Origin of the sequence: Spiroplasma endosymbiont of Seladonia tumulorum (genome assembly GCF_964020235.1) — a bacterium.
Taxonomy (GTDB): Bacteria; Bacillota_I; Bacilli_A; order Mycoplasmatales; family Mycoplasmataceae; genus Spiroplasma.
On the sequence record NZ_OZ026545.1, the window covers coordinates 115343 to 1038088 of the forward strand.

The following is a 922746-nucleotide window of genomic DNA, read 5'->3' on the forward strand; positions in this document are numbered from 1 at the left end:
TAGATTTAATAATATCAACACCATCAGGTGAATAAGGGCGTTTGTATTCTTCAATGATATAACATTCATTTTTGTTGTCTTCGGTAATTGGTTCATTAATAGATACTATTTTTAAGTCATAGGATTCTAAAAATTTTTTGTCTTTTTTTTGAAATATCATTAATTAAAATATCTTTTTCATCAATCATTACATAACTTGTGCTATTATCTTGGACTGTGGTATTTTGTTGAATTTGTAATTTAAAATTAAAATCACTAATTTCATAACCAGTTATTTTAATATATTCATCTTTGTCAATAAAACCTATTTTAACGCTATTTTGAAAGTAGTTTAAGATTGGTTTTTGCTTTGTTTTAACAAGATTATTAATTTTATAAATATAAAGGGTTCTAGCACGGTCTTCACTAAATAATTGTTCTAAATCGGGGTCGCTATACTGTGATTGAATAGCAAAATCTAACGGAATACTATCAATTGAATAATCAATTGGTTCATCATTTTCTGCTAATTGTGCTAGCATTTTTTCAGATGGTTTTAACATTATTCTTGTTCTCCTTCTTCATTAGGAATATTGATAATAGTTTCGTTGTTTTTTAATTGTCTGTTTAAAGTAGCATTTACTGGTAAGCGAACATCAACAATTAACTCATCAATATTTTTAATATTGAATGTTCTACTATTTAAAACAGCATTATCATATTTAATTAACTTAATAATAAATTCAGTTAATTTAATCTCTTTAATGTATATCATTTGTTCGTATGATGCATTTGTTTGAATATTTACACCAGCAACTTCGGCTTGCGTTTGTTGGGCTCCCTTAGCAATTGCGGGAACATGATGACGATTTATTTTATAGTAATTAGTTAATAATCAATCATATATTTTAGTTAATTGTTCACCTTTAAAATTACCAACGATATAGTCTACTGGTTGAAAATTACTATCAGGGTCTCCTTCAACTAATAACAAGTCATTTTCAATAAATGAAGCCAACATTTTACTAATTTCTTGGTCAACAACACCAGTCACGCCGTTAGTATTAATAGTAAATTTACCACTATTTAATAATGGGTCTAACATTATCTTTTCAGCAATAATATCTAAAATACAATACTAGCAAATTGTTTTCCATAACGAACAGAAGGCTCAAAATTAGGGTTATTAGGAATAATTTCAATTGGTATAAAATCAATTGGTAATATTTCTTCTCTTTGCAATGTTGTATAGTTATTTTATTTAGCATCATCAATATATAAGTCGGTAATAGTGCTGTATAATCGTGTTTTTAACTTTCTAATAACTTTTACTTGTTTAGTTACATAATTAATTTCTAATTTTTCAGTAATAAAAACACTCTGATCATTTTTAATATAAGAGTCATAATCAAAAGTACACGATACTAAATTACCTAATTCATCATACTGATCATTATAAAAATCAATGGTAATAAAATTAAGTTTTGAATTATTAGCAAAAATAAAATATGCACCTTTACCATTCTTATTAATTTTATATTTTTAAAAAGTTATTAATTAATTTAGTATCTATCTGTAAAAATTAGCATTATCTTCACAAATTCTTTTTTCTAAAATTTCATTATGTTTTTGAACAGTAACATTTTTACGATTAGTAATCGTTGATGCTAAATTAAGATAATAACTATCAATATCATAATCTTTTTTTATTTTCTTTTTTGCTGGTAACAATCTCATTTATAACTTCCCCTTTATTTTGTTTATTCTTTTTTAATAACATCTTCAATACTATCTTGTTTTTGTTCTTTTTTATGTGTTTTGATAAATTTAATTGTTTCAATAATTAAAACAATAATTCCTGCTCCAATAAGCATTGCTGAAACTATAACATATGCTGGTCAAGAAATACCTAGTGTTTTTTCTCCTATAAAACAAATAATAATTCCTGCGATAAAAAACAATGATGAAAATCCAAATATTTTCAAAAACATAATTAAATCTTTAATAGTAACTTTTGGCATAAAATCACTTCCTTTCTAATTTATTAATTAATATTTTTTTCTTCAAATAAATAATGTTCCCATTGGTGAATTTTTATCAGTTTTATCTTTAACATTAACAATTCCATTAACAGTAATCTCTAAACTATAACCACCAACAAATGATGCACTAATATTATTATTAAAATAATAAAATGTTTCGATTACTCCAGAATAAGGTCACTTAAAGGGGGAAGCAGAAATTTTGTAAATATAATTTATTCTATTAAAATCTTTAATTTGATAATCTTGACTATTTACTATAAAATCATCAGTATCAACATCTTGTCATATACAAGAATTGTATACTCCTTTTGCAGTTGGTACTTCTTCATCTGTTGATTTATCATTAATAGATTTTGTTATTGGTACTTGAATATTGTTTTGTATTGCTCTGACTGCTTTTGTAAAATTTGGTGCTGTTTCTTCAGTTGGATTTGCAATTTTTAAATCATTTGTCAAAATATTAATTGATTGAATTTGATTTTTGCTTTCAATAGTACTGTCAGCAATTAAATTGTTTAATTCTAAGTTTGTATCTTTATTAACAACATCTTGTTTTTTATTTATTTTATTGTCTAAAATATTATCTTCTTTAATTCTTTCATTTCTTTCTTCATTTATTAAATTATCTATTTTTTTATCTAATTTGTCATCGGTTTCTATTCTTTCAGTTTTTTCTTTTTCTAATAAAGCATCAACTTCTAACTGAGTATAATATGCTTCTAAATCTATCATTGTTAAATCAATACCTTCTTCTTGAAAAGTACGAAACATTTTCTTTAAAGTTGTTAGATTAGCCAATGATTTTGCATAGGTAGGCAATAGACCTTGTCATGTTGTTATAGGGTCATTTTGTGAAGAATAATTAATATCACCAACACTAATATTTGCCGAAGTAAAAAACTCAATTGGAATACGGTTAAATGTTCAATGTTCAATCGTAATAAACACCATATTAATACAAATTTTCTTTAATAATGGATCTTTAAATGTTTCAAACTTTAATTTTGAAAATGGATAGTTTAAGTAAGAATTAATCATATTTTGGGCTCTTAAAGCAAATGTTTTAAATCATAATTCTACATCACTTTTAAAGAACTTATTATAACGAACTGGAACTTGTGTAATTTTACCTGTCATTGGAATAAAATTATTATAATTTTCCAAAGTAACATTTTGTCATAATTCATTTAACATTTAATCATCTCCTTATCATTTACTTTTTTTAGAATATATTTTATTTAAAATAAACTTTTTACTATTTAATAGTGTTTTTGTTTTAATTGTTTTGTTTAAATCTTGTTTTGTTCTGAGTTGTTTATATGCTTGAAATACTAGTCCATTACCCAATAAACTAGTAACCGCACTATCTTCTAGCGTATTTAACAATTTATCTTTATTAAAGTTATTTTTAAATTGTTCTTGCATTTTTAATATCTTAGCAATTGTCCGATATATTTTAAAACTATCTTTTATTACTTGCTGATAAGCAAGCGGGGCAAAAGAAACTAAATTAAACAAACTTGTTTTTTTAAATCCCCAACCAATGGTCGCATGGAAAAAAGAAGGGTTTTAACAAATACATAGAAATTGAATAAAAATAATAAACCATTTATTAAAATGGTTTTTTTATTTGTAAAACCAAAATTATTAATTGATTCAGAGAAAGGACAACATCTTAAATTCTTAAAATAGAAACTTTTTATTACAACTTTTTGATACCCTCTTTAAGTTGTTTACACATTTATTAAATATCTTAGAAATCTTTATAAAGTGTACCTGTTTTTTCTCCAATTTTAAGGTGTTGTCCTTTCTCTGTTTCAGTTAATTAATTTGCTAATAAAAAAACTTAATAAAGGAAGGAGTAGGTAATGAAAATTAATAAGCAACAAACAATATGTGATGTTGATAATTGCTATAAAGCAATATCATTCATTACCGAAGAATTTTTATTAAATAAAGTTTTATGAACTTGTGAAAAACATAAAGATTTATTGAATAAAGTAAAAGATAAAACACAAAAGCGGTTTTATAAACGCTTAGAAAATTCAAAAATTATCTTTGATTATGAAACTGGTTTATTAAAACTTAAATTTTATAAAACAACTTAATGCAGAGCGGAACGGTTATTTTAAATAACTAAGTGTTTTTATTCCACAGCCGGCCGAGGCAAGTACTGAAATAGTGTATGAGGAAAAATGTAAATCGGCGCTGGTTCATTAAAACTAAGCGATAGTCGTGATAAGTCCAAGGTTAATATCAAACGACAATAAAAATAGAGATAGTGACTTTACAATTAAATTTGCGAAAAGTGTGGTTGGTTGGAGTTTTATAGCATTTGGTCCTTTAAAATGCGAGTGAATTTTTAATTTAAAAACTGAACGTCAAATCCCAGAGCAAAAGCACAAATGGGCACGGATAAAGGAAGACATATATATGTCTGGCGTCAATATTAAAAAAACAACTGTGGATTATTAAACATTCAAACAATTAACATATCGCCACCGCTCACCCAGTGAGGCGGATGGCATAGTAAGTAAATAGATAAATACTTATATAACTAATTCTCGCTTGGCACTTTCACTTGGGAGTGAGTGCCAGCGAGTTAAAACTAGGAGGAAAAAATAAATGACAGAATATAAAAGTAAATATATTAATAAAACTTGAAATGAAATAACAACATCATTTTATTGAGTTAATTGTCAACCTATTAATTGTCGTATTTCACATCATAAAAAAACATTATGATTTGCAATGTTTAGAATGAGCCAAAATGTACTTAAATTTATTTAAAGATAAATGAGATGTTATTGCTTCTTATATGCAATATTACAAAATTAACGATATTTTAGATTTAGCTTCTGATGGTTGAAAAATATTGCAAATTGACCAAAAAATCAAAGGAATAATTTAGGAGGTATATATGAAAAAGTTAAATAAAACTTGTATTAAAAAAGATATTGAGGTTATTGTTTTCATAAAGAATGCAATCAAGAAAATAAATTAAGTGAATTAATGCTTAAAAGTTATTCAGTATCATTTGAAGATATTGCAGATGAACATTGAGCATTAAATACTAAAAAGAATTAGGAGGAATTAAATTATGAATAAAAGATACTTATTGGTAATGAAAAGTAAATATAGTGATTTTAAAACGAGCTGTTTTTATACATTAGAAGAAGCAAAAACTATTGCTAATGTTGAAAATCAACAAGAATGATTAACAACTATTATTGATTTAGAAAATGAAAATATTAAATGACAAGGATGTGAATAATATGTGAAAAGATGAAAATGGCAAAGTTTATACCGAAGAAGATTTATTTAATGAAGCATTAGAAGAATGTCATTCAGAAGAAAGTGCTTATTACTATATTGATAGTTTAATTGAAGAAAAGAATTTGGAGGAAATTTAATAATGAATAAATTTATTGGAATTGGTAGAATAACAAAAGATATTGAAATTAAGAAAACAAATAATGGAAAAGAATATACTATTTTTAATTTAGCAATTACTCGCCCATATTCAAAACAAAAAGAAACTGATTTTATTCCTTGTCAAGTTTGAAATAAACAAGTAATTACTTTACAAAAATATTGTCAAAAAGGTAGTCAAATAGCAATTACTGGTGTTTTAAAATCTTTTAAAAATAAAGATAATAAAACTGAATGAATAGTTCAAGTATCTAATTATGAATTTTTACATACAAATAATGATTTAAAAAAATCTGATAAACCACAAGAAAAAATAGAATTTAATTCATCTGAGACAAAAGAATTATTTAATAATGATAATCAAAATATTGGTAATGATCAAACAATTTTATGAGATTAGATTTAAAACCTTTATATATTTTTAATGATGAATTACATAAGTATAGTATTTTAATACCTAGTGTAAGTAAAATTGTTAATATTTTAGTGCCAAAAGATTTTTCACAAATTGATGAGAATATTTTAAAATTAGCACAAAATCGTGGAATATGTTTACATAATATGATTGATGTTTGAATAAAAAATAATTTTGATGATGAATTAATTGAATTTATTGATTGTGAAATAAAATCACATCGTGAATTATTTAAAAATTTTACAAAACTATATCAAGAAACTTTTAAAGATATTAAATTTAAATATTATGAAACTGAAAAAACACTTTATAGTCCTTTAATGTGTGGGACAACTGATTTTATTGTAATAACAACTGATAATGAATATATAATATGTGATTGAAAAATTACTAGTTCTAATGAGAAAACAGATATTGAACGCTATATTTGGCAATTAAAACTTTATTATTTATTAGAAAAAGACTTTTGTATAGATAATAAAAAAATATTAATGATAATTATAAATCCAAAATTAAAAATAGTAATTAAAGAAAAAGTTGATATTACTAAACAAAATTTAGAACAAATTAAAGAAGCAATTTTAATATGACAAAAAAGAGAGGAATGAGAAAATGCCACAAGAAACTAAAAAAACATTAATAGCAAGTATTGGTGAAATACAACACGATTTATCATTATATTTAGAAAAAAACCAAACAATGAAAATGAATGGTAGAACAATTTATAACTATTTTGGTGAAGCACAAGTATTAGAATTAGTTAAAAAAGAATTTAAAAAGCATCATATTACATATATTTGGAGTTATGTGAAAGATACTTTAAAAGTAATTAATGATATACCATATTTTGAAATGGAATTAACTTTATGTAAAGAAACAGAAGAAATTAAAACTTATTGACCTTTTACAGGGAAAAATACTGACCCCGCTAAAAGTATTGGGTCAGCATTAACTTATGGAGTTAAATATGTTTTAAGCAAACTATTAGGTTTACCAACCGAAGAATTAGACCCCGATAATAGTGAAGTAAGTAAAATTAATTCTAAACAAGAAAAAGAACAAACAGAAATTATTAACAATTCAAATTCAAATTGAATGAGTGAACAGCATTTCAATAATATTAAAAATTTTATTACAAATACAAAAATAGAATAAGATATTATTTCAAAAGGTAAAAATTGATTAAAAGAAGAATTAAATGTTGAAAAATTATCACCAGTTCTGATTAGAAAACAAAGCAAAGATTTTTATTATCAATTTAAAAAAAGATTTTTAAGATAATGATAAAAATAGGTATTGACCCATCAGGAACTGGTACTACAGCTATTACTATTTTTGAAGATAATAAATTAATTAATAAATCTGAATATAAAAATAATAACTGAATTACACAAACCAATATTATTTTAGATGTTTTAAGACCCGATGCAATTATTAATATTGAAGATTGTTTATATACATCTGCTAATGCGAGTAAAGATAGAGATAATTTATTAAAAGTAATTGGAGCAGTTAAATACAATACAAAAAAAGTAAGTAATATTAATTGAACATCGCCAAAATATACTAAATTAATTGTTAAAAATATAGAAAATTTAAGTAAATATAATGATAATTGTTTATGATCGTTTGATAAAGATGTTAATTTAACTTATAAATATGGTAAAGGTTGGTTTTATAATAATGAAAAAATAAGTAATCATTTACGAGATGCCATTATTATTGCTAATTATGAGGGTTAATATTATGAAACATTCATATAATCAAAAAACAGGAAAATATTATTCTAAATTAATTCGTAATGTTAATATTTACTTAAATAAAAATGAAAAAAAATTTGAAATGAATTTAATGACTTTACTTATTCGCAACGAATAGAATATCTGATTAATTTTTATATAAAACACAATAAAGGCGATGATAAACATGAATAAGTATATTTTATGTTATCGTTCAGAACAAGGTAATCGCCCTTGTAAAATTCTACTTGGTGAATATATAACTGGTAACGATATTGAAGATGTAAATATTAATTCAACCTGAGACTGAGAATATTTAATCAATAAATATGGTGAAAAGAATTTAATTATATTAAAAAATAACCTTAATGGGTTATTTTTTTAAATACTATTCGTTAGTTGTCTAATAGCATCTTTTTGTGCTTGTTTTTTGTTGTTTACTTTAACTTGTTTTTTAACATTTTTAATTTGACTTGTTTTTAATGCTAATTCTGTTGCATATTCAGGTCCTCGTAAATGTTTTTCGTGGGCAATAACAGCAGTTCTTAATTCTCTAATTTCTGCTTTATATTTTTTAATTTTTTTAGCAGATAAGCCTAGAATACCAAGACTACCCATTCCACCTGCACCTGTTAAAACAAGTAAAGTAATCATTAATGTTTCATTCATTTTATTTAATTCCTTTCTTATCCTTACTCAAACAGTGGCCATCCATCCTTTCAGAACAAAATAATTTATAAATTAAACTATATAACCACCCAAAAATATCAACCGCCCTAATAATATAGTTTATTTTAAATTTAATTCTTTGTTAATTTCATTTTGTATATTTTTTAATTTTTCTTCTGTTATACCATCTAAATTATTTCATTGTTTTGCTACTCTTGGTTGAATAACACGCGGATTAATCCGACAATCTAAACAATGTCGTAAATGGTCTTTTTTTCATTTTGATTTATCAATCCAAATAATAATTAAAGAAATTATTAAAGTAATTAAAGGTAGTATTGTAAATACTAATCCTATTTTAGATATTTTTAACCTTGGTATATCAATTTTCATATCTACCTTTGGTTTACTACTAGCAACAAATATACCCTGAATTCCATGAGTAAATAAAGGTGTTAATAATATAGCAATTCCATTACCTCAATATTGACCATAATTATATCAATTAATTTCATCTTTAATGCCATTAATCATCCCATATTCTAACCAACCATTAATTAATAAAAATAATATTGTATAAAAACTAACTATTCAACTACGAATTTTATATTTTCTTTCTCATTCTCTAATATCTTTATGAGTTCAATTATAAGTCGGAATAGGGTCTTTTTTAAATCAATTTCAAGGTAAGGCACCCTTTAATCAAGTTGTTTTATCTTGTTTCATAATTATTTACCTCATTTAATTTTTTATTCATTTTTATTTAATTCTAATCATTTTTTATTGAATAGTTTTTTAATATCATTTCTATTATTTAAAATAATTCTTCATATTGGATGTTTTTCAAGTAAATTTAATTCATTAATAGTTGTTGCACTATTTATTTTTCTTATCAATATATCATAAGAATCCGATGTTTCTTTTGGTAAATCAATATCCATATCACGATTATAAATAGAATGTGGTTCATCTGACATTAATTCGCTATTATTTATTAATTTTCTTTTAATTGTTAAATCTTTAATAACAATATTATTTGTTTCATTTTTAATTGATCCATCTTGCTTAATTGTTATGCTTTCATAAGAATTAGCTGCTAAAAATGAAAAAATTGATTTTTGTGATATTGTTTCAAAATAATGTGTTACAAATTTATTAGCAGATGAATAGTCTGTTATTGAAATTGATATTTTATAGTAATATTTTGTTAAATCATAATCTGGAATTTTAAATGTTAATTTTTCGTTTGCTTCTGGATAATTAATTAATTCTCAATCATTGCCACCACTAATATATATCATCACTGCCTAATAATGAAGAACCATTAATAGTTTTAATATTTGTACCGCTTACTAATTTATCTTGTTTAGTATTAATATCTTGTGATGTTTTTACAATATATTTATCATCAACTTTTTCAATATAATTTTTATTTAAATCACTATCTTTAATAATATCTGTTGGAATATCGCCACCTTGTTTTGCTTTTCAGACATTATTTTCATAATAAATACTATCATTATCAAATGGAACAATAAGTTTAATATATTCGTTATAATCAATTTTAGAAAAATCATTAATAGTTGGATAAAAAATATTAATACTATTATCTGTTTGTAATCGTTCTTTTAATCAAAATAATAATGTTGAATAAAAAGTTTTTTTACTAATATGTTTATATTCTTCTTCTCATGAATGAGCATAATTATCTAAACTAGAATTATAAGGTCTAGATACTGTTTTACTAGATATAATATCAATTATTTCACCGGCTAATTTTAAAGCATTTTTAACATCTCTGGTAATATTTTCATTTGCTTCAGAGTCATTAGTTTGTGAATAAGCAACTCCACCTTGTGAAAATGAAGCACTACCAGTTAAATCATTAACTCCTTTTGGTAAATATCAATTTATAACTGCTAATAAACAAGCAGATTGAATATAACTTAATCATTTATCATATTCAATTAAACCAGTATTATCTTTTTTTTACTCATGGAAATAAATCTTTTTTATTAATTTTATCGGAAATTGTCCCACCTGATAATCTATCCATTCATAAACTAGTTTTTAAAATAGCATTATAAATTAAATTATCATTATAAGCAGATTGTTTTCTATCATTAATAGGTTGTCAAAGTTTACTTTCTTTAACATCTTCAACTGTTATAAATAACAAATTATTTAAATTATTTTCCATATAAAACACCTCTTAATTGATTACGATATTTATTTTTTAAATTACTTGGCTTATAACTATTAATTTTTCTTTGTACTTTTTTAATTTTTTGAATAGTTTGATTAGTTTTGTAAAACATATTTTTAACTGGTATTTTATATAAATTCTTAATATTTTTAACATCACTTCGGCGTTCACAATACCATTTTTTATTATTAATTTCACCAGCAAAATTAAAATTAAAATGTCCAATTTTTAAATTATTAATAAACTTTTTAATTTGATTTAATTTTTGAACTGTTGGTAATGTTAATTTAGTAGTTCCTTTTGGGTATTTTTCTTTTAATGCTTGCGGTAATCGTTTTTTAATATAATTTCTTAAATGACTAGGTAATCATTTTCTTAATCAATAACGCCAAAATAAAGTTCCTGCATTAGATACAGCATTACTTAATAATTTTCAAATTTCAACTGGAACACTAGGATAAACATATGGACCATAAAATTTCGAATGTTTTGCTGTTTTTGTATATATTAAAATAGTTAAATTACCTGTTAAAGTTAACTTATTTGTAATATTAAACATACCACTATCAAGTCAACTACTATTTAAAGGTTGTCAATTAGTATTTAAATAATTTTCATTTTTAAATTGTTCTCTATTTTTAATATTATTATCTTTTTCTAATTGACTTAATATTTGCTGTATTTCTTTTTTATGACCTTTTTTAATTAAATCTAAATAAGTAAATGGATTTAATCACTGATAAATATCTTCAACTTTATTTGTAATTTTATTATATTTATCACTAATATAATTAATTGGCTTTAATATTTTATTTTTAACTTGATTAACTCTATTAATTAAATTTACAAATTTACTTATTAAAGGTTTATTTTCTAAATTAGATACTAATAAAGTTAAAACGCGTAATATTAGTAAATTCATTTTATATTAACCTTGATTATTTGGTTTTGATTCTGGTTTTGATGCTGAAATTAGATAATCAACTGGAACTCTAAAAGTTTTATTTAGATTACTTTTAGCGGCAGTAATTTCATCTTGGCTTGGTTGTTTTTCCAAAATAATTTTACATGCTTTTGGATATAAAATAGTTGGTGTTGCATATTGAACTTTACCAATTCATTTAGGGTTAGCAGTATCATTATCTAAAACTTGTTGAATAGTATCCATATTAATTGGATAAGCTCATACTTGTTTATTAATAATTAAACCATTTACATTAGTAAAATTATAACCTTTATCACGGTTAACTTGTCCTTTTGTATATGTTTTTTCTAAATGAAAGCTTTTTGATACTGGAATACCCATTGCTGTATTTTCATATAATTCACCATTAATCATCGATTTTAATTGTGCTTGTGAACCAATTACTTTTAAATAAGCAGGTGTTAATCCTAAATATGATCTTCGACCTAAAACCATAAACATTTTATCTGTTGGTAAACCAAAATATAAATTACTAATTTGATTTGTTAATTCAATCAAAGTTTCATTTAATGTAAAGAATGCTTTATTTGCATCATCTGCATTTTCGGCTGTATAACTACGAAATGGAATTACTTCATATTGACCATCTGCTAAACAATAATCATAAATAGCCTGAATTAATTCACATTCTAAATTAACAAATTTATTCTGTACAACACTAGAAATAGCATCAGCAATAATACCATTTTTAATATTTTGTTCTATTAATGCTAAGTCAAAAGCCTCATTCATTAATTTTAAATTAAATCTTTTATCAATCGGAACTGGAATTCTTGTTAATCCCATTGTTTGAGTTGTCCCACCATTTGGTAAAGTATAATCATTTTGTCATACAACACGATGAGTTAAATTATATAGTGCTTGTCCTGCATTAGGTAACCAAGCAACTTGTTCTGCGGTTGCAGTAGCATACTGCATAATACTTGCATATTCATTATATAAAGGTCCACGCAATAAAGCATTAACCATATCAACATACGCTTTTTGATCTGTTGTATTACCTTGTAATGTAAAAGGTACTTGTGGCAAATTAATTGTTGCTATAATATTTCACTCCCTTATTATCTAAGGTTTTTAAGTGTATAATCAGTTAATTTTTTAATTTCATCAGGAATATATGCTCCTTTTTCTTTAATAGTTTCAATTTCATCAGTCATATTTTCACTAGATTTTTCAATCATTTCTTTAATAAAATTAGTTGGTGAAACTGATGGTTGTTCTTCAACAAACAAATCAGGTTTTAATTCTTTTAAAGTTTGCATTTTTTCAGATAAAGAACTACCACTAACTTTTTCTAAATTAGTTTTAATATCTTCAATTTTAGTAGATGGAACATCTTTAAATGCTTTTAATTCATCTAATTCATTAGCAACTTTAAAATAATCTTCTTTTGAAATAGTATCTTTTCGTTTTTGTATACCTTCAATAATTTGTTTTGTTTCATTATGAAATTCATTTAAAATATTATCTGCAATTTCTTCACTTAAACCTTGTTCGATTAATTGTTCTTTTGTAAGTGCCATTTTATAAACCTCTCTTTTTTTATTCTTGTTCGAATAACAAGTCAGCATAAGTCTTTTTAAGGCGGAAAGCATAAACCGTAAATTACTTTTTTGTTAAAAGGATAAACCGTTAACATTATTTTACACTATTATTTTAATAATACAACTATTAATATAGAGAAGAATAAAATATAACTTAATATATTTTACTGCTAATTTAGCCCTTAAAACGCGTAATTAAGAGTATTTTAAAAGATAAATTTATTAAAATAAGCGCTAATTTTGCTTGTATATATATATATATATATATATATATATAATTAAGGGCATATCTTGATAAAAAGTTTCAAGGTTAAGAAAAGGAGAAATATAATTATGAAAAAACTTTTAAGTTTATTAAGTGTATTAACAATTAGCGTAACTGCTGTACCAACAATAGTTGCAAATAAACCATATATAATAACAGTACCAAATGATAATGAAACAGAAAAAATTAATATAACTAGATTAAAATCAATTCCTTTTATTGTTTATACAGAAAATTTAAATACAGAAAAAGAAATTGCTCAAGAAATCTTATTGGGATTAATGACTAATAATTCAGAGCAAGATGTTTTTGTTGATATTTATTATTCTTTTTTAGAAAATAATGAATGATGAAACTTTAAAAGTGTAAATTTGAAAAATCCCGAACCAGGTAAATCTGAAGAATATAAAAATGCAACTTTAATTGCAAGCGTTGATAATAAAAACTATAAAGGTGCTATGGTCTTTGATGTTACTTTAACAAAAAACAAAAATTTTAAAGATGTTAAATTAGATACAAGTTTAACAAATAAAGCTTTAAGATACATTCAAGATAGAAGCAATGACCCTTCTCGACCCAACATAGGACCAGTTAATGAAGTAGTTTATATAAATTGCGGGAATGGCGTTACCAAAAGTGTTATAGAAGATAATTTCGTTTCGGTTGATATTACAAAATATGCTTCATCAAAAGAAGAATTTTTGAAGTATTATTCGTCAATTATTTTAGAATATGATTATGGGTCAAATTGATGAACAGATAATGAAGGGTGAGCTTATTCTGGCGGAAAAAACATTGGTTTCCCATTAAATAAAATAGTTACTATAAATGGAAATGATTTAAAAAATGGTTTCAATAATATGGAAACTTATAATAATAAAAGTAATTTAAGAAAAGGACAACTTTGACATAATGTATCATTAGAATGAAATGAAAATATTTTTAAAATGAAATTTGAACTTAGCGGTAATGTATGATGAACACCCGGTTCAAGACATGATCATGCTGTTTTAGGGCAACTTAGAAATGTGAAGTTAACTCTTAAGACTTCTATTGTTAAATATAATGATTATAATAAAGTTATAGTAGAAAATAAAAAATTATTAACAAATAAATTAGTTAAATAAATTAGTTAAAAATAAATATGAAAAAAATACTAAGCATTTTAGTAACAATCACTTTAATTGGAACAAGTACAACAAGTTTAGTTGCTTGTAATACACCACAAGAATATACACCCGAACAATTAAAAGAACAAAAAGAAAAACATAAAATAGATACAAAAAATCAAACTATTAGAGACAATTTAGAATGAATAGCGCCACAAGAACATTCATTCAATACGGTTGATAATAAATGATATTATGTAGTATGAAAAGGCCAAAATTGAAATATTACTAAGTTTAAAAATTATGAAGAAACAATACCTCCAAAGCATGAATATCAATATAAGACTATAGATGAAAAAAGCAAATATAAAATTCAATTACGCTATTACTCACGTAATGATACTAAGATTAATTTAATTATTTTTAAATCAATTAATGAACCAACTTTTATTTGAGAAGAAAATAGTAATAATTTTAAATCAGTTTATCGTTGAAATTTAGACACACAAGAACCCGATTTAATTTTAGATAAAAACGGCAATGTAAAAATTAATGGAGAATAAAAAAAAGATTTAAAATTTAGAGTGCACCCATTTTAGTAAGTACTAATAAAAAGTATTTACTTTTTTTTAATTTAGAGTGCACCCATTTTAGTAAGTACTAATAAAAAGTATTTACTTTTTTTAATTATATCTTTTTCTTTACGATTTGAATATCATGTATTTCATTTTATAACATCTTGTATATATTCTTCATGTGAATTATATATTTTATTATGGATTGTAGCTTTCTTAAGTAATGAATGAAAACTTTCTATAACAATATTATCTGCACAGTGGTAATTTTTTCCCATTGAAATTGTAATACCGTTAGATAAACATTTATCGTGATAAATAGTGGATGTATATTGATATCCGTGATCTGAGTGAATTATTATTCCATTCAGATCTTTTTTTATTAATTTTATTTTATTAATTGCATCATTTAAATTATCCATTACTAATTTATTGTCATTATATTTAGATCACTTTACATCAACTATTTCTTTAGTATATTCATCAATAATTGTTGATTGATAATATCTTTCTCCTTTTCAAATTAAATATGTTACATCAGTATATAGTACTGAAAACCTTGTTTTTATATCATTGAATTTACGATTAATTAAATCAGGATATTGCAATAAGCTTTTTTCTTTATTCTGTTTATATTTCATTTTTCTTCTCATTTTTCTTACATATTCAGATTGTATTTGATTATCACGCATAATTCTTAAAACTTTTTTTGAATTATATTTTATACCATAATCTTCCTTTAAATATTTAGTAATTCTTCGATAACCAAATTGTTTTAAATTTTCTTCATAGACTTTTACAATATCATTTATTGCTTTTTTATCTTTTTTGCTACTGTCATAATTTTTATATTTATCTCAATAACTACGTTTTAACCCTGTTACTTCTAGTAATAATTTTATTGAATATTCACAAAAATTTTATTTAATAAAAGAGACAATTCTTAGTTTGCTTAATTGTAAAAGTCATGGAGCTTTTTTAATAATTCATACCTTGTTTTATAATATTCTAAATTTCTTTTGCCAAAAGAAATTTTAGGTCCTTTAGGATTGTTTAATTTTCCTTTTTTATGATTTGCTCATCAAGATTCTACTGTATTTGCATTTATATTATATTGTTTTGCTACTATTCAACAACTTTTTTGTTTAATTTTCTCAATGATTTTTGTTCTAAATTCTGATGTATATTTGTTATATTTTTGTCCTTTTTTTGCCATATAAAAATGCACCCCCTATAAAAATTTAGCAAAATCTTTTTTTATTTTACTTACTTTTTGGGGTGCACTCTAACTTTAAATCTTTTTGTTGAAATTGGTCACATTCTTCTCGTCAATCAATAACTAATTTATATTTATTCAAATCAGCAAAGGCTTTTAATTTTTCTTTCCGACTTGGTGAATGCAATCCTTTACAATATATTTTGCTCCCATTTGATAAAGTAAAAGTAAAATTTGATAAATTAATAGTATAAGGAATATTATTTTCATCTGACATATTTCATATATTTTGAAATACACTATCTTTTAAATCTTTACTCCAATACATACTAGCAATGATACAAATTGGTTCTTTAATTAATAAACTAATTTTTAATAATTCATCAAACATTTTAATATTTGATATAGTTTTACCACTATATTGTGTTCCAATTTGATTAATTTCATTAACTAATTCATATTTCTTAGCAAATGGATATTTATTACCAATACTACTATTTTGTAATAACCAATAAGGAGTTTCTAACAAATAAGTAAAATGATTAAGCATTATTATCACTTTCTTTTTTAATATCTCTAATATCCGTTTGTAAATTAACAATTATTGGTTGTTGATTATTTAAGTTTAATTCTTTTTCAAGTTCTTTTTCTTGTAGTGAATATTTATAATTAAATGCTCGTTGTCAATATAATTTAGCACCATCAGGCGATTTCATCATAAAATTAATTATTTCACTTTCAATTCTATCAACTTATTTTTCAAGTAAAGGAACTATCTTCTCGCTCTTGTAAATTTCATATCTTCATCGGTTAGAAAGGTTGAATTCATTGGTTAAATCGTTCAAAGTATAGGGTTTATTAGGTGATTTATTTTCTCAAAATTGCTCTATTTTACGATAAAAAGTTGCCAAACTTGCTGTTTTTGGATTAAATTCTTTCATTTTTTACTCCTTTTTGCATATTAAAATTGCTATTATTTAAACAATATGATTAAAAAAAGAGTAATTAATCCTGAAAATATAACAAAAGAACCAACTTGGTTCTTTTTTTTATTACCTATATTTTACATCAAAATAAAAAAAGTAAATTATTTTACTTTTTTCAGTTAAATTAATTTGCTAATAATTAACACTTTAATTATAACACAATAAATAAAAAATAATATCTTTTTTTGCATTTTCATTATTTTTGTGCTAAAGTCCTAAACTATAGAAAAGAGGGTATAAAAATGATAAATGTTGATAACAATTTTTAAAAGAATTTTATTAATTTATTAAATATACAAAGTATTGAAATTATTCAACAAAGTTTAGAAGATTGTGATGAATGAATTTTAAAAAATTATAAAATTGATGAAACTTTAAAAGAATTTAAAAATTATAAAGTAAAAGAAATAAAACCAAGAAAATTAACTATTTTAAATGGGAAAATAACTTTTAAAAGAAGAAAATATTATAAAATTAATCAAGAAACAGGTAAAGAAGAATATATTTTTCCTTTGGATAAACTTTTAGGAATTAAAAAATGACAAAGAATAGATAATTCTGTTAAAGAAAAAATATTATCATTTATTGGCAATAAAAAAGCATATCAAGATATTTTAGATACTATGGAACATGTAAAAATTTGTATAAAAACAATTTCAAATATTATGAAAAATGCAAAAATTGATAAAGAATATTATATTAATAAAACTGATAAAAAAATAAAGGTACCTCATACTTTATATATTCAAATTGATGGAACTTATTTAAAAATGTGAAATGAAAATAAAAAGGGGAAAGAAAAAATAAAAAAACATAGTATATTTTCAACTGTTCATACTGGTTTTGATAAAACAAAATCAACTAAAAAAGACCTGTAATTGCAAATAAATTAGGAGTTATAGAACTAGATAATATTCCAGAATATATTAAAAAAATAGTAAATTAATTAATTTTGTTAGTAAATTACTTACATTAATTACAAGTTATTATGATATTAATGACAATATTGAATTTATGGTATTAGGAAATGGTGCACCTTGAATTAAAAATATGGCAAAATTTATTCAAGAATATTTTCCTAAAAATAAAGTACATTACACGATAGATAAATTTCACCTTACAAGTAGATTTAAAAAATTATATCCTTATCAAAGTAAAAACAAAGAAAACAGAGAAACATACCATAAAGCAGTCGATTATTTTTTTAATGGTAAATATGAAGAATTATTAGAACGCTTAGAAAACAGTGCTTCTTTTATAAAAGAATCAAAAATGAAATTCTTAAAAGAGACAATTAAATTAATTAAAAATAATGAAGAAGGTGTCAGAAATCAAACATTATGAAATAATATTGGTTATCATATTGAGGGTGATATGTCACATTACTGTAAAGGTGTTTTGGTTAAAAAAGCAACTTATCATGAAAAAACTCTTAAAAATAAATTAAATACTAGTATGATGAATTTTAAAAATAAAATTAATTTATTTAATACTAATGAACCATTAAAAGAAAATAGAATTAATTATTCAGTTAATAATTTTGTAAATAATAATTTACAACCAAACTTATATTTTTATTAATTTTATCTAATAAATTAAATAACTTTAATAAACATGTATTTTTGTCGTGGAAAAATTTAAAAAATGTTAAAATATTGTTGACAATAAAATTAAAAGTAATATAATTTAGATAAGTAAGTGGTATTTTTATTCCACAATTTCTAAGATATTAATTAAAACCCTTAAATAATACATACAGCCATATTTTATTAATATAAATTAGTTTTTTCATTATAAAAGTTGTAATCAAACATTAAAGTTTTAAAATTTGACACGGTTAAATTATAAAAAAATGCAAGTAATTAAATAATAAAATGGTTATTATTCTTTAACTATTTATTTTTTATATCCAATAATTTTTTTATAATTCTTTTCTATTAATTTCACAGCATAATAAAAAGAGTTATAAATCATATAACTCTTCATTAATTTATTAATTAATTTAAATAAAACAATTAAAACCATGATATAAAGTATCTTCTCTTTCTTTAAAAATATCTTTAATATCATATTTTTTTCGATACTCTTCAATTCTTCCCGTTTTAATAGTTTTAATTGCTTCACAAGCTAATTTATGCGAATTACATAATGTCATTTGAGGAACATCACCATTATTTAATGGTTCATAATATAATGCTCCTGTAATCATTTCGTTTAAACCAAAACCAGGATATTCTCCTTTTAAAATTCCTTGATGTAAACGAAAGTCAGAAATAATTGGGAATAAATATTTATTTTTATTATGAATTGCTTGTTCAACTACTAAACCAAATTCCATATGAGTTCCTGAATCTCAACCATCTAATTCTAAAATTACATAATCTGCTTCAGTTAAACCAACATAATCTAATTCAAAAATTGCTTTATTTGTAGGACGTTCTTTTTGATTTGTTTCAAAATCAACTGGATTTCCAATAATAAAGTCTGGAAACATTTCACGCAACATATCTCCTTCACGTTTTCTTGTGTTTCATTGGGCCTCAGTAAACATACTACCCGCATTGTAAATTACTTTTTTATTATCTCTCATATTTTTTTCTCCTTTATTGATTAATTATTGTTTCAAATGTTTTAAATTTTTCCATATCAAGACCTGTACTATTAATATCACCAGTGATAAAAGCACCGACAGCAACTAAATCATATCCTAAGTTTTTTGCTTCTTCGTAATTTGTTAAATTAATTCCTCCTGAAGCCATATAAACTTTTGTTGGAAAAAATGTTTTAATTGTTTGAATAAAATTTAATTTAAATGCTGTTGCTGGGAAAATTTTAATAATTTCTCATTTAGCATTAACAATATTATTAACTTCTTGTAGTGTCATTGCCCCTGGAATATACAGTAAATTATTTTGATGACAATATTCACTAACTGCTTGGTTAAAAACTGGATCTACTAAAAACTGAGCTCCGGCTGTTGCTGCTTGCATTGCTTGTTCTAATGTTAAAACTGTTCCTGCTCCAACTAAAATTGTTGGATACTTGTTACGAACAAAACTAATTAATTCTGCAACATTAGGAATTGTGAAAGTTAATTCTAAACATTTAACTTGTAAATTAATTAACTGTTCACAAATTTGTTGAGCAACAACATAATTATGATTTCGAATTACATAAAAAGTTTTATACTCTAATAGTTTTTCTAATGTAATCATTATTCTCCTAAATATGCTTTAATTCTATTAATAATAGAAATTTGATCTAATTGCTTATACTTAATAACAGCATCCGCACTTCCCGATAAACCATAATCATCAACACCTAACATTAAGCCCGTTTTATTAACAAATTTATATCAAACATAATCATTTGAAAATTCAATTGCAATTACTTTTGTTATATTATTTGGTACAATTTTTTCCCGATACGCTTTTGACTGTTGTTCAAATAATTCAACACAGGGCATTGATACAACACGAATATTTTTCTTAATTATCTTAGCTGCAACAATTGCTGGTGCTACTTCAGTTCCTGTTGCAATAATAATTGCCTCCAATGGTTTTGTCTCATCTTCAGCAACAACAATATATCCCCCTTTTAACGTTTGTTCTCAACATGTTTCTGCTAATTGATATGGGGTATCTTGTCGCGATAAGATTAAAGCTGATGGAGCACTTTTTGCTTCTACGCTTGCTTTCAAACACCCAATTGCTTCTTTAATATCCGCTGGACGAAACACATTTAAATTCGGACAATTTCGTAGCATTGCTAATTGTTCAACTGGCTGATGTGATTTTCCATCAAAACCAACACCGATTGAATCATGTGAAAAAGCAAAAATTACGGGTAAGTTTTGAATACAAGCCATTCGAATACATGGTTTCATATAGTCAGCAAAAATTAAAAATGTTGAATTAAATCCTTTCAAACCTTGGTGTAATTCAACACCAATGCTAATTGTTCCGGCAGCAAATTCACGCACTCCAAAATGAACATTATTATTTTGTGGTGTTGATGTTGTTCATGAACCATTATAACCAATAATTTTGGTTGCAGTACCCAAATCAGCACTACCTCCAAACATATTATTTAAACACTTTTGTTGATAATATTTAAACACATCACCCATAATAATTCGTGTTCCTGCTTTTTTATCTTTATCAGTTGTTAATAACGCTTCAAAATCTTTTAAATCAACCGATGGAATTACAAATAATTCTTCATATTCCTTTGGAAATGTTGCTTTGTAAGAAGTTATTTTTTTCTTTCATTCTTCATATTTTGTTGCTCCTCGTTTAACAAAAGTATCTTGTCAATGTTTTTTAACATCATTATCAACATAAAATTGTGGATGATTAAAATCATAAAATGCTTTTACTTGTTCCATCTCCTCGAGAGTAAATGGTGAAGAATGCATAGGTGAACCTTGTTTTGGATGCCCATAACCAATAATTGTTTTACATTCAATTAATGTTGGTTTATCAGATTTTTGCGCTTGTTCAATTGCTTTTTGAATTGCTGGTAGATCCTCATCTGCGTTTTCAATTCGAATATAATTTCAATTTTGTGCTTCAAAAAAACGTTGATAATCAATTTTTAAAACAGCATCACATTTTGTATCTAATTGGCAATCATTTGAATCATATAACATAATTAATTTATTTAATTTTCATACCCCAGCTAATTGGATTGCTTCAATTGCTCCGCCTTCTTGCAAATCACCATCACTACATAAAACATAAGTATAATGGTCAATGATTTTATAATCTGGTTTATTAAATTTAGCTGCTAAATGTTGTTCAGCTAATGCCATTCCAACTCCATAGCCAACTCCTTGTCCTAGGGGACCAGAAGAATTATCCACTCCAGGAGTAACACCATATTCTGGATGAGCTGGCGTTTTTGAATTAATATGACGATAATTTTTTAAATCATCAATTGTTAAATTATAACCAGCTAAATGTAAAATCGCATATTGTAAAGTTGAAGCATGTCCTGGAGATAATACAAAACGATCACGATTAATTCAATCAGATACTGCCGGATTAGCAATTAAATTATTTAAATAAATTGCTTGCATCAGTGGTGCTGCACTTAATACAATCCCTGGGTGGCCAGTTTTATTATAAATAATAGGATCTAGTCCTAAAATTCTTAAATTACTTAAACTTTTTGTTTCTATATTATTATTTGTGCTTTTCATTTTAATTTCCTCCTTATTAAATTAAAATATTAATAATAATTATTTTTTAAATTAAACAAGGAACTTTATTATCAAGAGGTAATAAATGTTGCATAATAATGCTTATTTTTTCTGAAAAATCATCACTGTCAGCATCAATAACAATAAATTTATAATCATTTTTTAATTCATGATATAAAATTTCATATTGTTCATTTAACTTTTCCCAGTAATAATATGGGGTTTCTAATTCTAATTGACGCCCACGTTGTTTAATTCGTTCAACCGCTTTTTCAGTTGAAACTTTTAAATAAATAATGACATCAAAGCCTAACTTTTTCTTCAAAATTGGAACAATAACATTTTGAAAAAAACGATTATAAACTTTAAAATCAATTTCATTCATAATTTTTAATAAGTGGGAAACTCGCACAAAAACAGGGCCTTCTAAAATTGCGCGGTCAAAAACAGTATCCTCTAAATTATCAATGTTGAAAAATTGCTCAATTCTTGTTGTTAACATATAAATTTGCATTTTAAAGGCAAATCCTTCCATATCTTGGTAAAAATCTTTAAAATATGGATTTTCTTCTAATGGTTCTTTAAATAAATTATAGTTTAATTGTTTACATAATTCTTCACTAACTTTTGTTTTTCCTGCTCCAACGGTTCCAAAGACTGCAATTTTCATTTTATTGCTCCTTTCGTTTTTAACCCATTAATTGAACAGCAGTATCTAATGCTAATTCAACCATTGTCATAAAATTATTTTGGCGTTCCAATGCTGTAGTAACTTCTTTAGTTACAAGATGGTCAGAAACTGTTAATAATGTTGCTGCATGTTTTTGCGTAACAATTGCATTAGTAAACAAAGCATATGATTCCATTTCAACAACATCTAACTTATGAGTATGAGTAAAGTCTAATGAATCATTATAACGATAAAAAACATCTGCTGCATGAGCAATTCCCGTGTGAGTTTTAATTCCTTTTGCTTGTGCTACAGTTTCAATTTCATTAAATAATTTTTCACTTGCAGCAATTAAATTACTATCAATATTAGCTGCAATTTTTGCATAATTACTTTCGCCAAATGCTTCACGAACATTAAAGATATCATAAACTTTAATATTTGGATTATAACTTCCAGCTGAACCAATTCTAATAATATAATCAACATCATAAAACTTAAATAATTCGTATGAATAAATTCCAATACTTGGACAACCCATTCCACTTCCAGCAATTGTTACCTCAATGTTTTTATATTTGCCAGTATACATTAACATATTTCGAACTTCATTTACTAATTTTAAATTTGTTAAATATTTTTCAGCAACGGTTTTTGCCCGTAATGGGTCTCCCGGCATTAAAACAACTTTTGCAATTTCTTCTTTTTTGGCATTAATATGTGGTGTCATTTTTTAATTCCTTTCTTTTCCGCTTAATTTAATTACCAATAAATACACCTATCAATGCTATTTTTATTTAAAAAGTAAGGATATTTAAACAACACGAAAAAGAATATTGTTGCATATCCACATAAATGATGTTTAATTTCTACAATTATTTTAATTAATAATTTAAGACAATAGCAAAAATAAAACCATTTTAAATCAAATGCTATTAAACTTAATTATTAATTAATTTTATTATTTATTATCTTTTAAATAATACCTTTTGATAGGATTACTGCTTTAAATTAACAACTAAAAAACGCTTTTTGACGTCTTTCAAATTATTATTTAATAGTTTTCACTAATAAATAATTAATCATCTAACCCCAGAGATAATAACTATAAGTGCAGCATTGATATTTTACCAATGTTTTTTTAGATCGGTCTACTGGCTTAGTTTCACTTTACTCACTATTCCTTCTCAAGAAATATTTTTTCAATGGAATGATGTTAGCTTTCTTCCACTTTACAGTTGCTGGGACAGCCTAGGATTCACACCTAATTCCCGTAACATCAAAAATTGCTTTTTAAAGTTGTTAAAATAATAATATAAAGTTTACTTTTAAAATGCAAGTTAAAATTAACAAATTATTTACCAACTAAAAACAAACTAGGAAAAAAGTTGATATTTTTATAATTAAAAATGAAACTATTGTCAGAAAAATCTAGAAGCATATAATAAAAATTGTAAATAATATTTATGGACCTTATTAAGTATTTTTACTCCTTTCAATTCCAATATAGAATCAAAAAATAGTCAACAATCTAGCCCACCATAAAAAATAATAGATAACATAATAAATCAAATAATAAGCAATCAATAACAAATAGTTATTTATTTGCAATATTATTAAATAAATAATTTAGGTTTAGTTTTAAATTTTGTTATATTCCTTATTAGTAGTAATCAGCAACACAATAACATTTATAAACTATTAAATGAATAATGTGACAATTATTATTCACATACTAATTTTAATTATTATTAAAATAAACGGACCAGATTTATTATTTACATACTTGCTAGCATTAATGCTAGCAATTTTTATTGTTAATTTAAAAAAGCAAGAAAACCCTTGCTTTTTTAAATTAAACTTATTTTTTAGTAAATTCTAAGGTAAATAATGTTGATGTTCATCCAGTATAATAAACCGCATTATTTTTTCCAAATAATAAATCAAAGTTTCAAACTGCTCGCCAACGAAGTGAAAAAGTATCTTTAGTTTCATTTAAACTCACTTTGTGAACACGTTTTTCCCAATTACCAGTTGTAAAAATATCAATTCCTGGTAAATTTTTTGCTTGATTTGCTTCTTTAAAATCATTAATTAATATTTTTAAAACATCTTTGTATTTTCGGGTTTTTAAATTTAAAATTTTAGTAAAAGCTTCTTTGCTAAGATGGAATACTTCTGAATGCTCATTTGATTCTAATTTAAAATGATTATAAAAAGCAACTACTAACCGTCCATATTCCATTAACTTATTTGTTAAACCTTCCTCTGTAATTTCAACTTGAACTTTTAATGCTTGCCCATCATTCATTACTGCTCCAGATAATGGAAACCCTGCCACTTGAATTTTTGCTAAATTCACATGAAAATCAGCTAATCGTAAGTTCTGACCTTCAGTATTAAAAACATTAACTAATGAACGATAAAACTTAACAAAATTTTCTGGAGTAATTTTATTAGGCTGATATCCTTTTCCGGTTCAAACATATGAAGCTGTATTTTCTCGAACAACATTAACACCATTAGTAGTATTATTAATTGCACTTGTTAGTAAACTTAATAAAGTTATTGAAGAATTATATTTAATATTCTTTACAAACTTTTGCAATTCGCTATCACTTTTAATTTTACTTTGTAACTTTTCTAAAATAATATTATCTAAATTAGCAAAACCAGCTGTATAGTTTACATCAAAATTTTGATAAATTGTAGCAAATTCAGGTGTTTTATCAATTTGAAAAATTCCTTCTTGATTGAAAAAATTAACAATTACTCTTGAAATTTTTTGAACCATCCCATTTAAAACAACTTTCATTTCTTTTGGATTATCAGTAATAACATATTGGATTACATAATCTGAAGTTGTTGTTAAAAGTTTAAACTTAGCTTCAAATTGAAAATGGAAATCTAGTCTAACTGCTTTTACTGTTTCTAATCCTGGTCGATCTAAAATTGCTTGCAATTGAACCATATCAATAAAATTTAATTCATAACTTAAACTATCATTTAATAAATTAATTGGTTTACTATCAGGATAATAATTTGAATAGTCATTATAAATTTCATTATTAATATTATTAAACACAGCAAGAAAGCCATTTTTTAATGTTGCTAAAGCATCTATCGCATCTTTATCCATTTGGTCTAATTTTCTGCTTTCAGTTTCCTTGTCAACCATTGTATACAGCTTATCAAATTTATTTTGATATTCAGTACTATTAATTGTATTTTTATTTTGTGCATAAACTGAAAAATTGTTGATAGCACGTTGTGAAATTTTATTTAAAATTTCCATATCTTTTCCAATACCATTTTCAGTATCATCAAGTTTAAGCGGTTTTTTACAACCGATAATTGGACTATATCCTGCCGTTGCAAAAAAAGTCATTCCTAATAAAATCATTAGTTTTTTCACTATTTAAAATCCCTTCGTAATATCTAATTTTATACTTTTTAATTATAACTTAAAAAAATTAAAACTTAAATATTATAATTACAGTTTCTGGTACTAACTGATGTTAAAATTTCTTTTTTAATTCATATTTTAATTAATTAAAGTCATTTACCTTAAAAATATTACTAATATTTTTAAAATCATCTACAATCTTCACTTTATCATAATTATTTTATATTAACAATATTTTCAAACTAATTTCCTTTTTATATCTTTATTATAAAAAAGCAATAGAGATTGACTTTTTGAAAATATTTTCAATGAAAGCAAAATGTGTAACTAAAAGGTGATTTTAATTACACATTTTAAATATAAACTAATGAAAACTATAAAATATATGTTTCTCTGTTTGCTTAAAATTAAGTTATTTATTAATATTAATTTTAAGCACCCCCATTATAACAAAAAAACTGGTTTGGTGAAAAAAAGTAAAAGAGCAAAAATATTATTGTGTTCCAGCAACAGTTAAATCTATTATTAGTTACATAAATAATAATGATTTATTATCGCAAGATGAATTAGCTAATGAAATGAAAACAAATGATGAAACTTTGATGGTGAATGCTATTCCAATATTAAATAAACATATTAATTTGCAACTACATCCAAATTTTTTAGAATATCAAAATTATGTCTTAGAACAAAATTTTGGTAAAAAGATGAACAAAAACTATGATTACAAAATTTAGTTAAACTTAGTCTTAAAAATGATATGCCAGTAATACTTGGCATTAAAGACAGTCCGCCTTGATGACCAAATAGTCAAGTAAAACATGTTGTTATTATAATAGCAATATTGATTGATTATAATCCGGATGAAACCATTTACTATGTTAGTGATGCTTTTGATCGCACTACTAATAAAACTTTTACAGGCCATAATTTAATAAATATGTTTACAATAGCATCTGCTAATCTTGGTGCCATTGCAACGCTTCTATAATTTAATAAGTTTTATGTTAAATTTTTTACGATAATATTAAAACTAGGAAATGGGTCGCATGGAAAAAAAGAAGGGTTTTAACAAATACATAGAAATTGAATAAAAATAATAAACCATTTACTAAAATGGTTTTTTTATTTGTAAAACAAAAATTATTAATTGATTCAGAGAAAGGACAGCATCCTAAATTCTTAAAATAGAAACTTTTTATTACAACTTTTTGATACCCTCTTTAAGTTGTTTACATATTTATTAAATATCTTAGAAATCTTTATAAAGTGTACCTGTTTTTTCTCCAATTTTTAGGTGTTGTCATTTCTCTGTTTCAGTTAATTAATTTGCTAATAAAAAAACTTAATAAAGGAAGGAGTAGGTAATGAAAATTAATAAGCAACAAACAATATGTGATGTTGATAATTGCTATAAAGCAATATCATTCATTACCGAAGAATTTTTATCAAATAAAGTTTTATGAACTTGTGAAAAACATAAAGATTTATTGAATAAAGTAAAAGATAAAACACAAAAGCGGTTTTATAAACGCTTAGAAAATTCAAAAATTATCTTTGATTATGAAACTGGTTTATTAAAACTTAAATTTTATAAAACAACTTAATGCAGAGCGGAACGGTTATTTTAAATAACTAAGTGTTTTTATTCCACCGCCGGCCGAGGCAAGTACTGAAATAGTGTATGAGGAAAAATGTAAATCGGCGCTGGTTCATTAGAACTAAGCGATAGTCGTGATAAGTCCAAGGTTAATATCAAACGACAATAAAAATAGAGATAGTGACTTTACAATTAAATTTGCGAAAAGTGTGGTTGGTTGGAGTTTTATAGCATTTGGTCCTTTAAAATGCGAGTGAATTTTTAATTTAAAAACTGAACGTCAAATCCCAGAGCAAAAGCACAAATGGGCACGGATAAAGGAAGACATATATATCTGGCGTCAATATTAAAAAACAACTGTGGATTATTAAACATTCAAACAATTAACATATCGCCACCGCTCACCCCAGTGAGGCGGATGGCGTAGTAAATAAATAGATAAATACTTATATAACTAATTCTCGCTTGGCACTTTCACTTGGGAGTGAGTGCCAGCGAGTTAAAACTAGGAGGAAAAAATAAATGACAGAATATAAAAGTAAATATATTAATAAAACTTGAAATGAAATAACAACATCATTTTATTGAGTTAATTGTCAACCTATTAATTGTCGTATTTCACATCATAAAAAACATTATGATTTGCAATGTTTAGAATGAGCCAAAATGTACTTAAATTTATTTAAAGATAAATGAGATGTTATTGCTTCTTATATACAATATTACAAAATTAACGATATTTTAGATTTAGCTTCTGATGGTTGAAAAATATTGCAATTTGAGAAAAAAATCAAAGGAATAATTTAGGAGGTATATATGAAAAAGTTAAATAAAAAACCTTGAAAGTTTTTAAGTAAAAAGCAATTACAAAAGAAAAAAATTGAGCGTGCTAATGAAAGAGCAAGAATAGAAAATAGTAAGAAATTAAATAAATATGAAAAAGTTAAATAAAACTTGTCTTAAACAAAGATATTGAGGTTATTGTTTTCATAAAGAATGCAATCAAGAAAATAAATTAAGTGAATTAATGCTTAAAAGTTATTCAGTATCATTTGAAGATATTACAGATGAACATTGAGCATTAAATACTAAAAAGAATTAGGAGGAATTAAATTATGAATAAAAGATACTTATTGGTAATGAAAAGTAAATATAGTGATTTTAAAACGAGCTGTTTTTATACATTAGAAGAAGCAAAAACTACTGCTAATGTTGAAAATCAACAAGAATGATTAACAACTATTATTGATTTAGAAAATGAAAATATTAAATGACAAGGATGTGAATAATATGTGAAAAGATGAAAATGGCAAAGTTTATACCGAAGAAGATTTATTTAATGAAGCATTAGAAGAATGTCATTCAGAAGAAAGTGCTTATGAATATATTGATAGTTTAATTGAAGAAAAGAATTTGGAGGAAATTTAATAATGAATAAATTTATTGGAATTGGTATAACAACAAAAGATATTGAAATTAAGAAAACAAGTAATAGAAAAGAATATACTATTTTTAATTTAGCAATTACTCGCCCATATTCAAAACAAAAAGAAACTGATTTTATTCCTTGTCAAGTTTGAAATAAACAAGCAATTACTTTACAAAAATATTGTCAAAAAGGTAGTCAAATAGCAATTACTGGTGTTTTAAAATCTTTTAAAAATAAAGATAATAAAACTGAATGAATAGTTCAAGTATCTAATTATGAATTTTTACATACAAATAATGATTTAAAAAAATCTGATAAACCACAAGAAAAAATAGAATTTAATTCATCTGAGACAAAAGAATTATTTAATAATGATAATCAAAATATTGGTAATGATGAAACAATTTTATGAGATTAGATTTAAAACCTTTATATATTTTTAATGATGAATTACATAAGTATAGTATTTTAATACCTAGTGTAAGTAAAATTGTTAATATTTTAGTGCCAAAAGATTTTTCACAAATTGATGAGAATATTTTAAAATTAGCACAAAATCGTGGAATATGTTTACATAATATGATTGATGTTTGAATAAAAAATAATTTTGATGATGAATTAATTAAATTTATTGATTGTGAAATAAAATCACATCGTGAATTATTTAAAAATTTTACAAAACTATATCAAGAAACTTTTAAAGATATTAAATTTAAATATTATGAAACTGAAAAAACACTTTATAGTCCTTTAATGTGTGGGACAACTGATTTTATTGGAATAACAACTGATAATGAATATATAATATGTGATTGAAAAATTACTAGTTCTAATGAGAAAACAGATATTGAACGCTATATTTGGCAATTAAAACTTTATTATTTATTAGAAAAAGACTTTTGTATAGATAATAAAAAAATATTAATGATAATTATAAATCCAAAATTAAAAATAGTAATTAAAGAAAAAGTTGATATTACTAAACAAAATTTAGAACAAATTAAAGAAGCAATTTTAATATGACAAGAAAGAGAGGAATGAGAAAATGCCACAAGAAACTAAAAAAAACATTAATAGCAAGTATTAATGAAATACAACACGATTTATCATTATATTTAGAAAAAAACCAAACAATGCAAATGAAAGGTAGAACAATTTATAACTATTTTGGTGAAGCACAAGTATTAGAATTAGTTAAAAAAGAATTTAAAAAGCATCATATTACATATATTTGGAGTTATGTGAAAGATACTTTAAAAGTAATTAATGATATACCATATTTTGAAATGGAATTAACTTTATGTAAAGAAACAGAAGAAATTAAAACTTATTGACCTTTTACAGGGAAAAATACTGACCCCGCTAAAAGTATTGGGTCAGCATTAACTTATGGAGTTAAATATGTTTTAAGCAAACTATTAGGTTTACCAACCGAAGAATTAGACCCCGATAATAGTGAAGTAAGTAAAATTAATTCTAAACAAGAAAAAGAACAAACAGAAATTATTAACAATTCAAATCCAAATTGAATGAGTGAACAGCATTTCAATAATATTAAAAATTTTATTACAAATACAAAAATAGAACAAGATATTATTTCAAAAGGTAAAAATTGATTAAAAGAAGAATTAAATGTTGAAAAATTATCACCAGTAGAGTGCACCCCAAAAAGTAAGTAAAATAAAAAAAGATTTTGCTAAATTTTTATAGGGGGTGCATTTTTATATGGCAAAAAAAGGACAAAAATATAACAAATATACATCAGAATTTAGAACAAAAATCATTGAGGAAATTAAACAAAAAAGTTGTTAAATAGTAGCAAAACAATATAATATAAATGCAAATACAGTAGAATCTTGATGAGCAAATCATAAAAAAGGAAAATTAAACAATCCTAAAGGACCTAAAATTTCTTTTGGCAAAAGAAATTTAGAATATTATAAAACAAGGTATGAATTATTAAAAAAGCTCCATGACTTTTACAATTAAGCAAACTAAGAATTGTCTCTTTTATTAAACAAAATTTTTGTGAATATTCAATAAAATTATTACTAGAAGTAACAGGGTTAAAACGTAGTTATTGAGATAAATATAAAAATTATGACAGTAGCAAAAAAAGATAAAAAAGCAATAAATGATATTGTAAAAGTCTATGAAGAAAATTTAAAACAATTTGGTTATCGAAGAATTACTAAATATTTAAAGGAAGATTATGGTATAAAATATAATTCAAAAAAAGTTTTAAGAATTATGCGTGATAATCAAATACAACCTGAATATGTAAGAAAAATGAGAAGAAAAATGAAATATAAACAGAATAAAGAAAAAAGCTTATTGCAATATCCTGATTTAATTAATCGTAAATTCAATGATATAAAAACAAGGTTTTCAGTACTATATACTGATGTAACATATTTAATTTGAAAAGGAGAAAGATATTATCAATCAACAATTATTGATGGATATACTAAAGAAATAGTTGATGTAAAGTGATCTAAATATAATGACAATAAATTAGTAATGGATAATTTAAATGATGCAATTAATAAAATAAAATTAATAAAAAAAGATCTGAATGGAATAATAATTCACTCAGATCACGGATATCAATATACATCCACTATTTATCACGATAAATGTTTATCTAACGGTATTACAATTTCAATGGGAAAAAATTACCACTGTGCAGATAATATTGTTATAGAAAGTTTTCATTCATTACTTAAGAAAGCTACAATCCATAATAAAATATATAATTCACATGAAGAATATATACAAGATGTTATAAAATGAAATACATGATATTCAAATCGTAAAGAAAAAGATATAATTAAAAAAATAGTAAATACTTTTTTATTAGTACTTACTAAAATGGGTGCACTCTACAGTTCTCTCTTTTTTATTGTATAATTCATCTAAGTAATTTATTAAATTAAATAAATTACTTATCCTTCTTGTAAAATATTTGTAGTAATCTTTTCTATGAATAATTATTTATCAAAATATCAACAAAAGTGTTTATTATTGGCACTTTTTTATTTTTATTAACTAATTTAGTCTTGATTATATATATAATGCAAGTAAATCTTGATAAAAAGTTTCAAGATATGAAAAGGAGAAATACAAGTATGAAAAAAATAGTAAGTTTATTAAGTTTGTTAACAATTAGTGGGGGTGCACCTTTGATTGAAAGTTCTTGTTCTTGTACTAATAAAAATAATGAAAAAAAATAAAAAAAGATGATGAAAATGATATTAATAAATTAAATTGAGGAAATTTAGGTATAGAAAAAATAAATAGAGTAAGAAGAAATGCAATAATAAATAATAAATATCAACATGTATTTAAAACTAATGGGTCTAACAAACCAACAGAACAACAAATTAAAGAAAAAGTAAAGGAATTAAATCCCCAAGTAAATATTAATAACATTAATGTTACAAATATTACTGAAAATAGTGGAGTAATCACTATAACTGGTTATAGTAGTAAAAAAACAATTAATTTTACAGTTGATAAATCTGTACCAATAAACAATGTTATTACAAATACTAATTTAGGAGAAATAGATGTATCAAAATTAAATAATAGTTTGAAAGAACAAATTAATCTTAGATTATTAGAATTAAATCCACAGTTAGATATTAATAAAATTAATGTCATAGATATTACAACATATACCGCTAAAGTTAATTCAAATGATACAAGTATTTATACTGGTGAAATAAATATTACTTATAGTAGGTCAATAAAATCAATTTTTAAAAATTTTGAATTAGGCTCAATTAGAGTTAATGATTTAAATTTACCAACAGAACAACAAATTAAAGATAAAATAAAAGAATTAAATCCTGATTTAAAAAATAGTATAAATGATTTTGAAGTTAAAGATATAACTTCAAGAAATGCAAAAATATCTTTTATAAGAAAAGATATTTTAAGCGGTGAAGTAGTTTTTAATTTTATATCTAATATTAATTTAAATAAAATTATTACAAATAGTAATCTAGGTGAATTTATAACTGAAAATTTATCTAATCCAACAGAACAACAAATCAAAAAAAAAAAAAAACAATTAAATCCACAGTTAGATATCACAAAAATCAAAGTTGAAAGTATTAGTAATTACAGAGCACGTATTAATTCTTCTGATACAAATACTTATACAGGATATATATTTGTTGATTATATTGTTTCAGTAGAATCACTTAATTGATAATAATAAAAAAGAAATATTAAATGAAAAAGATTTTAAGTATTATTGGTGCAATTAGTTTAATAGGAACACCAACTTTTAATTTAATTAGTTGTAATCCCAATATAGAACAATGTCATAAAGAAACTATTGGTGATTTTGAAAGAATATGTTACAGAGAAGAAAAATTTAATGTAGCTGATAATAAGTGATATATTATTATTGCTAAATTAAATTTAGAAGATAATTGAGAAATATTTAAATTTCAAAATAAAGAAATTAAGACAAATTATATTTTTGGAACATCGAATTCAAAAATAAGTATAGTATGTTGATTAACAAATAATGTAAATGATATTAAAAGAAAATACTATACAATAGGACTTATTAATTCTAATGGAGATTGAAATAATGTTTCATCGTGAGAAAGAGGAGTTAGCAACTTTAAAGGAATTTATCAATATTTAGGTAATGATGAACCCAATTTACCTAAAATTGATAAAGAGGGTAATTTAAAAGTTAAAGAATAATAAATAATAAAAAGAGAATTATATAGAGTGCACCCAAAAAAGTAAGTAAAATAAAAAAAGATTTTGCTAAATTTTTATAGGGGGTGCATTTTTATATGGCAAAAAAAGGACAAAAATATAACAAATATACATCAGAATTTAGAACAAAAATCATTGAGGAAATTAAACAAAAAAGTTGTTGAATAGTAGCAAAACAATATAATATAAATGCAAATACAGTAGAATCTTGATGAGCAAATCATAAAAAAGGAAAATTAAACAATCCTAAAGGACCTAAAATTTCTTTTGCCAAAAGAAATTTAGAATATTATAAAACAAGGTATGAATTATTAAAAAAGCTCCATGACTTTTACAATTAAGCAAACTAAGAATTGTCTCTTTTATTAAACAAAATTTTTGTGAATATTCAATAAAATTATTACTAGAAGTAACAGGGTTAAAACGTAGTTATTGAGATAAATATAAAAATTATGACAGTAGCAAAAAAGATAAAAAAGCAATAAATGATATTGTAAAAGTCTATGAAGAAAATTTAAAACAATTTGGTTATCGAAGAATTACTAAATATTTAAAGGAAGATTATGGTATAAAATATAATTCAAAAAAAGTTTTAAGAATTATGCGTGATAATCAAATACAATCTGAATATGTAAGAAAAATGAGAAGAAAAATGAAATATAAACAGAATAAAGAAAAAAGCTTATTGCAATATCCTGATTTAATTAATCGTAAATTCAATGATATAAAAACAAGGTTTTCAGTACTATATACTGATGTAATATATTTAATTTGAAAAGGAGAAAGATATTATCAATCAACAATTATTGATGGATATACTAAAGAAATAGTTGATGTAAAGTGATCTAAATATAATGACAATAAATTAGTAATGGATAATTTAAATGATGCAATTAATAAAATAAAATTAATAAAAAAGATCTGAATGGAATAATAATTCACTCAGATCACGGATATCAATATACATCCATTATTTATCACGATAAATGTTTATCTAACGGTATTACAATTTCAATGGGAAAAAATTACCACTGTGCAGATAATATTGTTATAGAAAGTTTTCATTCATTACTTAAGAAAGCTACAATCCATAATAAAATATATAATTCACATGAAGAATATATACAAGATGTTATAAAATGAAATACATGATATTCAAATCGTAAAGAAAAAGATATAATTAAAAAAAAGTAAATACTTTTTATTAGTACTTACTAAAATGGGTGCACTCTAACAAATCTCTTTTTTCTATTCTCCATTAACTTTTACATTACCATCTTTATCAATAATTAAATCAGGTTCTTGTATAATTAAATTTCAACAATAAACTGATTTAAAATAATTATTTTTATCTAAAAGTCATTGAGCAACATAATATTTGTTTTTTTTAATTACTAAATCATTAGGAGATTTTGTTAATTTTATTAAAAATAAAACCCCATCAATATTAACATCATTATTATAGTCTAATTCTATATTATTTTTATATTTACTAATTCTTCACTTATCATTTTTATTACTACGCCATACTACATAATATCATTTATTATCAACAATATTAAATGGTTTTTCTTGTGGTGCTATTCATTCTAAATTATCTCTGATTTCTTGGTTTTTAGTATCTATTTTTTTCTTTTCTTTAAGTTCTTTTAATTTTTCTGGTGAATATTTTTGTAGTGTATTACAAGCAACTAAACTTGTTGTACTTGTTCCAATTAAAGTGATTGTTACTAAAATGCTTAGTATTTTTTTCATATTTATTTTTAACTAATTTATTTAACTAATTTATTTGTTAATAATTTTTTATTTTCTACTATAACTTTATTATAATCATTATATTTAACAATAGAAGTCTTAAGAGTTAACTTCACATTTCTAAGTTGCCCTAAAACAGCATGATCATGTCTTGAACCGGGTGTTCATCATACATTACCGCTTAGTTCAAATTTCATTTTAAAAATATTTTCATTTCATTCTAATGATACATTATGTCAAAGTTGTCCTTTTCTTAAATTACTTTTATCATTATAAGTTTCCATATTATTGAAACCATTTTTTAAATCATTTCCATTTATAGTAACTATTTTATTTAATGGGAAACCAATGTTTTTTCCACCAGAATAAGATCACCCTTCATTATCTGTTCATCAATTTGACCCATAATCATATTCTAAAATAATTGACGAATAATACTTCAAAAATTCTTCTTTTGATGAAGCATATTTTGTAATATCAACCGAAACGAAATTATCTTCTATAACACTTTTGGTAACGCCATTCTCGCAATTTATATAAACTTCTTCATTAACTGGTCCTATGTTGGGTCGAGAAGGGTCATTGCTTCTATCTTGAATGTATCTTAAAGCTTTATTTGTTAAACTTGTATCTAATTTAACATCTTTAAAATTTTTGTTATTTGTTAAAGTAACATCAAAGACCATAGCACCTTTATAGTTTTTATTATCAACGCTTGCAATTAAAGTTGCATTTTTATATTCTTCAGATTTACCTGGTTCGGGATTTTTCAAATTTACACTTTTAAAGTTTCATCATTCATTATTTTCTAAAAAAGAATAATAAATATCAACAAAAACATCTTGCTCTGAATTATTAGTCATTAATCCCAATAAGATTTCTTGAGCAATTTCTTTTTCTGTATTTAAATTTTCTGTATAAACAATAAAAGGAATTGATTTTAATCTAGTTATATTAATTTTTTCTGTTTCATTATCATTTGGTACTGTTATTATATATGGTTTATTTGCAACTATTGTTGGTATAGCAGTTCCGCTAATTGTTAATACACTTAATAAACTAAGTAATTTTTTCATACTTGTTTTTCTCCTTTTCTTAGTCTTGAAACCTTACTCAAGATCTACCTGCATTATATATATACAAGCAAAATTAGCGCTTATTTTAATAAATTTATCTTTTAAAATACTCTTATTACGCGTTTTAAGGGCTAAATTAGCAGTAAAATATATTAAGTTATATTTTCTTCTTCTCTATATTAATAGTTGTATTATTAAAATAATAGTGTAAAATAATGTTAACGGTTTATCCTTTTAACAAAAAAGTAATTTACGGTTTATGCTTTCCGCCTTAAAAAAGAGAGGTTTATAAAATGGCACTTACAAAAGAACAATTAATCGAACAAGGTTTAAGTGAAGAAATTGCAGATAATATTTTAAATGAATTTCATAATGAAACAAAACAAATTATTGAAGGTATACAAAAACGAAAAGATACTATTTCAAAAGAAGATTATTTAAAAGTTGCTAATGAATTAGATGAATTAAAAGCATTTAAAGATGTTCCATCTACTAAAATTAAAGATATTAAAACTAATTTAGAAAAAGTTAGTGGTAGTTCTTTATCTGAAAAAATGCAAACTTTAAAAGAATTAAAACCTGATTTGTTTGTACAAGAACAACCTTCAGTTTCACCTGGTAATTTAATTAAAGAAATGATTGAGAAATCTACTGAAAATAAAAATAATGAAATTGAAACTATTAAAGAAAAAGGAGCATATACTCCTGATGAAATTAAAAAAATAACTGATTATACACTTAAAAACCTTAGATAATAAGGGAGTGAAATATTATGGCAACAATTAATTTGCCACAAGTACCTTTTATATTACAGGGTAATACAACAGGACAAAAAGCCTATGTTGATATAGTTAATGCTTTATTGCGTGGACCTTTATATAATGAATATGCAAGTATTATGCAGTATGCAACAGCAACCGCAGAACAAGTTGCTTGATTACCAAATGCAGGACAAGCACTATATAATTTAACTCATCGTGTGGTATGACAAGATGATTATTCATTACCAAATGGTGGGACAACTCAAACAATGGGATTAACAAGAATTCCAGTTCCTATTGATAAAAGATTTAATTTAAAATTAATGAATGAAGCTTTTGACTTAGCATTAATAGAACAAAATATTAAAAATGGCGTTATTGCTGATGCTATTTCTAGTGTTGTACAGAATAAATTTGTTAATTTAGAATGTGAATTAATTCAGGCTATTTATGATTATTGTTTAGCAGATGGTCAATATGAAGTAATTCCATTTCGTAGTTATACAGCTGAAAATGCTGATGATGCAAATAAAGCATTCTTTACATTAAATGAAACTTTGATTGAATTAACAAATCAAATTAGTAATTTATATTTTGGTTTACCAACAGATAAAATGTTTATGGTTTTAGGACGAAGAGCATATTTAGGATTAACACCTGCTTATTTAAAAGTAATTGGTTCACAAGCTCAATTAAAAGCAATGGTTAATGGTGAATTATATGAAAATACTGCAATGGGTATTCCTGTGTCTAAAAGTTTTCATTTAGAAAAAACATATACAAAAGGACAAGTTAATCGTGATAAAGGTTATAATTTTACTAATGTAAATGGTTTAATTATTAATAAACAAGTATGAGCATATCCAATTAATATGGATACTATTCAACAAGTTTTAAATAATGATACTGCTAATCCTAAATGAATTGGTAAAGTACAATATGCAACACCAACAATTTTATATCCAAAAACATGTAAAATTATTTTGGAAAAACAACCAAGCCAAGATGAAATTACTGCCGCTAAAAGTAATCTAAATAAAACTTTTAGAGTTCCAGTTGATTATCTAATTTCAGCATCAAAACCAGAATCAAAACCAAATAATCAAGGTTAATATAAAATGAATTTACTAATATTACGCGTTTTAACTTTATTAGTATCTAATTTAGAAAATAAACCTTTAATAAGTAAATTTGTAAATTTAATTAATAGAGTTAATCAAGTTAAAAATAAAATATTAAAGCCAATTAATTATATTAGTGATAAATATAATAAAATTACAAATAAAGTTGAAGATATTTATCAATGATTAAATCCTTCTACTTATGTAGATTTAATTAAAAAAGGTCATAAAAAAGAAATTCAACAAATATTAAGTCAATTAGAAAAAGATAATAATATTAAAAATAGAGAACAATTTAAAAATGAAAATTATTTAAATACTAATTGACAATTTTTAAATAGTAGTTGACTTGATAGTGGTATGTTTAATATTACAAATAAGTTAACTTTAACAGGTAATTTAACTATTTTAATATATACAAAAACAGCAAAACATCCGAAATTTTATGGTCTATATGTTTATCCTAGTGTTCCAGTTGAAATTTGAAAATTATTAAGTAATGCTGTATCTAATGCAGGAACTTTATTTTGGCGTTATTGATTAAGAAAATGATTACCTAGTCATTTAAGAGATTATATTAAAAAACGATTGCCACAAGCATTAAAAGAAAAATATCCCAAAGGAACTACTAAATTAACATTACCAACAGTTCAAAAATTACAACAAATTAAAAAGTTTATTAATAATTTAAAAATTGGACATTTTAATTTTAATTTTGCTGGTGAAATTAATAATAAAAAATGGTATCGTGAACGCCGAAGTGATGTTAAAAATATTAAGAATTTATATAAAACACCAGTTAAAAATATGTTTTACAAAACTAATCAAACTATTAAAACAATTAAGAAAACAAAAACAAGAGTTAATAGTTATAAGCCAAGTAATTTAAAAAATAAATATCGTAATCAATTAAGAGGTGTTTTATATGGAAAATAATTTAAGTAATTTGTTATTTATAACAGTTGAAGATGTTAAAAAAAAGTAAACTTTGACAGCCTATTAATGATAGAAAACAATCTGCTTATAATGATAATTTAATTTATAATGCTATTTTAAAAACTAGTTTATGAATGGATAGATTATCAGGTGGGACAATTTCCAATAAAATTAATAAAAAAGATTTATTTCCATGAGTAAAAAAGATAATACTGGTTTAATTGAATATGATAAATGATTAAGTTATATTCAATCTGCTTGTTTATTAGCAGTTATAAATTGATATTTACCAAAAGGAGTTAATGATTTAACTGGTAGTGCTTCATTTTCACAAGGTGGTGTTGCTTATTTACAAACTAATGATCCTGAGGCAAATGAAAATATTACTCGTGATGTTAAAAATGCTTTAAAATTAGCCGGTGAAATAATTGATATTATATCTAGTAAAACAGTATCTAGACCTTATAATTATAGTTTAGATAATTATGCTCATCCATGAGAAGAAAAATATAAACATATTAGTAAAAAAACTTTTTATCCAACATTATTATTTTGATTAAAAGATAGAATTGTTAAAGATAATAGTATTAATATTAGTTATCCTACAAAAAATGATTTTAGTAAAATTGATTATAATGAATATATTAAATTAGTCGTTCCGTTTGATAATGATACTATTTATGAAGAAAATGGTGTTTGAAAAGCAAAACAAAGTAATGAAATTCCATCGGATGTTATTAAAGATAGTTATTTAAATAAAAATTATATTGAAAAAGTTGATGATAAATATATTGTAAAAACATCACAAGATATTAATACTAAACAAGATAAATTAGTAAGCGGTACAAATATTAAAACTATTAATGGTTCTTCATTATTAGGCAGTGGTGATATATCTATTAGTGGTGGCAATGATTGAGAATTAATTAATTATCCAGAAGCAAACGAAAAATTAACATTTAAAATTCCAGATTATGATTTAACAAAATATTACTATAAAATATCAATTTCAATAACAGATTATGCATCTGCTAATAAATTTGTAACACATTATTTTGAAACAATATCACAAAAATCAATTTTTTCATTTTTAGCAGCTAATTCTTATGAAAGCATAACAATTAAGCAAGATGGATCAATTAAAAATGAAACAAATAATATTGTTATTAAAGATTTAACAATTAAAAGAAAATTAATAAATAATAGCGAATTAATGTCAAATGAACCACATTCTATTTATAATCGTGATATGGATATTGATTTACCCAAGTATCAAGAAGAAACATCGGACTCTTATGATATAGTGATAAGAAAAATAAATAGTGCAACAACTATTAATGAATTAAATTTATTTGAAAAGCATCCAATATGAAGAATTATTTCAAATAATAGAAATGATATTAAAGAATTATTCAATAAAAAATGATTAGAATTAAATAAAAATGAATAAAAAATTAAATGAGGTAAATAATTATGAAACAAGATAAAACAACTTGATTAAAGGGTGCCTTACCTTGAAATTGATTTAAAAAAGACCCTATTCCGACTTATAATTGAACTCATAAAGATATTAGAGAATGAGAAAGAAAATATAAAATTCGTAGTTGAGTAGTTAGTTTTTATACATTGATATTTTTAGCATTAAATTGTTGATTAGAGTATGGGATGATTAATGGCATTAAAGACCAAATTAATTGGTATAATTATGGACAATATTGAGGTAATGGAATTGCTATTTTGATAACACCTTTATTTACACACGGAATTCAAGGTATATTTGTTGCTAGTAGTAAACCAAAAGTAGATATGAAAATTGATATACCAAGATTAAAAATATCTAAAATGGGATTAGTATTTACAATATTACCTTTAATTACTTTAATAATTTCTTTAATTATTATTTGAATTGATAAATCAAAATGAAAAAAAGACCATTTAAGACATTGTTTTGACTGCCGTATTAATCCGCGTGTCGTTCAACCACGAATAGCTAAACAATGAAATAATTTAGATGGCATAACAGAAGAAAAATTAAAAAATATACAAAATGAAAATATTAAAAAACAAAAACAAGAAGAAAATAAACAAGAATTAAATATAAACAAATAATTAAATTTTATTAAAATAGACTATATTTATAGGGGTGGTTGATATTTTTGGGTGGTTATATAGTTTAATTTATAAATTATTTTGTTCTGAAAGGATGGATGGCCACTGTTTGAGTAAGGGTGAGAAAGGAAGAAAAAAATGTTAAATGATACATTAATGATTGCTTTACTTGTATTAGCGGGTGCTGGTGGAATGGGTAGTCTTGGTATTCTTGGATTATCTGCTAAGAAAATTAAAAAATATAAAGCAGAAATTAGAGAATTAAGAACAGCTGTTATTGCACACGAAAAACATTTACGAGGACCTGAATATGCAACAGAATTAGCACTTAAAACAGGTCAAATTAAAAATGTTAAAAAACAAGTTAAAGTAAACAACAAAAAACAAGAACAAAAAGATGCTATTAGACAACTAACAAATAGTATTTAAAAAAATAACCTTAATTGGTTATTTTTTATTTTTCTTTATTGTGTTTTATATAAAAATTAATAAGATATTCGATTCGTTGTGAATAAGTATCAAAATTTAATTTATTTCAAACTTTTTCTTCATTTTCATTTAAGTAAACATTTATATTACGAATTTTACAAGAATAATATTTTCTTGTTTTTTGATTGTATGATTGTTTCATAATATATTACCTCTCATAATGAGCAATAATAATTGCATCGCGTAAATGATTACTTATTTTATCATTATTATAAAATCAACCCTTACCATATTGATAAGTTAAATTAGTATCTTTATCAAATTTTCATAAATAACTATCATTATATTTACTTAAATTTTCCATATTTTTAACCACTGATTTAGTATAACGGGGTGATATTCAATTAACATTATTTAATTCGTGTGTATCATATTTAATTACTCCAATTATTTTTAATAAATCATCACGGTCTTTTGAACCATTAGCATTTGTATATAAGCAATTTTCAATGTTTACAAGACAAACACTATTGCAGTGTTTAAATAATATATCTTTAATAAAATCAACTTGTTTTATTCATAAATAATTAGTAAATTCTAATTTTTCCTTTAATTTATTATCTTCATAAACAACAATAGCGGTAGTACCAGTTCCTGATGGGTCAATACCTATTTTTATCATTATCTTAAAAATCTTTCTTTAAATTGATAATAAAAATCTTCGCTTTGTTTTCTAATCAGAACTGGTGATAATTTTTCAACATTTAATTCTTCTTTTAATCAATTTTTACCTTTTGAAATAATATCTTGTTTTATTTTTGTATTTGTAATAAAATTTTTAATATTATTGAAATGCTGTTCACTCATTCAATTTGAATTTGAGTTGTTAATAATTTCTGTTTGTTCTTTTTCTTGTTTAGAATTAATTTTACTTATTTCACTATTATCGGGGTCTAATTCTTCGGTTGGTAAACCTGATAGTTTGCTTAAAACATATTTAACTCCATAAGTTAATGCTGACCCAATACTTTTAGCGGGGTCAGTATTTTTTCCTGTAAAAGGTCAATAAGTTTTAATTTCTTCTGTTTCTTTACATAAAGTTAATTCCATTTCAAAATATGGTATATCATTAATTACTTTTAAAGTATCTTTCACATAACTCCAAATATATGTAATATGATGCTTTTTAAATTCTTTTTTAACTAATTCTAATACTTGTGCTTCACCAAAATAGTTATAAATTGTTCTACCATTCATTTGCATTGTTTGGTTTTTTTCTAAATATAATGATAAATCGTGTTGTATTTCACCAATACTTGCTATTAATGTTTTTTTAGTTTCTTGTGACATTTTCTCATTCCTCTCTTTCTTGTCATATTAAAATTGCTTCTTTAATTTGTTCTAAATTTTGTTTAGTAATATCAACTTTTTCTTTAATTACTATTTTTAATTTTGGATTTATAATTATCATTAATATTTTTTTATTATTTATACAAAAGTCTTTTTCTAATAAATAATAAAGTTTTAATTGCCAAATATAGCGTTCAATATCTGTTTTCTTATTAGAACTAGTAATTTTTCAATCACATATTATATATTCATTATCAGTTGTTATTCCAATAAAATCAGTTGTCCCACACATTAAAGGACTATAAAGTGTTTTTTCAGTTTCATAATATTTAAATTTAATATCTTTAAAAGTTTCTTGATATAGTTTTGTAAAATTTTTAAATAATTCACGATGTGATTTTATTTCACAATCAATAAATTTAATTAATTCATCATCAAAATTATTTTTTATTCAAACATCAATCATATTATGTAAACATATTCCACGATTTTGTGCTAATTTTAAAATATTCTCATCAATTTGTGAAAAATCTTTTGGCACTAAAATATTAACAATTTTACTTACACTAGGTATTAAAATACTATACTTATGTAATTCATCATTAAAAATATATAAAGGTTTTAAATCTAATCTCATAAAATTGTTTCATCATTACCAATATTTTGATTATCATTATTAAATAATTCTTTTGTCTCAGATGAATTAAATTCTATTTTTTCTTGTGGTTTATCAGATTTTTTTAAATCATTATTTGTATGTAAAAATTCATAATTAGATACTTGAACTATTCATTCAGTTTTATTATCTTTATTTTTAAAAGATTTTAAAACACCAGTAATTGCTATTTGACTACCTTTTTGACAATATTTTTGTAAAGTAATTGCTTGTTTATTTCAAACTTGACAAGGAATAAAATCAGTTTCTTTTTGTTTTGAATATGGGCGAGTAATTGCTAAATTAAAAATAGTATATTCTTTTCCATTACTTGTTTTCTTAATTTCAATATCTTTTGTTGTTATACCAATTCCAATAAATTTATTCATTATTAAATTTCCTCCAAATTCTTTTTTTTCAATTAAACTATCAATATAGTAATAAGCACTTTCTTCTGAATGACATTTTTCTAATGCTTCATTAAATAAATCTTCTTCGGTATAAACTTTGCCATTTTCATCTTTTCACATATTATTCACATCCTTGTCATTTAATATTTTCATTTTCTAAATCAATAATAGTTGTTAATCATTCTTGTTGATTTTCAACATTAGCAGTAGTTTTTCCTCCTAATTCTTTTTAGTATTTAATGCTCAATGTTCATCTGTAATATCTTCAAATGATACTGAATAACTTTTAAGCATTAATTCACTTAATTTATTTTCTTGATTGCATTCTTTATGAAAACAATAACCTCAATATCTTTTTTTAATACAAGTTTGTGAAATGAAAATAAAAAGGGGAAAGAAAAAAAAAAAAAAAACATAGTATATTTTCAACTGTTCATACTGGTTTTGATAAAACAAAATCAACTAAAAAAAGACCTGTAATTGCAAATAAATTAGGAGTTATAGAACTAGATAATATTCCAGAATATATTAAAAAAAATAGTAAATTAATTAATTTTGTTAGTAAATTACTTACATTAATTACCAGTTATTATGATATTAATGACAATATTGAATTTATGGTATTAGGAGATGGTGCACCTTGAATTAAAAATATGGCAAAATTTATTCAAGAATATTTTCCTAAAAATAAAGTACATTACACGATAGATAAATTTCACCTTACAAGTAGATTTAAAAAATTATATCCTTATCAAAGTAAAAACAAAGAAAACAGAGAAACATACCATAAAGCAGTCGATTATTTTTTTAATGGTAAATATGAAGAATTATTAGAACGCTTAGAAAACAGTGCTTCTTTTATAAAAGAATCAAAAATGAAATTCTTAAAAGAGACAATTAAATTAATTAAAAATAATGAAGAAGGTGTCAGAAATCAAACATTATGAAATAATATTGGTTGTCATATTGAGGGTGATATATCACATTACTGTAAAGGTGTTTTGGTTAAAAAAGCAACTTATCATGAAAAAACTCTTAAAAATAAATTAAATACTAGCATGATGAATTTAAAAAATAAAATTAATTTATTTAATACTAATGAACCATTAGAAGAAAATAGAATTAATTATTCAGTTAATAATTTTGTAAATATAAGTAAGTGGTATTTTTATTCCACAATTTCTAAGATATTAATTAAAACCCTTAAATATTACATACAGCCGTAAAATATGATAATTATTGTTCTTTTAAAAATGTTTTAATTTTTTCTTGTAAAGTTGTTCGCCGTTTTTGTGGTAAATTATTAACACTATATAAAAATGCTGATGGTTCACCAATTAAATATAATTTAGTTTTAGCACGAGTAATTGCTGTATAAATTAGATTTCGTTTTAACATCATTCAAAAACTTTTTGTTATTACAAAAATAATATTATCATATTCACTGCCCTGTAATTTATGAACACTACAAGCATAAGCCAAAGTAATATCATAATAAAGTTCTTTACTATATGCAATTACATTATCGTATTTTACTAAGATCACATCATTTAAATTTTTATCTTTTTTAATATCAACAATAATGCCAACATCGCCATTATAAATTTCTAATTCAGGTCGATTTTTCAGTTGCATAACTTTATCATTAACTCGGAAAAAACGATGCCCAATCTTAATTTCTTTTTGACCACTTGCATGATTCATTCGATTTTGCAAATAAGTATTTAATGCATTAATTCCAACTGGACCATTATACATTGGGGCAATTACTTGAATAGCATTATAATCTGCTCCATATTCATCACTAAGTTTTTGATATAAATTACCAACAATTGTTAATAATGTTTGTGAATCAGTTTCATTAATAAAAGTAAAATCTTTTTTGTCAAATAAATTATTACTTTCAAAATGTTCTTGTTCAATTGCATAAGATAGTTCTAAAATGTCATTTCCAGCTTCTTGACGATAAACTTCTTCTAATTTAATAACATTAAAAACATCACTTTGAATAATATCTCGTAACAAATCACCACAAGCAACTGACGGTAATTGATTTGGGTCACCAATTAAAATTAATTTACGCAAATTAACACTAGCTTTTGCAATTTGTGATAATAACAAACTATCAACCATACTAACTTCATCTAAAATTAAAATATCATTTTCCAAAGGATTATTTTCATTATAAAAAAATTGATTAGTCAAAGCATCATATTTTAATAATTTATGAATTGTTAAAGCTTTTTGCCCAGTTTTTTCTCGTAATCGTTTGGCTGCTTTTCCAGTTGGTGCTGCTAATACAATTTTTGATTGTTGGTAAACTTTTTTTAAAAGACTAACAATACCATCAACAACTGTTGTTTTACCCGTACCAGGTCCTCCAATAATAATTAAAAAATTAGAATGCACAGCAGCCTTTATTGCTTTTGTTTGATTAATATTATAAGTAATTTGTTTTTTATTTGTTAACTTTTCTAACTCTTCTGTTAATTTTTGATCATCATATTGATCAATCGTATTCAAATCAACTAACATTGCAGCAATATTAATTTCACTATGATATATTTCTGCAACATAAATTTTATCATCCTTAAAAATTAATAATTTAATTTCTTTACTATATTTTAATCCGGCTAACAACTGTTCTTTTGTTAAAAAAGGAAAATTCTTTTGTAAGATTTTTGTTAATTCATTTAACGTTAAATAAGTATCACCATTATTATTACAAAATTCTTTTGCTAAATATCATGCATAATAACCAATTCGAATGTTAGTAAAAGGTTCTTGTTCAAATGCTAAATAAATCTTATCAATTGTTTTAAAAGCAATATTATCTTTTAATAATAATGAATAAGGATCTTTTTTTAATAAAGCATAAATCTGATCAACATTATATTTTGTTTTTAATAAAGATAAAACTTGTAAAGATAATCCTTTTTGATTAAATTGATGATTTAATTCATCATCACGGCTCATTGACTTAAATACCTTTGCAATAATATTAGCTTGCTTAACACTAATACCCGGAATTTCATGTAAGACTGATAAATTTTCTTTAATCTTGGTAATCACATCGGTTTGATAATAATCAATAATTATTTGTGCTGCTTTTTCACCAATTGTGGGAAATAAACTACTAGTTAAATATTTTAAAACCTCATCATTACTCCGTGGGGAAAGTTTATGAATTTCCTTAACTTCAAAATTTTCACCATAGCGTTCATTATAGACAAAGTCCCCTTGTAATTCATATAATTGTTCTGGCTGTAAAGTTGATAAAAATCCTTTAATAAAAATAAAATGTGTTTTATCATTTTCTAATTGAAATTTGCAAATCCGATAACCATTATTGGACTCAAAAACAATTAATTTTAAATAACCCCGTATTTTTTCAGCCATTTTAGTAATCCTTTCTTATAAATATCATAATTTTTGATTATCTAAATAAACATCATTAATAACTCCGCCCCCAAGGCAAACTTCATCATCATAAAAAACAGCAGCTTGTCCTGACGTAATCGCTTTTACTTTTGTTGCAAATTGCACAAGACATTTATTATCACTTAAAACTGTTACTTTAACAGGAATATCTTTTTGACGATAACGAAATTTAGCTGTACAATTAAATTCTTTTTCATGTAAAGTATTAATTCAATTAACATCAGTAATAATACAACTCGTTGAATATAGTCATTTTTCTTCACTACTTTTTGCAACATATAAAATATTGTTTTCTACATTTTTACCAGCCACAAAATATGGTTCACTCATCCCACCTAAATTTAAACCACGACGTTGACCAATTGTATAATACATAACCCCATTATGATGACCAACAACTTCTTTTGTTTCAATATCAACAATATTACCATTTTGATTTGGAATATAATTTTGTAAAAAGTTTTTAAAATCACGTTCTCCAATAAAACAAATTCCTGTTGAATCTTTTTTATTAGCTATGCTTAAATTTTGTGCACTTGCAATTTCTCTAACTTCTTTTTTTGTTAAATTTCCTAATGGAAAAAATGTTTTTGATAATTGCCCTTGGTTCAACTGACTTAAAAAATAAGTTTGATCTTTTTCCCGGTCAATTCCCCGTAATAATTGATATTCTTGTAATTTTTCATTAAATCGTACTTGAGCATAATGTCCCATGGCAATAAAATCAGCATGATAGTTATTAAATGCATAGTTTAAAAAACAGTCAAATTTAATATACTTATTACATAAAATATCTGGATTAGGAGTTCGCCCTTTTTGATATTCATTAATAAAATGTTTAAACACATATTCTCAATATTCTTTAATAAAATCAACACGGTGCAATGGTACTTGTAATGTTTTACTAACATTAACAGCATCATTATAATCAAGTTCTTGTGGACAAATCACATTATTAATTGCTTTATTTCCTAAAATATCATTATTTAATTGACTGTCTCAATTCCGCATAAAAAGACCTTCTACATCATAACCTGCTTGTTGTAATAAATATAAACTAACTGAAGAATCAACCCCTCCAGATAATCCGACAACAACTTTTTTCATTGCACATCACTTCCTTTTTTATAAATAAATAATAATTAATTAGTACTATTATTTTAACATTGAAAATTAAAAATCCCAAGATAAGAAATTGGTTTCCTATTGTTTAAATAATTTACTATATAAATTTTAAGACTAGAGTGCACCCATTTTAGTAAGTACTAATAAAAAAGTATTTACTATTTTTTTAATTATATCTTTTTCTTTACGATTTGAATATCATGTATTTCATTTTATAACATCTTGTATATATTCTTCATGTGAATTATATATTTTATTATGGATTGTAGCTTTCTTAAGTAATGAATGAAAACTTTCTATAACAATATTATCTGCACAGTGGTAATTTTTTCCCATTGAAATTGTAATACTGTTAGATAAACATTTATCGTGATAAATAGTGGATGTATATTGATATCCGTGATCTGAGTGAATTATTATTCCATTCAGATCTTTTTTTATTAATTTTATTTTATTAATTGCATCATTTAAATTATCCATTACTAATTTATTGTCATTATATTTAGATCACTTTACATCAACTATTTCTTTAGTATATCCATCAATAATTGTTAATTGATAATATCTTTCTCCTTTTCAAATTAAATATGTTACATCAGTATATAGTACTGAAAACCTTGTTTTTATATCATTGAATTTACGATTAATTAAATCAGGATATTGCAATAAGCTTTTTTCTTTATTCTGTTTATATTTCATTTTTCTTCTCATTTTTCTTACATATTCAGGTTGTATTTGATTATCACGCATAATTCTTAAAACTTTTTTTGAATTATATTTTATACCATAATCTTCCTTTAAATATTTAGTAATTCTTCGATAACCAAATTGTTTTAAATTTTCTTCATAGACTTTTACAATATCATTTATTGCTTTTTTATCTTTTTTGCTACTGTCATAATTTTTATATTTATCTCAATAACTACGTTTTAACCCTGTTACTTCTAGTAATAATTTTATTGAATATTCACAAAAATTTTGTTTAATAGAAGAGACAATTCTTAGTTTGCTTAATTGTAAAAGTCATGGAGCTTTTTTAATAATTCATACCTTGTTTTATAATATTCTAAATTTCTTTTGGCAAAAGAAATTTTAGGTCCTTTAGGATTGTTTAATTTTCCTTTTTTATGATTTGCTCATCAAGATTCTACTGTATTTGCATTTATATTATATTGTTTTGCTACTATTCAACAACTTTTTTGTTTAATTTCCTCAATGATTTTTGTTCTAAATTCTGATGTATATTTGTTATATTTTTGTCCTTTTTTTGCCATATAAAAATGCACCCCCTATAAAAATTTAGCAAAATCTTTTTTTATTTTACTTACTTTTTGGGGTGCACTCTAGACCTTTCTTTTTTTCTTTTTAAAACTGCTGCTAACATTAAAATATTTGCCAACAATAAAAAACTATAACTAATAATTTGCATAATATTACTGGACTAATTAAAAATATTGTTCATAAAAAAATAACTATATAATGCAATCCCAATCACACTACATAAGAAAAGTAAACTTAATGGTAAAAAACAATAAAGCTGAATTTTAAAATTTGATACCAAACAAAATGGAAGAACAACAATAATTGCATAAATCCCAATTAAAATTAACATAAATATTCGATTCATAAAAAAATAATGATGATTAACAGTAATAAAATTAAATTTACCAAAATTAACTACAAAAAAATTATATAAATCTAAAGCTGAATTATTAATTCAATTATTAAACACTAAAAATGCACTACATAATACTATTAATCCAATAATCGCCATAAGGCGGGCAGATAAAACAATTGGATCACGTCATTTAAGAATGTTGTTTTTCTTAATTTTTATAATTCGTTGACGCCCATTTGGTAATTGCTTAATTTGATAATTATTATTAAACATTGTTGTTGCTTGAACAGTAGACTTTGAGTGCTTATTTGTCAAAGGCAAAATATTAGGATTAAGGTTTTTTGCTTTTCTTCTTCCAATTTGTTTTATTTTAAGTTTACTGCCTTGTTTTATCAAATCTTCTTTGACATTAGAATTAAATAACTTAGCATAAAAATTATCTATTTGATAAGTTCCCTTTGCTTCTTCAAGTTCAATTGCTTGAGAAGTTTCATCTTGAAGTTTTACTTTTTCTGATAAAACTTGTGAAACTTTTTTTGTTTCCAAATTCTTTTCTTCTTGATGATAATATTTATTGGTTGTTTGTTCCACACCTAAATTTGGTCGTTTTGTTATATCCCATTCCATCGTATCAATTTCATCATAAAATTGATTTCCCTTGTCAGGACGAACAATTAAATCTACTCCTTTTCCTGTTTTTTTATTTTCATTTTGTTTATTATCAAACTTTTTATTATAAGTTTTTTCTTCAATATTTTTTGCTTGGATTGGAGGCATATTATGTGTTATTTTTTGCGAAACATTTATTTTTTGACCTGGTATTTTATTATAACTTTGAGTAAAAAACATCTTTTTGTGGTGATGATTTTGGTAAAGAAAGTTTAGGAAAATGATTTGTTAGAACTGACTTTGATTTTATAGTTTGTTTATTATCAATATTAGTTAATGACTTCTTTAATTTTTCTTGATCTTTTTGCATTATTTTTTGAGCAACAGCACGAGCTTGTGCTTTAACTTCTGTATGATCAATTTTAACTTCAACAGGTTCATTGTTAAATTGAGCATCATTATTTTTCTTATTAAAATTTAATAAATCAATGTTTTTTGTAATAGTAGGTGGCTCATATAAATGTTCTTCATTATCCAATTGAATTTTTTCATCAAAAGTTGATTTAATTTTATTTAATCGGTGATGAAAACTTGTTTTTTCTTGTTGTAACTTTTCAGTTTGATGATGTAAAATTTTTAATGCATTTGAATTATCTAAATTTAAAATCATTTTCCGTGGTTGTACAAATGAATTTAAAGCACTATTTTGATTAACATTTTGGGTTTTAGTAAAAAAATAATTATTCTTAAAAAAATGACTATTTTCTTGTAGAAAAAAAGTTACATCATTATTTAAAGTAAACTCTTTCTGTTCAATGCTTTGTATAGTGTAAACCAATTAGAACAAAACAACTCTTATTAAAGGGTTGTTTTTTTATTTAAAATAAAACAACTCCTAAAAGAAGGTAATGATAATTAAGCAACAAAAAAATATGTGATGTTAATGATTGTTATAAAGTAATATCATTCATTACCGAAGAATTTTTATCAAATAAAGTTTTATGAACTTGTGAAAAACATAAAGATTTATTGAATAAAGTAAAAGATAAAACACAAAAGCGGTTTTATAAACGTTTAGAAAATTCAAAAATTATCTTTGATTGAGAAACTGGGTTTTTAAAACTTAAATTTTACAAAACAACTTAATGCAGAGTGGGACGGTTATTTTAAATAACTAAGTGCTTCCATAAGAACATGAGTTTATACTCATTCTCACAGCCGGCCGAGGCAAGTACTGAAATAGTGTATGAGGAAATATGTAAATCGGCGCTGGTTTTATAACTAAGCGATAGTCGTGATGTGTCCAAGGCTAACATCAAACGACAATAAAAATAGAGATGGTGACACAAACAATTAAATTTGCGTTTAGCATTCGGTCCTTTGTATGGGTGCAAGTAAATTTAATTTCAAAAACTGAGCGTCAAATCCCAGAGCGAAAGCACAAATGGGCACGGATAAAGGAAGACATATATATATGTCTGGCGTCAATATTAAAAAAACAACTGTGGATTATTAAACAAACAATATATCGCCACCGCTCACCCCCAGTGAAGCGGATGGCGTAGTAAATAAATAGATAAATAATTATATAACTAATTCTCGCTTGGTACTTTCACTTGGGAGTGAGTGCCAGCGAGTTAAAAATAGGAGGTTTATATGAAAAAGTTAAATAAAAAACCTTGAAAGTTTTAAAGTAAAAAGCAATTACATAAAAAAATTGAGCGTGCTAATGAAAGAGCAAGAATAGAAAATAGTAAGGAATTAAATAAATATGAAAAAGTTAAATAAAATTTGTCTTAAACAAAAATATTGAGGTTATTGCTTTAAATGCGATCAAAAAAATAAATTACAAGAATTAATGCTTAAAAGTTATCCAGTATCATTTGAAGATATGACTGATGAGCATTGAGCATTAGGAAAACAAAATTAGGAGAAACTAACCTATGAAATGTCAAAAAATTAATTGTAATAATAAAAATGCTTATTTTGGAAATAATTATATTGAAAAAATTGGTGATAAATTAGAGTGAAATTTAGGTTATAAAAAAGAAATTATATTATGTGAAGAACATTGATTAAAAATTTATCAATTAGAAAATTTAATTGTAAATAAAAAGAATTCGGAGGAATAAATTATGACTAAAAGATACTTATTAATTATTAAAAATGAATATTTAACTACATATTCATTTTATACTTTTGAAGAAGCAAAAATAACTGCTAAAAATGAAAAGTATTATCCAACAGTAATTATTGATTTAGAAAATGAAAATATTAAATGACAAGGATGTGAATAATATGTGAAAAGATGAAAATGGCAAAGTTTATACCGAAGAAGATTTATTTAATGAAGCATTAGAAAAATGTCATTCAGAAGAAAGTGCTTATTACTATATTGATAGTTTAATTGAAAAAAAGAATTTGGAGGAAATTTAATAATGAATAAATTTATTGGAATTGGTATAACAACAAAAGATATTGAAATTAAGAAAACAAGTAATGGAAAAGAATATACTATTTTTAATTTAGCAATTACTCGCCCATATTCAAAACAAAAAGAAACTGATTTTATTCCTTGTCAAGTTTGAAATAAACAAGCAATTACTTTACAAAAATATTGTCAAAAAGGTAGTCAAATAGCAATTACTGGTGTTTTAAAATCTTTTAAAAGTAAAGATAATAAAACTGAATGAATAGTTCAAGTATCTAATTATGAATTTTTACATACAAATAATGATTTAAAAAAATCTGATAAACCACAAGAAAAAATAGAATTTAATTCATCTGAGACAAAAGAATTATTTAATAATGATAATCAAAATATTGGTAATGATGAAACAATTTTATGAGATTAGATTTAAAACCTTTATATATTTTTAATGATAAATTACATAAGTATAGTATTTTAATACCTAGTGTAAGTAAAATTGTTAATATTTTAGTGCCAAAAGATTTTTCACAAATTGATGAGAATATTTTAAAATTAGCACAAAATCGTGGAATATGTTTACATAATATGATTGATGTTTGAATAAAAAATAATTTTGATGATGAATTAATTAAATTTATTGATTGTGAAATAAAATCACATCGTGAATTATTTAAAAATTTTACAAAACTATATCAAGAAACTTTTAAAGATATTAAATTTAAATATTATGAAACTGAAAAAACACTTTATAGTCCTTTAATGTGTGGGACAACTGATTTTATTGGAATAACAACTGATAATGAATATATAATATGTGATTGAAAAATTACTAGTTCTAATGAGAAAACAGATATTGAACGCTATATTTGGCAATTAAAACTTTATTATTTATTAGAAAAAGACTTTTGTATAAATAATAAAAAAATATTAATGATAATTATAAATCCAAAATTAAAAATAGTAATTAAAGAAAAAGTTGATATTACTAAACAAAATTTAGAACAAATTAAAGAAGCAATTTTAATATGACAAGAAAGAGAGGAATGAGAAAATGTCACAAGAAACTAAAAAAACATTAATAGCAAGTATTGGTGAAATACAACACGATTTATCATTATATTTAGAAAAAAACCAAACAATGCAAATGAATGGTAGAACAATTTATAACTATTTTGGTGAAGCACAAGTATTAGAATTAGTTAAAAAAGAATTTAAAAAGCATCATATTACATATATTTGGAGTTATGTGAAAGATACTTTAAAAGTAATTAATGATATACCATATTTTGAAATGGAATTAACTTTATGTAAAGAAACAGAAGAAATTAAAACTTATTGACCTTTTACAGGGAAAAATACTGACCCCGCTAAAAGTATTGGGTCAGCATTAACTTATGGAGTTAAATATGTTTTAAGCAAACTATTAGGTTTACCAACCGAAGAATTAGACCCCGATAATAGTGAAATAAGTAAAATTAATTCTAAACAAGAAAAAGAACAAACAGAAATTATTAACAACTCAAATTCAAATTGAATGAGTGAACAGCATTTCAATAATATTAAAAATTTTATTACAAATACAAAAATAAAACAAGATATTATTTCAAAAGGTAAAAATTGATTAAAAGAAGAATTAAATGTTGAAAAATTATCACCAGTTCTGATTAGAAAACAAAGCGAAGATTTTTATTATCAATTTAAAGAAAGATTTTTAAGATAATGATAAAAATAGGTATTGACCCATCAGGAACTGGTACTACCGCTATTGTTGTTTATGAAGATAATAAATTAAAGGAAAAATTAGAATTTACTAATTATTTATGAATAAAACAAGTTGATTTTATTAAAGATATATTATTTAAACACTGCAATAGTGTTTGTCTTGTAAACATTGAAAATTGCTTATATACAAATGCTAATGGTTCAAAAGACCGTGATGATTTATTAAAAATAATTGGAGTAATTAAATATGATACACACGAATTAAATAATGTTAATTGAATATCACCCCGTTATACTAAATCAGTGGTTAAAAATATGGAAAATTTAAGTAAATATAATGATAGTTATTTATGAAAATTTGATAAAGATACTAATTTAACTTATCAATATGGTAAGGGTTGATTTTATAATAATGATAAAATAAGTAATCATTTACGCGATGCAATTATTATTGCTCATTATGAGAGGTAATATATTATGAAACAATCATACAATCAAAAAACAAGAAAATATTATTCTTGTAAAATTCGTAATATAAATGTTTACTTAAATGAAAATGAAGAAAAAGTTTGAAATAAATTAAATTTTGATACTTATTCACAACGAATCGAATATCTTATTAATTTTTATATAAAACACAATAAAGAAAAATAAAAAATAACCAATTAAGGTTATTTTTTTAAATACTATTTGTTAGTTGTCTAATAGCATCTTTTTGTTCTTGTTTTTTGTTGTTTACTTTAACTTGTTTTTTAACATTTTTAATTTGACCTGTTTTAAGTGCTAATTCTGTTGCATATTCAGGTCCTCGTAAATGTTTTTCGTGTGCAATAACAGCTGTTCTTAATTCTCTAATTTCTGCTTTATATTTTTTAATTTTCTTAGCAGATAATCCAAGAATACCAAGACTACCCATTCCACCAGCACCCGCTAATACAAGTAAAGCAATCATTAATGTATCATTTAACATTTTTTTCTTCCTTTCTCACCCTTACTCAAACAGTGGCCATCCATCCTTTCAGAACAAAATAATTTATAAATTAAACTATATAACCACCCAAAAATATCAACCACCCCTATAAATATAGTCTATTTTAATAAAATTTAATTATTTGTTTATATTTAATTCTTGTTTATTTTCTTCTTGTTTTTGTTTTTTAATATTTTCATTTTGTATATTTTTTAATTTTTCTTCTGTTATGCCATCTAAATTATTTCATTGTTTAGCTATTCGTGGTTGAACGACACGCGGATTAATACGGCAGTCAAAACAATGTCTTAAATGGTCTTTTTTTCATTTTGATTTATCAATTCAAATAATAATTAAAGAAATTATTAAAGTAATTAAAGGTAATATTGTAAATACTAATCCCATTTTAGATATTTTTAATCTTGGTATATCAATTTTCATATCTACTTTTGGTTTACTACTAGCAACAAATATACCTTGAATTCCGTGTGTAAATAAAGGTGTTATCAAAATAGCAATTCCATTACCTCAATATTGTCCATAATTATACCAATTAATTTGGTCTTTAATGCCATTAATCATCCCATACTCTAATCAACAATTTAATGCTAAAAATATCAATGTATAAAAACTAACTACTCAACTACGAATTTTATATTTTCTTTCTCATTCTCTAATATCTTTATGAGTTCAATTATAAGTCGGAATAGGGTCTTTTTTAAATCAATTTCAAGGTAAGGCACCCTTTAATCAAGTTGTTTTATCTTGTTTCATAATTATTTACCTCATTTAATTTTTTATTCATTTTTATTTAATTCTAATCATTTTTTATTGAATAATTCTTTAATATCATTTCTATTATTTGAAATAATTCTTCATATTGGATGCTTTTCAAATAAATTTAATTCATTAATAGTTGTTGCACTATTTATTTTTCTTATCACTATATCATAAGAGTCCGATGTTTCTTCTTGATACTTGGGTAAATCAATATCCATATCACGATTATAAATAGAATGTGGTTCATTTGACATTAATTCGCTATTATTTATTAATTTTCTTTTAATTGTTAAATCTTTAATAACAATATTATTTGTTTCATTTTTAATTGATCCATCTTGCTTAATTGTTATGCTTTCATAAGAATTAGCTGCTAAAAATGAAAAAATTGATTTTTGTGATATTGTTTCAAAATAATGTGTTACAAATTTATTAGCAGATGCATAATCTGTTATTGAAATTGATATTTTATAGTAATATTTTGTTAAATCATAATCTGGAATTTTAAATGTTAATTTTTCGTTTGCTTCTGGATAATTAATTAATTCTCAATCATTGCCACCACTAATAGATATATCACCACTGCCTAATAATGAAGAACCATTAATAGTTTTAATATTTGTACCGCTTACTAATTTATCTTGTTTAGTATTAATATCTTGTGATGTTTTTACAATATATTTATCATCAACTTTTTCAATATAATTTTTATTTAAATAACTATCTTTAATAACATCCGATGGAATTTCATTACTTTGTTTTGCTTTTCAAACACCATTTTCTTCATAAATAGTATCATTATCAAACGGAACGACTAATTTAATATATTCATTATAATCAATTTTACTAAAATCATTTTTTGTAGGATAACTAATATTAATACTATTATCTTTAACAATTCTATCTTTTAATCAAAATAATAATGTTGGATAAAAAGTTTTTTTACTAATATGTTTATATTTTTCTTCTCATGGATGAGCATAATTATCTAAACTATAATTATAAGGTCTAGATACTGTTTTACTAGATATAATATCAATTATTTCACCTGCTAATTTTAAAGCATTTTTAACATCACGAGTAATATTTTCATTTGCTTCAGGGTCATTAGTTTGTGAATAAGCAACACCACCTTGTGAAAATGAAGCACTACCAGTTAAATCATTAACTCCTTTTGGTAAATATCAATTTATAACTGCTAATAAACAAGCAGATTGAATATAACTTAATCATTTATCATTTTCAATTAAACCAGTATTATCTTTTTTTACTCATGGAAATAAATCTTTTTTATTTATTTTATCAGATATTGTCCCACCTGATAATCTATCCATTCATAAACTAGTTTTTAAAATAGCATTATAAATTAAATTATCATTATAAGCAGATTGTTTTCTATCATTAATAGGCTGTCAAAGTTTACTTTCTTTAACATCTTCAACTGCTATAAATAACAAATTACTTAAATTATTTTCCATATAAAACACCTCTTAATTGATTACGATATTTTTTTTAAAATTACTTGGCTTATAACTATTAACTCTTGTTTTTGTTTTCTTAATTGTTTTAATAGTTTGATTAGTTTTGTAAAACATATTTTTAACTGGTGTTTTATATAAATTCTTAATATTTTTAACATCACTTCGGCGTTCACAATATCATTTTTTATTATTAATTTCACCAGCAAAATTAAAATTAAAATGTCCAATTTTTAAATTATTAATAAACTTTTTAATTTGTTGTAATTTTTGAACTGTTGGTAATGTTAATTTAGTAGTTCCTTTGGGATATTTTTCTTTTAATGCTTGTGGTAATCGTTTTTTAATATAATTTCTTAAATGACTAGGTAATCATTTTCTTAATCAATAACGTCAAAATAAAGTTCCTGCATTAGATACAGCATTACTTAATAATTTTCAAATTTCAACTGGAACACTAGGATAAACATATGGACCATAAAATTTCGGATGTTTTGCTGTTTTTGTATATATTAAAATAGTTAAATTACCTGTTAAAGTTAACTTATTTGTAATATTAAACATACCACTATCAAGCCAACTACTATTTAAAGGTTGTCAATTAGTATTTAAATAATTTTCATTTTTAAATTGTTCTCTATTTTTAATATTATTATCTTTTTCTAATTGACTTAATATTTGTTGTATTTCTTTTTTATGACCTTTTTTAATTAAATCTAAATAAGTAAATGGATTTAATCACTGATAAATATCTTCAACTTTATTTGTAATTTTATTATATTTATCACTAATATAATTAATTGGCTTTAATATTTTATTTTTAACTTGATTAACTCTATTAATTAAATTTACAAATTTACTTATTAAAGGTTTATTTTTTAAATTAGATACTAATAAAGTTAAAACGCGTAATATTAGTAAATTCATTTTATATTAACCTTGATTATTTGGTTTTGATTTTGGTTTTGTTGCTGAAATTAGATAATCAACTGGAACTCTAAAAGTTTTATTTAGATTACTTTTAGCGGCAGTAATTTCATCTTGGCTTGGTTGTTTTTCCAAAATAATTTTACATGTTTTTGGATATAAAATAGTTGGTGTTGCATATTGAACTTTACCAATTCATTTAGGGTTAGCAGTATCATTATCTAAAACTTGTTGAATAGTATCCATATTAATTGGATATGCTCATACTTGTTTATTTAAAAATAAACCATTTACATTAGTAAAATTATAACCTTTATCACGGTTAACTTGTCCTTTTGTATATGTTTTTTCTAAATGAAAACTTTTTGATACAGGAATACCCATTGCAGTATTTTCATATAATTCACCATTAACCATTGCTTTTAATTGAGCTTGTGAACCAATTACTTTTAAATAAGCAGGTGTTAATCCTAAATACGCCCTACGACCTAAAACCATAAACATTTTATCAGTTGGCAAACCAAAATATAAATTACTAATTTGATTTGTTAATTCAATCAAAGTTTCATTTAATGTAAAGAATGCTCTATTTGCATCATCAGCATTTTCAGCTGTATAACTACGAAATGAAATTACTTCATATTGACCATCTGCTAAACAATAATCATAAATAGCCTGAATTAATTCACATTCTAAATTAACAAATTTATTCTGTACAACACTAGAAATAGCATCAGCAATAACGCCATTTTTAATATTTTGTTCTATTAATGCTAAGTCAAAAGCTTCATTCATTAATTTTAAATTAAATCTTTTATCAATAGGAACTGGAATTCTTGTTAATCCCATTGTTTGAGTTGTCCCACCATTTGGTAATGAATAATCATCTTGTCATACCACACGATGAGTTAAATTATATAGTGCTTGTCCTGCATTTGGTAATCAAGCAACTTGTTCTGCGGTTGCTGTTGCATACTGCATAATACTTGCATATTCATTATATAAAGGTCCACGCAATAAAGCATTAACCATATCAACATAGGCTTTTTGTCCTGTTGTATTACCCTGTAATATAAAAGGTACTTGTGGCAAATTAATTGTTGCCATAATATTTCACTCCCTTATTATCTAAGGTTTTTAAGTGTATAATCAGTTATTTTTTTAATTTCATCAGGAGTATATGCTCCTTTTTCTTTAATAGTTTCAATTTCATCATTCTTATTTTCAGTTGATTTTTCAATCATATCTTTAATAAAATTAGTTGGTGAAACTGATGGTTGTTCTTCAACAAACAAATCAGGTTTTAATTCTTTTAAAGTTTGCATTTTTTTCAATTAAAGAACTACCACTAACTTTTTCTAAATTAGTTTTAATATCTTCAATTTTAGTAGATGGAACATCTTTAAATGCTTTTAATTCATCTAATTCATTAGATAATTTAATAAAGTCTTCTTTTGATATAACATCTTCGCGTTTTTGCACACTTTCTCTAATTTGTTTTGCTTCATTATTAAACTGATTTAAGATATTTTCTGCAATCTCTTCACTTAAGCCTTGTTCTATTAATTGTTCTTTTGTAAGTGCCATTTTATAAACCTCTCTTTTTTTATCCTTGTCCGATTAACAAGTCAGCATAAACTCTTTTTACGGAAAAAGATTAAATCCATAACTTGATTATACATTAATAGTTTATAAATACAATATATTTTGTATATAAATACTAAACAAATAATATAAAAGTGTTATAACTAATACAATACTTTTTATATACAAAAATAAATTATAAAATATAAAAATAATATTATAAACTTAATATATTTCATTGCTAATATACCCCTTAAAACGCGTAATAAGAGTTATTTTAAAAGATAAAATTTTTAAAATAATCGCTAATTTTGCTTGTATATATATATATATATATATATAATGGTGGTAAATCATGATAAAAAGTTTCAAGATAAAAAAAGGAGAAAAACAAGTATGAAAAAATTACTTAGTTTATTAAGTGTATTAACAATTAGTGGTAGTGCTGTACCAACAATAATTGCCGCTAGTTCTTATAAAAAACAAGAAAAAATATTATACTATAATAATGATCATAAGAAAAAAACTTTTTGAATAGATTGATATAAAAAACCAAAAGGTGGAATTTTATGGTTTACATTAAATTTTGGCTCAGATTTTCCATTTAATTATACTAAGTTTAGATTTTTGGGAAATAAAGAAGATTTTTTTACTAAAGTGAGTTGGGGAGATACATCTTTTGTAGGTAAACCAATTAATAGAGAAATTAACAAATTTAATGATAAATTAACTAATTATAAAATTAATGATCCGGATGAAGCTATTAAATATATTAATAATGATAATACTATTTCAATTCAGGAAGTTAATTATACATTTATGTCCGCTAATTTTACAGCACATCATTTTTATTTTTTTACTTTTTATTGAGAAAATGAATCACTTTTTTTACAAGCTATGTCATTTTATGATGTAGAAACTTGAGGTTCTTTGTCTGGAGGAGGAATATGATTAGATATTGGAACAGGATTAAAAATATTTAATTAGAATAAAAAAGTTACTAATTTTTATTTTTATAAAATAAAGGAGAAAATAAGTAATGAAAAAAATATTAACTCTTTTAGGAACAATCACTTTAATTGGAACAAGTACAACAAGTTTAGTTAGTTGTCATGATTCAAAAACATTTACTAAAAAAACAGATGATATTGGTAATTGAAAAGGTATTTCACTACCATTAAATTTTTTTATTAAAAACAAAGATAATAAATATTATGTTATTAGTCATATATCATCAGAAAATAAAAAATGAGTTATTAATTTAATTTATAATAATACAACAATAGGTAAATTTGCAATAGAGCCAAATTATAAAGTTTGAAAATGAACATTAGAAACTATTCCAACTTTACCAAATATTGATGAAAATGGTAATATTATTAATTAATAGTATAAAAATTAATAGAAAAGGCGTCCTGTACGATGAACCGGCAAAAAACAACTCTTGTGAGATTGTTTTTTTTTTTTTTTATTTTTATATTAAAAAACATAAATTTATTTGCATTATTCATCGGATAGTATCTTTAAATTTAGAACTTTTATCATAAAAAAACAGATTAAATTCTGTTTTCCCTACACAAAATAAACAATATTTTTATAAATCCTTTCAATAAAGGTATTATCCGATGAATAATGCGGCACTTAAAATTTAATATTTTGATGCTTAAAGATGAATAACTCATCTATGGCACGAAGCCTTAAAGAAAGTGTGAAAGCGATTGGATTTACTACTCCTATTTATTTCTTTAATTCTCGGCAAGATTAATCACTTGCGAAATGTCAGAGCGCGTGTTTTTTGCTTGTTTTCATAAAAAGAGTGCTGTTAAACCGAAAAAACAATATCGGACACTAAAAAACAAGAGAGTTGGAACTCCAAAAGGTTATTTTCTTTATATAAAGTTGTGTAGGGATGGATGAAGCGTAATTAATAACTGGGTAAACTGTTTCTTTGTTTATTTCCGTATGGGGGTAAACTCTATCAAAATATCTTATCCCGCCCCCGCTCACCTTCAAAGTGAAGCGGGGGCGAAGTAATTAAATACTAAAATAAATTATTTACTAAATATCAAAATATTAACCAATAAAGGAATATTATGTTTTTTACAGAAAGGAAAATATTTGATGAAAAAATGAAATAAAAAAATTAAAAATAAATTACAAGAATTAATGATACGAGCTTATCTAGTAACGGTAAATGATATTAATGATGAAATTTGAGCAACAAATAAAAATAATTAAGGAGTATAGATAAATGACAGAATATAAAAGTTTGTATATTAATAAAACTTGAAATGAAATAACAACGTCATTTGATTGAGTTAATTGTCAGCCTGTTAATTGTCGTATTTCACATCATAAAAAGCATTATGATTTGCATTGTTTAGAATGAGCCAAAATGTACTTAATTTTATTTGAAAACAATTGAGATGTAATTGCTTCTTATATGCAACATTACAAAATTAACGATATTTTAGATTTAGCATCCGATGGATGAAAAATATTACAAATTGACAAAAAAAATAAAACAAATAAATTAAAATATATTATTGCAATTGACCCTGCTGGAATTGGACAAACTGGTATGATTATTTATAATGTTTTGCAAAAGAAAATAATTAATAATATTACTTTTAATTCTAAAAATGAAGAAGAAGCAATAAATAATATGTATTTAATATTAAATGAGTTTAAAAATAAAATTTGTTCTTATTTAAATAAAGTTATTGTAATAATTGAAGATTATCAACTTAATAAAGGTTTAAAAATAAAAAATCCATTAGCTACTCCTAAATTTATTGGTGGTTTAAAAGTTTTATGTAAATATCTATTTAATTTAAATTATGTTTTACAATCGCCAGTTGTTAAGAAAAATTATATTTATAAAGGAAATATTAAAATGACAGAGCACGAACACGATGCTTGAAAACATTTACAATATTTTATAACAGAAGGAGTTGATAAAAATGGCACAAACAAAAAGTAATTTACTTAAAAAATCAATAACTAATAAATCTAAAATAAAAAAGTTAATAAATTAGAATTAACTGTTAGATTACATGAAAACCCAATTAAAACTAAAATTAAGGCACTGGTTGCTGCTGGTGTTGAAGTTGATGCTTGTTCTGCGAAATGTCAGTGAGAAGGATTAAATTACTCAACATTATCAATTTATAATCCGTCAGTTGTATCTGCTTTTTTGAAATTAAAAAAAGATGATGAGATAAAAATTAAAGGCTCAGTATTTAATCAGTTAAATATAAAAACTAAACGCTATTTTTTATCTTTTCGAGTCGATAGTTTCGAAATTATACAAAAAGCGATTAGAAAAAGAACAAATACAAATATTAAAAAATAGGAGGAAAAACAATGGCATTAAAAAATGTAAAATTTGTTCTTATTGATAAAAATAATGAACCTATTAAAAATGAAGATGGTAGTTTAGATATTAAAACTGCTGAAATTATTTTAGAAAATACTGTTGAAGTTGAAGAATTTAATGCAAGTAATTTAGAAAATAGTAATCAACAAATCAACGAACTACAAACAAAAAATACTGAATTAACTTCACAAATTGAAGAACAAACAATTCAATTAAAACAAATTGAAGTAATTGATTTTATTAATTCTTTAACTGATAATGAAGATTTTAAAAATGTTTTATTAAAATCTTATGATATTACTGATGATATTGAAATCATTAAAGTACAATTGCAGAGTGTTTATGATGAATTAATTAAGGTACAAACAGTTAATACTGGTGGCGTACCAAAATCAGAAAATAAAGAAAACAATATTTTAGATACAGACAATGTATTTAATAAATAAGAAAGAAGGTATAAAATTATGGCACAAAATCCACAAAGAATATTCGGCGATATTGTTAATCAAGCAACACAAAAAGATTGTGAATCATTTGACCAATGATATTTACAAACTTATCAACAAAAATTTAGCTGAGAGGCATTATTTGCGTGAAAAGAAGCAAATAAGTTTGGTTTAACATATAAAAGAAAGAAAAATATTAAATATAATGAAGGTATAGGAAAAGATAAAAAAGTATTTAATACTGATGACAGTCTTTTAAACTATACTGAAGTAAAGTTTGAAGATGGAACAGTTGAATTAGATACAATTTTAACTTTTGCTCGTAAATTAGACCCCGTAGAAAGTGATTTTAATCCCAATCTTTGGGCGGCTGATATTGAGCAAGCAATGGATACTGAAGTTGCTTATAAACGCAATAAAATTTTAGAAATTATTAATAAAGGAACTGTTACAACTATTCAAGGCCAAAAATCAGATGATACAAATGCTTTACAAATCCACGATGAAATTATGGATAAAATATATGAAAATGGCTTTACCCCATCAGAAACAGTTGTCTTGGATTCGGCTGATTTTATTCGTGGAATTCGTAATAAATTACAGTTACAACTTGGCGCAAATGACCAAATAAATAGCGTAATTGAAACAAGTGGAGCAATGAAAACTGTTGAAGGAACAACATATTATATGGTTCCTAAAAAATTACCAATTATTAATAAAGATGGTTCAGAAGGAACAATTGAATTATTATCAAACGGAGTTAATGCAATTGCCTTTAAATTTAGTAAAAAATATGATCCTCTTATTTTACGCAAAAAAGACCATACTCCGCTAAGGGTTGGTGCTGCTGCGTTAGGTACTGGAATGGGTAATACTTTAATTATGGAAAGAGTTTTATATTTAGGTGGAGCAGTAGTTGAACCTAAAGGAATTATTAAACATATTGTTACAAAAATTGATATTAGTAAAATTAATAAATTAGATAAACCAACTATTCATGTTGTAAATCCAACACAAACAACAGCAGAACAGTTAAAACCACAATTTAAAGATGTTGTTTTAAAAGCAGTTAAAGCCGTAAATAGTTCTTTAACTGAAAGTGATTTTGATTACTTTATTGAAAGTAAAGGTGAAGATTGACCAATTAATATTACAAATGATAAAACTGTTTCTGTTCAAATTGAAGGTAAAAACAACGCTACTGGTCAAACATCTCCGATTGATGTTAAAATTAAAAATTCTTAATAGTACTAAAAAATAGTACTTTTTCGTTTGATAGATATGTCAATTAGAACATCTAAAACAGCTCTTATTTATGCTGTTAAAAAAATCCAACTAGATTGTCAATCCAACAACAAGAAAAAAATTTTGGTTTACAGTTATTAGAATTTTTAGGAATTCAAGTTTTAGCTCTTGGTTTATCAGTTTTAACTGGTGGTATTGCTTCGGTTGTTGGTCTTGGTACGGGATTATCTAATTTTGCCGCAGCATTTATCTCGTTTGGAGTAGAAACAGCAACCGATTTTGCCGTAAATCAAATATATGATAAATTAACATCAGAAGTAACAGCAAAAAGTACCGCCTTAAATTTGTTACCAGCAATTGGCGGTGTTGGTAAATTAACACGTGCTGCTCGAACAACTAGAATTTTAAAATTAGCAAAAGAAACTAAATTACTTGAAAAATTAGGTGTAATAACTGCTAATAATTTAGAAGATGTTGTAAAACAAGTTACAGGCAAAAAGATTTTATCTGATAAATTAATATTTGATTTTTAAAAGCAGGCTAATAATGAAACTTTATTATATACATTTGGTAAATTGGCCCGAAATGATTTTTATAAAGGTTTTAAAGTTTCTAATTTAGAAACAATTAATAATTTATTAAAAATTGAGAAAAATATTCAAAAAATAAGCCCTACATTAGTTCAAAAAATACCGCGCGTAAATGAAAAAAATGCTAATAAATTGTTATATGAATATGGATTAAATATTGATAAAATAAGCAAAATTAATACTAATGAGTGATATAACATTATGACTAATCTTCATAAAAAAGGTGTTGGTAAAAATCTACTATTAAATGCTAATTTAATGCGGAGCAGTAAAATATATAATAATAAATTATTAAATATTTTTCACCAAACACCAATTAAATTAAATAAAATTTTAAATCATTTAAACCCAAATTTTTATATTCAAAAAGTAACTAAAAAATTATTAGCTCCAATTGAAAAACAAATAATTACAATTAAACAAAAAGTAATTAATAAAATTACTGATAAAACTAAAAAAATATTCTCTAAATTTGAAACTAAAGCTATTAAAAAAGGCCAATTATTACCCTTTGCTTATGGTTCTGATGTTTTTTTAGCAGTAAAAATTGTTCCATTATCAGTTGCGGGAGAAGTTGCTTTAACAATATATTATAAAAATCCTAAATATGTCCCTATTGTCGTTATGACAACTTTAATCAAAGCAGAACAGTTTGTTTTGGCTCCTGAACCGTTTAAATTCTATATGAACAGTGAGTGGTTTATTGGTTGGGGATTTAAAAAAACAAGTTTGTTTAATTTAGTTTCTTTTGCCCCACTTGTTTATCAGCAAGTAGTAAAAGATAGTTTTAAAATATATCGGATAATTGCTAAGATATTAAAAATGCAAGAACAATTTAAAAATAACTTTAATAAAGATAAATTGTTAAATACGCTAGAAGATAGTGTGGTTACTAGTTTGTTAGGTAATGGACTAGTATTTCAAGCACATAAACAACTCAGAACAAAACAAGATTTAAACAAAACAATTAAAACAAAAACATTACTAAATAGTAAAAAATTTATATTAAAGAAAATATATTTTTAAAAAAGTAAATGATAAGGAGATGATTAAATGTTAAATGAATTATGACAAAATGTTACTTTGGAAAATTATAATAATTTTATTCCAATGACAGGTAAAATTACACAAGTTCCAGTTCGTTATAATAAGTTCTTTAAAGGTGATGTAGAATTATGATTTAAAACATTTGCTTTAAGAGCCCAAAATATGATTAATTCTTACTTAAACTATCCATTTTCAAAACTAAAGTTTGAAACATTTAAAGATCCATTATTAAAGAAAATTTGTATTAATATGGTGTTTATTACGATTGAGCATTGAACATTTAACCGCATTCCAATTGAATTTTTTACTTCGGCAAATATGAGTGTTGGTGATATTAATTATTCATCGCAAAATGATCCTATGATTACTTAACAAGGTCTATTGCCTACCTATGCAAAATCATTGGCTAATTTAACAACTTTAAAGAAAATGTTTCGTACTTTTCAAGAAGAAGGTATTGATTTAACAATGATTGATTTAGAAGCATATTATACTCAATTAGAAGTTGATGCTTTATTAGATAAACTTGTTATAGAAAAAATTAAAGATGAAAAACTTGCAAAAATAAAAGAAGAAATTTTAGATGAATTAAAAAAATCAATTGTTATACCAAAAGTTCCAGATTGAGAAATTGTTGATACTAGTGATTTTAAAGTTGGACAAAAAGGATATACTATTCCTAATTTTGATAAAGAAAATTATATTTATAGAATTTGAGCCTCAGGAAAAAATATCAAAGGAGATTTAAAAAGTCAAGGGATGTTGCAAACAAGGCATAGTTTTAGACAAACAATAGGTGTTATATATGATCAAATAGGTGTTAATAGTGCATGTTTAGCATTATCTATTAATCCTGATGGATTGATTAATATTGGAGTTAATGGTCCAGCAACATTTAGACCTTTGGGATTTGTGTTTATTGAAAGAAAAAAGGTAAATTAGAAAGGAGATGTTATTATGTCAAAAGTAAATATTAAAGATGTAATTATGTTTTTGAAAATCTTTGGAGTTTCATCATTGTTTTTTATCGCAGGAATTATTATTTGTTTTATAGGAGAAAAAACATTAGGTATTTCTTGACCGGCATATGTTATTGTTTCAGCAATGCTTATCGGAGCTGGAATTATAGTTTTGATTATTGAAACAATTAGATTTATCAAAACACATAACAAAAAACAAAAAGAAGATAGTATTGAAGATGTTATTAAAAAAGAAGAAACAAAATAAAGGGGAAGTTATAAATGGGATTGTTACCAGCAAAAAAGAAAATAAAAAAAGATTATGATATTGATAGTTATTATCTTAATTTAGCATCAACTATTACTAATCGTAAAAATGTTACTGTTCAAAAACATAATGAGATTTTAAAAAAAAGAATTTGTGAAGATAATGCTATTTTTTTAAATCCACGAGATTTAGAAATTAGCATTTATAATCCACTTACTAATCAACAATTAGATACTAAATTAATTAATAACTTTTTAAAGATGCAAGACTTTACTAATAAAAATTGATATAACGAATATAAAATTAATAAGAATGGTAGGGGTACATACTTTATTTTTGTTAATAATTCAAAACTTAATTTTATTACTATTGATTTTTACAATGACCAATATGATGAATTAGATAATTTAGTATCTTGTACTTTTGATTATGACTCTTATATTAAAAATGACCAGAGTATTTTTATTACTGAAAAATTAGAGATTGATGCTGTAACTAAACAAGTTAAAGTTATTAGAAAGTTAAAAACACGATTATATAGTACTATTACCGACTTATATATTGATGATGCTAAATGAAATAACTATACAACTTTACAAAGAGAAGAAATATTACCACTTAATTTTATTCCAATTCAAATTATTCCTAATAACCCTAATTTTGAGCCTTCTGCTCGGTATGGTAAACAATTTGCTAGTATTTTAGATATTATTGCTGAAAAGATAATGTTAGATCCATTATTAAATAGTGGTAAATTTACTATTAATACTAACGGCGTGACTGGTGTAGTTGACCAAGAAATTAGTAAAATGCTAGCTTCATTTATTGAAAATGACTTGTTATTAGTTGAAGGAGACCCTGATAGTAATTTTCAACCAGTAGATTATATTGCGGGTAATTTTAAAGGTGAACAATTAACCAAAATATATGATTGATTATTAACTAATTACTATAAAATAAATCGCCATCATGTTCCCGCAATCGCCAAGGGAGCCCAACAAACACAAGCAGAAGTTGCGGGAGTAAATATTCAAACAAACGCATCATATGAACAAATGATATATATTAGAGAAATTAAATTAACTGAATTCATTATTAAGTTAATTAAATATAATAATGCGATTTTAAACAGTAGAACATTCAATATTAAAAATATTGATGAGTTAATTGTTGATGTTCGCTTACCAGTAAATGCTACTTTAAACAGACAATTAAAAAACAACGAAACTATTATCAATATGCCTATATCAGTATTTGATGTTGTTTCTGATTTAGAAAATCCATTCATTTTTTGAAATGTATTTGTTTCTGTTAATTGTTTAGAACAAGAAACTGTATTTTGAATTTGTTCAATACTACTATTATTTATAAATGTTGAGTTAGAATCTTTACAAATATCATTAAGATCTTGTTCTAAATTATATGATTTATTTTTTTGTGTTTCTTCTAAAACAAGTTCAGATTCTGTTAAATTTTTTAAATTAATATTTAAAATCTGTTTAATTTCAGAATTAGGATTTTGTTTTTTATGATATAAATATAACCCTCTTTTTACTTGATCTCTCATATTAATAATTTTAGATTCAATTAATTGCAATGTATCATATTCATAAACTTTATTATCTTTTGAACCAAAGTATAATTTGTTATTTAAAGCTACCCCAGAAGATCAAATACCATCATTTGTTGTAATTACAACTTTTTGTTGTCCAGTTTCAGGATTATATTCATAAACATTATGATCAAAAGAACCAAAGTATAATTTATTATTTAAAACTACACCGGAAGAAATGGCATTAATATTTGCTGTAATTACAATTTTTTGTTTTTCAGTTGTATGATCATATTCATAAACACTTCCATCATAAGAACTAAAATACAATTTATTATTTAAAGCTACACCGGAAGAAAAAACACTCCCATTTGTTGTAATTACAACTTTTTGTTGTTCAGTTTCAGGATTATATTCATAAACATTATGATCAAAAGAACCAAAGTATAATTTATTATTTAAAACTACACCGGAAGAAATAATACTTTTATTTGTTATAATAACAATTTCTGAAATTCCAACAATATTATTTTTTTTATTATCTTGTCTTTTTACTCTATTTAATTTTTCTAAATTATTTTTTTGTGAATAATTAACTTTACTAATTTCTAATTTAGTTTCTTCTTTTTGATAGGGGCTAGCAGCAATTGTTGTTGGTACAGCGGTTCCACCAATAGTTAATAGACTTAATAAACTTAAAAGTTTTTTCATTTTATTATTTCCTTTCTTTTATCTTGAAAATTTTTATCAAGATCTATTGACATTATATATATATATATATATACAAGCACTTTTTAAACATATTTGAGAAAGGAAGTTATTTAAATGATTATTATTGTGATTATATTGTACTAATCTGGGCTCGCGGTGATTTTCATAAGTTTTGCGAAAAATGCCTTAAAGTTTAAAAAAACTTTTGCCGCGCTTTTCAAAATACTTGGGAAAAATTCTAAGCGTTAAGCGAAGAATTTTATAAAGGTTCCCAAATTTGTTTGAAAGAACCTCAAAATCTTTTTTAACTTGTAAGTCATTTTATCACAAAAATTTAAGAAAATCAACCGCTCGCCCAAAACCTAAAAAATCTGCTATTACAGATTTAATAAAAATATAGATAAAAATTAATTGAAATATTCTCTAATTTTATTTCAATAATATTATAATACATTTTATATACCCATTTTAAAGCGATACGGATAAGAACCATAAAACAAAGCATCATATGGATCGTGGTACATTTTACTGTCGGGTGTGTTTGTTTTGGTATCGCTAAATCTTAATTCACTAATACACTTATCTAAAAATGGGAAGTTATATAATATACCATATATTTTGCCTTGAACAAACATTTTTCTTATTCATGTTACACGATTAATTATTCCCGCTTCTTTATTAAGGGATGTCTGATGTTTTTTGGCTTTAAACATCTTAATTTTATAACCTAAATAAGGGTAAATATCTTCTTGTAATTTTTGCATAAAGTCATGAGCATTAATATCATAATGAAATGTAGCATATTCAAAACCATCAAATTTATCAAAACAGTTAATTATTCATTGTCCGTAATGTTCAACTATTTCATTTAAATTCATTGCGTTTTTTGGGGTAACAACATTTTCTTTAATTAAATATTTATCATATTCATTATTTTCATTAATTTTATAACCACTAAATAAAAATACTGTATGGTCTTCACTACCATTAGCATAATCAACACCAATTGAATAACTATCAAATTGATATTGTTTTGTATTTGTATTATAAAAATCTTGTAAATTATACTCTTTAATATATTTACGATAATTTCGTAAAACATAAATACTGGGGTCATTATCGTTATATTCAAAACCGTAATATTCAAGTTCAAATAAATCGGGTCGTTCTTCTTTATTTGCTAAAACAATTTTTTTGGTAATATCAGGTATTTTATTTCAAACAGCCCCCATAGTTAAACGCAAATTAAAAATACCCAAACCATTAAATGCTTGTTTGTTTTCTGAATATACCTGATTGTGTTCTTTTAAAATATTTTTAATTCTTTCATTTAAAGGTAAATATGGCGTTACAAATTTTTCATAAAAGATATGGTATTTATCAAAAGGATTAAAGGTAAATTGATTAGAATATGTTTTATAAAAATATGTTGTAACTGTTATATATTGTTTTGCTATGTTGTCTCATTCTTGAAATGTCCAAGATAATTCTTTTACTGGAATAGGATTATCTAAATTATATTGTTCATTATCATTTTCATCCGTGTATTTTTCGTAAGACACTTTTAAACTTTTAGAACGAAACATTGAAACTCTTAAATTATTATATCTTTTATCTAGTTCTTTATCAGTTAAGATTTCTTTTTCTTCAGCATGTATCATTTCGTCAGTTCATGCTGATATAATACCACTACCTTTACCAACTTTCCCCATAATTTTATTACCATTAGCATAACCAGCAAAAGCAATGCGAACACCACTAGGAAAAACAATTTCGCCACCTTCTTTAACATTTTTAGGTCAAACAATACCATTTTCATTGTCATACCCTATATCAATCCCATATTTATCATATAGATAGTTGCAGACATTAATTGTATCGCCAAATGTAGTATCTTCGTGGGTATTGGCATATCTTCGTAAAATGTTAGATGAAGCATCGGTAAAATTACAAGCAAAAAATAATTTTTCTGCTAGGTGATTTCATGTCTTATTAGTACCACGCCCCGCTGAGACAAACTTAAAAAAACATGGCGAAGTAAAATATCGGGCATAACTATCACCAACAAAATCTTTAAATACTTCTCAATCAAAACCAAAATTATAGTCACTAAAATTTAAATTATATTTTTTATTTAAATGTTCATAACTAGTAATTCGTTTTTTATTATTAATTTTACTAAATTCTTGCATATTTATTGACCTATTTATTTTATATATAATACATTATAAGAAAAAATGAAAGGAATTTGTATAAAAATGAGAAAATTTAAACATTTAACATTTGATGAACGAGATTTATTTAAAGATTTATTATTATCTGATACTTGTAAAAAGAAAAATGGCACAATTAATTTATCTGAAATATCACGACAAACGGGTCGTGGAGTTAATACTGTTAAAAGAGAAATTAAGCGATTTAAAAATATACAATATTATAATCCATATCAAGCACAAAAAGATTATAAACAAAAACGTAAAAAATGCATTAAAAAACTACCTAAATTTACAAAAGAGCAGTTAGATTTTATTAAAATAAGATTTAATAAATACCACGATACACCCGAACAATTAATTTATCGTTATTTCTTGGAATTTGGTGTTAAATTTCCTGCTTGTGTTAAAACATTGTATAAATGAATTCGCTTAGGTGAATTTGGATTAAAAAAAGAAAATTTACCCCATCGTGGTAAAAAATATAAAACAAAAGGAAAAACTGATAATCGTGGTAAATTAACTAACTTTAAATCAATTTGAGATATTGAAAATAAAGTTTCTAATGTTGGATGATTTGAAATGGATACTGTTGTAGGAAAAGACCATCAATCTAGTAATTTAGTTTTAGTAAAACAATCAAGTAAAAATTATTTTGTAATGAAATTAAAAAATAATACTGCTAATGAAGTTTTAGAAAAATTTAAAGATATTGTTAAAAATAATAATTTAATTGGGAAAATTAAAGGAATAATAACTGATAGAGGAAAAGAATTTAGTAAATGAAGAGAAATGAAAATATTTGCTGAAACACAAGTTTATTTTTGTGACCCCGGTAAACCACAACAAAAACCATTAATTGAGCATATGAACGGTGAATTTAGATATTGACTTTCTAAGGGAATTGATTTTAATAATATTAGTCAAAAAATGATAGATTGAGTAGTTAATGTTATAAATGATAAACTCCGACCATGTTTAAATTGATTAAGTGCAAAGACAATGTTTTTACAAAATTTTAAATAAATTTATTAGTTAAAATTTAATAAATTATTTTTAGTGCGCTTAAATATGAATAAAATAAGATAAAATTACAAAAATTTAATTTTTTCTGAAAAAGTTGTTGCAATTTATTAAAAATATTTTATTATTAACTTAACAAGATATAAATTTGCCGTTTATATATACACAGCGCCAAACATGTATTTTTGTCGTGGAAAAATTTAAAAAATGTTAAAATATTGTTGACAATAAAATTAAAAGTAATATAATTTAGATAAGTAAGTGGTATTTTTATTCCACAATTTCTAAGATATTAATTAAAACCCTTAAATAATACATACAGCCAACATTGTTATACTAATGTTTAAATAATGTATATGTATTGTAATAAACATTGTTAAATATATAAAATTAAAAATTAAGGCACACTGAAAATAACTACTTAGTTTTAACTAATAGCTATTAAAATATAAAATTATACGTTTATAATTAATCAACTCACATAAAAGCTAGTGTGCCATAGTTAAAATATAAGATCAGTTATAATAAATATTAAAATCCTTTAACCATAACACGGAAAAAGTTTAATATTTTAATAATTACTCAAATTCCAAATGGAATTAAAATAATTCAAGCGTCACCTAAAAAGGTCATTAATTGTGGTAACACAGCATAAACAGCGTCTTTAACTTTTATCATAACTTGTCCTAAACCACTTCAAATAGAATCCATTCCACCTGAAATAGTAGGAGTATCTGCAGCTAGAAAATTAACAACTGTTGTTAAATACATACCTAACATTATTCTTTATCCTCCTTATTTTTAATTTCTTTTTTATCTTTTTTCTTACCTCGAATTTGACGAATTTTTTGATAAATCGATAAACCAATTCAAGCAAGAATTCCTAAAATAATAACAATACTAAATATTCATGTTAACCATACTGGCATAACTTAATTCCTCCTAGAAATTTAGCTTGCGCGGCACGCTTCGCGTGTTCGCTACGCTCAAAATAAACAATATTGAATAAATTACCGCTAATAAATTACGCGGATAATTTATTCATTTTCTTTTACATTATTAGTTACTATCTTATAACAGTATTAATAACATTATCTTTTCCATACTTAGTTACTAAGGACCGCAAAATAAAATAATGTTTTCTTTCCATTAAAAAAACAACTCCTTTCTGAGTTGATTTGTTGCACTTCATATTACAGTTTACATTATTTGTTGATAAGTTTATTAAATTTTGTACCATATTAAAACCCTTTCGTAATTTTAAATTTTTGTCTCCTAAAAACTTACATTACAATGCTAATTATTACTAAAATAATATAAATATAACACTAAGATTTATTATTTAAATCAATTTCTGTTACTACTGACAATACTGTTTTAATATGTTCAACTGGTTTAACTTTCCGTCATTCTTGAATAATCTTAAAATCATTATCCAGCAAAAAAGTGCTTCGTTCAATGCCAAGATAAATATTATTAAAAATTTTTGATAATAACGATTATAAGCAATTGTTTCTAAAGTACAGCCTGGTGTTGCTGCTTTCGGAAAAAAAATATAGCCCTTTTCTTTTTGAAAATCAGTAATAAGATGTTCTTCTCCATCTGTAAACAAAAACTTTTCTTGTTTTAAATCCATTTTTAAATAACCTCCCCTAAAAATAATAATATAAAAGACAATAATAATTAATTACTGTCTTTGAAAAAGTTGGATTAAATATTTTGTTACTTCTAACTTATTTTTTAAAATATTAAATGATAATTTTAAATCTAAAAAAATTAAATATAGTGAAATTTCGGTAATATCAAACTTATATTCTAAATCATTAATTTCCTTAGCAATATTGGCAATTTGCTCACCAATAGTATCATATTTATCGAGAACAGCATTCGTTTGTAAACTTGCTCGTTCTTGTAATTCAGTAAGATCTAAATTAATTGCTTGAATTGTTGACATTAGTTCATTCAAAGTTTGTTCAATTTTTTCTTCACGCAAAGACATTTGCTCTACTTTATTTTCCATTTTTTACTTTCACCTACTTATAATTATAATATATCATAAAACTAAAAAAGATTAGTTTTAATAATTAATTACTAATCCTTTAAAACGTGTCACTGAATTAATTGTTTCACGAATCCCTTGAACTCCTTGTCCAGAATCATGAATTCCTAAAAACGGGAATGAATCAGGTCCTCGTTGAGTACGACCATTAATATTAACCGTTCCTGTTTCTAATTCATTAGCAATATTAAATGCTGCATTAATATCTTTTGTAAAAATACATGCTTGCAATTTAAAATTTGATTTATTTGCTAAAGTAATCATTTCTTCAACATTCTTACAACGAATAATTGGTAAGACTGGACCAAATGGTTCTTCTCATGCTAATCGCATTTCTGAGGTAACATGATCAATTAAAGTTGCACTAATTAAATTATCTTTTCGTTGATTGCCAAGAATTAATGTTGCTTTTTTTACTAAAGCATCATCAATTAAACCTTGTACAAAATCTGCAGCTTTTAAATCAATGACAGGAATAATAGCTTTATTATCTAATGGCGAACCTGCTTCTAACTTGCTAACTTCTATTTTTAATAATTTTACTAGTTCATCAGCAATTGTTTCATCTACTAGTACTCGCTTAACAGCCGTACAACGTTGTCCAGAATATGCATAAGCACCAGCAACAATTTCTTTTACTGCTTTTGTTAAATCAGCATCTTTTAATACTAAAGCTGGATCTTTTCCTCCTAATTCTAATACTAAGTCTTTTCCATGTCCTAATTTGCGAATATGATTGCCAACAGCAACTGACCCAGTAAATGAAATAACATCAATTTCAGGATTTAAAACTAATAAATCTCCAATATCACGTCCACGACCAGTTACAACATTAAAAACACCTTTCGGAAAACCAACTTCAAAAGTTAATTTTGCCATATATAACCCAGTTAAACTGCCATTTGTTGCCGGTTTAAAAACAACAGTATTACCAACAACTAAACTTGGTACAATTTTTGCAATACTTAAATTAACAGGATAATTAAATGGTGAAATTGCCAAAATAACACCTTTTGGAACACGAGAAAAAATCCCTAATTTATTTTTAATATTTCAACCATCCCCAGTTAATGTTTCTGGAAAAACTCGTTTTGCTTCTTCAATTGTGTAATCAATATATTCAATACTACGTTCTACTTCAACTTGACCATCTTTTAAACTTTTTCCAATTTCATGGGCCATAATTTTCGCAAGTTCTGTCTTATGACTTTCTAATAATTTTGCTCATTTTTGCAAATAACTAATTCGTTCAAATAAAGTTAAATTTGCTCATTCTTTTTGTGACTGTCGAGCCCACTTAAACGCTTCATTTATTTCTTTTTCTTTTAGAGCTGGAACACGGCCATATGGCTTATTATTAATTGGTGAAATTATTTCTAATCAATCCCCATTATTGATTAATTCACCATTAATTAATGCATTCAATTCCAAATTCATTTTTACCGCCTCGTTTCTTTCTGCATTATTCTATTTATATTTTATGCTTTTTAAAAATTATTAAAAGATACTTTCCACATTTAAATTATTGTTTATAATAAAATGTTTTAATGTTGTTAACGCACGTTCACTATATGCTAAATATTTTTCATTTTTACTTTTAAAATGTTGTTCAAAGGGAGGGATAATGTCAAAATTTGCTTTCATTGGCTGAAAATTAGTTTTCGAAGCATTAATAATATAATTCACTAATGCGCCCATTATTGTTTCGGGCGGAAATGTTAACATTGGGTCGTTATTTAATAATCATGCAATATTTAGGGCACTAATAATTCCTGTGGTTGCTGATTCAACATATCCTTCAACACCAATAATTTGACCAGCAAAAAATACATTCTGATGTTTTTTTACTTGTAAAAATTGATTTAATAAAATTGGAGAATTAATAAAATTATTCTTATGAATAACACCATATCGTACAATCTGAGCATTTGCTAAACCTGGAATCATACTAATAAGGCGTTGCTGCTTTGGAAACTTCAAATTAGTTTGAAAACCAACTAAATTATATAATATATCAATTGCATCATCTTGACGTAATTGCACAACAACATATGGACGGTTACCATTTGTGGTTTCTAAACCAATTGGTTTTAATGGTCCAAACAATAATGACTTAATCCCCTTTTTTGCCATTACCTCAATTGGCATACATCCTTCAAAATAAATTTCTTTTTCAAAATCATGTAAAGCTACTGTTTCTGCTGTAATTAATGCTTGAACTCATAATTCAAATTCATCCTTGCTCATTGGACAATTAATATAATCTTTACTATTGCCTTGATCATAACGTGATTTATAATATACCTTAGTAAAATCAATACTTTCTTTTGTAATAATTGGTGCGGCTGCATCATAAAAGTAAAAATATTCTTGCCCCAATAATCCTTGAATGGTCGTTTGAAATTTTGATGTTGTTAAGGGTCCAGAAGCAATCAATGTAATTGCTTTATCATCAATAGTTGTTGCCTCTTGATTAATTAAAGTGACATTTGAATTATTTGTTAACCATGTTGTAATATATTCTAAAAACTGATTCCGATCAACAGCCAATGCTCCCCCAGCTGGAACACGGCTTGCATAAGCTGCTTTAATAATTAATGAATTAAATGCTAGCATTTCTTGTTTTAATAAACCAACACCATTCGTTAAACTTTCACTACGTAACGAATTTGAACAAACCAATTCTGCAAAGGAATTTTGTTTTTGCACTGGATTTTTTATTAATCGTTTACTTTCATATAAATTAACCTTAAAACCTCGTCGTGCTAATTGATACGCTGCCTCGGTTCCTGCTAATCCAGCCCCAATAATGTTAATCGTTGGAATTGCCATTTGTTATTTTTCCTTTTAATTGTTGATATTGTTCTAAATATTGGGCATATTTTTTTTGTTCAAGTTTAATCTTTTCAGGATTTGCTTTTGCTAAAAAACTTGGATTATTTAAAATATTTTTGCTTCGTTCTAGTTCTTGTTCGAAACGAGTTAATTCCCCATTGATTTTTTGTTGCTCTACTGTTTCATCAACAATATCATTCAATCCAACTTCTAAAATAACATTCGTCAATGGAATTGTGGCATATTTTTGGTTTGCATCTTTTTCTTGAAGCACGCCCATCACTTTACTTTTAACCATTTTTAAAATAAATTCATTAATTAATGCAATAACATTTGTAGTAATATTATTTTTACTACTTATTTGATCAAATCAAATTTCAATAATATCTTCTTTTTTAATTTGATAATTACTTCGCAATTCACGGATTGCAGCAACAATTTCCGTTACTAAATTCAAATAATCAACATTATAATTAAAATTAATTTTTGGGTAAACTTCTAACATAATTGACTCTTTCAAATTTAATTTTTGATAAATTTCTTCTGTTACAAATGGAATAAATGGATGTAACATAATTAAAATTTGTTTTAAAACATAAAACAATGTTTGAATTGTTATCTTCTTGATTGTGGCATTATTACTTTGTAAATTAACTTTTGTTAATTCAATATATCATGAACAAAACTTATTTCATACAAAATCATACAAATCTTTGCCAACTAAAACAAATTCATATTTTTCCATATTCGTTTGTACTTTAGCAATTGTTTTTGTTAGTTCAGTTAAAATTCATTGATCAATAGCATTTTCTTGATGGTTTAATAATAAGTTTTTAATTTCTGTTTCAAAATTAACCAATGGTTTAAAATCACTTGTTAAATTCAGTTCAACATAACGAGCAGCATTTCATAACTTATTAATAAAATTTCAAGCACTATTAACTTTTTCTAAAGAAAAACGTAAATCTTGTCCTGGTGCACTATTTGTAACTAAAAAATAACGTAATGTATCTGCACCATATTCTTTGATAACATCCATCGGATCAATCCCATTCCCTAATGACTTACTCATTTTTCGGCCTTCTTCATCACGAATTAAACCATGAATTAAAACATCATTAAATGGTTTTTCCTTTGTAAACTCTAATGAGTCAAACATCATTCTTGAAACTCAAAAGAAAATAATATCATAACCAGTCACCAAAACATTAGTTGGAAAATAGCGATGAAATAATGTTTTATCTCAATTTCATCCTAAAGTTGTCATTGGTCATAATGCTGATGAAAATCAAGTATCTAAAACATCTCCATCTTGAATTCAATTTTTACTATTATCTGGTGGAGTTAAACCAACATGAATTTTTGTTGAATCATCTTTATGATATCATGCTGGAATTTGATGTCCTCATCATAGTTGCCGTGAAATACATCAATCTTGAACATTTTTCATTCAATTAATTAATGTTGTATTAAATCGAGATGGATAAAATTGAATTTTATTTGGTGATGATTGAAATTTAATAATTTTTTCAGCAAAATATTCCATTTTAACAAATCATTGGTCTGATAAATATGGTTCAACAATAGCACCACTTCGTTCTGAAAAACCAACTTGATGAAAATGATCTTTAATTTCAACAATTAACTTTTGGTGATCTAAATCATGAACTAAATTTTGACGGGCAGTAAAACGATCTTGGTGATGATATTTTCCAGCCAATTCGTTCATTGCCCCATCTAAATTTATACAAATTGGCATTGCTAAATGATGACGCAAAGCAATTTCAAAATCATTAGCATCATGTGCTGGTGTACATTTCATTGCTCCCGTTCCAAAATCTTGGTCAACATAATTATCACAAATAATAGGAAGCAATTCACCATTTGCTGGATTTATCACTTTTTTATTTCAATATTTGCGATAACGATTATCATTTGGGTTAACAACAACACATTGATCAGCAAACATTGTTTCTGGGCGTGTTGTTGCAATTGTCAAAAACTCACTTGTACTATTTTCTAAAAAATATTTAAAATAATACATTTTGCCTTGTTGCTCTTGAAAAATAACTTCAATATTTGATAAAGCGGTTTTTTGTACAGGGTCTCAAGAAATAATTCGTTTACCACGATAAATTAATCCTTTTTGATATAAATCAATAAAAACTTTTTGTATTGCTGATGTTAAATTATTATTTAATGTAAATTGCTCACGTGAATAATCTAATGCTAATCCTAATTTAGCTCATTGCTCACGAATAATTTCAGCATATTCTTCCTTTCATGCTCAAACTTGTTCAATAAACTTTTTTCGTCCTAAATCATGTCGTAAAATATTTTTTGTTATACGTAAACGTTCTTCTACTTTTGCCTGTGTAGCAATTCCCGCATGGTCCATTCCTGGTAAATATAAAGTATCAAATCCTAGTAATTTTTTATAGCGAATAATCAAGTCTTGCAATGTTGTATCTCAAGCATGACCTAAATGTAATTTCCCAGTCACATTTGGGGGTGGAATAACAATACTAAACTTTGACTGTTTACTTGTAACATCTGCAGTAAAATAACCTTTTTTCTTTCAAAATTGATATTTTCCTGTTTCGACCAAGGCATGATCATATTTCTTTGTTAATTCTTTTCCCATTTTTGTTTCCTTTCTAAATAAAAACTCCTATTATTTAAATAAAATAATAGGAGCAATTATTTTCTAAATAATTACGGTACCATCCTTTTTTAATAAGTATCACTTATTACCTTAATTAAAATATCAAGTTAAAATATTTAGCAACCTTCATTAAAACAATAGATTAATTTCACACCATCAATTAACTCTCTGAACTATTTTTTTTAATTACTCCTCTAATATTTATGGTTTTATTATAATTCTTTTTCAATTAATTGCAACCTTTTTTTGTTCCTCCAAGAATATTATTCTAAAATAAAAATAAAAGTTATAATTAACTTTTATTTTTATTTTTTTCTAATTTTGTGTCTTCTGCCCTTTTAATATTATTGTTTCAATCTTTATACATAAAAAAGACAAATCCGCCAAATAAAACAAGAAACAACACAATAATAATCGTCAATGTAATAATTAATCAAGTTGCCATCATTTAGTTCTCCAATCCTTCTTGTCACATTCCAACTGGTACTGGTTTAATTTGATATTTTCTTAACACAGTAACCGATAAAATACTACATATTAACGGCATAATAATTCCTAATAATACTGCTAATACTGATAATCATCAAGGTTTTGATAACCCTGAACTAATAAAGACATAAAACATAAAAACACTATTAACTGCTAACAACAATGGTGTTAAATACGAAATCGCAAATTTATATGTTTTACCAATTTTAATTCACGAATGTGCATTATTGTAGGCAATCATTATTGGTAATTTTTTGTAAATATGAATAAATAAAATAATTTCAACTAAAGCCATCACTAACATATTAACACTACCAGCTAAAGCTTGGAACGAATAAAGTAATTGGTTAGTATCTTTAAACATTAAGACTAAACCAATGGCAGCCATTAAAATCATTAAAATAATAATAACTTGTTTTTCCTTTACCTTGTAATTTGAAAAAATTCCATTTATGACAACTTCAATCATTGCAATAATACTACTTAATCCAGCAAATAATAATGCTGTAAAAAATAAAATGCCTAAAAAGTTTCCAAAACAAACAAAGGTTTGTTTATTAATAACATTAAAAGTTTGTGGAAAAACATTAAAGATAAAACTAGCACCATCATTCTTTGGAAACGCTTCATCAATTGCTTTGGTATAATCATCAATCGTAATTAATCCAGGATTTTGTTCATGAACTAAAATGCCTGCTGAACCAAAAACCATAATTAATGTTAAAAGTGAAATTGCTAAAACACCAAATGATAAAATATATGCTTTATTTGTATTATCCTGTGTTTTTGGTGCTGCACCAGCAAATAACATCATAAATCCTGAACCAACACAAACCGTAAACACACCTAATCCAAAGGCATCACTTCATACTTGCAAGTTACCAAAGGAACTTAAGGTTCTTTGCGTTGGCATTAAAACTGTTCCTAGTCCTTCTAATGCTCCTGGAATTGTTAAAACGTAAATTGCTAAAACTAATAAAATAACAAATAAAACTGGAATAAAAATAACATTTGCTTTTTCAATTCCTTTTGCTCGAAACATTACAATTGTCCCAGCAATAATAACAATTGCAATAAAGGCTAAGTATGCTAATCATTGAAAATTAGCATTACCGGCTACACCAATTCCACCAGGATTTAAAATATTATTATCAAACCATAATGATGTATTAATTGACGATGTAAAATTTAATATTAATGAAATTAAAACATAACCAATTAATACGGTATAGTAATTAGCGACAATAAACATAAAGGCTGATTCAAATCAACCGATAAACCCACTTGCTTTTGGGTTTTCTTCATCAAAAATATTAATTAACGATTTACGTCGCATATTACCAATGTTGAATTCTAAAATTAATAACGGAATGCCACAGATAATAATTGCTAAAATATATAAAACAAAAAATGCTAAACCTCCATTTTGCTTTAATAAGGTGGGGAACCCCCATACATTACCAAGTCCAATTGCTGCCCCTAATGTGGAAACAATAAAACCAAACTTGCTAACATGCTTCTTCTTTTTCATTTTTTAATTCCTTTCTTTTAAAAATAAAAAACAATTACTAATAAATTATTAATAATTGTCCTTAACGAATAATATTTCTTTTGATTAATAAAAAAATATCGCTGCATTTCTTTCTCAAATTTTTCTTATTATTATAATTCTGTCTCTAAAAAATTGAATAATAGTTTTAGTTTAGAAAACTAATTCTGAAACAACTATCACCGTGTTCAGAAATCATCGTGCACCAAATACTCCTGCAAATACTTGATGCACATTTAAGAAAAATATTGATAGGGGCATGCCTTCCCTGTTTGGTAATGACACTTCCCATGGACTATATTAATAATTTTTCCAATAATTGGATAAAAATAAAATTTTCAAAGATTTTGTTCTTGATAAATATTTGTTCCTGTTATCTCACTTTGATATTTTATAAAAGATAAGAAATAAATAATCATCACAATTGAGCCTATGATATAAATATATTGAATTGATAAAACAACACTAAAAAACTAAAGCCGATTAAAATGTCAAACAATAGTTGGTAATAAACTTGTCAATCTTTTCAAGTTTTTTTATTGCAAATCATTCTAATCCTCCTTTTAATAGATATATTATAACCATAAAAAAAATACTAATTCTACTTTTTTCAAAAAATTAGTATTTTTTTTTATTTATTTAACTTGTTTTTGATAAACTGATGCTTTTGTTTTATTTCGTCCAAATTTTTCAAACTTAACAATCCCATCAATTAAGGCAAATAAGGTATCATCACCACCACGCCCAACATTTACTCCTGGGTGAACTTTTGTTCCACGTTGACGATAAATGATTGATCCTGCTCTAATTGTTTGGCCATCAGCTCTTTTTGCACCCAATCGTTTTGAATGTGAATCACGACCATTTTTAGTCGATCCTACTCCTTTTTTTGAAGCAAATAACTGTAAGCCTAATGCGAACTTCATCATTATTCTTCAACCTCCTTTACACTAATAAATTTTTGATATTGCTGATAAATTGTTAAAAATTGATAATAAATTGTTTGTAACATAACTTGTAAGTCAGCACTATTATTTTTTACTGTAATAATAATTAGTCCTTCCTTAACAATGAATTGACAACTATTTGGTTTAATTTGATCAATTGCATTTAAACCACCAGTTGCAATTCCTGTTATTGCGGCACAAACAAGATCTTTACCATATTCAGCTGCTTTAGCATGACCAGTAATTTCAATTTTCTTAATTTTTTTCTCAGTTTTCGTAATTATAATCTTAATCATAATGTTTTACTTGTCACTTTGTTTTGTTTTTGATGCTGGTTTTTTTGCTGATGTTGTTGATGAACTTTTAGCTGCTGGCTTTGCCGCTACTGGTTTTTTATCAGCAACAGGTTTTACAGTTGACTTTGTAGCAGTTGTTGATTTTGTTACCGTAGGTTTAGCTTTGGCATCTGTTGTTGTTCCTTTAGCAGAACCTGATAACAAAATTTGATCAATTTTAACTTTTGTATATGGCTGACGATGCCCATATTTTTTATGTTGTGTTTTCTTTGGTTTATAATGGAAAACAACAATTTTCTTTTGCTTTCCTTGTTTTAAAATTGTTCCTGCTACTGATGCCCCTTTAATAAAAGGAGTTCCTACTTCTCCATCAATCACTAAAACTTCAGTGAAATTAACTTTTTCACCTTCATTACCATTTAACATTTCAACAAATATTTCATCACCTTGAAAAACACGAAGTTGTTTCCCTCCAGTTTTAATTATTGCAAACATTTTTACACCTCCAGTTTAGACTCGCCTTGTAAGTAGATAAGTATTGCATATCCTTTAGGTACTTAAAAGTCAAAGAGCGGTTGAAACTGAAACAACCATAATTAATTATATCGTTATCTTTAAAAAATTCAATAAATTTTATGTTTTTCTTAAAAATAAATTATTCTTCAGATTGTAAGACAAGTTCTTTTTTATTACAATTACAACATTCTTCGCAACTATCGCATACTTTACAATCTGGATCTAAATCATTAATTTTGTTGCATTTTTTTCCACAATCACAAGTAATTTCACGATATGTCCCCATAATGTTTATATACGTTCCCATTTATTTGCACTCCAATCTTTTTGTTAATTTTATCCCTATTTTATTATTATTACATATCTTATTATTTCTTATTATCGACTATATGTTTCATCTTCTTTAACTTGTTCAACAGTAAATCTTGAATTCGTTTTGTTTAATTCTTTTCTATCTTTTGGAAAAAAGTTATTAACCTCATTAAATATTTTTTTATATTCATTAGCATAATCTTGATTATATCTTTTATTGTTTTCAATATTTTTTTTACATTAAATATTGGTTTTAATGCTTCGGCATCAATTTCAGCATTAATTCCACTATTTACATATGTTTCTAATGTTTCATCAATGTGGTCAAAAATTTTAGTTGATATTTTAATAGTTTCATTTTTATTAAAACCAAGTTTTTTAAAAATATATTAAGCTCTTTTTTAACTGATTTATAACTTCTTTTAAAGGTAGACTTTATTTCTGAAATAAATTTCATATTAAATTTCCCTTTTTATATAAGCAAAGTAATTTATTTTAAAAATATTATTTCTATTTTTAAAATCATCTACATCGTAGTTGATTTTACAATTTTTAATGTAAAGTGTCAATAAGGTATAATAAAAAAATTATAATAATCTTTGGGACCGTTGCAAAGATACGGGTTGTTAGTTAAAAACAAGATATAATCTTGTTTTTTCTTTTATGTATAGAAAATTTAATTTAAGGAGTTGAAATTATGCAAACAAAACATTATTTTCTTTTGCGGTCTTTAGTAATTAAGTATGGAAAAGATAATGTTAATAATACTGTTAATAAGATAGTAACTAATAATGTAAAAGAAAATGAATAAATTATCCGCGTAATTTATTAGCGGTAATTTATTCAATATTGTTTATTTTTGATCGTAGCGAACACGCGGAGCGTGCCGCGCAAGCTAAATTTTTAGAAGGAATTAAATTATGCCAGTATGGTTAACATGAATATTTAGTATTGTTATTGTTTTAGGAATTCTTGCTTGAATTGGTTTATCGATTTATCAAAAAATTCGTCAAATTCGAGGTAAGAAAAAAGATAAAAAAGAAATTGAAAACAAGGAGGATAAAGAATAATGTTAGGTATGTATTTAACAACAGCTGTTAATTTTCTAGCTACAGATACTCCTACTATTTCAGGTGGAATGGATTCTATTTGAAGTAGTTTGGGACAAGTAATGATGAAAGTTAAAGATGCTGTTTATGCTGTGTTACCACAATTAATGACCTTTTTGGGTGATGCTTGAATTATTTTAATTCCATTTGGAATTTGAGTAATTATTAAAATATTAAACTTTTTCCGTGTCATGGTTAAAGGCTTTTAATATTTATTATAACTGATCCATTCATATATTTTAGCTATGGCACACTAGCTTTTATGTGAGTTGATTAATTATAAACGTATAATTTTATATTTTAATAGCTATTAGTTAAAACTAAGTAGTTATTTTCAGTGTGCCTTAATTTTTAATTTTATATATTTAACAATGTTTATTACAATACATATACATTATTTAAACATTAGTATAACAATGTTTATTACAATACATATACATTATTTAAACATTTTATAGTAAAGGAGGATTAGAATGAAATTTATTAGTCCGTTGTCTTGGCCAGGTGAAAAAGCTAAACACTTTGATAAAATTAAGGCATTATTACCGGCTAAATTTGATAAATTTATAGATTTATTTTGTGGCGGTGCTTCAGTTGGCTTAAATGTGTTAGACCAGCAGTTATGTAACAAAGTAGTTTTTAATGATTTGCATACTAGTTTAATTGAATTTTGACAATATGGTATTCATTTAATTGAATTGAATTATTTGAAAAAATTAGCATATCCTAATTCAAAAACTATTAACGAATTGAAAGAAAAAATGTTTGATGATTATTGTTTAAATTTTGGTAGTCGGAAAAAAGCTTAGTTTTTATAAAAATTATAAATAAAGTAATTAAATATGTAAATTGTAAATGCAAATGTAGCACTTTATTGAAAAAGAATAAGGTGCTTTTTATTTTGTAAAAAATACTTATATTTATTGGATTAATCGTTAGATAGTATCTTTTACACTTAATAAAATATGTTTTTTCAGAAAAATCCATCCTTTCTTTTCTTAAAAAATTTTGAATAATTGTTTTATTTAGTTGTTAGTTAATTGTTAAATATAATTACTAAAAAATATATTTAATAAACAAAGAATTAAAAAAGATAATGAGATAAAAAAATAAAGATACTATCTAACGATTAATCCAAAATTCAATCTTTAAAACTTAATATTTTTTGATGCTTAAAGATAGATAACTCATCTATGGCACGAAGCCTTAAAAAAAGTGTGAAAGCGATTGGATTTACTACTCCTATTTTTTTCTTTAATTCTCGGCAAGATTAATCACTTGCGAAATGTCAGAGCATGTGTTTTTTGGCTTGTTTTCATAAAAAGAGTGTTGTTAAACCGAAAAAAACAATATCGGACACTAAAAAACAAGAGGGTTGGAACTCCAAAAGGTTATTTTCTTTATATAAAGTTGTGTAGGGATGGATGAAGCGTAATTAATAACTGGGTAAACTGTTTTTTTGTTTATTTCCGTATGGGGGTAAACTCTATCAAAATATCCTATCCGCCCCCGCTCACCCCCGAAGTGAAGCGGGCGGCGAAGTAATTAAATATTAAAATAAATTATTTACTAAATATCAAAATATTAACCAAGAAAGGAATATTATGTTTTTTTACAGAAAGGAAAATATTTGATGAAAAAATGAAATAAAAAAATTAAAAATAAATTACAAGAATTAATGATACAAGCTTATCTGGTAACAGTAAATGATATTAATGATGAAATTTGAGCAACAAATAAAAAGAATTAAGGAGTATAGATAAATGACAGAATATAAAAGTAAATATATTAATAAAACTTGAAATGAAATAACAACATCATTTGATTGAGTTAATTGTCAACCTATTAATTGTCGTATTTCACATCATAAAAAGCATTATGATTTGCAATGTTTAGAATGAGCCAAAATGTACTTAAATTTATTTAAAGACAAGTGAGATGTTATTGTTTCATATATGCAATATTATAAAATTAACGATATTTTAGATTTAGCATCCGATGGATGAAAAATATTACAAATTGACAAAAAAATAAAACAAATAAATTAAAATATATTATTGCAATTGACCCTGCTGGAATTGGACAAACTGGTATTATTATTTATAATGTTTTGCAAAAGAAAATAATTAATAATATTACTTTTAATTCCAAAAATGAAGAAGAAGCAATAAATAATATGTATTTAATATTAAATGAGTTTAAAAATAAAATTTGTTTTTATTGTAAATTGTACTATGAAGTGTAGCACCCTACTTAATTTTATTATAACACCAATAAAATAAATGTTCAATATAATTTATTTTAAAAAAATTTAGTATTTTTGTTTTAAATTTATGAATTTTGGCACACTGAAAAATAAAATGATTAAAATTTTTATAGGTAATTATATTAAAAATTAAACATTTGTATAAAAACTTCTTTTGAAGATAGTCAATGTAAAGATTTTTTAAGTTTAGAGTTTATTATATTAGCAACTTCTTGATAATAATTTCTTGAATAAATACTTAAATCAATTCATTTGGAAAATCAATGTCTAAAATCACGAATTGCTCTTTCAACTTTGGGTTTTTGAGTTGGAGTTCCAGCATCACAAAAATATACTTTAGCATTTGTTATTTTTTCAATTTTTTCTCAATCAGCAAATTCTTTGCCTTGATCTGTTATTATTCCTTTGCATCTATCTTTAAAAAAACTGTTAGAAAAAATTCGTTTTAATGCGTTTGTAACTTCTTTTGTTGTTTTTTCTTTTAATGGTTCAATAATTTTAAATTGGGTTAATTCTTCGATTAAAACTAAACAAACACTATTATTTTTACCAACCATAGTATCCATTTGAAATCAACCAAATTCATTTTTATCATGTTTTGCTTCTTCAATAGTTCTAAAATTTCTTATTTTTCCACGGTTATCAATTCGATTTTTTGTTTTATATTTTCTACCATGAAAATACAAATTATCTTTCTTGAAATTTAAAAATCCCAAATGAATATATTTATATAAAGTTTTAAAATATACCGGAAATTTAATACCAAACTCTTTTTCATATTTTTTACAGATTTGTTCTGGTGAATCATGAAATTTGTTATATTTCTCATCTAGTCATTCTAAAATATTTAGCAATAATGATGATTTTTTAAAACATTTTTGTCGTTTTTGTAAATAATCTTCGTGTGCTAATTTAGCGTCATATTCATTATCTTTTAACCTTTTTATTTCTTGTCTAATTGTATTGCGATTTTTATGCAATATTTTTGCTATTTTAGATATATTGGATTTACCATTTTTTCTTTTTAAAGAATCAAGTTCTAATAAATCTTTTAACATTACTCTTTCTTTAAAAGTAAAATGATGCTTTGTTTTATCCATTTTAAAAAATCCTTTCTTTTATATACAAAGCTAATTATATAGTTTTTGAGGTTTTGGGCGAGCGGTTGATTTTCTTAAATTTTTGTGATAAAATGACTTACAAGTTAAAAAAGATTTTGAGGTTCTTTCAAACAAATTTGGGAACCTTTATAAAATTCTTCGCTTAACGCTTAGAATTTTTCCCAAGTATTTTGAAAAGCGCGGCAAAAGTTTTTTTAAACTTTAAGTAATTTTTCATAAAATTATGAAAATCACCGCGAGCCCAGATTGATGCTACAATAATAATCATTATAATTCATCTCCTTTCTAAAATAAATATATTAAAATACTTGACTTGCATTATATATATAATGCAAGCATATCTTGATAAAAAGTTTCAAGATTAAGAAAGGGAGAAATACAATTATGAAAAAACTGTTAAGTTTATTAAGTGTATTAACAATTAGTGGAACTGCTGTACCAACAACAATTGCTGCTAGTCCTTATTAAAAAGAAGAAAAATTAAATAGTGATATTAATTATTCAAAAACAAATAATTTAAAAATTTTAAGTAGGAGTAAAAGAGGAAATCTTATTCAATTTAAAGCAGCAAAAGGAATGGCTTATGATAATTCAAAACACATAACAAAAGAAGCTGCTGAAAGAAATTTAGGAATTTTCACAAAAGTTGCTACTGGGGCAGCTTGTGGTTTGGCTGGAACACTTGTTTCAGGACCAGTTAGCGGTGCCCTTTTAGGAACAGCTTGTAGCGGCATTTCTTAAAATTTTAATTCAATAAAAAATTTGTGGAAATAATTAATTTTATTTCCATTTTTAATTAAATTATCAAAATTTAAAATAAAGGAGATGAAAATATAAAAAAAATATTAAGTCTTTTAGGAACAATCACTCTAATAGCAACAAGTACAACAAATTTAGTTGCTTGTAATAAACCACAATATAGCGAAAAAGAATTAGCAGATTTAAAAGAAAAAAATAATATAAAAACAAAAAATGGTATTTTAGAATGAATATCATCACAAGAAAAACCATTTAATCAAATTGATAATAAATAATATTTTGTAGTATGGCGAAATGATGATAATAATGATTTAAAAATTAGTAAATTTAAAAATAGTGTAAAATTGAATATTGGCGAGACATATAATATTAACGAGAGCTTACTTTTATTCAATGGTGATTAGCTTACATAAACTTGATTTCAATAATTTTTAGGTGGATTCGGTCCACCAGAAAAATTAAAATATGATGAATTTAATAATACTTGACAATCCTTAAATTCTCAATAACCATCTTCTATTTTATTAGGAGTTGAAGTTAATTCAAAATAATAAGGAGCAAATAATTTAACATCATCATTATAACCTTTATTAATTGCGTATTTACTATATGTATAGTTTGATAACATGTAAATAATTTGTTTAAATCTTTTGACAGCATTATCATTTAAAGATTTATAATTATCTAATTTTCAGTTTTCAAATAAACCGTCAATAACATCTTCTGGTTTTTGTCCTTCAAATTTTTGGCGTAATTCTGCTGCTTTATTAGTAGAATTACCTTTTTCATCGTATTTTGCTCCTTAAAATTTTCTATCATAATTATAACGATATGTTAAATAATTTAATAAAACAATATTTAATTCTTTAACATCTAATAAACCTAGTATATCTTTACCTTTAATATAGTTTTTGGCAATACTTCATGGTAAAAAACTTTCGGTAAATCAATATTGAAATACTCTTAAATTAGGGTTTGTTTCAATTGGCATTGATAACAAAGGTACTAAACTAGCATTTTCAATATTTGATGATGGATAAGAATAAACACCATTGACATTGCCTCAACACTTAATATTTCCAAATAACATTGATTTGGGATATTTAATCTCAATACCAGTAAATACTGTATCTTCTGGTAATGATTTTTGTAAAACTAAATGAATACTATTCTGATTTTTTCACTTAAAATCAGTTATTTTAACTAAGTGGGTAGATTTAATAATATCAATGCCATCAGGTGAATAAGGACGTTTGTATTCTTCAATGATGTAACATTCATTTTTGTTGTCTTCTGTAATTTGTTCATTAATAGATACTATTTTTAAGTCTAATGTTTCTAAAAATTCTTTGTCTTGTTTTGAAATATCATTAATTAAAATATCTTTTTCATCAATCATTACATAACTTGTGCTATTATCTTGGACTGTGGTGTTTTGTTGAATTTGTAATTTAAAATTAAAATCACTAATTTCATAACCAGTTATTTTAATATATTCATCTTTGTCAATAAAACCTATTTTAACGCTATTTTGAGAATAGTTTAAGGTTGGTTTTTGTTTTGTCTTAACAAGAATTATTAATTTTATAAATATATAAGGTTCTTGTACGGGCTTCTGTAAATAATTGTTCTAAATCAGGGTCGCTGTACTGCGATTGACTAGCAAAATCTAACGGAATACTATCAATTGAATAGTCAATTGGTTCATCATTTTCTGCTAATTGTGCTAACATTTTTTCAGATGGTTTTAACATTATTCTTGTTCTCCTTCTTCATTAGGCATTTTAATAATAGTTTCGTTGTTTTTTAATTGTCTGTTTAAAGTAGCATTTACTGGTAAGCGAACGTCAACAATTAACTTGTCAATATTTTTAATATTGAATGTTCTACTGTTTAAAATAGCATTATCATATTTAATTAACTTAATAATAAATTCAGTTAATTTAATTTCTCTAATATATATCATTTGTTCGTATGATGCGTTTGTTTGAATATTTACACCAGCAACTTCTGCCTGAGTTTGTTGTGCTCCCTTAGCAATGGCAAGAACATGATGTCGATTTATTTTATAGTAATTTATTAATAATCAATCATATATTTTAGTTAATTGCTCACCTTTAAAATTACCAGCAATATAGTCTACTGGTTGAAAATTACTATCAGGGTCTCCTTCAACTAATAACAAGTCATTTTCAATAAATGATGCCAGCATTTTACTAATTTCTTGGTCAACCACACCAGTAACTCCATTAGTATTAATAGTAAATTTACCACTATTTAATAATGGATCTAACATTATTTTTTCAGCAATAATATCTAAAATACTAGCAAATTGTTTGCCATAACGAGCAGAAGGCTCAAAATTAGGGTTATTAGGAATAATTTCAATTGGAATAAAATTAAGTGGTAATATTTCTTTTTTTTGTAATGTTGTATAGTTATTTCATTTAGCATCATCAATATATAAGTCGGTAATAGTACTGTATAATCGTGTTTTTAACTTTCTAATAACTTTTACTTGTTTAGTTACATAATCAATTTCTAATTTTTCAGTAATAAAAATACTCTGGTCATTTTTAATATAAGGGTCATAATCAAAAGTGCAAGATACTAAATTACCTAATTCATCATATTGGTCATTGTAAAAATCAATAGTAATAAAATTAAGTTTTTAATTATTAGCAAAAATAAAATATGCACCTTTACCATTCTTATTAATTTTATATTCGTTATATCAATTCTTATTGGTAAAGTCCTGCATTTTTAAAAAGCTATTAATTAATTTAGTATCTATTTTTTGATTAGTAAGTGGATTATAAATGCTAATTTCTAAATCTCGCGAATTTAAAAAATTAGCATTATCTTCACAAATTCTTTTTTCTAAAATCTCATTTTGTTTTTGAACAATAACATTTTTACGATTAGTAATCGTTGATGCTAAATTAAGATAATAACTATCAATATCATATTCTTTTTTTAATTTCTTTTTTGCTGGTAATAATTCCATTTATATCACCTCTTTATTTTGTATCTTCTTTTTTAATAACATCTTCAATACTATCTTCTTTTTGTTTTTTGTTATGTGTTTTGATAAATCTAATTGTTTCAATAATCAAAACTATAATTCCAGCTCCGATAAGCATTGCTGAAACAATAACATATGCTGGTCAAGAAATACCTAATGTTTTTTCTCCTTGTAAATTGTACTATGAAGTGTAGCACTTTATTTGATTTCATTATAACATCAATAAAATAAATGTTCAATATAATTTATTTTAAAAAAATTTAGTAGTTTTGTCTTAAATTTATGAATTTTGGCACACCGAAAAATAAAATGATTAAAATTTTTATAGGTAATTATATTAAAAATTAAACATTTGTATAAAAACTTCTTTTGAAGATAGTCAATGTAAAGATTTTTTAAGTTTAGAGTTTATTATATTGGCAACTTCTTGATAATAATTTCTTGAATAAATACTTAAATCAATTCCTTTGGAAAATCAATGTCTAAAATCACGAATTGCTCTTTCAACTTTTGGTTTTTGTGTTGGAGTTCCAGCGTCACAAAAATATACTTTAGCATTTGTTATTTTTTCAATTTTTTCTCAATCAACAAATTCTTTGCCTTGATCTATTATTATTCCTTTGCATCTATCTTTAAAAAATCTGTTAGAAAAAATTCGTTTTAATGCGTTTGTAACTTCTTTTGTTGTTTTTTCTTTTAATGGTTCAATGATTTTAAATTGCGTTAATTCTTCGATTAAAACTAAACAAACACTATTATTTTTACCAACCATAGTGTCCATTTGAAATCAACCAAATTCATATTTATCATGTTTTGCTTCTTCAATAGTTCTAAAATTTCTTATTTTACCGCGATCATCAATCCTTTTTTTTGTTTTATATTTTCTACCATAAAAATACAAATTATATTTCTTGAAATTTAAAAATCCCAAATGAATATATTTATATAAAGTTTTAAAACATACTGGAAATTTAATACCAAACTCTTTTTCATATTTTTTACAGATTTGTTCTGGTGAATCATGAAATTTGTTATATTTTTTATCTAGTCATTCTAAAATATTTAGCAATAATGATGATTTTTTAAAACATTTTTGTTGTTTTTGTAAATAATCTTCGTGTGCTAATTTAGCGTCATATTCATTATCTTTTAACCTTTTTATTTCTCGTCTAATTGTATTGCGATTTTTATGCAATATTTTTGCTATTTTAGATATATTGGGTTTACCATTTTTTCTTTTTAAAGAATCAAGTTTTAATAAATCTTTTAACATTACTCTTTCTTTAAAAGTAAAATGATGTTTTGTTTTATCCATTTTAAAAAATCCTTTCTTTTATATACAAAGTTAATTATATAGTTTTTTGAGGTTTTGGGCGAGCGGTTGATTTTCTTAAATTTTTGTAATAAAATGATTTACAAGTTAAAAAAAGTTTTGAGGTTCTTTCAAATAAATTTGGGAACCTTTATAAAATTCTTCGCTTAACGCTTAGAATTTTTCCCAAGTATTTTGAAAAGCGCGGCAAAAGTTTTTTTAAACTTTAAGACATTTTTCACAAACCTATGAAAATCACCGCAAGCCCAGATTAGTACAATATAATCACAATAATAATCATTTAAATAACTTCCTTTCTCAAATATGTTTTAAAAGTGCTTATATATATAATGTCAATAGATCTTGATAAAAATTTTCAAGATAAAAGAAAGGAAATAATAAAATGAAAAAACTTTTAAGTTTATTAAGTGTATTAACAATTAGTGGAACTGCTATACCAACAACAATTGCTGCTAGTCCTTATCAAAAAGAAGAAAATAATTTAGAAAATTTAATAATTAGAAATAAAAGACAAAATAATGAAAATAAAATTACTGGAATAACAAAAATTGTAATTACAACAAATGGGGGTGTTATTTCTTCTGGTGTTGTCTTAAATAATAAAGTGTACTTTGGTTCACGAGATAATAGTGTTTATGAATATGATCCGGCAACCGGACAACAAAAAATAGTTATTAATACAAATGGGGATGTTGTTTCTTCTGGTGTTGTCTTAAATAATAAAGTGTACTTTGGTTCAGTGGATGGTAATGTTTATGAATATAATCCATTAGAATTAATTGAGTCTGATATTATTAATTTGCAAGAACAAATAAGAATAGGATCATATATATATTATAAAAAACAAAATATTAACTCTAATATTAAAAATATTTCTAGTATAAATTTAGATAATTTAAATTATATCGAAACAAAAGCAATTAAAACACTTTCAAAACAACAACAAAAAATATTATTGCCCTTTCATAATTATCACGAAGAAAAATTAAATACCTCAGAAAAGGAAATAATTTATAATTCTCCAGACGATGAGATAAGTGAAGAAATTACAAAATCAATTGAAATTCAAAAAGGATTAAGTATTACACAGGGAAAATCAGAAACAACAACTAAAACAACAGGAAATACAGGAAGTTTTGGAATAACTGTTGGAGTAGAAGCTGAAGCAAAATTTTTTGGAAGTGGATTTAGATTATCTGGTGAAATTAGAACAGATTATAGTTTTTCAAATGAAAGTTCTTATTTTACAGAAATAACATTAGAAAATAGTTTTAATTCTTCAAATATAAGAAAAGAAGAAAAAAAGGAATTAGTAAAAAAACAATTAAATCTCAACAAATTTCAATTGCCCCTAATAAAAAACTTATTTATAATGGCGCTGTGTATATATAAACGGCAAATTTATATCTTGTTAAGTTAATAATAAAATATTTTTAATAAATTGCAACAACTTTTTCAGAAAAAATTAAATTTTTGTAATTTTATCTTATTTTATTCATATTTAAGCGCACTAAAAATAATTTATTAAATTTTAACTAATAAATTTATTTAAAATTTTGTAAAAACATTGTCTTTGCACTTAATCAATTTAAACATGGTCGGAGTTTATCATTTATAACATTAACTACTCAATCTATCATTTTTTGACTAATATTATTAAAATCAATTCCCTTAGAAAGTCAATATCTAAATTCACCGTTCATATGCTCAATTAATGGTTTTTGTTGTGGTTTACCGGGGTCACAAAAATAAACTTGTGTTTCAGCAAATATTTTCATTTCTCTTCATTTACTAAATTCTTTTCCTCTATCGGTTATTATTCCTTTAATTTTCCCAATTAAATTATTATTTTTAACAATATCTTTAAATTTTTCTAAAACTTCATTAGCAGTATTATTTTTTAATTTCATTACAAAATAATTTTTACTTGATTGTTCTACTAAAACTAAATTACTAGATTGATGGTCTTTTCCTACAACAGTATCCATTTCAAATCATCCAACATTAGAAACTTTATTTTCAATATCTCAAATTGATTTAAAGTTAGTTAATTTACCACGATTATCAGTTTTTCCTTTTGTTTTGTATTTTTTACCACGATGGGGTAAATTTTCTTTTTTTTAATCCAAATTCACCTAAGCGAATTCATTTATACAATGTTTTAACACAAACAGGAAATTTAACACCAAATTCCAAGAAATAACGATAAATTAATTGTTCGGGTGTATCGTGGTATTTATTAAATCTTATTTTAATAAAATCTAACTGCTCTTTTGTAAATTTAGGTAGTTTTTTAATGCATTTTTTACGTTTTTGTTTATAATCTTTTTGTGCTTGATATGGATTATAATATTGTATATTTTTAAATCGCTTAATTTCTCTTTTAACAGTATTAACTCCACGACCCGTTTGTCGTGATATTTCAGATAAATTAATTGTGCCATTTTTCTTTTTACAAGTATCAGATAATAATAAATCTTTAAATAAATCTCGTTCATCAAATGTTAAATGTTTAAATTTTCTCATTTTTATACAAATTCCTTTCATTTTTTCTTATAATGTATTATATATAAAATAAAGAGGTCAATAAATATGCAAGAATTTAGTAAAATTAATAATAAAAAACGAATTACTAGTTATGAACATTTAAATAAAAAATATGATTTAAATTTTAGTGACTATAATTTTGGTTTTGATTGAGAAGTATTTAAAGATTTTGTTGGTGATAGTTATGCCCGATATTTTACTTCGCCATGTTTTTTTAAGTTTGTCTCAGCGAGGCGTGGTACTAATAAGACATGAAATCACCTAGCAGAAAAATTATTTTTTGCTTGTAATTTTACCGATGCTTCATCTAACATTTTACGAAGATATGCCAATACCCACGAAGATACTACATTTGGCGATACAATTAATGTCTGCAACTATCTATATGATAAATATGGGATTGATATAGGGTATGACAATGAAAATGGTATTGTTTGACCTAAAAATGTTAAAGAAGGTGGCGAAATTGTTTTTCCTAGTGGTGTTCGCATTGCTTTTGCTGGTTATGCTAATGGTAATAAAATTATGGGGAAAGTTGGTAAAGGTAGTGGTATTATATCAGCATGAACTGACGAAATGATACATGCTGAAGAAAAAGAAATCTTAACTGATAAAGAACTAGATAAAAGATATAATAATTTAAGAGTTTCAATGTTTCATTCTAAAAGTTTAAAAGTGTCTTACGAAAAATACACGGATGAAAATGATAATGAACAATATAATTTAGATAATCCTATTCCAGTAAAAGAATTATCTTGGACATTTTAAGAATAAGACAACATAGCAAAACAATATATAACAGTTACAACATATTTTTATAAAACATATTCTAATCAATTTACCTTTAATCCTTTTGATAAATACCATATCTTTTATGAAAAATTTGTAACGCCATATTTACCTTTAAATGAAAGAATTAAAAATATTTTAAAAGAACACAATCAGGTATATTCAGAAAACAAACAAGCATTTAATGGTTTGGGTATTTTTAATTTGCGTTTAACTATGGGGGCTGTTTGAAATAAAATACCTGATATTACCAAAAAAATTGTTTTAGCAAATAAAGAAGAACGACCCGATTTATTTGAACTTGAATATTACGGTTTTGAATATAACAATAATGACCCCAGTATTTATGTTTTACGAAATTATCGTAAATATATTAAAGAGTATAATTTACAAGATTTTTATAATACAAATACAAAACAATATCAATTTGATAGTTATTCAATTGGTGTTGATTATGCTAATGGTAGTGAAGACCATACAGTATTTTTATTTAGTGGTTATAAAATTAATGAAAATAATGAATATGATAAATATTTAATTAAAGAAAATGTTGTTACCCCAAAAAACGCAATGAATTTAAATGAAATAGTTGAACATTACGGACAATGAATAATTAACTGTTTTGATAAATTTGATGGTTTTGAATATGCTACATTTCATTATGATATTAATGCTCATGACTTTATGCAAAAATTGCAAGAAGATATTTACCCTTATTTGGGTTATAAAATTAAAATGTTTAAAGCTAAAAAACATCAAACTTCGTTGAATAAAGAAGCGGGTATAATCAATCGTGTAACATGAATAAGAAAAATGTTTGTCCAAGGCAAAATATATGGCATTTTAAATAATTTTCCATTTTTAGATAAGTGCATTAGTGAACTAAGATTTAGTGATACCAAAACAAACACACCCGATAGTAAAATGTACCATGACCCATATGATGCTTTGTTTTATGGTTCTTATCCATATCGTTTTAAAATGAAAATATAAAAAAGGTTTTAAAAACCTTCTAAAATTTATAAATTTTATTTACTTTTTATTTATTAAATAATTAGTATTTAATGATTTTTCTAAACTAGGTGATTTTTCTTGTATTTTATTACCATCATCATTTTTCAATAGTTCAGGATGACAATTTTTATAACTTAATTTAAGATGTTTTCTAACTGAATTAAAATCTAGTATCTCAACTTCAATTTCATCACCAACATCAAAAAAATCTCTAATATCTCTAACAAAGTAATCTGAAATCTCACTAATATGAATTAAACCACCAGCCTTTTCTGCTCTACAAAAAGCACCATAAGGTGTAATGTTTGTTATTTTAACATTAACTTTATTTCCTTTTTTATACATAAAATTAAATATACTTCCTTTCTTTAAATGCTTTAATTATATCATTAAGACTATAAAAATCATTTGCAGGAATTGGGCGAGCGGTTGATTTTCTTAAATTTTTGTGATAAAATGACTTACAAGTTAAAAAAGATTTTGAGATTCTTTCAAATAAATTTGGGAACCTTTATAAAATTCTTCGCTTAACGCTTAGAATTTTTCCCAAGTATTTTGAAAAGCGCGGCAAAAGTTTTTTTAAACTTTAAGGCATTTTTCGCAAAACTTATGAAAATCCCGCGAGCCCAGATTGATTAAAAACTTTAAATAATATTGAAAGGATAATTATTATGAAGTTGTTGAAATTAGTTAAAAAACATAAAATAATATCAATATATATAATATTATCTACCATTTTAATTTTATGCATGATTGTATTAGTTACACTTACTGCAATTACTCATGAAAAAGACAAAAAATATAGAACTTTTTTTGAAAGAGATAATACTACAATAGTTTGTAATAAAGGTGAAAAAATTGGAAAAATGAAAATAAGATACAAAACAAAAGATAATAAAAATTTACAAAAATATGCAATAAAACTTTATTGTACAAACAATCCAATTGTTGAAGGAAGTTATCCTGATAAATTATATTCTATTGCCTTAGGAGGATTTTTCAATAAATTTGAAAAAAAAATGAATTTATATAGTTTTAATATAGATACATGAAATTCAGATGTTTATTCAAAAGAATGAGATAGAAAATATCCTGATGATTATTTCATAAATTAAAAAAGTCATTTTAATAAATGACTTTTTTTACATTTCTATTGTAACTAATGATAATTTTTCATTGTTTTTATTAAATAATTCTAAATTATTAATATTAATTTGTTCTTTTTCAGTAAAAATTGTAATATCATAATCTCCATAACCTCATATTCCTGATATTTCAATTTTGCTTAAAAAATTAATATTTTGTGAAAAAAGTATTTTAATATTATTTTCAACAAAATTATTAATTAAATTTAATCATTCTGATTTTGAATATATAATGCTTTCTTTATGAAAATCAAATAGTTTTTCTAAACATATTTCTAATTTATTATTAGAAATAATTAAATTAGTTAAGTATTTGCCATATTCTCCATCTGATAGTTTAATTTCTGCCGGAATAAGTGAAGGAATATTATTTGTTTCTAATTCGTTTGTTATTGATAATCAATTAAAAAAATTTGTTTCTAATTGATAAACTTTATTTTCTGAAATATTATTATTTATATTTTTTAAATTATTTAATTTTATATTTTCTATATTAATATTTTTTAAATCAGAAAAATTAAAATATGATGATTTTAATTTAACTCTGCAATCTTCAAATATTCAGTAATCTTTTTCTGATTCATTTGATATTGAAACTAGTTCAAAATAATACGGAGCAATTAATTTAATATCATCATTATAACCTTTATTTACTGCCATATTACTATATACATAATTTGACAACATGTATACAATTTGTTTAAATCTTTTTACTGCCCTATCATTAAGATAAGATGGGTTTCTAAATTTTCATTCTTCAAATAAACCATCAATAACATTTTCTGGTTTTTGTCCTTCAAATTTTTGGCGTAATTCAGCAATTTTATTTATAGGATTTCTTTTTTCATCATATTTAGCACCTTCAAATTTTCTATCATAATTATATCTATAAGTTAGCATTTTTTTCAATACATCTGCTAAATTACCTTTTACAGGTGCTTGTTTAAATTCTAAAACAACATTACCATAATTATTATTATTATTATTTCCAATTGTTGATACTCATTTTGCAACATCACGAGTACCAATACCAATACCTAATGAATAATTTGCTACTTGAACATAATCATTATCTTTTATAGTTATTTGATTACCTTCTGGTCAGTTTGGTTTTGGGGCTTCTGAAGGAAATGTTGCACTAGTTCCAGCAAAATTTATTTTTCCACTAGTAATTCTAACATTATTAAATACTTTTTTTTGTTTATTAGATGGTAAATCATCTATACTAGTTAAAATTAAACAATCCTTTTCCTCAATATAATTTAATGCAATTACTCATGATAAAAAACTATATCCTAATCAATATTGAAATATTCGTACATTAGGTTTTGTTTCAATTGGCATTGATAGTAAGGGTACTAAGTTAGCATTTTGAATAATTGATTGTGGATAAGAATAAACACCATTCACATTGCCTCAGCATTTAATATTTCCAAATAACATTGATTTAGGATATTTAATTTCAATTCCAGTAAAGACAGTATCTTCGGGTAATGATTTATGTAATACTAAATGAATACTATTTTGATTTTTTCATTTAAAGTCAGTTATTTTAACTAAATGAGTAGATTTAATAATATCAACACCATCAGGTGAATAAGGGCGTTTGTATTCTTCAATGATATAACATTCATTTTTGTTGTCTTCGGTAATTGGTTCATTAATAGATACTATTTTTAAGTCATAGGATTCTAAAAATTTTTTGTCTTTTTTTGAAATATCATTAATTAAAATATCTTTTTCATCAATCATTACATAACTTGTGCTATTATCTTGGACTGTGGTATTTTGTTGAATTTGTAATTTAAAATTAAAATCACTAATTTCATAACCAGTTATTTTAATATATTCATCTTTGTCAATAAAACCTATTTTAACGCTATTTTGAGAGTAGTTTAAGATTGGTTTTTGCTTTGTCTTAACAAGATTATTAATTTTATAAATATAAAGGGTTCTAGCACGGTCTTCACTAAATAATTGTTCTAAATCGGGGTCGCTATACTGTGATTGAATAGCAAAATCTAACGGAATACTATCAATTGAATAATCAATTGGTTCATCATTTTCTGCTAATTTTGCTAACATTTTTTCAGATGGTTTTAACATTATTCTTGTTCTCCTTCTTCATTAGGAATATTGATAATAGTTTCGTTGTTTTTTAATTGTTTGTTTAAAGTAGCATTTACTGGTAAGCGAACATCAACAATTAACTCATCAATATTTTTAATATTGAATGTTCTACTATTTAAAACAGCATTATCATATTTAATTAACTTAATAATAAATTCAGTTAATTTAATCTCTCTAATGTATATCATTTGTTCGTATGATGCATTTGTTTGAATATTTACACCAGCAACTTCTGCTTGCGTTTGTTGTGCTCCCTTAGCGATTGCGGGAACATGATGGCGATTTATTTTATAGTAATTAGTTAACAATCAATCATATATTTTAGTTAATTGTTCACCTTTAAAATTACCAGCGATATAGTCTACTGGTTGAAAATTACTATCAGGGTCTCCTTCAACTAATAACAAGTCATTTTCAATAAATGATGCCAGCATTTTACTAATTTCTTGGTCAACCACACCAGTAACTCCATTAGTATTAATGGTAAATTTACCACTATTTAACAATGGGTCTAACATTATCTTTTCAGCAATAATATCTAAAATACTAGCAAATTGCTTACCATAGCGAGCAGAAGGTTCAAAATTAGAGTTATTAGGAATTATTTCAATTGGAATAAAATTAAGTGGCAATATTTCTTCTCTTTGTAAAGTTGTATAGTTATTTCATTTAACATCATCAATATATAAGTCGGTAATAGTACTATATAATCGTGTTTTTAACTTTCTAATAACTTTAACTTGTTTAGTTACAGAATCAATCTCTAATTTTTCAGTAATAAAAATACTCTGGTCATTTTTAATATAAGGGTCATAATCAAAAGTGCAAGATACTAAATTACCTAATTCATCATAATGGTCATTGTAAAAATCAATAGTAATAAAATTAAGTTTTGAATTATTAGCAAAAATAAAATATGCACCCTTACCATTTTTATTAATTTTATATTCGTTATATCAATTCTTATTAGTAAAGTCTTGCATTTTTAAAAAAATATTAATTAATTTAGAGTTTATTTGTTGATTAGTAATAAAATTATAAATGCTAATTTCTAAATCTCGTGGATTTAAAAAATTAGCATTATCTTCACAAATTCTTTTTTCTAAAATCTCATTATGTTTTTGAACAGTAACATTTTTACGATTAGTAATTGTTGATGCTAAATTAAGATAATAACTATCAATATCATATTCTTTTTTTAATTTCTTTTTGGCTGGTAACAATCCCATTTATAACACCTCTTTATTTTGTTTCTTCTTTTTTAATAACATCTTCAATACTATCTTGTTTTTTATCTTTCTTAAAAAATTCAAAAATTTTATCAATTAAATAGACTAAAACACCACTAATAAGTAATGATAAACCAATATAAAAATATTCTGGTCATGAAATTTCAATTACTTTAAATGCTTTGCAAAAAAATAACACAATTGCACTTATTATTAAAATTGCCCCTAATCCCCAAATAAATATTTTACGAATTAATAATAAAATTTCTGATTTATAATCTTTTAAATTCATTTATAACACTCTACTTTCTTTCTAAATTATTTTTTTATTTTAATAAATTAGCATTAATTTGTAATTAATTCATTATTATTTTTAATTGTAATATTTTTATTAAACATAATTATCTTCGTTAATTTATTGTAACTCTTCTAATTTTAGAATTGTTGGCGAATATTCATCACCCGTCATTGAAATTACTACTTTATGATTATTAGAAGAATTATCTACATTTAAAAAACCAATTCTTGTTGCCCCGCCTTTTCCCAAGGCCAAACTAGTTGAAATAGTTTGCAAACCACCACCATTATTTTTACATTCAAAACAAGTTGTTATAACAAAATCTGCGGTTGGTCGTTCTCAAATAAAATGAACTTTATATTTTTTCCCTAAAATAAATTTATATTTAATTACTTTTTCGTTTACTCTTTCTCCAACTTCTTTTCACTGCCCAATACTTTTTTTAAAGCATAATGTTCATTAATGTATTTAGTGGTTGGTAATGTGTCATCTGTTGCTTCTAGTCCGGGCGTTTTGTTTGTTTTAACAACACTAAAATCTGCAACTTGGTCATTATTTTGGAAGCTTGGGTCTCATATTCTTAATTCACCAGTTTCAGCACTAAAATCAGCATTATTACGCTTACTAACATTTGGCATTAAAGTAATTTTATTTTGTTTTAAATCTGAAACCGCAATTTCTCCATTATTATTTTTAATAATACTTTTATTATCAATCTTAGTTTTTTCTTTTTCTATTAAAACATCAACTTCAAATTGGGTATAATATGCTTCTAAATCTATCATTGTTAAATCAATACCTTCTTTTTGAAAAGTACGAAACATTTTTTTAAAGTTGTTAGATTAGCCAATGATTTTGCATAGCTAGGCAATAGACCTTGTCATGTTGCCATAGGGTCATTTTGTGAAGAATAATTAATATCACCAACACTCATATTTGCCGAAGTAAAAAATTCAATTGGAATGCGATTAAATGTTCAATGTTCAATCGTAATAAACACCATATTAATACAAATTTTCTTTAATAATGGGTCTTTAAATGTTTCAAATTTTAGCTTTGAAAATGGATAGTTTAAGTAAGAATTAATCATATTTTGGGCTCTTAAAGCAAATGTTTTAAATCATAATTCTACATCACCTTTAAAGAACTTATTATAACGAACTGGAACTTGTGTAATTTTACCTGTCATTGGAATAAAATTATTATAATTTTCCAAAGTAACATTTTGTCATAATTCATTTAACATTTAATCATCTCCTTATCATTTACTTTTTTTAAAATATATTTTCTTTAATATAAATTTTTTACTATTTAGTAATGTTTTTGTTTTAATTGTTTTGTTTAAATCTTGTTTTGTTCTGAGTTGTTTATATGCTTGAAATACTAGTCCATTACCTAACAAACTAGTAACCACACTATCTTCTAGCGTATTTAACAATTTATCTTTATTAAAGTTATTTTTAAATTGTTCTTGCATTTTTAATATCTTAGTAATTATCCGATATATTTTAAAACTATCTTTTACTACTTGCTGATAAACAAGTGGGGCAAAAGAAACTAAATTAAACAAACTTGTTTTTTTAAATCCCCAACCAATAAACCACTCACTGTTCATATAGAATTTAAACGGTTCAGGAGCCAAAACAAACTGTTCTGCTTTGATTAAAGTTGTCATAACGACAATAGGGACATATTTAGGATTTTTATAATATATTGTTAAAGCAACTTCGCCCGCAACTGATAATGGAACAATTTTTACTGCTAAAAAAACATCAGAACCATAAGCAAAGGGTAATAATTGGCCTTTTTTAATAGCTTTAGTTTCAAATTTAGAGAATATTTTTTAGTTTTATCAGTAATTTTATTAATTACTTTTTGTTTAATTGTAATTATTTGTTTTTCAATTGGGGCTAATAATTTTTTAGTTACTTTTTGAATATAAAAATTTGGGTTTAAATGATTTAAAATTTTATTTAATTTAATTGGTGTTTGGTGAAAAATATTTAATAATTTATTATTATATATTTTACTGCTCCGCATTAAATTAGCATTTAATAGTAGATTTTTACCAACACCTTTTTTATGAAGATTAGTCATAATGTTATATCACTCATTAGTATTAATTTTGCTTATTTTTTCAATATTTAATCCATATTCATATAACAATTTATTAGCATTTTTTTCATTTACGCGCGGTATTTTTTGAACTAATGTAGGGCTTATTTTTTGAATATTTTTCTCAATTTTTAATAAATTATTAATTGTTTCTAAATTAGAAACTTTAAAACCTTTATAAAAATCATTTCGGGCCAATTTACCAAATGTATATAATAAAGTTTCATTATTAGCCTGCTTTTAAAAATCAAATATTAATTTATCAGATAAAATCTTTTTGCCTGTAACTTGTTTTACAACATCTTCTAAATTATTAGCAGTTATTACACCTAATTTTTCAAGTAATTTAGTTTCTTTTGCTAATTTTAAAATTCTAGTTGTTCGAGCAGCACGCGTTAATTTACCAACACCGCCAATTGCTGGTAACAAATTTAAGGCGGTACTTTTTGCTGTTACTTCTGATGTTAATTTATCATATATTTGATTTACAGCAAAATCGGTTGCTGTTTCTACTCCAAACGAGATAAATGCTGCGGCAAAATTAGATAATCCCGTACCAAGACCAACAGCCGAAGCAATACCACCAGTTAAAACTGATAAACCAAGAGCTAAAACTTGAATTCCTAAAAATTCTAATAACTGTAAACCAAAATTTTTTTCTTGTTGTTGGATTGACAATCTAGTTGGATTTTTTTTAACAGCATAAATAAGAGCTGTTTTAGATGTTCTAATTGGCATATCTATCAAACGAAAAAGTACTATTTTTTAGTACTATTAAGAATTTTTAATTTTAACATCAATCGGAGATGTTTGACCAGTAGCGTTGTTTTTACCTTCAATTTGAACAGAAACAGTTTTATCATTTGTAATATTAATTGGTCAATCTTCACCTTTACTTTCAATAAAGTAATCAAAATCACTTTCAGTTAAAGAACTATTTACGGCTTTAACTGCTTTTAAAACAACATCTTTAAATTGTGGTTTTAACTGTTCTGCTGTTGTTTGTGTTGGATTTACAACATGAATAGTTGGTTTATCTAATTTATTAATTTTACTAATATCAATTTTTGTAACAATATGTTTAATAATTCCTTTAGGTTCAACTACTGCTCCACCTAAATATAAAACTCTTTCCATAATTAAAGTATTACCCATTCCAGTACCTAACGCAGCAGCACTAACCCTTAGCGGAGTATGGTCTTTTTTGCGTAAAATAAGAGGATCATATTTTTTACTAAATTTAAAGGCAATTGCATTAACTCCGTTTGGTAATAATTCAATTGTTCCTTCTGAACCATCTTTATTAATAATTGGTAATTTTTTAGGAACCATATAATATGTTGTTCCTTCAACAGTTTTCATTGCTCCACTTGTTTCAATTACGCTATTTATTTGGTCATTTGCGCCAAGTTGTAACTGTAATTTATTACGAATTCCACGAATAAAATCAGCCGAACCCAAGACAACTGTTTCTGATGGGGTAAAGCCATTTTCATATATTTTATCCATAATTTCATCGTGGATTTGTAAAGCATTTGTATCATCTGATTTTTGTCCTTGAATAGTTGTAACAGTTCCTTTATTAATAATTTCTAAAATTTTATTGCGTTTATAAGCAACTTCAGTATCCATTGCTTGCTCAATATCAGCCGCCCAAAGATTGGGATTAAAATCACTTTCTACGGGGTCTAATTTACGAGCAAAAGTTAAAATTGTATCTAATTCAACTGTTCCATCTTCAAACTTTACTTCAGTATAGTTTAAAAGACTGTCATCAGTATTAAATACTTTTTTATCTTTTCCTATACCTTCATTATATTTAATATTTTTCTTTCTTTTATATGTTAAACCAAACTTATTTGCTTCTTTTCACGCAAATAATGCCTCTCAGCTAAATTTTTGTTGATAAGTTTGTAAATATCATTGGTCAAATGATTCACAATCTTTTTGTGTTGCTTGATTAACAATATCGCCGAATATTCTTTGTGGATTTTGTGCCATAATTTTATACCTTCTTTCTTATTTATTAAATACATTGTCTGTATCTAAAATATTGTTTTCTTTATTTTCTGATTTTGGTACGCCACCAGTATTAACTGTTTGTACCTTAATTAATTCATCATAAACACTCTGCAATTGTGCTTTAATGATTTCAATATCATCAGTAATATCATAAGATTTTAATAAAACATTTTTAAAATCTTCATTATCAGTTAAAGAATTAATAAAATCAATTACTTCAATTTGTTTTAATTGAATTGTTTGTTCTTCAATTTGTGAAGTTAATTCAGTATTTTTTGTTTGTAGTTCGTTGATTTGTTGATTACTATTTTCTAAATTACTTGCATTAAATTCTTCAACTTCAACAGTATTTTCTAAAATAATTTCAGCAGTTTTAATATCTAAACTACCATCTTCATTTTTAATAGGTTCATTATTTTTATCAATAAGAACAAATTTTACATTTTTTAATGCCATTGTTTTTCCTCCTATTTTTTAATATTTGTATTTGTTCTTTTTCTAATCGCTTTTTGTATAATTTCGAAACTATCGACTCGAAAAGATAAAAAATAGCGTTTAGTTTTTATATTTAACTGATTAAATACTGAGCCTTTAATTTTTATCTCATCATCTTTTTTTAATTTCAAAAAAGCAGATACAACTGACGGATTATAAATTGATAATGTTGAGTAATTTAATCCTTCTCACTGACATTTCGCAGAACAAGCATCAACTTCAACACCACCAGCAACCAGTGCCTTAATTTTAGTTTTAATTGGGTTTTCATGTAATCTAACAGTTAATTCTAATTTATTAACTTTTTTATTTTAGATTTATTAGTTATTGATTTTTTAAGTAAATTACTTTTTGTTTGTGCCATTTTTATCAACTCCTTCTGTTATAAAATATTGTAAATGTTTTCAAGCATCGTGTTCGTGCTCTGTCATTTTAATATTTCCTTTATAAATATAATTTTTCTTAACAACTGGCGATTGTAAAACATAATTTAAATTAAATAGATATTTACATAAAACTTTTAAACCACCAATAAATTTAGGAGTAGCTAATGGATTTTTTATTTTTAAACCTTTATTAAGTTGATAATCTTCAATTATTACAATAACTTTATTTAAATAAGAACAAATTTTATTTTTAAACTCATTTAATATTAAATACATATTATTTATTGCTTCTTCTTCATTTTTAGAATTAAAAGTAATATTATTAATTATTTTCTTTTGCAAAACATTATAAATAATCATACCAGTTTATCCAATTCCAGCAGGGTCAATTGCAATAATATATTTTAATTTATTTGTTTTATTTTTTTGTCAATTTGTAATATTTTTCATCCATCGGATGCTAAATCTAAAATATCGTTAATTTTGTAATGTTGCATATAAGAAGCAATTACATCTCAATTATTTTCAAATAAAATTAAGTACATTTTGGCTCATTCTAAACATTGCAAATCATAATGCTTTTTATGATGTGAAATACGACAATTAACAGGCTGACAATTAACTCAATCAAATGACGTTGTTATTTCATTTCAAGTTTTATTAATATACAAACTTTTATATTCTGTCATTTATCTATACTCCTTAATTATTTTTATTTGTTGCTCAAATTTCATCATTAATATCATTTACCGTTACTAGATAAGCTCGTATCATTAATTCTTGCAATTTATTTTTAATTTTTTTATTTCATTTTTTCATCAAATATTTTCCTTTCTGTAAAAAAACATAATATTCCTTTATTGGTTAATATTTTGATATTTAGTAAATAATTTATTTTAGTATTTAATTACTTCGCCCCCGCTCACCTTCAAAGTGAAGCGGGGGCGGGATAAGATATTTTGATAGAGTTTACCCCCATACGGAAATAAACAAAGAAACAGTTTACCCAGTTATTAATTACGCTTCATCCATCCCTAGACAACTTTATATAAAGAAAATAACCTTTTGGAGTTCCAACCCTCTTGTTTTTTTAGTGTCCGATATTGTTTTTTCGGTTTAACAGCACTCTTTTTATGAAAACAAGCAAAAAACACGCGCTCTGACATTTCGCAAGTGATTAATCTTGCCGAGAATTAAAGAAATAAATAGGAGTAGTAAATCCAATCGCTTTCACACTTTCTTTAAGGCTTCGTGCCATAGATGAGTTATTCATCTTTAAGCATCAAAATATTAAATTTTAAGTGCCGCATTATTCATCGGATAATACCTTTATTGAAAGGATTTATAAAAATATTGTTTATTTTGTGTAGGGAAAACAGAATTTAATCTGTTTTTTTATGATAAAAGTTCTAAATTTAAAGATACTATCCGATGAATAATGCAAATAAATTTATGTTTTTTAATATAAAAATAAAAAAAACAATCTCACAAGAGTTGTTTTTTGCCGGTTCATCGTACAGGACGCCTTTTGTAAAATTTTTAAATAATTCACGATGTGATTTTATTTCACAATCAATAAATTCAATTAATTCATCATCAAAATTATTTTTTATTCAAACATCAATCATATTATGTAAACATATTCCACGATTTTGTGCTAATTTTAAAATATTCTCATCAATTTGTGAAAAATCTTTTGGCACTAAAATATTAACAATTTTACTTACACTAGGTATTAAAATACTATACTTATGTAATTCATCATTAAAAATATATAAAGGTTTTAAATCTAATCTCATAAAATTGTTTCATCATTACCAATATTTTGATTATCATTATTAAATAATTCTTTTGTCTCAGATGAATTAAATTCTATTTTTTCTTGTGGTTTATCAGATTTTTTTAAATCATTATTTGTATGTAAAAATTCATAATTAGATACTTGAACTATTCATTCAGTTTTATTATCTTTATTTTTAAAAGATTGTAAAACACCAGTAATTGCTATTTGACTACCTTTTTGACAATATTTTTGTAAAGTAATTGCTTGTTTATTTCAAACTTGACAAGGAATAAAATCAGTTTCTTTTTGTTTTGAATATGGGCGAGTAATTGCTAAATTAAAAATAGTATATTCTTTTCCATTACTTGTTTTCTTAATTTCAATATCTTTTGTTGTTATACCAATTCCAATAAATTTATTCATTATTAAATTTCCTCCAAATTCTTTTCCATAATTAAAGTATCAATATATTCATAAGCACTTTCTTCTGAATGACATTCTTCTAATGCTTCATTAAATAAATCTTCTTCGGTATAAACTTTGCCATTTTCATCTTTTCACATATTATTCACATCCTTGTCATTTAATATTTTCATTTTCTAAATCAATAATAGTTGTTAATCATTCTTGTTGATTTTCAACATTAGCAGTAGTTTTTGCTTCTTCTAATGTATAAAAACAGCTCGTTTTAAAATTACTATATTTACTTTTCATTACCAATAAGTATCTTTTATTCATAATTTAATTCCTCCTAATTCTTTTTAGTATTTAATGCTCAATGTTCATCTGTAATATCTTCAAATGATACTGAATAACTTTTAAGCATTAATTCACTTAATTTATTTTCTTGATTGCATTCTTTATGAAAACAATAACCTCAATATCTTTTTTTAATACAAATTTTATTTAACTTTTTCATATATACCTCCTAAATTATTCCTTTGATTTTTTTCTTAAATTGCAATATTTTTCAACCATCAGAAGCTAAATCTAAAATATCGTTAATTTTGTAATATTGCATATAAGAAGCAATAACATCTCATTTATCTTTAAATAAATTTAAGTACATTTTGGCTCATTCTAAACATTGCAAATCATAATGTTTTTTATGATGTGAAATACGACAATTAATAGGTTGACAATTAACTCAATAAAATGATGTTGTTATTTCATTTCAAGTTTTATTAATATATTTACTTTTATATTCTGTCATTTATTTTTTCCTCCTAGTTTTAACTCGCTGGCACTCACTCCCGAGTGAAAGTGCCAAGCGAGAATTAGTTATATAAGTATTTATCATTTATTTACTACGCCATCCGCTTCACTGCGGGTGAGCGGTGGCGGTGTTAACATTTACAATTAACTACAAAGTACTACAATGTTCTACATTTTGTAGTTACTTGTAGTATTAAGTACCTCCTCATCAAGTCCCCACTAGTAGATTAATTAAGAAATCCTTGCCCAGTTCTTAAAAGTTAATCAACCTCTACGCACACGATTTTATTTTTATTCTTGCAATTAATAGTTATGAATACAGCATTATCTGTTTATCTTAATCAAAGTCATTAATTTACAAAATCGCAAAAAAACAAGTTAACAGTTCTATTGGTTTCTTTACTGACAAAATGCCATGTTGGGGAACCTTCCACTAAAAAATATGTAATTGTAAAATTAAATAATTGTAGAACCAACATATTTAATTTTTAAAGTTAATTTTTAAATAAAAAAATTAACTCTTTAATAAGAGTTGACATTTTGTCCTACTTCATCGTACATTATACGAAATAAAAATAATAAATCTTATTTGCAAACTGTTAGAATAATTTCATTTAATACTGGAAAAGAAAATAATAAATCTTTAAATAAAAAATATTGTTATTTTTTTCTTAATAAGAAAGCTCGAGGAGCAGAATTTAATGCTTTATTTATTAAAAAACAAATTTAAAAATTTTTTAAAAATTATGAAAATATTAAATTAATTATTGGTGGGGATAGTGCTAAATGAATTAAAAAAACTGCTAAAATTTTTGATGGTATGTTTATATTTGATAGATTTCATGCAATAAGAGAATTAAAGAATAATATATATTGTGGTAATCGTAGTAAAGAATCCTTTAAAAATTATTTACACGCAAAGGAATTATTTTTACAAGGAAAATACGACGAATTTATAACTTTTTTAAAATTATTGCAGAATGAAAGAATTAAATTAAGGTATTTTATTAATTTAAAAAATGGTATTTTAAATCAAAATAAAGAGTGAAATATTGGCGTATCTGCTGAAAGTGATGTTTCAAGAGTTGTAAAATCTTGTTTGGGATATGGGAATAAAACATTTTCATTTTCAACATTTAAAAATATTTTGGATTTAAAAATTATGAGATTTAATTTTAGTTAATTTAAAATAATTTAATTTTAGTTTTTAAACTATTTTTTAGTATGTTAAAATATGAAATTATTTTTTGTATTTTTATTTTTTTTGTGTTATTATGTTTTTATAAAAGAAAAAAGTTTCTTGTTTTTAAATAAATTAAGTAATACCCCCGTTTATATGCAACACTCCCTAATCTTTATTAAATTTATTTTTAAAATCAACATATTTTAATATTAGTTTCCTTAAAAACACGATATAATATATATAATTTAAGGTGGATGAAAAAATGAAACAAAAAAAGTATCGACAGAATCCGAAAATTAAGCGAATGTTTCGAATTAAAGGTGAGTATGAGGCAACAAAATTAGCACAAAATTTTGTCCGTTATATGACCAATCCCTTTCAAGATAAACGAATTCGAAATGAATTAATTGATACTGAAAATGAAATTTATATGACCGATATTAGCAACGATGATGATAAAACATATACCATTGCAATTAGTACCCAATTAGATTACCAAGAAGATGCTACACGTGTTAAAGAGTTAGTAAAAGACTATGTTGATAATGACTTAGACTTTTTATGATATACCATTGGTGAACAAATTGATGAAAAAGAACAAGCTTTTTTTGAATCATTAGGATTTATTCAAAATGAAATTTTAGTTGGAATGGTACTTGATTTAACAAAATGAAAAAAAGTAAAATTAAAAGTTGATAAAAATCTTAAATTTCGACGTGTTAATGATAATAAACGATTAAATGATTTTAGTAAAATTCTTGAAAGTGCAATGGGACCAAAAAGTTGAGATTATGCATTTTATAAAACTTTATTAAAATTAAATAAAAATAAAGATACCGCTGAAATTGATTTATTATATAAAAATGATCTTCCTGCAGCAACTGGAAATATTTACTTTGAAAAAGATATTGCAATTATTGATGATATTTCAACTCATCAAAATTTTCGCCAACAAGGATTAGCAAAACTAATGATGAATCATTTAATTAATCGTGTTTATAATCAAGGTTACGATTTGGTTGGGTTGATTGCAACATCACAAGGATATAATGTTTATCGCAAATTAGGATTTCGTCCAATTAACTTATATTTAAGTGAATACATTACAAAAACAAAAAGCACTAATTTAAGTCAAAATGCAACCAAAATTAGTCGTGGTAAGATTAAACATCTTCAAACAATGAACCAAACAGCAATTAATCAAATGATAAATAATTTTAGTTGTAAGAAATGTAATAAAGAAATTACTGATAATAAATATTTAATGGCTTTTAAAGAATTAAATGATTTTGCTATTAACAATTATCACCAAAACTGTTATAGTTTTTCAATAAAAGATAAATGAGTAATTTTAGTTGAAAGAGATGATAATAATTAATTTATCTTATAAATTTATCTTATAATCAATAACAAATAATATTCAATAAAATAGACACATAAAATTAATTTTATGTGTCTATTTTAGTTATTCAAACCTTGTTATTTTTTTTGTTGATGTTTCACTTTTAAAACTTTTTTAGTTCGTAAATCTTCTTGATATTCATTAAAATATGGATCAGGTTCATCAACTAATTTGCTACGATATTTTCTTCAGTAGTAAACTAAAATTGGAATAATAATTGCTGCTGAAATTAAATCATTTAAACCAATAAAGACATAATAGAAAATTGGATTTCCAGTTGCTTGACTAACGCCAAAACCAATTCCAATTAATGGTAAAATTACAACAATTGAACGTAAACTACTTGTAAATGTTGCTAAAAAGGAACGATTAATTCCTTGAAACAACGTTAAAGCAATATAAGTTAATGAACAAAATGGATAAGTCATAAAGTTTAAAACAATTCATCAACGATATTTCGTTGCATATTTTTCAGGAAAAGCAAATAACATCATCATATCTTTTCCAAAAATAATAAAGACAATTAACATTAAACAAAATCAAATAATAATTAATAAACTAACCCGTTTTAAAACTTCTCAAATTCGAGCATTCTTTTTTGCCCCATAATTATAAGCAATAATACTACGAGCCCCTTGTGTAACACCAACCCCTGCTGATAATACTAATGTCATTCATGGCACAATTGAAGAATAAAGTTCCTGCAAAACAGCAACCCCATTATGATATTCTTGGTTTGGTAACTGAACAACAAGGGATGTTGCAACATAAGATGTAACGACTAAAGCAGCATTATTAATAAAATTTGGTAATCCTGCTTTAGTAAAATTAGCAATATTTTTTCCTTCAATTTGGAATAAGTCATTTCAGTAAAATTTTGAATAACTATTTTTTGTTTTAAAAACAATAATAAATCCTCAAATTACTTGTACTGTTCAAGAAAAAACTGTCCCCAACATTGCTCCTGACATTCCAAGATGACAAACTCTCATAAAGAAAATGGCCGCTGCAGCATTAATTAATAATGAACTTAAAATCATAATTATTACTCATTTCATTCGTCCTTCACTACGAATTAACGACATAAAATAATAACTTAAAAACATCATTGGTGCTGCTGCTAACATTGGAAATGAATATTCTCAACATAAACTTTCTGTAATTGGATTATAATGTTTTCCCATTTGAGAAGTAATAAATATAGCGTTTCATCCCGGAAATACAATACAAAAAATTGCAAATGCGACGATGATTGAAAAAAGAACTGTTAATGAAAAACCATTTCCTGCAATTCGACGCATACTTGGAATATCACGTTGCCCATAAGCAATTGAAAAATTCATTGCACAACCCATTCCAATCATAATATTAAACGACCATTGTAAGTTATATGTTTGTGAAGCATATTGAGTTGCAACATTAATAAATGACCGCATATCAGCTAAAGGAATTTCTGTAACACTAATATTTTTTAACCGATTATATGCATCAATATAAAATTGATCATGAATTAAATCAGGTGCGGCAAATGATAATGCTAAACTTTTATCAACAATATTGTATAACCCTTGAACAATCATTAAGAAAACAGTTGGAACACAAAAGTATGCTATTGTTTTTCAAGGTTTTTCAAACCGTAATTTTTTTTCACGACCTGTTAAAACTTCTGACAAATTAATTTCCTCCCCCCTAATAAAAAAAATAAAAAAACCTTACGATGTAAAGTAATTTTAAAACTACATTAATAATCTTCGTTATAATTATAGCTCAAAAAAATTATTTTACTAAGGTTTTTAAACATTAATTACTTAATGCACTTGCTTTACCAAAATTTTTATTAACTGAAAAAACAACACGATCGTAAATTTCGATAATATTTGGCGTCCTGTACAATGAACCGGCAAAAAACAATCTCACAAGAATTGTTTTTTGCCGGTTCATTGTACAGGACGCCTTCTTGTTCGTGAGATTGGAATTGATAAAAAAAATAATATGTTCCATTATCAATTTCATCACGAATTAACTGTACCGCTTTAAAACCAATAAACATTGATGTTAACCCAAAGTATAACATATATCAAATCCATGAATAAATAGTAAATAATGATTTAGCAGCATCAATATAGTCTCCACTAGCAACATCTCTTATTCCTAAAGCTAATGATAAAACCATAATTATTCCTACTACTAATGTTAAAACAAACATCACTCATGTTGATGGTGCTTTTAACATTTTAATTAAAGTATAACGAAACATTTTTAATGAAAAAAATGAACTATCTTTTTATTTAAATCCACTTTTTTTCCTTGTGTTGCTTCGACTGTTTCATTATGAGTCATAATTTTCCTCCTATTTCATTAATTTCATAATATATTTTGTAATTTTAAAAACTACAAGATAATTATACAAAAAAAAAAAAAAAAAAGACTTTTGTTTCTTGTTTTAAAAAAATTAACATTAACAAAAAACATTAAGTTTTCTTTTTAATCTTTATTAAATAATTTATTTGCCCGTTCTCTTGCTTTTTCTTTTTTAATTTTTTTAATTGATTCTTTAATGTGACTCCGACGAACTTGTTTTTTAAATTCATCAATTTCCGCTTTCCGTTTTTTCTTATAACCAGGTTTAATTTTTTTATTATTATCTTTTGTTTTATAACGATGAATAATTTTATTAATTTCATTCTCAACTGCAAGAGAAGAATGTTTTTTAGGCTTATCATCACTAAGAACTGTTTCAACCAATTCTCCTTGTTGATTTCATTTCTTTGTTTTAAAAATAATTCCTTTTGTCATTAATTGTTGCACTAAATTTAAATTTTTTGTATCATAAAGAACATAACTATAGCCAGTATAATTTGCCCGCCCAGTACGACCACTACGATGAATATAATATTCTAAATCATTTGGTAAATCAATTGAAATAACATGACTAACACCAATAAAATCAATTCCACGCGCTGCAATATCACTGGCAATAACATACTTATATTCTAAATTTCGAATTCGTTTAACAACTTGTGTTCGTAATCGTGGTTCTAATCTAGCATGTAATTGGATGACAGAATAATTATGTTCTAATAACAAATCATAATACTTATTAATATCTGTTTTTTTATTAACAAAAATTAAACATAAATATGGATCAAATGTTTTTAAAAGTTTTAATAAAATTGTTTCTCGCTCTTGATGTTTTGTTGGAATTAAAATATGTGTAATGTTTTGATTTGTTATTTGATTGGCATTTAAATCTAAATAATGTGGATTTTTTAAATACTTGATTAAAAAAGGTTTTAACTCAGGCGGAATTGTTGCAGAAAAAACAGATACTTGAACATTAGGATTCACTTTGCTCAAAATATAATCAACATTTTCAATAAAACCTAAATCAAAAAGCATATCACATTCATCAATAATAAAAGTTGTTAATTTACCTAAATTTAGGCTTTGTTGTTCAAACAAATCTTTTAGTCGCGTTGGAGTAGCAATAATAATGTGGGATTGGATTCGTTGCAATTGTTCAATTTGACGTTTAATATCTTCGCCACCAATAAAATAATTAACTTGTAAATTTGGTTCAAATTTTTTTAAAAAACGAATATTATCATAAATTTGTTTTGCTAATTCACGGGTTGGGGTTACAATAATAGATTGAATTTTTGCTTGCTCATAATTTATATTATTTAAAATTGGTAAACAAAACGCAAATGTTTTTCCAGTTCCTGTATGTGCCTTACATATAACATTTTGATGTTTTAATAATAATGGCATTACTTTTTCTTGCACAATAGTTGGTTCAACAAATTTTAATTCAGCAAGGCCTAAATTTAAAAACCGCTTAAAACCAAATTGATTAAAATTACTCATAATTTAACCCCCTTTTTTCACCTTCCAAATTATAACATATTTAAAAAATGAAATTATTGCTAATTTCATTATATAACTTTTTTTACCGGTAGTTACTAATTTTTTCACAACTGGTTTTTTATTATCCTGAGCTTTAAAAAGTTCTTCTTTTTTAAGAAAATCTGTTTCAGCATTAACAATTAAATTAGCTCATCGTTCTTGTTCTCGTGCTAATGTTGTGGATGTTTCATGTCCTCAGTGCTTTTCTAGCTTGTTTTATTGTTTTTTTCAATTTTTTCTGTGTGTCTAAATATTCAATTGAATAAGGATGTGTCATTGCTTTTATCATTTTTTTGTAACATATATTCCAATTAAGATTAAAACGGGAACCGCCACTAATAACACAATTAATAGACTACCAACTACTTCTGCAAAATTTGTTCCGGCTTCTAATTCATAATTTTGGGGTCATTGAATCACTCCACTATTATTAACATTACCCGGTTGGTGCAACCATGTCATTAAATCAATTCCTCGCCCACCATCAGGTACAATAATATTTGAATATCCTCAAATAAATGATCCCGAAAATACTAATCGCATTAATTTGTCAATTCCCAAGTGACCTATTAACTGATAACCATTACCATGAAATGTTTTAATATCATTAATATTAACTGGTAATCCTTTTTCTTTTCAATAATAATCATCATAATATATTCCCAAAAAAACTAAGGCTAAAACTAAAATAATTAATACAATAATTTATATTAAAGCTATACTTCACTTGCCAAATGATTTCATGATCCAACCTCTTTTCTTTTATATTATAGTCCTTATTATTTAAAATTCTTAATCTTATTTTTCTATTTTATAAAAACAGGAAAAATATTAATAAAAATTTTAAATAAAACAATAACTAGAAAATCTAGTTATTGTTAACATTACTTATTTTTTGTCCCTACTTTTTTCAAAGGTTTTTTTGCTGCTGCTTTTTTAGCAGGTTTTTTGTTATCCTTTGAATTTAACATTTGAGTGGCCTTCTTTTTATTTTGCACTTCAATTGCTTTTCGTTGAGTTGCTGTTTTTCCTAAACGTTCTGCAATTAGTCTTTCTGCTGTAATTGCAGTAGTAATGGCACTTCCATCTTTTGCCCGATAATCCGCTGCTGTTTTTGTATAAACATCTCCTAATGAACGATCGATTGATCTTTTCATAGCTGAAGTTGAATCAATAACTGCTTGTGATTTAATGAATAATCATTTTTCTTCTGTCGCATTTTTTGCTACTGGTTTTTTCGACTGGGGCACCTTTTTGTTTTTAGCTTTCAAGCTTACTGGCATACTCAATCTCCTTTCATAATGAAATCAAACCAATGTTGGTTGCTAATGTTAAAATAGCATTAATCATTAGTTTTTTGCATTAAATATTTTTTTATCCCAAATTGAATTTAGTATTTAAGATAATTGTAATATTTTAAGAAAAAGATAAAATTTTTACTTAAAATAGACGATTTAATTATATCAAATTTAGTTTGATTAATAAATAAGTTTAAGATATTATTTTAAAATGATAAAAGAGATTTTTAATTATGATATTATATAAGTAGATAAAAATGGATTGGTGAAAAAATGAAAGTTGTAAAAGTGACACCTCGTGGTTATTGTCTTGGTGTTGTCAAGTCAATTAAATGAGCAAAAGAAGCTGCTGTCAAATATGCTGGACGGCAAATTTATATGTTAGGTTATCTTGTCCATAATAAACATGTTATTGATGAAATTGTTAATTTAGGTGTTATTTTCCGGTCAACGATTTTAAACTTAATCGCCTTGCGCTAATGCAAACACTACCAAATAATGCTGTTGTGATTTTAAGTGCACATGGTAGTGATGACCGGATTAAAGATGTCGCAGCACAGAAAAACATTACACTTGTTGATACTGAATGTGAATGAGTAACTATCACGAAAAATTTAATTAAGGAATATTTAGTAAAACCTAATTATCAAATTATTTTTATTGGAAAACACTTTCATCCAGAAACAAATGCAATGTTAGCGCTTAGTCCAAGCATCAATCTTGTGACAACAGAACAAGAAGTTGATAACATTTTGCCTAATCTTGACCCAACTAAAAAGATTTTAATTACAAACCAAACAACCCTTTCTAAAATTGATATTGAAGCAATTGTGAAAAAATTAAAACCCTTGTTCCAAATGAAATTCTTTTTAAAAATGATTTATGTAATGCAACATTAGAACGACAAAATGCTGTTCTAAATTTAGATCCAACAACAATTGACCTTTTACTTGTTGTTGGTGATGAACGAAGTAGTAACACCTTAAAGCTAGTTGCAATGGGCGAACAAATTGGGATTGAATCATATCGTATTAATGATAAAAATGATATTCAAGCAACTTGGTTGACAAATAAAACCTGTGTTGCTGTTACTGCGGGGGCATCAACACCTAGCATCATTCAGTTAGAAGTAATTCGTTATTTAGAGCAAATATAAAAATATTATTAACGATAGTTAATAATATTTTTGATATGATATGGAATTATTGTTAAAGTTGGAAACTTTCGGGTTAAGTATCCAGCAAAAGCAGCAGTAAAAAAATCTTCCATATAATGGTTGAAGCAAATAACTGCTAATTGTTTTTCATTTGCTAATACTCATTGATCTCATTTTACTTCCCCAGTAATAAACAGGTCAATATTTTGGTTAATTTTTGCAATCACATCACCTGCCGCTCCTGCTGATAAGGCAACTGTTTTAATAGGTTGCTCTAACGTCGATAAATTGTGCTGCACAGTTATAATTTTAAAAATTGCTTTTAATTTCGTAATAATTTCATCAGCTGTTAAACTGACATACCCAATCATTGTTAAATCATCATCAAAGGGAACAATTTTTTGGGGATTTAATTCTTGTAAAATCAATTCATTCATTAAACCATCATAATTTGTGTGTAAAGCATAAACAGTTATCTGATGTTTATTAAGAAGATCAATAATTGCTCGTTTGTAAGGAATCTGTTGAATTCTTTTTTTCTTGCCAAAACAAAAAGGATGATGAGTAATAATAACATTAATTTGCTTAGCGACTGCTGCTGTAATTACTTCGCTTGTTAAATCTAAACTAACCATAATTTTTGCTACAAAATGATTTTTGTTTCCATATTGATGACCACTATAATCTCACTTACAAGCTGCTTTTAATGAAAAATCAGTTTCAATTTCTTGATATAATTTTTTAATTAACATTATATCATCTTATTAATCATTTTTAGTTTTGCTTTAACTTCTTGATAGCGCTTAGTGTTTGCAGGAATCTTGTTTAACAATGTTAAATAATAATCATTTTTTAACAATCATTTCTCTTGAAAAAGTTTACTATGTTCTTTGCGAAGATAAGGACCGAAGTATAAGTCTTTTTTATTTTTGACTTTTTGACCAGCAGTTTTATTAACAGCAATAATCTCATAAATAATATCATTTTCCTTAATTAATAATTCTTTTTCAATAAAGTACTTATGTTTTTTAATTCATTTTCGTAATAAAAATGGATCATCATTAGGACATAAAATATAACGATCAATTAAATCAGAATCTCGTTGCAAAATGGTTAAAATTGTTGTACTCCCTAATCCTGAAATAATACATGTATCAATCTTAATGTCCGAAACTCCTGTTAAACCATCTGCTAAAATTGGGGTAATAAGTTCTTCAGTATGATATTTTGCAATATTTTTTTTCGCTTGGGCTAAGGGTTGTGCTGCAATGTCGCATGCATAAGCTTTGGTAATTAAATTTCCTTTTGCTAAATAAATTGGAATCATTGCATGATCTGTCCCAATATCACAAATAATGTCTTTTTCATTAACTTGTTTGGCAATTAATAATAAACGTTCTGATAATCTATCCATTTTTTTAAACCCCTATCCTTTAAAAAAGTCTTTTAATACTTTTGCTTTCGAATTAGCTTGGTTTGGCTTAAACTTACGAATTGTTTTTGCTTCAATTTGGCGAATTCGTTCACGTGTTACTTTAAATTCTTTGCCTACTTCTTCTAATGTTTTTGGTGAATCATATTTTGATAAATGCTTATCAATTAAAGCATTTTTTTGACTTTGTACTTTTTCAATTGGTGTATCATAATGAATATCAAGAGCTTTAACTGTTTGAACTAATTCGGGGAAAGTTTCATCTTCACATTCTTTTGCTAACCGTAATACTGTTCGTAACTTTGTTGGTAAAAGTCCAAACCGCATTCTAATTACTTTTTCTTCTCGTGCTGATAAAATTTCATGGAAAACTTCATCAATTACTTCTCGTAATGATTCTTTTTCAGCATATTCATCCGGTGTAAAAATATCTTTATCATCAACAAAATCACCAAAATGAGTATCATCCTCATCACCAATTGGTTTTTCTAATGAAACTGGTTCAATTGATAGTCTCTTAATTTCACGAACTTTTTCGCCAACCATTCCTTGCCCCATTTTTTCAGCAATTTCATTGTAACTTGGTTCGCGTCCTAACTCTTGTGTTAATTGCCGTTCAATTCTTGTTAACTTATTAATTGTTTCAACCATATGAACAGGAATCCGAATTGTTCGCGCTTGATCAGCAATTGCCCGGGTTGTTGCTTGTCTAATTCATCATGTAGCATATGTTGAAAATTTAAAACCACGCTTATAATCAAACTTATCAACAGCTTTCATTAACCCAATGTTCCCTTCTTCAATTAAATCTGAAAAATCTAATCCCCGGTTTAAATGTTTACGAGCAACTGAAACAACTAACTTCAAGTTAGAAGTAATTAATTTATCCCGTCCAAAACGTCTTTCTTCTGGATCAGATGATTCTAACATTTTAGCATATTTAATTTCTTCCTCACGAGTTAAAATCTTACTTGTTCCCAAAATATTAAAGTAAGCTTTAATAATATCTTGAATTTTTGTTTCATTTGAAATTCCACCAACTTTGTAACGTAATTTTTCATCTGGTTGTTTTTTCGTTACTTTTTCTGGTTCAGGAACTTCATTTTCTTCTAACTCTTCTAAATTAATATCACTAAATTCAACACCATTAGCAACTAATTCTTCGAAATATTCTTTAACATCATTATCATCAACTTCAAAATGATCATTAATTAATGTTATTAATTTTTCTTGTTCAATCTCATTGTTATTTTCTTCTAAATATTTATTAATATATTCTTTAAATTCATCAAAAGATTTCATATTTCTGACTTCTTTTTTTGATAATCCCATTCTCTCTACCTCTTTTTAAATTTTAATCGTTGATTCAACTTGTCAATTTCCATTGAAATTGCCTGTTGTTCAATTAGATTACTTGCTTTTTCTAACTTATTTCATAGCATTGCAATCTCTTTTTCATTAGCAAAATCATCAATTAAGAGCGCATAGTCTTCTAATTCTTTCCTATTATATTTAATTTTAATCGTTGATTTATTAATAATATCCATTAATATTTTTTTAAAATTTGGATCACTTATTTCTTGACACAACATATTAATTTTAACATTTTCTGCCCCCAAATGTCCATTATAATAAGTAATTATATCATTTGCTAACAAACGATAACCATCAAAATTTAAATTTCCAATTTTTTTTTGATAAAAATCTGCTGCTTTTCGAGAACCAAGTAATTGTAAAACCATATTTTGTTCTGCTAAAAGATATCGTTTTAAATTTTTAATTTTATATTTTGTATTTTTAACTACACTAGTCTTACTTTGGTGTGGTTTGAGCTTTGGTGGCGGATTTTGCTGATAATTATTATCATTTGTTCCATTAGGAATTGGTTCTGACACAGCAGGTGAAAAAACTGTTTTTTGATATGTTTTAATTTGTCCAATTTTTGTTGTAATTGTTTCTTTAGATATTCCTGTTATTTTAACTAAATTATTAACCGCTAATTCTTGTTCCAATTGATTTGGACTAGCTTTAATTAAAGGTGCAACAATATTAATAAATTCTTCTAATTCATTTGCTGCTTGTAAATTAAATTTATTTTGAAAATAATCAAGAGCAAAATTAATTGGATGTTGGGCATTTGCTAACATTGTATGAATTAATTCCCCCTGACCACTATTAACTAATTCGTCAGGGTCTTGTTGCGTTTCATTCAAGACAATTTTAACTTTTAGATTATGACTTAATAATTTAATTGCTGCTTTTAAACTAGCATTAATTCCAGCCTTATCACCGTCTAAAAAAATTAAACACTCATTTGTTAATCTTTTAATTTCTTTTAAATGATATTCACTTAAATTAGTTCCCATTAAAGCAACGGTATTTTTAAGATTTAATTTTTCTAAACTAATAACATCCATATATCCTTCAAGTAAAATTAAATTATTTTGCTGGCGAATAAACGGTTTCGCCCGGTGAATATTATACATTAGTTGTTCTTTTTTAAAAACCTTTGTTTCAGAAGTATTAAGATATTTTGCTACCTGGTTAGTAACCCTAATTACTCGTCCAGAAAAACCAATAATATAACTATCTTCATTTTTAATCGGAAAAATTAAACGATTATTAAAATAATCATACACCTTGCCATTTTTAATTGTAATTAAACCCGCTTGTTGAATATCATTAATTGAATATCCTTTTTTAATTAAAAAATGGTACAAATGATCAAAGCCACTCTCAGCATAACCAATCTGAAATAATTCAATTTCAGTATTATTAATGTTCCGCTTTGTTAAATATTCCTTTGCATCATAAGCCTTTTTGGTTTCTAAATTATTACTAAAGTAAGCGCTTGCTAAGGCATTAATTTCAAAAATTAACTGTTCACTTTTATCATATTTTGGTTTTTCTTGATAAGTAGTCAATTCATCTAAGGAAATATTGGCCATTACCGCAACTTTTTTTAAAGCTTCAATAAAACTAATATTTTCATATTCTTGTAAAAAAATAAAAACATTGCCTCCAGCTGAACAAGCAAAACAACGGTAAATTTGCTTTTCTGGTGAAATACTCATTGAAGGATGTGAATCTTGATGAAACGGACAAACTGCTCAATAATTACGACCCCGTTTTTCAAGCGATAAATATTCTGACATTACGGTAACAATATTTACTTTTGACTTAATTAAATCAATTTTTTCATTGCTAATTAATGCCATACCTTTCACTCCTTTTAATTATTTTAATGTTGCGGTAAAATAGCTTTCTAAATTAGCAATTGCCACTCGTTCTTGTTTCATTGTATCACGATTACGAACTGTAACTTTTTGGTCTTTTTGACTGTCAAAATCAACTGTTACACAAAACGGTGTTCCAATCGCATCTTGACGACGATAACGCTTTCCAATATTTCCTGTTTCATCATAAGTGCATTGAAAACGACCTAAGAGTTTTTCAAATAACTGATAAGCATCGTTGTTTAATTGTTTACTTAATGGAATCACCGCAATTTGATATGAAGCTAATAACGGGCTTAATTTTAAAACAATTCTTGTCTCATTATCAGCAACTTTTTCAACATGGTAAGCATCATATAAAATCGCTAACATCAAGCGCCCAACACCAACCGATGGTTCAATTACATGCGGGATAATTTTTTCATTTGTTTCTTGATTTAAATACGACAAATCATTTTTACTCATTTCACTGTGACGACGTAAATCATAATCCCCCCGGTCAGCAATCCCTCATAATTCACCTATGCCAAACGGAAACTTATATTCAATATCAATAGTTCGTTTTGCATAATGGGCTAACTCATTAGCGTTATGCTCACGAAAATGATAGTTTTCTGGTTTTAAATCAATTAATTCTAAAAACTTGGTTACTTCTTTAACTCAATATTCAAATCAATCAATCTTTTCGTTACTATCATAAAAAAATTCTAATTCCATTTGTTCAAATTCACGTGTACGAAAAATAAAATTTCCTGGGGTAATTTCATTCCGAAATGACTTTCCAATTTGACCAACACCAAAAGGTAATTTTTTTCGCAAAGAACGTTGAACATTTTTAAAATTAACAAAAATTCCTTGTGCTGTTTCTGGTCGCAGATAAACAACTGATTTTTCATCTTCAATGACACCTTGGTTTGTTTTAAACATTAATTCAAACTGACGAATTTCAGTAAAATCATGCCCTCCACAATTTGGACATAAAATATTTTTTTCGGTAATAAAAGTCTCTAATTGTTCATTAGTTCAACCACCACAATTTAATTTCGGATAATTATCTTCAATCAGTTTATCTGCCCGCATTCGGGTTTTACATTTTTTACAATCTAATAATGGGTCAGCAAAATTACCAAGATGTCCAGAAGCTTTTCAAACATTATTGTTCATTAAAATAGCACTATCAAGACCAACATTATATTTTGATTTTGTAATAAAATGTTGTCATCATAAATTTTTTAAATTTCGTTCTAATTCAACCCCCAATGGTCCAAAATCTCAGCTGTTTGCTAAACCACCATAAATTTCACTCCCTTGAAAAACAAAACCTTGTGTTTTTAAATGATTAACAACTTCTTCTAATGTATATTGCATTAATGTAACTCCTTCTTATTTCTCTATCCTCAATTATACTATGTTATTCTTTAAAATAAATTGATTTTTGTCGCATTTCATAAATACTACACGAAAATATTCCAACTTTTGTTAAATAATACTCACATAGCATTTTAAATAATATTATTAAAGCTTTTATATTAATCTTATTGTAAAAATAAAAATTAGTATGAAAATTACTATTAAAAACTTTCACTAATTCAATTGGAAAAAGATAATCTCTTGGTAATAAACAATTTTTACAAAGATATCCTTCCTCAAGAAAACTAATTGTTTTAATGTGTTGTTTGCTGCCACACCGTTTACACATCGTAAAGTCTCATTCTAATCCATATCATTTTAAAGCACGAAACATAAAAGCAATTACAATACTTAAATTATCTTCTCATGCAACTAAATTGTCTAATGTTGTTGTTAATAATTCGTACAATTCATTATCAGCTTGACGGTCAACAACCGCTTGCTCAGCAATTTCACAAATTAATGTTGCTAATAAATAATCATCATAATTTTGTGCTAATTTAATTCTTGTTTTTAATAAATTTCCTGTCTTTAATTTACTTAACTTATTATTATGATATGATAAAAATATTTCAAATTCACTTGTTGCTAAGAATTGTACTGCATACTGATTTTTTGATGTAATTTTTTGTACCCCAGGTGCAAAAAAAGCTAATTTTCCTAATTCTTGTGACAAAATCGTAATAATTGCACTGTTATCATCATAAGGTCGTTTATGCAATACCATTCCTGTTAATTTTTGAATCATTTTAATAACTTTCTTTGTTATAACCTAGACGGGCAATCATTGAAGGTTTATTCCGTCATTTATCCACTACTTTAACAAATAATTCTAAAAATATTTTTGTTCCTAAAATTTGTTCTAATTCTAAGCGGGCTTGCGTTCCAATTTGTTTAATTAAACGGCCTTGTTTCCCAATAATAATTCCTTTTTGCGAATCCCGTTCAACACAAATTGAAGCCATAATTTTTAATAGCTGTGATTGATCATCAATTTTATCAATTAAAATGGCAACACTATGCGGAATCTCATCTTCTGTCAACAACAAAATTTTTTCACGAATAATTTCACGAATTAAAAACTTTTCTGGTTGATCAGTTAACATATCATCAGGATAATATTGTGGTCCTACTGCTAAATGTGTTTTTAATAAAGTTAATAATGTTTCAAGATTTTTATGTTTGACGGCTGAAACGGGAATGATAGCAGTAAACTGATGAATTTTTTCTCATTCAACAATTTTTACCATTAAATCACCTTTGGAAACTAAATCAATTTTTGTTACAACTAAAACAATTGGAATTGCGCGCTCTTGTAGTGCTCTGATAATATAACGATCATTATCATCAATGTGTTCATTTGCTGGAGCTAAAAATAAAATAACATCGGCTGCTTTTGTTGCTGATAAAGCAACTTTATTCATAAATTTCCCCATTTCATGATGAGCTTTATGAATGCCTGGGGTATCCATAAAAACAATTTGTGATTCTTGATCATTATAAATCCCTTGAATACGGTTTCGTGTTGTTTGTGCCTTTGCTGTTACAATTGCTACTTTATTATTTAAAATTGTATTTAATAATGTTGATTTACCAACATTTGGTCGCCCCACAATTGCAACAAAACCTGATTTAATTGCCATTTTCTTCACCTCTTAATTATTCTAATTATAAAGGAAAATATCATAAAAAATTATCTTATTTAAAACTCAAACGCAATTTGATCATCTAATGATAAATCTTTTAAAATTCCAAGTTCTTCAAATGATTCTAAATGAACTTTTGTAATATTTGTTCGTTTTTGTAAATCAGCAATTGATAAAAATGGTTTTTCATGGCGAGCATTAATAATGCTATCGCCAGCAGCTCCGCCCAAACCATCAATTGCAGAAAATGGCGGTAAAATAATTTTTTCATTATTTTCATTTGTAATAACGGTAAAATTTTTATTTCGACTTGTTTTTAAATCAATATTGCTCATTTTAATTCCTCGGGCATACATTTCTAATGCTACTTCATAAACGGGAATTAAATCTTTTTCTTTTTGTGTTGGTTTATTAGGAGCATTAAAATCTTTATTATCCAAACGAGTTTGAATATCGCGTAAAACTTGTTTGATTGTTTCTGCTCCTTTTAAAATTGTTTTAATATCAAAAACATCTGTTCGAGTTGAAAAAAATGTTGCATAATATTCAACTGGATAATTAATTTTATATCATGCTACTCGTCACGCCATTAAGACATAAGCTGTTGCATGTGCTTTTGGGAACATATACTTAATTTTATTACACGAATCAATATATCATTGTTCAACATTATTATCCCGCATTAATTGTTCATGTTCAGTTGTTAATCCCTTGCCCTTCCGAACATCTTCCATAATCTTAAAAGCACTTTGAGCAGGTAACCCTTTATAAATTAAATTAACCATAATATCATCACGACATCCAATTACTTCTGAAATACTAATATTTTGATTTCGAATTAATTCTTGGGCATTGCCAATTCAAACATCTGTTCCGTGTGACAATCCTGAAATTTGGACTAAATCTGCAAATGAAGTTGGCTTTGTATCTAATAACATTTTACGAACAAAAAAGGTACCAAATTCAGGAATACCAATTGCACCAGTTTTTTCACCATTAATATCTTCTGGTTTAATGTTTAAAACATCTAAACTTCGAAAAAGACTTAAAACTGCTTCATCATTTGTTGGAATTGTTTTTGGATCCACTCCCGTTAAATCTTGCAGCATTCGCAAAGCAGTTGGGTCAACATGACCTAAAATATCTAACTTTAAAACATTATCATGAATTGCGTGGAAATCAAAATGAGTTGTTAATCAATTTGATTTGATATCATCAGCAGGAAAATTAACTGGTGTAAATGCTTCAACTTCATATTCATTTGGAATAACAACAATTCCACCTGGATGTTGTCCAGTTGTTCGTTTAACTCCCTCACAACCTTTGGCAATTCGTTCTAATTCTGCGCGACGTTTTAAATGTAAAATATTTTTACTTTCAAAATAACCTTTCACATAACCATATGCAGTTTTTTCTGCCACCGTTGAAATTGTTCCGGCACGATAAACACTACGTTCTCCAAACATTTCTTTAGTAAAGTCATGTGCAATTGGTTGATATTCTCCTGAAAAGTTTAAATCAATATCCGGAACTTTATCTGCTTCAAACCCTAAAAATGTTTCAAAGGGAATATTATGTCCTTCCCCTTTTAATGGTTTTTGACACTTTGGACAAGTACGAACTGGTAAATCATATCCACACTTAACTGAACCATCAACAATAAATTCACTATAACTACAATAAGAACATAAATAATGTGGTTGTAATGGATTTACTTCAGTAATATTACTCATTGTTGCAACAAAACTACTACCAACACTTCCCCGTGACCCGACTAAATAGCCATCTTGCAATGATTTATCAACTAATTTATGTGCAATTCAGTAAATAACAGCAAAACCATGCTTAATAATAGCATTTAATTCACGCTCTAAGCGTGATGCAACAATTTCTGGTAATGACTTACCATAAATTTTATAAGCATTTTGATAACATAATTCTTTTAATAATTGGTCACTACTCTCAATTTTAGGTGTATATAATTTATCTTTAATAATTTCAACTTTTTCAATTTGGTCAGTAATTAAATTTGGATTTGTTACTACAATTTCATAAATTAATTCATCATCATTTAAAAACTTAAATTCGTTCATCATTTCCATTGTTGTTCTTAAAAACTGATCAGGTTTATCAGTTACTCGTTGCTTATAATCATATAAAGGATGTGGACGGCCACCAATTCCTTTTGCATTAATATAAACTTCACGGAAAATTTTATCTTCTGGGTTAAGATAGTGCACATCACCAGTAGCAACAACTAATTTATTTAATTTTTTTGCTGTAAAAATAATATCTTTAATGACTGTTAATAATCGTTCTTCTGATAAATCTCCCATTTGAACTAAATGTTTATATACACTAGGAGATTGAATTTCAACATAATCATAAAACTTAATTGTTTCTGCTAATTCCGATGCATCTTTATTTCGTGCCACTTCAAAAACATCACCATTAACACATGATGACCCAATCAATAAATTACTACGATGTTGTTCAATTACACTTCGTAATAATTTTGGTGATGAATAAAAATATTTAGTATGCGCAGCAGTTATTAGTTTAAATAATTCTAATAAACCTAACTGATTTTTTGCTAAAATTGTCATATGTTTTGGTCGCAGTTTTTTATAAACAGCAGGGTCATGAATTTTCTCAATATCATCATCAAACTCAATACTATAAGTATTAATCATTTTCCATAGTTGATGCTCATAGATGTCTGTTAAAACAATTGCATCATAATCACCACGGTGAGCAACTTCTTCATTATAAATAACATTATAACAACGAGCAATTGTTTCCAACCGATAATTTTTCAAATGTGGTTCTAAAATCCGTGATAATTGTAAAGTATCAATTACTGTGTTATTAATTTCTGCGCGTCCAGCTTTTTTTAACCACGATTGAATAAAACCAAGGTCAAACTCAGCATTATGTGCAATTAAAATTGCATCCTTAAAATATTCTAAAATTTGGTCAATTGATTCAATAAAAGTTGGTTTATCCGCTAATAATTCATCTGTAATTCCTGTTAATTCAGTTGTAAATGTTGATAACTTAACGGATGGTTTAAACAAATGATTAATTGTTTGACGTTCACCACTAATACCATCCATAATAACCGCACCAAATTCAATGATTTCATCATAGCTACTACTTAAGCCAGTTGTTTCTAAGTCGAAAATAACATATTTTGCAGTTCGTAAATTATGATGATGCGGGTTTTTAACATATCAGACTTTATCATCTAAAACATCTGCTTCAACACCATAAATAACTTTAACATCAGGATATTTTTTATTAAGATTATAAATTTCTGGATAAGCTTGAACATTTAAATGGTCAGTAAAAGCAATTGCTTTATGATTCCAATGTACTAATGTTTTAAAAAGCATTGCAAGATCTGTTACTCCATCCATAACACTCATTTTAGTATGGAGATGTAACTCCACGCGTTTTTCAGGCGCATTATCTTCACGATATAAATCTTCACGCTCTAAACGAGAAATTTTTTTAATAAAAAACATTTGTTCATTAGCATAAGTATCATACCGAATATCGCCAAAAAGACTAACTCATTCATTCGTTTTTAATTCTTCAATAAAATCATCTGGTTGTTCTGTTCGAGTAAAAAATTTTGCGCCAATTGTATCACTATAATCAGTAATTGTTATTACATAAATAAATTTCTTTGTTGAAATTAACTGTCGTTCTTTACTTAAAATTTTTCCATAAATTGTAACATTCGGAGCATCTTGATCAATATCAATTAACCGTTCATAACTTGCTTCTCCATTTTTTGCTCTCTGATAACTATTTAATTCTCTTCGAACTGGATTAGTCCCATTGGTTGGTTTAGAAATTAACTGTTCTGTTTTTTGCGCTGTTTCTTGATATTTAATTAATTCTTGTTCATTAATTTCTAAAATATTATTTTTTCGTAAATCAATCACTAGGGCTAATTGTAAATCACTAAAACCATAGCGACGAAGTTTTTTTTGATAATAATTACAATGTTCACCCACTAATTTTTGTTCACTTTCCGAATGAACAGTAATTTTTAAAATATTATCAGTTAAAGCAAAACGTTCTGGGAATAATTTACTAAAAAAACTATTTTTTAATTCCGATTTATTTAATCGAATATATTCTAAGTAACTAAAAATAGTTTCTAATTCGTATTGTTCTTTTCGAACCCGTAAAGAAATCTTTGTGGGTAATGTTTCATTTTCTAATAAAGTTTGTTCTAATTTTAGTAAAACTTCTAGTGGTAAAAAATCATTAATTTCAATCACAACACGAAAAAAACCTTCACTAGTACTATATTCTGCTTTAATGACTTTAGCATCATCAAAATAATTTCCAGTAAATTCTAAATTATTTGCTGTAAATAGTTTTATCAATTGTTGGTCCATCATCTAATCCTCACCTAGCTTTTCTGCTTAAAAAAAGACATCTTTAATTGTTATTCCAATAAATAATAAAATAAAGACTATTGCTCCCGTTACATTAATAATAATCTTTGCCTTATGCGGTAACTGTAATTTTTGCTCTTTTGCTTGATATTCTTCTAATAATACTTTTTGTTGCGCTGGATCATGGCGTTTCTTTCAAATCCTTACCCGACCATTTAAACGTTTTACTCCACCAACTATTCCTTCAATTGATGTTTCAAAAAACTTGTATCCATCTAATGGTGGAATTGGAATTAAGTTCAAAACAAATAAATTAGCAGATAACATGGCCACATACATAAAGAAAAGAGCTGGTCCTTCTGTTAACATTGAAGAAACTGTTCTTGCAATTCCAACTGGACCAGATAATTGTCCTCACTGACCAGTAAATAATAATCCAAATGATTTTAAAATTGTCATTGATTGTCTAAATGTTTCTCCTCAACCATAGCCATATGCTTGCGCAGTTGAAGCAAACTGACGATCAGGAGCTCTAATTCCGACTGTATAAGTATTGTTGGCTTCTGTTAACTTAACTGGTTCAGTTTGAAATAAACCATCCGAAGCCGTTGTAACTTCTTGTTTACTATTTACACGAGCAAAAGCAAGAGTAATATAATTAATTTTTTCATCATTATTACTATTATCATATTGTTGTTTTAAATTTTTAATAAAATTAAAAACTGTTGTTTGATAAGTTGGAATCTTATCTACTGTTCCCACATGACTTGCTAAAATATGATTCTCCTTATTATCAGCTTTATCTTCCTTATTAACACGATAATATTCTTGTGCTATTTTAAGTTTTTCAATATTAGGACCTAATCAATAATCTAAAATCACAATATCTTGAGCAACATTTTGACCACTCGTTTTTAGAGCAGCATATGCTGCACCATTAGAATCATACTTAGCTCCTCAATATGTCATATCAGATTGTTTATAATTTAATGCCGCAAAAGTTGTGGTAAAAATAAAAACAGCAATAAAAAAATTCATTAAAGCTCCTGCGACAATAAAAATTAAGCGTTTTCATTTTGCAATATTTTCCATTTTTCGTTCTTCAGGAACTTCTTTCTCTTCACGCCCTTTTGGTGGATCAACTAATTGACTTGCAATATAAACATATCCTCCAAAAGGAAAAATTCGGATTGAATAACGAGTTTCTTTTTTTTCTCAAGAAAAAATTTTGGGACCAAAACCAATTGCAAATTCATAGACATATGCTCCCGCTAATTTCGCAATAATAAAATGTGCAAATTCATGAATTGTAACTAACATTAATAAAATTATAATCCCAATTACAAAACCTAAAACTACCATTCCTGCTGACATTTATTTCTTAACTCCTTACTTTTTTATAGAAAAATAATTAATAATATCTCTTTTAATGATATCATTTAATTCTTTGATTTCACGATAATTAACTAATTTTTGCGGTTTAATTTGATTCATAAAATATTCAATATAATCAACAATTTGATAAAATTTAATTCTTCCGGCTAAGAAAAGCGAACGTAATGTTTCGTTTGCTGCATTAAAGGCAATGGCTAATGAATTATTTTCATTTAAGCAACGATAGGCTAATTGTAGCGCTTTTCAACGAGATAAATCAGCTTTTTGAAATGTTAAGGTTATTAATTCCTCAAAATTTAATGGTTTTAAGAACGAACTATGTTTTCGAATTGGATAATATAAAAAATAATTTAAAACTTGTAACATTGAAGGTTTTGATAATTGTCCAATAATTGAAGAATTGGCATATTGTACGGCTGAATGTAAAATAGCTTGTGGATGTAAAATAACAGTGATTTTTGAAGTTTTAAATAAATGATAAGCTTCTATAATTTTAAATCCTTTGTTTACCATTGTTTAAGAATAAATGGTAATATTTTGCCCCATTTTTCAAATTGGATGTTGCAAAGCTTGTTGCTCATCAATTGTTTTTAAATCAGCTAATGTTTTATTAGCAAACATCCCCCCTGAAGCTGTTAAAATAATTTCTGAACACGGGTTGGTTTGCTTTAAACATTGAAAAAAAGCGCAATGTTCAGAATCAATTGGATATAATTGATTATTATTTTTTGCTAATAAATTGTTAATTAAATCCCCTGCTACTACTAACGATTCTTTATTTGCTAATAATAACGTACGGTTTTTACCATATAAAGTTTGTAATGTTGGGTACAATCCTGCAAAACCACTAACTGCATTTAAAACCAAAGCTGTCGGAAAAGCAACTAACATTGCATTAATTCCTGTTTCTCTAGTTACAAAAGTTATATTTGGATATTGCGCTGTTAAAATAGCTTGTTGTGTTTCATCACCAAGATGAACAATCCTAATTGTGCGATGTTTCTATAAAATCTTAATTAGAACTGAAATATTATGATAAATACTAACAGCGGTAATTTGAAAATCATTTGGATTTGATTCAATAATTTGTAACGCTTGTTGACCAATATTTCCAGACGCACCAAAAACAATAATATTTTGCATCATAAATTATCGTTGTAACACTATATTTGAAATAATAAACATTACAAAAAAGACTAATGAAAATGAATCCAAACGATCTAAAATACCACCATGGCCAGGCAATAAATTACTAAAATCTTTAATATTATTATAACGACGTTTAATTCATGAAAATGATAAATCCCCTAATTGTGACAAAATGCTTAATACAAACGCTAGCAGAACATAAATTACATAACGCATTACATTTTGATTATTATCATTTGAGAAAAAGTTAAAAACCCAATGGTTACTAGTTGCAAAATGAAACATTAAAATAGCATAAGTAATTGCAATTCCTGCTGCTAAGATTGTTCCCGTTACAGCACCTTCTCATGTTTTGTTTGGAGATATTGTTGACGCTAATTTATGCTTTCCATAAGTAACACCGCCAACAAAAGCAAAAGTATCAGTTAAAATAATAATTAATGCTAATCATACCACACTACTTCAACCATAAGCAGGATTTAACATAAATTTATTCATTGCTTTTAAAGCAAAAGTTAAATACAAGGTAAAAATTAAAACTAATGTCATTTTACCAAAAGTAATTTCTTTTGAACTAAATACTAAACAATAATATCCTAAAATCGCACATAAATAAATAACAAAAATAATTCAGGGTTTTAATCAATTTCAATTTAATAATGTATAAAATGGGTAATTAATTGAACCAATTCCACCATATTCTGTTGCGATTGATTCAGCTGGAAACAAAAATAAAAAAATTATTAATAAATATGTAATGACTTGCGTATAAATTGGTCACTTTGTTCCTCCAACTAACCGCAAAATTTCATAGTTAACTAAACCTAAAATAACAGCATTAATGCCAATAAAAACATAATTAGCAATTTCAATATGTGGAACATTACCATGTCATTCTGTTGCAATTGCCCCTGTGAATAAATATAAACCTAAAAAGACTAATAACAAATAAAATGTAATATGACGAGCAACATATTTTTTTAGAAACATACCTTTATGTTCCTTACTTTTTGACGCTTTATTTGTTAAATTATCATCTCCTGTTGATTTTTCATTTTCATTAACAAGAACATTATCTTCCTGATTGTTTATCACTTTCAATTCCTCCAAATCTTCTATTTCTATTATTATAATCTAATATTGCTTCAGTTAAAGCATTTTCATCAAATTCTGGTCAAAATGCTTTGGTAAAATATAATTCAGCATAACGATTTTGTAATAATAAAAAATTACTTAACCTTTGTTCACCACCACATCGAATCATTAAATTAACATCTGGTAAATCTGCGGTATATAAATGTTGAAATAATGTCTGTTCATCAACAGTTGCTAATTTTTCACTTATCATTTGATTAATTACTGTTAATAATTCTTCAATGGCTCCATAGTCAAAAGCAAATGTTAAAACCATTCCATTATTATCTTTTGTCCGTAAAATAGCATTATCAATTGCTGTTAATGTTTTAAGCGGCATTTTTGTACGCCGACCAATATGATTTAAAACAATATTTTCATTCTTAAAATTATTAACTTGTTTATTATTTAATAATCGCTCTGGCATCGCCATTAAATATGCAACTTCTTGTGCACTTCGTTTTCAATTTTCAGTTGAAAAACAATAAATCGTTAAATACTTAACACCAAGAGCATTTTCTTTTAATGTGACATCTTTAATCCGTTTTGCTCCTTCTTCATGGCCAGCTGTTCGTTCTAAACCTTGCTTAGTTGCCCAACGACCATTGCCATCTAAAATAATTGCAATATGTTGTGGTATTTTCATGCCTTATGTCCTTCTTCCCCATTTTGTTAATTATACCGAGAGTCATAAAAAAATGAAAGTTTTAAACTTCCATTAGTTCTTTTTCTTTTAGAGTTGCTTTTTCATCAATTTTTTTAATAAATTGGTCCGTTAATTTTTGAACTTCCTCTTCATAATATTTTTTATCATCTTCAGTTAATTCAGAATCTTTTTTAAGGTGTTCATTACTATCTCGTCGTTCATTCCGAATTGCTACTTTAAACTGTTCACTAGCTTTTCACATTTCCTTAACCAACATTTTACGACGTTCTTCAGTTAGCGGAGGAATATTTAACCGAATTAAATCTGCTTCTGAATTTGGTGTTAAACCTAAATCTGCTTTATTAATTGCTGTTACAATTAAATTAATAATTGAACGATCATATGGTTTAATAACTAATTGTCGTGCTTCTGGCACCATGATATTAGCCAATTGTTGAATTGGTGTTAGTGTTCCATAATAATCAATCATAATATGTGATAACATATTTGGATTGGCACGACCAGTACGAATTTTAATTAATTCATTTTCAAATGAAACGATTACTTTTTCCATCTTTTCTTTTGTTTGATTAATAACTTCTTGCGACATTTATTTTTTCCCTCCTGTAACAATTGTTGAACGCGCATTACCATGTGCTGCCTTATAAATATTATCTGGTTCATTAATATCAAAAACAACGATTTTAACATCATCTTCCATTGCTAAACTAGATGCTGTTAAATCCATTACTTTTAATTGTTTTTTTTGCAATTCATTTAAACTAATATTATCAAAGCGAACTGCATCAGCATTATGGCGCGGATCTTTATCATAAATACCATCAACCCCATTTTTTGCCATTAACATAACATCTGCATCAATTTCAATTGCTCTAATTGTTGCTGCTGTATCAGTTGTAAACTTTGGTTGGCCAGTTCCTCCAGCCATAATAACAATTGCTCCTTTTTCCAAAGCAGCTTTTGCTTTTTTAAACAAATATGGTGAAGCAACTTCCGGAACTTGAATTTTTGAAGTTACAACAACATTCTGACTACCTTCATTTTTTAATACAGCCTCTAATGCTAAAGCATTCATTACTGTTGCTAACATTCCCATATAATCTGCACTAATTGGATTCATTTTAATTGTGTCAGCACGATTACCGCGTCAAATATTACCACCGCCAACAACAATAGCAATTTGTAATCCTTCTTTTTGTAATTTAACAATTTGTTTTGCAATATCATAAATTTTTTTCGCATCATATAAATCATCAGAATTCCCTAATGCTTCACCAGATAATTTTAGTAAAACTCGCTTATATTGTAATGCCATTACAATTTTCCTCTCTTTTTTCTATTTTATTCTAATATATTATAAATTGTTTTAACAAATAATCAAAATAAAATTACAAATTAGTAAAGAAATTTACTTTATCAAAAACTACTTAATATTAAGTTAAACTTGGCAAATAAGATGTTAAAAACTCATGTCAAAATTCTCATGCTTTTGTTTTTAAAGCATCACTTGTTAAAAGTCAATATACAAATCCCTCCGCAAAAAATTCAAAATTATCTTTAAATGAAAATTTACTAAGATGAAATAATTGAAAAATCTTTTCTTTTGTTAAACTTTGTTGCTGGTGAAAGTTATTAATTTTTTTTAATAAAAATGTTTTTAATTGTTCAATCACATTAATTTTATAATCTAATTTATAACGATAGTGCAACAAATGTCCAAGTTCATGACATAGAGTGTAAAAAATACTTTGTTGTGAAATTCCACCTTCAACCCAATTTTGCTTTCATATCTCTTCATAGTTACAATTTATTGCATCATATGCAATTGCAATTTGCCGGTTGTTTGAATTTGTATAACCCTTTGTTTCTAAAAATTGTCCATCTTTAATAATAACAGAACTTAAAACTTTATTAATTTCTTGTTTTGCTCAAAGAAAAGCACAAATATTATAAAATAATGTAATAATTTCTTTTAATTTATTTTGATAAGTTGAACAATAATGATTGATAAATTGTTGTCAAGAATGTCGAATTGGTTCATCTAAAAAGGACAATAATTCATCATAAGAAATAAATGCTTTTTGATCATAGAATGGTAAATTAGTATAATTAGCTGGACTTAAAAAAGCATTTGTTAAATTTTGTTCAAGTTTTGTTGCAATATTATTATTAATTTACATTCCTCGGTAACCTCGATTTTGTACTCAAGTTTTATTTGGAGCATATTGTCGATTTAAATCAATTTGATTAGCAATTGATTTATCAAGAGTATAATAAAGAATCACTGATCCTCGATAAAACGAAAAATCACTTGAAACAATTGTTGCTGATGAAGAACTAATGTTATCTTTAATTTTTATTTTATTAATATTTAAATTAGGAATTAGTTTTAAGAGTTTTTAAATTGGGGTCAGTAACAATTGTCCCTAACTCAAGTGGTCTTGGATTTAAATAACCAAGATATCAGACATACAAAATAAAACTGACAAAAACCGTTACCATTAAAACTAATGTTGAATTAATCATTCACCATTTTTTGCTATTTTCTTTTATATGTTTTTCCTTTTCTAAAACTTTTAATAATTTATAATGTTCAATCTTGGATAGTCATTTTATTATTTAGAAATAATTTTGTTAAAACAACATTATTTTGTGTCACAAAATAAAAACTGTTTAAAAAACAGTTTTCTTAAATAGATTAATTAAAACCCATTCCGCTTAGACCACCCATCCCAGGAATATTTGGCATACGCCCTGATTTAATTTGACGAGCAATTTCATCAACTTGTTTTTTTGTTTTTTCAAATTGATTAATTAGCTCATTATATTCTTTTTCAGTTCGTCCTGAGCCTTTTAAAATCCGATTTTTTCGTGATAAATGTTTTAATAATCGTGGTTCACGACGTTCTTTCACTGTCATTGATGATAATAATACTTCGGTTACTTTTAATTTTCGTTCAGCATCAACAATTTTTTCATCACTTAATTTTGGCATTCCAGGTAATAATTTCATAATTCCGCCCATTTTACCCATTTTTGAAATTTGGCGCATTTGGTTTAATAAATCTTGCAAATCAAACTGTCCCATCATCATTCGATTCATTGTTTTTTTTATATCACGTTCATCTAATACATCTTTTGCTTTTTCAACTAAGGTTTGAACATCTCCCATTCCTAAAATTCGATCAGCCATTCGGTCAGGATAAAAGATTTGTAAATTACTCATTCCTTCTCCAGTTCCAATAAAAGTAATTGGTAATTTTGTTAAATGTGTAATTGACAAAGCAGCCCCACCACGAGCATCACCATCTAGTTTTGTAACAACTACTCCTGTTAATTTTAATAACTGATTAAATTCAGTCGCAACATTAATAATGTCTTGCCCTGTCATCCCATCAACAACAAGAAGAATTTCATCCGGGGTAATATTATTTTTAATTTCTTTTAATTCTTGCATTAACTCAGCATCAATATGTAAACGTCCAGCTGTATCAATTAAAATAAAATCATTTTTATTATCTTTTGCATAAGTAATTGCTTGTTGCGCAGTCGTTACTGGATTTTGTGTTCCGCGCTCAAAAACTTCAATATTTAAATTTTTCCCAATTGTTTTTAATTGTTCAATCGCTGCTGGTCGATAAATATCACAAGCAACTAATAATGGTTTTTTGTGATATTTCTTTTCAACTAACTTAGCAATTTTCCCCGTTGTGGTTGTTTTACCACTTCCTTGTAAACCAACCATCATTACAATTGTTGGTTTTGAAGTAAATGATAATTCTTTAACTGTTTTTCCAAATATATTAACTAATTCTTCATGCACAATTTTAACCATCATTTGTGATGCATTTAATCCATCAAGAATATATTCACCCCGTGCTTTTGCTTCAACAGCTTTAATAAAATCTTTAACTACTTCATTATTAACATCAGCCTCCAATAATGCTAATCGAATTTCACGCATTGTTTCAGTAATAGCATCAGTCGTTAAAGTTGATTTTTTCATATTTTTTTCAATTGATTTTTTCAATCGATTCGCTAAAAAATCTCCAATCATATTTTTTCTCCTTTAATTTTTATAACAAATACACTCTTATTAATTAATTATACTAAAATTAACATAAAAAAAGAATAAAAATTTTATTCTTTAAATAACAGTTTCCGTAACTCGTAATTCACGGATAACTGTAATAACAATATCACCAGGAATTGCCTTTGCTTGTTTAATTTTTTCCTTAATATCAAGCGCAATTTTATGAGTACGAGCATCATCATTAATAATTGGATTAACAATAACTCGAATTTGTCGTCCTGCTTGTAAAACATAAGCTGATTGGACACCATGGACTGTTTGGCAAATTTTTTCTAACTCATTCATTCGAGCAATATAATTTTCAACAGTATTATTACGACTGCCTGGACGAGCAGCTGACAACGTATCAGCAGCTGATACTAAAACAGAATAAGGATTAGTTACTGGTACTTCGCCATGATGCGAAGCGATTGCATTAATAATAATTGGATGTTCATTACATTTTGTTGCAATTTGAACACCTAAAGTAACATGACTTCCCTCATTTTCAAAATCAACTGCTTTTCCAATATCATGTAATAACCCAGCACGCATTGCAATTGCAGAGTCTAACCCCAGTTCACTTGCCATTATTGCTGCTAATTTTGCTACTTCGACAGAATGTAATAAGACATTTTGACCATAACTAGTTCGATATTTTAAAATTCCTAAGTGACGAATTAATTCAATATCTAAATTATCAATTGCTAATTCAGCCGCAATTTCTTTTCCTGCTTCAAGAATTGTCATTTCGATTTCTTCTTGTTCTAATTTGATTGTTTCTTCAATTCGCGTTGGTTGAATTCGGCCATCAAGTAATAATTTTTCTAAAGTTTTTTTTGCAATTTCCCGACGAATTGGGTTAAAAGATGAAATTTGTACAACATTAGGTGTATCATCAATAATTAAATCAATGCCTGCCGCTATTTCAAATGTACGAATATTACGTCCATCTTTCCCAATAATTCGTCCTTTCATATTATCATCTTCTAAATAAATTGAAGTTGTTGTTTTTTCTGCCACAACTTTTGCTGCATAACGTTCAATTGCAGTAGTAATAATGTTAATGGCTGTTTGTTTGGCATTAATTTTTGCAGTATTTTCAGCATTTCGTAAAAATTCACCAATTTCCTTTTGATACCGATCACTTATTTCTTTAAAAAGAACATCTTTTGCTTCTTCAAGTGAATATCCGGCAACTTTTTCAAGTTGATGAAGATTTCGTTCTACCATTTCTTGATAATAGTTAATCTTTCCTTGCAATTCTTCTTTCTTGCGAAACACTTCTTGCTCTTTGCCATTTAATACTTCTTCTCTCTCAACAATTAAACGTTCTCTATCTAATAAAAATTTTTCGGTTGCTAAAAATTCTTCACGTTTGCGAGTTAATTCATCTTTCATTTCTTGTCTAATTTGTGCTGCTTCAACGCGTCCATCTGCTTTAGCAGCATTAATAATTTTTTTTGCTTTATCTTCTGCTTTTTTGATTAATTTAAATCTTAAATATTTTTCAAATAAATATCCAAGAAAGTAAGAACCTATTGCAACAGCAATAAGGATAATTACTCATATGTGTGTTTGCATAATTATTTCTCCTTTACTTAAAAGATTAAGTAAGAAGTATTAATTTTAAATATATAAGTGGAATACTATCAATGAAATCATTGCCACATATTATTATACTCTTTTTTAGAAAAATTTTCGCAGAAGATTTCAATTTTATACGAATATTTTTTTCATTTCAACCCTATATTTTAATATTTTTTTATTATTTTTATTAACTTTTAATATAATTTTAATCAATTTCAACGTCATATTTCTTTTTAATTTCATTAGAAAAAAAATCATTTAATATTTGGGAGTGTTGCATATAAACGGGTATTACTTAATTTATTTAAAAACAAGAAACTTTTTTCTTTTATTAAAACATAATAACACAAAAAAAAATACAAAAAATAATTTCATATTTTAACATACTAAAAATAGGGGACCGTTGCAAAGATACGGGTTGTTAGTTAAAAACAAGATATAATCTTGTTTTTTTCTTTTATGTATAGAAAATTTAATTTAAGGAGTTGAAATTATGCAAACAAAACATTATTTTATTTTGGTAGTATTCATTATTCTTAGGTTTTTAATAAAATTAAGTAATTAGAAACAAATTAAGTTTCGCTTATAATTGAATGATAACAAAATTTATAAAAAATTCAGCTTTTTTAAAAATATAATTTTTAGTTGAAAAAATAATTTATAAATTTATGAATTTTGACACACTAAAAAATACTTTTTAAAGTTATTGCTAATTTTAAAAGGTTTTTTTTATAAAGATAAAAATTGATTTTGAAATTGATTTAAATTAAATATATTAAATTCAATTTTTTCTTTATTATTTTTATTAGTTTTATCAACTTTCTCATCATTAATTTGATTATTAAGTCTTAACATAGAAGCAATTAACATATTGATAAATGTTTCTTTACAATATATTTTTGCGCCACGCCCTTTAACAGCCTTAATATAATGCGATACATCACCCTCAACATGACAACCAATATTATATTCTAATGATTGATTTACAATACCTTCTTCATTACTTTTAATTAATTCAATGGTTTCTAATAAAAATATTTTTTTATTACCATTAACATATGGTAAATGACATATTAAAAAATCTAATAATAATTTATAATTTCCAGTAAAGAAATATATTTTTGCTAATTTATATTTTATTCTATGAATTTTGATCCTATTTCGATTTGGGAATAATTGTTTAAATCTATTTGATAAATGAAATTTATCTAAACTATATGATACAGTATTATTTTTATATTTTGCTTTTACTGCTCTATAAATTTTTTTAATTTGTTTTTCACCATCACTTAATATTAATATTTTAGTATTTTGATTAATATCATAAGTATCCAATGATTTAAAAAATTTATCAATAAAATTATCAATATTAGATTTATTATTTTTATTCTTATGATTTTTATTCATCATTTGAAAAACGCCTTTTTTTCTTTTTCATTTTTATTCTGGTTTTTGTTGACTTTTCTTGATCAACACCAACATGCATAGTCGCAAGAAATATTTTATTTTCATTTTTTTTATTTTCTCGCATTGGTTCAAAAGCTCCGTCAATTTGAATATATAAAACATTATTTGGAATTTTAATTTTATTGTTATTTTTATTACTAATGTAATCGGTTTCTTCTAAATCGGCATTTTTAAAAATATTAGATATTGTTCTTTCACTAATATTTGCATTCTCTGTTGTATGTAAAATATCTTTATATCTTTTTCCATCACCTATAAAAGACATATATTTATTTTTTAAATTTATTTCAATTCTTTCGTATTTTTTTAAACCTAATTCTTCATCTAAAGGATAACGATTTATATTTTCTTTTTTTCTTCATCATATTTAACATATAATCTTCTTTTAATAGGAATATCTCCATATTCTGTTTTAATTGTTTTTGGCAATTTTGATATCACCTTATGTCCTTGTAATATTTGTCCTTGTTGATATAATTTAAATATCTCATTATCTCTTTCAATCAAGAAATTTTTAGTTTCATTGTTTGTTTCTATTATTTTATCTTTTTTATAATCTTCTAATAAATTTTGTTTTAATTCCATTTTATAATTTCCTTTCATATAAACAAATTATTTTAAAATATGATACTTAATACTTCACATAATTTTATCAAAAAAAGGAGGCTATTTAAAAATGCATGATTTTACCAAAATTAATAACAAAAAACGGATTACTAGTTATAAATATTTAAATAAAAAATATGATTTGAATTTTAGTGACTATAATTTTGGTCTTGATTGAGAAGTATTTAAAGACTTTGTTGGTGATAGTTATGCCCGATATTTTACTTCACCAACTTTTTTTAAGTTTGTTTCAGCGGGGCGTGGTACTAATAAGACATGAAATCACATAGCAGAAAAATTATTTTTTGCTTGTAATTTTACTGATGCTTCATCTAACATTTTACGAAGATATGCCAATACCCATGAAGATACTACATTTGGCGATACAATTAATGTATGTAATTATTTATACGATAAATATGAGATTGATATAGGACCCGACAATGAAAATGGCATTGTTTGACCTAAAAATGTTAAAGAAGGTAACGAAATTGTTTTTCCTAGTGGTGTTCGAATTGCTTTTGCGGGTTATGCTAATGGTAATAAAATTATGGGGAAAGTTGGTAAAGGTAGTGGTATTATATCAGCATGAACTGACGAAATAATACATGCTGAAGAAAAAGAAATCTTAACTGATAAAGAACTAGATAAAAGATATAATAATTTGCGAATTTCCATGTTTAGATCAAAAAACTTAAAAGTATCTTATGAAAAATATACTGATGAAAATGATAATGAACAATTTAAATATAAAAACTAAACGCTATTTTTTGTCTTTTTGAGTAGACAGTTTTGAAATTATACAAAAAGCGATTAGAAAAAGAACAAATACAAATATTAAAAAATAGGAGGAAAAACAATGGCATTAAAAAATGTAAAATATGTTCTTATTAATGAAAATAGTGAACCTATTAAAAATGAAGATGGTAGTTTAGATATTAAAACTGCTGAAGTTGAAGAATTTAATGCAATTAATTTAGAAAATAGTAATCAGCAAATCAACGAACTACAAACAAAAAATACTGAATTAACTTCACAAATTGAACAACAAACAATTCAATTAAAACAAATTGAAGTAATTGACTTTATTAATTCTTTAACTGATAATGAAGAATTTAAAAATGTTTTATTAAAGTCTTATGATATTACTGATGATATTGAAATCATTAAAACACAATTGCAAAGTGTTTATGATGAATTAATTAAAGTACAAACAGTTAATACTGGTGGCGTACCAAAAGTAGAAAACAAAGAAAACAATATTTTAGATACAGACAATGTATTTAATAAATAGAAAGAAGAAAGTAAATTATGGCACAAAACCCACAAAGAATTTTCGGAGATATTGCTAATCAAGCAACAAAACGAGATCGAGAAACATTTGAACAATGATATTTACAAACTTATCAACAAAAATTTAGTTGAGAAGCATTATTTGCATGAAAAGATGCAAGTAAATTTAGTTTAGCATATAAAAGAAAGAAAAATATTAAATATAATGAAGGTTCTGGTAAAGATGGGAAAGTATTTAATACTGATGATAAATTATTAAATTATTCAGAAGTAGAATTTGATGATGGAATTGTTGAATTAGATACAATTTTAACTTTTGCTCGTAAATTAGACCCTGTAGAAAGTGATTTTAACCCTAATCTTTGGGCTGCTGATATTGAACAAGCAATGGATACTGAGGTTGCTTATAAACGTAATAAAATTTTAGAAATTATTAATAAAGGAGTAGTTACAACCATTCAAGGTCAAAAAGCAGATGATACTAATGCTTTACAAATTCACGATGAAATTATGGATAAAATATATGAAAATGGATTTACCCCATCAGAAACAGTTGTCTTGGGTTCGGCTGATTTTATTCATGGAATTCGTAATAAATTACAGTTACAACTTGGAGCAAATGACCAAATAAACAATGTAATTGAAACAAGCGGAGCAATGAAAACTGTTGAAGGAACAACATATTATATGGTTCCTAAAAAATTATCAATTATTAATAAAGATGGTTCAGAAGGAACAATTATTCTATTACCAGATGATGTTAATGCAATTGCCTTTAAATTTAGTAAAAAATATGACCCTCTTATCTTACGCAAAAAAGACCATACTCCATTAAGAGTTGGTGCAGCTGCATTGGATACTGGAATGAGTAATACTTTGATTATAAAAAGAGTTTTATATTTAAGTGGGGCAGTAGTTGAACCTAAGGGAATTATTAAACATATTGTTTCAAAAATTGATATTAGTAAAATTAATAAAATAGATAAATCAAATATTCATGTTACAGACCCAACAAAAGCAACAGCCGAACAGTTAAAATCACAATTTAAAGATGTTGTTTTAAAAGCAGTTAAAGCCGTAAATAGTTCTTTAACTGAAAGTGATTTTGATTACTTTATTAAAAGTAAAGGTGAAGACTGACCAATTAATATTACAAATGATAAAACTGTTGAAGTTCAAATTGAAGGTAAAAACAACGCTACTGGTCAAACAAATCCGATTGATGTTAAAATTAAAAATTCTTAATAGTACTAAAAAATAGTACTTTTTCGTTTGATATATATGCCAATTGGAACATCTAAAACAGCCCTTATTTATGCTGTTAAAAAAATCCAACTAGATTGTCAATCCAACAACAAGAAAAAAATTTTGGTTTACAGTTATTAGAATTTTTAGGAATTCAAGTTTTAGCACTTGGTTTATCAGTTTTAACTGATGGTATTGCTTCGGCTGTTGGTCTAGGTGCGGGATTATCTAATTTTGCCGCAGCATTTATCTCATTTGGAGTAGAAACAGCAACCGATTTTGCCGTAAATCAAATATACGATAAATTAACATCAGAAGTGACAGTAAAAAGTACTGCCTTAAATTTGCTACCAGCAATTGGTGGTATTGGAAAATTAACGCGTGCTGCTTGAACAACTAAAATTTTAAAATTAGCGAAAGAAACTAAACTACTTGAAAAATTAGGTGTAATAACTGCTAATAATTTAGAAGATGTTGTAAGACAAGTTAGAGGTAAAAAGATTTTATCTGATAAATTAATATTTGATTTTACAAAACAAGCTAATAATGAAACTTTATTATATACAATTGGAAAATTAGCCCGAAATGATTTTTATAAGGGCTTTAAAGTTTCTAAATTAGAAACAATTAATAATTTATTAAAAATTGAAAAAAATATTCAAAAAATAAGTCCTACATTAGTTCAAAAAATACCACGCATAAATGAAATAAATGCTAATAAATGATTGTCTGAATATGGATTAAATATTGATAAAATAAGCAAAATTAATACTAATGAGTGATATAACATAATGACTAATCTTCATAAAAAAGGTGTTGGTAAAAACCTGATATTAAATGCTAATTTAATGCGGGGCAGTAAAATATATAATAATAAATTATGGCGCTGTGTATATATAAACGGCAAATTTATATCTTGTTAAGTTAATAATAAAATATTTTTAATAAATTTCAACAACTTTTTCAGAAAAAATTAAATTTTTGTAATTTTATCTTATTTTATTCATATTTAAGCACACTAAAAAATAATTTATTAAATTTTAACTAATAAATTTATTTAAAATTTTGTAAAAACATTGTCTTTGCACTTAGTCAATTTAAACATGGTCGGAGTTTATCATTTATAACATTAACTACTCAATCTATCATTTTTTGACTAATATTATTAAAATCAATTCCCTTAGAAAGTCAATATCTAAATTCACCGTTCATATGCTCAATTAATGGTTTTTGTTGTGGTTTACCGGGGTCACAAAAATAAACTTGTGTTTCAGCAAATATTTCCATTTCTTTTCATTTACTAAATTCTTTTCCACGATCTGTTATTATTCCTTTAATTTTTCCAATTAAATTATTATTTTTAGCAATATCTTTAAATTTTTCTAAAACTTTATTAGCAGTATTATTTTTTAATTTCATTACAAAATAATTTTTACTTGATTGTTCTACTAAAACTAAATTACTAGATTGATGGTCTTTTCCTACAACAGTATCCATTTCAAATCATCCAACATTAGAAACTTTATTTTCAATATCTCAAATTGATTTAAAGTTAGTTAATTTACCACGATTATCAGTTTTTCCTTTTGTTTTATATTTTTTACCACGATGGGGTAAATTTTCTTTTTTTAATCCAAATTCACCTAAGCGAATTCATTTATACAATGTTTTAACACAAGCAGGAAATTTAACACCAAATTCCAAGAAATAACGATAAATTAATTGTTCGGGTGTATCGTGGTATTTATTAAATCTTATTTTAATAAAATCTAACTGCTCTTTTGTAAATTTAGGTAGTTTTTTAATGCATTTTTTACGTTTTTATTTATAATCTTTTTGTGCTTGATATGGATTATAATCTTTTATATTTTTAAATCGATTTATTTCTCTTTTAACAGTATTAACTCCACGACCCCGTTTGTCGTGATATTTCAGATAAATTAATTGTGCCATTTTTCTTTTTACAAGTATCAGATAATAATAAATCTTTAAATAAATCTCGTTCATCAAATATTAAATGTTTAAATTTTCTCATTTTTATACAAATTCCTTTCATTTTTTCTTATAATGTATTATATATAAAATAAAGAGGTCAATAAATATGCAAGAATTTAGTAAAATTAATAACAAAAAACGAATTACTTTTTATAAACATTTAAATAAAAAATATGATTTAAATTTTAGTGACTATAATTTTGGTTTTGATTGAGAAGTATTTAAAGACTTTATTGGAGATAGTTATGCCAGATATTTTACTTCGCCAAGTTTTTTTAAGTTTGTTTCAGCGGGGCGTGGTACTAATAAAACATGAAATCATTTAGTAGAAAAATTATTTTTTGCTTGTAATTTTACTGATGCTTCGTCGGTCATTTTACGAAGATATGCCAACACCCACGAAGATACTACATTTGGCGATACAATTAATGTATGTAACTATCTATATGATAAATATGGGATTGATATAGGACCCGACAATGAAAATGGCATTGTTTGACCTAAAAATGTTAAAGAAGGTGGCGAAATTGTTTTTCCTAGTGGTGTTCGAATTGCTTTTGCGGGTTATGCTAATGGTAATAAAATTATGGGGAAAGTTGGTAAAGGTAGTGGTATTATATCAGCATGAACTGACGAAATGATACATGCTGAAGAAAAAGAAATCTTAACTGATAAAGAACTAGATAAAAGATATAATAATTTAAGAGTTTCAATGTTTCGTTCTAAAAGTTTAAAAGTGTCTTACGAAAAATACACGGATGAAAATGATAATGAACAATATAATTTAGATAATCCTATTCCAGTAAAAGAATTATCTTGGACATTTCAAGAATGAGACAACATAGCAAAACAATATATAACAGTTACAACATATTTTTATAAAACATATTCTAATCAATTTACCTTTAATCCTTTTGATAAATACCATATCTTTTATGAAAAATTTGTAACGCCATATTTACCTTTAAATGAAAGAATTAAAAATATTTTAAAAGAACACAATCAGGTATATTCAGAAAACAAACAAGCATTTAATGGTTTGGGTATTTTTAATTTGCGTTTAACTATGGGGGCTGTTTGAAATAAAATACCTGATATTACCAAAAAAATTGTTTTAGCAAATAAAGAAGAACGACCCGATTTATTTGAACTTGAATATTACGGTTTTGAATATAACGATAATGACCCCAGTATTTATGTTTTACGAAATTATCGTAAATATATTAAAGAGTATAATTTACAAGATTTTTATAATACAAATACAAAACAATATCAATTTGATAGTTATTCAATTGGTGTTGATTATGCTAATGGTAGTGAAGACCATACAGTATTTTTATTTAGTGGTTATAAAATTAATGAAAATAATGAATATGATAAATATTTAATTAAAGAAAATGTTGTTACCCCAAAAAACGCAATGAATTTAAATGAAATAGTTGAACATTACGGACAATGAATAATTAACTGTTTTGATAAATTTGATGGTTTTGAATATGCTACATTTCATTATGATATTAATGCTCATGACTTTATGCAAAAATTACAAGAAGATATTTACCCTTATTTAGGTTATAAAATTAAGATGTTTAAAGCCAAAAAACATCAGACATCCCTTAATAAAGAAGCGGGAATAATTAATCGTGTAACATGAATAAGAAAAATGTTTGTTCAAGGCAAAATATATGGTATATTATATAACTTCCCATTTTTAGATAAGTGTATTAGTGAATTAAGATTTAGCGATACCAAAACAAACACACCCGACAGTAAAATGTACCACGATCCATATGATGCTTTGTTTTATGGTTCTTATCCGTATCGCTTTAAAATGGGTATATAAAATGTATTATAATATTATTGAAATAAAATTAGAGAATATTTCAATTAATTTTTATCTATATTTTTATTAAATCTGTAATAGCAGATTTTTTTAGGTTTTGGGCGAGCGGTTGATTTTCTTAAATTTTTGTGATAAAATGACTTACAAGTTAAAAAAGATTTTGAGGTTCTTTCAAACAAATTTGGGAACCTTTATAAAATTCTTCGCTTAACGCTTAGAATTTTTCCCAAGTATTTTGAAAAGCGCGGCAAAAGTTTTTTTAAACTTTAAGGCATTTTTCGCAAAACTTATGAAAATCACCGCGAGCCCAGATTAGTACAATATAATCACAATAATAATCATTTAAATAACTTCCTTTCTCAAATATGTTTTAAAAGTGCTTATATATATATATATATATATATAATGTCAATAGATCTTGATAAAAATTTTCAAGATAAAAGAAAGGAAATAATAAAATGAAAAAACTTTTAAGTTTATTAAGTCTATTAACTATTGGTGGAACCGCTGTACCAACAACAATTGCTGCTAGCCCCTATCAAAAAGAAGAAACTAAATTAGAAATTAGTAAAGTTAATTATTCACAAAAAAATAATTTAGAAAAATTAAATAGAGTAAAAAGACAAAATAATAAAAAAAATAATATTGTTGGAATTTCAGAAATTGTTATTATAACAAATAAAAGTATTATTTCTTCCGGTGTAGTTTTAAATAATAAATTATACTTTGGTTCTTTTGATCATAATGTTTATGAATATAATCCTGAAACTGGACAACAAAAAGTTGTAATTACAACAAATGATGGTATTTGATCTTCTGGAGTTGTTTTAAACAATAAAGTATATTTTGGTTCATATGATAAAAAAGTATATGAATATAATCCTGAAACTGGACAACAAAAAGTTGTAATTACAACAAATGGTGGTATTTGATCTTCTGGGGTAGCTTTAAATAACAAATTATACTTTGGTTCAAAAGATAATAAAGTTTATGAATATGATACATTGCAATTAATTGAATCTAAAATTATTAATATGAGAGATCAAGTAAAAAGAGGGTTATATTTATATCATAAAAAACAAAATCCTAATTCTGAAATTAAACAGATTTTAAATATTAATTTAAAAAATTTAACAGAATCTGAACTTGTTTTAGAAGAAACACAAAAAATAAATCATATAATTTAGAACAAGATCTTAATGATATTTGTAAAGATTCTAACTCAACATTTATAAATAATAGTAATATTGAACAAATTCAAAATACAGTTTCTTGTTCTAAACAATTAACAGAAACAAATACATTTCAAAAAATGAATGGATTTTCTAAATCAGAAACAACATCAAATACTGATAATTGAAGTACAAATGTAAATACTAAAGTTACAGCAAAAGCTAGTAGTAATGCTGGTGTCCCTGTTGTTTTTGGTGCAAAACTTGAAGTTGCAGTTGAAGCTGGTGGTGGTTATACATGAGGGAAGTCAAAAACTTATACTATAACAGATACTTCAAATTCTTCTGAAACAGAAATTAAAACAACCACAAACACTACAACAATAACTGTTCCATCTCAACCAGTAAAGGTGCCACCACATAGTAAAATTTCAGTTTATGTTACTTCTTTACAAAATAATATAGAGCTTATTTTAAATTATTATCAAAAAATTGAAGGTATGGTTAGTGCAAAATTAATTGATAAAAATAATAATGAAATAATAGTTAATATTTCAATTAAAGATGCTATGCTTAGTTTATTTGAAAATGAAATTTTACCCTCAAAAATAAAAATAAATAATGATAATAGTATAAATTTTTACTATGATATTAAAAGTAAAAAAGAAATAATTATGCATCAGACTGAGATTGGGGAAGCTATTCCCTTAAATTCGGAAGAAAAAAATGTAACATTTAAAAATAAAAAAACAGATATAGTGGTAGTAAAGAATTAATTATAAACACGATATGAAAAAGAAATTAAGTCTTTTGGGAACAATCACTTTAATTGGAGCAAGCACAACAAGTTTAGTTGCTTGTAATACACCACAAAAATATACAACCGAAGAATTAACAAAAATAAAAGAAGAAAACAAAATAAATACTACTAACCAAGAAATAAGAGATAATTTAGAATGAATATCATCACAAGAAAAACCATTGAATAAAATTGATAATAAATGATATTTTGTAGTATGGCGAAATGATGATAATGATGATTTAAAAATTAGTAAATTTAAAAATAGTGTAAAATTGAATATTGGCGAGACATATAATATTAACGAGAGCTTACTTTTATTCAATGGAAATTTTGCTGCTAATTTAAAAATTGATTTAGAAGTTATTTTAAAAAACGGAATTCCAATTACCTGATTTTTTGATAGGGATAGCACTTTTTTAAAATCTGTTTATCGTTGAAATGGAAATGAAGAACCAAATACACCATTTATTTCACCTTAAACAGGACAAATTACAGATTGGAATTTAAAAAATCAAAATAATATCAATAACAATAATGATGAAATTAAAGTAACTGTTAAAAACAAAGATATTTCAGAAAATTTTATTTATCAATTAGAAGCAAAATATTTTAATTGGTTATCACTAACAAATGAATTAAAAACAAATAATATCCCTTCTCTTATTCCTGCTGATAATTTAATTGTTTCTAATGACAAAATAGAAGAATATTTAAACTATTTTTCACAATGATATAGATTACTTTATTCTAAGGCGGTTTGAGCAAATATGACTAAAGATTTGGTTGAAGATATTATTAAAATAACTTATGATGAAAAACTATTTATTTTAAATCAAATTGAAATATCGGGCATATGAGGTTATGGAAATTATGATATTACAATTTTTACCGAAAAAGAACAAATTAATATTAACAATTTGGAATTATTTAGTAGAAATAATGAAAAACTATCATTAATTACATTAGAAATATAAAAACTCATTTAATTAATTAAATGAGTTTTTATATTTATTCATCTTCAATTTTTATTTCACCAGTTTTAGAATCAACAGTTAAACTAGGAATATTTGTATTAAAATTTCAACGATAAACAGATTTTAAAAAAGTGCTATCCCTATCAAAAAATCAGGTAATTGGAATTCCGTTTTTTAAAATAACTTCTAAATCAATTTTTAAATTAGCAGCAAAATTTCCATTGAATAAAAGTAAGCTCTCGTTAATATTATATGTCTCGCCAATATTCAATTTTACACTATTTTTAAATTTACTAATTTTTAAATCACCATTATCATCATTTCGCCATACTACAAAATATCATTTATTATCAATTTTATTCAATGGTTTTTCTTGTGATGATATTCATTCTAAATTATCTCTTATTTCTTGGTTAGTAGTATTTATTTTGTTTTCTTCTTTTATTTTTGTTAATTCTTCGGTTGTATATTTTTGTGGTGTATTACAAGCAACTAAACTTGTTGTGCTTGCTCCAATTAAAGTGATTGTTCCCAAAAGACTTAATATTTTTTTCATTTTAAATTGTAAAGTATGCTGCTCCGGTTGGTGCAAGATTAATATTAGTAATTATTTCATTAATTCCAGTAATTTTGCTTGGATTTCAAGAATCTCTATAAAAATAATATAATCCTTTTGTTGTTGCAGCATATAAACTACTAGATTTTATATTATCTGCACCATCTTTTTGAAATATTGCTGTTGCAGTTACTTGCCCTTGTACTTTAGTAATTTTTCTTGGTGTTCAAGAATTTGACGCAAGATAATAATTTAATTCACAATTAGATTCTATGCTTCTTTTAAATTCATCATGATTTGAATTTTGATGAGTAACAGCTGAAACAAAAGAACAAATTGATTCATTATCATTATCTGATTCATTATTAATTGGTTGTTCATTTTCATTCAATAGCCCCGAAACTAATAAGTTTCCTCTTGAGAATCTTGCTCAAATTCCATTATTTATATTTGAACTACCTACTGAATTTATTATTCTCATAATCGAATTATATATTCTTTCAGTTGTAAAAATCGAAAGAATAGCACTAGGAATTGCTGCAATTAATGCATTATCTATTACAGTAGATCATTGAACATTTCCGACGCGAGCTAAATTCAATAACGCAGAAACTCCTGCAGTCGTAGTTGATACTCCTGTAAAAGTAATACCCACTATTAAAAGCACTCTTGTCTTTCGTTCTCTTATAGATAAATTTGAATTATTTTGTATTTCTCTTATTTGATTAATTGCAGTATTATTAATTCTTACTTCCAATGGTATTGAATTTTCTGTAATATTTAAAGCAGAATAATATTGATCATTCTCATCATTTAGAGTGCACCCATTTTAGTAAGTACTAATAAAAAGTATTTACTTTTTTTTAATTATATCTTTTTCTTTACGATTTGAATATCATGTATTTCATTTTATAACATCTTGTATATATTCTTCATGTGAATTATATATTTTATTATGGATTGTAGCTTTCTTAAGTAATGAATGAAAACTTTCTATAACAATATTATATGCACAGTGGTAATTTTTTCCCATTGAAATTGTAATACCGTTATATAAACATTTATCGTGATAAATAGTGGATGTATATTGATATCCGTGATCTGAGTGAATTATTATTCCATTCAGATCTTTTTTTATTAATTTTATTTTATTAATTGCATCATTTAAATTATCCATTACTAATTTATTGTCATTATATTTAGATCACTTTACATCAACTATTTCTTTAGTATATCCATCAATAATTGTTGATTGATAATATCTTTCTCCTTTTCAAATTAAATATGTTACATCAGTATATAGTACTGAAAACCTTGTTTTTATATCATTGAATTTACGATTAATTAAATCAGGATATTGCAATAAGCTTTTTTCTTTATTCTGTTTATATTTCATTTTTCTTCTCATTTTTCTTACATATTCAGATTGTATTTGATTATCACGCATAATTCTTAAAACTTTTTTTGAATTATATTTTATACCATAATCTTCCTTTAAATATTTAGTAATTCTTCGATAACCAAATTGTTTTAAATTTTCTTCATAGACTTTTACAATATCATTTATTGCTTTTTTTTCTTTTTTGCTACTGTCATAATTTTTATATTTATCTCAATAACTACGTTTTAACCCTGTTACTTCTAGTAATAATTTTATTGAATATTCACAAAAATTTTGTTTAATAAAAGAGACAATTCTTAGTTTGCTTAATTGTAAAAGTCATGGAGCTTTTTTAATAATTCATACCTTGTTTTATAATATTCTAAATTTCTTTTGGCAAAAGAAATTTTAGGTCCTTTAGGATTGTTTAATTTTCCTTTTTTATGATTTGCTCATCAAGATTCTACTGTATTTGCATTTATATTATATTGTTTTGCTACTATTCAACAACTTTTTTGTTTAATTTCCTCAATGATTTTTGTTCTAAATTCTGATGTATATTTGTTATATTTTTGTCCTTTTTTTGCCATATAAAAATGCACCCCCTATAAAAATTTAGCAAAATCTTTTTTTATTTTGCTTACTTTTTTGGGTGCACTCTAATGTTAAAAGATTTATTAGAACTTGATTCATTAAAAAGAAAAAATGGTCAACCCAATATATCTAAAATAGCAAAAATATTGCATAAAAATCGCAATACAATTAGACGAGAAATAAAAAGGTTAAAAGATAATGAATATGACGCTAAATTAGCACACGAAGATTATTTACAAAATCGACAAAAATGTTTTAAAAAATCATCATTATTGTTAAATATTTTAGAATGATTAGATGAAAAATATAACAAATTTCATGCTTCACCAGAACAAATTTCTAAAAAATATGAAAAAGAATTCGGTATTAAATTTCCAGTATCTTTTAAAACTTTATATAAATATATTCATTTAGGATTTTTAAATTTCAAGAAATATAATTTGTATTTTCATGGTAGAAAATATAAAACAAAAAATAGAATTGATAACCGTGGAAAAATAAGAAATTTTAGAACTATTGAAGAAGCAAAACATGATAAATATGAATTTGGTTGATATCAAATGGACACTATGGTTGGTAAAAATAATAGTGTTTGTTTAGTTTTAATCGAAGAATTAACCCAATTTAAAATTATTGAAGCATTAAAAGAAAAAACAACAAAAGAAGTTACAAACGCAGTAGAACGAATTTTTTCTAACAGATTTTTCAAAGACAGATGCAAAGGAATTATTACTGATCAAGGTAAAGAATTTGCTGATTGAGAAAAAATTGAAAAAATAACAAATGCTAAAGTATATTTTTGTGATGCTGGAACTCCAACACAAAAACCCAAAGTTGAAAGAGCAATCCGCGATTTTAGACATTGATTTTCCAAAGGAATTGATTTAAGTATTTATTCAAGAAATTATTATCAAGAAGTTGCTAATATAATAAACTCTAAACTTAAAAAATCTTTACATTGACTATCTTCAAAAGAAGTTTTTATACAAATGTTTAATTTTTAATATAATTACCTATAAAAATTTTAATCATTTTATTTTTCAGTGTGCCAAAATTCATAAATTTAAAACAAAACTACTAAATTTTTTTAAAATAAACTATATTGAACATTTATTTTATTGATGTTATAATGGTAACAAATAAACTGCTACACTTCATAGTACAATTTACATAACTATTATTTGACATTTTAATTCATTACAATAATATCTTTTACTTCAGCTAATTCTTCATAAAAGTCAATAATAAATCAATCATAAAATTTATAAGTAACTAAATCACCAACTGTATTGACATGCTGTGCTAATTTATTTGTTAATTCAGCAAAATATGCTCGTTTTGTTTGATAGGTTTCCATTAATTCAATAATATTTTTAATATCTTTATATTCTTCAGCAATATTTTTAATCTGATAATGTCCATCGCGGTCTAAAACAAAATTCATAATTCGACGTTGATGTAAAACTTCATCCTGTGCTTGAACTTGAAAATAATGGCTAAAACCAGGAAACCCTAACTTATCAGCGGCTGAACTTAAATTATAGAAAAAGAATTGCATTTTAATGTGTTCATCAATATAATGTTATAAATCTTTTTCAATGTCGTTTGTTAACATAATTTTTCCTCTCTTTCTATTATTATTGTACACTCTTAAAAGTTAATTATTCTCATTTTAATTTAAAAGCAATTTTTTTATTAAAGTAATAAAATTGATTTTCTTTAAATTGGAATTTTGATATTTCATTTTTTTTTGCTTTTGGATTAATTTTTAATTCATCAAAAGCAATTAAATCATTCAAATCAAGATCAAAAATTGTTGTTTTTTGTTCATTAATATGAGGATAAAATTGATACCACCTCGTTTTAATTTCATTTGCCTTTTCAGGAGTATGAATAATAGCATTTAATAATAATCCCAATTGTTTTTTCGTTAAGGTAAAATAATTATTGTCATCAGGTTTTGATAAGATTAATGTTGTTTGTTGTAAAATTTTACTTAAATTAAATTTAAAAGTTTGATTAACAACTAATTCATCAATAAATTTATTATTTGTTCCTGGTAAAGCAACTATTTTAAAACTATAATTAATAACTTCGTGCTTGCTTGCTTCTTGTTCATTTGTTTTAACATATTTTAATTCAAAATATTTTTCAAAAGGTTCACCTTGATATCCTAAGAATTCCATAACTTTTGTCTTAATGACTACTGGTAATTTATTAACATAATTATCTTCGCCAATAATGATATTATTATTTAAATATTTTTCAAATTTTCATGTTTGCAAACTATGAAAATCAACATATTCTTTTTCATACATAAATCCATTTTTGCGAAATTTTTTCGGCGCTCCTCATTGCACATAAATTGCTAATCCTAAACCAATTAGGGCAATTAAAATTAAGACCGTATAATCTAGCGTACGATGATTTTTAATAAATAAACTTGTGTCATCATCACGTTGTGTTTCTAAAATAAAACGAATCAAATTTCATAAAAAGAAATAAAAACCAGTTTGCACCCCGCTACGTGTGATTGCATAACGCCCCGTATTATTTAATTTTGTTAATGCAGCACTATCATTATGTCATCATTTTTTAATTCTATTGGTAAAACCAGTTTGTTCTTTTGAACTATCTATTTGCCCACTTTTTTTAGCCATTTCATCTAATTGCTTTTGGTTTGGTACATAGTTAAAATATGCTTTATCCCAAACTTCTTTTCAAGTCATTTTATCAGGTTTAAGATATTTTCGATTAAAAAAATGAATAAAATTATATTTTAAATCAAAAGGATATTCTTTAGGGTCTTTTTTCCATGGTTTTTTACTAAATAATTGTCCAGCAACAGGAATAAAAAAAGTAATAAATAATCATGCTAAGAAATTAAAGAATGATTCATATAAAAAGATCGGTTGGCTAAAGACAATTTCACCAAGGTTATTTGTTTGTGGTGATAAACCATCACACTGCCATAAGTTATCCCGAATAAAAGCTGGTAATCAACGTAATGAATCATATGAAGTAACACTTCCTAATAATTCATGATTAAAAAAATTACCTCAACGACCTAATACTTGTCCTAATAAAATGTTTGGAATAATACAATCCGTATAAACTCAAAGTGAAACTTTTGCTTTTCGACCAACAATGCAAAAAACAATTAAGCCAGTAATTGTTCCGAACAAAACACCACCATGAATACTCATCCCAGCTTTTCAAAACGCAAATAAAGACCAAAATGGAACATCACCTGGTTCTAAAATTCAAGGATGATTAACATCATTATTAAATTTTCCAAAAAAACTTGCTCCAAATAATGAAAATGGAATAATAGCAAAAATTGATCAAATTAATGGTTCAATCGAAACCTTTTTTAATTTTAGTCGAATAAAACAGGCTAAAACCGAACAAATCATTCCTATTGTAATAAAAACAGCATACATATGAATTCATCCGCCATATGTTGCCAAAATATTATGTGATGTATTACTTGGCGTAATTCATTCTGGATTTGGTGGTACGCTTGTTAATAATAAACTGTTCATTTATTTTTTCACTCCTTAAGTGTTTTTATTTTCTAAATTATAAAACAATGCATAATTATTATATACCAAGTTCAAATAAAAAAGTCTATTTATTTTTAGGACTTAATTGTAATCTTACTTTTTTTAAATTATAATTTACCTAAAACAATATTACTTTTTTAGAAAGCGATGTGAAATAACAAATGACTAGCACTGCGTTATCAGAAACAGCAGTTAATAAAATTAAAGCACTTCACCAAGAACATATACAAAATCATTATCGAAAAATTACTAGTTTTTAACGTAAATCAATCATTGTTGATGTTATTTTCAGTTCATTAATCTTAATTTTTACTACTGCTTTATTTATTGGTATTATTCTTACTTTTATTGCTAATAATAATGACCCTGCACTTACATTTTATTTAATATACTTACCTTTACCGCTGTTAGTAATAACAATTATTGTTTATATGTTGATTAAAGCCGGTGCTATTAGTATTAGTCTTTTTCTTAATCGATTAGATTATAATGAATATTACCGAATTGCAATTGCTGATCTTTGAAAAGATGAAGTTATTTTTGATGAAATAAGTAATAATTTTAAGATTATCCTAGAACCCAATTTCACTAGTTTTAGTAAAAATCCCAAAAAAATAATTTATTACAACAAAGTTTAATTCGTGTTAGTAGCTTAGAAGAAAAAATTGATAATAAAGTTATCAATGGCACAATAAAAAATAATACCTTTTCATTAGGTATTATTACGGTTCGTAAAACAATGGTTTTTTAAAAAACATTAATTTTTTGTCTTTTTATTGGTTTAATTGTTTTAGTTTCGCTTTCTAATAGTAAATCAAAAGGCCAAAAAACATCAAATAGTATTGCAAATGGAATTAATATCACCTATTTATTATTATGAATTGAAATGAAGCGTTCTGAAAATTACTTTTTCTTTGCAGCTACTTTACCAAAAAACCTTGAAATTGAAGCCAATATTGTGCCACATCAAAGTAAATTTAAAAAATTTATTTTAAATAATAAAGAAATTGAATTAGAAGGAACAGAATTTCCTAATCTTTTTGATACTAATACAACAGACCCTATAAAATTACGTAAAATTTTAACCCCAAAAGCAATGGCTAATTTAATCGATAATAGTAACAAATATCAAGAAGTTTTATCAATGTCATTTGTTAACGATAAATTTACTCTTTTATTAGATAAATACTTTTATAGCACAAAAGCCCACCATCAAAACCAAATTTGAAAACCAATAATTGCAAGAAATAGAAATATCCAAAATTGTATTGATGACTTAATTGCTAAAATTGAACTAGATTTATTTCATTTAAAAAGGGTTTGATTATTTAAATGGTTTTGACATTAAATAATCAAACACAAGAACTTGATAAGGATTAATTTTTTTATCAAAAGTTGAGTAATTGTTATACATCGTTTTTTTAGGCAATAAATTATCTGGCATTGGAATTGTTTGCGCAGATAAATTAATTAATACTAAAAATTTGTTTTGTTTATAATAACGATAAAAGCTTAATATTACTGGATTAATTTCAACAAATTCAATCTCGCCATAACTAAAGGCAAGATTATTTTTGCGAAATTGAATTAACATTTGATAAGCTTTAAAAATTGATTGTGGACTATGATAATCTTTTTCTCAATTAATTTTTAAATAATTCATATTAACATCAATTCATGGTTTATGTGTACTTAAACCCAGCAAATTGCTGATTATTTCATTGCATTGGAGTACGAGCATTATCGCGTGAACGTGCACTTAATACTTTTAAAATAGCATCTGGTTGTTCTCCTTCATTTTGAAGAATGTGATAATAATTAATTGATTCAACATCTTTTAACTGTTCAATCTTGGTATAATTATTATTTTCCATGCCAAATTCTTCTCCTTGATAAAGAAATGGCGTTCCTCGTAGTAACAAGACAACAGCTGCTAAAGCTGTAGCTGATTCAAAACAATAATTTTCCGGATCACCAAAGCGTGATAATGCGCGTGGTTGATCATGATTATTTAAAAAATTAGCTAACCAATCACCTGCTGCTTGCACCGGACTCTGTCATTCCTTAATTTTTTGCTACTAGTTTAGCCGGCTTATAGGGCGCTAATTTTCATTTTTCATTATTTAAATAATCAATTTTTAAATGATGGAAAGTAAAAGCCATATTTAATTCTTGGGCCACTGGCTTTGTATATAAAATTGCTTGTTTTATTGATGTTGATGATAACTCACCAACAGTAATAATATCATTTGTTTTCAAATAAGTATTTTGAGCCATTTCTTGTAAATATGTATGAACTTGTGGTGTGTCAGTATAATATTTCCGACCATCACCAGTTAAATCATTTTCAAAAGTATTTGGTTTACCAATTAAATTAATAACATCAAATCGTAACCCTCGAACTCCTTTTTGCAATTAATAGTTAACAATTTGATAAATATCTTGGCGTAGACTTTCATTCGTTCAATTTAAATCAGCTTGTGTTTTATCAAATAAATGTAAATAAAACATTTTTAATTTATCGTGATATTCTCATACTGAACCACCAAACTTACTTTGCCAATTATTTGGGCAATTTGCTTTGTCACCAGGAAGAAAGAAGAATCGTTGCAAATAATCTGGATTTCCTGTCTGTGCTTTTTGAAATCATTCATGTTTTGTTGAGCAATGATTAAAAATCATATCCATCATAATAAAAATGTTCCGTTTTTTTGCTTTTGTAACTAGCATTTCAAAATCATCCATTGTTCCAAAAAGCGGATTGATATTTTTGTAATCTGAAACATCATAACCATTATCTTTTTGTGGTGATACATAATAAATTGGATTTAATCATAAATAATTAACTCCTAGCATTGCTAAATAATCTAATTTTTGAATAATTCCTTGTAAATCACCAACACCATCATGATTGCTGTCATAAAACGATTGTAGGTGAATTTCATACACAATCGCTTCTTGAAAATTTATTTTATTCATTGATAATCTCCTTTATCGTTTCAAAGATTTATTTATTAATATTCTCAATCACTTTTGGTTGTTTTTTAAAACTAATTAAACTTGTCCCCTTAACTTGTAATATTTCATCTCGTAATTTTGTAAAACGTGGAAATTTTTCTAAAAATCATGTTAAGGCCATTGTTACGCTCATTGTTAGTAATGCACTAAGAATAAATCACGTATACCCCGTACCAATAAATGTTTGAACACCTTGTATTTGACTAAATGATTGAATTGATAAAATTCCTAATCATTCCCCATTTCCAATTCCATTTGAAGTTACGCCTGCAACGGTTAATAACATTGCGCCACTTGCTGAACCAACAATTGCTGCTAAGAATGGATACAGAAAGCGTAAATTAATTTCATATAATGCTGGCTCAGTTACTCCCAATCAAGCCGACGTTGTGGCAGAAATTCCAATTTCTTTCATTTTTGGGTCCTTTCGGTTATTAATAGTAAACATTAAAGTGGCACTTCCTTGGGCAATATTTGACATACATAAAATTGGAAAAATAAATGTTCCCCCAATTTGAACTGTATCTTGAATCATTACTGCATTAAGCATCGTATGAACACCAGTAATTACAATTGGCGCATATAATAATCCTAAAATTGGTCCAAAGAAATATTTTGCAATTGGATTAACTAACGCTCAACTTAATCCAACTGAAATTGCACTTCCAATGATATAGCCAATTGGACCAATTAAACATAATCCAACTGTAAAAGATAATAAAATCGTTAATAATGGTACAAAAATTTGTTTTAGAACAGCGGAAACAATTCGATTTAATCCTTTTTCTAAATAAACCCAAAAAAAAAAAGCTACTCTAATTGCCGGAATTACTTGCCCTGTATATTGAATTTTTCAAGGAAAACTTCATGCTCCAAAGTCAAATGTTGGTGCCACATCAAAAATTCATAATAAATTATTAGCACCTTTAGTAATTTCAAAAATATCGACTAACGGTGGTAATAACAATGTTAAACCAATAATAATCCAAAGAACTGGCGTACCTCCCATTTTGGCAAATATTGATCAACAATTTGTAACTGGAATATATCAAAAGACAGCTTGGGCTGGAATTCACAAAAAATCATCTAACCCTTTAGCAAATCCTGAAATACTTACCAATGAAGTTCCTTCCCCATTTCAATTTGCTTCTAAAATGTTACGAAATCTCAAAATTAATCCCCCTGCTATTAAGGCTGGGGCTATGGGAATAAAGATTTCTGAAAAATGTTGTAATAATCGTTGATATCATTTTCCTTTTTTTACTGTTGATTCATTTGTTATATTTTCTCCTAATTTTTCTGTTTTAGAAGTTAAGTATTTTTTAAATTCAGCAAAATAATTATTGACATTAGGTCCAATTGCAATATGATATTGCCCAATTGGTTGAACCGTTCCTTTAACATTATCTAATCCTTCTATTTCCTTTGAATTCGCTTTTGTATTGTCTTTTAAAACTAATCTAATCCGGGAAACACAATGAGTATATGAAATAATATTGTCAATCCCTCCCAATAATGGAATTAACACTGCTATTTCAGTAGTATATGTTTTTTTTTGTTATAATTTTTATCTCCTGTATGGAATCATTTCCATATCTTGATTATAATACACATTTTTTAAAAAATAAACTTATTTTAAAAAAGTTTTAATTTCATAACTTAAACATTCAATTGTTTTATTTTTTGTCATATTATTTCCATATAAAATTTGCTTTAACTTGAGAATTATTTTTGTTGCTAATTCACCATAGTTAATGGCAATATAATAATGTTTTGGTAAAATTGGTAGAAAAAAGTCATTACTATTACAAATATCTGTTAGTAAACTATTAGTAATATTATTTTTCATTAAAAAGGAAATAACAACTTTATAACAGGTATGTGTTCCTGCAATAATAATTTTATTATTTAAATCAATTGCTTTGACTAATTCTCAAATTATTCGTTCTTGATTCTCAGAAAAAAAGTACGATTGAAATTGAAAATTACGACGTTTAAATCAATCAACAACAGTATCATATCGCGCAAATCCAGTTGGTAAATTTGTCACTGGATTCTCACCAATATAAAGAATTTCTTTTTGCTTGTCAAATTCATGATTCAACGCCATTTCTTGAAGCAAAGCATACATCATTTCATTATCATTATTAATAAAAACGGTATCCCCTCATTGACGACCATACACAATAATTGGAACATTAATCGTTTGTAAAAAGGGTCGAATATTTTGATCATTACTAATCGTAAATAAAATTAAAGCAGCTGGTTTACGGCGAACAATTTCTTGTAAATGTAATAAATACCGCTCCTCATCATAAGTTGTTTCAACAACAAAAGGAACTACTTTAGCAAAATCATCATTAATCTGTTTTAAAATTGATTTAACAATAAATGTATTACTGCTTGTTAAATCAGGAATTAAAATATATACTTCTAACATTTTCTTTTTAATTGAGTGCGCAGCAAAATCAGGTTGAAAATTATATTTTTCCACAACTTTTTGAATTAAAAGACGCTTTTCTTGACTAACATAACCGCTATTAAAATAACGTGATACTGTCCCAACACCAACGTCACATTCAGCAGCAATTGTTTTAATTGAAATTTTTTTATTTTTCATTAAAACCTTTTTTAAAAAACCAATTTTGCTTAATAATGGGACTAAATAATAAAAATAGTACACAATAAAGCATTATTATTGCAATAATAAAAATAAAGAAATAAGGAAAATCTCATCGTTTAATATATAAAAATTGAAATAACAGTCCAGTTATAATTCCAGTCATAAGAAAAATTAGATGATAAAACCATGGGATTTTCTTAAAAATTTTTTGTCAAAGGCCTTTTTCTTTTGTCAATGAAAAACTATTCATGTTAACCACTCCTTATGTGTCATAATTATATGCTAATTTAATAAAAATAGTTTTAATAAGTTTATTAATTTAAAATATTTTAACTATTCATTAAAATTTAATAATTTTGCAAATAATGCTCAACATTCATCACAGGCAATTTTATTTCGACTTGATGTTTTAATAAAATAATCACTATCAGCAAAATTTAATTTAGCTTTAATAATCTTTTCATGCTTTTGAATATCATTCTTTTTGACCTTATCAAGTTTTGTTCCAATTAAAACGGTCAAAATGTTAAAATGTTTTAAATATTGATACATTTCATAATCATCTTGAGTTGGTGGATGACGTAAATCTACTAACAAACAGACAAATTTTAAATTTTGGCGTTGAGTTAAATATTTTTCCATCATTTTTGTAAAATCCATCTTATATTGGTTGCCAACTTTTGCAAACCCATATCCGGGTGCATCAACAATTCGAAATTGATTATTATTAATTGCAAAAAAATTTAACATACGGGTTTTCCCAGGAATTTGCGAAACTTTTGCTAATTGGCGCTGATTTGTCAACATATTTAAAAAACTTGATTTACCAACATTACTTTTCCCTAAAAAAGCAATTTCTAATAAATCATCATTAATTCAACCTGCTTTATTAACCGCTGATGTAACATAACTTGCATTTTTAAACTTAAACATTATTTTTCCTCCATCTGACGATTAATTTCATACATTAAAATTGTTCCTGCCTGAGCAACATTTAATGACTCAAGTTGTGAATTAATTTTAATTTGGACATTATAATCACTAATTTCTTGCAATGTGGTGGAAAGGCCATGCCCCTCATTACCCAATGCTAAAATATACCAGTCATTTTGCTTAAACTGACAATCTTGTAAATAAACACTTTTTTGATTTAAACCTGTCGTAATAATTTTATATTGGTTTAATTGGAAGTTTTTAATTTCATTTAAACCAATCTCTTTAATTGCAACTTTAAAAATCGCACCTTGACTAGCACGTAAGACTTTATCATTAAAAAGATCAACAGTATGATTATACAAAATAATATTTGTAAAACCAAAACCAAGGCCAGTTCTGATTAATGTTCCGACATTACCTGGATCTTGAATGTTTTCTAATAAAAGAATATTTTGATTAAATTGAAAATTATTTTGTTCCTTAACCTTCGTTAAATCAATCACACCGATAATATTTTGACTATTTTTGCTTTGACTCAACTTAGTTAAAATTAATTCCGGAACTATTGTTAATAAAATATTATTAAAATTCTTTAATTTTGGTTGATTTGCTTTTGTTGTTAAAATTTCAACAACAATATTTTGTTGTAATGCTTCATCAATAATGTTTCATCCTTCAATTAAGGCTAAATTAAATTCTTTTCGGTATTTTTTTTCTTTTAATTTTGCCAATAATTTAATATGTTTATTTTGCGTTGAATTAATTTCTCGATAATTCATAAGATGGAATGCTTTCTTAATTGACATATATAAAACCAACAAGGTATTTTTTGGTTTTTAGGTCATCTCATTTTTCTTTTGTCTTTGCTGTTTCGCGCATTACAACAGCCATTGCTAGGGGGGCCCGTTTTGGTGGATCTTGCATTTTCCCTAATAAAACCGCTAATCCAGACCTATTATTTTTATCATTAATTTCTTTATTATAATCTTCGGCATCCTTAACTCCAATTTGTTTTGCCATAATTTTAACCTTGTTTTTTTTCATATCAACGCTGAAATTTTTGATATTTTTCAAAAGACCATTCTTCTTCTCAACTTAAGAAAATGCGGTCTTTCTCTTCATCTCAACTAGTTAAATAATCACGAAAATTTGTTTGTGCAGTTGGTCCTTGTTCCATCATTTTAAAAGTTTGATTAATTGTTTCTTCTAATGTATCATACCCATAACCAATAAAAGCATTACCAATTCAATGATGTTTATAAATTGGTTTTAATGGATTTAGAGGTTCAGTAAATGTAAGAGCATATGCTCAATATTTGTCGTCTGCTTTACTATGAAAAAGCTCATATCCAAATTTTTGATGCTTAATAACAACAGCATCTTTTTTAATTTTACAAACTAAATGCTTAAAAGCTGTTACAATAGCATTAATTTCCCCATCAGTTAATGGTGCCTTTAATTTTGGTTGTTTTAATTTTAAAATATGTTCTGTATAATATGATGGCATTCCCTCAACCTCCTTTTTAGTTAAAATTAACTACTAATTATAATTTTATCTTGGATATTTTGTTAAGTAAAGTAATAATTTGAAATTAACAAACAATCCATTATAATCATAATTTCATAATAATTAAAAAAGGAAATTAATTTCCTTTTTTAATTATAAAATTTATTTTACTTGAGCATTTAAATAATCTTTTAAACATTTTAATGAACAAACATTAACGTTATCAATGCGCATTATTTTTGGTTTAAGTTTATCACATTGATAGCAAACAAATGCTTTTGATTCATTTAAGTGATGACTACAAGTTTTTTCTTTATGAACTCAACATTCAGTAATTGCTTTTCCTAATAATTCAAAATTATCACCATGGTCATTCACAATGCGTGAAAAATTAACTCCTTTCGCAATATCATGCCCATAAGTTGTTTTAATTAAAACTGATAATATTTCATATGATGAATTAGCAAAAAGTAAATTTGACGATTGATTTTCATAATTACATGTATGACAATCAACATATGGGATATTCGTTAGTGTTTGAATTTTTACTACTGATTCAGCTATTTTATCTAATCATTTATTGTTATTCAAAACTTTGGTTTTCATAACTTACTCTCCTTCTTTAATTGTTTTATTCAGATATTTGCGTAAACATTCTCGTGAGCAATAATTATTATTATCAAGTAATAAGTGTTCGTCATCTTGGTAAAGTAATTTCTTGCAATAAATACATGCAACATTATTTTGTAATACTTTAATATATGAATTAGTAACATCATTCATTTGATTACATTCGTTACATAACTCAACAATAAAATGACCAATTGTTTCTGTTTTAACATTAATCTTATCAAAACTAAATCCGAAAAAAAGATCATAAATATTTAAATCATCAATATCTTTCCCCTGGTGGCAATTATTACAATAAAACATCTTAATCTTACCAGGTTTTATTATTTCTAATAAGTACTCAAATAACTCATCTTTAAATTTGATTCAATATTTATAATGTTTTTTAACAAGTTCTTCGTTATTTTTTAAATTTGTAAGGTCATTATTGTTATGTGAGTTTTTTACATTCATTATTATTTCCTCCAAAAACTGAGCATAATTATTATATCATAAATTAAAATAAAGAAAATTTTTGAATTAGATAATAAGTTTGTAATAAACATTATATAATTATATATATCTGAAAGGAGGCTTTATTATGGCCAAAAGAATGCTATCATCGCTTTTTAATATTCTTTTTTGTTGATTAAATGTTATTTTATGAATTTTCAATGTTAATCCTGTTGGGACTTTAATTTTTGGAACAGACTGTCCAAAGGATCGAAAAGGAAAGTTTATTTACGGATTATGTTCCTTTTTGGTTGTATGTATTATTTAAGGGTTTTAATTAATATCTTAGAAATTGTGGAATAAAAATACCACTTACTTATTTAAATTTTATTACTTTTAATTTTAATGTCAATATATTTTTATATTTTTTTTAAATTTTTTCACGACAAAAATACATTTTTATTAAAGTTATTTAATTTATTAGATAAAATTAATAAAAATATAAGTTTGGTTGTAAATTATTATTTACAAAATTATTAACTGAATAATTAATTCTTTCTTTGGAAGGTTCATTAGTATTAAATAAATTAATTTTATTTTTAAAATTCATCATACTAGTATTTAATTTATTTTTAAGAGTTTTTTCATGATAAGTTGCTTTTTTAACCAAAACACCTTTACAGTAATGTGATATATCACCCTCAATATGACAACCAATATTATTTCATAATGTTTGATTTCTGACACCTTCTTCATTATTTTTAATTAATTTAATTGTCTCTTTTAAGAATTTCATTTTTGATTCTTTTATAAAAGAAGCACTGTTTTCTAAACATTCTAATAATTCTTCATATTTAGCATTAAAAAAATAATCGATTGCTTTATGGTACGTTTCTCTGTTTTCTTTGTTTTTACTTTGATAAGGATATAATTTTTTAAATCTACTTGTAAGGTGGAATTTATCTATCGTGTAATGTACTTTATTTTTAGGAAAGTATTCTTGAATAAATTTTACAATATTTTTAATTCAAGGTGCGCCATCGCCTAATACCATAAATTCAATATTGTCATTAATATCATAATAACTGGTAATTAATGTAAATAATTTATTAACAAAATTAGTTAATTTACTATTTTTTTTAATATATTCTGGAATATTATCAAGTTCTATAACACCTAATTTATTTGCAATTACAGGTCTTTTTTTTCGTTGATTTTGCCTTTTCAAAACCAGTATGAACAGTTGAAAATATACTATGTTTTTTTATTTTTTCTTTTCCTTTTTTTCTTTTCATTTCACATTTTTAAATAAGTTCCATCAATTTGAATATATAAAGTATGAGGTATCTTTATTTTTTTATCAGTTTTATTAAGATAATATTCTTTATCAGTTTTTGCATTTTTCATAATATTTGAAATTGTTTTTATACAAATTTTTACATGTTCCATAGTATCTAAAATATCTTGATATGTTTTTTTCTTGCCAATAAATGATAATATTTTTTCTTTAACAGAATTATTTATTCTTTGTCATTTTTCAATTCCTAAAAGTTTATCCAAAAGAAAAATATATTCTTCTTTACCTGTTTCTGGATTAATTTTATAATATTTTCTTCTTTTAAAAGTTATTTTCCCATTTAAAATAGTTAATGTTCTTGGTTTTATTTCTTTTACTTTATAATCTTTAAATTCTTTTAAAGTTTCATCAATTTTATAATTTTTAAAAATTCATTCATCAGAATTTTCTAAATTTTGTTGAATAATTTCAATACTTTGTATATATAACAAATTATTAAAATTCTTAAAAAAGTTGTTATCAATATTAGAGTGCACCCATTTTAGTATGTACTAATAAAAAAGTATTTACTATTTTTTTAATTATATCTTTTTCTTTACGATTTGAATATCATGTATTTCATTTTATAACATCTTGTATATATTCTTCATGTGAATTATATATTTTATTATGGATTGTAGCTTTCTTAAGTAATGAATGAAAACTTTCTATAACAATATTATCTGCACAGTGGTAATTTTTTCCCATTGAAATTGTAATACCGTTAGATAAACATTTATCGTGATAAATAGTGGATGTATATTGATATCCGTGATCTGAGTGAATTATTATTCCATTCAGATCTTTTTTTATTAATTTTATTTTATTAATTGCATCATTTAAATTATTCATTACTAATTTATTGCTATTATATTTAGATCACTTTACATCAACTATTTCTTTAGTATATCCATCAATAATTGTTGATTGATAATATCTTTCTCCTTTTCAAATTAAATATGTTACATCAGTATATAGTACTGAAAACCTTGTTTTTATATCATTGAATTTACGATTAACTAAATCAGGATATTGCAATAAGCTTTTTTCTTTATTCTGTTTATATTTCATTTTTCTTCTCATTTTTCTTACATATTCAGGTTGTATTTGATTATCACGCATAATTCTTAAAACTTTTTTTGAATTATATTTTATACCATAATCTTCCTTTAAATATTTAGTAATTCTTCGATAACCAAATTGTTTTAAATTTTCTTCATAGACTTTTACAATATCATTTATTGCTTTTTTATCTTTTTTGCTACTGTCATAATTTTTATATTTATCTCAATAACTACGTTTAAACCCTGTTACTTCTAGTAATAATTTTATTGAATATTCACAAAAATTTTGTTTAATAAAAGAGACAATTCTTAGTTTGCTTAATTGTAAAAGTCATGGAGCTTTTTTAATAATTCATATCTTGTTTTATAATATTCTAAATTTCTTTTGGCAAAAGAAATTTTAGGTCCTTTAGGATTGTTTAATTTTCCTTTTTTATGATTTGCTCATCAAGATTCTACTGTATTTGCATTTATATTATATTGTTTTGCTACTATTCAACAACTTTTTTGTTTAATTTCCTCAATGATTTTTGTTCTAAATTCTGATGTATATTTGTTATATTTTTGTCCTTTTTTTACCATATAAAAATGCACCCCCTATAAAAATTTAGCAAAATCTTTTTTTATTTTACTTACTTTTTGGGGTGCACTCTAAAATATTCTTTTTCAGTTTCTGATTTAATACGAGTTTCTGCACTTGGTAAGACACTAGATAATACTTGTTTTTCTTTTTGTTCTAATAAAGCATTAATTTCATCTTGTGTCATATTTTCTTTATATTCATATTTAAAGTTTGACATAACTTTAATCCCTCCATTATTTTTTTATAGAAAATTTCAAAAACTATCGTCACCATCTTACCATCATTTTAATTTTTGTAAACTTGTGGATATTTTTTCTTAATTTCAGTTCTAGTTTCTTCAATACCTTTTTTAAAACCTTTTTCATATTGATCTAAATATTCTTTTTGATTATTAACGCCATAATCATAAGTTTCTTTCATTAATTCTTGGAATATTTTAGTATGTTCTTCACACGCAGGAACACCAATACCATTTCAATTTTTACTTACTTTTTTAAAACACTCTTTGCCATCAATTATCATTCAACAAATATTTTTATCTATTCGCATTTTTTCAATATTTCTTTTAATTTGTTTCTTTGCCATAATTAATCTTTTCCTTTCAATATTTTTTCTGCAAACTGTGAAACAGTTTCTATTGCTGTATCTTTATCTACTTTTTTAATTTCTAAATCTTTAATAAATTTATTTTCAGTTCTTTCATAACTACCATTTGCTTTTAAATATGCTTTACACAAAAACATAATAATTAATCTACCAATAGATCAAATAATTAAAGGCATTAAACCTAAAATAATAAATATAATACCTAATTTTCTTTTACGAATTAAATGATTACCTTGTGATTTAATATTTTTATCTATTTTAGGTTTACGACCAATTCACATTAAAATACCTTGAATACCTAATAAAGTAATATGGCCAAATCCTAAACCAATAATATTACTTGATGACATAATACTATCTCAACTAAAACCATTAAATTGACCACTTTTAAATGCTCAGGTTCAACCTAATGCAAAAAATGTATTATAAATTAATGCTCATCATAAATGAGTAAATCCACTCATAAATCTATCTCACTTAAATAATATATATTCTTTATAATTCTTTTTATCTAAATCAATTACATAGTTATTTTTATTTCAAAATGCCATGTTGGGGAATCTTCCACTAAAAAATATGTAATTGTAAAATTAGATAATTGTAGAACCAACATATTTAATTTTTAAAGTTAATTTTTAAATAAAAAAATCAACTCTTTAATAAGAGTTGACATTTTGTCCTACTTCATCGTACATTATACGAAATATTAAACCAAACGATATTTTACGAATTATTTAATTTATCATTAATATTTTTAAAACTAAGTTATAATATAAATAATGTTATGGTTAAGGAGGAAAAACAATGGCAAAAATGAAATATGCAACAATTAAAATTAATGTGACATTCCAAAAAGTAATGATTTGAATTTCTGGGTTATGATTATTTATCTTAGCAATCTTAAATTCTTTTCCAAACGTTAATGTTAACACAAAACTTTTTGTTCACAACAATACTGGTGACAATGGTGCAATTATTTTGATTACAGCTTTCTTATTTATCTGTGTTGCAACCTTTATTCGTCATAAAATTGCTAAATTAGTTGCCGGAATTATTTTTATTACTATTGTAATTATTGGAATGATTGGTGCAATTATTACTTCAACAAAAGAAGTTTCAACATGAGTAATTGTTGTTGGTGAATTAATTGCTCTAATTGGTGCTTTAATATGATTATTAGAAGGAATTGGAGCAATTCGTGTTAATAAAACAAACACAGCAAGTACACCAAGTAATAACAAGTAATTATTATAAAAAATGTTTAATTAAATTTAGTTAAACATTTTTTATTTATGAACATTATTCAAGATCAAGTTCTTCCTCTTCTGCAGCAATTACTTCACTATAAAATTTTCCTAATGATTGATTTTTATTATGACGGTCTTCTTGTTTGCCTTTAATTTTTCGTAATTGTTCTTCAACTTTATATAAACTTTGATCAACTGCCTTATAAAAATCACTATTTTGAACTTCTGCTTTTAAAAAATTATTTCGCCCTCTAATATCAATTGCAGTATGAATTACAATATTGTTTTCTTTCGTAAATTCAATGTCAACATGAACAAGATCATTTTCATTAACTTGTTGATATTTTAATAATTTATTAAAAGTATCAACTAAATGTTGGTTCATTGCATCGGTAATAATAATATTTTTACTACGAATTTTGTATTCCATAAATATTCGCCTCACTTCTATATCATCATTATAACAAAACAAAAGATAATTTTATGTTAAAACAAAAAAAGAAAAAAAGGTAAAATTAATAAAATTTTTAACCTTTATCATCTAATAAGAAAAAATCAATATACTCATTTGTTACTTCTTCTAATGTTATTTTTTCAATTAAAACTTTGCTAGCATTAATTTGACTAATTTTTTCATTATATTGTTTAACTAATTCAACTAATGATGCATTAACTTCTTTTAACAATTCTTGTAATTCTAGCATTTCTTTAGTTGAATAATTTTTTTGTTCTTTAATTGTTAAATATACACTTCGTGCATTTATTTCAACTGGATTAATAATTTTATTATATTTTTCAGATAAATTATATTGTAAAATCATTGTATCAATACGAAACATAAATCGATTTAAAATTTCATCAATATATTTTTCCAATAAAGCATGTTGAATTAAATTTTTAAAATCATTTCTATTTTTAATTTTACTATAATTATGTTTTGACTTTTCTTGTAAATGCTGTATTGATTGCTTTTTTTTGTTTTGCTAATTCATATAAATGACTAATTTCTTGATCAAGCTGAATTTTTATTTTTTTTAAAAGTTCTAAATTTTCAAGAGTAAACTTTACTAAAAAATCAGTATTATCTTCAATCAGTTTATCATCTATGTTAATTACTCCTTAAATTATCGTTACTATTTCCACTAATTATAATTATACTTTTAAATGCCTTATAAAACAAGTATTGCTAAAAAGCAAAATAAATTACTTTCAATAAGTTTTACAAACTTAAAAAAGATTTAAAGATGATATTTTAAAATATCATTTTTAAATCTTCGCTATAACATTAATAACTAACTTTATTAGTTATTAATAAATTTTATTTGTCTTTAACCTTTATACTGTCAAAGTTCAGCAATTACCAGCTGCCATATTATCATTAGTTTTAGAAATTCCTTTTCCTGAGTCACTAGCATTTGGTTTAATCATAATTAAATCATTATAGTCGTGTAAAAATGGCATATATTTTCGACCAATTCGGCCACCATCTCGATCATTAATAAATGAGAATCCGCGATTAGGATTTCTTAAGGCTCATACAGAATTATTATTTGCTGAATCATGTGCATGTTTTCCAACACTTCCTGATGTTACTCTGGCTGTGCGACCTGCTATTAATGTATGCTCATCAGTTATATTTTCTTTAACTCAACCTGAAGGCATTTTAGAACCAACCGGCATTCACTTATATTCACCAATAATTCATTTTTTTTATTTAATTTATCTTCTAAATTATTAATGATTTGATTTTGTTTTTCTTCTAAACTTTTTATTTTTTCATCAATGGTATTTGTTATCTCAATTAAATTTTTGCTATTTTCTTCGCGATGTTTTTCTTCTAAAGCAATAATTTTTTGGTCAACTTTTGCTTTTGATTCAGTAATTGCCACACTAATTTTCTCATCAGTTTTAACTTCTAAACCATTTAACTTCTCATCAACTTTTGCTTCTGATTCTTTTAGTGCGCCCGCAACCTTCTCATCAGTACTATTTACTACATCACTTAATTTTTGGTCAATATTTCCTTCTGATTCAGTAATTGCCACACTAATTTTCTCATCAACTTTTGCTGTTGAATCCTTAATTGCATTAGCAATTTTCTCATTAGTTTCAGTTTTAAAATTATTTAATTGATTATTAATTTCATTAACACATTTTTCTTCTGAAGCTTTAATTTTTTGATCAGTCTTGTTTTCTAATTCTTTTAACTTTGCTTCAGCATCATTATTACTTCATGGTCATTCCATAATTTTATTTTTCCTTTCTTTTATTTTCTTAATAAAAAATAATAAAAATTAAAAACATAATTAAATATAAATTTTATGTTATTAACAAATCTAATTTTTATAAATTTATTTAATGTTGCACATATTATGCAGAGGACTTTGAGTTTGGGTCTTGTTAAATTTAAATTATTTATAAAAATTTATTATTATATTTTGGAAACTATTTAACACAAAAAAACATCTAAATTTTATTTGTTAATTTATTCAATTATATTTAAATTATGTTTTTAAACGTAAATTAATTCATATTAATTTAATTAAATTAATATAATTAATCCAAATTGATATAAACGATTGTGACATCAGATGTATATCAATCTAGTTCGTATTAATTTTATTATATAGCAAAAATAATAAAAAGCAATTTTTTTAAAAATAAAAACCACTTTATCTAACTTAATTGGCAACAATTAAGTTAACAAAATAAAGTAGCATTATTTATTGTTATTAAAAATCAAGATTATTTATCATTATAGCATCAGGGATGCGCTGGTTGTAAATTTTCTAAAGCGTTATTGGAAAGATTACCATCAATATAATCAATAGTTCAAGAATAAGGTAGTATTCATTATTCTTAGGTTTTTAATAAAATTAAGTAATTAGAAATAAATTAAGTTTCGCTTATAATTGAATGATAACAAAATTTATAAAAAATTCAACTTTTTTTAAAAATATAATTTTTAACTAAAAAAATACTTTTTAAAGTTATTGCTAATTTTAAAAGGTTTTTATTTTTTTTATAAAGATAAAAATTGATTTTGAAATTGATTTAAATTAAATATATTAAATTCAATTTTTTCTTTATTATTTTTATTAGTTTTATCAACTTTCTCATCATTAATTTGATTATTAAGTCTTAACATAGAAGCAATTAACATATTGATAAATGTTTCTTTACAATATATTTTTGCGCCACGCCCTTTAACAGCCTTAATATAATGCGATACATCACCCTCAACATGACAACCAATATTATATTCTAATGATTGATTTACAATACCTTCTTCATTACTTTTAATTAATTCAATGGTTTCTAATAAAAATATTTTTTTTATTACCATTAACATATGGTAAATGACATATTAAAAAATCTAATAATAATTTATAATTTCCAGTAAAGAAATATATTTTTGCTAATTTATATTTTATTCTATGAATTTTGATTCTATTTCGATTTGGGAATAATTGTTTAAATCTATTTGATAAATGAAATTTATCTAAACTATATGATACAGTGTTATTTTTATATTTTGCTTTTACTGCTCTATAAATTTTTTTAATTTGTTTTTTACCATCACTTAATATTAATATTTTAGTATTTTGATTAATATCATAAGTATCCATTGATTTAAAAATTTTATCAATAAAATTATCAATATTAGATTTATTATTTTTATTCTTATGATTTTTATTCATCATTTGAAAAACGCCTTTTTTCTTTTTCATTTTTATTCTGGTTTTTGTTGACTTTTCTTGATCAACACCAACATGCATAGTCGCAAGAAATATTTTATTTTCAATTTTTTTTATTTTCTCGCATTGGTTCAAAAGCTCCGTCAATTTGAATATATAAAACATTATTTGGAATTTTAATTTTATTATTATTTTTATTACTAATGTAATCGATTTCTTCTAAATCGGCATTTTTGAAAATATTAGATATTGTTCTTTCACTAATATTTGCATTTTCTGTTGTATGTAAAATATCTTTATATCTTTTTCCATCACCTATAAAAGACATATATTTATTTTTTAAATTTATTTCAATTCTTTCGTATTTTTTTAAACCTAATTCTTCATCTAAAGGATAACGATTTATATTTTTTTTTTTTTTTCTTCATCATATTTAACATATAATCTTCTTTTAATAGGAATATCTCCATATTCTGTTTTAATTGTTTTTGGCAATTTTGATATCATTTTATATCCTTGTAATATTTGTCCTTGTTGATATAATTTAAATATCTCATTATCTCTTTCAATCAAGAAATTTTTAGTTTCATTGTTTGTTTCTATTATTTTATCTTTTTTATAATCTTCTAATAAATTTTGTTTTAATTCCATTTTATAATTTCCTTTCATATAAACAAATTATTTTAAAATATGATACTCAATACTTCACATAATCTTATCAAAAAAAGGAGGCTATTTAAAAATGCAGGATTTTACCAAAATTAATAACAAAAAACGGATTACTAGTTATAAATATTTAAATAAAAAATATGATTTGAATTTTAGTGACTATAATTTTGGTTTTGATTGAGAAGTATTTAAAGACTTTGTTGGTGATAGTTATGCCCGATATTTTACTTCACCAACTTTTTTTAAGTTTGTTTCAGCGGGGCGTGGTACTAATAAGACATGAAATCACATAGCAGAAAAATTATTTTTTGCTGGTAATTTTACTGATGCTTCATCTAACATTTTACGAAGATATGCCAATACCCATGAAGATACTACATTTGGCGATATAATTAATGTATGTAATTATTTATACGATAAATATGGTATTAATATAGGACCCGACAATGAAAATGACATTGTTTGACCTAAAAATGTTAAAGAAGGTGGCGAAATTGTTTTTCCTAGTGGTGTGAGAATTGCTTTTGCGGGTTATGCTAATGGTAATAAAATTATGGGAAAAGTTGGTAAAGGTAGTGGTATTATATCAGCGTGAACAGATGAAATGATACATGCTGAAGAAAAAGAAATTTTAACTGATAAAGAATTAGATAAACGTTATAATAATTTGCAAATTTCCATGTTTAGATCAAAAAGCTTAAAAGTATCTTATGAAAAATATACTGATGAAAATGATAATGAACAATATAATTTAGATAATCCTATTCCAGTAAAAGAATTATCTTGGACATTTCAAGAATGAGACAACATAGCAAAACAATACATAACAGTAATAACATATTTTCATAAAACATATTCTAATCAATTTACTTTTAATCCTTTTGATAAATACCATGTCTTTTATGAAAAATTTGTAACCCCATATTTACCCTTAAATGAAAGAATTAAAAATATTTTAAAAGAACACAATCAAGTATATTCAGAAAACAAACAAGCATTTAATGGTTTGGGTATTTTTAATTTACGATTAACAATGGGTGCTGTTTGAAATAAAATACCTGATATTACTAAAAAACTTGTTTTAACAAACAAACAAGAGCGACCTGATTTATTTGAACTTGAATACTACGGATTTGAATATAACGATAATGACCCCAGTATTTATGTTTTACGAAATTATCGTAAATATATTAAAGAGTATAATTTACAAGATTTTTATAATTCCAATACAAAACAGTATCAATTTGATAGTTATTCAATTGGTGTGGATTATGCTAATGGTAGTGAAGACCACACGGTGTTTTTATTTAGTGGTTATAAAATTAAAGAAAATAATGAATATGATAAATATTTAATTGAAGAAAATGTTGTTACACCAAAAAACGCAATGAATTTAAATGAAATAGTTGAACATTACGGGCAATGAATAATTAATACATTTGATAAATTTGATGATTTTGAATATGCTACATTTCATTATGATATTAATGCACACGACTTTATGCAAAAATTACAAGAAGATATTTACCCTTATTTAGGCTATAAAATTAAGATGTTTAAAGCAAAAAAACATCAGACATCTCTTAATAAAGAAGCAGGTATAATCAATCGCGTAGCCTGAATAAGAAAAATGTTTGTTCAAGGTAAAATATATGGCATATTAGATAACTTCCCATTTTTAGATAAGTGCATTAGTGAACTAAGATTTAGTGATACCAAAACAAACACACCCGATAGTAAAATGTACCATTACCCATATGATGCTTTGTTTTATGGTTCTTATCCATATCGTTTTAAAATGGGAATATAAAAAGGTTTTAAAAACCTTCTAAAATTTATAAATTTTATTTACTTTTTATTTATTAAATAATTAGTATTTAATGTTTTTTCTAAACTAGGTGATTTTTCTTGTATTTTATTACCATAATCATTTTTCAATAGTTCAGGATGACAATTTTTATAACTTAATTTAAGATGTTTTCTAACTGAATTAAAATCTAGTATCTCAACTTCAATTTCATCACCAACATCAAAAAAATCTTTAATATCTCTAACAAAGTAATCTGAAATATCACTAATATGAATTAAACCATCAGCCTTTTCTGCTCTACAAAAAGCACCATAAGGTATAATGTTTGTTATTTTAACATTAACTTTATTTCCTTTTTTATACATAAAATTAAATATACTTCCTTTCTTTAAATGCTTTAATTATATCATTAAGACTATAAAAATCATTTGCAGGAATTGGGCGAGCGGTTGATTTTCTTAAATTTTTGTGATAAAATGACTAACAAGTTAAAAAAAGTTTTGAGGTTCTTTCAAACAAATTTGGGAACCTTTATAAAATTCTTCGCTTAACACTTAGAATTTTTCCCAAGTATTTTGAAAAGCGCAGCAAAAAATTTTTTAAACTTTAAGTAATTTTTCGCAAAACTTATGGAAATCACCGCGAGCCCAGATTGACCCTTTCCATATAATAAATTAAATAATTTCCTTTCAAACTCTTAAATAGTCCTTGTATATATAATTGTGATTGTAAAAAGATTTAGCGAAAGGAATTATAATAATGAAAAAGATATTAAGTCTTTTAAATACAATCACTTTAATTGGAACAAGTACAACAAATTTAGTTGCTTGTAATAAACCACAATATAGCGAAAAAGAATTAGCAGATTTAAAAGAAAAGAATAATATAAAAACAAACGATGGTATTTTAGAATGAATAGCACCACAAGAAAAACCATTTAATCAAGTGGATAATAAATGATATTTTGCTATATGAAAACCTAATAATTCTATTTATTGAAAAATATCAAAATTTAAACACGATACAAATAAAGGAAAAAAATGAGGCTTGAGATTCATTAAAACCATATTATATTGATCTCTTTTTATGGGTTTTTGAAACAAAAGAACAAGATTTATTAATAGATGATCAATCAGAAGGTAAAATAGAACGAATTTTTTGAAATGAAGATAAGGGACAAAATTTTAAAGCAGTTTATCGTTGAAATTTAGAAGATACTAATGTACCTAATTTAATTATTGACAAAACCGGTAATGTAAAAGTTAATGAATAATAAAAAGTCATTTATTAAAATGACTTTTTATATTTCTAATTGTAAATTGTAAATGCAAATGTAGCACTTTATTGAAAAAGAATAAAGTGCTTTTTATTTTGTAAAAAATACTTATATTTATTGGATTAATCGTTAGATAGTATCTTTTATACTTAATAAAATATGTTTTTTCAGAAAAATCCATCCTTTCTTTTCTTAAAAAATTTTGAATAATTGTTTTATTTAGTTGTTAGTTAATTGTTAAATATAATTAGGCGCTGTGTATATATAAACGGCAAATTTATATCTTGTTAAGTTAATAATAAAATATTTTTAATAAATTGCAACAACTTTTTCAGAAAAAATTAAATTTTTGTAATTTTATCTTATTTTATTCATATTTAAGCGCACTAAAAATAATTTATTAAATTTTAACTAATAAATTTATTTAAAATTTTGTAAAAACATTGTCTTTGCACTTAATCAATTTAAACATGGTCGGAGTTTATCATTTATAACATTAACTACTCAATCTATCATTTTTTGACTAATATTATTAAAATCAATTCCCTTAGAAAGTCAATATCTAAATTCACCGTTCATATGCTCAATTAATGGTTTTTGTTGTGGTTTACCGGGGTCACAAAAATAAACTTGTGTTTCAGCAAATATTTTCATTTCTCTTCATTTACTAAATTCTTTTCCTCTATCAGTTATTATTCCTTTAATTTTCCCAATTAAATTATTATTTTTAACAATATCTTTAAATTTTTCTAAAACTTCATTAGCAGTATTATTTTTTAATTTCATTACAAAATAATTTTTACTTGATTGTTCTACTAAAACTAAATTACTAGATTGATGGTCTTTTCCTACAACAGTATCCATTTCAAATCATCCAACATTAGAAACTTTATTTTCAATATCTCAAATTGATTTAAAGTTAGTTAATTTACCACGATTATCAGTTTTTCCTTTTGTTTTGTATTTTTTACCACGATGGGGTAAATTTTCTTTTTTTAATCCAAATTCACCTAAGCGAATTCATTTATACAATGTTTTAACACAAACAGGAAATTTAACACCAAATTCCAAGAATTAAATCTTATTTTAATAAAATCTAACTGCTCTTTTGTAAATTTAGGTAGTTTTTTAATGCATTTTTTACGTTTTTGTTTATAATCTTTTTGTGCTTGATATGCATTATAATATTGTATATTTTTAAATCGCTTAATTTCTCTTTTAACAGTATTAACTCCACGACCCGTTTGTCGTGATATTTCAGATAAATTAATTGTGCCATTTTTCTTTTTACAAGTATCAGATAATAATAAATCTTTAAATAAATCTCGTTCATCAAATGTTAAATGTTTAAATTTTCTCATTTTTATACAAATTCCTTTCATTTTTTCTTATAATGTATTATATATAAAATAAAGAGGTCAATAAATATGCAAGAATTTAGTAAAATTAATAATAAAAAACGAATTACTAGTTATGAACATTTAAATAAAAAATATGATTTAAATTTTAGTGACTATAATTTTGGTTTTGATTGAGAAGTATTTAAAGATTTTGTTGGTGATAGCTATGCCCGATATTTTACTTCGCCATGTTTTTTTAAGTTTGTCTCAGCGGGGCGTGGTACTAATAAGACATGAAATCACCTAGCAGAAAAATTATTTTTTGCTTGTAATTTTACCGATGCTTCATCTAACATTTTACGAAGATATGCCAATACCCACGAAGATACTACATTTGGCGATACAATTAATGTCTGCAACTATCTATATGATAAATATGGGATTGATATAGGGTATGACAATGAAAATGGTATTGTTTGACCTAAAAATGTTAAAGAAGGTGGCGAAATTGTTTTTCCTAGTGGTGTTCGCATTGCTTTTGCTGGTTATGCTAATGGTAATAAAATTATGGGGAAAGTTGGTAAAGGTAGTGGTATTATATCAGCATGAACTGACGAAATGATACATGCTGAAGAAAAAGAAATCTTAACTGATAAAGAACTAGATAAAAGATATAATAATTTAAGAGTTTCAATGTTTCGTTCTAAAAGTTTAAAAGTGTCTTACGAAAAATACACGGATGAAAATGATAATGAACAATATAATTTAGATAATCCTATTCCAGTAAAAGAATTATCTTGGACATTTCAAGAATGAGACAACATAGCAAAACAATATATAACAGTTACAACATATTTTTATAAAACATATTCTAATCAATTTACCTTTAATCCTTTTGATAAATACCATATCTTTTATGAAAAATTTGTAACGCCATATTTACCTTTAAATGAAAGAATTAAAAATATTTTAAAAGAACACAATCAGGTATATTCAGAAAACAAACAAGCATTTAATGGTTTGGGTATTTTTAATTTGCGTTTAACTATGGGGGCTGTTTGAAATAAAATACCTGATATTACCAAAAAAATTGTTTTAGCAAATAAAGAAGAACGACCCGATTTATTTGAACTTGAATATTACGGTTTTGAATATAACGATAATGACCCCAGTATTTATGTTTTACGAAATTATCGTAAATATATTAAAGAGTATAATTTACAAGATTTTTATAATACAAATACAAAACAATATCAATTTGATAGTTATTCAATTGGTGTTGATTATGCTAATGGTAGTGAAGACCATACAGTATTTTTATTTAGTGGTTATAAAATTAATGAAAATAATGAATATGATAAATATTTAATTAAAGAAAATGTTGTTACCCCAAAAAACGCAATGAATTTAAATGAAATAGTTGAACATTACGGACAATGAATAATTAACTGTTTTGATAAATTTGATGGTTTTGAATATGCTACATTTCATTATGATATTAATGCTCATGACTTTATGCAAAAATTACAAGAAGATATTTACCCTTATTTAGGTTATAAAATTAAGATGTTTAAAGCCAAAAAACATCAGACATCCCTTAATAAAGAAGCGGGAATAATTAATCGTGTAACATGAATAAGAAAAATGTTTGTTCAAGGCAAAATATATGGTATATTATATAACTTCCCATTTTTAGATAAGTGTATTAGTGAATTAAGATTTAGCGATACCAAAACAAACACACTCGACAGTAAAATGTACCACGATCCATATGATGCTTTGTTTTATGGTTCTTATCCGTATTGCTTTAAAATGGGTATATAAAATGTATTATAATATTATTGAAATAAAATTAGAGAATATTTCAATTAATTTTTATCTATATTTTTATTAAATCTGTAATAGCAGATTTTTTAGGTTTTGGGCGAGCGGTTGATTTTCTTAAATTTTTGTGATAAAATGACTTACAAGTTAAAAAAGATTTTGAGGTTCTTTCAAACAAATTTGGGAACCTTTATAAAATTCTTCGCTTAACGCTTAGAATTTTTCCCAAGTATTTTTAAAAGCGCGGCAAAAGTTTTTTTAAACTTTAAGGCATTTTTCGCAAAACTTATGAAAATCACCGCGAGCCCAGATTAGTACAATATAATCACAATAATAATCATTTAAATAACTTCCTTTCTCAAATATGTTTAAAAGGTGCTTGTATATATATATATATATATATAATGTCAATAGATCTTGATAAAAATTTTCAAGATAAAAGAAAGGAAATAATAAAATGAAAAAACTTTTAAGTTTATTAAGTCTATTAACTATTGGTGGAACCGCTGTACCAACAACAATTGCTGCTAGCCCCTATCAAAAAGAAGAAACTAAATTAGAAATTAGTAAAGTTAATTATTCACAAAAAAATAATTTAGAAAAATTAAATAGAGTAAAAAGACAAGATAATAAAAAAAATAATATTGTTGGAATTTCAGAAATTGTTATTATAACAAATAAAAGTATTATTTCTTCCGGTGTAGTTTTAAATAATAAATTATACTTTGGTTCTTTTGATCATAATGTTTATGAATATAATCCTAAAACTGAACAACAAAAAGTTGTAATTACAACAAATGGAAGTATTTTATCTTCTGGAGTAGCTTTAAATAATAAATTATACTTTGGTTCAGAAGATAATAAAGTTTATGAATATAATCCTGAAACTGGACAACAAAAAGTTGTAATTACAACAAATGGAAGTATTTTATCTTCTGGAGTAGCTTTAAATAATAAATTATACTTTGGTTCAGAAGATAATAAAGTTTATGAATATAATCCTGAAACTGGACAACAAAAAGTTGTAATTACAACAAATGGAAGTATTTTATCTTCTGGAGTAGCTTTAAATAATAAATTATACTTTGGTTCAAAAGATAATAAAGTTTATGAATATGATACATTGCAATTAATTGAATCTAAAATTATTAATATGAGAGATCAAGTAAAAAGAGGATTATATTTATATCATAAAAAACAAAATCCTAATTCTGAAATTAAACAGATTTTAAATATTAATTTAAAAAATTTAACAGAATCTGAACTTGTTTTAGAAGAAACACAAAAAAATAAATCATATAATTTAGAACAAGATCTTAATGATATTTGTAAAGATTCTAACTCAACATTTATAAATAATAGTAGTATTGAACAAATTCAAAATACAGTTTCTTGTTCTAAACAATTAACAGAAACAAATACATTTCAAAAAATGAATGGATTTTCTAAATCAGAAACAACATCAAATACTGATAATTGAAGTACAAATGTAAATACTAAAGTTACAGCAAAAGCTAGTAGTAATGCTGGTGTCCCTGTTGTTTTTGGTGCAAAACTTGAAGTTGCAGTTGAAGCTGGTGGTGGTTATACATGAGGGAAGTCAAAAACTTATACTATAACAGATACTTCAAATTCTTCTGAAACAGAAATTAAAACAACCACAAACACTACAACAATAACTGTTCCATCTCAACCAGTAAAGGTGCCACCACATAGTAAAATTTCAGTTTATGTTACTTCTTTACAAAATAATATAGAGCTTATTTTAAATTATTATCAAAAAATTGAAGGTATGGTTAGTGCAAAATTAATTGATAAAAATAATAATGAAATAATAGTTAATATTTCAATTAAAGATGCTATGCTTAGTTTATTTGAAAATGAAATTTTACCCTCAAAAATAAAAATAAATAATGATAATAGTATAAATTTTTACTATGATATTAAAAGTAAAAAAGAAATAATTATGCATCAGACTGAGATTGGGGAAGCTATTCCCTTAAATTCGGAAAAAAAATGTAACATTTAAAAATAAAAAAACAGATATAGTGGTAGTAAAGAATTAATTATAAACACGATATGAAAAAGAAATTAAGTCTTTTGGGAACAATCACTTTAATAGGAACAAGTACAGCCAGTTTAGTTGCCTGTAATACACCACAATATATCGAGGAACAATTAAATAAACTAAAAGAAAAAAATAATATAAAAACAAAAAATGGTATTTTAGAATGAATAGCATATCAAGAAAAACCATTTAATCAAGTGGATAATAAATGATATTTTGCTATATGGAAACCTAATAATTCTATTTATTGAAAAATATCAAAATTTAAACACGATACAAATAAAAGAAAAAAATGAGGATTGAGATCCATTAAAACCATATTATATTGATTTCTTTTTATGGGTTTTTGAAACAAAAGAACAAGATTTATTAATAGATGATCAATCAGAAGGTAAAATAGAACGAATTTTTTGAAATGAAGATAAGGGACGAAATTTTAAAGCAGTTTATCGTTGAAATTTAGAAGATACTAATGTACCTAATTTAATTATTGATAAAACCAGTAATGTAAAAGTTAATGAATAATAAAAAGTCATTTTAATAAATGACTTTTTATATTTCTAATATAATTAATGATAATTTTTCATTATTTTTATTAAATAGTTGTAAATTATTAATATTAATTTGTTCTTTTTCAGTAAAAATTGTAATTTCATAATTACCATAACCTCATATACCTGATATTTCAATTTGATTTAAATTAAATAGTTTTTTATCAAAAGTTATTTTAATACTATAATCAATTAAATCTTCGATTGTACTAATTCAATCTATTTTAGAATAAAGTAATTTATATCATTCAGAAAAATAATTTAAATAGTTTTCTATTTTGTCATTAGAAACAATTAAATTAGTTAAATATTTCCCATATTCACCATCAGATAATTTAATTTCTGATGGAATAAGAGAAGGAATGTTATTTGTTTCTAATTCATTTGTTACGGATAATCAATTAAAAAATTTGCTTCTAATCGATAAATAGGATTTTCTGAAATATCTTTGTTTTTAACACTTACTTTAATTTCATTATCTTTGTTATTATTAACATTTATTTGTTGTTTTAAATTTCAATCAATAATTTTTCCAGTACTTGAATCAATTAAAGGTTTAAGAGGTTCACCACCACCATTTCAACGATAAACTGCTTTAAAATTTCGTCCCTTATCTTCATTTCAAAAAATTCGTTCTATTTTACCTTCTGATTGATCATCTATTAATAAATCTTGTTCTTTTGTTTCAAAAACCCATAAAAAGAAATCAATATAATATGGTTTTAATGGATCTCAATCCTCATTTTTTTCTTTTATTTGTATCGTGTTTAAATTTTGATATTTTTCAATAAATAGAATTATTAGGTTTCCATATAGCAAAATATCATTTATTATCCACTTGATTAAATGGTTTTTCTTGTGCTTTAATTTCTTTTCAATAATTTACTGTAATTGGTGGATTAGAACCAATAAAATCAAAATATAATGAATATATTTGTACTTGACAATCTGAAAAATAAAAATATCCTTCTTTTAATCTATTTGGTTTTGAAATTAGTTTAAAATAATAAGGAGCAATTAATTTAATATCATCATTATAGCCTTTATTAATTGCATACTTGCTATATGTATAATTTGATAACATATAAATAATTTGTTTAAATCTTTTGACAACATTTTCATTAAGAAATGTGGAATTATCTAATTTTCAATTTTCAAATAAACCATCAATTACATCTTCTGGTTTTTGTCCTTCAAATTTTTGGCGCAGTTCAGCCGCTTTATTGGTAGGATTACCTTTTTCATCGTATTTTGCTCCTTGAAATTTACGGTCATAATTATAACGATATGTTAAATAATTTAATAAAACTTTTTCTAAACCATTTTTATTTACCAAATCTAAAATATCTTTTCTTTGAATATAGTTTTTGGCTATACTTCATGGTAAAAAACTTTCAGTAAATCAATACTGAAATATTCTTACATTAGGGTTTGTTTCAATTGGCATTGATAGTAAAGGTACTAAACTAGCGTTTTCAACTATTGATGATGGATAAGAATAAACACCATTAACATTGCCTCAACACTTAATATTTCCAAATAACATTGATTTAGGGTATTTAATTTCAATCCCAGTAAATACTGTGTCTTCGGGTAATGATTTTTGTAATACTAAATGAATACTATTTTGGTTTTTTCATTTAAAATCAGTTATTTTAACTAAATGCATAGATTTAATAATATTAACACCATCGGGTGAATAAGGGCCTTTGTATTCTTCAATGATATAACATTCATTTTTGTTATCTTCACTAATTGGCTCATTAATAGATACTATTTTTAAGTCATAGGATTCTAAAAATTCTTTGTCTTGTTTTGAAATATCATTAATTAAAATATCTTTTTCATCAATCATAACATAACTTGTGCTATTATCTTGGACTGTGGTATTTTGTTGAATTTGTAATTTAAAGTTAAAATCACTAATTTCATAGCCAGTTATTTTAATATATTCATCTTTGTCAATAAAACCTATTTTAACGCTATTTTGAGAGTAATTTAAGATTGGTTTTTGCTTTGTCTTAACAATATTATTAATTTTATAAATATATAAGGTTCTTGCACGGTCTTCAGTAAATAATTGTTCTAAGTCAGGGTTGCTGTACTGCGATTGAGCAGCAAAATCTAACGGAATACTATCGATTGAATAGTCAATTGGTTCATCATTTTCCGCTAATTGTGCTAACATTTTTTCAGATGGTTTTAACATTATTCTTGTTCTCCTTCTTCATTAGGCATATTGATAATAGTTTCGTTGTTTTTTAATTGTCTGTTTAAAGTAGCATTTACTGGTAAGCGAACATCAACAATTAACTCATCAATATTTTTAATATTGAATGTTCTACTGTTTAAAATCGCATTATCATATTTAATTAACTTAATAATGAATTCTGTTAATTTAATTTCTCTAATATATATCATTTGTTCATATGATGCGTTTGTTTGAATATTTACTCCCGCAACTTCTGCTTGTGTTTGTTGGGCTCCCTTGGCGATTGCGGGAACATGATGGCGATTTATTTTATAGTAATTAGTTAATAATCAATCATATATTTTGGTTAATTGTTCACCTTTAAAATTACCCGCAATATAATCTACTGGTTGAAAATTACTATCAGGGTCTCCTTCAACTAATAACAAGTCATTTTCAATAAATGAAGCTAGCATTTTACTAATTTCTTGGTCAACTACACCAGTCACGCCGTTAGTATTAATAGTAAATTTACCACTATTTAATAATGGATCTAACATTATCTTTTCAGCAATAATATCTAAAATACTAGCAAATTGTTTACCATAACGAGCAGAAGGCTCAAAATTAAGGTTATTAGGAATAATTTGAATTGGAATAAAATTAAGTGGTAATATTTCTTCTCTTTGTAAAGTTGTATAGTTATTTTATTTAGCATCATCAATATATAAGTCGGTAATAGTACTATATAATCGTGTTTTTAACTTTCTAATAACTTTAACTTGTTTAGTTACAGCATCAATCTCTAATTTTTCAGTAATAAAAATACTCTGGTCATTTTTAATATAAGAGTCATAATCAAAAGTACAAGATACTAAATTACCTAATTCATCATATTAATCATTGTAAAAATCAATAGTAATAAAATTAAGTTTTGAATTATTAACAAAAATAAAGTATGCACCCCTACCATTCTTATTAATTTTATATTCGTTATATCAATTTTTATTAGTAAAGTCTTGCATCTTTAAAAAGTTATTAATTAATTTAGTATCTAATTGTTGATTAGTAAGTGGATTATAAATGCTAATTTCTAAATCTCGTGGATTTAAAAAATTAGCATTATCTTCACAAATTCTTTTTTTTAAAATCTCATTATGTTTTTGAACAGTAACATTTTTACGATTAGTAATAGTTGATGCTAAATTAAGATAATAACTATCAATATCATAATCTTTTTTTATTTTCTTTTTTGCTGGTAACAATCCCATTTATAACTTCCCCTTTATTTTGTTTCTTCTTTTTTAATAACATCTTCAATACTATCTTCTTTTTGTTTTTTGTTATGTGTTTTGATAAATCTAATTGTTTCAATAATCAAAACTATAATTCCAGCTCCGATAAGCATTGCTGAAACAATAACATATGCCGGTCAAGAAATACCTAATGTTTTTTCTCCTATAAAACAAATAATAATTCCTGCGATAAAAAACAATGATGAAACTCCAAAGATTTTCAAAAACATAATTACATCTTTAATATTTACTTTTGACATAATAACATCTCCTTTCTAATTTACCTTTTTTCTTTCAATAAACACAAATCCCAAAGGTCTAAATGTTGCTGGACCATTAACTCCAATATTAATCAATCCATCAGGATTAATAGATAATGCTAAACATGCACTATTAACACCTATTTGATCATATATAACACCTATTGTTTGTCTAAAACTATGCCTTGTTTGCAACATCCCTTGACTTTTTAAATCTCCTTTGATATTTTTTCCTGAGGCTCAAATTCTATAAATATAATTTTCTTTATCAAAATTAGGAATAGTATATCCTTTTTGTCCAACTTTAAAATCACTAGTATCAACAATTTCTCAATCTGGAACTTTTGGTATAACAATTGATTTTTTTAATTCATCTAAAATTTCTTCTTTTATTTTTGCAAGTTTTTCATCTTTAATTTTTTCTATAACAAGTTTATCTAATAAAGCATCAACTTCTAATTGAGTATAAAATGCTTCTAAATCAATCATTGTTAAATCAATACCTTCTTCTTGAAAAGTACGAAACATTTTCTTTAAAGTTGTTAAATTAGCCAATGATTTTGCATAGGTAGGCAATAGACCTTGTCATGTTGCCATAGGGTCATTTTGTGAAGAATAATTAATATCACCAACACTCATATTTGCCGAAGTAAAAAACTCAATTGGAATACGGTTAAATGTTCAATGTTCAATCGTAATAAACACCATATTAATACAAATTTTCTTTAATAATGGGTCTTTAAATGTTTCAAATTTTAGCTTTGAAAATGGATAGTTTAAGTAAGAATTAATCATATTTTGGGCTCTTAAAGCAAATGTTTTAAATCATAATTCTACATCACCTTTAAAGAACTTATTATAACGAACTAAAACTTTTGTAATTTTACCTGTCATTGGAATAAAATTATTATAATTTTCCAAAGTAACATTTTGTCATAATTCATTTAACATTTAATCATCTCCTTATCATTTACTTTTTTTAGAATATATTTTCTTTAATATAAATTTTTTACTATTTAGTAATGTTTTTGTTTTAATTTTTTTGTTTAAATCTTGTTTTGTTCTGAGTTGTTTATATGCTTGAAATACTAGTCCATTACCCAATAAACTAGTAATTGCACTATCTTCTAGCGTATTTAACAATTTATCTTTATTAAAGTTATTTTTAAATTGTTCTTGCATTTTTAATATCTTAGCAATTGTCCGATATATTTTAAAACTATCTTTTACTACTTGCTGATAAGCAAGTGGGGCAAAAGAAACTAAATTAAACAAACTTGTTTTTTTAAATCCCCAACCAATAAACCACTCACTGTTCATATAGAATTTAAACGGTTCAGGAGCCAAAACAAACTGTTCTGCTTTGATTAAAGTTGTCATAACGACAATAGGGACATATTTAGGATTTTTATAATATATTGTTAAAGAGCAACTTCACCCGCAACTGATAAAGGAACAATTTTAACTGCTAAAAAACATCAGAACCATAAGCAAAAGGTAATAATTGACCTTTTTTAATAGCCTTAGTTTCAAATTTAGATAATATTTTTTTAGTTTTATCAATAATTTTACTAATTACTTTTTGTTTAATAGTAATTATTTGTTTTTCAATTGGGGCTAATAATTTTTTAGTTACTTTTTGAATATAAAAATTTGGGTTTAAATGATTTAAAATTTTATTTAATTTAATTGGTGTTTGATGCTTATTTTTTGAATATTTTTCTCAATTTTTAATAAATTATTAATTGTTTCTAAATTAGAAACTTTAAAACCATTATAAAAATCATTTCGGGCTAATTTTCTAATTGTATATAATTTTGAAACAATATGTTTAATAATTCCTTTTGGTTCAACAACTGCTCCACCTAAATATAAAACTCTTTCCATAATCAAAGTATTACCCATTCCAGTACCTAACGCAGCAGCACCAACTCTTAACGGAGTATGATCTTTTTTGTGTAAAATAAGAGGGTCATATTTTTTGCTAAACTTAAAGGCAATTGCATTAACACCATCTGGTAATAATTCAATTGTTCCTTCTGAACCATCTTTATTAATAATTGGTAATTTTTTAGGAACCATATAGTATGTTGTTCCTTCAACAGTTTTCATTGCTCCACTTGTTGTGATTACACTATTTATTTGGTCGTTTGCTCCAAGTTGTAACTGTAATTTATTACGAATTCCACGAATAAAATCAGCCGAACCTAAAACAATTGTTTCTGATGGAGTAAAGCCGTTTTCATATATTTTATCCATAATTTCATCATGAATTTGTAAAGCATTTGTATCATCTGCTTTTTTGCCTTGAATAGTTGTAACTGTTCCTTTATTAATAATTTCTAAAATTTTATTGCGTTTATAAGCAACTTCAGTATCCATTGCTTGCTCAATATCGGCAGCCCAAAGATTAGGATTAAAATCATTTTCTACAGGGTCTAATTTACGAGCAAAAGTTAAAATTGTATCTAATTCAACAACTCCATCTTCAAATTCTACTGTTGAATATTTTAGAAGATTATCATCGGTATTAAATACTTGTCCATCTTTTTCCAAACCTTCATTATATTTAATATTTTTCTTTCTTTTATATGTTAAACCAAATTTATTTGCTTCTTTTCACGCAAATAAAGTTTCTCAACTAAATTTTTGTTGATAAGTTTGTAAATATCATTGTTCAAATGTTTCTCGGTCTCTTTGTGTTGCTTGATTAGCAATATCGCCAAAAATTGTTTTTGGATCCATATTTTTATTCCTTCTTTCTATTTATTAAATACATTGTCTGTATCTAAAATATTGTTTTCTTTGTTTTCTACTTTTGGTACGCCCCCAGTATTAACTGTTTGTACCTTAATTAATTCATCATAAACACTTTGCAATTGTGTTTTAATGATTTCAATATCATCAGTAATATCATAAGATTTTAATAAAACATTTTTAAAATCTTCATTATCAGTTGAAGAATTAATAAAATCAATTACTTCAATTTGTTTTAGTTGAATTGTTTGTTGTTCAATTTGTGAAGTTAACTCAGTATTTTTTGCTTGTAGTTCGTTGATTTGCTGATTATTATTTTCTAAATTACTTGCATTAAATTCTTCAACTTCAGCAGTATTTTTTAAAATAATTTCAGCAGTTTTAATATCTAAACTACCATCTTCATTTTTAATAGGTTCATTATTTTCATTTATAAGAACATATTTTACATTTTTTAATGCCATTGTTTTTCCTCCTATTTTTTAATATTTGTATTTGTTCTTTTTCTAATCGCTTTTTGTATAATTTCAAAACTATCTACTCTAAAAGACAAAAAATAGCGTTTAGTTTTTATATTTAACTGATTAAATACTGAGCCTTTAATTTTTATCTCATCATCTTTTTTTAATTTCAAAAACTCATTTAAAACAGATGGGTTATATATTGATAATGTTGAGTAATTTAATCCTTCTCATTGACATTTAGCCGAACAAGCATCAACTTCAACACCACCAGCAACAAGAGCCTTAATTTTTGTTTTAATAGGATTTTCATGTAATCTAACAGTTAATTCTAACTTATTAACTTTTTTATTTTTTATTTTAGGTTTATTAGTTATTGATTTTTTAGGTAAATTACTTTTTGTTTGAGACATTATTTAACATCCTTATTAGATAATTTGTCATATTTTGAACTGTCAACTAATATTCAATCGATAGAACCTGTTGAATATGGGTTTTTGTAAAAATCTTCTTTATATAATTGTTGTTGTTTTAATTCTTCAATTTCACTACCTAAATTTTGATTAAAATTATGTGCCATATCTATTTGTTGTTTAAAACTATTTATTTCTTGTTCTTTTTCAGCAAGTTCTTTTTTAAGTGTTTCATTTTCTTCTTTAAGTTTGTTAAATTTAATTGATTCTGTTATTGTCATTATTTATCACTTCCTTTTTTAAAAAATATTGTAAATGTTTTCAAGCATCTAATTCGTGCTCTGTCATTTTAATATTTCCTTTATAAATATAATTTTTCTTAACAACTGGTGATTGTAAAACATAATTTAAATTAAATAGATATTTGCATAAAACTTTTAAACCACCAATGAATTTAGGAGTAGATAATGGATTTTTTATTTTTAAACCTTTGTGAAGTTGAAAATCTTCAATTATTACAATAACTTTATTTAAATAAAAACAAATTTTATTTTTAAACTCATTTAATATTAAATACATATTATTTATTGCTTCTTCTTCATTTTTGGAATTAAAAGTAATATTATTAATTATTTTCTTTTGCAAAACATTATAAATAATAATACCAATTTGACCAATTCCAGCAGGGTCAATTGCAATAATATATTTTAATTTATCTGGTTTATTTTTTTGTCAATTTGTAATATTTTTCATCCATCGGATGCTAAATCTAAAATATCGTTAATTTTGTAATGTTGCATATAAGAAGCAATAATATCTCACTTGTTTTCAAATAAAATTAAGTACATTTTTGCTCATTCTAAACATTGCAAATCATAATGCTTTTTATGATGTGAAATACGACAATTAATAGGTTGACAATTAACTCATTCAAATGATGTTGTTATTTCATTTCAAGTTTTATTAATATATTTACTTTTATATTCTGTCATTTATCTATACTCCTTAATTCTTTTTATTTGTTGCTCAAATTTCATCATTAATATTATTTGCAGTTACTGGATAAGCACATATCATTAATTCTTGTAATTTATTTTAGTATTTAATTGCTTCACCGCCCGCTCCACTTTGGGGAGTGAGCGGGGGCGGATAAGATATTTTGATAGAGTTTACCCCCATACGGAAATAAAAAAACAGTTTACTCAGTTATTAATTACGCTTCATCCATCCCTACACAACTTTATATAAAGAAAATAACCTTTTGGAGTTCCAACCCTCTTTTTTTAGTGTCCGATATTGTTTTTTCGGTTTAACAGCACTTTTTTTATGAAAACAAGCCAAAAAACACATGCTCTGACATTTCACAAGTGATTAATCTTGTCGAGAATTAAAGAAATAAATAGGAAAGTAAATCCAATCGCTTTCACACTTTCTTTAAGATTTCGTGCCATAGATGAGTTATCCATCTTTAAGCATCAAAATATTAAGTTTTAGTATTGCATTATTCATCAGATAGTACCTTTATTAAAAATGATATTATTAGTTGTTAAACCGAAAAAATATAATAAATCACAGAAAGGAAATTATAAAAATTAACTAGTTTGTAGAGCAAAATAGGTTAATTTTTAATTTTAAAGATACTATCTGATGAATAATGCAAATAAAAAAATCGTTCTAATAAGCGATTACTTTAATTTGTATTTAATTACTTTATTTATAATTTTTATAAAACCTAAGATTTTTTCCGACTACCAAGAATCTTTATCAGGTTGAATATCTTGTTATTGAGCTTTTAGCATTAATTGACCACAATATTTGCATGGTGCTTCTTGAAAAAGATCATATTTACTATAGTCTTTGTGTTCAAAATATTTTTGAACTTTATTCATTGCATATGATTTTCAAATTGAATTTCTTTCATATCTTCCTCATTTATGATTTGTATGTTTCATAAAAACCTCCATAATTCTTTTCTTATAAAAAATGTTTCTAATTTTTTATTACTTAATAGGTTTCTTCAAAGAAATACGGAAACATGCTTCTTTGAATATAAAACTTTATAAATACATAATAATATCCTAATTGCATTTTTGCAATTTAACATAATTAAAGTAACAATTAAGGTAAAAAGCATTAATTGTTAAAATTACATTATTTAAACTATATTTTTACTTTTAAATCGATTTAAATTGATATAAACGATAATTACATCAGATATATATCAATATTATTATTTTCATTATATAACAAAAATAAGCAAACAATCCACTTTAAACAAAAATGTATTAACTTTATCATAAAGGTGGTGCTCACACTTTTTGGAAACATTTAGTTTCCTTGATTTTATTAAAAATCCTAATTAAAATTAATTGTTTTAGTTTACTTAATTTTGCTATCAAAATAATAATTAATAGTCACATTTTAAAAGCATAGACTGTTTTTGACTCCTAAAATATGATATGTAAATAATAAATTAAGTAATAAAAACAAATTAATAATAAATAATAAAAAAATAATTTTTTATAAAACCTAAATGTATGCCCATTCATAAATAAAATATTCCTTCCAATAAATTACTTTTGTAATAAAAAATAATCTAATATTCTATGTTTTAAAAATATCTTAACATTATTTAGTAGTAATATTTAAATTTAAAAAAACTAAATTATCTACATTAGTTAATTTCAATTTCTCATTTAAATATAAGTTTACTTAAAATAAATATTATAATTGTTCAAAGACATAATGTAATAATTGAAATATATAACTTTGGAAATTCTAAAACTTAACTTCAAAAAAATGTTCTTTCTTTAAAATTACTAAAAGATAAAGACATTAATTCTAATTAAAAAAAGTTTTACAATACTAATTGCAAAACAATTTTAATTTTTGCTAACAGAAATTAACGAACTAAAAATATTGGGTGGTCCTTTAGGTAATCGTCGTTTATGTTCAGAACTTTGATGTAATTGTTTAATTTGTTGTGCAATAGCTGCTGGAACCGATTTTCCTTGTAAATAATAATCTAATTGTTGATAGGTAAATCCTAATTCTTTTTCGTCAGTTTGATTAGTCCATAATCCCGCTGTTGGTGGACGTGAAATAATTTGTGATGGCACACCTAATAGTTGTGCTGCTTGCTGAACTTCAGATTTTAGTAAATGAATAATAGGAACTAAATCAGCAGCACCATCACCATATTTAGTAAAATATCCAACATGTCATTCATCAGCATTATCTGTACCCAAAACCATATAATTATGGCTTTGTGCTAAAGCATATAGGGTCGTCATTCGTAACCGTGGTTTAATATTAGCGAATGCTAATTGATGTGGTGGTAAAGCTAATGTTGCAATTAAATTATCATATGTTGCTGTTAAATCAACAAGATGATAATTTAATTGATGATTATTAATTAATAATTGTGCACATTCTTGATCAAAATAATCAGAATGACAGGGCATGATAACTGCTAAATGATGATTAGGAAAAGCTTGTTTTGCTAATAAACTAACAACAGCTGAATCAATTCCGCCAGATAAACCAACAATAACCCCTTCGCATTTGGATTTTGTTACTTCTGCTTTAATTCATTTTACTAAATAACTCAAATATTGTTTTAATTCTTTCATCATTATCCATCCCATTCTAATTCGTAATCAAAAATGCGAACAATATCTCCTGCTTTTGCTCCTTTTGCTCGTAATATTTCAAAAACTTTTAAATCTTGTAATTTTTTATTAAATAATAATAGATTATCATAAGTTGTAATTGGTGTTTTATGATAAGCTTGATAAACTGCTGCCCCCGCTACTTTTCAAACACCATTGCCAAGATTAACAACTTCTACCTCTTGTTCAATTGGTGCGGTATACTTATATACTTTATATTCTTCTTCCGTTGATGTTATTTCATCTAATTGCCATAATGCTTTATTATCCTTAATTTTTGTCAAAGCTGCCCCAATTTGATTTATTAACAATGATAAATTTTGATTCATTAAACCACTAACTTCAATAATTTCTGCAGTTGGAATTTGCGTCTTAAATTTAATTAAATTTTTTGCTGCAATCTCAAGATCCATTTTATTTGCTACAATAATTTCTGGTCGTAATTCTAATTTATAATTATATTTTTTTAATTCTGTTTTAACATTTAAATAATTTTGGTAAACATCTTTAGTTCCATAATTCCCTGACATATCTAAGACATGGACAATCAATTTACAACGTTCAATATGGCGTAAAAAATCATGTCCTAGTCCCTTACCTGCTGCTGCGCCAGCAATTAACCCTGGTAAATCTGCAACAACAAAACTATGATGATTTTGATCTTGAACCACTCCTAATTGCGGGGTTAAGGTAGTAAATGGATAATCAGCTATTTGTGGTTTAGCTTTTGAAATTTTTGCTAATAAAGTTGATTTACCAGCATTCGGTAAACCAACTAAACCAACATCAGCTAAAACTTTTAATTCACAACGAATCTCTAATGTCTCCCCTAAATCACCAGCTTCAAAGATAGTCGGTGCTTTATTTTTAGAATTTGCAAAGCGAGCATTACCACGGCCACCCTGGCCACCTTTTGCTAAGACAACTTCTTGCTGATGAGTAGTAATATCACCAATAATTTCATTTGTTTGATTATTATAAATTAATGTACCTAACGGAACTTTAATATACTTATTAATAGCATTTTTACCATGCATATTTTTAATGCTTCCATTTTGACCATCGGCTGCTTTAATTTCTCTCTGATATTTTAAATCAAGTAATGTATTCATCCCTTCACTGCCAACAAAAATAATGCTACCACCATTACCACCATCGCCACCAGAAGGACCACCTTTTGGAACATATAATTCACGATGAAAAGCAACGGCACCATCACCGCCTTTTCCTGCAAATAATTTAATTGTTGCAACATCAATAAGTTTCATTACGTATCCTTTTCTCGTTATGTTAATTTTGTGCCCTTAAAAATAATCACCATTGTCATTACATTATAAATAATTTTTATCTACTAACAATGTTATCTTTGTTTTTCCTAGCTTAATACTTCTAATTGTTTTAAAACTACTTTGTCAATTAAAAGTAACCCTTTTTTTTGCTTCAATAACTTATTCTAAAATTAGAAGATACTTTTAGTATATTAAAATATTTCTTGCACTAATTCTCCTTATATTAAAAAATTTATTAATTAAGTTATATAAATTTATCTTGATAAGTAAAGAAACCTACTTTAAATTTTTTCTTTAATTCTTAAATCGTTTTTATATTTAGACATATTACATTATAACAAAATTTAAATATTTTAGAAGTTATTTAATCTTTAAAAAAGAAAAAAACAATTAAAATTGTTTTTTAGAAAATGTTATTAAAAGTAAATTATGATTTTAAATAATTACTATTTTTAAATTCAACCATAATTTGTTGACAAAGATCATCAAACTGTGAATAAGAAAATGAATATCAATGAACATTTGTTAATTGATTTTTAAATCATGTTATTTGTTTTTTTAGCATAAATTTTATTAGTTTGAACCATTGTTGCTAATGTTGCATCATATGAAAGCTCGCCTTTTAAATAACGAATAATCTCTGGACAGCCAATAATTTTCATACTTTGTTTTGCTGAATCATAATTGCAATATTTATATGCTGCTTCAATTTCAGCAAATAAACCCCGCTCTGTTAATCGTAATACCCGTTCAGATAAATATTGATGCAGTTCTGTTTTATCTGGTAATTGAGCTAATATTTTTCGCCCTTCTTGTTGATACATCTTAATGGAATAATTCTCATTTAAATCAATTGTTGATAATAAATGGTGTAGAATACCAACTTGTTCAGATGGTGTTATTTTATTTGTTGCAAGATTTAACCCATTAAAAATTTGAGTAGCATCAGCATTAATACATTCCCCATTAAAACGCTGAGCCATCTTAATTGATAAATCAGTTTTACCACTTCCTGTTGGACCAACAATTAAAATAACTTTTTTCTGCACAATCAAAACCTCACTAATCTCTTTATAAATTTTATCGGTTGGTATTTACAATTTACAAATAAAAAACTAACATTCAACTGTTAGCTTTTACTTTATTTTAAAAATAACTCTGAACCGCTTTAAGTGCTTGGGTGTAGAGTTATTGATTTATATAGCGGTTAATAACCCCAAACACACCTTAACGTTATAATAAACGTAGAAAATTGTCCTTGCGGACAATTATATTTTATCATATTTTATTTCTTTTTTAAAAAATGGTAAACCGCATTTATTCAATTCCTAATAAATTAGAAATTACAAAACTTCCGATTAAATAACTAGAAACTGTTCCATAGATATTTGCAACAACTAATTTAACTCCAATTTTTTGTTCAATTGGTAAAATTGGTAAGTTTTCAAAAATATTTTCGTTACTATTAACAACAGGATGGCCATCAACAAAATATTTGGTTCATTTTTCAGGATCTCAGACCGTAAAAGTTAAAGTGATTCCTGCAATATCATGACTAATAATATTTTGAATGCTTTCTTTATCGTTTTTGTTGCTATATTCTTTTCAAATATTTTTTAATTAAACATTATAATGTGTCTGCACTTTTTGCAAGTAAGTGTTAAATAAAACATAATAAAAAATTCCTTGATCAAATTTTGTGTTTTCATTATAATTTGCGCTAGTAGGATTTAAAGTCCATGAATGAGAATCTTTAAATCAATCTTTTACATTTTCACTACGAAGTTGGTCAACATATAATCAACGTTTTTTGTCATATAAATCTGATTTTTCTGAAATTGGATTATCATAATAAGATACTAAAGTTTCTAAATCAGTTACTGTTTTATTTTTACTTGTTTGATCTAAATATCAATTATATTTCTCAACAACCGTTGGTCACGGCTGACTTCTTAAATCTCGCGATGACAGTAAACTTTTTTTCATATATTCTAAACTATCTTTTGCTAAATTTTCTTCACTATGAATTTTTTTAATTGCGACATAGTTAGTTGCGTTTGTTTTAAAATATCTTTGTTTTCAATATTAATATTCATAATATTTTCTTTTGGGAAAAAAGTTGGTTTTACTCATGTATCAAAATTATAATCAAATAATGTGTTAACCTTACTATTTTCATCCAAAACAAAGCTATTAATAGTTTTCTTAGTATTTTCTGAAATTTGATTATCTGAAATATAAGGTAAATCAGGGATTGGATTACATCCAATTGTGTATGTTACCGGAGCAGCTAAGATGCTAATTGCAGCAAAGACACTGAACAATTTTTTCATTCCTATTTATCTCCTTTACCAAGAATTTCACATTTGGTATTGTGTAATTATAAATAATAATATATCATTTTTTTAAAAAAACAAGATTAAATTATCTTTTTTTCTGTGGAAACCCCACACATTTAAGAATTTAGCTCATACCGTTAGTAAAATTATAGCACAATTTTAATTTTTAAATAACTTAAATCTAAAATAGCTCAGACAACATTCAGCTGCATAATTCATGATATAAATAACCATTCTTTTTTACTAATATTTCTTTATCATGTAAATTGTACTATGAAGTGTAGCACTCTACTTAATTTTATTATAACACCAATAAAATAAATGTTCAATATAATTTATTTTAAAAAAGGGAGTGCTGCATATAAACGGGTATTACTTAATTTATTTAAGAACAAGAAACTTTTTTCTTTTATAAAAAAATAATAACATAAAAAAATAAAAATACAAAAAAATAATTTCATATTTTAAAATACTAAAAAATAGTTTAAAAACTAAAATTAAATTATTTTAAATTAACTAAAATTAAATCTCATAATTTTTAAATCCAAAATATTTTTAAATGTTGAAAATAAAAATGTTTTATTCCCATATCCCAAACAAGATTTTACAATTCTTGAAACATCACTTTCAGCAGATACGCCAATATTTCACTTTTTATTTTGATTTAAAATACCATTTTTTAAATTAATAAAATATCTTAATTTAATTCTTTCATTCTGTAATGATTTTAAAAAAGTTATAAATTCGTCGTATTTTCCTTGTAAAAATAATTCCTTTGCGTGTAAATAATTTTTAAAGGATTCTTTACTACGATTACCACAATATATATTATTCTTTAATTCTCTTATTGCATGAAATCTATCAAATATAAACATACCATCTAAAATTTTAGCAGTTTTTTTAATTCATTTAGCACTATCCCCACCAATAATTAATTTAATATTTTCATAATTTTTAAAAAATTTTTGAATTTGTTTTTTAATAAATAAAGCATTAAATTCTGCTCCTCGAGTTTTCTTATTAAGAAAAAAATAACAATATTTTTTATTTAAAGATTTATTATTTTCTTTTCCAGTATTAAATGAAATTATTCTAACAGTTTGCAAATAAGATTTATTATTTTTATTTTTTAAAGTTACATGTGCATCATCCAAATTGATATATAAATTTTCTCAATTTTTTAAATCTATTTTTTTATCTTTTCTTTTTATTAATGCTTTTCGTAAAATACGCGAAACAGATGGAAAATGCAATTTACAATTAAACATATCTAATATATCACTATATCTTTTATTTTTTACTATTTCAGCAATTATTTTTAATTTTAAATCATTAATTATTCTTTGTCATTTTTCAACTCCAAATTGTTTTTCAACAAGAGGAACATATTTTCACTTACCCTTATAAAGATATTTGTAAATTCTTCTCTTATAAATTAATATTCCAAATTCTGTTTTAATTTTTCTAGTTTTTATTTCTTTTACAAAATATTTTATTTTATCTCGTTTTTTAAAAATTATATTATCAATTCTTTCTATCTTTTCTTTTAACTGATTTAAAGAATTTTCATAAATATTTGCACTAAATTTATTAAAATTAAACATTTTATTATTTCCTTTCGTTAATGTATAGTATAATTAAAGTAATTATAACATTTTACAGAAAGGAATAAATATATGAAAAAGTTATTAAGTATTTTAGGAGCAATTGGATTAACAGCAACAAATACAACGAGTTTAGTTGCTTGTGATAAACCTAAACCAAATAATAATAGCGAAAACAGGAATAATAAACCAGAACCACAAAAACCAAGTTCAGGGGGTTATGAATCAATAAATAAAAAAACAAATTTATCTAATGTTTTAATAAGTACATATTTAGGAGAATTGCAGAATAATCAAACAGAAACTATTTTAAATAAAATATTAAAATTAAATAGTAATGTTGAAAAAAATAGTATAGAAATAGGAACTGTTATTGATAATTGAGCTTCAATAATTCCAACTTCAAATTCAAAATATGAAGGTGCTGTTATGATTAATTTTATATTAAATAAAAATAATTATAGTTAATATTAAGAGATGTTGGTTTGGGGCTTACTTCTATCGGAATTTCTGGTATGGGAATTTTAGGAATTTCAAAAATGACCGGAATATCACCAATGAAAAGTTTATCAACAACTGCTAATTATATTAAGAATAGTTTATCTTCTACTCACGTTTCTGTTCCAACCGGAACAGGAGAAGCTGTGGAAATGACTCCACTTTTATCAGAAAGTACTGTAGCAGAAGGTTTAACAGCGGCTGAAACTTTATCAGTTGCAGAAGAATCCACAATTATGTTCACTGAAGGGGCAGTTATTGGAACATAAGCTGGTGCTGCGGCAGCATTAGCTCCCGAAACTTTAGGCTTATCATTAATAATTTGGGGTTAGTAATTGCAGGAACTGCTATTCTTTGATGAATTAATTCTGATCATACAATAGTTAAACATGAATCACATAATCAATATAATGAAATTGAAAAATACTATAAATTTTTAACTCATGATCAACTAAAATTAGATATTAATATCAATGAATGAAATAAAATTAAACAAATTTATCAAAAAAATGAAAGTAATTATCAAGAATTTAAAAATAAAATCAAATCAGAAATTACTAATTTTCATAAAGAAGATCATAGTGGTTGAGGCGGATCCATTGCTGATAATGATATTAATACTTTAATCAATATTCTTTACAATCATTTTCAAGAAATAAATAATCATTTTTTTCTAATCCTAACCATGGTTGAAAAATTGTTACAAATACAATTGGCAGTTATTTTATAATTGAGGAGGAATAAAAAATGAAAAAATGACTTAGCATTTTAGGAACAATCGGATTAACAGCAACAAGTACAACATCATTAATTAATTGTGAAAAACCAAATAATAGTGAAAACGGTGAGGATAATAAACCTGAACCTACAACAGAACCACAACAACCGCCAGTTAAAAGTAATTGAAAATTAATTACTGATAAATATATTCCACGAGATACTGGATGATACATTATTTCTTATAAATGATTTGGAGAATTTAATATTATTAAAGTAAATAGTTTAGAAAAATACGGAAATGATATTAATAAGATTATAGGTAGTTCATTTAATAATTATGAAAATATTAATATTTATAAGTGAAATTTAGATAATGAACCTATGGGCTTTCAATTACCTAAAATTAACATAAACACTGGTGAAATTACTGATTGAAAAGATTAAAAAAGAACTTAAAAATAGTTCCTTTTTATATTAATCGCACAAATTTCATAAAAATAATTAATAAGAATAAATTAGTTATTGTACTATATAATGCAGGACTAAATTTTCATACTTCGAATGTTTGACTGAAAAAACTATATATTGTTTGAAAAATTTTACCAACACCACTCGCTAGTTCGTTTACTTGTTTTATACCAGGAATATTATTCACAATTCAAATTGCCGCATTTCTGATATGACACGCTAAATTATATCAACTACAACTTTCATATTGTGCTTGTCATCATTGACTATTGGGAAATAATCCACCATTATTTATTTCTTGTCAGTTATAAATACCAAAATTAAAGTCATAATATCAATACATATCATTTTCTTTTTGTGCTTGTAATTCAAAGACATTATATCCGATTTTTTGTTCTTCCATTTTCTTATATTTTAAACCATACTTGTTTTTTAAAATGCTTTCAAAAACATAACCCTCATTTTGATTAATATTATAATCATTTGAGACTGAAAAATCATAATTAAATACATCTCCATAATTTGTATTATAAAACCGATTTTTATAAGCAGAATACATCTTAAAATCTAATAATTTATATTTATCAGAAAAATAAAAATATCGTGGATAAATTTTAAAACCATTATTGGCTAACAAACCATATTTTTTGTTATATCCTTGTGTATAAGTATTATTATTTAAATCAAAAATTGTTCGTAAATAATCCTTATAAAAATTTTTAGATATAACAAACATACTATTTAATAATTCTTTAAATTTATCATAAGAAACTAAAAACTTTTTCTTTTGTTCTTCAAATTCTTTTTTCTCTTTTTCGGTTTTTAAAACTTTTTTATTATTTTCAAATTTATAAATATAGTTATTGTAGTCATCAAAATATTTTATTGATTTTCCATTTTGATCTAAAATAACATCTTTAAAATTTTCTAATTTTAAACCAAAAAAATTAATTAAAACCGTATCATATTGTAAATTATCAATATATCCACTTTCAATAAAATTACTACGATTTTGAAATACTGGAACTAAAGCATGAGCAAAAAATTCTTTTAAAAATTTATTAATATCAATTTGACCTTTCATCTGTTCAAAAATCTCTTTACCAGTATTAGGAGTATTACCCTGATAATAACTATATGTTTCAGCACTAAAATTAAAGATATTTTCTTTATCTTTCATAAATGTAAACAGAAAACCTAAATCATCAGTATACCGATAATCATTATAATTAGTACCATTTCAATATTGCTTTTGATGGGTTAATTCTAAACTACCAGCAATAATATTATCTTTATCAATTGTTAAAATCATCCGATAAATTGATTTTTTAGTTAAAATATTACCTTTAACAGATTTTTCCATATTATCAACAATTTCAAAATCAAAAATTATTCGTTGTGTTCCAACACTAGAAATTTCATAGTTAGGACTGCCCCCTTGCTGAACCCTAATATTTTCTTGGATAATAACATCTAAATAATTATTTAAAAAATCTTTAACTTTATTCTGGTTTTCAAAACTTCAATCTTTAATTTCACCAGTGTTTATGTTAATTTTAGGTAATTGAAAGCCCATAGGTTCATTATCTAAATTTCACTTATAAATATTAATATTTTCATAATTATTAAATGAACTACCTATAATCTTATTAATATCATTTCCGTATTTTTCTGAACTATTTATTTTAATAATATTAAATTCTCCAAATCATTTATAAGAAATAATGTATCATCCAGTATCTCGTGGAATATATTTATCAGTAATTAATTTTCAATTATCTACAATTAAATTAACTGATTGTAAATCATTGATATTTATTTTTAATTTATTTAACATTTGTGTTAAATTATATTTAATTGTAAAAGAATAAACAAAATTTGTTAATTCTTTTAAAAATTGTTTTTTATCAACATCATAGAACTTATCAATATTATACTGTTTAGAATAAGTATTTCAATTTTTATATAAATCCATAAATTTATCACTAGGTTTATCGTAAGAAACACCAGTTGAATAACTATCCTTTAAAAAATCTAAATATCATTTATCGTTATAAGTTAATGATTTTGATGTTTTTAAAGTAGGATTAATAAAATAATTGGTATCACTTCAATTTTCAAAAAAAGTACTGCGTAAAAACATCATATTAATAAAATCAGTTTCATTAATGCCCGTTTCTAAAATCCGCTTTATTCTTGCTTTTTCTTCTGTTTGTTGTGATTGATGGTTTTGTTGTAATGTCATTGCCCCTAACGAGAAAAAAGAAATCAATAAAATTGGTACAAAAGAAAATAATACTAAAAACTTACGCATTATTATCTACCAACTTATTTTTACGATTTTCTTTTATTAATTTAATAATTTCATTAAATAAATAACCATAAAAATAATAAATTATTAAGATATATCACAATATATCAAATCATAAACCATAAAATATATAACCATTTATACCACTATATTTTTCTTTTAATTCTTCAATCGTTGAAACTGTATCTAATATACATACAAGCGTTAACGAAAAACTTATAATAAGATATAAAATTAAATCAACCCAAGATATAAATAAACCATTTTGTTTCTAGAGTGCACCCCAAAAAGTAAGTAAAATAAAAAAAGATTTTGCTAAATTTTTATAGGGGGTGCATTTTTATATGGCAAAAAAAGGACAAAAATATAACAAATATACATCAGAATTTAGAACAAAAATCATTGAGGAAATTAAACAAAAAAGTTGTTGAATAGTAGCAAAACAATATAATATAAATGCAAATACAGTAGAATCTTGATGAGCAAATCATAAAAAAGGAAAATTAAACAATCCTAAAGGACCTAAAATTTCTTTTGGCAAAAGAAATTTAGAATATTATAAAACAAGGTATGAATTATTAAAAAAGCTCCATGACTTTTACAATTAAGCAAACTAAGAATTGTCTCTTTTATTAAACAAAATTTTTGTGAATATTCAATAAAATTATTACTAGAAGTAACAGGGTTAAAACGTAGTTATTGAGATAAATATAAAAATTATGACAGTAGCAAAAAAGATAAAAAAGCAATAAATGATATTGTAAAAGTCTATGAAGAAAATTTAAAACAATTTGGTTATCGAAGAATTACTAAATATTTAAAGGAAGATTATGGTATAAAATATAATTCAAAAAAAGTTTTAAGAATTATGCGTGATAATCAAATACAATCTGAATATGTAAGAAAAATGAGAAGAAAAATGAAATATAAACAGAATAAAGAAAAAAGCTTATTGCAATATCCTGATTTAATTAATCGTAAATTCAATGATATAAAAACAAGGTTTTCAGTACTATATACTGATGTAACATATTTAATTTGAAAAGGAGAAAGATATTATCAATCAACAATTATTGATGGATATACTAAAGAAATAGTTGATGTAAAGTGATCTAAATATAATGACAATAAATTAGTAATGGATAATTTAAATGATGCAATTAATAAAATAAAATTAATAAAAAAAGATCTGAATGGAATAATAATTCACTCAGATCACGGATATCAATATACATCCACTATTTATCACGATAAATGTTTATCTAACGGTATTACAATTTCAATGGGAAAAAATTACCACTGTGCAGATAATATTGTTATAGAAAGTTTTCATTCATTACTTAAGAAAGCTACAATCCATAATAAAATATATAATTCACATGAAGAATATATACAAGATGTTATAAAATGAAATACATGATATTCAAATCGTAAAGAAAAAGATATAATTAAAAAAAGTAAATACTTTTTATTAGTACTTACTAAAATGGGTGCACTCTATTCTTTTCTTTTTTATTTTCTACATTACTTTTCATAAATTCAACTCCTAACTATACAATGTTTTTGAAATAATAAAACCAATAATATATAAACTTGATATTGTTAACATTAACGGATGACTAAATAAAATCGCCATTTTACCAAAAATAGATAACAACCAAGTATCAGAATTATATAAATCCATAATAATATTTTTTGCTGATGTCAACTGATTAATAATAACTGTAATAAAACCAGTACCAAATATAGTAATTGCCGCTACTAATAAAACTAACTTAATCATATAAAATCAACTCCTTACTTATTTTTTTATTCTTTTAGTGCTATGAATTCTTTTAAATCCTTGTTCTCTTGTTTTTGCTTGTTTTGCTAAACTTGATAATTGTTGTTTATTGCGACTAACTTTAAATTGTTTTCGTTCTTTAATATGTTTTTGTAAACCTTGTTTAGTACTAGAAACACCCCGAACAGTAGCACCGTATAGTTTAGAATTATTGATAACACCACTTTTAACCATTGAACCTAAATCGTTATAATTAGTTGATGTTCCGTGAATTGCATAAATAGATAATTTAATAACCATAAAAAAGATTAAAAAATAATCAATTGTTATATTTGTCATTGGTAATTTAGTATTTCAAATTACATCAAAAACAAATAAAAAAGTATCAGAAATAAAACTAAAAATCTTATTTCAATTATCGTTATTAACGCTTTCACTTAATAAATTACTCATTTTTTATTTTTCCTTTTCCTTTTTTGGTAGTCGGAAAAAAGTTGAGGTTTTATAAAAATTATAAATAAAGTAATTAAATACAAATTAAAGTAATCGCTTATTAGAGCGATTTTTTTATTTGCATTATTCATCAGATAGTATCTTTAAAATTAAAAATTAACCTATTTTTTCCCTACAAATTAGTTAATTTTTATAATTTCCTTTCTGTGATTTATTATATTTTTTCGGTTTAACAACTAATAATATCATTTTTAATAAAGGTACTATCTGATGAATAATGCAATCTAAAACTTAATATTTTTTGATGCTTAAAGATGGATAACTCATCTATGGCACGAAGCCTTAAAGAAAGTGTGAAAGCGATTGGATTTACTACTCCTATTTATTTCTTTAATTCTCGGCAAGATTAATCACTTGCGAAATGTCAGAGCATGTGTTTTTTGGCTTGTTTTCATAAAAAAAAGTGCTGTTAAACCGAAAAAAACAATATCGGACACTAAAAAAACAAGAGGGTTGGAACTCCAAAAGGTTATTTTCTTTATATAAAGTTGTGTAGGGATGGATGAAGCGTAATTAATAACTGGGTAAACTGTTTTTTGTTTATTTCCGTATGGGGGATAAACTCTATCAAAATATCCTATCCGCCCCCGCTCACTTCCCAAAGTGAAGCGGGCGGCGAAGCAATTAAATACTAAAATAAATTATTTACTAAATATCAAAATATTAACCAATAAAGGAATATTATGTTTTTTTACAGAAGGAAAAATATTTGATGAAAAAATGAAATAAAAAAATTAAAAATAAATTACAAGAATTAATGATACGAGCTTATCCAGTAACGGTAAATGATATTAATAATGAAATTTGAGCAACAAATAAAAAGAATTAAGGAGTATAGATAAAATGACAGAATATAAAAGCAAATATATTAATAAAACTTGAAATGAAATAACAGCATCATTTGATTGAGTTAATTGTCAACCTATTAATTGTCGTATTTCACATCATAAAAAGCATTATGATTTGCAATGTTTAGAATGAGCCAAAATGTACTTAAATTTATTTAAAAACAAGTGAGATGTTATTGTTTCATATATGCAATATTATAAAATTAACGATATTTTAGATTTAGCATCCGATGGATGAAAAATATTACAAATTGACAAAAAAATAAAACAAATAAATTAAAATATATTATTGCAATTGACCCTGCTGGAGTTGGACAAACTGGTATTATTATTTATAATGTTTTGCAAAAGAAAATAATTAATAATATTACTTTTAATTCCAAAAATGAAGAAGAAGCAATAAATAATATATATTTAATATTAAATCAATTTAAAAATAAAATTTGTTCTTATTTAAATAAAGTTGTTGTAATAATTGAAGATTATCAACTTCATAAAGGTTTAAAAATAAAAAATCCATTATCTACTCCTAAATTCATTGGTGGTTTAAAAGTTTTATGTAAATATCTATTTAATTTAAATTATGTTTTACAATCGCCAGTTGTTAAAAAAATTATATTTATAAAGGAAATATTAAAATGTCAGAGCACGAATTAGATGCTTGAAAACATTTACAATATTTTTTAAAAAAGGAAGTGATAAATAATGACTATAACAGAATCAATTAAATTTAACAAAATTAAAGAAGAAAATGAAACACTTAAAAAAGAACTTGCTGAAAAAGATAAAGAAATATCTAAATTAAAACAAGATGTGGCAGATTTAGAATGTAATCAATATACTTTAGAAGCAAAACAATTATATAAAGAAGATTTTTACAAAAATCCATATTCAACAGGTTCTATCGATTGAATATTAGTTGACAGTTCAAAATATGACAAATTATCTAATAAGGATGTTAAATAATGTCTCAAACAAAAAGTAATTTACCTAAAAATTCTAATAACTGTAAACCTAAAATAAAAAATAAAAAAGTTAATAAGTTAGAATTAACTGTTAGATTACATGAAAATCCTATTAAAACAAAAATTAAGGCTCTTGTTGCTGGTGGTGTTGAAGTTGATGCTTGTTCGGCTAAATGTCAGTGAGAAGGATTAAATTACTCAACATTATCAATATATAACCCATCTGTTTTAACTGAGTTTTTGAAATTAAAAAAAGATGATGAGATAAAAATTAAAGGCTCAGTATTTAATCAGTTAAATATAAAAACTAAGCGCTATTTTTTGTCTTTTAGAGTAGATAGTTTTGAAATTATACAAAAAGCAATTAGAAAAAGAATAAATACAAATATTAAAAAATAGGAGGAAAAACAATGGCATTAAAAAATGTAAAATATGTTCTTATTGATGAAAATAATGAACCTATTAAAAATGAAGATGGTAGTTTAGATATTAAAACTGCTGAAATTATTTTAGAAAATACTGCTGAAGTTGAAGAATTTAATGCAAGTAATTTAGAAAATAATAATCAGCAAATCAACGAACTACAAACAAAAAATACTGAATTAACTTCACAAATTGAACAACAAACAATTCAATTAAAACAAATTGAAATAATTGACTTTATTAATTCTTTAACTGATAATGAAGAATTTAAAAATGTTTTATTAAAGTCTTATGATATTACTGATGATATTGAAATCATTAAAGCACAATTGCAAAGTGTTTATGATGAATTAATTAAGGTACAAATAGTTAATACTGGTGGCGTACCAAAAGCAGAAAACAAAGAAAACAATATTTTAGATACAGACAATGTATTTAATAAATAAGAAAGAAGGAGATAATTGTGGCACAAAATCCACAAAGAATTTTCGGAGATATTGCTAATCAAGCAACACAAAGAGACCGAGAAACATTTGAACAATGATATTTACAAACTTATCAACAAAAATTTAGTTGAGAAGCACTATTTGCGTGAAAAGAAGCCAATAAGTTTGGTTTAACATATAAAAGAAAGAAAAATATTAAATACAATGAAGGTCTAGGAAACGAAGGACAAGTATTTAATACTGATGATAACCTACTAAAATATTCAACAGTGGAATTTGAAGATGGAATTGTTGAATTAGATACAATTTTAACTTTTGCTCGTAAATTAGATCCCATAGAAAGTGATTTTAATCCTAATCTTTGAGCAGCTGATATTGAACAAGCAATGGATACTGAAGTTGCTTATAAACGTAATAAAATTTTAGAAATTATTAATAAAGGAACAGTTACAACTATTCAAGGCAAAAAAGCAGATGATACAAATGCTTTACAAATTCATGATGAAATTATGGATAAAATATATGAAAACGGCTTTACTCCATCAGAAACAATTGTTTTAGGTTCGGCTGATTTTATTCGTGGAATTCGTAATAAATTACAGTTACAACTTGGAGCAAACGACCAAATAAATAGTGTAATCACAACAAGTGGAGCAATGAAAACTGTTGAAGGAACAACATACTATATGGTTCCTAAAAAATTACCAATTATTAATAAAGATGGTTCAGAAGGAACAATTGAATTATTACCAAATGGAGTTAATGCAATTGCCTTTAAGTTTAGCAAAAAATATGACCCTCTTATCTTACGCAAAAAAGACCATACTCCGTTAAGAGTTGGTGCTGCTGCGTTAGGTACTGGTATGGGTAATACTTTGATTATGGAAAGAGTTTTATATTTAGGTGGAGCAGTAGTTGAACCTAAGGGAATTATTAAACATATTGTTGCAAAAATTGATATTAGTAAAATTAATAAAATAGATAAACCAACTATACATGTTACAGACCCAACAAAAGCAACAGCCGAACAGTTAAAACCACAATTTAAAGATGTTGTTTTAAAAGCAGTAAAAGCAGTAAATAGTTCTTTAACTGAAAGTGATTTTGATTACTTTATTGAAAGTAAAGGTGAAGACTGACCAATTAATATTACAAATGATAAAACAGTTGCAGTTCAAATTGAAGGTAAAAACAACGCTACTGGTCAAACAAATCCGATTGATGTTAAAATTAAAAATTCTTAATAGTACTAAAAAATAGTACTTTTTCGTTTGATAAATGATATGCCAATTGGAACATCTAAAACAGCCCTTATTTATGCTGTTAAAAAAAATCCAACTAGATTGTCAATCCAACAACAAGAAAAAAGTTTTGGTTTACAGTTATTAGAATTTTTAGGAATTCAAGTTTTAGCTCTTGGTTTATCAGTTTTAACTGGTGGTATTGCTTCGGCTGTTGGTCTTGGTGCGGGATTATCTAATTTTGCCGCAGCATTTATCTCGTTTGGAGTAGAAACAGCAACCGATTTTGCCGTAAATCAAATATATGATAAATTAACATCAGAAGTAACAGCAAAAAGTACCGCCTTAAATTTGTTACCAGCAATTGGTGGAATTGGTAAATTAACGCGTGCTGTTCGAACAACTAGAATTTTAAAATTAGCAAAAGAAACTAAACTACTTGAAAAATTAGGTGTAATAACTGCTAATAATTTAGAAGATGTTGTAAGGCAAGTTACAGATAAAAAGATTTTATCTTCTAAATTAATATTTGATTTTACAAAGCATGCTAATAATGAAACTTTATTATATACAATTGGAAAATTAGCCCGAAATGATTTTTATAAAGGTTTTAAAGTTTCTAATTTAGAAACAATTAATAATTTATTAAAAATTGAGAAAAATATTCAAAAAATAAGTCCTAAATTAGTTCAAAAAATACCACGCGTGAATGAAAAAAATGCTAATAAATGATTGTCTGAATATGGATTAAATATTGATAAAATAAGTAAAATTAATACTAATGAGTGATATAACATTATGACTAATCTTCATAAAAAAGGTGTTGGTAAAAATCTACTATTAAATGCTAATTTAATGAGGGGCAGTAAAATATATAATAATAAATTATTAAATATTTTTCATCAAACACCAATTAAATTAAATAAAATTTTAAATCATTTAAACCCAAATTTTTATATTCAAAAAGTAACTAAAAAATTATTAGCCCCTATTGAAAAACAAATAATTACTATTAAACAAAAAGTAATTAGTAAAATTACTGATAAAACTAAAAAAATATTATCTAAATTTGAAACTAAGGCTATTAAAAAAGGTCAATTATTACCTTTTGCTTATGGTTCTGATGTTTTTTTAGCAGTTAAAATTGTTCCTTTATCAGTTGCGGGTGAAGTTGCTTTAACAATATATTACAAAAATCCTAAATATGTCCCTATTGTCGTTATGACAACTTTAATCAAAGCAGAACAGTTTGTTTTGGCTCCTGAACCGTTTAAATTCTATATGAACAGTGAGTGGTTTATTGGTTGGGGATTTAAAAAAACAAGTTTGTTTAATTTAGTTTCTATTGCCCCACTTGCTTATCAGCAAGTAGTAAAAGATAGTTTTAAAATATATCGGACAATTGCTAAGATATTAAAAATGCAAGAACAATTTAAAAATAACTTTAATAAAGATAAATTGTTAAATACGCTAGAAGATAGTGCAATTACTAGTTTATTGGGTAATGGACTAGTATTTCAAGCATATAAACAACTCAGAACAAAACAAGATTTAAACAAAAAAATTAAAACAAAAACACTATCAAGTAGTAAAAAGTTTATCTTAAATAAAATCAAATCAAAAAGAAATAAATGATAAGGAGATGATTAAATGTTAAATGAATTATGACAAAATGTTACTTTGGAAAATTATAATAATTTTATTCCAATGACAGGTAAAATTACACAAGTTCCAGTTCGTTATAATAAGTTCTTTAAAGGTGATGTAGAATTATGATTTAAAACATTTGCTTTAAGAGCCCAAAATATGATTAATTCTTACTTAAACTATCCATTTTCAAAGCTAAAATTTGAAACATTTAAAGACCCATTATTAAAGAAAATTTGTATTAATATGGTGTTTATTACGATTGAACATTGAACATTTAATCGCATTCCAATTGAATTTTTTACTTCGGCAAATATGAGTGTTGGTGATATTAATTATTCTTCACAAAATGACCCTATGGCAACATGACAAGGTCTATTGCCTACCTATGCAAAATCATTGGCTAATCTAACAACTTTAAAGAAAATGTTTCGTACTTTTCAAGAAGAAGGTATTGATTTAACAATGATAGATTTAGAAGCATATTATACTCAGTTAGAAGTTGATGCTTTATTAGAAAAAGAAAAAACTGAAAGAATAGAAACCGATGACAAATTAGATAAAAAAATAGATAATTTAATAAATGAAGAAAGAAATGAAAGAATTAAAGAAGATAATATTTTAGACAATAAAATAAATAAAAAACAAGATGTTGTTAATAAAGATACAAACTTAGAATTAAACAATTTAATTGCTGACAGTACTATTGAAAGCAAAAATCAAATTCAATCAATTAATATTTTGACAAATGATTTAAAAATTGCAAATCCAACTGAAGAAACAGCACCAAATTTTACAAAAGCAGTCAGAGCAATACAAAACAATATTCAAGTACCAATAACAAAATCTATTAATGATAAATCAACAGATGAAGAAGTACCAACTGCAAAAGGAGTATACAATTCTTGTATATGACAAGATGTTGATACTGATGATTTTATAGTAAATAGTCAAGATTATCAAATTAAAGATTTTAATAGAATAAATTATATTTACAAAATTTCTGCTTCCCCCTTTAAGTGACCTTATTCTGGAGTAATCGAAACATTTTATTATTTTAATAATAATATTAGTGCATCATTTGTTGGTGGTTATAGTTTAGAGATTACTGTTAATGGAATTGTTAATGTTAAAGATAAAACTGATAAAAATTCACCAATGGGAACATTATTTATTTGAAGAAAAAAATATTAATTAATAAATTAGAAAGGAAGTGATTTTATGCCAAAAGTTACTATTAAAGATTTAATTATGTTTTTGAAAATATTTGGATTTTCATCATTGTTTTTTATCGCAGGAATTATTATTTGTTTTATAGGAGAAAAAACACTAGGTATTTCTTGACCAGCATATGTTATAGTTTCAGCAATGCTTATTGGAGCAGGAATTATTGTTTTAATTATTGAAACAATTAAATTTATCAAAACACATAAAAAAGAACAAAAACAAGATAGTATTGAAGATGTTATTAAAAAAGAAGAAACAAAATAAAGAGGTGTTATAAATGGGATTGTTACCAGCCAAAAAGAAATTAAAAAAAGAATATGATATTGATAGTTATTATCTTAATTTAGCATCAACAATTACTAATCGTAAAAATGTTACTGTTCAAAAACATAATGAGATTTTAGAAAAAAGAATTTGTGAAGATAATGCTAATTTTTTAAATCCACGAGATTTAGAAATTAGCATTTATAATTTTATTACTAATCAACAAATAAACTCTAAATTAATTAATATTTTTTTAAAAATGCAAGACTTTACTAATAAGAATTGATATAACGAATATAAAATTAATAAAAATGGTAAGGGTGCATATTTTATTTTTGCTAATAATTCAAAACTTAATTTTATTACTATTGATTTTTACAATGACCATTATGATGAATTAGGTAATTTAGTATCTTGCACTTTTGATTATGACCCTTATATTAAAAATGACCAGAGTATTTTTATTACTGAAAAATTAGAGATTGATTCTGTAACTAAACAAGTTAAAGTTATTAGAAAGTTAAAAACACGATTATATAGTACTATTACCGACTTATATATTGATGATGTTAAATGAAATAACTATACAACTTTACAAAGAGAAGAAATATTGCCACTTAATTTTATTCCAATTGAAATAATTCCTAATAACTCTAATTTTGAACCTTCTGCTCGCTATGGTAAGCAATTTGCTAGTATTTTAGATATTATTGCTGAAAAGATAATGTTAGACCCATTGTTAAATAGTGGTAAATTTACTATTAATACTAACGGCGTGACTGGTGTGGTTGACCAAGAAATTAGTAAAATGCTGGCATCATTTATTGAAAATGACTTGTTATTAGTTGAAGGAGACCCTGATAGTAATTTTCAACCAGTAGACTATATCGCTGGTAATTTTAAAGGTGAACAATTAACTAAAATATATGATTGATTGTTAACTAATTACTATAAAATAAATCGCCATCATGTTCCCGCAATCGCTAAGGGAGCACAACAAACGCAAGCAGAAGTTGCTGGTGTAAATATTCAAACAAATGCATCATACGAACAAATGATATACATTAGAGAGATTAAATTAACTGAATTTATTATTAAGTTAATTAAATATGATAATGCTGTTTTAAATAGTAGAACATTCAATATTAAAAATATTGATGAGTTAATTGTTGATGTTCGCTTACCAGTAAATGCTACTTTAAACAAACAATTAAAAAACAACGAAACTATTATCAATATTCCTAATGAAGAAGGAGAACAAGAATAATGTTAAAACCATCTGAAAAAATGTTAGCAAAATTAGCAGAAAATGATGAACCAATTGATTATTCAATTGATAGTATTCCGTTAGATTTTGCTATTCAATCACAGTATAGCGACCCCGATTTAGAACAATTATTTAGTGAAGACCGTGCTAGAACCCTTTATATTTATAAAATTAATAATCTTGTTAAGACAAAGCAAAAACCAATCTTAAACTACTCTCAAAATAGCGTTAAAATAGGTTTTATTGACAAAGATGAATATATTAAAATAACTGGTTATGAAATTAGTGATTTTAATTTTAAATTACAAATTCAACAAAATACCACAGTCCAAGATAATAGCACAAGTTATGTAATGATTGATGAAAAAGATATTTTAATTAATGATATTTCAAAAAAAGACAAAAAATTTTTAGAATCCTATGACTTAAAAATAGTATCTATTAATGAACCAATTACCGAAGACAACAAAAATGAATGTTATATCATTGAAGAATACAAACGCCCTTATTCACCTGATGGTGTTGATATTATTAAATCTACTCATTTAGTTAAAATAACTGACTTTAAATGAAAAAATCAAAATAGTATTCATTTAGTATTACATAAATCATTACCCGAAGATACTGTCTTTACTGGAATTGAAATTAAATATCCTAAATCAATGTTATTTGGAAATATTAAATGCTGAGGCAATGTGAATGGTGTTTATTCTTATCCACAATCAATTATTCAAAATGCTAACTTAGTACCCTTACTATCAATGCCAATTGAAACAAAACCTAATGTACGAATATTTCAATATTGATTAGGATATAGTTTTTTATCATGAGTAATTGCATTAAATTATATTGAGGAAAAGGATTGTTTAATTTTAACTAGTATAGATGATTTACCATCTAATAAACAAAAAAAAGTATTTAATAATGTTAGAATTGCTAGTGGAAAAATAAATTTTGCTGGAACTAGTGCAACATTTCCTTCAGAAGCCCCAAAACCAAACTGACCAGAAGGTAATCAAATAACTATAAAAGATAATGATTATGTTCAAGTAGCAAATTATTCATTAGGTATTGGTATTGGTACTCGTGATGTTGCAAAATGAGTATCAACAATTGGAAATAATAATAATAATAATTATGGTAATGTTGTTTTAGAATTTAAACAAGCACCTGTAAAAGGTAATTTAGCAGATGTATTGAAAAAAATGCTAACTTATAGATATAATTATGATAGAAAATTTGAAGGTGCTAAATATGATGAAAAAAGAAATCCTATAAATAAAATTGCTGAATTACGCCAAAAATTTGAAGGACAAAAACCAGAAAATGTTATTGATGGTTTATTTGAAGAATGAAAATTTAGAAACCCATCTTATCTTAATGATAGGGCAGTAAAAAGATTTAAACAAATTGTATACATGTTGTCAAATTATGTATATAGTAATATGGCAGTAAATAAAGGTTATAATGATGATATTAAATTAATTGCTCCGTATTATTTTGAACTAGTTTCAATATCAAATGAATCAGAAAAAGATTACTGAATATTTGAAGATTGCAGAGTTAAATTAAAATCATCATATTTTAATTTTTCTGATTTAAAAAATATTAATATAGAAAATATAAAATTAAATAATTTAAAAAATATAAATAATAATATTTCAGAAAATAAAGTTTATCAATTAGAAACAAATTTTTTTAATTGATTATCAATAACAAACGAATTAGAAACAAATAATATTCCTTCACTTATTCCGGCAGAAATTAAACTATCAGATGGAGAATATGGCAAATACTTAACTAATTTAATTATTTCTAATAATAAATTAGAAATATGTTTAGAAAAACTATTTGATTTTCATAAAGAAAGCATTATATATTCAAAATCAGAATGATTAAATTTAATTAATAATTTTGTTGAAAATAATATTAAAATACTTTTTTCACAAAATATTAATTTTTTAAGCAAAATTGAAATATCAGGAATATGAGGTTATGGAGATTATGATATTACAATTTTTACTGAAAAAGAACAAATTAATATTAATAATTTAGAATTATTTAATAAAAACAATGAAAAATTATCATTAGTTACAATAGAAATGTAAAAAAAGTCATTTATTAAAATGACTTTTTTAATTTATGAAATAATCATCAGGATATTTTCTATCTCATTCTTTTGAATAAACATCTGAATTTCATGTATCTATATTAAAACTATATAAATTCATTTTTTTTTCAAATTTATTGAAAAATCCTCCTAAGGCAATAGAATATAATTTATCAGGATAACTTCCTTCAACAATTGGATTGTTTGTACAATAAAGTTTTATTGCATATTTTTGTAAATTTTTATTATCTTTTGTTTTGTATCTTATTTTCATTTTTCCAATTTTTTCACCTTTATTACAAACTATTGTAGTATTATCTCTTTCAAAAAAAGTTCTATATTTTTTGTCTTTTTCATGAGTAATTGCAGTAAGTGTAACTAATACAATCATGCATAAAATTAAAATGGTAGATAATATTATATATATTGATATTATTTTATGTTTTTTAACTAATTTCAACAACTTCATAATAATTATCCTTTCAATATTATTTAAAGTTTTTAATCAATCTGGGCTCGCGGGATTTTCATAAGTTTTGCGAAAAATGCCTTAAAGTTTAAAAAAACTTTTGCCGCGCTTTTCAAAATACTTGGGAAAAATTCTAAGCGTTAAGCGAAGAATTTTATAAAGGTTCCCAAATTTATTTGAAAGAATCTCAAAATCTTTTTTAACTTGTAAGTCATTTTATCACAAAAATTTAAGAAAATCAACCGCTCGCCCAATTCCTGCAAATGATTTTTATAGTCTTAATGATATAATTAAAGCATTTAAAGAAAGGAAGTATATTTAATTTTATGTATAAAAAAGGAAATAAAGTTAATGTTAAAATAACAAACATTACACCTTATGGTGCTTTTTGTAGAGCAGAAAAGGCTGGTGGTTTAATTTATATTAGTGAGATTTCAGATTACTTTGTTAGAGATATTAGAGATTTTTTTGATGTTGGTGATGAAATTGAAGTTGAGATACTAGATTTTAATTCAGTTAGAAAACATCTTAAATTAAGTTATAAAAATTGTCATCCTGAACTATTGAAAAATGATGATGGTAATAAAATACAAGAAAAATCACCTAGTTTAGAAAAATCATTAAATACTAATTATTTAATAAATAAAAAGTAAATAAAATTTATAAATTTTAGAAGGTTTTTAAAACCTTTTTTATATTTTCATTTTAAAACGATATGGATAAGAACCATAAAACAAAGCATCATATGGGTCATGGTACATTTTACTATCGGGTGTGTTTGTTTTGGTATCACTAAATCTTAGTTCACTAATGCACTTATCTAAAAATGGAAAATTATTTAAAATGCCATATATTTTGCCTTGGACAAACATTTTTCTTATTCATGTTACACGATTGATTATACCCGCTTCTTTATTCAACGAAGTTTGATGTTTTTTAGCTTTAAACATTTTAATTTTATAACCCAAATAAGGGTAAATATCTTCTTGCAATTTTTGCATAAAATCGTGGGCATTAATATCATAATGAAATGTAGCATATTCAAAACCATAAAATTTATCAAAAGTATTGATTATTCATTGTCCGTAATGTTCAACTATTTCATTTAAATTCATTGCGTTTTTTGGGGTAACAACATTTTCTTCAATTAAATATTTATCATATTCATTATTTTCATTAATTTTATAACCACTAAATAAAAACACCGTGTGGTCTTCACTACCATTAGCATAATCCACACCAATTGAATAACTATCAAATTGATACTGTTTTGTATTGGAATTATAAAAATCTTGTAAATTATACTCTTTAATATATTTACGATAATTTCGTAAAACATAAATACTGGGGTCATTATCGTTATATTCAAAACCGTAGTATTCAAGTTCAAATAAATCAGGTCGTTCTTGTTTGTTTGTTAAAACAAGTTTTTTAGTAATATTAGGTATTTTATTTCAAACAGCACCCATTGTTAATCGTAAATTAAAAATACCCAAACCATTAAATGCTTTTTTGTTTTCTGAATATACTTGATTGTGTTCTTTTAAAATATTTTTAATTCTTTCATTTAAGGGTAAATATGGGGTTACAAATTTTTCATAAAAGACATGGTACTTATCAAAAGGATTAAAAGTAAATTGATTAGAATATGTTTTATGAAAATATGTTGTTACTGTTATGTATTGTTTTGCTATGTTGTCTCATTCTTGAAATGTCCAAGATAATTCTGTTACTGGAATAGGATTATCTAAATTATATTGTTCATTATCATTTTCGTCTATATATTTTTCATAAGATACTTTTAAACTTTTTGAACGAAACATTGAAACTCTTAAATTATTATATCTTTTATCTAGTTCTTTGTCCGTTAAAATTTCTTTTTCTTCAGCATGTATCATTTCATCTGTTCACGCCGATATAATACCACTACCTTTACCAACTTTTCCCATAATTTTATTACCATTAGCATAACCCGCAAAAGCAATGCGAACACCACTAGGAAAAACAATTTCTCCACCTTCTTTAACATTTTTAGGTCAAACAATGCCATTTTCATTGTTAGGTCCTATATCAATCCCATATTTATCATATAGATAGTTGCAGACATTAATTGTATCGCCAAATGTAGTATCTTCGTGAGTGTTGGCATATCTTCGTAGAATATTAGATGAAGCATTGGTAAAATTACAAGCAAAAAATAATTTTTCTGCTAAATGATTTCATGTTTTATTAGTACCACGCCCCGCTGAAACAAACTTAAAAAAAGTTGGCGAAGTAAAATATCGGGCATAACTATCACCAACAAAATCTTTAAATACTTTTCAATCAAAGCCAAAATTATAGTCACTGAAATTTAAATCATATTTTTTATTTAAATGTTCATAACTAGTAATTCGTTTTTTATTATTAATTTTACTAAATTCTTGCATATTTATTGACCTCTTTATTTTATATATAATACATTATAAGAAAAAATGAAAGGAATTTGTATAAAAATGAGAAAATTTAAACATTTAACATTTGATGAACGAGATTTATTTAAAGATTTATTATTATCTGATACTTGTAAAAAGAAAAATGGCACAATTAATTTATCTGAAATATCACGACAAACGGGTCGTGGAGTTAATACTGTTAAAAGAGAAATTAAGCGATTTAAAAATATACAATATTATAATCCATATCAAGCACAAAAAGATTATAAACAAAAACGTAAAAAATGCATTAAAAAACTACCTAAATTTACAAAAGAGCAGTTAGATTTTATTAAAATAAGATTTAATAAATACCACTATACACCCGAACAATTAATTTATCGTTATTTCTTGGAATTTGGTGTTAAATTTCCTGTTTGTGTTAAAACATTGTATAAATGAATTCGCTTAGGTGAATTTGGATTAAAAAAAGAAAATTTACCCCATCGTGGTAAAAAATACAAAACAAAAGGAAAAACTGATAATCGTGGTAAATTAACTAACTTTAAATCAATTTGAGATATTGAAAATAAAGTTTCTAATGTTGGATGATTTGAAATGGATACTGTTGTAGGAAAAGACCATCAATCTAGTAATTTAGTTTTAGTAGAACAATCAAGTAAAAATTATTTTGTAATGAAATTAAAAAATAATACTGCTAATGAAGTTTTAGAAAAATTTAAAGATATTGTTAAAAATAATAATTTAATTGGGAAAATTAAAGGAATAATAACTGATAGAGGAAAAGAATTTAGTAAATGAAGAGAAATGAAAATATTTGCTGAAACACAAGTTTATTTTTGTGACCCCGGTAAACCACAACAAAAACCATTAATTGAGCATATGAACGGTGAATTTAGATATTGACTTTCTAAGGGAATTGATTTTAATAATATTAGTCAAAAAATGATAGATTGAGTAGTTAATGTTATAAATGATAAACTCCGACCATGTTTAAATTGATTAAGTGCAAAGACAATGTTTTTACAAAATTTTAAATAAATTTATTAGTTAAAATTTAATAAATTATTTTTAGTGCGCTTAAATATGAATAAAATAAGATAAAATTACAAAAATTTAATTTTTTCTGAAAAAGTTGTTGCAATTTATTAAAAATATTTTATTATTAACTTAACAAGATATAAATTTGCCGTTTATATATACACAGCGCCAATCATAAACATAATACTTTTTATCAACTGGAAATTTACTTGGCATAAAATATTTAGCATCCATTTGTAATAATCCTAATTCTTTAACTTCATATCTTGGATGTTGTCTTTTAATTTTTTTAATTTTATTTTTTATTTTTAATCATCGTTTATCTTTTTTAAGTCAACGAAAAAATGTTTTTAAATTTTTTGGTGCTTTATTTTTTAATTCTTCGCCATGAATTCCTTTTTTTAAATTATAAAACAATGATAAAACACCACCAGCACGTTTATCAGAATATTCAAAATATAAATCACAGATATTTTCACGAACATCATTACTATATTGATAATTAATATTATTAGGAACTGTTAATTTTAATAATAAATCTTCAAAATTATTATTTGCATATGCAACTAAAATTTTATTCGCTAAATAATAAAAAGTTGAAAATTTATTTTAAAATATTTTTTAATTAAATCTTTTAATAACAACTTAGTTTCAAGAAAAAACTCCTTACATAAATTAATATATGCAAATATTTTCTTTTTTATTCTTTTATAATATTTATTTTGATAATTTTTACTTAAAAAATCTTGCAATTTTGCTTGTAAATCGCTTAAATTAGAGTTATTAATAATATATTTCATTAATTTACACCCACCTTAAAAATATATATTATAATTATTGTTAATTATAACATTTTGAAATTAATTAACTTTTTATTAGTTATTATTTACAATTTGTAAAGAAAGAAGAGAAAATATTATGCATGACTTAATAAACCTAGACGAAGATTTAAGAAAATGTAAAAATTGTAGTTTTATTACTCAAAAAATAGATGATAAATGAATGACTATAAATATTGGCGATAAAAACTGTGATAAATAAAAATTAATTTTATCTTTAATTTATAAAATATATCAAATACCCAACTAAAAATGTTAAAATGATTATAATATTTTAAAAAAAAGGAAAAATTATATGAAAAAGATACTTAGTATTTTAGGAACAATTGGAATAACAGCAACAAGTACAACATCATTAATTAGTTGTGAAAAACCAAATAACAATGAAAACGGGGGGTAATAAACCAGAACCTAAACCCGAAAAACCACAAGAACCGCCAGTTGAAGGTAATTGAAAATTAATTACTGATTATAATTCATTTGTTTTTAATATAGATAATAAATTTTATTTTTTTGTTTTTCAACCTTTTAATAGTAAACAATGAAAAATATTAAAATTTAAACATGATACAGATTACGCCAAAGAAATAAATGGTATTCCATTTATTCCCAGTGATATAAAAGTTTATGTTGAAATGGGTAAATTAAAAGGTCTTTATTGTTGAGATAGAGTTGGTGAACCACAAAAACCAACAATTAATCTAAATACTGGTGAAATTACAGATTGAAATATTGATAATCAAAATAAAGTTAAAGATTTTTTAAATAGATATTTAGATGTTATTTTTCAAGAAAATATTAGGGTTCAACAAGGCGGTAATCCCGATTATAATAGTCCTGTTGTTGGAACACAAAGAATAATTTTTGATTTTGAAATTGTTGATAATATGGAAAAATCTGTTAAAGGTAATATTTTAACTAAAAAATCAATTTATCGGATGATTTTAACAATTGATAAAAATAATAATATTATTGCTGGTAGTTTAGAATTATTTCATAATTGAAAATATGCAGATGAACCTGTTAAAAATCAAAAAGATAAATTAGGTTTTTTGTTTACTTTTATAAAAGATAAAGATAACATCTTTAATTTTGATGGAAATACTAATTCATATTTAGAAAATGGAAATATTAAATATTATGAACAGATGAAAGGTCAAATTGATATTAATAAGTTTTTAAAAGCATTTTTTGCGTATGCTTTGGTGCCAGTATTTCAAAATCGTAGTAATTTTATTGAAAGTGGTTATATTGATAATTTACAATATGATACTGTTTTAATTAACTTTTTTGGTTTAAAATTAGTTAATTTTAGAGATGTTTTAATTGATGAAAAAAATACTAATAAAAATCAATTTGAAAAATTATTAAATAGTATGTTTACAGTTTCACAAAATTTTTATAAGGATTATTTACGCACAATTTTTGATTTAGAAAATAATACTTATACACAAGGATATAATAAAAAATATGGTTTATTAGCAAATAATGGTTTTAAAATTTACCCACGATATTTTTATTTTTCTGATAAATATAAATCATTAGATTTTAAAATGTACTCTGCTTATAAAAATCGGTTTTATAACACAAATTATGGAGATGTATTTAACTATGATTTTTCAGTTGCAAATAATTATAATATTAATCAAAATGAAGGTTATGTTTTTGAAGGCATTTTAAAAAACAAATATGGTTTAAAATATAAGAAAATGGAAGAACAAAAAATCGGTTATAATGTTTTTGAATTACAAGCACAAAAAGAAAATGATATGTATCGATATTATGACTTTAATTTTGGAATTTATAACTGACAAGAAATTAATAATGGTGGATTATTTCCTGATAGTCAATGATGACAAGCACAATATGAAAGTTGTAGTTGATATAATTTAGCGTGTCATATCAGAAATGCTGCAATTTGAATAGTTAATAATATTCCTGGTATTAAGCAAGTAAACGAACTAGCGAATGGTGTTGGTAAAATATTTCAAACAATATATAGTTTTTTTAGTCAAACATTTGAAGTATGAAAATTTAGTCCTGCATTATATAGTACAATAACTAATTTATTCTTATTAATTATATTTATGAAATTTGTACGATTAATATAAAAAAGGAACTTAATAATAGTTCCTTTTTAACCTTTTCAATCTGTAATTTCACCAGTATTTAGATTAATTGTTGGTTTTTGTGGTTCACCAACTCTATCTCAACAATAAAGACCTTTTAATTTACCCATTTCAACATAAACTTTTATATCACTGGGAATAAATGGAATACCATTTATTTCTTTGGCGTAATCTGTATCATGTTTAAATTTTAATATTTTTCATTGTTTACTATTAAAAGGTTGAAAAACAAAAAAATAAAATTTATTATCTATATTAAAAACAAATGAATTATAATCAGTAATTAATTTTCAATTACCTTCAACTGGCGGTTCTTGTGGTTTTTCGGGTTTAGGTTCTGGTTTATTACCCCCCGTTTTCATTGTTATTTGGTTTTTCACAACTAATTAATGATGTTGTACTTGTTGCTGTTATTCCAATTGTTCCTAAAATACTAAGTATCTTTTTCATATAATTTTTCCTTTTTTTTAAAATATTATAATCATTTTAACATTTTTAGTTGGGTATTTGATATATTTTATAAATTAAAGATAAAATTAATTTTTATTTATCACAGTTTTTATCGCCAATATTTATAGTCATTCATTTATCATCTATTTTTTGAGTAATAAAACTACAATTTTTACATTTTCTTAAATCTTCGTCTAGGTTTATTAAGTCATGCATAATATTTTCTCTTCTTTCTTTACAAATTGTAAATAATAACTAATAAAAAGTTAATTAATTTCAAAATGTTATAATTAACAATAATTATAATATATATTTTTAAGGTGGGTGTAAATTAATGAAATATATTATTAATAACTCTAATTTAAGCGATTTACAAGCAAAATTGCAAGATTTTTTAAGTAAAAATTATCAAAATAAATATTATAAAAGAATAAAAAAGAAAATATTTGCATATATTAATTTATGTAAGGAGTTTTTTCTTGAAACTAAGTTGTTATTAAAAGATTTAATTAAAAAATATTTTAAAATAAATTTTCAACTTTTTATTATTTAGCGAATAAAATTTTAGTTGCATATGCAAATAATAATTTTGAAGATTTATTATTAAAATTAACAGTTCCTAATAATATTAATTATCAATATAGTAATGATGTTCGTGAAAATATCTGTGATTTATATTTTGAATATTCTGATAAACGTGCTGGTGGTGTTTTATCATTGTTTTATAATTTAAAAAAAAGGAATTCATGGCGAAGAATTAAAAAATAAAGCACCAAAAAATTTAAAAACATTTTTTCGTTGACTTAAAAAAGATAAACGATGATTAAAAATAAAAAATAAAATTAAAAAAATTAAAAGACAACATCCAAGATATGAAGTTAAAGAATTAGGATTATTACAAATGGATGCTAAATATTTTATGCCAAGTAAATTTCCAGTTGATAAAAAGTATTATGTTTATGATTGGCGCTGTGTATATATAAACGGCAAATTTATATCTTGTTAAGTTAATAATAAAATATTTTTAATAAATTGCAACAACTTTTTCAGAAAAAATTAAATTTTTGTAATTTTATCTTATTTTATTCATATTTAAGCGCACTAAAAATAATTTATTAAATTTTAACTAATAAATTTATTTAAAATTTTGTAAAAACATTGTCTTTGCACTTAATCAATTTAAACATGGTCGGAGTTTATCATTTATAACATTAACTACTCAATCTATCATTTTTTGACTAATATTATTAAAATCAATTCCCTTAGAAAGTCAATATCTAAATTCACCGTTCATATGCTCAATTAATGGTTTTTGTTGTGGTTTACCGGGGTCACAAAAATAAACTTGTGTTTCAGCAAATATTTTCATTTCTCTTCATTTACTAAATTCTTTTCCTCTATCAGTTATTATTCCTTTAATTTTCCCAATTAAATTATTATTTTTAACAATATCTTTAAATTTTTCTAAAACTTCATTAGCAGTATTATTTTTTAATTTCATTACAAAATAATTTTTACTTGATTGTTCTACTAAAACTAAATTACTAGATTGATGGTCTTTTCCTACAACAGTATCCATTTCAAATCATCCAACATTAGAAACTTTATTTTCAATATCTCAAATTGATTTAAAGTTAGTTAATTTACCACGATTATCAGTTTTTCCTTTTGTTTTGTATTTTTTACCACGATGGGGTAAATTTTCTTTTTTTAATCCAAATTCACCTAAGCGAATTCATTTATACAATGTTTTAACACAAACAGGAAATTTAACACCAAATTCCAAGAAATAACGATAAATTAATTGTTCGGGTGTATAGTGGTATTTATTAAATCTTATTTTAATAAAATCTAACTGCTCTTTTGTAAATTTAGGTAGTTTTTTAATGCATTTTTTACGTTTTTGTTTATAATCTTTTTGTGCTTGATATGGATTATAATATTGTATATTTTTAAATCGCTTAATTTCTCTTTTAACAGTATTAACTCCACGACCCGTTTGTCGTGATATTTCAGATAAATTAATTGTGCCATTTTTCTTTTTACAAGTATCAGATAATAATAAATCTTTAAATAAATCTCGTTCATCAAATGTTAAATGTTTAAATTTTCTCATTTTTATACAAATTCCTTTCATTTTTTCTTATAATGTATTATATATAAAATAAAGAGGTCAATAAATATGCAAGAATTTAGTAAAATTAATAATAAAAAACGAATTACTAGTTATGAACATTTAAATAAAAAATATAATTTAAATTTTAGTGACTATAATTTTGGTTTTGATTGAGAAGTATTTAAAGATTTTGTTGGTGATAGTTATGCCCGATATTTTACTTCGCCATGTTTTTTTAAGTTTGTCTCAGCGGGGCGTGGTACTAATAAGACATGAAATCACCTAGCAGAAAAATTATTTTTTGCTTGTAATTTTACCGATGCTTCATCTAACATTTTACGAAGATATGCCAATACCCACGAAGATACTACATTTGGCGATACAATTAATGTCTGCAACTATCTATATGATAAATATGGGATTGATATAGGGTATGACAATGAAAATGGTATTGTTTGACCTAAAAATGTTAAAGAAGGTGGCGAAATTGTTTTTCCTAGTGGTGTTCGCATTGCTTTTGCTGGTTATGCTAATGGTAATAAAATTATGGGGAAAGTTGGTAAAGGTAGTGGTATTATATCAGCATGAACTGACGAAATGATACATGCTGAAGAAAAAGAAATCTTAACTGATAAAGAACTAGATAAAAGATATAATAATTTAAGAGTTTCAATGTTTCGTTCTAAAAGTTTAAAAGTGTCTTACGAAAAATACACGGATGAAAATGATAATGAACAATATAATTTAGATAATCCTATTCCAGTAAAAGAATTATCTTGGACATTTCAAGAATGAGACAACATAGCAAAACAATATATAACAGTTACAACATATTTTTATAAAACATATTCTAATCAATTTACCTTTAATCCTTTTGATAAATACCATATCTTTTATGAAAAATTTGTAACGCCATATTTACCTTTAAATGAAAGAATTAAAAATATTTTAAAAGAACACAATCAGGTATATTCAGAAAACAAACAAGCATTTAATGGTTTGGGTATTTTTAATTTGCGTTTAACTATGGGGGCTGTTTGAAATAAAATACCTGATATTACCAAAAAAATTGTTTTAGCAAATAAAGAAGAACGACCCGATTTATTTGAACTTGAATATTACGGTTTTGAATATAACGATAATGACCCCAGTATTTATGTTTTACGAAATTATCGTAAATATATTAAAGAGTATAATTTACAAGATTTTTATAATACAAATACAAAACAATATCAATTTGATAGTTATTCAATTGGTGTTGATTATGCTAATGGTAGTGAAGACCATACAGTATTTTTATTTAGTGGTTATAAAATTAATGAAAATAATGAATATGATAAATATTTAATTAAAGAAAATGTTGTTACCCCAAAAAACGCAATGAATTTAAATGAAATAGTTGAACATTACGGACAATGAATAATTAACTGTTTTGATAAATTTGATGGTTTTGAATATGCTACATTTTATTATGATATTAATGCTCATGACTTTATGCAAAAATTACAAGAAGATATTTACCCTTATTTAGGTTATAAAATTAAGATGTTTAAAGCCAAAAAACATCAGACATCCCTTAATAAAGAAGCGGGAATAATTAATCGTGTAACATGAATAAAAAAAATGTTTGTTCAAGGCAAAATATATGGTATATTATATAACTTCCCATTTTTAGATAAGTGTATTAGTGAATTAAGATTTAGCGATACCAAAACAAACACACCCGACAGTAAAATGTACCACGATCCATATGATGCTTTGTTTTATGGTTCTTATCCGTATCGCTTTAAAATGGGTATATAAAATGTATTATAATATTATTGAAATAAAATTAGAGAATATTTCAATTAATTTTTATCTATATTTTTATTAAATCTGTCATAGCAGATTTTTTAGGTTTTGGGCGAGCGGTTGATTTTCTTAAATTTTTGTGATAAAATGACTTACAAGTTAAAAAAGATTTTGAGGTTCTTTCAAACAAATTTGGGAACCTTTATAAAATTCTTCGCTTAACGCTTAGAATTTTTCCCAAGTATTTTGAAAAGCGCGGCAAAAGTTTTTTTAAACTTTAAGGCATTTTTCGCAAGACTTATGAAAATCACCGCGAGCCCAGATTAGTACAATATAATCACAATAATAATCATTTAAATAACTTCCTTTCTCAAATATGTTTAAAAAGTGCTTGTATATATATATATATATATAATGTCAATAGATCTTGATAAAAATTTTCAAGATAAAAGAAAGGAAATAATAAAATGAAAAAACTTTTAAGTTTATTAAGTCTATTAACTATTGGTGGAACCGCTGTACCAACAACAATTGCTGCTAGCCCCTATCAAAAAGAAGAAACTAAATTAGAAATTAGTAAAGTTAATTATTCACAAAAAAATAATTTAGAAAAATTAAATAGAGTAAAAAGACAAGATAATAAAAAAAATAATATTGTTGGAATTTCAGAAATTGTTATTATAACAAATAAAAGTATTATTTCTTCCGGTGTAGTTTTAAATAATAAATTATACTTTGGTTCTTTTGATCATAATGTTTATGAATATAATCCTGAAACTGGACAACAAAAAGTTGTAATTACAACAAATGGTGGTATTTGATCTTCTGGGGTAGCTTTAAATAACAAATTATACTTTGGTTCAAAAGATAATAAAGTTTATGAATATGATACATTGCAATTAATTGAATCTAAAATTATTAATATGAGAGATCAAGTAAAAAGAGGGTTATATTTATATCATAAAAAACAAAATCCTAATTCTGAAATTAAACAGATTTTAAATATTAATTTAAAAAATTTAACAGAATCTGAACTTGTTTTAGAAGAAACACAAAAAAATAAATCATATAATTTAGAACAAGATCTTAATGATATTTGTAAAGATTCTAACTCAACATTTATAAATAATAGTAGTATTGAACAAATTCAAAATACAGTTTCTTGTTCTAAACAATTAACAGAAACAAATACATTTCAAAAAATAAATGGATTTTCTAAATCAGAAACAACATCAAATACTGATAATTGAAGTACAAATGTAAATACTAAAGTTACAGCAAAAGCTAGTAGTAATGCTGGTGTCCCTGTTGTTTTTGGTGCAAAACTTGAAGTTGCAGTTGAAGCTGGTGGTGGTTATACATGAGGGAAGTCAAAAACTTATACTATAACAGATACTTCAAATTCTTCTGAAACAGAAATTAAAACAACCACAAACACTACAACAATAACTGTTCCATCTCAACCAGTAAAGGTGCCACCACATAGTAAAATTTCAGTTTATGTTACTTCTTTACAAAATAATATAGAGCTTATTTTAAATTATTATCAAAAAATTGAAGGTATGGTTAGTGCAAAATTAATTGATAAAAATAATAATGAAATAATAGTTAATATTTCAATTAAAGATGCTATGCTTAGTTTATTTGAAAATGAAATTTTACCCTCAAAAATAAAAATAAATAATGATAATAGTATAAATTTTTACTATGATATTAAAAGTAAAAAAGAAATAATTATGCATCAGACTGAGATTGGGGAAGCTATTCCCTTAAATTCGGAAGAAAAAAATGTAACATTTAAAAATAAAAAAACAGATATAGTGGTAGTAAAGAATTAATTATAAACACGATATGAAAAAGAAATTAAGTTTTTTGGGAACAATCACTTTAATAGGAACAAGTACAGCCAGTTTAGTTGCCTGTAATACACCACAATATATCGAGGAACAATTAAATAAACTAAAAGAAAAAAATAATATAAAAACAAAAAATGGTATTTTAGAATGAATAGCATATCAAGAAAAACCATTTAATCAAGTGGATAATAAATGATATTTTGCTATATGGAAACCTAATAATTCTATTTATTGAAAAATATCAAAATTTAAACACGATACAAATAAAGGAAAAAAAATGAGGATTGAGATCCATTAAAACCATATTATATTGATCTCTTTTTATGGGTTTTTGAAACAAAAGAACAAGATTTATTAACAGATGATCAATCAGAAGGTAAAATAGAACGAATTTTTTGAAATGAAGATAAGGGACGAAATTTTAAAGCAGTTTATCGTTGAAATTTAGAAGATACTAATGTACCTAATTTAATTATTGATAAAACCGGTAATGTAAAAGTTAATGAATAATAAAAAGTCATTTTAATAAATGACTTTTTATATTTCTAATATAATTAATGATAATTTTTCATTATTTTTATTAAATAGTTGTAAATTATTAATATTAATTTGTTCTTTTTCAGTAAAAATTGTAATTTCATAATTACCATAACCTCATATACCTGATATTTCAATTTGATTTAAATTAAATAGTTTTTTATCAAAAGTTATTTTAATACTATAATCAATTAAATCTTCGATTGTACTAATTCAATCTATTTTAGAATAAAGTAATTTATATCATTCAGAAAAATAATTTAAATAGTTTTCTATTTTGTCATTAAAAACAATTAAATTAGTTAAATATTTCCCATATTCACCATCAGATAATTTAATTTCTGATGGAATAAGAGAAGGAATGTTATTTGTTTCTAATTCATTTGTTACGGATAATCAATTAAAAAAATTTGCTTCTAATCGATAAATAGGATTTTCTGAAATATCTTTATTTTTAACACTTACTTTAATTTCATTATCTTTGTTATTATTAACATTTATTTGTTGTTTTAAATTTCAATCAATAATTTTTCCAGTACTTGAATCAATTAAAGGTTTAAGAGGTTCACCACCACCATTTCAACGATAAACTGCTTTAAAATTTCGTCCCTTATCTTCATTTCAAAAAATTCGTTCTATTTTACCTTCTGATTGATCATCTATTAATAAATCTTGTTCTTTTGTTTCAAAAACCCATAAAAAGAGATCAATATAATATGGTTTTAATGGATCTCAATCCTCATTTTTTTCCTTTATTTGTATCGTGTTTAAATTTTGATATTTTTCAATAAATAGAATTATTAGGTTTCCATATAGCAAAATATCATTTATTATCCACTTGATTAAATGGTTTTTCTTGTGCTTTAATTTCTTTTCAATAATTTACTGTAATTGGTGGATTAGAACCAATAAAATCAAAATATAATGAATATATTTGTACTTGACAATCTGAAAAATAAAAATATCCTTCTTCTAATCTATTTGGTTTTGAAATTAGTTTAAAATAATAAGGAGCAATTAATTTAATATCATCATTATAGCCTTTATTAATTGCATACTTGCTATATGTATAATTTGATAACATATAAATAATTTGTTTAAATCTTTTGACAACATTTTCATTAAGAAATGTGGAATTATCTAATTTTCAATTTTCAAATAAACCATCAATTACATCTTCGGGTTTTTGTCCTTCGAATTTTTGGCGCAGTTCAGCCGCTTTATTGGTAGGATTACCTTTTTCATCGTATTTTGCTCCTTGAAATTTACGGTCATAATTATAACGATATGTTAAATAATTTAATAAAACTTTTTCTAAACCATTTTTATTTACCAAATCTAAAATATCTTTTCCTTGAATATAGTTTTTGGCTATACTTCATGGTAAAAAACTTTCAGTAAATCAATACTGAAATATTCTTACATTAGGGTTTGTTTCAATTGGCATTGATAGTAAAGGTACTAAACTAGCGTTTTCAACTATTGATGATGGATAAGAATAAACACCATTAACATTGCCTCAACACTTAATATTTCCAAATAACATTGATTTAGGGTATTTAATTTCAATCCCAGTAAATACTGTGTCTTCGGGTAATGATTTTTGTAATACTAAATGAATACTATTTTGGTTTTTTCATTTAAAATTAGTTATTTTAACTAAATGCATAGATTTAATAATATTAACACCATCGGGTGAATAAGGGCCTTTGTATTCTTCAATGATATAACATTCATTTTTGTTATCTTCACTAATTGGCTCATTAATAGATACTATTTTTAAGTCATAGGATTCTAAAAATTCTTTGTCTTGTTTTGAAATATCATTAATTAAAATATCTTTTTCATCAATCATAACATAACTTGTGCTATTATCTTGGACTGTGGTATTTTGTTGAATTTGTAATTTAAAGTTAAAATCACTAATTTCATAACCAGTTATTTTAATATATTCATCTTTGTCAATAAAACCTATTTTAACGCTATTTTGAGAGTAATTTAAGATTGGTTTTTGCTTTGTCTTAACAATATTATTAATTTTATAAATATATAAGGTTCTTGCACGGTCTTCAGTAAATAATTGTTCTAAGTCAGGGTTGCTGTACTGCGATTGAGCAGCAAAATCTAACGGAATACTATCGATTGAATAGTCAATTGGTTCATCATTTTCCGCTAATTGTGCTAACATTTTTTCAGATGGTTTTAACATTATTCTTGTTCTCCTTCTTCATTAGGCATATTGATAATAGTTTCGTTGTTTTTTAATTGTCTGTTTAAAGTAGCATTTACTGGTAAGCGAACATCAACAATTAACTCATCAATATTTTTAATATTGAATGTTCTACTGTTTAAAATCGCATTATCATATTTAATTAACTTAATAATGAATTCAGTTAATTTAATTTCTCTAATATATATCATTTGTTCATATGATGCGTTTGTTTGAATATTTACTCCCGCAACTTCTGCTTGTGTTTGTTGGGCTCCCTTGGCGATTGCGGGAACATGATGGCGATTTATTTTATAGTAATTAGTTAATAATCAATCATATATTTTGGTTAATTGTTCACCTTTAAAATTACCCGCAATATAATCTACTGGTTGAAAATTACTATCAGGGTCTCCTTCAACTAATAACAAGTCATTTTCAATAAATGAAGCTAGCATTTTACTAATTTCTTGGTCAACTACACCAGTCACGCCGTTAGTATTAATAGTAAATTTACCACTATTTAATAATGGATCTAACATTATCTTTTCAGCAATAATATCTAAAATACTAGCAAATTGTTTACCCTAACGAGCAGAAGGCTCAAAATTAGGGTTATTAGGAATAATTTGAATTGGAATAAAATTAAGTGGTAATATTTCTTCTCTTTGTAAAGTTGTATAGTTATTTCATTTAGCATCATCAATATATAAGTCGGTAATAGTACTATATAATCGTGTTTTTAACTTTCTAATAACTTTAACTTGTTTAGTTACAGCATCAATCTCTAATTTTTCAGTAATAAAAATACTCTGGTCATTTTTAATATAAGAGTCATAATCAAAAGTACAAGATACTAAATTACCTAATTCATCATATTGGTCATTGTAAAAATCAATAGTAATAAAATTAAGTTTTGAATTATTAACAAAAATAAAGTATGTACCCCTACCATTCTTATTAATTTTATATTCGTTATATCAATTTTTATTAGTAAAGTCTTGCATCTTTAAAAAGTTATTAATTAATTTAGTATCTAATTGTTGATTAGTAAGTGGATTATAAATGCTAATTTCTAAATCTCGTGGATTTAAAAAATTAGCATTATCTTCACAAATTCTTTTTTTTAAAATCTCATTATGTTTTTGAACAGTAACATTTTTACGATTAGTAATAGTTGATGCTAAATTAAGATAATAACTATCAATATCATAATCTTTTTTTATTTTCTTTTTTGCTGGTAACAATCCCATTTATAACTTCCCCTTTATTTTGTTTCTTCTTTTTTAATAACATCTTCAATACTATCTTCTTTTTGTTTTTTGTTATGTGTTTTGATAAATCTAATTGTTTCAATAATCAAAACTATAATTCCAGCTCCGATAAGCATTGCTGAAACAATAACATATGCCGGTCAAGAAATACCTAATGTTTTTTCTCCTATAAAACAAATAATAATTCCTGCGATAAAAAACAATGATGAAACTCCAAAGATTTTCAAAAACATAATTACATCTTTAATATTTACTTTTGACATAATAACATCTCCTTTCTAATTTACCTTTTTTCTTTCAATAAACACAAATCCCAAAGGTCTAAATGTTGCTGGACCATTAACTCCAATATTAATCAATCCATCAGGATTAATAGATAATGCTAAACATGCACTATTAACACCTATTTGATCATATATAACACCTATTGTTTGTCTAAAACTATGCCTTGTTTGCAACATCCCTTGACTTTTTAAATCTCCTTTGATATTTTTTCCTGAGGCTCAAATTCTATAAATATAATTTTCTTTATCAAAATTAGGAATAGTATATCCTTTTTGTCCAACTTTAAAATCACTAGTATCAACAATTTCTCAATCTGGAACTTTTGGTATAACAATTGATTTTTTTAATTCATCTAAAATTTCTTCTTTTATTTTTGCAAGTTTTTCATCTTTAATTTTTTCTATAACAAGTTTATCTAATAAAGCATCAACTTCTAATTGAGTATAATATGCTTCTAAATCAATCATTGTTAAATCAATACCTTCTTCTTGAAAAGTACGAAACATTTTCTTTAAAGTTGTTAAATTAGCCAATGATTTTGCATAGGTAGGCAATAGACCTTGTTAAGTAATCATAGGGTCATTTTGCGATGAATAATTAATATCACCAACACTCATATTTGCCAAAGTAAAAAATTCAATTGGAATGCGGTTAAATGTTCAATGCTCAATCGTAATAAACACCATATTAATACAAATTTTCTTTAATAATGGATCTTTAAATGTTTCAAACTTTAGTTTTGAAAATGGATAGTTTAAGTAAGAATTAATCATATTTTTGGCTCTTAAAGCAAATGTTTTAAATCATAATTCTACATCACCTTTAAAGAACTTATTATAACGAACTGGAACTTGTGTAATTTTACCTGTCATTGGAATAAAATTATTATAATTTTCCAAAGTAACATTTTGTCATAATTCATTTAACATTTAATCATCTCCTTATCATTTACTTTTTTTAAAATATATTTTCTTTAATATAAATTTTTTACTATTTAGTAATGTTTTTGTTTTAATTGTTTTGTTTAAATCTTGTTTTGTTCTGAGTTGTTTATATGCTTGAAATACTAGTCCATTACCTAACAAACTAGTAACCACACTATCTTCTAGCGTATTTAACAATTTATCTTTATTAAAGTTATTTTTAAATTGTTCTTGCATTTTTAATATCTTAGCAATTATCCGATATATTTTAAAACTATCTTTTACTACTTGCTGATAAACAAGTGGGGCAAAAGAAACTAAATTAAACAAACTTGTTTTTTTAAATCCCCAACCAATAAACCACTCACTGTTCATATAGAATTTAAACGGTTCAGGAGCCAAAACAAACTGTTCTGCTTTGATTAAAGTTGTCATAACGACAATAGGGACATATTTAGGATTTTTATAATATATTGTTAAAGCAACTTCTCCCGCAACTGATAATGGAACAATTTTTACTGCTAAAAAAACATCAGAACCATAAGCAAAGGGTAATAATTGGCCTTTTTTAATAGCTTTAGTTTCAAATTTAGAGAATATTTTTTTAGTTTTATCAGTAATTTTATTAATTACTTTTTGTTTAATTGTAATTATTTGTTTTTCAATAGGGGCTAATAATTTTTTAGTTACTTTTTGAATATAAAAATTTGGGTTTAAATGATTTAAAATTTTATTTAATTTAATTGGTGTTTGGTGAAAAATATTTAATAATTTATTATTATATATTTTACTGCTCCGCATTAAATTAGCATTTAATAGTAGATTTTTACCAACACCTTTTTTATGAAGATTAGTCATAATGTTATATCACTCATTAGTATTAATTTTGCTTATTTTATCAATATTTAATCCATATTCATATAACAATTTATTAGCATTTTTTTTCATTTACGCGCGGTATTTTTTGAACTAATGTAGGGCTTATTTTTTGAATATTTTTCTCAATTTTTAATAAATTATTAATTGTTTCTAAATTAGAAACTTTAAAACCTTTATAAAAATCATTTCGGGCCAATTTACCAAATGTATATAATAAAGTTTCATTATTAGCCTGCTTTTAAAAATCAAATATTAATTTATCAGATAAAATCTTTTTGCCTGTAACTTGTTTTACAACATCTTCTAAATTATTAGCAGTTATTACACCTAATTTTTCAAGTAATTTAGTTTCTTTTGCTAATTTTAAAATTCTAGTTGTTCGAGCAGCACGCGTTAATTTACCAACACCGCCAATTGCTGGTAACAAATTTAAGGCGGTACTTTTTGCTGTTACTTCTGATGTTAATTTATCATATATTTGATTTACGGCAAAATCGGTTGCTGTTTCTACTCCAAACGAGATAAATGCTGCGGCAAAATTAGATAATCCCGTACCAAGACCAACAGCCGAAGCAATACCACCAGTTAAAACTGATAAACCAAGAGCTAAAACTTGAATTCCTAAAAATTCTAATAACTGTAAACCAAAATTTTTTTCTTGTTGTTGGATTGACAATCTAGTTGGATTTTTTTTAACAGCATAAATAAGAGCTGTTTTAGATGTTCTAATTGGCATATCTATCAAACGAAAAAGTACTATTTTTTAGTACTATTAAGAATTTTTAATTTTAACATCAATCGGAGATGTTTGACCAGTAGCGTTGTTTTTACCTTCAATTTGAACAGAAACAGTTTTATCATTTGTAATATTAATTGGTCAATCTTCACCTTTACTTTCAATAAAGTAATCAAAATCACTTTCAGTTAAAGAACTATTTACGGCTTTAACTGCTTTTAAAACAACATCTTTAAATTGTGGTTTTAACTGTTCTGCTGTTGTTTGTGTTGGATTTACAACATGAATAGTTGGTTTATCTAATTTATTAATTTTACTAATATCAATTTTTGTAACAATATGTTTAATAATTCCTTTAGGTTCAACTACTGCTCCACCTAAATATAAAACTCTTTCCATAATTAAAGTATTACCCATTCCAGTACCTAACGCAGCAGCACCAACCCTTAGCGGAGTATGGTCTTTTTTGCGTAAAATAAGAGGATCATATTTTTTACTAAATTTAAAGGCAATTGCATTAACTCCGTTTGGTAATAATTCAATTGTTCCTTCTGAACCATCTTTATTAATAATTGGTAATTTTTTAGGAACCATATAATATGTTGTTCCTTCAACAGTTTTCATTGCTCCACTTGTTTCAATTACGCTATTTATTTGGTCATTTGCGCCAAGTTGTAACTGTAATTTATTACGAATTCCACGAATAAAATCAGCCGAATCCAAGACAACTGTTTCTGATGGGGTAAAGCCATTTTCATATATTTTATCCATAATTTCATCGTGGATTTGTAAAGCATTTGTATCATCTGATTTTTGTCCTTGAATAGTTGTAACAGTTCCTTTATTAATAATTTCTAAAATTTTATTGCGTTTATAAGCAACTTCAGTATCCATTGCTTGCTCAATATCAGCCGCCCAAAGATTGGGATTAAAATCACTTTCTACGGGGTCTAATTTACGAGCAAAAGTTAAAATTGTATCTAATTCAACTGTTCCATCTTCAAACTTTACTTCAGTATAGTTTAAAAGACTGTCATCAGTATTAAATACTTTTTTTTCTTTTCCTATACCTTCATTATATTTAATATTAGAGTGCACCCATTTTAGTAAGTACTAATAAAAAGTATTTACTTTTTTTTAATTATATCTTTTTCTTTACGATTTGAATATCATGTATTTCATTTTATAACATCTTGTATATATTCTTCATGTGAATTATATATTTTATTATGGATAGTAGCTTTCTTAAGTAATGAATGAAAACTTTCTATAACAATATTATCTGCACAGTGGTAATTTTTTCCCATTGAAATTGTAATACCGTTAGATAAACATTTATCGTGATAAATAGTGGATGTATATTGATATCCGTGATCTGAGTGAATTATTATTCCATTCAGATCTTTTTTTATTAATTTTATTTTATTAATTGCATCATTTAAATTATCCATTACTAATTTATTGTCATTATATTTAGATCACTTTACATCAACTATTTCTTTAGTATATCCATCAATAATTGTTGATTGATAATATCTTTCTCCTTTTCAAATTAAATATGTTACATCAGTATATAGTACTGAAAACCTTGTTTTTATATCATTGAATTTACGATTAATTAAATCAGGATATTGCAATAAGCTTTTTTCTTTATTCTGTTTATATTTCATTTTTCTTCTCATTTTTCTTACATATTCAGATTGTATTTGATTATCACGCATAATTCTTAAAACTTTTTTTGAATTATATTTTATACCATAATCTTCCTTTAAATATTTAGTAATTCTTCGATAACCAAATTGTTTTAAATTTTCTTCATAGACTTTTACAATATCATTTATTGCTTTTTTATCTTTTTTGCTACTGTCATAATTTTTATATTTATCTCAATAACTACGTTTTAACCCTGTTACTTCTAGTAATAATTTTATTGAATATTCACAAAAATTTTGTTTAATAAAAGAGACAATTCTTAGTTTGCTTAATTGTAAAAGTCATGGAGCTTTTTTAATAATTCATACCTTGTTTTATAATATTCTAAATTTCTTTTGGCAAAAGAAATTTTAGGTCCTTTAGGATTGTTTAATTTTCCTTTTTTATGATTTGCTCATCAAGATTCTACTGTATTTGCATTTATATTATATTGTTTTGCTACTATTCAACAACTTTTTTGTTTAATTTCCTCAATGATTTTTGTTCTAAATTCTGATGTATATTTGTTATATTTTTGTCCTTTTTTTGCCATATAAAAATGCACCCCCTATAAAAATTTAGCAAAATCTTTTTTTTATTTTACTTACTTTTTTGGGTGCACTCTATATTTTTTCTTTCTTTTATATGTTAAACCAAACTTATTTGCTTCTTTTCACGCAAATAATGCCTCTCAGCTAAATTTTTGTTGATAAGTTTGTAAATATCATTGGTCAAATGATTCACAATCTTTTTGTGTTGCTTGATTAACAATATCGCCGAATATTCTTTGTGGATTTTGTGCCATAATTTTATACCTTCTTTCTTATTTATTAAATACATTGTCTGTATCTAAAATATTGTTTTCTTTATTTTCTGATTTTGGTACGCCACCAGTATTAACTGTTTGTACCTTAATTAATTCATCATAAACACTCTGCAATTGTACTTTAATGATTTCAATATCATCAGTAATATCATAAGATTTTAATAAAACATTTTTAAAATCTTCATTATCAGTTAAAGAATTTATAAAATCAATTACTTCAATTTGTTTTAATTGAATTGTTTGTTCTTCAATTTGTGAAGTTAATTCAGTATTTTTTGTTTGTAGTTAGTTGATTTGTTGATTACTATTTCAACAGTATTTTCTAAAATAATTTCAGCAGTTTTAATATCTAAACTACCATCTTCATTTTTAATAGGTTCATTATTTTTATCAATAAGAACAAATTTTACATTTTTTAATGCCATTGTTTTTCCTCCTATTTTTTAATATTTGTATTTGTTCTTTTTCTAATCGCTTTTTGTATAATTTCGAAACTATCGACTCGAAAAGATAAAAAATAGCGTTTAGTTTTTATATTTAACTGATTAAATACTGAGCCTTTAATTTTTATCTCATCATCTTTTTTTTAATTTCAAAAAAGCAGATACAACTGACGGATTATAAATTGATAATGTTGAGTAATTTAATCCTTCTCACTGACATTTCGCAGAACAAGCATCAACTTCAACACCAGCAGCAACCAGTGCCTTAATTTTAGTTTTAATTGGGTTTTCATGTAATCTAACAGTTAATTCTAATTTATTAACTTTTTTATTTTAGATTTATTAGTTATTGATTTTTTAAGTAAATTACTTTTTGTTTGTGCCATTTTTATCAACTCCTTCTGTTATAAAATATTGTAAATGTTTTCAAGCATCGTGTTCGTGCTCTGTCATTTTAATATTTCCTTTATAAATATAATTTTTCTTAACAACTGGCGATTGTAAAACATAATTTAAATTAAATAGATATTTACATAAAACTTTTAAACCACCAATAAATTTAGGAGTAGCTAATGGATTTTTTATTTTTAAACCTTTATTAAGTTGATAATCTTCAATTATTACAATAACTTTATTTAAATAAGAACAAATTTTATTTTTAAACTCATTTAATATTAAATACATATTATTTATTGCTTCTTCTTCATTTTTAGAATTAAAAGTAATATTATTAATTATTTTCTTTTGCAAAACATTATAAATAATCATACCAGTTTGTCTAATTCCAACAGGGTCAATTGCAATAATATATTTTAATTTATTTGTTTTATTTTTTTTTGTCAATTTGTAATATTTTTCATCCATCGGATGCTAAATCTAAAATATCGTTAATTTTGTAATGTTGCATATAAGAAGCAATTACATCTCAATTGTTTTTAAATAAAATTAAGTACATTTTGGCTCATTCTAAACATTGTAAATTATAATGCTTTTTATGATGTGAAATACGACAATTAACAGGCTGACAATTAACTCAATCAAATGACGTTGTTATTTCATTTCAAGTTTTATTAATATACAAACTTTTATATTCTGTCATTTATCTATACTCCTTAATTATTTTTATTTGTTGCTCAAATTTCATCATTAATATCATTTACCGTTACTAGATAAGCTCGTATCATTAATTCTTGTAATTTATTTTTAATTTTTTTATTTCATTTTTTCATCAAATATTTTCCTTTCTGTAAAAAACATAATATTCCTTTATTGGTTAATATTTTGATATTTAGTAAATAATTTATTTTAGTATTTAATTACTTCGCCCCCGCTTCACTTTGAAGGTGAGCGGGGGCGGGATAAGATATTTTGATAGAGTTTACCCCCATACGGAAATAAACAAAGAAACAGTTTACCCAGTTATTAATTACGCTTCATCCATCCCTAGACAACTTTATATAAAGAAAATAACCTTTTGGAGTTCCAACCCTCTTGTTTTTTTTAGTGTCCGATATTGTTTTTTCGGTTTAACAGCACTCTTTTTATGAAAACAAGCAAAAAACACGCGCTCTGACATTTCGCAAGTGATTAATCTTGCCGAGAATTAAAGAAATAAATAGGAGTAGTAAATCCAATCGCTTTCACACTTTCTTTAAGGCTTCGTGCCATAGATGAGTTATTCATCTTTAAGCATCAAAATATTAAATTTTAAGTGCCGCATTATTCATCGGATAATACCTTTATTGAAAGGATTTATAAAAATATTGTTTATTTTGTGTAGGGAAAACAGAATTTAATCTGTTTTTTTATGATAAAAGTTCTAAATTTAAAGATACTATCCGATGAATAATGCAAATAAATTTATGTTTTTTAATATAAAAATAAAAAAAAACAATCTCACAAGAGTTGTTTTTTGCCGGTTCATCGTACAGGACGCCAGTTAAATGCATTTAGGTTAGTTGATTTTGTTTGAGATAACCCTTTGTCAGTTATCATTGGTAAGTTAGGAACAGGTAAAACATTACTTTTAACTTATTTGTCTCAGTCTATGAAATTATTAACAGATGAAATTTATATTAATTATCCATTAGAAGATGACAAGGTTAAAGTTTTAACATTTAAAAATTTGGATTTTACTGATCGAACAAAACCAGTTCCTCCAGATGATAGTTTAATTTTGTTTGATGAAAGTTTTTTGTACATTGATGGGACAAGTCCGCATGATAAAAAAGTAACTCATCGTGGTAAAATCCCTTGAATTGTATTAGCAAGACATTTTGGACATCGTGCTTTGTTTACTGCTCAGCGTGAGGGTATGATTTGAAACAATATTAGGCAATTAGCAAGTGGTATTATTATTCCAATTTCACTTAAAAAACCAATTGTTAAAAAGAGATTTAATATTTTTAATCGTTTTTTTATTATGCGAATTGGTATTTTTCAAGATATTACTGATTATGAAATTTGAAAAACAAAATCAGTTGAACGATTGTCAGAAGGTAAACGAGCAAAACATAAGTCGGATGTTGGATTAGGAATTCGGTTTTTTAAGATAATTATTCCGCTTGAATTTGCTAATAAATACGATAGTTATTAATTAAGTTTTGTTCGTGATTTGAAAAACGATGAGGTTGTTAATAAAAAAGAATACTTTTGAAAAGATATATCAAAATTAAATAATAAACAACGCTTAGAATTGTTTGATATTGATATTTTGAAAAAGAATTTAAAACCTAAAAAAGAAAAAGGAAGTGGTAAAGATGATTAATTTATTATCAGAAAGTAGTAATTGAGACAAAATTTTTAGTTTTATTTTTGATGTATTTTTGTTTATTTTTGATGTGATTTGAAATACTAAATTGCCAATGACAAAAACAACGATTACTTATTTTGTGATCTTTTTTATGGTTATTAAATTAACAATTTATGCTATTCATTGTACATCAACACAATATAATGAATTAGGTTTAATTGCTCAAAATAGTACATCAAAATTATATTCTTCAACAGCTTGTGGAGTTTTAGATACCAAACAAGGTATACAAAAACATGTTGAAGAACGTAAACAATTTAAAATTAATCGTAATAAACAACAATTATCAAGTTTAGCTAAACAAGCAAAAACAAGAGAACAAGGATATCGAAGGGTGAATAAATAATGATTAGATTAGTTTTTTTAGTAGCGGCAATCGTTATATTTGGAACCGGATTTATTACGGTTATTATTAATCAGTTGACATCAGCAAAAAATATTATTATGGATTTATATAATTCTGATACTTTTTTACTTTCTTTGTTTGGCAAAATGGTAATTTTATTTAGTCATCCACTAATGTTAACGATATCAAGTTTATATATAGTTGGGTTTATTGTTTCAAAAACATTTTATAGTTAGGAGTAGTTAAATATGAAAAAAACAATATCTTTATTTTCAATATTTATTTTAGATATTTTAAGCTTAGTTATTCCTTTGATTACTTTAACAGCGTTTAAACCTCTAAATCAACAAAGTTATAATGTTAAGCAACAATCAACAGGAATGAATGAAACAGATTTTATTAATACAATGTTTTTACGCAGTAGTTTTTTTGAAAATTGGTCAGAAACAAATTACTTTATTAATCCGACTTTAAAAACATCACAATCATTAACTTATAATGATAAGTGATATTTAGATTTTTTAAAGGATAGTTATTCAACCGGAATTTCATTTGATAAACCTAGTGATGAATTTATGGATTTATATAAAAATTGAGATAGTTATGTTAAACAATATAACATTGATAAATTCTATGATGTTGTATAGTGTAAACCAATTAGAACAAAACAACTCTTATTAAAGGGTTGTTTTTTTATTTGAAATAAAACAACTCCTAAAAGGAGGTAATGATAATTAAGCAACAAAAAATATGTGATGTTAATGATTGTTATAAAGTAATATCATTCATTACCGAAGAATTTTTATCAAATAAAGTTTTATGAACTTGTGAAAAACATAAAGATTTATTGAATAAAGTAAAAGATAAAACACAAAAGCGGTTTTATAAACGTTTAGAAAATTCAAAAATTATCTTTGATTGAGAAACTGGGTTTTTAAAACTTAAATTTTACAAAACAACTTAATGCAGAGTGGGGCGGTTATTTTAAATAACTAAGTGCTTCCATAAGAACATGAGTTTATACTCATTCTCACAGCCAGCCGAGGCGAGTACTGAAAACAGTGTATGAGGAAATATGTAAATCGACGCTGGTTCATTAGAACTAAGCGATAGTCGTGATGTGTCCAAGGCTAACATCAAACGACAATAAATATTGAGATGGTGACACAAACAATTAAATTTGCGTTTAGCATTCGGTCCTTTGCATGGGTGCGAGTAAATTTAATTTCAAAAACTGAGCGTCAAATCCCAGAGCGAAAGCACAAATGGGCACGGAAAAAGGAAGACATATATATGTCTGGCGTCAATATTAAAAAAACAACTGTGTATTATTAAACATTCAAATAATTAACATACCGCCACCGCTCACCCCAGTGAAGCGGATGGCGTAGTAAATAAATAGATAAATACTTATATAACTAATTCTCGCTTGGCACTTTCACTTGGGAGTGAGTGCCAGCGAGTTAAAACTAAGAGGAATTATAATGACAGAATATAAAAGTAAATATATTAATAAAACTTGAAATGAAATAACAACATCATTTGATTGAGTTAATTGTCAACCTATTAATTGTCGTATTTCACATCATAAAAAGCATTATGATTTGCAATGTTTAGAATGAGCCAAAATGTACTTAAATTTATTTAAAGACAAGTGAGATGTTATTGTTTCATATATGCAACATTACAAAATTAACGATATTTTAGATTTAGCATCAGATGGTTGAAGAATATTACAAATTGACCAAAAAATTAAAGGAGTAATTTAGGAGGTTTATATGAAAAAGTTAAATAAAAAACCTTGAAAGTTTTTAAGTAAAAAGCAATTACATAAGAAAAAAATTGAGCGTGCTAAAGAAAGAGCAAGAATAGAAAATAGTAAGGAATTAAATAAATATGAAAAAGTTAAATAAAACTTGTCTTAAACAAAGATATTGAGGTTATTGTTCAAAATGCGATCAAAAAAATAAATTACAAGAATTAATGCTTAAAAGTTATCCAGTATCATTTGAAGATATGACTGATGAGCATTGAGCATTAGGAAAACAAAATTAGGAGAAACTAACCTATGAAATATCAAAAAATTAATTGTAATAATAAAAATGCTTATTTTGGAAATAATTATATTGAAAAAATTGGTGATAAATTAGAGTGAAATTTAGGTTATAAAAAAGAAATTATATTATGTGAAGAACATTGATTAAAAATTTATCAATTAGAAAATTTAATTGTAAATAAAAAGAATTCGGAGGAATAAATTATGACTAAAAGATACTTATTAATTATTAAAAATGAATATTTAACTACATATTCATTTTATACTTTTGAAGAAGCAAAAATAACTGCTAAAAATGAAAAGTATTATCCAACAGTAATTATTGATTTAGAAAATGAAAATATTAAATGAAAAGGATGTGAATAATATGTGAAAAGATGAAGATGGTAAGGTTTATACCGAAGAAGATTTATTTAATGATGCATTAGAAGAATGTCATTCAGAAGAAAGTGCTTATGAATATATTGATACTTTAATTGAAGAAAAGAATTTGGAGGAACTTTAAAATGACTATAACAGAATCAATTAAATTTAACAAACTAAAAGAAGAAAATAAAACACTTAAAAAAAACTTGCTGAAAAAGATAAAAAAATTGATCAACAACAATTATATAAAGAAGATTTTTACAAAAATCCATATTCAACAGGTTTTATCGATTGAATATTAGTTGACAGTTCAAAATATGACAAATTACCTAGTAAGGAGGATAAATAATGAGTGATATTGTAAAAAATACAGTAAATAATATTACATTTCCGTTTTATATAAAAGGTTCTGATTTTAAAGAATTAAGTTTAAAAGCATTAACAATTAAAAAATAAATTGATGAAAATGGACAAGAATTAGCAGAATTTATATATCGACAACAAGCTTGATTAATAAATGGAGAATATAAATCACAATCATTAAAAGATTTAAAATTAATAGTTTCAAAAATTGATTATATTTTTAGAGAACCTTTAGAATTAATAAAAAATTTTAAAGATGAATTAAATTTTATTAGAAAAGATGTTTTGAATTTAGAAAATAATATTAAAAGTAATCATGATTCTTTAAAAAATAGTGTTATTAATATTCAATTTCAAAAACAAAATGAAATTATTGAAAATCATAAAAAAGAACAATTTTTAAAAATTAAAAGTGTAGCAAAACAAGTGCAAGAATTAAAAATTATTACTAGTAATTTTCGTAAAGAAAAATTATTAGTTAAAGATATTGAAATAATTGGAATTGATGATGATTTTGTAGAAAATGCTAATCAATATGAATTAAAACAACTAATTAAATATTTAATTGTTGATGAAAAGTTAGTTAAAAACATAATTAAAGCACAATGAGATATAAATACAGAAAATAAAGTAATTGGTATTAAAGGAATAAATATTCAAATTAAAGGAGTGAAATAAAATGGCAAATATAGTAGAATTTTTAAGAACAGATGTAGCAAGTGATTGAATTAAAAGTAAATTTTCAAATGAAAATGAAATTGTAAGATTTAAAAGTAATTTGATAGCAATAACAAATAGTAATGAATTGTTACAAAAAGCAAATCCAAAAACAATTATGACTGCTTGTTATCAAGGAGTATTATTAAACTTACCGATGGAAAAACAATTTGGATATACTTATGTAGTTCCATATAATACTAAAATAACAAGAATTATTAATGGTCGCGAAATACAAGAATGAGTTATTCAAGCACAATTTCAAATGGGTTATAAAGGTTATATTCAATTAGCCCAAAGAAGCGGTCAATATTTAGATATGTCAGTATCTGATGTCAAAGATGGTGAATTAATAAATTATGATCGTTTAAAAGGAACTAGTTTTAATTGAATACAAAATGAAGATGAACGAGAAAAATTACCAATTATAGGTTATGCAGCATATTTTAAAATGGTTAATGGTTTTGAAAAAACTTTATATATGACAAGAGAACAAATGGAAAATCATTTTATGAAATATTCTAAAACTTATGCTAAAAATAAAAAGTTTATGATTGCTACTTTTGATGAAATGGCATTAAAAACAGTATTAAAATCATTATTAAGAAAATGAGGTATTATGTCAGTTGAATTACAACAAGCATATAAATCAGATCAAGCAGTTATTACAACTAATGATGAAAAGATTTATATTGATAATGATAGTAATATCGTTAAAAATCAGGGGCATATGAGCCATGAACCATTATCAAATAATATAAATTTACCCCATGTAATGATGAAATAGCGTACACAAACGATAATGTAGTTAAAGAAGAAGATATCTCTAATGTAGTACCAGCAATTAACAATAATGAGGATGTATACGCATGATAAAAATAGGTATTGACCCTTCTGGATCTGGTACTACGGCTATTGTTGTTTTTGAAAATAATATCTTATTAGATAAACAAGAGTTTATAAATAAATATTGAAAAAAACATTCTAAATTTATTATAAATTATTTAAAAAATGAAAAACCATTTTGGAAAATATTATCAAATAATCATAAACTAGAATATTTAGTTTTTATAGAAAATTGTTTATATACAAATGCCAATGGCTCAAAAGATAGAGATGATTTATTGAAATTATTAGGTTCGTTAGAAACACAAGGATATATTGCTAATGTTTCACCACGCCATACTAAATCAGTTGTTAAAAATATAGAAAATGAAAGTAAGTATTATGGAAATAAAATTTATTGGGGAATTGATAGTAATTTAACTTATCAATATGGTAAAGGTTGAAAATATAATAATGACAAAATTAGTAATCATTTACGAGATGCCATTATTATTGCTAATTATAAGGGTTAATATTTACTTAAATGAAAACCAAGAAAAAGTTTGAAATGAATTTAATGACTTTACTTATTCACAACGAATCGAATATCTTATTAATTTTTATATAAGTCACAACAAAAGTGATAAAGATAATAATTCTAACTAACTTAACCTTGTATATATAATGTAAGAAATTAATAGAAAGAGGGTTAATAGGAATGAAAAAATTATTAAGTATAATAGGAACAATTTCATTAGTAGCAACAAGTACAACAAGTTTAATTGCTTACAATCATTTTTTTCCATAATTGACCAGTTGCTAATGTATCTGCTCCCATTTGGTCTAAAATTTTAGTATATGCTTTTGTAAATTGAGCAAATGCTGGCATTGCAACATGTACCATTAAATCGTCTTTTTTAGTACCAAACATTAAAGCATTTACTTTTTGTACTAAATTAATTGAAATATCATTAATTTTATAAAATGTTTCTTGTGCTGTATCAGTATCTTTTGGAATAGATAATTTAATAAATTGACCTGTTGCAATACATGAATCTACAACACCTTGTAAATAAATTGCATTCATATTTGAATATCAATTACGAGTAATTGTTTTCATTCACTCTCCAATTGTAGTAGTTCGTACTTTAACTGGTGATTCCAAAAAAACGAACAACATCAAATGTAGGAACATCATATTTAAATGTTAACATTTGATCCATCATAACAGTTGCTCTTCGCACTGCTACGGATTGTTGTTTCATTCCAGAATCTTTATCATAATCATTACCCCAAACCATACGCTCTGGGAATACATATTGTCCTGCTTCAAAACCTTCTGCCATAGACACTTGTTGAGCAGTTAACATCATCATTTCAGTAGCATCAATATATTCACTATCTGCTTCTAAAATCTTTTTAATTTGTAAAACAGCAATATCTCCAATTGCTTTTTCTGTTGCAGTATTACCACCAACTTGAAAAACTGTTGGTAATGCAACACTTGATTTTCCACCTACTTTTGCCATAGGTTATTATCCTCCTTATTATTGTCATGTTAAACTTTTAGCATAATCAATAATATCTTGATCAGTTTTAGCACCATTTTTCTTAATTTCTTCTAAGCGATTAGATTTAATTTCTTCACTTCTTTTTAGCATTTGGTCAATAACTGACCCACCATCAACAGTACCATCTACTGAATTAATATTATATTCTTCTGCTATTTTGTTTATTCTTTCTTGTTTAGATAAATCTTTATATTCATCATTATTAATTAACGAAGAAATAATCTTTTTATCTTTATCTGTAAAATTTTTTAAATATAATTCATTTTCTAATAAATCACTTTTATTTTTTAATTCTTGTAATTGAGTATTAACAATTTCAAAATCTGTTTTATCAACTACATCTTCACGATTTTTAATTGATTCACGAATTTGTTTAGCCTGAGCAGATAATAATTCATTAACTGCTTTCGCTTTTTCATCATCAATTTCTAAAATTTCTTTAATTTTTTCTAAATTTGCCATTATTTTTCGCTCCTTATTCGAGTGTAGGATTAACACTTTTAACAAATTATAGGTAAGACTCTTTTATAAAAGGAAGATTAACCTTATATAAATATCATACCATAATTTAATTCTTTTTTACAATCATTGTGTTAATCATATCTTTATACTCTTTATTTTTTTGTTCCATATATAAAATAGTTTCATTCATTTTAATTTGAAACTCTTTAAAATGACTAATACATAATTGCACTGGTCAATCATCTTGCATTTTTCTTACTAAATCACCATTTTTATCTTTTTTTAATCTTGCAAATACCTTTCTTTTACAATTTGGAATTTTTTGGCCATTTTTTACTCCTTTTTGCATATTAAAATTGCTATTATTTAAACAATATGATTAAATAAAAGAGTAAAAAACTGTATTAATGTATAAAAGAACTCTCAACATAGAGTGCACCCATTTTAGTAAGTACTAATAAAAAGTATTTACTTTTTTTTAATTATATCTTTTTCTTTACGATTTGAATATCATGTATTTCATTTTATAACATCTTGTATATATTCTTCATGTGAATTATATATTTTATTATGGATTGTAGCTTTCTTAAGTAATGAATGAAAACTTTCTATAACAATATTATCTGCACAGTGGTAATTTTTTCCCATTGAAATTGCAATACCGTTAGATAAACATTTATCGTGATAAATAGTGGATGTATATTGATATCCGTGATCTGAGTGAATTATTATTCCATTCAGATCTTTTTTTATTAATTTTATTTTATTAATTGCATCATTTAAATTATCCATTACTAATTTATTGTCATTATATTTAGATCACTTTACATCAACTATTTCTTTAGTATATCCATCAATAATTGTTGATTGATAATATCTTTCTCCTTTTCAAATTAAATATGTTACATCAGTATATAGTACTGAAAACCTTGTTTTTATATCATTGAATTTACGATTAATTAAATCAGGATATTGCAATAAGCTTTTTTCTTTATTCTGTTTATATTTCATTTTTCTTCTCATTTTTCTTACATATTCAGATTGTATTTGATTATCACGCATAATTCTTAAAACTTTTTTTGAATTATATTTTATATCATAATCTTCCTTTAAATATTTAGTAATTCTTCGATAACCAAATTGTTTTAAATTTTCTTCATAGACTTTTACAATATCATTTATTGCTTTTTTATCTTTTTTGCTACTGTCATAATTTTTATATTTATCTCAATAACTACGTTTTAACCCTGTTACTTCTAGTAATAATTTTATTGAATATTCACAAAAATTTTGTTTAATAAAAGAGACAATTCTTAGTTTGCTTAATTGTAAAAGTCATGGAGCTTTTTTAATAATTCATACCTTGTTTTATAATATTCTAAATTTCTTTTGCCAAAAGAAATTTTAGGTCCTTTAGGATTGTTTAATTTTCCTTTTTTATGATTTGCTCATCAAGATTCTACTGTATTTGCATTTATATTATATTGTTTTGCTACTATTCAACAACTTTTTTGTTTAATTTCCTCAATGATTTTTGTTCTAAATTCTGATGTATATTTGTTATATTTTTGTCCTTTTTTTGCCATATAAAAATGCACCCCCTATAAAAATTTAGCAAAATCTTTTTTTATTTTACTTACTTTTTGGGGTGCACTCTAACAAGTTCTTTTTTTATTATCTATATTTTACATAAAAAAAGACTTTTGCAAGTCTATATTTTTGTAATTTTCTAAAACCGGTTAAGAGTAGAAAAATTCTGCCTTTTTAGATTTACAATATTATCTTATCATCATTAAATTTAATGTCAATAATTTACTTTTATTTTTTTTATTGTATTATGTAAATATTTTAAGAAAGGGTGGGAAAAAATGAAAAAGTTTAAACATTTAAGTTTTATTGAAAGATGTAATTTAAAAGAAGCGTTAGAATTTGATATTTTTAAGAAAAAAATGGCACTCTTATAAATATCACTTAAAACATTATAAACATATTAAACGATATCATCCTATGCAAGAACATAAACGATATTTAGAAAATCGTAAAAATTGTAAAAAGAAAACTACTTTAATTTTTAAACAAATATTATGATTAGATGAAAAATTTAATAAATTTCATTATACACCTAAACAAATATGTAAATTATATGAAATTGAATTTAATGATAAATTCCCTATGTGTTTTAAAACACTTTATAAATATATTTATTTAGGTTTATTTGGTTTAAATAAACGTAATTTGTATTTTCATAGTAAAAAAAAGATACATAAAGAGAAAAAATATAAACGTGGTAATTTAAGCAATGATTTTAAAACTATTAAACAAACAAAACATGAAAAAGGTACTTTTGGTTGATTTCAAATGGATACTATTGTTGGTAAAGATAAGAAATCAGCATGTTTAACATTAACAGAAGAATTTACTAAATTTACCTTTTTTAAAAAAAGAAAAAAATTCAACAAAAGTATTAGAAACTTTAAAACAAATTTTTAAAAATAAACTTTTAAAAAAACATTTAAAGGGAATTATAGCTGATCAAGGAAAAGAATTTTGAAATTGAAAAGATATTGAAAAACATCTTAAAACAAATGTATATTTTTGTGATAAAGGTAGTCCTACACAAAACCAATTGTAGAAAGAATGAAAAGAGATATAAGGCGAGAATTATCAAAAAGTACTGATTTTAGAATTATTAAACAAGATAAAATAGATTGAATAATTAATACAATTAATGATAAGATAAGACCTTGTTTAAATTGAGAAACACCAACACAGTTATTTAATAAATATATTAAATAAATTTATTAAATAAAAAAACTTAATAAATTATTTTTTAGTGTGCCCAAATATACTAATTTTAAATAAATTAAAAAAATAATTTAAAAATACTTGTAAACTTATTTTTAAGTGCTATTATTTTAATTAATAAGAGTAGGAAATAACTAATTGCACTTACACTATACAAAGAAAAAAGTTTCTTATTTTTAAATAAATTAAGTAATACCCGTTTATATGCAACACTCCCGTTTTTAATGCTCTTTTAATTTCTACAGTAATTTCCATTCTGTTTTTCTTTCTTATTCAATTAAGGCAATTTATTTTAAACCATAATACTTATTTTTTAAAATCATATACGGTTTTTATTCTATAACATTTAATTTAAATTAGCAATAGATTTTAAATTTATCATACTAGTTAAAAATTAAATTATTACTTTATATAAAATAATAATAAATAAAAAACAACTTATAAAAAGTTGTTTTATTGTTTTTATTTTCTTAAAAAATAAGCAAACTTAAATTCGATTAAAACTAAAATTAGATTTATCAAATTTTTGTTTTTTTTGTTTTCATTTTTTATTACCTTGGGTATTAAATTTCTTTTTTGCATTAGATTGGTTCTTTTTATTATCTAAATATGAATACTCATATTTAAAACTATTATTTTTTTGATTAAAAGTTGCTTTTTTATTACTAGAACTAATGTTTTTTGTTCCTTGTGGTTTTTGTTTTAAATCATATGTTGTAATATCTAATAACTCAATTTTTTTCTTTTGATATGTACCCAAATGTTGAATTTCTCTTAAATCATTACGATTTGAAACAATTGATATTGCTACACCAGTAGCACCAGCACGTGCTGTTCTTCCAATCCGATGAATATAGCTTTCTCGTTCTATTGGAATATCGTAATTAATAACATAATCAATATTATCAATATCAATTCCTCGTGCCGCAACATCAGTGGCAACCATAACTTGTACTTTACCATCCCGAAATAAACGCATTGCCTGTCCTCGTTCATAACGACTTTTATCACCATTAATGACACAACAAGGAATACCATTATTTGTTAACATTTCAGCAATTTTATTAGTAAAAACTTTTGTATTTGAAAAAATAATACTTCGTTTTGGTTGCAAATGTTTATATAATGCTATTAAAACATCTTCCTTATGATAAGACAATGCATTTACATATTGCTGTCTAATATTATTTTGCTCAATAACATTTTTTGTAACAACAATTTCAACAGGATTATTTTGATAGTTATTAGCAATTTCTAATACTTGTTTTGACATTGTTGCTGAAAATAATAATATTTGATATTGTTTAGGAGCATTTTGAAATACTTTATCAAGATCATTTTTAAATCCCATTTTTAACATTTCATCAGCTTCATCTAAAACAATTGTTTTAATTTTATCTAATCGTAATGTTTTACGATTAATATGATCAGCAATTCGTCCCGGAGTTCCCACAATAATATTACTTTTTCGTAAAGCATAAATTTGACGTTGGATATGTGAACCACCACAAATTAAGGTTGCATTTACACTTTCCAAATAAGTTGCTAATTTTCGAACCTGGTCAATTATTTGGCTCGCTAATTCATGGGTTGGGCATAAAATAATCGCTTGTGGTTGTTTTAAGTGCGTATTTAAGTTTTGTAAAATTGGCAAAATAAAAGCTACAGTTTTACCAGTTCCCGTATGACTTTTACCAATAATATCTTGATTATTAAGAGCCACTGGAATAGCTTTTTTTTGGATTTCAGTTAGGTTAGTATAACCCATTTTAACAATCATTCGTTGTAATGCTGGGTATAAATTTAATGTATTAAAATTCATTTAGTCTCCTTTAAAATTTAGTATAAATAGTTTAGTTGTTTTTTTAACATTACAGCTGTTGAATTTACATATTAATATTATTTTAGATAACAGAATAAATTAAAGTTTAACAACTTGTTAATTATATCTTAAAAACTTAATAAAATAAAGCATTTTTCCTAGAAATTAAAAAGAATTTTATTATAATTTTAGAATAACAAGCAAAATTAAAAGGAATGAATCCCATTGAATACAGAAAATCATTCCTATAACTTACTTTTTATATGTCTATTTTTTTAACATATTCATAAATTGCTTTTTTTATTTATTTTTAGATAAAAATCTTAAAATGGTCATCAAGTTTTTAAAAACTGAACTGTTGAAGATGCAGTATTCTTTGTTGTATCAATCACTGAATTAGCAAAACTTTTCGCTTCATCAGGATGATTGTAAGCATAGTAGCCAACTGCGCCAATGGCTGCTGAACCTAATACTATTCCTATTGATCCTGGCGCAAGTCCAAATAAAGCACATACTAAACCATTAGTAAATTGACCTATTACTTGTCCTAATATTCGCGTGGTGCTTTTTTTAGCCCTTTATAAGCTAAAACTGCTCCTTTTTTAATTCCTGTCTTAATATTTTTACCGTGAGTTTTTAGAAAAATTTTAAAATTCTTACCCTCTTTTTTGCAAAGGTTTTAACAGCAGTCCCTGTTGTTTTGATCCCTTGTAAAGTATTTTTACCTATTTTTTCAATACTTTTACCCTTTTCTTTTAAAAATGTTTCAGCAGTGTTACCAATATTTTTCATCCGTTGGAATCCACTATTAACAACTTTTTTACTTTATTAGTTTTTTTGTAAAAAAGTTTTTAATCCCATGGTTTCTTTTTACAATATCTTTAATACCAGTTTCCGATATTTTTTCAACTTTATCTAGCCCTGTTTCAATAGCTTTAGGCGGGGTAATTTTTTTACCAAGGATTTTTTCAGTTGCAACAATTTTGTTTACAACAGTTTTTTCAGTCGCTTTAAGCTCTTTTCCAATTTTTTTGCCAAGACTTTTAGCATCTGCTTTAAATTCTTTATATGCTTTTTTAGTAAAATTCTGAAATTTTTTCAACATTTTAAAACCAGAATTAGTTTTAACTTTAGATGGTTTCTTATCTGAATTTAATAACGAGTAAACATTTGATGGTACTAATTCTGAATTTGATATATCCCCAATAATATCTTTCATAATAAATTCTTGTGATACAGTTTGATTTGAAGGATTTAAAGCAGGAGTTGCCATTAATACCCCACTTAAGCCACTACTGCTAAGTCCTAATGCTCCAAAAATAACTATTAGTTTTTTCATATTTAATTATCCTTTCTTATATAAAATTATCGTGTTTTAAAAATTGTTATGTTAAAAAGATAGTCAACTTTTTAAATAGTGTTGATTATTACCATATAAATAAAAACTATCACGAGTATCTGCTGTTTGTACTTTTTGACCAGAATAAACTAACACTGTTCCTAATGAACCAGTTAAAAGATCACTTTCAATTGTTTCTTTAACGATAATACTGTCATAACTCGCTTCTGCAAAACCACTTTGAATTGTTTCTGCAATAATATCTTCGCTATCATTTTCACCCATTATTGCATTAAAAATTTCTTGCAAATCATCCATTGAAATTATTGATGATTCTTGATTAAGATCTTCTAATATTTTGCTTGAATTAGTAAGTGAACTATCCATATTATCAAGTTCATTTTTCATATTTTCAATTTGTTCACGGAATGAATTATTTCATAAATTATCACTATTTGATTTTATACTACTTACTTCAACGGTAGTTGGATTTATACTTGTATTAAATGTATTAATTGCAGGTATTACACTACTAATAGCTCCTAATGTTCCTAAAATAATTGGTGTAACCTTCATTTGTTTTCTATCCTTTCTTAAACATTAAATTAATCAATATAAAATAAGGACTTAAATATTATTTCTTTTTTATCTGAAGTTATATATAAAAGGAATGGATTAGAGTGCACCCATTTTAGTAAGTACTAATAAAAAGTATTTACTTTTTTTAATTATATCTTTTTCTTTACGATTTGAATATCATGTATTTCATTTTATAACATCTTGTATATATTCTTCATGTGAATTATATATTTTATTATGGATTGTAGCTTTCTTAAGTAATGAATGAAAACTTTCTATAACAATATTATCTGCACAGTGGTAATTTTTTCCCATTGAAATTGTAATACCGTTAGATAAACATTTATCGTGATAAATAGTGGATGTATATTGATATCCGTGATCTGAGTGAATTATTATTCCATTCAGATCTTTTTTTATTAATTTTATTTTATTAATTGCATCATTTAAATTATCCATTACTAATTTATTGTCATTATATTTAGATCACTTTACATCAACTATTTCTTTAGTATATCCATCAATAATTGTTGATTGATAATATCTTTCTCCTTTTCAAATTAAATATGTTACATCAGTATATAGTACTGAAAACCTTGTTTTTATATCATTGAATTTACGATTAATTAAATCAGGATATTGCAATAAGCTTTTTTCTTTATTCTGTTTATATTTCATTTTTCTTCTCATTTTTCTTACATATTCAGATTGTATTTGATTATCACGCATAATTCTTAAAACTTTTTTTGAATTATATTTTATACCATAATCTTCCTTTAAATATTTAGTAATTCTTCGATAACCAAATTGTTTTAAATTTTCTTCATAGACTTTTACAATATCATTTATTGCTTTTTTATCTTTTTTGCTACTGTCATAATTTTTATATTTATCTCAATAACTACGTTTTAACCCTGTTACTTCTAGTAATAATTTTATTGAATATTCACAAAAATTTTGTTTAATAAAAGAGACAATTCTTAGTTTGCTTAATTGTAAAAGTCATGGAGCTTTTTTAATAATTCATACCTTGTTTTATAATATTCTAAATTTCTTTTGGCAAAAGAAATTTTAGGTCCTTTAGGATTGTTTAATTTTCCTTTTTTATGATTTGCTCATCAAGATTCTACTGTATTTGCATTTATATTATATTGTTTTGCTACTATTCAACAACTTTTTTGTTTAATTTCCTCAATGATTTTTGTTCTAAATTCTGATGTATATTTGTTATATTTTTGTCCTTTTTTTGCCATATAAAAATGCACCCCCTATAAAAATTTAGCAAAATCTTTTTTTATTTTACTTACTTTTTTGGGTGCACTCTAGATAATTAATATTTTTTCTATTTTTCAAAGGAAGTTTTTAAATTTATTATTATTTTTAAAAGTTAGAAATATTATTTAAGTCCAATAGGGAGTAATACTTTTTTGTTAGTAAATTTAATTTTATTTCATTACTAAATTTATAATTTTATTTTGTGATAACTTAGTAATAAAACTAAGATGGTTTTAATACCGCAATTGCTAAAAATTTACTTGTACCAATTGAATTAGCAACAAAAATAATTAAGAGATAATCGAATTATACAAATGTTAGAAACTTAAATGACTTTCTTTTTTGTTTTAGTATTTAAATCAACTTTTAATAATTTCTAAAATATCATATTTTCTTAATTAACATTTTGATTAGTGCTAACTAGTTATTATATTATTTCGTTTACTTTAAAATTATTGTTTATAGTTTTGTAAAAATAGATAATATAAAAGGAATTACTAACTAGTAATAATTAATAGATTTAAGAAATAATGCTTTCATAGTTTTATCTTCTTTCTTAAATATTTAAAAATAATATTTTTTAAATCAGGGAGTAAAATTATGTGTTATATATTCAGAATAAGAAAATTTGAAAACACGAAAATAATAAACTTCTAATTATCGTTTAACTTCTAGTTAATTGCCTGATTCTTTTAACTATATTATTTAATAAACAAAATTTATAATATTATTTTGATAATTGATATATCCATCTTTTTGATAAAATTTTGGTAAATAAATTTTTATAACAATACAACTGCTTACTTTATTTATAACTTTTTTTAAGAAAAAAACAAGGACATTTTTTTTAAAAAAGTACTAAGGCATAATATGATAAACACTGCATTATTACTTTTAATTAATCTAATTTTTTTAAAACAAATTTACAAAATCTAGATTAATTTAAAAAATACTTTAATTCTTCTTCCAAGATAATTATTATCTTTTTTACTAGAATCGGGCACTATAACAGCATAATCTTTCTTAATATCTTAAAGCTTAATTCAATCAATATTTAGCATAAGGTTTTTTTCTTTTAATACTCTACGTAATGTTGTTTCATTATTGTCTGTTAATATTTCCAAATTCGGGGTCTTAATTATTGAATGCAAAATAAAATTATTTGTTTTAAAAGTTACACTTGAATCGTTTTCAATTTTAGAAGTGTAATTTGATAGCACTACATTGGCTTTGTTTTTTTGAACATTAGTAAAAATAATCCGAATTGGTGCTTTAATACCAAGGTTTATTAAAACTTGATTTAAAGTCGGATTTTTATAATATAGCGCATTACGGATATCATTTATTGAATTAGATGGAATCTCACCTAAATTAGGCTCTTTAATTAAATCTTTCATTGAATATTTATTATTTTTTTCAATAGTATTAGTAGGATCATAAGTTATTGTTTTATTGGGTAAAATAATAGTAATAAAAAAAGAAATAAGCATTGTTGAAATTAAAAGAAATATTTTATTCATAAATTTTCTCTTTCATTGATTTAAAAAATTACTTTATAATTTTACCTAAATAAACTAGTTTTTACATATTATTTATGCATATTTATAAATAAAAAAAACAATAAAGTTTACTTTATTGTTCTTAACCTATCATAATTAATATCTTATGATGGTGGATAGACATAGTCTTCTGGTTTAAACGAAATTCGATATTTATCAATTGGTCAAGGTGTATAATAAATATTATTCGTTGTTTGGTTAATACCAAAACGAAATTTAAGTTCATCATATCATCCATAATGTCAAGTAAATGCACGATCTTTACCAATGTCAACATTAAATTTGTTATGAACTGTAACTCAGAACTTTCCAATATCAGGTAAAATTTTGATTTCAGGTTGTTCCTTAAATTCTCTTAAATAATCGTTTCAAATTGTTTGAAGCGATAAAGCAGGATTTTTTGCAAATTGGTTATTTAATGTTTCTCATTTTTTAATTGGTAAGAAAATAACCCCTTCGGTATGGACACGAATATCTCATGTAATTTGGAAATATTTATAAAATGCAGCAATAATTCGTCCAAAGTTCTCAATCTTTTTGATTATTCCTGCTCGTGTTATTTTTACATTAATATAAATTGGTTTATTGTCATTTACTGCAATCCCTGATAACGGCAATCCAGCAACTAAAATTTTTGCTAAATTAATTTTAAACTGTCCTAACTGTAATTTTTCACCAGTAGAAGCAGTTAAAATATTCAATTTTTCACCATAAAATTCTAAAAAATTTTCAGGTGTTAATTTGTCTGGAGCATACCCAGTATTAACTCAGGCATATTTTTCATCATATGGCAAGACTGGTGTTACACCGTTTGTATCTGGATTAATAATTGAATTTAATAAAATTAAGATTTTTTCATCACTAGCATAAGTGATATTTTCTCCAAGTTCTTCCAACGTATCATCTTTCTTTAAACCTTCTTCTAATTCTCTTTGGACAATTGCATCTAACATACTGTGATCATAAGCATAATTTAAATCAAAATTATCATAAATACTTTTGAAAGCTTCATGTTTATTAACAATAATATCACCGGACATCTTCTCATTAAAAAATTTAATGATTGAATTTGATATTTGTTCTACTACTGCTTTTAAAATTTTTTGCATTTTATCAATATCATTGGTAATAGTATATTGAATTAAAAATGGTACAACTGTTTCTAATTTTTTAAATTTGATGTTAACATCAAATTTAAAGTCTAAACGAACAGCTTTTAAACCTTCCGGATTAATATATGCTAGTTTACCTAATTTTTCAACATCAATAAAATTTAAAATAAAGTTCACACTATCTGGTTCAATATTCAACGGAAAACTATTTGGATAATAGTTTAAATATTTATTAGCAATTTCTCGATTAATATTATCAAAGACTGTCATAAAACCAGTTTTAAGAGTTGTTAAAACTGGCGCAACCTTACCATCTTCTTCCTTTAATACTTCCTTTTGGTGATCATTTCTTACCATTGAAAATAAGTTTTCAAAATCAATATTTGGGTAAAAATTAGTATCAATTAAAGTTTTTTCTGCTGTGTATTTTTGAATTGCATTTGATGCTGCTTTTGTTATATCATTTAAAATTTTTAAATCTCCATTATAATCAATTTCATTTTCATTATTATGGTGATTATTGTTTCAAGCATTTTTACAACTAATAACAGAACCAACACTAACCACATTAAAATTTGCAACTCCCAACATTGCTAATAGTTTTTTCATAGTTTTTAAATCCTTCCTTTTAAAAAATAACTATATCCCAAATATCTTATATATATTTTAATATCCTATATATTTGAAATATCATTTATGTTATAAAAAAAAAAAAAAAAATCAAGGGGGTTAATAATTATTTTAAAATATATTTTTTAATCCGAAAGAATTTCTAATTTATGACATAAATTAACTCATATATAAAATTTTAATCTTTAGTTTGAATTAAATATGTATAATTTAATGAAGAGTTTTGTGGAATAATACGAAATAAACGTTTCAAAGAGCGATTTTTTCAACCAATAATTAAATAATTTTTTCTTTTTATTTTTAATGCTTTTGGTAAAGATTTTTTAATAAATCGTTCTAATGACATTAAACCTGGCAATGTTTTATTATTTTTAAAATCAACATTTTTAAAAAACGCAGTTTGTGTGGCTCCAGGACAAATAGTAACTACACGAACTGGTGATTTTGTTTTCTTTAATTCAGTATTAATAGCAACAGATAAACTTAAAATATATGCTTTTGTTGCATAATAAGTTGCCATTCCAGGTCCAGGGAAAAAAACAGCTAAGGAAGAAATATTAATAATTCGTCCTTTTTTCTGCTCAATAAAATATTGCGTAAAAAGTTTTGTTAAAATATGGACTGCTTGAATATTTAGATTAATCATTTTTAATTCATCTGCTAAAGGAATTGTTATAAAAAGACCTTTTTTCCCAAAACCAGCATTATTAATAAATAAAACAATATGATACTGTTTTTTTTCTTCAAATAAAGCATAACAATTTTCAGGAACAGACAAATCATATGATAAAGCAACAATTGTTTGTTCAGAAAATTGTTGTTGTAATTCTTTTGCTCATTCTGTATGGCGAGATACTCCAATAATATGATAACCTTGCTTCAACAATCACTGACAATAACCATATCCAATTCCTGATTATGCTCCTGTTACTACAGCAAATTCTTTTTCCATAATATATCATCCTTTTCATTACCTTAATTCTAACATTAAGAAAAATAATCTTTTTTTAAATGTAAATTAAATACACAATAACAAATTTATTAACTAAATAATAGTAATTGTTGCAATTAAATAAATTATTAATTTATTTTATTATACTCCATATTAAACTTTAAAAAAAGGTTAAAAACCTTAAACCTTATTTTCTAATTCCTAATGTTTCAATGATTGTTTTATATTCATTAAAATCAGTTTTGGTTAAATATGCAAGCAAGTGTTTTCTTTGTGCTACTTTTTGCAATAAACTTCTTCTTGATACAATATCTTTTCGATGTACTTTTAAGTGTTCGGTCAAATTGTTAATATCTTCTGTTAAGATTGCAATTTGAACTTTTGTTGAACCAGTATCTTTGGCATTTTGACCAAACTTTGTAACTAATTCTGCTTTTTTTTCTTTTGAAACCATTACAATTTTCTCCCTTCTTTTAGTGGCTTATTATGTTAAAACAAAGAATTTAAGAAAGGGTTATCTTAAATCAACGAAATAACAACCTTATTAATATTATGCTTTTTTAGCAAAAAAAGCAAGGGTATTAACTAAATCTTGTTCTAAAAGCGTAACTAATTCTGCTAAATTATTAATTTTAATATTTTCTCGAAGATATTTTTTAAAATAAACAATGATTTCCTGACCATATAAATCCAAATTAACATTTAGCAAATATGTTTCAACAACTTCTTTCCCTTCAAATAATCGATAAGATGTCATTGAAGGATAAAGTTTACCTTGTGCTAATGTTTCTGTTACATAAACACCATAGGGTAAAATTACTTTTTGTGGCAAATAAACATTTGCCGTTGGAAAATTAATTGTTCGTCCTAATTGTTTTCCTGGTTTTACTTCTCCACGTAAATTATAATCTTCATACAATAATCTATTTGCTGATGCTAAATCATATTCTAATAAAAAATTTCGAATTGTTGTTGAAGAAAACAAATTATCTTGGCGAGTAATTAAATAAACATTTTCTTGACCAAAAAAAGCAATAATATCATTAAAATCCCCTTCACGATTTTTTCCAAACCGAAAATCAGAACCAATGACAATTTTTGTAACATTAAATTGTTTTTTTAAAATTGTTAAAAATTGTTGTGCAGATAAATTTATAAATGCAGTACTAAGCGGCACTTCTAAATAATAATCAAATCCTAATTTTTCAACAATTTGTTGTTTTGAATGATTATCTACTATTTTTGTATTTGTTTGTTGTAAAAAATCACTGACACTTTGTGACATAGTAAAAAATAATGTTGCAAGGTTATACTGTTTTTTAATCTCCATTAAACGTGTAATTAATTTTAAATGACCTTGATGAAACCCATCAAACAAACCTAAACAAGCAACTTTTGGTTTCTTATCACTTGACTTATTTCATACTAAAGTTTTCATTAATAATGATCATCCTTCTCTCTGTCATCTTGGTTTTTAGGTTCAATATGTCCTCATAGTCCACGTTGACAGGCATAAACATGTTTTCCAATATGTTTATAAATTGCTAAAACATTTTTATTTTTATCAATAATAAAAATAATTGGGTCAGTATGATTAATAATAACAATAGGTTTTCCTTGCCGAATTTCTTCATCATGATGATAAAGTAATAATTGTTGATTATTAATAAATAAAGCATCATACATCGATATTAACTCATTAAAATTTACTTCTTCAGGGCTAATTGTTTTAGATAGCATAAAATTTCCTGATTGCGTACGGCATAAAGCTGTAACAGTAGCAATAGTATTTAATTTTGCCGCAATATCAGTCACTAAACTTCTAATATATGTTCCTTTAGTACATAACACACTAAATTTAATTGTATGATTATGTGCATCATATTTTTTTAATTTAATTGCCTTAATTGTAACAGTTCGTGGTCTAATTTTTACTTCTTTATCTTGGCGTGCATATTCGTAAAGTTTTTTACCATTAACTTTAATAGCAGAATATTTTGGTGGATATTGTTCATACATAAATCCATTAAATTCATTAAAGATTTTTTTTAATATTTTCTTTTGAATCTTAAATGGTGTTGTTTCATTAAGCACATTCCCAGTAATATCACCAGTATCTGTCTCAACAAATAATCGCATTTCAACATCATACGCTTTATCTGCTGTTAACAAATATTCACTCATTTTCGTAGCATTATTCACTAAAACAACTAACAATCCTGTTGCTAATGGGTCTAATGTTCCTGCGTGACCAATTTTATTAATCTGCAATTTTTGTTTAATTTCTTGAATAACCTGATTACTTGTTTTTCCTGTTGGTTTATTAATTAAAAAAATACCGTCATGCATAATAACCACCCCACTTCCTGAAATATTATATCACTTTTTAATATATTCCTAACACTAATTAAAAAAGTACCTTATTTTTATCGTATTTTTGGTAGTCGGAAAAAATCTTAGGTTTTATAAAAATTATAAATAAAGTAATTAAATACAAATTAAAGTAATCGCTTATTAGAACGATTTTTTTATTTGCATTATTCATCAAATAGTATCCTTAAAATTAAAAATTAACCTATTTTGCCCTACAAACTAGTTAATTTTTATAATTTCCTTTCTGTGATTTATTATATTTTTTCGGTTTAACAATTAATAATATCATTTTTAATAAAGGTACTATCTGATGAATAATGCAATACTAAAACTTAATATTTTGATGCTTAAAGATGGATAACTCATCTATGGCACGAAGTCTTAAAGAAAGTGTGAAAGCGATTGGATTTACTCTCCTATTTATTTCTTTAATTCTCGACAAGATTAATCACTTGTGAAATGTCAGAGCATGTGTTTTTTGGCTTGTTTTCATAAAAAAGTGCTGTTAAACCAAAAAACAATATCGGACACTAAAAAAACAAGAGGGTTGGAACTCCAAAAGGTTATTTTCTTTGTATAAAGTTGTCTAGGGATGGATGAAGCGTAATTAATAACTGGGTAAACTGTTTTTTTATTTCCGTATGGGGGTAAACTCTATCAAAATATCCTATCCGCCCCCGCTCACTCCCCAAAGTGAAGCGGGCGGCGAAGTAATTAAATACTAAAATAAATTACAAGAATTAATGATATGTGCTTATCCAGTAACTGCAAATAATATTAATGATGAAATTTGATCAACAAATAAAAAAAGGAGTATATATAATGACAGAATATAAAAGTTTGTATATTAATAAAACTTGAAATGAAATAACAACATCTTTTGATTAAGTTAATTGTCAACCTATTAATTGGGCTGTATGTATTATTTAAGGGTTTTAATTAATATCTTAGAAATTGTGGAATAAAAATACCACTTACTTATCTAAATTATATTACTTTTAATTTTATTGTCAACAATATTTTAACATTTTTTAAATTTTTCCACGACAAAAATACATGTTTATTAAAGTTATTTAATTTATTAGATAAAATTAATAAAAATATAAGTTTGGTTGTAAATTATTATTTACAAAATTATTAACTGAATAATTAATTCTATTTTCTTCTAATGGTTCATTAGTATTAAATAAATTAATTTTATTTTTAAAATTCATCATACTAGTATTTAATTTATTTTTAAGAGTTTTTTCATGATAAGTTGCTTTTTTAACCAAAACACCTTTACAGTAATGTGATATATCACCCTCAATATGACAACCAATATTATTTCATAATGTTTGATTTCTGACACCTTCTTCATTATTTTTAATTAATTTAATTGTCTCTTTTAAGAATTTCATTTTTGCTTCTTTTATAAAAGAAGCACTGTTTTCTAAGCGTTCTAATAATTCTTCATATTTACCATTAAAAAAATAATCGACTGCTTTATGGTATGTTTCTCTGTTTTCTTTGTTTTTACTTTGATAAGGATATAATTTTTTAAATCTACTTGTAAGGTGAAATTTATCTATCGTGTAATGTACTTTATTTTTAGGAAAATATTCTTGAATAAATTTTGCCATATTTTTAATTCAAGGTGCACCATCTCCTAATACCATAAATTCAATATTGTCATTAATATCATAATAACTTGTAATTAATGTAAGTAATTTACTAACAAAATTAATTAATTTACTATTTTTTAATATATTCTGGAATATTATCTAGTTCTATAACTCCTAATTTATTTGCAATTACAGGTCTTTTTTTAGTTGATTTTGTTTTATCAAAACCAGTATGAACAGTTGAAAATATATTATGTTTTTTTTTTTTTTTTTCTTTCCCCTTTTTATTTTCATTTCACATTTTTAAATAAGTTCCATCAATTTGAATATATAAAGTATGAGGTACCTTTATTTTTTTATTAGTTTTATTAATATAATATTCTTTTTCAATTTTTGCATTTTTCATAATATTTGAAATTGTTTTTATACAAATTTTTACATGTTCCATAGTATCTAAAATATCTTGATATGTTTTTTTATTGCCAATAAATGATAATATTTTTTCTTTAACAGAATTATCTATTCTTTGTCATTTTTTAATTCCTAAAAGTTTATCCAAAGGAAAAATATATTTTTCTTTACCTGTTTCTTGATTAATTTTATAATATTTTCTTCTTTTAAAAGTTATTTTCCCATTTAAAATAGTTAATTTTCTTGGTTTTATTTCTTTTACTTTATAATCTTTAAATTCTTTTAAAGTTTCATCAATTTTATAATTTTTAAAAATTCATTCATCAGAATTTTCTAAATTTTGTTGAATAATTTTAATACTTTGTATATATAACAAATTATTAAAATTCTTAAAAAAGTTGTTATCAATATTAGAGTGCACCCATTTTAGTAAGTACTAATAAAAAAAGTATTTACTATTTTTTTAATTATATCTTTTTCTTTACGATTTGAATATCATGTATTTCATTTTATAACATTTTGTATATATTCTTCATGTGAATTATATATTTTATTATGGATTGTAGCTTTCTTAAGTAATGAATGAAAACTTTCTATAACAATATTATCTGCACAGTGGTAATTTTTTCCCATTGAAATTGTAATACCGTTAGATAAACATTTATCGTGATAAATAGTGGATGTATATTGATATCCGTGATCTGAGTGAATTATTATTCCATTCAGATCTTTTTTTATTAATTTTATTTTATTAATTGCATCATTTAAATTATCCATTACTAATTTATTGTCATTATATTTAGATCACTTTACATCAACTATTTCTTTAGTATATCCATCAATAATTGTTGATTGATAATATCTTTCTCCTTTTCAAATTAAATATGTTACATCAGTATATAGTACTGAAAACCTTGTTTTTATATCATTGAATTTACGATTAATTAAATCAGGATATTGCAATAAGCTTTTTTCTTTATTCTGTTTATATTTCATTTTTCTTCTCATTTTTCTTACATATTCAGGTTGTATTTGATTATCACGCATAATTCTTAAAACTTTTTTTGAATTATATTTTATACCATAATCTTCCTTTAAATATTTAGTAATTCTTCGATAACCAAATTGTTTTAAATTTTCTTCATAGACTTTTACAATATCATTTATTGCTTTTTTATCTTTTTTGCTACTGTCATAATTTTTATATTTATCTCAATAACTACGTTTTAACCCTGTTACTTCTAGTAATAATTTTATTGAATATTCACAAAAATTTTGTTTAATAAAAGAGACAATTCTTAGTTTGCTTAATTGTAAAAGTCATGGAGCTTTTTTAATAATTCATACCTTGTTTTATAATATTCTAAATTTCTTTTGGCAAAAGAAATTTTAGGTCCTTTAGGATTGTTTAATTTTCCTTTTTTATGATTTGCTCATCAAGATTCTACTGTATTTGCATTTATATTATATTGTTTTGCTACTATTCAACAACTTTTTTGTTTAATTTCCTCAATGATTTTTGTTCTAAATTCTGATGTATATTTGTTATATTTTTGTCCTTTTTTTGCCATATAAAAATGCACCCCCTATAAAAATTTAGCAAAATCTTTTTTTATTTTACTTACTTTTTGGGGTGCACTCTAAAATTCTCTTTTTCTATTCTCCGTTAACTTTTACATTACCATCATTATCAATTATTAAGTCGGGTAGTTTTTGTTCTTCATCATTTCAATGATAAACATATTTAAAATAAGTACCATTGTCATTTTCCCAATAAATTTCTTTAAAAGTTCATGCAATATTTAATGTTTGTCCTGACCCAAATTTATAAGGGCTACTTTTTCATAAATCTGCTTTTTCAAAATTATCAATTTCTATAAAATCGAGTGTATTATTTTTAAATTTAATTAATCTTCAATTCTCATTTTTATCACCACGCCATACTACATAATATCATTTATTATCAACCTCATTAAATGGTTTTTCTTGTGGTGCTATTCATTCTAAGTTGTTTTTAATAGTTTCATCATTTGTATTTATTTGGTTTTCTTTTTTTAATTTTGCTAATTTTTCGGGTGTATATTCATTTGGTGTATTACAAGCAACTAAACTTGTTGTACTTGTTGCTGTTAAAGTGACTGTTACTAAAATACCTAATATTTTTTTAATTTTAGTACCCACCCCTTCTTAAAATATTTTTACATTAATAATATATATAAACTACATATATTTAATATAACTAATTTATAGTATTTAAACTAAAATATAATTGATTATATTTTAATAACATTCATTAATTAAATCTACAACAGAATAAGATGTGCCAACTCCAGTGCCTAATACAACACCAATAAATCCACCAACTAAAGTACCAATAACTGGAACAAAACTACCAACTACTGCACCCGTCAAAAGCCCACCAACACTTCCGATAGAAGAATCTTTCAAAAGTATATTAGCTTTTTCGTTTGTTTCACAAACTTTTTTAAAGTCTCATCCGTGTAAATTTAAATGATATTTTAAGTTATTTGTTTTAACAAAAACACTTCCCTGTCCATCAAATCACATATCTTCTATATTAGAATCCAAGCCATTAAATTTATGAACATTAATTTGATTATCTCTTTTAAATCAAGGAAATACACCGCTTGTAGTTCCAATATAAATATCACCCGTCTGTAATGCTCCTCCTTTTGTTTTTTCATCTAATATTTTAACTACAGTTACTTTTCTGTTACCTAAATTATAACCTTCATTTTTATCTTTAATTATATTACAATATTGGTTTTTTATATTATTATTTATATTTCTTGGTCTTCTATTACAATTTAAATTTTCTTGTTGAATTAATCCAAGAATTACTCTAATTCCATAAGCATAAATACTTGGGCTTAAATTAAATATTTCAGGTAATCAATCTATTGGTAAATTATTTAATAAATTATTTCTATTACCAATATTATTAATATTTTGACTATTAATTGCATTAATAATATCATTACTTCTACTTTGTCAATTAGTTACAATATTACTAATATCATTATTTCAAGATAATTCACCACTATAAGTTTGAATTTCATTTGAAATTAAATTAAATATACTTCTAAATCTTATTGACTCAGATGTAGTTACAATAACACGCGCTAAATGTGGTCGTAAATTATTTCAATTTCGATTACTTGCATTTGTTTTAGATAAATTAATAAATGCATTAAAAATATTACCTCAACTAAGTGAAAAATTATTTATATTAATAAGGGTATTATAATTTCCATTATAATTTAAACTAAAATCAGCTGCAATAGTATTGTCTATATGTGTTAAATCCATATTATTGTTTTCTGTAAAATAATAATAATTTCTAATAGTATTTCCTTGAAAAGTTTCAGTACCAACAATAAATCCAACTAAATAAAAATTACTTAATCTTATAACTAATTCTATATTTCTTGTTACATTACCGTCAATAATTTCAACAGGTATTATTAAATAATTATTAATATTACTACTATAATTTCTTCTTATTTGATATATATTATTATTTATTTATATCACTTCTATCAATAGTTAATTTATTATTATAATTTTTAAATGATCTATTTTGTCTTTTATTTCTAATTAAATTTTCTGAATTATCTATTTGTAAATAATCAATGTTATTATTTAATTTTTCTTCTTTTTGATAAGGACTAGCGGCAATTGTTGTTGGTATAGCAGTTCCACTAATTGTTAATACACTTAATAAACTAAATAATTTTTTCATACTTGTTTTTCTCCTTTTCTTTATCTTGAAACCTTTTATCAAGATTTACCAGTATTATATATATATATATACAAGCAAAATTAGCGTTTATTTTAATAAATTTATCTTGTTAAATAACCCTTATTACGCGTTTTAAGGGCTAAATTAGCAATCAAAGATATTAAGTTTAGAAAAATATATAATATATAATAAATAATAATATTATTTATATATAAATATATAAAATATAAAGTGTTGCATTTGTGAACTATTAGTGTAAAATACTTATAATGGTTTATCCTTTTAACAAAAAAGCAATTTACGGTTTATGCTTTCCGCCTTAAAAAGACTTATGCTGACTTGTTATTCGAACAAGAATAAAAAAAGAGAGGTTTAGAGTGCACCCATTTTAGTAAGTACTAATAAAAAGTATTTACTTTTTTTTAATTTAGAGTGCACCCCAAAAAGTAAGTAAAATAAAAAAAGATTTTGCTAAATTTTTATAGGGGGTGCATTTTTATATGGCAAAAAAAGGACAAAAATATAACAAATATACATCAGAATTTAGAACAAAAATCATTGAGGAAATTAAACAAAAAAGTTGTTGAATAGTAGCAAAACAATATAATATAAATGCAAATACAGTAGAATCTTGATGAGCAAATCATAAAAAAGGAAAATTAAACAATCCTAAAGGACCTAAAATTTCTTTTGGCAAAAGAAATTTAGAATATTATAAAACAAGGTATGAATTATTAAAAAAGCTCCATGACTTTTACAATTAAGCAAACTAAGAATTGTCTCTTTTATTAAACAAAATTTTTGTGAATATTCAATAAAATTATTACTAGAAGTAACAGGGTTAAAACGTAGTTATTGAGATAAATATAAAAATTATGACAGTAGCAAAAAAGATAAAAAAGCAATAAATGATATTGTAAAAGTCTATGAAGAAAATTTAAAACAATTTGGTTATCGAAGAATTACTAAATATTTAAAGGAAGATTATGGTATAAAATATAATTCAAAAAAAGTTTTAAGAATTATGCGTGATAATCAAATACAATCTGAATATGTAAGAAAAATGAGAAGAAAAATGAAATATAAACAGAATAAAGAAAAAAGCTTATTGCAATATCCTGATTTAATTAATCGTAAATTCAATGATATAAAAACAAGGTTTTCAGTACTATATACTGATGTAACATATTTAATTTGAAAAGGAGAAAGATATTATCAATCAACAATTATTGATGGATATACTAAAGAAATAGTTGATGTAAAGTGATCTAAATATAATGACAATAAATTAGTAATGGATAATTTAAATGATGCAATTAATAAAATAAAATTAATAAAAAAAGATCTGAATGGAATAATAATTCACTCAGATCACGGATATCAATATACATCCACTATTTATCACGATAAATGTTTATCTAACGGTATTACAATTTCAATGGGAAAAAATTACCACTGTGCAGATAATATTGTTATAGAAAGTTTTCATTCATTACTTAAGAAAGCTACAATCCATAATAAAATATATAATTCACATGAAGAATATATACAAGATGTTATAAAATGAAATACATGATATTCAAATCGTAAAGAAAAAGATATAATTAAAAAAAAGTAAATACTTTTTATTAGTACTTACTAAAATGGGTGCACTCTAGTTTAAAAAATGGCACTTACAAAAGAACAATTAATAGAACAAGGTTTAAGTGAAGAAATAGCAGATAATATTTTAAATGAATTTCATAATGAAACAAAACAAATTATTGAGGGAATACAAAAACGAAAAGATACTATTTCAAAAGAAAATTATTTAAAAGTTGCTAATGAATTAGATGAATTAAAAGCATTTAAAGATGTCCCACCTACTAAAATTGAAGATATTAAAGCTAATTTAGATAAAGTTAGTGGTAATTCTTTATTTGAAAAAATGCAAACTTTAAAAGAATTAAAACCTGATTTGTTTGTACAAGAACAACCATCAGTTTCACCAACTAATATTATTAAAGAAATGATTGAAAAGTCTACTGAAAATAAGAATGATGAAATTGAAACTATTAAAGAAAAAGGAGCATATACTCCTGATGAAATTAAAAAAATAACTGATTATACACTTAAAAACCTTAGATAATAAGGGAGTGAAATATTATGGCAACAATTAATTTGCCACAAGTACCTTTTATATTACAAGGTAATACAACAGACCAAAAAGCGTATGTTGATATGGTTAATGCTTTATTGCGTGGACCTTTATATAATGAATATGCAAGTATTATGCAGTATGCTACTGCAACCGCAGAACAAGTTGCTTGATTACCAAATGCAGGACAAGCACTATATAATTTAACTCATCGTGTAGTATGACAAGATGATTATTCATTGCCAAATGGTGGGACAACTCAAACAATGGGATTAACAAGAATTCCAGTTCCGATTGATAAAAGATTTAATTTAAAATTAATGAATGAAGCTTTTGACTTAGCATTAATAGAACAAAATATTAAAAATGGCGTTATTGCTGATGCTATTTCTAGTGTTGTACAGAATAAATTTGTTAATTTAGAATGTGAATTAATTCAGGCTATTTATGATTATTGTTTAGCAGATGGTCAATATGAAGTAATTCCATTTCGTAGTTATACAGCTGAAAATGCTGATGATGCAAATAAAGCATTCTTTACATTAAATGAAACTTTGATTGAATTAACAAATCAAATTAGTAATTTATATTTTGGTTTACCAACAGATAAAATGTTTATGGTTTTAGGACGAAGAGCATATTTAGGATTAACACCTGCTTATTTAAAAGTAATTGGTTCACAAGCTCAATTAAAAGCAATGGTTAATGGTGAATTATATGAAAATACTGCAATGGGTATTCCAGTATCAAAAAGCTTTCATTTAGAAAAAACATATACAAAAGGACAAGTTAACCGTGATAAAGGTTATAATTTTACTAATGTAAATGGTTTAATTATTAATAAACAAGTATGAGCTTATCCAATTAATATGTATACTATTCAACAAGTTTTAGATAATGATACTGCTAACCCTAAATGAATTGGTAAAGTTCAATATGCAACACCAACTATTTTATATCCAAAAACATGTAAAATTATTTTGGAAAAACAACCAAGCCAAGATGAAATTACTGCCGCTAAAAGTAATCTAAATAAAACTTTTAGAGTTCCAGTTGATTATCTAATTTCAGCATCAAAACCAGAATCAAAACCAAATAATCAAGGTTAATATAAAATGAATTTACTAATATTACGCGTTTTAACTTTATTAGTATCTAATTTAGAAAATAAACCTTTAATAAGTAAATTTGTAAATTTAATTAATAGAGTTAATCAAGTTAAAAATAAAATATTAAAGCCAATTAATTATATTAGTGATAAATATAATAAAATTACAAATAAAGTTGAAGATATTTATCAGTGATTAAATCCATTTACTTATTTAGATTTAATTAAAAAAGGTCATAAAAAAGAAATACAACAAATATTAAGTCAATTAGAAAAAGATAATAATATTAAAAATAGAGAACAATTTAAAAATGAAAATTATTTAAATACTAATTGACAACCTTTAAATAGTAGTTGACTTGATAGTGGTATGTTTAATATTACAAATAAGTTAACTTTAACAGGTAATTTAACTATTTTAATATATACAAAAACAGCAAAACATCCGAAATTTTATGGTCCATATGTTTATCCTAGTGTTCCAGTTGAAATTTGAAAATTATTAAGTAATGCTGTATCTAATGCAGGAACTTTATTTTGGCGTTATTGATTAAGAAAATGATTACCTAGTCATTTAAGAGATTATATTAAAAAACGATTACCACAAGCATTAAAAGAAAAATATCCCAAAGGAACTACTAAATTAACATTACCAACAGTTCAAAAATTACAACAAATTAAAAAGTTTATTAATAATTTTAAAATTGGACATTTTAATTTTAATTTTGCTGGTGAAATTAATAATAAAAAATGGTATCGTGAACGCCGAAGTAATGTTAAAAATATTAAGAATTTATATAAAACACCAGTTAAAAATATGTTTTACAAAACTAATCAAACTATTAAAACAATTAAGAAAACAAAAACAAGAGTTAATAGTTATAAGCCAAGTAATTTAAAAAATAAATATCGTAATCAATTAAGAGGTGTTTTATATGGAAAATAATTTAAGTAATTTGTTATTTATAACAGTTGAAGATGTTAAAGAAAGTAAACTTTGACAACCTATTAATGATAGAAAACAATCTGCTTATAATGATAATTTAATTTATAATGCTATTTTAAAAACTAGTTTATGAATGGATAGATTATCAGGTGGGACAATTTCCGATAAAATTAATAAAAAAGATTTATTTCCATGAGTAAAAAAAGATAATACTGGTTTAATTGAATATGATAAATGATTAAGTTATATTCAATCTGCTTGTTTATTAGCAGTTATAAATTGATATTTACCAAAAGGAGTTAATGATTTAACTGGTAGTGCTTCATTTTCACAAGGTGGAGTTGCTTATTCACAAATTAATGACCCTGAAGCAAATGAAAATATTACCAGAGATGTTAAAAATGCTTTAAAATTAGCCAGTGAAATAATTGATATTATATCTAGTAAAACAGTATCTAGACCATATAATTATAGTTTAGATAATTATGCTCATCCATGAGAAGAAGAATATAAGCATATTAGTAAAAAACTTTTTATCCAACATTATTATTTTGATTAAAAGAACGATTACAAACAGATAATTCAATAAATATTTTTTATCCAACTGTTAATGATTTTTCTAAAATTGATTATAACGAATATATTAAAATTATTGTTTCGTTTGATAATGACACTATTTATTATGAAAATAATGTTTGAAAAGCAAAACAAAGTGGTGAAATTCCATCAGATGTTATTAAAGATAGTGATTTAAATAAAGAATATATTGAAAAAGTTAATGGTAAATATATTGTAAAAACATCACAAGATTTAAAAAGTAATTATTATAATAAAAATGCAGTTGATAATTTTTAGGAAATAAACAAGATAAATTAATAAGTGGAACAAATATTAAAACTATTAATGGTAATTCATTATTAGGTAGTGGTGATATATCTATTAGTAGTGGCAATGATTGAGAATTAATTAATTATCCAGATGCAAACGAAAAATTAACATTTAAAATTCCAAATTATGATTTAACAAAATATTACTATAAAATATCAATTTCAATAACAGATTATGCATCTGCTAATAAATTTGTAACACATTATTTTGAAACAATATCACAAAAATCAATTTTTTCATTTTTAGCAGTTAATTCTTATGAAAGCATAACAATTAAGCAAGATGGATCAATTAAAAATGAAACAAATAATATTGTTATTAAAGATTTAACAATTAAAAGAAAATTAATAAATAATAGCGAATTAATGTCAGATGAACCACATTCTATTTATAATCGTGATATGGATATTGATTTACCAAAAGAAACATCGGATTCTTATGATATATTGATAAAAAAAATAAATAGTGCAACAACTATTAATGAATTAAATTTACTTGAAAAACATCCAATATGAAGAATTATTTTAAATAATAGAAATGATATTAAAAAACTATTTAATAAAAAATGATTAGAATTAAATAAAAATAAATAAAAAATTAAATGAGGTAAATAATTATGAAACAAGATAAAACAACTTGATTAAAGGATGCCTTACCTTGAAATTGATTTAAAAAAGACCCTATTCCGACTTATAATTGAACTCATAAAGATATTAGAGAATGAGAAAGAAAATATAAAATTCGTAGTTGAATAGTTAGTTTTTATACAATATTATTTTTATTAATTAATGGTTGGTTAGAATATGGGATGATTAATGGCATTAAAGATGAAATTAATTGATATAATTATGGTCAATATTGAGGTAATGGAATTGCTATATTATTAACACCTTTATTTACTCATGGAATTCAGGGTATATTTGTTGCTAGTAGTAAACCAAAGGTAGATATGAAAATTGATATACCAAGGTTAAAAATATCTAAAATAGGATTAGTATTTACAATATTACCTTTAATTACTTTAATAATTTCTTTAATTATTATTTGGATTGATAAATCAAAATGAAAAAAAGACCATTTACGACATTGTTTAGATTGTCGGATTAATCCGCGTGTCGTTCAACCAAGAGTAGCAAAACAATGAAATAATTTAGATGATATAACAGAAGAAAAATTAAAAAATATACAAAATGAAATTAACAAAGAATTAAATTTAAAATAAACTATATTATTAGGGGCGGTTGATATTTTTGGGTGGTTATATAGTTTAATTTATAAATTATTTTGTTCTGAAAGGATGGATGGCCACTGTTTGAGTAAGGATAAGAAAGGAATTAAATAAAATGAATGAAACATTAATGATTACTTTACTTGTTTTAGCAGGTGCAGGTGGAATGGGTAGTCTTGGTATTCTAGGCTTATCTGTTAAAAAAATTAAAAAATATAAAGCAGAAATTAGAGAATTAAGAACTGCTGTTATTGCCCACGAAAAACATTTACGAGGACCTGAATATGCAACAGAATTAGCATTAAAAACAGGTCAAATTAAAAATGTTAAAAAACAAGTTAAAGTAAACAACAAAAAACAAGCACAAAAAGATGCTATTAGACAACTAACGAATAGTATTTAAAAAAAATAACCCATTAAGGTTATTTTTTAATATAATTAAATTCTTTTCACCATATTTATTGATTAAATATTCTCAGTCTCAGGTTGAATTAATATTTACATCTTCAATATCGTTACCAGTTATATATTCACCAAGTAGAGTTTTACAAGGGCGATTACCTTGTTCTGAACGATAACATAAAATATACTTATTCATGCTTATCATCGCCTTTATTGTGTTTTATATAAAAATTAATCAGATATTCTATTCGTTGCGAATAAGTAAAGTCATTAAATTCATTTCAAATTTTTTCTTCATTTTTATTTAAGTAAATATTAACATTACGAATTAATTTAGAATAATATTTTCCTGTTTTTTGATTATATGAATGTTTCATAATATTAACCCTCATAATTAGCAATAATAATGGCATCTCGTAAATGATTACTTATTTTTTTATTATTATAAAACCAACCTTTACCATATTTATAAGTTAAATTAACATCTTTATCAAACGATCATAAACAATTATCATTATATTTACTTAAATTTTCTATATTTTTAACAATTGATTTAGTATATTTTGGCGATGTTCAATTAATATTACTTACTTTTTTTGTATTGTATTTAACTGCTCCAATTACTTTTAATAAATTATCTCTATCTTTACTCGCATTAGCAGATGTATATAAACAATCTTCAATATTAATAATTGCATCGGGTCTTAAAACATCTAAAATAATATTGGTTTGTGTAATTCAGTTATTATTTTTATATTCAGATTTATTAATTAATTTATTATCTTCAAAAATAGTAATAGCTGTAGTACCAGTTCCTAATGGGTCAATACCTATTTTTATCATTATCTTAAAAATCTTTCTTTAAATTGATAATAAAAATCTTCGCTTTGTTTTCTAATCAGAACTAGTGATAATTTTTCAACATTTAATTCTTCTTTTAATCAATTTTTACCTTTTGAAATAATATCTTGTTCTATTTTTGTATTTGTAATAAAATTTTTAATATTATTGAAATGCTGTTCACTCATTCAATTTGAATTTGAATTGTTAATAATTTCTGTTTGTTCTTTTTCTTGTTTAGAATTAATTTTACTTACTTCACTATTATCGGGGTCTAATTCTTCGGTTGGTAAACTTAATAGTTTGCTTAAAACATATTTAACTCCATAAGTTAATGCTGACCCAATACTTTTAGCGGGGTCAGTATTTTTCCCTGTAAAAGGTCAATAAGTTTTAATTTCTTCTGTTTCTTTACATAAAGTTAATTCCATTTCAAAATATGGTATATCATTAATTACTTTTAAAGTATCTTTCACATAACTCCAAATATATGTAATATGATGCTTTTTAAATTCTTTTTTAACTAATTCTAATACTTGTGCTTCACCAAAATAGTTATAAATTGTTCTACCATTCATTTGCATTGTTTGGTTTTTTTCTAAATATAATGATAAATCGTGTTGTATTTCACCAATACTTGCTATTAATGTTTTTTTAGTTTCTTGTGACATTTTCTCATTCCTCTCTTTCTTGTCATATTAAAATTGCTTCTTTAATTTGTTCTAAATTTTGTTTAGTAATATCAACATTTTCTTTAATTACTATTTTTAATTTTGGATTTATAATTATCATTAATATTTTTTTATTATCTATACAAAAGTCTTTTTCTAATAAATAATAAAGTTTTAATTGCCAAATATAGCGTTCAATATCTGTTTTCTCATTAGAACTAGTAATTTTTCAATCACATATTATATATTCATTATCAGTTGTTATTCCAATAAAATCAGTTGTCCCACACATTAAAGGACTATAAAGTGTTTTTTCAGTTTCATAATATTTAAATTTAATATCTTTAAAAGTTTCTTGATATAGTTTTGTAAAATTTTTAAATAATTCACGATGTGATTTTATTTCACAATCAATAAATTCAATTAATTCATCATCAAAATTATTTTTTATTCAAACATCAATCATATTATGTAAACATATTCCACGATTTTGTGCTAATTTTAAAATATTCTCATCAATTTGTGAAAAATCTTTTGGCACTAAAATATTAACAATTTTACTTACACTAGGTATTAAAATACTATACTTATGTAATTCATCATTAAAAATATATAAAGGTTTTAAATCTAATCTCATAAAATTGTTTCATCATTACCAATATTTTGATTATCATTATTAAATAATTCTTTTGTCTCAGATGAATTAAATTCTATTTTTTCTTGTGGTTTATCAGATTTTTTTAAATCATTATTTGTATGTAAAAATTCATAATTAGATACTTGAACTATTCATTCAGTTTTATTATCTTTATTTTTAAAAGATTTTAAAACACCAGTAATTGCTATTTGACTACCTTTTTGACAATATTTTTGTAAAGTAATTGCTTGTTTATTTCAAACTTGACAAGGAATAAAATCAGTTTCTTTTTGTTTTGAATATGGGCGAGTAATTGCTAAATTAAAAATAGTATATTCTTTTCCATTACTTGTTTTCTTAATTTCAATATCTTTTGTTGTTATACCAATTCCAATAAATTTATTCATTATTAAATTTCCTCCAAATTCTTTTTTTCAATTAAACTATCAATATAGTAATAAGCACTTTCTTCTGAATGACATTCTTCTAATGCTTCATTAAATAAATCTTCTTCGGTATAAACTTTGCCATTTTCATCTTTTCACATATTATTCACATCCTTGTCATTTAATATTTTCATTTTCTAAATCAATAATAGTTGTTAATCATTCTTGTTGATTTTCAACATTAGCAGTAGCTTTTGCTTCTTCTAATGTATAAAAACAGCTCGTTTTAAAATCACTATATTTACTTTTCATTACCAATAAGTATCTTTTATTCATAATTTAATTCCTCCTAATTCTTTTTAGTATTTAATGCTCAATGTTTATCTGTAATATCTTCAAATGATACTGAATAACTTTTAATCATTAATTCACTTAATTTATTTTCTTGATTGCATTCTTTATGAAAACAATAACCTCAATATCTTTTTTTAATACAAGTTTTATTTAACTTTTTCATATATACCTCCTAAATTATTCCTTTGATTTTTTTGTCAATTTGTAATATTTTTCATCCATCAGATGCTAAATCTAAAATATCGTTAATTTTGTAATATTGCATATAAGAAGCAATAACATCTCATTTATCTTTAAATAAATTTAAGTACATTTTGGCTCATTCTAAACATTGCAAATCATAATGTTTTTTATGATGTGAAATACGACAATTAATAGGTTGACAATTAACTCAATCAAATGATGTTGTTATTTCATTTCAAGTTTTATTAATATATTTACTTTTATATTCTGTCATTTATTTTTTCCTCCTAGTTTTAACTTGCTGGCACTCACTCCCAAGTGAAAGTGCCAAGCGAGAATTAGTTATATAAGTATTTATCTATTTACTTACTACGCTATCCGCCTCACTGGGGGTGAGCGGTGGCGATATGTTAATTGTTTGAATGTTTAATAATCCACAGTTGTTTTTTTAATATTGACGCCAGACATATATATCTTCCTTTATCCGTGCCCATTTGTGCTTTTGCTCTGGGATTTGACGTTCAGTTTTTAAATTAAAAATTCACTTGCATTTTAAAGGACCAAATGCTATAAAACTCCAACCAACCACACTTTTCGCAAATTTAATTGTAAAGTCACTATCTCTATTTTTATTGTCGTTTGATATTAACCTTGGACTTATTACGACTATCGCTTAGTTCTAATGAACCAGCGCCGATTTACATTTTTCCTCATACACTATTTCAGTACTTGCCTCGGCCGGCTGTGGAATAAAAACACTTAGTTATTTAAAATAACCGTTCCGCTCTGCATTAAGTTGTTTTATAAAATTTAAGTTTTAATAAACCAGTTTCATAATCAAAGATAATTTTTGAATTTTCTAAGCGTTTATAAAACCGATTTTGTGTTTTATCTTTTACTTTATTCAATAAATCTTTATGTTTTTCACAAGTTCATAAAACTTTATTTGATAAAAATTCTTCGGTAATGAATGATATTGCTTTATAGCAATTATCAACATCACATATTGTTTGTTGCTTATTAATTTTCATTACCTACTCCTTCCTTATATTAAGTTTTTTTATTAGCAAATTAATTAACTGAAACAGAGAAAGGACAACACCTTAAAATTGGAGAAAAAACAGGTACACTTTATAAAGATTTCTAAGATATTTAATAAATGTGTAAACAACTTAAAGAGGGTATCAAAAAGTTGTAATAAAAAGTTTCTATTTTAAGAATTTAAGATGTTGTCCTTTCTCTGACTCAATTAATAATTTTGGTTTTACAAATAAAAAAACCATTTTAGTAAATGGTTTATTATTTTTATTCAATTTCTATGTATTTGTTAAAACCCTTCTTTTTCCATGCGACCTATAGAGCAGTAAAAGCAAAATATAAAAATAACACTGTATCATATAGTTTAGATAAATTTCATTTATCAAATAGATTTAAACAATTATTCCCAAATCGAAATAGAATCAAAATTTATAGAATAAAATATAAATTAGCAAAAATATATTTCTTTACTGGAAATTATAAATTATTATTAGATTTTTTAATATGTCATTTACCATATGTTAATGGTAATAAAAAAATATTTTTATTAGAAACCATTGAATTAATTAAAAGTAATGAAGAAGATATTGTAAATCAATCATTAGAATATAATATTGGTTGTCATGTTGAGGGTGATGTATCGCATTATATTAAGGCTGTTAAAGGGCGTGGCGCAAAAATATATTGTAAAGAAACATTTATCAATATGTTAATTGCTTCTATGTTAAGACTTAATAATCAAATTAATGATGAGAAAGTTGATAAAACTAATAAAAATAATAAAGAAAAAATTGAATTTAATATATTTAATTTAAATCAATTTCAAAATCAATTTTTATCTTTATAAAAAAATAAAAACCTTTTAAAATTAGCAATAATTTTAAAAAGTATTTTTTAGTGTGTCAAAATTCATAAATTTATAAATTATTTTTTCAACTAAAAATTATATTTTAAAAAAAGTTGAATTTTTTATAAATTTTGTTATTATTCAATTATAAGCAAAACTTAATTTGTTTCTAATTACTTATTTTTATTAAAAACCTAAGAATAATGAATACTACCGTATTTACAAAATTAATTGATTATTAGAAAAATATAGTTTATGATATTTATGTATGAAAAATAAATATTGTTACATTTATATCTTTCTTAAATTATTTTAGCCTTTCCTTTTGTGCTAAAATTTGTATTTTGTAACAATATTTAAATCTAAAATAATCTTAAAGTTTGTTTTTCATACGTTTTTAAAAATTAATTGAAGTTTCTTATAGGCTGTTCATTTTTCTTCAATTAATTTTTTTTATTTGTCTAAAACAAAAAAATTACTTTTAAAATCTTGCAATTTCAAAAATGTATGTTATTATTAAAAATGTCTTAAGTAGACAAATAAGTAAATCAAAATAAGAAAATTGGACATGTTAGGTAATCTTTATTTTTTAATAAAATAAAGCAACGAACACAGATAAATGTATTAAATACCTAAATAGCCTTTAAAATTAATAAAATATCTCAAAAAATATAAAAAATAGGACTTTAGTCCTATTTTTTATATTAATTTATTATCTTGTAAAATGGCAACTAATCCTTTAAAAAGTAAATCTTTATCATAATGGTAATTAACTAATTTTTTAATGTAAACAGCATTACCTCCTGTTAAAATTACTTGTGGTTTTATTGCTTCAGTTGCAAGTTGGTTAACAAAAGCAGTAATTGTTAATAAATGACCATTGACTAATCCAATATTGATTGCTTGCTTAGTATTTTTTCCTAAAGTCGCATTATCATAAGAAAAATCAAATTTTTGTAATAATTGTGCCCGTTCAAATAAAGCTTCTGCTGCTGTTTCTAAACCTGGCATAATAATTGTTCCTAAGAGAATTCCTTGTTTTAGTAATGAAATTGTTGTTGCTGTTCCCATATTAACTAAAATAACATCTTGTTTAGGAAATAAAACTAATGTTGCATATGAACCAACAATTAAATCAGCACCAAGATTGCGAAGATTAGGAATGTCTGTTTTTAATCGCTCAGTAAACAAATTTTTTTTAACTTGATAAAAAGGAATTTTTAAATCTGCAGCTAATTGGTAAAATAAATCATCTCACATTGGCCGAACAGAAGATAAAGCTAATAATGTAAGATCTGTTAAAACTAATTTTATTGTACTTAAACCAGTTATTATTTTTTGCCGAAAATTCTTTTCAGCAACTAATTCGCGACTAGACATTGTTAAAAAAACAATAATCTTTTTTTGAGAATTAAGAATTGCAAATTTAATCGCTGTATTACCAATATCAATTAATAATTTCATTACTGTGTTCGCTCCTTTATTAATTCACTAATTGCTGCTAAAATTTCTTTTGCAATAATAATTTTGTTTTGACTAGGAATTTGTTGATGCCCTTTTTTTGTTAATAAAATGATTTCATTTTGATCAGTACCCATAACATTAATTTGATTGATAATAATTAAATCTAAATTTTTGTCAATTAACTTTTGACGAGCATAATCTAAATCAAAATTATTTTGAGCACTAAAACCAATTAAAATTTGGTACTGTTTTAACTTACCTAATTCAGATAAGACATCAACATTAGGAAGTAATGATACAGCAAGTTGAGGGTTTTTTCGCTTGCTAATTTTTCCTTTAATAGGAACCGCAACTTGATAATCATTTAAAGCAGCGCACGCAATAATAATGTCTTGTTCTTTATACGTTTTTAACATTGCTGTTAACATTTCATTGTTTGTGTTTGCTTTAACATGCTCATAATAAATTGGAAAATCACAATCACCAACAATTGTTGTTAAGGAACAGTTTGTTCATGTTAATACAGTATGCAATGCATTTCCCATTTTCCCGCTCGAATTATTTGTCAAATAACGAATATCATCTAAATATGTTTTTGTTCGCCCAAAATTAAGCATAACTTTTTTATCTTTTCACAAGTTTTTTCAAACTAAAAATTGCTTTATTTCCTTTAGAACATCTTTTCATTCTCAGGCACGACCAATCCCAACCATATTGCAAGCAAGCGTCCCTGAACGAGGTTCATAAATTTGATTCCCATCTGCTATTAATTGTGCTAAATTCCGTAAATTAGCTGGTGATAAATACATCTTACTATTCATTGCAGGAAAAATCATTTTATAACTTTGCGTAGCACTATATACTAAACTCGCTAACGTATTTGTAAAACCATGAGCAATCTGAGCAATAAAGTTTTGTGTTGCTGGGTAAACAACAAATAAATCAGCTTGCTCAGCAATTGTAATATGTTCTGATAAGTCTTTTTTATCATAATATTGTTTCATAAAAATTTCGGTTTTTGCTGTTGTTGGTCAATCCTTTAAAAATTTTAAAGCATCTTGTGTCAAAAGCAATTCAACATCATGTTCTTTCTTCAATGCTTCATATAAATGAAGACCCTTATGAGCAGCAATGCTTCCCGTAATAACTAAAATAATTTTTGTCATATTAACACCTCACTCATTGTTATAATTATATAAATAAAAATCGATATATTAACATAAATATATCGATTTTTAATTATTACCTTGTTGTTTTCTTTGCAAAAAACAGCCTGCATTCTTCGTTGCGATTCGGCAATAATTCCTTCTACTAATTCTTGTCATTGTTGTTGCTCTAAATAACGGCAATAAAAGTTACGAATAATATTTAATCGTTCACCATAACGTTCTTGAGCAAAATATTTTACCTTTTTTAATATTGAGATATAGGCATATTGTAAATCTAATGGTTTTTGATAAATTTTTTGATAAACCTGTGCATATTCTTTAATTAACTCGGTTGCCTTATATTCTAAGGCTTTTGTTCGTTCAATAATCATTCGTTTTAAAATTTCATCTTTTTATGTTGAATTATATTTTGAACTTTTCATAACATAATACAATTTTATTTCTAATGCTAAGACAGGATTATTATGTGATATAATTTTTTTATTATTCACAATCATTGATAATTCACGAATAACATTATCATAAAATTGGCTACAATTGTTCCCTCCTAAAGTTGACACTTTTTCACCCCACATAATAAATAGTTTTTAAATCCTTATAAATAGTTTTAATCAAGTACCTTTCTCATAATAACATTATACCGTATATTTATTATTTTTAATTAAAAACTTAACTAGGAAAAGTTCTAATTCATAGTTTTTATCCTTTAATTATCATTACCAATAACATAATCATCATTTTTTAAGTTATCAACAGAAGTCATAATAGCTTGCAATCGCATATAATAATTTGATGATGAAATAATTGGATATTTTTTATCAAAATAAACCTTAATATATGTTAATTTTTTACGATAAGTTGTTAATCATTTATGTGCAATTAAATTTAGTTCCTCCATAATATCTCGTTGATTAACACTTATGGCATCTTTTTGTTTTGCCGGATCCATTTTTTTAAATAGACCTGTTGCTTTTTGTTTAAAATTAATTGCGTAATCAATAAAACCAACTACCCCTGAAATTTTAACTGGTGTAACATAAATTCCTAAATCATGATTACGGCAGTAATCATACTGAATTCGCGAAAAATTAGTATTTTTAAACTCTGATTGAACATAATTTAAATCATTAAATTCTTTAATATTATAAATTTTAAAATCCACATAATAATCATATGGTGTTAAAAAGCAATTATTGGTATATCAACTATAGCGTGAAATTGATTCAAAAATTTCTTCTTCAATAAATTCAAATTCACGAAAATAATATGTTTCTGTTTTTCAAAACCGTTCTAAAATATAAAAAATTAATTCTTCACCATCAATATTATTTAAAAATCAATTTTTTTGAAAATTAATATTACGATACTTCATTAAATCTTGTTTTTCAATCCGCTTACTCATATCAATTTTTTGTAAATAATTATCATATCTTTTTGTAAAATATTCATAAAACCATCGTAAGGTTAAGGTATAAAAAATATAATAATATGGAAAATCATCTTTCAAAACATACTTAATCAGTTTTATTAATGTTCGTAATAAATTATTAGAAATCTTATTAGCTTTATTAAAACCTTGGACAACTTGAAAAACATTATCATTTTTTTCAATTTCATTTCGTCAAAAAATATATGTTAATTCTCCTTCTGAATTTTTTTTGTAACAAAAAGGAATAATTCTTACAATAAAATTAATTTCATCGTTAACTTGATATTCTAAATAACCATCATTTTGACTATCCTTGATAACTGTTCCTTTACTAATATTTTTGCGCATTTCATTCAAAACAACTTGAAACATTTTTTCACGTAAGCCTGTTTTATTTTTAGGATGATACTTAATAATGGCTAATTCTAACTCTAACTTGTCATATTTTGTTAATGTTTTAAAACCATATTCTCCAAGAGCAATTGTTTGATAACCTAATTTTTGAAAACTATTTTTATAAATTCTAAAAATTTCCTGCATTTTTTTTCGAATATTAGTTGCTAAATTAAGTTGTTTACTAACAATACTATTTAATTGGCGTCCTGTACAATGAACCGGCAAAAAACAATTCTTGTGAGATTGTTTTTTGCCGGTTCATTGTACAGGACGCCAATCATTAAATTTTTCAAACCCTAAGTCACTCCCAAATCCAACTTCACTAACAACATAATCACTTAATTTTAATGCTAAATTTGTTGCAATTAAAGAATTTGTCCCATGGGAAATATTTGCAAATGGCCCACAATGGATTAATAATGGTGTACCATATTTTGTTTGTGCTAAATTTGGCAATAAAGCATTTTTTAATAAGGCTAATAATGAACCCGTAATTTTTAATTCGTGTAGGTAAACTGGTTTATTATTCAAATTATAAGCAACTATTGCTTGGTTTAAATGACGACGTAAATCATCAAAATCTTTACTTAAACCTAAAATTGCCATAATTTCGCTAGCAGCAGTAATTTGGAAATGTTCTGAACGATGTAATTTATCATTAATTTTTATTTCAATATTTCGTAAAGCACGATCATTAACATCCAAACAACGTTGCCAAACAATTTGTTTAGGATCAATTTGCAGTGGATTTCCTCAATAAAGAAGGTTATCAATCATAACACTGACCATATTATTTGCTGTTGTAATTGCATGAAAATCACCAGTATAATGTAAATTAATTTCATTTTCTGGTTCCATAATGCATTCGCCGCCACCGGTTGCTGAACCTTTTAATCCAAACACTGGTCCTAACGATGGTTCTCATAATGCTAAAGTTGTTTGATATCCTAAATGATTCAACATATTAGCAATACCAATTGAACAAGTTGTTTTTCCCTCTGCTGCTTTGGTTGGATTAATTGCTGTCACTAAAATAAACTTTGTTTTTTAGGTAAATTAATAAAATTAAAGGCTTTTACTTTTGCCATATAATTACCATATTTAATTAAGTCATCATCTTTTAAATTAATTTTTGTTCCAATTGTGATAATTTTTTCCATTTTCTTTTACTCCTTTTAATTAATAATGTCCTATTTTAGGGAGTGTCAATAATTTTTAAACACGATGCTATTTTAAAAATGCTAAGATTTTGTATTTAATTATTTAACTCTTTCAGATACAATAATTTATATACAGGTATTTTAGCATAGAAAAGAGCGAAAATTTAATGGATAAAACAAAAATAATTGATGGGAAAATGGTTAGTGAATTAATCAAAGTAAAAATAACTAAACAAATTTTAAAAATTAAGGCAAAAAAGCAACGTGTACCTGCCTTAACAATTATTCAAATTGGTAATAATAAAGCCAGTACTACTTATATTAAAAATAAAAAAATTGCTTGTGAAAAAGTTGGTGTTACTTGTAATGTATTAAATTATCCAGATAGTATTGCCGAATCAGTTTTAATAAAAATTATTAATGACTTAAATAATAATTTTAACATTGATGCAATTCTTGTTCAACTTCCATTACCAAGGCATCTCAATAGTGAAAAAATTATTAACACAATAACAACTATAAAAGATGTTGATGGGTTTACTCCAGAAATATTAGGCAATTTAATGCTTGGACATTATAGCTTACTGCCAGGGACGCCCAAAGGAATTATTGCCCTTTTAAAACACTATCAAATTCAATTAGCAGGACAACATGTTGTAATTATTGGCCGTAGTAACATTGTTGGTAAACCCCTTGCTAATCTTTTAATAAATGCCTCAGCAACTGTAACAGTTTGCCATTCACAAACAAAAAATTTATCTGTTTTTACAAAACAAGCTGATATTTTAATTTCTGCCGTGGGGAAATCTAAATTTGTTACAGCAGAGATGATTAAAGAAAATGCTATTGTGGTTGATGTTGGAATTAATCGTGATGAAAATAATAACTTATGTGGTGATGTTGACTTTAATAATGTTTTATCAAAAGTAAAAATGATTACCCCTGTTCCTGGCGGAGTTGGGCCAATGACAATTGCCGCATTATTAGAAAACATCTTATACCTTTATCAATTAAATCAAGAAATATAAAAATGTTTCTTTTAACTTTTATATCACCAATATTTTAGTTAAAAGAAACATACTTTGTACTTTGATAAGGTTTCTTATTTTAAATTTTGCAAGATTGCTTCAATATTATTCGCATTATCTAATGAATGATCAAAAACAAATTCTAAATCCGGACAACGATAAATTTCTAATTTATGTGCTAATTTACTTCGAATTTCATTTTTATAATTCTGAACAATATTGTGAAGTTCTGCCTCTGATTTATTTAATAATGATGAATAATAAACCTTTGCATGACTCAAATCATTTGATAATTTGACAGCATGAATTGATATAGTATTTAAAATTTCATCACGAATTTCTCGTTGCATAATAATTGTTAAATCACGGGTAATCAAAGATTGCATTCTTTCAACTTTAATTTTATTTGCCATTATTTCACCTTTTTTCTAACTTACTAGCATTATAACAAAGCATTTTATAAAAAGGAATAATTTTATTAATAAACAAAATTATTTTTAAAAAGAACTAAAAAAGGATTAGATGTCATTAAAAAAAAACAATTTTTATGTGATAGTATGTAAAATATACCAAGGAGGGACTATGAAACGTTGAAATTATCAGATTTGATACAAAGATTATCTCTGATATTATAAAGTAATAATTGCCAGTTTAGCTTTTGGATTTTTAACTTATGGATTTTACATGGATATTTTTAAAGAATTTTGATATGTAAAAGGAACAAAACTTACTAGTTTGCAAAATTATGACATCTTATTAAGTTTTTATTCTGTTCAAGTTAATATCATAACTATTACTTGGTTAATATTAGCAATTTTAAATCATCATCGTGAACAAAAAAGTTGATTTTTTTCAACTAATGCTAAATTAAGTATTTTAAACTGAAATTTATTAATGTTTTTTATTTTTTGAATTGGAATTATTATTGGTTATAAAAACGGAGAAGTAACAATTTCTGAATATAGTAAAGCACAAATTAGTTGTACTGTTGTTACTCATTTTATTATGCCAATTCTCTTTTTTGGTTATACCTTCTTGTCATTTGGTGATCATCGTCTTAGTTGAAAAAAAGACTTTTTACAAAAAGATTGATGAATTAGTTTAAGTTATCCATTTTTTTATTTAATGTATGTTATTGTGCGGGCAGCAGCTTGAAAACGAGATGGCAATATTACTTGAGAATATCCTTATTCATTTTTAGACATTGATAATCCAATTATTTCAGGATTATCAAGAGTACAAGCAGCATGTTTTATTGCTTTTATTTTTATTATTGTTTTTACTATTTTTCACATTAGTTTGCATAGTCTTAACAATGGTATGTACCGTGTTTTTAATAAAAATCAAACTAAAAATAAAAAAAGAAAATAGTGATAAATAAAGTTATTTATCACTATTTTCTTTTTGCAGTTGTAATAAAATTTATTATTGCTATTAAATATTCCGTTGAATTATGATATATTCCGCGAACATGATCACAATCAAAAACAATTCGACGACTAATTTTTTGTTTTTCATACTTACGCTTATTCTGGTAAGCCACCCGCCCCATTATATATGGTGTTGCATGATCTTTCTTATTCAAGATATATAACACTGGTAATTTTGCTAATGCTTCCAAATTCTCACCAGGATTAATTTGTTCTGGATCATACCCGCGTGTTTCAATCGCATAACGACGAATTGCATAATAATGTTCATAATAATTAACTTTTGTCTTTAACATATAATAACGATATAAAACATTTAAATTACTAATTGTTGAATCTAAAACAGCACTATTAATTAATTTATTTTTATCAAATGCAAATTTTAAATATTCCATAATAACAAAAGTTCCCATTGACCAACCATGAAAATTAAGTTCCTTTAATTTTGGATCAATTTTAGTTTGTAAAAAATCAACTACTGCTGCTAAATCATATTTCTCATAGTAACCCATTGTTGTCATTTTAGTAGTTGATTCGCCATGATTTCGTTGGTCAAAAACAAGAATATTATAACCTAACCGAAGATAAATTAAACCAAAAAAAATTGCACGGAATTTATGTGAATTTAATCCGTGAACAATAATAACTCATTTTTTATTGTTGTCATTTTTTACTCATGAACGAATTGAAACTCCTTTTAACATAACATCTTCATAACCAGGAATATCATATTCCTGAATATCTCATTTTTGTGCTAATTCATCAGAAGTTAATGCCATTGTTTCAAGATGCAAACGCTTGGTTAAATCCATAATATACTTTTTACAATATGTTTCTAAATAATTATCAGTTTTTTTTCATCAAGTATGATGAGTTAATAAAAACCGTTTGTCATGAAAAGCATAAAAGATTTTAATATAAATAGCATTATTATGCATATATTCTTGTAATTGATCATCAGGAACAAGACGATAACTATAGTCAGTAACGAAATCTTGTTGAAAATCTTCCTCATCTTTATGTTTCTTGACCACCCTACTGTAAATCCTCCTTCGTGAAGCCATATGGTAGTAAATCTTTAATTGTTAAAACATATGATTCACCTTTTTGATTATAAATTTCAATTGGAATTCGATGATCAACTAATTCTCATAAAAATTGCCGGCATATTCCACAAGGAGAACCTGCTTGTTTACTGTCAGTATATAAGTAAAATTTTATAATATCTGTTTTACGATAACCTAACGCATAAACCTGAACTAAAGCTGTCCGTTCTGCGCAAATCGTAGCAGCATATGCTGCATTTTCAACATTAACACCAATAACTTCTGTACCATCTTTTAACAAACAAATTGCACTAACACGAAAATTTGAATATGGTGCATAAGCTTTTTTACTTAATAATTTTAACTTTTCAAAATAAATTGGCATTTCATTAACTCCCCTTTTTAACTAATGTGTAAATATAACTTAATAACATCCACCAACGGTGGTAACATTATTAATAATCCAATTGCAATTGCCAAAATAGAATTAATTAATGTTGCCGCGGCACAAATATCTTTTTTTTTTTTTTTTTGCTTTAATATTATATTCAAATGATAATAAATTAACAAAATTTTCAACCATTGTATTAATTAACTCAAAACCAATGACAATTCCAATGGTTAATAATAAAATTGCTCATTGAACATATCCAAACTGGTTAGGAACCATTTTTTGCAATCAAATTCCTAGACCAATAACAACCAATGACACAATAAAATGAATAATTAAACTTGATTCTTCTTTAATTGCTGTATAAATTCCACGAAAAGCATTTGAAAATTTATTCCGTAATTTAAAAAATATTTTTTTCTTGACTGGTGACTCTTTTGCCATTATGTATCCCTTTCTTCTTTCTGTTTTTATTTTATTGGAATTCGGTTAATTTGTAAATCATTTAATACTTTTCGTTGTAAATTAAACATTTTTTCTTCATCAGTCGGAGTTTGATGATCATAACCTAAAATATGTAACATACCATGAGCAAATAAAAAAGCAAATTCACGACGAAGAGAATGGTTATATTCAGCAGCTTGAGCAAGAGCTTTTTCATAGCAAATAAAAATATCCCCTAAACTGCGCAGTCCGGTTAATTGAAATAAATCAATCTTATTTTCTTCTTCTAAAGCAAAGGTAATAACATCAGCAACATAATCTTTGTTACGATATTTTCGATTAAGTTCTAATTGTTCTTGTGCATCAACAATAATTAATGATAATTCTAATGGCTCAGTTATTGCTAATAAAGTTTTAATTTTTTTGAAAATTGCATTAAAATCATCTTGATATGGTTTAATATCAAACTTTGTTTCATTGTAAATCACAAAATCATCTTTCATTACCTCACCAGACCCTTCTCTTTTTTTATTATAACAAATTAAATCATTATCTTCAATAAATAATCTAATGTTGTTTGCGAACCAATTTCCATTTTCGCTGATAAATATTAAACATTAATCATAAATTCTGCCTGATTTAAAATAAGATAATAATCATTTTCTCTTTTAACTTGCGTTATAATTATTTGTCATTGTTTCTCTACAAAATATTTTATTTTTACTTGTTGTCCTGGTTTAATAACTCAAGGTGTCTGATGGGGAACAAAAATATAGGTTAACTCAACGTCATTAGTTTTAAGAATTGTGGTAGTAAGAAAAAAGTTGAGGTTTTATAAAAATTATAAATAACATAATTATAAATAAAATTAATTAATCGCTTATTAGAGCGATTTTTTTATTTGCATTATTCATCAGATAGTATCTTTAAAATTAAAAATTAACCTATTTTTTCCCTACAAATTAGTTAATTTTTATAATTTCCTTTCTGTGATTTATTATATTTTTTCGGTTTAACAACTAATAATATCATTTTTAATAAAGGTACTATCTGATGAATAATGCAATCTAAAACTTAATATTTTTTGATGCTTAAAGATGGATAACTCATCTATGGCACGAAGCCTTAAAGAAAGTGTGAAAGCGATTGGATTTACTACTCCTATTTATTTCTTTAATTCTTGGCAAGATTAATCACTTGCGAAATGTCAGAGCATGTGTTTTTTGGCTTGTTTTCATAAAAAAAGTGCTGTTAAACCGAAAAAAACAATATCGGACACTAAAAAAACAAGAGGGTTGGAACTCCAAAAGGTTATTTTCTTTATATAAAGTTGTGTAGGGATGGATGAAGCGTAATTAATAACTGGGTAAACTGTTTTTTGTTTATTTCCGTATGGGGGATAAACTCTATCAAAATATCCTATCCGCCCCCGCTCACTTCCCAAAGTGAAGCGGGCGGCGAAGTAATTAAATACTAAAATAAATTATTTACTAAATATCAAAATATTAACCAATAAAGGAATATTATGTTTTTTTACAGAAGGAAAAATATTTGATGAAAAAATGAAATAAAAAAATTAAAAATAAATTACAAGAATTAATGATACGAGCTTATCCAGTAACGGTAAATGATATTAATAATGAAATTTGAGCAACAAATAAAAAGAATTAAGGAGTATAAATAAAATGACAGAATATAAAAGCAAATATATTAATAAAACTTGAAATGAAATAACAGCATCATTTGATTGAGTTAATTGTCAACCTATTAATTGTCGTATTTCACATCATAAAAAGCATTATGATTTGCAATGTTTAGAATGAGCCAAAATGTACTTAAATTTATTTAAAAACAAGTGAGATGTTATTGTTTCATATATGCAATATTATAAAATTAACGATATTTTAGATTTAGCATCCGATGGATGAAAAATATTACAAATTGACAAAAAAATAAAACAAATAAATTAAAATATATTATTGCAATTGACCCTGCTGGAGTTGGTCAAACTGGTATTATTATTTATAATGTTTTGCAAAAGAAAATAATTAATAATATTACTTTTAATTCCAAAAATGAAGAAGAAGCAATAAATAATATATATTTAATATTAAATCAATTTAAAAATAAAATTTGTTCTTATTTAAATAAAGTTGTTGTAATAATTGAAGATTATCAACTTCATAAAGGTTTAAAAATAAAAAATCCATTATCTACTCCTAAATTCATTGGTGGTTTAAAAGTTTTATGTAAATATCTATTTAATTTAAATTATGTTTTACAATCGCCAGTTGTTAAAAAAAATTATATTTATAAAGGAAATATTAAAATGTCAGAGCACGAATTAGATGCTTGAAAACATTTACAATATTTTTTAAAAAAGGAAGTGATAAATAATGACTATAACAGAATCAATTAAATTTAACAAAATTAAAGAAGAAAATGAAACACTTAAAAAAGAACTTGCTGAAAAAGATAAAGAAATATCTAAATTAAAACAAGATGTGGCAGATTTAGAATGTAATCAATATACTTTAGAAGCAAAACAATTATATAAAGAAGATTTTTACAAAAATCCATATTCAACAGGTTCTATCGATTGAATATTAGTTGACAGTTCAAAATATGACAAATTATCTAATAAGGATGTTAAATAATGTCTCAAACAAAAAGTAATTTACCTAAAAATTCTAATAACTGTAAACCTAAAATAAAAAATAAAAAAGTTAATAAGTTAGAATTAACTGTTAGATTACATGAAAATCCTATTAAAACAAAAATTAAGGCTCTTGTTGCTGGTGGTGTTGAAGTTGATGCTTGTTCGGCTAAATGTCAGTGAGAAGGATTAAATTACTCAACATTATCAATATATAACCCATCTGTTTTAACTGAGTTTTTGAAATTAAAAAAAGATGATGAGATAAAAATTAAAGGCTCAGTATTTAATCAGTTAAATATAAAAACTAAGCGCTATTTTTTGTCTTTTAGAGTAGATAGTTTTGAAATTATACAAAAAGCAATTAGAAAAAGAATAAATACAAATATTAAAAAATAGGAGGAAAAACAATGGCATTAAAAAATGTAAAATATGTTCTTATTGATGAAAATAATGAACCTATTAAAAATGAAGATGGTAGTTTAGATATTAAAACTGCTGAAATTATTTTAGAAAATACTGCTGAAGTTGAAGAATTTAATGCAAGTAATTTAGAAAGTAATAATCAGCAAATCAACGAACTACAAACAAAAAATACTGAATTAACTTCACAAATTGAACAACAAATAATTCAATTAAAACAAATTGAAATAATTGACTTTATTAATTCTTTAACTGATAATGAAGAATTTAAAAATGTTTTATTAAAGTCTTATGATATTACTGATGATATTGAAATCATTAAAGCACAATTGCAAAGTGTTTATGATGAATTAATTAAGGTACAAATAGTTAATACTGGTGGCGTACCAAAAGCAGAAAACAAAGAAAACAATATTTTAGATACAGACAATGTATTTAATAAATAAGAAAGAAGGAGATAATTGTGGCACAAAATCCACAAAGAATTTTCGGAGATATTGCTAATCAAGCAACACAAAGAGACCGAGAAACATTTGAACAATGATATTTACAAACTTATCAACAAAAATTTAGTTGAGAAGCACTATTTGCGTGAAAAGAAGCCAATAAGTTTGGTTTAACATATAAAAGAAAGAAAAATATTAAATACAATGAAGGTCTAGGAAACGAAGGACAAGTATTTAATACTGATGATAACCTACTAAAATATTCAACAGTGGAATTTGAAGATGGAATTGTTGAATTAGATACAATTTTAACTTTTGCTCGTAAATTAGATCCCATAGAAAGTGATTTTAATCCTAATCTTTGAGCAGCTGATATTGAACAAGCAATGGATACTGAAGTTGCTTATAAACGTAATAAAATTTTAGAAATTATTAATAAAGGAACAGTTACAACTATTCAAGGCAAAAAAGCAGATGATACAAATGCTTTACAAATTCATGATGAAATTATGGATAAAATATATGAAAACGGCTTTACTCCATCAGAAACAATTGTTTTAGGTTCGGCTGATTTTATTCGTGGAATTCGTAATAAATTACAGTTACAACTTGGAGCAAACGACCAAATAAATAGTGTAATCACAACAAGTGGAGCAATGAAAACTGTTGAAGGAACAACATACTATATGGTTCCTAAAAAATTACCAATTATTAATAAAGATGGTTCAGAAGGAACAATTGAATTATTACCAAATGGAGTTAATGCAATTGCCTTTAAGTTTAGCAAAAAATATGACCCTCTTATTTTACGCAAAAAAGACCATACTCCGTTAAGAGTTGGTGCTGCTGCGTTAGGTACTGGTATGGGTAATACTTTGATTATGGAAAGAGTTTTATATTTAGGTGGAGCAGTAGTTGAACCTAAGGGAATTATTAAACATATTGTTGCAAAAATTGATATTAGTAAAATTAATAAAATAGATAAACCAACTATACATGTTACAGACCCAACAAAAGCAACAGCCGAACAGTTAAAACCACAATTTAAAGATGTTGTTTTAAAAGCAGTAAAAGCAGTAAATAGTTCTTTAACTGAAAGTGATTTTGATTACTTTATTGAAAGTAAAGGTGAAGACTGACCAATTAATATTACAAATGATAAAACAGTTGCAGTTCAAATTGAAGGTAAAAACAACGCTACTGGTCAAACAAATCCGATTGATGTTAAAATTAAAAATTCTTAATAGTACTAAAAAATAGTACTTTTTCGTTTGATAAATGATATGCCAATTGGAACATCTAAAACAGCCCTTATTTATGCTGTTAAAAAAAATCCAACTAGATTGTCAATCCAACAACAAGAAAAAAGTTTTGGTTTACAGTTATTAGAATTTTTAGGAATTCAAGTTTTAGCTCTTGGTTTATCAGTTTTAACTGGTGGTATTGCTTCGGCTGTTGGTCTTGGTGCGGGATTATCTAATTTTGCCGCAGCATTTATCTCATTTGGAGTAGAAACAGCAACCGATTTTGCCGTAAATCAAATATATGATAAATTAACATCAGAAGTAACAGCAAAAAGTACCGCCTTAAATTTGTTACCAGCAATTGGTGGAATTGGTAAATTAACGCGTGCTGTTCGAACAACTAGAATTTTAAAATTAGCAAAAGAAACTAAACTACTTGAAAAATTAGGTGTAATAACTGCTAATAATTTAGAAGATGTTGTAAGGCAAGTTACAGATAAAAAGATTTTATCTTCTAAATTAATATTTGATTTTACAAAGCATGCTAATAATGAAACTTTATTATATACAATTGGAAAATTAGCCCGAAATGATTTTTATAAAGGTTTTAAAGTTTCTAATTTAGAAACAATTAATAATTTATTAAAAATTGAGAAAAATATTCAAAAAATAAGTCCTAAATTAGTTCAAAAAATACCACGCGTGAATGAAAAAAATGCTAATAAATGATTGTCTGAATATGGATTAAATATTGATAAAATAAGTAAAATTAATACTAATGAGTGATATAACATTATGACTAATCTTCATAAAAAAGGTGTTGGTAAAAATCTACTATTAAATGCTAATTTAATGAGGGGCAGTAAAATATATAATAATAAATTATTAAATATTTTTCATCAAACACCAATTAAATTAAATAAAATTTTAAATCATTTAAACCCAAATTTTTATATTCAAAAAGTAACTAAAAAATTATTAGCCCCTATTGAAAAACAAATAATTACTATTAAACAAAAAGTAATTAGTAAAATTACTGATAAAACTAAAAAAATATTATCTAAATTTGAAACTAAGGCTATTAAAAAAGGTCAATTATTACCTTTTGCTTATGGTTCTGATGTTTTTTTAGCAGTTAAAATTGTTCCTTTATCAGTTGCGGGTGAAGTTGCTTTAACAATATATTACAAAAATCCTAAATATGTCCCTATTGTCGTTATGACAACTTTAATCAAAGCAGAACAGTTTGTTTTGGCTCCTGAACCGTTTAAATTCTATATGAACAGTGAGTGGTTTATTGGTTGGGGATTTAAAAAAACAAGTTTGTTTAATTTAGTTTCTATTGCCCCACTTGCTTATCAGCAAGTAGTAAAAGATAGTTTTAAAATATATCGGACAATTGCTAAGATATTAAAAATGCAAGAACAATTTAAAAATAACTTTAATAAAGATAAATTGTTAAATACGCTAGAAGATAGTGCAATTACTAGTTTATTGGGTAATGGACTAGTATTTCAAGCATATAAACAACTCAGAACAAAACAAGATTTAAACAAAAAAATTAAAACAAAAACACTATCAAGTAGTAAAAAGTTTATCTTAAATAAAATCAAATCAAAAAGAAATAAATGATAAGGAGATGATTAAATGTTAAATGAATTATGACAAAATGTTACTTTGGAAAATTATAATAATTTTATTCCAATGACAGGTAAAATTACACAAGTTCCAGTTCGTTATAATAAGTTCTTTAAAGGTGATGTAGAATTATGATTTAAAACATTTGCTTTAAGAGCCCAAAATATGATTAATTCTTACTTAAACTATCCATTTTCAAAGCTAAAATTTGAAACATTTAAAGACCCATTATTAAAGAAAATTTGTATTAATATGGTGTTTATTACGATTGAACATTGAACATTTAATCGCATTCCAATTGAATTTTTTACTTCGGCAAATATGAGTGTTGGTGATATTAATTATTCTTCACAAAATGACCCTATGGCAACATGACAAGGTCTATTGCCTAGCTATGCAAAATCATTGGCTAATCTAACAACTTTAAAAAAATGTTTCGTACTTTTCAAAAAGAAGGTATTGATTTAACAATGATAGATTTAGAAGCATATTATACCCAATTTGAAGTTGATGTTTTAATAGAAAAAGAAAAAACTAAGATTGATAATAAAAGTATTATTAAAAATAATAATGGAGAAATTGCGGTTTCAGATTTAAAACAAAATAAAATTACTTTAATGCCAAATGTTAGTAAGCGTAATAATGCTGATTTTAGTGCTGAAACTGGTGAATTAAGAATATGAGACCCAAGCTTCCAAAATAATGACCAAGTTGCAGATTTTAGTGTTGTTAAAACAAACAAAACGCCCGGACTAGAAGCAACAGATGACACATTACCAACCACTAAATACATTAATGAACATTATGCTTTAAAAAAAGTATTGGGCAGTGAAAAGAAGTTGGAGAAAGAGCAAACGAAAAAGTAATTAAATATAAATTTATTTTAGGGAAAAAATATAAAGTTCATTTTATTTGAGAACGACCAACCGCAGATTTTGTTATAACAACTTGTTTTGAATGTAAAAATAATGGTGGTGGTTTGCAAACTATTTCAACTAGTTTGGCCTTGGGAAAAGGCGGGGCAACAAGAATTGGTTTTTTAAATGTAGATAATTCTTCTAATAATCATAAAGTAGTAATTTCAATGACGGGTGATGAATATTCGCCAACAATTCTAAAATTAGAAGAGTTACAATAAATTAACGAAGATAATTATGTTTAATAAAAATATTACAATTAAAAATAATAATGAATTAATTACAAATTAATGCTAATTTATTAAAATAAAAAAATAATTTAGAAAGAAAGTAGAGTGTTATAAATGAATTTAAAAGATTATAAATCAGAAATTTTATTATTAATTCGTAAAATATTTATTTGGGGATTAGGGGCAATTTTAATAATAAGTGCAATTGTGTTATTTTTTTGCAAAGCATTTAAAGTAATTGAAATTTCATGACCAGAATATTTTTATATTGGTTTATCATTACTTATTAGTGGTGTTTTAGTCTATTTAATTGATAAAATTTTTGAATTTTTTAAGAAAGATAAAAAACAAGATAGTATTGAAGATGTTATTAAAAAAGAAGAAACAAAATAAAGAGGTGTTATAAATGGGATTGTTACCAGCCAAAAAGAAATTAAAAAAAGAATATGATATTGATAGTTATTATCTTAATTTAGCATCAACAATTACTAATCGTAAAAATGTTACTGTTCAAAAACATAATGAGATTTTAGAAAAAAGAATTTGTGAAGATAATGCTAATTTTTTAAATCCACGAGATTTAGAAATTAGCATTTATAATTTTATTACTAATCAACAAATAAACTCTAAATTAATTAATATCTTTTTAAAAATGCAAGACTTTACTAATAAGAATTGATATAACGAATATAAAATTAATAAAAATGGTAAGGGTGCATATTTTATTTTTGCTAATAATTCAAAACTTAATTTTATTACTATTGATTTTTACAATGACCATTATGATGAATTAGGTAATTTAGTATCTTGCACTTTTGATTATGACCCTTATATTAAAAATGACCAGAGTATTTTTATTACTGAAAAATTAGAGATTGATTCTGTAACTAAACAAGTTAAAGTTATTAGAAAGTTAAAAACACGATTATATAGTACTATTACCGACTTATATATTGATGATGTTAAATGAAATAACTATACAACTTTACAAAGAGAAGAAATATTGCCACTTAATTTTATTCCAATTGAAATAATTCCTAATAACTCTAATTTTGAACCTTCTGCTCGCTATGGTAAGCAATTTGCTAGTATTTTAGATATTATTGCTGAAAAGATAATGTTAGACCCATTGTTAAATAGTGGTAAATTTACCATTAATACTAATGGAGTTACTGGTGTGGTTGACCAAGAAATTAGTAAAATGCTGGCATCATTTATTGAAAATGACTTGTTATTAGTTGAAGGAGACCCTGATAGTAATTTTCAACCAGTAGACTATATCGCTGGTAATTTTAAAGGTGAACAATTAACTAAAATATATGATTGATTGTTAACTAATTACTATAAAATAAATCGCCATCATGTTCCCGCAATCGCTAAGGGAGCACAACAAACGCAAGCAGAAGTTGCTGGTGTAAATATTCAAACAAATGCATCATACGAACAAATGATATACATTAGAGAGATTAAATTAACTGAATTTATTATTAAGTTAATTAAATATGATAATGCTGTTTTAAATAGTAGAACATTCAATATTAAAAATATTGATGAGTTAATTGTTGATGTTCGCTTACCAGTAAATGCTACTTTAAACAAACAATTAAAAAACAACGAAACTATTATCAATATTCCTAATGAAGAAGGAGAACAAGAATAATGTTAAAACCATCTGAAAAAATGTTAGCAAAATTAGCAGAAAATGATGAACCAATTGATTATTCAATTGATAGTATTCCGTTAGATTTTGCTATTCAATCACAGTATAGCGACCCCGATTTAGAACAATTATTTAGTGAAGACCGTGCTAGAACCCTTTATATTTATAAAATTAATAATCTTGTTAAGACAAAGCAAAAACCAATCTTAAACTACTCTCAAAATAGCGTTAAAATAGGTTTTATTGACAAAGATGAATATATTAAAATAACTGGTTATGAAATTAGTGATTTTAATTTTAAATTACAAATTCAACAAAATACCACAGTCCAAGATAATAGCACAAGTTATGTAATGATTGATGAAAAAGATATTTTAATTAATGATATTTCAAAAAAAGACAAAAAATTTTTAGAATCCTATGACTTAAAAATAGTATCTATTAATGAACCAATTACCGAAGACAACAAAAATGAATGTTATATCATTGAAGAATACAAACGCCCTTATTCACCTGATGGTGTTGATATTATTAAATCTACTCATTTAGTTAAAATAACTGACTTTAAATGAAAAAATCAAAATAGTATTCATTTAGTATTACATAAATCATTACCCGAAGATACTGTCTTTACTGGAATTGAAATTAAATATCCTAAATCAATGTTATTTGGAAATATTAAATGCTGAGGCAATGTGAATGGTGTTTATTCTTATCCACAATCAATTATTCAAAATGCTAACTTAGTACCCTTACTATCAATGCCAATTGAAACAAAACCTAATGTACGAATATTTCAATATTGATTAGGATATAGTTTTTTATCATGAGTAATTGCATTAAATTATATTGAGGAAAAGGATTGTTTAATTTTAACTAGTATAGATGATTTACCATCTAATAAACAAAAAAAAGTATTTAATAATGTTAGAATTGCTAGTGGAAAAATAAATTTTGCTGGAACTAGTGCAACATTTCCTTCAGAAGCCCCAAAACCAAACTGACCAGAAGGTAATCAAATAACTATAAAAGATAATGATTATGTTCAAGTAGCAAATTATTCATTAGGTATTGGTATTGGTACTCGTGATGTTGCAAAATGAGTATCAACAATTGGAAATAATAATAATAATAATGGTAATGTTGTTTTAGAATTTAAACAAGCACCTGTAAAAGGTAATTTAGCAGATGTATTGAAAAAAATGCTAACTTATAGATATAATTATGATAGAAAATTTGAAGGTGCTAAATATGATGAAAAAAGAAATCCTATAAATAAAATTGCTGAATTACGCCAAAAATTTGAAGGACAAAAACCAGAAAATGTTATTGATGGTTTATTTGAAGAATGAAAATTTAGAAACCCATCTTATCTTAATGATAGGGCAGTAAAAAGATTTAAACAAATTGTATACATGTTGTCAAATTATGTATATAGTAATATGGCAGTAAATAAAGGTTATAATGATGATATTAAATTAATTGCTCCGTATTATTTTGAACTAGTTTCAATATCAAATGAATCAGAAAAAGATTACTGAATATTTGAAGATTGCAGAGTTAAATTTAAATCATCATATTTTAATTTTTCTGATTTAAAAAATATTAATATAGAAAATATAAAATTAAATAATTTAAAAAATATAAATAATAATATTTCAGAAAATAAAGTTTATCAATTAGAAACAAATTTTTTTAATTGATTATCAATAACAAACGAATTAGAAACAAATAATATTCCTTCACTTATTCCGGCAGAAATTAAACTATCAGATGGAGAATATGGCAAATACTTAACTAATTTAATTATTTCTAATAATAAATTAGAAATATGTTTAGAAAAACTATTTGATTTTCATAAAGAAAGCATTATATATTCAAAATCAGAATGATTAAATTTAATTAATAATTTTGTTGAAAATAATATTAAAATACTTTTTTCACAAAATATTAATTTTTTAAGCAAAATTGAAATATCAGGAATATGAGGTTATGGAGATTATGATATTACAATTTTTACTGAAAAAGAACAAATTAATATTAATAATTTAGAATTATTTAATAAAAACAATGAAAAATTATCATTAGTTACAATAGAAATGTAAAAAAAGTCATTTATTAAAATGACTTTTTTAATTTATGAAATAATCATCAGGATATTTTCTATCTCATTCTTTTGAATAAACATCTGAATTTCATGTATCTATATTAAAACTATATAAATTCATTTTTTTTTCAAATTTATTGAAAAATCCTCCTAAGGCAATAGAATATAATTTATCAGGATAACTTCCTTCAACAATTGGATTGTTTGTACAATAAAGTTTTATTGCATATTTTTGTAAATTTTTATTATCTTTTGTTTTGTATCTTATTTTCATTTTTCCAATTTTTTCACCTTTATTACAAACTATTGTAGTATTATCTCTTTCAAAAAAAGTTCTATATTTTTTGTCTTTTTCATGAGTAATTGCAGTAAGTGTAACTAATACAATCATGCATAAAATTAAAATGGTAGATAATATTATATATATTGATATTATTTTATGTTTTTTAACTAATTTCAACAACTTCATAATAATTATCCTTTCAATATTATTTAAAGTTTTTAATCAATCTGGGCTCGCGGGATTTTCATAAGTTTTGCGAAAAATGCCTTAAAGTTTAAAAAAACTTTTGCCGCGCTTTTCAAAATACTTTGGAAAAATTCTAAGCGTTAAGCGAAGAATTTTATAAAGGTTCCCAAATTTATTTGAAAGAATCTCAAAATCTTTTTTAACTTGTAAGTCATTTTATCACAAAAATTTAAGAAAATCAACCGCTCGCCCAATTCCTGCAAATGATTTTTATAGTCTTAATGATATAATTAAAGCATTTAAAGAAAGGAAGTATATTTAATTTTATGTATAAAAAAGGAAATAAAGTTAATGTTAAAATAACAAACATTACACCTTATGGTGCTTTTTGTAGAGCAGAAAAGGCTGGTGGTTTAATTCATATTAGTGAGATTTCAGATTACTTTGTTAGAGATATTAGAGATTTTTTTGATGTTGGTGATGAAATTGAAGTTGAGATACTAGATTTTAATTCAGTTAGAAAACATCTTAAATTAAGTTATAAAAATTGTCATCCTGAACTATTGAAAAATGATGATGGTAATAAAATACAAGAAAAATCACCTAGTTTAGAAAAATCATTAAATACTAATTATTTAATAAATAAAAAGTAAATAAAATTTATAAATTTTAGAAGGTTTTTAAAACCTTTTTTATATTTTCATTTTAAAACGATATGGATAAGAACCATAAAACAAAGCATCATATGGGTCATGGTACATTTTACTATCGGGTGTGTTTGTTTTGGTATCACTAAATCTTAGTTCACTAATGCACTTATCTAAAAATGGAAAATTATTTAAAATGCCATATATTTTGCCTTGGACAAACATTTTTCTTATTCATGTTACACGATTGATTATACCCGCTTCTTTATTCAACGAAGTTTGATGTTTTTTAGCTTTAAACATTTTAATTTTATAACCCAAATAAGGGTAAATATCTTCTTGCAATTTTTGCATAAAATCGTGGGCATTAATATCATAATGAAATGTAGCATATTCAAAACCATAAAATTTATCAAAAGTATTGATTATTCATTGTCCGTAATGTTCAACTATTTCATTTAAATTCATTGCGTTTTTTGGGGTAACAACATTTTCTTCAATTAAATATTTATCATATTCATTATTTTCATTAATTTTATAACCACTAAATAAAAACACCGTGTGGTCTTCACTACCATTAGCATAATCCACACCAATTGAATAACTATCAAATTGATACTGTTTTGTATTGGAATTATAAAAATCTTGTAAATTATACTCTTTAATATATTTACGATAATTTCGTAAAACATAAATACTGGGGTCATTATCGTTATATTCAAAACCGTAGTATTCAAGTTCAAATAAATCAGGTCGTTCTTGTTTGTTTGTTAAAACAAGTTTTTTAGTAATATTAGGTATTTTATTTCAAACAGCACCCATTGTTAATCGTAAATTAAAAATACCCAAACCATTAAATGCTTTTTTGTTTTCTGAATATACTTGATTGTGTTCTTTTAAAATATTTTTAATTCTTTCATTTAAGGGTAAATATGGGGTTACAAATTTTTCATAAAAGACATGGTACTTATCAAAAGGATTAAAAGTAAATTGATTAGAATATGTTTTATGAAAATATGTTGTTACTGTTATGTATTGTTTTGCTATGTTGTCTCATTCTTGAAATGTCCAAGATAATTCTGTTACTGGAATAGGATTATCTAAATTATATTGTTCATTATCATTTTCGTCTATATATTTTTCATAAGATACTTTTAAACTTTTTGAACGAAACATTGAAACTCTTAAATTATTATATCTTTTATCTAGTTCTTTGTCCGTTAAAATTTCTTTTTCTTCAGCATGTATCATTTCATCTGTTCACGCCGATATAATACCACTACCTTTACCAACTTTTCCCATAATTTTATTACCATTAGCATAACCCGCAAAAGCAATGCGAACACCACTAGGAAAAACAATTTCTCCACCTTCTTTAACATTTTTAGGTCAAACAATGCCATTTTCATTGTTAGGTCCTATATCAATCCCATATTTATCATATAGATAGTTGCAGACATTAATTGTATCGCCAAATGTAGTATCTTCGTGAGTGTTGGCATATCTTCGTAGAATATTAGATGAAGCATTGGTAAAATTACAAGCAAAAAATAATTTTTCTGCTAAATGATTTCATGTTTTATTAGTACCACGCCCCGCTGAAACAAACTTAAAAAAAGTTGGCGAAGTAAAATATCGGGCATAACTATCACCAACAAAATCTTTAAATACTTTTCAATCAAAGCCAAAATTATAGTCACTGAAATTTAAATCATATTTTTTATTTAAATGTTCATAACTAGTAATTCGTTTTTTGTTATTAATTTTTGTAAAATCTTGCATTTTTAATTAGCCTCCTTTTTTTTGATAAGATTATATGAAGTATTAAGTATCAATTAAGTATCATAATTTAAAAAAATTGTTTAATTACGAAAGGAAATTATAAAATGGAATTAAAACAAAATTTATTAGGAAATTATAAAGAAAATAAAAGAATAGAAACAAAAAATGAAACTAAAAATTTCTTGATTGAAAGAGATAATGAGATATTTAAATTATATCAACAAGGACAAATATTACAAGGATATAAGGTTGTATCAAAAATACCAAAAACAATTAGAACAGAAGATGGAGATATACCTTTAAAAAGAAGAAGATATGTTAAATATGATGAAGAAAAAAATGAATATATAAATCGCTATCCTTTGGATGAAGAATTAGGTTTAAAAAAATACCAAAGAAATGAACAAAATTTAATAAATAAAATTACTTCATTTATGGGTGATGGAAAAAGATATAAAGATATTTTAGATACTGTCGAAAACGCTAATATTAGTGAAAGAACAATATCTAATATTTTTAAAAATGCAGATTTAGAAGAAACCGATTACATTAGTAATAAAAATAACAATAAAATTAAAATTCCAAATAATGTTTTATATATTCAAGTTGACGGGGCTTTTGTGCCAATGCGAGAAAATAAAAAAAGAGTTGAAAATAAAATATTTCTTTCAACTATGCATGTTGGTGTTGATGAAGAAAAGTCAACAAAAACCAGAAAAAAAATGAAAAAGAAAAAAGGCGTTTTTCAAATGATGAATAAAAATCATAAGAATAAAAATGATAAATCTAATATTGATAATTTTATTGATAAAATTTTTAAATCAATGGATACTTATGATATTAATGAAGATAATAAAATATTAATATTAAGTGATGGTGAAAAACAAATTAAAAAAATTTATAGAGCAGTAAAAGCAAAATATAAAAATAACACTGTATCATATAGTTTAGATAAATTTCATTTATCAAATAGATTTAAACAATTATTCCCAAATCGAAATAGAATCAAAATTCATAGAATAAAATATAAATTAGCAAAAATATATTTCTTTACTGGAAATTATAAATTATTATTAGATTTTTTAATATGTCATTTACCATATGTTAATGGTAATAAAAAAATATTTTTATTAGAAACTATTGAATTAATTAAAAATAATAAAGAAGGAATTGAAAATCAAGCGTTAGAATATAATATTGGTTGTCATGTTGAAGGTGATGTATCACATTATATTAAGGCTGTTAAAGGGCGTGGCGCGAAAATATATTGTAAAGAAACATTTATCAATATGTTAATTGCTTCTATGTTAAAACTTAATAATCAAATTAATGATGAGAAAGTTGATAAAACTAATAAAAATAATAAAGAAAAAATTGAATTTAATATATTTAATTTAAATCAATCTCAAAATCAATTTTTATCTTTATAAAAAATAAAAAACCTGTTAAAATTACAATTAAACCAAGATAAAAAAGAAAAAAGTGGAGTAGGCTGTAAACCACCGAGCCTATTACTTTTAAAATAGATACCAACTCCACTTTGATTAATTATAATTATAACATTTTTATTTAATTGGTCAATAAATCATATTAATTGTTTTTTCTGTACTATTTTCAAAAGTATTTTTTAGTGTGTCAAAATTTATAATTTTATAAATTATTTCTTCAAATAAAAATTATGCTTTAAAAAAAGTTGAATTTTTTATAAATTTTGTTACAATTTAGTTATAAGCGAAACTTAATTTGTTTCTAATTACTTAATTTTATTAAAAACCTCAAAATAATGTATACTACCCAATTTATAGAATGATTTTAACAATTGATAAAAATAATAATATTATTGCTGGTAGTTTAGAATTATTTCATAATTGAAAATATGCAGATGAACCTGTTAAAAATTAAAAAGATAAATTAGGTTTTTTGTTTACTTTTATAAAAGATAAAGATAACATCTTTAATTTTGATGGAAATACTAATTCATATTTAGAAAATGGAAATATTAAATATTATGAACAGATAAAAGGTCAAATTGATATTAATAAGTTTTTAAAAGCATTTTTTGCGTATGCTTTGGTGCCAGTATTTCAAAATCGTAGTAATTTTATTGAAAGTGGTTATATTGATAATTTACAATATGATACTGTTTTAATTAACTTTTTTGGTTTAAAATTAGTTAATTTTAGAGATGTTTTAATTGATGAAAAAAATACTAATAAAAATCAATTTGAAAAATTATTAAATAGTATGTTTACAGTTTCACAAAATTTTTATAAGGATTATTTACGCACAATTTTTGATTTAGAAAATAATACTTATACACAAGGATATAATAAAAAATATGGTTTATTAGCAAATAATGGTTTTAAAATTTACCCACGATATTTTTATTTTTCTGATAAATATAAATCATTAGATTTTAAAATGTACTCTGCTTATAAAAATCGGTTTTATAACACAAATTATGGAGATGTATTTAACTATGATTTTTCAGTTGCAAATAATTATAATATTAATCAAAATGAAGGTTATGTTTTTGAAAGCATTTTAAAAAACAAATATGGTTTAAAATATAAGAAAATGGAAGAACAAAAAAACGGTTATAATGTTTTTGAATTACAAGCACAAAAAGAAAATGATATGTATCGATATTATGACTTTAATTTTGGAATTTATAACTGACAAGAAATTAATAATGGTGGATTATTTCCTGATAGTCAATGATGACAAGCACAATATGAAAGTTGTAGTTGATATAATTTAGCGTGTCATATCAGAAATGCTGCAATTTGAATAGTTAATAATATTCCTGGTATTAAGCAAGTAAACGAACTAGCGAGTGGTGTTGGTAAAATATTTCAAACAATATATAGTTTTTTTAGTCAAACATTTGAAGTATGAAAATTTAGCCCTGCATTATATAGTACAATAACTAATTTATTCTTATTAATTATATTTATGAAATTTGTACGATTAATATAAAAAAGGAACTTAATAATAGTTCCTTTTTAACCTTTTCAATCTGTAATTTCACCAGTATTTAGATTAATTGTTGGTTTTTGTGGTTCACCAACTCTATCTCAACAATAAAGACCTTTTAATTTACCCATTTCAACATAAACTTTTATATCACTGGGAATAAATGGAATACCATTTATTTCTTTGGCGTAATCTGTATCATGTTTAAATTTTAATATTTTTCATTGTTTACTATTAAAAGGTTGAAAAACAAAAAAATAAAATTTATTATCTATATTAAAAACAAATGAATTATAATCAGTAATTAATTTTCAATTACCTTCAACTGGCGGTTCTTGTGGTTTTTCGGGTTTAGGTTCTGGTTTATTACCCCCCCCGTTTTCATTGTTATTTGGTTTTTCACAACTAATTAATGATGTTGTACTTGTTGCTGTTATTCCAATTGTTCCTAAAATACTAAGTATCTTTTTCATATAATTTTTCCTTTTTTTAAAATATTATAATCATTTTAACATTTTTAGTTGGGTATTTGATATATTTTATAAATTAAAGATAAAATTAATTTTTATTTATCACAGTTTTTATCGCCAATATTTATAGTCATTCATTTATCATCTATTTTTTGAGTAATAAAACTACAATTTTTACATTTTCTTAAATCTTCGTCTAGGTTTATTAAGTCATGCATAATATTTTCTCTTCTTTCTTTACAAATTGTAAATAATAACTAATAAAAAGTTAATTAATTTCAAAATGTTATAATTAACAATAATTATAATATATATTTTTAAGGTGGGTGTAAATTAATGAAATATATTATTAATAACTCTAATTTAAGCGATTTACAAGCAAAATTGCAAGATTTTTTAAGTAAAAATTATCAAAATAAATATTATAAAAGAATAAAAAAGAAAATATTTGCATATATTAATTTATGTAAGGAGTTTTTTCTTGAAACTAAGTTGTTATTAAAAGATTTAATTAAAAAATATTTTAAAAATAAATTTTCAACTTTTTATTATTTAGCGAATAAAATTTTAGTTGCATATGCAAATAATAATTTTGAAGATTTATTATTAAAATCAACAGTTCCTAATAATATTAATTATCAATATAGTAATGATGTTCGTGAAAATATCTGTGATTTATATTTTGAATATTTTGATAAACGTGCTGGTGGTGTTTTATCATTGTTTTATAATTTTAAAAAAAGGAATTCATGGCGAAGAATTAAAAAATAAAGCACCAAAAAATTTAAAAACATTTTTTCGTTGACTTAAAAAAGATAAACGATGATTAAAAATAAAAAATAAAATTAAAAAAATTAAAAGACAACATCCAAGATATGAAGTTAAAGAATTAGGATTATTACAAATGGATGCTAAATATTTTATGCCAAGTAAATTTCCAGTTGATAAAAAGTATTATGTTTATGATTTTATTGATGAAAGAATTAGAGGAGTATTCGGTTATATTTATGATAAATTATGCACTGAGAATGCTATTGATGCTGTTAAAAGAGCAATCAGTGATTTTAAAAAAATATTTGGTATTAAAATAACACGAATTAGAACTGATAACGGTTTTGAATTTATTAATAGTCATCGGAATAATCAAAAAAGTACTGTTAAAGAAACTACTTTTACTCAATTTTTAACAGATAAAAATATTTTACATCAAACAACACCTGTTCGTTCTCCACAGTCAAACGGTAAAATTGAAAGATTTCATCAAAATTATACTAAGTTATTTGTATTTGATGAAAAAATATTGGATGCAGTTGGTTTACAAAATAAACTAAATGATTATTATTACTTTTATAATTTTGAAAGAGTGCATAAATCTTTGAATTTTCAGACACCATTTGAATTTTTAACTAATTTAACTAAATAATTTTAAATTTATAAAGTTTTATTTAAATTATTTTTTAGTGTGTCAATTTTAGAATTTTTATTTATATGTGTATCATTTTTAATGATGTTTTTATATTTTAAATTATATATTTTATTATTTTTTCTTGTTTTCTTGCAATCTCCAAAATGTGTGTGGTATACTACACTTTGAATTAAAAATATGGCAAAATTTATTCAAGAATATTTTCCTAAAAATAAAGTACATTACACGATAGATAAATTTCACCTTACAAGTAGATTTAAAAAATTATATCCTTATCAAAGTAAAAACAAAGAAAACAGAGAAACATACCATAAAGCAGTCGATTATTTTTTTAATGGTAAATATGAAGAATTATTAGAACGCTTAGAAAACAGTGCTTCTTTTATAAAAGAATCAAAAATGAAATTCTTAAAAGAGACAATTAAATTAATTAAAAATAATGAAGAAGGTGTCAGAAATCAAACATTATGAAATAATATTGGTAGTCATATTGAGGGTGATATATCACATTACTGTAAAGGTGTTTTGGTTAAAAAAGCAACTTATCATGAAAAAACTCTTAAAAATAAATTAAATACTAGTATGATGAATTTTAAAAATAAAATTAATTTATTTAATACTAATGAACCATTAGAAGAAAATAGAATTAATTATTCAGTTAATAATTTTGTAAATAATAATTTACAACTAAACTTAATTTTTATTAATTTTATCTAATAAATTAAATAACTTTAATAAACATGTATTTTTGTCGTGGAAAAATTTAAAAAATGTTAAAATATTGTTGACAATAAAATTAAAAGTAATATAATTTAGATAAGTAAGTGGTATTTTTATTCCACAATTTCTAAGATACTAGTTAAAACCCTTAAATAATACATACAGCCAACAATTGTTTTACTTTTTTTGTAAAAATAATCACATCTTGAAATTTTTCCATAAATGTATTAATTAAAATTCAACTGCCTTTATTCGCACTAGGGTCAGCAACAAAAAAGGATTTTCCACGACGTTGATAAATGGCAACATAATGATAATAACCCATTGCATTTAAAACATAGGCAATTAATAGTTGCTCAAATGTTAATGTTGCTAATTCTTGTTTATTAATTTCAAAAGCAGTTAATCCGATATTGTATTTACTAGCAATTTGACTTAAACTATAAACATTTAATGCTCCCTGATAAGCAGGAAGGTGATTTTTCAATTCATTAATTGTCAATTTTTGGTGATGATAATATTCAATTAACATTGCTAAACAAGCATAACCACAATCATCATTTTGCTTTTGTTTAATAAAAGGATATTACATAAAAACACCTCTTTTTCTAGTTATTGTTAACCAAAAAAAGAGAATATTTCCTAGATAACCAATAATTGATAAGTTGTTCGTAAACTTTTTGTATAATTAACTTTTGAATAACTAATAATTGCATTATCAATTTGTTTTTTCATTCCTAACTGAAAATAACTATTTAAATAGCCATATTTTAAAAATTTTGGAGCATTAACTTGATTAATGCTATGATAACTTTGTAATTCAATTTTATCCTCAGTTAATGTTCCTGTCTTATCCGTACATAAAACATCAATTGCTCCTAAATTTTGAACTGCATCAAGTTGTTTAATTACAACTTTTTCTTTTGCTAAATTTTTGCTTCCCCGGGTCAAGTTAACAGCAACAATTACTGGCAACGATTCGGGAGTTAAACCAACTGCTACAGACAATGCTAAAATTAAAGCTTCTAATCATTGTCCTGTTCGAATGCCATTTAACACTAGCACAATTGGTACCATAATTAAAATAATTAGAATAGTTAAGCGCGTAATTTTTTTAATTCCTAAATTAAAACTATTTTCTGTTGGTACTGCTGCTAATTGTTCATTTAACATTTCTAAATAAGTATTAACACCTGTTTTTAAAACTACCGCAACAGCGCTTCCAGCAACAATACTACTTCCCATAAAGCAAAGATTTGATAAATCAAAAATTTGATGTGGTGCAGCATTCGCAACAATTGTTTTAAAAACAGGTGTTGCTTCACCAGTTAAAACAGCTTGGTTAACTGACAAATTTTTAGTATAAATAATTCGAACATCACAAGGAACAATATCACCTGTGGAAAGATAAATTAAATCACCAAAAATTAATGTTTTTGATTCTACTTTAACTGCTTTTGCAACTAAATTCGGTAACATTGTTTCATTAACTGTTGCAAAATGGCATTCCCCTGTTCGAATTACCATTGAAGTTTTTTTACTAATTGTTGTAATTTTTTTGTTGTTCAAAATGCTTTATAATCTTGTCCTAATGAAATTGTTGCGCTTAAGGTCATCATAATGGCAATAATAATTGCACTAGCTAAAGCTAATGGATCATGAAAATCTTTAACAAAAAAGTTCCTAATTGAAAACCAAAAATTACAATTAATAATAAATTAAAAGGATTAACAATTGTCAAAAAAATATTTTTCATTCAATTAAATTGTTGTGGTTTAATTGCAGTTTGATCTGCGTGAGCTAAGTATTGTTTAACTTCATCATTATGATAACCAATTTTTTGATTAGGTAAATTTGCAACAATTTCAGGAATGGTTGCTTGGGCAAGTGCTTGATAATCAGTAAAAATTTTAGTTTCATTAAATTGTTGGTTCTTTTTTGCCATAATACCAAGCCCTCCATGATTATGGTTTAATAATATCATAATTTAAAAAACAAATTTGTTAATAAAAACACAAAACAATTGTTTTGTGTTACTTATTTTATGTCATTAAACCAGCTTCGTATAATCGTTTAAAACGTCCTTCAACTTTTTTAGTTCATCAAAGGTTCCACTTTGAACAACTCCATTTCCTTTTTCTAAAACTAAAATTTGATCAACATTCTTAATGGTACTTAAACGATGAGCAATAATAATTGTTGTTCTACCTTTCATTAGGTTATCTAATTCCGTTTGAATTTCTTTTTCAACAAATTATCTAAAGCACTTGTTGCTTCATCAAGAATTAAAATTTCAGGATTTCGTAAAAACATTCGCGCAATTACTAATCGTTGCTTTTGCCCTCCTGATAAAATAAAACCACGCTCTCCTAGTAAAGTATTAAACTCTTCTGGTAAGTCAATAATAAAATTATATAACTCTGCTTTTTTTGCTGCTGCTTCACATTCAGCATCAGTTGCCATAAAAGTTCCATAACGAATATTATCGTAAAAACTTCCGTAAATAATTTGTGGTTCTTGTTCAACATAACCAACATGGTCTAAATATGATTTTAAATTAATTTTTTTAAATTTTGATTATTATTAACATAAATATTCCCTTTTGTTGGATCATAATATCGTAATAATAATTTTGAAATTGTTGATTTTCCAACACCTGTTTCTCCAACAAAAGCATAACTTTTTCCTTGGTGAAAATGAAAATTAAAGTTTTCTAAAATATATGGTTCATCTTCATTTGCCGCATCATATTTAAATCAAACTTTGTCAAAGACAATATCACCACTAATTTCTTTTAATGGTGGTATGGTTGCATTAATATTAATGTTAGGAATTTCATTAAAAATTTCTGCAACACGAGTTGCTGATGTTGATGCTGTTGCTAAATTAGCTAGTAATCGAACAACTTGAATAATTGGAAAAATTAGGGAATTAATACTCATTGTAATTGACAACATCACAGTTGGGTCTAATCGATTATTGTTAACAAAAATAATTCCAACAATTAATGCAATTGTATTCATACTAGTCAAGGTTGTTATAACAAAAGCAATTACAATTGATTGGACTTTAATAGCACACATACTAACTTTATAATATTCTTTATGAATTTTATTAAAACGTTCTTTTTCATATTCATTTGTACCTGTTGCTTTAATTAATCGAATTGCATTAATCTGATCATTAACATCACCATTAACATCAGAGACCACTTTTCGTTGTTTATACATTAACCGACGAATAAAAGTAAAACCAAATGAAGTTAATAATAAAATTCCAAATGATATTCCTAAAATAATACCAGCTAATTCCGCAACAGTTGCACTTCCATCAAGATAAACAAAATTACCATCTTGATCAATAACTGGTTCAATCCCGCGTGGGCCATCTTGGTATTGCAAAACACGGTTATCTAAAGTAAACATAATCCCAATACTACCAATGAAGGTGAAGAAAGCATTTAAAAAATTTTGTGAAACTTGAAATGCTTGGTCACCTAAAATTTGCGTATCAGAAATTAATTTAGTTAAAATATCACCCATTTTTTTATCATGATAATAATTCATATCTAAATCAACTAATTTATTTAAAACTTTAATTCGAATATCAATTTCAATTTTTCGTGAAATTGACCCACCAACTAAACTTTGTAAATATAAAAACATTCCCGAAACAATAAAAGTTCCGACAAAACCAATTGCTCAGTATAGTAATGTTCCTCATGGCATCGCAGGATCATTAATACTTGAACGCTTTGACATTCCCGTTGTCAATTCCATCATAACAATATTTGTTAATTTAGGTAAGGCAACTGTAATTCCACAAGTAATAATAATAAATAAGATTAAACATAATCAACGAAATTAAAATTGTTTATAATAAATTGATAATAATTTAAAAAATCCCATTGGGGTGGCTTTTGGCTTTTTAATTGGCAACGGTTCTTTTTTTGTATTATTGCCAGTTAAATTTAACCCATCATTTTTTTCTCTCATCATAAACTCCTTTTTGTGCATTTTGTTAAGTATTTAACAAAATAATTATACGAATTCTAAAAAATATTACAAGTTATTTTATTAATATTTGTTAAATATTTAACATTTTATTTAAGATGTAGACCCTTTTTTTAGCAATTCAACTATTTTTCCTAAATCAGCTAGTAAAGTTTCATATCGTGGTTTTGATAAAATTTGCATAATGCGTTGATCTAATTGATTTACTAAATTAAAAACAATTGGTTTTAATTTTCATCACTTTTCAGTTAAGGTTAAATAAATAATTTTTTTATTATTTTCTGGGCGATTTTTTACAACATAACCCTTTTGTACTAATTTTTTTGAAACAATCGTAATATTTGCCCGTGATTGATTAACAACTTGTGCTAATTCATTCATTGTATAGTCAGGAAACCGTTCAATTAAAATTAATAACCAAATATTAGAAATTTGAAAATCATAATAACCTTGTTTTTGTAGTTCATTTTCAATTTGCTGTGTAAATGCTTTGTTAATAAAACCTAAATAACGAAAAAGTAATCCATCACATACTTCATTTTCTACTTGCATTTTTTCCAAAATAATCCTCCTCCTTCTCATTAATTTTTCTATATTTCTTATCTTTTTTTATCTTAACATAGAATAAATTAATGTTAAGTATTTAACAAAGATAAATAAAAAATGTATTTAAAATAAATACACTTTTTTGCTTTTAACGTTCTAAATCATGAATTGGATTATTATTAGTTAAAAATTCAATTTCAAAAATAATATTTTTGGAAGTTAATTTGCCTTTTTTCTCATCATTTACGCGAAAAGCATAATTTTGATAAACAAATTCTTTAATTTTATTTTCTGATTTTGTTAAATCATATCCTGTTTCCTTAACAAATCATTGATATAATGTTTTACTTGTACTTTCTGGTGGTGCTGCTAAATGCAAATATTTTTGAAATACTTTTTTAATCGAAGTACTACCATGAATTCAAAGCATATGGTGACCAATTTCTTTTACTTGCCCAGTTTCATCATCTTCATCATAAATTTCACCAACTAATTCTTCTAAAATATCTTCCAGTGTAACGATTCCAAGAAAATTATTACTATCTTCATTGGTACTAACAACTGCCATATTAACTTGTTCTTGTTGAAATAATTCTAAAGCATCATCTAATTTTAAATAACGAGAAAAAAATGGTTCAGAAACTAAACTTTTGATATCAACTTCTTGATGATCAATAACGGCAATAAAAACATCTTTAATGTTTAAAATTCCAATTACTTTTTTAGTTTCTGGAACTAAAACAGGAATACGCGTAAAACGTTCTTGCTTATAAAACCGTTGTAATTCTTGTCATGAAATATTACTATAAATTGTTTTAACTTTTTCCTTTGCTGTCATAATTGAACCAATTGTTTTTTCATAAAAAGTTATTGCTGATTCAATTAGTTCTTTCTCATTTTTTCTAAAACACCTTCTGATTCAATTGTTAAAATTAATTCTAACAATTCATTTTCTGTTGTTAAAACACCATTTTTTTGTTTATGAAAGGTTAACAACCAAGTAAAAGGATAAAACAAAATTTTTCAGATTCATAAAATATAAGCTGAAAAAATTGAAAACTTTTCAGGAAAAGCTTTAGCAATTGTTTTTGGTAATAATTCACTAAAAATTAAAACAGTTAAACCAATAACTCCTGTTGCTACTCCTGTTGCTGTTTCAGCATTGATAATCAAAGACGCAAAAAATAAAGTTCCAATTGTTGCTAAAGCCGTATTAACTAAAGTATTTGCAATTAAAATAGTTGCTAAAGTACGATCATAATCTTTGACCAATTTATAAACTTGTTTTGCTCGACGAATTGTTTTATTTGTTGTTCTTTTTTCCGTTTACTAACATTCTTTTTTGCCATTTGTTTTAAACGAATAACATTAATTGAGGTAATAGCTGTTTCTGAAGCCGAAAAAAAACTTGAAAAAATTAATAAAATAATCATTATTGGAAGTAACACAGCCAATGCGGTGGTCATATCCATCATCATTTACTCTCCTTTAAAATCTGTATTATTTTTTATCATTATATACTTTTCTCTCATAATTATCTACTAAATAACACCATAAAAATATTTAGATTTAACTTTAAAAATATAAAAAATAATGTATAGTTATAGATAGACAATTATATAAAATAATTCTTGGGGAGGAATAGAAATGAAAAAACTGTTAAATACAATGGCAGCAATGACACTCGCAGCAACAACAGCAACAGCAACAATCGCTTGTTCAGATCAAAATATGGCTTATTACAACCAATTCATCAATGGTATAAACAATAAAGAAAGTTTTATTTTTATGGTTTCAGCAAAGAATTGCATTCATTGTCAAAATACAACAGATACAACAATTCCAGATTTATATAATAAAAATGGCTATGGTAATGATAAATATGACAAGTATTTAGCAGGTAATTTTGGTGCCCAATATGCTTTAAAAACATATCCGATTAGTTCTGATGAACAAGAAAAAATTAAAAACACTCGCTTAATTATTACTGATAACATTAAAGATTATAATGGTATTTGAAAAGAAAAATGAGCAAAAAAAATTGCTGATTGAATTGTAACACAAGAGCGAAATGCTCATAAAATTAATGGTAAAATTGACAAAACAATTACTACTGTTTCATTAGGATTAACTGTAACGCCAACTTACGTCTATATTAAAAATGGAAATTATGTTGGGTTCGAAACTGGTGAAGTTTGAAACTTACAAACGGGGGCCAATTCTGACTTATGAATGAATCGTTTTATTAAACATATGGTCTTAGAAGATTGAGATATTGATCATAATAAATCATAATAAAAAATACTCAGACAACTTGCTGGGTATTTTTTTAATTAATCATTGTTAAAATTGCATTAAAAATAATAAATAAATGATTATAAATAATTTGGTAGGTATACATTTTGCGCTGATCATTAATAATAATCGGTGTTTTTGTTGTTAAATTAGTTTCTATAATCGGTGAATTTTCTTTTAAAATAAATTTAATATTATCTAACGGTAAAGTTTTATCAGTATGTTTTAAAACATTAAATAAATAAGTTTGATCTGTATCAATAATAATTCAAATTACAAGATCATCATCTCTTAATCGTTCTAAAAATTTTTTAGCAATAAATTCATGTGTTGTTACACTTACATCAAAACCAATTCCTAACAATTGATGATAAAAATTAATTAATAAATCTAAATGTGTATGTTCACCAATCAAATAAATTTTTTTGTTGTTTTTAGCATTGTTTTTAATTCTAAAATTGATGATAAATTTTCATTTAATAAATTTGTCATCATTGCACTATGGTTTGATACTAAATCATTAACAGTATTTTTTGATGGATTAAGACGATAAAACTAATTAAGTTTTTTTAAATTATCTAATTCATAGCGAAAAAAAATATAAAATTCTTTTCATCCTGTAAAACCTAAACTTTTACAAAACTTTGTCACCGCTAAAACACTTGTATGTGATGTTTCTGCAACATCATTAATGATAAAATTTTCATTTGATACTTTAGCAAAATTTAAAATAGTTTGTGCAATAATACCATTAACAGTATCATCATTACGATTAATAATTTCCTCCAACTTCTCAAAAATATTAGTTTTTAATTGCATATTACCCACCTATTCATTCCATGGTTTAATCCCTTCAGATTTCAATTAGATTTTAATAAAATTTAGATAACAATGGAATGAAAAAAATTTGAGAGTTTAATGAAAATATTTTCCTAATCTACCTCATCGGTACGGTCTTTTACTACTTCCTCAATTTTTGCTAGCACAGTAAATAATTCTTCAAATTCAAACTTTTCAATTTAATTACATACATGTTGGACATTATTTAAATCCATTTTAACCTCCTTTCAAACAAAAAATTACCATCCTAAGTTAACTTTTCCTTGCAAATATAAAACTTTGTTTAACAACAAAGTTTTATATTACTTTAACATTAAAATCATATTGTTTCATAACTTCTGGTTTGTCCGTTACTAAATATGAAACATCTTTAACGTCATAAAATTTAAAAAACCCAATTTTATTAAATTTTGTACTATCAGCTAATAAAATTTTAACTTGAACCCGTGCTAAGGCTGCTAATTCAACCCGCGCTTCTTCTTCATTACTTTTGAAAACAGCGCCAGTTTTGTCAATTGTATTTGCTGAAAAAATAACTTTTGAAAATTGAATTAATGATAAACTTTCCTCACAAAACGAACCATAAAAAGCTTGTGATTTTTCTCGTAATTTGCCTCCAAATAAGACATTATATTGAACATTAGGATTATCTTTTGCCAATTGTAAAATTCGAAATGAATTAGTGACAATTTTTATTGGTTTATCAATTAAAGTAACAAAAATTTCACAAGTTGATCCTGCTCCGACAAAAATAACATCATTTTTTTCTAACAAATTTGTTAACTTTTTTCCGATAATCATTTTTTTATCAAAATTAATACTACTTGTTCGAACATTAATATTACATGTTTTATTATGAACTCCTAAAAAATTAATACCACCATAATACATTGTAATAATTCCTTCATTTTCAAGTTCTTTTAAATCACGGCGCGCAGTTGTTGCTGAAATATTATATTTTCGAACATATTCAAGAACATGATTCATTTCGTGAAAAAGTTTTTGACACAAATATGCTAATAATAAATCTTTTCGTTGGACTCGATGGATAATTCTCTACTCCTTTCATTGTTTAATTCTGTACTTAATTATTATACCGAAAAAAAGTTATTTACCAAAATGTTCCAAAAATTTTCTTAAATTTTCAATAAGTTTTTTATTATGCAATAATTGATATAATTCAGCATCACTTGCTTTTTGAATTGCACCAATACTTTCAAAATGGTGATTTAATAATTTAATTCGTTGTTTTCCAAACCCTGGGATTGTTTCTAGAATACTTGTTGTCAAAGCTTTTGTTTGCCGGCGGCGAAAACTAGTAATTGCAAAATTATGAACATCATCTTGCATTCTTGTTAAAAATAAAAATAAACGGCTACTTTTATCCAAATATACTTTCTCTTTTTTTAAATTAAGTAAATGGTCAGTTTTATGATGATCATTTTTAACTAAACCAATCACGGGAATTGATAAATCTAATTTTGCTAGTTCTTTTAAACAAGCATTAACTTGTTGAATCCCACCATCCATAATAATTAAATTAGGAAGGGCTTGTTCTTCTTGAATAATCTTTTGATAACGACGAGCAACAACCGCCGCAATACGGTGCGTATCATCTTGATATGGAATTTCTAAATTATACTTACGATAATCATTTCGTGATGGACGACCATTTTTATAAACAATAACCCCACCAGTCACAAACTCATTATTAATATTAGCAATATCAATCATTTCAATTAAATATGGTAATTCTGATAAACCTAATAGCATTTGTAACTCTTTTAAAACTTCAGCATTATTTAATTCTCGTTGGGCAGTTGTCTGGTATTGGACATAAGATTCATAACTATTTTCAGTCGCTAATTTCATAATTGTTTTTTCAATTGATGTTTTAGGATGAAAAACACGATTATCAAATAACAAGTTTAATTCTGGTAATGCAATTGCCTCGTTAACAATTATTTTTGTGGGTAAAATATTTTTTTGATAAATATTTTGCAAGTATAAGCGGTATAATTCTTGGTAATCTTCAGCAAAATCAAGATGATAATATTCATAATCTTTATAGCTTAATTTTCCAGCACGATAAAATAAAGTTGTTAACACTAAATGCTCAGTAGTTTGATATAAACTAATCACATCTAAATCATCATTTTGATTTAACATTTCAACTGTTTGTGATGATAAAGTTCAATCTAAGTTTCGAATTAAAACTTTTAATTTATGTGCTTCTTCAAATTGTAAGTTATCTGCGGCTTGAAACATTTGTTTCTCTAGTAGTTTTTTTGTTTCAGTAAAATTACCTTTAAAAAAATTATGAACTTTTTTAATCATTTTTGTATAATACTCTGAAGGAACTGATTTAAAACAAGCACCCGAACATTGATTAATATGATAATAAAGGCAAGGTTTTTCAAGATTTCCTTTACAACGACGTAAAGGATATAATCGTTCTAAGACTTTAATAATTTCCCGCGCATGACTCCCTTTTGGGAATGGTCCATAATAGCGAGCATATTTTTGATGAACATTACGAACATACAAATATTGAGGGTCTTTTTCTTTTGTAATTACAATATAAGGATAATGTTTATCATTATTTAACAAAATATTGTATTTTGGTTTGCACTGCTTAATTAAATTATGTTCTAAAATTAGTGCTTCTTTTTCAGTTTTCGTAATAATTGTTTCTAAACGAACTATTTCTTGAACTAAGCGGGTTGTTTTATAATTATACACTTTGTTAAAATAAGAACTAACACGACTTCGTAAGTTTTTTGCCTTTCCAACATATAATACTTGATGATAATTATTGTAAAATAAATAGCATCCTGGTTTAGTTGGTAAAATCTCAGCTTGCTCTTTTAACGATAATTTTTCTGACATTTTTCATTCTTTCCCTTATGTTTGTTAATATTTTATGCTTAATTAAAACAATTAGCAACTCATCATAAAAAATCCAAGATAAGAAAACGGACTTAATATTAAAATAAAAAACTACTTTTCAGAAAAGTAGTTTTGTTAATTTTTTAACGCTTGTTTTGATTTTTCTACTAACACTTTAAATTCACTTGGATTATTAATTGCTAATTCTGATAACATCTTACGATTTACTTCAATGTTAGTTTTATTTAAACCATTCATAAATTGTGAATACGACATATCATGTTCACGTACTGCAGCATTAATTCTTTGGATTCATAATGAACGAAAATCTCTTTTACGTTGCTTACGATCACGAAAAGCATACGCTCATGATTTCATTACTTGTTCTTTTGCTTTTTTATAATGCGTTGATTTTGTTCCAAAATATCCTTTTGCTTCTTTAATAATTTTTTTACGACGTTTTCTTGTTGTTGGTCCGCCTTTAACTCTTGCCATTTGTTAATACTCCCTTCTCTTTCTTTATCCTTGTAATAGTTGTTTTAATCGACTCTGATCAGTTTGATCCATTAAACCAGCTTTACGTAAATGACGTTTTTGTTTTGTTGTTTTATTTTGGGCTAAATGTGAAGTATATGCATGCGCAATCTTTCATTTTCCTGTTCCTGTTATTTTAACTCTTTTTGCTAAAGATTTTTTCGTTTTCATTTTTGGCATAAATTTTCCTCCTTGTCTTTTCTTTTAAAAGTTAATTTAATTAATTATTTTTTTGGTACAACATACATATCTAAAAACAAGCCATTTAACTGGGGTTGTTTTTCAATCTTTGCCAAATCTTCAATATAACTAAAAAATTTATCTAATGTTTCTTTGCCATATTCAGGTCTTGCAACTTCTCGACCACGAAACTTTAAAGAAATTTTAACACGGTTTCCATCAGTTAGAAATTCACGCACTTTTTTTGCCTTAAATTCCAAATCATGTTCACCAATTCCTGTTCGTAAACGCATTTCTTTATTTTCAGTTACATGTTGATTTTTCTTATTTTCTTTTTCTTTTTTCTTTTGTTCGTATTTATATTTTCCATAATCAACCAATTTTGCTACCGGTGGATTTGAAGCAGCTGATACTAACAATAAATCTAAACCTTTTTCTTCAGCAAAACGAACTGCTTCATTTCGCCCTAAAGGGCCAACTTTATTACCATTATCTAAAATAATTAAAACTTCACGTGCTCTAATATCATAATTTACTTGCTCGATATTTTTATTGTTTTTAGTGGGCTGATTCATCCAATACCTCCATTTTAATTAATTAAAAAAAAACGATCAAAAGTAGCGCTTTCATTAACAAGAATTATCTTCTTAAATGATTAAAATATAATCATTAAAAACTTTAATTTTATCTTGTAAAACCTATTAACCACACTAAAGGGCATAGGTGAGCATTAGCTACTTTAACATTTTTCATTATTAATTATATGATGTTTTTTTAATTTAGTCAATAATATTAATAAGATATTTTAAATTAACTTACTAATTCAAATCATTGTATTCTTCTACTCTAATTGTTGCTGAAACTCTTTTAAAATTTGTTGTTCTGCTTTTGACAACAAACCATTAGTTGTTACTAAACTTTCAAAATTAGTTAATGTATATAAAGGAACTTGTAAACTTTCAAAAGCAATAATAGCTTTTTAAATTGATAACTAAAAATTGCTAATACCGCAACAACTTCCAAACCTGCCGCTTGTAAAGTTTTCACAACTTCAATAACTTACCCACCGATAGAAATTAAATCTTCAATGACCACAACCTTTTGTCCCCTTTCATAGACTCCTTCAATTTGATTTTGTTTTCCGTGACCTTTTTTACTACTACGAACATACCCAAATGGTAATTGTAATAAATGGCCTAATAGAGCAGCATGGGGAATTCCTGCTGTTGCTGTTCCAAAAATATTATCAATTTTATCTTGTCCGAAATTAGTATTAATAAATTCAGCAAACCTTTCAGCAATTGTTCACCGCAAATTAGGATAACCCATCGTTAATCGATTATCAATATAAATTGATGCTTTAATTCCCGATGCTCAAGTAAATAATTCGGTAGTATTAATACTAATTGCTTTAATTCTAATTAATTCCGTAATAATGTTTTTCATCTTCATTCGTCCTTTCTAATCTGCCAATGTTGTTACAATTTGTTGATAAACGGCTACCGGATCAGCAGCGCTTGTAATTGCACGACCAATTACTAAATAATCAGCTCCTAATTCTTTTGCAAGAACTGGTGTTGCCACCCGTTTTTGATCAGTTTGTTTAGTTACTAATTGAATTCCAGGGGTAATTGTTTGTAACGATGGAAACTGTGTTTTAATCATCTTTGCTTCTCAAGGGGAACAAATCACACCATAAAAGTGATTATCTACTGCTAATTTTGCTAAATTTTGTACTAATCGCTCCGTTGTTAATGTTGAAGATAAAAATAAAGTTTGAAGATCATCATTATCAAGACTAGTTAATACTGTTACACCTAATAATTTAATTGAAGTATCTTGCACAACCTGATGCGCTAATTCTAATGTTTTTTTCACCACTTGTTAAATGAATTGTAACAAAGTCAACTTGATATTGTTTTAATGCTTGTAAAGCCTTTTCAACTGTAATTGGAATATCATTTAATTTTAAATCAAGAAAAACAATATGACCGTGCTGTTTTAATTTATTAATAATTTCAAAACCAACAGCATAAATTAATTCCATCCCAACTTTTAAAAATAATGATTGTGGCGGAAACTTGTTTAAAAAAGTTCATAATTGTTCTTCTGTATTAAAATCACACGCAATAAATATTTTTGGCATAATTATTTCTCCTTCTGGTGCGCGATTCCCACAATATCGCTTAAAAGTTGTAAATTTTGTTCTTCACAATATGCTAACAAATCTCTTTTAATCTCTAAAACAAGGTTTGGATTAGTAAATAAATTAGTACCAATTGCAACAATACTTGCTCCAGCCATTAAAAATTCAAGAACATCATTGGCAGAACTAACTCCCCCCATGCCAATAATTGGGATTTTAACTACCTTAGCAACTTCATAAACCATCCGAATTGCGATTGGTTTAATACAAGGTCCACTTAACCCTCCTATAATGTTACCTAAGGCCGGTTTTTTCGTTTTAAGATTAATCTGCATTGCAGGAATAGTATTAATTAGACTAATTGCATTTGCTCTTTCTTCTTGACAAATAATCGCAAATTGCTTAATATCACTAACTGATGGTGATAATTTCACAATTAATTTCTTTTTTGTTAAAACACGGCGAACTCTTTTAACTACTTGTCGTGTTACCACCGGATCAGTTCCAAATAAAATACCGCCTTCTTTAACATTTGGACAAGAAATATTTAATTCAACAAAAGCAATTGCATCAATTTCATTAATAGCAATGGCTAATATTTCGTATTCTTCAATTGTTTTTCCATTTAAGTTCACAATAATTAAAATCTGAAACGCAGCAAAGGTGGGCACAATCTTCGCTGTAAAATAATCTAACTCTGGGTTTTCTAAACCAATAGAATTAATTAATCCCGCTGTAACTTCAGCTAACCGCTGTGCACTATTGCCTAACCGTGGCTCTAAAGTAATTCCTTTTGTTGTTAGCATTCCCAACTCATTAACAGCAAAAAAGTCTTAATAACATTCACCATAACCAAATGTCCCACTTGCTGTTGTCAAAGGACAATTTAAGGTATATCCTAAAAATTTTGTTTTTAACATAATAATTTTTACCCTCCCTGCTTTTAATATTCAACAATAATGATTGGTCCATCTGTACAATTTTTTTATTAACCCCATCAATTGTTTTTGTACATCTGTTATTTAAGGGTGGATTCATTAGATAATTCCCATCATTTGTTGTAATATCATCAACTGATAATGTTAAATGGTGCGGCGTTACTTCACAAGTTAAAAAGGGATTATTTTTTTTCCTTCGCGAATTAGAGCAATACTTTTAGCCGTGGAAACATGACATAAATGATAAGGTAATTGTTGTTTATTAACAATTTTTAAATCATTATGCAATAGTTTCGATTCATAGTTATCATCAATACCAATTAAACCAAACTTTTGCGCAATTTGGTGCTGTAAAACAACTGTTTGTTTATTCATATTTTGCCGATTATCAACATGCAACGAAATAAGTTTTTGAATTGCTTGCCCATATTTTAAAGCCTTAATTAATAAAGTTTGATTTGCTAAATAAACCCCATCATCACTAAAACTAATAACATCATCACTAATTGTTGCAAAATCAACCAATTCTTGACCAGCTAATTGCTTTGTAATTGCCCAAAAAAATTGAACATTAATTGGTAATTTTGCTGCTTTAACTAACAATGGTCTTAAAACATCAATATTATCAATTGCTGGCTTTGTGTTGGCCATCACACATACCGTCTGATAACCTCCATATAAGCCGCTAATTGCACCTGTTATTAAATCTTCTTTTTCTGTTTGACCTGGTTCACGAAAATGAGCATGTAAATCAATAAAACTAGGAACAATAATACAATTTAATGACAACTTAATTTCTGTTCCTAAAATACTTGAACCAATGTGAATAATTTTATTTCCTTCAATCGTAATATTAGTTTGTTTAAAACCAATTGGTAAATAAACATAAGCGTTAGTAAATGTATAAATCATCTTAATTATTTGCTAAAATATTATTTAATTAACTAGCATAACTGCACATCATTAAAATAAATATTGCAAAATTAAAAATAATATATTACAATAAAGATTGACAAAATGAAATTAATGGTGGAAAAATATGACAATTGCCTTATTTAGATGCTCCGTGATATAGATTAGATAAACATATTATTAATGCTCTTATTTGTGCGTTTAATACTTTGCCTGGTATTAAAGAGGTTGGCAAATATATTAATGCTTTGGGAAATACGATGCATAATGTTAATTTGCTTTGAGAAAATATTAGTAATTTATTTGCCTTTGATATAACTTTTAAATTATTGCTTAATGCTATTATTTCACTAGCGATGTTTAATGGTGTTATGCGATATTTATAAAAGTAAAAGCAGATACAAATACAAGCAAAACAAAGACAGACACAGACAGAGACAAACAGGCAAGCAAACACGCCGGAGGAGGGACTTTATGTCCTCCCCGTGTGTTGTTTGCGGGGTACAGGTCGCGCAGCGATCTAGGGGCGGAGCCCCTTTCCTTGATAATGCCATTCGTATAAAAACCTCATTTGCCATTTGCACAAATATTTTTGCTTGTTGACATTCAACAACATCATCATCAATTTCAATACCACGGTTAAAAGGAGCTGGATGCATAATAATTGCGGTTGGCTTCATTGTTGTAACTAATTCAGATGTTAACTTATAATTTCGTAAGTAATCTAAATGATATTTTTCATCAGCATGAAATCGTTCAAACTGGTAACGTAGTAACATTACAACATCCATTTTTGGCAAAGTTGTTTTAAAATCAACAGTTTTTACACCAGGTAATTGTAATTCATTAATTCCTGTTGTATACACATTCATTCCTAATTTTTGCATAATTTGAATATTAGTTTTTGCAACTCGTAAATATTTAATATCGCCCACAATGATAATATTTAATCCTTTAAATTCACCAAAATGTTCTTTAATTGTCAACAAATCTAATAAACTTTGGGTTGGATGATTTCCTGACCCATCACCACCATTTAAGATTGGGATTTTAATTTTATCAGCAAGCTGGTGATAATAATTTTTTTCCGGATGACGAATAACGAGTGCATCAACTCCTAATGCTTCAAATGTTTTAACTGTATCATATAATGTTTCTCCTTTTTTTGTTGCACTAAATGATTCATTAAAATTTAACGTTTTACAACCTAGTTTATGTGCTGCCACTTCAAACGAATAATGGGTTCTTGTTGATGGTTCGAAAAAAAGATTTGCCACAATCTTTGTTTGTTGATAGTTTACTTTTTTCTCATTATTTTTAAATTGTAATGCTGTTGTTAATATTCCTTGAACATCATCTTCAGTTCAACTATCTAAATTAAATAAACTTTTATTTTTCATTAAAATATAACCTCACTTTCCTGATTTTTAAATAAAGATAAAAAAAACTTACTTAATTAATAAGATAATTTCCAATTAATTAAGTAAGTTTTAAAATGATGGGGAGAGAAATAAAGTTAAGAACAAATAAGAAATAAAAACATTGGCTTCTTGTAACAAAAGTCTCATGTTATTTTTTACATAATTGTCCTGATTTTTCATTTTCATTTATTATCACCTTAATAGTATATAATACCAAAATTATTATATTTGTAAAGATAAAAACAAAAAAATATTAGAATTTTAAGATTAAAATTCTGATTGTGTCATTGAATTAATGACCCCACCACCTAAAATTATTTTACGTGCATAAACAGGAATTACTTTCCGTTTTAAAAAACATTTTCGTAATACCAAAATTGCTTTTTGATCATAAACTGGATCACCAAAAATTGGACAAATCAGCGCTTTGTTAACAAAATGAAAATTAAGATAACTAGCAGGAAGACGAAAACCTGGCATTCGATGTTTAAAACGCAAACTACATTTACGGTCAGTTGCTTCACGTTGGGTTAAAAATAATGGAAGTGGTTGATAAATTTTAGTAATTTTTAGTTTTTGCCCTTTGGCATCAGTTGTTGATTCTAACAATGATAAAGCTTCGATACTTCGCTCATATTGTGGATCATTTTTATTATCTGTTCATGCTAATAAAACATGTCCGGGTTCAACAATTTGAAGTAAATTGTTAATATGACCACATGCCTCATCATTATATAGTCCCCTTGTAATTCAAATAATTTTTTTAACATTTAAATATTGCTTCAAATATTGTTCAATTTCAAGTTTTGTTAAAGTCGGATTTCGATTTGGGTTTAATAAACATTCTTTGGTTGTATATAATGTTCCTTCGCCATTAACATGAATACTCCCACTTTCTAGCACCAACGGACAAGCATAATAATCAACACCACTAGTATTTGCCATTGTAATAGCCACGTTATTATCCACATTATAATCTCAGTTAAAATGTTTTGCTTTTAACATTAAACTATTTTGCATTCCTCAGCCATTAAATTCAAAACTAACTGCACGGCGTTCTCCCTTTTCATTTATTAAATAAAGTGCTCCTATATCACGTGCCCAACTATCATAATAATTTGTTTTTACTAAGTTAATATTGCTATTTCCTAGCATTTTTTTAACTCGTAAATAATTCTGTTCATTAACAATCATTTGGACTGGTTCATAATTACTAATAATTTTAGCAACTAATGCAAAAATTTTTTGCGCGAGAAAAGCATTTTTCTGTCAATTATCTTTCATATATGGTCATATCATTCAAGTTTGTAAATGATTACTTGCTTCTGCTGGCAAATAAAACCCATCTTCTTGCGGAGTTGTTATTAATAATTTACTCATTTTATAATTCCTCCGTTCTAAATAGCACCGACTATTTTATTAATAAAGAAAAATATAATTAAAAAATATTATTTGTTTTAAATAACAAATAATATATAAATGATTATTATTAAAAATCATTTTTAAACAAAAATTTTCAATATAGATATTTTTTTAATACATTTGATTTAAAATATTAATTTCAAAAGAAACTGGTGAAGATGACATAATTTGACTAATACTTGCGATACAACGTATAATCATTTTTCCCTGAGGTTTTAATTTACAAAGAACCTTAATTTTGTTTGTTAAAGCAAAATTTAAATTTAAACAAAGATTAAAAACTTCTGTTGCAACAGTCGGATTAACAATTTTAAGTTTAAATGAATCTCATTCTTTTTCTAATTGTCTTTGATGATAATTAACCCGTAATTTATCAACTTGGATTTCATTTTGATATAAAATAATATCTGTCATTTCTGATTGTTTAATATAATTTGAACCTAAATAAGAAAAACATAATTGTAAATAATCAATTTCAAAAAGATTAATTGCCATTTCTTCACCAATTTTCCTCATATTATTCTAACCTTATCATAAATACAATAAACTAGCAAATATCTTGTGTTAAAAATAAAGTTAAAATTATGTTATCAAATAGAGGGTAATTGTTTTTCTTAAAATTAATTAATACAACAAAATACTTATTTTTGATTAATTGTAAATTTATAACAATTAAAGTAGTAATCCTTTTTAGTTAAACGACCTAACATCATAATCCTAGTTTTGTTTTATAATATTTATTACGAAAATTAAACATAAATATTAGCAAATATTTATCCATTAAAAAGTTTTTTCCACTTTTAGTTTATCATAATTTTAGGAGTTAAAAAAAGGAAATATAATTTTCCTGAAAAAAATATTTTTTTAAACTTTATTAACAATTTGTTCATTAATTAAAATAATAAACTTATCAAAAGTAGTAGTAATTTGGTCTTCTTGTCCATAAATTCGATAAGTAATCATTTTTTTATCCCGTTCTTGGTCACCAATCACAATTTGATATGGAATTTTAGCAACTTGTGCTTCTCGAATTTTATAACTTAAACGCTCATCACGATCATCAATCATTGTACGTAATTTTAACTTTTTAAATTGCTGATGTAATTCATTAACATATTCCAAATGATGCTCATTATTAACTGGGATTATGACAATTTGTTTTGGAGCTAATCAAAATAATAAAACCCCTTTTGTTTGTTCTAATAAAATTGCGATAAAACGTTCATAAGTTCCAATTAAACCACGATGTAACATTACTGGTCTTGCTTTTGCTCCTGTTGCATCAATATAACTTAAATTAAATTTTTTTGGTAATAAAAAATCAAATTGTAGAGTTGAAACAGTAATTTCATGGTTTAATGCTGTTTTAATTTGAATGTCTAACTTTGGCCCATAAAACGCTGCTTCGCCAATCATTGGTACATATGGAATTTTTAAATCATCTAATGCTTCTTGTAGCATTTGTTCAGCATGATTTCACATTTGATCATCATCATAATATTTTTCCTTATTTGCTGGATCACGTAATGATAATGAATAATAATCAACATTAATTTTTAAATCTGTTAAAACTTCATTAATTAATTTAAAACAACGTTTAAATTCTTCTTTTAACTGGTCATGACGTAAAAAGATGTGTGAATCAGTTAATTGCATCATTCGTACTCGCTCGAGTCCTGTTAAGCTTCCCGATGTCTCATAGCGATGTAAAATGGCATGCTCAGCAATCCGTAATGGTAATTCACGATAACTACGTTGTTTATAATTATAGACAGCAATATGGTGCGGACATGCCATTGGCCGTAAAACACTAATTTCATTATCTTGTGCCATTGGTGCAAACATATTTTCTTGATAATGATCCCAATGACCAGAAATTTTATACATTTCACTAGTTCCAATAACTGGTGTATCAACCTCAATAAAATCATATTCTCATTCTTTTTCTCGGATATATTCTTGTAGTACTTTTTTTAATGCCATTCCATTTGGTAACCAAATTGGTAAACCAGGTCCAACTAATTTATCAAAAGTAAAGATTTCTAAATCCTTTCCAATTTTACGATGATCGCGTTCTTTTCGCTCTTCATATGCTAATAATATTTGTTCAAATAATTCACGCGAAAAATGTGAACTTCCAGTTAATCGTTGCAACATTTTATTTTTAGCATCATCTTGTCAATACGCTCCTGCTAAACTTCAAAGTTTTAATACTTTAATATGTTTTAAAGTTGTAACTGGATAAGTATTTGGTAAATATAATTCATTACCAAGTAAGTATCCGGCTTGTTCTGCCCCTGTTTCTAGACAAAAAGTTAATAAATAAGGATTATTATCCTCTCTATATCATTTTTTTGCATCGGTCAGGGTCCCTAAAACAGGTGTAATAGCAAGATTATTATTAATTAATTTTGTTACTTCCTGTTCTAAAGCACTAAGATCAGTTTCTTTTAAATGTGGTTCAACATCAAAGTCAATTAAAAAGGTATCATCTTGTACCACAATTTTAGCAATTTTAGCGGTTGGATGTAAATTAGTAATTGCTTTTGCTGCTATTAATGCTGTTGTATTATGCAAAATTGATAAGGCTAGTGGTGATTTATCAGTAATAATTTCTAATGGCCCATCAATTGTTACTAAATATTCTAAACTACGAATTTGACCAGCAAAAACCCCACCAAAGGCAGCTTTCCCTAGACTTGATGAAATACTACTGGCAATAGCATGAATTGTTTGTGGACTTTTAAATTCACGAACTTGCCCATCTGGTAATGTAATTTTAATCATTTGTAATCTTCCTTTCCTAAAAATAAAACTCGCTCCCAATATTATTAAAACAATAATACTAGGAGCGAGGTCTTCGCGGTACCATCCTAATTAAATTAGGATTTAATCTAATTTATCTTTCACACTTAATAACGAAAAGTGCTTAAACGTAAACTAACCGTTGTTACTAGTAATCTAATCGTTCTTTTATTAAGCTTCCATCATCCTTAACTTGCTGAGAAAAGAGGAAGATTAGACCTTGGGTAACTAGTTTAATTATTTAATTTTAATTTCTTTAATTTCTTCGTTGCGCGCAAATAAAATTGTTGAACCAATTTTTGCTCCTCATTTTTTTGCAACTTCACAAATTGCCTTTTCATCTGTTTTAAATGCTTCATAATTATCAACTTTATTCATAAAAATTGAATGCCATGATCCAAAGGCAGTATACAATTCTGGCAGTGGACTAACTCCTAAAATTACTACATTCGGACGGAATTTTGAAATTGTTTTTAATAATTCTCCGGTGTTTGAAACAACAACAGCATATTCATATTTTCCATCTTTACATTTATTTGCTAATTTTTTAGCAATATCAGCGCGTGGGCCTGATGTTGAATTCATAGCATCTTCTAATTGCTTTTCATAATATAATTTTGAATAAAATTCATGCTCTGCTCGTTTATTAATCATTGCCATCGTATGAACAGTAATAAATGGATAGTCACCATTTGCTGATTCACCTGATAACATTGTTGCATCAGATCCTAATTCTGTTGCAAAATAAACATCAGTAACTTCTGCTCGTGTTGGCGATGGATTTTCTGTCATTGTTTCTAACATTTGTGTTGCAACAATAACAATTTTTCCTGCTTCACGACATTTACGAATAATAATTTTTTCTCAATATGGAACATCATAATAAGGAATTTCTAAACCTAAATCTCCCCGCGCAACCATAATTCCATCCGATGCGGCAATAATTTCATCAATATTATTAATTCCAATTTGTGATTCAATTTTAGCAATAATTTGAACATGTTCAGCTTTACACTCTTTTAATAATTTTCGAATTTCTTTGATATTACCAGCTGTGTTAACAAATGATGCTGCAATATAATCAATTCCTTGTTCAACTCCAAATTTAATATCATTAATATCTTTTTCAGCTAAAAATGGTAATGTAAAGTCGACCCCCGGTAAATTAATTCGTTTATTTGTTTTAACAATATGATGGTTGAAAGCTTTTGTTTCAATAATTCCTGGCTTAACACCAGTAACATTTAACTGTAATTTCCCATCATCAACTAATACTACGTCACCAACTTTTAAGTCTTGTGACATATCATATGAAACAGTAATTTCCGTTCCAGTTCCTTCACGGCTTTGATATTCCTTTGGTAATGAATAAATCGTAACTGTTGCATCAGCAACAATTTCTTGTTTCCCATCTTTCATTATTCCAACACGAATTTCTGGACCTTTCGTATCTAATAATACTGAAATTGGTTTACCAATTTTAGCACTAACTTCTCGTGCTCACACAATTCGTGCTCCTTGTTCAGCATGATCTCCATGTGAAAAGTTTAAGCGAATTGTGGTCATTCCTGCTTTAAACAGTTCTTCAAGGGCACCTGCTGAATGTGTACTTGGCCCAATTGTTGTAATAATTTTTGTTCTTTTCATTTTCTCGTTAATATTAAAGTTATCCATTCTCTTGACAATCTCCTTCTAAAAATATTTTACCACTTTATTTTATCGTAAAATTATGATTTTTGATAAATATTCTGATTTAATTCATCAAATTTAGCTCAAATTTCTTTCCGTGATGGTCGTGGAATACTTAATGCTTCCATAATTGGACGAGCAATAATTTGATCGCCGTGATTGCCAATTGCTAAACCATCTGCTCCCACAATAATTTGTTCAACAGCAAATTGTGCCATTTGAAAAGCACGATAACGTTCCATTGCCGTTGGATTACCACCTCGTTGGGTATGTCCTAAAACTGTCGCACGGGTAATATAACCACTTTTACTTTCAACTAATTTTGCTAATTTATGCACATCGGGATAAATCATTTCACTAACAACAACAATAACACTTCGTTTTTGTGCTTGATGTAATGTTGCAACCCGCTCAGCAATTTCTGTCTCAGATAAAGCAGCTTCGTTAATTGAAATAATATCTGCTCCACCAGCAATCCCAGCATATAAAGCAATATCACCACAAGCATGACCCATTACTTCCACAATTGAACATCGATTATGTGATTGCATTGTATCACGCAAGCGGTCAATTGCTTCAACAACAATATTAATGGCAGTATCAAAACCAATCGTATAATCTGATGAAGTGATATCATTATCAATTGTTCCTGGTAAAGCAATACAATTAATTCCCATCTCTGTTAACCGTTGCGCTCCTTGATAACTGCCATCACCACCAATAACTACTAATGCTACAATTCCTTGTTTTCTTAAATTAGCAACAGCTTTTTCTCGTACCTTTGGGTCTTTAAATTCCGGTAATCGTGCACTACCAATCACAGTCCCCCCTAAACGCATAATACTATCCGCAAAATTATTATCAACAACTTCCATTCAATTATTAATTAATCCTAAATAACCATCACGAATAATATATGTTTCTAATCCTTTAGCATATGCTGTTTTAATAACCCCTGCAATTGCCGCATTCATTCCTTGTGAATCACCACCAGATGTTAAAATTCCAATTTTTTTAAGCATGCTTTTTCTCCTTCTCTTTTGTTTTTTTCATCTTGTTTATATTAATTTTAGTTGATATTCTACGATTGTAAAGATTTTTTTAACTAAAAAACATAAAAAAACACTTTGTAAGTGTTTTTTTATTTTGTTCCAAATAAGAAAAAGTAATTCTTATTCAGCTTTTGTAGCTGTTACTTTGCATTTAATTTAAATTAACCAGTAATTTTTCCTGAACTATCCTTTGCTTTAACTTTTACTTCAACAGGTTTCTCTGCTGAATAGTCTCCCGTTGCACCACTATTTGTAATTTCAAATTCACTTGCTTCTCCACCTGGTACTTTCGCTTGTTTATCATCTAAAACAGCTTTTGCAAGAGCTGTATCTTTATTAACTGTTTCTAATTCAGTTTTTGTAACGTTTTGTGGATCGTTTGCTTTAATTCCTACAGTTTGATCAGGCACTGTTACATCTGAAATATCTGCTTTTGTTACTTCACCATTTTTGGTAAAGTTACTTTAATATATCCTGATTTACCAATAACAACGGTTTTATCTTTTGCTGGAGTAATTTGAACATATACATCAACTTTACCTTCTTCTAAATTAACAGTTTCTAACGCTTTACCGTTGTTGTTTGCATAAACTTCATATACAAAGTCAGTTGCTTGTGCTGTTTTTACAACGCCTTGTACTGCTTTTAAAACATTAGGATCTAATGCTTTTTTAATTTCATCTTTTGTAACTTTTGTTGCATCTTTTGCCGCTACAGTTGCAGGTGCTGCAATTGTTTTAACTCTTGATAAGTTGTTACTTTCAGTTTTGTTACATGCGATTACTGATGTTGTCCCTACAGCTGATACACCAAAAACTGCTAAAATCGATAAAAGTCTCTTCATTTCTTATATTTCCTTTCTCTATTAAGTAGTGTTTTTATAAAAGCAAATGTAATTAAAATTACATTGAATATATAAGAGAAAAATAACATTAATAATAATTATTAATTGCTTCTAACCCCACTTTATACAATTTATATTTTTCCTTTTCTTTTTCTTTCCCTTATAGAAGCAATTATACAATAAATATTTCTTAAAAAAAGATTTTTCAAATAAATTGTTTAATCTTTTTCTGTATTTTTAGCTTCTTTTGATTCAGAAACCGGTTCTTCGCTTACTTGTTGTTCACTAACTTTTAATTCTGGTTTGGTCTATTCTGGAACAAATGGCATAATTTCTTGATTTAATAAATTAACATTATTAATCATAAATTGTCCTGCTTGACTTGCTAATGAAAAACGACATTTCTTTTTACTACGGGTTCCTTCGGTATGATAAATTACTAATTGATTTGTTTTATCATTGCGTTCAACACGAGTAATTTTTCGAATTAAAATTCGCTCCCCTAAAAAAGCAATTTCCTTTTCATCAATTCCAACAGCAATTAGTTGTAAAAATAAGAAAATATAAACTCCTACCCCAACTGTCAAGCCAAAAGCTAACACAATCATAATAATTAATGGTGCAGTTGTTGAGAAATCAATAACAAATTGGAATAAAAATCCAAGAATAACAACTGGTAAATTAATTCCTAACACTGTAAATAAAAAAATTAAAATTTTTTTATTAATAAAACGTGATTTAAATTCTCGTTTTATAAAACTAATTAAATAACCAATAATTGATAAACTAACTGCAACAAATAAAAATGCTGCCATCGAGATTGCAATTATTGTTCCTTTTTCAGTATTTTCCATTTTTAGGCTTTCCTTTCTATCACAATGATTCTTATTTGCGAACTTGTGCCATTACTTCTGAAGCAAAATCAATTTCTTCTTTTTCAATTCCTTCGCCAACTTCATAACGAATCATATCAACAACATGAACATTATTTGCTTTTATAACATCACTAATTTTTTGATCAGGATTAACAACAAAAACTTGGTCTAAAAATGATATTTCTGTTAATTGTTTATTTAAACGCCCTTCAACCATTTTTTCTAAAATATTATCTGGTTTTTCAGCATTTTTTGGATCATTTTTTGCTTCAGCCGTTAAAATTGCTTTTTCACTATTTAAAAAATCCGTTGAAATATCATCACGTGAAATAAATTGTGGACGCATTGCCGAAACATGCATTGCTAATTGTTTTCCAATTGTTTTATCAATTTTACCACTAAAAGTTAAAACAGTTGCAATGCGATTATTAGAATGTAAATAAACTCCCATTGATTGATTTGCTTTTAAATGAATTATTTTAAAACGACGTAAGGTAATCTTTTCGCCAATTGTTGCAATAGCATGAACAATAACAGTTTCTAATGGTTCACCATTAACTGATATTTTTAATGCATCTTCCACAGTTTTTGGTTCATTATTAATTAAAGTTTCTCCTACAGTTGCCATTAAATCTAAAAATTGCTTATTTTTTGCAACAAAATCGGTTTCTGAATTAACTTCGAAAATAACTGTTTTATCACCTTTAGTTACTAAACCAACTAATCCTTCAGCAGCAACTCGATCAGATTTTTTGGCCGCTTTGGTAATTCCTTTTTCACGCAACCATGTAATTGCTTCTTCAATCTTTCCATCAGTAGCTTCTAATGCTTTTTTACAATCTAGCATTCCGGCTCCTGTTCTATCTCTTAATTCTTTTACTAATTGTGCAGTAACTGCCATTCTAATTCTCCTTTCAAATTTAAGGGTGCTTGTATTGAAACTAACCAGTTAATACAATTTAATTTTATGTTATTTTTTTACTATTTTATTATCAACAATTGTTAAATGTTTACTTAATTCACTAACCATTTCAGCTTTTTTTGCTTTTGGTAAGGCAAATCCTTCACTAAGAATTTCTAATTCATCAACTTTTAATTTTGATAATGATTTAGAAAAAACATTATCAACTACATTAATTGTATCAAAATTAAAACTTGGTGGGGGAACTGGAACTGGTTCTTCTTTAACTGCGACAGGTTCTGCTACAGCAGGTGCCTCTTCTTTTCTTGAAGGTTGTACTTTATGTGCAGAATATGTTTCTTTTCCACGTTCATTTCTTCTACTCATTCTTCGATTATCATATTGCCCACCACGTGAATTACGATTGTCATCACCATCACGGCGCGTAAATTCATTTGGTTTAAATTGAGGTTCTGGCATTTTAATTCCCATTGCATCACCATATAAATCAGCAATATGATGAGTAATAATTGCAATTGAGCGTGAAGTATCATCATTTGCTGGAATAATATAGTCAATTGGGTCAGGGTCAATATTTGTATCACAAATAGCAATCACTGGAATTCGTAATTTGCGTGCTTCCCGAACGGCAATATGTTCCTCTTTTGGATCAACCACAAATAATGCTTGTGGTAATTCTTTCATTCCTTTAATTCCACCTAAGAATTTTTCTAATTTGTCTTTTTCTTTTTTAATTAACATTTGTTCTTTTTTTGGTAATAATTTTAATTCTCCATTTTTTTCTTGGCGTTCAATATTTCATAATCTTTTAACACGTAAATGAATTGTTTTTAAGTTTGTTAATGTTCCACCTAATCAACGTTGATTAACATAAAAACATTCGCAACGTTCCGCTGCATCCTTAACAATCCACTTGGCTTGTTTTTTTGTTCCAACAAATAAGATTTTTCCCTTACGTGCAGCAATACTTGCCATTAATTTTTTAACATCTTCTAATCTTCATAATGTTTGTTGTAGATCAATAATGTGAATCTTATTCTTTTCACCATAAATGTATGGTTTCATTTTTGAATTTCATCGTTTTGTTTGATGCCCAAATTGAGCACCAGCTTCTCATAACATTTCTCTTGTTAATTCTTTTGCCATATTTCTATTTAATTCTCCTTTTCGTTAAAACATCCATTTATTTCTAACATTTACCACTATCTTATTAAAACAAATAGCACTGGGCAAATGAATCCATAAATGTGTATTGTATATCATTAATTTTATTGAATACAAGCAATAAGATTATAACATATTTTGTTTTAAACAAATAAATAAAAATGTTATTTATCTTTGATAAATAACATTTTTGGCTGTTCATTTGAATTCTGTTCATTTTTCTATTATTGTGTTTTAATTAAAAATTGTTTGTTTTTTAAGGTTTCATAATTTTTAATAAATTAAAAATAAGTAAATCAAAAACAAATATTTTTAATTTAACATTTTTAATGTCCAATGGTTTGGATTAATTTCTTCCTTTAAAAAATTAATTAATGGTAAATTCGGATTAAGTTGTTGCAATGTTAAAATTTTAATTAAATCTAAATTTTCAATTTGATGAATTTCATCTCTTGAGCGAGTTAACATTTGCTGCAAATATAATACCAAAATAAATAAGGCAAATAAATCGACAATTAATGTTGTAATAGAATAAATTTGTTGGAAAAATTGACGCAATTTAATATTTTCTTCTAATATCATTGGAATTAATAATTTTGAAGTATTATTAATAATATTGAAAAGAATCAAAATAATAGCAAAACAAATAACATTGCTTTTTTTATCTTGACGGGTTAAAAGACCACATAATTGTAAACTAGCAATAAAAATCGTTATTACTAAAATAGTTAAAATAATAAATAATTCTTTATCATAACGAAGATTTACATCATTAAAATTATTAAGAATAACTGGTCCAATAATAACAAATGGTGAAGCATAAACAATATATAACAAAAGTGAAACTAAACGCCGACTATTGAAAATCATAGCTAGGGTAATCGTTAATTGTACATATGAATATCCTGTTAATAATATTCAATAATAACTTGGATCAATTGAATAATCTGGTACTAACACTAAATTTCAAATTAATTTACTAAAGAAAAAGGTACTAATTCCTCCAATAATTGAAATACAATTTAGTAAACTACGCGAAGCACTAATTTTTTTACTTTTATAATGTAAAAAAGTTCATTATGAAAGAATTGTAAATAAAAAAGGCAGCAAAAATAAACATTCATAAAAAGAACTTAAAGACACTATCACTGACATATCTATTTTCAAGAATTCATTGACGAATAAAAGGGTTGCTACAAAAGTCTTTAAATAAAATATCATCAAATGAATAATTCATTAATGTTTTCTCCTCCTTTTTTCAAATTTCTCCACTATCATTATACTCTACTTTTACAGAAAAAAAGGTAGTCGGAAAAAAGTTGAGGTTTTATAAAAATTATAAATAAAGTAATTAAATATAAATTAAAGTAATCGCTTATTATAGCGATTTTTTTTATTTGCATTATTCATCAGATAGTATCTTTAAAATTAAAAATTAACCTATTTGGCCCTACAAATTAGTTAATTTTTGTAATTTCCTTTCTGTGATTTATTATATTTTTTCGGTTTAACAACTAATAATATCATTTTTAATAAAGGTACTATCTGATGAATAATGCAATCTAAAACTTAATATTTTGATGCTTAAAGATGGATAACTCATCTATGGCACGAAGTCTTAAAGAAAGTGTGAAAGCGATTGGATTTACTACTCCTATTTATTTCTTTAATTCTCGGCAAGATTAATCACTTGCGAAATGTCAGAGCATGTGTTTTTTGGCTTGTTTTCATAAAAAGAGTGTTGTTAAACCGAAAAAAACAATATCGGACACTAAAAAAACAAGAGGGTTGGAACTCCAAAAGGTTATTTTCTTTATATAAAGTTGTGTAGGGATGGATGAAGCGTAATTAATAACTGGATAAACTGTTTTTTGTTTATTTCCGTATGGGGGTAAACTCTATCAAAATATCCTATCCGCCCCCGCTCACCTTTAAAGTGAAGCGGGCGGCGAAGTAATTAAATACTAAAATAAATTATTTACTAAATATCAAAACATTAACCAATAAAGGAATATTATGTTTTTTTACAGAAGGAAAAATATTTGATGAAAAAATGAAATAAAAAAATTAAAAATAAATTACAAGAATTAATGATACGAGCTTATCCAGTAACGGTAAATGATATTAATGATGAAATTTGAGCAACAAATAAAAAGAATTAAGGAGTATAGATAAAATGACAGAATATAAAAGTAAATATATTAATAAAATTTGAAATGAAATAATAACATCATTTGATTGAGTTAATTGTCAACCTATTAATTGTCGTATTTCACATCATAAAAAGCATTATGATTTGCAATGTTTAGAATGAGCCAAAATGTACTTAAATTTATTTAAAAACAAGTGAGATGTTATTGTTTCATATATGCAATATTATAAAATTAACGATATTTTAGATTTAGCATCCGATGGATGAAAAATATTACAAATTGACAAAAAAATAAAACAAATAAATTAAAATATATTATTGCAATTGATCCTGCTGGAATTGGACAAACTGGTATTATTATTTATAATGTTTTACAAAAGAAAATAATTAATAATATTACTTTTAATTCTAAAAATGAAGAAGAAGCAATAAATAATATTTATTTAATATTAAATCAATTTAAAAATAAAATTTGTTCTTATTTAAATAAAGTTATTGTAATAATTGAAGATTATCAACTTCACAGGGGTTTAAAAATAAAAAATCCATTAGCTACTCCTAAATTCATTGGTGGTTTAAAAGTTTTATGCAAATATCTATTTAATTTAAATTATGTTTTACAATCGCCAGTTGTTAAGAAAAATTATATTTATAAAGGAAATATTAAAATGTCAGAGCACGAATTAGATGCTTGAAAACATTTACAGTATTTTTTAGCAAAAGGAGTTGATAAAAATGGCACAAACAAAAAGTAATTTACTTAAAAAATCAATAACCAATAAACCTAAAATAAAAAATAAAAAAGTTAATAAATTAGAATTAACTGTTAGATTACATGAAAATCCGATTAAAACAAAAATTAAGGCTCTTGTTGCTGGTGGTGTTGAAGTTGATGCTTGTTCGGCTAAATGTCAATGAGACGGATTAAATTACTCAACATTATCAATATATAACCCATTTATTTTAACTGAGTTTTTGAAATTAAAAAAAATGATAAGATAAAAATTAAAGGCTCAGTATTTAATCAGTTAAATATAAAAACTAAACGCTATTTTTTATCTTTTCGAGTCGATAGTTTCGAAATTATACAAAAAGCGATTAGAAAAAAGAACAAATACAAATATTAAAAAATAGGAGGAAAAACGATGGCATTAAAAAATGTAAAATATGTTCTTATTAATGAAAATAATGAACCCACTAAAAACGAAGATGGTAGTTTAGATATTAAAACTGCTGAAATTATTTTAAAAAATACTGCTGAAGTTGAAGAATTTAATGCAAGTAATTTAGAAAATAGTAATCAACAAATCAACGAACTACAAACAAAAAATACTGAATTAACTTCACAAGTTGAACAACAAACAATTCAATTAAAAAAAATTGAAGTAATTGACTTTATTAATTCTTTAACTGATAATGAAGACTTTAAAAATGTTTTATTAAAGTATTATGATATTACTAATGATATTGAAATCATTAAAACACAATTGCAAAGTGTTTATGATGAATTAATTAAGGTACAAACAGTTAACACTGGCGGCGTACCAAAAGTAGAAAACAAAGAAAACAATATTTTAGATACAGACAATGTATTTAATAAATAGAAAGAAGGAAGTAAATTATGGCACAAAACCCGCAAAGAATATTTGGCGATATTGCTAATCAAGCAACACAAAGAGACTGAGAAACATTTGAACAATGATATTTACAAACTTATCAACAAAAATTTAGTTGAGAAGCTTTATTTGCGTGAAAAGAAGCAAATAAATTTGGTTTAACATATAAAAGAAAGAAAAATATTAAATATAATGAAGGTTTGGGAAAAAATGGACAAGTATTTAATACCGATGATAATCTTCTAAAATATTTAACAGTAGAATTTGAAGATGGAGTTGTTGAATTAGATACAATTTTAACTTTTGCTCGTAAATTAGATCCTGTAGAAAATGATTTTAATCCTAATCTTTGGGCTGCCGATATTAAGCAAGCAATGGATACTGAGGTTGCTTATAAACGCAATAAAATTTTAGAAATTATTAATAAAGGAACAGTTACAACTATTCAAGGCAAAAAAGCAGATGATACAAATGCTTTACAAATTCATGATGAAATTATGGATAAAATATATGAAAACGGCTTTACTCCATCAGAAACAATTGTTTTAGGTTCGGCTGATTTTATTCGTGGAATTCGTAATAAATTACAGTTACAACTTGGAGCAAACGACCAAATAAATAGTGTAATCACAACAAGTGGAGCAATGAAAACTGTTGAAGGAACAACATACTATATTGTTCCTAAAAATTACCAATTATTAATAAAGATGGTTCAGAAGGAACAATTGAATTATTACCAGATGGTGTTAATGCAATTGCCTTTAAGTTTAGCAAAAAATATGACCCTCTTATTTTACGCAAAAAAGATCATACTCCGTTAAGAGTTGGTGCTGCTGCGTTAGGTACTGGAATCGGTAATACTTTGATTATGGAAAGAGTTTTATATTTAGGTGGAGCAGTGGTTGAACCAAAAGGAATTATTAAACATATTGTTGCAAAAATTGATATTAGTAAAATTAATAAAATTGATGAACAAGATATAAAAGTAAAAAATCCGCAAAGTGTTACACAAGAAGAATTAACACCACAATTTAAAAATGTTGTTTTAAAAGCAGTTAAACAAGTAGATATTGTATTAACTGAGAATGATTTTAATTATTTTGTTGAAAGCGATGAAGTTGACTGACCTATTAATTTAACAGATGGAGAAACTGTTTTTGTTCAAATTGAAGGTAAAAATAAAGCAATTGGCCAAACAAAACCTATTAAAGTTGTTTTAAGACCTATTGCACCTAATAAAAAAGGTGCTAATGAATAATTTTCATTAGTACTTTTTCATTTTAAAAATGCCAATTGGTACATCTAAAACAGCCTTTATTTATGCTGTTAAAAAAAATCCAACCAGATTGTCAATCCATCAACAAGAAAAAAGTTTTGGGTTACAGTTATTAGAATTTTTAGGAATTCAAGTTTTAGCCCTTGGTTTATCAGTTTTAACTGGTGGTTTGGCATCTGCTATTGGATTGGGGGCAGGATTATCTAATTTTGCCGCAGCATTTATCTCGTTTGGAGTAGAAACAGCAACCGATTTTGCCGTAAATCAAATATACGATAAATTAACATCAGAAGTGACAGTAAAAAGTACTGCCTTAAATTTGTTACCAGCAATTGGTGGAATTGGTAAATTAACGCGTGCTGCTCGCACAACTAGAATTTTAAAATTAGCAAAAGAAACTAAATTACTTGAAAAATTAGGTGTAATAACTGCTAATAACTTAGAAGATATTGTAAAACAAGTTACAGGTAAAAAGATTTTATCTGATAAATTAATATTTGATTTTACAAAGCAGGCTAATAATGAAACTTTATTATATACAATTGGAAAATTAGCCCGAAATGATTTTTATAAAGGTTTTAAAGTTTCTAATTTAGAAACAATTAATAATTTATTAAAAATTGAGAAAAATATTCAAAAAATAAGTCCTAAATTAGTTCAAAAAATACCACGCGTAAATGAAAAAAATGCTAATAAATGATTGTCTGAATATGGATTAAATATTGATAAAATAAGCAAAATTAATATTAATGAGTGATATAACATTATGACTAATCTTCATAAAAAAGGTGTTGGTAAAAATCTACTATTAAATGCTAATTTAATGCGGGGCAGTAAAATATATAATAATAAATTATTAAATATTTTGCATCAAACACCAATTAAATTAAATAAAATTTTAAATCATTTAAACCCAAATTTTTATATTCAAAAAGTAACTAAAAAATTATTAGCCCCAATTGAAAAACAAATAATTACTATTAAACAAAAAGTAATTAATAAAATTACTGATAAAACTAAAAAAATATTGTCTAAATTTGAAACTAAGGCTATTAAAAAAGGACAATTATTACCCTTTGCTTATGGTTCTGATGTTTTTTTAGCAGTTAAAATTGTTCCATTATCAATTGCGGGCGAAGTTGCTTTAACAATATATTATAAAAATCCTAAATATACCCCTATTGTCGTTATGACAACTTTAATCAAAGCAGAACAATTTGTTTTATCCCCAGAACCTTTTAAATTCTATATGCATAGTGAATGATTTATTGGTTGGGGATTTAAAAAAACAAGTTTGTTTAATTTAGTTTCTTTTGCCCCACTTGCTTATCAGCAAGTAGTAAAAGATAGTTTTAAAATATATCGAACAATTGCTAAGATATTAAAAATGCAAGAACAATTTAAAAATAACTTTAATAAAGATAAATTGTTAAATACGCTAGAAGATAGTGCGGTTAATAGTTTATTGGGTAATGGATTAGTATTTCAAGCATACAAACAACTTAGAACAAAAAAAGATTTAGACAAAACAATTAAAACAAAAACACTATTAAATAGTAAAAAGTTTATTTTAAATAAAATATATTCTAAAAAAAGTAAATGATAAGGAGATGATTAAATGTTAAATGAATTATGACAAAATGTTACTTTGGAAAATTATAATAATTTTAATCCAATGACAGGTAAAATTACACAAGTTCCAGTTCGTTATAATAAGTTCTTTAAAGGTAATGTAGAATTATGATTTAAAACATTTGCTTTAAGAGCCCAAAATATGATTAATTCATATTTAAACTATCCATTTTCAAAACTAAAATTTGAAACATTTAAAGACCCGTTATTAAAGAAAATTTGTATTAATATGGTGTTTATTACGATTGAGCATTGAACATTTAATCGCATTCCAATTGAGTTTTTTACTTCGGCAAATATGAGTGTTGGTAATATTAATTATTCTTCACAAAATGACCCTATGGCAACATGACAAGGTCTATTGCCTACTTATGCAAAATCACTCGCTAATCTAACAACTTTAAAGAAAATGTTTCGTACTTTTCAAGAAGAAGGTATTGATTTAACAATGATTGATTTAGAAGCATATTATACTCAATTAGAAGTTGATGCTTTAATTGAAAAAGAAAAAACAGAAAGAATAGAAACTGATGACAAATTAAATAAAAAAATTGATAATTTATCAAGTGAAACAAAAGAAAATTTAGATAAAAAACAAGATAAATTAACAAAAAATTCTAATATAGAAATTGATTATATATCTTGTCAAAGATATGTTAGTTCTAAAGATATATACATATATGGTGATTTAAGTTTTCATAATGACCCAAAGCCCGAAGATATACCAAGATTTACAAAAATAGTCAGAGAAGTACAAAATAATATTCAGGTACCAATTACAAAAATTATTAATGATAAGTCAACAGATGAAGAAGTACCAACTGCAAAATCAGTATATGAATATAGCACATGAGAAAATATTGATACAAATGATTTTGTTACTAATATTGAATATAAAATAAAAAACTTTGATATAAATTATACTTACCAAATATATACGGGCAGCAGTTCTTCAAATGCAGGAACTATTATAAGTATTCCTAATTTTAATGGTTTTATAATGCAAGCAACATCATTGTTTCAAAATCAAATATGTAATATTCAATTATCAGAAAATGGAGAAGTAATGTTTTTAAAAAATGACCAACCAATTAATATGAAGTTTATAAAAATTAGAAGAAAAAAGTAAGCTTAGAAAGGAGATGTTATTATGCCAAAAGTAGAAGTTAAAGATGTAATTATGTTTTTGAAAATCTTTGGGGTTTCATCATTGTTTTTTATTGCAGGAATTATTATTTGTTTTATAGGACCAACTAAATTAGGAATTGGTTGACCTGCATATGTAATTATTGCTGCAATGCTTAATGGTTTTGGGGTTGTTGTTTTAATTATTGAAACTATTAGATTTATCAAAACTCATAACAAACAACAAAAACAAGATAGTATTGAAGATGTTATTAAAAAAGAAGATACAAAATAAAGAGGTGTTATAAATGGGATTATTACCAGCAAAAAAGAAATTAAAAAAAGAATATGATATTGATAGTTATTACCTTAATTTAGCATCAACGATTACTAATCGTAAAAATGTTACTGTTCAAAAACATAATGAGATTTTAGAAAAAAGAATTTGTGAAGATAATGCTAATTTTTTAAATCCACGAAATTTAGAAATTAGCATTTATAATCCTAATACTAATCAAAAATTAGATACTAAATTAATTAATAACTTTTTAAAAATGCAAGACTTTACTAATAAGAATTGATATAACGAATATAAAATTAATAAAAATGGCAAAGGTGCATATTTTATTTTTGCTAATAATTCAAAACTTAATTTTATTACCATTGATTTTTATAATGACCAGTATGATGAATTAGGTAATCTAGTATCGTGTACTTTTGATTATGACCCTTATATTAAAAATGACCAGAGTGTTTTTATTACTGAAAAATTAGAAATTGATTATGTAACTAAACAAGTAAAAGTTATTAGAAAGTTAAAAACACGATTATATAGCACTATTACCGATTTGTATATTGATGATGCAAAATGAAATAACTATACAACATTACAAAGAGAAGAAATATTACCACTTAATTTTATCCCAATTGAAATTATTCCTAATAACCCTAATTTTGAACCTTCTGCTCGTTATGGCAAACAATTTGCTAGTATTTTAGATATTATTGCTGAAAAGATAATGTTAGACCCGTTATTAAATAGTGGTAAATTTACCATTAATACTAATGGTGTGACTGGTATAGTTGACCAAGAAATTAGTAAAATGTTAGCTTCATTTATTGAAAATGACTTGTTATTAGTTGAAGGTGACCCCGATAGTAATTTTCAACCAGTAGACTATATCGCTGGTAATTTTAAAGGTGAACAATTAACCAAAATATATGATTGATTATTAACTAATTACTATAAAATAAATCGCCATCATGTTCCTGCTATTGCTAAGGGAGCACAACAAACTCAGGCGGAAGTTGCTGGTGTAAATATTCAAACAAACGCCTCATACGAACAAATGATATATATTAGAGAAATTAAATTAACTGAATTCATTATTAAGTTAATTAAATATGATAATGCGATTTTAAACAGTAGAACATTCAATATTAAAAATATTGATGAGTTAATTGTTGATGTTCACTTACCAGTAAATGCTACTTTAAACAGACAACTAAAAAATAATGAAAATATTATCAATATTCCCAATGATGAAGAAGGAGAACAAGAATAATGTTAAAACCATCTGAAAAAATGTTGGCACAATTAGCAGAAAATGATGAACCAATTGACTATTCAATTGATAGTATTCCATTAGATTTTGCTAATCAATCGCAGTATAGCGACCCTGATTTAGAACAATTATTTACAGAAGACCGTGCTAGAACCTTATATATTTATAAAATCAATAATCTTGTTAAGACAAAGCAAAAACCAATCTTAAATTACTCTCAAAATAGCGTTAAAATAGGTTTTATTGACAAAGATGAATATATTAAAATAACGGGTTATGAAATTAGTGACTTTAATTTTAAATTACAAATTCAACAAAATACCACAATCCAAGATAATAGCACAAGTTATGTAATGATTGATGAAAAAGATATTTTAATTAATGATATTTCAAAACAAGATAAAGAATTTTTAGAATCCTATGACTTAAAAATAGTTTCTATTAATGAACCAATTACCGAAAACAATAAAAATGAATGTTATATTATCGAAGAATATAAACGCCCTTATTCACCTGATGGTGTTGATATTATTAAATCTACTCATTTAGTTAAGGTGATTGATTTTAAATGAAAAAACCAAAATAGTATTCATTTAGTATTACAAAAATCATTACCCGAAGATACACTTTTTACTGGAATTGAAATTAAATACCCTAAATCAATGTTATTTGGAAATATTAAGCGTTGAGGCAATGTGAATGGGGTTTATTCTTATCCATCATCAAACATTGAAAACGCTAGTTTAGTACCTTTACTATCAATGCCTATTGAAACAAATCCTAATGTAAGAATATTTCAGTATTGATTTACCGAAAGTTTTTTACCATGAAGTATTGTCAAAGATTATATAAAAGGAAAAGATATTTTAGGTTTATTAGATGTTAAAGAATTAAATATTGTTTTATTAAATTATCTAACATATCGTTATAACTATGACCGTAAATTTCAAGGTGCAAAATATGATGAAAAAGGTAATCCTACTAATAAAGCAGCAGAATTGCGCCAAAAATTCGAAGGACAAAAACCCGAAGATGTAATTGATGGTTTATTTGAAAACTGAAAATTAGATAATCCCACATCTCTTAATGAAAATGCTGTCAAAAGATTTAAACAAGTGATATACATGTTATCAAATTATACATATAGTAAATACGCCATTAATAAAGGTTATAATGATGATGTTAAATTATTTTCTCCTTATTATTTTGAATTATTATCTAATCCAAGAGAGGTAGAAACTGGATATTGAGAATTTGAACATTGCAAAGTTAAATTAAATTCATCATATTTTAATTTTAGTGGCGGTTCTACTCCACCAACACCAATAAATTATTGAGAAGAAATTTTTGAAAAGAACAGACCCTTAAAAGAAATTGATAATAAATATTATTTTGTAGTTTGACGTAGTGATACAAATAGTAATTGAAGAATTATTAAATTTTTGAATGATACAAATAGTAAAAAAGAATTAGATAGTTATGGTAGATATAAACTTATTTTTAAAGAATATAGTCCTTTTTATGATTTTACATTATTAATTAGAGGTGAGCGAGGTGATACAGATCATACTTGAAAAGATGATAATGGCACATATTTTAAGTTTCTTTATCGTTGAGAAGGAACTGGTGAGCCAAATACACCCTTTATATCACCAAAAACAGGACAAATTACAGATTGAAATTTAAAACAACAAAATAATATTAATAGTAATGATGAAATTAAAGTAACTGTTAAAAACAAAGATATTTCAGGAAATATTATTTATCAACTAGAAATAAATTATTTTAATTGATTATCAATTACAAATGAATTAGAAACAAATAACATTCCCTCTCTAATTCCAGCAGAAATTAAATTATCTGATGGAGAATATGGCAAATATTTAACAAATTTAATTATTTCTAATGACAAAATAGAAAACTATTTAAACTATTTTTCGCAATGATATAAATTACTTTATTCAAAAGCAAATTGAATAAGTATAATTAAAAATTTAGTTGAAGATAGTATTAAAATAACTTTTTTTAAACACGAAAAACTATTTATTTTAAATAAAGTTGAAATATCTGGGATATGAGGTTATGGTAATTATGAAATTACAATTTTTACAGAAAAAGAACAAATTACAATTAATAATTTAGAATTATTTAGTAAAAACAATGAAAAATTATCATTAATTACATTAGAAATATAAAAAGTCATTTTAAAATGACTTTTTTAATTTATCTATTATTTTTATTATTTAACATTTATATTATTCTTATTATCAAGATATAAATCGGGTGCTTGTTTATCTACTAAATTTCAACGATAAAGAAACTTAAAATATGTGCCATTATCATCTTTTCAAGTATGATCTGCATCACCTCGCTCACCTCTAATTAATAATGTAAAATCATAAAAAGGACTATATTCTTTAAAAATAAGTTTATATCTACCATAACTATCTAATTCTTTTTTACTATTTGTATCATTCAAAAATTTAATAATTCTTCAATTACTATTTGTATCACTACGTCAAACTACAAAATAATATTTATTATCAACTTTACTAAATGGTTTTTCTTGTGATGCTATTCATTCTAAAATATTTCCATTTATATTTATATTATTTTTTTCTTTTAAATCTGCTAATTCTTTTTCAGTATATTGCGGTGTATTACAAGCAACTAAACTGGTTGTGCTTGTTCCAATTAGAGTGATTGTACCTAAAAGACTTAATATCTTTTTCATTATTATAAATTCCTTTCGCTAAAATTTTCTTACAATCACAATTATATATATATATATATATACAAGGGCTATTTAAGAGTTTGAAAGGAAATTATTTAATTTATTATGTGGAAAGGGTCAATCTGGGCTCGCGGTGATTTTCATAAGTTTTGCGAAAAATTACTTAAAGTTTAAAAAAACTTTTGCCGCGCTTTTCAAAATACTTGGGAAAAATTCTAAGCGTTAAGCGAAGAATTTTATAAAGGTTCCCAAATTTGTTTGAAAGAGCCTCAAAACTTTTTTTAACTTGTAAGTCATTTTATCACAAAAATTTAAGAAAATCAACCGCTCGCCCAAAAATAGGATTAGTTATATGCCCATTTTAAAACGATATGGATAAGAACCATAAAACAAAGCATCATATGGGTCATGGTACATTTTACTATCGGGTGTATTTGTTTTGGTATCGCTAAATCTTAATTCACTAATACATTTATCTAAAAATGGGAAATTATCTAATATACCATATATCTTGCCTTGAACAAACATTTTTCTTATTCATGTTACGCGATTGATTATACCTGCTTCTTTATTAAGAGATGTCTGATGTTTTTTGGCTTTAAACATTTTAATTTTATAGCCTAAATAAGGGTAAATATCTTCTTGTAATTTTTGCATAAAGTCGTGGGCATTAATATCATAATGAAATGTAGCATATTCAAAACCATCAAATTTATCAAATGTATTAATTATTCATTGTCCGTAATATTCAACTATTTCATTTAAATTCATTGAATTTTTAGGTGTAACAACATTTTCTTCAATTAAATATTTATCATATTCATTATTTTCATTAATTTTATAACCACTAAACAAAAATACCGTATGGTCTTCACTACCATTAGCATAATCAACACCAATTGAATAACTATCAAATTGATACTGTTTTGTATTTGGATTATAAAAATCTTGTAAATTATATTCTTTAATATATTTACGATAATTTCGTAAAACATAAATACTGGGGTCATTATCATTATATTCAAATCCGTAGTATTCAAGTTCAAATAAATCAGGTCGTTCTTCTTTGTTTGTTAAAACAAGTTTTTTGGTAATATCAGGTATTTTAGTTCAAACAGCCCCCATTGTTAATCGTAAATTAAAAATACCCAAACCATTAAATGCTTGTTTGTTTTCTGAATATACTTGATTGTGTTCTTTTAAAATATTTTTAATTCTTTCATTTAAGGGTAAATATGGGGTTACAAATTTTTCATAAAAGACATGGTATTTATCAAAAGGATTAAAAGTAAATTGATTAGAATATGTTTTATGAAAATATGTTGTTACTGTTATGCATTGTTTTGCTATGTTGTCTCATTCTTGAAATGTCCAAGATAATTCTTTTATTGGAATAGGATTATCTAAATTATATTGTTCATTATCATTTTCATCCGTGTATTTTTCATAAGATACTTTTAAACTTTTTGAACGAAACATTGAAACTCTTAAATTATTATATCTTTTATCTAATTCTTTATCAGTTAAGATTTCTTTTTCTTCGGCATGTATCATTTCATCAGTTCATGCTGATATAATACCACTACCTTTACCAACTTTTCCCATAATTTTATTACCATTAGCATAACCAGCAAAAGCAATGCGAACACCACTAGGAAAAACAATCTCGCCGCCTTCTTTAACATTTTTAGGTCAAACAATGCCATTTTCATTGTCAGGTCCTATATCAATCCCATATTTATCGTATAGATAATTACATACATTAATTGTATCGCCAAATGTAGTATCTTCGTGGGTGTTAGCGTATCTTCGTAAAATATTAGATGAAGCATCAGTAAAATTACAAGCAAAAAATAATTTTTCTGCTAAATGATTTCATGTTTTATTAGTACCACGCCCCGCTGAGACAAACTTAAAAAAACTTGGCGAAGTAAAATATCGGGCATAACTATCACCAACAAAATCTTTAAATACTTCTCAATCAAAGCCAAAATTAAAGTCACTAAAATTTAAATCATATTTTTTATTTAAATATTCATAACTAGTAATTCGTTTTTTGTTATTAATTTTTGTAAAATCTTGCATTTTTAATTAGCCTCCTTTTTTTGTTAAGATTATATGAAGTATTAAGTATCAATTAAGTATCATAATTTAAAATATTTTTTTAATTAAGAAAGGAAATTATAAAATGGAATTAAAAAATAATTTATTAGGAAATTATAAAGAAAATAAAAGAATAGAAACAAACAATGAAACTAAAAATTTCTTAATTGAAAGAGATAATGAGATATTTAAATTATATCAACAAGGAAAAATATTACAAGGATATAAGGTTGTATCAAAAATACCAAAAACAATTAGAACAGAAGATGGAGATATACCTTTAAAAAGACGAAGATATGTTAAATATGATGAAGAAAAAAATGAATATATAAATCGCTATCCTTTGGATGAAGAATTAGGTTTAAAAAAATACCAAAGAAATGAACAAAATTTAATAAATAAAATTACTTCATTTATGGGTGATGGAAAAAGATATAAAGATATTTTAGATACTGTCAAAAACGCTAATATTAGTGAAAGAACAATATCTAATATTTTTAAAAATGCCGATTTAGAAAAAACTGATTATATTAGTAATAAAAATAACAATAAAATTAAAATTCCAAATAATGTTTTATATATTCAAATTGATGGGGCTTTTGAACCTATGTGAGAAAATAAAAAAAGAGTTGAAAATAAAATATTTGCTTCAACTATGCATGTTGGTGTTGATGAAGAAAAATCAACAAAAAACAGAAAAAAAAATGAAAAAGAAAAAAGGCGTTTTTCAAATGATGAATAAAAATCATAAGAATAAAAATGATAAATCTAATATTGATAATTTTATTGATAAAATTTTTAAATCAATGGATACTTATGATATTAATGAAGATACTAAAATATTAATATTAAGTGATGGTGAAAAACAAATTAAAAAAATTTACAAAGCAATAAAAGCAAAATATAAAAATAATACTGTATCATATAGTTTAGATAGATTTCATTTAGTAAAAAGATTTAAAGAATTATTTCCAAATCGTAAGAAAAACCAAATTCATAGATTAAAATATAAATTAGCAAAAATATATTTTTTTACTGGAAATTATGAAGCATTATTAGATTTTTTAATGTGTCATTTGCCCTATGTTATTGATAATAAAAAGAAATTTTTATTAGAAACTATTGAATTAATTAAAAATAATAAAGAAGGTATTGAAAATCAAACATTAGAATATAATATTGGTTGTCACATGGAAGGAGATATATCACACTATATTAAGGCTGTTAAAGGGCGTGGCGCGAAAATATATTGTAAAGAAACATTTATTAATATGTTAATTTTTTCAATGTTAAGACTTAATAGTAAAACAAATAAAGAAAAAATTGATAAAACTAGAAAAAATAAAGAAAAAATTGAATTTAATATTTGTAATTTAAATCAATTTCAAAATCAATTTTTATCTTTATAAAAAATAAAAAAACCTTTTAAAATTAGTAATAACTTTAAAAAGTATTTTTTAGTATGTCAAAATTCATAATTTTATAAATTATTTCTTCAAATAAAAATTATGTTTTTAAAAAAAGTTGAATTTTTTATAAATTTTGTTATCATTTAGTCATAAGCGAAACTTAATTTGTTTCTAATTACTTAATTTTATTAAAAACCTCAAAATAATGTATACTACCGAAAAAAAGAAAAACAATTATTAAAAAGTTGAAAAAATGGCAAAGCCAACGCTATACTCTCGTTCATGACTAATTGAAACATGAACAAGTTCATTTTGTTCTAATGAAAGTCCTTCAACATGAAGGTTATTATCATCTTTTAAACAAATTGTTACTTGGTTTAAAATTAACTTACTTTCTAATGCTTTAACTAAAGCTTCTTTTGCCGCTCATCGTCCTGCTAAAAATTGTCGTTGAGCATTTTTATCAAAAAAAGTTGCATATTGTTTTCTTTCAACTGGGCTTAATACTTTTTGAATGAATTCTGTCGATAATTTAATTCGTTTATTTTGAATAATATCAATACCAACATTTTTAATCATAATTTTTTTCTCCGTTTTGATAACTTATTAATATTTTAACAAAAAAGGTTGAAAAACGATATAATAATTGTATAAAAGAAAATAATGAGGGCCATCATATGAATAATATCAGTTTTAAGAAAGTTGATTCCACAATTATTAAAGCAATTATTACTACTTATCAAAATTATGCAATTCATAATACAGATTCCAATAAAACTAATGTTTTTAATAAAAATGGGATTATTATTACAATTTATAAAACAAATAGTGTTTTGTTTCAAGGCTATCAAGCTGAAAAAGAAGCAAAACGTTTTTTTCCAACCTTAATGAGTCCTTTACCAAATAAAAATGTTTCTATTCCAATGACATATTTTCAAAAAGATGTGATTGGTAACGATGAAGTTGGTGTTGGCGATATTTTTGGCCCGCTAGTTGTTACCGCTTCTTATCTTCCGCTTGCAACTTTTAACGAATTAGCAAAGTTACCAATTAAGGATAGTAAAAAGATGACAAAACAGCAGATTTTAAGTTTAGCCCCAATAATTAAAAAAATGGTCAAAAGTGTTACTATTATTATTAATAATGAACTTTATAACAAATGATATGCTAAATATCAAAACGCCCATATTATTAAAACCTTAGCGCATAATCAAGCTTTAGTCCAATTATTAACAAAACATCAGTTGAATAATAAAACAATTTTTATTGACCAATTTGTTAACCAAACAAAATATTTTGAATATTTACAAAAAACTAAAACAAGTACAATTATCAAAGATAACCTTGTTTTTATTACTAAAGGAGAAGAAAAATCATTAGCCATTGCTTGTAGCGCGATTTTAAGTCGTGCCGCCTTTCTAATTAAAATTAATGAACTTGAAACAAAATATCATTTATCGTTTCCCTTAGGGGGTAGTGAAGATGTTAAAGCGCTAGCACGTAAATATAAAGAACTGCTACCAGCAACTACTTACACTCAATTTTTAAAAGAACATTTTAATTTAACAAAAAAATAATCCTTCTAGAAGGATTATTTTTCATCTTCATCAAAAGCAATTATTTTATTAAGAATTATTTTTGCTTTATATTTTAATGGTTGCTGATGTGTTGTTAAATAAGCATCCAAATCTGCTTTCGAATATTTATGATTATTTAAACATAATGTTGCAATTACAATATCAAACACAAAACCAAGAATTCAAATTCAATTAAAACATACTAAAGCAATTGAACAAAAGCCAACCACAATTCGAGCTCAATAAAGATTTTTTAATCCTAAGATGGCAAAAACTAAGGTAATAATACTAAAAATGCTAATAATAATACTAAAAGCTAAGACAAGTTTTTTTGATAAGGATAATTTAAGATTTTTGACCACATATCACGATAAACATAATATAAAACGGAAAAAATAATATTAAAAATAGCAACTACAATCGCTAGAATCATAACAATTTTACCTTTTTGATCTAATTGGCGATGTTGTTTAATATTTATCATAATTTTAATTTGATCAACTTTGGTAATATTATTTTCTTTAATTTGCTTACGAAAATAAAATAAGTTATTAATTCAAATATAAAAATATTGAAATGAAGTACATAAGGTAAAAATTAACACTGAACCAACAGCAGCTTCAATTCCGGTTGGTGATCACTATGACGAATATAACCACGAATTAAAATACAAATTAAATATAGGGTTGGATATAAACAAATTAATCAATAATTAGTTTTATGATGGGTTTCAAATTTGTAAAATGTATCACCAGCGGTAACAATATAACTTAAAATCATTACAATAGGAATAATGGTATGCAAAATAAATGTCGAAATTCATTCATAAACACTCATATTTGTTACTATATCACCTTGCACTACTAATACTAATCAAAATACTAGCATTGTCATTGTAATATAAACTGTTACCATTAACCGAATAATAAAATCTGGTTTTGTATTTTTAAATTTTTTTTGAAATAAATAAAAAACAAAATAAACAAAAACTAGATAATTTGTTTGCGTTGTAAAATATGAATAATAATGGTTTAAGCGCTCTCCATAACTTGGTAACTGCCCATAAATGCCACTTTTTGTTTTTAACGCTAAAATAAAATCACAAACTAAAAAAGCAAAAATTAACATAATACCAATAATACGATAAATTAATAATTTCCGATCTGTAAAAAATGCTTCATCTTAAAAACCTTTCTTTCTCTAATATTTTATAAAAATAAGTTAATAAAGGATTTTGATTTTATTTGATAATTTATAGTTTTATTTGTAAATTTAATTATTTTTCCTCTTGTCGTTCAACTATAACATTAATAACTGGTAAACAGCGATAATGCACTTGTGCTTGATTAAACATTCGCTTTGCTGCTTGATTATCATCGCTGCCTTCATATTTGTCATCATCATAAATAACTTCTTTAATCCCGGCCTGAATAATGATTTTTGTACATTCTGCACAAGGAAATAACGTTGTATAAATTCGACAATTTTCCAAATTTGTTCGTGCACTTAAAATGGCATTTAATTCAGCATGAGCAACATAAGGATATTTTGTTTCTAAATATTCCCCTTCCCGTGCTCATGGAAAATCATCATCATTTAAACCACGGGGTAAACCGTTATAACCTGTCGCAATAATTTGCCCAATTTGGTTAACAACACAACTCCCTACTTGTGTATGTGGATCTTTGCTTCGCATTGCACAAACATGTGCAACACTTAAGAAGAAATCATCTCATGATAAATAATCATTACGTTTTTTCCCTGTTACTGTTGTCATAAATTAAAGATTCCTCCTTTAAAATTGGAAAAGATATCACTAAAACTAGACTGACTTTGTAATAAAAAGATTGGTCAATTTGCTCTTGGATAAAAATAATAATTATTTAACATTTCCTCAATTGCACTCTTTTCCATTAAACCTGCACGTCAATAACTTAATAATGCATCAATTACAGCACGATTATAGGGTGGAACATAACGTATTCATAATAATGCAATTGTACTAACCACTATCATTGTTACAATAATAAAAACTGGATATAATATTGTTCAATTAACACGATGTAAACGGTTAAATTCTAAACCATAACCAAGTGCACTACCAACAAAAAAACCAACAAAATTAATTAAATAAAATGAATAACCTAAAAAGATTGGCATTATTAGCAACCACAGCATAATAATTAAAGTTCGTTGGTTTGCAATTAACGCCCCTAAATCCTCTTTACCATAGTTATAACTAAACAAACTTCCCCATAAAATAGCTAATAAAATAGTTGACCCGCCAAAAATTCAATTTGGTAATACGGCTGCTAAAAATACTCCGGCTAAGGGGATCCCAACTACTAAAATGACTGATAATCGTCAACGCCCTAACAAAGCTTCTGCATAACGAGCAACACTAAAAATCATAAATAAATTTAAAACTACTAACAATGGGTTACTTGAAAATAAAACATATGTTCATAATCGCCATCATTGATTATTTCAAATTATTAAATCACGAGTAACACCACCATAAACTAATTGCGTTGCTCCTTCGCTTAAGCCTTGAGTATTAAAAATTTGTGCACCAAAAAAGATTCCAACAATTGGAATAATTAATAATAAAGCAATTAAAATTCACGTAACACCTAGGTTATTGACACTTAATTTATCACTTAGTTGCTTTAAATTTTTTGTTAATTTACTATTAGGATCTTTAATCCCATCTAAAATTTCCTCAGTTGTCATACCCGTCATTGAAGTATCATTTTCATTATTTTCTTGCAACATTGTAATGTTCGGATAATAAGTACTTAAACGGTCAAGATAATTATTTTTGTCAACAAATAATGTTACATCGCCACTATCATCTTTATAAATCTGCGAACGATTTTCAATTAAAATAATTGATAAAATAGTAAGTTTTGCGCGTTGAAATTTTTTATTTAAAAAAGTCTTTAACGTTTGCACAACCTCATCATTAATGATGAAGTCATTAAATTCACCACTAAAATTATCAATAATTTTAATAATTTGAAATTCTTTACTATCAACTTTATATAAATAAACATTATTATTATTATTGCGTGGTTTACTTTTATAAACATTGTATTTTTCTTGTTTTAAAAAATAATCAACTAGAGATAATTTATCTTTATCAAAACTCATTGTTTTCTATCCTTTCGCGCCTAATATTGCTAATCTTTGTTCAAATTCTTGTGGTAAGGCTGCTGTAATGGTCAGAGCTTCTTTAGTAACTGGATGAATAAATCTTAATTGATACGCATGCAGATATTGTCCAAAACTTTCTTTTTTATCAGCGGCTGTGCCATATAACGGATCACCAACAATAGGATGGTTAATGTATTTTAGATGGGCTCGAATTTGATGAGTTCGCCCGCTTTCTAATTCACACTCTATATAAGTATAATCATTAAAGCGTTCAATTACAAGAATATTAGTTACTGCTTTTTTAGAATTTTTTGCTGTAACTGTCATTTTCTTGCGATTATTAGGATCACGGCCAATTGGCGCATCAATTTTAGCTCGATTCTCAATAATTTGACCATGAACAAGTGCTAAATAGCGGCGTTGTAATTGCTTTGTTTGAATTTGTTGTTGTAGTTGATGATGAACAACATCATTTTTAGCAATAATTAAAGTTCCTGTCGTTTGGCGATCAATGCGATGGACAATTCCCGGGCGTTGCTCACCACTAGCAGTTGACCATTGCACTCCTCGTGCTAATAAAGCATTAACTAAAGTATCATTCTGGTGTCCTGGTGCTGGATGAACAACTAAATTATTTGGTTTATCAATCACCATTAAATAACTATCTTCATACAAAATTGTTAATGGGATTGGCATTGGTGTTAATTCACTTACTTCAGGATTTGGAAATTCAATGCGAACATGGTCTCCAATTTGACTAACATAATTTGCCAGCACAACTTGTCCATTAACTTGAACTTTCTCTTGCTTAATTAATGCTTGGATTTTAGTTCGCGAAAAAGGAGTGGGATTTGTTTTAAAATAATCAGTTAAAATTTTATCAATTCGAGCTGATGAAGAAACAATAAAGGTAATCTTAGTCATTTGGTTCAGAATGCTCTTCGCGTTTGCTTCGTGCTCGCTCACGATAAAACTGAATAATTTCAATAATAATAGCAAAAATTAAGACAATAACACCAAAGGTTACTCAAGTATCAGCTAAATTAAACACACTATAAGGGGGAAATAAAATTCATGCTAGAAAATCAACAACCCCACCATGGTTTCACATACGGTCAATTAAATTACCAAACCCACCAGTTGTAATCATCATTAAACCAACAGCAGCAGTTTTATTATTAATATATAAAAAAATACTAAATGCAAGCAAAGTAATAAAAACTGCACCAATAATAACAAGCGGAAGATTATCAGCATTTGTTCCAAAAGCAATTCCTTTATTAACCATAAATTTAAAATTAATAAATCCATCCAAAAATTTAACTTCGGGAGCTGCTGGATCATGGGACAATAAATGAAAAGCTAATTGCTTCGTAATAATATCTAATATTAATAACGAAATAAAAATTGGTAGACAAACTTGGAGTTTATATCTTCAAATATAATCTCGATTTTTAAAATGGTCTTTAAAATCATATCAAAATTGTTTTGTTCGTTCTTTCATTTGCTTTTGACTCCTTTTTCGTTTTATACATTATCGCACATTTTTTGCCGATAAAACATTAAAACAACGATCACAAATTTCATTATTTTGGACATTTAAATAATTATAAATCATTCAACAACGTTGACATTTTAAACCAGTTTTTTCTTGAACTTTTAAAAAACCAGTTTCATATTCTGTTAAGTTCTGATGGTCAGTAGTAAAAATAATTTCACTAACAATAAAAATTTGATATAAATCCTTAATTGTTGCTAAACTTGCATAGACTGGTTTTAAAGCAATCGTTACTTGACATTCTAATGATTTTTTAATTTCTTTTTGTTCACGACGACGTTCTAATTCTTTATTAACATCATCTCGTAATTTTAACACTTGGTCTCATTTTGCAATTAATTTATCATTAATAGCCATTGTTAAGACAAAATTTTCTTCTAAATGAACCGAGCTTTGTTGGTCGGGATATGTAATAAAGCGATGACTTTCTTCAACTGTATGCGGAATAATTGGTTTTAAAACATCAACTAAAATCCGATATAAATAATATAATGTTGTTTGTACCGCACGACGACGTGGTGATTTCATTTCCTCAATATATAAAATATCTTTTGTAAAATCTAAATAAAATTTTGATAATGTTGTGGTAACAAAATTATTAATTAAAGTATAAACATTATTAAAATTAAATTCTTCATAACTTTTATTTACTTTTAGTTGAAATTCCTGCGCTAAATGTAACACATAATAATCAACCTCTCCTAATTTTGATTGTAAATCAGTTGCTGGATTAAAATCATTTAAATTTGCTAATAAAAACCGTAATGTATTACGAATTTTTCGATAAGCTTCCGCAATTTGTTTTAAAATTTCTGGCCCAATTTTAACATCATCACGATAATCAACCGAAGCTACTCACATTCGTAAAATATCAGCTCCATACTGGTCAGTAATTGCTAATGGTGAGATAACATTTCCCAATGATTTACTCATTTTGCGGCCTTTTTCATCATTAGCAAAACCATGTGATAAAACAACTTGGTAAGGAGCATGACCTGTCGCCACAACCGAAGTAATTAATGATGAATTAAATCATCCTCGAAATTGGTCAATTCCTTCCAAATAAACATTAACGGGATGGGGCAAATGATATTCTTTTGTTACTGCTAAATTACTAACACCACTATCAAATCAAACATCCATAATATCTTGCTTTTTTCGTCAATTGCGATTTTGATAAACTGGTGGCAACAATTGATCAGCACTTCATTCAAATCAAATGTCAGTTGTTTTTGCTTTGGCAAATAAATTAATTACATGTTCAATTAATTCTGTTGTAAATTGTGGTTGATTATTTTCATCGTAAAAGGCAATAATTGGTACACCCCATAATCTTTGACGAGAAATACATCAATCTTGACGATTTTCAATCATTGTTTCCATTCTTTTTGCTGCTCGTTGTGGATTTCATTGTACTTGTTTAATTTCTTTTAATAATTCTGGTTTAATTTTTTCAATTGAAACAAATCATTGTGCTGTTGCACGATAAATAACTGGTTTTTTTGTTCGTCAATCAATTGGATAACGATGTTTTGTAAATTTTAATTTTAACAAAGCGCCAGTTTGTTCTAATCGTTGACCAATCATTTTATTTGCATCTTCATAATAAACACCAACTAAACTATCATCTGCTACTTCTGGAGTATATTTTCCAGTATCATCTAATGGTGCAAAGATTGGAACATTGTTTGTACGGGCAATCAAATAATCATCTTCACCAAATCCCGATGCGATATGGACAATTCCTGTCCCAGCTTCAACAGTAACATGGTGGCCAAGAACAACAGAACTATCGCGGTCATATAAAGGATGTTTTGTAATAATTCCAACTAATTTAGCACCAACCACTTCTTGTACAATTTTAACTTTTTTCCAATTTAATAATGTTTGTAACTCGTCAAATAAAGCCTTAGCAAATAAGTATTTTTCACCTTCAACAAGAACTTCAACATAAACAACATCTTTTCCAACCGCTAACAATTGATTCATTGGAATTGTTCATGGTGTTGTTGTTCAAATTAAAAATTTTGTTCCTGGTTTAATCACCTTATTTCCTATTGTTACTGTAAAAGTTACATAAATTGATGGTGATGTTAAATCAGCATATTCAATTTCTGCCTCCGCTAAAGCTGATTCACTTGAAGGTGATCAATAAATTGGTTTTAATTGCCGATAAACTAATTTTTTTTGAACCATTGTTTGAAATAATCTTAATTGTTCTAATTCATATGGCAAATCTAATGTTACATATTTTTGCTGAAAATCACTAAACAAACCTAACCGACTAAATTGCGTAATTTGTTTTTCAATTTGGTCTAAAGCATATTGACGACAAATTTGGCGAAAGGCAACTGGTGGAGTTGTTTTCCGATCAACCCCGCTTTTAACAACAGCAGTTTCAATTGGCAAACCATGCGTATCTCAGCCACAAATTCATGGACTATAAAATCCTTTTTGATTATAATAACGAATAATAAAATCTTTTAAAATTTTGTTTAACGCATGACCAACATGTAAATCCCCATTTGCATAAGGAGGGCCATCATGTAAAATAAAGGGTTGGTTGTTAGTATTATGTTGATAGCGTCCTGAAACAACATTTGTTTTAAGTCACTCTAACTGAATTTGCGGTTCTTTTCTTGCCAAGTTAGCTTTCATCTCAAATAAGGTATTGGGAGTTAATAATGTATCTTTATAATTCATCAGTGTTTTTTCCTTTCTGTCATAAAAAAAGTAAGACTATAAGAGCGCAAATGCACGGTACCTTCTTACTTTATAAATATTGTAATAATATTTACCTTTTTTTCTTTATTTTAAATTGTAAAAACAAGAGATAATTATTTGTCTTTTTTGATTAGCTCACATCATCCTAATCTTGCTGTAATAAAACGAGCAAATAACCGTGGTTTGTTTTCTTATAAATAAATATTACACTATTTATTTAATTTTGTTAATAATTTCTTTTTTAATCAATTCTGTAATTCGTTCACCATCATTAATGGAAAAGGCATAAATGCGCTTATTTCGTTCTAAAAAATCATCAATTACTTTTAGCACATTCTGGGGATTATGCCGATTATGATCAATGTCATTAAGTAATACTGCAATTTCTTCTTTAAAAGCATAAGAAAAATCAATTGCTTTCATAATAATCCGTCCTGCATTATGACTTGCAACTTCAAATGCTTCGCGTGATTTTTCAATATTATACCGTGAAATATGCTCTAAATGTTGTAATTCTTGTAAACGCAACATTAATTGGCGATTATCGTATGTTAATTTTTCTATAATTTTATTTTGTTCATAAATAATTGTCCGTAAATCTTTCTCTTGTTCTGCCATATTTTCCCCTACTTTATGCAAACTTTGCAATTGTAATCCGATAATGTTGATTTTTTGATGGTAAAATTGCATTAATTTTAAAACGACCATACCGTTTTATTGATATTATAATATCACAAGCAACTTGAAAAGTCTTATTATTTACCACTGAAAAATTAACATAAACATAATTTTGTTCAACATAATTTTGTGCTTGTTGACGTGAAACATTGCAAAGGGCACTTACCACAGCATCTAAGCGTAAACTTTTTACTGTTTTTGTAAAAACAGTAAATTGATATTCAATAACAACAGGGGCAGGGTTAATAGTTCAAGTTAATAAGTTCTTTTGAATAATTAATGGAGCATTAATAAACACTGGCATAATTTTCTTTAAAACACTTAAATATAAATCATTTGCTGTGATATATAAATTACCAATCACTCGCATTTCTAATTGTAATTGGTTTAAAATAAAACCAAGCACCTGATGATGTTGAAAAAAATGCGGTGTTGGTTGTTTCACATGTAAAATAACCGTATTATCATGCTTAGCATTAAAACTAACTGTTGCTCGAAAACCATTTGTTAAGGGTTTATGAATAAAATAATTAGTAATGTTTTCTTGTACCAAGATTGCTTGCAAAATTGCAATTTGACGTAAATCAAGAAAATCTGTGTTAACAACTTGCCCACGGTGGGCTTGTTCACATCATCCTTTAATTTTATTAATTAATTCATAATCTTGCTGATAATGTTGCAATAATTGTGTCTTAGTTAAGCATCTTTTTGAATTGTAAATTGATAAGTTCTATGTTCAATTTTTTGAACATCACCATTAAAAGCATACATCACACCACTAATAAAATCTAATAGCCGTACCCGTTCTCCTTTTGGTAACTTCTCTAAATGAACAATTAATTGCCCTTTTGTCAATAATAAATCAGCCATTTTGGGAGCATCATTATAACTATCAGCAATAAAACCAGTTGTAAGCACACTTGTGTTACTACTAACTTCAGAAGAAGGCTGTACTTCGCTTTCACGTTCAAAATTCACCTTTTGAAAGGGTGATTCTGGGGCAAGAACAGGTTTTGTTAATGGTTGATCTAATGGTTGATCACTATGGACAATTGGTGCGGTTGGGCTATCATTAAAATCAATTCGTGGTTGAGATTCGTAAATACTTCGTTGTTTTTTCTTAAAAATGCTCATTATTATCAACTACGACGAGCAAATGGTGGTAAATCATCATCTTCATCGTCATGTTCAACGACTTGATTATTATTAACATGTTCTCGTCACGCACTAATCTGACGGTTTGCATTCGCTGTTTCACGTTCAACATTTTCAGATAAATTAGTGAAATAACTTGGCCGTTTATGAGCAACATCTTGATCATTGTCATCACTAACCTCAGCATCCCGTGTTGGACGTGGTGCTGGTGCTTCGTATTCTTCCATTGAAGCACGATAATCATTATCTGGATTAGTAAAATTTTGTTCTTCTTCGAACCCAGTTGCGATGACAGTTACAATCATTTCATCATCTAAATGCTCATTAACTGCTGTTCCAAAAATAATATTAACTTCGCCACCAATTGCTTGTTTAACAATATCAACAGCATCATTAGCATCATTTAAGGTTAAGGTATTACCACCAGTAACATTAATAATAGCATCACGAGCACCACGAATTGATGCTTCTAATAACGGAGAAATAATTGCTTTATTAGCAGCTTCAATTGCTTTATCTTTGCCTGAACCAATCCCAATGCCAAATAAAGCATTCCCTTTATTTTTCATCACGGTCTTAATATCTGCAAAGTCTAAATTAATTAAGGATGGTACTGCAATTAAATCAGTAATGGTTTGAACTCCTTGGCGTAAAATATTATCTGCTTCTTTGAATGAATCTTTTAATGGGACACCACCAATTACTTCTAATAGGCGATCATTTGAAATAATAATTAATGAATCAACATGTTTACGTAGTTCTTCGGTTCCTTGAATAGCATAACTATTGCGCGCACGTCCTTCAAATGAAAATGGCGTTGTAATAATTCCAACGGTTAAAGCACCTTGTTCTCTGGCAAGTTTGGCAATAATAGGAGCAGCCCCAGTTCCAGTTCCACCACCCATTCCAGCGGCGACAAAAACCATATCTGCCCCTTTTAAAGCGTCTTTAATTTCCTCTGCTGATTCAATTGCTGCTTGACGACCAACATCAGGATTAGCACCTGCTCCTAGCCCTTTTGATGTTTCTTTACCTAATACAATTTTATTTTTTGACTTTGAAACACTAATAATCTGGGCATCAGTATTAGCAACAATAAATTCAACCCCTTGTACGCCTGCTTCAATCATCCGGTTGACAGCATTATTACCAGCACCACCAATACCGATAACTTTTATTGACGCGACTTGTTCATAATTATCAAAATTGTCCATAACCTTAATTCCTCCATTTTTTATATATTATACTATTTATTTAATATTTTGGTAGTATTTTTGTTGATATTGTTGCGAACCGTTTAAATGCTGGTTACTTAGCGGCATAACCCCTTGTGCCGGGTTAGCATTGCCACCTGGTTTATGATGCTCACCATATTTGTCATTTCGTGGTCCTTTTTTATCACCATTATTATTTAAATAACGAATATAACGATGATCAACCGATTGAATATTTGTTGCACTAACTTTATTTGCTAAATGTTGATAATAAATATTTCCCAATAAGCCAGTACATCATGTTTCTTTTGCTCCTAATGTTGAAGCAATATAAACGGTAACATTTTTATCTTTATTTAACGCCAACAAATTTTCTTTAAACCCACTAATTCGTAAAATTTCACCAACAACAACCACTGGATAGTTATAGCGCCCTAAGCTATTAGCTAACTTTTCACTCAATGTTTCCATTTCTTCTGTTAAAACATGATTAACAATTCGTTTTAAATCATAATGGGTAAAATTTAATTGTGTTTGTTGCTGTTGATCATATTTGCTATAAATAATTAAATTATCTTTACTATTATTATTCAAATTAATAATTTTATATAAATATTTTAGTGCTTGCTTTTTATCACAACTTAAGACATTACGTAATCGCGTAATTATTTTTTTAATCCCACCCGGAATAATAATTTGTTCACATAAAGTTTCACGAACAAAAACATAAGCGATAATATTATCATAATCTCAATTAATAATTGTAATTCCATTTTGCAAATCAACTGGTGATGCAATATTTCACGCAAGACTAAACCCTTCTGGAAGGATACCCATAACTTCAATTTTGGCATATTTAAGTGTCGCAAAAATACTTTGAATAATCTGTTTTTTTGTTACATAAACAATTGCCTTAATACTTACTTTGTGCGCCGCCTGCCTTATTGGTGGCGCTGATAATGCTTTTTGTTCATTAAGAATGTAACGATATGGTCTAATAAAAAAAGCAGTTTCATCATCTAATAAAGGAACTTCTTTTGCTAATGTAATTAATGAATCAATATCATTCTTCGTAATTAGACGATCATGTGTTAAATTTAGCATTTTGGTTGAAGTTTTAATTGTTATATTATTTGCTAAAATACTAATTGCCACCCGTTTAATTACAATTCCTAATTGTCGATTTGCATCTTTAATTAAATTAACTAATTCTTTAGCCACATTTTTTTCATCAATAATGATACCATTATCACAAAAATGATATTCAAGATGCCTTTTATAAAGCACTTTAATTTGTGATTCAGTATAAACACCAACCATAAAACTAAAACTATAATTTTTAATTTCTAACACAGCATATACTTCTTTTAACTTATAATCCACTTCGTTCACCTCCTTTTCAAATTTTAGAATATTATTTTACCCGTTCTAATATTCTTAATTTAGCACTTGTACTTCGATGGTTGTTTGTTTGTTCAGTTACCAAAGGTACAATTGCTTTCTTAGTAATAATCTGATAATCACTTTCAAAATGTGATATTATTGGTAGCTGTTGATTTATTTCATAATTAGGATCTTTTGTTAAACTTTGAAAATATTTTTTAACAATACGATCTTCTAATGAATGAAACGAAATTACAACTAACCGACCATGCACCGCTAATAAAGTTGTTGCTTGTCGTAACGATTCTTGTAAAACAAATAACTCTTGATTTACTTCAATTCGTAATGCTTGAAAAACTCGTTTTGCTGGATGTTTTGCCTTTTTTAAAATCTTTTGTGGCAAACTTTTTTTAATAATTTCAACAAGATGAAAAGTAGTAACAATTTCTTGTTCATTACGAGCAATAACTATGTTTTTTGCAATTACTTTTGCAAATGGTTCTTCACCATAATCTTGAAAAAGTTTTACTAAAGCTTCTTGCGAATAAGTATTAACAATGATTTTTGCTGTTAATCCTTGATGTTGATTCATCCGCATGTCCAATGGACTATCATAGCGATAACTAAAACCACGGTTATCATCATCTAATTGTGGTGATGATACTCCGAGGTCATATAAAATCCCATTAACTGCTTTAACATGTCGTAGTTGTAATTCAGCAGCTAAATTAACAAAATTATTTTTAATAATTTCATAATTACGATATTTACTCTTCTGCAAAATTTCTTCAGAAGCAACAATTGCTGCTTCATCTTGCTCAAAGCAATATAACTTTCCACTTGGAAGATGCTTTAAAATTTCAAGACTATGTCCGGCTCGCCCTAAGGTACAATCAACATAAATTCCATTGTTTTGAACATTTAAACCGGCAATTGCTTCTTGTAATAAGACTGTCTGATGTTTAAATTCCATACGTTAAATTTTTTCCTCAAAATTTTTTGCCGCTTCTTCGATTCCTGGCGCTTGTTCAATGTATACTTCTCAAACTTTCGGATCTCATAATTCTAAGTGGTCATTGTTTCCAATAATAACAACATCTTTTGTAATATTTGCTTTATTTTGCAAAATGGACGAAATTTTAATTCGTCCAGCATTATCGAAAGTAGTTTCATCAGACATTGACATAATTTTTCGTGTCAAAGCTCTTCCTTCGGCTGTGGCTTGTCCAGTTGAAGCAACTTTTTCTGTTCACTTTAACCATTCAGCTTCATTACGAACATCAATACAACCATCAAAACCAAGAGAAATAAAGACTTTATCATCTTTAAACTGTTCTCTCATTTTAGAAGGAATTGTTAATCGTCCTTTATTATCTAATGTATGATTGTAAGTTCCTAATAATGCCATTTTGCCCCATTCTCCCCCACTTTCATACATATTGTATTATACTCTTTCCTATATTGCAACACTTTTCCCAAAAAATTTTTTACAAAAAAATAGCCCTACTACTGGACCAATAATTTAAAGGCTTTTTAAAATAAGATAAATTATAAATACAACATTAGTTAAAAAAAAGAATCTCTTAGAGTGCACCCCAAAAAGTAAGTAAAATAAAAAAAGATTTTGCTAAATTTTTATAGGGGGTGCATTTTTATATGGCAAAAAAAGGACAAAAATATAACAAATATACATCAGAATTTAGAACAAAAATCATTGAGGAAATTAAACAAAAAAGTTGTTGAATAGTAGCAAAACAATATAATATAAATGCAAATACAGTAGAATCTTGATGAGAAAATCATAAAAAAGGAAAATTAAACAATCCTAAAGGACCTAAAATTTCTTTTGGCAAAAGAAATTTAGAATATTATAAAACAAGGTATGAATTATTAAAAAAGCTCCATGACTTTTACAATTAAGCAAACTAAGAATTGTCTCTTTTATTAAACAAAATTTTTGTGAATATTCAATAAAATTATTACTAGAAGTAACAGGGTTAAAACGTAGTTATTGAGATAAATATAAAAATTATGACAGTAGCAAAAAAGATAAAAAAGCAATAAATGATATTGTAAAAGTCTATGAAGAAAATTTAAAACAATTTGGTTATCGAAGAATTACTAAATATTTAAAGGAAGATTATGGTATAAAATATAATTCAAAAAAAGTTTTAAGAATTATGCGTGATAATCAAATACAATCTGAATATGTAAGAAAAATGAGAAGAAAAATGAAATATAAACAGAATAAAGAAAAAAGCTTATTGCAATATCCTGATTTAATTAATCGTAAATTCAATGATATAAAAACAAGGTTTTCAGTACTATATACTGATGTAACATATTTAATTTGAAAAGGAGAAAGATATTATCAATCAACAATTATTGATGGATATACTAAAGAAATAGTTGATGTAAAGTGATCTAAATATAATGACAATAAATTAGTAATGGATAATTTAAATGATGCAATTAATAAAATAAAATTAATAAAAAAAGATCTGAATGGAATAATAATTCACTCAGATCACGGATATCAATATACATCCACTATTTATCACGATAAATGTTTATCTAACGGTATTACAATTTCAATGGGAAAAAATTACCACTGTGCAGATAATATTGTTATAGAAAGTTTTCATTCATTACTTAAGAAAGCTACAATCCATAATAAAATATATAATTCACATGAAGAATATATACAAGATGTTATAAAATGAAATACATGATATTCAAATCGTAAAGAAAAAGATATAATTAAAAAAAGTAAATACTTTTTATTAGTACTTACTAAAATGGGTGCACTCTATCTTGATCCTTCCTATAATTAATTATTATAACCTAATCAACTCTAATAACTTCTTTATCCTTATAATATCCACATTCACGACAAACTCTATGTGGTTTAATTAATGCACCACAATTTTTACATGCTATCAAAGTTGCTTCAACTAATTTAAAATGTGTTCGGCGTTTTCTTTTTGCCTGTTTGGATGTTTTTCGAAATGGTACCGCCATTATTTCTCCTCCTTTGTTGTTTTAACTAATTTTTCGTGTAATTGTTCTCATCGTGAATCAGCTTGAGCTGCTTGATACGCTGCAAATTCTTCCTCAGAAAAAACTTGCCAAGTTGAATCACCACTAATTATTTTATCATTATTTTTAGATAAATTAATAGGAATATTCATAATTATTTCATCTCACGCATATTTTATTATATCAAAATTTTGCTCATTTAAGTAATTAATATCACTTTTTTTATAAAATTTAAAACTATACTCATCATTTCATTTTAAATTAATTGGAACAGCAAAATGTTCTAATGTCTGAGCATCCTCAACAACAACTTCGCCAATAATTGTTGCAACAATATTAATTGCATTAAGATTTGGATGATAAGTAATTATTCCCTTAATATTAACATCTTTGATTCCTCTAATATTAACCGAATAATCTAGTAATTCTGGGCTAATATTTAATGGTATATCGACACTAACTTGCGGTTGTTTAATAAAATCTGTTTCTGTATAAATCATTTTGTTCCCTCATTATTTTATTGACTTTTGTTGCCAAATTTGAATAATCTTACTCTAATAAATCTTTTGTTAAATTATTCATTAATATAATATAATATAATTATACATTTATTTTTATAAAATATAAATGTGCTGTAAAAAATGAGGAGCCAAAATGAAAATTATAACATACGAAAAAGAAAACCAATTAACTGATTTGCAAATTCAATTAATTGAAAAATTAAATAATGACATTCAGAGTGTTCTAGAGTTAACTATTAACGAATTAGCAGATAGTCTTTTCATCAATACTTCGACCTTAAGTCGTTTAATTAAAAAATTGGGGTTTGAAAATTATAGTAAATTTAAAGTATGAGTTGCTGGAAAGTATAATAATATCAAGGAATTTGATATCCAAGAAAATGAGACAACTCTTCATAATATTATTGATAATATTTATAAACTGCATACTTATGCATTAGATGAAACTTATCGAAATTTAAAAGTTAATCAATTAGAAAAATTCATTGATACAATTCATACGAGTGAACGAATTGTTATCTGGGGAATTAGTCGCCATACTTTAATTTGCGAAAATTTAAATTTACACTTAAATGTTTTAAAATATAACTCAACTTATCTTGTTAATTATTATGCCACAATTCAATTAATTGAAACTCTTAGTGAAAATGATTTATTAATTTTAATTTCAAAAAGCTTACAAGATGCTGAATATCATTTCCTAATTGAAATTGCAACAAAACGAAATGTTAAAATTATTTTATTAACAATTAATAAAGAATATAAAGGACCACCTAATTTACAAAAACTAACCTTAGAGAATACTGAAATTCTAAATTTTTATGTTGATAATCCCCGTTATGTTTCACGGTTGATGCTAATTAATATTGTTTTTGGAATGTTAATTGCAAAATATCATCCTACTCATAATGAAGAATATCAAGATTATTATGCAGCCATTGATGAATGACACGAATATATTAAAAAAATAAAATAACTAGTGAACATCTGTTTTAAAGGATAGAGTGCACCCATTTTAGTAAGTACTAATAAAAAGTATTTACTTTTTTTAATTATATCTTTTTCTTTACGATTTGAATATCATGTATTTCATTTTATAACATCTTGTATATATTCTTCATGTGAATTATATATTTTATTATGGATTGTAGCTTTCTTAAGTAATGAATGAAAACTTTCTATAACAATATTATCTGCACAGTGGTAATTTTTTCCCATTGAAATTGTAATACCGTTAGATAAACATTTATCGTGATAAATAGTGGATGTATATTGATATCCGTGATCTGAGTGAATTATTATTCCATTCAGATCTTTTTTTATTAATTTTATTTTATTAATTGCATCATTTAAATTATCCATTACTAATTTATTGTCATTATATTTAGATCACTTTACATCAACTATTTCTTTAGTATATCCATCAATAATTGTTGATTGATAATATCTTTCTCCTTTTCAAATTAAATATGTTACATCAGTATATAGTACTGAAAACCTTGTTTTTATATCATTGAATTTACGATTAATTAAATCAGGATATTGCAATAAGCTTTTTTCTTTATTCTGTTTATATTTCATTTTTCTTCTCATTTTTCTTACATATTCAGATTGTATTTGATTATCACGCATAATTCTTAAAACTTTTTTTGAATTATATTTTATACCATAATCTTCCTTTAAATATTTAGTAATTCTTCGATAACCAAATTGTTTTAAATTTTCTTCATAGACTTTTACAATATCATTTATTGCTTTTTTATCTTTTTTGCTACTGTCATAATTTTTATATTTATCTCAATAACTACGTTTTAACCCTGTTACTTCTAGTAATAATTTTATTGAATATTCACAAAAATTTTGTTTAATAAAAGAGACAATTCTTAGTTTGCTTAATTGTAAAAGTCATGGAGCTTTTTTAATAATTCATACCTTGTTTTATAATATTCTAAATTTCTTTTGCCAAAAGAAATTTTAGGTCCTTTAGGATTGTTTAATTTTCCTTTTTTATGATTTTCTCATCAAGATTCTACTGTATTTGCATTTATATTATATTGTTTTGCTACTATTCAACAACTTTTTTGTTTAATTTCCTCAATGATTTTTGTTCTAAATTCTGATGTATATTTGTTATATTTTTGTCCTTTTTTTGCCATATAAAAATGCACCCCCTATAAAAATTTAGCAAAATCTTTTTTTATTTTACTTACTTTTTGGGGTGCACTCTAAGGATGTTCTTTTTATATAAAAAATAAACCAAGTTCTAATTAAAAGGATTAAGATTTAGTGTTCATAAATTACCTTAATCCTCAAATACATAAATTTTTTTCTAGCGAATTTGTAATTGTAATTTCTTCAAATTCATTTTAATTTGTTCAAATTGTTGGTTAATATCTGTTTCAGTTAGCTGTTTTGCCATATCATTAAATGTAAAACTAATTGTTAAAGCAACATGATTAGGCATTTCTTTATGATCAAAATACTGGTCAATCACTTTTATTGCAACAACATTTTTAACTCCTGTTAAAATCTTTTTCTTAATTTGTTCATAGGTTACTGTTACTGGTACTCAAATTGAAATGTCACGACTACTTGTACTAAATTTAGAAGGCGGTGTGAAAAATGTTTGTTTCTTATGCGGATAATTAAACATTACTTCAAAATTAATTTCACCAAAATAAGTTGTAGTTTTTAAATCAACTTCTTTTTGATAACTAGGATGAATCACACCAATAATTGCTAATAATTGTTTTTCTAAAAAAACATGACTAGTTTGATAAGGATGGTAAATTTTTTTTTTGGTGCTGATTGATATGATAATTCATCAATATCAATTTGTTCACTTTGCAAATAAGATTCCAATAAACTTTTAATATAATAATACGAATTAGAAAGACTATCGCCTGTTATTTTATTTTGAACAATTTCTGCTTGACTTACAAATGCCCCATGATAATAACTTTTCTCATTTACATAAATTTTTTCAACAGTAAATAACTTAACATTTTTTTGATTTCGAGCATTATTATATTTAACACTGTTTAATAAACTATTTGTTAAACTTAACCGCATTATGGCATGTTCTTCCGATAATGGCGATAGTAATTGATATGGTTTTTGATAATTAAAAAAGTTAAAATGAGTAATTTCTTCTTGTTTAACTAGCGCATATGTTTTTGCCTGATAAAAACCATTATTTAAAAAGAAAGTTTCAAAATTTTTAATTGTTTTTTCAGTAGGACGTTTAGCCTTAACTAAATTTGGTAAGACTGGTGGTTGAGCAACAATGTTATTATAACCAAATAACCGGGCAATTTCTTCAATCAAATCAGCTTTCTGAAAAATATCGGTACGAGTTACTGGTGGTGTCACAAATAATTGTTCACCTTCTGTTTTAAATTGGAAAGCTAATGATTCTAATAAAGCTTTAATTTCTAATAAGGTAAAAGAATGACCGATAAATTGATTAATCTCAAGTAAAGTAATGTTAATTGGCTCAACTGTTTTCTTATATTCTTTAATAAAGTTTAAAACTGATAACTCGGCTAAAAAACCATTAATTTTTAATAAATACAAATAACGTGATAATCCTAAGCCAACAGTAGCATAACTAAGGGGTTTGATATAACGTTGTAAATTAATGTTACTAATACCAACTTTTCGTTGTTGTTGACGCATTATAATATGATTTAAATGGAGTGCTAACACTGTTATCTCCGTTGTTGTAGCACTAATAGCATAAGTCGGATTAACGCGAACACCAATTAATTCTACAAATTCATTCCCATCAAGAACTACTAAATCACCTTTTTTAATATTAAAAGTTTTATTTTCATAATCATCAGTAATTTTTAAAGGGTTTTTAATTTTATTAAAATCATAAAGTAATAATGGTTGCCCTGTTTCAAGGGTTGCTTTAATTGCTAAATCGCCAAATGGATCTGCTACATTTGATTGATATTCATTAATTTTTAACCAAATTCGATCTGATAATTTTAGCGGAGTTTTTTCTGGCGTTAATTTAATATTAACACTAATTGCTGATTCAACTGCTGATGTTGAAATTTCTACTTTTAATGGATTTTGATATTCTTTTAAATTTTCTGTTGATTCTAATTCTAACGGAAATAATTCACGTTTAAAATAGTGGGCTAATTCACGGGCTAATTCATAAGCACTTAAGCAATCACTGCGGTTTAATGTTAAATCAATCTCAAACAAATAATCAGTTAAACCAATTTTAGTTAAAGCATCTTCAGCACCAATCATATCATATGAACCTTCTTTTTCATTAAAAGTTAAAATAATTTCATCTTGTTCGGCTGGCGTTAAATATTTTTCAGCAATTCCTAATTCACTTAGTGAACACATCATTCCTTCCGAAGCATATCCTTTAATTTCACGTTTTGCAATTTTTGTGCCATCGGCTAACACTGCCCCTGGACGAGCAACGACAACATATCCATTTTCCGCTGGGTTACTAGCTCCGCAAACAATTGGATCAACTAATTCTTGTCCTGTATCAACTAGACAAAACTTTAAATGCGTATCAGGAATTTCATTAACAACTTGAATTCGACCACAAACAATATTACTATTACGATCAAAATTATGCGTACGTTCTACTTCAAACCCTAAACTATTTAAAACAGCAACAATATCAGCATTACTAATATCAGTAAAATCAATATATTTATTTAATCATCTTCTTGTAATAATCATTTTAAACCTCCTAATCAAATTTCTTAAATTGTTTTAAAAAGCGGATGTCATTTGTATAAAAACAACGAATATCATCAATCCCATATTTTAACATCGCAATTCGTTCAATCCCAATGCCAAAGGCAAAGCCAGTTAATGTTGGATCTTGTCCACATGCTTGATAAACAAGCGGATTAATCATCCCAGAGCCCATAATCTCAATTCAACCAGTTTGCTTGCAAATTGAACAACCTTTACCTTGACAATTAACACAAGTAACATCAACTTCAACAGATGGTTCTGTAAATGGAAAAAAACTTGGCCGTAAACGGATTTGTGTTGCTTCACCAAACATCCGTTGACAAAAGTATTGAATTGTTCATTTTAAATTAGCAAAAGTGATATTTGGGGCAACTAAAAACCCATCAACTTGCATAAATTGATGTGAATGTGTAGCATCATCATCATCACGGCGATAAGTATTTCCAGTTGAAATCATTGCAATTATTTCATTTTTACTTTTCATCTGTGAAATTGCACGGGCTGTCATATTGGTACAGTGTGTTCGTAATAATGTGTTTTTAGACAAATAAAATGTATCTTGCATATCACGAGCTGGATGTCCTAATGGTAAATTTAAGCGTTGAAAATTATATTCATCATCATCAACTTCAGTTCCAAACACAATATCATATCCTAATTCTTGAAATAATTGCGAAATTTCATCAATAACTTGGTTTAATGGATGCTTTGTTGCTAATACTAAATTATATCCTGGTAATGATAAATCAATTTTTTCTTGTTCAATTGTCGCAATTAATAAAGCATTTTCTAATTCGGTTTTTTTAACTTGACATAATTCAGTTAATTCTCCTTTAATTTGATTTGCTTTTTGACCAATTGTTAAACGTTCTTGATGTGTTAAATCTTTCATTTTTTTCAATAAATCATTCAACATTGATTTTTTCCCTAAATATTTTAATTGAACGGCATTAACTTCCGCCACTGTTTTTGCTGCTTTAATGTTTTTTGTTGCTTGGGTAAATAATAAGTCTAATTCTTTTTCCATTGTTTAATCCTTTCTTGCTGAAGTCTAATTAAGTTAGAAAAATCCTTGTCTATATTAAAAAATATAAACAAGGAGCAATTTCTTACGGTACCATCCTTTTTTTACTAATAAATAGTCTTAATTACAGTTAACGAATTATTAATATTAATAATCCGGCTGGGATTAGCAGCTCTCATTAGGTGAATTCCTTAATATCTCACCAGTTATTTGCACCAATCATAACCTCTCTGACGATAAGCATATTAATTACTATTCCTAAATCAACGATTTAATCTGAAATTTTATAATTTTATTATAACCTATTTTACTCAGTTAATTCATTTAGTTTTTGTTTTTTTACTAAATACATAGATAATAGTCATGATAGAACTAAAATAATACTAATAATAGTCCCAACTTTTAATGGTGTTTGTCAATTTAATGGTAAATTAATAACAAATTTAAACTGTTCTAAAATAATGTTAACAGCAAAGTACCAAATTAGTAAGGAAATAACATATGCCAGGAAGAAGGTAAATAAAACACCAAAAACATAATTACCAATTACAATAAAGTTTACTTGCCGTGGTTTATATCCTAAGGCTCGCATTGTTAAAATAACTGAGCTAGCTTCATCAATTACCGAAGAAGTAATAACTGCTAAAATAATAAAAATAATAATTCCATTTAATATTTGTAAAATTAACAATGAATCATTTAACATCCCCAAGCCTGCCGATGCTAATAATTTTTGCAAGGTAATTAATTCAACATTATTTGGACCCGTAAAGATATTAATATCACTACCATCACTAGTTATTGTTGTCATAATTTTTCCTAATTCTGCCATAATATCATGGTTAAAAATATTAATTGTTAAGTTTTGCAATGTAATCTTATAATCTTGTTTCCCCATTAGCAATTCTTTTGGGTTGATCTTATCATAAATCATTTTTTCCTTAGAAATAACTCCATCATAAAAATCATTTGGGACTGGTTTTTCGTTAAAATCATAAAATAAAAACCGAATAGTATTAGCATTAATAAAAACATTGCTTCGTGTTGTATCATTTTTATTAATTCCCTTTACAACAATTGATATATTATACGGAGATCTTACATTTTTAACAGTAAATTCAAAAGTGTCATTAATTTTTAAATTATTTAATTTAGCTATTTTTTCTGAAATAATTGCAGGAATTTGTGTTCTTGTTAATGGTGCTGCAAACAATTCGTTAATAACCGTTTTGTTAACACCTTCCATTTGATAAAACTTTGTCCAAGTATTTGGTTCAATCCCTTTTAAATTAAGATCACTAATTACTGCTGTTTCACGATTACTTGGAGTTACAGCTAAATTAAGAACTGACAATTCAGTTTGAGGATTATAATACAATGTATTAAAACTAACAACTGTCTTAATATGTGTCTGGTCAATCAGATTACTTAAATTAACAATATTTTTTCCTCAATCTGGTAAATTTCCTCCTTTTATATTTGTTATATCTTTAACAACTTGAATTAAATCAGTTAAATAAACTGACTGATAAATTGGCTGATAAAGAAAGAGTTTTTGTCATAATTCCATATCCATCGGATTATGATGAATGGCTGTTGCTAATGCATTAAATTTTGCTAATGAAACAGCTTGGGTTTGTTCAACATCACTTGTTGGTAACACTCGAAAATGATTATTATTTATTAATTTTAATTTTTCTTCTCCTGTTGGAGTTCGATGCCTTGTTGCCATTGTTAATAAATTTGGAAATTGGAAGCGATGGTCAACATCTTTTTGATAAACATTACTAAACAAATAAACAATTTGTCGAAAAATATCAGATGCATTAAATTGAATGATAAAGAGTAATGAAGAAATAAAGAAAATAAACATTACAATCATTCATTTTCAAAATCCTTTTAAAGTAAATGCTAATTGAATTCGAAACAAGAAACTTGTTTTACTAAAAATTTTTTTAATCCCAATTATTAAACCATAAAAATGCATTTTTCCAGCACCATTAATTAATACTAAACTTGGTTTTTTTAAATAACTCATTGTAAATAAAAATGATAAAGTAGTAAAAAAGATGGGGATAACTAAAAACAAAATTAGCATAAATCATCAGGAAACATAAATTAATTTAAATGGAATTAATAATCCTGTTGTATATAATGTATTAACATATAACTGAATAGGAATACTAACACAATATCCTAAGATAATACCAAATAGCATCGTGACAAAAAACTTTGTTGAAAAAATTCATGATAATTCCGTTGTTTGATAACCAAAAGCTTTAAAAATTCCAATTTGGCGACGAGTTTTATTCATCTCTTTTTTTATTGTATAATTAATAAAAATAAAACCTAAAAATAACAACACCAAACCAATTGCACTATACAAAATAATTTGAATATTAATATTTTGCGTTTGCATTGCAATATCACTATTTTCATATGGAATTAAAGTTGCTGTTGGATTAATATAACCCTGTGCTAAATTTTCTTTTAAAGTTAAAATTGCATTTGTTGAATTTAATTTAATTAAAATTTTTTGTCTTGGGTTTAAAGTAATATTCCCTAACTCACCACGAACATTTGCATTTTGCAATTGAGTTTGGAAACGCTCAGTTGTAAATAACACACCGTATTTCCGAATATCATTGCTACTATTAATTTTTAAACTTGTCCGCTTAATAAAATTATCTAAATTATTTCCAATTCCAACAATTTTTAAATTAAATTTTGGGTTGTTCGAAATGACTGGAAAAATATCTCCAATTTTTAAATGATTTTGCTCTGCAAATAAACTACTAACAACCGCTTCATCATCTACTGTTGGCAACTGTCCTTGGTATAATTTCAATTGGTTAAAATTAACGGCGGCTGTCTGTTCTAGATTTTGTACTACATTTTGTACTACCGCAGGAGTAATCTTTAAAGTATAATTTGAACCGCTTTCTTGTTTAAAAGAAATAGCTTCAAAAACACCAACAGAATATTCTGGCAAAGTTTTTTGTCGTAATAACCGTGTTACCATTTCTTTTGGTTGGTTTCAATTAAATTTTTTAAAATAAAGATAGCCAATCGGATTAACACCATCAATATTTTGCTTCATTCCTCGATATTGCGCAACTTTTGCTAATTTAGTAATAATTTGACTTGTTGAACAAATTTGCTGTAATTCTGGACTTGCAAGAGTACCACACACACTTTTTGTTGTTTTTCACCAACTACTGTTTTCATTTAAAATTGCTTGGGGAAATCCTGTAACATTAATTTCTTGCTTATTTTTATCAATAAACTTATTATGTAAATAATAATCTTCCATAAAATTAGGTTTATAATCTTCAACACTAAAATTATAATCTCATTGTTCAGATGTATATACTAAATCATTATATTTTATTTTATATTGTAAAGCACCTGATAAAATTCCGGCAATTGTTGCAATAATAATGATAATAAAAAGAATTAAACCTCCGGCTTCAATTCAATTTTTAAAATATGATTTTAAATAACTTTTTAAAATTTGGCGCATTATTATTCTCCATCTTTCATTTTAATCAATTATAACAAATTTAAAAGTTATCGAAATAATCAAAATAACTATTTTTGAAATTAAGCGAATCGTCACTTCCAATAAGTTCTGCTAATACAAAACCAATTTGATCAATAATGTCTGTTGGTAACACTGGTTTTTTGTATTGTGAAATTTCATCACCAGCTAACCCATGTAAATACGTTCCAACAATTGCTGCTTCAAACAATTCATAACCTTGACCAACTAAACTAGCAATTAAACCAGTTAGCGTATCACCCATGCCAGCAACAGCCATATATGGATTACCGGTACCGTTAATATACACGCGATTACCATCCGTAATAATTGATTGATATCCTTTTAAAACAACAATAATTTTATACTTATTAGCAAATTCTTTTGCAATATTAATTCGATTACTTAAAATTTCTGGCACACTTTTATTAATTAAACGTGATAATTCCAATGCATGGGGTGTTAAAATTGCTCGTCCACGTAATTTACGTAATAATGAGACATCTAGAACATTAATTCCATCAGCATCAACAACAATTGAACCTTTATAATTATCTAAAATATAATTTAAAATATTATATGTCCGTTCTGTTTTTCCTTTTCCCATTCCATAGGCAACTACATTAACTTTGTTTGTTAATAAATCTAAAATTCGGGCTCGATCAGAAGCATCACAAAACGTAATTTCTGGAGCAGTATTATTGGTTTTTCCTAATAATTCTGGGGATAATGCTCAAATTACTAGACCAATTCCAGCATTTAATGCCATATTAGCAACTAAAGTCCCAGCATTTAAATATTCTAAACTTGAAGCAAAAATAAGTAAATTTTTATAAATGCCTTTGTGTGAAATTAGTGAGCGGGAATGTAATTGGACACTATCCGTATAAAATAAGTTGTTATCAATTAATTTTGTGCAAATCCTATTAATTTCTTGCTTATGAAACTCCAATTGTCATACAACAACCTTTCCTAAGTAAGGAATAATATCATAATTAATAAAAGCTGATTTATAAGTAAAAAAAGTAACAGTTTTATTAGCCTTAATTGCAATTGTTGGAATTGTTGCACTATCATTTTCAATTCCACTTGGAATATCACATGCTAAAACATATTTTTGACTTTCATTAACTTTTTTAATAATTTCAGCAATGGCAGGTGGCATTTTTCCATGATAACCAATACCAAAAATGCAATCAATAATAATATCAGTTCATAAAATTACTGCCTCAATATTATCATCAAGAAAGGTCATTGTTACATTTCGAAACTTTTTAACTAATGAATAATAATATGCCACTTCTGGGGTTTTAGCAGTATCAAAGGTTTTTTTATCAGTGCAAATATGAATATGGATCTTTTTTGTTCCATCATAATCACTAATTAATTTTGCTAAACAAAAACCATCCCCACCATTATTACCAATGTTAGCTAAAATTAAAAAACTATGAACTGCTAAATTCAAATGATGAAATAAACCTTCGGCTGCTTTCGCCATTAATTTAACTGCTGAAATATCAAATTGATTAAAAATAAAATTTTTAAGATTTTTAGTGTCTTGTTGATTACTAATATAAAGCATATTTCTTAACTCCTTACTTATTTATGTTAAATTAAAAAGAAAACCATATTAGATTCCTGGTTTTTTTAAAATTTCAACTTTTTCACGATAATTTGGCATATATTTTTCAACATGATATCAAAACTCCTTAGAATGATTATGATGAACTAAATGTGATAATTCATGAATAATTACATATTCCAATACTGTCGGATCAAAATGAATTAACTTTGTATTTAAAACAATTTTTTCCGTTTGTGGATAACACACACCTCATTTACGAACCATTGCTTTAATTGTTAAATTTTTATAAGATAAATTCATTATTGTTACTCATTTATTTAATAACTGTTCAAATTTATAACTAAATTTTTGTTTTAAAAAATGGTGTAACTTTTTAACATTTTCATCATAACTACCAGCATCTTTTAATAAAAAATATTGTCGATTAATAATTTTTGTATGAATATTTTCATTGGTTAATTGCAACGGATATTTTTCATTAAAAACATAAACATAACCTATTCCGTTTGGATTAATGACAATCTTTCGATAATTATCGTGAACATTAATTACCGTAATAATTTTTTTAATATTTTTATAAATTAGAGCTTCAATTTCCCAATCATGGGCATAACTAGGGGCCGATACTTTAATTTTGCCATTATTAACATTCAACACAATATTCTTCTGTTTTTTAATAATTAAATCATATTTAATTAAGTTGCCCTGATATGGTAGCACTTTTTCCAATGCCATGCTATTCCTCCCCCTATCATAAATATGGATTAATTAATGATTATCATCTATTTTATCATCATTTTCATTTTCATTCTCAAAATTATGGTGTAAATCCGATGATTGTAAAGAATTATTAGTTGCTGGTTTTTTTGTAATATCTTCACGGTATTTTTTTTCTGCTGTTCAAATTTTATCAATATCACCTAAAAAAACTTTACCATCATAAGAACTATCAACACGGGCATTGGGATTAATGCGTTGCTTACCACTTGGTTTTGGAACCGAACCAATTCATTCCGCTAATTCTGTTTTATCTAATGACATATGTTGTTTTGATTTTGGAATAATAATTGAATCATAGGCATTGAAATTTCCTTTTGAAGGCGAAGCTTCCGCACTAAAAATAGGGGCTGAATAATCACGATGTTTAATAATATCACCTTTTTTTACAAAATCACCTTCTTGTTCAACAAGTAATCCTGCTGGTGATTCATCAACAATTCCTTTTCCCTCTTTAATTGTGCGTAAATATTGGCCTTCTGCACCAACACGAATTGTTGGTTTTGAATTATCAGAATTATTATCTTCTTCCTCTGAAACAAGATGTGCTTCACCTTGCTCATGAAAAAGAGCATTCCGAGCCATTTTTGCTTTCAATAATGCCATTTTTGCTTTTAAATCATTTGTTGTTGCAACTGATTTGTTGTTAAAAGGAGTTTTTGTTTCTTCAATAGGAGTAAGTTCAGCTTGATTAACCATTTCTTTTTGTGGTGTTAACCCACGAGCACCAATTTTATCAGTTTCAAAATTAATCGCTGTTAAACGATTTTTTTGATCTTGTGTTAATGATTTTGCTTTTCGTGTTGTATGATAATAAGCTATTGCAAATCAACTACCAAAGAAGGTTAAGACTGGTCCAATAAATAGTAAAATAAAACCTGAATTAATTGGTAAATTTAACTTAAAAATATTTAAACCAGTTTTAGCACTTATTGGTTGACCAGCAAACACAACAGCCATTATTAATAAAATGCAAGATATTAATCCAATAACAAAAGCGCCACTTATGCCAAAAATTTTATAACCATTATTTTTTGAAAAATAATTTGGAATTAAATACAGCAATACTAAAAAACTAGAAATTCCAATTAAAATCCCCCCAACTAATTCTGGGTTTGCCATCACATTATGATATACTGTCATATTTGAAAACTGTAAAACTAAAAGAGCAATATCGTGTAATAGCATATCTGCAGAATTATAAAGGAACATTTGATTATTAATTTTATTTGCTAGCATAATTAATATTCCGAACAGTAACGCACTAAAAATTCCGCCAATTGTTAAGAAAGTTAATGACACTCTACGTAATTTCTCCATTTTTTTCACCTATCTTTTAACCATAACAAACCATACATATATTATTTAGGTATATACCGTAATTATACCCTATTTCTATCAAAACCAATAATAAAATGTAAAAATCGTTTGTTATTTATCATTTTAATTAAAACAAAATCCAACAGAAAAAACAATTTAAAATTTTAAAAATAAAAAAGATACTAGTTTTAATTTAAAACTAGTATCATTTCACATAATTGAAACACAACTTTCACTCAGGGTAATGTTTATTATTTTGATAATTATATTTTTGTTCAGAAATAATTAAATAATTCAGGGTATATATATTATGTTTATTAAAAATTGATTTGCTACTTAGTTTAAAGGAAAAAAAGAATGGACATATTTGTATCACAAATCATTTTACAGACTAGTTTGTTTTTTATGAAATAGACAAGGGAATTATTTTTAATTATTATTCTGAAACGATTGAAAGTTAATAGTTTTGTTAATTGATATTTGATATTTTAATACATTTAAAAAATATCTATATCCTTTCGCTTAACATCCCAACCACCCTACCAGAACTCCAAAAGATTGATAAATTTAAAAGTAAAATGAATTAGCTACTAATTGCTAACTAACCATTAAATAAATGTTAAACTTTATAATCCTGCATCAAAATAACGTATATCCAATTACATTATATAATATATTATTTTATTTTCAACAAGATAATTTACTTTAAAAATTAAAAACTAGTTTTATTTAAAACTAGTTTTATACTAACACTTTTTTCAATTGTAATTACTTCTTTTTATTTTTTTATTGTAATGTTGCAATAATTTTATAAAACGGCTGTTTTGTTAAAATTGATGCCATTTTATCAGACGATGCTAAAATTTTTGAATCTGGTTTTGCTCGAAAAACAAGTTCTTTTTTATCTGGATTATATGGTTTGTCAACTAAAAGTTCATCATATCATAAGTCTTTATATTGCTCGGCAAAATCTTTTCCCAACAGTTCTTTAACAACAGCATAACGAATGTCATTTAAATTATTTCCAGCATATGTTTCAGTTAGGTTAACTTTAATTTGTGCCATATTTTTTGGTTTTTTATTATTATAATTTAAATATTTACGGTGATCTAAAATAACATGAAATTTAAAAGTAACATTCGAATCATTGAAAATATTAGGGACACTACCACTTAAGTAAAAAGTACCGTTGAATTGATCATCAATGGTAATATCTAAGATACCGCCTTGCATAAAGGCTTGCATAATAGCTTGACTATAAAAAGCAGAAAAACGATTACAATCACCAGTAAATTCCATTAGGGTTGCTGCCATAATTAATTTATTTCCGGTTGGATCTTTTTTTCAATTATTATATATAGCGCTATTTAAATAGACATTTCCTAAGTTAACAACTGAATACACTTGGTCAAAAGTAACAGCTTCTGAAATAATTTCTAATTCACCAGTAAAATTACTGCCTTCTTTTGCAATCATTTTATAATTATTACCTTCCATAATAATTTGGACATCATCACTCATAAAATTTGTTCCATTTAAGACATTAATCACTGCTAAAACACGAGCAGGATCAGCGGGTTTACCAACTGCTTCTTCTGAATATGGTAATGAAGTGAACGTAATAATTTTTGTTAAATCATTTGTTGTTCAATCCAAATTAATTTTTTTTGTTAAAAATGGTTGATTCGTAACATCTGGCATTGAACAAATTATTGCTGTTTTCATCCCTGAAGCAAGATCAACATCAAAATTATCTGCATTATAATTTAACTTTTGAATAGTTGCTTTAATACTAGCAACATTTGGGATGACATGATAATTGGTTTTTTGTGTAATATCAACAACATTAGTACAACTAACAACTGAAGTAATAAAAGCCGAAGTAAATGTTAGGGATGCTAAAATCATCATTAATTTTTTCATACCTAAAAGATCCTCTATTCTAAAAAATTATTTAAAAATATTATTATAAACAAAGCAAGGGTGGACAATTTTCCTTTTTGAATTGAATTAATAATTTTGTTTTTCGTAATTGCGCTTTTAAAAATGTGCGACAAATGAGTAATTTAATAATTACTACAATCTTCATTTGTTGTAAAAATCGAATCAGCGCAGCAAATGGATCAATTGTAAAATTATTTATAAATAATTCATTATAAATTTCCGTGTTAGTTCAAATAACAAAAAAAGTAATTTTTTTAAGATAAAATCCATAAATAATAACTAGTGCAATTGTTAATAATAATGATAAACCAATAATAAGATAAAAAATATAAAATAAATTTAATAAAATTAAATACGGAATTCGTGCTAAATGTTGATTTTGAACTAAATTAATATAACGTTGAAAATTATAAGCTAATGTTATTGTTAATAAAATTAAATTTAATAATCATGTTAAAAGAACAAATCAATTTGTTTTAATCAATAATTTATAATGGTCAAATGATCATTGATATAAGCGGAAATTAATTAAAATTTGCATTAAAATCCCTACGACAAAAACAGAAACAAAGGAAATTAATACTACATAGGCTAAATTAAAAAGAACATTATCGAAAACAAAATTATTTACTGGATAAATAATTCCAATTCCTCAAAAGAAAAAAATATAAAATAATAATGCTAATAAAAAGAAACTAAGAAACTTATGATAAAAATTATTATGTTTTAGATTCATTGTTATCACCTTTTATTATAATTAATACCTTTAAATAATTATATCACTTTTTATTAATAAAAAATTGCTAACAATAGCAATTAATCATCTAACTTTAAAACAGTCAAAAAAGCTTCTTGGGGGACTTCAACTGAACCAATTGCTTTCATTCGTTTTTTTCCTTCTTTTTGTTTTTCCAATAATTTCTTTTTCCGAGTAATATCACCACCATAACATTTTGCTAAGACATTTTTACGCATTGCTTTAATATCTTCTCGTGCAATAACTTTATGATTAATGGCTGCCTGAATTGGAACTTCAAAATTTTGACGAGGGATAATTTCTTTTAATTTTGCACATAAGGCCTTACCACGTCCATAAGCAAAATCACGATGAACAATAATTGATAAAGCATCAATAATTTCATTGTTTAATAAAATATCCATTTTAACTAATTTATTAGGACGATAACCAATAAAATCATAATCTAACGAAGCATAACCTTTACTAATTGATTTTAACCGATCAAAAAAATCAAACACAATTTCATTTAATGGCATTTCATAAGTTAAAATTCGCCGTGTATCATCAATATACTCTAAATTAACATATGTTCCACGTTTATTTTGACATAATTCCATTAATGAACCAATATATTGCTCAGGAGTCATAATCGTTGCTTTGACAAATGGTTCTTCAATGCGATCAATTTTTTGCACAGCTGGTAATTCACTTGGATTATCAATACTAATCATTTCCTTATTTGTTAAATAAACATGATAAATTACCGATGGAGCAGTTGCAATTAATTCTAAATTATATTCTCGTTCTAACCGTTCTTGAATAACATCCATATGTAATAATCCTAAAAAGCCACAACGAAAACCAAAACCTAATGCTTGTGATGTTTCTGGTTCATAAACAAGGGAAGCATCGGATAACTGAATTTTTTCTAAAGCTTCTTTTAAATCTTTATATTTAGCGGAATCAATTGGATATAATCCACAAAATACCATTGGGTTTATTTTTTTATATCCTGGTAATGGCTGTTGAGCTGGATTAGCAACGGTTGTAATCGTATCACCAGCCCGAACATCACGGACCATTTTAATACTTGCTGCTAATCAACCTACTTCACCAGCAACTAATTGGTTTTTTTTAGCTTCTTTTGGTGTTTTAACTCCTAATTCAGTAACTTCATAAACAGCACCAGTATTCATTAATTTTATTTTTTCACCAACACGAACAATTCCTTGTTTAACTCGAATTGAGACCATTACACCACGGTATTTATCATAATATGAGTCAAAAATTAATGCTTGCAATGGATTATTATCATCATCTTCTAACGGCGCAGGGATATCTTTAACAATTGCTTCTAAGACCTGTTCAATATTTAACCCTGTCTTAGCACTAATTAATGGTGCATTTGTTGTTGGAATTCCAATTAAATTTTCAATTTCTTCTTTGACACGGTCTGGATCAGCAGATGGTAAATCAATTTTATTAATAACAGGAATAATTGTTAAATTATTATCAATTGCTAAATAAACATTTGCTAATGTTTGGGCTTCAATTCCTTGTGCTGCATCAACAACTAAAATTGCTCCTTCACAAGCTGCTAAACTACGTGAAACTTCATAGGTAAAATCAACATGCCCTGGTGTATCAATTAAATGAAAAATATACTCTTGTTGATCTTGAGCACGATATTTTAACTGAACAGAATTTAATTTAATTGTTATTCCTCGTTCACGTTCTAAATCCATTGAATCCAATAATTGTTCTTGCATTTCTCGTTTTTCAACTGTCCCTGTTAACTCTAAAATCCGGTCTGCTAAGGTTGACTTCCCATGGTCAATATGAGCAATAATTGAAAAATTACGAATTAATTTTTTATCCATTTAAAATTAAAACCCTTTCTATAAACAGTTACATCTCTGATATTATTATACATAATTTTAGCAAAATAACCTGAAATAGCAGGTTTTAATAATAAATAATTATAGTCACATTGAATTTTTAAAATAAATACGATATAATATATTATATAATTTAAAAAATGAAACTCTGAAACAATTATTTTTAAAAAAAGATAAAATTATTAGTGTTTATTAATATCACGGAATGGGAATACTTGTGAGTACTAACTTTACAGAATATTACAATCAGTTAATGGCAGAAGTAACTTTAATTACGAATGTTGAAAAAATTTCTGATACAAAAAAAGATTGGTTGTATACATTATTAAAAAATTTAAAAACTTTTAATATAAAACAAATTAAGCTGCAACAACATGAAGGGTTAATTTACCAAATTATATTAGTAATGCCCTTAATGAATATCGCAAATTATATCGACAACATTTAAAAGTTAATTTAAACATGCGACAAGAAAATTTACGAATTTTTGAGTATTGTAAAAAACAACTACAAACTAATTATGGCAACAAACTTAAAATTTTACGAGAATCAATCATTAATTATTATTACTTAAATTATTTAAAAGATAAAATTGAAGAAACATTAAAAATTATTAGTTTGTCCGCACGAACATTATAAAAAGAGTAATTAGGACATAATTACTCTTTTTATAATGTCAAAATTGTTCATCATCTCAAATTTTATTTGTACTATGCTCATTAATTCGAACAAAAACAATTGCTAACGTAATTCCCATTATTGTTGCAACAGCAATTTGAATTGCATCAGCAATTAATTCAACAATTGCAACATCAGGCCCAAAAAAGAAATAACTATACAAAACATATAATAATAACATTAAAGAACTAACAAAAATAGCACCATAGCGACTTAAAATGCGAGCACCAAAATAAGTAATTAAAAACATTAAAATTCTAATTAAAATTGAAATAGGAATAAAAATAAAACCGCCAGTAACAAGATCAATAATTGTTACATACAAAATACCACTAATTAATAACATTGGCCCTTTAATTAACGTTATTAAACCTAAAAATAACCCATCTGCTAACTGAATAATCCCTTTACCAACACCAAAATTGAACTGAATAAATTGGGAAATATAAGCAATAACTACTAACAAAGCAGTAATTAATCCTGTTGTTGCTAAATATTTTAGTGATTTTAAACGATACATTTTAAATAAAAATATTTTTAACCATAATTTCTGACGAGGCATTATGATAGTAATTTTTAGCATCAGTTACTTTTTTTCCCTCGCGTTGTAAACGCGTAATTAGCAAATAACCATCTTCAACTTTAACTTTAATCCCTAATTTTGAAATATCAATAATTGTCCCATTTACAAAATCAGCGTCTTTTTCCGCTAATGGCTCTAAAGTAATCATTGCTTGGTGCAATTTATAATGAATATTATTAACAGTTGTATAAGCAATTGGTCATGCATATAATCCACGAATTTGGTCAACAATTTTTTGTTTTGGTAAAAACCAATTTACTTTTTCTTCATCACATGTAATATTATAAGCAAATGTTGCTTGACTATCATCCTGTGGTGTTCCTTTAATTTTATCAGTAATAATATCTAATAAATATTTTTCAATCATTGTACCTGCTAAAACCATTAACCGGTCATGCAAAGATGAGGCTGTTTCGGTGGCACTAATTGGAATTGCTGTTTGAACATACATTTCTCCTGCATCCATTTTTTTAATCATTTTCATTAGTGTAATCCCTGTTTCTCGCTTACCATAAATAATAGCCTTATGAATAGGAGCCCCACCGCGTAATTTTGGTAATAATGAAGCATGAACATTAATACAATTAATACGTGCTAATTTTAAAATTCGCTCTGGAATAAATTGCCCATAAGCACACGTTACAATAACATCTGGTTGGAAAGTTCCTAACTCTGTATAAAGATCATTAATTTTTTCTGGTTGAAAAACAGGAATCTGATTTGTTAAGGCAAATTCTTTGACTGGGGAAAATTGAACGAGTTGCTGACGTCCAATTTTACGATCAGGTTGGGTAACAATTCCAATTATTTCAATTGTTGGCGCTAACTTTTGTAAAGCTTTTAAAACAGCTGTTGCAAAGATTGGCGTTCCCATAAAAATTACTCTATATTTCTGCATCTTTTTTCCCTCCCTTAATTGGTGTTAAAGACCCCATTAAACGAACAATATGTTGATAAATAACAATCATTGCTAATGTATCCCGATTACAATATTTTAACATTTCTCCTCGAAATGATTTTTGTCAAATGGTAATTGGAATATTATTCTCCACCCGGCGACGAAAGATTTCACTCGCCATATCACCTTTTTGTACCTTTAATGCTTGATAAGTAAATTGATTATCAAATGCTGGTTGTGTTTTTTTAATTGAAGCTGAACCATAAAATTCTTTTTTATAAATCATAAAGTCCTGAAAAAAATCCATTAAGTCAATTGTTTTATTTCGAATAATCCTTAATTTTTTTTGGCAATCTTGATAAGTTGTCATAAGTTCCTCATTGCGGCTTTGATTAATTAAGATTGTTAAATAATTAATTAATTCGTCTAAAACCTTACATTCAAAACTCTTATAATAAGCAACATAAACTCCTCCGCCATGTCTAAATAAATCAGTAACTAAATGTTTAATTAGTGCTAAGCGTGGATCACCTTCACCATCTGCTAAAAAGGCATAATGTTCCATTGTCGTTTCATCTTGATAATCAAAGTGATTATCTTTAATAAGATGGACTGAATATTGAAACGGAATTTGCTGATAAGAATATGAATAATCAAAGCGAGGAACTGCCGCTTTCATTGTTTCAAAATCATACATATATATTGGATACTGATACTGTTCTAAAATTTGATTAATAATAGCAACCTTCTTTGGATCAACAACTGGGGCATTATCTTGAACAGCAAGAATTTGGCGTTGTTGTTTTTCTGAAAATAAAATTGGTTTTTTTTGTCGCGTTGATTGCTTAAAGGTAAATGGTAACACAATATCTTTTAACAAATCAATGTGTTCTTGATATTTTAATAATATCTTTTTTTCCATCCCATGGGTTAACTCAAAGACACTATGATGCGGTGGTAAATAACTAGTAACATGTTGGCAATAACCATAACGATCACCTTTTCCATTGAAACATTGTTCCTTGCTAAATAACGGAAAAATTGTTTCAACTGGTAGCATAAAATAATGTTTAATTAAAGCTAAATCATCAGTAATGATGCGATTCTTTTCAACACGTTTGGCAAATTGTCCAGTCATCATTTGCTGACAAAATTCTAATAAATTAATAGCCGGTAAGGTTTTGGTTGGCAATTTATAATAATCTTGAAACATAAACAACTGGTCATCATCAATATCACCAATCCGTTGATACTCCGAATTTAACAACATTAACGAAACCCGACTAATTGTTAAGCCTGCCCCAGTTAAAACATAATACTGATAGGCAACATCATAACCATATTCATCCTTAACATCCTTGTCAACATACATTTGTGCTTCTTTATCATATTTCCGACCAGTTGAAGCTTTAACCTCAATTAAATGATAAGTACCATTGGGAAGTTTCTTTAAAATATCACACTTTGTAATACAATTGTTATAAACAAAAGATGGTTCAAAATAAACATCATAGTTTGGATTTGCTAACACTTCAGTTGTCTTTTCAAAAGCAATTTTCTTGCTGTAATGTTCTAAATTAAAATAGGTATAATCACGCATAAAATATTCGCGCGCGCGTTGACCAACTTCATTCCCATCAGCAATTGTTTCACCGGGATAAAAATCAATTTGAACATCTGCCATCGTTGTTTGAATCTCATCTGGTAAAGTTCGAACATCATTACTATCCGTGTCCTCAGCTGCTGGTCAATAAGTTTCTAGCGCTAAATCATACAAATGTGGTTGAAATAAACCTTTTCCCTCATCATTTTCATCATCATCAATAAAAATAGCTTTATCAATTTTGGCACTGTTAATATTATCTTGCAAGTCAAAAAAGACCGAAATTTTTTGAGCTGTCACTCATTCTTGCACTGTTTTAAAATTACTTCGTGAAGCTAATGTTCAAGCAATTTTAAAACATTTTTTAAATCGTTTAAAATCTTCTTTTTTTAAAGTGATTTCTAAATCCATTATTGCACTTCACTTTCGTTATTTCGGATTTGCTTTTTAAAGACAAAGAAAATAAGATAGAACTTATTTTCTAGGGACAAATTTCTCTGGTTTTGGTTTTGGGCGTTCATCAACAGGAAGTTGTCCAGTTTTTCGCAATTTCCGTTCTTCTTCACGCTTTTTAAGCATTTCAGCACGATGTGCTTTATATTCTTTTCTTGCCGCAATTTTTGCTGCTTTTTTTTCTTCTTTTGTTAACTTAACTTTTTTTTCACTAATTTCAATTCGATGTTTTGTTTCTTCTAAATCAATTTCTTGGTTAACAATTCAAGTTGTTTCATATTGTTTTTTACTAATTTTTTTTGAAATACCTTCAATTTCAAAAGCTTTTTGTTCTAAAAAAGCATTTGTTTTTGCTTCATAAATATCAACAATAACATCAAAAATATCGCGATATTTAAATTCTTTTCCTTTACGAGCAATAACTTTTTCATATTCTAATCTTAAGTTTTTACGATTATCAGTATCTTTAATATATTGTTTAATTTTATCTTTAACTTGTTTTTTTCGTTTTTCTCGTTCAATGCGTTGTGCTTTTCGTCCCATAATTGAAGAAACAATTGCAAAAATAATAACTGCGACTACAATTACGACTAAAATCACATTCATTGTCATACTACCACCCAAAAAATTTGACATTATTATCTAAACTCCTTTTTTACTTTACTATTATTATGCACTATTAGCAATAATTTTTCAATTGTTTCTAATTTTCCAAGTTGTTTTCCTGCTTTTCACTCTGAATTAAGCAAGGAAAACATTATGATAAACATCTTGCACATCATCAATGTCATCTAACATATTTAACATTTTTTCAAATTGTTCAGCGTCATCACCATGTAAAGTAATCCGGTCATGGGGAAGCATTGTAATTTCTGCCATTTGAAATGTTGTAATCCCGGCTTGATCTAATGCCGTTTTAACACTATTAAATGCTGTTCCTGGCGCATAAACAACAATTTGTCCATCTTCAGCAACAACATCATTAATATCACAATCTGCTAGTAATAATAATTCTAATACTTCTTCAACCGTTTTACCTGTAAAAGCAAACACTGCTAAATGATCAAATAAATGCACGACAGCCCCATTAACTCCTAGTTTACCACCTGTTTTAGTAAAACAATTGCGTACTTCTGCCACAGCGCGGTTAACATTATTTGTCAATGTATTAACAATAATTGCACTGCCCCCTGGTCCATATCCTTCATAACGAATTGCTTGGTAATTTTCATTATCGTTTCCACTTGCTTTTTTAATCGCACGTTCAATAACATCACGTGGAATTTGTTTTGCTTTTGCTTTATCAATTGCATTCCGTAACGCTAAATTAGCATTGGGATCAACACTTCTTTCGCGTGCTGCTAAATAAATTTCTCGTGCAACACGATTATATAATACTGCTTTTTTCGCAGCTGTTGCTGCCGTTGACTGCTTGCGAACTTCAAATGCTCTTCCCATTTTTTCTCTCCTTTACAACCTAATTTTTTCTTATATATTATACCGTAAAATTAAATAAAGTTAGTGATGATAAACCATTAAGTATCCATTTTCTGCACCATAATATTTGGCAATTGTTCGAATAATCTTAAACCCATGCTTTAAATATAATTGTTGAGCAACCAAATTATGTTCATTTACTTCTAAAAAAATTTGTTGATATGAAAAATGTGTTAGAATATATTTTAACATTTGTTGACCATAACCTTGATGGTGATGACGCTTTTTAACTGTTAAGTGTATTAATTCAAAATCATTCCCACTATGCATTAAAATAAAATAACCATAAAGATTATTTTTGACAATTAATTTATAAACAAGATAATTTGTATTATTAATCATTTGAATTAAATTACGATATTTATAATAATTATGTGGATAATTTTCTTGTTCTAATAAAAATAATAATAAAGCATCACTATTATTAACTGGTTTTAAAATAACCATTTAACTTCAATCCTTTTTTAAATACTGTGGCTCTAAAGCAAAAATATCTTCAACTAATGTAAAATGCTTTTTTAGAACAAGATAATTTTGAACAAAATTAATTTCTTGTAAATCATAACGAAACTCATAACCTGGAAATTGCTTTGTAATTTCAATACAAGTTTCATAATCAAGAACTTGCCTTGGAATCACCTCTACACCATTACTAATTACCGCAAAATATCGTTTTCCACTCCGCGCATCAAGCATTGAAACAACATTATCTAGCCCAGCCTGATAAAGTAATGTATTAATTGTATAAACATTAATTGCTGGATTAATTACTTTAACTGTTTTCACAATCGTCATTGGAATCCGAACACCAGTATAACTACCTGGACCAGCTGTTAAAAAAAAATTATTAATGTCTTTTAATTTTAGTTGATGTTGACCTAATAACTGGGTAATTGTTGGTAATGTTGCTTCAGTATGATGACGAGCATGGTTTTGGTGAACTTGACCAATGTTTTTTTGTTCTTTTTCTAAAATTAAAATTAAAAAATCAGTACTAGTATCAATAAATAGATTTAACATCTTATCCCTCTTTTCCTAATGCGCTTTGTAAATGTTTATTGTTGGTTTTAATGGTAAAAATTCGTTCATTCTCATTAATTATCTTAATGGTAATTTTAATTACCTCGTACTTTGAACTTAACTGGTTACTAATTCCCGCTGGTCATTCAATAATATTAATACTATCAGAAAAATGTTCAAAATACATTTCTCACTCTTCTTCTTGTTCTAAGCCTAACAATCGATAGCAATCCATATGATTAATAATAACCTGCTGATTTGTCCTATACTGTTGCATAATTAAAAACGTTGGTGAAGTAACAGGAGTAGTTACCCCTAACCCTTTTAATAAATATTTTGTAAAAGTTGTTTTCCCAGTGGCTAACGGTCCATCTAATAATAAGCATAAATTAGGATGTAAAAACGGAGCAATTTTTTCAGCTAAAAGTTTTGTTGCTATCTCATTTTTAACAATTATTTTCATCAATATCCCACTCTCTTTTACTAATTATATCTAGGAATTAATTATTGTGCTAGACTTTTAGAAAAATATGTAATAATTAAAGTGCAGAAAAATTAGAAAGGTTGTTATAAATAAATGAAAGATATTTTAATTATTGGGGCTGGGCCGGTTGGATTATATGCTTGGAGTTGTGCTGGCATGTTAGGATTAAGTGGCTATATAATTGAAGGAAATGATAGTCCTGGTGGACAACCATGAGAATTATATCCAGAAAAACCATTATATGATATGCCCGGATTTGGCGAAATCAAAACTAAAACATTTATTGAGAATTTAATTAACCAAACAAAAAAAATACGGGGCAAATAACATACATTGGTAAAACTAACATTAGTAATATCCTTACAACAACTGATGGATTTACTATTACTTTAACAACTAATGAAACATTTACAGTTAAAACAATTTTAATTACAAGTGGAAATGGTGTTTTTACCCCCATTCGCTTAAAACAACTTGACCCTCACCAGGAATATGAAAACTTATGATACGCTGTTAAAAACCCAACTCTTTTAACAAACAAGAAAATTGTTATTCTTGGTGGTGGTGATAGTGCTGTTGATTGGGCAAATCATTTGATTGAAGATAACATTAGTAAAGATGTTACAATTATCCATCGTCGAACATTATACCGAGCTAAAGAAAACAATGTCCAAAAATTACAACAAAATAAGGTGACCGAATTAAAACCTTATCATGTTAAAACAGTTGAGACAATTGATAATAAAATTACCGCTTTAACATTAGAGCATGAAACAACACATAAACTATTAACTATTACAGCTGATTATTTTATTGTTCAATATGGAACAAAAGTTGCACCAACAATGTTGCAACAATTAACTTTAACAACAACTCCAATGTGAAAAATTATTATTGCACCAACTGGGCAAACAAGTCATCCTCATATCTTTGCGGCTGGAAATAATGCTTATTATGAAGGAAAATATTATAATATGGTAACTGGATTTGGTGAAGCTATTAATGCGCTTTATAATATTACAAAAATTATTCATGGTCAAAAATACCATCCTGGTTATTTAAGAGATATTAAAAAATAAGTTAGGAATAACTTATTTTTTTTAGCCTGTTAACTTATAAATTTCTTTATTAGGTTCATCCTTCTCTATTTTTTTCGTATTTTTACGTAAAGTTTCTTCTCGTTCTCACATTTTTTGATATGGCATTTCTGGTTCCGTTAAGGTAATAAAATCATCTTCATATTTTTTACGACGTAGAATTCGCATTTTATCTTGACGTTTAGTTCAAATTTTATAAACAAGTGGTAACCGTAAGAAGATGCCACGAACAGAACCGGGTGCTCAAAAGATTGAATTAGCAAAAATAACAAACAAGGAAGCAAAGATTAAACCAAAGAAGAAATTTAATAATTTTTGTCATCCTCAAACTGGTTGTAAATCAATATTATAAATTTGATTAGGATTATGTGTTTTTGAAAAAAATAAATAATTAACTAAAATAGCAATAATCATTGGCACTAACAAAATCATTCAATTTCGAAAAACACCTTTAAAGTTACTATTATAAGTTAAAAATATTCAATTATAACATCACAAGTATAAAAACCGCAAAAAACTCATTAAGCAAGTAATAATTAAAATACTATATAATGCAGCTGCTAAATTATTAAAGCCAAAACGTCATAGTAAAGCACTAAAAAAACAAAAGACAATGTTAAGACAGCCAATAATGAAAGTCGGAATTGCGGTTTGTTTATAATTTGCTTTAGCATATACCAAAACATTTGCAGGTTCAGCTAAGACAATAAAAACAGAACTTAAAGCAACTAATAAGGAGAAGGTTGGTTGATAAAAGATGCTTTTAAAAATTTCGCGTTCTTGTGATGTTCATGGATTTAATGTTGAATCGCTAGTTCGAATTTGTTCAATAATTTGTGGCGCATACAATGTTGTCACAAAATATGGTGATAAAATAAACTGGTTAACAAACAAGAACCCAGCTATCATAAAAGCGTATGTTTCAAATTTCATATAACTCTGTCAATCAACCCGACCATTTTTTGCTGTTCATGCGGCAAAAAACTCACGGAAGGAATTAATTAAAATTATCATAATGCTACGAACTCCAACCGTAATTGTCATATATAGCGATAAGGTTGATGATATTCGTAACCCTAATAACAGCGCCGTAATAATAACATCACCGTTAATTAACAATGTTTCTCCAATATTTTTAAATACAACAATATTACTTGATTTAACTAGTTGCATGTTATCGCGTTGGCGAGCAATACGAACTCAAGGATAATGTAACTTAATAAATAAATAAACTAAACTTCCTTTCATAACAGAATAAAGTAAGAAAATTAAAAAGACAAAAAAAGAATCCACTGCAATTGAAATTATGTAGAAAACAATTGAATATGAGATTAAATCACAAATCATTAAAATTAAACGGCGTAAATGATTATTTTGATCAGCTTGCATTAAGTTTTCATATGCTGCCGTTCAAAATAATGCAATTAAGTTTTTTGACCCAATAATAAATATAATTAAAATCATTTTTCATAACGGATAACTAATTGTTTTATCATTTTGTAAAATACTAAAATTCTTTTCAAATAAATAAATATAAGCACTATACCCAACAGCAATGCCAATTAATAAAATAATGCCAATGTACCCTGATATTTTATATTGATGCTTTGCTGTATTAACCATTTCATTTGCTTTAATTCAATCTTTTTGTAACAATGGTTTTACTAAAAAAAAAACAGTAATGGCTCCTAAGCCACCTTCCACTGTTCCTAAAAAAGCAACAATTGCAACGCTATTCTTTACAAACCCATTAAACTGCGAACCATAACTACGAATTAATAAATACATTAGCGTAAATTGAAAACATGTTCCAATTAACGAAATAAAAGCCCCGATTAAAATACTAAAAATTCCTCTTCTTGTTGACAATTACTTCACCTCGTTCCTAATATTTTTATTTTATAATATTTTCTGGAATTTTAATAATCTTTTTATTTAAATAACTTAAATGGTCTGGCAATTGATGAAAGATTAAGGTTGTTGCATATAAAGCAATCATATACTTCTTTGTTTCTTGTTTTGCTCCATATTTAACATCATTAATAATGGGGTGATGTAAATAACTTAATGAAGCCCGAATCTGATGTTTACGGCCAGTTATTAATGTTGCTTCCAATCACGTTGCATTTGATATCTGAGCTTGAATTTTAAAATGTGTTTTAACTACTTTAGCCTGTGGTTGCTCTGTTTTAGTAAAAACCATTTTTTGTTTATCTTCTTCTTTATATAAATAACCACTAAGGGTAAAATCAGTTTCTTGAATAATTCCTTCACACTTTGCTAAATATTTCTTTTCAATAAATTCTTTTTGGTTAATTTTAGCTAATAACAAATCTAATGTAATTTTATTTTTCGCATATAGCACTAATCCTCGTGTTAATTTATCCAATCGATGAACATGGGAAATGACAAACGACTGTTCATTCTGTGGATTATATTCATCTTTTTGGATTAAATAATGTTGCATCATAGCATCTAATGAAGTATGAAACTTTGAGTGCATTTCTACTCCATGTGGTTTATCAACAACAAGAATGTTATCATCTTCATAAACAACTTGTAATGGTGCAACATTATTATAAGTTGCTGTCTGGTTTCGTTCTGTTACAACTAAATTTTTATCAAAAATAATAATTTGGTCTCCTAATTGAAGTTTATAATTTCGTTCTTTCATTACTTTGTTATTTACTTTAATTTTTTTATTACGAAATAACTTATAAATAACTGATAATGGAGTTGTTTGAAACATTTTTTTAATAAAATTAAAAATTGTTTGATTAACATCATTTGCTTTAACTGTTAAAGTAACAACTGTTTTTGGTTCCATACTTCCCCCGTTTTCCTAGTATTAATTATATAATGAAAGTTAACCATTATCCGAAGAAAAAACATTCTAAGCTATTATTTTAGAATGTTTATCATTTTTTGCTTTCTGTTTTTCTTTAACTTTTAAGATATTTGCTTTAATTTCTGCAATTTCAGCCACATCTGTAATTTGATTAAATAAATGATATAACATATAATTTTTTTCTTTTTCTTTCAAAAGATGTTTATCGAAGAAAGCAACTGTCTCATCAATTGTTTTCATTAACTCATAAGCTTGTTCACGAGTAATGCTATTATTTGATAATGGCTTTTTCACCAATGTTGGTAGTTGTGTTACAAAAGCATAGTCTTCCAATGCTTTTTCTTTTTCAGTATAATAGAAAATTCGAAAAGCACTCACTTTTGCTCCAATTGTTTTAATAACATTACGAACATCAGTAACTTTTGTTGACAACATATTTTTGATAAAGACTGCAATAATAACAGTAATTGTCCCAATTGAAATAATAATTGAAACAATCAAGTCTAAATCAACACCAAATTTTGTTGCAAACATTGCTTTAATTAAAGTAAAACCATTTTGAATTAGTAAAACAGTAATAAAGAAACTAAAGTTAGTTGCTTTTCATCATTTATGTGGAACTAAAACTTCTGTTTGACGGTTCAACACATATCAGAAGAAATATGACACTAAGACTAATAAAATGCCATATATTAAAGTAATTAAGGTTGTTAAAAAGTTAAAAAAACTAAAAATTATTGTTAAATTTGTTAAAAAGTTTAAATACATTCGCGGATTAAAAATAACATAATCATTTGGAAAAGTTGTGGATAATCCATAACGAACTTCAAAGCGATGACGTTGTGCTATTTTAATAATAATGACAATATAATAGCATAACGCAATCAAGGCAATCATCCTCGTAATAAATAAATATGAATAAGCTATATTAATATTTGTTGCACGTTGATTTCATGCTGCACTTCAATCGGTTACATTATTGTTTTCTCCAAAAAATTAAAGGATAACAATGAAAAATCAATTAATGGATATGTAATACTCATTAAATTCTTATATGTTTCTTGCACTTGTTCAGCTGATTTTTTCCCAGCCGCAATTTCTGCTAAAGTTTTTGAAACATCGTTTTCACTATTAATCCGATCACGTTCATTAATAAATAAAATTAAAAATATAATAATTACCTATTTTTTTTAAAAAAAACTATAATTTTAAATGTTAAATTTTTAATATTATTTTGATAATAGATGTTAATTTGTTTGTACTATAAAAATTGTAACAAAAAAAGAAAAAATACAAATAAATTCTACTTGATGCAATATATTTTATATCGGTTGCAATTTTTTTATTATATTTCAATTATGTGATAAAATGAAAAAAAGTTAATAAGTTTTGTAATACGTCTTTTATTAATAATTTTCACAAGGCAAGTACTATTATTTTGATGATATTATTTTATGTATAATATTTTTAATTTTTATAGGAGAAAAATATGAAAAAATGATTAATTTTATTAGAAACATTTGGGATTGTTGCAACTTTTGGAACAACAATTTTTGGATGTAGTATAAAAATGAAATTAACTGAAGAAGAAGCAGAAAATGAATTATCCGACGATTTACACACATTAGAAAGTATTAGTTTTGAAGTAAAAAATTGGTAGTATTCATTATTCTTAGGTTTTTAATAAAATTAAGTAATTAGAAACAAATTAAGTTTCGCTTATAATTGAATGATAACAAAATTTATAAAAAATTCAACTTTTTTAAAAATATAATTTTTAGTTGAAAAAATAATTTATAAATTTATGAATTTTGACACACTAAAAAATACTTTTTAAAGTTATTGCTAATTTTAAAAGGTTTTTATTTTTTTATAAAGATAAAAATTGATTTTGAAATTGATTTAAATTAAATATATTAAATTCAATTTTTTCTTTATTATTTTTATTAGTTTTATCAACTTTCTCATCATTAATTTGATTATTAAGTCTTAACATAGAAGCAATTAACATATTGATAAATGTTTCTTTACAATATATTTTTGCGTCACGCCCTTTAACAGCCTTAATATAATGCGATACATCACCCTCAACATGACAACCAATATTATATTCTAATGATTGATTTACAATACCTTCTTCATTACTTTTAATTAATTCAATGGTTTCTAATAAAAATATTTTTTTATTACCATTAACATATGGTAAATGACATATTAAAAAATCTAATAATAATTTATAATTTCCAGTAAAGAAATATATTTTTGCTAATTTATATTTTATTCTATGAATTTTGATTCTATTTCGATTTGGGAATAATTGTTTAAATCTATTTTGATAAATGAAATTTATCTAAACTATATGATACAGTGTTATTTTTATATTTTGCTTTTACTGCTCTATAAATTTTTTTAATTTGTTTTTCACCATCACTTAATATTAATATTTTAGTATTTTGATTAATATCATAAGTATCCATTGATTTAAAAATTTTATCAATAAAATTATCAATATTAGATTTATTATTTTTATTCTTATGATTTTTATTCATCATTTGAAAAACGCCTTTTTTCTTTTTCATTTTTATTCTGGTTTTTGTTGACTTTTCTTCATCAACACCAACATGCATAGTCGCAAGAAATATTTTATTTTCAATTTTTTTATTTTCTCGCATTGGTTCAAAAGCTCTGTCAATTTGAATATATAAAACATTATTTGGAATTTTAATTTTATTGCTATTTTTATTACTAATGTAATCGGTTTCTTCTAAATCGGCATTTTTAAAAATATTAGATATTGTTCTTTCACTAATATTTGCATTCTCTGTTGTATGTAAAATATCTTTATATCTTTTTCCATCACCTATAAAAGACATATATTTATTTTTTAAATTTATTTCAATTCTTTCGTATTTTTTTAAACCTAATTCTTCATCTAAAGGATAACGATTTATATTTTCTTTTTTTCTTCATCATATTTAACATATAATCTTCTTTTAATAAAAATATCTCCATATTCTGTTTTAATTGTTTTTGGCAATTTTGATATCACCTTATATCCTTGTAATATTTGTCCTTGTTGATATAATTTAAATATCTCATTATCTCTTTCAATCAAGAAATTTTTAGTTTCATTGTTTGTTTCTATTATTTTATCTTTTTTATAATCTTCTAATAAATTTTGTTTTAATTCCATTTTATAATTTCCTTTCATATAAACAAATTATTTTAAAATATGATACTCAATACTTCACATAATCTTATCAAAAAAAGGAGGCTATTTAAAAATGCAGGATTTTACCAAAATTAATAACAAAAAACGGATTACTAGTTATAAATATTTAAATAAAAAAATGATTTGAATTTTAGTGACTATAATTTTGGTTTTGATTGAGAAGTATTTAAAGACTTTGTTGGTGATAGTTATGCCCGATATTTTACTTCACTAACTTTTTTTAAGTTTGTTTCAGCGGGGCGTGGTACTAATAAGACATGAAATCACATAGCAGAAAAATTATTTTTTGCTTGTAATTTTACTGATGCTTCATCTAACATTTTACGAAGATATGCCAATACCCATGAAGATACTACATTTGGCGATACAATTAATGTATGTAATTATTTATACGATAAATATGGGATTGATATAGGACCCGACAATGAAAATGGCATTGTTTGACCTAAAAATGTTAAAGAAGGTGGCGAAATTGTTTTTCCTAGTGGTGTGAGAATTGCTTTTGCGGGTTATGCTAATGGTAATAAAATTATAGGAAAAGTTGGTAAAGGCAGTGGTATTATATCAGCGTGAACAGATGAAATGATACATGCTGAAGAAAAAGAAATTTTAACTGATAAAGAATTAGATAAACGTTATAATAATTTGCGAATTTCCATGTTTAGATCAAAAAGCTTAAAAGTATCTTATGAAAAATATACTGATGAAAATGATAATGAACAATATAATTTAGATAATCCTATTCCAGTAAAAGAATTATCTTGGACATTTCAAGAATGAGACAACATAGCAAAACAATACATAACAGTAATAACATATTTTCATAAAACATATTCTAATCAATTTACTTTTAATCCTTTTGATAAATACCATGTCTTTTATGAAAAATTTGTAACCCCATATTTACCCTTAAATGAAAGAATTAAAAATATTTTAAAAGAACACAATCAAGTATATTCAGAAAACAAACAAACATTTAATGGTTTGGGTATTTTTAATTTACGATTAACAATGGGTGCTGTTTGAAATAAAATACCTGATATTACTAAAAAACTTGTTTTAACAAACAAACAAGAGCAACCTGATTTATTTGAACTTGAATACTACGGATTTGAATATAACGATAATGACCCCAGTATTTATGTTTTACGAAATTATCGTAAATATATTAAAGAGTATAATTTACAAGATTTTTATAATTCCAATACAAAACAGTATCAATTTGATAGTTATTCAATTGGTGTGGATTATGCTAATGGTAGTGAAGACCACACGGTGTTTTTATTTAGTGGTTATAAAATTAATGAAAATAATGAATATGATAAATATTTAATTGAAGAAAATGTTGTTACACCAAAAAACGCAATGAATTTAAATGAAATAGTTGAACATTACGGGCAATGAATAATTAATACATTTGATAAATTTGATGGTTTTGAATATGCTACATTTCATTATGATATTAATGCACACGACTTTATGCAAAAATTACAAGAAGATATTTACCCTTATTTAGGCTATAAAATTAATATGTTTAAAGCCAAAAAACATCAGACATCTCTTAATAAAGAAGCAGGTATAATCAATCGCGTAACCTGAATAAGAAAAATGTTTGTTCAAGGTAAAATATATGGCATATTAGATAATTTCCCATTTTTAGATAAGTGCATTAGTGAACTAAGATTTAGTGATACCAAAACAAACACACCCGATAGTAAAATGTACCATGACCCATATGATGCTTTGTTTTATGGTTCTTATCCATATCGTTTTAAAATGGGAATATAAAAAAGGTTTTAAAAACCTTCTAAAATTTATAAATTTTATTTACTTTTTATTTATTAAATAATTAGTATTTAATGATTTTTCTAAACTAGGTGATTTTTCTTGTATTTTATTACCATCATCATTTTTCAATAGTTCAGGATGACAATTTTTATAACTTAATTTAAGATGTTTTCTAACTAAATTAAAATCTAGTATCTCAACTTCAATTTCATCACCAACATCAAAAAAATCTCTAATATCTCTAACAAAGTAATCTGAAATATCACTAATATGAATTAAACCATCAGCCTTTTCTGCTCTTCAAAAAGCACCATAAGGTATAATGTTTGTTATTTTAACATTAACTTTATTTCCTTTTTTATACATAAAATTAAATATACTTCCTTTCTTTAAATGCTTTAATTATATCATTAAGACTATAAAAATCATTTGCAGGAATTGGGCGAGCGGTTGATTTTCTTAAATTTTTGTGATATAATGACTTACAAGTTAAAAAAAGTTTTGAGGTTCTTTCAAACAAATTTGGGAACCTTTATAAAATTCTTCGCTTAACGCTTAGAATTTTTCCCAAGTATTTTGAAAAGCGCGGCAAGAGTTTTTTTAAACTTTAAGGCATTTTTCACAAACTATAGAAAATCCCGCGAGCCCAGATTTAGTACAATATAATCACAATAATAACCATTATAATTCATCTCCTTTCTAAAATATATTTAAATTGCTTGACTTGCATATATATATATATATATAATAATGTCAATAGATCTTGATAAAAAGTTTCAAGATAAGAAAGGAAATTATACAAAATGAAAAAACTTTTAAGTTTATTAAGTGTATTAACAATTAGTAGCTCTGCAATCCCAACAACAATTGCTGCAAGGCCTTATCAAAAAGAAAATAATAACAACAATCTAAGAGAAACAATGGAATCAAATTCAAATAATTTAGAAACTTCAAATAGAAATAAAAGAGAAGATGAAATTACTTACGTTTCCGAACTTTTAGATATTAACTTAGAAGTAGCAGTACCAACTGTTGCTCAAACAGAATCTTTATCTTGTGGCCCAGTAATAGCAGAGTCAATTTTAAGATCTTTAGGTCTTAGAAATTTTAGAACGCCAGATACTCCATTATATTCATGTCAACAACATTTAATTGGTAATATGGAAACAACATTGCAAACAGTAGATAATTTCAACTTTTTAGGAGGAGGAACCATTGTACCAAATTGAACAAATACAGTTAATAATTACATTATTAATAATAGATTAAATAATTTTAGAAGATATGTTGCACATTCATTAAATCCAAGTATTAATGACCCCACACTTGCTGGAAGCACTAGAGTTGGCGTTGATTATAATAATTATACAAATTTGAATATTTTTCTTAGTTTATTTTATAATAGTTTAAATAATAGTATGCCAGTTGCTTTAGGTTTTACAGGTAGATTTAATGATAATGAACCACGACGTAATCATTTTATTTTAATTAATGGTATTTATAGAAATACTTCAACAGATAATAATTTATATTTTAACTATATGGATCCAGATGGTGGTGTTATGAGAAGATTTTCAAGCAATCAATTAAATTCTTTATTATCTAATGGTGGTTTTTTAATTTATCACGATCCACGAACAATGGGGCATAATATTCAAATACACGAATCAATGGAAATTGGTAGTGCTTTATGTAATAACCCCACAACATCTCTTGATGCAGCAGCAGGAACCGGTGCTGCAATTGGAGCAACAGTTGGTACAGAAACTGTTCCTGTTTTAGGGACTGCAATTGGAGCTATTATTGGTACATTATTAGCTTTAACAATTAGAATTGTTAAATGTAATTAAATGAAAAAAATATTAAGTCCTTTAAGTTCAATCACTTTAATTTGAACAAGTACAACAAGTTTAGTTGCTTGTAATACAACACAAGAATATACAAAAGAACAATTAGCAAAATTAAAAGAAGAAAATCAAATAAATACAAATAAGCAAAAAATAAAAGACAATTTAGAATGAATGGCGCCACAAGAAAAACCATTTAACAAAATTGATAATAAATGATATTTTGTTGTGTGGCATGGTAATGTAAATGATGATTGAAAAATTATTAAATTTAAATATGATAAGTATGAAAAAAATAAAGTACTTGATAAATATAATAATTATGAACTTCAATTATTTCAAACCGGAAAAGCAGAACAAGGTTATTGAAAAAGTATTTGTTTAGTTGATAATAATGGAATATCCAAATATTTTGCGTGAAGTTTTTATCCTAATTATTTTAAATCAGTTTATCGTTGAAATAATGATAGTGAACCAAACACACTAATTATTGATTCAAAAACCGGACAAATAAAAGTTAAAAGAGAATAAAAAAATATAAAAAGTCATTTATTAAAATGACTTTTTATATTTCTAATGTAATTAATGAAATTTTTTCATTATTTTTATTAAATAATTGTAAATTATTAATATTAATTTGTTTTTTTTCAGTAAAAATTGTAATATCATAATTTCCATAACCCCATATCCCAGATATTTCAATTTGATTTAAAATAAATAGTTTAACATCATAAGTTATTTTAATACTATTTTCAACTAAATTTTTAGTCATACTTGTTTAAACCGCCTTAGAATAAATTAATCTATATCGTTGTGAAAAATAGTTTAAATATTCTTCTATTTTGTAGTTAGAAACAATTAAATTAGTTAAATATTTGCCATATTCTCCATCTGATAATTTAATTTCAGCAGGAATAAGAGAAGGAATGCTATTTGTTTCTAATTCATTTGTTATTGATAACCAATTAAAATAATTTGCTTCTAATTGATAAATGGGGTTTTCTGAAATATCATTATTTTTAACATTTACTTTAATTTCATTATTTTTGTTGTTATTAATATTAACTTGTTGCTTTAAATTTCAATCTGTAATTTGCCCAGTTTTAAATGAAATAAAAGGTAGATTTGGCTCAATATCATTATTTCAACGATAAACTGATTTAAAATAATTAGGATAAAAACTTCACGCAAAATATTTGGATATTCCATTATTATCAACTAAACAAATACTTTTTCAATAACCTTGTTCTGCTTTTCCGGTTTGAAATAATTGAAGTTCATAATTATTATATTTATCAAGTACTTTATTTTTTTCATACTTATCATATTTAAATTTAATAATTTTTCAATCATCATTTACATTACCATGCCACACAACAAAATAATATTTATCATCAATTTTGTTAAATGGTTTTTCCGTTGCATCAACTTTTTCTTAATAATTTATTGATGTTGGTGGAGTAGAGCCACCACTAAAATTAAAATATGATGAATTTAATTTAACTTTACAATGTTCAAATTCTCAATATCCAGTTTCTACCTCTCTTGGATTAGATATTAATTCAAAATAATAAGGGGCAAATAATTTAACATCATCATTATAGCCTTTATTAATTGCATATTTACTATATGTATAATTTAATAACATGTATATCACTTGTTTAATTCTTTTTACATATCTTTTATGTAATTCACTTGGATTGTCTAATTTTCAATTCTCAAATAAACCATCAATAACATCTTCTGGTTTTTGTCCTTCGAATTTTTGGCGTAATTCAGCCGCTTTATTTGTAGGGTTGCCTTTTTCATCGTATTTTGCCCCTTGAAATTTTCGATCATAATTATAACGATAAGTTAAATAATTTAATAAAACTTTTTCTAAACCATTATTTTTTATTAAACTTAAAATATCATCTGGTTGAATATATATTTTTGCAATAAACCACGGTAAAAAACTTTTGGTAAATCAATATTGAAATATTCGTACATTAGGTTTTGTTTCAATTGGCATTGATAGTAAAGGTACTAAACTAGCGTTTTCAACTATTGATGATGGATAAGAATAAACACCATTAACATTGCCTCAACACTTAATATTTCCAAATAACATTGATTTAGGGTATTTAATTTCAATCCCAGTAAATACTGTGTCTTCGGGTAATGATTTTTGTAATACTAAATGAATACTATTTTGGTTTTTTCATTTAAAGTCAGTTATTTTAACTAAATGAGTGAATTTAATAATATCAACACCATCAGGTGAATAAGGGCGTTTGTATTCTTCAATGATATAACCATTCATTTTTATTGTCTTCACTAATTGTTTCGTTAATAGATACTATTTTTAAGTCATAGGATTCTAAAAATTCTTTGTCTTTTTTTGAAATATCATTAATTAAAATATCTTTTTCATCAATCATTACATAACTTGTGCTATTATCTTGGACTGTGGTATTTTGTTGAATTTGTAATTTAAAATTAAAATCACTAATTTCATAACCAGTTATTTTAATATATTCATCTTTGTCAATAAAACCTATTTTAACGCTATTTTGAGAGTAGTTTAAGATTGGTTTTTGCTTTGTCTTAACAAGATTTTATTAATTTTATAAATATATAAGGTTCTAGCACGGTCTTCAGTAAATAATTGTTCTAAATCAGGGTCGCTGTATTGCGATTGACTAGCAAAATCTAATGGAATACTATCAATTGAATAGTCAATTGGTTCATCATTTTCTGCTAATTGTGCTAACATTTTTTCAGATGGTTTTAACATTATTCTTGTTCTCCTTCTTCAATAGGCGTATTGATAATAGTTTCGTTGTTTTTTAATTGTCTGTTTAAAGTAGCATTAACTGGTAAGCGAACATCAACAATTAACTCATCAATATTTTTAATATTGAATGTTCTACTGTTTAAAATCGCATTATCATATTTAATTAACTTAATAATAAATTCAGTTAATTTAATTTCTCTAATATATATCATTTGTTCATAAGAAGCGTTTGTTTGAATATTTACACCAGCAACTTCTGCCTGAGTTTGTTGTGCTCCCTTAGCAATGGCGGGAACATGATGTCGATTTATTTTATAGTAATTTGTTAATAATCAATCATATATTTTAGTTAATTGCTCACCTTTAAAATTACCAGCAATATAGTCTACTGGTTGAAAATTACTATCAGGGTCTCCTTCAACTAATAACAAGTCATTTTCAATAAATGATGCCAGCATTTTACTAATTTCTTGGTCAACCACACCAATAACTCCGTTAGTATTAATAGTAAATTTACCACTACTTAATAATGGATCTAACATTATCTTTTCAGCAATAATATCTAAAATACTAGCAAATTGTTTACCATAACGAGCAGAAGGCTCAAAATTAGGGATATTAGGAATAATTTCAATTGGAATAAAATTAAGTGGTAATATTTCTTCTTTTTGTAATGTTGTATAGTTATTTCATTTAGCATCATCAATATATAAGTCGGTAATAGTACTGTATAATCGTGTTTTTAACTTTCTAATAACTTTTACTTGTTTAGTTACATAATCAATTTCTAATTTTTCAGTAATAAAAATACTCTGGTCATTTTTAATATAAGGGTCATAATCAAAAGTACAAGATACTAAATTACCTAATTCATCATATTGGTCATTGTAAAAATCAATAGTAATAAAATTAAGTTTTGAATTATTAGCAAAAATAAAATAAGCGCCCTTACCATATTTATTGATTTTATATTCGTTATATCAATTCTTATTAGTGAAGTTTTGCATTTTTAAAAAGATATTAATTAATTTAGAGTTTATTTGTTGATTAGTAAGTGGATTATAAATGCTAATTTCTAAATCTCGCGGATTTAAAAAATTAGCATTATCTTCACAAATTCTTTTTTCTAAAATCTCATTATGTTTTTGAACAGTAACATTTTTACGATTAGTAATCGTTGATGCTAAATTAAGATAATAACTATCAATATCATAGAGTGCACCCATTTTAGTAAGTACTAATAAAAAAGTATTTACTATTTTTTTAATTATATCTTTTTCTTTACGATTTAAATATCATGTATTTCATTTTATAACATCTTGTATATATTCTTCATGTGAATTATATATTTTATTATGGATTGTAGCTTTCTTAAGTAATGAATGAAAACTTTCTATAACAATATTATCTGCACAGTGGTAATTTTTTCCCATTGAAATTGTAATACCGTTAGATAAACATTTATCGTGATAAATAGTGGATGTATATTGATATCCGTGATCTGAGTGAATTATTATTCCATTCAGATCTTTTTTTATTAATTTTATTTTATTAATTGCATCATTTAAATTATCCATTACTAATTTATTGTCATTATATTTAGATCACTTTACATCAACTATTTCTTTAGTATATCCATCAATAATTGTTGATTGATAATATCTTTCTCCTTTTCAAATTAAATATGTTACATCAGTATATAGTACTGAAAACCTTGTTTTTATATCATTGAATTTACGATTAATTAAATCAGGATATTGCAATAAGCTTTTTTCTTTATTCTGTTTATATTTCATTTTTCTTCTCATTTTTCTTACATATTCAGGTTGTATTTGATTATCACGCATAATTCTTAAAACTTTTTTTGAATTATATTTTATACCATAATCTTCCTTTAAATATTTAGTAATTCTTCGATAACCAAATTGTTTTAAATTTTCTTCATAGACTTTTACAATATCATTTATTGCTTTTTTATCTTTTTTGCTAATGTCATAATTTTTATATTTATCTCAATAACTACGTTTTAACCCTGTTACTTCTAGTAATAATTTTATTGAATATTCACAAAAATTTTGTTTAATAAAAGAGACAATTCTTAGTTTGCTTAATTGTAAAAGTCATGGAGCTTTTTTAATAATTCATACCTTGTTTTATAATATTCTAAATTTCTTTTGCTAAAAGAAATTTTAGGTCCTTTAGGATTGTTTAATTTTCCTTTTTTATGATTTGCTCATCAAGATTCTACTGTATTTGCATTTATATTATATTGTTTTGCTACTATTCAACAACTTTTTTGTTTAATTTCCTCAATGATTTTTGTTCTAAATTCTGATGTATATTTGTTATATTTTTGTCCTTTTTTTGCCATATAAAAATGCACCCCCTATAAAAATTTAGCAAAATCTTTTTTTATTTTACTTACTTTTTTGGGTGCACTCTAGTTTATAAAGTGGCACTTACAAAAGAACAATTAATCGAACAAGGTTTAAGTGAAGAAATTGCAGATAATATTTTAAATGAATTTCATAATAAAACAAAACAAATTATTGAAGGTATACAAAAACGAAAAGATACTATTTCAAAAGAAGATTATTTAAAAGTTGCTAATGAATTAGATGAATTAAAAGCATTTAAAGATGTCCCACCCACTAAAATTGAAGATATTAAAGCTAATTTAGATAAAGTTAGTGGTAATTCTTTATTTGAAAAAATGCAAACTTTAAAAGAATTAAAACCTGATTTGTTTGTTGAAGAACAACCATCAGTTTCACCAACTAATATTATTAAAGAAATGATTGAAAAGTCTACTGAAAATAAGAGTGATGAAATTGAAACTATTAAAGAAAAAGGAGCATATACTCCTGATGAAATTAAAAAAATAACTGATTATACACTTAAAAACCTTAGATAATAAGGGAGTGAAATATTATGGCAACAATTAATTTGCCACAAGTACCTTTTATATTACAAGGTAATACAACAGACCAAAAAGCGTATGTTGATATGGTTAATGCTCTATTGCGTGGACCTTTATATAATGAATATGCAAGTATTATGCAGTATGCTACTGCAACCGCAGAACAAGTTGCTTGATTACCAAATGCAGGACAAGCACTATATAATTTAACTCATCGTGTAGTATGACAAGATGATTATTCATTACCAAATGGTGGGACAACTCAAACAATGGGATTAACAAGAATTCCAGTTCTTATTGATAAAAGATTTAATTTAAAATTAATGAATGAAGCTTTTGACTTAGCATTAATATAACAAAATATTAAAAATGGCGTTATTGCTGATGCTATTTCTAGTGTTGTACAGAATAAATTTGTTAATTTAGAATGTGAATTAATTCAGGCTATTTATGATTATTGTTTAGCAGATGGTCAATATGAAGTAATTCCATTTCGTAGTTATACAGCTGAAAATGCTGATGATGCAAATAAAGCATTCTTTACATTAAATGAAACTTTGATTGAATTAACAAATCAAATTAGTAATTTATATTTTGGTTTACCAACAGATAAAATGTTTATGGTTTTAGGACGAAGAGCATATTTAGGATTAACACCTGCTTATTTAAAAGTAATTGGTTCACAAGCTCAATTAAAAGCAATGGTTAATGGTGAATTATATGAAAATACTGCAATGGGTATTCCAATATCAAAAAGCTTTCATTTAGAAAAAACATATACAAAAGGACAAGTTAACCGTGATAAAGGTTATAATTTTACTAATGTAAATGGTTTAATTATTAATAAACAAATATGAGCTTATCCAATTAATATGGATACTATTCAACAAGTTTTAGATAATGATACTGCTAACCCTAAATGAATTGGTAAAGTTCAATATGCAACACCAACTATTTTATATCCAAAAACATGTAAAATTATTTTGGAAAAACAACCAAGCCAAGATGAAATTACTGCCGCTAAAAGTAATCTAAATAAAACTTTTAGAGTTCCAGTTGATTATCTAATTTCAGCATCAAAACCAGAATCAAAACCAAATAATCAAGGTTAATATAAAATGAATTTACTAATATTACGCGTTTTAACTTTATTAGTATCTAATTTAGAAAATAAACCTTTAATAAGTAAATTTGTAAATTTAATTAATAGAGTTAATCAAGTTAAAAATAAAATATTAAAGTCAATTAATTATATTAGTGATAAATATAATAAAATTACAAATAAAGTTGAAGATATTTATCAGCGATTAAATCCTTCTACTTATGTAGATTTAATTAAAAAAGGTCATAAAAAAGAAATTCAACAAATATTAAGTCAATTAGAAAAAGATAATAATATTAAAAATAGAGAACAATTTAAAAATGAAAATTATTTAAATACTAATTGACAACCTTTAAATAGTAGTTGACTTGATAGTGGTATGTTTAATATTACAAATAAGTTAACTTTAACAGGCAATTTAACTATTTTAATATATACAAAAACAGCAAAACATCCGAAATTTTATGGTCCATATGTTTATCCTAGTGTTCCAGTTGAAATTTGAAAATTATTAAGTAATGCTGTATCTAATGCAGGAACTTTATTTTGGCGTTATTGATTAAGAAAATGATTACCTAGTCATTTAAGAGATTATATTAAAAAACGATTACCACAAGCATTAAAAGAAAAATATCCCAAAGGAACTACTAAATTAACATTACCAACAGTTCAAAAATTACAACAAATTAAAAAGTTTATTAATAATTTAAAAATTGGACATTTTAATTTTAATTTTGCTGGTGAAATTAATAATAAAAAATGGTATCGTGAACGCCGAAGTGATGTTAAAAATATTAAGAATTTATATAAAACACCAGTTAAAAATATGTTTTACAAAACTAATCAAACTATTAAAACAATTAAGAAAACAAAAACAAGAGTTAATAGTTATAAGCCAAGTAATTTAAAAAATAAATATCGTAATCAATTAAGAGGTGTATTATATGGAAAATAATTTAAGTAATTTATTATTTATAACAGTTGAAGATGTTAAAGAAAGTAAACTTTGACAACCTATTAATGAAAGAAAACAATCTGCTTATAATGATAATTTAATTTATAATGCTATTTTAAAAACTAGTTTATGAATGGATAGATTATTAGGCGGGGCAATATCTGATAAAATAAATAAAAAAGATTTATTTCCATGAGTAAAAAAAGATAATACTAGAGTGCACCCAAAAAAGTAAGTAAAATAAAAAAAGATTTTGCTAAATTTTTATAAGGGTGCATTTTTATATGGCAAAAAAAGGACAAAAATATAACAAATATACATCAGAATTTAGAACAAAAATCATTGAGGAAATTAAACAAAAAAGTTGTTGAATAGTAGCAAAACAATATAATATAAATGCAAATACAGTAGAATCTTGATGAGCAAATCATAAAAAAGGAAAATTAAACAATCCTAAAGGACCTAAAATTTCTTTTGCCAAAAGAAATTTAGAATATTATAAAACAAGGTATGAATTATTAAAAAAGCTCCATGACTTTTACAATTAAGCAAACTAAGAATTGTCTCTTTTATTAAACAAAATTTTTGTGAATATTCAATAAAATTATTACTAGAAGTAACAGGGTTAAAACGTAGTTATTGAAATAAATATAAAAATTATGACAGTAGCAAAAAAGAAAAAAAAGCAATAAATGATATTGTAAAAGTCTATGAAGAAAATTTAAAACAATTTGGTTATCGAAGAATTACTAAATATTTAAAGGAAGATTATGGTATAAAATATAATTCAAAAAAGTTTTAAGAATTATGCGTGATAATCAAATACAACCTGAATATGTAAGAAAAATGAAAAGAAAAATGAAATATAAACAGAATAAAGAAAAAAGCTTATTGCAATATCCTGATTTAATTAATCGTAAATTCAATGATATAAAAACAAGGTTTTCAGTACTATATACTGATGTAACATATTTAATTTGAAAAGGAGAAAGATATTATCAATCAACAATTATTGATGGATATATTAAAGAAATAGTTGATGTAAAGTGATCTAAATATAATGACAATAAATTAGTAATGGATAATTTAAATGATGCAATTAATAAAATAAAATTAATAAAAAAAGATCTGAATGGAATAATAATTCACTCAGATCACGGATATCAATATACATCCACTATTTATCACGATAAATGTTTATCTAACGGTATTACAATTTCAATGGGAAAAAATTACCACTGTGCAGATAATATTGTTATAGAAAGTTTTCATTCATTACTTAAGAAAGCTACAATCCATAATAAAATATATAATTCACATGAAGAATATATACAAGATGTTATAAAATGAAATACATGATATTCAAATCGTAAAGAAAAAGATATAATTAAAAAAATAGTAAATACTTTTTTATTAGTACTTACTAAAATGGGTGCACTCTATACTGGTTTAATTGAATATGATAAATGATTAAGTTATATTCAATCTGCTTGTTTATTAGCAGTTATAAATTGATATTTACCAAAAGGAGTTAATGATTTAACTGGTAGTGCTTCATTTTCACAAGGTGGAGTTGCTTATTCACAAACTAATGACCCTGAAGCAAATGAAAATATTACCAGAGATGTTAAAAATGCTTTAAAATTAGCCGGTGAAATAATTGATATTATATCTAGTAAAACAGTATCTAGACCATATAATTATAGTTTAGATAATTATGCTCATCCATGAGAAGAAGAATATAAACATATTAGTAAAAAAACTTTTTATCCAACATTATTATTTTGATTAAAAGATAGAATTGTTAAAGATAATAGTATTAATATTAGTTATCCTACAAAAAATGATTTTAGTAAAATTGATTATAATGAATATATTAAATTAGTCGTTCCGTTTGATAATGATACTATTTATGAAGAAAATGGTGTTTGAAAAGCAAAACAAAGTGGTGAAATTCCATCGGATGTTATTAAAGATAGTGATTCAAATAAAAATTATATTGAAAAAGTTGATGATAAATATATTGTAAAAACATCACAAGATATTAATACTAAACAAGATAAATTAGTAAGCGGTACAAATATTAAAACTATTAATGGTTCTTCATTATTAGGCAGTGGTGATATATCTATTAGTGGTGGCAATGATTGAGAATTAATTAATTATCCAGAAGCAAACGAAAAATTAACATTTAAAATTCCAGATTATGATTTAACAAAATATTACTATAAAATATCAATTTCAATAACAGATTATGCATCTGCTAATAAATTTGTAACACATTATTTTGAAACAATATCACAAAAATCAATTTTTTCATTTTTAGCAGCTAATTCTTATGAAAGCATAACAATTAAGCAAGATGGATCAATTAAAAATGAAACAAATAATATTGTTATTAAAGATTTAACAATTAAAAGAAAATTAATAAATAATAGCGAATTAATGTCAAATGAACCACATTCTATTTATAATCGTGATATGGATATTGATTTACCCAAGTATCAAGAAGAAACATCGGACTCTTATGATATAGTGATAAGAAAAATAAATAGTGCAACAACTATTAATGAATTAAATTTATTTGAAAAACATCCAATATGAAGAATTATTTCAAATAATAGAAATGATATTAAAGAATTATTCAATAAAAAATGATTAGAATTAAATAAAAATGAATAAAAAATTAAATGAGGTAAATAATTATGAAACAAGATAAAACAACTTGATTAAAGGGTGCCTTACCTTAAAATTGATTTAAAAAAGACCCTATTCCGACTTATAATTGAACTCATAAAGATATTAGAGAATGAGAAAGAAAATATAAAATTCGTAGTTGAGTAGTTAGTTTTTATACATTGATATTTTTAGCATTAAATTGTTGATTAGAGTATGGGATGATTAATGGCATTAAAGACCAAATTAATTGGTATAATTATGGACAATATTGAGGTAATGGAATTGCTATTTTGATAACACCTTTATTTACACACGGAATTCAAGGTATATTTGTTGCTAGTAGTAAACCAAAAGTAGATATGAAAATTGATATACCAAGATTAAAAATATCTAAAATGGGATTAGTATTTACAATATTACCTTTAATTACTTTAATAATTTCTTTAATTATTATTTGAATTGATAAATCAAAATGAAAAAAAGACCATTTAAGACATTGTTTTGACTGCCGTATTAATCCGCGTGTCGTTCAACCACGAATAGCTAAACAATGAAATAATTTAGATGGCATAACAGAAGAAAAATTAAAAAATATACAAAATGAAAATATTAAAAAACAAAAACAAGAAGAAAATAAACAAGAATTAAATATAAACAAATAATTAAATTTTATTAAAATAGACTATATTTATAGGGGTGGTTGATATTTTTGGGTGGTTATATAGTTTAATTTATAAATTATTTTGTTCTGAAAGGATGGATGGCCACTGTTTGAGTAAGGATGAGAAAGGAAGTAAAAAAATGTTAAATGATACATTAATGATTGCTTTACTTGTATTAGCGGGTGCTAGTGGAATGGGTAGTCTTGGTATTCTTGGATTATCTGCTAAGAAAATTAAAAAATATAAAGCAGAAATTAGAGAATTAAGAACAGCTGTTATTGCACACGAAAAACATTTACGAGGACCTGAATATGCAACAGAATTAGCACTTAAAACAGGTCAAATTAAAAATGTTAAAAAACAAGTTAAAGTAAACAACAAAAAACAAGAACAAAAAGATGCTATTAGACAACTAACAAATAGTATTTAAAAAAATAACCTTAATTGGTTATTTTTTATTTTTCTTTATTGTGTTTTATATAAAAATTAATAAGATGTTCTATTCGTTGTGAATAACTATCAAAATTTAATTTATTTCAAACTTTTTCTTCATTTTCATTTAAGTAAACATTTATATTACGAATTTTACAAGAATAATATTTTCTTGTTTTTTGATTGTATGATTGTTTCATAATATATTACCTCTCATAATGAGCAATAATAATTGCATCGCGTAAATGATTACTTATTTTATCATTATTATAAAATCAACCCTTACCATATTGATAAGTTAAATTAGTATCTTTATCAAATTTTCATAAATAACTATCATTATATTTACTTAAATTTTCCATATTTTTAACCACTGATTTAGTATAACGGAGTGATATTCAATTAACATTATTTAATTCGTGTGTATCATATTTAATTACTCCAATTATTTTTAATAAATCATCACGGTCTTTTGAACCATTAGCATTTGTATATAAGCAATTTTCAATGTTTACAAGACAAACATTATTGCAGTGTTTAAATAATATATCTTTAATAAAATCAACTTGTTTTATTCATAAATAATTAGTAAATTCTAATTTTTCCTTTAATTTATTATCTTCATAAACAACAATAGCGGTAGTACCAGTTCCTGATGGGTCAATACCTATTTTTATCATTATTTTAAAAATCTTTCTTTAAATTGATAATAAAAATCTTCGCTTTGTTTTCTAATCAGAACTGGTGATAATTTTTCAACATTTAATTCTTCTTTTAATCAATTTTTACCTTTTGAAATAATATCTTGTTCTATTTTTGTATTTGTAATAAAATTTTTAATATTATTGAAATGCTGTTCACTCATTCAATTTGGATTTGAGTTGTTAATAATTTCTGTTTGTTCTTTTTCTTGTTTAGAATTAATTTTACTTATTTCACTATTATCGGGGTCTAATTCTTCGGTTGGTAAACCTAATAGTTTGCTTAAAACATATTTAACTCCATAAGTTAATGCTGACCCAATACTTTTAGCGGGGTCAGTATTTTTCCCTGTAAAAGGTCAATAAGTTTTAATTTCTTCTGTTTCTTTACATAAAGTTAATTCCATTTCAAAATATGGTATATCATTAATTACTTTTAAAGTATCTTTCACATAACTCCAAATATATGTAATATGATGCTTTTTAAATTCTTTTTTAACTAATTCTAATATTTGTGCTTCACCAAAATAGTTATAAATTGTTCTACCATTCATTTGCATTGTTTGGTTTTTTTCTAAATATAATGATAAATCGTGTTGTATTTCACCAATACTTGCTATTAATGTTTTTTTTAGTTTCTTGTGGCATTTTCTCATTCCTCTCTTTCTTGTCATATTAAAATTGCTTCTTTAATTTGTTCTAAATTTTGTTTAGTAATATCAACTTTTTCTTTAATTACTATTTTTAATTTTGGATTTATAATTATCATTAATATTTTTTTATTATCTATACAAAAGTCTTTTTCTAATAAATAATAAAGTTTTAATTGTCAAATATAGCGTTCAATATCTGTTTTCTCATTAGAACTAGTAATTTTTCAATCACATATTATATATTCATTATCAGTTGTTATTCCAATAAAATCAGTTGTCCCACACATTAAAGGACTATAAAGTGTTTTTTCAGTTTCATAATATTTAAATTTAATATCTTTAAAAGTTTCTTGATATAGTTTTGTAAAATTTTTAAATAATTCACGATGTGATTTTATTTTACAATCAATAAATTCAATTAATTCATCATCAAAATTTTTTTTATTCAAACATCAATCATATTATGTAAACATATTCCACGATTTTGTGCTAATTTTAAAATATTCTCATCAATTTGTGAAAAATCTTTTGGCACTAAAATATTAACAATTTTACTTACACTAGGTATTAAAATACTATACTTATGTAATTCATCATTAAAAATATATAAAGGTTTTAAATCTAATCTCATAAAATTGTTTCATCATTACCAATATTTTGATTATCATTATTAAATAATTCTTTTGTCTCAGATGAATTAAATTCTATTTTTTCTTGTGGTTTATCAGATTTTTTTAAATCATTATTTGTATGTAAAAATTCATAATTAGATACTTGAACTATTCATTCAGTTTTATTATCTTTATTTTTAAAAGATTGTAAAACACCAGTAATTGCTATTTGACTACCTTTTTGACAATATTTTTGTAAAGTAATTGCTTGTTTATTTCAAACTTGACAAGGAATAAAATTAGTTTCTTTTTGTTTTGAATATGGGCGAGTAATTGCTAAATTAAAAATAGTATATTCTTTTCCATTACTTGTTTTCTTAATTTCAATATCTTTTGTTGTTATACCAATTCCAATAAATTTATTCATTATTAAATTTCCTCCAAATTCTTTTCCATAATTAAAGTATCAATATATTCATAAGCACTTTCTTCTGAATGACATTCTTCTAATGCTTCATTAAATAAATCTTCTTTGGTATAAACTTTGCCATTTTCATCTTTTCACATATTATTCACATCCTTGTCATTTAATATTTTCATTTTCTAAATCAATAATAGTTGTTAATCATTCTTGTTGATTTTCAACATTAGCAGTAGTTTTTGCTTCTTCTAATGTATAAAAACAGCTCGTTTTAAAATCACTATATTTACTTTTCATTACCAATAAGTATCTTTTATTCATAATTTAATTCCTCCTAATTCTTTTTAGTATTTAATGCTCAATGTTCATCTGTAATATCTTCAAATGATACTGAATAACTTTTAAGCATTAATTCACTTAATTTATTTTCTTGATTGCATTCTTTATGAAAACAATAACCTCAATATCTTTTTTTAATACAAGTTTTATTTAACTTTTTCATATATACCTCCTAAATTATTCCTTTGATTTTTTTCTCAAATTGCAATATTTTTCAACCATCAGAAGCTAAATCTAAAATATCGTTAATTTTGTAATATTGCATATAAGAAGCAATAACATCTCATTTATCTTTAAATAAATTTAAGTACATTTTGGCTCATTCTAAACATTGCAAATCATAATGTTTTTTATGATGTGAAATACGACAATTAATAGGTTGACAATTAACTCAATAAAATGATGTTGTTATTTCATTTCAAGTTTTATTAATATATTTACTTTTATATTCTGTCATTTATTTTTTCCTCCTAGTTTTAACTCGCTGGCACTCACTCCCAAGTGAAAGTGCCAAGCGAGAATTAGTTATATAAGTATTTATCTATTTATTTACTACGCCATCCGCTTCGCTGGGTGAGCGGTAGCGGTATGTTAATTGTTTGAATGTTTAATAATACACAGTTGTTTTTTCTTTTTGAAGCCAGAGAGTTTTCTCTCTCTTCATCCGCACCATTTCAGATCAAAGCGTTCAGTTTTTAAAATAAATCTACTCGCACCTTGAAGAGCCTAATGCTAGCTTTGTGGTTATTAAAACCGCTGCCATCCTCTATGGGATAAATCTATCGCAAATTTATTTATAAAGTGACCATCTCTTTGTTTATTGTCGTTTGATGTTGACCTTGCACTTATCACGACTATCGCTTAGTTATAAAACCAGCGCCGATTTACTTTTTTCCTCATACACTATTTCAGTACTTGCCTCGGCTGGCTGTGGGAATGAGTGTAAACTCATGTTCTTATGGAAGCACTTAGTTAAAAATAACTGTCCCACACTGCATTAAGTTGTTTTATTAAATCAAAGTTTTAAAAAACCAGTTTCATAATCAAAGATAATTTTTGAATTTTCCAGTTTCTGATAAAACCGCTTTTGTTTTTTATCTTTTGTATGATTTAATAACTCTTTATGTTTTTTACAAGTTCATAAAACTTTATTTGATACAAATTCTTCGGTAATGAATGATATTTCTTTATAGCAATTACTAACATCACATATTGTTTGTTGATTATTAATTTCCATTACTTACTCCTTCCTTTATTAAGTTTTTTTATTAGCAAATTAATTAACTGAAACAGAGAAAGGACAACACCTTAAAATTGGAGAAAAAACAGGTACACTTTGTAAAGATTTCTAAGATATTTAATAAATGTGTAAACAACTTAAAGAGGGTATCAAAAAGTTGTAATAAAAGTTTCTATTTTAAGAATTTAAGATGCTGTCCTTTCTCTGAATCAATTAATAATTTTGGTTTAACAAATAAAAAAACCATTTTAGTAAATGGTTTAATTTATTATTTCTATTCAATTTCTATGTATTTGTTAAAACCCTTCTTTTTTCCATGCGACCAATTGGTTTAAATAAACGTAATTTGTATTTTCATAGTAAAAAAAAGATACATAAAGGGAAAAAATATAAACGTGGTAATTTAAGCAATGATTTTAAAACTATTAAACAAACAAAACATGAAAAAGGTACTTTTGGTTGATTTCAAATGGATACTATTGTTGGTAAAGAAAAGAAATCAGCATGTTTAACATTAACAGAAGAATTAACTAAATTTACCTTTTTAAAAAAATTAAAAGAAAAAAATTCAACAGAAGTATTAGAAACTTTAAAACAAATTTTTAAAAATAAACTTTTAAAAAAACATTTAAAGGGAATTATAACTGATCAAGGAAAAGAATTTTGAAATTGAAAAGATATTGAAAAACATCTTAAAACAAATGCATATTTTTGTGATAAAGGTAGTCCTACACAAAAACCAATTGTAAAAAGAATGAATAGAGATATAAGGTGAGAATTACCAAAAAGTACTGATTTTAGAATTATTAAACAAGATAAAATAGATTGAATAATTAATACAATTAATGATAAGATAAGACCTTGTTTAAATTGAGAAACATCAACACAGTTATTTAATAAATATATTAAATAAATTTATTAAATAAAAAAACTTAATAAATTATTTTTTAGTGTGCCCAAATATACTAATTTTAAATAAATTAAAAAAATAATTTAAAAATACTTGCAAACTTATTTTTAAGTGCTATTATTTTAATTAATAAGAGTAGGAAATAACTAATTGCATTTACACTATACAAGTTTGATAATCTTCAATTATTACAATAACTTTATTTAAATAAGAACAAATTTTATTTTTAAACTCATTTAATATTAAATACATATTATTTATTGCTTCTTCTTCATTTTTGGAATTAAAAGTAATATTATTAATTATTTTCTTTTGCAAAACATTATAAATAATAATACCAGTTTGTCCAATTCCAACAGGGTCAATTGCAATAATATATTTTAATTTATTTGTTTTATTTTTTTTTGTTAATTTGTAATATTTTTCATCCATCGGATGCTAAATCTAAAATATCGTTAATTTTATAATATTGCATATATGAAACAATAACACCTCACTTGTCTTTAAATAAATTTAAGTACATTTTGGCTCATTCTAAACATTGCAAATCATAATGCTTTTTATGATGTGAAATACGACAATTAATAGGTTGACAATTAACTCAATTAAATGATGTTGTTATTTCATTTCAAGTTTTATTAATATATTTACTTTTATATTCTGTTATTTATCTATACTCCTTAATTCTTTTTATTTGTTGCTCAAATTTCATCATTAATATCATTTACTGTTACCAGATAAGTTTGTATCATTAATTCTTGTAATTTATTTTTAATTTTTTTATTTCATTTTTTCATCAAATATTTTCCTTTCTGTAAAAAAACATAGTATTCCTTTATTGGTTAATATTTTGATATTTAGTAAATAATTTATTTTAATATTTAATTACTTCGCCGCCCGCTCCACTTTGAAGGTGAGCGGGGGCGGATAGGGTATTTTGATAGAGTTTACCCCATACGGAAATAAACAAAAAACAGTTTACCCAGTTATTAATTACGCTTCTTCCATCCCTACACAACTTTATATAAAGAAAATAACCTTTTGGAGTTCCAACCCTCTTGTTTTTTTAGTGTCCGATATTGTTTTTTTCGGTTTAACAACACTCTTTTTATGAAAACAAGCCAAAAAAACACATGCTCTGACATTTCACAAGTGATTAATCTTGCCGAGAATTAAAGAAATAAATAGGAGAGTAAATCCAATTACTTTCACACTTTCTTTAAGACTTCGTGCCATAGATGAGTTATCCATCTTTAAGCATCAAAATATTAAGTTTTAGTATTGTATTATTCATCAGATAGTACCTTTATTAAAAATAATATTATTAGTTGTTAAACCGAAAAAATATAATAAATCACAGAAAGGAAATTATAAAAATTAACTAGTTTGTAGGGCAAAATAGGTTAATTTTTAATTTTAAAGATACTATCTGATGAATAATGCAAATAAAAAAATCGTTCTAATAAGCGATTACTTTAATTTGTATTTAATTACTTTATTTATAATTTTTATAAAAACTAAGCTTTTTTCCGACTATCCTAAAATTGCAATGGCACAGCCAATAAGATAAATCCCCACTGCTAATGGAACATTACCAGTATCAGTAGTCATCATAAAGGTTGCTAAAATTCCTGAAGGGCCAAACATTGCATTTAAACCAAAAGTAATATGTCCTCACATATACAACTGCACCAATAAAGAAGCCACCAAAACCTGCTCCAATTAAACTTGTAACAAATGGACGGATTCGTGGTAAAATTACTCCATAAATCATTGGTTCTCCAATTCCAAAAATTGCTGGAATCAAGGCTCCTTGAATTTGACGACGCAATAAACTCCCTTTTGCTGCCATAATTCATAGGGCAATCCCAGTACCAACTTGTGCCATTCCTGCCATTCCTAAAAATGAAAATAAACCATTAACTCCTGTTTGTTCAATTAAAATTCCGTAAATTGGAACAAATCCTTGGTGAATTCCAAAAGCAACTGCAAGTAAGAAAATTGCGGCTAAAACAAAGGCGCCAAAAGGATTAGTGTATAAATGTGCAAATAATCATGCTACTGCTTGGTATAAATAACCTGAAATAGGGATTAGTAAAAAGATATTTAATAATAATAGGCCAAATAATACTAATGTTGGAGTCCCAATTGTGTCTAAGACTCCTGGCATAAATTTATGAACACCGCGGCTCCATTCATAAGGCCGCTGTTGCTGTTAATAAGGCCCCTAAAATATTTCCTGACGGATATCCAAACACTAAATTACCATTAGCATCTATGCTTGGACGAAAGCCAACTGTTAATCAATTTGTTAGTGGATTAGTAATATTAATCCCTAAATAATTAACATGATTAGCATCACCAACGACTAGCATTGGAATTACACTACTTACAAAAACTGGCGAATAAATTGCAGCAGTCATTGCTTCTAAGACACCACTGCCTCCTCAAACTTCACAAGTTCGTCATCCAACAATAATTATAAAAGCATTTTTCAAATGTCTAGAATTAAGTTTAATGCCTTAAATCAAGATACGACAGCTGCTGGGGCATGACTAGTATCCATTGTGCCACCATATGCAGATTGCATAATTCCAGCAATTCCCGATAAAATCCCTGCCCCAATAAAACCGATAATCATTGGTGAAAAGATTTTTAAAAATTTAGTAAAAAAAGTTTGTACTTTATTTTGTTTTTCTTTCATTTCGCCTTTTACAGCCTTCGCTGCTTGTGCAGCACTAACAAATTCATTCGTACCATCATTTTCGTTATAAGCAGTTTTATTAGCATTAACTAATTTCCCAAAAGCTTGTGTAACATTTGCAACAAAACCTGGCCCCAAGACAATCTGTAACTCTGTTGGTGATGGTTTCAATACACCCATTACATTTGGTGTTGCTTTTAATTTATCTAGATCAATCTCTGCTGTTGGTTTCAAATTAAGACGCAGTCTCGTTAAACAAATGTTTAATAACATTATTAATAATACCCTTTTGATTTAATGTTAATCGGAATGTATCATGTAAACTACGAATAATATTATTATACGTATTAAAAATTAAACTATTATTAGTTTCACCAATCATAATGCTTTCTTCACCAGCCAGGTTATGGTTAAAATATTTAATAATATGAATTAATTCTTTATATCCATCTAAATTTAAATATTTGGTAAAGCGATTAATAGTAGCAATTGATGTATAAGTACATTCAGCCATTTCCTTAATCGTAATTTCAGGAACAATCATTAAATTTTGTAAAATATATTTTGCGATAAAAGAAAAACGGTGATCAGTATCTATACTAATATCTTTAATTTTACGAATAATTTCATTTTCAGTCATATTACATCAACTCCTTACTTTTTCTTATTATGCCGTTCCATAACGAGTCACATAATCATTATCGCAAAAAAACCAAGACCAGCAATTGATAATAAAACAATCGCTGGAATTAACAATTTTAAAAAATAACATAATAACCCAATTAAAGCTAATAAAGTCATTCCTAATAAACTACCATTAATTACTAACTTTTGTTTTGTTGTAAAGTTAAACATTTCAAACCCTCATTAAAAATAAATTATCTTATTTAAAATAAATCCTTAATATTAACTATACGCTATTTTTACTGTTTTTAAAACCTATTAATGAATTAAAATAAAACTATGGTTCTAAACCATAGTTTTATTAAATCCTGTTAACTTTCCATCATAACAATTTCTTGAATATTTAATTGATTAATTTTTTTCATTGAAATAAAGTACGAGATAACATATAAAATAATAATTCCTCCTAAGATAATTGGTAATGTAATTAGTCCTGTTCCAATTGAAACATAGAAATTAAAGAACATTAAAATCCGCTGGGTAATTGTCCATGCTAAACCTCAAGTGATAAAATATCCCAGTAATCAACCAACAACAGCAAAGGGAATAAAAATTCCTAATGTTAAATTATTAATTTCTCAACGACTATAACCTTGTACTTTCATTGTTGCAATAATTTTAATAAACTTTTTAATAAAGAGATCAATTGCAAAATATATTGTAATAACAGAAACCATAATGATAATGACAATAAAAATTAAAGCAACTGATAAAACAACAATAATAACCCGACTCATAATTTTGGCTTTAATACCAACATAATCAGCTGTCAAAACAGATGAGTTATAAGAAGTCGTGAAATTATTTAATGATAAATCACCATTTGTTGATGATAACGCATAACGATTAATTTGATCAGATGGTTGTAATTCGGTTGTATATTTTCCATTGTATCATTGCATTATATTTAAATTATTATCAATTTTATTTATTGGAAATGAATTAATTTGATTAGCATCATTGATACTAATAAACAAGCGTGGTGCATCATAAGTTGCAATGCTTTTAACAATTTTAACTTTAACTGGCTTTTGTGTTAAAGATGGTGCTGCTTTAATAAAATTATTATCAACAGCAGCTTGGTATCATGTTGTTGGAATTCCATCAATAAAATCGCCACTATATGTTCCACCAAAACTAAAATTATATGGTTTAATAACTCAGTACTCTTTATTATCAACTCGTTCTTTTCGAATAATTTTATTTCCGTCAACTGTTAATTCTTTTAATAAAATCCGTTGAAGACCATTACTCAATGTAATTATTTTTTTACTTCAAATTGCTCCCATCGCCGAATTCGTTGGAATTCATAATTCAACATTATTTAAATTATGATATTTACTCTTCCGATCAGCAGTAACATAATATTTCGTTTGTGAACTTGTATTATAAGTAAAATAACTTTTATCTAATGAATACAAACTTTGATAATTATTTACATTTCATCCAACAGCATTACCACTTAAATTATATTTTCAGTTTTGATATTTTAAATCTGTATTATTGTTAGTAAATTCTGTTCATTCATGGTAACCAGTATTATATTGCAATGTTGTTACTTCGGGAGTTAATTCAATTTCCTCTCCAACATTAAGATTTAAACGATGTAATGCAGTAACATTAGCAATTGCATTAATTACGGTACCATTATTATTTGCTAAAATAGCACGCTCAGCGGATGATAATTTTAACATTTTTGTATTTGGATTAATTCCATAAATAGGAAATTGCTTATCATTATATGTTCCATCAAAACTAGTAAAAACATCATCAGTTGCTGGATTATAACTCATTGTTCCAATTCCTAATGCAAAATAATTTGCTCGATCCGGATTTTTATTTCAATCTTCTTTAACTGCAGCTGGGATAATCCCATTTGTTGTTTTACTAAAACATGTTCTTCATAACGCAGGATAATCTTCCTTGTCAGTAAATGGTGGGTATGGAATTGCCCCAATGCCTAATGCTTTTGGTAATACGGTACATAAAATTTCTGATACTAAAGTTCGAACACTATCACCAGCTGAAGAATTTTTTACTAAGTTATTTAAATAATTAAAAATTCCTAATGATAAATTAGTTCCTGATAAAGTAACAAAATTATAAGATAACATATCTTTTAAAATCCCAGCTACAGTTGGCTCTTGTTTCACCGCTTTTAATGGTTTAATTATCGCTCCTCCATCAATACTATAGTAATTTGCTAGTGGTGTTATCCCACCAATGGGATATAAATCTTGTTCAATTGGATCAGTTGACTTAGGAACATTATCAATTCCATTTCATGCATAAGTTTTATAATAAGAAAACGGATTATTACTTATGACATTACTGTATTTAACTTCACTACCATATTTAATGTTTTTATAATAATTTGTATTAAAATTTTTTGCATAGACTGGTGCTAATAATGAGACAGTCAAAGTAAATGTTACTAAGGCAAAAATTCCTAAATAAGTAAATGCTTGTTTTAGTGAAGTTGATAAAATAACCATCCGGAAACGACCCACAAAAGTTTTAAAATGGAAACTACGTACAGTACGAGCTAAACTATTATTAACTTTTAACTCACGCATTGGATGAATTAAACTTAAAACTTCTGTTTTATTAATTGAAAAATAACAAGTAATAAAAGTAATTAATGATAAGAAAATAACAAAGAACCCAATTAGGAAAAGCAAAATCATTCAGTTTCAAGTAAAACTTCAATTGATTATAAAAAACATATTAAATAATTTTACAACGAATAATTGGACGGTAATTCCAACTAATCAACCGGTTGGTACTGCAATTAAAATACTAACCATTAAAATGCTTCAATAGGAAAATGCAATTTCACGTAAATAATAGCCAGCAGCTTTTAACATTCCAGTTTGTGGTGACTCACGTTTAATCATTTCTTTAATAATAATATATGAAACAGCAAATAATGTTATGGCAAAAATAATAATGAAGAATAAGCCAATATAAATGTAAACATTAATTGTTTTTGCTAATAAATCATAGCGTCGTGTTAATGAACTTGTTACTTCTTTTGGTTCAAAAGCACCAATTGAAGGATCGTTGCCCAGTGGTGTTGAATTTTTGGTTAGCATTTGAGCATAAAAATCTAATTGATTAGGATTATTTGCATAATATTTTTTAAAAATTGCTAAATTCTCGGTTGGTCTATTTGTTAAACTTTTTAAGAATACTCGCGAATTATCCTTTAAATTAATTAAACCTTTATTATTATCTTCTGCTAATAAAGACATTCCATAAGACGATAGATAAATGACAACATCCGTTTTAAAATCAGGAATAAAATCAGTTTCATAAATAGTTGGATAAATATTTAAAGTATCACCACCACTTGCCCCAATTGAAAATGTTCGTTCGCCAATTTGGATATTATCACGCAAATTTTTATGATGTACTTTTAGATAATTAGGACTAACAACAGCATAATAATTGCTAATTGTCGATTCATTTAATGATAGTCCTGACCACTCATTAACTTTATCAAAAAGCTTTAATTGTTCTTCTTTTAATAAATCATGTCAACCAATTACTTTATATTTTAAATTATTAGCAATATCCCAAGTTATAACTTCTTGTCGAATTGCAATATCAAAATTGCTAACAACGCCCAACATTGTATAATAAGTCTGTACAAAATTAAGAAAAGAACTTCGTTCACTATAATTACCAAAAAAAGTAACTTTATTAAATAAATCACCAATAACCATTCGGGCTTCATTAATTCCTGTTTGATTTAATTTATCAATATATTGCCACGGTGATTGTGCTAAATACTGAATTCGTGTTTCCTTGTTTCCACTTGTATCAATTACATTAAAACGAGTAGCAACGCCAAAACTACCACGAAGTCCTTTTTTAAATAAAGTATTTTCTGAAATATTAGTTACCGCTGTTTTACTATCTTGTTTCCCAAATGTTAAAGTAATATCAGGAATATCAAATTTAGTAAAATCATTATCAACTGTTTTTAAATTATAATCTCATCGTTCAATTGCTCGCTGTTCGGAAGTTGCTTTTCCATTAATAAAATTAGCAATACTTACTTTAATTTCTTCATTCGTTGCATTACTTTGCTTTTTTAAAAAACTAGTATTAATATAGTCCGTAATAATTCCTAAAAAGTTCTTATATATTTGCGTTGTATAAAATAGTTTAAAATATTGGTCAGCTAAAGCATTATAACCCATTGCTCGTAATTTTGCTATTAATGAGTTTTGATAATTTGGCGCAGTTGTTCGTAATGTTAAATTTAATGTTAAATTACTAATTTTATCATTTGTTAATTTAAAATTAATATCAGATGGTTTTAATGCAGTAAAAACATCTGTCGCTGCTGCACCAATTGTAATTTTTGGATATGTTAATTTATTATCATTGTTTTCTACTAAAACATATTCTGTATCAAAAGCAAAACTTGGAGTAATTGTTTGCATATTTGAATTTTCAAAATCCATTGCTAAATAATGAAATGAATAATTATAATCAAAACTACCATAACCCATTTGTCGATTTGCTGATTGTAAACTAGTGACCGTTGTAAATAGACAAGAAGTAATAATTGAACAAATAAAAATCAAAAGAAGCAAAGAAATGAATTGCCCTTTTGCTTTAATTATTCCTAAAATCCCTTGCTTCATTAACAATATTTTTTTCATGTTTAGCTCTTATATTCCACTTTTAATCATTTTCAATTGCATCATAATAATGTTTTCATTGCCCGCTACTATCTTTTGCAAATCATTGAATATTAGAAATTACTCAATATTGATGACTATCATCACCAGGATTAATATTCATTCAAGTTACTTTATATTTATAATGCACTTTTTGGTAATTATTTCCTAGACCATCATATTTCATAAATCAATCCAAATCATGATTACCTAATGCATTTAAATAAGCTGCATTTAAATCTTGATAAGTCTTAATGTCTGCTTTTGAAACATATCATTTTTGATGTAAATCTAAATTAGCAGCAACATCAGCATCACCTGTTCCTTGATATTCAATATCATACGATAATTTATTTTCTTCTAATTTAGCATTGCTAATATTTCAATTTGCTCCTAATAATAAAGTATTTGAATAGTCATATAAAGCATTATTAATTGCTAATAAATCTTTTCGTGTTTCTGAATTTGGATCAAAATATAATTTGTTTAATAATGCCCTTACTGGTTGCGCACTATCATTAAACCATGTAAATGCTAAATCCATAAATGAACTCTTTGCTGGTGTCGATGGGTCATCACTGCCTGTTAATAATTGTGCAATTTTTGTTTGATTTTGTTCTTGGTCACTTGCTTCTGATCATGGCAACTTGCTAACTTCTGTTAACGCATTAGAACTTTGTAAGATTCCTTTTGATAAAGCAACAACAAAACGATTAATATCATTAACACTTAAGGTTCCTAAACCATCTTCTGATTTTGATAACATCATTTTTGACATTGACTGTAATACTACTTTAAATCCAGGAGTAACTTTATTAGCAGCAAGTGTTAAAAAACTACTAATTGAATTATTTGCTTCTCTTTGGCGTTCTAAATCTGCTTTAGTATATAAATCATCAAGATATTCTCCAAAATCAGTAAATAATTCAGCCAAAGATTTTGTTGAATCATCTTTTTTAAACAATAAATCAGCTAATTTTAAGTTTGGTGTTTTACCATTTCACATTGCATCACGATTTTTATATTGATCTTCTGGATTAGCTAAGTCTAGTTCCGGTTTCATTGGTTTTACTTTTAATAAATCACTAAAAACTTGTGATTGTTTAGTGAAAAAATCATCAATTTTTTGTTGAATTGCTTGTCTTTCAGTATTATCTTTACCTAAAAGTTGCAACGCTTTTGTTACCCCAAATTTTGCAAAAATATAATTTGCATTTTCTTTTGTTGGGTCATTAGGTAATTTAGGAGAAGCAAAAATCTGATAATAAATAGCTCCTAAAATACTTCCCATAAATGTTCCATCACTATCTTTTGATAAAGCTAAAAATTTGTTCAATTGATTAATATTTGCTTTTGATTGTGAACGGTCTGTAAACATATCCGCCATTAAAATTAACTGTAAAATTATTGCTAATTTATCTTGTTCTTCTGATTTTTGGGTTGTTTTAAATGGACCTCCTGTCTCAAATTTTTGATTATTAATAAGGAAGTTCTGATTTGTACTCGTATCAAATTTAATATCTTTTGTTGCCACTGGATTATAATCCATATTTAAATTATAAAAATAAGTTGCGCGTGGCATCTCAAACATTGCTTTATTACATGCATCAATAATGTTTTGATTAATTCTGTTATCATCACATTTAGTTGGTAAAATTTCCTTTGCAGTTGAATAACTTGACATTGGTCCGCCATCAAATCAATAATTTAACATATTACTATTTTCTGCTAAATTAGGAATTGTTGGTAACGGGTCTTTATCAGAATAATCAGGAATTTTTTTCTTAGTTTGTTTTTCTGTATTATATAATTCATTATCTAATAAATTCATATAATCATAATTTGATAATAAAGTTGTTAACGGCATCCCATCATTTTTATTTAAATATTTACCCCGATAGTAATCAATATCAACAATATTACCATCCTTATCTTTATATGAATCAGGTAGTCGCATTAACATTTGTAACATTGAAGGTGTATATGTATTTAAAATTTCATGTCGATTCGCAATTGTTAGTTTTGTAAATAATGTTGTTTGTAAAATTTTTGATTTTAATGGTCCATTAGGTAAATTTTCAACTGATGAATCTTTATATTTGTCTTCTACTGCTTTTGTCTTAGTTTTACAACTAGCAGTAAGAGCTGGCGTTGCTACTAACGTTGCTGCTGCTAAAATATTAAGTAACTTTCGCATTATTATTTCCTCTTTTCTTTTTATAATTAATAAATAACTAAATCATTGAATTAGTAAAATAAATTAATTCTTATTTTATTCTTGAAGGATCCCTCTTCAACCATTAATTTCATTTCTTAAGAATTTATTTGGTAAATTTTCTAAACCATTTTTTTCACTAATATTAAAAAAACGAATATTATTTAACAATAATAAAAGTGCAACAAGTTGAATTGAATTATCATCATTAATTTGTCATAAATTTTTCATTGTTTTCTTGGCAGTTTTTATTAAGAAAAATAAATCTAATAAACATAAAACTTTAATTATTTTTAAAATAATTTTAAAAAACAATGAACGATCTAAAATTTTTAAGTCTGCTGAGCCATTTTCAAAATTACTAATTAAAATTAAGAAAGTTAAAATTCGGAAAGCAAAATCATGTAAAAATGTTGTTTTTAAATCAAATAAATAAAAAAATGTAATAATAAAAACAATTGAAATATTTTTTATTAATCATAATGCTAAAATATGATTATTATTAATATGATAAAAACAATTTCACAATTGCTTTGTTATTAAAAATGAAAACAACAATGAGAACAAAACAAACATAACTAATTTTAAAGTATAGTTTAAAAATTGTTTATTTATTAAGATAATAATTGCAATAAAAAATTGTATAACTAAAATAGTGCTAAGATAAATACTAGTATCTGTTTTACTTGCATAAATTTGTAAAAGAATGATTTGTAAAATTAAAAGCACAATAAATTCACTAATAGCAAAAGTTGCATTAAAGAAATATTTTGCTACTAAAGATTTTGCTTTATTTTTTCTAGCGCGAATAGTAAAAAAATATTTTACAATCTTTAAAACAAAATAGAATAAAAGAAAATTAGTAAAAAAAATTATTGCAATACGTTCCAATAACGGATTAAAGAAAAATGAAATTGAATTTAGGATATTAAAACTTGATCATTCATGTAATAAATTCATTTTTCTCTCCTCACAAATTTCAATATAATCCGATATTGCTTACTAACTATATTAAAGCAAAAAAAAGAAAAAACAAGATACTAACTCTTGTTTTTTAAAAAATAAGGTGCTTTTATTTAAACAAAAAGACTCTTATTATAAAAATTTAAAATATCTTGATAAATCTCCTTTTTAATTGGCTCATTCAAAATCTCATGACGAGCATTTGGATATAATTTGACTTTAACTTTTTTCCTGCCTTTTTATATAAAACAACAGTCTTCATAACCATCTTTCCATATTTTCCAACTGGATCATCAGCACCTGCAATAAATAGTAATGGCAAGTTATCTGGTGTATTTTTAATATTTTTCTTATTTGTAATAAACAACAATCCTGTAAACATATCTTTTAAAGCACTTGTTGAAAAAACTTGTCCTGTTAATGGGTCGTTTGCAAAAGCTTCTTGAACTGTTTTATCTGTTGATAATCATTCAGTTCCTAAATTGCCTTCTTTTTTATAACGAGCATTTAATGGCGCATAAAAAAATTTATAAATAAAATTATCCTTTGATTTTGGTCCTTTCATTTTTTGCTCAATTTTAGCCATTTTAACTGAAAATTTTAACAATCGTTTTGAGTAATGTGCTGTCCCACAAATAACTAATGCCGCAATATTTGTGCCATATTTTATTGCATAATGACGTATTATAAAAGAACCCATTGAATGACCAAACATTACAATTGGTTGGTTTGGATAACTTTTTTTAATATAAGTTGTTACTTCATATAAGTCATCAATAATTTTTTCTCGCCCTTCTTCTTCGGCAAAGAAACCAAGATCTTCGGAAGACAGAGCTGTTTTTCCATGCCCACGATGATCTTCAGCAATGACAACATAATCATTTGCTACTAAAAATTTAGCAAAATCATTATAACGAAAAGCATGCTCTGCACTACCATGAACTAGTTGAACAATCCCCTTAATGTTTTTATCATTATCAGGTTTCCATTCATACATATGTAATTCAACATCATCCCGTAAGGTATGTTTCCATTCTCTAAATTTTATTTTCATCATCCTTTCAATTTAACATAAAAATAGTTTTTTACTCTTACAATATTATCCTTCCTAATTAATGTATAAGTAAATTATACAATAAATTTCTATAAACATTTGAATAGCTCAATCCTCACTCTAAAAATATTAGCTAATCTATTATAAATAAATTTATGATTTGCAAATAAAAAAGTGTTTATTTTAAACACTTTTTTATTTGCCTTGATTACCAGCACGATGAAGGTCACGGAATGGACCATCAACTGCAATTAACTCATCATACTTACCATTTTGAATAATTCCTTGCCCTTTTCCTAAGACAAAAATTTGATCAACATTTTTAATTGTACTTAATCGGTGCGCAATTGAAATTGTTGTTTTACCAACCATAATTTTTTCTAATTCAGCTTGAATTTCTTTTTCCACAATATTATCTAAAGCACTTGTTGCTTCATCTAAGATTAAAATTTGTGGGTTCTTTAAAATCATTCGGGCAATAACTAGGCGTTGCTTTTGTCCACCTGATAACATAAACCCTCGTTCTCCTAAAATAGTATTATAACCATCTTTTCAACCCATTACTAAATCATGCAGGTTGGCTTTTTTACAAGCTTCAACTACTTTTTCATCTGTTGCATTAAACATTCCGTATTTAACATTATAAATTACATCCCCAAATAAAACTTTTGGTTCTTGTTCAACATAACCAACATGTGTTAAATAACTTGCTAAATTTATTTTTTTTAGATTAGTATTATTAACAATAACTTCCCCACTCGTTGGATCATAGAAACGTAATAATAATTTTGAAATTGTTGATTTACCACTTCCAGTTTCTCCAACGAAAGCATAACTTTTTCCTTTTTCAAATGTAACTGTTGTTTTAGGCAAAATAATAACACCTGATTTTTCAGGGTATTCAAAAACAATATCTTTTAAAATAATATCACCTTTAACTTCTTGTATCTCAGGCGCATTACGGTTTGGATCAATGGTTGTATCAACACGAATTAATTGAATAATTCGTTTTGTTGAAGCTGTTGCACGTGCTAATCCTGGAACTAATCCAGTTAAAGTTCAAATTGGAAATGCCAAAGTATTAACCCCTGTAATAAAGGCTGACAACATTTTCATAATACGATTAGTATGTTCTGCTCCTTTATTACCATATAAAATAATACTTGCTAAAACAACAATCACTGTTAAACTTAATGCACATAAAATAATAATTGTTGTCATTCGTGCTTGAATACGATTTAAACGACGATTAACACGGTAATATTCTTTATGAATTTGTTCAAAACGAACACGTTCATATTCTTCTGTCCCTGTTGCTTTAATTAGCGCAATTGATGCAATTCGATCGGTCACATCTCCATTAACATCTGTAATTTTAGCACGAACATTTTCTGTTTCTGATGCTTGTGAACGGAAAGTTACTGCGACAGCAACCATAAATAATGCTGTTGATCCTAAACAAATCAATGCTAATTTTCAATCAATATTTAATAATGAAATTGCACTACCAATAAATATAATTGGAATACTAATTAAGTTAGCTGGGGTTAATTGTGATTCATCCCCAATAACTTGTGTATCATTAATTAATTTAGTCATTGTTTCTCCAATTTTTTTATCAGAATAATAACCAATGTTTAAATTAACTAAATTATTTAATACCGCATTACGAACATCAATTTCAATATTCCGCCCTAGCATTCCACCTACTCGTTCACGAATATTTGTTGTAATTACGGCAATTAATAAATCAACACCAATGATAATTAATCATATATATCATCGTAAGCCTGTTGTGACTGAACTTGGATTATCTCCAAATTCAAATAAAATTTCACTTATTAATTGGTTAATTAAAAAAGTCATTATAACAATTGAAGTTGAACTTAGTACTAACGCAAATAAAATTGTAAATGAACGTAATAAATAACGACGGTAATAAATTGCAACTAACTTAAAAAAACCAATTCGAGGTTCATTGATTCGTTTCATCATTTCTAATGGCGTTTCTTGTTTACGAGCTTGATTTTTTTCATGTAATTCATTGTAATCTAAATTCTTTTCAATTTTATTAATATCAATTAATTCTTTAATTTTCCCCATAACCTCACCTCATTTCTTAAAAAATGCGAGCTTAATATTTGCTCTCTTATCAATGTATTATATCAAAAAAATAAAACTTTTTTAAAATTTTAAAAAAGTTTTTATACATATATTCCATATCGATCAACTAATTGTCTTGTTCGTTGTTCTAATAATAAAAATAAAGTAGCGTTTATAATATATTTAGCGGTAAAAATTCCAAAGAAAATTCCGATAAAAATTAAAGTATGTTGTCATGACTCAAAAATAGATGCCATCCCACTATTATCGTGGTCATCATCATGACCAGCATGCGCAACAGTAACTTGATTAGACCAATCAATCGGATTACTTATTATATTCCCTGTCGGATCTAATATCTTCAAGCTATCGTGTAGAACATGAGCATGGTCAGCATCTGGATGCGTATGACCCATATTTACTAAAATCTTTGCAACAATTAAAAATGAAATTGCTTCAATTAAAGCACATATTGGCACTATAATAGTAAATGCCAAGATTTTTTTCCCTCATTTAATATTAACAATTTTATGATGATGGTCATGCGCTTTTTTAACATGATGATATTCATGAATAGTATGGTCAGCAACATTTTCTGGAACAGTAATTTTATGACAAGCATTAAATAAAATATAGTAAACAAATCAAGTTACGAACACAACTAAGATATTAGAAATCATAAAGAATGCCATTTCAAGTCAAGTATGATACCCATCAATTAAATTATGAATTCAAGGTAATGCAATTCCTTCTAATAAAGCAAATCCTAATCCAACAATTGCAATTGAATAAATAATTACTAAAGTAGCAAAAAATCGTAAACCAAACGTTGCCCCCCAAGGAGTTGGAACACTAAAAACCTCTAGTAAACTTAATCCAACGGCCATCGCTAAAAAAATCGCAGAAGCAGCAATTTTAAACGTAATTGACCTCTGATTATATAATTCCTTATGAAAAACTGACTTTTTAATCCGCGTTCAAATCTTATCATTTTGCATTGTTAAAACATCGTTAGTATTTTTTTTCATTTCTTTTTTCCTTTATTATTTATAAAAATTATAATTTATTTTTATAAAAAGTCAAGTTAAATTATTAGTTTTATAAAAATAAATTATAACTACATAAACAAAAAAATAGATTAATATCTATTTTTATTAGTAAAGTTACAACATCATAACCCACGTTCTGTTTTTTATTTTTTGAAATAAAATACTAGTTATTTATCTATCAATTATTAAATTGATCCCCTTGTTTTTTCTGCTTCAAAACAAGAAGTTCCCTTACCAAAATTTAGGTTTCTCGCTTGTGGGGTTTACCCGTTCCATTTTTTAAATTTCTTTAAAAACTCGTTTCTGTGGCACTTTTATAGAAAAAACTCCATATTATTTAATAATAACGTAGGATTTTTTTCAGCCGTCATAAGTAACCTTATGCCTAATTTTATGAATTAAATTAGCACAAACACTACAATCATCACAGATTGTGCGAGCGTGGAGTTTCCTCTATTAACAGGATGTTAATAGCAACTAGTTCTGTTATAACTCATGTATATTATACTATATCTTAGAAATTAATTAAATAAATCTAATCGTTATTTATTTTTCCTTCTAAGTTATGAATACGCTTTATTAAATCCGCTTTTGAAAAACCTTCTTCTTCTAAGCGGGCTTTTTGAGCTTTTGTTTCATCAAGCTGAGCTCTTAAAACATCATTTTTATCTTGCAAAACATTTAATTGTTGACGCAAGTACTTGATTTCCTTATTAAAGTCATTTGTAATTCCTTCAAAAACTCGATAATCTGTCGCAACCATATCTAAGAATGTATCAACTTCATTTGGATCATAGCCTTGATAATCAACTTGGAATTCCTTATTAATAATATCCGTTGCTCGTAATTTAATTGTTTTCATTTTTTACACCTCATTTGCAAGGAACAAACTTCCTTTTTTGATAATTAATTATTGAAGGAGGAAACAAAAATGTATCTACCCAATAATCGTGGCATGTTTTTAGAATTTTTACTTAATTATACTATTCAAAAATATTTTGATAATAATACTGGTCTTTTTTTAAACGACCAGTAAATATTACCCCGCTTGAAAAACAACAGCATTTAATCACAAAAAGTTATTTTAAAACAAAAACTGGATGTGATTATTATGGACTTTATCAAGGTTATTATATTGAATTTGAAGCAAAGGAAAGTACTCAACAAAAATTTAATTTAAACAATCTTAAGACCCATCAATTACAACAATTAGCATCAGTTCATAATCATTATGGCATTAGTTTTATTATTATTTACTTTCATTATTATGATCGTTATTTTATTTTATCATATCAAAAATTAATAGAGTGAATAAAATTAATGCCAACAAAACAAATACCACTTTCATATTTTATTGAAAATGGCCATGAACTTTTTTTAGTTTTTCCTAATTTTCTTGATTTCGAACCAATTCTTAATCAATTAATCAATTATATTTAGTTAATGATTTTGATTTATTTTTAAGATAATTATCAATAAACTTTAGTAATTCTTTAAAAGTTAGTTTTGCATTTTGATGATTATTAATAATTAGGGTTAATTGAAAATCAGAAATTTTATTTTCTAAATAAGTATTTAAAGTTGCTTTTTCGTGTTCATTTAAAGGATGCTGTAAAATTTGATTTACTTGTTCAAATAAAATCTTTTTTTCAACATTTAATTCTAGGTTTTCAATTGCAATAATGATCTTATTAAAAATTGGGGATAAATCCATTTCTAAAACACCTTTTTTCATTTTAATATCAATAAAACCAGCTTGTTTCAAATGATCTAACATCTTTTTTGCTTGAGCTTCACTAAAATTAGAATGATTTGCAATTTCTAATGGCGTAATAAACCTTTTTTCAGAAGAAGAACAGTTCATAATCAACATGATTAATACTAACTGTTCTTCTGACAAATTTATTAATTTATAATGACTTAACAAAAAACGTCACTTATTAATACTTCCTTTGTTAAATAAACTATTTAACATAACAATTAAATCTTTCCTAATTGTTAATTATTGTTTAAATCAGTTTTTAATTGTTTACCTGCTTTAAATTTAGCTGATTTAGAAACTGGGATTTTAATTGTTTCACCTGTTGATGGATTTCTTCCATCTCTTGCTGCTCTTTCAGTTACAGCAAATTTCCCAAATCCTGCAATTGAAACTTCTTTTCCAGCAACTAAAGCATTTTTAATATGATCAAAAACAAAATTTGTAATTTCTTCTGCGTGTGTTTTTGATAACACATCAGTAAATTTTTCGGCAATTTGCGCTGCTAGTTCTTTTTTTGACATAATTACACCTCTTCTAATAAACCTTGTATAAATTTAGGTTTATATTATCTTACCCAATTTTTATAAAAATGTATACCTTTTTAAATAAAAACATTATTTTAATAAAGTTTTCTGATTTGATAAAGCATTTTTAAAAATAATCAATGCTACAATATTATAGTAGTAATGCAGGATATTAAATTACTACAAAAAACTAAAAAACAAGGAAAAATAGTTATCAATGATTTTAAAAATAAAATTAGCTTGAAAGCAAATTTATAAACTATTTTTTGCAATAGTTGGCCTTGCTATTTTAGGATGAGCGTTCATTAATGGAATTATAGTACTTTTACTACGACCTATATATCTTGCTATTTTTGATATATTAAGAGTGTTATTTTTTCTTAAAAATATCAGATTCTAACGCTTCTTTTAAATTACATCTTTCAATAAAACTTAAATGTTTAAACTTTTTCATTTTTTTCTATCCTTTCTTAAAATATTTACATAATACAATAAAAAAAAGTAAATTATTGACATTAAATTTAATGATGATATGATAATATTGTAAATCTAAAAAGGCAGAAGAAAATTACAAAAATATAGACTTGCAAAAGTCTTTTTTTTATGTAAAATATAGATAATAAAAAAAGAACTTGTGAGTAGAGTGCACCCATTTTAGTAAGTACTAATAAAAAAGTATTTACTATTTTTTTAATTATATCCTTTTCTTTACGATTTGAATATCATGTATTTCATTTTATAACATCTTGTATATATTCTTCATGTGAATTATATATTTTATTATGGATTGTAGCTTTCTTAAGTAATGAATGAAAACTTTCTATAACAATATTATCTGCACAGTGGTAATTTTTTCCCATTGAAATTGTAATACTGTTAGATAAACATTTATCGTGATAAATAGTGGATGTATATTGATATCCGTGATCTGAGTGAATTATTATTCCATTCAGATCTTTTTTTATTAATTTTATTTTATTAATTGCATCATTTAAATTATCCATTACTAATTTATTGTCATTATATTTAGATCACTTTACATCAACTATTTCTTTAGTATATCCATCAATAATTGTTGATTGATAATATCTTTCTCCTTTTCAAATTAAATATGTTACATCAGTATATAGTACTGAAAACCTTGTTTTTATATCATTGAATTTACGATTAATTAAATCAGGATATTGCAATAAGCTTTTTTCTTTATTCTGTTTATATTTCATTTTTCTTCTCATTTTTCTTACATATTCAGGTTGTATTTGATTATCACACATAATTCTTAAAACTTTTTTTGAATTATATTTTATACCATAATCTTCCTTTAAATATTTAGTAATTCTTCGATAACCAAATTGTTTTAAATTTTCTTCATAGACTTTTACAATATCATTTATTGCTTTTTTATCTTTTTTGCTACTGTCATAATTTTTATATTTATCTCAATAACTACGTTTTAACCCTGTTACTTCTAGTAATAATTTTATTGAATATTCACAAAAATTTTGTTTAATAAAAGAGACAATTCTTAGTTTGCTTAATTGTAAAAGTCATGGAGCTTTTTTAATAATTCATACCTTGTTTTATAATATTCTAAATTTCTTTTGGCAAAAGAAATTTTAGGTCCTTTAGGATTGTTTAATTTTCCTTTTTTATGATTTGCTCATCAAGATTCTACTGTATTTGCATTTATATTATATTGTTTTGCTACTATTCAACAACTTTTTTGTTTAATTTCCTCAATGATTTTTGTTCTAAATTCTGATGTATATTTGTTATATTTTTGTCCTTTTTTTGCCATATAAAAATGCACCCCCTATAAAAATTTAGCAAAATCTTTTTTTATTTTACTTACTTTTTGGGGTGCACTCTATAGTTCTCTTTTTATATTTACCATAATTAATTTACAAAATGTAGGAAGAAAGTAGGAATAATAATGGATAAAAAAGAAACAGCCGCTCTTACGAAAAAACAAAAATTTATTAATTTTTTTACACATGGGTTAAGTAGAAAAAGCATTGGAATTATTACAATCTTATCATTAGCAGATTTATTTGTTTTTAGTGGGGTTTTATATTTACGATATATCATCCCTGATTTTGCTAGTTACTTAAAGTTAAATCAATCAAAATTTGATATTGCTATTTCGATTTATGGTTTAACTGCGTTGGTAACTCGGATCCCAGGGGGATATTTAGCAGACAGATTGAATGCAAAGATTATGTTTGTAGTAGCATTATTCATAACAGGGTTAGTCGGGATATGATGGACTACTTTAACATTACCAATTTTTGATGATATGGATAAAAGAATTCGATTAGGACAATTATATGTTATTTACTTATTATGAGGAATTTCAATTGCGGGTTTATTTTGAAATCCATTGTGGAAATTAGTTTCGCAAAATGTGCCAAAAGAAAAACAAAAAGCAGCCTATGGGTTACAAGGCAGCATTCTTGGTTTGTTTGGAGTGTTAGTTATTGGTGGAGCGGCAACGGGAGTTACAGAAGCAACTAAATCAACCGGTGTAACTGAAACGGCGCCATTTTTAATCTTTGCATATTTTATTTGTGGGATGGTAATTTTAATGGGAGTTTTAGCATTAATCTTTATTACACTGAAAAAACGTGAAGAAAAAGAAATAATTAAATTTAGTAAGCATTTTTTTAACTTATTACGACCTTTTTAATTCTTGCGTGTCTGATTATGTGGAATTTTTGTATTTGGGATGTATATGTTTCAATCGGTCTTTTCGTATTATATGAAAGATGTTTTAACTGTGATTGGGATTAATACAACGATTGTTGCTGTCCTTGGCGGAATTAGATCGTATGGTTTACGCTTTTTAGTTGCTAGTCCAGTTGGTAAATTATCAGATAAATGAAAATCATATGTTTTAGGTTTAATATTTATTTTATTAATTGGCATCTTAGCTTGTATTTTATTTACCTTAATTCCAGGGTGAGGTGAAGCATGATTTAATCAACAACAAGCTGGAATTAAAATCTTATTTCATATTATAATGTGTGGATTATTTATCTTTATTGGTTGTATTGGGTGAGCGTTATTAACATTACGATTTGTTCAAATTGGTGAATTACCAATGGAAAAGAATAGCTATGCTAGTATATTAGCTGTGATATCATTTTTAGCTTTTACCCCCGATGCTTGATTTAATTATTTAGCAGGAAAAATTGGTAAATTAGCTGGTAATTGAGATGATATAAATCAAAAATATAATCTACAAGGGTTACAAATCTTATTACTGATTACGATTGGATGTGCTTTGCTTGGTTTACTTTGTGGAGTTGTAGTTTATCTTCTAAATAAAAAAGAAATTAAGAAGTTGAATAAAACATCATTCCATTGAAGAGAATTAGGCAATATTTAGGAGATAGAAATATCCTTTTTATATTGTTTTTATTTTATAGCAGAAAATAAAATTATTATTAATAACACAAATAATTTCTAGAACATCCTTTTTAAGCAACTAACTTGTTAAAGGAGACCCTAGACTTTTTTTATTTATTTTATTTAGTATAATAATAAATATCATACAAAGGGAAGGGAACAATTTGATGAAAAAGTTATTAACCTTTTTTAGTGTTCTCGTTTTAGGACTTGGCAGTAGTTTGCGGGTTGCTAGTTGTAAAACACGAGTGAAGCATGATATTGATGAAAATGACTTAGATGCCAATCAAGATCTTGACATTTTAAATAAGATTAAAAAAGAAAGCTACCAATATTTTGTAACATGATGAAAATCAAAATCAACAGTTAATATTAAGAATTATCCGGACCAAGAAATATTTTTTACAAACTTAGTTAAAGAAGTAAAAACAAAAGATAATGAATTAACTCTCAGAAGAGAAGAAATCAATAAATATCGTTTTTTAACGCAGTTATTTATTGGTTTTAAAGCAGAGTTTGCTAATTTAAATCAAAGTTTACAAAATAAATATTCAAATTATTATCCTAATTCAATGCCATTACTCTTAATGGAGGATGATATTTCATTTACTTTGTATAATATTAATTTTGGTAACATCGCAAAGTTATTAAAAAGTACTTCACAAGAACTGTTGGGAATTACAATGGAAGTTAATATTCCTTATGAAGTTAGGTTTAAAGAAATACAACCATTCCAGAATAAGATTGATAATCTAGTGACTATTAGTAATAATTTAGATGCCTTGACTAATGTGCAAGATAAACTTGATGAGTATTTTATTATGTTTGTTAATAATATTTTAAAAGAACAAAATTTTAGGCTTATTGTACCAGCAGAAGTAAATTTAGATGCTGTTAGAAGGGTAAATATATTAAGAACAAATATTAAAAATAAGTTAAAAGAAGCAAATTTTTTGTTTAATAATATTAATTTTTTATTCTTTGACTTTGAATCAGTTTCTAACTCTTTTACAGAGAGATCTAATCGTCTTCCTTTTCGCAAATCGGATTCTACCTTGATGTGAGCGGGAGAGGGGTATAACCCTGATAAATTGACACCAGAAAACTTTTTAAAATTTTATATAAAAAAAGCAGCGATATTAAGTGAAGAAAAGTATTATTATTTTGGAAACATAAAAAGCATTATTCCAGTTAATTTTACAATTGAAAATTTATTATTTAAATGTAATTTTTCTAGAATAAAACTAAAATCACCAGTTAAAATATTAAAGGAAAAAGATAAAGTTCACGAAAAGTTAGAAGAATTTGCTAAGGTGATAATGGCTTTTTGACATTATTATAAATTAGAAACATATAATGAGTATCATCGCCTTGTTTTTAAAATGCGGCAAAATGAGTTTGATGCATTAGTTGAAAGTGCTAGTGTTTTAGAAAAAAAATAAACATAATAAGCCTTCAACCAATTTTTCAATCAATTTTTAATTTTTTTAAAAGCACATTAGATTCATTAGAAAAACCGTATTTTAGTCCTTTCATATCAAATCCTGGTAAAAAAAATATAAAGTTAATTTAATTAAAAATAATGTTTTTACTATTAAATTATTTCATCCCGAAATAGAATTATACGATAATGAAATATATAACTCGTACCAAGAGTGGTTAAACACCATGCCTCAACACTATTATGCAAACTTTTATTATAATAGTTTTGGCTATAGTTTCTTTTTTCATTCTAATGATGATGAAAGGAATATTAATGATAGTGACTTTAGATTTTTACAGATACTAGAATTTAAGGTTGTATAATTTTATAAATTGAATAATTTAGTAATAAATTGGTATAGTAGATAACCAATGGCACATGCTGCAATTTTTATTGTATGAATGTGTTTTTTCTTTGTCATAGGACAACCTCAAAAAGAATAAATAATTATATTATTGAATCCTTTTTATATTGTTTTTTATTTTATAATAAAATTAAACTATCATTTAAAAAATTTAAATGCAACTTAGAATTAGCAATGAAAAAATAATTTTACCGTAATATTAACTTTCAAGAAATTTACTATGAAAATATATTTACTATTAAATAGAGAAAGGACAAATATTATGGAAAAGATGTTGTTAACAGCCATTCTTATGGCAACATCAATGAATGTGGTTCCGCCAAATTATCAATTTTAACAAAATAATGATTTAAAGAACATAATTATCGCTAAAGAACAAATAACATTAATAAATAATGATTTAATTTTGTTACAAACATATATTAATACATTTATGAAATTACAAAATGATAGTATTAATAGTCTTTCTTTTACAAGAGAGTTAATTAATAAAATTGATGAAGTTTTAGCAGAGGGAAATTATAAGAACATTGGGATAATCACTCGGTTGTATGAATTAAAAAAAGAATTAACAACAGCTAATGATAAAGCATTTATGGTTAATTTATTGTATGACTATAATAGTGATATTCGTGACAAAGTTAATAACAATTAACAAAATATGATTTTAATATTAGAAACTATTCGTAAAAAAGATCCAGCACAAATCTCACATTTAATTTCTCGCTGTAATGAACTAATTAATCGGATAAGTAATTTTAATTTTAACAACAAGGATAGCATTATTAGTTTTTTATTTGAAGTGATTCAATTTAAAGATGCAGTTATTCTGCAATTAACTAGTATAATAAATAATTTAATTAATATTACTAGTGATGAAAAATACAATATTATTAGAATTAAATTAGAACAAATTAAAATTTTACAAAATAAAGTTAATGAATTAAAAAAAGAGATTGAAATTGCTCAAATTGGAATAACAGAGGTAGAATCTTATAAATGAGATAACTTTCATGCAAAAAGAAAGGGCAACTTTAATTGATTACAATATTATCAACCAAAATTGAAAAAAAATAAGTTTTAATTATGATGTTTATCGTGGACAAAATCTCTGGGCATTTTAAGTAGAAACAATGCCTGATATTTATCATGAAATATCCTATCGTAATCTCCCATCTTTTTATGATAATCTTAGTGATGATTTTAGTAATAGTTCAATTTGAATTCATTTAGGTGAAACAACGAAAGATTCTGATGGTTGATGTGTATATCAGGATGCTAGTATTAAATTTAAAAATAAACATAATCTAGTAAAAGAGGTTAAGGGATTTAATATTGAAAATGTAACTAATATTGGGATCTGATGCAATCAATACTTAGTAATTAAGAATTTTAAAACAACATTTCATTTAAAAAAATACATTGAGCAAACATTAGTAAATTTACAAGAACAATTGAAGAAAGTAAATGCTAATATTAACAAATTAGAAAATAAAATTCAACTACTAGAAAATTAAAAGTTAAAAGAAAGGACGTTTAACAGATGGCTAAAGTTAGGTGCAAAAAACTATTTTTTGAATATAAACATAAAAATATCCTTAGAGATATTAATTTAAATATTGATGACGGCCAAATTATTGGCTTGATTGGTCCAAACGGAGCAGAGAAAACAACCTTAATTAAGATTATTTTAGGGCTAATTAAAAAAGATCAGTCCTTAACCTTAAAATATGATGATTTTGTTGTTAATTCAAAAAAAGTTGGTTTTGCACCTGCAAATAATTCGTTTCAACGTAATATAAGTGCAAAAGATATTTTATTTTATCAAGCTTTTATAACAAAACTTAACTACCAAAAAGCAAATGAACTAATTCCGAAAGTGTTAAAATATTTTGATTTAACTGAGCATGCCCACAAAAGTTTTGCTAAATTTTCCAGTGGAGTGAAAAAGAAGTTTTTATTAGCGTTAAGTTTAATTAATGATCCTGATTTATTAATTTTAGATGAACCAACAGCTAATTTAGACCCAGAGACTAGAAAACAGGTTTGTGAATTAATTTTTAAATTACATCAAAGAAATCCTAAAATAACAATTATTATTGCTTCCCATATTTTGTCAGAATTAGAATCGTTAATTAATTATGTTGTTATTCTTGAGAAAGGGCAAATTTTATGTAGTAAAAATTTTAATTATCAACAAGAAGACCTTGAAAAACTATATTATGATCAGCTTAAAAAAGTGCAAAAAGAACCTGAAGAAAAGGAGTTGTTTTTTTAATGAAGTTGTGGTTATTTTGTTTTAAAAAAAATTTTAAATCAAAAATAATGTGGTTATGGTTATTTTTTGGTTTTGTGATAACATGAACCTTTTTTACTTTTTTCTTTTTAAACTATGAACAAGTCATTAAAAGTGGGAGTGCTACTTTTCTTTTTTTTCGAATAATGTATTTGCTTTTTGCCCCAATTTTTGTAACATATTTAGTTATCAATATAAGTATAACGATATTGGTGTCATTTCTCCTTATACAGAACAATCAAAGAAAATTAAAAGTTTAAGCTTGTCAATCTCAACAGATGTTGAGATTGACACTGTTCATAAATTTCAGGGAAGAGATAAGAAAAAAATTATTTATTGTACAACACAAGATAAAGTTTCAAATTTAGAATTTTCATCAAAGGCTAATTCGGTAAATGTTGCTGTATCTCGTGCTAAATACGAACTTGTTGTTGTCGTTAATAAAAGAATTAGTGAAACTAATAAAAGCAATGATATTACAAGGTTAGTTAATTATATTAATGTTTTATATAAGGGAGAAACTGTTTTTAAACATAGGCTTGGGGTTTTTGCTGCTCTATCTTCTAGTAATTATGAAATAGAAACACAACAAAAAGAGTTTAATGGTTTTATTGGCCAAACATCAGAATATATCTTTTCAAAACTTTTAGATCAATTAGTTAATCAAATTATAGATATTGAATATACAATGTTTTATAATTTAAAATTAGTTATTAAAAATCAAGATGGTTTTAATAATAGAGAAAAGCAATTTATTAATCATCCGTGAGCACATTTAGATTTTTTAATTTTTAATAAAATTTCAAAAAAACCAATAATAGCAATTGAAGTTGATGGACAACAACATAATAATTCAATTCAAGCATGACGTGACCAAGTTAAAGATAGAGCTCTTGAACAAAATGGAATTAAAATTTATAGAATTAAAACAACTTCACTTGACAATGAAGAAAAAATAATTAATGAAATAAAAAGTTTAATTATTTAATGTAAATGTGTATTAGTTGTATATAAATTGTAAATATAAGTGTAAATTAAGTACATTAAGTTTATTAATTCAATAATTGTACAAAAATATTTAATTTTCTAATAGTTTTTAGCGTTTTAAATTTTCTTGTATGTTATTACATACTTGTTTTAAAGCAACAATTATATATTTTGATATATTGATATTATTTATTTAAGGAGGTAGAAAAAATGGCAAAAAGTAAATGCAAAGTGAAAGTAAAATCTCACACATGTTCTTGCCCAAAACCTAAAAAAAGTAACAATAATTCTAATGCAAATTTAATAATAGATAAATTGTTTAAGTGAAAAATTTGAATATAATGACTAATTCATATTGCAATGTTTCAATTGGAATCGAATATTTTATTGATATTAGTTTGTATGAATAATGACTAAGATAGAATTCTTGTATAATTTGATTTTTTAATTCTTGGTCATATTTATTAAATTTTTGTTTTTTTTGTGCCATTTTTTAAATTCTTCCTGAATAGTATTTTATCTTTTTTTCTGTTCTCATTTAGGGATACACATCAAAGTAAAATTAGGAACAGTAATTTTTGAAGCAGGGTTATCATTTACTTGCTTTTTTTGTCATAATTAAGCATAGTTCAATATGAACAGTTTGTAAATTATTGAAGCACTTTAAACAAAAGGAGAAAAAATATGAAAAAATACTTCTGAGCTATTTTAATAAGTTCATTTTTAATTATTCCACTTGCTAGTATTATTAATTTTTTTACAAATAATAGTTTTAAAACATCAGATGATTTAAAACAAATTGTGGAGCCAAGTCGCGGTTGACCAGCAAAAGATATGAGTCAATTAAAAATTTGATAATTTTTATATAATGATACTCAACAAAAAATTGTTGCAACAAATGAGAAAATGATGGATGGTTTTTATAGTTTTTATCGTGATGAATATTATAAATATCGTGATACAGCGGAAGGCAACATTGGTAAACCTGGTTATGATGAAATTGGTCTGCCCCTTGCTAAAATTAATGATTATATTGAGCAAAAGATTGTTTTTTTATGATATGCAAAAATTTATGGCTTTAAGTTTACGATCATATTTTATTGAAGTATCAATTAATCAAATTCTTGATCTAACTAATAATAATATTAATCCGAGTGAGTATTTAAACTTATGAGTTATGAAGTATTTTCAAGCGGGATTTTATTTTCAATGAGCAAAAATTTGGATTCAAGATTTAGGTCGAACAATTGAAAAATCAATTGATGTTGTTTTTTATGTATTTGGATCATTAGTTCCTCGTGATAAGGATGGGAATTCGTTATGAACACAAGGGCCTGACCCAGTTGCTGCAGCAAAAGTAAAACCACGGTTAAAACTTGATTATGTGATGACAAATATGATTGATAAAGTTTATAACATTGTCTTTGGGAGGGAAAATTAAAAATGATTATTTTAGAAAATATTAGTAAACATTATGGGAAAAATCATGTTTTAAAAGATATTAATTTAGAAATTAAAGAAAGTGAATCAGTCGCTTTTTTAGGAGCGAATGGGAGTGGAAAAACAACCTTAGTTGAAATTATTTCTGGTGTCTTAAAACCTTCAAGTGGTAAGGTAATGGTTGGGGTACAATTTCAAGATGGTTATTGGCCTTCAGGAACAACTCCTATGGATTTAATTAAATTTTATAAAGGACGTGGTTACTTAACAACTCCAGAAGGACAAAAATTAATTGAGGTTTTTGAGTTAAAGAATTTGTTAAAAAAAGAAATTTCAGCTTTGTCTGGTGGACAACGCCAACGTTTTAATTGTTTTTTATCAATTTTAAATGATCCAGAAATTTTTGTCTTAGATGAATTAGTTACGGGGTTAGATTTAAAAATGCAAATTAAACTTGTTAATTTTTTAAAAAGTTGAAAAAACGAAAAAAAATTAATTTATTAGTTGTTTCACATACCCCAGAAGAAGTTGAATTACTTTGTGACCGGGTTTTACTTTTAAAAGATGGTGAAATTTATAGTGACCAACTAATTACAGAAATTATTAAAAATAATGGTAGTTTACGGAAAATGTTAGTTAATTACTTTGAGAATGTTGTCGGCTATGAATTAGAAAATACAATTTGAATTTAAACCATTATTTTCAAAATTAAATAAAACTAATAATTTATTGTTTAAAGCTATTTTTACAAATCCCCGCACATATATGTTTGTTTTTCTTTTTTCTGTCATTTTATCAGCAATTTGTTCATGGTTTTGAAATACTTATAGTTATTATGCTGTTTTACCACCAGTTTTAATTAATTTTTTGTCTGTTTCAGTTTTTACTAGTAGTTTTTATTTAGGTGCCTATTTATTAGAATGACGAAAAAAGAACTTTTTAAAACGAATTAAACTAATTAATTTGACAGAATATAATGTTATTTTTGTAATTTTTCTTTTAAATTTAACATTGTCAACAATTTCAATTTTATTAAATATTGCGTTATATAATTTGTATGCTTTAATTTCAATTTTTGGGTTTAGAATTGCATTATTATCCAATATTAGACCATTTATTTGAATCTTATATTTTATTGGAATTGTTTTGTTTACTTTTTTTCTAACTGTTTTGTATGTTTTTTTAGCAACAGCATTATCAAGTCGTAATTTGTCATTTGCAATTTTAACTATTGTTACCTTATTTTTTATTACTTTTTCAGATGTAATAATTCAGCCAACAATTACTAATCATCATTGGTTTTTTATTATCATTAATTACTTATGCCCAGCTAAATATTTTATTTGATTTAATATGCTAATTACATCTTATCAGTTTATGGATCCGTTAGGCATTAGTCAAATTATTCAGGATTATAATACCGTTTCTTTTATTACATTTACTAGTCTTTGACAGCCACTACTGGGGATGATCGTTTTTACTGCTTTATTTGGGTATTTGGCAAAGCATTATTTTAATTGAGGAATGAAAGGAAAATAAGATGAAAAAAATATTTACTTATTTGGGGCTAATGACATTAATAACAAACCCGGTTACTTTAACTGTCGCTTGTACGATTGGAAATCTTGATGGTAGTATTTATTTAAAAAGGTTACCTAATTTTAATTTAGAAAGGTCAGAATATGGTGATGGTATTTTATTTGATAATAAAAATTCACAAAATATTTTAAATAGTAAAGGTGAACAAGTTGATTTTGGAACAGTTAACCCGCAATATTTAAATTCATATTGGGATTATTCAAAATTTAGTACTGGCTTTCAATGAGATTAAAATATTCGTAAGCAAGCAGTAACGGGTGTACCGTTGAACAAAGGTTTTATGCCAAATGGTAATTATGCTGCAGATTTTGGCATTACTTCCGCTGCGCAAAAGTACTTACGCCTTAATTCAATTTTAAATTGAGATCCAGCAATAGATTATGATGCAAAATATAATCAAGCAGAAATCCCATTACAGCAACGTACTTTTGTTGCAACGGTTAATTCAAAACAACAAAATCGGAATGTTAATTATAATCAATTAGGATTTTCATCTCGTAAACATCGAACTTTTGATAATACAATTGTTGGTACAAAAAATCCCTTTGAAAATACTAACTTGAACTGACAATATGTAAATGAATTTATTAATTGATCTGGTTCATGATTTGAAGGACCAATCATTCCGCCACCGGCTGATGTTATTGACGCAGCACATATTAATGGGACTCCAATTTATGGTAATGTCTTTTTAGATGGTTATCATGAGTTAACTCGAGTAATGTTAAAAGATTTTTTAGCACGCAATGCTGATGGAACATATAAAATTGTTGATATTTTAATCAAAATTGCCAAATATAATGGCTTTGATGGCTGATTTATTAACAATGAAGCAAATGGGAGTTCTCCTAATGGAACCATTTTAGATTATAATGAAATGTACCAAATTTTAAAAGAATTTAATTATAAAGTTGGAACTGCAACAGACCCCGATATTAAAAAATTGCAAATTATATATTATTGTAATGATGCAACTGTTTCAAAAAGTGTAACTGGTTATGATGATGCTGAAACAGTTAAAATGACAACAACTGGTTATCCACGAAATGGGGTTATTATCCCAACACAAGTACAATTAAATTTTGGAGAAACGCCAGATAAAACAAGAACCTTTTTAAAAGAAAATCCAAATTATCGTCCATCGGATTTATATACAATGATTGATGAATGAACAAATGCAAAATATTATGGTACCTATGATTTTCGCCAATTAGCTTATGCTTTATCAGCACATACAGGGCGTCCAACATTTAATCCAAATGTTTATACAAGTTTTTCATCATATATGGATAACGGGGCTTCTATCTTTGGGGGCTATGCTTATAATTGAATTAAAAAACAAGGTTTTCATAATGAAACAAGAGCTTTTCTATTTGCAACACAGGTTTCAAACTTATTTAATATGATTCATTATTCAGGAACAAATACATTTATTAGTGATAAAGATACGGGTTTACAAGCAAATCGGTTATGTAATGATTATACTAAGTTAGATCCAAAAATTGACTTTACTGCAGCAGCATTTGCGGCTGATCCACGTATTAAAGTAAAAAATAAGGGCCCAGTTAATGATTTTCTGAAACAAAATATTTATGATTACGAATCAAACAATGGTTATAATTCAACTAGTTTTGGCGTTGGGAGTTTAGTCCAAGAAAGAACAACATTATTTGATGAAAATCAAGTTTTAAATAAATCGACTAATTTTTCAATGGGGAGTGGAATTAAGTTTGCTGATCGGGATGAACAAGGAAATGCTATTGTGGCGAATGATTATCCTTGGACAAATCGGCGCTTAACAGACATTCTTCCAACTTATCAATGGAAAATTTATGATGAAGAAAAAAAGATCAACCTCTAAATATTAGTGAGATTACTGGGGTGTATGACTATGATAATGTTTATAAAAAAGGAAATTCAATTGCAATTGGTAGTGGTTTTGATGGGCTAGGAAAAGTTTTACCAGCAAAATGAAAGCAAGGTAAAGTTTATGATTGAGATATTATGGGAACTAATTTAATTAGTGATCAACATCAAGCTAGTTTTATTTATTATGATGGTTCGAATGATAAAAGTAATGCTAATGTTAATTTTTGAATTACAACAACTAATCAAACAACAGGAGAATCATCGGGACAAACTTTTAGTCCAACCCAAACTGAAAAATTAAAAGATGGGTAAGTAAAAATCTCATTTGATTTAAACCGCATTGGAAATGTGACAAAAACAAATCGGATTTCAAAAATTGGGTTACAAATTAAACCACAAAAAGAAGAATTTAAATTTAATGTTGGTTAATTTAGCATTACAACTGCGACAAACCAACAAACTAATAGTGTTGATATTACTAATCCAAATGTTGAATATGCCATAAAACGCCATAATTCAACCAAAGAATGATTTAATCTTCGTTTTAGTTGAGAAAGTCAAAATGTAAGGAACCTTAATTATTATGCAATATATTATTTTGCAGATAATAAATGATATCGAGTTGGTGAAACAACAAAAAATTATTATTTTTTAAAAGACTTAACAAGTTCTCAACAAATCATTCAGTTAATGATTAAACCAGTTTATAACGATAACATTGCTACAACAGGTTTTGTCTTTAATGTTCAGGTATCATAAGGAGGTATTGATGAAAATTAGTCAGAATTATCAGATGTTTAATCGTTGTATTGTCTATATGTTTAAAACGATTTTAAAAACATCGCGAACATATATTTATATGGTTGTTGCACCAATTATTTTAATTACTTTTGTTTATTTCTTTTGATATCAACAAATGTTAAAAACAAATCGCTATATTATGATTTCATCCTTTACCTTAATTCCAACGTTGTTTTTACTATTTCTAGGTTCATTTATTATTTGTGAATGACATGATTCAGTGTTTTTAAAGTATTTAAAAAACTTTGGTTTAAATAAACTTCAGTTTATGGTATCTTTATTAATTGTCTTATTTACAATTACGTTTGTTATTATTTGGTTAATCGTGGGTTATTTATTCTTAATTGATTTAGCCCATCAGGAACATATTGTTCAAAATTGATTTAATTTTATTACATTGTTTTCACAATGATTTGGTTGAATTTTTGGTATTATTTTAAATATTTTATTAATGTTTTTCTTAGCATTTTTAGTTGCTGGTTCATTAAAAAATATTTATATCGTACAAACAATTAATATTTTAATTTTTATTTTATCTTTTTTGTTCGGTGACTTTTTAATTGATTTATCATATGCAACAACAACACCAGCAATCATTATTGGTTATTTTATTCCACAAAAATATATTACTTGAATTGTTTATATATTCTACACACAAAGTAATTATAATTCAAACGGCTTTTTCTTAATTGTCCCTTCTGTGGATCGGAGTTTAGCATTTACCTCAATTTATCAACCAATTTTTGGTACTTTAATTTTTATTAGTACAATTAGTATTGGTTCATACTTTACTTTTGTTAGTGGTTTAAAAAGATAGGGTTTACTGGTTTTTATCAGTAAGACCTTATTTTATGTGTAAATTGTAAATGCAAATGTAGCACTTTATTGAAAAAGAATAAAATGCTTTTTATTTTGTAAAAAATACTTATATTTATTGGATTAATCGTTAGATAGTATCTTTTACACTTAATAAAATATGTTTTTTCAGAAAAATCCATCCTTTCTTTTCTTAAAAAATTTTGAATAATTGTTTTATTTAGTTGTTAGTTAATTGTTAAATATAATTACTAAAAAATATATTTAATAAACAAAGAATTAAAAAAGATAATGAGATAAAAAAATAAAGATACTATCTAACGATTAATCCAAAATTCAATCTTTAAAACTTAATATTTTTTGATGCTTAAAAATGAATAACTCATCTATGGCACGAAGCCTTAAAGAAAGTGTGAAAGCGATTGGATTTACTACTCCTATTTATTTCTTTAATTCTCGGCAAGATTAATCACTTGCGAAATGTCAGAGCATGTGTTTTTTGGCTTGTTTTCATAAAAAGAGTGTTGTTAAACCGAAAAAAACAATATCGGACACTAAAAAAACAAGAGGGTTGGAACTCCAAAAGGTTATTTTCTTTATAAAAAGTTGTGTAGGGATGGATGAAGCGTAATTAATAACTGGGTAAACTGTTTCTTTGTTTATTTCCGTATGGGGTAAACTCTATCAAAATATCCTATCCGCCCCCGCTCACCTTCAAAGTGGAGCGGGCGGCGAAGTAATTAAATATTAAAATAAATTATTTACTAAATATCAAAATATTAATTAATAAAGGAATATTATGTTTTTTTACAGAAAGGAAAATATTTGATGAAAAAATGAAATAAAAAAATTAAAAATAAATTACAAGAATTAATGATACGAGCTTATCTGGTAACAGTAAATGATATTAATGATGAAATTTGAGCAACAAATAAAAAGAATTAAGGAGTATAGATAAATGACAGAATATAAAAGTAAATATATTAATAAAACTTGAAATGAAATAACAACATCATTTGATTGAGTTAATTGTCAACCTATTAATTGTCGTATTTCACATCATAAAAAGCATTATGATTTGCAATGTTTAGAATGAGCCAAAATGTACTTAAATTTATTTAAAGACAAGTGAGATGTTATTGTTTCATATATGCAATATTATAAAATTAACGATATTTTAGATTTAGCATCCGATGGATGAAAAATATTACAAATTGACAAAAAAATAAAACAAATAAATTAAAATATATTATTGCAATTGACCCTGCTGGAATTGGACAAACTGGTATTATTATTTATAATGTTTTGCAAAAGAAAATAATTAATAATATTACTTTTAATTTTGAAAATGAAGAAGAAGCAATAAATAATATGTATTTAATATTAAATGAGTTTAAAAATAAAATTTGTTCTTATTTAAATAAAGTTATTGTAATAATTGAAGATTATCAACTTGTATAGTGTAAACCAATTAGAACAAAACAACTCTTATTAAAGGGTTGTTTTTTTATTTGAAATAAAACAACTCCTAAAAGGAGGTAATGATAATTAAGCAATAAAAAATATGTGATGTTAATGATTGTTATAAAGTAATATCATTCATTATTGAAGAATTTTTATCAAATAAAGTTTTATGAACTTGTGAAAAACATAAAGATTTATTGAATAAAGTAAAAGATAAAACACAAAAGCGGTTTTATAAACGTTTAGAGAATTCAAAAATTATCTTTGATTGAGAAACTGGGTTTTTAAAACTTAAATTTTACAAAACAACTTAATGCAGAGTGGGACGGTTATTTTAAATAACTAAGTGCTTCCATAAAAACATGAGTTTATACTCACTCTCACAGCCCCAGCCGAGGCGAGTACTGAAACAGTGTATGAGGAAATATGTAAAAATCGACGCTGGTTCATTAGAACTAAGCGATAGTCGTGATGTGTCCAAGGCTAACATCAAATGACAATAAATATTGAGATGGTGACACAAACAATTTGTTTGAAACTTATTTTTAAGTGCTATTACTTTAATTAATAAGAGTAGGAAATAACTAATTGCATTTACACTATACAACTTCATAAGGGTTTAAAAATAAAAAATCCATTATCTACTCCTAAATTTATTGGTGGTTTAAAAGTTTTATGCAAATATTTATTTAATTTAAAATATATTTTACAATCACCAGTCATTAAGAAAAATTATATTTATAAAGGAAATATTAAAATGTCAGAGCACGAACACGATGCTTGAAAACATTTACAGTATTTTTTAGCAAAAAGAGTTGAAAAAAATGGCACAAACAAAAAGTAATTTACCTAAAAAATCAATAACTAATAAACCTAAAATAAAAAAAAGTTAATAAGTTAGAATTAACTGTTAAATTACATGAAAATCCGATTAAAACTAAAATTAAGGCACTGGTTGCTGGTGGTGTTGAAGTTGATGCTTGTTCGGCTAAATGTCAGTGAGACGGATTAAATTATTCAACATTATCAATATATAATCCAGCTGTTTTAACTGAGTTTTTGAAATTAAAAAAAGATGATGAGATAAAAATTAAAGGCTCAGTATTTAATCAGTTAAATATAAAAACTAAACGCTATTTTTTGTCTTTTAGAGTAGATAGTTTTGAAATTATACAAAAAGCAATAAGAAAAAGAACAAATACAAATATTAAAAAATAGGAGGAAAAAACAATGGCATTAAAAAATGTAAAATATGTTCTTATTGATGAAAATAATGAACCTATTAAAAATGAAGATGGTAGTTTAGATATTAAAACTGCTGAAATTATTTTAGAAAATACTGCTGAAGTTGAAGAATTTAATGCAAGTAATTTAGAAAATAATAATCAGCAAATCAACGAACTACAAACAAAAAATACTGAATTAACTTCACAAATTGAACAACAAACAATTCAATTAAAACAAATTGAAGTAATTGACTTTATTAATTCTTTAACTGATAATGAAGAATTTAAAAATGTTTTATTAAAGTCTTATGATATTACTGATGATATTGAAATCATTAAAACACAATTGCAAAGTGTTTATGATGAATTAATTAAGGTACAAACAGTTAATACTGGTGGCGTACCAAAAGTAGAAAACAAAGAAAACAATATTTTAGATACAGACAATGTATTTAATAAATAGAAAGAAGGAAGTAAATTATGGCACAAAACCCACAAAGAATTTTCGGAGATATTGCTAACCAAGCAACAAAACGAGACCGAGAAACATTTGAACAATGATATTTACAAACTTATCAACAAAAATTTAGTTGAGAAGCATTATTTGCGTGAAAAGAAGCAAATAAGTTTGGTTTAACATATAAAAGAAAGAAAAATATTAAATATAATGAAGGTCTAGGAAAAAATGGACAAGTATTTAATACTGATGATAACCTACTAAAATATTCAACAGTGGAATTTGAAGATGGAATTGTTGAATTAGATACAATTTTAACTTTTGCTCGTAAATTAGACCCCGTAGAAAGTGATTTTAATCCTAATCTTTGAGCTGCTGATATTGAGCAAGCAATGGATACTGAGGTTGCTTATAAACGCAATAAAATTTTAGAAATTATTAATAAAGGAACAGTTACAACCATTCAAGGCCAAAAAGCAGTTGATACAAATGCTTTACAAATTCATGATGAAATTATGGATAAAATATATGAAAATGGTTTTACTCCATCAGAAACAGTTGTCTTGGGTTCGGCTGATTTTATTCGTGGAATTCGTAATAAATTACAGTTACAACTTGGAGCAAACGACCAAATAAACAATGTAATTGAAACAAGTGGAGCAATGAAAACTGTTGAAGGAACAACATACTATATGGTTCCTAAAAAATTACCAATTATTAATAAAGATGGTTCAGAAGGAACAATTACTCTATTACCAGATGGTGTTAATGCAATTGCCTTTAAATTTAGTAAAAAATATGACCCTCTTATCTTACGGAAAAAAGACCATACTCCATTAAGAGTTGGTGCAGCTGCATTGGGTACTGGAATGGGTAATACTTTGATTATGGAAAGAGTTTTATATTTAGGTGGAGCAGTAGTTGAACCTAAGGGAATTATTAAACATACATATAAAATAGATATTAGTAAAATTAATAAAATTGATGAACCAGATATAAAAGTAAAAAATCCGCAAAGTGTTACACAAGAAGAATTAACACCACAATTTAAAAATGTTGTTTTAAAAGCAGTTAAACAAGTAGATATTGTATTAACTGAGAATGATTTTAATTATTTTGTTGAAAGCGATGAAGTTGACTGACCTATTAATTTAACAGATGGAGAAACTGTTTTTGTTCAAATTGAAGGTAAAAATAAAGCAATTGGCCAAACAAAACCTATTAAAGTTGTTTTAAGACCTATTGCACCTAATAAAAAAGGTGCTAATGAATAATTTTCATTAGTACTTTTTCATTTTAAAAATGCCAATTGGTACATCTAAAACAGCCTTTATTTATGCTGTTAAAAAAAATCCAACCAGATTGTCAATCCATCAACAAGAAAAAAGTTTTGGGTTACAGTTATTAGAATTTTTAGGAATTCAAGTTTTAGCCCTTGGTTTATCAGTTTTAACTGGTGGTTTGGCATCTGCTATTGGATTGGGGGCAGGATTATCTAATTTTGCCGCAGCATTTATCTCGTTTGGAGTAGAAACAGCAACCGATTTTGCCGTAAATCAAATATACGATAAATTAACATCAGAAGTGACAGTAAAAAGTACTGCCTTAAATTTGTTACCAGCAATTGGTGGAATTGGTAAATTAACGCGTGCTGCTCGCACAACTAGAATTTTAAAATTAGCAAAAGAAACTAAATTACTTGAAAAATTAGGTGTAATAACTGCTAATAACTTAGAAGATATTGTAAAACAAGTTACAGGTAAAAAGATTTTATCTGATAAATTAATATTTGATTTTACAAAGCAGGCTAATAATGAAACTTTATTATATACAATTGGAAAATTAGCCCGAAATGATTTTTATAAAGGTTTTAAAGTTTCTAATTTAGAAACAATTAATAATTTATTAAAAATTGAGAAAAATATTCAAAAAATAAGTCCTAAATTAGTTCAAAAAATACCACGCGTAAATGAAAAAAATGCTAATAAATGATTGTCTGAATATGGATTAAATATTGATAAAATAAGCAAAATTAATATTAATGAGTGATATAACATTATGACTAATCTTCATAAAAAAGGTGTTGGTAAAAATCTACTATTAAATGCTAATTTAATGCGGGGCAGTAAAATATATAATAATAAATTATTAAATATTTTGCATCAAACACCAATTAAATTAAATAAAATTTTAAATCATTTAAACCCAAATTTTTATATTCAAAAAGTAACTAAAAAATTATTAGCCCCAATTGAAAAACAAATAATTACTATTAAACAAAAAGTAATTAATAAAATTACTGATAAAACTAAAAAAATATTGTCTAAATTTGAAACTAAGGCTATTAAAAAAGGACAATTATTACCCTTTGCTTATGGTTCTGATGTTTTTTTAGCAGTTAAAATTGTTCCATTATCAATTGCGGGCGAAGTTGCTTTAACAATATATTATAAAAATCCTAAATATACCCCTATTGTCGTTATGACAACTTTAATCAAAGCAGAACAATTTGTTTTATCCCCAGAACCTTTTAAATTCTATATGCATAGTGAATGATTTATTGGTTGGGGATTTAAAAAAACAAGTTTGTTTAATTTAGTTTCTTTTGCCCCACTTGCTTATCAGCAAGTAGTAAAAGATAGTTTTAAAATATATCGAACAATTGCTAAGATATTAAAAATGCAAGAACAATTTAAAAATAACTTTAATAAAGATAAATTGTTAAATACGCTAGAAGATAGTGCGGTTAATAGTTTATTGGGTAATGGATTAGTATTTCAAGCATACAAACAACTTAGAACAAAAAAAGATTTAGACAAAACAATTAAAACAAAAACACTATTAAATAGTAAAAAGTTTATTTTAAATAAAATATATTCTAAAAAAAGTAAATGATAAGGAGATGATTAAATGTTAAATGAATTATGACAAAATGTTACTTTGGAAAATTATAATAATTTTAATCCAATGACAGGTAAAATTACACAAGTTCCAGTTCGTTATAATAAGTTCTTTAAAGGTAATGTAGAATTATGATTTAAAACATTTGCTTTAAGAGCCCAAAATATGATTAATTCATATTTAAACTATCCATTTTCAAAACTAAAATTTGAAACATTTAAAGACCCGTTATTAAAGAAAATTTGTATTAATATGGTGTTTATTACGATTGAGCATTGAACATTTAATCGCATTCCAATTGAGTTTTTTACTTCGGCAAATATGAGTGTTGGTAATATTAATTATTCTTCACAAAATGACCCTATGGCAACATGACAAGGTCTATTGCCTACTTATGCAAAATCACTCGCTAATCTAACAACTTTAAAGAAAATGTTTCGTACTTTTCAAGAAGAAGGTATTGATTTAACAATGATTGATTTAGAAGCATATTATACTCAATTAGAAGTTGATGCTTTAATTGAAAAAGAAAAAACAGAAAGAATAGAAACTGATGACAAATTAGATAAAAAAATTGATAATTTATCAAGTGAAACAAAAGAAAATTTAGATAAAAAACAAGATAAATTAACAAAAAATTCTAATATAGAAATTGATTATATATCTTGTCAAAGATATGTTAGTTCTAAAGATATATACATATATGGTGATTTAAGTTTTCATAATGACCCAAAGCCCGAAGATATACCAAGATTTACAAAAATAGTCAGAGAAGTACAAAATAATATTCAGGTACCAATTACAAAAATTATTAATGATAAGTCAACAGATGAAGAAGTACCAACTGCAAAATCAGTATATGAATATAGCACATGAGAAAATATTGATACAAATGATTTTGTTACTAATATTGAATATAAAATAAAAAACTTTGATATAAATTATACTTACCAAATATATACGGGCAGCAGTTCTTCAAATGCAGGAACTATTATAAGTATTCCTAATTTTAATGGTTTTATAATGCAAGCAACATCATTGTTTCAAAATCAAATATGTAATATTCAATTATCAGAAAATGGAGAAGTAATGTTTTTAAAAAATGACCAACCAATTAATATGAAGTTTATAAAAATTAGAAGAAAAAAGTAAGCTTAGAAAGGAGATGTTATTATGCCAAAAGTAGAAGTTAAAGATGTAATTATGTTTTTGAAAATCTTTGGGGTTTCATCATTGTTTTTTATTGCAGGAATTATTATTTGTTTTATAGGACCAACTAAATTAGGAATTGGTTGACCTGCATATGTAATTATTGCTGCAATGCTTAATGGTTTTGGGGTTGTTGTTTTAATTATTGAAACTATTAGATTTATCAAAACTCATAACAAACAACAAAAACAAGATAGTATTGAAGATGTTATTAAAAAAGAAGATACAAAATAAAGAGGTGTTATAAATGGGATTATTACCAGCAAAAAAGAAATTAAAAAAAGAATATGATATTGATAGTTATTACCTTAATTTAGCATCAACGATTACTAATCGTAAAAATGTTACTGTTCAAAAACATAATGAGATTTTAGAAAAAAGAATTTGTGAAGATAATGCTAATTTTTTAAATCCACGAAATTTAGAAATTAGCATTTATAATCCTAATACTAATCAAAAATTAGATACTAAATTAATTAATAACTTTTTAAAAATGCAAGACTTTACTAATAAGAATTGATATAACGAATATAAAATTAATAAAAATGGCAAAGGTGCATATTTTATTTTTGCTAATAATTCAAAACTTAATTTTATTACCATTGATTTTTATAATGACCAGTATGATGAATTAGGTAATCTAGTATCGTGTACTTTTGATTATGACCCTTATATTAAAAATGACCAGAGTGTTTTTATTACTGAAAAATTAGAAATTGATTATGTAACTAAACAAGTAAAAGTTATTAGAAAGTTAAAAACACGATTATATAGCACTATTACCGATTTGTATATTGATGATGCAAAATGAAATAACTATACAACATTACAAAGAGAAGAAATATTACCACTTAATTTTATCCCAATTGAAATTATTCCTAATAACCCTAATTTTGAACCTTCTGCTCGTTATGGCAAACAATTTGCTAGTATTTTAGATATTATTGCTGAAAAGATAATGTTAGACCCGTTATTAAATAGTGGTAAATTTACCATTAATACTAATGGTGTGACTGGTATAGTTGACCAAGAAATTAGTAAAATGTTAGCTTCATTTATTGAAAATGACTTGTTATTAGTTGAAGGTGACCCCGATAGTAATTTTCAACCAGTAGACTATATCGCTGGTAATTTTAAAGGTGAACAATTAACCAAAATATATGATTGATTATTAACTAATTACTATAAAATAAATCGCCATCATGTTCCTGCTATTGCTAAGGGAGCACAACAAACTCAGGCGGAAGTTGCTGGTGTAAATATTCAAACAAACGCCTCATACGAACAAATGATATATATTAGAGAAATTAAATTAACTGAATTCATTATTAAGTTAATTAAATATGATAATGCGATTTTAAACAGTAGAACATTCAATATTAAAAATATTGATGAGTTAATTGTTGATGTTCACTTACCAGTAAATGCTACTTTAAACAGACAACTAAAAAATAATGAAAATATTATCAATATTCCCAATGATGAAGAAGGAGAACAAGAATAATGTTAAAACCATCTGAAAAAATGTTGGCACAATTAGCAGAAAATGATGAACCAATTGACTATTCAATTGATAGTATTCCATTAGATTTTGCTAATCAATCGCAGTATAGCGACCCTGATTTAGAACAATTATTTACAGAAGACCGTGCTAGAACCTTATATATTTATAAAATCAATAATCTTGTTAAGACAAAGCAAAAACCAATCTTAAATTACTCTCAAAATAGCGTTAAAATAGGTTTTATTGACAAAGATGAATATATTAAAATAACGGGTTATGAAATTAGTGACTTTAATTTTAAATTACAAATTCAACAAAATACCACAATCCAAGATAATAGCACAAGTTATGTAATGATTGATGAAAAAGATATTTTAATTAATGATATTTCAAAACAAGATAAAGAATTTTTAGAATCCTATGACTTAAAAATAGTTTCTATTAATGAACCAATTACCGAAAACAATAAAAATGAATGTTATATTATCGAAGAATATAAACGCCCTTATTCACCTGATGGTGTTGATATTATTAAATCTACTCATTTAGTTAAGGTGATTGATTTTAAATGAAAAAACCAAAATAGTATTCATTTAGTATTACAAAAATCATTACCCGAAGATACACTTTTTACTGGAATTGAAATTAAATACCCTAAATCAATGTTATTTGGAAATATTAAGTGTTGAGGCAATGTGAATGGGGTTTATTCTTATCCATCATCAAACATTGAAAACGCTAGTTTAGTACCTTTACTATCAATGCCTATTGAAACAAATCCTAATGTAAGAATATTTCAGTATTGATTTACCGAAAGTTTTTTACCATGAAGTATTGTCAAAGATTATATAAAAGGAAAAGATATTTTAGGTTTATTAGATGTTAAAGAATTAAATATTGTTTTATTAAATTATCTAACATATCGTTATAACTATGACCGTAAATTTCAAGGTGCAAAATATGATGAAAAAGGTAATCCTACTAATAAAGCAGCAGAATTGCGCCAAAAATTCGAAGGACAAAAACCCGAAGATGTAATTGATGGTTTATTTGAAAACTGAAAATTAGATAATCCCACATCTCTTAATGAAAATGCTGTCAAAAGATTTAAACAAGTGATATACATGTTATCAAATTATACATATAGTAAATACGCCATTAATAAAGGTTATAATGATGATGTTAAATTATTTTCTCCTTATTATTTTGAATTATTATCTAATCCAAGAGAGGTAGAAACTGGATATTGAGAATTTGAACATTGCAAAGTTAAATTAAATTCATCATATTTTAATTTTAGTGGCGGTTCTACTCCACCAACACCAATAAATTATTGAGAAGAAATTTTTGAAAAGAACAGACCCTTAAAAGAAATTGATAATAAATATTATTTTGTAGTTTGACGTAGTGATACAAATAGTAATTGAAGAATTATTAAATTTTTGAATGATACAAATAGTAAAAAAGAATTAGATAGTTATGGTAGATATAAACTTATTTTTAAAGAATATAGTCCTTTTTATGATTTTACATTATTAATTAGAGGTGAGCGAGGTGATACAGATCATACTTGAAAAGATGATAATGGCACATATTTTAAGTTTCTTTATCGTTGAGAAGGAACTGGTGAGCCAAATACACCCTTTATATCACCAAAAACAGGACAAATTACAGATTGAAATTTAAAACAACAAAATAATATTAATAGTAATGATGAAATTAAAGTAACTGTTAAAAACAAAGATATTTCAGGAAATATTATTTATCAACTAGAAATAAATTATTTTAATTGATTATCAATTACAAATGAATTAGAAACAAATAACATTCCCTCTCTAATTCCAGCAGAAATTAAATTATCTGATGGAGAATATGGCAAATATTTAACAAATTTAATTATTTCTAATGACAAAATAGAAAACTATTTAAACTATTTTTCGCAATGATATAAATTACTTTATTCAAAAGCAAATTGAATAAGTATAATTAAAAATTTAGTTGAAGATAGTATTAAAATAACTTTTTTTAAACACGAAAAACTATTTATTTTAAATAAAGTTGAAATATCTGGGATATGAGGTTATGGTAATTATGAAATTACAATTTTTACAGAAAAAGAACAAATTACAATTAATAATTTAGAATTATTTAGTAAAAACAATGAAAAATTATCATTAATTACATTAGAAATATAAAAAGTCATTTTAAAATGACTTTTTTAATTTATCTATTATTTTTATTATTTAACATTTATATTATTCTTATTATCAAGATATAAATCGGGTGCTTGTTTATCTACTAAATTTCAACGATAAAGAAACTTAAAATATGTGCCATTATCATCTTTTCAAGTATGATCTGCATCACCTCGCTCACCTCTAATTAATAATGTAAAATCATAAAAAGGACTATATTCTTTAAAAATAAGTTTATATCTACCATAACTATCTAATTCTTTTTTACTATTTGTATCATTCAAAAATTTAATAATTCTTCAATTACTATTTGTATCACTACGTCAAACTACAAAATAATATTTATTATCAACTTTACTAAATGGTTTTTCTTGTGATGCTATTCATTCTAAAATATTTCCATTTATATTTATATTATTTTTTTCTTTTAAATCTGCTAATTCTTTTTCAGTATATTGCGGTGTATTACAAGCAACTAAACTGGTTGTGCTTGTTCCAATTAGAGTGATTGTACCTAAAAGACTTAATATCTTTTTCATTATTATAAATTCCTTTCGCTAAAATTTTCTTACAATCACAATTATATATATATATATATATATATACAAGGGCTATTTAAGAGTTTGAAAGGAAATTATTTAATTTATTATGTGGAAAGGGTCAATCTGGGCTCGCGGTGATTTTCATAAGTTTTGCGAAAAATTACTTAAAGTTTAAAAAAACTTTTGCCGCGCTTTTCAAAATACTTGGGAAAAATTCTAAGCGTTAAGCGAAGAATTTTATAAAGGTTCCCAAATTTGTTTGAAAGAACCTCAAAACTTTTTTTAACTTGTAAGTCATTTTATCACAAAAATTTAAGAAAATCAACCGCTCGCCCAAAAATAGGATTAGTTATATGCCCATTTTAAAACGATATGGATAAGAACCATAAAACAAAGCATCATATGGGTCATGGTACATTTTACTATCGGGTGTATTTGTTTTGGTATCGCTAAATCTTAATTCACTAATACATTTATCTAAAAATGGGAAATTATCTAATATACCATATATCTTGCCTTGAACAAACATTTTTCTTATTCATGTTACGCGATTGATTATACCTGCTTCTTTATTAAGAGATGTCTGATGTTTTTTGGCTTTAAACATTTTAATTTTATAGCCTAAATAAGGGTAAATATCTTCTTGTAATTTTTGCATAAAGTCGTGGGCATTAATATCATAATGAAATGTAGCATATTCAAAACCATCAAATTTATCAAATGTATTAATTATTCATTGTCCGTAATATTCAACTATTTCATTTAAATTCATTGAATTTTTAGGTGTAACAACATTTTCTTCAATTAAATATTTATCATATTCATTATTTTCATTAATTTTATAACCACTAAACAAAAATACCGTATGGTCTTCACTACCATTAGCATAATCAACACCAATTGAATAACTATCAAATTGATACTGTTTTGTATTTGGATTATAAAAATCTTGTAAATTATATTCTTTAATATATTTACGATAATTTCGTAAAACATAAATACTGGGGTCATTATCATTATATTCAAATCCGTAGTATTCAAGTTCAAATAAATCAGGTCGTTCTTCTTTGTTTGTTAAAACAAGTTTTTTGGTAATATCAGGTATTTTAGTTCAAACAGCCCCCATTGTTAATCGTAAATTAAAAATACCCAAACCATTAAATGCTTGTTTGTTTTCTGAATATACTTGATTGTGTTCTTTTAAAATATTTTTAATTCTTTCATTTAAGGGTAAATATGGGGTTACAAATTTTTCATAAAAGACATGGTATTTATCAAAAGGATTAAAAGTAAATTGATTAGAATATGTTTTATGAAAATATGTTGTTACTGTTATGCATTGTTTTGCTATGTTGTCTCATTCTTGAAATGTCCAAGATAATTCTTTTATTGGAATAGGATTATCTAAATTATATTGTTCATTATCATTTTCATCCGTGTATTTTTCATAAGATACTTTTAAACTTTTTGAACGAAACATTGAAACTCTTAAATTATTATATCTTTTATCTAATTCTTTATCAGTTAAGATTTCTTTTTCTTCGGCATGTATCATTTCATCAGTTCATGCTGATATAATACCACTACCTTTACCAACTTTTCCCATAATTTTATTACCATTAGCATAACCAGCAAAAGCAATGCGAACACCACTAGGAAAAACAATCTCGCCGCCTTCTTTAACATTTTTAGGTCAAACAATGCCATTTTCATTGTCAGGTCCTATATCAATCCCATATTTATCGTATAGATAATTACATACATTAATTGTATCGCCAAATGTAGTATCTTCGTGGGTGTTAGCGTATCTTCGTAAAATATTAGATGAAGCATCAGTAAAATTACAAGCAAAAAATAATTTTTCTGCTAAATGATTTCATGTTTTATTAGTACCACGCCCCGCTGAGACAAACTTAAAAAAACTTGGCGAAGTAAAATATCGGGCATAACTATCACCAACAAAATCTTTAAATACTTCTCAATCAAAGCCAAAATTAAAGTCACTAAAATTTAAATCATATTTTTTATTTAAATATTCATAACTAGTAATTCGTTTTTTGTTATTAATTTTTGTAAAATCTTGCATTTTTAATTAGCCTCCTTTTTTTGTTAAGATTATATGAAGTATTAAGTATCAATTAAGTATCATAATTTAAAATATTTTTTTAATTAAGAAAGGAAATTATAAAATGGAATTAAAAAATAATTTATTAGGAAATTATAAAGAAAATAAAAGAATAGAAACAAACAATGAAACTAAAAATTTCTTAATTGAAAGAGATAATGAGATATTTAAATTATATCAACAAGGAAAAATATTACAAGGATATAAGGTTGTATCAAAAATACCAAAAACAATTAGAACAGAAGATGGAGATATACCTTTAAAAAGACGAAGATATGTTAAATATGATGAAGAAAAAAATGAATATATAAATCGCTATCCTTTGGATGAAGAATTAGGTTTAAAAAAATACCAAAGAAATGAACAAAATTTAATAAATAAAATTACTTCATTTATGGGTGATGGAAAAAGATATAAAGATATTTTAGATACTGTCAAAAACGCTAATATTAGTGAAAGAACAATATCTAATATTTTTAAAAATGCCGATTTAGAAAAAACTGATTATATTAGTAATAAAAATAACAATAAAATTAAAATTCCAAATAATGTTTTATATATTCAAATTGATGGGGCTTTTGAACCTATGTGAGAAAATAAAAAAAGAGTTGAAAATAAAATATTTGCTTCAACTATGCATGTTGGTGTTGATGAAGAAAAATCAACAAAAAACAGAAAAAAAATGAAAAAGAAAAAAGGCGTTTTTCAAATGATGAATAAAAATCATAAGAATAAAAATGATAAATCTAATATTGATAATTTTATTGATAAAATTTTTAAATCAATGGATACTTATGATATTAATGAAGATACTAAAATATTAATATTAAGTGATGGTGAAAAACAAATTAAAAAAATTTACAAAGCAATAAAAGCAAAATATAAAAATAATACTGTATCATATAGTTTAGATAGATTTCATTTAGTAAAAAGATTTAAAGAATTATTTCCAAATCGTAAGAAAAACCAAATTCATAGATTAAAATATAAATTAGCAAAAATATATTTTTTTACTGGAAATTATGAAGCATTATTAGATTTTTTAATGTGTCATTTGCCCTATGTTATTGATAATAAAAAGAAATTTTTATTAGAAACTATTGAATTAATTAAAAATAATAAAGAAGGTATTGAAAATCAAACATTAGAATATAATATTGGTTGTCACATGGAAGGAGATATATCACACTATATTAAGGCTGTTAAAGGGCGTGGCGCGAAAATATATTGTAAAGAAACATTTATTAATATGTTAATTTTTTCAATGTTAAGACTTAATAGTAAAACAAATAAAGAAAAAATTGATAAAACTAGAAAAAATAAAGAAAAAATTGAATTTAATATTTGTAATTTAAATCAATTTCAAAATCAATTTTTATCTTTATAAAAAATAAAAAAACCTTTTAAAATTAGTAATAACTTTAAAAAGTATTTTTTAGTATGTCAAAATTCATAATTTTATAAATTATTTCTTCAAATAAAAATTATGTTTTTAAAAAAAGTTGAATTTTTTATAAATTTTGTTATCATTTAGTCATAAGCGAAACTTAATTTGTTTCTAATTACTTAATTTTATTAAAAACCTCAAAATAATGTATACTACCGAAATCATTAAAACACAATTGCAAAGTGTTTATGATGAATTAATTAAGGTACAAACAGTTAATACTGGGGGCGTACCAAAAGTAGAAAACAAAGAAAACAATATTTTAGATACAGACAATGTATTTAATAAATAGAAAGAAGGAAGTAAATTATGGCACAAAACCCGCAAAGAATATTTGGCGATATTGCTAATCAAGCAACAAAACGAGACCGAGAAACATTTGAACAATGATATTTACAAACTTATCAACAAAAATTAAGTTGAGAAGCATTATTTGCATGAAAAGATGCAAGTAAATTTAGTTTAGCATATAAAAGAAAGAAAAATATTAAATATAATGAAGGTTCTGGTAAAGATGGGAAAGTATTTAATACTGATGATAAATTATTAAATTATTCAGAAGTAGAATTTGATGATGGAATTGTTGAATTAGATACAATTTTAACTTTTGCTCGTAAATTAGACCCTGTAGAAAGTGATTTTAACCCTAATCTTTGGGCTGCTGATATTGAACAAGCAATGGATACTGAGGTTGCTTATAAACGTAATAAAATTTTAGAAATTATTAATAAAGGAGTAGTTACAACCATTCAAGGCCAAAAAGCAGATGATACTAATGCTTTACAAATTCACGATGAAATTATGGATAAAATATATGAAAATGGATTTACCCCATCAGAAACAGTTGTCTTGGGTTCGGCTGATTTTATTCGTGGAATTCGTAATAAATTACAGTTACAACTTGGAGCAAATGACCAAATAAACAATGTAATTGAAACAAGCGGAGCAATGAAAACTGTTGAAGGAACAACATATTATATGGTTCTTAAAAAATTACCAATTATTAATAAAGATGGTTCAGAAGGAACAATTACTCTATTACCAGATGGTGTTAATGCAATTGCCTTTAAATTTAGTAAAAAATATGACCCTCTTATCTTACGCAAAAAAGACCATACTCCATTAAGAGTTGGTGCAGCTGCATTGGGTACTGGAATCGGTAATACTTTGATTATGGAAAGAGTTTTATATTTAGGTGGGGCAGTAGTTGAGCCGAAGGGAATTATTAAACATATTGTTTCAAAAATTGATATTAGTAAAATTAATAAAATAGATAAACCAAATATTCATGTTACAGACCCAACAAAAGCAATAGCCGAACAGTTAAAATCACAATTTAAAGATGTTGTTTTAAAAGCAGTTAAAGCCGTAAATAGTTCTTTAACTGAAAGTGATTTTGATTACTTTATTGAAAGTAAAGGTAAAGACTGACCAATTAATATTACAAGTGATAAAACTGTTGAAGTTCAAATTGAAGGTAAAAACAACGCTACTGGTCAAACAAATCCGATTGATGTTAAAATTAAAAATTCTTAATAGTACTAAAAAATAGTACTTTTTCGTTTGATATATATGCCAATTGGAACATCTAAAACAGCCCTTATTTATGCTGTTAAAAAAATCCAACTAGATTGTCAATCCAACAACAAGAAAAAAATTTTGGTTTACAGTTATTAGAATTTTTAGGAATTCAAGTTTTAGCTCTTGGTTTATCAGTTTTAACTGGTGGTATTGCTTCGGCTGTTGGTCTTGGTGCGGGATTATCTAATTTTGCCGCAGCATTTATCTCATTTGGAGTAGAAACAGCAACCGATTTTGCCGTAAATCAAATATACGATAAATTAACATCAGAAGTGACAGTAAAAAGTACTGCCTTAAATTTGCTACCAGCAATTGGTGGTATTGGAAAATTAACGCGTGCTGCTCGAACAACTAAAATTTTAAAATTAGCGAAAGAAACTAAACTACTTGAAAAATTAGGTGTAATAACTGCTAATAATTTAGAAGATGTTGTAAGACAAGTTAGAGGTAAAAAGATTTTATCTGATAAATTAATATTTGATTTTACAAAACAAGCTAATAATGAAACTTTATTATATACAATTGGAAAATTAGCCCGAAAAGATTTTTATAAGGGTTTTAAAGTTTCTAAATTAGAAACAATTAATAATTTATTAAAAATTAGAGTGCACCCCAAAAAGTAAGTAAAATAAAAAAAGATTTTGCTAAATTTTTATAGGGGGTGCATTTTTATATGGCAAAAAAAGGACAAAAATATAACAAATATACATCAGAATTTAGAACAAAAATCATTGAGGAAATTAAACAAAAAAGTTGTTGAATAGTAGCAAAACAATATAATATAAATGCAAATACAGTAGAATCTTGATGAGCAAATCATAAAAAAGGAAAATTAAACAATCCTAAAGGACCTAAAATTTCTTTTGCCAAAAGAAATTTAGAATATTATAAAACAAGGTATGAATTATTAAAAAAGCTCCATGACTTTTACAATTAAGCAAACTAAGAATTGTCTCTTTTATTAAACAAAATTTTTGTGAATATTCAATAAAATTATTACTAGAAGTAACAGGGTTAAAACGTAGTTATTGAGATAAATATAAAAATTATGACAGTAGCAAAAAAGATAAAAAAGCAATAAATGATATTGTAAAAGTCTATGAAGAAAATTTAAAACAATTTGGTTATCGAAGAATTACTAAATATTTAAAGGAAGATTATGGTATAAAATATAATTCAAAAAGTTGATCGCATGGAAAAAAGAAGGGTTTTAACAAATACATAGAAATTGAATAGAAATAATAAATTAAACCATTTACTAAAATGGTTTTTTTATTTGTTAAACCAAAATTATTAATTGATTCAGAGAAAGGACAGCATCTTAAATTCTTAAAATAGAAACTTTTATTACAACTTTTTGATACCCTCTTTAAGTTGTTTAAACATTTATTAAATATCTTAGAAATCTTTACAAAGTGTACCTGTTTTTTCTCCAATTTTAAGGTGTTGTCCTTTCTCTGTTTCAGTTAATTAATTTGCTAATAAAAAAACTTAATAAAGGAAGAAGTAAGTAATAGAAATTAATAATCAACAAACAATATGTGATGTTAGTGATTGCTATAAAGAAATATCATTCATTACCGAAGAATTTGTATCAAATAAAGTTTTATGAACTTGTAAAAAACATAAAGAGTTATTAAATCATACAAAAGATAAAAAACAAAAGCGGTTTTATCAGAAACTGGAAAATTCAAAAATTATCTTTGATTATGAAACCTGGTTTTTTAAAACTTTGATTTAATAAAACAACTTAATGCAGTGTGGGACAGTTATTTTTAACTAAGTGCTTCCATAAGAACATGAGTTTACACTCATTCCCACAGCCAGCCGAGGCAAGTACTGAAATAGTGTATGAGGAAAAAAGTAAATCGGCGCTGGTTTTATAACTAAGCGATAGTCGTGATAAGTGCAAGGTCAACATCAAACGACAATAAACAAAGAGATGGTCACTTTATAAATAAATTTGCGATAGATTTATCCCATAGAGGATGGCAGCGGTTTTAATAACCACAAAGCTAGCATTAGGCTCTTCAAGGTGCGAGTAGATTTATTTTAAAAACTGAACGCTTTGACCTGAAATGGTGCGGATGAAGAGAGAGAAAACTCTCTGGCTTCAAAAAGAAAAAACAACTGTGTATTATTAAACATTCAAACAATTAACATACCGCCACCGCTCACCCCCAGTGAAGCGGATGGCGTAGTAAATAAATAGATAAATACTTATATAACTAATTCTCGCTTGGCACTTTCACTTGGGAGTGAGTGCCAGCGAGTTAAAACTAGGAGGAAAAATAAATGACAGAATATAAAAGTAAATATACTAATAAAACTTGAAATGAAATAACAACATCATTTTATTGAGTTAATTGTCAACCTATTAATTGTCGTATTTCACATCATAAAAAACATTATGATTTGCAATGTTTAGAATAAGCCAAAATGTACTTAAATTTATTTAAAGATAAATGAGATGTTATTGCTTCTTATATGCAATATTACAAAATTAACGATATTTTAGATTTAGCTTCTGATGGTTGAAAAATATTGCAATTTGAGAAAAAAATCAAAGGAATAATTTAGGAGGTATATATGAAAAAGTTAAATAAAACTTGTATTAAAAAAAGATATTGAGGTTATTGTTTTCATAAAGAATGCAATCAAGAAAATAAATTAAGTGAATTAATGCTTAAAAGTTATTCAGTATCATTTGAAGATATTACAGATGAACATTGAGCATTAAATACTAAAAAGAATTAGGAGGAATTAAATTATGAATAAAAGATACTTATTGGTAATGAAAAGTAAATATAGTGATTTTAAAACGAGCTGTTTTTATACATTAGAAGAAGCAAAAACTACTGCTAATGTTGAAAATCAACAAGAATGATTAACAACTATTATTGATTTAGAAAATGAAAATATTAAATGACAAAGATGTGAATAATATGTGAAAAGATGAAAATGGCAAAGTTTATACCGAAGAAGATTTATTTAATGAAGCATTAGAAGAATGTCATTCAGAAGAAAGTGCTTATGAATATATTGATACTTTAATTATGGAAAAGAATTTGGAGGAAATTTAATAATGAATAAATTTATTGGAATTGGTATAACAACAAAAGATATTGAAATTAAGAAAACAAGTAATGGAAAAGAATATACTATTTTTAATTTAGCAATTACTCGCCCATATTCAAAACAAAAAGAAACTGATTTTATTCCTTGTCAAGTTTGAAATAAACAAGCAATTACTTTACAAAAATATTGTCAAAAAGGTAGTCAAATAGCAATTACTGGTGTTTTACAATCTTTTAAAAATAAAGATAATAAAACTGAATGAATAGTTCAAGTATCTAATTATGAATTTTTACATACAAATAATGATTTAAAAAAATCTGATAAACCACAAGAAAAAATAGAATTTAATTCATCTGAGACAAAAGAATTATTTAATAATGATAATCAAAATATTGGTAATGATGAAACAATTTTATGAGATTAGATTTAAAACCTTTATATATTTTTAATAATGAATTACATAAGTATAGTATTTTAATACCTAGTGTAAGTAAAATTGTTAATATTTTAGTGTCAAAAGATTTTTCACAAATTGATGAGAATATTTTAAAATTAGCACAAAATCGTGGAATATGTTTACATAATATGATTGATGTTTGAATAAAAAATAATTTTGATGATGAATTAATTGAATTTATTGATTGTGAAATAAAATCACATCGTGAATTATTTAAAAATTTTACAAAACTATATCAAGAAACTTTTAAAGATATTAAATTTAAATATTATGAAACTGAAAAAACACTTTATAGTCCTTTAATGTGTGGGACAACTGATTTTATTGGAATAACAACTGATAATGAATATATAATATGTGATTAAAAAATTACTAGTTCTAATGAGAAAACAGATATTGAACGCTATATTTGGCAATTAAAACTTTATTATTTATTAGAAAAAGACTTTTGTATAGATAATAAAAAAATATTAATGATAATTATAAATCCAAAATTAAAAATAGTAATTAAAGAAAAAGTTGATATTACTAAACAAAATTTAGAACAAATTAAAGAAGCAATTTTAATATGACAAGAAAGAGAGGAATGAGAAAATGCCACAAGAAACTAAAAAAACATTAGTAGCAAGTATTGGTGAAATACAACACGATTTATCATTATATTTAGAAAAAAACCAAACAATGCAAATGAATGGTAGAACAATTTATAACTATTTTGGTGAAGCACAAGTATTAGAATTAGTTAAAAAAGAATTTAAAAAGCATCATATTACATATATTTGGAGTTATGTGAAAGATACTTTAAAAGTAATTAATGATATACCATATTTTGAAATGGAATTAACTTTATGTAAAGAAACAGAAGAAATTAAAACTTATTGACCTTTTACAGGGAAAAATACTGACCCCGCTAAAAGTATTGGGTCAGCATTAACTTATGGAGTTAAATATGTTTTAAGCAAACTATTAGGTTTACCAACCGAAGAATTAGACCCCGATAATAGTGAAATAAGTAAAATTAATTCTAAACAAGAAAAAGAACAAACAGAAATTATTAACAACTCAAATCCAAATTGAATGAGTGAACAGCATTTCAATAATATTAAAAATTTTATTACAAATACAAAAATAGAACAAGATATTATTTCAAAAGGTAAAAATTGATTAAAAGAAGAATTAAATGTTGAAAAATTATCACCAGTTCTGATTAGAAAATAAAGCGAAGATTTTTATTATCAATTTAAAGAAAGATTTTTAAGATAATGATAAAAATAAGTATTGACCCATCAGGAACTGGTACTACCGCTATTGTTGTTTATGAAGATAATAAATTAAAGGAAAAATTAGAATTTACTAATTATTTATGAATAAAACAAGTTGATTTTATTAAAGATATATTATTTAAACACTGCAATAGTGTTTGTCTTGTAAACATTGAAAATTGCTTATATACAAATGCTAATGGTTCAAAAGACCGTGATGATTTATTAAAAATAATTGGAGTAATTAAATATGATACACACGAATTAAATAATGTTAATTGAATATCACCCCGTTATACTAAATCAGTGGTTAAAAATATGGAAAATTTAAGTAAATATAATGATAGTTATTTATGAAAATTTGATAAAGATACTAATTTAACTTATCAATATGGTAAGGGTTGATTTTATAATAATGATAAAATAAGTAATCATTTACGCGATGCAATTATTATTGCTCATTATGAGAGGTAATATATTATGAAACAATCATACAATCAAAAAACAAGAAAATATTATTCTTGTAAAATTCGTAATATAAATGTTTACTTAAATGAAAATGAAGAAAAAGTTTGAAATAAATTAAATTTTGATACTTATTCACAACGAATAGAACATCTTATTAATTTTTATATAAAACACAATAAAGAAAAATAAAAAATAACCAATTAAGGTTATTTTTTTAAATACTATTTGTTAGTTGTCTAATAGCATCTTTTTGTTCTTGTTTTTTGTTGTTTACTTTAACTTGTTTTTTAACATTTTTAATTTGACCTGTTTTAAGTGCTAATTCTGTTGCATATTCAGGTCCTCGTAAATGTTTTTCGTGTGCAATAACAGCTGTTCTTAATTCTCTAATTTCTGCTTTATATTTTTTAATTTTCTTAGCAGATAATCCAAGAATACCAAGACTACCCATTCCACCAGCACCCGCTAATACAAGTAAAGCAATCATTAATGTATCATTTAACATTTTTTTACTTCCTTTCTCATCCTTACTCAAACAGTGGCCATCCATCCTTTCAAAACAAAATAATTTATAAATTAAACTATATAACCACCCAAAAATATCAACCACCCCTATAAATATAGTCTATTTTAATAAAATTTAATTATTTGTTTATATTTAATTCTTGTTTATTTTCTTCTTGTTTTTGTTTTTTAATATTTTCATTTTGTATATTTTTTAATTTTTCTTCTGTTATGCCATCTAAATTATTTCATTGTTTAGCTATTCGTGGTTGAACGACACGCGGATTAATACGACAGTCAAAACAATGTCTTAAATGGTCTTTTTTTCATTTTGATTTATCAATTCAAATAATAATTAAAGAAATTATTAAAGTAATTAAAGGTAATATTGTAAATACTAATCCCATTTTAGATATTTTTAATCTTGGTATATCAATTTTCATATCTACTTTTGGTTTACTACTAGCAACAAATATACCTTGAATTCCGTGTGTAAATAAAGGTGTTATCAAAATAGCAATTCCATTACCTCAATATTGTCCATAATTATACCAATTAATTTGGTCTTTAATGCCATTAATCATCCCATACTCTAATCAACAATTTAATGCTAAAAATATCAATGTATAAAAACTAACTACTCAACTACGAATTTTATATTTTCTTTCTCATTCTCTAATATCTTTATGAGTTCAATTATAAGTCGGAATAGGGTCTTTTTTAAATCAATTTCAAGGTAAGGCACCCTTTAATCAAGTTATTTTATCTTGTTTCATAATTATTTACCTCATTTAATTTTTTATTCATTTTTATTTAATTCTAATCATTTTTTATTGAATAATTCTTTAATATCATTTCTATTATTTGAAATAATTCTTCATATTGGATGTTTTTCAAATAAATTTAATTCATTAATAGTTGTTGCACTATTTATTTTTCTTATCACTATATCATAAGAGTCCGATGTTTTTTCTTGATACTTGGGTAAATCAATATCCATATCACGATTATAAATAGAATGTGGTTCATTTGACATTAATTCGCTATTATTTATTAATTTTCTTTTAATTGTTAAATCTTTAATAACAATATTATTTGTTTCATTTTTAATTGATCCATCTTGCTTAATTGTTATGCTTTCATAAGAATTAGCTGCTAAAAATGAAAAAATTGATTTTTGTGATATTGTTTCAAAATAATGTGGTACAAATTTATTAGCAGATGCATAATCTGTTATTGAAATTGATATTTTATAGTAATATTTTGTTAAATCATAATCTGGAATTTTAAATGTTAATTTTTCGTTTGCTTCTGGATAATTAATTAATTCTCAATCATTGCCACCACTAATAGATATATCACCACTGCCTAATAATGAAGAACCATTAATAGTTTTAATATTTGTGCCGCTTACTAATTTATCTTGTTTAGTATTAATATCTTGTGATGTTTTTACAATATATTTATCATCAACTTTTTCAATATAATTTTTATTTAAATCACTATCTTTAATAACATCCGATGGAATTTCACCACTTTGTTTTGCTTTTCAAACACCATTTTCTTCATAAATAGTATCATTATCAAACGGAACGACTAATTTAATATATTCATTATAATCAATTTTACTAAAATCATTTTTTTGTAGGATAACTAATATTAATACTATTATCTTTAACAATTCTATCTTTTAATCAAAATAATAATGTTGGATAAAAAGTTTTTTTACTAATATGTTTATATTCTTCTTCTCATGGATGAGCATAATTATCTAAACTATAATTATAAGGTCTAAATACTGTTTTACTAGATATAATATCAATTATTTCACCGGCTAATTTTAAAGCATTTTTAACATCACGAGTAATATTTTCATTTGCTTCAGGGTCATTAGTTTGTGAATAAGCAACTCCATCTTGTGAAAATGAAGCACTACCAGTTAAATCATTAACTCCTTTTGGTAAATATCAATTTATAACTGCTAATAAACAAGCAGATTGAATATAACTTAATCATTTATCATATTCAATTAAACCAGTTTAGAGTGCACCCCAAAAAGTAAGTAAAATAAAAAAAGATTTTGTTAAATTTTTATAGGGGGTGCATTTTTATATGGCAAAAAAAGGACAAAAATATAACAAATATACATCAGAATTTAGAACAAAAATCATTGAGGAAATTAAACAAAAAAGTTGTTGAATAGTAGCAAAACAATATAATATAAATGCAAATACAGTAGAATCTTGATGAGCAAATCAAAAAAAAGGAAAATTAAACAATCCTAAAGGACCTAAAATTTCTTTTGCCAAAAGAAATTTAGAATATTATAAAACAAGGTATGAATTATTAAAAAAGCTCCATGACTTTTACAATTAAGCAAACTAAGAATTGTCTCTTTTATTAAACAAAATTTTTGTGAATATTCAATAAAATTATTACTAGAAGTAACAGGGTTAAAACGTAGTTATTGAGATAAATATAAAAATTATGACAGTAGCAAAAAAGATAAAAAAGCAATAAATGATATTGTAAAAGTCTATGAAGAAAATTTAAAACAATTTGGTTATCGAAGAATTACTAAATATTTAAAGGAAGATTATGGTATAAAATATAATTCAAAAAAAGTTTTAAGAATTATGCGTGATAATCAAATACAACCTGAATATGTAAGAAAAATGAGAAGAAAAATGAAATATAAACAGAATAAAGAAAAAAGCTTATTGCAATATCCTGATTTAATTAATCGTAAATTCAATGATATAAAAACAAGGTTTTCAGTACTATATACTGATGTAACATATTTAATTTGAAAAGGAGAAAGATATTATCAATCAACAATTATTGATGGATATACTAAAGAAATAGTTGATGTAAAGTGATCTAAATATAATGACAATAAATTAGTAATGGATAATTTAAATGATGCATTTAATAAAATAAAATTAATAAAAAAAGATCTGAATGGAATAATAATTCACTCAGATCACGGATATCAATATACATCCACTATTTATCACGATAAATGTTTATCTAACGGTATTACAATTTCAATGGGAAAAAATTACCACTGTGCAGATAATATTGTTATAGAAAGTTTTCATTCATTACTTAAGAAAGCTACAATCCATAATAAAATATATAATTCACATGAAGAATATATACAAGATGTTATAAAATGAAATACATGATATTCAAATCGTAAAGAAAAAGATATAATTAAAAAAATAGTAAATACTTTTTTATTAGTACTTACTAAAATGGGTGCACTCTACTACTTTACTAGATTTATTTTTAATACTAATTAATTTCTGTTTGTTTTTTGTAATAATTTAAAAATTTCAAATATTATTTCAATTCTTTTTAAAATAAATTTACTATAAAGTGCAAAACTAAAATTGTAGTAAAATTACACATTGGTTAGGTTTATTTTGCAAACAAACCTAAAATACTTATTACAACTAAAATATTTTTAATAAATTATAAAATGTAAAACTATTTTTTTCATATAGATACTGCAAAATTTGTAAAATATTTTTGCCGTTCATTTATTTCTTTTTCTGTCCAATTATTATAATTTAATATTTTTTTAGTTATTTCAATAGATGACTGTTTATAAATTTCTTTTTTCTGTTCAAAAGGATAATTACTACATTTTTTATTAAATTCACTATTTAATAAAGACAAGTTACCTAAACGTCATAAATATTCATCATGAAAATCTATTGTTACATCTTTTCATAAACTATAATCTACTGGCAAAATATGTTCTATATTAACAATAGCATTATCATCAATAATTTTCATTTCTGGCGCAACTAAAGAAATGCTACTATCAATCATTTTTAAAATATACCTAATTGCTGATTTGTTTTTAATTTCAAAAGTTGAAAATGCTTGTTTAAAATCATCATCGGATACAATTCATTTATTAATTTCTTAAATTATATCATCAATTTTTATTAATTTTTCTTGAGAAATCTTAAATGCAATTTTAGAGAATTTAAGTTCATAAATATTTGTTACTTTTTGAGCTACTACAAAATTTCGTACTACAAGAACTTCTAGTACAGATAATATTTTTAATATTTCTTTATCTTCAAAATTCTGCTTTGTTAAAGCTAATAAAATAGGATAAAAAGTTTTTGCTGACAAATCTTTTAATATTATTAATTTTTTATTAATATCATTTGAAAAATATGATTCCTCTCTCGGATTAACTAAATTACTATATACTTCAGCTAAAAAAGATAGATCTTTCACTAACTCAAAACATTTTTTTGGAGAAGTAATATTTTTACGCATTATTTTATAAAGATCTTTTTCACGTAAAAAAATATTTTGAGAATTTCAATAATGTCGTATATAAGTTGTTGGATCAATTTTCCCTAGTTTACTAAGCATTATCTTTCATTCTTCCTTAATATCATCTATTTTTGAATCAGAAATTCTAAATAAATGATTTTTTAATAAGTCAGCTGTTTCTAAATCTTTCCCACGAGCATTTAAAGTTTCAAAAATAATAAAAGCTTCATTAATATCATCAGTTTTTACAGCTAATATGTTAAATTGTTCAATAAAAACTTTGTATATTTTATTAAGATAATTATATTTAGAAGTTTCTGACATAATATCATTTAATTTTTCATTTAACTTTTTTATAAAAAAATCACTAGCAAATATAATTCTTTTTTGTGAATTTGACAATTTTTCCTTTGGAATTATTGGATTTTTGACTTGTATTACATCTTTTAAAAAAATTCTATCACTTTCACCTAAATATAATGTTTGTTCTTCGCGTGTTTCAGTAATTCTACCTATATATTTACTTGTAATATCATTGGCAGTCTCTTTTGAATCTTCTAAATTAATACTTTCAAAAAATTTCCTAAAAACTGATAGTAAAATAATAGTTGTTGTCATACGTTGCTGTCCATCAATAATAAAACTCTTTTTTTCATTAATACTATTATGAACAACTATTTGCCCAAAAAATGGGACTCCATTTCTCCATTAATCATTTCTTCTAAATCTATTCATAAATCAGTAAGTTCTTCTTTATCTCATGAATATTCTCTTTGATAATCAGGTATTCAGTAAGTATCACCAAAAATAAAAGAACCTATTTTCTTAATTTCAGAACTCTTGATTGACATATTTTTCACCTATTTTTAAATTTCCCGTTTAATATAATATGAATTAAAATAAATAGCATTTCATATTTTCCACATGGCATAGTTTTTGTATAATAATTATAACATTCTAAAATATAATGTTAATAGATATTTAAAAAGTTCATGGAAAGGTGTTATTTTATAACACCTTTCCATTAACCTAAATAATAATATATTTGTTTTCCATTAATGATTCCACATTTCATGATAATTCTTGTGAGTAATTCGTGGTAAAATCGTTTCTCTTCGACCAATAAAAGGATAATCAAAATAAAGAATTGCTTTCAAAAATATTGGCATAATAATAACAAATCAAATAAGAGTAAAGACTGGGACTCAAAAGAAATTAGTTCCTTTGGCCACTGGAATAATTCCTCTGTAAATAAAATCAATTAAACCATTAACAAATGATACTCAAATATGCACATCAAACATCGACATAAATAAACCATTAAGACCAGCAAGTGGAGTATAAACACAAAAATATAACATTGGTGAAACAAAGAAAGTAAATAAATTAATAATAACATTATTCCCTGTTAAAATAGTAACCACCACAATTGCTGTCATTAAAATTGCTGTTGGCATACGGTTTTCTTTTTTACTAGTTAAAATAATGGCCGTACTAATTGCTAACGAACCACCAAAGACAAATGCATAATTTGGTGGTAATTTTAGTTGTAATAAATGACCAAAATTACTAGATAAAAACCAATTATAAGTTTGCACAGAATAACCATTTGCTTGTGGTAATCGGTCAATTGGTAGTAAGTTAAGTCAATCTAAAATTGTTAAATGACGTTCTTCAAATGTTGGTTGGTTAGTAAAATCCCACACTTTTTGAATTGTGGCATTATTCCAAGTATCATCAAAAATATTGTGTATTCAACCATAATGCACGGCAATATTTTTGAATAAATTTTCAAACTCTGTTTGACTTAATAATTCAACATTTGGGTTAATAAATAAATTAGTAACAAGATCTTTAAAACCAAATGGAATTAATAATGTATTTAATAGTTCATAAACAAAAGCAGCTCCTAAAAAATGGTTTGCATTTTGTTGTCACATTCATTGATAAATATGGTTTAAAACAATTGCAATTACAATTCATAGTAATAAGAAAAATAACGCTAAGAACATACTTGCTAAAACAACAAGTAAGGTAACAAATGGAAAACCATTTAATAAACCAAATGGTTTTGCCAAGCGTAAATCAATACACTTAATGTAAATGTATGATGAAATAATTCCTACTGTTATTCCCCCTAAAATTGACGTATTTAAAGTAACAAGGCCAAAACTTGAGCCTAAAAACATTGCTAAATTTTTACCTTGGTAAAAGAAGAGAATACTTGTTACATAAAGTTTTCCTTCTGGGGTTATTTTATATTGAATTAATGCATATTGCATCACAATGAAAACTAAAAAGCCAGTAACAGCAATTGCTACAGCTTTTACATTGTTGGTAATACTAATCACTGTTACTAAACAAAAGATAATTGATAAATTGTTAAAGACTGCTTTTCCAATCTTAATACAAACATCACCAATCGTTAGGGCAACAAGATTACTAGTATATTCTTGTAAAATCAAGCCAATTCCATAAATTAAAACAATTAATAATAATGGAATAATTATTAAAGTAATAATTTTAATAAAATATTCATAAATATTTCTAATTTTAATTTTATTACTATTGTTACGATAGCCTTTTCCATTTTTTCTAATTTGATACAACCTATCAATTTTCAAAATTATTGTCCTTTCTTTACAAACAAATTAATTTTTTATTCACTGTAAAACTGGATTTTGTCAGTTTCTGAACTAAAAAAAAATAAGGTCTAACATATTGTTGTGAAATATTGATATTATATACAACACCAAAATTAATAATCTTCTTGTCTTCTTTTACTTGACCAAGAACTGATAAACGAATAAAATCAGTAATATATTTTGATTCAATTGTGTCAATTATAAATTGACCATTTCGTTCTTGTAATTTAAAATCAGCAGTGTTAAAAGTAATATTTGACAAATCTCTTATTTTTTGGTCTCCTTTTAAATTAGTTTTCATACTTAATGTAGTAAATTTAAATTTTGGATATTTTTGAACAAATTCTGCTCAAGTCTTAGCATAGTTTCCATATTCAAAAACTAAAGCTTTTTGTTTATTGACAAAACCAGAGGCAAGTTTTTGCGCAGGAAAAGTATCTGTTCCTGTCATACTTGCAATACTATATTCTACTGCCTCTTGTGCAAATTTATGCGCTTAAACTGTTGAAGTTCCTTTATTAATATTTGGCATACCTGCAACTGAAGTCGTTGTCGCTGCAATCATTCCTAAAGTAAATCTTTTCATATTTAAAAACTCCTTTTTGTATATATTAAATTGATATTGTTGATAATTGATACATAGTTAATACATGGTTAATATAAAAATAGGCAATCCTATGAGATAATGATACCACATTTTTCTTTTAAAAAAGAAAAAAATATTATAAATTTAACATAAAAAAAGACTTAAAAAGTCCTCCTAAATATTACTTTAATGCTGCAAGAGCAACATTTAAAGCTTCATGTAATTGTGTCGCTGATTTTTCAAATTTAACTTGCTTTTCTTTTGTTAATTTTTACTCAATAATTTCTTCAATCCCATTAACACCAATAACTGCTGGTACACCAATGTAAGTTCCCGTAACATTATATTCACCTTCACATTTTGCACCAATTAAAAAGGTTGATCTTTCATCATTTAAAATTGCTTTTGCAATTGAAAATAAACATACATTAATTCCATAAAAAGTTGTTTTTTTCAAATCAATGATTGTATAAGCCATTTTCATCATTTGTTGGTGCATATCTTCTAAATCTTTTTCTGTTAATTTTCCTTCTGCCACAAAATCAGCAATTGATTTTTGCATAATTGAAGCTTTTGATCAAACAGAAACTGATAAATCACCATGTTCACCCAAAACATAAGCATTAACACTAACTGGAGCAATGTTTAATTTATTACCAACTAATCTTCTTAAACGTGCTGAATCTAAAGTTGTTACTGAAGAAATAACTTTTTTTGCATAACCAGTTACTTTTTGATAAACTGATGCCAGAACATCCACCGGATTTAAAGCAATTAGCGTAACACCCTTAAAACCTGAGGCTTTAATTTTTAAAGCAATATCTTGCATAATTCTTGCATTATCAGTAACCATATCTAATCGTGTTTCACCATCTCGTTGTGGTCTTCCTGCTGTAATAACAATTAAATCAGCATCTTTACAATCACTATAATCACCAGCTTTAATTGTACTAAAACGATTTTCTAAAACAGCAGTTGCATCTGATAAATCAATAGCATTCCCTTCTGCTGCTTGTCGAAACGCATCAATTAGTACATAATGGAGGGAGTAAATTATTCGGTTGGTGATATCTTATTCTAATAAATATTTATCTATTGTAAATTGTAAATGCAAATGTAGCACTTTATTGAAAAAGAATAAAGTGCTTTTTATTTTGTAAAAAATACTTATATTTATTGGATTAATCGTTAGATAGTATCTTTTACACTTAATAAAATATGTTTTTTCAGAAAAATCCATCCTTTCTTTTCTTAAAAAATTTTGAATAATTGTTTTATTTAGTTGTTAGTTAATTGTTAAATATAATTACTAAAAAATATATTTAATAAACAAAGAATTAAAAAAGATAATGAGATAAAAAAATAAAGATACTATCTAACGATTAATCCAAAATTCAATCTTTAAAACTTAATATTTTTTGATGCTTAAAGATGGATAACTCATCTATGGCACGAAGCCTTAAAGAAAGTGTGAAAGCGATTGGATTTACTACTCCTATTTATTTCTTTAATTCTCGGCAAGATTAATCACTTGCGAAATGTCAGAGCATGTGTTTTTTGGCTTGTTTTCATAAAAAGAGTGTTGTTAAACCGAAAAAAACAATATCGGACACTAAAAAAACAAGAGGGTTGGAACTCCAAAAGGTTATTTTCTTTATATAAAGTTGTCTAGGGATGGATGAAGCGTAATTAATAACTGGGTAAACTGTTTTTTGTTTATTTCCGTATGGGGGATAAACTCTATCAAAATATCCTATCCGCCCCCGCTCACCCCCCGAAGTGAAGCGGGCGGCGAAGTAATTAAATATTAAAATAAATTATTTACTAAATATCAAAATATTAACCAATAAAGGAATATTATGTTTTTTTACAGAAAGGAAAATATTTGATGAAAAAATGAAATAAAAAAATTAAAAATAAATTACAAGAATTAATGATACAAGCTTATCTGGTAACAGTAAATGATATTAATGATGAAATTTGAGCAACAAATAAAAAGAATTAAGGAGTATAGATAAATGACAGAATATAAAAGTAAATATATTAATAAAACTTGAAATGAAATAACAACATCATTTGATTGAGTTAATTGTCAACCTATTAATTGTCGTATTTCACATCATAAAAAGCATTATGATTTGCAATGTTTAGAATAAGCCAAAATGTACTTAAATTTATTTAAAGACAAGTGAGATGTTATTGTTTCATATATGCAATATTATAAAATTAACGATATTTTAGATTTAGCATCCGATGGATGAAAAATATTACAAATTGACAAAAAAAATAAAACAAATAAATTAAAATATATTATTGCAATTGACCCTGCTGGAATTGGACAAACTGGTATTATTATTTATAATGTTTTGCAAAAGAAAATAATTAATAATATTACTTTTAATTCCAAAAATGAAGAAGAAGCAATAAATAATATGTATTAAATATTAAATGAGTTTAAAAATAAAATTTGTTCTTATTTAAATAAAGTTATTGTAATAATTGAAGATTATCAACTTCATAAAGGTTTAAAAATAAAAAATCCATTAGCTACTCCTAAATTTATTGGTGGTTTAAAAGTTTTATGCAAATATCTATTTAATTTAAAATATATTTTACAATCACCAGTCATTAAGAAAAATTATATTTATAAAGGAAATATTAAAATGTCAGAGCACGAACACGATGCTTGAAAACATTTACAGTATTTTTTAGCAAAAGGAGTTGATAAAAATGGCACAAACAAAAAGTAATTTACCTAAAAAATCAATAACTAATAAACCTAAAATAAAAAATAAAAAAGTTAATAAGTTAGAATTAACTGTTAAATTACATGAAAATCCGATTAAAACTAAGATTAAGGCACTGGTTGCTGGTGGTGTTGAAGTTGATGCTTGTTCTGCGAAATGTCAGTGAGAAGGATTAAATTACTCAACATTATCAATATATAACCCATCTATTTTAACTGAGTTTTTGAAATTAAAAAAAGATGATGAGATAAAAATTAAAGGCTCAGTATTTAATCAGTTAAATATAAAAACTAAACGCTATTTTTTATCTTTTCGAGTCGATAGTTTTGAAATTATACAAAAAGCGATTAGAAAAAGAACAAATACAAATATTAAAAAATAGGAGGAAAAACAATGGCATTAAAAAATGTAAAATATGTTCTTATTAATGAAAATAGTGAACCTATTAAAAATGAAGATGGTAGTTTAGATATTAAAACTGCTGAAATTATTTTAGAAAATACTGCTAAAGTTGAAGAATTTAATGTAATTAATTTAGAAAATAGTAATCAGCAAATCAACGAACTACAAACAAAAAATACTGAATTAACTTCACAAATTGAACAACAAACAATTCAATTAAAACAAATTGAAGTAATTGACTTTATTAATTCTTTAACTGATAATAAAGAATTTAAAAATGTTTTATTAAAATCTTATGATATTACTGATGATATTGAAATCATTAAAACACAATTGCAAAGTGTTTATGATGAATTAATTAAGGTACAAACAGTTAATACTGGGGCGTACCAAAAGTAGTAAACAAAGAAAACAATATTTTAGATACAGACAATGTATTTAATAAATAGAAAGAAGGAAGTAAATTATGGCACAAAACCCACAAAGAATTTTCGGAGATATTGCTAATCAAGCAACAAAACGAGATCGAGAAACATTTGAACAATGATATTTACAAACTTATCAACAAAAATTTAGTTGAGAAGCATTATTTGCATGAAAAGATGCAAGTAAATTTAGTTTAGCATATAAAAGAAAGAAAAATATTAAATATAATGAAGGTTCTGGTAAAGATGGGAAAGTATTTAATACTGAGGCGCTGTGTATATATAAACGGCAAATTTATATCTTGTTAAGTTAATAATAAAATATTTTTAATAAATTGCAACAACTTTTTCAGAAAAAATTAAATTTTTGTAATTTTATCTTATTTTATTCATATTTAAGCGCACTAAAAATAATTTATTAAATTTTAACTAATAAATTTATTTAAAATTTTGTAAAAACATTGTCTTTGCACTTAATCAATTTAAACATGGTCGGAGTTTATCATTTATAACATTAACTACTCAATCTATCATTTTTTGACTAATATTATTAAAATCAATTCCCTTAGAAAGTCAATATCTAAATTCACCGTTCATATGCTCAATTAATGGTTTTTGTTGTGGTTTACCGGGGTCACAAAAATAAACTTGTGTTTCAGCAAATATTTTCATTTCTCTTCATTTACTAAATTCTTTTCCTCTATCAGTTATTATTCCTTTAATTTTCCCAATTAAATTATTATTTTTAACAATATCTTTAAATTTTTCTAAAGCTTCATTAGCAGTATTATTTTTTAATTTCATTACAAAATAATTTTTACTTGATTGTTCTACTAAAACTAAATTACTAGATTGATGGTCTTTTCCTACAACAGTATCCATTTCAAATCATCCAACATTAGAAACTTTATTTTCAATATCTCAAATTGATTTAAAGTTAGTTAATTTACCACGATTATCAGTTTTTCCTTTTGTTTTGTATTTTTTACCACGATGGGGTAAATTTTCTTTTTTAATCCAAGTTCACCTAAGCGAATTCATTTATACAATGTTTTAACACAAACAGGAAATTTAACACCAAATTCCAAGAAATAACGATAAATTAATTGTTCGGGTGTATCGTGGTATTTATTAAATCTTATTTTAATAAAATCTAACTGCTCTTTTGTAAATTTAGGTAGTTTTTTAATGCATTTTTTACGTTTTTGTTTATAATCTTTTTGTGCTTGATATGGATTATAATATTGTATATTTTTAAATCGCTTAATTTCTCTTTTAACAGTATTAACTCCACGACCCGTTTGTCGTGATATTTCAGATAAATTAATTGTGCCATTTTTCTTTTTACAAGTATCAGATAATAATAAATCTTTAAATAAATCTCGTTCATCAAATGTTAAATGTTTAAATTTTCTCATTTTTATACAAATTCCTTTCATTTTTTCTTATAATGTATTATATATAAAATAAAGAGGTCAATAAATATGCAAGAATTTAGTAAAATTAATAATAAAAAACGAATTACTAGTTATGAACATTTAAATAAAAAATATGATTTAAATTTTAGTGACTATAATTTTGGTTTTGATTGAGAAGTATTTAAAGATTTTGTTGGTGATAGTTATGCCCGATATTTTACTTCGCCATGTTTTTTTAAGTTTGTCTCAGCGGGGCGTGGTACTAATAAGACATGAAATCACCTAGCAGAAAAATTATTTTTTGCTTGTAATTTTACCGATGCTTCATCTAACATTTTACGAAGATATGCCAATACCCACGAAGATACTACATTTGGCGATACAATTAATGTCTGCAACTATCTATATGATAAATATGGGATTGATATAGGGTATGACAATGAAAATGGTATTGTTTGACCTAAAAATGTTAAAGAAGGTGGCGAAATTGTTTTTCCTAGTGGTGTTCGCATTGCTTTTGCTGGTTATGCTAATGGTAATAAAATTATGGGGAAAGTTGGTAAAGGTAGTGGTATTATATCAGCATGAACTGACGAAATGATACATGCTGAAGAAAAAGAAATCTTAACTGATAAAGAACTAGATAAAAGATATAATAATTTAAGAGTTTCAATGTTTCGTTCTAAAAGTTTAAAAGTGTCTTACGAAAAATACACGGATGAAAATGATAATGAACAATATAATTTAGATAATCCTATTCCAGTAAAAGAATTATCTTGGACATTTCAAGAATGAGACAACATAGCAAAACAATATATAACAGTTACAACATATTTTTATAAAACATATTCTAATCAATTTACCTTTAATCCTTTTGATAAATACCATATCTTTTATGAAAAATTTGTAACGCCATATTTACCTTTAAATGAAAGAATTAAAAATATTTTAAAAGAACACAATCAGGTATATTCAGAAAACAAACAAGCATTTAATGGTTTGGGTATTTTTAATTTGCGTTTAACTATGGGGGCTGTTTGAAATAAAATACCTGATATTACCAAAAAAATTGTTTTAGCAAATAAAGAAGAACGACCCGATTTATTTGAACTTGAATATTACGGTTTTGAATATAACGATAATGACCCCAGTATTTATGTTTTACGAAATTATCGTAAATATATTAAAGAGTATAATTTACAAGATTTTTATAATACAAATACAAAACAATATCAATTTGATAGTTATTCAATTGGTGTTGATTATGCTAATGGTAGTGAAGACCATACAGTATTTTTATTTAGTGGTTATAAAATTAATGAAAATAATGAATATGATAAATATTTAATTAAAGAAAATGTTGTTACCCCAAAAAACGCAATGAATTTAAATGAAATAGTTGAACATTACGGACAATGAATAATTAACTGTTTTGATAAATTTGATGGTTTTGAATATGCTACATTTCATTATGATATTAATGCTCATGACTTTATGCAAAAATTACAAGAAGATATTTACCCTTATTTAGGTTATAAAATTAAGATGTTTAAAGCCAAAAAACATCAGACATCCCTTAATAAAGAAGCGGGAATAATTAATCGTGTAACATGAATAAGAAAAATGTTTGTTCAAGGCAAAATATATGGTATATTATATAACTTCCCATTTTTAGATAAGTGTATTAGTGAATTAAGATTTAGCGATACCAAAACAAACACACCCGACAGTAAAATGTACCACGATCCATATGATGCTTTGTTTTATGGTTCTTATCCGTATCGCTTTAAAATGGGTATATAAAATGTATTATAATATTATTGAAATAAAATTAGAGAATATTTCAATTAATTTTTATCTATATTTTTATTAAATCTGTAATAGCAGATTTTTTAGGTTTTGGGCGAGCGGTTGATTTTCTTAAATTTTTGTGATAAAATGACTTACAAGTTAAAAAAGATTTTGAGGTTCTTTCAAACAAATTTGGGAACCTTTATAAAATTCTTCGCTTAACGCTTAGAATTTTTCCCAAGTATTTTGAAAAGCGCGGCAAAAGTTTTTTTAAACTTTAAGGCATTTTTCGCAAAACTTATGAAAATCACCGCGAGCCCAGATTAGTACAATATAATCACAATAATAATCATTTAAATAACTTCCTTTCTCAAATATGTTTAAAAGGTGCTTGTATATATATATATATATATAATGTCAATAGATCTTGATAAAAATTTTCAAGATAAAAGAAAGGAAATAATAAAATGAAAAAACTTTTAAGTTTATTAAGTCTATTAACTATTGGTGGAACCGCTGTACCAACAACAATTGCTGCTAGCCCCTATCAAAAAGAAGAAACTAAATTAGAAATTAGTAAAGTTAATTATTCACAAAAAAATAATTTAGAAAAATTAAATAGAGTAAAAAGACAAGATAATAAAAAAAATAATATTGTTGGAATTTCAGAAATTGTTATTATAACAAATAAAAGTATTATTTCTTCCGGTGTAGTTTTAAATAATAAATTATACTTTGGTTCTTTTGATCATAATGTTTATGAATATAATCCTGAAACTGGACAACAAAAAGTTGTAATTACAACAAATGGTGGTATTTGATCTTCTGGGGTAGCTTTAAATAACAAATTATACTTTGGTTCAAAAGATAATAAAGTTTATGAATATGATACATTGCAATTAATTGAATCTAAAATTATTAATATGAGAGATCAAGTAAAAAGAGGGTTATATTTATATCATAAAAAACAAAATCCTAATTCTGAAATTAAACAGATTTTAAATATTAATTTAAAAAATTTAACAGAATCTGAACTTGTTTTAGAAGAAACACAAAAAAATAAATCATATAATTTAGAACAAGATCTTAATGATATTTGTAAAGATTCTAACTCAACATTTATAAATAATAGTAGTATTGAACAAATTCAAAATACAGTTTCTTGTTCTAAACAATTAACAGAAACAAATACATTTCAAAAAATGAATGGATTTTCTAAATCAGAAACAACATCAAATACTGATAATTGAAGTACAAATGTAAATACTAAAGTTACAGCAAAAGCTAGTAGTAATGCTGGTGTCCCTGTTGTTTTTGGTGCAAAACTTGAAGTTGCAGTTGAAGCTGGTGGTGATTATACATGAGGGAAGTCAAAAACTTATACTATAACAGATACTTCAAATTCTTCTGAAACAGAAATTAAAACAACCACAAACACTACAACAATAACTGTTCCATCTCAACCAGTAAAGGTGCCACCACATAGTAAAATTTCAGTTTATGTTACTTCTTTACAAAATAATATAGAGCTTATTTTAAATTATTATCAAAAAATTGAAGGTATGGTTAGTGCAAAATTAATTGATAAAAATAATAATGAAATAATAGTTAATATTTCAATTAAAGATGCTATGCTTAGTTTATTTGAAAATGAAATTTTACCCTCAAAAATAAAAATAAATAATGATAATAGTATAAATTTTTACTATGATATTAAAAGTAAAAAAGAAATAATTATGCATCAGACTGAGATTGGGGAAGCTATTCCCTTAAATTCGGAAGAAAAAAATGTAACATTTAAAAATAAAAAAACAGATATAGTGGTAGTAAAGAATTAATTATAAACACGATATGAAAAAGAAATTAAGTCTTTTGGGAACAATCACTTTAATAGGAACAAGTACAGCCAGTTTAGTTGCCTGTAATACACCACAATATATCGAGGAACAATTAAATAAACTAAAAGAAAAAAATAATATAAAAACAAAAAATGGTATTTTAGAATGAATAGCATATCAAGAAAAACCATTTAATCAAGTGGATAATAAATGATATTTTGCTATATGGAAACCTAATAATTCTATTTATTGAAAAATATCAAAATTTAAACACGATACAAATAAAGGAAAAAAATTGAGGATTGAGATCCATTAAAACCATATTATATTGATCTCTTTTTATGGGTTTTTGAAACAAAAGAACAAGATTTATTAATAGATGATCAATCAGAAGGTAAAATAGAACGAATTTTTTGAAATGAAGATAAGGGACGAAATTTTAAAGCAGTTTATCGTTGAAATTTAGAAGATACTAATGTACCTAATTTAATTATTGATAAAACCGGTAATGTAAAAGTTAATGAATAATAAAAAGTCATTTTAATAAATGACTTTTTATATTTCTAATATAATTAATGATAATTTTTCATTATTTTTATTAAATAGTTGTAAATTATTAATATTAATTTGTTCTTTTTCAGTAAAAATTGTAATTTCATAATTACCATAACCTCATATACCTGATATTTCAATTTGATTTAAATTAAATAGTTTTTTATCAAAAGTTATTTTAATACTATAATCAATTAAATCTTCGATTGTACTAATTCAATCTATTTTAGAATAAAGTAATTTATATCATTCAGAAAAATAATTTAAATAGTTTTCTATTTTGTCATTAGAAACAATTAAATTAGTTAAATATTTCCCATATTCACCATCAGATAATTTAATTTCTGATGGAATAAGAGAAGGAATGTTATTTGTTTCTAATTCATTTGTTACGGATAATCAATTAAAAAAATTTGCTTCTAATCGATAAATAGGATTTTCTGAAATATCTTTGTTTTTAACACTTACTTTAATTTCATTATCTTTGTTATTATTAACATTTATTTGTTGTTTTAAATTTCAATCAATAATTTTTCTAGTACTTGAATCAATTAAAGGTTTAAGAGGTTCACCACCACCATTTCAACGATAAACTGCTTTAAAATTTCGTCCCTTATCTTCATTTCAAAAAATTCGTTCTATTTTACCTTCTGATTGATCATCTATTAATAAATCTTGTTCTTTTGTTTCAAAAACCCATAAAAAGAGATCAATATAATATGGTTTTAATGGATCTCAATCCTCATTTTTTTTCCTTTATTTGTATCGTGTTTAAATTTTGATATTTTTCAATAAATAGAATTATTAGGTTTCCATATAGCAAAATATCATTTATTATCCACTTGATTAAATGGTTTTTCTTGTGCTTTAATTTCTTTTCAATAATTTACTGTAATTGGTGGATTAGAACCAATAAAATCAAAATATAATGAATATATTTGTACTTGACAATCTGAAAAATAAAAATATCCTTCTTCTAAACTATTTGGTTTTGAAATTAGTTTAAAATAATAAGGAGCAATTAATTTAATATCATCATTATAGCCTTTATTAATTGCATACTTGCTATATGTATAATTTGATAACATATAAATAATTTGTTTAAATCTTTTGACAACATTTTCATTAAGAAATGTGGAATTATCTAATTTTCAATTTTCAAATAAACCATCAATTACATCTTCTGGTTTTTGTCCTTCAAATTTTTGGCGCAGTTCAGCCGCTTTATTGGTAGGATTACCTTTTTCATCGTATTTTGCTCCTTGAAATTTACGGTCATAATTATAACGATATGTTAAATAATTTAATAAAACTTTTTCTAAACCATTTTTATTTACCAAATCTAAAATATCTTTTCCTTGAATATAGTTTTTGGCTATACTTCATGGTAAAAAACTTTCAGTAAATCAATACTGAAATATTCTTACATTAGGGTTTGTTTCAATTGGCATTGATAGTAAAGGTACTAAACTAGCGTTTTCAACTATTGATGATGGATAAGAATAAACACCATTCACATTTCCTCAACACTTAATATTTCCAAATAACATTGATTTAGGGTATTTAATTTCAATCCCAGTAAATACTGTGTCTTCGGGTAATGATTTTTGTAATACTAAATGAATACTATTTTGGTTTTTTCATTTAAAATCAGTTATTTTAACTAAATGCATAGATTTAATAATATTAACACCATCGGGTGAATAAGGGCCTTTGTATTCTTCAATGATATAACATTCATTTTTGTTATCTTCACTAATTGGCTCATTAATAGATACTATTTTTAAGTCATAGGATTCTAAAAATTCTTTGTCTTGTTTTGAAATATCATTAATTAAAATATCTTTTTCATCAATCATAACATAACTTGTGCTATTATCTTGGACTGTGGTATTTTGTTGAATTTGTAATTTAAAGTTAAAATCACTAATTTCATAACCAGTTATTTTAATATATTCATCTTTGTCAATAAAACCTATTTTAACGCTATTTTGAGAGTAATTTAAGATTGGTTTTTGCTTTGTCTTAACAATATTATTAATTTTATAAATATATAAGGTTCTTGCACGGTCTTCAGTAAATAATTGTTCTAAATCAGGGTTGCTGTACTGCGATTGAGCAGCAAAATCTAACGGAATACTATCGATTGAATAGTCAATTGGTTCATCATTTTCCGCTAATTGTGCTAACATTTTTTCAGATGGTTTTAACATTATTCTTGTTCTCCTTCTTCATTAGGCATATTGATAATAGTTTCGTTGTTTTTTAATTGTCTGTTTAAAGTAGCATTTACTGGTAAGCGAACATCAACAATTAACTCATCAATATTTTTAATATTGAATGTTCTACTGTTTAAAATCGCATTATCATATTTAATTAACTTAATAATGAATTCAGTTAATTTAATTTCTCTAATATATATCATTTGTTCATATGATGCGTTTGTTTGAATATTTACTCCCGCAACTTCTGCTTGTGTTTGTTGGGCTCCCTTGGCGATTGCGGGAACATGATGGCGATTTATTTTATAGTAATTAGTTAATAATCAATCATATATTTTGGTTAATTGTTCACCTTTAAAATTACCCGCAATATAATCTACTGGTTGAAAATTACTATCAGGGTCTCCTTCAACTAATAACAAGTCATTTTCAATAAACGAAGCTAACATTTTACTAATTTCTTGGTCAACAACACCAGTAACGCCGTTAGTATTAATAGTAAATTTACCACTATTTAATAATGGATCTAACATTATCTTTTCAGCAATAATATCTAAAATACTAGCAAATTGTTTACCATAACGAGCAGAAGGCTCAAAATTAGGGTTATTAGGAATAATTTGAATTGGAATAAAATTAAGTGGTAATATTTCTTCTCTTTGTAAAGTTGTATAGTTATTTCATTTAGCATCATCAATATATAAGTCGGTAATAGTACTATATAATCGTGTTTTTAACTTTCTAATAACTTTAACTTGTTTAGTTACAGCATTAATCTCTAATTTTTCAGTAATAAAAATACTCTGGTCATTTTTAATATAAGAGTCATAATCAAAAGTACAAGATACTAAATTACCTAATTCATCATATTGGTCATTGTAAAAATCAATAGTAATAAAATTAAGTTTTGAATTATTAACAAAAATAAAGTATGCACCCCTACCATTCTTATTAATTTTATATTCGTTATATCAATTTTTATTAGTAAAGTCTTGCATCTTTAAAAAGTTATTAATTAATTTAGTATCTAATTGTTGATTAGTAAGTGGATTATAAATGCTAATTTCTAAATCTCGTGGATTTAAAAAATTAGCATTATCTTCACAAATTCTTTTTTTTAAAATCTCATTATGTTTTTGAACAGTAACATTTTTACGATTAGTAATAGTTGATGCTAAATTAAGATAATAACTATCAATATCATAATCTTTTTTTATTTTCTTTTTTGCTGGTAACAATCCCATTTATAACTTCCCCTTTATTTTGTTTCTTCTTTTTTAATAACATCTTCAATACTATCTTCTTTTTGTTTTTTGTTATGTGTTTTGATAAATCTAATTGTTTCAATAATCAAAACTATAATTCCAGCTCCGATAAGCATTGCTGAAACAATAACATATGCCGGTCAAGAAATACCTAATGTTTTTTCTCCTATAAAACAAATAATAATTCCTGCGATAAAAAACAATGATGAAACTCCAAAGATTTTCAAAAACATAATTACATCTTTAATATTTACTTTTGACATAATAACATCTCCTTTCTAATTTACCTTTTTTCTTTCAATAAACACAAATCCCAAAGGTCTAAATGTTGCTGGACCATTAACTCCAATATTAATCAATCCATCAGGATTAATAGATAATGCTAAACATGCACTATTAACACCTATTTGATCATATATAACACCTATTGTTTGTCTAAAACTATGCCTTGTTTGCAACATCCCTTGACTTTTTAAATCTCCTTTGATATTTTTTCCTGAGGCTCAAATTCTATAAATATAATTTTCTTTATCAAAATTAGGAATAGTATATCCTTTTTGTCCAACTTTAAAATCACTAGTATCAACAATTTCTCAATCTGGAACTTTTGGTATAACAATTGATTTTTTTAATTCATCTAAAATTTCTTCTTTTATTTTTGCAAGTTTTTCATCTTTAATTTTTTCTATAACAAGTTTATCTAATAAAGCATCAACTTCTAATTGAGTATAATATGCTTCTAAATCAATCATTGTTAAATCAATACCTTCTTCTTGAAAAGTACGAAACATTTTCTTTAAAGTTGTTAAATTAGCCAATGATTTTGCATAGGTAGGCAATAGACCTTGTTAAGTAATCATAGGGTCATTTTGCGATGAATAATTAATATCACCAACACTCATATTTGCCGAAGTAAAAAATTCAATTGGAATGCGGTTAAATGTTCAATGCTCAATCGTAATAAACACCATATTAATACAAATTTTCTTTAATAATGGATCTTTAAATGTTTCAAACTTTAGTTTTGAAAATGGATAGTTTAAGTAAGAATTAATCATATTTTGGGCTCTTAAAGCAAATGTTTTAAATCATAATTCTACATCACCTTTAAAGAACTTATTATAACGAACTGGAACTTGTGTAATTTTACCTGTCATTGGAATAAAATTATTATAATTTTCCAAAGTAACATTTTGTCATAATTCATTTAACATTTAATCATCTCCTTATCATTTACTTTTTTTAAAATATATTTTCTTTAATATAAATTTTTTACTATTTAGTAATGTTTTTGTTTTAATTGTTTTGTTTAAATCTTGTTTTGTTCTGAGTTGTTTATATGCTTGAAATACTAGTCCATTACCTAACAAACTAGTAACCACACTATCTTCTAGCGTATTTAACAATTTATCTTTATTAAAGTTATTTTTAAATTGTTCTTGCATTTTTAATATCTTAGCAATTATCCGATATATTTTAAAACTATCTTTTACTACTTGCTGATAAACAAGTGGGGCAAAAGAAACTAAATTAAACAAACTTGTTTTTTTAAATCCCCAACCAATAAACCACTCACTGTTCATATAGAATTTAAACGGTTCAGGAGCCAAAACAAACTGTTCTGCTTTGATTAAAGTTGTCATAACGACAATAGGGACATATTTAGGATTTTTATAATATATTGTTAAAGCAACTTCTCCCGCAACTGATAATGGAACAATTTTTACTGCTAAAAAAACATCAGAACCATAAGCATAGGGTAATAATTGGCCTTTTTTAATAGCTTTAGTTTCAAATTTAGAGAATATTTTTTTAGTTTTATCAGTAATTTTATTAATTACTTTTTGTTTAATTGTAATTATTTGTTTTTCAATTGGAGCTAATAATTTTTTAGTTACTTTTTGAATATAAAAATTTGGGTTTAAATGATTTAAAATTTTATTTAATTTAATTGGTGTTTGGTGAAAAATATTTAATAATTTATTATTATATATTTTACTGCTCCGCATTAAATTAGCATTTAATAGCAGATTTTTACCAACACCTTTTTTATGAAGATTAGTCATAATGTTATATCACTCATTAGTATTAATTTTGCTTATTTTATCAATATTTAATCCATATTCATATAACAATTTATTAGCATTTTTTTCATTTACGCGCGGTATTTTTTGAACTAATGTAGGGCTTATTTTTTGAATATTTTTCTCAATTTTTAATAAATTATTAATTGTTTCTAAATTAGAAACTTTAAAACCTTTATAAAAATCATTTCGGGCTAATTTTCCAATTGTATATAATAAAGTTTCATTATTAGCCTGCTTTTAAAAATCAAATATTAATTTATCAGATAAAATCTTTTTGCCTGTAACTTGTTTTACAACATCTTCTAAATTATTAGCAGTTATTACACCTAATTTTTCAAGTAATTTAGTTTCTTTTGCTAATTTTAAAATTCTAGTTGTTCGAGCAGCACGCGTTAATTTACCAACACCGCCAATTGCTGGTAACAAATTTAAGGCGGTACTTTTTGCTGTTACTTCTGATGTTAATTTATCATATATTTGATTTACGGCAAAATCGGTTGCTGTTTCTACTCCAAACGAGATAAATGCTGCGGCAAAATTAGATAATCCCGTACCAAGACCAACAGCCGAAGCAATACCACCAGTTAAAACTGATAAACCAAGAGCTAAAACTTGAATTCCTAAAAATTCTAATAACTGTAAACCAAAATTTTTTTCTTGTTGTTGGATTGACAATCTAGTTGGATTTTTTTTAACAGCATAAATAAGAGCTGTTTTAGATGTTCTAATTGGCATATCATTTATCAAACGAAAAAGTACTATTTTTTAGTACTATTAAGAATTTTTAATTTTAACATCAATCGGAGATGTTTGACCAGTAGCGTTGTTTTTACCTTCAATTTGAACAGAAACAGTTTTATCATTTGTAATATTAATTGGTCAATCTTCACCTTTACTTTCAATAAAGTAATCAAAATCACTTTCAGTTAAAGAACTATTTACGGCTTTAACTGCTTTTAAAACAACATCTTTAAATTGTGGTTTTAACTGTTCTGCTGTTGTTTGTGTTGGATTTACAACATGAATAGTTGGTTTATCTAATTTATTAATTTTACTAATATCAATTTTTGTAACAATATGTTTAATAATTCCTTTAGGTTCAACTACTGCTCCACCTAAATATAAAACTCTTTCCATAATTAAAGTATTACCCATTCCAGTACCTAACGCAGCAGCACCAACCCTTAGCGGAGTATGGTCTTTTTTGCGTAAAATAAGAGGATCATATTTTTTACTAAATTTAAAGGCAATTGCATTAACTCCGTTTGGTAATAATTCAATTGTTCCTTCTGAACCATCTTTATTAATAATTGGTAATTTTTTAGGAACCATATAATATGTTGTTCCTTCAACAGTTTTCATTGCTCCACTTGTTTCAATTACGCTATTTATTTGGTCATTTGCGCCAAGTTGTAACTGTAATTTATTACGAATTCCACGAATAAAATCAGCCGAACCCAAGACAACTGTTTCTGATGGGGTAAAGCCATTTTCATATATTTTATCCATAATTTCATCGTGGATTTGTAAAGCATTTGTATCATCTGCTTTTTTGTCCTTGAATAGTTGTAACAGTTCCTTTATTAATAATTTCTAAAATTTTATTGCGTTTATAAGCAACTTCAGTATCCATTGCTTGCTCAATATCAGCCGCTCAAAGATTGGGATTAAAATCACTTTCTACGGGGTCTAATTTACGAGCAAAAGTTAAAATTGTATCTAATTCAACAATTCCATCTTCAAATTCCACTGTTGAATATTTTAGTAGGTTATCATCAGTATTAAATACTTTTTTATCTTTTCCTATACCTTCATTATATTTAATATTAGAGTGCACCCATTTTAGTAAGTACTAATAAAAAGTATTTACTTTTTTTAATTATATCTTTTTCTTTACGATTTGAATATCATGTATTTCATTTTATAACATCTTGTATATATTCTTCATGTGAATTATATATTTTATTATGGATTGTAGCTTTCTTAAGTAATGAATGAAAACTTTCTATAACAATATTATCTGCACAGTGGTAATTTTTTCCCATTGAAATTGTAATACCGTTAGATAAACATTTATCGTGATAAATAGTGGATGTATATTGATATCCGTGATCTGAGTGAATTATTATTCCATTCAGATCTTTTTTTATTAATTTTATTTTATTAATTGCATCATTTAAATTATCCATTACTAATTTATTGTCATTATATTTAGATCACTTTACATCAACTATTTCTTTAGTATATCCATCAATAATTGTTGATTGATAATATCTTTCTCCTTTTCAAATTAAATATGTTACATCAGTATATAGTACTGAAAACCTTGTTTTTATATCATTGAATTTACGATTAATTAAATCAGGATATTGCAATAAGCTTTTTTCTTTATTCTGTTTATATTTCATTTTTCTTCTCATTTTTCTTACATATTCAGATTGTATTTGATTATCACGCATAATTCTTAAAACTTTTTTTGAATTATATTTTATACCATAATCTTCCTTTAAATATTTAGTAATTCTTCGATAACCAAATTGTTTTAAATTTTCTTCATAGACTTTTACAATATCATTTATTGCTTTTTTATCTTTTTTGCTACTGTCATAATTTTTATATTTATCTCAATAACTACGTTTTAACCCTGTTACTTCTAGTAATAATTTTATTGAATATTCACAAAAATTTTGTTTAATAAAAGAGACAATTCTTAGTTTGCTTAATTGTAAAAGTCATGGAGCTTTTTTAATAATTCATACCTTGTTTTATAATATTCTAAATTTCTTTTGCCAAAAGAAATTTTAGGTCCTTTAGGATTGTTTAATTTTCCTTTTTTATGATTTGCTCATCAAGATTCTACTGTATTTGCATTTATATTATATTGTTTTGCTACTATTCAACAACTTTTTTGTTTAATTTCCTCAATGATTTTTGTTCTAAATTCTGATGTATATTTGTTATATTTTTGTCCTTTTTTTGCCATATAAAAATGCACCCCCTATAAAAATTTAGCAAAATCTTTTTTTATTTTACTTACTTTTTGGGGTGCACTCTAATATTTTTCTTTCTTTTATATGTTAAACCAAACTTATTTGCTTCTTTTCACGCAAATAATGCCTCTCAGCTAAATTTTTGTTGATAAGTTTGTAAATATCATTGGTCAAATGATTCACAATCTTTTTGTGTTGCTTGATTAACAATATCGCCGAATATTCTTTGTGGATTTTGTGCCATAATTTTATACCTTCTTTCTTATTTATTAAATACATTGTCTGTATCTAAAATATTGTTTTCTTTATTTTCTGATTTTGGTACGCCACCAGTATTAACTGTTTGTACCTTAATTAATTCATCATAAACACTCTGCAATTGTACTTTAATGATTTCAATATCATCAGTAATATCATAAGATTTTAATAAAACATTTTTAAAATCTTCATTATTAGTTAAAGAATTAATAAAATCAATTACTTCAATTTGTTTTAATTGAATTGTTTGTTCTTCAATTTGTGAAGTTAATTCAGTATTTTTTGTTTGTAGTTCGTTGATTTGTTGATTACTATTTTCTAAATTACTTGCATTAAATTCTTCAACTTCAACAGTATTTTCTAAAATAATTTCAGCAGTTTTAATATCTAAACTACCATCTTCATTTTTAATAGGTTCATTATTTTTATCAATAAGAACAAATTTTACATTTTTTAATGCCTTTGTTTTTCCTCCTATTTTTTAATATTTGTATTTGTTCTTTTTCTAATCGCTTTTTGTATAATTTCGAAACTATCGACTCGAAAAGATAAAAAATAGCGTTTAGTTTTTATATTTAACTGATTAAATACTGAGCCTTTAATTTTTATCTCATCATCTTTTTTTAATTTCAAAAAAGCAGATACAACTGACGGATTATAAATTGATAATGTTGAGTAATTTAATCCTTCTCACTGACATTTCGCAGAACAAGCATCAACTTCAACACCAGCAGCAACCAGTGCCTTAATTTTAGTTTTAATTGGGTTTTCATGTAATCTAACAGTTAATTCTAATTTATTAACTTTTTTATTTTAGATTTATTAGTTATTGATTTTTTAAGTAAATTACTTTTTGTTTGTGCCATTTTTATCAACTCCTTCTGTTATAAAATATTGTAAATGTTTTCAAGCATCGTGTTCGTGCTCTGTCATTTTAATATTTCCTTTATAAATATAATTTTTCTTAACAACTGGCGATTGTAAAACATAATTTAAATTAAATAGATATTTACATAAAACTTTTAAACCACCAATAAATTTAGGAGTAGCTAATGGATTTTTTATTTTTAAACCTTTATTAAGTTGATAATCTTCAATTATTACAATAACTTTATTTAAATAAGAACAAATTTTATTTTTAAACTCATTTAATATTAAATACATATTATTTATTGCTTCTTCTTCATTTTTAGAATTAAAAGTAATATTATTAATTATTTTCTTTTGCAAAACATTATAAATAATCATACCAGTTTGTCCAATTCCAGCAGGGTCAATTGCAATAATATATTTTAATTTATTTGTTTTATTTTTTTTTGTCAATTTGTAATATTTTTCATCCATCGGATGCTAAATCTAAAATATCGTTAATTTTGTAATGTTGCATATAAGAAGCAATTACATCTCAATTGTTTTCAAATAAAATTAAGTACATTTTGGCTCATTCTAAACATTGCAAATCATAATGCTTTTTATGATGTGAAATACGACAATTAACAGGCTGACAATTAACTCAATCAAATGACGTTGTTATTTCATTTCAAGTTTTATTAATATACAAACTTTTATATTCTGTCATTTATCTATACTCCTTAATTATTTTTATTTGTTGCTCAAATTTCATCATTAATATCATTTACCGTTACTAGATAAGCTCGTATCATTAATTCTTGTAATTTATTTTTAATTTTTTTATTTCATTTTTTCATCAAATATTTTCCTTTCTGTAAAAAACATAATATTCCTTTATTGGTTAATATTTTGATATTTAGTAAATAATTTATTTTAGTATTTAATTACTTCGCCCCCGCTTCACTTTGAAGGTGAGCGGGGGCGGGATAAGATATTTTGATAAAGTTTACCCCCATACGGAAATAAACAAAGAAACAGTTTACCCAGTTATTAATTACGCTTCATCCATCCCTAGACAACTTTATATAAAGAAAATAACCTTTTGGAGTTCCAACCCTCTTGTTTTTTTAGTGTCCGATATTGTTTTTTCGGTTTAACAGCACTCTTTTTATGAAAACAAGCAAAAAACACGCGCTCTGACATTTCGCAAGTGATTAATCTTGCTGAGAATTAAAGAAATAAATAGGAGTAGTAAATCCAATCGCTTTCACACTTTCTTTAAGGCTTCGTGCCATAGATGAGTTATTCATCTTTAAGCATCAAAATATTAAATTTTAAGTGCCGCATTATTCATCGGATAATACCTTTATTGAAAGGATTTATAAAAATATTGTTTATTTTGTGTAGGGAAAACAGAATTTAATCTGTTTTTTTATGATAAAAGTTCTAAATTTAAAGATACTATCCGATGAATAATGCAAATAAATTTATGTTTTTTAATATAAAAATAAAAAAAACAATCTCACAAGAGTTGTTTTTTGCCGGTTCATCGTACAGGACGCCTATTCTAAATTTCTTTTGCCAAAAGAAATTTTAGGTCCTTTAGGATTGTTTAATTTTCCTTTTTTATGATTTGCTCATCAAGATTCTACTGTATTTGCATTTATAATATATTGTTTTGCTACTATTCAACAACTTTTTTGTTTAATTTCCTCAATGATTTTTGTTCTAAATTCTGATGTATATTTGTTATATTTTTGTCCTTTTTTTGCCATATAAAAATGCACCCCCTATAAAAATTTAGCAAAATCTTTTTTTATTTTACTTACTTTTTGGTGTGCACTCTACTAAATCATTCTCTTTTTTTTATTTAACTATGATAATAGTATCATAATAATTTATAAAAAATTAAAATAATATGTTATGATGATGACGATAAAGGGAGGAAAATTCTACAATGAAAAGATTATTAAGTATTTTAGGTGCAATTACATTAGTAGGAACAAGTACCACAAGTTTAGTTGCTTGTAATAAACCACAATATAGCGAAGATGAATTAAAAAAAGAAAAAGAAAAACATAAAATAGATACAAAAGACCAAACTATTAAAAACAATTTAGAATGAATGGCATCACAAGAAAAACCATTTGATAATGTTGATAATAAATATTATTATGTAGTGTGGCGTGGTAATAAAAATGATAGTTGAAGATTAATTAAATTTCAGAATAATCAACAAGATAAATTAAAAAATAAAGATGAATATGATAATTATAAACTTGCACTAGTTCAAGATTTAGATTGGAATAATACATTTGATTTAACTATCCAAAAAAATAATTTAAAATGAATTTTTTGGCATAAGGATATTCAATATTTTAAAGCAGTTTATCGTTGAAATTTAGAAGATACACAAGAACCTAATTTAATTCTTGATGAGAATAATAATATAAAAGTTAATGGTGAATAAAAAAATAGGTATAAAAACCTATTTTTCTTTTAACCTAATATATGCACCTGCAATAGTATTAATTTCAAAATGTCCATTTGAATTCATACTAGTTAAATTACTGGCACCGATACCTCATAATTCATAATTAACTTTTATTTTTAATTTAACACCTTGATTGTAAAATGAAATTTGTGTTCTAAAATGATAACCCGCTAGTTTACTTCATGGATATGCTTCTTCTTCTAAATTAACAAACACACTATATCCACTTTCATTAATATTTTCTATTTTAATAATATGTTTTACTCCTAAGGGTTTATTAATTCACAGTACAAGATAATAGCACAAGTTATGTAATGATTGATGAAAAAGATATTTTAATCAATGATATTTCAAAACAAGACAAAGAATTTTTAGAATCCTATGACTTAAAAATAGTTTCTATTAATGAACCAATTACCGAAAACAATAAAAATGAATGTTATATCATCGAAGAATACAAAAAACCATATTCAACAGATGGAATTAACATTATTAAATCTACTCATTTAGTTAAAATAACTGACTTTAAATGAAAAAATCAAAATAGCATTCATTTAGCATTACAAAAATCATTACCCGAAGATACAGTATTTACTGGTATTGAGATTAAGTATCTTAAATCAATGTTATTTGGAAATATTAAATGTTGAGGAAATGTGAATGGTGTTTATTCTTATCCACAATCTATAGTTGAAAATGCTAGTTTAGTACCTTTACTATCAATGCCAATTGAAACAAACCCTAATTTAAGAGTATTTTAATATTGATTTACCGAAAGTTTTTTACCATGAAGTATAGCCAAAAACTATATTCAAGGAAAAGATATTTTAGATTTGGTAAATAAAAATGGTTTAGAAAAAGTTTTATTAAATTATTTAACATATCGTTATAATTATGATAGAAAATTTCAAGGTGCAAAATATGATGAAAAAGGTAACCCCTCTAATAAAGCAGCTATATTACGCCAAAAATTCGAAGGACAAAAACCCGAAGATGTAATTGATGGTTTATTTGAAAACTGAAAATTAGATAATTATAAATCTTTAAATGATAATGCTGTCAAAAGATTTAAACAAATTATCTATATGTTATCAAATTATACATATAGTAAATACGGAATTAATAAAGGTTATAATGATGATATTAAATTATTTGCTCCTTATTATTTTGAATTAGTTTCAACTCCTAATAAAATAAAAGATGGTTATTGAGAATTTAAAGATTGTCAAGTACTATTAAATTCATCATATTTTGTTTTTTCTGGTGGACCTACTCCATCTAAAAATTATTGAAAGGAAGTTTAAAAAAACCAAAAACCGTTTAATGAGAGAGTTGATAATAAATGGTATTTTATAATATATAAAGATAATTCTAATAATATAAAAACGTATAATGTACGATGAAGTAGGACAAAATGTCAACTCTTATTAAAGAGTTGATTTTTTTATTTAAAAATTAACTTTAAAAATTAAATATGTTGGTTCTACAATTATTTAATTTTACAATTACATATTTTTTAGTGGAAGGTTCCCCAACATGGCATTTTGTCAGTAAAGAAACCAATAGAACTGTTAACTTGTTTTTTTGCGATTTTGTAAATTAATGACTTTGATTAAGATAAACAGATAATGCTGTATTCATAACTATTAATTGCAAGAATAAAAATAAAATCGTGTGCGTAGAGGTTGATTAACTTTTAAGAACTGGGCAAGGATTTCTTAATTAATCTACTAGTGGGAACTTAATGAGGAGGTACTTAATACTACAAGTAACTACAAAATGAGAACATTGTAGTACTTTGTAGTTAATTGTAAATGTTAACACCGCCACCGCTCACCCGCAGTGAAGCGGATGGCGTAGTAAATAAATGATAAATACTTATATAACTAATTCTCGCTTTGGCCCTTTCACTTGGAAGTGAGTGCCAGCGAGTTAAAACTAGGAGGAAAAAATAAATGACAGAATATAAAAGTTTGTATATTAATAAAACTTGAAATGAAATAACAACATCTTTTGAATGAGCTAATTGTCAGCCTGTTAATTGTCGTATTTCACATCATAAAAAGCATTATGATTTGCAATGTTTAGAATGAGCCAAAATGTACTTAATTTTATTTGAAAACAATTGAGATGTTATTGCTTCTTATATGCAACATTACAAAATTAACGATATTTTAGATTTAGCATCATATGGTTTAAAAATATTACAAATTGACCAAAAAATCAAAGGAATAATTTAGGAGGTTTATATGAAAAAGTTAAATAAAATTTGCATTAAACAAAAATATTGAGGATATTGTTCAAAATGCAATCAAGAAAATAAATTACAAGAATTAATGATACGAGCTTATCCCGTATCATTTGACGATATGACTGATGAACAGTGAGCATTAGGTAAACAGAATTAGGAGAAATAAAAATGTCATATTGTATTAGTGATTACTTAAATGAAAAATGAATTAATAATAAAGCATTAAAAATTAGTAATAAAGATATTATTTATGCACAAATTGATAGTGGTTATTCAGATAATTGAGAATTAAATTTATATTTTAAATTTGGTAATGAAGAACGATATGTGGGCAATGTTTCGTTGCCAACAGATTTTGACTTGAATTTGAAATGATATGAAATTTATGAAGTTAAAGGTTTAATTAGTGATTATTTAGAAGATGAAGAAGCAGATTACGAGGTGATAAATTATGAATAAAAGATATTTATTAGTAGCAAAAGATAAATATAGCCTAAATACTACATATTTTTATACATTTGAAGAAGCAAAAGCACATTCCAAAAATTTAAGTTATTGTAAAACAACAATTATTGATTTAGAAAATATTAAATGACAAGGATGTGAATAATATGTGAAAAGATGAAGATGGCAAAGTTTATACCGAAGAAGATTTATTTAATTTAGCATTAGAAGAATGTTATTCAGAAGAAAGTGCTTATGACTATATTGATACTTTAATTGAAGAAATGGAATTAGAGGAAATTTAATTATGGCAGATTTAAAGTTAAATAATGAAGTTAAAAATATTACTTATCCGTTTTATTTAAAAGGAGATGATTTTAAAGAATTAAGTTTAAAAGCATTAACAATTAAAAAAATGAATTGATGAAAATGGACAAGAATTATCAGAATTTATATATCGCCAACAAGCTTGATTAATAAATGGAGAATATAAATCACAATCTCTAAAAGATTTAAAAATAGTAGTTTCAAAAATTGATTATATTTTTAGAGAACCATTAGAATTAATAAAAAATTTTAAAGATGAATTAAATTTTATTAGAAAAGATATTTTAAATTTAGAAAATAATATTAAGAATAATCATGATTCTTTAAAAAATAGTGTAATTAATATTCAATTTCAAAAACAAAATGAAATTATTGAAACTCATAAAAAAGAACAATTTTTAGAAATTAAAAGTGTAGCAAAACAAGAACAAGAATTAAAAATTATTACTAGTAATTTTCGTAAAGATAAATTATTAATTAAAGATATTGAAGTTATTGGTATTAATGATGATTTTTTACAAAAAGCAGATAAATTAGAACTTATTAATCTTATTTAAAACTATTTAATTGTTGATGAACAAATTGTTAAAAATAAAATTAAAGAACAATGAGATAGTAATAAAGATATTAATTTAATTGGTGTTAAAGGTATTAATTTTAAAATAAATAAAGGAGAAAAATAACATGGCAAATATTGTTGAATTTTTAAGAAAAGATAAGGCAACTGATTGAATAAAAAGTAAATTTTCAAATGAAAATGAAATTGCAAGATTTAAAAGTAATATAGTTGCAATATCAAATAGTAATGAATTATTACAAAAAGCAGATCCAAAAACAATTATGACTGCTTGTTATCAAGGTGTTTTATTAAATTTACCAATGGAAAAACAATTTGGATATGCTTATGTAGTTCCATATAACACAAAAATAACAAGAATTATTAATGGTCGCAAAATACAAGAATGAGTTAATCAAGTTCAATTTCAAATGGGTTATAAAGGTTATATTCAATTAGCGCAAAGAAGCGGTCAATATTTAGATATGTCAGTATCAGATGTAAGAGAAAATGAATTAGTAAATTATGATTGTTTAAAAGGTACTACTTTTAATTGAATTCAAAATGAAGATGATAGAGAAAAATTACCAATTATAGGTTATGTATCATATTTTAAAATAGTTAATGGTTTTGAAAAAACTTTATATATGACCAAAGAACAAATGGAAAATCATTTTATGAAATATTCTAAAACTTATGCTAAAAATAAAAAGTTTATGATTGCTACTTTTGATGAAATGGCATTAAAAACAGTATTAAAATCATTATTAAAAAAATGAGGTATTATGTCAGTTGAATTACAACAAGCATATAAATCAGATCAAGCAGTTATTACAACTAATGATGAAAAAATTTATATTGATAATGATACTAATGTCACCAAAAATCAGGGGCAGATGAGCGATGACCCCTTATCAAATAATATAAATTTACCCCATGTAATGATGAAATAGCGTACACAAACGATAATGTAGTTAAAGAAGAAGATATCTCTAATGTAGTACCAGCAATTAACAATGATGAGGATGTATACGCATGATAAAAATAGGTATTGACCCTTCTGGATCTGGTACTACGGCTATTGTTGTTTTTGAAAATAATATCTTATTAGATAAACAAGAGTTTATAAATAAAGATTGAAAAAAACATTCTAAATTTATTATAAATTATTTAAAAAATGAAAAACCATTTTGGAAAATATTATTAAATAATCATAAACTAGAATATTTAGTTTTTATAAAAAATTGTTTATATACAAATGCCAATGGCTCAAAAGATAGAGATGATTTATTGAAATTATTAGGTTCGTTAGAAACACAAGGATATATTGCTAATGTTTCACCACGCCATACTAAATCAGTTGTTAAAAATATAGAAAATGAAAGTAAGTATTATGGAAATAAAATTTATTGGGGAATTGATAGTAATTTAACTTATCAATATGGTAAAGGTTGAAAATATAATAATGACAAAATTAGTAATCATTTACGAGACGCAATTATTATTGCTAATTATGAGAGTTAATTATGAAAACTAATTTAGGTGAATTATATTTGGGTGATAGTTTAGAAATACTAAAAACAATACCTGATAAAAGTATTGATTTAATATTAACTGATCCACCATACCTTTACCCTGATATTGCTAAAAAATTAGAAAATAAAGAAAAACATATTGAATATAATTTAAAAAAATTAAATGATCCTAATACATCTAATATTCAATATCAAATTCGTAAAAGAGAACTTGAATTTTTACAAGGTGAATTTATTGATAGTTTTGATATACCATCATATTTTAAAGAATGAATACGAATTATTAAAAAACCCAATTTTATTATTTATTTATCAAAACAACAATTAAAAGATTATTTAATTGAAATTGATAATTATAATTTAAAGTTTGAGCCAATTATTTATCAAAAAACAAATGATGCACCCACCAATAATGCATATCGCAAAAATAAAGAATTATGTTTATATATTTATAAAAAACCAATTAGTTATAGTAATGTTTGAAATCAAGATATGCAAACTATTTATCAAATAACAAATAGTAATAATCAATTTATAGGAACTATTAAATATCCTACTGTTAAAGATATTAATTTAATTAAATTACAAATTAATAAACACAGTAAAGTTGGTGATACTGTATTAGATTGTTTTTTAGGTAGTGGTACAACTGCTATTGCTTGTGAACAATTAAATCGGCGTTGAATTGGTATAGAAATTAATGAAAAATATTATAAGTTAGTAAAAAAAAGATTAAGTAATATTCAAACTACATTATTTATTTAAAGGAGGTCATTTATGAAAAGAAAATTAATTCGTAATATTAATGTTTACTTAAATGAAAAACAAGAAAAAGTATGAAATGAACTTCCTGAATTATATACCAACTCACAACGAATTGAACATCTTATTAATTTTTATATACTACACAATGAAGAAAATAAATAAAATTAAAAAAATAGTCCTGTAAAGACTATTTTTCTTTTTTTAGTAAATAATTGGTGTTTAATGACTTTTCTAAATTAGGTAAATTTTGGTTGATTTTATCATTATCATTTTTCAATAATTTAGGGCGACACTTTTTATAACTTAATTTAAGATGTTTTCTAACTGTATCAAAATCTATTATTTCAACTTCAATTTCATCATCAATATCAAAAAAGTCTCTTTTATCTCTTACATAATAATCTGAAATTTCACTAATATGAATTAAACCATCAGCTCTTTCTGCCCTACAAAAAGCACCATAGGGAGTAATATTTGTTATTTTTACAATAATTTTGTTATTTTTGTCATACATAATATATTTTTCTCCTTTTATAAAATAACTATATTACTAAAATGCTGAAAATAATTTGTTAAACACAAAAATAATATTAATTATTTATTTTTTTTCTTTCAATATAAATTCCATTTAAATATTGCGCTGATTCTGCTTTTTCAATAGTTACTGTTCCATAATTAGTATTTTTATCTCATTCAAATATTGAAGAATATCCTTCTATTGATGTTCCAATATAATGAGTTCTGGGTATTTTTTCACTTATAAATTTAGGGTTTACAAAAATTGTAAAACCATATATTCTAAATTGTGTTTCAACAGAACAATTTATGCGATAATAATATTTATTATCAAATGCTCTAACAGTATATTCTTTTGAATTTTTAATAAAATCACTAGTATTAATAACTTCTCAATTATTGCCACTACTAATAGATATATCACCACTACCTAATAATGAATTACCATTAATAGTTTTAATATTTGTACCACTTACTAATTTATCTTGTTTAACATCTGATACCATTAATTGTTGTTGTTCATTTTTAATAATAGTTTTATTGTCAATTGGTGTTTCTACACTTGAACCTTGTTTTGCTTTTCAAACATTATTTTCATAATAAATCGTATTATTATCAAAAGGAACTGATAACTCATTATTAGAATTATATACCACTGATTTATTATCAACTTTAATTGAAAAATTTTTAATATAATTATCAATATATTTAGTTAATAATTCTTGTGATATTTCAATTTGCCATGTTCCGCTTTTTTCTGTATCTACCCAAGGAATAATAGAAAAAGTATTAGATTTAAATATACTATTTTTTCATACATATTTAGCATCTGCTTCACTTAACATAATTGGTCTATCTTTATAATTAGTATCAGGACGACCAAATCAAGTATGATATTCATTTTTAAAACCATAATTATCAGGGTTTATTTTAGTTATAGTTTGTGATTTATAAAACTTTGCTTTTTCTAATAAACTAATAACATCAGGTGAAAATTCTATTTTCATATTAGTAGGATATGTATAACTTGTAACTTTATCACTACTATTTTCACCACCAGTAGAATATTCAATCCCAGTTCTTATCAAATATTGAGTTTGTAAACAACAAGCAATTTTTACATAATTAATGCGTTTTTTATCAATTTCACTATTTGGATCAAGTAAAGGAAACTCAGTCTCTAAACGATAACCACAAATACTATCTAATTGTAAACTTGCTCTTGTAATACCTTCAATTAAATAATTTGAAATATTATTATCATAAAGTTTTTTCCCATATTGTGCTACTAATTTATCAAAACCCTCTCAATTTTTAAACTCTTCTAATGTTATTAATTTAAAACTTTCTAATTTTGTTATATCTGCCATAATTTCACCTCTTTGCATCACCATTATAAACAAAAAAAGTCTTTTTTAGACTTTAATTGTTTTATTAGATAACTTAATATCTTTTTTAGAAATTGGTGTTTTTGCTCTTTGAACTTTAACAATATGATTAAATTCTTCTTCACTAATAGGTTTATTTGTTTCTAATACTTGTGCTCATTCTGTATTACCAAGACCCAAAGTATTAGCAGTTTGAATTAAACCTAAATGAATAGCTTCTAATGTTTCTTGTCCTACTACTTTATTTGTAGACTCTTTAAGTTTATTTTTAGTTACTTTTTTAATTAAAAGTTCCAATCCTTTATAACCTAAAATACCTACAAAACAAGCACCAACACCAATACCAACTAAGATTTCATAACTCATATTTTATCTTCCTTTCTTAATTTTACGACACCATCTTAACATCACCATAAAATTTGTCCACCACTTATTTAAAAAACATTTTAAGATGATGACGATTAAGGAAAGGAGAAATAAAAAGTGAGTATTGTAAAAAATTATTATGGTAATGATATAACAAAAATTAAAATAGAAATTGAAACGGCTGATATTCAAAAGGCAATTAATTTTCTAAAAAATATGAAGAAGAAACAAAAAAAAGAGGAAAAATAACAATTTCCTCTTTTTTTATTTATAGTATTGCACAGACTACTGACTGGCAAGGTTTCTTTTCTTTATTTAAACTTGCAAGTAGAACCTAGAATAACTCGCAACATCACTTGCTATTTAATTATAGCATTTTTTATTTTTATTGTATAATTTAACTAAATAATTTATTTAATTTAATAAATTACTTATCCTTCTTTAAAATATTTGTAGTAATCTTTTCTACGAATAAATTATTTATCAAAATATCAACAAAAGTGCTTATTATGAGCACTTTTTTATTTTTATTATCTAATTTACCCTTGTATATATATAATGTGACCAGTTAGTAAAATAGCAGAAAAGAGGGTTAGTATAAATGAAAAAATTATTAAGTATTATTGGTGCAATATCATTAGTAGGAACAAGTACATTAGGTGTAATTAGTTGCAAAGTTGATAATGTAAGTGACTGCGAACGAAATGATATTGGTAATTGAAAACAAATGTGTCCAAAAGACCAACCATTTAAAAAAGTTGATAATAAATATTATGTTACAATTTGAAGAACAACAAAAGAAGATAAATGAAAAATTAGTTTATTTAATTTTATAAATAAAAATATTACAAATATTGATAGCTATAATAAATATATTCTTCAATATAGTATTAAACAAGGATATAATTCAGGATTAATGTTAGTTGAACAAAAAGATGATGGAAGAGATGCATTAATTAAAAGATGAGAAGATGATTCAAAACAACAAGATTTTTTTAAATCTTTATATAAATGAGATACCGATAAATCTATTCCATCTTTACCTAAAATAGATGATAATGGAAATATAATTGTTTAAATTAAAAAATAGGAGTAATTTCCTATTTTTGTTTTAAAATAATATTAGTTGTTGCCATATTATCAATTTCAAAATTACCATTTATACTATATCCAGAAATACTATAATTTCCTCCTTTAACTCATAATTCATAATTAACACTCATTTTTAATTTAACACCCTCATTGTAAAATACAATTTGTGTTTTAAAATGATATCCTTCTTCTTTATCTCAAGGGTAATTTTTTTCTTCTAAATTATTAAAAATAATATATCCACTTTCATTAATATTTTCAATTTTAATTATATTTCTTATACCTAACTTTTTATTAATATAATTTGTTTCTGTACCTTGAGAGTTATTTCATATTCTTATAAATCCATCATTACCAAACTCAAATTCATCATAATTATCTTTAACTTGTTGTCAATCAGTTGCACCAAATGTTCCAAAATCAAATAATATTATATCTTGTGAATATGTTCTATTATCAGGTATAGCGGATCATCCATCTCATATACTTTTAAAATTTAATTTACTATCTGCTTTGTTTAATATTAATTGTACTGGATAGAAATTAATACTTGGTGGTGGGTCAGGTAATTTAACAGGTCAATCGTGTACGATATCATCATCTATGTATTGATCTAAATAACTAAGTGAATAAAGAGTTAATCAATCTCGCACTGAATTATTATATAAACTTGTTGTTTGTAAACTAACAAAATAACTCATAATTGAATATGGATCATATAAATCAATATCATCAGAAAACATATAAATACGACATGCAGTTTTACCTAAATTATAAAAACCAACTGCATCAATTATATAACGACCACTACCAACAACATCAGTTAGTAAATTTTCATTTGTCATTGTTGGTAATGATACACTTTCTTCATTAATTAAATAAATACTATCTTCATCCTTAAATGATTGAGGTATCATTACACTACTAATTCTATAATTTTTTCCATATTCTGTTTTTGATTTTTTAGATCACATTGATGCTGTTATTTTATCTGTTAAAGTAAATGCTCAACTTGTATTACTTGCACTAGCACCGATTATATCATTAACCTCATCTTGTGTATTATATCTAAATGCATCTAAGGGAATATTACCTTGATTTTTTGCTTGTGGACGCGTACTATCTTCAACAATAGGTCAATAACTTTCATCATAAAAAGTATAATTTGCTTTACCAATAAATAAAGGAATTCCTGTCTTAATATTTGGATATAAATTATTAGTATTATTATCAATAGTTTTTCAATAAATCGGAATACCTAAACTTATTGCATTTAAAAATTTACCAACAATAGGAATATCTCTTTGAGTTCATGCAATACTTTCTGTTATATCTATTGGTAAACTAATAATATGATTAACCATAACACTAAATAAATTTAACATGTCTTTTAATTGCCCACGATTTTTACTTGGATTAATTATATTATGACCAATATCAACATTAAATTTAAAATAACCATTTGCTCGTACATCAAAGTCTTTAATAATTTTATTACCTTTATAATTTAAAGCAACATCTTTAACTGTTAAATTATTTGGATTAGTTGCTTGTGTTAATTTTTTATCTGTATTCAAATAACCCTCATAATTCTTTTTAATTTCTTGGTTAGATTGACCTTGTTTTCTTTTTAATCAATTATCATATTGACCATTAATAGCAGGAATACCATTTGTTAGTAAATAAGTAGTTAATGGTTTAGATGATTTTGTTAAACTATCTGCTACTGGCATTTTTAAATTGTCAATAAATAATCTACGCTGAGGATATACTTTTTCATTTCATTTCCCTAAATTTTCAATAGGTCGACCAAATATAACAGGAGCAGTAAAACCATTATTACCTAATAAAGTTAATTGAATACTTTTAATTCCATTATCCCCAACAAATTTTTCATTAATTTCATAATCTTTTGGAATACCTAATTCATCTCATATTATTTTAGGTATTACATAACCTTCACCTGCTGCTGAAAATTGTACAAATTGCTGAATAGTTTGCCCAGTAGTATTAATATAATCTTTAACATAAATAAAAGTAATAACTCAATATACTAATTCATTTAAATCATTATATTTTGGTTGAGCATTTGAGATAAACATTAATAAATTATCATCAACATCTTCTTTATCAGATTGTAAAGGAACTAAATAAAATCTTAAAAAATCTTTTCTTTGAAAATTATAAGTGGTTTCAATCGTAATTGTACGATCAAGATATCAAGCGTTATATTCGCCAAAATATTCTTCACCACCTAATTTAGAAAATTCAACAGTATCATTAATATTAACAATATGACATTTATAAGCATCACCTTTAAATTTTCTTTTAATAGCAAAATTATCTAATGCTTTATTAATTTTTTGTAAATTAATAACATAAACATTAAAACCATTTTCATTATTAATTTTTTCTCAAATATCATTAACTGGGTAATTATTTTCAGGTTCTTCTGAATTAATAAAAACTTGTTTTGTTTCATCTCATAAATAAGTTTTTTCGGTACTAGTAATATATAAATAACTAATTTTATCTGTTAAACTATTTTTAAAATCATCAATAAAATAAGTAAATCAATCTTTTTCTTTTTGGAAAAAATCATAATTTCAAATATCAGGGATATGTCTCGATCTAATTTTAATTGCATTTTTTCATTGTGCTATAATTCCCTCTTTCCCAGTAAATATTTGTGACATTTGTGTAAAGTTTTGTGGTACTCCATTATTAGGTTGAAAACCTTTATCAGTAATATTTACTAAACCAGTTTTAATAATAAATGGAAAAAAGAAATAATTATTTTTAATATCAATATCTAATTTAGTTAAATCAGATCGAACACTATTATCCATTATTCTTTCATTTAAGTTTTTAAAAATACTATTAATATTTGGTACTTGCATTATTGTATATCTCCTTTAATATCTTCTTCTCTTGTTTGATTTTCTTCATCATCAATATAATTCATTTCTTGTTCTAATTGTGCTTTTTGTTCTGTTTTAATTTCTTCAAACATCATTCGTGCTTTTTTATTTGTCACCTTATCTTGTTTATGAATTGCGTCAATATGAGTAATAGTTCCATTATTTAATCTTCTATCAATTACCTCTGATTGTGTAATTTCATTAACCATTGATATATCAATAAATTCTAATGTATAAGGTCTAATATTATCATTATTTGGATTGTTATCATTTAAGTTATCTCATTTTTTATAATGTCTAAATATATAATCAAATAAACGATATAAATTAGGAATTCGTAAAGACCTTTTTTGTAAAGTAGTTTCAATATCTAATTTATTATTCATTAAAGACTCTGTTTTATTTGTATAATTATTCCCTGAAAAATTATCATATTCATAACCTGCACCATTAAATATCATTTTCATTGAATAATCACTATCAATGGTTATTTCAGTATAATTTTGTTGAGCATGAATTAAACCCATTCCACTATTACCAGTTAAATTAGCATAACCTTGTACTATACTAGTAATAATAGCATCGGCACTTACTAATTCTTCTGAACCTTTACCATTATCAACAAGTGAATGAGTAGTATCTTTTTGTCCTATAAAATGAGTACGATTAATAATTCTTTCAATTCTTTTATAGTAAATATTGTCTTGTACATCTTTAATTAAATTAAATATAGGTAAACAATCAGGGGTAGCATCTACTGTTGTTTTTGTAACATGCACTAATTTAGGTAAATTTGTAAATTCAACAATAGGTAATATATCAATCCCAGTATCATATTCCATTGTAAAAACTGGTCTTAATTTACTTTCTAATTCTCCATAAGTTTGTCAAATACCAATTTCTAAATCTTTGGCTGTATAATAAGTTATTTTTGCTTTTCTGGGATAAAATTGTACTCTTTGATATCACATATAATCAGATTGAGCAGGTAATATTCACATTTCCGCATATTGTTCTATTTCTGAATATTTAGCAATACAAACATTTGAACTAATTGGAGTAACATCAATAGTTAAATCGCCAGTTTCTGTTTTTAATAAATACATTACACTACGACCATATAAACTATTTGCTAATTCATTTTGATATAACTTAGAATAAACATAGTTTTTTTCGTATCATTCTTCTATTCAATCTTGTGTATCATCATTATCACAATTAAACATTAAACCTTGTCCAATAGTTAACGGAGCGGCTTTTCTATTAGCAATAATTCAAGGAATATCAATATAGTATTTTTGTTCTTGCAATATTTTATATTTTCCCGTTTCTAAATAACATAAATATTCAGGCTTATTAATTAATTCATTAAAATTTATTTCTTGTTTATTATCCATTTTTACACCTCTTTTTGTCATCACCCATTATATAATCACCATAAGGAGAGTGCCAAAAAATGTGAAAGTTATTAACATTAATTACTAGTATTTTAGAAAATCCAAAAATAGCATTAAGAATTATAAAATTATTAGAAAAATATGGTAATTCTAAAATAAAAGCAATTTTACAAAGTATTAAAGATATTGAACATCAATTAGCACAAATTCAATATTATTTAAACCCAAATATATTAAGTGATTTATTAGCAAAAATACCTAAAAATTTAGAAATACAATTATTTAAAGATATTAGTTTTTTAGATAAAAATAAATATAAAGAAATTGTAAAATCATTAACTCCAACAGAAAGTAATTGAACTATATTATCTAGTAGTTGATGTAAAAAAGGTTTGTTTCAAATAACTAATAAACAAAAATTAATAGGTAATTTAACTATTTTAATTCAATCAGATAATGATAAACAAAGAAGATGATATGGATCTTATACATATCCAAAAGTACATATTCAAGTATGACAAGCAATGAAATCAGCAACTGGTAAAAATGGAACTGGGGCAGGGTCTGTATTTTGGAATATGTGATTACATGTATGATTACGCAGTGAATTAAGAGAATATGTTAATTGACAAATATATACACAACAAAATAAAGACGGCGGAGATGTTAAATTAAGAGCAAGTCGTATTAATAAAAACCTATTAGAATTAAATAAAGAAATAAATCGTTATAGTAATAATTTTTACAATACAAAAGATGCTAAATTAAATCATCATAAGCAGTATATTGATAATAAAAATTGATTAAATCAACAGCGAGAATATGCAACTAATTTAAAAGTGGGTTATCAAAAATTACATACTAAAATAATATCAAAACCAAAAACAATTAATCTTTATAAAGAACTTAAAAAAGGTATTAATGTAATTAAACATCCAATAAATACTATAAAAAATAAAAAAATAGGTTAATTCCTATTTTTTATATACTATGAATTTTTAATTACTACATCAATAGGGTTTGTTTGACCAGTAGCGTTATTTTTACCTTGAATTTGAACTTCAACAGTTTTATCATTTGTAATATTAATTGGTCAATTCTCACCTTTACTTTCAATAAAGTAATCAAAATCACTTTCCGTTAAAGAACTATCTACTGCTTTTACTGCTTTTAAAACAACATCTTTAAATTGTGGTTTTAATTGTTCGGATGTTGCTGTGTTGGAACTGCAACATTAATAGTTGGTTTATCTAATTTATTAATCCCGTTAATATTTATTTTAGAATTGCCTTTAATTAATATTTTTTTATCATTAATATTTTGATTATCAATAATACCTGCATTAATATGTAAATAAATATTACCACTTACAATTTCATTAACTGGTAAATAAATACCTGCTGAATTTGTTTGAATTGGATAATCATTTTTACCATCACTTAATACCATAATAGAATGCATAAATGCTAAAACTCTTTGTTTCTGTGGCGTAGTTAAATTTTTATCTAATACTTTATCAAATAATTTTTTAATCTCTGCTTTGTCAAGGGTAGATGGAGTAATTCCAAAGAATTCATAATATTTTTTCTTAACATCCATATTTAATGCTGTTTGATCTTCTGTTAAATTATTAATATTGTTAATAGTATTTTGCATTGTAGTTTTAAATTCAGGATTATAAAAATCTTTATAATTTGGATCATAATTTAATAATTGATAAGTTAATTCATTTTCTCATTCACCAGTAAATTCATTATATTTTTGTCATGAATTACCAGTTGGATTTGTATTATCTCATAAGCGAGCAATAGCATCCATTTGTTCTTGTTCTGTAAACATTTCTTTAACAATTAAGAAACCTAATTCTGGTCTTGTTAAAGCAGGTAATGAAAATAATACCCGACTAGTAAATGCAGGTTCTTGTGTATCATTATCTACATAACTAATATTTTCAGTAAAAATAGTAATCATTGCGGCATTATCTCTATGAATAACCAATGCTTCTACTTTATTATTAATAGATAAATCAAAGTCACGAGTTCTATTCATTCCTTGTAAATTAACCTCTAATTGTCCATCTGATGTTTTACCATACAAAGGTTTAATATTTTGACCAAGTCATAATGATTTAGAAACCATATAACCTAAAACTTTATCTTGGAATAAAGTACCAGTCACCATTGTATTTGCTGAAATATTTTCACCGATTAATTGAGTATATGCTCGTGTTAAATCTAAATATGAATGTGGTTCTCAAATCATTTCTCAATCACTAGTATTTGTACCAATTTGAGATGCATTAATTTTTCGTGTTTCATCTGTCATACGATGTCCTAATTTATACATTAAATCTAATGCATCTTGTTGAGTTTTAATTTTAGTTGTATCATAAACAAAAGCATAATCTTTATTAAATTTAGATCTAGCAATATAATTATCAATTACACCTTTTAAAAAGTATAATTCTAAATTAAACATCATATTTTCTGTAATTGAACCAGTTCATTTTGCTACTAATTCACCGCGTAATGATGGGTCAGTATTTTTTAAACGAGATAAATCAAATCTTCTTCATTGTGTTTTTAAACCAATAGTATGATCAATTACTAAACGACCACGCTTAGCATTTTGATTTTGTTTTGGATTTCCTTTTTCGTGGTTTCATTCTGAATCACCATAAAATAATCGTTCAGGTATTGTATAAATTGCAACCGCATAATCTGAACTTTCCATATTAGGAATTGATTGTGCTGTTGCTGTTAAACGATGAAAAGTATAATAATCAGGATTTGAAAAAATATCTTTTACTCGCATTTCTTGTGCTGATAATAATAAATGTCCTTCTTTTGTTAAATTTGCTACACCATTACCAATAACAAATCCCTCATGTAATCCTATAATTGATGCCATATTTTATTTTCCTTTCTGATATTCTTTTTGAACTAAGTTTTTAATTCTTTCATTAATAGGAATATTATGATTATTTTGTAAATTATCTTTTATTTTTTGTGATAATTCTTCAATAAACATATTTTCATCTTTAATTTGAATACCACCATTCATTAGGTTTTTCATATCTAATGTTGGTTTTTTCTCAACTAAATCTTTAAAATTAGTTTTAATATATTCCATATCTTTACCACTATTTAATAGTTCTTCAACTAATTTACGATTTTCTTGTGGTATTTGTGATAACTCATATTCTTTTATTTTTGACTGATAATTATTAATTTGTTCTAAATATTCTTTTTCAGTTTCTGATTTAATACGAGTTTCTGCACTTGGTAAGACACTAGATAATACTTGTTTTTCTTTTTGTTCTAATAAAGCATTAATTTCATCTTGTGTCATATTTTCTTTATATTCATATTTAAAGTTTGACATAACTTTAATCCCTCCATTATTTTTTTATAGAAAATTTCAAAAACTATCGTCACCATCTTACCATCATTTTAATTTTTGTAAACTTGTGGATATTTTTTCTTAATTTCAGTTCTAGTTTCTTCAATACCTTTTTTAAAACCTTTTTCATATTGATCTAAATATTCTTTTTGATTATTAACGCCATAATCATAAGTTTCTTTCATTAATTCTTGGAATATTTTAGTATGTTCTTCACACGCAGGAACACCAATACCATTTCAATTTTTACTTACTTTTTTAAAACACTCTTTGCCATCAATTATCATTCAACAAATATTTTTATCTATTCGCATTTTTTCAATATTTCTTTTAATTTGTTTCTTTGCCATAATTAATCTTTTCCTTTCAATATTTTTTCTGCAAACTGTGAAACAGTTTCTATTGCTGTATCTTTATCTACTTTTTTAATTTCTAAATCTTTAATAAATTTATTTTCAGTTCTTTCATAACTACCATTTGCTTTTAAATATGCTTTACACAAAAACATAATAATTAATCTACCAATAGATCAAATAATTAACGGCATTAAACCTAAAATAATAAATATAATACCTAATTTTCTTTTACGAATTAAATGATTACCTTGTGATTTAATATTTTTATCTATTTTAGGTTTACGACCAATTCACATTAAAATACCTTGAATACCTAATAAAGTAATATGGCCAAATCCTAAACCAATAATATTACTTGATGACATAATACTATCTAACTAAAACCATTAAATTGACCACTTTTAAATGCTCAGGTTCAACCTAATGCAAAAAATGTATTATAAATTAATGCTCATCATAAATGAGTAAATCCACTCATAAATCTATCTCACTTAAATAATATATATTCTTTATAATTCTTTTTATCTAAAACAATTACATAGTTATTTTTATTTTAAAATGCCATAATTTTAACCTCGCTTTCCGAATTGTTTACTTATTAAAATGGATTATCTAATGTTTTTATAAAATATTCCATAATATCCATAACAGCATAAGTCATAGCATCAAAACCATCATCAAATAATTTATTATCTTCTAATTTATAAGTAGATTTATTTACAGGTGGTTTTCTTCATTCCATTTTTAACATATCCTTAAATAACTCTGGTGTTAATCGTTGACTAATTTGTAAATAATTCTTATTTAGCAGGATGATTATAGCATCAATTCTATCAGTTCTATATCAAACATCTTTTACTACTGGTTTAAATCTTAATCAATTAGCCTCAGGAAAATATTGTCGCCTAATATTATTTAATGTATCAATAGAAACTAAACCACCATTTCCATAGTCAACATTTACATCTAAACCATCTTGTAAATAATCTCATTTTATAGAAGCAGTTATAAAAAAATGTACTATTTCAAATAAAATCTTAGTTGTATCTTTATGTATCATTTCAGCATTACTATGTTTATATTCCATTAATGGTGTCATTTTTTTATATTTTCTATCTAATCCCATTAAAATAGCATGAATTGCATGTCCCAATGGACTATCTGCATAACCTAAATCTAAACCTGCTCTAAAATTAACTGGTTCAAAATCGTATAATTTACTAAATAAATAATTAGCAAAAATACTACCATCTAATGCTCCAGGCATTCCAATTCCTCAAACCTCATATTTTTTAGGTCATTCTGCTTTTAATTCATATAATTTCATTAATTCATCATAATTTAAATTATCTTTATTAATTAAATAATTAGTATAATGATTAATTACTTTTTTATTATATGCTTTATGACCTGTTTTAGGATCTAATACTGGAACTATTAATTTAGATATTTGTTCACCATTACTTTCTAATTCTTTACGATTAAAAGGTAATAATTTATTTAAATAATCTATATGATCTTGATAAATACTATCAGGGTTAGTACTTGTAATTAATATTAATTTTTTATAATCACGAACTGCTTGCATAATTGCTTCTTTTTCTGATTTACTAAATTCATTAGCTTCTTCTAATCAAATAATACATAAATCAGCACCATTTGCTCTTGCTGTTCCTTTCTCTAATACTTGCGATGAATTACTTTTTCTTGCTCCTTGTAATTTAATAAAACTACCATTAGGGAATAATCAAGTGGGTTTATTAAATCTAGCATTATATTGATAATGTCCACCACGCCATTTTTTAGTATTGTTAAGTATTAAACCAACTTTATCTAAGGCATCTTGAATATCTTGTTGCATTTCAGCAGTATCTGCACTATTTAATCTAAAACCATATATTGCTATTTTTTTATCTTTATGTGCTAATACTACACAACTTAATAATGCTATTAATTCATCAATAGAATATGTTTTACCTGCTTTACGACTACCTGCTAAATTAATCTCATCAGCAATATATTCAGTATTATTTAGTAAACTAACTACTATTTCATTAAGATAACTATATTCATATAACATTGCCATTATATTTTTCTCCTATCTGTTATGTTAATTACTGGAGGAGCATAATTTATTTCAGTTTCATTTTCACGGCCATAATACTGTGCATATACTGATACACCCCCTTAGTTTCGTTTAAGAGATGTAATTTTATATTATTTTCTAATATTCTTATTTTCATTTTAAGTTCATTAAATGCTAATAAATTAGTATCTTTTAAGGCATTATATTCATCTTCTTCTAAATTACAAAAGATTAATAAGGTTTCTTTTGTGGCAAGTTTGATATTATTTTCTTTACAATATTCATCAAATTTTGTTAATTTATCTTTAATCTGACGCTCTTTTACACTATTTTATCATTCTTTTGCCGTCTTTTTTACCTTTTTTTGCATCTTTTTTACCTCTTTTTGTCATCACCATTTTACAAAAAAATATAAAAAAGTAAAATAAATAAAAAAAGACTTTTTTAGAGTGCACCCCAAAAAGTAAGTAAAATAAAAAAATATTTTGCTAAATTTTTATAGGGGGTGCATTTTTATATGGCAAAAAAAGGACAAAAATATAACAAATATACATCAGAATTTAGAACAAAAATCATTGAGGAAATTAAACAAAAAAGTTGTTGAATAGTAGCAAAACAATATAATATAAATGCAAATACAGTAGAATCTTGATGAGCAAATCATAAAAAAGGAAAATTAAACAATCCTAAAGGACCTAAAATTTCTTTTGCCAAAAGAAATTTAGAATATTATAAAACAAGGTATGAATTATTAAAAAAGCTCCATGACTTTTACAATTAAGCAAACTAAGAATTGTCTCTTTTATTAAACAAAATTTTTGTGAATATTCAATAAAATTATTACTAGAAGTAACAGGGTTAAAACGTAGTTATTGAGATAAATATAAAAATTATGACAGTAGCAAAAAAGATAAAAAAGCAATAAATGATATTGTAAAAGTCTATGAAGAAAATTTAAAACAATTTGGTTATCGAAGAATTACTAAATATTTAAAGGAAGATTATGGTATAAAATATAATTCAAAAAAAGTTTTAAGAATTATGCGTGATAATCAAATACAATCTGAATATGTAAGAAAAATGAGAAGAAAAATGAAATATAAACAGAATAAAGAAAAAAGCTTATTGCAATATCCTGATTTAATTAATCGTAAATTCAATGATATAAAAACAAGGTTTTCAGTACTATATACTGATGTAACATATTTAATTTGAAAAGGAGAAAGATATTATCAATCAACAATTATTGATGGATATACTAAAGAAATAGTTGATGTAAAGTGATCTAAATATAATGACAATAAATTAGTAATGGATAATTTAAATGATGCAATTAATAAAATAAAATTAATAAAAAAAAAAGATCTGAATGGAATAATAATTCACTCAGATCACGGATATCAATATACATCCACTATTTATCACAATAAATGTTTATCTAACGGTATTACAATTTCAATGGGAAAAAATTACCACTGTGCAGATAATATTGTTATAGAAAGTTTTCATTCATTACTTAAGAAAGCTACAATCCATAATAAAATATATAATTCACATGAAGAATATATACAAGATGTTATAAAATGAAATACATGATATTCAAATCGTAAAGAAAAAGATATAATTAAAAAAATAGTAAATACTTTTTTATTAGTACTTACTAAAATGGGTGCACTCTAAACTATTCTTTTTTTCTCATCATATTCTAGATGGTGATAATTTTCCATGCTCTTAACTCCTCTCATTTTATTTATAGCATTAAATTTAAAAAATGTTGACTTATTTTAAGTTGATGTTAAGATGGTGTCGTAGTTGTAAACAAGATGTGAATTTTCCAGCTCTTTCTAACTTGTTTAAAAATTACTAAAATTAGAGACTTGAAATAGAGTGCACCCATTTTAGTAAGTACTAATAAAAAAGTATTTACTATTTTTTTAATTATATCTTTTTCTTTACGATTTGAATATCATGTATTTCATTTTATAACATCTTGTATATATTCTTCATGTGAATTATATATTTTATTATGGATTGTAGCTTTCTTAAGTAATGAATGAAAACTTTCTATAACAATATTATCTGCACAGTGGTAATTTTTTCCCATTGAAATTGTAATACCGTTAGATAAACATTTATTGTGATAAATAGTGGATGTATATTGATATCCGTGATCTGAGTGAATTATTATTCCATTCAGATCTTTTTTTTATTAATTTTATTTTATTAATTGCATCATTTAAATTATCCATTACTAATTTATTGTCATTATATTTAGATCACTTTACATCAACTATTTCTTTAGTATATCCATCAATAATTGTTGATTGATAATATCTTTCTCCTTTTCAAATTAAATATGTTACATCAGTATATAGTACTGAAAACCTTGTTTTTATATCATTGAATTTACGATTAATTAAATCAGGATATTGCAATAAGCTTTTTTCTTTATTCTGTTTATATTTCATTTTTCTTCTCATTTTTCTTACATATTCAGATTGTATTTGATTATCACGCATAATTCTTAAAACTTTTTTTGAATTATATTTTATACCATAATCTTCCTTTAAATATTTAGTAATTCTTCGATAACCAAATTGTTTTAAATTTTCTTCATAGACTTTTACAATATCATTTATTGCTTTTTTATCTTTTTTGCTACTGTCATAATTTTTATATTTATCTCAATAACTACGTTTTAACCCTGTTACTTCTAGTAATAATTTTATTGAATATTCACAAAAATTTTGTTTAATAAAAGAGACAATTCTTAGTTTGCTTAATTGTAAAAGTCATGGAGCTTTTTTAATAATTCATACCTTGTTTTATAATATTCTAAATTTCTTTTGCCAAAAGAAATTTTAGGTCCTTTAGGATTGTTTAATTTTCCTTTTTTATGATTTGCTCATCAAGATTCTACTGTATTTGCATTTATATTATATTGTTTTGCTACTATTCAACAACTTTTTTGTTTAATTTCCTCAATGATTTTTGTTCTAAATTCTGATGTATATTTGTTATATTTTTGTCCTTTTTTTGCCATATAAAAATGCACCCCCTATAAAAATTTAGCAAAATCTTTTTTTATTTTACTTACTTTTTGGGGTGCACTCTATTTCAAGTCTCTATTTTTTAGTAATTTTTAAACAAGCGATTAAGGGCTAGTAAATCCTACTTGTATTAAATTACATCACCATTCTACCATCATTTAAAGTATTGTCAACAAAATTTTAATTTTTAGTGTATAAATATTTTAATAGAAAGGGCTAGGTTGTCATATGAAAAAAGAAAAGAAAAAATTTAAACATTTTAATTTAGCAGAAAGAAATGACTTAAAAGAATATTTAATATACGAAAAATTTAAAAAGAAAGATGGCACACCTAATTATTCTAAAATAGGAAAAGTAATGAATAAAAGTCGTAATACAATTAGATTAGAGGCTAAAAGACTTAAAGAAGAATACGATCCTAAAAAAGCGAATGATGATTATAAAAAAAATTTATAAAATATACTACAATTAGAAAAAGGTTGTAAATCATATAAGAAAAATTTTAAGTAAAAGACGCTATTCACCAATGTTAATTATTTTTGAATATGAAAAAAAGTATAATGAAAAGTTTCCATTTTCACATGTGACACTTTACAAATATATTGAATATGGAGTTTTTGATGATGAAAATACTGAAATTAAGAAAAAACTGCCATTTAAAGGTAAAAAGTTTAAAACAAAAAAGAGAAAAGATGATCGTGGTCAATTAACTAATATTAGATTTATTGAAGAAGCAGAACAAGAAAAAGGTACTTTTGGTTGATTTCAAATGGACTGTATAGTAGGTAAAGGCCATCAATCTGCTTGTTTAACTTTTACAGAAGAAAAAAGTTGGTAGTATACATTATTTTGAGGTTTTTAATAAAATTAAGTAATTAGAAACAAATTAAGTTTCGCTTATAACTAAATTGTAACAAAATTTATAAAAAATTCAACTTTTTTTAAAGCATAATTTTTATTTGAAGAAATAATTTATAAAATTATAAATTTTGACACACTAAAAAATACTTTTGAAAATAGTACAGAAAAAACAATTAATATGATTTATTGACCAATTAAATAAAAATGTTATAATTATAATTAATCAAAGTGGAGTTGGTATCTATTTTAAAAGTAATAGGCTCGGTGGTTTACAGCCTACTCCACTTTTTTCTTTTTTATCTTGGTTTAATTGTAATTTTAACAGGTTTTTTATTTTTTATAAAGATAAAAATTGATTTTGAGATTGATTTAAATTAAATATATTAAATTCAATTTTTTCTTTATTATTTTTATTAGTTTTATCAACTTTCTCATCATTAATTTGATTATTAAGTTTTAACATAGAAGCAATTAACATATTGATAAATGTTTCTTTACAATATATTTTCGCGCCACGCCCTTTAACAGCCTTAATATAATGTGATACATCACCTTCAACATGACAACCAATATTATATTCTAACGCTTGATTTTCAATTCCTTCTTTATTATTTTTAATTAATTCAATAGTTTCTAATAAAAATATTTTTTTATTACCATTAACATATGGTAAATGACATATTAAAAAATCTAATAATAATTTATAATTTCCAGTAAAGAAATATATTTTTGCTAATTTATATTTTATTCTATGAATTTTGATTCTATTTCGATTTGGGAATAATTGTTTAAATCTATTTGATAAATGAAATTTATCTAAACTATATGATACAGTGTTATTTTTATATTTTGCTTTTACTGCTCTATAAATTTTTTTAATTTGTTTTTCACCATCACTTAATATTAATATTTTATTATCTTCATTAATATCATAAGTATCCATTGATTTAAAAATTTTATCAATAAAATTATCAATATTAGATTTATCATTTTTATTCTTATGATTTTTATTCATCATTTGAAAAACGCCTTTTTTCTTTTTCATTTTTTTTTCTGGTTTTTGTTGACTTTTCTTCATCAACACCAACATGCATAGTTGAAAGAAATATTTTATTTTCAACTCTTTTTTTATTTTCTCGCATTGGCACAAAAGCCCCGTCAACTTGAATATATAAAACATTATTTGTAATTTTAATTTTATTGTTATTTTTATTACTAATGTAATCGGTTTCTTCTAAATCTGCATTTTTAAAAATATTAGATATTGTTTTTTCACTAATATTAGCGTTTTCGACAGTATCTAAAATATCTTTATATCTTTTTCCATCACCCATAAATGAAGTAATTTTATTTATTAAATTTTGTTCATTTCTTTGGTATTTTTTTAAACCTAATTCTTCATCCAAAGGATAGCGATTTATATATTCATTTTTTTCTTCATCATATTTAACATATCTTCTTCTTTTTAAAGGTATATCTCCATCTTCTGTTCTAATTGTTTTTGGTATTTTTGATACAACCTTATATCCTTGTAATATTTGTCCTTGTTGATATAATTTAAATATCTCATTATCTCTTTCAATCAAGAAATTTTTAGTTTCATTTTTTGTTTCTATTCTTTTATTTTCTTTATAATTTCCTAATAAATTTTGTTTTAATTCCATTTTATAATTTCCTTTCGTAATTAAACAATTTTTTTAAATTATGATACTTAATTGATACTTAATACTTCATATAATCTTATCAAAAAAAAGGAGGCTAATTAAAAATGCAAGATTTTACAAAAATTAATAACAAAAAACGAATTACTAGTTATGAACATTTAAATAAAAAATATGATTTAAATTTCAGTGACTATAATTTTGGCTTTGATTGAAAAGTATTTAAAGATTTTGTTGGTGATAGTTATGCCCGATATTTTACTTCGCCAACTTTTTTTAAGTTTGTTTCAGCGGGGCGTGGTACTAATAAAACATGAAATCATTTAGCAGAAAAATTATTTTTTGCTTGTAATTTTACCGATGCTTCATCTAATATTCTACGAAGATATGCCAACACTCACGAAGATACTACATTTGGCGATACAATTAATGTCTGTAACTATCTTTATGATAAATATGGGATTGATATAGGACCTGACAATGAAAATGGCATTGTTTGACCTAAAAATGTTAAAGAAGGTGGCGAAATTGTTTTTCCTAGTGGTGTTCGCATTGCTTTTGCGGGTTATGCTAATGGTAATAAAATTATGGGAAAAGTTGGTAAAGGTAGTGGTATTATATCGGCGTGAACAGATGAAATGATACATGCTGAAGAAAAAGAAATTTTAACGGACAAAGAACTAGATAAAAGATATAATAATTTAAGAGTTTCAATGTTTCGTTCAAAAAGTTTAAAAGTATCTTATGAAAAATATATAGACGAAAATGATAATGAACAATATAATTTAGATAATCCTATTCCAGTAACAGAATTATCTTGGACATTTCAAGAATGAGACAACATAGCAAAACAATACATAACAGTAACAACATATTTTCATAAAACATATTCTAATCAATTTACTTTTAATCCTTTTGATAAATACCATGTCTTTTATGAAAAATTTGTAACCCCATATTTACCCTTAAATGAAAGAATTAAAAATATTTTAAAAGAACACAATCAAGTATATTCAGAAAACAAAAAAGCATTTAATGGTTTGGGTATTTTTAATTTACGATTAACAATGGGTGCTGTTTGAAATAAAATACCTAATATTACTAAAAAACTTGTTTTAACAAACAAACAAGAACGACCTGATTTATTTGAACTTGAATACTACGGTTTTGAATATAACGATAATGACCCCAGTATTTATGTTTTACGAAATTATCGTAAATATATTAAAGAGTATAATTTACAAGATTTTTATAATTCCAATACAAAACAGTATCAATTTGATAGTTATTCAATTGGTGTGGATTATGCTAATGGTAGTGAAGACCACACGGTGTTTTTATTTAGTGGTTATAAAATTAATGAAAATAATGAATATGATAAATATTTAATTGAAGAAAATGTTGTTACCCCAAAAAACGCAATGAATTTAAATGAAATAGTTGAACATTACGGACAATGAATAATCAATACTTTTGATAAATTTTATGGTTTTGAATATGCTACATTTCATTATGATATTAATGCCCACGATTTTATGCAAAAATTGCAAGAAGATATTTACCCTTATTTGGGTTATAAAATTAAAATGTTTAAAGCTAAAAAACATCAAACTTCGTTGAATAAAGAAGCGGGTATAATCAATCGTGTAACATGAATAAGAAAAATGTTTGTCCAAGGCAAAATATATGGCATTTTAAATAATTTTCCATTTTTAGATAAGTGCATTAGTGAACTAAGATTTAGTGATACCAAAACAAACACACCCGATAGTAAAATGTACCATGACCCATATGATGCTTTGTTTTATGGTTCTTATCCATATCGTTTTAAAATGAAAATATAAAAAAGGTTTTAAAAACCTTCTAAAATTTATAAATTTTATTTACTTTTTATTTATTAAATAATTAGTATTTAATGATTTTTCTAAACTAGGTGATTTTTCTTGTATTTTATTACCATCATCATTTTTCAATAGTTCAGGATGACAATTTTTATAACTTAATTTAAGATGTTTTCTAACTGAATTAAAATCTAGTATCTCAACTTCAATTTCATCACCAACATCAAAAAAATCTCTAATATCTCTAACAAAGTAATCTGAAATCTCACTAATATGAATTAAACCACCAGCCTTTTCTGCTCTACAAAAAGCACCATAAGGTGTAATGTTTGTTATTTTAACATTAACTTTATTTCCTTTTTTATACATAAAATTAAATATACTTCCTTTCTTTAAATGCTTTAATTATATCATTAAGACTATAAAAATCATTTGCAGGAATTGGGCGAGCGGTTGATTTTCTTAAATTTTTGTGATAAAACGACTTACAAGTTAAAAAAGATTTTGAAATTCTTTCAAATAAATTTGGGAACCTTTATAAAATTCTTCGCTTAACGCTTAGAATTTTTCCCAAGTATTTTGAAAAGCGCGGCAAAACTTTTTTTAAACTTTAAGGCATTTTTCGCAAAACTTATGAAAATCCCGCGAGCCCAGATTGATTAAAAACTTTAAATAATATTGAAAGGATAATTATTATGAAGTTGTTGAAATTAGTTAAAAAACATAAAATAATATCAATATATATAATATTATCTACCATTTTAATTTTATGCATGATTGTATTAGTTACACTTACTGCAATTACTCATGAAAAAGACAAAAAATATAGAACTTTTTTTGAAAGAGATAATACTACAATAGTTTGTAATAAAGGTGAAAAAATTGGAAAAATGAAAATAAGATACAAAACAAAAGATAATAAAAATTTACAAAAATATACAATAAAACTTTATTGTACAAACAATCCAATTGTTGAAGGAAGTTATCCTGATAAATTATATTCTATTGCCTTAGGAGGATTTTTCAATAAATTTGAAAAAAAATGAATTTATATAGTTTTAATATAGATACATGAAATTCAGATGTTTATTCAAAAGAATGAGATAGAAAATATCCTGATGATTATTTCATAAATTAAAAAAGTCATTTTAATAAATGACTTTTTTTACATTTCTATTGTAACTAATGATAATTTTTCATTGTTTTTATTAAATAATTCTAAATTATTAATATTAATTTGTTCTTTTTCAGTAAAAATTGTAATATCATAATCTCCATAACCTCATATTCCTGATATTTCAATTTTGCTTAAAAAATTAATATTTTGTGAAAAAAGTATTTTAATATTATTTTCAACAAAATTATTAATTAAATTTAATCATTCTGATTTTGAATATATAATGCTTTCTTTATGAAAATCAAATAGTTTTTCTAAACATATTTCTAATTTATTATTAGAAATAATTAAATTAGTTAAGTATTTGCCATATTCTCCATCTGATAGTTTAATTTCTGCCGGAATAAGTGAAGGAATATTATTTGTTTCTAATTCGTTTGTTATTGATAATCAATTAAAAAAATTTGTTTCTAATTGATAAACTTTATTTTCTGAAATATTATTATTTATATTTTTTAAATTATTTAATTTTATATTTTCTATATTAATATTTTTTAAATCAGAAAAATTAAAATATGATGATTTTAATTTAACTCTGCAATCTTCAAATATTCAGTAATCTTTTTCTGATTCATTTGATATTGAAACTAGTTCAAAATAATACGGAGCAATTAATTTAATATCATCATTATAACCTTTATTTACTGCCATATTACTATATACATAATTTGACAACATGTATACAATTTGTTTAAATCTTTTTACTGCCCTATCATTAAGATAAGATGGGTTTCTAAATTTTCATTCTTCAAATAAACCATCAATAACATTTTCTGGTTTTTGTCCTTCAAATTTTTGGCGTAATTCAGCAATTTTATTTATAGGATTTCTTTTTTCATCATATTTAGCACCTTCAAATTTTCTATCATAATTATATCTATAAGTTAGCATTTTTTTCAATACATCTGCTAAATTACCTTTTACAGGTGCTTGTTTAAATTCTAAAACAACATTACCATAATTATTATCATTATTATTTCCAATTGTTGATACTCATTTTGCAACATCACGAGTACCAATACCAATACCTAATGAATAATTTGCTACTTGAACATAATCATTATCTTTTACAGTTATTTGATTACCTTCTGGTCAGTTTGGTTTTGGGGCTTCTGAAGGAAATGTTGCACTAGTTCCAGCAAAATTTATTTTTCCACTAGCAATTCTAACATTATTAAATACTTTTTTTTGTTTATTAGATGGTAAATCATCTATACTAGTTAAAATTAAACAATCCTTTTCCTCAATATAATTTAATGCAATTACTCATGATAAAAAACTATATCCTAATCAATATTGAAATATTCGTACATTAGGTTTTGTTTCAATTGGCATTGATAGTAAGGGTACTAAGTTAGCATTTTGAATAATTGATTGTGGATAAGAATAAACACCATTCACATTGCCTCAGCATTTAATATTTCCAAATAACATTGATTTAGGATATTTAATTTCAATTCCAGTAAAGACAGTATCTTCGGGTAATGATTTATGTAATACTAAATGAATACTATTTTGATTTTTTCATTTAAAGTCAGTTATTTTAACTAAATGAGTAGATTTAATAATATCAACACCATCAGGTGAATAAGGGCGTTTGTATTCTTCAATGATATAACATTCATTTTTGTTGTCTTCGGTAATTGGTTCATTAATAGATACTATTTTTAAGTCATAGGATTCTAAAAATTTTTTGTCTTTTTTGAAATATCATTAATTAAAATATCTTTTTCATCAATCATTACATAACTTGTGCTATTATCTTGGACTGTGGTATTTTGTTGAATTTGTAATTTAAAATTAAAATCACTAATTTCATAACCAGTTATTTTAATATATTCATCTTTGTCAATAAAACCTATTTTAACGCTATTTTGAGAGTAGTTTAAGATTGGTTTTTGCTTTGTCTTAACAAGATATTTATTAATTTTATAAATATAAAGGGTTCTAGCACGGTCTTCACTAAATAATTGTTCTAAATCGGGGTCGCTATACTGTGATTGAATAGCAAAATCTAACGGAATACTATCAATTGAATAATCAATTGGTTCATCATTTTCTGCTAATTTTGCTAACATTTTTTCAGATGGTTTTAACATTATTCTTGTTCTCCTTCTTCATTAGGAATATTGATAATAGTTTCGTTGTTTTTTAATTGTTTGTTTAAAGTAGCATTTACTGGTAAGCGAACATCAACAATTAACTCATCAATATTTTTAATATTGAATGTTCTACTATTTAAAACAGCATTATCATATTTAATTAACTTAATAATAAATTCAGTTAATTTAATCTCTCTAATGTATATCATTTGTTCGTATGATGCATTTGTTTGAATATTTACACCAGCAACTTCTGCTTGCGTTTGTTGTGCTCCCTTAGCGATTGCGGGAACATGATGGCGATTTATTTTATAGTAATTAGTTAACAATCAATCATATATTTTAGTTAATTGTTCACCTTTAAAATTACCAGCGATATAGTCTACTGGTTGAAAATTACTATCAGGGTCTCCTTCAACTAATAACAAGTCATTTTCAATAAATGATGCCAGCATTTTACTAATTTCTTGGTCAACCACACCAGTAACTCCATTAGTATTAATGGTAAATTTACCACTATTTAACAATGGGTCTAACATTATCTTTTCAGCAATAATATCTAAAATACTAGCAAATTGCTTACCATAGCGAGCAGAAGGTTCAAAATTAGAGTTATTAGGAATTATTTCAATTGGAATAAAATTAAGTGGCAATATTTCTTCTCTTTGTAAAGTTGTATAGTTATTTCATTTAACATCATCAATATATAAGTCGGTAATAGTACTATATAATCGTGTTTTTAACTTTCTAATAACTTTAACTTGTTTAGTTACAGAATCAATCTCTAATTTTTCAGTAATAAAAATACTCTGGTCATTTTTAATATAAGGGTCATAATCAAAAGTGCAAGATACTAAATTACCTAATTCATCATAATGGTCATTGTAAAAATCAATAGTAATAAAATTAAGTTTTGAATTATTAGCAAAAATAAAATATGCACCCTTACCATTTTTATTAATTTTATATTCGTTATATCAATTCTTATTAGTAAAGTCTTGCATTTTTAAAAAGATATTAATTAATTTAGAGTTTATTTGTTGATTAGTAATAAAATTATAAATGCTAATTTCTAAATCTCGTGGATTTAAAAAATTAGCATTATCTTCACAAATTCTTTTTTCTAAAATCTCATTATGTTTTTGAACAGTAACATTTTTACGATTAGTAATTGTTGATGCTAAATTAAGATAATAACTATCAATATCATATTCTTTTTTTAATTTCTTTTTGGCTGGTAACAATCCCATTTATAACACCTCTTTATTTTGTTTCTTCTTTTTTAATAACAGGCGCTGTGTATATATAAACGGCAAATTTATATCTTGTTAAGTTAATAATAAAATATTTTTAATAAATTGCAACAACTTTTTCAGAAAAAATTAAATTTTTGTAATTTTATCTTATTTTATTCATATTTAAGCGCACTAAAAATAATTTATTAAATTTTAACTAATAAATTTATTTAAAATTTTGTAAAAACATTGTCTTTGCACTTAATCAATTTAAACATGGTCGGAGTTTATCATTTATAACATTAACTACTCAATCTATCATTTTTTGACTAATATTATTAAAATCAATTCCCTTAGAAAGTCAATATCTAAATTCACCGTTCATATGCTCAATTAATGGTTTTTGTTGTGGTTTACCGGGGTCACAAAAATAAACTTGTGTTTCAGCAAATATTTTCATTTCTCTTCATTTACTAAATTCTTTTCCTCTATCAGTTATTATTCCTTTAATTTTCCCAATTAAATTATTATTTTTAACAATATCTTTAAATTTTTCTAAAACTTCATTAGCAGTATTATTTTTTAATTTCATTACAAAATAATTTTTACTTGATTGTTCTACTAAAACTAAATTACTAGATTGATGGTCTTTTCCTACAACAGTATCCATTTCAAATCATCCAACATTAGAAACTTTATTTTCAATATCTCAAATTGATTTAAAGTTAGTTAATTTACCACGATTATCAGTTTTTCCTTTTGTTTTGTATTTTTTACCACGATGGGGTAAATTTTCTTTTTTTAATCCAAATTCACCTAAGCGAATTCATTTATACAATGTTTTAACACAAACAGGAAATTTAACACCAAATTCCAAGAAATAACGATAAATTAATTGTTCGGATGTATCGTGGTATTTATTAAATCTTATTTTAATAAAATCTAATTGCTCTTTTGTAAATTTAGGTAGTTTTTTAATGCATTTTTTACGTTTTTGTTTATAATCTTTTTGTGCTTGATATGGATTATAATATTGTATATTTTTAAATCGCTTAATTTCTCTTTTAACAGTATTAACTCCACGACCCGTTTGTCGTGATATTTCAGATAAATTAATTGTGCCATTTTTCTTTTTACAAGTATCAGATAATAATAAATCTTTAAATAAATCTCGTTCATCAAATGTTAAATGTTTAAATTTTCTCATTTTTATACAAATTCCTTTCATTTTTTCTTATAATGTATTATATATAAAATAAAGAGGTCAATAAATATGCAAGAATTTAGTAAAATTAATAATAAAAAACGAATTACTAGTTATGAACATTTAAATAAAAAATATAATTTAAATTTTAGTGACTATAATTTTGGTTTTGATTGAGAAGTATTTAAAGATTTTGTTGGTGATAGTTATGCCCGATATTTTACTTCGCCATGTTTTTTTAAGTTTGTCTCAGCGGGGCGTGGTACTAATAAGACATGAAATCACCTAGCAGAAAAATTATTTTTTGCTTGTAATTTTACCGATGCTTCATCTAACATTTTACGAAGATATGCCAATACCCACGAAGATACTACATTTGGCGATACAATTAATGTCTGCAACTATCTATATGATAAATATGGGATTGATATAGGGTATGACAATGAAAATGGTATTGTTTGACCTAAAAATGTTAAAGAAGGTGGCGAAATTGTTTTTCCTAGTGGTGTTCGCATTGCTTTTGCTGGTTATGCTAATGGTAATAAAATTATGGGGAAAGTTGGTAAAGGTAGTGGTATTATATCAGCATGAACTGACGAAATGATACATGCTGAAGAAAAAGAAATCTTAACTGATAAAGAACTAGATAAAAGATATAATAATTTAAGAGTTTCAATGTTTCGTTCTAAAAGTTTAAAAGTGTCTTACGAAAAATACACGGATAAAAATGATAATGAACAATATAATTTAGATAATCCTATTCCAGTAAAAGAATTATCTTGGACATTTCAAGAATGAGACAACATAGCAAAACAATATATAACAGTTACAACATATTTTTATAAAACATATTCTAATCAATTTACCTTTAATCCTTTTGATAAATACCATATCTTTTATGAAAAATTTGTAACGCCATATTTACCTTTAAATGAAAGAATTAAAAATATTTTAAAAGAACACAATCAGGTATATTCAGAAAACAAACAAGCATTTAATGGTTTGGGTATTTTTAATTTGCGTTTAACTATGGGGGCTGTTTGAAATAAAATACCTGATATTACCAAAAAAATTGTTTTAGCAAATAAAGAAGAACGACCCGATTTATTTGAACTTGAATATTACGGTTTTGAATATAACGATAATGACCCCAGTATTTATGTTTTACGAAATTATCGTAAATATATTAAAGAGTATAATTTACAAGATTTTTATAATACAAATACAAAACAATATCAATTTGATAGTTATTCAATTGGTGTTGATTATGCTAATGGTAGTGAAGACCATACAGTATTTTTATTTAGTGGTTATAAAATTAATGAAAATAATGAATATGATAAATATTTAATTAAAGAAAATGTTGTTACCCCAAAAAACGCAATGAATTTAAATGAAATAGTTGAACATTACGGACAATGAATAATTAACTGTTTTGATAAATTTGATGGTTTTGAATATGCTACATTTTATTATGATATTAATGCTCATGACTTTATGCAAAAATTACAAGAAGATATTTACCCTTATTTAGGTTATAAAATTAAGATGTTTAAAGCCAAAAAACATCAGACATCCCTTAATAAAGAAGCGGGAATAATTAATCGTGTAACATGAATAAGAAAAATGTTTGTTCAAGGCAAAATATATGGTATATTATATAACTTCCCATTTTTAGATAAGTGTATTAGTGAATTAAGATTTAGCGATACCAAAACAAACACACCCGACAGTAAAATGTACCACGATCCATATGATGCTTTGTTTTATGGTTCTTATCCGTATCGCTTTAAAATGGGTATATAAAATGTATTATAATATTATTGAAATAAAATTAGAGAATATTTCAATTAATTTTTATCTATATTTTTATTAAATCTGTAATAGCAGATTTTTTAGGTTTTGGGCGAGCGGTTGATTTTCTTAAATTTTTGTGATAAAATGACTTACAAGTTAAAAAAGATTTTGAGGTTCTTTCAAACAAATTTGGGAACCTTTATAAAATTCTTCGCTTAACGCTTAGAATTTTTCCCAAGTATTTTGAAAAGCGCGGCAAAAGTTTTTTTAAACTTTAAGGCATTTTTCGCAAGACTTATGAAAATCACCGCGAGCCCAGATTAGTACAATATAATCACAATAATAATCATTTAAATAACTTCCTTTCTCAAATATGTTTAAAAAGTGCTTGTATATATATATATATATATATAATGTCAATAGATCTTGATAAAAATTTTCAAGATAAAAGAAAGGAAATAATAAAATGAAAAAACTTTTAAGTTTATTAAGTGTATTAACTATTGGTGGAACCGCTGTACCAACAACAATTGCTGCTAGCCCCTATCAAAAAGAAGAAACTAAATTAGAAATTAGTAAAGTTAATTATTCACAAAAAAATAATTTAGAAAAATTAAATAGAGTAAAAAGACAAGATAATAAAAAAATAATATTGTTGGAATTTCAGAAATTGTTATTATAACAAATAAAAGTATTATTTCTTCCGGTGTAGTTTTAAATAATAAATTATACTTTGGTTCTTTTGATCATAATGTTTATGAATATAATCCTGAAACTGGACAACAAAAAGTTGTAATTACAACAAATGATGGTATTTGATCTTCTGGAGTTGTTTTAAACAATAAAGTATATTTTGGTTCATATGATAAAAAAGTATATGAATATAATCCTAAAACTGAACAACAAAAAGTTGTAATTACAACAAATGGAAGTATTTTATCTTCTGGAGTAGCTTTAAATAATAAATTATACTTTGGTTCAGAAGATAATAAAGTTTATGAATATAATCCTGAAACTGGACAACAAAAAGTTGTAATTACAACAAATGGTGGTATTTGATCTTCTGGGGTAGCTTTAAATAACAAATTATACTTTGGTTCAAAAGATAATAAAGTTTATGAATATGATACATTGCAATTAATTGAATCTAAAATTATTAATATGAGAGATCAAGTAAAAAGAGGGTTATATTTATATCATAAAAAACAAAATCCTAATTCTGAAATTAAACAGATTTTAAATATTAATTTAAAAAATTTAACAGAATCTGAACTTGTTTTAGAAGAAACACAAAAAAATAAATCATATAATTTAGAACAAGATCTTAATGATATTTGTAAAGATTCTAACTCAACATTTATAAAAAATAGTAGTATTGAACAAATTCAAAATACAGTTTCTTGTTCTAAACAATTAACAGAAACAAATACATTTCAAAAAATAAATGGATTTTCTAAATCAGAAACAACATCAAATACTGATAATTGAAGTACAAATGTAAATACTAAAGTTACAGCAAAAGCTAGTAGTAATGCTGGTGTCCCTGTTGTTTTTGGTGCAAAACTTGAAGTTGCAGTTGAAGCTGGTGGTGGTTATACATGAGGGAAGTCAAAAACTTATACTATAACAGATACTTCAAATTCTTCTGAAACAGAAATTAAAACAACCACAAACACTACAACAATAACTGTTCCATCTCAACCAGTAAAGGTGCCACCACATAGTAAAATTTCAGTTTATGTTACTTCTTTACAAAATAATATAGAGCTTATTTTAAATTATTATCAAAAAATTGAAGGTATGGTTAGTGCAAAATTAATTGATAAAAATAATAATGAAATAATAGTTAATATTTCAATTAAAGATGCTATGCTTAGTTTATTTGAAAATGAAATTTTACCCTCAAAAATAAAAATAAATAATGATAATAGTATAAATTTTTACTATGATATTAAAAGTAAAAAAGAAATAATTATGCATCAGACTGAGATTGGGGAAGCTATTCCCTTAAATTCGGAAGAAAAAAATGTAACATTTAAAAATAAAAAAAACAGATATAGTGGTAGTAAAGAATTAATTATAAACACGATATGAAAAAGAAATTAAGTCTTTTGGGAACAATCACTTTAATAGGAACAAGTACAGCCAGTTTAGTTGCCTGTAATACACCACAATATATCGAGGAACAATTAAATAAACTAAAAGAAAAAAATAATATAAAAACAAAAAATGGTATTTTAGAATGAATAGCATATCAAGAAAAACCATTTAATCAAGTGGATAATAAATGATATTTTGCTATATGGAAACCTAATAATTCTATTTATTGAAAAATATCAAAATTTAAACACGATACAAATAAAGGAAAAAAATGAGGATTGAGATCCATTAAAACCATATTATATTGATCTCTTTTTATGGGTTTTTGAAACAAAAGAACAAGATTTATTAATAGATGATCAATCAGAAGGTAAAATAGAACGAATTTTTTGAAATGAAGATAAGGGACGAAATTTTAAAGCAGTTTATCGTTGAAATTTAGAAGATACTAATGTACCTAATTTAATTATTGATAAAACCGGTAATGTAAAAGTTAATGAATAATAAAAAGTCATTTTAATAAATGACTTTTTATATTTCTATATAATTAATGATAATTTTTCATTATTTTTATTAAATAGTTGTAAATTATTAATATTAATTTGTTCTTTTTCAGTAAAAATTGTAATTTCATAATTACCATAACCTCATATACCTGATATTTCAATTTGATTTAAATTAAATAGTTTTTTATCAAAAGTTATTTTAATACTATAATCAATTAAATCTTCGATTGTACTAATTCAATCTATTTTAGAATAAAGTAATTTATATCATTCAGAAAAATAATTTAAATAGTTTTCTATTTTGTCATTAAAAACAATTAAATTAGTTAAATATTTCCCATATTCACCATCAGATAATTTAATTTCTGATGGAATAAGAGAAGGAATGTTATTTGTTTCTAATTCATTTGTTACGGATAATCAATTAAAAAAATTTGCTTCTAATCGATAAATAGGATTTTCTGAAATATCTTTGTTTTTAACACTTACTTTAATTTCATTATCTTTGTTATTATTAACATTTATTTGTTGTTTTAAATTTCAATCAATAATTTTTCCAGTACTTGAATCAATTAAAGGTTTAAGAGGTTCACCACCACCATTTCAACGATAAACTGCTTTAAAATTTCGTCCCTTATCTTCATTTCAAAAAATTCGTTCTATTTTACCTTCTGATTGATCATCTATTAATAAATCTTGTTCTTTTGTTTCAAAAACCCATAAAAAGAGATCAATATAATATGGTTTTAATGGATCTCAATCCTCATTTTTTTCCTTTATTTGTATCGTGTTTAAATTTTGATATTTTTCAATAAATAGAATTATTAGGTTTCCATATAGCAAAATATCATTTATTATCCACTTGATTAAATGGTTTTTCTTGTGCTTTAATTTCTTTTCAATAATTTACTGTAATTGGTGGATTAGAACCAATAAAATCAAAATATAATGAATATATTTGTACTTGACAATCTGAAAAATAAAAATATCCTTCTTCTAATCTATTTGGTTTTGAAATTAGTTTAAAATAATAAGGAGCAATTAATTTAATATCATCATTATAGCCTTTATTAATTGCATACTTGCTATATGTATAATTTGATAACATATAAATAATTTGTTTAAATCTTTTGACAACATTTTCATTAAGAAATGTGGAATTATCTAATTTTCAATTTTCAAATAAACCATCAATTACATCTTCTGGTTTTTGTCCTTCAAATTTTTGGCGCAGTTCAGCCGCTTTATTGGTAGGATTACCTTTTTCATCGTATTTTGCTCCTTGAAATTTACGGTCATAATTATAACGATATGTTAAATAATTTAATAAAACTTTTTCTAAACCATTTTTATTTACCAAATCTAAAATATCTTTTCCTTGAATATAGTTTTTGGCTATACTTCATGGTAAAAAACTTTCAGTAAATCAATACTGAAATATTCTTACATTAGGGTTTGTTTCAATTGGCATTGATAGTAAAGGTACTAAACTAGCGTTTTCAACTATTGATGATGGATAAGAATAAACACCATTAACATTGCCTCAACACTTAATATTTCCAAATAACATTGATTTAGGGTATTTAATTTCAATCCCAGTAAATACTGTGTCTTCGGGTAATGATTTTTGTAATACTAAATGAATACTATTTTGGTTTTTTCATTTAAAATCAGTTATTTTAACTAAATGCATAGATTTAATAATATTAACACCATCGGGTGAATAAGGGCCTTTGTATTCTTCAATGATATAACATTCATTTTTGTTATCTTCACTAATTGGCTCATTAATAGATACTATTTTTAAGTCATAGGATTCTAAAAATTCTTTGTCTTGTTTTGAAATATCATTAATTAAAATATCTTTTTCATCAATCATAACATAACTTGTGCTATTATCTTGGACTGTGGTATTTTGTTGAATTTGTAATTTAAAGTTAAAATCACTAATTTCATAACCAGTTATTTTAATATATTCATCTTTGTCAATAAAACCTATTTTAACGCTATTTTGAGAGTAATTTAAGATTGGTTTTTGCTTTGTCTTAACAATATTATTAATTTTATAAATATATAAGGTTCTTGCACGGTCTTCAGTAAATAATTGTTCTAAGTCAGGGTTGCTGTACTGCGATTGAGCAGCAAAATCTAACGGAATACTATCGATTGAATAGTCAATTGGTTCATCATTTTCCGCTAATTGTGCTAACATTTTTTCAGATGGTTTTAACATTATTCTTGTTCTCCTTCTTCATTAGGCATATTGATAATAGTTTCGTTGTTTTTTAATTGTCTGTTTAAAGTAGCATTTACTGGTAAGCGAACATCAACAATTAACTCATCAATATTTTTAATATTGAATGTTCTACTGTTTAAAATCGCATTATCATATTTAATTAACTTAATAATGAATTCAGTTAATTTAATTTCTCTAATATATATCATTTGTTCATATGATGCGTTTGTTTGAATATTTACTCCCGCAACTTCTGCTTGTGTTTGTTGGGCTCCCTTGGCGATTGCGGGAACATGATGGCGATTTATTTTATAGTAATTAGTTAATAATCAATCATATATTTTGGTTAATTGTTCACCTTTAAAATTACCCGCAATATAATCTACTGGTTGAAAATTACTATCAGGGTCTCCTTCAACTAATAACAAGTCATTTTCAATAAATAAAGCTAGCATTTTACTAATTTCTTGGTCAACTACACCAGTCACGCCGTTAGTATTAATAGTAAATTTACCACTATTTAATAATGGATCTAACATTATCTTTTCAGCAATAATATCTAAAATACTAGCAAATTGTTTACCATAACGAGCAGAAGGCTCAAAATTAGGGTTATTAGGAATAATTTGAATTGGAATAAAATTAAGTGGTAATATTTCTTCTCTTTGTAAAGTTGTATAGTTATTTCATTTAGCATCATCAATATATAAGTCGGTAATAGTACTATATAATCGTGTTTTTAACTTTCTAATAACTTTAACTTGTTTAGTTACAGCATCAATCTCTAATTTTTCAGTAATAAAAATACTCTGGTCATTTTTAATATAAGAGTCATAATCAAAAGTACAAGATACTAAATTACCTAATTCATCATATTGGTCATTGTAAAAATCAATAGTAATAAAATTAAGTTTTGAATTATTAACAAAAATAAAGTATGTACCCCTACCATTCTTATTAATTTTATATTCGTTATATCAATTTTTATTAGTAAAGTCTTGCATCTTTAAAAAGTTATTAATTAATTTAGTATCTAATTGTTGATTAGTAAGTGGATTATAAATGCTAATTTCTAAATCTCGTGGATTTAAAAAATTAGCATTATCTTCACAAATTCTTTTTTTTAAAATCTCATTATGTTTTTGAACAGTAACATTTTTACGATTAGTAATAGTTGATGCTAAATTAAGATAATAACTATCAATATCATAATCTTTTTTTATTTTCTTTTTTGCTGGTAACAATCCCATTTATAACTTCCCCTTTATTTTGTTTCTTCTTTTTTAATAACATCTTCAATACTATCTTCTTTTTGTTTTTTGTTATGTGTTTTGATAAATCTAATTGTTTCAATAATCAAAACTATAATTCCAGCTCCGATAAGCATTGCTGAAACAATAACATATGCCGGTCAAGAAATACCTAATGTTTTTTCTCCTATAAAACAAATAATAATTCCTGCGATAAAAAACAATGATGAAACTCCAAAGATTTTCAAAAACATAATTACATCTTTAATATTTACTTTTGACATAATAACATCTCCTTTCTAATTTACCTTTTTTCTTTCAATAAACACAAATCCCAAAGGTCTAAATGTTGCTGGACCATTAACTCCAATATTAATCAATCCATCAGGATTAATAGATAATGCTAAACATGCACTATTAACACCTATTTGATCATATATAACACCTATTGTTTGTCTAAAACTATGCCTTGTTTGCAACATCCCTTGACTTTTTAAATCTCCTTTGATATTTTTTCCTGAGGCTCAAATTCTATAAATATAATTTTCTTTATCAAAATTAGGAATAGTATATCCTTTTTGTCCAACTTTAAAATCACTAGTATCAACAATTTCTCAATCTGGAACTTTTGGTATAACAATTGATTTTTTTAATTCATCTAAAATTTCTTCTTTTATTTTTGCAAGTTTTTCATCTTTAATTTTTTCTATAACAAGTTTATCTAATAAAGCATCAACTTCTAATTGAGTATAATATGCTTCTAAATCAATCATTGTTAAATCAATACCTTCTTCTTGAAAAGTACGAAACATTTTCTTTAAAGTTGTTAAATTAGCCAATGATTTTGCATAGGTAGGCAATAGACCTTGTTAAGTAATCATAGGGTCATTTTGCGATGAATAATTAATATCACCAACACTCATATTTGCCAAAGTAAAAAATTCAATTGGAATGCGGTTAAATGTTCAATGCTCAATCGTAATAAACACCATATTAATACAAATTTTCTTTAATAATGGATCTTTAAATGTTTCAAACTTTAGTTTTGAAAATGGATAGTTTAAGTAAGAATTAATCATATTTTTGGCTCTTAAAGCAAATGTTTTAAATCATAATTCTACATCACCTTTAAAGAACTTATTATAACGAACTGGAACTTGTGTAATTTTACCTGTCATTGGAATAAAATTATTATAATTTTCCAAAGTAACATTTTGTCATAATTCATTTAACATTTAATCATCTCCTTATCATTTACTTTTTTTAAAATATATTTTCTTTAATATAAATTTTTTACTATTTAGTAATGTTTTTGTTTTAATTGTTTTGTTTAAATCTTGTTTTGTTCTGAGTTGTTTATATGCTTGAAATACTAGTCCATTACCTAACAAACTAGTAACCACACTATCTTCTAGCGTATTTAACAATTTATCTTTATTAAAGTTATTTTTAAATTGTTCTTGCATTTTTAATATCTTAGCAATTATCCGATATATTTTAAAACTATCTTTTACTACTTGCTGATAAACAAGTGGGGCAAAAGAAACTAAATTAAACAAACTTGTTTTTTTAAATCCCCAACCAATAAACCACTCACTGTTCATATAGAATTTAAACGGTTCAGGAGCCAAAACAAACTGTTCTGCTTTGATTAAAGTTGTCATAACGACAATAGGGACATATTTAGGATTTTTATAATATATTGTTAAAGCAACTTCTCCCGCAACTGATAATGGAACAATTTTTACTGCTAAAAAAACATCAGAACCATAAGCAAAGGGTAATAATTGGCCTTTTTTAATAGCTTTAGTTTCAAATTTAGAGAATATTTTTTTAGTTTTATCAGTAATTTTATTAATTACTTTTTGTTTAATTGTAATTATTTGTTTTTCAATAGGGGCTAATAATTTTTTAGTTACTTTTTGAATATAAAAATTTGGGTTTAAATGATTTAAAATTTTATTTAATTTAATTGGTGTTTGGTGAAAAATATTTAATAATTTATTATTATATATTTTACTGCTCCGCATTAAATTAGCATTTAATAGTAGATTTTTACCAACACCTTTTTTATGAAGATTAATCATAATGTTATATCACTCATTAGTATTAATTTTGCTTATTTTATCAATATTTAATCCATATTCATATAACAATTTATTAGCATTTTTTTTCATTTACGCGCGGTATTTTTTGAACTAATGTAGGGCTTATTTTTTAAATATTTTTCTCAATTTTTAATAAATTATTAATTGTTTCTAAATTAGAAACTTTAAAACCTTTATAAAAATCATTTCGGGCCAATTTACCAAATGTATATAATAAAGTTTCATTATTAGCCTGCTTTTAAAAATCAAATATTAATTTATCAGATAAAATCTTTTTGCCTGTAACTTGTTTTACAACATCTTCTAAATTATTAGCAGTTATTACACCTAATTTTTCAAGTAATTTAGTTTCTTTTGCTAATTTTAAAATTCTAGTTGTTCGAGCAGCACGCGTTAATTTACCAACACCGCCAATTGCTGGTAACAAATTTAAGGCGGTACTTTTTGCTGTTACTTCTGATGTTAATTTATCATATATTTGATTTACGGCAAAATCGGTTGCTGTTTCTACTCCAAACGAGATAAATGCTGCGGCAAAATTAGATAATCCCGTACCAAGACCAACAGCCGAAGCAATACCACCAGTTAAAACTGATAAACCAAGAGCTAAAACTTGAATTCCTAAAAATTCTAATAACTGTAAACCAAAATTTTTTTCTTGTTGTTGGATTGACAATCTAGTTGGATTTTTTTAACAGCATAAATAAGAGCTGTTTTAGATGTTCTAATTGGCATATCTATCAAACGAAAAAGTACTATTTTTTAGTACTATTAAGAATTTTTAATTTTAACATCAATCGGAGATGTTTGACCAGTAGCGTTGTTTTTACCTTCAATTTGAACAGAAACAGTTTTATCATTTGTAATATTAATTGGTCAATCTTCACCTTTACTTTCAATAAAGTAATCAAAATCACTTTCAGTTAAAGAACTATTTACGGCTTTAACTGCTTTTAAAACAACATCTTTAAATTGTGGTTTTAACTGTTCTGCTGTTGTTTGTGTTGGATTTACAACATGAATAGTTGGTTTATCTAATTTATTAATTTTACTAATATCAATTTTTGTAACAATATGTTTAATAATTCCTTTAGGTTCAACTACTGCTCCACCTAAATATAAAACTCTTTCCATAATTAAAGTATTACCCATTCCAGTACCTAACGCAGCAGCACCAACCCTTAGCGGAGTATGGTCTTTTTTGCGTAAAATAAGAGGATCATATTTTTTACTAAATTTAAAGGCAATTGCATTAACTCCGTTTGGTAATAATTCAATTGTTCCTTCTGAACCATCTTTATTAATAATTGGTAATTTTTTAGGAACCATATAATATGTTGTTCCTTCAACAGTTTTCATTGCTCCACTTGTTTCAATTACGCTATTTATTTGGTCATTTGCGCCAAGTTGTAACTGTAATTTATTACGAATTCCACGAATAAAATCAGCCGAATCCAAGACAACTGTTTCTGATGGGGTAAAGCCATTTTCATATATTTTATCCATAATTTCATCGTGGATTTGTAAAGCATTTGTATCATCTGATTTTTGTCCTTGAATAGTTGTAACAGTTCCTTTATTAATAATTTCTAAAATTTTATTGCGTTTATAAGCAACTTCAGTATCCATTGCTTGCTCAATATCAGCCGCCCAAAGATTGGGATTAAAATCACTTTCTACGGGGTCTAATTTACGAGCAAAAGTTAAAATTGTATCTAATTCAACTGTTCCATCTTCAAACTTTACTTCAGTATAGTTTAAAAGACTGTCATCAGTATTAAATACTTTTTTTTCTTTTCCTATACCTTCATTATATTTAATATTTTTCTTTCTTTTATATGTTAAACCAAACTTATTTGCTTCTTTTCACGCAAATAATGCCTCTCAGCTAAATTTTTGTTGATAAGTTTGTAAATATCATTGGTCAAATGATTCACAATCTTTTTGTGTTGCTTGATTAACAATATCGCCGAATATTCTTTGTGGATTTTGTGCCATAATTTTATACCTTCTTTCTTATTTATTAAATACATTGTCTGTATCTAAAATATTGTTTTCTTTATTTTCTGATTTTGGTACGCCACCAGTATTAACTGTTTGTACCTTAATTAATTCATCATAAACACTCTGCAATTGTACTTTAATGATTTCAATATCATCAGTAATATCATAAGATTTTAATAAAACATTTTTAAAATCTTCATTATCAGTTAAAGAATTAATAAAATCAATTACTTCAATTTGTTTTAATTGAATTGTTTGTTCTTCAATTTGTGAAGTTAATTCAGTATTTTTTGTTTGTAGTTAGTTGATTTGTTGATTACTATTTTCTAAATTACTTGCATTAAATTCTTCAACTTCAACAGTATTTTCTAAAATAATTTCAGCAGTTTTAATATCTAAACTACCATCTTCATTTTTAATAGGTTCATTATTTTTATCAATAAGAACAAATTTTACATTTTTTAATGCCATTGTTTTTCCTCCTATTTTTTAATATTTGTATTTGTTCTTTTTCTAATCGCTTTTTGTATAATTTCGAAACTATCGACTCGAAAAGATAAAAAATAGCGTTTAGTTTTTATATTTAACTGATTAAATACTGAGCCTTTAATTTTTATCTCATCATCTTTTTTTAATTTCAAAAAAGCAGATACAACTGACGGATTATAAATTGATAATGTTGAGTAATTTAATCCTTCTCACTGACATTTCGCAGAACAAGCATCAACTTCAACACCAGCAGCAACCAGTGCCTTAATTTTAGTTTTAATTGGGTTTTCATGTAATCTAACAGTTAATTCTAATTTATTAACTTTTTTATTTTAGATTTATTAGTTATTGATTTTTTAAGTAAATTACTTTTTGTTTGTGCCATTTTTATCAACTCCTTCTGTTATAAAATATTGTAAATGTTTTCAAGCATCGTGTTCGTGCTCTGTCATTTTAATATTTCCTTTATAAATATAATTTTTCTTAACAACTGGCGATTGTAAAACATAATTTAAATTAAATAGATATTTACATAAAACTTTTAAACCACCAATAAATTTAGGAGTAGCTAATGGATTTTTTATTTTTAAACCTTTATTAAGTTGATAATCTTCAATTATTACAATAACTTTATTTAAATAAGAACAAATTTTATTTTTAAACTCATTTAATATTAAATACATATTATTTATTGCTTCTTCTTCATTTTTAGAATTAAAAGTAATATTATTAATTATTTTCTTTTGCAAAACATTATAAATAATCATACCAGTTTGTCCAATTCCAACAGGGTCAATTGCAATAATATATTTTAATTTATTTGTTTTATTTTTTTTTGTCAATTTGTAATATTTTTCATCCATCGGATGCTAAATCTAAAATATCGTTAATTTTGTAATGTTGCATATAAGAAGCAATTACATCTCAATTGTTTTTAAATAAAATTAAGTACATTTTGGCTCATTCTAAACATTGCAAATTATAATGCTTTTTATGATGTGAAATACGACAATTAACAGGCTGACAATTAACTCAATCAAATGACGTTGTTATTTCATTTCAAGTTTTATTAATATACAAACTTTTATATTCTGTCATTTATCTATACTCCTTAATTATTTTTATTTGTTGCTCAAATTTCATCATTAATATCATTTACCGTTACTAGATAAGCTCGTATCATTAATTCTTGTAATTTATTTTTAATTTTTTTATTTCATTTTTTCATCAAATATTTTCCTTTCTGTAAAAAACATAATATTCCTTTATTGGTTAATATTTTGATATTTAGTAAATAATTTATTTTAGTATTTAATTACTTCGCCCCCGCTTCACTTTGAAGGTGAGCGGGGGCGGGATAAGATATTTTGATAGAGTTTACCCCCATACGGAAATAAACAAAGAAACAGTTTAACCAGTTATTAATTACGCTTCATCCATCCCTAGACAACTTTATATAAAGAAAATAACCTTTTGGAGTTCCAACCCTCTTGTTTTTTTTAGTGTCCGATATTGTTTTTTCGGTTTAACAGCACTCTTTTTATGAAAACAAGCAAAAAACACGCGCTCTGACATTTCGCAAGTGATTAATCTTGCCGAGAATTAAAGAAATAAATAGGAGTAGTAAATCCAATCGCTTTCACACTTTCTTTAAGGCTTCGTGCCATAGATGAGTTATTCATCTTTAAGCATCAAAATATTAAATTTTAAGTGCCGCATTATTCATCGGATAATACCTTTATTGAAAGGATTTATAAAAATATTGTTTATTTTGTGTAGGGAAAACAGAATTTAATCTGTTTTTTTATGATAAAAGTTCTAAATTTAAAGATACTATCCGATGAATAATGCAAATAAATTTATGTTTTTTAATATAAAAATAAAAAAAAACAATCTCACAAGAGTTGTTTTTTGCCGGTTCATCGTACAGGACGCCACATCTTCAATACTATCTTGTTTTTTATCTTTCTTAAAAAATTCAAAAATTTTATCAATTAAATAGACTAAAACACCACTAATAAGTAATGATAAACCAATATAAAAATATTCTGGTCATGAAATTTCAATTACTTTAAATGCTTTGCAAAAAAATAACACAATTGCACTTATTATTAAAATTGCCCCTAATCCCCAAATAAATATTTTACGAATTAATAATAAAATTTCTGATTTATAATCTTTTAAATTCATTTATAACACTCTACTTTCTTTCTAAATTATTTTTTTATTTTAATAAATTAGCATTAATTTGTAATTAATTCATTATTATTTTTAATTGTAATATTTTTATTAAACATAATTATCTTCGTTAATTTATTGTAACTCTTCTAATTTTAGAATTGTTGGCGAATATTCATCACCCGTCATTGAAATTACTACTTTATGATTATTAGAAGAATTATCTACATTTAAAAAACCAATTCTTGTTGCCCCGCCTTTTCCCAAGGCCAAACTAGTTGAAATAGTTTGCAAACCACCACCATTATTTTTACATTCAAAACAAGTTGTTATAACAAAATCTGCGGTTGGTCGTTCTCAAATAAAATGAACTTTATATTTTTTCCCTAAAATAAATTTATATTTAATTACTTTTTCGTTTACTCTTTCTCCAACTTCTTTTCACTGCCCAATACTTTTTTTAAAGCATAATGTTCATTAATGTATTTAGTGGTTGGTAATGTGTCATCTGTTGCTTCTAGTCCGGGCGTTTTGTTTGTTTTAACAACACTAAAATCTGCAACTTGGTCATTATTTTGGAAGCTTGGGTCTCATATTCTTAATTCACCAGTTTCAGCACTAAAATCAGCATTATTACGCTTACTAACATTTGGCATTAAAGTAATTTTATTTTGTTTTAAATCTGAAACCGCAATTTCTCCATTATTATTTTTAATAATACTTTTATTATCAATCTTAGTTTTTTCTTTTTCTATTAAAACATCAACTTCAAATTGGGTATAATATGCTTCTAAATCTATCATTGTTAAATCAATACCTTCTTTTTGAAAAGTACGAAACATTTTTTTAAAGTTGTTAGATTAGCCAATGATTTTGCATAGCTAGGCAATAGACCTTGTCATGTTGCCATAGGGTCATTTTGTGAAGAATAATTAATATCACCAACACTCATATTTGCCGAAGTAAAAAATTCAATTGGAATGCGATTAAATGTTCAATGTTCAATCGTAATAAACACCATATTAATACAAATTTTCTTTAATAATGGGTCTTTAAATGTTTCAAATTTTAGCTTTGAAAATGGATAGTTTAAGTAAGAATTAATCATATTTTGGGCTCTTAAAGCAAATGTTTTAAATCATAATTCTACATCACCTTTAAAGAACTTATTATAACGAACTGGAACTTGTGTAATTTTACCTGTCATTGGAATAAAATTATTATAATTTTCCAAAGTAACATTTTGTCATAATTCATTTAACATTTAATCATCTCCTTATCATTTATTTCTTTTTGATTTGATTTTATTTAAGATAAACTTTTTACTACTTGATAGTGTTTTTGTTTTAATTTTTTTGTTTAAATCTTGTTTTGTTCTGAGTTGTTTATATGCTTGAAATACTAGTCCATTACCCAATAAACTAGTAATTGCACTATCTTCTAGCGTATTTAACAATTTATCTTTATTAAAGTTATTTTTAAATTGTTCTTGCATTTTTAATATCTTAGCAATTGTCCGATATATTTTAAAACTATCTTTTACTACTTGCTGATAAGCAAGTGGGGCAATAGAAACTAAATTAAACAAACTTGTTTTTTTAAATCCCCAACCAATAAACCACTCACTGTTCATATAGAATTTAAACGGTTCAGGAGCCAAAACAAACTGTTCTGCTTTGATTAAAGTTGTCATAACGACAATAGGGACATATTTAGGATTTTTGTAATATATTGTTAAAGCAACTTCACCCGCAACTGATAAAGGAACAATTTTAACTGCTAAAAAAACATCAGAACCATAAGCAAAAGGTAATAATTGACCTTTTTTAATAGCCTTAGTTTCAAATTTAGATAATATTTTTTTAGTTTTATCAGTAATTTTACTAATTACTTTTTGTTTAATAGTAATTATTTGTTTTTCAATAGGGGCTAATAATTTTTTAGTTACTTTTTGAATATAAAAATTTGGGTTTAAATGATTTAAAATTTTATTTAATTTAATTGGTGTTTGATGAAAAATATTTAATAATTTATTATTATATATTTTACTGCCCCTCATTAAATTAGCATTTAATAGTAGATTTTTACCAACACCTTTTTTATGAAGATTAGTCATAATGTTATATCACTCATTAGTATTAATTTTACTTATTTTATCAATATTTAATCCATATTCAGACAATCATTTATTAGCATTTTTTTCATTCACGCGTGGTATTTTTTGAACTAATTTAGGACTTATTTTTTGAATATTTTTCTCAATTTTTAATAAATTATTAATTGTTTCTAAATTAGAAACTTTAAAACCTTTATAAAAATCATTTCGGGCTAATTTTCCAATTGTATATAATAAAGTTTCATTATTAGCATACTTTGTAAAATCAAATATTAATTTAGAAGATAAAATCTTTTTATCTGTAACTTGCCTTACAACATCTTCTAAATTATTAGCAGTTATTACACCTAATTTTTCAAGTAGTTTAGTTTCTTTTGCTAATTTTAAAATTCTAGTTGTTCGAACAGCACGCGTTAATTTACCAATTCCACCAATTGCTGGTAACAAATTTAAGGCGGTACTTTTTGCTGTTACTTCTGATGTTAATTTATCATATATTTGATTTACGGCAAAATCGGTTGCTGTTTCTACTCCAAACGAGATAAATGCTGCGGCAAAATTAGATAATCCCGCACCAAGACCAACAGCCGAAGCAATACCACCAGTTAAAACTGATAAACCAAGAGCTAAAACTTGAATTCCTAAAAATTCTAATAACTGTAAACCAAAACTTTTTTCTTGTTGTTGGATTGACAATCTAGTTGGATTTTTTTTAACAGCATAAATAAGGGTTGTTTTAGATGTTCCAATTGGCATATCATTTATCAAACGAAAAAGTACTATTTTTTAGTACTATTAAGAATTTTTAATTTTAACATCAATCGGATTTGTTTGACCAGTAGCGTTGTTTTTACCTTCAATTTGAACTGCAACTGTTTTATCATTTGTAATATTAATTGGTCAGTCTTCACCTTTACTTTCAATAAAGTAATCAAAATTACTTTCAGTTAAAGAACTATTTACTGCTTTTACTGCTTTTAAAACAACATCTTTAAATTGTGGTTTTAACTGTTCGGCTGTTGCTTTTGTTGGGTCTGTAACATGTATAGTTGGTTTATCTATTTTATTAATTTTACTAATATCAATTTTTGCAACAATATGTTTAATAATTCCCTTAGGTTCAACTACTGCTCCACCTAAATATAAAACTCTTTCCATAATCAAAGTATTACCCATACCAGTACCTAACGCAGCAGCACCAACTCTTAACGGAGTATGGTCTTTTTTGCGTAAAATAAGAGGGTCATATTTTTTGCTAAACTTAAAGGCAATTGCATTAACTCCATTTGGTAATAATTCAATTGTTCCTTCTGAACCATCTTTATTAATAATTGGTAATTTTTTAGGAACCATATAGTATGTTGTTCCTTCAACAGTTTTCATTGCTCCACTTGTTGTGATTACACTATTTATTTGGTCGTTTGCTCCAAGTTGTAACTGTAATTTATTACGAATTCCACGAATAAAATCAGCCGAACCTAAAACAATTGTTTCTGATGGAGTAAAGCCGTTTTCATATATTTTATCCATAATTTCATCATGAATTTGTAAAGCATTTGTATCATCTGCTTTTTTGCCTTGAATAGTTGTAACTGTTCCTTTATTAATAATTTCTAAAATTTTATTACGTTTATAAGCAACTTCAGTATCCATTGCTTGTTCAATATCAGCTGCTCAAAGATTAGGATTAAAATCACTTTCTATGGGATCTAATTTACGAGCAAAAGTTAAAATTGTATCTAATTCAACAATTCCATCTTCAAATTCCACTGTTGAATATTTTAGTAGGTTATCATCAGTATTAAATACTTGTCCTTCGTTTCCTAGACCTTCATTGTATTTAATATTTTTCTTTCTTTTATATGTTAAACCAAACTTATTGGCTTCTTTTCACGCAAATAGTGCTTCTCAACTAAATTTTTGTTGATAAGTTTGTAAATATCATTGTTCAAATGTTTCTCGGTCTCTTTGTGTTGCTTGATTAGCAATATCTCCGAAAATTCTTTGTGGATTTTGTGCCACAATTATCTCCTTCTTTCTTATTTATTAAATACATTGTCTGTATCTAAAATATTGTTTTCTTTGTTTTCTGCTTTTGGTACGCCACCAGTATTAACTATTTGTACCTTAATTAATTCATCATAAACACTTTGCAATTGTGCTTTAATGATTTCAATATCATCAGTAATATCATAAGACTTTAATAAAACATTTTTAAATTCTTCATTATCAGTTAAAGAATTAATAAAGTCAATTATTTCAATTTGTTTTAATTGAATTGTTTGTTGTTCAATTTGTGAAGTTAATTCAGTATTTTTTGTTTGTAGTTCGTTGATTTGCTGATTATTATTTTCTAAATTACTTGCATTAAATTCTTCAACTTCAGCAGTATTTTCTAAAATAATTTCAGCAGTTTTAATATCTAAACTACCATCTTCATTTTTAATAGGTTCATTATTTTCATCAATAAGAACATATTTTACATTTTTTAATGCCATTGTTTTTCCTCCTATTTTTTAATATTTGTATTTATTCTTTTTCTAATTGCTTTTTGTATAATTTCAAAACTATCTACTCTAAAAGACAAAAAATAGCGCTTAGTTTTTATATTTAACTGATTAAATACTGAGCCTTTAATTTTTATCTCATCATCTTTTTTTAATTTCAAAAACTCAGTTAAAACAGATGGGTTATATATTGATAATGTTGAGTAATTTAATCCTTCTCACTGACATTTCGCAGAACAAGCATCAACTTCAACACCACCAGCAACAAGAGCCTTAATTTTTGTTTTAATAGGATTTTCATGTAATCTAACAGTTAATTCTAACTTATTAACTTTTTTATTTTTTATTTTAGGTTTACAGTTATTAGAATTTTTAGGTAAATTACTTTTTGTTTGAGACATTATTTAACATCCTTATTAGATAATTTGTCATATTTTGAACTGTCAACTAATATTCAATCGATAGAACCTGTTGAATATGGATTTTTGTAAAAATCTTCTTTATATAATTGTTTTGCTTCTAAAGTATATTGATTACATTCTAAATCTGCCACATCTTGTTTTAATTTAGATATTTCTTTATCTTTTTCAGCAAGTTCTTTTTTAAGTGTTTCATTTTCTTCTTTAATTTTGTTAAATTTAATTGATTCTGTTATAGTCATTATTTATCACTTCCTTTTTTAAAAAATATTGTAAATGTTTTCAAGCATCTAATTCGTGCTCTGACATTTTAATATTTCCTTTATAAATATAATTTTTTTAACAACTGGCGATTGTAAAACATAATTTAAATTAAATAGATATTTACATAAAACTTTTAAACCACCAATGAATTTAGGAGTAGATAATGGATTTTTTATTTTTAAACCTTTATGAAGTTGATAATCTTCAATTATTACAACAACTTTATTTAAATAAGAACAAATTTTATTTTTAAATTGATTTAATATTAAATATATATTATTTATTGCTTCTTCTTCATTTTTAGAATTAAAAGTAATATTATTAATTATTTTCTTTTGCAAAACATTATAAATAATAATACCAGTTTGACCAACTCCAGCAGGGTCAATTGCAATAATATATTTTAATTTATTTGTTTTATTTTTTTGTCAATTTGTAATATTTTTCATCCATCGGATGCTAAATCTAAAATATCGTTAATTTTATAATATTGCATATATGAAGCAATAACATCTCACTTGTTTTTAAATAAATTTAAGTACATTTTGGCTCATTCTAAACATTGCAAATCATAATGCTTTTTATGATGTGAAATACGACAATTAATAGGTTGACAATTAACTCAATCAAATGATGTTGTTATTTCATTTCAAGTTTTATTAATATATTTGCTTTTATATTCTGTCATTTTATCTATACTCCTTAATTCTTTTTATTTGTTGCTCAAATTTCATTATTAATATCATTTACCGTTACTGGATAAGCTCGTATCATTAATTCTTGTAATTTATTTTTAATTTTTTTATTTCATTTTTTCATCAAATATTTTTCCTTCTGTAAAAAAACATAATATTCCTTTATTGGTTAATATTTTGATATTTAGTAAATAATTTATTTTAGTATTTAATTACTTCGCCGCCCGCTTCACTTTGGGGAGTGAGCGGGGGCGGATAGGATATTTTGATAGAGTTTATCCCCCATACGGAAATAAACAAAAAACAGTTTACCCAGTTATTAATTACGCTTCATCCATCCCTACACAACTTTATATAAAGAAAATAACCTTTTGGAGTTCCAACCCTCTTGTTTTTTTAGTGTCCGATATTGTTTTTTTCGGTTTAACAGCACTTTTTTTATGAAAACAAGCCAAAAAACACATGCTCTGACATTTCGCAAGTGATTAATCTTGCCGAGAATTAAAGAAATAAATAGGAGTAGTAAATCCAATCGCTTTCACACTTTCTTTAAGGCTTCGTGCCATAGATGAGTTATCCATCTTTAAGCATCAAAAAATATTAAGTTTTAGATTGCATTATTCATCAGATAGTACCTTTATTAAAAATGATATTATTAGTTGTTAAACCGAAAAAATATAATAAATCACAGAAAGGAAATTATAAAAATTAACTAATTTGTAGGGAAAAAATAGGTTAATTTTTAATTTTAAAGATACTATCTGATGAATAGTGCAAATAAAAAAATCGCTCTAATAAGCGATTACTTTAATTTGTATTTAATTACTTTATTTATAATTTTTATAAAATCTCAACTTTTTTCCGACTACCAAAAAGTTTATATACGATTTGTTTTAAATTAGACCACCATAATTCAGAAGAGGTTAATAAAGCCATTAAAAGTATTTTTAAAAATAAACTTTATAAGGAAAATATAAAAGGAATAATAACTGATCAAGGTAAAGAATTTAGTAAATAAAAAAAATTGAAAAGATTACTAATGCAAATGTATACTTTTGTGATGCTGGAACTCCAACACAAAAACCAAAAGTTGAAAGAATGAATAGAGATATTAGAGAATATCTTCCTAAGGGAACAGATTTTAATCCTATTAGTCAAAAAGAAATTAATAAATTTATGAAAATTATTAATGAGAAACCACGACCGAGTTTAGGTTGATTATTCTCCAAAGAGGTATTTTAAAAAATATTAATATTTAATTTTTTTAAATATGAATTATATATTTGTAACAAAGTTTTCTTTTTGTCGTGCTTAAATATTAACTTATATTTAAAAAAATATTTTTTTTTAAAAAATAGTTGCAATTTTTAATAAAAGATATATTATTGACTTAAATAAGGGCAAATTGTCCTATTTGCATCTTTACTTTACATATTCAAAAGTTTTTTTATCACTATCATAAATTAATAAATCTGTATATTTTTCTTCAAAAAGTTTTTCAATTTTTTTACTATCTCCAGTAATTAAATTAATTTTTGAAATTTGTTTCAATGTTCCATCTTCTTGTACTTTCGTTGCATAAATCGTTTCATCCGACAAAGACTTATTATTTTTGTTTTGTATTTTTCAAGAATATTTATAAGGAAAAGTAAGAATATCATTGCCAATTGTAGCTAATAATTGATAAACCGAATTAGAATTATAATTTAAATTTATTTGATACGTTTTATCATCATTATCTAAAATACTTTTATTTGCTGAAAACTTAATTTGAGGCAAAAACGATATTATAGTGGCGTCCATTGCATGATGATGATATTCATCACGATTTTTAAAACTAATTTTGAAAAAATTATATCGTAAATAATTAGTAAATGAACCATTGACTGTATATATCTTTCAATGCAAAGCATTAGCTTTAATATAATTTTCTAAATATTCTTTAACTTCTTTTGTTGCATATCTTGTATCATTTAAATTTCTTTGAACAAACTCTCTTTGCCAATTTGGATCATTAATATCATGTTCTAAAAGTAAATTATTTATCTTTTTTAAATAATATTTTCTATTATTAGACTTTATTTTTTCATACATTCTTAATACTCGTGTTTTAAACTCTTCATATGCACTAGAACCCTTTTCATCAAGCAAATATTTATATGGTGTTTTTTGTCCTTTAATACTATTTTCTTGCTTATGAACCAACACTAAATTTGCTAAAGAACTGTCAAATGAAATTGATTCAGGAATAATATGATCAATTTCAGTATAAAAATCATCTTGCATAACTTTTTCAATTTCAATAGTATCACCACAATAAGGACAAAGATTATCTTGTTCTTTTAATAATTTTAATTTTTCATGTAATCTTGGTGAAATTAGTTTTTTAAAATCTGCCATCTTTTGAACAAACGCATTAATTTCTTTATTCTCATTTTTTTTTTGCTTTTTTGTTGTTTATTCAAATAATTTTTATATTCATCACTATTTTTCTCACGAGCTAATTCAATTACAATTGAATTTATTTCATATTCATAATTTTTTTGAATTTCTTGAATAATCTTAATTGATTCTAACAAAGAACGTTTAACAACTGGTGAAATATACAAATCATTTATCTCTTTTCGTAAAATGGGAATATATTTTTGATTTTGGAACTTATCAAAAAATTTATATTGTCGTTTAATTCCTAACTCTTTTAAAGCTTGCATATGCTCAATATTATTATGTAACATTTCTTCAATTAATAATTTCATTGTCTTTGTGGATAAACTATGTGTTCCGCCAAAAGACAAGTATGCAAGATACTCTTTTATGTTATCTGTTAAAAATTGATAATTAAGTTTTTTTAATTCTTTTTTTCTAGTATCATAACTTTGATAAATTGTTAACACATAAATAATTTCATCTAATTTTTCTTTATTATTAAACTTAATTTAGGAAATATCAATATTATTTTTATTTAAAAAATGTCTTATTGTATTTATACTTTCAAATTTAGTAAAAAGAGGTTTTTCATCTTTATCTATGCGATAACCGCTAATATTATTTTTATCAATGGCAATTATCTTCGCTATATCTTTTAAACTAATATTTTTTGTAGTTGAACTATCAACAGTTAATTTAATAAGATCTATTTTATTTTCAAATGAAAGTTGCAATTTTTCATTTACTTTATATTTTAAATTATTCAAATCATTTAATAAAATAAAAATATATAATGTTAAACTATGCTTTGGAGCACGTTTCTCATTTATATCATATGTATCTTGTCCAATTAAATTATTAAAAAAATCTTCTTCCTTTTTTTTCAACCATATTTGCTTCCTTTTCCAGGACCAATATAATATTCTCGTTTTCGATTAAATATTTTTAAATATTCTTCTTTAAAATCTTCATTAATTAAATTATGTTTAATTTGTACTGATAAAATTTGTTTAATTTCTTTTAACAAATCTTTATGAGTTATATAAAATTCATCTTGTCCTCTAAAATAATTATTCTGTTCATAAAATTTTAATTGTTTTTCACAAGGAAATAATGAATCGCCTTCAATAATATTTAAATTAGCATCAATATTTTCTAATAATTCTTTACTCTTATCATCTTTAATATTAAATGTTCCTCTATGCTTTAAAAAATTAAATAAAACAAGCGTTAATTTTTCTTTAGTAATAGCCTCTGTTAAACCTTTTACTCGTATTTTAAGCAAGTTTTCATTTTTAGATAACAATAATAAAGATTCACAATTTTCTAATAAATTGTATTTTTTAAATAAATTTATTAAATCTTTTTTTTCAATTTAAGTCTTCGCAAATTTCTTTGCCGCCCTCTTTGACCTCGGCGATCTGCTGTTGATGAATTCTTACTATTAGAACTATTGGCTTCCTCAAATAATCTACTTCCTGCATCCAAAATCTTATAATCATTAGGTTCAGCTGATGTAATAGATCACCCCACTGAAGCAATACTAATGTCTAAACCAATATTAATTTTTTTCATTTATTAAATTCTCCTTCAAAAAGAAATTTAAAATTTAAACTTTTTTGAAAGTATTAAATTTTAATTTATATATAAATTCTTATACTTATTTATTCGTATCGCAAAGTTTCTTCTAATACTTATAGTTTACTGTATTAAAGTAATAATTTTAATAAAATATTCATAAATATTTTTAATTTTAATTTTATTACTATTGTTACGATACCCTTTTCCGTTTTTTCTAATTTGATACAACCTATCAATTTTCAAAATTATTGTCCTTTCTTTACAAACAAATTAATTTTTTATTCACTGTAAAACTGGATTTTGTTAGTTTCTGAACTAAAAAATGGATAAGGTCTAACATATTGTTGTGAAATATTGATATTATATACAACACCAAAATTAATAATCTTCTTGTCTTCTTTTACTTGACCAAGAACTGATAAACGAATAAAATCAGTAATATATTTTGATTCAATTGTGTCAATTATAAATTGACCATTTCGTTCTTGTAATTTAAAATCAGCAGTGTTAAAAGTAATATTTGACAAATCTCTTATTTTTTGGTCTCCTTTTAAATTAGTTTTCATACTTAATGTAGTAAATTTAAATTTTGGATATTTTTGAACAAATTCTGCTCAAGTCTTAGCATAGTTTCCATATTCAAAAACTAAAGCTTTTTGTTTATTGACAAAACCAGAGGCAAGTTTTTGCACAGGAAAAGTATCTGTTCCTGTCATACTTGCAATACTATATTCTACTGCCTCTTGTGCAAATTTATGCGCTTGAACTGTTGAAGTTCCTTTATTAATATTTGGCATACCTGCAACTGAAGTCGTTGTCGCTGCAATCATTCCTAAAGTAAATCTTTTCATATTTAAAAACTCCTTTTTGTATATATTAAATTGATATTGTTGATAATTGATACATAGTTAATACATGGTTGATATAAAAATAGGCAATCCTATGAGAAAATGATACCACATTTTTCTTTTAAAAAGAAAAAAATATTATAAATTTAACATAAAAAAAGACTTAAATAGAGTGCACCCAAAAAAGTAAGTAAAATAAAAAAAAGATTTTGCTAAATTTTTATAGGGGGTGCATTTTTATATGGCAAAAAAAAGGACAAAAATATAACAAATATACATCAGAATTTAGAACAAAAATCATTGAGGAAATTAAACAAAAAAGTTGTTGAATAGTAGCAAAACAATATAATATAAATGCAAATACAGTAGAATCTTGATGAGCAAATCATAAAAAAGGAAAATTAAACAATCCTAAAGGACCTAAAATTTCTTTTGGCAAAAGAAATTTAGAATATTATAAAACAAGGTATGAATTATTAAAAAAGCTCCATGACTTTTACAATTAAGCAAACTAAGAATTGTCTTTTTTATTAAACAAAATTTTTGTGAATATTTAATAAAATTATTACTAGAAGTAACAGGGTTAAAACGTAGTTATTGAGATAAATATAAAAATTATGACAGTAGCAAAAAAGATAAAAAAGCAATAAATGATATTGTAAAAGTCTATGAAGAAAATTTAAAACAATTTGGTTATCGAAGAATTACTAAATATTTAAAGGAATATTATGGTATAAAATATAATTCAAAAAAAGTTTTAAGAATTATGCGTGATAATCAAATACAACCTGAATATGTAAGAAAAATGAGAAGAAAAATGAAATATAAACAGAATAAAGAAAAAAGCTTATTGCAATATCCTGATTTAATTAATCGTAAATTCAATGATATAAAAACAAGGTTTTCAGTACTATATACTGATGTAACATATTTAATTTGAAAAGGAGAAAGATATTATCAATCAACAATTATTGATGGATATACTAAAGAAATAGTTGATGTAAAGTGATCTAAATATAATGACAATAAATTAGTAATGGATAATTTAAATGATGCAATTAATAAAATAAAATTAATAAAAAAAGATCTGAATGGAATAATAATTCACTCAGATCACGGATATCAATATACATCCACTATTTATCACGATAAATGTTTATCTAACGGTATTACAATTTCAATGGGAAAAAATTACCACTGTGCAGATAATATTGTTATAGAAAGTTTTCATTCATTACTTAAGAAAGCTACAATCCATAATAAAATATATAATTCACATGAAGAATATATACAAGATGTTATAAAATGAAATACATGATATTCAAATCGTAAAGAAAAGGATATAATTAAAAAAATAGTAAATACTTTTTTATTAGTACTTACTAAAATGGGTGCACTCTAAAAAAGTCCTCCTAAATATTACTTTAATGCTGCAAGAGCAACATTTAAAGCTTCATGTAATTGTGTCGCTGATTTTTCAAATTTAACTTGCTCTTCCTTTGTTAATTTTCACTCAATAATTTCTTCAATCCCATTAACACCAATAACTGCTGGTACACCAATGTAAGTTCCCGTAACATTATATTCACCTTCACATTTTGCACCAATTAAAAAGGTTGATCTTTCATCATTTAAAATTGCTTTTGCAATTGATGATAAACATACACCAATTCCATAAAAAGTTGCTTTTTTTAAATTAATGATTGTATAAGCCATTTTCATCATTTGTTGGTGCATATCTTCTAAATCTTTTTCTGTTAATTTTCCTTCTGCCACAAAATCAGCAATTGATTTTTGCATAATTGAAGCTTTTGATCAAACAGAAACTGATGAATCACCATGTTCACCCAAAACATAAGCATTAACACTAGCTGGAGCAATGTTTAATTTATTACCAACTAATCTTCTTAAACGTGCTGAATCTAAAGTTGTTCCTGAAGAAATAACTTTTTTTTTTGCATAACCAGTTACTTTTTGATAAACTGATGCCAGAACATCCACCGGATTTGAAGCAATTAGCGTAACACCCTTAAAACCTGAGGCTTTAATTTTTAAAGCAATATCTTGCATAATTCTTGCATTATCAGCAACCATATCTAATCGTGTTTCACCATCTCGTTGTGGTCTTCCTGCTGTAATAACAATTAAATCAGCATCTTTACAATCACTATAATCACCAGCTTTAATTGTACTAAAACGATTTTCTAAAACAGCAGTTGCATCTGATAAATCAATAGCATTCCCTTCTGCTGCTTGTCGAAACGCATCAATTAGTACATAATGTTGTGCAATCCCTCTGTTCATCGCTGAATATAAAAAGCTGTTTCCTACCATTCCACATCCAACTAAAACTACTTTTCTCGTTGAATTTTTCATATTTCTTCTCCTTTTAAAAATCTCCTATTTTATTATAGCAAAAAAATAAAAAATTTTTTTAAAAAGACTCAAAATAGATGGGTTTTTATAATTAAAATTGTAGCAAGCGATAATTTTATATATTAAAACTATATTTTTCAATAAAAAGTAGCAAACTAGAAATTATTTACTATTACATAATTTTACAGGGTACCATAACTCAAATCAAATATTTTCTTTATTTTTTCTTAATTTCTATTAAAAATAATTAGTCCGGCCAAAACATTTAATTCAGTTAAGCTTATATTACTTTGAATTTTATTTATTTTTATTATATTTTTACTTATAGTTAAATCATTGAAATTAAATTTATGACAATTATTTTCAAAATAATATTTGTATAGTGTAAACCAATTAGAACAAAACAACTCTTATTAAAGGGTTGTTTTTTTATTTGAAATAAAACAACTCCTAAAAGGAGATAATAATAATTAAGCAACAAAAAATATGTGATGTTAATGATTGTTATAAAATAATATCATTCATTACCGAAGAATTTTTATCAAATAAAGTTTTATGAACTTGTGAAAAACATAAAGATTTATTGAATAAAGTAAAAGATAAAACACAAAAGCGGTTTTATAAACGTTTAGAAAATTCAAAAATTATCTTTGATTGAGAAACTGGGTTTTTAAAACTTAAATTTTACAAAACAACTTAATGCAGAGTGGGACGGTTATTTTAAATAACTAAGTGCTTCCATAAGAACATGAGTTTATACTCATTCCCACAACCAGCCGAGGCGAGTACTGAAACAGTGTATGAGGAAATATGTAAATCGACGCTGGTTCATTAGAACTAAGCGATAGTCGTGATGTGTCCAAGGCTAACATCAAACGACAATAAATATTGAGATGGTGACACAAACAATTAAATTTGCGTTTAGCATTCGGTCCTTTGCATGGGTGCGAGTAAATTTAATTTCAAAAACTGAGCGTCAAATCCCAGAGCGAAAGCACAAATGGGCACGGATAAAGGAAGATATATATGTCTGGCGTCAATATTAAAAAACAACTGTGTATTATTAAACATTCAAATAATTAACATACCGCCACCGCTCACCCCCAGTGAAGCGGATGGCGTAGTAAATAAATAGATAAATACTTATATAACTAATTCTCGCTTGGCACTTTCACTTGGGAGTGAGTGCCAGCGAGTTAAAACTAGGAGGAATTATAATGACAGAATATAAAAGTAAATATATTAATAAAACTTGGAATAAAATAACAACATCATTTGATTGAGTTAATTGTCAGCCTATTAATTGTCGTATTTCACATCATAAAAATCATTATGATATACAATGTTTAGAATGAGCAAAAATGTACTTAAATTTATTTAAAAATAGATGAGATGTTATTGTTTCTTATATGCAACATTACAAAATTAACGATATTTTAGATTTAGCATCCGATGGATGAAGAATATTACAAATTGACCAAAAAATTAAAGGAGTAATTTAGGAGGTTTATATGAAAAAGTTAAATAAAAAACCTTGAAAGTTTTTAAGTAAAAAGCAATTACATAAGAAAAAAATGAGCGTGCTAATGAAAGAGCAAGAATAGAAAATAGTAAGGAATTAAATAAATATGAAAAAGTTAAATAAAACTTGTCTTAAACAAAGATATTGAGGTTATTGTTCAAAATGCGATCAAAAAAATAAATTACAAGAATTAATGCTTAAAAGTTATCCAGTATCATTTGAAGATATGACTGATGAGCATTGAGCATTAGGAAAACAAAATTAGGAGAAACTAACCTATGAAATGTCAAAAAATTAATTGTAATATATAAAAATGCTTATTTTGGAAATAATTATATTGAGAAAATTGGTGATAAATTAGAGTGAAATTTAGGTTATAAAAAAGAAATTATATTATGTGAAGAACATTGATTAAAAATTTATCAATTAGAAAATTTAATTGTAAATGGCGTCCTGTACGATGAACCGGCAAAAAACAACTCTTGTGAGATTGTTTTTTTTTATTTTTATATTAAAAAACATAAATTTATTTGCATTATTCATCGGATAGTATCTTTAAATTTAGAACTTTTATCATAAAAAAACAGATTAAATTCTGTTTTCCCTACACAAAATAAACAATATTTTTATAAATCCTTTCAATAAAGGTATTATCCGATGAATAATGCGGCACTTAAAATTTAATATTTTGATGCTTAAAGATGAATAACTCATCTATGGCACGAAGCCTTAAAGAAAGTGTGAAAGCGATTGGATTTACTACTCCTATTTATTTCTTTAATTCTCGGCAAGATTAATCACTTGCGAAATGTCAGAGCGCGTGTTTTTTGCTTGTTTTCATAAAAAGAGTGCTGTTAAACCGAAAAAACAATATCGGACACTAAAAAAACAAGAGGGTTGGAACTCCAAAAGGTTATTTTCTTTATATAAAGTTGTCTAGGGATGGATGAAGCGTAATTAATAACTGGGTAAACTGTTTCTTTGTTTATTTCCGTATGGGGGTAAACTCTATCAAAATATCTTATCCCGCCCCCGCTCACCTTCAAAGTGAAGCGGGGGCGAAGTAATTAAATACTAAAATAAATTATTTACTAAATATCAAAATATTAACCAATAAAGGAATATTATGTTTTTTACAGAAAGGAAAATATTTGATGAAAAAATGAAATAAAAAAATTAAAAATAAATTACAAGAATTAATGATACGAGCTTATCTAGTAACGGTAAATGATATTAATGATGAAATTTGAGCAACAAATAAAAATAATTAAGGAGTATAGATAAATGACAGAATATAAAAGTTTGTATATTAATAAAACTTGAAATGAAATAACAACGTCATTTGATTGAGTTAATTGTCAGCCTGTTAATTGTCGTATTTCACATCATAAAAAGCATTATGATTTGCAATGTTTAGAATGAGCCAAAATGTACTTAATTTTATTTAAAAACAATTGAGATGTAATTGCTTCTTATATGCAACATTACAAAATTAACGATATTTTAGATTTAGCATCCGATGGATGAAAAATATTACAAATTGACAAAAAAAATAAAACAAATAAATTAAAATATATTATTGCAATTGACCCTGCTGGAATTGGACAAACTGGTATGATTATTTATAATGTTTTGCAAAAGAAAATAATTAATAATATTACTTTTAATTCTAAAAATGAAGAAGAAGCAATAAATAATATGTATTTAATATTAAATGAGTTTAAAAATAAAATTTGTTCTTATTTAAATAAAGTTATTGTAATAATTGAAGATTATCAACTTAATAAAGGTTTAAAAATAAAAAATCCATTAGCTACTCCTAAATTTATTGGTGGTTTAAAAGTTTTATGTAAATATCTATTTAATTTAAATTATGTTTTACAATCGCCAGTTGTTAAGAAAAATTATATTTATAAAGGAAATATTAAAATGACAGAGCACGAACACGATGCTTGAAAACATTTACAATATTTTATAACAGAAGGAGTTGATAAAAATGGCACAAACAAAAAGTAATTTACTTAAAAAATCAATAACTAATAAATCTAAAATAAAAAAGTTAATAAATTAGAATTAACTGTTAGATTACATGAAAACCCAATTAAAACTAAAATTAAGGCACTGGTTGCTGCTGGTGTTGAAGTTGATGCTTGTTCTGCGAAATGTCAGTGAGAAGGATTAAATTACTCAACATTATCAATTTATAATCCGTCAGTTGTATCTGCTTTTTTGAAATTAAAAAAAGATGATGAGATAAAAATTAAAGGCTCAGTATTTAATCAGTTAAATATAAAAACTAAACGCTATTTTTTATCTTTTCGAGTCGATAGTTTCGAAATTATACAAAAAGCGATTAGAAAAAGAACAAATACAAATATTAAAAAATAGGAGGAAAAACAATGGCATTAAAAAATGTAAAATTTGTTCTTATTGATAAAAATAATGAACCTATTAAAAATGAAGATGGTAGTTTAGATATTAAAACTGCTGAAATTATTTTAGAAAATACTGTTGAAGTTGAAGAATTTAATGCAAGTAATTTAGAAAATAGTAATCAACAAATCAACGAACTACAAACAAAAAATACTGAATTAACTTCACAAATTGAAGAACAAACAATTCAATTAAAACAAATTGAAGTAATTGATTTTATTAATTCTTTAACTGATAATGAAGATTTTAAAAATGTTTTATTAAAATCTTATGATATTACTGATGATATTGAAATCATTAAAGTACAATTGCAGAGTGTTTATGATGAATTAATTAAGGTACAAACAGTTAATACTGGTGGCGTACCAAAATCAGAAAATAAAGAAAACAATATTTTAGATACAGACAATGTATTTAATAAATAAGAAAGAAGGTATAAAATTATGGCACAAAATCCACAAAGAATATTCGGCGATATTGTTAATCAAGCAACACAAAAAGATTGTGAATCATTTGACCAATGATATTTACAAACTTATCAACAAAAATTTAGCTGAGAGGCATTATTTGCGTGAAAAGAAGCAAATAAGTTTGGTTTAACATATAAAAGAAAGAAAAATATTAAATATAATGAAGGTATAGGAAAAGATAAAAAAGTATTTAATACTGATGACAGTCTTTTAAACTATACTGAAGTAAAGTTTGAAGATGGAACAGTTGAATTAGATACAATTTTAACTTTTGCTCGTAAATTAGACCCCGTAGAAAGTGATTTTAATCCCAATCTTTGGGCGGCTGATATTGAGCAAGCAATGGATACTGAAGTTGCTTATAAACGCAATAAAATTTTAGAAATTATTAATAAAGGAACTGTTACAACTATTCAAGGACAAAAATCAGATGATACAAATGCTTTACAAATCCACGATGAAATTATGGATAAAATATATGAAAATGGCTTTACCTCATCAGAAACAGTTGTCTTGGATTCGGCTGATTTTATTCGTGGAATTCGTAATAAATTACAGTTACAACTTGGCGCAAATGACCAAATAAATAGCGTAATTGAAACAAGTGGAGCAATGAAAACTGTTGAAGGAACAACATATTATATGGTTCCTAAAAAATTACCAATTATTAATAAAGATGGTTCAGAAGGAACAATTGAATTATTACCAAACGGAGTTAATGCAATTGCCTTTAAATTTAGTAAAAAATATGATCCTCTTATTTTACGCAAAAAAGACCATACTCCGCTAAGGGTTGGTGCTGCTGCGTTAGGTACTGGAATCGGTAATACTTTAATTATGGAAAGAGTTTTATATTTAGGTGGAGCAGTAGTTGAACCTAAAGGAATTATTAAACATATTGTTACAAAAATTGATATTAGTAAAATTAATAAAATAGATAAACCAACTATTCATGTTGCAGACCCAACAAAAGCAACAGCCGAACAGTTAAAACCACAATTTAAAGATGTTGTTTTAAAAGCAGTTAAAGCCGTAAATAGTTCTTTAACTGAAAGTGATTTTGATTACTTTATTGAAAGTAAAGGTGAAGATTGACCAATTAATATTACAAATGATAAAACTGTTTCTGTTCAAATTGAAGGTAAAAACAACGCTACTGGTCAAACATCTCCGATTGATGTTAAAATTAAAAATTCTTAATAGTACTAAAAAATAGTACTTTTTCGTTTGATAGATATGCCAATTAGAACATCTAAAACAGATCTTATTTATGCTGTTAAAAAAAATCCAACTAGATTGTCAATCCAACAACAAGAAAAAAATTTTGGTTTACAGTTATTAGAATTTTTAGGAATTCAAGTTTTAGCTCTTGGTTTATCAGTTTTAACTGGTGGTATTGCTTCGGCTGTTGGTCTTGGTACGGGATTATCTAATTTTGCCGCAGCATTTATCTCGTTTGGAGTAGAAACAGCAACCGATTTTGCCGTAAATCAAATATATGATAAATTAACATCAGAAGTAACAGCAAAAAGTACCGCCTTAAATTTGTTACCAGCAATTGGCGGTGTTGGTAAATTAACGCGTGCTGCTCGAACAACTAGAATTTTAAAATTAGCAAAAGAAACTAAATTACTTGAAAAATTAGGTGTAATAACTGCTAATAATTTAGAAGATGTTGTAAAACAAGTTACAGGCAAAAAGATTTTATCTGATAAATTAATATTTGATTTTTAAAAGCAGGCTAATAATGAAACTTTATTATATACATTTGGTAAATTGGCCCGAAATGATTTTTATAAAGGTTTTAAAGTTTCTAATTTAGAAACAATTAATAATTTATTAAAAATTGAGAAAAATATTCAAAAAATAAGCCCTACATTAGTTCAAAAAATACCGCGCGTAAATGAAAAAAAATGCTAATAAATTGTTATATGAATATGGATTAAATATTGATAAAATAAGCAAAATTAATACTAATGAGTGATATAACATTATGATTAATCTTCATAAAAAAGGTGTTGGTAAAAATCTACTATTAAATGCTAATTTAATGCGGAGCAGTAAAATATATAATAATAAATTATTAAATATTTTTCACCAAACACCAATTAAATTAAATAAAATTTTAAATCATTTAAACCCAAATTTTTATATTCAAAAAGTAACTAAAAAATTATTAGCTCCAATTGAAAAACAAATAATTACAATTAAACAAAAAGTAATTAATAAAATTACTGATAAAACTAAAAAAATATTCTCTAAATTTGAAACTAAAGCTATTAAAAAAGGCCAATTATTACCCTTTGCTTATGGTTCTGATGTTTTTTTAGCAGTAAAAATTGTTCCATTATCAGTTGCGGGAGAAGTTGCTTTAACAATATATTATAAAAATCCTAAATATGTCCCTATTGTCGTTATGACAACTTTAATCAAAGCAGAACAGTTTGTTTTGGCTCCTGAACCGTTTAAATTCTATATGAACAGTGAGTGGTTTATTGGTTGGGGATTTAAAAAAACAAGTTTGTTTAATTTAGTTTCTTTTGCCCCACTTGTTTATCAGCAAGTAGTAAAAGATAGTTTTAAAATATATCGGATAATTGCTAAGATATTAAAAATGCAAGAACAATTTAAAAATAACTTTAATAAAGATAAATTGTTAAATACGCTAGAAGATAGTGTGGTTACTAGTTTGTTAGGTAATGGACTAGTATTTCAAGCATATAAACAACTCAGAACAAAACAAGATTTAAACAAAACAATTAAAACAAAAACATTACTAAATAGTAAAAAATTTATATTAAAGAAAATATATTTTAAAAAAAGTAAATGATAAGGAGATGATTAAATGTTAAATGAATTATGACAAAATGTTACTTTGGAAAATTATAATAATTTTATTCCAATGACAGGTAAAATTACACAAGTTCCAGTTCGTTATAATAAGTTCTTTAAAGGTGATGTAGAATTATGATTTAAAACATTTGCTTTAAGAGCCCAAAATATGATTAATTCTTACTTAAACTATCCATTTTCAAAACTAAAGTTTGAAACATTTAAAGATCCATTATTAAAGAAAATTTGTATTAATATGGTGTTTATTACGATTGAGCATTGAACATTTAACCGCATTCCAATTGAATTTTTTACTTCGGCAAATATGAGTGTTGGTGATATTAATTATTCATCGCAAAATGACCCTATGATTACTTAACAAGGTCTATTGCCTACCTATGCAAAATCATTGGCTAATTTAACAACTTTAAAGAAAATGTTTCGTACTTTTCAAGAAGAAGGTATTGATTTAACAATGATTGATTTAGAAGCATATTATACTCAATTAGAAGTTGATGCTTTATTAGATAAACTTGTTATAGAAAAAATTAAAGATGAAAAACTTGCAAAAATAAAAGAAGAAATTTTAGATGAATTAAAAAAATCAATTGTTATACCAAAAGTTCCAGATTGAGAAATTGTTGATACTAGTGATTTTAAAGTTGGACAAAAAGGATATACTATTCCTAATTTTGATAAAGAAAATTATATTTATAGAATTTGAGCCTCAGGAAAAAATATCAAAGGAGATTTAAAAAGTCAAGGGATGTTGCAAACAAGGCATAGTTTTAGACAAACAATAGGTGTTATATATGATCAAATAGGTGTTAATAGTGCATGTTTAGCATTATCTATTAATCCTGATGAATTGATTAATATTGGAGTTAATGGTCCAGCAACATTTAGACCTTTGGGATTTGTGTTTATTGAAAGAAAAAAGGTAAATTAGAAAGGAGATGTTATTATGTCAAAAGTAAATATTAAAGATGTAATTATGTTTTTGAAAATCTTTGGAGTTTCATCATTGTTTTTTATCGCAGGAATTATTATTTGTTTTATAGGAGAAAAAACATTAGGTATTTCTTGACCGGCATATGTTATTGTTTCAGCAATGCTTATCGGAGCTGGAATTATAGTTTTGATTATTGAAACAATTAGATTTATCAAAACACATAACAAAAAACAAAAAGAAGATAGTATTGAAGATGTTATTAAAAAAGAAGAAACAAAATAAAGGGGAAGTTATAAATGGGATTGTTACCAGCAAAAAAGAAAATAAAAAAAGATTATGATATTGATAGTTATTATCTTAATTTAGCATCAACTATTACTAATCGTAAAAATGTTACTGTTCAAAAACATAATGAGATTTTAAAAAAAAGAATTTGTGAAGATAATGCTAATTTTTTAAATCCACGAGATTTAGAAATTAGCATTTATAATCCACTTACTAATCAACAATTAGATACTAAATTAATTAATAACTTTTTAAAGATGCAAGACTTTACTAATAAAAATTGATATAACGAATATAAAATTAATAAGAATGGTAGGGGTACATACTTTATTTTTGTTAATAATTCAAAACTTAATTTTATTACTATTGATTTTTACAATGACCAATATGATGAATTAGGTAATTTAGTATCTTGTACTTTTGATTATGACTCTTATATTAAAAATGACCAGAGTATTTTTATTACTGAAAAATTAGAGATTGATGCTGTAACTAAACAAGTTAAAGTTATTAGAAAGTTAAAAACACGATTATATAGTACTATTACCGACTTATATATTGATGATGCTAAATGAAATAACTATACAACTTTACAAAGAGAAGAAATATTACCACTTAATTTTATTCCAATTCAAATTATTCCTAATAACCCTAATTTTGAGCCTTCTGCTCGTTATGGTAAACAATTTGCTAGTATTTTAGATATTATTGCTGAAAAGATAATGTTAGATCCATTATTAAATAGTGGTAAATTTACTATTAATACTAACGGCGTGACTGGTGTAGTTGACCAAGAAATTAGTAAAATGCTAGCTTCATTTATTGAAAATGACTTGTTATTAGTTGAAGGAGACCCTGATAGTAATTTTCAACCAGTAGATTATATTGCGGGTAATTTTAAAGGTGAACAATTAACCAAAATATATGATTGATTATTAACTAATTACTATAAAATAAATCGCCATCATGTTCCCGCAATCGCCAAGGGCGCACAACAAACACAAGCAGAAGTTGCGGGAGTAAATATTCAAACAAACGCATCATATGAACAAATGATATATATTAGAGAAATTAAATTAACTGAATTCATTATTAAGTTAATTAAATATGATAATGCGATTTTAAACAGTAGAACATTCAATATTAAAAATATTGATGAGTTAATTGTTGATGTTCGCTTACCAGTAAATGCTACTTTAAACAGACAATTAAAAAACAACGAAACTATTATCAATATGCCTAATGAAGAAGGAGAACAAGAATAATGTTAAAACCATCTGAAAAAATGTTAGCACAATTAGCGGAAAATGATGAACCAATTGACTATTCAATCGATAGTATTCCGTTAGATTTTGCTGCTCAATCGCAGTACAGCAACCCTGACTTAGAACAATTATTTACTGAAGACCGTGCAAGAACCTTATATATTTATAAAATTAATAATATTGTTAAGACAAAGCAAAAACCAATCTTAAATTACTCTCAAAATAGCGTTAAAATAGGTTTTATTGACAAAGATGAATATATTAAAATAACTGGTTATGAAATTAGTGATTTTAACTTTAAATTACAAATTCAACAAAATACCACAGTCCAAGATAATAGCACAAGTTATGTTATGATTGATGAAAAAGATATTTTAATTAATGATATTTCAAAACAAGACAAAGAATTTTTAGAATCCTATGACTTAAAAATAGTATCTATTAATGAGCCAATTAGTGAAGATAACAAAAATGAATGTTATATCATTGAAGAATACAAAGGCCCTTATTCACCCGATGGTGTTAATATTATTAAATCTATGCATTTAGTTAAAATAACTGATTTTAAATGAAAAAACCAAAATAGTATTCATTTAGTATTACAAAAATCATTACCCGAAGACACAGTATTTACTGGGATTGAAATTAAATACCCTAAATCAATGTTATTTGGAAATATTAAGTGTTGAGGCAATGTTAATGGTGTTTATTCTTATCCATCATCAATAGTTGAAAACGCTAGTTTAGTACCTTTACTATCAATGCCAATTGAAACAAACCCTAATGTAAGAATATTTCAGTATTGATTTACTGAAAGTTTTTTACCATGAAGTATAGCCAAAAACTATATTCAAGGAAAAGATATTTTAGATTTGGTAAATAAAAATGGTTTAGAAAAAGTTTTATTAAATTATTTAACATATCGTTATAATTATGACCGTAAATTTCAAGGAGCAAAATACGATGAAAAAGGTAATCCTACCAATAAAGCGGCTGAACTGCGCCAAAAATTTGAAGGACAAAAACCAGAAGATGTAATTGATGGTTTATTTGAAAATTGAAAATTAGATAATTCCACATTTCTTAATGAAAATGTTGCAAAAGATTTAAACAAATTATTTATATGTTATCAAATTATACATATAGCAAGTATGCAATTAATAAAGGCTATAATGATGATATTAAATTAATTGCTCCTTATTATTTTAAACTAATTTCAAAACCAAATAGATTAGAAGAAGGATATTTTTATTTTTCAGATTGTCAAGTACAAATATATTCATTATATTTTGATTTTATTGGTTCTAATCCACCAATTACAGTAAATTATTGAAAAGAAATTAAAGCACAAGAAAAACCATTTAATCAAGTGGATAATAAATGATATTTTGCTATATGGAAACCTAATAATTCTATTTATTGAAAAATATCAAAATTTAAACACGATACAAATAAAGGAAAAAAAATGAGGATTGAGATCCATTAAAACCATATTATATTGATCTCTTTTTATGGGTTTTTGAAACAAAAGAACAAGATTTATTAATAGATGATCAATCAGAAGGTAAAATAGAACGAATTTTTTGAAATGAAGATAAGGGACGAAATTTTAAAGCAGTTTATCGTTGAAATGGTGGTGGTGAACCTCTTAAACCTTTAATTGATTCAAGTACTGGAAAAATTATTGATTGAAATTTAAAACAACAAATAAATGTTAATAATAACAAAGATAATGAAATTAAAGTAAGTGTTAAAAACAAAGATATTTCAGAAAATCCTATTTATCGATTAGAAGCAAATTTTTTTAATTGATTATCCGTAACAAATGAATTAGAAACAAATAACATTCCTTCTCTTATTCCATCAGAAATTAAATTATCTGATGGTGAATATGGGAAATATTTAACTAATTTAATTGTTTCTAATGACAAAATAGAAAACTATTTAAATTATTTTTCTGAATGATATAAATTACTTTATTCTAAAATAGATTGAATTAGTACAATCGAAGATTTAATTGATTATAGTATTAAAATAACTTTTGATAAAAACTATTTAATTTAAATCAAATTGAAATATCAGGTATATGAGGTTATGGTAATTATGAAATTACAATTTTTACTGAAAAAGAACAAATTAATATTAATAATTTACAACTATTTAATAAAAATAATGAAAAATTATCATTAATTATATTAGAAATATAAAAAGTCATTTATTAAAATGACTTTTTATTATTCATTAACTTTTACATTACCGGTTTTATCAATAATTAAATTAGGTACATTAGTATCTTCTAAATTTCAACGATAAACTGCTTTAAAATTTCGTCCCTTATCTTCATTTCAAAAAATTCGTTCTATTTTACCTTCTGATTGATCATCTATTAATAAATCTTGTTCTTTTGTTTCAAAAACCCATAAAAAGAGATCAATATAATATGGTTTTAATGGATCTCAATCCTCATTTTTTTCCTTTATTTGTATCGTGTTTAAATTTTGATATTTTTCAATAAATAGAATTATTAGGTTTCCATATAGCAAAATATCATTTATTATCCACTTGATTAAATGGTTTTTCTTGATATGCTATTCATTCTAAAATACCATTTTTTGTTTTTATATTATTTTTTTCTTTTAGTTTATTTAATTGTTCCTCGATATATTGTGGTGTATTACAGGCAACTAAACTGGCTGTACTTGTTCCTATTAAAGTGATTGTTCCCAAAAGACTTAATTTATTTTTCATATCGTGTTTATAATTAATTCTTTACTACCACTATATCTGTTTTTTTATTTTTAAATGTTACATTTTTTTCTTCCGAATTTAAGGGAATAGCTTCCCCAATCTCAGTCTGATGCATAATTATTTCTTTTTTACTTTTAATATCATAGTAAAAATTTATACTATTATCATTATTTATTTTTATTTTTGAGGGTAAAATTTCATTTTCAAATAAACTAAGCATAGCATCTTTAATTGAAATATTAACTATTATTTCATTATTATTTTTATCAATTAATTTTGCACTAACCATACCTTCAATTTTTTGATAATAATTTAAAATAAGCTCTATATTATTTTGTAAAGAAGTAACATAAACTGAAATTTTACTATGTGGTGGCACCTTTACTGGTTGAGATGGAACAGTTATTGTTGTAGTGTTTGTGGTTGTTTTAATTTCTGTTTCAGAAGAATTTGAAGTATCTGTTATAGTATAAGTTTTTGACTTCCCTCATGTATAACCACCACCAGCTTCAACTGCAACTTCAAGTTTTGCACCAAAAACAACAGGGACACCAGCATTACTACTAGCTTTTGCTGTAACTTTAGTATTTACATTTGTACTTCAATTATCAGTATTTGATGTTGTTTCTGATTTAGAAAATCAATTCATTTTTTGAAATGTATTTGTTTCTGTTAATTGTTTAGAACAAGAAACTGTATTTTGAATTTGTTCAATACTACTATTATTTATAAATGTTGAGTTAGAATCTTTACAAATATCATTAAGATCTTGTTCTAAATTATATGATTTATTTTTTTGTGTTTCTTCTAAAACAAGTTCAGATTCTGTTAAATTTTTTAAATTAATATTTAAAATCTGTTTAATTTCAGAATTAGGATTTTGTTTTTTATGATATAAATATAACCCTCTTTTTACTTGATCTCTCATATTAATAATTTTAGATTCAATTAATTGCAATGTATCATATTCATAAACTTTATTATCTTTTGAACCAAAGTATAATTTATTATTTAAAACTACACCGGAAGAAATGGCATTAATATTTGCTGTAATTACAATTTTTTGTTTTTCAGTTGTATGATCATATTCATAAACACTTCCATCATAAGAACTAAAATACAATTTATTATTTAAAGCTACACCGGAAGAAAAAACACTCCCATTTGTTGTAATTACAACTTTTTGTTGTTCAGTTTCAGGATTATATTCATAAACATTATGATCAAAAGAACCAAAGTATAATTTATTATTTAAAACTACACCGGAAGAAATAATACTTTTATTTGTTATAATAACAATTTCTGAAATTCCAACAATATTATTTTTTTTATTATCTTGTCTTTTTACTCTATTTAATTTTTCTAAATTATTTTTTTGTGAATAATTAACTTTACTAATTTCTAATTTAGTTTCTTCTTTTTGATAGGGGCTAGCAGCAATTGTTGTTGGTACAGCGGTTCCACCAATAGTTAATAGACTTAATAAACTTAAAAGTTTTTTCATTTTATATAATTTCCTTTCTTTCATCTTGAAACTTTTTTTCAAGATCTATTGACATTATATATATATATATACAAGCACTTTTTAAACATATTTGAGAAAGGAAGTTATTTAAATGATTATTATTGTGATTATATTGTACTAATCTGGGCTCGCGGTGATTTTCATAAGTTTTGCGAAAAATGCCTTAAAGTTTAAAAAAACTTTTGCCGCGCTTTTCAAAATACTTGGGAAAAATTCTAAGCGTTAAGCGAAGAATTTTATAAAGGTTCCCAAATTTGTTTGAAAGAACCTCAAAATCTTTTTTAACTTGTAAGTCATTTTATCACAAAAATTTAAGAAAATCAACCGCTCGCCCAAAACCTAAAAAATCTGCTATTACAGATTTAATAAAAATATAGATAAAAATTAATTGAAATATTCTCTAATTTTATTTCAATAATATTATAATACATTTTATATACCCATTTTAAAGCGATACGGATAAGAACCATAAAACAAAGCATCATATGGATCGTGGTACATTTTACTGTCGGGTGTGTTTGTTTTGGTATCGCTAAATCTTAATTCACTAATACACTTATCTAAAAATGGGAAGTTATATAATATACCATATATTTTGCCTTGAACAAACATTTTTCTTATTCATGTTACACGATTAATTATTCCCGCTTCTTTATTAAGGGATGTCTGATGTTTTTTGGCTTTAAACATCTTAATTTTATAACCTAAATAAGGGTAAATATCTTCTTGTAATTTTTGCATAAAGTCATGAGCATTAATATCATAATGAAATGTAGCATATTCAAAACCATCAAATTTATCAAAACAGTTAATTATTCATTGTCCGTAATGTTCAACTATTTCATTTAAATTCATTGCGTTTTTTGGGGTAACAACATTTTCTTTAATTAAATATTTATCATATTCATTATTTTCATTAATTTTATAACCACTAAATAAAAATACTGTATGGTCTTCACTACCATTAGCATAATCAACACCAATTGAATAACTATCAAATTGATATTGTTTTGTATTTGTATTATAAAAATCTTGTAAATTATACTCTTTAATATATTTACGATAATTTCGTAAAACATAAATACTGGGGTCATTATCGTTATATTTAAAACCGTAATATTCAAGTTCAAATAAATCGGGTCGTTCTTCTTTATTTGCTAAAACAATTTTTTTGGTAATATCAGGTATTTTATTTCAAACAGCCCCCATAGTTAAACGCAAATTAAAAATACCCAAACCATTAAATGCTTGTTTGTTTTCTGAATATACCTGATTGTGTTCTTTTAAAATATTTTTAATTCTTTCATTTAAAGGTAAATATGGCGTTACAAATTTTTCATAAAAGATATGGTATTTATCAAAAGGATTAAAGGTAAATTGATTAGAATATGTTTTATAAAAATATGTTGTAACTGTTATATATTGTTTTGCTATGTTGTCTCATTCTTGAAATGTCCAAGATAATTCTTTTACTGGAATAGGATTATCTAAATTATATTGTTCATTATCATTTTCATCCGTGTATTTTTCGTAAGACACTTTTAAACTTTTAGAACGAAACATTGAAACTCTTAAATTATTATATCTTTTATCTAGTTCTTTATCAGTTAAGATTTCTTTTTCTTTAGCATGTATCATTTCGTCAGTTCATGCTGATATAATACCACTACCTTTACCAACTTTCCCCATAATTTTATTACCATTAGCATAACCCGCAAAAGTAATTCGAACACCACTAGGAAAAACAATTTCGCCACCTTCTTTAACATTTTTAGGTCAAACAATACCATTTTCATTGTCATACCCTATATCAATCCCATATTTATCATATAGATAGTTGCAGACATTAATTGTATCGCCAAATGTAGTATCTTCGTGGGTATTGGCATATCTTCGTAAAATGTTAGATGAAGCATCGGTAAAATTACAAGCAAAAAATAATTTTTCTGCTAGGTGATTTCATGTCTTATTAGTACCACCCCCCGCTGAGACAAACTTAAAAAAACATGGCGAAGTAAAATATTGGGCATAACTATCACCAACAAAATCTTTAAATACTTCTCAATCAAAACCAAAATTATAGTCACTAAAATTTAAATTATATTTTTTATTTAAATGTTCATAACTAGTAATTCGTTTTTTATTATTAATTTTACTAAATTCTTGCATATTTATTGACCTCTTTATTTTATATATAATACATTATAAGAAAAAATGAAAGGAATTTGTATAAAAATGAGAAAATTTAAACATTTAACATTTGATGAACGAGATTTATTTAAAGATTTATTATTATCTGATACTTGTAAAAAGAAAAATGGCACAATTAATTTATCTGAAATATCACGACAAACGGGTCGTGGAGTTAATACTGTTAAAAGAGAAATTAAGCGATTTAAAAATATACAATATTATAATCCATATCAAGCACAAAAAGATTATAAACAAAAACGTAAAAAATGCATTAAAAAACTACCTAAATTTACAAAAGAGCAGTTAGATTTTATTAAAATAAGACTTAATAAATACCACGATACACCCGAACAATTAATTTATCGTTATTTCTTGGAATTTGGTGTTAAATTTCCTGTTTGTGTTAAAACATTGTATAAATGAATTCGCTTAGGTGAATTTGGATTAAAAAAAGAAAATTTACCCCATCGTGGTAAAAAATACAAAACAAAAGGAAAAACTGATAATCGTGGTAAATTAACTAACTTTAAATCAATTTGAGATATTGAAAATAAAGTTTCTAATGTTGTATGATTTGAAATGGATACTGTTGTAGGAAAATACCATCAATCTAGTAATTTAGTTTTAGTAGAACAATCAAGTAAAAATTATTTTGTAATGAAATTAAAAAATAATACTGCTAATGAAGTTTTAGAAAAATTTAAAGATATTGCTAAAAATAATAATTTAATTGGAAAAATTAAAGGAATAATAACAGATCGTGGAAAAGAATTTAGTAAATGAAGAGAAATGAAAATATTTGCTGAAACACAAGTTTATTTTTGTGACCCCGGTAAACCACAACAAAAACCATTAATTGAGCATATGAACGGTGAATTTAGATATTGACTTTCTAAGGGAATTGATTTTAATAATATTAGTCAAAAAATGATAGATTGAGTAGTTAATGTTATAAATGATAAACTCCGACCATGTTTAAATTGATTAAGTGCAAAGACAATGTTTTTACAAAATTTTAAATAAATTTATTAGTTAAAATTTAATAAATTATTTTTAGTGCGCTTAAATATGAATAAAATAAGATAAAATTACAAAAATTTAATTTTTTCTGAAAAAGTTGTTGCAATTTATTAAAAATATTTTATTATTAACTTAACAAGATATAAATTTGCCGTTTATATATACACAGCGCCAATTTAGAATTATTTAATAAGAATAATGAAAAAATATCATTAATTACATTAGAAATATAAAAAGTTATTTAGGTTTATAAACCTAAATAACTTTTTAATTTATTTTCAACATTTTTATTTGGTTCATCGTCATTATTTCAACGATAAACTGATTTAAAATAAGTTCCATTATCTTTATTTTAATCATAACTTACAAATCCATTTTTATAAATAAATAAATCACCGCCAAAATGTGATGTTTTAAGTTCATATTTATCATACTTATCTAAAACTTTTTCTTTTTGTTCAAAATGTTTAAATTTAATAATGTGTCAATCATTATTTTCATTACCACGCCAAACAACAAAATAATATTTATTATCAACTTTTTTAAATGGTTTTTCTTGTGGTGCTATTCATTCTAAAATATTTCCATTTATATTTATATTATTTTTTTCCTTTTTTTTTTTTTTTAATTCATCTTCGGTATATTGTGGTGTATTACAAGCAACTAAACTGGTTGTATTTGTTCCAATTAAAGTGATTGTACATAAAAAAGTTAATATTTTTTTCATATTTTTATTCTTCTTCAATTATAAAATAACTGCCCACAGTATTTGTAATAATTTTTCAACCATGATTATGATTAGATAAAAAATGATTATTTATTTCTTGAAAATGATTGTAAAGAATATTGATTAAAGTATTAATATCATTATCAGTAATTGATCCGCCTCAGCCGCTATGATCTTCTTTATGAAAATTACTAATTTTTGATTTGATTTTATTTTTAAATTGTTGATAATTATTTGCATTTTCTTGATAAATTTGTTTAATTTTATTTCATTCATTGATATTAATATCTAATTTTAGTTGATCATGAGCTAAAAATTTATAGTATTTTTCAATTTCATTATATTGATTATGTGATTCATGTTTAACTATTGTATGATTAGAATTAATTCATCAAAGAATAGCAGTTCCTGCAATTACTAATCCCCCAATTATTAATGATAAACCTAAAGTTTCGGGAGCTAATGCTGCCGCAGTACCAGCTTCTGTTCCAATAAATGCCCCTTCAGTGACCACAACTGCGGATTCTTCTGCAACTGATAAAGTTTCAGCCGCTGTTAAACCTTCTGCTACAGTACTTTCTGATAAAAGTGGGGTCATTTCTACTGCTTCCCCCGTTTCTGATGAAACGACAGTACGAGTGATTGATAAGCCTTTTATTGGTGATATTCCGGTCATTTTTGAAATACCTAAAATTCCAGCACCAGAAATTCCAGTAGAGGTAAGTCCTAAACCAACATCTCTTAATTTATCTTTAAATGCTTTTTGTTCATTTTTGGGTAATGATTGATAATGTTGATTGATTTCATTTAATTTTTTTTGTTTAGATTGTTTTGATAAATTATTAAATTTATTAATAATATCTTTTATTTTTTGATTGTTATTCGAATTTGAATCATTATCTTTTTCATTATCACTAATTTTAATTAAATTTTTTTTATCTTTATAATTTAAAGTAAAGAAAACTTCTAAATTTCCTATATATCTAGAATTTTGATTAGGTATTATTATTGCTGATGTAGTTGTTATATTTGAAATTGAAATTTGATTTCTATTTATATTAACATTTAATTCAATAAAACGATTTAAAATAGTATCTGATAAATTATCTTGTAATTCACCTAAATTTGTATTTAATAAAAGATTGTTTAAATTTCTTGGTGGCTTTTGGGGGGCAACATTACTTTTAATATTTCTTTGACTTTTAGGTAAAACTGTTGCATATAAAGGTTCTTTTGTTTTAGTTGGCGGAGTTGGTGGTGCTATTTTTGGTCTTTGTATTTTTTTATTTTTCTGAGTTGTTATTCCACTATTATCAACTTGTTTGATATTTGAATTATCAAAAAATCTTGAATTTCCAACTAATCTACCATTATTTTCTATAGAACTATTACTTGTATTTGGCAAAACATTTTTACACTCTCAATTAGAAGAAGAATCATAACTTTCTTCATTAGAAGGAGTATAAAAACAAGAATGACCAACTATTTTAGTACCAACAGAAGAAGCAAGTTGAAAACCAACTCACATATAATCATCAGAATTTTCATTATTATTTCATATAACTCTTGCACTAATTTCTGAAATATTAGTAATCTTTATATTTCTTTTTTGTATTTTTTTATTTAATTCACAAATTTTATTTAAAATTGTTTCTTCATCATTTTTATCTAAAATACCTAAAAATCAAGTTTTTAATAAATCATTTAGTTTTTTATCATTTTCTCGTTTATTTCTAATTATTTTTTTTAAATTAATTTTTTGTGAATAATTAATATTATCAACACTTTTTTTGTAATGACTAGTGGCAATTGTTGTTGTAGCACTTCCACCAATAGTTAATACACTTAATAAACTAAGTAATTTTTTCATACTTGTTTTTCTCCTTTTCTTAATCTTGAAATTTTTTATCAAGATATGCTTGCATTATATATAATGCAAGTCAAGTATTTTAATATATGGCGCTGTGTATATATAAACGGCAAATTTATATCTTGTTAAGTTAATAATAAAATATTTTTAATAAATTGCAACAACTTTTTCAGAAAAAATTAAATTTTTGTAATTTTATCTTATTTTATTCATATTTAAGCACACTAAAAAATAATTTATTAAATTTTAACTAATAAATTTATTTAAAATTTTGTAAAAACATTGTCTTTACACTTAGTTAATTTAAACATGGTCGGAGTTTATCATTTATAACATTAACTACTCAATCTATCATTTTTTGACTAATATTATTAAAATCAATTCCCTTAGAAAGTCAATATCTAAATTCACCGTTCATATGCTCAATTAATGGTTTTTGTTGTGGTTTACCGGGGTCACAAAAATAAACTTGTGTTTCAGCAAATATTTCCATTTCTTTTCATTTACTAAATTCTTTTCCACGATCTGTTATTATTCCTTTAATTTTTCCAATTAAATTATTATTTTTAGCAATATCTTTAAATTTTTCTAAAACTTCATTAGCAGTATTATTTTTTAATTTCATTACAAAATAATTTTTACTTGATTGTTCTACTAAAACTAAATTACTAGATTGATGGTCTTTTCCTACAACAGTATCCATTTCAAATCATACAACATTAGAAACTTTATTTTCAATATCTCAAATTGATTTAAAGTTAGTTAATTTACCACGATTATCAGTTTTTCCTTTTGTTTTATATTTTTTACCACGATGGGGTAAATTTTCTTTTTTTAATCCAAATTCACCTAAGCGAATTCATTTATACAATGTTTTAACACATGCAGGAAATTTAACACCAAACTCCAAGAAATAATGATAAATTAATTGTTCGGGTGTATCGTGGTATTTATTAAATCTTATTTTAATAAAATCTAACTGCTCTTTTGTAAATTTAGGTAGTTTTTTAATGCATTTTTTACGTTTTTGTTTATAATCTTTTTGTGCTTGATATGGATTATAATCTTGTATATTTTTAAATCGCTTAATTTCTCTTTTAACAGTATTAACTCCACGACCCGTTTGTCGTGATATTTCAGATAAATTAATTGTGCCATTTTTCTTTTTACAAGTATCAGATAATAATAAATCTTTAAATAAATCTCGTTCATCAAATATTAAATGTTTAAATTTTCTCATTTTTATACAAATTTCTTTCATTTTTTCTTATAATGTATTATATATAAAATAAAGAGGTCAATAAATATGCAAGAATTTAGTAAAATTAATAACAAAAAACGAATTACTAGTTATAAACATTTAAATAAAAAATATGATTTAAATTTTAGTGACTATAATTTTGGTTTTGATTGAGAAGTATTTAAAGACTTTGTTGGAGATAGTTATGCCCGATATTTTACTTCGCCAAGTTTTTTTAAGCTTGTTTCAGCGGGGGGTGGTACTAATAAAACATGAAATCATTTAGTAGAAAAATTATTTTTTGCTTGTAATTTTACTGATGCTTCGTCGGTCATTTTACGAAGATATGCCAACACCCACGAAGATACTACATTTGGCGATACAATTAATGTCTGTAACTATCTATATGATAAATATGGGATTGATATAGGACCCGACAATGAAAATGGCATTGTTTGACCTAAAAATGTTAAAGAAGGTGGCGAAATTGTTTTTCCTAGTGGTGTTCGAATTACTTTTGCGGGTTATGCTAATGGTAATAAAATTATGGGGAAAGTTGGTAAAGGTAGTGGTATTATATCAGCATGAACTGACGAAATGATACATGCTGAAGAAAAAGAAATCTTAACTGATAAAGAACTAGATAAAAGATATAATAATTTAAGAGTTTCAATGTTTCGTTCTAAAAGTTTAAAAGTGTCTTACGAAAAATACACGGATGAAAATGATAATGAACAATATAATTTAGATAATCCTATTCCAGTAAAAGAATTATCTTGGACATTTCAATAATGAGACAACAAAGCAAAACAATATATAACAGTTACAACATATTTTTATAAAACATATTCTAATCAATTTACCTTTAATCCTTTTGATAAATACCATATCTTTTATAAAAAATTTGTAACGCCATATTTACCTTTAAATGAAAGAATTAAAAATATTTTAAAAGAACACAATCAGGTATATTCAGAAAACAAACAAGCATTTAATGGTTTGGGTATTTTTAATTTGCGTTTAACTATGGGGGCTGTTTGAAATAAAATACCTGATATTACCAAAAAAATTGTTTTAGCAAATAAAGAAGAACGACCCGATTTATTTGAACTTGAATATTACGGTTTTGAATATAACGATAATGACCCCAGTATTTATGTTTTACGAAATTATCGTAAATATATTAAAGAGTATAATTTACAAGATTTTTATAATACAAATACAAAACAATATCAATTTGATAGTTATTCAATTGGTGTTGATTATGCTAATGGTAGTGAAGACCATACAGTATTTTTATTTAGTGGTTATAAAATTAATGAAAATAATGAATATGATAAATATTTAATTAAAGAAAATGTTGTTACCCCAAAAAACGCAATGAATTTAAATGAAATAGTTGAACATTACGGGCAATGAATAATTAACTGTTTTGATAAATTTGATGGTTTTGAATATGCTACATTTCATTATGATATTAATGCTCATGACTTTATGCAAAAATTACAAGAAGATATTTACCCTTATTTAGGTTATAAAATTAAGATGTTTAAAGCCAAAAAACATCAGACATCCCTTAATAAAGAAGCGGGAATAATTAATCGTGTAACATGAATAAGAAAAATGTTTGTTCAAGGCAAAATATATGGTATATTATATAACTTCCCATTTTTAGATAAGTGTATTAGTGAATTAAGATTTAGCGATACCAAAACAAACACACCCGACAGTAAAATGTACCACGATCCATATGATGCTTTGTTTTATGGTTCTTATCCGTATCGCTTTAAAATGGGTATATAAAATGTATTATAATATTATTGAAATAAAATTAGAGAATATTTCAATTAATTTTTATCTATATTTTTATTAAATCTGTAATAGCAGATTTTTTTAGGTTTTGGGCGAGCGATTGATTTTCTTAAATTTTTGTGATAAAATGACTTACAAGTTAAAAAAGATTTTGAGATTCTTTCAAACAAATTTAGGAACCTTTATAAAATTCTTCGCTTAGCGCTTAGAATTTTTCCCAAGTATTTTGAAAAGGCTTGCAAAAGTTTTTTTAAACTTTAAGGCGTTTTTCACAAACTTATGAAAATAACCGCGAGCCCAGATTAGTAATAAAATATAATTACAATAACAATCATTCTAAACAATCTCCTTTCTAAAACATATTTAAAAATGCTTGACTTGTATATATATATATATATATATAATGTCAATAGATCTTGAAAAAAAGTTTCAAGATGAAAGAAAGGAAATTATATAAAATGAAAAAACTTTTAAGTTTATTAAGTGTATTAACTATTAGTGGAACTGCTGTACCAACAAAAATTGCCGCTAGTCCTTATCAAAAAGAAGAAACTAAATTAGAAAATAATGAAATTAGTTATTTACAAACAAATAATTTAAAAAATTTAAATAGAGTTAAAAGACAAGAAATAACATATCCAATATTAGATGATGTGTTAATTGATTTAAGAAAAACTAGCATGAAAAAACCAATGCAATTTCAAACAACTAATGCATGATGTGTTATTGCAGTTTTAAAAAATATATTTGATAATAATATTCTTAATAATAAAGATCTTAAAGAAATGGAACAAGAAGAAATTGCAAGTTTTTTTCCAAACAATGCAAATGATGGTGCTTCATTATCAAAGGTAATTGAAATATTAAACACAAACCCGATAATTCAGGAAAATTTGGGATTTAATTTAAATAAAATTGATTTAACTCGATTATTTTGAAATAGATTAAATGATATAGAAAAAAGAATGTGGATAAGACATTTAATATGGGAATCTCTTTCTAGACAATCTCCTATTATGTTTGGTGGTTTATTTGATGACGACGAATATGATGATAAAGGATGTGATAGCTCTTATCATGCTGCATTAATTGTTGGAATCAAACCAAATAAAGAAAATATACTTGAAGATACTTATTATGTTAGAGATCCATGAAGAGACGGTGAAGCTGAATTTATTCCAGATCAAACTACAGAAATTTCAATGACGGGGGAACAAATTTTTAATATTTTATTTAATCAAATAGAAAACGGTATCGTATTAATTCATGAAGATGTTTTTCAATTATTTTGTGAAAAAGCTATTAGTATTTTTTCATCAATTTGAGAAATGGCAGAACCAGAATTAATAGCAGCTATAGTATAGTAGAATTAAAATATGAAAAAAATATTAAGTCTTTTGGGAGCAATCACTTTAATAGGAACAAGTATAACAAATTTAGTTGCTTGTAATCATTTTACACAACAAGAGCTAGAAAAAATAAAAGAAGATAATAGCAAAATTATAAATGATATTAAATTAGAATGAATGGCACCACAAGAAAAACCTTTTAAACAATTAGACAATAAATATTATTTTGTAGTTTGGCGTGGTAATAAAAAGGATGATTGAAGAATTATTAAATTAATACATAATGAATTAAAAATAGGAAAAATATTCGATAAGTATAATCAATATACATTAGAATTAAGACAAGAAACTGGTTATCCATTTGATTTTACTTTATATGTTAGATATTCATCTTCTTGAGCCCCAGCAGATTGAGAATCAGATAATGGCACATACTTTAAATCAGTTTATCGCTGAAATTCAGATAAAAATATTCCTAATTTAGTTGTTGATTCTAAAACTGGTGAAATAAAAGATGAGAGTTAAGAAATATAAAAACTTATTTAATTAATTAAATAAGTTTTTATATTTCTAGTATAATTAAAGATATTTTTTCGTTGTTTTTATTAAATAATTGTAAATTATTAATATTAATTTGTTCTTTTATAGGTGGATAAGAAAATATTATACTATTTGATTGTTTTTAAAAATCAATAACTGCTTTATTTGAATATGATTTCTCATCTTCAACACCGTTTTTTCAAAGATATCACACATTTTCTTCTATTAACTGAAGATATGTATTTCTATCTTTACCACTAACTTTGGTTCCTATAGGACAACTTTTAATTAATTCTAAGTTAATATCTTTTTCTTTAATAATTTTTTTTGTTTGGTTTTTCAATAAAAATATTTATATCATAATTTCCATAACCCCATATACCAGATATTTCAATTTGATTTAAAGTAAATAATTTTTTATCAAAAGTTATTTTAATACTATAATCAATTAAATATTCGATTGTATTAATTCAATCTATTTTAGAATAAAGTAATTTATATCATTGTGAAAAATAGTTTAAATAATTTTCTATTTTGTCATTAGAAACAATTAAATTTGTTAAATATTTACCATATTCGCCATCTGATAATTTAATTTCAGCAGGAATAAGAGAAGGAATATTGTTTGTTTTTAATTCATTTGTTATTGATAATCAATTAAAATAATTTGTTTCTAGTTGATAAACAGAGTTTTCTGAAATATCTTTGTTTTTAACAGTTACTTTAATTTCATCATTGTTATTATTTTGTTTTTTTAAATTTCAATTTGTAATTTGTCCAGTTTTTTTGTCAATAATTGGTGCATTTGGTTCACTGTTATTATTTCAGTGATAAACTGATTTAAAATAAGTTCCATTATCTTTATTTCAATCATAACTTACAAATCCATTTTTATAAATAAATAAATCACCGCCAAAATGTGATGTTTTAAGTTCATATTTATCATACTTATCTAAAACTTTTTCTTTTTGTTCAAAATGTTTAAATTTAATAATGTGTCAATAATTATTTTCATTACCACGCCAAACTACAAAATAATATTTATTGTCTAATTGTTTAAAAGGTTTTTCACTTGCATAAACTTCTTCTCAATAATTTTTAGGTGGAGTAGGTCCACCAGAAAAATTAAAATATGATGAATTTAATAGTACTTGACAATCTTTAAATTCTCAATAACCATCTTCTATTTTATTGGGAGTTGAAGTTAATTCAAAATAATAAGGAGAAAACAATTTAATATCGTCATTATAACCTTTATTAATTGCATATTTACTATAAGTAAAGTTTGATAACATATAGATAATTTGTTTAAATCTTTTGACAGCATTATCGTTTAAAGATTTATAATTATCTAATTTTCAGTTTTCAAATAAACCATCAATTACATCTTCGGGTTTTTGTCCTTCGAATTTTTGACGTAATTCTGCTGCTTTATTAGAGGGGTTACCTTTTTCATCATACTTTGCTTCTTGAAATTTTCTATCATAATTATAACGATATGTTAAATAATTTAATAAAACAATATTTAATTCTTTAACATCTAATAAACCTAGTATATCTTTACCTTTAATATAGTTTTTGGCAATACTTCATGGTAAAAAACTTTCGGTAAATCAATATTGAAATACTCTTAAATTAGGGTTTGTTTCAATGGGCATTGATAACAATGGCACTAAATTAGCATTTTCAATATTTGATGATGGATGAGAATAAACACCATTAACATTACCTCAACACTTAATATTACCAAATAACATTGATTTAGGATATTTAATTTCAATACCAGTAAATACCGTATCTTCGGGCAATGATTTTTGTAATACTAAATGAATGCTATTTTGATTTTTTCATTTAAAATCAGTTATTTTAACTAAATGCATAGATTTAATAATATTAACACCATCAGGTGAATAAGGGCGTTTGTATTCTTCAATGATATAACATTCATTTTTGTTATCTTCACTAATTGGCTCATTAATAGATACTATTTTTAAGTCATAGGCTTCTAAAAATTCTTTGTCTTGTTTTGAAATATCATTAATTAAAATATCTTTTTCATCAATCATAACATAACTTGTGCTATTATCTTGGACTGTGGTATTTTGTTGAATTTGTAATTTAAAGTTAAAATCACTAATTTCATAACCAGTTATTTTAATATATTCATCTTTGTCAATAAAACCTATTTTAACGCTATTTTGAGAGTAATTTAAGATTGGTTTTTGCTTTGTCTTAACAAGATTATTAATTTTATAAATATATAAGGTTCTTGCACGGTCTTCAGTAAATAATTGTTCTAAGTCAGGGTTGCTGTACTGCAATTGATTAGCAAAATCTAACGGAATACTATCGATTGAATAGTCAATTGGTTCATCATTTTCCGCTAATTGTGCTAACATTTTTTCAGATGGTTTTAACATTATTCTTGTTCTCCTTCTTCGTTGGGCATATTGATAATAGTTTCGTTGTTTTTTAGTTGTCTGTTTAAAGTAGCATTTACTGGTAAGCGAACATCAATAATTAACTCATCAATATTTTTAATATTGAATGTTCTACTGTTTAAAATCGCATTATCATATTTAATTAACTTAATAATAAATTCAGTTAATTTAATTTCTCTAATATATATCATTTGTTCGTATGATGCGTTTGTTTGAATATTTACACCAGCAACTTCCGCCCGAGTTTGTTGGGCTCCCTTAGCGATTGCGGGAACATGATGGCGATTTATTTTATAGTAATTTGTTAATAATCAATCATATATTTTAGTTAATTGCTCACCTTTAAAATTACCAGCAATATAGTCTACTGGTTGAAAATTACTATCAGGGTCTCCTTCAACTAATAACAAATCATTTTCAATAAATGATGCCAGCATTTTACTAATTTCTTGGTCAACCACACCAGTAACTCCATTAGTATTAATAGTAAATTTACCACTATTTAATAATGGATCTAACATTATCTTTTCAGCAATAATATCTAAAATACTAGCAAATTGTTTACCATAACGAGCAGAAGGCTCAAAATTAGGGTTATTAGGAATAGTTTGAATTGGAATAAAATTAAGTGGTAATATTTCTTCTCTTTGTAAAGTTGTATAGTTATTTCATTTAGCATCATCAATATATAAGTCGGTAATAGTACTATATAATCGTGTTTTTAACTTTCTAATAACTTTAACTTGTTTAGTTACAGCATCAATCTCTAATTTTTCAGTAATAAAAATACTCTGGTCATTTTTAATATAAGGGTCATAATCAAAAGTGCAAGATACTAAATTACCTAATTCTTCATACCGGTCATTGTAAAAATCAATAGTAATAAAATTAAGTTTTGAATTATTAGCAAAAATAAAATATGCACCTTTACCATTCTTATTAATTTTATATTCGTTATATCAATTCTTATTGGTAAAGTCCTGCATTTTTTAAAAGCTATTAATTAATTTAGTATCTATTTTTTGATTAGTAAGTGGGTTATAAATGCTAATTTCTAAATCTCGCGGATTTAAAAAATTAGCATTATCTTCACAAATTCTTTTTTCTAAAATCTTATTATGTTTTTGAACAGTAACATTTTTACGATTAGTAATCGTTGATGCTAAATTAAGATAATAACTATCAATATCATATTCTTTTTTTAATTTCTTTTTTGCTGGCAACAATCCCATTTATAACACCTCTTTATTTTGTTTCTTCTTTTTTAATAACATCTTCAATACTATCTTGTTTTTGTTGTTTGTTATGAGTTTTGATAAATCTAATAGTTTCAATAATTAAAACTATAATTCCTGCTCCAATAAGCATTGCTGAAACAATAACATATGCTGGTCAAGAAATACCCAATGTTTTTTCTCCGATAAAACAAATAATAATTCCGGCAATAAAAAACAATGATGAAACTCCAAAGATTTTCAAAAACATAATCATATCTTTAATAGTTACTTTTGGCATAATACCATCTCCTTCCTAACTTACTTTTTTTTCTTTCAATACACAATCCTTTAATTTCAACACTATTTGATATTGATGATAATTTAAACTCACCGTTGGAAAATAATTGAATGGTAATTCAACGACTTGGATTATTTCCATATGATATTCCACTTGCTAATTGACCTTTAAAGTTTATATGCGTAATTATATATAGTTCTATCTCAAGCGTTGTATAACACCATAAACGATAATAATATTCTGACTTATTAAAATTTTTAATTTTATATCCTTTAGAATCTTGAACAAAATCACTAGTATCAACAACTTTTCAATCATTTGATATTTTAGGTAAATCTTTTTTCTGTAAATAAAATTTATCTAAATATTTAGTAGTACCAAATGTATCATCAGTACTTTCAATTCCCGCAACTGTACTATCAATAATTATATAATCAGCAGTATTTTTATCACCTTCAAAACTAGGGTCTCAAATTCTTAATTCCCCGTTTTCAGCATTAACACGACCACTACTATTAGGTAATAAAGTTATTTTATTTTGTTTTAAATCTGAAACCATTAATTCATCAGCAGTATTTTTAATAATTGTTTTATTATCAATTTTAATATCACTACCGCCACATTGTTTTGCTTTTCAGACACCATTTTTTTCATAAATAGTATCATTATCAAAGGGAACATTTATTTCATTATTGTTATTTTTAACAATAGTTTTATTGTCAATCTTAGTTTTTTCTTTTTCTATTAAAGCATCAACTTCTAATTGAGTATAATATGCTTCTAAATCAATCATTGTTAAATCAATACCTTCTTCTTGAAAAGTACGAAACATTTTCTTTAAAGTTGTTAAATTAGCCAATGATTTTGCATAGGTAGGCAATAGACCTTGTCAAGTAATCATAGGGTCATTTTGCGATGAATAATTAATATCACCAACACTCATATTTGCCGAAGTAAAAAATTCAATTGGAATGCGGTTAAATGTTCAATGCTCAATCGTAATAAACACCATATTAATACAAATTTTCTTTAATAATGGATCTTTAAATGTTTCAAACTTTAGTTTTGAAAATGGATAGTTTAAGTAAGAATTAATCATATTTTGGGCTCTTAAAGTAAATGTTTTAAATCATAATTCTACATCACCTTTAAAAAACTTATTATAACGAACTGGAACTTGTGTAATTTTACCTGTCATTGGAATAAAATTATTATAATTTTCCAAAGTAACATTTTGTCATAATTCATTTAACATTTAATCATCTCCTTATCATTTACTTTTTTTAGAATATATTTTCTTTAATATAAATTTTTTACTATTTAGTAATGTTTTTGTTTTAATTGTTTTGTTTAAATCTTGTTTTGTTCTGAGTTGTTTATATGCTTGAAATACTAGTCCATTACCTAACAAACTAGTAACCGCACTATCTTCTAGCGTATTTAACAATTTATATTTATTAAAGTTATTTTTAAATTGTTCTTGCATTTTTAATATCTTAGCAATTGTCCGATATATTTTAAAACTATCTTTTACTACTTGCTGATAAACAAGTGGGGCAAAAGAAACTAAATTAAACAAACTTGTTTTTTTAAATCCCCAACCAATAAACCATTCACTGTTCATATAGAATTTAAACGGTTCAGGAGCTAAAACAAACTGTTCTGCTTTGATTAAAGTTGTCATAACGACAATAGGGGCATATTTAGGATTTTTATAATATATTGTTAAAGCAACTTCACCCACAACTGATAATGGAACAATTTTAACTGCTAAAAAAACATCAGAACCATAAGCAAAAGGTAATAATTGACCTTTTTTAATAGCCTTAGTTTCAAATTTAGATAATATTTTTTTAGTTTTATCAGTAATTTTACTAATTACTTTTTGTTTAATAGTAATTATTTGTTTTTCAATTGGGGCTAATAATTTTTTAGTTACTTTTTGAATATAAAAATTTGGGTTTAAATGATTTAAAATTTTATTTAATTTAATTGGTGTTTGATGAAAAATATTTAATAATTTATTATTATATATTTTACTGCCCCGCATTAAATTAGCATTTAATATCAGGTTTTTACCAACACCTTTTTTATGAAGATTAGTCATTATGTTATATCACTCATTAGTATTAATTTTGCTTATTTTATCAATATTTAATCCATATTCAGACAATCATTTATTAGCATTTATTTCATTTATGCGTGGTATTTTTTGAACTAATGTAGGACTTATTTTTTGAATATTTTTTTCAATTTTTAATAAATTATTAATTGTTTCTAATTTAGAAACTTTAAAACCCTTATAAAAATCATTTCGGGCTAATTTTCCAATTGTATATAATAAAGTTTCATTATTAGCTTGTTTTGTAAAATCAAATATTAATTTATCAGATAAAATCTTTTTACCTCTAACTTGTCTTACAACATCTTCTAAATTATTAGCAGTTATTACACCTAATTTTTCAAGTAGTTTAGTTTCTTTCGTTAATTTTAAAATTTTAGTTGTTCGAGCAGCATGCGTTAATTTTCCAATACCACCAATTGCTGGTAGCAAATTTAAGGCAGTACTTTTTACTGTCACTTCTGATGTTAATTTATCGTATATTTGATTTACGGCAAAATCGGTTGCTGTTTCTACTCCAAATGAGATAAATGCTGCGGCAAAATTAGATAATCCCGCACCAAGACCAACAGCCGAAGCAATACCACCAGTTAAAACTGATAAACCAAGAGCTAAAACTTGAATTCCTAAAAATTCTAATAACTTTAAACCAAAACTTTTTTCTTGTTGTTGGATTGACAATCTAGTTGGATTTTTTTAACAGCATAAATAAGAGCTGTTTTAGATGTTCCAATTGGCATATCTATCAAACGAAAAAGTACTATTTTTTAGTACTATTAAGAATTTTTAATTTTAACATCAATCGGAGATGTTTGACCAGTAGCGTTGTTTTTACCTTCAATTTGAACAGAAACAGTTTTATCATTTGTAATATTAATTGGTCAATCTTCACCTTTACTTTCAATAAAGTAATCAAAATCACTTTCAGTTAAAGAACTATTTACGGCTTTAACTGCTTTTAAAACAACATCTTTAAATTGTGGTTTTAACTGTTCTGCTGTTGTTTGTGTTGGATTTGCAACATGAATAGTTGGTTTATCTAATTTATTAATTTTACTAATATCAATTTTTGTAACAATATGTTTAATAATTCCTTTAGGTTCAACTACTGCTCCACCTAAATATAAAACTCTTTCCATAATCAAAGTATTACCCATTCCAGTACCTAACGCAGCAGCACCAACCCTTAGCGGAGTATGGTCTTTTTTACGTAAAATAAGAGGGTCATATTTTTTACTAAATTTAAAGGCAATTGCATTAACTCCGTTTGGTAATAATTCAATTGTTCCTTCTGAACCATCTTTATTAATAATTGGTAATTTTTTAGGAACCATATAATATGTTGTTCCTTCAACAGTTTTCATTGCTCCACTTGTTTCAATTGCGCTATTTATTTGGTCATTTGCGCCAAGTTGTAACTGTAATTTATTACGAATTCCACGAATAAAATCAACCGAACCCAAGACTACTGTTTCTGATGAGGTAAATCCATTTTCATATATTTTATCCATAATTTCATCGTGGATTTGTAAAGCATTTGTATCATCTGCTTTTTGTTCTTGAATAGTTGTAACAGTTCCTTTATTAATAATTTCTAAAATTTTATTGCGTTTATAAGCAACTTCAGTATCCATTGCTTGCTCAATATTAGCCGCCCAAAGATTGGGATTAAAATCACTTTCTACGGGGTCTAATTTACGAGCAAAAGTTAAAATTGTATCTAATTCAACTGTTCCATCTTCAAACTTTACTTCAGTGTAGTTTAAAAGACTGTCATCAGTATTAAATACTTTTCCATCTTTTCCTATACCTTCATTATATTTAATATTTTTCTTTCTTTTATATGTTAAACCAAACTTATTTGCTTCTTTTCACGCAAATAATGCCTCTCAGCTAAATTTTTGTTGATAAGTTTGTAAATATCATTGGTCAAATGATTCACAATCTTTTTGTGTTGCTTGATTAACAATATCGCCGAATATTCTTTGTGGATTTTGTGCCATAATTTTATACCTTCTTTCTTATTTATTAAATACATTGTCTGTATCTAAAATATTGTTTTCTTTATTTTCTGATTTTGGTACGCCACCAGTATTAACTGTTTGTACCTTAATTAATTCATTATAAACACTCTGCAATTGTGCTTTAATGATTTCAATATCATCAGTAATATCATAAGATTTTAATAAAACATTTTTAAAATCTTCATTATCAGTTAAAGAATTAATAAAATCAATTACTTCAATTTGTTTTAATTGAATTGTTTGTTCTTCAATTTGTGAAGTTAATTCAGTATTTTTTGTTTGTAGTTCGTTGATTTGTTGATTACTATTTTCTAAATTACTTGCATTAAATTCTTCAACTTCAACAGTATTTTCTAAAATAATTTCAGCAGTTTTAATATCTAAACTACCATCTTCATTTTTAATAGGTTCATTATTTTCATTTATAAGAACATATTTTACATTTTTTAATGCCATTGTTTTTCCTCCTATTTTTTAATATTTGTATTTGTTCTTTTTCTAATCGCTTTTTGTATAATTTCAAAACTATCTACTCTAAAAGACAAAAAATAGCGTTTGGTTTTTATATTTAACTGATTAAATACTGAGCCTTTAATTTTTATCTCATCATCTTTTTTTAATTTCAAAAAACAGATACAACTGACGGATTATAAATTGATAATGTTGAGTAATTTAATCCTTCTCACTGACATTTAGCCGAACAAGCATCAACTTCAACACCCCCAGCAACCAGTGCCTTAATTTTAGTTTTAATTGGGTTTTCATGTAATCTAACAGTTAATTCTAATTTATTAACTTTTTTATTTTAGATTTATTAGTTATTGATTTTTTAAGTAAATTACTTTTTGTTTGTGCCATTTTTATCAACTCCTTCTGTTATAAAATATTGTAAATGTTTTCAAGCATCGTGTTCGTGCTCTGTCATTTTAATATTTCCTTTATAAATATAATTTTTTTTAACAACTGGTGATTGTAAAACATAATTTAAATTAAATAGATATTTACATAAAACTTTTAAACCACCAATAAATTTAGGAGTAGATAATGGATTTTTTATTTTTAAACCCTTATGAAGTTGATAATCTTCAATTATTACAATAACTTTTTTTAAATAAGAACAAATTTTATTTTTAAACTCATTTAATATTAAATACATATTATTTATTGCTTCTTCTTCATTTTTAAAATTAAAAGTAATATTATTAATTATTTTCTTTTGCAAAACATTATAAATAATCATACCAGTTTGTCCAATTCCAGCAGGGTCAATTGCAATAATATATTTTAATTTATTTGTTTTATTTTTTTGTCAATTTGTAATATTTTTCATCCATCTGATGCTAAATCTAAAATATCGTTAATTTTGTAATGTTGCATATAAGAAGCAATTACATCTCAATTGTTTTCAAATAAAATTAAGTACATTTTGGCTCATTCTAAACATTGCAAATCATAATGCTTTTTATGATGTGAAATACGACAATTAACAGGCTGACAATTAACTCAATCAAATGACGTTGTTATTTCATTTCAAGTTTTATTAATATACAAACTTTTATATTCTGTCATTTATCTATACTCCTTAATTATTTTTATTTGTTGCTCAAATTTCATCATTAATATCATTTACCGTTACTAGATAAGCTCGTATCATTAATTCTTGTAATTTATTTTTAATTTTTTTATTTCATTTTTTCATCAAATATTTTCCTTTCTGTAAAAAACATAATATTCCTTTATTGGTTAATATTTTGATATTTAGTAAATAATTTATTTTAGTATTTAATTACTTCGCCGCCCGCTTCACTTTGAAGGTGAGCGGGGGCGGGATAAGATATTTTGATAGAGTTTACCCCCATACGGAAATAAACAAAGAAACAGTTTACCCAGTTATTAATTACGCTTCATCCATCCCTAGACAACTTTATATAAAGAAAATAACCTTTTGGAGTTCCAACTCTCTTGTTTTTTTAGTGTCCGATATTATTTTTTTCGGTTTAACAGCACTCTTTTTATGAAAACAAGCAAAAAACACGCGCTCTGACATTTCGCAAGTGATTAATCTTGCCAAGAATTAAAGAAATAAATAGGAGTAGTAAATCCAATCGCTTTCACACTTTCTTTAAGGCTTCGTGCCATAGATGAGTTATTCATCTTTAAGCATCAAAATATTAAATTTTAAGTGCCGCATTATTCATCGGATAATACCTTTATTGAAAGGATTTATAAAAATATCGTTTATTTTGTGTAGGGAAAACAGAATTTAATCTGTTTTTTTATGATAAAAGTTCTAAATTTAAAGATACTATCCGATGAATAATGCAAATAAATTTATGTTTTTTAATATAAAAATAAAAAAAACAATCTCACAAGAGTTGTTTTTTACCGGTTCATCGTACAGGACGCCTATTTATTTTAGAAAGGAGATGAATTATAATGGTTATTATTTTGATTATATTGTACTAAATCTGGGCTCGCGGGATTTTCATAAGTTTGTGAAAAATTACTTAAAGTTTAAAAAAACTTTTGCCGCGCTTTTCAAAATACTTGGAAAAATTCTAAGCGTTAAGCGAAGAATTTTATAAAGGTTCCCAAATTTGTTTGAAAGAACCTCAAAATATTTTTTTAACTTGTAAGTCATTTTATCACAAAAATTTAAGAAAATCAACCGCTCGCCCAAAACCTCAAAAAACTATATAATTAGCTTTGTATATAAAAAGGATTTTTTAAAATGGATAAAACAAAGCATCATTTTACTTTTAAAGAAAGAGTAATGTAGAGTGCACCCCAAAAAGTAAGTAAAATAAAAAAAGATTTTGCTAAATTTTTATAGGGGGTGCATTTTTATATGGCAAAAAAAGGACAAAAATATAACAAATATACATCAGAATTTAGAACAAAAATCATTGAGGAAATTAAACAAAAAAGTTGTTGAATAGTAGCAAAACAATATAATATAAATGCAAATACAGTAGAATCTTGATGAGCAAATCATAAAAAAGGAAAATTAAACAATCCTAAAGGACCTAAAATTTCTTTTGGCAAAAGAAATTTAGAATATTATAAAACAAGGTATGAATTATTAAAAAAGCTCCATGACTTTTACAATTAAGCAAACTAAGAATTGTCTCTTTTATTAAACAAAATTTTTGTGAATATTCAATAAAATTATTACTAGAAGTAACAGGGTTAAAACGTAGTTATTGAGATAAATATAAAAATTATGACAGTAGCAAAAAAGATAAAAAAGCAATAAATGATATTGCAAAAGTCTATGAAGAAAATTTAAAACAATTTGGTTATCGAAGAATTACTAAATATTTAAAGGAAGATTATGGTATAAAATATAATTCAAAAAAAGTTTTAAGAATTATGCGTGATAATCAAATACAACCTGAATATGTAAGAAAAATGAGAAGAAAAATGAAATATAAACAGAATAAAGAAAAAAGCTTATTGCAATATCCTGATTTAATTAATCGTAAATTCAATGATATAAAAACAAGGTTTTCAGTACTATATACTGATGTAACATATTTAATTTGAAAAGGAGAAAGATATTATCAATCAACAATTATTGATGGATATACTAAAGAAATAGTTGATGTAAAGTGATCTAAATATAATGACAATAAATTAGTAATGGATAATTTAAATGATGCAATTAATAAAATAAAATTAATAAAAAAAGATCTGAATGGAATAATAATTCACTCAGATCACGGATATCAATATACATCCACTATTTATCACGATAAATGTTTATCTAACGGTATTACAATTTCAATGGGAAAAAATTACCACTGTGCAGATAATATTGTTATAGAAAGTTTTCATTCATTACTTAAGAAAGCTACAATCCATAATAAAATATATAATTCACATGAAGAATATATACAAGATGTTATAAAATGAAATACATGATATTCAAATCGTAAAGAAAAAGATATAATTAAAAAAATAGTAAATACTTTTTTATTAGTACTTACTAAAATGGGTGCACTCTAATGTTAAAAGATTTATTAGAACTTGATTCTTTAAAAAAAGAAAAAATGGTAAACCCAATATATCTAAAATAGTAAAAATATTGCATAAAAATCGCAATACAATTAGACGAGAAATAAAAAGGTTAAAAGATAATGAATATGACGCTAAATTAGCACACGAAGATTATTTACAAAAACGACAAAAATGTTTTAAAAAATCATCATTATTGCTAAATATTTTAGAATGACTAGATGAAAAATATAACAAATTTCATGATTCACCAGAACAAATCTGTAAAAAATATGAAAAAGAGTTTGGTATTAAATTTCCAGTATGTTTTAAAACTTTATATAAATATATTCATTTGGGATTTTTAAATTTCAAAAAATATAATTTGTATTTTCATGGTAGAAAATAAAACAAAAAATAGGATTGATAATCGCGGTAAAATAAGAAATTTTAGAACTATTGAAGAAGCAAAACATGATAAATATGAATTTGGTTGATTTCAAATGGACACTATGGTTGGCAAAAATAATAGTGTTTGTTTAGTTTTAATCGAAGAATTAACGCAATTTAAAATCATTGAACCATTAAAAAAAAGAAGTTACAAACGCATTAAAACGAATTTTTTCTAACAGATTTTTTAAAGATAGATGCAAAGGAATAATAACAGATCAAGGCAAAGAATTTGCTGATTGAGAAAAAATTGAAAAAATAACAAATGCTAAAGTATATTTTTGTGATGCTGGAACTCCAACTCAAAAACCCAAAGTTGAAAGAGCAATTCGTGATTTTAGACATTGATTTTCCAAAGGAATTGATTTAAGTATTTATTCAAGAAATTATTATCAAGAAGTTGCTAATATAATAAACTCTAAACTTAAAAAATCTTTACATTTACTATCTTCAAAAGAAGTTTTTATACAAATGTTTAATTTTTAATATAATTACCTATAAAAATTTTAATCATTTTATTTTTCAGTGTGCCAAAATTCATAAATTTAAAACAAAACTACTAAATTTTTTTAAATAAATTATATTGAACATTTATTTTATTGGTGTTATAATAAAATTAAGTAGAGTGCTACACTTCATAGTACAATTTACAGTGTTATTATTTTTTATAAAAGAAAAAAGTTTCTTGTTTTTAAGTAAATTAAGTAATATCCGTTTATATGCAACACTCCCAAAAAGAATAATAATTAGAAATTCTTTCACCATAACCTAAGTGTGCAAATTTTGGTTGTGGATAATAAATTGCTATGATTAAATCAAGCAATAAAAATAAACTTAAAATAATTAAAGCTCCCAAACGTAAATAAAAATGGACGCGAGGATTTCATTTAAACATTGTATAACTCCTTTAACATCAAATCATATAATATATATTTTAGTCATTTTTTAGGTAAAGTACAAGTAGGCATTATTATTTTATTTTTCATAATTTCCTTATTATTTTACTAAATTTAAATCTATTTTTTAAATTTTTTTCTTCTAACACCAAAAAGTGATAAAATTATAACTAATAAAAGGAGGATTCAAAATGTTTAATTTTAATAGTGAAAAAATAAACCAGTTGGTTGTAAATTATATTAATTATACTGTTGATTCAAAGCATGATAATGAACAACAACAAAATAAACTTGATAGTAACAATTTCTTTTATCAAATTGATACTCGTCAATTAAAAAATAGTATTAATGGTGTTATTAGTTCGCATCTAGCAACATCAGAACAATTTGCAAAAGCTGGTGAAATTATTGATGAATATTATTCAGAAAAAACACCATTTATTTGGTGTACAATTACAGTTGATAATAACCAAGCAGAACGTTCATTTTTTGAAAAAATGGTTTAACATATTTGCAAACCGGAATTGGAATGATGATTGATTTAAAAACTTTTACCGCAAAAAGTAAATTATTGAAAAACGAAAAATTTAATCCGATAACTGATCTAACAATGTTTTGCGAAGAAAAAAAACCCAAATTAATAACTACAACAAACCTTAAAATTATTAGTGATGCTGATTTACCATTAAAAGATTTACCAACTTCACAACCTAATCCTACATTAGATCAAGTTAACAATCTTTGCTATGCTGTAACCTTAACTAAAGATGAAACACCAATGACAACTGGGATTCTCTTTTTTGAAGCAACAATCGCTGTAATTAGAATTACTGACAATGATGATAATTCTGAAAATAAAAAGAAAATGTTAATGCATTTATTACACCAAGCAAAAAAAGCAAATTATCAAACTGTTGGTATTGTGGTACCAGATAACCAAGTGCTTGGTATCAAAAACTGGGTTTTGAACCACAAGATTTATATTTTAACACTTATGTAATGCATTACTCACAAGAATAATGTTTTCTTAAATAAAGGGGAAAAAAGTAGAATGATTCTACTTTTTCTTTTCCCCTTTAGAAATTTATTCATTTTCTTCTATTGTAATTACTTTTTCAGCAAAAGCATGGGCCATTCGAAATGGTTTATTATGCCCAGGTAACACATGTCATTTTGCATCTAAATTAGTAATGCGACGTAATTCAGTAATAAAGTAATTATCATTACACATAGCTCCGGTATAACCAGGACTTGTTTTATCAGGCATTAAACTAGCACCAGTTGTCACTAAATTTAGCGCTTTAATTCTTAACATTTGAGTTCCTTCGGTATGACCAGGAATATGAAAAACTTCAATGTGATAACCAATTTCTTCAACAACAGTATCACCACTTAAAGCAACAATGTTTGTTAATGGATAATTAATTCCTGGACCTAAAATTGCACCTGCCTCATCGTCAACCTTATGTTGCGACAATAATCGTAAATCAATTTTTTGAATATAAATTTTTAAATCTGGATATTCTTTTAAAACATTATCAAGGCCATCATAATGGTCAATATGCCCATGTGTAATAAATAATGCTTTTAAGGTTAATTTTTTTTTGTTTAATATATTCAATTGCTCTTCTTGTTGCATTTGATGTATCAATCATAATTGCCTCATTTTGATTATTAATAATTAAATAAACATTTTGGTTATCATATGTTGCATCTACAAAGTTTTTCATTTTTGCCATAAGTTTTTCTCCTTTATGAAACAATTCTATTGATCTGCTGCGGTAAACTCTTCAATAAAATAAGAGTTTTTTTCAATATAATTTAATAAATCTTCAATTAAAAATAAAATGTCATTAATATTATCATGGTCAAATCCCTTAATTTTTTTAATATTCATCATATATAATTTTTGAATTAATTCATGTCCGTCATCTTGATGAAGAATTCGATAACCAAACCAACGGGCAATTCCTAATGCTGCCCCCTAAAATATGACTTAAAAAAGGATTAATATTAGGATTCTCAAGATGTTCATCATGAAAAGATGTTCGAATAAAATTGGTTTTAGTTATTTCCGAAATAATGGTTAATAATAAATTAGCATAATCAGTAATAGCAATTATATTTTCCCCATAAGCTTGGATTTCATCATCAATTTTAACAAAAACATTCATAATTCCTTTATATAAAGCTTTGAAAGAAACAACATCTTTTAAAGCAATATTAGGAATTAAATCTTGATAACGTTCAAAAGCAATCTTTGTTCCTCATACAGCAGTTGAATAAATACTTTCAAAAACTTCTTGCGATGGGCGATATCATTTAAAACGTAAAATAATTTTAGGATCAACAGTCCCAGTTTCTTCTGCTAAAACCTTTTGGGTCAAAGCCATTGCTGTTTTATAATTTAAAGTTGCATCCTTTTGTGCTAATATTTTAATTAAATATTTTTTCTCCATAAATTTTATATCATCCTTTTGCTTTCAATTAATATTATTATAACATTTTTCCCTAAAAAAGTCTTATTAACAAAATAAAACACAATTTAAATTCCTTTAATACTAGACTTTTATTAATAACTCCAAAAAAACCCTTTGAAAAGGGTTTTTATTGTTTTACTTTAAAATCAAAGAATGAATTAATTAGTAAAAGCAAAATCACGAACACTATAACGAGTTTTACCAGTAAAATCATTAAAATTCTTTTTATAAGTAATAGTAATTGCTGTAAAGCTTTCAAGATTAAATTCAGCATTTAATTTTTGTGCTAAATCATTTCATACTACACATTGCACTTCTTCACCATTATCTAAAACTCAAAATTCACATAAATCTCTTATTTGTCCATCTTTACTAGTAACTGTTTTTAATTGCGGTTGTTTTGATGCTAATAAAAACTTTTCATCGTTAATAAATTGTTCATTTTTTTTATTAAATCTGTGTTGTGGTTTATTATTATACATTCTTGCTGCCCTCCTTTCTTATTCAAATGAATATCTAAAATCATACTTTAAATTTTAAAAAGAAAAAAAAGGAAGATTTATTATATTGTCATATGAACAACAATATTATATCATTAAATTTTTTTTAAAGAGATTATTTTGTAAAAGATTCTCCATTTTCTTTGCTATTAATATTGTCTTTTTGCTTTTTAGGCTTTAATTTCTGAGCACATCATTTTTTAACATAATAAAGTGGATAACCACTTAACATGCCACCTAATATAAGTAAACAATTTCATAACTCTCACATATTATGGGTATTTTGTGCATAATAATACATTGCTAAGATTGAACCAATAAAAGTAATCAAACAAGAACTTAATGCTAAAATAACTAAGATAATAAAAAGTGGTTTTTGATATAATGGTTCATATTTTGAATCATTAATCCGTAAATAAATTAAACTAAGCATTGTAATAAATTTTAAAACACTAACTGCTAAAATAAAATAATTTGTAACATTAAATAATGATGTTCATAAAATATAAATAACTGCTAATATAACTAAAAATAGCATTGCTAAGTATGGCATATTAGTTCGTTTTGTTGTTTTTTGAAAAAAAGCAAAAAAATCTTTTTCTTCACTCATTTTAAAAATCAACCGCGAATGATAAACTAAAAATGAATTTAATGAACCAACAAAAAAATTGCTAAAATAGAAAATAAATAATTCAAAACTGGTGGAATTGCTGGATTATTCATAATAGCATAATATCAAACATTATTAAATCCATTCGGTCCGATTCATGCCTGCGGTTTATTAATTGTTAGTAAACTAATTGCTAAAATGATATAAAGAATTACAATCATAATTGTCGCAATAATCATTGCCCGGGGAATATTTTTACGAGGATTAATAACTTCTCCACTAACATAGGTAATTGCTTTCATACCAGAATAAGCAAACATCGTCATAGCTGTTGCTGGTAGTAATAAAAAGAAAGATAAATAAATTTGACTTAAATTTTGGTTAATTGTATCATCCGTAAAACTACTTGTATTACCATATACCATTGCAATAATTAATACTAATACAATCGGTAAACCCTTTAGTAAAGCAAAAATAATTTGTGAATACCCACTACTCTTTTTAATCAATAGTTGCATTAAAACTAAACCAAATAAAATCAAAATCCCAAACATTTTATCATATCATTGATTTTCTAATTTTAATAATGTCACAACAATATTCCCAAAAGCTAAACAAGCAGTTGCAACTGCTGTCGCACTAACAAATAACACCATAATTCATCCAAATCAAAATAAACAAGCATTCCATTTTGCTCGTTTAATTCAATAATAACTTGTCCCATTTTCAGGATACGATGTTGCACCCTCGGATAATAATAACATTTCTGGTAAAACTAATAAGCCCCTTAAAATTCATGCAATAATAATTAAAATTAAATTAAATTGTGCTTGAAAAGCAACTTGCCCAAACGAAACTAAAATTGAAGAACCCAATGTGGTTGAAATGGCTAAGGCTAAAATTTGTCAAAAGCCGTATTTTTTTTTGTAATTTCATTTTTTTTCCTTTCTTGTTGTATTAAAAATGTTTTAATTGCTGCTAAATAACTTTCATGACCTTTTGAAATTGCTTCAACATGTCCTAAATTTAATAATGATACCAACTGACTTTGTCCTAATGGTTCTGATTTAATTTTCTGAGTATAAAATTCTTTACTCATAAAATAAGGGACAAAATCATCATTAGTACCATGAAAAATTAACATTGGTAAATTTTTTAATCGTTCTGTATGCTTTAATAAATCATAATGGCAAAGATTAAAACCAAGTTCTTGTTTAAATTTCTTTCTTAAACCAAAACTAATTAATCATCAACAACGCTGATAACGATATTGCATCACATACCGAAATTGTACTAATAAGTTACTAAACCCACAATCACTAATTGCTCATTTAATTAAAGCATTTTGGTATCCATGATCTAGTAAATATTTTGTTAAACAAGCCGCTCCCATACTATTTCCAATTAAGCCAATTTCATTGACGGTAAAATTATTTGTTATCCATGCAATAACATCATTTAAGTTTTCTACATTTAAATAACCAATCCCACTATATTTTCCAGCGCTTAAACCGTGTGCAACACTATCAAATGTCAAAACATTATAACCTTGTTGATAAAAATAATAAACTTGTCGTAACGCTAAGTATTTGTTTTCTGTTCACCCATGTAAACCAATTACTCACTTTTGAGAATGTGGATGTTGTAAATAAAGAGCACTAATGGATTCTTGTTGTTGGTTTAAAATTGTTACGGTTTTCATTTGTGTTTCTTCTATTGTGTTAAAACAAAAATTTAATTGCTTTAATTCTTTTGCAATAAGATCTTGATGATATGCTTCAAAACTATTAAAATCAAAATTTTTTGAATTCATTGTTAACATCCCAGTTCGTTGATAATTTTGGGTAAAATTAAAAAAATCTCGCACATATTTTTTGATCAAAAAATAATAATTGGAAATAATAAAACAGTTAATAATATTCGTCATCAATTAAAACAAAATTGTCGATACCCATTAAGAATAATTTTTTTACTTGGTTTTTTTGTAACTACTTTCATTTTTTCCCTTTCATCAATACAACAAGAATAATTCATTTAAGATATTATTTTTTACAAAAAACTTAATTAAAGTTTATTGGTAATGATATTAATAACCTTCATTCTAACCCACTACGATAAAAACATTTGTTCAATTACATTAGCAATACCGTCATAGTCATTATCATCAGTCACTAAATCAGCAATTGTTTTAACATCATCAGGAGCATTCCCCATTGCAATACCAATTCCAGCTCATTGCAACATTGCAACATCATTATGTTCATTCCCAAAAGCTAACACATTTTTTGATGTTAATTGGTACTTCGCACAAATTTTAGCAATTCCAGTTGCTTTATTAACATTACAACTAGTAATTTCTAACGATGAACGATCTCCGCGAATTTCTTGGGAAATTTCAATCTTTCCTTGTCATTTTGTGACAAACCGATTAATATCAGAGGTATAACTACTAATATAAATTTTATTAACATTAATATTAAAATCAGTGGAATATAAACATGCTGTTACTTCATCTTTAACGGCAGCAAAACTTGCTAAATAACTTTTGGTTATTTTATCTTCAAATCCTTTACAATGTAAAAGCATTTTATTAAATGAAGACTGATCAGCATCAAACATAATTAATGTTTTTAAATCAAGTTTAATAACATCTAAATAAATATCTCGCAATAATTGCTGATTCAAAAAATCACAAAACAAAATTTCTTTTGTGGCATTATTTGTTACAACAGACCCATTTAAACTAACAGTAAAATCATTGCTATCAGTTAAACCTAACTTTGCGGCAGTATCCTTGCATTGATATAAAGGGCGACCTGTTGCAATGACTAATTTAATATCTTTGCTAACTAATCCTTTTAAAACTTGCAAAGTACGTGGGGACATTTCCCCGTTAGAATTTAAAGCTGTTCCATCTAAGTCAACAGCAATTAATTTAATATCTGGCATAATCATTTTTCTCCTATATAACATAATTCTAATATATTTTATAAAAGTTCAAACATTTATTTTTAAAATTGATAAAAACTAAAAAATAATTAAGCCAAAAAAACAAATTTTTATAATATTTTAGTTTATAATTAGTAAGTAAAGCATTCTGCTTTCATTTGAATTAACAGTAAACATTAAAAATGTTTTGAAAAGGGAATTGAGTTAATATTCTCAAGCTGTCCCAGCAACTGTAATGATGATGAACATTGTATTTATTTACTCACTGAAAAAAAGATTTTTTTGGAAGAGACAATTAATAAAGTGATTCTAAGCCAGTAGACCTGACGTTAGCTCCTGACAAAATAAATATCCCTGGGATTGTGATATTTGTGAGTAAATAATTTATTATTCTTAAATAATAGTTTACCCTTATAAATAAAATAATTTTTCCGCTAGAATGGGTTTTTATTGCAGTTATTTTTGAAAGGAATTATCGCAATGAAAAATTTCTCATGAAAAAAATATTTATATTATCTTTTGCCAGCTTTAATTTTATTAACAGCAATTGTTTTAAATATCTATTATATTCCTAAGTATTATGAGGCAAAACGCTAAAATCATTATGAAGGAACTCATAATGTAACAATTCTTGGTCAAAATGAAGACTATAGCATTTTTTTACTAAAGGATTAAATGTTAAACATGTTAATAACCTTGGTGATGTTTTAAGTAAATATCCTAATCATTTTGGTTTAATTAATACCACTTGAGGAAATTTCCTTACCCGTGTTGGAAACATTACCTTATCTAATTCAAAAGAAGCATATTTTAATATTCAAAGTGGGGACAATAATCAAAAAAATGCTGCTCATATTCATCCTGAGTGTCGTGAATATGAAAATAATGCATGTTCACAAGGTGTTGATTATCTTAAATTAATGCCTAATGTTGATAATGTTTTTCGTTTTGTCATTACGAAGATTAATACATAAAAATTAATTAAAAATAAATTTTTCTAATGAAAAAAATAGCAAAAGAAGATATTTGACCCTCAACTTTAAAAATAACTCTAAAAATGACTGTTATTGCTCTTTTTAGTAGTTTAGCATTAGCCATTAAAATTGCTTTTGCATTTTTACCAAACGTTGAATTTGTCACCTTTATTTTAATGTTTAGTATTGTTTTTTTACAATTACAATAGGTTTTGGCATTATTAATGTTTATTGTACTTTAAACATGGTGTACTTTGGTATTGCCGATTGAAGCATTATGTATTTTATTATTTTTAACTTATATGGAGTTATTATGTTACTTTGTAAACAAGTAATATACTGATAATGATGGATGATGATTATTATCTGTGCCCTAATGGGGGTTATATCTTTGGTTCCTTATATGCTTTTTCAAACTGCTGTGTTTTATGATCCTAATGTTGGTTTAACTTATTGAATTAAAGATTTAGTTTTTGATGCTATTCATGGCACAGGAAATGCTGTTATTTGTGCAATTTTATATCCAATTATTTATAAATTAATGCAAGTTTTATCTCCAAACTGACCATACTTATTCAATAATAAATTTGTTAAATATTTACAAAAAATTATTGTCAAGAAAATGAGTTACAAATATTAACGGATGAGAAAAATAAAAATAAAAAAATACCAGTTGAATAACTGGTATTTTTTCATATAAAGTATAATTTGATATGTAAAATTTATAATTTTCTTTGTTCTGCTATGCCACATAAAGATGCAACACTTCCAGCAAGTCCTGCCCCAATTGCACTAATCGTTGCAATAATAGTAGTCAAAGGAGTAAAAACTAAACTAAAACCAGCAGCTATGCCAAACACACCTGCTGTTAAAAATCCAACATTATTACATGTTATAAACCCAGTATGTCTATCATAATTATTTAATGAATTTAATTTAGTTTGTAGGTTTTTTATTTTTGCTTTTAAATTTATAATATTATTTTCTAAATTTAAAACTCAATTATAAATTTTCTTTAGTTGTAGTTGTACTTTAATTAAATCAATAACATAAACAAAATCTCGTAAATATGTTTTTAAATGTTCAATAATATTAAATATTCAAAACATTAGTTTTTATTCGATGTGAACCATTTATAAAACTACCGGTTGCTCAATAATTACCAAATAAAGTATCATAATTATGGTTTAAAACTTCTATTGTTAAGACTACACCATCTGCTTTAACTTCTGGATGCTTTTGATATAAAGTGCACCCATTTTAGTAAGTACTAATAAAAAAGTATTTACTATTTTTTTAATTATATCTTTTTCTTTACGATTTGAATATCATGTATTTCATTTTATAACATCTTGTATATATTCTTCATGTGAATTATATATTTTATTATGGATTGTAGCTTTCTTAAGTAATGAATGAAAACTTTCTATAACAATATTATCTGCACAGTGGTAATTTTTTCCCATTGAAATTGTAATACCGTTAGATAAACATTTATCGTGATAAATAGTGGATGTATATTGATATCCGTGATCTGAGTGAATTATTATTCCATTCAGATCTTTTTTTATTAATTTTATTTTATTAATTGCATCATTTAAATTATCCATTACTAATTTATTGTCATTATATTTAGATCACTTTACATCAACTATTTCTTTAGTATATCCATCAATAATTGTTGATTGATAATATCTTTCTCCTTTTCAAATTAAATATGTTACATCAGTATATAGTACTGAAAACCTTGTTTTTATATCATTGAATTTACGATTAATTAAATCAGGATATTGCAATAAGCTTTTTTCTTTATTCTGTTTATATTTCATTTTTCTTCTCATTTTTCTTACATATTCAGATTGTATTTGATTATCACGCATAATTCTTAAAACTTTTTTTGAATTATATTTTATACCATAATCTTCCTTTAAATATTTAGTAATTCTTCGATAACCAAATTGTTTTAAATTTTCTTCATAGACTTTTACAATATCATTTATTGCTTTTTTATCTTTTTTGCTACTGTCATAATTTTTATATTTATCTCAATAACTACGTTTTAACCCTGTTACTTCTAGTAATAATTTTATTGAATATTCACAAAAATTTTGTTTAATAAAAGAGACAATTCTTAGTTTGCTTAATTGTAAAAGTCATGGAGCTTTTTTAATAATTCATACCTTGTTTTATAATATTCTAAATTTCTTTTGCCAAAAGAAATTTTAGGTCCTTTAGGATTGTTTAATTTTCCTTTTTTATGATTTGCTCATCAAGATTCTACTGTATTTGCATTTATATTATATTGTTTTGCTACTATTCAACAACTTTTTTGTTTAATTTCCTCAATGATTTTTGTTCTAAATTCTGATGTATATTTGTTATATTTTTGTCCTTTTTTTGCCATATAAAAATGCACCCCCTATAAAAATTTAGCAAAATCTTTTTTTATTTTACTTACTTTTTTGGGTGCACTCTATTCAAGAGTTGCAAAATCTTGTTTGGGATATGGGAATAAAACATTTTCATTTTCAACATTTAAAAATATTTTGGATTTAAAAATTATGAGATTTAATTTTAGTTAATTTAAAATAATTTAATTTTAGTTTTTAAACTATTTTTTAGTATGTTAAAATATGAAATTATTTTTTGTATTTTTATTTTTTTTGTGTTATTATGTTTTTATAAAAGAAAAAAGTTTTTTGTTTTTAAATAAATTAGGTAATACCCCCGTTTATATGCAACACTCCCTAATATTTTCATGAAAATTCATTCTTTGATTAACATTAATGCTTGTTTTAACAATTTTGTCAATTTCTTTTTTATTAAAAAAGAATAAATTAATAATAAAACTTAAGTTAAAAAAACTATATATTAAAATTAAAAAATATTCATAATTACACCATACAGAACAATAGTTAAATATGGATAATAACCCTTTAAAATAAAATTAAGAAAAAATATTTGAAAAATGGGATCATATATCGTAATGCTAATATTGTACTTAAAAAAGAAAACTGCTGTAAATAAATAGTAACTAATAATCAATAATAAGAATAACATTAAAATTAAAATACTTATATTAATAATAATTTGAATAATACGTCTATAACCATAAATTGAAGTTATCATTATTTGCTCCTTGATATTTTTAACTAGTGATATATTGTAATATAATAATTTGGATAAATAGCTTTTTCTTAATTTAATTATAGCAAAAAACTACTTTAAAATTGATTATCTAATCATAAATAAATTACTCTCTTTCTTAATAAAAAAATGTTATAAAAAAAGTTTGCATTTCTTAACTAAACAATGCAAACTTTACCAACTATTTTATTTTTTTATTTTCTCAATTATTTTTTTTATTTGCTCATTACATTTTGAATAAACATATGATAAACTACGTTTTTCAATCATTGCTCTAATCATCTGTGAAATTAAATCAGCAATTGAAATGACTTCTAACCCATCAAATAATCGATCTTGATTAATATCAATTGTATTTGTAACAATAACCTTTTTAACTGTCCCATCATTAATAAGTTCTGTTAAACGCTCTTTTGCTGGGGGTGAAAATACTCCATGGCATGCTAATAAATAAACTGCTTTTGCCCCATGCTGTTTTAATGCTTTTGCTGCATTACAAATTGTGCAAGCTGTATCAATCATATCATCAACAATAAAACAAATACGGTCTTTGACATCTCCTAAAATAAATTGAACTTCACTAACATTTAGTTTTGGACGGCGCTTATCAATTACTGCAATATTCCCAGCTAAATTTCCTAAACGATTAGCCGCATCTCGTGCCCGTACTAATCCACCATGGTCTGGTGAAACAATTGTTATTTCTTCTTTAAGATGGTCTTCTTCAATTTTTCGAACAATTGTTCTTACTAATTCTTGTGTTGAGCGTAAATCATCAACTGGAACATCAAAAAATCCCATTGATTGTGGTGAATGTAAATCAACAGTCATTACTCTTGTTGCCCCTGCTGTTGTTAACATATTTGCCACTAATTTACATGTAATTGGTTGGCGACCACGTGCTTTTCGATCTTGACGAGCATATCCAAAGTAAGGAATGATCACATTAATGTTTTGTGCACTACCTCGTTTTAGAGCATCAATCGCAATTAATAATTCCATTAGATTCTCATTGACTGGTCAAGATGTTGATTGAATAATATAAACATCTTTCCCCCGCACTGAATTCATTGCCCGTACCAAAATTTCACCATCAGCAAAACGAACAGTTTCCATTTCTTGTCTTGTTACACCTAAAATTTTACAAATTTCGTCTGCTAATTTTATTCCAGAAGATAGGCCATATATACTAAAACTTTTTTCTTCCATTAGTCCTCCTCTAAACATTTAAACTCCAATAAAAATTCTAAATTGAATCTCTACCTATTATTATATACATATCCATAATTAATTAAACTAACTTTGTTATAAAAATGCTATAATTAAATAGTGAAGGTGATTAGAATGACACAAACAAATCAAACAAAAGATATTATTGATAATCTTCGCCCTTATATTAACCAAGATGGCGGAGATATTGAATTTGTTGAAGTTAAAAATAATATTGTTTATGTTCGTTTGGCAGGAGCATGTGTTGGTTGCGGATTAATTGATTCAACAATTAAAGATGGTGTTGAACAAATTTTAAAACAAGAAATGCCTGATATTATTGCAGTAGAAGTTATTATGTAGCTTCTTTTTTTGTAAATATTTTTTTAAAGCAATTTTTTGATCAATCTGATGGGTAACAACCATTCCAACTAATTCGCTAATCTTACTTTCAACTTGGTTACGATTATAATATTCACCACTAATAAATTTAGCGCTAAAGAAAACAACAACAATTAAAATAAAGCAACTAATGGCACAGCTTAAATATAAATATAAAATAACTTGCTTTAATGAATCTAAAAATAAATCATTTTTAATAAATGGTAAATTTCAATCTAAATTTAAATTACTAAAAATACCAACTTGATAATGTGCAAAACCCCGGATTAAAAACTGTACAAGAAATGTTACTAAAGCATTTAATGCTGAAAAACAACCCGTGACAGGTTGATTTTGAATCCGATAATTCCACATCATTGTCATTGAAAATAAAATTCCAAACAAAAATATCATTGCAAAACCATTTAAAAATTGACAAATTAATAAAACTTCCGGAATTGAAATGATAGCAACAAAAATAAAATATAGACTTCAAATTATTAATGCTAAAATTAATGAATTCTTAATTCCAATTTTTCTAATAAAAAAATAAATAAACATTGCACCAATAATTTGCGCAAACCATCAAATTTTTTGAACTAAATGTAAATAATGTTCCACCATCATTTTACTGTGATAACGTACTCAAGTTTCTTGTGCTAAAATAAGATTTAAAAAATCACCTTGACTTAATTCTTTTAAAATAGCAATAAAAAATAATAAACTAAGAATAACAATAATTTTTCATCATGAAAATGTACTAAAATGTTTTAAAACTTTCGGAGAAAAAACACCAATATTGTTTTTAATTTTCGGCATATAAAAGCAAAAAGCAAATGAAAACATTAAGATAATAGTAATTATTCCAAAAATAATATAATGGAATGTTAATTCACTATTATTAAAATTTTTAACAAACATCAATACATTAGCACCAGTCATATTCGCTATTACAACAATTGGTAAATTTAAAGTTACTGTTGCAAAAGGATTAGTTCGATAAAAATAAATCTCATTAAAACTTAAATATCATAATGAATTTGTTGAAACACCAAAGCCAAAAGTAATCGTACAAATAATCATAGTAATTCAATTTTGCGGTAAAATAAAAACTAATAAAATTCCTAAAAACATTAAGCAATATGAAATTCAAAACCATAATTTCCGACTTTGAAATAATCCTATAATTCATGAAGCTGGAATAAAAAAGATTGCCGCATATAAAGATGTACTAACTACTAATAAAAGAGTAATTGAATTAATATTTTTAGCAAAATCAAAAAACTCATTGATAAAAAGATTTTATTCCTTTTTTAACCAAGTTAGTTATATATCCTAACATAAGTAAAATTGTTAAAAAAGGATACAAAAATAAATTATCTCAATTATTCATAATTTTATCCTAAAGATTATTAAGTTTTTCAACACGAAGCGCATGACGACCAGCATCAAAAGTACTATTTAAAAACATATCAACAATTCAAATTGCATTTTGATTTGCAATAACTCTAGCACCCAATGCCAAAACATTAGCATTATTATGTTCGCGCGCTAATTTTGCTAGCATTGTTTCATTACACAATGCTGTTCTAATTCCTTTTACTTTATTTGCCGCAATTGAAATTCCAATTCCTGTTCCACAAATTATAATTCCAATACTATTTTTTTCTTTAATTACGCGTTCACCAACAGCTTGTCCAATATCAGGATAATCAACTGCCTCAATACTATCTGTACCTAAATTAATAATTTCATATTTTTGTGCAATTAAATGTTTAACAATTACATTTTTCATTTCAATACCTGTATGATCATTCCCAATCACAATTTTCATTCTTGTTGTTCTCCTTTTCCTACAATTTAACTATAACATATTGATTTTTTAAATAAAAAACAAAAATTAATTTCTTGTAATAATATCCAATAATTTTCCAGGACTCATTGGCGTTACTGTTACAATTAATCTTGTCTGTTTTGCAACTACAACATATAAGTTCCCTTTTAAATCATCTAATTTAATATATAAATTTTTTGTTGTCTCAATTCGATCAGAAGAATTATCAATCATTTTAATAATTTTTTCTTTAATAATTCAGTCATTTTCATTTTTAAAAGCAGGAATTCGTTCTCGAATTCGTTGCAAACAATGAAAAGAAAACCCTAAACGGTGTTGATAATAATATCCCATTTCTATATCCACCTACTTTACAATTATTATACAGATATATTTTAAAAAATAATGATAAAATATTAAAAAAAGTAGTACTTTCCTTTACACTTTTTTATCTATTTGCTATAATTCCTTTGTGTCTTAAAAGTCGAAAGGAGAGCAAAAATGGCTAATATTAAATCACAAATTAAAAGAGTTAAAAAAAATTCAAAAGCTAATTTAGCAAATAAATCTTTTAAATCATCAGTAAAAACAGCAATCAAAAAAGCAGAAATCGCTATTAACGCACAAGAAGCAAACGCATCAGAATTAGTTAATACTGCAATTAGTTTAGTTGACAAAGCAGTGACTAAAGGAATTTATCATGCTAATAAAGCAGCTCGTGTTAAAAGCAGATTAATGCTTAAAGCACATTAATTTCAAAATCCTTTTCAACAAAGACAGTAAATATTAAAAAAATAAAAAAAATCATAATTAATATGATTTTTTTTATTTATCTTTTGATTTATCAAAAACATTATTATCCTTAAACTCATCATCAAATAGTGTTGGATCCATTTCATATTTTTGTCCATTCATCATTGCAGTAACTGCTTTTTGGTATTCTGTATTGGCACGAATTAATTTATTACGGTCTGTTTTAGGAGCTAAAACTGCTAAAATAATAACCATAATTCCTGCAAGAAGACCAGCAATCATTGAAATAATTGTAAAAATATGTAATACTTGGTAAGTTGTGCTATTATAAACTTCGCTTACTAAACTATTAATTGTCATAGTTAAATCTGAATCTGGTAATAATAATCATCCTGTTATTTCTAATTGTGGGTCGTTTTTAATAATATAGCCACCATTAGGTACCGATATACTATTAAAATATTTCTCAACAACATTTGGTAATAATACTTGAATTAATGACAATGAAGAATAAAGAAGAATAATGATTGATAATCCAACTGGTCAAAATCTAACAACATAATTATCCCGTTTAAAACGCTTTTTCCCTAATAATTCATAACCCAAGAAAATTCCTGGCAAAATCGATAAAATTCCTGAGAAGGTTTGCAACCCGGCGGACTGCATTAATAAAAATTTATATTTTGAACCAAAACTAAATACTTCACTAAAATTATTGTTAGCATTATGTAAAGCACTATCAGCCACACCACCAATAATAACAATTGCACTAGTTCCTGGGATTGTATAAACAATTACTTTTGTGTCTAAATAGATATTTAAATAGGAATTTAAAAATCACAATAAAATTAACAAAGCAGAAGCTAAAATAACAAAACCAGCAACATTTTTTTTAAAAATTGGCATATACTTTGGTTTTGAAGTATAAAAGTAAAACCGTGGGTCTAAGCTTGGATGAATTGGCATATTTGCCATTTGCTGCATCATTTGTGACATATCAAATTTACTTGGATCACTAAAGTCCGGGCTAATGCCACCCATTGACGCTCCTATGCCTCCAATTCCTCTTTCTTGTCCTACTTCCGGTTGTGATTCGTCTGCCGCTTCTTCATTAGCTTTAACTTTTAACTTCTCACGAGCATTATCAATTGCTTTTTCATCAGTAAAATCAGCTGTGGCATTAATTAACTCATTAGTGACGATGTTTTCTCTGGTAATATAATTTTTTTCAACACCAAAATTTGAAACAATATATTGCACAAAAGCAACATATTCTTCATCTAACATATTAAAAGTAGCCACGTCAACCTTTTCAATTGTTTTTGATTCATTAGTAATATCAGCCAAAACCTGAGCAAATGAAAGAGTAAATTTATTATCATTTAAATTTGCATTAAATTCTTTTTCTAATGTTAATAAATTACAAATTTGTTGAATTACTAATTTTTTAAAGTCCTGGTTAACTATTACTTGTGCCTTAATATTATCATCGTTAAAGATACTATATAATGTATAAACTATATGGGCATATAATTTATTTTCTTTCATTTATTTATGTCCCTCATTTCTCTTTTTGTAATAATTTAATTTATATCAAATAATTTAATTAAATACAAATCACTACTAATTTCTTTTCTTATTATACCTTTTTTTATATTATAATCAATTCAAAATAATTCTTGAATAATATTATTTGCTTTATTAATACTGAAATTATGCATATGCTCTGAAATTTTTTTTACTCGAAACGGATGAATTTGTAAAATTTCTGCAATTTGTGAAGGTGTTTTTTTAAAAGCAGATAAAACAATAATATCTCTTGTAAAAATAATACTATTGGTAATTAATGCTAATAAAGCAATACTATTTAAACCCCGTTCTTGTAAATAATGATAATTTATTAAAAAACTATTCAAATCATTTTTTAATAAATCATCAACTAATTTAAAAATATCGGTATCTAAATACTTTGTCATATTATTTTCAATTAATTCCATCGTAATATTTGAGTTTATTAATAACAATTTTTCTAATTCATTTTTAATAATATATAAATTATTTGGCAAATATTCAACAATCTTAGGAATTAAATTTTGTTTAATCGTCCCATTATGCTTTGTAATATAATCATCAATAAACTTAATTAATTCATTATATGATAAATTTGTTGCTTTTAAAACACTAGTTAGTGCTAACATTTGTTTAGTTATTTTTAAACGATTACTAAGTTTATTGACTGGACAAATAAAAATAATAAAAGTACTCGGATTTGGAGCTGCTAAATATTCCATTAAACTTGTTAAATAACTTTTATTGTCTATTTTTGTCTTAATCTTTTCTTCTGTAAGAAAATAACTATCATTAACTATTATTATTCTTTTTTCTGAAAACATTGGAGTTGTGTTGGCATCATTCAGAATAGATAATAGGGGGTCTTCTAAATAATTATATTCTTGTAAATTATACTCATTATCAGGATTAATTTTTTTTAAAATCTTATTTTTTTGCATTTTAATTAAAAAAGCATCTTCTCCATATATTAAAAACATCTTTTAAAGCTCCTTTAGAATGTTCTAAAACTTATGACAAAGTAATATTATCATATAAAGTAAAAAAAAATTAAGGATTTAAAATAATTTAATTGCTGTTGATACTGACATAATATTAAATTGAAGATTTCTTCTACCATTTGTAAAATAAATTTGACACCTAATTGTTTTTAAATTTTCAACAACAATTGGCGCCGGATAATTTTAGCGTTTTGTTTTTTCACCAGAGATGAAGCAAACCTTTGGTGTTATTTTTTGTAAAAATGCTAAGCTTGAACTAGTTTCTGAACCATGATGCGGAACTTGTAGCAGAATGATTGGAGATAATTTTTCTCGTAATAAATTTATTTCATTTTTTTTACTAATATCACCTGTTAATAAGATTTGATATTGACTTATTTTAACCAAAAGCACTAAACTATTATTATTTTCATCTTTATCATTAATTGTTTTATGTAAGACAGTAAATCCTAATTTACCAAATTGAAATATTTTCAATTTTGTATCATTTTGAATTACTTGTTTAACATTAAAATATTTTTTTACAGTTGGTAAATTATTCTTATGATCATCATGTTGATGTGAAACAAAAATAGCATCAATTCAATTAATACCTGCTCATTTTGTAAATTGTACTATGAAGTGTAGCAATTTATTTGATTTCATTATAACATCAATAAAATAAATGTTCAATATAATTTATTTTAAAAAAATTTAATAGTTTTGTCTTAAATTTATGAATTTTGACACACTGAAAAATAAAATGATTAAAATTTTATAAGTAATCATATTAAAAATTAAACATTTGTATAAAAACTTCTTTTGAAGATAGTCAATGTAAAGATTTTTTAAGTTTAGAGTTTATTATATTAGCAACTTCTTGATAATAATTTCTTGAATAAATACTTAAATCAGTCCCTTTTAAAAATCAATGTCTAAAATCACGAATTGCTCTTTCAACTTTTGGTTTTTGTGTTGGAGTTCCAGCATCACAAAAATATACTTTAGCATTTGTTATTTTTTCAATTTTTTCTCAATCAGCAAATTCTTTGCCTTGATCTGTTATTATTCCTTTGCATCTATCTTTTAAAAATCTGTTAGAAAAAATTCGTTTTAATGCGTTTGTAACTTCTTTTGTTGTTTTTTCTTTTAATGGTTCAATAATTTTAAATTGGGTTAATTCTTCGATTAAAACTAAACAAACACTATTATTTTTACCAACCATAGTATCCATTTGAAATCAACCAAATTCATTTTTATCATGTTTTGCTTCTTCAATAGTTCTAAAATTTCTTATTTTTCCACGGTTATCAATTCGATTTTTTGTTTTATATTTTCTACCATGAAAATACAAATTATCTTTCTTGAAATTTAAAAATCCCAAATGAATATATTTATATAAAGTTTTAAAACATACCGGAAATTTAATACCAAACTCTTTTTCATATTTTTTACAGATTTGTTCTGGTGAATCATGAAATTTGTTATATTTTTCATCTAGTCATTCTAAAATATTTAGCAATAATGATGATTTTTTAAAACATTTTTGTCGTTTTTGTAAATAATCTTCGTGTGCTAATTTAGCGTCATATTCATTATCTTTTAACTTTTTTATTTCTCGTCTAATTGTATTGCGATTTTTATGCAATATTTTTGCTATTTTAGATATATTGGGTTGACCATTTTTTAAAGAATCAAGTTCTAATAAATCTTTTAACATTACTCTTTCTTTAAAAGTAAAATGATGCTTTGTTTTATCCATTTTAAAAAATCCTTTCTTTTATATACAAAGTTAATTATATAATTTTTTGAGATTTTAGGCGAGCGGTTGATTTTTAATAATTTTTATGATAAAATGACCTAAAAGTTAAAAAAAGTTTTGAAAATCTTTCAAATAAATTTGGGAACCTTTATTAATTTCTTCGCTTAACGCTTAGAATTTTTCCCAAGTATTTTGAAAAGCGCGGCAAGAGTTTTTTTAAACTTTAAGTAATTTTTCGCAAAACTTATGAAAATCCCGCGAGCCCAGATTTAGTACAATATAATCACAATAATAATCATTTAAATAACTACCTTTCTCAAATATGCTTTAAAAGTGCTTGTATATATATGTATATATATATATATATATATATATAATTGTCAATAGATCTTAAAAAAATTTTCAAGATTAAAGAAAGGAAATTATATAAAATGAAAAAACTTTTAAGTTTATTAAGTGTATTAACAATTAGTGGAATTTCTGTGCCAACAACAATTGCTTCTACTCCTTATCATAATAAAATATATATTCAGAATGAAATAAATACAATTGAACATAAATTATTTCTTTTAAATTATGATATTAGGAAGAAAGAAATAGAATTTTCAGATGCAAAAGAATATTATGAAAAATATTCAAAATTATACGCAGAAACTTATGATACAGGATATCTAAGATATAGTGATGTTTATAGAGAACAAATGAGATTTTTTAGAAAACATTTAAATAATATGGAAAATACAAAAACTTTTTATTTTGAACGTATTAATTATTTAAATCAGCAAAAATAATGAGAAAAATTTTAAATATTATTGGAGCAATATCATTAGTAGTAACAAGTACAACAACTTTAGTTTCTTGTAATACACCACAAGAAAAAGAGTATACGCCCGAAGAATTGAAACATTTAAAAAAAGAAAACCAAATAGATACAACAAATGAAACTATTAAAAACAATTTAGAATGAATAACCTCGCAAGAAAAACCTTTTAATCCAACGGGAGATTATAAATATTATATAATTATATGGCGTGGTGATGAAAATGATAATTGAACAATTAAAAAATATAAAAATACATATGAAGAAGTTGGGAGAATTGATACATCATATAGTGGTGCAGCATTATATAGAAATAGCGATGATTTAGTTGCAAATAAAACAAGAGAGCACGCTACTTGAATTACAGATAATGGTACTTATTTTAAAGCAGTTTATCGTTGAAGTTTAGATATAATACCCCCCGATTTAATTATTGATGATTACGGTAATATAAAAGTTAAAGAAGATTAGACCGATACTGATAAATATAAAAACTCATTTTAATAAATGAGTTTTTATATTTCTAGTGTAATTAATGATAGTTTTTCATTATTTTTATTAAATAGTTGTAAATTATTAATATTAATTTCTTCTTTTTCAGTAAAAATTTTAATATCATAATTTCCATAACCTCATATTCCAGATAATTCAATTTGATTTAAAATAAATAGTTTTTGATGGTTATAAAAAGATATTTTAATATTATCTTCAACTAAATTTTTAGTTATACTTGTCCAAACTGCTTTTGAATAAAGTAATCTATATAATTGAGAAAAATAGTTTAAATATTCTTCTATTTTGTCATTAGAAACAATTAAATTAGTTAAATACTTGCCATATTTACCATCTGATAGCTTAATTTCAGCGGGAATAAGGGAAGGAATGTTATTTGTTTTTAATTCATTTGTTATTGATAATCAATTAAAAAAATTTGCTTTTAATTGATAAATAGGGTTTTCTGAAATATCTTTATTTTTAACAGTTACTTTAATTTCATCATTGTTATTTATATTATTTTTATTTTTTAAATTTTAATCTATAATTTGTCCAGTATTTGAATTAATAATTGGAGTATTTGGATCATTATTATTGTCTCAACGATAAACTGCTTTAAAATAAGTACCATTATCTGTAATTCAAGTAGCGTGCTCTCTTGTTTTATTTGCAACTAAATCATCGCTATTTCTATATAATGCTGCACCACTATATGATGTATCAATTCTCCCAACTTCTTCATATGTATTTTTATACTTTTTAATTGTTCAATTATCATTTTCATCACCACGCCATATAATTATATAATATTTATAATCTCTCGTTGGATTAAAAGGTTTTTCTTGCGAGGTTATTCATTCTAAATTGTTTTTAATAGTTTCATTTGTTGTATCTATTTGGTTTTCTTTTTTTAAATGTTTCAATTCTTCGGGCGTATACTCTTTTTCTTGTGGTGTATTACAGGCAACTAAACTGGCTGTACTTGTTCCTATTAAAGTGATTGTTCCCAAAAGACTTAATTTCTTTTTCATATCGTGTTTATAATTAATTCTTTACTACCACTATATCTGTTTTTTTATTTTTAAATGTTACATTTTTTTCTTCCGAATTTAAGGGAATAGCTTCCCCAATCTCAGTCTGATGCATAATTATTTCTTTTTTACTTTTAATATCATAGTAAAAATTTATACTATTATCATTATTTATTTTTATTTTTGAGGGTAAAATTTCATTTTCAAATAAACTAAGCATAGCATCTTTAATTGAAATATTAACTATTATTTCATTATTATTTTTATCAATTAATTTTGCACTAACCATACCTTCAATTTTTTGATAATAATTTAAAATAAGCTCTATATTATTTTGTAAAGAAGTAACATAAACTGAAATTTTACTATGTGGTGGCACCTTTACTGGTTGAGATGGAACAGTTATTGTTGTAGTGTTTGTGGTTGTTTTAATTTCTGTTTCAGAAGAATTTGAAGTATCTGTTATAGTATAAGTTTTTGACTTCCCTCATGTATAACCACCACCAGCTTCAACTGCAACTTCAAGTTTTGCACCAAAAACAACAGGGACACCAGCATTACTACTAGCTTTTGCTGTAACTTTAGTATTTACATTTGTACTTCAATTATCAGTATTTGATGTTGTTTCTGATTTAGAAAATCCATTCATTTTTTGAAATGTATTTGTTTCTGTTAATTGTTTAGAACAAGAAACTGTATTTTGAATTTGTTCAATACTACTATTATTTATAAATGTTGAGTTAGAATCTTTACAAATATCATTAAGATCTTGTTCTAAATTATATGATTTATTTTTTTGTGTTTCTTCTAAAACAAGTTCAGATTCTGTTAAATTTTTTAAATTAATATTTAAAATCTGTTTAATTTCAGAATTAGGATTTTGTTTTTTATGATATAAATATAACCCTCTTTTTACTTGATCTCTCATATTAATAATTTTAGATTCAATTAATTGCAATGTATCATATTCATAAACTTTATTATCTTTTGAACCAAAGTATAATTTGTTATTTAAAGCTACCCCAGAAGATCAAATACCACCATTTGTTGTAATTACAACTTTTTGTTGTCCAGTTTCAGGATTATATTCATAAACTTTATTATCTTCTGAACCAAAGTATAATTTATTATTTAAAGCTACTCCAGAAGATAAAATACTTCCATTTGTTGTAATTACAACTTTTTGTTGTTCAGTTTTAGGATTATATTCATAAACATTATGATCAAAAGAACCAAAGTATAATTTATTATTTAAAACTACACCGGAAGAAATGGCATTAATATTTGCTGTAATTACAATTTTTTGTTTTTCAGTTGTATGATCATATTCATAAACACTTCCATCATAAGAACTAAAATACAATTTATTATTTAAAGCTACACCGGAAGAAAAAACACTCCCATTTGTTGTAATTACAACTTTTTGTTGTTCAGTTTCAGGATTATATTCATAAACATTATGATCAAAAGAACCAAAGTATAATTTATTATTTAAAACTACACCGGAAGAAATAATACTTTTATTTGTTATAATAACAATTTCTGAAATTCCAACAATATTATTTTTTTTATTATCTTGTCTTTTTACTCTATTTAATTTTTCTAAATTATTTTTTTGTGAATAATTAACTTTACTAATTTCTAATTTAGTTTTTTCTTTTTGATAGGGGCTAGCAGCAATTGTTGTTGGTACAGCGGTTCCACCAATAGTTAATAGACTTAATAAACTTAAAAGTTTTTTCATTTTATTATTTCCTTTCTTTTATCTTGAAAATTTTTATCAAGATCTATTGACATTATATATATATATATACAAGCACTTTTTAAACATATTTGAGAAAGGAAGTTATTTAAATGATTATTATTGTGATTATATTGTACTAATCTGGGCTCGCGGTGATTTTCATAAGTTTTGCGAAAAATGCCTTAAAGTTTAAAAAAACTTTTGCCGCACTTTTCAAAATACTTGGGAAAAATTCTAAGCGTTAAGCGAAGAATTTTATAAAGGTTCCCAAATTTGTTTGAAAGAACCTCAAAATCTTTTTTAACTTGTAAGTCATTTTATCACAAAAATTTAAGAAAATCAACCGCTCGCCCAAAACCTAAAAAATCTGCTATTACAGATTTAATAAAAATATAGATAAAAATTAATTGAAATATTCTCTAATTTTATTTCAATAATATTATAATACATTTTATATACCCATTTTAAAGCGATACGGATAAGAACCATAAAACAAAGCATATATGGATCGTGGTACATTTTACTGTCGGGTGTGTTTGTTTTGGTATCGCTAAATCTTAATTCACTAATACACTTATCTAAAAATGGGAAGTTATATAATATACCATATATTTTGCCTTGAACAAACATTTTTCTTATTCATGTTACACGATTAATTATTCCCGCTTCTTTATTAAGGGATGTCTGATGTTTTTTGGCTTTAAACATCTTAATTTTATAACCTAAATAAGGGTAAATATCTTCTTGTAATTTTTGCATAAAGTCATGAGCATTAATATCATAATGAAATGTAGCATATTCAAAACCATCAAATTTATCAAAACAGTTAATTATTCATTGTCCGTAATGTTCAACTATTTCATTTAAATTCATTGCGTTTTTTGGGGTAACAACATTTTCTTTAATTAAATATTTATCATATTCATTATTTTCATTAATTTTATAACCACTAAATAAAAATACTGTATGGTCTTCACTACCATTAGCATAATCAACACCAATTGAATAACTATCAAATTGATATTGTTTTGTATTTGTATTATAAAAATCTTGTAAATTATACTCTTTAATATATTTACGATAATTTCGTAAAACATAAATACTGGGGTCATTATCGTTATATTCAAAACCGTAATATTCAAGTTCAAATAAATCGGGTCGTTCTTCTTTATTTGCTAAAACAATTTTTTTGGTAATATCAGGTATTTTATTTCAAACAGCCCCCATAGTTAAACGCAAATTAAAAATACCCAAACCATTAAATGCTTGTTTGTTTTCTGAATATACCTGATTGTGTTCTTTTAAAATATTTTTAATTCTTTCATTTAAAGGTAAATATGGCGTTACAAATTTTTCATAAAAGATATGGTATTTATCAAAAGGATTAAAGGTAAATTGATTAGAATATGTTTTATAAAAATATGTTGTAACTGTTATATATTGTTTTGCTATGTTGTCTCATTCTTGAAATGTCCAAGATAATTCTTTTACTGGAATAGGATTATCTAAATTATATTGTTCATTATCATTTTCATCCGTGTATTTTTTGTAAGACACTTTTAAACTTTTAGAACGAAACATTGAAACTCTTAAATTATTATATCTTTTATCTAGTTCTTTATCAGTTAAGATTTCTTTTTCTTCAGCATGTATCATTTCGTCAGTTCATGCTGATATAATACCACTACCTTTACCAACTTTCCCCATAATTTTATTACCATTAGCATAACCAGCAAAAGCAATGCGAACACCACTAGGAAAAACAATTTCGCCACCTTCTTTAACATTTTTAGGTCAAACAATACCATTTTCATTGTCATACCCTATATCAATCCCATATTTATCATATAGATAGTTGCAGACATTAATTGTATCGCCAAATGTAGTATCTTCGTGGGTATTGGCATATCTTCGTAAAATGTTAGATGAAGCATCGGTAAAATTACAAGCAAAAAATAATTTTTCTGCTAGGTGATTTCATGTCTTATTAGTACCACGCCCCGCTGAGACAAACTTAAAAAAACATGGCGAAATAAAATATCGGGCATAACTATCACCAACAAAATTTTTAAATACTTCTCAATCAAAACCAAAATTATAGTCACTAAAATTTAAATTATATTTTTTATTTAAATGTTCATAACTAGTAATTCGTTTTTTATTATTAATTTTACTAAATTCTTGCATATTTATTGACCTCTTTATTTTATATATAATACATTATAAGAAAAAATGAAAGGAATTTGTATAAAAATGAGAAAATTTAAACATTTAACATTTGATGAACGAGATTTATTTAAAGATTTATTATTATCTGATACTTGTAAAAAGAAAAATGGCACAATTAATTTATCTGAAATATCACGACAAACGGGTCGTGGAGTTAATACTGTTAAAAGAGAAATTAAGCGATTTAAAAATATACAATATTATAATCCATATCAAGCACAAAAAGATTATAAACAAAAACGTAAAAAATGCATTAAAAAACTACCTAAATTTACAAAAGAGCAGTTAGATTTTATTAAAATAAGATTTAATAAATACCACGATACACCCGAACAATTAATTTATCGTTATTTCTTGGAATTTGGTGTTAAATTTCCTGTTTGTGTTAAAACATTGTATAAATGAATTCGCTTAGGTGAATTTGGATTAAAAAAAGAAAATTTACCCCATCGTGGTAAAAAATACAAAACAAAAGGAAAAACTGATAATCGTGGTAAATTAACTAACTTTAAATCAATTTGAGATATTGAAAATAAAGTTTCTAATGTTGGATGATTTGAAATGGATACTGTTGTAGGAAAAGACCATCAATCTAGTAATTTAGTTTTAGTAGAACAATCAAGTAAAAATTATTTTGTAATGAAATTAAAAAATAATACTGCTAATGAAGTTTTAGAAAAATTTAAAGATATTGTTAAAAATAATAATTTAATTGGGAAAATTAAAGGAATAATAACTGATAGAGGAAAAGAATTTAGTAAATGAAGAGAAATGAAAATATTTGCTGAAACACAAGTTTATTTTTGTGACCCCGGTAAACCACAACAAAAACCATTAATTGAGCATATGAACGGTGAATTTAGATATTGACTTTCTAAGGGAATTGATTTTAATAATATTAGTCAAAAAATGATAGATTGAGTAGTTAATGTTATAAATGATAAACTCCGACCATGTTTAAATTGATTAAGTGCAAAGACAATGTTTTTACAAAATTTTAAATAAATTTATTAGTTAAAATTTAATAAATTATTTTTAGTGCGCTTAAATATGAATAAAATAAGATAAAATTACAAAAATTTAATTTTTTCTGAAAAAGTTGTTGCAATTTATTAAAAATATTTTATTATTAACTTAACAAGATATAAATTTGCCGTTTATATATACACAGCGCCTTAATTTAGTATCTATCTGTTTATTATTAATTGGATTATAAATGCTAATTTCTAAATCACGTGGATTTAAAAAATTAGCATTATCTTCACAAATTCTTTTTTCTAAAATTTCATTTTGTTTTTGAACAGTAACATTTTTACGATTAGTAATCGTTGATGCTAAATTAAGATAATAACTATCAATATCATATTCTTTTTTTAATTTCTTTTTTGCTGGTAACAATCCCATTTATATCACCTCTTTATTTTGTATCTTCTTTTTTAATAACATCTTCAATACTATCTTGTTTTTGTTGTTTGTTATGAGTTTTGTATAGTGTAAACCAATTAGAACAAAACAACTCTTATTAAAGGGTTGTTTTTTTATTTGAAATAAAAAAACTCCTAAAAGGAGGTAATGATAATTAAACAACAAAAAATATGTGATGTTAATGATTGTTATAAAGTAATATCATTCATTACCGAAGAATTTTTATCAAATAAAGTTTTATGAACTTGTGAAAAACATAAAGATTTATTGAATAAAGTAAAAGATAAAACACAAAAGCGGTTTTATAAACGTTTAGAAAATTCAAAAATTATCTTTGATTGAGAAACTGGGTTTTTAAAACTTAAATTTTACAAAACAACTTAATGCAGAGTGGGACGGTTATTTTAAATAACTAAGTGCTTCCATAAGAACATGAGTTTATACTCATTCTCACAGCCAGCCGAGGCGAGTACTGAAACAGTGTATGAGGAAATATGCAAATCGACGCTGGTTCATTAGAACTAAGCGATAGTCGTGTTGTGTCCAAGGCTAACATCAAACGACAATAAATATTGAGATGATGACACAAACAATTAAATTTGCGTTTAGCATTCGGTCCTTTGCATGGGTGCGAGTAAATTTAATTTCAAAAACTGAGCGTCAAATCCCAGAGCGAAAGCACAAATGGGCACAGATAAAGGAAGACATATATATCTGGCGTCAATATTAAAAAAACAACTGTGTATTATTAAACATTTAAATAATTAACATACCGCCACCGCTCACCCTAGTGAAGCGGATAGCGTAGTAAATAAATAGATAAATACTTATATAACTAATTCTCGCTTGGCACTTTCACTTGGGAGTGAGTGCCAGCGAGTTAAAACTAGGAGGAATTATAATGACAGAATATAAAAGTAAATATATTAATAAAACTTGGAATGAAATAACAACATCATTTGATTGAGTTAATTGTCAGCCTATTAATTGTCGTATTTCACATCATAAAAATCATTATGATTTGCAATGTTTAGAATGAGCCAAAATGTACTTAAATTTATTTAAAAATAGATGAGATGTTATTGTTTCTTATATGCAACATTACAAAATTAACGATATTTTAGATTTAGCATCAGATGGTTGAAGAATATTACAAATTGACCAAAAAAATAAAGGAGTAATTTAGGAGGTTTATATGAAAAAGTTAAATAAAAAACCTTGAAAGTTTTTAAGTAAAAAGCAATTACATAAGAAAAAAATTGAGCGTGCTAATGAAAGAGCAAGGATAGAAAATAGTAAGGAATTAAATAAATATGAAAAAGTTAAATAAAACTTGTCTTAAACAAAGATATTGAAGTTATTGTTCAAAATGCGATCAAAAAAATAAATTACAAGAATTAATGCTTAAAAGTTATCCAGTATCATTTGAAGATATGACTGATGAGCATTGAGCATTAGGAAAACAAAATTAGGAGAAACTAACCTAAGAAATGTCAAAAAATTAATTGTAATAATAAAAATGCTTATTTTGGAAATAATTATATTGAAAAAATTGGTGATAAATTAGAGTGAAATTTAGGTTATAAAAAAGAAATTATATTATGTGAAGAACATTGATTAAAAATTTATCAATTAGAAAATTTAATTGTAAATAAAAAGAATTCGGAGGAATAAATTATGACTAAAAGATACTTATTAATTATTAAAAATGAATATTTAACTACATATTCATTTTATACTTTTGAAGAAGCAAAAATAACTGCTAAAAATGAAAAGTATTATCCAACAGTAATTATTGATTTAGAAAATGAAAATATTAAATGAAAAGGATGTGAATAATATGTGAAAAGATGAAGGTGGTAAGGTTTATACCGAAGAAGATTTATTTAATGAAGCATTAGAAGAATGTCATTTAGAAGAAAGTGCTTATGAATATATTGATACTTTAATTGAAGAAAAGAATTTGGAGGAACTTTAAAATGACTATAACAGAATCAATTAAATTTGACAAACTAAAAGAAGAAAATGAAACACTTAAAAAAACTTGCTGAAAAAGATAAAAAAATTGATCAACAACAATTGTTAAAGAAGATTTTTACAAAAATCCATATTCAACAGGTTCTATCGATTGAATATTAGTTGACAGTTCAAAATATGACAAATTACCTAGTAAGGAGAATAAATAATGAGTGATATTGTAAAAAATACAGTAAATAATATTACATTTCCGTTTTATATAAAAGGTTCTGATTTTAAAGAATTAAGTTTAAAAGCATTAACAATTAAAAAATGAATTGATGAAAATGGACAAGAATTAGCAGAATTTATATATCGACAACAAGCTTGATTAATAAATGGAGAATATAAATCACAATCATTAAAAGATTTAAAATTAGTAGTTTCAAAAATTGATTATATTTTTAGAGAACCATTAGAATTAATAAAAAATTTTAAAGATGAATTAAATTTTATTAGAAAAGATATTTTGAATTTAGAAAATAATATTAAAAGTAATCATGATTCTTTAAAAAATAGTGTTATTAATATTCAATTTCAAAAACAAAATGAAATTATTGAAAATCATAAAAAAGAACAATTTTTAGAAATTAAAAGTGTAGCAAAACAAGTGCAAGAATTAAAAATTATTACTAGTAATTTTCGTAAAGAAAAATTATTAGTTAGAAATATTGAAATAATTGGAATTGATGATGATTTTGTAGAAAATGCTAATCAATATGAATTAAAACAACTAATTAAATATTTAATTGTTGATGAAAAGTTAGTTAAAAACAGTATTAAAATCATTATTAAGAAAATGAGGTATTATGTCAGTTGAATTACAACAAGCATATAAATCAGATCAAGCAGTTATTACAACTAATGATGAAAAGATTTATATTGATAATGATAGTAATATCGTTAAAAATCAGGGGCATATGAGCCATGAACCATTATCAAATAATATAAATTTTACCCCATGTAATGATGAAATAGCGTACACAAACGATAATGTAGTTAAAGAAGAAGATATCTCTAATGTAGTACCAGCAATTAACAATGATGAGGATGTATACGCATGATAAAAATAGGTATTGACCCTTCTGGATCTGGTACTACGGCTATTGTTGTTTTTGAAAATAATATCTTATTAGATAAACAAGAGTTTATAAATAAAGATTGAAAAAAACATTCTAAATTTATTATAAATTATTTAAAAAATGAAAAACCATTTTGGAAAATATTATCAAATAATCATAAACTAGAATATTTAGTTTTTATAAAAAATTGTTTATATACAAATGCCAATGGCTCAAAAGATAGAGATGATTTATTGAGATTATTAGGTTCGTTAGAAACACAAGGATATATTGCTAATGTTTCACCACGCCATACTAAATCAGTTGTTAAAAATATAGAAAATGAAAGTAAGTATTATGGAAATAAAATTTATTGGGGAATTGATAGTAATTTAACTTATCAATATGGTAAAGGTTGAAAATATAATAATGACAAAATTAGTAATCATTTACGAGATGCCATTATTATTGCTAATTATAAGGGTTAATATTATGAAACATTCATTTAATCAAAAAAAACAGGAAAATATTATTCTAAATTAATTCGTAATGTTAATATTTACTTAAATGAAAACCAAGAAAAAGTTTGAAATGAATTTAATGACTTTACTTATTCACAACGAATCGAATATCTTATTAATTTTTATATAAGTCACAACAAAAGTGATAAAGATAATAATTCTAATTAACTTAACCTTGTATATATAATGTAAGAAATTAATAGAAAGAGGGTTAATTGGAATGAAAAAATTATTAAGTATAATAGGAACAATTTCATTAGTAGCAACAAGTACAACAAGTTTAATTGCTTACAATCATTTTTTTCCATAATTGACCAGTTGCAAATGTATCTGCTCCTATTTGGTCTAAAATTTTAGTATATGCTTTTGTAAATTGAGCAAATGCTGGCATTGCAACATGTACCATTAAATCGTCTTTTTTAGTACCAAACATTAAAGCATTTACTTTTTGTACTAAATTAATTGAAATATCATTAATTTTATAAAATGTTTCTTGTGCTGTATCAGTATCTTTTGGAATAGGTAATTTAATAAATTGACCTGTTGCAATACATGAATCTACAACACCTTGTAAATAAATTGCATTTATATTTGAATATCAATTACGAGTAATTGTTCTCATTCACTCTCCAATTGTAGTAGTTCGTACTTCAACTGGTGATTCCATAAAACGAACAACATCAAATGTAGGAACATCATATTTAAATGTTAACATTTAATCCATCATAATAGTTGCTCTTCGCACTGCTACGGATTGTTGTTCCATTCCAGAATCTTTATCATAATCATTACCCCAAACCATACGCTCTGGGAATACATATTGTCCTGCTTCAAAACCTTCTGTCATAGACACTTGTTGAGCAGTTAACATCATCATTTCAGTAGCATCAATATATTCACTATCTGCTTCTAAAATCTTTTTAATTTGTAAAACAGCAACATCTCCAATTGCTTTTTCTGTTGCAGTATTACCACCAACTTGTAAAACTGTTGGTAATGCAATACTTGATTTTCCACCTACTTTTGCCATAGGTTATTATCCTCCTTATTATTGTCATGTTAAACTTTTAGCATAATCAATAATATCTTGGTCAGTTTTAGCACCATTTTTTTAATTTCTTCTAAACGATTAGATTTAATTTCTTCACTTCTTTTTAGCATTTGGTCAATAACTGACCCACCATCAACAGTACCATCTACTGAATTAATATTATATTCTTCTGCTATTTTGTTTATTCTTTCTTGTTTAGATAAATCTTTATATTCATCATTATTAATTAACGAAAAAATAATCTTTTTATCTTTATCTGTAAAATTTTTTAAATATAATTCATTTTCTAATAAATCACTTTTATTTTTTAATTCTTGTAATTGAGTATTAACAATTTCAAAATCTGTTTTATCAACTACATCTTCACGATTTTTAATTGATTCACGAATTTGTTTAGCCTGAGCAGATAATAATTCATCAACTGCTTTCGCTTTTTCATCATCAATTTCTAAAATTTCTTTAATTTTTTCTAAATTTGCCATTATTTTTCGCTCCTTATTTGAGTGTAGGATTAACACTTTTAACAAATTATAGGTAGGATTCTTTTATAAAAGGAAGATTAACCTTATAAAAATATCATACCATAATTTAATTCTTTTTTACAATCATTGTGTTAATCATATCTTTATACTCTTTATTTTTTTGTTCCATATATAAAATAGTTTCATTCATTTTAATTTGAAACTCTTTAAAATGACTAATACATAATTGCACTGGTTAATCACCTTGCATTTTTCTTACTAAATCACCATTTTTATCTTTTTTAAATCTTGCTAATACCTTTCTTTTACAATTTGGCATTTTTTAGCCATTTTTTACTCTTTTTTGCATATTAAAATTGCTATTATTTAAACAATATGATTAAATAAAAGAGTAAAAAACTGTATTAATGTATAAAAGAACTCTCACAAGTTCTTTTTTTATTATCTACATTTTACATAAAAAAAAGACTTTTGCAAGTCTATATTTTTGTAATTTTCTAAAACAGGTTAAGAGTAGGAAAATTCTGCCTTTTTAGATTTACAATATTATCTTATCATCATTAAATTTAATGTCAATAATTTACTTTTTTTTATTGTATTATGTAAATATTTTAAGAAAGGGTAGGAAAAAAATGAAAAAGTTTAAACATTTAAGTTTTATTGAAAGATGTAATTTAAAAGAAGCGTTAGAATCTGATATTTTTAAGAAAAAAATGGCACTCTTAATATATCAAAAATAGCAAGATATATGGGTTGTAGTAAAAGTACTATTAAATATCACTTAAAACATTATAAACATATTAAACGATATCATCCTATGCAAGAACATAAACGATATTTAGAAAATCGTAAAAATTGTAAAAAGAAAACTACTTTAACTTTTAAACAATTATTATGATTAGATGAAAAATTTAATAAATTTCATTATACACCTAAACAAATATGTAAATTATATGAAATTGAATTTAATGATAAATTCCCTATGTGTTTTAAAACACTTTATAAATATATTTATTTAGGTTTATTTGGTTTAAATAAACGTAATTTGTATTTTCATAGTAAAAAAAAGATACATAAAGGGAAAAAATATAAACGTGGTAATTTAAGCAATGATTTTAAAACTATTAAAAAAGCAAAACATGAAAAAGGTACTTTTGGTTGATTTCAAATGAATACTATTGTTGGTAAAGATAAGAAATCAGCATGTTTAACATTAACAGAAGAATTAACTAAATTTACCTTTTTTTAAAAAAAAGAAAAAAATTCAACAGAAGTATTAGAAACTTTAAAACAAATTTTTAAAAATAAACTTTTAAAAAAACATTTAAAGGGAATTATAACTGATCAAGGAAAAGAATTTTGAAATTGAAAAGATATTGAAAAACATCTTAAAACAAATGTATATTTTTGTGATAAAGGTTGTCCTACACAAAAACCAATTGTAGAAAGAATGAATAGAGATATAAGGTGAGAATTACCAAAAAGTACTGATTTTAGAATTATTAAACAAAATAAAATAGATTAAATAATTAATACAATTAATGATAAGATAAGACCTTGTTTAAATTGAGAAACACCAACATAGTTATTTAATAAATATATTAAATAAATTTATTAAATAAAAAAACTTAATAAATTATTTTTTAGTGTGCCCAAATATACTAATTTTAAATAAATTAAAAAAATAATTTAAAAATACTTGCAAACTTATTTTTAAGTGCTATTATTTTAATTAATAAGAGTAGGAAATAACTAATTGCATTTACACTATACAATATGTTAATTGCTTTTATGTCAAGACTTAATAATCAAATTAATGATGAGAAAGTTGATAAAACTAATAAAAATAATAAAGAAAAAATTGAATTTAATATATTTAATTTAAATCAATTTCAAAATCAATTTTTATCTTTATAAAAAAAACCTTTTAAAATTAGCAATAACTTTAAAAAGTATTTTTTAGTGTGTCAAAATTCATAAATTTATAAATTATTTTTTCAACTAAAAATTATATTTTTAAAAAAAGTTGAATTTTTTATAAATTTTGTTATCATTCAATTATAAGCGAAACTTAATTTGTTTCTAATTACTTAATTTTATTAAAAACCTAAGAATAATGAATACTACCAAAAATTTTTCAACCAACACTAAAATAATAATAACCATTTCCTTGTTTTTGAATTTTGCCACAAACAATGTTGTTCTCCTGCAAACTTGGTTGTTGTAAATAATAATGACATAATGCTGAAACAATGATTGCAAAAATTAATACTCCTCAATAAATTTTTTGTTGTTGCCAAATCAAAATAAACCCTAAACATAAAACGACTAAAATTGACCAATAACTATTAATTAATAATAAATAATTAAATCCAATAATACCACCCACTAATAAAAATTGTTCTTGTTTTAAAAATTTTAATTTAGATTTTAAATTAAAAAACACAAAATAACCTTAAAATATTAAAATATTTTACATAAGTTCCTGCTAAATATTGTTGTAATTTATTTATTATCTTTTTTGTATCAGTAGTTTCTAATTGTAAAATATTTATTATTTGAGAATGTAAAAATTGTGGAATTAAAACTTGATTCAAAAGTTGTTTGGTAATTAAATAGCGGTGGTATCATTTAATATATTTTGGGTTTGGAATTAAACCAATATTTGTCAATTGCCGATATTTTTTTGCAATGTATTTTGATTAATTGGCATATAATTTTGAAACTTAAAATTAAATTTTAATAAAATTTCTTTAATTGAAATCCCAAGCATTTGTTCAGTTATCTGAAGCGGATTTGGAATAATATTTTTGTTAAGTAATGGCAAATTATATTTATTAGTAAAAACAATTTGATAAATATTGTTATTAAAATCTGTTGTAGGTTTATTTTTTTGATAATTATTATCACGAAAAGAAAATAAAAAATAAATTAACGTAACTAATACTCCGAATAAAATTGTAAACATAAAATACCCCTGCTTTTTAATTGTTCTCCCCTACTTTCAAATTACTATATAATCATCTTATTTTTTATTTTTCTTTTGTTAATTAAAATTTAATGTTAAAAAATAAAAAAATAGGAGTAATTTAGAGTGCACCCCAAAAAGTAAGTAAAATAAAAAAAGATTTTGCTAAATTTTTATAGGGGGTGCATTTTTATATGGCAAAAAAAGGACAAAAATATAACAAATATACATCAGAATTTAGAACAAAAATCATTGAGGAAATTAAACAAAAAAGTTGTTGAATAGTAGCAAAACAATATAATATAAATGCAAATACAGTAGAATCTTGATGAGCAAATCATAAAAAAGGAAAATTAAACAATCCTAAAGGACCTAAAATTTCTTTTGGCAAAAGAAATTTAGAATATTATAAAACAAGGTATGAATTATTAAAAAAGCTCCATGACTTTTACAATTAAGCAAACTAAGAATTGTCTCTTTTATTAAACAAAATTTTTGTGAATATTCAATAAAATTATTACTAGAAGTAACAGGGTTAAAACGTAGTTATTGAGATAAATATAAAAATTATGACAGTAGCAAAAAAGATAAAAAAGCAATAAATGATATTGTAAAAGTCTATGAAGAAAATTTAAAACAATTTGGTTATCGAAGAATTACTAAATATTTAAAGGAAGATTATGGTATAAAATATAATTCAAAAAAAGTTTTAAGAATTATGCGTTATAATCAAATACAACCTGAATATGTAAGAAAAATGAGAAGAAAAATGAAATATAAACAGAATAAAGAAAAAAGCTTATTGCAATATCCTGATTTAATTAATCGTAAATTCAATGATATAAAAACAAGGTTTTCAGTACTATATACTGATGTAACATATTTAATTTGAAAAGGAGAAAGATATTATCAATCAACAATTATTGATGGATATACTAAAGAAATAGTTGATGTAAAGTGATCTAAATATAATGACAATAAATTAGTAATGGATAATTTAAATGATGCAATTAATAAAATAAAATTAATAAAAAAAGATCTGAATGGAATAATAATTCACTCAGATCACGGATATCAATATACATCCACTATTTATCACGATAAATGTTTATCTAACGGTATTACAATTTCAATGGGAAAAAATTACCACTGTGCAGATAATATTGTTATAGAAAGTTTTCATTCATTACTTAAGAAAGCTACAATCCATAATAAAATATATAATTCACATGAAGAATATATACAAGATGTTATAAAATGAATACATGATATTCAAATCGTAAAGAAAAAGATATAATTAAAAAAAAGTAAATACTTTTTATTAGTACTTACTAAAATGGGTGCACTCTAATTAACTTCTATTTTTTTATTTTTAAAATAATTATTAGTTTTTCCCAGCAATTAAAATATTATATTTATTTAATACATAACCATCTAAATCAGTTATTTCAAATGGTCTATCGGCCATTTCTGGTTGAGCAACATACATTCCCTTCTCATTAAGTTTCGCTACAGGAACATAATCACGTTGATAATTAATCATTGCGCCAGATTTTGGATAATGACCATTACGATAATAATTATAATTATTTTCATAATCCATTACTTGTTGATATGGTGAAGTATAATTAGCTTCTTCTGTTAATGCTGATGAATTTTGAATAATAAAATTCATAAATTTATAAGCTAACTCCTGATTTCTAGCATTTTTTGATAAAACCATATTATCACTTCAAATGTTAGTTCCTTCAACTGTTTCTGGTGTTCACGCCGTTGTTGCTCGTGGGCGGGTAATAATTAATTTTGTTCCCTTCGCTTCTTCATGACTCTTTGCAAATAATGTATCCGCATAAATTGCATCCCCATTATACATAAAAGCAAAATCAAAACGTACATCACCAACTGCATTGATTAACTCATCATTCATTAAGGCAACATTATTATGTTTTAACAATGTTGCTAATTCGTTGTAACCATGATCAACTTCCATTTGCGTTGTTGGTACTGGTTTGAAATAATTTTTTTCAGTAGTTAACATAAATAAATTTCGTGGATCATTATTAATTAAAACTTGTTTATTTGCTGAGGCTGCTTGTCATAAAATATCTCATGAAATGCCATTTGAGATAATCTTATTATTTTCAACATCATTAAGTTTAATTTGATCGCGATTTATACTAGGTTCTCACTCTGCACGTTGATAACCAAATTTTCCTTGATCTGTTGTTGGTAAATTTTGATTTGCTTTAGCAAATATCTCATCTAAAAATTTTAAGTTACTTTCTGTTGGATTAATCACAAGTGATACTTCTCCTCAAAAATAAGGTAAACTATAATTAACAATTGTTTTTTGAGTAGCATCTTTCAGTTTATTTTTATTTAAAACATTTAATAATCCATCAGCTAATGATGCCGCATAATTTTTATCAAAACATTTTGCTGTTGTTGGATCCAAAGTAGAAGGAACAATACAATTTTGATAAAATTCTGGATTTGTTTTTTGTACTGTTGCTACATCAACATTTAAATCATTAAAATATTCATTCCCAATTGTTCGTTCTTTGACATCTTGTCCATGATAATTTGGATTAGGTTTAATAATGTTGAAATTTTTATCAACATCATTTAATTTTTGATAATCAATTTCTTCTAAACGTCCTTCTTGCGCTAACTTATTAACCATATAGTCACTTGGAACCATCACGTCATAATGTGTCGTATATAATTTGTTATACAATGTTTCATTACTATCATAAACACTATATTTAACTTTTACATTATATTTTTTTTCAAACTTACTAATTAAATTTGAAGTAATATATTCACCTCAATTTGCTACTGCTAAATCATAAATATTATTTTTAATATAAACTGCTGTTAGCAAAGCAATTGAGCCAACTGAAATTGTTACTAATGATAATGGCTTTCAACTTTTTGCCAATCAACGGAATTTTTTTCGTGATATTTTATTAATATTTTCTTTGGTTTCTTGCCGTTCAATAAAAGTTTGTTTTTTATTCTTAATTCATAAAACACTTTTATCATATTTTTTTTCTAGTTTAACAATTTTTCAGCGTAATTGTTCTTTTTGTTTTTCATTATTAATTTTTTTATTATTTAATTGATGATAAAGAAAGGCTAATTTCTTTTCATAGCGCATAATATCTTTATCTTTATAAGTTCCTTTTAACATTTCTCGGCGAAATTTATTATAATTAATTTTATAAACATTTCATCCATTTCATCCAATAATAATAACTCCAATAATTGCAATACAAATAGTACCAAAAGCATTAATAAAAGGTTTAATTCTTTTCATTGTATAAATAAAAGTTGCGACATTGACATCATCACCACCAGTAAAATAAGAGATAATAAAGTCATCAAAACTCATTGCAAAGGCAATTGCTGCAGCTGCAATAATTGCTGGTTTTAAAATTGGTAAAATAATTTTTCGCAAAGTTTGTGAGGGCTTTGCACCTAAATCTAATGAAGCTTCAATTAATTTTGGATCAACTTTCCGTAAGCGTGGTAATACTGTAATAATTACATATGGAACATCAAATGAAATATGCGCTAAAACTAATGTTACCATTCCAAAATTTGCTCCTAAAGCAATAAATAACATCATCAACGAAACAGCTGTAATAATATCAGTATTAATTAATGGAATATTAGTAATTGATAATGTCATTTTTTGTGTAATTCGCCGTGCTCGACTTAATCCAATCGCAGCTAAAGTGCCAATAATAACTGAGACAACAGTTGCAATTACTGCTGTAAAAACTGACACAATAATACTTTGTAAAAAAGGTTGCTCACTAGCAAGTTGTTTATACCAACGATCAGAAAAACCATTAAAAATACTCATACTTTCACCACTATTAAATGAAAATAAAATTAAAATCATAATTGGAATATAAATGAATAACATAATTAATGCCATATAAGATGATTTAAAAAACTTTTTCATTGCGACGCCCCTTTCTTGTTTCAAAATATTTTGATAATGAATTTGATAGCACAATAATTAAAAAAACAATAAGGGCTAAGACAACTGAGATTGCTGCGCCAATTCCAAAGTTTTCTCCTTTAAAGAAATATGCTTCAATTACATCAACAATTAAATTAATACGACCATTCCCCATAAATTTAACAATAATTAACGAAGTTGCTGCTTGCACTAATAATAATGTTCCACCTGCAATAATACCTGGGATTGATTGACGAAAAATAACTTTTCAAAATGTTTTAAAACCATTTGCTCCCAAATCTTTTGAAGCTTCAATTAATGAAGTATCAATTTTATCTAAACTATTATAAATTGGTAAAATTACAAATGGTAAAAATGCATACACCATTCCAATAACAACCGAAATTGGGGTTCCAAGTAAACTTGGAGCAATAATATTAAACATTGTTTGTAATCCAATAATTTTTAGTAACATATTAATTCAAATTGGTAAGGTTACTAAAATTCAAATATTTTTTGACAATAGTTTTGATTTACAAAATGCCATCACATAAGCAACTGGATAAGCAATCACAATTGCAATTAAGGCCGCAATTAATGAATATCCTAAGGCTAAGAATAGTGCAATAACAAATTTTTGCTCTGAAAAAAAAGTTACAAAATTTTTAAAATTAATTTCAAAAACTAAACTATTTCCCGTTGGTTGAATAAACGAATATAATAAAATAATTAATAATGGTACAACAATTAATAAAATCATAATAATAAGGTATGGCCATAAAATTGGATTGAACCCTCTTTTAAACCATTTGTTTTGTTTTGCATGATAAGAAATGTTTAAATATTTTGTTCGACATCACGCAGCAAAATGTTGACTAATTGATTTAATTTTACTACCTTGTTTTTTAAATCATTTTTTACCTTTTTTTGGTGGTTTATTTTTGTTTTCCATCATTCTTGCTCCTTAATCATCAATCTCTTTCCACATAACATGAATATCTTCAACATTTCATGAAATATCAACTTGATCACCTTCTTCAACTCTATCTGTTGAATGAATTAAATATTTTCGTTCTTTACATTTAACAATAATTTCCCAATGAACTCCTTTAAAATTAACTCTTTTAACTGTTCCTGTGAAGAATCCTTTCCCAACTGGAACAATGTCAATATCTTCAGGACGAATAATAATATCAATTTGGTCTTCATTTTCACCAAATCCACGGTCAACACAAACAATTTTTTTGCCATCAATTGCTACTAAATTATCTTTAATAAAAATTGCATTTGAAATAATATTTGAGTCACCAATAAATTGTGCTGTTCATAAATTCTCTGGTTCATTATAAATTTCCGCTGGTGTTCCAACCTGTTGAATTGCTCCATCATTCATTACAATAATACGATCAGACAATGTTAATGCTTCTTCTTGATCATGCGTTACTAAAATAAAAGTAATTCCAATTTCTCCTTGCAAAGTTTTTAATTCTGCTTGCATTTTTTTTCGTAACTTAACATCTAATGCAGCCATTGGTTCATCTAATAACAAAACCTTTGGCTTATTAATTAATGCTCGTGCTAATGCAACGCGCTGGCGTTGACCACCCGATAATTGTTCAACTGATTTATCTTCAAAACCTTCTAATCCTACTAATTGTAAAAATTTCTTTACTTCAGTTTCAATAACATCATACTTATTGCGTTTAACTTTTAAACCATAAGCAATATTATCAAAAACAGTTAAATGCGGAAATAAAGCATAATTTTGAAAAACAGTATTAACTTCTCGTTTATGAACTGGCGTTTTTAAATAGTCCTTTCCTAAAAATAATAATTCCCCACTATTAGGTTGTTCAAATCCAGCAATAATTCTTAATGTTGTTGTTTTTCCACATCCTGATGGTCCTAGTAATGTGACAAATTCTCCTTCTTTAATGTTTAAGTTAATTCCTTTCAAAACCACTTTTCCTTCATATTGTTTTGAAATGTTTCGTAACTCTAAAATATTTGTTTCCAATGCTCCTGCTCCTTTTCTAATCTTTTAAAATATTGGTGGTGTTGAAATTCATAATACCTCAACAACTTCATTTGTTTCATTTTTTAAATAGTGTTGATTATTACCATATAAATAAAAACTATCACGAGTATCTGCTGTTTGTACTTTTTGCCCAGAATAAACTAACACTGTTCCTTTCAAAACATAACCAAAAATCTGACCCTCAAATGGTAATATCCGTTCTGATTCTCCTTGCGGCTTAATTTGAATTAAAATTGGTTCTAATTCATTTACTTGCGCATTAGGAACTAATCATTCAATTCGATAATCATTTTGTTCAACTTCATAATGTTCTTCTGCTGCATAAACGAATTTTCTTTTTTTTTCTTGTTTAAAAAAATCTGCTAAGTTGGTGCCTAAAACTTCTAAAATACTTTCTAGTGTTTCAATACTCGGAGAGGAAATATCGCGTTCAAGTTGACTAATAAAGCCTTTCGTTAATTCACAACGATTTGCTAATTCTTCAATTGTTAAATTATTTTTTTGACGTAATAGTTTAATTTTCTCTCCTAGTAACATAGACAATCCTCCTTTGGTAATTTTGTTTAGTTATACTAAACTTTTTGTTTTTAAATTACGGCCACATTAATTATAAAAAAAAACAAAAAAATATCAATAGTTTTGATGATATTTTTTATTTTTTAAAATATTTATTAATTGCTTTTGCTACTCCTGAGCGACGATAATGGGCAGTTGTATCATCAGAAATAGTTTTAATATTCGCTTTAGCATTTCCCATCGCAATTCCAACGCCAGCTCATTTTAACATTTCATAATCATTTGAACCATCACCCATCGCAATAATTTCTGCTGGTTGAATATTATATATTTTAGCAAGATATTCTAAAGCATCTTTTTTGTCACTACCTTTTGGACTAATTTCTAAATTTAAACTTTGATTTGACAAATATGACCAATCAAAAATATTAAATTCATATTTTACTAAAAGTTTTGCTTTAAATTTTTGAACATTCTCTTTTTTACCACTAACAACAAACTTGTAAGCTTGGTCATGTAAAGTAGTAGGATCATACACTAATATTCTTTTTCGTTTTGTGTGAAAACTCATTCATTTAGTCATCAAACTATGCTTAATATTAACATAAGCAAAATGTTCATTCTTAACGGAATATGCTCATAATTGAATTTTACACTCATTAGCAAGATAAAAAACATTGATTAATTCATCATTAAAAAAAACATTTTGTTGAAGAATTTTTTCTTTCGCAAAATCATAAATTATGCCACCATTAAAACCAATTACTGGCATTTTATTTTCAATAATGCCTAATTTTTTTGCAACTTTTCTAATCGCACCAATACTACGCCCAGTTGCAATAATCACTTTAATCCCATTTGCCAATGCTCACTTAATTGCTGCAACATTTTGCTTTGAAATTCGATTTCTACTTGCTGTTGTACCATCCAAATCAAGAGCAATTAACTTATACTTCATTAGTTTTTCTCCTCTTATTCTTTATGTTAATTATATCTAAAAATTAAACACCTGGTAAATATTTTATTAAACTTTGAACTTTATCTAATCTTTCTCATGGTAGTTCAGTATGGTAACGACCAAAATGCCCATAAGTTGCCGTTTGTTGATAAATTGGTTTTTGTAAATCTAACATTTCAATCATTGCTTGGGGACGAAAATCAAAATTTTCTTTGATCGCCTTCAATATAATATCATTTGCAACAAAATTAGTTCCAAATGTTTCAACAAAAATTGAAATCGGTTCAGCAACTCCAATCGCATAAGATAATTGAATCTCACATCGTTTAGTTAATCCTGCCGCAACAATATTCTTTGCAACAAAACGAGCCATATATGCTGCTGAACGATCAACTTTTGTTCCATCTTTTCCCGAAAAAGCACCACCACCATGCCGTGCATAGCCACCATATGTATCAACAATAATTTTTCGCCCTGTTAACCCAGCGTCACCTTTTGGTCCACCAATTACAAATCGACCAGTTGGATTAATTAAAACTTTAAAATCTAAATTCATTTTAAATTCTTGCACAACTGGTTCCATAATTTCCGTAATAACAAAGTGTTTAAATTTAGCTTCATCAATATCTTCATCATGCTGAATTGACATTAAGATTGTATCAATATAAATATATTTAGCATTTGTTTTGTCTAACGTTACTTGTGATTTCATATCTGGTCGTGCCCCAATAAACATTCCTTTTTTACGTAGCATACTTGCTCGCTTTACTAAAGCATGAGCAATAGAAATTGCTAACGGCATATAATTATCTGATTCATTTGTTGCATAACCAAACATAATTCCTTGGTCCCCAGCTCCAGCTTTATCAACACCAAGTGAAATATCTAGTGATTGTGTTTTAACTAATATTTCAACTTCACAAGTTTGTCAATCAATTCCTCATTCTGCATCATTATAACCAATTTCTTTTAATACTTTACGTGCTACATTGGCATAATCAACTTTTGCTTTTGTTGTAATCTCACCACCAATAATAACCCGGTTTGTTGTAACAAAGCATTCACATGCTACCCGTGATAAAGGGTCTTCTTTTAAGCATGCATCTAAAACAGCATCTGAAATTTGATCACAAATCTTATCAGGATGCCCTTCTGATACTGATTCTGATGTAAATAAAATTCGCTCTTTTCCCATCTTTTTCTTCTCCTTAATCATAAATAAAACCACATCAGAATAATGTGGCATTAATAACAATATGTTTACATATAAATTAATAGTTAAGTTCTATTCAATAACTAATAAATCTTATTGGTAGCATATCATTTTGCCCTGCTAAAAGCACCTTCTAGTTAAATATAGGGTTGCTAGTGGATCATTGCTTAGCGTACTAACCACTTCTGAATAAGTTTTATGTTGTTACTTGACAACAAGTATATTATAACTTAAAAATTAGTTAATTTTAATTTAAATTAATTATTTCGGTAAGAATTTCAACACTAATATTTTGATTAGTGAATAAGTAATGTTTTGCTGTTTCAATTTTTTTTATTTTAACTAGTCCATTATTAATTAAAGTTACTTGTTTTGTATCATAAAATTTATCAACCTCTGCTTGTAATATTAAAGTTTTTACTTTAAGATTATTAATTTGTTTTACTATCTTTTTATTAAGATAATTAAATTGTAAAATTTGATTTAAAAAATAAGTTTGTTCTTTTTTCATCATTAAAGTACTATAATCTTCATTTTGACTTAAAAGTTGATAATCAATATGAATTTTAAGAGTTTTGTTTAAATTAAATAAAAAACCAAATCCAATCCCAATTTTGCTAATCATTGAAAATCTTATTCCATTTAAATTTGTAATTGGATTAACAAAAACAACTTTTTTAATTAATGGTTTTTGTTTCAATAATAAATTAATTAAACCACATGAAAATCCTTCTAATAATAAAATAATTCTTTGTTGTTCATATTTATTTTTTAATGCTGTAATTACGTCAATAATATCATTCACTAAAACTCCAACATTTTTAATACTAGTTGGCACATTATTTCCGACATTGCGTTGATTAAAAGCAATTACTGAAACTTTATGCTTAGCTCATATTTCATTATTAATTAAACCAGTAAAATTTTCCTTACTACCGTATAAATCATGAACTGCTAAAATAATATCCTGACCAGTTTTATCAATTGTTCCTAATGTTGATAATTCATATTGATCAGAAGTAAGAAAGTGTTTATGTTCGATATATTCAGGTAATTGAATTTCTCCTCGTTTTGTTTTCTTGTTTAAAAGACGATAACAACGTAGAAAAAAATAACAACACAAAAAAATTCCTAGAATAATACAAACAACAATAATGATTACACTCGTTTTAATTAAACTAGTCATTTAAGTTACTCCTTTATTATCCTAAAAAATCAGCTTCATTTTCTGGATGAATTAAAATTCGTTCAATTTTCACTGCTTGGTTAGTTTTATCATCTACTTGTAATCATACCGCTGAAAAAATTAATTTATCATTTTCAGCTGCTGGTTCAAAACGCACTGGTAAACCAGTTTTTTCCTTAAGAATAATTTCTTCTGGATTTGCCCCAATAATTGAATTATAACTACCACACATCCCAACATCGGTAATATATGCTGTTCCTTTTGGCAATATTCGATTATCTGCTGTTTGAACATGAGTGTGCGTTCCAAAAAAACCAGTAATAATACCATCATAATTCCAAGCAAAAGCTAATTTTTCTGCACTAGCTTCGGCATGAAAATCAACAAAATGAAGCTCACTATCATCATTATTAATAATTTCTTCAAAAATTGTGTATGGATTATCTACTGGGTCCATAAAACTACGACCCATTAAATTAGTCACACGAATTTTTTTATTATTAATCTTAATAACAACTGTGCCTTTCCCAGGTGTAAACGAATTCATATTTGCTGGTTTTAATAAATCATTTACTTCTTCAATATAATTTAAAACTTCTGGATTACGAAAAATATGATTTCCGGAAGTAATAATATTAATCCCCTTTTCTTTTAATTCATTATAATGATGCTTTGATAATGATTTCCCATGGGTAGTATTTTCACCATTTGCAATAATTAAATCAAGCTTATATTTTTTTATTATTTGTGGCAAATATTTATTAACAGCTGTCCGTCCAGCTTGTGCATAAATATCACCAATCATTAAAATATTCATTTTAGTTTCTCCTTAATCACTATCAATTTTTTTTAATTTTTTTATTAATCCAGCACATTCCTTAATATTTTCAAATTCTTGATAAATGATATCTCGCTGATGTTGCTTATAACCTAATTGTAAGTTATTTTCAAATTTATGCAAAGCATTTGTAATTTTTACCAATGAATCATAAACAGCATTACGCGAAACATTTTTTAACCCTGCAATTTCACTTAATGAATAATCATCAAAAAAATATAATTCAAAATATTCTCTTTGCTTTGTTGTTAATAATTCCCGATATAATTCATATAAAAGAATTAACTCATTTGATTTTTCCAAATCTTTCATTATTCTACTTCCACTTCATCCTTGTTAAATAAATCTTTGGTTAAATTATAAATATATTGCTCAATATCAAATTCTTGTAAATCAGTTGGTTGCTCACCCAAACCAATTAACTTAACGGGAATATTTAATTGGTCCTTAATTGCTAAAACAACGCCTCCTTTAGCCGTACCATCCATTTTTGTCAAAACAATTCCACTAACATCGGTTACCTCCGAAAAATTCTTTGCTTGTGAAATACCATTTTGACCAGTAACCCCGTCAATTACTAATAAGGTTTCATGTGGAGCATCGGGAATTTCGCGTTGAATAATACGATTAATTTTATTTAATTCATTCATTAAATTAACTTTTTTTTGTAAACGTCCCGCTGTATCAATAATAATAATATCAACTTGTTCTTTTTTTCCTTTAACTAATCCATCATAAATAACACTAGCTGGATCTTGCCCTTCTTTTAACGGTTTAACAATATTAACATTTAAACGTTCTGCTCATTGATTTAATTGTTCAACCGCCCCTGCCCGAAAAGTATCACCAGCAACTAATAGGACCTTTTTCTTTTGATCAAGAAATTGTTTTGTTAATTTAGCAATAGTTGTTGTCTTACCGGCACCATTAACACCAACCATCAAAATAACATTTAAGCGCTGGTCTTTAATATTTAATTTATTTTGTTTACTTTTTGGATCATTATATAAATCCATAATTACTTCAACCAAATAATCATTTGTGTCCTCAATGCTTCAACCTTTTCGTACTTTTTTACGAATTTGATTAGTAATTTGTAAAACCATATTCATTCCCATATCACTTGCAATTAAAATTTCTTCTAATTCTTCTAAGAATTGATCATCATATTCTTTATACTTATGTGCTAATTTTTTAATATCATTAGAAAAGGTTAAACGTGTTTTACGTAACGCCTTTTCTAATTTAATCTGTTTTTTTTCTTCACGTTTTGCTTTTAATTTTTGAAAAAAACCCATTTTTTCCTTCACCCTATTCTATTGCTTGTTATAATTTCACAACAACTTTAAAAATATCTGTCTCCATAAAAGTTTCATATGCTTTTAACACTTCATTTCTATTAAAAGTTTTTGATACTAAATACTTCGGAATAATTTCCTTATTTTCAATTTTTAATACAAGTTCTTTTAAAGTATAACAATTTAAAATTCCGGTATGAATAGTAATATTTTGATTTCATAATTGTTGTAAGTTAAAGACAACTGGTTTTTTAAAAACACCAATTGTAATAATTGTACCATTAAAATTAATCATTTGTTGTGCCTGCTCAAAAGTACCTCGGTCATTACCTACACATTCAATTACTAAATCATATTTAATATCAAAAGTAGTTAAAGTACTATCATAAATTTTATGCGCCCCCATTTTTTAAAATAATTTAATTTTTGACTATGATGACCATAAATATCAATTTTTTTATTATATTTATTTAATAACAATAAAATGCCTAAACCAATTGGTCCATCATCAATAATAGCAATATTATTAATTTGTTTTAAATCAATTTTTTTAATAACATTTTCATATCCTGTTGGTAACACATCGCTTAACATTAACGCATCAGTTAAATTCATTGTTTTTGTAATTTTAATAACACTATTTTCCCCATAAGGAACACAAACATATTCAGCATGTGTTCCATTAATTTTAGTTCCCAAAATAAAACCACCATTAGTACAATTAGCAAATGCTTTTTGTTCACATCATTGACAAATATTACAATGAGTAACACACCCAATTGCAACGCAATCACCAATTTTAAGTTTTGTAATATCAGCTCCAATTGCTGTCACGACGCCAATTCCTTCATGCCCCATAATTGTGTTAGGAACAACACTATTATCATGCCCCGAATATGGACGATAATTTGCATGTGAAAAAGTAAATCCCTCAATTTTAACAATAATATCTGTTGCTTTTTTAATAATTGACTCGTTAGTTTCAGTTCATTCAATTTTCTTTTTTCCTTGAAAAATTAATGCTTGCATTTTCTTCCACTTCACTTTCTACTTATGATTATACCGAAATAATAATGATGTTAAACAAAAAAGAATAAGACTAAATAACTTTAACCTAATTATTTTGATCTTATTCTTCAACTTGCAAGGTACCTCGTTCAAGTTATCCTGCAACATTAGGATCAATTAAATCCGTAAATAAACGTTGACGAGGTGTTCTTAAATTAAAATATTGACGTGAATTTTTTCGAATTAGTTCTTGATTCTCATCAGTTAAATTCATAAAAACCCAGGCATCAGTACAAACTGGTAAAAAATAAAACTCTCTTCTAAATCGTTAATTCTTTCAATTGATGGATCATTCGCAATCCCAATGCCAATTCTAACCTCACGGACATCTTGATATTTTTCATATAATGTATAATTAATAATTTTAACAGTTGTATTAATATAATTAGCAATTTCAATTAAATAATTTAAATCCCCATCATCTTTGTATAATGCCAAATAAATATTTTCATGGCGATGAATTCCAATAATATTTTCACCCATTTTTAAAGAATTTAAAATAGTTTCTTCTAAACTATTTATAATTCATTGATAAGTATTTTTATCATATGCTTTTTTAATTTCTTTTTCATTAATAAAACGAACAACAACTGATGAAACAGATTGACTTTTATCTTCTTTTAAATAAAAAGGTGGTAATTGTAAATTTGATAATGCCACACGATTACGATATTCATCAAGTCTGTTTTTACTATAAACATATTCTTTTAATATTTCAATCGTTTGTTGCGGTTCTCACTTCATATTGGTTACCTCTTATTATAAATTAATTAAGTTAATTATATCATAAAAAACCCTAAATTAAAGGCAATTATTAGGTTATAGTTTAAAAACCATAACCTTTTAAGTCTTTAAAATAAATTTAGAAGGAAGAACATAATACCAACCATTATTTTAAAGTTAACTTTAGTAAGAACATAATTTAGTTATTAAAAAATTCTTCTTATAAAACTTTTTATTTTGTAAGAAGAATTTTTAATTAGATATATGATAATTATATTTATTTTTCAATGTATGATAAAAATTAGAAATAGATGTTATCACATCATTGCTTAATTTTTTATTTTTAATTTTTCCTTCTCATTCTTTAATCATATTGTTATTAACTTCTTTTAAAAAGTGCTTTGCAAAAAGAATAAATTGGTCTGAATTATTATTTTTTTCAACAAGGTCTAAGGCAAGACTTCAATCAATTCTATTTAATATTCATTGTCATATTTCTTCACTACGGTCAACAGATAACCGGATTATCAACACCATTTTAATAAATAATACTTGATATTCTTTTGAAGCTTTTTTCAATAATTTAAACATTTTTTTAACTTGTCTTTGATATTTAAAAGTTTGAAAAAAATAAAAGTATTCTTTAAAATTTTCTGGTTTTTTGCTTTCTACTTTTTCTTGTTCAAGTTCAGTAAAAGTTTTTTTATTATTATTAAATATTTCATGTTTTAAACTAATAATATTATTTAATAGTTTTTTAACAAAATTATCTGCCAATTGTTTAGACGATGTTCTTTTTTCTTTCTTCTTTTGATTATTAATTTGCTTATTCTTTAATAATGTCCAGTAATTAAAAATTACATCATAAAATTCATTTTTAATAAATCCATTAATAAATTTTGCTTGTAATTTTTCTTTATCTTTATAAATCATAATTTTCCTCCTAAACATTATTATTTTCATATTACTTTTTTATTTTAAAAGCATCTTTTAACTAATATCAGGTTCATTGGAGTTTGTTATTTCCCCTTCCATTTTTTCATATGATTGATCTTTATTACTTTGTTTAAATAATTTTATAAAACCATTAATCGCATTGCCAATTGTGGAAGATGTTTTGTTTATTAGAATTTCCATTATTCTTGAATGATTTTCTATTAACTTTTTATGTATTTCATCAATTTTTACTTTATTTAGTTGATTATTTTTATTAGCAATAAAAGTAAATATTGAAGAAATAATTGTACTTATGAATGATAACTAAGCAACAATAACGGTAACTATTTCTCCCGTACTCATTTCTACTTCCTCTCTTATTTATACTTTTATTATAACTTCTAACAGTTTTACACTCATATATTAACTAAAAAATAATATATTTCCTTATTATTAATCATATTTATTATAATTATTTCTTCTTTTGTTTTAATTTTATATATAAAATTCCTTCCTTTTCTTTAAAATCATAACTGTCTTCAAAATTGTTTTTAAAAAATAATGAAGATTTATTATTTTGTGCCCCATAATTTTTGGGATTAAAATCTGGAATTTTTCGAAGTAAATTTTCAATAATTATAGAAAACTGAGTAAACCCATCATTATTTTTATCATTTTCTTTAATTATTGAATTTACTACCTCAATTAATTCTTTTTTACCTTCTACTATTGTTTTATTTACATTATTTTTAGCACTACTTTCTTTTTTATTTTCTTGAGGTTTTTTCTCATTAATTTTTTAGCATTTAAAATTTTATCAACACTTATGAATCTATGATAAAGTTTTTTATATTCTTGAGATTTTTCTAAATTTCCTGCATTAATAACTGTTTTATTTTTCTGTTTAATTCTTCTTACAATTGGAGCAAAATCTAAATCATTAGTTGCCAAACAAAAACAATCAACATAATCTTTTCTTAATCATTTTATTACATCCAAAGCGATTCTAATATCAACCGCATTTTTACGACTTGAATATGTAGTCTCAACAATAAAATCATTAAAACCATATTTTTTCCCTTTTTTATATATGTTTTTATCATCTGTATTAGAATAAAATGCACCTTTATAAATAACATTTCTCATTTGTTTTAACTCATCAAATAAAATATTTAAATGCTCATCACTATTAAAATTGTCAAAATCAATCATTAAAACTATTGTTTTATTAGTTATTTCCATACAAGATATTCACCTTTATTATGGAATTTTCAATCATCCTAGTTAATTTTTAATACTTATAAAGTTTAAAATAATATTATAAATTAAAAAGTTTATTTATTTACTTTTTCTAACTTCAAGGTTTTCCTATTTTCTTTTGTGTATGATTATCCTTAGAACTGCAATTAGAACAGTTGGTACAAAATTCACCATCAGTTCCTAAGCAAGAACAATTACAAGCATAGCAACCTTGTGGGTGTTGTTTAGGATTCATAATTTTAAAACTCCTTCTTATATAAAATATTATTTAATAAATTATTATTACTAATTAACAAATAGCAATGTCATACTTTTTATTAATTTTAACATATTTAATATCAGAAAAATAAAATTTCTAAAATTAACTTTTTAAAAATTAATATTTCCGACGTAAACGCTCATTATCGCGTTGCTTAATTGTTTCTCGTTTATCATAATTCTTCTTCCCACGAACTAAAGCAATTTCTAATTTAGCATAATTATTTTTAAGATATAACTTTAATAATACTAATGTTAAACGTTCTAATTTAATTCGTTGCAAAATTTTTTTAATTTCTTTTTTATGCAAAAGTAATTTTCTAGTCCGATCAGCATCTGATATATATGATGTTGAAAATTTATATTGAGCAATTATCATATTGATAACAAAGGCCTCATTTTTTCGAATAATAACAAAGGCCTCATTAATTGATACATCATTATTACGAATTGACTTAATCTCACTGCCTGTCAAAACAATACCAGCTTCATAGGTTTCAATAATTTCATAATTATACCGTGCTTTTTTATTAACTGTAATTGTCAACATTAATATCAACTCCTTAATCAACTAATTCAAAATCAATTTGCCGTAATTTTTTACTTGCTTTCTTTACTCCAATTCGTACTTTTTTTCCTAAAAAATATTCTTTTCGTTTCCGTTCTCCAATTAATTTTAAACTTTTTTCATCAAAAACGTAATAGTCATTTTTTAAATCAGTAATATGAACCAATCCTTCAATTGTATTTGGTAATTCAACGAAAATTCCAAACGAAGTAACTCCTGCAATAATGCCTTCATATTCATAGCCAATTTTATCTTCCATATATTCAGCTTCTTTCATTTTGTCAACTTCTCGTTCACATTCCATTGCCCGTAATTCTGCAAGGGATGACTGTTGACTAGCATGACTAACAAAAGTTCGCGTTTGTTTTAAATCAGTAATTTTAACTTTTCCTTGAAATAAATATTCTTTTAATAAGCGATGAACAACTAAATCGGGATAACGCCGAATTGGTGAAGTAAAGTGCGTATAACATCAAGATGCCAGTCCAAAATGGCCATCATTAATAGCACTATATTTAGCTTTTTCCATACTTCGTAATATTAAAGCTGAAATAACTTTAAAATTTTCCTTATCCTTTAACTTATTTAAAATTTGCTGTAAATCTTTAGAATGAATATTTTCTAACTTACCTTTAATATTTAAACCTAAATAAGATAATTGCGTATACAAATCAAACAATTTTTTTAGTTTTGGCTTATCATGCACACGATAAACAAATGGCAAATCCATTCAATAAATTGTTTCGGCTACCGTTTCATTAGCGCGAATCATAAAACTCTCAATCAATTTTTCTGCATCAGCACGCTCTCGCACAACAATATCTTTAATCTTACCATTTTTATCAACAATAAACTTTGGTTCATCTAAATCAAAATCAACAACCCCATCATGTTCTTTTTTTAAAACTAAAATTTGATATAACTGTTGCGCTAAAAGCAGCATTTGAGCAATTTCACCTGAGATTTGATTTTTTTCTTGGCAGAATAACTTATTAACTTCATCATAAGTTAATCGCGCTTTTGAAATAATGACAGCTTCATAAATACTAGAATTAACAACATGTCCCTGCTTATTAATTTCCATTTCACAAATTAATGTTAATCGTGGTTCAAAAGGATTTAACGAACAAATCCCATTACTTAATTTTTCCGGTAACATTGGAACAACCCGGTCAATTAAATAAACTGAACACCCTCGGTCAAAAGCTTCTTTATCAAGATAACTATTCTGTGGAACATAATGTGCAACATCAGCAATCGCAACCAATAATAAATAATTACCATTTTGATTTTTTTTAACTAAAATAGCATCATCAAAATCTTTTGAATCATTCCCATCAATTGTAGCAAACATTTCTGCTTGTAAATCACGGCGTGATTTATCTGCTAACATTCTTGCAGCATCAACATCTTGTTTAATTTGATTGGCTTCATTTAATGTTTCTTCATTAAATTTAGTACGAATATTAAATTCATGTAAAATAGCCAAAACATCAACACCGACTTGATTAGTATTACCAATAATCTCAATGATTTTAACTTGTATTAAATTGTTTTTACTATTAATATTTGTAATGATTCCCTTTACAATTGTATTTTCAATTGCATCAGCTAAATTAATAATTTCAGCACGATATTGCGTTAATTTATTATTTAAAATTTCTAAATATTTTTGTTGATGACGATTCTTTTTAATAACTCCAACTACATATTCATTATTTCGCTTCAAAACTTTAATTACTTGTGCTTCTGCTTTTTTAGAATTATTATCATTTTTTTGTTTTTTAAAAATAAACAAAACTTGATCTTGGTCTAAGGCATTATTTAAATCATCTTGTTTAACATAGTATTCTTCTTGGTTTTCACTAATTTTAATAAAACCAAAACCTTTTTTATTAATACTAATAACTCCTCGTAAATAAATTTTTGGATCAAAATAATAGAACCGATGTTGTTGTGTAACCCCAATAATATTATCATTTTCTAATTCAACCAAAACTTTTAACATCATTTTATTATCATTAATTTTATTAATATCTAATGACTGTGCTAATTCAATCGTATCAATTGGTTTTGTTTGTTTTTTTAAAATAGCTACAATTCGATCATGCATATACCTTTCCCCCTAAATGAAAAAAGAGACATTTTTAAATCTCTTTTCAATTAATGATATTTTTAAAGATTTAATTATTACAATAGAACTTTTGTTAATAAATTTATCAATAATGTAATAATTAATAATGTTGAACCAAATGCTAACATAAAAATAAATAATGTTCGATCTAACCCACGTTCTTTACTATTAGCAAATAATTCATCATTACCACCATTTAAAGCACTTAACCCTGTTTGTGCTTTTTTGTTTTGTAATAAACCAATAATAATCATAATAATTGATACAATTAAAGCAATTATTTCAAAAACATAAATAATTGTATTGGCTACTTGTGGTTCAATTGCTAAAAACATCATACTTGATAGGTTCATTAAAACATCCCTCTCTAAATTAAATTATGTTCTTATTAATAATACTATAAAATTACTAAAATTATTGTATTTTAAATTAATTTTAATTATTTTTTTCAAGGTTGCTTAAATAATGATAAATTCCTCCTGTATTATTGCTGCTAGCTACATCGTATGCTAAATTTAAAATCGGAGTTGGACTATGTTCCATTGCAATTGAATAAGGTAAAATTTCAAACACAGAACGGTCATTATAATTATCACCAAAATATAAAACATTCTCTAATTTAATTTCACGTCCTTGCCTTTGATTTAAAATATCAATTAAATGTAAAATTGCTTGCCCTTTATTTGAATTACCATGTACAATATCACATCCATATTCAGACAGTGGTTCAACATTAATATTTAAAACTTGTTTTAAAGCTGTATACATTTCTTGAAACATTATTTTGGATGAATGCTTTGCAACAATTTTATTGGCTATTCTAATATCATCAAAGCAGAATGGTTTTACTTGCTTCATTCCATCTAAAAATGCATCTGGTTTTGATTTAATTTTTAATAATTTTTCACCCGCACAATATAAATTATCATCATCTTGATATGAAATTGTAAAATCACATTGATATTTTAATAAAATATCAATTACAATAACTAAATCCGAAACTGGCATTAAATTGCTATAAATTGACTTATTGTTTTTAGTATCATACACTAAAGCACCATTAGCACCAATAACATATTGACAATAATCCTTAATTTTTAATTCTCTTGTGTAATTATCAAAACCAAGGGGCATTCGTCCTGATGCAATTGATACAGCAATCCCTTTTGCTTGCAATGCAAGTAATTTATTTTGAACAAGAGTTGATAATTCTTGCTTATCAGTAATCAATGTGCCATCAACATCAGTAACAATTAATTTAATTTGATTACCATTAATTTTTAACATGACAACCTCATCTTCTATTTTAATATTGTCTTATAAAGATAATCAGCAATTCCTGCCGCATTATTATCTTTTGCAATTACTGCAAAAGCAACTTCTTTTAATTGCGGTGTAGCATTGGCTAATGCAATTCCATATTTTGAATTTTTAATCATCTCATAGTCATTCATTTGATCACCAAAACACATAATTTCATCTGAATCAAGATGGTGATTTTCTTTATGTTTAAGTATTTCAATTAATTTTAAAATTCCCTGTCATTTATTAACATTTTTAGGAATAATCTCAATAAACCCATATCCCGTAACTTCTGTCCTTAATGTTTTACTGACCGCAATTTGTTGTCGTAACCAATTTTGTTTTTGTTCATCATGACAAGAAATTACAACCTTACGCATTTGCGGAATTTCATTTCAATCTAAAACAATTGCTTTAATGTCAGTATTACGAAATAAAAAAAAATCATCTTTAATAATGCTTGATTGTGAAACATAAGCTTCTTGTTCATTAAGTGGTGCTAAATAAAAATCATGACCAAATTCTCGAACAATATTCATTGCTCATAATGTATCTTGATATGAAATTATTTCATTATAGACATATTCTTTTGTTTTTAAATTTAAAATAGCCCCACCATTAGCACCAATAACATACGGACAATGGTCAAGAATTCCTAATGTTGTTGCATAATCAGATAAACTACTAGGAACCCGTCCTGAAGCAATCGTTACTAAAATACCCATTGCTTGAGCCTTTTTTAAAGCCTCAATATTTATAGTTGGAATCTTTTTGTCTTTATCAGTTACTAATGTTCCATCAATATCACACACGATCATTTTTACTATCATTACATTGCCTACCTTCTTTTAATATTACTTAGTTTATCATATAAGTAGTCTCAGACATTATCATTCTATCATGTTTTATTTTATATTTATAATTAAGAAAATTAAAACAAAAAATCTCAAAAAAGAGATTTCTATTTTCGTATCTAACTAATAGGTTCAACTTCATCAGCAAGAATTTTAACAAATTCTTGTTCAACTTGCAAAATTCCACCAGCAATACTTAATTTATATTCTTTATTATTAACTTTGTATGTCATTTCAGATGGAACAATTGATGAAACAAGAGGAATATGACCATACAAAATACCCATATATCCCGTAATTGTTTTCACTGTTATAATATCAACTAAGCGATTAACAATGACACCCTGTGGTGTAATAATTTTTAAACTAATTTGATTCGCCATTTTAATTATGTTTTAAAGCTTCGGCGGCTTTAACAACCTCATCAATTGTTCCAACATATAAGAATGCTTGTTCTGGTACATCATCATATTTTCCTGCTAAGATTTCTCTAAAAGCACGAATTGTTTCTACTACAGGGACATATTTCCCTGTTTTTCCAGAAAACTTTTCAGCTACAAAAAATGGTTGTGATAAAAAGTTACGAATTTTTCGTGCTCTTGCAACAGCTAATTTATCTTCATCTGATAATTCATCCATCCCTAAAATGGCGATAATTGATTGTAATTCTTTAAACTTTTGGAGGATTTCTTGTACTCCTCGTGCTACTTCATAATGTTCTTCACCAACCACTAATGGGTCTAATAATCGAGACGAACTTCCTAATGGGTCAACTGCTGGAAAAATTCCTAATGCTGCAATTTCGCGGTCTAAGACAACCTTAGCGTCTAAATGAGCAAATGTTGTTGCAGGAGCTGGATCAGTTAAATCATCCGCTGGCACATATACTGCTTGGACAGAAGTAATACTTCCTTTTTTTGTTGAAGTAATTCGTTCTTGTAATGCTCCCATTTCGGTTGCTAATGTCGGTTGATAACCAACTGCTGATGGCATTCGTCCTAATAAGGCTGATACTTCAGAACCAGCTTGGGTAAAACGGAAAATATTATCAATAAATAATAAAACATCTTGGTTTTTATCATCACGGAAATATTCAGCAATTGTTAATCCAGTTAAAGCAACTCGCATACGAGCTCCTGGTGTTTCATTCATTTGTCCAAAAACCAAAGCTGTTTTATCAATAACACCATCTTCAATCATTTCATAATATAAATCATTGCCTTCTCGTGTTCGTTCACCAACACCAGCAAAAACAGAAATTCCTCCATGTGCTTTTGCCACATTATTAATTAACTCTTGTACTAGTACTGTTTTTCCTACTCCAGCACCACCAAACAAACCAATTTTTCCCCCCTTTGCAAAGGGAACTAATAAATCAACAACTTTAATGCCTGTTTCTAAAATTGCAGCTGTTGTTTGTTGTTCTTCATATGATGGTGCTTCACGGTGAATTGGACGCATTGTCTTTGTCTTTGGTTGTGGTTTTTCATCAATTGCTTCTCCAAGAACATTAAACATACGCCCTAAAACCTCTTCACCAACCGGAACTGTAATTGGCGCTTTTGTATCAATCACATCCATTCCCCGAACCATTCCTTCTGTTGGTCCTAAGGCAATTGCCCGTACGGTGTCATCACCAATATGTTGAACAACTTCTAAAACTAACTTTGTACCATTATTATTAACCGTAATAGCATTATATAATTCAGGCAAATATTCTTCCGTAAACCGTACATCAACAACAGGTCCTAACACCTGTACTACTTTTCCATTTTTCTCCATTTTTTAACCACCTCTTAATTTTCTTGCGCGCCAGCCCCAGCAACAATTTCTGTAATTTCCTGTGTAATTGCTGCTTGACGCTTACGGTTATATAATAACGATAATTTTTCTAACATTGCATTTGCATTATCTGTTGCATTTTCCATTGCTACTCGCCGTGATGCTTGTTCTGAAACCTGTGATTCAACGATTGATGAAAATAAAATGGTATTTAAATACATTGGCACCGCATTTTCTAAAATCGTTGCTGGATCTGGTTCAAATTCGGTAATAACATTAATGTGTTTTGGTTCTTCATGTTGTGTTACCTTAATAATTGGTAACAATTGTAAAATTGTTGGTTCAAAAGTTACATTATTAATAAATTTTGTATAAGCAATTTTAATTTCATCATAAGTATTTCCATTAAAACCAGATAAAATTTCTTGTGCAAACTCACGTGCATCATCATAAGAAAAATTAATATCAATATCTTTTCTTGTTTGCATAATTTCATAACCTTTATGGGCATAAAATGTTTCTGCTTTAGAGCCGATTGCAATAATACAATCACTTTTTCGTAATTGTTGTAACACCAACTTATTAATATTAATATTATAACCACCACATAAACCTAAATTTGAATTAACAATGATTCAACAAGTACATTTACTATCTTTTATGCCATCTTTTTTTTGATAAATTGAATCATCTGCTTTACTAATGATATCATTAAAAACAGTATAAACTTCAGCAAAATATGGTTTTGAATTAGAAATTCGTTTACCAACTTTTTTTAATTTTGCTGTCGCTACTAATTTCATTGCTTGTGTTATTTTAGATGTTGAAGTAATTGAAGTAATTTGTTTTTTTAAATCTGTTCCGACTGCCATTTTGTTCTTTTAACCTTTATTGTCCTAATTTTTTCCACTCTTCAATTTGTCCAAACATTTCTGGTTTATAATCAGCAATTTTATTGGTAATTTTTTTAACAACATTAATAATTTCATTATCAATATTAGTCATTAAGGTATCGCTATAGGCTTTGGCCTTTGCTAATTCAGTATAGTATTTTTTTGCTTTTATATTAAAATGTTCAATTATTTCTTCTTTAAATTCTTGAATTTTATCAACTGGAATTCAACGAATTCTTTTTTTCTTAACTGCTAATAAAATGATTGCTTGGTCAATTTGTGAAAGCGGTGAATATTGTTTTTGTTTTAAAATTTCAATTACTCGTTTTCCATGTTCTAATACTTCTTTTGTCGCATCATCCAAATCAGAACCAAATTGAGCAAAGGCTTGTAGTTCACGATATTGTGCTAATTCTAATTTTAATGAACCAGCAACTTGTTTCATTGCTTTAATTTGTGCTGTTGACCCTACTCGTGACACCGATAATCCCGCATCAACCGCAGGGCGAATTCCAGCATTAAACTGATCATTATTTAAGAAAATTTGCCCATCAGTAATTGAAATAACATTTGTTGGAATATATGCTGAAATATCACCCGTTTGTGTTTCAATAATTGGCAAAGCAGTAATACTTCCGCCTCCATATTCTTTTGTTACTCGCGCGGCGCGTTCTAATAACCGACTATGTAAATAAAAAACATCACCAGGATATGCTTCACGACCAGGTGGACGGTGTAATAATAGTGCCATTGTTCGATAAGCAACAGCATGTTTTGAAAGATCATCATAAATAATAATAACATTTTCACCAGATTCCATCCATTCTTCACCAATAGTAACACCAGTATATGGTGCTAAGTATTGTAATGGCGCTAATTCACTTGCTGTGGCTGAAACAACTGTTGTATATTCTAATGTACCAGCAACTCGTAATTTTTCGACAATTTGTGCAACAGTTGATGCTTTTTGCCCAATTGCAACATAAATACATTTTACATTTTTCCCTTTTTGATTTAATATGGTATCAATTCCGATTGCTGTTTTTCCTGTCTGGCGATCACCGATAATTAATTCTCGTTGTCCTTTCCCAATGGGAATCATCGCATCAATTGTGATAATTCCCGTTTCCATTGGTTCATCAACTGATTTTCTAGTCATAACACCAGGTGCAATTCGTTCCACAGGACGTGTTTTTGTTGCTTTTAATGGTCCTTTCCCATCAATTGGTTGTCCTAATGCATTAACAACACGGCCTAACAACGCATCACCAACTGGCGTTTCAACAATTTTTCCTGATCGACGAACTTGATCACCTTCACGGATTGTTGTATCGTCACCCATTAAAACGGCCCCAACAGCGCCTTCTTCTAAATTTAATACCATTCCATAAATTTCATTCGGAAAAATTAGCAATTCACTCATCATTGCATTGTCAAGACCATCAATTAAAGCAATTCCATCACCAACTGTCACAACAGTTCCTTCTTCATGAATTTCAATTTTTTTACCATATTCTTTAATCTGTTTTTTAATTATTTCGGAAATCTCATTTACATTTAAAGCCACTTTTTCACCCCATCTTCTATTTATTATATATTGCTTTTTGTCGCATTGTTTCTAATTGTCCTGCAATTGAACCATCAATAATTTCGTGCTTAATTTTAATCCGAACTCCGCCTAATAAAGATGGATCAATTTTGTTAACTAACTCAATATGATAGCCAAATTTTTTACTTAATTTTGCTTCAATTGTTGTAATTTGTTTTCTTGTTAGTGGTTGGGTTGAATAAATATTTCCATATTGAACATTATAACTAATATTTATTAATTTTCTTAAACTTTTAAAAATTCTTCTAACATAACAAAAAGCTTCACGATCAATTAATAAAAAAAGGGCATTTAAAATTAACGGATCAATAACTTTTTGAAATGGTTTTGCTAAAATGTTCTTTCGTTCTTCCTTTGCAATGTCAGCATTCATCATTAACTTAATATAATCTGGTTCTTGTTTAAATAAATCTACGATTATATTACTAACTTCTAAAAAATGATCAATTTTTTTTGTTTCAAGCGCCAAGTCCATTAAAGCAGCTGCATAATTATCAATAAATTTTTCACTAACTAACATAACTTACTACTCTAATTCTTTGATAAACTCTTCTACCAATTTTTCATTTTTTTCTTTATTAATTTCTTTGCTTAATAATTGCTCAGCTGCATTAAAAGCAACATTAATAATTGATTTTCGAATATCATCATAATATTGCTCTTTTTCTTTTTGAATTTCTTTATGGGCCTGTTCATTTAATTGCATAACTTCAGCTTTTGCTGTTTCTAAAACTTGATGACGTTTTGCCTCTGCTTCAGTTCGAGCCGCAACAATAATACTATTTGCTTCTACCTTCGCTGTTGTTAACAATTTCGATGCTTCTTTTTGATCAATTGTTGCTTTTGCTTGTTTTTCAGCAGCATCTTGAATTAATTCTCGAATTTTATTGCGACGAGCCCGCATTGCTTTTCGAAATGGATTATAAACTCATTTTGATAATAAAATTAATAAAATAATTGTCGCAATAACATGCGCAATAAAAACCCATAGATTAGGAAATAATTGATTAATAATTTCTGCTGGTTCAATTGATTTTGACATTAATCACATTGTCATAGACATCTAAGCCTTCTTTCCAACTTTTTACTTTTCATTAACCAGTAACAAATACTAAAATAATCGCAATAACTAATGCATAAATTGACCCTGATTCAGTAATCGCAGCAGCAATAATATATTGTGTTCTAACTTTACTTTCAACTTCTGGGTTTCGAGCAATTGCTTCAACAGCTTTTCCACCAGTATACCCTTGTCCAATTCCTGAACCACAACAACCAATGGCAGCTAATCCTGCACCCAATAATGACATTCCCTTTGTAAAACCATCATTAATTCCGGCCATAAATCATATTGTCATCATATTCGATAGCAAATCTATTGTCATAAAATTTATCATATTATAATTCTCCTCTTCCTTAACAAATATATAATTTTATTTTAATCCTTTTTTAGCCATTTAAATTAACATTTTTAATTTTTTGTTCTTTTTTAACTTAATTATTTTTTCGTTTTTATCTTTGGTTTCTGTTTTCATTTCCATTGCCCAATAGGCAATTGTTAAAATTGCAAAAATATATGCTTGAATTAAACCATCAAAAACATCAAAATAAATACTTAAAAAAGGTAAAAATACACCAGCTAATAAATCAACAGGCCCAATATAAGGAATCTGTCCTCAAATAAAGCTCATTAAAGCTGTGAACAAGGTAATAATAACTGTTCCTCCCAAAATGTTTCCAAATAAACGAAATGAAATTGAGATCAAAGGAACAAATTGGGTTAATAATTCTAATGGATTGACAAAAAACTTTTTAAAATATACTAGTTTTTGATATTTAATCCCAAAATAATATATTCCAAAAAAGGTAACCAATCCCATTGATAATGGGACAGTATAAGCTGTTGCAAGTGATTCAAACCCAACAACACTCATTAAATTTCCAATCCCAATATACAATAATAAGTATATAACATAAACTGTTAAAAATTTATATTTTGGTCCCATCAAATTAACAACTTGTTTTTCAACTCACTTAATTGTAATTTCAGCAAAAAGTACTAAACCAGTTGGAATATCGGTTGGACCAAGTTTTTTTAAGCGTTTATAATAACCTATTGATAAAAGCATAATAATAAAGGTAGTAATAACTATCGTTACTAATTGCGGTAATAAAATTGTATAACTTCATGCATCCATTCCACTTTTATTTGGATCAGGGATTAAATCCATTGCAAGAAATTGACCAAAGTTACTATTCATTGCCATTTTTTTTTTCCTTTCTGCGTTGATGAATGGGAAATTTAACATTTGCAAATAATGATGAAAATGGACATAAACTAATTCCAACAATTATTGTGTAAATACTAAAAAAACTAGTATTCTCAGCATAAATAACTATAGGTATAGCATAAATCACTAAGCGAACTAGGTACAATAAGATAAAAAAGTACTTATTTAAACTTATACTTAACAATCATCCAGAAAAACAAATGATTAAGAAACCTATAAGAGAAAACAAATACCCCAAAACTAATCCTGTGTATAAAGTTCAATCTCGTTTTAATGTCAAATATATCATCGTCAATACTATTAGTATTCCCAAAAACATTATTAAACTTATTATTGACAGTTTATATTCTACACCTTTAAAATGGTTTTTTCAATTTAATTTATTTTTTTTATTTAGTTCCAAAAATACGGTCTCCAGCATCACCTAGACCAGGAATAATATAACCATGTTCATCTAAACGTTGGTCTAATGCAGCAACATAAATATCAACATCTGGATGATGCTCTTCAATACATTTTTTTCCTTCAGGTGCAGCTACCAAACATACTAATTTAATATTAGTTGCTCCTCATTCTTTAACTTTTTGAATTGCCACATTAGCACTGCCCCCTGTCGCTAACATTGGATCTAAAACTAAAACATTTGCTTTATTAATATTTTCTGGTTTTTTGGCAAAATATTCATGTGGTTCTAAGGTTTTTTCATCTCGGTATAATCCAATATGTCCAATTTTAGCGTTTGGGACCAAATTAATAATTCCATCGACCATCCCCAAGCCTGCTCTTAAAATTGGAAATAAAACAATATCATTTGCAATTTTATATCCCTTTGTTTTTGCTACTGGTGTTTCAATTTCAAATTCATTTAATTCAATATTTCGAAATATTTCATACGCCATTAATTGCGCAATTTCATCTAAATTTTCTTTAAAGACCTTTGAATTACTCTCCTTTTTGCGCATTCTTGTTAATTTATCCAAAATTAACGGGTGTTTTATTACAGTAAATGACATTAATTACTTTTCCTCCTTAATTTATTAGATTTTAACATAATTATAAAGATAATACCAAGATTTAATTTGGAATTACTTACATTTTTAAAAATAATTAAATAAAAAGAAATAAATTGAACTTTCAAACTTATTTCTTTTTTAATCTTTTATTATTTTCTTATCACTTGTAATGTTGAACCTGATTTTATCATTAGATTAATGTAATTAGAAGATGAAGGTGATTCTTCTGTAATCTCAAAACTATAAAATAATTTTAAGTATAAAATTGCAGTGTTGATATCCATTCAAGCAACTCCCTTCATATAAAAATAACCTGAATATCATTCCTTATTAATAGTTGTTTTAAAATCATTTTTATTATCTAACATTACCCAATCAAATTCATTCGTAAGTATTTTTAAATCACTTGTAGGAATAAATAGTGCAAAATAATTTGGATTATCAATCTTATTATCATTAACTGTTATTTCAAAGTCAGGCAAACAAACGACAGAAAATGTTTTTAACTCATTTAAATTATTAATTCCTAACGCTGTTAAATTAACTTTTTCTGTTTTATAGTTAATTTTCGCTACTTTTTGTAAATTGTAAATGCAAATGTAGTACTTTATTGAAAAAGAATAAAGTGCTTTTTATTTTGTAAAAAATACTTATATTTATTGGATTAATCGTTAGATAGTATCTTTTACACTTAATAAAATATGTTTTTTCAGAAAAATCCATCCTTTCTTTTCTTTAAAAATTTTGAATAATTGTTTTATTTAGTTGTTAGTTAATTGTTAAATATAATTACTAAAAAATATATTTAATAAACAAAGAATTAAAAAGATAATGAGATAAAAAAAGATACTATCTAACGATTAATCCAAAATTCAATCTTTAAAACTTAATATTTTTTGATGCTTAAAGATGGGTAACTCATCTATGGCACGAAGCCTTAAAGAAAGTGTGAAAGCGATTGGATTTACTACTCCTATTTATTTCTTTAATTCTCGGCAAGATTAATCACTTGCGAAATGTCAGAGCATGTGTTTTTTGGCTTGTTTTCATAAAAAGAGTGTTGTTAAACCGAAAAAAAATATTGGACACTAAAAAACAAGAGGGTTGGAACTCCAAAAGGTTATTTTCTTTATATAAAGTTGTGTAGGGATGGATGAAGCGTAATTAATAACTGGGTAAACTGTTTTTTGTTTATTTCCGTATGGGGGTAAACTCTATCAAAATATCCTATCCGCCCCCGCTCACCTTCAAAGTGGAGCGGGCGGCGAAGTAATTAAATATTAAAATAAATTATTTACTAAATATCAAAATATTAACCAATAAAGGAATATTATGTTTTTTTACAGAAAGGAAAATATTTGATGAAAAAATGAAATAAAAAAATTAAAAATAAATTACAAAAATTAATGATACGAGCTTATCTGGTAACAGTAAATGATATTAATGATGAAATTTGATCAACAAATAAAAAAATTAAGGAGTATATATAATGACAGAATATAAAAGTTTGTATATTAATAAAACTTGAAATGAAATAACAACATCTTTTGATTGAGTTAATTGTCAACCTATTAATTGTCGTATTTCACATCATAAAAAGCATTATGATTTGCAATGTTTAGAATGAGCCAAAATGTACTTAAATTTATTTAAAGACAAGTGAGATGTTATTGTTTCATATATGCAATATTATAAAATTAACGATATTTTAGATTTAGCATCCGATGGATGAAAAATATTACAAATTGACAAAAAAATAAAACAAATAAATTAAAATATATTATTGCAATTGACCCTGCTGGAATTGGACAAACTGGTATTATTATTTATAATGTTTTGCATCAGTTTTAACTGGTGGTATTGCTTCGGCTGTTGGTCTTGGTGCGGGATTATCTAATTTTGCCGCAGCATTTATCTCATTTGGAGTAGAAACAGCAACCGATTTTGCCGTAAATCAAATATACGATAAATTAACATCAGAAGTGACAGTAAAAAGTACTGCCTTAAATTTGCTACCAGCAATTGGTGGTATTGGAAAATTAACGCGTGCTGCTCGAACAACTAGAATTTTAAAATTAGCGATAGAAACTAAACTACTTGAAAAATTAGGTGTAATAACTGCTAATAATTTAGAAGATGTTGTAAGGCAAGTTACAGGTAAAAAGATTTTATCTGATAAATTAATATTTGATTTTACAAAACAAGCTAATAATGAAACTTTATTATATACAATTGGAAAATTAGCCCGAAATGATTTTTATAAAGGTTTTAAAGTTTCTAATTTAGAAACAATTAATAATTTATTAAAAATTGAGAAAAATATTCAAAAAATAAGTCCTAAATTAGTTCAAAAAATACCACGCATAAATGAAATAAATGATTGTCTGAATATGGATTAAATATTGATAAAATAAGCAAAATTAATACTAATGAGTGATATAACATAATGACTAATCTTCATAAAAAAGGTGTTGGTAAAAACCTGATATTAAATGCTAATTTAATGCGGGGCAGTAAAATATATAATAATAAATTATTAAATATTTTTCATCAAACACCAATTAAATTAAATAAAATTTTAAATCATTTAAACCCAAATTTTTATATTCAAAAAGTAACTAAAAAATTATTAGCCCCAATTGAAAAACAAATAATTACTATTAAACAAAAAGTAATTAGTAAAATTACTGATAAAACTAAAAAAATATTATCTAAATTTGAAACTAAGGCTATTAAAAAAGGTCAATTATTACCTTTTGCTTATGGTTCTGATGTTTTTTTAGCAGTTAAAATTGTTCCTTTATCAGTTGCGGGTGAAGTTGCTTTAACAATATATTATAAAAATCCTAAATATGTCCCTATTGTCGTTATGACAACTTTAATCAAAGCAGAACAGTTTGTTTTGGCTCCTGAACCGTTTAAATTCTATATGAACAGTGAGTGGTTTATTGGTTGGGGATTTAAAAAAACAAGTTTGTTTAATTTAGTTTCTTTTGCCCCACTTGTTTATCAGCAAGTAGTAAAAGATAGTTTTAAAATATATCGGACAATTGCTAAGATATTAAAAATGCAAGAACAATTTAAAAATAACTTTAATAAATATAAATTGTTAAATACGCTAGAAGATAGTGCGGTTACTAGTTTGTTAGGTAATGGACTAGTATTTCAAGCATATAAACAACTCAGAACAAAACAAGATTTAAACAAAACAATTAAAACAAAAACATTACTAAATAGTAAAAAATTTATATTAAAGAAAATATATTCTAAAAAAAGTAAATGATAAGGAGATGATTAAATGTTAAATGAATTATGACAAAATGTTACTTTGGAAAATTATAATAATTTTATTCCAATGACAGGTAAAATTACACAAGTTCCAGTTCGTTATAATAAGTTTTTTAAAGGTGATGTAGAATTATGATTTAAAACATTTGCTTTAAGAGCCCAAAATATGATTAATTCTTACTTAAACTATCCATTTTCAAAACTAAAGTTTGAAACATTTAAAGATCCATTATTAAAGAAAATTTGTATTAATATGGTGTTTATTACGATTGAGCATTGAACATTTAACCGCATTCCAATTAAATTTTTTACTTCGACAAATATGAGTGTTGGTGATATTAATTATTCATCGCAAAATGACCATATGATTACTTGACAAGGTCTATTGCCTACCTATGCAAAATCATTGGCTAATTTAACAACTTTAAAGAAAATGTTTCGTACTTTTCAAGAAGAAGGTATTGATTTAACAATGATTGATTTAGAAGCATATTATACTCAATTAGAAGTTGATGCTTTATTAGATAAACTTGTTATAGAAAAAATTAAAGATGAAAAACTTGCAAAAATAAAAGAAGAAATTTTAGATGAATTAAAAAAATCAATTGTTATACCAAAAGTTCCAGATTGAGAAATTGTTGATACTAGTGATTTTAAAGTTGGACAAAAAGGATATACTATTCCTAATTTTGATAAAGAAAATTATATTTATAGAATTTGAGCCTCAGGAAAAAATATCAAAGGAGATTTAAAAAGTCAAGGGATGTTGCAAACAAGGCATAGTTTTAGACAAACAATAGGTGTTATATATGATCAAATAGGTGTTAATAGTGCATGTTTAGCATTATCTATTAATCCTGATGGATTGATTAATATTGGAGTTAATGGTCCAGCAACATTTAGACCTTTGGGATTTGTGTTTATTGAAAGAAAAAAGGTAAATTAGAAAGGAGATGTTATTATGTCAAAAGTAAATATTAAAGATGTAATTATGTTTTTGAAAATCTTTGGAGTTTCATCATTGTTTTTTATTGCCGGAATTATTATTTGTTTTATCGGAGAAAAAACATTGGGTATTTCTTGACCAGCATATGTTATTGCTTCAGCAATGCTTATTGGAGCAGGAATTATAGTTTTAATTATTGAAACTATTAGATTTATCAAAACTCATAACAAACAACAAAAACAAGATAGTATTGAAGATGTTATTAAAAAAGAAGATACGAAATAAAGAGGTGATATAAATGGGATTGTTACCAGCAAAAAAGAAATTAAAAAAAGAATATGATATTGATAGTTATTATCTTAATTTAGCATCAACGATTACTAATCGTAAAAATGTTACTGTTCAAAAACATAATGAAATTTTAGAAAAAAGAATTTGTGAAGATAATGCTAATTTTTTAAATCCACGTGATTTAGAAATTAGCATTTATAATCCAATTAATAATAAACAGATAGATATTAAATTAATTAATAACTTTTTAAAAATGCAAGACTTTTCTAATAAGAATTGATATAACGAATATAAAATTAATAAGAATGGTAAAGGTGCATATTTTATTTTTGCTAATAATTCAAAACTTAATTTTATTACGATTGATTTTTACAATGACCAATATGACGAATTAGGTAATTTAGTTTCGTGTACTTTTGATTATGACCCTTATCTTAAAAATGACCAGAGTGTTTTTATTACTGAAAAATTAGAAATTAATTATGTAACTAAACAAGTAAAAGTTATTAAAAAGGCGCTGTGTATATATAAACGGCAAATTTATATCTTGTTAAGTTAATAATAAAATATTTTTAATAAATTGCAACAACTTTTTCAGAAAAAATTAAATTTTTGTAATTTTATCTTATTTTATTCATATTTAAGCGCACTAAAAATAATTTATTAAATTTTAACTAATAAATTTATTTAAAATTTTGTAAAAACATTGTCTTTGCACTTAATCAATTTAAACATGGTCGGAGTTTATCATTTATAACATTAACTACTCAATCTATCATTTTTTGACTAATATTATTAAAATCAATTCCCTTAGAAAGTCAATATCTAAATTCACCGTTCATATGCTCAATTAATGGTTTTTGTTGTGGTTTACCGGGGTCACAAAAATAAACTTGTGTTTCAGCAAATATTTTTATTTCTCTTCATTTACTAAATTCTTTTCCTCTATCAGTTATTATTCCTTTAATTTTCCCAATTAAATTATTATTTTTAACAATATCTTTAAATTTTTCTAAAACTTCATTAGCAGTATTATTTTTTAATTTCATTACAAAATAATTTTTACTTGATTGTTCTACTAAAACTAAATTACTAGATTGATGGTCTTTTCCTACAACAGTATCCATTTCAAATCATCCAACATTAGAAACTTTATTTTCAATATCTCAAATTGATTTAAAGTTAGTTAATTTACCACGATTATCAGTTTTTCCTTTTGTTTTGTATTTTTTACCACGATGGGGTAAATTTTCTTTTTTTAATCCAAATTCACCTAAGCGAATTCATTTATACAATGTTTTAACACAAACAGGAAATTTAACACCAAATTCCAAGAAATAACGATAAATTAATTGTTCGGGTGTATCGTGGTATTTATTAAATCTTATTTTAATAAAATCTAACTGCTCTTTTGTAAATTTAGGTAGTTTTTTAATGCATTTTTTACGTTTTTGTTTATAATCTTTTTGTGCTTGATATGGATTATAATATTGTATATTTTTAAATCGCTTAATTTCTCTTTTAACAGTATTAACTCCACGACCCGTTTGTCGTGATATTTCAGATAAATTAATTGTGCCATTTTTCTTTTTACAAGTATCAGATAATAATAAATCTTTAAATAAATCTGGCTCATCAAATGTTAAATGTTTAAATTTTCTCATTTTTATACAAATTCCTTTCATTTTTTCTTATAATGTATTATATATAAAATAAAGAGGTCAATAAATATGCAAGAATTTAGTAAAATTAATAATAAAAAACGAATTACTAGTTATGAACATTTAAATAAAAAATATAATTTAAATTTTAGTGACTATAATTTTGGTTTTGATTGAGAAGTATTTAAAGATTTTGTTGGTGATAGTTATGCCCGATATTTTACTTCGCCATGTTTTTTTAAGTTTGTCTCAGCGGGGCGTGGTACTAATAAGACATGAAATCACCTAGCAGAAAAATTATTTTTTGCTTGTAATTTTACCGATGCTTCATCTAACATTTTACGAAGATATGCCAATACCCACGAAGATACTACATTTGGCGATACAATTAATGTCTGCAACTATCTATATGATAAATATGAGATTGATATAGGGTATGACAATGAAAATGGTATTGTTTGACCTAAAAATGTTAAAGAAGGTGGCGAAATTGTTTTTCCTAGTGGTGTTCGCATTGCTTTTGCTGGTTATGCTAATGGTAATAAAATTATGGGGAAAGTTGGTAAAGGTAGTGGTATTATATCAGCATGAACTGACGAAATGATACATGCTGAAGAAAAAGAAATCTTAACTGATAAAGAACTAGATAAAAGATATAATAATTTAAGAGTTTCAATGTTTCGTTCTAAAAGTTTAAAAGTGTCTTACGAAAAATACACGGATGAAAATGATAATGAACAATATAATTTAGATAATCCTATTCCAGTAAAAGAATTATCTTGGACATTTCAAGAATGAGACAACATAGCAAAACAATATATAACAGTTACAACATATTTTTATAAAACATATTCTAATCAATTTACCTTTAATCCTTTTGATAAATACCATATCTTTTATGAAAAATTTGTAACGCCATATTTACCTTTAAATGAAAGAATTAAAAATATTTTAAAAGAACACAATCAGGTATATTCAGAAAACAAACAAGCATTTAATGGTTTGGGTATTTTTAATTTGCGTTTAACTATGGGGGCTGTTTGAAATAAAATACCTGATATTACCAAAAAAATTGTTTTAGCAAATAAAGAAGAACGACCCGATTTATTTGAACTTGAATATTACGGTTTTGAATATAACGATAATGACCCCAGTATTTATGTTTTACGAAATTATCGTAAATATATTAAAGAGTATAATTTACAAGATTTTTATAATACAAATACAAAACAATATCAATTTGATAGTTATTCAATTGGTGTTGATTATGCTAATGGTAGTGAAGACCATACAGTATTTTTATTTAGTGGTTATAAAATTAATGAAAATAATGAATATGATAAATATTTAATTAAAAAAATGTTGTTACCCCAAAAAACGCAATGAATTTAAATGAAATAGTTGAACATTACGGACAATGAATAATTAACTGTTTTGATAAATTTGATGGTTTTGAATATGCTACATTTCATTATGATATTAATGCTCATGACTTTATGCAAAAATTACAAGAAGATATTTACCCTTATTTAGGTTATAAAATTAAGATGTTTAAAGCCAAAAAACATCAGACATCCCTTAATAAAGAAGCGGGAATAATTAATCGTGTAACATGAATAAGAAAAATGTTTGTTCAAGGCAAAATATATGGTATATTATATAACTTCCCATTTTTAGATAAGTGTATTAGTGAATTAAGATTTAGCGATACCAAAACAAACACACCCGACAGTAAAATGTACCACGATCCATATGATGCTTTGTTTTATGGTTCTTATCCGTATCGCTTTAAAATGGGTATATAAAATGTATTATAATATTATTGAAATAAAATTAGAGAATATTTCAATTAATTTTTATCTATATTTTTATTAAATCTGTAATAGCAGATTTTTTAGGTTTTGGGCGAGCGGTTGATTTTCTTAAATTTTTGTGATAAAATGACTTACAAGTTAAAAAAGATTTTGAGGTTCTTTCAAACAAATTTGGGAACCTTTATAAAATTCTTCGCTTAACGCTTAGAATTTTTCCCAAGTATTTTGAAAAGCGCGGCAAAAGTTTTTTTAAACTTTAAGGCATTTTTCGCAAAACTTATGAAAATCACCGCGAGCCCAAATTAGTACAATATAATCACAATAATAATCATTTAAATAACTTCCTTTCTCAAATATGTTTAAAAAGTGCTTGTATATATATATATATATAATGTCAATAGATCTTGATAAAAATTTTCAAGATAAAAGAAAGGAAATAATAAAATGAAAAAACTTTTAAGTTTATTAAGTCTATTAACTATTGGTGGAACCGCTGTACCAACAACAATTGCTGCTAGCCCCTATCAAAAAGAAGAAACTAAATTAGAAATTAGTAAAGTTAATTATTCACAAAAAAATAATTTAGAAAAATTAAATAGAGTAAAAAGACAAGATAATAAAAAAAATAATATTGTTGGAATTTCAGAAATTGTTATTATAACAAATAAAAGTATTATTTCTTCCGGTGTAGTTTTAAATAATAAATTATACTTTGGTTCTTTTGATCATAATGTTTATGAATATAATCCTAAAACTGAACAACAAAAAGTTGTAATTACAACAAATGGAAGTATTTTATCTTCTGGAGTAGCTTTAAATAACAAATTATACTTTGGTTCAAAAGATAATAAAGTTTATGAATATGATACATTGCAATTAATTGAATCTAAAATTATTAATATGAAAGATCAAGTAAAAAGAGGGTTATATTTATATCATAAAAAACAAAATCCTAATTCTGAAATTAAACAGATTTTAAATATTAATTTAAAAAATTTAACAGAATCTGAACTTGTTTTAGAAGAAACACAAAAAAAATAAATCATATAATTTAGAACAAGATCTTAATGATATTTGTAAAGATTCTAACTCAACATTTATAAATAATAGTAGTATTGAACAAATTCAAAATACAGTTTCTTGTTCTAAACAATTAACAGAAACAAATACATTTCAAAAAATGAATGGATTTTCTAAATCAGAAACAACATCAAATACTGATAATTGAAGTACAAATGTAAATACTAAAGTTACAGCAAAAGCTAGTAGTAATGCTGGTGTTCCTGTTGTTTTTGGTGCAAAACTTGAAGTTGCAGTTGAAGCTGGTGGTGGTTATACATGAGGGAAGTCAAAAACTTATACTATAACAGATACTTCAAATTCTTCTGAAACAGAAATTAAAACAACCACAAACACTACAACAATAACTGTTCCATCTCAACCAGTAAAGGTGCCACCACATAGTAAAATTTCAGTTTATGTTACTTCTTTACAAAATAATATAGAGCTTATTTTAAATTATTATCAAAAAATTGAAGGTATGGTTAGTGCAAAATTAATTGATAAAAATAATAATGAAATAATAGTTAATATTTCAATTAAAGATGCTATGCTTAGTTTATTTGAAAATGAAATTTTACCCTCAAAAATAAAAATAAATAATGATAATAGTATAAATTTTTACTATGATATTAAAAGTAAAAAAGAAATAATTATGCATCAGACTGAGATTGGGGAAGCTATTCCCTTAAATTCGGAAGAAAAAAATGTAACATTTAAAAATAAAAAAACAGATATAGTGGTAGTAAAGAATTAATTATAAACACGATATGAAAAAGAAATTAAGTCTTTTGGGAACAATCACTTTAATAGGAACAAGTACAGCCAGTTTAGTTGCCTGTAATACACCACAATATATCGAGGAACAATTAAATAAACTAAAAGAAAAAAATAATATAAAAACAAAAAATGGTATTTTAGAATGAATAGCATATCAAGAAAAACCATTTAATCAAGTGGATAATAAATGATATTTTGCTATATGGAAACCTAATAATTCTATTTATTGAAAAATATCAAAATTTAAACACGATACAAATAAAGGAAAAAAAATGAGGATTGAGATCCATTAAAACCATATTATATTGATCTCTTTTTATGGGTTTTTGAAACAAAAGAACAAGATTTATTAATAGATGATCAATCAGAAGGTAAAATAGAACGAATTTTTTGAAATGAAGATAAGGGACGAAATTTTAAAGCAGTTTATCGTTGAAATTTAGAAGATACTAATGTACCTAATTTAATTATTGATAAAACCGGTAATGTAAAAGTTAATGAATAATAAAAAGTCATTTTAATAAATGACTTTTTATATTTCTAATATAATTAATGATAATTTTTCATTATTTTTATTAAATAGTTGTAAATTATTAATATTAATTTGTTCTTTTTCAGTAAAAATTGTAATTTCATAATTACCATAACCTCATATACCTGATATTTCAATTTGATTTAAATTAAATAGTTTTTTATCAAAAGTTATTTTAATACTATAATCAATTAAATCTTCGATTGTACTAATTCAATCTATTTTAGAATAAAGTAATTTATATCATTCAGAAAAATAATTTAAATAGTTTTCTATTTTGTCATTAAAAACAATTAAATTAGTTAAATATTTCCCATATTCACCATCAGATAATTTAATTTCTGATGGAATAAGAGAAGGAATGTTATTTGTTTCTAATTCATTTGTTACGGATAATCAATTAAAAAAATTTGCTTCTAATCGATAAATAGGATTTTCTGAAATATCTTTGTTTTTAACACTTACTTTAATTTCATTATCTTTGTTATTATTAACATTTATTTGTTGTTTTAAATTTCAATCAATAATTTTTCCAGTACTTGAATCAATTAAAGGTTTAAGAGGTTCACCACCACCATTTCAACGATAAACTGCTTTAAAATTTCGTCCCTTATCTTCATTTCAAAAAATTCGTTCTATTTTACCTTCTGATTGATCATCTATTAATAAATCTTGTTCTTTTGTTTCAAAAACCCATAAAAAGAGATCAATATAATATGGTTTTAATGGATCTCAATCCTCATTTTTTTCCTTTATTTGTATCGTGTTTAAATTTTGATATTTTTCAATAAATAGAATTATTAGGTTTCCATATAGCAAAATATCATTTATTATCCACTTGATTAAATGGTTTTTCTTGTGCTTTAATTTCTTTTCAATAATTTACTGTAATTGGTGGATTAGAACCAATAAAATCAAAATATAATGAATATATTTGTACTTGACAATCTGAAAAATAAAAATATCCTTCTTCTAATCTATTTGGTTTTGAAATTAGTTTAAAATAATAAGGAGCAATTAATTTAATATCATCATTATAGCCTTTATTAATTGCATACTTGCTATATGTATAATTTGATAACATATAAATAATTTGTTTAAATCTTTTGACAACATTTTCATTAAGAAATGTGGAATTATCTAATTTTCAATTTTCAAATAAACCATCAATTACATCTTCTGGTTTTTGTCCTTCAAATTTTTGGCGCAGTTCAGCCACTTTATTGGTAGGATTACCTTTTTCATCGTATTTTGCTCCTTGAAATTTACGGTCATAATTATAACGATATGTTAAATAATTTAATAAAACTTTTTCTAAACCATTTTTATTTACCAAATCTAAAATATCTTTTCCTTGAATATAGTTTTTGGCTATACTTCATGGTAAAAAACTTTCAGTAAATCAATACTGAAATATTCTTACATTAGGGTTTGTTTCAATTGGCATTGATAGTAAAGGTACTAAACTAGCGTTTTCAACTATTGATGATGGATAAGAATAAACACCATTAACATTGCCTCAACACTTAATATTTCCAAATAACATTGATTTAGGGTATTTAATTTCAATCCCAGTAAATACTGTGTCTTCGGGTAATGATTTTTGTAATACTAAATGAATACTATTTTGGTTTTTTCATTTAAAATCAGTTATTTTAACTAAATGCATAGATTTAATAATATTAACACCATCGGGTGAATAAGGGCCTTTGTATTCTTCAATGATATAACATTCATTTTTGTTATCTTCACTAATTGGCTCATTAATAGATACTATTTTTAAGTCATAGGATTCTAAAAATTCTTTGTCTTGTTTTGAAATATCATTAATTAAAATATCTTTTTCATCAATCATAACATAACTTGTGCTATTATCTTGGACTGTGGTATTTTGTTGAATTTGTAATTTAAAGTTAAAATCACTAATTTCATAACCAGTTATTTTAATATATTCATCTTTGTCAATAAAACCTATTTTAACGCTATTTTGAGAGTAATTTAAGATTGGTTTTTGCTTTGTCTTAACAATATTATTAATTTTATAAATATATAAGGTTCTTGCACGGTCTTCAGTAAATAATTGTTCTAAGTCAGGGTTGCTGTACTGCGATTGAGCAGCAAAATCTAACGGAATACTATCGATTGAATAGTCAATTGGTTCATCATTTTCCGCTAATTGTGCTAACATTTTTTCAGATGGTTTTAACATTATTCTTGTTCTCCTTCTTCATTAGGCATATTGATAATAGTTTCGTTGTTTTTTAATTGTCTGTTTAAAGTAGCATTTACTGGTAAGCGAACATCAACAATTAACTCATCAATATTTTTAATATTGAATGTTCTACTGTTTAAAATCGCATTATCATATTTAATTAACTTAATAATGAATTCAGTTAATTTAATTTCTCTAATATATATCATTTGTTCATATGATGCGTTTGTTTGAATATTTACTCCCGCAACTTCTGCTTGTGTTTGTTGGGCTCCCTTGGCGATTGCGGGAACATGATGGCGATTTATTTTATAGTAATTAGTTAATAATCAATCATATATTTTGGTTAATTGTTCACCTTTAAAATTACCCGCAATATAATCTACTGGTTGAAAATTACTATCAGGGTCTCCTTCAACTAATAACAAGTCATTTTCAATAAATGAAGCTAGCATTTTACTAATTTCTTGGTCAACTACACCAGTCACGCCGTTAGTATTAATAGTAAATTTACCACTATTTAATAATGGATCTAACATTATCTTTTCAGCAATAATATCTAAAATACTAGCAAATTGTTTACCATAACGAGCAGAAGGCTCAAAATTAGGGTTATTAGGAATAATTTGAATTGGAATAAAATTAAGTGGTAATATTTCTTCTCTTTGTAAAGTTGTATAGTTATTTCATTTAGCATCATCAATATATAAGTCGGTAATAGTACTATATAATCGTGTTTTTAACTTTCTAATAACTTTAACTTGTTTAGTTACAGCATCAATCTCTAATTTTTCAGTAATAAAAATACTCTGGTCATTTTTAATATAAGAATCATAATCAAAAGTACAAGATACTAAATTACCTAATTCATCATATTGGTCATTGTAAAAATCAATCGTAATAAAATTAAGTTTTGAATTATTAACAAAAATAAAGTATGTACCCCTACCATTCTTATTAATTTTATATTCGTTATATCAATTTTTATTAGTAAAGTCTTGCATCTTTAAAAAGTTATTAATTAATTTAGTATCTAATTGTTGATTAGTAAGTGGATTATAAATGCTAATTTCTAAATCTCGTGGATTTAAAAAATTAGCATTATCTTCACAAATTCTTTTTTTTAAAATCTCATTATGTTTTTGAACAGTAACATTTTTACGATTAGTAATAGTTGATGCTAAATTAAGATAATAACTATCAATATCATAATCTTTTTTTATTTTCTTTTTTGCTGGTAACAATCCCATTTATAACTTCCCCTTTATTTTGTTTCTTCTTTTTTAATAACATCTTCAATACTATCTTCTTTTTGTTTTTTGTTATGTGTTTTGATAAATCTAATTGTTTCAATAATCAAAACTATAATTCCAGCTCCGATAAGCATTGCTGAAACAATAACATATGCCGGTCAAGAAATACCTAATGTTTTTTCTCCTATAAAACAAATAATAATTCCTGCGATAAAAAACAATGATGAAACTCCAAAGATTTTCAAAAACATAATTACATCTTTAATATTTACTTTTGACATAATAACATCTCCTTTCTAATTTACCTTTTTTCTTTCAATAAACACAAATCCCAAAGGTCTAAATGTTGCTGGACCATTAACTCCAATATTAATCAATCCATCAGGATTAATAGATAATGCTAAACATGCACTATTAACACCTATTTGATCATATATAACACCTATTGTTTGTCTAAAACTATGCCTTGTTTGCAACATCCCTTGACTTTTTAAATCTCCTTTGATATTTTTTCCTGAGGCTCAAATTCTATAAATATAATTTTCTTTATCAAAATTAGGAATAGTATATCCTTTTTGTCCAACTTTAAAATCACTAGTATCAACAATTTCTCAATCTGGAACTTTTGGTATAACAATTGATTTTTTTAATTCATCTAAAATTTCTTCTTTTATTTTTGCAAGTTTTTCATCTTTAATTTTTTCTATAACAAGTTTATCTAATAAAGCATCAACTTCTAATTGAGTATAATATGCTTCTAAATCAATCATTGTTAAATCAATACCTTCTTCTTGAAAAGTACGAAACATTTTCTTTAAAGTTGTTAAATTAGCCAATGATTTTGCATAGGTAGGCAATAGACCTTGTTAAGTAATCATAGGGTCATTTTGCGATGAATAATTAATATCACCAACACTCATATTTGCCGAAGTAAAAAATTCAATTGGAATGCGGTTAAATGTTCAATGCTCAATCGTAATAAACACCATATTAATACAAATTTTCTTTAATAATGGATCTTTAAATGTTTCAAACTTTAGTTTTGAAAATGAATAGTTTAAGTAAGAATTAATCATATTTTTGGCTCTTAAAGCAAATGTTTTAAATCATAATTCTACATCACCTTTAAAGAACTTATTATAACGAACTGGAACTTGTGTAATTTTACCTGTCATTGGAATAAAATTATTATAATTTTCCAAAGTAACATTTTGTCATAATTCATTTAACATTTAATCATCTCCTTATCATTTACTTTTTTTAAAATATATTTTCTTTAATATAAATTTTTTACTATTTAGTAATGTTTTTGTTTTAATTGTTTTGTTTAAATCTTGTTTTGTTCTGAGTTGTTTATATGCTTGAAATACTAGTCCATTACCTAACAAACTAGTAACCACACTATCTTCTAGCGTATTTAACAATTTATCTTTATTAAAGTTATTTTTAAATTGTTCTTGCATTTTTAATATCTTAGCAATTATCCGATATATTTTAAAACTATCTTTTACTACTTGCTGATAAACAAGTGGGGCAAAAGAAACTAAATTAAACAAACTTGTTTTTTTAAATCCCCAACCAATAAACCACTCACTGTTCATATAGAATTTAAACGGTTCAGGAGCCAAAACAAACTGTTCTGCTTTGATTAAAGTTGTCATAACGACAATAGGGACATATTTAGGATTTTTATAATATATTGTTAAAGCAACTTCTCCCGCAACTGATAATGGAACAATTTTTACTGCTAAAAAAACATCAGAACCATAAGCAAAGGGTAATAATTGGCCTTTTTTAATAGCTTTAGTTTCAAATTTAGAGAATATTTTTTAGTTTTATCAGTAATTTTATTAATTACTTTTTGTTTAATTGTAATTATTTGTTTTTCAATTGGAGCTAATAATTTTTTAGTTACTTTTTGAATATAAAAATTTGGGTTTAAATGATTTAAAATTTTATTTAATTTAATTGGTGTTTGGTGAAAAATATTTAATAATTTATTATTATATATTTTACTGCTCCGCATTAAATTAGCATTTAATAGTAGATTTTTACCAACACCTTTTTTATGAAGATTAGTCATAATGTTATATCACTCATTAGTATTAATTTTGCTTATTTTATCAATATTTAATCCATATTCATATAACAATTTATTAGCATTTTTTTTTTCATTTACGCGCGGTATTTTTTGAACTAATGTAGGGCTTATTTTTTGAATATTTTTCTCAATTTTTAATAAATTATTAATTGTTTCTAAATTAGAAACTTTAAAACCTTTATAAAAATCATTTCGGGCCAATTTACCAAATGTATATAATAAAGTTTCATTATTAGCCTGCTTTTAAAAATCAAATATTAATTTATCAGATAAAATCTTTTTGCCTGTAACTTGTTTTACAACATCTTCTAAATTATTAGCAGTTATTACACCTAATTTTTCAAGTAATTTAGTTTCTTTTGCTAATTTTAAAATTCTAGTTGTTCGAGCAGCACGCGTTAATTTACCAACACCGCCAATTGCTGGAAACAAATTTAAGGCGGTACTTTTTGCTGTTACTTCTGATGTTAATTTATCATATATTTGATTTACGGCAAAATCGGTTGCTGTTTCTACTCCAAACGAAATAAATGCTGCGGCAAAATTAGATAATCCCGTACCAAGACCAACAGCCGAAGCAATACCACCAGTTAAAACTGATAAACCAAGAGCTAAAACTTGAATTCCTAAAAATTCTAATAACTGTAAACCAAAATTTTTTTCTTGTTGTTGGATTGACAATCTAGTTGGATTTTTTTAACAGCATAAATAAGAGCTGTTTTAGATGTTCTAATTGGCATATCTATCAAACGAAAAAGTACTATTTTTTAGTACTATTAAGAATTTTTAATTTTAACATCAATCGGAGATGTTTGACCAGTAGCGTTGTTTTTACCTTCAATTTGAACAGAAACAGTTTTATCATTTGTAATATTAATTGGTCAATCTTCACCTTTACTTTCAATAAAGTAATCAAAATCACTTTCAGTTAAAGAACTATTTACGGCTTTAACTGCTTTTAAAACAACATCTTTAAATTGTGGTTTTAACTGTTCTGCTGTTGTTTGTGTTGGATTTACAACATGAATAGTTGGTTTATCTAATTTATTAATTTTACTAATATCAATTTTTGTAACAATATGTTTAATAATTCCTTTAGGTTCAACTACTGCTCCACCTAAATATAAAACTCTTTCCATAATTAAAGTATTACCCATTCCAGTACCTAACGCAGCAGCACCAACCCTTAGCGGAGTATGGTCTTTTTTGCGTAAAATAAGAGGATCATATTTTTTACTAAATTTAAAGGCAATTGCATTAACTCCGTTTGGTAATAATTCAATTGTTCCTTCTGAACCATCTTTATTAATAATTGGTAATTTTTTAGGAACCATATAATATGTTGTTCCTTCAACAGTTTTCATTGCTCCACTTGTTTCAATTACGCTATTTATTTGGTCATTTGCGCCAAGTTGTAACTGTAATTTATTACGAATTCCACGAATAAAATCTGCCGAATCCAAGACAACTGTTTCTGATGGGGTAAAGCCATTTTCATATATTTTATCCATAATTTCATCGTGGATTTGTAAAGCATTTGTATCATCTGATTTTTGTCCTTGAATAGTTGTAACAGTTCCTTTATTAATAATTTCTAAAATTTTATTGCGTTTATAAGCAACTTCAGTATCCATTGCTTGCTCAATATCAGCCGCCCAAAGATTAGGATTAAAATCATTTTCTACAGGGTCTAATTTACGAGCAAAAGTTAAAATTGTATCTAATTCAACTGTTCCATCTTCAAACTTTACTTCAGTATAGTTTAAAAGACTGTCATCAGTATTAAATACTTTTTTATCTTTTCCTATACCTTCATTATATTTAATATTTTTCTTTCTTTTATATGTTAAACCAAACTTATTTGCTTCTTTTCACGCAAATAATGCCTCTCAGCTAAATTTTTGTTGATAAGTTTGTAAATATCATTGGTCAAATGATTCACAATCTTTTTGTGTTGCTTGATTAACAATATCGCCGAATATTCTTTGTGGATTTTGTGCCATAATTTTATACCTTCTTTCTTATTTATTAAATACATTGTCTGTATCTAAAATATTGTTTTCTTTATTTTCTGATTTTGGTACGCCACCAGTATTAACTGTTTGTACCTTAATTAATTCATCATAAACACTCTGCAATTGTACTTTAATGATTTCAATATCATCAGTAATATCATAAGATTTTAATAAAACATTTTTAAAATCTTCATTATCAGTTAAAGAATTAATAAAATCAATTACTTCAATTTGTTTTAATTGAATTGTTTGTTCTTCAATTTGTGAAGTTAATTCAGTATTTTTTGTTTGTAGTTCGTTGATTTGTTGATTACTATTTTCTAAATTACTTGCATTAAATTCTTCAACTTCAACAGTATTTTCTAAAATAATTTCAGCAGTTTTAATATCTAAACTACCATCTTCATTTTTAATAGGTTCATTATTTTTATCAATAAGAACAAATTTTACATTTTTTTAATGCCATTGTTTTTCCTCCTATTTTTTAATACTTGTATTTGTTCTTTTTCTAATCGCTTTTTGTATAATTTCGAAACTATCGACTCGAAAAGATAAAAAATAGCGTTTAGTTTTTATATTTAACTGATTAAATACTGAGCCTTTAATTTTTATCTCATCATCTTTTTTTAATTTCAAAAAAGCAGATACAACTGACGGATTATAAATTGATAATGTTGAGTAATTTAATCCTTCTCACTGACATTTCGCAGAACAAGCATCAACTTCAACACCAGCAGCAACCAGTGCCTTAATTTTAGTTTTAATTGGGTTTTCATGTAATCTAACAGTTAATTCTAATTTATTAACTTTTTTATTTTAGATTTATTAGTTATTGATTTTTTAAGTAAATTACTTTTTGTTTGTGCCATTTTTATCAACTCCTTCTGTTATAAAATATTGTAAATGTTTTCAAGCATCGTGTTCGTGCTCTGTCATTTTAATATTTCCTTTATAAATATAATTTTTCTTAACAACTGGCGATTGTAAAACATAATTTAAATTAAATAGATATTTACATAAAACTTTTAAACCACCAATAAATTTAGGAGTAGCTAATGGATTTTTTATTTTTAAACCTTTATTAAGTTGATAATCTTCAATTATTACAATAACTTTATTTAAATAAGAACAAATTTTATTTTTAAACTCATTTAATATTAAATACATATTATTTATTGCTTCTTCTTCATTTTTAGAATTAAAAGTAATATTATTAATTATTTTCTTTTGCAAAACATTATAAATAATCATACCAGTTTGTCCAATTCCAGCAGGGTCAATTGCAATAATATATTTTAATTTATTTGTTTTATTTTTTTTTGTCAATTTGTAATATTTTTCATCCATCGGATGCTAAATCTAAAATATCGTTAATTTTATAATATTGCATATATGAAACAATAACATCTCACTTGTCTTTAAATAAAATTAAGTACATTTTGGCTCATTCTAAACATTGCAAATCATAATGCTTTTTATGATGTGAAATACGACAATTAACAGGCTGACAATTAACTCAATCAAATGACGTTGTTATTTCATTTCAAGTTTTATTAATATACAAACTTTTATATTCTGTCATTTATCTATACTCCTTAATTATTTTTATTTGTTGCTCAAATTTCATCATTAATATCATTTACCGTTACTAGATAAGCTCGTATCATTAATTCTTGTAATTTATTTTTAATTTTTTTATTTCATTTTTTCATCAAATATTTTCCTTTCTGTAAAAAAACATAATATTCCTTTATTGGTTAATATTTTGATATTTAGTAAATAATTTATTTTAGTATTTAATTACTTCGCCCCCGCTTCACTTTGAAGGTGAGCGGGGGCGGGATAAGATATTTTGATAGAGTTTACCCCCATACGGAAATAAACAAAGAAACAGTTTACCCAGTTATTAATTACGCTTCATCCATCCCTAGACAACTTTATATAAAGAAAATAACCTTTTGGAGTTCCAACCCTCTTGTTTTTTTAGTGTCCGATATTGTTTTTTCGGTTTAACAGCACTCTTTTTATGAAAACAAGCAAAAAACACGCGCTCTGACATTTCGCAAGTGATTAATCTTGCCGAGAATTAAAGAAATAAATAGGAGTAGTAAATCCAATCGCTTTCACACTTTCTTTAAGGCTTCGTGCCATAGATGAGTTATTCATCTTTAAGCATCAAAATATTAAATTTTAAGTGCCGCATTATTCATCGGATAATACCTTTATTGAAAGGATTTATAAAAATATTGTTTATTTTGTGTAGGAAAAACAGAATTTAATCTGTTTTTTTATGATAAAAGTTCTAAATTTAAAGATACTATCCGATGAATAATGCAAATAAATTTATGTTTTTTAATATAAAAATAAAAAAAAACAATCTCACAAGAGTTGTTTTTTGCCGGTTCATCGTACAGGACGCCTTGTAATTATTAAATCATCAACTGTTAATAAATCATTTAATTCATATCTTTGTATAAATTCACTTGCGATTGTTGTTGGACTATTATTTATAATTGTTCCAAAATTTAAAATACCATTTTCATTTGTAATACCTAACAAATCATTAAAATTAATTAAATTAGAATCAAAATTAATTGTAAATCTTATTGAATTGGGTATTAAAATATTTTGTCTAACGTGAATTATTGCTGAATTAGCGGTTATATTTTCAAAATCAATATTTTCTAAAAAATTTTTTCTTGATAAAATTGGATGATTAATTTCACTTAATTTTTTTAAAATATTTTTTTGATTAACTTTTTCTATTTTACCAATATTAATTGTTGTAATCAAATCTCGTAAAGATGGAACATCACTTCTTTTAACTCGTTTTAAATTTTTAATATTATTATTTAATAATTTTTTATTTTCTTTTTGATAAGAACTGGCGGCAACTGTTGTTGGAATAGCAGTCCCACTAACTGTCAATACACTTAATAAACTTAACAGTTTTTTCATTTTATATAAATTTCCTTTCTTACATCTTGAAAACTTTTTATCAAGATCTATTGACATTATATATATGCAAGTCAAGCATTTTTAAATATGTTTTAAAAAGGAGATTGTTTAGAATGATTGTTATTGTAATTATATTTTATTACTAATCTGGGCTCGCGGTTATTTTCATAAGTTTGTGAAAAATGCCTTAAAGTTTAAAAAAACTTTTGCCGCGCTTTTCAAAATACTTGGGAAAAATTCTAAGCGTTAAGCGAAGAATTTTATAAAGGTTCCCAAATTTGTTTGAAAGAACCTCAAAATCTTTTTTAACTTGTAAGTCATTTTATCACAAAAATTTAAGAAAATCAACCGCTCGCCCAAAATTTCAAAAAACTATATAATTAACTTTGTATATAAAAGAAAGGATTTTTTAAAATGGATAAAACAAAGCATCATTTTACTTTTAAAGAAAGAGTAATGTTAAAAGATTTATTAGAACTTGATTCTTTAAAAAGAACAAATGGTCAACCCAATATATCTAAAATAGTAAAAATATTGCATAAAAATCGCAATACAATTAAACAAGAAATAAAAAGGTTAAAAGATAATGAATATGACGCTAAATTAGCACACGAAGATTATTTACAAAAACGACAAAAATGTTTTAAAAAATCATCATTATTGCTAAATATTTTAGAATGACTAGATGAAAAATATAACAAATTTCATGATTCACCAGAACAAATCTGTAAAAAATATGAAAAAGAGTTTGGTATTAAGTTTCCAGTATGTTTTAAAACTTTATATAAATATATTCATTTGGGATTTTTAAATTTCAAAAAAGATAATTTATATTTTCATGGTAGAAAATATAAAACAAAAAAAGGATTGATAATCACGGTAAAATAAGAAATTTTAGAACTATTGAAGAAGCAAAACATGATAAATATGAATTTGGTTGATTTCAAATGGACACTATGGTTGGAAAAAATAATAGTGTTTGTTTAGTTTTAATCGAAAAATTAACGCAATTTAAAATCATTGAACCATTAAAAGAAAAAACAACAAAAGAAGTTACAAACGCATTAAAACGAATTTTTTCTAACAGATTTTTTAAAGATAGATGCAAAGGAATAATAACAGATCAAGGCAAAGAATTTGCTGATTGAGAAAAAATGAAAAAATAACAAATGCTAAAGTATATTTTTGTGACGCTGGAACTCCAACTCAAAAACCAAAAGTTGAAAGAGCAATTCGTGATTTTAGACATTGATTTTCCAAAGAAATTGATTTAAGTATTTATTCAAGAAATTATTATCAAGAAGTTGCCAATATAATAAATTCTAAACTTAAAAAATCTTTACATTGACTATCTTCAAAAGAAGTTTTTATACAAATGTTTAATTTTTAATATAATTATTTATAAAATTTTAATCATTTTATTTTTCGGTGTGTCAAAATTAATAAATTTAAGACAAAACTACTAAATTTTTTTAAAATAAATTATATTGAACATTTATTTTATTGATGTTATAATGATAGCAAATAAACTGCTACACTTCATAGTACAATTTACAAATGGTTTAACATTAGTATTATAATTAATTTCAAAATCATCATAAATTGATTTGAATTCATTGTTTTGATCAATTATCACATTTTCATAATTATTAAAAAAGTTAATTAAATATTTTTTGATTTTTGTAATTGATTTTTCTAAAATTTTTTTTAATTTCATCTGGTTCATTTGTAATAACATAAGTAACTGTAAATGGGCGCATTTGTCTTAAGGATTTAAAACTTAAATCTAACATAAATTCATACTGAATTTGAACTGCCCGAACACCAGTCGTTGTAGTATTAGTTAATTTATTAATTTTATCTAAATCAACATAAGTTAAAGTAAATTTATCTGCTTCTTCAAGGTGATACAATGGTTTTTTCTTTAAAGTATTAAAATAATTTGGATATGTTTCACTAATTTTAACATTTAATTTCTTAAATATTTCTTTACATTCATTTTGAAATTTTTTTAATCCTAAATTAATCTGCGTATTTGAACGGTCAAGAACAACCAACTGGTTACGTTGATTAACTAAATCATAAAATTGATTTAATTCTGGAAATTCGTTTGAATTTTTAATATTTCCATTGCTATCATAATTTGTTATCTTATTACTAATATCACTGGCAATTTTCATTCAAATTAACATCTCATTTTGTAAATTTGAATTAGTATAATTAGTATCACGATATTTTATTATTCGACAACTTGTAATTTTACTAGTTATCCCAGTGGTAAATAATCCGACAACACTAAAAATAATGAATAGTTTTTTCCCTTATTTTTTACAGAATATATCCTCAGAATACATTAATTATAGAAAAAAAGAAAATGTAAATAAAAACAACCGATATCGGTTGTTTTTATTGTAATGACTTATCAAATGAAATTCCTGATGCTTTTGGTACTTTTGAATTTTTTGAGAAAATAACCATTGTTATTAATGCAAAGACAAATGGTAAAATTTTTAATAACTGATTTGATGGATCAGCAATATTTCAACCCGCAAAACGTCATAATGTTCCTGCTAAAGCAATTAAAAAGCTGAATAAGACTGCTCCCAATGTAATATATTGAATTCGTCATTGCCCAAAAATCATAATTGCCAAGGCAATATATCCATGTCCTTGGACGTCACCACGAAATTGCCCAGAAACATAATGAGTGAACATTGCCCCTGCTAGGCCTGCTAAGCATCCAGAAATAATAACTGCCTTATATCTTGTTTTAATTACATTAATTCCAGCTGCATCAACTGCATTAGGATTTTCACCACATCCAACATAGTGTAGTCCTGTTTTTGTAAATCTAAAGAAAATAAAGGTAAAACCTGCTAAAACAATTGCAATAATTAAGAAAATATTAATAATTTGATATGAATCAACCCCAATTGTACTAAAACCTGTTTGAATCATATTTCCAGCCGCTAAGGATGGAATGCTTACAAAAAATAATCCGATTCCAGTTGCTAATAAATTTAGCGCTGTTCCAGAAATTACTTGTTGTGCTTTTAAAGTAATTGAAGCAAAACCATGTAATAAGGCAAAAGTCCCACCACAAATTGTGGCAATTAATAAAGCAATAATTTGCATTCCATTACCATATTGTGATAATACTTTACCAAGTAACGCATAAACTAACGCACCAATAATCATCATTCCATCAATAGCAATATTAACAACTCCTGCGCGTTCTGAATACAAACCAGCCATTGCCGCAATTAACAATACTGCAAAAAGAATTGAACCATTAGCAAATAATTGTGAAACTGCTTCCATTATTTTTTTCCTCCTTTTTGCATTTGATAAGCGACATTTTGACGATGATATTCTGCTTTTAAAATTTTATTATCTTCTGAAACAACTTTTCGAATATGTTTTAATTTTTGATTTAATTCCTTTTTCCACTGTGGCATCTCTCTTTTATGTTTTTTGCGCATAGCTTGATATTCAAGATTAAATTGTTGTTTCATCTCTTTTAATTGCAGTTTTAAATTTTGTTTTAACACAGCCACTTCCTGTTGAATCTTAACATCTGCTTTTACTTGACGATTAATTATTCTTAATTCCCGTTTAATTTTTTTCTTACTTTGATAATTTGCTATTTTAAATTGATACATTTCACGACGTTGTTGGCGTTTTAATGCTTTAATTTCTTGATTTAATTTTTTAGTAATCAGTGCTTCTTCTTTTTGCAATCTTTTAAAATCATTTCCATATTTTTGTTGAATTTGATTAAAAATAGGATAATAACTTTCACGTAATTTTTTAATAGCTTCCTCTTGCTTTAAAACTAAATCACCATATTGCGACTGTAAATGTGATAATTTAGCATATAATTCTTTTTTCGGCAAATTATAAAACTGTGATAATTCTTGTTTTGCTTGCCCTTTTACTTTTCATACGGCTTGATAATAATTATTTTTTAAAAAACTAATTTCTTGTTTTTTTAATAAATATTCATTTTTCACTTGTACAAAATGGTCTAATGCGGAACCAAGGGCAATAAATGTTGCTAATTTATATTTTGTTTTAAGACCACGTTGCCTAATTTTTGTTGCTTCCTTATATTTTAAATTTTCAAAAAAACGAATTTCTGTTTTTAAAGTGGTAATTTTCCCAGCATATAACGTTAATTGATCATTAATTTCATTCCGATATGCTTTAATTTCTTCTTTAGTTCCTTCTTTTTTTAATTCTTGCATTTTAATTCGATATATTTTATTCGTATTTTTAATTTGTTTTTGATAGTCCTTAATTTGTTTTTGATATTTATTATATTCTTGCTTTCATTCTACATTGTGTTGAATATTTCATCAACGACGCAATCAAAAGATCGGTTTAAAGTAAATAAATAATGTAGAAATTGCAGACATATAAATAATGATTCCGAAAATCAATTGTCCCATTTGTTTTGACATTTGAGAATCAGGTAATTGCGTTGCTTGCAAAGCAGCTGTTTTAATAATTCCTCATAATAAAGCAATTGGTAAAATAGCAAACCCATTTGTAAAAGCAACTAATGCAACAGCAATTGCATCAAAACCGACAACTGGTAATGCATCAGTTGTAAATTGTAATACTGTTGATTGTGTCATATAATATAACATTCCTAACACGCCTGCTAAAGCACCTGATAATGCCATTGAAACAATAGTATATGCTTTAACATTTGTTCCAGCGTATAAAGAAGCATTTTTTGATTTTCCAACCGCTTTAATTCGAAAACCTAAAACAGTATAATTCATAATAAAAATAATTATTCCTAATAGTAACATTGCAATAATAAATGGAATAATTCATAATTGCCCATTCAATATTAAATTAAAATTTGGGGCTGTTGTAACAATATCAATTGTTGAATTTTGATTTGAATTTCACATCCCATGCGCTGAATTCATAAACATTCATTTCATAACATACCAAACAATTCAATTTAACATAATTGTTGAAACAACTTCATGAATATTAAAATAAGCTTTTAATGCTCCAGCAATTGCTGCTAACATTGCACCAACAAGAATTGAAATAAATAAAGCTCCAATTACGCCAGCTCCTTGACTAATTGTGGGATTCTTTAAACCTAAAACAATTGTCATACTACCTGCTAATAACATTTGTCCAGGAACACCAATATTAAATAATCCAGCTTTAAAACCAACCGCAACAGCTAATCCCGCAACAATATAAATTGCTCAATAAGTTAATGTCGAATCTTTTAATAATGGGTGAAAAGCTAGTCGAAAAACATAACTAAAAAATAATAATGGATCTGATGCATTTGCACCGATAATAATAAAACTAAGCAGAACTCCTGCAATAATTGCACAAATAGATGCCTTTAAATAGTTCATTTTAGTTTTAAATTCATTTGAACGAAAGAAAATTCTTGTTTTCTGTTTTAATAATCATCCATAATTTTTAATTTGTGTTTGCATTAATTTTTATTCCTTTCTTATAATATCTTCCTGCCATCATTAAACCAATTTCTTCACGTTTAATTTTATTGCCAGTAACTTCACCAATAATGCGTCCATTATGTAAAACAACAATACGGTCAGCTAAACTCATAATTTCTTCTAATTCATATGAAACTAATAAGACTGCTTTCCCTTGTGCTTTTTCTTTTAAAATTTTATTATGAATATATTCAATTGCTCCAACATCTAAACCCCTTGTTGGTTGAACAACAACTAAAATATTATGTTGTCGTGATAGTTCTCGCCCAATAACTAATTTTTGCTGATTACCTCCTGATAAGCTGCGTGTAACAGCAAAACCAGAATTTGCACCTCGTACATCATATTTATTAACAATTTGTTGAGCATATAATTGAATTGCTCCCTTATCTAATAAACCATAATTTGAAAATGGTTTTTGATTAATATTTTGTAAAACAACATTATCAATTGCATTGAATTCTAAGATTAAACCATATTTATGACGATCTTCAGGAATATGAGACATTCCATTTTGATAGCGTTCATAAATACTTTTTTTGGTCACATTAATATCATTAAAAATTATTTCTCCAGAGGCTCCTTTTTCTAATCCGGTTAGAACATTTACTAATTCAGTCTGCCCATTTCCTTCTACTCCAGCAATTGCAACAATTTCTCCTGCATGAACGGTTAAATTAAAATCATCTAAAGCCATCAAACGCGTTAGGCCTCTTTTCTTTACTGATAAATTTTCAATTCTTAATAAAACTTCTTCTCGTGGTGCTTGCCCTGAATTTTTAATTTCAACTAAATTACGGCCAACCATTGCTTCAGCAATTTCTTTCTCATTTTTATCTTGCACATTAAAAGTTTCGACAACTTTTCCACGTCGAATAACTGTTGCCCGATCAGCAATTTTTTTCACTTCATCTAATTTATGGGAAATAAAAATAATTGTTTTCCCATCTTTTTTTAAATCTAATATAATATTTAATAAGCCTTCAGTTTCTTGTGGTGTTAAAACAGCTGTTGGTTCATCAAAAACTAAAATATCTGCTCAACGATATAAAATTTTTAAAATTTCAACTCGTTGTTGCATTCCAACTGAAATATTTGCAATTTTTGAACTAAAATCAACTTGCAAATTATATTTAATTGCAATTTGAGCAATATCACGTGCTTCTTTTGAACGATCTAAAAATACTTTCCCTTTTAACTGTTCATATCCTAATGTAATGTTATCAAGTACAGTAAAAATATCAACTAATTTAAAATGTTGATGAACCATACCAATTCCTAATTGATTCGCTTTAATAGGATTATTAATATATTCTGGTTTTTCATTAATAAGGATTTCTCCCTTTGTTGGTTCATACAAACCAAATAAAATACTCATTAATGTTGATTTTCCTGCTCCATTTTCGCCAATTAAAGCATGAATTTCACCTTTTTTTACTTTTAAGGTAATATCATCATTTGCAATTAAATCACCAAAGACCTTGGTAATATTATTCATTTCTATTGCATATTCATTATTGTTTTTCATATTATGTCCTTTCCTTCTATTGCAAAGCGGTTTCAATTGCATTTAAAATATAAGTTTTCAATGTATCACTATTTTGATAAGTATTTGCTAATGTTGTTGTAAATACCTTTGCTGCTACAGGAGGGACATCATCAATTCCTCGGGAATAAACATCTTGTAATACTTTAATAATTTTATCAAATGCTGTATCCTTTGTTAAATCATCAGTTTTATTATGAATAAAATTAACAGTATCTTCATTAATTGACTTTGTTGTTTCAATCCCTGTCCAAGTTGGATGCTGAATTGATGATTGATCAGTATTAATTCAACATTCCGGTGTCACATGATTATTGTCTCAAGTATTACTATTAGATGAATAACCACATTTATCTGAATAAATATTCTTGAGAGCTTCTTGAGTTGAAGTTGCAATTTCTTTTAAGGCACTTGTTACGATTATGTCTTCTCCATAAATTTTAGATTGTTCGGTATCAACACCAATAACTTTAGCTGGTGATTTATTATATTTAATTCGGCCAATAGTATCTTGGGTTTGCTGACCTGCAACAGGGAAAATAATACTTGCTCCACGAGAAAGTAATTCATCTGAAATATCTTTCCCATGTCCAATTTCAAATGATTGTGAAAATCATGATTCATTATTTTTTATAACATTTTGTACTTTTTCAATTTTTTGTAAAGCAGTTACTGCTGGATTCATTTTTTTAACTTGTGCTAAAAGATCTGTTCTAATGTTAAATAAGTTTGGCAAATTGCTGTTACTAATGATTGCATTAAAAATATCAGCAGCCACTAAAAATCCTCACATATAATTTGAAACAGCGCCAGGATTATCCATTCCACCATATGTAGATATTTTTAAACCTGAAGGATATTTGCTTTGATTAGCATTTAATCATAATGCTGTTGCAATTCCTGCAAAAAATCCCGATGATTCAGCTTCATAACTTATTCCAACAACATTTGTTGCTAATGGTTTTTTGGGGTCCATTCCTAAATGAATATTTTGACTACTTCCATCAATATAAATTAAATTATCAACTATTTCTGCACCTCATCCAACGGTATTACCATGCACAAAACCTGGCAAAATTAATGTTTTTGCGTCAGCAATATATGCTGTTAAATAAGCTGTTTTAAAGTCAGATGGTGTTTGACTTGCTGGTTCATAATAACTAGCTCGATGGTGACTTTTTTTTCACTCTGATGGTAAAATTTCTTTATCCTTTTGTGAAATGACATATTTACTTGCTCCATCTCATGCTGATTCATTAAACGATGCATCGGTCACAATAAAAGCATCGGTAATAACTCAAATATTACTATCAAAATAATATTTTTTAGCACATGCAACAAGAAAAAGACTCGAACCATTTAACAAAGTTGCTGCTACAAAAACACTGAGCAATTTTCTCATTGTTTATTTCCTCCCTTTTTTTACTAATAAATTATATTTTTTAATTAATTATTATTCGGCAATTGAATATTTCCTTTCATAATTAAATTACTATGTTTAATGCCCTAACAATGTAATATTTCATTGCCAATTTATTTTTAACATATTTTTAAACAAATGAAAAGAAAAAAACTACTTTTTTAATAAATTTATTTATAATATTAACCAATAAAATAATAATTTTTATTTGTTATTCTTTTTACAAAATGGACAATCTGTTTCAAATTAAATATCTTGTTTAGTATATTTAGAAATATTATGTAAATTAAGATGATTATAATCAGCAAATTGATTATTATTTGCCCTTATTTCTTCTTGAGATGAATTACTATTTTTAGTTCGATAATAATTGCCCAAACCATATGAACTTTCACTTGAGTTAGCAACACCATATGTGTTAGAATAACCTTTTTTATTATATAAATTATAACGTGTTGATACTAAGTTAATATCACTAATTTGAGGATAAAACTGATCAATTGGTACAACACCGTGATGTTTAATATATTTTTTAGTTTCAACATCGTTAATTTTTTTTGCAAAATCTGCTGATTTTGCTTCTAACGATTCAACTTTTAAAGTTAAATTTTTTAAGTGATTTTGCACTTCTCCTAATGTTTTTGTGTGTTGTATGTAAGTTAATTGAATCCTTAATTAATTCTTCATTTTTTTCAAAACGATATTCAAAATCATTTGAAATAACTTGTTGTAATGGTGGTTCTTCTACAAATGGTGTTTCCTTAATTGGTTCTGGCTTTTCCTAATTAAAGTATTCAATTACTTTATCATCTAAATTTGAAAAATCACCATTCATAATTTTATCATCTAATTCATCTAAACTATACGATACTTCGTCTTTTAAAATTGGTCGAATTTCTGGTTGCAACGATTTATTTGTTTCATTTGTAACAACATCATGTAATAAATGACTTTGATGATCTTCTATTTTATTCTTATTTAATTCATCTGCGTTAACTTCTAATTGATTTGTTCCTTTAACATCTGTTGTAAATATTTCTGCAGGTACACTATCTTCTGTTTTTGTTAAAATAGTATTTTGTTTTTCATTCATTGAGATATTAAACATATCTGCTCTCACATTGTTTGGTTCTGTTGTATCTAGTGGTTCAGGAGTTAATTCTAAATTAATTGCATCATTTTTTACCTCATGCTCGGGTTTTACTTCATTAGTTCTTAAGATTTCATCTTCAACTAGCGTTGCCATATTATTTTCTATTTGTTCTACTGTTTGTTGTTCAACTGATAGGTCTGAAAGCTCATTGTTTTCAGAAGATTGTATTTCATCATCATAATTATCTTCATTTGCAACTGAATCAATTTCATCAAGATGCCCAACTTGTAAATCATCTAACCCGGCTAGTTCAGCAAAAGGGTAATCATAATTATCTGGTACATTATCTGTTTTTGTTTCTTCATCATCTGATGTTTTAATATCAGGTAATAATTCTTTTTTTAATTTATCAATATTATGATCAGATGGAATAAATATAATTCCTGTCCGTTGTGATTCTTGGTTTGCTAGTTTAATATTGTTATTCATAATTTCTATCTCTTTTTTTGTTTTACCATTATCTACAACATTATTAAAAGTATTAATTTCTAAACTAATATTTTCTGATGATTCATTAATGTTGTCATTCAAGACATTATCAATTACATTATTATCTGTTGCTAAAATTTGATCATTAAGGCGTCCTGTACGATGAACCGGCAAAAAACAACTCTTGTGAGATTGTTTTTTTTTTTATTTTTATATTAAAAAACATAAATTTATTTGCATTATTCATCGGATAGTATCTTTAAATTTAGAACTTTTATCATAAAAAAACAGATTAAATTCTGTTTTCCCTACACAAAATAAACAATATTTTTATAAATCCTTTCAATAAAGGTATTATCCGATGAATAATGCGGCACTTAAAATTTAATATTTTGATGCTTAAAGATGAATAACTCATCTATGGCACGAAGCCTTAAAGAAAGTGTGAAAGCGATTGGATTTACTACTCCTATTTATTTCTTTAATTCTCGGCAAGATTAATCACTTGCGAAATGTCAGAGCGCGTGTTTTTTGCTTGTTTTCATAAAAAGAGTGCTGTTAAACCGAAAAAACAATATCGGACACTAAAAAAACAAGAGGGTTGGAACTCCAAAAGGTTATTTTCTTTATATAAAGTTGTCTAGGGATGGATGAAGCGTAATTAATAACTGGGTAAACTGTTTCTTTGTTTATTTCCGTATGGGGGTAAACTCTATCAAAATATCTTATCCCGCCCCCGCTCACCTTCAAAGTGAAGCGGGGGCGAAGTAATTAAATACTAAAATAAATTATTTACTAAATATCAAAATATTAACCAATAAAGGAATATTATGTTTTTTTACAGAAAGGAAAATATTTGATGAAAAAATGAAATAAAAAAATTAAAAATAAATTACAAGAATTAATGATACGAGCTTATCTAGTAACGGTAAATGATATTAATGATGAAATTTGAGCAACAAATAAAAATAATTAAGGAGTATAGATAAATGACAGAATATAAAAGTTTGTATATTAATAAAACTTGAAATGAAATAACAACGTCATTTGATTGAGTTAATTGTCAGCCTGTTAATTGTCGTATTTCACATCATAAAAAGCATTATGATTTGCAATGTTTAGAATGAGCCAAAATGTACTTAATTTTATTTAAAAACAATTGAGATGTAATTGCTTCTTATATGCAACATTACAAAATTAACGATATTTTAGATTTAGCATCCGATGGATGAAAAATATTACAAATTGACAAAAAAAAATAAAACAAATAAATTAAAATATATTATTGCAATTGACCCTGCTGGAATTGGACAAACTGGTATGATTATTTATAATGTTTTGCAAAAGAAAATAATTAATAATATTACTTTTAATTCTAAAAATGAAGAAGAAGCAATAAATAATATGTATTTAATATTAAATGAGTTTAAAAATAAAATTTGTTCTTATTTAAATAAAGTTATTGTAATAATTGAAGATTATCAACTTAATAAAGGTTTAAAAATAAAAAATCCATTAGCTACTCCTAAATTTATTGGTGGTTTAAAAGTTTTATGTAAATATCTATTTAATTTAAATTATGTTTTACAATCGCCAGTTGTTAAGAAAAATTATATTTATAAAGGAAATATTAAAATGACAGAGCACGAACACGATGCTTGAAAACATTTACAATATTTTATAACAGAAGGAGTTGATAAAAATGGCACAAACAAAAAGTAATTTACTTAAAAAATCAATAACTAATAAATCTAAAATAAAAAAGTTAATAAATTAGAATTAACTGTTAGATTACATGAAAACCCAATTAAAACTAAAATTAAGGCACTGGTTGCTGCTGGTGTTGAAGTTGATGCTTGTTCTGCGAAATGTCAGTGAGAAGGATTAAATTACTCAACATTATCAATTTATAATCCGTCAGTTGTATCTGCTTTTTTGAAATTAAAAAAAGATGATGAGATAAAAATTAAAGGCTCAGTATTTAATCAGTTAAATATAAAAACTAAACGCTATTTTTTATCTTTTCGAGTCGATAGTTTCGAAATTATACAAAAAGCGATTAGAAAAAGAACAAATACAAGTATTAAAAAATAGGAGGAAAAACAATGGCATTAAAAAAATGTAAAATTTGTTCTTATTGATAAAAATAATGAACCTATTAAAAATGAAGATGGTAGTTTAGATATTAAAACTGCTGAAATTATTTTAGAAAATACTGTTGAAGTTGAAGAATTTAATGCAAGTAATTTAGAAAATAGTAATCAACAAATCAACGAACTACAAACAAAAAATACTGAATTAACTTCACAAATTGAAGAACAAACAATTCAATTAAAACAAATTGAAGTAATTGATTTTATTAATTCTTTAACTGATAATGAAGATTTTAAAAATGTTTTATTAAAATCTTATGATATTACTGATGATATTGAAATCATTAAAGTACAATTGCAGAGTGTTTATGATGAATTAATTAAGGTACAAACAGTTAATACTGGTGGCGTACCAAAATCAGAAAATAAAGAAAACAATATTTTAGATACAGACAATGTATTTAATAAATAAGAAAGAAGGTATAAAATTATGGCACAAAATCCACAAAGAATATTCGGCGATATTGTTAATCAAGCAACACAAAAAGATTGTGAATCATTTGACCAATGATATTTACAAACTTATCAACAAAAATTTAGCTGAGAGGCATTATTTGCGTGAAAAGAAGCAAATAAGTTTGGTTTAACATATAAAAGAAAGAAAAATATTAAATATAATGAAGGTATAGGAAAAGATAAAAAAGTATTTAATACTGATGACAGTCTTTTAAACTATACTGAAGTAAAGTTTGAAGATGGAACAGTTGAATTAGATACAATTTTAACTTTTGCTCGTAAATTAGACCCCGTAGAAAGTGATTTTAATCCCAATCTTTGGGCGGCTGATATTGAGCAAGCAATGGATACTGAAGTTGCTTATAAACGCAATAAAATTTTAGAAATTATTAATAAAGGAACTGTTACAACTATTCAAAAACAAAAATCAGATGATACAAATGCTTTACAAATCCACGATGAAATTATGGATAAAATATATGAAAATGGCTTTACCCCATCAGAAACAGTTGTCTTGGATTCGGCAGATTTTATTCGTGGAATTCGTAATAAATTACAGTTACAACTTGGCGCAAATGACCAAATAAATAGCGTAATTGAAACAAGTGGAGCAATGAAAACTGTTGAAGGAACAACATATTATATGGTTCATAAAAAATTACCAATTATTAATAAAGATGGTTCAGAAGGAACAATTGAATTATTACCAAACGGAGTTAATGCAATTGCCTTTAAATTTAGTAAAAAATATGATCCTCTTATTTTACGCAAAAAAGACCATACTCCGCTAAGGGTTGGTGCTGCTGCGTTAGGTACTGGAATGGGTAATACTTTAATTATGGAAAGAGTTTTATATTTAGGTGGAGCAGTAGTTGAACCTAAAGGAATTATTAAACATATTGTTACAAAAATTGATATTAGTAAAATTAATAAATTAGATAAACCAACTATTCATGTTGTAAATCCAACACAAACAACAGCAGAACAGTTAAAACCACAATTTAAAGATGTTGTTTTAAAAGCAGTTAAAGCCGTAAATAGTTCTTTAACTGAAAGTGATTTTGATTACTTTATTGAAAGTAAAGGTGAAGATTGACCAATTAATATTACAAATGATAAAACTGTTTCTGTTCAAATTGAAGGTAAAAACAACGCTACTGGTCAAACATCTCCGATTGATGTTAAAATTAAAAATTCTTAATAGTACTAAAAAATAGTACTTTTTCGTTTGATAGATATGCCAATTAGAACATCTAAAACAGCTCTTATTTATGCTGTTAAAAAAATCCAACTAGATTGTCAATCCAACAACAAGAAAAAAATTTTGGTTTACAGTTATTAGAATTTTTAGGAATTCAAGTTTTAGCTCTTGGTTTATCAGTTTTAACTGGTGGTATTGCTTCGGCTGTTGGTCTTGGTACGGGATTATCTAATTTTGCCGCAGCATTTATTTCGTTTGGAGTAGAAACAGCAACCGATTTTGCCGTAAATCAAATATATGATAAATTAACATCAGAAGTAACAGCAAAAAGTACCGCCTTAAATTTGTTTCCAGCAATTGGCGGTGTTGGTAAATTAACGCGTGCTGCTCGAACAACTAGAATTTTAAAATTAGCAAAAGAAACTAAATTACTTGAAAAATTAGGTGTAATAACTGCTAATAATTTAGAAGATGTTGTAAAACAAGTTACAGGCAAAAAGATTTTATCTGATAAATTAATATTTGATTTTTAAAAGCAGGCTAATAATGAAACTTTATTATATACATTTGGTAAATTGGCCCGAAATGATTTTTATAAAGGTTTTAAAGTTTCTAATTTAGAAACAATTAATAATTTATTAAAAATTGAGAAAAATATTCAAAAAATAAGCCCTACATTAGTTCAAAAAATACCGCGCGTAAATGAAAAAAAATGCTAATAAATTGTTATATGAATATGGATTAAATATTGATAAAATAAGCAAAATTAATACTAATGAGTGATATAACATTATGACTAATCTTCATAAAAAAGGTGTTGGTAAAAATCTACTATTAAATGCTAATTTAATGCGGAGCAGTAAAATATATAATAATAAATTATTAAATATTTTTCACCAAACACCAATTAAATTAAATAAAATTTTAAATCATTTAAACCCAAATTTTTATATTCAAAAAGTAACTAAAAAATTATTAGCTCCAATTGAAAAACAAATAATTACAATTAAACAAAAAGTAATTAATAAAATTACTGATAAAACTAAAAAAATATTCTCTAAATTTGAAACTAAAGCTATTAAAAAAGGCCAATTATTACCCTTTGCTTATGGTTCTGATGTTTTTTTAGCAGTAAAAATTGTTCCATTATCAGTTGCGGGAGAAGTTGCTTTAACAATATATTATAAAAATCCTAAATATGTCCCTATTGTCGTTATGACAACTTTAATCAAAGCAGAACAGTTTGTTTTGGCTCCTGAACCGTTTAAATTCTATATGAACAGTGAGTGGTTTATTGGTTGGGGATTTAAAAAAACAAGTTTGTTTAATTTAGTTTCTTTTGCCCCACTTGTTTATCAGCAAGTAGTAAAAGATAGTTTTAAAATATATCGGATAATTGCTAAGATATTAAAAATGCAAGAACAATTTAAAAATAACTTTAATAAAGATAAATTGTTAAATACGCTAGAAGATAGTGTGGTTACTAGTTTGTTAGGTAATGGACTAGTATTTCAAGCATATAAACAACTCAGAACAAAACAAGATTTAAACAAAACAATTAAAACAAAAACATTACTAAATAGTAAAAAATTTATATTAAAGAAAATATATTTTAAAAAAAGTAAATGATAAGGAGATGATTAAATGTTAAATGAATTATGACAAAATGTTACTTTGGAAAATTATAATAATTTTATTCCAATGACAGGTAAAATTACACAAGTTCCAGTTCGTTATAATAAGTTCTTTAAAGGTGATGTAGAATTATGATTTAAAACATTTGCTTTAAGAGCCAAAAATATGATTAATTCTTACTTAAACTATCCATTTTCAAAACTAAAGTTTGAAACATTTAAAGATCCATTATTAAAGAAAATTTGTATTAATATGGTGTTTATTACGATTGAGCATTGAACATTTAACCGCATTCCAATTGAATTTTTTACTTCGGCAAATATGAGTGTTGGTGATATTAATTATTCATCGCAAAATGACCCTATGATTACTTAACAAGGTTTATTGCCTACCTATGCAAAATCATTGGCTAATTTAACAACTTTAAAGAAAATGTTTCGTACTTTTCAAGAAGAAGGTATTGATTTAACAATGATTGATTTAGAAGCATATTATACTCAATTAGAAGTTGATGCTTTATTAGATAAACTTGTTATAGAAAAAATTAAAGATGAAAAACTTGCAAAAATAAAAGAAGAAATTTTAGATGAATTAAAAAAATCAATTGTTATACCAAAAGTTCCAGATTAAGAAATTGTTGATACTAGTGATTTTAAAGTTGGACAAAAAGGATATACTATTCCTAATTTTGATAAAGAAAATTATATTTATAGAATTTGAGCCTCAGGAAAAAATATCAAAGGAGATTTAAAAAGTCAAGGGATGTTGCAAACAAGGCATAGTTTTAGACAAACAATAGGTGTTATATATGATCAAATAGGTGTTAATAGTGCATGTTTAGCATTATCTATTAATCCTGATGGATTGATTAATATTGGAGTTAATGGTCCAGCAACATTTAGACCTTTGGGATTTGTGTTTATTGAAAGAAAAAAGGTAAATTAGAAAGGAGATGTTATTATGTCAAAAGTAAATATTAAAGATGTAATTATGTTTTTGAAAATCTTTGGAGTTTCATCATTGTTTTTTATCGCAGGAATTATTATTTGTTTTATAGGAGAAAAAACATTAGGTATTTCTTGACCGGCATATGTTATTGTTTCAGCAATGCTTATCGGAGCTGGAATTATAGTTTTGATTATTGAAACAATTAGATTTATCAAAACACATAACAAAAAACAAAAAGAAGATAGTATTGAAGATGTTATTAAAAAAGAAGAAACAAAATAAAGGGGAAGTTATAAATGGGATTGTTACCAGCAAAAAAGAAAATAAAAAAAGATTATGATATTGATAGTTATTATCTTAATTTAGCATCAACTATTACTAATCGTAAAAATGTTACTGTTCAAAAACATAATGAGATTTTAAAAAAAAAAGAATTTGTGAAGATAATGCTAATTTTTTAAATCCACGAGATTTAGAAATTAGCATTTATAATCCACTTACTAATCAACAATTAGATACTAAATTAATTAATAACTTTTTAAAGATGCAAGACTTTACTAATAAAAATTGATATAACGAATATAAAATTAATAAGAATGGTAGGGGTACATACTTTATTTTTGTTAATAATTCAAAACTTAATTTTATTACTATTGATTTTTACAATGACCAATATGATGAATTAGGTAATTTAGTATCTTGTACTTTTGATTATGACTCTTATATTAAAAATGACCAGAGTATTTTTATTACTGAAAAATTAGAGATTGATGCTGTAACTAAACAAGTTAAAGTTATTAGAAAGTTAAAAACACGATTATATAGTACTATTACCGACTTATATATTGATGATGCTAAATGAAATAACTATACAACTTTACAAAGAGAAGAAATATTACCACTTAATTTTATTCCAATTCAAATTATTCCTAATAACCCTAATTTTGAGCCTTCTGCTCGTTATGGTAAACAATTTGCTAGTATTTTAGATATTATTGCTGAAAAGATAATGTTAGATCCATTATTAAATAGTGGTAAATTTACTATTAATACTAACGGCGTGACTGGTGTAGTTGACCAAGAAATTAGTAAAATGCTAGCTTTATTTATTGAAAATGACTTGTTATTAGTTGAAGGAGACCCTGATAGTAATTTTCAACCAGTAGATTATATTGCGGGTAATTTTAAAGGTGAACAATTAACCAAAATATATGATTGATTATTAACTAATTACTATAAAATAAATCGCCATCATGTTCCCGCAATCGCCAAGGGAGCCCAACAAACACAAGCAGAAGTTGCGGGAGTAAATATTCAAACAAACGCATCATATGAACAAATGATATATATTAGAGAAATTAAATTAACTGAATTCATTATTAAGTTAATTAAATATGATAATGCGATTTTAAACAGTAGAACATTCAATATTAAAAATATTGATGAGTTAATTGTTGATGTTCGCTTACCAGTAAATGCTACTTTAAACAGACAATTAAAAAACAACGAAACTATTATCAATATGCCTAATGAAGAAGGAGAACAAGAATAATGTTAAAACCATCTGAAAAAATGTTAGCACAATTAGCGGAAAATGATGAACCAATTGACTATTCAATCGATAGTATTCCGTTAGATTTTGCTGCTCAATCGCAGTACAGCAACCCTGACTTAGAACAATTATTTACTGAAGACCGTGCAAGAACCTTATATATTTATAAAATTAATAATATTGTTAAGACAAAGCAAAAACCAATCTTAAATTACTCTCAAAATAGCGTTAAAATAGGTTTTATTGACAAAGATGAATATATTAAAATAACTGGTTATGAAATTAGTGATTTTAACTTTAAATTACAAATTCAACAAAATACCACAGTCCAAGATAATAGCACAAGTTATGTTATGATTGATGAAAAAGATATTTTAATTAATGATATTTCAAAACAAGACAAAGAATTTTTAGAATCCTATGACTTAAAAATAGTATCTATTAATGAGCCAATTAGTGAAGATAACAAAAATGAATGTTATATCATTGAAGAATACAAAGGCCCTTATTCACCCGATGGTGTTAATATTATTAAATCTATGCATTTAGTTAAAATAACTGATTTTAAATAAAAAAACCAAAATAGTATTCATTTAGTATTACAAAAATCATTACCCGAAGACACAGTATTTACTGGGATTGAAATTAAATACCCTAAATCAATGTTATTTGGAAATATTAAGTGTTGAGGCAATGTTAATGGTGTTTATTCTTATCCATCATCAATAGTTGAAAACGCTAGTTTAGTACCTTTACTATCAATGCCAATTGAAACAAACCCTAATGTAAGAATATTTCAGTATTGATTTACTGAAAGTTTTTTACCATGAAGTATAGCCAAAAACTATATTCAAGGAAAAGATATTTTAGATTTGGTAAATAAAAATGGTTTAGAAAAAGTTTTATTAAATTATTTAACATATCGTTATAATTATGACCGTAAATTTCAAGGAGCAAAATACGATGAAAAAGGTAATCCTACCAATAAAGCGGCTGAACTGCGCCAAAAATTTGAAGGACAAAAACCAGAAGATGTAATTGATGGTTTATTTGAAAATTGAAAATTAGATAATTCCACATTTCTTAATGAAAATGTTGTCAAAAGATTTAAACAAATTATTTATATGTTATCAAATTATACATATAGCAAGTATGCAATTAATAAAGGCTATAATGATGATATTAAATTAATTGCTCCTTATTATTTTAAACTAATTTCAAAACCAAATAGATTAGAAGAAGGATATTTTTATTTTTCAGATTGTCAAGTACAAATATATTCATTATATTTTGATTTTATTGGTTCTAATCCACCAATTACAGTAAATTATTGAAAAGAAATTAAAGCACAAGAAAAACCATTTAATCAAGGGGATAATAAATGATATTTTGCTATATGGAAACCTAATAATTCTATTTATTGAAAAATATCAAAATTTAAACACGATACAAATAAAGGAAAAAAATGAGGATTGAGATCCATTAAAACCATATTATATTGATCTCTTTTTATGGGTTTTTGAAACAAAAGAACAAGATTTATTAATAGATGATCAATCAGAAGGTAAAATAGAACGAATTTTTTGAAATGAAGATAAGGGACGAAATTTTAAAGCAGTTTATCGTTGAAATGGTGGTGGTGAACCTCTTAAACCTTTAATTGATTCAAGTACTGGAAAAATTATTGATTGAAATTTAAAACAACAAATAAATGTTAATAATAACAAAGATAATGAAATTAAAGTAAGTGTTAAAAACAAAGATATTTCAGAAAATCCTATTTATCGATTAGAAGCAAATTTTTTTAATTGATTATCCGTAACAAATGAATTAGAAACAAATAACATTCCTTCTCTTATTCCATCAGAAATTAAATTATCTGATGGTGAATATGGCAAATATTTAACTAATTTAATTGTTTTTAATGACAAAATAGAAAACTATTTAAATTATTTTTTTGAATGATATAAATTACTTTATTCTAAAATAGATTGAATTAGTACAATCGAAGATTTAATTGATTATAGTATTAAAATAACTTTTGATAAAAAACTATTTAATTTAAATCAAATTGAAATATCAGGTATATGAGGTTATGGTAATTATGAAATTACAATTTTTACTGAAAAAGAACAAATTAATATTAATAATTTACAACTATTTAATAAAAATAATGAAAAATTATCATTAATTATATTAGAAATATAAAAAGTCATTTATTAAAATGACTTTTTATTATTCATTAACTTTTACATTACCGGTTTTATCAATAATTAAATTAGGTACATTAGTATCTTCTAAATTTCAACGATAAACTGCTTTAAAATTTCGTCCCTTATCTTCATTTCAAAAAATTCGTTCTATTTTACCTTCTGATTGATCATCTATTAATAAATCTTGTTCTTTTGTTTCAAAAACCCATAAAAAGAGATCAATATAATATGGTTTTAATGGATCTCAATCCTCATTTTTTTTCCTTTATTTGTATCGTGTTTAAATTTTGATATTTTTCAATAAATAGAATTATTAGGTTTCCATATAGCAAAATATCATTTATTATCCCCTTGATTAAATGGTTTTTCTTGATATGCTATTCATTCTAAAATACCATTTTTTGTTTTTATATTATTTTTTTCTTTTAGTTTATTTAATTGTTCCTCGATATATTGTGGTGTATTACAGGCAACTAAACTGGCTGTACTTGTTCCTATTAAAGTAATTGTTCCCAAAAGACTTAATTTCTTTTTCATATCGTGTTTATAATTAATTCTTTACTACCACTATATCTGTTTTTTTATTTTTAAATGTTACATTTTTTTCTTCCGAATTTAAGGGAATAGCTTCCCCAATCTCAGTCTGATGCATAATTATTTCTTTTTTACTTTTAATATCATAGTAAAAATTTATACTATTATCATTATTTATTTTTATTTTTGAGGGTAAAATTTCATTTTCAAATAAACTAAGCATAGCATCTTTAATTGAAATATTAACTATTATTTCATTATTATTTTTATCAATTAATTTTGCACTAACCGTACCTTCAATTTTTTGATAATAATTTAAAATAAGCTCTATATTATTTTGTAAAGAAGTAACATAAACTGAAATTTTACTATGTGGTGGCACCTTTACTGGTTGAGATGGAACAGTTATTGTTGTAGTGTTTGTGGTTGTTTTAATTTCTGTTTCAGAAGAATTTGAAGTATCTGTTATAGTATAAGTTTTTGACTTCCCTCATGTATAACCACCACCAGCTTCAACTGCAACTTCAAGTTTTGCACCAAAAACAACAGGGACACCAGCATTACTACTAGCTTTTGCTGTAACTTTAGTATTTACATTTGTACTTCAATTATCAGTATTTGATGTTGTTTCTGATTTAGAAAATCCATTCATTTTTTGAAATGTATTTGTTTCTGTTAATTGTTTAGAACAAGAAACTGTATTTTGAATTTGTTCAATACTACTATTATTTATAAATGTTGAGTTAGAATCTTTACAAATATCATTAAGATCTTGTTCTAAATTATATGATTTATTTTTTTGTGTTTCTTCTAAAACAAGTTCAGATTCTGTTAAATTTTTTAAATTAATATTTAAAATCTGTTTAATTTCAGAATTAGGATTTTGTTTTTTATGATATAAATATAACCCTCTTTTTACTTGATCTCTCATATTAATAATTTTAGATTCAATTAATTGCAATGTATCATATTCATAAACTTTATTATCTTTTGAACCAAAGTATAATTTGTTATTTAAAGCTACTCCAGAAGATAAAATACTTCCATTTGTTGTAATTACAACTTTTTGTTGTTCAGTTTTAGGATTATATTCATAAACATTATGATCAAAAGAACCAAAGTATAATTTATTATTTAAAACTACACCGGAAGAAATAATACTTTTATTTGTTATAATAACAATTTCTGAAATTCCAACAATATTATTTTTTTATTATCTTGTCTTTTTACTCTATTTAATTTTTCTAAATTATTTTTTTGTGAATAATTAACTTTACTAATTTCTAATTTAGTTTCTTCTTTTTGATAGGGGCTAGCAGCAATTGTTGTTGGTACAGCGGTTCCACCAATAGTTAATAGACTTAATAAACTTAAAAGTTTTTTCATTTTATTATTTCCTTTCTTTTATCTTGAAAATTTTTATCAAGATCTATTGACATTATATATATATATATATATACAAGCACTTTTTAAACATATTTGAGAAAGGAAGTTATTTAAATGATTATTATTGTGATTATATTGTACTAATTTGGGCTCGCGGTGATTTTCATAAGTTTTGCGAAAAATGCCTTAAAGTTTAAAAAAACTTTTGCCGCGCTTTTCAAAATACTTGGGAAAAATTTTAAGCGTTAAGCGAAGAATTTTATAAAGGTTCCCAAATTTGTTTGAAAGAACCTCAAAATCTTTTTTAACTTGTAAGTCATTTTATCACAAAAATTTAAGAAAATCAACCGCTCGCCCAAAACCTAAAAAATCTGCTATTACAGATTTAATAAAAATATAGATAAAAATTAATTGAAATATTCTCTAATTTTATTTCAATAATATTATAATACATTTTATATACCCATTTTAAAGCGATACGGATAAGAACCATAAAACAAAGCATCATATGGATCGTGGTACATTTTACTGTCGGGTGTGTTTGTTTTGGTATCGCTAAATCTTAATTCACTAATACACTTATCTAAAAATGGGAAGTTATATAATATACCATATATTTTGCCTTGAACAAACATTTTTCTTATTCATGTTACACGATTAATTATTCCCGCTTCTTTATTAAGGGATGTCTGATGTTTTTTGGCTTTAAACATCTTAATTTTATAACCTAAATAAGGGTAAATATCTTCTTGTAATTTTTGCATAAAGTCATGAGCATTAATATCATAATGAAATGTAGCATATTCAAAACCATCAAATTTATCAAAACAGTTAATTATTCATTGTCCGTAATGTTCAACTATTTCATTTAAATTCATTGCGTTTTTTGGGGTAACAACATTTTCTTTAATTAAATATTTATCATATTCATTATTTTCATTAATTTTATAACCACTAAATAAAAATACTGTATGGTCTTCACTACCATTAGCATAATCAACACCAATTGAATAACTATCAAATTGATATTGTTTTGTATTTGTATTATAAAAATCTTGTAAATTATACTCTTTAATATATTTACGATAATTTCGTAAAACATAAATACTGGGGTCATTATCGTTATATTCAAAACCGTAATATTCAAGTTCAAATAAATCGGGTCGTTCTTCTTTATTTGCTAAAACAATTTTTTTGGTAATATCAGGTATTTTATTTCAAACAGCCCCCATAGTTAAACGCAAATTAAAAATACCCAAACCATTAAATGCTTGTTTGTTTTCTGAATATACCTGATTGTGTTCTTTTAAAATATTTTTAATTCTTTCATTTAAAGGTAAATATGGCGTTACAAATTTTTCATAAAAGATATGGTATTTATCAAAAGGATTAAAGGTAAATTGATTAGAATATGTTTTATAAAAATATGTTGTAACTGTTATATATTGTTTTGCTATGTTGTCTCATTCTTGAAATGTCCAAGATAATTCTTTTACTGGAATAGGATTATCTAAATTATATTGTTCATTATCATTTTCATCCGTGTATTTTTCGTAAGACACTTTTAAACTTTTAGAACGAAACATTGAAACTCTTAAATTATTATATCTTTTATCTAGTTCTTTATCAGTTAAGATTTCTTTTTCTTCAGCATGTATCATTTCGTCAGTTCATGCTGATATAATACCACTACCTTTACCAACTTTCCCCATAATTTTATTACCATTAGCATAACCAGCAAAAGCAATGCGAACACCACTAGGAAAAACAATTTCGCCACCTTCTTTAACATTTTTAGGTCAAACAATACCATTTTCATTGTCATACCCTATATCAATCTCATATTTATCATATAGATAGTTGCAGACATTAATTGTATCGCCAAATGTAGTATCTTCGTGGGTATTGGCATATCTTCGTAAAATGTTAGATGAAGCATCGGTAAAATTACAAGCAAAAAATAATTTTTCTGCTAGGTGATTTCATGTCTTATTAGTACCACGCCCCGCTGAGACAAACTTAAAAAAACATGGCGAAGTAAAATATCGGGCATAACTATCACCAACAAAATCTTTAAATACTTCTCAATCAAAACCAAAATTATAGTCACTAAAATTTAAATTATATTTTTTATTTAAATGTTCATAACTAGTAATTCGTTTTTTATTATTAATTTTACTAAATTCTTGCATATTTATTGACCTCTTTATTTTATATATAATACATTATAAGAAAAAATGAAAGGAATTTGTATAAAAATGAGAAAATTTAAACATTTAACATTTGATGAGCCAGATTTATTTAAAGATTTATTATTATCTGATACTTGTAAAAAGAAAAATGGCACAATTAATTTATCTGAAATATCACGACAAACGGGTCGTGGAGTTAATACTGTTAAAAGAGAAATTAAGCGATTTAAAAATATACAATATTATAATCCATATCAAGCACAAAAAGATTATAAACAAAAACGTAAAAAATGCATTAAAAAACTACCTAAATTTACAAAAGAGCAGTTAGATTTTATTAAAATAAGATTTAATAAATACCACGATACACCCGAACAATTAATTTATCGTTATTTCTTGGAATTTGGTGTTAAATTTCCTGTTTGTGTTAAAACATTGTATAAATGAATTCGCTTAGGTGAATTTGGATTAAAAAAAGAAAATTTACCCCATCGTGGTAAAAAATACAAAACAAAAGGAAAAACTGATAATCGTGGTAAATTAACTAACTTTAAATCAATTTGAGATATTGAAAATAAAGTTTCTAATGTTGGATGATTTGAAATGGATACTGTTGTAGGAAAAGACCATCAATCTAGTAATTTAGTTTTAGTAGAACAATCAAGTAAAAATTATTTTGTAATGAAATTAAAAAATAATACTGCTAATGAAGTTTTAGAAAAATTTAAAGATATTGTTAAAAATAATAATTTAATTGGGAAAATTAAAGGAATAATAACTGATAGAGGAAAAGAATTTAGTAAATGAAGAGAAATAAAAATATTTGCTGAAACACAAGTTTATTTTTGTGACCCCGGTAAACCACAACAAAAACCATTAATTGAGCATATGAACGGTGAATTTAGATATTGACTTTCTAAGGGAATTGATTTTAATAATATTAGTCAAAAAATGATAGATTGAGTAGTTAATGTTATAAATGATAAACTCCGACCATGTTTAAATTGATTAAGTGCAAAGACAATGTTTTTACAAAATTTTAAATAAATTTATTAGTTAAAATTTAATAAATTATTTTTAGTGCGCTTAAATATGAATAAAATAAGATAAAATTACAAAAATTTAATTTTTTCTGAAAAAGTTGTTGCAATTTATTAAAAATATTTTATTATTAACTTAACAAGATATAAATTTGCCGTTTATATATACACAGCGCCTTTTCTTTAAAAATTTTGAATAATTGTTTTATTTAGTTGTTAGTTAATTGTTAAATATAATTACTAAAAAATATATTTAATAAACAAAGAATTAAAAAAGATAATGAGATAAAAAAAAGATACTATCTAACGATTAATCCAAAATTCAATCTTTAAAACTTAATATTTTTTGATGCTTAAAGATGGATAACTCATCTATGGCACGAAGCCTTAAAGAAAGTGTGAAAGCGATTGGATTTACTACTCCTATTTATTTCTTTAATTCTCGGCAAGATTAATCACTTGCGAAATGTCAGAGCATGTGTTTTTTGGCTTGTTTTCATAAAAAGAGTGTTGTAGAGTGCACCCCAAAAAGTAAGTAAAATAAAAAAAGATTTTGCTAAATTTTTATAGGGGGTGCATTTTTATATGGCAAAAAAAGGACAAAAATATAACAAATATACATCAGAATTTAGAACAAAAATCATTGAGGAAATTAAACAAAAAAGTTGTTGAATAGTAGCAAAACAATATAATATAAATGCAAATACAGTAGAATCTTGATGAGCAAATCATAAAAAAAGAAAATTAAACAATCCTAAAGGACCTAAAATTTCTTTTGGCAAAAGAAATTTAGAATATTATAAAACAAGGTATGAATTATTAAAAAAGCTCCATGACTTTTACAATTAAGCAAACTAAGAATTGTCTCTTTTATTAAACAAAATTTTTGTGAATATTCAATAAAATTATTACTAGAAGTAACAGGGTTAAAACGTAGTTATTGAGATAAATATAAAAATTATGACAGTAGCAAAAAAGATAAAAAAGCAATAAATGATATTGTAAAAGTCTATGAAGAAAATTTAAAACAATTTGGTTATCGAAGAATTACTAAATATTTAAAGGAAGATTATGGTATAAAATATAATTCAAAAAAAGTTTTAAGAATTATGCGTGATAATCAAATACAACCTGAATATGTAAGAAAAATGAGAAGAAAAATGAAATATAAACAGAATAAAGAAAAAAGCTTATTGCAATATCCTGATTTAATTAATCGTAAATTCAATGATATAAAAACAAGGTTTTCAGTACTATATACTGATGTAACATATTTAATTTGAAAAGGAGAAAGATATTATCAATCAACAATTATTGATGGATATACTAAAGAAATAATTGATGTAAAGTGATCTAAATATAATGACAATAAATTAGTAATGGATAATTTAAATGATGCAATTAATAAAATAAAATTAATAAAAAAAGATCTGAATGGAATAATAATTCACTCAGATCACGGATATCAATATACATTCACTATTTATCACGATAAATGTTTATCTAACGGTATTACAATTTCAATGGGAAAAAATTACCACTGTGCAGATAATATTGTTATAGAAAGTTTTCATTCATTACTTAAGAAAGCTACAATCCATAATAAAATATATAATTCACATGAAAAATATATACAAGATGTTATAAAATGAAATACATGATATTCAAATCGTAAAGAAAAAGATATAATTAAAAAAATAGTAAATACTTTTTTATTAGTACTTACTAAAATGGGTGCACTCTAGGTCATTCTCTTTTTTATTTAACTAAAATAATAATATCATACTATTTTACCAATACAATACTTTAATACAAAAATATTATACATTAAACTTAATATATTTTATTGCTAATTTAGCCCTTAAAACGCGTAATAAGGGTTATTTAACAAGATAAATTTATTAAAATAAGCGCTAATTTTGCTTGTATATATATATATATATATATAATACTGGTAAATCTTGATAAAAGGTTTCAAGATAAAAAAAGGAGAAAAACAAGTATGAAAAAATTACTTAGTTTATTAAGTGTATTAACAATTAGTGGAACTGCTGTACCAACAACAATTGCCGCTAGTCCTTATCAAAAAGAAGAAACTAAATTAGAAAATAATGAAATTAGTTATTTACAAACAAATAATTTAAAAAATTTAAATAGAGTTAAAAGACAAGAAATAACATATCCAACATTAGAAGATGTGTTAATTGATTTAAGAAAAACTAGCATGAAAAAACCAGTGCAATTTCAAATATTTAATTCATGATGTGTTATTGCAATTTTAAAAAATATATTTGATAATAATATTCTTAATAATAAAGATCTTAAAGAAATGGAACAAGAAGAAATTACAAGTTTTTTTCAGACAGCATAAATGATGAAGGTGTTTCGTTATCAAATGTAATTGAATTATTTAACACAAACCCGATAATTAAGGAAAGTTTGAGATATAATTTAAAGGAAATTGATTTAACTCGATTATTTTGAAATAGATTAAATGATATAGAAAAAAGAATGTGGATAAGACATTTAATATGGGAATCTCTTTCTAGACAAGTCCCTGTTATTTTTGGTGGTTTTTTTGAATTAGAATATTATGGCCAAATATTTAATAACGCTTCTCATTCTGCATTAATTGTTGGAATCAAACCAAAAAAAGAAAATATACTTGAAGATACTTATTATGTTAGAGATCCATGAAGAGACAGTGAAGGTGAATTTATTCTAGATCAAACTACAGAAATTTCAATGACGGGGGAACAAATTTTTAATATTTTATTTAGTCAAATAGAAAACGGTAGCGTATTAATACATGAAGATGTTTTTCAATTATTTTGTGAAAAAGCTATTAGTATTTTTTCATCAATTTGAGAAATGACAGAACCAGAATTAATAGCAGCTATAGTATAGTGGAATTAAAATATGAAAAAAATATTAAGTATTTTAGGAACAATCACTTTAATTGGAACAAGTACAACTAGTTTAATTGCTTGTAATATATCACATGAATATACACCAGAAGAATTAACAAAACTAAAAGAAGAAAACAAAATAAATACTGCTAATCAAGAAATAAAAGATAACTTAGAATGAATAGCACCACAAGAAAAACCATTCAATAAAGTTGATAATAAATGATATTATGTAGTATGGCGTGGGAATAAAAATAAAAAATGATATTTAAGTAAATTTAATAATGATATAGATTTAAATTCTATTTCATTAAAAAGAAAACTTGATCATTATAGAGAACATGATTTATTTGTTTACCCAAAAGGTTTAGTTATAAATAGATATGATTTTACTTATGAGCCCAGTAAATGATGAGAATTAAATAGTAATTATTTTAAATTTGTTTATCGTTGAAATTTAGATATTAAAGAGCCCGGCTTAATTATTGATGATAAAGGTAATGTAAAAGTTAAGGGTAAATAGAAAAAGAGATAAATTTAGAGTACACCCCAAAAAGTAAGTAAAATAAAAAAAGATTTTGCTAAATTTTTATAGGGGGTGCATTTTTATATGGCAAAAAAAGGACAAAAATATAACAAATATACATCAGAATTTAGAACAAAAATCATTAAGAAAATTAAACAATCCTAAAGGACCTAAAATTTCTTTTGCCAAAAGAAATTTAAAATATTATAAAACAAGGTATGAATTATTAAAAAAGCTCCATGACTTTTACAATTAAGCAAACTAAGAATTGTCTCTTTTATTAAACAAAATTTTTGTGAATATTCAATAAAATTATTACTAGAAGTAACAGGGTTAAAACGTAGTTATTGAAATAAATATAAAAATTATGACAGTAGCAAAAAAGATAAAAAAGCAATAAATGATATTGTAAAAGTCTATGAAGAAAATTTAAAACAATTTGGTTATCGAAGAATTACTAAATATTTAAAGGAAGATTATGGTATAAAATATAATTCAAAAAAAGTTTTAAGAATTATGCGTGATAATCAAATACAACCTGAATATGTAAGAAAAATGAGAAGAAAAATGAAATATAAACAGAATAAAGAAAAAAGCTTATTGCAATATCCTGATTTAATTAATCGTAAATTCAATGATATAAAAACAAGGTTTTCAGTACTATATACTGATGTAACATATTTAATTTGAAAAGGAGAAAGATATTATCAATCAACAATTATTGATGGATATACTAAAGAAATAGTTGATGTAAAGTGATTTAAATATAATGACAATAAATTAGTAATGGATAATTTAAATGATGCAATTAATAAAATAAAATTAATAAAAAAGATCTGAATGGAATAATAATTCACTCAGATCACGGATATCAATATACATCCACTATTTATCACGATAAATGTTTATTTAACGGTATTACAATTTCAATGGGAAAAAATTACCACTGTGCAGATAATATTGTTATAGAAAGTTTTCATTCATTACTTAAGAAAGCTACAATCCATAATAAAATATATAATTCACATAAAGAATATATACAAGATGTTATAAAATGAAATACATGATATTCAAATCGTAAAGAAAAAGATATAATTAAAAAAAATAGTAAATACTTTTTTTATTAGTACTTACTAAAATGGGTGCACTCTACATTAAATCTCTTTTTATTTTTACCTTGGTTTCATTGTAATTTGAACAGGGCTATCACTATTATTTACCATATTTAATACACCTAAGTCATTTAAATTTATCGTTATATCTTCATCATTACCAAAATATTTATAAAGTTTTATAACTGGCATATCTGAATAATAAAATGAAAAATCAGGACGAACCACTTTTGTAAATCTAATTTTTAATTTTATATCATTTGTGTAATATGCTTGTATATATGTTTCTTTAATTTTATTATCATCATTATCAGATAATTTTGTTATTTCTAATAAAAAAGTAAAATCACAATTTTTAGAAAGAGAATAACGATTTTGATAACCCACATTTGGTAAACCATTAGTATATGCAGTAGAATATTTTGTTTCAGTATCATTTATTTTTATATTATCTGTGTATAAAGTTATTATATTTTCAAAACTAACATTATCCTTTTGTGGTTTACCATTAAATTTTAATTTTCCATTAGAAAACAAACCTAAATTATTTTCACAAGTATTATAACCACCAATAATATTAATATTTTTATTAGGAATAAATCATTGTATTTTGGGTTCAGAACATGAAACTTGTAAATTATTAAGATTACTTATTTCAATTGTTTTATAAGCATCTTGGAATTTACTAATACTTTGAATTGTTGGGTCGATTTGTTTTAAATCAATTTCTACTTCATAATAAGAATTATAATAATTATTATTAAATAAATTAATAAAGTCTTTTTTTCAAAGAAAAGAAATAGTTGTACTGCATTGTGTTGGTGCTGTAATTTTAGTTTTTAATGGCTAAATTGTATTAGCATCTCATATATCTTTTGTATAAGGTTTATAGTTATATGGGACTGATGGTAATACATATTGTGGGTAATTAAATGTTGGTATTTCATAATCGTGTGGTAATAAGAAACTAGTTTTATAATTAGTTGTCATATCGCGTAAATAATTATTTAAAGTACTTTTTGTTTTACCTCTGAAACTCCATACTGATAATTTTAAATAATCTTCTTCATTATTAGTATATGGGTTATCAGCATAAAAGATAATTTCAAAATTACCTTTATATAATGCTTGTATTGAGAACATATCAATTATATAACTACAATTTGTACCATCAGGTGTTTGTAAGAATTCGCAATCATTATCTTTTTCACTATCACTAACTGGTGTTTGAGCATCAACTGCTCTTACTAATTCATTAATTAAATAAATACGATTAGTTTTAAGGGTTTAATTGTTTTAAATTATAAGTTGAATAAGTTATTCGTTCTGTTGGTTTACCATCTTTTTCAAAAACATTGCCTTGTATTTTATCAGTTAATAAAGTAGTAAAACTAAAACTAGAAGCATTAGCACCAATCATAGCACCAATTTTATCATTTCCTTGTTCTCTAAATATTTCAAATGGTAAATAACCTTTACCAGCAGCCTTATCACCTCAAAAGGCATCATTATAAAAACTATAAACATTAGCACTCATAAAACCATTAAGTCATGGAAAATTAGGTCATTTATCATCTTGTGTAATTGTTAAATTACCAATTCAGTCCCAAGGAATACCAAACGAAACAAAGTTTAAAAACTTTCCAATAGCAGGTATCGTAAAAGGATTAAATACTAATTTTTGCGTATAGTTTAAAGGTAATACTGTAATTTGGCGATTAATAAAATTATTCATATTTAAGATATCTCAAACATTACATGCACCCATTTTATTATATTCAATTTGAACTTGACCAACAGTATTACCAAATTCATCTTTTCTTCTAAAATATGATGATGCTTGGATACTAATAATGTTATTAATAGTTCCACTATTTACTTTTACTTTATCTGGTGGAGTAATCATTCAATTTTTAGACCAATAAGGCTTAGAATTTGAATTTTCTTCCTTAATAGTTGTTTTAACAGTTGGATTAGTTGCTGTTGAACTTGCTTTATCTGTTATTATCATACCCTCATTATTTTTTTCAATTCAAAAATCAGACATTGATTGAATATGTTCTTTTCAATCTTTATATCCAGTAATAATAGTTGGTTGTATTCCTTGAATGTTATATCAACTTACTTCGGGTGAAGCATAAGTATTTATTTTATCAGGTGGTGCAGGAAACATGTTATACATTAATAAATCTCTTGAATTCATTACTTTTTTATTAAATTCACCTTTAATAATTGGTCGCCCAATAACAGGCATATTAAAAAAGATAGGATTACTATAAAATTTAACTGCCATTACTCTAACACCTGGGTCTTTTAATAAAATCTTATCTAATTCAACAATACCTTTATTTAGTTTTTCATCATAAGTTATTTTAGGAAAACAATAGCCTTCACCTGGGGCACTTGTTTGAATAAATTGTCGTACTGATAAACCACTATTACTAATTTTGTCATTAATACTTGAAAAAGTAATTTCTTGTCATAAGAAATCACCATCTTCTACGGAATAATAATTAATAACATTTGATGGATATAATCATTGTCTATCTTGGGGTGCAGAATTAATATCACCACCACCAATATTTAAACCACAGTCATTAAATACAGTATAAAAATTATAATAATCATTAATATTTATTTTAGTAATATCTTCATCTAAAATTAATAAAGTATATTGTCTTTCAGTTGATTGCTGTGTAAATACTTGTTCAAATTTAGCATCACCAAATTGAATTGAACTTCTATCATCAACCATATAAGCATTTCAATATTTACCAACTTTAACCTCTTTTGTATAAAAGTTATCAGATTTATTATCATTATTAATAAAATAACTTAATTTATATTGATTTAAGTATTCTAACATTCTATTAATATCATAAATGTTTTCACCATCAATTAATTTTCAATAAACATTATTATTTTCATCTTTTAATTTTATAGCAAAAGGTGTTTCATTATTGGCTCATATAGTGGAATTAATAGGTTGATTTTTAAAATCATCAATTGTTAATATATTAATTTCTTCACCTTTATATTTTTGAACTATTTTTAAACTGCCTTGTCATTGAGCAATCGTACTTTTCATATTATCAAATATTCTTGAATAACTACCATAATCACTTGGTTTAGCATTATTAGGTTTTCAACCTGTTTCAGTATCAGGAATATATGAACTATAAACATTAAAAGGAAATACCATTCAATGTCTATGTTCTTTTATACTTTCTCTTGTATCTATTGCAGTAGCACCTGCTCCTGTTCTTAATCATTGCATAGCTGCTGGACTAATTTTTTGCATTTGTTAATTCTCCTTTATTTCTGTTCTACCTTGTACGGCATTTTGATTATTACCAGTTTCATCATATTCCATTAATTTATTATTATGTTTTATCTCTTGGGCATGCCTTTTATCTCAGTATTTTTCAATTTTTTTATAATATTTGATTGCTTCTAATTCATCAACATTATCATATTCAGTTATCGCTCTTATTGGCTCCATTGTTCAATTATCTAATCTAGTAGTAATTAATTCATTTTGTCGCATTTGGTCTACTAAACTAGCACTAACAAAATCAAAACCATACGGGCGTTCACCAACACCATCTCATAAACCATAATATTTTAAAACAGTATCAAACATCTTAGTATAATATTGTTTACGATATGCTTGTAAATATGCTTGTTTTTCTAAGTCTTTTGTTTTTTTTATTAATGATTGAGTTTTATTTTCTTCACTATCTGAGGCATCACCAAAAGGACTAGAAAAATTACATGCTATATATACTTGTTCAATAATTGCTTTTTGGTCTTGTGTATATGTTTCTAAGGTTGGTGTCCCTTGTATTACTTGTAAAGATTGGGATAATTGACCATCTACGGCTGATTGACCTGACTGAATAAAAATATCATCAAAAGCATCTTGTAATACTTTTTTATTACCTTTGTTATAAGCAGTCATTAAATCATCATCTAATATCCCATATCAATGAGTACGATTTGCTTATCTTTCTTTTGATTTAATATTAAAACTATCCTCTAAATCAAATTGTAATTTATAACAATTTGCCATTGTAGGTCATGGATTTAAAGTGGTTGATGTTGATAAAAATAAAGGATTAGGTTCATTTATCATTTCTCAAAAGGGCACTATACCTAATTTATTTTTAAATTCTTGAACTAAAACAGGTCTAACATCATCTTTAATTTGTGTTTTACTTTGCCCAACAACTACTTCATTATTTTTGGGTCAACCTTTAATAACTATTTTATCTTTGGTACAAATTAAATTTAAAATAAAACCACTATCTGATTGATGATAATTTAATCAAATATCAGCACCTTGTTCAATTTCATTTATTTTACTTACACGAGATGTAAAGTTAAAAGGGTTAATTCATAAATCAATATTACCGTCTGATGTTTCTAATAAACCAAAGATAGTTTTACCCATTAAACTTGCTGTTAATTCATTTTTATCTAATTTTTCTTTTATTTTATAAGTTTCATATCATCAATTTAATTTTTCTAAAATGTCCTTACGATGAGACTTAAATAAAATATCTTTACCATTTACTAATCGCATTTGATGGCGAGCAATAATATTGGCTAAATTAATTGTTCAATCATAATTATAAAATTTTAAAACACTATTAATATCATTTAAGTTTGGAAAACTAGGGAAAGTATTATTCATTGTTATTTTGCTCCTTTAAATTTAAGATATGTGCATAATTAATTATATTTACTGTTAATAAATTTGATTCATTTGATAAAACTTGTACACATACTTTAACTTTTTGATATTTCTTAATATATTCGTTATATAAATTTAAATTACATATTGCGATATTATCTTTTTTTAATTCTTGACAAAGTCTTTTTTTAACTTGTCCACAAACAGACATATAAGGTCTTTTTGCATTTATTACACGCTCATCATGTATTACATAAATATCTTTTTTCATTAAGTTAATCACTCCCTTTGTTGTCATAATTTATAATCTGCTGAACTATTATGTTTAACCATTGGTACTAATTCAAAGTGTAAAGCATAAAAATCACTATCAAATGTATCATCGTATAAGTCCAACATTCGTTCTTCTCTGGCATCTGGTTTATCTTCTCATTGAATTAATTCATATTGAGTTTTACTTACAGGACATTTTTCTCATAATCATTTTAATTGATTAGTATTTATTAACATTGTGAATGCTTCAATACGATGCTTTATTTTAAATTTCTGCTTTTGTGCTGGTTTTAAATGCATATATTGACCAAAAGAATAATTATATTTTTCTCGGTTTAAACTTTCTAATGTTGCATAAGCACTATCATCAACATTGATTGATATACCTTGCTGTATTAAATTAAAATATTGATTTAATTGATTGTTGTAAAACTCTAAAATATCTTTTACTTGTTCTAATGGTCCTTTAAATTGTTGTGTAGCATTTGAGTGTGTATATTCTGCTACTTTATATGCTTTTTTATCAAATGAATTATATATTCAAAAACTCGCTGCTGTTGTATGTCCCTTAGGACTAGTAGAGTTTGCTAAATCAACACCACCTAATAATTTAGTTGGTTGAATAATATCTGTTGCTTGCATAATATCAATATATCTTGCAAATATTGACCCACTAGTATTGCCTGGTAAACCTCAACTCCATACTCTTGCTCTTTCAATATCTAACTGTTCTAATCTTAATTGTTCATTAACTTTATCTTGTGGTAATTCATAATTTAATCTTCAACTAGAATAATGAATAATAATTTTCATATTTCATTTTTCAATATACTTAATTTGCTCATATTTACTACGCATTATTTCTTCATCAAAAGGCATTAATTCATTACAATAACCAACAATATATCTTTTTAAACTTTCAGGATTACATGTATTAATTGTTATTTTATTTTGATAACCACGAATAGCAAATTCTAAATCACTTAAATCTTTTTGTTGAAATTGATCACATTCATCTCTTCAATCAATAACTAATTTATATTTATTTAAATTAGCAAAGGCTTTTAATTTTTCTTTCCGACTTGGTGAATGTAAACCTTTACAATATATTTTGCTACCATTTGATAAAGTAAAAGTAAAATTTGATAAATTAATAGTATAAGGAATATGATTTTCATCTAACATATTTCATATATTTTGAAATACACTATCTTTTAAATCTTTACTCCAATACATACTAGCAATTATACAAATTGGTTCTTTAATTAATAAACTAATTTTTAATAATTCACCAAACATTTTAATATTTGATATAGTTTTACCACTATATCGTGTTACAATTTGATTAATTTCATTCACTAACTCAAACTTTTTAGCAAAGGGATATTTATTACCAATACTACTATTTTGTAATAACCAATAAGAAGTTTCTAACAAATAAGTAAAATGATTAAGCATTATTATCACTTTCTTTTTTAATATCTCTAATATCCGTTTGTAAATTAACTATTATTGGTTGTTGATTATTTAAGTTTAATTCTTGTTCTAACTGTTTTTCTTGTATTGAATATTTATAATTAAATGCTCGTTGTCAATATAATTTAGCACCATCTGGTGATTTCATCATAAAATTAATTATTTCACTTTCAATTCTATCAACTTGTTTTTCAAGTAAAGGAACTATCTTCTCGCTCGCATAAGTATCATATCTTCACTTGCGAGAAAGATTGAATTCATTGGTTAAATCGTTCAAAGTATATGGTTTATTAGGTGATTTATTTTGCCAAAATTCATCTATTTTACGATAGAATGTTCGTAAACTTGCTGTTTTTGGATTAAATTCTTTCATTTTTTACTCCTTTATATGGTTAAATATAAGTAGAGAAAAACATGTACAAAAGAACTTGACACGGTTCTTTTTTTATTATCTATATTTTACATCAAAATAAAAAAAGTAAATTACTTTACTTTTTTCAGTTAAATTAATTTGCTAATAATTAACAATTAAATTATAACACAATAAATAAAAAATAATATCTTTTTTTTTTTTTTTTTTGCATTTTTATTATTTTTGTGTTAATGTGTAGAACTAAGAAAAGGGGGCAAAAAATGATAAATATTGATAACAACTTTTTAAAGAATTTTAATAATTTGTTATATATACAAAGTATTGAAATTATTCAACAAAATTTAGAAAATTCTGATGAATGAATTTTTAAAAATTATAAAATTGATGAAACTTTAAAAGAATTTAAAAATTATAAAGTAAAAGAAATAAAACCAAGAACATTAACTATTTTAAATGGGAAAATAACTTTTAAAAGAAGAAAATATTATAAAATTAATCCAGAAACAGGTAAAGAAGAATATATTTTTCCTTTGGATAAACTTTTAGGAATTGAAAAATGACAAAGAATAGATAATTCTGTTAAAGAAAAAATATTATCATTTATTGGCAAGAAAAAAACATATCAAGATATTTTAGATACTATGGAACATGTAAAAATTTGTATAAAAACAATTTCAAATATTATGAAAAATGCAAAAACTGATAAAGAATATTATCTTAATAAAACTGATAAAAAAATAAAGATACCTCATACTTTATATATTTAAATTGATGGAACTTATTTAAAAATGTGAAATGAAAAGAAAAAAAGGAAAAGAAAAAATAAAAAAACATAGTATATTTTCAACTGTTCATACTGGTTTTGATAAGGCAAAATCAACGAAAAAAAAGACCTGTAATTGCAAATAAATTAGGTGTTATAGAACTTGATAATATTCCAGAATATATTAAAAAAAATAGTAAATTAACTAATTTTGTTAATAAATTATTTACATTAATTACCAGTTATTATGATATTAATGACAATATTGAATTTATGGTATTAAGCGATGGCGCACCTTGAATTAAAAATATTGTAAAATTTATTCAAGAATATTTTCCTAAAAATAAAGTACATTACACGATAGATAAATTCCACCTTACAAGTAGATTTAAAAAATTATATCCTTATCAAAGTAAAAACGAAGAAAACAGAGAAACGTACCATAAAGCAATCGATTATTTTTTTAATGCTAAATATAAAGAATTATTAGAATGTTTAGAAAACAGTGCTTCTTTTATAAAAGAATCAAAAATGAAATTCTTAAAAGAGACAATTAAATTAATTAAAAATAATGAAAAAGGTGTCAGAAATCAAACATTATGAAATAATATTGGTTGTCATATTGAGGGTGATATATCACATTACTGTAAAGGTGTTTTGGTTAAAAAAGCAACTTATCATGAAAAAACTCTTAAAAATAAATTAAATACTAGTATGATGAATTTTAAAAATAAAATTAATTTATTTAATACTAATGAACCTTCCAAAGAAAGAATTAATTATTCAGTTAATAATTTTGTAAATAATAATTTACAACCAAACTTATATTTTTATTAATTTTATCTAATAAATTAAATAACTTTAATAAAAATGTATTTTTGTCGTGAAAAAATTTAAAAAAAATATAAAAATATATTGACATTAAAATTAAAAGTAATAAAATTTAAATAAGTAAGTGGTATTTTTATTCCACAATTTCTAAGATATTAATTAAAACCCTTAAATAATACATACAACCTTTAATTTTTGTAGATAAACATTTTTAACCATCGGATCTAAAAAACAATTAATTGTAAACAAATCATGTCATTTTGCTGCTTCTAAATCAGCTTTATTTTTACTACGAGGAATTGATGGTGAAATGCTTAAAATGCACCCAATTTTTCCTTTTAATTTTAATTGTCGAAATACTTTAATTGCTCATTTAAAAGCAATTAAAGTATTCCATTGAGCTTGCATACCATGTTGCATATTAACTTCATTTGGAAAATGTCAATCATATCAATAACTACCTTCAATTACAACAATTGGTTCATTAAAAGTGGTAAACATTTCAACTCGATCACCAAATAATTCAAAACAAGTTTTTGCATAAAAAACAAAAGCATCAACGACTTCTCGTGAAAGTCAACCACCTTTTTGTTGTGCTCAATATGGCATATCAAAATGAAATAAATTAATAATTGGTTTAATATTATTTTTTAACATTTCATTAATTACATTATTGTAAAATTCAATTCCTTTTGGATTAACTGTTTTTTCATCAGGAATTAATCTAGTTCATTGAATTGATGTTCGTAATGAATTAAAATTTAACTCCCTTGCAATTTTAATATCTTTTTGATAACGATGGTAAAAATCATTTAAACAAGGTTGTTGATTAAAAAAACGGTATTTTTCTAACTTAAATCAATGATCTCAATTTGATGCAAATTTCCCTTCTTCCAAAGATGCCCCTTCTGTTTGCGGACCAGAAAAAGCACTACCTCATAAAAAATTTTTTTTTAAAATTATACTGCCCCATTAGAAATCTCCTCTCTAAAACACTTTTATTATATCTATTATTTAGAGAATAAACAATAAAACATTATTTAAGTAATTTGGATTTTAATACTAAATATTGTTTCCATAATGTTTCTACACGACTATGTTCAAAAATAAAAAGTTTATTTTTAATTAAATGCTTTAAATTATCAATTTCTGTTCAAATTGCATTAACAATATCACGACTATATTTTCAAGCAATGCGATTTCGATTAAACTCTTTTAAATCTAAAATTTTATAACTACCATCGGCAAAAACTTTAATGTCTAAATCATAATCAATATACTTAATTGTTTTTTGCTCCATAATAAATGGTGATGCAATATTACAATAATAATTTATCCCGGTATCTTTAAGCATACAAATAATATTACTTCAATTTTTCCGATTAAAAATCCAGATTGCTGGTTCATTTGTTTTTCATTTTCTACCATTCAATTCTGTAACAGTAACATCTTCATTTACTAAAACAATATATTCTTCTTCTAGTAATAAAACAACTGCTGATTCTCAACTACGGTAAACTGAACCATTATGTTTATAAGCATGTACTAAGACACTATCTTCAACTTGTAACGAGTCCATAATGTTACCTCCCATAATTTACTTTTTTAAAATTACAGCAAAAAAACAACTAAAAATAATACAATAAAAAATTATGTAAAATTATTAAATTTAAATTGCCATAATATTTAATTTTATTTTGATATTAATTACTTTAAAATAAAATGCTATTTTAAATACGTCAACATTTTCATTATATCAGTTGTATTTATTAAGTAAATAGACAGACTTTAACTAATTAGAAATTTTTTTATTGGAAATAAATTATTTTGGAAATTATAAATTTATATATTGCTTTTTACAAGACCTTATAGTTAAGTAAAAATCTCTCCTATTTGTTTGATAATTTTAATAGGGGAGATATTATGTTAGATTTGATATTTTTTCTTTTTAAAAATAAAAAAACTACTTTTGTAGTTAAAAATGGGGCGGCTGATGGGACTTGAACCCACGAATGCCGGAGCCACAATCCGGAGCGTTAACCTCTTCGCCACAACCGCCATATCTTATTATATAAATAACCTTATTTATTATAACTTAAAACAAAAAAATGTAAATAGAATTATTCCTACATCTTAAAAACATATTTTTTATAACATTAAAATAAATAAGATATTACTTTAAAAAGGATTATTATGTTAATAAATCTTATCATTAATTTTATATTATATAATATATTAGGTACAGCTATGTAGTACCCAAGGGAGTAAAAATAGAAAAAGAATAACAAAATGTATATAATTAAGAAAAATAAAATTTTAACTAAAGAATTAATAATTCGTAATGTTAAATTTCTTAGTTTTACTAGTTACGTTCAAACTGAAACAGATGTTATTAACTTCTTAAAAAAGTATAAAGATAAAAAAGCAAACCATAATGTATATGCATATGTCATTGGGAATCGTCGTGAAAATATTTACAAAACCGATAATGGTGAAACATGACATATTGCAGGAAAAACTATCTTAGAAAATATTCTTGAAAAAAATATAACAAATATTATTGTTCTAGTTCTTCGGTATTTTAATCCAATTTACAGTTTACTCGAAGATTGAATTAAAAATGGATATGCAACAATTACGCGTATTATTTTAAATTCTGCTCAGTTAGAAAAAAATAATGAACAAATTAAAATTAAAATTTTATTACGCCCATTAAATGAAGTATTTTTACGAGAACTTTTAGACAAAAATAAAATTAATATTATATCTAGGTTAATTTATCGTGGTGACTTAATTTTTACTATAATTATTGATCGTAACAACAGTGTACTAATTGAATTAGATAATTTAATTATTAAAGGAAAAATCTATAGTTATAAAATTTTAAAAAATCTTATTAATTAAAAATTAATAATATTTTTTTATGACAACGTAATTAATTCTGGTGATTCTAAAATTTCTTTTAACCGTGTTAAGAAAATCCCTGCTTCTGCAGCATCAATAATTCGTTGATCAATTGTTAAAGCAAGATTCATTATTGAACGAATTACTAGTTTATCCCCTTTTATGACAATTGGTTTACGAACAATACGCCCAACACCAATTACTGCTGAATTAGGATAAAAAATTGTTGGTGTTGCATTAACTGCTCCAACCATTCCATAGTTGGCAATAGTAATAGTACTTCCTTTTAATTCATAATCATATAATTCACCTTGACGTAAACGTTCAATTGTTTCTTGAATGTTAATTGCAATTTGTTTTAAACTCATTCGCTCAGCAAATTTAATAACTGGAATAACTAATCCCTCACTAGTTTCTGTTGCTAACCCAATGTGTTGTGAATTTTTAATTACAATTTGATTTGTTTTTGAATCATAATATGAATTTAATTTTAAATATTCACTTAAAGCTAACGAAACTGCTTTTACTAAAAAACTCATTGTCGAAAATCGAACACCATGCTCAGCATTAGCATTTTTTAATTTTCGTTGTTGATCAATAATTGCTGACATATCAATTTCAGTATTAATTGTTAATGGTGGTACATGTGCTTGAGACATAATCATTGATTGAATCGCAGGATATCTTGTTGATTTAATTTCTTCTCTTGTTTCTAATCCCTGTGGTTCAACTTGACTATTAGTATTAATAATATTTAAATTGTTATTTAATGGTTGTACCAAGTTTCCATAAGTATTAGGAATTGTAGTTTCTGTGGAATTAAATTTTTTAACTTGTAAATTATGTGTTTCACAATTATGTTCAGTTTTTAATTCAGGCCCTTGTTTATTATTAAATTTAAATTCTTTTAACATCTCTTTTAAAACAGGATCTGAGTCATTCATTGTTTTTAACATTTGTTGCATTAACATATATTGCATCATTTTTTCAATGTTTGTTCTATCTGTATTATTATTATTATTTACTTGACGTAAACTTTGAATTTCTCGTAATAATTCATTTTGACGATTATTTTGTTCTTGATTAGCTAAGCGTTCTTTTAAAATTGCCAATTCAATCATTACATTATTATCAATTGTACCTTTTAAACTACAGTTACTTTCATCACTGTTTTCAAGTTGAGTTAGTTGCTTAGATGATTGTTGTTTTTCATATGATAAAGATGGTTTAACTATATCATCATTTGTTTTTTTCTGCTGCGAATTATTATCATAATATTCATTATCTAATATTTTATATTGTGATTCAACTTCCTCAAAAGAAGGACGCTGATAATTACTAATTCCTCCTAAAACAGAATCAACTTCAACATTTCCTTTTGCAATTTGTTCCATTCTTTTCTTAATTAACTCTCGTTGATTTCTTGTTTTTAAAATTTTTTCTCGTTGCCCATTATCATTTAATTTTTCATATAAACGATCACGATAAGATTTTAATGGAGAAAAATGTCCTTGTTTTTTTTCTTTCGCTTCATTTGACTCATTTGGATCAATTGTGTAACCATCAGCAAAAATATAAGCTTCATCAGATAATTTTTTGTCATTTGTTTTAAAAGTATTAACATTGTCATTATAATTAGAAGCAGAACTACTATACCCAGTTTGTACTTCTGATGATACATTTCTTTTAATTAAATCATTCATTTTTTCTTGGACAATATTACGTAAAATTTTAGGACGTCCATCTTCATCTAAAAAATCCATTGAATTTTTGGAATTATCACTTTCTAATGATAACTCATGAAAATCATTATTATTATGTAATTGCTCACGACGTTGATTTACAAGATTACGAAAACTAGTATTTTCATTTTGATCACCAAAAAATGCTGCTGCATTAATTGGTGCTTCATCTTGATGCTTTGTTTTATTAACTAAATATTTTGCATATTCTTTTGCTTGATTTTCTTCTGTTAATTTTGTTTGTCCAATTGGAATAGCATTCGTTATAATATTTTGGTTGGGAATAGAAGGCGGTTGATTCAAACTATTTGTTTGTGATTCAAAGTTACCATTTTGAAACATATTACTATTCAAATCAGAAATATTAACCATTGTTGTCTTCGCCTCACTTTTTATTTCTTTATTCATTGGGTTTTTAATTGTATCAATTGAAGGAATTTTTTCTCGATTATTAATAATATCATTATCATTATCATTAATTTTTAAATTTTTAAATGATAATCTTCGTGTTTTCTTAGGACCAAAAGATAATGCTGTTTCATCCCATCGTTTCTGTTCTTCTTGTGTTATTTTAGTGGGTTGTTCAAAAAGTTGTTTTTGTGATGATGAATTGTTTTGTTGCTGAAAATTAATAGATTGATTTTGTTCAATATTTGTTGAAAAATAAGAACTATTATTAATAGTATTCTCTTTAGAAAAGGGAGTTCCACCATTTTGGTTAAAATTTTGTGATAATATCGAATTAATAATGTTTTCATTATTGTAAACTTGTTGCTGATTCAATAAAGGTGGCGTAAAAGTTGGATGTAAAGTATTTTCGTTCCCAATACTAATTCCTGAATAATCATCTTCTTCAACATCATTTCATTTTGTTCCAAATTGACCATTTTTTGTTGTCGAAAATTTTACCCCTTTTTTATTTAAACGAGTAAATTCGTTATCTTCAAGACGTTTAAAATAATACTTTTCAATTTCATCTTCAGTTGTTAGCAAATTAGCAATAACAGCATTGGGTTTAATTTTAGTGCCTTCTTTAATTGGCTTAACAATAATTCCATCCATTGGGGCTGTAATAATAGATTCACCATTTTCAGTTTCAATTAAAGCAATTTTATCACCTAATTTAACTTCTTCATTTTGATATAAGAATTTTTTTAAAATTCCTTTTTTTTCTAACGTTAATACTCTAATTTTTTTCATTGTTTCTGATTACCCCATTCAAAAAAACTTAATATATTTTATTAAATTTAGTTTAGCCACTTTTATACCCATTTTATTACAAAGTAATTATATCATACATTCACTGTTTTTTAGTATTAAAATGAAAAATAATATTATACACAAAAAATAAAAAAATGCAAAATTTTTACATTTCTTTCGCATTTCTTTTTATCCTTTTTACTTTATTATCAAATTCTGTAATATGCTTAGTTTCTGTTAAATTTTTTACCCATTTTTTTCGTTTTAAAATCATCAATGCTCAAATTGCTTTTAAACTGTCAACTGATTGCATAATTAATACAATATAAATAATATCTAAATTTGAAGTAAAAATTAAAATTGCTAATAATGGTACTGGCACTAATCATGTGAATAAAGCATCTAAAACAAAGGCATTCATCACAGCACCATCTGTTCTAATAATGGCATAACTTGTTGCAGCAATCATTAAACAAGGATATCATAATCCATAAGCAAAAAGCATCCAATGTGCAATTCTAAATGTTTTTGGCGTATTATTTACAAACAATAATTCTGGTAAAAATCATCCTCCGGCAACTAAAATTAATCCCGCAATAATTCCAACTAGAAAAGACAAATTAACTAAATGTTTACCATTATATTCTGCCTCTTCTAAATTATTAGCCCCTAACCGGCTGCCAACTAAAACTGAAGTTCCCGCAGCAAATCCATGATACAGCGGCGTATATAAAGCAACAATAATTGTTGAAAAAATCGCATTTGCTGTTAAAGCATCTAAACTATAGTATGCTCGTAATTTAACTTGTACTACCATTCCGACTGATCAAAAAATTTCATTTAAAACAATTGGTCAAGCTTTTTGAAACGCTTGTTTTGTAACATAACCATCAAAGTGTCATCAATTTCGAGGAATAAATTTATACCGTTTATATGAAAATAAAACTATTATGAAAACAAGTTGCAAAATACGTGAAGCTGACGTAGCAATTGCGGCTCCTTGTACACCAATTCCATTAAAATTTGCAATAAAATTTGGTTCAATTAAAAATGGATTCATAAAACAATTCGTACTTAAAGCAATAACTGAAATTCATACTGCCAAACCTGCTCGACCAGTTTCACGTAAAGTCGTAATGAAAGCAATGTTAATTGCTAACAATGGATATGATAAAGCAACTATTTTAAAATACTCTGCTCCTTCTAATGTTGAAATTGACGCTGCTCTATATTCAAAATATTTAAACCACTGAATTGCTAAATCTTTATCCTCAGATTTTAATTGTGAAACTATCTCAGGGCGAGGAGCATATTTTGGTGTTGTAGTAAAACTAATCATTTCATAACCACAAACCTGCGATAAAATTAATACAATAAGGCAAATGATTAAACAAACATAAATTTTTAATAATGTTACTTGTTGTAATTCTTTATACTTTTCAGCACCATAATATTGTGCATTAAAAACTCCAAAACCATAACAAACTCCGCTTAGAATTGCAAACATAATAAAATAAAGTTGGTTAGAGGCAGCAACTCCATTAATTGCTAATTGTCCTGCTGTATAATGATATCCAACATAATTTCCTAAACCTCAACTATCTCAAACTGCTTTTACATGATAAACATTATTTGCTCCAAAAATATATTTAATCTCATTAAATAGTTTTTGATAACCATGGACATTTTTTTGAATTGAACTTGCAAAAAAATTATCAACTAAGTCTGTTGATTCCATAATAATTTCTTGTAATGTTGCTAATAAAATTAGTACTAATGCAGTCGCATATCATTTTTTGAGGCAAAAAATTTCAGATGTTTTTTGCCTTGTACTTTTATCATTGTATCCCCCTTTATATAATGAACCTAAAATATCCTGGAAATATTATAATATAAAAAAATAAAAATTATGATTTTTATTTTAAGTTATCTTTATCTTGATTTTTATTCTTATTCTTATTTACTGCTTTTTGCTTTTTGTGTTTTTTTCTTGACTTACCAATTTTTTGCCATAAACTTTCTAATTTTTTATTTTCACTATGATTTACAACTTGATCAGTTCTTCGTTTGAAAAAATAACTAATCCAATTATAAACATCAAAATTATTATTGAAATTAATAAAGCAGCTCATCATGGAAAAACATCGAATAATGATTTTACTAACAAATGCATTGTCTTGTCCTCCTTTTATATTAATATTTTCTATTATACACAAAAAATAAAAAGATTAATAATCCTTATTATTAATCTTTTTTTAATTTGGGTTTGATGATTACTTTTTTGTTATATGGCGGTGATTATGTTCTTTTTTTACTTTTTGAGATTTTTTATTAGCAACTACTTTATTAGTATGTTTTTTTTATCACAAATTGTTTCATTGAAATTGTTTCACCAGTACATTTTTTATCTACAACTTGTCAGAAACCATACATAAAGGCAGTAATTAAAGCCCCAATAATCATAAATAAGAATGCTAGTAATGTCCATCCTCAAGCATTAGCTTATACATAAACTCCAGCATCACCATTACCACGACCTAACGCTGATAGGAATCCAACAATTGGTCTACCATGACCAGCCAAATCAGCAATTCCTACAGCACCAGCTAAAGCACCCGTAATTGCTGAACCAACAATGTTACTTGGAATAACACGTTTTGGATCATTAACTGCAAATGGAATTGCTCCTTCTGAGATTCCAATACATCCCATAAAGAATGCTGTTGAACCCATTGTGCGTTGTTCTTCATTATAAAATGGTTTAAAAATTCATGTTGCAATTCCCATTCCCATTAGCGCAACTGGAATTGCAGCTGCCATTGCCCCCATTGGTGTATAAATTTTTGAACCAATTAAACCTGTACATGCTAAGAATGCAACTTTATTAATTGGTCCACCCATATCAAAACCAGCCATTGCTCCGATCAATAGTCCAAAGCCTAATCCAATTGCTACATTAGCAGCATTTGAAGTATTACCTCATGTTCGTGAAATTCAATCTTGGAATTTACCCATTACTCAACCAACAGTTGAGCCAATCACAAACATCATAATCATTCCATAGATAAAGCCGACAACAATTGGAATAAAGAAGATTGGCATTACTGGTTTTAATCCTTTTGGAACATTTCAAGTATTAATTCATTTAACAGTATATCCAACCGCTAATCCGGCTGCAATTGCTCCAACGAATCCAGTTGGAGTATTAACTGCTTCAATTCCTGGTAAAGGATAAAAGTTAGCAGCATTATTTCCAATAAATGAAACAACTAAAGCTGGAGCAATTGCTGGTCGTTCAGCAATTGAATTAGCAATAAATGCTCCCAAAATTGGAATCATTAATGTAAAGGCTGATACCCCTATAACATTAAAATAATAGAAAAAGTTTTTTGGGTCAGTTAATGGGTCAGTATAAAATATTTCTCCTCAATGTGCCGTTGTTCCGCTAGCATTAGGAATTCAACCCATTCCTTTTAATGAACCATGAAAATTCTCATAGTTGGGACCATAAATTGCTTTTGCTAATCCTAATGAAATAGCAATAAAAATTCCTCCTAAAATAACAATTGGAACCATATATGAAACCCCAGCCATTAAGTGTTTCATTACTCCAACTTTTTGGTTGCTACCATTAGCACCCTTAGTAATAAATTCTCCAGTTGGTTGCACTTTTCCTTTTTTTAAATCTTTCCATATCAAGTCCAATATCCGTTGCAGCAATGATTACTTCGGCTTCTTTAATTTCTCTCTCTGTAAAATCATTGCGAACACCTTCAGCTCCATGTGTTTCAACTTTAATGTCGTATCCCATTTTAGGAACAGTTTGGTTTAACTTATCCGCATCTAAAAAAGTATGCGCTACTCCTGTTGCACAAGCTGTCATTGCTAAAAGCAACGGCTTTTGACCAGTTGGAGTCGTTTTGGTTGGAACCTCTTCTTTTCCAATCCCAGTTAATAATGCTGTTGAAATTTTTGCTTTGTCTGTTTCAACTTTCATTGCTTTTTTAAAATCTTCATCCATTAATTTTCGTGCTACTTCACTTAAAATTCCTAAATGAATTTCTCCTGATTTAGCTTCAGGAATAATTAAAGCAATGGCAACTTTCGTTGGTTTTCCATCCATTGCATTTCAATCAACATCATTTTTGAAACGAATAAATAAAACCGCTGCATTTGTAACAGCACTAATTCGTGCATGAGGAATTGCAAAGCCATCTTCAAAACCTGTTGAAGATTCTTTTTCTCGGGTCTCAAAACCTTTAACAAGTTCATTGCGATCAGAAACATATCCAAGATTTTCAGCTAATTGAGCAAGTTCTAAAAAAGCTTCTTCTTTAGTTTTAGCTGTTGAATCTAAAATAATATGTTTTTCATTAAAAATGTTATTATACATATAGTTTTTCCTCCTTCCATTTATAGTTTACTATTTTAAAATTAAAACTAAATAATTTTATTTAAAAAATCTATTTTTAAATATAAAATGGAATTTTTTTTCTATAAAATTAAAATTTAATAGGTGTCATTTTTTTAGTTAAAAAAAGAGCAAAAATTCAAATTTTTGCTCTTTTTAAATTTATCTTTTATAACTTAATAATACTTTGCCCTTAACATTTATTGTTAATTTTTGTGCTAATTCCACAATTATTGCTGATTCACCTGCTAAAAGTTCTGTTGTTCCGATGGTTATTTTTCCTTCAACAACTGTTACTTGTGCTCATTTTATAGTATTTAAATCAAGTTCTCGTGTTTTTGTTAACAACTGTAATGTAAAATATTCATTATCAATTAAAATTCCTTCATTACGATGAACAATTTGATTAGTTGAATCAGGAACTGTTGTTACATCAAAACATTCTTGTAAATGAAGCGGACGAAAGTTTCCATCTTTATCAGCACGATCAAAGTCATAAAAACGATATGTTATATCTGATGAACGTTGTAATTCAAAAACTGTTACACCTGGGGTAATGGCATGAACTTTACCTGGAGGAACATATAAAAAATCCCCTTTTTGTACTTTTACTTCTGTAAATAATTGTGCTCATGCCTTTTTTTCAACCAATTGAATTAATTCTGCTTTTGTTTGAGCATAATGTCCATAAATCATTTTAGCATCAATAGGGCAATCAAGGATATATCAACATTCGGGTTTACCTAACATTTTGTTATGTTTTAAGCTATATTCATTATCAGGATGAACTTGAACTGATAAATAATCATTTGCTGTAATAATTTTGGATAATAAAGGAAATTCTTTATCCGTAGTTCCAAAATATTCTGGATGATTTGCAAAAAATGTTTTTAATGATACTCCCGTCTCAGAACCATTCGCAATATAACTCATTCCATTATCTAATGCACTAATCACTCATGCTTCACCATATAAGTCATCTGTTGGCAATTGAAAACCAAAATCCGCTAATTTTTGCCCCCCTCATAAACGTTCTGAAAAATATGGTGTCACTTTAATTACTTTATACATAAATGTCCTCCTCAGTTTTTCTATTATATTAAACCACAAAAACTGAAAAAATAATATTATCATTAAATAATATTATCATTAAAATTTATAGTAAGATATATTTAACTAATAAAATGATTGGAGTCAACAATGGAAATTATTCGTATTCGAAGTTATCTTAAAAAATTAAATGGCATTTATTATGACTTTTTGCTGCATTTAGGTATTGTAACAATTATTTTTATAATTATTTTCCTAGCATTAAAAAACATGCCATCACAAGATAAATTAATTTATTGTTCAATTTTTCTTGTGGTTAATTTAATTATATTATTTATTAATTATTTAATTATTAAAAACCCCTTTATTTTTTCAAAAATTTATTATTATGACAACAACAAAAATCGATTACGTTTAAGTTTATATTTTTTTTTTTTTTGTTTTAATCATTACAATTGTTTTCTTCTTTTTAACTTTAATTTCCATCCAACTAATTTTAAAAACAACTTTTAGTCTTGTAATTAAGCGATTGTGATATGTTGGCTTAGGATATGCTCTATGAAGTTGTAGTATTATTGGTGGATTTAATACCATTAATTTAATTATTTTAAATAAACCCATTCCACCACAAAAATCTACTACCTAAAATCATACACTAAAACTCATTGCAAAACAGTCAATAATCATTCAATGTCTTGATGAATAACATCAATAATATTTGTCAAAATATCTTGATAAGTTCCAATAAAATAGAATCCGAGTAGTCGTCCTTTTGGGTAATCAAAACTATTAACAAAATAATTATTAAAAACAATTGTCAAGCTCCCATCATCAAAGTGCATTATTGGAATTTTTGTTTCTTCTTTTGCTAACTCAATTAAATTGACTATTACTTTTGGTGTTAATAATTTTCGTATTAAAATTTGGTCATTTGCATTAACAGCAAACATTTTTACAAATTCTGTTGATTATAATGTTGTATTATCTCTTGTTTTAAAAATTTTTAAGAATGTATGCATTGCTTTAATTGTAGCAACTAATTCTGGCATTTGCTTAACATCAAACGTCAAATATGAATATCGCGTATAAGTAACTTCTTCATCTTTACCTCAACCATTCACTTCACGTCGTGTCAATGTTCCAAATGAGTAATTAATATCATTTTCATAAAAATTAATAACATAGTCTTCTTTAAGATCTTTCGTATTAGGTACTCCCATGCGTGGAAAAAGATTAAATTTTTGAGTAATAGTAGCAATTTGATATTGTTTTTTTGCCAAAGCATTAAGACCAATTTGATAAAATTTCTCAAACGGTAGTTCTTGCATAATAATTTTTTGTAATTTTGCTGCTTAATAATACTTTGTAAATAATCAAATCCCTAAACTTAAAGTAACTAAACTACTAAAAACTAAAATAATTTTGCCAGCAATACCTAATTCTAATAATCCTTTTTAAAAACTAAGTGGCATTCCCATAATTATTGCTAATAATAAAAACCACAAGAAAAAAAGTAATAACAACTAAGATAAAATTCAAAAAGATATACCGTTTTTTAAAATATTTAAAATTAAGATTTTTTAGTTTATGTTTTTGCATTAACATTTGAAAATCATGTTCAACAATTGTTTCTAAATCTGATTTAATCATTCTTATTTTATCCTTTTATATTTTTTTAATTAATTAAAAAATAGAATTAAACCAAAATAATTATTGGCCTAAATCTATCTTAACATCTTGACGATCAGCAGCATTAGCTTCAAAATATAAGAATGTACTTAATTTTAATGAACTTGCTGCAATATTTGATGGGCATGTTTTTAAACTCGCATTAAAGTCACGAACTGCTGAATTATAAAAACGTCGTGCAGCGGCAATATTATCTTCACAATCTCTAATTCCTGCTTATAATTCAATTACACTGTTATTAGCTTTTAAATTTGGATAATTTTCTAATAATACATTAATTTTACCAGCTTGACTTGTAACAGCATTATTAACTTGCTCTAATTCCTTCACATTTAAGTTTTTATTTGCTTGACTACGTAATTCAACAACTGTTGTTAAAGTATCTTTTTCATATTTCATATATTGCTTTGTGCTATCAATTAATTTTGTTAACATATCAATTCTTCGTTTTAATTAAACATCAATGTCAGAAGCTGTTTCTTTAATTTTTTCTTTATTTCTAATTAAATTATTTCTTGATAAAATAAAAAAGAAAATTGGGATAATTAAAATAAATCAAATGTATACAAAGAATTTTCCTCAAAAACTACTTGTTGCTGGAACTTCCGCATTATTAACTGTTGGATTATATCCCATTGTTACTACTCCTTTCAGAACTTATCTAATATTATATAAGAAAAAAATATAAAAACAAGATTAATTATAATTAATAAAAAAATAACTCAAAGAGAGTTATTTTTTAATGTTATTATTTACTAATTGAAACAACTGTTCCGGCACCAATTGTACGTCCACCTTCACGAATTGAGAATTTTGTTCCTTCTTCAATCGCAACTGGGGCAATTAATTCAACTATCATTTCAACATTATCCCCTGGCATAACCATTTCAACACCGCTTGGTAATTTAATTGAACCTGTAACATCCGTTGTACGGAAGTAAAATTGTGGACGGTAGTTTCCGAAGAATGGTGTATGACGTCCACCTTCTTCTTTTGTTAAAACATAAACTTGTGCTTTAAATTCTTTATGTGGTTTAACTGAACCTGGTTTAGCAATAACTTGCCCACGTTCAACATCACTACGATCAACTCCACGTAATAAAACCCCAACATTATCTCCAGCTTTAGCATCATCTAATAATTTTCTAAACATTTCTAAACCTGTTGCAACAACTTTTTTAGTTTCATTTTTTAATCCAACGATTTCAACTTCTTCATTAACTTTAACAATTCCACGTTCAACACGACCTGTTGCCACTGTTCCACGACCTGTAATTGTGAAAACATCTTCAACTGGCATCATAAATGGTTTAGCAGTATCTCTTTCTGGTTCTGGAATTCATTCATCAATTGCGTTCATTAATTCCATAATTTTTTCTTCTCATTGAGCATCACCTTCAAGAGCTTTTAAAGCTGATCCTCTAATAACTGGTGTTTTTTCACCATCAAAACCATATTCGCTTAATAGATCTCTAACTTCCATTTCGATTAAATCCATCATTTCAGTATCGCCATCCATCATATCACATTTGTTTAAAAAAACAACCATTTTTGGTACACCAACTTGTCTTGATAATAAGATATGTTCTCTTGTTTGAGGCATTGGCCCATCTGTTGCTGCAACAACTAAAATCGCACCATCCATTTGTGCAGCACCTGTAATCATGTTTTTAACATAATCGGCATGTCCAGGACAGTCTACGTGCGCATAGTGTCTTTTATCAGTACGATATTCAACATGTGAAGTATTAATTGTAATCCCACGTTCTTTTTCTTCAGGAGCTTTATCAATATTGTCATATTTTTGGGCTTCTGCAAATCCTTTTTTAGCTAATACAGTTGTAATAGCTGCTGTTAAAGTAGTTTTACCATGGTCAACGTGGCCAATTGTTCCAACATTTACGTGTGGTAAACTTCTATCAAATTTTTGTTTTGCCATTTTAATCTTTTCCTCCTATATTTTTAATTAATAGACAAATGTCATAACTATTATAAATTAATTCTTTTTACTTTGCAATCTTTTTTTAGTAATGGTAGATTAAACCATTGTGTAATAATTAATCTGTTGATTTTCCTGCTTTTTTAATAATTTCTTCGGTAATTGACTTTGGTGCTTCTTGGTAATGTGAAAACAACATTGTATAAGTTCCCCGTCCTTGGGTAAAGCTTCGTAAGTCAGTTGCATATCCAAACATTTTTGATAATGGAACTTTTACTTTTACAACTTGGGCATTCCCACGTTGATCATTTCCTTCAATTTGACCACGACGTGAAGATAAGTTTCCCATTACATCCCCATAGTATTCTTCTGGAACAGTAACTTCAACAGCCATAATTGGTTCTAAAATAACTGGTTTACATTTTTTAGCGGCTTCTTTTAAAGCTAAACTAGCTGCAAACTCATAAGCCATTTGTGATGAATCGACATCATGGTATGACCCATCATATAATGTTGCTTTAATATCAATCATTGGATATCCTGCTAATTTTCCTGTTTGCATTGACTCTTCTAAACCTTTTTTAACTGAACCAATGAATTCTTTTGGAATTTTTCCACCAACAATTGCGTCAACAAACTCAAATCCTTTATCATGATTTGGTTCAAACTTAATTCATACGTGTCCATATTGTCCACGTCCTCCTGATTGTTTAATGTATTTTCCTTCTACTTCAGCACTATCTTTAAATGTTTCACGATATGAAACTTGTGGTGCTCCAACATTAGTTTCCACTTTAAATTCACGTTTCATTCGATCAACTAAAATATCCAAGTGGAGTTCTCCCATTCCAGCAATAATTGTTTGTCCTGTTTCTTCATCTGTTCATGTTCGGAAAGTTGGATCTTCTTCTGCTAATTTTTGTAATGCTAAACTCATTTTTTCTTGGTCAGCTTTTGTTTTTGGTTCTAAAGCTAAGTTAATAACTGGTTCTGGAAAAACCATTGATTCTAAGATTACTTCATTTTTTTCATCACAAAGCGTATCTCCTGTTGTTGTTAATTTCAAACCAACTGCTGCTGCAATATCACCAGCATACACTGCTTCAATTTCTTCACGATTATTAGCGTGCATTTTTAACAAACGACCAATACGTTCTGTTTTATCTTTTGTTGAGTTTAATACAGAACTTCCTTTTTTTAACACTCCAGAGTAAACCCGGAAGAATGTTAATTTCCCAACAAATGGGTCTGTCATAATTTTAAATGCTAATGCTGAAAATGGTTCACTATCATCAGCATGACGTTCAACTTCAGTCCCATCTTCTAGAACACCTTTAATTGATGGAATATCAAGTGGTGAAGGTAAATAATCAATTACCCCATCCAACATTAATTTAACTCCTTTGTTTTTAAAAGCACTTCCACAAAAGACTGGGAAAAAATCATCAGTTAATGTTGCAGTACGAATTGCACTTTTAATTTCTGGAATTGAAATATCATTACCATCCAAGTATTTCATCATTAACTCTTCATCAAAGTTAACCGCTGCTTCAATTAATTTCATTCGGTATTCTTCAACTAAGTCTTTTAAATCATCTGGGATTGGAATTTCTTTTGCTTCTTCGTTTGCTGCTCCATCATAATGATAAGCTTTTCGTTCAACGATATCAATAATTCCTGTAAACTGGTCTTCAGCTCCAATTGGAATTTGAACTGGATGAGCATTTGCTTGTAAACGGTCATGAATTGTTTTTACTGAGTATAAAAAGTCAGCTCCAATTTTATCCATTTTATTAACAAAGACAATCCGTGGTACACCATATGTGGTTGCTTGACGTCAAACCGCTTCTGTTTGGGGTTCAACTCCTGATTGTCCATCAAGAACAGCTACTGCTCCATCTAACACACGTAATGATCTTTCTACTTCAACAGTAAAATCAACATGTCCTGGAGTATCAATAATATTTAAGCGCATATTTTTTCAAAACGCCGTTGTTGCCGCAGAAGTAATTGTAATTCCACGTTCTTGTTCTTGAGCCATTCAATCCATTTGGCTAGCTCCATCATGGGTTTCACCAATTTTATGAATTTTCCCAGTATGGAACAAAATGCGTTCTGTTGTTGTAGTTTTTCCAGCATCAATATGTGCCATAATTCCAATATTTCTCGTATTTTCTAGAGAATATTCTCTTGCCATTTTTCTTTTCCTTTCTATTTTTTATCAACGATAATGAGCAAAAGCCTTATTAGCTTCCGCCATTTTATGAGTATCATCTTTTTTCTTAACTGCTCCCCCAATTCCATTTGAAGCATCAATAATTTCATTTGCTAAACGATCAATCATACTTTTTTCATTACGTAATCTTGCATAATTAATTAATCATCTTAATCCTAACGTAACTTTACGATCTTCATTTACTTCAATTGGAACTTGGTAATTAGCTCCCCCAATTCGGCGAACTTTTAATTCTAAATGTGGCGTAATGTTTTCAATTGCTTTATTAAAAACTTCTAACGGTTCAGTCTTTGTTTTTTCTTTAACAATCTCAAATGCTCCATATAAAATTGTTTGAGCAACTCCTCTTTTCCCATCAATCATAATTTTATTAATTGCACGTGTTACTAATTTTGAACTATAAATTGGATCTGGTAAAACATCTCTTTTCTCTGCTTGGCGTTTACGCATCGTAATAATCCTCCTTTCTGTTTAATTAAGCTTTTGCAGCTTTTGGTCTTTTTGTTCCATATAGTGATCTTCCTTGTTGGCGATTATTAACTCCAGCAGTATCTAAAGTACCACGAATAATATGGTAACGAACCCCTGGTAAGTCTTTAACCCTTCCACCACGGATTAATACAACACTATGTTCTTGTAAGTTATGTCCTTCACCAGGAATATATGCTGTTACTTCCATTCCGTTTGTTAAACGAACACGAGCATATTTTCGTAACGCTGAGTTCGGTTTTTTTGGTGTCATTGTTGCAACCCTTGTACAAACACCTCTTTTTTGTGGTGCTGTAACATTAGTAGGTTTTTTTTGTAAAGAGTTTAGCCCTCTGTTTAAAGCAGGAGCTTTTGTTTTTCACACTTTATCTTTACGTGGTTTACGCACTAATTGATTAATTGTTGGCATTAAGCTTTCTCCTTTCTGTTTCACATATCCGAGTGTATCAAAGAATACAATCCATATATAATATTACATAAAACAAAAAATTAAGTCAAGATTTATTCTAAATATTCCCAAAAAAGACCTAATGGTCTTTTTAGTATTCTTCAGCTTTTGCTGCAATTCCAGCCGTAATAATATCTTTGGGATTTTTTAATCCTGTTCCCGCCGGAATTAAATGTCCTAACATAATGTTTTCTTTTAAACCTTCTAAACAATCAACTTTACCTTTAATAATCGCTTTAACCAATACTCGTGTTGTATCTTGGAATGACGCTGATGATAAGAATGACTCAGATTCTAATGGTGCTTTTTTAATTCCAAAAATAACATGTTTTGCTGTTGGCGGTTTTTTCATTGAACGAACAGCGTTAATTGTTTCATTACGATAGCGTTTAATTGTTACAATTTCTCCTGGTAATAATTCAGTATCACCAGCATCAATAATTTTAACTTTATTTAACATTTGTTTAATAATAATTTCAATATATTTATCAGAAATTTCAATTCCTTGTAAACGATAAACTCGTTGTACTTCTTTTAAAATATAATTATGAACATCTTCAATTTTAGCAACTTCTAATAATTCTTTAATATTAATTGAACCTTCCGTCAATTTTTGACCACGAGCAACTTTGTCACCAATTTTAACTCTTAAAACAGCATTATATTGCGTTTTATATTTTCGTTCATCACTATCTGATTTAACATAAATGGTATGAATTCCACCTTCATCACGAATATTACTAATTTTTCCATCAATTTCAGAAATAACAGCAATTGATCCTTTTGGTGTGGTTACATCTAATAATTCTTTAATCCGTGGTAGCCCTTGGGTAATATCAGCTCCCCCAGCAACACCACCAGTATGGAATGTTCGCATTGTTAACTGTGTTCCTGGTTCTCCAATTGATTGCGCAGCAATTGTTCCAACTGCCTCACCAATTTCAACTTCCATTCCTGTAGCAAGGTTTTTCCCATAACAACGTTGGCAAACACCTTTTTCTGCTTCACAAGTTAAAACAGAACGGATAATAACTTCCTTAATATCATTATCAACAATTTTTCGACTATCTTCTTCAGTCAATAATGTATTAGCAGCAATAACTTCACCATTTTTTAATTTAATATCTTTTAAATTATAGCGACCAACTAAACGGTCAAATAATGGCACAATAATGTTAGCATGTTTTTGCTCAATAATATCTGATACAACAAAACCACGACGAGCATTACAATCTTTCATTGTAATAATAATTTCTTGTGAAACATCAACTAATCGTCTTGTTAAATATCCCGAGTCAGCTGTTTTTAAAGCAACATCAGCCATCCCTTTTCGTGCCCCATGGGTTGAAATAAAGAATTCTGACACTGTTAAACCTTCACGGAACGAAGACTTAATTGGTAATTCAATAATGTCTCCTTTTGGATTATTCATTAACCCTCGCATCCCAACTAATTGGGTAAAGTTTGAAACATTTCCCCGTGCTCCTGAATCCGCCATCATAAAGATTGGATTTTTTGGGTCTTCACGTAAAACATGTTCTAATTCAGTTTGAATGTTATCTTTAACTTTTGATCATACACTAATAATGCGGTGTTGTTTTTCACGGCTGGTCAACATTCCCATTTTAAAGTAATCATTAATTTCTTTTACCTTTTGATCTGCCGCTTTAAATTCTTCTTGTTTTTTATCGTAAACTTTAACATCGCCTGCTGATACTGTTACTCCTGATTTCCCTGAATATTTGAAACCAAGATTTTTCATGTTATCTAACATTTCAGCAGTCTTATTAGCTCCATATTGTTTAAAGTAGCGGTCAATAATATTTGATAAATCTTTTTTCTTAAATGGTGGATTAACTTTTCAACTCGCTAAATATTCGACTAAATTAACATTGTCTTTAATTAATGCGGGAGCAGGTAATGCTGTTAAATTTTCAACATTCGGTTCATTTAAGTATGGAAACTCTTCTTTAAAAATCTGATTAAAAATAATTTTTCCTGGGGTTGTAATAATATAATCTTTCATTTGTTCTGGCTTGAATTTTTTATTTACAAAACCAACAACAGGAATAGCAACTAAAGCATGTAAAGCAACAGCTCCAGTTTCATATGCAATAACAGCTTCATTTAAATCTTTAAAGATTGTTCCTTCCCCTAATTGTCTTTTTTCTTCATATGTTAAATAATAATTCCCTAACACCATATCTTGGGTTGGTGTAACAATTGGTTTACCATCTTTTGGTCCTAAAATATTTCGACTTCCTAACATTAAACTTCGTGCTTCAGCAACTGCTTCTTCTGTAATTGGGACATGAACCGCCATTTGGTCACCATCAAAGTCAGCATTAAAAGCAGTTGTTACTAATGGATGTAATCTAATTGCTTTTCCTTTGACTAATTTTGGTTCAAATGCTTGAATTCCTAATCGATGTAACGTTGGCGCACGGTTTAATAACACTGGACGAGTCTTAATAACTTCTTCTAAAACTTCTCATACTTTATCATCTTGATTTAAAATTAATTTTTCCGCAACTTTAATATTTGCTGCTAAACCATCTTTAACTAATTTGCTAATAACAAACGGTTTAAATAATGTAATGGCCATATCACGTGGCAACCCACATTGATACATTTTTAAGTCAGGTCCAATTGCAATAACTGACCGTCCTGAATAGTCAACTCGTTTTCCTAATAAGTTTTGACGGAAACGACCTTGTTTTCCTTTTAAAATACTTGTTAATGATTTTAATGGTCGCTTATCTTTTCCCGTTACTGGTCGTGCCTTACGTTCATTATCTAATAAAGCATCAACAGCTTCTTGTAGCATCCTTTTTTCATTATTAACAATAACACTTGGTGCTCCCATTGCTTTAACTTTTTTTAATCGTTCATTTCGAATAATAATTCGACGATATAAATCATTAATTTCTGATGTTGTAAAACGACCACCATCTAATTGAATAATTGGACGAATATCTGGTGGAATGACTGGCACTGCTCGTAAAATCATTCATTCTGGTCGTGAACCTGATTTTTTTAATGAATCTAAAACTTCTAAACGTTTCATTAATTTATTTTGATCTAATTGTGTTTTTTTTTCTTTTAAATCTTGCTTAATTTTTTCAATTTCATCATCAATGTTTAGATTTTTTAATAATACTTCAACAGCTTCTGCTCCAATTCCAAATCGTGCATTAGTATGACGATTAATGAACTGAGCACATTCATCCATTGAAAATGGCAATGAAGTATTTTTTAAATCTTCAATCATTGTTTCTCCCACTTCATAAGCAATTGTGTTAGGTTCTAGTGTATCTAAAATTTCACACAATGTCTTTGTTAATCGTTGACGTGTTTGTGCTGATGTTTTAGCATTTCCTAAATCTAATACCATTTTTTGTTTCAATGATTTTGCATCACCAGCATCTAATACAATATATGAAACAAAGTAAACAACTTCTTCAAGTTCTTTTGTTTTCATATCTAAAATTAAAGCAATTCGACTAGGTGCTGCTTTTAACATTCAAATATGTGTTACTGGTTCTTCTAATTCAATATGTCCCATTCGTTCACGACGAACAATCGCTTCAGTAATTTCTACTCCACAACGTTCACAAATTTTTCCCTTATTTTTTGATTTTTTGTACTTCCCACAAGCACATTCAAAATTTTTGGTTGGACCAAAAATCTTTTCATCAAATAATCCATCGCGTTCTGGTTTTAATGTTTTATAATTAATTGTTTCTGGTTTTTTTACTTCCCCATATGATCAACTACGAATATCATCAGGGTTTGCTAAGCCGATTTTAATCATACGATTATTTTTTTCATTATTTTCAATCATTTTTTCTTCCCCCTTAATCTAATTCATCTTGATCATTAATTTCATTAAGTTCATCATCAATGTCATCTAACTCATCATCGTCTAAATTATCTACCAAGTCAAAACTATCTTCAACTTTAACAAATTCATCTAAATTATCATTTTTTTGTGGCTCACGATTAGTACTTAAAATAAAGTTATCAATATCAAATTCATTTTCAAATTCATCACTATCTGTTAATAAGTCTTCATCAACATAATCTGTCTCATCATAACTCTTAATATTCTTAATGTTTCCTTTTTCGTCAATCATATGAATATTAAATCCTAACCCTTGAATTTCACGAGTTAGCACATTAAATGATTCTGGAATTCCTGGTTCTGGAATCTTTTTATCTTTCACAATTGATTCATAAGCACGTGTTCTTCCTTTAATATCATCAGACTTAATTGTTAAAATTTCACGTAATGTATGAGCTGCACCATAAGCTTCTAACGCTCATACTTCCATTTCTCCAAAACGTTGTCCCCCATTTTGGGCTTTTCCTCCTAATGGTTGTTGTGTAATTAATGAATATGGTCCAACATTTCTTGCATGTAATTTATCATCAACCATGTGTGATAATTTCAACATATACATTACTCCTACCGAAACTGGATTATCAAATTTTTCACCTGTTCGACCGTCAATTAAAATTTCTTTCCCAAAGTTTTTCATTCCTGCTTTATCCATAATTTCAATTAATTCTTCATTTGTCATTCCATCAAAAACAGGAGTTGAAATTTTTTGTCCCAACTTTTTCGCTGCCATTCCCAAATGAATTTCTAACACTTGTCCAATATTCATCCGTGATGGTACCCCTAATGGATTTAACATAATATCAATTGGTGTTCCATCTTCCATATGTGGCATATCTTCCAACGGTAAAATTTTCGAAATAACCCCTTTGTTACCATGACGACCAGCCATTTTATCTCCTTCTTGGATTTTTCGTTTTTGAACAATATAAACTTTAATAACTTCTAAAACATCAGCTGATAATTCATATTTTTCTCGTGGAAAGCGTTTAATTGCTTGGATAATTCCTTCACCACCATTTGGAACTCGTAATGAATTATCTTTAACATTTTTTGATTTTTCACCAAAAATTGCTTGTAATAATTTATCTTCTGGTGATAATTGGGTTTGTCCTTTTGGTGTTACTTTTCCAACTAAAATATCACCAGGTTTAACTTCTGTCCCAATAATAACTAATCCATCATCATCTAAAAATTTTCGTGCATTTTCAGAAATATTCGGAATCTCACGAGTAATCTCTTCTGGACCTTGTTTTGTTTGACGACGTTCAATTGTATATTCTTCAATATGAATTGATGTAAAAACATCTTCGGATACTAACCGTTCTGAAACAATAATTGCATCTTCATAGTTGTAACCATTTCATGTTGTAAAAGCAACTATTACATTTTGTCCTAATGCTAGTTCTCCTTTATCAATTGATGGTCCATCAGCTAAAACTTGTCCTTTTTCAATTTTTTGTCCTTGACGTACTAATGGGACATGAGTTAATGATGTTCCTTGGTTACTACGAACAAAAGTGTCTAAATTATAATTTTTTAACCCTTCTTTTGTTTTTAAAACAATTCTTGTTGCATCAACAAAATCAACAGTTCCATCATATTGTGAAACAATTGCTAATCCCGAGTCACGAGCAGCAGCATATTCAACTCCTGTTCCTACATATGGTGAATTTGGCGCAATTAAAGGAATTGCTTGTCGTTGCATATTAGCACCCATTAAAGCACGATTGGCATCATCATTTTCTAAAAATGGAATACAACTTGTTGCAATTGAAACAATTTGTTTTGGTGAAACATCAACATAGTCAACATCGTTTCGTCCAGCAATAATATTTTCTCCTTGGAAACGTGCAACCACTTGTTCATCTAAAATTTCACCCTTATCACTTAAACGAATATTAGCTTGTGCAACAACATAATTTTTTTCTTCATCAGCTGTTAAATAATCATTTTCCATTGTAACTTTGCAACCAATAACACGACGATATGGTGTTTCAATAAATCCATATGAATTAATTTTGGCATATGTTGCTAAGTTATTAATTAACCCAATATTAGGCCCTTCTGGGGTCTCAATTGGACAAATACGACCATAATGTGAGTAGTGAACATCTCGGACCTCTAACCCAGCACGTTCTCTTGATAATCCTCCTGGTCCTAGGGCTGTTAATCGACGTTTATTTGTTAATTCAGCTAAAGGATTTGTCTGATCCATAAATTGTGATAATTGTGATAAATTGAAAAATTCACCAATAATTGCTGATAATGGCTTATTATTAATAATATTTGAAGGTTTTATTTTAAATAAATTTGAAGTTGACATTTTTTCTTTAACATTTTTTTCAATTCTTAGTAAACCAATTCGAAATTGATTTTGTAATAATTCCCCAATTGTTCGAACACGACGATTTCCTAAGTGGTCAATATCATCAACTTCCCCAATTCCATCTGTTAAATTTAATAAATATGAAAATGTCGCCAAAACATCAGGCACTGTTACATATTCATCAGTTGCATTAGGATCAATTCCAATAATATTCGCTACACGTGAACGAACTTCATTATCAACATACACTTTAATTTTTTGGATTTTATTAGAACAAATAATTTCATCACTAAATTTAACTTCTTGTAAACAAGCTCCTGCTTTTAAAATTCCTTTTAACTTGTTAATAGCTTCTTTATTCATTAACGTTCCCTCGGTAAAAACAACTTTACCATTTACATCTTTAATGTCTTCAGCTAATATTTTGTTATAAATTCGATTTTCAACTGATAATTTTTGAATTAATTTAAAACGTCCTGCTTTGGTTAAATCATACTTACGTTTATCAAATAATAATCCATATAAATATTTTGTCGCACCATCTGGAGTTGCTGTTTCTCCTGAACGAATTTTTTTATAAATTTCTTGAACAGCAATACTTTGGTCATATGAAATATCATCTGTGTATGGATCTAATTCATAGGTGCTTTTTACTAATTTATTATCGCCAAAAATTTCTAGAGCATCTTCTTTAATAATTCCTAACGCCGTTAAGAAATTAGCAACCGATACTTTTCTAGATTTATCTATTTTTACATAAAAAACATTCTCAAATTTTTCTTCTTTTCCAACTTTAATTTTTTTATGATCTGATTCAAACTCTAACCATGTCCCTCGTGATGGAATTAAATCAACATAGTAAACATTTTCTCCATTTTTACGATTTAAATCAATTTTATAATATGCTCCTGGTGAACGAACTAATTGTGAAACAACGACTTTTTCTGAACCATTAACAATAAAAGTTCCTTTTCCTGTCATTAGTGGAAAATCACCAAAAAAGACTTCGCCTTCTTTTTCAATTGTAATATCAATAATTAGTTTATCATCTAATCTTTCTTTAATTGTTACTGTACATGTTGCTGTTTCATCACCAGAATGAATATCATAATAAATAACATCAGTTGATTTTTTTAAAATTGTAATCATATGCCCAACACGTTCTTCAATTCACGCTTTAATTAATTCGGGTTCTCCCTTAACAATTGCTTTTTCAACTTCTAAATCTTTTGAATTAATTGTTAATTTTAAATTTGAATAAATTGGTGCTTCAAAGATTTTTGACTCATCTTTTGCTTGAGAAATTGTTCTTCGTGGCTCTCTAAATTCTCAATCTAACATCTCTAAAACGATATTCCCTTCATGTCCAACAATCGGAAATACCTCCCCGAACACTTCGCTAATCCCTGTTTTCTTGAATCAATCATATGTTTCAGTTTGAATTTCAATTAAGTTTGGTAAATCTAAATTCCCACTTACTTTTGTGTAATCAATTCTTTTAGCGTAATGCCCAAATTCTTTTTCTTTTAATGCCATTAATTATTAACCTCACTTTTCACAATATACGCTTATAAATTTTATATTGGTTTGACACAAAAGTCAATTCTTTTTATTAAAAATTAAAAAAAAGCATCAACTGCTTTTTTCCTTATATTAATTCTTACTTAAGACGATCACAAATAAAAATTTCATCATCAACTGTACCAACCATTGCTTTTTTCATTTTTTCAAATAAGATTCCAGCAGCTCCGCCACCAACACCTTGTTTTTCTTGTTCGGCAATACATTTAAAACATTTTGGATTAAAATTCGTCATTGTTTAAGACCTCCTTATATATTATTTTAATTTTACTAAAAAATAATAAAGTTGTAAAACTAAATTACTTATCAATTAAAATTCATGCTCATCATCCATGGGGAATATCAATATCGCCACCATTTGAACCGTAGGCTGCATAGAAAATTGAATTTGTTCGATTTAAACCAAATGTAAATGCTAAACAAAATGAACCTCAACAATAATTGAAGACAATTCGATTTCGAACGGTTTCATAATTATTATTATTTCCAACTCAAACGGCTTTATCTTTGACCAAATTATAAGCATTAAATAACTTAAGATCAGGTAAATTCTTTACATTTGAACTTTGCTTAAAATTACTTAATAATTCTTTAAAAATTGCATTAGCACTATGTGTATTTCTTTTAAATTTATTAAATAACTTTTCACCAACATGAAATATACTAGTATGCTTAAAATTATTTTCATCATTAAAATTAGTTGAAACTCGTTTTTTAATTTCAACTTGATAATATTTATGAAACGCAACAATTATTTTTCCAAAATTTATTAATTTAGTATCTAAACCTTGACGACTAATTAAAATATTACTTTCAAAATTTTTACCATCGATTTTTAATGTTCCAGCTAATGGAAAACCATATAGTGAAATAAAATTTAAATTAACACATAATCTAGCTAACATCATATGATTATCACTGACATTAAAAATAGGTAAACTTTTTTTATAAGCTGTAACAAAATTTTCAGCTGTTAAGCCCGATGGATTTATTCCCTCTCCTGCCCATAAGGCTGGTTGATAATTACCAATGTCAGCTGTTTCAGGTAATTGTCCTGAATTTTCAGCTGTTACCGTTCCTAAAATTAGGCGCATTAAAGATTTATTACCAGTTTTATCAAAAGCAATTCCCGCACGAATTTCTTGGTTAATTGCATTATTTTTCTTAATTTTTTCATTAAATTGTTGAATAAAAATTTTATCTAATGGTTTAACATTAATATTATAATTAATTTCAAAATCATCATAAATTGATTTGAATTCATTGTTTTGATCAATTATGACATTTTCATAATTATTAAAAAAGTTAATTAAATATTTTTTGATTTTTGCAATTGATTTTTCTAAAATTTTTTTAATTTCATCTGGTTCATTTGTAATAACATAAGTAACTGTAAATGGGCGCATTTGTCTTAAGGATTTAAAACTTAAATCTAACATAAATTCATACTGAATTTGAACTGCCCGAACACCAGTCGTTGTGGTATTAGTTAATTTATTAATTTTATCTAAATCAACATAAGTTAAAGTAAATTTATCTGCTTCTTCAAGGTGATACAATGGTTTTTTCTTTAAAGTATTAAAATAATTTGGATATGTTTCACTAATTTTAACATTTAATTTCTTAAATATTTCTTTACATTCATTTTGAAATTTTTTTAATCCTAAATTAATCTGCGTATTTGAACGGTCAAGAACAACCAACTGGTTACGTTGATTAACTAAATCATAAAATTGATTTAATTCTGGAAATTCGTTTGAATTTTTAATATTTCCATTGCTATCATAATTTGTTATCTCATTACTAACATCACTGGCAATTTTCATTCAAATTAACATCTCATTTTGTAAATTTGAATTAGTATAATTAGTATCACGATATTTTATCATTCGACAACTTGTAATTTTACTAGTTATCCCAGTGGTAAATAATCCGACAACACTAAAAATAATGAATAGTTTTTTCATAAATAGTTTTTTCCCCTTATTTTTTACAGAATATATCCTCAGAATACATTAATTATAGAAAAAAAATAAGAAAATGTAAATAAAAACAACCGATATCGGTTGTTTTTATCGTAATGACTTATCAAATGGAATTCCTGATGCTTTTGGTACTTTTGAATTTTTTGAGAAAATAACCATTGTTATTAATGCAAAGACAAATGGTAAAATTTTTAATAACTGATTTGATGGATCAGCAATATTTCAACCCGCAAAACGTCATAATGTTCCTGCTAAAGCAATTAAAAAGCTGAATAAGACTGTTCCCAATGTAATATATTGAATTCGTCATTGCCCAAAAATCATAATTGCCAAGGCAATATATCCTTGTCCTTGGACGTCACCACGAAATTGCCCAGAAACATAATGAGTGAACATTGCCCCTGCTAGGCCTGCTAAGCATCCAGAAATAATAACTGCCTTATATCTTGTTTTAATTACATTAATTCCAGCTGCATCAACTGCATTAGGATTCTCACCACATCCAACATAGCGTAGTCCTGTTTTTGTAAATCTAAAGAAAATAAAAGTAAAACCTGCTAAAACAATTGCAATAATTAAGAAAATATTAATAATTTGATATGAATCAACCCCAATTGTACTAAAACCTGTTTGAATCATATTTCCAGCCGCTAAGGATGGAATGCTTACAAAAAATAATCCGATTCCAGTTGCTAATAAATTTAGCGCTGTTCCAGAAATTACTTGTTGTGCTTTTAAAGTAATTGAAGCAAAACCATGTAATAAGGCAAAAGTCCCACCACAAATTGTGGCAATTAATAAAGCAATAATTTGCATTCCATTACCATATTGTGATAATACTTTACCAAGTAACGCATAAACTAACGCACCAATGATCATCATTCCATCAATAACAATATTAACAACTCCTGCGCGTTCTGAATACAAACCAGCCATTGCCGCAATTAACAATACTGCAAAAAGAATTGAACCATTAGCAAATAATTGTGAAACTGCTTCCATTATTTTTTTCCTCCTTTTTGCATTTGATAAGCGGCATTTTGACGATGATATTCTGCTTTTAAAATTTTATTATCTTCTGAAACAACTTTTTGAATATGTTTTAATTTTTGATTTAATTCCTTTTTCCACTGTGGCATCTCTCTTTTATGTTTTTTGCGCATAGCTTGATATTCAAGATTAAATTGTTGTTTCATCTCTTTTAATTGCAGTTTTAAATTTTGTTTTAACACAGCCACTTCCTGTTGAATCTTAACATCTGCTTTTACTTGACGATTAATTATTCTTAATTCCCGTTTAATTTTTTTCTTACTTTAATAATTTACTATTTTAAATTGATACATTTCACGACGTTGTTGGCGTTTTAATGCTTTAATTTCTTGATTTAATTTTTTAGTAATCAGTGCTTCTTCTTTTTGCAATCTTTTAAAATCATTTCCATATTTTTGTTGAATTTGATTAAAAATAGGATAATAACTTTCACGTAATTTTTTAATAGCTTCCTCTTGCTTTAAAACTAAATCACCATATTGCGACTGTAAATGTGATAATTTAGCATATAATTCTATTTTCGGCAAATTATAAAACTGTGATAATTCTTGTTTTGCTTGCCCTTTTACTTTTCATACGACTTGATAATAATTATTTTTTAAAAAACTAATTTCTTGTTTTTTAAATAAATATTCATTTTTCACTTGTACAAAATGGTCTAATGCGGAACCAAGGGCAATAAATGTTGCTAATTTATATTTTGTTTTAAGACCACGTTGCCCAATTTTTGTTGCTTCCTTATATTTTAAATTTTCAAAAAAACGAATTTCTGTTTTTAAAGTGGTAATTTTCCCAGCATATAACGTTAATTGATCATTAATTTCATTCCGATATGCTTTAATTTCTTCTTTAGTTCCTTCTTTTTTTAATTCTTGCATTTTAATTCGATATATTTTATTCGTATTTTTAATTTGTTTTTGATAATCCTTAATTTGTTTTTGATATTTAATTATATTCTTGCTTTCATTCTACATTGTGTTGAATATTTCATCAACGACGCAATCAAAAGATCGGTTTAAAGTAAATAAATAATGTAGAAATTGCAGACATATAAATAATGATTCCGAAAATCAATTGTCCCATTTGTTTTGACATTTGAAAATCAGGTAATTGCGTTGCTTGCAAAGCAGCTGTTTTAATAATTCCTCATAATAAAGCAATTGGTAAAATAGCAAACCCATTTGTAAAAGCAACTAATGCAACAGCAATTGCATCAAAACCGACAACTGGTAATGCATCAGTTGTAAATTGTAATACTGTTGATTGTGTCATATAATATAACATTCCTAACACGCCTGCTAAAGCACCTGATAATGCCATTGAAACAATAGTATATGCTTTAACATTTGTTCCAGCGTATAAAGAAGCATTTTTTGATTTTCCAACCGCTTTAATTCGAAAACCTAAAACAGTATAATTCATAATAAAAATAATTATTCCTAATAATAACATTGCAATAATAAATGGAATAATTCATAATTGCCCTTTCAATACTAAATTAAAATTTGGGGCTGTTGTAACAATATCAATTGTTGAATTTTGATTTGAATTTCACATCCCATGCGCTGGATTCATAAACATTCATTTCATAACATACCAAACAATTCAATTTAACATAATTGTTGAAACAACTTCATGAATATTAAAATAAGCTTTTAATGCTCCAGCAATTGCTGCTAACATTGCACCAACAAGAATTGAAATAAATAAAGCTCCAATTACGCCAGCTCCTTGACTAATTGTGGGATTCTTTAAACCTAAAACAATTGTCATACTACCTGCTAATAACATTTGTCCAGGAACACCAATATTAAATAATCCAGCTTTAAAACCAACCGCAACAGCTAATCCCGCAACAATATAAATTGCTCAATAAGTTAATGTCGAATCTTTTAATAATGGGTGAAAAGCTAGTCGAAAAACATAACTAAAAAATAATAATGGATCTAATGCATTTGCACCGATAATAATAAAACTAAGCAGAACTCCTGCAATAATTGCACAAATAGATGCCTTAAAATAGTTCATTTTAGTTTTAAATTCATTTGAACGAAAGAAAATTCTTGTTTTCTGTTTTAATAATCATCCATAATTTTTAATTTGTGTTTGCATTAATTTTTATTCCTTTCTTATGATATCTTCCTGCCATCATTAAACCAATTTCTTCACGTTTAATTTTATTGCCAGTAACTTCACCAGCAATGCGTCCATTATGTAAAACAACAATACGGTCAGCTAAACTCATAATTTCTTCTAATTCATATGAAACTAATAAAACTGCTTTCCCTTGTGCTTTTTCTTCCAAAATTTTATTATGAATATATTCAATTGCTCCAACATCTAAACCCCTTGTTGGTTGAACAACAACTAAAATATTATGTTGTCGTGATAGTTCTCGCCCAATAACTAATTTTTGCTGATTACCTCCTGATAAGCTGCGTGTAACAGCAAAACCAGAATTTGCACCTCGTACATCATATTTATTAACAATTTGTTGAGCATATAATTGAATTGCTCCTTTATCTAATAAACCATAATTTGAAAATGGTTTTTGATTAATATTTTGTAAAACAACATTATCAATTGCATTGAATTCTAAGATTAAACCATATTTATGACGATCTTCAGGAATATGAGACATTCCATTTTGATAGCGTTCATAAATACTTTTTTTTGGTTACATTAATATCATTAAAAATTATTTCTCCAAAGGCTCCTTTTTCTAATCCGGTTAAAACATTTACTAATTCAGTCTGCCCATTTCCTTCTACTCCAGCAATTGCAACAATTTCTCCTGCATGAACGGTTAAATTAAAATCATCTAAAGCCATCAAACGCGTTAGGCCTTTTTTTACTGATAAATTTTCAATTCTTAATAAAACTTCTTCTCGTGGTGCTTGCCCTAAATTTTTAATTTCAACTAAATTACGGCCAACCATTGCTTCAGCAATTTCTTTCTCATTTTTATCTTGCACATTAAAAGTTTCGACAACTTTTCCACGTCGAATAACTGTTGCTCGATCAGCATTTTTTTCACTTCATCTAATTTATGGGAAATAAAAATAATTGTTTTCCCATCTTTTTTTAAATCTAACATAATATTTGATAAGCCTTCAATTTCTTGTGGTGTTAAAACAGCTGTTGGTTCATCAAAAACTAAAATATCTGCTTCACGATATAAAATTTTTAAAATTTCAACTCGTTGTTGCATTCCAACTGAAATATTTGCAATTTTTGAACTAAAATCAACTTGCAAATTATATTTAATTGCAATTTGAACAATATCACGTGCTTCTTTTGAACGATCTAAAAATACTTTCCCTTTTAACTGTTCATATCCTAATGTAATGTTATCAAGTACAGTAAAAATATCAACTAATTTAAAATGTTGATGAACCATACCAATTCCTAATTGATTCGCTTTAATAGGATTATTAATATATTCTGGTTTTCCATTAATAAGGGTTTCTCCCTTTGTTGGTTCATACAAACCAAATAAAATACTCATTAATGTTGATTTTCCTGCTCCATTTTCGCCAATTAAAGCATGAATTTCACCTTTTTTACTTTTAAGGTAATATCATTATTTGCAATTAAATCACCAAAGACCTTGGTAATATTATTCATTTCTATTGCATATTCATTTTTGTTTTTCATATTATGTCCTTTCCTTCTATTGCAAAGCGGTTTCAATTGCATTTAAAATATAAGTTTTCAATGTATTACTATTTTGATAAGTATTTGCTAATGTTGTTGTAAATACCTTTGCTGCTACAGGAGGGACATCATCAATTCCTCGGGAATAAGCATCTTGTAATACTTTAATAATTTTATCAAATGCTGTATCCTTTGTTAAATCATCAGTTTTATTATGAATAAAATTAACAGTATCTTCATTAATTGACTTTGTTGTTTCAATCCCTGTCCAAGTTGGATGCTGAATTGATGATTGATCAGTATTAATTCAACATTCCGGTGTCACATGATTATTGTCTCAAGTATTACTATTAGATGAATAACCACATTTATCTGAATAAATATTCTTGAGAGCTTCTTGAGTTGAAGTTGCAATTTCTTTTAAGGCACTTGTTACGATTATGTCTTCTCCATAAATTTTAGATTGTTCGGTATCAACACCAATAACTTTAGCTGGTGATTTATTATATTTAATTCGGCCAATAGTATCTTAGGTTTGCGGACCTGCAACAGGGAAAATAATACTTGCTCCACGAGAAAGTAATTCATCTAAAATATCTTTCCCATGTCCAATTTCAAATGATTGTGAAAATCATGATTCATTATTTTTTATAACATTTTGTACTTTTTCAATTTTTTGTAAAGCAGTTACTGCTGGATTCATTTTTTTAACTTGTGCTAAAAGATCTGTTCTAATGTTAAATAAGTTTGGCAAATTGCTGTTACTAATGATTGCATTAAAAATATCAGCAGCCACTAAAAATCCTCACATATAATTTGAAACAGCGCCAGGATTATCCATTCCTCCTTTTGTAGATATTTTTAAACCTGAAGGATATTTGCTTTGATTAGCATTTAATCATAATGCTGTTGCAATTCCTGCAAAAAATCTCGATGATTCAGCTTCATAACTTATTCCAACAACTTTTGTTGCTAATGGTTTTTGGGGATCCATTCCTAAATGAATATTTTGGCTACTTCCATCAATATAAATTAAATTATCAACTATTTCTGCACCTCATCCAACGGTATTACCATGCACAAAACCTGGCAAAATTAATGTTTTTGCGTCAGCAATATATGTTGTTAAATAAGCTGTTTTAAAGTCAGATGGTGTTTGACTTGCTGGTTCATAATAACTAGCTCGATGGTGACTTTTTTTCACTCTGATGGTAAAATTTCTTTATCCTTTTGTGAAATGACATATTTACTTGCTCCATCTCATGCTGATTCATTAAACGATGCATCGGTCACAATAAAAGCATCGGTAATAACTCAAATATTACTATCAAAATAATATTTTTTAGCACATGCAACAAGAAAAAGACTCGAACCATTTATCAAAGTTGCTGCTACAAAAACACTGAGCAATTTTCTCATTGTTTATTTCTTCCCTTTTATTACTAATAAATTATATTTTTTAATTAATTATTATTCGGCAATTGAATATTTCCTTTCATAATTAAATTACTATGTTTAATGCCCTAACAATGTAATATTTCATTGCCAATTTATTTTTAACATATTTTTAAACAAATGAAAAGAAAAAAACTACTTTTTAAATAAAAAAAGTTAAATTTAATCAACCTAAATTTAACTTTTTTAATAAATTTATTTATAATATTAACCAATAAAATAATAATTTTTATTTGTTATTCTTTTTACAAAATGGACAATTTGTTTCAAATGGAATATCTTGTTTAGTATATTTAGAAATATTATGTAAATTAAGATGATTATAATCAGCAAATTGATTATTATTTGCCCTTATTTCTTCTTAAGATGAATTACTATTTTTAGTTCGATAATAATTGCCCAAACCATATGAACTTTCACTTGAGTTAGCAACACCATATGTGTTAGAATAACCTTTTTTATTATATAAATTATAACGTGTTGATACTAAGTTAATATCACTAATTTGAGGATAAAACTGATCAATTGGTACAACACCGTGATGCTTAATATATTTTTTAGTTTCAACATCGTTATTTTTTTTGCAAAATCAGCAGATTTTGCCTCTAACGATTCAACTTTTAAAGTTAAATTTTTTAAGTAATTTTGCACTTTTCCTAATGTTTTTGTGTGTGTTGTATGTAAGTTAATTGAATCCTTAATTAATTCTTCATTTTTTTCAAAACGATATTCAAAATCATTTGAAATAACTTGTTGTAATGGTGGTTCTTCTACAAATGGTGTTTCCTTAATTGGTTCTGGCTTTTCCTGATTAAAGTATTCAATTACTTCATCATCTAAATTTGAAAAATCACCATTCATAATTTTATCATCTAATTCATCTAAACTATACGATACTTCGTCTTTTAAAATTGGTCGAATTTCTGGTTGCAACGATTTATTTGTTTCATTTGTAACAACATCATGTAATAAATGACCTTGATGATCTTCTATTTTATTCTTATTTAATTCATCTGCGTTAACTTCTAATTGATTTGTTCTTTTAACATCTGTTGTAAATATTTCTGCAGGTACACTATCTTCTGTTTCTGTTAAAATAGTATTTTGTTTTTCATTCATTGAGATATTAAACATATCTGCTCCCACATTGTTTGGTTCTGTTGTATCTAGTGGTTCAGGAGTTAATTCTAAATTAATTGCATCATTTTTTACCTCATGCTTGGGTTTTACTTCATTAGTTCTTAAGATTTCATCTTCAACTAGCGTTGCCATATTATTTTCTATTTGTTCTACTGTTTGTTGTTCAACTGATAGGTCTGAAAGCTCATTGTTTTCAGAAGATTGTATTTCATCATCATAATTATCTTCATTTGCAACTGAATCAATTTCATCAAGATCCCAACTTGTGAATCATCTACCCCGGCTAGTTCAGCAAAAGGGTAATCATAATTATCTGGTACATTATCTGTTTTTGTTTCTTCATCATCTGATGTTTTAATATCAGGTAATAATTCTCCTTTTAATTTATCAATATTATGATCAGATGGAATAAATATAATTCCTGTCCGTTGTGATTCTTGGTTTGCTAGTTTAATATTGTTATTCATAATTTCTATCTCTTTTTTTGTTTTACCATTATTTACAACATTATTAAAAGTATTAATTTCTAAATTAATATTTTCTGATGATTCATTAATGTTGTCATTCAAAACATTATCAATTACATTATTATCTGTTGCTAAAATTTGATCATTAAGAAAATCAACTGTGGCTTGTGAATTATTACTAAATATTTCAGCAATACGCATTAATTTTAATTCATGCTCTGGTTCTAACTTTAATTTTCTTACTAATCCATTTGCTTGTTTAGCAAGAACATTATAAATTTTAGCTTTCTTTTTAATGAATTTAGGTTTTACTTCTGCTATTTCTACTTCTTCTTCTACCATTTGTTTAATATTAAGTGCTTGTTGATGCATTTCACTTCATTTATTATAAAGTTTTTTTGTTTTCTTGTCATTGTTTTCTCTGATATTCATGATGAATTCAAAAATTCATCATCTAAAAAAGAAAAATTTGGTTTTTCATCTTCTGCTGCATTAAAAACAGCATTTTCGTTTACAGCGCTTGTTTTATCAGCAAAACTTTTAATATCAGCATTAAACTTATAATCAGCATTTGGTTTTACATCTAAGAATGGAGCAGGAATTTCCTCAACTCGTTCATTTTGTGAAGCATCATTTGCTGAATTTTGATCTTCTAATTGGTCTGATTCCAAGTTTGATTTTTCTTGTTGCTTAACTTCATTAACAACTGGTGGTTTTGATAATTCTTTTGATTTACTTTGTTTTAAATCAGTTTCCGTTGTATTTGATTTTGTTTCAAAAACCGCTGGTTTCTGCGGATTTGTCATAGTTTGTGTCATATCATTAATTAAATTTGCTAATTTATGTTCATCAACATCATTTTTATTAGAATTAAATAAATTATTTAGTTCATTTGATGAAAAAATCGAATTTGATTTTTGATAAGATAACTTTTTACTATCATCCTCTTTTGCGTAATCATTGTTTTTGAAATCTCTTTCGGTTTCTCCAATCCCTGCGATAGTCGCGTCAACTCCCAAAGTTGCGCTTCCATGATACTTTCCTTCTTTTTTTTTACCTCTCTTTCAAGTTTTTTATCTTGGTGGTAAATAACAATCATATTTCGTTCTTCAACAAAATTTTGTAAAGACTCAACATCAAATAATGATGATTCAATAAACAATAAACCAATAAACATTAATGCTGCTAATATTAATACTGCTACTTTTCCATAAATTAATGCTGCAATAATTAATGTAACAAATATTATTTTAATATATGGTTTTGCAATTAATTGTCCTTTTTTAACACGATGCAGTTGAACTGATACTAGTGTAATAACTAATAATGCAACAAAAATTGTTAAAGCAATAATTGTGTATCCTCAAATATCTCCTGTCAAATAACTTAAAATTTGTTCTTGTTTAAAAATTGATGTTTGAAAAATATCATTCATTAAATTTAAAATTGATGGAAGCGCAACAGATTGTATTACCAAAAAGTTTAAAATAGCAGTAAAAATTTGAACTATCGCTCCAATTATAATTATACTTCACCCTAATGTTACTAAAAACACAAACATTTTAATTATCCTCCTCTATCTACTTTCCACCGCGCATAGCTCAATAATCAAAGCCAATTGTTTCATCATCCTCATCTTTTGTTTCAACAGAAGCAAAATCTGACATTGGATGATAAGAATCAACTGCTTTTTTTTGTTGGTTTTTTAGTAACGACATTATCATTTTTAATAATATATCGTTTGTTATAAGCACTAACTTCATGCGCAACCAATTGGTCTGTTGCATAATTGCCATACATCTGTTTAACATAAGTTTCAATTAAAAGTGGATTTAATCCAGCAATAAATTTAAACTGTAAAGTTCCTTTAAAAATAGCTTGTACTAAGCTAAATATTTGTTTAAATTTAACATATCCCACTAAATCAATATTATTAAAAATTACTACAATATTTTCTTTGATGTCATAAGCACGTAAAATTTCTTCAAATTCTCTTCTAATATACTCTAATGGATCATCAAATTCTAACTCATTAAAAATTACAATTGAATTAGAATCATTAACTTGTTCTAATGATTCACTTTGTTTTAAAGTTCGTGCAAATAATTTAACACGATCTCATAAAACTTTTTTATCCTCTAAACTAACTTTTGGTAGTCCCTTAATATTTTTTTAAGTAAAAAAATGGTGAAGCATATAATTCAATACGTAATAAATCAATATTAACAAGCGGCATTGAAAAAAAAGAAGTAGCAATTTCAGACATTGAATCACAATTTTCTTTATCCATAACTGTTAAGAAAAATTGCATTTCGTTATTTTTTTCTTTAAAAATTTTCATTAAATCACGAATAATTTCAAAACTTGATAATGTAATTCCATCAATCTTAAGTTCATCAGTTTTAATATTATGATTACTATTCTTTAAAAAGTCTCCTGTCAGTTCCCCATCTTCATTGTTACCTTGTAATAAATTTATATTTCGGCCATTACTTTTCATATTTATTGTATTTGTTTCATCAGTATTTAATTTCATATTTTTCATTCTTTTGAATGGATTGATGTACATCGCGTAGTTCTCCTGCTTCGTTTATTTATAGTGTAAATTGTAAATGCAAATGTAGCACTTTATTGAAAAAGAATAAAGTGCTTTTTATTTTGTAAAAAATACTTATATTTATTGGATTAATCGTTAGATAGTATCTTTTACACTTAATAAAATATGTTTTTTCAGAAAAATCCATCCTTTCTTTTCTTAAAAAATTTTGAATAATTGTTTTATTTAGTTGTTAGTTAATTGTTAAATATAATTACTAAAAAATATATTTAATAAACAAAGAATTAAAAAAGATAATGAGATAAAAAAAGATACTATCTAACGATTAATCCAAAATTCAATCTTTAAAACTTAATATTTTTTGATGCTTAAAGATGGATAACTCATCTATGGCGCGAAGCCTTAAAGAAAGTGTGAAAGCGATTGGATTTACTACTCCTATTTATTTCTTTAATTCTCGGCAAGATTAATCACTTGCGAAATGTCAGAGCATGTGTTTTTTGGCTTGTTTTCATAAAAAGTGCTGTTAAACCGAAAAAAAACAATATCGGACACTAAAAAAACAAGAGGGTTGGAACTCCAAAAGGTTATTTTCTTTATATAAAGTTGTGTAGGGATGGATGAAGCGTAATTAATAACTGGGTAAACTGTTTTTTTATTTCCGTATGGGGGTAAACTCTATCAAAATATCCTATCCGCCCCCGCTCACCTTCAAAGTGGAGCGGGCGGCGAAGTAATTAAATATTAAAATAAATTATTTACTAAATATCAAAATATTAACCAATAGAGGAATATTATGTTTTTTTTACAGAAAGGAAAATATTTGATGAAAAAATGAAATAAAAAAATTAAAAATAAATTACAAGAATTAATGATACGAGCTTATCTGGTAACAGTAAATGATATTAATGATGAAATTTGAGCAACAAATAAAAAGAATTAAGGAGTATAGATAAATGACAGAATATAAAAGTAAATATATTAATAAAACTTGAAATGAAATAACAACATCATTTGATTGAGTTAATTGTCAACCTATTAATTGTCGTATTTCACATCATAAAAAGCATTATGATTTGCAATGTTTAGAATGAGCCAAAATGTACTTAAATTTATTTAAAAACAAGTGAGATGTTATTGTTTCATATATGCAATATTATAAAATTAACGATATTTTAGATTTAGCATCCGATGGATGAAAAATATTACAAATTGAAAAAAAATAAAACAAATAAATTAAAATATATTATTGCAATTGACCCTGCTGGAATTGGACAAACTGGTATTATTATTTATAATGTTTTGCAAAAGAAAATAATTAATAATATTACTTTTAATTCCAAAAATAAAGAAGAAGCAATAAATAATATGTATTTAATATTAAATGAGTTTAAAAATAAAATTTGTTCTTATTTAAATAAAGTTATTGTAATAATTGAAGATTATCAACTTCATAAGGGTTTAAAAATAAAAAATCCATTATCTACTCCTAAATTTATTGGTGGTTTAAAAGTTTTATGCAAATATCTATTTAATTTAAAATATATTTTACAATCACCAGTCATTAAGAAAAATTATATTTATAAAGGAAATATTAAAATGTCAGAGCACGAACACGATGTTTGAAAACATTTACAGTATTTTTAGCAAAAGGAGTTGAAAAAAATGGCACAAACAAAAAGTAATTTACCTAAAAAATCAATAACTAATAAACCTAAAATAAAAAAAGTTAATAAGTTAGAATTAACTGTTAGATTACATGAAAATCCGATTAAAACTAAGATTAAGGCACTGGTTGCTGGTGGTGTTGAAGTTGATGCTTGTTCGGCTAAATGTCAGTGAGAAGGATTAAATTACTCAACATTATCAATATATAACCCATCTATTTTAACTGAGTTTTTGAAATTAAAAAAAGATGATGAGATAAAAATTAAAGGCTCAGTATTTAATCAGTTAAATATAAAAACTAAACGCTATTTTTTATCTTTTAGAGTAGACAGTTTTGAAATTATACAAAAAGCGATTAGAAAAAGAACAAATACAAATATTAAAAAATAGGAGGAAAAACAATGGCATTAAAAAATGTAAAATATGTTCTTATTAATGAAAATAGTGAACCTATTAAAAATGAAGATGGTAGTTTAGATATTAAAACTGCTGAAATTATTTTAGAAAATACTGCTGAAGTTGAAGAATTTAATGCAATTAATTTAGAAAATAGTAATCAGCAAATCAACGAACTACAAACAAAAAATACTGAATTAACTTCACAAATTGAACAACAAACAATTCAATTAAAACAAATTGAAGTAATTGACTTTATTAATTCTTTAACTGATAATGAAGAATTTAAAAATGTTTTATTAAAGTCTTATGATATTACTGATGATATTGAAATCATTAAAACACAATTGCAAAGTGTTTATGATGAATTAATTAAGGTACAAACAGTTAATACTGGTGGCGTACCAAAAGTAGAAAACAAAGAAAACAATATTTTAGATACAGACAATGTATTTAATAAATAGAAAGAAGGAAGTAAATTATGGCACAAAACCCACAAAGAATTTTCGGAGATATTGCTAATCAAGCAACAAAACGAGATCGAGAAACATTTGAACAATGATATTTACAAACTTATCAACAAAAATTTAGTTGAGAAGCATTATTTGCATGAAAAGATGCAAGTAAATTTAGTTTAGCATATAAAAGAAAGAAAAATATTAAATATAATGAAGGTTCTGGTAAAGATGGGAAAGTATTTGATACTGATGATAAATTATTAAATTATTCAGAAGTAGAATTTGATGATGGAATTGTTGAATTAGATACAATTTTAACTTTTGCTCGTAAATTAGACCCTGTAGAAAGTGATTTTAACCCTAATCTTTGGGCTGCTGATATTGAACAAGCAATGGATACTGAGGTTGTTTATAAACGTAATAAAATTTTAGAAATTATTAATAAAGGAGTAGTTACAACCATTCAAGGCCAAAAAGCAGATGATACTAATGCTTTACAAATTCACGATGAAATTATGGATAAAATATATGAAAATGGATTTACCCCATCAGAAACAGTTGTCTTGGGTTCGGCTGATTTTATTCGTGGAATTCGTAATAAATTACAGTTACAACTTGGAGCAAATGACCAAATAAACAATGTAATTGAAACAAGCGGAGCAATGAAAACTGTTGAAGGAACAACATACTATATGGTTCCTAAAAAATTACCAATTATTAATAAAGATGGTTCAGAAGGAACAATTACTCTATTACCAGATGGTGTTAATGCAATTGCCTTTAAATTTAGTAAAAAATATGACCCTCTTATCTTACGCAAAAAAGACCATACTCCATTAAGAGTTGGTGCAGCTGCATTGGGTACTGGTATGGGTAATACTTTGATTATGGAAAGAGTTTTATATTTAGGTGGGGCAGTAGTTGAACCTAAGGGAATTATTAAACATATTGTTTCAAAAATTGATATTAGTAAAATTAATAAAATAGATAAACCAAATATTCATGTTACAGACCCAACAAAAGCAACAGCCGAACAGTTAAAATCACAATTTAAAGATGTTGTTTTAAAAGCAGTAAAAGCAGTAAATAGTTCTTTAACTGAAAGTGATTTTGATTACTTTATTGAAAGTAAAGGTGAAGACTGACCAATTAATATTACAAATGATAAAACTGTTGAAGTTCAAATTGAAGGTAAAAACAACGCTACTGGTCAAACAAATCCGATTGATGTTAAAATTAAAAATTCTTAATAGTACTAAAAAATAGTACTTTTTCGTTTGATAGATATGCCAATTAGAACATCTAAAACAGCTCTTATTTATGCTGTTAAAAAAATCCAACTAGATTGTCAATCCAACAACAAGAAAAAAATTTTGGTTTACAGTTATTAGAATTTTTAGGAATTCAAGTTTTAGCACTTGGTTTATCAGTTTTAACTGGTGGTATTGCTTCGGCTGTTGGACTTGGTGCGGGATTATTTAATTTTGCCGCAGCATTTATCTCATTTGGAGTAGAAACAGCAACCGATTTTGCCGTAAATCAAATATACGATAAATTAACATCAGAAGTGACAGTAAAAAGTACTGCCTTAAATTTGCTACCAGCAATTGGTGGTATTGAAAAATTAACGCGTGCTGCTCGAACAACTAAAATTTTAAAATTAGCGAAAGAAACTAAACTACTTGAAAAATTAGGTGTAATAACTGCTAATAATTTAGAAGATGTTGTAAGACAAGTTACAGGTAAAAAGATTTTATCTGATAAATTAATATTTGATTTTACAAAACAAGCTAATAATGAAACTTTATTATATACATTTGGTAAATTGGCCCGAAATGATTTTTATAAAGGTTTTAAAGTTTCTAATTTAGAAACAATTAATAATTTATTAAAAATTGAGAAAAATATTCAAAAAATAAGCCCTACATTAGTTCAAAAAATACCGCGCGTAAATGAAAAAAATGCTAATAAATTGTTATATGAATATGGATTAAATATTGATAAAATAAGCAAAATTAATACTAATGAGTGATATAACATTATGACTAATCTTCATAAAAAAGGTGTTGGTAAAAATCTACTATTAAATGCTAATTTAATGCGGAGCAGTAAAATATATAATAATAAATTATTAAATATTTTTTACCAAACACCAATTAAATTAAATAAAATTTTAAATCATTTAAACCCAAATTTTTATATTCAAAAAGTAACTAAAAAATTATTAGTCCCAATTGAAAAACAAATAATTACAATTAAACAAAAAGTAATTAATAAAATTACTGATAAAACTAAAAAAATATTCTCTAAATTTGAAACTAAAGCTATTAAAAAAGGCCAATTATTACCCTTTGCTTATGGTTCTGATGTTTTTTTAGCAGTAAAAATTGTTCCATTATCAGTTGCGGGAGAAGTTGCTTTAACAATATATTATAAAAATCCTAAATATGTCCCTATTGTCGTTATGACAACTTTAATCAAAGCAGAACAGTTTGTTTTGGCTCCTGAACCGTTTAAATTCTATATGAACAGTGAGTGGTTTATTGGTTGGGGATTTAAAAAAACAAGTTTGTTTAATTTAGTTTCTTTTGCCCCACTTGTTTATCAGCAAGTAGTAAAAGATAGTTTTAAAATATATCGGACAATTGCTAAGATATTAAAAATGCAAGAACAATTTAAAAATAACTTTAATAAATATAAATTGTTAAATACGCTAGAAGATAGTGCGGTTACTAGTTTGTTAGGTAATGGACTAGTATTTCAAGCATATAAACAACTCAGAACAAAACAAGATTTAAACAAAACAATTAAAACAAAAACATTACTAAATAGTAAAAAATTTATATTAAAGAAAATATATTTTAAAAAAAGTAAATGATAAGGAGATGATTAAATGTTAAATGAATTATGACAAAATGTTACTTTGGAAAATTATAATAATTTTATTCCAATGACAGGTAAAATTACACAAGTTCCAGTTCGTTATAATAAGTTCTTTAAAGGTGATGTAGAATTATGATTTAAAACATTTGCTTTAAGAGCCCAAAATATGATTAATTCTTACTTAAACTATCCATTTTCAAAACTAAAGTTTGAAACATTTAAAGATCCATTATTAAAGAAAATTTGTATTAATATGGTGTTTATTACCATTGAGCATTGAACATTTAACCGCATTCCAATTGAATTTTTTACTTCGGCAAATATGAGTGTTGGTGATATTAATTATTCATCGCAAAATGACCCTATGATTACTTAACAAGGTCTATTGCCTACCTATGCAAAATCATTGGCTAATTTAACAACTTTAAAGAAAATGTTTCGTACTTTTCAAGAAGAAGGTATTGATTTAACAATGATTGATTTAGAAGCATATTATACTCAATTAGAAGTTGATGCTTTATTAGATAAACTTGTTATAGAAAAAATTAAAGATGAAAAACTTGCAAAAATAAAAGAAGAAATTTTAGATGAATTAAAAAAATCAATTGTTATACCAAAAGTTCCAGATTGAGAAATTGTTGATACTAGTGATTTTAAAGTTGGACAAAAAGGATATACTATTCCTAATTTTGATAAAGAAAATTATATTTATAGAATTTGAGCCTCAGGAAAAAATATCAAAGGAGATTTAAAAAGTCAAGGGATGTTGCAAACAAGGCATAGTTTTAGACAAACAATAGGTGTTATATATGATCAAATAGGTGTTAATAGTGCATGTTTAGCATTATCTATTAATCCTGATGGATTGATTAATATTGGAGTTAATGGTCCAGCAACATTTAGACCTTTGGGATTTGTGTTTATTGAAAGAAAAAAGGTAAATTAGAAAGGAGATGTTATTATGTCAAAAGTAAATATTAAAGATGTAATTATGTTTTTGAAAATCTTTGGAGTTTCATCATTGTTTTTTATCGCAGGAATTATTATTTGTTTTATAGGAGAAAAAACATTAGGTATTTCTTGACCGGCATATGTTATTGTTTCAGCAATGCTTATCGGAGCTGGAATTATAGTTTTGATTATTGAAACAATTAGATTTATCAAAACACATAACAAAAAACAAAAAGAAGATAGTATTGAAGATGTTATTAAAAAAGAAGAAACAAAATAAAGGGGAAGTTATAAATGGGATTGTTACCAGCAAAAAAGAAAATAAAAAAAGATTATGATATTGATAGTTATTATCTTAATTTAGCATCAACTATTACTAATCGTAAAAATGTTACTGTTCAAAAACATAATGAGATTTTAAAAAAAAGAATTTGTGAAGATAATGCTAATTTTTTAAATCCACGAGATTTAGAAATTAGCATTTATAATCCACTTACTAATCAACAATTAGATACTAAATTAATTAATAACTTTTTAAAGATGCAAGACTTTACTAATAAAAATTGATATAACGAATATAAAATTAATAAGAATGGTAGGGGTGCATACTTTATTTTTGTTAATAATTCAAAACTTAATTTTATTACTATTAATTTTTACAATGACCAATATGATGAATTAGGTAATTTAGTATCTTGTACTTTTGATTATGACTCTTATATTAAAAATGACCAGAGTATTTTTATTACTGAAAAATTAGAGATTGATGCTGTAACTAAACAAGTTAAAGTTATTAGAAAGTTAAAAACACGATTATATAGTACTATTACCGACTTATATATTGATGATGCTAAATGAAATAACTATACAACTTTACAAAGAGAAGAAATATTACCACTTAATTTTATTTTAATTCAAATTATTCCTAATAACCCTAATTTTGAGCCTTCTGCTCGTTATGGTAAACAATTTGCTAGTATTTTAGATATTATTGCTGAAAAGATAATGTTAGATCCATTATTAAATAGTGGTAAATTTACTATTAATACTAACGGCGTGACTGGTGTAGTTGACCAAGAAATTAGTAAAATGCTAGCTTCATTTATTGAAAATGACTTGTTATTAGTTGAAGGAGACCCTGATAGTAATTTTCAACCAGTAGATTATATTGCGGGTAATTTTAAAGGTGAACAATTAACCAAAATATATGATTGATTATTAACTAATTACTATAAAATAAATCGCCATCATGTTCCCGCAATCGCCAAGGGAGCCCAACAAACACAAGCAGAAGTTGCGGGAGTAAATATTCAAACAAACGCATCATATGAACAAATGATATATATTAGAGAAATTAAATTAACTGAATTCATTATTAAGTTAATTAAATATGATAATGCGATTTTAAACAGTAGAACATTCAATATTAAAAATATTGATGAGTTAATTGTTGATGTTCGCTTACCAGTAAATGCTACTTTAAACAGACAATTAAAAAACAACGAAACTATTATCAATATGCCTAATGAAGAAGGAGAACAAGAATAATGTTAAAACCATCTGAAAAAATGTTAGCACAATTAGCGGAAAATGATGAACCAATTGACTATTCAATCGATAGTATTCCGTTAGATTTTGCTGCTCAATCGCAGTACAGCAACCCTGACTTAGAACAATTATTTACTGAAGACCGTGCAAGAACCTTATATATTTATAAAATTAATAATATTGTTAAGACAAAGCAAAAACCAATCTTAAATTACTCTCAAAATAGCGTTAAAATAGGTTTTATTGACAAAGATGAATATATTAAAATAACTGGTTATGAAATTAGTGATTTTAACTTTAAATTACAAATTCAACAAAATACCACAGTCCAAGATAATAGCACAAGTTATGTTATGATTGATGAAAAAGATATTTTAATTAATGATATTTCAAAACAAGACAAAGAATTTTTAGAATCCTATGACTTAAAAATAGTATCTATTAATGAGCCAATTAGTGAAGATAACAAAAATGAATGTTATATCATTGAAGAATACAAAGGCCCTTATTCACCCGATGGTGTTAATATTATTAAATCTATGCATTTAGTTAAAATAACTGATTTTAAATGAAAAAACCAAAATAGTATTCATTTAGTATTACAAAAATCATTACCCGAAGACACAGTATTTACTGGGATTGAAATTAAATACCCTAAATCAATGTTATTTGGAAATATTAAGTGTTGAGGCAATGTTAATGGTGTTTATTCTTATCCATCATCAATAGTTGAAAACGCTAGTTTAGTACCTTTACTATCAATGCCAATTGAAACAAACCCTAATGTAAGAATATTTTAGTATTGATTTACTGAAAGTTTTTTACCATGAAGTATAGCCAAAAACTATATTCAAGGAAAAGATATTTTAGATTTGGTAAATAAAAATGGTTTAGAAAAAGTTTTATTAAATTATTTAACATATCGTTATAATTATGACCGTAAATTTCAAGGAGCAAAATACGATGAAAAAGGTAATCCTACCAATAAAGCGGCTGAACTGCGCCAAAAATTTGAAGGACAAGAACCAGAAGATGTAATTGATGGTTTATTTGAAAATTGAAAATTAGATAATTCCACATTTCTTAATGAAAATGTTGTCAAAAGATTTAAACAAATTATTTATATGTTATCAAATTATACATATAGCAAGTATGCAATTAATAAAGGCTATAATGATGATATTAAATTAATTGCTCCTTATTATTTTAAACTAATTTCAAAACCAAATAGATTAGAAGAAGGATATTTTTATTTTTCAGATTGTCAAGTACAAATATATTCATTATATTTTGATTTTATTGGTTCTAATCCACCAATTACAGTAAATTATTGAAAAGAAATTAAAGCACAAGAAAAACCATTTAATCAAGTGGATAATAAATGATATTTTGCTATATGGAAACCTAATAATTCTATTTATTGAAAAATATCAAAATTTAAACACGATACAAATAAAGGAAAAAAAATGAGGATTGAGATCCATTAAAACCATATTATATTGATCTCTTTTTATGGGTTTTTGAAACAAAAGAACAAGATTTATTAATAGATGATCAATCAGAAGGTAAAATAGAACGAATTTTTTGAAATGAAGATAAGGGACGAAATTTTAAAGCAGTTTATCGTTGAAATGGTGGTGGTGAACCTCTTAAACCTTTAATTGATTCAAGTACTGGAAAAATTATTGATTGAAATTTAAAACAACAAATAAATGTTAATAATAACAAAGATAATGAAATTAAAGTAAGTGTTAAAAACAAAGATATTTCAGAAAATCCTATTTATCGATTAGAAGCAAATTTTTTTAATTGATTATCCGTAACAAATGAATTAGAAACAAATAACATTCCTTCTCTTATTCCATCAGAAATTAAATTATCTGATGGTGAATATGGGAAATATTTAACTAATTTAATTGTTTCTAATGACAAAATAGAAAACTATTTAAATTATTTTTCTGAATGATATAAATTACTTTATTCTAAAATAGATTGAATTAGTACAATCGAAGATTTAATTGATTATAGTATTAAAATAACTTTTGATAAAAAACTATTTAATTTAAATCAAATTGAAATATCAGGTATATGAGGTTATGGTAATTATGAAATTACAATTTTTACTGAAAAAGAACAAATTAATATTAATAATTTACAACTATTTAATAAAAATAATGAAAAATTATCATTAATTATATTAGAAATATAAAAAGTCATTTATTAAAATGACTTTTTATTATTCATTAACTTTTACATTACCGGTTTTATCAATAATTAAATTAGGTACATTAGTATCTTCTAAATTTCAACGATAAACTGCTTTAAAATTTCGTCCCTTATCTTCATTTCAAAAAATTCGTTCTATTTTACCTTCTGATTGATCATCTATTAATAAATCTTGTTCTTTTGTTTCAAAAACCCATAAAAAGAGATCAATATAATATGGTTTTAATGGATCTCAATCCTCATTTTTTTTCCTTTATTTGTATCGTGTTTAAATTTTGATATTTTTCAATAAATAGAATTATTAGGTTTCCATATAGCAAAATATCATTTATTATCCACTTGATTAAATGGTTTTTCTTGATATGCTATTCATTCTAAAATACCATTTTTTGTTTTTATATTATTTTTTTCTTTTAGTTTATTTAATTGTTCCTCGATATATTGTGGTGTATTACAGGCAACTAAACTGGCTGTACTTGTTCCTATTAAAGTGATTGTTCCCAAAAGACTTAATATTTTTTTCATATTTTAATTATATTATACTATAGCCTATAGCTGCCATTAATTCTGGTTCTGTTATTTCTCAAATTGATGAAAAAATACTAATAGCTTTTTCACAAAATAATTGAAAAACATCTTCATGTATTAATACGCTACCGTTTTCTATTTGATTAAATAAAATATTAAAAATTTGTTCCCCCGTCATTGAAATTTCTGTAGTTTGATCTAGAATAAATTCACCTTCACTGTCTCTTCATGGATCTCTAACATAATAAGTATCTTCAAGTATATTTTCTTTATTTGGCTTGATTCCAACAATTAATGCAGAATGAGAAGCGTTATTAAATATTTGGCCATAATATTCTAAATCAAAAAAACCACCAAAAATAACAGGGACTTGTCTAGAAAGAGATTCCCATATTAAATGTCTTATCCACATTCTTTTTTCTATATCATTTAATCTATTTCAAAATAATCGAGTTAAATCAATTTCCTTTAAATTATATCCCAAACTTTCCTTAATTATCGGATTTGTGTTAAATAATTCAATTACATCTGATAACGAAACACCTTCATCATTTATGCTGTCTGAAAAAAAACTTGTAATTTCTTCTTGTTCCATTTCTTTAAGATCTTTATTATTAAGAATATTATTATCAAATATATTTTTTAAAATTGCAATAACACATCATAAATTAGCTATTTGAAATTGCATTGGTTTTTTCATGCTAGTTTTTCTTAAATCAATTAACACATCTTCTAATATTGGATATGTTATTTCTTGTCTTTTAACTCTATTTAAATTTTTTAAATTATTTGTTTGTTGATAATTAATATCAATATTTTTAATATTTTTTTTGATAGGGACTAGCGGCAATTGTTGTTGGTACAGCGCTTCCGCTAATTGTTAATACACTTAATAAACTTAAAAGTTTTTTCATTTTGTATAATTTCCTTTCTTTAATCTTGAAACTTTTTTCCAAGATCTATTGACATTATATATACAAGCGCTTTTAAATCTATTTTAGAAAGGAGATGAATTATAATGGTTATTATTTTGATTATATTGTACTAAATCTGGGCTCGCGGGATTTTCATAAGTTTTGCGAAAAATGCCTTAAAGTTTAAAAAAACTTTTGCCGCGCTTTTCAAAATACTTGGGAAAAATTCTAAGCGTTAAGCGAAGAATTTTATAAAGGTTCCCAAATTTATTTGAAAGAACCTCAAAATCTTTTTTAACTTGTCAGTCATTTTATCACAAAAATTTAAGAAAATCAACCGCTCGCCCAAAACATCAAAAAACTATATAATTAGCTTTGTATATAAAAGAAAGGATTTTTTAAAATGGATAAAACAAAGCATCATTTTACTTTTAAAGAAAGAGTAATGTTAAAAGATTTATTAGAACTTGATTCTTAAAAAAGAAAAAATGGTAAATCCAATATATCTAAAATAGAAAAAATATTGCATAAAAATCGCAATACAATTAGACGAGAAATAAAAAGGTTAAAAGATAATGAATATGACGCTAAATTAGCACAAGGAAATTATTTACAAAAACGACAAAAATGTTTTAAAAAATCATCATTATTGCTAAATATTTTAGAATGACTAGATGAAAAATATAACAAATTTCATAATTCACCAGAACAAATCTGTAAAAAATATGAAAAAGAGTTTGGTATTAAATTTCCAGTATGTTTTAAAACTTTATATAAATATATTCATTTGGGATTTTTAAATTTCAAGAAATATAATTTGTATTTTCATGGTAGAAAATATAAAACAAAAAATAGGATTGATAATCGCGGTAAAATAAGAAATTTTAGAACTATTGAAGAAGCAAAACATGATAAATATGAATTTGGTTGATTTCAAATGGACACTATGGTTGGAAAAAATAATGGTGTTTGTTTAGTTTTAATCGAAGAATTAACCCAATTTAAAATCATTGAACCATTAAAAGAAAAAACAACAAAAGAAGTTACAAAGGCATTAAAACGAATTTTTTCTAACAGATTTTTCAAAGACAGATGCAAAGGAATTATTACTGATCAAGGTAAAGAATTTGCTGATTGAGAAAAAATTGAAAAAATAACAAATGCTAAAGTATATTTTTGTGATGCTGGAACTCCAACACAAAAACCAAAAGTTGAAAGAGCAATTCGTGATTTTAGACATTGATTTTCCAAAGGAATTGATTTAAGTATTTATTCAAGAAATTATTATCAAGAAGTTGCTAATATAATAAACTCTAAACTTAAAAAATCTTTACATTGACTATCTTCAAAAGAAGTTTTTATACAAATGTTTAATTTTTAATATAATTACTTATAAAATTTTAATCATTTTATTTTTCAGTGTGCCAAAATTCATAAATTTAAAACAAAAATACTAAATTTTTTTAAAATAAATTATATTGAACATTTATTTTATTGGTGTTTATAATAAAATTAAGTAGGGTGTTACACTTCATAGTACAATTTACATAGTTAAATTATATCATATTTCTAAAAAAATTATAAAAAAAATTGCATTATGAAATGCAATTTGGTATGATATTATCCTTTTCTAAAATTAACCATTGTGCTCTTTCTTTAAATCCGCAAGTTCTTGTTCTAATTGTTTAATTCTTTCTTCCTTGTTTCCAAAGGGTGGATTGCTACCATCATCATCTTTTTTACGATAGTCCCTCATTATTTTTCTTGTCCCAATTCGAAGATTATCTTTATTCATAAAAAAATGCCCCATAAAGTAACCAATAACTCATACACCTAAAAATAAGATTGTAATTAAGAAAGCAACAGTATATTTTTTTTGGTTAATAATAAATAAAACAATAAAAATACATGTTAACAAAATTAAGATACATAAAACAACAACATTAATAATTCGATATCATGATCATTGTTTTTTATTTATTTTTTTTTGCCATTTTTTGCCTCCTTATCTAATAAATTCTTTTGTTAAAGAATTATAAATCTTTGAAGGACGATTATCTAAATAACCAACGTCAACAATAATATCAACATTAAATTTTTGAAGATCATTAAATTCTTTAGCATAATTTTGACCGCTAATATTTACACTTGTCCCATAAATTGGCCCAACCTTATTAATAATTTTTTTTAATCATTTTGATTTTGTAATTCTAATCCCAATTGTATTATCTTTTGTAATGTTATAAAGCTTATTAATATCATCTTTTATGTTACCAATTATAGTAATAGTTTCATTCTTTTTAAAGAGTTTTAAATCATCACGTGGCAAGTCAATAAAATTCTTCGCCATACGAACTGAACTAACAATAACTGATAAATACATTTTTTCTGATCGTCCTTTAACTTTAAAAATTCTCGCTTTTGCTACTGGTGAACTAATAATACACGTCATGCCATAAATAGTATCTGTTGGAACAATAATAATTTTTTCTGCTAAATAACCAGCAATAATCTCTTTGCGATCTTTTACAGTATATACTTTCATATATAATTAGCCTCCTTTCTTATGAACCCTTTGAATTTGATTTAATTTGTTCATTGCTAATATGATTACTTTTAATTTTTGAAATATGTGAAAGAGCAATAATTGATAAAACAGTAATGAAAGCAGATAATAGAATACCACTTGCTAATAATTCATTTCCTTGTAATCAAAAGTAATCTAAATGTGTTGTTTTAAAAAGTGGCTCCATTACTGTTTCTTTAAAATTATCACTTTGACTATTCCAATAATCAACTGCTTTTGTTAATTCATATTGAGAAACCAGAAACATTACTAGTGAAGTCCCAGTTACAATTAAAAAACTAACATAAAAACTAATAAAACCTTTTTTAGTTAAATTTGGTTTTTTCAACATTACAAAAGTAAATGCAAATAACATTGAAATAATTAAAGCAGAAGAAACAATTGGTACAACACTAATAAAAATTCCTGACCCGGGCATATTCATTGTCATCTCAAAATAATCAATATTTGGTTGATCTAAAATACTAGTTGTATTCGGTATAATAGCATTAATTGTTAATTGTGGATAAAAGTAAGAAAATAAAAAAAACCGGTTTGCATCAGTAAAACTACTGCCAATAATAATTGTATAAACAAATTGGGGAATAAAAACCATACTTGAAAAAAAAACGACTCATAGTGAAATATTAAATTCATTTGGAATTAAATATAGACTAATAAACTTTTTAAGACGACTTTGATTAAATGTATCTTTTAAAACAAATAATTCTTCTTTTTTAGTTGGATTAATATTATCATTTAATAATCATTCTAATTTAAAACTAACTTTCAACATAATAAAAATAATAAAAATCATTTGTAATCCTGTAATTCATCAAATAGCATTAAGACCAATTCATGTTAATGGATATTTATTGTTTGTTCCAGGCCCTGTTGCTAAATTAATTAATGCTTTAACAATTGCATCTCGATTTGGAATATCTTTATGAATCATATCTTGAATATTTTTAACAAACTTAGGACCAGTATAACCACCTCTTAAAGAACGACATCACTCTGTAAAAAAATCATAATAATATTCTGCAAGTGAAAATAATAAACAAGCACTAAATAAAAAAGAGATAATAAAAACTGTTCCAATTAACAACATTCTATTATTAAAATTAACTGTTCGTTTTTGATGATGAATGTAAAAAACACTACTAATAATGGCACCTGCTAATGTTCCTAATGCAATATATGGCAAACCAAAGATTAAAAATTCATTTGGTAGATTAGGTGTTGTAAATGTTGTTAACACATCATTAGGTACTGTTGCAATAAAATTAAAGTATTTTTTTAAAAGTTGATCACTATGTGATACATATATAAAAGTAAAATATGGGACCATAATAAATAAAACTAATAAAAAAGCAATACTAATAATGCGAGTTCTTTTAATATTTTTAAGTTTATCTTCCATATCCTGCACCTCACACTTAAGTTTCTTTTATTTTATTACAAAATATTAATAAATAACATTCGTCATTTTTTATTTATATCTTTTTGAAAATAATATTTCTGATTTGGAAAATATTCTTTTACTAATTTTTCTAAATCTTTTTTTTGGTTATAACCATGTTCAAAACATAAAATGCCATTTTTTTTAACAACCTTTTGTCAATTTTGAAAAATTTCTCGATAAAAATATAGGCCATCAATATCACCAAACAAAGCAACATGTGGCTCATAATTTTTAACACGATTACTAATATTTTGATTCTTTGGAATATAAGGTGGATTACAAACTAGCAGATCAGCTTTAATCTTATTTTTAATAAATGGTTCTAGCATATCACCTTCCAATAATTTAACATTTTTGCAATTTAACTGCTTAATATTTCTTTTTGCTACTTTTAATGCTTCAGTTGAAATATCACTAGCATAAATTGTTAAACTTGGATTTTCTAAGCCTAAACTAATTGCAATTGCTCCGCTCCCAGTTCCAATATCAATTAAAGTTAATGGTTTATCACCATTATTAAGCAATATTTCATCAATTATAATATTAATATTATCAACTAATTCTTCTGTTTCATAGCGAGGAATTAAAACATTATAATCAACATAAAAATCATATCCATAAAAATTTTGTAAATTAGTAATATGTTGGATTGGTTTTCCATTACGATATGCCATTAACTGTTGTCAATAATCATCAATCTTAAAATTAATTTTATCATTTTGAATTGCATATAATTTTGCTAATGAAGTTTTCATAAAAAATGCTATTAAAATTTTAATATCGACAAGATAATTAGCATTATTCGAGTCTTTCAAATAATCTTCTGACTTTTGAATTAATTCATTAACTGTCATTAGTTTCCTTCCATTTTTAATCTTTGTTCTTCATTAATTAATGCTACTACAATTTCATCTAAATTACCTTCCATAATTTGGTCTAATTTTTGTAGTGTTAAATTAATACGATGATCAGTAACCCGATTCTGAGGATAATTATATGTTCGAATTTTTTCACTCCGGTCGCCTGTTCCTACTGCATCTTTTCTTAATGTTCCACGCTCTTCATTAATTTTACGTTGCTGTTCTTCATATAATTTACTTCGTAAATGTTGCATTGCTAATGCCTTATTTTCATGTTGACTACGGCCATCTTGGGAAGTTACAACAACTCCTGTTGGTAAATGAGTAATTCGAACAGCTGAATCAGTTGTATTAACATGTTGTCCCCCTGCTCCTGAAGCACGGTAAGTATCAATTTTTAAATCAGCAGTTTTAATTTCAAAATCAACTTCTTCAATTTCTGGTAAAACAGCAACGGTTGCTGTTGATGTATGTACTCGCCCTTTACTTTCTGTTTTTGGAATTCGTTGAACACGATGTGCTCCTGATTCAAATTTCATTTTTGAATAAACACGATCTCCTTTAACCATAAAGGAAATTGTAGAAAAGCCACCTGCTTCTGATTCATTTGCTTCAATTAATTCTACTTTTCAATGTTGTTGTTCTGCATATTTTATATACATTCGATATAAATCACCAGCAAAAATGTTTCCTTCATCACCACCTGCTGCTCCACGAATTTCAAAAATAACATTCTTATCATCATTAGGATCTTTTGGCAATAACATTACTTTTAACTCTGCTGTAAGTTGTTTTTTTCTTATTTCTAAGGTTTTTAATTCTTCTTTTGCTAATTCAATTAACTCATAATCCTTTTCTGTCTCTAAAATTAATTTTGCTTCATTAATATTATTTAAAACATTTTTATAATTTAAGTATAAAGCAACGGTTTCCTCTAATTGTGCTTGTTCTTTTGCTAAACTAGTTAACTTTTTTACATCATTAACTATTTCTGGTTTTGTTAATTCTTCATTAATTAAATTTCACCGCTTTAACATTGTTTCTAATCGTTCAATTGTTTTTTGATTCATTTGCTTCACCTCTTTTTTAGACACTTAACAATTATAATATATTTTAAATAATAATGATTAATTTAATTCATTATAATAAAAAAATCATAATAATTAATGACTTTTTACTGATTTGAAATTAATGTTTGAAATTTTGGCAAATTTTTTAATTGGTCAACTAAAGTTAAACGATATTCACAACTTTCAAATGTTTTTTTAATGGGATGTTTATGAATAATTTTTTGGCTAATTTTAAAAACATTACCATTAACAATCACATTGTCATTTTCCTTAATTAATAAGTCTTCTAAAATTATTATTTTGGAATTAATTGGCAAATTTTCAATAAAATGAGCTTTAATTTTTTTTATATTTTTTGGCTTACTATTTATAATAAAATAAACTTCAGCATTTAATCCAATTTTTGTTAACATTTTTTCCTCCTACATTAGGATGTTACTTCATGACAATGACGACAGCGAGCTTCATATTTATCCTTTTCATCAATTAAAACAATTGGATCATAATAATTAGCTGGTTTCCCATTAATTAAACGTTGGGTTCTATTTGCTAAATTTCCACATTTAACACAAATTGCATGCAATTTCTTAACCTCTTCTGCTCGTGTCATTAATTGTTCAACATTAATAAAAGCTTCACCTCGAAAATCTTTATCTAAACCATTAACAATAACAATAATTCCTTTTTCTGCTAAAGAATCAGCAAGTTTAACAATATTATTATCAAAAAATTGGACTTCATCAATCCCAACAAAATTTGTTGTTGGTTTAAGGTTTGTTAATAACTCTTCAGAATTCTTAACTGATATTACTTCAACTGCTTTTTTGCTATGACTAACAACTTGGTTTTCACTATAACGATTATCAATTGTTGGTTTAAAAACTTGAATTTCAAATTTAGCATAACCTAGGCGAACTAAGCGGCGAATAAACTCTTCGGTTTTTCCAGCAAACATACAACCAGTGATAACTTCTATTCAGTCTATTTGAGCTTTACTATTTTAAAAATACATTCTTAACCTCCCATATATTTAATGTTATTTTTAATTACAAAACTTAAGTCTTTTAAAACTCGTTCTAAATCTTCTCACTGATAAATTTTTGCACCGCTTGCTAACTGATGACCACCACCACAGTACTTTTCTGCTACTTTATTAATAATATAAGTATTACTACGAATGCTAAGGTTTATATAACCCTCTGCTTTATTTTCAATTACTCACATTCAAATTTTAAATTCTTTAATATTACTCATAATATTAACCCATGGTTTAACAGTCTCATAACTCATATTATGTTCTTTTAACATTTCGTCAGTTATCTTAACATAACTAATTTCTTTATTATAAATAACTACTTGCGATAACAAATAATTTTTAAAGCGTACATTAACTCATGATTTTTCATATAAATTTTGATAAATTGATTGCAAATCAAAACCTGTCGCAACTAATTGCCCTGCTAACATAAAAGTATTGTGGCAAGTTTTACTATACATAAAACGATTTGAATCTGTTACAATTCCAGTAAAAATTAATTTGGCTGCCTCTGGTGTTACTATTAATTTTGATGTTAAAACTAACTCAGCAATCATTTCTGAAACTGCAATTTTAGTTTCATCAATTCATTGTATATCACCAAATGGCGTATCATTAGGATGATGATCAATTTTAATAACTTCTTTTGCTTTCTGCCAATATTTACTATCAATTCGTTCAATGTTCGCTGTATCAGTCACAATTACTAACGCATCTTTATAATCTTCTGTTTGAAGAAGATCAGGTGTTGCTAAAAAGGCTAAAAAATCATTTGGTTCACCATCAACTAATACCCTCTTATTTGGAAAATTATCTTTAATGAATTGTGCTAATCCAAATGCTGAACCATATGCATCACCATCTGGTGAAATATGACGTAAACAAATAATTGTCTTATAATCTTTAATTTTTTGTAAAATAATTCCTTTTAAATCTTGCATTTGTTTTCCTCACTTATATGTTAGCAACTAAATTATTGTTAACTTTATCATAAACTAATAATGCATTCTTTTCAAAATATATTTTTGTTGTTTTTTTTAAATTTAGTTCTTTTTCTGACACTAAAATTTTAAAAATAACTTCATCATTAACTTCAAAAAAGCAAACAATTGATTTAAAGACTTTTTTAATTGACTTAACATGTCCTTTATATAATAAATGTAAATCTTTGTTAAATTCCTTTGTCTTTTGGAATGAGATTAAGTTTGGATTAACTGCTAAATAATATTCTTTTTGATCAATTAATTTAGTTCCTTTAGGTAATTTAATCTTAATTTTTTCATTTTCTAAAACATTTTCTGTTATAGAATATTTCATGCTAAAAACATTTTCTGAACTATTATACATTATTTGATATAAATTAATTGTATTAGGTAAAAATTCAGCATGATTTTTTGACATCAATTTGTAATTATTATCCTTATCAAAAAATAATAATTGTGTAACATAATTTTTAATATTCTCAATGTTCTTTGTTAAAACTAAAAAAATTAACTGTGGATTATAGTTTTTTAAACTAAGTAAAATTTCATTTAATTCATTTGCTTCATTATGAGTTAAATTGTCAAAAGTATTATGTAAAATAATTAATTCTTTCTTACTTAAAATGGCATTAATCAATCTAATTTTAGTATGATCAAAACTACTTAAATTTTTAGTAAGTTTAAATCAATTCATTTTAATATTTAAATTACTCATTAATTTTTTAACTTCTTCAAAAGCTTGATTATAAACTGTTACAACTTTTTCATTTGCTTCTTCAATAGTAAGTGAATTATCTTTTTCACGAGTTTCTAATGTATTATTTAATAATTCCAAATGATATTTATGAAAATATTCTAAAACTTTTCCCTTAATAATTGTTGCTTCATCTGGTAATAAATTTGCAATTAATTGTTCTTGTTTTTGATTATAGTTAAATCATTGATCTTCTGATAATTTTGTTCAAGTAATTATATTTGAGGAATTACTTTTATTTAAAATTCCTTTAATAACACTCTTATGTTTACTATCTTTTAAAACCATATTTATAACATTAAGACGATATTTTTTTAATGCTTTTCGTGCTTTAATTAAAAGATAACGTTCATATGTAATTTCAGTCTGCAATATTTTTAAATACTTTTTACAAACTAATTTTGCCCCAATAAAACCAAAACTTTTTTCTTTAAGTTTTCTTTTTTTAGAAATTTCATAACAATCACACAAATAATCTAAGTCAGAAATATAATAAATTTTATCTCATAAAGCTTGTAAAAATGCAAGATAACCTTCATATACACGAATTTCTTCTCTTTTATAAGTATAAGTATGTAAACTTTGAATAAAAATTGAATCTTTATCATCATCTAAAATTTTACTAATTTTTTTTTATGGAATTCACTAATTTGAGTTAAATAAGTCTCAATTCATTCTTCTTTAATATGAATTGAATTATTAAAATATTCATTAATGATTTTATCTATTTTTAATATTAAATCTTGTTTATTTAAATCATTACCAGTAAAAACTAAATTTTTATAAAAATATTTATTTTTATTATATTTTAATGAACTATCATGTAAAAATTTTGGCGTTTTTAAAATATGATAAGCCAAACGTAATTTTGTTGGTAAAAAAGCTAATCTTAATGGGCCGGGTGATACATAACCAATTCTACGTTCTTTTGGTAATAAAGTTGTGATATTTCTATTGTTTAAATAAATCTTTCCATTACGTGGTTTTTTCTTTCCCAATAACAATTTTAAAAAATATAATTGTGAAAACTTATTTTCAAAATGAGTCCCCAAAACTTCTTGACTATCAACACTAAAATTTAAATCACTAAAAATAATTTTTTTATATCGTTTATACTTTAAATTATTAATTTTCAATCCCATTAAAATACCACGCTCCCAATTAATTTTATTATACCCAAATAAAAATAATAAAAAATAGTTATTGTTAAGTTAAACTTATATTTCCGCTAATTTTTGAAAAATTATGTTTCTAATTTAATAAAATTACATCACAAAATATCAAAAAAACCTTTATCTTAAAAAGATAAAGGTTTACCAATTATTCTGCTTTTTGTTCATCAGATTTTGGTTTCGCTGTTTTTTTGTTAAGTTCTTTTTGTGCTTTTGATGCTTTTTCTGTTTGTTTTACTAACTCTTCTTTTTTATTAAATTTAGATTTAAATCGTTCAACACGTCCAGCTGCATTAGCAAACTGTTGACTTCCTGTATAGAAGGGATGGCATGAAGAACAAGTATCAACTTTTAATTCTTCTCCTTTAGTAGAACCACTTATGTACTCAGTTCCACAAGTTGTACACATAATTTTAGTATCAAAATATTTTGGATGGATTCCTTCTCTTGCCATATAACTCACCTCACTTTTAATAATATGACTGCATATTATTTGCACGTAAATAATGATAACACATATTTAAACAAAAACAAAGATTATTAAATAATCTTTGCAAATTCATTAAAATCAATTCTAACACGTGGCATTGTTGCTTTATCATCATCTTCATCATAGTATCCTAACGCTAAAGCTAAGACTGTATGATATTTTCCTTAATCAAACGTACAATGTTTTGCTAATAACTCATCACATTTTTTTGCATCAAAACCACCCATAATAGTAGTTCCTATTCTTAAATCAGCAGCTTGAATTGTAATAAAACTAGTTACAATATGAGCTTGTTCTGAAACAAATGCAGAAAGATGTTCTTTTTGTTGCAAAAAAGTTTGATATTTTTTAATTGCTTTTTCTAAATCATCTGCTTGATTAATAACTCGTTCTAAGCGTTTTGTTAAAAATTCAGTTGAAACTAAATAAGATGGATTAGTACCCGTAATAAGCATTATACAACTAGCATTTTTGACTTTTTCTTGATTTCAACCAAGCATTGCTTCATCAGCAAATTTCTTTTTTAATTCTTGATTTGTAATACTAACAACATTAGTTACTTCAATTCCTAATGAACAAGGTACTAAGCGCGCCCTGCTTCAAGTATTACTGTTAAATCTTCTTGATTAATTACTTTTTTACTATTATATTTTTTAATAGTTTTTCGTCAATTAATTGCATTTTTACTGTCATTTAATATTATTATCTCCTTTAATTTTTATTACTCATTAATTTTTGTCAAAGCAACGTTTAATACATCAACACTTTTTGCAAAAGGAGGTGAATATGGTAGATCTAAATACTCAATTTCACCAATTTTAGTTTTTGTTCAAATAATTGGGATTAAAGCATTGATTCTTAAACTAGCTTTATTATAACCAAAAATTTGTGCACCAACAATAATTTTAGCTTTTTGGTCATAAATAATTTTAATTGTTATTGACTTCGCATCAGCAACATAGTGTGTGTGATCTGTTCCATTTACAACGACCTCTTTCACATTAAAACCATTCAAAATTGCTTGTTCTTTTGTATATCCTGTTCGAGCAATTTCACTTTCGAAAACCTGCATAATACTTGTTCCAATTCCACCAGGAAAATGATCTTTCTTTCCCGCTAAAATATTACCTAGAACCTTACCATTTTTGGCTGCAATTGTTGCTAACGACATATAATTTAATTTATTATCAATAATATTTTTTGTCATCACACAATCACCTACAGCATAAACATCTTTAATATTTGTTTCAAATTGGTTATTCACTAAAATTGCCCCAAATTCATTCATTTTTAAATCTGTTGTTTTTAAAAAATTAGTTGCCGGAGTAACCCCAATTGCAACTAATACTAAATCTGTTGCAATTTCTTCTTCCGGTGATAATTTAATTTTTGTTACCTTATTATTTTCAACAACAAGTTCTGTTACTTTGGTATTTGTTTTAATTTTAATTCCTTTTTTTTCTAAATCATTTGCTAATAAATGTGCAATATCTTCGTCAAGCAATTTTCGTGAAATTCATTTGTCAGCTTCAATTAACGTAATTTTTTTTCTTGCCAAGCCAAAACTTTCACAAAATTCTAATCCAATAAAACCTCCGCCAATAATAGTAACATTTTTTTCTTTTTTTAAACGTGAACGTAATTCAATGGCAGCTTCCAAGGTTGTCCCTGTAAAAACATTTACAGCGTCTTCTCCTGCTAGATTTAAACGACGTGGTGTTGCTCCAACACTAATAATTAATTTGTCATAATTATCAATAAATTCTTGGTTTGTATTATAGTTAATTCCGTAAATAGTTTTTGTTTTAAAATCAACGCGTGTTATTTCACAACTAGTTTTAACAAGAATCCCCCGATTTTGAAATTCTTCAACAGTTCGTGCAATCATTATTTCTGCATTGTCAAAATGTTTTCCAACATAATAAGGAATTCCACAAGCTCCTAATGATGGATATTTAAACTTTTGATAAGCAATAATTTCAACATCATTTTTTAACATACGTTTTAATTTACTTGCTGCTGTCATGCCAGCTGTTGAACCACCAATTACTATTACTTTCATATTTTTCAACTTTCTTTCTTCTATAGTAATATTATAACCTTAGATTATTAAAATAAAAATAAAGGACTAAGCCTTTATTCTTTGTTTTTTCTTTTTTCCCGTTTTCGTTTTTTTCGCAATCTTGACCATTTAAAAAGAATTAAGTCTTTATTTTCTAATGAATTAGTTAACTGAGCAGCAATTGTTGTTGCTTGTAATCCCCCCGCAACATTGACAGCTGTTCGTCCCATATCAAATAAACCATCTAGAGCACCAATAATTGCATAAACTGGCACATACAATGTTCCTAATCCAATTCCTCCTAAAACACCAGCAGTAACAACACTTGCTGTCCCTGGCACACCAGCAATTCCTAACGATGCAATAACTACTACCAATAAAACAATAAAGAAATTAGCAACAGTTAAATCATATAAACCAGCTGTTGAAATAAAAGAAACAATAATTCCTGCTTGTACACCTGCACAAGCAGTTAACCCCATTGTTGTGGTTAAAGGAGCAGATATTCCAACAAGATTCTCTTTTACTTTTATATCATCTTTTAAAACTTCCATTGTTACGGGTAAGGTTGCATTAGAAGATTGAGTTGTAAAACCCTGAATTACCGGTTTGATAGCAAACTTCCATCATTTAAATGGATTTACTCCTGATAATGTTAATAATAATGAATGCCAAATTAAAGCAATGATTAAACATAAATAACCAACTCCTACAATAATTCCAATGTGTGCTAAGTATCCAATTGGTCGTGAAATAATAGCATAAGTTATCATTGACATTACAGCATATGGCATTAATTTAATAATAAACATTAAACATGACATAATAACTGTTCATCAACGGTCAAAACCATCACGAATCTTTTGCATATCTTCTGGATGTCGCTTAGTTGATTTTTTAACAGCTAACCCAATTAAACCAGCAATTACCATTACGGGAATAATTGTTGCTAAAAGAAATGGCTGTACAAAATTAGACGGAACATAATTTCAAATAATTTCTGGCAATGGCTTTGATGCATCTTTTTCATAATTGCCACTTCCGGAAATTATAAATCCACTACCAATATTAAATGCAATCCCAATAAATAATGTAATAATAAACATTGCTGCAACATTTAATAATAAAATAGTAATTGTAATAATTGTTCCTCTTCGTGAAGATGCATCTTTTCCTGGTTTTGAAACAGCTCTTGCAATTGCTAAAAATACAACAGGAACAGTCATTAATAAAATTGCATTTAAGAAAATCATTCTAAATAAATTAACTCAAATTGAAAACTCATGTACTCATAAAACATAAATATTATTTGGAATAGTTTTATCCGGATTATTTGGATCTGGAATCTCTGGATTAATCATTGACCCTGATGGTTCCGTTGCATTATATGGGAAACCATTAATTGCTTGAATAATAATCCCAAAAATTAAACCAATTACTAACCCTAATAAAACACGAAAAATAAATCGCATTTTTGTTCTTTTAATTCAAAATCATAATAAAAACATCATTCCAAAGAAAAAAAGAATACTAATAAGTGATTGTCAAGTTGAAATTGATAAAAAATCATGCAATGGATTACTATTGTCTGAACTGAGTAATAAATTAAAATGCATTTGTTATACCTTTCTTGGAATAAATTGATAGTTTAATAATACATTTCAAACTATCATTAACAACAAAAGGATAAAATATTTAAAAATAAAATTAATTATTTATGCTGTTTTTTTAATTTCTTTTTTTGTTGTTTTGTCGCTAATTGTGCAAAAACCTCTGCTTTTATTAAAGTTTGTTCTTCTTTTGTCAAATAATTTAATGTACTAGTATTTTTTTTATATTCTTTAACACTATCAATATGATTCATTACTTCATAAATTACTTTTATCTTGAATGTCCAATATTTTATTTTTAAAAAACGATAATAGGTTCCTACTAACCCTATTGTAGCAAAAATAATAACTCAAATAAATAAAATTACCATATTTTTAATAATTTCAATTTGATATTCACTAATCCCTACAGTTGTTGGCAATGATAAACCATATATTATTGCTCCAATATTATGCAATCCATAGCGGAAGGGTGTTATATACGATAAAATATCAAAGAATTTTCCTTGCATAAAGGAAGGAAAAGTTCCTCAACCTGCTGATAAATTAATAATTAAGTAAACAACAGCAATAAAACGAGCCAACATTTCATCAGGAACTGCTAATCAAATTGAACAAATAATAATATTAAAAATTGATCCTAAAAATAAGAGCCATAGCCACAGTCAAACATAAACTGGCTCAATTTCGCCAAATCCTAAAATTAATAAGGAAAGCATCATTAATGTTACTTGAATCCAAGATGTTAATAACATTAATAACAATTTACTAAAATAGTGTTGGTAAAACAAAGTATTTTTCGTTCTTCCTTTACGGTCATACACAAATGTTTGCGTTAAAGCTCCAACTCAAATACCAATTAACATAAATAATTCACTTAAGCCAATTCCATACTAGTTATATTCATGGCCTTGCACATTATATGGAATATCAATTATATTACCAACATCCTTTAAATGTTTCCCTAACTCATCACTATTCGTAAAATATTTTTCTTTACTAACAACATTTTCTACACCAAAAATAAATGAAAGCATTCTTCCTTTTACAATTCCATAAACTTTTAATAATGAATTAATAATTTTTCCTTGTTCTGTAGTTAACTTCCCTTCCGTTACTAATTTATTTGTTTCATCTATTAAATTTCTTGTATTAATTTTTTCAATATATTCTTGATAAACAGTGCGGTTAACTGAACCATCTGGATTAGCTAAAATTGTATAAATCATTGGTAAAATTAATTGTGGAACTGCTTCGCGAACAAAACTTTCTCGTAAATTTGTAAATGTTGTCGCAAAATAACCAATTAAAAAATTTTGTTTATAAGTAGCCCAAAGATTAGTTGGATTATTTATTATTCATGTAATATCTGTCAAAAACTGGTCAGCATCTAAAATATTGCTCCCAATGTTGCGTAAAATACTAATTAAATGGCTTGAATAATGTTCTGGAATTCGTAATTGTACTCAATATTTATCAGTTGGATTAAAATCAGTTGCTTCATTTTTCAAATAATTTAATTTTAAAGTAATACTACTAATATTAATTTTAACATTATCATTTTCCTTATCATAATAATGTGGCCCCACAATAGCATTATCACTAATACTTGTATAACGTGCAATTTCATTTTCTTTAACGGTTGCTAAGCAAGTTGTTTCATCTTTTGCTGTTAAATAACGAACTTCTGTTGCATTAGCAATTGATTGATCCTTATCATTTTTGGGTTTATAAATCACACATAAATTAGCATCACGATTAACAATTGCCATTGGAATTTGGTCAGTTTTAAGAAATGGATTTTAAAAAGCTCAAACACAAAAGAAGCCATATAAAAATGGCACAATACAAATTGCAATAAATTTTATAATGCGAGTTTTATCTTTAACTGTTTGTTGATGCCATTCTTTTTTAAAAACTTCTTTAAAAGTTGGTATTTTTTTTTTTTTTTTTGGTATCCATAACTGTTTTCCTTAATTATCTTTACATAATACTATCCCGGTCCGTTTCTTCTACTTCAACAGTAAAAGTTTTTGCTTTTTTTTAATTCGATATAAATATTTTGGATCTTTTGTTGCTTCAAATTTTGCTTGCATTTTATCAATCTTTTTAAGTTGCTGCTTTTCAAAAATATTTTGTTGATCAATTAAAATTTGTTTTTTTTTTATTTCTTCAACTTCTTGATTTGATACTCTTCTTAAAGTAGAATTAATATTTTTCTGAATTGAAATTTTTCTTTCAAATAAAACAGTTTGTAAAACTTTTAATTTGAAAGTTCCATATAATTCTTTTTGCCGTCATAAATAAGTTAGTCCTAAACTAATTATTAATAAAATTGGAATTCAAATTAATAAAATGCCAGCATTTTGTAAAATTTCCGTTTGATATTGTACTAAAGAACCTTCACCTGTCCCAATGCCATAAATAATATTTCCCATTCCATGAATTGCATATTTAAACGGTGTAATAAACGAAATAAAATGGAAGAATGTTCCTTGCATAAAGGCTGGGAAAGTTCCCCAACCTGCCGTTAAATTTAAAATTAAATAAATAACAATTAAATATTTTCCAACATCCCCATCACTTGGAGCAAATCATATTGCATGTTCAATGATTGTAAAATTAATACTACAAAATAATAATCAGGCATACAATAAACCAAAACTAATTCCCAAGCGACTGTAACCCAATGCCGCTAATGAAAGTGCAAGAATTGTGGTTTGAAGTACTGTTGTAATTAACATTAGTAACAATTTTGAAAAATAGTGTTGATATCAACGAACTCGTTTTGTTCGACAAGTACGGTCAAAAATAAATGTTTGCATTAAAACACCAACTCACGTTGCAATCGCTATAAAAAATTCACCTAAACCAATTCCATATTTCCCCATATTGGTAACCTTGAATATGAACTGGAACTTGAAAAATTGATGAATTTAAATTTGCTCAATCACGAATTACTTGTTGTGCTCTTGCACTATATTTTGGTCAAGTTATATGTTCATCCAAATTAGGAAAAATCTCACGAACAAAGCCATCAATAAATTGTTTCCCTTCGCTTTCAATTACTTCCAATGTTTTTTTAACAATTTCATAATATTGTGGATGATTTTTTTCAACATAGTCTAAGATTACTTTTCCAATTGAAGTATTAGGACCAATAATTAATAAAATTTTTTCTAAATAATTGCTAAAATCACGACCAGTTAAATAATATGTATTAGTTGATTCATCTCATTGCGCAAAAGCTCAAAACATTGAAATACCTAATACCTCTGGTAAGGCAGAATGAACCAAAGCAATTTTAATTTGGGTAAATGTATATAACACTTGTCCAGCTAAAAAATTTTGTTTATATGTTGATCAAAACTGAGGAATGTTTTCTATTAAATATTCTAAAGTTTTAATAACTTCTGTTGGGCTATGATTACCAATAGCACGCATTAATTTAAAAATATTTTCTGTAAAACCACTATTAACTTGCAATTGAGCCCAATATTTATCAGCTGGTTTAAACATAGTTTCATCACCATGCAAATAATTTAATTTAATGATCATACCATTTTGGTCTAATTCTAATGCTTTTGTATTAATATGGGACCGTTGCAAAGATACGGGTTGTTAGTTAAAAACAAGATATAATCTTGTTTTTTTCTTTTATGTATAGAAAATTTAATTTAAGGAGTTGAAATTATGCAAACAAAACATTATTTTATTTTGAGGTCCTTAGTAACTAAGTATGGAAAAGATAATGTTATTAATACTGTTAATAAGATAGTAACTAATAATGTAAAAGAAAATGAATAAATTATCCGCGTAATTTATTAGCGGTAATTTATTCAATATTGTTTATTTTTAAGCGTAGCGAACACGCGGAGCGTGCCGCGCAAGCTAAATTTTTAGGAGGAATTAAATTATGCCAGTATGGTTAACATGAATATTTAGTATTGTTATTATTTTAGGAATTCTTGCTTGAATTGGTTTATCGATTTATTAAAAAATTCGTCAAATTCGAGGTAAGAAAAAAGAAAAAAAGAAATTGAAAAAAAGAGGATAAAGAATAATGTTAGGTATGTATTTAACAACAGCTGTTAATTTTCTAGCTACAGATACTCCTACTATTTCAGGTGGAATGGATTCTATTTGAAGCGGTTTGGGACAAGCAATGATGAAAGTTAAAGATGCTTGTTTATGCTGTGTTACCACAATTAATGACCTTTTTAGGTGATGCTTGAATTATTTTAATTCCATTTGGAATTTGAGTAATTATTAAAATATTAAACTTTTTCCGTGTCATGGTTAAAGGCTTTTAATATTTATTATAACTGATCCATAGCTATTCATATATTTTGGCACACTAGCTTTTATGTGAGTTGATTAATTATAAGCGTATAATTTTATATTTTAATAGCTATTAATTAAAACTAAGTAGTTATTTTCAGTGTGCCTTAATTTTTAATTTTATATATTTAACAATGTTTATTACAATACATATACATTATTTAAACATTAGTATAACAATGTTTATTACAATACATATACATTATTTAAACATTAGTATAACAATGTTTATTACAATACATATACATTATTTAAACATTAGTATAACAATGTTTATTACAATACATATACATTATTTAAACATTAGTATAACAATGTTTATTACAATACATATACATTATTTAAACATTAGTATAACAATGTTTATTACAATACATATACATTATTTAAACATTAGTATAACAATGTTTATTACAATACATATACATTATTTAAACATTAGTATAACAATGTTTATTACAATACATATACATTATTTAAACATTAGTATAACAATGTTTATTACAATACATATACATTATTTAAACATTTTATAGTAAAGGAGGATTAGAATGAAATTTATTAGTCCGTTGTCTTGGCCAGGTGGAAAAGCTAAACACTTTGATAAAATTAAAGCATTATTACCGGCTAAATTTGATAAATTTATAGATTTATTTTGTGGCGGTGCTTCCGTAGCATTAAATATTTTAGATCAACAATTATGCAGTAAAGTAGTTTTTAATGATTTGAATACTAGTTTAATTGAATTTTGACAATATGGTATTCATTTAATTGAATTGGATTATTTGAAAAAATTAGCATATCCTAATTCAAAAACTATTAACAAATTAAAACAAAAAATGTTTGATGATTATTGTTTAAATTTTGGTGAAGAATTTTTAATTAAGAACGCATTAACATTTAATGGTTTACAATGAGGAACTTGAACAGAAAAAAGATTACAACAAAATTTTAATTTTAATAAATTATTGAGAATTCAAAATGTTAGAAGACTATTAGTTGATCCTAAAAATAATATTGAGTTCTATAATTTGGACTATAAAAATATTATTAATAAATATTATATGGATAAAAATATTGTTTGATATTTAGATCCACCATATTTTTATAATGAAGGAAGAGTTTATAAACATTCAAAAATGAACTTTTACGAACTGTAAATTGTACTATGAAGTGTAGCACTTTATTTGATTTCATTATAACATCAATAAAATAAATGTTCAATATAATTTATTTTAAAAAAATTTAGTAGTTTTGTCTTAAATTTATGAATTTTAACACACCGAAAAATAAAATGATTAAAATTTTATAAGTAATTATATTAAAAATTAAACATTTGTATAAAAACTTTTTTTGAAGATAGTCAATGTAAAGATTTTTTAAGTTTATAGTTTATTATATTGGCAACTTCTTGATAATAATTTCTTGAATAAATACTTAAATCAATTCCTTTGGAAAATCAATGTCTAAAATCACGAATTGCTCTTTCAACTTTGGGTTTTTGTGTTGGAGTTCCAGCGTCACAAAAATATACTTTAGCATTTGTTATTTTTTCAATTTTTTCTCAATCAGCAAATTCTTTGCCTTAATCTGTTATTATTCCTTTGCATCTATCTTTTAAAAATCTATTAGAAAAAATTCGTTTTAATGCCTTTGTAACTTCTTTTGTTGTTTTTTCTTTTAATGGTTCAATGATTTTAAATTGCGTTAATTCTTCGATTAAAACTAAACAAACACTATTATTTTTGCCAACCATAGTGTCCATTTGAAATCAACCAAATTCATATTTATCATGTTTTGCTTCTTCAATAGTTCTAAAATTTCTTATTTTCCCGCGATTATCAATCCTATTTTTTGTTTTATATTTTCTACCGTGAAAATACAAATTATCTTTCTTGAAATTTAAAAATCCCAAATGAATATATTTATATAAAGTTTTAAAACATATGAAAAATTTAACACCAAACTCTTTTTCTTATTTTTTACAGATTTGTTCTGGTGAATCATGAAATTTGTTATATTTTTCATCTAGTCATTCTAAAATATTTAGCAATAATGATGATTTTTTAAAACATTTTTGTCGTTTTGTAAATAATCTTCGTGTGCTAATTTAGCATCATATTCATTATCTTTTAACCTTTTTATTTCTCGTCTAATTGTATTACGATTTTTATGCAATATTTTTGCTATTTTAGATATATTGGGTTTACCATTTTTTCTTTTTAAAGAATCAAGTTCTAATAAATCTTTTAACATTAGAGTGCACCCATTTTAGTAAGTACTAATAAAAAAGTATTTACTATTTTTTTAATTATATCTTTTTTTTTACGATTTGAATATCATGTATTTCATTTTATAACATCTTGTATATATTCTTCATGTGAATTATATATTTTATTATGGATTGTAGCTTTCTTAAGTAATGAATGAAAACTTTCTATAACAATATTATCTGCACAGTGGTAATTTTTTCCCATTGAAATTGTAATACCGTTAGATAAACATTTATCGTGATAAATAGTGGATGTATATTGATATCCGTGATCTGAGTGAATTATTATTCCATTCAGATCTTTTTTTATTAATTTTATTTTATTAATTGCATCATTTAAATTATTCATTACTAATTTATTGTCATTATATTTAGATCACTTTACATCAACTATTTCTTTAGTATATCCATCAATAATTGTTGATTGATAATATCTTTCTCCTTTTCAAATTAAATATGTTACATCAGTATATAGTACTGAAAACCTTGTTTTTATATCATTGAATTTACGATTAATTAAATCAGAATATTGCAATAAGCTTTTTTCTTTATTCTGTTTTATATTTCATTTTTCTTCTCATTTTTCTTACATATTCAGGTTGTATTTGATTATCACGCATAATTCTTAAAACTTTTTTTGAATTATATTTTATACCATAATCTTCCTTTAAATATTTAGTAATTCTTCGATAACCAAATTGTTTTAAATTTTCTTCATAGACTTTTACAATATCATTTATTGCTTTTTTTTCTTTTTTGCTACTGTCATAATTTTTATATTTATCTCAATAACTACGTTTTAACCCTGTTACTTCTAGTAATAATTTTATTGAATATTCACAAAAATTTTGTTTAATAAAAGAGACAATTCTTAGTTTGTTTAATTGTAAAAGTCATGGAGCTTTTTTAATAATTCATACCTTGTTTTATAATATTCTAAATTTCTTTTGCCAAAAGAAATTTTAGGTCCTTTAGGATTGTTTAATTTTCCTTTTTTATGATTTGCTCATCAAGATTCTACTGTATTTGCATTTATATTATATTGTTTTGCTACTATTCAACAACTTTTTTGTTTAATTTCCTCAATGATTTTTGTTCTAAATTCTGATGTATATTTGTTATATTTTTGTCCTTTTTTTACCATATAAAAATGCACCCCCTATAAAAATTTAGCAAAATCTTTTTTTATTTTACTTACTTTTTGGGGTGCACTCTACATTCTCTTTCTTTAAAAGTAAAATGATGATTTGTTTTATCCATTTAAAAAAATCCTTTCTTTTATATACAAAGTTAATTATATAGTTTTTTGAGGTTTTGGGCGAGCGGTTGATTTTTAATAATTTTTATGATAAAATGACTAACAAGTTAAAAAATTTTTGAGGTTCTTTCAAATAAATTTGGGAACCTTTATAAAATTCTTCGCTTAACGCTTAGAATTTTTCCCAAGTATTTTGAAAAGCGCGGCAAAAGTTTTTTTAAACTTTAAGTAATTTTTCGCAAAACTTATGAAAATCACCGCGAGCCCAGATTTAGTACAATATAATCAAAATAATAACCATTATAATTCATCTCCTTTCTAAAATAGATTTAAAAGCGCTTGTATATATAATGTCAATAGATCTTGGAAAAAAGTTTCAAGATTAAAGAAAGGAAATTATACAAAATGAAAAAACTTTTAAGTTTATTAAGTGTATTAACAATTAGCGGAAGCGCTGTACCAACAACAATTGCCGCTAGTCCCTATCAAAAAAAAGAAAATATTAAAAATATTGATATTAATTATCAACAAACAAATAATTTAAAAAAAATTAAACGTCAAGATTATAAAAATGCAATAAATTGAACTATAAATAATGGTATTATAAAGTCAATTATTGTTGGAAATAATTATGCATCTATAAAAAATAATATTGTTGTTTTAAATGATATTCTTTACATTTTTGTTCAAGGTAGCACAATAAAAAAAATAAGATTTATAAATATAATATCAAAACTGGAAAAGAAAGTGAAATTATAATTCAAACTTCAAGTTCAATTATTAATTCTATTGTTGTTTTAAATGATAAAATATATTTTACGGATATGGGTAAAAAAATTCATGAATATAATTCCATAAATGAACAAATAAAATTTTTATCAAATACAGAAAAAGTTTTTTATAATGGTATTTTATTTAATAATAAATTATATTTTAATTCTTTAGATGGTACTATTTATGAATATAATCCAAATACAAAAAAAGAAATCTTAATAGCTAATTTTACTGATAATAATAGTGAATATAAAATTTCTCCCCCATTTATTTTTAATGATAAAATTTATTATTTTTTAGATAATACTTCAGTTTTTTATTATGATTTAAATAATAAAATTGTTCATAAAAAACGTCATTTAGTCATGGTAAAACAAATTATATTTTTAGTAAACCTATTTTATTTAAAAATAATTTAATTGTAATTGCTACAAAAGTTGATATGACATCAAGTGATATAATTTATACAAAAACTTATAATAATATAAATTCTAGTGGTAAAACAACAAATATTGAAAATCGTAAATTAATTGTTTCTGATTTTTTAATTAATAAAGATGAATTATATTTAGAAACAAAAGATGGTAATATTTATAAAAATTCTTTTGAAAATGATTTTGGTAATTTTGTTTTATTTAATTCATTAAACGTTTCTATTGATAATGCTACAATATTTGATGATAAAATTTATTTTAGTTCAAATAATGAATTATATGAATTTAATTTAGTAACAAAAGAAAAAAATTATTGTTAATTTATCTAATTCAACAAAAAAATATAAAAAAATTAATTTTATAAAGGTTTTAGATAATAGACTTTATTTTGATGATAATGATGGTAAAGTTTATGAATATTTGCCTATTAAATATATGATTAAAGATTATGAATTATTAAGAGACTGAGAAAAAGATTTAAATAACTGAATTTCTAGTTTTAATTTAAAATCTGAAAACAAACAAAATTTAATAGAAAATAAAATTAATGAATTTAATAATAAATTTTCAATTTTTAAAGGTCATATTCAAACAATAATTAATTTAGAAAGTATAAATACTTTAGAAAATAGAATAAATACTTTAGAAAATAAAGTTACTGATATATGTAATGAAATTAAAAAAATTGCTAATTCATTAAAAAAAGATAACACTTCTTTTATTATTAGTTCTATAGGAACTATTAGTGGTTTAATTCCTGTTATTGGTTCTGCACTTTCTGCCATACTTTCAATAGCTTCATCAGCCATTTAAATTTTTAATTGAAAAAACTATTAAGTCTTTTGGGAACAAGCACTTTAATTGGAACAAGCACAACAAATTTAGTTGCTTGTAATACACCACAATATAGCGAAGAAGAATTAAAAAAAACAAAAAGAAAAACATAAAATAGATACTGCTAACCAAGAAATTAAAAACAACTTAGAATGAATGGTACCACAAAAAAACCGTTTAATGAAGTTGATAATAAATATTATTTTGTTGTGTGAAAGGGCAAAACAGAATGATATATAACAAAGTTTCTTAATAATGAAAAAATAAATCAACATGGCAGAAAAGTATTAAAAGAAGAAGACGGATATGAGATTGGTTTATATCGTTATAGTAATTTTAAATATGAAGTTGATTTATTTAATTATGAACAATCTAAAATGACAAACTGACCTTAAAGAATTGACAAAGGAACTTATTTTAAATCAGTTTATCGTTGAAATGGTGAAGAACAAAATTTACCTGATTTAGTTGTTAATAATGATGGTAATATAAAAGTTAATTAATAATAAAAAGTCATTTATTAAAATGACTTTTTATATTTCTAATGTAATTAATGATAGTTTTTCATTGTTTTTATTAAATAATTCTAAATTATTAATATTAATTTCTTCTTTTATGGGTGGATAAAAAAATATTATATTATTTGATTTTTTTTAAAAATCAACAATTGCAATATTTGAATAAGATTTTTCATCTTCAACACCATTTTTTCAAAGATATCAGACATCATCTTCAATTAATATAAGATATGTATTTCTTTCCTTAACTCCACTAACTTTGATTTCAATAGGACAACTTTTAATTAATTTTAAATTTATATCTTTTCCTTCAATAGTTTTTTCATTTGATTTATCAACATAAATATTTATATCATAATTTCCATAACCCCATATACCAGATATTTCAATTTTAATTAAATTAAATAGTTTTGGATGCTTATCAAAAGTTATTTTAATATTATCCACAACTAATTTTTTAGTTATTCCCCCTCAATCTGCCTTAGAATAAAGCAATTTATATCATTGTGAAAAATAATTTAAATAATCTTCTATTTTTTGATTAGAAACAATTAAATTAGTTAAATACTTACCATATTCTCCATCTGATAGTTTAATTTCAGCAGGAATTAAAGACGGAATGTTATTTGTTTCTAATTCACTTGTTATTGATAGTCAATTAAAATAATTTACTTCTAATTGATAAATGGAGTTTTCTGAAATATCTTTGTTTTTAACAGTTACTTTAATTTTATTGTCTTTTTTGTTATTAACATTTCTTTGTTGTTTTAAATTTCAATCAGTAATTTGTCCAGTTTTTGGGTCAATAAATGGTTTATTTGGTTCATCAACACTATTTCAACAATAAACTGATTTAAAATAATTATCCGCTGTTTTTCATCAATAAACTCAACCATCGCCTATTATTTGCAAATTAACTTGTCCAAAACCTCTATTTTTTAAATTTAATACCCTTCCATTTCAATTATCAACAATTCTTTTTTCATTGTCACTTAAAAGAATATTATTTTCAAATTTAGAAATATGCCAATCATCATTTTTATTTACACGTGATATTACAAAATAATATCTATTATCCACCGTATTAAATGGTTGATCATTTGCGTAAACTTCTTTTCAATAATTTACTGGAACTGGTGGAACGGGGCCACTACCACTAAAATTAAAATACATTGAATTTAATTCAACTTTACAATTTTCAAATTTTCAATAATCTTCTTCTTTTCTTGGATTAGATATTAATTCAAAATAATAGGGAGAAAATAACTTAATATCATCATTATAACCCTTATTAATTGCATATTTACTATATGTGTAATTTGATAACATATAAATAATTTGTTTAAATATTTTGATAGTATTTTCATTAATAGATGTAGGCTTATCTAATTTTTAGTTTTCAAATAAACCATCAATGACATCTTCGGGTTTTTGTCCTTCAAATTTTTGGCGTAATTCTGCCGCTTTATTAATAGGATTGTTTTTTTCATCATATTTTGCTCCTTGAAATTTACGATCATAATTATAACGATATGTTAAATAATTTAATAATACTTTTTCTAAACCATTTTTGTTTACTAAACCTAAAATATCACCACCTTGAATATAATTTTTGGCAATACTTCACGGTAAAAAACTTTTGGTAAATCAATATTGAAATATTCGTACATTAGGATTTGTTTCAATTGGCATTGATAATAAAGGTACTAAACTAGCATTTTCAACAATTGAAGAAGGATAAGAATAAACACCATTCACATTGCCTCAGCATTTAATATTTCCAAATAACATTGATTTAGGATATTTAATTTCAATTCCAGTAAAGACAGTATCTTCGGGTAATGATTTATGTAATACTAAATGAATACTATTTTGATTTTTTCATTTAAAGTCAGTTATTTTAACTAAATGAGTAGATTTAATAATATCAACACCATCAGGTGAATAAGGGCGTTTGTATTCTTCAATGATATAACATTCATTTTTGTTGTCTTCGGTAATTGGTTCATTAATAGATACTATTTTTAAGTCATAGGATTCTAAAAATTTTTTGTCTTGTTTTGAAATATCATTAATTAAAATATCTTTTTCATCAATCATTACATAACTTGTGCTATTATCTTGGACTGTGGTATTTTGTTGAATTTGTAATTTAAAATTAAAATCACTAATTTCATAACCAGTTATTTTAATATATTCATCTTTGTCAATAAAACTTATTTAAACGCTATTTTGAGAGTAGTTTAAGATTGGTTTTTGCTTTGTCTTAACAAGATTATTAATTTTATAAATATAAAGGGTTCTAGCACGGTCTTCACTAAATAATTGTTCTAAATCGGGGTCGCTATACTGTGATTGAATAGCAAAATCTAACGGAATACTATCAATTGAATAATCAATTAGTTCATCATTTTCTGCTAATTTTGCTAACATTTTTTCAGATGGTTTTAACATTATTCTTGTTCTCCTTCTTCATTAGGAATATTGATAATAGTTTCGTTGTTTTTTAATTGTCTGTTTAAAGTAGCATTTACTGGTAAGCGAACATCAACAATTAACTCATCAATATTTTTAATATTGAATGTTCTACTATTTAAAACAGCATTATCATATTTAATTAACTTAATAATAAATTCAGTTAATTTAATCTCTCTAATGTATATCATTTGTTCGTATGATGCATTTGTTTGAATATTTACACCAGCAACTTCTGCCTGAGTTTGTTGGGCTCCCTTAGCAATGGCGGGAACATGATGTCGATTTATTTTATAGTAATTTGTTAATAATCAATCATATATTTTAGTTAATTGCTCACCTTTAAAATTACCAGCAATATAGTCTACTGGTTGAAAATTACTATCAGGGTCTCCTTCAACTAATAACAAGTCATTTTCAATAAATGAAGCTAGCATTTTACTAATTTCTTGGTCAACTACACCAGTCACGCCGTTAGTATTAATAGTAAATTTACCACTATTTAATAATGGATCTAACATTATCTTTTCAGCAATAATACCTAAAATACTAGCAAATTGTTTACCATAACGAGCAGAAGGCTCAAAATTAGGGTTATTAGGAATAATTTCAATTGGTATAAAATTAAGTGGTAATATTTCTTCTCTTTGTAAAGTTGTATAGTTATTTCATTTAGCATCATCAATATATAAGTCTGTAATAGTACTATATAATCGTGTTTTTAACTTTCTAATAACTTTAACTTGTTTAGTTACAGCATCAATCTCTAATTTTTCAGTAATAAAAATACTCTGGTCATTTTTAATATAAGAGTCATAATCAAAAGTACAAGATACTAAATTACCTAATTCATCATATTGGTCATTATAAAAATCAATAGTAATAAAATTAAGTTTTGAATTATTAGCAAAATAAAGTATGCACCCTTACCATTCTTATTAATTTTATATTCGTTATATCAATTTTTATTAGTAAAGTCTTGCATCTTTTAAAAGTTATTAATTAATTTAATATCTAATTGTTGATTAGCAAGTGGATTATAAATGCTAATTTCTAAATCTCGTGGATTTAAAAAATTAGCATTATCTTCACAAATTCTTTTTTCTAAAATCTCATTATGTTTTTGAACAGTAACATTTTTACGATTAGTAAAAGTTGATGCTAAATTAAGATAATAACTATCAATATCATATTCTTTTTTTAATTTCTTTTTTGCTGATAATAATCCCATTTATAACACCTCTTTATTTTGTTTCTTCTTTTTTAATAACATCTTCAATACTATCTTCTTTTTGTTTTTTGTTATGTGTTTTGATAAATCTAATTGTTTTAATAATCAAAACTATAATTCCAGCTCCGATAAGCATTGCTGAAACAATAACATATGCTGATCAAGAAATACCTAATGTTTTTTCTCCTATAAAACAAATAATAATTCCTGCGATAAAAAACAATGATGAAACTCCAAAGATTTTCAAAAACATAATTACATCTTTAATATTTACTTTTGGCATAAAATCATCTCCTTTCTAACTTACTTTTTTTCTTTCAATATATAATTTAGTCATTTTAGCAGCAGCATTTTTTGAATATATTATAATTTTTCCATTATTTCTTAATTGTGCAATTTGATTTTCATTACCAGTAGTTGTTATTCCACTTGATATATTTCCTGTAAATCCTTTATAAGTTGATAAATAAAAACTATTTAAAAATTGATTATTAACTTATACTTTATATTTATATTTATTTTTATTTCAATCTTTTATTTGATATTCACTAACATTAGGAGTTAAATCAGTAATATCTACAATTTCTCAATCACTACTTTTAATTTGATAATGTTCATTAATATATTTTGTAGTTGGTAATGTGTCATCAGTTATTTTTAATTATGATGTTGTACTTTTTTAATAATTTCAAAGTTAGCAGTTATATCATTATTTTTTAATGAAGGGTCTCAAATTTCTAATTCACCTGTTTTTTGATTAAATGAAGTGTTCGCTTTACCACTTTGAATAGGCATTAATTTAATTCCAATTTGTCGTGTTCTCATATAATTAACAAACTCACCGCCACTAGTTGGATCATCAATTGCTAATTCATCATTGTAACCGTTTGTTACAGATATTTTGCCTTTATTATTACCACCCTCAATAATAACAAAATCATTATGATTTAATGTTTTCATTATAGAATCTGGATTAATAATATTAGCAGTATTAGATTTTCAAACTTTATTAGTTTTATCATAAAAAATAGTATTATTATCAAAGGGAACATTTATTTCATTATTGTTATTTTTAACAATAGTTTTATTGTCAATCTTAGTTTTTTCTTTTTCTTTTAAAGCATCAACTTCTAATTGAGTATAATATGCTTCTAAATCAATCATTGTTAAATCAATACCTTTTTCTTGAAAAGTACGAAACATTTTCTTTAAAGTTGTTAAATTAACCAATGATTTTGCATAGGTAGACAATAGACCTTGTCAAGTAATCATAGGGTCATTTTGCGATGAATAATTAATATCACCAACACTCATATTTGCCGAAGTAAAAAATTCAATTGGAATGCGGTTAAATGTTCAATGCTCAATCGTAATAAACACCATATTAATACAAATTTTCTTTAATAATGGATCTTTAAATGTTTCAAACTTTAGTTTTGAAAATGGATAGTTTAAGTAAGAATTAATCATATTTTGGGCTCTTAAAGCAAATGTTTTAAATCATAATTCTACATCACCTTTAAAAAACTTATTATAACGAACTGGAACTTGTGTAATTTTACCTGTCATTGGAATAAAATTATTATAATTTTCCAAAGTAACATTTTGTCATAATTCATTTAACATTTAATCATCTCCTTATCATTTACTTTTTTTAGAATATATTTTCTTTAATATAAATTTTTTACTATTTAGTAATGTTTTTGTTTTAATTGTTTTGTTTAAATCTTGTTTTGTTCTGAGTTGTTTATATGCTTGAAATACTAGTCCATTACCTAACAAACTAGTAACCGCACTATCTTCTAGCGTATTTAACAATTTATCTTTATTAAAGTTATTTTTAAATTGTTCTTGCATTTTTAATATCTTAGCAATTGTCCGATATATTTTAAAACTATCTTTTACTACTTGCTGATAAACAAGTGGGGCAAAAGAAACTAAATTAAACAAACTTGTTTTTTTAAATCCCCAACCAATAAACCACTCACTGTTCATATAGAATTTAAACGGTTCAGGAGCCAAAACAAACTGTTCTGCTTTGATTAAAGTTGTCATAACGACAATAGGGACATATTTAGGATTTTTATAATATATTGTTAAAGCAACTTCACCCAAAACTGATAAAGGAACAATTTTAACTGCTAAAAAACATCAGAACCATAAGCAAAAGGTAATAATTGACCTTTTTTAATAGCCTTAGTTTCAAATTTAGATAATATTTTTTTAGTTTTATCAGTAATTTTACTAATTACTTTTTGTTTAATAGTAATTATTTGTTTTTCAATTGGGGCTAATAATTTTTTAGTTACTTTTTGAATATAAAAATTTGGGTTTAAATGATTTAAAATTTTATTTAATTTAATTGGTGTTTGATGAAAAATATTTAATAATTTATTATTATATATTTTACTGCCCCGCATTAAATTAGCATTTAATATTAGGTTTTTACCAACACCTTTTTTATGAAGATTAGTCATTATGTTATATCACTCATTAGTATTAATTTTGCTTATTTTATCAATATTTAATCCATATTCAGACAATCATTTATTAGCATTTATTTTATTTATGCGTGGTATTTTTTGAACTAATGTAGGACTTATTTTTTGAATATTTTTTTCAATTTTTAATAAATTATTAATTGTTTCTAATTTAGAAACTTTAAAACCCTTTTAAAAATCATTTCGGGCTAATTTTCCAATTGTATATAATAAAGTTTCATTATTAGCTTGTTTTGTAAAATCAAATATTAATTTATCAGATAAAATCTTTTTACCTCTAACTTGTCTTACAACATCTTCTAAATTATTAGCAGTTATTACACCTAATTTTTCAAGTAATTTAGTTTCTTTTGCTAATTTTAAAATTTTAGTTGTTCGAGCAGCACGCGTTAATTTTCCAATACCACCAATTGCTGGTAGCAAATTTAAGGCAGTACTTTTTACTGTCACTTCTGATGTTAATTTATCGTATATTTGATTTACGGCAAAATCGGTTGCTGTTTCTACTCCAAATGAGATAAATGCTGCGGCAAAATTAGATAATCCCGCACCAAGACCAACAGCCGAAGCAATACCACCAGTTAAAACTGATAAACCAAGAGCTAAAACTTGAATTCCTAAAAATTCTAATAACTGTAAACCAAAATTTTTTTCTTGTTGTTGGATTGACAATCTAGTTGAATTTTTTTAACAGCATAAATAAGGGTTGTTTTAGATGTTCCAATTGGCATATATATCAAACGAAAAAGTACTATTTTTTAGTACTATTAAGAATTTTTAATTTTAACATCAATCGGAGATGTTTGACCAGTAACGTTGTTTTTACCTTCAATTTGAACAGAAACAGTTTTATCATTTGTAATATTAATTGGTCAGTTTTCACCTTTACTTTCAATAAAGTAATCAAAATCACTTTCAGTTAAAGAACTATTTACTGCTTTTACTGCTTTTAAAACAACATCTTTAAATTGTGATTTTAACTGTTCTGCTGTTGCTTTTGTTGGGTCTGCAACATGAATAGTTGGTTTATCTATTTTATTAATATCAATTTTTGAAACAATATGTTTAATAATTCCCTTAGGTTCAACTACTGCCCCACCTAAATATAAAACTCTTTCCATAATCAAAGTATTACCCATTCCAGTACCTAACGCAGCAGCACCAACCCTTAGCGGAGTATGGTCTTTTTTGCGTAAGATAAGAGAGTCATATTTTTTACTAAATTTAAAGGCAATTGCATTAACACCATCTGGTAATAGAGTAATTGTTCCTTCTGAACCATCTTTATTAATAATTGGTAATTTTTTAGGAACCATATAATATGTTGTTCCTTCAACAGTTTTCATTGCTCCGCTTGTTTCAATTACATTGTTTATTTGGTCATTTGCTCCAAGTTGTAACTGTAATTTATTACGAATTTCACGAATAAAATCAGCCGAACCCAAGACAACTGTTTCTGATGGGGTAAATCCATTTTCATATATTTTATCCATAATTTCATCGTGAATTTGTAAAGCATTAGTATCATCTGCTTTTTGGCCTTGAATGGTTGTAACTACTCCTTTATTAATAATTTCTAAAATTTTATTACGTTTATAAGCAACCTCAGTATCCATTGCTTGTTCAATATCAGCCGCCCAAAGATTAGGATTAAAATCACTTTCTACAGGGTCTAATTTACGAGCAAAAGTTAAAATTGTATCTAATTCAACAATTCCATCATCAAATTCTACTTCTGAATAATTTAATAATTTATCATCAGTATTAAATACTTTCCCATCTTTACCAGAACCTTCATTATATTTAATATTTTTCTTTCTTTTATATCTAAACTAAATTTACTTGCATCTTTTCATGCAAATAATGCTTTTCAACTAAATTTTTGTTGATAAGTTTGTAAATATCATTGTTCAAATGTTTCTCGATCTCGTTTTGTTGCTTGATTAGCAATATCTCCAAAAATTCTTTGTGGGTTTTGTGCCATAATTTACTTCCTTCTTTCTATTTATTAAATACATTGTCTGTATCTAAAATATTGTTTTCTTTGTTTATTACTTTTGGTACGCCCCCAGTATTAACTGTTTGTACCTTAATTAATTCATCATAAACACTTTGCAAGTGTGTTTTAAAGATTTCAATATCATCAGTAATATCATAAGATTTTAATAAAACATTTTTAAATTCTTCATTATCAGTTAAAGAATTAATAAAGTCAATTACTTCAATTTGTGAAGTTAATTCAGTATTTTTTGTTTGTAGTTCGTTGATTTGCTGATTACTATTTTCTAAATTAATTGCATTAAATTCTTCAACTTCAGCAGTATTTTCTAAAATAATTTCAGCAGTTTTAATATCTAAACTACCATCTTCATTTTTAATAGGTTCACTATTTTCATTAATAAGAACATATTTTACATTTTTTAATGCCATTGTTTTTCCTCCTATTTTTTAATATTTGTATTTGTTCTTTTTCTAATCGCTTTTTGTATAATTTCAAAACTGTCTACTCTAAAAGACAAAAAATAGCGTTTAGTTTTTATATTTAACTGATTAAATACTGAGCCTTTAATTTTTATCTCATCATCTTTTTTTAATTTCAAAAACTCAGTTAAAATAGATGGGTTATATATTGATAATGTTGAGTAATTTAATCCTTCTCACTGACATTTAGCCAAACAAGCATCAACTTCAACACCACCAGCAACCAGTGCCTTAATCTTAGTTTTAATCGGATTTTCATGTAATCTAACAGTTAATTCTAACTTATTAACTTTTTTATTTTTTATTTTAGATTTATTAGTTATTGATTTTTTAGGTAAATTACTTTTTGTTTGTGCCATTTTTATCAACTCCTTTTGCTAAAAAATACTGTAAATGTTTTCAAGCATCGTGTTCGTACTCTGACATTTTAATATTTCCTTTATAAATATAATTTTTCTTAATGACTGGTGATTGTAAAATATATTTTAAATTAAATAGATATTTGCATAAAACTTTTAAACCACCAATAAATTTAGGAGTAAATAATGGATTTTTTATTTTTAAACCCTTATGAAGTTGATAATCTTCAATTATTACAATAACTTTATTTAAATAAGAACAAATTTTATTTTTAAACTCATTTAATATTAAATACATATTATTTATTGCTTCTTCTTCATTTTTGGAATTAAAAGTAATATTATTAATTATTTTCTTTTGCAAAACATTATAAATAATAATACCAGTTTGTCCAATTCCAGCAGGGTCAATTGCAATAATATATTTTAATTTATTTGTTTTATTTTTTTATCAATTTGTAATATTTTTCATCCATCGGATGCTAAATCTAAAATATCGTTAATTTTATAATATTGCATATATGAAACAATAACATCTCACTTGTCTTTAAATAAATTTAAGTACATTTTGGCTCATTTTAAACATTGCAAATCATAATGCTTTTTATGATGTGAAATACGACAATTAATAGGTTGACAATTAACTCAATCAAATGATGTTGTTATTTCATTTCAAGTTTTATTAATATATTTACTTTTATATTCTGTCATTTATCTATACTCCTTAATTCTTTTTATTTGTTGCTCAAATTTCATCATTAATATCATTCACTGTTACCAGATAAGCTTGTATCATTAATTCTTGTAATTTATTTTTAATTTTTTTATTTCATTTTTTCATCAAATATTTTCTTTTCTGTAAAAAAAACATAATATTCCTTTATTGGTTAATATTTTGATATTTAGTAAATAATTTATTTTAATATTTAATTACTTCGCCGCCCGCTCTACTTTGAAGGTGAGCGGGAGCGGATAGGATATTTTGATAGAGTTTACCCCCATACGGAAATAAACAAAAAACAGTTTACCCAGTTATTAATTACGCTTCATCCATCCCTAGACAACTTTATATAAAGAAAATAACCTTTTGGAATTCCAACCCTCTTGTTTTTTTAGTGTCCGATATTGTTTTTTTCGGTTTAACAGCACTTTTTTATGAAAACAAGCCAAAAAACACATGCTCTGACATTTCACAAGTGATTAATCTTGTCGAGAATTAAAGAAATAAATAGGAGAGTAAATCCAATCGCTTTCACACTTTCTTTAAGACTTCGTGCCATAGATGAGTTATCCATCTTTAAGCATCAAAAAATATTAAGTTTTAAAGATTGAATTTTGGATTAATCGTTAGATAGTATCTTTATTTTTTTATCTCATTATCTTTTTTAATTCTTTGTTTATTAAATATATTTTTTAGTAATTATATTTAACAATTAACTAGCAACTAAATAAAACAATTATTCAAAATTTTTTAAGAAAAGAAAGGATGGATTTTTCTGAAAAAACATATTTTATTAAGTGTAAAAGATACTATCTAACGATTAATCCAATAAATATAAGTATTTTTTACAAAATAAAAAGCACTTTATTCTTTTTCAATAAAGTGCTACATTTGCATTTACAATTTACAGGTAATTATTATTTGCTTCAATTTCAATTTGGTTTTTGTTTTGATTATAAACTGTATTTTCAGCAAAAAAATGTTCATAAACCTTCTGTGCTGAATTATATTTTAAATAACCTTGTAAAATCTTAAAATTGTATTTTGTTTGTTTACTAATTATCATCGTTGTTGTTGGAATTAAAAGATGCTGATTATTAAAAAATGTTCATAATTTTGCTATTTTAGTATGAAAATCAATTGGAAAATCGATTATATCTAAAGAATTGAAAACACTTAAACCACGTAATACAAATAAACTAGTTATTTTTACTCCACTTATTTTTGGTGGAATTAATTAAAAATAATTAGCAAAAATATCATAAAAAGTTTTAAATTTTTTTTGTTTTTCATCGTAATTTTTATATTGAAGGATTCCGAACAATTTTTTTGTTTGTTTAAGAAAGTCTTTCTTATAATTAAAATTTAAATAAAATTCTTGATAAGAATTTTTTGTTACTAAATCATTGTCCCGAAGATTAGGTGCATTAATAACTAAACTAATTTTATTTGTTTTATTCATATCAAAACACTGGGCTGGAATAATAACTTTTCCTCATTTTGAGTATTCCACTTGTGTTTGTGATATTTTTAAAATTGTTGAACTAGCGGTTGCTTGTAATTCCGTTGTGATTTGACATTATTTTTTATTATTAATATTTCAATATACTTTTAACATTGAAAAATTAAAATTAAATTGAAAAAAACATTTTTTAAAACATCAAGCAATTTGGTGTTTGGTTCGTGGTCAGTTTTATATGCTGTTGTTAATTTACCAGTTGGAGTAAACCATGGTTTTAAATTGCCAATATTAGGACGAATATAAAAAGCATAGGCTTTATTATTATCACCATTATCAAAAGCAAAAAAAGGAATTGTTAAATCTAATGCTAAATTAATTTTATTATTAGAAGCAAACTGAAAAGAATTATAAACTGCTAATGGCTCTTCAATAAAATTTTGATTAAACAAATAAAAACCTCCTTTACAATTGAAATTTTTCAAAAATAAAAGAGATTTCCTTGTTATTAATAAGCTCGCGCAAAATAAACTAAATTAGTTGCTGGTTGTCTGCAATGAAAACAAGTTGTTTTTTTTGTTGGCACATCAAATGGAATACAACGTGATGTTGTTTGTGTTTCAGCTTTAATTGTATCTTCGCACTCAATGCGACCACAAAACGGCACTAAAAATAAACCATTCATTTTTGCTAAAGTTTTTTTATACTCTGAATAATTATCGATTTTTTTTGTCCGTTGATGACGATTATCCAAAGCTCTTTGGTATAAATTTATTGCAATTTGATCTAATAAATCAGAAACTACTTTTTCAACTTCTGTTCAGGAAACAGTAATTTTTTCAAAAGTATCACGCCGAGCAATTGTAACTTGTTGCTGTGCTAAATCACGAGCTCCAATTTCAATTCGCAATGGAATTCCCTTAATTTCCGCATTAGCTGCACGAAACCCAAAACCTTTGTCTGATTGATCAATTTCACAACGATATTTGTGTAATTTTTTTTGTAGTTGCTCAACTGCAGATAATTGCTCATCATTATCATTATTAATTGGTAAAATCATAATTTGAATTGGCGCAATTTGCGGTGGTAATACTAGTCCATTATTATCACTATGTGTCATAATAAGCCCCCCTATCAAACGCGTTGAAACCCCTCACGATGTTGAATAAGCATATTCTAAAGTATTTTTTTGATTTGAAAATTTAATATCAAATGCTTTAGAAAAATTTTGACCAAAATAATGACTAGTCCCACATTGTAAAGCTTGACCATCATACATTAAAGATTCGATCGTATAAGTTTCTTCTACTCCAGCAAATTTTTCACGTTCTGTTTTTTGCCCTTTAATTACGGGTAATAATAAATTTTTTTCTGCAAAAGTAGCATAAATATCTAAAATTTTTAAAGTAAATTGCTGTGCTTCTTGTTTTGAACTATGAATTGTATGCCCCTCTTGTCATAAAAATTCACTTGTACGTAAAAACGGACGGGTCGTTTTTTCTCAACGTAAAACATTAACTCATTGATTATATAACAGTGGTAAATCATGATAACCTTGGATTTCTTTACTAAAAAAGGTTCCAAAAAGAACTTCTGATGTTGGTCGAATGTATAATTCTTCATCTAAGACTTTATCTCCAACTTTTGTTACTGTTGCAATTTCTGGTGAAAACCCTTCAATATGTTCTTTTTCTTTATTAAAAAGAGTTTTTGGAATTAGTAAAGGAAAATAAACATTTTTTACACCATTTTTTTTAAATTCAGCATCTAAAATTTTTTGAATATTTTCTCAAATTGCATATCCATAAGGTTTAAAAATAGTTGTTCCCTTGACTGGCCCATAGGCAATTAAATCAGCATTTAAAACAATATCAGTATATCATTGCGCAAAATCAACTTCACGCAGAGTAATTTTCTCTAACTTTCTCTTCATTCTTTACTTCTTTCTACCTTCTGTTAACACATTAAAAACATTTCCTTTTTCACCTTGAAAAATTTTAAGTTTTAAATTATTACTTTTAACATACATTTGAATTCGATTTAAATACTGATTATTTTTCATTAATATTCAGCGAATTGCTGTTGGTTTCACATCTTCAAAAACTTTTACGCGGCGGGTTACATCATCATATTCTCAATCTTTTTTTGTTAAATGAAATAAATTTTGAATATCAATTGCAATCACAGCAATTTGACTTGGATCAACTTTTTGCTCTGCAATTCAACTTCAAAAATAATGTCGCGTTGAATTATCTAATTCAAACTCTAAATGATCAGGTTTTTCTAAATATGTTCAAACAATATATTCACTTTCTTTTGCTAAATGAATATTTTTAACTGGCTGTAGTCCAAATTCCAATTGCCGCAAAACATTACTAATATCAGTATAAAATAATAATGACTTAATTCGCTGGCGATTTAATTCTTTAATAATTTTGTGCGTTTTACGCCGTTTAAAACTAAAACCAGTTTTAATTTTACTATTATCATCTTCATCTTCAAACAAACTACTTTCTAAATTATCTGATGATGACAATGATTTTTCTTGTAATAAGTTATGCTTTTTTTCTGTTTGATGTTCCTTTTCTTTGTCATCTTTATTTTTTAATTTATTAAATAGCATTATACCCCCTCCTTCACATATTAATTATACAAAAAATTATTCTTGATATTAGCATTAACTTATAAAATTGGTGAGACTAATTTTAAACATGTTAACAATAGTCGATAACTCAAGGGTTTATATTTAATTGGTCATTCCTGTCATAAAATTGAATGTTCATAATCTCATTCCCAACGAGGAATAAAGCTTGCGACTACCTCTGGATCATAAATAACTGCTGTTGTTTGATGGTCAGAAAAGAAACTACGGTAATCTAAATTACAAGTCCCAATCACAGCAATATCATCATCAAAAATAGCAATTTTATTATGGCTAAAAGTATTATTCATTTCATAAATTTTAACACCACTAGCAAATAAAGGTTTACAGTAACTTTTTGTTATATCTAAAACAAAAATTTTATCAGTCAAACCTGGAATTGTTAAACGAACATCAACTCCAGCACGTGCTGCAAGAATTAAAGCTTGAATAAGATCATCTGGTGGAATAAAATAAGGAGTTGATAATCAAACTCGTTTACGAGCTTTGTTAATTAATGAAATATATAGGTCTTTGGTAATGGAATGATCAATGCTAGGACTATGATTAACAATTTGTAAATGTGATTTACCCTTCATATTGTATTGTTTTGGTGCTAAAATGGCTGGTTCTAAATCTGTGATTATTTCATGACGTTTAGTTGCAAAAAATCAGTCATCAGCAAAAATTACTTCCAAACCTCGAACCGCTTCACCTTCAATTCGTACTTGTGTATCATGAAAAATTCCAAACTTTCATGATTTATCAGCATATAAATCGGCTAAATTAATCCCACCTGTATAACCAATTAAACCATCAATAATAACATCTTTACGATGATTACGATAATTGGCATTCCCACTAATAAAAGGTGTAATAATTGGTAAATATTTATGAACTCGAACACCAGCTTTAATTAATTTTTTAATACTTTTTTTACTAATTTTAAAGTAACTACCAACATGGTCATAAATCATATAAACCCGAACACCAGCTGCAATTCGCTCTTTTAAAACTGCTAAAAAAGATTCAAATAGTTCACCATCAGCAACAATAAAATAAGTTAATAAAATATATTGTTGTGCTTGTTGTAAATCTGTTAATAATGATTTAAAAACACGGGTCCCATTTGTAATTATTTTAATTTTATTATTTTGGTATAGTGGCTTATTTACATGCCGCATTAATAATTCAACAACATTCCCAAATTTTTGATTAGGAGCAGTATATTTTATTAAACATGTCTTATTTTTTTTACAATAAGTATCATATTCTAATTTATTTAAATGATTGTACAACAATGATTTTTTATTTGAATAATGGTATTTTCGACCAAAAAAAACATATGAACATAGACCAATAAATGGCACAAAATTAATAAAAATAATTCAAGAAAATTTAACTTCATAACGTCGTTTGGAAAAAAAGAAAGAGAATGAGAAAATTAAATCAATAATAACAATTCCTAAAAAAATATATAAGAATTTAACATTGAAAATAATAACGACAACAAGTAACCCCATAATCGCCATACCAAATAAAAAAATCATTGATAAAATAATTTTTAATCAATTTTTCATTATGCTTCCCCTTTATTGCACAATATTACTACTTTTATTATACCAATAATTTAAAAAGAGTTATAAAAATTATTTATAACTCTTTATTACTTTTTTTCGTTAAATGTAAATTAAATGGCGGAACAGGAGAGACTCGAACTCTCGCGCCGGTTACCCGACCTAACACCTTAGCAGGGTGCCCTCTTCTCCAACTTGAGTACTGTTCCGTGGTGATACCCTATATATTATACAAAAGATATCATTTTAAACAAGAGAAAAAGATTATTTTTTTCAACCTATCCAATTAAAATATTTTCTTCAACATAACTGTATTCTTTTTCACCACTTCCACGAATTGAAACTAATAATGTTGAAGAAACTCCTAATTGCCCAATAAACATTAATAAAATCAATATTAAAGTACTTAAAATACCAATGTTATATAGCTCGGTAAAATTTAAAGTACTTAATCCTGTTGTTCCAAATGCACTACAAATTGTAAAAAAAGTATTTAAAACATCAAGATGAGGATTTTCAGCACTAATACAGATAATGGCAATTGCAATTAAACCTCCTGAAATAACAGTAACTCCTAACGCTCGTTTTACTGTTTCATTTGGGATTTTCCGTTTAAAAGCATTAACACTATTATTATTCCGAATAATAGACCAAATTGTAATGATAATAACAGCTAAGGTTGTTGTTCGAATCCCCCCTGTGGTAGAAGAAGGCGCTGATCCAATAAACATCATAATTGACATCACTATTCGTGATCCTAATAAAAAGTTACTCATTTCAACTGTTGAATAACCTGCATTTCTGGTTGACATTGTATTAAAGAAAATATTCATAAAACCATTTCAATTTGATTTTGAATTTCGTAAAATACTTTCCATATGCTGAGCAGTTTCAGGATGGATTGTATTAATATTCGTAAATTCAATTAATCAAACACTAAAAACACCAATAATTGATAAACCAATATAAGTAATTAAATTAATTTTAGTAAATAAGGTAAATTTAACATGTTCTTTTCGTCGTCATGCTACAAATTTTCGTTTTAAATCGTAAAAAGTTGGAAAACCTAAACCACCAATAATAAATTGGAATAAAAACACAAATTGAATAAAATAATTAGTATTATAAGGCATTAATGATGAATTACCAATAATATCAAACCCAGCATTATTAATTGATGAAATTGAATGGAAAACACCGCTTCATAAACTTCGTCAAAAATTATGATAAGTAACATTATCAATCATGAATTTTCCTTCTACTGATAACGGTGAAAAATAAAAATTACAAAATAATAAAATTGCTCCAAAACATTCCAAAATAATTAAAAAAATAAAACTATTTTTAATTAAATCCATTGTATGCCCAAAGTTACTACTTCCTCGTTCACCTTGCACTAGCATTTTATCCTTAATTGAAATTCGACGCCCTAATCATACAAAAATCATAATTTTAAAAGTAGCAATTCCAAAACCACCTGTTTGAATTAAAATTAAAATTACCAATTGTCCCCAAAAAGTATAATCCGCTGCAGGATTACTAATTGTAATTCCAGTATCAGAAAAAGCACTAGCAGCAGTAAATAAACCAATTAAATAATTTCACGCAAAAGTAACTGAAGGGTTTAAAATTTTACCTTTTCCATCAAGAATCATTCGTTCTCCGCCATGAACAAAACCTGGAATTGATAACAGTAGTCCGCCTAAAAGAACAATTAAAATATAAACTAAAAATAATCTTCCCGATATTTTTGAGAAGGGTAACCAATGACGACGCCGTGTTAATGGTGCAGTTGGGTCATTATTACGTTGTCGTTTATTATCATTTTTTCTTTGAAAAATATTTTTGAAATATAATTGAAAAAAAACCATTTGTGTCCCTCTTTCATTAATATTATTATATACTACAAGTTAGTAATTATTGCTAATAATAAAAAAAATAGTATAATTAAAAGTGCAATAAGGGGGGGGAGGAATGGCAAGAAGAAAAAGTTTTGCAATTATTGGACTAAATAATTTTGGACGTTCAATAATTGAAACACTAATTGCGCGAAAACAACACATTATGGTCTTTGATATTGACCAAACTAAGGTTAATAATATGATTGCTAGTTATGAACAAGTTGATGGCGTAGCATTAGACGCAACAGTTAAAACAAATCTAATTGAGCAAGGACTAGACGAGTATGATACTGTCATTATCACAATCGCAAGTAATATTGAAGCTAGTATTTTAACAATCATTGGATTACAAGACCTTGGAATTACTAATATTATTGCGAAAGTAAAAGATATCCGTCATGCACGAATTCTAAAAGCATTAGGAATTAATAATATTATCCAACCCGATACAATGGCCGGAAGTATTACTGCAACTAAAGCAATGTTTGATATTGACATTGAAATGCAAACTGTTGATGAAAATTATGCATCATTAATTATTCAGGTGACTGATCCAAATATTGAAGGACAAACATTATCAGAATTACGTTTTATTAATAATAAAGATTATAATATTGTTTATGTTAAACGTAAAGGCCGTGTTATTTTACCCGGAGATGTTGAAACAATTAAATTAGATGATGAATTATTATTTATTGCTAAAATTAGTGCAATTAATGATTTAACAATTAAATTACAAAAAATTGATCAAGAATATGAAAAAGATGGTAAGTAATAGAGTGCACCCATTTTAGTAAGTACTAATAAAAAAGTATTTACTATTTTTTTAATTATATCTTTTTCTTTACGATTTGAATATCATGTATTTCATTTTATAACATCTTGTATATATTCTTCATGTGAATTATATATTTTATTATGGATTGTAGCTTTCTATTGTAATACCGTTAGATAAACATTTATCGTGATAAATAGTGGATGTATATTGATATCCGTGATCTGAGTAAATTATTATTCCATTCAGATCTTTTTTTATTAATTTTATTTTATTAATTGCATCATTTAAATTATCCATTACTAATTTATTTTCATTATATTTAGATCACTTTACATCAACTATTTCTTTAGTATATCCATCAATAATTGTTGATTGATAATATCTTTCTCCTTTTCAAATTAAATATGTTACATCAGTATATAGTACTGAAAACCTTGTTTTTATATCATTGAATTTACGATTAATTAAATCAGGATATTGCAATAAGCTTTTTTCTTTATTCTGTTTATATTTCATTTTTCTTCTCATTTTTCTTACATATTCAGGTTGTATTTGATTATCACGCATAATTCTTAAAACTTTTTTTGAATTATATTTTATACCATAATCTTCCTTTAAATATTTAATAATTCTTCGATAACCAAATTGTTTTAAATTTTCTTCATAGACTTTTACAATATCATTTATTGCTTTTTTATCTTTTTTGCTACTGTCATAATTTTTATATTTATCTCAATAACTACGTTTTAACCCTGTTACTTCTAGTAATAATTTTATTGAATATTCACAAAAATTTTGTTTAATAAAAGAGACAATTCTTAGTTTGCTTAATTGTAAAAGTCATGGAGCTTTTTTAATAATTCATACCTTGTTTTATAATATTCTAAATTTCTTTTGGCAAAAGAAATTTTAGGTCCTTTAGGATTGTTTAATTTTCCTTTTTTATGATTTGCTCATCAAGATTCTACTGTATTTGCATTTATATTATATTGTTTTGCTACTATTCAACAACTTTTTTGTTTAATTTCCTCAATGATTTTTGTTCTAAATTCTGATGTATATTTGTTATATTTTTGTCCTTTTTTTGCCATATAAAAATGCACCCCCTATAAAAATTTAGCAAAATCTTTTTTTATTTTACTTACTTTTTGGGGTGCACTCTATAACCATCTTTTTTTTCCCTTGTTTCGCTGTAATTAATTCAATAACTACTTGTTGGCCAATTTCTGGGGCAACTTGTCCTTTTGTTAATTTCATTAATTCACCCATAAAAAACTTAATTACTCGTTCTGGTCGTTGCTCATATTGTTCTAGCATTGCTATATTAGCATTAAAAACTGGCTCAATAATTGTTTTAATTTCAACTGGGTCACTAATTTGTTTTAATCCTAATTCAGCAACAATTTTCGTTGGAGCACAATCTTCATTTAAAATTCGTTGTAACACTGTTTTAGCTTGTTTATTTGAAATTACATTTTGATTAATTAACATAATTATTTCAACTAAATTTTGTGGTGTTAATGCTGTTTCACTTATTGTTAATCCCTTTTGATTTAAATAAGCACTAATATCACCAATTAAATAATGAGCAATCATTTCATAATGTGGTGATAACTTAATTGCTGCTTCAAAAAAATTCATTAAGGCATAATCTTGTAAAATAATTTCAATATCAGCTGGTTTTAAATTTAATTTTGATAAATAACGTTTACGTTTGACAGCTGGTAATTCTGGCATATTTTTAAGAACTTTTGTCATTCAATTTGGATCTAATTTAATTGGAAAAATATTTGGTTCAGAAAAATATTTATAATCAATAGCATCAGTTTTATGACGCATTAAAACCGTTGTTTTTGTTTTTTCATCAAATCGGCGTGTTTCTTGTTCAATTCTTTTTCCCATTAATAAAAGTTCACTTTGTCTTTTAATTTCATATTCAATTGCCTTTTCAACATTTGCAATTGAATTAAGATTTTTTAATTCAACCTTATCACCAAATGTTTTTACACCAATTGGACGTAACGAAATGTTAACATCGCATCGTAATGAACCCTCATTCATTTTAGCATCACTAACTTTGGTATAAACTAAAATTTCACGTAAAGCTTCTAAATATTGACGAACTTGAAACGCTGACCATAATACAGGACGAGTTACAATTTCAATTAAACCAATTCCAGCACGATTATAATCTAATAACGTTTGGTCTTCTTCATGCAACTGTTTAGCAGTATCTTCTTCAATGTGCAGACGTTCAATTTCTACTTTAAAAGGTTTATTATTCTCATCAATAATCGTTAAATATCCATTTTGACCAATTGGATAATATTGCTGCGTAATTTGAAAACCTTTTGCTAAATCAGGGTAATAATAATTTTTACGATCAAATTGAATGACTGGATCAATTGTCAAATTAAGTGCTTGGCAAGCAATTAACGCTAACTCAACTCCCTTTTTATTAACTGTTGGCATTATTCCTGGATAACCAACATCCATTGGATTAACCATACTATTGGGTTTAGCCCCATAACTCACTGCGCCAGAAGAAAACATTTTTGTCTTTGTTTTTAATTCAACATGATTTTCAATTCCAATTACTACCTCAAAATTAATCATGATTGTTCCCCCTTTCTGGTGCTACTTTATTTTTAATTCCAACAATCTCTTCAATTAATAAACTAGCATTAAAGACCTTTTGGTCAGCAAAAGGAGCAGCATTAACATTTATTCCAATTGGCATTTTATCAACAAAAGCAAGTGGAACAGTTAATGACGGATTACCCATTAAATTACCTAATACTAATAAATCATCAACATAATTTTCTAACTCTGCCTCTGTTAAAATTTGATTTTTAATAGTAGTAATTTTTGGAGCAATCGTTGATGCAGCTGGTAATAATAAAAAGTCATATTTTGCAAAAACAGTAGTTAAAGCATTGACAATTAAACGTCGTACTCGTTTTGCTTTTAAAAATAATAATGTTTGGTTATTTTTTGTTAAAGTGTACGAACCAATAACATAACGACGTTTAACAACATGACCAAAACCATTAGTTCGTGAATTCATCATTACTTCTTGATAAGTGTCCCCATCAACTCGTGTTCCATAATTAATTCCATCCAACATTGAATGACTACTTACTGCTTCGGCAAAAGAAATCACCATATAAACTGGCATTAATGCTTTTAGTAAATCTTCTGGAAAATCAATTGCTGTAACACTAATTCCGCGGGTTGTTAATTCATCATATAAATGATCAAAATGAATTCTAATTTCATCTGGAAGAATCGCATGCGCATTTTTTAAATAAGCAAATTTTTGTTCTTTGATTTTTTCTGATGATAAATTTTTAAAATAACCTTGTTTCTTACTCTTTAATGAGGTTGCATCCTTATGATCTTCTTGTGCTAAATAATCAAAAACAATTGCACTGTCTTCAACAGTTCGAGTAAAATATCCAACCGTATCTAATGATGGCGCATAAGGAAAAACACCATACCGTGAAATTAAACCATAAGTTGGTTTAAAACCAACAACACCACAATAACCTGCTGGTTTTCGTACTGAATCACCTGTGTCTGTTCCTAATGCAAATGGAACAACACCAGCTGCAACTAAAGCTGCTGAGCCAGATGATGAGCCACCAGTAATCCGGCTCAAATCTCAAGGGTTTAAAACATCTCCTGTTAAGGCATATAAACCATGCCCACCCATTCCTAACTCATCCAAAGCTGCTTTTCCTAATAAAATACTATTGTTTTCTTTCAAAATATTAGTTACTGTTGATTCATAATTTGGAATAAAATTTTCTAAAATTTTTGAACTCGCCGTTGTTTTAATTCCTTTTGTTGCAAAATTATCTTTTGCAAAATATGGTAAAGCAAATAAATAATTATTTTTAGGAACAACAAGGTGGTCTAATTTAGCTGCCAAAGCTGTGGCTTTTGTTTTTAATTCTGTCACTGTTGCATTTAAAACCTGATATTTGTCTAAATTAGTAAAGGCATCCTTAACTATTTGCGATGGAGTAATTTTTTTAGCAACTAAAAGATAATGTAATTCTTTGATTGAATAAGCTGCCATTCTATTTAACCACCTTATTAATTACAATATAATCATCTATTTTTTTTGGTGCTGCCGCTAAAATTTCAGCTTGCGGAGCAACATCAATCTCATCATCCTTACGTAAATAGTCAACTGTTAAATCAAATGGAAAATGCATTGAATGAACATTAGTTGTATCAATTTTTTGTACTAAATCCATTTGCTTTAAAATAACATCAAATTCTTGACTTAAATTAGTTAGTTCCTCATCTTGTAAATCTAGCATAATATCATGTGCTAACATTTGTAACACTTCTTTTGTAATTCGTGCCATCTTATCCCTCCTTATTTAATAATTGTTGAAATTCTTCTTCATTAATAATTTTAACATTTAATTTTTGTGCTTTTACTAATTTATTACCAGCATCAGCCCCTGCCAGTAAATAAGTGGTTTTTGCACTAACACTTTCAGAAATTTGCCCACCATAACTTTCAATTAACTCTTTAAAATATTCTCGTGGTTTTGAAAAAACTCCGGTAATCACAAACCGATAATTTTCAAACTTCTGTGCTAAATGCTGATTAGTAACATAATACTTCATTTTAACCCCTTTTTGGCGTAGTAAGGCAAGTTCTTGTTGATTAGCTGGAATTGCAAAATAATCAACAACACTAGCTGCTACAATTGGACCAATATCATTAATAATTGATAATTGTTCAATATTCATGGTAGCTAAATTAGCAATTGTTTTAAATTGTCGTGCTAATAATTTTGCTGTTTTTTGACCAACATGTCGAATTCCTAATGCAAACAATAGTCGCTCTAAGGAATTATTTTTTGAATTATTAATTGAAGCAATCATATTTTCAAATGATTTTTCACCAAAATTTTCTAATTCAATAATTTCCGCTTGGTATTGCTCTAATTGATATAAATCACTAAAACTTTTTAAATATCCTAATTTAAATAATCGTTCAATAATTTTTTCACTAATTCCTTCAATATTCATGGCATTTCGTGAACAATAATGTTCTAACCCCCGAGTAATTTTTTTAGGACAAACAGAATTAATACAATACTGGTCAACCTCACCTTCAACACGTTCTAATAAAGAATTACATTCTGGACAATGCGTTGGCTCATGCCATTTTTGAGCATTTTTTGGGCGACAAGCTACAACATAATTAATCACTTCCGGAATAATATCCCCCGCTTTTTTAACTTGAACATTATCACCAATCCGAATATCACGCTCAGTAATAAAATCAGCATTATGTAATGTTGCTGCTCGTACAATTGTTCCTGCAATACGAACTGGCTCAAGAACAGCATTATAAGTAATCCGTCCTGTTCTTCCAACAGAAGGAAAAATATTAAGCAATTTTGTAGCCACAACTTCTGCTGGAAATTTATAAGCTATTGCTCATTTTGGATTTTTAGCAGTATAACCTATGCGATTATATAAATTTAAGTTATTAACTTTAATCACAATTCCATCAATTTCATAACCTAATTGATGACGTTTTGGTTCATACTCTTGAATATATGCTCACACTGCCGCAATATTTGAACAATAACGATACTCAGGATTTGTTTTAAATTTTAATTGTTCTAATCTTTGTAACGCTTCGTATTGTGATTGAATTCCATCCTGCAAAGCATTAACATAATAATATAAAAATGCATTTAACTTTCGTTTTGCAACAATTGTTGAATCTAATTGCCGTAAAGTTCCTGCTGCTGCATTTCGAGGATTAGCAAATTCAGATTCGCCATTTTTCGCACGTTCCTCATTTATCTTCTTAAATTCTTCAACTGATAAATAAACTTCACCCCGAACAGTTAAAGTTGGTTGGTCAATTCGAAGCGGAATTGATTTAATTTGTTTAATATTAATAGTAACATCTTCACCAGTAAGACCATCTCCACGAGTTGCCCCCATCACTAAAAGATGATTATCATAAACTAATGAAATTGATAATCCATCAATTTTTAATTCACAAGTATATTCAACCTCTGGCAAACCAGTCAATTCTTTAATTTGTTCATCAAAATGAATTAAATCATCATAATTAAATGCGTTTCCCAAGCTTAACATTGGACTTGTATGAACATATTTATTAAACTTTTCGCTAACTTGACCAGAAACACGTTGCGTTGGAGAATCAATTGTAATTAATTCACTATATCGTTGTTCAATTGCAATTAATTCTTGCATTGCTCGATCATATTCTTGATCACTGACACTAGGGTTATCATTCACATAATATTCATAATTTCATTGTTCTAACTGTTCTTTTAATACTAAACTACGTTTTTTTGCTTGTTCAAAAGTCATAATATCCTCCTTTATTTTATTATTTTTAGGTTCTTTTTATGATGCGGGGGAATTGGTGGTTTTTTAAAATGCCATTTTTTAAACGGTTTAATTTTCAATGCATAAACACTAATATTTAAGGCAACTAATAACGCAATAATAAAAACCGTAGCATTGTTTAACAAAGCCTGTTCATTAAAAATTAAAATTAAAAAACGCCCAACTAACGGATTAAAGAAAGTTACTGTTAAAATTGATAGCATATTAATTGGAGTTTTTGCAACAAAATTCGGAATTCGTTCAAAAAGGAATAATCAAATTAAAGCTAAACCTAAAAAGACAAAAGAAATAATTAAGAAGACAATATTTGTTCATGGTTCTCAACGCCCTAATTCTAACTGCACATATAAGGCTGATGCAATTGTTTCTAATGTTCAAAAATTTAAGTTATTTTCCCCCATTGCTAAAACAATAACTACTGAAATTAGAGTAAAAATAATTGGTACAACAAATAATAATTTTTTTTGCCCTAGATACATCATTATTTCAATATCATGTACTCGTGAATAATTGCGATATAACAAAAATGATAAAATTATCATTAACAAAAATAATCCTAAAAAAATAAAAATTAGTAAAATATTTTTTATTTGTGCGTTGTAAAAAATAAAACATAATGTTGAAAATAAGGTAAACTTAACCATATCTTTTAAGAAATTAGTTTTATATTTTAACATACTAATTCATGTTGAAACATAAATAGTAAATAGCATAATATACGATGCATCTCATTCGAAGGTAATATAACTTGCAAAAATAATACCAATAATTCAAAGCATATTACGACTGCGGTATTCTTCATTTGTGTAAATTGTCATTAAAATAAAAGTGACAAAAAATAAACCAGTTAACATATTCTGTTGATGCCATGAATCATATTCAAAATAATAAATTAATAATTTTGAAGCAGATAAAACAAGGAGTGATAAAGTACCAATTAAAAAACGATTACTTTTTTTATTAGCAAAATTACTCAATAATGTTACAAAAATTGAAGCAAATAGCATTGCATCTAAAATATTTAATAAATTTCAAATAATATCACTTGGATCAATTCCAGTCATTACAAATCAAACTGAAACATTTGTAAACCAAGATAATGTTGCTAAAGCTTGAGCATTAGCAATCGTAACATTTGGATTTAATTTAAAAATAATATTATTATCAACTGAAGCAAAAAAATAAAAACTTAAAATATAACTATTAGTAATGTTTGAACCTGAAGGAGCAATAAAATAATTTTTAGCATAATATAATGCCATAAAAACACCAAATGCAACAAAAAAAATGGCGTGATTTCAATCTCATAAATTAATATTAAATCAATAACGAATAAATAATAACAAAAATAATGAATATAAAATATTAATTGATAATAATGAATAAACTAAAATAATATAACGTAAATTAGGAATAAATTCTAATGGAATTAGCAAAAAAGAAATAACAGCAAAATAAAAGAAAAAACCCATAATCATCTCAAAATAAATATTTTTAGTTCGAATTTTTAAAAATTCGGCTAAAATTGCCCCTGTTGAAGAAAAGACTCAGTAATAATATAAGAAAAAAACAATCGCAATTAAAACTATTTTTACCATTTGACCTTCTTCCTTTCTTAACAATTATAGCAAAAACACTCTAGAATATACTTTATAAACAAAAATAAAAGTGATTTCCATTTTATAAATCACTTATTAGTTAAAATTATTTCCTATTTAATAACAGCAATAATTTCTCCTTGTTTAACATTGCCTGTTTTAACAATATTAATTGTCTTACCGCTCATTGTTTCTGGTGTAAAAACAATTGGCGTATCTAAACTTGGTACATTTTTAGCTTTTAAAACTGCTAAATCAACATTACATAATAAATCCCCTTGTTTAACATTATTATCTTGTTTTACTTGAATATCGAATCCTTTTCCATTTAATGAAACTGTATCCATTCCAATGTGTAATAACATTTCAACACCATTATTACTTTTGATTCCATAAGCATGACCTGTCGGAAAAACGGTAATTAATTTCCCAGCAATTGGTTTAATTGCTAAACCCTTACCTAACATTTTTTGTGAAAATACTTCATTTTCAACTTTATCTAAAGCAATAACTTCACCATCTACAGGGGCAATTATTTCAAGTTCTTTTGGTTTTTTACTAAATAATCCCATCTTTTCTTCTCCTTTTTTCATTAAGCAGACAACTTTGTCATCTATCTTTAGTATACTATAAAATTATTAAATTTATGTGCTATTTTTAAAACAATGGAAAACCAACTAGTTGTTTAACTAAAACCAAAATAGAACCAATTAAACAAAAAAACATAATAAAAATAAAATTAAATACTTTTTTTGAAAAGCAGTCCGAATTGTTATCTTCTGTTTAACTGCAAAATTATCATTTTTAGCATTATGGCGTGTTTTATACCATTGTCTTCAATATCAAAATCCACTAATAATTGATAATGCCGTAAAAATAACAACAAAAGCAATTAAAACTGGCAAAGGAAGGTCAATTATTGCATACGTATTTAGATTTATCATTTAAACCACCTATTTTAATAAAAAATAACACTATATAGTGTTATTTTATCAAAATTTTAGACTTCTAAAGCATTTTTTGTTCTTTTTTCAACTAAAGCTAAAACTTCATCACCTGTTTGGCATTCTAATGCTTCTGTTACTAATTGTTCCATTGCCGAAACTTCTAATTTGCTAATAATACGACGCGCATTTAAAATACTTGTGGCAGACATTGAAAAGTAATCTAATTTCATTCCCATTAAAAGCGGAATTGCTTGTTCCTCTCCAGCCATTTCACCACACATTCCAACCCATTTTTCTTCTTTATGAGCACCATCAATAATTGTTTTAATTAAACGTAAAACAGATGGGTTATATGGTTGGTATAAATATGCCACAAATTGGCTCATTCGATCAGCTGCCATTGTATATTGAATTAAATCATTAGTTCCAATTGAAAAGAAATCAGCGTGTTTTGCAAACTGATCAGCTAACATTGCTGCTGCTGGAATTTCCATCATCATTCCAATTTCAATATTGTCTGCAACTTTATGTCCTTCTTTAAGTAAAATTGCTTTTTCTTCTAAGGTAATTTTTTTTGCAGTTTTAAATTCATCAACTGTCGCAATCATTGGAAACATAATACCAACTTTCCCATGCACACTAGCACGTAATAAAGCACGTAATTGTGTTCGAAAAACATCTGTTTTATCTAAACAAAGGCGAATCGCACGATATCCTAAAAATGGGTTCATTTCTTCTGGAAATTTAAAATATGATAATTTTTTATCACCACCAATATCCAATGTTCGAATAATCACTGGGCGCCCTTGCATTCCTTCCAAAACACCTTTATAAGCTTCATATTGCTCATCTTCAGTTGGGAAATGGTCATTATCCATATATAAGAACTCACTTCTAAATAATCCAATTCCTTGCCCACCATTTTCCAAAACACCTTGAACATCTTTTGGTGCTCCAATATTTCCTTCTAAAACAAATTTTTGATATCCATCTTTTGAAACTGTTGGTTTATCTTTAAATGCCAATAGTTCTTGTTGCAATTGTAAAAATTTTTCTTTTTCTGTTGTCCAAGTTTTAATCTCCGCCGATGTTGGATTTAAGATAACTTCTCCTGTTGTTCCATTAATCATAATTATTTTATGATGGTTTGCTTGTTTTGTAATATCTTTTAATCCTAAAACAGCTGGAATTTCTAGACTACGGGCCATAATTGCAGCATGACTAGTACGCCCCCCCATATCACAACTAAATCCTTTCACAAATTTAGGATTTAACTGCGCTGTTTGTGAAGGTGTTAAATCTTCAGCAACAATAATAACTTCTTCACTAATAGTTGCTAAATCTAAGACCGGAACATTTAAAATATACTTAATTAAACGATCAGTTACATCTTTAACATCAGCTGCACGCTCTTTAAAATATGGATCATCCATACTTGCAAACATTGTAATAAACTTTTGAGCAACAGTATGAATTGCATATGCTGCATTATTATTACTCTTAATGATATTTTTTGCTTCGTCAATCATTGCTGGATCACGCAAAATTTTCTTATGTGCTTCAAAAATTGCTGCTTTTTCCGCTCCTAATTTGTCTAAGGTAATCTTTTGTAGTTTTTCAATATCTGTGTTTGCCTTTTGCATTGCTGCTTCTAGTATTTTAATTTCTTTTGCCGAATCAGAAACCGTATTATTCGAAATTTCATATTTTGGTTCTTCTAATTTAAAAACTTTGGCAATTGCAATTCCATTGCTAGCACCTATCCCGTGCAGTTTTTTTGACATAATAAAAAATCCTCATTTCTCTTTCTACTAAAACTATTTTTATTATATATCGAAAACTGGAAAATTGTTGCATTTTAACTAGACTTTTTGTTATAAGACATTATTTTTTGTAAAAAAACAATAAATTTAAGTAACTATTTTATTTTTTTATTTTATAAAATTAAAAAACATTATTATACTTGTGGAAGATTATATCAACGAGTTTGCATAATTCCGTTAATAAAAATCCGATATCAATAAAATACAATTAATAAAGTACCTTGTTTAAAATTTAAATTTTTTATTGTATTAATTCTCATTCGTTGAATTTTTTTAATACTATAAATAGCAAACCAAGTTAAATTACAAACAAAAGCATAATCTGGAATTAATTCACTTAAATCAATGTTTTTGCTCAATGCTTGATATTTTTTTCTACACGAAAAATAAATAACTTATTGTTATTATTATTTAATTTTCATTGTCTATAAAAAGATTTAAATTTAAACTGACATTTATCACAAATCATTTGCTGCCCATTTTTTTGCATGACAAAACATACCTCGCTTTTCTTTTTTGTCACCCCACAAGTGTTGTTAATTAATATAAAATAAAAAATAAATAGAAATCACAGTTTTTTACTAAATAAATTATATAATAATTTTATTTATTTTATTATTTTTTATTAAAAGTTATTTTAAATAATAAAAAGTAGAGTAAAACTCTACTTTCTAAAAATTTGTTTTATATTTTATTTTTTGACTCACCATTTGTTAAAATTTCTTTTAAATTTTCATATGTTGTTTCAATCATATTTTTGACAGCTTCATCAGTATAAGAACCTATATGTGGTGTAATAATTACTCGTGGATATAAGGTAAGTAATTTATTTGTCAGATTATCTGGTGTTTTATTTTCATTAAAATCTTGGAAAAAAACATCACCTTCATTTTCTAATACATCTAATCCGACACCTTTTAAATGATTTGACTTAACAGCTTCATAAACTGCTTCACTATTCATTAGTTGACCACGCGCTGCATTAATTAACACTGCCCCCGGTTTCATTTGTGCTAGAAATTCTTTATTAACAAAATGATGATTTTGGTCTTTAATATATGGACAATGTAATGAAACTAAGTCTGATTCTTTAAGCAAAGTATTTAAATCAGTATATGTTAAAACTGCTCGCACACTATCATTTTCATAAATATCATATCCTAATACTTTAGCTCCCATTCCATGCCAAGCCTTTGCTGCTTCACATCCAATCCGACCAGTTCCAATAATTCCAATTGTTGAATTACGAATTTCTTTTGCAAACATAAAATCATCAACCTTGAAATTTGTTTGACGTTCATTATTAGCCATATAAAATAAATTACGTAAAAAAGCATTTCCCATTGCTACCGCTAATTCGCTAACTGCATTAGGCGAATATCCTGGTACATAAGCCATTTTAAAACCTAATTCGTGTGCTTTTGTTAAATCAATATGGTTATAACCAACTGTTCTTGTTAATAAATATTTAATCCCATATTCTTGCATTTTTAATAAATTTTTTTCATAACAATCACAATTTGCACGAACCATCACTGCTTGATATCCTTTAACTGTGGCAATATTATCTTTTGTTAAATATTCTTCAATTAAAGTTAAATCATAACCATATTTTTCATTTAGTTTTTCAAAAAATGGTCGTTCGGTTTTTCGAACGCCATAACAAACCATTTTAATTTTTATATTCATTGTTATTTTCTTTTAATATGTAAATAATGTAGTTGCCCCAATTCAATTGCTGTCGTAATAATTACTCAGAATGGTAACGAAATAATTAAAAATAAAGTTGAAACTAATGTTAAATTACTTGCTAACATTGGTTGCTTTTTATATCCTATTGAATATGCCACAATAACAGACGCTGGTGGTGCTGCCAACATAATGACAATAACAGTCAAGCCAACTGAATCTAATTTTCATACTCCTGTTTCTTTTCCAATCACAGCAAAAATAATTGCTAAAACTAATCCAATAATTGGTGCTAGAATAACTTTCATAATCATTCCATATTAGACTTTTTTTTCTTGCATTGCTTCACGCAATTTCCCTTTTGCTAAAGTCATTCCAATTGCTAATCATGCTAATGGTGTACATAATCCTTCCAATGTTTTTGTTATTTTAAATAATGGTGGAAAAGTATTATCTAATCGTAATGGTAAAAATAATTGACCACTACCAATTTTATTTTGATCAGTAACAATTTCAATTCCTGGAATTAATTGTGTTACTCAAAAGATAAATCCAATAATTGTTGCAATTAAAATTGGATTAACAAAAATTTGTTTTAAATTTGCCTTCACGGTTTCCATTTTTTTAGCTCATATTTCGGCTCTTACTTGTGCATACCCCATAGGATCTATTTTTGCATCGACAATTGTTTCTGCTGTTGTTTCAACTTCTGATGCTAATTGTCCTTGCACCGGTTTACTCATAACAATAAATCCTAATGAATATAAAAATACTCGATAAGGAATATTAAAGATATTAGCTGGTAATGTTGCTTGTCCGGCGTCAAATAAAGCTGTAACAACTGGAATTCCGAAGAAAGTAGTTGATGCAAAAACTGTACACATTGCTAACGTATCACGAACATCTTGCTCATATTTAATATAAAAATATTTTGCTACAATTCCTAAAATAATATAAAATAAAAATCCGACTAATAAAATTGCTGCTTGTGTTTTAACTTGTTCAACTGTTGTATCAGCCATAAAACCATCAAATGCTAAACATGGTAAACCAACAACCATGACAATTTTAATTAAGACAGCTTCTCAATCTTTTTTAAAGGTTCCACGTTTTGTTAAAAACCAACCTAAAAAAATTACAAACATGGTTGCAATAATTGCACTTTAAAAACCCCACGCTTTTAAAGTATCAAGGACTGTTGTACCAACATTCGCTTGTAAATATAAATACATCCTTTTTTTCCTTTCATAGTTTTAAATAATATCTAGATGTACTTTTTGTACTATTAATATTATAATCAATTACTAAACAGAGTAACATAAAAATGAAAAATTTTGGTAAATTCAAAGTTTAAAATCCTAAGGAGAAAAATATTTTGAAATTAGAGATATAAGTTACATAGTAATTTAATTTGTAATTATGGTATAATGATAGAATAACTTATATAAAATCTAATATTATATAAAGAGGTTAAAATGTATAAATTATCAAAGTATAGTAAAAATTTAAAAATAATAATAGAAAATTTCAAGGTGCAAAATATGATGAAAAAGGTAACCCCTCTAATAAAGCAGCTATATTACGCCAAAAATTCGAAGGACAAAAACCCGAAGATGTAATTGATGGTTTATTTGAAAACTGAAAATTAGATAATTATAAATCTTTAAGTGATAATGCTGTCAAAAGATTTAAACAAATTATCTATATGTTATCAAATTATACATATAGTAAATACGGAATTAATAAAGGTTATAATGATGATATTAAATTATTTGCTCCTTATTATTTTGAATTAGTTTCAACTCCTAATAAAATAGAAGATGGTTATTGAGAATTTAAAGATTGTCAAGTACTATTAAATTCATCATATTTTGTTTTTTCTGGTGGACCTACTCCACCTAAAAATTATTGAAAAAAAGTTTATAAAAACCAAAAACCGTTTAATGAGAGAGTTGATAATAAATGGTATTTTATAATATATAAAGATAATTCTAATAATATAAAAATATCAAAAAGAATAAATAATAATCCAAATATCAATGTAGCATTACCATGGTCTCCAAGTTGAATAAAAGTTTATCGTTGAGATGGGACTGGTGAACCTAATTTACCTGAAATAGATAAAAATGGTAATATAACTAATTGAAATTTAAAACAACAAAATAATATAAACAATGATGATGAAATTAAAGTAACTATTAAAAACAATAATATTTCAGAAAACCCTGTTTATCAATTAGAAGCAAATTATTTTAATTGATTATCAATAACAAATGAACTAGAAACGAATAACATTCCCTCTCTTATTCCTGCCGAAATTAAATTATCTGATAGAGAATATGGAAAATATTTAACTAATTTAATTGTTTCTAATGACAAAATAGAAAAATATTTAAACTATTTTTCACAATGATATAGATTACTTTATTCAAAAGCAGTTTGAACAAGTATGACTAAAGATTTAGTTGAAGATAACATTAAAATAACTTTTTATAAACACGAAAAACTTTTTATTTTAAATCAAATTGAAATATCGGGAATATGAGGGTATGGGAATTATGATATAAATATTTTTATTAAAAAATCAAATGAAAAAATTATTGAAAGAAAAGATATAAACTTAGAATTAATTCAAAATATACCAATTGGAACTAAAGCTAGCGGAAAAGACAGAAATACATATTTGCAATTAATCGAAAATGATACATGATATTTATATAAAAATGGTATTGAAGATGAAAACTCTTATTCAAATATTGCAGTTGTTAATTTTTTAAAACAATCAAATAGTATAATATTTTCCTATCCACTTCTAGAAGAAAAAATTAATATTAATAATTTAGAATTATTTAATAAAAACAATGAAAAATTATCATTAATTACATTAGAAATATAAAATAATCATTTTAATAAATGATTATTTTTATTGTAAATTGGAATAAAAGAAAAAAATATTATATTTTTATATTACCATTTTTATCTATTTCAGGTAAATTAGGTTCACCAGTCCCATCTCAACGATAAACTTTTATTCAACTTGGAGACCATGGTAATGCTACATTGATATTTGGATTATTATTTATTCTTTTTGATATTTTTATATTATTAGAATTATCTTTATATATTATAAAATACCATTTATTATCAATTCTCTCATTAAACGGTTTTTCTTGTGGTGCTATTCATTCTAAAATACCATCTTTTGTATTTATATTATTTTTGTCTTTTAGTTCTTTTAATTGTTCTTCGGTATATTGTTATAGTGTATTACAAGCAACTAAACTTGTTGTGCTTGTTGCTGTTAAAGTAATTGTTCCCAAAATAGCTAATATTTTTTTCATATTTTATTTAATTTAAATATTGTTAAAATTTACAACTTTTTTCACCTGGAACTGCTTCTTGTATTGCATCTCCAACAATTTTTCCAACTCATTTACCTACTGCACTACCTATAGTAGTTCCAGAAAGTGTACCTGTGCCAGGTGATATTGCACTTCCTACTGCACCACCTAAAACCCCAAATCCTAATGAAAATCCATCAGCAATATGTTTAGATAAATAAGAAAGAATTTTTTTATCAAAAGAATTTAATTTTCCTTGTTCTTCTTGATTTTTTAAATATTCTTCTACTTCTTTTAATTTATTTATTTTTCATTCTTTTGCTTGTTTTTCCCCTTCTTGACCAATTCATTCTTGTCTTTCTTTTTCTAGTCTTTCTTGTTTTAATTTGTTTGCTTTTTTTTCTATTTTATTTTTTTTCTTTTTCTTCATTACTAATTCATTCATTTAATCTATCAAAAGAAAAAACTTGGAATATACCTGATTGATTTATAAATAAATAAATCTTTTTATTTAAACTAAATATTTTTTCAATATATACATTTATAATTTTATTTTCACCTGGTCTAATTTCATATTTATCATAAGAATCATCTTCATTTTTTAATAAAATATATAAACGATCATATGAATTATCGTATGACCTAATAAATAAATTATCTGACTTATCAACCGCTATTTTAGAAGCTACAACATCATTATTTTTTTCTTGATCAATAATGTTAAATTTATAAATACTCTTTTTAGTTGCAATATAAAAATTTTCTTGTTCATTATCTAAATAATGATCATTAATATCTGGAATTGAAATTTCTTCAACTAAGGTTTGTCCAGATTTAAGATGATAAAATTTTTTATCAGAAAATATAAAAATGTCATTATCTAAAGCATAAAATTTTCAGCCCGTATAATTGTCATTACTAAATTCTCCACTTATTTCTATGGGGTTAATATCGTATTTTCTTAATAAATATAATTTATTAAATGATGTTAAATAAATATTATTATATTTATCAAAATTAAAGGAATCAATACTTTTTGAAAAATAAACTTTTCTTAATTTATAAATATCATCAATATTTTGCGGAATATCTTCTTTTTCGTCATGTTTAATTAAATTTAAAAAATCTATATTTTAATCATAACTATTGACCTTAAGAATAATATTATTTTCATTATCTAATGAAAAATAAATAAAATTAAGATTACTAATTTCTTCCTCTATATTATAAACATTATTTTTATAAAGTTTTTTAGTCGTAAAAATATAAACATTTTTGTTTATATTATTGTCTAATGAAAAACCATTAATATCTCCGGATTTTATTAATTGTAAATTTCCGTTTTCTTTAATTTTATATAAAGTATTATTTTTTCTAGTTTGTAAATAAATATTATTATTAAAATAATCAAATATAATATTTTGAACCTGAGAATCTCTTAAAGTTTGTAATTCTTCAAAATCAACAATAAAACTATTGTCTCTAAATGCAAAAGGATAAGGTTCTTCATAAGATAAATTTTTATAAATATTACTAAAAATTAAATTTTCTAAACAATTTTTAATATTTTCAACTTTTTCTAATAAAAACTTTTTAACTTCTTCGGATTTTCTAATTCCTATTTTTCAAAGAGAAGAAACAGTATCTCATCAAGAATAGTTATTATTTTCTATCTGTGATGAGATTTGTTTATTAGGCTGTATGTATTATTTAAGGGTTTTAATTAATATCTTAGAAATTGTGGAATAAAAATACCACTTACTTATCTAAATTATATTACTTTTAATTTTATTGTCAACAATATTTTAACATTTTTTAAATTTTTCCACGACAAAAATACATGTTTATTAAAGTTATTTAATTTATTAGATAAAATTAATAAAAATATAAGTTTGGTTGTAAATTATTATTTACAAAATTATTAACTGAATAATTAATTCTATTTTCTTCTAATGGTTCATTAGTATTAAATAAATTAATTTTATTTTTAAAATTCATCATACTAGTATTTAATTTATTTTTAAGAGTTTTTTCATGATAAGTTGCTTTTTTAACCAAAACACCTTTACAGTAATGTGATATATCACCCTCAATATGACAACCAATATTATTTCATAATGTTTGATTTCTGACACCTTCTTCATTATTTTTAATTAATTTAATTGTCTCTTTTAAGAATTTCATTTTTGATTCTTTTATAAAAGAAGCACTGTTTTCTAAGCGTTCTAATAATTCTTCATATTTACCATTAAAAAAATAATCGACTGCTTTATGGTATGTTTCTCTGTTTTCTTTGTTTTTACTTTGATAAGGATATAATTTTTTTAATCTACTTGTAAGGTGAAATTTATCTATCGTGTAATGTACTTTATTTTTAGGAAAATATTCTTGAATAAATTTTGCCATATTTTTAATTCAAGGTGCACCATCTCCTAATACCATAAATTCAATATTGTCATTAATATCATAATAACTTGTAATTAATGTAAGTAATTTACTAACAAAATTAATTAATTTACTATTTTTTTAAATATATTCTGGAATATTATCTAGTTCTATAACTCCTAATTTATTTGCAATTACAGGTCTTTTTTTAGTTGATTTTGTTTTATAAAAACCAGTATGAACAGTTGAAAATATACTATGTTTTTTTTTTTTTTTTTTCTTTCCCCTTTTTATTTTCATTTCACATTTTTAAATAAGTTCCATCAATTTGAATATATAAAGTATTAGGTACCTTTATTTTTTTATCAGTTTTATTAATATAATATTCTTTATCAATTTTTGCATTTTTCATAATATTTGAAATTGTTTTTATACAAATTTTTACATGTTCCATAGTATCTAAAATATCTTGATATGTTTTTTTATTGCCAATAAATGATAATATTTTTTCTTTAACAGAATTATCTATTCTTTGTCATTTTTTAATTCCTAAAAGTTTATCCAAAGGAAAAATATATTCTTCTTTACCTGTTTCTTGATTAATTTTATAATATTTTCTTCTTTTAAAAGTTATTTTCCCATTTAAAATAGTTAATTTTCTTGGTTTTATTTCTTTTACTTTATAATTTTTAAATTCTTTTAAAGTTTCATCAATTTTATAATTTTTTAAAATTCATTCATCACAATCTTCTAAACTTTGTTGAATAATTTCAATACTTTGTATATTTAATAAATTAATAAAATTCTTTTTAAAATTGTTATCAACATTTATCATTTTTATACCCTCTTTTCTATAGTTTAGGACTTTAGCACAAAAATAATAAAAATGCAAAAAAAGATATTATTTTTTATTTATTGTGTTATAATTAAAATGTTAATTATTAGCAAATTAATTTAACTGAAAAAAGTAAAATAATTTACTTTTTTTATTTTGATGTAAAATATAGGTAATAAAAAAAGAACCAAGTTGGTTCTTTTGTTATATTTTCAGGATTAATTACTCTTTTATTTAATCATATTGTTTAAATAATAGCAATTTTAATATGCAAAAAGGAGTAAAAAATGAAAGAATTTAATCCAAAAACAGCAAGTTTGGCAACTTTTTATCGTAAAATAGAGCAATTTAGATTTACAAAAGTAATGTTGCCACTTTTACAGTTTTATTATATGGATGCTTATAGAAAACGAAAATATTTTGGTAATGATAAAGATATTACATTAGATATTAATAATCCAAATGTATTGGGTATTAAAAATAATAGTAATAGTGCTGTTAAAATTACATTTAAACCAAGATAAAAATATAAAAAGAGATTTTTAATAGAGTGCACCCAAAAAGTAAGTAAAATAAAAAAAGATTTTGCTAAATTTTTATAGGGGGTGCATTTTTATATGGCAAAAAAAGGACAAAAATATAACAAATATACATCAGAATTTAGAACAAAAATCATTGAGGAAATTAAACAAAAAAGTTGTTGAATAGTAGCAAAACAATATAATATAAATGCAAATACAGTAGAATCTTGATGAGCAAATCATAAAAAAGGAAAATTAAACAATCCTAAAGGACCTAAAATTTCTTTTGGCAAAAGAAATTTAGAATATTATAAAACAAGGTATGAATTATTAAAAAAGCTCCATGACTTTTACAATTAAGCAAACTAAGAATTGTCTCTTTTATTAAACAAAATTTTTGTGAATATTCAATAAAATTATTACTAGAAGTAACAGGGTTAAAACGTAGTTATTGAGATAAATATAAAAATTATGACAGTAGCAAAAAAGAAAAAAAAGCAATAAATGATATTGTAAAAGTCTATGAAGAAAATTTAAAACAATTTGGTTATCGAAGAATTACTAAATATTTAAAGGAAGATTATGGTATAAAATATAATTCAAAAAAAGTTTTAAGAATTATGCGTGATAATCAAATACAACCTGAATATGTAAGAAAAATGAGAAGAAAAATGAAATATAAACAGAATAAAGAAAAAAGCTTATTGCAATATCCTGATTTAATTAATCGTAAATTCAATGATATAAAAACAAGGTTTTCAGTACTATATACTGATGTAACATATTTAATTTGAAAAGGAGAAAGATATTATCAATCAACAATTATTGATGGATATACTAAAGAAATAGTTGATGTAAAGTGATCTAAATATAATGACAATAAATTAGTAATGGATAATTTAAATGATGCAATTAATAAAATAAAATTAATAAAAAAAAGATCTGAATGGAATAATAATTCACTCAGATCACGGATATCAATATACATCCACTATTTATCACGATAAATGTTTATCTAACGGTATTACAATTTCAATGGGAAAAAATTACCACTGTGCAGATAATATTGTTATAGAAAGTTTTCATTCATTACTTATGAAAGCTACAATCCATAATAAAATATATAATTCACATGAAGAATATATACAAGATGTTATAAAATGAAATACATGATATTCAAATCGTAAAGAAAAAGATATAATTAAAAAATAGTAAATACTTTTTTATTAGTACTTACTAAAATGGGTGCACTCTAATGTTAAAAGATTTATTAGAACTTGATTCTTTAAAAAGAAAAAATGGTAAATCCAATATATCTAAAATAGCAAAAATATTGCATAAAAATCGCAATACAATTAGACAAGAAATAAAAAAGTTAAAAGATAATGAATATGACGCTAAATTAGCACACGAAGATTATTTACAAAAACGACAAAAATGTTTTAAAAAATCATCATTATTGCTAAATATTTTAGAATGACTAGATGAAAAATATAACAAATTTCATGATTCACCAGAACAAATCTGTAAAAAATATGAAAAAGAGTTTGGTATTAAATTTCCGGTATGTTTTAAAACTTTATATAAATATATTCATTTGGGATTTTTAAATTTCAAGAAAGATAATTTGTATTTTCATGGTAGAAAATATAAAACAAAAAATCGAATTGATAACCGTGGAAAAATAAGAAATTTTAGAACTATTGAAGAAGCAAAACATGATAAAAATGAATTTGGTTGATTTCAAATGGATACTATGGTTGGTAAAAATAATAGTGTTTGTTTAGTTTTAATCGAAGAATTAACCCAATTTAAAATTATTGAACCATTAAAAGAAAAAACAACAAAAGAAGTTACAAACGCATTAAAACGAATTTTTTCTAACAGATTTTTAAAAGATAGATGCAAAGGAATAATAACAGATCAAGGCAAAGAATTTGCTGATTGAGAAAAAATTGAAAAAATAACAAATGCTAAAGTATATTTTTGTGATGCTGGAACTCCAACTCAAAAACCAAAAGTTGAAAGAGCAATTCGTGATTTTAGACATTGATTTTCCAAAGGAATTGATTTAAGTATTTATTCAAGAAATTATTATCAAGAAGTTGCTAATATAATAAACTCTAAACTTAAAAAATCTTTACATTGACTATCTTAAAAAGAAGTTTTTATACAAATGTTTAATTTTTAATATAATTACCTATAAAAATTTTAATCATTTTATTTTTCAGTGTGCCAAAATTCATAAATTTAAAACAAAAATACTAAATTTTTTTAAAATAAATTATATTGAACATTTATTTTATTGGTGTTATAATAAAATTAAATAGGGTGCTACACTTCATAGTACAATTTACACCCCTTAAACTCTTTATTATTTCCCTTAAATTTAGTTATTATTTTTGCCATTCCAAGACCCCTTTCTTAAAAAATATTTTTACCTAAATTATAAATTTAGGACTTTTAACACATATATTAACAATTTATAAATCAAATAAGGTTAAAGTAATAAAATTCCTAAATCAATAATATTTTTTATCCTTTTTAAATAATTTTATTTTAGCCTCTCATAATTTTATTCTTATGTTAATTATAACGAAAATAATTTAAATAAAACATAATTAATAATAAATAAAAAATAAGAATACATTAAAATTTTTAGTACTCTTATTTTTAATAACCTAACAATAAAAACTGGTTAATTAGATTGTATTGTAGCAGAAATATAGTTTGAAACATAAAATATGTTATGGAGGTCAAATCAATCTGAATTCATTCGTTTTGCAATTGAAACTTCTATTTTAATAGGAGACAACTTATCACTATTATTTCAAACAGAATTAATAGTCTCTCAATTATCATATATTTGTTCTGTTAATCCAAGAAGATATTTTTCTTCATTAACATTTGAATCAATTTCAACAGATTTAAACATTCTATTTATCAACACATTACTAAAACCTAATTTGCTATTAATACTATAATTAACTTTAATATGTTCTCAAAATGAGGGTTCAAAAACAGCATATAAAATTGTTGTTTCCGTAAAAAAATTATAAGAATATGTAATTTTATTTATGCTACTTTTACTACTAGTTTGTGCTAAACTTGTTGGTTTATCATACATACTTACAGCACCTATTACAGGTATTACATTAGGAATTATACTAATTGTTCCTAAAAAAGCTAGTATTTTTTTCATGAAATAATATCCTTTCTCTTTTTAATATAACTTTAAATTAATACTATTTTATTATAACAAAGTTGAACATTAATAAAACATTATAGCATTTAATAAATTATTTATGTCTTATCCTTTTCTTTTGTATCTGACTTTTCTACTAAATTTCTTTTTAAATCCTTACTAGAATTTTTATCATTAAATGGCATTGTTATAGTTAACTTTTTATTAATTGTATCATTATCTTTCATTCATATCCCAAATCATGGCAAAACAAAAATTAGCAATAATAATGCAATTGCTAAAATGGGACCAGTTTTTTCTGGCATTACAATAGCATTTAAAAAATATGAATAGATATTATATCCAATAATAGCAATAATACAAAGTACACTAATAACTGCAGCTGGAAGAAAATATCAATTTTTAATTGTTGCAATCCGTTGATGATAACGATTTCATATTCCCAAAGCAATAATTGTTCCATACATTAGAAATGCCATCACAACACCTGCATTACTAATAAAATCGTAAAAATTATAAGTTTCTTTTGCAAAAATAGTTGGAATACCCATAATTAGTCCTCATATTAATGTAATCATAACTGATGCTAAAAAAATTGCAAAATTAATACTATATTTTTTCATAATTTTATTCCATAGTTTTGCACCAATAATAAAATTATCTTCAATCGAAGAATGACTTAGCTTAACTAAAGAAAAACTATATCCATTTAAAGTTCCAAAAGCACTAATTAAAATAAAGAAGAAAATAATTCGTTCAAAAATTTTATTAATAACCGGATCACTAAAAATTTTACCCGCAGCAACAGCAACACTTCCTTTAGCATCTAAATTTAAAGTTCCAATTGAAACAAGTAAATAAAGTATTGTTACTGATGTTAAACCTAATACTAAAGCTAATGGAATATTTCGCTCTGGTTTTTTAACATCCTTTTGGATATATGTTGTTGATAAAAAACCATCAAATGAAAATAGAATCCCTGGCAAAGCCATTAAAATCATTTCCAATCCAGTTTTATTTGCAACTAATTTATATTTATCAGGATCACCTAAACCACTCTTTCTTAATGCATTAGGGTCATTGTTAAAAAAGAACATTCCAATTAACCCAATTAAAATTAATGGAATTAATTTTAAAACAACGGTTGTCATTTGAATATATTTTCCTGTTTTTTCTAAATAAGTACAAATATAAATTAATAAAACAGTATAAATAATTGAAAAACTCGTTAAAATTAATTGATAATTAGCATAACCTCCAACTTTTTCACTAAATACGATTTCTGCGGTCAAACTACCACCAAAAGCTCAAATTGAAGCTTTTGTTGTATAATAAGCAACAGTAAAAGTTGTTAACGGAATATAAATATGGTTCATAGCGTTTCTCACTACACGACCAAACCATTTTCCCCCGAACATCTTTGCATACAAAGCAATACCTGAATTTGAATCTTGTTTTGCTGATGAAATTTCCATAAATGATAATCCAAATAAGAGAGCCATTAGACCACCAATTATCCATGCAATTAAACCTAGAACTCCATTCCCATTAGTTAATCCATATACACCTTCATTTTTAAAAAAGATTCCTGTTCCAACAACTGTTCCAACAACCATACAAAAGCACATAAAAAATCCATATTTTTGTGCTGTTTTTTTCTGCATAACTTCACCTCATCATTTTTACTTATTTTTATTGTTTTTTAAAACTATAAAAATTTAAATAATACTTAGTATATTATTCCATAATCAAAATTTTAACATAAATCTGATAATTATTTTAACATTAAAATAATAATTAAAAGGAATGGTTATCATAAATAAACATTCCTTTTAACTATCTTTAAAATTATTTTATAATCAATTTTTTGTCACTTTAATATAACCAACTTTTGATAATTGAGCAGTGATACAATATGCTCCAATAACTCCTATGACGATTGGAATATATACTAATGGTGGTGCTGTCATTGGAAAGACATTGTTCAATGCATATGGAATTAAGAATCCTAATAATACAACAATTCCTGTGGCAACATTAACTGATCAAGTTGGTTTTGATTGAATAAATGGAATTTGTTTTGTTCTAAACATTAACATAACAACGGTTTGAGTAATTAATCCTTCAATAAATCAACCCGATTGAAAAATTGCAACATGATAAGCGGCATTTGCCGAAGTAGGATCAGCATGATATGCACTAAAGACACCAAACCCATACCCCAAAATAATAAAGGTTATTACATCAAAAACACTACTAATTGGGCCGTTAACAAAGGTAAATGATAACATACCTTTTGTACGTCAGCGCTGTGGTTGCAATAAGAAATCTTCATCAACACGGTCAAAAACGACTGCAAATTGTGAAAAATCATAAATTAAATTTTGAAATAACATTTGAACTGGCAACATTGGCGTAAATGGAATTCATCAAGCCACAATAATTAAAGTAAAAACATTCCCAAATTGTGAAGCCATTGTTATTTTAATATATTTTAAAATATTTCCAAATGTTAAACGTCCTTGTTCAATTCCTTGTTCAATTACATCTAATGATTTTTCTAATAAAATAATATCTGATGCTTCCTTAGCAACATCAGTTGCATTATTAACTGAAATTGCAATATCACTTTGTCGTAATACAGGCACATCATTAATGCCATCACCCATAAAACCAACAACATGATTATTCGCTTTTAGCAAACTAATAATTCGTGATTTCTCCGTTGGATTTAATTTAACAAAAACATTATTAATTTCAACCGCACGTTTTAATTCATAGTCAGTCAATTTATCTAATTCTTCCCCAGAAATAATTCCTTTAATTTTCATTCCTACACGATCACAAATTGAACGCGTTACAGCAGCATTATCTCCTGTTAAAATTTTTAATTCAACACCACGAGTAGCTAATACTTTAACCATTTTTGATGCTGATGGTTTAGGAATATCTAAAAATGTTGCATAACCATAAAAAATTAAATCTTTTTCATCATTAATGTTATAAACCTTTTGATTTTCATTAACAACTTTATAACCAATTCCTAACACACGGTATCCCTGATCATTCAAACGAGTTACCGTCTTAATGATTTGTTTTCTCATTTCATCATCTAAGTCAACAATTTTATTTTGATAATAAATTTTATTTGAAACATTAATAATTTCTTCAATTGCTCCTTTTGAAATTAATTTTTTATCTGCTGCATTTTTAACAATAATTGTTAAACGACGACGTTCAAAATCAAATGGAATTTCATCAACTTTTTGATATTTATCAGGAGCAAAATAATGTGTACTTTCTTTAACATAATCAATAATTGCTGAATCTAGTGGATTTTTAATTCCAGTTTGAAAATAGCTATTTAAGTATAATAATTTCAATAAATCTGGTTCTTTTTTATTGTCGAAACTAGCATAATTAATTAACTCAATTTTATCATTTGTTAAAGTTCCTGTTTTATCTGTACATAAAACATCAATTGCCCCTAAATTTTGAATTGCCCCTAAATTTTTAAATACTAATTTACTGCGGCTCATTTTACGAGCTCCTCGTGCTAAATTACTTGTCACAATCATTGGCAGCATTTCAGGAATAATTCCAACAATAGCTGCCGCTGTTCATGTTATTCCTCCTAATCAATCACTTTTTGTTCCTGAGTAAATTAAGTAAATAATTGGTGCCATAATCAACACAAACATAATTAATAGGAATGTTACTCGTTGCACTCCTGTTTGAAAATTAGTTAAAGGGCGTTTTTCTTGCAATACACTTGAAATTGACGAAAAATATGTTTTAACTCCCGTTTGAATAACTATTGCAATTGCACTACCTGAAACAACACTTGTACCCATTAAACAAATGTTTTCTAATTCTAATAAATTAACCTTATCTGTTGTTGCATGTTTCTCAACTGGCATTGATTCTCCGGTTAACGAAGCATGATTAATAAATAAATCACGACTAACTAAAATACGAACATCAGCAGGAACCATATCCCCACTTGATAAGTAAATCAAATCTCCTGGTACTAAATCACGAACATCAATATCTTCTGATTTTTTGATTAATTCAAACATATTTTCGTAATTAATGTAAGTATATCCCTTACCATCTCGAATCACTGTTGCTTTATTACTAACAATATTAATTAATTTTTTCGTTACAAAATATGCTTTTATTGTTTGAATATAAACAACTGTTCCACTTGCAAAAATCATAACTGCTACAATAATTGCTGGTAAAATATCAGCAATTCCCCGTTCTGCAAAAGGAGTTGAAAAATACTCATAAAAATTATAAATACTAATCGCAATTAGGACTAAATTAAAAGGTCCAAAAAATGATTTAAAAAAGTTTAGAACTCAATTAAATTTAGTAGTATCTACTTTATTGTGTCCATATTCTTTTTGTAAATCTTCGACATCAGCTGTCTTTATCCCAAACTTATTACTTTTAAATTCGTTTAATAATTCAGGTTGGTTAAGTTTTGAACATGCTTTTAATTTTTTATCATTAAAACTTAGCTTTTTTAATAAAGTTTCTTTTGTTCTATCTTTTCCAAACATGATTTGTTTCCTCTCTTACTTTGTTTCTTGACACAACAAAATAAGACAAATTAACACAACTAAAAATAGTAGCAATTATAAATAACTGCGGTGATTATCTTCTTGATGGTCAGAAACAATATTAAATAATGTATTACTTTTGTAAAAATTGATACCCTTAATAATCCGGCTTAATTGTAAAAACAGTCCGGACTGTTCCTGCTGTCCAAGCATAGAAATCACCACTCTTTCTTTCTTAAAAATAATACCTGTATATTTTAGCATAAAAAATAAGGCAAATATACCTTATTAAAAAAATAATCGTAAAATTGAATAAAACAAAAATTTTTAACAAAAAATTTGAACTTATAATATATTAACAAAATCAATAATCCCTTTAGAATCATTATTAATATATAATTCTAATGGTAACACAGCAACTTTGCTATTCTTCGCAATAGCAACTACTTTTGTTGATAAATATTCTACTTGAGGAGCTAATAAAATAATATTGTAATTATTATCTAATTGCTCTGGTGTTATCACAAAAAATTGCATATCATAATTATTTTTAACAATAACATCATTAATCTTATCTAAAATTCGATTAGCACTAATTCCTGCTGAACAAATTAAAGCAATTTTTATCATTTAGACCTCCATTTATTACTTATAATTTTTTTAAATTATACTGATTATAATTTAAAATGCAATCATAACAATAAAATGTTATTACATTAAATTAATTCAATAATTTCTTAAAATAAAAAGAATACTTCTGTTAATTAATAATTAAAGTATTCTTTTCCTTTTTTTAAAATAGCTATTTCCCAAAAATTTTAAAATCAATATCTGGAATAAAGATTAGATGTAAATCCGGATTAGTTGTTACAAGTAAAATCATCGGATCATTAATTGATTTAACTTTAAACTTAATATTATTAATATTAATTCGCATTTCTAGTGCTGATGCTAAATCAGTAATTTCAGTAGCTGTTTTTCATGCCCCTCCTTTTTCATCCTGATATTCAATTTGAACTAATCCACTAACTAATTCTACAGCAGTATTATCAATTGCATCACTACTATGTCCACTAATTTTTAATATTGATGGTATAAGTTTTTTAATTTGTCCATTAAGTGGAATTGAAAAATTAAAATCTCACTTAATAAGTTTTACTTTTATTGATAAATCAGTTGTTAAATCGTAATTAAATAATTGGTTAATAAATACTTTAATTTTATCAATAGAAAGAATATCAATAAGTCCCTCTGTCCCAGATGTTAATTGTCATCAACTTGCCGGAATTTTTTCATATTTAATATTAATCGTTGTAGTTGATATTCATCAATCAACTTTTACTACAATTGAAATTAGAGTTCTATTAGCTGACCATTCACCACTTTTGCTTTTTTATCCTTCTAACAAATTATGTAAAATATGTTCTAAATTAGTACTAAATTGAAGGTTCTCTTTTTTATTTTTAGTACTTTGAATATTTTTATTAACATCTAAAAACCCATCATTGTTAATTTCTCGTGGTTTTTCAAATAAATATTGTAATAGTAATAAGATCAAATTAGGTAGTATACATTATTTTGAGGTTTTTAATAAAATTAAGTAATTAGAAACAAATTAAGTTTCGCTTATAACTAAATTGTAACAAAATTTATAAAAAATTCAACTTTTTTTAAAGCATAATTTTTATTTGAAGAAATAATTTATAAAATTATAAATTTTGACACACTAAAAAATACTTTTGAAAATAGTACAGAAAAAACAATTAATATGATTTATTGACCAATTAAATAAAAATGTTATAATTATAATTAATCAAAGTGGAGTTGGTATCTATTTTAAAAGTAATAGGCTCGGTGGTTTACAGCCTACTCCACTTTTTTCTTTTTTATCTTGGTTTAATTGTAATTTTAACAGGTTTTTTATTTTTTATAAAGATAAAAATTGATTTTGAGATTGATTTAAATTAAATATATTAAATTCAATTTTTTCTTTATTATTTTTATTAGTTTTATCAACTTTCTCATCATTAATTTGATTATTAAGTTTTAACATAGAAGCAATTAACATATTGATAAATGTTTCTTTACAATATATTTTCGCGCCACGCCCTTTAACAGCCTTAATATAATGTGATACATCACCTTCAACATGACAACCAATATTATATTCTAACGCTTGATTTTCAATTCCTTCTTTATTATTTTTAATTAATTCAATAGTTTCTAATAAAAATATTTTTTTATTACCATTAACATATGGTAAATGACATATTAAAAAATCTAATAATAATTTATAATTTCCAGTAAAGAAATATATTTTTGCTAATTTATATTTTATTCTATGAATTTTGATTCTATTTCGATTTGGGAATAATTGTTTAAATCTATTTGATAAATGAAATTTATCTAAACTATATGATACAGTGTTATTTTTATATTTTGCTTTTACTGCTCTATAAATTTTTTTAATTTGTTTTTCACCATCACTTAATATTAATATTTTATTATCTTCATTAATATCATAAGTATCCATTGATTTAAAAATTTTATCAATAAAATTATCAATATTAGATTTATCATTTTTATTCTTATGATTTTTATTCATCATTTGAAAAACGCCTTTTTTCTTTTTCATTTTTTTTCTGGTTTTTGTTGACTTTTCTTCATCAACACCAACATGCATAGTTGAAAGAAATATTTTATTTTCAACTCTTTTTTTATTTTCTCGCATTGGCACAAAAGCCCCGTCAACTTGAATATATAAAACATTATTTGGAATTTTAATTTTATTGTTATTTTTATTACTAATGTAATCGGTTTCTTCTAAATCTGCATTTTTAAAAATATTAGATATTGTTCTTTCACTAATATTAGCGTTTTCGACAGTATCTAAAATATCTTTATATCTTTTTCCATCACCCATAAATGAAGTAATTTTATTTATTAAATTTTGTTCATTTCTTTGGTATTTTTTTAAACCTAATTCTTCATCCAAAGGATAGCGATTTATATATTCATTTTTTTCTTCATCATATTTAACATATCTTCTTCTTTTTAAAGGTATATCTCCATCTTCTGTTCTAATTGTTTTTGGTATTTTTGATACAACCTTATATCCTTGTAATATTTGTCCTTGTTGATATAATTTAAATATCTCATTATCTCTTTCAATCAAGAAATTTTTAGTTTCATTTTTTGTTTCTATTCTTTTATTTTCTTTATAATTTCCTAATAAATTTTGTTTTAATTCCATTTTATAATTTCCTTTCGTAATTAAACAATTTTTTTAAATTATGATACTTAATTGATACTTAATACTTCATATAATCTTATCAAAAAAAAGGAGGCTAATTAAAAATGCAAGATTTTACAAAAATTAATAACAAAAAACGAATTACTAGTTATGAACATTTAAATAAAAAATATGATTTAAATTTCAGTGACTATAATTTTGGCTTTGATTGAAAAGTATTTAAAGATTTTGTTGGTGATAGTTATGCCCGATATTTTACTTCGCCAACTTTTTTTAAGTTTGTTTCAGCGGGGCGTGGTACTAATAAAACATGAAATCATTTAGCAGAAAAATTATTTTTTGCTTGTAATTTTACCAATGCTTCATCTAATATTCTACGAAGATATGCCAACACTCACGAAGATACTACATTTGGCGATACAATTAATGTCTGCAACTATCTATATGATAAATATGGGATTGATATAGGACCTAACAATGAAAATGGCATTGTTTGACCTAAAAATGTTAAAGAAGGTGGCGAAATTGTTTTTCCTAGTGGTGTTCGCATTGCTTTTGCGGGTTATGCTAATGGTAATAAAATTATGGGAAAAGTTGGTAAAGGTAGTGGTATTATATCGGCGTGAACAGATGAAATGATACATGCTGAAGAAAAAGAAATTTTAACGGACAAAGAACTAGATAAAAGATATAATAATTTAAGAGTTTCAATGTTTCGTTCAAAAAGTTTAAAAGTATCTTATGAAAAATATATAGACGAAAATGATAATGAACAATATAATTTAGATAATCCTATTCCAGTAACAGAATTATCTTGGACATTTCAAGAATGAGACAACATAGCAAAACAATACATAACAGTAACAACATATTTTCATAAAACATATTCTAATCAATTTACTTTTAATCCTTTTGATAAGTACCATGTCTTTTATGAAAAATTTGTAACCCCATATTTACCCTTAAATGAAAGAATTAAAAATATTTTAAAAGAACACAATCAAGTATATTCAGAAAACAAAAAAGCATTTAATGGTTTGGGTATTTTTAATTTACGATTAACAATGGGTGCTGTTTGAAATAAAATACCTAATATTACTAAAAAACTTGTTTTAACAAACAAACAAGAACGACCTGATTTATTTGAACTTGAATACTACGGTTTTGAATATAACGATAATGACCCCAGTATTTATGTTTTACGAAATTATCGTAAATATATTAAAGAGTATAATTTACAAGATTTTTATAATTCCAATACAAAACAGTATCAATTTGATAGTTATTCAATTGGTGTGGATTATGCTAATGGTAGTGAAGACCACACGGTGTTTTTATTTAGTGGTTATAAAATTAATGAAAATAATGAATATGATAAATATTTAATTGAAGAAAATGTTGTTACCCCAAAAAACGCAATGAATTTAAATGAAATAGTTGAACATTACGGACAATGAATAATCAATACTTTTGATAAATTTTATGGTTTTGAATATGCTACATTTCATTATGATATTAATGCCCACGATTTTATGCAAAAATTGCAAGAAGATATTTACCCTTATTTGGGTTATAAAATTAAAATGTTTAAAGCTAAAAAACATCAAACTTCGTTGAATAAAGAAGCGGGTATAATCAATCGTGTAACATGAATAAGAAAAATGTTTGTCCAAGGCAAAATATATGGCATTTTAAATAATTTTCCATTTTTAGATAAGTGCATTAGTGAACTAAGATTTAGTGATACCAAAACAAACACACCCGATAGTAAAATGTACCATGACCCATATGATGCTTTGTTTTATGGTTCTTATCCATATCGTTTTAAAATGAAAATATAAAAAAGGTTTTAAAAACCTTCTAAAATTTATAAATTTTATTTACTTTTTATTTATTAAATAATTAGTATTTAATGATTTTTCTAAACTAGGTGATTTTTCTTGTATTTTATTACCATCATCATTTTTCAATAGTTCAGGATGACAATTTTTATAACTTAATTTAAGATGTTTTCTAACTGAATTAAAATTTAGTATCTCAACTTCAATTTCATCACCAACATCAAAAAAATCTCTAATATCTCTAACAAAGTAATCTGAAATCTCACTAATATGAATTAAACCACCAGCCTTTTCTGCTCTACAAAAAGCACCATAAGGTGTAATGTTTGTTATTTTAACATTAACTTTATTTCCTTTTTTATACATAAAATTAAATATACTTCCTTTCTTTAAATGCTTTAATTATATCATTAAGACTATAAAAATCATTTGCAGGAATTGGGCGAGCGGTTGATTTTCTTAAATTTTTGTGATAAAATGACTTACAAGTTAAAAAAGATTTTGAGATTCTTTCAAATAAATTTGGGAACCTTTATAAAATTCTTCGCTTAACGCTTAGAATTTTTCCCAAGTATTTTGAAAAGCGCGGCAAAAGTTTTTTTAAACTTTAAGGCATTTTTCGCAAAACTTATGAAAATCCCGCGAGCCCAGATTGATTAAAAACTTTAAATAATATTGAAAGGATAATTATTATGAAGTTGTTGAAATTAGTTAAAAAACATAAAATAATATCAATATATATAATATTATCTACCATTTTAATTTTATGCATGATTGTATTAGTTACACTTACTGCAATTACTCATGAAAAAGACAAAAAATATAGAACTTTTTTTGAAAGAGATAATACTACAATAGTTTGTAATAAAGGTGAAAAAATTGGAAAAATGAAAATAAAATACAAAACAAAAGATAATAAAAATTTACAAAAATATGCAATAAAACTTTATTGTACAAACAATCCAATTGTTGAAGGAAGTTATCCTGATAAATTATATTCTATTGCCTTAGGAGGATTTTTCAATAAATTTGAAAAAAATGAATTTATATAGTTTTAATATAGATACATGAAATTCAGATGTTTATTCAAAAGAATGAGATAGAAAATATCCTGATGATTATTTCATAAATTAAAAAAGTCATTTTAATAAATGACTTTTTTTACATTTCTATTGTAACTAATGATAATTTTTCATTGTTTTTATTAAATAATTCTAAATTATTAATATTAATTTGTTCTTTTTCAGTAAAAATTGTAATATCATAATCTCCATAACCTCATATTCCTGATATTTCAATTTTGCTTAAAAAATTAATATTTTGTGAAAAAAGTATTTTAATATTATTTTCAACAAAATTATTAATTAAATTTAATCATTCTGATTTTGAATATATAATGCTTTCTTTATGAAAATCAAATAGTTTTTCTAAACATATTTCTAATTTATTATTAGAAATAATTAAATTAGTTAAGTATTTGCCATATTCTCCATCTGATAGTTTAATTTCTGCCGGAATAAGTGAAGGAATATTATTTGTTTCTAATTCGTTTGTTATTGATAATCAATTAAAAAAATTTGTTTCTAATTGATAAACTTTATTTTCTGAAATATTATTATTTATATTTTTTAAATTATTTAATTTTATATTTTCTATATTAATATTTTTTAAATCAGAAAAATTAAAATATGATGATTTTAATTTAACTCTGCAATCTTCAAATATTCAGTAATCTTTTTCTGATTCATTTGATATTGAAACTAGTTCAAAATAATACGGAGCAATTAATTTAATATCATCATTATAACCTTTATTTACTGCCATATTACTATATACATAATTTGACAACATGTATACAATTTGTTTAAATCTTTTTACTGCCCTATCATTAAGATAAGATGGGTTTCTAAATTTTCATTCTTCAAATAAACCATCAATAACATTTTCTGGTTTTTGTCCTTCAAATTTTTGGCGTAATTCAGCAATTTTATTTATAGGATTTCTTTTTTCATCATATTTAGCACCTTCAAATTTTCTATCATAATTATATCTATAAGTTAGCATTTTTTTCAATACATCTGCTAAATTACCTTTTACAGGTGCTTGTTTAAATTCTAAAACAACATTACCATAATTATTATTATTATTATTTCCAATTGTTGATACTCATTTTGCAACATCACGAGTACCAATACCAATACCTAATGAATAATTTGCTACTTGAACATAATCATTATCTTTTATAGTTATTTGATTACCTTCTGGTCAGTTTGGTTTTGGGGCTTCTGAAGGAAATGTTGCACTAGTTCCAGCAAAATTTATTTTTCCACTAGCAATTCTAACATTATTAAATACTTTTTTTTGTTTATTAGATGGTAAATCATCTATACTAGTTAAAATTAAACAATCCTTTTCCTCAATATAATTTAATGCAATTACTCATGATAAAAAACTATATCCTAATCAATATTGAAATATTCGTACATTAGGTTTTGTTTCAATTGGCATTGATAGTAAGGGTACTAAGTTAGCATTTTGAATAATTGATTGTGGATAAGAATAAACACCATTCACATTGCCTCAGCATTTAATATTTCCAAATAACATTGATTTAGGATATTTAATTTCAATTCCAGTAAAGACAGTATCTTCGGGTAATGATTTATGTAATACTAAATGAATACTATTTTGATTTTTTCATTTAAAGTCAGTTATTTTAACTAAATGAGTAGATTTAATAATATCAACACCATCAGGTGAATAAGGGCGTTTGTATTCTTCAATGATATAACATTCATTTTTGTTGTCTTCGGTAATTGGTTCATTAATAGATACTATTTTTAAGTCATAGGATTCTAAAAATTTTTTGTCTTTTTTTGAAATATCATTAATTAAAATATCTTTTTCATCAATCATTACATAACTTGTGCTATTATCTTGGACTGTGGTATTTTGTTGAATTTGTAATTTAAAATTAAAATCACTAATTTCATAACCAGTTATTTTAATATATTCATCTTTGTCAATAAAACCTATTTTAACGCTATTTTGAGAGTAGTTTAAGATTGGTTTTTGCTTTGTCTTAACAAGAATTATTAATTTTATAAATATAAAGGGTTCTAGCACGGTCTTCACTAAATAATTGTTCTAAATCGGGGTCGCTATACTGTGATTGAATAGCAAAATCTAACGGAATACTATCAATTGAATAATCAATTGGTTCATCATTTTCTGCTAATTTTGCTAACATTTTTTCAGATGGTTTTAACATTATTCTTGTTCTCCTTCTTCATTAGGAATATTGATAATAGTTTCGTTGTTTTTTAATTGTTTGTTTAAAGTAGCATTTACTGGTAAGCGAACATCAACAATTAACTCATCAATATTTTTAATATTGAATGTTCTACTATTTAAAACAGCATTATCATATTTAATTAACTTAATAATAAATTCAGTTAATTTAATCTCTCTAATGTATATCATTTGTTCGTATGATGCATTTGTTTGAATATTTACACCAGCAACTTCTGCTTGCGTTTGTTGTGCTCCCTTAGCGATTGCGGGAACATGATGGCGATTTATTTTATAGTAATTAGTTAACAATCAATCATATATTTTAGTTAATTGTTCACCTTTAAAATTACCAGCGATATAGTCTACTGGTTGAAAATTACTATCAGGGTCTCCTTCAACTAATAACAAGTCATTTTCAATAAATGATGCCAGCATTTTACTAATTTCTTGGTCAACCACACCAGTAACTCCATTAGTATTAATGGTAAATTTACCACTATTTAACAATGGGTCTAACATTATCTTTTCAGCAATAATATCTAAAATACTAGCAAATTGCTTACCATAGCGAGCAGAAGGTTCAAAATTAGAGTTATTAGGAATTATTTCAATTGGAATAAAATTAAGTGGCAATATTTCTTCTCTTTGTAAAGTTGTATAGTTATTTCATTTAACATCATCAATATATAAGTCGGTAATAGTACTATATAATCGTGTTTTTAACTTTCTAATAACTTTAACTTGTTTAGTTACAGAATCAATCTCTAATTTTTCAGTAATAAAAATACTCTGGTCATTTTTAATATAAGGGTCATAATCAAAAGTGCAAGATACTAAATTACCTAATTCATCATAATGGTCATTGTAAAAATCAATAGTAATAAAATTAAGTTTTGAATTATTAGCAAAAATAAAATATGCACCCTTACCATTTTTATTAATTTTATATTCGTTATATCAATTCTTATTAGTAAAGTCTTGCATTTTTAAAAAGATATTAATTAATTTAGAGTTTATTTGTTGATTAGTAATAAAATTATAAATGCTAATTTCTAAATCTCGTGGATTTAAAAAATTAGCATTATCTTCACAAATTCTTTTTTCTAAAATCTCATTATGTTTTTGAACAGTAACATTTTTACGATTAGTAATTGTTGATGCTAAATTAAGATAATAACTATCAATATCATATTCTTTTTTTAATTTCTTTTTGGCTGGTAACAATCCCATTTATAACACCTCTTTATTTTGTTTCTTCTTTTTTAATAACATCTTCAATACTATCTTGTTTTTTATCTTTCTTAAAAAATTCAAAAATTTTATCAATTAAATAGACTAAAACACCACTAATAAGTAATGATAAACCAATATAAAAATATTCTGGTCATGAAATTTCAATTACTTTAAATGCTTTGCAAAAAAATAACACAATTGCACTTATTATTAAAATTGCCCCTAATCCCCAAATAAATATTTTACGAATTAATAATAAAATTTCTGATTTATAATCTTTTAAATTCATTTATAACACTCTACTTTCTTTCTAAATTATTTTTTTATTTTAATAAATTAGCATTAATTTGTAATTAATTCATTATTATTTTTAATTGTAATATTTTTATTAAACATAATTATCTTCGTTAATTTATTGTAACTCTTCTAATTTTAGAATTGTTGGCGAATATTCATCACCCGTCATTGAAATTACTACTTTATGATTATTAGAAGAATTATCTACATTTAAAAAACCAATTCTTGTTGCCCCGCCTTTTCCCAAGGCCAAACTAGTTGAAATAGTTTGCAAACCACCACCATTATTTTTACATTCAAAACAAGTTGTTATAACAAAATCTGCGGTTGGTCGTTCTCAAATAAAATGAACTTTATATTTTTTCCCTAAAATAAATTTATATTTAATTACTTTTTCGTTTACTCTTTCTCCAACTTCTTTTCACTGCCCAATACTTTTTTTAAAGCATAATGTTCATTAATGTATTTAGTGGTTGGTAATGTGTCATCTGTTGCTTCTAGTCCGGGCGTTTTGTTTGTTTTAACAACACTAAAATCTGCAACTTGGTCATTATTTTGGAAGCTTGGGTCTCATATTCTTAATTCACCAGTTTCAGCACTAAAATCAGCATTATTACGCTTACTAACATTTGGCATTAAAGTAATTTTATTTTGTTTTAAATCTGAAACCGCAATTTCTCCATTATTATTTTTAATAATACTTTTATTATCAATCTTAGTTTTTTCTTTTTCTATTAAAACATCAACTTCAAATTGGGTATAATATGCTTCTAAATCTATCATTGTTAAATCAATACCTTCTTTTTGAAAAGTACGAAACATTTTTTTTAAAGTTGTTAGATTAGCCAATGATTTTGCATAGCTAGGCAATAGACCTTGTCATGTTGCCATAGGGTCATTTTGTGAAGAATAATTAATATCACCAACACTCATATTTGCCGAAGTAAAAAATTCAATTGGAATGCGATTAAATGTTCAATGTTCAATCGTAATAAACACCATATTAATACAAATTTTCTTTAATAATGGGTCTTTAAATGTTTCAAATTTTAGCTTTGAAAATGGATAGTTTAAGTAAGAATTAATCATATTTTGGGCTCTTAAAGCAAATGTTTTAAATCATAATTCTACATCACCTTTAAAGAACTTATTATAACGAACTGGAACTTGTGTAATTTTACCTGTCATTGGAATAAAATTATTATAATTTTCCAAAGTAACATTTTGTCATAATTCATTTAACATTTAATCATCTCCTTATCATTTATTTCTTTTTGATTTGATTTTATTTAAGATAAACTTTTTACTACTTGATAGTGTTTTTGTTTTAATTTTTTTGTTTAAATCTTGTTTTGTTCTGAGTTGTTTATATGCTTGAAATACTAGTCCATTACCCAATAAACTAGTAATTGCACTATCTTCTAGCGTATTTAACAATTTATCTTTATTAAAGTTATTTTTAAATTGTTCTTGCATTTTTAATATCTTAGCAATTGTCCGATATATTTTAAAACTATCTTTTACTACTTGCTGATAAGCAAGTGGGGCAATAGAAACTAAATTAAACAAACTTGTTTTTTTAAATCCCCAACCAATAAACCACTCACTGTTCATATAGAATTTAAACGGTTCAGGAGCCAAAACAAACTGTTCTGCTTTGATTAAAGTTGTCATAACGACAATAGGGACATATTTAGGATTTTTGTAATATATTGTTAAAGCAACTTCACCCGCAACTGATAAAGGAACAATTTTAACTGCTAAAAAAACATCAGAACCATAAGCAAAAGGTAATAATTGACCTTTTTTAATAGCCTTAGTTTCAAATTTAGATAATATTTTTTTAGTTTTATCAGTAATTTTACTAATTACTTTTTGTTTAATAGTAATTATTTGTTTTTCAATAGGGGCTAATAATTTTTTAGTTACTTTTTGAATATAAAAATTTGGGTTTAAATGATTTAAAATTTTATTTAATTTAATTGGTGTTTGATGAAAAATATTTAATAATTTATTATTATATATTTTACTGCCCCTCATTAAATTAGCATTTAATAGTAGATTTTTACCAACACCTTTTTTATGAAGATTAGTCATAATGTTATATCACTCATTAGTATTAATTTTACTTATTTTATCAATATTTAATCCATATTCAGACAATCATTTATTAGCATTTTTTTCATTCACGCGTGGTATTTTTTGAACTAATTTAGGACTTATTTTTTGAATATTTTTCTCAATTTTTAATAAATTATTAATTGTTTCTAAATTAGAAACTTTAAAACCTTTATAAAAATCATTTCGGGCTAATTTTCCAATTGTATATAATAAAGTTTCATTATTAGCATGCTTTGTAAAATCAAATATTAATTTAGAAGATAAAATCTTTTTATCTGTAACTTGCCTTACAACATCTTCTAAATTATTAGCAGTTATTACACCTAATTTTTCAAGTAGTTTAGTTTCTTTTGCTAATTTTAAAATTCTAGTTGTTCGAACAGCACGCGTTAATTTACCAATTCCACCAATTGCTGGTAACAAATTTAAGGCGGTACTTTTTGCTGTTACTTCTGATGTTAATTTATCATATATTTGATTTACGGCAAAATCGGTTGCTGTTTCTACTCCAAACGAGATAAATGCTGCGGCAAAATTAGATAATCCCGCACCAAGACCAACAGCCGAAGCAATACCACCAGTTAAAACTGATAAACCAGGAGCTAAAACTTGAATTCCTAAAAATTCTAATAACTGTAAACCAAAACTTTTTTCTTGTTGTTGGATTGACAATCTAGTTGGATTTTTTTTAACAGCATAAATAAGGGCTGTTTTAGATGTTCCAATTGGCATATCATTTATCAAACGAAAAAGTACTATTTTTTAGTACTATTAAGAATTTTTAATTTTAACATCAATCGGATTTGTTTGACCAGTAGCGTTGTTTTTACCTTCAATTTGAACTGCAACTGTTTTATCATTTGTAATATTAATTGGTCAGTCTTCACCTTTACTTTCAATAAAGTAATCAAAATCACTTTCAGTTAAAGAACTATTTACTGCTTTTACTGCTTTTAAAACAACATCTTTAAATTGTGGTTTTAACTGTTCGGCTGTTGCTTTTGTTGGGTCTGTAACATGTATAGTTGGTTTATCTATTTTATTAATTTTACTAATATCAATTTTTGCAACAATATGTTTAATAATTCCCTTAGGTTCAACTACTGCTCCACCTAAATATAAAACTCTTTCCATAATCAAAGTATTACCCATACCAGTACCTAACGCAGCAGCACCAACTCTTAACGGAGTATGGTCTTTTTTGCGTAAAATAAGAGGGTCATATTTTTTGCTAAACTTAAAGGCAATTGCATTAACTCCATTTGGTAATAATTCAATTGTTCCTTCTGAACCATCTTTATTAATAATTGGTAATTTTTTAGGAACCATATAGTATGTTGTTCCTTCAACAGTTTTCATTGCTCCACTTGTTGTGATTACACTATTTATTTGGTCGTTTGCTCCAAGTTGTAACTGTAATTTATTACGAATTCCACGAATAAAATCAGCCGAACCTAAAACAATTGTTTCTGATGGAGTAAAGCCGTTTTCATATATTTTATCCATAATTTCATCATGAATTTGTAAAGCATTTGTATCATCTGCTTTTTTGCCTTGAATAGTTGTAACTGTTCCTTTATTAATAATTTCTAAAATTTTATTACGTTTATAAGCAACTTCAGTATCCATTGCTTGTTCAATATCAGCTGCTCAAAGATTAGGATTAAAATCACTTTCTATGGGATCTAATTTACGAGCAAAAGTTAAAATTGTATCTAATTCAACAATTCCATCTTCAAATTCCACTGTTGAATATTTTAGTAGGTTATCATCAGTATTAAATACTTGTCCTTCGTTTCCTAGACCTTCATTGTATTTAATATTTTTCTTTCTTTTATATGTTAAACCAAACTTATTGGCTTCTTTTCACGCAAATAGTGCTTCTCAACTAAATTTTTGTTGATAAGTTTGTAAATATCATTGTTCAAATGTTTCTCGGTCTCTTTGTGTTGCTTGATTAGCAATATCTCCGAAAATTCTTTGTGGATTTTGTGCCACAATTATCTCCTTCTTTCTTATTTATTAAATACATTGTCTGTATCTAAAATATTGTTTTCTTTGTTTACTACTTTTGGTACGCCCCCAGTATTAACTATTTGTACCTTAATTAATTCATCATAAACACTTTGCAATTGTGCTTTAATGATTTCAATATCATCAGTAATATCATAAGACTTTAATAAAACATTTTTAAATTCTTCATTATCAGTTAAAGAATTAATAAAGTCAATTATTTCAATTTGTTTTAATTGAATTATTTGTTGTTCAATTTGTGAAGTTAATTTAGTATTTTTTGTTTGTAGTTCGTTGATTTGCTGATTATTACTTTCTAAATTACTTGCATTAAATTCTTCAACTTCAGCAGTATTTTCTAAAATAATTTCAGCAGTTTTAATATCTAAACTACCATCTTCATTTTTAATAGGTTCATTATTTTCATCAATAAGAACATATTTTACATTTTTTAATGCCATTGTTTTTCCTCCTATTTTTTAATATTTGTATTTATTCTTTTTCTAATTGCTTTTTGTATAATTTCAAAACTATCTACTCTAAAAGACAAAAAATAGCGCTTAGTTTTTATATTTAACTGATTAAATACTGAGCCTTTAATTTTTATCTCATCATCTTTTTTTAATTTCAAAAACTCAGTTAAAACAGATGGGTTATATATTGATAATGTTGAGTAATTTAATCCTTCTCACTGACATTTAGCCGAACAAGCATCAACTTCAACACCACCAGCAACAAGAGCCTTAATTTTTGTTTTAATAGGATTTTCATGTAATCTAACAGTTAATTCTAACTTATTAACTTTTTTATTTTTTATTTTAGGTTTACAGTTATTAGAATTTTTAGGTAAATTACTTTTTGTTTGAGACATTATTTAACATCCTTATTAGATAATTTGTCATATTTTGAACTGTCAACTAATATTCAATCGATAGAACCTGTTGAATATGGATTTTTGTAAAAATCTTCTTTATATAATTGTTTTGCTTCTAAAGTATATTGATTACATTCTAAATCTGCCACATCTTGTTTTAATTTAGATATTTCTTTATCTTTTTCAGCAAGTTCTTTTTTAAGTGTTTCATTTTCTTCTTTAATTTTGTTAAATTTAATTGATTCTGTTATAGTCATTATTTATCACTTCCTTTTTTAAAAAATATTGTAAATGTTTTCAAGCATCTAATTCGTGCTCTGACATTTTAATATTTCCTTTATAAATATAATTTTTTTTAACAACTGGCGATTGTAAAACATAATTTAAATTAAATAGATATTTACATAAAACTTTTAAACCACCAATGAATTTAGGAGTAGATAATGGATTTTTTATTTTTAAACCTTTATGAAGTTGATAATCTTCAATTATTACAACAACTTTATTTAAATAAGAACAAATTTTATTTTTAAATTGATTTAATATTAAATATATATTATTTATTGCTTCTTCTTCATTTTTGGAATTAAAAGTAATATTATTAATTATTTTCTTTTGCAAAACATTATAAATAATAATACCAGTTTGACCAACTCCAGCAGGGTCAATTGCAATAATATATTTTAATTTATTTGTTTTATTTTTTTGTCAATTTGTAATATTTTTCATCCATCGGATGCTAAATCTAAAATATCGTTAATTTTATAATATTGCATATATGAAACAATAACATCTCACTTGTTTTTAAATAAATTTAAGTACATTTTGGCTCATTCTAAACATTGCAAATCATAATGCTTTTTATGATGTGAAATACGACAATTAATAGGTTGACAATTAATTCAATCAAATGATGCTGTTATTTCATTTCAAGTTTTATTAATATATTTGCTTTTATATTCTGTCATTTTATCTATACTCCTTAATTCTTTTTATTTGTTGCTCAAATTTCATTATTAATATCATTTACCGTTACTGGATAAGCTCGTATCATTAATTCTTGTAATTTATTTTTAATTTTTTTATTTCATTTTTTCATCAAATATTTTTCCTTCTGTAAAAAAACATAATATTCCTTTATTGGTTAATATTTTGATATTTAGTAAATAATTTATTTTAGTATTTAATTACTTCGCCGCCCGCTTCACTTTGGGAAGTGAGCGGGGGCGGATAGGATATTTTGATAGAGTTTATCCCCCATACGGAAATAAACAAAAAACAGTTTACCCAGTTATTAATTACGCTTCATCCATCCCTACACAACTTTATATAAAGAAAATAACCTTTTGGAGTTCCAACCCTCTTGTTTTTTTAGTGTCCGATATTGTTTTTTTCGGTTTAACAGCACTTTTTTTATGAAAACAAGCCAAAAAACACATGCTCTGACATTTCGCAAGTGATTAATCTTGCCGAGAATTAAAGAAATAAATAGGAGTAGTAAATCCAATCGCTTTCACACTTTCTTTAAGGCTTCGTGCCATAGATGAGTTATCCATCTTTAAGCATCAAAAAATATTAAGTTTTAGATTGCATTATTCATCAGATAGTACCTTTATTAAAAATGATATTATTAGTTGTTAAACCGAAAAAATATAATAAATCACAGAAAGGAAATTATAAAAATTAACTAATTTGTAGGGAAAAAATAGGTTAATTTTTAATTTTAAAGATACTATCTGATGAATAATGCAAATAAAAAAATCGCTCTAATAAGCGATTACTTTAATTTGTATTTAATTACTTTATTTATAATTTTTATAAAACCTCAACTTTTTTCCGACTACCTCAAATTTTGTGATTTTTGTTGTTCACGTTTCTCAAGAACAAAATTACGGAAATGAATAATATCTGGTACTAAACTATTTAAAATATTAAGATATTTTGCTTTAATTTTTATTTCTGCAGTAGTACCTAACAAGAGATCTTTCTTTTTTGTTTCATTAATTTCACCATTTTTAAGCATTTTATTAGCAAGTGGTAAATTCATTAATTCATTATTAACAAAGGCTTCTCATTTTTTTCAATTTTCATTATCCGCATTAAATGAAGTTGGAATAACTTTTGGCAAATTATCAAAAAGATGAAACGTTGTAACCAACGATAAAATCTTGCCAATTGCTAAGGTAGTGTCTTGAAAGGGAAGATTCATTTTAGTTAAAACCATCGTCATACTTTTATTTAATTTTTGAACTGTATCATTTGTTCATTTTAAATTATTAGTAGCAACAGGAATTAAAAAATTTGAATCTTTTGTTTTTAGATTAGTTAATTCTTTATCTTTATAATCAGCAACAACTGTTAATTCTCCATAATGAGCAGTTCCATCTTCTGCAATTTCAATAGGCGTAAATTTTGTTTGTGTTAGCATTAAATCATCACTAAATTCTTTAAATTTACTTTCTAAAATGCTGAAAGTAGCATCATTGTTAACATTTTGATATTCATTACTTTCAACAACAAGAGGTGACAATTCACTAAAACTAGTTAATCGTTTAATAATTCGATTTTTTTCATAATCAACACTAGTTCCCCCATTGTTATCATTATCTCCCCCACTTGTTGTATCAATATCACGGTGTCCAGCAGGGGTAGGTGCACATCCACTCAAGCTAAAAACAGGTGAACTTGTTAAAATAACACTACTTAAGATAAAAAATTTTTTTCATTATTTATATCTCCTTTTTTATTTTTTAACTTGTAAAATTTTATTTAATTAAAAATAACATTTAGAAGACTATACTAATTTAAACACTCTCGTTGATAACCATTTACAATAATTTTTAATTCTTTTTCACTACGTTTATTTACTAGCATATGCATTTGCAAAGACTTAATAGCATCATTTAATTCACATAAATTAATGAAACTAAAATTTTCCCTAATATTTTGTTGTTTTAAAATTAATGAAAGTTTTTTAAACATAATTGTACTATTAACAGAAAAAGCAAGGGAAATTAAAACAAAAACATTTTGTGAAAATAATACAAGAGAAATATTAGTTTCATTTAAAGCACAATGAAATGGCTTAAATGTATTGATATAAGCTAAAATTTTATTAATTAAGACAATTTTTAAATATTTTGTTCAATATTGTTTAAAAAAATATATTGTTGCAATAAATGAAATAAAAACTAGAAAAATAAGAATAATCATATTGTCTAAGCCTTTGATGCTAGCTTTATGAATTGCAAATATTGTTATTAAACTAACTTTAAATATAATTGAAAAAAGACAAATAATTGAATCATTATAATAATTAGGAAGCAATTGTTTACCAATTAAGATTCATAAACTAATTAAGCAAACTGTTAAGGAAAGGAGATTACTAAGAACCAATAAATTCGTTGTATCCATTAGTAAAAAATAAAAACTAGTTTGAATTCCGACTAAAAAGATAATTGTTAAACTTTGTTTTTTTAAAACAGTAAGATTTGTAAGATATGAAGCAAAATAAACAACAGCAAAAAAACTAATACCTTAGCAATAAATAATATTAATGGTCAATCAATATAATTAATTTCAAATAGCCTGTTCATTTTACTACACCTTACCTTTAAAGAATTATTTTACCTTATTTGCAAATATTATATAGATTTATTGTCAAAAATGCAAAAATGTTTTTTAAAAATAAATGTTATAATTAAAGTGAACTTAATAATGTTAATAATTAAAAATTATTAATATTATTAAAAAAATATAGTAGGAGATAAAAACAGCGATGTTGCCAGAAAAAATTGATCTTTTTATCGATGAACATGTTGATAAACCCTTATCAGAATATATTAAAGAGAATCCAAGATTTATTTTAGAATTTGTTAATAACTTATCATGAGAAGAAAAATTTGAATTAATTAATGATTTTGTTACAGAAAATGATGAAATTAATCACGCAGTTAATACTTTAAATAAATATCTTTCTTTATTTATTGAAGAGGAAATTAAAGAACGCCTTATTCAGAATATTTCAGAAGAAGAATATTTACGTCATAAAGCAATTGTTGAGATTTATGAAAAAGCTAAAAATGAAGGAGAATTAAATGAAAAAGATTCTTCTAATTAAAAAAATAATACATTTGGTTAAATGTATTATTTTTTTTTAATTAATTACTTTTATCTAAAGAGAATTTAAAATCGTATTTTTAAAATATTTTTTACTAATAATCTGCCCGTTTTTATCTAAATAAATAGTAATTGTCACTTCAGTATTATTAATTTTTTCTAATTGACTAGTTGTTAAAACATTATATGGTTTTTCTGTCATACTAATTTCTTTACAACCACTTTCTTTTAATTGTTCAATAATATTACCATTTGGAAATTTGTGGCTTGCTGCTCCCATAAAATTACGTCATGATGTATTTTCCTCATCATATGTAGCTGGAATATAACAATTTTCTGGACTTAATTTTTTAAAAAACGATTTATCAAGAGAATTTTTACTTCCATGATGTGGCACTTGATAAATATCAATATTTTTAAAAATATCAGGTTTTTGACTAGCAATAGCCTCTCCAAGTTTTTTTTCAGCATCACCAGTAAAAAAAATCTGTTGGTCCAATTTTAAAATATAATACATTTGATAAATTATTTCGATTTACTTGTTTTTTATGACTTTCTTTTTCAAGAAAATCTTTTGCATAATAACTTCAATTATGAAATTTAATACCCTCAAAAATATAAAATTCTTCCAACTTATCATAAATTTTTGTATTAGAGCTAATTGAATCACTAATTTTTTTCATAAATTCATTTGCTTCATCAATAAAAATGATATTATCAACTTGAAAATTATTTAAGATACTTCTGAAATTTGAATAATGATCAGTATGAAAGTGACTGAAAAAAATAGCCAAAATCTTATTAATTCCCTTTTCTTTTAAAACCTTAGTTGGTCAAATATTACCATTATATAATTTAGTATTTCATGCACGTGGTGACCCACCAATTCCAATATCATAAACAATCGCTATATCACCTTTTTTTATAAATTGAAATAAACCATTATTAGTTGCTAACATTGTATATTCATAATATGGTTTTGTTTCATTATCTATTGTTTTATCATCTTTTGTTTCATCATCTATTGATACTTTCACATCTTGAGAATCCTCATTAAGTTTAGCATCAATATTTTCATTTGGTAAATTTACTTCTTCTGAATTATTTGAACAAAATGTACAACTCACAATAGAAGTAACAAATATATTATTTACTGATAAACTAGTTAATAAGGCAAATATCTTTTTTATTTAATATTTACCTCGCTTTCTTTATTAATAAACAATAATTTGTTAATTTAAAATACAAACAAAAACAAACAAAACTTTTCTCATAGTCTGCCCTGATTGTAGCATTGCATAAATGAAAATGGTTTGCTTTTTTTTATATATTGATGTCCGCATTAAATTTTAAAAACTAAAATTTTATTTTTATCAATTTTGGGACCGTTGCAAAGATACGGGTTGTTAGTTAAAAACAAGATATAATCTTGTTTTTTCTTTTATGTATAAAGAATTTAAAACCTAAAAAAAGGAAGTGGTAAAGATGATTAATTTATTATCAGAAAGTAGTAATTGAGACAAAATTTTTAGTTTTATTTTTGATGTATTTTTGTTTATTTTTGATGTGATTTGAAATACTAAATTGCCAATGGCAAAAACAACGATTGCTTATTTTGTGATCTTTTTTATGGTTATTAAATTATCAATTTATGCTATTCATGGTACATCAACACAATATAATGAATTAGGTTCAACTGTTCAAAATAGTACATCAAAATTATATTCTTCAACAGCAAAATATTAAATAGTAAAGGTAGTAATAGTAATGAAAAAAAACAAAAAAAATTAATTTATACAACCAACATAGTATTAATTTTTATCGTAGGATTTTTATTAAGCATTATTTTATATTTGCTATATAATACTTATTTAAACCAAAAAATAATACTACTAAATACAATTATTAGTGACCCAAATTTACAAGCAATTAAAACTAATGGTTCCCATCTTCCAACAGAAGAGCAAATTAAAACTATATTAAAACAAAAGTTCCCAGCATTAAAGATTAATAAAATTCAAATTAAAAATAATATTACGGCTACAACGGCTACAATTACTTCTAATGATTTTAAGATTTACCGAGGTTCAGTTACCCTTAATTATCTTCTTGATAAATCAGTGTTAAATCAAATTAATTTAAATCAACAATATGTTCCAAATCAAACTTGAATGCAACAACGTGGCTATAATGGCTTATGAATTAGTAAGAACCCAGCAACAGATCTTGAAAAAAATTTAACAAATGCCTTTTTAAGTCATGCTGAATATCCTAACTTACCATTTTATGAAAAACCAGAATTTAATTCATATAAAGAATTATTAAATTTTTTAAATCCAAAAACTAAATCATCTTTAACGAATTTTATTAATAATTATTGTCCGACATATATTAATAAATTAAAACAATTAATGGTAAGATTTTATAATTATATGGCTAGTAGTTGAGGAAAAAATAATGTTCATAATGTATTAAAATGAATTGATATTGCTCAAGTTCTTGATGCAGATGGATATGGTCATTTAGACCATCATATTCAAATTCATGCCCGAACATTACAATGTTATTATAATGCTATGGGAAATCATTCATTTTATAAATAGCATTATTTAAATGGTAAAATGTTCTTTTTTTTGTTAGTTGCAAGATAAATTAAATGATATTTTCGTTTTCCACGACGAATAATTAAATATTTATCAAATAAAAACTTATCTTTTGCTACAAGTCAAGTTTCTTCTTTAACAATTTGCCCATTAATAGTAATTGCACCTTGTTCTAAAAACTCACGACCTTCACGTTTAGAAGAAACAATTTGTGCTTGTACTAATAAATCAAGCAGTGGTAAATTAGGCTTTGTTAAATAAAAATTAGGTAAATTGTTATCAAGTTGGCCTAACTGTTGCTCTGATAATTCATGTAAATTGCCTTTAAATAAAGCTTCGCTAACAATTTGTGCTGTTTTTAATCCTGCTGCTTGATGAACAAATAAAGTTACTTCTTCTGCTAGTTTTTTTTGTGCAATGCGTTGTGCTGGTTCATTTTGGTGAGCTGCTTCAAGAGCAATAATTTCTTTTTCAGATAACATTGTTAAATAACATAATAATTTCCCTGCTTCTTGGTCATCTTGGTTATAAAAGAATTGATAAAATTCATAAGGTGATGTTTTTTTTGAATCTAATCAAACTGCCCCTGATTCTGTTTTTCCAAATTTGGAACCATCAACTTTTGTTAATAAATTCATTGTCAAACCACAAGCTAAATTATCTTCTCCAATTTGTTTATAAATATAATCTGTACCCGAAGTAATATTTCCTCATTGATCACTACCACCAGTTTGAACAGCACAATCATAATTAATATATAATTGATAAAAGTCATAAGCCTGCAATAATGTGTAAGCAAATTCAGTATATGATAAACCAACTTCAATTCTAGTTGCAATATTTTCTTTTGCTAATAAATAACTAATATTAAAATCTTTACCAACATTTCGCAAAAAATCAATCAAGGTCATTTTTTGCAATCATTCAGCATTATTAACCATTTTAACTTTTGTTCCAATTAATTGTTGCATTTGATTACTAATGGTTTCCACATTATGTTTAATTGTTTTATCATCTAGCAATACCCGTTCTGCTTTTTTCCCACTAGGATCACCAATCATTCCTGTCCCACCACCAATAATAGCAATTGGTTGAAATCCAAACATTTCAAAACGTTTTAATAACATAATTTGAATTAAATGCCCAACATGTAATGAATCACCGGTTGGATCAAAACCACAATAAACTCCTTTTTTTAATTCTTGCGCTTTTAATAATTTTGCTTCATTAGTTACTTGTTTTAATAGTCCTCTTCATCTTAATTCTTCTAAAATATTTTTTACCATCATTTATCTCCTTTGCTATTTAAAAAACTCTAAATTATTAGAGTTATTTCTTATCTACTTTTGAATCTTTTTTAATTGGAGCAGACTTTCCTTCTTCAATAATTTTTTCAGAAATTGATGCTGATGTTTTTTTCAAATCTTCAGTTGCCTTAATTCCAGCGTCAATTGCTGAAACTGTTATTTTTGCTAAATCTTTTGCCACTGCGCACACATTAGGTGATTTTGCTGCTGCTTTAATTAATTTAACTGCACCATTATCAATTTTCTTTAATGTCTTATAAGTCATTTCTTTTGTTGAAGCAGAATCTAAAATTTCAACTGCACCTTTGACATTTTTAATGTGCAATTCAATATCAGCTGCAACTTCATCTGATTCTATTCCTTTCGATTTTTCTCATACAATCTCAATTTTATTAACCATTTTTTAAGTTGTGGATTATATTTTTAAACTAAATTAATGAAATCTTGTTGTAATTCTGAACCTTTTTTCGGAGCAATTAACATTCCTACTACCATCACTGCCAATGTTTTAACAAATTTAAATGCCATAATTATTCCTTCTCATCAGAATTAGCAAAATCTTTTAATTTATCAACAATTCGATAGGCAATGTCTTTATTACGAGCAATAATTTTCATTCATGCTTTAACGTTTCGTTTTGCAAAAGCTTCAAAAACATCAATATAATTTGAAACTTTAACAACGGGTATCAACAGTAGAATTTAACATTTCTGTTTTATAAGTTAAGTCTTCAACAAAATAATCAAATTTCTTAGCAGCAATTGCAACTTTTCGCGCAGCACTAATGCCATAACAACAAAAAACAATTGCTAAACATAATAAAACAATGATTAAAATTGTTTGTGAAATTAATAAATTATCATTTGTTGCTAACATATATATCATTCTTTTCCACCCTTTTTCTAATCGTATTAAATATTACTTTTATATTATAACTTATTTTATAATTTATTTTAAATAATATTAGAATAATTAGTTAACTTAATGATAAAAATTAATATATACTAATTTACAACAATATATAATTTATCTTTACAAGATAGTATAAACCAGTTTTTACATTAATTTGTTTTATGTTATATCAAAGAATAAAATCAGTAACTAATGCAAAATACTCAAAAATTTACGATATTGTAGTATTTTTTTACTTTTATTAATTATTATGTAAATTAAGTTGTTAAAAAATATTAAAAATTTGCAATTAATTTGTTAAAAATTAAAAAATATACTTATCTTTTTCTTTTTTTATAAAATATTATTAAGGAGAAAAAAAGAAAAAAATATGAATAATAAATGCATTTTTAATTTTAATTAATATTATATTAATATCTTTTATAACTTTTTTGTCGGCATATATATTATAAAAATAAATTAAAACAAGAACCTTTAATTAAAAATTATGAATTATTATATAAAGAAAAAAATGAAAATATTATAAAACATAAATCAATTTCATTGCCCGTTGAATTATTTTATCAAGAAGCAAATTATTGATGTGGTCCTGCTAGTGTACAAATGGTAATAAATTATGTTGCTAATAAAAAAATATCACAAGAAAAATTAGCAAATTATTTACAAACTGTAAAAACAGGAACTTATCCAGGAAATATTCCAGCAATTTTAAATAAATTCACAAACCAAAATAATCATAAATATACACGAAAAATATTAGGACTCAATTATGGTTTAACCGAAAAAGAACAAAAAATATTTTATAATGATGTAAACAATAGTTTAAAGCATAATTTTCCAGTTATATTAAGTATGCATGGTAAATATCCTTGAAACAACCATATGATAAGACATCTTATTGTTATACATGGAATTCAAGTATCAGAAAAATTTGAAGAATATACATATTTAATTGCTGATCCTTGATCCGGAGAAGTAGAAGTTAAACAATCACAAATAAGTAGTCTATTTACTTATGATGCAAATAGTAGCATTATTAAATCTAATTAAAATATTTTAAAATTATTTGTGAATTTTTAGCTACTATCACCATCGATTCTTCAACTAATTGAATATACAATATTTTAAACATTGCATAATTTATTTTATTAACACTTGATTGCAATCCTTCTTTTACTATTTTTAATTTTTCTTCTATTCTATATCTTTTTTTAAAAATAAAAAATCCAATTACTTTTGTTTTAATTTTATATTACAAATTAATTGTTAAATTATTTATTTGCTTAGTTTTAGGATATATTCAATACAATACATTAATAACTTAAAAAGATTTAACAACCTAATGTTAAATCTCTAATTTGCACAAAAATTTTTAATTCGCTGACTTGGAGGTGTTTTAAAGACACCAACTACATTACAAATAATGTCATTTTTTCAATCTCGTTCTGATAATGCCATTTCAAATAAAATTTCACGAAAAGGACGATCTTTTTTAGGGTCAAGGCCAAGACCATTTGTACTAAAATTAGCACTACCGGATCAAAAAGCTAATATTTCATTATTTGCATTGTATCACACATATAACTTAGTATGTGTTTTAGGTTTAGTGTACTTAATAAAATCAGAATTATAAACATTAGGTTTCGGATGTTCATGAATAATATTTAATCGATTAATATTTTTTTTATCTTTTAATAACTCTGCTTCAAGAATCGGATTATATTCAGCACTAGTTTTATCAACAAAAAGATCTAAATTAATATTATCCTTTGCCGTTTCATCTAAATATCGTTTAATAACATTCGTATCACCATCACCAGTCAATACTAATAGTCCTGTTGCTGTCTTTATTTTTTCATTTGTTTTATGTGCTTTTACAATCTCATTAAATTGGCTTTTTTCTTTCAAAACATTTGCTTCTGACTGATAGGTTGTCTTATCATTAACATCAAAGCCAACACAATTTTGTTGATATAAATCACTAGTTCGTGTTGCACTAACATGCTCTGTTGCATTAATTCCTCCGCAAAAAATATCACAACCAAGGCCTTTATAATTTGTAATATTGGGGACCGTTGCAAAGATACGGGTTGTTAGTTAAAAACAAGATATAATCTTGTTTTTTCTTTTATGTATAGAAAATTTAATTTAAGGAGTTGAAATTATGCAAACAAAACATTATTTTATTTTGCGGTCCTTAGTAATTAAGTATGGAAAAGATAATGTTATTAATACTGTTAATAAGATAGTAACTAATAATGTAAAAGAAAATGAATAAATTATCCGCGTAATTTATTCAATATTGTTTATTTTTGAGCGTAGCGAACACGCGGAGCGTGCCGCGCAAGCTAAATTTTTAGGAGGAATTAAATTATGCCAGTATGGTTAACATGAATATTTAGTATTGTTATTATTTTAGGAATTCTTGCTTGAATTGGTTTATCGATTTATCAAAAAATTCGTCAAATTCGAGGTAAGAAAAAAGAAAAAAAGAAATTGAAAACAAGGAGGATAAAGAATAATGTTAGGTATGTATTTAACAACAGCTGTTAATTTTCTAGCTACAGATACTCCTACTATTTCAGGTGGAATGGATTCTATTTGAAGCGGTTTGGGACAAGCAATGATGAAAGTTAAAGATACTGTTTATGCTGTGTTATCACAATTAATGACCTTTTTAAGTGATGCTTGAATTATTTTAATTCCATTTGGAATTTGAGTAATTATTTAAATATTAAACTTTTTCCGTGTCATGGTTAAAGGCTTTTAATATTTATTATAACTGATCCATAGCTATTCATATATTTTGGCACACTAGCTTTTATGTGAGTTGATTAATTATAAACGTATAATTTTATATTTTAATAGCTATTAGTTAAAACTAAGCACTTATTTTCAGTGTGCTTTAATTTTTAATTTTATATATTTAACAATGTTTATTACAATACATATACATTATTTAAACATTTTATAGTAAAGGAGGATTAGAATGAAATTTATTAGTCCGTTGTCTTGGCCAGGTGGAAAAGCTAAACACTTTGATAAAATTAAAGCATTATTACCGGCTAAATTTGATAAATTTATAGATTTATTTTGTGGCGGTGCTTCAGTTGGCTTAAATGTGTTAGACCAGCAGTTATGTAACAAAGTAGTCTTTGATGATTTACATAGTGACTTGATTAACTTTTGGCGGGAAGGGATTCACTTAATCGAATTAGATTATTTACAAAAATTGGTATATCCTAATTCAAAAACTATTGATGAAATGAAAGAAAAGATAGCAAATGATTATTGTTTGAATACAGGCGAAAAATTTTTAATTAAAAATGCTTTAACTTTTAACGGGAAAGAATGAGGAACTTGAACAGATAAAAGATTACAACAAAATTTTAATTTTAATAAATTATTGAGAATTCAAAATGTTAGAAGACTATTAGTTGATCCTAAAAATAATATTGAGTTCTATAATTTGGACTATAAAAATATTGTTTGATATTTAGATCCACCATATTTTTATAATAAAGGAAGAGTTTATAAACATTCAAAAATGAACTTTTATGAACTAAAAGATAATATTTTAAACATTAAAGGTAAATGAATTTTAAGTATTGATAATTCTGAATTTATTAAAGACTTGTTTAAAGAATTTAATATTAATGAATTTGAATGAGTTTATAGTTTTACTAATTGTCATAATAAAAAGCCAAAACTTGGCCAAGAATTAATTATTACAAATTTTAAGGAGTGTGATTAATTATTAAACGTAAATGTCAAATTTGTCATTCTATTTTGAATAAAAAATTTGTTGGTAGTTTGTTTTGAGTAATGTATCATAAACCAAGTTATAAAAGTGGTCCTAATACGGCATTGTGTAAATATAATATGGAAAGTAAGGTGTTTTTATAAGTTTTTATAAGAAGAATATTAACGTACAAAATTATTTTATTTGAACAGAATTTGTAGTTTTTAGAACAGATAAAGCTTCGTTTATAAATTTACCTAATCATAATCGTCATATCGGTTTTTGATTGAGTAATAAGTTTATTTATCCTAGTCAAAAACATTCTGATCAAGTAGCTATTGGTTTGATTTATGATAATTCTTACCCTATTGTAAAATATGATGAAAATTTAAAACGAAATATTTGAAAATATTTAACTGGAACAGAAATAATTAATTTATATAATCAATATAAACAAAATTATTTTACACAAATGAAAAAAGCATTATTCCCTTCTGAACCTCAAAAAGTAAAAATAAATAACAATAATAATTTAACAAATTGAACTGTTGAAAAAGACCAAGAATTAATTAATGATTTGAAAGACTTAAATTAAATGAGTTTATATAATTATTGAGTTCAATTTGTAAGTTATATTATTGGTTCAAATGCTCCCGATTTTATATATGTTATATCGTTTGTATTATTTATCGTTTTATTTTTTGGAATGTTTTTTAAACTTATTCAAAAAATGTGGAGTTTTTAAAAATGCAAAATGATTGAGAAAAATTAAAAGAGTTTTTTATTCATGTCTTTTTGCTTATAGATAAAACAAATGTTGAAAATATTACAACTTTAAATTTAACACAAAATGAATATTTAACTTTGATGGTTGGTGTTTGAATTGTAATTTTGTTTTTAACTTGGTTTTTATTGTGAATGATTTTTAAAATAGTTGGGTATTTTAAATAATGAAAAAGTTTGTATTTTTTTAAAAAAATTATTGTTATATTAGCGGTTCAATGGTTTTGTTTAGTTTAATTGATTTATTATTTTGAATTATTTCTTTAAATTACACCGGCTTAGTTTTTTGACTATTATTTGTTTTACAATGTGTATATTTTTTTGGTGATTATGAAAAAATATTTTTTATCAGTTAAATGCATTTAGGTTAGTTGATTTTGTTTGAGATAACCCTTTGTCAGTTATCATTGGTAAGTTAGGAACAGGTAAAACATTACTTTTAACTTATTTGTCTCAGTCTATGAAATTATTAACAGATGAAATTTATAGTAATTATCCATTAGAAGATGGCAAGGTTAAAGTTTTAACATTTAAAAATTTGGATTTTACTGATCGAACAAAACCAGTTCCTCCAGATGATAGTGTTATTTTATTTGATGAAAGTTATTTATATATTGATGGAACTAGTCCGCACGATGAGAAAAAAGTTCATAGTGGTAAGATACCGTGAATTGTTTTAGCAAGACATTTTGGACATCGTGTTTTGTTTACTGCTCAGCGTGAGGGTATAATTTGAAACAATATTAGGCAATTAGCAAGTGGTATTATTATTCCAATTTCACTTAAAAAACCAATTGTTAAAAAGGATTTAATATTTTTAATCATTTTTTTATTATGCGAATTGGTATTTTTCAAAATATTACTGATTATGAAATTTGAAAAACAAAATCAGTTGAATGATTGTCAGAAGGTAAACGAGCAAAACATAAGTCGGATGTTGGATTAGGAATTCGGTTTTTTAAGATAATTATTCCGCTTGAATTTGCTAATAAATACCATAGTTATTGATTAAGTTTTGTTCGTGATTTGAAAAACGATGAGGTTGTTAATAAAAAAGAATACTTTTGGAAAGATATATCAAAATTAAATATTAAACAACGCTTAGAATTGTTTGATATTGATATTTTGAAAAAGAATTTAAAACCTAAAAAAGAAAAAGGAAGTGGTAAAGATGATTAATTTATTATCAGAAAGTAGTAATTGAGACAAAATTTTTAGTTTTATTTTTGATGTATTTTTGTTTATTTTTGATGTGATTTGAAATACTAAATTGCCAATGGTAAAAACAACGATTGCTTATTTTGTGATCTTTTTTATGGTTATTAAATTATCAATTTATGCTATTCATGGTACATCAACACAATATAATGAATTAGGTTCAACTGTTCAAAATAGTACATCAAAATTATATTCTTCAACAATTATAAATAAATTAGAAAAAAGTGTTGATAATTTGCAACAAGTTAATTTAAAGTTTCAAAATTGAAAGTTAATTCCTAGGGTTAATGATGTTTTAGTACCACCTAAAATAATTGCTTCTACTGATAAAAATAAATATGTAAAAGAAGATGATAGGAAATATATTGTAATTTATCCATATCTAATCCAACAATGAAACATAATTAAAACAGATGCAAAAAATATTAATAATACCTGAGCATGAAGTTCAAAAGCAATAATTTATTATTGAGATGGAACTAATGAACCACAAACACCAGATGTTGATGCAGATACTGGCAGTGTTATTTTTTTGGACTGATACTAATTATCAAAATACTCGTTCTTTTTTATTAAAATATATTAATGCTATTGTGCAAGAAAATATTCGAGTTCAACAAGGTGGTAATCTAGATTATGATGATCCAAATTTAGGTAGTCAAAGAATTATTTTTGATTTTGAAATTATTAATAATTTGAATAAGTCTAGTATTGGTATTATTTTAACTAAAAAATCAATTTATCGAATGATTTTAACGATTGATGAACGAAAAAATATTATTGCTGGGAGTTTAGAGTTAACACATCTTAAGCAATATTGAAATGGATATGATTATAATAATTATCGGTATACTGATGATTTAGGTTTTTTATTTTCTTTTATGAAAGATAAGGAAAATACATTTAGTTTTAGTGCTGAAACATATAATTATTATCAGGGTAATACTCCTAATACTGGTAAATAGATTTTTGAACAGATGAAAGGTCAAATTGATATTAATAAATTTTTAAAAGCATTTTTTGCTCATGCTTTAGTTCCAGTATTTCAAAATCGTAGTAATTTTATTGAAAGTGGATATATTGATAATTTACAATATGATACGGTTTTAATTAACTTTTTTGGTTTAAAATTAGTTAATTTTACAGATATTTTAATTGAGGAAAGCAATATTAATAAAACTCAATTTGAAAAATTATTAAATAGTATGTTTACGGTTTTTCAAAATTTTTATAAAGATTATTTACGAACAATTTTTGATTTAGAAAATAATACTTATACACAAGGATATAATAAAAAATATGGTTTATTAGCGAATAATGGTTTTAAAATTTATTCACGTTACTTTTATTTTTCTGATAAATACAAACAATTAGATATTAAATTGTATATTGTAAATTTCATTTTTCATCTGTTTCGCGTATTTTACGAAAAGCATTAAAAAAAAGATAAAAAAATAGATTTAAAAAATTGAGAAAATTTATATATCAATTGGGATGATGCGCATGTAACTTTTAAAAAAATAAATCTTATTTGCAAACTGTTAGAATAATTTCATTTAATACTGGAAAAGAAAATAATAAATCTTTAAATAAAAAATATTGTTATTTTTTTCTTAATAAGAAAACTCGAGGAGCAGAATTTAATGTTTTATTTATTAAAAAACAAATTCAAAAATTTTTTAAAAATTATGAAAATATTAAATTAATTATTGGTGGGGATAGTGCTAAATGAATTAAAAAAACTGCTAAAATTTTAGATGGTATGTTTATATTTGATAGATTTCATGCAATAAGAGAATTAAAGAATAATATATATTGTGGTAATCGTAGTAAAGAATCCTTTAAAAATTATTTACACGCAAAGGAATTATTTTTACAAGGAAAATACGACGAATTTATAACTTTTTTAAAATCATTACAGAATGAAAGAATTAAATTAAGGTATTTTATTAATTTAAAAAAATGGTATTTTAAATCAAAATAAAGAGTGAAATATTGGCGTATCTGTTGAAAGTGATGTTTCAAGAGTTGTAAAATCTTGTTTGAGATATGGGAATAAAACATTTTTATTTTCAACATTTAAAAATATTTTGGATTTAAAAATTATGAGATTTAATTTTAGTTAATTTAAAATAATTTAATTTTAGTTTTTAAACTATTTTTTAGTATGTTAAAATATGAAATTATTTTTTGTATTTTTTTTGTGTTATTATTTTTTTATAAAAGAAAAAGTTTTTTGTTTTTAAATAAATTAAGTAATACTCGTTTATATGCAACACTCCCTAATATTGTATAAAACTTCTTTAAAAGATGGAACCTTTAATAAGGCAGATTCTGAAAAATTACCATTACCTGTAAAAGAACGAATAATTTCTTTTTTATCATTAAACTAAAAATACGATTTCATATGCGACAATCTATTAGGCTTATCAATAACATTAGCTTGGTTATTTAAATTATTGTGTGAAAGCTCTTGATTATATTTAGCAACACGTTCTTGCTCATTTTTTGCACGACCTGAAACCATATAACTACGAATAATATCAATCGAAAATTTACTTTTAACACTTTCAAATAAATACTTTTCAACAAGAGATGTACCAGCAAATCCGTTAATAAAAACAACATGGGCAGTATCCTTGGATGTTTCTTTAACCATTTCTCATATTTGGCTTTTTTCAGTTTCAAAATCACCATTTATATGTCTAATACCAAAAACAATACCTGCAATAGCTCCTGGTGTTGTTAAGACACCAAAAGTTGTTCCTCCGATTATTATTGTTTTTTTTTTTTACTTTTCTATTCATTTAATTAATTCCTATCTTTTTGTTAAATTATTTAAATATATGTGTTTTCATAATTTCATTCATACTAATATTTTATAATATTTTTTAAATTATTTTTTTATAATAAAGGTTTTAACAAAAAAATTAACAACAGTAAAATTGCTTGATTCTCCTATTCATTCTTTTAACCACCCTATCAGTTTTTAAAATTTTCCTTACCTATTCATTATTATTTTTATTATCCCTTTGAACATTATTAATTTGTGTTTTAATTCGTTCACGACGTTTTGCTTCTGCTTCCTTTGCTGTTTGCTCTTCAATTTCTAACATGCGTGAAAAAAAAGGATTACGATTAGTATGATATTCTTTAACGTGGTTCATATCTGGTTCAGAATCACTGTTTCGTAAATCATGCAATTTCTTATGATATCCTGATGCATTTTGTGATAATGGTTTTGGGCGACGAAGAAACTGATTATTTAAATTATTTTCTTGTAAATTAAGTAGCGTTTTAAATCTAACTGCTCACGCTTTTGTTGAATTATGTTGGATTAATCGACAACGTTGCTCTAATGGCATATCTTCAGAAAAATTATCATCAATATGATAAGCTTTAGCAACTGCATTGCGAATCTGTTCATTAATTTCTCTTTGCTTTTCAATTCCTTCAAACATTGCTGCTTGCTCATAATCATCAACATTATGTTGTGGCATTGGATTACGAATTTTTTCTTTAATTTGTTCTAATTCTACTTTTAACTCAGCTGTTCTATCGCCAAAAATATTTGTTCCACTTTTTCGTGGCTTTAATAAAAATGATACCGTTTGTGCTGTTGGTTCAGATAATTTATTTTTAGTTTTTAAAGTTGATGGAATAATTTCTTTATTTGTAACTGGATCATATTTTCGAAAATATGGTTCAATGTTAGTTTTATCAAAAGACGAAATTTTTTCTTCAGTAATATGAATTTTCACTAACTCCGCCTTCTTCTCACTCACCCGCTGAGCAATAACATCCTCAATCGAAGTTATGGGACTATTTTCTTTTTGTTGTTTATATGAATGCGACATATTAACTTTAAATTCATCAGCACCATCTATTTTTTTTCCATATAAAGGTGAAATAACTTCACATAACGATGTTAAAGGAGATTTATTCTTATATTATTTTCAATTGTAATTTTTTCGTTTTCATTTTGATATTGTTTTCGTTCCTGTTTTAAATGAGGATAAGCATCATCATGATTATAATAAGACTCTATTTTATGGTTTTTATTTTCACTCATCATGAAAACCCCCTTTATTTACATATATTATAAAACATTTCTTATTTTTTAACTAGTCGATTCGAAGCAATATTACTCCGCCCAACCTTTGCTTGATCAACACCATTTAATTGAACAGCATCACCAGTAAAACCAATATTAATTTTTGCCAACGATTCCCCAACGCCATAAATATCAACAGGAACACCTTCTTTTTCAAAATCCTGGATTTTTTGAACATTAAATCCTGATGAAACAATAATTTTAATATGTTGATATCCTGCCTTATCTAGAGTTTGACGTAAAGCACGAATTAAGTGTTTATTAACACCATTAATTTCACTACTTGGATACTTATCTTCTTTTCCAAGAAAATATTTATCGATTAATGATTGAGAAGTATCAACACGAACTGCATATAAATTTGAAAATGCACGTGCTACTTGCAAAGTATTAGTAATAACATCATTATTATAATCAACTAAAGCCACTAATTTATCAGTTGGATAAAACTTTTGATAAGCTTTCAAAGCTGCAATTAAATCACCATTAAAAGCTTGAATTAAAGCATGCGGAACAGTGCCCATAGGCTCATAATTACCAACTAATTTTGTTACTTGTGCTGTTGTAACAAAATTAGTTATTCCACCAATTTTTGCAGCATAACCATCATTTTCTTGATTATAATAATAATCACTACGATCATTCATATATATCACTGGCTTATTATTAGCTGCTTGTAATACACGATAACAATTTGTTGCAATACTTGTTTGTCGTGCTAAAATACCATCAATAATACCTTCTAAATGGCCAAACTGATAATAATGCCCAGTTACTTTTAAAACTGGTTCATTAGCTTGAATTAAATCGCCATCCGTTAAGGCAGTGATTTCTAAACTTTCCGCATTAAAAACTTCTGTTTTTAATAATTCAACACATTCATTAACGCCTGCTAAAATAACATTTTCTTCACGTTGAAAAAACTGCATTGTTATTAAATCATTTGGTTTTTTATTTTTTAAAATATTTGCTGTTTTTAAAAAATAAATTGCACTATAATACCCTGCCTTAATTTTGCCCATTATAATATTCCTTTCAAAAACTATTTCCCAGATGATATTGTTGCTTTGATAATAACATATTTTTTTCCAATAATAGTAATTGGTAATCCCAATTCGCGTTCAGAACAAAGCATTCCATTTGAAATAATTCCTCGTAATTCACTAGGAACAATTTTTAAACCTGAAGGCATAATTGCCCCAACACGTGCAACAACAACCAATTGGCCAATATCACAATTATCAGCTTCACAAATAATTTGTTCAGTTGATAAACCAATGTCTACTTGACAAATATTTAATTTATCTGAATTAGAATGTTTTTTACGCTCAAGAATTTTACCAACAATAAATTGTGGTTGTTGATTAATATTAAAAGAATAATCTTTTTGTTTAAAAATACCTCCTAACTCTGCTAATAAATTAGAATTATCACTATTAATTCCTAACTTCAAAGATGTTGTTAAATGTTTACTAGCATTTAACAAATTAAACTCACAACATTGGTGGTTTTGATTATAAAATAAGACATAATCATTATTAATAACATAATTAACTGCATCAGGTGTTGATTCATATCCCATTAAAATATCAAAGCCTTGATTATAAAATAAACCAATTGTTTTTGTTCCCATTTTTACTTCTTATTACTTCAATTAAATCCTTTAATTTTTGTTTTATCTAAATCTTCAATAATTGTTGTTACTAACTTAATTGTTTCATTAAAGTCATCTAAATCAATAATACCACTAATTGTATGCAAATTACGGGCAATTAAACACGCTTGAATAGTTGGAATACCAGCTGTTGTTAAATGAACAGCTCCAGCATCAGTTCCTCCTGGCGAAATATAAAATTGATATTTTATTGCATGTTCTTTCATCAATTTAAGTTGATATTGAATTAAATCATAACGCGTAATATAGCCATTTTCCATTCCACGTAACATTACACCTTGCCCTAATTGACCAAAAGTTGTTGTTGATTCATAATCTTGTCCTGGTGAAACATCAGTTACAATTGTAAAATCAGGATTAATTAATGCTGTCGCTGTTTTAGCACCGCGAGTTCCAACTTCTTCTTGCACACTAAAACCAACATATAAATCATAGTCTAATTGTTTATTTTTAACTTGTTCTAAAACTTCTATTCCTAAAATAACACCCATTCGGTTATCAATTGCTTTTGATAATAATCGTTTATCATTTAAGAAAACTGTTGGACCTTCACAAATTACAAAATTTCCTTCTCGAATTCCAGCTTTATAGACTTCTGCTTGTGAAGAAAAACCAAAATCAACTAACATATTAGCAATTGGCGTTGGTTTTAATCGAGCTTCTGGTGATAACAAATGCGGTGCAATTGCTGAAATCGCACCAATCAAAAACGTTCCATCATCTTTTAATAACTTTACTCGTTTAGCTAATAATGTTTGTTCCCAAATACCTCCTAATGGATTAATACGAACTAAACCTTTACTATTAATTTGGCTTACCATAAAGCCAACTTTATCACCATGTGCCATTAACATTACTTTTTTTGGATTTGTAATTCCTTTTTGATTTCGAATTACAGCAAAGCAACTCCCTAAATTATCCTGAATTATTTCTGAAGTATATTTTTGATAATATTGTTTTAATAGTTTAACAACTTCTTGCTCACATCCAGATGGTCCAAATGCTTGTAAAATAGTCTCATACATTTTTTCTGTTCAGTAGTAATTTTCATTGTTATCTTCCTTTCATCCTTGAAATTATTATATCAAAGTTTATAATTAATATATTGTTAAGACGTTAACAATATATTAACTTAGATTCAATGATACTTAAGCGATAGAAATAAATGGAGGAAAAATATGCGCAAAGCTGCATTAATAATCGACTCATCGCCTGGAATTAAGAAAGACGATTTAAAAAAATATGAAGATACTTATTTATTACCATTATTACTAAATTTTCCAGATGGAAGTGAAGTGGAAGATGACGAAGATGTTATTTCATTTAATGAATTTTATGATATTTTAGAACATCAAGTTATCAAAACTAGTCAAATTCCAATGGGAAAAATGTTAAGTACTTGAAACGAATTGTTAAAAAAATATGATGGCATTGTTTTTATGGGATTATCAAAGGGGCTATCTGGTCAGCATGAAAATATTTCAATGTTTGCTCAAGGCGATGAATATAAAAACAAAGTCTTTGTTATTGATACTGACGGGGTAAGTCAACTGCTAGTATATATGATTGATCTAGTATATCAATGAATTGGAGAAGGAATTGAATTAACAAAAATTCAATCAAAACTTGATTTAATTAAAACAAAAGTTAGCGCCTTTATTATCCCAAAAAGTTTGGAAACTTTAAAACGCGGGGGTCGAATTACAGCGGCAGCGGCAGCTTTAGCATCGCTTTTAAAGATAACCCCTATTTTGAGATATGATGGTCGCATTGATAAATTTGATAAAACTAGAACATTTAAAAAAGCTGTTGAAACAGCTTTAGGACAAATAAAAAAAGAACGGCAAAATTGAAAAAACATTATTTTATTGCATTCAAAAACAGACGATGAAACATTAAAAGAAGTTTACAATATTATTAAAGACGCGGGTGCTAAAATTATTTCAACATACATTTTGCCAAATGTTATAGCAGCTCATACAGGAGCAAATACGGTTGTGCTAGTATGTTGAGATGAATAAAAGGAGGTACAATCAATGAGTAAAAAAATTGCAATCTTAACTGATTCATCAGCAGGTTTCACAACAGCAGAAATTAAACAATTAGGTATTCATGTTATTCCCTTACACATTATTTTAAATAATGAAGTTGATATCTTAGATACGGAAGAAGAAACAACAAAACATAATTTTTATGAAGTTGTTCAAACAGGAACAACAAAAACAAGTCAAGCATCAACTGGTGAATTAATGATTAAATATGACGAAATTTTAAAAACATATGATGAAATTATTCATTATCCAATTGCTGAGAAACTTTCAAGCCAATATGCAACTGCTTATCTTTTAAGTCAAGATGAAAAATATCGTGGAAAAATTCATGTTGTTCGTAATCATACAGCAGCTTTTGCTTTAAAAACATTAATAATTTATGCTAATGAATTAACAAAACAAAAGCTTAGTGTCGAAGAAATTATTGCAAAAACAAATGAACTTGAGCAAAAAACATATATGGCAATGATTCCTGGTAGTTTAGATCGTTTATCAAAAGGTGGACGTGTTGGAAAAGTTTTATTATCATTAATTAACTTATTTAAAATTAAAATTTTAATTCAATGAGGAGAACATCCTAAGAAAATTGCCTCATCACGAACTTTAAATAATTTAATTGAAACTTTAGTTGAAACATGAGAAAAATTTAAAAAAACAGTTAAAATAAACTTTCAATTATTTGTTTTAAAAACAAGTGAATGTGCTAGCAAAGTTTGAGAAAATGTTACACAAAAATTAAATGAATTAAAAGTTAATTACCACACCGAAAATTTAGCTAATATCTTTGTTGCACATGCAGGGTTAAACACAATTGCTTTTGTTGGTGTTCCACAAATTAAATAGTAATGAAAAATCATTTCTAATATTAGAAATGATTTTTCATTTTTTCTTCATTAAATGGCGGAAGTAAAGAGATTCGAACTCTTGCATGGATCACTCCATTTAACGGTTTTCGAGACCGCCACCTTCAACCAGACTTGGGTATACTTCCACTGTTTAAACTGGCAGGGGTGACAGGACTTGAACCCACAACGTACGGTGTTGGAGACCGCTGTTCTACCATTAAACTACACCCCTAAATCCTTTTTAAATCATAACATAATAAGATAAATATGGCAAAATAAAAAAGTATTTCCATACTTTCATCTTTTTATGTTATGGCAGGGGTAGCAGGACTTGAACCCACAACACCCGGATTTGAAGTCCGGTGTTCTACCGATTGAACTATACCCCTAACAAGATAAAATAAGCGCCTAAATTGGCACTTAACCATTTTAACAAAATAATAGAAAATAGCAAATAATTTTACTTATTTTCTTCATTGAAGTACTCTTCAAATTGAAGTGGTTCATATTTTTTATTATGGCACTGGTCACAGATTCCATGCCCTTCAATTTTAAAATGGACTGGTTCTCAATTAATATTTGTCATTACATCTTTTAAATTATCTAACTTAATTTCATGTAAAATATTCGTATCTTTAATATGAACAACATTTTTACAAATATCACAAACCATATGAAAGGATGGGTTTTCTGCTAAATCATATCAAATTTGTTTACCATCAAAAGAATTTGTAAAAACAATATGCTCACTAATTAATAAATCAATTGTGTTGTAAACTGACATTAAATTAACATTTTTAAATTCTTGTTCTAATAATGTTACAATTTCAGTTAACGTTAAATGTTGCTTTTCTGATAAAATTTTAATAATTGCTAACCTAATTTCAGTAATTCGGTAATTTTTACTTTTTAATAACTGTACAATCCCGTCATATGATAATGCCATTGCCACCAGCTCCTTTATTTTTTAATTTCTTTAATAACTTCAACTAAATCTGCAAGTGTTTTAATATCCATTAATTTATCATCTGGTATTTGAATCCCACATTTTTTCTCAGCCTCAATAACTAAATCCATCAAATCTAATGAATCTAATCCTAATGTTTTAAACTCCGTATTTAAATTAATTGGTTTAGAAATTCCACGTTCTTTTAAAACTTTTTTAATTTCATCTAGCACATTCATTTAAAATCCCTCACATTCTCTTAATAATTAATATAATTATAACAAGTTTAGCAATAAAATAATAGCATTCACTAGTGTAAGCTTTCTAATATAAGCTTCCAAGCTTGATATAATTGTTGTTCATTATGATAATGATAGACAATTATTGTTTTTGAATAACTAATTTTTTCATTACTATAATAGAAACTAAGATAACTTGTTGGATGATAAAAAAAACATCATTTGCGGAATTCAACATTTTAAAAAATAATAATGAAAACGAATATTATCAAAATAATATTCACTATATACATAATTAATTTTTGTTCGTAATTTTCTAGGATCTAAACCAAATGTTGGGACCGTTGCAAAGATACGGGTTGTTAGTTAAAAACAAGATTATATCTTGTTTTTTCTTTTATGTATAAAAAATTTAATTTAAGGAGTTGAAATTATGCAAACAAAACATTATTTTCTTTTGCAATCCTTAGTAATTAAGTATGGAAAAGATAATGTTATTAATACTGTTAATAAGATAGTAACTAATAATGTAAAAGAAAATGAATAAATTATCCGCGTAATTTATTCAATATTGTTTATTTTTGAGCGTAGCGAACACGCGGAGCGTGCCGCGCAAGCTAAATTTTTAGGAGGAATTAAATTATGCCAGTATGGTTAACAAGAATATTTAGTATTGTTATTATTTTAGGAATTCTTGCTTGAATTGGTTTATCGATTTATCAAAAAATTCGTCAAATTCGAGGTAAGAAAAAAGAAAAAAAGAAATTGAAAACAAGGAGGATAAAGAATAATGTTAGGTATGTATTTAACAACAGCTGTTAATTTTCTAGCTACAGATACTCCTACTATTTCAGGTGGAATGGATTCTATTTGAAGCGGTTTGGGACAAGCAATGATGAAAGTTAAAGATGCTGTTTATGCTGTGTTACCACAATTAATGACCTTTTTAGGTGATGCTTGAATTATTTTAATTCCATTTGGAATTTGAGTAATTATTAAAATATTAAACTTTTTCCGTGTCATGGTTAAAGGCTTTTAATATTTATTATAACTGATCCATAGCTATTCATATATTTTGGCACACTAGCTTTTATGTGAGTTGATTAATTATAAACGTATAATTTTATATTTTAATAGCTATTAGTTAAAACTAAGTAGTTATTTTCAGTGTGCATTTTGGTAGTCGGAAAAAAGTTGAGGTTTTATAAAAATTATAAATAAAGTAATTAAATACAAATTAAAGTAATCGCTTATTAGAGCGATTTTTTTATTTGCATTATTCATCAGATAGTATCTTTAAAATTAAAAATTAACCTATTTTTTCCCTACAAATTAGTTAATTTTTATAATTTCCTTTCTGTGATTTATTATATTTTTTCGGTTTAACAACTAATAATATCATTTTTAATAAAGGTACTATCTGATGAATAATGCAATCTAAAACTTAATATTTTTTGATGCTTAAAGATGGATAACTCATCTATGGCACGAAGCCTTAAAGAAAGTGTGAAAGCGATTGGATTTACTACTCCTATTTATTTCTTTAATTCTCGGCAAGATTAATCACTTGCGAAATGTCAGAGCATGTGTTTTTTGGCTTGTTTTCATAAAAAAAGTGCTGTTAAACCGAAAAAAACAATATCGGACACTAAAAAAACAAGAGGGTTGGAACTCCAAAAGGTTATTTTCTTTATATAAAGTTGTGTAGGGATGGATGAAGCGTAATTAATAACTGGGTAAACTGTTTTTTGTTTATTTCCGTATGGGGGATAAACTCTATCAAAATATCCTATCCGCCCCCGCTCACTTCCCAAAGTGAAGCGGGCGGCGAAGCAATTAAATACTAAAATAAATTATTTACTAAATATCAAAATATTAACCAATAAAGGAATATTATGTTTTTTTACAGAAGGAAAAATATTTGATGAAAAAATGAAATAAAAAAATTAAAAATAAATTACAAGAATTAATGATACGAGCTTATCCAGTAACGGTAAATGATATTAATAATGAAATTTGAGCAACAAATAAAAAGAATTAAGGAGTATAGATAAAATGACAGAATATAAAAGCAAATATATTAATAAAACTTGAAATGAAATAACAGCATCATTTGATTGAGTTAATTGTCAACCTATTAATTGTCGTATTTCACATCATAAAAAGCATTATGATTTGCAATGTTTAGAATGAGCCAAAATGTACTTAAATTTATTTAAAAACAAGTGAGATGTTATTGTTTCATATATGCAATATTATAAAATTAACGATATTTTAGATTTAGCATCCGATGGATGAAAAATATTACAAATTGACAAAAAAATAAAACAAATAAATTAAAATATATTATTGCAATTGACCCTGCTGGAGTTGGACAAACTGGTATTATTATTTATAATGTTTTGCAAAAGAAAATAATTAATAATATTACTTTTAATTCCAAAAATGAAGAAGAAGCAATAAATAATATATATTTAATATTAAATCAATTTAAAAATAAAATTTGTTCTTATTTAAATAAAGTTGTTGTAATAATTGAAGATTATCAACTTCATAAAGGTTTAAAAATAAAAAATCCATTATCTACTCCTAAATTCATTGGTGGTTTAAAAGTTTTATGTAAATATCTATTTAATTTAAATTATGTTTTACAATCGCCAGTTGTTAAAAAAAATTATATTTATAAAGGAAATATTAAAATGTCAGAGCACGAATTAGATGCTTGAAAACATTTACAATATTTTTTAAAAAAGGAAGTGATAAATAATGACTATAACAGAATCAATTAAATTTAACAAAATTAAAGAAGAAAATGAAACACTTAAAAAAGAACTTGCTGAAAAAGATAAAGAAATATCTAAATTAAAACAAGATGTGGCAGATTTAGAATGTAATCAATATACTTTAGAAGCAAAACAATTATATAAAGAAGATTTTTACAAAAATCCATATTCAACAGGTTCTATCGATTGAATATTAGTTGACAGTTCAAAATATGACAAATTATCTAATAAGGATGTTAAATAATGTCTCAAACAAAAAGTAATTTACCTAAAAATTCTAATAACTGTAAACCTAAAATAAAAAATAAAAAAGTTAATAAGTTAGAATTAACTGTTAGATTACATGAAAATCCTATTAAAACAAAAATTAAGGCTCTTGTTGCTGGTGGTGTTGAAGTTGATGCTTGTTCGGCTAAATGTCAGTGAGAAGGATTAAATTACTCAACATTATCAATATATAACCCATCTGTTTTAACTGAGTTTTTGAAATTAAAAAAAGATGATGAGATAAAAATTAAAGGCTCAGTATTTAATCAGTTAAATATAAAAACTAAGCGCTATTTTTTGTCTTTTAGAGTAGATAGTTTTGAAATTATACAAAAAGCAATTAGAAAAAGAATAAATACAAATATTAAAAAATAGGAGGAAAAACAATGGCATTAAAAAATGTAAAATATGTTCTTATTGATGAAAATAATGAACCTATTAAAAATGAAGATGGTAGTTTAGATATTAAAACTGCTGAAATTATTTTAGAAAATACTGCTGAAGTTGAAGAATTTAATGCAAGTAATTTAGAAAATAATAATCAGCAAATCAACGAACTACAAACAAAAAATACTGAATTAACTTCACAAATTGAACAACAAACAATTCAATTAAAACAAATTGAAATAATTGACTTTATTAATTCTTTAACTGATAATGAAGAATTTAAAAATGTTTTATTAAAGTCTTATGATATTACTGATGATATTGAAATCATTAAAGCACAATTGCAAAGTGTTTATGATGAATTAATTAAGGTACAAATAGTTAATACTGGTGGCGTACCAAAAGCAGAAAACAAAGAAAACAATATTTTAGATACAGACAATGTATTTAATAAATAAGAAAGAAGGAGATAATTGTGGCACAAAATCCACAAAGAATTTTCGGAGATATTGCTAATCAAGCAACACAAAGAGACCGAGAAACATTTGAACAATGATATTTACAAACTTATCAACAAAAATTTAGTTGAGAAGCACTATTTGCGTGAAAAGAAGCCAATAAGTTTGGTTTAACATATAAAAGAAAGAAAAATATTAAATACAATGAAGGTCTAGGAAACGAAGGACAAGTATTTAATACTGATGATAACCTACTAAAATATTCAACAGTGGAATTTGAAGATGGAATTGTTGAATTAGATACAATTTTAACTTTTGCTCGTAAATTAGATCCCATAGAAAGTGATTTTAATCCTAATCTTTGAGCAGCTGATATTGAACAAGCAATGGATACTGAAGTTGCTTATAAACGTAATAAAATTTTAGAAATTATTAATAAAGGAACAGTTACAACTATTCAAGGCAAAAAAGCAGATGATACAAATGCTTTACAAATTCATGATGAAATTATGGATAAAATATATGAAAACGGCTTTACTCCATCAGAAACAATTGTTTTAGGTTCGGCTGATTTTATTCGTGGAATTCGTAATAAATTACAGTTACAACTTGGAGCAAACGACCAAATAAATAGTGTAATCACAACAAGTGAAGCAATGAAAACTGTTGAAGGAACAACATACTATATGGTTCCTAAAAAATTACCAATTATTAATAAAGATGGTTCAGAAGGAACAATTGAATTATTACCAAATGGAGTTAATGCAATTGCCTTTAAGTTTAGCAAAAAATATGACCCTCTTATCTTACGCAAAAAAGACCATACTCCGTTAAGAGTTGGTGCTGCTGCGTTAGGTACTGGTATGGGTAATACTTTGATTATGGAAAGAGTTTTATATTTAGGTGGAGCAGTAGTTGAACCTAAGGGAATTATTAAACATATTGTTGCAAAAATTGATATTAGTAAAATTAATAAAATAGATAAACCAACTATACATGTTACAGACCCAACAAAAGCAACAGCCGAACAGTTAAAACCACAATTTAAAGATGTTGTTTTAAAAGCAGTAAAAGCAGTAAATAGTTCTTTAACTGAAAGTGATTTTGATTACTTTATTGAAAGTAAAGGTGAAGACTGACCAATTAATATTACAAATGATAAAACAGTTGCAGTTCAAATTGAAGGTAAAAACAACGCTACTGGTCAAACAAATCCGATTGATGTTAAAATTAAAAATTCTTAATAGTACTAAAAAATAGTACTTTTTCGTTTGATAAATGATATGCCAATTGGAACATCTAAAACAGCCCTTATTTATGCTGTTAAAAAAAATCCAACTAGATTGTCAATCCAACAACAAGAAAAAAGTTTTGGTTTACAGTTATTAGAATTTTTAGGAATTCAAGTTTTAGCTCTTGGTTTATCAGTTTTAACTGGTGGTATTGCTTCGGCTGTTGGTCTTGGTGCGGGATTATCTAATTTTGCCGCAGCATTTATCTCGTTTGGAGTAGAAACAGCAACCGATTTTGCCGTAAATCAAATATATGATAAATTAACATCAGAAGTAACAGCAAAAAGTACCGCCTTAAATTTGTTACCAGCAATTGGTGGAATTGGTAAATTAACGCGTGCTGTTCGAACAACTAGAATTTTAAAATTAGCAAAAGAAACTAAACTACTTGAAAAATTAGGTGTAATAACTGCTAATAATTTAGAAGATGTTGTAAGGCAAGTTACAGATAAAAAGATTTTATCTTCTAAATTAATATTTGATTTTACAAAGCATGCTAATAATGAAACTTTATTATATACAATTGGAAAATTAGCCCGAAATGATTTTTATAAAGGTTTTAAAGTTTCTAATTTAGAAACAATTAATAATTTATTAAAAATTGAGAAAAATATTCAAAAAATAAGTCCTAAATTAGTTCAAAAAATACCACGCGTGAATGAAAAAAATGCTAATAAATGATTGTCTGAATATGGATTAAATATTGATAAAATAAGTAAAATTAATACTAATGAGTGATATAACATTATGACTAATCTTCATAAAAAAGGTGTTGGTAAAAATCTACTATTAAATGCTAATTTAATGAGGGGCAGTAAAATATATAATAATAAATTATTAAATATTTTTCATCAAACACCAATTAAATTAAATAAAATTTTAAATCATTTAAACCCAAATTTTTATATTCAAAAAGTAACTAAAAAATTATTAGCCCCTATTGAAAAACAAATAATTACTATTAAACAAAAAGTAATTAGTAAAATTACTGATAAAACTAAAAAAATATTATCTAAATTTGAAACTAAGGCTATTAAAAAAGGTCAATTATTACCTTTTGCTTATGGTTCTGATGTTTTTTTAGCAGTTAAAATTGTTCCTTTATCAGTTGCGGGTGAAGTTGCTTTAACAATATATTACAAAAATCCTAAATATGTCCCTATTGTCGTTATGACAACTTTAATCAAAGCAGAACAGTTTGTTTTGGCTCCTGAACCGTTTAAATTCTATATGAACAGTGAGTGGTTTATTGGTTGGGGATTTAAAAAAACAAGTTTGTTTAATTTAGTTTCTATTGCCCCACTTGCTTATCAGCAAGTAGTAAAAGATAGTTTTAAAATATATCGGACAATTGCTAAGATATTAAAAATGCAAGAACAATTTAAAAATAACTTTAATAAAGATAAATTGTTAAATACGCTAGAAGATAGTGCAATTACTAGTTTATTGGGTAATGGACTAGTATTTCAAGCATATAAACAACTCAGAACAAAACAAGATTTAAACAAAAAAATTAAAACAAAAACACTATCAAGTAGTAAAAAGTTTATCTTAAATAAAATCAAATCAAAAAGAAATAAATGATAAGGAGATGATTAAATGTTAAATGAATTATGACAAAATGTTACTTTGGAAAATTATAATAATTTTATTCCAATGACAGGTAAAATTACACAAGTTCCAGTTCGTTATAATAAGTTCTTTAAAGGTGATGTAGAATTATGATTTAAAACATTTGCTTTAAGAGCCCAAAATATGATTAATTCTTACTTAAACTATCCATTTTCAAAGCTAAAATTTGAAACATTTAAAGACCCATTATTAAAGAAAATTTGTATTAATATGGTGTTTATTACGATTGAACATTGAACATTTAATCGCATTCCAATTGAATTTTTTACTTCGGCAAATATGAGTGTTGGTGATATTAATTATTCTTCACAAAATGACCCTATGGCAACATGACAAGGTCTATTGCCTACCTATGCAAAATCATTGGCTAATCTAACAACTTTAAAGAAAATGTTTCGTACTTTTCAAGAAGAAGGTATTGATTTAACAATGATAGATTTAGAAGCATATTATACTCAGTTAGAAGTTGATGCTTTATTAGAAAAAGAAAAAACTGAAAGAATAGAAACCGATGACAAATTAGATAAAAAAATAGATAATTTAATAAATGAAGAAAGAAATGAAAGAATTAAAGAAGATAATATTTTAGACAATAAAATAAATAAAAAACAAGATGTTGTTAATAAAGATACAAACTTAGAATTAAACAATTTAATTGCTGACAGTACTATTGAAAGCAAAAATCAAATTCAATCAATTAATATTTTGACAAATGATTTAAAAATTGCAAATCCAACTGAAGAAACAGCACCAAATTTTACAAAAGCAGTCAGAGCAATACAAAACAATATTCAAGTACCAATAACAAAATCTATTAATGATAAATCAACAGATGAAGAAGTACCAACTGCAAAAGGAGTATACAATTCTTGTATATGACAAGATGTTGATACTGATGATTTTATAGTAAATAGTCAAGATTATCAAATTAAAGATTTTAATAGAATAAATTATATTTACAAAATTTCTGCTTCCCCCTTTAAGTGACCTTATTCTGGAGTAATCGAAACATTTTATTATTTTAATAATAATATTAGTGCATCATTTGTTGGTGGTTATAGTTTAGAGATTACTGTTAATGGAATTGTTAATGTTAAAGATAAAACTGATAAAAATTCACCAATGGGAACATTATTTATTTGAAGAAAAAAATATTAATTAATAAATTAGAAAGGAAGTGATTTTATGCCAAAAGTTACTATTAAAGATTTAATTATGTTTTTGAAAATATTTGGATTTTCATCATTGTTTTTTATCGCAGGAATTATTATTTGTTTTATAGGAGAAAAAACACTAGGTATTTCTTGACCAGCATATGTTATAGTTTCAGCAATGCTTATTGGAGCAGGAATTATTGTTTTAATTATTGAAACAATTAAATTTATCAAAACACATAAAAAAGAACAAAAACAAGATAGTATTGAAGATGTTATTAAAAAAGAAGAAACAAAATAAAGAGGTGTTATAAATGGGATTGTTACCAGCCAAAAAGAAATTAAAAAAAGAATATGATATTGATAGTTATTATCTTAATTTAGCATCAACAATTACTAATCGTAAAAATGTTACTGTTCAAAAACATAATGAGATTTTAGAAAAAAGAATTTGTGAAGATAATGCTAATTTTTTAAATCCACGAGATTTAGAAATTAGCATTTATAATTTTATTACTAATCAACAAATAAACTCTAAATTAATTAATATTTTTTTAAAAATGCAAGACTTTACTAATAAGAATTGATATAACGAATATAAAATTAATAAAAATGGTAAGGGTGCATATTTTATTTTTGCTAATAATTCAAAACTTAATTTTATTACTATTGATTTTTACAATGACCATTATGATGAATTAGGTAATTTAGTATCTTGCACTTTTGATTATGACCCTTATATTAAAAATGACCAGAGTATTTTTATTACTGAAAAATTAGAGATTGATTCTGTAACTAAACAAGTTAAAGTTATTAGAAAGTTAAAAACACGATTATATAGTACTATTACCGACTTATATATTGATGATGTTAAATGAAATAACTATACAACTTTACAAAGAGAAGAAATATTGCCACTTAATTTTATTCCAATTGAAATAATTCCTAATAACTCTAATTTTGAACCTTCTGCTCGCTATGGTAAGCAATTTGCTAGTATTTTAGATATTATTGCTGAAAAGATAATGTTAGACCCATTGTTAAATAGTGGTAAATTTACTATTAATACTAACGGCGTGACTGGTGTGGTTGACCAAGAAATTAGTAAAATGCTGGCATCATTTATTGAAAATGACTTGTTATTAGTTGAAGGAGACCCTGATAGTAATTTTCAACCAGTAGACTATATCGCTGGTAATTTTAAAGGTGAACAATTAACTAAAATATATGATTGATTGTTAACTAATTACTATAAAATAAATCGCCATCATGTTCCCGCAATCGCTAAGGGAGCACAACAAACGCAAGCAGAAGTTGCTGGTGTAAATATTCAAACAAATGCATCATACGAACAAATGATATACATTAGAGAGATTAAATTAACTGAATTTATTATTAAGTTAATTAAATATGATAATGCTGTTTTAAATAGTAGAACATTCAATATTAAAAATATTGATGAGTTAATTGTTGATGTTCGCTTACCAGTAAATGCTACTTTAAACAAACAATTAAAAAACAACGAAACTATTATCAATATTCCTAATGAAGAAGGAGAACAAGAATAATGTTAAAACCATCTGAAAAAATGTTAGCAAAATTAGCAGAAAATGATGAACCAATTGATTATTCAATTGATAGTATTCCGTTAGATTTTGCTATTCAATCACAGTATAGCGACCCCGATTTAGAACAATTATTTAGTGAAGACCGTGCTAGAACCCTTTATATTTATAAAATTAATAATCTTGTTAAGACAAAGCAAAAACCAATCTTAAACTACTCTCAAAATAGCGTTAAAATAGGTTTTATTGACAAAGATGAATATATTAAAATAACTGGTTATGAAATTAGTGATTTTAATTTTAAATTACAAATTCAACAAAATACCACAGTCCAAGATAATAGCACAAGTTATGTAATGATTGATGAAAAAGATATTTTAATTAATGATATTTCAAAAAAAGACAAAAAATTTTTAGAATCCTATGACTTAAAAATAGTATCTATTAATGAACCAATTACCGAAGACAACAAAAATGAATGTTATATCATTGAAGAATACAAACGCCCTTATTCACCTGATGGTGTTGATATTATTAAATCTACTCATTTAGTTAAAATAACTGACTTTAAATGAAAAAATCAAAATAGTATTCATTTAGTATTACATAAATCATTACCCGAAGATACTGTCTTTACTGGAATTGAAATTAAATATCCTAAATCAATGTTATTTGGAAATATTAAATGCTGAGGCAATGTGAATGGTGTTTATTCTTATCCACAATCAATTATTCAAAATGCTAACTTAGTACCCTTACTATCAATGCCAATTGAAACAAAACCTAATGTACGAATATTTCAATATTGATTAGGATATAGTTTTTTATCATGAGTAATTGCATTAAATTATATTGAGGAAAAGGATTGTTTAATTTTAACTAGTATAGATGATTTACCATCTAATAAACAAAAAAAAGTATTTAATAATGTTAGAATTGCTAGTGGAAAAATAAATTTTGCTGGAACTAGTGCAACATTTCCTTCAGAAGCCCCAAAACCAAACTGACCAGAAGGTAATCAAATAACTATAAAAGATAATGATTATGTTCAAGTAGCAAATTATTCATTAGGTATTGGTATTGGTACTCGTGATGTTGCAAAATGAGTATCAACAATTGGAAATAATAATAATAATAATTATGGTAATGTTGTTTTAGAATTTAAACAAGCACCTGTAAAAGGTAATTTAGCAGATGTATTGAAAAAAATGCTAACTTATAGATATAATTATGATAGAAAATTTGAAGGTGCTAAATATGATGAAAAAAGAAATCCTATAAATAAAATTGCTGAATTACGCCAAAAATTTGAAGGACAAAAACCAGAAAATGTTATTGATGGTTTATTTGAAGAATGAAAATTTAGAAACCCATCTTATCTTAATGATAGGGCAGTAAAAAGATTTAAACAAATTGTATACATGTTGTCAAATTATGTATATAGTAATATGGCAGTAAATAAAGGTTATAATGATGATATTAAATTAATTGCTCCGTATTATTTTGAACTAGTTTCAATATCAAATGAATCAGAAAAAGATTACTGAATATTTGAAGATTGCAGAGTTAAATTAAAATCATCATATTTTAATTTTTCTGATTTAAAAAATATTAATATAGAAAATATAAAATTAAATAATTTAAAAAATATAAATAATAATATTTCAGAAAATAAAGTTTATCAATTAGAAACAAATTTTTTTAATTGATTATCAATAACAAACGAATTAGAAACAAATAATATTCCTTCACTTATTCCGGCAGAAATTAAACTATCAGATGGAGAATATGGCAAATACTTAACTAATTTAATTATTTCTAATAATAAATTAGAAATATGTTTAGAAAAACTATTTGATTTTCATAAAGAAAGCATTATATATTCAAAATCAGAATGATTAAATTTAATTAATAATTTTGTTGAAAATAATATTAAAATACTTTTTTCACAAAATATTAATTTTTTAAGCAAAATTGAAATATCAGGAATATGAGGTTATGGAGATTATGATATTACAATTTTTACTGAAAAAGAACAAATTAATATTAATAATTTAGAATTATTTAATAAAAACAATGAAAAATTATCATTAGTTACAATAGAAATGTAAAAAAAGTCATTTATTAAAATGACTTTTTTAATTTATGAAATAATCATCAGGATATTTTCTATCTCATTCTTTTGAATAAACATCTGAATTTCATGTATCTATATTAAAACTATATAAATTCATTTTTTTTTCAAATTTATTGAAAAATCCTCCTAAGGCAATAGAATATAATTTATCAGGATAACTTCCTTCAACAATTGGATTGTTTGTACAATAAAGTTTTATTGCATATTTTTGTAAATTTTTATTATCTTTTGTTTTGTATCTTATTTTCATTTTTCCAATTTTTTCACCTTTATTACAAACTATTGTAGTATTATCTCTTTCAAAAAAAGTTCTATATTTTTTGTCTTTTTCATGAGTAATTGCAGTAAGTGTAACTAATACAATCATGCATAAAATTAAAATGGTAGATAATATTATATATATTGATATTATTTTATGTTTTTTAACTAATTTCAACAACTTCATAATAATTATCCTTTCAATATTATTTAAAGTTTTTAATCAATCTGGGCTCGCGGGATTTTCATAAGTTTTGCGAAAAATGCCTTAAAGTTTAAAAAAACTTTTGCCGCGCTTTTCAAAATACTTGGGAAAAATTCTAAGCGTTAAGCGAAGAATTTTATAAAGGTTCCCAAATTTATTTGAAAGAATCTCAAAATCTTTTTTAACTTGTAAGTCATTTTATCACAAAAATTTAAGAAAATCAACCGCTCGCCCAATTCCTGCAAATGATTTTTATAGTCTTAATGATATAATTAAAGCATTTAAAGAAAGGAAGTATATTTAATTTTATGTATAAAAAAGGAAATAAAGTTAATGTTAAAATAACAAACATTACACCTTATGGTGCTTTTTGTAGAGCAGAAAAGGCTGGTGGTTTAATTCATATTAGTGAGATTTCAGATTACTTTGTTAGAGATATTAGAGATTTTTTTGATGTTGGTGATGAAATTGAAGTTGAGATACTAGATTTTAATTCAGTTAGAAAACATCTTAAATTAAGTTATAAAAATTGTCATCCTGAACTATTGAAAAATGATGATGGTAATAAAATACAAGAAAAATCACCTAGTTTAGAAAAATCATTAAATACTAATTATTTAATAAATAAAAAGTAAATAAAATTTATAAATTTTAGAAGGTTTTTAAAACCTTTTTTATATTTTCATTTTAAAACGATATGGATAAGAACCATAAAACAAAGCATCATATGGGTCATGGTACATTTTACTATCGGGTGTGTTTGTTTTGGTATCACTAAATCTTAGTTCACTAATGCACTTATCTAAAAATGGAAAATTATTTAAAATGCCATATATTTTGCCTTGGACAAACATTTTTCTTATTCATGTTACACGATTGATTATACCCGCTTCTTTATTCAACGAAGTTTGATGTTTTTTAGCTTTAAACATTTTAATTTTATAACCCAAATAAGGGTAAATATCTTCTTGCAATTTTTGCATAAAATCGTGGGCATTAATATCATAATGAAATGTAGCATATTCAAAACCATAAAATTTATCAAAAGTATTGATTATTCATTGTCCGTAATGTTCAACTATTTCATTTAAATTCATTGCGTTTTTTGGGGTAACAACATTTTCTTCAATTAAATATTTATCATATTCATTATTTTCATTAATTTTATAACCACTAAATAAAAACACCGTGTGGTCTTCACTACCATTAGCATAATCCACACCAATTGAATAACTATCAAATTGATACTGTTTTGTATTGGAATTATAAAAATCTTGTAAATTATACTCTTTAATATATTTACGATAATTTCGTAAAACATAAATACTGGGGTCATTATCGTTATATTCAAAACCGTAGTATTCAAGTTCAAATAAATCAGGTCGTTCTTGTTTGTTTGTTAAAACAAGTTTTTTAGTAATATTAGGTATTTTATTTCAAACAGCACCCATTGTTAATCGTAAATTAAAAATACCCAAACCATTAAATGCTTTTTTGTTTTCTGAATATACTTGATTGTGTTCTTTTAAAATATTTTTAATTCTTTCATTTAAGGGTAAATATGGGGTTACAAATTTTTCATAAAAGACATGGTACTTATCAAAAGGATTAAAAGTAAATTGATTAGAATATGTTTTATGAAAATATGTTGTTACTGTTATGTATTGTTTTGCTATGTTGTCTCATTCTTGAAATGTCCAAGATAATTCTGTTACTGGAATAGGATTATCTAAATTATATTGTTCATTATCATTTTCGTCTATATATTTTTCATAAGATACTTTTAAACTTTTTGAACGAAACATTGAAACTCTTAAATTATTATATCTTTTATCTAGTTCTTTGTCCGTTAAAATTTCTTTTTCTTCAGCATGTATCATTTCATCTGTTCACGCCGATATAATACCACTACCTTTACCAACTTTTCCCATAATTTTATTACCATTAGCATAACCCGCAAAAGCAATGCGAACACCACTAGGAAAAACAATTTCTCCACCTTCTTTAACATTTTTAGGTCAAACAATGCCATTTTCATTGTTAGGTCCTATATCAATCCCATATTTATCATATAGATAGTTGCAGACATTAATTGTATCGCCAAATGTAGTATCTTCGTGAGTGTTGGCATATCTTCGTAGAATATTAGATGAAGCATTGGTAAAATTACAAGCAAAAAATAATTTTTCTGCTAAATGATTTCATGTTTTATTAGTACCACGCCCCGCTGAAACAAACTTAAAAAAAGTTGGCGAAGTAAAATATCGGGCATAACTATCACCAACAAAATCTTTAAATACTTTTCAATCAAAGCCAAAATTATAGTCACTGAAATTTAAATCATATTTTTTATTTAAATGTTCATAACTAGTAATTCGTTTTTTGTTATTAATTTTTGTAAAATCTTGCATTTTTAATTAGCCTCCTTTTTTTGATAAGATTATATGAAGTATTAAGTATCAATTAAGTATCATAATTTAAAAAAATTGTTTAATTACGAAAGGAAATTATAAAATGGAATTAAAACAAAATTTATTAGGAAATTATAAAGAAAATAAAAGAATAGAAACAAAAAATGAAACTAAAAATTTCTTGATTGAAAGAGATAATGAGATATTTAAATTATATCAACAAGGACAAATATTACAAGGATATAAGGTTGTATCAAAAATACCAAAAACAATTAGAACAGAAGATGGAGATATACCTTTAAAAAGAAGAAGATATGTTAAATATGATGAAGAAAAAAATGAATATATAAATCGCTATCCTTTGGATGAAGAATTAGGTTTAAAAAAATACCAAAGAAATGAACAAAATTTAATAAATAAAATTACTTCATTTATGGGTGATGGAAAAAGATATAAAGATATTTTAGATACTGTCGAAAACGCTAATATTAGTGAAAGAACAATATCTAATATTTTTAAAAATGCAGATTTAGAAGAAACCGATTACATTAGTAATAAAAATAACAATAAAATTAAAATTCCAAATAATGTTTTATATATTCAAGTTGACGGGGCTTTTGTGCCAATGCGAGAAAATAAAAAAAGAGTTGAAAATAAAATATTTCTTTCAACTATGCATGTTGGTGTTGATGAAGAAAAGTCAACAAAAACCAGAAAAAAAATGAAAAAGAAAAAAGGCGTTTTTCAAATGATGAATAAAAATCATAAGAATAAAAATGATAAATCTAATATTGATAATTTTATTGATAAAATTTTTAAATCAATGGATACTTATGATATTAATGAAGATAATAAAATATTAATATTAAGTGATGGTGAAAAACAAATTAAAAAAATTTATAGAGCAGTAAAAGCAAAATATAAAAATAACACTGTATCATATAGTTTAGATAAATTTCATTTATCAAATAGATTTAAACAATTATTCCCAAATCGAAATAGAATCAAAATTCATAGAATAAAATATAAATTAGCAAAAATATATTTCTTTACTGGAAATTATAAATTATTATTAGATTTTTTAATATGTCATTTACCATATGTTAATGGTAATAAAAAAATATTTTTATTAGAAACTATTGAATTAATTAAAAATAATAAAGAAGGAATTGAAAATCAAGCGTTAGAATATAATATTGGTTGTCATGTTGAAGGTGATGTATCACATTATATTAAGGCTGTTAAAGGGCGTGGCGCGAAAATATATTGTAAAGAAACATTTATCAATATGTTAATTGCTTCTATGTTAAAACTTAATAATCAAATTAATGATGAGAAAGTTGATAAAACTAATAAAAATAATAAAGAAAAAATTGAATTTAATATATTTAATTTAAATCAATCTCAAAATCAATTTTTATCTTTATAAAAAATAAAAAACCTGTTAAAATTACAATTAAACCAAGATAAAAAAGAAAAAAGTGGAGTAGGCTGTAAACCACCGAGCCTATTACTTTTAAAATAGATACCAACTCCACTTTGATTAATTATAATTATAACATTTTTATTTAATTGGTCAATAAATCATATTAATTGTTTTTTCTGTACTATTTTCAAAAGTATTTTTTAGTGTGTCAAAATTTATAATTTTATAAATTATTTCTTCAAATAAAAATTATGCTTTAAAAAAAGTTGAATTTTTTATAAATTTTGTTACAATTTAGTTATAAGCGAAACTTAATTTGTTTCTAATTACTTAATTTTATTAAAAACCTCAAAATAATGTATACTACCCAAAATCAGAAAATGCACCAACTGAAACAAAAGAATAAAAAATTAGGAGTGTGCAAGAGTTATGTTAAATCGAGTTTCATTAGTAGGCAGACTAACCCGTGATTTAGAATTAAAAAATTCTGTTAATGGTAAACCATTTGTTGCTTTTACATTAGCAGTAAATAATAACTTTAATAACCAAGCTTCGTTTATTCCTTGCTTTGCTTGGAATAAAACGGCAGAAAATATGGCCCGTTATTTAAAAAAAGGATCATTAATTGCATTAGATGGACGTTTACAAACGAGAAGTGATAATGTTAATGGTCAAGTTACAACAATTGTTCAAGTAATTGCTGATATGGTTTCTTTTTTAGATTCAAAAGGTGCTAGTGCTGCTACTAACATTGGTGGTCCATCAATGTCAATTGCTAATGATTTTTCTAACGCAACTTTTGAACAACCAGAACCACAAGATGGTAATAATATTACTTTTGATGGCGATGATGCAATTTTATGAGATTAAAAAGAAAGGAAAAAGAAAATGAATCCAAAATTTAAACGTTTTAAAAAACAATGTTATTTTACAAAAAATAAAATAACATACATTGATTATAAAGATATTGAATTATTAAAAAAATTTATTTCTGGTAATGGGCAAATTTTGCCAAAACGAGTAACAGGAACAACTGCTAAAAATCAAAGAATGTTAGCAACAGCAATTAAAAGAGCTCGTCAAATGGCTTTATTACCATTTGTTATTGATTTTAAAATACTTACTTTTGTGAGTATTTTTTCTTTTTCGTGTAGAATTAATATGATATATATCATAGGCAGTAAAAAAGTTAAGGGATGACATTATGAAACAAAATCCACGATTTATTAATGTTTTCAGAACAGAGGCAAAAGAAAAAATAGCAAAAAATTGACTACAAATAATTAAGTATATGCTAATTTGCTTTGTGCCTTTTTTGTATGGTTTTATTTGTTGCTGAGCTTTTTGAAACCCATTAACAAAAATTGGTAATATTCCTATGGCATCTGTTACAAATAATAAATTTTATATTAATGGGAGTGTTGCATATAAACGGGTATTATTTAATTTATTTAAAAACAAGAAACTTTTTTCTTTTATAAAAACATAATAACACAAAAAAAATACAAAAAATAATTTTATATTTTAACATACTAAAAAATAGTTTAAAAACTAAAATTAAATTATTTTAAATTAACTAAAATTAAATCTCATAATTTTTAAATCCAAAATATTTTTAAATGTTGAAAATGAAAATGTTTTATTCCCATATCCCAAACAAGATTTTACAACTCTTGAAACATCACTTTCAGCAAATACGCCAATATTTCACTCTTTCATAAAATTTTGATTTAAAATACCATTTTTTAAATTAATAAAATACCTTAATTTAATTCTTTCATAATGCTATAATTAAATAGCAAGTAATGTTGCGAGTTATTCTAGGTTCTACTTGCAAGTTTAAATAAAGAAAAGAAACCTTGCCAGTCAATAGTCTGTGCAATACTATAAAATAAAAAAAAGAGATAATTATATAGAGTGCGCCCCAAAAAGTAAGTAAAATAAAAAAAGATTTTGCTAAATTTTTATAGGGGGTGCATTTTTATATGGCAAAAAAAGGACAAAAATATAACAAATATACATCAGAATTTAGAACAAAAATCATTGAGGAAATTAAACAAAAAAGTTGTTGAATAGTAGCAAAACAATATAATATAAATGTAAATACAGTAGAATCTTGATGAGCAAATCATAAAAAAGGAAAATTAAACAATCCTAAAGGACCTAAAATTTCTTTTGCCAAAAGAAATTTAGAATATTATAAAACAAGGTATGAATTATTAAAAAAGCTCCATGACTTTTACAATTAAGCAAACTAAGAATTGTCTCTTTTATTAAACAAAATTTTTGTGAATATTCAATAAAATTATTACTAGAAGTAACAGGGTTAAAACGTAGTTATTGAGATAAATATAAAAATTATGACAGTAGCAAAAAAAGATAAAAAAGCAATAAATGATATTGTAAAAGTCTATGAAGAAAATTTAAAACAATTTGGTTATCGAAAAATTACTAAATATTTAAAGGAAGATTATGGTATAAAATATAATTCAAAAAAAGTTTTAAGAATTATGCGTGATAATCAAATACAACCTGAATATGTAAGAAAAATGAGAAGAAAAATGAAATATAAACAGAATAAAGAAAAAAGCTTATTGCAATATCCTGATTTAATTAATCGTAAATTCAATGATATAAAAACAAGGTTTTCAGTACTATATACTGATGTAACATATTTAATTTGAAAAGGAGAAAGATATTATCAATCAACAATTATTGATGGGTATACTAAAGAAATAGTTGATGTAAAGTGATCTAAATATAATGACAATAAATTAGTAATGGATAATTTAAATGATGCAATTAATAAAATAAAATTAATAAAAAAAGATCTGAATGGAATAATAATTCACTCAGATCACGGATATCAATATACATCCACTATTTATCACGATAAATGTTTATCTAACGGTATTACAATTTCAATGGGAAAAAATTACCACTGTGCAGATAATATTGTTATAGAAAGTTTTCATTCATTACTTAAGAAAGCTACAATCCATAATAAAATATATAATTCACATGAAGAATATTTACAAGATGTTATAAAATGAAATACATGATATTCAAATCGTAAAGAAAAAGATATAATTAAAAAAATAGTAAATACTTTTTTATTAGTACTTACTAAAATGGGTGCACTCTAAATATATCTCTTTTTTTATTTTATAGTATTGCACAGACTATTGACTGGCAAGGTTTCTTTTCTTTATTTAAACTTGCAAGTAGAACCTAGAATAACTCGCAACATTACTTGCTATTTAATTATAGCATTATGAAAGAATTAAATTAAGGTATTTTATTAATTTAAAAAATGGTATTTTAAATCAAAATTTTATGAAAGAGTGAAATATTGGCGTATTTGCTGAAAGTGATGTTTCAAGAGTTGTAAAATCTTGTTTGGGATATGGGAATAAAACATTTTCATTTTCAACATTTAAAAATATTTTGGATTTAAAAATTATGAGATTTAATTTTAGTTAATTTAAAATAATTTAATTTTAGTTTTTAAACTATTTTTTAGTATGTTAAAATATGAAATTATTTTTTGTATTTTTATTTTTTTGTGTTATTATGTTTTTATAAAAGAAAAAAGTTTCTTGTTTTTAAATAAATTAAATAATACCCGTTTATATGCAACACTCCCATTAATATAAAATTTATTATTTGTAACAGATGCCATAGGAATATTACCAATTTTTGTTAATGGGTTTCAAAAAGCTCAGCAACAAATAAAACCATACAAAAAAGGCACAAAGCAAATTAGCATATACTTAATTATTTGTAGTCAATTTTTTGCTATTTTTTCTTTTGCCTCTGTTCTGAAAACATTAATAAATCGTGGATTTTGTTTCATAATGTCATCCCTTAACTTTTTTACTGCCTATGATATATATCATATTAATTCTACACGAAAAAGAAAAAATACTCACAAAAGTAAGTATTTTTTAATCAATAACAAATGGTAATAAAGCCATTTGACGAGCTCTTTTAATTGCTGTTGCTAACATTCTTTGATTTTTAGCAGTTGTTCCTGTTACTCGTTTTGGCAAAATTTGCCCATTACCAGAAATAAATTTTTTTAATAATTCAATATCTTTATAATCAATGTATGTTATTTTATTTTTTGTAAAATAACATTGTTTTTTAAAACGTTTAAATTTTGGATTCATTTTCTTTTTCCTTTCTTTTTAATCTCATAAAATTGCATCATCGCCATCAAAAGTAATATTATTACCATCTTGTGGTTCTGGTTGTTCAAAAGTTGCGTTAGAAAAATCATTAGCAATTGACATTGATGGACCACCAATGTTAGTAGCAGCACTAGCACCTTTTGAATCTAAAAAAGAAACCATATCAGCAATTACTTGAACAATTGTTGTAACTTGACCATTAACATTATCACTTCTCGTTTGTAAACGTCCATCTAATGCAATTAATGATCCTTTTTTTAAATAACGGGCCATATTTTCTGCCGTTTTATTCCAAGCAAAGCAAGGAATAAACGAAGCTTGGTTATTAAAGTTATTATTTACTGCTAATGTAAAAGCAACAAATGGTTTACCATTAACAGAATTTTTTAATTCTAAATCACGGGTTAGTCTGCCTACTAATGAAACTCGATTTAACATAACTCTTGCACACTCCTAATTTTTTATTCTTTTGTTTCAGTTGGTGCATTTTCTGATTTTGCTTCTTCACCTTCTGAACGTTGTTCATGACGTTTATAATCAGTTTTTTTATTCCCTGGTCTACGATCACGGTCTGGTTTATCATTCTTAACTTCTGTTTTTGCATAAACAGTTGATTGAATATATCCTTTTTCTTTTTCTGTATTAATTACTAAAATTCGTAATACATCTTGTTCAATATGACTAATTCGAACAAATTCATCAATGTTTTCTGATGTTGTATTAACAATTAATACTCCATAATATCCTTTTGTTTTCTTATTAATTGGATATACTAAATCTTTAATTCCTCATTTTCCGTGTTCTTCTATTTTTCCCCCAGTAGCTTCTAAAATTTGGTGTAATTTACTTTCTAATTCATCCAAATTAGTTGCTTCGGGATTTAATATATACATAATTTCATATTTACGCATTTTATTTTCCTCCTTTTGGTCTAGGTCCTATTCGGACAAGGAGCTAATAATTATAATTCAAGCATTATTAACTCGCCAATTATTATACCTTATATTTTCTTTAATTGTAAGCGTTATTTTAATAATTTTAATAATTTTAAATCATCAACATAAGTTAATTTAATGTTTTGTTTTTCACCATAAATTGTATGAATTTTTGTTTCTGGTGAAAATAACTCTACTAAATAACTATCATCATAAATTATTGTTCTATTTTTAGTTTGAAAATATCTGTCATAAACTTGATATAATAATCTTGCTTTAAAAACTTGTGGCGTCTGAATTGCAAAATATTCTTCTCGAGGTAATGTTTTTTCAATAAAATTATTTTTAACCTTTTTAAGGGTTTCAGTAATTGGTAAAATTGGAATTAGCACTTCATAATTTTTTTGTTGAAAAACTTGATTTAATTGATTAATAAAAGTTAAACTAGTAAAACAACGCACACCATCATGAATCATTATAATTTCATTACTAATTTTATGATTAATTAAACATTGATAAATCGTATTAACTCGTTCTATGCCTCCCATAATAAATTGGATATTTTTTGCTTGGTAATTTTTTCAATAAAAAAGTTAAAATTTTTTCATTAACACCAACAATAATTTCTGTACAAAGTGGATCACTTAAAAATAACATTAATGTTTGTTCAATAATAGTTTGTTTATTATCAAGTTGATATAGCAACTTATTGTCCTTCTGATTAAAACGTGATGGCTTCCCAGCTGCCACAATAATTACCGTATAATTTTTCATTTATAAAATTTCAATTCCATTTTTCTTAACATATTCTAAAAAATCATCACTTCAAACCGAAGCAATAACTTCACCAATATGTTGTTTTTCTAATAAAAATAAATCTAATTGTGACTTAAAAAGTCCGAACGAAAGTGTCACTGGTAAGTCATTTGTTGCTACTTTTGCATCATATTCTGTTCTTAATTTACTTGTTTCTTTTGTTACTGCTAATTGACTTTTTAAAACATCACAATTAACAGTAGCAGCACAATAACCAATACAAATAGCTTTTTCTAACACAAAATCATAAACAAAAATTTTCGCATAGAGTTCCCAATTAAAAACATCTTGCGATTCACTAATTTCGATCGTATTATTAGTAATACTATTTTTTAAACCATAGAGGATTGTAGCACCATTTTCTCTTGTATAGCGATTCAAGCGTTCTTGATAACTTAATAATCGCATTGCTTTTTGTAATTCAATTTGACTTGTTCAATTTATTTTTTTCTTAAATTTCTTATTTAATTGCGGAAATTTTAATAATAAAATGTCTTCTACTTCACTAACAATATTAGTTGCTTTATCAATTGTTTGCTTAATTTTTAATAATGTAATGTCTTTTTCTTCTAATAATAAATCAAATCCAATTTCGCTAAAACTTACTGCTTGGCTATTTGATTACTTAATATCACGACGCAAAACCATTGCCGTTGTTAAAATTCCTTCGTTTTCTAACAATTCATATTGTTTAATTGCATTTCGCCGCCATTTATTGTGTGACTGTAATATTTCACCAACCAAATTAGTTGGTAAAATATCAAAATCAATTGGCCGTTCTGTCATTCGAAAATCATCATTAAACCCTTTTTCTTCTGTAGTAATTAAAGGTGCATCAACTTTTAATAAATTAAATTGAATAATAAAACGACGAACTAATTCACGTTTAATTAAACTAATTGCTTCTACTGTTTCACGTAATGTTAAAATTGAAAACTATAACCAATTTCAATACCAAATGCCATACAATCACCTATTTTCCTCTTGGTCGCATGTGGGGAAATAATAATACATCTTTAATTGAATCTTGTCCTGTTAATAACATAACTAGGCGATCAATTCCAATTCCTAAACCACCTGTTGGTGGCATTCCATATTCCAATGCTTCAATAAAATCAATATCTAATTCTTGTGCTTCATCATTACCATTATCACGTTCTGCTAATTGACTAACAAAACGCTCATATTGTTCAACTGGATTGTTTAATTCTGAATAAGCATTTGCATATTCACGCCCTTTAATAAATAATTCAAATCGATCAGTAAATCTTGGATCTTCTGCATTTGTTTTTGCCAATGGAGAAACTTCAACGGGATGACCATAAATAAATGTTGGTTGAATTAATTTATCTTCCACAAATTCTTCAAAAAACAAATTAATAATATGTCCAACAGAAGTATGAAATTTTTCAATTGGTAGTTTTTTTTCTTTTGCAATTTTCTTTGCTTCAGCAAAAGTCATTGGTTTTCAAAAATCAATTCTCACTAACTCTTTAATTGCATCAACCATATGTCAACGTTTTCATGGCTGTTTGAATGAAATCATTACTCCATCGTATTTTGTTTCATCTTCATTTAAAGTGATCCACTTTGTAATGTTTTTTGCAATGTAACAGATAGTATCCTCTGTTAATTGCATCATAAAATTCATATCTTGATATGCAACATAAATTTCAACTGTTGTAAACTCTGGATTATGGCGTGTATCCATTCCTTCATTTCTAAATAATCGTCCTATTTCATAAACTCCCTCAAAGCCACCAACAATTAACCGTTTTAGAGGTAATTCTGTTGCTACTCGTAGATAAAAATTCATATCTAATGTATTATGATGAGTTATAAATGGTTTTGCCGCTGCGCCACCATGAATAGGCTGTAAAACAGGTGTTTCAACTTCTAAATATCCCTTACTATTAAAAAAATCTCGCATTAAAGCAATAATCTTACTACGCTTAATAAAAATATATTTTGTTTCCGCTGATGTAATTAAATCAACATAACGACGACGATATTTTTCTTCAATATCAGTCATTCCATGATATTTGTCAGGTAATGTACGCAATGCTTTTGCTAATAAAACAAATTCTTTAACTCGCACTGTTAATTCCCCAGTGTTTGTTTTCATCATTATTCCAGTAATTCCGATAATATCTCCTAAATCAAAATTAATAAATTCTTGATATTTTTCATCACCAACTTCATCATTTCGAACATAAATTTGAAAAATTCCATTTTGATCTTGTAACGTTACAAAACTAGCTTTTCCTGCTTCGCGAAATGTTTTAATTCGACCCGCAATTTTAACTATTATATTATCACTATTTGTGGCTAATTCCTCTTTTGATAAATGATTAAATTGTTCATTAAGTTCTTTACTTGTATGTGTTCGGTCAAACTTGGCAATTACAAAAGGATTATGCCCATCGTTAACCATTTTTTTTAATTTATCACGTCTAATTTGCTCTTGTTCTGTAAAATTACGTTTCTCCATTTTAATTCTCCTTTTTACTATTTAGCAACACTAATATTACTATTATAATAGGCAATATATTCATTAACAAGCATTTTTAACTCAAATATTGTATTTATTTGCGTTGCCTGAATTTTATAATTAGTAGCTTCTGGCTTTCCTTTAAAATAAAAGGCTAAATTTTTCCGCATTTCACTCGCTGCAATTCGTTCTCCCTTTAAATTTGATAATAATTCTGTATGGCGGAAAATAATATTCCGCCATTCATCTAATGGCTGTTGCTCAATTTTTTCACACCAGTATCTAAAAAATGTTGAATCTGTTTAAATACTCATGGATTGCCTTGTGCTCCTCGTGCTAACATAATTGCATCACAACCAGTCTCTTTTAACATTAGTTTTGCATCTTCACAAGAAAAAACATCACCATTCCCAATTACTGGAATTGCAACATTTTCTTTTACTTTCCTAATTCAATTTCAATCAGCTTTTCCAGAATAAAATTGATTTCGTGTTCGAGCATGAACTGCAATTGCTTGTGCTCCTGCTTGTTCACAATATTTTGCAATTTCAACACAATTAATATTCTCTTCATCTCAGCCAATTCGAATTTTAACAGTTACTGGTTTAGAAACATTTTCAACCACTGCCTTAACAACTTTATAAACGCGTTGAGGATGTTTTAATAAATATGACCCTGCTTGTGACTTAATTGCAATTTTTGGTGCAGGACAACCCATATTAATATCAATAATATCACAATCACTATGTTGATCAACATATTTTGCTGCAGCAGCAAAAGTTTCCATATCTGTTCCAAAAATTTGCATTGAAATTGGATGTTCTAATTTATTTACCTTAATCATTTGTAAAGTTCGTTCATTTTTTTTGTAAAATTGCTTTATTACTAACCATTTCAGCATAAACCAATCCTGCTCCTAATTCATGACAAATAATTCGGAATGCTTCATTCGTAATTCCGGCCATTGGTGCTAAAAAAACTTGCCCTTTGATTTCAATATTTCCAATTCTCATTTTTCTAATTCCTTCTTTAATTAACAGTCATTAGATAAATCTTAATCAAAAATAACAATAAATTCAATAAAAAAACTATTTTTAAGGCTAATTATTCCTTATTATAGTTCATATATGATATTACAAAAAAAGTTTCTCAAAAATGAGAAACAAAATATTATTTTCGGCCATGTGGTTTGTTGCAATCACATTCAAAACATTTATGGTCACTGTTTGTACCTGAACATGAACATTGACAAGCATGGCAAGATAACCTACAATCTGTCATCTGAATTTCCTCCTTACAAAAATATTGCTTAATAAATATTACTTGTAAGTAAATAGTTAAACGATAGCTTCTTTTTAATTGTAACAAATTTCAATAATTTATTAAAGATATTCTAAAATTATTTTATTATTTTAAAAAATATTTCTAATAATATTAATAAATAAATGTAAAACACATAATAGCGTTTTAAAAATTAAGATCAATCAATTTCACTTGGTTTCTTTGGATGCGTATTTTTCTTAATTTGGTCAATTAATCCATTACGAACATAAATAACTGTATTAGCAATATCAGCAATATTTGGGTTATGCGTAACAATAATAACCGTTGTTTTATATTTTTTATTAACATCAACTAAAATTTCAAGTACTTTTCGACCCATTTCTTCATCTAAAGCTCCTGTTGGTTCATCACCAAATAAGATATCTGGATTTTTTGCTAATGCTCTAGCAATTGAAACCCGTTGTTGTTGTCCCCCTGACATTTGGTGAGGATATTTGTTCATTTGTTCTTCCATTCCAATTGTCTCAAAAATATCTTTAATTGTCATATCCTTATTTTTGTTTTTACTTAAATTTTCCCCAACTTCAGCATTTTCTTTGGCAGTTAAATTAGTTAATAAATTATATTGTTGGAAAATAAAACCAACATTATCTCGTCTAAATTTTGTTAAATCAACATCTTTTAATAACGATAAGTTATAGCCAATAACAAAAACATCACCACTTGAAACTTTATCTAAACCTGAAATAATGTTTAGTAATGTTGTTTTTCCTGATCCAGAAGGACCTAGAATAACAATAAAGTCTCCTTTTTCTAATTTTAAATTAATTCCTTTTAAAACTGGTGTTTCAACTTCCCCAGTAATATATGATTTTTTCACATTAACTAGTTCAATTACATATTTACTTGTATCTGGTTTACTATTTGTTGTTGAAATAATTTCCCCTTTTAGAATTCATTTTGAATATAACTTTGTTTGTTTCTTTTGCTCTTTTAACTTTTGTTTAAATTCTTTAACGGCAGTATAATCAACTTTTTCTTTTGGTTCCTTGTCATTTGGTTTTTTTGCTTTAGCTTCTTTCCCATGTGGTTTTGTTTGGTCTGTACTAGGTACATCTTTAATTTCAGCCATCTTGTGTTGTGCCTCCCCTTTAAATACTAAAATACATTTTACAATTATTTTTTATCATAATAATATCATAACAAAATTATTATAATTTTATCAACTTATTTAAGATATCTTGCCCTTATTCTTTAAGTAAACTTTTTAAATCACTTGCTCTAATATGATATTTTTTGCGGCAAAAATCACATGCAATTTCAATTTCACCATTATTTATTAAAATTTCATTAAGTTGCTCATCACCTAATAATTTTGCTGATTCTAAAGCTTTTTCGTATGAGCAACTACATTCAAATTTAACTTCATCAACTTCTAACACTTTAGCTTTTTGATCAATGAGTTTAAAAATATTAATTAAATTATCTTCAGCAATTAATTTATGACTAATGTTTTCTAGATTTTCAATTTTTTCTTCTAAATAGTCAATATCTTCTTCTTTTTGTTCTAATAACAACTGTGCGAAAAAACCAACTGCTTTTGCAATTGTATTATCTTCATTCATTTTAATTGAACATGCAATAACTGATTTAATTTGTTCACTTTGTGCTAAATAATAAGTAAAATCTAAATTAATTTCACCAGAAATTAATTGAATTTGACCTGAGAAACTTTCTTTCATTTTTAAATCTTTCATTACGCGTAAATAACCATTTGTACCAACTACTTGGGAAATAACATTATGTTCACGATCAATTTCATCAACATCAAATTGTGGATTAGCACAAAATCCTCGTACTTTATGACCAGTATATTCTGCCATAATCGTTCCAATTGGACCATTTCCATTAATAATACTTGTCATTTTATCAGTTGCATTTTTCATATCACTACCAATTAAAATAGTGGCTAGAACAACTCTTGACAACACAATTGTTGCAAGCGGATTAGTTGCATGTAATTTAATAATATCGTTTAATGATTTAGTTGCATCAACAACTGTCATTTTAACATTATGAACATTACTAATTGCTTTCGTTACTTTGTCCATTCCTTTAAACTCCTTTATAAATTTCTTTCCTTTGCAATTATAGTATAATCATCGTTAAAAGTAAAACAAAAAGTAGACTTAATTAGTCTACTTCTTATTTGGATCATTATTTTTTTCATCTTCTGGGTGATCTTTTTTTCGTTCTTTTGGTTTAACTTCTAAAATTTCACCTTTTGCTTCTTTTTCTTTTTGCTTTGCTGCACGTTCTTTTTCTTGAATTACTTCATCAGGTAATTTATGATATTTATCAATATATTCAATTTGTTCTGCCGTAATTGTTTCTAATATTTTTAAACTTTCAGCAATTAAATCTAATAAACTACGATTTTCAGAAATTAATGCTTTTGCTGTTACATAACAATCATCTAAAATTTTACGAACTTCAGTATCAATTTTAGCCGCAATATCTTCTGAATAACGTTTTCTTGTTCCAGTATATTCATCTTTTGGTGATTCAAATTGAACTAATCCTAAAGAACTCATTCCATATTCAGTAACCATATGACGTGCAATATTAGTTGCTTTTTCTAAATCATCATGTGCTCCTGTTGTTATTTTTGTTTTTCCAAAAATAATCTCTTCTGATGCACGCCCACCTAAATAACCAGTAATTGTCGCATATAAGTTCTCTTTACTATGAAACATTGTTTCTTCTTTTGGTGTCATAATTGTATAACCACCTGCTTGTCCACGCGGAATAATAGTAACTTTTTGAACTTTGCTAGCTGCTTCTAAACGTAAACCAATTAGAGCATGACCAGCTTCATGATAAGAAACAATATCTTTATCCATTACTGAATATTTACGTGATTCTTTTGCTGGTCCCCCAACAACACGATCAATCGCTTCATCAATAATATTAACAGTAATAATTTTTAAATTCTTACGAACACATAAAATTGCTGCTTCATTTAAAACATTCTCTAATTGAGCTCCAGAAAATCCTGGCGTTCTTTCCGCGATTCGTCTAAAATCAACCTCTGTTGAAACTGCTTTATTTCGAGCATGTAATTTTAAAATTGCTTCTCGTTCATTAATATCTGGTAATGAAATTTGAATTTGGCGGTCAAAACGCCCCGGTCTTAATAAGGCAGAGTCTAATACATCAACTCGGTTTGTTGCTGCCATAACAATAACTCCCGTATTAGTTCCAAAACCATCCATTTCAACTAATAACTGGTTCAATGTTTGTTCATTAGCACCACTCCCAATTGAAACAGTTCTTTTTCGACCAACAGCATCAATTTCATCAATAAAAATGATACATGGTGCAGCTTTTTTAGCTGCAATAAACATTTCACGAATTCTTGAAGCACCAACTCCAACAAACATTTCTTCAAATTCAGAACCTGAAATTGAAAAGAATGGAACACCAGCTTCTCCAGCAACAGCTTTTGCTAATAAAGTTTTTCCTGTACCTGGTGGTCCTTCCATTAGAACTCCTTTTGGAGCACGAGCACCCATACTTGAATATTTCTGTGGATTCTTTAAATAATCAACTAACTCAACTAACTCTGTTTTTTCTTCATTAATTCCTGCAACATCAGAAAATTTAACAGTGGATTGAATTTGACGTGCTTTATTTTTTCCCAT

General features: G+C 25.3%; 1121 protein-coding genes, 5 tRNA genes, 1 other RNA gene, 31 pseudogenes and 3 riboswitches (2 of these 1161 only partly in view). Of the genes and pseudogenes, 445 read left to right on the forward strand and 713 right to left on the reverse strand.

Going from position 1 to position 922746, the window contains the following annotated elements; genetic code table 4:
- The 7 genes from AACL22_RS00790 to AACL22_RS00820 all read right to left on the reverse strand — a co-directional run.
- Nucleotides 1–160, reverse strand: the 5' portion of a protein-coding gene (locus AACL22_RS00790; RefSeq protein WP_338988850.1) for a hypothetical protein. It extends 410 nt beyond the left edge of the window; only the first 160 of its 570 coding nucleotides appear in the window; its start codon is at nt 158–160; its stop codon lies off the left edge, out of view.
- Nucleotides 96–542 (reverse strand): hypothetical protein, encoded by a 447-nt coding sequence (locus tag AACL22_RS00795; protein ID WP_338988852.1) that lies wholly within the window; start codon nt 540–542, stop codon nt 96–98. The genes AACL22_RS00790 and AACL22_RS00795 overlap by 65 nt, the downstream gene beginning before the upstream one ends.
- Nucleotides 542–1084 carry a hypothetical protein gene (locus AACL22_RS00800; protein ID WP_338988855.1) on the reverse strand — a complete coding sequence of 181 codons (543 nt, stop codon included), beginning with the start codon at nt 1082–1084 and terminating at the stop codon, nt 542–544. Before AACL22_RS00800 ends, AACL22_RS00795 begins: the two co-directional genes overlap by 1 nt.
- A gap of 464 nt (nt 1085–1548) precedes the next feature.
- Nucleotides 1549–1716: a hypothetical protein gene (locus tag AACL22_RS00805; protein WP_338988858.1), complete on the reverse strand. Its 168-nt coding sequence runs from the start codon at nt 1714–1716 to the stop codon at nt 1549–1551.
- Between the two features lie 23 nt (nt 1717–1739).
- Nucleotides 1740–2000, reverse strand: coding sequence for a hypothetical protein (locus tag AACL22_RS00810; RefSeq protein ID WP_338988860.1), 261 nt, complete (start codon nt 1998–2000; stop codon nt 1740–1742).
- Between the two features lie 27 nt (nt 2001–2027).
- A complete protein-coding gene (locus tag AACL22_RS00815) occupies nt 2028–3218 on the reverse strand; it encodes a hypothetical protein (RefSeq protein WP_338988863.1) in 1191 nt (396 codons plus the stop codon).
- A 12-nt stretch (nt 3219–3230) separates the two neighbouring features.
- The gene (locus AACL22_RS00820) at nt 3231–3542 is read right to left on the reverse strand and encodes a hypothetical protein (protein ID WP_338988865.1); all 312 of its coding nucleotides are present in this window, start codon (nt 3540–3542) and stop codon (nt 3231–3233) included.
- Between the two features lie 350 nt (nt 3543–3892).
- Between AACL22_RS00820 and AACL22_RS00825 the strand changes: the two genes are divergently transcribed.
- The 11 genes from AACL22_RS00825 (at nt 3893) to AACL22_RS00875 (ending at nt 7995) form a co-directional block, all read left to right on the forward strand.
- Nucleotides 3893–4132, forward strand: coding sequence for a hypothetical protein (locus AACL22_RS00825; protein WP_338988867.1), 240 nt, complete (start codon nt 3893–3895; stop codon nt 4130–4132).
- 517 nt (nt 4133–4649) lie between these two features.
- A complete protein-coding gene (locus tag AACL22_RS00830) occupies nt 4650–4814 on the forward strand; it encodes a hypothetical protein (RefSeq protein ID WP_338988869.1) in 165 nt (54 codons plus the stop codon).
- Nucleotides 4795–4935, forward strand: coding sequence for a hypothetical protein (locus AACL22_RS00835; protein ID WP_338988871.1), 141 nt, complete (start codon nt 4795–4797; stop codon nt 4933–4935). The genes AACL22_RS00830 and AACL22_RS00835 overlap by 20 nt, the downstream gene beginning before the upstream one ends.
- Nucleotides 4936–5124: 189 nt before the next feature.
- Nucleotides 5125–5298, forward strand: coding sequence for a hypothetical protein (locus AACL22_RS00840; RefSeq protein ID WP_338988874.1), 174 nt, complete (start codon nt 5125–5127; stop codon nt 5296–5298).
- 1 nt (nt 5299) lies between these two features.
- Nucleotides 5300–5437 carry a hypothetical protein gene (locus AACL22_RS00845; RefSeq protein ID WP_338988877.1) on the forward strand — a complete coding sequence of 46 codons (138 nt, stop codon included), beginning with the start codon at nt 5300–5302 and terminating at the stop codon, nt 5435–5437.
- Nucleotides 5438–5439: 2 nt separating this feature from the next.
- Entirely contained in the window at nt 5440–5856 is a 417-nt protein-coding gene (locus AACL22_RS00850; protein ID WP_338988879.1) for a single-stranded DNA-binding protein, read from the forward strand.
- The gene (locus AACL22_RS00855) at nt 5847–6500 is read left to right on the forward strand and encodes a hypothetical protein (RefSeq protein ID WP_338988882.1); all 654 of its coding nucleotides are present in this window, start codon (nt 5847–5849) and stop codon (nt 6498–6500) included. The genes AACL22_RS00850 and AACL22_RS00855 overlap by 10 nt, the downstream gene beginning before the upstream one ends.
- Nucleotides 6484–7026, forward strand: coding sequence for an ERF family protein (locus AACL22_RS00860; protein ID WP_338988886.1), 543 nt, complete (start codon nt 6484–6486; stop codon nt 7024–7026). Before AACL22_RS00855 ends, AACL22_RS00860 begins: the two co-directional genes overlap by 17 nt.
- Nucleotides 7027–7151: 125 nt before the next feature.
- Nucleotides 7152–7613, forward strand: a complete 462-nt coding sequence (locus tag AACL22_RS00865) for a hypothetical protein (RefSeq protein ID WP_338988888.1) — start codon at nt 7152–7154, stop codon at nt 7611–7613.
- A 4-nt stretch (nt 7614–7617) separates the two neighbouring features.
- Nucleotides 7618–7749, forward strand: a complete 132-nt coding sequence (locus AACL22_RS00870) for a hypothetical protein (protein WP_338988891.1) — start codon at nt 7618–7620, stop codon at nt 7747–7749.
- Nucleotides 7750–7797: 48 nt separating this feature from the next.
- Complete coding sequence (locus tag AACL22_RS00875; protein ID WP_338988892.1) at nt 7798–7995, forward strand: hypothetical protein; 198 nt, start codon at nt 7798–7800, stop codon at nt 7993–7995.
- On the opposite strand, the gene AACL22_RS00880 is transcribed toward AACL22_RS00875, so the two are convergent.
- From AACL22_RS00880 to AACL22_RS00910, 7 genes are all read right to left on the reverse strand, one after another.
- On the reverse strand, nt 7992–8279 hold the full coding sequence (locus tag AACL22_RS00880; protein ID WP_338988894.1) for a hypothetical protein: 288 nt from the start codon (nt 8277–8279) through the stop codon (nt 7992–7994). The genes AACL22_RS00875 and AACL22_RS00880 overlap by 4 nt on opposite strands.
- Nucleotides 8280–8399: 120 nt before the next feature.
- Nucleotides 8400–9005, reverse strand: coding sequence for a hypothetical protein (locus AACL22_RS00885; protein WP_338988896.1), 606 nt, complete (start codon nt 9003–9005; stop codon nt 8400–8402).
- Between the two features lie 23 nt (nt 9006–9028).
- Entirely contained in the window at nt 9029–9580 is a 552-nt protein-coding gene (locus AACL22_RS00890; protein WP_338988898.1) for a hypothetical protein, read from the reverse strand.
- A 677-nt stretch (nt 9581–10257) separates the two neighbouring features.
- Nucleotides 10258–10479, reverse strand: coding sequence for a hypothetical protein (locus tag AACL22_RS00895; protein ID WP_338988900.1), 222 nt, complete (start codon nt 10477–10479; stop codon nt 10258–10260).
- Nucleotides 10469–11407, reverse strand: a complete 939-nt coding sequence (locus AACL22_RS00900; RefSeq protein ID WP_338988903.1) for a hypothetical protein — start codon at nt 11405–11407, stop codon at nt 10469–10471. Before AACL22_RS00900 ends, AACL22_RS00895 begins: the two co-directional genes overlap by 11 nt.
- A 6-nt stretch (nt 11408–11413) precedes the next feature.
- Nucleotides 11414–12499, reverse strand: a complete 1086-nt coding sequence (locus tag AACL22_RS00905) for a hypothetical protein (protein ID WP_338988905.1) — start codon at nt 12497–12499, stop codon at nt 11414–11416.
- Nucleotides 12500–12531: 32 nt separating this feature from the next.
- Nucleotides 12532–12993: a hypothetical protein gene (locus tag AACL22_RS00910; protein ID WP_338988906.1), complete on the reverse strand. Its 462-nt coding sequence runs from the start codon at nt 12991–12993 to the stop codon at nt 12532–12534.
- 354 nt (nt 12994–13347) lie between these two features.
- Between AACL22_RS00910 and AACL22_RS00915 the strand changes: the two genes are divergently transcribed.
- Entirely contained in the window at nt 13348–14406 is a 1059-nt protein-coding gene (locus AACL22_RS00915; protein WP_338988908.1) for a hypothetical protein, read from the forward strand.
- Between the two features lie 17 nt (nt 14407–14423).
- On the forward strand, nt 14424–14951 hold the full coding sequence (locus AACL22_RS00920) for a lipoprotein (RefSeq protein WP_338988909.1): 528 nt from the start codon (nt 14424–14426) through the stop codon (nt 14949–14951).
- A 71-nt stretch (nt 14952–15022) separates the two neighbouring features.
- Here the strand turns inward: AACL22_RS00920 and AACL22_RS00925 are convergent, their stop codons facing one another.
- The 5 genes from AACL22_RS00925 to AACL22_RS00945 are packed head-to-tail and all read right to left on the reverse strand — an operon-like array spanning nt 15023 to nt 17120.
- The gene (locus AACL22_RS00925; RefSeq protein WP_338992943.1) at nt 15023–15865 is read right to left on the reverse strand and encodes an IS3 family transposase; all 843 of its coding nucleotides are present in this window, start codon (nt 15863–15865) and stop codon (nt 15023–15025) included.
- Between the two features lie 50 nt (nt 15866–15915).
- A complete protein-coding gene (locus AACL22_RS00930; protein WP_338988911.1) occupies nt 15916–16179 on the reverse strand; it encodes a hypothetical protein in 264 nt (87 codons plus the stop codon).
- Between the two features lie 46 nt (nt 16180–16225).
- Nucleotides 16226–16729 carry a phage terminase large subunit gene (locus AACL22_RS00935; RefSeq protein ID WP_338988914.1) on the reverse strand — a complete coding sequence of 168 codons (504 nt, stop codon included), beginning with the start codon at nt 16727–16729 and terminating at the stop codon, nt 16226–16228.
- A complete protein-coding gene (locus AACL22_RS00940; protein WP_338988915.1) occupies nt 16722–16898 on the reverse strand; it encodes a hypothetical protein in 177 nt (58 codons plus the stop codon). The genes AACL22_RS00935 and AACL22_RS00940 overlap by 8 nt, the downstream gene beginning before the upstream one ends.
- Before the next feature lie 33 nt (nt 16899–16931).
- A complete protein-coding gene (locus AACL22_RS00945) occupies nt 16932–17120 on the reverse strand; it encodes a hypothetical protein (protein ID WP_338988917.1) in 189 nt (62 codons plus the stop codon).
- Between the two features lie 419 nt (nt 17121–17539).
- Here AACL22_RS00945 and AACL22_RS00950 point away from each other — a divergent pair, with 419 nt between their 5' ends.
- Nucleotides 17540–18043: a UPF0236 family transposase-like protein gene (locus AACL22_RS00950; protein ID WP_338992944.1), complete on the forward strand. Its 504-nt coding sequence runs from the start codon at nt 17540–17542 to the stop codon at nt 18041–18043.
- 172 nt (nt 18044–18215) lie between these two features.
- Nucleotides 18216–18746: a hypothetical protein gene (locus AACL22_RS00955; protein WP_338988919.1), complete on the forward strand. Its 531-nt coding sequence runs from the start codon at nt 18216–18218 to the stop codon at nt 18744–18746.
- Nucleotides 18747–19167: 421 nt separating this feature from the next.
- On the opposite strand, the gene AACL22_RS00960 is transcribed toward AACL22_RS00955, so the two are convergent.
- The 6 genes from AACL22_RS00960 to AACL22_RS00985 all read right to left on the reverse strand — a co-directional run bounded on the left by AACL22_RS00960 (nt 19168) and on the right by AACL22_RS00985 (nt 26453).
- Complete coding sequence (locus tag AACL22_RS00960; RefSeq protein WP_338988920.1) at nt 19168–19755, reverse strand: nucleoside 2-deoxyribosyltransferase; 588 nt, start codon at nt 19753–19755, stop codon at nt 19168–19170.
- Nucleotides 19756–19768: 13 nt separating this feature from the next.
- Nucleotides 19769–20380, reverse strand: coding sequence for a bifunctional 4-hydroxy-2-oxoglutarate aldolase/2-dehydro-3-deoxy-phosphogluconate aldolase (locus tag AACL22_RS00965; RefSeq protein ID WP_338988921.1), 612 nt, complete (start codon nt 20378–20380; stop codon nt 19769–19771).
- The gene (gene tkt, locus AACL22_RS00970) at nt 20380–22368 is read right to left on the reverse strand and encodes a transketolase (protein ID WP_338988923.1); all 1989 of its coding nucleotides are present in this window, start codon (nt 22366–22368) and stop codon (nt 20380–20382) included. The genes AACL22_RS00965 and tkt overlap by 1 nt, the downstream gene beginning before the upstream one ends.
- A 46-nt stretch (nt 22369–22414) precedes the next feature.
- Entirely contained in the window at nt 22415–23038 is a 624-nt protein-coding gene (locus tag AACL22_RS00975; RefSeq protein ID WP_338988925.1) for a deoxynucleoside kinase, read from the reverse strand.
- A 19-nt stretch (nt 23039–23057) separates the two neighbouring features.
- Entirely contained in the window at nt 23058–23768 is a 711-nt protein-coding gene (gene deoD, locus AACL22_RS00980; protein ID WP_338988927.1) for a purine-nucleoside phosphorylase, read from the reverse strand.
- A 397-nt stretch (nt 23769–24165) separates the two neighbouring features.
- A riboswitch (cobalamin riboswitch) is annotated at nt 24166–24337 on the reverse strand.
- A gap of 562 nt (nt 24338–24899) precedes the next feature.
- A complete protein-coding gene (locus AACL22_RS00985) occupies nt 24900–26453 on the reverse strand; it encodes a hypothetical protein (RefSeq protein WP_338988928.1) in 1554 nt (517 codons plus the stop codon).
- A 569-nt stretch (nt 26454–27022) separates the two neighbouring features.
- Here AACL22_RS00985 and AACL22_RS00990 point away from each other — a divergent pair.
- The 17 genes from AACL22_RS00990 to AACL22_RS01070 all read left to right on the forward strand — a co-directional run bounded on the left by AACL22_RS00990 (nt 27023) and on the right by AACL22_RS01070 (nt 35410).
- Complete coding sequence (locus tag AACL22_RS00990) at nt 27023–27181, forward strand: hypothetical protein (RefSeq protein ID WP_338988929.1); 159 nt, start codon at nt 27023–27025, stop codon at nt 27179–27181.
- Between the two features lie 23 nt (nt 27182–27204).
- Nucleotides 27205–27435 (forward strand): hypothetical protein, encoded by a 231-nt coding sequence (locus tag AACL22_RS00995; protein ID WP_338988930.1) that lies wholly within the window; start codon nt 27205–27207, stop codon nt 27433–27435.
- A 376-nt stretch (nt 27436–27811) separates the two neighbouring features.
- On the forward strand, nt 27812–28051 hold the full coding sequence (locus AACL22_RS01000) for a hypothetical protein (protein ID WP_338988931.1): 240 nt from the start codon (nt 27812–27814) through the stop codon (nt 28049–28051).
- Nucleotides 28052–28566: 515 nt separating this feature from the next.
- Nucleotides 28567–28851 carry a hypothetical protein gene (locus tag AACL22_RS01005; protein ID WP_338988932.1) on the forward strand — a complete coding sequence of 95 codons (285 nt, stop codon included), beginning with the start codon at nt 28567–28569 and terminating at the stop codon, nt 28849–28851.
- A gap of 9 nt (nt 28852–28860) precedes the next feature.
- Nucleotides 28861–28995 (forward strand): hypothetical protein, encoded by a 135-nt coding sequence (locus AACL22_RS01010; protein WP_338988933.1) that lies wholly within the window; start codon nt 28861–28863, stop codon nt 28993–28995.
- Nucleotides 28979–29146, forward strand: coding sequence for a hypothetical protein (locus AACL22_RS01015; RefSeq protein ID WP_338988934.1), 168 nt, complete (start codon nt 28979–28981; stop codon nt 29144–29146). Before AACL22_RS01010 ends, AACL22_RS01015 begins: the two co-directional genes overlap by 17 nt.
- Before the next feature lie 13 nt (nt 29147–29159).
- A complete protein-coding gene (locus AACL22_RS01020) occupies nt 29160–29333 on the forward strand; it encodes a hypothetical protein (RefSeq protein WP_338988935.1) in 174 nt (57 codons plus the stop codon).
- 1 nt (nt 29334) lies between these two features.
- Nucleotides 29335–29472, forward strand: coding sequence for a hypothetical protein (locus tag AACL22_RS01025; RefSeq protein ID WP_338988936.1), 138 nt, complete (start codon nt 29335–29337; stop codon nt 29470–29472).
- Between the two features lie 2 nt (nt 29473–29474).
- Complete coding sequence (locus AACL22_RS01030; RefSeq protein ID WP_338988937.1) at nt 29475–29891, forward strand: single-stranded DNA-binding protein; 417 nt, start codon at nt 29475–29477, stop codon at nt 29889–29891.
- Nucleotides 29882–30535 (forward strand): hypothetical protein, encoded by a 654-nt coding sequence (locus AACL22_RS01035; protein ID WP_338988938.1) that lies wholly within the window; start codon nt 29882–29884, stop codon nt 30533–30535. Before AACL22_RS01030 ends, AACL22_RS01035 begins: the two co-directional genes overlap by 10 nt.
- Nucleotides 30493–31152: an ERF family protein gene (locus tag AACL22_RS01040; protein ID WP_338988939.1), complete on the forward strand. Its 660-nt coding sequence runs from the start codon at nt 30493–30495 to the stop codon at nt 31150–31152. The genes AACL22_RS01035 and AACL22_RS01040 overlap by 43 nt, the downstream gene beginning before the upstream one ends.
- A gap of 421 nt (nt 31153–31573) precedes the next feature.
- Complete coding sequence (locus AACL22_RS01045; RefSeq protein ID WP_338988940.1) at nt 31574–32383, forward strand: IS3 family transposase; 810 nt, start codon at nt 31574–31576, stop codon at nt 32381–32383.
- 682 nt (nt 32384–33065) lie between these two features.
- Entirely contained in the window at nt 33066–33692 is a 627-nt protein-coding gene (locus tag AACL22_RS01050) for a hypothetical protein (protein WP_338988941.1), read from the forward strand.
- A gap of 20 nt (nt 33693–33712) precedes the next feature.
- Complete coding sequence (locus AACL22_RS01055) at nt 33713–34198, forward strand: lipoprotein (protein WP_338988942.1); 486 nt, start codon at nt 33713–33715, stop codon at nt 34196–34198.
- A 95-nt stretch (nt 34199–34293) separates the two neighbouring features.
- Nucleotides 34294–34557 (forward strand): hypothetical protein, encoded by a 264-nt coding sequence (locus AACL22_RS01060; protein WP_338988774.1) that lies wholly within the window; start codon nt 34294–34296, stop codon nt 34555–34557.
- 140 nt (nt 34558–34697) lie between these two features.
- The gene (locus tag AACL22_RS01065; RefSeq protein WP_338992946.1) at nt 34698–35150 is read left to right on the forward strand and encodes an IS3 family transposase; all 453 of its coding nucleotides are present in this window, start codon (nt 34698–34700) and stop codon (nt 35148–35150) included.
- Nucleotides 35151–35230: 80 nt separating this feature from the next.
- Complete coding sequence (locus tag AACL22_RS01070) at nt 35231–35410, forward strand: hypothetical protein (protein WP_338988734.1); 180 nt, start codon at nt 35231–35233, stop codon at nt 35408–35410.
- 54 nt (nt 35411–35464) lie between these two features.
- On the opposite strand, the gene AACL22_RS01075 is transcribed toward AACL22_RS01070, so the two are convergent.
- Together AACL22_RS01075 and AACL22_RS01080 are read right to left on the reverse strand one after the other, a co-directional pair.
- Nucleotides 35465–35971: a lipoprotein gene (locus AACL22_RS01075; protein WP_338988944.1), complete on the reverse strand. Its 507-nt coding sequence runs from the start codon at nt 35969–35971 to the stop codon at nt 35465–35467.
- Between the two features lie 17 nt (nt 35972–35988).
- Nucleotides 35989–37047 (reverse strand): hypothetical protein, encoded by a 1059-nt coding sequence (locus AACL22_RS01080; protein WP_338988945.1) that lies wholly within the window; start codon nt 37045–37047, stop codon nt 35989–35991.
- A 293-nt stretch (nt 37048–37340) separates the two neighbouring features.
- On the opposite strand from AACL22_RS01080, the gene AACL22_RS01085 reads away from it, so the two are divergent.
- The 7 genes from AACL22_RS01085 (at nt 37341) to AACL22_RS01115 (ending at nt 42403) form a co-directional block, all read left to right on the forward strand.
- Nucleotides 37341–37802: a hypothetical protein gene (locus tag AACL22_RS01085; RefSeq protein ID WP_338988947.1), complete on the forward strand. Its 462-nt coding sequence runs from the start codon at nt 37341–37343 to the stop codon at nt 37800–37802.
- Between the two features lie 17 nt (nt 37803–37819).
- The gene (locus AACL22_RS01090; protein ID WP_338988948.1) at nt 37820–38920 is read left to right on the forward strand and encodes a hypothetical protein; all 1101 of its coding nucleotides are present in this window, start codon (nt 37820–37822) and stop codon (nt 38918–38920) included.
- Nucleotides 38921–38926: 6 nt separating this feature from the next.
- Nucleotides 38927–39865: a hypothetical protein gene (locus tag AACL22_RS01095; protein ID WP_338988949.1), complete on the forward strand. Its 939-nt coding sequence runs from the start codon at nt 38927–38929 to the stop codon at nt 39863–39865.
- A gap of 32 nt (nt 39866–39897) precedes the next feature.
- Entirely contained in the window at nt 39898–40086 is a 189-nt protein-coding gene (locus AACL22_RS01100; protein WP_338988951.1) for a hypothetical protein, read from the forward strand.
- Nucleotides 40059–41315: a hypothetical protein gene (locus AACL22_RS01105; protein ID WP_338988952.1), complete on the forward strand. Its 1257-nt coding sequence runs from the start codon at nt 40059–40061 to the stop codon at nt 41313–41315. Before AACL22_RS01100 ends, AACL22_RS01105 begins: the two co-directional genes overlap by 28 nt.
- A 23-nt stretch (nt 41316–41338) precedes the next feature.
- Nucleotides 41339–41974 (forward strand): hypothetical protein, encoded by a 636-nt coding sequence (locus AACL22_RS01110; RefSeq protein WP_338988713.1) that lies wholly within the window; start codon nt 41339–41341, stop codon nt 41972–41974.
- Between the two features lie 138 nt (nt 41975–42112).
- Nucleotides 42113–42403, forward strand: coding sequence for a hypothetical protein (locus AACL22_RS01115; RefSeq protein ID WP_338988712.1), 291 nt, complete (start codon nt 42113–42115; stop codon nt 42401–42403).
- Between the two features lie 25 nt (nt 42404–42428).
- On the opposite strand, the gene AACL22_RS01120 is transcribed toward AACL22_RS01115, so the two are convergent.
- The 5 genes from AACL22_RS01120 to AACL22_RS01140 are packed head-to-tail and all read right to left on the reverse strand — an operon-like array spanning nt 42429 to nt 44938.
- A complete protein-coding gene (locus tag AACL22_RS01120; RefSeq protein WP_338988954.1) occupies nt 42429–42605 on the reverse strand; it encodes a hypothetical protein in 177 nt (58 codons plus the stop codon).
- A 6-nt stretch (nt 42606–42611) separates the two neighbouring features.
- On the reverse strand, nt 42612–43085 hold the full coding sequence (locus AACL22_RS01125; protein WP_338988706.1) for a hypothetical protein: 474 nt from the start codon (nt 43083–43085) through the stop codon (nt 42612–42614).
- Nucleotides 43085–43753: an ERF family protein gene (locus AACL22_RS01130; RefSeq protein ID WP_338988957.1), complete on the reverse strand. Its 669-nt coding sequence runs from the start codon at nt 43751–43753 to the stop codon at nt 43085–43087. Before AACL22_RS01130 ends, AACL22_RS01125 begins: the two co-directional genes overlap by 1 nt.
- Nucleotides 43737–44390 carry a hypothetical protein gene (locus AACL22_RS01135; protein WP_338988960.1) on the reverse strand — a complete coding sequence of 218 codons (654 nt, stop codon included), beginning with the start codon at nt 44388–44390 and terminating at the stop codon, nt 43737–43739. The genes AACL22_RS01130 and AACL22_RS01135 overlap by 17 nt, the downstream gene beginning before the upstream one ends.
- Nucleotides 44381–44938: a single-stranded DNA-binding protein gene (locus tag AACL22_RS01140; protein ID WP_338988963.1), complete on the reverse strand. Its 558-nt coding sequence runs from the start codon at nt 44936–44938 to the stop codon at nt 44381–44383. The genes AACL22_RS01135 and AACL22_RS01140 overlap by 10 nt, the downstream gene beginning before the upstream one ends.
- Before the next feature lie 533 nt (nt 44939–45471).
- Here AACL22_RS01140 and AACL22_RS01145 point away from each other — a divergent pair.
- Complete coding sequence (locus AACL22_RS01145) at nt 45472–46044, forward strand: hypothetical protein (RefSeq protein ID WP_338988964.1); 573 nt, start codon at nt 45472–45474, stop codon at nt 46042–46044.
- 10 nt (nt 46045–46054) lie between these two features.
- Here the strand turns inward: AACL22_RS01145 and AACL22_RS01150 are convergent, their stop codons facing one another.
- The 6 genes from AACL22_RS01150 to AACL22_RS01175 form a co-directional block, all read right to left on the reverse strand.
- Entirely contained in the window at nt 46055–48217 is a 2163-nt protein-coding gene (locus tag AACL22_RS01150) for an ATP-dependent RecD-like DNA helicase (protein ID WP_338988966.1), read from the reverse strand.
- Nucleotides 48218–48232: 15 nt separating this feature from the next.
- Nucleotides 48233–49366: a tRNA 2-thiouridine(34) synthase MnmA gene (mnmA, locus tag AACL22_RS01155; protein WP_338988969.1), complete on the reverse strand. Its 1134-nt coding sequence runs from the start codon at nt 49364–49366 to the stop codon at nt 48233–48235.
- Between the two features lie 132 nt (nt 49367–49498).
- Nucleotides 49499–50428: an IS3 family transposase gene (locus AACL22_RS01160; RefSeq protein ID WP_338992947.1), complete on the reverse strand. Its 930-nt coding sequence runs from the start codon at nt 50426–50428 to the stop codon at nt 49499–49501.
- Entirely contained in the window at nt 50395–50658 is a 264-nt protein-coding gene (locus AACL22_RS01165) for a hypothetical protein (RefSeq protein WP_338988774.1), read from the reverse strand. The genes AACL22_RS01160 and AACL22_RS01165 overlap by 34 nt, the downstream gene beginning before the upstream one ends.
- Nucleotides 50659–50825: 167 nt before the next feature.
- On the reverse strand, nt 50826–51851 hold the full coding sequence (locus tag AACL22_RS01170) for a hypothetical protein (RefSeq protein WP_338988971.1): 1026 nt from the start codon (nt 51849–51851) through the stop codon (nt 50826–50828).
- The gene (locus tag AACL22_RS01175; protein WP_338988973.1) at nt 51829–52281 is read right to left on the reverse strand and encodes a hypothetical protein; all 453 of its coding nucleotides are present in this window, start codon (nt 52279–52281) and stop codon (nt 51829–51831) included. The genes AACL22_RS01170 and AACL22_RS01175 overlap by 23 nt, the downstream gene beginning before the upstream one ends.
- A gap of 1101 nt (nt 52282–53382) precedes the next feature.
- On the opposite strand from AACL22_RS01175, the gene AACL22_RS01180 reads away from it, so the two are divergent.
- Genes AACL22_RS01180 through AACL22_RS01220 form a run of 9 tightly spaced genes read left to right on the forward strand, consistent with a single transcriptional unit; the run spans nt 53383 to nt 56418 of the window.
- A complete protein-coding gene (locus tag AACL22_RS01180) occupies nt 53383–53541 on the forward strand; it encodes a hypothetical protein (protein WP_338988974.1) in 159 nt (52 codons plus the stop codon).
- A 13-nt stretch (nt 53542–53554) separates the two neighbouring features.
- The gene (locus tag AACL22_RS01185; protein ID WP_338988976.1) at nt 53555–53743 is read left to right on the forward strand and encodes a hypothetical protein; all 189 of its coding nucleotides are present in this window, start codon (nt 53555–53557) and stop codon (nt 53741–53743) included.
- Between the two features lie 3 nt (nt 53744–53746).
- Nucleotides 53747–53908: a hypothetical protein gene (locus tag AACL22_RS01190; protein ID WP_338988978.1), complete on the forward strand. Its 162-nt coding sequence runs from the start codon at nt 53747–53749 to the stop codon at nt 53906–53908.
- A 1-nt stretch (nt 53909) separates the two neighbouring features.
- On the forward strand, nt 53910–54047 hold the full coding sequence (locus tag AACL22_RS01195; protein WP_338988980.1) for a hypothetical protein: 138 nt from the start codon (nt 53910–53912) through the stop codon (nt 54045–54047).
- A 2-nt stretch (nt 54048–54049) separates the two neighbouring features.
- Complete coding sequence (locus tag AACL22_RS01200; protein ID WP_338988982.1) at nt 54050–54466, forward strand: single-stranded DNA-binding protein; 417 nt, start codon at nt 54050–54052, stop codon at nt 54464–54466.
- A complete protein-coding gene (locus AACL22_RS01205) occupies nt 54457–55110 on the forward strand; it encodes a hypothetical protein (RefSeq protein WP_338988985.1) in 654 nt (217 codons plus the stop codon). Before AACL22_RS01200 ends, AACL22_RS01205 begins: the two co-directional genes overlap by 10 nt.
- Nucleotides 55094–55762 carry an ERF family protein gene (locus AACL22_RS01210; protein WP_338988987.1) on the forward strand — a complete coding sequence of 223 codons (669 nt, stop codon included), beginning with the start codon at nt 55094–55096 and terminating at the stop codon, nt 55760–55762. Before AACL22_RS01205 ends, AACL22_RS01210 begins: the two co-directional genes overlap by 17 nt.
- Entirely contained in the window at nt 55762–56235 is a 474-nt protein-coding gene (locus AACL22_RS01215; RefSeq protein ID WP_338988706.1) for a hypothetical protein, read from the forward strand. Before AACL22_RS01210 ends, AACL22_RS01215 begins: the two co-directional genes overlap by 1 nt.
- A gap of 6 nt (nt 56236–56241) precedes the next feature.
- Nucleotides 56242–56418: a hypothetical protein gene (locus tag AACL22_RS01220; protein WP_338988954.1), complete on the forward strand. Its 177-nt coding sequence runs from the start codon at nt 56242–56244 to the stop codon at nt 56416–56418.
- Nucleotides 56419–56443: 25 nt separating this feature from the next.
- Here AACL22_RS01220 and AACL22_RS01225 read toward each other — a convergent pair whose 3' ends face one another.
- The 7 genes from AACL22_RS01225 to AACL22_RS01255 form a co-directional block, all read right to left on the reverse strand.
- On the reverse strand, nt 56444–56734 hold the full coding sequence (locus AACL22_RS01225) for a hypothetical protein (protein WP_338988712.1): 291 nt from the start codon (nt 56732–56734) through the stop codon (nt 56444–56446).
- Nucleotides 56735–56872: 138 nt separating this feature from the next.
- Nucleotides 56873–57508, reverse strand: coding sequence for a hypothetical protein (locus AACL22_RS01230; RefSeq protein WP_338988713.1), 636 nt, complete (start codon nt 57506–57508; stop codon nt 56873–56875).
- A gap of 23 nt (nt 57509–57531) precedes the next feature.
- Nucleotides 57532–58992, reverse strand: a complete 1461-nt coding sequence (locus tag AACL22_RS01235) for a hypothetical protein (RefSeq protein ID WP_338988989.1) — start codon at nt 58990–58992, stop codon at nt 57532–57534.
- Between the two features lie 12 nt (nt 58993–59004).
- The gene (locus AACL22_RS01240) at nt 59005–59919 is read right to left on the reverse strand and encodes a hypothetical protein (protein ID WP_338988991.1); all 915 of its coding nucleotides are present in this window, start codon (nt 59917–59919) and stop codon (nt 59005–59007) included.
- A gap of 6 nt (nt 59920–59925) precedes the next feature.
- Entirely contained in the window at nt 59926–61026 is a 1101-nt protein-coding gene (locus tag AACL22_RS01245) for a hypothetical protein (RefSeq protein ID WP_338988992.1), read from the reverse strand.
- A gap of 17 nt (nt 61027–61043) precedes the next feature.
- Nucleotides 61044–61214, reverse strand: a complete 171-nt coding sequence (locus AACL22_RS01250) for a hypothetical protein (RefSeq protein WP_338988993.1) — start codon at nt 61212–61214, stop codon at nt 61044–61046.
- Nucleotides 61177–61506: a hypothetical protein gene (locus tag AACL22_RS01255; RefSeq protein ID WP_338988995.1), complete on the reverse strand. Its 330-nt coding sequence runs from the start codon at nt 61504–61506 to the stop codon at nt 61177–61179. The genes AACL22_RS01250 and AACL22_RS01255 overlap by 38 nt, the downstream gene beginning before the upstream one ends.
- Before the next feature lie 393 nt (nt 61507–61899).
- Between AACL22_RS01255 and AACL22_RS01260 the strand changes: the two genes are divergently transcribed.
- The 12 genes from AACL22_RS01260 (at nt 61900) to AACL22_RS01315 (ending at nt 71050) form a co-directional block, all read left to right on the forward strand.
- Nucleotides 61900–62490 carry a hypothetical protein gene (locus AACL22_RS01260; protein ID WP_338988998.1) on the forward strand — a complete coding sequence of 197 codons (591 nt, stop codon included), beginning with the start codon at nt 61900–61902 and terminating at the stop codon, nt 62488–62490.
- Nucleotides 62491–62542: 52 nt separating this feature from the next.
- A complete protein-coding gene (locus AACL22_RS01265) occupies nt 62543–62890 on the forward strand; it encodes a lipoprotein (protein ID WP_338989000.1) in 348 nt (115 codons plus the stop codon).
- A gap of 864 nt (nt 62891–63754) precedes the next feature.
- Entirely contained in the window at nt 63755–64486 is a 732-nt protein-coding gene (locus AACL22_RS01270; protein WP_338989002.1) for a hypothetical protein, read from the forward strand.
- A gap of 213 nt (nt 64487–64699) precedes the next feature.
- Complete coding sequence (locus AACL22_RS01275) at nt 64700–64858, forward strand: hypothetical protein (RefSeq protein WP_338989005.1); 159 nt, start codon at nt 64700–64702, stop codon at nt 64856–64858.
- A gap of 11 nt (nt 64859–64869) precedes the next feature.
- Entirely contained in the window at nt 64870–65328 is a 459-nt protein-coding gene (locus tag AACL22_RS01280; RefSeq protein WP_338988799.1) for a hypothetical protein, read from the forward strand.
- Nucleotides 65329–65346: 18 nt separating this feature from the next.
- A complete protein-coding gene (locus AACL22_RS01285) occupies nt 65347–66573 on the forward strand; it encodes a hypothetical protein (RefSeq protein ID WP_338989008.1) in 1227 nt (408 codons plus the stop codon).
- Nucleotides 66574–66668: 95 nt separating this feature from the next.
- Nucleotides 66669–67106 carry a hypothetical protein gene (locus tag AACL22_RS01290; protein ID WP_338989009.1) on the forward strand — a complete coding sequence of 146 codons (438 nt, stop codon included), beginning with the start codon at nt 66669–66671 and terminating at the stop codon, nt 67104–67106.
- 42 nt (nt 67107–67148) lie between these two features.
- Nucleotides 67149–68189, forward strand: a complete 1041-nt coding sequence (locus AACL22_RS01295) for a hypothetical protein (protein ID WP_338989010.1) — start codon at nt 67149–67151, stop codon at nt 68187–68189.
- Between the two features lie 27 nt (nt 68190–68216).
- Complete coding sequence (locus AACL22_RS01300; RefSeq protein WP_338989011.1) at nt 68217–68582, forward strand: hypothetical protein; 366 nt, start codon at nt 68217–68219, stop codon at nt 68580–68582.
- Nucleotides 68583–68591: 9 nt separating this feature from the next.
- On the forward strand, nt 68592–69152 hold the full coding sequence (locus tag AACL22_RS01305) for a hypothetical protein (protein ID WP_338988787.1): 561 nt from the start codon (nt 68592–68594) through the stop codon (nt 69150–69152).
- A 15-nt stretch (nt 69153–69167) separates the two neighbouring features.
- Entirely contained in the window at nt 69168–69437 is a 270-nt protein-coding gene (locus AACL22_RS01310) for a hypothetical protein (protein WP_338988785.1), read from the forward strand.
- Nucleotides 69438–69451: 14 nt separating this feature from the next.
- Nucleotides 69452–71050: a hypothetical protein gene (locus AACL22_RS01315; RefSeq protein WP_338989013.1), complete on the forward strand. Its 1599-nt coding sequence runs from the start codon at nt 69452–69454 to the stop codon at nt 71048–71050.
- Nucleotides 71051–72155: 1105 nt separating this feature from the next.
- Here the strand turns inward: AACL22_RS01315 and AACL22_RS01320 are convergent.
- Nucleotides 72156–73892 carry a hypothetical protein gene (locus AACL22_RS01320; protein ID WP_338989016.1) on the reverse strand — a complete coding sequence of 579 codons (1737 nt, stop codon included), beginning with the start codon at nt 73890–73892 and terminating at the stop codon, nt 72156–72158.
- Nucleotides 73893–73958: 66 nt separating this feature from the next.
- Between AACL22_RS01320 and AACL22_RS01325 the strand changes: the two genes are divergently transcribed.
- Nucleotides 73959–74939 (forward strand): IS30 family transposase, encoded by a 981-nt coding sequence (locus tag AACL22_RS01325; protein ID WP_338992949.1) that lies wholly within the window; start codon nt 73959–73961, stop codon nt 74937–74939.
- A 528-nt stretch (nt 74940–75467) separates the two neighbouring features.
- Here the strand turns inward: AACL22_RS01325 and AACL22_RS01330 are convergent.
- The 11 genes and pseudogenes from AACL22_RS01330 to rplU form a co-directional block, all read right to left on the reverse strand.
- On the reverse strand, nt 75468–75716 hold the full coding sequence (locus AACL22_RS01330; RefSeq protein WP_338989018.1) for a hypothetical protein: 249 nt from the start codon (nt 75714–75716) through the stop codon (nt 75468–75470).
- Nucleotides 75716–75865 carry a hypothetical protein gene (locus tag AACL22_RS01335; protein ID WP_338989021.1) on the reverse strand — a complete coding sequence of 50 codons (150 nt, stop codon included), beginning with the start codon at nt 75863–75865 and terminating at the stop codon, nt 75716–75718. Before AACL22_RS01335 ends, AACL22_RS01330 begins: the two co-directional genes overlap by 1 nt.
- Before the next feature lie 431 nt (nt 75866–76296).
- The gene (locus tag AACL22_RS01340; protein WP_338989024.1) at nt 76297–76572 is read right to left on the reverse strand and encodes a hypothetical protein; all 276 of its coding nucleotides are present in this window, start codon (nt 76570–76572) and stop codon (nt 76297–76299) included.
- Nucleotides 76573–76623: 51 nt separating this feature from the next.
- Nucleotides 76624–76956, reverse strand: a complete 333-nt coding sequence (locus tag AACL22_RS01345) for a hypothetical protein (protein ID WP_338989025.1) — start codon at nt 76954–76956, stop codon at nt 76624–76626.
- A 57-nt stretch (nt 76957–77013) separates the two neighbouring features.
- Nucleotides 77014–78432 (reverse strand): NADP-dependent glyceraldehyde-3-phosphate dehydrogenase, encoded by a 1419-nt coding sequence (locus tag AACL22_RS01350; RefSeq protein WP_338989027.1) that lies wholly within the window; start codon nt 78430–78432, stop codon nt 77014–77016.
- Nucleotides 78433–78492: 60 nt separating this feature from the next.
- Nucleotides 78493–79827, reverse strand: coding sequence for a methylenetetrahydrofolate--tRNA-(uracil(54)-C(5))-methyltransferase (FADH(2)-oxidizing) TrmFO (trmFO, locus tag AACL22_RS01355; protein WP_338989029.1), 1335 nt, complete (start codon nt 79825–79827; stop codon nt 78493–78495).
- Nucleotides 79808–82474, reverse strand: coding sequence for a valine--tRNA ligase (locus AACL22_RS01360; protein WP_338989031.1), 2667 nt, complete (start codon nt 82472–82474; stop codon nt 79808–79810). The genes trmFO and AACL22_RS01360 overlap by 20 nt, the downstream gene beginning before the upstream one ends.
- Before the next feature lie 469 nt (nt 82475–82943).
- Nucleotides 82944–84515, reverse strand: coding sequence for a sodium-dependent transporter (locus AACL22_RS01365; RefSeq protein ID WP_338989032.1), 1572 nt, complete (start codon nt 84513–84515; stop codon nt 82944–82946).
- A gap of 653 nt (nt 84516–85168) precedes the next feature.
- Nucleotides 85169–85459 (reverse strand): 50S ribosomal protein L27, encoded by a 291-nt coding sequence (gene rpmA / locus AACL22_RS01370; protein ID WP_348737153.1) that lies wholly within the window; start codon nt 85457–85459, stop codon nt 85169–85171.
- A gap of 2 nt (nt 85460–85461) precedes the next feature.
- On the reverse strand, nt 85462–85776 hold the full coding sequence (locus tag AACL22_RS01375) for a ribosomal-processing cysteine protease Prp (RefSeq protein ID WP_338989038.1): 315 nt from the start codon (nt 85774–85776) through the stop codon (nt 85462–85464).
- Nucleotides 85777–85980: 204 nt separating this feature from the next.
- Nucleotides 85981–86271: pseudogene (gene rplU, locus AACL22_RS01380) on the reverse strand (50S ribosomal protein L21); the annotation flags it as partial.
- A 1253-nt stretch (nt 86272–87524) separates the two neighbouring features.
- Here rplU and AACL22_RS01385 point away from each other — a divergent pair.
- From AACL22_RS01385 to AACL22_RS01405, 5 genes are all read left to right on the forward strand, one after another.
- Complete coding sequence (locus AACL22_RS01385; protein WP_338989041.1) at nt 87525–87674, forward strand: hypothetical protein; 150 nt, start codon at nt 87525–87527, stop codon at nt 87672–87674.
- On the forward strand, nt 87674–87922 hold the full coding sequence (locus tag AACL22_RS01390; RefSeq protein ID WP_338989043.1) for a hypothetical protein: 249 nt from the start codon (nt 87674–87676) through the stop codon (nt 87920–87922). The genes AACL22_RS01385 and AACL22_RS01390 overlap by 1 nt, the downstream gene beginning before the upstream one ends.
- 264 nt (nt 87923–88186) lie before the next feature.
- Nucleotides 88187–88522, forward strand: coding sequence for a DNA adenine methylase (locus AACL22_RS01395; protein ID WP_338989046.1), 336 nt, complete (start codon nt 88187–88189; stop codon nt 88520–88522).
- Between the two features lie 954 nt (nt 88523–89476).
- A complete protein-coding gene (locus tag AACL22_RS01400; RefSeq protein WP_338988664.1) occupies nt 89477–89761 on the forward strand; it encodes a hypothetical protein in 285 nt (94 codons plus the stop codon).
- Complete coding sequence (locus tag AACL22_RS01405; protein WP_338989048.1) at nt 89716–89958, forward strand: hypothetical protein; 243 nt, start codon at nt 89716–89718, stop codon at nt 89956–89958. Before AACL22_RS01400 ends, AACL22_RS01405 begins: the two co-directional genes overlap by 46 nt.
- Nucleotides 89959–90101: 143 nt before the next feature.
- On the opposite strand, the gene AACL22_RS01410 is transcribed toward AACL22_RS01405, so the two are convergent.
- Nucleotides 90102–91079 carry an IS30 family transposase gene (locus AACL22_RS01410; protein WP_338989051.1) on the reverse strand — a complete coding sequence of 326 codons (978 nt, stop codon included), beginning with the start codon at nt 91077–91079 and terminating at the stop codon, nt 90102–90104.
- 597 nt (nt 91080–91676) lie between these two features.
- Here AACL22_RS01410 and AACL22_RS01415 point away from each other — a divergent pair.
- Together AACL22_RS01415 and AACL22_RS13720 are read left to right on the forward strand one after the other, a co-directional pair.
- Nucleotides 91677–91841, forward strand: coding sequence for a hypothetical protein (locus AACL22_RS01415; RefSeq protein WP_338989054.1), 165 nt, complete (start codon nt 91677–91679; stop codon nt 91839–91841).
- Nucleotides 91842–91942: 101 nt separating this feature from the next.
- A complete protein-coding gene (locus tag AACL22_RS13720; protein ID WP_422397496.1) occupies nt 91943–92134 on the forward strand; it encodes a lipoprotein in 192 nt (63 codons plus the stop codon).
- Between the two features lie 125 nt (nt 92135–92259).
- Here AACL22_RS13720 and AACL22_RS01420 read toward each other — a convergent pair whose 3' ends face one another.
- The 6 genes from AACL22_RS01420 to AACL22_RS01445 form a co-directional block, all read right to left on the reverse strand.
- Nucleotides 92260–92487 (reverse strand): hypothetical protein, encoded by a 228-nt coding sequence (locus AACL22_RS01420; protein WP_338989056.1) that lies wholly within the window; start codon nt 92485–92487, stop codon nt 92260–92262.
- A gap of 174 nt (nt 92488–92661) precedes the next feature.
- Nucleotides 92662–93258, reverse strand: coding sequence for a hypothetical protein (locus AACL22_RS01425; RefSeq protein ID WP_338989058.1), 597 nt, complete (start codon nt 93256–93258; stop codon nt 92662–92664).
- Nucleotides 93259–93424: 166 nt separating this feature from the next.
- Nucleotides 93425–93613: a hypothetical protein gene (locus AACL22_RS01430; protein ID WP_338989060.1), complete on the reverse strand. Its 189-nt coding sequence runs from the start codon at nt 93611–93613 to the stop codon at nt 93425–93427.
- Nucleotides 93613–94155 (reverse strand): hypothetical protein, encoded by a 543-nt coding sequence (locus AACL22_RS01435; RefSeq protein WP_338989061.1) that lies wholly within the window; start codon nt 94153–94155, stop codon nt 93613–93615. Before AACL22_RS01435 ends, AACL22_RS01430 begins: the two co-directional genes overlap by 1 nt.
- 375 nt (nt 94156–94530) lie before the next feature.
- Complete coding sequence (locus AACL22_RS01440) at nt 94531–94866, reverse strand: hypothetical protein (protein WP_338989063.1); 336 nt, start codon at nt 94864–94866, stop codon at nt 94531–94533.
- Between the two features lie 355 nt (nt 94867–95221).
- Nucleotides 95222–96199: an IS30 family transposase gene (locus AACL22_RS01445; protein WP_338989065.1), complete on the reverse strand. Its 978-nt coding sequence runs from the start codon at nt 96197–96199 to the stop codon at nt 95222–95224.
- 400 nt (nt 96200–96599) lie between these two features.
- Here AACL22_RS01445 and AACL22_RS01450 point away from each other — a divergent pair, with 400 nt between their 5' ends.
- Nucleotides 96600–97637, forward strand: a complete 1038-nt coding sequence (locus AACL22_RS01450) for a hypothetical protein (RefSeq protein WP_338989066.1) — start codon at nt 96600–96602, stop codon at nt 97635–97637.
- A 124-nt stretch (nt 97638–97761) separates the two neighbouring features.
- On the opposite strand, the pseudogene AACL22_RS01455 reads toward AACL22_RS01450, so the two are convergent.
- A pseudogene (locus tag AACL22_RS01455) lies at nt 97762–98743 on the reverse strand (IS30 family transposase).
- Nucleotides 98744–98809: 66 nt separating this feature from the next.
- On the opposite strand from AACL22_RS01455, the gene AACL22_RS01460 reads away from it, so the two are divergent.
- Both AACL22_RS01460 and AACL22_RS01465 read left to right on the forward strand, forming a co-directional pair.
- The gene (locus AACL22_RS01460; RefSeq protein ID WP_338989068.1) at nt 98810–99532 is read left to right on the forward strand and encodes a hypothetical protein; all 723 of its coding nucleotides are present in this window, start codon (nt 98810–98812) and stop codon (nt 99530–99532) included.
- A gap of 210 nt (nt 99533–99742) precedes the next feature.
- Complete coding sequence (locus AACL22_RS01465) at nt 99743–100546, forward strand: hypothetical protein (RefSeq protein WP_338989070.1); 804 nt, start codon at nt 99743–99745, stop codon at nt 100544–100546.
- 39 nt (nt 100547–100585) lie between these two features.
- Here the strand turns inward: AACL22_RS01465 and AACL22_RS01470 are convergent, their stop codons facing one another.
- A complete protein-coding gene (locus AACL22_RS01470; protein WP_338989072.1) occupies nt 100586–100912 on the reverse strand; it encodes a S1 RNA-binding domain-containing protein in 327 nt (108 codons plus the stop codon).
- Nucleotides 100913–101238: 326 nt separating this feature from the next.
- Here AACL22_RS01470 and AACL22_RS01475 point away from each other — a divergent pair, with 326 nt between their 5' ends.
- On the forward strand, nt 101239–101682 hold the full coding sequence (locus tag AACL22_RS01475; protein ID WP_338989074.1) for a hypothetical protein: 444 nt from the start codon (nt 101239–101241) through the stop codon (nt 101680–101682).
- Nucleotides 101683–101709: 27 nt separating this feature from the next.
- On the opposite strand, the gene AACL22_RS01480 is transcribed toward AACL22_RS01475, so the two are convergent.
- The 20 genes from AACL22_RS01480 to AACL22_RS01575 form a co-directional block, all read right to left on the reverse strand.
- The gene (locus AACL22_RS01480; protein ID WP_338989076.1) at nt 101710–103818 is read right to left on the reverse strand and encodes a hypothetical protein; all 2109 of its coding nucleotides are present in this window, start codon (nt 103816–103818) and stop codon (nt 101710–101712) included.
- Nucleotides 103818–105071 (reverse strand): hypothetical protein, encoded by a 1254-nt coding sequence (locus AACL22_RS01485; protein WP_338989078.1) that lies wholly within the window; start codon nt 105069–105071, stop codon nt 103818–103820. Before AACL22_RS01485 ends, AACL22_RS01480 begins: the two co-directional genes overlap by 1 nt.
- 13 nt (nt 105072–105084) lie before the next feature.
- Nucleotides 105085–105363 carry a hypothetical protein gene (locus AACL22_RS01490; RefSeq protein ID WP_338989080.1) on the reverse strand — a complete coding sequence of 93 codons (279 nt, stop codon included), beginning with the start codon at nt 105361–105363 and terminating at the stop codon, nt 105085–105087.
- Nucleotides 105364–105486: 123 nt separating this feature from the next.
- Nucleotides 105487–105624: a hypothetical protein gene (locus AACL22_RS01495; protein ID WP_338989081.1), complete on the reverse strand. Its 138-nt coding sequence runs from the start codon at nt 105622–105624 to the stop codon at nt 105487–105489.
- A gap of 146 nt (nt 105625–105770) precedes the next feature.
- Nucleotides 105771–106193 (reverse strand): hypothetical protein, encoded by a 423-nt coding sequence (locus AACL22_RS01500; protein WP_338989082.1) that lies wholly within the window; start codon nt 106191–106193, stop codon nt 105771–105773.
- Nucleotides 106157–106615: a hypothetical protein gene (locus AACL22_RS01505; protein ID WP_338989084.1), complete on the reverse strand. Its 459-nt coding sequence runs from the start codon at nt 106613–106615 to the stop codon at nt 106157–106159. Before AACL22_RS01505 ends, AACL22_RS01500 begins: the two co-directional genes overlap by 37 nt.
- Before the next feature lie 12 nt (nt 106616–106627).
- Complete coding sequence (locus tag AACL22_RS01510; protein ID WP_338989086.1) at nt 106628–107044, reverse strand: hypothetical protein; 417 nt, start codon at nt 107042–107044, stop codon at nt 106628–106630.
- A gap of 86 nt (nt 107045–107130) precedes the next feature.
- Entirely contained in the window at nt 107131–107682 is a 552-nt protein-coding gene (locus tag AACL22_RS01515; protein ID WP_338989087.1) for a hypothetical protein, read from the reverse strand.
- Between the two features lie 42 nt (nt 107683–107724).
- A complete protein-coding gene (locus AACL22_RS01520) occupies nt 107725–108222 on the reverse strand; it encodes a hypothetical protein (RefSeq protein WP_338989088.1) in 498 nt (165 codons plus the stop codon).
- Between the two features lie 36 nt (nt 108223–108258).
- Complete coding sequence (locus AACL22_RS01525) at nt 108259–109485, reverse strand: hypothetical protein (RefSeq protein WP_338989089.1); 1227 nt, start codon at nt 109483–109485, stop codon at nt 108259–108261.
- Nucleotides 109486–109503: 18 nt separating this feature from the next.
- Nucleotides 109504–109962, reverse strand: a complete 459-nt coding sequence (locus AACL22_RS01530) for a hypothetical protein (RefSeq protein ID WP_338989091.1) — start codon at nt 109960–109962, stop codon at nt 109504–109506.
- Nucleotides 109963–109973: 11 nt separating this feature from the next.
- On the reverse strand, nt 109974–110132 hold the full coding sequence (locus AACL22_RS01535; RefSeq protein ID WP_338989005.1) for a hypothetical protein: 159 nt from the start codon (nt 110130–110132) through the stop codon (nt 109974–109976).
- 213 nt (nt 110133–110345) lie between these two features.
- Nucleotides 110346–110747, reverse strand: coding sequence for a hypothetical protein (locus tag AACL22_RS01540; protein ID WP_338989093.1), 402 nt, complete (start codon nt 110745–110747; stop codon nt 110346–110348).
- Nucleotides 110748–110791: 44 nt separating this feature from the next.
- Nucleotides 110792–111076, reverse strand: coding sequence for a hypothetical protein (locus AACL22_RS01545; RefSeq protein ID WP_338989094.1), 285 nt, complete (start codon nt 111074–111076; stop codon nt 110792–110794).
- 735 nt (nt 111077–111811) lie between these two features.
- Nucleotides 111812–112186, reverse strand: a complete 375-nt coding sequence (locus tag AACL22_RS01550; protein WP_338989095.1) for a hypothetical protein — start codon at nt 112184–112186, stop codon at nt 111812–111814.
- Nucleotides 112177–112593, reverse strand: a complete 417-nt coding sequence (locus AACL22_RS01555; protein ID WP_338989096.1) for a single-stranded DNA-binding protein — start codon at nt 112591–112593, stop codon at nt 112177–112179. Before AACL22_RS01555 ends, AACL22_RS01550 begins: the two co-directional genes overlap by 10 nt.
- Nucleotides 112594–112595: 2 nt before the next feature.
- Nucleotides 112596–112733, reverse strand: coding sequence for a hypothetical protein (locus AACL22_RS01560; RefSeq protein WP_338988699.1), 138 nt, complete (start codon nt 112731–112733; stop codon nt 112596–112598).
- Between the two features lies 1 nt (nt 112734).
- Complete coding sequence (locus AACL22_RS01565) at nt 112735–112908, reverse strand: hypothetical protein (RefSeq protein WP_338989098.1); 174 nt, start codon at nt 112906–112908, stop codon at nt 112735–112737.
- A gap of 13 nt (nt 112909–112921) precedes the next feature.
- On the reverse strand, nt 112922–113089 hold the full coding sequence (locus AACL22_RS01570; RefSeq protein WP_338989099.1) for a hypothetical protein: 168 nt from the start codon (nt 113087–113089) through the stop codon (nt 112922–112924).
- Nucleotides 113090–113098: 9 nt separating this feature from the next.
- A complete protein-coding gene (locus AACL22_RS01575) occupies nt 113099–113383 on the reverse strand; it encodes a hypothetical protein (protein WP_338989100.1) in 285 nt (94 codons plus the stop codon).
- An 822-nt stretch (nt 113384–114205) separates the two neighbouring features.
- On the opposite strand from AACL22_RS01575, the gene AACL22_RS01580 reads away from it, so the two are divergent.
- A complete protein-coding gene (locus AACL22_RS01580) occupies nt 114206–114568 on the forward strand; it encodes a hypothetical protein (RefSeq protein WP_338989102.1) in 363 nt (120 codons plus the stop codon).
- Between the two features lie 262 nt (nt 114569–114830).
- Nucleotides 114831–115946 (forward strand): GNAT family N-acetyltransferase, encoded by a 1116-nt coding sequence (locus AACL22_RS01585; RefSeq protein WP_338989104.1) that lies wholly within the window; start codon nt 114831–114833, stop codon nt 115944–115946.
- Nucleotides 115947–116047: 101 nt separating this feature from the next.
- Here AACL22_RS01585 and AACL22_RS01590 read toward each other — a convergent pair whose 3' ends face one another.
- The 5 genes from AACL22_RS01590 to AACL22_RS01610 all read right to left on the reverse strand — a co-directional run bounded on the left by AACL22_RS01590 (nt 116048) and on the right by AACL22_RS01610 (nt 121159).
- Nucleotides 116048–117643, reverse strand: a complete 1596-nt coding sequence (locus AACL22_RS01590; protein ID WP_338989106.1) for a multidrug transporter — start codon at nt 117641–117643, stop codon at nt 116048–116050.
- Nucleotides 117644–117807: 164 nt separating this feature from the next.
- On the reverse strand, nt 117808–118203 hold the full coding sequence (locus AACL22_RS01595) for a hypothetical protein (RefSeq protein WP_338989107.1): 396 nt from the start codon (nt 118201–118203) through the stop codon (nt 117808–117810).
- A 251-nt stretch (nt 118204–118454) separates the two neighbouring features.
- Nucleotides 118455–119837, reverse strand: coding sequence for a DEAD/DEAH box helicase (locus AACL22_RS01600; RefSeq protein ID WP_338989110.1), 1383 nt, complete (start codon nt 119835–119837; stop codon nt 118455–118457).
- Nucleotides 119838–120158: 321 nt separating this feature from the next.
- Entirely contained in the window at nt 120159–120542 is a 384-nt protein-coding gene (locus AACL22_RS01605) for a hypothetical protein (protein ID WP_338989112.1), read from the reverse strand.
- A gap of 218 nt (nt 120543–120760) precedes the next feature.
- Nucleotides 120761–121159, reverse strand: coding sequence for a hypothetical protein (locus AACL22_RS01610; protein WP_338989114.1), 399 nt, complete (start codon nt 121157–121159; stop codon nt 120761–120763).
- A 288-nt stretch (nt 121160–121447) separates the two neighbouring features.
- On the opposite strand from AACL22_RS01610, the gene AACL22_RS01615 reads away from it, so the two are divergent.
- Together AACL22_RS01615 and AACL22_RS01620 are read left to right on the forward strand one after the other, a co-directional pair.
- Nucleotides 121448–121654: a hypothetical protein gene (locus AACL22_RS01615; RefSeq protein ID WP_338989116.1), complete on the forward strand. Its 207-nt coding sequence runs from the start codon at nt 121448–121450 to the stop codon at nt 121652–121654.
- Nucleotides 121654–122330 (forward strand): annotated as a pseudogene (locus tag AACL22_RS01620) (4-hydroxy-3-methylbut-2-enyl diphosphate reductase). The gene AACL22_RS01615 and the pseudogene AACL22_RS01620 overlap by 1 nt, the downstream one beginning before the upstream one ends.
- An 8-nt stretch (nt 122331–122338) precedes the next feature.
- Here the strand turns inward: AACL22_RS01620 and AACL22_RS01625 are convergent.
- The 22 genes and pseudogenes from AACL22_RS01625 to AACL22_RS01730 form a co-directional block, all read right to left on the reverse strand.
- Nucleotides 122339–123082, reverse strand: coding sequence for a Nif3-like dinuclear metal center hexameric protein (locus AACL22_RS01625; RefSeq protein WP_338989119.1), 744 nt, complete (start codon nt 123080–123082; stop codon nt 122339–122341).
- Nucleotides 123082–123744 (reverse strand): class I SAM-dependent methyltransferase, encoded by a 663-nt coding sequence (locus AACL22_RS01630; RefSeq protein WP_338989121.1) that lies wholly within the window; start codon nt 123742–123744, stop codon nt 123082–123084. Before AACL22_RS01630 ends, AACL22_RS01625 begins: the two co-directional genes overlap by 1 nt.
- A gap of 12 nt (nt 123745–123756) precedes the next feature.
- Nucleotides 123757–125094: a sigma-70 family RNA polymerase sigma factor gene (locus AACL22_RS01635; protein WP_338989122.1), complete on the reverse strand. Its 1338-nt coding sequence runs from the start codon at nt 125092–125094 to the stop codon at nt 123757–123759.
- 5 nt (nt 125095–125099) lie between these two features.
- Entirely contained in the window at nt 125100–126980 is a 1881-nt protein-coding gene (gene dnaG / locus AACL22_RS01640; protein WP_338989124.1) for a DNA primase, read from the reverse strand.
- Between the two features lie 18 nt (nt 126981–126998).
- On the reverse strand, nt 126999–128366 hold the full coding sequence (locus tag AACL22_RS01645; protein WP_338989126.1) for a glycine--tRNA ligase: 1368 nt from the start codon (nt 128364–128366) through the stop codon (nt 126999–127001).
- A 43-nt stretch (nt 128367–128409) separates the two neighbouring features.
- Nucleotides 128410–129156, reverse strand: a complete 747-nt coding sequence (gene recO, locus AACL22_RS01650) for a DNA repair protein RecO (RefSeq protein ID WP_338989128.1) — start codon at nt 129154–129156, stop codon at nt 128410–128412.
- Nucleotide 129157: 1 nt separating this feature from the next.
- Nucleotides 129158–130051 carry a GTPase Era gene (era, locus tag AACL22_RS01655; protein WP_338989130.1) on the reverse strand — a complete coding sequence of 298 codons (894 nt, stop codon included), beginning with the start codon at nt 130049–130051 and terminating at the stop codon, nt 129158–129160.
- 59 nt (nt 130052–130110) lie between these two features.
- Nucleotides 130111–134472, reverse strand: a complete 4362-nt coding sequence (locus AACL22_RS01660; RefSeq protein ID WP_338989132.1) for a PolC-type DNA polymerase III — start codon at nt 134470–134472, stop codon at nt 130111–130113.
- 24 nt (nt 134473–134496) lie between these two features.
- A complete protein-coding gene (gene rseP / locus AACL22_RS01665; protein WP_338989134.1) occupies nt 134497–135843 on the reverse strand; it encodes an RIP metalloprotease RseP in 1347 nt (448 codons plus the stop codon).
- Between the two features lie 15 nt (nt 135844–135858).
- On the reverse strand, nt 135859–136377 hold the full coding sequence (locus AACL22_RS01670; RefSeq protein ID WP_338989136.1) for a hypothetical protein: 519 nt from the start codon (nt 136375–136377) through the stop codon (nt 135859–135861).
- Between the two features lie 3 nt (nt 136378–136380).
- Nucleotides 136381–136656: a hypothetical protein gene (locus AACL22_RS01675; RefSeq protein WP_338992951.1), complete on the reverse strand. Its 276-nt coding sequence runs from the start codon at nt 136654–136656 to the stop codon at nt 136381–136383.
- A pseudogene (locus AACL22_RS01680) lies at nt 136630–137010 on the reverse strand (1-deoxy-D-xylulose-5-phosphate reductoisomerase); the annotation flags it as partial. The gene AACL22_RS01675 and the pseudogene AACL22_RS01680, both read right to left, overlap by 27 nt.
- Nucleotides 137011–137013: 3 nt before the next feature.
- Nucleotides 137014–138108, reverse strand: a complete 1095-nt coding sequence (locus AACL22_RS01685) for a phosphatidate cytidylyltransferase (protein ID WP_338989137.1) — start codon at nt 138106–138108, stop codon at nt 137014–137016.
- Nucleotides 138086–138793 carry a polyprenyl diphosphate synthase gene (gene uppS / locus AACL22_RS01690; protein ID WP_338989140.1) on the reverse strand — a complete coding sequence of 236 codons (708 nt, stop codon included), beginning with the start codon at nt 138791–138793 and terminating at the stop codon, nt 138086–138088. The genes AACL22_RS01685 and uppS overlap by 23 nt, the downstream gene beginning before the upstream one ends.
- Nucleotides 138794–138854: 61 nt before the next feature.
- The gene (gene frr / locus AACL22_RS01695) at nt 138855–139403 is read right to left on the reverse strand and encodes a ribosome recycling factor (RefSeq protein WP_338989142.1); all 549 of its coding nucleotides are present in this window, start codon (nt 139401–139403) and stop codon (nt 138855–138857) included.
- Nucleotides 139404–140129 carry a UMP kinase gene (gene pyrH / locus AACL22_RS01700; RefSeq protein WP_004028566.1) on the reverse strand — a complete coding sequence of 242 codons (726 nt, stop codon included), beginning with the start codon at nt 140127–140129 and terminating at the stop codon, nt 139404–139406.
- A gap of 118 nt (nt 140130–140247) precedes the next feature.
- The gene (locus AACL22_RS01705; RefSeq protein WP_338989145.1) at nt 140248–140868 is read right to left on the reverse strand and encodes a hypothetical protein; all 621 of its coding nucleotides are present in this window, start codon (nt 140866–140868) and stop codon (nt 140248–140250) included.
- A 644-nt stretch (nt 140869–141512) separates the two neighbouring features.
- The gene (ffh, locus tag AACL22_RS01710) at nt 141513–142871 is read right to left on the reverse strand and encodes a signal recognition particle protein (RefSeq protein ID WP_338989147.1); all 1359 of its coding nucleotides are present in this window, start codon (nt 142869–142871) and stop codon (nt 141513–141515) included.
- A 90-nt stretch (nt 142872–142961) separates the two neighbouring features.
- On the reverse strand, nt 142962–144470 hold the full coding sequence (rny, locus tag AACL22_RS01715) for a ribonuclease Y (protein WP_338989149.1): 1509 nt from the start codon (nt 144468–144470) through the stop codon (nt 142962–142964).
- A 735-nt stretch (nt 144471–145205) separates the two neighbouring features.
- A complete protein-coding gene (locus AACL22_RS01720) occupies nt 145206–145886 on the reverse strand; it encodes a hypothetical protein (RefSeq protein ID WP_338989151.1) in 681 nt (226 codons plus the stop codon).
- Nucleotides 145876–146310, reverse strand: a complete 435-nt coding sequence (locus tag AACL22_RS01725) for a UPF0236 family transposase-like protein (RefSeq protein WP_338992953.1) — start codon at nt 146308–146310, stop codon at nt 145876–145878. Before AACL22_RS01725 ends, AACL22_RS01720 begins: the two co-directional genes overlap by 11 nt.
- Entirely contained in the window at nt 146283–146528 is a 246-nt protein-coding gene (locus AACL22_RS01730; RefSeq protein WP_338989153.1) for a hypothetical protein, read from the reverse strand. Before AACL22_RS01730 ends, AACL22_RS01725 begins: the two co-directional genes overlap by 28 nt.
- A gap of 91 nt (nt 146529–146619) precedes the next feature.
- Between AACL22_RS01730 and AACL22_RS01735 the strand changes: the two genes are divergently transcribed.
- The 4 genes from AACL22_RS01735 to AACL22_RS01750 all read left to right on the forward strand — a co-directional run bounded on the left by AACL22_RS01735 (nt 146620) and on the right by AACL22_RS01750 (nt 150010).
- Nucleotides 146620–147309: a hypothetical protein gene (locus tag AACL22_RS01735; protein WP_338989155.1), complete on the forward strand. Its 690-nt coding sequence runs from the start codon at nt 146620–146622 to the stop codon at nt 147307–147309.
- A gap of 99 nt (nt 147310–147408) precedes the next feature.
- On the forward strand, nt 147409–147843 hold the full coding sequence (locus AACL22_RS01740; protein ID WP_338989156.1) for a hypothetical protein: 435 nt from the start codon (nt 147409–147411) through the stop codon (nt 147841–147843).
- Between the two features lie 17 nt (nt 147844–147860).
- The gene (locus AACL22_RS01745; RefSeq protein WP_338989158.1) at nt 147861–149087 is read left to right on the forward strand and encodes a hypothetical protein; all 1227 of its coding nucleotides are present in this window, start codon (nt 147861–147863) and stop codon (nt 149085–149087) included.
- 95 nt (nt 149088–149182) lie between these two features.
- Nucleotides 149183–150010 (forward strand): hypothetical protein, encoded by an 828-nt coding sequence (locus AACL22_RS01750; RefSeq protein ID WP_338989160.1) that lies wholly within the window; start codon nt 149183–149185, stop codon nt 150008–150010.
- Nucleotides 150011–150140: 130 nt separating this feature from the next.
- Here the strand turns inward: AACL22_RS01750 and AACL22_RS01755 are convergent.
- Nucleotides 150141–151122: pseudogene (locus AACL22_RS01755) on the reverse strand (IS30 family transposase).
- 66 nt (nt 151123–151188) lie between these two features.
- Between AACL22_RS01755 and AACL22_RS01760 the strand changes: the two are divergent.
- From AACL22_RS01760 to AACL22_RS01780, 5 genes are all read left to right on the forward strand, one after another.
- A complete protein-coding gene (locus AACL22_RS01760) occupies nt 151189–152925 on the forward strand; it encodes a hypothetical protein (RefSeq protein WP_338989162.1) in 1737 nt (578 codons plus the stop codon).
- Between the two features lie 458 nt (nt 152926–153383).
- The gene (locus AACL22_RS01765) at nt 153384–154112 is read left to right on the forward strand and encodes a PQQ-binding-like beta-propeller repeat protein (RefSeq protein ID WP_338989164.1); all 729 of its coding nucleotides are present in this window, start codon (nt 153384–153386) and stop codon (nt 154110–154112) included.
- A 125-nt stretch (nt 154113–154237) separates the two neighbouring features.
- Nucleotides 154238–154873 carry a hypothetical protein gene (locus AACL22_RS01770; RefSeq protein WP_338989166.1) on the forward strand — a complete coding sequence of 212 codons (636 nt, stop codon included), beginning with the start codon at nt 154238–154240 and terminating at the stop codon, nt 154871–154873.
- Nucleotides 154874–154886: 13 nt separating this feature from the next.
- The gene (locus AACL22_RS01775) at nt 154887–155378 is read left to right on the forward strand and encodes a hypothetical protein (protein WP_338989168.1); all 492 of its coding nucleotides are present in this window, start codon (nt 154887–154889) and stop codon (nt 155376–155378) included.
- 288 nt (nt 155379–155666) lie between these two features.
- Entirely contained in the window at nt 155667–155873 is a 207-nt protein-coding gene (locus tag AACL22_RS01780; RefSeq protein ID WP_338989170.1) for a hypothetical protein, read from the forward strand.
- 34 nt (nt 155874–155907) lie between these two features.
- Here the strand turns inward: AACL22_RS01780 and AACL22_RS01785 are convergent, their stop codons facing one another.
- The 4 genes from AACL22_RS01785 to AACL22_RS01800 form a co-directional block, all read right to left on the reverse strand.
- The gene (locus tag AACL22_RS01785; RefSeq protein WP_338989172.1) at nt 155908–156429 is read right to left on the reverse strand and encodes a lipoprotein; all 522 of its coding nucleotides are present in this window, start codon (nt 156427–156429) and stop codon (nt 155908–155910) included.
- Nucleotide 156430: 1 nt separating this feature from the next.
- Nucleotides 156431–157186 (reverse strand): hypothetical protein, encoded by a 756-nt coding sequence (locus tag AACL22_RS01790; protein ID WP_338989174.1) that lies wholly within the window; start codon nt 157184–157186, stop codon nt 156431–156433.
- Between the two features lie 96 nt (nt 157187–157282).
- Nucleotides 157283–158170: an IS3 family transposase gene (locus AACL22_RS01795; RefSeq protein ID WP_338992955.1), complete on the reverse strand. Its 888-nt coding sequence runs from the start codon at nt 158168–158170 to the stop codon at nt 157283–157285.
- Nucleotides 158137–158400, reverse strand: coding sequence for a hypothetical protein (locus AACL22_RS01800; RefSeq protein ID WP_338988774.1), 264 nt, complete (start codon nt 158398–158400; stop codon nt 158137–158139). Before AACL22_RS01800 ends, AACL22_RS01795 begins: the two co-directional genes overlap by 34 nt.
- 72 nt (nt 158401–158472) lie before the next feature.
- Here AACL22_RS01800 and AACL22_RS01805 point away from each other — a divergent pair, with 72 nt between their 5' ends.
- Complete coding sequence (locus tag AACL22_RS01805) at nt 158473–159408, forward strand: IS30 family transposase (RefSeq protein ID WP_338989176.1); 936 nt, start codon at nt 158473–158475, stop codon at nt 159406–159408.
- A gap of 185 nt (nt 159409–159593) precedes the next feature.
- On the opposite strand, the gene AACL22_RS01810 is transcribed toward AACL22_RS01805, so the two are convergent.
- Both AACL22_RS01810 and AACL22_RS01815 read right to left on the reverse strand, forming a co-directional pair.
- Entirely contained in the window at nt 159594–159962 is a 369-nt protein-coding gene (locus AACL22_RS01810) for a ferritin-like domain-containing protein (protein WP_338989178.1), read from the reverse strand.
- A 103-nt stretch (nt 159963–160065) separates the two neighbouring features.
- A complete protein-coding gene (locus tag AACL22_RS01815) occupies nt 160066–161949 on the reverse strand; it encodes a prolipoprotein diacylglyceryl transferase (protein ID WP_338989180.1) in 1884 nt (627 codons plus the stop codon).
- A 907-nt stretch (nt 161950–162856) separates the two neighbouring features.
- On the opposite strand from AACL22_RS01815, the gene AACL22_RS01820 reads away from it, so the two are divergent.
- On the forward strand, nt 162857–163318 hold the full coding sequence (locus AACL22_RS01820; protein WP_338989182.1) for a DUF3137 domain-containing protein: 462 nt from the start codon (nt 162857–162859) through the stop codon (nt 163316–163318).
- Here the strand turns inward: AACL22_RS01820 and AACL22_RS01825 are convergent.
- The 19 genes and pseudogenes from AACL22_RS01825 to AACL22_RS01915 form a co-directional block, all read right to left on the reverse strand.
- Nucleotides 163295–163633, reverse strand: a complete 339-nt coding sequence (locus AACL22_RS01825; RefSeq protein ID WP_338989184.1) for a hypothetical protein — start codon at nt 163631–163633, stop codon at nt 163295–163297. The two genes, AACL22_RS01820 and AACL22_RS01825, sit on opposite strands and share 24 nt — an antisense overlap.
- Nucleotides 163634–163652: 19 nt before the next feature.
- Nucleotides 163653–164018, reverse strand: coding sequence for an alpha-amylase family glycosyl hydrolase (locus AACL22_RS01830; protein WP_338989187.1), 366 nt, complete (start codon nt 164016–164018; stop codon nt 163653–163655).
- Nucleotides 164019–164034: 16 nt separating this feature from the next.
- A pseudogene (locus tag AACL22_RS01835) lies at nt 164035–164949 on the reverse strand (alpha-amylase family glycosyl hydrolase).
- 28 nt (nt 164950–164977) lie between these two features.
- The gene (locus AACL22_RS01840) at nt 164978–166516 is read right to left on the reverse strand and encodes a PTS transporter subunit EIIC (protein WP_338989190.1); all 1539 of its coding nucleotides are present in this window, start codon (nt 166514–166516) and stop codon (nt 164978–164980) included.
- A 102-nt stretch (nt 166517–166618) separates the two neighbouring features.
- Complete coding sequence (locus AACL22_RS01845; protein WP_338989193.1) at nt 166619–167608, reverse strand: LacI family DNA-binding transcriptional regulator; 990 nt, start codon at nt 167606–167608, stop codon at nt 166619–166621.
- A complete protein-coding gene (locus AACL22_RS01850; protein WP_338989195.1) occupies nt 167598–167861 on the reverse strand; it encodes a TIGR04570 family membrane protein in 264 nt (87 codons plus the stop codon). The genes AACL22_RS01845 and AACL22_RS01850 overlap by 11 nt, the downstream gene beginning before the upstream one ends.
- A gap of 83 nt (nt 167862–167944) precedes the next feature.
- Entirely contained in the window at nt 167945–168544 is a 600-nt protein-coding gene (yihA, locus tag AACL22_RS01855) for a ribosome biogenesis GTP-binding protein YihA/YsxC (RefSeq protein ID WP_338989198.1), read from the reverse strand.
- A complete protein-coding gene (locus tag AACL22_RS01860) occupies nt 168544–169326 on the reverse strand; it encodes an RNA methyltransferase (protein ID WP_338989201.1) in 783 nt (260 codons plus the stop codon). The genes yihA and AACL22_RS01860 overlap by 1 nt, the downstream gene beginning before the upstream one ends.
- Before the next feature lie 16 nt (nt 169327–169342).
- Nucleotides 169343–169591 (reverse strand): hypothetical protein, encoded by a 249-nt coding sequence (locus AACL22_RS01865; protein WP_338989203.1) that lies wholly within the window; start codon nt 169589–169591, stop codon nt 169343–169345.
- Entirely contained in the window at nt 169572–170054 is a 483-nt protein-coding gene (locus AACL22_RS01870) for a hypothetical protein (RefSeq protein ID WP_338989204.1), read from the reverse strand. Before AACL22_RS01870 ends, AACL22_RS01865 begins: the two co-directional genes overlap by 20 nt.
- Nucleotides 170055–170216: 162 nt before the next feature.
- A complete protein-coding gene (locus tag AACL22_RS01875) occupies nt 170217–170660 on the reverse strand; it encodes a hypothetical protein (RefSeq protein WP_338989206.1) in 444 nt (147 codons plus the stop codon).
- 3 nt (nt 170661–170663) lie between these two features.
- On the reverse strand, nt 170664–171137 hold the full coding sequence (locus tag AACL22_RS01880; RefSeq protein WP_338989209.1) for a hypothetical protein: 474 nt from the start codon (nt 171135–171137) through the stop codon (nt 170664–170666).
- A 469-nt stretch (nt 171138–171606) separates the two neighbouring features.
- Nucleotides 171607–172344, reverse strand: a complete 738-nt coding sequence (locus AACL22_RS01885) for an Mbov_0401 family ICE element transposase-like protein (protein ID WP_338989212.1) — start codon at nt 172342–172344, stop codon at nt 171607–171609.
- A 26-nt stretch (nt 172345–172370) separates the two neighbouring features.
- Nucleotides 172371–172904, reverse strand: coding sequence for a UPF0236 family transposase-like protein (locus AACL22_RS01890; protein ID WP_338989214.1), 534 nt, complete (start codon nt 172902–172904; stop codon nt 172371–172373).
- A 34-nt stretch (nt 172905–172938) separates the two neighbouring features.
- On the reverse strand, nt 172939–173874 hold the full coding sequence (locus AACL22_RS01895; RefSeq protein WP_338992957.1) for an IS3 family transposase: 936 nt from the start codon (nt 173872–173874) through the stop codon (nt 172939–172941).
- Entirely contained in the window at nt 173835–174098 is a 264-nt protein-coding gene (locus tag AACL22_RS01900) for a hypothetical protein (RefSeq protein ID WP_338989216.1), read from the reverse strand. Before AACL22_RS01900 ends, AACL22_RS01895 begins: the two co-directional genes overlap by 40 nt.
- A 50-nt stretch (nt 174099–174148) precedes the next feature.
- A complete protein-coding gene (locus tag AACL22_RS01905) occupies nt 174149–174316 on the reverse strand; it encodes a hypothetical protein (protein ID WP_338989218.1) in 168 nt (55 codons plus the stop codon).
- Between the two features lie 68 nt (nt 174317–174384).
- Entirely contained in the window at nt 174385–174684 is a 300-nt protein-coding gene (locus tag AACL22_RS01910; protein ID WP_338989220.1) for a hypothetical protein, read from the reverse strand.
- Nucleotides 174685–174686: 2 nt separating this feature from the next.
- Nucleotides 174687–175256 carry a hypothetical protein gene (locus AACL22_RS01915; protein WP_338989222.1) on the reverse strand — a complete coding sequence of 190 codons (570 nt, stop codon included), beginning with the start codon at nt 175254–175256 and terminating at the stop codon, nt 174687–174689.
- 253 nt (nt 175257–175509) lie between these two features.
- Between AACL22_RS01915 and AACL22_RS01920 the strand changes: the two genes are divergently transcribed.
- Complete coding sequence (locus AACL22_RS01920) at nt 175510–175950, forward strand: hypothetical protein (RefSeq protein ID WP_338989223.1); 441 nt, start codon at nt 175510–175512, stop codon at nt 175948–175950.
- A gap of 54 nt (nt 175951–176004) precedes the next feature.
- On the opposite strand, the gene hpf is transcribed toward AACL22_RS01920, so the two are convergent.
- The 8 genes from hpf to AACL22_RS01960 all read right to left on the reverse strand — a co-directional run bounded on the left by hpf (nt 176005) and on the right by AACL22_RS01960 (nt 180301).
- Nucleotides 176005–176382: a ribosome hibernation-promoting factor, HPF/YfiA family gene (hpf, locus tag AACL22_RS01925; RefSeq protein ID WP_338989225.1), complete on the reverse strand. Its 378-nt coding sequence runs from the start codon at nt 176380–176382 to the stop codon at nt 176005–176007.
- A gap of 97 nt (nt 176383–176479) precedes the next feature.
- Nucleotides 176480–176827 carry a hypothetical protein gene (locus AACL22_RS01930; protein WP_338989227.1) on the reverse strand — a complete coding sequence of 116 codons (348 nt, stop codon included), beginning with the start codon at nt 176825–176827 and terminating at the stop codon, nt 176480–176482.
- A 460-nt stretch (nt 176828–177287) separates the two neighbouring features.
- Nucleotides 177288–177632, reverse strand: coding sequence for a hypothetical protein (locus AACL22_RS01935; RefSeq protein ID WP_338989228.1), 345 nt, complete (start codon nt 177630–177632; stop codon nt 177288–177290).
- The gene (locus AACL22_RS01940; RefSeq protein WP_338989229.1) at nt 177584–178198 is read right to left on the reverse strand and encodes a hypothetical protein; all 615 of its coding nucleotides are present in this window, start codon (nt 178196–178198) and stop codon (nt 177584–177586) included. The genes AACL22_RS01935 and AACL22_RS01940 overlap by 49 nt, the downstream gene beginning before the upstream one ends.
- Before the next feature lie 776 nt (nt 178199–178974).
- Nucleotides 178975–179298, reverse strand: a complete 324-nt coding sequence (locus AACL22_RS01945) for a hypothetical protein (protein ID WP_338989232.1) — start codon at nt 179296–179298, stop codon at nt 178975–178977.
- Nucleotides 179252–179683 carry a hypothetical protein gene (locus AACL22_RS01950; protein WP_338989234.1) on the reverse strand — a complete coding sequence of 144 codons (432 nt, stop codon included), beginning with the start codon at nt 179681–179683 and terminating at the stop codon, nt 179252–179254. The genes AACL22_RS01945 and AACL22_RS01950 overlap by 47 nt, the downstream gene beginning before the upstream one ends.
- Nucleotides 179684–179747: 64 nt before the next feature.
- Nucleotides 179748–179978 carry a hypothetical protein gene (locus AACL22_RS01955; RefSeq protein ID WP_338989236.1) on the reverse strand — a complete coding sequence of 77 codons (231 nt, stop codon included), beginning with the start codon at nt 179976–179978 and terminating at the stop codon, nt 179748–179750.
- A gap of 74 nt (nt 179979–180052) precedes the next feature.
- On the reverse strand, nt 180053–180301 hold the full coding sequence (locus AACL22_RS01960; protein ID WP_338989239.1) for a hypothetical protein: 249 nt from the start codon (nt 180299–180301) through the stop codon (nt 180053–180055).
- Nucleotides 180302–180392: 91 nt separating this feature from the next.
- On the opposite strand from AACL22_RS01960, the gene AACL22_RS01965 reads away from it, so the two are divergent.
- Entirely contained in the window at nt 180393–182129 is a 1737-nt protein-coding gene (locus AACL22_RS01965; RefSeq protein ID WP_338989242.1) for a hypothetical protein, read from the forward strand.
- A 38-nt stretch (nt 182130–182167) separates the two neighbouring features.
- Here the strand turns inward: AACL22_RS01965 and AACL22_RS01970 are convergent, their stop codons facing one another.
- A complete protein-coding gene (locus AACL22_RS01970; RefSeq protein WP_338989245.1) occupies nt 182168–182494 on the reverse strand; it encodes a S1 RNA-binding domain-containing protein in 327 nt (108 codons plus the stop codon).
- Nucleotides 182495–182888: 394 nt separating this feature from the next.
- Here AACL22_RS01970 and AACL22_RS01975 point away from each other — a divergent pair, with 394 nt between their 5' ends.
- Nucleotides 182889–183272: a lipoprotein gene (locus AACL22_RS01975; RefSeq protein ID WP_338989247.1), complete on the forward strand. Its 384-nt coding sequence runs from the start codon at nt 182889–182891 to the stop codon at nt 183270–183272.
- 553 nt (nt 183273–183825) lie between these two features.
- Here AACL22_RS01975 and AACL22_RS01980 read toward each other — a convergent pair.
- Nucleotides 183826–184766 (reverse strand): annotated as a pseudogene (locus tag AACL22_RS01980) (IS30 family transposase).
- 66 nt (nt 184767–184832) lie between these two features.
- Between AACL22_RS01980 and AACL22_RS01985 the strand changes: the two are divergent.
- The 4 genes and pseudogenes from AACL22_RS01985 to AACL22_RS01995 all read left to right on the forward strand — a co-directional run bounded on the left by AACL22_RS01985 (nt 184833) and on the right by AACL22_RS01995 (nt 189162).
- Entirely contained in the window at nt 184833–186569 is a 1737-nt protein-coding gene (locus tag AACL22_RS01985; RefSeq protein WP_338989250.1) for a hypothetical protein, read from the forward strand.
- A gap of 457 nt (nt 186570–187026) precedes the next feature.
- On the forward strand, nt 187027–188598 hold the full coding sequence (locus AACL22_RS01990; RefSeq protein ID WP_338989252.1) for a PQQ-binding-like beta-propeller repeat protein: 1572 nt from the start codon (nt 187027–187029) through the stop codon (nt 188596–188598).
- Between the two features lie 50 nt (nt 188599–188648).
- Nucleotides 188649–188711: pseudogene (locus tag AACL22_RS13725) on the forward strand (hypothetical protein); the annotation flags it as partial.
- Nucleotides 188712–188853: 142 nt separating this feature from the next.
- Nucleotides 188854–189162: a hypothetical protein gene (locus AACL22_RS01995; RefSeq protein WP_338989254.1), complete on the forward strand. Its 309-nt coding sequence runs from the start codon at nt 188854–188856 to the stop codon at nt 189160–189162.
- Between the two features lie 666 nt (nt 189163–189828).
- Here the strand turns inward: AACL22_RS01995 and AACL22_RS02000 are convergent.
- From AACL22_RS02000 to AACL22_RS02095, 20 genes are all read right to left on the reverse strand, one after another.
- Complete coding sequence (locus AACL22_RS02000) at nt 189829–191397, reverse strand: hypothetical protein (protein WP_338989256.1); 1569 nt, start codon at nt 191395–191397, stop codon at nt 189829–189831.
- Nucleotides 191397–191939, reverse strand: a complete 543-nt coding sequence (locus tag AACL22_RS02005) for a hypothetical protein (protein WP_338989258.1) — start codon at nt 191937–191939, stop codon at nt 191397–191399. Before AACL22_RS02005 ends, AACL22_RS02000 begins: the two co-directional genes overlap by 1 nt.
- 336 nt (nt 191940–192275) lie before the next feature.
- Nucleotides 192276–192650: a hypothetical protein gene (locus AACL22_RS02010; protein WP_338989260.1), complete on the reverse strand. Its 375-nt coding sequence runs from the start codon at nt 192648–192650 to the stop codon at nt 192276–192278.
- 14 nt (nt 192651–192664) lie between these two features.
- Nucleotides 192665–192934, reverse strand: a complete 270-nt coding sequence (locus AACL22_RS02015) for a hypothetical protein (RefSeq protein WP_338988785.1) — start codon at nt 192932–192934, stop codon at nt 192665–192667.
- A 15-nt stretch (nt 192935–192949) separates the two neighbouring features.
- Nucleotides 192950–193885 carry a hypothetical protein gene (locus AACL22_RS02020; RefSeq protein WP_338989261.1) on the reverse strand — a complete coding sequence of 312 codons (936 nt, stop codon included), beginning with the start codon at nt 193883–193885 and terminating at the stop codon, nt 192950–192952.
- A gap of 12 nt (nt 193886–193897) precedes the next feature.
- Entirely contained in the window at nt 193898–194314 is a 417-nt protein-coding gene (locus tag AACL22_RS02025; RefSeq protein ID WP_338989262.1) for a hypothetical protein, read from the reverse strand.
- A gap of 300 nt (nt 194315–194614) precedes the next feature.
- Complete coding sequence (locus tag AACL22_RS02030) at nt 194615–195679, reverse strand: hypothetical protein (protein WP_338989264.1); 1065 nt, start codon at nt 195677–195679, stop codon at nt 194615–194617.
- Nucleotides 195680–195696: 17 nt separating this feature from the next.
- Nucleotides 195697–196155, reverse strand: coding sequence for a hypothetical protein (locus AACL22_RS02035; RefSeq protein WP_338989266.1), 459 nt, complete (start codon nt 196153–196155; stop codon nt 195697–195699).
- Nucleotides 196156–196166: 11 nt separating this feature from the next.
- Complete coding sequence (locus tag AACL22_RS02040; protein ID WP_338989268.1) at nt 196167–196565, reverse strand: hypothetical protein; 399 nt, start codon at nt 196563–196565, stop codon at nt 196167–196169.
- The gene (locus AACL22_RS02045) at nt 196565–196846 is read right to left on the reverse strand and encodes a hypothetical protein (RefSeq protein ID WP_338989271.1); all 282 of its coding nucleotides are present in this window, start codon (nt 196844–196846) and stop codon (nt 196565–196567) included. The genes AACL22_RS02040 and AACL22_RS02045 overlap by 1 nt, the downstream gene beginning before the upstream one ends.
- Nucleotides 196824–197318 (reverse strand): hypothetical protein, encoded by a 495-nt coding sequence (locus tag AACL22_RS02050; RefSeq protein ID WP_338989273.1) that lies wholly within the window; start codon nt 197316–197318, stop codon nt 196824–196826. Before AACL22_RS02050 ends, AACL22_RS02045 begins: the two co-directional genes overlap by 23 nt.
- Nucleotides 197273–197557 (reverse strand): hypothetical protein, encoded by a 285-nt coding sequence (locus AACL22_RS02055; protein ID WP_338989275.1) that lies wholly within the window; start codon nt 197555–197557, stop codon nt 197273–197275. The genes AACL22_RS02050 and AACL22_RS02055 overlap by 46 nt, the downstream gene beginning before the upstream one ends.
- A 789-nt stretch (nt 197558–198346) precedes the next feature.
- Nucleotides 198347–198517 carry a hypothetical protein gene (locus tag AACL22_RS02060; RefSeq protein WP_338989277.1) on the reverse strand — a complete coding sequence of 57 codons (171 nt, stop codon included), beginning with the start codon at nt 198515–198517 and terminating at the stop codon, nt 198347–198349.
- A 930-nt stretch (nt 198518–199447) separates the two neighbouring features.
- A complete protein-coding gene (nadE, locus tag AACL22_RS02065) occupies nt 199448–200200 on the reverse strand; it encodes an NAD(+) synthase (RefSeq protein ID WP_338989279.1) in 753 nt (250 codons plus the stop codon).
- Complete coding sequence (gene obgE, locus AACL22_RS02070) at nt 200200–201504, reverse strand: GTPase ObgE (protein ID WP_338989281.1); 1305 nt, start codon at nt 201502–201504, stop codon at nt 200200–200202. The genes nadE and obgE overlap by 1 nt, the downstream gene beginning before the upstream one ends.
- A gap of 448 nt (nt 201505–201952) precedes the next feature.
- Nucleotides 201953–202090 (reverse strand): hypothetical protein, encoded by a 138-nt coding sequence (locus tag AACL22_RS02075; RefSeq protein WP_338989283.1) that lies wholly within the window; start codon nt 202088–202090, stop codon nt 201953–201955.
- On the reverse strand, nt 202062–202574 hold the full coding sequence (locus AACL22_RS02080; RefSeq protein ID WP_338989284.1) for an isopentenyl transferase family protein: 513 nt from the start codon (nt 202572–202574) through the stop codon (nt 202062–202064). The genes AACL22_RS02075 and AACL22_RS02080 overlap by 29 nt, the downstream gene beginning before the upstream one ends.
- A gap of 571 nt (nt 202575–203145) precedes the next feature.
- Nucleotides 203146–203511 carry a hypothetical protein gene (locus AACL22_RS02085; protein ID WP_338989285.1) on the reverse strand — a complete coding sequence of 122 codons (366 nt, stop codon included), beginning with the start codon at nt 203509–203511 and terminating at the stop codon, nt 203146–203148.
- A gap of 20 nt (nt 203512–203531) precedes the next feature.
- Complete coding sequence (locus AACL22_RS02090; RefSeq protein ID WP_338989286.1) at nt 203532–203858, reverse strand: hypothetical protein; 327 nt, start codon at nt 203856–203858, stop codon at nt 203532–203534.
- A gap of 518 nt (nt 203859–204376) precedes the next feature.
- Nucleotides 204377–205468 (reverse strand): Mbov_0401 family ICE element transposase-like protein, encoded by a 1092-nt coding sequence (locus tag AACL22_RS02095; RefSeq protein WP_338989287.1) that lies wholly within the window; start codon nt 205466–205468, stop codon nt 204377–204379.
- 72 nt (nt 205469–205540) lie between these two features.
- On the opposite strand from AACL22_RS02095, the gene AACL22_RS02100 reads away from it, so the two are divergent.
- From AACL22_RS02100 to AACL22_RS02115, 4 genes are read left to right on the forward strand one after another with little or no spacing between them, the layout of a single operon-like run.
- The gene (locus tag AACL22_RS02100) at nt 205541–205936 is read left to right on the forward strand and encodes a lipoprotein (RefSeq protein WP_338989288.1); all 396 of its coding nucleotides are present in this window, start codon (nt 205541–205543) and stop codon (nt 205934–205936) included.
- 17 nt (nt 205937–205953) lie between these two features.
- Entirely contained in the window at nt 205954–206235 is a 282-nt protein-coding gene (locus AACL22_RS02105) for a hypothetical protein (RefSeq protein ID WP_338989291.1), read from the forward strand.
- A 53-nt stretch (nt 206236–206288) separates the two neighbouring features.
- Nucleotides 206289–206696 (forward strand): hypothetical protein, encoded by a 408-nt coding sequence (locus AACL22_RS02110; RefSeq protein WP_338989293.1) that lies wholly within the window; start codon nt 206289–206291, stop codon nt 206694–206696.
- 17 nt (nt 206697–206713) lie between these two features.
- Complete coding sequence (locus tag AACL22_RS02115) at nt 206714–207130, forward strand: lipoprotein (protein WP_338989295.1); 417 nt, start codon at nt 206714–206716, stop codon at nt 207128–207130.
- A 25-nt stretch (nt 207131–207155) separates the two neighbouring features.
- Here the strand turns inward: AACL22_RS02115 and AACL22_RS02120 are convergent, their stop codons facing one another.
- Nucleotides 207156–209468, reverse strand: coding sequence for a spiroplasma phage ORF1-like family protein (locus tag AACL22_RS02120; protein WP_338989298.1), 2313 nt, complete (start codon nt 209466–209468; stop codon nt 207156–207158).
- A 341-nt stretch (nt 209469–209809) separates the two neighbouring features.
- Here AACL22_RS02120 and AACL22_RS02125 point away from each other — a divergent pair, with 341 nt between their 5' ends.
- Nucleotides 209810–210073, forward strand: coding sequence for a hypothetical protein (locus tag AACL22_RS02125; protein WP_338988671.1), 264 nt, complete (start codon nt 209810–209812; stop codon nt 210071–210073).
- A gap of 140 nt (nt 210074–210213) precedes the next feature.
- Complete coding sequence (locus AACL22_RS02130; protein ID WP_338992959.1) at nt 210214–211002, forward strand: IS3 family transposase; 789 nt, start codon at nt 210214–210216, stop codon at nt 211000–211002.
- Nucleotides 211003–211011: 9 nt separating this feature from the next.
- On the opposite strand, the gene AACL22_RS02135 is transcribed toward AACL22_RS02130, so the two are convergent.
- A complete protein-coding gene (locus AACL22_RS02135) occupies nt 211012–211248 on the reverse strand; it encodes a hypothetical protein (protein ID WP_338989301.1) in 237 nt (78 codons plus the stop codon).
- 18 nt (nt 211249–211266) lie between these two features.
- Complete coding sequence (locus AACL22_RS02140; protein WP_338989303.1) at nt 211267–211701, reverse strand: hypothetical protein; 435 nt, start codon at nt 211699–211701, stop codon at nt 211267–211269.
- 903 nt (nt 211702–212604) lie between these two features.
- On the opposite strand from AACL22_RS02140, the gene AACL22_RS02145 reads away from it, so the two are divergent.
- Genes AACL22_RS02145 through AACL22_RS02195 form a run of 11 tightly spaced genes read left to right on the forward strand, consistent with a single transcriptional unit; the run spans nt 212605 to nt 222197 of the window.
- Nucleotides 212605–212889, forward strand: a complete 285-nt coding sequence (locus AACL22_RS02145; RefSeq protein ID WP_338989305.1) for a hypothetical protein — start codon at nt 212605–212607, stop codon at nt 212887–212889.
- Nucleotides 212844–213266: a hypothetical protein gene (locus AACL22_RS02150; RefSeq protein WP_338989306.1), complete on the forward strand. Its 423-nt coding sequence runs from the start codon at nt 212844–212846 to the stop codon at nt 213264–213266. Before AACL22_RS02145 ends, AACL22_RS02150 begins: the two co-directional genes overlap by 46 nt.
- A 48-nt stretch (nt 213267–213314) precedes the next feature.
- The gene (locus tag AACL22_RS02155; protein WP_338989308.1) at nt 213315–213575 is read left to right on the forward strand and encodes a hypothetical protein; all 261 of its coding nucleotides are present in this window, start codon (nt 213315–213317) and stop codon (nt 213573–213575) included.
- Nucleotides 213575–213973: a hypothetical protein gene (locus AACL22_RS02160; RefSeq protein WP_338989310.1), complete on the forward strand. Its 399-nt coding sequence runs from the start codon at nt 213575–213577 to the stop codon at nt 213971–213973. The genes AACL22_RS02155 and AACL22_RS02160 overlap by 1 nt, the downstream gene beginning before the upstream one ends.
- Nucleotides 213974–213984: 11 nt before the next feature.
- Entirely contained in the window at nt 213985–214443 is a 459-nt protein-coding gene (locus AACL22_RS02165; RefSeq protein ID WP_338989312.1) for a hypothetical protein, read from the forward strand.
- Between the two features lie 17 nt (nt 214444–214460).
- Nucleotides 214461–215687, forward strand: a complete 1227-nt coding sequence (locus tag AACL22_RS02170) for a hypothetical protein (RefSeq protein WP_338989314.1) — start codon at nt 214461–214463, stop codon at nt 215685–215687.
- 39 nt (nt 215688–215726) lie between these two features.
- Complete coding sequence (locus AACL22_RS02175) at nt 215727–217322, forward strand: hypothetical protein (protein ID WP_338989316.1); 1596 nt, start codon at nt 215727–215729, stop codon at nt 217320–217322.
- 12 nt (nt 217323–217334) lie between these two features.
- Entirely contained in the window at nt 217335–218525 is a 1191-nt protein-coding gene (locus AACL22_RS02180) for a hypothetical protein (RefSeq protein WP_338989318.1), read from the forward strand.
- A 27-nt stretch (nt 218526–218552) separates the two neighbouring features.
- The gene (locus tag AACL22_RS02185; RefSeq protein ID WP_338989320.1) at nt 218553–218822 is read left to right on the forward strand and encodes a hypothetical protein; all 270 of its coding nucleotides are present in this window, start codon (nt 218553–218555) and stop codon (nt 218820–218822) included.
- A 13-nt stretch (nt 218823–218835) separates the two neighbouring features.
- Nucleotides 218836–220089 (forward strand): hypothetical protein, encoded by a 1254-nt coding sequence (locus AACL22_RS02190; protein WP_338989078.1) that lies wholly within the window; start codon nt 218836–218838, stop codon nt 220087–220089.
- The gene (locus AACL22_RS02195) at nt 220089–222197 is read left to right on the forward strand and encodes a hypothetical protein (RefSeq protein WP_338989322.1); all 2109 of its coding nucleotides are present in this window, start codon (nt 220089–220091) and stop codon (nt 222195–222197) included. The genes AACL22_RS02190 and AACL22_RS02195 overlap by 1 nt, the downstream gene beginning before the upstream one ends.
- 27 nt (nt 222198–222224) lie before the next feature.
- On the opposite strand, the gene AACL22_RS02200 is transcribed toward AACL22_RS02195, so the two are convergent.
- On the reverse strand, nt 222225–222668 hold the full coding sequence (locus AACL22_RS02200) for a hypothetical protein (RefSeq protein WP_338989074.1): 444 nt from the start codon (nt 222666–222668) through the stop codon (nt 222225–222227).
- 326 nt (nt 222669–222994) lie between these two features.
- On the opposite strand from AACL22_RS02200, the gene AACL22_RS02205 reads away from it, so the two are divergent.
- Entirely contained in the window at nt 222995–223321 is a 327-nt protein-coding gene (locus AACL22_RS02205; protein ID WP_338989324.1) for a S1 RNA-binding domain-containing protein, read from the forward strand.
- A 39-nt stretch (nt 223322–223360) separates the two neighbouring features.
- Here the strand turns inward: AACL22_RS02205 and AACL22_RS02210 are convergent, their stop codons facing one another.
- On the reverse strand, nt 223361–225097 hold the full coding sequence (locus AACL22_RS02210) for a hypothetical protein (RefSeq protein WP_338989326.1): 1737 nt from the start codon (nt 225095–225097) through the stop codon (nt 223361–223363).
- Nucleotides 225098–225163: 66 nt separating this feature from the next.
- Here AACL22_RS02210 and AACL22_RS02215 point away from each other — a divergent pair, with 66 nt between their 5' ends.
- Nucleotides 225164–226144 carry an IS30 family transposase gene (locus AACL22_RS02215; RefSeq protein ID WP_338992961.1) on the forward strand — a complete coding sequence of 327 codons (981 nt, stop codon included), beginning with the start codon at nt 225164–225166 and terminating at the stop codon, nt 226142–226144.
- A gap of 129 nt (nt 226145–226273) precedes the next feature.
- Here AACL22_RS02215 and AACL22_RS02220 read toward each other — a convergent pair whose 3' ends face one another.
- Both AACL22_RS02220 and AACL22_RS02225 read right to left on the reverse strand, forming a co-directional pair.
- Nucleotides 226274–226561 (reverse strand): hypothetical protein, encoded by a 288-nt coding sequence (locus tag AACL22_RS02220; protein ID WP_338989328.1) that lies wholly within the window; start codon nt 226559–226561, stop codon nt 226274–226276.
- Nucleotides 226562–226725: 164 nt separating this feature from the next.
- The gene (locus AACL22_RS02225) at nt 226726–226944 is read right to left on the reverse strand and encodes a hypothetical protein (protein WP_338989329.1); all 219 of its coding nucleotides are present in this window, start codon (nt 226942–226944) and stop codon (nt 226726–226728) included.
- A gap of 334 nt (nt 226945–227278) precedes the next feature.
- On the opposite strand from AACL22_RS02225, the gene AACL22_RS02230 reads away from it, so the two are divergent.
- Both AACL22_RS02230 and AACL22_RS02235 read left to right on the forward strand, forming a co-directional pair.
- The gene (locus tag AACL22_RS02230) at nt 227279–227383 is read left to right on the forward strand and encodes a lipoprotein (RefSeq protein ID WP_338988829.1); all 105 of its coding nucleotides are present in this window, start codon (nt 227279–227281) and stop codon (nt 227381–227383) included.
- Entirely contained in the window at nt 227367–229094 is a 1728-nt protein-coding gene (locus AACL22_RS02235) for a spiroplasma phage ORF1-like family protein (protein ID WP_338989332.1), read from the forward strand. The genes AACL22_RS02230 and AACL22_RS02235 overlap by 17 nt, the downstream gene beginning before the upstream one ends.
- A gap of 26 nt (nt 229095–229120) precedes the next feature.
- Here AACL22_RS02235 and AACL22_RS02240 read toward each other — a convergent pair whose 3' ends face one another.
- A complete protein-coding gene (locus tag AACL22_RS02240) occupies nt 229121–229474 on the reverse strand; it encodes a hypothetical protein (protein ID WP_338989334.1) in 354 nt (117 codons plus the stop codon).
- Nucleotides 229458–229562 carry a lipoprotein gene (locus AACL22_RS02245; protein ID WP_338988829.1) on the reverse strand — a complete coding sequence of 35 codons (105 nt, stop codon included), beginning with the start codon at nt 229560–229562 and terminating at the stop codon, nt 229458–229460. Before AACL22_RS02245 ends, AACL22_RS02240 begins: the two co-directional genes overlap by 17 nt.
- A gap of 334 nt (nt 229563–229896) precedes the next feature.
- Here AACL22_RS02245 and AACL22_RS02250 point away from each other — a divergent pair, with 334 nt between their 5' ends.
- Nucleotides 229897–230115 (forward strand): hypothetical protein, encoded by a 219-nt coding sequence (locus AACL22_RS02250; protein WP_338989329.1) that lies wholly within the window; start codon nt 229897–229899, stop codon nt 230113–230115.
- Nucleotides 230116–230697: 582 nt separating this feature from the next.
- Here AACL22_RS02250 and AACL22_RS02255 read toward each other — a convergent pair.
- Nucleotides 230698–231678: an IS30 family transposase gene (locus tag AACL22_RS02255; RefSeq protein WP_338992961.1), complete on the reverse strand. Its 981-nt coding sequence runs from the start codon at nt 231676–231678 to the stop codon at nt 230698–230700.
- Nucleotides 231679–231744: 66 nt separating this feature from the next.
- Between AACL22_RS02255 and AACL22_RS02260 the strand changes: the two genes are divergently transcribed.
- The 3 genes from AACL22_RS02260 to AACL22_RS02270 all read left to right on the forward strand — a co-directional run bounded on the left by AACL22_RS02260 (nt 231745) and on the right by AACL22_RS02270 (nt 235623).
- On the forward strand, nt 231745–233481 hold the full coding sequence (locus AACL22_RS02260; protein ID WP_338989336.1) for a hypothetical protein: 1737 nt from the start codon (nt 231745–231747) through the stop codon (nt 233479–233481).
- A 455-nt stretch (nt 233482–233936) separates the two neighbouring features.
- Nucleotides 233937–235307, forward strand: coding sequence for a hypothetical protein (locus AACL22_RS02265; RefSeq protein ID WP_338989337.1), 1371 nt, complete (start codon nt 233937–233939; stop codon nt 235305–235307).
- A gap of 13 nt (nt 235308–235320) precedes the next feature.
- Nucleotides 235321–235623 carry a lipoprotein gene (locus AACL22_RS02270; protein ID WP_338989340.1) on the forward strand — a complete coding sequence of 101 codons (303 nt, stop codon included), beginning with the start codon at nt 235321–235323 and terminating at the stop codon, nt 235621–235623.
- 879 nt (nt 235624–236502) lie between these two features.
- On the opposite strand, the gene AACL22_RS02275 is transcribed toward AACL22_RS02270, so the two are convergent.
- The 16 genes from AACL22_RS02275 to AACL22_RS02350 form a co-directional block, all read right to left on the reverse strand.
- A complete protein-coding gene (locus tag AACL22_RS02275) occupies nt 236503–238071 on the reverse strand; it encodes a hypothetical protein (RefSeq protein WP_338989342.1) in 1569 nt (522 codons plus the stop codon).
- The gene (locus AACL22_RS02280) at nt 238071–238613 is read right to left on the reverse strand and encodes a hypothetical protein (RefSeq protein WP_338989258.1); all 543 of its coding nucleotides are present in this window, start codon (nt 238611–238613) and stop codon (nt 238071–238073) included. The genes AACL22_RS02275 and AACL22_RS02280 overlap by 1 nt, the downstream gene beginning before the upstream one ends.
- Nucleotides 238614–238658: 45 nt before the next feature.
- The gene (locus AACL22_RS02285; protein WP_338989345.1) at nt 238659–239324 is read right to left on the reverse strand and encodes a hypothetical protein; all 666 of its coding nucleotides are present in this window, start codon (nt 239322–239324) and stop codon (nt 238659–238661) included.
- A gap of 14 nt (nt 239325–239338) precedes the next feature.
- Nucleotides 239339–239608: a hypothetical protein gene (locus AACL22_RS02290; protein WP_338988785.1), complete on the reverse strand. Its 270-nt coding sequence runs from the start codon at nt 239606–239608 to the stop codon at nt 239339–239341.
- Between the two features lie 15 nt (nt 239609–239623).
- Complete coding sequence (locus AACL22_RS02295; RefSeq protein ID WP_338988787.1) at nt 239624–240184, reverse strand: hypothetical protein; 561 nt, start codon at nt 240182–240184, stop codon at nt 239624–239626.
- A 9-nt stretch (nt 240185–240193) separates the two neighbouring features.
- Nucleotides 240194–240559, reverse strand: coding sequence for a hypothetical protein (locus AACL22_RS02300; RefSeq protein WP_338989348.1), 366 nt, complete (start codon nt 240557–240559; stop codon nt 240194–240196).
- Nucleotides 240560–240571: 12 nt separating this feature from the next.
- Entirely contained in the window at nt 240572–241501 is a 930-nt protein-coding gene (locus AACL22_RS02305) for a hypothetical protein (protein WP_338989349.1), read from the reverse strand.
- The gene (locus AACL22_RS02310; RefSeq protein ID WP_338989351.1) at nt 241485–241628 is read right to left on the reverse strand and encodes a hypothetical protein; all 144 of its coding nucleotides are present in this window, start codon (nt 241626–241628) and stop codon (nt 241485–241487) included. The genes AACL22_RS02305 and AACL22_RS02310 overlap by 17 nt, the downstream gene beginning before the upstream one ends.
- Nucleotides 241629–241670: 42 nt before the next feature.
- The gene (locus AACL22_RS02315) at nt 241671–242168 is read right to left on the reverse strand and encodes a hypothetical protein (RefSeq protein ID WP_338989088.1); all 498 of its coding nucleotides are present in this window, start codon (nt 242166–242168) and stop codon (nt 241671–241673) included.
- Between the two features lie 36 nt (nt 242169–242204).
- Entirely contained in the window at nt 242205–243266 is a 1062-nt protein-coding gene (locus tag AACL22_RS02320; RefSeq protein WP_338989353.1) for a hypothetical protein, read from the reverse strand.
- Nucleotides 243267–243295: 29 nt separating this feature from the next.
- The gene (locus AACL22_RS02325) at nt 243296–244183 is read right to left on the reverse strand and encodes an IS3 family transposase (protein WP_338992927.1); all 888 of its coding nucleotides are present in this window, start codon (nt 244181–244183) and stop codon (nt 243296–243298) included.
- Nucleotides 244150–244413 (reverse strand): hypothetical protein, encoded by a 264-nt coding sequence (locus AACL22_RS02330; protein ID WP_338988774.1) that lies wholly within the window; start codon nt 244411–244413, stop codon nt 244150–244152. Before AACL22_RS02330 ends, AACL22_RS02325 begins: the two co-directional genes overlap by 34 nt.
- A 51-nt stretch (nt 244414–244464) precedes the next feature.
- A complete protein-coding gene (locus tag AACL22_RS02335) occupies nt 244465–244665 on the reverse strand; it encodes a hypothetical protein (RefSeq protein WP_338989356.1) in 201 nt (66 codons plus the stop codon).
- Nucleotides 244666–244946: 281 nt separating this feature from the next.
- Nucleotides 244947–245111 (reverse strand): hypothetical protein, encoded by a 165-nt coding sequence (locus AACL22_RS02340; RefSeq protein ID WP_338989359.1) that lies wholly within the window; start codon nt 245109–245111, stop codon nt 244947–244949.
- A gap of 384 nt (nt 245112–245495) precedes the next feature.
- The gene (locus tag AACL22_RS02345) at nt 245496–245972 is read right to left on the reverse strand and encodes a hypothetical protein (protein WP_338989361.1); all 477 of its coding nucleotides are present in this window, start codon (nt 245970–245972) and stop codon (nt 245496–245498) included.
- Entirely contained in the window at nt 245956–246228 is a 273-nt protein-coding gene (locus AACL22_RS02350; protein ID WP_338989364.1) for a hypothetical protein, read from the reverse strand. The genes AACL22_RS02345 and AACL22_RS02350 overlap by 17 nt, the downstream gene beginning before the upstream one ends.
- 837 nt (nt 246229–247065) lie before the next feature.
- Between AACL22_RS02350 and AACL22_RS02355 the strand changes: the two are divergent.
- From AACL22_RS02355 to AACL22_RS02425, 15 genes and pseudogenes are all read left to right on the forward strand, one after another.
- Nucleotides 247066–247896: pseudogene (locus AACL22_RS02355) on the forward strand (hypothetical protein); the annotation flags it as partial.
- Nucleotides 247889–248287, forward strand: a complete 399-nt coding sequence (locus tag AACL22_RS02360; protein ID WP_338989366.1) for a hypothetical protein — start codon at nt 247889–247891, stop codon at nt 248285–248287. The pseudogene AACL22_RS02355 and the gene AACL22_RS02360, both read left to right, overlap by 8 nt.
- A 248-nt stretch (nt 248288–248535) precedes the next feature.
- Nucleotides 248536–248928: pseudogene (locus AACL22_RS02365) on the forward strand (spiroplasma phage ORF1-like family protein); the annotation flags it as partial.
- An 86-nt stretch (nt 248929–249014) separates the two neighbouring features.
- Complete coding sequence (locus tag AACL22_RS02370) at nt 249015–249251, forward strand: hypothetical protein (RefSeq protein WP_338989369.1); 237 nt, start codon at nt 249015–249017, stop codon at nt 249249–249251.
- Between the two features lie 520 nt (nt 249252–249771).
- Complete coding sequence (locus AACL22_RS02375; RefSeq protein WP_338989371.1) at nt 249772–250056, forward strand: hypothetical protein; 285 nt, start codon at nt 249772–249774, stop codon at nt 250054–250056.
- A gap of 9 nt (nt 250057–250065) precedes the next feature.
- Complete coding sequence (locus tag AACL22_RS02380) at nt 250066–250200, forward strand: hypothetical protein (RefSeq protein ID WP_338989374.1); 135 nt, start codon at nt 250066–250068, stop codon at nt 250198–250200.
- Nucleotides 250184–250342, forward strand: a complete 159-nt coding sequence (locus tag AACL22_RS02385; RefSeq protein ID WP_158613866.1) for a hypothetical protein — start codon at nt 250184–250186, stop codon at nt 250340–250342. Before AACL22_RS02380 ends, AACL22_RS02385 begins: the two co-directional genes overlap by 17 nt.
- A 13-nt stretch (nt 250343–250355) precedes the next feature.
- The gene (locus AACL22_RS02390) at nt 250356–250544 is read left to right on the forward strand and encodes a hypothetical protein (protein WP_338989378.1); all 189 of its coding nucleotides are present in this window, start codon (nt 250356–250358) and stop codon (nt 250542–250544) included.
- Between the two features lie 3 nt (nt 250545–250547).
- Nucleotides 250548–250709 (forward strand): hypothetical protein, encoded by a 162-nt coding sequence (locus AACL22_RS02395; protein WP_338989379.1) that lies wholly within the window; start codon nt 250548–250550, stop codon nt 250707–250709.
- A gap of 1 nt (nt 250710) precedes the next feature.
- Complete coding sequence (locus AACL22_RS02400; protein WP_338989380.1) at nt 250711–250848, forward strand: hypothetical protein; 138 nt, start codon at nt 250711–250713, stop codon at nt 250846–250848.
- Between the two features lie 509 nt (nt 250849–251357).
- Complete coding sequence (locus AACL22_RS02405; protein WP_338989381.1) at nt 251358–251750, forward strand: hypothetical protein; 393 nt, start codon at nt 251358–251360, stop codon at nt 251748–251750.
- A gap of 1 nt (nt 251751) precedes the next feature.
- Entirely contained in the window at nt 251752–252576 is an 825-nt protein-coding gene (locus AACL22_RS02410) for a recombinase RecT (protein ID WP_338989382.1), read from the forward strand.
- An 82-nt stretch (nt 252577–252658) separates the two neighbouring features.
- On the forward strand, nt 252659–253147 hold the full coding sequence (locus AACL22_RS02415) for a hypothetical protein (protein ID WP_338989383.1): 489 nt from the start codon (nt 252659–252661) through the stop codon (nt 253145–253147).
- A complete protein-coding gene (locus AACL22_RS02420) occupies nt 253128–253280 on the forward strand; it encodes a hypothetical protein (protein WP_338989386.1) in 153 nt (50 codons plus the stop codon). Before AACL22_RS02415 ends, AACL22_RS02420 begins: the two co-directional genes overlap by 20 nt.
- A gap of 52 nt (nt 253281–253332) precedes the next feature.
- Nucleotides 253333–253422 carry a lipoprotein gene (locus AACL22_RS02425; RefSeq protein ID WP_338989387.1) on the forward strand — a complete coding sequence of 30 codons (90 nt, stop codon included), beginning with the start codon at nt 253333–253335 and terminating at the stop codon, nt 253420–253422.
- Here AACL22_RS02425 and AACL22_RS02430 read toward each other — a convergent pair.
- The 6 genes from AACL22_RS02430 to AACL22_RS02455 all read right to left on the reverse strand — a co-directional run bounded on the left by AACL22_RS02430 (nt 253393) and on the right by AACL22_RS02455 (nt 256233).
- Nucleotides 253393–253734, reverse strand: coding sequence for a hypothetical protein (locus AACL22_RS02430; RefSeq protein ID WP_338989389.1), 342 nt, complete (start codon nt 253732–253734; stop codon nt 253393–253395). The two genes, AACL22_RS02425 and AACL22_RS02430, sit on opposite strands and share 30 nt — an antisense overlap.
- Before the next feature lie 28 nt (nt 253735–253762).
- Nucleotides 253763–254143, reverse strand: coding sequence for a hypothetical protein (locus tag AACL22_RS02435; protein WP_338989391.1), 381 nt, complete (start codon nt 254141–254143; stop codon nt 253763–253765).
- Nucleotides 254144–254161: 18 nt separating this feature from the next.
- The gene (locus tag AACL22_RS02440; protein WP_338989393.1) at nt 254162–254647 is read right to left on the reverse strand and encodes a hypothetical protein; all 486 of its coding nucleotides are present in this window, start codon (nt 254645–254647) and stop codon (nt 254162–254164) included.
- Between the two features lie 106 nt (nt 254648–254753).
- On the reverse strand, nt 254754–254996 hold the full coding sequence (locus AACL22_RS02445; RefSeq protein ID WP_338989394.1) for a hypothetical protein: 243 nt from the start codon (nt 254994–254996) through the stop codon (nt 254754–254756).
- A 119-nt stretch (nt 254997–255115) separates the two neighbouring features.
- Nucleotides 255116–256003 carry an IS3 family transposase gene (locus tag AACL22_RS02450; RefSeq protein ID WP_338992963.1) on the reverse strand — a complete coding sequence of 296 codons (888 nt, stop codon included), beginning with the start codon at nt 256001–256003 and terminating at the stop codon, nt 255116–255118.
- Nucleotides 255970–256233, reverse strand: coding sequence for a hypothetical protein (locus AACL22_RS02455; protein ID WP_338988671.1), 264 nt, complete (start codon nt 256231–256233; stop codon nt 255970–255972). The genes AACL22_RS02450 and AACL22_RS02455 overlap by 34 nt, the downstream gene beginning before the upstream one ends.
- Nucleotides 256234–256654: 421 nt before the next feature.
- On the opposite strand from AACL22_RS02455, the gene AACL22_RS02460 reads away from it, so the two are divergent.
- Nucleotides 256655–257137 carry a hypothetical protein gene (locus tag AACL22_RS02460; RefSeq protein WP_338989396.1) on the forward strand — a complete coding sequence of 161 codons (483 nt, stop codon included), beginning with the start codon at nt 256655–256657 and terminating at the stop codon, nt 257135–257137.
- A gap of 147 nt (nt 257138–257284) precedes the next feature.
- On the forward strand, nt 257285–257443 hold the full coding sequence (locus tag AACL22_RS02465; RefSeq protein WP_338989397.1) for a hypothetical protein: 159 nt from the start codon (nt 257285–257287) through the stop codon (nt 257441–257443).
- Between the two features lie 496 nt (nt 257444–257939).
- Here AACL22_RS02465 and AACL22_RS02470 read toward each other — a convergent pair whose 3' ends face one another.
- Nucleotides 257940–259274 (reverse strand): DEAD/DEAH box helicase, encoded by a 1335-nt coding sequence (locus AACL22_RS02470; RefSeq protein WP_338989398.1) that lies wholly within the window; start codon nt 259272–259274, stop codon nt 257940–257942.
- Nucleotides 259275–259727: 453 nt separating this feature from the next.
- On the opposite strand from AACL22_RS02470, the gene AACL22_RS02475 reads away from it, so the two are divergent.
- Complete coding sequence (locus AACL22_RS02475) at nt 259728–259880, forward strand: hypothetical protein (RefSeq protein WP_338989400.1); 153 nt, start codon at nt 259728–259730, stop codon at nt 259878–259880.
- A 30-nt stretch (nt 259881–259910) separates the two neighbouring features.
- On the opposite strand, the gene AACL22_RS02480 is transcribed toward AACL22_RS02475, so the two are convergent.
- The 18 genes from AACL22_RS02480 to AACL22_RS02565 form a co-directional block, all read right to left on the reverse strand.
- Nucleotides 259911–260066 carry a hypothetical protein gene (locus AACL22_RS02480; protein WP_338989401.1) on the reverse strand — a complete coding sequence of 52 codons (156 nt, stop codon included), beginning with the start codon at nt 260064–260066 and terminating at the stop codon, nt 259911–259913.
- 28 nt (nt 260067–260094) lie between these two features.
- Nucleotides 260095–260613, reverse strand: coding sequence for a hypothetical protein (locus AACL22_RS02485; RefSeq protein ID WP_338989403.1), 519 nt, complete (start codon nt 260611–260613; stop codon nt 260095–260097).
- Nucleotides 260614–260664: 51 nt separating this feature from the next.
- Nucleotides 260665–261189 carry a hypothetical protein gene (locus AACL22_RS02490; RefSeq protein ID WP_338989405.1) on the reverse strand — a complete coding sequence of 175 codons (525 nt, stop codon included), beginning with the start codon at nt 261187–261189 and terminating at the stop codon, nt 260665–260667.
- 99 nt (nt 261190–261288) lie between these two features.
- The gene (locus AACL22_RS02495; RefSeq protein WP_338992965.1) at nt 261289–262215 is read right to left on the reverse strand and encodes an IS3 family transposase; all 927 of its coding nucleotides are present in this window, start codon (nt 262213–262215) and stop codon (nt 261289–261291) included.
- Complete coding sequence (locus tag AACL22_RS02500; RefSeq protein WP_338988774.1) at nt 262182–262445, reverse strand: hypothetical protein; 264 nt, start codon at nt 262443–262445, stop codon at nt 262182–262184. Before AACL22_RS02500 ends, AACL22_RS02495 begins: the two co-directional genes overlap by 34 nt.
- A gap of 1053 nt (nt 262446–263498) precedes the next feature.
- Nucleotides 263499–263987: a hypothetical protein gene (locus AACL22_RS02505; protein WP_338989407.1), complete on the reverse strand. Its 489-nt coding sequence runs from the start codon at nt 263985–263987 to the stop codon at nt 263499–263501.
- 143 nt (nt 263988–264130) lie between these two features.
- A complete protein-coding gene (locus AACL22_RS02510) occupies nt 264131–265747 on the reverse strand; it encodes a hypothetical protein (protein WP_338989408.1) in 1617 nt (538 codons plus the stop codon).
- A 199-nt stretch (nt 265748–265946) separates the two neighbouring features.
- The gene (locus AACL22_RS02515; protein WP_338989409.1) at nt 265947–266654 is read right to left on the reverse strand and encodes an SDR family NAD(P)-dependent oxidoreductase; all 708 of its coding nucleotides are present in this window, start codon (nt 266652–266654) and stop codon (nt 265947–265949) included.
- 253 nt (nt 266655–266907) lie between these two features.
- Complete coding sequence (rpsO, locus tag AACL22_RS02520; protein ID WP_338989411.1) at nt 266908–267174, reverse strand: 30S ribosomal protein S15; 267 nt, start codon at nt 267172–267174, stop codon at nt 266908–266910.
- A 96-nt stretch (nt 267175–267270) separates the two neighbouring features.
- Nucleotides 267271–268158, reverse strand: coding sequence for a riboflavin biosynthesis protein RibF (gene ribF / locus AACL22_RS02525; protein WP_338989413.1), 888 nt, complete (start codon nt 268156–268158; stop codon nt 267271–267273).
- Complete coding sequence (gene truB, locus AACL22_RS02530) at nt 268158–269069, reverse strand: tRNA pseudouridine(55) synthase TruB (protein ID WP_338989414.1); 912 nt, start codon at nt 269067–269069, stop codon at nt 268158–268160. The genes ribF and truB overlap by 1 nt, the downstream gene beginning before the upstream one ends.
- A gap of 1115 nt (nt 269070–270184) precedes the next feature.
- Nucleotides 270185–270715 (reverse strand): hypothetical protein, encoded by a 531-nt coding sequence (locus AACL22_RS02535; RefSeq protein ID WP_338989417.1) that lies wholly within the window; start codon nt 270713–270715, stop codon nt 270185–270187.
- 112 nt (nt 270716–270827) lie between these two features.
- Nucleotides 270828–271484 carry a UPF0236 family transposase-like protein gene (locus AACL22_RS02540; protein ID WP_338989418.1) on the reverse strand — a complete coding sequence of 219 codons (657 nt, stop codon included), beginning with the start codon at nt 271482–271484 and terminating at the stop codon, nt 270828–270830.
- 50 nt (nt 271485–271534) lie between these two features.
- Entirely contained in the window at nt 271535–272449 is a 915-nt protein-coding gene (locus AACL22_RS02545) for an IS3 family transposase (RefSeq protein WP_338992967.1), read from the reverse strand.
- Nucleotides 272416–272679, reverse strand: a complete 264-nt coding sequence (locus AACL22_RS02550) for a hypothetical protein (RefSeq protein WP_338988774.1) — start codon at nt 272677–272679, stop codon at nt 272416–272418. The genes AACL22_RS02545 and AACL22_RS02550 overlap by 34 nt, the downstream gene beginning before the upstream one ends.
- Nucleotides 272680–272764: 85 nt before the next feature.
- Nucleotides 272765–273289, reverse strand: a complete 525-nt coding sequence (locus tag AACL22_RS02555) for a hypothetical protein (protein WP_338989420.1) — start codon at nt 273287–273289, stop codon at nt 272765–272767.
- Between the two features lie 99 nt (nt 273290–273388).
- Complete coding sequence (locus AACL22_RS02560; RefSeq protein ID WP_338992969.1) at nt 273389–274654, reverse strand: ribosome-inactivating family protein; 1266 nt, start codon at nt 274652–274654, stop codon at nt 273389–273391.
- The gene (locus AACL22_RS02565; RefSeq protein WP_338989422.1) at nt 274647–274871 is read right to left on the reverse strand and encodes a hypothetical protein; all 225 of its coding nucleotides are present in this window, start codon (nt 274869–274871) and stop codon (nt 274647–274649) included. Before AACL22_RS02565 ends, AACL22_RS02560 begins: the two co-directional genes overlap by 8 nt.
- A 500-nt stretch (nt 274872–275371) precedes the next feature.
- On the opposite strand from AACL22_RS02565, the gene AACL22_RS02570 reads away from it, so the two are divergent.
- The 9 genes from AACL22_RS02570 (at nt 275372) to AACL22_RS02610 (ending at nt 281581) form a co-directional block, all read left to right on the forward strand.
- Nucleotides 275372–275635 (forward strand): hypothetical protein, encoded by a 264-nt coding sequence (locus tag AACL22_RS02570; protein ID WP_338988671.1) that lies wholly within the window; start codon nt 275372–275374, stop codon nt 275633–275635.
- Nucleotides 275636–275775: 140 nt separating this feature from the next.
- Nucleotides 275776–276489, forward strand: a complete 714-nt coding sequence (locus AACL22_RS02575) for an IS3 family transposase (protein WP_338992935.1) — start codon at nt 275776–275778, stop codon at nt 276487–276489.
- Between the two features lie 48 nt (nt 276490–276537).
- Entirely contained in the window at nt 276538–276999 is a 462-nt protein-coding gene (locus tag AACL22_RS02580) for a hypothetical protein (protein WP_338989423.1), read from the forward strand.
- 17 nt (nt 277000–277016) lie between these two features.
- Nucleotides 277017–278117: a hypothetical protein gene (locus AACL22_RS02585; RefSeq protein ID WP_338989424.1), complete on the forward strand. Its 1101-nt coding sequence runs from the start codon at nt 277017–277019 to the stop codon at nt 278115–278117.
- Between the two features lie 6 nt (nt 278118–278123).
- Entirely contained in the window at nt 278124–279062 is a 939-nt protein-coding gene (locus tag AACL22_RS02590; RefSeq protein ID WP_338989427.1) for a hypothetical protein, read from the forward strand.
- Nucleotides 279052–279621 (forward strand): hypothetical protein, encoded by a 570-nt coding sequence (locus tag AACL22_RS02595; RefSeq protein WP_338989428.1) that lies wholly within the window; start codon nt 279052–279054, stop codon nt 279619–279621. The genes AACL22_RS02590 and AACL22_RS02595 overlap by 11 nt, the downstream gene beginning before the upstream one ends.
- 694 nt (nt 279622–280315) lie before the next feature.
- On the forward strand, nt 280316–280543 hold the full coding sequence (locus AACL22_RS02600; protein ID WP_338989430.1) for a hypothetical protein: 228 nt from the start codon (nt 280316–280318) through the stop codon (nt 280541–280543).
- A 23-nt stretch (nt 280544–280566) separates the two neighbouring features.
- Complete coding sequence (locus tag AACL22_RS02605; RefSeq protein ID WP_338989433.1) at nt 280567–281172, forward strand: hypothetical protein; 606 nt, start codon at nt 280567–280569, stop codon at nt 281170–281172.
- Between the two features lie 121 nt (nt 281173–281293).
- The gene (locus AACL22_RS02610) at nt 281294–281581 is read left to right on the forward strand and encodes a hypothetical protein (RefSeq protein WP_338989434.1); all 288 of its coding nucleotides are present in this window, start codon (nt 281294–281296) and stop codon (nt 281579–281581) included.
- Here the strand turns inward: AACL22_RS02610 and AACL22_RS02615 are convergent.
- From AACL22_RS02615 to AACL22_RS02665, 11 genes are all read right to left on the reverse strand, one after another.
- Nucleotides 281564–281776, reverse strand: a complete 213-nt coding sequence (locus AACL22_RS02615) for a hypothetical protein (protein ID WP_338989435.1) — start codon at nt 281774–281776, stop codon at nt 281564–281566. The two genes, AACL22_RS02610 and AACL22_RS02615, sit on opposite strands and share 18 nt — an antisense overlap.
- The gene (locus AACL22_RS02620; RefSeq protein ID WP_338989437.1) at nt 281769–281957 is read right to left on the reverse strand and encodes a hypothetical protein; all 189 of its coding nucleotides are present in this window, start codon (nt 281955–281957) and stop codon (nt 281769–281771) included. Before AACL22_RS02620 ends, AACL22_RS02615 begins: the two co-directional genes overlap by 8 nt.
- Before the next feature lie 4 nt (nt 281958–281961).
- The gene (locus tag AACL22_RS02625; RefSeq protein WP_338989442.1) at nt 281962–282423 is read right to left on the reverse strand and encodes a hypothetical protein; all 462 of its coding nucleotides are present in this window, start codon (nt 282421–282423) and stop codon (nt 281962–281964) included.
- Complete coding sequence (locus tag AACL22_RS02630) at nt 282423–283091, reverse strand: ERF family protein (RefSeq protein ID WP_338989445.1); 669 nt, start codon at nt 283089–283091, stop codon at nt 282423–282425. The genes AACL22_RS02625 and AACL22_RS02630 overlap by 1 nt, the downstream gene beginning before the upstream one ends.
- On the reverse strand, nt 283075–283728 hold the full coding sequence (locus tag AACL22_RS02635; protein WP_338989446.1) for a hypothetical protein: 654 nt from the start codon (nt 283726–283728) through the stop codon (nt 283075–283077). The genes AACL22_RS02630 and AACL22_RS02635 overlap by 17 nt, the downstream gene beginning before the upstream one ends.
- Nucleotides 283719–284135: a single-stranded DNA-binding protein gene (locus AACL22_RS02640; RefSeq protein ID WP_338988701.1), complete on the reverse strand. Its 417-nt coding sequence runs from the start codon at nt 284133–284135 to the stop codon at nt 283719–283721. Before AACL22_RS02640 ends, AACL22_RS02635 begins: the two co-directional genes overlap by 10 nt.
- Nucleotides 284136–284137: 2 nt before the next feature.
- Entirely contained in the window at nt 284138–284275 is a 138-nt protein-coding gene (locus AACL22_RS02645) for a hypothetical protein (protein ID WP_338989448.1), read from the reverse strand.
- 1 nt (nt 284276) lies between these two features.
- On the reverse strand, nt 284277–284450 hold the full coding sequence (locus AACL22_RS02650; protein WP_338989449.1) for a hypothetical protein: 174 nt from the start codon (nt 284448–284450) through the stop codon (nt 284277–284279).
- A gap of 13 nt (nt 284451–284463) precedes the next feature.
- On the reverse strand, nt 284464–284631 hold the full coding sequence (locus tag AACL22_RS02655; RefSeq protein WP_338989450.1) for a hypothetical protein: 168 nt from the start codon (nt 284629–284631) through the stop codon (nt 284464–284466).
- 9 nt (nt 284632–284640) lie between these two features.
- On the reverse strand, nt 284641–284925 hold the full coding sequence (locus tag AACL22_RS02660; RefSeq protein WP_338989451.1) for a hypothetical protein: 285 nt from the start codon (nt 284923–284925) through the stop codon (nt 284641–284643).
- Between the two features lie 517 nt (nt 284926–285442).
- The gene (locus AACL22_RS02665; RefSeq protein ID WP_338989452.1) at nt 285443–285682 is read right to left on the reverse strand and encodes a hypothetical protein; all 240 of its coding nucleotides are present in this window, start codon (nt 285680–285682) and stop codon (nt 285443–285445) included.
- Between the two features lie 287 nt (nt 285683–285969).
- On the opposite strand from AACL22_RS02665, the gene AACL22_RS02670 reads away from it, so the two are divergent.
- A complete protein-coding gene (locus AACL22_RS02670) occupies nt 285970–286536 on the forward strand; it encodes a hypothetical protein (RefSeq protein ID WP_338989453.1) in 567 nt (188 codons plus the stop codon).
- A gap of 699 nt (nt 286537–287235) precedes the next feature.
- On the opposite strand, the gene AACL22_RS02675 is transcribed toward AACL22_RS02670, so the two are convergent.
- The 6 genes from AACL22_RS02675 to AACL22_RS02700 form a co-directional block, all read right to left on the reverse strand.
- Nucleotides 287236–288000 (reverse strand): type III pantothenate kinase, encoded by a 765-nt coding sequence (locus tag AACL22_RS02675; protein ID WP_338989455.1) that lies wholly within the window; start codon nt 287998–288000, stop codon nt 287236–287238.
- Entirely contained in the window at nt 288000–289166 is a 1167-nt protein-coding gene (gene coaBC, locus AACL22_RS02680; RefSeq protein WP_338989456.1) for a bifunctional phosphopantothenoylcysteine decarboxylase/phosphopantothenate--cysteine ligase CoaBC, read from the reverse strand. The genes AACL22_RS02675 and coaBC overlap by 1 nt, the downstream gene beginning before the upstream one ends.
- Entirely contained in the window at nt 289148–289540 is a 393-nt protein-coding gene (locus AACL22_RS02685) for a hypothetical protein (protein WP_338989458.1), read from the reverse strand. Before AACL22_RS02685 ends, coaBC begins: the two co-directional genes overlap by 19 nt.
- A gap of 21 nt (nt 289541–289561) precedes the next feature.
- Nucleotides 289562–289729, reverse strand: coding sequence for a hypothetical protein (locus tag AACL22_RS02690; protein ID WP_338989460.1), 168 nt, complete (start codon nt 289727–289729; stop codon nt 289562–289564).
- Between the two features lie 146 nt (nt 289730–289875).
- Nucleotides 289876–292023, reverse strand: coding sequence for a formate--tetrahydrofolate ligase (locus AACL22_RS02695; protein WP_338989462.1), 2148 nt, complete (start codon nt 292021–292023; stop codon nt 289876–289878).
- Nucleotides 292023–292154 carry a hypothetical protein gene (locus tag AACL22_RS02700; RefSeq protein ID WP_338989464.1) on the reverse strand — a complete coding sequence of 44 codons (132 nt, stop codon included), beginning with the start codon at nt 292152–292154 and terminating at the stop codon, nt 292023–292025. The genes AACL22_RS02695 and AACL22_RS02700 overlap by 1 nt, the downstream gene beginning before the upstream one ends.
- 167 nt (nt 292155–292321) lie before the next feature.
- On the opposite strand from AACL22_RS02700, the gene AACL22_RS02705 reads away from it, so the two are divergent.
- On the forward strand, nt 292322–293182 hold the full coding sequence (locus AACL22_RS02705; protein WP_338989465.1) for a bifunctional 5,10-methylenetetrahydrofolate dehydrogenase/5,10-methenyltetrahydrofolate cyclohydrolase: 861 nt from the start codon (nt 292322–292324) through the stop codon (nt 293180–293182).
- A 74-nt stretch (nt 293183–293256) separates the two neighbouring features.
- Here the strand turns inward: AACL22_RS02705 and rbfA are convergent, their stop codons facing one another.
- Complete coding sequence (rbfA, locus tag AACL22_RS02710) at nt 293257–293595, reverse strand: 30S ribosome-binding factor RbfA (RefSeq protein WP_338989467.1); 339 nt, start codon at nt 293593–293595, stop codon at nt 293257–293259.
- A 169-nt stretch (nt 293596–293764) separates the two neighbouring features.
- Here rbfA and AACL22_RS02715 point away from each other — a divergent pair, with 169 nt between their 5' ends.
- A complete protein-coding gene (locus AACL22_RS02715; protein ID WP_338989469.1) occupies nt 293765–294553 on the forward strand; it encodes a hypothetical protein in 789 nt (262 codons plus the stop codon).
- 22 nt (nt 294554–294575) lie between these two features.
- Here AACL22_RS02715 and AACL22_RS02720 read toward each other — a convergent pair whose 3' ends face one another.
- The 4 genes from AACL22_RS02720 to ybeY all read right to left on the reverse strand — a co-directional run bounded on the left by AACL22_RS02720 (nt 294576) and on the right by ybeY (nt 296996).
- Nucleotides 294576–295646, reverse strand: coding sequence for an alpha/beta hydrolase (locus tag AACL22_RS02720; protein ID WP_338989470.1), 1071 nt, complete (start codon nt 295644–295646; stop codon nt 294576–294578).
- Between the two features lies 1 nt (nt 295647).
- Complete coding sequence (gene cdd, locus AACL22_RS02725) at nt 295648–296043, reverse strand: cytidine deaminase (RefSeq protein WP_338989472.1); 396 nt, start codon at nt 296041–296043, stop codon at nt 295648–295650.
- Nucleotides 296044–296145: 102 nt separating this feature from the next.
- Complete coding sequence (locus tag AACL22_RS02730) at nt 296146–296493, reverse strand: diacylglycerol kinase family protein (RefSeq protein WP_338989473.1); 348 nt, start codon at nt 296491–296493, stop codon at nt 296146–296148.
- Between the two features lie 26 nt (nt 296494–296519).
- On the reverse strand, nt 296520–296996 hold the full coding sequence (ybeY, locus tag AACL22_RS02735) for an rRNA maturation RNase YbeY (RefSeq protein WP_338989474.1): 477 nt from the start codon (nt 296994–296996) through the stop codon (nt 296520–296522).
- Between the two features lie 1182 nt (nt 296997–298178).
- Between ybeY and AACL22_RS02740 the strand changes: the two genes are divergently transcribed.
- The 13 genes from AACL22_RS02740 (at nt 298179) to AACL22_RS02800 (ending at nt 307812) form a co-directional block, all read left to right on the forward strand.
- The gene (locus tag AACL22_RS02740) at nt 298179–298463 is read left to right on the forward strand and encodes a hypothetical protein (protein ID WP_338989305.1); all 285 of its coding nucleotides are present in this window, start codon (nt 298179–298181) and stop codon (nt 298461–298463) included.
- A complete protein-coding gene (locus AACL22_RS02745) occupies nt 298418–298912 on the forward strand; it encodes a hypothetical protein (RefSeq protein WP_338989476.1) in 495 nt (164 codons plus the stop codon). The genes AACL22_RS02740 and AACL22_RS02745 overlap by 46 nt, the downstream gene beginning before the upstream one ends.
- The gene (locus AACL22_RS02750) at nt 298890–299150 is read left to right on the forward strand and encodes a hypothetical protein (RefSeq protein WP_338989308.1); all 261 of its coding nucleotides are present in this window, start codon (nt 298890–298892) and stop codon (nt 299148–299150) included. Before AACL22_RS02745 ends, AACL22_RS02750 begins: the two co-directional genes overlap by 23 nt.
- Nucleotides 299150–299548: a hypothetical protein gene (locus tag AACL22_RS02755; protein WP_338989310.1), complete on the forward strand. Its 399-nt coding sequence runs from the start codon at nt 299150–299152 to the stop codon at nt 299546–299548. The genes AACL22_RS02750 and AACL22_RS02755 overlap by 1 nt, the downstream gene beginning before the upstream one ends.
- An 11-nt stretch (nt 299549–299559) precedes the next feature.
- Nucleotides 299560–300018: a hypothetical protein gene (locus AACL22_RS02760; RefSeq protein ID WP_338989477.1), complete on the forward strand. Its 459-nt coding sequence runs from the start codon at nt 299560–299562 to the stop codon at nt 300016–300018.
- 17 nt (nt 300019–300035) lie between these two features.
- Nucleotides 300036–301262, forward strand: coding sequence for a hypothetical protein (locus tag AACL22_RS02765; RefSeq protein WP_338989314.1), 1227 nt, complete (start codon nt 300036–300038; stop codon nt 301260–301262).
- 39 nt (nt 301263–301301) lie between these two features.
- Complete coding sequence (locus AACL22_RS02770; protein ID WP_338989316.1) at nt 301302–302897, forward strand: hypothetical protein; 1596 nt, start codon at nt 301302–301304, stop codon at nt 302895–302897.
- 12 nt (nt 302898–302909) lie between these two features.
- Complete coding sequence (locus tag AACL22_RS02775; RefSeq protein ID WP_338989084.1) at nt 302910–303368, forward strand: hypothetical protein; 459 nt, start codon at nt 302910–302912, stop codon at nt 303366–303368.
- Nucleotides 303332–303766 (forward strand): hypothetical protein, encoded by a 435-nt coding sequence (locus AACL22_RS02780; protein WP_338989478.1) that lies wholly within the window; start codon nt 303332–303334, stop codon nt 303764–303766. The genes AACL22_RS02775 and AACL22_RS02780 overlap by 37 nt, the downstream gene beginning before the upstream one ends.
- Nucleotides 303767–303900: 134 nt before the next feature.
- The gene (locus AACL22_RS02785) at nt 303901–304038 is read left to right on the forward strand and encodes a hypothetical protein (protein WP_338989081.1); all 138 of its coding nucleotides are present in this window, start codon (nt 303901–303903) and stop codon (nt 304036–304038) included.
- 123 nt (nt 304039–304161) lie between these two features.
- Nucleotides 304162–304440, forward strand: a complete 279-nt coding sequence (locus AACL22_RS02790; protein WP_338989080.1) for a hypothetical protein — start codon at nt 304162–304164, stop codon at nt 304438–304440.
- Nucleotides 304441–304453: 13 nt separating this feature from the next.
- On the forward strand, nt 304454–305707 hold the full coding sequence (locus tag AACL22_RS02795; protein WP_338989078.1) for a hypothetical protein: 1254 nt from the start codon (nt 304454–304456) through the stop codon (nt 305705–305707).
- Entirely contained in the window at nt 305707–307812 is a 2106-nt protein-coding gene (locus AACL22_RS02800) for a hypothetical protein (RefSeq protein WP_338989479.1), read from the forward strand. The genes AACL22_RS02795 and AACL22_RS02800 overlap by 1 nt, the downstream gene beginning before the upstream one ends.
- Nucleotides 307813–307839: 27 nt before the next feature.
- Here the strand turns inward: AACL22_RS02800 and AACL22_RS02805 are convergent, their stop codons facing one another.
- The gene (locus AACL22_RS02805; RefSeq protein ID WP_338989074.1) at nt 307840–308283 is read right to left on the reverse strand and encodes a hypothetical protein; all 444 of its coding nucleotides are present in this window, start codon (nt 308281–308283) and stop codon (nt 307840–307842) included.
- A gap of 326 nt (nt 308284–308609) precedes the next feature.
- Between AACL22_RS02805 and AACL22_RS02810 the strand changes: the two genes are divergently transcribed.
- Complete coding sequence (locus AACL22_RS02810) at nt 308610–308936, forward strand: S1 RNA-binding domain-containing protein (RefSeq protein ID WP_338989072.1); 327 nt, start codon at nt 308610–308612, stop codon at nt 308934–308936.
- A gap of 39 nt (nt 308937–308975) precedes the next feature.
- Here AACL22_RS02810 and AACL22_RS02815 read toward each other — a convergent pair whose 3' ends face one another.
- Nucleotides 308976–310712 (reverse strand): hypothetical protein, encoded by a 1737-nt coding sequence (locus tag AACL22_RS02815; protein WP_338989481.1) that lies wholly within the window; start codon nt 310710–310712, stop codon nt 308976–308978.
- A 104-nt stretch (nt 310713–310816) separates the two neighbouring features.
- Here AACL22_RS02815 and AACL22_RS02820 point away from each other — a divergent pair, with 104 nt between their 5' ends.
- The gene (locus tag AACL22_RS02820) at nt 310817–312142 is read left to right on the forward strand and encodes an Mbov_0401 family ICE element transposase-like protein (RefSeq protein WP_338989482.1); all 1326 of its coding nucleotides are present in this window, start codon (nt 310817–310819) and stop codon (nt 312140–312142) included.
- A 367-nt stretch (nt 312143–312509) separates the two neighbouring features.
- Nucleotides 312510–313691 (forward strand): annotated as a pseudogene (locus AACL22_RS02825) (spiroplasma phage ORF1-like family protein); the annotation flags it as partial.
- Nucleotides 313692–313717: 26 nt separating this feature from the next.
- Here AACL22_RS02825 and AACL22_RS02830 read toward each other — a convergent pair.
- Nucleotides 313718–314161: a lipoprotein gene (locus AACL22_RS02830; RefSeq protein WP_338989483.1), complete on the reverse strand. Its 444-nt coding sequence runs from the start codon at nt 314159–314161 to the stop codon at nt 313718–313720.
- A gap of 333 nt (nt 314162–314494) precedes the next feature.
- On the opposite strand from AACL22_RS02830, the gene AACL22_RS02835 reads away from it, so the two are divergent.
- The 3 genes from AACL22_RS02835 (at nt 314495) to AACL22_RS02845 (ending at nt 316301) form a co-directional block, all read left to right on the forward strand.
- Entirely contained in the window at nt 314495–314929 is a 435-nt protein-coding gene (locus AACL22_RS02835; RefSeq protein ID WP_338989484.1) for a hypothetical protein, read from the forward strand.
- Complete coding sequence (locus AACL22_RS02840) at nt 314868–315581, forward strand: DDE-type integrase/transposase/recombinase (protein ID WP_338989486.1); 714 nt, start codon at nt 314868–314870, stop codon at nt 315579–315581. The genes AACL22_RS02835 and AACL22_RS02840 overlap by 62 nt, the downstream gene beginning before the upstream one ends.
- A gap of 180 nt (nt 315582–315761) precedes the next feature.
- On the forward strand, nt 315762–316301 hold the full coding sequence (locus tag AACL22_RS02845) for a hypothetical protein (protein ID WP_338989488.1): 540 nt from the start codon (nt 315762–315764) through the stop codon (nt 316299–316301).
- Nucleotides 316302–316452: 151 nt separating this feature from the next.
- Here the strand turns inward: AACL22_RS02845 and AACL22_RS02850 are convergent, their stop codons facing one another.
- The 8 genes and pseudogenes from AACL22_RS02850 to AACL22_RS02900 form a co-directional block, all read right to left on the reverse strand.
- Nucleotides 316453–316881, reverse strand: a complete 429-nt coding sequence (locus tag AACL22_RS02850) for a cysteine peptidase family C39 domain-containing protein (RefSeq protein ID WP_338992971.1) — start codon at nt 316879–316881, stop codon at nt 316453–316455.
- A gap of 65 nt (nt 316882–316946) precedes the next feature.
- Entirely contained in the window at nt 316947–317831 is an 885-nt protein-coding gene (locus AACL22_RS02855) for an HAD-IC family P-type ATPase (protein ID WP_338989489.1), read from the reverse strand.
- A gap of 121 nt (nt 317832–317952) precedes the next feature.
- Nucleotides 317953–318249 (reverse strand): hypothetical protein, encoded by a 297-nt coding sequence (locus AACL22_RS02860; RefSeq protein WP_338989490.1) that lies wholly within the window; start codon nt 318247–318249, stop codon nt 317953–317955.
- 97 nt (nt 318250–318346) lie between these two features.
- A pseudogene (locus AACL22_RS02875) lies at nt 318347–320299 on the reverse strand (ABC transporter ATP-binding protein).
- 111 nt (nt 320300–320410) lie between these two features.
- Nucleotides 320411–320869, reverse strand: a complete 459-nt coding sequence (locus AACL22_RS02885; protein WP_338992977.1) for a MarR family winged helix-turn-helix transcriptional regulator — start codon at nt 320867–320869, stop codon at nt 320411–320413.
- 142 nt (nt 320870–321011) lie between these two features.
- The gene (locus AACL22_RS02890) at nt 321012–321701 is read right to left on the reverse strand and encodes a CBS domain-containing protein (RefSeq protein WP_338989494.1); all 690 of its coding nucleotides are present in this window, start codon (nt 321699–321701) and stop codon (nt 321012–321014) included.
- 44 nt (nt 321702–321745) lie between these two features.
- The gene (locus AACL22_RS02895) at nt 321746–322135 is read right to left on the reverse strand and encodes a DUF21 domain-containing protein (RefSeq protein ID WP_338989496.1); all 390 of its coding nucleotides are present in this window, start codon (nt 322133–322135) and stop codon (nt 321746–321748) included.
- The gene (locus tag AACL22_RS02900) at nt 322108–322341 is read right to left on the reverse strand and encodes a CNNM domain-containing protein (RefSeq protein ID WP_338989497.1); all 234 of its coding nucleotides are present in this window, start codon (nt 322339–322341) and stop codon (nt 322108–322110) included. The genes AACL22_RS02895 and AACL22_RS02900 overlap by 28 nt, the downstream gene beginning before the upstream one ends.
- 169 nt (nt 322342–322510) lie before the next feature.
- Between AACL22_RS02900 and AACL22_RS02905 the strand changes: the two genes are divergently transcribed.
- Complete coding sequence (locus AACL22_RS02905; RefSeq protein ID WP_338989498.1) at nt 322511–323158, forward strand: hypothetical protein; 648 nt, start codon at nt 322511–322513, stop codon at nt 323156–323158.
- 34 nt (nt 323159–323192) lie between these two features.
- Here the strand turns inward: AACL22_RS02905 and AACL22_RS02910 are convergent, their stop codons facing one another.
- From AACL22_RS02910 to AACL22_RS02965, 12 genes and pseudogenes are all read right to left on the reverse strand, one after another.
- Nucleotides 323193–323573 carry a hypothetical protein gene (locus AACL22_RS02910; RefSeq protein ID WP_338989499.1) on the reverse strand — a complete coding sequence of 127 codons (381 nt, stop codon included), beginning with the start codon at nt 323571–323573 and terminating at the stop codon, nt 323193–323195.
- 140 nt (nt 323574–323713) lie between these two features.
- Nucleotides 323714–323977 carry a hypothetical protein gene (locus AACL22_RS02915; protein ID WP_338989501.1) on the reverse strand — a complete coding sequence of 88 codons (264 nt, stop codon included), beginning with the start codon at nt 323975–323977 and terminating at the stop codon, nt 323714–323716.
- 318 nt (nt 323978–324295) lie between these two features.
- Nucleotides 324296–325051, reverse strand: a complete 756-nt coding sequence (locus AACL22_RS02920) for a DeoR/GlpR family DNA-binding transcription regulator (RefSeq protein WP_338992978.1) — start codon at nt 325049–325051, stop codon at nt 324296–324298.
- Between the two features lie 54 nt (nt 325052–325105).
- Entirely contained in the window at nt 325106–326887 is a 1782-nt protein-coding gene (gene uvrC / locus AACL22_RS02925) for an excinuclease ABC subunit UvrC (RefSeq protein WP_338989504.1), read from the reverse strand.
- Nucleotides 326888–327022: 135 nt separating this feature from the next.
- Nucleotides 327023–327382 (reverse strand): 50S ribosomal protein L20, encoded by a 360-nt coding sequence (gene rplT, locus AACL22_RS02930; RefSeq protein WP_338989506.1) that lies wholly within the window; start codon nt 327380–327382, stop codon nt 327023–327025.
- A 24-nt stretch (nt 327383–327406) separates the two neighbouring features.
- Entirely contained in the window at nt 327407–327601 is a 195-nt protein-coding gene (gene rpmI, locus AACL22_RS02935; protein ID WP_126820923.1) for a 50S ribosomal protein L35, read from the reverse strand.
- A 44-nt stretch (nt 327602–327645) separates the two neighbouring features.
- Nucleotides 327646–328176: a translation initiation factor IF-3 gene (gene infC / locus AACL22_RS02940; protein ID WP_338989508.1), complete on the reverse strand. Its 531-nt coding sequence runs from the start codon at nt 328174–328176 to the stop codon at nt 327646–327648.
- A gap of 484 nt (nt 328177–328660) precedes the next feature.
- Nucleotides 328661–329047, reverse strand: a complete 387-nt coding sequence (locus tag AACL22_RS02945) for a hypothetical protein (protein ID WP_338989510.1) — start codon at nt 329045–329047, stop codon at nt 328661–328663.
- 15 nt (nt 329048–329062) lie between these two features.
- Entirely contained in the window at nt 329063–329479 is a 417-nt protein-coding gene (locus AACL22_RS02950) for an orotidine 5'-phosphate decarboxylase / HUMPS family protein (protein WP_338989511.1), read from the reverse strand.
- Entirely contained in the window at nt 329427–329747 is a 321-nt protein-coding gene (locus AACL22_RS02955; protein WP_338989512.1) for an orotidine 5'-phosphate decarboxylase / HUMPS family protein, read from the reverse strand. The genes AACL22_RS02950 and AACL22_RS02955 overlap by 53 nt, the downstream gene beginning before the upstream one ends.
- 2 nt (nt 329748–329749) lie before the next feature.
- Nucleotides 329750–330667: pseudogene (locus AACL22_RS02960) on the reverse strand (dihydroorotate dehydrogenase).
- A gap of 189 nt (nt 330668–330856) precedes the next feature.
- Complete coding sequence (locus tag AACL22_RS02965; protein WP_338989513.1) at nt 330857–331597, reverse strand: amidohydrolase family protein; 741 nt, start codon at nt 331595–331597, stop codon at nt 330857–330859.
- A 134-nt stretch (nt 331598–331731) separates the two neighbouring features.
- On the opposite strand from AACL22_RS02965, the gene AACL22_RS02970 reads away from it, so the two are divergent.
- Entirely contained in the window at nt 331732–331983 is a 252-nt protein-coding gene (locus AACL22_RS02970; protein WP_338989515.1) for a hypothetical protein, read from the forward strand.
- On the opposite strand, the gene AACL22_RS02975 is transcribed toward AACL22_RS02970, so the two are convergent.
- The 13 genes from AACL22_RS02975 to AACL22_RS03035 form a co-directional block, all read right to left on the reverse strand.
- Nucleotides 331978–332997, reverse strand: coding sequence for an aspartate carbamoyltransferase catalytic subunit (locus AACL22_RS02975; RefSeq protein WP_338989516.1), 1020 nt, complete (start codon nt 332995–332997; stop codon nt 331978–331980). The two genes, AACL22_RS02970 and AACL22_RS02975, sit on opposite strands and share 6 nt — an antisense overlap.
- A 288-nt stretch (nt 332998–333285) precedes the next feature.
- Nucleotides 333286–334398, reverse strand: a complete 1113-nt coding sequence (gene aguA / locus AACL22_RS02980) for an agmatine deiminase (RefSeq protein ID WP_338989517.1) — start codon at nt 334396–334398, stop codon at nt 333286–333288.
- 153 nt (nt 334399–334551) lie between these two features.
- On the reverse strand, nt 334552–334956 hold the full coding sequence (locus AACL22_RS02985; RefSeq protein ID WP_338989519.1) for a hypothetical protein: 405 nt from the start codon (nt 334954–334956) through the stop codon (nt 334552–334554).
- Nucleotides 334957–335304: 348 nt separating this feature from the next.
- Complete coding sequence (gene thrS, locus AACL22_RS02990) at nt 335305–337227, reverse strand: threonine--tRNA ligase (protein WP_338989521.1); 1923 nt, start codon at nt 337225–337227, stop codon at nt 335305–335307.
- Between the two features lie 255 nt (nt 337228–337482).
- Nucleotides 337483–338919: a pyruvate kinase gene (pyk, locus tag AACL22_RS02995; RefSeq protein WP_338989523.1), complete on the reverse strand. Its 1437-nt coding sequence runs from the start codon at nt 338917–338919 to the stop codon at nt 337483–337485.
- A 53-nt stretch (nt 338920–338972) separates the two neighbouring features.
- A complete protein-coding gene (pfkA, locus tag AACL22_RS03000; protein ID WP_338989525.1) occupies nt 338973–339956 on the reverse strand; it encodes a 6-phosphofructokinase in 984 nt (327 codons plus the stop codon).
- Between the two features lie 191 nt (nt 339957–340147).
- Nucleotides 340148–340396, reverse strand: coding sequence for a spiralin repeat-containing protein (locus AACL22_RS03005; RefSeq protein WP_338989527.1), 249 nt, complete (start codon nt 340394–340396; stop codon nt 340148–340150).
- 26 nt (nt 340397–340422) lie between these two features.
- A complete protein-coding gene (locus tag AACL22_RS03010) occupies nt 340423–340830 on the reverse strand; it encodes a spiralin lipoprotein (RefSeq protein ID WP_338989529.1) in 408 nt (135 codons plus the stop codon).
- 308 nt (nt 340831–341138) lie between these two features.
- Nucleotides 341139–341684 carry a hypothetical protein gene (locus AACL22_RS03015; RefSeq protein WP_338989530.1) on the reverse strand — a complete coding sequence of 182 codons (546 nt, stop codon included), beginning with the start codon at nt 341682–341684 and terminating at the stop codon, nt 341139–341141.
- A 31-nt stretch (nt 341685–341715) separates the two neighbouring features.
- Entirely contained in the window at nt 341716–342606 is an 891-nt protein-coding gene (gene tsf, locus AACL22_RS03020) for a translation elongation factor Ts (protein WP_338989531.1), read from the reverse strand.
- 69 nt (nt 342607–342675) lie between these two features.
- Nucleotides 342676–343773 (reverse strand): 30S ribosomal protein S2, encoded by a 1098-nt coding sequence (rpsB, locus tag AACL22_RS03025; protein ID WP_338989532.1) that lies wholly within the window; start codon nt 343771–343773, stop codon nt 342676–342678.
- A gap of 330 nt (nt 343774–344103) precedes the next feature.
- On the reverse strand, nt 344104–344751 hold the full coding sequence (locus AACL22_RS03030) for a hypothetical protein (RefSeq protein WP_338989533.1): 648 nt from the start codon (nt 344749–344751) through the stop codon (nt 344104–344106).
- Nucleotides 344752–344848: 97 nt separating this feature from the next.
- Complete coding sequence (locus AACL22_RS03035; protein ID WP_338989534.1) at nt 344849–345028, reverse strand: hypothetical protein; 180 nt, start codon at nt 345026–345028, stop codon at nt 344849–344851.
- A gap of 939 nt (nt 345029–345967) precedes the next feature.
- Here AACL22_RS03035 and AACL22_RS03040 point away from each other — a divergent pair.
- The 11 genes from AACL22_RS03040 (at nt 345968) to AACL22_RS03090 (ending at nt 355352) form a co-directional block, all read left to right on the forward strand.
- Complete coding sequence (locus AACL22_RS03040) at nt 345968–346252, forward strand: hypothetical protein (RefSeq protein WP_338989535.1); 285 nt, start codon at nt 345968–345970, stop codon at nt 346250–346252.
- Entirely contained in the window at nt 346207–346698 is a 492-nt protein-coding gene (locus tag AACL22_RS03045; RefSeq protein WP_338989536.1) for a hypothetical protein, read from the forward strand. Before AACL22_RS03040 ends, AACL22_RS03045 begins: the two co-directional genes overlap by 46 nt.
- Nucleotides 346679–346945, forward strand: coding sequence for a hypothetical protein (locus AACL22_RS03050; RefSeq protein WP_338989537.1), 267 nt, complete (start codon nt 346679–346681; stop codon nt 346943–346945). The genes AACL22_RS03045 and AACL22_RS03050 overlap by 20 nt, the downstream gene beginning before the upstream one ends.
- A 143-nt stretch (nt 346946–347088) precedes the next feature.
- Entirely contained in the window at nt 347089–347547 is a 459-nt protein-coding gene (locus AACL22_RS03055) for a hypothetical protein (protein WP_338989538.1), read from the forward strand.
- Nucleotides 347548–347564: 17 nt separating this feature from the next.
- Nucleotides 347565–348380, forward strand: coding sequence for a hypothetical protein (locus AACL22_RS03060; protein WP_338989539.1), 816 nt, complete (start codon nt 347565–347567; stop codon nt 348378–348380).
- A gap of 47 nt (nt 348381–348427) precedes the next feature.
- Nucleotides 348428–348817, forward strand: coding sequence for a hypothetical protein (locus tag AACL22_RS03065; RefSeq protein ID WP_338989541.1), 390 nt, complete (start codon nt 348428–348430; stop codon nt 348815–348817).
- Nucleotides 348818–348845: 28 nt separating this feature from the next.
- Nucleotides 348846–350441, forward strand: a complete 1596-nt coding sequence (locus tag AACL22_RS03070; protein ID WP_338989543.1) for a hypothetical protein — start codon at nt 348846–348848, stop codon at nt 350439–350441.
- A 12-nt stretch (nt 350442–350453) separates the two neighbouring features.
- The gene (locus AACL22_RS03075) at nt 350454–351596 is read left to right on the forward strand and encodes a hypothetical protein (RefSeq protein ID WP_338989545.1); all 1143 of its coding nucleotides are present in this window, start codon (nt 350454–350456) and stop codon (nt 351594–351596) included.
- Nucleotides 351597–351617: 21 nt separating this feature from the next.
- Nucleotides 351618–351887, forward strand: coding sequence for a hypothetical protein (locus AACL22_RS03080; protein ID WP_338989546.1), 270 nt, complete (start codon nt 351618–351620; stop codon nt 351885–351887).
- 13 nt (nt 351888–351900) lie between these two features.
- On the forward strand, nt 351901–353157 hold the full coding sequence (locus tag AACL22_RS03085) for a hypothetical protein (protein ID WP_338989547.1): 1257 nt from the start codon (nt 351901–351903) through the stop codon (nt 353155–353157).
- Entirely contained in the window at nt 353157–355352 is a 2196-nt protein-coding gene (locus tag AACL22_RS03090) for a hypothetical protein (protein WP_338989548.1), read from the forward strand. Before AACL22_RS03085 ends, AACL22_RS03090 begins: the two co-directional genes overlap by 1 nt.
- A gap of 44 nt (nt 355353–355396) precedes the next feature.
- On the opposite strand, the gene AACL22_RS03095 is transcribed toward AACL22_RS03090, so the two are convergent.
- A complete protein-coding gene (locus AACL22_RS03095; RefSeq protein WP_338989550.1) occupies nt 355397–355891 on the reverse strand; it encodes a lipoprotein in 495 nt (164 codons plus the stop codon).
- A 348-nt stretch (nt 355892–356239) separates the two neighbouring features.
- Complete coding sequence (locus tag AACL22_RS03100; RefSeq protein WP_338989552.1) at nt 356240–357976, reverse strand: hypothetical protein; 1737 nt, start codon at nt 357974–357976, stop codon at nt 356240–356242.
- A gap of 103 nt (nt 357977–358079) precedes the next feature.
- Between AACL22_RS03100 and AACL22_RS03105 the strand changes: the two genes are divergently transcribed.
- Both AACL22_RS03105 and AACL22_RS03110 read left to right on the forward strand, forming a co-directional pair.
- Nucleotides 358080–358736, forward strand: coding sequence for a UPF0236 family transposase-like protein (locus AACL22_RS03105; RefSeq protein WP_338989554.1), 657 nt, complete (start codon nt 358080–358082; stop codon nt 358734–358736).
- Nucleotides 358699–359403, forward strand: a complete 705-nt coding sequence (locus tag AACL22_RS03110) for a hypothetical protein (RefSeq protein WP_338989555.1) — start codon at nt 358699–358701, stop codon at nt 359401–359403. Before AACL22_RS03105 ends, AACL22_RS03110 begins: the two co-directional genes overlap by 38 nt.
- 237 nt (nt 359404–359640) lie before the next feature.
- Here the strand turns inward: AACL22_RS03110 and AACL22_RS03115 are convergent, their stop codons facing one another.
- Nucleotides 359641–359982: a holo-ACP synthase gene (locus AACL22_RS03115; protein WP_338989556.1), complete on the reverse strand. Its 342-nt coding sequence runs from the start codon at nt 359980–359982 to the stop codon at nt 359641–359643.
- A gap of 98 nt (nt 359983–360080) precedes the next feature.
- Here AACL22_RS03115 and rnhC point away from each other — a divergent pair, with 98 nt between their 5' ends.
- A complete protein-coding gene (gene rnhC, locus AACL22_RS03120) occupies nt 360081–360980 on the forward strand; it encodes a ribonuclease HIII (protein WP_338989557.1) in 900 nt (299 codons plus the stop codon).
- A 14-nt stretch (nt 360981–360994) separates the two neighbouring features.
- Here the strand turns inward: rnhC and AACL22_RS03125 are convergent, their stop codons facing one another.
- From AACL22_RS03125 to mraZ, 15 genes are all read right to left on the reverse strand, one after another.
- Nucleotides 360995–361210, reverse strand: a complete 216-nt coding sequence (locus AACL22_RS03125) for a hypothetical protein (protein ID WP_338989558.1) — start codon at nt 361208–361210, stop codon at nt 360995–360997.
- A gap of 86 nt (nt 361211–361296) precedes the next feature.
- The gene (locus AACL22_RS03130) at nt 361297–361584 is read right to left on the reverse strand and encodes a hypothetical protein (RefSeq protein WP_338989559.1); all 288 of its coding nucleotides are present in this window, start codon (nt 361582–361584) and stop codon (nt 361297–361299) included.
- Nucleotides 361578–362108, reverse strand: coding sequence for a hypothetical protein (locus tag AACL22_RS03135; RefSeq protein ID WP_338989560.1), 531 nt, complete (start codon nt 362106–362108; stop codon nt 361578–361580). Before AACL22_RS03135 ends, AACL22_RS03130 begins: the two co-directional genes overlap by 7 nt.
- Before the next feature lie 148 nt (nt 362109–362256).
- Nucleotides 362257–362757 carry a dCMP deaminase family protein gene (locus AACL22_RS03140; protein WP_338989561.1) on the reverse strand — a complete coding sequence of 167 codons (501 nt, stop codon included), beginning with the start codon at nt 362755–362757 and terminating at the stop codon, nt 362257–362259.
- On the reverse strand, nt 362745–364133 hold the full coding sequence (locus AACL22_RS03145) for a rhomboid family intramembrane serine protease (protein WP_338989562.1): 1389 nt from the start codon (nt 364131–364133) through the stop codon (nt 362745–362747). The genes AACL22_RS03140 and AACL22_RS03145 overlap by 13 nt, the downstream gene beginning before the upstream one ends.
- A gap of 6 nt (nt 364134–364139) precedes the next feature.
- On the reverse strand, nt 364140–365060 hold the full coding sequence (locus AACL22_RS03150; protein ID WP_338989563.1) for an RluA family pseudouridine synthase: 921 nt from the start codon (nt 365058–365060) through the stop codon (nt 364140–364142).
- Nucleotides 365053–365640 carry a signal peptidase II gene (lspA, locus tag AACL22_RS03155; RefSeq protein ID WP_338989564.1) on the reverse strand — a complete coding sequence of 196 codons (588 nt, stop codon included), beginning with the start codon at nt 365638–365640 and terminating at the stop codon, nt 365053–365055. The genes AACL22_RS03150 and lspA overlap by 8 nt, the downstream gene beginning before the upstream one ends.
- A 30-nt stretch (nt 365641–365670) precedes the next feature.
- Nucleotides 365671–368397, reverse strand: a complete 2727-nt coding sequence (gene ileS, locus AACL22_RS03160; RefSeq protein ID WP_422397476.1) for an isoleucine--tRNA ligase — start codon at nt 368395–368397, stop codon at nt 365671–365673.
- Nucleotides 368398–368631: 234 nt separating this feature from the next.
- Nucleotides 368632–369036 carry a hypothetical protein gene (locus AACL22_RS03165; RefSeq protein WP_338989567.1) on the reverse strand — a complete coding sequence of 135 codons (405 nt, stop codon included), beginning with the start codon at nt 369034–369036 and terminating at the stop codon, nt 368632–368634.
- A 13-nt stretch (nt 369037–369049) separates the two neighbouring features.
- The gene (locus tag AACL22_RS03170; RefSeq protein ID WP_338989569.1) at nt 369050–369778 is read right to left on the reverse strand and encodes a S4 domain-containing protein; all 729 of its coding nucleotides are present in this window, start codon (nt 369776–369778) and stop codon (nt 369050–369052) included.
- Nucleotides 369779–369792: 14 nt separating this feature from the next.
- Nucleotides 369793–370230, reverse strand: a complete 438-nt coding sequence (locus AACL22_RS03175) for a cell division protein SepF (RefSeq protein ID WP_338989571.1) — start codon at nt 370228–370230, stop codon at nt 369793–369795.
- A 2-nt stretch (nt 370231–370232) separates the two neighbouring features.
- Nucleotides 370233–371465: a cell division protein FtsZ gene (ftsZ, locus tag AACL22_RS03180; protein ID WP_338989572.1), complete on the reverse strand. Its 1233-nt coding sequence runs from the start codon at nt 371463–371465 to the stop codon at nt 370233–370235.
- Nucleotides 371466–371501: 36 nt separating this feature from the next.
- Nucleotides 371502–372848 (reverse strand): cell division protein FtsA, encoded by a 1347-nt coding sequence (locus AACL22_RS03185; RefSeq protein ID WP_338989573.1) that lies wholly within the window; start codon nt 372846–372848, stop codon nt 371502–371504.
- A 31-nt stretch (nt 372849–372879) separates the two neighbouring features.
- A complete protein-coding gene (gene rsmH / locus AACL22_RS03190; RefSeq protein ID WP_338989574.1) occupies nt 372880–373821 on the reverse strand; it encodes a 16S rRNA (cytosine(1402)-N(4))-methyltransferase RsmH in 942 nt (313 codons plus the stop codon).
- A gap of 3 nt (nt 373822–373824) precedes the next feature.
- Nucleotides 373825–374256: a division/cell wall cluster transcriptional repressor MraZ gene (gene mraZ / locus AACL22_RS03195; RefSeq protein WP_338989575.1), complete on the reverse strand. Its 432-nt coding sequence runs from the start codon at nt 374254–374256 to the stop codon at nt 373825–373827.
- Between the two features lie 248 nt (nt 374257–374504).
- Here mraZ and AACL22_RS03200 point away from each other — a divergent pair, with 248 nt between their 5' ends.
- Together AACL22_RS03200 and AACL22_RS03205 are read left to right on the forward strand one after the other, a co-directional pair.
- Complete coding sequence (locus tag AACL22_RS03200; protein ID WP_338989576.1) at nt 374505–374768, forward strand: hypothetical protein; 264 nt, start codon at nt 374505–374507, stop codon at nt 374766–374768.
- 140 nt (nt 374769–374908) lie between these two features.
- Nucleotides 374909–375682, forward strand: a complete 774-nt coding sequence (locus AACL22_RS03205; protein WP_338992979.1) for an IS3 family transposase — start codon at nt 374909–374911, stop codon at nt 375680–375682.
- Nucleotides 375683–375692: 10 nt separating this feature from the next.
- On the opposite strand, the gene rpmF is transcribed toward AACL22_RS03205, so the two are convergent.
- Nucleotides 375693–375869: a 50S ribosomal protein L32 gene (gene rpmF / locus AACL22_RS03210; RefSeq protein ID WP_338989577.1), complete on the reverse strand. Its 177-nt coding sequence runs from the start codon at nt 375867–375869 to the stop codon at nt 375693–375695.
- Nucleotides 375869–376387: a DUF177 domain-containing protein gene (locus AACL22_RS03215; protein ID WP_338989578.1), complete on the reverse strand. Its 519-nt coding sequence runs from the start codon at nt 376385–376387 to the stop codon at nt 375869–375871. Before AACL22_RS03215 ends, rpmF begins: the two co-directional genes overlap by 1 nt.
- A gap of 154 nt (nt 376388–376541) precedes the next feature.
- On the opposite strand from AACL22_RS03215, the gene AACL22_RS03220 reads away from it, so the two are divergent.
- Nucleotides 376542–377384: a MurR/RpiR family transcriptional regulator gene (locus AACL22_RS03220; RefSeq protein ID WP_338989579.1), complete on the forward strand. Its 843-nt coding sequence runs from the start codon at nt 376542–376544 to the stop codon at nt 377382–377384.
- Here the strand turns inward: AACL22_RS03220 and AACL22_RS03225 are convergent.
- The 12 genes from AACL22_RS03225 to lepA all read right to left on the reverse strand — a co-directional run bounded on the left by AACL22_RS03225 (nt 377336) and on the right by lepA (nt 393961).
- Nucleotides 377336–378334 (reverse strand): IS3 family transposase, encoded by a 999-nt coding sequence (locus AACL22_RS03225; RefSeq protein ID WP_338992980.1) that lies wholly within the window; start codon nt 378332–378334, stop codon nt 377336–377338. The genes AACL22_RS03220 and AACL22_RS03225 overlap by 49 nt on opposite strands.
- The gene (locus AACL22_RS03230) at nt 378301–378564 is read right to left on the reverse strand and encodes a hypothetical protein (RefSeq protein WP_338989576.1); all 264 of its coding nucleotides are present in this window, start codon (nt 378562–378564) and stop codon (nt 378301–378303) included. The genes AACL22_RS03225 and AACL22_RS03230 overlap by 34 nt, the downstream gene beginning before the upstream one ends.
- 173 nt (nt 378565–378737) lie before the next feature.
- Nucleotides 378738–379271: a hypothetical protein gene (locus AACL22_RS03235; RefSeq protein WP_338992981.1), complete on the reverse strand. Its 534-nt coding sequence runs from the start codon at nt 379269–379271 to the stop codon at nt 378738–378740.
- Entirely contained in the window at nt 379163–381130 is a 1968-nt protein-coding gene (gene pheT / locus AACL22_RS03240) for a phenylalanine--tRNA ligase subunit beta (protein ID WP_338989580.1), read from the reverse strand. Before pheT ends, AACL22_RS03235 begins: the two co-directional genes overlap by 109 nt.
- A 10-nt stretch (nt 381131–381140) precedes the next feature.
- Nucleotides 381141–382178, reverse strand: coding sequence for a phenylalanine--tRNA ligase subunit alpha (gene pheS, locus AACL22_RS03245; RefSeq protein WP_338989581.1), 1038 nt, complete (start codon nt 382176–382178; stop codon nt 381141–381143).
- Between the two features lie 304 nt (nt 382179–382482).
- On the reverse strand, nt 382483–385698 hold the full coding sequence (locus tag AACL22_RS03250; RefSeq protein WP_338989582.1) for an ABC transporter permease: 3216 nt from the start codon (nt 385696–385698) through the stop codon (nt 382483–382485).
- Nucleotides 385699–385738: 40 nt separating this feature from the next.
- Nucleotides 385739–387298 (reverse strand): NAD(P)H-hydrate dehydratase, encoded by a 1560-nt coding sequence (locus AACL22_RS03255; RefSeq protein WP_338989583.1) that lies wholly within the window; start codon nt 387296–387298, stop codon nt 385739–385741.
- A 48-nt stretch (nt 387299–387346) separates the two neighbouring features.
- Nucleotides 387347–388036, reverse strand: a complete 690-nt coding sequence (locus tag AACL22_RS03260; protein ID WP_338989584.1) for a SprT family zinc-dependent metalloprotease — start codon at nt 388034–388036, stop codon at nt 387347–387349.
- A 33-nt stretch (nt 388037–388069) separates the two neighbouring features.
- Entirely contained in the window at nt 388070–389398 is a 1329-nt protein-coding gene (locus AACL22_RS03265; protein ID WP_338989585.1) for an MFS transporter, read from the reverse strand.
- 786 nt (nt 389399–390184) lie between these two features.
- Entirely contained in the window at nt 390185–391321 is a 1137-nt protein-coding gene (locus tag AACL22_RS03270) for a hypothetical protein (protein WP_338989586.1), read from the reverse strand.
- A 43-nt stretch (nt 391322–391364) separates the two neighbouring features.
- Nucleotides 391365–392078, reverse strand: coding sequence for a hypothetical protein (locus AACL22_RS03275; protein ID WP_338989588.1), 714 nt, complete (start codon nt 392076–392078; stop codon nt 391365–391367).
- Between the two features lie 80 nt (nt 392079–392158).
- Entirely contained in the window at nt 392159–393961 is a 1803-nt protein-coding gene (gene lepA / locus AACL22_RS03280) for a translation elongation factor 4 (RefSeq protein WP_338989589.1), read from the reverse strand.
- A gap of 271 nt (nt 393962–394232) precedes the next feature.
- Here lepA and AACL22_RS03285 point away from each other — a divergent pair, with 271 nt between their 5' ends.
- Together AACL22_RS03285 and AACL22_RS03290 are read left to right on the forward strand one after the other, a co-directional pair.
- Nucleotides 394233–394427 (forward strand): hypothetical protein, encoded by a 195-nt coding sequence (locus AACL22_RS03285; RefSeq protein ID WP_338989590.1) that lies wholly within the window; start codon nt 394233–394235, stop codon nt 394425–394427.
- A 14-nt stretch (nt 394428–394441) separates the two neighbouring features.
- Entirely contained in the window at nt 394442–394618 is a 177-nt protein-coding gene (locus AACL22_RS03290) for a hypothetical protein (protein WP_338989591.1), read from the forward strand.
- On the opposite strand, the gene AACL22_RS03295 is transcribed toward AACL22_RS03290, so the two are convergent.
- The 8 genes from AACL22_RS03295 to tsaE all read right to left on the reverse strand — a co-directional run bounded on the left by AACL22_RS03295 (nt 394593) and on the right by tsaE (nt 401174).
- Nucleotides 394593–395177, reverse strand: coding sequence for a hypothetical protein (locus AACL22_RS03295; RefSeq protein ID WP_338989592.1), 585 nt, complete (start codon nt 395175–395177; stop codon nt 394593–394595). The genes AACL22_RS03290 and AACL22_RS03295 overlap by 26 nt on opposite strands.
- A 1-nt stretch (nt 395178) precedes the next feature.
- Nucleotides 395179–396138 carry a methionyl-tRNA formyltransferase gene (gene fmt / locus AACL22_RS03300; RefSeq protein ID WP_338989594.1) on the reverse strand — a complete coding sequence of 320 codons (960 nt, stop codon included), beginning with the start codon at nt 396136–396138 and terminating at the stop codon, nt 395179–395181.
- Nucleotides 396125–398152 (reverse strand): DUF2779 domain-containing protein, encoded by a 2028-nt coding sequence (locus AACL22_RS03305; protein WP_338989596.1) that lies wholly within the window; start codon nt 398150–398152, stop codon nt 396125–396127. The genes fmt and AACL22_RS03305 overlap by 14 nt, the downstream gene beginning before the upstream one ends.
- 63 nt (nt 398153–398215) lie before the next feature.
- Nucleotides 398216–398830 (reverse strand): hypothetical protein, encoded by a 615-nt coding sequence (locus AACL22_RS03310; protein WP_338989597.1) that lies wholly within the window; start codon nt 398828–398830, stop codon nt 398216–398218.
- Nucleotides 398831–398935: 105 nt separating this feature from the next.
- Nucleotides 398936–399652, reverse strand: a complete 717-nt coding sequence (locus tag AACL22_RS03315) for a YebC/PmpR family DNA-binding transcriptional regulator (RefSeq protein WP_338989599.1) — start codon at nt 399650–399652, stop codon at nt 398936–398938.
- A 60-nt stretch (nt 399653–399712) separates the two neighbouring features.
- A complete protein-coding gene (locus AACL22_RS03320) occupies nt 399713–400138 on the reverse strand; it encodes a GNAT family N-acetyltransferase (protein ID WP_338989601.1) in 426 nt (141 codons plus the stop codon).
- Nucleotides 400139–400711 carry a tRNA (adenosine(37)-N6)-threonylcarbamoyltransferase complex dimerization subunit type 1 TsaB gene (tsaB, locus tag AACL22_RS03325; protein WP_338989603.1) on the reverse strand — a complete coding sequence of 191 codons (573 nt, stop codon included), beginning with the start codon at nt 400709–400711 and terminating at the stop codon, nt 400139–400141. It lies immediately after the preceding gene.
- 1 nt (nt 400712) lies between these two features.
- Nucleotides 400713–401174: a tRNA (adenosine(37)-N6)-threonylcarbamoyltransferase complex ATPase subunit type 1 TsaE gene (gene tsaE / locus AACL22_RS03330; protein ID WP_338989605.1), complete on the reverse strand. Its 462-nt coding sequence runs from the start codon at nt 401172–401174 to the stop codon at nt 400713–400715.
- 114 nt (nt 401175–401288) lie between these two features.
- On the opposite strand from tsaE, the gene AACL22_RS03335 reads away from it, so the two are divergent.
- Both AACL22_RS03335 and AACL22_RS03340 read left to right on the forward strand, forming a co-directional pair.
- Complete coding sequence (locus AACL22_RS03335; RefSeq protein ID WP_338989607.1) at nt 401289–401522, forward strand: hypothetical protein; 234 nt, start codon at nt 401289–401291, stop codon at nt 401520–401522.
- A 29-nt stretch (nt 401523–401551) separates the two neighbouring features.
- Nucleotides 401552–402274: an NAD(P)/FAD-dependent oxidoreductase gene (locus tag AACL22_RS03340; protein ID WP_338992983.1), complete on the forward strand. Its 723-nt coding sequence runs from the start codon at nt 401552–401554 to the stop codon at nt 402272–402274.
- A 21-nt stretch (nt 402275–402295) separates the two neighbouring features.
- Here the strand turns inward: AACL22_RS03340 and AACL22_RS03345 are convergent, their stop codons facing one another.
- From AACL22_RS03345 to AACL22_RS03355, 3 genes are all read right to left on the reverse strand, one after another.
- Nucleotides 402296–404161: a transporter gene (locus AACL22_RS03345; protein ID WP_338989609.1), complete on the reverse strand. Its 1866-nt coding sequence runs from the start codon at nt 404159–404161 to the stop codon at nt 402296–402298.
- A 25-nt stretch (nt 404162–404186) separates the two neighbouring features.
- Entirely contained in the window at nt 404187–405119 is a 933-nt protein-coding gene (locus AACL22_RS03350; protein ID WP_338989611.1) for an RluA family pseudouridine synthase, read from the reverse strand.
- Nucleotides 405120–405185: 66 nt separating this feature from the next.
- A complete protein-coding gene (locus tag AACL22_RS03355; RefSeq protein ID WP_338989613.1) occupies nt 405186–406037 on the reverse strand; it encodes a hypothetical protein in 852 nt (283 codons plus the stop codon).
- Between the two features lie 592 nt (nt 406038–406629).
- Between AACL22_RS03355 and AACL22_RS03360 the strand changes: the two genes are divergently transcribed.
- Entirely contained in the window at nt 406630–406800 is a 171-nt protein-coding gene (locus AACL22_RS03360; RefSeq protein WP_338989614.1) for a hypothetical protein, read from the forward strand.
- A gap of 210 nt (nt 406801–407010) precedes the next feature.
- Here AACL22_RS03360 and AACL22_RS03365 read toward each other — a convergent pair whose 3' ends face one another.
- The 3 genes from AACL22_RS03365 to AACL22_RS03375 all read right to left on the reverse strand — a co-directional run bounded on the left by AACL22_RS03365 (nt 407011) and on the right by AACL22_RS03375 (nt 408333).
- Entirely contained in the window at nt 407011–407136 is a 126-nt protein-coding gene (locus AACL22_RS03365) for a hypothetical protein (protein ID WP_338989615.1), read from the reverse strand.
- A gap of 331 nt (nt 407137–407467) precedes the next feature.
- Complete coding sequence (locus tag AACL22_RS03370; RefSeq protein ID WP_338989617.1) at nt 407468–408013, reverse strand: hypothetical protein; 546 nt, start codon at nt 408011–408013, stop codon at nt 407468–407470.
- 74 nt (nt 408014–408087) lie between these two features.
- Nucleotides 408088–408333, reverse strand: a complete 246-nt coding sequence (locus AACL22_RS03375) for a hypothetical protein (protein WP_338989619.1) — start codon at nt 408331–408333, stop codon at nt 408088–408090.
- Nucleotides 408334–408495: 162 nt separating this feature from the next.
- On the opposite strand from AACL22_RS03375, the gene AACL22_RS03380 reads away from it, so the two are divergent.
- Nucleotides 408496–410160: a hypothetical protein gene (locus tag AACL22_RS03380; protein ID WP_338989621.1), complete on the forward strand. Its 1665-nt coding sequence runs from the start codon at nt 408496–408498 to the stop codon at nt 410158–410160.
- A gap of 39 nt (nt 410161–410199) precedes the next feature.
- Here AACL22_RS03380 and AACL22_RS03385 read toward each other — a convergent pair whose 3' ends face one another.
- On the reverse strand, nt 410200–410526 hold the full coding sequence (locus AACL22_RS03385) for a S1 RNA-binding domain-containing protein (protein WP_338989622.1): 327 nt from the start codon (nt 410524–410526) through the stop codon (nt 410200–410202).
- 437 nt (nt 410527–410963) lie between these two features.
- Between AACL22_RS03385 and AACL22_RS03390 the strand changes: the two genes are divergently transcribed.
- Together AACL22_RS03390 and AACL22_RS03395 are read left to right on the forward strand one after the other, a co-directional pair.
- Nucleotides 410964–412010 carry a hypothetical protein gene (locus AACL22_RS03390; protein ID WP_338989623.1) on the forward strand — a complete coding sequence of 349 codons (1047 nt, stop codon included), beginning with the start codon at nt 410964–410966 and terminating at the stop codon, nt 412008–412010.
- On the forward strand, nt 412011–412538 hold the full coding sequence (locus tag AACL22_RS03395) for a lipoprotein (protein ID WP_338989624.1): 528 nt from the start codon (nt 412011–412013) through the stop codon (nt 412536–412538). It abuts the gene before it with no gap.
- A 34-nt stretch (nt 412539–412572) separates the two neighbouring features.
- Here the strand turns inward: AACL22_RS03395 and AACL22_RS03400 are convergent, their stop codons facing one another.
- The 7 genes from AACL22_RS03400 to AACL22_RS03430 form a co-directional block, all read right to left on the reverse strand.
- The gene (locus tag AACL22_RS03400) at nt 412573–412779 is read right to left on the reverse strand and encodes a hypothetical protein (protein WP_338989625.1); all 207 of its coding nucleotides are present in this window, start codon (nt 412777–412779) and stop codon (nt 412573–412575) included.
- 6 nt (nt 412780–412785) lie between these two features.
- Complete coding sequence (locus AACL22_RS03405; RefSeq protein ID WP_338989626.1) at nt 412786–413382, reverse strand: hypothetical protein; 597 nt, start codon at nt 413380–413382, stop codon at nt 412786–412788.
- A 60-nt stretch (nt 413383–413442) separates the two neighbouring features.
- Nucleotides 413443–414309, reverse strand: a complete 867-nt coding sequence (locus tag AACL22_RS03410; protein WP_338989628.1) for a hypothetical protein — start codon at nt 414307–414309, stop codon at nt 413443–413445.
- Entirely contained in the window at nt 414245–414427 is a 183-nt protein-coding gene (locus AACL22_RS03415) for a hypothetical protein (protein ID WP_338989629.1), read from the reverse strand. The genes AACL22_RS03410 and AACL22_RS03415 overlap by 65 nt, the downstream gene beginning before the upstream one ends.
- 143 nt (nt 414428–414570) lie before the next feature.
- Nucleotides 414571–414783 carry a hypothetical protein gene (locus AACL22_RS03420; protein ID WP_338989631.1) on the reverse strand — a complete coding sequence of 71 codons (213 nt, stop codon included), beginning with the start codon at nt 414781–414783 and terminating at the stop codon, nt 414571–414573.
- Entirely contained in the window at nt 414783–416924 is a 2142-nt protein-coding gene (locus AACL22_RS03425; protein ID WP_338992984.1) for an IS3 family transposase, read from the reverse strand. The genes AACL22_RS03420 and AACL22_RS03425 overlap by 1 nt, the downstream gene beginning before the upstream one ends.
- Nucleotides 416891–417154: a hypothetical protein gene (locus tag AACL22_RS03430; RefSeq protein ID WP_338989632.1), complete on the reverse strand. Its 264-nt coding sequence runs from the start codon at nt 417152–417154 to the stop codon at nt 416891–416893. Before AACL22_RS03430 ends, AACL22_RS03425 begins: the two co-directional genes overlap by 34 nt.
- Nucleotides 417155–417235: 81 nt before the next feature.
- Between AACL22_RS03430 and AACL22_RS03435 the strand changes: the two genes are divergently transcribed.
- From AACL22_RS03435 to AACL22_RS03475, 9 genes are all read left to right on the forward strand, one after another.
- Complete coding sequence (locus AACL22_RS03435; protein ID WP_338989633.1) at nt 417236–417697, forward strand: hypothetical protein; 462 nt, start codon at nt 417236–417238, stop codon at nt 417695–417697.
- Between the two features lie 17 nt (nt 417698–417714).
- A complete protein-coding gene (locus AACL22_RS03440; protein ID WP_338989634.1) occupies nt 417715–418059 on the forward strand; it encodes a hypothetical protein in 345 nt (114 codons plus the stop codon).
- 201 nt (nt 418060–418260) lie between these two features.
- Nucleotides 418261–418815 carry a hypothetical protein gene (locus AACL22_RS03445; protein WP_338989635.1) on the forward strand — a complete coding sequence of 185 codons (555 nt, stop codon included), beginning with the start codon at nt 418261–418263 and terminating at the stop codon, nt 418813–418815.
- Nucleotides 418816–418821: 6 nt separating this feature from the next.
- Nucleotides 418822–419760, forward strand: a complete 939-nt coding sequence (locus AACL22_RS03450) for a hypothetical protein (protein ID WP_338989636.1) — start codon at nt 418822–418824, stop codon at nt 419758–419760.
- Entirely contained in the window at nt 419750–419995 is a 246-nt protein-coding gene (locus tag AACL22_RS03455) for a hypothetical protein (protein WP_338989637.1), read from the forward strand. Before AACL22_RS03450 ends, AACL22_RS03455 begins: the two co-directional genes overlap by 11 nt.
- Nucleotides 419996–420044: 49 nt before the next feature.
- A complete protein-coding gene (locus AACL22_RS03460) occupies nt 420045–420308 on the forward strand; it encodes a hypothetical protein (protein WP_338988774.1) in 264 nt (87 codons plus the stop codon).
- 259 nt (nt 420309–420567) lie between these two features.
- Nucleotides 420568–422442: a DDE-type integrase/transposase/recombinase gene (locus tag AACL22_RS03465; RefSeq protein WP_338989638.1), complete on the forward strand. Its 1875-nt coding sequence runs from the start codon at nt 420568–420570 to the stop codon at nt 422440–422442.
- Between the two features lie 176 nt (nt 422443–422618).
- Nucleotides 422619–423101, forward strand: coding sequence for a hypothetical protein (locus AACL22_RS03470; protein WP_338989639.1), 483 nt, complete (start codon nt 422619–422621; stop codon nt 423099–423101).
- A 94-nt stretch (nt 423102–423195) separates the two neighbouring features.
- Nucleotides 423196–423531 (forward strand): hypothetical protein, encoded by a 336-nt coding sequence (locus AACL22_RS03475; RefSeq protein WP_338989640.1) that lies wholly within the window; start codon nt 423196–423198, stop codon nt 423529–423531.
- Nucleotides 423532–423556: 25 nt separating this feature from the next.
- Here AACL22_RS03475 and AACL22_RS03480 read toward each other — a convergent pair whose 3' ends face one another.
- From AACL22_RS03480 to AACL22_RS03530, 11 genes are all read right to left on the reverse strand, one after another.
- Nucleotides 423557–423733: a hypothetical protein gene (locus AACL22_RS03480; RefSeq protein ID WP_338989642.1), complete on the reverse strand. Its 177-nt coding sequence runs from the start codon at nt 423731–423733 to the stop codon at nt 423557–423559.
- Between the two features lie 6 nt (nt 423734–423739).
- Nucleotides 423740–424213: a hypothetical protein gene (locus AACL22_RS03485; protein WP_338989644.1), complete on the reverse strand. Its 474-nt coding sequence runs from the start codon at nt 424211–424213 to the stop codon at nt 423740–423742.
- On the reverse strand, nt 424213–424908 hold the full coding sequence (locus AACL22_RS03490) for an ERF family protein (RefSeq protein WP_338989646.1): 696 nt from the start codon (nt 424906–424908) through the stop codon (nt 424213–424215). The genes AACL22_RS03485 and AACL22_RS03490 overlap by 1 nt, the downstream gene beginning before the upstream one ends.
- Nucleotides 424866–425336: a hypothetical protein gene (locus AACL22_RS03495; protein ID WP_338989647.1), complete on the reverse strand. Its 471-nt coding sequence runs from the start codon at nt 425334–425336 to the stop codon at nt 424866–424868. Before AACL22_RS03495 ends, AACL22_RS03490 begins: the two co-directional genes overlap by 43 nt.
- Nucleotides 425306–425518: a hypothetical protein gene (locus AACL22_RS03500; RefSeq protein ID WP_338989649.1), complete on the reverse strand. Its 213-nt coding sequence runs from the start codon at nt 425516–425518 to the stop codon at nt 425306–425308. Before AACL22_RS03500 ends, AACL22_RS03495 begins: the two co-directional genes overlap by 31 nt.
- Nucleotides 425509–425925 carry a single-stranded DNA-binding protein gene (locus AACL22_RS03505; protein WP_338989650.1) on the reverse strand — a complete coding sequence of 139 codons (417 nt, stop codon included), beginning with the start codon at nt 425923–425925 and terminating at the stop codon, nt 425509–425511. The genes AACL22_RS03500 and AACL22_RS03505 overlap by 10 nt, the downstream gene beginning before the upstream one ends.
- A 2-nt stretch (nt 425926–425927) precedes the next feature.
- A complete protein-coding gene (locus AACL22_RS03510; RefSeq protein WP_338989652.1) occupies nt 425928–426065 on the reverse strand; it encodes a hypothetical protein in 138 nt (45 codons plus the stop codon).
- A gap of 1 nt (nt 426066) precedes the next feature.
- Nucleotides 426067–426240 carry a hypothetical protein gene (locus tag AACL22_RS03515; RefSeq protein ID WP_338988935.1) on the reverse strand — a complete coding sequence of 58 codons (174 nt, stop codon included), beginning with the start codon at nt 426238–426240 and terminating at the stop codon, nt 426067–426069.
- Nucleotides 426241–426253: 13 nt separating this feature from the next.
- A complete protein-coding gene (locus AACL22_RS03520; protein WP_338989654.1) occupies nt 426254–426421 on the reverse strand; it encodes a hypothetical protein in 168 nt (55 codons plus the stop codon).
- Nucleotides 426422–426430: 9 nt separating this feature from the next.
- Nucleotides 426431–426715, reverse strand: coding sequence for a hypothetical protein (locus tag AACL22_RS03525; protein WP_338989655.1), 285 nt, complete (start codon nt 426713–426715; stop codon nt 426431–426433).
- A 540-nt stretch (nt 426716–427255) separates the two neighbouring features.
- Nucleotides 427256–427495, reverse strand: coding sequence for a hypothetical protein (locus tag AACL22_RS03530; RefSeq protein WP_338989656.1), 240 nt, complete (start codon nt 427493–427495; stop codon nt 427256–427258).
- A 319-nt stretch (nt 427496–427814) separates the two neighbouring features.
- On the opposite strand from AACL22_RS03530, the gene AACL22_RS03535 reads away from it, so the two are divergent.
- Entirely contained in the window at nt 427815–428411 is a 597-nt protein-coding gene (locus AACL22_RS03535; protein ID WP_338989658.1) for an IS30 family transposase, read from the forward strand.
- A gap of 153 nt (nt 428412–428564) precedes the next feature.
- Here AACL22_RS03535 and AACL22_RS03540 read toward each other — a convergent pair whose 3' ends face one another.
- The 13 genes and pseudogenes from AACL22_RS03540 to AACL22_RS03610 form a co-directional block, all read right to left on the reverse strand.
- Complete coding sequence (locus AACL22_RS03540) at nt 428565–428840, reverse strand: hypothetical protein (protein ID WP_338989660.1); 276 nt, start codon at nt 428838–428840, stop codon at nt 428565–428567.
- Nucleotides 428803–428955 (reverse strand): hypothetical protein, encoded by a 153-nt coding sequence (locus tag AACL22_RS03545; protein WP_338989661.1) that lies wholly within the window; start codon nt 428953–428955, stop codon nt 428803–428805. The genes AACL22_RS03540 and AACL22_RS03545 overlap by 38 nt, the downstream gene beginning before the upstream one ends.
- A gap of 992 nt (nt 428956–429947) precedes the next feature.
- Nucleotides 429948–431385, reverse strand: a pseudogene (locus AACL22_RS13730) (PTS transporter subunit EIIC); the annotation flags it as partial.
- On the reverse strand, nt 431348–431752 hold the full coding sequence (locus tag AACL22_RS03565) for a hypothetical protein (RefSeq protein WP_338989665.1): 405 nt from the start codon (nt 431750–431752) through the stop codon (nt 431348–431350). The pseudogene AACL22_RS13730 and the gene AACL22_RS03565, both read right to left, overlap by 38 nt.
- 14 nt (nt 431753–431766) lie before the next feature.
- On the reverse strand, nt 431767–431967 hold the full coding sequence (locus AACL22_RS03570) for a hypothetical protein (RefSeq protein WP_338989666.1): 201 nt from the start codon (nt 431965–431967) through the stop codon (nt 431767–431769).
- Nucleotides 431968–432107: 140 nt separating this feature from the next.
- The gene (locus AACL22_RS03575; RefSeq protein WP_338989667.1) at nt 432108–436472 is read right to left on the reverse strand and encodes an ABC transporter permease; all 4365 of its coding nucleotides are present in this window, start codon (nt 436470–436472) and stop codon (nt 432108–432110) included.
- Between the two features lie 22 nt (nt 436473–436494).
- Nucleotides 436495–438687 (reverse strand): hypothetical protein, encoded by a 2193-nt coding sequence (locus tag AACL22_RS03580; RefSeq protein ID WP_338989668.1) that lies wholly within the window; start codon nt 438685–438687, stop codon nt 436495–436497.
- Nucleotides 438688–438762: 75 nt separating this feature from the next.
- The gene (locus tag AACL22_RS03585; RefSeq protein WP_338989669.1) at nt 438763–439665 is read right to left on the reverse strand and encodes a hypothetical protein; all 903 of its coding nucleotides are present in this window, start codon (nt 439663–439665) and stop codon (nt 438763–438765) included.
- A gap of 145 nt (nt 439666–439810) precedes the next feature.
- Nucleotides 439811–440725, reverse strand: coding sequence for an alpha/beta fold hydrolase (locus tag AACL22_RS03590; protein ID WP_338989670.1), 915 nt, complete (start codon nt 440723–440725; stop codon nt 439811–439813).
- Between the two features lie 192 nt (nt 440726–440917).
- A complete protein-coding gene (locus AACL22_RS03595) occupies nt 440918–442825 on the reverse strand; it encodes an ABC transporter ATP-binding protein (protein ID WP_338989671.1) in 1908 nt (635 codons plus the stop codon).
- 101 nt (nt 442826–442926) lie between these two features.
- Complete coding sequence (locus AACL22_RS03600) at nt 442927–443853, reverse strand: hypothetical protein (RefSeq protein ID WP_338989672.1); 927 nt, start codon at nt 443851–443853, stop codon at nt 442927–442929.
- A gap of 141 nt (nt 443854–443994) precedes the next feature.
- Nucleotides 443995–444363: RNase P RNA component class B (gene rnpB / locus AACL22_RS03605), an RNA gene on the reverse strand.
- A gap of 46 nt (nt 444364–444409) precedes the next feature.
- Nucleotides 444410–444736 carry a DivIVA domain-containing protein gene (locus AACL22_RS03610; RefSeq protein ID WP_338989673.1) on the reverse strand — a complete coding sequence of 109 codons (327 nt, stop codon included), beginning with the start codon at nt 444734–444736 and terminating at the stop codon, nt 444410–444412.
- 206 nt (nt 444737–444942) lie between these two features.
- Between AACL22_RS03610 and AACL22_RS03615 the strand changes: the two genes are divergently transcribed.
- Nucleotides 444943–445314, forward strand: a complete 372-nt coding sequence (locus AACL22_RS03615; protein ID WP_338992986.1) for a Holliday junction resolvase RecU — start codon at nt 444943–444945, stop codon at nt 445312–445314.
- Here the strand turns inward: AACL22_RS03615 and AACL22_RS03620 are convergent.
- The 4 genes from AACL22_RS03620 to AACL22_RS03635 all read right to left on the reverse strand — a co-directional run bounded on the left by AACL22_RS03620 (nt 445289) and on the right by AACL22_RS03635 (nt 447958).
- Complete coding sequence (locus AACL22_RS03620) at nt 445289–445849, reverse strand: DnaD family protein (RefSeq protein WP_338989674.1); 561 nt, start codon at nt 445847–445849, stop codon at nt 445289–445291. The two genes, AACL22_RS03615 and AACL22_RS03620, sit on opposite strands and share 26 nt — an antisense overlap.
- A 23-nt stretch (nt 445850–445872) precedes the next feature.
- On the reverse strand, nt 445873–446157 hold the full coding sequence (locus tag AACL22_RS03625; protein WP_338989676.1) for an HU family DNA-binding protein: 285 nt from the start codon (nt 446155–446157) through the stop codon (nt 445873–445875).
- A gap of 524 nt (nt 446158–446681) precedes the next feature.
- On the reverse strand, nt 446682–447728 hold the full coding sequence (locus tag AACL22_RS03630) for an IS3 family transposase (protein ID WP_338992988.1): 1047 nt from the start codon (nt 447726–447728) through the stop codon (nt 446682–446684).
- Nucleotides 447695–447958: a hypothetical protein gene (locus AACL22_RS03635; protein WP_338988774.1), complete on the reverse strand. Its 264-nt coding sequence runs from the start codon at nt 447956–447958 to the stop codon at nt 447695–447697. Before AACL22_RS03635 ends, AACL22_RS03630 begins: the two co-directional genes overlap by 34 nt.
- A 135-nt stretch (nt 447959–448093) precedes the next feature.
- Between AACL22_RS03635 and AACL22_RS03640 the strand changes: the two genes are divergently transcribed.
- The 8 genes from AACL22_RS03640 to AACL22_RS03675 all read left to right on the forward strand — a co-directional run bounded on the left by AACL22_RS03640 (nt 448094) and on the right by AACL22_RS03675 (nt 454699).
- Nucleotides 448094–448846 carry an MFS transporter gene (locus AACL22_RS03640; protein ID WP_338989678.1) on the forward strand — a complete coding sequence of 251 codons (753 nt, stop codon included), beginning with the start codon at nt 448094–448096 and terminating at the stop codon, nt 448844–448846.
- Between the two features lie 72 nt (nt 448847–448918).
- Nucleotides 448919–449548 carry a hypothetical protein gene (locus AACL22_RS03645; RefSeq protein WP_338989679.1) on the forward strand — a complete coding sequence of 210 codons (630 nt, stop codon included), beginning with the start codon at nt 448919–448921 and terminating at the stop codon, nt 449546–449548.
- Between the two features lie 187 nt (nt 449549–449735).
- Nucleotides 449736–451010 (forward strand): hypothetical protein, encoded by a 1275-nt coding sequence (locus AACL22_RS03650; RefSeq protein WP_338989681.1) that lies wholly within the window; start codon nt 449736–449738, stop codon nt 451008–451010.
- Between the two features lie 811 nt (nt 451011–451821).
- On the forward strand, nt 451822–452070 hold the full coding sequence (locus AACL22_RS03655; RefSeq protein ID WP_338989682.1) for a hypothetical protein: 249 nt from the start codon (nt 451822–451824) through the stop codon (nt 452068–452070).
- A 6-nt stretch (nt 452071–452076) separates the two neighbouring features.
- Nucleotides 452077–452499, forward strand: a complete 423-nt coding sequence (locus AACL22_RS03660) for a hypothetical protein (RefSeq protein WP_338989683.1) — start codon at nt 452077–452079, stop codon at nt 452497–452499.
- 49 nt (nt 452500–452548) lie between these two features.
- The gene (locus tag AACL22_RS03665; protein ID WP_338989684.1) at nt 452549–452932 is read left to right on the forward strand and encodes a hypothetical protein; all 384 of its coding nucleotides are present in this window, start codon (nt 452549–452551) and stop codon (nt 452930–452932) included.
- 26 nt (nt 452933–452958) lie between these two features.
- On the forward strand, nt 452959–453693 hold the full coding sequence (locus AACL22_RS03670) for an ABC transporter ATP-binding protein (protein WP_338989685.1): 735 nt from the start codon (nt 452959–452961) through the stop codon (nt 453691–453693).
- A 196-nt stretch (nt 453694–453889) separates the two neighbouring features.
- Nucleotides 453890–454699 carry an AAA domain-containing protein gene (locus AACL22_RS03675; protein WP_338992989.1) on the forward strand — a complete coding sequence of 270 codons (810 nt, stop codon included), beginning with the start codon at nt 453890–453892 and terminating at the stop codon, nt 454697–454699.
- 318 nt (nt 454700–455017) lie between these two features.
- On the opposite strand, the gene AACL22_RS03680 is transcribed toward AACL22_RS03675, so the two are convergent.
- A complete protein-coding gene (locus tag AACL22_RS03680) occupies nt 455018–455188 on the reverse strand; it encodes a hypothetical protein (protein ID WP_338989686.1) in 171 nt (56 codons plus the stop codon).
- Between the two features lie 194 nt (nt 455189–455382).
- Between AACL22_RS03680 and AACL22_RS03685 the strand changes: the two genes are divergently transcribed.
- The 20 genes from AACL22_RS03685 to AACL22_RS03780 all read left to right on the forward strand — a co-directional run bounded on the left by AACL22_RS03685 (nt 455383) and on the right by AACL22_RS03780 (nt 472179).
- Nucleotides 455383–455556, forward strand: a complete 174-nt coding sequence (locus tag AACL22_RS03685; RefSeq protein WP_338989688.1) for a hypothetical protein — start codon at nt 455383–455385, stop codon at nt 455554–455556.
- 48 nt (nt 455557–455604) lie between these two features.
- Nucleotides 455605–455814: a hypothetical protein gene (locus AACL22_RS03690; protein WP_338989689.1), complete on the forward strand. Its 210-nt coding sequence runs from the start codon at nt 455605–455607 to the stop codon at nt 455812–455814.
- A 61-nt stretch (nt 455815–455875) separates the two neighbouring features.
- Nucleotides 455876–456139 carry a hypothetical protein gene (locus AACL22_RS03695; protein WP_338989690.1) on the forward strand — a complete coding sequence of 88 codons (264 nt, stop codon included), beginning with the start codon at nt 455876–455878 and terminating at the stop codon, nt 456137–456139.
- Between the two features lie 2 nt (nt 456140–456141).
- Complete coding sequence (locus AACL22_RS03700) at nt 456142–456642, forward strand: ATP-binding cassette domain-containing protein (RefSeq protein WP_338989691.1); 501 nt, start codon at nt 456142–456144, stop codon at nt 456640–456642.
- Nucleotides 456612–456830 (forward strand): hypothetical protein, encoded by a 219-nt coding sequence (locus AACL22_RS03705; RefSeq protein WP_338989693.1) that lies wholly within the window; start codon nt 456612–456614, stop codon nt 456828–456830. Before AACL22_RS03700 ends, AACL22_RS03705 begins: the two co-directional genes overlap by 31 nt.
- Nucleotides 456831–456903: 73 nt before the next feature.
- The gene (locus tag AACL22_RS03710) at nt 456904–457677 is read left to right on the forward strand and encodes a hypothetical protein (RefSeq protein WP_338989694.1); all 774 of its coding nucleotides are present in this window, start codon (nt 456904–456906) and stop codon (nt 457675–457677) included.
- 1 nt (nt 457678) lies between these two features.
- On the forward strand, nt 457679–457969 hold the full coding sequence (locus tag AACL22_RS03715; protein WP_338989696.1) for a hypothetical protein: 291 nt from the start codon (nt 457679–457681) through the stop codon (nt 457967–457969).
- Nucleotides 457970–458017: 48 nt separating this feature from the next.
- Nucleotides 458018–459598, forward strand: a complete 1581-nt coding sequence (locus tag AACL22_RS03720; RefSeq protein WP_338989698.1) for an endo-beta-N-acetylglucosaminidase — start codon at nt 458018–458020, stop codon at nt 459596–459598.
- Nucleotides 459599–459618: 20 nt separating this feature from the next.
- Nucleotides 459619–459918, forward strand: a complete 300-nt coding sequence (locus tag AACL22_RS03725; RefSeq protein WP_338989700.1) for a hypothetical protein — start codon at nt 459619–459621, stop codon at nt 459916–459918.
- A gap of 457 nt (nt 459919–460375) precedes the next feature.
- Nucleotides 460376–461224: a hypothetical protein gene (locus tag AACL22_RS03730; protein ID WP_338989701.1), complete on the forward strand. Its 849-nt coding sequence runs from the start codon at nt 460376–460378 to the stop codon at nt 461222–461224.
- Nucleotides 461225–462181: 957 nt separating this feature from the next.
- The gene (locus AACL22_RS03735; RefSeq protein ID WP_338988664.1) at nt 462182–462466 is read left to right on the forward strand and encodes a hypothetical protein; all 285 of its coding nucleotides are present in this window, start codon (nt 462182–462184) and stop codon (nt 462464–462466) included.
- Complete coding sequence (locus AACL22_RS03740; protein WP_338989702.1) at nt 462421–462684, forward strand: hypothetical protein; 264 nt, start codon at nt 462421–462423, stop codon at nt 462682–462684. The genes AACL22_RS03735 and AACL22_RS03740 overlap by 46 nt, the downstream gene beginning before the upstream one ends.
- A 1062-nt stretch (nt 462685–463746) precedes the next feature.
- Entirely contained in the window at nt 463747–463905 is a 159-nt protein-coding gene (locus tag AACL22_RS03745; protein WP_338989005.1) for a hypothetical protein, read from the forward strand.
- A 12-nt stretch (nt 463906–463917) separates the two neighbouring features.
- Nucleotides 463918–464376 (forward strand): hypothetical protein, encoded by a 459-nt coding sequence (locus AACL22_RS03750; protein WP_198049827.1) that lies wholly within the window; start codon nt 463918–463920, stop codon nt 464374–464376.
- Nucleotides 464377–464393: 17 nt separating this feature from the next.
- Complete coding sequence (locus AACL22_RS03755; RefSeq protein WP_338989705.1) at nt 464394–465644, forward strand: hypothetical protein; 1251 nt, start codon at nt 464394–464396, stop codon at nt 465642–465644.
- Between the two features lie 28 nt (nt 465645–465672).
- On the forward strand, nt 465673–467268 hold the full coding sequence (locus AACL22_RS03760) for a hypothetical protein (RefSeq protein ID WP_338989543.1): 1596 nt from the start codon (nt 465673–465675) through the stop codon (nt 467266–467268).
- 12 nt (nt 467269–467280) lie between these two features.
- Nucleotides 467281–468423 (forward strand): hypothetical protein, encoded by a 1143-nt coding sequence (locus AACL22_RS03765; protein ID WP_338989706.1) that lies wholly within the window; start codon nt 467281–467283, stop codon nt 468421–468423.
- A gap of 21 nt (nt 468424–468444) precedes the next feature.
- Entirely contained in the window at nt 468445–468714 is a 270-nt protein-coding gene (locus tag AACL22_RS03770) for a hypothetical protein (RefSeq protein WP_338989546.1), read from the forward strand.
- Nucleotides 468715–468727: 13 nt separating this feature from the next.
- Nucleotides 468728–469984, forward strand: a complete 1257-nt coding sequence (locus AACL22_RS03775) for a hypothetical protein (protein WP_338989547.1) — start codon at nt 468728–468730, stop codon at nt 469982–469984.
- Nucleotides 469984–472179 carry a hypothetical protein gene (locus AACL22_RS03780; protein WP_338989708.1) on the forward strand — a complete coding sequence of 732 codons (2196 nt, stop codon included), beginning with the start codon at nt 469984–469986 and terminating at the stop codon, nt 472177–472179. The genes AACL22_RS03775 and AACL22_RS03780 overlap by 1 nt, the downstream gene beginning before the upstream one ends.
- Nucleotides 472180–472223: 44 nt before the next feature.
- On the opposite strand, the gene AACL22_RS03785 is transcribed toward AACL22_RS03780, so the two are convergent.
- Complete coding sequence (locus AACL22_RS03785; RefSeq protein ID WP_338989550.1) at nt 472224–472718, reverse strand: lipoprotein; 495 nt, start codon at nt 472716–472718, stop codon at nt 472224–472226.
- Nucleotides 472719–473070: 352 nt separating this feature from the next.
- Nucleotides 473071–474807 (reverse strand): hypothetical protein, encoded by a 1737-nt coding sequence (locus AACL22_RS03790; protein WP_338989552.1) that lies wholly within the window; start codon nt 474805–474807, stop codon nt 473071–473073.
- A gap of 103 nt (nt 474808–474910) precedes the next feature.
- Between AACL22_RS03790 and AACL22_RS03795 the strand changes: the two genes are divergently transcribed.
- The 16 genes from AACL22_RS03795 (at nt 474911) to AACL22_RS03870 (ending at nt 483328) form a co-directional block, all read left to right on the forward strand.
- Nucleotides 474911–476233 carry an Mbov_0401 family ICE element transposase-like protein gene (locus AACL22_RS03795; RefSeq protein ID WP_338989709.1) on the forward strand — a complete coding sequence of 441 codons (1323 nt, stop codon included), beginning with the start codon at nt 474911–474913 and terminating at the stop codon, nt 476231–476233.
- A gap of 205 nt (nt 476234–476438) precedes the next feature.
- Nucleotides 476439–476585, forward strand: a complete 147-nt coding sequence (locus AACL22_RS03800) for a hypothetical protein (RefSeq protein WP_338989711.1) — start codon at nt 476439–476441, stop codon at nt 476583–476585.
- Nucleotides 476586–476602: 17 nt separating this feature from the next.
- A complete protein-coding gene (locus AACL22_RS03805; RefSeq protein ID WP_338989713.1) occupies nt 476603–477829 on the forward strand; it encodes a hypothetical protein in 1227 nt (408 codons plus the stop codon).
- 95 nt (nt 477830–477924) lie between these two features.
- Nucleotides 477925–478497: a hypothetical protein gene (locus AACL22_RS03810; RefSeq protein WP_338989715.1), complete on the forward strand. Its 573-nt coding sequence runs from the start codon at nt 477925–477927 to the stop codon at nt 478495–478497.
- A 50-nt stretch (nt 478498–478547) separates the two neighbouring features.
- Entirely contained in the window at nt 478548–478811 is a 264-nt protein-coding gene (locus AACL22_RS03815) for a hypothetical protein (RefSeq protein WP_338988774.1), read from the forward strand.
- Between the two features lie 1358 nt (nt 478812–480169).
- Entirely contained in the window at nt 480170–480307 is a 138-nt protein-coding gene (locus AACL22_RS03820; RefSeq protein WP_338989716.1) for a hypothetical protein, read from the forward strand.
- A gap of 6 nt (nt 480308–480313) precedes the next feature.
- Nucleotides 480314–480454, forward strand: a complete 141-nt coding sequence (locus AACL22_RS03825) for a hypothetical protein (protein WP_338989719.1) — start codon at nt 480314–480316, stop codon at nt 480452–480454.
- A 9-nt stretch (nt 480455–480463) separates the two neighbouring features.
- Nucleotides 480464–480631, forward strand: coding sequence for a hypothetical protein (locus AACL22_RS03830; RefSeq protein ID WP_338989654.1), 168 nt, complete (start codon nt 480464–480466; stop codon nt 480629–480631).
- A 13-nt stretch (nt 480632–480644) separates the two neighbouring features.
- Complete coding sequence (locus tag AACL22_RS03835; RefSeq protein ID WP_338989722.1) at nt 480645–480818, forward strand: hypothetical protein; 174 nt, start codon at nt 480645–480647, stop codon at nt 480816–480818.
- A 1-nt stretch (nt 480819) separates the two neighbouring features.
- The gene (locus AACL22_RS03840) at nt 480820–480957 is read left to right on the forward strand and encodes a hypothetical protein (RefSeq protein ID WP_338988699.1); all 138 of its coding nucleotides are present in this window, start codon (nt 480820–480822) and stop codon (nt 480955–480957) included.
- A 2-nt stretch (nt 480958–480959) separates the two neighbouring features.
- Entirely contained in the window at nt 480960–481376 is a 417-nt protein-coding gene (locus AACL22_RS03845) for a single-stranded DNA-binding protein (protein WP_338989096.1), read from the forward strand.
- The gene (locus tag AACL22_RS03850) at nt 481367–481774 is read left to right on the forward strand and encodes a hypothetical protein (protein ID WP_338989725.1); all 408 of its coding nucleotides are present in this window, start codon (nt 481367–481369) and stop codon (nt 481772–481774) included. Before AACL22_RS03845 ends, AACL22_RS03850 begins: the two co-directional genes overlap by 10 nt.
- Nucleotides 481775–481882: 108 nt before the next feature.
- Complete coding sequence (locus AACL22_RS03855; RefSeq protein WP_338989728.1) at nt 481883–482020, forward strand: hypothetical protein; 138 nt, start codon at nt 481883–481885, stop codon at nt 482018–482020.
- Nucleotides 482004–482627 carry an ERF family protein gene (locus tag AACL22_RS03860; RefSeq protein WP_338989731.1) on the forward strand — a complete coding sequence of 208 codons (624 nt, stop codon included), beginning with the start codon at nt 482004–482006 and terminating at the stop codon, nt 482625–482627. The genes AACL22_RS03855 and AACL22_RS03860 overlap by 17 nt, the downstream gene beginning before the upstream one ends.
- 44 nt (nt 482628–482671) lie before the next feature.
- Nucleotides 482672–483145, forward strand: a complete 474-nt coding sequence (locus AACL22_RS03865; RefSeq protein WP_338989733.1) for a hypothetical protein — start codon at nt 482672–482674, stop codon at nt 483143–483145.
- 6 nt (nt 483146–483151) lie between these two features.
- On the forward strand, nt 483152–483328 hold the full coding sequence (locus AACL22_RS03870; protein ID WP_338988709.1) for a hypothetical protein: 177 nt from the start codon (nt 483152–483154) through the stop codon (nt 483326–483328).
- A 25-nt stretch (nt 483329–483353) separates the two neighbouring features.
- On the opposite strand, the gene AACL22_RS03875 is transcribed toward AACL22_RS03870, so the two are convergent.
- The 3 genes from AACL22_RS03875 to AACL22_RS03885 all read right to left on the reverse strand — a co-directional run bounded on the left by AACL22_RS03875 (nt 483354) and on the right by AACL22_RS03885 (nt 485324).
- Complete coding sequence (locus tag AACL22_RS03875) at nt 483354–483689, reverse strand: hypothetical protein (RefSeq protein WP_338989736.1); 336 nt, start codon at nt 483687–483689, stop codon at nt 483354–483356.
- A gap of 94 nt (nt 483690–483783) precedes the next feature.
- Nucleotides 483784–484419, reverse strand: coding sequence for a hypothetical protein (locus tag AACL22_RS03880; protein ID WP_338989738.1), 636 nt, complete (start codon nt 484417–484419; stop codon nt 483784–483786).
- Between the two features lie 23 nt (nt 484420–484442).
- Complete coding sequence (locus AACL22_RS03885) at nt 484443–485324, reverse strand: hypothetical protein (protein WP_338989740.1); 882 nt, start codon at nt 485322–485324, stop codon at nt 484443–484445.
- A 431-nt stretch (nt 485325–485755) separates the two neighbouring features.
- Between AACL22_RS03885 and AACL22_RS03890 the strand changes: the two genes are divergently transcribed.
- Both AACL22_RS03890 and AACL22_RS03895 read left to right on the forward strand, forming a co-directional pair.
- On the forward strand, nt 485756–486019 hold the full coding sequence (locus AACL22_RS03890) for a hypothetical protein (protein ID WP_338989742.1): 264 nt from the start codon (nt 485756–485758) through the stop codon (nt 486017–486019).
- A 140-nt stretch (nt 486020–486159) separates the two neighbouring features.
- A complete protein-coding gene (locus tag AACL22_RS03895) occupies nt 486160–486948 on the forward strand; it encodes an IS3 family transposase (protein WP_338992991.1) in 789 nt (262 codons plus the stop codon).
- Nucleotides 486949–487135: 187 nt separating this feature from the next.
- Here the strand turns inward: AACL22_RS03895 and AACL22_RS03900 are convergent, their stop codons facing one another.
- From AACL22_RS03900 to AACL22_RS03925, 6 genes are all read right to left on the reverse strand, one after another.
- Nucleotides 487136–487576, reverse strand: coding sequence for an HNH endonuclease family protein (locus AACL22_RS03900; RefSeq protein WP_422397497.1), 441 nt, complete (start codon nt 487574–487576; stop codon nt 487136–487138).
- Nucleotides 487577–487579: 3 nt separating this feature from the next.
- Nucleotides 487580–488623: a DUF262 domain-containing protein gene (locus AACL22_RS03905; protein ID WP_338992993.1), complete on the reverse strand. Its 1044-nt coding sequence runs from the start codon at nt 488621–488623 to the stop codon at nt 487580–487582.
- Nucleotides 488620–488796, reverse strand: coding sequence for a DUF262 domain-containing protein (locus AACL22_RS03910; protein ID WP_338989747.1), 177 nt, complete (start codon nt 488794–488796; stop codon nt 488620–488622). Before AACL22_RS03910 ends, AACL22_RS03905 begins: the two co-directional genes overlap by 4 nt.
- A gap of 204 nt (nt 488797–489000) precedes the next feature.
- On the reverse strand, nt 489001–490569 hold the full coding sequence (locus AACL22_RS03915; RefSeq protein ID WP_338989749.1) for a PTS transporter subunit EIIC: 1569 nt from the start codon (nt 490567–490569) through the stop codon (nt 489001–489003).
- Nucleotides 490570–490585: 16 nt separating this feature from the next.
- Nucleotides 490586–491041, reverse strand: coding sequence for a hypothetical protein (locus AACL22_RS03920; RefSeq protein WP_338989751.1), 456 nt, complete (start codon nt 491039–491041; stop codon nt 490586–490588).
- 406 nt (nt 491042–491447) lie between these two features.
- Entirely contained in the window at nt 491448–492245 is a 798-nt protein-coding gene (locus tag AACL22_RS03925; protein ID WP_338992994.1) for an L-lactate dehydrogenase, read from the reverse strand.
- A 949-nt stretch (nt 492246–493194) separates the two neighbouring features.
- Here AACL22_RS03925 and AACL22_RS03930 point away from each other — a divergent pair.
- The 5 genes from AACL22_RS03930 (at nt 493195) to AACL22_RS03950 (ending at nt 495064) form a co-directional block, all read left to right on the forward strand.
- Nucleotides 493195–493332 carry a hypothetical protein gene (locus AACL22_RS03930; protein WP_338989753.1) on the forward strand — a complete coding sequence of 46 codons (138 nt, stop codon included), beginning with the start codon at nt 493195–493197 and terminating at the stop codon, nt 493330–493332.
- 6 nt (nt 493333–493338) lie between these two features.
- Nucleotides 493339–493617: a hypothetical protein gene (locus AACL22_RS03935; RefSeq protein ID WP_338989755.1), complete on the forward strand. Its 279-nt coding sequence runs from the start codon at nt 493339–493341 to the stop codon at nt 493615–493617.
- 289 nt (nt 493618–493906) lie between these two features.
- On the forward strand, nt 493907–494305 hold the full coding sequence (locus AACL22_RS03940) for a hypothetical protein (RefSeq protein WP_338989756.1): 399 nt from the start codon (nt 493907–493909) through the stop codon (nt 494303–494305).
- Nucleotides 494306–494316: 11 nt separating this feature from the next.
- Entirely contained in the window at nt 494317–494724 is a 408-nt protein-coding gene (locus AACL22_RS03945) for a hypothetical protein (RefSeq protein WP_338989758.1), read from the forward strand.
- A 67-nt stretch (nt 494725–494791) separates the two neighbouring features.
- Nucleotides 494792–495064, forward strand: a complete 273-nt coding sequence (locus tag AACL22_RS03950; protein ID WP_338989760.1) for a hypothetical protein — start codon at nt 494792–494794, stop codon at nt 495062–495064.
- Nucleotides 495065–495188: 124 nt separating this feature from the next.
- Here the strand turns inward: AACL22_RS03950 and AACL22_RS03955 are convergent.
- A pseudogene (locus tag AACL22_RS03955) lies at nt 495189–496168 on the reverse strand (IS30 family transposase).
- A 66-nt stretch (nt 496169–496234) separates the two neighbouring features.
- Between AACL22_RS03955 and AACL22_RS03960 the strand changes: the two are divergent.
- The 4 genes from AACL22_RS03960 (at nt 496235) to AACL22_RS03975 (ending at nt 500779) form a co-directional block, all read left to right on the forward strand.
- Nucleotides 496235–497971 (forward strand): hypothetical protein, encoded by a 1737-nt coding sequence (locus tag AACL22_RS03960; RefSeq protein WP_338989762.1) that lies wholly within the window; start codon nt 496235–496237, stop codon nt 497969–497971.
- 455 nt (nt 497972–498426) lie between these two features.
- The gene (locus AACL22_RS03965; protein WP_338989765.1) at nt 498427–499797 is read left to right on the forward strand and encodes an ETX/MTX2 family pore-forming toxin; all 1371 of its coding nucleotides are present in this window, start codon (nt 498427–498429) and stop codon (nt 499795–499797) included.
- Nucleotides 499798–499810: 13 nt separating this feature from the next.
- Nucleotides 499811–500113 carry a lipoprotein gene (locus AACL22_RS03970; protein ID WP_338989767.1) on the forward strand — a complete coding sequence of 101 codons (303 nt, stop codon included), beginning with the start codon at nt 499811–499813 and terminating at the stop codon, nt 500111–500113.
- 516 nt (nt 500114–500629) lie between these two features.
- A complete protein-coding gene (locus AACL22_RS03975; protein WP_338989769.1) occupies nt 500630–500779 on the forward strand; it encodes a hypothetical protein in 150 nt (49 codons plus the stop codon).
- Nucleotides 500780–501074: 295 nt separating this feature from the next.
- Here AACL22_RS03975 and AACL22_RS03980 read toward each other — a convergent pair whose 3' ends face one another.
- From AACL22_RS03980 to AACL22_RS04055, 16 genes are all read right to left on the reverse strand, one after another.
- Nucleotides 501075–502562 carry a hypothetical protein gene (locus AACL22_RS03980; RefSeq protein ID WP_338989771.1) on the reverse strand — a complete coding sequence of 496 codons (1488 nt, stop codon included), beginning with the start codon at nt 502560–502562 and terminating at the stop codon, nt 501075–501077.
- On the reverse strand, nt 502562–503815 hold the full coding sequence (locus AACL22_RS03985; RefSeq protein WP_338989773.1) for a hypothetical protein: 1254 nt from the start codon (nt 503813–503815) through the stop codon (nt 502562–502564). Before AACL22_RS03985 ends, AACL22_RS03980 begins: the two co-directional genes overlap by 1 nt.
- Before the next feature lie 14 nt (nt 503816–503829).
- The gene (locus tag AACL22_RS03990) at nt 503830–504099 is read right to left on the reverse strand and encodes a hypothetical protein (RefSeq protein ID WP_338988785.1); all 270 of its coding nucleotides are present in this window, start codon (nt 504097–504099) and stop codon (nt 503830–503832) included.
- A 15-nt stretch (nt 504100–504114) separates the two neighbouring features.
- The gene (locus tag AACL22_RS03995; RefSeq protein WP_338988787.1) at nt 504115–504675 is read right to left on the reverse strand and encodes a hypothetical protein; all 561 of its coding nucleotides are present in this window, start codon (nt 504673–504675) and stop codon (nt 504115–504117) included.
- Nucleotides 504676–504684: 9 nt separating this feature from the next.
- Nucleotides 504685–505050: a hypothetical protein gene (locus tag AACL22_RS04000; RefSeq protein ID WP_338989011.1), complete on the reverse strand. Its 366-nt coding sequence runs from the start codon at nt 505048–505050 to the stop codon at nt 504685–504687.
- Nucleotides 505051–505062: 12 nt separating this feature from the next.
- Nucleotides 505063–505971 (reverse strand): hypothetical protein, encoded by a 909-nt coding sequence (locus AACL22_RS04005; protein ID WP_338989775.1) that lies wholly within the window; start codon nt 505969–505971, stop codon nt 505063–505065.
- Nucleotides 505972–506160: 189 nt separating this feature from the next.
- A complete protein-coding gene (locus AACL22_RS04010) occupies nt 506161–506658 on the reverse strand; it encodes a hypothetical protein (RefSeq protein WP_338989088.1) in 498 nt (165 codons plus the stop codon).
- Nucleotides 506659–506697: 39 nt separating this feature from the next.
- Complete coding sequence (locus AACL22_RS04015; RefSeq protein ID WP_338989776.1) at nt 506698–507432, reverse strand: hypothetical protein; 735 nt, start codon at nt 507430–507432, stop codon at nt 506698–506700.
- Nucleotides 507425–507760 carry a hypothetical protein gene (locus AACL22_RS04020; RefSeq protein WP_338989778.1) on the reverse strand — a complete coding sequence of 112 codons (336 nt, stop codon included), beginning with the start codon at nt 507758–507760 and terminating at the stop codon, nt 507425–507427. Before AACL22_RS04020 ends, AACL22_RS04015 begins: the two co-directional genes overlap by 8 nt.
- Entirely contained in the window at nt 507750–508676 is a 927-nt protein-coding gene (locus AACL22_RS04025; RefSeq protein WP_338992965.1) for an IS3 family transposase, read from the reverse strand. Before AACL22_RS04025 ends, AACL22_RS04020 begins: the two co-directional genes overlap by 11 nt.
- Entirely contained in the window at nt 508643–508906 is a 264-nt protein-coding gene (locus AACL22_RS04030) for a hypothetical protein (protein ID WP_338988671.1), read from the reverse strand. The genes AACL22_RS04025 and AACL22_RS04030 overlap by 34 nt, the downstream gene beginning before the upstream one ends.
- A 50-nt stretch (nt 508907–508956) precedes the next feature.
- On the reverse strand, nt 508957–509157 hold the full coding sequence (locus tag AACL22_RS04035; RefSeq protein ID WP_338989780.1) for a hypothetical protein: 201 nt from the start codon (nt 509155–509157) through the stop codon (nt 508957–508959).
- A gap of 488 nt (nt 509158–509645) precedes the next feature.
- Nucleotides 509646–509804: a hypothetical protein gene (locus tag AACL22_RS04040; RefSeq protein ID WP_338989005.1), complete on the reverse strand. Its 159-nt coding sequence runs from the start codon at nt 509802–509804 to the stop codon at nt 509646–509648.
- Between the two features lie 213 nt (nt 509805–510017).
- Nucleotides 510018–510494, reverse strand: a complete 477-nt coding sequence (locus AACL22_RS04045) for a hypothetical protein (protein ID WP_338989782.1) — start codon at nt 510492–510494, stop codon at nt 510018–510020.
- Entirely contained in the window at nt 510478–510750 is a 273-nt protein-coding gene (locus AACL22_RS04050) for a hypothetical protein (RefSeq protein ID WP_338989784.1), read from the reverse strand. The genes AACL22_RS04045 and AACL22_RS04050 overlap by 17 nt, the downstream gene beginning before the upstream one ends.
- An 835-nt stretch (nt 510751–511585) precedes the next feature.
- A complete protein-coding gene (locus AACL22_RS04055; protein WP_338989786.1) occupies nt 511586–511798 on the reverse strand; it encodes a hypothetical protein in 213 nt (70 codons plus the stop codon).
- 182 nt (nt 511799–511980) lie between these two features.
- Between AACL22_RS04055 and AACL22_RS04060 the strand changes: the two genes are divergently transcribed.
- Complete coding sequence (locus tag AACL22_RS04060; protein ID WP_338989787.1) at nt 511981–512493, forward strand: lipoprotein; 513 nt, start codon at nt 511981–511983, stop codon at nt 512491–512493.
- An 18-nt stretch (nt 512494–512511) separates the two neighbouring features.
- Here AACL22_RS04060 and AACL22_RS04065 read toward each other — a convergent pair whose 3' ends face one another.
- Entirely contained in the window at nt 512512–512733 is a 222-nt protein-coding gene (locus tag AACL22_RS04065; protein WP_338989789.1) for a hypothetical protein, read from the reverse strand.
- Between the two features lie 98 nt (nt 512734–512831).
- Between AACL22_RS04065 and AACL22_RS04070 the strand changes: the two genes are divergently transcribed.
- The 12 genes from AACL22_RS04070 to AACL22_RS04125 all read left to right on the forward strand — a co-directional run bounded on the left by AACL22_RS04070 (nt 512832) and on the right by AACL22_RS04125 (nt 518557).
- Nucleotides 512832–513278, forward strand: a complete 447-nt coding sequence (locus AACL22_RS04070; RefSeq protein WP_338989791.1) for a hypothetical protein — start codon at nt 512832–512834, stop codon at nt 513276–513278.
- Between the two features lie 72 nt (nt 513279–513350).
- Nucleotides 513351–513821 carry a hypothetical protein gene (locus tag AACL22_RS04075; protein WP_338989793.1) on the forward strand — a complete coding sequence of 157 codons (471 nt, stop codon included), beginning with the start codon at nt 513351–513353 and terminating at the stop codon, nt 513819–513821.
- Between the two features lie 651 nt (nt 513822–514472).
- Nucleotides 514473–514757: a hypothetical protein gene (locus AACL22_RS04080; RefSeq protein ID WP_338989796.1), complete on the forward strand. Its 285-nt coding sequence runs from the start codon at nt 514473–514475 to the stop codon at nt 514755–514757.
- Nucleotides 514758–514766: 9 nt separating this feature from the next.
- The gene (locus tag AACL22_RS04085; protein ID WP_338989799.1) at nt 514767–514925 is read left to right on the forward strand and encodes a hypothetical protein; all 159 of its coding nucleotides are present in this window, start codon (nt 514767–514769) and stop codon (nt 514923–514925) included.
- Nucleotides 514926–514936: 11 nt separating this feature from the next.
- Complete coding sequence (locus AACL22_RS04090) at nt 514937–515227, forward strand: hypothetical protein (RefSeq protein WP_338989801.1); 291 nt, start codon at nt 514937–514939, stop codon at nt 515225–515227.
- A complete protein-coding gene (locus AACL22_RS04095; protein ID WP_338989803.1) occupies nt 515220–515378 on the forward strand; it encodes a hypothetical protein in 159 nt (52 codons plus the stop codon). Before AACL22_RS04090 ends, AACL22_RS04095 begins: the two co-directional genes overlap by 8 nt.
- A gap of 1 nt (nt 515379) precedes the next feature.
- Nucleotides 515380–515517 carry a hypothetical protein gene (locus AACL22_RS04100; protein ID WP_338989805.1) on the forward strand — a complete coding sequence of 46 codons (138 nt, stop codon included), beginning with the start codon at nt 515380–515382 and terminating at the stop codon, nt 515515–515517.
- A gap of 2 nt (nt 515518–515519) precedes the next feature.
- Nucleotides 515520–515705 (forward strand): hypothetical protein, encoded by a 186-nt coding sequence (locus tag AACL22_RS04105; protein ID WP_338989808.1) that lies wholly within the window; start codon nt 515520–515522, stop codon nt 515703–515705.
- Nucleotides 515706–516223: 518 nt separating this feature from the next.
- A complete protein-coding gene (locus tag AACL22_RS04110) occupies nt 516224–517048 on the forward strand; it encodes a recombinase RecT (protein WP_338989811.1) in 825 nt (274 codons plus the stop codon).
- Between the two features lie 82 nt (nt 517049–517130).
- Nucleotides 517131–517619 carry a hypothetical protein gene (locus tag AACL22_RS04115; protein WP_338989814.1) on the forward strand — a complete coding sequence of 163 codons (489 nt, stop codon included), beginning with the start codon at nt 517131–517133 and terminating at the stop codon, nt 517617–517619.
- Between the two features lie 2 nt (nt 517620–517621).
- On the forward strand, nt 517622–518395 hold the full coding sequence (locus AACL22_RS04120) for a DNA-methyltransferase (RefSeq protein ID WP_338989816.1): 774 nt from the start codon (nt 517622–517624) through the stop codon (nt 518393–518395).
- A 12-nt stretch (nt 518396–518407) separates the two neighbouring features.
- Entirely contained in the window at nt 518408–518557 is a 150-nt protein-coding gene (locus tag AACL22_RS04125; RefSeq protein ID WP_338989818.1) for a hypothetical protein, read from the forward strand.
- A 25-nt stretch (nt 518558–518582) separates the two neighbouring features.
- Here AACL22_RS04125 and AACL22_RS04130 read toward each other — a convergent pair whose 3' ends face one another.
- The 3 genes from AACL22_RS04130 to AACL22_RS04140 form a co-directional block, all read right to left on the reverse strand.
- Entirely contained in the window at nt 518583–518909 is a 327-nt protein-coding gene (locus tag AACL22_RS04130) for a S1 RNA-binding domain-containing protein (protein WP_338989820.1), read from the reverse strand.
- A gap of 76 nt (nt 518910–518985) precedes the next feature.
- Nucleotides 518986–520281 (reverse strand): hypothetical protein, encoded by a 1296-nt coding sequence (locus AACL22_RS04135; RefSeq protein ID WP_338989822.1) that lies wholly within the window; start codon nt 520279–520281, stop codon nt 518986–518988.
- Nucleotides 520282–520326: 45 nt separating this feature from the next.
- Nucleotides 520327–520665 (reverse strand): hypothetical protein, encoded by a 339-nt coding sequence (locus AACL22_RS04140; RefSeq protein ID WP_338989824.1) that lies wholly within the window; start codon nt 520663–520665, stop codon nt 520327–520329.
- 117 nt (nt 520666–520782) lie between these two features.
- Here AACL22_RS04140 and AACL22_RS04145 point away from each other — a divergent pair, with 117 nt between their 5' ends.
- Together AACL22_RS04145 and AACL22_RS04150 are read left to right on the forward strand one after the other, a co-directional pair.
- Nucleotides 520783–520914: a hypothetical protein gene (locus AACL22_RS04145; protein WP_338989825.1), complete on the forward strand. Its 132-nt coding sequence runs from the start codon at nt 520783–520785 to the stop codon at nt 520912–520914.
- A gap of 352 nt (nt 520915–521266) precedes the next feature.
- Nucleotides 521267–521743: a lipoprotein gene (locus AACL22_RS04150; RefSeq protein WP_338989826.1), complete on the forward strand. Its 477-nt coding sequence runs from the start codon at nt 521267–521269 to the stop codon at nt 521741–521743.
- 22 nt (nt 521744–521765) lie between these two features.
- Here AACL22_RS04150 and AACL22_RS04155 read toward each other — a convergent pair whose 3' ends face one another.
- Entirely contained in the window at nt 521766–524657 is a 2892-nt protein-coding gene (locus AACL22_RS04155; protein ID WP_338989828.1) for a hypothetical protein, read from the reverse strand.
- Nucleotides 524657–526075 carry a hypothetical protein gene (locus AACL22_RS04160; RefSeq protein WP_338989829.1) on the reverse strand — a complete coding sequence of 473 codons (1419 nt, stop codon included), beginning with the start codon at nt 526073–526075 and terminating at the stop codon, nt 524657–524659. Before AACL22_RS04160 ends, AACL22_RS04155 begins: the two co-directional genes overlap by 1 nt.
- 59 nt (nt 526076–526134) lie before the next feature.
- Between AACL22_RS04160 and AACL22_RS04165 the strand changes: the two genes are divergently transcribed.
- Nucleotides 526135–527046, forward strand: coding sequence for a hypothetical protein (locus AACL22_RS04165; RefSeq protein WP_338989831.1), 912 nt, complete (start codon nt 526135–526137; stop codon nt 527044–527046).
- Nucleotides 527047–527272: 226 nt separating this feature from the next.
- On the opposite strand, the gene AACL22_RS04170 is transcribed toward AACL22_RS04165, so the two are convergent.
- The 5 genes from AACL22_RS04170 to AACL22_RS04190 form a co-directional block, all read right to left on the reverse strand.
- Complete coding sequence (locus tag AACL22_RS04170; RefSeq protein ID WP_338989833.1) at nt 527273–528985, reverse strand: hypothetical protein; 1713 nt, start codon at nt 528983–528985, stop codon at nt 527273–527275.
- A 3-nt stretch (nt 528986–528988) separates the two neighbouring features.
- Nucleotides 528989–529459, reverse strand: coding sequence for a hypothetical protein (locus tag AACL22_RS04175; protein ID WP_338989835.1), 471 nt, complete (start codon nt 529457–529459; stop codon nt 528989–528991).
- Between the two features lie 68 nt (nt 529460–529527).
- The gene (locus tag AACL22_RS04180; protein ID WP_338989220.1) at nt 529528–529827 is read right to left on the reverse strand and encodes a hypothetical protein; all 300 of its coding nucleotides are present in this window, start codon (nt 529825–529827) and stop codon (nt 529528–529530) included.
- A 2-nt stretch (nt 529828–529829) separates the two neighbouring features.
- Nucleotides 529830–530198 (reverse strand): hypothetical protein, encoded by a 369-nt coding sequence (locus tag AACL22_RS04185; protein ID WP_338989837.1) that lies wholly within the window; start codon nt 530196–530198, stop codon nt 529830–529832.
- A gap of 233 nt (nt 530199–530431) precedes the next feature.
- A complete protein-coding gene (locus tag AACL22_RS04190) occupies nt 530432–531919 on the reverse strand; it encodes a hypothetical protein (protein ID WP_338989839.1) in 1488 nt (495 codons plus the stop codon).
- A gap of 517 nt (nt 531920–532436) precedes the next feature.
- On the opposite strand from AACL22_RS04190, the gene AACL22_RS04195 reads away from it, so the two are divergent.
- Nucleotides 532437–532700 carry a hypothetical protein gene (locus tag AACL22_RS04195; RefSeq protein ID WP_338988774.1) on the forward strand — a complete coding sequence of 88 codons (264 nt, stop codon included), beginning with the start codon at nt 532437–532439 and terminating at the stop codon, nt 532698–532700.
- Between the two features lie 140 nt (nt 532701–532840).
- Entirely contained in the window at nt 532841–533599 is a 759-nt protein-coding gene (locus AACL22_RS04200; protein ID WP_338992996.1) for an IS3 family transposase, read from the forward strand.
- A gap of 115 nt (nt 533600–533714) precedes the next feature.
- Here the strand turns inward: AACL22_RS04200 and AACL22_RS04205 are convergent, their stop codons facing one another.
- Genes AACL22_RS04205 through AACL22_RS04215 form a run of 3 tightly spaced genes read right to left on the reverse strand, consistent with a single transcriptional unit; the run spans nt 533715 to nt 534962 of the window.
- Nucleotides 533715–534023 (reverse strand): hypothetical protein, encoded by a 309-nt coding sequence (locus tag AACL22_RS04205; RefSeq protein ID WP_338989840.1) that lies wholly within the window; start codon nt 534021–534023, stop codon nt 533715–533717.
- Between the two features lie 28 nt (nt 534024–534051).
- Complete coding sequence (locus AACL22_RS04210; RefSeq protein WP_338992997.1) at nt 534052–534732, reverse strand: IS3 family transposase; 681 nt, start codon at nt 534730–534732, stop codon at nt 534052–534054.
- Nucleotides 534699–534962 carry a hypothetical protein gene (locus tag AACL22_RS04215; protein WP_338988671.1) on the reverse strand — a complete coding sequence of 88 codons (264 nt, stop codon included), beginning with the start codon at nt 534960–534962 and terminating at the stop codon, nt 534699–534701. The genes AACL22_RS04210 and AACL22_RS04215 overlap by 34 nt, the downstream gene beginning before the upstream one ends.
- A 235-nt stretch (nt 534963–535197) precedes the next feature.
- Between AACL22_RS04215 and AACL22_RS13735 the strand changes: the two are divergent.
- Nucleotides 535198–535801, forward strand: a pseudogene (locus AACL22_RS13735) (IS30 family transposase); the annotation flags it as partial.
- A gap of 366 nt (nt 535802–536167) precedes the next feature.
- Here AACL22_RS13735 and AACL22_RS04230 read toward each other — a convergent pair.
- Entirely contained in the window at nt 536168–536875 is a 708-nt protein-coding gene (locus AACL22_RS04230; protein WP_338989850.1) for a hypothetical protein, read from the reverse strand.
- On the reverse strand, nt 536838–537494 hold the full coding sequence (locus AACL22_RS04235; protein ID WP_338989852.1) for a hypothetical protein: 657 nt from the start codon (nt 537492–537494) through the stop codon (nt 536838–536840). The genes AACL22_RS04230 and AACL22_RS04235 overlap by 38 nt, the downstream gene beginning before the upstream one ends.
- A 104-nt stretch (nt 537495–537598) precedes the next feature.
- Between AACL22_RS04235 and AACL22_RS04240 the strand changes: the two genes are divergently transcribed.
- Complete coding sequence (locus AACL22_RS04240; protein ID WP_338989854.1) at nt 537599–539335, forward strand: hypothetical protein; 1737 nt, start codon at nt 537599–537601, stop codon at nt 539333–539335.
- A 39-nt stretch (nt 539336–539374) separates the two neighbouring features.
- Here the strand turns inward: AACL22_RS04240 and AACL22_RS04245 are convergent, their stop codons facing one another.
- Nucleotides 539375–539701, reverse strand: coding sequence for a S1 RNA-binding domain-containing protein (locus AACL22_RS04245; protein WP_338989072.1), 327 nt, complete (start codon nt 539699–539701; stop codon nt 539375–539377).
- A gap of 326 nt (nt 539702–540027) precedes the next feature.
- Here AACL22_RS04245 and AACL22_RS04250 point away from each other — a divergent pair, with 326 nt between their 5' ends.
- Nucleotides 540028–540399: a hypothetical protein gene (locus AACL22_RS04250; protein WP_338989857.1), complete on the forward strand. Its 372-nt coding sequence runs from the start codon at nt 540028–540030 to the stop codon at nt 540397–540399.
- Nucleotides 540400–540497: 98 nt separating this feature from the next.
- On the opposite strand, the gene AACL22_RS04255 is transcribed toward AACL22_RS04250, so the two are convergent.
- The 4 genes from AACL22_RS04255 to AACL22_RS04270 form a co-directional block, all read right to left on the reverse strand.
- On the reverse strand, nt 540498–541943 hold the full coding sequence (locus AACL22_RS04255) for a hypothetical protein (protein ID WP_338989858.1): 1446 nt from the start codon (nt 541941–541943) through the stop codon (nt 540498–540500).
- Nucleotides 541944–542191: 248 nt separating this feature from the next.
- Complete coding sequence (locus AACL22_RS04260) at nt 542192–542608, reverse strand: hypothetical protein (protein ID WP_338989860.1); 417 nt, start codon at nt 542606–542608, stop codon at nt 542192–542194.
- A complete protein-coding gene (locus tag AACL22_RS04265; RefSeq protein WP_338989078.1) occupies nt 542608–543861 on the reverse strand; it encodes a hypothetical protein in 1254 nt (417 codons plus the stop codon). Before AACL22_RS04265 ends, AACL22_RS04260 begins: the two co-directional genes overlap by 1 nt.
- Nucleotides 543862–544072: 211 nt before the next feature.
- Nucleotides 544073–545053, reverse strand: a complete 981-nt coding sequence (locus AACL22_RS04270; RefSeq protein ID WP_338992998.1) for an IS30 family transposase — start codon at nt 545051–545053, stop codon at nt 544073–544075.
- A gap of 66 nt (nt 545054–545119) precedes the next feature.
- On the opposite strand from AACL22_RS04270, the gene AACL22_RS04275 reads away from it, so the two are divergent.
- The 4 genes from AACL22_RS04275 to AACL22_RS04290 all read left to right on the forward strand — a co-directional run bounded on the left by AACL22_RS04275 (nt 545120) and on the right by AACL22_RS04290 (nt 549451).
- Nucleotides 545120–546856, forward strand: coding sequence for a hypothetical protein (locus AACL22_RS04275; protein WP_338989861.1), 1737 nt, complete (start codon nt 545120–545122; stop codon nt 546854–546856).
- 457 nt (nt 546857–547313) lie between these two features.
- Nucleotides 547314–547529: a hypothetical protein gene (locus tag AACL22_RS04280; protein WP_338989864.1), complete on the forward strand. Its 216-nt coding sequence runs from the start codon at nt 547314–547316 to the stop codon at nt 547527–547529.
- A 449-nt stretch (nt 547530–547978) separates the two neighbouring features.
- On the forward strand, nt 547979–548953 hold the full coding sequence (locus tag AACL22_RS04285) for a hypothetical protein (protein WP_338989865.1): 975 nt from the start codon (nt 547979–547981) through the stop codon (nt 548951–548953).
- Nucleotides 548954–549142: 189 nt separating this feature from the next.
- Nucleotides 549143–549451 (forward strand): hypothetical protein, encoded by a 309-nt coding sequence (locus AACL22_RS04290; protein ID WP_338988777.1) that lies wholly within the window; start codon nt 549143–549145, stop codon nt 549449–549451.
- Between the two features lie 666 nt (nt 549452–550117).
- Here the strand turns inward: AACL22_RS04290 and AACL22_RS04295 are convergent.
- The 23 genes from AACL22_RS04295 to AACL22_RS04405 form a co-directional block, all read right to left on the reverse strand.
- A complete protein-coding gene (locus tag AACL22_RS04295; RefSeq protein ID WP_338989867.1) occupies nt 550118–551686 on the reverse strand; it encodes a hypothetical protein in 1569 nt (522 codons plus the stop codon).
- On the reverse strand, nt 551686–552939 hold the full coding sequence (locus AACL22_RS04300; RefSeq protein ID WP_338989870.1) for a hypothetical protein: 1254 nt from the start codon (nt 552937–552939) through the stop codon (nt 551686–551688). The genes AACL22_RS04295 and AACL22_RS04300 overlap by 1 nt, the downstream gene beginning before the upstream one ends.
- Nucleotides 552940–552953: 14 nt before the next feature.
- Nucleotides 552954–553223, reverse strand: a complete 270-nt coding sequence (locus AACL22_RS04305) for a hypothetical protein (protein ID WP_338988785.1) — start codon at nt 553221–553223, stop codon at nt 552954–552956.
- Nucleotides 553224–553238: 15 nt separating this feature from the next.
- Nucleotides 553239–553799: a hypothetical protein gene (locus AACL22_RS04310; RefSeq protein WP_338988787.1), complete on the reverse strand. Its 561-nt coding sequence runs from the start codon at nt 553797–553799 to the stop codon at nt 553239–553241.
- A gap of 9 nt (nt 553800–553808) precedes the next feature.
- Nucleotides 553809–554174: a hypothetical protein gene (locus tag AACL22_RS04315; protein ID WP_338989348.1), complete on the reverse strand. Its 366-nt coding sequence runs from the start codon at nt 554172–554174 to the stop codon at nt 553809–553811.
- A gap of 12 nt (nt 554175–554186) precedes the next feature.
- On the reverse strand, nt 554187–555116 hold the full coding sequence (locus AACL22_RS04320) for a hypothetical protein (RefSeq protein ID WP_338989872.1): 930 nt from the start codon (nt 555114–555116) through the stop codon (nt 554187–554189).
- 169 nt (nt 555117–555285) lie between these two features.
- A complete protein-coding gene (locus tag AACL22_RS04325) occupies nt 555286–555723 on the reverse strand; it encodes a hypothetical protein (RefSeq protein ID WP_338989874.1) in 438 nt (145 codons plus the stop codon).
- 95 nt (nt 555724–555818) lie between these two features.
- Nucleotides 555819–557045 (reverse strand): hypothetical protein, encoded by a 1227-nt coding sequence (locus AACL22_RS04330; protein ID WP_338989877.1) that lies wholly within the window; start codon nt 557043–557045, stop codon nt 555819–555821.
- A gap of 306 nt (nt 557046–557351) precedes the next feature.
- Nucleotides 557352–557522: a hypothetical protein gene (locus tag AACL22_RS04335; protein WP_338989880.1), complete on the reverse strand. Its 171-nt coding sequence runs from the start codon at nt 557520–557522 to the stop codon at nt 557352–557354.
- Nucleotides 557523–557533: 11 nt separating this feature from the next.
- Nucleotides 557534–557692: a hypothetical protein gene (locus AACL22_RS04340; protein ID WP_338989005.1), complete on the reverse strand. Its 159-nt coding sequence runs from the start codon at nt 557690–557692 to the stop codon at nt 557534–557536.
- A 213-nt stretch (nt 557693–557905) separates the two neighbouring features.
- The gene (locus tag AACL22_RS04345) at nt 557906–558382 is read right to left on the reverse strand and encodes a hypothetical protein (protein ID WP_338989883.1); all 477 of its coding nucleotides are present in this window, start codon (nt 558380–558382) and stop codon (nt 557906–557908) included.
- Nucleotides 558366–558638, reverse strand: coding sequence for a hypothetical protein (locus AACL22_RS04350; RefSeq protein ID WP_338989364.1), 273 nt, complete (start codon nt 558636–558638; stop codon nt 558366–558368). The genes AACL22_RS04345 and AACL22_RS04350 overlap by 17 nt, the downstream gene beginning before the upstream one ends.
- A 735-nt stretch (nt 558639–559373) precedes the next feature.
- Nucleotides 559374–559730, reverse strand: coding sequence for a hypothetical protein (locus AACL22_RS04355; RefSeq protein WP_338989885.1), 357 nt, complete (start codon nt 559728–559730; stop codon nt 559374–559376).
- Nucleotides 559731–559853: 123 nt separating this feature from the next.
- On the reverse strand, nt 559854–559991 hold the full coding sequence (locus AACL22_RS04360; RefSeq protein WP_338989081.1) for a hypothetical protein: 138 nt from the start codon (nt 559989–559991) through the stop codon (nt 559854–559856).
- A gap of 146 nt (nt 559992–560137) precedes the next feature.
- Nucleotides 560138–560560, reverse strand: coding sequence for a hypothetical protein (locus tag AACL22_RS04365; RefSeq protein ID WP_338989082.1), 423 nt, complete (start codon nt 560558–560560; stop codon nt 560138–560140).
- Nucleotides 560524–560982 carry a hypothetical protein gene (locus AACL22_RS04370; protein WP_338989084.1) on the reverse strand — a complete coding sequence of 153 codons (459 nt, stop codon included), beginning with the start codon at nt 560980–560982 and terminating at the stop codon, nt 560524–560526. The genes AACL22_RS04365 and AACL22_RS04370 overlap by 37 nt, the downstream gene beginning before the upstream one ends.
- A gap of 12 nt (nt 560983–560994) precedes the next feature.
- Nucleotides 560995–562590, reverse strand: coding sequence for a hypothetical protein (locus AACL22_RS04375; protein WP_338989888.1), 1596 nt, complete (start codon nt 562588–562590; stop codon nt 560995–560997).
- A gap of 39 nt (nt 562591–562629) precedes the next feature.
- Nucleotides 562630–563856 carry a hypothetical protein gene (locus AACL22_RS04380; RefSeq protein ID WP_338989890.1) on the reverse strand — a complete coding sequence of 409 codons (1227 nt, stop codon included), beginning with the start codon at nt 563854–563856 and terminating at the stop codon, nt 562630–562632.
- A gap of 17 nt (nt 563857–563873) precedes the next feature.
- Entirely contained in the window at nt 563874–564332 is a 459-nt protein-coding gene (locus AACL22_RS04385; protein WP_338989312.1) for a hypothetical protein, read from the reverse strand.
- A gap of 11 nt (nt 564333–564343) precedes the next feature.
- Nucleotides 564344–564742, reverse strand: a complete 399-nt coding sequence (locus AACL22_RS04390) for a hypothetical protein (protein ID WP_338989310.1) — start codon at nt 564740–564742, stop codon at nt 564344–564346.
- Nucleotides 564742–565002 (reverse strand): hypothetical protein, encoded by a 261-nt coding sequence (locus AACL22_RS04395; protein ID WP_338989308.1) that lies wholly within the window; start codon nt 565000–565002, stop codon nt 564742–564744. The genes AACL22_RS04390 and AACL22_RS04395 overlap by 1 nt, the downstream gene beginning before the upstream one ends.
- Before the next feature lie 48 nt (nt 565003–565050).
- A complete protein-coding gene (locus AACL22_RS04400) occupies nt 565051–565473 on the reverse strand; it encodes a hypothetical protein (RefSeq protein WP_338989306.1) in 423 nt (140 codons plus the stop codon).
- Nucleotides 565428–565712 (reverse strand): hypothetical protein, encoded by a 285-nt coding sequence (locus tag AACL22_RS04405; protein ID WP_338989894.1) that lies wholly within the window; start codon nt 565710–565712, stop codon nt 565428–565430. The genes AACL22_RS04400 and AACL22_RS04405 overlap by 46 nt, the downstream gene beginning before the upstream one ends.
- A gap of 866 nt (nt 565713–566578) precedes the next feature.
- Between AACL22_RS04405 and AACL22_RS13740 the strand changes: the two are divergent.
- Nucleotides 566579–566978, forward strand: a pseudogene (locus tag AACL22_RS13740) (IS30 family transposase); the annotation flags it as partial.
- Nucleotides 566979–567141: 163 nt separating this feature from the next.
- Here the strand turns inward: AACL22_RS13740 and cas9 (AACL22_RS04415) are convergent.
- The 7 genes from cas9 (AACL22_RS04415) to AACL22_RS04445 form a co-directional block, all read right to left on the reverse strand.
- The gene (gene cas9, locus AACL22_RS04415; protein ID WP_338989900.1) at nt 567142–568119 is read right to left on the reverse strand and encodes a type II CRISPR RNA-guided endonuclease Cas9; all 978 of its coding nucleotides are present in this window, start codon (nt 568117–568119) and stop codon (nt 567142–567144) included.
- Nucleotides 568098–568655 (reverse strand): type II CRISPR RNA-guided endonuclease Cas9, encoded by a 558-nt coding sequence (cas9, locus tag AACL22_RS04420; RefSeq protein ID WP_338992999.1) that lies wholly within the window; start codon nt 568653–568655, stop codon nt 568098–568100. The genes cas9 (AACL22_RS04415) and cas9 (AACL22_RS04420) overlap by 22 nt, the downstream gene beginning before the upstream one ends.
- The gene (locus AACL22_RS04425) at nt 568656–569033 is read right to left on the reverse strand and encodes a CRISPR-associated endonuclease Cas9 REC1/REC2 domain-containing protein (RefSeq protein WP_338989903.1); all 378 of its coding nucleotides are present in this window, start codon (nt 569031–569033) and stop codon (nt 568656–568658) included.
- Entirely contained in the window at nt 568997–569431 is a 435-nt protein-coding gene (locus AACL22_RS04430; protein ID WP_338989905.1) for a hypothetical protein, read from the reverse strand. Before AACL22_RS04430 ends, AACL22_RS04425 begins: the two co-directional genes overlap by 37 nt.
- Nucleotides 569432–569502: 71 nt before the next feature.
- Nucleotides 569503–569721, reverse strand: coding sequence for a hypothetical protein (locus AACL22_RS04435; protein ID WP_338989907.1), 219 nt, complete (start codon nt 569719–569721; stop codon nt 569503–569505).
- A gap of 126 nt (nt 569722–569847) precedes the next feature.
- Nucleotides 569848–569970: a hypothetical protein gene (locus AACL22_RS04440; RefSeq protein ID WP_338989910.1), complete on the reverse strand. Its 123-nt coding sequence runs from the start codon at nt 569968–569970 to the stop codon at nt 569848–569850.
- A gap of 35 nt (nt 569971–570005) precedes the next feature.
- A complete protein-coding gene (locus tag AACL22_RS04445) occupies nt 570006–570578 on the reverse strand; it encodes a hypothetical protein (protein ID WP_338989913.1) in 573 nt (190 codons plus the stop codon).
- A 206-nt stretch (nt 570579–570784) separates the two neighbouring features.
- Between AACL22_RS04445 and AACL22_RS04450 the strand changes: the two genes are divergently transcribed.
- Both AACL22_RS04450 and AACL22_RS04455 read left to right on the forward strand, forming a co-directional pair.
- Complete coding sequence (locus AACL22_RS04450; RefSeq protein ID WP_338989915.1) at nt 570785–571081, forward strand: hypothetical protein; 297 nt, start codon at nt 570785–570787, stop codon at nt 571079–571081.
- Between the two features lie 140 nt (nt 571082–571221).
- Nucleotides 571222–571977, forward strand: a complete 756-nt coding sequence (locus tag AACL22_RS04455; protein WP_338993001.1) for an IS3 family transposase — start codon at nt 571222–571224, stop codon at nt 571975–571977.
- A gap of 17 nt (nt 571978–571994) precedes the next feature.
- On the opposite strand, the gene AACL22_RS04460 is transcribed toward AACL22_RS04455, so the two are convergent.
- Nucleotides 571995–572951: an L-lactate dehydrogenase gene (locus AACL22_RS04460; protein WP_338989917.1), complete on the reverse strand. Its 957-nt coding sequence runs from the start codon at nt 572949–572951 to the stop codon at nt 571995–571997.
- Between the two features lie 1217 nt (nt 572952–574168).
- Between AACL22_RS04460 and AACL22_RS04465 the strand changes: the two genes are divergently transcribed.
- From AACL22_RS04465 to AACL22_RS04540, 16 genes are all read left to right on the forward strand, one after another.
- The gene (locus AACL22_RS04465) at nt 574169–574453 is read left to right on the forward strand and encodes a hypothetical protein (protein ID WP_338989920.1); all 285 of its coding nucleotides are present in this window, start codon (nt 574169–574171) and stop codon (nt 574451–574453) included.
- Between the two features lie 126 nt (nt 574454–574579).
- Nucleotides 574580–574738 carry a hypothetical protein gene (locus AACL22_RS04470; RefSeq protein WP_158613866.1) on the forward strand — a complete coding sequence of 53 codons (159 nt, stop codon included), beginning with the start codon at nt 574580–574582 and terminating at the stop codon, nt 574736–574738.
- Nucleotides 574714–575052 carry a hypothetical protein gene (locus tag AACL22_RS04475; protein ID WP_338989922.1) on the forward strand — a complete coding sequence of 113 codons (339 nt, stop codon included), beginning with the start codon at nt 574714–574716 and terminating at the stop codon, nt 575050–575052. Before AACL22_RS04470 ends, AACL22_RS04475 begins: the two co-directional genes overlap by 25 nt.
- Nucleotides 575053–575757: 705 nt before the next feature.
- Nucleotides 575758–576489 carry a hypothetical protein gene (locus AACL22_RS04480; protein ID WP_338989924.1) on the forward strand — a complete coding sequence of 244 codons (732 nt, stop codon included), beginning with the start codon at nt 575758–575760 and terminating at the stop codon, nt 576487–576489.
- Between the two features lie 213 nt (nt 576490–576702).
- Nucleotides 576703–576861 carry a hypothetical protein gene (locus AACL22_RS04485; protein WP_338989005.1) on the forward strand — a complete coding sequence of 53 codons (159 nt, stop codon included), beginning with the start codon at nt 576703–576705 and terminating at the stop codon, nt 576859–576861.
- An 11-nt stretch (nt 576862–576872) separates the two neighbouring features.
- Nucleotides 576873–577331 carry a hypothetical protein gene (locus AACL22_RS04490; RefSeq protein WP_338988799.1) on the forward strand — a complete coding sequence of 153 codons (459 nt, stop codon included), beginning with the start codon at nt 576873–576875 and terminating at the stop codon, nt 577329–577331.
- 18 nt (nt 577332–577349) lie between these two features.
- Nucleotides 577350–578576: a hypothetical protein gene (locus AACL22_RS04495; protein WP_338989928.1), complete on the forward strand. Its 1227-nt coding sequence runs from the start codon at nt 577350–577352 to the stop codon at nt 578574–578576.
- Between the two features lie 36 nt (nt 578577–578612).
- Nucleotides 578613–579110, forward strand: a complete 498-nt coding sequence (locus AACL22_RS04500; protein ID WP_338989931.1) for a hypothetical protein — start codon at nt 578613–578615, stop codon at nt 579108–579110.
- A gap of 42 nt (nt 579111–579152) precedes the next feature.
- Entirely contained in the window at nt 579153–579296 is a 144-nt protein-coding gene (locus tag AACL22_RS04505) for a hypothetical protein (protein WP_338989351.1), read from the forward strand.
- Entirely contained in the window at nt 579280–580209 is a 930-nt protein-coding gene (locus tag AACL22_RS04510; RefSeq protein ID WP_338989872.1) for a hypothetical protein, read from the forward strand. Before AACL22_RS04505 ends, AACL22_RS04510 begins: the two co-directional genes overlap by 17 nt.
- 12 nt (nt 580210–580221) lie before the next feature.
- The gene (locus tag AACL22_RS04515) at nt 580222–580587 is read left to right on the forward strand and encodes a hypothetical protein (protein WP_338989011.1); all 366 of its coding nucleotides are present in this window, start codon (nt 580222–580224) and stop codon (nt 580585–580587) included.
- 9 nt (nt 580588–580596) lie between these two features.
- On the forward strand, nt 580597–581157 hold the full coding sequence (locus AACL22_RS04520) for a hypothetical protein (RefSeq protein WP_338989932.1): 561 nt from the start codon (nt 580597–580599) through the stop codon (nt 581155–581157).
- A gap of 15 nt (nt 581158–581172) precedes the next feature.
- Entirely contained in the window at nt 581173–581442 is a 270-nt protein-coding gene (locus AACL22_RS04525; protein WP_338988785.1) for a hypothetical protein, read from the forward strand.
- A 14-nt stretch (nt 581443–581456) separates the two neighbouring features.
- Entirely contained in the window at nt 581457–582710 is a 1254-nt protein-coding gene (locus AACL22_RS04530) for a hypothetical protein (RefSeq protein ID WP_338989934.1), read from the forward strand.
- Nucleotides 582710–583900 carry a hypothetical protein gene (locus AACL22_RS04535; RefSeq protein ID WP_338989937.1) on the forward strand — a complete coding sequence of 397 codons (1191 nt, stop codon included), beginning with the start codon at nt 582710–582712 and terminating at the stop codon, nt 583898–583900. Before AACL22_RS04530 ends, AACL22_RS04535 begins: the two co-directional genes overlap by 1 nt.
- Complete coding sequence (locus AACL22_RS04540) at nt 583834–584196, forward strand: hypothetical protein (RefSeq protein ID WP_338989940.1); 363 nt, start codon at nt 583834–583836, stop codon at nt 584194–584196. The genes AACL22_RS04535 and AACL22_RS04540 overlap by 67 nt, the downstream gene beginning before the upstream one ends.
- A gap of 295 nt (nt 584197–584491) precedes the next feature.
- On the opposite strand, the gene AACL22_RS04545 is transcribed toward AACL22_RS04540, so the two are convergent.
- From AACL22_RS04545 to AACL22_RS04560, 5 genes and pseudogenes are all read right to left on the reverse strand, one after another.
- The gene (locus tag AACL22_RS04545; RefSeq protein ID WP_338989769.1) at nt 584492–584641 is read right to left on the reverse strand and encodes a hypothetical protein; all 150 of its coding nucleotides are present in this window, start codon (nt 584639–584641) and stop codon (nt 584492–584494) included.
- 303 nt (nt 584642–584944) lie between these two features.
- On the reverse strand, nt 584945–585253 hold the full coding sequence (locus tag AACL22_RS04550) for a hypothetical protein (protein WP_338988777.1): 309 nt from the start codon (nt 585251–585253) through the stop codon (nt 584945–584947).
- 136 nt (nt 585254–585389) lie between these two features.
- A pseudogene (locus AACL22_RS13745) lies at nt 585390–585458 on the reverse strand (lipoprotein); the annotation flags it as partial.
- Nucleotides 585459–585471: 13 nt separating this feature from the next.
- Entirely contained in the window at nt 585472–586962 is a 1491-nt protein-coding gene (locus tag AACL22_RS04555; protein WP_338989942.1) for a hypothetical protein, read from the reverse strand.
- A 453-nt stretch (nt 586963–587415) separates the two neighbouring features.
- Entirely contained in the window at nt 587416–589152 is a 1737-nt protein-coding gene (locus tag AACL22_RS04560; protein WP_338989944.1) for a hypothetical protein, read from the reverse strand.
- A 66-nt stretch (nt 589153–589218) separates the two neighbouring features.
- Here AACL22_RS04560 and AACL22_RS04565 point away from each other — a divergent pair, with 66 nt between their 5' ends.
- The gene (locus tag AACL22_RS04565) at nt 589219–590199 is read left to right on the forward strand and encodes an IS30 family transposase (RefSeq protein ID WP_338993003.1); all 981 of its coding nucleotides are present in this window, start codon (nt 589219–589221) and stop codon (nt 590197–590199) included.
- A 349-nt stretch (nt 590200–590548) separates the two neighbouring features.
- Here the strand turns inward: AACL22_RS04565 and AACL22_RS04570 are convergent, their stop codons facing one another.
- From AACL22_RS04570 to AACL22_RS04580, 3 genes are all read right to left on the reverse strand, one after another.
- Entirely contained in the window at nt 590549–590923 is a 375-nt protein-coding gene (locus AACL22_RS04570; protein ID WP_338989946.1) for a lipoprotein, read from the reverse strand.
- Nucleotides 590924–590927: 4 nt separating this feature from the next.
- Nucleotides 590928–592793: a hypothetical protein gene (locus tag AACL22_RS04575; protein WP_338989947.1), complete on the reverse strand. Its 1866-nt coding sequence runs from the start codon at nt 592791–592793 to the stop codon at nt 590928–590930.
- A gap of 298 nt (nt 592794–593091) precedes the next feature.
- Nucleotides 593092–594033: an IS30 family transposase gene (locus tag AACL22_RS04580; RefSeq protein ID WP_338993005.1), complete on the reverse strand. Its 942-nt coding sequence runs from the start codon at nt 594031–594033 to the stop codon at nt 593092–593094.
- Between the two features lie 66 nt (nt 594034–594099).
- Between AACL22_RS04580 and AACL22_RS04585 the strand changes: the two genes are divergently transcribed.
- The 4 genes from AACL22_RS04585 (at nt 594100) to AACL22_RS04600 (ending at nt 597719) form a co-directional block, all read left to right on the forward strand.
- Nucleotides 594100–594825 carry a hypothetical protein gene (locus tag AACL22_RS04585; protein WP_338989948.1) on the forward strand — a complete coding sequence of 242 codons (726 nt, stop codon included), beginning with the start codon at nt 594100–594102 and terminating at the stop codon, nt 594823–594825.
- Nucleotides 594826–595032: 207 nt separating this feature from the next.
- On the forward strand, nt 595033–595836 hold the full coding sequence (locus AACL22_RS04590; protein ID WP_338989950.1) for a hypothetical protein: 804 nt from the start codon (nt 595033–595035) through the stop codon (nt 595834–595836).
- Nucleotides 595837–596303: 467 nt separating this feature from the next.
- Complete coding sequence (locus AACL22_RS04595) at nt 596304–597209, forward strand: hypothetical protein (RefSeq protein ID WP_338989952.1); 906 nt, start codon at nt 596304–596306, stop codon at nt 597207–597209.
- A gap of 12 nt (nt 597210–597221) precedes the next feature.
- Nucleotides 597222–597719, forward strand: coding sequence for a lipoprotein (locus AACL22_RS04600; protein WP_338989955.1), 498 nt, complete (start codon nt 597222–597224; stop codon nt 597717–597719).
- Between the two features lie 157 nt (nt 597720–597876).
- On the opposite strand, the gene AACL22_RS04605 is transcribed toward AACL22_RS04600, so the two are convergent.
- The 12 genes from AACL22_RS04605 to AACL22_RS04660 form a co-directional block, all read right to left on the reverse strand.
- Nucleotides 597877–598077: a hypothetical protein gene (locus AACL22_RS04605; protein WP_338989958.1), complete on the reverse strand. Its 201-nt coding sequence runs from the start codon at nt 598075–598077 to the stop codon at nt 597877–597879.
- Nucleotides 598049–600154, reverse strand: coding sequence for a hypothetical protein (locus AACL22_RS04610; protein ID WP_338989960.1), 2106 nt, complete (start codon nt 600152–600154; stop codon nt 598049–598051). The genes AACL22_RS04605 and AACL22_RS04610 overlap by 29 nt, the downstream gene beginning before the upstream one ends.
- Nucleotides 600154–601161: a hypothetical protein gene (locus tag AACL22_RS04615; RefSeq protein ID WP_338989962.1), complete on the reverse strand. Its 1008-nt coding sequence runs from the start codon at nt 601159–601161 to the stop codon at nt 600154–600156. Before AACL22_RS04615 ends, AACL22_RS04610 begins: the two co-directional genes overlap by 1 nt.
- 3 nt (nt 601162–601164) lie before the next feature.
- On the reverse strand, nt 601165–601407 hold the full coding sequence (locus AACL22_RS04620) for a hypothetical protein (protein WP_338989965.1): 243 nt from the start codon (nt 601405–601407) through the stop codon (nt 601165–601167).
- A gap of 13 nt (nt 601408–601420) precedes the next feature.
- Complete coding sequence (locus AACL22_RS04625; RefSeq protein WP_338989966.1) at nt 601421–601690, reverse strand: hypothetical protein; 270 nt, start codon at nt 601688–601690, stop codon at nt 601421–601423.
- A complete protein-coding gene (locus tag AACL22_RS04630; RefSeq protein ID WP_338989968.1) occupies nt 601671–602945 on the reverse strand; it encodes a hypothetical protein in 1275 nt (424 codons plus the stop codon). Before AACL22_RS04630 ends, AACL22_RS04625 begins: the two co-directional genes overlap by 20 nt.
- Before the next feature lie 12 nt (nt 602946–602957).
- On the reverse strand, nt 602958–604493 hold the full coding sequence (locus tag AACL22_RS04635; RefSeq protein WP_338989971.1) for a hypothetical protein: 1536 nt from the start codon (nt 604491–604493) through the stop codon (nt 602958–602960).
- A 95-nt stretch (nt 604494–604588) separates the two neighbouring features.
- Nucleotides 604589–605815, reverse strand: coding sequence for a hypothetical protein (locus AACL22_RS04640; protein ID WP_338989973.1), 1227 nt, complete (start codon nt 605813–605815; stop codon nt 604589–604591).
- Between the two features lie 18 nt (nt 605816–605833).
- Nucleotides 605834–606292: a hypothetical protein gene (locus AACL22_RS04645; protein WP_338989976.1), complete on the reverse strand. Its 459-nt coding sequence runs from the start codon at nt 606290–606292 to the stop codon at nt 605834–605836.
- A gap of 11 nt (nt 606293–606303) precedes the next feature.
- On the reverse strand, nt 606304–606462 hold the full coding sequence (locus tag AACL22_RS04650) for a hypothetical protein (RefSeq protein WP_338989005.1): 159 nt from the start codon (nt 606460–606462) through the stop codon (nt 606304–606306).
- 212 nt (nt 606463–606674) lie between these two features.
- Complete coding sequence (locus AACL22_RS04655; RefSeq protein WP_338989978.1) at nt 606675–607166, reverse strand: hypothetical protein; 492 nt, start codon at nt 607164–607166, stop codon at nt 606675–606677.
- Entirely contained in the window at nt 607121–607405 is a 285-nt protein-coding gene (locus tag AACL22_RS04660) for a hypothetical protein (protein ID WP_338989094.1), read from the reverse strand. Before AACL22_RS04660 ends, AACL22_RS04655 begins: the two co-directional genes overlap by 46 nt.
- 1279 nt (nt 607406–608684) lie before the next feature.
- Between AACL22_RS04660 and AACL22_RS04665 the strand changes: the two genes are divergently transcribed.
- From AACL22_RS04665 to AACL22_RS04690, 5 genes and pseudogenes are all read left to right on the forward strand, one after another.
- A complete protein-coding gene (locus AACL22_RS04665; protein WP_338988671.1) occupies nt 608685–608948 on the forward strand; it encodes a hypothetical protein in 264 nt (87 codons plus the stop codon).
- Nucleotides 608949–609088: 140 nt separating this feature from the next.
- Complete coding sequence (locus tag AACL22_RS04670; RefSeq protein ID WP_338993007.1) at nt 609089–609844, forward strand: IS3 family transposase; 756 nt, start codon at nt 609089–609091, stop codon at nt 609842–609844.
- Nucleotides 609844–610768 (forward strand): annotated as a pseudogene (locus tag AACL22_RS13750) (IS30 family transposase). The gene AACL22_RS04670 and the pseudogene AACL22_RS13750 overlap by 1 nt, the downstream one beginning before the upstream one ends.
- Nucleotides 610769–611369: 601 nt before the next feature.
- Nucleotides 611370–611684 (forward strand): hypothetical protein, encoded by a 315-nt coding sequence (locus AACL22_RS04685; RefSeq protein WP_338989983.1) that lies wholly within the window; start codon nt 611370–611372, stop codon nt 611682–611684.
- A gap of 5 nt (nt 611685–611689) precedes the next feature.
- Nucleotides 611690–612178, forward strand: a complete 489-nt coding sequence (locus AACL22_RS04690) for a hypothetical protein (protein ID WP_338989985.1) — start codon at nt 611690–611692, stop codon at nt 612176–612178.
- An 84-nt stretch (nt 612179–612262) separates the two neighbouring features.
- Here AACL22_RS04690 and AACL22_RS04695 read toward each other — a convergent pair whose 3' ends face one another.
- From AACL22_RS04695 to AACL22_RS04730, 8 genes are all read right to left on the reverse strand, one after another.
- Nucleotides 612263–612829 carry an MBL fold metallo-hydrolase gene (locus tag AACL22_RS04695; protein WP_338989986.1) on the reverse strand — a complete coding sequence of 189 codons (567 nt, stop codon included), beginning with the start codon at nt 612827–612829 and terminating at the stop codon, nt 612263–612265.
- Nucleotides 612830–612943: 114 nt separating this feature from the next.
- Nucleotides 612944–613078 (reverse strand): hypothetical protein, encoded by a 135-nt coding sequence (locus AACL22_RS04700; RefSeq protein WP_338989988.1) that lies wholly within the window; start codon nt 613076–613078, stop codon nt 612944–612946.
- Nucleotides 613065–613637, reverse strand: coding sequence for a hypothetical protein (locus AACL22_RS04705; RefSeq protein WP_338989991.1), 573 nt, complete (start codon nt 613635–613637; stop codon nt 613065–613067). Before AACL22_RS04705 ends, AACL22_RS04700 begins: the two co-directional genes overlap by 14 nt.
- A gap of 179 nt (nt 613638–613816) precedes the next feature.
- Entirely contained in the window at nt 613817–614140 is a 324-nt protein-coding gene (locus AACL22_RS04710; RefSeq protein WP_114565262.1) for a hypothetical protein, read from the reverse strand.
- 133 nt (nt 614141–614273) lie between these two features.
- Nucleotides 614274–614768 (reverse strand): hypothetical protein, encoded by a 495-nt coding sequence (locus AACL22_RS04715; protein ID WP_338990003.1) that lies wholly within the window; start codon nt 614766–614768, stop codon nt 614274–614276.
- 38 nt (nt 614769–614806) lie between these two features.
- Nucleotides 614807–615643 (reverse strand): APC family permease, encoded by an 837-nt coding sequence (locus AACL22_RS04720; RefSeq protein WP_338990004.1) that lies wholly within the window; start codon nt 615641–615643, stop codon nt 614807–614809.
- Between the two features lie 20 nt (nt 615644–615663).
- Nucleotides 615664–616581, reverse strand: coding sequence for an alpha/beta hydrolase (locus AACL22_RS04725; RefSeq protein WP_338990005.1), 918 nt, complete (start codon nt 616579–616581; stop codon nt 615664–615666).
- 296 nt (nt 616582–616877) lie between these two features.
- Nucleotides 616878–617717, reverse strand: coding sequence for a Cof-type HAD-IIB family hydrolase (locus AACL22_RS04730; protein ID WP_338990006.1), 840 nt, complete (start codon nt 617715–617717; stop codon nt 616878–616880).
- 150 nt (nt 617718–617867) lie between these two features.
- Nucleotides 617868–618062: riboswitch (cobalamin riboswitch) on the forward strand.
- A gap of 655 nt (nt 618063–618717) precedes the next feature.
- Here AACL22_RS04730 and AACL22_RS04735 point away from each other — a divergent pair.
- Both AACL22_RS04735 and AACL22_RS04740 read left to right on the forward strand, forming a co-directional pair.
- On the forward strand, nt 618718–618900 hold the full coding sequence (locus AACL22_RS04735; protein WP_338990007.1) for a hypothetical protein: 183 nt from the start codon (nt 618718–618720) through the stop codon (nt 618898–618900).
- Between the two features lie 143 nt (nt 618901–619043).
- Nucleotides 619044–619331, forward strand: a complete 288-nt coding sequence (locus tag AACL22_RS04740; protein ID WP_338990009.1) for a hypothetical protein — start codon at nt 619044–619046, stop codon at nt 619329–619331.
- A gap of 82 nt (nt 619332–619413) precedes the next feature.
- Here the strand turns inward: AACL22_RS04740 and AACL22_RS04745 are convergent, their stop codons facing one another.
- From AACL22_RS04745 to AACL22_RS04760, 4 genes are all read right to left on the reverse strand, one after another.
- Nucleotides 619414–619800, reverse strand: coding sequence for a hypothetical protein (locus tag AACL22_RS04745; protein ID WP_338990011.1), 387 nt, complete (start codon nt 619798–619800; stop codon nt 619414–619416).
- Nucleotides 619801–619899: 99 nt separating this feature from the next.
- Nucleotides 619900–620865: an IS3 family transposase gene (locus AACL22_RS04750; RefSeq protein ID WP_338993009.1), complete on the reverse strand. Its 966-nt coding sequence runs from the start codon at nt 620863–620865 to the stop codon at nt 619900–619902.
- Nucleotides 620832–621095 carry a hypothetical protein gene (locus AACL22_RS04755; RefSeq protein ID WP_338988671.1) on the reverse strand — a complete coding sequence of 88 codons (264 nt, stop codon included), beginning with the start codon at nt 621093–621095 and terminating at the stop codon, nt 620832–620834. Before AACL22_RS04755 ends, AACL22_RS04750 begins: the two co-directional genes overlap by 34 nt.
- 929 nt (nt 621096–622024) lie before the next feature.
- Entirely contained in the window at nt 622025–623047 is a 1023-nt protein-coding gene (locus AACL22_RS04760; RefSeq protein ID WP_338990013.1) for a ribose-phosphate pyrophosphokinase, read from the reverse strand.
- Nucleotides 623048–623182: 135 nt separating this feature from the next.
- On the opposite strand from AACL22_RS04760, the gene AACL22_RS04765 reads away from it, so the two are divergent.
- The gene (locus AACL22_RS04765; RefSeq protein WP_338990015.1) at nt 623183–623410 is read left to right on the forward strand and encodes a NifU family protein; all 228 of its coding nucleotides are present in this window, start codon (nt 623183–623185) and stop codon (nt 623408–623410) included.
- Here AACL22_RS04765 and AACL22_RS04770 read toward each other — a convergent pair.
- The 3 genes from AACL22_RS04770 to AACL22_RS04780 all read right to left on the reverse strand — a co-directional run bounded on the left by AACL22_RS04770 (nt 623363) and on the right by AACL22_RS04780 (nt 625616).
- Nucleotides 623363–624562, reverse strand: a complete 1200-nt coding sequence (locus tag AACL22_RS04770) for a hypothetical protein (RefSeq protein ID WP_338990017.1) — start codon at nt 624560–624562, stop codon at nt 623363–623365. The two genes, AACL22_RS04765 and AACL22_RS04770, sit on opposite strands and share 48 nt — an antisense overlap.
- Nucleotides 624563–624830: 268 nt before the next feature.
- Nucleotides 624831–625262 (reverse strand): ribose 5-phosphate isomerase B, encoded by a 432-nt coding sequence (gene rpiB / locus AACL22_RS04775; RefSeq protein WP_338990019.1) that lies wholly within the window; start codon nt 625260–625262, stop codon nt 624831–624833.
- Between the two features lie 66 nt (nt 625263–625328).
- The gene (locus AACL22_RS04780) at nt 625329–625616 is read right to left on the reverse strand and encodes a hypothetical protein (RefSeq protein ID WP_338990021.1); all 288 of its coding nucleotides are present in this window, start codon (nt 625614–625616) and stop codon (nt 625329–625331) included.
- 147 nt (nt 625617–625763) lie between these two features.
- On the opposite strand from AACL22_RS04780, the gene rpsT reads away from it, so the two are divergent.
- Nucleotides 625764–626015 carry a 30S ribosomal protein S20 gene (gene rpsT, locus AACL22_RS04785; RefSeq protein ID WP_338990024.1) on the forward strand — a complete coding sequence of 84 codons (252 nt, stop codon included), beginning with the start codon at nt 625764–625766 and terminating at the stop codon, nt 626013–626015.
- Between the two features lie 72 nt (nt 626016–626087).
- Here the strand turns inward: rpsT and AACL22_RS04790 are convergent, their stop codons facing one another.
- The 4 genes from AACL22_RS04790 to AACL22_RS04805 all read right to left on the reverse strand — a co-directional run bounded on the left by AACL22_RS04790 (nt 626088) and on the right by AACL22_RS04805 (nt 630326).
- The gene (locus AACL22_RS04790) at nt 626088–627563 is read right to left on the reverse strand and encodes a hypothetical protein (protein ID WP_338990025.1); all 1476 of its coding nucleotides are present in this window, start codon (nt 627561–627563) and stop codon (nt 626088–626090) included.
- 35 nt (nt 627564–627598) lie between these two features.
- Nucleotides 627599–628564, reverse strand: a complete 966-nt coding sequence (gene holA, locus AACL22_RS04795) for a DNA polymerase III subunit delta (protein ID WP_338990027.1) — start codon at nt 628562–628564, stop codon at nt 627599–627601.
- 204 nt (nt 628565–628768) lie between these two features.
- On the reverse strand, nt 628769–629230 hold the full coding sequence (locus tag AACL22_RS04800) for a ComEC/Rec2 family competence protein (RefSeq protein WP_338990029.1): 462 nt from the start codon (nt 629228–629230) through the stop codon (nt 628769–628771).
- A 124-nt stretch (nt 629231–629354) separates the two neighbouring features.
- Entirely contained in the window at nt 629355–630326 is a 972-nt protein-coding gene (locus AACL22_RS04805; RefSeq protein WP_338990031.1) for an IS30 family transposase, read from the reverse strand.
- Nucleotides 630327–630757: 431 nt separating this feature from the next.
- Between AACL22_RS04805 and AACL22_RS04810 the strand changes: the two genes are divergently transcribed.
- The 3 genes from AACL22_RS04810 to AACL22_RS04820 all read left to right on the forward strand — a co-directional run bounded on the left by AACL22_RS04810 (nt 630758) and on the right by AACL22_RS04820 (nt 632094).
- Entirely contained in the window at nt 630758–631117 is a 360-nt protein-coding gene (locus AACL22_RS04810; RefSeq protein ID WP_338990033.1) for a hypothetical protein, read from the forward strand.
- Nucleotides 631117–631617, forward strand: coding sequence for a lipoprotein (locus tag AACL22_RS04815; protein WP_338990034.1), 501 nt, complete (start codon nt 631117–631119; stop codon nt 631615–631617). The genes AACL22_RS04810 and AACL22_RS04815 overlap by 1 nt, the downstream gene beginning before the upstream one ends.
- A gap of 327 nt (nt 631618–631944) precedes the next feature.
- Entirely contained in the window at nt 631945–632094 is a 150-nt protein-coding gene (locus AACL22_RS04820) for a hypothetical protein (RefSeq protein WP_338990035.1), read from the forward strand.
- Between the two features lie 83 nt (nt 632095–632177).
- On the opposite strand, the gene AACL22_RS04825 is transcribed toward AACL22_RS04820, so the two are convergent.
- From AACL22_RS04825 to AACL22_RS04835, 3 genes are all read right to left on the reverse strand, one after another.
- The gene (locus tag AACL22_RS04825) at nt 632178–632672 is read right to left on the reverse strand and encodes a lipoprotein (RefSeq protein WP_338990037.1); all 495 of its coding nucleotides are present in this window, start codon (nt 632670–632672) and stop codon (nt 632178–632180) included.
- A 13-nt stretch (nt 632673–632685) separates the two neighbouring features.
- Nucleotides 632686–634416: a hypothetical protein gene (locus AACL22_RS04830; protein ID WP_338990038.1), complete on the reverse strand. Its 1731-nt coding sequence runs from the start codon at nt 634414–634416 to the stop codon at nt 632686–632688.
- 381 nt (nt 634417–634797) lie between these two features.
- Nucleotides 634798–636603 carry a hypothetical protein gene (locus AACL22_RS04835; protein WP_338990040.1) on the reverse strand — a complete coding sequence of 602 codons (1806 nt, stop codon included), beginning with the start codon at nt 636601–636603 and terminating at the stop codon, nt 634798–634800.
- 66 nt (nt 636604–636669) lie between these two features.
- Here AACL22_RS04835 and AACL22_RS04840 point away from each other — a divergent pair, with 66 nt between their 5' ends.
- Nucleotides 636670–637650 carry an IS30 family transposase gene (locus tag AACL22_RS04840; RefSeq protein ID WP_338993010.1) on the forward strand — a complete coding sequence of 327 codons (981 nt, stop codon included), beginning with the start codon at nt 636670–636672 and terminating at the stop codon, nt 637648–637650.
- 129 nt (nt 637651–637779) lie between these two features.
- On the opposite strand, the gene AACL22_RS04845 is transcribed toward AACL22_RS04840, so the two are convergent.
- Nucleotides 637780–638049 (reverse strand): hypothetical protein, encoded by a 270-nt coding sequence (locus AACL22_RS04845; RefSeq protein ID WP_338990043.1) that lies wholly within the window; start codon nt 638047–638049, stop codon nt 637780–637782.
- A 168-nt stretch (nt 638050–638217) separates the two neighbouring features.
- Between AACL22_RS04845 and AACL22_RS04850 the strand changes: the two genes are divergently transcribed.
- The 10 genes from AACL22_RS04850 (at nt 638218) to AACL22_RS04895 (ending at nt 641978) form a co-directional block, all read left to right on the forward strand.
- Nucleotides 638218–638454, forward strand: coding sequence for a hypothetical protein (locus tag AACL22_RS04850; RefSeq protein WP_338989369.1), 237 nt, complete (start codon nt 638218–638220; stop codon nt 638452–638454).
- A gap of 517 nt (nt 638455–638971) precedes the next feature.
- Nucleotides 638972–639256: a hypothetical protein gene (locus tag AACL22_RS04855; RefSeq protein ID WP_338990045.1), complete on the forward strand. Its 285-nt coding sequence runs from the start codon at nt 638972–638974 to the stop codon at nt 639254–639256.
- Between the two features lie 9 nt (nt 639257–639265).
- On the forward strand, nt 639266–639400 hold the full coding sequence (locus AACL22_RS04860) for a hypothetical protein (RefSeq protein ID WP_338990047.1): 135 nt from the start codon (nt 639266–639268) through the stop codon (nt 639398–639400).
- Complete coding sequence (locus AACL22_RS04865) at nt 639384–639542, forward strand: hypothetical protein (RefSeq protein WP_338990049.1); 159 nt, start codon at nt 639384–639386, stop codon at nt 639540–639542. Before AACL22_RS04860 ends, AACL22_RS04865 begins: the two co-directional genes overlap by 17 nt.
- 205 nt (nt 639543–639747) lie before the next feature.
- Nucleotides 639748–639909, forward strand: a complete 162-nt coding sequence (locus AACL22_RS04870) for a hypothetical protein (protein ID WP_338989379.1) — start codon at nt 639748–639750, stop codon at nt 639907–639909.
- 1 nt (nt 639910) lies between these two features.
- Entirely contained in the window at nt 639911–640048 is a 138-nt protein-coding gene (locus AACL22_RS04875; protein ID WP_338990050.1) for a hypothetical protein, read from the forward strand.
- Nucleotides 640049–640255: 207 nt separating this feature from the next.
- Nucleotides 640256–640924 (forward strand): hypothetical protein, encoded by a 669-nt coding sequence (locus AACL22_RS04880; protein WP_338990052.1) that lies wholly within the window; start codon nt 640256–640258, stop codon nt 640922–640924.
- The gene (locus tag AACL22_RS04885) at nt 640896–641153 is read left to right on the forward strand and encodes a hypothetical protein (RefSeq protein ID WP_338990055.1); all 258 of its coding nucleotides are present in this window, start codon (nt 640896–640898) and stop codon (nt 641151–641153) included. Before AACL22_RS04880 ends, AACL22_RS04885 begins: the two co-directional genes overlap by 29 nt.
- Nucleotides 641147–641635: a hypothetical protein gene (locus tag AACL22_RS04890; protein ID WP_338990058.1), complete on the forward strand. Its 489-nt coding sequence runs from the start codon at nt 641147–641149 to the stop codon at nt 641633–641635. The genes AACL22_RS04885 and AACL22_RS04890 overlap by 7 nt, the downstream gene beginning before the upstream one ends.
- 253 nt (nt 641636–641888) lie before the next feature.
- Entirely contained in the window at nt 641889–641978 is a 90-nt protein-coding gene (locus AACL22_RS04895; protein WP_338989387.1) for a lipoprotein, read from the forward strand.
- Here AACL22_RS04895 and AACL22_RS04900 read toward each other — a convergent pair.
- From AACL22_RS04900 to AACL22_RS04910, 3 genes are read right to left on the reverse strand one after another with little or no spacing between them, the layout of a single operon-like run.
- On the reverse strand, nt 641949–642383 hold the full coding sequence (locus tag AACL22_RS04900) for a hypothetical protein (protein ID WP_338990060.1): 435 nt from the start codon (nt 642381–642383) through the stop codon (nt 641949–641951). The two genes, AACL22_RS04895 and AACL22_RS04900, sit on opposite strands and share 30 nt — an antisense overlap.
- Nucleotides 642384–642698, reverse strand: coding sequence for a hypothetical protein (locus tag AACL22_RS04905; protein ID WP_338990062.1), 315 nt, complete (start codon nt 642696–642698; stop codon nt 642384–642386).
- Between the two features lie 29 nt (nt 642699–642727).
- Complete coding sequence (locus tag AACL22_RS04910; RefSeq protein WP_338990064.1) at nt 642728–643201, reverse strand: hypothetical protein; 474 nt, start codon at nt 643199–643201, stop codon at nt 642728–642730.
- A 632-nt stretch (nt 643202–643833) separates the two neighbouring features.
- On the opposite strand from AACL22_RS04910, the pseudogene AACL22_RS13755 reads away from it, so the two are divergent.
- Nucleotides 643834–644823, forward strand: a pseudogene (locus AACL22_RS13755) (IS30 family transposase).
- Nucleotides 644824–644992: 169 nt separating this feature from the next.
- Nucleotides 644993–645118, forward strand: a complete 126-nt coding sequence (locus AACL22_RS04920; protein WP_338990066.1) for a hypothetical protein — start codon at nt 644993–644995, stop codon at nt 645116–645118.
- A 190-nt stretch (nt 645119–645308) separates the two neighbouring features.
- Here AACL22_RS04920 and AACL22_RS04925 read toward each other — a convergent pair whose 3' ends face one another.
- Entirely contained in the window at nt 645309–645590 is a 282-nt protein-coding gene (locus AACL22_RS04925) for a hypothetical protein (protein WP_338990067.1), read from the reverse strand.
- A 264-nt stretch (nt 645591–645854) separates the two neighbouring features.
- Nucleotides 645855–646169 (reverse strand): hypothetical protein, encoded by a 315-nt coding sequence (locus AACL22_RS04930; RefSeq protein ID WP_338990069.1) that lies wholly within the window; start codon nt 646167–646169, stop codon nt 645855–645857.
- A gap of 194 nt (nt 646170–646363) precedes the next feature.
- Here AACL22_RS04930 and AACL22_RS04935 point away from each other — a divergent pair, with 194 nt between their 5' ends.
- Nucleotides 646364–646627, forward strand: a complete 264-nt coding sequence (locus tag AACL22_RS04935) for a hypothetical protein (protein ID WP_338988671.1) — start codon at nt 646364–646366, stop codon at nt 646625–646627.
- Nucleotides 646628–646767: 140 nt separating this feature from the next.
- Nucleotides 646768–647466: an IS3 family transposase gene (locus AACL22_RS04940; protein WP_338993012.1), complete on the forward strand. Its 699-nt coding sequence runs from the start codon at nt 646768–646770 to the stop codon at nt 647464–647466.
- A gap of 87 nt (nt 647467–647553) precedes the next feature.
- On the opposite strand, the gene AACL22_RS04945 is transcribed toward AACL22_RS04940, so the two are convergent.
- The 32 genes from AACL22_RS04945 to AACL22_RS05095 all read right to left on the reverse strand — a co-directional run bounded on the left by AACL22_RS04945 (nt 647554) and on the right by AACL22_RS05095 (nt 675362).
- Nucleotides 647554–650142, reverse strand: coding sequence for an ABC transporter permease subunit (locus AACL22_RS04945; RefSeq protein ID WP_338990071.1), 2589 nt, complete (start codon nt 650140–650142; stop codon nt 647554–647556).
- Nucleotides 650126–651097 (reverse strand): spermidine/putrescine ABC transporter permease, encoded by a 972-nt coding sequence (potB, locus tag AACL22_RS04950; protein ID WP_338990072.1) that lies wholly within the window; start codon nt 651095–651097, stop codon nt 650126–650128. The genes AACL22_RS04945 and potB overlap by 17 nt, the downstream gene beginning before the upstream one ends.
- Before the next feature lie 9 nt (nt 651098–651106).
- A complete protein-coding gene (gene potA, locus AACL22_RS04955) occupies nt 651107–652159 on the reverse strand; it encodes a spermidine/putrescine ABC transporter ATP-binding protein (protein ID WP_338990074.1) in 1053 nt (350 codons plus the stop codon).
- 24 nt (nt 652160–652183) lie between these two features.
- Entirely contained in the window at nt 652184–652717 is a 534-nt protein-coding gene (locus AACL22_RS04960; RefSeq protein ID WP_338990076.1) for an XRE family transcriptional regulator, read from the reverse strand.
- Nucleotides 652718–652832: 115 nt separating this feature from the next.
- Nucleotides 652833–653654, reverse strand: coding sequence for an HAD family hydrolase (locus AACL22_RS04965; RefSeq protein ID WP_338990077.1), 822 nt, complete (start codon nt 653652–653654; stop codon nt 652833–652835).
- Between the two features lie 43 nt (nt 653655–653697).
- Complete coding sequence (gene metK, locus AACL22_RS04970; RefSeq protein WP_338990079.1) at nt 653698–654849, reverse strand: methionine adenosyltransferase; 1152 nt, start codon at nt 654847–654849, stop codon at nt 653698–653700.
- A gap of 108 nt (nt 654850–654957) precedes the next feature.
- Nucleotides 654958–655063: riboswitch (SAM riboswitch) on the reverse strand.
- A 51-nt stretch (nt 655064–655114) separates the two neighbouring features.
- A complete protein-coding gene (locus AACL22_RS04975) occupies nt 655115–656053 on the reverse strand; it encodes a serine aminopeptidase domain-containing protein (RefSeq protein ID WP_338990082.1) in 939 nt (312 codons plus the stop codon).
- Between the two features lie 16 nt (nt 656054–656069).
- On the reverse strand, nt 656070–656870 hold the full coding sequence (locus AACL22_RS04980) for a TIGR00282 family metallophosphoesterase (RefSeq protein WP_338990085.1): 801 nt from the start codon (nt 656868–656870) through the stop codon (nt 656070–656072).
- Nucleotides 656871–656882: 12 nt separating this feature from the next.
- Nucleotides 656883–657203, reverse strand: coding sequence for a YlxM family DNA-binding protein (gene ylxM / locus AACL22_RS04985; protein ID WP_338990088.1), 321 nt, complete (start codon nt 657201–657203; stop codon nt 656883–656885).
- Nucleotides 657203–658189, reverse strand: a complete 987-nt coding sequence (gene ftsY / locus AACL22_RS04990) for a signal recognition particle-docking protein FtsY (protein WP_338990091.1) — start codon at nt 658187–658189, stop codon at nt 657203–657205. The genes ylxM and ftsY overlap by 1 nt, the downstream gene beginning before the upstream one ends.
- 28 nt (nt 658190–658217) lie before the next feature.
- Nucleotides 658218–658595, reverse strand: a complete 378-nt coding sequence (locus AACL22_RS04995; protein ID WP_338990093.1) for a zinc-binding dehydrogenase — start codon at nt 658593–658595, stop codon at nt 658218–658220.
- Nucleotides 658562–659218, reverse strand: a complete 657-nt coding sequence (locus AACL22_RS05000; RefSeq protein WP_338990095.1) for an alcohol dehydrogenase catalytic domain-containing protein — start codon at nt 659216–659218, stop codon at nt 658562–658564. Before AACL22_RS05000 ends, AACL22_RS04995 begins: the two co-directional genes overlap by 34 nt.
- Before the next feature lie 243 nt (nt 659219–659461).
- Complete coding sequence (locus AACL22_RS05005; RefSeq protein ID WP_338990097.1) at nt 659462–660001, reverse strand: hypothetical protein; 540 nt, start codon at nt 659999–660001, stop codon at nt 659462–659464.
- 231 nt (nt 660002–660232) lie between these two features.
- Nucleotides 660233–660913 (reverse strand): hypothetical protein, encoded by a 681-nt coding sequence (locus tag AACL22_RS05010; protein ID WP_338990099.1) that lies wholly within the window; start codon nt 660911–660913, stop codon nt 660233–660235.
- 741 nt (nt 660914–661654) lie between these two features.
- Nucleotides 661655–662158 (reverse strand): NYN domain-containing protein, encoded by a 504-nt coding sequence (locus AACL22_RS05015; RefSeq protein WP_338990101.1) that lies wholly within the window; start codon nt 662156–662158, stop codon nt 661655–661657.
- A gap of 109 nt (nt 662159–662267) precedes the next feature.
- Entirely contained in the window at nt 662268–662411 is a 144-nt protein-coding gene (locus AACL22_RS05020; RefSeq protein WP_338990102.1) for a hypothetical protein, read from the reverse strand.
- Nucleotides 662412–662552: 141 nt separating this feature from the next.
- Nucleotides 662553–662984 carry an SsrA-binding protein SmpB gene (smpB, locus tag AACL22_RS05025; RefSeq protein WP_338990105.1) on the reverse strand — a complete coding sequence of 144 codons (432 nt, stop codon included), beginning with the start codon at nt 662982–662984 and terminating at the stop codon, nt 662553–662555.
- Nucleotides 662985–662997: 13 nt separating this feature from the next.
- Nucleotides 662998–665115 carry a ribonuclease R gene (rnr, locus tag AACL22_RS05030; protein WP_338990107.1) on the reverse strand — a complete coding sequence of 706 codons (2118 nt, stop codon included), beginning with the start codon at nt 665113–665115 and terminating at the stop codon, nt 662998–663000.
- Nucleotides 665116–665192: 77 nt separating this feature from the next.
- Entirely contained in the window at nt 665193–665489 is a 297-nt protein-coding gene (secG, locus tag AACL22_RS05035) for a preprotein translocase subunit SecG (RefSeq protein ID WP_338990110.1), read from the reverse strand.
- An 82-nt stretch (nt 665490–665571) separates the two neighbouring features.
- On the reverse strand, nt 665572–666423 hold the full coding sequence (locus AACL22_RS05040) for an HAD family hydrolase (protein ID WP_338990113.1): 852 nt from the start codon (nt 666421–666423) through the stop codon (nt 665572–665574).
- A 14-nt stretch (nt 666424–666437) separates the two neighbouring features.
- A complete protein-coding gene (locus AACL22_RS05045) occupies nt 666438–667268 on the reverse strand; it encodes a Cof-type HAD-IIB family hydrolase (RefSeq protein WP_338990116.1) in 831 nt (276 codons plus the stop codon).
- 143 nt (nt 667269–667411) lie between these two features.
- The gene (locus AACL22_RS05050) at nt 667412–667675 is read right to left on the reverse strand and encodes a F0F1 ATP synthase subunit epsilon (RefSeq protein WP_338990118.1); all 264 of its coding nucleotides are present in this window, start codon (nt 667673–667675) and stop codon (nt 667412–667414) included.
- A gap of 1 nt (nt 667676) precedes the next feature.
- On the reverse strand, nt 667677–669074 hold the full coding sequence (atpD, locus tag AACL22_RS05055) for a F0F1 ATP synthase subunit beta (protein WP_338990121.1): 1398 nt from the start codon (nt 669072–669074) through the stop codon (nt 667677–667679).
- Between the two features lie 14 nt (nt 669075–669088).
- Nucleotides 669089–669946 (reverse strand): ATP synthase F1 subunit gamma, encoded by an 858-nt coding sequence (atpG, locus tag AACL22_RS05060; protein ID WP_338990124.1) that lies wholly within the window; start codon nt 669944–669946, stop codon nt 669089–669091.
- Between the two features lie 16 nt (nt 669947–669962).
- The gene (gene atpA / locus AACL22_RS05065; RefSeq protein ID WP_338990126.1) at nt 669963–671534 is read right to left on the reverse strand and encodes a F0F1 ATP synthase subunit alpha; all 1572 of its coding nucleotides are present in this window, start codon (nt 671532–671534) and stop codon (nt 669963–669965) included.
- Between the two features lie 16 nt (nt 671535–671550).
- Nucleotides 671551–672096 (reverse strand): F0F1 ATP synthase subunit delta, encoded by a 546-nt coding sequence (locus tag AACL22_RS05070; protein ID WP_338990128.1) that lies wholly within the window; start codon nt 672094–672096, stop codon nt 671551–671553.
- A gap of 6 nt (nt 672097–672102) precedes the next feature.
- Nucleotides 672103–672633 (reverse strand): F0F1 ATP synthase subunit B, encoded by a 531-nt coding sequence (gene atpF, locus AACL22_RS05075; protein WP_338990130.1) that lies wholly within the window; start codon nt 672631–672633, stop codon nt 672103–672105.
- 37 nt (nt 672634–672670) lie between these two features.
- On the reverse strand, nt 672671–672973 hold the full coding sequence (gene atpE, locus AACL22_RS05080; RefSeq protein WP_338990132.1) for an ATP synthase F0 subunit C: 303 nt from the start codon (nt 672971–672973) through the stop codon (nt 672671–672673).
- Nucleotides 672974–673033: 60 nt separating this feature from the next.
- On the reverse strand, nt 673034–673843 hold the full coding sequence (locus AACL22_RS05085) for a FoF1 ATP synthase subunit a (RefSeq protein ID WP_338990134.1): 810 nt from the start codon (nt 673841–673843) through the stop codon (nt 673034–673036).
- A complete protein-coding gene (locus AACL22_RS13760; protein WP_353487027.1) occupies nt 673830–674288 on the reverse strand; it encodes an MG406 family protein in 459 nt (152 codons plus the stop codon). Before AACL22_RS13760 ends, AACL22_RS05085 begins: the two co-directional genes overlap by 14 nt.
- On the reverse strand, nt 674257–674880 hold the full coding sequence (gene upp, locus AACL22_RS05090; RefSeq protein WP_338990135.1) for a uracil phosphoribosyltransferase: 624 nt from the start codon (nt 674878–674880) through the stop codon (nt 674257–674259). The genes AACL22_RS13760 and upp overlap by 32 nt, the downstream gene beginning before the upstream one ends.
- Before the next feature lie 149 nt (nt 674881–675029).
- Nucleotides 675030–675362 (reverse strand): hypothetical protein, encoded by a 333-nt coding sequence (locus AACL22_RS05095; RefSeq protein WP_338990137.1) that lies wholly within the window; start codon nt 675360–675362, stop codon nt 675030–675032.
- 879 nt (nt 675363–676241) lie between these two features.
- Between AACL22_RS05095 and AACL22_RS05100 the strand changes: the two genes are divergently transcribed.
- From AACL22_RS05100 to AACL22_RS05135, 8 genes are all read left to right on the forward strand, one after another.
- Nucleotides 676242–676370 (forward strand): hypothetical protein, encoded by a 129-nt coding sequence (locus AACL22_RS05100; RefSeq protein WP_338990138.1) that lies wholly within the window; start codon nt 676242–676244, stop codon nt 676368–676370.
- Nucleotides 676370–676654: a hypothetical protein gene (locus tag AACL22_RS05105; protein WP_338990140.1), complete on the forward strand. Its 285-nt coding sequence runs from the start codon at nt 676370–676372 to the stop codon at nt 676652–676654. Before AACL22_RS05100 ends, AACL22_RS05105 begins: the two co-directional genes overlap by 1 nt.
- Nucleotides 676609–676731, forward strand: coding sequence for a hypothetical protein (locus tag AACL22_RS05110; protein ID WP_338990141.1), 123 nt, complete (start codon nt 676609–676611; stop codon nt 676729–676731). Before AACL22_RS05105 ends, AACL22_RS05110 begins: the two co-directional genes overlap by 46 nt.
- 131 nt (nt 676732–676862) lie before the next feature.
- Complete coding sequence (locus AACL22_RS05115; RefSeq protein WP_338990142.1) at nt 676863–677279, forward strand: hypothetical protein; 417 nt, start codon at nt 676863–676865, stop codon at nt 677277–677279.
- Nucleotides 677261–678166: a hypothetical protein gene (locus tag AACL22_RS05120; protein ID WP_338990143.1), complete on the forward strand. Its 906-nt coding sequence runs from the start codon at nt 677261–677263 to the stop codon at nt 678164–678166. Before AACL22_RS05115 ends, AACL22_RS05120 begins: the two co-directional genes overlap by 19 nt.
- Before the next feature lie 12 nt (nt 678167–678178).
- Nucleotides 678179–679114 carry a hypothetical protein gene (locus AACL22_RS05125; RefSeq protein ID WP_338990145.1) on the forward strand — a complete coding sequence of 312 codons (936 nt, stop codon included), beginning with the start codon at nt 678179–678181 and terminating at the stop codon, nt 679112–679114.
- A 15-nt stretch (nt 679115–679129) separates the two neighbouring features.
- Nucleotides 679130–679399: a hypothetical protein gene (locus tag AACL22_RS05130; RefSeq protein WP_338990147.1), complete on the forward strand. Its 270-nt coding sequence runs from the start codon at nt 679130–679132 to the stop codon at nt 679397–679399.
- 13 nt (nt 679400–679412) lie between these two features.
- Nucleotides 679413–679964, forward strand: coding sequence for a hypothetical protein (locus tag AACL22_RS05135; protein ID WP_338990148.1), 552 nt, complete (start codon nt 679413–679415; stop codon nt 679962–679964).
- A 124-nt stretch (nt 679965–680088) separates the two neighbouring features.
- Here AACL22_RS05135 and AACL22_RS05140 read toward each other — a convergent pair whose 3' ends face one another.
- Nucleotides 680089–681069 (reverse strand): IS30 family transposase, encoded by a 981-nt coding sequence (locus AACL22_RS05140; protein ID WP_338993013.1) that lies wholly within the window; start codon nt 681067–681069, stop codon nt 680089–680091.
- A gap of 66 nt (nt 681070–681135) precedes the next feature.
- Here AACL22_RS05140 and AACL22_RS05145 point away from each other — a divergent pair, with 66 nt between their 5' ends.
- The 5 genes from AACL22_RS05145 to AACL22_RS05165 all read left to right on the forward strand — a co-directional run bounded on the left by AACL22_RS05145 (nt 681136) and on the right by AACL22_RS05165 (nt 685012).
- Nucleotides 681136–682458 carry a hypothetical protein gene (locus AACL22_RS05145; RefSeq protein ID WP_338990149.1) on the forward strand — a complete coding sequence of 441 codons (1323 nt, stop codon included), beginning with the start codon at nt 681136–681138 and terminating at the stop codon, nt 682456–682458.
- Entirely contained in the window at nt 682449–682871 is a 423-nt protein-coding gene (locus AACL22_RS05150; protein ID WP_338990150.1) for a hypothetical protein, read from the forward strand. The genes AACL22_RS05145 and AACL22_RS05150 overlap by 10 nt, the downstream gene beginning before the upstream one ends.
- 453 nt (nt 682872–683324) lie before the next feature.
- Nucleotides 683325–683921 carry a hypothetical protein gene (locus tag AACL22_RS05155; RefSeq protein ID WP_338990151.1) on the forward strand — a complete coding sequence of 199 codons (597 nt, stop codon included), beginning with the start codon at nt 683325–683327 and terminating at the stop codon, nt 683919–683921.
- A gap of 139 nt (nt 683922–684060) precedes the next feature.
- A complete protein-coding gene (locus AACL22_RS05160; RefSeq protein ID WP_338989166.1) occupies nt 684061–684696 on the forward strand; it encodes a hypothetical protein in 636 nt (211 codons plus the stop codon).
- A 13-nt stretch (nt 684697–684709) separates the two neighbouring features.
- Nucleotides 684710–685012, forward strand: coding sequence for a lipoprotein (locus AACL22_RS05165; protein WP_338990153.1), 303 nt, complete (start codon nt 684710–684712; stop codon nt 685010–685012).
- An 879-nt stretch (nt 685013–685891) separates the two neighbouring features.
- On the opposite strand, the gene AACL22_RS05170 is transcribed toward AACL22_RS05165, so the two are convergent.
- The 13 genes from AACL22_RS05170 to AACL22_RS05230 form a co-directional block, all read right to left on the reverse strand.
- On the reverse strand, nt 685892–687460 hold the full coding sequence (locus AACL22_RS05170; RefSeq protein ID WP_338990155.1) for a hypothetical protein: 1569 nt from the start codon (nt 687458–687460) through the stop codon (nt 685892–685894).
- Nucleotides 687460–688713 (reverse strand): hypothetical protein, encoded by a 1254-nt coding sequence (locus AACL22_RS05175; protein WP_338989934.1) that lies wholly within the window; start codon nt 688711–688713, stop codon nt 687460–687462. Before AACL22_RS05175 ends, AACL22_RS05170 begins: the two co-directional genes overlap by 1 nt.
- A gap of 14 nt (nt 688714–688727) precedes the next feature.
- Complete coding sequence (locus AACL22_RS05180; RefSeq protein WP_338988785.1) at nt 688728–688997, reverse strand: hypothetical protein; 270 nt, start codon at nt 688995–688997, stop codon at nt 688728–688730.
- Nucleotides 688998–689012: 15 nt separating this feature from the next.
- Nucleotides 689013–689573 (reverse strand): hypothetical protein, encoded by a 561-nt coding sequence (locus tag AACL22_RS05185; protein ID WP_338988787.1) that lies wholly within the window; start codon nt 689571–689573, stop codon nt 689013–689015.
- A gap of 9 nt (nt 689574–689582) precedes the next feature.
- Nucleotides 689583–689948: a hypothetical protein gene (locus AACL22_RS05190; RefSeq protein WP_338990156.1), complete on the reverse strand. Its 366-nt coding sequence runs from the start codon at nt 689946–689948 to the stop codon at nt 689583–689585.
- Nucleotides 689949–689960: 12 nt separating this feature from the next.
- Complete coding sequence (locus AACL22_RS05195) at nt 689961–690377, reverse strand: hypothetical protein (RefSeq protein ID WP_338990158.1); 417 nt, start codon at nt 690375–690377, stop codon at nt 689961–689963.
- Between the two features lie 86 nt (nt 690378–690463).
- A complete protein-coding gene (locus AACL22_RS05200) occupies nt 690464–691018 on the reverse strand; it encodes a hypothetical protein (RefSeq protein ID WP_338990159.1) in 555 nt (184 codons plus the stop codon).
- 42 nt (nt 691019–691060) lie between these two features.
- Nucleotides 691061–691498, reverse strand: coding sequence for a hypothetical protein (locus AACL22_RS05205; RefSeq protein ID WP_338990161.1), 438 nt, complete (start codon nt 691496–691498; stop codon nt 691061–691063).
- A 95-nt stretch (nt 691499–691593) separates the two neighbouring features.
- Nucleotides 691594–692820, reverse strand: a complete 1227-nt coding sequence (locus AACL22_RS05210; RefSeq protein WP_338990163.1) for a hypothetical protein — start codon at nt 692818–692820, stop codon at nt 691594–691596.
- Between the two features lie 489 nt (nt 692821–693309).
- A complete protein-coding gene (locus AACL22_RS05215; protein ID WP_338990165.1) occupies nt 693310–693468 on the reverse strand; it encodes a hypothetical protein in 159 nt (52 codons plus the stop codon).
- Nucleotides 693469–693681: 213 nt separating this feature from the next.
- Nucleotides 693682–694158, reverse strand: a complete 477-nt coding sequence (locus AACL22_RS05220; protein WP_338989782.1) for a hypothetical protein — start codon at nt 694156–694158, stop codon at nt 693682–693684.
- On the reverse strand, nt 694142–694414 hold the full coding sequence (locus tag AACL22_RS05225; RefSeq protein WP_338990166.1) for a hypothetical protein: 273 nt from the start codon (nt 694412–694414) through the stop codon (nt 694142–694144). The genes AACL22_RS05220 and AACL22_RS05225 overlap by 17 nt, the downstream gene beginning before the upstream one ends.
- Before the next feature lie 770 nt (nt 694415–695184).
- Nucleotides 695185–695790 carry a hypothetical protein gene (locus tag AACL22_RS05230; protein WP_338990167.1) on the reverse strand — a complete coding sequence of 202 codons (606 nt, stop codon included), beginning with the start codon at nt 695788–695790 and terminating at the stop codon, nt 695185–695187.
- A gap of 414 nt (nt 695791–696204) precedes the next feature.
- Here AACL22_RS05230 and AACL22_RS13765 point away from each other — a divergent pair.
- Nucleotides 696205–697180 (forward strand): annotated as a pseudogene (locus AACL22_RS13765) (IS30 family transposase).
- Between the two features lie 268 nt (nt 697181–697448).
- Here AACL22_RS13765 and AACL22_RS05250 read toward each other — a convergent pair.
- The 7 genes from AACL22_RS05250 to AACL22_RS05280 all read right to left on the reverse strand — a co-directional run bounded on the left by AACL22_RS05250 (nt 697449) and on the right by AACL22_RS05280 (nt 706013).
- Nucleotides 697449–697970: a hypothetical protein gene (locus tag AACL22_RS05250; protein WP_338990174.1), complete on the reverse strand. Its 522-nt coding sequence runs from the start codon at nt 697968–697970 to the stop codon at nt 697449–697451.
- Between the two features lie 226 nt (nt 697971–698196).
- Nucleotides 698197–699111, reverse strand: a complete 915-nt coding sequence (locus tag AACL22_RS05255; protein ID WP_338990176.1) for an ABC transporter permease — start codon at nt 699109–699111, stop codon at nt 698197–698199.
- On the reverse strand, nt 699111–701270 hold the full coding sequence (locus AACL22_RS05260; protein WP_338990178.1) for an ABC transporter permease subunit: 2160 nt from the start codon (nt 701268–701270) through the stop codon (nt 699111–699113). The genes AACL22_RS05255 and AACL22_RS05260 overlap by 1 nt, the downstream gene beginning before the upstream one ends.
- A complete protein-coding gene (locus AACL22_RS05265; RefSeq protein ID WP_338990179.1) occupies nt 701254–702819 on the reverse strand; it encodes an ABC transporter ATP-binding protein in 1566 nt (521 codons plus the stop codon). Before AACL22_RS05265 ends, AACL22_RS05260 begins: the two co-directional genes overlap by 17 nt.
- Nucleotides 702820–702835: 16 nt before the next feature.
- Nucleotides 702836–704239, reverse strand: a complete 1404-nt coding sequence (locus tag AACL22_RS05270; RefSeq protein ID WP_338990181.1) for a BMP family ABC transporter substrate-binding protein — start codon at nt 704237–704239, stop codon at nt 702836–702838.
- A 264-nt stretch (nt 704240–704503) separates the two neighbouring features.
- On the reverse strand, nt 704504–704884 hold the full coding sequence (locus AACL22_RS05275; protein WP_338990183.1) for a hypothetical protein: 381 nt from the start codon (nt 704882–704884) through the stop codon (nt 704504–704506).
- Between the two features lie 154 nt (nt 704885–705038).
- Nucleotides 705039–706013, reverse strand: a complete 975-nt coding sequence (locus AACL22_RS05280; protein WP_338990184.1) for a hypothetical protein — start codon at nt 706011–706013, stop codon at nt 705039–705041.
- 815 nt (nt 706014–706828) lie between these two features.
- Here AACL22_RS05280 and AACL22_RS05285 point away from each other — a divergent pair.
- From AACL22_RS05285 to AACL22_RS05355, 15 genes are all read left to right on the forward strand, one after another.
- Nucleotides 706829–707101: a hypothetical protein gene (locus AACL22_RS05285; RefSeq protein WP_338990185.1), complete on the forward strand. Its 273-nt coding sequence runs from the start codon at nt 706829–706831 to the stop codon at nt 707099–707101.
- Nucleotides 707085–707561: a hypothetical protein gene (locus tag AACL22_RS05290; RefSeq protein WP_338989782.1), complete on the forward strand. Its 477-nt coding sequence runs from the start codon at nt 707085–707087 to the stop codon at nt 707559–707561. The genes AACL22_RS05285 and AACL22_RS05290 overlap by 17 nt, the downstream gene beginning before the upstream one ends.
- Nucleotides 707562–707774: 213 nt before the next feature.
- Nucleotides 707775–707933: a hypothetical protein gene (locus AACL22_RS05295; RefSeq protein WP_338990165.1), complete on the forward strand. Its 159-nt coding sequence runs from the start codon at nt 707775–707777 to the stop codon at nt 707931–707933.
- A 489-nt stretch (nt 707934–708422) separates the two neighbouring features.
- A complete protein-coding gene (locus AACL22_RS05300; protein WP_338990186.1) occupies nt 708423–709649 on the forward strand; it encodes a hypothetical protein in 1227 nt (408 codons plus the stop codon).
- Between the two features lie 95 nt (nt 709650–709744).
- Nucleotides 709745–710182 (forward strand): hypothetical protein, encoded by a 438-nt coding sequence (locus AACL22_RS05305; protein ID WP_338990161.1) that lies wholly within the window; start codon nt 709745–709747, stop codon nt 710180–710182.
- Nucleotides 710183–710224: 42 nt separating this feature from the next.
- The gene (locus AACL22_RS05310) at nt 710225–710368 is read left to right on the forward strand and encodes a hypothetical protein (protein ID WP_338989351.1); all 144 of its coding nucleotides are present in this window, start codon (nt 710225–710227) and stop codon (nt 710366–710368) included.
- Nucleotides 710352–711281, forward strand: a complete 930-nt coding sequence (locus tag AACL22_RS05315) for a hypothetical protein (RefSeq protein WP_338989349.1) — start codon at nt 710352–710354, stop codon at nt 711279–711281. Before AACL22_RS05310 ends, AACL22_RS05315 begins: the two co-directional genes overlap by 17 nt.
- Nucleotides 711282–711293: 12 nt before the next feature.
- Entirely contained in the window at nt 711294–711659 is a 366-nt protein-coding gene (locus AACL22_RS05320) for a hypothetical protein (protein ID WP_338988789.1), read from the forward strand.
- A 9-nt stretch (nt 711660–711668) separates the two neighbouring features.
- Nucleotides 711669–711914 carry a hypothetical protein gene (locus AACL22_RS05325; RefSeq protein ID WP_338990187.1) on the forward strand — a complete coding sequence of 82 codons (246 nt, stop codon included), beginning with the start codon at nt 711669–711671 and terminating at the stop codon, nt 711912–711914.
- 132 nt (nt 711915–712046) lie between these two features.
- On the forward strand, nt 712047–712229 hold the full coding sequence (locus tag AACL22_RS05330) for a hypothetical protein (protein WP_338990188.1): 183 nt from the start codon (nt 712047–712049) through the stop codon (nt 712227–712229).
- A gap of 15 nt (nt 712230–712244) precedes the next feature.
- Nucleotides 712245–712514, forward strand: a complete 270-nt coding sequence (locus AACL22_RS05335; protein WP_338988785.1) for a hypothetical protein — start codon at nt 712245–712247, stop codon at nt 712512–712514.
- A gap of 14 nt (nt 712515–712528) precedes the next feature.
- Complete coding sequence (locus AACL22_RS05340) at nt 712529–712693, forward strand: hypothetical protein (protein ID WP_338990189.1); 165 nt, start codon at nt 712529–712531, stop codon at nt 712691–712693.
- A gap of 83 nt (nt 712694–712776) precedes the next feature.
- Complete coding sequence (locus tag AACL22_RS05345) at nt 712777–713784, forward strand: hypothetical protein (RefSeq protein ID WP_338990190.1); 1008 nt, start codon at nt 712777–712779, stop codon at nt 713782–713784.
- Nucleotides 713784–714356 carry a hypothetical protein gene (locus tag AACL22_RS05350; RefSeq protein ID WP_338990191.1) on the forward strand — a complete coding sequence of 191 codons (573 nt, stop codon included), beginning with the start codon at nt 713784–713786 and terminating at the stop codon, nt 714354–714356. The genes AACL22_RS05345 and AACL22_RS05350 overlap by 1 nt, the downstream gene beginning before the upstream one ends.
- A gap of 90 nt (nt 714357–714446) precedes the next feature.
- Nucleotides 714447–715352 (forward strand): hypothetical protein, encoded by a 906-nt coding sequence (locus AACL22_RS05355; RefSeq protein ID WP_338990193.1) that lies wholly within the window; start codon nt 714447–714449, stop codon nt 715350–715352.
- Nucleotides 715353–716231: 879 nt separating this feature from the next.
- On the opposite strand, the gene AACL22_RS05360 is transcribed toward AACL22_RS05355, so the two are convergent.
- From AACL22_RS05360 to AACL22_RS05375, 4 genes are all read right to left on the reverse strand, one after another.
- Nucleotides 716232–716534: a lipoprotein gene (locus AACL22_RS05360; protein WP_338990195.1), complete on the reverse strand. Its 303-nt coding sequence runs from the start codon at nt 716532–716534 to the stop codon at nt 716232–716234.
- 13 nt (nt 716535–716547) lie between these two features.
- Nucleotides 716548–717492 (reverse strand): hypothetical protein, encoded by a 945-nt coding sequence (locus AACL22_RS05365; RefSeq protein ID WP_338990196.1) that lies wholly within the window; start codon nt 717490–717492, stop codon nt 716548–716550.
- A 209-nt stretch (nt 717493–717701) separates the two neighbouring features.
- On the reverse strand, nt 717702–717917 hold the full coding sequence (locus AACL22_RS05370; protein ID WP_338990198.1) for a hypothetical protein: 216 nt from the start codon (nt 717915–717917) through the stop codon (nt 717702–717704).
- Between the two features lie 455 nt (nt 717918–718372).
- The gene (locus tag AACL22_RS05375; RefSeq protein WP_338990200.1) at nt 718373–720109 is read right to left on the reverse strand and encodes a hypothetical protein; all 1737 of its coding nucleotides are present in this window, start codon (nt 720107–720109) and stop codon (nt 718373–718375) included.
- Between the two features lie 66 nt (nt 720110–720175).
- Here AACL22_RS05375 and AACL22_RS05380 point away from each other — a divergent pair, with 66 nt between their 5' ends.
- The 9 genes from AACL22_RS05380 (at nt 720176) to AACL22_RS05420 (ending at nt 725711) form a co-directional block, all read left to right on the forward strand.
- Nucleotides 720176–721156 carry an IS30 family transposase gene (locus tag AACL22_RS05380; protein ID WP_338993013.1) on the forward strand — a complete coding sequence of 327 codons (981 nt, stop codon included), beginning with the start codon at nt 720176–720178 and terminating at the stop codon, nt 721154–721156.
- A 578-nt stretch (nt 721157–721734) separates the two neighbouring features.
- Nucleotides 721735–721998 carry a hypothetical protein gene (locus tag AACL22_RS05385; RefSeq protein ID WP_338990202.1) on the forward strand — a complete coding sequence of 88 codons (264 nt, stop codon included), beginning with the start codon at nt 721735–721737 and terminating at the stop codon, nt 721996–721998.
- A 140-nt stretch (nt 721999–722138) separates the two neighbouring features.
- Nucleotides 722139–722894, forward strand: coding sequence for an IS3 family transposase (locus tag AACL22_RS05390; protein WP_338993014.1), 756 nt, complete (start codon nt 722139–722141; stop codon nt 722892–722894).
- A 257-nt stretch (nt 722895–723151) separates the two neighbouring features.
- Entirely contained in the window at nt 723152–723520 is a 369-nt protein-coding gene (locus tag AACL22_RS05395; protein WP_338990203.1) for a hypothetical protein, read from the forward strand.
- Between the two features lie 68 nt (nt 723521–723588).
- Nucleotides 723589–724056, forward strand: coding sequence for a hypothetical protein (locus AACL22_RS05400; RefSeq protein ID WP_338990204.1), 468 nt, complete (start codon nt 723589–723591; stop codon nt 724054–724056).
- A 12-nt stretch (nt 724057–724068) separates the two neighbouring features.
- Nucleotides 724069–724581 (forward strand): lipoprotein, encoded by a 513-nt coding sequence (locus AACL22_RS05405; protein WP_338990205.1) that lies wholly within the window; start codon nt 724069–724071, stop codon nt 724579–724581.
- A gap of 55 nt (nt 724582–724636) precedes the next feature.
- Nucleotides 724637–724840 carry a hypothetical protein gene (locus AACL22_RS05410; RefSeq protein ID WP_338990206.1) on the forward strand — a complete coding sequence of 68 codons (204 nt, stop codon included), beginning with the start codon at nt 724637–724639 and terminating at the stop codon, nt 724838–724840.
- A 140-nt stretch (nt 724841–724980) separates the two neighbouring features.
- On the forward strand, nt 724981–725433 hold the full coding sequence (locus AACL22_RS05415; protein WP_338993017.1) for an IS3 family transposase: 453 nt from the start codon (nt 724981–724983) through the stop codon (nt 725431–725433).
- A gap of 80 nt (nt 725434–725513) precedes the next feature.
- Nucleotides 725514–725711, forward strand: a complete 198-nt coding sequence (locus AACL22_RS05420) for a hypothetical protein (RefSeq protein ID WP_338990208.1) — start codon at nt 725514–725516, stop codon at nt 725709–725711.
- 45 nt (nt 725712–725756) lie between these two features.
- Here the strand turns inward: AACL22_RS05420 and AACL22_RS05425 are convergent, their stop codons facing one another.
- The 8 genes from AACL22_RS05425 to AACL22_RS05460 form a co-directional block, all read right to left on the reverse strand.
- Nucleotides 725757–726233 carry a hypothetical protein gene (locus AACL22_RS05425; RefSeq protein WP_338990210.1) on the reverse strand — a complete coding sequence of 159 codons (477 nt, stop codon included), beginning with the start codon at nt 726231–726233 and terminating at the stop codon, nt 725757–725759.
- Between the two features lie 309 nt (nt 726234–726542).
- On the reverse strand, nt 726543–726839 hold the full coding sequence (locus AACL22_RS05430) for a hypothetical protein (protein WP_338990212.1): 297 nt from the start codon (nt 726837–726839) through the stop codon (nt 726543–726545).
- A 136-nt stretch (nt 726840–726975) separates the two neighbouring features.
- Complete coding sequence (locus AACL22_RS05435; RefSeq protein WP_338990213.1) at nt 726976–728997, reverse strand: hypothetical protein; 2022 nt, start codon at nt 728995–728997, stop codon at nt 726976–726978.
- A gap of 3 nt (nt 728998–729000) precedes the next feature.
- Nucleotides 729001–729657: a hypothetical protein gene (locus AACL22_RS05440; RefSeq protein ID WP_338990214.1), complete on the reverse strand. Its 657-nt coding sequence runs from the start codon at nt 729655–729657 to the stop codon at nt 729001–729003.
- A gap of 42 nt (nt 729658–729699) precedes the next feature.
- Nucleotides 729700–730392 carry a hypothetical protein gene (locus AACL22_RS05445; RefSeq protein ID WP_338990215.1) on the reverse strand — a complete coding sequence of 231 codons (693 nt, stop codon included), beginning with the start codon at nt 730390–730392 and terminating at the stop codon, nt 729700–729702.
- Nucleotides 730385–730663: a hypothetical protein gene (locus tag AACL22_RS05450; protein ID WP_338990217.1), complete on the reverse strand. Its 279-nt coding sequence runs from the start codon at nt 730661–730663 to the stop codon at nt 730385–730387. The genes AACL22_RS05445 and AACL22_RS05450 overlap by 8 nt, the downstream gene beginning before the upstream one ends.
- The gene (locus tag AACL22_RS05455; protein ID WP_338990219.1) at nt 730663–732123 is read right to left on the reverse strand and encodes a PBSX family phage terminase large subunit; all 1461 of its coding nucleotides are present in this window, start codon (nt 732121–732123) and stop codon (nt 730663–730665) included. The genes AACL22_RS05450 and AACL22_RS05455 overlap by 1 nt, the downstream gene beginning before the upstream one ends.
- Complete coding sequence (locus AACL22_RS05460) at nt 732116–732514, reverse strand: hypothetical protein (RefSeq protein WP_338990221.1); 399 nt, start codon at nt 732512–732514, stop codon at nt 732116–732118. Before AACL22_RS05460 ends, AACL22_RS05455 begins: the two co-directional genes overlap by 8 nt.
- 260 nt (nt 732515–732774) lie before the next feature.
- Here AACL22_RS05460 and AACL22_RS05465 point away from each other — a divergent pair, with 260 nt between their 5' ends.
- Both AACL22_RS05465 and AACL22_RS05470 read left to right on the forward strand, forming a co-directional pair.
- A complete protein-coding gene (locus AACL22_RS05465; protein ID WP_338990223.1) occupies nt 732775–733281 on the forward strand; it encodes a UPF0236 family transposase-like protein in 507 nt (168 codons plus the stop codon).
- Nucleotides 733282–733376: 95 nt separating this feature from the next.
- On the forward strand, nt 733377–734114 hold the full coding sequence (locus AACL22_RS05470) for a UPF0236 family transposase-like protein (protein WP_338990225.1): 738 nt from the start codon (nt 733377–733379) through the stop codon (nt 734112–734114).
- 162 nt (nt 734115–734276) lie between these two features.
- On the opposite strand, the gene AACL22_RS05475 is transcribed toward AACL22_RS05470, so the two are convergent.
- The 3 genes from AACL22_RS05475 to AACL22_RS05485 all read right to left on the reverse strand — a co-directional run bounded on the left by AACL22_RS05475 (nt 734277) and on the right by AACL22_RS05485 (nt 736166).
- A complete protein-coding gene (locus tag AACL22_RS05475; RefSeq protein WP_338990226.1) occupies nt 734277–735005 on the reverse strand; it encodes a glycoside hydrolase family 1 protein in 729 nt (242 codons plus the stop codon).
- A 139-nt stretch (nt 735006–735144) separates the two neighbouring features.
- On the reverse strand, nt 735145–735687 hold the full coding sequence (locus AACL22_RS05480; protein WP_338990228.1) for a DUF402 domain-containing protein: 543 nt from the start codon (nt 735685–735687) through the stop codon (nt 735145–735147).
- Between the two features lie 403 nt (nt 735688–736090).
- Nucleotides 736091–736166, reverse strand: a tRNA-His gene (locus AACL22_RS05485).
- 231 nt (nt 736167–736397) lie between these two features.
- On the opposite strand from AACL22_RS05485, the gene AACL22_RS05490 reads away from it, so the two are divergent.
- On the forward strand, nt 736398–737012 hold the full coding sequence (locus tag AACL22_RS05490; RefSeq protein ID WP_338990230.1) for a YigZ family protein: 615 nt from the start codon (nt 736398–736400) through the stop codon (nt 737010–737012).
- A gap of 17 nt (nt 737013–737029) precedes the next feature.
- Here the strand turns inward: AACL22_RS05490 and AACL22_RS05495 are convergent, their stop codons facing one another.
- The 30 genes and pseudogenes from AACL22_RS05495 to AACL22_RS05650 all read right to left on the reverse strand — a co-directional run bounded on the left by AACL22_RS05495 (nt 737030) and on the right by AACL22_RS05650 (nt 772350).
- Nucleotides 737030–739954: a 2-oxo acid dehydrogenase subunit E2 gene (locus AACL22_RS05495; RefSeq protein WP_338990232.1), complete on the reverse strand. Its 2925-nt coding sequence runs from the start codon at nt 739952–739954 to the stop codon at nt 737030–737032.
- 166 nt (nt 739955–740120) lie between these two features.
- Entirely contained in the window at nt 740121–741692 is a 1572-nt protein-coding gene (locus AACL22_RS05500) for an MATE family efflux transporter (protein WP_338990234.1), read from the reverse strand.
- A 764-nt stretch (nt 741693–742456) separates the two neighbouring features.
- Entirely contained in the window at nt 742457–743623 is a 1167-nt protein-coding gene (locus AACL22_RS05505; protein WP_338990237.1) for a PTS fructose transporter subunit IIC, read from the reverse strand.
- On the reverse strand, nt 743595–744347 hold the full coding sequence (locus AACL22_RS05510; RefSeq protein WP_338990239.1) for a fructose PTS transporter subunit IIA: 753 nt from the start codon (nt 744345–744347) through the stop codon (nt 743595–743597). Before AACL22_RS05510 ends, AACL22_RS05505 begins: the two co-directional genes overlap by 29 nt.
- Before the next feature lie 180 nt (nt 744348–744527).
- Nucleotides 744528–745436, reverse strand: a complete 909-nt coding sequence (locus tag AACL22_RS05515; RefSeq protein ID WP_338990242.1) for a type I phosphomannose isomerase catalytic subunit — start codon at nt 745434–745436, stop codon at nt 744528–744530.
- Between the two features lie 617 nt (nt 745437–746053).
- The gene (locus tag AACL22_RS05520) at nt 746054–746365 is read right to left on the reverse strand and encodes a DUF3137 domain-containing protein (protein ID WP_338990244.1); all 312 of its coding nucleotides are present in this window, start codon (nt 746363–746365) and stop codon (nt 746054–746056) included.
- 18 nt (nt 746366–746383) lie between these two features.
- A complete protein-coding gene (locus AACL22_RS05525; RefSeq protein ID WP_338990246.1) occupies nt 746384–746743 on the reverse strand; it encodes a hypothetical protein in 360 nt (119 codons plus the stop codon).
- Between the two features lie 382 nt (nt 746744–747125).
- Nucleotides 747126–747557, reverse strand: a pseudogene (locus AACL22_RS05530) (LemA family protein).
- Nucleotides 747558–747740 (reverse strand): hypothetical protein, encoded by a 183-nt coding sequence (locus tag AACL22_RS05535; protein ID WP_338990249.1) that lies wholly within the window; start codon nt 747738–747740, stop codon nt 747558–747560. It abuts the pseudogene before it with no gap.
- Nucleotides 747741–747852: 112 nt separating this feature from the next.
- Nucleotides 747853–749043, reverse strand: coding sequence for an elongation factor Tu (gene tuf, locus AACL22_RS05540; RefSeq protein WP_338990251.1), 1191 nt, complete (start codon nt 749041–749043; stop codon nt 747853–747855).
- Nucleotides 749044–749161: 118 nt separating this feature from the next.
- On the reverse strand, nt 749162–751240 hold the full coding sequence (gene fusA / locus AACL22_RS05545; RefSeq protein ID WP_338990253.1) for an elongation factor G: 2079 nt from the start codon (nt 751238–751240) through the stop codon (nt 749162–749164).
- 21 nt (nt 751241–751261) lie between these two features.
- The gene (gene rpsG / locus AACL22_RS05550) at nt 751262–751729 is read right to left on the reverse strand and encodes a 30S ribosomal protein S7 (RefSeq protein WP_126820750.1); all 468 of its coding nucleotides are present in this window, start codon (nt 751727–751729) and stop codon (nt 751262–751264) included.
- Between the two features lie 25 nt (nt 751730–751754).
- Complete coding sequence (gene rpsL, locus AACL22_RS05555; RefSeq protein WP_126820749.1) at nt 751755–752177, reverse strand: 30S ribosomal protein S12; 423 nt, start codon at nt 752175–752177, stop codon at nt 751755–751757.
- Nucleotides 752178–752307: 130 nt separating this feature from the next.
- Nucleotides 752308–756060, reverse strand: coding sequence for a DNA-directed RNA polymerase subunit beta' (rpoC, locus tag AACL22_RS05560; RefSeq protein ID WP_338990258.1), 3753 nt, complete (start codon nt 756058–756060; stop codon nt 752308–752310).
- A gap of 13 nt (nt 756061–756073) precedes the next feature.
- Nucleotides 756074–759982, reverse strand: coding sequence for a DNA-directed RNA polymerase subunit beta (locus AACL22_RS05565; RefSeq protein WP_338990259.1), 3909 nt, complete (start codon nt 759980–759982; stop codon nt 756074–756076).
- A 124-nt stretch (nt 759983–760106) separates the two neighbouring features.
- Nucleotides 760107–760262, reverse strand: coding sequence for a hypothetical protein (locus AACL22_RS05570; protein WP_338990261.1), 156 nt, complete (start codon nt 760260–760262; stop codon nt 760107–760109).
- Between the two features lie 64 nt (nt 760263–760326).
- Nucleotides 760327–761994 carry a hypothetical protein gene (locus AACL22_RS05575; RefSeq protein WP_338990263.1) on the reverse strand — a complete coding sequence of 556 codons (1668 nt, stop codon included), beginning with the start codon at nt 761992–761994 and terminating at the stop codon, nt 760327–760329.
- A gap of 105 nt (nt 761995–762099) precedes the next feature.
- Entirely contained in the window at nt 762100–763014 is a 915-nt protein-coding gene (locus tag AACL22_RS05580; RefSeq protein ID WP_338990264.1) for an ABC transporter permease, read from the reverse strand.
- Complete coding sequence (locus AACL22_RS05585; protein ID WP_338990265.1) at nt 763014–763244, reverse strand: hypothetical protein; 231 nt, start codon at nt 763242–763244, stop codon at nt 763014–763016. The genes AACL22_RS05580 and AACL22_RS05585 overlap by 1 nt, the downstream gene beginning before the upstream one ends.
- Nucleotides 763245–763325: 81 nt before the next feature.
- A complete protein-coding gene (locus AACL22_RS05590) occupies nt 763326–763940 on the reverse strand; it encodes a hypothetical protein (RefSeq protein WP_338990267.1) in 615 nt (204 codons plus the stop codon).
- Between the two features lie 67 nt (nt 763941–764007).
- Complete coding sequence (locus tag AACL22_RS05595; protein ID WP_338990269.1) at nt 764008–765174, reverse strand: ABC transporter permease; 1167 nt, start codon at nt 765172–765174, stop codon at nt 764008–764010.
- Nucleotides 765158–766719, reverse strand: a pseudogene (locus AACL22_RS13770) (ABC transporter ATP-binding protein). The gene AACL22_RS05595 and the pseudogene AACL22_RS13770 overlap by 17 nt, the downstream one beginning before the upstream one ends.
- A 16-nt stretch (nt 766720–766735) precedes the next feature.
- Complete coding sequence (locus AACL22_RS05615) at nt 766736–767044, reverse strand: hypothetical protein (RefSeq protein WP_338990275.1); 309 nt, start codon at nt 767042–767044, stop codon at nt 766736–766738.
- A gap of 204 nt (nt 767045–767248) precedes the next feature.
- On the reverse strand, nt 767249–767923 hold the full coding sequence (locus AACL22_RS05620) for a hypothetical protein (RefSeq protein ID WP_338990276.1): 675 nt from the start codon (nt 767921–767923) through the stop codon (nt 767249–767251).
- Nucleotides 767845–768138: a hypothetical protein gene (locus tag AACL22_RS05625; protein ID WP_338990278.1), complete on the reverse strand. Its 294-nt coding sequence runs from the start codon at nt 768136–768138 to the stop codon at nt 767845–767847. Before AACL22_RS05625 ends, AACL22_RS05620 begins: the two co-directional genes overlap by 79 nt.
- 522 nt (nt 768139–768660) lie before the next feature.
- Entirely contained in the window at nt 768661–769446 is a 786-nt protein-coding gene (locus AACL22_RS05630; RefSeq protein WP_338990280.1) for a hypothetical protein, read from the reverse strand.
- Nucleotides 769447–769463: 17 nt separating this feature from the next.
- Nucleotides 769464–770123 carry a hypothetical protein gene (locus tag AACL22_RS05635; protein WP_338990282.1) on the reverse strand — a complete coding sequence of 220 codons (660 nt, stop codon included), beginning with the start codon at nt 770121–770123 and terminating at the stop codon, nt 769464–769466.
- A complete protein-coding gene (locus AACL22_RS05640; RefSeq protein ID WP_338990284.1) occupies nt 770117–770800 on the reverse strand; it encodes a hypothetical protein in 684 nt (227 codons plus the stop codon). Before AACL22_RS05640 ends, AACL22_RS05635 begins: the two co-directional genes overlap by 7 nt.
- Before the next feature lie 561 nt (nt 770801–771361).
- Nucleotides 771362–771499, reverse strand: a complete 138-nt coding sequence (locus AACL22_RS05645; RefSeq protein WP_338990286.1) for a hypothetical protein — start codon at nt 771497–771499, stop codon at nt 771362–771364.
- A gap of 443 nt (nt 771500–771942) precedes the next feature.
- The gene (locus AACL22_RS05650) at nt 771943–772350 is read right to left on the reverse strand and encodes a hypothetical protein (protein ID WP_338990288.1); all 408 of its coding nucleotides are present in this window, start codon (nt 772348–772350) and stop codon (nt 771943–771945) included.
- Nucleotides 772351–773294: 944 nt separating this feature from the next.
- Here AACL22_RS05650 and AACL22_RS05655 point away from each other — a divergent pair.
- From AACL22_RS05655 to AACL22_RS05710, 12 genes are all read left to right on the forward strand, one after another.
- The gene (locus tag AACL22_RS05655) at nt 773295–773564 is read left to right on the forward strand and encodes a hypothetical protein (RefSeq protein WP_338990290.1); all 270 of its coding nucleotides are present in this window, start codon (nt 773295–773297) and stop codon (nt 773562–773564) included.
- Complete coding sequence (locus AACL22_RS05660) at nt 773551–773985, forward strand: hypothetical protein (protein WP_338990291.1); 435 nt, start codon at nt 773551–773553, stop codon at nt 773983–773985. Before AACL22_RS05655 ends, AACL22_RS05660 begins: the two co-directional genes overlap by 14 nt.
- Nucleotides 773986–774003: 18 nt before the next feature.
- Nucleotides 774004–774396, forward strand: coding sequence for a hypothetical protein (locus AACL22_RS05665; protein ID WP_338990292.1), 393 nt, complete (start codon nt 774004–774006; stop codon nt 774394–774396).
- An 11-nt stretch (nt 774397–774407) separates the two neighbouring features.
- The gene (locus AACL22_RS05670) at nt 774408–774866 is read left to right on the forward strand and encodes a hypothetical protein (protein WP_338990294.1); all 459 of its coding nucleotides are present in this window, start codon (nt 774408–774410) and stop codon (nt 774864–774866) included.
- Between the two features lie 17 nt (nt 774867–774883).
- Complete coding sequence (locus AACL22_RS05675) at nt 774884–776110, forward strand: hypothetical protein (protein WP_338990296.1); 1227 nt, start codon at nt 774884–774886, stop codon at nt 776108–776110.
- Between the two features lie 95 nt (nt 776111–776205).
- The gene (locus tag AACL22_RS05680; RefSeq protein ID WP_338990298.1) at nt 776206–777741 is read left to right on the forward strand and encodes a hypothetical protein; all 1536 of its coding nucleotides are present in this window, start codon (nt 776206–776208) and stop codon (nt 777739–777741) included.
- A 12-nt stretch (nt 777742–777753) separates the two neighbouring features.
- A complete protein-coding gene (locus tag AACL22_RS05685) occupies nt 777754–778119 on the forward strand; it encodes a hypothetical protein (protein ID WP_338989011.1) in 366 nt (121 codons plus the stop codon).
- A gap of 9 nt (nt 778120–778128) precedes the next feature.
- The gene (locus tag AACL22_RS05690; protein WP_338988787.1) at nt 778129–778689 is read left to right on the forward strand and encodes a hypothetical protein; all 561 of its coding nucleotides are present in this window, start codon (nt 778129–778131) and stop codon (nt 778687–778689) included.
- 15 nt (nt 778690–778704) lie between these two features.
- Nucleotides 778705–778974, forward strand: coding sequence for a hypothetical protein (locus AACL22_RS05695; RefSeq protein ID WP_338988785.1), 270 nt, complete (start codon nt 778705–778707; stop codon nt 778972–778974).
- Nucleotides 778975–778988: 14 nt separating this feature from the next.
- A complete protein-coding gene (locus AACL22_RS05700; protein ID WP_338990300.1) occupies nt 778989–780242 on the forward strand; it encodes a hypothetical protein in 1254 nt (417 codons plus the stop codon).
- Nucleotides 780242–781042 (forward strand): hypothetical protein, encoded by an 801-nt coding sequence (locus tag AACL22_RS05705; RefSeq protein ID WP_338990302.1) that lies wholly within the window; start codon nt 780242–780244, stop codon nt 781040–781042. Before AACL22_RS05700 ends, AACL22_RS05705 begins: the two co-directional genes overlap by 1 nt.
- A gap of 72 nt (nt 781043–781114) precedes the next feature.
- On the forward strand, nt 781115–781729 hold the full coding sequence (locus tag AACL22_RS05710; RefSeq protein WP_338990305.1) for a hypothetical protein: 615 nt from the start codon (nt 781115–781117) through the stop codon (nt 781727–781729).
- Nucleotides 781730–782024: 295 nt separating this feature from the next.
- Here AACL22_RS05710 and AACL22_RS05715 read toward each other — a convergent pair whose 3' ends face one another.
- The 3 genes from AACL22_RS05715 to AACL22_RS05725 all read right to left on the reverse strand — a co-directional run bounded on the left by AACL22_RS05715 (nt 782025) and on the right by AACL22_RS05725 (nt 783846).
- Entirely contained in the window at nt 782025–782174 is a 150-nt protein-coding gene (locus AACL22_RS05715) for a hypothetical protein (protein WP_338989769.1), read from the reverse strand.
- A gap of 516 nt (nt 782175–782690) precedes the next feature.
- Nucleotides 782691–782993, reverse strand: coding sequence for a lipoprotein (locus AACL22_RS05720; RefSeq protein ID WP_338990307.1), 303 nt, complete (start codon nt 782991–782993; stop codon nt 782691–782693).
- A 7-nt stretch (nt 782994–783000) separates the two neighbouring features.
- Complete coding sequence (locus AACL22_RS05725) at nt 783001–783846, reverse strand: hypothetical protein (RefSeq protein ID WP_338990309.1); 846 nt, start codon at nt 783844–783846, stop codon at nt 783001–783003.
- Nucleotides 783847–784313: 467 nt separating this feature from the next.
- Here AACL22_RS05725 and AACL22_RS05730 point away from each other — a divergent pair.
- A pseudogene (locus AACL22_RS05730) lies at nt 784314–785291 on the forward strand (IS30 family transposase).
- 255 nt (nt 785292–785546) lie between these two features.
- Here AACL22_RS05730 and AACL22_RS05735 read toward each other — a convergent pair.
- From AACL22_RS05735 to AACL22_RS05820, 18 genes are all read right to left on the reverse strand, one after another.
- The gene (locus tag AACL22_RS05735; protein WP_338990313.1) at nt 785547–785828 is read right to left on the reverse strand and encodes a hypothetical protein; all 282 of its coding nucleotides are present in this window, start codon (nt 785826–785828) and stop codon (nt 785547–785549) included.
- A gap of 87 nt (nt 785829–785915) precedes the next feature.
- Nucleotides 785916–786455: an L-threonylcarbamoyladenylate synthase gene (locus AACL22_RS05740; protein WP_338990315.1), complete on the reverse strand. Its 540-nt coding sequence runs from the start codon at nt 786453–786455 to the stop codon at nt 785916–785918.
- A gap of 19 nt (nt 786456–786474) precedes the next feature.
- Complete coding sequence (locus tag AACL22_RS05745; protein WP_338990316.1) at nt 786475–787899, reverse strand: polypeptide chain release factor methylase; 1425 nt, start codon at nt 787897–787899, stop codon at nt 786475–786477.
- A 35-nt stretch (nt 787900–787934) separates the two neighbouring features.
- The gene (prmC, locus tag AACL22_RS05750) at nt 787935–788795 is read right to left on the reverse strand and encodes a peptide chain release factor N(5)-glutamine methyltransferase (RefSeq protein ID WP_338990318.1); all 861 of its coding nucleotides are present in this window, start codon (nt 788793–788795) and stop codon (nt 787935–787937) included.
- A complete protein-coding gene (gene prfA, locus AACL22_RS05755; RefSeq protein ID WP_338990319.1) occupies nt 788795–789871 on the reverse strand; it encodes a peptide chain release factor 1 in 1077 nt (358 codons plus the stop codon). The genes prmC and prfA overlap by 1 nt, the downstream gene beginning before the upstream one ends.
- Nucleotides 789872–789975: 104 nt before the next feature.
- Complete coding sequence (locus AACL22_RS05760) at nt 789976–790284, reverse strand: hypothetical protein (RefSeq protein WP_338990320.1); 309 nt, start codon at nt 790282–790284, stop codon at nt 789976–789978.
- A 14-nt stretch (nt 790285–790298) separates the two neighbouring features.
- Nucleotides 790299–790826 carry a thymidine kinase gene (locus AACL22_RS05765; protein WP_422397481.1) on the reverse strand — a complete coding sequence of 176 codons (528 nt, stop codon included), beginning with the start codon at nt 790824–790826 and terminating at the stop codon, nt 790299–790301.
- A 59-nt stretch (nt 790827–790885) separates the two neighbouring features.
- Nucleotides 790886–791848 (reverse strand): bifunctional oligoribonuclease/PAP phosphatase NrnA, encoded by a 963-nt coding sequence (locus tag AACL22_RS05770; RefSeq protein WP_338990322.1) that lies wholly within the window; start codon nt 791846–791848, stop codon nt 790886–790888.
- A gap of 13 nt (nt 791849–791861) precedes the next feature.
- The gene (locus AACL22_RS05775; protein ID WP_338990324.1) at nt 791862–793115 is read right to left on the reverse strand and encodes a hypothetical protein; all 1254 of its coding nucleotides are present in this window, start codon (nt 793113–793115) and stop codon (nt 791862–791864) included.
- A gap of 140 nt (nt 793116–793255) precedes the next feature.
- A complete protein-coding gene (locus AACL22_RS05780) occupies nt 793256–793786 on the reverse strand; it encodes a hypothetical protein (protein WP_338990325.1) in 531 nt (176 codons plus the stop codon).
- A gap of 178 nt (nt 793787–793964) precedes the next feature.
- Nucleotides 793965–794270 carry a 50S ribosomal protein L31 gene (rpmE, locus tag AACL22_RS05785; RefSeq protein WP_126821167.1) on the reverse strand — a complete coding sequence of 102 codons (306 nt, stop codon included), beginning with the start codon at nt 794268–794270 and terminating at the stop codon, nt 793965–793967.
- A gap of 200 nt (nt 794271–794470) precedes the next feature.
- On the reverse strand, nt 794471–794806 hold the full coding sequence (locus AACL22_RS05790; RefSeq protein WP_338990327.1) for a hypothetical protein: 336 nt from the start codon (nt 794804–794806) through the stop codon (nt 794471–794473).
- Between the two features lie 221 nt (nt 794807–795027).
- Nucleotides 795028–796368 carry an FAD-dependent oxidoreductase gene (locus AACL22_RS05795; protein WP_338990328.1) on the reverse strand — a complete coding sequence of 447 codons (1341 nt, stop codon included), beginning with the start codon at nt 796366–796368 and terminating at the stop codon, nt 795028–795030.
- 74 nt (nt 796369–796442) lie between these two features.
- A complete protein-coding gene (locus tag AACL22_RS05800) occupies nt 796443–797984 on the reverse strand; it encodes a dicarboxylate/amino acid:cation symporter (protein WP_338990330.1) in 1542 nt (513 codons plus the stop codon).
- Between the two features lie 95 nt (nt 797985–798079).
- On the reverse strand, nt 798080–798844 hold the full coding sequence (locus AACL22_RS05805; protein ID WP_338990332.1) for a hypothetical protein: 765 nt from the start codon (nt 798842–798844) through the stop codon (nt 798080–798082).
- Nucleotides 798845–798871: 27 nt separating this feature from the next.
- Nucleotides 798872–799750 (reverse strand): hypothetical protein, encoded by an 879-nt coding sequence (locus tag AACL22_RS05810; protein WP_338990333.1) that lies wholly within the window; start codon nt 799748–799750, stop codon nt 798872–798874.
- Between the two features lie 240 nt (nt 799751–799990).
- Nucleotides 799991–800668 (reverse strand): hypothetical protein, encoded by a 678-nt coding sequence (locus tag AACL22_RS05815; RefSeq protein ID WP_338990335.1) that lies wholly within the window; start codon nt 800666–800668, stop codon nt 799991–799993.
- Nucleotides 800643–801587 (reverse strand): hypothetical protein, encoded by a 945-nt coding sequence (locus AACL22_RS05820; protein ID WP_338990337.1) that lies wholly within the window; start codon nt 801585–801587, stop codon nt 800643–800645. The genes AACL22_RS05815 and AACL22_RS05820 overlap by 26 nt, the downstream gene beginning before the upstream one ends.
- 572 nt (nt 801588–802159) lie before the next feature.
- On the opposite strand from AACL22_RS05820, the gene AACL22_RS05825 reads away from it, so the two are divergent.
- Nucleotides 802160–802291, forward strand: coding sequence for a hypothetical protein (locus tag AACL22_RS05825; RefSeq protein WP_338990339.1), 132 nt, complete (start codon nt 802160–802162; stop codon nt 802289–802291).
- 579 nt (nt 802292–802870) lie between these two features.
- Nucleotides 802871–803479 (forward strand): DNA adenine methylase, encoded by a 609-nt coding sequence (locus tag AACL22_RS05830; RefSeq protein ID WP_338990340.1) that lies wholly within the window; start codon nt 802871–802873, stop codon nt 803477–803479.
- Between the two features lie 161 nt (nt 803480–803640).
- On the opposite strand, the pseudogene AACL22_RS13775 reads toward AACL22_RS05830, so the two are convergent.
- From AACL22_RS13775 to AACL22_RS05850, 4 genes and pseudogenes are all read right to left on the reverse strand, one after another.
- A pseudogene (locus AACL22_RS13775) lies at nt 803641–804575 on the reverse strand (IS30 family transposase).
- Nucleotides 804575–805126: a DDE-type integrase/transposase/recombinase gene (locus tag AACL22_RS05845; protein WP_338990343.1), complete on the reverse strand. Its 552-nt coding sequence runs from the start codon at nt 805124–805126 to the stop codon at nt 804575–804577. The pseudogene AACL22_RS13775 and the gene AACL22_RS05845 overlap by 1 nt, the downstream one beginning before the upstream one ends.
- 13 nt (nt 805127–805139) lie before the next feature.
- The gene (locus AACL22_RS13780; protein WP_422397498.1) at nt 805140–805505 is read right to left on the reverse strand and encodes an IS3 family transposase; all 366 of its coding nucleotides are present in this window, start codon (nt 805503–805505) and stop codon (nt 805140–805142) included.
- Nucleotides 805472–805735, reverse strand: a complete 264-nt coding sequence (locus AACL22_RS05850; protein ID WP_338990345.1) for a hypothetical protein — start codon at nt 805733–805735, stop codon at nt 805472–805474. Before AACL22_RS05850 ends, AACL22_RS13780 begins: the two co-directional genes overlap by 34 nt.
- Before the next feature lie 519 nt (nt 805736–806254).
- Between AACL22_RS05850 and AACL22_RS05855 the strand changes: the two genes are divergently transcribed.
- The 6 genes from AACL22_RS05855 to AACL22_RS05880 all read left to right on the forward strand — a co-directional run bounded on the left by AACL22_RS05855 (nt 806255) and on the right by AACL22_RS05880 (nt 808286).
- Nucleotides 806255–806608, forward strand: a complete 354-nt coding sequence (locus AACL22_RS05855; RefSeq protein ID WP_338990347.1) for a hypothetical protein — start codon at nt 806255–806257, stop codon at nt 806606–806608.
- Nucleotides 806609–806673: 65 nt separating this feature from the next.
- Complete coding sequence (locus tag AACL22_RS05860) at nt 806674–807042, forward strand: hypothetical protein (RefSeq protein ID WP_338990349.1); 369 nt, start codon at nt 806674–806676, stop codon at nt 807040–807042.
- A gap of 23 nt (nt 807043–807065) precedes the next feature.
- Nucleotides 807066–807377, forward strand: coding sequence for a hypothetical protein (locus AACL22_RS05865; protein WP_338990351.1), 312 nt, complete (start codon nt 807066–807068; stop codon nt 807375–807377).
- A gap of 100 nt (nt 807378–807477) precedes the next feature.
- Entirely contained in the window at nt 807478–807870 is a 393-nt protein-coding gene (locus AACL22_RS05870; protein ID WP_338990353.1) for a hypothetical protein, read from the forward strand.
- Nucleotides 807871–807878: 8 nt separating this feature from the next.
- Nucleotides 807879–808004: a lipoprotein gene (locus AACL22_RS05875; protein ID WP_338990355.1), complete on the forward strand. Its 126-nt coding sequence runs from the start codon at nt 807879–807881 to the stop codon at nt 808002–808004.
- A gap of 39 nt (nt 808005–808043) precedes the next feature.
- Complete coding sequence (locus tag AACL22_RS05880) at nt 808044–808286, forward strand: hypothetical protein (RefSeq protein ID WP_338990357.1); 243 nt, start codon at nt 808044–808046, stop codon at nt 808284–808286.
- 258 nt (nt 808287–808544) lie between these two features.
- Here the strand turns inward: AACL22_RS05880 and AACL22_RS05885 are convergent, their stop codons facing one another.
- The 24 genes from AACL22_RS05885 to AACL22_RS06000 form a co-directional block, all read right to left on the reverse strand.
- Nucleotides 808545–809738 carry a hypothetical protein gene (locus AACL22_RS05885; protein ID WP_338990359.1) on the reverse strand — a complete coding sequence of 398 codons (1194 nt, stop codon included), beginning with the start codon at nt 809736–809738 and terminating at the stop codon, nt 808545–808547.
- A 63-nt stretch (nt 809739–809801) separates the two neighbouring features.
- Nucleotides 809802–810509: a hypothetical protein gene (locus AACL22_RS05890; protein WP_338990361.1), complete on the reverse strand. Its 708-nt coding sequence runs from the start codon at nt 810507–810509 to the stop codon at nt 809802–809804.
- Nucleotides 810510–810629: 120 nt separating this feature from the next.
- Nucleotides 810630–810863 (reverse strand): hypothetical protein, encoded by a 234-nt coding sequence (locus tag AACL22_RS05895; RefSeq protein ID WP_338990363.1) that lies wholly within the window; start codon nt 810861–810863, stop codon nt 810630–810632.
- Nucleotides 810863–811405: a hypothetical protein gene (locus AACL22_RS05900; RefSeq protein ID WP_338990365.1), complete on the reverse strand. Its 543-nt coding sequence runs from the start codon at nt 811403–811405 to the stop codon at nt 810863–810865. Before AACL22_RS05900 ends, AACL22_RS05895 begins: the two co-directional genes overlap by 1 nt.
- A 467-nt stretch (nt 811406–811872) precedes the next feature.
- Nucleotides 811873–812115, reverse strand: a complete 243-nt coding sequence (locus AACL22_RS05905; RefSeq protein WP_338990367.1) for a hypothetical protein — start codon at nt 812113–812115, stop codon at nt 811873–811875.
- 13 nt (nt 812116–812128) lie between these two features.
- Nucleotides 812129–812398 (reverse strand): hypothetical protein, encoded by a 270-nt coding sequence (locus AACL22_RS05910; protein ID WP_338990369.1) that lies wholly within the window; start codon nt 812396–812398, stop codon nt 812129–812131.
- A gap of 374 nt (nt 812399–812772) precedes the next feature.
- Nucleotides 812773–813741, reverse strand: a complete 969-nt coding sequence (locus tag AACL22_RS05915; protein WP_338990370.1) for a hypothetical protein — start codon at nt 813739–813741, stop codon at nt 812773–812775.
- Between the two features lie 12 nt (nt 813742–813753).
- A complete protein-coding gene (locus tag AACL22_RS05920; RefSeq protein WP_338990372.1) occupies nt 813754–814230 on the reverse strand; it encodes a hypothetical protein in 477 nt (158 codons plus the stop codon).
- 26 nt (nt 814231–814256) lie between these two features.
- Nucleotides 814257–814658, reverse strand: a complete 402-nt coding sequence (locus AACL22_RS05925) for a hypothetical protein (protein WP_338990374.1) — start codon at nt 814656–814658, stop codon at nt 814257–814259.
- A gap of 129 nt (nt 814659–814787) precedes the next feature.
- The gene (locus AACL22_RS05930) at nt 814788–815288 is read right to left on the reverse strand and encodes a hypothetical protein (protein WP_338990376.1); all 501 of its coding nucleotides are present in this window, start codon (nt 815286–815288) and stop codon (nt 814788–814790) included.
- 95 nt (nt 815289–815383) lie between these two features.
- The gene (locus AACL22_RS05935) at nt 815384–816232 is read right to left on the reverse strand and encodes a hypothetical protein (protein WP_338990378.1); all 849 of its coding nucleotides are present in this window, start codon (nt 816230–816232) and stop codon (nt 815384–815386) included.
- A 128-nt stretch (nt 816233–816360) separates the two neighbouring features.
- A complete protein-coding gene (locus tag AACL22_RS05940; RefSeq protein ID WP_338990380.1) occupies nt 816361–816600 on the reverse strand; it encodes a hypothetical protein in 240 nt (79 codons plus the stop codon).
- A 17-nt stretch (nt 816601–816617) separates the two neighbouring features.
- Nucleotides 816618–817046, reverse strand: coding sequence for a hypothetical protein (locus tag AACL22_RS05945; RefSeq protein ID WP_338990382.1), 429 nt, complete (start codon nt 817044–817046; stop codon nt 816618–816620).
- An 11-nt stretch (nt 817047–817057) separates the two neighbouring features.
- Nucleotides 817058–817456: a hypothetical protein gene (locus tag AACL22_RS05950; protein WP_338990383.1), complete on the reverse strand. Its 399-nt coding sequence runs from the start codon at nt 817454–817456 to the stop codon at nt 817058–817060.
- Nucleotides 817437–817820 carry a hypothetical protein gene (locus tag AACL22_RS05955; RefSeq protein ID WP_338990384.1) on the reverse strand — a complete coding sequence of 128 codons (384 nt, stop codon included), beginning with the start codon at nt 817818–817820 and terminating at the stop codon, nt 817437–817439. Before AACL22_RS05955 ends, AACL22_RS05950 begins: the two co-directional genes overlap by 20 nt.
- Before the next feature lie 62 nt (nt 817821–817882).
- A complete protein-coding gene (locus AACL22_RS05960) occupies nt 817883–818167 on the reverse strand; it encodes a hypothetical protein (RefSeq protein ID WP_338990386.1) in 285 nt (94 codons plus the stop codon).
- 914 nt (nt 818168–819081) lie between these two features.
- Complete coding sequence (locus tag AACL22_RS05965) at nt 819082–819243, reverse strand: hypothetical protein (RefSeq protein ID WP_338990387.1); 162 nt, start codon at nt 819241–819243, stop codon at nt 819082–819084.
- 171 nt (nt 819244–819414) lie between these two features.
- Complete coding sequence (locus AACL22_RS05970; RefSeq protein ID WP_338990389.1) at nt 819415–819639, reverse strand: hypothetical protein; 225 nt, start codon at nt 819637–819639, stop codon at nt 819415–819417.
- A gap of 149 nt (nt 819640–819788) precedes the next feature.
- Nucleotides 819789–820088, reverse strand: coding sequence for a hypothetical protein (locus AACL22_RS05975; RefSeq protein ID WP_338990391.1), 300 nt, complete (start codon nt 820086–820088; stop codon nt 819789–819791).
- A gap of 56 nt (nt 820089–820144) precedes the next feature.
- Entirely contained in the window at nt 820145–821569 is a 1425-nt protein-coding gene (gene proS / locus AACL22_RS05980; RefSeq protein ID WP_338990392.1) for a proline--tRNA ligase, read from the reverse strand.
- A gap of 3 nt (nt 821570–821572) precedes the next feature.
- Nucleotides 821573–822259 (reverse strand): acetyltransferase, encoded by a 687-nt coding sequence (locus tag AACL22_RS05985; protein ID WP_338990394.1) that lies wholly within the window; start codon nt 822257–822259, stop codon nt 821573–821575.
- A 59-nt stretch (nt 822260–822318) separates the two neighbouring features.
- Nucleotides 822319–823857, reverse strand: coding sequence for a cardiolipin synthase (gene cls / locus AACL22_RS05990; RefSeq protein ID WP_338990395.1), 1539 nt, complete (start codon nt 823855–823857; stop codon nt 822319–822321).
- A gap of 115 nt (nt 823858–823972) precedes the next feature.
- Nucleotides 823973–824063 (reverse strand) — tRNA-Ser (locus AACL22_RS05995).
- A 69-nt stretch (nt 824064–824132) separates the two neighbouring features.
- Complete coding sequence (locus AACL22_RS06000) at nt 824133–825725, reverse strand: potassium transporter TrkG (RefSeq protein WP_338990396.1); 1593 nt, start codon at nt 825723–825725, stop codon at nt 824133–824135.
- A gap of 103 nt (nt 825726–825828) precedes the next feature.
- On the opposite strand from AACL22_RS06000, the gene AACL22_RS06005 reads away from it, so the two are divergent.
- Nucleotides 825829–826530, forward strand: coding sequence for a potassium channel family protein (locus tag AACL22_RS06005; RefSeq protein WP_338990398.1), 702 nt, complete (start codon nt 825829–825831; stop codon nt 826528–826530).
- 141 nt (nt 826531–826671) lie between these two features.
- On the opposite strand, the gene AACL22_RS06010 is transcribed toward AACL22_RS06005, so the two are convergent.
- The 14 genes from AACL22_RS06010 to AACL22_RS06075 form a co-directional block, all read right to left on the reverse strand.
- Nucleotides 826672–827394, reverse strand: coding sequence for a DDE-type integrase/transposase/recombinase (locus AACL22_RS06010; RefSeq protein ID WP_338993021.1), 723 nt, complete (start codon nt 827392–827394; stop codon nt 826672–826674).
- The gene (locus AACL22_RS06015) at nt 827361–827624 is read right to left on the reverse strand and encodes a hypothetical protein (RefSeq protein ID WP_338988774.1); all 264 of its coding nucleotides are present in this window, start codon (nt 827622–827624) and stop codon (nt 827361–827363) included. Before AACL22_RS06015 ends, AACL22_RS06010 begins: the two co-directional genes overlap by 34 nt.
- A 46-nt stretch (nt 827625–827670) precedes the next feature.
- On the reverse strand, nt 827671–829149 hold the full coding sequence (gatB, locus tag AACL22_RS06020; RefSeq protein ID WP_338990400.1) for an Asp-tRNA(Asn)/Glu-tRNA(Gln) amidotransferase subunit GatB: 1479 nt from the start codon (nt 829147–829149) through the stop codon (nt 827671–827673).
- Entirely contained in the window at nt 829142–830617 is a 1476-nt protein-coding gene (locus tag AACL22_RS06025) for an amidase family protein (RefSeq protein ID WP_338990401.1), read from the reverse strand. The genes gatB and AACL22_RS06025 overlap by 8 nt, the downstream gene beginning before the upstream one ends.
- A 1-nt stretch (nt 830618) precedes the next feature.
- Nucleotides 830619–830912 (reverse strand): Asp-tRNA(Asn)/Glu-tRNA(Gln) amidotransferase subunit GatC, encoded by a 294-nt coding sequence (gene gatC, locus AACL22_RS06030; RefSeq protein WP_338990403.1) that lies wholly within the window; start codon nt 830910–830912, stop codon nt 830619–830621.
- A gap of 1 nt (nt 830913) precedes the next feature.
- Nucleotides 830914–832917: an NAD-dependent DNA ligase LigA gene (gene ligA, locus AACL22_RS06035; protein ID WP_338990404.1), complete on the reverse strand. Its 2004-nt coding sequence runs from the start codon at nt 832915–832917 to the stop codon at nt 830914–830916.
- A gap of 11 nt (nt 832918–832928) precedes the next feature.
- Nucleotides 832929–834554, reverse strand: a complete 1626-nt coding sequence (locus AACL22_RS06040; protein ID WP_338990406.1) for a hypothetical protein — start codon at nt 834552–834554, stop codon at nt 832929–832931.
- A gap of 113 nt (nt 834555–834667) precedes the next feature.
- Nucleotides 834668–835126 carry a PTS glucose transporter subunit IIA gene (locus tag AACL22_RS06045; protein ID WP_338990407.1) on the reverse strand — a complete coding sequence of 153 codons (459 nt, stop codon included), beginning with the start codon at nt 835124–835126 and terminating at the stop codon, nt 834668–834670.
- Nucleotides 835127–835264: 138 nt separating this feature from the next.
- On the reverse strand, nt 835265–835498 hold the full coding sequence (locus AACL22_RS06050) for a hypothetical protein (protein WP_338990408.1): 234 nt from the start codon (nt 835496–835498) through the stop codon (nt 835265–835267).
- A gap of 56 nt (nt 835499–835554) precedes the next feature.
- Nucleotides 835555–837285 (reverse strand): phosphoenolpyruvate--protein phosphotransferase, encoded by a 1731-nt coding sequence (ptsP, locus tag AACL22_RS06055; RefSeq protein WP_338990410.1) that lies wholly within the window; start codon nt 837283–837285, stop codon nt 835555–835557.
- A gap of 173 nt (nt 837286–837458) precedes the next feature.
- The gene (locus AACL22_RS06060; RefSeq protein WP_338990412.1) at nt 837459–837683 is read right to left on the reverse strand and encodes a hypothetical protein; all 225 of its coding nucleotides are present in this window, start codon (nt 837681–837683) and stop codon (nt 837459–837461) included.
- Nucleotides 837684–838008: 325 nt separating this feature from the next.
- Nucleotides 838009–839013 (reverse strand): NAD(P)-dependent oxidoreductase, encoded by a 1005-nt coding sequence (locus AACL22_RS06065; protein ID WP_338990414.1) that lies wholly within the window; start codon nt 839011–839013, stop codon nt 838009–838011.
- Between the two features lie 2 nt (nt 839014–839015).
- On the reverse strand, nt 839016–839327 hold the full coding sequence (locus tag AACL22_RS06070; RefSeq protein ID WP_338990416.1) for a hypothetical protein: 312 nt from the start codon (nt 839325–839327) through the stop codon (nt 839016–839018).
- Nucleotides 839328–839333: 6 nt separating this feature from the next.
- Nucleotides 839334–840158: an AEC family transporter gene (locus AACL22_RS06075; RefSeq protein ID WP_338990417.1), complete on the reverse strand. Its 825-nt coding sequence runs from the start codon at nt 840156–840158 to the stop codon at nt 839334–839336.
- Nucleotides 840159–840718: 560 nt separating this feature from the next.
- Here AACL22_RS06075 and AACL22_RS06080 point away from each other — a divergent pair.
- Nucleotides 840719–841909: a hypothetical protein gene (locus tag AACL22_RS06080; protein WP_338990419.1), complete on the forward strand. Its 1191-nt coding sequence runs from the start codon at nt 840719–840721 to the stop codon at nt 841907–841909.
- Nucleotides 841910–842270: 361 nt separating this feature from the next.
- Here the strand turns inward: AACL22_RS06080 and AACL22_RS13785 are convergent, their stop codons facing one another.
- The 4 genes from AACL22_RS13785 to AACL22_RS06095 all read right to left on the reverse strand — a co-directional run bounded on the left by AACL22_RS13785 (nt 842271) and on the right by AACL22_RS06095 (nt 845574).
- Nucleotides 842271–842354, reverse strand: a complete 84-nt coding sequence (locus AACL22_RS13785) for a lipoprotein (RefSeq protein WP_422397499.1) — start codon at nt 842352–842354, stop codon at nt 842271–842273.
- Between the two features lie 22 nt (nt 842355–842376).
- Nucleotides 842377–842799 carry a glycine zipper domain-containing protein gene (locus AACL22_RS06085; protein WP_338990421.1) on the reverse strand — a complete coding sequence of 141 codons (423 nt, stop codon included), beginning with the start codon at nt 842797–842799 and terminating at the stop codon, nt 842377–842379.
- A gap of 1430 nt (nt 842800–844229) precedes the next feature.
- The gene (locus AACL22_RS06090; protein WP_338990423.1) at nt 844230–844760 is read right to left on the reverse strand and encodes a hypothetical protein; all 531 of its coding nucleotides are present in this window, start codon (nt 844758–844760) and stop codon (nt 844230–844232) included.
- Between the two features lie 235 nt (nt 844761–844995).
- Nucleotides 844996–845574 (reverse strand): UPF0236 family transposase-like protein, encoded by a 579-nt coding sequence (locus tag AACL22_RS06095; RefSeq protein WP_338990425.1) that lies wholly within the window; start codon nt 845572–845574, stop codon nt 844996–844998.
- A gap of 287 nt (nt 845575–845861) precedes the next feature.
- On the opposite strand from AACL22_RS06095, the gene AACL22_RS06100 reads away from it, so the two are divergent.
- The 5 genes from AACL22_RS06100 to AACL22_RS06120 all read left to right on the forward strand — a co-directional run bounded on the left by AACL22_RS06100 (nt 845862) and on the right by AACL22_RS06120 (nt 848253).
- Nucleotides 845862–846098: a hypothetical protein gene (locus tag AACL22_RS06100; RefSeq protein WP_338990427.1), complete on the forward strand. Its 237-nt coding sequence runs from the start codon at nt 845862–845864 to the stop codon at nt 846096–846098.
- Nucleotides 846099–846191: 93 nt separating this feature from the next.
- On the forward strand, nt 846192–846455 hold the full coding sequence (locus tag AACL22_RS06105) for a hypothetical protein (protein WP_338988671.1): 264 nt from the start codon (nt 846192–846194) through the stop codon (nt 846453–846455).
- Between the two features lie 140 nt (nt 846456–846595).
- Nucleotides 846596–847102, forward strand: coding sequence for an IS3 family transposase (locus AACL22_RS06110; protein WP_338993022.1), 507 nt, complete (start codon nt 846596–846598; stop codon nt 847100–847102).
- Nucleotides 847103–847130: 28 nt separating this feature from the next.
- Nucleotides 847131–847307 carry a hypothetical protein gene (locus AACL22_RS06115; RefSeq protein ID WP_338990429.1) on the forward strand — a complete coding sequence of 59 codons (177 nt, stop codon included), beginning with the start codon at nt 847131–847133 and terminating at the stop codon, nt 847305–847307.
- Between the two features lie 43 nt (nt 847308–847350).
- On the forward strand, nt 847351–848253 hold the full coding sequence (locus AACL22_RS06120; protein ID WP_338990431.1) for an IS30 family transposase: 903 nt from the start codon (nt 847351–847353) through the stop codon (nt 848251–848253).
- A gap of 540 nt (nt 848254–848793) precedes the next feature.
- Here AACL22_RS06120 and AACL22_RS06125 read toward each other — a convergent pair.
- The 8 genes from AACL22_RS06125 to AACL22_RS06160 all read right to left on the reverse strand — a co-directional run bounded on the left by AACL22_RS06125 (nt 848794) and on the right by AACL22_RS06160 (nt 857121).
- Nucleotides 848794–849297, reverse strand: a complete 504-nt coding sequence (locus tag AACL22_RS06125; RefSeq protein WP_338990433.1) for a hypothetical protein — start codon at nt 849295–849297, stop codon at nt 848794–848796.
- Between the two features lie 101 nt (nt 849298–849398).
- Nucleotides 849399–850964, reverse strand: coding sequence for an APC family permease (locus tag AACL22_RS06130; protein WP_338990434.1), 1566 nt, complete (start codon nt 850962–850964; stop codon nt 849399–849401).
- Nucleotides 850965–851153: 189 nt separating this feature from the next.
- Entirely contained in the window at nt 851154–853868 is a 2715-nt protein-coding gene (gene mgtA / locus AACL22_RS06135; RefSeq protein WP_338990436.1) for a magnesium-translocating P-type ATPase, read from the reverse strand.
- A gap of 75 nt (nt 853869–853943) precedes the next feature.
- Nucleotides 853944–854132, reverse strand: coding sequence for a hypothetical protein (locus tag AACL22_RS06140; protein ID WP_338990439.1), 189 nt, complete (start codon nt 854130–854132; stop codon nt 853944–853946).
- Between the two features lie 81 nt (nt 854133–854213).
- Nucleotides 854214–854498, reverse strand: coding sequence for a pts system IIb component protein (locus tag AACL22_RS06145; protein ID WP_338990441.1), 285 nt, complete (start codon nt 854496–854498; stop codon nt 854214–854216).
- Between the two features lie 172 nt (nt 854499–854670).
- Nucleotides 854671–854805: a hypothetical protein gene (locus AACL22_RS06150; RefSeq protein WP_338990443.1), complete on the reverse strand. Its 135-nt coding sequence runs from the start codon at nt 854803–854805 to the stop codon at nt 854671–854673.
- A gap of 456 nt (nt 854806–855261) precedes the next feature.
- Nucleotides 855262–855426, reverse strand: a complete 165-nt coding sequence (locus AACL22_RS06155) for a hypothetical protein (protein ID WP_338990445.1) — start codon at nt 855424–855426, stop codon at nt 855262–855264.
- Between the two features lie 369 nt (nt 855427–855795).
- On the reverse strand, nt 855796–857121 hold the full coding sequence (locus AACL22_RS06160) for an Mbov_0401 family ICE element transposase-like protein (protein ID WP_338989482.1): 1326 nt from the start codon (nt 857119–857121) through the stop codon (nt 855796–855798).
- A gap of 104 nt (nt 857122–857225) precedes the next feature.
- Here AACL22_RS06160 and AACL22_RS06165 point away from each other — a divergent pair, with 104 nt between their 5' ends.
- Nucleotides 857226–858962: a hypothetical protein gene (locus tag AACL22_RS06165; protein WP_338989481.1), complete on the forward strand. Its 1737-nt coding sequence runs from the start codon at nt 857226–857228 to the stop codon at nt 858960–858962.
- 39 nt (nt 858963–859001) lie between these two features.
- Here AACL22_RS06165 and AACL22_RS06170 read toward each other — a convergent pair whose 3' ends face one another.
- Nucleotides 859002–859328, reverse strand: a complete 327-nt coding sequence (locus AACL22_RS06170; protein ID WP_338990447.1) for a S1 RNA-binding domain-containing protein — start codon at nt 859326–859328, stop codon at nt 859002–859004.
- 326 nt (nt 859329–859654) lie between these two features.
- Here AACL22_RS06170 and AACL22_RS06175 point away from each other — a divergent pair, with 326 nt between their 5' ends.
- Nucleotides 859655–860014, forward strand: a complete 360-nt coding sequence (locus tag AACL22_RS06175) for a hypothetical protein (protein ID WP_338990448.1) — start codon at nt 859655–859657, stop codon at nt 860012–860014.
- Between the two features lie 109 nt (nt 860015–860123).
- Here AACL22_RS06175 and AACL22_RS06180 read toward each other — a convergent pair whose 3' ends face one another.
- The 15 genes from AACL22_RS06180 to AACL22_RS06250 form a co-directional block, all read right to left on the reverse strand.
- Nucleotides 860124–862088 carry a hypothetical protein gene (locus tag AACL22_RS06180; protein WP_338990450.1) on the reverse strand — a complete coding sequence of 655 codons (1965 nt, stop codon included), beginning with the start codon at nt 862086–862088 and terminating at the stop codon, nt 860124–860126.
- Nucleotides 862045–862233: a hypothetical protein gene (locus AACL22_RS06185; protein WP_338990452.1), complete on the reverse strand. Its 189-nt coding sequence runs from the start codon at nt 862231–862233 to the stop codon at nt 862045–862047. The genes AACL22_RS06180 and AACL22_RS06185 overlap by 44 nt, the downstream gene beginning before the upstream one ends.
- Nucleotides 862233–863486: a hypothetical protein gene (locus tag AACL22_RS06190; protein ID WP_338989078.1), complete on the reverse strand. Its 1254-nt coding sequence runs from the start codon at nt 863484–863486 to the stop codon at nt 862233–862235. The genes AACL22_RS06185 and AACL22_RS06190 overlap by 1 nt, the downstream gene beginning before the upstream one ends.
- Before the next feature lie 13 nt (nt 863487–863499).
- Nucleotides 863500–863778 (reverse strand): hypothetical protein, encoded by a 279-nt coding sequence (locus AACL22_RS06195; protein WP_338989080.1) that lies wholly within the window; start codon nt 863776–863778, stop codon nt 863500–863502.
- A 123-nt stretch (nt 863779–863901) separates the two neighbouring features.
- Entirely contained in the window at nt 863902–864039 is a 138-nt protein-coding gene (locus AACL22_RS06200; protein ID WP_338989081.1) for a hypothetical protein, read from the reverse strand.
- A gap of 146 nt (nt 864040–864185) precedes the next feature.
- Complete coding sequence (locus tag AACL22_RS06205; RefSeq protein ID WP_338990454.1) at nt 864186–865031, reverse strand: hypothetical protein; 846 nt, start codon at nt 865029–865031, stop codon at nt 864186–864188.
- A gap of 12 nt (nt 865032–865043) precedes the next feature.
- Nucleotides 865044–866639, reverse strand: a complete 1596-nt coding sequence (locus tag AACL22_RS06210) for a hypothetical protein (protein WP_338990455.1) — start codon at nt 866637–866639, stop codon at nt 865044–865046.
- Nucleotides 866640–866678: 39 nt separating this feature from the next.
- On the reverse strand, nt 866679–867905 hold the full coding sequence (locus AACL22_RS06215; RefSeq protein ID WP_338989314.1) for a hypothetical protein: 1227 nt from the start codon (nt 867903–867905) through the stop codon (nt 866679–866681).
- Between the two features lie 17 nt (nt 867906–867922).
- Nucleotides 867923–868381, reverse strand: a complete 459-nt coding sequence (locus AACL22_RS06220; protein ID WP_338990456.1) for a hypothetical protein — start codon at nt 868379–868381, stop codon at nt 867923–867925.
- A gap of 11 nt (nt 868382–868392) precedes the next feature.
- Nucleotides 868393–868791: a hypothetical protein gene (locus tag AACL22_RS06225; RefSeq protein ID WP_338989310.1), complete on the reverse strand. Its 399-nt coding sequence runs from the start codon at nt 868789–868791 to the stop codon at nt 868393–868395.
- Nucleotides 868791–869051 (reverse strand): hypothetical protein, encoded by a 261-nt coding sequence (locus tag AACL22_RS06230; protein WP_338989308.1) that lies wholly within the window; start codon nt 869049–869051, stop codon nt 868791–868793. The genes AACL22_RS06225 and AACL22_RS06230 overlap by 1 nt, the downstream gene beginning before the upstream one ends.
- Nucleotides 869029–869523, reverse strand: a complete 495-nt coding sequence (locus AACL22_RS06235; RefSeq protein ID WP_338989476.1) for a hypothetical protein — start codon at nt 869521–869523, stop codon at nt 869029–869031. Before AACL22_RS06235 ends, AACL22_RS06230 begins: the two co-directional genes overlap by 23 nt.
- Nucleotides 869478–869762, reverse strand: a complete 285-nt coding sequence (locus AACL22_RS06240) for a hypothetical protein (protein WP_338990457.1) — start codon at nt 869760–869762, stop codon at nt 869478–869480. The genes AACL22_RS06235 and AACL22_RS06240 overlap by 46 nt, the downstream gene beginning before the upstream one ends.
- Nucleotides 869763–870634: 872 nt before the next feature.
- Nucleotides 870635–871462 carry a hypothetical protein gene (locus AACL22_RS06245; protein WP_338990458.1) on the reverse strand — a complete coding sequence of 276 codons (828 nt, stop codon included), beginning with the start codon at nt 871460–871462 and terminating at the stop codon, nt 870635–870637.
- Between the two features lie 131 nt (nt 871463–871593).
- Entirely contained in the window at nt 871594–872007 is a 414-nt protein-coding gene (locus AACL22_RS06250) for a hypothetical protein (protein WP_338990460.1), read from the reverse strand.
- 565 nt (nt 872008–872572) lie between these two features.
- Here AACL22_RS06250 and AACL22_RS06255 point away from each other — a divergent pair.
- Nucleotides 872573–872914 (forward strand): hypothetical protein, encoded by a 342-nt coding sequence (locus AACL22_RS06255; protein ID WP_338990461.1) that lies wholly within the window; start codon nt 872573–872575, stop codon nt 872912–872914.
- Between the two features lie 54 nt (nt 872915–872968).
- Here the strand turns inward: AACL22_RS06255 and AACL22_RS06260 are convergent, their stop codons facing one another.
- Nucleotides 872969–873430, reverse strand: a complete 462-nt coding sequence (locus tag AACL22_RS06260) for a hypothetical protein (RefSeq protein WP_338990462.1) — start codon at nt 873428–873430, stop codon at nt 872969–872971.
- On the reverse strand, nt 873351–874040 hold the full coding sequence (locus tag AACL22_RS06265) for an MBL fold metallo-hydrolase (RefSeq protein WP_338990464.1): 690 nt from the start codon (nt 874038–874040) through the stop codon (nt 873351–873353). The genes AACL22_RS06260 and AACL22_RS06265 overlap by 80 nt, the downstream gene beginning before the upstream one ends.
- Nucleotides 874041–874398: 358 nt before the next feature.
- Here AACL22_RS06265 and AACL22_RS06270 point away from each other — a divergent pair.
- Together AACL22_RS06270 and AACL22_RS06275 are read left to right on the forward strand one after the other, a co-directional pair.
- Nucleotides 874399–874653: pseudogene (locus AACL22_RS06270) on the forward strand (hypothetical protein); the annotation flags it as partial.
- 113 nt (nt 874654–874766) lie between these two features.
- Nucleotides 874767–875516 (forward strand): hypothetical protein, encoded by a 750-nt coding sequence (locus tag AACL22_RS06275; protein ID WP_338990466.1) that lies wholly within the window; start codon nt 874767–874769, stop codon nt 875514–875516.
- A gap of 2 nt (nt 875517–875518) precedes the next feature.
- Here AACL22_RS06275 and tyrS read toward each other — a convergent pair whose 3' ends face one another.
- Genes tyrS through AACL22_RS06300 form a run of 5 tightly spaced genes read right to left on the reverse strand, consistent with a single transcriptional unit; the run spans nt 875519 to nt 877708 of the window.
- Nucleotides 875519–876802, reverse strand: a complete 1284-nt coding sequence (gene tyrS / locus AACL22_RS06280; protein ID WP_422397500.1) for a tyrosine--tRNA ligase — start codon at nt 876800–876802, stop codon at nt 875519–875521.
- A 43-nt stretch (nt 876803–876845) separates the two neighbouring features.
- On the reverse strand, nt 876846–877223 hold the full coding sequence (locus AACL22_RS06285) for a hypothetical protein (protein WP_338990470.1): 378 nt from the start codon (nt 877221–877223) through the stop codon (nt 876846–876848).
- A 23-nt stretch (nt 877224–877246) separates the two neighbouring features.
- On the reverse strand, nt 877247–877351 hold the full coding sequence (locus tag AACL22_RS06290) for a YtxH domain-containing protein (RefSeq protein ID WP_338990472.1): 105 nt from the start codon (nt 877349–877351) through the stop codon (nt 877247–877249).
- A 2-nt stretch (nt 877352–877353) separates the two neighbouring features.
- Entirely contained in the window at nt 877354–877515 is a 162-nt protein-coding gene (locus tag AACL22_RS06295) for a hypothetical protein (RefSeq protein ID WP_338990474.1), read from the reverse strand.
- A complete protein-coding gene (locus AACL22_RS06300; RefSeq protein ID WP_338990476.1) occupies nt 877499–877708 on the reverse strand; it encodes a hypothetical protein in 210 nt (69 codons plus the stop codon). Before AACL22_RS06300 ends, AACL22_RS06295 begins: the two co-directional genes overlap by 17 nt.
- A 570-nt stretch (nt 877709–878278) precedes the next feature.
- On the opposite strand from AACL22_RS06300, the gene AACL22_RS06305 reads away from it, so the two are divergent.
- Nucleotides 878279–878785 carry a C39 family peptidase gene (locus AACL22_RS06305; RefSeq protein WP_338990477.1) on the forward strand — a complete coding sequence of 169 codons (507 nt, stop codon included), beginning with the start codon at nt 878279–878281 and terminating at the stop codon, nt 878783–878785.
- 303 nt (nt 878786–879088) lie between these two features.
- Here AACL22_RS06305 and AACL22_RS06310 read toward each other — a convergent pair whose 3' ends face one another.
- Nucleotides 879089–879643, reverse strand: coding sequence for a restriction endonuclease PLD domain-containing protein (locus tag AACL22_RS06310; protein WP_338990478.1), 555 nt, complete (start codon nt 879641–879643; stop codon nt 879089–879091).
- A 465-nt stretch (nt 879644–880108) separates the two neighbouring features.
- On the opposite strand from AACL22_RS06310, the gene AACL22_RS06315 reads away from it, so the two are divergent.
- The 9 genes and pseudogenes from AACL22_RS06315 (at nt 880109) to AACL22_RS06360 (ending at nt 885462) form a co-directional block, all read left to right on the forward strand.
- Complete coding sequence (locus AACL22_RS06315) at nt 880109–880288, forward strand: hypothetical protein (protein WP_338990480.1); 180 nt, start codon at nt 880109–880111, stop codon at nt 880286–880288.
- Entirely contained in the window at nt 880257–880466 is a 210-nt protein-coding gene (locus tag AACL22_RS06320; protein WP_338990482.1) for a hypothetical protein, read from the forward strand. Before AACL22_RS06315 ends, AACL22_RS06320 begins: the two co-directional genes overlap by 32 nt.
- A gap of 258 nt (nt 880467–880724) precedes the next feature.
- The gene (locus tag AACL22_RS06325; protein ID WP_338990484.1) at nt 880725–881489 is read left to right on the forward strand and encodes a DNA adenine methylase; all 765 of its coding nucleotides are present in this window, start codon (nt 880725–880727) and stop codon (nt 881487–881489) included.
- Nucleotides 881490–881637: 148 nt separating this feature from the next.
- Complete coding sequence (locus AACL22_RS06330) at nt 881638–882072, forward strand: DUF3627 domain-containing protein (RefSeq protein ID WP_338993024.1); 435 nt, start codon at nt 881638–881640, stop codon at nt 882070–882072.
- Between the two features lie 152 nt (nt 882073–882224).
- Nucleotides 882225–882428: a DUF2649 family protein gene (locus tag AACL22_RS06335; RefSeq protein WP_338990486.1), complete on the forward strand. Its 204-nt coding sequence runs from the start codon at nt 882225–882227 to the stop codon at nt 882426–882428.
- Nucleotides 882429–882478: 50 nt separating this feature from the next.
- Nucleotides 882479–883439 (forward strand): annotated as a pseudogene (locus AACL22_RS06340) (hypothetical protein).
- Nucleotides 883432–883683, forward strand: a pseudogene (locus AACL22_RS06345) (hypothetical protein); the annotation flags it as partial. The pseudogenes AACL22_RS06340 and AACL22_RS06345, both read left to right, overlap by 8 nt.
- Nucleotides 883681–884866: pseudogene (locus tag AACL22_RS13790) on the forward strand (spiroplasma phage ORF1-like family protein); the annotation flags it as partial. The pseudogenes AACL22_RS06345 and AACL22_RS13790, both read left to right, overlap by 3 nt.
- Before the next feature lie 143 nt (nt 884867–885009).
- Nucleotides 885010–885462, forward strand: coding sequence for a UPF0236 family transposase-like protein (locus AACL22_RS06360; protein ID WP_338990492.1), 453 nt, complete (start codon nt 885010–885012; stop codon nt 885460–885462).
- Between the two features lie 405 nt (nt 885463–885867).
- On the opposite strand, the gene AACL22_RS06365 is transcribed toward AACL22_RS06360, so the two are convergent.
- The 6 genes from AACL22_RS06365 to AACL22_RS06390 all read right to left on the reverse strand — a co-directional run bounded on the left by AACL22_RS06365 (nt 885868) and on the right by AACL22_RS06390 (nt 890292).
- Nucleotides 885868–886137, reverse strand: a complete 270-nt coding sequence (locus AACL22_RS06365; protein ID WP_338990494.1) for a hypothetical protein — start codon at nt 886135–886137, stop codon at nt 885868–885870.
- Nucleotides 886138–886483: 346 nt separating this feature from the next.
- Nucleotides 886484–887335, reverse strand: a complete 852-nt coding sequence (locus tag AACL22_RS06370) for a hypothetical protein (RefSeq protein WP_338990496.1) — start codon at nt 887333–887335, stop codon at nt 886484–886486.
- 71 nt (nt 887336–887406) lie between these two features.
- Nucleotides 887407–887553 (reverse strand): hypothetical protein, encoded by a 147-nt coding sequence (locus AACL22_RS06375; protein WP_338990498.1) that lies wholly within the window; start codon nt 887551–887553, stop codon nt 887407–887409.
- Between the two features lie 38 nt (nt 887554–887591).
- Nucleotides 887592–888614 (reverse strand): nicotinate phosphoribosyltransferase, encoded by a 1023-nt coding sequence (locus tag AACL22_RS06380; protein WP_338990499.1) that lies wholly within the window; start codon nt 888612–888614, stop codon nt 887592–887594.
- Between the two features lie 20 nt (nt 888615–888634).
- A complete protein-coding gene (gene ytpR / locus AACL22_RS06385) occupies nt 888635–889225 on the reverse strand; it encodes a YtpR family tRNA-binding protein (protein ID WP_338990501.1) in 591 nt (196 codons plus the stop codon).
- Between the two features lie 2 nt (nt 889226–889227).
- On the reverse strand, nt 889228–890292 hold the full coding sequence (locus AACL22_RS06390; RefSeq protein WP_338990502.1) for a M42 family metallopeptidase: 1065 nt from the start codon (nt 890290–890292) through the stop codon (nt 889228–889230).
- Between the two features lie 153 nt (nt 890293–890445).
- On the opposite strand from AACL22_RS06390, the gene AACL22_RS06395 reads away from it, so the two are divergent.
- Together AACL22_RS06395 and AACL22_RS06400 are read left to right on the forward strand one after the other, a co-directional pair.
- A complete protein-coding gene (locus tag AACL22_RS06395) occupies nt 890446–891288 on the forward strand; it encodes a DegV family protein (RefSeq protein ID WP_338990504.1) in 843 nt (280 codons plus the stop codon).
- Between the two features lie 15 nt (nt 891289–891303).
- Nucleotides 891304–892161, forward strand: coding sequence for a DegV family protein (locus AACL22_RS06400; protein ID WP_338990505.1), 858 nt, complete (start codon nt 891304–891306; stop codon nt 892159–892161).
- Between the two features lie 55 nt (nt 892162–892216).
- Here the strand turns inward: AACL22_RS06400 and AACL22_RS06405 are convergent.
- From AACL22_RS06405 to AACL22_RS06425, 5 genes are all read right to left on the reverse strand, one after another.
- Nucleotides 892217–892309: transfer RNA gene (locus AACL22_RS06405), tRNA-Ser, on the reverse strand.
- Nucleotides 892310–892320: 11 nt separating this feature from the next.
- Nucleotides 892321–892395, reverse strand: a tRNA-Trp gene (locus AACL22_RS06410).
- A gap of 81 nt (nt 892396–892476) precedes the next feature.
- Nucleotides 892477–892552 (reverse strand) — tRNA-Trp (locus AACL22_RS06415).
- A gap of 71 nt (nt 892553–892623) precedes the next feature.
- The gene (locus tag AACL22_RS06420) at nt 892624–893109 is read right to left on the reverse strand and encodes a Fur family transcriptional regulator (protein ID WP_114565424.1); all 486 of its coding nucleotides are present in this window, start codon (nt 893107–893109) and stop codon (nt 892624–892626) included.
- 14 nt (nt 893110–893123) lie between these two features.
- The gene (locus tag AACL22_RS06425) at nt 893124–893348 is read right to left on the reverse strand and encodes an acyl carrier protein (RefSeq protein ID WP_338990507.1); all 225 of its coding nucleotides are present in this window, start codon (nt 893346–893348) and stop codon (nt 893124–893126) included.
- A 642-nt stretch (nt 893349–893990) separates the two neighbouring features.
- Here AACL22_RS06425 and AACL22_RS06430 point away from each other — a divergent pair.
- The 13 genes from AACL22_RS06430 to AACL22_RS06490 all read left to right on the forward strand — a co-directional run bounded on the left by AACL22_RS06430 (nt 893991) and on the right by AACL22_RS06490 (nt 904997).
- Nucleotides 893991–894170, forward strand: coding sequence for a hypothetical protein (locus AACL22_RS06430; protein ID WP_338990509.1), 180 nt, complete (start codon nt 893991–893993; stop codon nt 894168–894170).
- Entirely contained in the window at nt 894139–894387 is a 249-nt protein-coding gene (locus AACL22_RS06435) for a hypothetical protein (RefSeq protein ID WP_338990511.1), read from the forward strand. Before AACL22_RS06430 ends, AACL22_RS06435 begins: the two co-directional genes overlap by 32 nt.
- Before the next feature lie 1016 nt (nt 894388–895403).
- Entirely contained in the window at nt 895404–895688 is a 285-nt protein-coding gene (locus tag AACL22_RS06440) for a hypothetical protein (RefSeq protein WP_338989305.1), read from the forward strand.
- Nucleotides 895643–896137: a hypothetical protein gene (locus tag AACL22_RS06445; protein ID WP_338989476.1), complete on the forward strand. Its 495-nt coding sequence runs from the start codon at nt 895643–895645 to the stop codon at nt 896135–896137. Before AACL22_RS06440 ends, AACL22_RS06445 begins: the two co-directional genes overlap by 46 nt.
- Nucleotides 896115–896375, forward strand: a complete 261-nt coding sequence (locus tag AACL22_RS06450) for a hypothetical protein (RefSeq protein ID WP_338989308.1) — start codon at nt 896115–896117, stop codon at nt 896373–896375. The genes AACL22_RS06445 and AACL22_RS06450 overlap by 23 nt, the downstream gene beginning before the upstream one ends.
- Nucleotides 896375–896773, forward strand: coding sequence for a hypothetical protein (locus AACL22_RS06455; RefSeq protein ID WP_338989310.1), 399 nt, complete (start codon nt 896375–896377; stop codon nt 896771–896773). The genes AACL22_RS06450 and AACL22_RS06455 overlap by 1 nt, the downstream gene beginning before the upstream one ends.
- 11 nt (nt 896774–896784) lie before the next feature.
- Entirely contained in the window at nt 896785–897243 is a 459-nt protein-coding gene (locus AACL22_RS06460) for a hypothetical protein (RefSeq protein WP_338989312.1), read from the forward strand.
- Nucleotides 897244–897260: 17 nt separating this feature from the next.
- Nucleotides 897261–898487 carry a hypothetical protein gene (locus tag AACL22_RS06465; RefSeq protein ID WP_338990513.1) on the forward strand — a complete coding sequence of 409 codons (1227 nt, stop codon included), beginning with the start codon at nt 897261–897263 and terminating at the stop codon, nt 898485–898487.
- Between the two features lie 39 nt (nt 898488–898526).
- Nucleotides 898527–900122 carry a hypothetical protein gene (locus tag AACL22_RS06470; RefSeq protein ID WP_338989316.1) on the forward strand — a complete coding sequence of 532 codons (1596 nt, stop codon included), beginning with the start codon at nt 898527–898529 and terminating at the stop codon, nt 900120–900122.
- 12 nt (nt 900123–900134) lie between these two features.
- Nucleotides 900135–901325, forward strand: coding sequence for a hypothetical protein (locus AACL22_RS06475; RefSeq protein ID WP_338989318.1), 1191 nt, complete (start codon nt 900135–900137; stop codon nt 901323–901325).
- 27 nt (nt 901326–901352) lie between these two features.
- The gene (locus AACL22_RS06480) at nt 901353–901622 is read left to right on the forward strand and encodes a hypothetical protein (protein WP_338989320.1); all 270 of its coding nucleotides are present in this window, start codon (nt 901353–901355) and stop codon (nt 901620–901622) included.
- A 13-nt stretch (nt 901623–901635) separates the two neighbouring features.
- Complete coding sequence (locus AACL22_RS06485; protein WP_338989078.1) at nt 901636–902889, forward strand: hypothetical protein; 1254 nt, start codon at nt 901636–901638, stop codon at nt 902887–902889.
- Nucleotides 902889–904997, forward strand: coding sequence for a hypothetical protein (locus AACL22_RS06490; RefSeq protein WP_338989322.1), 2109 nt, complete (start codon nt 902889–902891; stop codon nt 904995–904997). The genes AACL22_RS06485 and AACL22_RS06490 overlap by 1 nt, the downstream gene beginning before the upstream one ends.
- A 27-nt stretch (nt 904998–905024) precedes the next feature.
- Here the strand turns inward: AACL22_RS06490 and AACL22_RS06495 are convergent, their stop codons facing one another.
- Complete coding sequence (locus tag AACL22_RS06495) at nt 905025–905468, reverse strand: hypothetical protein (RefSeq protein WP_338989074.1); 444 nt, start codon at nt 905466–905468, stop codon at nt 905025–905027.
- A gap of 326 nt (nt 905469–905794) precedes the next feature.
- Between AACL22_RS06495 and AACL22_RS06500 the strand changes: the two genes are divergently transcribed.
- Nucleotides 905795–906121 carry a S1 RNA-binding domain-containing protein gene (locus tag AACL22_RS06500; protein WP_338989072.1) on the forward strand — a complete coding sequence of 109 codons (327 nt, stop codon included), beginning with the start codon at nt 905795–905797 and terminating at the stop codon, nt 906119–906121.
- Between the two features lie 39 nt (nt 906122–906160).
- Here the strand turns inward: AACL22_RS06500 and AACL22_RS06505 are convergent, their stop codons facing one another.
- Nucleotides 906161–907897 (reverse strand): hypothetical protein, encoded by a 1737-nt coding sequence (locus AACL22_RS06505; RefSeq protein ID WP_338989481.1) that lies wholly within the window; start codon nt 907895–907897, stop codon nt 906161–906163.
- Between the two features lie 103 nt (nt 907898–908000).
- Between AACL22_RS06505 and AACL22_RS06510 the strand changes: the two genes are divergently transcribed.
- The 4 genes and pseudogenes from AACL22_RS06510 to AACL22_RS06525 all read left to right on the forward strand — a co-directional run bounded on the left by AACL22_RS06510 (nt 908001) and on the right by AACL22_RS06525 (nt 910812).
- Entirely contained in the window at nt 908001–909326 is a 1326-nt protein-coding gene (locus AACL22_RS06510) for an Mbov_0401 family ICE element transposase-like protein (RefSeq protein ID WP_338989482.1), read from the forward strand.
- 426 nt (nt 909327–909752) lie between these two features.
- Nucleotides 909753–910193 carry a single-stranded DNA-binding protein gene (locus tag AACL22_RS06515; RefSeq protein WP_338990514.1) on the forward strand — a complete coding sequence of 147 codons (441 nt, stop codon included), beginning with the start codon at nt 909753–909755 and terminating at the stop codon, nt 910191–910193.
- An 18-nt stretch (nt 910194–910211) separates the two neighbouring features.
- Nucleotides 910212–910433: pseudogene (gene rpsR / locus AACL22_RS06520) on the forward strand (30S ribosomal protein S18); the annotation flags it as partial.
- 94 nt (nt 910434–910527) lie between these two features.
- The gene (locus tag AACL22_RS06525; RefSeq protein WP_338990515.1) at nt 910528–910812 is read left to right on the forward strand and encodes a hypothetical protein; all 285 of its coding nucleotides are present in this window, start codon (nt 910528–910530) and stop codon (nt 910810–910812) included.
- Between the two features lie 83 nt (nt 910813–910895).
- Here the strand turns inward: AACL22_RS06525 and AACL22_RS06530 are convergent, their stop codons facing one another.
- Complete coding sequence (locus AACL22_RS06530) at nt 910896–911042, reverse strand: hypothetical protein (protein ID WP_338990516.1); 147 nt, start codon at nt 911040–911042, stop codon at nt 910896–910898.
- Nucleotides 911043–911308: 266 nt separating this feature from the next.
- Between AACL22_RS06530 and AACL22_RS06535 the strand changes: the two genes are divergently transcribed.
- The 3 genes from AACL22_RS06535 (at nt 911309) to AACL22_RS06545 (ending at nt 912806) form a co-directional block, all read left to right on the forward strand.
- Nucleotides 911309–911572, forward strand: a complete 264-nt coding sequence (locus AACL22_RS06535) for a hypothetical protein (protein ID WP_338990518.1) — start codon at nt 911309–911311, stop codon at nt 911570–911572.
- Nucleotides 911573–911683: 111 nt separating this feature from the next.
- Complete coding sequence (locus AACL22_RS06540; protein WP_338990520.1) at nt 911684–912469, forward strand: IS3 family transposase; 786 nt, start codon at nt 911684–911686, stop codon at nt 912467–912469.
- Nucleotides 912470–912659: 190 nt separating this feature from the next.
- Nucleotides 912660–912806, forward strand: a complete 147-nt coding sequence (locus AACL22_RS06545; protein ID WP_338990516.1) for a hypothetical protein — start codon at nt 912660–912662, stop codon at nt 912804–912806.
- A gap of 88 nt (nt 912807–912894) precedes the next feature.
- Here the strand turns inward: AACL22_RS06545 and AACL22_RS06550 are convergent, their stop codons facing one another.
- The 13 genes and pseudogenes from AACL22_RS06550 to ftsH form a co-directional block, all read right to left on the reverse strand.
- Nucleotides 912895–913179, reverse strand: coding sequence for a hypothetical protein (locus tag AACL22_RS06550; protein WP_338990515.1), 285 nt, complete (start codon nt 913177–913179; stop codon nt 912895–912897).
- A 91-nt stretch (nt 913180–913270) separates the two neighbouring features.
- Nucleotides 913271–913495, reverse strand: a complete 225-nt coding sequence (gene rpsR / locus AACL22_RS06555; RefSeq protein WP_114564870.1) for a 30S ribosomal protein S18 — start codon at nt 913493–913495, stop codon at nt 913271–913273.
- Nucleotides 913496–913513: 18 nt separating this feature from the next.
- A complete protein-coding gene (locus AACL22_RS06560) occupies nt 913514–913954 on the reverse strand; it encodes a single-stranded DNA-binding protein (protein ID WP_338990514.1) in 441 nt (146 codons plus the stop codon).
- A 23-nt stretch (nt 913955–913977) separates the two neighbouring features.
- Nucleotides 913978–914427: a 30S ribosomal protein S6 gene (gene rpsF, locus AACL22_RS06565; protein WP_338990525.1), complete on the reverse strand. Its 450-nt coding sequence runs from the start codon at nt 914425–914427 to the stop codon at nt 913978–913980.
- Nucleotides 914428–914540: 113 nt separating this feature from the next.
- Nucleotides 914541–914999, reverse strand: coding sequence for a 2-C-methyl-D-erythritol 4-phosphate cytidylyltransferase (locus AACL22_RS06570; protein WP_338990528.1), 459 nt, complete (start codon nt 914997–914999; stop codon nt 914541–914543).
- Nucleotides 914977–915225: a 2-C-methyl-D-erythritol 4-phosphate cytidylyltransferase gene (locus tag AACL22_RS06575; RefSeq protein WP_338990531.1), complete on the reverse strand. Its 249-nt coding sequence runs from the start codon at nt 915223–915225 to the stop codon at nt 914977–914979. Before AACL22_RS06575 ends, AACL22_RS06570 begins: the two co-directional genes overlap by 23 nt.
- Nucleotides 915226–915675 carry a hypothetical protein gene (locus tag AACL22_RS06580; protein ID WP_338990533.1) on the reverse strand — a complete coding sequence of 150 codons (450 nt, stop codon included), beginning with the start codon at nt 915673–915675 and terminating at the stop codon, nt 915226–915228. It abuts the gene before it with no gap.
- A 213-nt stretch (nt 915676–915888) separates the two neighbouring features.
- Nucleotides 915889–916197 carry a hypothetical protein gene (locus AACL22_RS06585; protein WP_338993026.1) on the reverse strand — a complete coding sequence of 103 codons (309 nt, stop codon included), beginning with the start codon at nt 916195–916197 and terminating at the stop codon, nt 915889–915891.
- Nucleotides 916198–916240: 43 nt separating this feature from the next.
- Entirely contained in the window at nt 916241–917758 is a 1518-nt protein-coding gene (lysS, locus tag AACL22_RS06590; RefSeq protein WP_338990536.1) for a lysine--tRNA ligase, read from the reverse strand.
- A 17-nt stretch (nt 917759–917775) separates the two neighbouring features.
- Nucleotides 917776–918771: pseudogene (gene dusB / locus AACL22_RS06600) on the reverse strand (tRNA dihydrouridine synthase DusB).
- Between the two features lie 461 nt (nt 918772–919232).
- Complete coding sequence (locus AACL22_RS06610; RefSeq protein WP_338990545.1) at nt 919233–920174, reverse strand: ABC transporter ATP-binding protein; 942 nt, start codon at nt 920172–920174, stop codon at nt 919233–919235.
- Between the two features lie 115 nt (nt 920175–920289).
- Complete coding sequence (locus tag AACL22_RS06615; protein WP_338990546.1) at nt 920290–921153, reverse strand: Hsp33 family molecular chaperone HslO; 864 nt, start codon at nt 921151–921153, stop codon at nt 920290–920292.
- A gap of 87 nt (nt 921154–921240) precedes the next feature.
- Nucleotides 921241–922746, reverse strand: the 3' portion of a protein-coding gene (gene ftsH, locus AACL22_RS06620; RefSeq protein ID WP_338990548.1) for an ATP-dependent zinc metalloprotease FtsH. 513 nt of this gene lie beyond the right edge of the window; only the last 1506 of its 2019 coding nucleotides appear in the window; its start codon lies off the right edge, out of view; its stop codon occupies nt 921241–921243.